Annotated in this window: 851 protein-coding genes, 11 tRNA genes, 1 other RNA gene, 36 pseudogenes, 8 riboswitches and 1 other annotated feature (2 of these 908 cut by a window edge); of the genes and pseudogenes, 733 read left to right on the top strand and 166 right to left on the bottom strand. The window is 42.4% G+C overall.

Annotated features, from left to right (window positions below; translation table 11 throughout):
* Both AC04Q4_RS07035 and AC04Q4_RS07030 read left to right on the top strand, forming a co-directional pair.
* Positions 1-431, top strand: partial view of an oxidoreductase gene (locus AC04Q4_RS07035; protein WP_173738533.1) — the 3' portion only. 1,516 nt of this gene lie to the left of the window's left edge; 431 of the gene's 1,947 nt are visible here — the last part of the coding sequence; its start codon lies off the left edge, out of view; the stop codon is at positions 429-431.
* A 46-nt stretch (positions 432-477) separates the two neighbouring features.
* Positions 478-1,878 carry a glycoside hydrolase family 1 protein gene (locus tag AC04Q4_RS07030; protein ID WP_118071937.1) on the top strand — a complete coding sequence of 467 codons (1,401 nt, stop codon included), beginning with the start codon at positions 478-480 and terminating at the stop codon, positions 1,876-1,878.
* 60 nt (positions 1,879-1,938) lie between these two features.
* On the opposite strand, the gene AC04Q4_RS07025 is transcribed toward AC04Q4_RS07030, so the two are convergent.
* Positions 1,939-2,787, bottom strand: coding sequence for a helix-turn-helix domain-containing protein (locus AC04Q4_RS07025; RefSeq protein WP_476388769.1), 849 nt, complete (start codon positions 2,785-2,787; stop codon positions 1,939-1,941).
* A 148-nt stretch (positions 2,788-2,935) separates the two neighbouring features.
* Between AC04Q4_RS07025 and AC04Q4_RS07020 the strand changes: the two genes are divergently transcribed.
* The 4 genes from AC04Q4_RS07020 to AC04Q4_RS07005 all read left to right on the top strand — a co-directional run bounded on the left by AC04Q4_RS07020 (position 2,936) and on the right by AC04Q4_RS07005 (position 8,731).
* Positions 2,936-4,306: an MFS transporter gene (locus tag AC04Q4_RS07020; RefSeq protein ID WP_118064654.1), complete on the top strand. Its 1,371-nt coding sequence runs from the start codon at positions 2,936-2,938 to the stop codon at positions 4,304-4,306.
* Positions 4,307-4,324: 18 nt separating this feature from the next.
* Entirely contained in the window at positions 4,325-5,503 is a 1,179-nt protein-coding gene (locus AC04Q4_RS07015; RefSeq protein ID WP_173756204.1) for a glycoside hydrolase family 5 protein, read from the top strand.
* A gap of 1 nt (position 5,504) precedes the next feature.
* Positions 5,505-7,151 (top strand): glycoside hydrolase family 43 protein, encoded by a 1,647-nt coding sequence (locus AC04Q4_RS07010; protein ID WP_173738530.1) that lies wholly within the window; start codon positions 5,505-5,507, stop codon positions 7,149-7,151.
* 173 nt (positions 7,152-7,324) lie between these two features.
* Positions 7,325-8,731 carry an MATE family efflux transporter gene (locus tag AC04Q4_RS07005; RefSeq protein WP_173738529.1) on the top strand — a complete coding sequence of 469 codons (1,407 nt, stop codon included), beginning with the start codon at positions 7,325-7,327 and terminating at the stop codon, positions 8,729-8,731.
* On the opposite strand, the gene AC04Q4_RS07000 is transcribed toward AC04Q4_RS07005, so the two are convergent.
* The 3 genes from AC04Q4_RS07000 to AC04Q4_RS06990 form a co-directional block, all read right to left on the bottom strand.
* Positions 8,713-9,831: a pseudouridine synthase gene (locus tag AC04Q4_RS07000; protein ID WP_476388768.1), complete on the bottom strand. Its 1,119-nt coding sequence runs from the start codon at positions 9,829-9,831 to the stop codon at positions 8,713-8,715. The genes AC04Q4_RS07005 and AC04Q4_RS07000 overlap by 19 nt on opposite strands.
* A gap of 11 nt (positions 9,832-9,842) precedes the next feature.
* Positions 9,843-10,463 (bottom strand): response regulator, encoded by a 621-nt coding sequence (locus AC04Q4_RS06995; RefSeq protein WP_476388767.1) that lies wholly within the window; start codon positions 10,461-10,463, stop codon positions 9,843-9,845.
* Between the two features lie 63 nt (positions 10,464-10,526).
* Positions 10,527-11,708: a histidine kinase gene (locus AC04Q4_RS06990; protein WP_476388766.1), complete on the bottom strand. Its 1,182-nt coding sequence runs from the start codon at positions 11,706-11,708 to the stop codon at positions 10,527-10,529.
* A gap of 264 nt (positions 11,709-11,972) precedes the next feature.
* Between AC04Q4_RS06990 and AC04Q4_RS06985 the strand changes: the two genes are divergently transcribed.
* The 5 genes from AC04Q4_RS06985 (at position 11,973) to AC04Q4_RS06965 (ending at position 16,898) form a co-directional block, all read left to right on the top strand.
* Positions 11,973-12,902: an ABC transporter ATP-binding protein gene (locus AC04Q4_RS06985; protein ID WP_195456473.1), complete on the top strand. Its 930-nt coding sequence runs from the start codon at positions 11,973-11,975 to the stop codon at positions 12,900-12,902.
* A 12-nt stretch (positions 12,903-12,914) separates the two neighbouring features.
* Entirely contained in the window at positions 12,915-14,039 is a 1,125-nt protein-coding gene (locus tag AC04Q4_RS06980; RefSeq protein ID WP_476388765.1) for an ABC transporter permease, read from the top strand.
* Complete coding sequence (locus AC04Q4_RS06975) at positions 14,026-15,171, top strand: ABC transporter permease (protein WP_173738524.1); 1,146 nt, start codon at positions 14,026-14,028, stop codon at positions 15,169-15,171. The genes AC04Q4_RS06980 and AC04Q4_RS06975 overlap by 14 nt, the downstream gene beginning before the upstream one ends.
* 72 nt (positions 15,172-15,243) lie before the next feature.
* Positions 15,244-16,215, top strand: coding sequence for an NAD(P)-dependent oxidoreductase (locus tag AC04Q4_RS06970; RefSeq protein ID WP_476388764.1), 972 nt, complete (start codon positions 15,244-15,246; stop codon positions 16,213-16,215).
* A 101-nt stretch (positions 16,216-16,316) separates the two neighbouring features.
* Positions 16,317-16,898: an NUDIX domain-containing protein gene (locus tag AC04Q4_RS06965; protein WP_476388763.1), complete on the top strand. Its 582-nt coding sequence runs from the start codon at positions 16,317-16,319 to the stop codon at positions 16,896-16,898.
* Positions 16,899-17,015: 117 nt separating this feature from the next.
* Here AC04Q4_RS06965 and AC04Q4_RS06960 read toward each other — a convergent pair whose 3' ends face one another.
* Positions 17,016-18,200: an SAM-dependent methyltransferase gene (locus tag AC04Q4_RS06960; protein WP_173738521.1), complete on the bottom strand. Its 1,185-nt coding sequence runs from the start codon at positions 18,198-18,200 to the stop codon at positions 17,016-17,018.
* A gap of 354 nt (positions 18,201-18,554) precedes the next feature.
* On the opposite strand from AC04Q4_RS06960, the gene AC04Q4_RS06955 reads away from it, so the two are divergent.
* The 4 genes from AC04Q4_RS06955 to AC04Q4_RS06940 are packed head-to-tail and all read left to right on the top strand — an operon-like array spanning position 18,555 to position 22,551.
* Complete coding sequence (locus tag AC04Q4_RS06955; RefSeq protein WP_476388762.1) at positions 18,555-20,966, top strand: ATP-binding protein; 2,412 nt, start codon at positions 18,555-18,557, stop codon at positions 20,964-20,966.
* A gap of 14 nt (positions 20,967-20,980) precedes the next feature.
* Positions 20,981-21,271 (top strand): PF20097 family protein, encoded by a 291-nt coding sequence (locus AC04Q4_RS06950; protein ID WP_173756184.1) that lies wholly within the window; start codon positions 20,981-20,983, stop codon positions 21,269-21,271.
* 32 nt (positions 21,272-21,303) lie between these two features.
* On the top strand, positions 21,304-22,095 hold the full coding sequence (udp, locus tag AC04Q4_RS06945; RefSeq protein WP_195456456.1) for a uridine phosphorylase: 792 nt from the start codon (positions 21,304-21,306) through the stop codon (positions 22,093-22,095).
* Positions 22,096-22,131: 36 nt separating this feature from the next.
* Positions 22,132-22,551, top strand: a complete 420-nt coding sequence (locus tag AC04Q4_RS06940; RefSeq protein WP_195456455.1) for a cytidine deaminase — start codon at positions 22,132-22,134, stop codon at positions 22,549-22,551.
* A gap of 216 nt (positions 22,552-22,767) precedes the next feature.
* Here the strand turns inward: AC04Q4_RS06940 and AC04Q4_RS06935 are convergent.
* Positions 22,768-22,838: transfer RNA gene (locus AC04Q4_RS06935), tRNA-Trp, on the bottom strand.
* Positions 22,839-22,969: 131 nt separating this feature from the next.
* Positions 22,970-23,057 (bottom strand) — tRNA-Ser (locus AC04Q4_RS06930).
* Between the two features lie 184 nt (positions 23,058-23,241).
* Here AC04Q4_RS06930 and epsC point away from each other — a divergent pair.
* The 5 genes from epsC to AC04Q4_RS06905 all read left to right on the top strand — a co-directional run bounded on the left by epsC (position 23,242) and on the right by AC04Q4_RS06905 (position 24,616).
* Entirely contained in the window at positions 23,242-24,162 is a 921-nt protein-coding gene (gene epsC / locus AC04Q4_RS06925; protein ID WP_173738517.1) for a serine O-acetyltransferase EpsC, read from the top strand.
* A gap of 125 nt (positions 24,163-24,287) precedes the next feature.
* Positions 24,288-24,358 (top strand) — tRNA-Gly (locus AC04Q4_RS06920).
* 3 nt (positions 24,359-24,361) lie between these two features.
* A tRNA-Gly gene (locus AC04Q4_RS06915) sits at positions 24,362-24,434 on the top strand.
* Between the two features lie 35 nt (positions 24,435-24,469).
* A tRNA-Gly gene (locus AC04Q4_RS06910) sits at positions 24,470-24,540 on the top strand.
* A gap of 3 nt (positions 24,541-24,543) precedes the next feature.
* Positions 24,544-24,616 (top strand) — tRNA-Gly (locus AC04Q4_RS06905).
* 156 nt (positions 24,617-24,772) lie between these two features.
* Here the strand turns inward: AC04Q4_RS06905 and AC04Q4_RS06900 are convergent.
* The gene (locus AC04Q4_RS06900; protein WP_476388761.1) at positions 24,773-24,988 is read right to left on the bottom strand and encodes a DUF378 domain-containing protein; all 216 of its coding nucleotides are present in this window, start codon (positions 24,986-24,988) and stop codon (positions 24,773-24,775) included.
* A gap of 182 nt (positions 24,989-25,170) precedes the next feature.
* Complete coding sequence (locus AC04Q4_RS06895) at positions 25,171-26,334, bottom strand: DUF5067 domain-containing protein (RefSeq protein WP_243873888.1); 1,164 nt, start codon at positions 26,332-26,334, stop codon at positions 25,171-25,173.
* Between the two features lie 158 nt (positions 26,335-26,492).
* On the opposite strand from AC04Q4_RS06895, the gene AC04Q4_RS06890 reads away from it, so the two are divergent.
* The 3 genes from AC04Q4_RS06890 (at position 26,493) to AC04Q4_RS06880 (ending at position 29,611) form a co-directional block, all read left to right on the top strand.
* The gene (locus AC04Q4_RS06890) at positions 26,493-27,431 is read left to right on the top strand and encodes an alpha/beta fold hydrolase (RefSeq protein ID WP_173738515.1); all 939 of its coding nucleotides are present in this window, start codon (positions 26,493-26,495) and stop codon (positions 27,429-27,431) included.
* 97 nt (positions 27,432-27,528) lie between these two features.
* Complete coding sequence (gene malQ / locus AC04Q4_RS06885) at positions 27,529-29,079, top strand: 4-alpha-glucanotransferase (protein WP_476388760.1); 1,551 nt, start codon at positions 27,529-27,531, stop codon at positions 29,077-29,079.
* 88 nt (positions 29,080-29,167) lie between these two features.
* Positions 29,168-29,611, top strand: coding sequence for a hypothetical protein (locus AC04Q4_RS06880; RefSeq protein ID WP_195456453.1), 444 nt, complete (start codon positions 29,168-29,170; stop codon positions 29,609-29,611).
* A 161-nt stretch (positions 29,612-29,772) separates the two neighbouring features.
* Here the strand turns inward: AC04Q4_RS06880 and AC04Q4_RS06875 are convergent, their stop codons facing one another.
* Positions 29,773-30,324 carry a VanZ family protein gene (locus AC04Q4_RS06875; protein ID WP_347708338.1) on the bottom strand — a complete coding sequence of 184 codons (552 nt, stop codon included), beginning with the start codon at positions 30,322-30,324 and terminating at the stop codon, positions 29,773-29,775.
* 181 nt (positions 30,325-30,505) lie between these two features.
* Here AC04Q4_RS06875 and thyA point away from each other — a divergent pair, with 181 nt between their 5' ends.
* Both thyA and AC04Q4_RS06865 read left to right on the top strand, forming a co-directional pair.
* Positions 30,506-31,354 (top strand): thymidylate synthase, encoded by an 849-nt coding sequence (gene thyA / locus AC04Q4_RS06870; protein ID WP_119239555.1) that lies wholly within the window; start codon positions 30,506-30,508, stop codon positions 31,352-31,354.
* A gap of 35 nt (positions 31,355-31,389) precedes the next feature.
* A complete protein-coding gene (locus tag AC04Q4_RS06865; protein WP_173738512.1) occupies positions 31,390-31,884 on the top strand; it encodes a dihydrofolate reductase in 495 nt (164 codons plus the stop codon).
* Positions 31,885-32,113: 229 nt separating this feature from the next.
* Here the strand turns inward: AC04Q4_RS06865 and AC04Q4_RS06860 are convergent, their stop codons facing one another.
* Positions 32,114-33,145, bottom strand: a complete 1,032-nt coding sequence (locus AC04Q4_RS06860) for a branched-chain amino acid aminotransferase (protein WP_296052024.1) — start codon at positions 33,143-33,145, stop codon at positions 32,114-32,116.
* 156 nt (positions 33,146-33,301) lie between these two features.
* Here AC04Q4_RS06860 and AC04Q4_RS06855 point away from each other — a divergent pair, with 156 nt between their 5' ends.
* The 6 genes from AC04Q4_RS06855 (at position 33,302) to AC04Q4_RS06830 (ending at position 44,213) form a co-directional block, all read left to right on the top strand.
* Positions 33,302-34,537 (top strand): 5-bromo-4-chloroindolyl phosphate hydrolysis family protein, encoded by a 1,236-nt coding sequence (locus tag AC04Q4_RS06855; RefSeq protein WP_173738510.1) that lies wholly within the window; start codon positions 33,302-33,304, stop codon positions 34,535-34,537.
* 112 nt (positions 34,538-34,649) lie between these two features.
* On the top strand, positions 34,650-35,798 hold the full coding sequence (locus AC04Q4_RS06850) for a toxic anion resistance protein (protein ID WP_195456452.1): 1,149 nt from the start codon (positions 34,650-34,652) through the stop codon (positions 35,796-35,798).
* An 85-nt stretch (positions 35,799-35,883) separates the two neighbouring features.
* Entirely contained in the window at positions 35,884-36,948 is a 1,065-nt protein-coding gene (ispG, locus tag AC04Q4_RS06845) for a flavodoxin-dependent (E)-4-hydroxy-3-methylbut-2-enyl-diphosphate synthase (protein ID WP_173738508.1), read from the top strand.
* Positions 36,948-41,438: a PolC-type DNA polymerase III gene (locus AC04Q4_RS06840; RefSeq protein ID WP_476388759.1), complete on the top strand. Its 4,491-nt coding sequence runs from the start codon at positions 36,948-36,950 to the stop codon at positions 41,436-41,438. Before ispG ends, AC04Q4_RS06840 begins: the two co-directional genes overlap by 1 nt.
* Before the next feature lie 60 nt (positions 41,439-41,498).
* Complete coding sequence (locus AC04Q4_RS06835; protein ID WP_173738506.1) at positions 41,499-43,457, top strand: fructose-1,6-bisphosphatase; 1,959 nt, start codon at positions 41,499-41,501, stop codon at positions 43,455-43,457.
* A 60-nt stretch (positions 43,458-43,517) separates the two neighbouring features.
* Positions 43,518-44,213, top strand: a complete 696-nt coding sequence (locus AC04Q4_RS06830; RefSeq protein WP_173738505.1) for a hypothetical protein — start codon at positions 43,518-43,520, stop codon at positions 44,211-44,213.
* Positions 44,214-44,307: 94 nt separating this feature from the next.
* Here the strand turns inward: AC04Q4_RS06830 and AC04Q4_RS06825 are convergent, their stop codons facing one another.
* Positions 44,308-44,523: a helix-turn-helix domain-containing protein gene (locus AC04Q4_RS06825; protein ID WP_119239547.1), complete on the bottom strand. Its 216-nt coding sequence runs from the start codon at positions 44,521-44,523 to the stop codon at positions 44,308-44,310.
* A gap of 195 nt (positions 44,524-44,718) precedes the next feature.
* Here AC04Q4_RS06825 and AC04Q4_RS06820 point away from each other — a divergent pair, with 195 nt between their 5' ends.
* From AC04Q4_RS06820 to AC04Q4_RS06770, 11 genes are all read left to right on the top strand, one after another.
* A complete protein-coding gene (locus AC04Q4_RS06820; protein WP_173738504.1) occupies positions 44,719-46,248 on the top strand; it encodes a YifB family Mg chelatase-like AAA ATPase in 1,530 nt (509 codons plus the stop codon).
* A gap of 26 nt (positions 46,249-46,274) precedes the next feature.
* Positions 46,275-47,162, top strand: coding sequence for a DNA-processing protein DprA (dprA, locus tag AC04Q4_RS06815; protein ID WP_173738503.1), 888 nt, complete (start codon positions 46,275-46,277; stop codon positions 47,160-47,162).
* An 89-nt stretch (positions 47,163-47,251) separates the two neighbouring features.
* Positions 47,252-49,324: a type I DNA topoisomerase gene (topA, locus tag AC04Q4_RS06810; RefSeq protein ID WP_173738502.1), complete on the top strand. Its 2,073-nt coding sequence runs from the start codon at positions 47,252-47,254 to the stop codon at positions 49,322-49,324.
* Positions 49,325-49,471: 147 nt separating this feature from the next.
* Positions 49,472-50,257 (top strand): GTP-sensing pleiotropic transcriptional regulator CodY, encoded by a 786-nt coding sequence (gene codY / locus AC04Q4_RS06805; RefSeq protein ID WP_021975897.1) that lies wholly within the window; start codon positions 49,472-49,474, stop codon positions 50,255-50,257.
* 298 nt (positions 50,258-50,555) lie between these two features.
* The gene (gene groES / locus AC04Q4_RS06800) at positions 50,556-50,840 is read left to right on the top strand and encodes a co-chaperone GroES (RefSeq protein ID WP_119239544.1); all 285 of its coding nucleotides are present in this window, start codon (positions 50,556-50,558) and stop codon (positions 50,838-50,840) included.
* A 47-nt stretch (positions 50,841-50,887) separates the two neighbouring features.
* Positions 50,888-52,507, top strand: a complete 1,620-nt coding sequence (groL, locus tag AC04Q4_RS06795; RefSeq protein WP_119239543.1) for a chaperonin GroEL — start codon at positions 50,888-50,890, stop codon at positions 52,505-52,507.
* A gap of 115 nt (positions 52,508-52,622) precedes the next feature.
* Positions 52,623-53,126, top strand: coding sequence for a DUF6106 family protein (locus tag AC04Q4_RS06790; protein ID WP_173738501.1), 504 nt, complete (start codon positions 52,623-52,625; stop codon positions 53,124-53,126).
* A 67-nt stretch (positions 53,127-53,193) separates the two neighbouring features.
* Positions 53,194-54,648 carry an IMP dehydrogenase gene (guaB, locus tag AC04Q4_RS06785; RefSeq protein WP_119239541.1) on the top strand — a complete coding sequence of 485 codons (1,455 nt, stop codon included), beginning with the start codon at positions 53,194-53,196 and terminating at the stop codon, positions 54,646-54,648.
* Positions 54,641-55,501, top strand: coding sequence for a peptidoglycan recognition protein family protein (locus tag AC04Q4_RS06780; RefSeq protein WP_243873887.1), 861 nt, complete (start codon positions 54,641-54,643; stop codon positions 55,499-55,501). Before guaB ends, AC04Q4_RS06780 begins: the two co-directional genes overlap by 8 nt.
* A gap of 66 nt (positions 55,502-55,567) precedes the next feature.
* A riboswitch (ZMP/ZTP riboswitch) is annotated at positions 55,568-55,650 on the top strand.
* Between the two features lie 87 nt (positions 55,651-55,737).
* Positions 55,738-56,451 carry an IMP cyclohydrolase gene (locus AC04Q4_RS06775; RefSeq protein WP_119239540.1) on the top strand — a complete coding sequence of 238 codons (714 nt, stop codon included), beginning with the start codon at positions 55,738-55,740 and terminating at the stop codon, positions 56,449-56,451.
* A gap of 61 nt (positions 56,452-56,512) precedes the next feature.
* Positions 56,513-57,697 (top strand): phosphoribosylaminoimidazolecarboxamide formyltransferase, encoded by a 1,185-nt coding sequence (locus AC04Q4_RS06770; RefSeq protein ID WP_195456448.1) that lies wholly within the window; start codon positions 56,513-56,515, stop codon positions 57,695-57,697.
* Between the two features lie 288 nt (positions 57,698-57,985).
* On the opposite strand, the gene AC04Q4_RS06765 is transcribed toward AC04Q4_RS06770, so the two are convergent.
* A tRNA-Gly gene (locus AC04Q4_RS06765) sits at positions 57,986-58,058 on the bottom strand.
* Positions 58,059-58,229: 171 nt separating this feature from the next.
* A complete protein-coding gene (locus AC04Q4_RS06760) occupies positions 58,230-58,919 on the bottom strand; it encodes a lysozyme family protein (protein WP_178774048.1) in 690 nt (229 codons plus the stop codon).
* Between the two features lie 111 nt (positions 58,920-59,030).
* Between AC04Q4_RS06760 and AC04Q4_RS06755 the strand changes: the two genes are divergently transcribed.
* Positions 59,031-60,161: a 3D domain-containing protein gene (locus tag AC04Q4_RS06755; protein WP_476388758.1), complete on the top strand. Its 1,131-nt coding sequence runs from the start codon at positions 59,031-59,033 to the stop codon at positions 60,159-60,161.
* Positions 60,162-60,290: 129 nt separating this feature from the next.
* Here the strand turns inward: AC04Q4_RS06755 and AC04Q4_RS06750 are convergent.
* Both AC04Q4_RS06750 and AC04Q4_RS06745 read right to left on the bottom strand, forming a co-directional pair.
* A tRNA-Phe gene (locus AC04Q4_RS06750) sits at positions 60,291-60,363 on the bottom strand.
* A gap of 182 nt (positions 60,364-60,545) precedes the next feature.
* Entirely contained in the window at positions 60,546-61,730 is a 1,185-nt protein-coding gene (locus tag AC04Q4_RS06745; RefSeq protein ID WP_476388757.1) for an iron-containing alcohol dehydrogenase, read from the bottom strand.
* Positions 61,731-62,013: 283 nt separating this feature from the next.
* Between AC04Q4_RS06745 and AC04Q4_RS06740 the strand changes: the two genes are divergently transcribed.
* The gene (locus AC04Q4_RS06740) at positions 62,014-62,931 is read left to right on the top strand and encodes an NAD(P)/FAD-dependent oxidoreductase (RefSeq protein WP_334297640.1); all 918 of its coding nucleotides are present in this window, start codon (positions 62,014-62,016) and stop codon (positions 62,929-62,931) included.
* Between the two features lie 97 nt (positions 62,932-63,028).
* A complete protein-coding gene (gene trxA, locus AC04Q4_RS06735) occupies positions 63,029-63,328 on the top strand; it encodes a thioredoxin (protein ID WP_173756127.1) in 300 nt (99 codons plus the stop codon).
* 4 nt (positions 63,329-63,332) lie between these two features.
* Here the strand turns inward: trxA and AC04Q4_RS06730 are convergent, their stop codons facing one another.
* Positions 63,333-64,013, bottom strand: coding sequence for a helix-turn-helix domain-containing protein (locus AC04Q4_RS06730; RefSeq protein WP_476388756.1), 681 nt, complete (start codon positions 64,011-64,013; stop codon positions 63,333-63,335).
* Positions 64,014-64,279: 266 nt separating this feature from the next.
* Between AC04Q4_RS06730 and AC04Q4_RS06725 the strand changes: the two genes are divergently transcribed.
* The 3 genes from AC04Q4_RS06725 to trmL all read left to right on the top strand — a co-directional run bounded on the left by AC04Q4_RS06725 (position 64,280) and on the right by trmL (position 67,181).
* A complete protein-coding gene (locus AC04Q4_RS06725) occupies positions 64,280-65,965 on the top strand; it encodes a DUF4080 domain-containing protein (protein WP_476388755.1) in 1,686 nt (561 codons plus the stop codon).
* Between the two features lie 106 nt (positions 65,966-66,071).
* Positions 66,072-66,680 (top strand): AIR synthase-related protein, encoded by a 609-nt coding sequence (locus AC04Q4_RS06720; protein WP_476388754.1) that lies wholly within the window; start codon positions 66,072-66,074, stop codon positions 66,678-66,680.
* Positions 66,681-67,181, top strand: coding sequence for a tRNA (uridine(34)/cytosine(34)/5-carboxymethylaminomethyluridine(34)-2'-O)-methyltransferase TrmL (trmL, locus tag AC04Q4_RS06715; RefSeq protein WP_226844339.1), 501 nt, complete (start codon positions 66,681-66,683; stop codon positions 67,179-67,181).
* A gap of 128 nt (positions 67,182-67,309) precedes the next feature.
* On the opposite strand, the gene AC04Q4_RS06710 is transcribed toward trmL, so the two are convergent.
* Genes AC04Q4_RS06710 through AC04Q4_RS06700 form a run of 3 tightly spaced genes read right to left on the bottom strand, consistent with a single transcriptional unit; the run spans position 67,310 to position 71,815 of the window.
* Positions 67,310-68,719, bottom strand: coding sequence for an ATP-binding protein (locus AC04Q4_RS06710; protein WP_476388753.1), 1,410 nt, complete (start codon positions 68,717-68,719; stop codon positions 67,310-67,312).
* Positions 68,719-69,417: a response regulator transcription factor gene (locus AC04Q4_RS06705; RefSeq protein ID WP_119239529.1), complete on the bottom strand. Its 699-nt coding sequence runs from the start codon at positions 69,415-69,417 to the stop codon at positions 68,719-68,721. Before AC04Q4_RS06705 ends, AC04Q4_RS06710 begins: the two co-directional genes overlap by 1 nt.
* 16 nt (positions 69,418-69,433) lie before the next feature.
* Positions 69,434-71,815: an endonuclease MutS2 gene (locus tag AC04Q4_RS06700; RefSeq protein ID WP_476388752.1), complete on the bottom strand. Its 2,382-nt coding sequence runs from the start codon at positions 71,813-71,815 to the stop codon at positions 69,434-69,436.
* Between the two features lie 306 nt (positions 71,816-72,121).
* Between AC04Q4_RS06700 and AC04Q4_RS06695 the strand changes: the two genes are divergently transcribed.
* The 3 genes from AC04Q4_RS06695 to AC04Q4_RS06685 all read left to right on the top strand — a co-directional run bounded on the left by AC04Q4_RS06695 (position 72,122) and on the right by AC04Q4_RS06685 (position 76,110).
* Positions 72,122-73,069 carry a 3'-5' exoribonuclease YhaM family protein gene (locus tag AC04Q4_RS06695; RefSeq protein ID WP_173738491.1) on the top strand — a complete coding sequence of 316 codons (948 nt, stop codon included), beginning with the start codon at positions 72,122-72,124 and terminating at the stop codon, positions 73,067-73,069.
* Positions 73,070-73,072: 3 nt separating this feature from the next.
* On the top strand, positions 73,073-74,440 hold the full coding sequence (gene rlmD / locus AC04Q4_RS06690; RefSeq protein ID WP_476388751.1) for a 23S rRNA (uracil(1939)-C(5))-methyltransferase RlmD: 1,368 nt from the start codon (positions 73,073-73,075) through the stop codon (positions 74,438-74,440).
* Between the two features lie 278 nt (positions 74,441-74,718).
* Positions 74,719-76,110, top strand: coding sequence for a hypothetical protein (locus tag AC04Q4_RS06685; protein ID WP_195456439.1), 1,392 nt, complete (start codon positions 74,719-74,721; stop codon positions 76,108-76,110).
* Positions 76,111-76,365: 255 nt separating this feature from the next.
* Here the strand turns inward: AC04Q4_RS06685 and AC04Q4_RS06680 are convergent, their stop codons facing one another.
* Positions 76,366-77,460, bottom strand: coding sequence for a recombinase family protein (locus tag AC04Q4_RS06680; RefSeq protein ID WP_476388750.1), 1,095 nt, complete (start codon positions 77,458-77,460; stop codon positions 76,366-76,368).
* Positions 77,461-77,503: 43 nt separating this feature from the next.
* Complete coding sequence (locus AC04Q4_RS06675) at positions 77,504-77,926, bottom strand: recombinase family protein (RefSeq protein WP_243251540.1); 423 nt, start codon at positions 77,924-77,926, stop codon at positions 77,504-77,506.
* A gap of 157 nt (positions 77,927-78,083) precedes the next feature.
* Here AC04Q4_RS06675 and AC04Q4_RS06670 point away from each other — a divergent pair.
* Both AC04Q4_RS06670 and AC04Q4_RS06665 read left to right on the top strand, forming a co-directional pair.
* Positions 78,084-78,242: pseudogene (locus AC04Q4_RS06670) on the top strand (transposase); the annotation flags it as partial.
* A gap of 147 nt (positions 78,243-78,389) precedes the next feature.
* Positions 78,390-79,151 (top strand): annotated as a pseudogene (locus AC04Q4_RS06665) (IS3 family transposase); the annotation flags it as partial.
* 141 nt (positions 79,152-79,292) lie between these two features.
* Here AC04Q4_RS06665 and AC04Q4_RS06660 read toward each other — a convergent pair.
* The 8 genes and pseudogenes from AC04Q4_RS06660 to AC04Q4_RS06625 form a co-directional block, all read right to left on the bottom strand.
* Positions 79,293-79,847: pseudogene (locus AC04Q4_RS06660) on the bottom strand (hypothetical protein); the annotation flags it as partial.
* Between the two features lie 54 nt (positions 79,848-79,901).
* The gene (locus AC04Q4_RS06655) at positions 79,902-80,087 is read right to left on the bottom strand and encodes a hypothetical protein (protein WP_195456438.1); all 186 of its coding nucleotides are present in this window, start codon (positions 80,085-80,087) and stop codon (positions 79,902-79,904) included.
* Between the two features lie 65 nt (positions 80,088-80,152).
* Positions 80,153-80,329: a hypothetical protein gene (locus AC04Q4_RS06650; protein WP_476388749.1), complete on the bottom strand. Its 177-nt coding sequence runs from the start codon at positions 80,327-80,329 to the stop codon at positions 80,153-80,155.
* 27 nt (positions 80,330-80,356) lie between these two features.
* Positions 80,357-80,929, bottom strand: a complete 573-nt coding sequence (locus AC04Q4_RS06645; RefSeq protein WP_195456470.1) for a DUF2815 family protein — start codon at positions 80,927-80,929, stop codon at positions 80,357-80,359.
* Positions 80,922-82,048, bottom strand: a pseudogene (locus tag AC04Q4_RS06640) (DUF2800 domain-containing protein). Before AC04Q4_RS06640 ends, AC04Q4_RS06645 begins: the two are co-directional and overlap by 8 nt.
* 1 nt (position 82,049) lies before the next feature.
* The gene (locus AC04Q4_RS06635) at positions 82,050-82,370 is read right to left on the bottom strand and encodes a DNA ligase (RefSeq protein ID WP_195456437.1); all 321 of its coding nucleotides are present in this window, start codon (positions 82,368-82,370) and stop codon (positions 82,050-82,052) included.
* Entirely contained in the window at positions 82,306-82,515 is a 210-nt protein-coding gene (locus tag AC04Q4_RS06630) for a hypothetical protein (protein WP_195456436.1), read from the bottom strand. Before AC04Q4_RS06630 ends, AC04Q4_RS06635 begins: the two co-directional genes overlap by 65 nt.
* Before the next feature lie 144 nt (positions 82,516-82,659).
* Positions 82,660-83,178, bottom strand: coding sequence for a helix-turn-helix transcriptional regulator (locus tag AC04Q4_RS06625; RefSeq protein WP_110103438.1), 519 nt, complete (start codon positions 83,176-83,178; stop codon positions 82,660-82,662).
* A gap of 311 nt (positions 83,179-83,489) precedes the next feature.
* Between AC04Q4_RS06625 and AC04Q4_RS06620 the strand changes: the two genes are divergently transcribed.
* From AC04Q4_RS06620 to AC04Q4_RS06530, 19 genes and pseudogenes are all read left to right on the top strand, one after another.
* Complete coding sequence (locus AC04Q4_RS06620; protein WP_195456434.1) at positions 83,490-84,392, top strand: hypothetical protein; 903 nt, start codon at positions 83,490-83,492, stop codon at positions 84,390-84,392.
* Positions 84,382-85,029, top strand: coding sequence for a hypothetical protein (locus AC04Q4_RS06615; RefSeq protein WP_476388748.1), 648 nt, complete (start codon positions 84,382-84,384; stop codon positions 85,027-85,029). Before AC04Q4_RS06620 ends, AC04Q4_RS06615 begins: the two co-directional genes overlap by 11 nt.
* A 41-nt stretch (positions 85,030-85,070) precedes the next feature.
* Entirely contained in the window at positions 85,071-85,271 is a 201-nt protein-coding gene (locus AC04Q4_RS06610) for a helix-turn-helix domain-containing protein (protein ID WP_008976224.1), read from the top strand.
* 21 nt (positions 85,272-85,292) lie between these two features.
* Positions 85,293-87,569, top strand: a complete 2,277-nt coding sequence (locus tag AC04Q4_RS06605) for an AAA family ATPase (protein ID WP_195456433.1) — start codon at positions 85,293-85,295, stop codon at positions 87,567-87,569.
* An 83-nt stretch (positions 87,570-87,652) separates the two neighbouring features.
* Entirely contained in the window at positions 87,653-89,755 is a 2,103-nt protein-coding gene (locus tag AC04Q4_RS06600; protein WP_195456432.1) for an HsdM family class I SAM-dependent methyltransferase, read from the top strand.
* Between the two features lie 12 nt (positions 89,756-89,767).
* Entirely contained in the window at positions 89,768-91,054 is a 1,287-nt protein-coding gene (locus AC04Q4_RS06595; RefSeq protein ID WP_110103433.1) for a restriction endonuclease subunit S, read from the top strand.
* Positions 91,054-91,812, top strand: a complete 759-nt coding sequence (locus AC04Q4_RS06590; protein WP_476388747.1) for a TIR domain-containing protein — start codon at positions 91,054-91,056, stop codon at positions 91,810-91,812. Before AC04Q4_RS06595 ends, AC04Q4_RS06590 begins: the two co-directional genes overlap by 1 nt.
* A 13-nt stretch (positions 91,813-91,825) precedes the next feature.
* Positions 91,826-94,897, top strand: coding sequence for a DEAD/DEAH box helicase family protein (locus AC04Q4_RS06585; RefSeq protein ID WP_476388746.1), 3,072 nt, complete (start codon positions 91,826-91,828; stop codon positions 94,895-94,897).
* A 15-nt stretch (positions 94,898-94,912) separates the two neighbouring features.
* Complete coding sequence (locus AC04Q4_RS06580; protein WP_195456430.1) at positions 94,913-97,309, top strand: AAA family ATPase; 2,397 nt, start codon at positions 94,913-94,915, stop codon at positions 97,307-97,309.
* Entirely contained in the window at positions 97,306-98,376 is a 1,071-nt protein-coding gene (gene mcrC / locus AC04Q4_RS06575; protein ID WP_118752506.1) for a 5-methylcytosine-specific restriction endonuclease system specificity protein McrC, read from the top strand. Before AC04Q4_RS06580 ends, mcrC begins: the two co-directional genes overlap by 4 nt.
* Positions 98,377-98,441: 65 nt before the next feature.
* On the top strand, positions 98,442-99,479 hold the full coding sequence (locus AC04Q4_RS06570) for a RhuM family protein (protein ID WP_476388745.1): 1,038 nt from the start codon (positions 98,442-98,444) through the stop codon (positions 99,477-99,479).
* Between the two features lie 336 nt (positions 99,480-99,815).
* Positions 99,816-100,172, top strand: a pseudogene (locus AC04Q4_RS06565) (23S rRNA (uracil(1939)-C(5))-methyltransferase RlmD); the annotation flags it as partial.
* Positions 100,173-100,203: 31 nt separating this feature from the next.
* Positions 100,204-100,575: a TnpV protein gene (locus AC04Q4_RS06560; RefSeq protein WP_173738477.1), complete on the top strand. Its 372-nt coding sequence runs from the start codon at positions 100,204-100,206 to the stop codon at positions 100,573-100,575.
* A gap of 814 nt (positions 100,576-101,389) precedes the next feature.
* A complete protein-coding gene (ltrA, locus tag AC04Q4_RS06555; RefSeq protein WP_173739191.1) occupies positions 101,390-102,655 on the top strand; it encodes a group II intron reverse transcriptase/maturase in 1,266 nt (421 codons plus the stop codon).
* Between the two features lie 145 nt (positions 102,656-102,800).
* Positions 102,801-103,475, top strand: a complete 675-nt coding sequence (locus tag AC04Q4_RS06550) for a response regulator transcription factor (protein ID WP_014080778.1) — start codon at positions 102,801-102,803, stop codon at positions 103,473-103,475.
* Positions 103,463-104,641, top strand: a complete 1,179-nt coding sequence (locus AC04Q4_RS06545; RefSeq protein ID WP_173739115.1) for a sensor histidine kinase — start codon at positions 103,463-103,465, stop codon at positions 104,639-104,641. Before AC04Q4_RS06550 ends, AC04Q4_RS06545 begins: the two co-directional genes overlap by 13 nt.
* Before the next feature lie 116 nt (positions 104,642-104,757).
* Entirely contained in the window at positions 104,758-105,828 is a 1,071-nt protein-coding gene (locus AC04Q4_RS06540) for an ABC transporter permease subunit (protein ID WP_476388744.1), read from the top strand.
* Positions 105,825-106,481 (top strand): transporter, encoded by a 657-nt coding sequence (locus AC04Q4_RS06535; protein ID WP_243873909.1) that lies wholly within the window; start codon positions 105,825-105,827, stop codon positions 106,479-106,481. Before AC04Q4_RS06540 ends, AC04Q4_RS06535 begins: the two co-directional genes overlap by 4 nt.
* Before the next feature lie 3 nt (positions 106,482-106,484).
* The gene (locus AC04Q4_RS06530; RefSeq protein WP_173739117.1) at positions 106,485-107,357 is read left to right on the top strand and encodes an ATP-binding cassette domain-containing protein; all 873 of its coding nucleotides are present in this window, start codon (positions 106,485-106,487) and stop codon (positions 107,355-107,357) included.
* A 37-nt stretch (positions 107,358-107,394) separates the two neighbouring features.
* On the opposite strand, the gene AC04Q4_RS06525 is transcribed toward AC04Q4_RS06530, so the two are convergent.
* Together AC04Q4_RS06525 and AC04Q4_RS06520 are read right to left on the bottom strand one after the other, a co-directional pair.
* Positions 107,395-109,641 (bottom strand): tetratricopeptide repeat protein, encoded by a 2,247-nt coding sequence (locus tag AC04Q4_RS06525; protein ID WP_173739118.1) that lies wholly within the window; start codon positions 109,639-109,641, stop codon positions 107,395-107,397.
* 401 nt (positions 109,642-110,042) lie between these two features.
* A pseudogene (locus AC04Q4_RS06520) lies at positions 110,043-110,147 on the bottom strand (type III toxin-antitoxin system CptIN family toxin); the annotation flags it as partial.
* A gap of 603 nt (positions 110,148-110,750) precedes the next feature.
* Between AC04Q4_RS06520 and AC04Q4_RS06515 the strand changes: the two are divergent.
* The 17 genes and pseudogenes from AC04Q4_RS06515 (at position 110,751) to AC04Q4_RS06435 (ending at position 129,544) form a co-directional block, all read left to right on the top strand.
* Positions 110,751-111,686: an AraC family transcriptional regulator gene (locus AC04Q4_RS06515; protein ID WP_330594934.1), complete on the top strand. Its 936-nt coding sequence runs from the start codon at positions 110,751-110,753 to the stop codon at positions 111,684-111,686.
* 86 nt (positions 111,687-111,772) lie between these two features.
* Positions 111,773-112,285, top strand: coding sequence for a hypothetical protein (locus AC04Q4_RS06510; RefSeq protein ID WP_173739119.1), 513 nt, complete (start codon positions 111,773-111,775; stop codon positions 112,283-112,285).
* Positions 112,286-112,605: 320 nt separating this feature from the next.
* Positions 112,606-113,895: an ABC transporter substrate-binding protein gene (locus AC04Q4_RS06505; protein ID WP_173739120.1), complete on the top strand. Its 1,290-nt coding sequence runs from the start codon at positions 112,606-112,608 to the stop codon at positions 113,893-113,895.
* A gap of 90 nt (positions 113,896-113,985) precedes the next feature.
* A complete protein-coding gene (locus tag AC04Q4_RS06500) occupies positions 113,986-114,885 on the top strand; it encodes a carbohydrate ABC transporter permease (RefSeq protein ID WP_173739121.1) in 900 nt (299 codons plus the stop codon).
* Entirely contained in the window at positions 114,878-115,708 is an 831-nt protein-coding gene (locus AC04Q4_RS06495) for a carbohydrate ABC transporter permease (protein WP_173723223.1), read from the top strand. Before AC04Q4_RS06500 ends, AC04Q4_RS06495 begins: the two co-directional genes overlap by 8 nt.
* Positions 115,709-115,860: 152 nt before the next feature.
* Positions 115,861-117,628, top strand: a pseudogene (locus AC04Q4_RS06490) (beta-galactosidase); the annotation flags it as partial.
* 3 nt (positions 117,629-117,631) lie between these two features.
* Positions 117,632-117,886 (top strand): Beta-galactosidase C-terminal domain, encoded by a 255-nt coding sequence (locus AC04Q4_RS06485; RefSeq protein ID WP_476389086.1) that lies wholly within the window; start codon positions 117,632-117,634, stop codon positions 117,884-117,886.
* A gap of 76 nt (positions 117,887-117,962) precedes the next feature.
* Complete coding sequence (locus tag AC04Q4_RS06480; protein WP_173739123.1) at positions 117,963-119,078, top strand: phosphotransferase enzyme family protein; 1,116 nt, start codon at positions 117,963-117,965, stop codon at positions 119,076-119,078.
* Between the two features lie 39 nt (positions 119,079-119,117).
* A complete protein-coding gene (gene gnpA / locus AC04Q4_RS06475) occupies positions 119,118-121,280 on the top strand; it encodes a 1,3-beta-galactosyl-N-acetylhexosamine phosphorylase (protein ID WP_119240610.1) in 2,163 nt (720 codons plus the stop codon).
* Positions 121,281-121,357: 77 nt separating this feature from the next.
* Positions 121,358-121,433: riboswitch (cyclic di-GMP riboswitch) on the top strand.
* 146 nt (positions 121,434-121,579) lie between these two features.
* Positions 121,580-123,211, top strand: coding sequence for a PAS domain-containing protein (locus AC04Q4_RS06470; protein ID WP_173739124.1), 1,632 nt, complete (start codon positions 121,580-121,582; stop codon positions 123,209-123,211).
* Positions 123,212-123,397: 186 nt separating this feature from the next.
* Positions 123,398-124,747, top strand: coding sequence for an urease accessory protein UreH domain-containing protein (locus AC04Q4_RS06465; RefSeq protein ID WP_173739125.1), 1,350 nt, complete (start codon positions 123,398-123,400; stop codon positions 124,745-124,747).
* A gap of 17 nt (positions 124,748-124,764) precedes the next feature.
* The gene (locus AC04Q4_RS06460) at positions 124,765-125,298 is read left to right on the top strand and encodes a DUF2318 domain-containing protein (RefSeq protein ID WP_243873882.1); all 534 of its coding nucleotides are present in this window, start codon (positions 124,765-124,767) and stop codon (positions 125,296-125,298) included.
* 146 nt (positions 125,299-125,444) lie between these two features.
* A complete protein-coding gene (locus tag AC04Q4_RS06455; protein WP_119240602.1) occupies positions 125,445-126,281 on the top strand; it encodes a YitT family protein in 837 nt (278 codons plus the stop codon).
* A gap of 81 nt (positions 126,282-126,362) precedes the next feature.
* Positions 126,363-126,872, top strand: a complete 510-nt coding sequence (locus AC04Q4_RS06450; protein ID WP_173755404.1) for a GNAT family N-acetyltransferase — start codon at positions 126,363-126,365, stop codon at positions 126,870-126,872.
* 176 nt (positions 126,873-127,048) lie between these two features.
* A complete protein-coding gene (locus AC04Q4_RS06445) occupies positions 127,049-127,516 on the top strand; it encodes a hypothetical protein (protein WP_173738397.1) in 468 nt (155 codons plus the stop codon).
* Between the two features lie 182 nt (positions 127,517-127,698).
* Positions 127,699-128,511 (top strand): purine-nucleoside phosphorylase, encoded by an 813-nt coding sequence (locus AC04Q4_RS06440; RefSeq protein ID WP_173738398.1) that lies wholly within the window; start codon positions 127,699-127,701, stop codon positions 128,509-128,511.
* A gap of 43 nt (positions 128,512-128,554) precedes the next feature.
* Positions 128,555-129,544, top strand: a complete 990-nt coding sequence (locus AC04Q4_RS06435; RefSeq protein WP_173738399.1) for a nucleotidyltransferase family protein — start codon at positions 128,555-128,557, stop codon at positions 129,542-129,544.
* A 147-nt stretch (positions 129,545-129,691) separates the two neighbouring features.
* Here the strand turns inward: AC04Q4_RS06435 and AC04Q4_RS06430 are convergent, their stop codons facing one another.
* The gene (locus AC04Q4_RS06430; RefSeq protein ID WP_173738400.1) at positions 129,692-130,183 is read right to left on the bottom strand and encodes a DUF2798 domain-containing protein; all 492 of its coding nucleotides are present in this window, start codon (positions 130,181-130,183) and stop codon (positions 129,692-129,694) included.
* Positions 130,184-130,645: 462 nt separating this feature from the next.
* Between AC04Q4_RS06430 and eno the strand changes: the two genes are divergently transcribed.
* The 19 genes and pseudogenes from eno (at position 130,646) to rlmD (AC04Q4_RS06335) (ending at position 154,107) form a co-directional block, all read left to right on the top strand.
* Complete coding sequence (gene eno, locus AC04Q4_RS06425) at positions 130,646-131,941, top strand: phosphopyruvate hydratase (protein ID WP_173738401.1); 1,296 nt, start codon at positions 130,646-130,648, stop codon at positions 131,939-131,941.
* Between the two features lie 151 nt (positions 131,942-132,092).
* Complete coding sequence (locus AC04Q4_RS06420) at positions 132,093-132,869, top strand: ABC transporter permease (protein ID WP_119240596.1); 777 nt, start codon at positions 132,093-132,095, stop codon at positions 132,867-132,869.
* A 23-nt stretch (positions 132,870-132,892) separates the two neighbouring features.
* On the top strand, positions 132,893-133,630 hold the full coding sequence (locus AC04Q4_RS06415) for an ABC transporter ATP-binding protein (RefSeq protein WP_119240595.1): 738 nt from the start codon (positions 132,893-132,895) through the stop codon (positions 133,628-133,630).
* Between the two features lie 120 nt (positions 133,631-133,750).
* Positions 133,751-134,494 carry a nickel pincer cofactor biosynthesis protein LarB gene (larB, locus tag AC04Q4_RS06410; RefSeq protein ID WP_119240594.1) on the top strand — a complete coding sequence of 248 codons (744 nt, stop codon included), beginning with the start codon at positions 133,751-133,753 and terminating at the stop codon, positions 134,492-134,494.
* A complete protein-coding gene (larC, locus tag AC04Q4_RS06405) occupies positions 134,495-135,871 on the top strand; it encodes a nickel pincer cofactor biosynthesis protein LarC (RefSeq protein ID WP_173738402.1) in 1,377 nt (458 codons plus the stop codon).
* 109 nt (positions 135,872-135,980) lie between these two features.
* Positions 135,981-137,009, top strand: coding sequence for a LacI family DNA-binding transcriptional regulator (locus AC04Q4_RS06400; RefSeq protein ID WP_173738403.1), 1,029 nt, complete (start codon positions 135,981-135,983; stop codon positions 137,007-137,009).
* Positions 137,010-137,445: 436 nt separating this feature from the next.
* Complete coding sequence (iolC, locus tag AC04Q4_RS06395) at positions 137,446-138,480, top strand: 5-dehydro-2-deoxygluconokinase (RefSeq protein ID WP_173738404.1); 1,035 nt, start codon at positions 137,446-137,448, stop codon at positions 138,478-138,480.
* Between the two features lie 18 nt (positions 138,481-138,498).
* Positions 138,499-140,430 carry a 3D-(3,5/4)-trihydroxycyclohexane-1,2-dione acylhydrolase (decyclizing) gene (gene iolD, locus AC04Q4_RS06390; RefSeq protein ID WP_173738405.1) on the top strand — a complete coding sequence of 644 codons (1,932 nt, stop codon included), beginning with the start codon at positions 138,499-138,501 and terminating at the stop codon, positions 140,428-140,430.
* Positions 140,431-140,446: 16 nt separating this feature from the next.
* On the top strand, positions 140,447-141,232 hold the full coding sequence (locus tag AC04Q4_RS06385; protein ID WP_173738406.1) for a 5-deoxy-glucuronate isomerase: 786 nt from the start codon (positions 140,447-140,449) through the stop codon (positions 141,230-141,232).
* A 32-nt stretch (positions 141,233-141,264) separates the two neighbouring features.
* Positions 141,265-142,416, top strand: coding sequence for an iron-containing alcohol dehydrogenase (locus AC04Q4_RS06380; protein WP_476388743.1), 1,152 nt, complete (start codon positions 141,265-141,267; stop codon positions 142,414-142,416).
* Positions 142,417-142,539: 123 nt separating this feature from the next.
* Positions 142,540-143,484: a substrate-binding domain-containing protein gene (locus AC04Q4_RS06375; protein WP_476388742.1), complete on the top strand. Its 945-nt coding sequence runs from the start codon at positions 142,540-142,542 to the stop codon at positions 143,482-143,484.
* 246 nt (positions 143,485-143,730) lie between these two features.
* Complete coding sequence (locus AC04Q4_RS06370) at positions 143,731-145,098, top strand: MFS transporter (protein WP_119240087.1); 1,368 nt, start codon at positions 143,731-143,733, stop codon at positions 145,096-145,098.
* A 127-nt stretch (positions 145,099-145,225) separates the two neighbouring features.
* Positions 145,226-146,965 carry a histidine kinase gene (locus AC04Q4_RS06365; protein ID WP_476388741.1) on the top strand — a complete coding sequence of 580 codons (1,740 nt, stop codon included), beginning with the start codon at positions 145,226-145,228 and terminating at the stop codon, positions 146,963-146,965.
* A complete protein-coding gene (locus tag AC04Q4_RS06360; RefSeq protein ID WP_195456549.1) occupies positions 146,965-148,551 on the top strand; it encodes a response regulator in 1,587 nt (528 codons plus the stop codon). The genes AC04Q4_RS06365 and AC04Q4_RS06360 overlap by 1 nt, the downstream gene beginning before the upstream one ends.
* Before the next feature lie 77 nt (positions 148,552-148,628).
* Positions 148,629-149,671: pseudogene (locus AC04Q4_RS06355) on the top strand (LacI family DNA-binding transcriptional regulator).
* Positions 149,672-149,943: 272 nt separating this feature from the next.
* On the top strand, positions 149,944-150,957 hold the full coding sequence (iolG, locus tag AC04Q4_RS06350) for an inositol 2-dehydrogenase (RefSeq protein ID WP_015524414.1): 1,014 nt from the start codon (positions 149,944-149,946) through the stop codon (positions 150,955-150,957).
* Between the two features lie 26 nt (positions 150,958-150,983).
* Positions 150,984-151,883 (top strand): myo-inosose-2 dehydratase, encoded by a 900-nt coding sequence (gene iolE / locus AC04Q4_RS06345; protein ID WP_119240084.1) that lies wholly within the window; start codon positions 150,984-150,986, stop codon positions 151,881-151,883.
* 102 nt (positions 151,884-151,985) lie between these two features.
* Positions 151,986-152,831, top strand: coding sequence for a class II fructose-bisphosphate aldolase (locus AC04Q4_RS06340; RefSeq protein WP_476388740.1), 846 nt, complete (start codon positions 151,986-151,988; stop codon positions 152,829-152,831).
* A 106-nt stretch (positions 152,832-152,937) separates the two neighbouring features.
* Complete coding sequence (gene rlmD, locus AC04Q4_RS06335) at positions 152,938-154,107, top strand: 23S rRNA (uracil(1939)-C(5))-methyltransferase RlmD (RefSeq protein WP_178774257.1); 1,170 nt, start codon at positions 152,938-152,940, stop codon at positions 154,105-154,107.
* Positions 154,108-154,235: 128 nt separating this feature from the next.
* Here the strand turns inward: rlmD (AC04Q4_RS06335) and eutJ are convergent, their stop codons facing one another.
* From eutJ to AC04Q4_RS06320, 3 genes are all read right to left on the bottom strand, one after another.
* Positions 154,236-155,060, bottom strand: coding sequence for an ethanolamine utilization protein EutJ (gene eutJ / locus AC04Q4_RS06330; protein WP_178774258.1), 825 nt, complete (start codon positions 155,058-155,060; stop codon positions 154,236-154,238).
* Between the two features lie 14 nt (positions 155,061-155,074).
* Positions 155,075-157,207: an alpha-amylase family glycosyl hydrolase gene (locus AC04Q4_RS06325; RefSeq protein ID WP_476388739.1), complete on the bottom strand. Its 2,133-nt coding sequence runs from the start codon at positions 157,205-157,207 to the stop codon at positions 155,075-155,077.
* A 283-nt stretch (positions 157,208-157,490) separates the two neighbouring features.
* On the bottom strand, positions 157,491-158,666 hold the full coding sequence (locus AC04Q4_RS06320) for an IS110 family RNA-guided transposase (RefSeq protein WP_118198261.1): 1,176 nt from the start codon (positions 158,664-158,666) through the stop codon (positions 157,491-157,493).
* 287 nt (positions 158,667-158,953) lie between these two features.
* On the opposite strand from AC04Q4_RS06320, the gene AC04Q4_RS06315 reads away from it, so the two are divergent.
* The 3 genes from AC04Q4_RS06315 (at position 158,954) to AC04Q4_RS06305 (ending at position 161,690) form a co-directional block, all read left to right on the top strand.
* Positions 158,954-159,640 (top strand): helix-turn-helix domain-containing protein, encoded by a 687-nt coding sequence (locus AC04Q4_RS06315; protein WP_476388738.1) that lies wholly within the window; start codon positions 158,954-158,956, stop codon positions 159,638-159,640.
* A gap of 102 nt (positions 159,641-159,742) precedes the next feature.
* Entirely contained in the window at positions 159,743-160,486 is a 744-nt protein-coding gene (locus AC04Q4_RS06310) for an ATP-binding protein (RefSeq protein ID WP_173755426.1), read from the top strand.
* 19 nt (positions 160,487-160,505) lie between these two features.
* Complete coding sequence (locus AC04Q4_RS06305; RefSeq protein WP_173738420.1) at positions 160,506-161,690, top strand: PP-loop family protein; 1,185 nt, start codon at positions 160,506-160,508, stop codon at positions 161,688-161,690.
* On the opposite strand, the gene AC04Q4_RS06300 is transcribed toward AC04Q4_RS06305, so the two are convergent.
* Positions 161,678-162,043 (bottom strand): hypothetical protein, encoded by a 366-nt coding sequence (locus AC04Q4_RS06300; RefSeq protein ID WP_119240076.1) that lies wholly within the window; start codon positions 162,041-162,043, stop codon positions 161,678-161,680. The genes AC04Q4_RS06305 and AC04Q4_RS06300 overlap by 13 nt on opposite strands.
* Before the next feature lie 273 nt (positions 162,044-162,316).
* Here AC04Q4_RS06300 and pap point away from each other — a divergent pair, with 273 nt between their 5' ends.
* Positions 162,317-163,789: a polyphosphate:AMP phosphotransferase gene (pap, locus tag AC04Q4_RS06295; protein WP_173738421.1), complete on the top strand. Its 1,473-nt coding sequence runs from the start codon at positions 162,317-162,319 to the stop codon at positions 163,787-163,789.
* 169 nt (positions 163,790-163,958) lie between these two features.
* Here the strand turns inward: pap and sigG are convergent, their stop codons facing one another.
* Together sigG and AC04Q4_RS06285 are read right to left on the bottom strand one after the other, a co-directional pair.
* On the bottom strand, positions 163,959-164,738 hold the full coding sequence (gene sigG / locus AC04Q4_RS06290; RefSeq protein ID WP_173738422.1) for an RNA polymerase sporulation sigma factor SigG: 780 nt from the start codon (positions 164,736-164,738) through the stop codon (positions 163,959-163,961).
* Between the two features lie 114 nt (positions 164,739-164,852).
* Positions 164,853-165,107, bottom strand: a complete 255-nt coding sequence (locus AC04Q4_RS06285) for a YlmC/YmxH family sporulation protein (RefSeq protein ID WP_173738423.1) — start codon at positions 165,105-165,107, stop codon at positions 164,853-164,855.
* 139 nt (positions 165,108-165,246) lie between these two features.
* Here AC04Q4_RS06285 and nrdR point away from each other — a divergent pair, with 139 nt between their 5' ends.
* Complete coding sequence (gene nrdR / locus AC04Q4_RS06280; protein ID WP_021976805.1) at positions 165,247-165,696, top strand: transcriptional regulator NrdR; 450 nt, start codon at positions 165,247-165,249, stop codon at positions 165,694-165,696.
* 195 nt (positions 165,697-165,891) lie between these two features.
* Here nrdR and gdhA read toward each other — a convergent pair whose 3' ends face one another.
* Positions 165,892-167,226 (bottom strand): NADP-specific glutamate dehydrogenase, encoded by a 1,335-nt coding sequence (gene gdhA / locus AC04Q4_RS06275; protein ID WP_118063057.1) that lies wholly within the window; start codon positions 167,224-167,226, stop codon positions 165,892-165,894.
* A 222-nt stretch (positions 167,227-167,448) separates the two neighbouring features.
* Here gdhA and AC04Q4_RS06270 point away from each other — a divergent pair, with 222 nt between their 5' ends.
* From AC04Q4_RS06270 to efp, 5 genes are all read left to right on the top strand, one after another.
* Entirely contained in the window at positions 167,449-168,666 is a 1,218-nt protein-coding gene (locus tag AC04Q4_RS06270) for an aminotransferase class I/II-fold pyridoxal phosphate-dependent enzyme (protein WP_173738424.1), read from the top strand.
* A 218-nt stretch (positions 168,667-168,884) separates the two neighbouring features.
* Positions 168,885-170,246, top strand: a complete 1,362-nt coding sequence (locus AC04Q4_RS06265; protein WP_173738425.1) for a citrate/2-methylcitrate synthase — start codon at positions 168,885-168,887, stop codon at positions 170,244-170,246.
* A 49-nt stretch (positions 170,247-170,295) separates the two neighbouring features.
* Entirely contained in the window at positions 170,296-170,802 is a 507-nt protein-coding gene (locus AC04Q4_RS06260) for a YqeG family HAD IIIA-type phosphatase (protein WP_173738426.1), read from the top strand.
* Entirely contained in the window at positions 170,799-171,308 is a 510-nt protein-coding gene (locus AC04Q4_RS06255; protein WP_173738427.1) for a shikimate kinase, read from the top strand. Before AC04Q4_RS06260 ends, AC04Q4_RS06255 begins: the two co-directional genes overlap by 4 nt.
* 86 nt (positions 171,309-171,394) lie before the next feature.
* A complete protein-coding gene (gene efp / locus AC04Q4_RS06250; RefSeq protein ID WP_015524430.1) occupies positions 171,395-171,952 on the top strand; it encodes an elongation factor P in 558 nt (185 codons plus the stop codon).
* A gap of 50 nt (positions 171,953-172,002) precedes the next feature.
* Here the strand turns inward: efp and AC04Q4_RS06245 are convergent, their stop codons facing one another.
* The gene (locus tag AC04Q4_RS06245; RefSeq protein ID WP_476388737.1) at positions 172,003-173,517 is read right to left on the bottom strand and encodes a response regulator; all 1,515 of its coding nucleotides are present in this window, start codon (positions 173,515-173,517) and stop codon (positions 172,003-172,005) included.
* 159 nt (positions 173,518-173,676) lie between these two features.
* Between AC04Q4_RS06245 and AC04Q4_RS06240 the strand changes: the two genes are divergently transcribed.
* Entirely contained in the window at positions 173,677-175,992 is a 2,316-nt protein-coding gene (locus AC04Q4_RS06240; protein WP_476388736.1) for a glycosyl hydrolase family 95 catalytic domain-containing protein, read from the top strand.
* A gap of 31 nt (positions 175,993-176,023) precedes the next feature.
* Here AC04Q4_RS06240 and AC04Q4_RS06235 read toward each other — a convergent pair whose 3' ends face one another.
* Positions 176,024-177,862, bottom strand: coding sequence for a cache domain-containing sensor histidine kinase (locus AC04Q4_RS06235; protein ID WP_119240068.1), 1,839 nt, complete (start codon positions 177,860-177,862; stop codon positions 176,024-176,026).
* 207 nt (positions 177,863-178,069) lie between these two features.
* On the opposite strand from AC04Q4_RS06235, the gene AC04Q4_RS06230 reads away from it, so the two are divergent.
* From AC04Q4_RS06230 to AC04Q4_RS06145, 18 genes are all read left to right on the top strand, one after another.
* A complete protein-coding gene (locus AC04Q4_RS06230) occupies positions 178,070-179,338 on the top strand; it encodes an ABC transporter substrate-binding protein (RefSeq protein ID WP_173738430.1) in 1,269 nt (422 codons plus the stop codon).
* 76 nt (positions 179,339-179,414) lie between these two features.
* Positions 179,415-180,284: a carbohydrate ABC transporter permease gene (locus AC04Q4_RS06225; protein ID WP_148446671.1), complete on the top strand. Its 870-nt coding sequence runs from the start codon at positions 179,415-179,417 to the stop codon at positions 180,282-180,284.
* A 1-nt stretch (position 180,285) separates the two neighbouring features.
* A complete protein-coding gene (locus tag AC04Q4_RS06220) occupies positions 180,286-181,107 on the top strand; it encodes a carbohydrate ABC transporter permease (RefSeq protein ID WP_173738431.1) in 822 nt (273 codons plus the stop codon).
* 29 nt (positions 181,108-181,136) lie between these two features.
* Complete coding sequence (locus AC04Q4_RS06215; RefSeq protein WP_173738432.1) at positions 181,137-182,465, top strand: alpha-L-fucosidase; 1,329 nt, start codon at positions 181,137-181,139, stop codon at positions 182,463-182,465.
* Between the two features lie 223 nt (positions 182,466-182,688).
* Positions 182,689-183,034: a transfer-messenger RNA gene (ssrA, locus tag AC04Q4_RS06210) on the top strand.
* Positions 183,035-183,133: 99 nt separating this feature from the next.
* A complete protein-coding gene (locus AC04Q4_RS06205) occupies positions 183,134-184,294 on the top strand; it encodes an FtsW/RodA/SpoVE family cell cycle protein (RefSeq protein ID WP_476388735.1) in 1,161 nt (386 codons plus the stop codon).
* Positions 184,295-184,435: 141 nt separating this feature from the next.
* Positions 184,436-184,669: an acyl carrier protein gene (acpP, locus tag AC04Q4_RS06200; protein ID WP_119240064.1), complete on the top strand. Its 234-nt coding sequence runs from the start codon at positions 184,436-184,438 to the stop codon at positions 184,667-184,669.
* Positions 184,670-184,844: 175 nt separating this feature from the next.
* Positions 184,845-186,296, top strand: a complete 1,452-nt coding sequence (gltX, locus tag AC04Q4_RS06195) for a glutamate--tRNA ligase (protein WP_173755431.1) — start codon at positions 184,845-184,847, stop codon at positions 186,294-186,296.
* A gap of 7 nt (positions 186,297-186,303) precedes the next feature.
* Positions 186,304-188,130, top strand: a complete 1,827-nt coding sequence (locus tag AC04Q4_RS06190; protein ID WP_173738435.1) for an ATP-dependent helicase — start codon at positions 186,304-186,306, stop codon at positions 188,128-188,130.
* The gene (locus AC04Q4_RS06185; RefSeq protein WP_173738436.1) at positions 188,127-188,675 is read left to right on the top strand and encodes a 4'-phosphopantetheinyl transferase family protein; all 549 of its coding nucleotides are present in this window, start codon (positions 188,127-188,129) and stop codon (positions 188,673-188,675) included. The genes AC04Q4_RS06190 and AC04Q4_RS06185 overlap by 4 nt, the downstream gene beginning before the upstream one ends.
* A 20-nt stretch (positions 188,676-188,695) precedes the next feature.
* Complete coding sequence (locus tag AC04Q4_RS06180) at positions 188,696-189,847, top strand: YncE family protein (RefSeq protein ID WP_173755432.1); 1,152 nt, start codon at positions 188,696-188,698, stop codon at positions 189,845-189,847.
* A gap of 84 nt (positions 189,848-189,931) precedes the next feature.
* Positions 189,932-190,864, top strand: a complete 933-nt coding sequence (gene spoIIIAA / locus AC04Q4_RS06175; RefSeq protein WP_173738438.1) for a stage III sporulation protein AA — start codon at positions 189,932-189,934, stop codon at positions 190,862-190,864.
* Positions 190,849-191,367: a stage III sporulation protein AB gene (locus tag AC04Q4_RS06170; protein ID WP_173738439.1), complete on the top strand. Its 519-nt coding sequence runs from the start codon at positions 190,849-190,851 to the stop codon at positions 191,365-191,367. The genes spoIIIAA and AC04Q4_RS06170 overlap by 16 nt, the downstream gene beginning before the upstream one ends.
* Positions 191,368-191,379: 12 nt before the next feature.
* Positions 191,380-191,574: a stage III sporulation protein AC gene (spoIIIAC, locus tag AC04Q4_RS06165; RefSeq protein WP_173738440.1), complete on the top strand. Its 195-nt coding sequence runs from the start codon at positions 191,380-191,382 to the stop codon at positions 191,572-191,574.
* 15 nt (positions 191,575-191,589) lie between these two features.
* Positions 191,590-191,976, top strand: coding sequence for a SpoIIIAC/SpoIIIAD family protein (locus AC04Q4_RS06160; protein WP_173738441.1), 387 nt, complete (start codon positions 191,590-191,592; stop codon positions 191,974-191,976).
* On the top strand, positions 191,973-193,169 hold the full coding sequence (locus tag AC04Q4_RS06155; protein WP_243251574.1) for a stage III sporulation protein AE: 1,197 nt from the start codon (positions 191,973-191,975) through the stop codon (positions 193,167-193,169). The genes AC04Q4_RS06160 and AC04Q4_RS06155 overlap by 4 nt, the downstream gene beginning before the upstream one ends.
* A gap of 2 nt (positions 193,170-193,171) precedes the next feature.
* Positions 193,172-193,759 (top strand): stage III sporulation protein AF, encoded by a 588-nt coding sequence (locus AC04Q4_RS06150; protein ID WP_476388734.1) that lies wholly within the window; start codon positions 193,172-193,174, stop codon positions 193,757-193,759.
* Positions 193,701-194,030, top strand: coding sequence for a hypothetical protein (locus AC04Q4_RS06145; RefSeq protein ID WP_476388733.1), 330 nt, complete (start codon positions 193,701-193,703; stop codon positions 194,028-194,030). The genes AC04Q4_RS06150 and AC04Q4_RS06145 overlap by 59 nt, the downstream gene beginning before the upstream one ends.
* A gap of 110 nt (positions 194,031-194,140) precedes the next feature.
* Here AC04Q4_RS06145 and AC04Q4_RS06140 read toward each other — a convergent pair whose 3' ends face one another.
* From AC04Q4_RS06140 to AC04Q4_RS06130, 3 genes are read right to left on the bottom strand one after another with little or no spacing between them, the layout of a single operon-like run.
* On the bottom strand, positions 194,141-195,313 hold the full coding sequence (locus AC04Q4_RS06140; RefSeq protein ID WP_476388732.1) for a tyrosine-type recombinase/integrase: 1,173 nt from the start codon (positions 195,311-195,313) through the stop codon (positions 194,141-194,143).
* Between the two features lie 53 nt (positions 195,314-195,366).
* Positions 195,367-195,936 (bottom strand): OB-fold protein, encoded by a 570-nt coding sequence (locus AC04Q4_RS06135; protein WP_476388731.1) that lies wholly within the window; start codon positions 195,934-195,936, stop codon positions 195,367-195,369.
* Between the two features lie 3 nt (positions 195,937-195,939).
* A complete protein-coding gene (locus AC04Q4_RS06130) occupies positions 195,940-196,644 on the bottom strand; it encodes a LytR/AlgR family response regulator transcription factor (RefSeq protein WP_476388730.1) in 705 nt (234 codons plus the stop codon).
* A gap of 123 nt (positions 196,645-196,767) precedes the next feature.
* Between AC04Q4_RS06130 and AC04Q4_RS06125 the strand changes: the two genes are divergently transcribed.
* Positions 196,768-197,097 (top strand): hypothetical protein, encoded by a 330-nt coding sequence (locus AC04Q4_RS06125; RefSeq protein WP_476388729.1) that lies wholly within the window; start codon positions 196,768-196,770, stop codon positions 197,095-197,097.
* A gap of 211 nt (positions 197,098-197,308) precedes the next feature.
* On the opposite strand, the gene AC04Q4_RS06120 is transcribed toward AC04Q4_RS06125, so the two are convergent.
* Positions 197,309-197,680 (bottom strand): helix-turn-helix domain-containing protein, encoded by a 372-nt coding sequence (locus AC04Q4_RS06120; RefSeq protein ID WP_476388728.1) that lies wholly within the window; start codon positions 197,678-197,680, stop codon positions 197,309-197,311.
* A 530-nt stretch (positions 197,681-198,210) separates the two neighbouring features.
* On the opposite strand from AC04Q4_RS06120, the gene AC04Q4_RS06115 reads away from it, so the two are divergent.
* The 37 genes from AC04Q4_RS06115 (at position 198,211) to AC04Q4_RS05935 (ending at position 218,315) form a co-directional block, all read left to right on the top strand.
* Complete coding sequence (locus AC04Q4_RS06115; protein ID WP_476388727.1) at positions 198,211-198,390, top strand: helix-turn-helix domain-containing protein; 180 nt, start codon at positions 198,211-198,213, stop codon at positions 198,388-198,390.
* Between the two features lie 5 nt (positions 198,391-198,395).
* Positions 198,396-198,572: a hypothetical protein gene (locus tag AC04Q4_RS06110; RefSeq protein WP_476388726.1), complete on the top strand. Its 177-nt coding sequence runs from the start codon at positions 198,396-198,398 to the stop codon at positions 198,570-198,572.
* 38 nt (positions 198,573-198,610) lie between these two features.
* Positions 198,611-198,841 (top strand): hypothetical protein, encoded by a 231-nt coding sequence (locus tag AC04Q4_RS06105; RefSeq protein ID WP_476388725.1) that lies wholly within the window; start codon positions 198,611-198,613, stop codon positions 198,839-198,841.
* A 274-nt stretch (positions 198,842-199,115) separates the two neighbouring features.
* Positions 199,116-199,559 carry a hypothetical protein gene (locus AC04Q4_RS06100; RefSeq protein WP_476388724.1) on the top strand — a complete coding sequence of 148 codons (444 nt, stop codon included), beginning with the start codon at positions 199,116-199,118 and terminating at the stop codon, positions 199,557-199,559.
* A gap of 326 nt (positions 199,560-199,885) precedes the next feature.
* Positions 199,886-200,215, top strand: a complete 330-nt coding sequence (locus AC04Q4_RS06095) for a hypothetical protein (protein ID WP_476388723.1) — start codon at positions 199,886-199,888, stop codon at positions 200,213-200,215.
* A 128-nt stretch (positions 200,216-200,343) separates the two neighbouring features.
* On the top strand, positions 200,344-200,523 hold the full coding sequence (locus AC04Q4_RS06090; protein WP_476388722.1) for a hypothetical protein: 180 nt from the start codon (positions 200,344-200,346) through the stop codon (positions 200,521-200,523).
* Positions 200,516-200,698: a hypothetical protein gene (locus AC04Q4_RS06085; RefSeq protein WP_476388721.1), complete on the top strand. Its 183-nt coding sequence runs from the start codon at positions 200,516-200,518 to the stop codon at positions 200,696-200,698. Before AC04Q4_RS06090 ends, AC04Q4_RS06085 begins: the two co-directional genes overlap by 8 nt.
* On the top strand, positions 200,691-201,074 hold the full coding sequence (locus AC04Q4_RS06080; RefSeq protein ID WP_476388720.1) for a hypothetical protein: 384 nt from the start codon (positions 200,691-200,693) through the stop codon (positions 201,072-201,074). Before AC04Q4_RS06085 ends, AC04Q4_RS06080 begins: the two co-directional genes overlap by 8 nt.
* A 135-nt stretch (positions 201,075-201,209) precedes the next feature.
* Positions 201,210-201,827, top strand: coding sequence for a Sak single strand annealing protein (locus AC04Q4_RS06075; protein WP_476388719.1), 618 nt, complete (start codon positions 201,210-201,212; stop codon positions 201,825-201,827).
* Positions 201,827-202,411 (top strand): hypothetical protein, encoded by a 585-nt coding sequence (locus AC04Q4_RS06070; RefSeq protein ID WP_476388718.1) that lies wholly within the window; start codon positions 201,827-201,829, stop codon positions 202,409-202,411. The genes AC04Q4_RS06075 and AC04Q4_RS06070 overlap by 1 nt, the downstream gene beginning before the upstream one ends.
* Positions 202,395-202,748, top strand: coding sequence for a PDDEXK family nuclease (locus AC04Q4_RS06065; RefSeq protein ID WP_476388717.1), 354 nt, complete (start codon positions 202,395-202,397; stop codon positions 202,746-202,748). Before AC04Q4_RS06070 ends, AC04Q4_RS06065 begins: the two co-directional genes overlap by 17 nt.
* Positions 202,714-203,475 (top strand): hypothetical protein, encoded by a 762-nt coding sequence (locus AC04Q4_RS06060; protein WP_476388716.1) that lies wholly within the window; start codon positions 202,714-202,716, stop codon positions 203,473-203,475. The genes AC04Q4_RS06065 and AC04Q4_RS06060 overlap by 35 nt, the downstream gene beginning before the upstream one ends.
* Positions 203,438-204,202 (top strand): ATP-binding protein, encoded by a 765-nt coding sequence (locus tag AC04Q4_RS06055; RefSeq protein WP_476388715.1) that lies wholly within the window; start codon positions 203,438-203,440, stop codon positions 204,200-204,202. The genes AC04Q4_RS06060 and AC04Q4_RS06055 overlap by 38 nt, the downstream gene beginning before the upstream one ends.
* A 216-nt stretch (positions 204,203-204,418) precedes the next feature.
* Entirely contained in the window at positions 204,419-204,805 is a 387-nt protein-coding gene (locus AC04Q4_RS06050; protein WP_476388714.1) for a hypothetical protein, read from the top strand.
* Positions 204,786-205,052: a LexA family protein gene (locus AC04Q4_RS06045; RefSeq protein ID WP_476388713.1), complete on the top strand. Its 267-nt coding sequence runs from the start codon at positions 204,786-204,788 to the stop codon at positions 205,050-205,052. Before AC04Q4_RS06050 ends, AC04Q4_RS06045 begins: the two co-directional genes overlap by 20 nt.
* Positions 205,039-205,290, top strand: a complete 252-nt coding sequence (locus AC04Q4_RS06040) for a hypothetical protein (protein ID WP_476388712.1) — start codon at positions 205,039-205,041, stop codon at positions 205,288-205,290. The genes AC04Q4_RS06045 and AC04Q4_RS06040 overlap by 14 nt, the downstream gene beginning before the upstream one ends.
* Positions 205,280-205,666 (top strand): hypothetical protein, encoded by a 387-nt coding sequence (locus AC04Q4_RS06035; protein ID WP_476388711.1) that lies wholly within the window; start codon positions 205,280-205,282, stop codon positions 205,664-205,666. Before AC04Q4_RS06040 ends, AC04Q4_RS06035 begins: the two co-directional genes overlap by 11 nt.
* Position 205,667: 1 nt before the next feature.
* The gene (locus AC04Q4_RS06030) at positions 205,668-206,954 is read left to right on the top strand and encodes a DNA (cytosine-5-)-methyltransferase (RefSeq protein WP_476388710.1); all 1,287 of its coding nucleotides are present in this window, start codon (positions 205,668-205,670) and stop codon (positions 206,952-206,954) included.
* The gene (locus AC04Q4_RS06025) at positions 206,947-207,192 is read left to right on the top strand and encodes a hypothetical protein (RefSeq protein WP_476388709.1); all 246 of its coding nucleotides are present in this window, start codon (positions 206,947-206,949) and stop codon (positions 207,190-207,192) included. The genes AC04Q4_RS06030 and AC04Q4_RS06025 overlap by 8 nt, the downstream gene beginning before the upstream one ends.
* Before the next feature lie 368 nt (positions 207,193-207,560).
* On the top strand, positions 207,561-207,887 hold the full coding sequence (locus tag AC04Q4_RS06020) for a DUF551 domain-containing protein (protein WP_476388708.1): 327 nt from the start codon (positions 207,561-207,563) through the stop codon (positions 207,885-207,887).
* A gap of 2 nt (positions 207,888-207,889) precedes the next feature.
* On the top strand, positions 207,890-208,063 hold the full coding sequence (locus tag AC04Q4_RS06015) for a hypothetical protein (protein ID WP_476388707.1): 174 nt from the start codon (positions 207,890-207,892) through the stop codon (positions 208,061-208,063).
* A gap of 111 nt (positions 208,064-208,174) precedes the next feature.
* Entirely contained in the window at positions 208,175-208,489 is a 315-nt protein-coding gene (locus AC04Q4_RS06010) for a hypothetical protein (RefSeq protein ID WP_476388706.1), read from the top strand.
* Positions 208,489-208,713 carry a hypothetical protein gene (locus AC04Q4_RS06005; protein WP_476388705.1) on the top strand — a complete coding sequence of 75 codons (225 nt, stop codon included), beginning with the start codon at positions 208,489-208,491 and terminating at the stop codon, positions 208,711-208,713. The genes AC04Q4_RS06010 and AC04Q4_RS06005 overlap by 1 nt, the downstream gene beginning before the upstream one ends.
* Positions 208,714-208,974: a hypothetical protein gene (locus tag AC04Q4_RS06000; RefSeq protein WP_476388704.1), complete on the top strand. Its 261-nt coding sequence runs from the start codon at positions 208,714-208,716 to the stop codon at positions 208,972-208,974.
* The gene (locus AC04Q4_RS05995) at positions 208,971-209,255 is read left to right on the top strand and encodes a DUF1653 domain-containing protein (protein WP_476388703.1); all 285 of its coding nucleotides are present in this window, start codon (positions 208,971-208,973) and stop codon (positions 209,253-209,255) included. The genes AC04Q4_RS06000 and AC04Q4_RS05995 overlap by 4 nt, the downstream gene beginning before the upstream one ends.
* Complete coding sequence (locus tag AC04Q4_RS05990) at positions 209,252-209,662, top strand: YopX family protein (RefSeq protein ID WP_476388702.1); 411 nt, start codon at positions 209,252-209,254, stop codon at positions 209,660-209,662. Before AC04Q4_RS05995 ends, AC04Q4_RS05990 begins: the two co-directional genes overlap by 4 nt.
* Complete coding sequence (locus AC04Q4_RS05985; RefSeq protein ID WP_476388701.1) at positions 209,659-209,814, top strand: hypothetical protein; 156 nt, start codon at positions 209,659-209,661, stop codon at positions 209,812-209,814. The genes AC04Q4_RS05990 and AC04Q4_RS05985 overlap by 4 nt, the downstream gene beginning before the upstream one ends.
* Positions 209,815-210,215: 401 nt before the next feature.
* Positions 210,216-210,407 carry a hypothetical protein gene (locus AC04Q4_RS05980; protein ID WP_117591502.1) on the top strand — a complete coding sequence of 64 codons (192 nt, stop codon included), beginning with the start codon at positions 210,216-210,218 and terminating at the stop codon, positions 210,405-210,407.
* A gap of 215 nt (positions 210,408-210,622) precedes the next feature.
* Complete coding sequence (locus AC04Q4_RS05975) at positions 210,623-210,880, top strand: hypothetical protein (RefSeq protein ID WP_476388700.1); 258 nt, start codon at positions 210,623-210,625, stop codon at positions 210,878-210,880.
* Between the two features lie 20 nt (positions 210,881-210,900).
* Entirely contained in the window at positions 210,901-212,523 is a 1,623-nt protein-coding gene (locus AC04Q4_RS05970) for a PBSX family phage terminase large subunit (protein WP_476388699.1), read from the top strand.
* A complete protein-coding gene (locus AC04Q4_RS05965; RefSeq protein WP_476388698.1) occupies positions 212,516-212,683 on the top strand; it encodes a hypothetical protein in 168 nt (55 codons plus the stop codon). The genes AC04Q4_RS05970 and AC04Q4_RS05965 overlap by 8 nt, the downstream gene beginning before the upstream one ends.
* Positions 212,684-212,688: 5 nt before the next feature.
* A complete protein-coding gene (locus tag AC04Q4_RS05960) occupies positions 212,689-214,134 on the top strand; it encodes a phage portal protein (RefSeq protein ID WP_476388697.1) in 1,446 nt (481 codons plus the stop codon).
* Positions 214,135-214,385: 251 nt separating this feature from the next.
* Positions 214,386-215,840 (top strand): hypothetical protein, encoded by a 1,455-nt coding sequence (locus AC04Q4_RS05955; RefSeq protein ID WP_476388696.1) that lies wholly within the window; start codon positions 214,386-214,388, stop codon positions 215,838-215,840.
* Between the two features lie 2 nt (positions 215,841-215,842).
* A complete protein-coding gene (locus AC04Q4_RS05950) occupies positions 215,843-216,007 on the top strand; it encodes a hypothetical protein (protein ID WP_476388695.1) in 165 nt (54 codons plus the stop codon).
* A 387-nt stretch (positions 216,008-216,394) separates the two neighbouring features.
* Complete coding sequence (locus AC04Q4_RS05945; protein WP_476388694.1) at positions 216,395-217,624, top strand: phage minor capsid protein; 1,230 nt, start codon at positions 216,395-216,397, stop codon at positions 217,622-217,624.
* Positions 217,624-218,013: a hypothetical protein gene (locus AC04Q4_RS05940; protein ID WP_476388693.1), complete on the top strand. Its 390-nt coding sequence runs from the start codon at positions 217,624-217,626 to the stop codon at positions 218,011-218,013. The genes AC04Q4_RS05945 and AC04Q4_RS05940 overlap by 1 nt, the downstream gene beginning before the upstream one ends.
* A complete protein-coding gene (locus tag AC04Q4_RS05935; protein ID WP_120062206.1) occupies positions 218,010-218,315 on the top strand; it encodes a CTP synthase in 306 nt (101 codons plus the stop codon). The genes AC04Q4_RS05940 and AC04Q4_RS05935 overlap by 4 nt, the downstream gene beginning before the upstream one ends.
* 258 nt (positions 218,316-218,573) lie before the next feature.
* On the opposite strand, the gene AC04Q4_RS05930 is transcribed toward AC04Q4_RS05935, so the two are convergent.
* Genes AC04Q4_RS05930 through AC04Q4_RS05915 form a run of 4 tightly spaced genes read right to left on the bottom strand, consistent with a single transcriptional unit; the run spans position 218,574 to position 219,882 of the window.
* Positions 218,574-218,741: a helix-turn-helix domain-containing protein gene (locus tag AC04Q4_RS05930; protein WP_476388692.1), complete on the bottom strand. Its 168-nt coding sequence runs from the start codon at positions 218,739-218,741 to the stop codon at positions 218,574-218,576.
* 3 nt (positions 218,742-218,744) lie between these two features.
* Positions 218,745-219,038 carry a hypothetical protein gene (locus tag AC04Q4_RS05925; protein WP_476388691.1) on the bottom strand — a complete coding sequence of 98 codons (294 nt, stop codon included), beginning with the start codon at positions 219,036-219,038 and terminating at the stop codon, positions 218,745-218,747.
* Positions 219,026-219,565, bottom strand: a complete 540-nt coding sequence (locus AC04Q4_RS05920; protein WP_476388690.1) for a hypothetical protein — start codon at positions 219,563-219,565, stop codon at positions 219,026-219,028. The genes AC04Q4_RS05925 and AC04Q4_RS05920 overlap by 13 nt, the downstream gene beginning before the upstream one ends.
* A 20-nt stretch (positions 219,566-219,585) precedes the next feature.
* The gene (locus AC04Q4_RS05915) at positions 219,586-219,882 is read right to left on the bottom strand and encodes a hypothetical protein (protein WP_476388689.1); all 297 of its coding nucleotides are present in this window, start codon (positions 219,880-219,882) and stop codon (positions 219,586-219,588) included.
* Positions 219,883-220,031: 149 nt separating this feature from the next.
* Between AC04Q4_RS05915 and AC04Q4_RS05910 the strand changes: the two genes are divergently transcribed.
* The 39 genes from AC04Q4_RS05910 (at position 220,032) to feoB (ending at position 258,356) form a co-directional block, all read left to right on the top strand.
* A complete protein-coding gene (locus tag AC04Q4_RS05910; protein WP_476388688.1) occupies positions 220,032-220,502 on the top strand; it encodes a hypothetical protein in 471 nt (156 codons plus the stop codon).
* The gene (locus AC04Q4_RS05905) at positions 220,495-220,716 is read left to right on the top strand and encodes a hypothetical protein (RefSeq protein ID WP_118037082.1); all 222 of its coding nucleotides are present in this window, start codon (positions 220,495-220,497) and stop codon (positions 220,714-220,716) included. Before AC04Q4_RS05910 ends, AC04Q4_RS05905 begins: the two co-directional genes overlap by 8 nt.
* Positions 220,717-220,767: 51 nt before the next feature.
* Positions 220,768-221,547: a hypothetical protein gene (locus AC04Q4_RS05900; RefSeq protein ID WP_476388687.1), complete on the top strand. Its 780-nt coding sequence runs from the start codon at positions 220,768-220,770 to the stop codon at positions 221,545-221,547.
* Positions 221,548-221,657: 110 nt separating this feature from the next.
* Positions 221,658-222,080 carry a hypothetical protein gene (locus AC04Q4_RS05895; RefSeq protein ID WP_476388686.1) on the top strand — a complete coding sequence of 141 codons (423 nt, stop codon included), beginning with the start codon at positions 221,658-221,660 and terminating at the stop codon, positions 222,078-222,080.
* A gap of 11 nt (positions 222,081-222,091) precedes the next feature.
* Complete coding sequence (locus tag AC04Q4_RS05890; protein ID WP_118034918.1) at positions 222,092-222,646, top strand: hypothetical protein; 555 nt, start codon at positions 222,092-222,094, stop codon at positions 222,644-222,646.
* 581 nt (positions 222,647-223,227) lie between these two features.
* A tRNA-Met gene (locus AC04Q4_RS05885) sits at positions 223,228-223,299 on the top strand.
* Positions 223,300-223,427: 128 nt separating this feature from the next.
* Positions 223,428-223,511, top strand: a tRNA-Gln gene (locus AC04Q4_RS05880).
* Between the two features lie 77 nt (positions 223,512-223,588).
* Positions 223,589-224,221 (top strand): phage scaffolding protein, encoded by a 633-nt coding sequence (locus AC04Q4_RS05875; protein ID WP_476388685.1) that lies wholly within the window; start codon positions 223,589-223,591, stop codon positions 224,219-224,221.
* Positions 224,222-224,301: 80 nt separating this feature from the next.
* Positions 224,302-225,468: a hypothetical protein gene (locus AC04Q4_RS05870; protein WP_476388684.1), complete on the top strand. Its 1,167-nt coding sequence runs from the start codon at positions 224,302-224,304 to the stop codon at positions 225,466-225,468.
* Between the two features lie 23 nt (positions 225,469-225,491).
* On the top strand, positions 225,492-225,989 hold the full coding sequence (locus AC04Q4_RS05865) for a head-tail connector protein (protein ID WP_476388683.1): 498 nt from the start codon (positions 225,492-225,494) through the stop codon (positions 225,987-225,989).
* Positions 225,976-226,302, top strand: coding sequence for a hypothetical protein (locus AC04Q4_RS05860; protein ID WP_476388682.1), 327 nt, complete (start codon positions 225,976-225,978; stop codon positions 226,300-226,302). The genes AC04Q4_RS05865 and AC04Q4_RS05860 overlap by 14 nt, the downstream gene beginning before the upstream one ends.
* Positions 226,303-226,312: 10 nt before the next feature.
* Entirely contained in the window at positions 226,313-226,582 is a 270-nt protein-coding gene (locus tag AC04Q4_RS05855; protein ID WP_476388681.1) for a phage holin family protein, read from the top strand.
* Positions 226,583-226,598: 16 nt separating this feature from the next.
* The gene (locus AC04Q4_RS05850) at positions 226,599-227,060 is read left to right on the top strand and encodes a hypothetical protein (protein ID WP_476388680.1); all 462 of its coding nucleotides are present in this window, start codon (positions 226,599-226,601) and stop codon (positions 227,058-227,060) included.
* Position 227,061: 1 nt separating this feature from the next.
* Positions 227,062-227,553: a hypothetical protein gene (locus AC04Q4_RS05845; protein WP_476388679.1), complete on the top strand. Its 492-nt coding sequence runs from the start codon at positions 227,062-227,064 to the stop codon at positions 227,551-227,553.
* Positions 227,543-228,043 carry a hypothetical protein gene (locus tag AC04Q4_RS05840; protein ID WP_118669928.1) on the top strand — a complete coding sequence of 167 codons (501 nt, stop codon included), beginning with the start codon at positions 227,543-227,545 and terminating at the stop codon, positions 228,041-228,043. Before AC04Q4_RS05845 ends, AC04Q4_RS05840 begins: the two co-directional genes overlap by 11 nt.
* An 81-nt stretch (positions 228,044-228,124) precedes the next feature.
* Positions 228,125-228,625 carry a hypothetical protein gene (locus AC04Q4_RS05835; RefSeq protein ID WP_476388678.1) on the top strand — a complete coding sequence of 167 codons (501 nt, stop codon included), beginning with the start codon at positions 228,125-228,127 and terminating at the stop codon, positions 228,623-228,625.
* A 26-nt stretch (positions 228,626-228,651) separates the two neighbouring features.
* Positions 228,652-229,077: a hypothetical protein gene (locus AC04Q4_RS05830; protein WP_476388677.1), complete on the top strand. Its 426-nt coding sequence runs from the start codon at positions 228,652-228,654 to the stop codon at positions 229,075-229,077.
* A complete protein-coding gene (locus AC04Q4_RS05825) occupies positions 229,074-229,646 on the top strand; it encodes a Gp15 family bacteriophage protein (protein WP_476388676.1) in 573 nt (190 codons plus the stop codon). Before AC04Q4_RS05830 ends, AC04Q4_RS05825 begins: the two co-directional genes overlap by 4 nt.
* A gap of 15 nt (positions 229,647-229,661) precedes the next feature.
* Complete coding sequence (locus AC04Q4_RS05820) at positions 229,662-232,382, top strand: phage tail family protein (protein ID WP_476388675.1); 2,721 nt, start codon at positions 229,662-229,664, stop codon at positions 232,380-232,382.
* Between the two features lie 11 nt (positions 232,383-232,393).
* Positions 232,394-232,792 carry a hypothetical protein gene (locus AC04Q4_RS05815; protein WP_476388674.1) on the top strand — a complete coding sequence of 133 codons (399 nt, stop codon included), beginning with the start codon at positions 232,394-232,396 and terminating at the stop codon, positions 232,790-232,792.
* The gene (locus tag AC04Q4_RS05810) at positions 232,785-237,971 is read left to right on the top strand and encodes a tail fiber domain-containing protein (RefSeq protein WP_476388673.1); all 5,187 of its coding nucleotides are present in this window, start codon (positions 232,785-232,787) and stop codon (positions 237,969-237,971) included. The genes AC04Q4_RS05815 and AC04Q4_RS05810 overlap by 8 nt, the downstream gene beginning before the upstream one ends.
* Complete coding sequence (locus AC04Q4_RS05805) at positions 237,958-238,443, top strand: hypothetical protein (protein WP_476388672.1); 486 nt, start codon at positions 237,958-237,960, stop codon at positions 238,441-238,443. Before AC04Q4_RS05810 ends, AC04Q4_RS05805 begins: the two co-directional genes overlap by 14 nt.
* 94 nt (positions 238,444-238,537) lie before the next feature.
* Positions 238,538-239,923, top strand: a complete 1,386-nt coding sequence (locus AC04Q4_RS05800) for a GH25 family lysozyme (RefSeq protein ID WP_476388671.1) — start codon at positions 238,538-238,540, stop codon at positions 239,921-239,923.
* Positions 239,924-240,218: 295 nt separating this feature from the next.
* A complete protein-coding gene (locus AC04Q4_RS05795) occupies positions 240,219-240,989 on the top strand; it encodes a SpoIIIAH-like family protein (RefSeq protein ID WP_173755434.1) in 771 nt (256 codons plus the stop codon).
* 88 nt (positions 240,990-241,077) lie between these two features.
* Positions 241,078-242,667, top strand: coding sequence for a peptide chain release factor 3 (locus AC04Q4_RS05790; RefSeq protein ID WP_476388670.1), 1,590 nt, complete (start codon positions 241,078-241,080; stop codon positions 242,665-242,667).
* Positions 242,668-242,746: 79 nt separating this feature from the next.
* A complete protein-coding gene (locus AC04Q4_RS05785; RefSeq protein ID WP_173738446.1) occupies positions 242,747-243,133 on the top strand; it encodes an Asp23/Gls24 family envelope stress response protein in 387 nt (128 codons plus the stop codon).
* A gap of 32 nt (positions 243,134-243,165) precedes the next feature.
* On the top strand, positions 243,166-243,642 hold the full coding sequence (gene nusB / locus AC04Q4_RS05780) for a transcription antitermination factor NusB (protein ID WP_173738447.1): 477 nt from the start codon (positions 243,166-243,168) through the stop codon (positions 243,640-243,642).
* Positions 243,639-244,844, top strand: a complete 1,206-nt coding sequence (gene xseA / locus AC04Q4_RS05775; RefSeq protein ID WP_476388669.1) for an exodeoxyribonuclease VII large subunit — start codon at positions 243,639-243,641, stop codon at positions 244,842-244,844. Before nusB ends, xseA begins: the two co-directional genes overlap by 4 nt.
* A complete protein-coding gene (gene xseB / locus AC04Q4_RS05770) occupies positions 244,844-245,068 on the top strand; it encodes an exodeoxyribonuclease VII small subunit (RefSeq protein ID WP_119240048.1) in 225 nt (74 codons plus the stop codon). Before xseA ends, xseB begins: the two co-directional genes overlap by 1 nt.
* Entirely contained in the window at positions 245,058-245,945 is an 888-nt protein-coding gene (locus AC04Q4_RS05765; RefSeq protein ID WP_476388668.1) for a farnesyl diphosphate synthase, read from the top strand. Before xseB ends, AC04Q4_RS05765 begins: the two co-directional genes overlap by 11 nt.
* Positions 245,946-245,967: 22 nt before the next feature.
* Positions 245,968-247,854, top strand: coding sequence for a 1-deoxy-D-xylulose-5-phosphate synthase (gene dxs / locus AC04Q4_RS05760; RefSeq protein WP_476388667.1), 1,887 nt, complete (start codon positions 245,968-245,970; stop codon positions 247,852-247,854).
* An 84-nt stretch (positions 247,855-247,938) separates the two neighbouring features.
* Positions 247,939-248,748 carry a TlyA family RNA methyltransferase gene (locus AC04Q4_RS05755; RefSeq protein ID WP_173738451.1) on the top strand — a complete coding sequence of 270 codons (810 nt, stop codon included), beginning with the start codon at positions 247,939-247,941 and terminating at the stop codon, positions 248,746-248,748.
* A 24-nt stretch (positions 248,749-248,772) separates the two neighbouring features.
* Positions 248,773-249,633, top strand: coding sequence for an NAD(+)/NADH kinase (locus AC04Q4_RS05750; protein ID WP_173738452.1), 861 nt, complete (start codon positions 248,773-248,775; stop codon positions 249,631-249,633).
* A 16-nt stretch (positions 249,634-249,649) separates the two neighbouring features.
* Positions 249,650-250,111, top strand: a complete 462-nt coding sequence (gene argR / locus AC04Q4_RS05745) for an arginine repressor (protein ID WP_173738453.1) — start codon at positions 249,650-249,652, stop codon at positions 250,109-250,111.
* A gap of 34 nt (positions 250,112-250,145) precedes the next feature.
* Positions 250,146-251,831, top strand: a complete 1,686-nt coding sequence (gene recN, locus AC04Q4_RS05740; protein ID WP_476388666.1) for a DNA repair protein RecN — start codon at positions 250,146-250,148, stop codon at positions 251,829-251,831.
* A 96-nt stretch (positions 251,832-251,927) separates the two neighbouring features.
* Positions 251,928-253,136, top strand: a complete 1,209-nt coding sequence (spoIVB, locus tag AC04Q4_RS05735; RefSeq protein ID WP_173738455.1) for a SpoIVB peptidase — start codon at positions 251,928-251,930, stop codon at positions 253,134-253,136.
* A gap of 266 nt (positions 253,137-253,402) precedes the next feature.
* Entirely contained in the window at positions 253,403-254,209 is an 807-nt protein-coding gene (gene spo0A, locus AC04Q4_RS05730) for a sporulation transcription factor Spo0A (RefSeq protein WP_173738456.1), read from the top strand.
* Positions 254,210-254,265: 56 nt separating this feature from the next.
* Positions 254,266-255,711 carry a glycogen synthase GlgA gene (gene glgA, locus AC04Q4_RS05725; protein ID WP_173738457.1) on the top strand — a complete coding sequence of 482 codons (1,446 nt, stop codon included), beginning with the start codon at positions 254,266-254,268 and terminating at the stop codon, positions 255,709-255,711.
* 266 nt (positions 255,712-255,977) lie between these two features.
* Positions 255,978-258,356 (top strand): ferrous iron transport protein B, encoded by a 2,379-nt coding sequence (gene feoB / locus AC04Q4_RS05720; protein WP_476388665.1) that lies wholly within the window; start codon positions 255,978-255,980, stop codon positions 258,354-258,356.
* A 4-nt stretch (positions 258,357-258,360) separates the two neighbouring features.
* Here feoB and AC04Q4_RS05715 read toward each other — a convergent pair whose 3' ends face one another.
* On the bottom strand, positions 258,361-259,236 hold the full coding sequence (locus AC04Q4_RS05715) for a LysR family transcriptional regulator (protein ID WP_173738459.1): 876 nt from the start codon (positions 259,234-259,236) through the stop codon (positions 258,361-258,363).
* 165 nt (positions 259,237-259,401) lie between these two features.
* Here AC04Q4_RS05715 and AC04Q4_RS05710 point away from each other — a divergent pair, with 165 nt between their 5' ends.
* The 3 genes from AC04Q4_RS05710 to lpdD are packed head-to-tail and all read left to right on the top strand — an operon-like array spanning position 259,402 to position 261,796.
* On the top strand, positions 259,402-260,868 hold the full coding sequence (locus AC04Q4_RS05710; protein ID WP_476388664.1) for a UbiD family decarboxylase domain-containing protein: 1,467 nt from the start codon (positions 259,402-259,404) through the stop codon (positions 260,866-260,868).
* Positions 260,865-261,434: a UbiX family flavin prenyltransferase gene (locus tag AC04Q4_RS05705; protein ID WP_476388663.1), complete on the top strand. Its 570-nt coding sequence runs from the start codon at positions 260,865-260,867 to the stop codon at positions 261,432-261,434. The genes AC04Q4_RS05710 and AC04Q4_RS05705 overlap by 4 nt, the downstream gene beginning before the upstream one ends.
* Positions 261,419-261,796, top strand: a complete 378-nt coding sequence (gene lpdD / locus AC04Q4_RS05700) for a prenylated flavin chaperone LpdD (protein ID WP_173738462.1) — start codon at positions 261,419-261,421, stop codon at positions 261,794-261,796. The genes AC04Q4_RS05705 and lpdD overlap by 16 nt, the downstream gene beginning before the upstream one ends.
* 10 nt (positions 261,797-261,806) lie before the next feature.
* Here the strand turns inward: lpdD and AC04Q4_RS05695 are convergent.
* Positions 261,807-262,283 (bottom strand): annotated as a pseudogene (locus AC04Q4_RS05695) (MATE family efflux transporter); the annotation flags it as partial.
* 392 nt (positions 262,284-262,675) lie between these two features.
* Here AC04Q4_RS05695 and AC04Q4_RS05690 point away from each other — a divergent pair.
* From AC04Q4_RS05690 to AC04Q4_RS05680, 3 genes are all read left to right on the top strand, one after another.
* Complete coding sequence (locus tag AC04Q4_RS05690; RefSeq protein WP_476388662.1) at positions 262,676-264,166, top strand: AAA family ATPase; 1,491 nt, start codon at positions 262,676-262,678, stop codon at positions 264,164-264,166.
* Between the two features lie 118 nt (positions 264,167-264,284).
* On the top strand, positions 264,285-265,316 hold the full coding sequence (locus tag AC04Q4_RS05685) for a LacI family DNA-binding transcriptional regulator (protein WP_173738464.1): 1,032 nt from the start codon (positions 264,285-264,287) through the stop codon (positions 265,314-265,316).
* A gap of 31 nt (positions 265,317-265,347) precedes the next feature.
* Positions 265,348-265,851 (top strand): gamma carbonic anhydrase family protein, encoded by a 504-nt coding sequence (locus tag AC04Q4_RS05680; RefSeq protein ID WP_173738465.1) that lies wholly within the window; start codon positions 265,348-265,350, stop codon positions 265,849-265,851.
* A gap of 44 nt (positions 265,852-265,895) precedes the next feature.
* Here the strand turns inward: AC04Q4_RS05680 and AC04Q4_RS05675 are convergent, their stop codons facing one another.
* Together AC04Q4_RS05675 and AC04Q4_RS05670 are read right to left on the bottom strand one after the other, a co-directional pair.
* A complete protein-coding gene (locus AC04Q4_RS05675) occupies positions 265,896-267,275 on the bottom strand; it encodes an alanine/glycine:cation symporter family protein (protein ID WP_408609592.1) in 1,380 nt (459 codons plus the stop codon).
* A gap of 245 nt (positions 267,276-267,520) precedes the next feature.
* Entirely contained in the window at positions 267,521-268,906 is a 1,386-nt protein-coding gene (locus AC04Q4_RS05670) for an MATE family efflux transporter (RefSeq protein WP_476388661.1), read from the bottom strand.
* Positions 268,907-269,207: 301 nt separating this feature from the next.
* A riboswitch (cyclic di-GMP riboswitch) is annotated at positions 269,208-269,283 on the top strand.
* Positions 269,284-269,400: 117 nt separating this feature from the next.
* Between AC04Q4_RS05670 and AC04Q4_RS05665 the strand changes: the two genes are divergently transcribed.
* The 7 genes from AC04Q4_RS05665 to AC04Q4_RS05635 all read left to right on the top strand — a co-directional run bounded on the left by AC04Q4_RS05665 (position 269,401) and on the right by AC04Q4_RS05635 (position 281,512).
* Positions 269,401-270,216: a transporter substrate-binding domain-containing protein gene (locus tag AC04Q4_RS05665; RefSeq protein WP_476388660.1), complete on the top strand. Its 816-nt coding sequence runs from the start codon at positions 269,401-269,403 to the stop codon at positions 270,214-270,216.
* Positions 270,200-272,365 (top strand): ATP-binding protein, encoded by a 2,166-nt coding sequence (locus AC04Q4_RS05660; protein ID WP_476389085.1) that lies wholly within the window; start codon positions 270,200-270,202, stop codon positions 272,363-272,365. Before AC04Q4_RS05665 ends, AC04Q4_RS05660 begins: the two co-directional genes overlap by 17 nt.
* Before the next feature lie 27 nt (positions 272,366-272,392).
* Complete coding sequence (locus AC04Q4_RS05655; protein ID WP_476388659.1) at positions 272,393-274,243, top strand: extracellular solute-binding protein; 1,851 nt, start codon at positions 272,393-272,395, stop codon at positions 274,241-274,243.
* Between the two features lie 5 nt (positions 274,244-274,248).
* Positions 274,249-277,200 (top strand): response regulator, encoded by a 2,952-nt coding sequence (locus AC04Q4_RS05650; protein WP_476388658.1) that lies wholly within the window; start codon positions 274,249-274,251, stop codon positions 277,198-277,200.
* Positions 277,201-277,305: 105 nt separating this feature from the next.
* Positions 277,306-277,533, top strand: coding sequence for a hypothetical protein (locus AC04Q4_RS05645; RefSeq protein ID WP_173738471.1), 228 nt, complete (start codon positions 277,306-277,308; stop codon positions 277,531-277,533).
* Positions 277,520-280,414, top strand: coding sequence for a transporter substrate-binding domain-containing protein (locus tag AC04Q4_RS05640; RefSeq protein ID WP_173738472.1), 2,895 nt, complete (start codon positions 277,520-277,522; stop codon positions 280,412-280,414). The genes AC04Q4_RS05645 and AC04Q4_RS05640 overlap by 14 nt, the downstream gene beginning before the upstream one ends.
* A 315-nt stretch (positions 280,415-280,729) precedes the next feature.
* Positions 280,730-281,512 (top strand): ZIP family metal transporter, encoded by a 783-nt coding sequence (locus tag AC04Q4_RS05635; RefSeq protein WP_476388657.1) that lies wholly within the window; start codon positions 280,730-280,732, stop codon positions 281,510-281,512.
* A 411-nt stretch (positions 281,513-281,923) separates the two neighbouring features.
* Here AC04Q4_RS05635 and AC04Q4_RS05630 read toward each other — a convergent pair.
* Positions 281,924-283,573: pseudogene (locus AC04Q4_RS05630) on the bottom strand (IS1634 family transposase); the annotation flags it as partial.
* Positions 283,574-283,617: 44 nt separating this feature from the next.
* Between AC04Q4_RS05630 and AC04Q4_RS05625 the strand changes: the two are divergent.
* From AC04Q4_RS05625 to AC04Q4_RS05555, 15 genes and pseudogenes are all read left to right on the top strand, one after another.
* Positions 283,618-283,794, top strand: a complete 177-nt coding sequence (locus tag AC04Q4_RS05625) for a hypothetical protein (RefSeq protein WP_005426617.1) — start codon at positions 283,618-283,620, stop codon at positions 283,792-283,794.
* 23 nt (positions 283,795-283,817) lie between these two features.
* Entirely contained in the window at positions 283,818-284,384 is a 567-nt protein-coding gene (locus AC04Q4_RS05620) for an AAA family ATPase (protein ID WP_476388656.1), read from the top strand.
* Positions 284,381-284,950: a CHC2 zinc finger domain-containing protein gene (locus tag AC04Q4_RS05615; RefSeq protein ID WP_476388655.1), complete on the top strand. Its 570-nt coding sequence runs from the start codon at positions 284,381-284,383 to the stop codon at positions 284,948-284,950. Before AC04Q4_RS05620 ends, AC04Q4_RS05615 begins: the two co-directional genes overlap by 4 nt.
* Complete coding sequence (locus tag AC04Q4_RS05610) at positions 284,859-286,292, top strand: VapE domain-containing protein (protein WP_476388654.1); 1,434 nt, start codon at positions 284,859-284,861, stop codon at positions 286,290-286,292. The genes AC04Q4_RS05615 and AC04Q4_RS05610 overlap by 92 nt, the downstream gene beginning before the upstream one ends.
* Before the next feature lie 338 nt (positions 286,293-286,630).
* On the top strand, positions 286,631-286,747 hold the full coding sequence (locus AC04Q4_RS05605; protein WP_476389084.1) for a transposon-encoded TnpW family protein: 117 nt from the start codon (positions 286,631-286,633) through the stop codon (positions 286,745-286,747).
* A gap of 103 nt (positions 286,748-286,850) precedes the next feature.
* Positions 286,851-287,174 (top strand): LPS biosynthesis protein, encoded by a 324-nt coding sequence (locus AC04Q4_RS05600; protein ID WP_119235664.1) that lies wholly within the window; start codon positions 286,851-286,853, stop codon positions 287,172-287,174.
* A 34-nt stretch (positions 287,175-287,208) separates the two neighbouring features.
* On the top strand, positions 287,209-287,652 hold the full coding sequence (locus tag AC04Q4_RS05595; protein ID WP_476388653.1) for a GNAT family N-acetyltransferase: 444 nt from the start codon (positions 287,209-287,211) through the stop codon (positions 287,650-287,652).
* Positions 287,653-287,703: 51 nt separating this feature from the next.
* Positions 287,704-288,108: an LptM family lipoprotein gene (locus AC04Q4_RS05590; RefSeq protein WP_119235663.1), complete on the top strand. Its 405-nt coding sequence runs from the start codon at positions 287,704-287,706 to the stop codon at positions 288,106-288,108.
* A gap of 51 nt (positions 288,109-288,159) precedes the next feature.
* The gene (locus AC04Q4_RS05585) at positions 288,160-288,555 is read left to right on the top strand and encodes a DUF6483 family protein (RefSeq protein WP_005337294.1); all 396 of its coding nucleotides are present in this window, start codon (positions 288,160-288,162) and stop codon (positions 288,553-288,555) included.
* Positions 288,556-288,609: 54 nt separating this feature from the next.
* Positions 288,610-288,972: a DUF3784 domain-containing protein gene (locus tag AC04Q4_RS05580; RefSeq protein ID WP_243873897.1), complete on the top strand. Its 363-nt coding sequence runs from the start codon at positions 288,610-288,612 to the stop codon at positions 288,970-288,972.
* Positions 288,912-291,350: pseudogene (locus AC04Q4_RS05575) on the top strand (LPD16 domain-containing protein). Before AC04Q4_RS05580 ends, AC04Q4_RS05575 begins: the two are co-directional and overlap by 61 nt.
* Positions 291,347-291,592 carry a transposon-transfer assisting family protein gene (locus tag AC04Q4_RS05570; protein ID WP_476388652.1) on the top strand — a complete coding sequence of 82 codons (246 nt, stop codon included), beginning with the start codon at positions 291,347-291,349 and terminating at the stop codon, positions 291,590-291,592. The pseudogene AC04Q4_RS05575 and the gene AC04Q4_RS05570 overlap by 4 nt, the downstream one beginning before the upstream one ends.
* A 727-nt stretch (positions 291,593-292,319) precedes the next feature.
* Entirely contained in the window at positions 292,320-294,422 is a 2,103-nt protein-coding gene (locus AC04Q4_RS05565; RefSeq protein ID WP_476388651.1) for a penicillin-binding transpeptidase domain-containing protein, read from the top strand.
* Positions 294,423-294,462: 40 nt separating this feature from the next.
* Positions 294,463-295,620, top strand: a complete 1,158-nt coding sequence (locus tag AC04Q4_RS05560) for a DUF6070 family protein (RefSeq protein WP_476388650.1) — start codon at positions 294,463-294,465, stop codon at positions 295,618-295,620.
* Positions 295,607-296,854 (top strand): DUF6070 family protein, encoded by a 1,248-nt coding sequence (locus AC04Q4_RS05555; RefSeq protein WP_476388649.1) that lies wholly within the window; start codon positions 295,607-295,609, stop codon positions 296,852-296,854. Before AC04Q4_RS05560 ends, AC04Q4_RS05555 begins: the two co-directional genes overlap by 14 nt.
* 27 nt (positions 296,855-296,881) lie before the next feature.
* Here AC04Q4_RS05555 and AC04Q4_RS05550 read toward each other — a convergent pair whose 3' ends face one another.
* A complete protein-coding gene (locus AC04Q4_RS05550; RefSeq protein WP_021650354.1) occupies positions 296,882-298,678 on the bottom strand; it encodes a BlaR1 family beta-lactam sensor/signal transducer in 1,797 nt (598 codons plus the stop codon).
* 10 nt (positions 298,679-298,688) lie between these two features.
* Entirely contained in the window at positions 298,689-299,063 is a 375-nt protein-coding gene (locus AC04Q4_RS05545) for a BlaI/MecI/CopY family transcriptional regulator (RefSeq protein ID WP_092073165.1), read from the bottom strand.
* A gap of 118 nt (positions 299,064-299,181) precedes the next feature.
* On the opposite strand from AC04Q4_RS05545, the gene AC04Q4_RS05540 reads away from it, so the two are divergent.
* On the top strand, positions 299,182-299,595 hold the full coding sequence (locus tag AC04Q4_RS05540; protein WP_005426519.1) for a winged helix-turn-helix domain-containing protein: 414 nt from the start codon (positions 299,182-299,184) through the stop codon (positions 299,593-299,595).
* 23 nt (positions 299,596-299,618) lie between these two features.
* Here AC04Q4_RS05540 and AC04Q4_RS05535 read toward each other — a convergent pair whose 3' ends face one another.
* Positions 299,619-300,998 (bottom strand): relaxase/mobilization nuclease domain-containing protein, encoded by a 1,380-nt coding sequence (locus tag AC04Q4_RS05535; RefSeq protein WP_476388648.1) that lies wholly within the window; start codon positions 300,996-300,998, stop codon positions 299,619-299,621.
* The gene (locus tag AC04Q4_RS05530) at positions 300,947-301,288 is read right to left on the bottom strand and encodes a plasmid mobilization protein (protein ID WP_005426517.1); all 342 of its coding nucleotides are present in this window, start codon (positions 301,286-301,288) and stop codon (positions 300,947-300,949) included. Before AC04Q4_RS05530 ends, AC04Q4_RS05535 begins: the two co-directional genes overlap by 52 nt.
* 399 nt (positions 301,289-301,687) lie before the next feature.
* On the opposite strand from AC04Q4_RS05530, the gene AC04Q4_RS05525 reads away from it, so the two are divergent.
* Positions 301,688-302,047, top strand: coding sequence for an MmcQ/YjbR family DNA-binding protein (locus tag AC04Q4_RS05525; RefSeq protein ID WP_019162150.1), 360 nt, complete (start codon positions 301,688-301,690; stop codon positions 302,045-302,047).
* Positions 302,048-302,094: 47 nt separating this feature from the next.
* On the opposite strand, the gene AC04Q4_RS05520 is transcribed toward AC04Q4_RS05525, so the two are convergent.
* The 3 genes from AC04Q4_RS05520 to AC04Q4_RS05510 form a co-directional block, all read right to left on the bottom strand.
* Complete coding sequence (locus AC04Q4_RS05520) at positions 302,095-302,433, bottom strand: type II toxin-antitoxin system RelE/ParE family toxin (protein WP_019162149.1); 339 nt, start codon at positions 302,431-302,433, stop codon at positions 302,095-302,097.
* A complete protein-coding gene (locus AC04Q4_RS05515; RefSeq protein ID WP_005426514.1) occupies positions 302,420-302,593 on the bottom strand; it encodes a hypothetical protein in 174 nt (57 codons plus the stop codon). Before AC04Q4_RS05515 ends, AC04Q4_RS05520 begins: the two co-directional genes overlap by 14 nt.
* Positions 302,594-302,687: 94 nt before the next feature.
* A complete protein-coding gene (locus tag AC04Q4_RS05510; protein WP_015541275.1) occupies positions 302,688-302,951 on the bottom strand; it encodes a helix-turn-helix domain-containing protein in 264 nt (87 codons plus the stop codon).
* Between the two features lie 171 nt (positions 302,952-303,122).
* On the opposite strand from AC04Q4_RS05510, the gene AC04Q4_RS05505 reads away from it, so the two are divergent.
* On the top strand, positions 303,123-303,458 hold the full coding sequence (locus AC04Q4_RS05505) for a hypothetical protein (RefSeq protein WP_476388647.1): 336 nt from the start codon (positions 303,123-303,125) through the stop codon (positions 303,456-303,458).
* Between the two features lie 63 nt (positions 303,459-303,521).
* Here the strand turns inward: AC04Q4_RS05505 and AC04Q4_RS05500 are convergent, their stop codons facing one another.
* A complete protein-coding gene (locus AC04Q4_RS05500) occupies positions 303,522-303,881 on the bottom strand; it encodes a helix-turn-helix domain-containing protein (RefSeq protein ID WP_476388646.1) in 360 nt (119 codons plus the stop codon).
* Positions 303,882-304,543: 662 nt separating this feature from the next.
* On the opposite strand from AC04Q4_RS05500, the pseudogene AC04Q4_RS05495 reads away from it, so the two are divergent.
* The 4 genes and pseudogenes from AC04Q4_RS05495 to AC04Q4_RS05480 all read left to right on the top strand — a co-directional run.
* A pseudogene (locus AC04Q4_RS05495) lies at positions 304,544-304,846 on the top strand (sigma-70 family RNA polymerase sigma factor); the annotation flags it as partial.
* A 12-nt stretch (positions 304,847-304,858) separates the two neighbouring features.
* Positions 304,859-305,263: a tyrosine-type recombinase/integrase gene (locus tag AC04Q4_RS05490; protein ID WP_330604211.1), complete on the top strand. Its 405-nt coding sequence runs from the start codon at positions 304,859-304,861 to the stop codon at positions 305,261-305,263.
* 215 nt (positions 305,264-305,478) lie between these two features.
* A complete protein-coding gene (locus tag AC04Q4_RS05485; protein WP_476388645.1) occupies positions 305,479-305,949 on the top strand; it encodes an arsenate reductase/protein-tyrosine-phosphatase family protein in 471 nt (156 codons plus the stop codon).
* A 292-nt stretch (positions 305,950-306,241) separates the two neighbouring features.
* Entirely contained in the window at positions 306,242-307,174 is a 933-nt protein-coding gene (locus AC04Q4_RS05480; protein ID WP_476388644.1) for a DUF5688 family protein, read from the top strand.
* Positions 307,175-307,338: 164 nt separating this feature from the next.
* Here the strand turns inward: AC04Q4_RS05480 and AC04Q4_RS05475 are convergent, their stop codons facing one another.
* From AC04Q4_RS05475 to AC04Q4_RS05465, 3 genes are all read right to left on the bottom strand, one after another.
* Positions 307,339-308,133, bottom strand: coding sequence for an ATP-binding cassette domain-containing protein (locus AC04Q4_RS05475; protein ID WP_476388643.1), 795 nt, complete (start codon positions 308,131-308,133; stop codon positions 307,339-307,341).
* A 2-nt stretch (positions 308,134-308,135) separates the two neighbouring features.
* Positions 308,136-309,050, bottom strand: coding sequence for an ABC transporter permease (locus AC04Q4_RS05470; protein ID WP_119240385.1), 915 nt, complete (start codon positions 309,048-309,050; stop codon positions 308,136-308,138).
* An 88-nt stretch (positions 309,051-309,138) separates the two neighbouring features.
* Positions 309,139-310,116 (bottom strand): ABC transporter substrate binding protein, encoded by a 978-nt coding sequence (locus tag AC04Q4_RS05465; RefSeq protein WP_476388642.1) that lies wholly within the window; start codon positions 310,114-310,116, stop codon positions 309,139-309,141.
* A 237-nt stretch (positions 310,117-310,353) separates the two neighbouring features.
* Here AC04Q4_RS05465 and AC04Q4_RS05460 point away from each other — a divergent pair, with 237 nt between their 5' ends.
* From AC04Q4_RS05460 to AC04Q4_RS05385, 16 genes are all read left to right on the top strand, one after another.
* Complete coding sequence (locus tag AC04Q4_RS05460) at positions 310,354-311,118, top strand: N-acetylmuramoyl-L-alanine amidase (protein ID WP_173737166.1); 765 nt, start codon at positions 310,354-310,356, stop codon at positions 311,116-311,118.
* Positions 311,119-311,324: 206 nt separating this feature from the next.
* A complete protein-coding gene (locus AC04Q4_RS05455) occupies positions 311,325-311,918 on the top strand; it encodes a YdcF family protein (protein ID WP_173737167.1) in 594 nt (197 codons plus the stop codon).
* Positions 311,919-312,126: 208 nt separating this feature from the next.
* A complete protein-coding gene (locus AC04Q4_RS05450; protein WP_476388641.1) occupies positions 312,127-313,899 on the top strand; it encodes a hypothetical protein in 1,773 nt (590 codons plus the stop codon).
* Positions 313,900-313,958: 59 nt separating this feature from the next.
* A complete protein-coding gene (locus AC04Q4_RS05445) occupies positions 313,959-314,309 on the top strand; it encodes a TIGR04086 family membrane protein (RefSeq protein ID WP_173737169.1) in 351 nt (116 codons plus the stop codon).
* An 81-nt stretch (positions 314,310-314,390) separates the two neighbouring features.
* The gene (gene scfA, locus AC04Q4_RS05440) at positions 314,391-314,531 is read left to right on the top strand and encodes a six-cysteine ranthipeptide SCIFF (protein WP_015524633.1); all 141 of its coding nucleotides are present in this window, start codon (positions 314,391-314,393) and stop codon (positions 314,529-314,531) included.
* A 142-nt stretch (positions 314,532-314,673) separates the two neighbouring features.
* Positions 314,674-316,038: a thioether cross-link-forming SCIFF peptide maturase gene (gene scfB / locus AC04Q4_RS05435; RefSeq protein ID WP_173737170.1), complete on the top strand. Its 1,365-nt coding sequence runs from the start codon at positions 314,674-314,676 to the stop codon at positions 316,036-316,038.
* A gap of 15 nt (positions 316,039-316,053) precedes the next feature.
* Positions 316,054-318,471, top strand: a complete 2,418-nt coding sequence (gene secD / locus AC04Q4_RS05430) for a protein translocase subunit SecD (protein WP_173737171.1) — start codon at positions 316,054-316,056, stop codon at positions 318,469-318,471.
* 245 nt (positions 318,472-318,716) lie between these two features.
* Positions 318,717-320,435, top strand: a complete 1,719-nt coding sequence (recJ, locus tag AC04Q4_RS05425) for a single-stranded-DNA-specific exonuclease RecJ (RefSeq protein WP_476388640.1) — start codon at positions 318,717-318,719, stop codon at positions 320,433-320,435.
* Positions 320,436-320,678: 243 nt separating this feature from the next.
* Positions 320,679-321,203 (top strand): adenine phosphoribosyltransferase, encoded by a 525-nt coding sequence (locus AC04Q4_RS05420; RefSeq protein ID WP_173737173.1) that lies wholly within the window; start codon positions 320,679-320,681, stop codon positions 321,201-321,203.
* A 114-nt stretch (positions 321,204-321,317) separates the two neighbouring features.
* Positions 321,318-323,648 carry a RelA/SpoT family protein gene (locus AC04Q4_RS05415; protein ID WP_173737174.1) on the top strand — a complete coding sequence of 777 codons (2,331 nt, stop codon included), beginning with the start codon at positions 321,318-321,320 and terminating at the stop codon, positions 323,646-323,648.
* Positions 323,649-323,670: 22 nt separating this feature from the next.
* Positions 323,671-324,297 carry an MBL fold metallo-hydrolase gene (locus AC04Q4_RS05410; protein ID WP_476388639.1) on the top strand — a complete coding sequence of 209 codons (627 nt, stop codon included), beginning with the start codon at positions 323,671-323,673 and terminating at the stop codon, positions 324,295-324,297.
* Positions 324,269-325,789, top strand: coding sequence for a coproporphyrinogen dehydrogenase HemZ (gene hemZ / locus AC04Q4_RS05405; RefSeq protein ID WP_173737176.1), 1,521 nt, complete (start codon positions 324,269-324,271; stop codon positions 325,787-325,789). Before AC04Q4_RS05410 ends, hemZ begins: the two co-directional genes overlap by 29 nt.
* A gap of 21 nt (positions 325,790-325,810) precedes the next feature.
* Positions 325,811-326,446 carry an HD-GYP domain-containing protein gene (locus AC04Q4_RS05400; RefSeq protein WP_243251688.1) on the top strand — a complete coding sequence of 212 codons (636 nt, stop codon included), beginning with the start codon at positions 325,811-325,813 and terminating at the stop codon, positions 326,444-326,446.
* The gene (gene hisS / locus AC04Q4_RS05395; protein WP_173737177.1) at positions 326,379-327,632 is read left to right on the top strand and encodes a histidine--tRNA ligase; all 1,254 of its coding nucleotides are present in this window, start codon (positions 326,379-326,381) and stop codon (positions 327,630-327,632) included. Before AC04Q4_RS05400 ends, hisS begins: the two co-directional genes overlap by 68 nt.
* Before the next feature lie 76 nt (positions 327,633-327,708).
* Positions 327,709-329,514: an aspartate--tRNA ligase gene (gene aspS / locus AC04Q4_RS05390; RefSeq protein ID WP_476388638.1), complete on the top strand. Its 1,806-nt coding sequence runs from the start codon at positions 327,709-327,711 to the stop codon at positions 329,512-329,514.
* Positions 329,515-329,520: 6 nt separating this feature from the next.
* Entirely contained in the window at positions 329,521-330,276 is a 756-nt protein-coding gene (locus AC04Q4_RS05385) for a TSUP family transporter (protein WP_476388637.1), read from the top strand.
* 168 nt (positions 330,277-330,444) lie between these two features.
* Here the strand turns inward: AC04Q4_RS05385 and AC04Q4_RS05380 are convergent, their stop codons facing one another.
* Positions 330,445-331,704 (bottom strand): hypothetical protein, encoded by a 1,260-nt coding sequence (locus AC04Q4_RS05380; RefSeq protein ID WP_476388636.1) that lies wholly within the window; start codon positions 331,702-331,704, stop codon positions 330,445-330,447.
* Between the two features lie 200 nt (positions 331,705-331,904).
* On the opposite strand from AC04Q4_RS05380, the gene AC04Q4_RS05375 reads away from it, so the two are divergent.
* The 18 genes from AC04Q4_RS05375 to AC04Q4_RS05290 all read left to right on the top strand — a co-directional run bounded on the left by AC04Q4_RS05375 (position 331,905) and on the right by AC04Q4_RS05290 (position 353,328).
* On the top strand, positions 331,905-333,332 hold the full coding sequence (locus AC04Q4_RS05375) for an efflux RND transporter periplasmic adaptor subunit (protein ID WP_476388635.1): 1,428 nt from the start codon (positions 331,905-331,907) through the stop codon (positions 333,330-333,332).
* The gene (locus AC04Q4_RS05370) at positions 333,329-334,000 is read left to right on the top strand and encodes an ATP-binding cassette domain-containing protein (protein ID WP_476388634.1); all 672 of its coding nucleotides are present in this window, start codon (positions 333,329-333,331) and stop codon (positions 333,998-334,000) included. The genes AC04Q4_RS05375 and AC04Q4_RS05370 overlap by 4 nt, the downstream gene beginning before the upstream one ends.
* Before the next feature lie 4 nt (positions 334,001-334,004).
* A complete protein-coding gene (locus tag AC04Q4_RS05365; RefSeq protein ID WP_476388633.1) occupies positions 334,005-336,137 on the top strand; it encodes an efflux RND transporter periplasmic adaptor subunit in 2,133 nt (710 codons plus the stop codon).
* 17 nt (positions 336,138-336,154) lie between these two features.
* Positions 336,155-337,417, top strand: a complete 1,263-nt coding sequence (locus AC04Q4_RS05360) for an ABC transporter permease (RefSeq protein ID WP_173737182.1) — start codon at positions 336,155-336,157, stop codon at positions 337,415-337,417.
* A 243-nt stretch (positions 337,418-337,660) separates the two neighbouring features.
* Positions 337,661-339,277, top strand: coding sequence for a phosphoenolpyruvate--protein phosphotransferase (gene ptsP / locus AC04Q4_RS05355; RefSeq protein WP_114002607.1), 1,617 nt, complete (start codon positions 337,661-337,663; stop codon positions 339,275-339,277).
* 276 nt (positions 339,278-339,553) lie between these two features.
* A complete protein-coding gene (locus AC04Q4_RS05350; RefSeq protein ID WP_119240369.1) occupies positions 339,554-340,423 on the top strand; it encodes a DegV family protein in 870 nt (289 codons plus the stop codon).
* 21 nt (positions 340,424-340,444) lie between these two features.
* A complete protein-coding gene (gene argS, locus AC04Q4_RS05345) occupies positions 340,445-342,211 on the top strand; it encodes an arginine--tRNA ligase (protein WP_119240368.1) in 1,767 nt (588 codons plus the stop codon).
* Between the two features lie 234 nt (positions 342,212-342,445).
* Complete coding sequence (locus AC04Q4_RS05340) at positions 342,446-343,699, top strand: protein kinase domain-containing protein (RefSeq protein WP_476388632.1); 1,254 nt, start codon at positions 342,446-342,448, stop codon at positions 343,697-343,699.
* Positions 343,674-344,750 carry a hypothetical protein gene (locus AC04Q4_RS05335; RefSeq protein WP_476388631.1) on the top strand — a complete coding sequence of 359 codons (1,077 nt, stop codon included), beginning with the start codon at positions 343,674-343,676 and terminating at the stop codon, positions 344,748-344,750. Before AC04Q4_RS05340 ends, AC04Q4_RS05335 begins: the two co-directional genes overlap by 26 nt.
* A gap of 42 nt (positions 344,751-344,792) precedes the next feature.
* Positions 344,793-345,440, top strand: a complete 648-nt coding sequence (locus tag AC04Q4_RS05330; protein WP_119240364.1) for an HAD family hydrolase — start codon at positions 344,793-344,795, stop codon at positions 345,438-345,440.
* A 29-nt stretch (positions 345,441-345,469) separates the two neighbouring features.
* Positions 345,470-346,270 (top strand): CPBP family glutamic-type intramembrane protease, encoded by an 801-nt coding sequence (locus AC04Q4_RS05325; protein ID WP_476388630.1) that lies wholly within the window; start codon positions 345,470-345,472, stop codon positions 346,268-346,270.
* A gap of 306 nt (positions 346,271-346,576) precedes the next feature.
* Entirely contained in the window at positions 346,577-346,951 is a 375-nt protein-coding gene (locus AC04Q4_RS05320; protein ID WP_476388629.1) for a GntR family transcriptional regulator, read from the top strand.
* Positions 346,944-347,843 (top strand): ATP-binding cassette domain-containing protein, encoded by a 900-nt coding sequence (locus AC04Q4_RS05315; protein WP_476388628.1) that lies wholly within the window; start codon positions 346,944-346,946, stop codon positions 347,841-347,843. The genes AC04Q4_RS05320 and AC04Q4_RS05315 overlap by 8 nt, the downstream gene beginning before the upstream one ends.
* The gene (locus AC04Q4_RS05310; RefSeq protein ID WP_476388627.1) at positions 347,821-350,004 is read left to right on the top strand and encodes a DUF6449 domain-containing protein; all 2,184 of its coding nucleotides are present in this window, start codon (positions 347,821-347,823) and stop codon (positions 350,002-350,004) included. The genes AC04Q4_RS05315 and AC04Q4_RS05310 overlap by 23 nt, the downstream gene beginning before the upstream one ends.
* Positions 350,004-350,771, top strand: a complete 768-nt coding sequence (locus AC04Q4_RS05305; RefSeq protein WP_476388626.1) for a pseudouridine synthase — start codon at positions 350,004-350,006, stop codon at positions 350,769-350,771. Before AC04Q4_RS05310 ends, AC04Q4_RS05305 begins: the two co-directional genes overlap by 1 nt.
* A 179-nt stretch (positions 350,772-350,950) precedes the next feature.
* Positions 350,951-351,694, top strand: a complete 744-nt coding sequence (gene rpsB / locus AC04Q4_RS05300) for a 30S ribosomal protein S2 (protein ID WP_476388625.1) — start codon at positions 350,951-350,953, stop codon at positions 351,692-351,694.
* A gap of 36 nt (positions 351,695-351,730) precedes the next feature.
* Positions 351,731-352,669, top strand: coding sequence for a translation elongation factor Ts (tsf, locus tag AC04Q4_RS05295; protein WP_476388624.1), 939 nt, complete (start codon positions 351,731-351,733; stop codon positions 352,667-352,669).
* A 320-nt stretch (positions 352,670-352,989) separates the two neighbouring features.
* Positions 352,990-353,328, top strand: coding sequence for a type IIL restriction-modification enzyme MmeI (locus tag AC04Q4_RS05290; protein ID WP_476389083.1), 339 nt, complete (start codon positions 352,990-352,992; stop codon positions 353,326-353,328).
* Positions 353,329-353,351: 23 nt separating this feature from the next.
* On the opposite strand, the gene AC04Q4_RS05285 is transcribed toward AC04Q4_RS05290, so the two are convergent.
* Positions 353,352-353,801, bottom strand: a complete 450-nt coding sequence (locus tag AC04Q4_RS05285) for an Rrf2 family transcriptional regulator (RefSeq protein ID WP_476388623.1) — start codon at positions 353,799-353,801, stop codon at positions 353,352-353,354.
* Positions 353,802-354,109: 308 nt separating this feature from the next.
* Here AC04Q4_RS05285 and AC04Q4_RS05280 point away from each other — a divergent pair, with 308 nt between their 5' ends.
* Complete coding sequence (locus AC04Q4_RS05280) at positions 354,110-354,736, top strand: DUF3786 domain-containing protein (RefSeq protein ID WP_476388622.1); 627 nt, start codon at positions 354,110-354,112, stop codon at positions 354,734-354,736.
* On the opposite strand, the gene AC04Q4_RS05275 is transcribed toward AC04Q4_RS05280, so the two are convergent.
* On the bottom strand, positions 354,658-355,305 hold the full coding sequence (locus tag AC04Q4_RS05275; protein WP_195456740.1) for a TetR/AcrR family transcriptional regulator: 648 nt from the start codon (positions 355,303-355,305) through the stop codon (positions 354,658-354,660). The two genes, AC04Q4_RS05280 and AC04Q4_RS05275, sit on opposite strands and share 79 nt — an antisense overlap.
* Before the next feature lie 168 nt (positions 355,306-355,473).
* Between AC04Q4_RS05275 and AC04Q4_RS05270 the strand changes: the two genes are divergently transcribed.
* The 20 genes and pseudogenes from AC04Q4_RS05270 to AC04Q4_RS05175 form a co-directional block, all read left to right on the top strand.
* Positions 355,474-356,244 (top strand): ATP-binding protein, encoded by a 771-nt coding sequence (locus tag AC04Q4_RS05270; RefSeq protein ID WP_119241029.1) that lies wholly within the window; start codon positions 355,474-355,476, stop codon positions 356,242-356,244.
* Between the two features lie 85 nt (positions 356,245-356,329).
* Positions 356,330-357,262: an AAA family ATPase gene (locus tag AC04Q4_RS05265; RefSeq protein ID WP_173737193.1), complete on the top strand. Its 933-nt coding sequence runs from the start codon at positions 356,330-356,332 to the stop codon at positions 357,260-357,262.
* Between the two features lie 6 nt (positions 357,263-357,268).
* A complete protein-coding gene (locus tag AC04Q4_RS05260; RefSeq protein ID WP_476388621.1) occupies positions 357,269-359,086 on the top strand; it encodes a cobaltochelatase CobT-related protein in 1,818 nt (605 codons plus the stop codon).
* Positions 359,087-359,102: 16 nt separating this feature from the next.
* On the top strand, positions 359,103-359,288 hold the full coding sequence (locus AC04Q4_RS05255) for a hypothetical protein (protein WP_173737195.1): 186 nt from the start codon (positions 359,103-359,105) through the stop codon (positions 359,286-359,288).
* Between the two features lie 31 nt (positions 359,289-359,319).
* Entirely contained in the window at positions 359,320-360,090 is a 771-nt protein-coding gene (locus AC04Q4_RS05250; protein WP_173737196.1) for an ATP-binding protein, read from the top strand.
* 91 nt (positions 360,091-360,181) lie between these two features.
* Complete coding sequence (locus tag AC04Q4_RS05245; protein ID WP_119243861.1) at positions 360,182-360,931, top strand: ATP-binding protein; 750 nt, start codon at positions 360,182-360,184, stop codon at positions 360,929-360,931.
* A 202-nt stretch (positions 360,932-361,133) separates the two neighbouring features.
* Positions 361,134-361,838, top strand: a complete 705-nt coding sequence (locus tag AC04Q4_RS05240; protein ID WP_019162588.1) for a LytR/AlgR family response regulator transcription factor — start codon at positions 361,134-361,136, stop codon at positions 361,836-361,838.
* Between the two features lie 23 nt (positions 361,839-361,861).
* Positions 361,862-363,169 (top strand): GHKL domain-containing protein, encoded by a 1,308-nt coding sequence (locus AC04Q4_RS05235; RefSeq protein ID WP_476388620.1) that lies wholly within the window; start codon positions 361,862-361,864, stop codon positions 363,167-363,169.
* A 139-nt stretch (positions 363,170-363,308) separates the two neighbouring features.
* A complete protein-coding gene (locus AC04Q4_RS05230) occupies positions 363,309-366,170 on the top strand; it encodes a glycoside hydrolase family 3 C-terminal domain-containing protein (RefSeq protein ID WP_476388619.1) in 2,862 nt (953 codons plus the stop codon).
* Between the two features lie 26 nt (positions 366,171-366,196).
* The gene (locus AC04Q4_RS05225; protein ID WP_476388618.1) at positions 366,197-368,635 is read left to right on the top strand and encodes a glycoside hydrolase family 3 C-terminal domain-containing protein; all 2,439 of its coding nucleotides are present in this window, start codon (positions 366,197-366,199) and stop codon (positions 368,633-368,635) included.
* Entirely contained in the window at positions 368,632-369,222 is a 591-nt protein-coding gene (locus AC04Q4_RS05220) for a hypothetical protein (RefSeq protein WP_476388617.1), read from the top strand. The genes AC04Q4_RS05225 and AC04Q4_RS05220 overlap by 4 nt, the downstream gene beginning before the upstream one ends.
* A 65-nt stretch (positions 369,223-369,287) precedes the next feature.
* On the top strand, positions 369,288-369,722 hold the full coding sequence (locus tag AC04Q4_RS05215) for a hypothetical protein (RefSeq protein ID WP_476388616.1): 435 nt from the start codon (positions 369,288-369,290) through the stop codon (positions 369,720-369,722).
* Positions 369,723-369,886: 164 nt separating this feature from the next.
* Positions 369,887-370,768, top strand: coding sequence for an SIR2 family NAD-dependent protein deacylase (locus AC04Q4_RS05210; RefSeq protein ID WP_173737200.1), 882 nt, complete (start codon positions 369,887-369,889; stop codon positions 370,766-370,768).
* The gene (locus tag AC04Q4_RS05205) at positions 370,755-371,600 is read left to right on the top strand and encodes an SIR2 family NAD-dependent protein deacylase (protein ID WP_476388615.1); all 846 of its coding nucleotides are present in this window, start codon (positions 370,755-370,757) and stop codon (positions 371,598-371,600) included. The genes AC04Q4_RS05210 and AC04Q4_RS05205 overlap by 14 nt, the downstream gene beginning before the upstream one ends.
* A complete protein-coding gene (locus tag AC04Q4_RS05200; RefSeq protein ID WP_349055762.1) occupies positions 371,597-371,923 on the top strand; it encodes a TIGR04076 family protein in 327 nt (108 codons plus the stop codon). Before AC04Q4_RS05205 ends, AC04Q4_RS05200 begins: the two co-directional genes overlap by 4 nt.
* Before the next feature lie 4 nt (positions 371,924-371,927).
* Positions 371,928-372,776, top strand: coding sequence for a Sir2 family NAD-dependent protein deacetylase (locus tag AC04Q4_RS05195; protein ID WP_243251668.1), 849 nt, complete (start codon positions 371,928-371,930; stop codon positions 372,774-372,776).
* A gap of 703 nt (positions 372,777-373,479) precedes the next feature.
* Positions 373,480-373,638 (top strand): hypothetical protein, encoded by a 159-nt coding sequence (locus AC04Q4_RS05190; protein ID WP_244092493.1) that lies wholly within the window; start codon positions 373,480-373,482, stop codon positions 373,636-373,638.
* 202 nt (positions 373,639-373,840) lie between these two features.
* Positions 373,841-373,942 carry a DUF4357 domain-containing protein gene (locus AC04Q4_RS05185; RefSeq protein WP_244092496.1) on the top strand — a complete coding sequence of 34 codons (102 nt, stop codon included), beginning with the start codon at positions 373,841-373,843 and terminating at the stop codon, positions 373,940-373,942.
* A 154-nt stretch (positions 373,943-374,096) separates the two neighbouring features.
* The gene (locus AC04Q4_RS05180) at positions 374,097-374,576 is read left to right on the top strand and encodes a hypothetical protein (protein WP_173737204.1); all 480 of its coding nucleotides are present in this window, start codon (positions 374,097-374,099) and stop codon (positions 374,574-374,576) included.
* Positions 374,577-374,896: 320 nt separating this feature from the next.
* Positions 374,897-375,601: pseudogene (locus AC04Q4_RS05175) on the top strand (ADP-ribosylglycohydrolase family protein); the annotation flags it as partial.
* Positions 375,602-375,762: 161 nt separating this feature from the next.
* Here AC04Q4_RS05175 and AC04Q4_RS05170 read toward each other — a convergent pair.
* Entirely contained in the window at positions 375,763-376,038 is a 276-nt protein-coding gene (locus tag AC04Q4_RS05170) for a helix-turn-helix domain-containing protein (protein WP_243873797.1), read from the bottom strand.
* Between AC04Q4_RS05170 and AC04Q4_RS05165 the strand changes: the two genes are divergently transcribed.
* The 8 genes and pseudogenes from AC04Q4_RS05165 (at position 375,994) to AC04Q4_RS05130 (ending at position 384,648) form a co-directional block, all read left to right on the top strand.
* A complete protein-coding gene (locus AC04Q4_RS05165; protein WP_243251679.1) occupies positions 375,994-376,359 on the top strand; it encodes a hypothetical protein in 366 nt (121 codons plus the stop codon). The two genes, AC04Q4_RS05170 and AC04Q4_RS05165, sit on opposite strands and share 45 nt — an antisense overlap.
* Positions 376,360-376,969: 610 nt before the next feature.
* Complete coding sequence (locus tag AC04Q4_RS05160; protein WP_195456750.1) at positions 376,970-378,262, top strand: ABC transporter substrate-binding protein; 1,293 nt, start codon at positions 376,970-376,972, stop codon at positions 378,260-378,262.
* Positions 378,263-378,341: 79 nt separating this feature from the next.
* Positions 378,342-379,229, top strand: a complete 888-nt coding sequence (locus AC04Q4_RS05155) for a carbohydrate ABC transporter permease (RefSeq protein WP_119240730.1) — start codon at positions 378,342-378,344, stop codon at positions 379,227-379,229.
* A 12-nt stretch (positions 379,230-379,241) separates the two neighbouring features.
* Complete coding sequence (locus tag AC04Q4_RS05150; RefSeq protein ID WP_195456751.1) at positions 379,242-380,087, top strand: carbohydrate ABC transporter permease; 846 nt, start codon at positions 379,242-379,244, stop codon at positions 380,085-380,087.
* A 32-nt stretch (positions 380,088-380,119) separates the two neighbouring features.
* Positions 380,120-381,783: pseudogene (locus AC04Q4_RS05145) on the top strand (glycoside hydrolase family 3 C-terminal domain-containing protein); the annotation flags it as partial.
* A 15-nt stretch (positions 381,784-381,798) separates the two neighbouring features.
* Positions 381,799-382,218, top strand: coding sequence for a fibronectin type III-like domain-contianing protein (locus AC04Q4_RS05140; protein ID WP_476389082.1), 420 nt, complete (start codon positions 381,799-381,801; stop codon positions 382,216-382,218).
* Between the two features lie 4 nt (positions 382,219-382,222).
* Positions 382,223-382,993 carry a polysaccharide deacetylase family protein gene (locus AC04Q4_RS05135; protein ID WP_178774198.1) on the top strand — a complete coding sequence of 257 codons (771 nt, stop codon included), beginning with the start codon at positions 382,223-382,225 and terminating at the stop codon, positions 382,991-382,993.
* Positions 382,994-383,079: 86 nt separating this feature from the next.
* Positions 383,080-384,648, top strand: a complete 1,569-nt coding sequence (locus tag AC04Q4_RS05130) for a glycoside hydrolase family 43 protein (protein ID WP_178774197.1) — start codon at positions 383,080-383,082, stop codon at positions 384,646-384,648.
* A 370-nt stretch (positions 384,649-385,018) separates the two neighbouring features.
* Here the strand turns inward: AC04Q4_RS05130 and AC04Q4_RS05125 are convergent.
* Positions 385,019-385,264, bottom strand: a pseudogene (locus AC04Q4_RS05125) (IS1634 family transposase); the annotation flags it as partial.
* 288 nt (positions 385,265-385,552) lie between these two features.
* Here AC04Q4_RS05125 and AC04Q4_RS05120 point away from each other — a divergent pair.
* The 35 genes and pseudogenes from AC04Q4_RS05120 (at position 385,553) to AC04Q4_RS04950 (ending at position 421,556) form a co-directional block, all read left to right on the top strand.
* Positions 385,553-385,945, top strand: a complete 393-nt coding sequence (locus AC04Q4_RS05120) for a pyridoxamine 5'-phosphate oxidase family protein (protein WP_173737209.1) — start codon at positions 385,553-385,555, stop codon at positions 385,943-385,945.
* A gap of 11 nt (positions 385,946-385,956) precedes the next feature.
* Entirely contained in the window at positions 385,957-386,313 is a 357-nt protein-coding gene (locus AC04Q4_RS05115) for a PAS domain-containing protein (RefSeq protein ID WP_195456753.1), read from the top strand.
* Between the two features lie 4 nt (positions 386,314-386,317).
* Complete coding sequence (locus AC04Q4_RS05110) at positions 386,318-386,686, top strand: DUF4186 domain-containing protein (protein ID WP_119240723.1); 369 nt, start codon at positions 386,318-386,320, stop codon at positions 386,684-386,686.
* Between the two features lie 212 nt (positions 386,687-386,898).
* The gene (locus tag AC04Q4_RS05105; protein WP_173737211.1) at positions 386,899-387,330 is read left to right on the top strand and encodes a flavodoxin family protein; all 432 of its coding nucleotides are present in this window, start codon (positions 386,899-386,901) and stop codon (positions 387,328-387,330) included.
* A 103-nt stretch (positions 387,331-387,433) separates the two neighbouring features.
* Positions 387,434-387,548, top strand: a riboswitch (FMN riboswitch).
* Between the two features lie 218 nt (positions 387,549-387,766).
* Positions 387,767-388,894, top strand: coding sequence for a bifunctional diaminohydroxyphosphoribosylaminopyrimidine deaminase/5-amino-6-(5-phosphoribosylamino)uracil reductase RibD (ribD, locus tag AC04Q4_RS05100; RefSeq protein ID WP_476388614.1), 1,128 nt, complete (start codon positions 387,767-387,769; stop codon positions 388,892-388,894).
* Positions 388,876-389,529, top strand: coding sequence for a riboflavin synthase (gene ribE, locus AC04Q4_RS05095; RefSeq protein ID WP_476388613.1), 654 nt, complete (start codon positions 388,876-388,878; stop codon positions 389,527-389,529). The genes ribD and ribE overlap by 19 nt, the downstream gene beginning before the upstream one ends.
* 18 nt (positions 389,530-389,547) lie before the next feature.
* On the top strand, positions 389,548-390,765 hold the full coding sequence (locus tag AC04Q4_RS05090) for a bifunctional 3,4-dihydroxy-2-butanone-4-phosphate synthase/GTP cyclohydrolase II (protein WP_173737213.1): 1,218 nt from the start codon (positions 389,548-389,550) through the stop codon (positions 390,763-390,765).
* A 29-nt stretch (positions 390,766-390,794) separates the two neighbouring features.
* The gene (ribH, locus tag AC04Q4_RS05085; RefSeq protein WP_004844980.1) at positions 390,795-391,268 is read left to right on the top strand and encodes a 6,7-dimethyl-8-ribityllumazine synthase; all 474 of its coding nucleotides are present in this window, start codon (positions 390,795-390,797) and stop codon (positions 391,266-391,268) included.
* A gap of 15 nt (positions 391,269-391,283) precedes the next feature.
* A complete protein-coding gene (locus AC04Q4_RS05080) occupies positions 391,284-391,934 on the top strand; it encodes an HAD hydrolase-like protein (protein WP_476388612.1) in 651 nt (216 codons plus the stop codon).
* Between the two features lie 155 nt (positions 391,935-392,089).
* Positions 392,090-393,394, top strand: a complete 1,305-nt coding sequence (locus AC04Q4_RS05075; RefSeq protein WP_476388611.1) for a putative ABC transporter permease — start codon at positions 392,090-392,092, stop codon at positions 393,392-393,394.
* 298 nt (positions 393,395-393,692) lie between these two features.
* Positions 393,693-394,771 (top strand): annotated as a pseudogene (locus AC04Q4_RS05070) (tetratricopeptide repeat-containing glycosyltransferase family 2 protein).
* Between the two features lie 117 nt (positions 394,772-394,888).
* A complete protein-coding gene (locus tag AC04Q4_RS05065; RefSeq protein ID WP_173737217.1) occupies positions 394,889-395,467 on the top strand; it encodes a collagen-like domain-containing protein in 579 nt (192 codons plus the stop codon).
* Between the two features lie 127 nt (positions 395,468-395,594).
* Positions 395,595-396,974, top strand: a complete 1,380-nt coding sequence (locus AC04Q4_RS05060; protein WP_334297646.1) for an MATE family efflux transporter — start codon at positions 395,595-395,597, stop codon at positions 396,972-396,974.
* A 51-nt stretch (positions 396,975-397,025) separates the two neighbouring features.
* The gene (gene fliB / locus AC04Q4_RS05055) at positions 397,026-398,174 is read left to right on the top strand and encodes a flagellin lysine-N-methylase (protein ID WP_173737219.1); all 1,149 of its coding nucleotides are present in this window, start codon (positions 397,026-397,028) and stop codon (positions 398,172-398,174) included.
* Positions 398,175-398,326: 152 nt separating this feature from the next.
* Entirely contained in the window at positions 398,327-398,809 is a 483-nt protein-coding gene (locus AC04Q4_RS05050; RefSeq protein WP_021978214.1) for a LeuD/DmdB family oxidoreductase small subunit, read from the top strand.
* 3 nt (positions 398,810-398,812) lie between these two features.
* Positions 398,813-400,063, top strand: coding sequence for a 3-isopropylmalate dehydratase large subunit (locus tag AC04Q4_RS05045; RefSeq protein WP_173737220.1), 1,251 nt, complete (start codon positions 398,813-398,815; stop codon positions 400,061-400,063).
* 293 nt (positions 400,064-400,356) lie between these two features.
* A complete protein-coding gene (locus tag AC04Q4_RS05040) occupies positions 400,357-400,848 on the top strand; it encodes a LeuD/DmdB family oxidoreductase small subunit (RefSeq protein WP_119240947.1) in 492 nt (163 codons plus the stop codon).
* A gap of 21 nt (positions 400,849-400,869) precedes the next feature.
* Positions 400,870-402,114: a 3-isopropylmalate dehydratase large subunit gene (locus AC04Q4_RS05035; RefSeq protein ID WP_173737221.1), complete on the top strand. Its 1,245-nt coding sequence runs from the start codon at positions 400,870-400,872 to the stop codon at positions 402,112-402,114.
* 216 nt (positions 402,115-402,330) lie between these two features.
* On the top strand, positions 402,331-403,770 hold the full coding sequence (locus AC04Q4_RS05030; protein ID WP_173737222.1) for a L,D-transpeptidase family protein: 1,440 nt from the start codon (positions 402,331-402,333) through the stop codon (positions 403,768-403,770).
* Positions 403,771-404,206: 436 nt separating this feature from the next.
* Positions 404,207-405,001, top strand: a complete 795-nt coding sequence (locus AC04Q4_RS05025; protein ID WP_173737223.1) for a CoB--CoM heterodisulfide reductase iron-sulfur subunit B family protein — start codon at positions 404,207-404,209, stop codon at positions 404,999-405,001.
* Positions 404,998-405,387 carry a 4Fe-4S dicluster domain-containing protein gene (locus AC04Q4_RS05020; RefSeq protein WP_015524685.1) on the top strand — a complete coding sequence of 130 codons (390 nt, stop codon included), beginning with the start codon at positions 404,998-405,000 and terminating at the stop codon, positions 405,385-405,387. Before AC04Q4_RS05025 ends, AC04Q4_RS05020 begins: the two co-directional genes overlap by 4 nt.
* A 4-nt stretch (positions 405,388-405,391) precedes the next feature.
* Positions 405,392-407,380, top strand: coding sequence for a 4Fe-4S binding protein (locus AC04Q4_RS05015; RefSeq protein WP_173737224.1), 1,989 nt, complete (start codon positions 405,392-405,394; stop codon positions 407,378-407,380).
* Entirely contained in the window at positions 407,371-407,814 is a 444-nt protein-coding gene (locus tag AC04Q4_RS05010) for a hydrogenase iron-sulfur subunit (protein ID WP_015524686.1), read from the top strand. The genes AC04Q4_RS05015 and AC04Q4_RS05010 overlap by 10 nt, the downstream gene beginning before the upstream one ends.
* Positions 407,802-408,776: a 4Fe-4S dicluster domain-containing protein gene (locus AC04Q4_RS05005; protein WP_476388610.1), complete on the top strand. Its 975-nt coding sequence runs from the start codon at positions 407,802-407,804 to the stop codon at positions 408,774-408,776. The genes AC04Q4_RS05010 and AC04Q4_RS05005 overlap by 13 nt, the downstream gene beginning before the upstream one ends.
* A gap of 3 nt (positions 408,777-408,779) precedes the next feature.
* On the top strand, positions 408,780-409,817 hold the full coding sequence (locus AC04Q4_RS05000) for a 4Fe-4S dicluster domain-containing protein (RefSeq protein WP_476388609.1): 1,038 nt from the start codon (positions 408,780-408,782) through the stop codon (positions 409,815-409,817).
* A complete protein-coding gene (locus AC04Q4_RS04995) occupies positions 409,810-410,664 on the top strand; it encodes an FAD/NAD(P)-binding protein (RefSeq protein WP_015524689.1) in 855 nt (284 codons plus the stop codon). Before AC04Q4_RS05000 ends, AC04Q4_RS04995 begins: the two co-directional genes overlap by 8 nt.
* Positions 410,665-410,905: 241 nt before the next feature.
* A complete protein-coding gene (locus AC04Q4_RS04990) occupies positions 410,906-411,619 on the top strand; it encodes a 2Fe-2S iron-sulfur cluster-binding protein (RefSeq protein ID WP_330383239.1) in 714 nt (237 codons plus the stop codon).
* A gap of 13 nt (positions 411,620-411,632) precedes the next feature.
* Positions 411,633-413,244: pseudogene (locus AC04Q4_RS04985) on the top strand (FAD-dependent oxidoreductase).
* A gap of 55 nt (positions 413,245-413,299) precedes the next feature.
* Positions 413,300-414,142, top strand: a complete 843-nt coding sequence (locus AC04Q4_RS04980) for a fumarate hydratase (RefSeq protein ID WP_173737228.1) — start codon at positions 413,300-413,302, stop codon at positions 414,140-414,142.
* Position 414,143: 1 nt separating this feature from the next.
* The gene (locus tag AC04Q4_RS04975; RefSeq protein WP_173737229.1) at positions 414,144-414,707 is read left to right on the top strand and encodes a Fe-S-containing hydro-lyase; all 564 of its coding nucleotides are present in this window, start codon (positions 414,144-414,146) and stop codon (positions 414,705-414,707) included.
* A 713-nt stretch (positions 414,708-415,420) separates the two neighbouring features.
* Positions 415,421-416,815: a magnesium transporter gene (mgtE, locus tag AC04Q4_RS04970; protein WP_173737230.1), complete on the top strand. Its 1,395-nt coding sequence runs from the start codon at positions 415,421-415,423 to the stop codon at positions 416,813-416,815.
* Between the two features lie 230 nt (positions 416,816-417,045).
* Positions 417,046-418,443 (top strand): alanine/glycine:cation symporter family protein, encoded by a 1,398-nt coding sequence (locus AC04Q4_RS04965; protein WP_173737231.1) that lies wholly within the window; start codon positions 417,046-417,048, stop codon positions 418,441-418,443.
* Positions 418,444-418,617: 174 nt separating this feature from the next.
* Positions 418,618-419,220 carry a bifunctional phosphoserine phosphatase/homoserine phosphotransferase ThrH gene (gene thrH / locus AC04Q4_RS04960; RefSeq protein WP_173737232.1) on the top strand — a complete coding sequence of 201 codons (603 nt, stop codon included), beginning with the start codon at positions 418,618-418,620 and terminating at the stop codon, positions 419,218-419,220.
* A 356-nt stretch (positions 419,221-419,576) separates the two neighbouring features.
* A complete protein-coding gene (locus AC04Q4_RS04955) occupies positions 419,577-420,419 on the top strand; it encodes an alpha/beta hydrolase (protein ID WP_173737233.1) in 843 nt (280 codons plus the stop codon).
* A 36-nt stretch (positions 420,420-420,455) separates the two neighbouring features.
* On the top strand, positions 420,456-421,556 hold the full coding sequence (locus AC04Q4_RS04950) for a DUF362 domain-containing protein (RefSeq protein WP_173737234.1): 1,101 nt from the start codon (positions 420,456-420,458) through the stop codon (positions 421,554-421,556).
* Positions 421,557-421,714: 158 nt separating this feature from the next.
* Here AC04Q4_RS04950 and AC04Q4_RS04945 read toward each other — a convergent pair whose 3' ends face one another.
* The gene (locus AC04Q4_RS04945; protein WP_173737235.1) at positions 421,715-422,302 is read right to left on the bottom strand and encodes a cytidylate kinase-like family protein; all 588 of its coding nucleotides are present in this window, start codon (positions 422,300-422,302) and stop codon (positions 421,715-421,717) included.
* A gap of 523 nt (positions 422,303-422,825) precedes the next feature.
* Between AC04Q4_RS04945 and AC04Q4_RS04940 the strand changes: the two genes are divergently transcribed.
* The 10 genes from AC04Q4_RS04940 (at position 422,826) to AC04Q4_RS04895 (ending at position 434,008) form a co-directional block, all read left to right on the top strand.
* Complete coding sequence (locus AC04Q4_RS04940; RefSeq protein WP_173737300.1) at positions 422,826-424,844, top strand: M28 family peptidase; 2,019 nt, start codon at positions 422,826-422,828, stop codon at positions 424,842-424,844.
* Positions 424,817-425,452 carry a GNAT family N-acetyltransferase gene (locus AC04Q4_RS04935; protein WP_173737236.1) on the top strand — a complete coding sequence of 212 codons (636 nt, stop codon included), beginning with the start codon at positions 424,817-424,819 and terminating at the stop codon, positions 425,450-425,452. Before AC04Q4_RS04940 ends, AC04Q4_RS04935 begins: the two co-directional genes overlap by 28 nt.
* Positions 425,453-425,463: 11 nt before the next feature.
* Positions 425,464-427,131: a glycoside hydrolase family 13 protein gene (locus tag AC04Q4_RS04930; protein ID WP_173737237.1), complete on the top strand. Its 1,668-nt coding sequence runs from the start codon at positions 425,464-425,466 to the stop codon at positions 427,129-427,131.
* Positions 427,132-427,243: 112 nt separating this feature from the next.
* A complete protein-coding gene (locus tag AC04Q4_RS04925) occupies positions 427,244-428,056 on the top strand; it encodes an FAD binding domain-containing protein (protein ID WP_173737238.1) in 813 nt (270 codons plus the stop codon).
* Positions 428,053-428,523 carry a (2Fe-2S)-binding protein gene (locus AC04Q4_RS04920; protein WP_119238917.1) on the top strand — a complete coding sequence of 157 codons (471 nt, stop codon included), beginning with the start codon at positions 428,053-428,055 and terminating at the stop codon, positions 428,521-428,523. The genes AC04Q4_RS04925 and AC04Q4_RS04920 overlap by 4 nt, the downstream gene beginning before the upstream one ends.
* On the top strand, positions 428,520-430,814 hold the full coding sequence (locus AC04Q4_RS04915; RefSeq protein WP_173737239.1) for a xanthine dehydrogenase family protein molybdopterin-binding subunit: 2,295 nt from the start codon (positions 428,520-428,522) through the stop codon (positions 430,812-430,814). The genes AC04Q4_RS04920 and AC04Q4_RS04915 overlap by 4 nt, the downstream gene beginning before the upstream one ends.
* A gap of 1 nt (position 430,815) precedes the next feature.
* On the top strand, positions 430,816-431,874 hold the full coding sequence (locus AC04Q4_RS04910) for a DUF6077 domain-containing protein (protein ID WP_173737240.1): 1,059 nt from the start codon (positions 430,816-430,818) through the stop codon (positions 431,872-431,874).
* Between the two features lie 53 nt (positions 431,875-431,927).
* Positions 431,928-432,761 (top strand): hypothetical protein, encoded by an 834-nt coding sequence (locus AC04Q4_RS04905; protein WP_173737241.1) that lies wholly within the window; start codon positions 431,928-431,930, stop codon positions 432,759-432,761.
* A 198-nt stretch (positions 432,762-432,959) separates the two neighbouring features.
* A tRNA-Arg gene (locus AC04Q4_RS04900) sits at positions 432,960-433,031 on the top strand.
* Positions 433,032-433,087: 56 nt separating this feature from the next.
* Positions 433,088-434,008, top strand: coding sequence for an SH3 domain-containing protein (locus tag AC04Q4_RS04895; RefSeq protein WP_243873782.1), 921 nt, complete (start codon positions 433,088-433,090; stop codon positions 434,006-434,008).
* A gap of 53 nt (positions 434,009-434,061) precedes the next feature.
* On the opposite strand, the gene AC04Q4_RS04890 is transcribed toward AC04Q4_RS04895, so the two are convergent.
* Positions 434,062-434,577: an N-acetylmuramoyl-L-alanine amidase family protein gene (locus AC04Q4_RS04890; RefSeq protein ID WP_173737242.1), complete on the bottom strand. Its 516-nt coding sequence runs from the start codon at positions 434,575-434,577 to the stop codon at positions 434,062-434,064.
* Between the two features lie 111 nt (positions 434,578-434,688).
* Between AC04Q4_RS04890 and AC04Q4_RS04885 the strand changes: the two are divergent.
* From AC04Q4_RS04885 to ybaK, 8 genes and pseudogenes are all read left to right on the top strand, one after another.
* Positions 434,689-435,342 (top strand): annotated as a pseudogene (locus tag AC04Q4_RS04885) (pseudouridine synthase); the annotation flags it as partial.
* An 82-nt stretch (positions 435,343-435,424) separates the two neighbouring features.
* Positions 435,425-437,383 carry an NAD-dependent DNA ligase LigA gene (gene ligA, locus AC04Q4_RS04880; protein WP_173737243.1) on the top strand — a complete coding sequence of 653 codons (1,959 nt, stop codon included), beginning with the start codon at positions 435,425-435,427 and terminating at the stop codon, positions 437,381-437,383.
* Positions 437,384-437,475: 92 nt separating this feature from the next.
* Positions 437,476-438,408 carry a homoserine O-acetyltransferase MetA gene (gene metA, locus AC04Q4_RS04875; protein ID WP_173737244.1) on the top strand — a complete coding sequence of 311 codons (933 nt, stop codon included), beginning with the start codon at positions 437,476-437,478 and terminating at the stop codon, positions 438,406-438,408.
* 363 nt (positions 438,409-438,771) lie between these two features.
* Entirely contained in the window at positions 438,772-439,365 is a 594-nt protein-coding gene (locus tag AC04Q4_RS04870) for a zinc dependent phospholipase C family protein (protein ID WP_173737245.1), read from the top strand.
* 256 nt (positions 439,366-439,621) lie between these two features.
* Positions 439,622-441,544, top strand: a complete 1,923-nt coding sequence (locus AC04Q4_RS04865) for an NlpC/P60 family protein (protein WP_476388608.1) — start codon at positions 439,622-439,624, stop codon at positions 441,542-441,544.
* A 75-nt stretch (positions 441,545-441,619) separates the two neighbouring features.
* On the top strand, positions 441,620-442,828 hold the full coding sequence (locus AC04Q4_RS04860) for a transglutaminase domain-containing protein (protein WP_243873781.1): 1,209 nt from the start codon (positions 441,620-441,622) through the stop codon (positions 442,826-442,828).
* 13 nt (positions 442,829-442,841) lie between these two features.
* A complete protein-coding gene (locus tag AC04Q4_RS04855; protein ID WP_195456633.1) occupies positions 442,842-444,140 on the top strand; it encodes a DUF4203 domain-containing protein in 1,299 nt (432 codons plus the stop codon).
* A gap of 23 nt (positions 444,141-444,163) precedes the next feature.
* Positions 444,164-444,643, top strand: a complete 480-nt coding sequence (gene ybaK / locus AC04Q4_RS04850; protein WP_173757095.1) for a Cys-tRNA(Pro) deacylase — start codon at positions 444,164-444,166, stop codon at positions 444,641-444,643.
* Between the two features lie 103 nt (positions 444,644-444,746).
* On the opposite strand, the gene AC04Q4_RS04845 is transcribed toward ybaK, so the two are convergent.
* Positions 444,747-446,387, bottom strand: a complete 1,641-nt coding sequence (locus tag AC04Q4_RS04845) for an ABC-F family ATP-binding cassette domain-containing protein (protein ID WP_021650411.1) — start codon at positions 446,385-446,387, stop codon at positions 444,747-444,749.
* Between the two features lie 317 nt (positions 446,388-446,704).
* On the opposite strand from AC04Q4_RS04845, the gene AC04Q4_RS04840 reads away from it, so the two are divergent.
* From AC04Q4_RS04840 to AC04Q4_RS04775, 14 genes are all read left to right on the top strand, one after another.
* Entirely contained in the window at positions 446,705-447,118 is a 414-nt protein-coding gene (locus AC04Q4_RS04840; protein WP_173737249.1) for an RrF2 family transcriptional regulator, read from the top strand.
* A 277-nt stretch (positions 447,119-447,395) separates the two neighbouring features.
* Positions 447,396-450,941, top strand: coding sequence for a pyruvate:ferredoxin (flavodoxin) oxidoreductase (gene nifJ / locus AC04Q4_RS04835; RefSeq protein ID WP_173737250.1), 3,546 nt, complete (start codon positions 447,396-447,398; stop codon positions 450,939-450,941).
* Between the two features lie 114 nt (positions 450,942-451,055).
* On the top strand, positions 451,056-453,800 hold the full coding sequence (locus AC04Q4_RS04830; RefSeq protein WP_476388607.1) for a YfhO family protein: 2,745 nt from the start codon (positions 451,056-451,058) through the stop codon (positions 453,798-453,800).
* Positions 453,797-454,729 carry a glycosyltransferase family 2 protein gene (locus tag AC04Q4_RS04825; RefSeq protein ID WP_178773502.1) on the top strand — a complete coding sequence of 311 codons (933 nt, stop codon included), beginning with the start codon at positions 453,797-453,799 and terminating at the stop codon, positions 454,727-454,729. Before AC04Q4_RS04830 ends, AC04Q4_RS04825 begins: the two co-directional genes overlap by 4 nt.
* Positions 454,726-455,166 carry a GtrA family protein gene (locus AC04Q4_RS04820; RefSeq protein WP_173737253.1) on the top strand — a complete coding sequence of 147 codons (441 nt, stop codon included), beginning with the start codon at positions 454,726-454,728 and terminating at the stop codon, positions 455,164-455,166. The genes AC04Q4_RS04825 and AC04Q4_RS04820 overlap by 4 nt, the downstream gene beginning before the upstream one ends.
* Positions 455,153-456,205 (top strand): nicotinate-nucleotide--dimethylbenzimidazole phosphoribosyltransferase, encoded by a 1,053-nt coding sequence (gene cobT, locus AC04Q4_RS04815; RefSeq protein ID WP_173737303.1) that lies wholly within the window; start codon positions 455,153-455,155, stop codon positions 456,203-456,205. Before AC04Q4_RS04820 ends, cobT begins: the two co-directional genes overlap by 14 nt.
* Positions 456,206-456,736 carry a bifunctional adenosylcobinamide kinase/adenosylcobinamide-phosphate guanylyltransferase gene (locus AC04Q4_RS04810; RefSeq protein ID WP_476388606.1) on the top strand — a complete coding sequence of 177 codons (531 nt, stop codon included), beginning with the start codon at positions 456,206-456,208 and terminating at the stop codon, positions 456,734-456,736.
* Positions 456,733-457,509: an adenosylcobinamide-GDP ribazoletransferase gene (gene cobS, locus AC04Q4_RS04805; RefSeq protein WP_476388605.1), complete on the top strand. Its 777-nt coding sequence runs from the start codon at positions 456,733-456,735 to the stop codon at positions 457,507-457,509. The genes AC04Q4_RS04810 and cobS overlap by 4 nt, the downstream gene beginning before the upstream one ends.
* 26 nt (positions 457,510-457,535) lie before the next feature.
* The gene (locus AC04Q4_RS04800; protein ID WP_173737256.1) at positions 457,536-457,916 is read left to right on the top strand and encodes a bifunctional adenosylcobinamide kinase/adenosylcobinamide-phosphate guanylyltransferase; all 381 of its coding nucleotides are present in this window, start codon (positions 457,536-457,538) and stop codon (positions 457,914-457,916) included.
* Positions 457,909-458,508, top strand: a complete 600-nt coding sequence (locus tag AC04Q4_RS04795) for a histidine phosphatase family protein (RefSeq protein WP_476388604.1) — start codon at positions 457,909-457,911, stop codon at positions 458,506-458,508. Before AC04Q4_RS04800 ends, AC04Q4_RS04795 begins: the two co-directional genes overlap by 8 nt.
* A gap of 2 nt (positions 458,509-458,510) precedes the next feature.
* Positions 458,511-459,320, top strand: a complete 810-nt coding sequence (locus tag AC04Q4_RS04790; protein WP_476388603.1) for a DUF975 family protein — start codon at positions 458,511-458,513, stop codon at positions 459,318-459,320.
* A complete protein-coding gene (gene yqeB / locus AC04Q4_RS04785) occupies positions 459,307-460,125 on the top strand; it encodes a selenium-dependent molybdenum cofactor biosynthesis protein YqeB (protein WP_476388602.1) in 819 nt (272 codons plus the stop codon). Before AC04Q4_RS04790 ends, yqeB begins: the two co-directional genes overlap by 14 nt.
* Complete coding sequence (gene yqeC, locus AC04Q4_RS04780) at positions 460,122-460,784, top strand: selenium cofactor biosynthesis protein YqeC (RefSeq protein WP_173737259.1); 663 nt, start codon at positions 460,122-460,124, stop codon at positions 460,782-460,784. The genes yqeB and yqeC overlap by 4 nt, the downstream gene beginning before the upstream one ends.
* Positions 460,785-460,828: 44 nt before the next feature.
* On the top strand, positions 460,829-461,410 hold the full coding sequence (locus AC04Q4_RS04775; protein ID WP_173757084.1) for a nucleotidyltransferase family protein: 582 nt from the start codon (positions 460,829-460,831) through the stop codon (positions 461,408-461,410).
* Positions 461,411-461,495: 85 nt separating this feature from the next.
* Here the strand turns inward: AC04Q4_RS04775 and AC04Q4_RS04770 are convergent, their stop codons facing one another.
* From AC04Q4_RS04770 to AC04Q4_RS04760, 3 genes are all read right to left on the bottom strand, one after another.
* Positions 461,496-461,786, bottom strand: coding sequence for a BMC domain-containing protein (locus AC04Q4_RS04770; protein ID WP_119238897.1), 291 nt, complete (start codon positions 461,784-461,786; stop codon positions 461,496-461,498).
* 17 nt (positions 461,787-461,803) lie between these two features.
* Positions 461,804-462,103: a BMC domain-containing protein gene (locus AC04Q4_RS04765; protein WP_119238896.1), complete on the bottom strand. Its 300-nt coding sequence runs from the start codon at positions 462,101-462,103 to the stop codon at positions 461,804-461,806.
* A 146-nt stretch (positions 462,104-462,249) separates the two neighbouring features.
* Positions 462,250-464,217, bottom strand: coding sequence for a leucine-rich repeat protein (locus AC04Q4_RS04760; protein ID WP_476388601.1), 1,968 nt, complete (start codon positions 464,215-464,217; stop codon positions 462,250-462,252).
* 190 nt (positions 464,218-464,407) lie between these two features.
* Here AC04Q4_RS04760 and AC04Q4_RS04755 point away from each other — a divergent pair, with 190 nt between their 5' ends.
* The 4 genes and pseudogenes from AC04Q4_RS04755 to AC04Q4_RS04740 all read left to right on the top strand — a co-directional run bounded on the left by AC04Q4_RS04755 (position 464,408) and on the right by AC04Q4_RS04740 (position 470,190).
* On the top strand, positions 464,408-466,141 hold the full coding sequence (locus AC04Q4_RS04755) for a helix-turn-helix domain-containing protein (RefSeq protein ID WP_476388600.1): 1,734 nt from the start codon (positions 464,408-464,410) through the stop codon (positions 466,139-466,141).
* 86 nt (positions 466,142-466,227) lie between these two features.
* Positions 466,228-467,601: an MATE family efflux transporter gene (locus AC04Q4_RS04750; protein WP_334297442.1), complete on the top strand. Its 1,374-nt coding sequence runs from the start codon at positions 466,228-466,230 to the stop codon at positions 467,599-467,601.
* 73 nt (positions 467,602-467,674) lie between these two features.
* Positions 467,675-468,650, top strand: a pseudogene (bsh, locus tag AC04Q4_RS04745) (choloylglycine hydrolase).
* A gap of 295 nt (positions 468,651-468,945) precedes the next feature.
* Positions 468,946-470,190, top strand: coding sequence for a DUF1015 family protein (locus AC04Q4_RS04740; protein ID WP_476388599.1), 1,245 nt, complete (start codon positions 468,946-468,948; stop codon positions 470,188-470,190).
* On the opposite strand, the pseudogene AC04Q4_RS04735 reads toward AC04Q4_RS04740, so the two are convergent.
* Positions 470,171-470,281: pseudogene (locus AC04Q4_RS04735) on the bottom strand (DUF6783 domain-containing protein); the annotation flags it as partial. The gene AC04Q4_RS04740 and the pseudogene AC04Q4_RS04735 overlap by 20 nt on opposite strands.
* Between AC04Q4_RS04735 and AC04Q4_RS04730 the strand changes: the two are divergent.
* The 4 genes and pseudogenes from AC04Q4_RS04730 to yedF form a co-directional block, all read left to right on the top strand.
* A pseudogene (locus AC04Q4_RS04730) lies at positions 470,258-470,341 on the top strand (DUF6783 domain-containing protein); the annotation flags it as partial. The pseudogenes AC04Q4_RS04735 and AC04Q4_RS04730 overlap by 24 nt on opposite strands.
* Before the next feature lie 129 nt (positions 470,342-470,470).
* On the top strand, positions 470,471-471,127 hold the full coding sequence (locus AC04Q4_RS04725; RefSeq protein ID WP_476388598.1) for a GTP pyrophosphokinase: 657 nt from the start codon (positions 470,471-470,473) through the stop codon (positions 471,125-471,127).
* A complete protein-coding gene (locus tag AC04Q4_RS04720; RefSeq protein ID WP_173737267.1) occupies positions 471,118-471,306 on the top strand; it encodes a hypothetical protein in 189 nt (62 codons plus the stop codon). The genes AC04Q4_RS04725 and AC04Q4_RS04720 overlap by 10 nt, the downstream gene beginning before the upstream one ends.
* Positions 471,307-471,388: 82 nt before the next feature.
* Positions 471,389-472,000 carry a sulfurtransferase-like selenium metabolism protein YedF gene (gene yedF / locus AC04Q4_RS04715; protein ID WP_173737268.1) on the top strand — a complete coding sequence of 204 codons (612 nt, stop codon included), beginning with the start codon at positions 471,389-471,391 and terminating at the stop codon, positions 471,998-472,000.
* Positions 472,001-472,144: 144 nt separating this feature from the next.
* Here yedF and AC04Q4_RS04710 read toward each other — a convergent pair whose 3' ends face one another.
* Complete coding sequence (locus AC04Q4_RS04710; protein WP_173737269.1) at positions 472,145-473,365, bottom strand: dicarboxylate/amino acid:cation symporter; 1,221 nt, start codon at positions 473,363-473,365, stop codon at positions 472,145-472,147.
* Positions 473,366-473,475: 110 nt separating this feature from the next.
* On the opposite strand from AC04Q4_RS04710, the pseudogene AC04Q4_RS04705 reads away from it, so the two are divergent.
* The 43 genes and pseudogenes from AC04Q4_RS04705 (at position 473,476) to AC04Q4_RS04495 (ending at position 520,817) form a co-directional block, all read left to right on the top strand.
* A pseudogene (locus tag AC04Q4_RS04705) lies at positions 473,476-474,625 on the top strand (aminotransferase class V-fold PLP-dependent enzyme).
* Between the two features lie 48 nt (positions 474,626-474,673).
* On the top strand, positions 474,674-475,684 hold the full coding sequence (locus AC04Q4_RS04700; RefSeq protein ID WP_173737271.1) for an XdhC family protein: 1,011 nt from the start codon (positions 474,674-474,676) through the stop codon (positions 475,682-475,684).
* A gap of 147 nt (positions 475,685-475,831) precedes the next feature.
* Positions 475,832-478,468 carry a DUF5722 domain-containing protein gene (locus tag AC04Q4_RS04695; protein WP_476388597.1) on the top strand — a complete coding sequence of 879 codons (2,637 nt, stop codon included), beginning with the start codon at positions 475,832-475,834 and terminating at the stop codon, positions 478,466-478,468.
* 472 nt (positions 478,469-478,940) lie between these two features.
* Complete coding sequence (locus AC04Q4_RS04690; RefSeq protein ID WP_476388596.1) at positions 478,941-480,152, top strand: zinc ribbon domain-containing protein; 1,212 nt, start codon at positions 478,941-478,943, stop codon at positions 480,150-480,152.
* A 1,069-nt stretch (positions 480,153-481,221) separates the two neighbouring features.
* Positions 481,222-482,268: an NAD-dependent epimerase/dehydratase family protein gene (locus tag AC04Q4_RS04685; RefSeq protein WP_173737273.1), complete on the top strand. Its 1,047-nt coding sequence runs from the start codon at positions 481,222-481,224 to the stop codon at positions 482,266-482,268.
* A 15-nt stretch (positions 482,269-482,283) separates the two neighbouring features.
* Positions 482,284-483,534, top strand: coding sequence for a nucleotide sugar dehydrogenase (locus tag AC04Q4_RS04680; protein WP_274602623.1), 1,251 nt, complete (start codon positions 482,284-482,286; stop codon positions 483,532-483,534).
* 26 nt (positions 483,535-483,560) lie between these two features.
* Complete coding sequence (rfbA, locus tag AC04Q4_RS04675) at positions 483,561-484,457, top strand: glucose-1-phosphate thymidylyltransferase RfbA (RefSeq protein WP_173737274.1); 897 nt, start codon at positions 483,561-483,563, stop codon at positions 484,455-484,457.
* Between the two features lie 44 nt (positions 484,458-484,501).
* Entirely contained in the window at positions 484,502-485,521 is a 1,020-nt protein-coding gene (gene rfbB, locus AC04Q4_RS04670) for a dTDP-glucose 4,6-dehydratase (RefSeq protein WP_476388595.1), read from the top strand.
* Between the two features lie 20 nt (positions 485,522-485,541).
* A complete protein-coding gene (gene rfbD, locus AC04Q4_RS04665) occupies positions 485,542-486,456 on the top strand; it encodes a dTDP-4-dehydrorhamnose reductase (protein WP_173737276.1) in 915 nt (304 codons plus the stop codon).
* 5 nt (positions 486,457-486,461) lie between these two features.
* A complete protein-coding gene (gene rfbC, locus AC04Q4_RS04660) occupies positions 486,462-487,070 on the top strand; it encodes a dTDP-4-dehydrorhamnose 3,5-epimerase (protein WP_173737277.1) in 609 nt (202 codons plus the stop codon).
* Between the two features lie 10 nt (positions 487,071-487,080).
* Entirely contained in the window at positions 487,081-487,545 is a 465-nt protein-coding gene (gene pssD, locus AC04Q4_RS04655) for a PssD/Cps14F family polysaccharide biosynthesis glycosyltransferase (RefSeq protein ID WP_173737278.1), read from the top strand.
* Positions 487,545-488,039: a glycosyltransferase gene (locus AC04Q4_RS04650; RefSeq protein ID WP_173737279.1), complete on the top strand. Its 495-nt coding sequence runs from the start codon at positions 487,545-487,547 to the stop codon at positions 488,037-488,039. Before pssD ends, AC04Q4_RS04650 begins: the two co-directional genes overlap by 1 nt.
* 2 nt (positions 488,040-488,041) lie before the next feature.
* Entirely contained in the window at positions 488,042-488,914 is an 873-nt protein-coding gene (locus AC04Q4_RS04645; protein ID WP_476388594.1) for an ATP-grasp fold amidoligase family protein, read from the top strand.
* Between the two features lie 26 nt (positions 488,915-488,940).
* The gene (locus tag AC04Q4_RS04640) at positions 488,941-490,047 is read left to right on the top strand and encodes a glycosyltransferase family 1 protein (RefSeq protein ID WP_173737280.1); all 1,107 of its coding nucleotides are present in this window, start codon (positions 488,941-488,943) and stop codon (positions 490,045-490,047) included.
* Between the two features lie 2 nt (positions 490,048-490,049).
* Positions 490,050-490,721, top strand: a complete 672-nt coding sequence (locus AC04Q4_RS04635; RefSeq protein WP_173737281.1) for a DUF1919 domain-containing protein — start codon at positions 490,050-490,052, stop codon at positions 490,719-490,721.
* Between the two features lie 27 nt (positions 490,722-490,748).
* Positions 490,749-491,645 carry a glycosyltransferase gene (locus AC04Q4_RS04630; protein ID WP_173737282.1) on the top strand — a complete coding sequence of 299 codons (897 nt, stop codon included), beginning with the start codon at positions 490,749-490,751 and terminating at the stop codon, positions 491,643-491,645.
* Positions 491,646-491,654: 9 nt separating this feature from the next.
* Positions 491,655-492,599 (top strand): glycosyltransferase family 2 protein, encoded by a 945-nt coding sequence (locus AC04Q4_RS04625; RefSeq protein ID WP_173737283.1) that lies wholly within the window; start codon positions 491,655-491,657, stop codon positions 492,597-492,599.
* Between the two features lie 30 nt (positions 492,600-492,629).
* The gene (locus AC04Q4_RS04620; RefSeq protein WP_476388593.1) at positions 492,630-493,913 is read left to right on the top strand and encodes a glycosyltransferase family protein; all 1,284 of its coding nucleotides are present in this window, start codon (positions 492,630-492,632) and stop codon (positions 493,911-493,913) included.
* A 26-nt stretch (positions 493,914-493,939) separates the two neighbouring features.
* On the top strand, positions 493,940-495,205 hold the full coding sequence (locus AC04Q4_RS04615; RefSeq protein ID WP_173737285.1) for a PEX28-32 family peroxisomal membrane protein: 1,266 nt from the start codon (positions 493,940-493,942) through the stop codon (positions 495,203-495,205).
* Entirely contained in the window at positions 495,206-496,273 is a 1,068-nt protein-coding gene (locus tag AC04Q4_RS04610; protein ID WP_173737286.1) for a polysaccharide pyruvyl transferase family protein, read from the top strand.
* Positions 496,263-497,777: an oligosaccharide flippase family protein gene (locus tag AC04Q4_RS04605; RefSeq protein ID WP_476388592.1), complete on the top strand. Its 1,515-nt coding sequence runs from the start codon at positions 496,263-496,265 to the stop codon at positions 497,775-497,777. The genes AC04Q4_RS04610 and AC04Q4_RS04605 overlap by 11 nt, the downstream gene beginning before the upstream one ends.
* A gap of 4 nt (positions 497,778-497,781) precedes the next feature.
* The gene (locus tag AC04Q4_RS04600) at positions 497,782-498,798 is read left to right on the top strand and encodes an acyltransferase (RefSeq protein WP_173737288.1); all 1,017 of its coding nucleotides are present in this window, start codon (positions 497,782-497,784) and stop codon (positions 498,796-498,798) included.
* A gap of 27 nt (positions 498,799-498,825) precedes the next feature.
* Positions 498,826-499,872 carry a Coenzyme F420 hydrogenase/dehydrogenase, beta subunit C-terminal domain gene (locus AC04Q4_RS04595; RefSeq protein ID WP_476388591.1) on the top strand — a complete coding sequence of 349 codons (1,047 nt, stop codon included), beginning with the start codon at positions 498,826-498,828 and terminating at the stop codon, positions 499,870-499,872.
* Positions 499,873-499,893: 21 nt separating this feature from the next.
* Positions 499,894-500,091 (top strand): 4Fe-4S dicluster domain-containing protein, encoded by a 198-nt coding sequence (locus AC04Q4_RS04590; protein WP_173737289.1) that lies wholly within the window; start codon positions 499,894-499,896, stop codon positions 500,089-500,091.
* 15 nt (positions 500,092-500,106) lie between these two features.
* Positions 500,107-501,492 (top strand): phosphoglucosamine mutase, encoded by a 1,386-nt coding sequence (gene glmM, locus AC04Q4_RS04585; RefSeq protein WP_173737290.1) that lies wholly within the window; start codon positions 500,107-500,109, stop codon positions 501,490-501,492.
* 94 nt (positions 501,493-501,586) lie between these two features.
* Positions 501,587-503,455 (top strand): glutamine--fructose-6-phosphate transaminase (isomerizing), encoded by a 1,869-nt coding sequence (gene glmS, locus AC04Q4_RS04580; RefSeq protein ID WP_476388590.1) that lies wholly within the window; start codon positions 501,587-501,589, stop codon positions 503,453-503,455.
* Positions 503,456-504,047: 592 nt separating this feature from the next.
* Complete coding sequence (gene ltrA, locus AC04Q4_RS04575) at positions 504,048-505,337, top strand: group II intron reverse transcriptase/maturase (protein ID WP_476388589.1); 1,290 nt, start codon at positions 504,048-504,050, stop codon at positions 505,335-505,337.
* A 253-nt stretch (positions 505,338-505,590) separates the two neighbouring features.
* On the top strand, positions 505,591-506,025 hold the full coding sequence (locus AC04Q4_RS04570; protein WP_476388588.1) for a hypothetical protein: 435 nt from the start codon (positions 505,591-505,593) through the stop codon (positions 506,023-506,025).
* Positions 506,026-506,047: 22 nt separating this feature from the next.
* Positions 506,048-506,959, top strand: a complete 912-nt coding sequence (locus AC04Q4_RS04565) for an SIR2 family protein (RefSeq protein WP_476388587.1) — start codon at positions 506,048-506,050, stop codon at positions 506,957-506,959.
* Between the two features lie 20 nt (positions 506,960-506,979).
* Positions 506,980-507,312 carry a hypothetical protein gene (locus tag AC04Q4_RS04560; protein ID WP_476388586.1) on the top strand — a complete coding sequence of 111 codons (333 nt, stop codon included), beginning with the start codon at positions 506,980-506,982 and terminating at the stop codon, positions 507,310-507,312.
* 141 nt (positions 507,313-507,453) lie between these two features.
* A complete protein-coding gene (gene gloA2 / locus AC04Q4_RS04555; RefSeq protein WP_270378475.1) occupies positions 507,454-507,837 on the top strand; it encodes an SMU1112c/YaeR family gloxylase I-like metalloprotein in 384 nt (127 codons plus the stop codon).
* 1 nt (position 507,838) lies between these two features.
* Positions 507,839-508,204 (top strand): hypothetical protein, encoded by a 366-nt coding sequence (locus AC04Q4_RS04550; protein ID WP_476388585.1) that lies wholly within the window; start codon positions 507,839-507,841, stop codon positions 508,202-508,204.
* Positions 508,146-508,598 (top strand): annotated as a pseudogene (locus AC04Q4_RS04545) (BCCT family transporter); the annotation flags it as partial. The gene AC04Q4_RS04550 and the pseudogene AC04Q4_RS04545, both read left to right, overlap by 59 nt.
* 388 nt (positions 508,599-508,986) lie before the next feature.
* Entirely contained in the window at positions 508,987-511,707 is a 2,721-nt protein-coding gene (locus tag AC04Q4_RS04540; RefSeq protein ID WP_476388584.1) for a hypothetical protein, read from the top strand.
* A 2-nt stretch (positions 511,708-511,709) separates the two neighbouring features.
* Positions 511,710-514,259, top strand: a complete 2,550-nt coding sequence (locus AC04Q4_RS04535; RefSeq protein WP_476388583.1) for a hypothetical protein — start codon at positions 511,710-511,712, stop codon at positions 514,257-514,259.
* A 368-nt stretch (positions 514,260-514,627) separates the two neighbouring features.
* Positions 514,628-514,921 carry a transposase gene (locus tag AC04Q4_RS04530; protein WP_156555006.1) on the top strand — a complete coding sequence of 98 codons (294 nt, stop codon included), beginning with the start codon at positions 514,628-514,630 and terminating at the stop codon, positions 514,919-514,921.
* Positions 514,922-514,978: 57 nt separating this feature from the next.
* Positions 514,979-515,719, top strand: a complete 741-nt coding sequence (locus AC04Q4_RS04525) for an IS3 family transposase (protein WP_476388582.1) — start codon at positions 514,979-514,981, stop codon at positions 515,717-515,719.
* A 3-nt stretch (positions 515,720-515,722) separates the two neighbouring features.
* Positions 515,723-515,842, top strand: a complete 120-nt coding sequence (locus AC04Q4_RS04520) for a hypothetical protein (RefSeq protein ID WP_476389081.1) — start codon at positions 515,723-515,725, stop codon at positions 515,840-515,842.
* A 121-nt stretch (positions 515,843-515,963) separates the two neighbouring features.
* Positions 515,964-516,530 (top strand): IS630 family transposase, encoded by a 567-nt coding sequence (locus tag AC04Q4_RS04515; protein ID WP_476388581.1) that lies wholly within the window; start codon positions 515,964-515,966, stop codon positions 516,528-516,530.
* Complete coding sequence (locus tag AC04Q4_RS04510; protein ID WP_476388580.1) at positions 516,505-517,287, top strand: DUF234 domain-containing protein; 783 nt, start codon at positions 516,505-516,507, stop codon at positions 517,285-517,287. Before AC04Q4_RS04515 ends, AC04Q4_RS04510 begins: the two co-directional genes overlap by 26 nt.
* A gap of 131 nt (positions 517,288-517,418) precedes the next feature.
* Positions 517,419-518,738 (top strand): P-loop NTPase fold protein, encoded by a 1,320-nt coding sequence (locus AC04Q4_RS04505; RefSeq protein WP_476388579.1) that lies wholly within the window; start codon positions 517,419-517,421, stop codon positions 518,736-518,738.
* Positions 518,728-520,227 (top strand): hypothetical protein, encoded by a 1,500-nt coding sequence (locus AC04Q4_RS04500; protein ID WP_476388578.1) that lies wholly within the window; start codon positions 518,728-518,730, stop codon positions 520,225-520,227. Before AC04Q4_RS04505 ends, AC04Q4_RS04500 begins: the two co-directional genes overlap by 11 nt.
* A gap of 86 nt (positions 520,228-520,313) precedes the next feature.
* Positions 520,314-520,817, top strand: coding sequence for an SH3 domain-containing protein (locus AC04Q4_RS04495; protein WP_173737737.1), 504 nt, complete (start codon positions 520,314-520,316; stop codon positions 520,815-520,817).
* Positions 520,818-520,952: 135 nt separating this feature from the next.
* On the opposite strand, the gene AC04Q4_RS04490 is transcribed toward AC04Q4_RS04495, so the two are convergent.
* A complete protein-coding gene (locus AC04Q4_RS04490) occupies positions 520,953-521,432 on the bottom strand; it encodes an S-ribosylhomocysteine lyase (RefSeq protein WP_173737738.1) in 480 nt (159 codons plus the stop codon).
* 572 nt (positions 521,433-522,004) lie between these two features.
* Between AC04Q4_RS04490 and AC04Q4_RS04485 the strand changes: the two genes are divergently transcribed.
* From AC04Q4_RS04485 to AC04Q4_RS04470, 4 genes are all read left to right on the top strand, one after another.
* A complete protein-coding gene (locus AC04Q4_RS04485) occupies positions 522,005-522,583 on the top strand; it encodes a peptidylprolyl isomerase (protein WP_334297450.1) in 579 nt (192 codons plus the stop codon).
* A gap of 14 nt (positions 522,584-522,597) precedes the next feature.
* Entirely contained in the window at positions 522,598-523,791 is a 1,194-nt protein-coding gene (coaBC, locus tag AC04Q4_RS04480) for a bifunctional phosphopantothenoylcysteine decarboxylase/phosphopantothenate--cysteine ligase CoaBC (protein WP_476388577.1), read from the top strand.
* 191 nt (positions 523,792-523,982) lie between these two features.
* Positions 523,983-524,615 (top strand): ECF transporter S component, encoded by a 633-nt coding sequence (locus AC04Q4_RS04475; RefSeq protein ID WP_476388576.1) that lies wholly within the window; start codon positions 523,983-523,985, stop codon positions 524,613-524,615.
* Positions 524,616-524,646: 31 nt separating this feature from the next.
* Complete coding sequence (locus AC04Q4_RS04470) at positions 524,647-525,411, top strand: type III pantothenate kinase (RefSeq protein ID WP_195455255.1); 765 nt, start codon at positions 524,647-524,649, stop codon at positions 525,409-525,411.
* Between the two features lie 155 nt (positions 525,412-525,566).
* Here the strand turns inward: AC04Q4_RS04470 and AC04Q4_RS04465 are convergent, their stop codons facing one another.
* On the bottom strand, positions 525,567-526,463 hold the full coding sequence (locus AC04Q4_RS04465; RefSeq protein ID WP_476388575.1) for an RluA family pseudouridine synthase: 897 nt from the start codon (positions 526,461-526,463) through the stop codon (positions 525,567-525,569).
* A gap of 145 nt (positions 526,464-526,608) precedes the next feature.
* On the opposite strand from AC04Q4_RS04465, the gene AC04Q4_RS04460 reads away from it, so the two are divergent.
* From AC04Q4_RS04460 to AC04Q4_RS04395, 14 genes are all read left to right on the top strand, one after another.
* Positions 526,609-527,100 (top strand): RNA polymerase sigma factor, encoded by a 492-nt coding sequence (locus AC04Q4_RS04460; protein ID WP_173755820.1) that lies wholly within the window; start codon positions 526,609-526,611, stop codon positions 527,098-527,100.
* Between the two features lie 5 nt (positions 527,101-527,105).
* Positions 527,106-528,359: an anti sigma factor C-terminal domain-containing protein gene (locus AC04Q4_RS04455; protein ID WP_476388574.1), complete on the top strand. Its 1,254-nt coding sequence runs from the start codon at positions 527,106-527,108 to the stop codon at positions 528,357-528,359.
* 208 nt (positions 528,360-528,567) lie between these two features.
* On the top strand, positions 528,568-529,908 hold the full coding sequence (locus AC04Q4_RS04450; RefSeq protein ID WP_476388573.1) for an MATE family efflux transporter: 1,341 nt from the start codon (positions 528,568-528,570) through the stop codon (positions 529,906-529,908).
* A gap of 437 nt (positions 529,909-530,345) precedes the next feature.
* Positions 530,346-531,572 carry a cobalt-precorrin-5B (C(1))-methyltransferase CbiD gene (gene cbiD / locus AC04Q4_RS04445; RefSeq protein WP_476388572.1) on the top strand — a complete coding sequence of 409 codons (1,227 nt, stop codon included), beginning with the start codon at positions 530,346-530,348 and terminating at the stop codon, positions 531,570-531,572.
* A gap of 96 nt (positions 531,573-531,668) precedes the next feature.
* Positions 531,669-532,370 carry a precorrin-2 C(20)-methyltransferase gene (gene cobI, locus AC04Q4_RS04440; protein ID WP_476388571.1) on the top strand — a complete coding sequence of 234 codons (702 nt, stop codon included), beginning with the start codon at positions 531,669-531,671 and terminating at the stop codon, positions 532,368-532,370.
* A 3-nt stretch (positions 532,371-532,373) separates the two neighbouring features.
* Positions 532,374-533,132 (top strand): precorrin-4 C(11)-methyltransferase, encoded by a 759-nt coding sequence (gene cobM / locus AC04Q4_RS04435; RefSeq protein WP_173755816.1) that lies wholly within the window; start codon positions 532,374-532,376, stop codon positions 533,130-533,132.
* A 3-nt stretch (positions 533,133-533,135) separates the two neighbouring features.
* The gene (locus AC04Q4_RS04430; protein WP_476388570.1) at positions 533,136-534,227 is read left to right on the top strand and encodes a cobalamin biosynthesis protein; all 1,092 of its coding nucleotides are present in this window, start codon (positions 533,136-533,138) and stop codon (positions 534,225-534,227) included.
* Entirely contained in the window at positions 534,220-534,951 is a 732-nt protein-coding gene (gene cobJ / locus AC04Q4_RS04425) for a precorrin-3B C(17)-methyltransferase (RefSeq protein WP_173737751.1), read from the top strand. The genes AC04Q4_RS04430 and cobJ overlap by 8 nt, the downstream gene beginning before the upstream one ends.
* Positions 534,944-536,917, top strand: coding sequence for a precorrin-6A reductase (gene cobK / locus AC04Q4_RS04420; protein ID WP_476388569.1), 1,974 nt, complete (start codon positions 534,944-534,946; stop codon positions 536,915-536,917). The genes cobJ and cobK overlap by 8 nt, the downstream gene beginning before the upstream one ends.
* Complete coding sequence (locus AC04Q4_RS04415; protein WP_195455261.1) at positions 536,918-538,315, top strand: cobyrinic acid a,c-diamide synthase CobB; 1,398 nt, start codon at positions 536,918-536,920, stop codon at positions 538,313-538,315.
* Complete coding sequence (cbiB, locus tag AC04Q4_RS04410) at positions 538,302-539,276, top strand: adenosylcobinamide-phosphate synthase CbiB (protein WP_476388568.1); 975 nt, start codon at positions 538,302-538,304, stop codon at positions 539,274-539,276. Before AC04Q4_RS04415 ends, cbiB begins: the two co-directional genes overlap by 14 nt.
* Positions 539,277-539,336: 60 nt before the next feature.
* Entirely contained in the window at positions 539,337-540,389 is a 1,053-nt protein-coding gene (cobD, locus tag AC04Q4_RS04405) for a threonine-phosphate decarboxylase CobD (protein WP_476388567.1), read from the top strand.
* On the top strand, positions 540,374-541,900 hold the full coding sequence (locus AC04Q4_RS04400; protein WP_476388566.1) for a cobyric acid synthase: 1,527 nt from the start codon (positions 540,374-540,376) through the stop codon (positions 541,898-541,900). Before cobD ends, AC04Q4_RS04400 begins: the two co-directional genes overlap by 16 nt.
* Complete coding sequence (locus AC04Q4_RS04395; RefSeq protein WP_173737756.1) at positions 541,897-542,538, top strand: precorrin-8X methylmutase; 642 nt, start codon at positions 541,897-541,899, stop codon at positions 542,536-542,538. Before AC04Q4_RS04400 ends, AC04Q4_RS04395 begins: the two co-directional genes overlap by 4 nt.
* A gap of 11 nt (positions 542,539-542,549) precedes the next feature.
* On the opposite strand, the gene pdxR is transcribed toward AC04Q4_RS04395, so the two are convergent.
* Positions 542,550-543,869, bottom strand: coding sequence for a MocR-like pyridoxine biosynthesis transcription factor PdxR (gene pdxR / locus AC04Q4_RS04390; RefSeq protein WP_476388565.1), 1,320 nt, complete (start codon positions 543,867-543,869; stop codon positions 542,550-542,552).
* A 92-nt stretch (positions 543,870-543,961) separates the two neighbouring features.
* On the opposite strand from pdxR, the gene AC04Q4_RS04385 reads away from it, so the two are divergent.
* Positions 543,962-544,828: a pyridoxamine kinase gene (locus tag AC04Q4_RS04385; protein ID WP_476388564.1), complete on the top strand. Its 867-nt coding sequence runs from the start codon at positions 543,962-543,964 to the stop codon at positions 544,826-544,828.
* A gap of 60 nt (positions 544,829-544,888) precedes the next feature.
* Entirely contained in the window at positions 544,889-545,680 is a 792-nt protein-coding gene (locus AC04Q4_RS04380; protein WP_476388563.1) for an inositol monophosphatase family protein, read from the top strand.
* A 3-nt stretch (positions 545,681-545,683) separates the two neighbouring features.
* Here AC04Q4_RS04380 and abc-f read toward each other — a convergent pair whose 3' ends face one another.
* On the bottom strand, positions 545,684-547,600 hold the full coding sequence (gene abc-f / locus AC04Q4_RS04375; protein ID WP_476388562.1) for a ribosomal protection-like ABC-F family protein: 1,917 nt from the start codon (positions 547,598-547,600) through the stop codon (positions 545,684-545,686).
* A 214-nt stretch (positions 547,601-547,814) separates the two neighbouring features.
* On the opposite strand from abc-f, the gene AC04Q4_RS04370 reads away from it, so the two are divergent.
* The 33 genes and pseudogenes from AC04Q4_RS04370 to AC04Q4_RS04210 all read left to right on the top strand — a co-directional run bounded on the left by AC04Q4_RS04370 (position 547,815) and on the right by AC04Q4_RS04210 (position 589,374).
* Positions 547,815-548,459, top strand: a complete 645-nt coding sequence (locus AC04Q4_RS04370) for a redox-sensing transcriptional repressor Rex (RefSeq protein WP_173737761.1) — start codon at positions 547,815-547,817, stop codon at positions 548,457-548,459.
* A 64-nt stretch (positions 548,460-548,523) separates the two neighbouring features.
* Positions 548,524-550,041 carry an NAD(P)H-hydrate dehydratase gene (locus tag AC04Q4_RS04365; RefSeq protein WP_173737762.1) on the top strand — a complete coding sequence of 506 codons (1,518 nt, stop codon included), beginning with the start codon at positions 548,524-548,526 and terminating at the stop codon, positions 550,039-550,041.
* Entirely contained in the window at positions 550,038-551,207 is a 1,170-nt protein-coding gene (gene alr / locus AC04Q4_RS04360; protein ID WP_173737763.1) for an alanine racemase, read from the top strand. The genes AC04Q4_RS04365 and alr overlap by 4 nt, the downstream gene beginning before the upstream one ends.
* A 142-nt stretch (positions 551,208-551,349) precedes the next feature.
* Positions 551,350-551,697 carry a type II toxin-antitoxin system PemK/MazF family toxin gene (locus AC04Q4_RS04355; protein WP_092069144.1) on the top strand — a complete coding sequence of 116 codons (348 nt, stop codon included), beginning with the start codon at positions 551,350-551,352 and terminating at the stop codon, positions 551,695-551,697.
* Between the two features lie 134 nt (positions 551,698-551,831).
* Entirely contained in the window at positions 551,832-552,575 is a 744-nt protein-coding gene (locus AC04Q4_RS04350; RefSeq protein ID WP_173737764.1) for a YebC/PmpR family DNA-binding transcriptional regulator, read from the top strand.
* 167 nt (positions 552,576-552,742) lie between these two features.
* Positions 552,743-561,100, top strand: coding sequence for a leucine-rich repeat protein (locus AC04Q4_RS04345; RefSeq protein ID WP_476388561.1), 8,358 nt, complete (start codon positions 552,743-552,745; stop codon positions 561,098-561,100).
* A gap of 100 nt (positions 561,101-561,200) precedes the next feature.
* The gene (locus AC04Q4_RS04340) at positions 561,201-561,932 is read left to right on the top strand and encodes an ATP-dependent Clp protease proteolytic subunit (RefSeq protein WP_476388560.1); all 732 of its coding nucleotides are present in this window, start codon (positions 561,201-561,203) and stop codon (positions 561,930-561,932) included.
* Between the two features lie 150 nt (positions 561,933-562,082).
* Positions 562,083-562,970, top strand: coding sequence for a sulfide/dihydroorotate dehydrogenase-like FAD/NAD-binding protein (locus AC04Q4_RS04335; RefSeq protein WP_173737767.1), 888 nt, complete (start codon positions 562,083-562,085; stop codon positions 562,968-562,970).
* Positions 562,970-564,364, top strand: coding sequence for an NADPH-dependent glutamate synthase (gene gltA / locus AC04Q4_RS04330; RefSeq protein ID WP_119238859.1), 1,395 nt, complete (start codon positions 562,970-562,972; stop codon positions 564,362-564,364). The genes AC04Q4_RS04335 and gltA overlap by 1 nt, the downstream gene beginning before the upstream one ends.
* 196 nt (positions 564,365-564,560) lie before the next feature.
* Positions 564,561-565,436: an undecaprenyl-diphosphate phosphatase gene (locus tag AC04Q4_RS04325; RefSeq protein ID WP_173755803.1), complete on the top strand. Its 876-nt coding sequence runs from the start codon at positions 564,561-564,563 to the stop codon at positions 565,434-565,436.
* Between the two features lie 53 nt (positions 565,437-565,489).
* On the top strand, positions 565,490-568,249 hold the full coding sequence (locus AC04Q4_RS04320; RefSeq protein ID WP_476388559.1) for a DNA translocase FtsK 4TM domain-containing protein: 2,760 nt from the start codon (positions 565,490-565,492) through the stop codon (positions 568,247-568,249).
* The gene (gene rlmH, locus AC04Q4_RS04315; protein WP_173737771.1) at positions 568,249-568,728 is read left to right on the top strand and encodes a 23S rRNA (pseudouridine(1915)-N(3))-methyltransferase RlmH; all 480 of its coding nucleotides are present in this window, start codon (positions 568,249-568,251) and stop codon (positions 568,726-568,728) included. Before AC04Q4_RS04320 ends, rlmH begins: the two co-directional genes overlap by 1 nt.
* Before the next feature lie 249 nt (positions 568,729-568,977).
* Positions 568,978-569,265 carry a co-chaperone GroES gene (groES, locus tag AC04Q4_RS04310; protein WP_476388558.1) on the top strand — a complete coding sequence of 96 codons (288 nt, stop codon included), beginning with the start codon at positions 568,978-568,980 and terminating at the stop codon, positions 569,263-569,265.
* Positions 569,265-569,975 (top strand): annotated as a pseudogene (locus tag AC04Q4_RS04305) (MATE family efflux transporter). Before groES (AC04Q4_RS04310) ends, AC04Q4_RS04305 begins: the two are co-directional and overlap by 1 nt.
* A 49-nt stretch (positions 569,976-570,024) precedes the next feature.
* Complete coding sequence (locus AC04Q4_RS04300; protein WP_476388557.1) at positions 570,025-571,599, top strand: ABC transporter substrate-binding protein; 1,575 nt, start codon at positions 570,025-570,027, stop codon at positions 571,597-571,599.
* A gap of 134 nt (positions 571,600-571,733) precedes the next feature.
* Positions 571,734-572,684 carry an ABC transporter permease gene (locus tag AC04Q4_RS04295; RefSeq protein WP_179976576.1) on the top strand — a complete coding sequence of 317 codons (951 nt, stop codon included), beginning with the start codon at positions 571,734-571,736 and terminating at the stop codon, positions 572,682-572,684.
* A 77-nt stretch (positions 572,685-572,761) separates the two neighbouring features.
* The gene (locus AC04Q4_RS04290; RefSeq protein ID WP_476388556.1) at positions 572,762-573,532 is read left to right on the top strand and encodes an ABC transporter permease subunit; all 771 of its coding nucleotides are present in this window, start codon (positions 572,762-572,764) and stop codon (positions 573,530-573,532) included.
* A 14-nt stretch (positions 573,533-573,546) separates the two neighbouring features.
* Positions 573,547-574,506: an ABC transporter ATP-binding protein gene (locus tag AC04Q4_RS04285; RefSeq protein WP_173755800.1), complete on the top strand. Its 960-nt coding sequence runs from the start codon at positions 573,547-573,549 to the stop codon at positions 574,504-574,506.
* Positions 574,503-575,489: an ABC transporter ATP-binding protein gene (locus tag AC04Q4_RS04280; RefSeq protein WP_173737774.1), complete on the top strand. Its 987-nt coding sequence runs from the start codon at positions 574,503-574,505 to the stop codon at positions 575,487-575,489. The genes AC04Q4_RS04285 and AC04Q4_RS04280 overlap by 4 nt, the downstream gene beginning before the upstream one ends.
* Before the next feature lie 44 nt (positions 575,490-575,533).
* Positions 575,534-576,754: an L-cysteine desulfidase family protein gene (locus tag AC04Q4_RS04275; RefSeq protein ID WP_173755830.1), complete on the top strand. Its 1,221-nt coding sequence runs from the start codon at positions 575,534-575,536 to the stop codon at positions 576,752-576,754.
* 180 nt (positions 576,755-576,934) lie between these two features.
* Positions 576,935-577,726, top strand: a complete 792-nt coding sequence (locus AC04Q4_RS04270; protein WP_173755799.1) for an NYN domain-containing protein — start codon at positions 576,935-576,937, stop codon at positions 577,724-577,726.
* On the top strand, positions 577,726-578,691 hold the full coding sequence (locus AC04Q4_RS04265; RefSeq protein WP_173755798.1) for a tRNA dihydrouridine synthase: 966 nt from the start codon (positions 577,726-577,728) through the stop codon (positions 578,689-578,691). Before AC04Q4_RS04270 ends, AC04Q4_RS04265 begins: the two co-directional genes overlap by 1 nt.
* A gap of 2 nt (positions 578,692-578,693) precedes the next feature.
* The gene (locus AC04Q4_RS04260) at positions 578,694-579,236 is read left to right on the top strand and encodes a DUF2284 domain-containing protein (protein ID WP_173755797.1); all 543 of its coding nucleotides are present in this window, start codon (positions 578,694-578,696) and stop codon (positions 579,234-579,236) included.
* 81 nt (positions 579,237-579,317) lie between these two features.
* The gene (locus AC04Q4_RS04255; RefSeq protein WP_173737778.1) at positions 579,318-579,584 is read left to right on the top strand and encodes a YabP/YqfC family sporulation protein; all 267 of its coding nucleotides are present in this window, start codon (positions 579,318-579,320) and stop codon (positions 579,582-579,584) included.
* Positions 579,581-580,786, top strand: coding sequence for a sporulation protein YqfD (locus AC04Q4_RS04250; protein WP_476388555.1), 1,206 nt, complete (start codon positions 579,581-579,583; stop codon positions 580,784-580,786). The genes AC04Q4_RS04255 and AC04Q4_RS04250 overlap by 4 nt, the downstream gene beginning before the upstream one ends.
* A complete protein-coding gene (locus AC04Q4_RS04245; RefSeq protein ID WP_173737780.1) occupies positions 580,779-581,804 on the top strand; it encodes a PhoH family protein in 1,026 nt (341 codons plus the stop codon). The genes AC04Q4_RS04250 and AC04Q4_RS04245 overlap by 8 nt, the downstream gene beginning before the upstream one ends.
* Positions 581,801-582,295, top strand: a complete 495-nt coding sequence (gene ybeY, locus AC04Q4_RS04240) for an rRNA maturation RNase YbeY (RefSeq protein ID WP_173737781.1) — start codon at positions 581,801-581,803, stop codon at positions 582,293-582,295. The genes AC04Q4_RS04245 and ybeY overlap by 4 nt, the downstream gene beginning before the upstream one ends.
* Positions 582,296-582,368: 73 nt before the next feature.
* Positions 582,369-583,421 (top strand): DUF3048 domain-containing protein, encoded by a 1,053-nt coding sequence (locus AC04Q4_RS04235; protein ID WP_243873842.1) that lies wholly within the window; start codon positions 582,369-582,371, stop codon positions 583,419-583,421.
* 87 nt (positions 583,422-583,508) lie between these two features.
* Positions 583,509-584,372 (top strand): glutamate 5-kinase, encoded by an 864-nt coding sequence (proB, locus tag AC04Q4_RS04230; RefSeq protein ID WP_173737782.1) that lies wholly within the window; start codon positions 583,509-583,511, stop codon positions 584,370-584,372.
* A 43-nt stretch (positions 584,373-584,415) separates the two neighbouring features.
* Positions 584,416-584,637 carry a DUF896 domain-containing protein gene (locus AC04Q4_RS04225; protein WP_119238923.1) on the top strand — a complete coding sequence of 74 codons (222 nt, stop codon included), beginning with the start codon at positions 584,416-584,418 and terminating at the stop codon, positions 584,635-584,637.
* Positions 584,615-585,175, top strand: a complete 561-nt coding sequence (locus AC04Q4_RS04220) for a 5-formyltetrahydrofolate cyclo-ligase (protein ID WP_476388554.1) — start codon at positions 584,615-584,617, stop codon at positions 585,173-585,175. The genes AC04Q4_RS04225 and AC04Q4_RS04220 overlap by 23 nt, the downstream gene beginning before the upstream one ends.
* Positions 585,176-585,217: 42 nt before the next feature.
* On the top strand, positions 585,218-586,468 hold the full coding sequence (locus AC04Q4_RS04215; protein WP_476388553.1) for a glutamate-5-semialdehyde dehydrogenase: 1,251 nt from the start codon (positions 585,218-585,220) through the stop codon (positions 586,466-586,468).
* Positions 586,469-586,596: 128 nt separating this feature from the next.
* Positions 586,597-589,374: a hypothetical protein gene (locus AC04Q4_RS04210; RefSeq protein ID WP_476388552.1), complete on the top strand. Its 2,778-nt coding sequence runs from the start codon at positions 586,597-586,599 to the stop codon at positions 589,372-589,374.
* Between the two features lie 99 nt (positions 589,375-589,473).
* Here AC04Q4_RS04210 and AC04Q4_RS04205 read toward each other — a convergent pair whose 3' ends face one another.
* Positions 589,474-590,205 carry an ABC transporter permease gene (locus AC04Q4_RS04205; RefSeq protein WP_173737785.1) on the bottom strand — a complete coding sequence of 244 codons (732 nt, stop codon included), beginning with the start codon at positions 590,203-590,205 and terminating at the stop codon, positions 589,474-589,476.
* Positions 590,206-590,256: 51 nt separating this feature from the next.
* Positions 590,257-591,099, bottom strand: coding sequence for an ABC transporter ATP-binding protein (locus AC04Q4_RS04200; protein ID WP_173755794.1), 843 nt, complete (start codon positions 591,097-591,099; stop codon positions 590,257-590,259).
* A gap of 159 nt (positions 591,100-591,258) precedes the next feature.
* On the opposite strand from AC04Q4_RS04200, the gene AC04Q4_RS04195 reads away from it, so the two are divergent.
* From AC04Q4_RS04195 to rpsA, 24 genes and pseudogenes are all read left to right on the top strand, one after another.
* Positions 591,259-591,786 carry a hypothetical protein gene (locus tag AC04Q4_RS04195; protein WP_330594802.1) on the top strand — a complete coding sequence of 176 codons (528 nt, stop codon included), beginning with the start codon at positions 591,259-591,261 and terminating at the stop codon, positions 591,784-591,786.
* Positions 591,787-591,896: 110 nt separating this feature from the next.
* Complete coding sequence (locus AC04Q4_RS04190) at positions 591,897-592,787, top strand: M14 family zinc carboxypeptidase (RefSeq protein ID WP_173737787.1); 891 nt, start codon at positions 591,897-591,899, stop codon at positions 592,785-592,787.
* Positions 592,788-593,264: 477 nt separating this feature from the next.
* Positions 593,265-593,735: a signal peptidase I gene (locus tag AC04Q4_RS04185; RefSeq protein WP_476388551.1), complete on the top strand. Its 471-nt coding sequence runs from the start codon at positions 593,265-593,267 to the stop codon at positions 593,733-593,735.
* 17 nt (positions 593,736-593,752) lie between these two features.
* Positions 593,753-594,400, top strand: a complete 648-nt coding sequence (locus AC04Q4_RS04180; protein ID WP_173737789.1) for a TasA family protein — start codon at positions 593,753-593,755, stop codon at positions 594,398-594,400.
* 32 nt (positions 594,401-594,432) lie between these two features.
* A complete protein-coding gene (locus AC04Q4_RS04175) occupies positions 594,433-595,035 on the top strand; it encodes a hypothetical protein (protein WP_173737790.1) in 603 nt (200 codons plus the stop codon).
* Positions 595,019-596,263, top strand: coding sequence for a hypothetical protein (locus AC04Q4_RS04170; protein ID WP_173737791.1), 1,245 nt, complete (start codon positions 595,019-595,021; stop codon positions 596,261-596,263). Before AC04Q4_RS04175 ends, AC04Q4_RS04170 begins: the two co-directional genes overlap by 17 nt.
* Positions 596,260-597,828 (top strand): thioester domain-containing protein, encoded by a 1,569-nt coding sequence (locus AC04Q4_RS04165; protein WP_476388550.1) that lies wholly within the window; start codon positions 596,260-596,262, stop codon positions 597,826-597,828. Before AC04Q4_RS04170 ends, AC04Q4_RS04165 begins: the two co-directional genes overlap by 4 nt.
* Entirely contained in the window at positions 597,734-599,557 is a 1,824-nt protein-coding gene (locus tag AC04Q4_RS04160; protein ID WP_476388549.1) for a SpaA isopeptide-forming pilin-related protein, read from the top strand. Before AC04Q4_RS04165 ends, AC04Q4_RS04160 begins: the two co-directional genes overlap by 95 nt.
* Positions 599,558-599,708: 151 nt before the next feature.
* On the top strand, positions 599,709-600,905 hold the full coding sequence (locus AC04Q4_RS04155; RefSeq protein WP_173737793.1) for a D-alanyl-D-alanine carboxypeptidase family protein: 1,197 nt from the start codon (positions 599,709-599,711) through the stop codon (positions 600,903-600,905).
* 121 nt (positions 600,906-601,026) lie between these two features.
* Positions 601,027-602,061, top strand: a complete 1,035-nt coding sequence (locus AC04Q4_RS04150; protein WP_173755789.1) for a molybdopterin-binding protein — start codon at positions 601,027-601,029, stop codon at positions 602,059-602,061.
* Between the two features lies 1 nt (position 602,062).
* Complete coding sequence (locus AC04Q4_RS04145) at positions 602,063-602,896, top strand: metallophosphoesterase (protein WP_173737795.1); 834 nt, start codon at positions 602,063-602,065, stop codon at positions 602,894-602,896.
* Positions 602,880-603,666: pseudogene (locus tag AC04Q4_RS04140) on the top strand (segregation and condensation protein A). The gene AC04Q4_RS04145 and the pseudogene AC04Q4_RS04140 overlap by 17 nt, the downstream one beginning before the upstream one ends.
* Before the next feature lie 109 nt (positions 603,667-603,775).
* Positions 603,776-604,345: an SMC-Scp complex subunit ScpB gene (gene scpB, locus AC04Q4_RS04135; protein WP_173737797.1), complete on the top strand. Its 570-nt coding sequence runs from the start codon at positions 603,776-603,778 to the stop codon at positions 604,343-604,345.
* Positions 604,346-604,434: 89 nt separating this feature from the next.
* Complete coding sequence (locus AC04Q4_RS04130; RefSeq protein ID WP_476388548.1) at positions 604,435-605,232, top strand: zinc dependent phospholipase C family protein; 798 nt, start codon at positions 604,435-604,437, stop codon at positions 605,230-605,232.
* A 108-nt stretch (positions 605,233-605,340) separates the two neighbouring features.
* On the top strand, positions 605,341-606,537 hold the full coding sequence (locus AC04Q4_RS04125; RefSeq protein WP_173737799.1) for a D-alanyl-D-alanine carboxypeptidase family protein: 1,197 nt from the start codon (positions 605,341-605,343) through the stop codon (positions 606,535-606,537).
* 141 nt (positions 606,538-606,678) lie between these two features.
* Positions 606,679-608,115: an acyl-CoA carboxylase subunit beta gene (locus tag AC04Q4_RS04120; protein WP_173737800.1), complete on the top strand. Its 1,437-nt coding sequence runs from the start codon at positions 606,679-606,681 to the stop codon at positions 608,113-608,115.
* A 13-nt stretch (positions 608,116-608,128) separates the two neighbouring features.
* The gene (locus AC04Q4_RS04115) at positions 608,129-608,890 is read left to right on the top strand and encodes an OadG family transporter subunit (RefSeq protein ID WP_476388547.1); all 762 of its coding nucleotides are present in this window, start codon (positions 608,129-608,131) and stop codon (positions 608,888-608,890) included.
* A 23-nt stretch (positions 608,891-608,913) separates the two neighbouring features.
* Positions 608,914-609,297: a biotin/lipoyl-containing protein gene (locus AC04Q4_RS04110; RefSeq protein WP_173737802.1), complete on the top strand. Its 384-nt coding sequence runs from the start codon at positions 608,914-608,916 to the stop codon at positions 609,295-609,297.
* A gap of 15 nt (positions 609,298-609,312) precedes the next feature.
* On the top strand, positions 609,313-610,461 hold the full coding sequence (locus tag AC04Q4_RS04105) for a sodium ion-translocating decarboxylase subunit beta (protein WP_118168967.1): 1,149 nt from the start codon (positions 609,313-609,315) through the stop codon (positions 610,459-610,461).
* Between the two features lie 36 nt (positions 610,462-610,497).
* Positions 610,498-611,910: an oxaloacetate decarboxylase subunit alpha gene (locus tag AC04Q4_RS04100; protein ID WP_195455292.1), complete on the top strand. Its 1,413-nt coding sequence runs from the start codon at positions 610,498-610,500 to the stop codon at positions 611,908-611,910.
* A gap of 99 nt (positions 611,911-612,009) precedes the next feature.
* Positions 612,010-613,239: an aminoacetone oxidase family FAD-binding enzyme gene (locus tag AC04Q4_RS04095; RefSeq protein ID WP_476388546.1), complete on the top strand. Its 1,230-nt coding sequence runs from the start codon at positions 612,010-612,012 to the stop codon at positions 613,237-613,239.
* Between the two features lie 27 nt (positions 613,240-613,266).
* A complete protein-coding gene (gene cmk, locus AC04Q4_RS04090; RefSeq protein ID WP_476388545.1) occupies positions 613,267-613,932 on the top strand; it encodes a (d)CMP kinase in 666 nt (221 codons plus the stop codon).
* Positions 613,929-614,795 carry a 4-hydroxy-3-methylbut-2-enyl diphosphate reductase gene (gene ispH, locus AC04Q4_RS04085; RefSeq protein WP_476388544.1) on the top strand — a complete coding sequence of 289 codons (867 nt, stop codon included), beginning with the start codon at positions 613,929-613,931 and terminating at the stop codon, positions 614,793-614,795. The genes cmk and ispH overlap by 4 nt, the downstream gene beginning before the upstream one ends.
* Positions 614,776-615,852, top strand: a complete 1,077-nt coding sequence (rpsA, locus tag AC04Q4_RS04080; protein ID WP_173737807.1) for a 30S ribosomal protein S1 — start codon at positions 614,776-614,778, stop codon at positions 615,850-615,852. Before ispH ends, rpsA begins: the two co-directional genes overlap by 20 nt.
* A gap of 211 nt (positions 615,853-616,063) precedes the next feature.
* Here rpsA and AC04Q4_RS04075 read toward each other — a convergent pair whose 3' ends face one another.
* Entirely contained in the window at positions 616,064-617,083 is a 1,020-nt protein-coding gene (locus tag AC04Q4_RS04075) for a ribonuclease H-like domain-containing protein (RefSeq protein WP_476388543.1), read from the bottom strand.
* 374 nt (positions 617,084-617,457) lie between these two features.
* Here AC04Q4_RS04075 and rsxC point away from each other — a divergent pair, with 374 nt between their 5' ends.
* From rsxC to AC04Q4_RS04035, 8 genes and pseudogenes are all read left to right on the top strand, one after another.
* The gene (gene rsxC, locus AC04Q4_RS04070; protein WP_173755781.1) at positions 617,458-618,783 is read left to right on the top strand and encodes an electron transport complex subunit RsxC; all 1,326 of its coding nucleotides are present in this window, start codon (positions 617,458-617,460) and stop codon (positions 618,781-618,783) included.
* Positions 618,784-618,797: 14 nt separating this feature from the next.
* A complete protein-coding gene (locus tag AC04Q4_RS04065; RefSeq protein ID WP_173737810.1) occupies positions 618,798-619,775 on the top strand; it encodes an RnfABCDGE type electron transport complex subunit D in 978 nt (325 codons plus the stop codon).
* Complete coding sequence (locus AC04Q4_RS04060; protein WP_173755780.1) at positions 619,775-620,353, top strand: RnfABCDGE type electron transport complex subunit G; 579 nt, start codon at positions 619,775-619,777, stop codon at positions 620,351-620,353. The genes AC04Q4_RS04065 and AC04Q4_RS04060 overlap by 1 nt, the downstream gene beginning before the upstream one ends.
* A gap of 14 nt (positions 620,354-620,367) precedes the next feature.
* Positions 620,368-621,072 (top strand): electron transport complex subunit RsxE, encoded by a 705-nt coding sequence (gene rsxE / locus AC04Q4_RS04055; protein ID WP_173755779.1) that lies wholly within the window; start codon positions 620,368-620,370, stop codon positions 621,070-621,072.
* A 14-nt stretch (positions 621,073-621,086) separates the two neighbouring features.
* Complete coding sequence (locus AC04Q4_RS04050) at positions 621,087-621,662, top strand: electron transport complex protein RnfA (RefSeq protein ID WP_119238810.1); 576 nt, start codon at positions 621,087-621,089, stop codon at positions 621,660-621,662.
* A gap of 13 nt (positions 621,663-621,675) precedes the next feature.
* Positions 621,676-622,467, top strand: coding sequence for an RnfABCDGE type electron transport complex subunit B (locus AC04Q4_RS04045; protein ID WP_173737813.1), 792 nt, complete (start codon positions 621,676-621,678; stop codon positions 622,465-622,467).
* A gap of 171 nt (positions 622,468-622,638) precedes the next feature.
* Positions 622,639-622,823 (top strand): annotated as a pseudogene (locus tag AC04Q4_RS04040) (family 1 glycosylhydrolase); the annotation flags it as partial.
* A 116-nt stretch (positions 622,824-622,939) separates the two neighbouring features.
* Positions 622,940-623,503 (top strand): hypothetical protein, encoded by a 564-nt coding sequence (locus AC04Q4_RS04035; RefSeq protein ID WP_173737814.1) that lies wholly within the window; start codon positions 622,940-622,942, stop codon positions 623,501-623,503.
* Here AC04Q4_RS04035 and AC04Q4_RS04030 read toward each other — a convergent pair.
* Both AC04Q4_RS04030 and AC04Q4_RS04025 read right to left on the bottom strand, forming a co-directional pair.
* Positions 623,492-624,430 (bottom strand): DUF4868 domain-containing protein, encoded by a 939-nt coding sequence (locus AC04Q4_RS04030; protein ID WP_173755775.1) that lies wholly within the window; start codon positions 624,428-624,430, stop codon positions 623,492-623,494. The genes AC04Q4_RS04035 and AC04Q4_RS04030 overlap by 12 nt on opposite strands.
* A gap of 34 nt (positions 624,431-624,464) precedes the next feature.
* A complete protein-coding gene (locus AC04Q4_RS04025) occupies positions 624,465-625,523 on the bottom strand; it encodes a helix-turn-helix domain-containing protein (protein ID WP_173737816.1) in 1,059 nt (352 codons plus the stop codon).
* Positions 625,524-625,805: 282 nt separating this feature from the next.
* On the opposite strand from AC04Q4_RS04025, the gene AC04Q4_RS04020 reads away from it, so the two are divergent.
* The 13 genes from AC04Q4_RS04020 to AC04Q4_RS03960 all read left to right on the top strand — a co-directional run bounded on the left by AC04Q4_RS04020 (position 625,806) and on the right by AC04Q4_RS03960 (position 639,143).
* A complete protein-coding gene (locus AC04Q4_RS04020; RefSeq protein ID WP_173755774.1) occupies positions 625,806-627,515 on the top strand; it encodes a prenyltransferase/squalene oxidase repeat-containing protein in 1,710 nt (569 codons plus the stop codon).
* Between the two features lie 350 nt (positions 627,516-627,865).
* Positions 627,866-628,930 carry a tryptophan--tRNA ligase gene (trpS, locus tag AC04Q4_RS04015; protein ID WP_173755773.1) on the top strand — a complete coding sequence of 355 codons (1,065 nt, stop codon included), beginning with the start codon at positions 627,866-627,868 and terminating at the stop codon, positions 628,928-628,930.
* A gap of 297 nt (positions 628,931-629,227) precedes the next feature.
* The gene (ruvA, locus tag AC04Q4_RS04010) at positions 629,228-629,839 is read left to right on the top strand and encodes a Holliday junction branch migration protein RuvA (protein ID WP_173737819.1); all 612 of its coding nucleotides are present in this window, start codon (positions 629,228-629,230) and stop codon (positions 629,837-629,839) included.
* A gap of 25 nt (positions 629,840-629,864) precedes the next feature.
* A complete protein-coding gene (gene ruvB / locus AC04Q4_RS04005; RefSeq protein WP_173737820.1) occupies positions 629,865-630,875 on the top strand; it encodes a Holliday junction branch migration DNA helicase RuvB in 1,011 nt (336 codons plus the stop codon).
* A gap of 128 nt (positions 630,876-631,003) precedes the next feature.
* Positions 631,004-631,411 (top strand): cell division protein ZapA, encoded by a 408-nt coding sequence (locus AC04Q4_RS04000; protein WP_119238804.1) that lies wholly within the window; start codon positions 631,004-631,006, stop codon positions 631,409-631,411.
* A gap of 69 nt (positions 631,412-631,480) precedes the next feature.
* Complete coding sequence (locus AC04Q4_RS03995; RefSeq protein ID WP_195455299.1) at positions 631,481-633,655, top strand: peptidase U32 family protein; 2,175 nt, start codon at positions 631,481-631,483, stop codon at positions 633,653-633,655.
* A 6-nt stretch (positions 633,656-633,661) separates the two neighbouring features.
* Positions 633,662-635,041, top strand: a complete 1,380-nt coding sequence (locus AC04Q4_RS03990; protein ID WP_195455300.1) for an FtsW/RodA/SpoVE family cell cycle protein — start codon at positions 633,662-633,664, stop codon at positions 635,039-635,041.
* Complete coding sequence (locus tag AC04Q4_RS03985; protein ID WP_173737823.1) at positions 634,944-636,437, top strand: peptidoglycan D,D-transpeptidase FtsI family protein; 1,494 nt, start codon at positions 634,944-634,946, stop codon at positions 636,435-636,437. Before AC04Q4_RS03990 ends, AC04Q4_RS03985 begins: the two co-directional genes overlap by 98 nt.
* 108 nt (positions 636,438-636,545) lie before the next feature.
* Positions 636,546-637,001: an NUDIX hydrolase gene (locus AC04Q4_RS03980; RefSeq protein WP_173737824.1), complete on the top strand. Its 456-nt coding sequence runs from the start codon at positions 636,546-636,548 to the stop codon at positions 636,999-637,001.
* Positions 637,002-637,068: 67 nt separating this feature from the next.
* The gene (locus AC04Q4_RS03975) at positions 637,069-637,380 is read left to right on the top strand and encodes a hypothetical protein (RefSeq protein ID WP_173737825.1); all 312 of its coding nucleotides are present in this window, start codon (positions 637,069-637,071) and stop codon (positions 637,378-637,380) included.
* A gap of 4 nt (positions 637,381-637,384) precedes the next feature.
* Complete coding sequence (locus AC04Q4_RS03970; RefSeq protein ID WP_476388542.1) at positions 637,385-638,581, top strand: DUF2953 domain-containing protein; 1,197 nt, start codon at positions 637,385-637,387, stop codon at positions 638,579-638,581.
* Positions 638,565-638,933, top strand: a complete 369-nt coding sequence (locus AC04Q4_RS03965; RefSeq protein ID WP_119239988.1) for a GerW family sporulation protein — start codon at positions 638,565-638,567, stop codon at positions 638,931-638,933. The genes AC04Q4_RS03970 and AC04Q4_RS03965 overlap by 17 nt, the downstream gene beginning before the upstream one ends.
* A gap of 72 nt (positions 638,934-639,005) precedes the next feature.
* The gene (locus AC04Q4_RS03960; protein WP_173755753.1) at positions 639,006-639,143 is read left to right on the top strand and encodes a hypothetical protein; all 138 of its coding nucleotides are present in this window, start codon (positions 639,006-639,008) and stop codon (positions 639,141-639,143) included.
* A 92-nt stretch (positions 639,144-639,235) separates the two neighbouring features.
* Here the strand turns inward: AC04Q4_RS03960 and rpmB are convergent, their stop codons facing one another.
* The gene (rpmB, locus tag AC04Q4_RS03955) at positions 639,236-639,424 is read right to left on the bottom strand and encodes a 50S ribosomal protein L28 (RefSeq protein WP_015524898.1); all 189 of its coding nucleotides are present in this window, start codon (positions 639,422-639,424) and stop codon (positions 639,236-639,238) included.
* A gap of 198 nt (positions 639,425-639,622) precedes the next feature.
* On the opposite strand from rpmB, the gene AC04Q4_RS03950 reads away from it, so the two are divergent.
* The 7 genes from AC04Q4_RS03950 (at position 639,623) to AC04Q4_RS03920 (ending at position 646,029) form a co-directional block, all read left to right on the top strand.
* The gene (locus tag AC04Q4_RS03950; protein WP_119239989.1) at positions 639,623-639,982 is read left to right on the top strand and encodes an Asp23/Gls24 family envelope stress response protein; all 360 of its coding nucleotides are present in this window, start codon (positions 639,623-639,625) and stop codon (positions 639,980-639,982) included.
* Positions 639,983-640,041: 59 nt separating this feature from the next.
* Positions 640,042-641,661 carry a DAK2 domain-containing protein gene (locus AC04Q4_RS03945; protein WP_179976579.1) on the top strand — a complete coding sequence of 540 codons (1,620 nt, stop codon included), beginning with the start codon at positions 640,042-640,044 and terminating at the stop codon, positions 641,659-641,661.
* 10 nt (positions 641,662-641,671) lie between these two features.
* Complete coding sequence (gene recG / locus AC04Q4_RS03940) at positions 641,672-643,732, top strand: ATP-dependent DNA helicase RecG (protein WP_476388541.1); 2,061 nt, start codon at positions 641,672-641,674, stop codon at positions 643,730-643,732.
* Between the two features lie 66 nt (positions 643,733-643,798).
* Complete coding sequence (locus AC04Q4_RS03935; RefSeq protein WP_476388540.1) at positions 643,799-644,185, top strand: hypothetical protein; 387 nt, start codon at positions 643,799-643,801, stop codon at positions 644,183-644,185.
* Positions 644,127-644,615 carry a hypothetical protein gene (locus AC04Q4_RS03930; protein ID WP_476388539.1) on the top strand — a complete coding sequence of 163 codons (489 nt, stop codon included), beginning with the start codon at positions 644,127-644,129 and terminating at the stop codon, positions 644,613-644,615. The genes AC04Q4_RS03935 and AC04Q4_RS03930 overlap by 59 nt, the downstream gene beginning before the upstream one ends.
* A gap of 95 nt (positions 644,616-644,710) precedes the next feature.
* Positions 644,711-645,244 (top strand): DUF6465 family protein, encoded by a 534-nt coding sequence (locus tag AC04Q4_RS03925; protein WP_173755766.1) that lies wholly within the window; start codon positions 644,711-644,713, stop codon positions 645,242-645,244.
* A gap of 161 nt (positions 645,245-645,405) precedes the next feature.
* Positions 645,406-646,029, top strand: a complete 624-nt coding sequence (locus tag AC04Q4_RS03920; RefSeq protein WP_476388538.1) for a GDSL-type esterase/lipase family protein — start codon at positions 645,406-645,408, stop codon at positions 646,027-646,029.
* 351 nt (positions 646,030-646,380) lie between these two features.
* Here AC04Q4_RS03920 and AC04Q4_RS03915 read toward each other — a convergent pair whose 3' ends face one another.
* A complete protein-coding gene (locus tag AC04Q4_RS03915) occupies positions 646,381-646,611 on the bottom strand; it encodes an alpha/beta-type small acid-soluble spore protein (protein ID WP_173755764.1) in 231 nt (76 codons plus the stop codon).
* 403 nt (positions 646,612-647,014) lie between these two features.
* Between AC04Q4_RS03915 and AC04Q4_RS03910 the strand changes: the two are divergent.
* The 5 genes and pseudogenes from AC04Q4_RS03910 to AC04Q4_RS03890 all read left to right on the top strand — a co-directional run.
* Positions 647,015-647,683 (top strand): annotated as a pseudogene (locus tag AC04Q4_RS03910) (DNA/RNA non-specific endonuclease); the annotation flags it as partial.
* Between the two features lie 183 nt (positions 647,684-647,866).
* Positions 647,867-648,262, top strand: a complete 396-nt coding sequence (locus AC04Q4_RS03905) for a methylglyoxal synthase (RefSeq protein WP_021976563.1) — start codon at positions 647,867-647,869, stop codon at positions 648,260-648,262.
* Positions 648,259-648,807, top strand: coding sequence for a 16S rRNA (guanine(966)-N(2))-methyltransferase RsmD (gene rsmD / locus AC04Q4_RS03900; protein ID WP_173755763.1), 549 nt, complete (start codon positions 648,259-648,261; stop codon positions 648,805-648,807). Before AC04Q4_RS03905 ends, rsmD begins: the two co-directional genes overlap by 4 nt.
* A gap of 15 nt (positions 648,808-648,822) precedes the next feature.
* Positions 648,823-649,317 carry a pantetheine-phosphate adenylyltransferase gene (gene coaD, locus AC04Q4_RS03895; RefSeq protein ID WP_476388537.1) on the top strand — a complete coding sequence of 165 codons (495 nt, stop codon included), beginning with the start codon at positions 648,823-648,825 and terminating at the stop codon, positions 649,315-649,317.
* 12 nt (positions 649,318-649,329) lie between these two features.
* The gene (locus tag AC04Q4_RS03890) at positions 649,330-649,968 is read left to right on the top strand and encodes an ATPase (protein ID WP_173737833.1); all 639 of its coding nucleotides are present in this window, start codon (positions 649,330-649,332) and stop codon (positions 649,966-649,968) included.
* Here AC04Q4_RS03890 and AC04Q4_RS03885 read toward each other — a convergent pair.
* Both AC04Q4_RS03885 and AC04Q4_RS03880 read right to left on the bottom strand, forming a co-directional pair.
* Positions 649,945-650,289 carry a hypothetical protein gene (locus tag AC04Q4_RS03885; protein ID WP_476388536.1) on the bottom strand — a complete coding sequence of 115 codons (345 nt, stop codon included), beginning with the start codon at positions 650,287-650,289 and terminating at the stop codon, positions 649,945-649,947. The genes AC04Q4_RS03890 and AC04Q4_RS03885 overlap by 24 nt on opposite strands.
* On the bottom strand, positions 650,286-650,879 hold the full coding sequence (locus AC04Q4_RS03880; protein ID WP_476388535.1) for a hypothetical protein: 594 nt from the start codon (positions 650,877-650,879) through the stop codon (positions 650,286-650,288). Before AC04Q4_RS03880 ends, AC04Q4_RS03885 begins: the two co-directional genes overlap by 4 nt.
* 83 nt (positions 650,880-650,962) lie before the next feature.
* Here AC04Q4_RS03880 and AC04Q4_RS03875 point away from each other — a divergent pair, with 83 nt between their 5' ends.
* The 13 genes from AC04Q4_RS03875 to AC04Q4_RS03815 all read left to right on the top strand — a co-directional run bounded on the left by AC04Q4_RS03875 (position 650,963) and on the right by AC04Q4_RS03815 (position 664,412).
* Positions 650,963-652,408, top strand: coding sequence for an aminoacyl-histidine dipeptidase (locus AC04Q4_RS03875; protein ID WP_173737835.1), 1,446 nt, complete (start codon positions 650,963-650,965; stop codon positions 652,406-652,408).
* A gap of 317 nt (positions 652,409-652,725) precedes the next feature.
* Entirely contained in the window at positions 652,726-653,538 is an 813-nt protein-coding gene (locus tag AC04Q4_RS03870; RefSeq protein WP_173737836.1) for a GTP pyrophosphokinase, read from the top strand.
* Between the two features lie 67 nt (positions 653,539-653,605).
* Positions 653,606-655,528, top strand: a complete 1,923-nt coding sequence (locus tag AC04Q4_RS03865) for a YgiQ family radical SAM protein (protein WP_476388534.1) — start codon at positions 653,606-653,608, stop codon at positions 655,526-655,528.
* A 12-nt stretch (positions 655,529-655,540) separates the two neighbouring features.
* Positions 655,541-656,161, top strand: a complete 621-nt coding sequence (locus tag AC04Q4_RS03860; RefSeq protein WP_173755760.1) for a hypothetical protein — start codon at positions 655,541-655,543, stop codon at positions 656,159-656,161.
* Between the two features lie 12 nt (positions 656,162-656,173).
* Positions 656,174-657,142 (top strand): RluA family pseudouridine synthase, encoded by a 969-nt coding sequence (locus tag AC04Q4_RS03855; RefSeq protein WP_173737839.1) that lies wholly within the window; start codon positions 656,174-656,176, stop codon positions 657,140-657,142.
* Positions 657,126-657,683, top strand: coding sequence for a signal peptidase I (gene lepB, locus AC04Q4_RS03850; RefSeq protein WP_173755759.1), 558 nt, complete (start codon positions 657,126-657,128; stop codon positions 657,681-657,683). The genes AC04Q4_RS03855 and lepB overlap by 17 nt, the downstream gene beginning before the upstream one ends.
* Before the next feature lie 15 nt (positions 657,684-657,698).
* Positions 657,699-658,232 carry a Holliday junction resolvase RecU gene (locus AC04Q4_RS03845; RefSeq protein WP_173737841.1) on the top strand — a complete coding sequence of 178 codons (534 nt, stop codon included), beginning with the start codon at positions 657,699-657,701 and terminating at the stop codon, positions 658,230-658,232.
* 108 nt (positions 658,233-658,340) lie between these two features.
* The gene (gene hisZ, locus AC04Q4_RS03840; protein WP_173755757.1) at positions 658,341-659,462 is read left to right on the top strand and encodes an ATP phosphoribosyltransferase regulatory subunit; all 1,122 of its coding nucleotides are present in this window, start codon (positions 658,341-658,343) and stop codon (positions 659,460-659,462) included.
* The gene (hisG, locus tag AC04Q4_RS03835) at positions 659,462-660,100 is read left to right on the top strand and encodes an ATP phosphoribosyltransferase (protein ID WP_173755756.1); all 639 of its coding nucleotides are present in this window, start codon (positions 659,462-659,464) and stop codon (positions 660,098-660,100) included. The genes hisZ and hisG overlap by 1 nt, the downstream gene beginning before the upstream one ends.
* 52 nt (positions 660,101-660,152) lie before the next feature.
* Positions 660,153-661,463 (top strand): histidinol dehydrogenase, encoded by a 1,311-nt coding sequence (gene hisD, locus AC04Q4_RS03830; RefSeq protein ID WP_173737844.1) that lies wholly within the window; start codon positions 660,153-660,155, stop codon positions 661,461-661,463.
* Positions 661,463-662,050: an imidazoleglycerol-phosphate dehydratase HisB gene (gene hisB / locus AC04Q4_RS03825; protein WP_476388533.1), complete on the top strand. Its 588-nt coding sequence runs from the start codon at positions 661,463-661,465 to the stop codon at positions 662,048-662,050. Before hisD ends, hisB begins: the two co-directional genes overlap by 1 nt.
* Positions 662,051-662,065: 15 nt before the next feature.
* Positions 662,066-663,346 (top strand): bifunctional phosphoribosyl-AMP cyclohydrolase/phosphoribosyl-ATP diphosphatase HisIE, encoded by a 1,281-nt coding sequence (gene hisIE, locus AC04Q4_RS03820; RefSeq protein WP_173737846.1) that lies wholly within the window; start codon positions 662,066-662,068, stop codon positions 663,344-663,346.
* A gap of 97 nt (positions 663,347-663,443) precedes the next feature.
* On the top strand, positions 663,444-664,412 hold the full coding sequence (locus tag AC04Q4_RS03815) for a M14 family metallopeptidase (RefSeq protein ID WP_173755754.1): 969 nt from the start codon (positions 663,444-663,446) through the stop codon (positions 664,410-664,412).
* 298 nt (positions 664,413-664,710) lie between these two features.
* On the opposite strand, the gene AC04Q4_RS03810 is transcribed toward AC04Q4_RS03815, so the two are convergent.
* Positions 664,711-665,811 carry a transposase gene (locus AC04Q4_RS03810; protein ID WP_243097413.1) on the bottom strand — a complete coding sequence of 367 codons (1,101 nt, stop codon included), beginning with the start codon at positions 665,809-665,811 and terminating at the stop codon, positions 664,711-664,713.
* Between the two features lie 448 nt (positions 665,812-666,259).
* Positions 666,260-666,442, top strand: a riboswitch (cobalamin riboswitch).
* A gap of 141 nt (positions 666,443-666,583) precedes the next feature.
* Between AC04Q4_RS03810 and AC04Q4_RS03805 the strand changes: the two genes are divergently transcribed.
* The 19 genes from AC04Q4_RS03805 to putP all read left to right on the top strand — a co-directional run bounded on the left by AC04Q4_RS03805 (position 666,584) and on the right by putP (position 688,921).
* Positions 666,584-667,792 carry a hypothetical protein gene (locus tag AC04Q4_RS03805; RefSeq protein ID WP_173739162.1) on the top strand — a complete coding sequence of 403 codons (1,209 nt, stop codon included), beginning with the start codon at positions 666,584-666,586 and terminating at the stop codon, positions 667,790-667,792.
* Between the two features lie 75 nt (positions 667,793-667,867).
* Positions 667,868-668,068: riboswitch (cobalamin riboswitch) on the top strand.
* A gap of 196 nt (positions 668,069-668,264) precedes the next feature.
* Complete coding sequence (locus tag AC04Q4_RS03800; RefSeq protein WP_173739163.1) at positions 668,265-669,827, top strand: ABC transporter substrate-binding protein; 1,563 nt, start codon at positions 668,265-668,267, stop codon at positions 669,825-669,827.
* A gap of 55 nt (positions 669,828-669,882) precedes the next feature.
* Positions 669,883-670,830 (top strand): nickel ABC transporter permease, encoded by a 948-nt coding sequence (gene nikB, locus AC04Q4_RS03795; protein ID WP_306452298.1) that lies wholly within the window; start codon positions 669,883-669,885, stop codon positions 670,828-670,830.
* A gap of 4 nt (positions 670,831-670,834) precedes the next feature.
* Entirely contained in the window at positions 670,835-671,662 is an 828-nt protein-coding gene (nikC, locus tag AC04Q4_RS03790) for a nickel transporter permease (protein WP_008707164.1), read from the top strand.
* 11 nt (positions 671,663-671,673) lie between these two features.
* On the top strand, positions 671,674-672,456 hold the full coding sequence (locus tag AC04Q4_RS03785; protein ID WP_055053312.1) for an ABC transporter ATP-binding protein: 783 nt from the start codon (positions 671,674-671,676) through the stop codon (positions 672,454-672,456).
* The gene (locus AC04Q4_RS03780; protein ID WP_055053313.1) at positions 672,449-673,420 is read left to right on the top strand and encodes an ABC transporter ATP-binding protein; all 972 of its coding nucleotides are present in this window, start codon (positions 672,449-672,451) and stop codon (positions 673,418-673,420) included. Before AC04Q4_RS03785 ends, AC04Q4_RS03780 begins: the two co-directional genes overlap by 8 nt.
* On the top strand, positions 673,420-674,775 hold the full coding sequence (locus AC04Q4_RS03775; RefSeq protein WP_055053314.1) for an MATE family efflux transporter: 1,356 nt from the start codon (positions 673,420-673,422) through the stop codon (positions 674,773-674,775). Before AC04Q4_RS03780 ends, AC04Q4_RS03775 begins: the two co-directional genes overlap by 1 nt.
* A gap of 258 nt (positions 674,776-675,033) precedes the next feature.
* The gene (locus AC04Q4_RS03770) at positions 675,034-675,252 is read left to right on the top strand and encodes a cation transporter (protein ID WP_055053315.1); all 219 of its coding nucleotides are present in this window, start codon (positions 675,034-675,036) and stop codon (positions 675,250-675,252) included.
* 152 nt (positions 675,253-675,404) lie between these two features.
* Entirely contained in the window at positions 675,405-677,270 is a 1,866-nt protein-coding gene (locus tag AC04Q4_RS03765; RefSeq protein ID WP_476388532.1) for a heavy metal translocating P-type ATPase, read from the top strand.
* 130 nt (positions 677,271-677,400) lie between these two features.
* Entirely contained in the window at positions 677,401-677,709 is a 309-nt protein-coding gene (locus tag AC04Q4_RS03760) for an ArsR/SmtB family transcription factor (RefSeq protein ID WP_081017038.1), read from the top strand.
* Between the two features lie 186 nt (positions 677,710-677,895).
* The gene (locus AC04Q4_RS03755; RefSeq protein WP_180214683.1) at positions 677,896-678,987 is read left to right on the top strand and encodes a M14 family metallopeptidase; all 1,092 of its coding nucleotides are present in this window, start codon (positions 677,896-677,898) and stop codon (positions 678,985-678,987) included.
* Positions 678,988-679,189: 202 nt separating this feature from the next.
* A complete protein-coding gene (locus AC04Q4_RS03750) occupies positions 679,190-680,290 on the top strand; it encodes a transposase (protein WP_243097413.1) in 1,101 nt (366 codons plus the stop codon).
* 62 nt (positions 680,291-680,352) lie between these two features.
* Positions 680,353-680,528: riboswitch (cobalamin riboswitch) on the top strand.
* A gap of 196 nt (positions 680,529-680,724) precedes the next feature.
* Complete coding sequence (gene nikB / locus AC04Q4_RS03745) at positions 680,725-681,663, top strand: nickel ABC transporter permease (protein ID WP_173738891.1); 939 nt, start codon at positions 680,725-680,727, stop codon at positions 681,661-681,663.
* A complete protein-coding gene (gene nikC / locus AC04Q4_RS03740) occupies positions 681,664-682,491 on the top strand; it encodes a nickel transporter permease (protein ID WP_173738892.1) in 828 nt (275 codons plus the stop codon).
* Between the two features lie 71 nt (positions 682,492-682,562).
* Entirely contained in the window at positions 682,563-684,131 is a 1,569-nt protein-coding gene (locus AC04Q4_RS03735; RefSeq protein WP_476388531.1) for an ABC transporter substrate-binding protein, read from the top strand.
* Positions 684,132-684,145: 14 nt separating this feature from the next.
* Positions 684,146-684,931, top strand: a complete 786-nt coding sequence (locus AC04Q4_RS03730) for an ABC transporter ATP-binding protein (protein ID WP_173738894.1) — start codon at positions 684,146-684,148, stop codon at positions 684,929-684,931.
* The gene (locus AC04Q4_RS03725) at positions 684,924-685,889 is read left to right on the top strand and encodes an oligopeptide/dipeptide ABC transporter ATP-binding protein (protein WP_476388530.1); all 966 of its coding nucleotides are present in this window, start codon (positions 684,924-684,926) and stop codon (positions 685,887-685,889) included. Before AC04Q4_RS03730 ends, AC04Q4_RS03725 begins: the two co-directional genes overlap by 8 nt.
* Before the next feature lie 18 nt (positions 685,890-685,907).
* Positions 685,908-687,155 carry a type 1 periplasmic-binding domain-containing protein gene (locus tag AC04Q4_RS03720; RefSeq protein WP_476388529.1) on the top strand — a complete coding sequence of 416 codons (1,248 nt, stop codon included), beginning with the start codon at positions 685,908-685,910 and terminating at the stop codon, positions 687,153-687,155.
* Between the two features lie 233 nt (positions 687,156-687,388).
* Positions 687,389-688,921, top strand: coding sequence for a sodium/proline symporter PutP (gene putP, locus AC04Q4_RS03715; protein ID WP_195455318.1), 1,533 nt, complete (start codon positions 687,389-687,391; stop codon positions 688,919-688,921).
* Positions 688,922-689,037: 116 nt separating this feature from the next.
* Here the strand turns inward: putP and folK are convergent, their stop codons facing one another.
* From folK to AC04Q4_RS03685, 6 genes are all read right to left on the bottom strand, one after another.
* Positions 689,038-689,859, bottom strand: a complete 822-nt coding sequence (gene folK / locus AC04Q4_RS03710) for a 2-amino-4-hydroxy-6-hydroxymethyldihydropteridine diphosphokinase (protein ID WP_195455319.1) — start codon at positions 689,857-689,859, stop codon at positions 689,038-689,040.
* 9 nt (positions 689,860-689,868) lie between these two features.
* Positions 689,869-690,675, bottom strand: coding sequence for a dihydropteroate synthase (gene folP / locus AC04Q4_RS03705; protein WP_173738899.1), 807 nt, complete (start codon positions 690,673-690,675; stop codon positions 689,869-689,871).
* An 11-nt stretch (positions 690,676-690,686) separates the two neighbouring features.
* Positions 690,687-691,163 carry an HD domain-containing protein gene (locus tag AC04Q4_RS03700; RefSeq protein ID WP_195455320.1) on the bottom strand — a complete coding sequence of 159 codons (477 nt, stop codon included), beginning with the start codon at positions 691,161-691,163 and terminating at the stop codon, positions 690,687-690,689.
* A complete protein-coding gene (gene folE / locus AC04Q4_RS03695; protein ID WP_119240016.1) occupies positions 691,163-691,720 on the bottom strand; it encodes a GTP cyclohydrolase I FolE in 558 nt (185 codons plus the stop codon). The genes AC04Q4_RS03700 and folE overlap by 1 nt, the downstream gene beginning before the upstream one ends.
* Positions 691,721-691,866: 146 nt before the next feature.
* Positions 691,867-691,963: riboswitch (THF riboswitch) on the bottom strand.
* 219 nt (positions 691,964-692,182) lie between these two features.
* Positions 692,183-692,458 carry a hypothetical protein gene (locus AC04Q4_RS03690; protein WP_119240017.1) on the bottom strand — a complete coding sequence of 92 codons (276 nt, stop codon included), beginning with the start codon at positions 692,456-692,458 and terminating at the stop codon, positions 692,183-692,185.
* Entirely contained in the window at positions 692,455-692,811 is a 357-nt protein-coding gene (locus AC04Q4_RS03685) for a hypothetical protein (protein ID WP_476388528.1), read from the bottom strand. Before AC04Q4_RS03685 ends, AC04Q4_RS03690 begins: the two co-directional genes overlap by 4 nt.
* A gap of 108 nt (positions 692,812-692,919) precedes the next feature.
* Between AC04Q4_RS03685 and AC04Q4_RS03680 the strand changes: the two genes are divergently transcribed.
* The 10 genes from AC04Q4_RS03680 (at position 692,920) to miaB (ending at position 705,303) form a co-directional block, all read left to right on the top strand.
* The gene (locus tag AC04Q4_RS03680; protein ID WP_264292029.1) at positions 692,920-693,054 is read left to right on the top strand and encodes a hypothetical protein; all 135 of its coding nucleotides are present in this window, start codon (positions 692,920-692,922) and stop codon (positions 693,052-693,054) included.
* A 12-nt stretch (positions 693,055-693,066) separates the two neighbouring features.
* Positions 693,067-693,360 carry a hypothetical protein gene (locus AC04Q4_RS03675; protein ID WP_187307680.1) on the top strand — a complete coding sequence of 98 codons (294 nt, stop codon included), beginning with the start codon at positions 693,067-693,069 and terminating at the stop codon, positions 693,358-693,360.
* A gap of 187 nt (positions 693,361-693,547) precedes the next feature.
* The gene (locus tag AC04Q4_RS03670; protein WP_173738903.1) at positions 693,548-694,903 is read left to right on the top strand and encodes a cell wall hydrolase; all 1,356 of its coding nucleotides are present in this window, start codon (positions 693,548-693,550) and stop codon (positions 694,901-694,903) included.
* 64 nt (positions 694,904-694,967) lie between these two features.
* Complete coding sequence (locus tag AC04Q4_RS03665; RefSeq protein WP_476388527.1) at positions 694,968-696,692, top strand: MutS-related protein; 1,725 nt, start codon at positions 694,968-694,970, stop codon at positions 696,690-696,692.
* A gap of 114 nt (positions 696,693-696,806) precedes the next feature.
* Positions 696,807-697,283, top strand: a complete 477-nt coding sequence (gene rnhA / locus AC04Q4_RS03660; RefSeq protein ID WP_476388526.1) for a ribonuclease HI — start codon at positions 696,807-696,809, stop codon at positions 697,281-697,283.
* A 121-nt stretch (positions 697,284-697,404) separates the two neighbouring features.
* Positions 697,405-697,714 (top strand) — a binding site (T-box leader).
* A gap of 103 nt (positions 697,715-697,817) precedes the next feature.
* On the top strand, positions 697,818-699,044 hold the full coding sequence (tyrS, locus tag AC04Q4_RS03655) for a tyrosine--tRNA ligase (protein WP_173756867.1): 1,227 nt from the start codon (positions 697,818-697,820) through the stop codon (positions 699,042-699,044).
* An 85-nt stretch (positions 699,045-699,129) separates the two neighbouring features.
* Positions 699,130-701,772, top strand: coding sequence for an alanine--tRNA ligase (gene alaS / locus AC04Q4_RS03650; RefSeq protein ID WP_476388525.1), 2,643 nt, complete (start codon positions 699,130-699,132; stop codon positions 701,770-701,772).
* 166 nt (positions 701,773-701,938) lie between these two features.
* Positions 701,939-702,115: a 30S ribosomal protein S21 gene (gene rpsU, locus AC04Q4_RS03645; protein WP_004222305.1), complete on the top strand. Its 177-nt coding sequence runs from the start codon at positions 701,939-701,941 to the stop codon at positions 702,113-702,115.
* A gap of 84 nt (positions 702,116-702,199) precedes the next feature.
* A complete protein-coding gene (gene cls / locus AC04Q4_RS03640) occupies positions 702,200-703,774 on the top strand; it encodes a cardiolipin synthase (protein ID WP_243251335.1) in 1,575 nt (524 codons plus the stop codon).
* A 131-nt stretch (positions 703,775-703,905) separates the two neighbouring features.
* Positions 703,906-705,303: a tRNA (N6-isopentenyl adenosine(37)-C2)-methylthiotransferase MiaB gene (gene miaB, locus AC04Q4_RS03635; protein ID WP_173738908.1), complete on the top strand. Its 1,398-nt coding sequence runs from the start codon at positions 703,906-703,908 to the stop codon at positions 705,301-705,303.
* Between the two features lie 82 nt (positions 705,304-705,385).
* Here miaB and AC04Q4_RS03630 read toward each other — a convergent pair whose 3' ends face one another.
* Both AC04Q4_RS03630 and AC04Q4_RS03625 read right to left on the bottom strand, forming a co-directional pair.
* On the bottom strand, positions 705,386-706,396 hold the full coding sequence (locus tag AC04Q4_RS03630) for a uroporphyrinogen decarboxylase family protein (protein WP_119240025.1): 1,011 nt from the start codon (positions 706,394-706,396) through the stop codon (positions 705,386-705,388).
* 65 nt (positions 706,397-706,461) lie between these two features.
* Entirely contained in the window at positions 706,462-707,856 is a 1,395-nt protein-coding gene (locus tag AC04Q4_RS03625; RefSeq protein WP_173738909.1) for an MFS transporter, read from the bottom strand.
* Positions 707,857-708,151: 295 nt separating this feature from the next.
* Here AC04Q4_RS03625 and AC04Q4_RS03620 point away from each other — a divergent pair, with 295 nt between their 5' ends.
* The 12 genes from AC04Q4_RS03620 to AC04Q4_RS03565 all read left to right on the top strand — a co-directional run bounded on the left by AC04Q4_RS03620 (position 708,152) and on the right by AC04Q4_RS03565 (position 720,603).
* On the top strand, positions 708,152-709,732 hold the full coding sequence (locus AC04Q4_RS03620) for a helix-turn-helix domain-containing protein (protein WP_476388524.1): 1,581 nt from the start codon (positions 708,152-708,154) through the stop codon (positions 709,730-709,732).
* A 94-nt stretch (positions 709,733-709,826) separates the two neighbouring features.
* A complete protein-coding gene (locus AC04Q4_RS03615; protein WP_119240028.1) occupies positions 709,827-710,138 on the top strand; it encodes a metal-sensing transcriptional repressor in 312 nt (103 codons plus the stop codon).
* A 33-nt stretch (positions 710,139-710,171) separates the two neighbouring features.
* Positions 710,172-712,739: a heavy metal translocating P-type ATPase gene (locus AC04Q4_RS03610; RefSeq protein ID WP_476388523.1), complete on the top strand. Its 2,568-nt coding sequence runs from the start codon at positions 710,172-710,174 to the stop codon at positions 712,737-712,739.
* A gap of 178 nt (positions 712,740-712,917) precedes the next feature.
* Complete coding sequence (locus tag AC04Q4_RS03605) at positions 712,918-713,385, top strand: TspO/MBR family protein (RefSeq protein WP_243251338.1); 468 nt, start codon at positions 712,918-712,920, stop codon at positions 713,383-713,385.
* Positions 713,386-713,561: 176 nt separating this feature from the next.
* The gene (locus tag AC04Q4_RS03600) at positions 713,562-714,974 is read left to right on the top strand and encodes an amidophosphoribosyltransferase (protein WP_173738913.1); all 1,413 of its coding nucleotides are present in this window, start codon (positions 713,562-713,564) and stop codon (positions 714,972-714,974) included.
* Positions 714,975-715,134: 160 nt separating this feature from the next.
* Entirely contained in the window at positions 715,135-715,791 is a 657-nt protein-coding gene (locus tag AC04Q4_RS03595) for an HAD-IA family hydrolase (protein WP_476388522.1), read from the top strand.
* A 28-nt stretch (positions 715,792-715,819) separates the two neighbouring features.
* A complete protein-coding gene (gene thiD / locus AC04Q4_RS03590) occupies positions 715,820-716,623 on the top strand; it encodes a bifunctional hydroxymethylpyrimidine kinase/phosphomethylpyrimidine kinase (RefSeq protein ID WP_476388521.1) in 804 nt (267 codons plus the stop codon).
* Between the two features lie 5 nt (positions 716,624-716,628).
* Positions 716,629-718,419, top strand: a complete 1,791-nt coding sequence (locus AC04Q4_RS03585) for an aminopeptidase P family N-terminal domain-containing protein (RefSeq protein ID WP_476388520.1) — start codon at positions 716,629-716,631, stop codon at positions 718,417-718,419.
* A 121-nt stretch (positions 718,420-718,540) separates the two neighbouring features.
* Entirely contained in the window at positions 718,541-718,813 is a 273-nt protein-coding gene (locus AC04Q4_RS03580) for a hypothetical protein (RefSeq protein ID WP_476388519.1), read from the top strand.
* Positions 718,779-719,558, top strand: a complete 780-nt coding sequence (add, locus tag AC04Q4_RS03575; RefSeq protein ID WP_476388518.1) for an adenosine deaminase — start codon at positions 718,779-718,781, stop codon at positions 719,556-719,558. Before AC04Q4_RS03580 ends, add begins: the two co-directional genes overlap by 35 nt.
* The gene (locus AC04Q4_RS03570; RefSeq protein WP_195455330.1) at positions 719,555-720,016 is read left to right on the top strand and encodes an 8-oxo-dGTP diphosphatase; all 462 of its coding nucleotides are present in this window, start codon (positions 719,555-719,557) and stop codon (positions 720,014-720,016) included. Before add ends, AC04Q4_RS03570 begins: the two co-directional genes overlap by 4 nt.
* 245 nt (positions 720,017-720,261) lie before the next feature.
* Entirely contained in the window at positions 720,262-720,603 is a 342-nt protein-coding gene (locus tag AC04Q4_RS03565; RefSeq protein WP_476388517.1) for a hypothetical protein, read from the top strand.
* 18 nt (positions 720,604-720,621) lie between these two features.
* On the opposite strand, the gene AC04Q4_RS03560 is transcribed toward AC04Q4_RS03565, so the two are convergent.
* Positions 720,622-721,416, bottom strand: coding sequence for a hypothetical protein (locus tag AC04Q4_RS03560; RefSeq protein WP_476388516.1), 795 nt, complete (start codon positions 721,414-721,416; stop codon positions 720,622-720,624).
* Positions 721,413-721,952 carry a sigma-70 family RNA polymerase sigma factor gene (locus AC04Q4_RS03555; protein ID WP_476388515.1) on the bottom strand — a complete coding sequence of 180 codons (540 nt, stop codon included), beginning with the start codon at positions 721,950-721,952 and terminating at the stop codon, positions 721,413-721,415. Before AC04Q4_RS03555 ends, AC04Q4_RS03560 begins: the two co-directional genes overlap by 4 nt.
* A 740-nt stretch (positions 721,953-722,692) precedes the next feature.
* On the opposite strand from AC04Q4_RS03555, the gene AC04Q4_RS03550 reads away from it, so the two are divergent.
* From AC04Q4_RS03550 to AC04Q4_RS03435, 24 genes are all read left to right on the top strand, one after another.
* Positions 722,693-723,232: a sigma-70 family RNA polymerase sigma factor gene (locus AC04Q4_RS03550; RefSeq protein WP_476388514.1), complete on the top strand. Its 540-nt coding sequence runs from the start codon at positions 722,693-722,695 to the stop codon at positions 723,230-723,232.
* Entirely contained in the window at positions 723,226-724,332 is a 1,107-nt protein-coding gene (locus AC04Q4_RS03545; protein ID WP_476388513.1) for a DUF4179 domain-containing protein, read from the top strand. The genes AC04Q4_RS03550 and AC04Q4_RS03545 overlap by 7 nt, the downstream gene beginning before the upstream one ends.
* Positions 724,333-724,842: 510 nt before the next feature.
* On the top strand, positions 724,843-726,702 hold the full coding sequence (gene asnB / locus AC04Q4_RS03540; protein ID WP_476388512.1) for an asparagine synthase (glutamine-hydrolyzing): 1,860 nt from the start codon (positions 724,843-724,845) through the stop codon (positions 726,700-726,702).
* Positions 726,703-727,130: 428 nt separating this feature from the next.
* Positions 727,131-728,852, top strand: coding sequence for an ATP-dependent nuclease (locus tag AC04Q4_RS03535; protein WP_118197852.1), 1,722 nt, complete (start codon positions 727,131-727,133; stop codon positions 728,850-728,852).
* Positions 728,852-730,609, top strand: a complete 1,758-nt coding sequence (locus AC04Q4_RS03530; RefSeq protein ID WP_476388511.1) for a UvrD-helicase domain-containing protein — start codon at positions 728,852-728,854, stop codon at positions 730,607-730,609. The genes AC04Q4_RS03535 and AC04Q4_RS03530 overlap by 1 nt, the downstream gene beginning before the upstream one ends.
* The gene (locus AC04Q4_RS03525) at positions 730,587-731,258 is read left to right on the top strand and encodes an FtsW/RodA/SpoVE family cell cycle protein (RefSeq protein ID WP_476388510.1); all 672 of its coding nucleotides are present in this window, start codon (positions 730,587-730,589) and stop codon (positions 731,256-731,258) included. Before AC04Q4_RS03530 ends, AC04Q4_RS03525 begins: the two co-directional genes overlap by 23 nt.
* A 134-nt stretch (positions 731,259-731,392) precedes the next feature.
* Positions 731,393-731,815: an IS200/IS605 family transposase gene (tnpA, locus tag AC04Q4_RS03520; protein ID WP_476388509.1), complete on the top strand. Its 423-nt coding sequence runs from the start codon at positions 731,393-731,395 to the stop codon at positions 731,813-731,815.
* On the top strand, positions 731,815-732,597 hold the full coding sequence (locus tag AC04Q4_RS03515) for an RNA-guided endonuclease TnpB family protein (protein WP_476388508.1): 783 nt from the start codon (positions 731,815-731,817) through the stop codon (positions 732,595-732,597). The genes tnpA (AC04Q4_RS03520) and AC04Q4_RS03515 overlap by 1 nt, the downstream gene beginning before the upstream one ends.
* A complete protein-coding gene (locus AC04Q4_RS03510) occupies positions 732,594-733,484 on the top strand; it encodes a glycosyl hydrolase family 95 catalytic domain-containing protein (RefSeq protein ID WP_476388507.1) in 891 nt (296 codons plus the stop codon). The genes AC04Q4_RS03515 and AC04Q4_RS03510 overlap by 4 nt, the downstream gene beginning before the upstream one ends.
* 747 nt (positions 733,485-734,231) lie before the next feature.
* Complete coding sequence (locus AC04Q4_RS03505) at positions 734,232-734,747, top strand: sigma-70 family RNA polymerase sigma factor (protein WP_476389080.1); 516 nt, start codon at positions 734,232-734,234, stop codon at positions 734,745-734,747.
* Positions 734,747-736,174: a DUF4179 domain-containing protein gene (locus tag AC04Q4_RS03500; RefSeq protein WP_476388506.1), complete on the top strand. Its 1,428-nt coding sequence runs from the start codon at positions 734,747-734,749 to the stop codon at positions 736,172-736,174. The genes AC04Q4_RS03505 and AC04Q4_RS03500 overlap by 1 nt, the downstream gene beginning before the upstream one ends.
* Before the next feature lie 212 nt (positions 736,175-736,386).
* Complete coding sequence (locus AC04Q4_RS03495; RefSeq protein ID WP_476388505.1) at positions 736,387-737,739, top strand: L,D-transpeptidase family protein; 1,353 nt, start codon at positions 736,387-736,389, stop codon at positions 737,737-737,739.
* A 127-nt stretch (positions 737,740-737,866) separates the two neighbouring features.
* On the top strand, positions 737,867-738,052 hold the full coding sequence (locus tag AC04Q4_RS03490; protein WP_005423080.1) for a hypothetical protein: 186 nt from the start codon (positions 737,867-737,869) through the stop codon (positions 738,050-738,052).
* A gap of 11 nt (positions 738,053-738,063) precedes the next feature.
* The gene (locus AC04Q4_RS03485) at positions 738,064-738,537 is read left to right on the top strand and encodes a response regulator (protein ID WP_476388504.1); all 474 of its coding nucleotides are present in this window, start codon (positions 738,064-738,066) and stop codon (positions 738,535-738,537) included.
* A gap of 256 nt (positions 738,538-738,793) precedes the next feature.
* Entirely contained in the window at positions 738,794-739,345 is a 552-nt protein-coding gene (locus AC04Q4_RS03480) for a hypothetical protein (RefSeq protein ID WP_476388503.1), read from the top strand.
* A gap of 77 nt (positions 739,346-739,422) precedes the next feature.
* Complete coding sequence (locus AC04Q4_RS03475) at positions 739,423-741,309, top strand: family 20 glycosylhydrolase (protein ID WP_476388502.1); 1,887 nt, start codon at positions 739,423-739,425, stop codon at positions 741,307-741,309.
* 298 nt (positions 741,310-741,607) lie between these two features.
* Positions 741,608-742,273 carry a response regulator transcription factor gene (locus tag AC04Q4_RS03470; protein WP_005423065.1) on the top strand — a complete coding sequence of 222 codons (666 nt, stop codon included), beginning with the start codon at positions 741,608-741,610 and terminating at the stop codon, positions 742,271-742,273.
* Positions 742,274-742,722: 449 nt separating this feature from the next.
* Positions 742,723-743,691, top strand: a complete 969-nt coding sequence (locus tag AC04Q4_RS03465) for an ATP-binding protein (protein ID WP_476388501.1) — start codon at positions 742,723-742,725, stop codon at positions 743,689-743,691.
* 99 nt (positions 743,692-743,790) lie between these two features.
* Positions 743,791-745,275, top strand: coding sequence for a DUF6034 family protein (locus tag AC04Q4_RS03460; protein ID WP_476388500.1), 1,485 nt, complete (start codon positions 743,791-743,793; stop codon positions 745,273-745,275).
* Between the two features lie 118 nt (positions 745,276-745,393).
* Positions 745,394-746,167: a hypothetical protein gene (locus tag AC04Q4_RS03455; RefSeq protein ID WP_244092535.1), complete on the top strand. Its 774-nt coding sequence runs from the start codon at positions 745,394-745,396 to the stop codon at positions 746,165-746,167.
* Between the two features lie 18 nt (positions 746,168-746,185).
* Positions 746,186-746,914: an ABC transporter permease gene (locus AC04Q4_RS03450; protein ID WP_476388499.1), complete on the top strand. Its 729-nt coding sequence runs from the start codon at positions 746,186-746,188 to the stop codon at positions 746,912-746,914.
* Positions 746,915-746,957: 43 nt separating this feature from the next.
* A complete protein-coding gene (locus AC04Q4_RS03445; protein ID WP_044925097.1) occupies positions 746,958-747,608 on the top strand; it encodes an ATP-binding cassette domain-containing protein in 651 nt (216 codons plus the stop codon).
* A 2-nt stretch (positions 747,609-747,610) separates the two neighbouring features.
* Positions 747,611-748,924, top strand: coding sequence for a COG1361 family protein (locus AC04Q4_RS03440; protein ID WP_476388498.1), 1,314 nt, complete (start codon positions 747,611-747,613; stop codon positions 748,922-748,924).
* Positions 748,921-749,628 (top strand): hypothetical protein, encoded by a 708-nt coding sequence (locus AC04Q4_RS03435; protein ID WP_476388497.1) that lies wholly within the window; start codon positions 748,921-748,923, stop codon positions 749,626-749,628. The genes AC04Q4_RS03440 and AC04Q4_RS03435 overlap by 4 nt, the downstream gene beginning before the upstream one ends.
* A gap of 215 nt (positions 749,629-749,843) precedes the next feature.
* On the opposite strand, the gene AC04Q4_RS03430 is transcribed toward AC04Q4_RS03435, so the two are convergent.
* The 3 genes from AC04Q4_RS03430 to AC04Q4_RS03420 all read right to left on the bottom strand — a co-directional run bounded on the left by AC04Q4_RS03430 (position 749,844) and on the right by AC04Q4_RS03420 (position 752,680).
* On the bottom strand, positions 749,844-750,473 hold the full coding sequence (locus tag AC04Q4_RS03430) for a hypothetical protein (protein ID WP_476388496.1): 630 nt from the start codon (positions 750,471-750,473) through the stop codon (positions 749,844-749,846).
* Between the two features lie 97 nt (positions 750,474-750,570).
* Positions 750,571-752,031, bottom strand: a complete 1,461-nt coding sequence (locus AC04Q4_RS03425; protein ID WP_476388495.1) for an ATP-binding protein — start codon at positions 752,029-752,031, stop codon at positions 750,571-750,573.
* Positions 752,015-752,680 (bottom strand): winged helix-turn-helix domain-containing protein, encoded by a 666-nt coding sequence (locus AC04Q4_RS03420; protein WP_476388494.1) that lies wholly within the window; start codon positions 752,678-752,680, stop codon positions 752,015-752,017. Before AC04Q4_RS03420 ends, AC04Q4_RS03425 begins: the two co-directional genes overlap by 17 nt.
* A 201-nt stretch (positions 752,681-752,881) precedes the next feature.
* Between AC04Q4_RS03420 and AC04Q4_RS03415 the strand changes: the two genes are divergently transcribed.
* The 6 genes from AC04Q4_RS03415 to AC04Q4_RS03390 all read left to right on the top strand — a co-directional run bounded on the left by AC04Q4_RS03415 (position 752,882) and on the right by AC04Q4_RS03390 (position 758,756).
* Complete coding sequence (locus AC04Q4_RS03415) at positions 752,882-753,097, top strand: hypothetical protein (protein ID WP_476388493.1); 216 nt, start codon at positions 752,882-752,884, stop codon at positions 753,095-753,097.
* Between the two features lie 521 nt (positions 753,098-753,618).
* On the top strand, positions 753,619-754,596 hold the full coding sequence (locus tag AC04Q4_RS03410; protein ID WP_476388492.1) for a M20/M25/M40 family metallo-hydrolase: 978 nt from the start codon (positions 753,619-753,621) through the stop codon (positions 754,594-754,596).
* A gap of 140 nt (positions 754,597-754,736) precedes the next feature.
* A complete protein-coding gene (locus AC04Q4_RS03405) occupies positions 754,737-755,111 on the top strand; it encodes a hypothetical protein (protein WP_015524968.1) in 375 nt (124 codons plus the stop codon).
* A 465-nt stretch (positions 755,112-755,576) separates the two neighbouring features.
* Complete coding sequence (locus AC04Q4_RS03400; RefSeq protein ID WP_476388491.1) at positions 755,577-756,479, top strand: hypothetical protein; 903 nt, start codon at positions 755,577-755,579, stop codon at positions 756,477-756,479.
* Between the two features lie 132 nt (positions 756,480-756,611).
* A complete protein-coding gene (locus AC04Q4_RS03395) occupies positions 756,612-757,001 on the top strand; it encodes a BlaI/MecI/CopY family transcriptional regulator (protein WP_059085781.1) in 390 nt (129 codons plus the stop codon).
* 6 nt (positions 757,002-757,007) lie between these two features.
* On the top strand, positions 757,008-758,756 hold the full coding sequence (locus AC04Q4_RS03390) for a M56 family metallopeptidase (RefSeq protein ID WP_476388490.1): 1,749 nt from the start codon (positions 757,008-757,010) through the stop codon (positions 758,754-758,756).
* A 54-nt stretch (positions 758,757-758,810) separates the two neighbouring features.
* Here AC04Q4_RS03390 and AC04Q4_RS03385 read toward each other — a convergent pair.
* The 4 genes and pseudogenes from AC04Q4_RS03385 to AC04Q4_RS03370 form a co-directional block, all read right to left on the bottom strand.
* Positions 758,811-759,253: pseudogene (locus tag AC04Q4_RS03385) on the bottom strand (ATP-binding protein); the annotation flags it as partial.
* A gap of 3 nt (positions 759,254-759,256) precedes the next feature.
* Entirely contained in the window at positions 759,257-760,555 is a 1,299-nt protein-coding gene (locus AC04Q4_RS03380) for a GHKL domain-containing protein (RefSeq protein WP_476388489.1), read from the bottom strand.
* Between the two features lie 6 nt (positions 760,556-760,561).
* Positions 760,562-761,270 (bottom strand): annotated as a pseudogene (locus AC04Q4_RS03375) (LytR/AlgR family response regulator transcription factor).
* Between the two features lie 90 nt (positions 761,271-761,360).
* Positions 761,361-761,687, bottom strand: a complete 327-nt coding sequence (locus AC04Q4_RS03370; protein ID WP_173738957.1) for a helix-turn-helix domain-containing protein — start codon at positions 761,685-761,687, stop codon at positions 761,361-761,363.
* 469 nt (positions 761,688-762,156) lie between these two features.
* On the opposite strand from AC04Q4_RS03370, the gene AC04Q4_RS03365 reads away from it, so the two are divergent.
* From AC04Q4_RS03365 to AC04Q4_RS03350, 4 genes are read left to right on the top strand one after another with little or no spacing between them, the layout of a single operon-like run.
* Positions 762,157-763,284, top strand: coding sequence for a hypothetical protein (locus tag AC04Q4_RS03365; RefSeq protein ID WP_173738956.1), 1,128 nt, complete (start codon positions 762,157-762,159; stop codon positions 763,282-763,284).
* Positions 763,281-764,075, top strand: coding sequence for a hypothetical protein (locus AC04Q4_RS03360; protein ID WP_118626499.1), 795 nt, complete (start codon positions 763,281-763,283; stop codon positions 764,073-764,075). The genes AC04Q4_RS03365 and AC04Q4_RS03360 overlap by 4 nt, the downstream gene beginning before the upstream one ends.
* The gene (locus AC04Q4_RS03355; protein ID WP_144093008.1) at positions 764,059-764,940 is read left to right on the top strand and encodes a hypothetical protein; all 882 of its coding nucleotides are present in this window, start codon (positions 764,059-764,061) and stop codon (positions 764,938-764,940) included. Before AC04Q4_RS03360 ends, AC04Q4_RS03355 begins: the two co-directional genes overlap by 17 nt.
* On the top strand, positions 764,922-765,587 hold the full coding sequence (locus tag AC04Q4_RS03350) for an ATP-binding cassette domain-containing protein (protein WP_117996835.1): 666 nt from the start codon (positions 764,922-764,924) through the stop codon (positions 765,585-765,587). The genes AC04Q4_RS03355 and AC04Q4_RS03350 overlap by 19 nt, the downstream gene beginning before the upstream one ends.
* A gap of 17 nt (positions 765,588-765,604) precedes the next feature.
* Here the strand turns inward: AC04Q4_RS03350 and AC04Q4_RS03345 are convergent, their stop codons facing one another.
* Both AC04Q4_RS03345 and AC04Q4_RS03340 read right to left on the bottom strand, forming a co-directional pair.
* On the bottom strand, positions 765,605-765,889 hold the full coding sequence (locus AC04Q4_RS03345) for a hypothetical protein (RefSeq protein ID WP_173738954.1): 285 nt from the start codon (positions 765,887-765,889) through the stop codon (positions 765,605-765,607).
* The gene (locus AC04Q4_RS03340; protein ID WP_334297461.1) at positions 765,886-766,008 is read right to left on the bottom strand and encodes an RNA polymerase sigma factor; all 123 of its coding nucleotides are present in this window, start codon (positions 766,006-766,008) and stop codon (positions 765,886-765,888) included. Before AC04Q4_RS03340 ends, AC04Q4_RS03345 begins: the two co-directional genes overlap by 4 nt.
* Positions 766,009-766,423: 415 nt before the next feature.
* Between AC04Q4_RS03340 and AC04Q4_RS03335 the strand changes: the two genes are divergently transcribed.
* The 31 genes and pseudogenes from AC04Q4_RS03335 (at position 766,424) to AC04Q4_RS03185 (ending at position 794,453) form a co-directional block, all read left to right on the top strand.
* Positions 766,424-767,530 (top strand): RNA-guided endonuclease TnpB family protein, encoded by a 1,107-nt coding sequence (locus AC04Q4_RS03335; protein ID WP_173738953.1) that lies wholly within the window; start codon positions 766,424-766,426, stop codon positions 767,528-767,530.
* 337 nt (positions 767,531-767,867) lie between these two features.
* Complete coding sequence (locus AC04Q4_RS03330; protein ID WP_476388488.1) at positions 767,868-768,356, top strand: sigma-70 family RNA polymerase sigma factor; 489 nt, start codon at positions 767,868-767,870, stop codon at positions 768,354-768,356.
* An 11-nt stretch (positions 768,357-768,367) separates the two neighbouring features.
* Positions 768,368-769,798 (top strand): hypothetical protein, encoded by a 1,431-nt coding sequence (locus tag AC04Q4_RS03325; protein ID WP_243251682.1) that lies wholly within the window; start codon positions 768,368-768,370, stop codon positions 769,796-769,798.
* A gap of 455 nt (positions 769,799-770,253) precedes the next feature.
* A complete protein-coding gene (locus AC04Q4_RS03320) occupies positions 770,254-770,946 on the top strand; it encodes a response regulator transcription factor (RefSeq protein ID WP_118624598.1) in 693 nt (230 codons plus the stop codon).
* Positions 770,943-771,974, top strand: coding sequence for a sensor histidine kinase (locus AC04Q4_RS03315; RefSeq protein WP_118624600.1), 1,032 nt, complete (start codon positions 770,943-770,945; stop codon positions 771,972-771,974). Before AC04Q4_RS03320 ends, AC04Q4_RS03315 begins: the two co-directional genes overlap by 4 nt.
* A gap of 175 nt (positions 771,975-772,149) precedes the next feature.
* Complete coding sequence (locus AC04Q4_RS03310) at positions 772,150-772,815, top strand: ABC transporter ATP-binding protein (RefSeq protein ID WP_118624602.1); 666 nt, start codon at positions 772,150-772,152, stop codon at positions 772,813-772,815.
* A gap of 14 nt (positions 772,816-772,829) precedes the next feature.
* A complete protein-coding gene (locus AC04Q4_RS03305; RefSeq protein WP_330049914.1) occupies positions 772,830-775,241 on the top strand; it encodes an ABC transporter permease in 2,412 nt (803 codons plus the stop codon).
* Positions 775,242-775,389: 148 nt separating this feature from the next.
* A pseudogene (locus AC04Q4_RS03300) lies at positions 775,390-775,594 on the top strand (transposon-encoded TnpW family protein).
* A gap of 95 nt (positions 775,595-775,689) precedes the next feature.
* A complete protein-coding gene (locus tag AC04Q4_RS03295; protein WP_173756321.1) occupies positions 775,690-776,385 on the top strand; it encodes a response regulator transcription factor in 696 nt (231 codons plus the stop codon).
* 16 nt (positions 776,386-776,401) lie between these two features.
* A complete protein-coding gene (locus AC04Q4_RS03290; RefSeq protein WP_173756319.1) occupies positions 776,402-776,911 on the top strand; it encodes a VanZ family protein in 510 nt (169 codons plus the stop codon).
* Positions 776,912-776,924: 13 nt separating this feature from the next.
* Complete coding sequence (locus AC04Q4_RS03285) at positions 776,925-777,989, top strand: sensor histidine kinase (protein WP_173756317.1); 1,065 nt, start codon at positions 776,925-776,927, stop codon at positions 777,987-777,989.
* A gap of 140 nt (positions 777,990-778,129) precedes the next feature.
* Positions 778,130-779,017 carry an ABC transporter ATP-binding protein gene (locus AC04Q4_RS03280; RefSeq protein WP_173738950.1) on the top strand — a complete coding sequence of 296 codons (888 nt, stop codon included), beginning with the start codon at positions 778,130-778,132 and terminating at the stop codon, positions 779,015-779,017.
* Between the two features lies 1 nt (position 779,018).
* Positions 779,019-780,260 (top strand): ABC transporter permease subunit, encoded by a 1,242-nt coding sequence (locus tag AC04Q4_RS03275; protein ID WP_476388487.1) that lies wholly within the window; start codon positions 779,019-779,021, stop codon positions 780,258-780,260.
* A gap of 381 nt (positions 780,261-780,641) precedes the next feature.
* On the top strand, positions 780,642-780,974 hold the full coding sequence (locus AC04Q4_RS03270; RefSeq protein WP_476388486.1) for a DUF3784 domain-containing protein: 333 nt from the start codon (positions 780,642-780,644) through the stop codon (positions 780,972-780,974).
* Between the two features lie 257 nt (positions 780,975-781,231).
* Positions 781,232-781,564 (top strand): DUF1648 domain-containing protein, encoded by a 333-nt coding sequence (locus AC04Q4_RS03265; protein ID WP_476388485.1) that lies wholly within the window; start codon positions 781,232-781,234, stop codon positions 781,562-781,564.
* Between the two features lie 232 nt (positions 781,565-781,796).
* Positions 781,797-782,177: a DUF4825 domain-containing protein gene (locus tag AC04Q4_RS03260; RefSeq protein WP_195456783.1), complete on the top strand. Its 381-nt coding sequence runs from the start codon at positions 781,797-781,799 to the stop codon at positions 782,175-782,177.
* An 80-nt stretch (positions 782,178-782,257) separates the two neighbouring features.
* Positions 782,258-782,452: a zinc ribbon domain-containing protein gene (locus tag AC04Q4_RS03255; RefSeq protein WP_476388484.1), complete on the top strand. Its 195-nt coding sequence runs from the start codon at positions 782,258-782,260 to the stop codon at positions 782,450-782,452.
* Positions 782,453-782,513: 61 nt separating this feature from the next.
* The gene (locus tag AC04Q4_RS03250; protein WP_476388483.1) at positions 782,514-782,993 is read left to right on the top strand and encodes a hypothetical protein; all 480 of its coding nucleotides are present in this window, start codon (positions 782,514-782,516) and stop codon (positions 782,991-782,993) included.
* Positions 782,994-783,369: 376 nt separating this feature from the next.
* Positions 783,370-783,510: pseudogene (locus AC04Q4_RS03245) on the top strand (AraC family transcriptional regulator); the annotation flags it as partial.
* Between the two features lie 39 nt (positions 783,511-783,549).
* Complete coding sequence (locus AC04Q4_RS03240) at positions 783,550-783,795, top strand: DUF2500 family protein (RefSeq protein WP_476388482.1); 246 nt, start codon at positions 783,550-783,552, stop codon at positions 783,793-783,795.
* Between the two features lie 99 nt (positions 783,796-783,894).
* Positions 783,895-785,385 (top strand): UDP-glucose--hexose-1-phosphate uridylyltransferase, encoded by a 1,491-nt coding sequence (gene galT / locus AC04Q4_RS03235; protein WP_476388481.1) that lies wholly within the window; start codon positions 783,895-783,897, stop codon positions 785,383-785,385.
* A gap of 176 nt (positions 785,386-785,561) precedes the next feature.
* A complete protein-coding gene (locus tag AC04Q4_RS03230; protein ID WP_476389079.1) occupies positions 785,562-785,894 on the top strand; it encodes an ATP-binding cassette domain-containing protein in 333 nt (110 codons plus the stop codon).
* 190 nt (positions 785,895-786,084) lie between these two features.
* Complete coding sequence (locus tag AC04Q4_RS03225; RefSeq protein ID WP_476388480.1) at positions 786,085-787,533, top strand: L,D-transpeptidase family protein; 1,449 nt, start codon at positions 786,085-786,087, stop codon at positions 787,531-787,533.
* A 97-nt stretch (positions 787,534-787,630) separates the two neighbouring features.
* Positions 787,631-787,810: a hypothetical protein gene (locus AC04Q4_RS03220; protein WP_476388479.1), complete on the top strand. Its 180-nt coding sequence runs from the start codon at positions 787,631-787,633 to the stop codon at positions 787,808-787,810.
* A 54-nt stretch (positions 787,811-787,864) separates the two neighbouring features.
* On the top strand, positions 787,865-788,146 hold the full coding sequence (locus AC04Q4_RS03215) for a hypothetical protein (RefSeq protein ID WP_476388478.1): 282 nt from the start codon (positions 787,865-787,867) through the stop codon (positions 788,144-788,146).
* A gap of 28 nt (positions 788,147-788,174) precedes the next feature.
* Positions 788,175-788,405 carry a PF20097 family protein gene (locus AC04Q4_RS03210; protein ID WP_476388477.1) on the top strand — a complete coding sequence of 77 codons (231 nt, stop codon included), beginning with the start codon at positions 788,175-788,177 and terminating at the stop codon, positions 788,403-788,405.
* Between the two features lie 51 nt (positions 788,406-788,456).
* Positions 788,457-788,786 (top strand): hypothetical protein, encoded by a 330-nt coding sequence (locus AC04Q4_RS03205; RefSeq protein ID WP_173738941.1) that lies wholly within the window; start codon positions 788,457-788,459, stop codon positions 788,784-788,786.
* Between the two features lie 335 nt (positions 788,787-789,121).
* A complete protein-coding gene (locus tag AC04Q4_RS03200; protein ID WP_476388476.1) occupies positions 789,122-789,781 on the top strand; it encodes a response regulator in 660 nt (219 codons plus the stop codon).
* 2 nt (positions 789,782-789,783) lie between these two features.
* Positions 789,784-791,043 carry a sensor histidine kinase gene (locus AC04Q4_RS03195; RefSeq protein ID WP_118392967.1) on the top strand — a complete coding sequence of 420 codons (1,260 nt, stop codon included), beginning with the start codon at positions 789,784-789,786 and terminating at the stop codon, positions 791,041-791,043.
* A gap of 110 nt (positions 791,044-791,153) precedes the next feature.
* Positions 791,154-792,536 carry a DUF6034 family protein gene (locus AC04Q4_RS03190; protein WP_476388475.1) on the top strand — a complete coding sequence of 461 codons (1,383 nt, stop codon included), beginning with the start codon at positions 791,154-791,156 and terminating at the stop codon, positions 792,534-792,536.
* Between the two features lie 123 nt (positions 792,537-792,659).
* A complete protein-coding gene (locus tag AC04Q4_RS03185; protein WP_476388474.1) occupies positions 792,660-794,453 on the top strand; it encodes a DUF4209 domain-containing protein in 1,794 nt (597 codons plus the stop codon).
* 242 nt (positions 794,454-794,695) lie between these two features.
* On the opposite strand, the gene AC04Q4_RS03180 is transcribed toward AC04Q4_RS03185, so the two are convergent.
* Complete coding sequence (locus tag AC04Q4_RS03180; RefSeq protein ID WP_118169675.1) at positions 794,696-795,238, bottom strand: SMI1/KNR4 family protein; 543 nt, start codon at positions 795,236-795,238, stop codon at positions 794,696-794,698.
* A gap of 732 nt (positions 795,239-795,970) precedes the next feature.
* Here AC04Q4_RS03180 and AC04Q4_RS03175 point away from each other — a divergent pair.
* The 12 genes from AC04Q4_RS03175 to AC04Q4_RS03120 all read left to right on the top strand — a co-directional run bounded on the left by AC04Q4_RS03175 (position 795,971) and on the right by AC04Q4_RS03120 (position 807,047).
* On the top strand, positions 795,971-797,110 hold the full coding sequence (locus tag AC04Q4_RS03175) for a hypothetical protein (RefSeq protein WP_476388473.1): 1,140 nt from the start codon (positions 795,971-795,973) through the stop codon (positions 797,108-797,110).
* A 248-nt stretch (positions 797,111-797,358) separates the two neighbouring features.
* A complete protein-coding gene (locus tag AC04Q4_RS03170) occupies positions 797,359-797,775 on the top strand; it encodes a YjdF family protein (RefSeq protein ID WP_015525019.1) in 417 nt (138 codons plus the stop codon).
* A gap of 124 nt (positions 797,776-797,899) precedes the next feature.
* Positions 797,900-798,232, top strand: a complete 333-nt coding sequence (locus AC04Q4_RS03165) for a DUF3784 domain-containing protein (RefSeq protein WP_270855674.1) — start codon at positions 797,900-797,902, stop codon at positions 798,230-798,232.
* 53 nt (positions 798,233-798,285) lie between these two features.
* The gene (locus tag AC04Q4_RS03160; protein WP_173756294.1) at positions 798,286-798,666 is read left to right on the top strand and encodes a mannose-1-phosphate guanylyltransferase; all 381 of its coding nucleotides are present in this window, start codon (positions 798,286-798,288) and stop codon (positions 798,664-798,666) included.
* A 205-nt stretch (positions 798,667-798,871) separates the two neighbouring features.
* Entirely contained in the window at positions 798,872-799,549 is a 678-nt protein-coding gene (locus AC04Q4_RS03155; protein WP_476388472.1) for a response regulator, read from the top strand.
* Positions 799,542-800,441 carry an ATP-binding protein gene (locus AC04Q4_RS03150; RefSeq protein WP_476388471.1) on the top strand — a complete coding sequence of 300 codons (900 nt, stop codon included), beginning with the start codon at positions 799,542-799,544 and terminating at the stop codon, positions 800,439-800,441. Before AC04Q4_RS03155 ends, AC04Q4_RS03150 begins: the two co-directional genes overlap by 8 nt.
* A 135-nt stretch (positions 800,442-800,576) precedes the next feature.
* Complete coding sequence (locus AC04Q4_RS03145) at positions 800,577-801,248, top strand: ABC transporter ATP-binding protein (protein WP_173756288.1); 672 nt, start codon at positions 800,577-800,579, stop codon at positions 801,246-801,248.
* A gap of 15 nt (positions 801,249-801,263) precedes the next feature.
* On the top strand, positions 801,264-803,909 hold the full coding sequence (locus AC04Q4_RS03140; protein WP_476388470.1) for an FtsX-like permease family protein: 2,646 nt from the start codon (positions 801,264-801,266) through the stop codon (positions 803,907-803,909).
* A gap of 173 nt (positions 803,910-804,082) precedes the next feature.
* A complete protein-coding gene (locus AC04Q4_RS03135) occupies positions 804,083-804,283 on the top strand; it encodes an Ig-like domain-containing protein (protein ID WP_243251680.1) in 201 nt (66 codons plus the stop codon).
* Positions 804,284-804,589: 306 nt separating this feature from the next.
* Positions 804,590-805,144, top strand: a complete 555-nt coding sequence (locus tag AC04Q4_RS03130) for an RNA polymerase sigma factor (RefSeq protein WP_173756285.1) — start codon at positions 804,590-804,592, stop codon at positions 805,142-805,144.
* Positions 805,117-806,220 carry a DUF4179 domain-containing protein gene (locus tag AC04Q4_RS03125; RefSeq protein ID WP_476388469.1) on the top strand — a complete coding sequence of 368 codons (1,104 nt, stop codon included), beginning with the start codon at positions 805,117-805,119 and terminating at the stop codon, positions 806,218-806,220. Before AC04Q4_RS03130 ends, AC04Q4_RS03125 begins: the two co-directional genes overlap by 28 nt.
* A 395-nt stretch (positions 806,221-806,615) precedes the next feature.
* A complete protein-coding gene (locus AC04Q4_RS03120; RefSeq protein ID WP_476388468.1) occupies positions 806,616-807,047 on the top strand; it encodes a hypothetical protein in 432 nt (143 codons plus the stop codon).
* Between the two features lie 23 nt (positions 807,048-807,070).
* Here AC04Q4_RS03120 and AC04Q4_RS03115 read toward each other — a convergent pair whose 3' ends face one another.
* Together AC04Q4_RS03115 and tnpA (AC04Q4_RS03110) are read right to left on the bottom strand one after the other, a co-directional pair.
* Positions 807,071-808,327, bottom strand: a complete 1,257-nt coding sequence (locus AC04Q4_RS03115) for an RNA-guided endonuclease TnpB family protein (RefSeq protein WP_476388467.1) — start codon at positions 808,325-808,327, stop codon at positions 807,071-807,073.
* A 54-nt stretch (positions 808,328-808,381) separates the two neighbouring features.
* Positions 808,382-808,792, bottom strand: a complete 411-nt coding sequence (tnpA, locus tag AC04Q4_RS03110) for an IS200/IS605 family transposase (RefSeq protein ID WP_476388466.1) — start codon at positions 808,790-808,792, stop codon at positions 808,382-808,384.
* Between the two features lie 308 nt (positions 808,793-809,100).
* On the opposite strand from tnpA (AC04Q4_RS03110), the gene AC04Q4_RS03105 reads away from it, so the two are divergent.
* The 4 genes from AC04Q4_RS03105 to AC04Q4_RS03090 all read left to right on the top strand — a co-directional run bounded on the left by AC04Q4_RS03105 (position 809,101) and on the right by AC04Q4_RS03090 (position 811,180).
* Positions 809,101-809,313 (top strand): hypothetical protein, encoded by a 213-nt coding sequence (locus AC04Q4_RS03105; protein ID WP_015525098.1) that lies wholly within the window; start codon positions 809,101-809,103, stop codon positions 809,311-809,313.
* Positions 809,314-809,530: 217 nt separating this feature from the next.
* Positions 809,531-810,292, top strand: coding sequence for an Rpn family recombination-promoting nuclease/putative transposase (locus AC04Q4_RS03100; RefSeq protein WP_243251703.1), 762 nt, complete (start codon positions 809,531-809,533; stop codon positions 810,290-810,292).
* 159 nt (positions 810,293-810,451) lie between these two features.
* Positions 810,452-810,898: a flavodoxin gene (locus AC04Q4_RS03095; protein ID WP_173757523.1), complete on the top strand. Its 447-nt coding sequence runs from the start codon at positions 810,452-810,454 to the stop codon at positions 810,896-810,898.
* Between the two features lie 30 nt (positions 810,899-810,928).
* Positions 810,929-811,180, top strand: a complete 252-nt coding sequence (locus AC04Q4_RS03090) for a hypothetical protein (RefSeq protein ID WP_476388465.1) — start codon at positions 810,929-810,931, stop codon at positions 811,178-811,180.
* 78 nt (positions 811,181-811,258) lie between these two features.
* Here AC04Q4_RS03090 and AC04Q4_RS03085 read toward each other — a convergent pair whose 3' ends face one another.
* Entirely contained in the window at positions 811,259-812,191 is a 933-nt protein-coding gene (locus AC04Q4_RS03085) for an adenosylcobinamide amidohydrolase (protein ID WP_476388464.1), read from the bottom strand.
* Positions 812,192-812,909: 718 nt separating this feature from the next.
* Between AC04Q4_RS03085 and AC04Q4_RS03080 the strand changes: the two genes are divergently transcribed.
* The 7 genes and pseudogenes from AC04Q4_RS03080 to AC04Q4_RS03050 form a co-directional block, all read left to right on the top strand.
* Entirely contained in the window at positions 812,910-813,485 is a 576-nt protein-coding gene (locus AC04Q4_RS03080; protein WP_173736946.1) for a hypothetical protein, read from the top strand.
* A gap of 105 nt (positions 813,486-813,590) precedes the next feature.
* Positions 813,591-814,112, top strand: coding sequence for a hypothetical protein (locus AC04Q4_RS03075; RefSeq protein WP_173736947.1), 522 nt, complete (start codon positions 813,591-813,593; stop codon positions 814,110-814,112).
* Positions 814,100-816,207: pseudogene (locus AC04Q4_RS03070) on the top strand (SpaA isopeptide-forming pilin-related protein); the annotation flags it as partial. The gene AC04Q4_RS03075 and the pseudogene AC04Q4_RS03070, both read left to right, overlap by 13 nt.
* 83 nt (positions 816,208-816,290) lie before the next feature.
* Positions 816,291-816,359: a hypothetical protein gene (locus AC04Q4_RS03065; protein ID WP_347708354.1), complete on the top strand. Its 69-nt coding sequence runs from the start codon at positions 816,291-816,293 to the stop codon at positions 816,357-816,359.
* Positions 816,360-816,423: 64 nt separating this feature from the next.
* Positions 816,424-816,894 (top strand): helix-turn-helix domain-containing protein, encoded by a 471-nt coding sequence (locus AC04Q4_RS03060; RefSeq protein ID WP_173736948.1) that lies wholly within the window; start codon positions 816,424-816,426, stop codon positions 816,892-816,894.
* 130 nt (positions 816,895-817,024) lie between these two features.
* The gene (locus AC04Q4_RS03055; protein ID WP_015524590.1) at positions 817,025-817,126 is read left to right on the top strand and encodes a putative holin-like toxin; all 102 of its coding nucleotides are present in this window, start codon (positions 817,025-817,027) and stop codon (positions 817,124-817,126) included.
* 199 nt (positions 817,127-817,325) lie between these two features.
* Positions 817,326-820,453 (top strand): annotated as a pseudogene (locus AC04Q4_RS03050) (DNA methylase); the annotation flags it as partial.
* A gap of 200 nt (positions 820,454-820,653) precedes the next feature.
* On the opposite strand, the gene AC04Q4_RS03045 reads toward AC04Q4_RS03050, so the two are convergent.
* Genes AC04Q4_RS03045 through AC04Q4_RS03030 form a run of 4 tightly spaced genes read right to left on the bottom strand, consistent with a single transcriptional unit; the run spans position 820,654 to position 823,929 of the window.
* On the bottom strand, positions 820,654-821,190 hold the full coding sequence (locus AC04Q4_RS03045) for a nucleoside-triphosphatase (RefSeq protein ID WP_015542408.1): 537 nt from the start codon (positions 821,188-821,190) through the stop codon (positions 820,654-820,656).
* Positions 821,187-822,071 carry a class I SAM-dependent methyltransferase gene (locus AC04Q4_RS03040; RefSeq protein ID WP_173736953.1) on the bottom strand — a complete coding sequence of 295 codons (885 nt, stop codon included), beginning with the start codon at positions 822,069-822,071 and terminating at the stop codon, positions 821,187-821,189. The genes AC04Q4_RS03045 and AC04Q4_RS03040 overlap by 4 nt, the downstream gene beginning before the upstream one ends.
* Before the next feature lie 12 nt (positions 822,072-822,083).
* Complete coding sequence (locus AC04Q4_RS03035; protein WP_118515227.1) at positions 822,084-822,881, bottom strand: ABC transporter ATP-binding protein; 798 nt, start codon at positions 822,879-822,881, stop codon at positions 822,084-822,086.
* Positions 822,882-822,885: 4 nt separating this feature from the next.
* Positions 822,886-823,929, bottom strand: coding sequence for a FecCD family ABC transporter permease (locus AC04Q4_RS03030; RefSeq protein WP_173736954.1), 1,044 nt, complete (start codon positions 823,927-823,929; stop codon positions 822,886-822,888).
* Between the two features lie 169 nt (positions 823,930-824,098).
* Here AC04Q4_RS03030 and AC04Q4_RS03025 point away from each other — a divergent pair, with 169 nt between their 5' ends.
* Positions 824,099-825,223 (top strand): ABC transporter substrate-binding protein, encoded by a 1,125-nt coding sequence (locus AC04Q4_RS03025; protein WP_173736955.1) that lies wholly within the window; start codon positions 824,099-824,101, stop codon positions 825,221-825,223.
* A 90-nt stretch (positions 825,224-825,313) separates the two neighbouring features.
* Here the strand turns inward: AC04Q4_RS03025 and AC04Q4_RS03020 are convergent, their stop codons facing one another.
* The 4 genes from AC04Q4_RS03020 to AC04Q4_RS03005 form a co-directional block, all read right to left on the bottom strand.
* On the bottom strand, positions 825,314-826,174 hold the full coding sequence (locus AC04Q4_RS03020; RefSeq protein WP_173757454.1) for a TylF/MycF/NovP-related O-methyltransferase: 861 nt from the start codon (positions 826,172-826,174) through the stop codon (positions 825,314-825,316).
* Positions 826,171-827,196, bottom strand: a complete 1,026-nt coding sequence (locus AC04Q4_RS03015) for an XdhC family protein (RefSeq protein WP_476388463.1) — start codon at positions 827,194-827,196, stop codon at positions 826,171-826,173. The genes AC04Q4_RS03020 and AC04Q4_RS03015 overlap by 4 nt, the downstream gene beginning before the upstream one ends.
* A gap of 65 nt (positions 827,197-827,261) precedes the next feature.
* Positions 827,262-828,335, bottom strand: a complete 1,074-nt coding sequence (locus AC04Q4_RS03010) for a histidine phosphatase family protein (RefSeq protein ID WP_118515219.1) — start codon at positions 828,333-828,335, stop codon at positions 827,262-827,264.
* Entirely contained in the window at positions 828,328-829,257 is a 930-nt protein-coding gene (locus AC04Q4_RS03005) for an NTP transferase domain-containing protein (protein ID WP_173736956.1), read from the bottom strand. The genes AC04Q4_RS03010 and AC04Q4_RS03005 overlap by 8 nt, the downstream gene beginning before the upstream one ends.
* A gap of 210 nt (positions 829,258-829,467) precedes the next feature.
* On the opposite strand from AC04Q4_RS03005, the gene AC04Q4_RS03000 reads away from it, so the two are divergent.
* From AC04Q4_RS03000 to AC04Q4_RS02965, 8 genes are all read left to right on the top strand, one after another.
* Entirely contained in the window at positions 829,468-829,728 is a 261-nt protein-coding gene (locus tag AC04Q4_RS03000; protein WP_117676729.1) for a hypothetical protein, read from the top strand.
* A 35-nt stretch (positions 829,729-829,763) separates the two neighbouring features.
* Positions 829,764-832,526, top strand: coding sequence for a molybdopterin-dependent aldehyde oxidoreductase (locus tag AC04Q4_RS02995; RefSeq protein ID WP_019160621.1), 2,763 nt, complete (start codon positions 829,764-829,766; stop codon positions 832,524-832,526).
* An 83-nt stretch (positions 832,527-832,609) separates the two neighbouring features.
* The gene (locus AC04Q4_RS02990) at positions 832,610-834,904 is read left to right on the top strand and encodes a pyridine nucleotide-disulfide oxidoreductase/dicluster-binding protein (protein ID WP_173736958.1); all 2,295 of its coding nucleotides are present in this window, start codon (positions 832,610-832,612) and stop codon (positions 834,902-834,904) included.
* Positions 834,904-835,125 carry a DVU_1557 family redox protein gene (locus AC04Q4_RS02985; protein WP_019160623.1) on the top strand — a complete coding sequence of 74 codons (222 nt, stop codon included), beginning with the start codon at positions 834,904-834,906 and terminating at the stop codon, positions 835,123-835,125. Before AC04Q4_RS02990 ends, AC04Q4_RS02985 begins: the two co-directional genes overlap by 1 nt.
* Positions 835,126-835,659 (top strand): class I SAM-dependent methyltransferase, encoded by a 534-nt coding sequence (locus AC04Q4_RS02980; protein ID WP_173736959.1) that lies wholly within the window; start codon positions 835,126-835,128, stop codon positions 835,657-835,659. It begins immediately after the preceding gene.
* 3 nt (positions 835,660-835,662) lie between these two features.
* A complete protein-coding gene (locus tag AC04Q4_RS02975) occupies positions 835,663-836,097 on the top strand; it encodes a DVU_1555 family C-GCAxxG-C-C protein (RefSeq protein WP_005427480.1) in 435 nt (144 codons plus the stop codon).
* Positions 836,094-837,419, top strand: coding sequence for a radical SAM (seleno)protein TrsS (gene trsS / locus AC04Q4_RS02970; protein WP_476388462.1), 1,326 nt, complete (start codon positions 836,094-836,096; stop codon positions 837,417-837,419). The genes AC04Q4_RS02975 and trsS overlap by 4 nt, the downstream gene beginning before the upstream one ends.
* Complete coding sequence (locus tag AC04Q4_RS02965) at positions 837,416-838,615, top strand: DVU_1553 family AMP-dependent CoA ligase (RefSeq protein ID WP_330604408.1); 1,200 nt, start codon at positions 837,416-837,418, stop codon at positions 838,613-838,615. The genes trsS and AC04Q4_RS02965 overlap by 4 nt, the downstream gene beginning before the upstream one ends.
* Positions 838,616-838,648: 33 nt before the next feature.
* On the opposite strand, the gene AC04Q4_RS02960 is transcribed toward AC04Q4_RS02965, so the two are convergent.
* Complete coding sequence (locus AC04Q4_RS02960) at positions 838,649-839,380, bottom strand: DUF5714 domain-containing protein (RefSeq protein ID WP_015542421.1); 732 nt, start codon at positions 839,378-839,380, stop codon at positions 838,649-838,651.
* Positions 839,381-839,713: 333 nt separating this feature from the next.
* Between AC04Q4_RS02960 and AC04Q4_RS02955 the strand changes: the two genes are divergently transcribed.
* From AC04Q4_RS02955 to AC04Q4_RS02945, 3 genes are all read left to right on the top strand, one after another.
* Positions 839,714-839,869 (top strand): cation-transporting P-type ATPase, encoded by a 156-nt coding sequence (locus AC04Q4_RS02955; protein WP_243251702.1) that lies wholly within the window; start codon positions 839,714-839,716, stop codon positions 839,867-839,869.
* A 99-nt stretch (positions 839,870-839,968) separates the two neighbouring features.
* On the top strand, positions 839,969-841,396 hold the full coding sequence (locus AC04Q4_RS02950; protein ID WP_173736961.1) for an IS110 family RNA-guided transposase: 1,428 nt from the start codon (positions 839,969-839,971) through the stop codon (positions 841,394-841,396).
* Between the two features lie 793 nt (positions 841,397-842,189).
* A complete protein-coding gene (locus AC04Q4_RS02945) occupies positions 842,190-842,702 on the top strand; it encodes an RNA-directed DNA polymerase (protein WP_195456833.1) in 513 nt (170 codons plus the stop codon).
* Between the two features lie 275 nt (positions 842,703-842,977).
* On the opposite strand, the gene AC04Q4_RS02940 is transcribed toward AC04Q4_RS02945, so the two are convergent.
* Positions 842,978-843,892, bottom strand: coding sequence for an IS3 family transposase (locus tag AC04Q4_RS02940; RefSeq protein WP_173736963.1), 915 nt, complete (start codon positions 843,890-843,892; stop codon positions 842,978-842,980).
* On the bottom strand, positions 843,889-844,173 hold the full coding sequence (locus AC04Q4_RS02935; RefSeq protein ID WP_476388461.1) for a helix-turn-helix domain-containing protein: 285 nt from the start codon (positions 844,171-844,173) through the stop codon (positions 843,889-843,891). The genes AC04Q4_RS02940 and AC04Q4_RS02935 overlap by 4 nt, the downstream gene beginning before the upstream one ends.
* A gap of 240 nt (positions 844,174-844,413) precedes the next feature.
* Between AC04Q4_RS02935 and AC04Q4_RS02930 the strand changes: the two genes are divergently transcribed.
* The 18 genes from AC04Q4_RS02930 (at position 844,414) to AC04Q4_RS02845 (ending at position 865,433) form a co-directional block, all read left to right on the top strand.
* A complete protein-coding gene (locus AC04Q4_RS02930; RefSeq protein WP_476388460.1) occupies positions 844,414-844,611 on the top strand; it encodes a helix-turn-helix domain-containing protein in 198 nt (65 codons plus the stop codon).
* Positions 844,612-844,681: 70 nt separating this feature from the next.
* Positions 844,682-845,704 carry a tyrosine-type recombinase/integrase gene (locus tag AC04Q4_RS02925; RefSeq protein ID WP_476388459.1) on the top strand — a complete coding sequence of 341 codons (1,023 nt, stop codon included), beginning with the start codon at positions 844,682-844,684 and terminating at the stop codon, positions 845,702-845,704.
* Positions 845,598-845,948, top strand: a complete 351-nt coding sequence (locus tag AC04Q4_RS02920; protein WP_476389078.1) for a tyrosine-type recombinase/integrase — start codon at positions 845,598-845,600, stop codon at positions 845,946-845,948. The genes AC04Q4_RS02925 and AC04Q4_RS02920 overlap by 107 nt, the downstream gene beginning before the upstream one ends.
* Before the next feature lie 168 nt (positions 845,949-846,116).
* Positions 846,117-848,735: a DNA mismatch repair protein MutS gene (mutS, locus tag AC04Q4_RS02915; protein ID WP_476389077.1), complete on the top strand. Its 2,619-nt coding sequence runs from the start codon at positions 846,117-846,119 to the stop codon at positions 848,733-848,735.
* A gap of 4 nt (positions 848,736-848,739) precedes the next feature.
* Positions 848,740-850,788: a DNA mismatch repair endonuclease MutL gene (mutL, locus tag AC04Q4_RS02910; RefSeq protein ID WP_476388458.1), complete on the top strand. Its 2,049-nt coding sequence runs from the start codon at positions 848,740-848,742 to the stop codon at positions 850,786-850,788.
* A 14-nt stretch (positions 850,789-850,802) separates the two neighbouring features.
* Positions 850,803-851,756, top strand: a complete 954-nt coding sequence (miaA, locus tag AC04Q4_RS02905; protein ID WP_476388457.1) for a tRNA (adenosine(37)-N6)-dimethylallyltransferase MiaA — start codon at positions 850,803-850,805, stop codon at positions 851,754-851,756.
* 24 nt (positions 851,757-851,780) lie between these two features.
* Complete coding sequence (locus tag AC04Q4_RS02900; RefSeq protein ID WP_476388456.1) at positions 851,781-853,055, top strand: methionine gamma-lyase family protein; 1,275 nt, start codon at positions 851,781-851,783, stop codon at positions 853,053-853,055.
* Positions 853,052-854,230, top strand: a complete 1,179-nt coding sequence (locus AC04Q4_RS02895) for an aminoacetone oxidase family FAD-binding enzyme (protein WP_476388455.1) — start codon at positions 853,052-853,054, stop codon at positions 854,228-854,230. The genes AC04Q4_RS02900 and AC04Q4_RS02895 overlap by 4 nt, the downstream gene beginning before the upstream one ends.
* On the top strand, positions 854,227-855,828 hold the full coding sequence (locus AC04Q4_RS02890; RefSeq protein WP_476388454.1) for an FAD-dependent protein: 1,602 nt from the start codon (positions 854,227-854,229) through the stop codon (positions 855,826-855,828). Before AC04Q4_RS02895 ends, AC04Q4_RS02890 begins: the two co-directional genes overlap by 4 nt.
* A gap of 106 nt (positions 855,829-855,934) precedes the next feature.
* A complete protein-coding gene (radC, locus tag AC04Q4_RS02885) occupies positions 855,935-856,642 on the top strand; it encodes a RadC family protein (protein WP_173736971.1) in 708 nt (235 codons plus the stop codon).
* A 16-nt stretch (positions 856,643-856,658) separates the two neighbouring features.
* On the top strand, positions 856,659-857,672 hold the full coding sequence (locus AC04Q4_RS02880) for a rod shape-determining protein (protein ID WP_173736972.1): 1,014 nt from the start codon (positions 856,659-856,661) through the stop codon (positions 857,670-857,672).
* Positions 857,673-857,684: 12 nt separating this feature from the next.
* Positions 857,685-858,581 (top strand): rod shape-determining protein MreC, encoded by an 897-nt coding sequence (gene mreC, locus AC04Q4_RS02875; protein ID WP_173736973.1) that lies wholly within the window; start codon positions 857,685-857,687, stop codon positions 858,579-858,581.
* A complete protein-coding gene (mreD, locus tag AC04Q4_RS02870; protein ID WP_476388453.1) occupies positions 858,571-859,098 on the top strand; it encodes a rod shape-determining protein MreD in 528 nt (175 codons plus the stop codon). Before mreC ends, mreD begins: the two co-directional genes overlap by 11 nt.
* On the top strand, positions 859,083-861,980 hold the full coding sequence (locus AC04Q4_RS02865) for a penicillin-binding transpeptidase domain-containing protein (RefSeq protein WP_476388452.1): 2,898 nt from the start codon (positions 859,083-859,085) through the stop codon (positions 861,978-861,980). The genes mreD and AC04Q4_RS02865 overlap by 16 nt, the downstream gene beginning before the upstream one ends.
* Before the next feature lie 58 nt (positions 861,981-862,038).
* A complete protein-coding gene (gene minD / locus AC04Q4_RS02860) occupies positions 862,039-862,827 on the top strand; it encodes a septum site-determining protein MinD (protein ID WP_173736976.1) in 789 nt (262 codons plus the stop codon).
* A 42-nt stretch (positions 862,828-862,869) separates the two neighbouring features.
* Positions 862,870-863,112 carry a cell division topological specificity factor MinE gene (gene minE / locus AC04Q4_RS02855; protein ID WP_476388451.1) on the top strand — a complete coding sequence of 81 codons (243 nt, stop codon included), beginning with the start codon at positions 862,870-862,872 and terminating at the stop codon, positions 863,110-863,112.
* A gap of 3 nt (positions 863,113-863,115) precedes the next feature.
* Positions 863,116-864,291: an FtsW/RodA/SpoVE family cell cycle protein gene (locus AC04Q4_RS02850; RefSeq protein WP_173754621.1), complete on the top strand. Its 1,176-nt coding sequence runs from the start codon at positions 863,116-863,118 to the stop codon at positions 864,289-864,291.
* Positions 864,288-865,433, top strand: a complete 1,146-nt coding sequence (locus AC04Q4_RS02845; RefSeq protein WP_173736979.1) for a D-alanyl-D-alanine carboxypeptidase family protein — start codon at positions 864,288-864,290, stop codon at positions 865,431-865,433. Before AC04Q4_RS02850 ends, AC04Q4_RS02845 begins: the two co-directional genes overlap by 4 nt.
* A gap of 138 nt (positions 865,434-865,571) precedes the next feature.
* Here the strand turns inward: AC04Q4_RS02845 and AC04Q4_RS02840 are convergent, their stop codons facing one another.
* On the bottom strand, positions 865,572-866,099 hold the full coding sequence (locus AC04Q4_RS02840; protein WP_173736980.1) for a hypothetical protein: 528 nt from the start codon (positions 866,097-866,099) through the stop codon (positions 865,572-865,574).
* A 189-nt stretch (positions 866,100-866,288) separates the two neighbouring features.
* Between AC04Q4_RS02840 and AC04Q4_RS02835 the strand changes: the two genes are divergently transcribed.
* Positions 866,289-866,837 carry an HD domain-containing protein gene (locus AC04Q4_RS02835; RefSeq protein WP_173736981.1) on the top strand — a complete coding sequence of 183 codons (549 nt, stop codon included), beginning with the start codon at positions 866,289-866,291 and terminating at the stop codon, positions 866,835-866,837.
* Positions 866,838-866,875: 38 nt separating this feature from the next.
* Positions 866,876-868,114 carry a DNA polymerase Y family protein gene (locus tag AC04Q4_RS02830; protein WP_173736982.1) on the top strand — a complete coding sequence of 413 codons (1,239 nt, stop codon included), beginning with the start codon at positions 866,876-866,878 and terminating at the stop codon, positions 868,112-868,114.
* A gap of 100 nt (positions 868,115-868,214) precedes the next feature.
* Here the strand turns inward: AC04Q4_RS02830 and AC04Q4_RS02825 are convergent, their stop codons facing one another.
* Positions 868,215-868,634 (bottom strand): twitching motility protein PilT, encoded by a 420-nt coding sequence (locus AC04Q4_RS02825; protein ID WP_119240113.1) that lies wholly within the window; start codon positions 868,632-868,634, stop codon positions 868,215-868,217.
* A 650-nt stretch (positions 868,635-869,284) separates the two neighbouring features.
* Here AC04Q4_RS02825 and AC04Q4_RS02820 point away from each other — a divergent pair.
* The 8 genes from AC04Q4_RS02820 to AC04Q4_RS02785 all read left to right on the top strand — a co-directional run bounded on the left by AC04Q4_RS02820 (position 869,285) and on the right by AC04Q4_RS02785 (position 878,551).
* A complete protein-coding gene (locus AC04Q4_RS02820) occupies positions 869,285-870,751 on the top strand; it encodes an aminotransferase class I/II-fold pyridoxal phosphate-dependent enzyme (protein ID WP_195456811.1) in 1,467 nt (488 codons plus the stop codon).
* A gap of 4 nt (positions 870,752-870,755) precedes the next feature.
* Positions 870,756-871,610 carry a polyamine aminopropyltransferase gene (gene speE / locus AC04Q4_RS02815; RefSeq protein WP_119240114.1) on the top strand — a complete coding sequence of 285 codons (855 nt, stop codon included), beginning with the start codon at positions 870,756-870,758 and terminating at the stop codon, positions 871,608-871,610.
* A gap of 3 nt (positions 871,611-871,613) precedes the next feature.
* Positions 871,614-872,471, top strand: coding sequence for an agmatinase (speB, locus tag AC04Q4_RS02810; RefSeq protein WP_173736984.1), 858 nt, complete (start codon positions 871,614-871,616; stop codon positions 872,469-872,471).
* 42 nt (positions 872,472-872,513) lie between these two features.
* A complete protein-coding gene (locus AC04Q4_RS02805; protein ID WP_476388450.1) occupies positions 872,514-873,773 on the top strand; it encodes a saccharopine dehydrogenase C-terminal domain-containing protein in 1,260 nt (419 codons plus the stop codon).
* Positions 873,773-874,990, top strand: coding sequence for a carboxynorspermidine decarboxylase (locus AC04Q4_RS02800; RefSeq protein ID WP_476388449.1), 1,218 nt, complete (start codon positions 873,773-873,775; stop codon positions 874,988-874,990). The genes AC04Q4_RS02805 and AC04Q4_RS02800 overlap by 1 nt, the downstream gene beginning before the upstream one ends.
* 128 nt (positions 874,991-875,118) lie before the next feature.
* Positions 875,119-876,351 (top strand): MYG1 family protein, encoded by a 1,233-nt coding sequence (locus AC04Q4_RS02795; protein WP_476388448.1) that lies wholly within the window; start codon positions 875,119-875,121, stop codon positions 876,349-876,351.
* A 53-nt stretch (positions 876,352-876,404) separates the two neighbouring features.
* A complete protein-coding gene (locus AC04Q4_RS02790) occupies positions 876,405-876,635 on the top strand; it encodes a hypothetical protein (RefSeq protein WP_173755213.1) in 231 nt (76 codons plus the stop codon).
* 164 nt (positions 876,636-876,799) lie between these two features.
* Positions 876,800-878,551 (top strand): alpha-amylase family glycosyl hydrolase, encoded by a 1,752-nt coding sequence (locus AC04Q4_RS02785; protein WP_476388447.1) that lies wholly within the window; start codon positions 876,800-876,802, stop codon positions 878,549-878,551.
* Between the two features lie 217 nt (positions 878,552-878,768).
* Here AC04Q4_RS02785 and AC04Q4_RS02780 read toward each other — a convergent pair whose 3' ends face one another.
* Positions 878,769-880,151, bottom strand: a complete 1,383-nt coding sequence (locus AC04Q4_RS02780; protein WP_243251692.1) for a citrate/2-methylcitrate synthase — start codon at positions 880,149-880,151, stop codon at positions 878,769-878,771.
* A 310-nt stretch (positions 880,152-880,461) separates the two neighbouring features.
* Here AC04Q4_RS02780 and AC04Q4_RS02775 point away from each other — a divergent pair.
* From AC04Q4_RS02775 to AC04Q4_RS02745, 7 genes and pseudogenes are all read left to right on the top strand, one after another.
* Positions 880,462-880,647: pseudogene (locus AC04Q4_RS02775) on the top strand (purine permease); the annotation flags it as partial.
* Between the two features lie 10 nt (positions 880,648-880,657).
* Positions 880,658-881,329: a response regulator transcription factor gene (locus tag AC04Q4_RS02770; protein ID WP_173736990.1), complete on the top strand. Its 672-nt coding sequence runs from the start codon at positions 880,658-880,660 to the stop codon at positions 881,327-881,329.
* Entirely contained in the window at positions 881,326-882,336 is a 1,011-nt protein-coding gene (locus tag AC04Q4_RS02765) for a HAMP domain-containing sensor histidine kinase (protein WP_173736991.1), read from the top strand. Before AC04Q4_RS02770 ends, AC04Q4_RS02765 begins: the two co-directional genes overlap by 4 nt.
* Positions 882,337-882,534: 198 nt before the next feature.
* Entirely contained in the window at positions 882,535-883,152 is a 618-nt protein-coding gene (locus tag AC04Q4_RS02760; protein ID WP_476388446.1) for a GNAT family N-acetyltransferase, read from the top strand.
* 47 nt (positions 883,153-883,199) lie between these two features.
* Positions 883,200-884,072 carry a DegV family protein gene (locus AC04Q4_RS02755; protein WP_119240124.1) on the top strand — a complete coding sequence of 291 codons (873 nt, stop codon included), beginning with the start codon at positions 883,200-883,202 and terminating at the stop codon, positions 884,070-884,072.
* Positions 884,073-884,355: 283 nt separating this feature from the next.
* On the top strand, positions 884,356-885,186 hold the full coding sequence (gene rhaD / locus AC04Q4_RS02750; RefSeq protein ID WP_021652054.1) for a rhamnulose-1-phosphate aldolase: 831 nt from the start codon (positions 884,356-884,358) through the stop codon (positions 885,184-885,186).
* Between the two features lie 155 nt (positions 885,187-885,341).
* Positions 885,342-885,599 (top strand): hypothetical protein, encoded by a 258-nt coding sequence (locus AC04Q4_RS02745; RefSeq protein WP_059085862.1) that lies wholly within the window; start codon positions 885,342-885,344, stop codon positions 885,597-885,599.
* A gap of 89 nt (positions 885,600-885,688) precedes the next feature.
* On the opposite strand, the gene AC04Q4_RS02740 is transcribed toward AC04Q4_RS02745, so the two are convergent.
* From AC04Q4_RS02740 to AC04Q4_RS02690, 11 genes are all read right to left on the bottom strand, one after another.
* The gene (locus AC04Q4_RS02740; RefSeq protein WP_173736993.1) at positions 885,689-886,750 is read right to left on the bottom strand and encodes a tyrosine-type recombinase/integrase; all 1,062 of its coding nucleotides are present in this window, start codon (positions 886,748-886,750) and stop codon (positions 885,689-885,691) included.
* A 171-nt stretch (positions 886,751-886,921) separates the two neighbouring features.
* Positions 886,922-887,371 (bottom strand): D-aminoacyl-tRNA deacylase, encoded by a 450-nt coding sequence (dtd, locus tag AC04Q4_RS02735; protein ID WP_119239704.1) that lies wholly within the window; start codon positions 887,369-887,371, stop codon positions 886,922-886,924.
* Positions 887,368-888,795 (bottom strand): AI-2E family transporter, encoded by a 1,428-nt coding sequence (locus AC04Q4_RS02730; protein ID WP_476388445.1) that lies wholly within the window; start codon positions 888,793-888,795, stop codon positions 887,368-887,370. Before AC04Q4_RS02730 ends, dtd begins: the two co-directional genes overlap by 4 nt.
* A gap of 118 nt (positions 888,796-888,913) precedes the next feature.
* The gene (locus tag AC04Q4_RS02725; RefSeq protein ID WP_173736995.1) at positions 888,914-889,555 is read right to left on the bottom strand and encodes a cytidylate kinase-like family protein; all 642 of its coding nucleotides are present in this window, start codon (positions 889,553-889,555) and stop codon (positions 888,914-888,916) included.
* Positions 889,556-889,657: 102 nt separating this feature from the next.
* On the bottom strand, positions 889,658-890,572 hold the full coding sequence (locus tag AC04Q4_RS02720) for an RluA family pseudouridine synthase (protein ID WP_476388444.1): 915 nt from the start codon (positions 890,570-890,572) through the stop codon (positions 889,658-889,660).
* 22 nt (positions 890,573-890,594) lie between these two features.
* Positions 890,595-891,131, bottom strand: coding sequence for a signal peptidase II (gene lspA, locus AC04Q4_RS02715; protein ID WP_173736997.1), 537 nt, complete (start codon positions 891,129-891,131; stop codon positions 890,595-890,597).
* The gene (gene aroB, locus AC04Q4_RS02710; protein WP_173755217.1) at positions 891,128-892,219 is read right to left on the bottom strand and encodes a 3-dehydroquinate synthase; all 1,092 of its coding nucleotides are present in this window, start codon (positions 892,217-892,219) and stop codon (positions 891,128-891,130) included. Before aroB ends, lspA begins: the two co-directional genes overlap by 4 nt.
* Positions 892,220-892,239: 20 nt before the next feature.
* Complete coding sequence (locus AC04Q4_RS02705) at positions 892,240-892,992, bottom strand: YlmH/Sll1252 family protein (protein WP_173755218.1); 753 nt, start codon at positions 892,990-892,992, stop codon at positions 892,240-892,242.
* Positions 892,993-892,996: 4 nt separating this feature from the next.
* A complete protein-coding gene (locus AC04Q4_RS02700; RefSeq protein WP_173755219.1) occupies positions 892,997-893,650 on the bottom strand; it encodes a cell division protein SepF in 654 nt (217 codons plus the stop codon).
* Between the two features lie 23 nt (positions 893,651-893,673).
* Positions 893,674-894,366, bottom strand: coding sequence for a YggS family pyridoxal phosphate-dependent enzyme (locus tag AC04Q4_RS02695; protein WP_476388443.1), 693 nt, complete (start codon positions 894,364-894,366; stop codon positions 893,674-893,676).
* A 15-nt stretch (positions 894,367-894,381) separates the two neighbouring features.
* Positions 894,382-895,824, bottom strand: a complete 1,443-nt coding sequence (locus AC04Q4_RS02690) for a biotin/lipoyl attachment domain-containing protein (RefSeq protein ID WP_476388442.1) — start codon at positions 895,822-895,824, stop codon at positions 894,382-894,384.
* A 229-nt stretch (positions 895,825-896,053) separates the two neighbouring features.
* Here AC04Q4_RS02690 and lexA point away from each other — a divergent pair, with 229 nt between their 5' ends.
* Positions 896,054-896,674, top strand: a complete 621-nt coding sequence (gene lexA, locus AC04Q4_RS02685; protein WP_173737002.1) for a transcriptional repressor LexA — start codon at positions 896,054-896,056, stop codon at positions 896,672-896,674.
* A 159-nt stretch (positions 896,675-896,833) separates the two neighbouring features.
* Here the strand turns inward: lexA and rsfS are convergent, their stop codons facing one another.
* The 14 genes from rsfS to AC04Q4_RS02615 form a co-directional block, all read right to left on the bottom strand.
* On the bottom strand, positions 896,834-897,199 hold the full coding sequence (rsfS, locus tag AC04Q4_RS02680; protein WP_476388441.1) for a ribosome silencing factor: 366 nt from the start codon (positions 897,197-897,199) through the stop codon (positions 896,834-896,836).
* 6 nt (positions 897,200-897,205) lie between these two features.
* Complete coding sequence (yqeK, locus tag AC04Q4_RS02675; RefSeq protein WP_195455214.1) at positions 897,206-897,820, bottom strand: bis(5'-nucleosyl)-tetraphosphatase (symmetrical) YqeK; 615 nt, start codon at positions 897,818-897,820, stop codon at positions 897,206-897,208.
* On the bottom strand, positions 897,807-898,448 hold the full coding sequence (gene nadD, locus AC04Q4_RS02670) for a nicotinate-nucleotide adenylyltransferase (RefSeq protein ID WP_173737005.1): 642 nt from the start codon (positions 898,446-898,448) through the stop codon (positions 897,807-897,809). Before nadD ends, yqeK begins: the two co-directional genes overlap by 14 nt.
* 16 nt (positions 898,449-898,464) lie before the next feature.
* Positions 898,465-898,755: a ribosome assembly RNA-binding protein YhbY gene (gene yhbY / locus AC04Q4_RS02665; protein WP_021978046.1), complete on the bottom strand. Its 291-nt coding sequence runs from the start codon at positions 898,753-898,755 to the stop codon at positions 898,465-898,467.
* Positions 898,756-898,769: 14 nt separating this feature from the next.
* Positions 898,770-900,062 (bottom strand): GTPase ObgE, encoded by a 1,293-nt coding sequence (obgE, locus tag AC04Q4_RS02660; RefSeq protein ID WP_173737006.1) that lies wholly within the window; start codon positions 900,060-900,062, stop codon positions 898,770-898,772.
* Between the two features lie 64 nt (positions 900,063-900,126).
* Entirely contained in the window at positions 900,127-900,414 is a 288-nt protein-coding gene (rpmA, locus tag AC04Q4_RS02655) for a 50S ribosomal protein L27 (protein ID WP_015525168.1), read from the bottom strand.
* Between the two features lie 5 nt (positions 900,415-900,419).
* Positions 900,420-900,740: a ribosomal-processing cysteine protease Prp gene (locus AC04Q4_RS02650; RefSeq protein WP_476388440.1), complete on the bottom strand. Its 321-nt coding sequence runs from the start codon at positions 900,738-900,740 to the stop codon at positions 900,420-900,422.
* Positions 900,741-900,752: 12 nt separating this feature from the next.
* Positions 900,753-901,058, bottom strand: a complete 306-nt coding sequence (gene rplU / locus AC04Q4_RS02645) for a 50S ribosomal protein L21 (protein WP_015525170.1) — start codon at positions 901,056-901,058, stop codon at positions 900,753-900,755.
* Positions 901,059-901,199: 141 nt separating this feature from the next.
* Entirely contained in the window at positions 901,200-902,423 is a 1,224-nt protein-coding gene (locus AC04Q4_RS02640; RefSeq protein WP_476388439.1) for a ribonuclease E/G, read from the bottom strand.
* The gene (locus tag AC04Q4_RS02635) at positions 902,407-903,123 is read right to left on the bottom strand and encodes a TIGR03936 family radical SAM-associated protein (RefSeq protein WP_476388438.1); all 717 of its coding nucleotides are present in this window, start codon (positions 903,121-903,123) and stop codon (positions 902,407-902,409) included. Before AC04Q4_RS02635 ends, AC04Q4_RS02640 begins: the two co-directional genes overlap by 17 nt.
* A complete protein-coding gene (locus AC04Q4_RS02630) occupies positions 903,098-904,969 on the bottom strand; it encodes a TIGR03960 family B12-binding radical SAM protein (RefSeq protein ID WP_476388437.1) in 1,872 nt (623 codons plus the stop codon). Before AC04Q4_RS02630 ends, AC04Q4_RS02635 begins: the two co-directional genes overlap by 26 nt.
* A 120-nt stretch (positions 904,970-905,089) precedes the next feature.
* Positions 905,090-906,544 (bottom strand): P-loop NTPase family protein, encoded by a 1,455-nt coding sequence (locus AC04Q4_RS02625; RefSeq protein WP_476388436.1) that lies wholly within the window; start codon positions 906,542-906,544, stop codon positions 905,090-905,092.
* A gap of 21 nt (positions 906,545-906,565) precedes the next feature.
* Positions 906,566-907,267: a DNA alkylation repair protein gene (locus tag AC04Q4_RS02620; RefSeq protein ID WP_476388435.1), complete on the bottom strand. Its 702-nt coding sequence runs from the start codon at positions 907,265-907,267 to the stop codon at positions 906,566-906,568.
* Positions 907,264-908,589 carry a Na+/H+ antiporter NhaC family protein gene (locus AC04Q4_RS02615; protein WP_119239765.1) on the bottom strand — a complete coding sequence of 442 codons (1,326 nt, stop codon included), beginning with the start codon at positions 908,587-908,589 and terminating at the stop codon, positions 907,264-907,266. The genes AC04Q4_RS02620 and AC04Q4_RS02615 overlap by 4 nt, the downstream gene beginning before the upstream one ends.
* A 305-nt stretch (positions 908,590-908,894) precedes the next feature.
* Between AC04Q4_RS02615 and AC04Q4_RS02610 the strand changes: the two are divergent.
* Both AC04Q4_RS02610 and AC04Q4_RS02605 read left to right on the top strand, forming a co-directional pair.
* Positions 908,895-910,477: pseudogene (locus AC04Q4_RS02610) on the top strand (glucose-6-phosphate isomerase).
* Between the two features lie 84 nt (positions 910,478-910,561).
* Entirely contained in the window at positions 910,562-911,392 is an 831-nt protein-coding gene (locus AC04Q4_RS02605; protein ID WP_195455207.1) for a Cof-type HAD-IIB family hydrolase, read from the top strand.
* Between the two features lie 64 nt (positions 911,393-911,456).
* Here the strand turns inward: AC04Q4_RS02605 and AC04Q4_RS02600 are convergent, their stop codons facing one another.
* The 8 genes and pseudogenes from AC04Q4_RS02600 to AC04Q4_RS02565 form a co-directional block, all read right to left on the bottom strand.
* Positions 911,457-912,905: a DUF6935 domain-containing protein gene (locus tag AC04Q4_RS02600; protein WP_476388434.1), complete on the bottom strand. Its 1,449-nt coding sequence runs from the start codon at positions 912,903-912,905 to the stop codon at positions 911,457-911,459.
* Between the two features lie 190 nt (positions 912,906-913,095).
* The gene (locus tag AC04Q4_RS02595; protein ID WP_476388433.1) at positions 913,096-914,361 is read right to left on the bottom strand and encodes a competence/damage-inducible protein A; all 1,266 of its coding nucleotides are present in this window, start codon (positions 914,359-914,361) and stop codon (positions 913,096-913,098) included.
* Between the two features lie 31 nt (positions 914,362-914,392).
* Positions 914,393-914,932, bottom strand: coding sequence for a CDP-diacylglycerol--glycerol-3-phosphate 3-phosphatidyltransferase (gene pgsA, locus AC04Q4_RS02590; RefSeq protein WP_173737017.1), 540 nt, complete (start codon positions 914,930-914,932; stop codon positions 914,393-914,395).
* Complete coding sequence (gene rimO, locus AC04Q4_RS02585) at positions 914,916-916,253, bottom strand: 30S ribosomal protein S12 methylthiotransferase RimO (protein WP_173737018.1); 1,338 nt, start codon at positions 916,251-916,253, stop codon at positions 914,916-914,918. The genes pgsA and rimO overlap by 17 nt, the downstream gene beginning before the upstream one ends.
* Before the next feature lie 100 nt (positions 916,254-916,353).
* Positions 916,354-916,608: pseudogene (gene rpoZ / locus AC04Q4_RS02580) on the bottom strand (DNA-directed RNA polymerase subunit omega); the annotation flags it as partial.
* A gap of 53 nt (positions 916,609-916,661) precedes the next feature.
* Positions 916,662-917,282 (bottom strand): guanylate kinase, encoded by a 621-nt coding sequence (gene gmk, locus AC04Q4_RS02575; protein ID WP_173737020.1) that lies wholly within the window; start codon positions 917,280-917,282, stop codon positions 916,662-916,664.
* Positions 917,275-917,547, bottom strand: coding sequence for a DUF370 domain-containing protein (locus AC04Q4_RS02570; RefSeq protein ID WP_173737021.1), 273 nt, complete (start codon positions 917,545-917,547; stop codon positions 917,275-917,277). Before AC04Q4_RS02570 ends, gmk begins: the two co-directional genes overlap by 8 nt.
* 39 nt (positions 917,548-917,586) lie before the next feature.
* Positions 917,587-918,465 (bottom strand): YicC/YloC family endoribonuclease, encoded by an 879-nt coding sequence (locus AC04Q4_RS02565; RefSeq protein ID WP_173737022.1) that lies wholly within the window; start codon positions 918,463-918,465, stop codon positions 917,587-917,589.
* A 149-nt stretch (positions 918,466-918,614) separates the two neighbouring features.
* Between AC04Q4_RS02565 and AC04Q4_RS02560 the strand changes: the two genes are divergently transcribed.
* Positions 918,615-920,366, top strand: coding sequence for an NFACT RNA binding domain-containing protein (locus tag AC04Q4_RS02560; protein WP_476388432.1), 1,752 nt, complete (start codon positions 918,615-918,617; stop codon positions 920,364-920,366).
* A gap of 203 nt (positions 920,367-920,569) precedes the next feature.
* On the opposite strand, the gene AC04Q4_RS02555 is transcribed toward AC04Q4_RS02560, so the two are convergent.
* The 3 genes from AC04Q4_RS02555 to AC04Q4_RS02545 form a co-directional block, all read right to left on the bottom strand.
* Entirely contained in the window at positions 920,570-921,808 is a 1,239-nt protein-coding gene (locus tag AC04Q4_RS02555; protein ID WP_476388431.1) for an AGE family epimerase/isomerase, read from the bottom strand.
* Positions 921,809-921,975: 167 nt separating this feature from the next.
* On the bottom strand, positions 921,976-922,179 hold the full coding sequence (locus AC04Q4_RS02550) for a hypothetical protein (protein ID WP_173737025.1): 204 nt from the start codon (positions 922,177-922,179) through the stop codon (positions 921,976-921,978).
* 150 nt (positions 922,180-922,329) lie between these two features.
* Positions 922,330-922,746, bottom strand: partial view of a chloride channel protein gene (locus tag AC04Q4_RS02545; RefSeq protein WP_173737026.1) — the final stretch only. 870 nt of this gene lie beyond the right edge of the window; only the last 417 of its 1,287 coding nucleotides appear in the window; its start codon lies off the right edge, out of view; its stop codon occupies positions 922,330-922,332.

The raw sequence follows: 922,746 nt of genomic DNA, 5'->3' as shown, positions 1-922,746 counted from the left end.
AGAAAGAAAAAGTAGGAGATGAGGTAGTTGTCTTTGGCGGCGGCCTTGCAGGATGTGAGTGTGCCATCCACCTTGGAATGGAAGGGAAGAAAGTCCGCATTGTGGAGATGAGAGATGTTCTCGCACCGGATGCCAATGTAAGACACAGACCACTTCTTCTGAAAGAAATCGACAAATACGCGGAAGTTTACACAGGATACAAGGGCCTTGAGGTAACCGAAGAAGGTGTATGGTGTGAGGATAAAGAGGGCAAAAAGGTTCTGGTTCCCGGAAGCACCATCATCTGTGCCCTGGGCCAGAGATCCAGAACCGACATTGTGGATGAGCTTCGTGACTGCGCGCCATATGTGGCGGTGATCGGTGATGCAAGCAGAGTTTCCACCATCACCAATGCAGTATACTGGGGCTATCACGCAGCGCTGGATATCTGATATCCGGCAGAGAGATATCCGATTTATATGAGAAAGGACAGAAAAAATGTTTCCCAAGAATTTTTTATGGGGCGGCGCAGTAGCTGCCAATCAGTGTGAAGGTGCATACAACGAGGACGGCAAAGGACTTTCCATCCAGGATGTCCTTCCTCACGGGATCAAAGGCCCGAGGACGGAAGCACCCACAGAAGACAATATGAAGCTGGTAGGAATTGATTTTTACCACCATTACAAAGAAGATATCAAGCTGTTTGCAGAGATGGGATTTAAGGTATTCCGTACTTCCATTGCCTGGAGCAGGATATTCCCGAAGGGGGATGAGGAAACTCCCAATGAGGCAGGCCTTAAGTTCTATGATGATCTGTTTGACGAGTGCAGAAAATACGGGATCGAGCCCCTGGTAACCTTATCTCATTATGAGACTCCGCTTTATCTTGCAGAGCATTATGACGGCTGGGTAAACCGTGATCTCATCGGATTTTATAAACGGTATGTGACTACAGTTTTCAACCGTTATAAAGATAAGGTAAAATACTGGCTCACATTTAATGAGATCAACTCCATCCTGGAATCTCCATTTATGAGCGGCGGGATCAATACGCCGAAAGAAAAACTTTCCCAGAGTGATCTTTACCAGGCAGTTCACCATGAGCTTGTAGCCAGCGCCTGGGCGACCAAGATCGGTCATGAGATCAATCCGGATTTCAAGATCGGCTGTATGATCTTAAGTATGCCGGTATATCCGCTGACACCTGATCCCTCGGATGTTCTTGCTGCCATGGAACAGGATCACAAGAACATGATGTTCGCAGATGTCCATGTCCGCGGCTGCTATCCGGGATATGCGAAACGTTATATGCGGGAAAACGGCATCAGCATTTCTGTGACGGATGAGGATATGGAAATCCTGAAAAACACCGTAGACTTTGTTTCCTTCAGTTATTATGTCAGTGTCTGTGCCACAGCAGATCCGGAAAAAAATGTCCGGGGAGAGGGAAATCTTCTGGGCGGTGTGCCAAACCCGTATCTGAAAGCCAGCGACTGGGGCTGGCAGATCGATCCGAAGGGACTTCGCTATATTCTGAACACACTCTGGAACCGCTACCAGAAACCACTGTTTATCGTGGAGAATGGTCTTGGTGCGTTTGATCAGCTGATTCAGGGTGCAGATGGCGAGATGACCGTAGAAGACGATTACCGCATCGCTTATCTCAGAGATCACATCCGCCAGATGGAAGAGGCTGTCATGGATGGCGTGGATCTGATGGGATACACCACCTGGGGATGCATCGACCTTGTCAGCGCATCCACGGCAGAGCTTCGCAAACGTTACGGATTCATCTACGTGGACCGCAACGATGACGGAAGCGGAACTATGAAGCGTTATAAGAAAAAGAGTTTCTACTGGTATAAGCATGTGATTGAGACCAATGGACAGGAACTATAGATAATAAAACTTCCGGGAGTATGTTGTCCAGCTCCCGGAAGTTTTGATATTTAAGAAAATTTATTTCTTCATATTCTCCCGTACCTTCGTAGGTGTGCACCCGAAGTGTTCCTGGAACATCCGGCGGAACAGCTTATAATTGGTGAAGCCGTGGCGTTCCAGGATCACATGCACGGGGTCTTTTGTGTTGATCAGATCTTTGTAAATGAAAGAAAGTCTGTATTCATTCTGATATTCCAGAAACGTAACCCCCATCTTTTTCTTAAAAAAACGACAGAAATATCCGGTCTGGAGATAAGCGACACCTGCGATCTCATCCAGGGAAATGGGCCTCTTATAATTTTCAGAAATATAATTCAGTACAAGGTTCAGCCGATCCAGATCTTTTTTCTGCTGACTTAGATCACTTTGAAAAACTTTTACACGGAAATTGTGGTACAGCTGGAACAGAAGTTCAAAGATCAGGCTGTTAAAACGCAGGATAAACCCATCCGGACGGATATCATCAATGATCTGCATTTGTTCCAGGGTGGTTTTCAGCATTTCTATTTTTGTCTTTTTAACAGGATCTTTGGTCTGATAGTCCCAGAAAAATACAAACTGCTGGACATTGGGAATATATTTTTCCATAAAATCCAGCGGAATCTGAAGAACGATAGCTTTATTTGGAACGGTACATTTTGTGGAATGGATGATGTTGGCATTGATCAGGATACAATCTCCGGGGTGGAGGGTATGACTGGAAGATTCCACGATAACATCCAGTTCGCCCTCCTGTATATAAATGATCTCAACAGCCCGGTGCCAGTGGAAAGGAATGTAGCTTCCATTATCTGTGGACGTATAAAATTTGACATTTGTGATACCTGAGTAATCTATGATCTCATAGGAAATTCCGTTTTTATCCATATAACCTCCTTAAAAAGAGAATATCGACCTATATATTAGAGCTTTTCTGACCTAATCTGTGCAGAATCATTATGATAGTATAATACCATAAAACAAAGCTCCATGGCCATGGAAAAGCGAAAGAAAAAACAGGGAGAGGTAAAAAAATATGAATCAAAAGAGTAAATTGACCTTTGGAAAAATATTTGAGCGTTTTTCTTATGGATGTGGTGATTTTGGCTGTAACATCATCTACACGGCGATGTCTGCATTCCTTCTGTTTTACTACACAGACTATGCGAATGTAAGCGCAATGGCAGTTGGAACCATTATGATGGTCTCCAGAATCTTTGACGGTGTCAGTGATATCATCATGGGTGTGATCGTAGACAGAACAAGATCAAAATATGGTAAAGCAAGGCCTTGGATCTTACGTATGTGTATTCCCTTTGCAGTGTCTGGAATTCTTCTGTTTTCTGTTCCTGCATCCTGGGCTTCCACGCCGAAACTTGTATATGTATTCATTACATACAACCTTGTTTCCACAGTGATCTACACAGCCATCAACGTGCCATATTCCGCACTGAATGCGCTGATGACACAGGATCCCTATGAGAGATCTGTTTTAAGTATTTTCCGTAATCTTCTGGCAACAGCCGGAACACTGACCATCAATACCTTCACACTTCCGCTTGTAGAATATTTCGGAAACAATGCAGCAGCATGGACAAAAACATTCGTAGTATTCGGTTTCGTAGCGATCGCCGCATTTTTATGTACCTTCTTTGGAACAAAAGAGCGTGTACGGGCAGCAGAAAATGAAGGTGAAGTACAGACAGAAGATGTACCGTTTGTAACAGGAATCAAAGCACTTTTTAAGAACAAATACTGGATCATGATGACAGGAATGCTTGCCCTTTTCTTCCTGATGTATTCTGTCAACGGAGGAGCAACGGTATACTATGCAAAAGATATCCTGGGCGATAAAAATCTGGTAAGTACCATCAACGGAATCTTTAACATCGTACAGATTTGCGGCATGTTCTTCATTGCCATGCTGGTAAAAAAATTCGGAAAAAGAAATGTATTTGCACTTGGTCTTGTTCTGGATATTGTGGGAATGCTGGTACTGAATTTTTCCGGCGGTTCCATGGCGATCATCGTGGTTTCCAGTGTGATCCGTGGAATCGGTAATGCCTGCGGCGGTGCTACCATGTGGGCTATGGTTTCCGATACCATTGATTATGGTGAGTGGAAAACAGGCTGCCGTACAGAGGGACTTGTAAACAGTGCCTGCAGCTTCGGATACAAGATCGGTAACGGAATCGGTTCCGCACTTCTTGGTCTGATCCTTGAGATCGGCGGATATGTTGGAACAGCAGCAGTACAGACAGAATCTGCACTGACGTCCATCAAAGTATGCTTCGTATGGATTCCGATCCTTGTTTATGCCTGCGGCCTTGTGATCATGAAATTCTATCATCTGGATAAAGAATTCGATGGAATCATCGCAGATCTGAAGGCACGTGCACAGAAATAGAAAAGGAGATCAGAGAGAGTGAACATCAAAGGCGTTAATCTTGGAAACTGGCTGGTGCTGGAAAAATGGATGAGTCCGGCATTATTTGAGGGAACCACCGCAGAGGATGAATATTATCTTCCCACACAGCTTTCCCCGGAGGCATATGAGGCAAGAATAAAGATCCATCGTTCAGAATACATTACAGAGCGTGATTTTGTAACCATAAAAAGCATGGGAATGGAGTCTGTCCGGATTCCGGTGCCATACTTTATCTTCGGCGACCGGAAACCATTTATCGGCTGCATCGAAGAACTGGATAAGGCCTTTAACTGGGCGGAAAAATACGGACTTACCATTCTCATTGATCTTCATACAGTACCCTTAAGCCAGAACGGTTTTGACAACGGAGGCATCAGCGGTGTGTGCAAATGGGCACAGAATCCTGATGAAGTAGAGTTTGCATTAAGCGTTCTGGAACGTCTTGCAAAGAGATATGGAAACAGAAAAGGCCTGTTTGGAATCCAGCCGTTAAATGAGCCCATCACAGAAAATATGTGGGAAACCATGGATATCCAGAACCGTTATGCTCCGGCAGATCAGGAGATGGCAAAAGGCTCCGCACCGATCACAATGAAATTCCTGAGACAGTTTTATCTGGATGCCTACGACCGTATCAGTGCCTATATGCCAAAAGATAAGTACGTTGTGATCCACGATGGCTTTGAACTGATGGAATGGAAAGATTTCATGCAGGAAGAGAAATATTCCAATGTGATCCTGGATACCCATCAGTATCTCATGGTTGCGGAGGCCAGAGGATGCAGCCAGACTATTGAAGGCTATCTGAAATATATCAGAGAAGAACTGGAACCACAGATCACAGAGATGGAAAAATATTTCCCGGTGATCTGCGGCGAGTGGTGTCTGTTTAACTCCCTTGCCTGCGGCTGTGACACAAAAGGCGGCCAGAGCGTGCTCAACGGAGTGGAAGGGAGCCGGCAGGAAAGCTTTTCACCGGAGAAGAAAAAAGAAATCTATGAAGCCCTTGCAAAGGCACAGCTGGAACTCTGGGAGAAAGGCAGCGGTTATTATTACTGGAGCTACAAGCTTCTGACTGATACGGTAAATACTCCCGGATGGATCGGATGGGACAGCTGGGATCTGGGAAGATGTTATGACTTTGGCTGGTTTCCGGCTGATAAAGGAGGATGTTAAAATGATCGTAAATCCAATACTTCCGGGTTTTAATCCGGACCCTTGTATCTGCAGAAAAGGCGACGATTACTATATGGCAGTTTCCACATTTGAGTGGTTTCCGGGAATCCCGGTCTACCATTCCAGAGACCTGAAAAACTGGGAGCTGTACACACACGTAATTACAGACGATGAAAAAGTAGATCTCAAAAAACTTCCAAGTGCAAAAGGAATCTGGGCACCCTGCCTGACCTACTGCGAGGAAGAGGATATGTTCTACGTTGTCTATGGAGTAATGAATTCCATGAACGCCAGATATTTTGACGTGGACAATTTCCTGATCTGTGCAAAAGATATCCGTGGACCGTGGAGCGAGCCGGTTTACCTTCATTCCTCCGGTTTTGATGCGTCACTTTTCCATGACACCAATGGCAAAAAATACGTGGTATCCCTGGAGTGGGAAACAAGAGAAGGCTATGAGAAGCCAGGTGCTATCTGTATGGTAGAATATTCTCCTGAGAAAAAAGAGATCATCGGTTATCCGAAGCGGGTCTGGAGAGGTGGCACAGACAGAGGCTGCATCGAGGCACCGCATCTCACAAAACGAGGCGAGTATTACTACATCATGTGTGCAGAGGGAGGCACCGGATATAACCACTGCGTTACGATGGGACGTTCCAAAAATGTCTGGGGCCCATATGAAAAAGACCCGAAGAATCCCATCGTTACCAGCGTTCCGGGAGAATCCTACGAGCGCCAGGATCCAGACCATCTGAAACCAAAGTACTATAATCCGGACACTGTACTTCAGAAATCCGGTCATGGAAGCTATGTGGAACTTCCCACAGGAGAAGTTTATCTGGTCCATCTCTGCTCCAGACCTTTTGTACCGGAACTTCGCTGTACACTTGGAAGAGAGACGGCCATTCAGAAAATGATGTGGACCGAAGATAACTGGCTCCGCATGGCAGATGGAAGCAATCTGGCGAAAATTGAAGTGCCAGAAACTTCCCTTCCGGAATACCCAGTGGAAAAAACTCCGGACTTTGATGATTTTGACGGAGATGAGCTTGGGAACTTCTATTACTCTCCAAGGATCATGCCCCAGCGTTTTGCAGATGTGAAAGCAAGAAAAGGCTATGTGCGCCTTCGTGGACAGGAATCCAGAACCTCTCTCAACAAAGTAAGTATCCTGGCCAGAAAGCTTACAAGCGTATACGCACGGATCACCACAAAGATGGAATTCACACCGGAAGTACACCAGCACAGTGCAGGTCTGATCCTGTATTACGACAACATGAATTACATCAATCTCCGGAAATATTACAGTGAAACCCTGGGACAGAGCGCCCTGTCCATCATCCATCTGGAAAATGGAGAAAAAACAGAGTTCCTGAATACCAGAATCCCGGTAGAAGATAAACCGGTTTATCTGAGACTTTATATAGAGGGAAGAAAATCCTGGTTCGAGTGGAGCTATGACGGAGAAACTTATGAAAAGATCGGACGTATCTTTGACACCACAAGATTTTCTGATGAATACTGCAAGTACGGAGAATTTACAGGAACAATGGTTGGGATCACCTGTGCAGACCGCGTTCTCCACAAAAAATGTGCAGACTTTGACTTCTTTGAATATATTGCAGATGAGAGTCACATGGTGGAGTAAAAAGATACGAAAAAAACGGCGATTTATCGTTATTAAGACTATTGAAAAAGGAAGAGCTTTGTAGTAATGTATTAGCTACAACGCTTACGAAAAGGAAGACTGTTTCGGGTGGCAGTCTTCTTTTTGTGAAAAATTTTGGATGAAGGAAAACGAAAAACAAGGGGGAAGGATTTATGGAGAAGGTGAAGGAGAAGACTCCTTTTTTCCGGAAGTTTGTAGGAGATAAAAGATTTTATCTGATGGTCCTGTCTATTGCGGTACCGATCATGGTTCAGAACGGGATCACGAATTTTGTCAGTCTTCTGGACAATATTATGATCGGTCGTATCGGTACAGAACAGATGTCCGGAGCGGCAATCGTCAATCAGCTGATCTTTGTATATAATCTATGTATTTTCGGCGGGGTGTCCGGAGCAGGAATTTTTACAGCACAGTATTTTGGACAGAAGGATCATGAGGGTGTCCGCCAGACACTTCGTTATAAACTGTGGATGGCAGTGATACTGACAGCGATCACTATTGTACTGTTTCTGACAGCAGGGGATTCACTGATCAGCATGTATTTAAAAGGCGATGGAACCGCACAGGAGATCAGGGATACTCTTATTTATGGAAAACAGTATTTATGGATCATGCTTCTGGGACTTCCGCCATTTATGATGGTACAGGTTTATGCAAGTACCTTACGTGAATGCGGTGAGACTGTACTTCCCATGAAGGCCGGAATCGTGGCAGTGCTGATCAATCTGATATTTAATTATCTTCTGATCTATGGCAAATTCGGATTCCCGGAAATGGGAGTAAGGGGTGCTGCTGTTGCCACAGTGCTTTCCAGATATGTGGAAGCCTGCATTGTCCTGAGCTGGACACATAAGCATACAGAAAAGAATATTTTTGCACAGGGGCTGTATTCAACATTAAAGGTTCCGGCGAATCTGACAAAGAAGATCCTTATTAAGGGAACCCCTCTGCTTCTGAATGAGACATTATGGGCAGCCGGAGTGGCCATGCTGACACAATGCTATTCAGTCCGTGGACTGAACGTGGTTGCGGGACTAAATATTTCCAATACCATCAACAATGTATTCAATATCGTATTTATCGCACTTGGAGATTCGGTAGCCATTGTTGTAGGACAGCTTCTGGGAGCAGGTAAGATGAAGGAAGCCAGAGATACGGACAACAAGATGATCGCATTCTCTGTGTTCTGCTGTACCTGCGTGGCAGCCGTGATGTTTGTGATGGCACCGTTATTTCCACAGCTTTACAATACCAATGCTGAGGCACGTACTCTGGCGAAATATTTTATTATGATCACAGCATTTTTCATGCCACAGAATGCATTCCTGCATGCAACGTATTTTACCTTGCGTTCCGGCGGAAAGACCATCGTTACATTTCTGTTTGACAGTGTGTTTATCTGGGTGGTAAGTGTGACGATCGCATTTACCTTAAGCCGGTTTACAGGTCTGCCTGTACTTGCAATCTATGCAATGGTCCAGGCTGCGGATATGATGAAATGTGTCATTGGATTTATCCTTGTAAAAAAAGGCGTATGGCTTCAGAATATCGTTTCATAGAATTTTTTGAAATCTTCCGGGAGGGGTGCTTCCAGGGAGATTTCTTTTTTTGCATTTTTGTTATGAAGCATGGAAGACGGGGTGTCGGAAGCAGCTTCGTCAATTGGAAATGGCAGTTGAAAGTTAAGCTTCCATGCGTGGAGTGCAGCCCGGGAAAAATGATTCGACATATCCGATAAACAGTACAGGGAATCGCCCAGAAGAGGATGCCCGAGAGATGCCATGTGCACACGGATCTGATGGGTGCGGCCGGTTTTCAGACGGAGCATTACAAGGGAGACCGGAGCTGCTGTATCGGAGCCGGTTGATTTCAGAACAGAATAAAAAGTTTCCGCATGTTTACTTCCGGGAAGCGTGCCATCCGTAGATATGATCATTTTCAGGCGGTTATCCGGGTCCGGCGCAAGGGGAACAGTGATCCTGTGAAAAGTTCCATCTGTATCCACAGGCATGGGACCGGAAACCGCAGCCAGATAGGTTTTCTCTGAAATCTCCTCTTCACGCTGGTTCTGCAATCTGGCGGCAGCAGTCTGGTTCTTGGCAAAGAGCAGGATACCGGAGGTTTCCTTATCCAATCGCCCGATAGAACGGACTTTGGTAGGCTCTCCTTTGGAACGGAAATAGGAAGCTACCTGGTTGGATAGACTGTCACTGTAGTGAGAACCAGAAGGGTGTGTGACTATTCCGGCTGGTTTGTTTACGGCAAGAATGTCCTGGTCTTCGTAGAGGATTTCCAGTTCAGAAAAAAAATGAGAAGGTGAAGCTGATAAACAGCAGGCATCAGAAGTAGAATAGGAACAAAAGGTTGAGTCTGTAGAATGATGGAAACAGGACTTGTGACGGTCTGAATTGACAGTGAAAGTCGCAGATTCCAGCTGTGCAGAATCCACATCATCTGTTTCCAGGCATACCATGATCTGATCTCCGGGATAAGCTGTTTCCGTTACCCGGCATTGCTGTCCGTTTTTTTTGATACCACCGGGGCGGAACTTTGCCTGGCTGATCTGCTTTTTTGTAAGACCGGCCTGAGTGTGAAGAAAGCGGGAGACAGGCATCGGAACAGCTGTTTCCGGGATATGGATAGTAAGATAGCGGTTCATTATAGTTCTCCTTATTTATGTTGATAATAAAACACAGCAACCTGTGTCCGATCCCTCAGCTGCAGTTTATCCAGAATGGAACTGAGATAATTCCGTACAGTTCCCTCACTGAGAAAAAGTTCTGCGGCAATCTCCTTATTGCTGTATCCGTTGGCGATCAGCCGGATGATATCCAGTTCCCGTTCATTGATATCCCGGGAAGTATAATCAAATCCACCGGAAGACTGCAGAAGCTCCGGGATCTTGGACATGATCTCCGTGCCGAATACAGTCTGTCCGGAATAGACTGCCTGCAAAGCCGGAAAAATGCTGGTATAATTCTGCTTCAGAAGATATCCCTTTGTGCCAAGGCGGAGGGCTTTTACAATATATTCATCATCGGAAAAAGTAGTCAGAAGAAGAATCTTTGCCTCCGGAAATTCACCTAGGATCTTTCTGGAAGCTTCCAGTCCATCCATTCCTTTCATACGGATATCCATCAGAAGAATATCCGGAAGATACTCTCTGTACAGAGCACAGGCTTCTTCACCATCAGAGCCGGTGGCAGTCACTTTGATATCCGGGTTTGTCTCAAGAATGGTTTTTAATGCACCTGCAACCAGGCAATCATCGTCTATGATTATAATTTTCATGTCAAAATCTCCTGTTTATGAGTTGAAAAAAATTAAATTACAGAGTAGAAAAAACAGACTGCTTCAATTAGAAACAGATTTCGGGATCGTTACAAAGATCCGAAATCCCTTCTCCTGCGTAATCTGGACCGTACCACCCAGTGACTTTACACGGTCCCGGATATTGGACAGTCCCATACCATCGGAAATATTATTCATCTTATCACTGTCTGATTCAGTTTGAATATCCGGAATTTCATTTCCCGATGTTCCATTATCCTCAATGCACAGCTGATAAAGTGCAGGATGCTCACGCAGAAGAATATTCACGGAATCTGCATTACTATGCCGCATCACATTGGAAAGGCCTTCTTTTGTAATACTGATCAGACTGTATTTCACCTCCCTTGGAACCTGCCTGGACATATCATAAGTAAGGGCTATCGGACAGAAGGTGAAATCCTTTACAAGTCCTTTTATGGCATCTTCCAGATCCACCGCATCATCGTGAAGATCATGGACACTGGAACGGATGCTGTTCATGGCATCATTCAGGGAAGCTTCCAGATTTTCCAGAAGAGGCGCAAGAGCTTCATCTTTATTTATGGTTTTGCAGGCAGCAGTCATAAGGATAGAACGGGAAAGCACATGTCCCACATTATCATGGATCTCTCTGGCAATTCTGTTTCGCTCTCGCAATGTAGCAGCATAGATCTCGTAATCCTGTTTTTCCAGAAGTGCCTTGTTTTTTTCAGAAAGAAGAAGCGTATGTTCCTCACTGTCATCCCGGATCTGATGAAAATCCTGGTAAAGAGCCTGATATTTTCCGGCATAGAGCCAGAGAAAAAATGAAAGGACGAAACCCAAAATCACAAGTATACAAAGAACTGCCGGAAAGTCGTTGATCTGAAAAACCAGAAATCCCCAGAATGGAAGTTCAGCCGCTGCCAGCAGAAAAAGTCCGGAAGATAAAGTCTGATACAGAAGCAGCGGGAAAAACAGAAGAAGATCCGAAAACCACAGGGAACATAATCCAAAGATTACATAACTTCCTGCAAGAACAGGAATGATATTTGCGGAGCATTTCAACAAAGATAGAGAATTGTGTGAACCGGAGTCTGTTTTACATGCCCTGCACAGATAAGTAACGCAGCCGAGGATCACTGCAAAAAGGAAGGCGAACACAAGAGCCTGATCTGCAGGCACATAAAAAAATGTTAAAGTACTGTATAAAAGCAATAGGATGGAATCTGTGAAATAACGCATAAAAAATAAACCCTCCTTTCTCAGAATTATTTCTGAAATCAACGTGCCTTTATTATAATATACCGGTTCCTTCCCTGCAAAGAAAAATCTGAGCGCTTGCGAAAGACATGACATTTGTCATTCGCAGATAATGACATCCGACACTTGGAGCAGACAGAAGAAAAGGATATAATGACATCATAGAAGAAATATGAATTTCTGCAGTAAAACAGGAAAGATCTGTTTAACGGACAGGAAAAGGGAGGAAAACATATGTCAAAGAGTATGGTCCACATAGAAAATCTGGTAAAACGATATGGCGATCTTACCGCACTGAATCATCTGGAGCTGGATATCCGGGAGGGTGAGATATTCGGACTGCTTGGCCCCAACGGTTCAGGAAAGACAACGGCCATCAGCTGCCTTTTGTCACTTCTGAAATATGACAGAGGTGAAGTAAAGATTTTCGGTGAAGAGATGAAACCGGACAGCTATAAGATCAAGGAACAGATCGGAATCGTGCTTCAGAATGTAGCAGTTTTTGATGAGTTGACAGTGCAGGAAAATATCGATTATTTCTGTGGCCTTTACATAAGAGACAAGAAACGGAGAAAAGAGCTGGTGGAGGATGCCATTGAATTTACAGGTCTTGAAGATTTCCGCAAAATGTATCCGAAGAAGCTTTCCGGAGGTCTTTTGCGCAGATTGAACATTGCCTGCGGGATCGCTCACAAACCAAGGCTGATCATCATGGATGAGCCAACCGTAGCAGTAGACCCACAGAGCAGAAACAAGATCCTGGAAGGAATCCAGACACTGAACCAGCAGGGTTCCACAATTATCTACACATCCCATTACATGGAAGAAGTGGAGCAGATCTGTACCAGGATCGCCATTATGGATCACGGAAGAGTCATCGCTCAGGGAACAAAAGAAGAATTGAAACAGATGATCAAAACAGGCGAGACTGTTACTGTGGAAGCTATTGTTCTGGAGGAAAAAAATCTTCAGGATATCCGTACGCTGGAACATGTTTTTGATGTCCGGTACGAAAAACAGGTGCTGACTGTACGCTGTACAGATGCAAAGCATAACTTGATCCGGCTGCTTAATTATCTGCAGAGCCAGGATATTTCTTTTGGAAGAGTCTTTTCTGAGCTGCCTACACTGAATGATGTATTCCTGGAGATCACCGGAAAACAGCTGAGAGATTAGGAGGGATGAGAGATGTTGCATTTACTGAAATACAGTTTTCTTTCCAAAATCCGGAATTTTAACATTGTATTTTGGCCGTTGGTTTTTCCACTTGTGCTTGGAACCTTTTTCTATTTTGCATTCGGAAATATCAATGAGGCAGATTTTCAGACGGTTCCGGTGGCAGTGGTAAAAGAAGATATAGCGGATACGTTTTTCCTGACTTATCTGGAACAGGTGGGAGAAAGCAATCCGGATCTTTTAAAGCAGGAAGAGATGTCAGAAAAAGAAGCTCTGGAAGCACTGCAGGATAAAAAAGTAGAAGGAATTTATTATGTAGGAAAAGAACCTTCCCTTACAGTAGCAGGAACCGGAATAGAAGAGAGTATCCTCCAGACAGTTCTTGACAGCTGCGAAAATACCAGGACGACCATCACCAACATCATGAAAAAAAATCCGGAGATGGACATAGAAACCATAACAAACCTGTTAAGCGCTGACAGTCTGGTAAAGGAGGTGTCTCTTGGGGGCCGGACCATTGACGGAAATGTGCAGTTCTTTTACGCACTGATCGCCATGGCTTGTCTGTATGGATGCTTTATCGGCTTTGGCTCCGCTATCGGGATCCAGGCCAATATCACACCGCTGGCAGCCAGACGATGCGTGACGCCGACTCACAAACTGAAGCTGATTCTTACAGATCAGCTGACATCTTTTGCCCTGGGCTATGTGGATGTGATCATTCTGCTCCTGTATCTCCGATATGTTCTCAAACTGGATTTTCAGGGGCAGATGGGGAAAATGCTGGTGATATCTTTCTTCGGAAGTCTTATCGGCGTATCTATGGGAATGTTCGTTGGGAGTCTTGGAAAAATGCAGGAAGGTGCCAAGATCGGGATCATACTGGGAATTTCCATGGTAAGCAGTTTCCTCGCAGGATTGATGAACGGAAATATGAAGGATATCGTGGAAAAAAGTTTTCCGTTTGTGAACCGGATCAATCCTGCATCATTGATCTCAGATGCATTTTACTGTATCAATGTATATGATGATATGACCAGATATTATAGAAATCTGATCACACTGGCGGTAATGTGTGTGGTGCTGGTGCTGGCATCCTTTTTCATGGTCAGGAGGGAACGTTATGACAGTATTTAAAGGCTATATGAGAATCATGAAAAAAAATACAGGGCTGATCCTTCTGTATCTGGGGATTTTTTTCGGAGTGACAATGGCACTTCAGGCAGCGGCCGGTAAGGAAACTTATACCAGCTATGAAAGCGAAAAAATAAAGATCGGAGTGGTGGATAAAGATAACGGACCACTTGCAGAAGGACTGGTAAAATGGCTTGAAGGCACGCATCACGTGACAATGCTGGAGGATGACAGGGAGAAGCTTCAGGAGGAGCTTTTTTACAGAAATGTAGAGTACATCGTGGTGATCCCTGAGAATTTTTATGAGAGCTGTATGGTAAACGGAGAAAGTATTTCCGTGACAAAGGTGCCCGGATCTTATTCGGCATATTATGTGGATCAGCAGCTTGAGAGCTGTCTGAATACAATGCGGACATATCTGGAAGCCGGTTTTTCCCGGAAGGAAGCGGCAGCTGCGCTCCTGGATGAAAAAAGAGGAGAAGTCACAATGCTGGATACAGATGAAAACAGTGGTACGTCCGGATGGCTCTATTATTTCCGATATATTCCATATCTGTTTCTTGCATTACTCTGCTATGTAATGGGATATGTGCTGATGGCTTTCAAAAAAGACGATATACCAAAGAGAATGCAGGCATCAGCGGTTTCAGCAAGACGACAGAGTCTGGAAGGGCTTTTGGCCATGTTTGTGATGGGTGGGGGATTATGGGGAATCGGTATGGCAGGAGCTATCCTTATGTATGGAAAAAAATTTCTCAGTTCAGAAAATTTCGGATATTATGTACTGAACACTCTGGTGATGATGGCAGTGGCACTTTCACTTTCCTATCTGATCGGTCTTTTTGTAAAAAACAGCAACATGTTAAGCGGGATCGCAAATATCCTGTCTCTTGGAATGTGCTTCCTGTGTGGTGTGTTTGTTCCTATGAATGTTATGGACAGAAACGTCCTGAAGGTGTCTCAGTTTCTTCCGGTGTACTGGTATGAAACTGTAAATGAGACTCTTGGAAGTTACAGCCGCCTCTCAGGTGAGGCAGCTGCATCGGTTTGGAAAGGCATTGGACTGGAAGCTATGTTCGCGGTAGTTTTTGTCTGCATGATCCTGGCAGTGACCAGGTATCAGAGGCAGAAATAACAGAAAATAATAGCAGATGGCTATTAATTATGGTAGGATATAGCTGATAAAGATGATTTGCGGAGAAAAAACATGAAGAAAATACAAGTTTTAATAAAACCACAATGCGATGCAGAGATCCGAAATCAGTTTGTAACAAAATTCGGAGCTCAATGTGAATTTACATTTCAGGGCAAAGAAACTGAGGATGCGATCGTGGCAGCAGAAGTAATGATCGGAGAACCGGGAGAATCAGAACTTCAGAAAGCAGAAAATCTTCGTTGGCTCCAGCTGACCTGGGCCGGTGTGGATAAATATACAAAAATGAAAGCATTCCCGACAGGAGTTACATTAACCAATGCTTCCGGCGCTTTTGGAAAGATCATATCAGAATATGTGATCGGGAATATCATTACGCTGTACCGTGGACTTCCGAATTACTGGAAAAACAAACAGAAACACCTCTGGGTACAGAATAAATCATCAGAAACCATATATGGAAAAAATATCCTTATCCTGGGAACCGGGGATATTGGAAGAAACATTGCCCACAGAATGAAAGCATTTGAAACTCATGTGACTGGAATAAAAAGAACTGCAGTCCCGGGGCATTCGCAGCAGATGAAAGAGTTTGATGAGGTATATGATCTGACAGCTCTGGATCAGCAGCTTCAGAAAGCAGACATTGTGATCGGCTGTCTCCCGGGAACGCCGGAAACAAAAGGCCTTCTGAATTACGAACGGCTGCATTCCATGAAAAAAGCTGCAATTCTGGTTAATGTGGGAAGAGGAAGTCTCATTCAAACAGAAGCTCTGCTCAAAGAACTGGAGGAAGGCCACTTAAAAGGAGTGATCTTGGATGTATTTGAGACAGAACCATTGCCGGAGACATCACTTCTTTGGAATATGGAAAACGTCCTCATTACCCCACACATTGCAGGCCCGAGCTTCGGCGGAAACGCTGAAGTCCAGGATATGATCTGGAACATCTGCATGGAAAATCTGGAACGATATCTGAATGGAAAAGAATTAAAAAATATTGTCCGGTTAAAGGATGGGTATTAAATAAAAAAGATAGTTACAAGCATTGGATATGATGATAAAATACAATGTGTTTGTTAATAAAAATACATTGGAGGATATTTAAGAAAGAGGCAGAGTGCATAATGATAACACGCCAGAAACTGATCGATCAGATAGAAAAATACAAGCCATATAATGAGCAGGAAGAAAAAGATAAAATCCTGATCCTGGACTGGATCAGAAACAATGAGAATGCTTTTTCCAGAGAGAATGCAGTAGCCCATATGACGGCTTCTGCCTGGGTAGTAAACAAAGACCGGACTAAAGTCCTTATGGTATATCACAACATATACAATTCCTGGTCCTGGCTTGGAGGACATGCAGATGGAGAGACTGATTTATTGTCCGTTGCTGTCAGAGAAGTAAAAGAAGAAGCAGGGATTAGTAATGTTCATCCTGTGTCAGAAGAAATTTTTTCCATGGAATCCCTGACTGTAGACGGGCATGTGAAAAAAGGAAAATATGTATCCAGCCATCTGCACTTTAATATAACATATCTCCTTGAGGCAGATTCAGAAGAGACTGTTTCCATAAAAGCAGATGAAAACAGTGGCGTAGCCTGGTTTTCACCGGAAGAAGCATTAAAGAAATCAACAGAACCGTGGTTTGTGAAGAATGTTTATACCAAGCTTATCAGAAAATTATTGATCGGGGATTATGCATAGATGGGCAAGAAATTCCGGATATTGGAACAGAAACAAAAATATCGTACAGAAATACTTTTTCTGAATTTTATCAGAGAAGGTTCTGTACGATATTTTTTATGAAAATTGATGAAACAATTAATACCAGCGGGTCATTGGCAGATTGTTATTAATTCCTTTTGTCATAAGGATCTGATGAAGATCAATGATTCCGTTGTGGAAGGTTGCTGCACATGCAGAAAGGTAAAGATCCCACATACGCAGGAAGTTTTCATCAAACATGGTCTTTTCTTTTTCGATATTGTCGCGGAAATTCTTTTCCCAGTGAAGTAATGTCTTATTGTAATGCAGGCGGAGATTTTCAATATCCAGAGTGTGGAAATTATCTTCAGCCATATGAGTCAGGATCTCACGGAGGCTTGGAACAGTTCCACCTGGGAAAATATATTTTTTAACCCATGGATCGCCAGGATGTTCTTTCAGGGCACTGATAAAGTGAAGCAGGAATAATCCACCTGGTTTGAGGATTTTTTCTACGCAGTCAAGGAAGAGCTGATAATTGTCACGGCCAACATGCTCCAGCATACCAACGCTGACAACACGGTCAAACTGATAACCGGATTTCGGCAGGTCACGGTAATCCATCAGTTCTACTGTAAGATAATCTTCCAGGCCCTGATCCTTGATACGTTTCTGGAATTCAGCATATTGTTCATGGCTTAATGTGATGCCTGTGCCGTGAATCTTATATTTTCTGGCAGCTTCGATGAGCAGAAATCCCCATCCGCAACCGATATCCAGAAGGGACATGCCCTCTTCAAGATGTAATTTCTTAAGAATGTAATCTACTTTGTTTACCTGTGCCTGATACAGAGTATCATCTTCATGAATGAAATAGCCACAGGAATAACTCATGGTTTCGTCCAGCCATAATTTATAGAAATCATTTCCGATATCATAGTGACTGGTTACTTCTTTTTCCTGGTTCTTTTTGGATGTAGAGCTGAACATAATTTTTTTCAGGGCAGATTCGTTGGTGGAAAATTTACCCATCTGTCCAAGAAAATGATCAAGAGCTTCATAAAGATTTCCCTCGATATCCAGATCACCACGCATGTAAGCTTCTCCCAGTGCGAGAGAAGTACTTTTCATCAGATCTGCGATAGGAATTGCTTTTTTGAAATTAACTGTAAATGTAGGTTCACCCTCTCCGATCAGATATTCGGAATTCTTGAACTTTACCAGAAATGGATAATCTGTAAAGCGTTCAAGGAACTGCACCATTGCTTTCTCTTCAGTCTTTTCTTCTAATGTCTTAAACATGATAGTATACCTCCTTTAACACAGGATAATGATACACCCTGGAGATAGCTTTACGTCAAGGGGATAATTGAACAAAAATATGTATAAAGATAACCGGAAAATCAGAGAAACTGTCGGTAAACGGCGGTATGTTCTGTTTTTGCGAAAAGAATGGAATCGAGATTCGATTGCCAGGATATATTTCTGGCTGATGAAAAAAACTCATTATGAAAGAAGCTTCTGCCAAAATATTCTTTTCCTGCAATTCATGAGATGGTATAATACAGGAAAAGTCAGGATATCTTCTGACAAAAAAGATGGTATGCGGAGGGTGGCTATCAGCAGATTCTGACAGTAAAAGGGGGTGTTAATGCTATGCCTTCATATAAAGAACAGTTTAACCTGAGTATTTTTGACTACAGTCCTGTAGGATATTGCGTGCTGGAACTTGTGCTGGACGATAAGGGACAGCCAGTGGATTGGATCTACCGTTACTGTAATCAGGCTTTTGCAGATATAAAAGATCACAGCCTGGAGGAAATACTGGACCATTCATTTCAGAGTTTGTTTCCGGAGGCAGATAATAAATGGCTGCATGTCTGTTATGAAGCGGCATATGAGAACCGGTCCAGTGAGACAGACGTGCGAAAAGAAAAAAACTATCATGTGGTCATTGCACCAGTTGGAAAAACGGGTTTCTGTTCAGGTATGATCTATGAGTCTGAAAAAGCGGAGAATAAGAATACAGAAATAAATGATCCGATTCCAGATGAGAATTACATCGTAAAAAAATTATTTCCGGAATATGTTTCGCTGTATCGTATAGAACTCAATTCCGGAAAATACGAAATCTTAAGACTTGTCTCAAATACCAATGCAAAGAAGCTTGCTGATAAGACGTCGGGGATATTTAACAGTTTTGATGAATATTCCAAAGTATATGCAGATACCTTTATTTCGGAGAAAGACAAGGCAGAATTTCTTGACTGGCATTTATGCAGGAACATGAAAAAAAGACTTCGCTATACAGAGAAAATTACATATCATTATCAGAGCATTTCGGAAGATGGACACAACAGCTATTATGAAGCTTATGCTGCAAAAGGAAAAGTTGATGATGAAACATTTACTATTTTTTTAGGGTATCGTAATGTTGGCAGTATTCTTTATAAGGAAAAAGCAATCCAGCAAAAATTGGCAGAAGCACTGGAAAAAACAAGGCTGAATAATGAGATCATAGATGCCATTGCCAAGACCTATCATTATATTTCAAGGATTGATATTCAGGAAGACTGGTTTGAAGAAATATCAAACAGAGATGTGAAAAATCTGAAATATATAAAAGCAGGTATTTTATCGGTTAATAATGAAAAACTGTGCAGACAGTTTGTAGCTGAGGAATATCAGGATGCTTTTTTTAAATTTACAGATATGAGTACACTGGCAGAACGAATGAAAAACGAAGAGACCATTGCGATGGAATACCAGATGAAGGATGGAAACTGGCATAAACTTCGCTTTATTGAAAAGAAAAGAGATGAGAACGGACAGCTGACCCATGTACTTTGTGCGATCCGAAGTATCAGCGATGTGAAGAAAAAAGAGCAGAATCTTATATATCAGGTGGCAGAAGCAAGGAAGGATGCAGCTCTGAAATCTAGGTTTCTGTCCAATATGAGCCATGATATCCGAACACCAGTGAACGGGATCATGGGTATGCTCGATCTGGCAAACTGTTATCCTGAAGATGTGGAAGTCCAGCAGAAATGCAGAGATCAGATCATGAAATCCTCAAAATATCTTGTTTCGATCGTGAGCGATATTCTGGAGATGAACAAACTGGAAAGCGGTGATTTTTCAGAAAAGGAGCTGACATTTGACCTGGCAGAACTGTTAAATAAGGCTAATACGGATAAACAGGTCCAGGCAGAAGAAAAAGATGTTGATTATGTGGTAGACTGGAAAAAATCTGATTTAAGACATATATGCCTGAAGGGAAATCCTGTTTATCTGAAAAAGATCCTGGATGCAGTTAGCGATAATGCAGTGAAGTTTACTGAGCCAGGCGGCAGTGTACATGTTTGGTGTAAAGAAAAATCAGCAGATGATGAGAATGTAGTATATGAGTTTGAATGCTCGGACAATGGAATCGGCATGAGCCAGGAGTTTATTCCTCATGCCTGTGAAATGTTTTCACAGGAAAATATAACCAGCAGATCGAAATATGAAGGAACCGGTCTGGGTCTTGCAATATCAGAAAAAATGGCGGAGAGTCTGGGTGGAACAATCGAGATAAAAAGCAGGAAGGGTATCGGAACCACTGTGCGTGTCACACTTCCGTTTAAGATTGGAAATCCGGAAAAGCTTGCAAAAGCAGAAAGTCATGAGGAGATATCTTTAGAGGGAAAACGTGCTTTGGTCGCAGAAGACAATGAGCTGAACATGGAAATTGTAAAATTTATGCTGGAAAATAAAGGTGTTCATGTAGAGTGTGCTGCTGACGGTATGGAAGCGGTCAAAAAATTTGAGGAATCTGCACCAGGGTATTATGATGCAGTTTTTATGGATATTATGATACCAAATATGAATGGATGGGATGCAGCAAGAAAGATCCGTTCCATGAAACGGAGCGATGCGGGAACGATTCCAATCATAGCTATGAGTGCAAATGCTCTGGCTGAGGATATGATCAACAGCCGTATTTCCGGAATGAACCAGCATCTGACCAAACCGCTTGAAGAGAAAAAGCTTATGGCGGCATTTAAGGAATGCCAGAGAAAAATATAATGAAGGAGAAAAACATGGGAGTAAATTCAATTGACGCAGAGGATGATCAGGTTGTACACCGTTACGATGCGCAAATGCTGAACGAGAGCACAGATGAAGAAGAAATCAAGGTGAAATGTCCATACTGCGGAAGAAAAATGTGTGAGGGACAGATCCATTCTTTCAATTCGGGAATGGAATGGAGATCAAAAGGTGAATCCATGCGGTTAAATACAGAGAAAGGTCTGTCAAAAATGATATATGGTGATCGGATCAGTGCTTGCCGATGTGAGTATTGCAAGAAGATCATCATATCTTATGAATGAAAGAAAAACAGATGTGGAAATGGGGGAACAACATGAAAAATTATTCAGAAGATGCAGGCAGACAGTATCATATTCAGGTGGCGAAAGGTGAAGTCGGACGTTACGTTATCCTGCCGGGGGACCCGAAGCGTTGTAAAAAAATTGCTCAATATTTTGATGATCCGGTTTTTGTGGCAGATAACCGTGAGTATGTAACGTACACCGGAACACTGGATGGAGTAAAGGTAAGTGTGACTTCTACCGGAATCGGAGGGCCGTCGGCGTCTATTGCAATGGAAGAGCTTTATCAATGTGGTGCAGATACTTTTGTGAGGATCGGAACCTGCGGTGGGATGCAGCCGGAGGTAAAGAGCGGTGATATTGTTGTTGCAACGGGCGCGATTCGTATGGAAGGCACCAGCAAAGAGTATGCACCTATTGAATTTCCGGCAGTGGCAAATCTGGAAGTGATCAATGCACTTGTGGAAGGGGCAAAAAAAGAAGGATGTGAATTCCACACAGGTGTGGTACAGTCTAAGGATTCGTTTTATGGGCAGCATGAGCCGGAAACAAAACCGGTCAGCTATGAACTGATGAATAAATGGGAAGCATGGAAACGCCTCGGCTGCCTTGCTTCGGAGATGGAATCAGCTGCTCTTTTTGTGGTGGCAAATTATTTGAAAGTGAGAGTAGGTGCCTGTTTCCTGGTGCTTGCAAATCAGGAAAGAGAGAAGCTGGGCCTGGATAATCCTGTGGTACATGATACCGATAAAGCAATCCAGGTTGCAGTACAGGCGATCCGTGAACTGATCCGTGCAGATCAGGCACAGAAAAAAGAAGAATAACGTATATATGCCTGATTCAGGAAAGGTGGGAAAATCATGGAAAAGAAACAGATTGAAGAAATGATCGATCTGGCGATCAGACAGATGGACTATTCCTATGTGCCATATTCACATTTTCATGTAGGGGCGGCACTTCTTTCCCAAAACGGCACTTATTATACCGGGTGCAATATAGAAAATGCTGCCTATACTCCAACGAACTGTGCGGAAAGAACTGCTTTTTTCAAAGCAGTCAGTGAAGGCGTGAGAGACTTTCAGGCAATCTGTATCGTTGGCGGCAAGGATGGTGTTCCTACAGAATATGCAGCACCCTGTGGAGTATGCAGACAGGTTATGATGGAGTTCTGTGATCCGGAAACCTTTCAGATCATACTGGCAGTCAGCAGAGAAAAATATGATATCTTTGCGCTAAAGGAACTTTTGCCAATTGGATTTGGACCGGATAATCTGGAGTAACTGAAGTGATAAGTGCAGGTGGATACATGCAGAAATTTTCACGATATGAATGCAGTGCGGAGTAAAATATTGAAAAGTGATCACCCAGACGATGATATTACAGGCCGGGCGGTCACTTTTTCTTTATACAGTCTCAATATGGGTTTCCTTTAAACTTTATGGAAAAACAAAAAACGCTGAAAATCTTTGATTAAGACTTTTCAGCGCTCTTAATAGCAGGGGATGAGAGAATCGAACTCCCACCAAAGGTTTTGGAGACCCCTATCATACCATTTGACCAATCCCCTATATTCAATGGTGTTTTCATCACTGTTGCAATTATACATATAAAACATACAATTGTCAAGAGATGAGAGTGCTTTTTTATACAAAATATAAATACCAGCATATTTTTAACTGGTGAAAAAACGGCAGTAAACGGAGATGGAGGGATTTGAACCCTCGCACCGGTTGCCCGGCCTACCGCATTTCGAGTGCGGACCCTTCAGCCACTTGGGTACATCTCCGGATGCTTTCAAAGCTTTCCAGCAGCTTTCGTGAAAACCTTTATTATTATATAAGGTATCCGGAGAAAGGTCAATCTTTTTTAAAACTTTTCTTTTTTGTATTATTGACGAATCTTCCAGACTATAATATGATAATGAGATAAAGTGTACAGACAGAAGTGGATGTGCAGAAATGGAGGGAATTATGAGCGATAAGAAATCAGCGATTCTCAGAGCGGCGAAGGGTCTTACTGAGAATTATGCTTCTGAAGAACTTTTTATGCCGAAAAGCGGCAGACGTCTGCCGAACCGTTCGGTCATCATCGATATAGTAAGAGATCTGAAATCTATTGTATTTCCGGGATATTTCAGTACGGATACCAGTGCTACCGTATTTCCGGAGTATTATGTGGGACACAGACTGAATGATATTTATGACAGATTGAAGAACCAGATCGAGATCGCGCTTCTTTATCATGGAGAAGAGCCGGAAGAGGCAGAGGCGCATGCAGACAGAACTGCCTGTGGATTTTTTGAACAGCTTCCGGAAGTTCAGAGACTGCTTCTGACAGATGTGCAGGCAGGATTTGACGGAGACCCGGCAGCCAAGAGTAAGGAAGAAATCATTTTTTCCTATCCTGGATTGTTTGCAATCTATGTGTATCGTCTGGCGCATATCCTTTATAAAGAAAATATTCCGTTTATCCCACGAGTAATGTCTGAGTATGCACATGGACGCACAGGAATTGATATTAACCCAGGTGCAACCATTGGGGAGTATTTCTTTATTGATCATGGTACAGGTGTGGTTATTGGTGAGACAACAGAAATCGGAAACAATGTGAAGCTGTATCAGGGCGTAACTCTCGGAGCTCTTTCTACAAGAATGGGGCAGCAGCTTGCCAATGTGAAGCGTCATCCGACAATTTGTGATAATGTGACAGTTTATTCTAATTCCACAGTACTTGGCGGAGAAACTGTTGTGGGAGAGAGTACCATTATCGGTGGTAATACTTTTATTACAGAATCTATCCCTGCAAATACAAAGGTCAGTGCCAAGAGTCCGGAGCTTGTGATTAAGAAACCGAAGACTCAGGTTTCTGCTACAAATGTATGGGATTATTGATAACAAATCAAATAAATAAAAAAATTAAAAAAATTCAAAAAAACTGTTGACAAATAAAACAGCATGCTATATACTAATCATCGTTGCAGCGGTCAAGCGATCGGTAATCACCGAAGCGACGATGCGCGGGTGTAGTTCAATGGTAGAACACCAGCCTTCCAAGCTGGATACGTGGGTTCGATTCCCATCACCCGCTTATGCGATAGTGGCGTAGTTGGTAACGCGCGACCTTGCCAAGGTCGAGACCGCGGGTTCGAGCCCCGTCTATCGCTCTCATCGGAAGATGAAGCTTTATAATTTCATAACTGCGGGTGTAGTTCAATGGTAGAACACCAGCCTTCCAAGCTGGATACGTGGGTTCGATTCCCATCACCCGCTTGTGCGATAGTGGCGTAGTTGGTAACGCGCGACCTTGCCAAGGTCGAGACCGCGGGTTCGAGCCCCGTCTATCGCTCTTTGGAACTCTGAGGATGGTCAGAGTTCTTTTTTATTGCCGGGAAAATCTGCAGCAGATCAGGCAAATCCGTGCTGCGGCAGAGTGAAAGGGACAGAGTCCCCGGAAATTCTGCCGCAGACGGAGAGAACTGTCTGTCAGGAACAGGAATGAAAATTATTCACTTACCTGTTCCTGATCTATAAGTGTATAGAAGGTCAGAAGATAAAGACCGCATAAGCCTACCAGACCATAGATGATCCGGGAAAGCCAGCTCATGCTTCCGAACAGGAAAGCTACCAGATTGAAATTAAAAAATCCGATCAGGCCCCAGTTTACCGCACCGATCACGGCAATCGTCAGTGCAAAATACTGTAAAAATTTATTTGCCATAAGTCACCATCCTTTCGTTATACAGGAGATAGTTTTTCGCGGAAGCGGGAAAAATATGTATCATAGAGAAAAAAGAAAACGGAAATTTCTGGTATTCATGTTAAAACATGAGCTGGAAATTTCCGTTTTATTGTTTGAACGAATTGAGAAAGTCCTGCGGATGATTTTATCCGTTTGGCACGTTACTGCAATTTAAGCACCTGAGATGTTGTCTGGCCACCGCTTACATTGAGAGTTTCTTTTCCCTGAAGGGTGACATCGCTGGTGGTGTCTTTCAGAAGAAATACCTGGCAGACAGTGACTGTTTTGCCTGGGTCAATGGTGTTCATGTAGTTGTCTACTGCTGTGTCATTGGCTTCCGGATAAGTTCCTTCAAGAGACTCGCCGTTCTGGGATGCCTGCAAAGTAAAATCCACGAATGCACTGGACTGGGAATCACCGGAGTTTGTGTAATCATAGTAGATCATCAGACATGAATTTCCACCGTAGTCTTTGGATACTGCAAACTGTTTGAAACGGACAGAAAACTTGTCTGTTGTGATATCAATAGATGAACCAGCAGTCTGTGCAGAATCAGAAGTATCAGAAGGTTCTGTGGAATCAGCGGAAGCATCGGAGCTGCTGTCGGAACTGTCATCATTAAGCTGGGAAGAAATCTCATCTTTTACATTTTTGAAGTTCGCGCACATAACTTTGACAGTTGTATCATCCAGGGAAACGATCTTCCATTCATCACCAATCTTGATAAGCGGATAGGTGATGTCGATATCACTGTATTTCTCATCTGCTGTAGAAGCATTTTCAGTAAGGAGAGAAGCGAGCATTTCCTGGATATCATCCTGGGTCATGGTCTTTCCAGCGTAGGCTGCAACTGCAACTTTCCGGGTGTATTCCTGAATGGTAGCTGCGTAGATGTTGGTTCCGTCAATATATTTCATGTGAACGGTTACTTTTGCAGTTCCGTTCTGGATGTCAAATTTGTTTTTGGTGATCTTGTAGGTCATCTTCTTATTAATTGTGGTGAAGAAATCTGTGTATGCGGAATCCCGGATATCTGCATCATCCAGGGCGCTGAGATCATGGCTCTGGAGAAGATTCTCCATAGTTGTAAAGTCCATATTCTGCATACCTGTGAGAAATTTCTCTGTAGCTTCTACCGGTTTATGACGCTCGTTCAGGTACCAGGCGACTCCGCCGGCAACTGCCGCAATCAGAAGAATGACCAGGCAGATGATGAGAGGCTTTTTGCTCTTTTTCTTTCTGCGAGGGGAATTGTCTTCGAAATCGTTGTTGATCAATGACCTGGAAAGATCATCATCGTAAAAATCGTTATTATCTGTATTCATTATTCCTCCTTAATATCCGTCGTGGTTGTTATATTACGGTAACGATTATAACATAGGTTTACTGTTTGAGAAACCCCCTGTGTTATGATATACTTTGTGATATAAAAACAGGTCAGGAAATGCTGCGGGGAGCGGCAGGAAAGAAGAGGTGGAATATAATGGCAAGAACGATTCAGTATTCGTTTCCGTCAAAAGCGGACGGACTGGTAATTTCCTGTCTGGCATTGGTGCCGGAGCTTGGACGTGATGAGAAATACCGGGGAATCATTCAGATCGTTCATGGAATGAGTGAGTATAAGGAACGATATCTTCCGTTTATGGAATATATGGCGGAACATAAATATGTAAGTGTGATTCATGATCACAGAGGACATGGCAAAAGTGTGCGGGATAAAGAAGACCTGGGCTATATGTACGGCGGTGGCGCAGATGCCATGCTTCAGGATATCCACACTGTGAATAGCCTGATACGGGATCATTTTCCGGAGATTCCGCTGATTTTATTCGGACACAGTATGGGATCCCTGGCAGTCCGTGCTTATGCAGCCCATCATGATAATTGTATGGATATGCTGATTGTATGCGGATCTCCAAGCTACAATGCGCTACGTCCGGTTGGTGTTGCCCTGGCAAAAGCAGAGAAGGCTGTTTTTGGACCAAAACACAGTGCAGGTCTTATAGAGGCGATGTCTTTTGGAACGTATGCACTTCGGTTCCGGAAAGAAAAGAACCGTTTTTCCTGGATCTGTTCAGATCCGCAGGTAGTTCAGGATTACTCGGATTCTGAGTATTGCGGATTTACATTCAGTGATGATGCGTACCTAGCACTTTTTGACCTGATGAAAAGAGCTTACGATGTGAAACACTGGAATTGTACGAAACCGAAGATGCCGGTGCTGTTTATCAGCGGAGCAGATGATCCTTGCATGGGAAATGTGCGTCATTTTGCGAAAGCAGTCCGTGCTATGCGTCAAGCCGGATATCAGGATGTCCGGGGAAAATTATATCCGGGAATGCGCCATGAGATTTTGAATGAGGCAGATCGGAAACGAGTATATCGTGATATATTTATATATATCCACAAAAAAGAGCTTTGAAGGTTTTGAAACGGGATGCTATAATAACAAAAGAGTGCTCCTGCAGACATCTGTGCGAGGGCGCGACTACTGAGATGAATACAGGAGGATTCTTGTTATGAGAGCAAGCGGAATTTTGCTTCCGGTATCCAGCCTTCCGTCCAGATTTGGAATCGGCTGTTTTTCTGCGGAAGCTTATGAATTTGTAGACCAGCTGGTGAGAGCAGGACAGAGATACTGGCAGATCCTGCCTCTTGGACCTACCGGATATGGAGATTCACCATATCAGTCTTTTTCCACATTTGCGGGAAATCCGTATTTTATTGATCTGGAAGCTTTTGTAAAGGCAGGATATCTTGAGGAAAGCGAATGTGAGGCCTGTGACTGGGGCAGTAATGAGAGCTATGTGGATTATGAAAAGATATACAAGTCCAGATTTGTTCTTCTGAGAAAAGCGTTTGAGAAATCAAATTGTGAGGCAGATGCAGAATATCAGAAGTTTGTTAAAACGAATGCAGCATGGCTTGAGGATTACAGCCTGTATATGGCCATCAAGGACAGTCTCAGCGGCATCAGCTGGATTGAGTGGCCGGCAGAATTAAAGAACAGAGATCAGGCAGCACTTGATGAAGCTGGGAAAAAACTTTCCAGGGAAGTGGCATTTTATCGTTTCCAGCAGTTCTGGTTCTTTAAGCAGTGGACAGAGCTGAAGGCTTATGCCAACGATAAAGGTGTGGAGATCATCGGGGATGTGCCGATCTATGTTGCTTTTGACAGTGCAGATGCCTGGGCGCAGCCGGAGCTTTTTCAGTTTAATGAAGAAAATCTGCCGGTAGGTGTTGCGGGATGCCCACCGGATGCTTTTTCTGCTACAGGACAGCTCTGGGGAAATCCGCTTTATGACTGGGATTACCATAAAAAAACAGGTTATGCGTGGTGGACACTTCGCATGGCTAACTGCATGAAGCTTTATGACGTTGTACGTATTGACCATTTCCGAGGGTTTGATGAGTATTATTCCATTCCTTATGGAGATAAAACAGCAGAGTTTGGCCATTGGGAAAAAGGACCGGGAATTGAGCTTTTCCGGACTTTGGAGAAAAATCTCGGCAAGCTGAATGTGATCGCGGAGGATCTTGGACTTCTTACAGACAGTGTGATCGAACTGGTGGAGGAATCCGGATTTCCAGGTATGAAGGTTCTTCAGTTTGCTTTTGATGAGAATGAGGATAGCCCGTATCTGACGCACAGATATGAGAGAAACTGCATCGTTTACACCGGAACGCATGATAATGAGACAACAAGAGGATGGTTCCGGAATTTAAGCCAGCATGACAGGAATTTTGCGAAAGCGTATGTCGGCTGCGAGGGCAGGCATGAGACTGCAGCTGTGTGGAGCATGATCCGTGCAGCAATGGCGAGTGTGGCGGATAGATGCGTGGTTCCGGTGCAGGATTATCTTTGCCTGGGAAATGAAGCAAGGATCAATGAGCCGTCTACACTCGGAGATAACTGGAAGTGGAGAATGAAGAAAGGCCAGCTTACGGATAAAACGATTGAGAAGATATATAAGATGACGAAGCTTTATGGAAGAATTGTAAAGAAAGAACCGCTGAAAAACGAAGCAGTGGATAAAGCAGATGTGGAAGAAATGACAGATGATAAATAGGCAGCTGAATATAAATGTCTGATTTGTTATGAGCAAGTATGGTAGTGGAGTGGAGATGTCTGTTCCACAGAAAGGATAAAAGTATATCATGGAAGAAGCCAAAGACGAAAATAACGAGGTAAAGCAGAAGACTGAAGCTACACAGAATGAGAATCCTGTACAGGAAGAGTCTCCTGCAAGAAGAAGTCTTCTGTGGATCTTTGCAGGCGGTTATCTTGTGTATACAGGATATCGCCTGTGTGAAGGAATCATTAAAGGAACGGATGATGCAAGCAAAGGATTTCTGGCAGCAGGCGGCATTTTTATTGTGATCGGAGCTGTGCTTCTTGTTAAAGCTGTCCGCAATCTGGCTAAAGCAGGTGCAGAGAAAGCATCTGAGCAGGAAACAGCAGCAAGAAAAATGATCGAGGAAAATGCCAAAAAGAAAATGTCTATCTCAGAGAGAGCGCATCTGGCCGAGAATCTGGATGATGCGGAGGAGAGTGAGGCAGAAGAGACAAGTGGGAAAGTTGATAACAGTTCTGCGGAGTAATATAAGGAATGGGAAAGGTAAAACGATTTCGTCCGTGAGTATGTAGCGGAATAGAATGCGTGCAGGATCTGCACAAATACGATATAGCAACAATATAGAAAGCCGGAACATCTGGCAGAGAATTATTGAAATGTTCTCTGCCTGGATCTTCCGGCTTTTGTTTATTTGCGTTTTCTTGATTTTCGCCGTTTCTTTCGGGATTTTTTACCACCAGGGGTGTGAAGGGTGGACCAGCAGAATGCCTGTACCAGCAAAATCCCGATCAGTGCACCGCAGCTGTCAATACCCACATCCCTTACAGACGGTCCGCGGGCATTTACAAAGGACTGATGATATTCATCCAGACCTGCAAATCCCACGCATACTATTCCTACCAGGAGCATCAGCCAGATTCTCCGGACTCCGTAAACGTAGAGCGGGAAGGAAATGGAGATGGCAAGAAGACAGTATTCTGTCATATGAGCTGCCTTACGGACATAAAACTCGATGCCGGAAGCCTCCTGAGAGAGCTGATCAGGGCTTTTGCCAGTGGCAAGTATTTCGTTTTTCGTTTCTACGATCTGGTAGCTGATTTTATAGCTTAAAGCTCCGGAAACTTCTCCGGTCTGTGCGGAAAAGGAATAGATCACGCACATCATCAGGATCGCAGGTGCAAAAGAAAATGGTTTTAATAATGTAATCAGTACTTTCATGGCTCTTAATATAGCACTCATGCCGGAAAATGTCCAGAGGAAAGAAGAAAACCGATTATTTCACAAATTGCCGGTTCTTGCACAGCCATGTAGACATTAATGGAAGAATTGTGTTAGAATAGAAACCAAATTCCAGGGGTATTTTAAACGTGGAAAAACTAAATATCCGAAAGATAAAAGCAAAATAAGGGAGGAAGGATCAATGAGTCTTGCAGATAATATATTTATTAACATGTGTAAAGATGTAATAGAGAACGGAACCAGCACAGAAGGAGAGAAGGTGCGCCCTGTATGGGAAGATGGAACTCCGGCTTATACCATTAAGAGATTTGGTGTTGTGAACCGCTATGATCTGCGTAAAGAATTTCCGGCACTGACTTTAAGAAGAACAGCTTTAAAGAGTGCCATGGATGAGATCTTATGGATCTGGCAGCAGAAATCCAACAATATCCATGATCTTCACAGCCATATTTGGGACAGCTGGGCCGATGAGAACGGTTCCATCGGAAAAGCCTACGGTTATCAGCTGGGTGTGAAGCATCAGTATAAAGAGGGAATGATGGATCAGGTTGACCGTGTGCTTTTTGACCTTAAGAACAATCCGTACAGCAGAAGGATCATGACTAATATTTATGTACATCAGGATCTTCATGAGATGAATCTTTATCCTTGTGCATATTCCATGACTTTCAATGTTACCAAAGAACCGGATAAAGACAAACTGGTTCTGAATGCAGTGCTGAATCAGAGATCCCAGGATATCCTGGCTGCCAATAACTGGAATGTATGTCAGTATTCCCTGCTTCTTATGATGATTGCCCAGGCCTGTGATATGGAGGCCGGAGAGCTTGTCCACGTGATCGCTGACTGCCATATTTATGACAGACATATCCCGGTGATCAAGGAGCTGATCTCAAGGAAACCATATCCTGCACCAACAGTTAAGCTGAACCCGGATGTAAAAGATTTCTACAAGTTTACAACGGATGATCTGATCGTGGAGAACTATGAGACCTGGCCGCAAATCAAAAATATTCCCATCGCGGTATAAATAAAACAATATTGGACACAAGAAAGGAATCAGATATGAATATTATTGTTGCAGCAGATAAGAACTGGGGAATCGGAAGAAATAATCAGCTTCTGGTCAGCATCCCTGCAGATATGAAAATGTTCCGCGAGGAGACTACAGGCAAGGTGGTTGTTATGGGAAGAAAGACACTGGAATCTTTCCCAAACGGACTTCCGCTTAAGAACAGAACAAATATTGTTATCACAGGAAATAAAGATTATCAGGTAAAAGGTGCAGTGGTCGTGCACAGTATTGAGGAAGCTCTGAAAGAAGTGGAGAAATATCCGTCTGAGAATGTATACTGCATCGGCGGAGACAGCATTTATAAACAGATGCTTCCGTACTGTGATGTAGCTCATGTGACAAAGATTGATTTTGCATATGAGGCAGATGCACATTTCCCGAATCTGGACGAGGATCCTGAGTGGGAGATCACAGCAGAGAGTGATGAGCAGACATATTTTGATCTGGAGTATGCATTTGTGAAATACGAGAGAAAGAATAAATAATATTGAGTGAATCAATATCAAAGAGAAATGCACCGCGGAGTGGATATTATGAGATGACTTCCAAGCGTTAGAGTTTAGGTCAGACTTTTGGAGTCGGTATATTAATATCAGACTGTGGTGCATTTTGTGAATATAAAGATGAAATTCTGATACAGTAACTGAAAAAACAGGCTGCTTATCTGATATAAACAGCCTGTCTTAAAAGTACTATCTGATTAAAAAAGTACGATTACTCGATTACGTGGATCCATCCCTCCGGAGCTTCGATGCGTCCCATCTGGATGCCTGTCAGTGTGTCGTACAGTTTCTGGATAACCGGTCCCATCTTTTCCATTCCGCTTGGGAAGCAGATCTCTTTGCCATGGTCGTTGATCTTTCCGACTGGAGAGATAACAGCAGCAGTACCGCAAAGACCGCACTCTGCGAAATCTTTAACTTCATCGAAGTAGACCTCACGTTCCTCAGCTTCCAGACCAAGGTACTCTTTTGCAACGTAGATCAGGGAACGACGTGTGATGGAAGGAAGGATGCTGTCAGATTTCGGTGTTACAACCTTACCGTCTTTCGTTACAAAGATGAAGTTCGCTCCGCCTGTCTCCTCAACTTTAGTACGAGTCTTAGGATCAAGGTACATGTTCTCGTCAAAGCCCTGTTTGTGAGCATCTACGATTGCATGAAGGCTCATTGCGTAGTTAAGGCCAGCTTTGATGTTACCTGTTCCGCAAGGTGCAGCACGGTCAAAGTCGCTGACACGGATCGTGATCGGTTTTGCGCCGCCTTTGAAGTACGGGCCGACCGGTGTTGTAAGGATACGGAACTGATATTCATCAGCCGGTTTAACGCCGATTACAGCGTTGGAACCAAACATGTAAGGGCGAAGGTAAAGTGTTGCACCTGAGCCGTATGGAGGAACCCATGCAGCATTAGCCTTAACTACCTGGTTAACAGCGTCGATAAATCTCTCTTTCGGGAATACCGGCATTTCAAGTCTTGCAGCAGAAGCAGCAATACGCTCTGCGTTCAGGTCAGGACGGAATGTAACAATACGTCCGTCTTCTGTTGTGTAAGCTTTCAGTCCTTCGAATACGCTCTGTGAATACTGAAGTACACCAGCACACTCATTAAGTACGATGTTAGGATCTGTGCTTAAAGTACCCTCATCCCATTTTCCATCTTTAAAATTAGATACATATCTGTAGTCGGTTGGCATGTAGCTGAATCCGATGCTGGACCAGTCAATGTTCTTTTTTTCCATGACGATATTCCTCCGTTTGAGAATTTTTACTTTTTACCATTGTAAAACTTTTACGTACTAACTTCAATAGGCAAAATTGAATTTTTTATTCCTTTTTTGCATTCTCTTGTAATTTTTACAGGAGTTCGCTATAATAAAAATATCTATGGACTGGAGGAAAAAATGGACAATCATGAATTTGAGGATCTTGGAAAAAAGATTCAGGACATTGTAGATAATGCGGTAAATTCCAACAGCTATCATGAGCTGAGCCGTACCATTAATCAGACTGTGAACAAGGCAATCGATTCAGGAAGCGAAGCATTGAAAAATGCTATGAATTCCGTATTTGATCCGGCCAATGACCCGAACTACAGGAAGAACAGCTACACTTATCAGAATCCTTATTACGGACGGAATAAGAAGGCCAGGGAACAAGCTGCGAAGAAACAGACAGAGCTTCTTTACGGCAAGACAACAGGCGAGAATCTGAAGGGCATGATGATGGCGGTTTCCGGAGGTATTCTTTTAAGCGGAATGGGACTTGGTGCCATGGTGCTTCTGATCTGGATGGGACTTGGCCACAGTGGAGCACTTGCAGCAGGTGTGCTTGGAGTGATGTGCACAGGTGCAGCAGGAGGTGGAGTACTTCTTGGGGCCGGAACGAAACGGCTTGGAAGACTGGGACGTTTTCAGAAATATATTAAGGAACTGGGAGATCATACATATTGTAATTTCCGGAAGCTTGCCCTGGCAGTAGGAAAACCGGAAAAATATGTAAAAAAAGATATCAGCCGTATGATCGCCAAAGGATGGTTTCTGGAAGGCCATGTGGATGCCCAGGAGACCTGTCTGATCACCAGCAATGAGACATATCAGCAATACCAGGAAACACAGAAGCAGCTGGAAATCAGAAAACAGGAAGCAGATCCGAAGGTGCAGCTTGAAGAGAATATGAGTCCGGAAGCACAGGACGTTCTGAAGAAAGGGAATGAATTCCTGGTGAAGATCAGAGAGAGCAACGACGCGATCCCTGGAGAAGAGATCTCCGCGAAGATATCCAGAATGGAACTGATCGTTCAGAAGATATTTGAGCGTGCCGGAGAGCATCCGGAGGTGATCCCGGACCTCAGGAAACTGATGGATTATTATCTGCCGATGACTGTGAAGCTTCTGGATGCTTATGAGGACATGGACAGGCAGCCAATCCAGGGTGAGAATATTTCAGCCTCCAAGCGTGAGATCGAGGATACGATCGATACGTTGAATATTGCATTCGAGAAACTTCTTGATTCTATTTTCCGTGATACAGCCTGGGATGTATCAGCAGATATTTCTGTGTTACATACAGTTCTTGCACAGGAAGGCCTGACGGAAGATGATTTTGAAAAGATGAAACAGGAAGCTGCACAGAAATAAATGCCATTGATGGCAGGAAGCCGGGCGGAAACAAAAACAGAGTGATCAGGATGGCAGAAGTGCTATCCTGAGTTTGAACTGTTATGTATGGATAAATGATTTAGGAGAGCTTATGGGAGAAGAATTTAAAGATTTTGAAGCAGAAGCTCCGGTACTGACACTGGAACCGGATCTCACAGATGAGAAAGACGAAGTCACAGCGAAAGAACCTGAGAAAACAGAAGAGCCGGCAATCGAGGAACCGGTGCTTTCCCCACAGGAGCAGAAGATGGTGGATGATTTTGCTGCAAAGATCGATATTGAGAATACGAACCAGATCCTGCAGTTTGGAGCAGGAACCCAGAAGAAGATGGCAGATTTTTCGGATGCTGCACTTGAGAATGTACGGACACAGGATCTTGGGGAAGTGGGAGATCTTCTGGCAAATGTTGTAGGGGAACTGAAGGATTTTGATGCTGCCGAGGAGAAAGGTTTGTTTGGCTTTTTTAAGAAGCAGACAGCCAGGGTGGATACACTGAAGAACCGTTATACCAAGGCAGAAGGAAATGTGGCGAAGATCACGGAGACACTGGAACAGCATCAGATGCGTCTGATGAAGGATTCGGCAGTTCTGGATAAGATGTATGACCAGAACCTGGCATACTTTAAAGAGCTTTCTATGTATATCCTTGCGGGCAAAAAGAAACTTCAGGCAGTCCGCGACGGACAGCTTCGTGAGCTTCAGCAGAAAGCAGCCACAAGCGGTCTTCCGGAGGATGCACAGGCTGCCAGTGATCTGGAGAATAAATGCGGCAGATTTGAAAAAAAGCTTCATGATCTGGAACTTACCAGAACGATTTCCATGCAGACTGCACCGCAGATCCGTATGATCCAGAATAATGATACAACAATGATCGAGAAGATCCAGACAACCATCGTGAACACCATTCCGCTCTGGAAGAGCCAGATGGTTCTGGCACTTGGAATTGCCCATTCCACAGAAGCAGCTCAGGCACAGCGTCAGGTTACAGACCTTACCAATGAACTCTTAAAGAAGAATGCGGAAACTCTTCATCTTGCATCTGTGGAAACAGCCAGAGAAGCAGAGAGAGGAATCGTGGATATTGAGACTCTCAGGCAGACCAATCAGCAGCTGATCCAGACTCTGGATGATGTGATGAAAATTCAACAGGAAGGCAGGGTGAAACGCCAGGCTGCAGAGGCAGATATGAGACGGATGGAGAATGAACTGAAATCAAAACTGCTGGAGATCCGGCACTGAAAAAATATTGCTGATAATTATATGGAAAAGAAAGGCAGGGCGTTCAGAAACACCTGCCTTTCAAGATTAATAGAGGAGATTTTTTATGTACAGAGATCATACAAAAGTAATAAAAATCGGAAATCGTGTCATTGGAGGAGGCAACCCGGTTCTGATCCAGTCCATGACCAATACAAAAACTGAAGATGTGGAGGCAACCGTTGCGCAGATACTTTCCCTGGAAAAAGCAGGCTGTGATATTATCCGCTGTGCAGTTCCTACTATGGAAGCTGCGAAGGCTTTATCTCAGATCAAGAAACAGATCCATATTCCGCTTGTTGCAGATATTCATTTTGATTACAGACTTGCGATTGCAGCCATGGAAAACGGCGCAGACAAGATCCGTATCAATCCGGGAAACATCGGTTCAAAAGAACGGATCAAGGCAGTGGTGGATACTGCAAAAGAGCGAAATATTCCTATCCGTGTAGGAGTAAACAGTGGTTCTCTTGAGAAAGAACTGGTGGAGAAATATCACGGTGTTACAGCAGAAGGACTTGTGGAGAGTGCCCTTGACAAGGTACACATCATCGAAGAGATGGGATATGACAATCTTGTGATCAGCATCAAGTCTTCCGATGTCCTTATGTGTGCGAAAGCTCACGAACTGATCGCAAAACAGACACAGTATCCTCTTCATGTAGGAATCACAGAGGCAGGAACTCTGTATTCCGGGAATATTAAATCAGCCATTGGACTTGGGATTATCCTGTATCAGGGAATCGGTGATACTATCCGCGTTTCCCTGACAGGTGCGCCGTTGGAAGAAGTAAAATCTGCCAGACGTATCCTTAAGACACTGGGACTTCGTAAAGGCGGCGTGGAGGTTGTTTCCTGTCCGACCTGCGGAAGAACCAAGATCGATCTGATCGGCCTTGCAAATCAGGTGGAGACTATGGTGCAGGATATTCCTCTTGATATCAAAGTTGCAGTTATGGGCTGTGTGGTAAATGGCCCGGGAGAGGCGAAAGAAGCTGATCTCGGAATCGCAGGAGGTGATGGAGTCGGCCTGCTGATCAAACATGGAGAAGTGGTAAAGAAAGTGCCGGAGAGTGAACTTCTGAACACACTTCGGGAAGAGCTTCTTTCCTGGAATGAACAGGAGTCATAATGGAGAAGGATTTTTTTGATGTATTTCCTCATCTGAAAGTAAAGAAAGAACTGGAAGAACTTCTGGACATGGTGTTTGTGACAAAAGTTTCCATGAATCCGGGAAGGACACATCTGAGGGTTTATATTGAGAGCAGCAGATGGATCCATAAGAAGAATATTTTTGCCCTGGAGGATGAAATCGAGAGACAGTGTTTTCCGGGAATCCCAATGACTGTTACAGTTGTGGAAAAATTTCATCTTTCCGAGCAGTATACGCCAGAGAATTTCCTGGAGAGCTACCGTTCCAGTATGGAAGTGGAGCTTCGGAATTATAATATGCTGGAGTACAATCTGTTCCGAAGGGCAAAGATTACTTTTACAGGAAAAGATACCATGCATATGGAACTTCCTGATACTGTGATATCCCGCCAGAAAAGTGAGATCCTCGTGGAATATTTTCATAAGGTTTTCTGTGAGCGGTGCGGAATGGATCTCAAGGTAGAGCTGGATTTCATAGAAGCGAAAGAGAGCAAATACAGGAAAAATGCTGCCCTGCAGATCAGGCAGGAAGTGGAAAATGTCCTGAAGCATGTGAAGCTTTCAAATGGGGAAGAGAGCGCGCCGGAAGCAGAGGAAGTATCCAAAGAAAAGACAAAGAAGGCTTCCGGGGATAAAAAGAATGAAAAATCAAATGAGAAGAAATCTTTTGACAAGAAGCAGCAGAAAGGCCAGAAGGGCGACTTCCGCGGCGGTTTCGGATTCCGGAGAGACAGTAATCCGGATGTTGTTTACGGCAGAGATTTCGATGGAGAACCGATCTCTCTGGAGAGTATTACCGGTGAGATGGGTGAGGTGATCATCCGCTGTCAGGTTATGGATGTGGAGAAACGTGAGATCCGAAATGAAAAGACTATTCTCATTTTTCCTGTGACAGATTTTACAGACAGTATTGTGGTAAAGATGTTCCTGCGTAATGAACAGGTTCCGGAAGTGACAGAGAGCGTTAAGAAGGGAGCTTTCCTGAAACTGAAGGGCGTTACGACTATTGACCGATTTGACAGTGAGCTGACTATCGGAAATATTACAGGAATCAAAAAAATAGCAAATTTTACAACAGCAAGAACAGACACCAGTCCGCAGAAGAGAGTGGAGCTGCACTGCCATACCAAGATGAGTGATATGGATGGTGTCACAGATGCCAAAGCACTGGTAAAACGAGCCTATGAGTGGGGGCATAAGGCAATTGCCATCACAGACCATGGGGTTGTACAGTCTTTCCCGGAGGCGAACCATTGCTTTGATGCCTGGGGAGGATGTGTGCCGAAAGAGTCTGATTTCAAGGTACTCTATGGCATGGAAGCTTATCTGGTTGATGATCTGAAGGGTATGGTTACAAATTCCAAAGGACAGAGACTGGATGGGGATTTTGTTGTTTTTGATATTGAGACAACTGGTTTCTCGGCTCTGACCTGTAAGATCATTGAAATCGGTGCTGTAAAAGTAAAAAAAGGTGAGATCACAGACCGTTTTTCCACCTTTGTTAATCCGGGAGTGCCAATTCCGTTCCGTATTGAGCAGCTGACCAGCATCAATGATTCTATGGTGATCGATGCGCCTGCCATTGAAGAAGTACTGCCGAAATTTCTGGAGTTTTGTGAGGGCTGTGTGATGGTGGCCCATAATGCGGACTTTGATATGAGCTTTATCATAGAAAACTGTAAACGTCAGGGAATCCCGGATGATTTTACCTATGTGGATACTGTAGGTATGGCCAGATTCCTTCTTCCTGCGCTGAACCGTTTTAAGCTGGATACGGTAGCCAAGGCAGTTGGTGTTTCCCTGGATCATCACCACAGAGCTGTAGATGATGCTGCATGTACTGCAGAGATTTTTGTGCGGTTTGTGAAGATGCTTGCAGAAAGAGATATTTTTGATGTGGATGAGATGAACAGTCAGGGTGCTGTGTCACCTGATACCATCCGGAAGCTTCCGACTTACCATGCCATTGTTTTTGCAAAAAATGAGACAGGCAGGATCAATCTCTATAAACTGGTAAGCCAGTCCCATTTAAAGTACTATCACAGACGCCCAAGAGTCCCCAAAAGTGTACTGGAGAAATACAGAGAAGGACTTCTTGTGGGAAGTGCCTGCGAGGCCGGAGAGCTTTATCAGGCCCTGCTTCGTAATGCACCGGATCAGGAGATTGCAAGACTTGTGAATTTCTATGATTATCTGGAAATTCAGCCACTTGGGAACAATGCGTTTATGCTTGCGGATGAGAAGCACGATATGATCAATTCAGAGGAAGATTTAAAAGAGATCAACCAAAAGATCGTCAAGCTTGGAGAGCAGTTTAAGAAACCGGTGGTTGCAACCTGTGATGTGCATTTTATGGATCCGCAGGATGAGGTTTACAGACGTATCATTATGGCCGGAAACGGCTTTTCCGATGCAGATAACCAGGCACCTCTTTATCTCCGTACAACGGAGGAGATGCTGGAGGAATTTTCCTATCTTGGAAGTGAGAAGGCGGAAGAAGTGGTTATCACCAATACCAACAAGATCGCGGATATGATCGAAAAGATCTCGCCCATCCATCCGGATAAATTCCCGCCTGTCATTGAGAATTCCGAGCAGGACCTGAAGAATATCTGCTTTACAAAAGCACATGAAATGTACGGAGATCCTCTTCCAAAGATTGTAGAGGACCGTCTTGATAGGGAGCTGAACTCCATTATTTCCAATGGTTATGCGGTGATGTATATCATTGCCCAGAAACTTGTGTGGAAGTCCAATGAGGACGGATATCTGGTTGGTTCCCGAGGATCGGTTGGCTCGTCCCTGGCAGCTACCATGTCCGGTATTACAGAGGTTAATCCTCTGCCGCCGCATTATCTCTGCCCGAACCCGGACTGCAAATACAGTGATTTCGATTCTCCTGAGGTAAAAGAATATGCAGGCATGGCAGGCTGTGATATGCCGGATAAGGTCTGCCCGAAATGCGGCACTAAGATGAATAAAGAAGGTTTTGATATCCCGTTCGAGACGTTCCTTGGATTCAAAGGTGACAAGGAGCCGGATATTGACCTGAACTTCTCAGGAGAGTATCAGGCCAATGCCCACAGATACACAGAGGTTATTTTTGGAAAGGGCCAGACCTTCAAGGCAGGAACCATTGGTACCCTTGCGGAAAAAACTGCCTTCGGTTATGTGAAAAACTACTATGAGGAACGTGGTCAGCATAAGCGATACTGTGAAATTAACAGAATCGTACAGGGGTGTACTGGAGTCCGCCGTACCACAGGCCAGCACCCTGGAGGTATCATCGTACTTCCAATGGGTGAGGAGATAGAGAAGTTTACACCTGTGCAGCATCCTGCCAATGATGTGAACAGCGATATCATTACCACACATTTTGATTATCATTCCATTGACGGAAACCTTCTGAAACTGGATATACTGGGACATGATGATCCGACCATGATCCGTATGCTTGAAGACCTGACAGGTATTAGCGCAAGGACTGTTCCCCTGGATCAGCGAGATGTCATGTCTCTGTTTGCGGGAACCCAGGCACTGGGAATCAGCCCGGAGGATATTGGAGGCTGTAAGCTTGGCTGTCTTGGAATTCCGGAGTTTGGTACAGATTTCGCCATGCAGATGCTTATTGATACCAAGCCGAAATATTTTTCTGATCTGGTACGTATTGCAGGTCTTTCACATGGTACTGACGTTTGGCTGGGTAATGCACAGGTGCTGATTCAGAATGGTACAGCGACCATTTCCACAGCAATCTGTACCCGAGATGATATTATGATCTATCTGATTGGAAAAGGTGTGGAGAGTGGTCTGGCGTTTACTATTATGGAGAGCGTCCGTAAAGGTAAAGGTCTTCGAGATGAATGGATCCAGACTATGAAAGAACACGACGTTCCGGAATGGTATATCTGGTCCTGCAAGCTGATCAAGTACATGTTCCCGAAGGCACATGCAGCTGCCTATGTTATGATGGCTTACCGTATTGCCTGGTACAAAGTGTTCCAACCTCTTGCTTACTATGCGGCATTTTTCAGTATCCGTGCAACATCGTTTTCCTATGAACTGATGTGCATGGGAAAAGAACGTCTGGAATATTACATGGCAGAGATCCGCAAGAAGGGTGACGAGGCATCCAAGAAGGAGCAGGATACTCTGAAGGATATGAGAATCGTGCAGGAGATGTATGCCAGAGGTTTTGATTTCGTACCCATTGATCTTTACAAGGCAAAAGCGCACCGTTTCCAGATCATGGGAGATAAGCTGATGCCCGCGCTGGATACCATAGACGGTCTGGGCGATAAGGCGGCTGATGCTGTAGTGGATGCAGCTGCCAGGGGAAAATTTCTTTCCAAGGACGATTTCCGCGACCGTACAAAAGTCAGCAAAACAGTTATTGACCTGATGGATGATCTGAATCTGTTCGGTGATATTCCGCAGTCCAATCAGATGTCATTATTTGACTTTACTTAACATCTGACTGATATGATAGCTGGTCAAGGCACATTATAAAATATAATTCCAGGAGGCAATATGAAGAAAGAAGAATTAAGATATCTGCAGCGGCTTGCAGAGCTGTATCCTACTATTGCAAAGGCATCAACTGAAATCATCAATCTGCAGTCCATACTGAATCTTCCGAAAGGTACGGAACATTTCATGTCGGACATCCACGGAGAATATGATGCTTTTTCTCATGTTCTCCGCAACGGTTCCGGCGCAGTGCGCAAAAAGATCGACGATGTATTTGGTCATACATTAAGCAACAGCGATAAGCGGTCGCTGGCAACTCTGATCTATTATCCGAAAGAAAAAATGGAAGTTGTGAAAAAAAACGAGGAGGATATGGAAAACTGGTATAAGATCACCCTCTACCGTCTGATCGAAGTGTGCAAGACAACAGCATCCAAATACACCCGTTCCAAAGTGCGAAAAGCCCTTCCGGCAGATTATGCCTATGTGATTGAGGAGCTGATCACAGAAAAAGCAGAAGTTCTTGATAAAGAAGCTTATTATGATGCCATCGTCAACACCATTATTGAGATCGGCAGAGCAGAGAATTTTATCATTGCCCTGGCTGAACTGATCCAGCGTCTTGTTGTGGATCACCTTCATGTGCTTGGTGATATTTATGATCGAGGTCCTGGTCCGCATTTCATTATGGATCGTCTGATGAAATATCATTCCCTGGATATCCAGTGGGGAAATCATGATGTAGTCTGGATGGGCGCAGCCACAGGACAGAAAGCCTGCATTGCGACAGTAATACGAAACAGTATCCGTTACCGTAACATGGACATTCTGGAGGATGGATATGGGATCAATCTCATGCCTCTGGCTACTTTTGCAATGGAAGCATATAAAGATGATTCATGTAAAGCTTTTGAGATGAAAGGTGATGCCAATAATTACAGCATTCTGGAGGAAGAACTTGGGCGCAAAATGCACAAGGCGATTGCTGTGATCCAGTTTAAGCTGGAGGGTCAGCTGATCCGCAGGCACAAAGAATTCCATATGGAAGAACGCTGCCTGCTACACAGAATTGATCCGAAGAAGGGAACGATCACACTCCCTGACGGAAAAGAATATCCGCTTACAGATACATATTTCCCGACAATTGATTGGAAGAAGCCGTATGAGCTTACAGCAGAAGAAAAAGATGTAATGGAACGTCTGGACCTGGCATTCCGTAACTGTGAGAAGCTGCAGAATCATGTACGTCTTCTTCTTGATAAAGGCGGTCTTTATAAGACATATAATGGAAATCTTTTATTCCATGGAAGCATTCCTCTTAATGAGGATGGAAGCCTGAAAGAAGTGCAGATCTACGGCAAAACTTATAAGGGAAAAGAGCTGTACGATGTTCTGGAGACTTATGTGCGGAGAGCTTTTTTCTCAATGAATGAGGATGAACAGCGAAAAGGCAGAGATATCATGTGGTATATCTGGGCTGCACCGAATTCTCCATTATTCGGTAAAGATAAGATGACTACTTTTGAGAGGTATTTTATTGCGGACAAGGCTACACATAAAGAGAAAAAAAATGCGTATTACCATCTTCTGGAAAATGAAGAAGTGGTTGATAACCTTCTTCGCGAGTTTGGCCTGGAACCGGAAAAAGGACATATCATCAATGGCCATGTGCCAGTTCACCAGAGTGAGGGAGAGAGTCCTGTGAAATGTAATGGAAAAGTTCTTGTAATTGACGGTGGTTTTTCCAGACCTTATCAGAAGGTCACAGGAATTGCAGGCTACACGCTGGTTTATAACTCCTATGGACTGATTTTGTCTGCTCATGAGCCATTTACTTCCGCGGAAGAAGCAGTGGAGAAAGAGCAGGATATTGTGTCAAACAGAGTGGCTGTTCATTATAACAACAAACGTACTCTGGTGGGTGATACAGATACGGGTACAGCACTGAAGGAAAGGATTGGAGAACTGATCCAGCTTCTGGAGGTATACAGAAAAGGTATTATTAAAGAGAAAAAATAGGAAAAAGAGAGAAATACAGAGAAGTTTCTTAATATGCTATAGTAAACAGAGGTGATGCAGATGAGTAAAAACAAAAGAAAAAAACAGCGTCTGAAAACGGCTCTGATCCTGTTGATCATTTTGTTTATTCTGGCAGGACTTGGAGGGATGCTGCTGGTTTCCCACAGAAATAAAGTTGCAAAAGAACAGCGAAAACAGGCGGCGATTGCTGCACTGGAGAGTATTCCGGAGGTAACGGCAACGCCGATGGCTACAGCGACACCGATACCGACAGCGACGCCGACTCCTTCTGTGACTCCGATTCCCACCATTCTTCCGTCATTTGATCCGGAGAGTTATCGGGGAACCTGGTACAGTACAGACGGCCTGACAACGATCAATATTTATGAGATCAGTCTGGATTCGGTTTCTTTCACTTATAAAAGAGTTAATGGGAAGAACAGTTCTCTTTTTGCGGAGGCAGATGTAACTGCAGAGGTGGCGGGAAATGCTACACAGTTTTATCTGAAAGATTCCGAGGGAAACAAGGCCAAAGGAGAATTTGTTTTTGATAAAAGCGGAAAGCTTTATGTGAAGGTCAAGACTTATAAGAGAGCGGATGGTTCTAAGACTTATCCGAAAACAGAGTCTATTATGACAAGGGAAGAACCGATGGAAAGTACACCGGCAGCAGAGCAGGAATCTTCCTATGATGAGAGCAGCGATAATGTATATGGAATTCCCTACGGTGAGGAAGAAACATATTATGCGGAATAATAAATAACACGAAATAAAGAATCCCCGGATCTGCGGAAGTGCGGGAATCCTGATACAGGAATTCCCGGAACTGTTCCTAAGTCCGGGGATTTCTTTATTTGACCATTTTTTTTCGGTCTGTGCGACCAACGAGATAGTCAATGCTGGTGTCATAATAATTTGCCAGCCGGATAAGCATTTCAATTGGAATACTACGAGATCCCGTTTCATAATGGGAATAAGAACGCTGACTGATATGAAGAATCTCACTTAATTCTCTCTGTGACAGATCTGCGTCTGTACGTAAATCCTGGATACGCTGAAATTTCATTGTGCTCACCTCTTCTTTCTATAGAAAGTATAAAACAGAACGAATTGCACTCTTGCAAAAGAGAGCAAAATGGACTATACTAAATTTATTATCTTCTTTAATTCAGAAAATGTCTATCTGAATTTTTCCCTTTAACTATTAAAAAGACGAGGATTTTGTCGATCGGGAACGAAATTTATCGCAGAAAGGATTCGTTTGTTTGCAAGTGTTTTATCAGCGGCGATTTTTGGCATGGAGGTGCGGGAGATCCAGGTTGAGGCAGATGTCAGTGATGGTCTGCCTTCCTTTACTATGGTAGGATTTCCGTCAGCACAGGTGCGGGAAGCACAGGAACGTGTGCGCACTGCATTTAAGAACAACAGGCTCAGTCTGCCGCCTAAGAGAGTAACTGTTAATTTTGCCCCTGCAGATATGAAGAAAGAAGGGGCCGGGTTTGATCTTCCTGTAGCTGCAGCAGTTCTGGCAGCAGCAGAGATCCTGGAACCAAAGCTTCTGGAGCAGGTCATGGTAGTGGGGGAAATCAGTCTTAATGGGGAAATCCACGGTGTTTCAGGTATCCTGCCCAGGGTGATCCGTGCCAGAGAACTGGGGCTTCGCTTTTGCATTATTCCACAGGAGAATATTCAGGAGGGAAAACTGATCCGGGATATGCGGGTATTTGGGGTGAGAACGCTGAAAGATATGATACGCTGTCTGCAGGCTCCGGAGAAATATGAGAATGAAAGCAGGCGGGAACCGGAAACAGAAGAAAGAATGGAGGAAGGTGGAGCAGATTTTGCAGATGTGTGCGGACAGGAAGGGGCCAGACGGGCTGCCGAGATAGCAGTCAGCGGTTTTCATAATATATTGTTTATCGGACCGCCGGGTTCCGGAAAGACGATGCTGGCCAGAAGATTGCCAACCATTATGCCCCGGCTGACTTTTGAGGAGAGCCTGGAAATTACGAAAGTATACAGTGTGGCAGGACTGCTCACAGAGAAAGATCCTCTGATCCGAAAACGGCCGTTTCGAAGTCCGCATCATACCAGTTCTGCCCAGGCCCTGGCAGGAGGCGGACGGATTCCCGGTCCGGGCGAGATTACTCTTGCACACCGGGGAGTGCTTTTTCTGGATGAGATGCCTGAATTTTCCAGGAAGAGCCTGGAGATTTTGAGGCAGCCTCTGGAAGATAAGGAAATCCATTTGTCAAGAGCTGCGGGAACGTACACATTTCCGGCCAGCTTTATGCTGGCAGCAGCCATGAACCCCTGTCCCTGTGGCTTTTATCCGGATATGAACCGGTGCAGATGTAGTCATGGTGAGATAACCCATTATCTTGGAAAAATCAGCCAGCCTCTGCTGGAAAGGATTGACATCTGTACCGAAGTTCCGGCCATCCGTTTTACGGAGATGAAGAAGAAAAAGAGAGGGGAAAGTTCCATGTCCATACGCCGGAGAGTGGAAAGAACCCAGGAAATCCAACGTGAACGTTATAAGAACGAAGAGTTTTCCTTCAACGGGGAACTGGATGGGAGAAGTGTGGAGAAATATTGTGTTATGACAAGTGAGGCAGAAACACTTCTGGAGCAGGCATATACACAGTTTCAGTTCAGTACCAGGGCTTACCATAAGATCCTGAAAGTTGCACGGACAGCTGCAGATATGGAAAATTCTGAAAAGATCCGGCAGGACCATATCTGCGAAGCATTGACGTACCGTGTCTATGATAAAAAATACTGGTCATAAAATACAGGAAAAGGAGGTACCTTATAATGGAAGAAAAACCGAAAACAGCCATCAATTCTGTGGAAAAAAGCAGTACCATTTATCCGGAAAGGCTGCGTTCTCTAAGTGGCATGCCGGATATGTTATATTATATTGGAAGACTTCCTGATGATAACAGACCTACAGCAGCTATTGTAGGTGCCAGAATGTGCAGTCCCTACGGCAGGATCCAGGCATTTAATTATGGAAGGTTTTTAAGCGAGAACGGTGTGCAGGTAATCAGCGGCATGGCAGCAGGGATCGATGCAGAAGGACATAAAGGTGCATTGGAAGGCGGGACACCTACTTTTGCAGTGCTGGGAAACGGAGTGGATATCTGCTATCCTTCTTCCAGCCGCAGTATTTACAGGCGGATTCCGGAGAAGAATGGTGGAATCATCAGTGAATACCTTCCGGGGACACCGGGTAGGGCCTATCATTTTCCGGCAAGGAACCGGATCATCAGTGGACTGGCAGATGTAGTGGTTGTTGTGGAAGCAAAGGAAAAAAGCGGTTCTCTTATCACAGCTGCCTGTGCACTGGAACAGGGAAAGACTGTATATGCAGTTCCGGGTGCAGTAAATGATGCGCTGAGCCGAGGCTGCCACAAGCTGATCTACGATGGAGCAGGCATTGCATATTCCCCGGAAGTGCTTCTGGATGAATGGGGTCTGTCTGTGAAAAAAAAGACAATTTTAAAAGGAAAAACCAAGTTAGGACTTGCAACAGATTTGGATTTGGTGTATAGTTGTCTCGATTTACGACCCAAAAATCTGGATCAGATTATCACAGAAACCGGCTTTTCGCCGGGAAAAACAGCCGGGATTCTGGCACAGCTCACGCTGATGGGACTTGTCAGGGAAACCGGAACACAGCATTATATCAGACTTGAATAACAGCCGATCTGTTCTGCATTCTGCTTACAGCATTTTGAAAAATCACTGCAGCACAGGACAGGGGGCAGAATGAGATTAGGAGAGGTAAAATGGCCAAGAATCTGGTGATAGTAGAGTCACCTGCTAAAATGAAAACTGTAAAAAAATTTTTGGGGGCGAATTATACAGTCGAAGCATCAAACGGTCACGTGAGGGATTTTCCGAAAAGCCAGTTTGGTATTGACGTAGAGAATGATTTTGAACCCAAGTATATTACAATAAGAGGTAAGGGAGAACTTCTTGCGAAACTTCGTAAAGAAGCAAAGAAAGCAGATAAGATTTATCTTGCAACTGACCCCGACCGTGAGGGAGAAGCAATCTCCTGGCACCTGATGCAGGCACTGAAAACAGATCCTGCAAAGATGCATCGAATCACATTTAATGAAGTAACAAAAACAGCAGTCAAGGCTTCCATCAAGCAGGCCAGAGAGCTTGACATGAATCTTGTGGATGCACAGCAGGCCAGACGTATGCTGGACCGTATGGTAGGTTATACCATCAGTCCGCTTCTCTGGGCGAAGGTAAAGAGAGGATTAAGCGCAGGCCGTGTACAGTCTGTAGCGCTTCGAATTATCTGCGACAGGGAAGATGAGATCAATGCGTTTATTCCGGAGGAGTACTGGAGTCTGGAAGGCGAGTTCCAGGTTAAGGGCGAGAAGAAGCCTCTGACAGCCAGGTTCTACGGAACAGATAAAAAGCTTCTTATCAAAAACCGTCAGGAAATGGAAGAGATCCTGAAGAAACTGGAAAATTGCAGATACGAGATCACAGAGGTAAAAAAGGGCGAGCGTATCAAGAATGCCCCGCTTCCTTTTACAACCAGTACTTTGCAGCAGGAAGCAGCCAAGACACTGAATTTTTCCACACAGAAAACAATGCGTCTTGCACAGCAGTTGTATGAGGGTGTTGATGTTAAAGGCAGCGGTACGGTCGGTCTTATCTCTTACCTTCGTACAGATTCCACCCGTATTTCCGAGGAAGCAGATGCAGCAGCAAGAAATTATATTTCCGAACAGTATGGTAAGGATTATGTTTCCAAGATAGAGAAAGCAGTTAAGAATGGTCAGAAAATCCAGGATGCACACGAGGCAATCCGTCCTACTGATATTGCCAGAACTCCGGTTCTTGTGAAGGAATCCCTGACAAGAGATCAGTTCAGGTTGTATCAGCTTATCTGGAGACGTTTTGCGGCAAGCAGAATGGCACCGGCTCGCTATGATACAACATCCGTTAAGATCGGAGCAGATGAGTATACATTTACAGTTGCGGCATCCAAGGTCGCATTTGATGGTTTTATGTCTGTATACACAGAAGAGGGAGACGATAAGAAAGGCAATGTGTTGAGCCAGAGTCTTGAGAAAGGCATGGAGCTGAAGCTGAAAGAGCTGAAGCCAGAGCAGCATTTTACACAGCCGCCGGCACATTACACAGAAGCTTCCCTTGTAAAGACTATGGAGGAGCTGGGAATCGGACGCCCGAGCACCTATGCGCCGACGATCACAACGATCATCAGCAGAAGATATGTATCCAAGGAACAGAAGAATCTTTATGTAACAGAGCTTGGAGAGGTAGTTAACAACATTATGAAGCAGGCGTTCCCAAGTATTGTTGATGTAAACTTTACAGCTACCATGGAGGGACTTCTGGATTGTGTTGAGGCAGGAACTGTACAGTGGAAGACGGTTGTGCGAAACTTTTATCCGGATCTGAAACACGATGTGGATGAGGCAGAGAAAGAACTGGAAAAAGTTGATATCCAGGATGAAGTCACAGATGTGATCTGTGATAACTGCGGACGCAACATGGTGATCAAATACGGACCTCATGGAAGATTCCTTGCATGCCCTGGATTCCCGGACTGCCGTAATACGAAACCATATTATGAGAAAATCGGCGTTGCATGTCCGAAATGCGGTGGCGAAATTGTCATGAAAAAAACGAAAAAAGGCAGAAAATATTACGGATGTGAGAATAATCCGGAATGTGATTTCATGTCCTGGCAGAAACCTTCTGCAAAGAAATGTCCGAAATGTGGCAATTATATGCTCGAAAAGGGAAATAAGCTGGTTTGCAGCCAGGAAACCTGCGGATATGTAGAACAAAAGCCAAAAGATGAAGATTGATTGAATAGATGCTTTTCAACCAATTTTCAGAAAAGCCCGTTAAAAATGAAAAAAATATAAAAATGTCTTGTAAATTTCCAGAATAACGTGTAATATTAGACTAGAAAAACGATTTCTTTCAAGGTACGAAAGTGAAAGGAGGAAAAAATGAGCGTTCAGTTGCTAGATAAAACTAGAAAAATCAACAAGCTTCTGCATAACAGCAGTTCAAGCAAGGTAGTGTTTAACGACATTTGCCAGGTGCTCATGGAAACCTTAAGTTCCAACATCCTGGTACTCAGCAAGAAAGGTAAGGTTCTGGGAGTCAGTATTTGTCCTGGCGTGGATGAGATCACAGAGCTGATTGACGATAAGATCGGAGGACATATTGATCCGTTATTGAACGAGAGATTTCTCGGCGTTCTTTCCACAAAGGAGAATGTCAATCTCCAGACACTTGGTTTCGAGCATGTACCCGGAAATTATCAGGGAATCGTGAATCCGATAGATATTGCAGGTGAGAGACTGGGAACATTATTTATGTACCGTAATGATCACCCTTATGATATTGAAGATATCATCGTCAGTGAATATGGCACAACTGTTGTTGGCCTGGAGATGATGCGTGCGGTTCATGATGAGAATGCAGAAGAAGACAGAAAGCAGCAGATCGTGAAGTCTGCATTCAGTACACTGTCCTTCTCAGAACTTGAGGCTATCATCCATATTTTTGACGAGCTGGATGGAGATGAGGGAATCCTTGTTGCCAGCAAGATTGCTGACAGAGTGGGTATTACAAGATCCGTAATCGTTAATGCACTGCGTAAATTCGAGAGTGCAGGCGTGATCGAGTCCCGTTCTTCCGGCATGAAAGGAACTTACATTAAGGTTCTTAATGAAGTGATTTTCGATGAGCTGGAGGAGATTAAGGCACAGAGAAATAAGAAAGCATAAGCATACGCTTGGTTTGTGAGCTATATAATAAAGAACGTAACGAAAGAGACTGTCCGTTATCCGGATAGCCTCTTTTTTTACGGCGAATGTGCTGAAAAAATTAAAATAAATACTGAAATTAAGAAAAAATGAGAAAACAAGAGAATAAATGAGAAAATAAGAGTATATATTAGAATTATCATATCTTAAAAGAGTTGCGAAAAATATGAAAATTCACTAATATAGCCATAGTGATTAGCACTCGTAGAAAGTGAGTGCTAGCAAGCGAAATCGAAACTGATAAGGAGGAACATAGATCATGAAGTTAGTACCTTTAGGTGACAGAGTAGTATTAAAACAGGTTGAAGCAGAAGAAACAACAGCTTCCGGAATTGTACTTCCAGGACAGGCACAGGAGAAACCACAGCAGGCAGAAGTTATTGCAGTTGGCCCTGGTGGAATTGTAAACGGTAAAGAAGTTAAGATGGAAGTAGAAGTTGGAAATACAGTTATCTACTCCAAATATGCAGGAACAGAAGTTAAGATGGACGGAACTGATTATATCATTGTAAAACAGGAAGATATCCTGGCAGTTATTAAATAATATAAACATCTTATCGTATATCAATATAAACAGGAGGTCATTATATCATGGCAAAAGAGATTAAATATGGCGCAGAAGCCAGAGCAGCACTGGAAGCTGGCGTAAATAAACTTGCAGATACAGTAAGAGTAACACTTGGACCGAAAGGAAGAAATGTAGTACTTGATAAATCTTTCGGTGCTCCGCTTATCACTAACGATGGTGTTTCCATTGCAAAAGAGATCGAGCTTGAGGATGGATTTGAGAACATGGGTGCTCAGATCATCAAAGAAGTTGCATCCAAGACTAACGATGTAGCAGGTGATGGTACAACAACAGCTACTGTACTTGCTCAGGCAATGGTACATGAGGGAATGAAAAACCTGGCAGCAGGTGCCAACCCGATCATCCTCAGAAAAGGAATGAAGAAAGCAACAGATGTTGCAGTAGAAGCAATCAAAAATATGAGCCAGACGATCAACGGCAAAGAACAGATCGCTAATGTAGCGGCAATCTCTGCAAGTGACGAGCAGGTAGGACAGCTTGTTGCAGACGCTATGGAGAAAGTTTCCAAAGACGGTGTTATCACTGTTGAGGAGTCCAAGACCATGCATACAGAGCTTGATCTTGTAGAAGGAATGCAGTTTGACCGTGGATACATTTCCGCATACATGTCAACAGATATGGAGAAGATGGAGGCAACTCTTGATGATCCGTACATCCTGATCACAGATAAGAAAATCAGCAACATCCAGGAGATCCTTCCGCTTCTTGAGCAGGTTGTTCAGGCTGGTGCGAAACTCCTTATCATCGCTGAGGATGTTGAGGGCGAGGCTCTTACAACTCTGATCGTAAACAAACTGAGAGGAACATTCCAGGTAGTAGCTGTCAAAGCTCCTGGATATGGCGACAGAAGAAAAGAAATGCTTCAGGATATCGCAATCCTTACAGGTGGTCAGGTAATCTCCGATGAGCTTGGTCTTGACCTGAAGGAAGCTAAGATGGAGCAGCTTGGACGTGCTAAATCCGTTAAAGTTGCAAAAGAGAACACAGTTATCGTTGATGGTCTTGGAGACAAAGACGCTATCGCAAAACGTGTTGCGCAGATCCGTGCACAGATCGAGGAGACAAAATCCGAGTTCGATAAAGAGAAACTTCAGGAGAGACTTGCAAAACTGGCTGGCGGCGTAGCTGTTATCCGTGTTGGTGCTGCTACTGAGACAGAGATGAAAGAAGCAAAACTTCGTCTTGAGGATGCTCTTGCAGCAACAAAAGCAGCTGTCGAGGAAGGTATCATCGCAGGAGGTGGATCTGCTTACATCCATGCTTCTAAAGAAGTTGCAAAACTTGCAGCAACACTTGAGGGAGATGAGAAGACAGGTGCTTACGTAATCCTGAAAGCTCTTGAGGCTCCGCTGTTCCATATCGCTGCAAATGCAGGACTGGAAGGCGCTGTTATCATCAACAAAGTAAGAGAGTCTGAGGTTGGTACAGGTTTCGATGCCCTGAATGAAAAATATGTAAACATGGTTGAGAACGGAATCCTTGATCCGGCCAAAGTTACAAGAAGTGCTCTTCAGAACGCAACAAGCGTTGCATCTACACTCCTTACAACAGAGGCTGTAGTTTCCACGATCAAAGAAGATACTCCTGCTCCGGCAGCAAACCCGGGAATGGGAATGATGTAATAATCAGCTAAGCAGGTGAAAATATTCACAAAATAAGAGGGCCTGCGTCATGGACGCGGCTCTCTTTTTATGTTATAATTTAAAAAAATCAGTAAATTACGAAAGGAAGAAGCAAATGAGTGACTTATATTCAGAACTTCTGGTAAAGAAGAAACAGACAGGGAAGGATCTTGTTGTAAAGTATGGCCTCATAGCCCTGACTGTGATCATGGTCCTTGGGGGGCTTATTCTCAATGGTCTTCTTCTGGTTCCGGCTATCGCTCTTGGCGTTGCATGCTATTTTGTGATACCGAAAACAGATCTGGAATACGAGTATCTGTTTGTTAACGGTGAACTGGATATCGATATGATCATGTCAAAGTCCAAGAGAAAAAGAGTGAAATCTCTCCAGCTTGCGGAAGCAGATATTGTAGCTCCTCTTAATTCCCACAGAATGGACTATTACAATGGTAATCAGAAGATGAAAACAATGGATTTTTCTTCCGGCATTGAGGATCATAAACGCTATGCAATGATTACCAGAGATGGCGGTGAAACCTGTAAAGTGATCCTGGAACTGGATGATGCCCTTGCAAACACCATGAAAAATTCTGCACCAAGTAAAGTTTTTTTGGATTGACATGAAACTTGTTTTTTGTTACACTAGTTCACAAATTTAAAATATCTTACAAAAGGGAGGAAATGCAATGGGTACTATTATTGGTGATGGCATTACGTTTGATGACGTCCTGCTGGTTCCGGCTTATTCTAAAGTAATTCCGAATCAGGTAGATGTTTCAACGTATTTAACCAAGAAAGTAAAGCTGAATATCCCCATGATGAGTGCGGGTATGGACACAGTTACAGAGCACAGAATGGCTATCGCCATGGCTAGACAGGGTGGTATCGGTATCATTCATAAGAACATGTCCATCGAGGCACAGGCAGAAGAGGTTGATAAGGTTAAACGTTCTGAGAACGGTGTTATTACAGATCCATTTTATCTTTCAGCAGAACATACACTGAAAGATGCCAATGATCTGATGGCGAAATACCGTATTTCCGGTGTTCCGATCACAGAAGGCAGAAAGCTTGTAGGCATCATCACAAACCGTGATCTTAAGTTTGAGACAGACTTCAGCAGAAAGATCAAGGAGTGCATGACTTCTGAGGGACTGATCACAGCCAAGGAAGGAATCACACTTGAGGATGCCAAGAAGATTCTCGCGAAATCTCGTAAGGAGAAATTACCCATTGTAGATGATGACTTTAATTTAAAGGGACTCATTACCATCAAGGATATCGAGAAACAGATTAAATATCCTCTGGCAGCTAAGGATGCACAGGGACGTCTTCTCTGTGGCGCAGCAGTTGGTATCACAGCTAATGTACTTGCACGTGTGGATGCACTTGTTAAGGCTAACGTGGATGTTATCGTTATCGATTCCGCACATGGTCATTCCGAGAATATCTTAAAAGCAGTCCGCGAGATCAAGGCTGCATATCCGGAACTTCAGGTTATTGCAGGTAATGTTGCAACAGGTGCAGCTACCAAGGCTCTGATCGAGGCTGGTGTAGACGCAGTTAAGGTTGGTATCGGACCTGGATCTATCTGTACAACACGTGTTGTTGCAGGTATCGGTGTTCCACAGGTAACAGCAGTTATGGATTGCTATGAAGTTGCAGACCGTTACGGAATTCCGATCATCGCAGATGGCGGTATCAAGTATTCCGGAGATATTACCAAGGCTATTGCAGCTGGCGCCAATGTCTGCATGATGGGAAGTATGTTCGCAGGATGCGATGAGAGTCCGGGAACATTCGAACTCTATCAGGGAAGAAAATATAAAGTATATCGTGGAATGGGATCTATTGCCGCTATGGAGAACGGCAGCAAGGATCGTTATTTCCAGGAAAATGCCAAGAAGCTTGTTCCGGAAGGTGTTGAGGGACGAGTTGCATATAAGGGACATGTTGAGGATACTGTATTCCAGCTGATCGGCGGTTTAAGATCCGGTATGGGCTACTGCGGAGCAGAGAATATTGAGAAGCTTAAGACAACAGGCAGATTCATCAAGATTTCCGCTGCATCCCTTAAGGAGTCACATCCACATGATATCCACATCACAAAAGAGGCTCCAAACTACAGTGTAGATGAATAATAAAGGAAAAGCAGGCAAGACAGTTAAGAAGTCACCCAGGCCGTCCCATAATGGACGGCCTGTTTCCGTAAAGGGAACTTCTTCAGGAAAAAATATTTCTGGAATATCGGACAGAGCTGGCAGAAGAAAAAAATCTTCCCGAAAAAAGAAACCGCAGAATATTTTAAAACATATTGTGCTGGCAGTGGTAATTGTGATCGTTGTACTGGCTGTGTGTGCCCTTGGATATGGATTTTTTGAGATGAGGATAGAGCAGAGCGGACTTGAAATAGATCAACAGAGCTGGTCACAGCAAAGCAGTGAGGGCGGTGGGCAGGAACAATGGCAGGCAGAAGGTGCTCCGTATATTGATGTGGAACTTCTTACGCCAAATTCTTATTCCAGGCCTCAGATTCCTATTGAACAGGTGAATTATATAGCGATTCACTATACAGCGAATCCAGGTTCAACAGCTATATCCAACCGGAATTATTTTGAGAATCTTGCCACAACGCAGGATAATAAAGTCAGCAGTCATTTTGTGGTAGGACTGGATGGGGAAGTGGTGCAGTGTATTCCTACTTCAGAAATGTCCTATGCTACTAATGCCAGAAATGTGGATACCATATCCATTGAATGCTGCCATCCGGATGAGACGGGACAGTTTAATGATGCAACATATAGTTCGGCAGTGAAGCTGACGGCGTGGCTCTGTACCCGTTTTGGGCTGGATACGGATCAGGTGATTCGGCATTACGATGTTACAGGAAAAGACTGTCCCAAATATTATGTGGAAAACCCGGATGCATGGTTCCGGATGAAGTCTGACATTGCAGCACAGATCCAGACGGATTATGAATTGCAGGGAAAATAAAAAAATTGAAAACAATTTCAGAAAATTAGGACTTGAAAATTCAGAAGAAGTATTGTAGTATAACAACAGAAGCTGCATGACTGGCGGAGAGTAGGATTACCTACAGGGAGTGCAGTGTATTTAAGAAGCCGACCGCCTGGGCAGCCTGTTAATGGGGTGTCCAGGCGGTTTTTTGTTACCTGCTGATACCTGGAATGATCCCCGGGCCGTATATTAGATAAGGAGGACTGTGAAAAATGACTACATTTTCACTTGAAAAAGAACTGAAAGAAAATTCCTACCCAGGAAGAGGAATCGTGATCGGACGTTCCGCAGACGGAAAGCATGCTGTTACTGCATATTTTATCATGGGAAGAAGCGAGAACAGCAGAAATCGTATTTTTGTTGAGGATGGAGAGGGAATCCGCACACAGGCATTTGATCCGTCCAAGCTTACAGACCCGAGCCTTATCATCTACGCACCGGTACGTGTCCTTGGAAACAAGACGATCGTAACAAACGGCGACCAGACAGATACCATTTATGAGGGAATGGACAGACAGCTTACTTTTGAGCAGTCCCTCCGAACCAGAGAATTTGAGCCAGACGCACCGAACTATACACCTCGTATTTCCGGTGTTCTGCACGTAGAGAATGGCAGATTCAACTATGCAATGTCTATTTTAAAGAGCAATAACGGTAATCCGGATTCCTGTCTTCGTTATACATTCGCCTATGAGAATGCAGCTGCAGGACAGGGACGTTTTATCCATACTTATAAATGCGATGGAAATCCACTTCCGAGTTTTGAGGGAGAGCCGAAGCCTGTAGAAATCCCGAATGATATTGATGACTTTACAAACCTTCTCTGGGAGAGCCTGAATCAGGATAATAAAGTTTCTCTCTTTGTTCGTTTCATTGACATTGAAACCGGAAAATATGAGTCAAGGATCGTGAATAAGAATAAATAACAAGCTGAGTATACAGCTGCGATGAAATTATCAGTATCACACAGAACGGAGGATTTTTTTCATGAAAGAATTACAGTTAAAATATGGATGCAACCCGAATCAGAAACCATCTAAGATTTACATGGCAGACGGAAGTGAACTTCCTATCCAGGTACTTTCCGGAAGACCTGGATACATCAATTTCCTGGATGCTTTTAATGGCTGGCAGCTTGTGCGTGATCTTAAGAAAGCAACCGGACTTCCTGCAGCAACTTCTTTCAAGCATGTATCTCCTGCAGGTGCGTCCATCGGACTTCCACTGAATGAGACACTGGCCAAGATTTACTGGGTAGATGATATGGACTGGAAGAATTTTTCACCGCTTGCATGTGCTTATGCAAGAGCGAGAGGTGCAGACCGTATGTCATCCTTCGGTGATTTTATTTCCCTTTCTGATGTATGTGACAAGGATACAGCAATGCTGATCAAGAGAGAGGTTTCTGACGGAGTTATTGCACCGGGATATACAGAGGAAGCGCTTGAGATCCTGAAACAGAAGAAAAAGGGCAACTACAATGTGATCCAGATTGATGAGAATTATGTTCCGGAACCGCTGGAACACAAACAGGTATTTGGTGTTACTTTTGAGCAGGGCCGTCAGGAACTTGCTATTGATGATGAGCTGATCTCCAATATTGTTACGGAGAATAAAGAACTTACCGAGGAAGCTAAAAGAGACCTTAAAGTTTCCCTGATCGTTCTGAAATATACACAGTCCAATTCTGTATGCTTTGTAAAAGACGGACAGGCGATCGGTGTTGGTGCAGGACAGCAGTCCCGTGTTCACTGTACACGTCTTGCCGGTCAGAAAGCAGATAACTGGTACCTCCGCCAGTGCCCGAAGGTTCTGAATCTTCCATTTAAAGATACGATCACACGTGCAGAGAGAGACAATGCCATTGATGTTTATATCGGTGAGGAGTATATGGATGTTCTGGCTGACGGTGCATGGGATAAAACTTTCACAGAGAAGCCGGAAGTATTTACAAAGGAAGAGAAGAGAGCATGGCTGGATGGACTTACAGATGTAACTCTTGGATCTGATGCCTTCTTCCCGTTCAGTGATAACATTGAGCGTGCGCATAAGAGTGGAGTGAAATATATTGCAGAGCCAGGCGGATCTGTCCGTGATGATGCTGTTATTGATACCTGCAATAAGTATGGAATGGTTATGGCATTTACTGGAATCAGACTGTTCCATCACTAAGATATAGGGAAAGCTCATAGAAAGAAAAAAATGTAGCTGGTCATAGAGTGAACAGCAACAGATATTCGATTTCTGTAACAGAAAATACGTTAAAAATATCCCGGATTTGGAAAGTGTAAAGTTCTGAATCCGGGATTTTTTATAACTGAATTAAGTAACCTTCAAGTGGATAAAGAGAAGTTGGATAATTAAGGGGAATATTGTCTGAAGTAAGAGTATCGTAAAAGTAGTGAATGTTTGATTATATGGCATAAAAAAAGAACTCTGAATTCTCTCAGAGTTCTCAAGAGCGATAGACGGGGCTCGAACCCGCGGTCTCGACCTTGGCAAGGTCGCGCGTTACCAACTACGCCACTATCGCATATGTCTTGAAGATGAAGTGTTTTCCTCATCGACAAGACGTATGATATCATAGATTTTTGTATATGTCAAATATTTTTTTGGATTTTTTTGAAAAATTTATACAAAACTTGTTGTTGTCGTTTCGGCAGGACATCATGAAGCAGATGGTAAAGTTTTTTCATAAAATATTCTATGATTCATCAGCAATGGGATAATACCGCAGTACATGATCCGGATAGTACTGATCACCGTAATCCCATGGACCTGCGGGATCATGGAGGGGATCATCCTCATTACGTTTTCTTCCTCCGCTTGCCATCTGTGCAAAAGCCTGGGCACTTTCTGTAGTCCAGACCGTTTCCCCATTTTTCTCCAGGTAGGAGAAGTAGGAATCTGCACCGAAATTATAGGCCTGAAGTGCAAGGCGGATATGGGTAAGATCGGAAGGGCCTGTACAACCGGCTTTTTCAAGGGCATATTTCAGTTCCTGGATTCCGCAGGTAATAGAATAAGAAGAATTTGTGATTCCATTGGGCTCCTGTGGATACTGTGTATTATAAGCACCTTCTGAGGACTGCATGGGATCGGTTCCCTGTCCGGAGCTTTCCTGCATCATAACTGCAAGGATCAGATCTACGTAATCCGACATATCATATTGCGCCGCTATATCAGTAACTTCTTCGCGGTAAGATTCACAGGAAGCATTGATCTGATAAGTATTTTCTCTGGTTCCCGGGAAGTGTACAAACCATACAATGAGACTGAGTATGATCAAAAGGAAGATACAGAAGAGAAAAAATTTCTGTCTGCGCACCTGGCGTACACGGAGAAGGTGGCGTTGTTTTTTGGTTAATTTTGGTTTTGGTCTTTTTGTATTCATAAATATATTCTACCCGGTGTGAGCGGATTTGACCAGTTAAGAAATGTGATCTTTTTATTAAATCTTTCTGAAGACAGCTCTGTAAAATTGCAAAATAGGAGCCGATATGCTATGATAGTCGGGACAAACAGCAGAATGCCGGAAAAGGAGGCAGGATTTTATATGCGAAAAAGGCTTCTTGCAGTTATTTTGTGTGCTTACATGCTGTTCCCTGCATCAGTATCCGCAGAGATTTCAGGATATGAAGCAACACTGAATACATATACACAGGAGAAAAAAACAGCCCAGCAGTTTCAGGTTGATGACGGGGCGGGAAATACAGTAAATGCTTTGGCAAAAAGTGACACACTCTATGTTACAGCGAAAAACACAGCAATCAGATCCAATCCGGGGGAAAGCGGCACAGAGCTCCGTTCCGTGCTTCTTGGAACAAAACTGGAGCGGGTTGCAGTTTGTGACAATGGATGGAGCAAGGTTACTTTCCAGAAAGATGGAGAAGATAAGATCAGCGGTTATGTTCAGGACAGCGTACTCAGTGACACAGAAACTGTAAATAAATTTACAGACACAGTCACAGTAGCATCGGACAGTGACATTTTCGATTATCCTGGACGAAAAGACGGCGAAGTTGTAGGTGAAGTACTTGAGGATGATGAACTGAAAAGAACAGGTACGGTAGATGATATCTGGAGCCGTATTGTGTACACAGATGATAATGGTACAGAACAGACAGGCTATATTCCAACCAGCTGCCTGGAAGGGTATCAGGAGACTGAAGTGGCTAAGGCCGAGCAGGAGAAGAAAACCAAGGCAGGTTCTCTTACCAAGAGCTCCGGTGAGGGGATTTTTGCAGATGCAGTGGATGGGGTAACTTCCACAGGTGGTTCAGGTACAACGGCCAGCGGTGTGCAGATCGGAACACCGGTATCAGCTGCCTCCGATGCAACATTGAAGCCGCTGGGAACCTTCAGGATCACCCATTACTGTCCGTGCAGTATTTGCTGCGGACCGTGGTCTGACGGAATAACATCTACAGGTGTGACAGCTACGACCAACCGGACGATAGCTGTAGATCCAAGTCAGATCCCATATGGTTCTAAAGTAGTTATCAACGGACAGGTGTATGTTGCGGAGGATTGCGGTGGTGCGATCCGGACCAACTGTATTGATGTTTATGTTGCAACACATTCAGAAGCAGAGCAGAAAGGCGTATTTTATACAGAAGTTTATCTGCTTCAGTAAAAGAAAAAAGAGGGCCGAAAATAAAAACTCTGGCAGCAGAAGATACATACATATCCATCTGCTGCCAGAGTTTTTGTAATTGGAAAAGGATCTTGCACATGGAAATCCTTTTTACGGATAAAAAAATAATGCCCAGAGCCGGAATCGAACCAGCGACACGAGGATTTTCAGTCCTCTGCTCTACCAACTGAGCTATCTGGGCATTTCTCTTTCGAGTACTTTGTTACTTTAACACATTTATGTACAAATTGCAAGGAAAAAATAAAAATGCAGATGTTTTTATAAAAATCGGATTTTTCAAAAAACATCTGCAATAGTTAATTGAATAAGGGAAGCTCCCTGCAGGTTGCCAATATCTATCTGATCTGGAAAACAGGAGATCAGTTATCTGGCAGCCAGATAGATCTTTTCCATATCTTTCATATTTAACTGCCTGAATATGCCGATGGTACGGGTATCTTCAAAGCTGCATTTGAATGCCAGATCGTGGATTCCTTTTTCTGTAAGGTCAAGACCAAGTTCATGCAGGCTGGTCGGCATATTGATAGAACGGAAGAAATCTTCCATTGCCTCAATACCTGCAAGAGCAGTTTTACTGAAATCAAGACTGCACGGAATCTCGAATACATTCGTAGCAAACTGTGCAAAACGTTCCGGATTTGCATCATAAACATAACGAGCCCAGCTTCCCCACAGTGCAGCAAGTCCGGCACCGTGTGCTACATCGTAAGCTCCTCCAAGTTCATGCTCCAGCTGATGGCAGGCCCAATCACCGCCACCTGTTCCGCAACCGGTAAGTCCATTGTGGGAAAGGCTCCCGGCCCACATAATTTCAGCTCTTGCAGTGTAATTATCCGGCTCCTTCATCAGGATGCGGGCATTATAGATCACTGTCTGCATGAGAGATTCGCTGATACTGTCGGTGATCTCCATTGTCTCAATATTTACGAAATACCGTTCCATGGTGTGCATCAGAATATCCACACAGCCGCTTTCAGTCTGATACTGAGGAAGTGTATATGTAAGGCGCGGATTCAAAATGGCAAAACGCGGTCTGCACAGATCATTGCGTGCAGTGCTTCGCTTCAGCCAGCCTTCTTCATTCGTGATGACGCAGGAATTGCTCATCTCACTTCCGGAAGCTGCGATGGTAAGAATGACACCTACTGGCAGACAGGCTTTCGGTGTTTCTGTGCGGAGAAAAAAATTCCACACATCAGTATCCGGGTTAGCCAGTCCATAGCCGATAGCTTTACAGGAGTCAATAACGCTGCCACCGCCTACTGCAAGAAGAAAATCAACGTTTTCTTTTTGGCAAAGCTCAATGCCTTCTCTTACCTTGGAGAGACGTGGATTGGGAACGACACCGCCCAGGGTGACGTAAGAAATGCCTGATTCATCCAGAACTGATCTGATCTCATCGATCAGACCAGATTTTACAGCACTGTGTCCACCGTAGTGGATCAGTACTTTTTTACAGTGCTGGTCTTTTAAAAGTGTGCCGATCTGAAGATGAGTATCTTTTCCAAAGATAACTTTTGTGGGGGTAAAATATTCAAAACTTCTCATATAAGTAGATCTCCCTTTTTGGTTATTTATTTAAAATACAGTGAAATACAGTGAATTCATAATGTAATGATCCTGCATACGCAAAACTGTTATAATAATAGCATAGAAGAATGGTGGGTGCAAGATTTCAGGGCATTTTGAAGGTGGGGTATAAAACAAAATAGATATTTTTTTCAAAGATGTGATATAATGATCCATATGAGAAAAAGTGACTTGATCACAGAAACAGGCAGATGCAGAGCGTATATTATAAAGCAGATCATAACGAAGCAGAAGAAAGCAGGTGTCTGAATTGGAAAATATCATTATTGTAGGTGCAGGTCCGGCAGGAATCTCAGCAGCTCTCTATGCAGCAAGAGGCAACATGGACCCATTGATCATAAATACAGGAATCGGCTCTCTGGAAAAAGCAGAGAAGATCGAGAATTATTACGGACTGGAGAAACCACTTTCCGGAAAAGACCTTTTTGAGAGAGGTCTTGACCAGGCCAGAGCGCTTGGCGTTCGTATCCTGGATGCCCAGGTTGTTGGAATGGGTGGTTTTGATACTTTTGAAGTGAAGACAACAGAAGGAGATTTTGAAGCTCGTAGCGTGATCCTTGCAACAGGAAGCAAGAGAGCGTCCGCAAAGATCCCAGGTGTAAAAGAATTTGAGGGAAAAGGCGTCAGCTACTGCGCAGTATGCGATGCGTTCTTTTACCGCGATAAGGAAGTGGCAGTTCTGGGAAACAGTGATTTCGCTCTTCATGAAGCAGAAGAGCTTTCCCATACAGCATCTCATGTAACGATCTTTACAGATGGAAAGAAACCGGAATTTTCAAGGGAGAATTCCATTGATGTCAATACTATGAAGATCCAGGCAATCGAAGGAGATGAGCGTGTTTCCGGAATCCGCCTGAAAGGTGATGTGAGCCTGCAGGAAGCTGGAGAGGAAGTTTCGTCATTCGAACCAGCAGAAGGTGTTTTTGTGGCACTTGGGACTGCAGGAAGTTCAGAGATGGCCCGTCAGATCGGAGCAGAGCTTAACGAAAAGGGAAACATCCGTGTGAATGAGGAGATGGAGACAACAGTTCCGGGACTGTATGCAGCAGGAGACTGTACAGGAGGACTTCTTCAGGTAGCCAAGGCTGTACATGATGGTGCGCAGGCAGGGATTTCAGCCTGTCAGTATGTGCGGAAGCTTCTGAAGACAGAAGCGTGAGAAATAGTATAGTTCACAAAAAACTGCAAAGACTGATAAATAAAAAACAGCAGAAATCTGTAAAAGATTTCACACAGAGCATAAGGAGGATTATATCATGGCAAAAGTTTTTACAACAGACAATTTTGAAACAGAGGTATTAAATGCAGAGAAATCAGTACTGGTAGATTTCTGGGCAACATGGTGTGGACCATGCAGACGTCAGGCCCCGATCGTGGAAGAACTTGCAGAAGCAGGTTATGAGGTTGGCAAAGTAGATGTGGATAAAGAACCGGCTCTTGCACAGCAGTATAAGATTATGAGTATTCCTACACTGCTGGTATTTAAAGGTGGCAAAGAGACAGCACGTTATGTGGGACTGACACCAAAGGCAACACTTGAGGAAGCACTTCAGTAAAAAATCAATACGTATTCATCATTTTATAGAGACGGCTCTTATCCAGAATGCGGATCGATCCCCGCGAGATCTGGATGGAGCCGTCTTTGTTCATTTTTTTCAGGCTGCGGCTGACAGCCTCTCTTGCACTTCCAATAGACCGGGCAATTGCTTCCTGGGTGAGACTGAGTTCATCAGATCCGGTGTCAGCAGCTTCATCCAGAAGAAATGCGGCAATGCGCTGAGGAAGTGTAAGAAAAAAAGTTCGTTCAATTCCGGATATCACATCAGAAAAATGTTCGGTTGTCAGTTTGTAGATGAAATTTTCCAGATAGATATTATTTTTCATCAATCTGGAAAAAGGTACAGCTGGGAGGAGCAGTAGGTCACAGTCTGTCTCTGCATCGATCTGAACATCAAAAGTAATGGCAGAAAGCATGCAGGAAGCAGAAAGAGTACAGATATCATTGTCCCTTAAACGGTACAGAGTGGCCTCTTTTCCCTGAGCGGAAAGCAGATATACACGGAGAACTCCCTTCAGGAGAAAAAGCGTTCCCAGGCACTGGCGTTCCTCAGACTGCACGGCAGCACCGGCAGGATAATGAAGTTCCCGGATATTATCAAGAAGAAAATTCTGATCTTCAGCAGTCATATGTTCCCAGAAAGGAAAAGCCTGAAAATAATTCAGACAACTGTTTCTGTCCATTAAATAGCACTCTCCTTATGAAATGATATTTTCAGCTGCGTACCATGCTGAATTGAGGTGTTGGCAATTACTGTGATTTTACTCTGATTTGGTAGGAAACGCAATAGTAACGTGAGGCATAACTATTTACATATGGAAACAGGAACGGTATAATCTATCAGAGTGTAAAAATGAAAAAAAGCTTAACATGCCCATTTTAACCGAATGCAGATGATCTTGTCTGCTTGACAGATGCATGTTTCAGCAGAGACGAGGAGAACATAAATTTGAAGATATTACTTGCAGCATGCAATGCGAAATATATCCATTCCAATCTGGCGGTGTACAACTTAAAATCCTGTGCTGGTAAATACAGTCCGCAGGTTGTGATCAAGGAGTATACGATCAATCAGATCAGGGATGAGATCCTGAAAGATATCTATCTGGAACAGCCGGATGTCATTTGCTTTTCCTGCTATATCTGGAATGTGTCTTTTGTAAAAGAACTGGTTCCGGATCTGAAGAAGATCCTCCCGGATGCAGATTTCTGGGCAGGAGGTCCGGAGGTGTCTTATGACGCGGAGAAGTTTTTGAGAAGCAATCCTGCTTTTTCTGGTGTAATGGTCGGAGAAGGCGAAGAGACTTTTCAGGAACTGGCAGGCCATTATATAGAAGGAAAACCGGAAAATCTGAAAGAAATCAGAGGAGTGGCTTTCCGAAATGAGGACAAAGTCCCGGATATCGTACACACAGGATGGAGAGAACTGATGGATCTCAGCAAAGTTCCTTTTGCATATCAGGATCTTAAAGAGTTCAAAAACAGGATCATTTATTATGAAAGCAGCAGAGGCTGCCCCTTTTCCTGCAGTTACTGTCTTTCGTCTATTGATAAGAAACTTCGATTCCGTGATATTGAACTTGTAAAAAAAGAGCTGCAGTTTTTTATTGATAATAAGGTCCCGCAGGTGAAATTTGTAGATCGTACATTTAACTGCAAGCATGATCATGCAATGACGATCTGGCGTTATATCACAGAACATGATAATGGAGTCACCAATTTCCATTTTGAGATCTCAGCAGATCTTTTGCGGGAAGAGGAACTTGCACTGATGAAAACCATGCGTCCGGGACTGATCCAGCTGGAAATCGGGGTGCAGTCTACCAATCCGCAGACGATCAGGGCCATTCGCAGGACTATGGATTTTCAGAAGCTGAAAGGGATCGTAGATCAGATTCACAGTTTTGGCAATATTCATCAGCACCTGGATCTTATTGCAGGGCTTCCTTATGAGGGATATGAGAGTTTTCATAAATCTTTCTGCGATGTATATGCTCTGCATCCGGAACAGTTTCAGCTTGGCTTCCTGAAAGTACTTAAGGGTTCTCATATGATGGAGATGACGGAAGAGTACAAAATTCTTTATAAAGACAGGGAGCCATATGAGGTGCTTTCTACAGCGTGGCTTACTTACGGCGAGATTTTAAGACTGAAAATGGTGGAAAGTATGGTGGAAGTGTATTATAATAGTGGTCAGTTCAAAAATACTCTTGTATTTCTGGAAGGGTATTTCGAAGACCCGTTCCGGATGTATGAGGCACTTGGCAGATTTTATGAGAAGAGGGGATATTCCGAGATATCTCATTCCAGGATGAGACGTTATGAGATCCTTATGGAATTTGCCGGAGAACATGGAGAAATCCCACTGGAGAAGCTTTCGGATGTTATGCTTCTGGATCTTTATCTCAGGGAGAATCTGAAGAGCAGACCATCTTTTGCATCAGATCAGAAGCCATACGAGCGTACAATCTGGACTTACCGTAAAGAGAAGAAGATTCCGAAAACAGCACACATCGAAGTGTTCCGGGATGGAAAGATCACGCTTTTTGATTATACAGACAGAGATCCACTGACAAACAACGCGAGATTAACAGATATCACAGACGAGGTGAATAAAAATTATGGGAATGTTTGATCCAAAAAAAAGAAAAGTGATCACAGCGATCATCGCAGTTATTCTGGTACTTGCAATGGTAGTTCCGACTGTGCTTTCACTGATTATTTACTAAGGATGGTAGTTTATGAAACTTGGGAAAAAAGTCCTCGAGGCTTTGCAGGCGGAAATTGACGGGCAGCTTAATCCCGGCGATGAGCTGATCGTGGCAGGGCCTGTGGCAGCAGAAGGAACTGCATGGATAACAGAGAACAATTATGAGAGGCTGAGAGAAGTTTTTGCAGAACGGTTTCTGGAGGATGCCAGAAGACTTTCGGACGTTTACGGCACAGGAATGAAAGAAGAGAACAATAAAGTCTGGGAAATGGCAGCGAAAGCAGGAGCCAGTGCCAGATATCTCATGGGTGAGGGCGGTTTTCTGGCTGCTCTCTGGAAGATGGCAGAGGCTTCCGGTGTGGGACTTGAAGTGGACCTTCGCAGTGTGCCGATCCGGCAGGAGACAATAGAAATCTGTGAGATCTTTGATGTGAATCCTTATAAGCTTCTGTCAGGAGGAAGCGTGCTTCTGGGAATCCAGGGTGGAGATGCTTTTGTGCAGGAGCTTAGAAGAGAAGGAATCATGGCCGCTGTGATCGGACAGACGAATTCCGGAAATGACAGGCTTCTTTACAGTGGCGGAAATGCAAGATATCTGGAACGGCCGGGAAATAATGTTATGCAGAAAAGAGGAAAATAAATGGGAGTTTTAAACATTGTACTCCATGAGCCGGAGATCCCGGCGAATACAGGAAATATCGGAAGAACCTGTGTGGCAACAGGAACCAGGCTACACCTGATCGAGCCGCTTGGATTCCGGCTCAATGAGAAGGCTATCAAGCGTGCAGGTATGGATTACTGGGAGCATCTGGATGTGACAAGATATCTGGATTATGAGGATTTTCTTAAAAAGAATCCGGGAGCGAAGATTTATTACGCAACAACCAAAGCTCCCCAGACTTATACAGATGTGCAGTATGAGGATGACTGCTTTATTATGTTTGGAAAAGAAAGTGCAGGTATCCCGGAGGATATTCTGGTGAATAATCAGGAAACCTGCGTGAGAATTCCGATGATCGGGGATATCCGATCATTGAACTTAAGTAATTCTGTTGCTATTGTGCTTTACGAGGCATTGCGTCAGCATAATTTTGCACATATGAATCTGGAAGGTCATCTTCGGAATTATGAATGGAAGTAGATAAAGCGGACTTGTGAGAATCTTATAGAAATAATAGAGTGCAGGGAAACAAAAAACCTCTGTTTCGAATGAACTGTAAAAATGTAAAAAAGTATATTTTACAGTTATTTGAATCAGAGGTTTTCTGCTTATTTGGCCTTTTCAAGTGTAAAGATAAATTCAGTTCCAACACCTACTGTACTGATCACATTAATGTTCTGCTTATGTGCATTGATGATCTCTTTTACAATTGCAAGTCCAAGGCCGGTTCCTTTGCGGTCTTTTCCGCGGGAGGCATCGATTTTGTAAAAGCGGTCCCATATTTTGGAAAGACTCTCTTTGGGGATTCCGGTTCCGTGGTCTTTTACAGAGACAAAAACTTTTCCGTGGTTGACAGTGGTTTCCAGTGTGATAGATGAATTATCATTGCTGAATTTTACGGCGTTGTCCAGTAAATTGTACAGTACCTGCTGGATCTGCTCCATATCCGCACGGACAAAAAGTTCTTTTCCTGCAAGGAGAAGTTCCAGCCGGATATTCCGTTCTGAGCAGGTGCCTTCAAAAGATGCAGCAGTGGTGCGAATGGTTTCATTAATATCAAAGCGGCGCATGTGCATCATTCGCTTTTTCACATCCAGTTCATTTAAGGTAAGAAGACTTCTGGTAAGTTTCTCCAGGCGGGTGGATTCAAAAGCGATAACTTTAAGATACCGCTCCTGCATTTCCGGCGGGATAGTGCCGTCCAGCATGGCTTCCACGTAACCTTTGATGGAGGTCAGCGGAGAACGGAAATCGTGGGACACATTAGAGATAAACTGTCTCTGGTACTCGCCGTTTTTGTTCAGCTTGTCTGCCATGTAGTTGAGGGAGTGGGAGAGATATCCCATCTCATCTTCAGAATCTACAGGGATCGTATAGGAAAGATTTCCGTTGGCAAATTCCAGCGCACCTTTCAGGATTTCCTTTAAAGGTTTATGTACCCGGAAGAAATAGACCAGCAGGAAGCTGAAAAACAGTGCATAAATAACAATAAAGATTACGATCATGACCTCTACGATATTGCTGCGGCTTTCGTAGAGGTTTTTCATTGGATAATGGATTGCAAGATATCCGATGATCTGATCTGTATCTTTGACAGGGACAACAGTGCTTAAATGCGTTTCTTTAAATGCCCCATAAAAGGTACCGGAAGAATAATCGGTATCTTCGTAATCGGAAGGCCGGAAATTTTTAACAGTAATCTCACCGGAATCAGAAGTATTCTTACTGGTATTGATAAGAACAGTTCCATCTGTATCCATGATCCAGAAGTCTGCATTCTGAAAAGCAGCTGCAGAATTCAGAGCCAGGGAAATCTGATCATTGTCCGGATTTTTTACAGCCTGCCGGATCTCCTCCTGGGATGCGATATGGCTGGCTGTGCGGTAAAGAGAAGCACCGGTAGTTTTTTCCAGCTTTTTTTCTACAAGGTAAGATCCTCCGGAGGAAAGCAGCAGAAAGCAGATTCCTCCGATGGCAAAATAGAGTATCAGCAATTTGCGGTAAAGATGCTGTTTCATCAGGCCTTTACCTCGAATTTGTAGCCGATGCCCCAGACTGTGGAAAGTGACCAGTTTGGATTATCCTTGATCTTTTCGCGGAGACGTTTGATATGTACGTCTACGGTGCGGGTGTCGCCGATGTATTCATATCCCCAGATATGATCCAGAAGCTGCTCCCTTGTAAAAACCTGATTCGGAGAAGAAGCCAGGAAATAAAGAAGTTCCAGCTCTTTTGGAGGCATATCTATCTGGTGTCCCATATATGTTACTGAATAATTGGTGAGGTTGATCACCAGATCCGGGTAGGAAACACATTTTTCTTTCGGAGCAGAAGATGGAGATTTCACATGGAATCTGCGGAGCACTGCGCGGACACGTGCCACCAGTTCCTTGGAATCAAATGGTTTGATAATGTAGTCGTCAGCTCCAAGCTCAAGGCCGAGAACTTTGTCAAAAGTTTCGCCTTTTGCGGAGAGCATGATGATCGGTACATCGGAGGTATGGCGGATCTCACGACATACCTGATATCCGTCGATTCCCGGAAGCATCAGATCCAGAAGGATCAGATCCGGGTGAAAAATATGGAACTGCTTCAGGGCTTCCTCGCCGTCATTTACGATTTTAGTCTCAAAGCATTCTTTTGTAAGGTAGAGAGCTACCAGCTCTGCAATATTATTGTCATCGTCAACAATGAGGATTTTCTGTTTTGTAGCCATAGTTTCAGCTCCTTTTTTATTTCTTGAATTCTACGATGGTTACACCGGCATCGCCTTCTCCGAATTCACCGAGACGGAAGGAAGCTACGTGTTTCTGACGTTTCAGGTAATTGTGGACCCCTTTTCTGAGCGCGCCGGTACCTTTACCGTGTACAATGCGGACGGATTTCATATGTGCAATGTAAGCGTCATCCAGATATTTGTCCAGTTCTGCAACAGCTTCGTCAACGGTTTTTCCCAGGAGATTGATCTCAGTGGAAATGCTGGCTGCTTTTGACATGCGGATTTTTCCTGCGCCTGTACGCTGCATGGACGGGGTGGTGATCACAGGTTCATCCACAAGCTCCAGGTCAGAGATATGTACTTTGGAACGGATGATGCCCATCTGTACAAAGAGATATCCTTTGGAATCCGGATGGCTGGAAACTGTTCCCTTGAGATTCAGGCTTAAGACTTTTACAGTATCTCCAAGAGAAAGATCGGATGGCTTCAGCTGCTTCGTCGGTTTCTGTTTCTGCTGTTTGGAAGACATGCCTTTTTCTGCTTTTGACATACGCTTCTTCAAGTTCTGTCGTTCTTTTTCCACAGAGGCTGTATCCACGTGATCTTTCTGGAATTTATGAAAAAGCTTCATGGTCTGATCTGCGTATTCTTTGGTATCGCGGAGAATCGCGTGTGCCTGTTCGTTGGCTTCACGGAGGATGCGTTCTTTGCGTTCATCCAGTTTTTCTTCTTTTTCCTGGAGGGATTTCTTAAGTTCAGCTACCTGTTCTTTATAGCGGGCGATCTCTGCGCGCTCATTTTCAATGGTGACACGGCTCTGCTCCAGAGAAGTCAGAACATCCTCGAAGGATTCATCCTGCTCACTGATCTGCTCTTTTGCCTTATCAATGATAAAATCAGGAAGTCCCAGTTTAGAAGAAATGGCGAAAGCATTACTTTTTCCAGGGACACCGATGAGAAGGCGGTAGGTTGGACGTAAAGTTTCTACATCAAATTCGCAGCAGGCATTTTCTACGCCTGGAGTGGAAAGCGCGTAAATTTTCAGTTCGCTGTAATGGGTGGTGGCCATGGTGCGTATTCCCTGTTCATGAAGATGGGAAAGAATTGCAATGGCCAGTGCTGCACCTTCTGTCGGGTCTGTTCCTGCGCCAAGCTCATCAAAGAGGACAAGGGAGTCCTGATCTGCGGACTTGAGGAAGGAGACTACGTTTGTCATATGTGAGGAAAAGGTGCTTAATGACTGCTCGATGCTCTGTTCATCACCGATATCTGCGTAAACCTCGCGGAAAAGTGCAAGTTCGGAGCGGTCCAGTGCCGGGATATGAAGACCTGCCTGACCCATGAGAGTGAGAAGACCCACGGTTTTCAGGGAGACAGTTTTACCGCCGGTGTTCGGTCCTGTGACAACAAGGAGGTCAAATTCATCTCCAAGGCGAATGTCAATGGGAACGGCTTTCTTTTTGTCAATAAGCGGGTGGCGGGCCTGACGGAGACGGATGCGTCCTTCGGTATTAAAGATGGGTTCGCTGGCATTCATATCCATGGCAAGAGCAGCTCTGGCAAAAATAAAGTCCAGCTGGACCATGATGGAAAGGTCTGCATGGATTGCTTCCAGTTCTGCGGCTACCTTCTGGCTTAAGTCTGCAAGGATCACTTCGATTTCTTTCTGTTCTTTCAGCTCTAGTTCACGGATGTCATTGTTCAGTTTGACAACGGCCATGGGTTCAATGAAAAGAGTGGAACCTGTTGCTGACTGATCGTGTATCATACCTGGAACCTGGCCTTTGTACTCAGCTTTTACCGGGATACAGTAGCGACCATCTCGCATGGTGATAACAGAATCCTGAAGATAATTCCTTGCGCTTCCTGCAACCAGAGAGGAAAGCTGGGAATGGATGCGGTCGTTGGTGATCTTGATGCTGCGGCGGATCTGACGGAGAGTGCTGCTGGCATCGTCACTGATCTCATCCTCGGAAAGGATACAGCGTCGGATCTCCGTGCTAAGCGGTGTCAATGGTTCCAGGGCTGAGAACATGCCGTCAAGGGAATCGGTCATTCCGTCATCGCGGTCGCTTCTGGAATAAGCTTTTACACGGCCGGTATTTTCCAGAAGGCTGCACACAGAGAGAAGTTCCGGCGCATTTAAGGAACTGCCTACAGTAAGACGCTTCAGGGTGCCGCGGATATCTTTGACACTGCCAAAGGAAATGCTGCCTTTTTTGAAGAGGCGGGCAAGTGCATCGTGAGTCTGCAGCTGCATGGAACGGATCTCTTCGATATCCGTGGAAGGGGTAAGCTTCCTGCAGAGATCTTTTCCCATTGGGGAAGAGGCCTTGTCTGTGAGCAGATCTATGATTTTATAGTATTCAAGTGCTTTGTATGCTTTTTTGTTCATTGTTGCTATTGTTACTCCTTTTTGTTACTTCTGTTGATTCCGTGTTTTTCTGTGTGATACAGGGTATACAAAAAAACACTTCGTTTCCTATTTTACATGATTTCCGTAGCAAAGGAAAGTAAAATGTGTTATGATACTAAATAAAGCCAAAATGCGCCGGAAGCATGATATGACTTGCGGAGCGAACCGGAAGGAATTACCGGCTTATGGTTAAAAAGTGTGTTTTGGAGTAAGGCTATGAGCGTAAAGGATAGCTGCTCTGAATAGTGTAAAAAAATAAAGTGTGAATAGAAAGGCAAAGATTTTATGCGTTTTTTAAATGAGTTACATGAGGGAGACAGAGTAAACGGGATCTATCTCTGCAAACAGAAACAGCCGGCTACCACCAAGAACGGCAAGCCCTATGAGAATCTGATCCTTCAGGATAAAACAGGTGTGATCGACGGTAAGATCTGGGATCCGAATTCCCTGGGAATTGATGATTTTGATGCGCTGGATTATATTGAGATCATGGGAGATGTGACAAGCTTTGCAGGTGCCATGCAGCTGAATATCAAGAGAGCCCGCAAGGCAGGAGAGGGCGAATACGACCCGGCAGACTATCTTCCGGTCAGCGAGAACAGCGTGGACGATATGCAGAGCCAGCTTCATGCATTGATCGACAGTGTGAAGAATCCATATCTTTCCCAGCTTCTGAAGAAGCTTTTTGTAGAAGATAAGGAATTTATGAAAGTGTTTGAGGGACATTCAGCAGCGAAAACTGTACATCACGGATTTATCGGTGGACTGATGGAGCATACCCTTGGAGTGACACGTCTCTGCGACTACATGGCGAATGCGTATCCTCTGCTGAACAGAGATCTTCTGATCACAACAGCACTTCTTCACGATGTTGGCAAAACCAGGGAGCTTTCTGCTTTTCCGATGAATGATTATACAGATGAGGGACAGCTTCTGGGACATATTATGATTGGAGCACAGATGGTACACGACCTGGTAAAAGAAATTCCGGATTTTCCGGAGAAGATTGAGAATCAGGTGATCCATTGTATCCTTGCCCATCATGGTGAGCTGGAGTACGGATCTCCGAAAAAACCTGCACTTGCAGAGGCAGTTGCTTTGAATCTTGCAGATAATACAGATGCAAGAATGGAGACGCTGACAGAGATCTTCCATGCAGACAAAGGAAAAAAAGAATGGCTTGGCTACAACCGTTTTTTTGAGTCCAATTTAAGAAGAACAGGAGATATTTAATTAATGGAATTCCGTAAAAATGATATATTAACCCTGGATATAGAAGATTGCGGAGTTGACGGTGAAGGTATCGGGAAAGCCGATGGCTTCACCGTTTTTGTGAAAGATGCCGTGATCGGTGACAGGATCAAAGCTAAGATCATCAAGGCAAAAAAGAACTACGGCTATGGCCGTCTGATGGAGGTGATCACACCGTCCCCATACCGTGTGAAACCAGCCTGCTCCATAGCACGTCAATGTGGCGGCTGCCAGATCCAGGCACTGTCTTATGAAGAACAGCTGAAATTTAAGGAGAAAAAGGTTCGCGGTCATCTGGAGCGGATCGGAGGTTTTAAAGATCTTGAAATGGAACCGATCATGGGAATGGAAGAACCATACCATTACCGCAACAAAGCTCAGTTCCCCGTAGGAAAAAATAAAGACGGAAAGATCATTACCGGTTTTTACGCAGGAAGAACGCATTCTATTATTGAGAACCGGGATTGTATCTTGGGTGTAAAACAGAATAAAGATGTTTTGGACTGTGTAATTGGACATATGGAAAAGTATCATATTCAGCCTTATGATGAGACCACTGGCAAAGGCCTTGTGCGTCACATTATGATTCGCTATGGATTCCATACAGATCAGATCATGGTCTGCCTGATTCTCAATGGAGATAAGCTTCCTGCGGAAAAAGCTCTGGTGGAGTCTCTTTGTGAAATTCCGGGAATGACCAGTATTACTATTAATGTAAATAAGAAACGTAATAATGTGATTCTGGGAAACCAGCTTCGCCTTCTCTGGGGACAGTCCTATATAACGGACAGTATTGGAAATGTATCATATCAGATTTCTCCGCTGTCCTTTTTCCAGGTCAATCCTATCCAGACCGAAAAACTGTATGGAAAAGCTCTGGAATATGCAGGCCTTACCGGAAATGAAACTGTCTGGGATTTGTACTGCGGAATTGGAACCATCTCTCTGTTTCTGGCACAGAGAGCAAAATTTGTCCGCGGTGTGGAGATCGTTCCACAGGCCATTGACAACGCAAGAGAAAATGCGAAGATCAACGGAATTGAGAATGTGGAATTTTTTGTTGGAAAGGCAGAAGAAGTATTGCCGAGAGAATATGACAAGAACGGTATCTACGCAGATGTTATCGTGGTAGATCCGCCGCGAAAGGGCTGTGATGAAGCACTGTTGAATACGATACTTAAGATGAAACCGGAGAGAGTTGTATATGTAAGCTGCGACAGTGCGACATTGGCCAGGGATCTGAAGATACTTTGTGCAGAGGAGTATGAGTTGAAACGGGTATCTACTACTGATATGTTTCCGCAGAGCACACATGTGGAGACAGTCTGTTTGCTGTCAAGAAGAGATAAATAAAGGCTGAAAAGTGGCGTATTTCCGGGCTTTTTGTAAGGTTATAATCATCAGAGAAGACTTGCGGAAAGCTCGGTTTTCTTGTATGGAAACATATCTACTTTTAAGCCTGACCGGAGAAAAAGTGGATGGTCGAAAAAATGCGGTAGGGTTTAGGCTGTGGATTAGATGTCATAGGTTGTGGCACTGGAATTGTTGTCAGAGCCGACCGCAGTTTAAGCCACTCGATACTAAGAGGCAGACTTGGCAGTGGAATAGATGATATAGAAGGAGCGGTAGAGATGACACGCAGATGTATATATTGTGGTCAAGACCATGATTTATCAGAGTCGGATATTATCCCTGATGCGCTTACTAACGCGCGTGTATTAAATAGAAATGTTTGTCGAATAGAACATAACAATAAGTTCAGCGATATGTTTGAAAGCAGAGTTATCGATGCTTTAGGGTTTATCACAAATGAACTTGACATTAAATCGAGCAAAGGAAAAAAATATGCGGCATATGATGCTGTAGTAAACATTGAGGGAATAGATTATAATTTAAAACTTCACGGGGATAATGAAATATTTAATGGAAGAGTAATAAAATCATCAGATAACAAGCATATGATTAGCTCTTATGACAGAGCCGTTAAAATTGCAAAAGACGAGAGCAAAGTTCAATCATTAGATATTAACACAATAGAAATACAAAAGAAGGTCAGTATCAATAATGAGATTTTTTTTGATATATCGATGTATAGAATGCTTTCAAAAATTGCTTTTGAATGGTATTGTGCCAAAAATGATGTCTCTGGTTATTGTCCAGAGTTTAGTGACATAATTGACTTTATTACAACTGGTAATGGCACAAATCCTGTTAGTATTATTCAAGAAGAAGAAATTTATAAAATGGTAGACCAACTTGGAAATTTAGGAAGTCATATATTATTTGCTTTTGAAAAAGAAGACGGAGAAATAGATGTCATTATCTCACTTTTTGGATTGCTCATGTATAGAGTTGTAGTAGCGAAACAAAAACCAAGTATATGTGTGAATAACTATTTGTATACGGAGTTGAGAACAGATTCTTCAAGGAAGGAAATTGTTCATCGATCAACGGAGGAAGCGCAAGAAAGGTTTTATGGAATGTTTGCTCAGGACAAGTTTGTAAGTGCTGGTGTCTTTAATGGTGTAAGTATAATGATTCCCAAAATTATGGCGTCAATGAAAAATGTTGGGATTTATCCACTGTGGTTTAATATCACTCAATATCTTTCGAAGGTTAATACTGATACAATTAAACCAAATGATATAATTAATAGGATTTTTCTTAGACAATTGAAAAATATCACACAAGCTTCAACGCTGCAAAAAAAATCAATAAAAAGATTTGTAAATGAAAATTTTTATAGCGATCATGAAACTATTAGATTAAATCCTGATACGAGCAATAAGAAAGCAACCGTATTGTTTTATGTGGTTTATCTCATTGGAATCAGTGAGGAACCTGAATTAAATGACATGGTTCTTCAGAAGATTATTAAGGAAGGATTACCTAATTTATCTAACGAAGAATTTATAGTTGATGATGAAATGGAAAATAGTCTCAAGAGGATAATGATGGAAAATGAAAATTACTCCGCCATTCTAGAAAAGGGCGCCGAAAAAGTAATAAGTTGGAAAAATTAAAACAGACTCCCCATCGCCGGATTAGTTCCAGTGGTGAGGAGCCTTTGTACGTTTATAGACTTATATATCAACATCGATACTAACGCCAGATTTCAATTCGACAGTGATGTGGTCATCCCAGATGGTTATCTGTTTGATCCAGCAGCGTACTAGTGATTCGTCAAATTCGGTGAGGTGGGTGGTCTGCTGGCGGAGTTCTCTAAGCCTGAATATTTCATTGGCAATCTCGTCATAGGCTTCTTTGCTCTGGGCTTTCTAGATCAGTTCTTGTTGCAGGGTCATCAGTTTTTCGTCAATGTTTTCAACGGAGGTTGCCTGCGAAGCTCGGATGACTGAGGCAATGTTGAGCTGTAGCTGTGCTTGATAGCTACTTTTGTCTCCAAGCATCTGGTTGATTGCCTTGATGACAGCATCCTGAAGGACCAGCTCGTTAATGGTTCTGGCGTGGCATTTCAATCCGGTAGATTCCAGCCTGCTGATGCAGCGCCAGACGATAGATTTAACTCCACGATTGTTCCAGTGGAGCCTTCGAAACATTTCACCGCATTCACCGCAGATGACAATTTGCGAGAAGCAGTGATTGCAGCTATAGCTACGTTTCTTGCCGTTGGTACTGGTTTTGACCACTCGCCTGCGGACCAGTTCTTCTTGAACTTGTAAGTAGATGTCTTTCGGAATAATGGCTTCGTGGTTGCCTTCTACATAGTATTGCGGGACGAGACCGTTGTTCTTGACTCTGGTTTTGTTCAGAAAGTCTGTTGTGTAGGTTTTCTGGAGCAGGGCATCGCCGATGTATTTCTCGTTTCGGAGAATCTTGTTGATGGTGCTTGTGTGCCACTTTTTTCCTCCGGCACCGGTAAGAATACCGTCACGTTCCAGTCCGGCGGCAATCTTATCCATGCTGAGCCCTTCTAAATATTCTCGATAAATGCGCTTTACGATTTCTGCCTGCTCTGGATCGATGATGAGGTTGCCTTCCGTATCCTTCGTATAGCCAAGAAAACGATTGTGATTGATTTGTACCTTGCCTTGCTGGTAGCGGTATTGCAAGCCCAACTTAACATTCTGGCTTAAGGATTGCGATTCCTGCTGAGCCAGAGATGCCATGATAGTAATAAGAACTTCGCCCTTGGCATCCATCGTGTTGATGGACTCTTTTTCAAACAGAACAGGAATGTTCATGTCTTTAAGCTGTCTGATGTATTTTAGACAATCCAGTGTGTTTCTGGCAAATCGGCTGATGGATTTGGTAATAATCATATCAATGTTACCAGCCTTACAGTCATCAATCATGTGATTAAATTCTTCACGTTTTTTTTGTGTTAGTGCCGGAGATACCGTCATCGGCATAAATACCGGCAAGGATTTTTTTGAATATATTCTGTATAGTGTTCTACCTGAGCTTCGTAGCTGGTAGCCTGCTCATCGCTGTCGGTACTGACACGACAGTACGTTGCGACTCGGAGCTTTGGTTTTTCTTCTTCCTGCTTACGATTGGTATCTGTATTTTCTTCATCTGTGTTTGCTTATTATTTCGTCCGAGTTTTGTGGCTCGGCGTTTACGTTCTTCTTGTGCTTTCTGGTAGGTTTCCTTATCAATGATGGCAGGGTAGAAACTGTCGCCAAGATAATGGACAGTTCCCATCAATCGCTTCGCTGTTCCGTGATAGGTTGGTATCCTAGCTTCAGCAGCTGCCTTTGATAATGACATGCCACTCAGATAATTTTGATAAAGCTGTCGGAGTTTTGTGGCAGCAGGTTCGTCTATAATTGCGATGCCGTTTTCAATCCGATAGCCAAATGGTGTATGGCCCATCTAATCATCAATCCTTTCTGTGAATGTTTGATGCTAGAATATAAATAGTACAAGCCAAAATGAGAAATTCCAAATACACATAAGTATGGTACAATAGAGACATGCTGAAGGAGGATCTCATATGGCAAAGCAACATGACAAATAATTTAAACTTGATGCAGTCCAGTACTATCAGGATCACAAAGATCTCGGAGTACGTGGATGTGCAGAAAATCTTGGCATCGGATACAGCACATTAACAAAGTGGCTGAAAGACTTCCGGGAATCAGGTGATATTCCTGTTCGTGGTTCTGGTAATTACGCATTTGATGAGTAGAAAGAAATTGCCCGACTCAGACGTGAATTGAGTGATGCCCAAGATGCACTTGATGTATTAAAAAAGCAATCAACATTCTGGGAAAATGACGGAAGTCATTTATCTCGAAGTGTCTGAGAAGACGAAAGCTGCCAAAAGGTTGGACGCCGGGTTTCCGTCTCCGGAATGTTGAAATTTTTAGGTGTCTCTCGCTCAGGATATCTTGCATGGTTCCAACATGTACCTTCTGATACAGAAAAACGCCGTGAAGCTGTGAAAGCAAAAATCCAGGATATTTATGATGATTCCAAACAGAACTACGGTGCGCCAAAAATCACTGTAGAACTGCGAAAAACCGGTGAAGTCATTTCGGAAAGAACCGTTGGTACATATATGCGCCAAATGGGGATCCGTGCTCAGTGGAACAAGCCATGGACAATCACCACAAAAGATTCTGATTTCAGCACCGAATTACAAAATATCCTTGATGAACATTTTAATTCTGACCGTCCGAATGCCGTCTGGTGTTCGGATATCACCTACATCTGGACAATAGACGGATTCGTCTATCTGACCAGTATTATGGATTTATTTTCCAGAAAAATCATAGCCTGGACGCTTTCAGAAACACTGGAAGTATCCTGCGTGATTGATACTATAAACAAAGCCAAAGCTCGTCGAAATATCGATCAACCATTAATCATCCACTCAGATCGTGGGAGCCAGTATGTTGCAAAGGAATATAAAAAAGCAACCGAAAATATGCAACGCAGTTATTCGAAGAAAGCATTTCCATGGGATAATGCATGCATTGAATCCTTCCATTCTATTATTAAACGCGAATGGCTCAATCGATTTAAAATCCGCGATTATAAGCAGGCATACCAGCTGATTTTTGAATATCTGGAAGCTTTCTATAATACGAAATGAATTCATACCCATTGCAACTATATGTCGCCAAACGAATTCGAACGAGTGTATAAAAGAACGCACACTGAGGCGGAGCTTTTGGCAGGTTAAAATGGGGAGAAATTTCTCGTTTTAACTTGTACTAAATCTTGACATAGGACCAAGCCTCTGCTGGATGCACATTTCGGTCTCCACATCACGGACAGTATATTTCTTGAACACGGACCACTTGTCCGGAGCATGGAAGGGGCGATTTCTTGTACGCTGCCCATTGGTCTTCGTGGGAGCACAGGGCTGGCAAAAATATTTGATGAGATCTTTTCCTTCTGAGAGCTTTTGTTTTTCCAAACCGAGAACAGCACCGACACCCTCCAAGGAGAGTGGGAGTCCCATTGTGGCAGCCCAAATCATAGAGCAACGCCAGCTTTCTGGTTCCAGATATTCTCCTGTCGGGTACCCTAAGAAACGAGAAAGACAGATGCGTTCAAAAGCTGCATTGAACGCCCACTTAATGACAGATTCGTCTTCCAGGGCAAGAAGGACTTCTTTTGGAATCTGTTCTCCGCAGGCAAGGTCAATCACCTGAACGGGCTGGTTGTCTGCGCTATAGGCAAAGAGCAAGATTTCAAAATTGGGAGACTCCACATAGCGATAGACGCCTGTTTTCTGAAGAGGCACATCACTGTAGGTCTCAATATCGATACTGAGTGTTTTCATGAGATTGTCCTTTCTACAAAACAGGCAGCAGAGAAATCCCTGCCGCCTGCCGTGTTACTGTTTATCTTTATTGGATTTGTATTTATTGATGTCACGGCGGATGTGGCATACCGCATAGCGGATAAGATAGAGAATGATTTTCCCTACGTTATAAATGATGAAGCCATATACCGCTACAAAAAAGGTGTATGCGATGACGTTAGCAATAAATAGATTTAAGATTTCTGCAAATTCATTCATAGATTGTCTCCTTTTGTCGAAAGATGTGCTGGCGGCAGCAAAACCACCGCCAGCAGGTTGATAGATTACTTAAAGTCCTTCATACGTTTTTCATGGTATTCGAGATCACGCTTGTCCTTTTCCTGTTCACGCTTTTCGCGTTTATGGTCATTGATGATGCTCTGAATGATAGAGACCGCAGTAGCAAGCCCCACGCAAGCGAAGCAGCCGATACAGATGTTTACAAGAATAGTACTAATCATGATTGTCTCCATAGTTTGTCACCTCCATTAATCAAGAAAATCATCATCGTCATCAGTTGCGAAGTCGGATTCGGCAGATGCCTTACCACCAAGAGGCTCGCCATCACGAATTTTCTGCAGATTGTTAAGGCCGCAGGCGATGCCCTTATTACCAGAGCTGTTGAAAGCATAGAAGCTGATGCTGGCACGACCGTAGATTCCGGAGTAAACCTCAGAACGAGTGAGGATAGGATTGCGGTCTGCATCCACGATGCCCGGAGCAGAAGTGGCGTTGGCATTTACAAAGTAGCTACCAGCGTAAGCAGGGTCATCCGGTCTTTCAAGGTCTCCGTCACGAAGAGGAGTCTTAAGTACGGAAAGTGCCGGTACGGACTTGCCGTTGCCCTTGAGTTTGGATTCGCCTTCACGGTAGGCTGCTTCGATAGCCGCTTCAATCTTAGCGACAGTCTTGGTGTCAGATTTTGGGATGATCAGGCTGACACTGTACTTCGGAGTACCACCGTTGATGGATTTCGGTTCCCAGACGTTAGCGTAGCTCCAGCGTGTGTTAGGACCGGTGATAACCTTCATGGGATTTGTCATTTTTGCATTTTTACTCATTATCATATTCCTCCGTAAAATCATTTTTTGCTGTGTTCATTGCCGGGCGTTTATCACTTTCCGGCACAAGAGTAGGTTTGCCTTGTGGCTTTTCGATATAGGCTACAAGAAGATCTTCAAAGCGAGCTTTGCCGAGCAACTTTTGCATGGCTGTGATACCAAGCAGCTTCTTTTCGTAAGGGTCAAAACCGGCAGCTTTGACAGCCTTCGATACAGCGTCTTCGCTGGTATATCTGCGGTTGGAGCGACCCTCGACCAGCTTCCATCCAGTCCATTCTTTACCGCTGATTGCCTGTTGGAGTGCATACTCCTTGATGTCACCTGCCCAAGCGACCAGTTCGTCGACACGGGAGAGGATGACTTCAATTTCCGAATCCTCCAATAGTGGTGGCAACTTAAAATCGTGCTGTGCGAGTAGAAGATTGGCTTCAGCTCTGGCTCGGCATTCATGTTTTGCTTTGCAGAATCCGCACCATTCACCACACAGGAAGTTCCCATCACCGGCAAAGGCAAGGTCTGCGGTAGGCTTCAGAACTTCATCGGCCCATTGATGCAGGTCATCCTTGCTGACTTCGTAGGTAGAAATGTTCTGACGTCTGGGCTGGTAGATGGTCATGCTGACCGTATCGATGTCATAGATGTCATCGAAGAGTTCCAGTGCGCCAAGGGCGTAGCACTTCATCTGCGGATTGTTCTCAGCGGATACGAGGATTCCAAGACCATGTTTGTAGTCAATCACGTGCATAGTTCCATCGCTGATGAGAATAGCATCCGAGGTTCCGAAGCCCTGTTCTACCCAGCGTGAGAAGTCCACTTGCTGTTCAATCAGAACAACAGGGTCGGAGCAAGTCTGCTTGGCCTCATCCAAAAGCTCCATGATGAAGCTGGCATAGCCGGTAGCACAATCCTCCATCTCAGCGTTGTACCAGTCGAGATTCTCGGTAGGATCTGTAGCTTCCATACCGAGTGCTTTGCGGAGTTTGTATGGGCATCGGTACCTTCTGCAGCATAGTTGCTGCCTTTATCCTCATAGGTTTCGCAGAGCCTTGCTGATGGTGGGCAGTGGAGCCAGCGGTCAGAAGAGGATGCGGAGAGGATTGCATGTCCTTTAGGTGGCATATTAGAGCACCTCCGCTTCCCTGAGCAGGGCTTCATAATGTATCGGGTCTACGAGTGACAACTTACTTGCACCGTACTTTTTAAGAAGTTCTCGAATTTCAACTGTATGTCCGGGACGAGATTTATCAGCCAGAACAGCTCGAACCTCCTCAAAGGTCAGTGCAGGTTTTGTTTTCTTTTCAGGTCTAGCAGTAATATTTTCAGCTTGCTGCTTATCGTCAGATGAAAACTGCTGTATGAGCCAGTTTGCTGCATCATTAATAGCAGTGGCAGCATTTCTCAGCTCTTCGATGGTCATAGCCATATCGTTCATTTTTGACATTTACTTTCCCTCCTTCCTCGGATTGTCTGTGTGCGGCGATGATTCTGAGATTCTTCGCCATTCTTGTGGATACCTGACTGATTGCAGTGAGAGTAGCAATCACTTCTGCGTCAGTACCGCTTCTGTTGTGAAAAGTCCGATTCACAATGTTCACCTCACTTTCTGTAGGTCGCTTTGTTTCGCCTTACACTACTCAATGGAGGTGAGATGGCCGTTTGGCCGAAAAATATAAGAAACTTTTTTGAAAAGAAAAATCGTCCCCTGAAGAATCAGAGGACGACCATTCATATTAGATGTAGTCCTTAAGCTCGGAGCGGAGCTTCTGGAACAGCTTGTCCCTGCGATACACGAATGTATTACGAGAGAGGCCCATTTCCTTGCCGCAGTCACGTTCCGATTTTCCTTCCATAATAAGCTGGCAGATAAGACGGCCTTCCGGGTCCAGCTCGTTCAGCTTTGCGTAGAGGGCACGAAGAAGTTCTGCGTCCTCCATTAATTCAGCGATAGCTGCGGATTCATCCGGCATGTCATCAAGCCAGCTCTTTTCATTTCCTTCACCGTCGCTTACGGTGTTATCGAGAGAAAGCTGATCGCCAGCCTTGACATACGGACAGGTCATACAGTCCATGTCGCATAAATAGCGTTTGCTTGCAGGGCAGACACAACGGCCATGTTCCTGCTGGCGTTTACGGTAGGCGTTGATGTCACGGTAGTAGTTCGTGTAGAACTCCTTGTTTACGTCTACCCAGCTTTTGGATTCCTTGATGTAGATACGATACTGTTTGCTCTGATTGTCTTTGTTTGCCATAACATTTACCTCCTGTGATTGGCATAGATTTGTGACCAGTCACAGGTGGAAACAGAGATTTCAGGCATATTTCGCTGTAGAGTTTATTGTTCGTTCATACTCGCTACATTGAAAATAATGTCGAAAAGTGTTATGATGATTTAGTAGGGTTTGTTGGGGGTTGCTCTGGTTTATATTCATCAGATTCGACGGCCGACAAACATCAAAAAATCCCTGTGGCTTTTCACAGGGCTAGAAAATAGTAAGTTGAGTAGGCCTGCCATTCACAGTTGAGTAAGTTGAGTAGGTAAATTTGGTTAGAGGGACAATCAATGACAAAAAATGAAAATTTAAGACTGTGTGGCGGTACGTTTTTCACCTTACTTTTAGAGGCTAGAAAGCAACTGCTGGGTGCAAATGAACACTACGCAGGAAAAAAAGATGGATTAACTGAATATGAAACTTTGATTGGTTTAGCCAGAGTGATACGTTCTGATTTAGCGACACCAATGCCGACTGAAATTAAAACAATTCAGGGTAACGCTTCAGAATATAAGAAATGCAAGAATGCAGGCGGAGGCTACTTCCCGTTCGGTGATAAAACGGCATTGAGAGTTTTTGACGAAAGAGTGAAGAACGAGTATGTGGATACATTGAGAAAAATGTGCCGCTTTGTGGATGACTTCATTGATGCTGGAGGAGATATAAAAAAAGACGAGCTACTCGTGAAAGCACTCGTCGAATTAATATCGTTGGATAATTGCATTGATGATAGCCAATCTTTCTATATCAAAGAAGATGGAACAACAGCGCAGAAAAAAGAACTCATAAATATGAAAGAAATTCCTTTGCAGTCATTTCTATTAGGTGTATTTCATTATTCGGTATGTAGTGTTGATAATGTAGTTGGAGCTGAAACATTCGATTTCTGGTGTCCGTCTGCCGGTGGAGCAAAAAGGACTTACAAAGGAGATATTGGTGCCGATTGGCCAGTAGATATCAAACTCAGATACATTCAGCTTGAAGATTGTGACATAGCTGAGAATGATGCTAATGGCTCACCAGAAGATGTCATAGTTGAAGCGGACTGTGAAGATCCTCATCAGAACAAAGAAAAATCTAAACAGCAAATGGTTTTTAATTTCAACGTAACTGGAAATAACAATAGCTTCATTCAGCATGTCGATAGCATTACGAACAATTATTATGGAGGGCAGAAAAAAGATGGAGAATAAATTACAGCCATCACAACCGGGAGTTTTGCAAGCGCAAACACCGAATACGACATTTAATTTGCCCGGTAACAATAATACATTGGTAGCTCATACAGACGCTGTGAACAATACCTATAGCGTAATGATGGTGGGTGGGGCACCACCCATGCCGGGAAGCCCTAACGCAGTGCACACCATTACATTAAATACAGATTTCTATCACCTTCTGGTTGTTGGAGATGATGAATTAAATCCTCAGTACTGTCATTGCCTTGTTCGAAAGGACAGAGCAATAACGGAAAGTACCTCAAAAGAACTGAAAGCAGCTTATGCGGCTTTGTCAGAAGATGCAATATCGGTGCTGAAAACCTATCCGGCAATTATTGCGACTGAGAACCACACTTATGGGAAAACAGATGAAGACCACTATGCTGCGTATGGGTTGATTGTTGATGTAAAGATTCAGGACAATGGCATTAAAGTATATTATCAAATACTTAACTGGATACCACAGCAGAAAATAAATGAACTTCGGTTTGAACTCGGAATCGAAGGCTGCAGCGGAACGAATGAATTGAATCGTATGCACTGGGCAATAAAAAAGATAAATGCAGTAGAGGTATTAAGGGAAGCTGGGATACAAGTCTTTTCTTTATAAATACGCAACCACTCATCTGGAATCGAACATGGAGGAATAATATGAGTGCAGAATATGAAAACATGCAAGTTGAAAAATGGGTAAACCTTGAAGATGTAGCAGAACACCTAAGTTTGAGTCAGGATACAGTCCGTACTTGGATAAAAGAAGGAAAATTACCTGTATATAAAGCTGGAAAACGATATAAATTCAAAATCTCTGAAGTTGACGAATGGGTCAGAGAAGGAAAAATTAAAGAATAGAAGCAGGAGGTAGATTTGCATATGAACCCTAAAATGAAATCAGCAATAGAAAAAATAACGTTAAACGATGCCACATTTTCCAATGAGGTTATAGAACCGACGTATGTAAATTTCTTCTATGGGAAGAATGGTGCAGGCAAATCTACCATTGCACGAACGTTTAAGGCAAACGATGAGCGTTTACAGTGGCAAGCTGGGAAGGCATCAACTGACTATGATGTTCTTGTGTATGATACAGATTTTATAAATGCTAACTTGCGTAACTATGGAAATCTTGCTGGTGTATTCACCGTAAATGAAACTAATATTGCTATTCAAGAGCAGGTTGATACACTCAATGCAGAACGCAAGAAAATGGGTGAGGAATATAACGGACATAAGGCCGCTATAGACCAGAAAACAGCGGATAAGAATACCGCTTTATCGACATTTCAATCAGACTGCTGGAGCAAGAGTGCGGAAGCCAGAACACTATTCGATGAAGCTATTAAGGGTAAGAAAAAAGCTGCATTATTCGCTCAAGAAATTTTAGCAATTACGCCGGTTGCTCATGATGTTGAAGATTTAAAAACTCTATATGGGACCGTTTTTTCTGGCGATGCACAGCAGTACAACATGCTGTCTAAGGCAGGTAAAGTTACCTATGCATCCCTGCCGGGATATGAATTGATGGGAAAACCAATCTCCAGCAGCAGTGATACGGACTTTGCAAAATTTATTAAAGCCCTAAAAGCTACTGATTGGGTACGAAGTGGTCATACTCATTTTGCTGGCCAGACAGACGGAAAATGCCCATATTGCCAGCAAAAACTCCCGTCTAACTTTGATAAAGAAATAGCTGCATGCTTTGATGCACAGTATCAAGATGACATCTCTGCGATTAATGCTTTTCAAAGAACATATGAATCAGAGATGGATTCCGTTGTAGCAACGCTGGAGGGCAATGTATCTGCTGCTATGCCGGAATTAGACTTGTCAGAATATGAAGTAAAAGTTCAGCTTCTTGTGGATGCGATAACCATTAATAAACAGAGAATTGCAGCAAAGATTAAAGAGCCGACATCCATTGCTTCCTTAGAAGATACTGATAGTTTGCTCATTGAGATTGGCACTCTGATTGATGGCTTTAATAAGAAAATCAAAGAAAATAACGAGATAGTCAGAGACCTCAAAACAAAGAAGGTTCTATGCAAAAAGCAGGTGTGGGAGTATCTTGCAGAGCTTTTGAAAGCTGATGTAGCTGCGTACAACAAAGCACTGTCTGATTTGGACACTGAAATAAAAGCATTGAAAGATAAAATGGAACAGTTAAAAAAGGATGCTACTGCCAAGAAGAAAGAGGCCAATGAACTAAACAAACAGATTGTGAATACTGAGGCCACTATCGATAGCATCAATGTTCTGCTTGATAATTCTGGTTTTGAAGGTTTCCATCTTCGTGCAAAGGACGGAGTAGCAAATACATATGAGGTTATTCGGCCGGATGGAACTGTTGCAGAAAAACTGAGCGAAGGTGAAAGAAACTTTATTGCATTCTTGTATTACTATCACCTTGTGAAAGGAAGCCTTAATAGTGAAGCTGTAAAAGATAAAATTGTTGTTATTGATGACCCGGTATCCAGTATGGATAGTGGAGCATTGTTCATCGTCAGTGCTCTGGTCAGAGAGATGATTGAGGTTTGTTACAACAATACGGACTATCGAAGCCATAAAGTCGACGGCGACTATATTAAGCAGATTTTCATTCTGACTCACAATGTTTATTTCCATAAGGAAATTACGCATTACCAAGCAAAGAGATATCACAGCGTTTCGTTCTATATGATTCGTAAGATAGAAAACATTTCTTCAGTTAAACTTTGTGTGCGTCAGAGTCAGAGAGTACCTACCGAGCAAGAGAACTATAATCCAATTCAAAACTCGTATGCTGCTCTGTGGGATGAATATAAGGAACTGAAAACAGCAAATACGGTGAAGAATGTAATCCGACATATTCTTGAATACTACTTTATTCAGATATGTGGCTACGAAGGAAACGACCTTCACAAGATTGTTCTGGAACAGAATAAGCTGTTGTTTGTGGATGAAGTGGAAGGACAGAAGCCTAATTATGACCGATACAACCTTGCTTCAAGCATGCTCACATATATGAACGACGGCCCAGCTGTTATAAGTGATGGCTTCAACTATATTGATGATGGCAGTGATGTGGAACAGTGCAAAAAAGTGTTTGAGTTGATTTTCACTGCCATGCATCAGGAACAGAACTATAAGATGATGATGGGAATCGAGGACTAAGTCCCGATTTTTGGACACTTAAACATATAAAATTAACAATGACTAGGGTTAGGAAGCTCTTAGTCTGATTGGAGGAAAATATAATGGCACAAAAGCAGACTATCGATGCAATGTGGGACGATAGCCCTATCGATGTATCAACAGAGGTGAATTTTATCTGGTCTATTGCAAATAAGCTGCGTGGTACATACCAGAGTGATAAATATAAAGATGTAATCATTCCGATGGTTATTATCAGACGTTTTGAGTGTGCGCTGGAACCTACCAAAGATAAGGTGGTTGCACAGTTTAAAGCAAATCCAAATTACCCAGCAAAAGCTATGTATCGTATTTCGGGATTTCAGTTCTACAATACTAGTGAATTTACACTGGCAGAGCTGATTAACGATGCAGACCATTTAGCTGCAAACTTCAAAGCATATTTGCAAAGCTTTTCACCAAATGTTCAGGAGATTATTGTATCTGCTGAGAAAGGTTTGGACTTTTATAAGCAAATTGACAAGATGGATAAAAATGACCGTCTGTTAAGTGTCGTTAAAGCATTTTCAGATCTGGATTTAAATCCTCGCACAATTGATAACGTAAAGATGGGATATATTTTCGAGGATCTAATTCGTAGATTTTCTGAAAATGCCGAAGCTGGTGATCACTATACCGGACGTGACATCATCAAATTGATGGTAAATATTCTGCTTGCTGAAGGATGTGATGATATTTTTGATGATGGAAAGGTCATCACAGTTTTAGATCAAGCCTGTGGTACCGGTGGTATGCTTTCTACAAGCTATAATTTCATTAAGAGGTACAATCCCACTGCGGATGTGCGTCTTTTTGGTCAGGAAATCAACCCGGAATCTTATGCTATCTGTCTTGCAGAAATGCTCATCAAGGGCCAAAATGCTGAGAATATATGGTATCAGGATACAATGAAAAAAGATTGTTTTCCTGAAACAAAGATGCGCTTCGTCATTGAAAATCCTCCATTTGGTACACCTTGGGGAGGAAAGGATGCCGCTGAAGGTGTAGAAAAAGCAGTTAATGATGAATACGCAAAGGGACATGATGGCCGTTGGGGTGCTGGGCTCCCTGGTTCCGGCGATATGCAGATGCTGTTTTTGCAATCTGCTATTGACAAAATGGATGATAACTTTGGTCGTGCTGCTATTATTGAAAATGGTAGTCCATTATTTTCAGGTGGTACAGCTTCTGGCGAAAGCCAAATTCGTCGTTGGATGTTAGAAAACGATTTAATCGAAGCAATTATTGCATTGCCAACAGATCTGTTTTACAACACGGGCATAGCTACATATATCTGGGTGCTTTCAAAAAATAAACGTGCTGAGCGCAAGGGCAAGATTCAGTTGATAGATGCTTCGTCCTTCTTCCACAAACTGCGCAAGGCTCTGGGTGATAAGAAAAATGAAATATCTCCGGAAGACCGCAGCACCGTAACGAAGCTCTATGCAGAATTTGCAGAAAACGAGTACTGCAAGATTTACGACAACGAGGAGTTCATTTACCGTGAGTACACGGTTATGCAGCCTCTTCAGCGTAGCTATGCCATTACAGAGGAGCGTATCGAAGCTATGCTGTCTAAGGGTGCGCTTTCTTCTCTCTATGATCAGGCTAAGGTTAATGAATTGGAGAATGCTGAAGAACTAACTGGCAAAGAACAGAAAAAATTGGAATCATTCCAAAACAATCAGGCCTTATACGATGAGATTATTACTACATTGAAAGCTGTCACTTCAGAACAAGTATATAATTCACCGACTGAGTTTATGCCTGTACTGACTAAGGCACTTGCTTCGGCAACATCTGATAAAAAATTGCTCGACAAGATTGCTAATGGCCTCTCTATTATGGATAAGAATGCAGAAATTCAACGTGACCGCAAGGGAAGGATTATTTACGACAAAGAAACCAAGGACACCGAACTGGTGAAATGGGAGGAAAGCATCGAAGATTATATGGCACGTGAGGTTTTGCCTCATATCCCGGATGCCGCCGCTTTCTTTGAGGAAGATCTTGGAAAGAAAAAACCTGTCATCAAGACCGGTGCTGAAATCCCATTCACGCGGTATTTCTACAAATATCAGGCATCAACGCCAAGTGAAGAGCTGGAAACAAAGTTTATGGAACTGGAATTTTCGGTTTCAAAGCGTGTGGCAAAGCTGTTTGAGTAAGGTGGTGCTGATATGAGAGAAATGAAAGCGAGTGGAATCTCTTGGTTGGGAGAGCTTCCCTCCAATTGGGAACTAAGAAAAATAAAATACTGTTTGCAAGAACGAGTTGAGAAAAATAATCCTGTTAGGACAACAGAAATTCTTTCGTTGACTGCTAAACAAGGCGTCATTCCATACGATCAAAAAGAAGGTGGAGGAAACAAACCTAAAGAGGATGTGAGTGCATACAGACTGGCTTATCCTGGGGATATCGTAATGAATAGCATGAATATATTGTCTGGCTCTGTGGGGCTGTCGCAATATTTTGGTTGTGTTAGTCCTGTTTATTATATGCTTCGCCCTTGGAATGCAAAGGAAGATGTACGCTACTATAACTATATCTTTCAGACAACGATGTTTCAACGCAGTTTGTTTGGACTTGGAAATGGCATTCTTATTAAAGAATCTGGAAATGGAAAATTGAATACAATTCGAATGCGCATTCCGATGGATAAGTTTGGCGGCCTTTTTATACCGGTTGCTCCAACAGGTGAGCAGCACCGCATTGCCGATTTTCTCGATGCTAAATGCGCTGAAATTGATGTGCTGACCACCGACATTCAAACTCAGATCGACACGCTGGAGCAGTACAAGCGGTCTGTTATCACCGAAACTGTCACCAAAGGACTGAATCCCGATGCCGAGATGAAGGACAGCGGGATTCAATGGATTGGCAATATGCCTTCACATTGGGAGGTTATTCGTGGCAAGTACATTCTACGATATATGCAGAAGCCGGTGCGTGATGATGATGGTGTAATAACCTGTTTCCGCGATGGTGAGGTAACCCTGAGAAGCAATCGACGTGAAGATGGTTTTACGATGTCTGATAAAGAAATCGGTTATCAAGGCATTGATATCGGTGATCTGGTTGTACATGGTATGGACGGCTTTGCAGGCGCTATTGGCATTTCTGATTCAAGAGGCAAGGCGTCACCTGTGCTTAATGTTTTAGATACCAACCAAAACAAGCGATACATTATGTACTATCTTCGTAGCATGGCGTACAGTGATGTATTCCTTGCACTGGCAACCGGAATTCGAGTTCGTTCTTGTGATTTGCGTTGGAACAAGTTAGCGGATCTTTCATATCCTGTTCCACCGCTGGATGAACAAAAAGCGATTGTTGAACATGTCGATGCAGTGCTTGCAAAGGCGGATGATGTTATCTCTGATAAGAAAGAGCAGCTTGCAACACTTGACGAATATAAGAAATCACTCATCTTTGAGTATGTAACTGGGAAGAAGGAGGTTGTCTAATGGCTACTTTTGAAGAACAACTTAATAATCTGCTAGAAAGGACTCATTCTATTAAAAGCCCAATTAATGCAGCGGCAATCGGTACGGATATAAACGAATATAATCGTCCGAGTGAAGTATGGATCAATGATGTAGAGATTTTTTACAATAATTATCTTAAAGAACATCCATTAGGTAACCGCATGAAAACAATCCTGTTTCATAGAAATCTGGATGCTTACAAAAATCTCGTTGGATGTTTGGAGAGTATCAGCAAGGATCAAGATTTTATAAATAAAATGAACGGAATTTCAATGGTTAGTATGCCAAAGAATCAGGCAAAAAACTTGTCTGAATTTGATGTTTTTATTTCTCATGCTAATAAGGACAAAGAAAATTTGATTGAAGAATTATATCAGTCATTAAACAAACTTGGAATTGAGATTTTCTATGATAAAGAGTCTTTGGAGTGGGGAGATAATTGGAAGGATCGCATTCTGAACGGCACGAAAAAAGCAGAGTTTGCAATTATCGTTATTTCAGAAAATTTCTTTGATCGAGAATGGACTGAGCGTGAATTGAATGAGTTTTTAAACCGACAGAATAGAAACGGCCAAAAGCTGATTCTACCAATTTTACACAACATTACGGTTTCACAGTTACAAGAAAAGTATCCATCTATAGCAGATATACAAGCGATTGACTCATCCCAATATAGTTGCGACCAGATTGCTTTGCTTTTTGCACGTCAACTAATCAAACGGCTGAAAAGTGAGTAAGGAGGGATAATCAATGGATGATAAAACGATAATTGATATTACGAACTTGGATGCGGAAAAACATGCAGAAAATGCTGCAAAACGAGTTGCTTCATACAGCGAGAAGCTTCTTCATCACGCATCAATTCTTTCCGAAAAAGAATATCAGAAATTTCTTCTTGAAAGACTGGAAAAGGATAATGGTTACGTTATTCGTAAGGCAAGTGGCTTTGATCGTTATTTTGCAGTTGACCGTGAGATGTTCTTTAAGTTTCTAGAAGATACTCAGCACGAAACGATGGAATATCTGAGAAAAATATATAAGTCTGATTTGGAAGAGACGATTGTTAGTTTTATCAATGCTGAAACGACAAAAACTCGTGGCAGCCTTCTTGATGTGCTGAAGCATGGAATCGAAATTTCTAATCAGAAGCTGGAACTCATGTACACAAAACCGGCAACTACATTCAATCCAGATTTGACTAGAAAGTATGGACAGAATATTTTCTCTGCAATGGAGGAAGTGTGGGCCAGCGATAAAGAACGAATTGATGTTGTTATCTTTTTGAATGGACTAGCTATTATTGCATTTGAACTTAAGTGCAATGCAGCTGGGCAGTCTTATCAGGATGCAATTTATCAGTTCCGAACCGACCGTAGCCCCAAAACACGTCTTTTTATGTTCAAAGCAGGTACGTTGGTAAACTTTGCTATGGACTTAGAAGAAGTGTATATGACAACAAAACTCGCAGGTGACGCTACATTCTTCCTTCCTTTTAATATGGGAAACGGAGAAGGTGTAACTGCTGGTGCTGGAAATCCTGCGTTTGAAGATAAGTATAGCGTATCTTATATGTGGGAAGATATCCTTACAAAGGATACGATTTTGGACTTAATAAGTAAGTTTATTTTTGTCGAGACAAAAGAAAAAGTAGATGATAAGACCGGGAAAATCAAACGTTCTGAGAATTTGATATTCCCTCGTTATCACCAGCTGGATGTTATTCGAAAAGTGCTTGCCGATGTTAGAGAAAATCGCACTGCACAGAATTACTTGATTCAGCATAGCGCTGGATCTGGAAAAACAAATTCTATAGCATGGTTGGCACATCGTTTAACATCTCTTCATGACGAAGAAAACAAGATAATTTTTGACAACATCATTATTGTCACTGACCGAGTTGTTGTTGACCGTCAGCTTCAAAAAGCAATCATGGGAATGGAGCATAAGGCCGGATTGATTCGTGTTATGGACGATAAGTGCAATTCAGCTGACCTTGCGATTGCATTGAATGGTAATACAAAGATTATTGCAACCACAATTCAAAAGTTCCCGTATATTGTTGATAGTGTAAAGGACCTTAAGAATAAAAGTTTTGCAGTAATTATTGATGAGGCACATTCTTCTACTGCAGGTAAAGATATGGCTGCGGTAACAATGTCGCTTGGTTCTGGTGATCAAACTGAATCAGATGTTGAAGATATGATTTCAAGTGAAATCAAAAGAAACGGTAAGCAAGCAAATGTATCAATTTTTGCATTTACAGCTACACCTAAGCCGACAACAATTCAGTTGTTTGGTCGTTTGAATACGCATGGCCAGAGAGAAGCATTTCACGTTTATTCGATGAAGCAGGCTATAGAAGAGGGCTTTATTCTTGATGTTCTGCAGAACTATACAGAGTATTCAACTTTTTACCAGCTTAACAAGGAAATCGAAGACGATCCTCGTTGTAAAACGAATGCGGCAAAGAGGCAGATTGCACGCTTTATAGAATTGCATGATACTAATATTGCACAGCGTGTAGAAGTAATTGTTGAGCATTTCCGAACAACGGTAATGCAGGAACTGGGTGGCCAGGCTAAGGCAATGGTTATTACCGCGTCCAGACAAGGTGCTGTTAAATATAGACAGGCTTTTGAGGAGTACATTACCAAGAAAGGTTACGACGGAATTCATGCTCTGGTTGCATTTTCTGGAAAAGTAAAACTACCGGATGATGATAAAGAATATACAGAGGCATCTATCAATGGTTTTCCGGAGGATAGACTCACCAAAGAATTTGATACAGATAATTATCAAGTGCTTTTGGTTGCTAATAAATATCAGACAGGATTTGATCAGCCAAAACTGTGTGCAATGTATGTTCTGAAAAAACTAAGAGGTGTTAATGCTGTCCAGACACTTTCGAGACTGAATCGTATTTGTGCTCCATATGATAAAAAGACATTTGTGTTGGATTTCGTAAATACATACGAGGATATCAAAGCTGCATTTGCTCCATACTACACCACAACATTACTGGCAAATTCAGTAACGCCTAATGCAATTTACGACTTGGAAGCTACTATTGATGCCTATGCATTATTTGATCCGGCTGACATTGAAGCTGCAAATGATATATTGTATTCACAGAAAGTAACAGGGAAACAGAAGCAAAGATTGACATTCTTCCTGCAGAAAAGCAAGAAGCTACTGGAACATTATGAATATGAAACACAGCGTCAAGCTGTGGCAGATATGCGTGGATTTGTTCGTTATTATGAATTTTTGCTTCAAGTTTCTAGTTTTGAAGATACTGATTTGCACAAGAAGTATAACTTTATTTCATACCTGTTAGCTTATATCAATATTAAGCATCCAGGTGGTGGCTTTAATTTGGATGGAAAGATCAAAGCCTCTCAATTTGTTCAGAAAAAGGGTGAAGAACATGTTTCATCTGACCTGGTTGCAAAGCCGGTAATGAAACTGCCGACGGCGGAACACTTTGGTTTGAGTGAGGATAAAGAAAAGAGACTGTCTGAAATAATCGATGAGATTAACAGCAAGACTGGCAAGAACTATGATAACGATGTTGTTGTAAAGGCTATGCTGCAGATTAGAGATATCCTTATGAAATCAGATAAACTTAAAACAAGTGCTAAGAATAATACACAGCAAGACTTTGAGTTCTCTTATTTTGATGATATTGATGATGCACTTATTGAAGGATTGTCACAGAATCAAGATTTCTTTTCAATGTTGTTGTCAAATGATGAAATGAAACATCAGGTGATGGGAATTTTTTCTGATGAGATTTATAAAAGTCTTAGAGAATCAGTATAAAGGCGGTGAAAGACAGTGTTCGATAAATTTCGACTAAAAGAAGTGCTGGTAGAGTACAAAAAACGCTTTGTGCAACAACAGTGGCCTAATGAAAAATATAAATGGGAGGCTGTGCAATGCTTTCAGTTAAATTGGGATGTCAATTCAGATGATTTTGCACAGATGCTAACAAAGTCACTTGCTCAGACGGCTAATTTGTTGGCAGCGGTAAATAACTTCCCAGCAAGAATGATTACCAAGTTTGCAGAGATTGCGCCAGAAGAAGTACGCTCAATGTATATTGAACTGTATGATGAGAGCAAGGATTTATACGAGAGAGTAGCCAGCTTCAAAAATAAATCTAATACGTTATTAGAGAGGTATGGCAATGGAGCGGCTCAGCATTACCAGTATGAAAATGCGATAATGACATATTTATGGCTTCGATATCCGGATAAATATTACATCTACAAATTGAGTGAAGTAAAAGCTGTCTCGTCGGAGCTGGAAAGTGATTATCGATTCAAAAAGGGTGCTTATGCTGATAACATCAGGAATTTTGTGGCATTTTATGATGAGATTTGTGCTGAACTTCAGCAGGATGATGAACTTAAAAATCTGCTTAATTCTCAGCTGACATCTACATGTTACGCTGATCCTGAATTACGAACTCTTACAATAGATGTGGGCTTCTTTATTTCTCGCTATTGGAACAAGGAGGAACCAGGTCCTAAAGCGGATGAGTGGTGGCCGACTGATTATACTCCGGCATTAACGGTAGAGGATTGGTTAGAGCTTCTGACAGATAAAGACGTATTTAATGAGAGCAGTCTCGAAATCATGAAACGAATGAAGGATTATGGTGGAAAGGCTACTTGCACTCAGCTTGCTGTGAAATACGGAGAAACCAAGAACTTTTATAATAGTGGATCTGTTGCATTGGCAAGACGTATTGTTCAAAAAACTGGATGTCCAGTAATTGCAAGAGATGAAGAAAACTCTCGATTTTGGCCTGTATTATATGTTGGTAAGAATGCTGCAAAAGATGAAGAAGGATCTTATGTTTGGAAACTTCGTGATGAATTAGCAGAAGCTCTAGATCAAGTCGATTTATCAGAAGTCCTTTTGTATGCGCAAGATGAAGAAGGAGAAGAAGATCATAGATACTGGTTTTTGAATGCAAATCCCAAAATATGGAGTATGGCTAGCATGCCAGTTGGAGAAGTACAGGATTATACATTATATAATGATAATGGCAATAAACGGCGTATTTTTCAGAATTTCTTAGATGCAAAGGCTGGAGATATGATAATCGGCTATGAGTCCACACCGGTAAAGCAGGTAGTTGCAATTCTCAAAATTAGTGCGGAACAAGATGGAAAATCAATTTATTTTGAAAAAGTAGAAGGGCTGTCTTCTCCAATTGATTATGCAACTCTGAAAGCTTGTCCAGAACTTGAAAAAATGGAGTACTTTGGTAATCCGCAGGGTAGTCTGTTCAAACTGACAAAGGGTGAATATGATTTCATTTATGACATGATTCGTGATGAAAATCCAGCACCACCTGCAGCAGATAGTATTGAAAAATATGACAAAGAAAAGTTCTTAAATGATGTATATATGACTGAAGCAAAGTATGAGCGCTTAGTTGCAGTTTTGAAAAAGAAGAAAAATATTATTCTTCAAGGTGCTCCAGGTGTTGGAAAGACATTTGCGGCAAAGAGACTTGCATATTCGATTATGGGTGAGAAGGATGATGATCGCATAGAGTTTGTGCAATTCCATCAAAATTATTCCTATGAAGATTTCATGATGGGGTATAAGCCGGTTGAAGATGGATTTGAATTGAAGTATGGTATTTTCTATAGATTTTGTCAAAAGGCTGCAAACCATCCTGATAAAGATTATTTCTTTATCATTGATGAGATCAACCGTGGAAATATGAGTAAGATCTTTGGTGAGTTACTCATGTTAATTGAGGCAGATTATAGAGATACGAAAGCAACATTAGCCTACAATGGCCTAAGTTTCTCTGTCCCAAAGCGTCTACATATCATTGGCATGATGAATACTGCTGATAGAAGTCTGGCGATGATTGATTACGCACTTCGTCGTCGTTTTAGCTTCTTTGATATGGAACCGGGATTTGATTCAGAAGGTTTTATTAAATATCAGGAAGGATTCGCAAACGACACATTCAATACTCTGATTGACCGTATTAAGGAATTGAACCAAGAAATTGCTAAAGATAAATCACTTGGTAAAGGTTTCTGTATTGGGCATAGCTATTTCTGTAACACAGATGAGTGTACAGAAGAATGGATGCAAGATGTGGTTGATTTTGATGTGTTGCCTATGTTAGCAGAATACTGGTTTGATGATACAGACAAACTGCAACGTTGGGAGAATATTTTGCACGGTGTATTTCAATGACAAAGGATAAGAGCATTTTAATCAATAATATTTATCATATGCTTTCTTATGCTTTTCAGGCACTGAACCAAGAAACCTATGAAGATGTTGCAGTAGAGTCTTTTGACGAGATGTATAATCTGCTGGCAGCGATTCTGTCTAAGGGAATTGGATTGCAGTTAAAGCAAGGGCTATATAGAGAATACATAAGTCGTCAGGAAGAACTTTCAGTTATGCGCGGCAAAATAAATATGCCGGGTACAATTAAAAATAGGTTGGCACATAAAAGGGTACTTACTTGCGACTTTGATGAGTTGTCAGAAAACAATTTACTGAATCAAATACTGAAAACAACTGTTACGCTTCTTTTACGCAATGGAAAAGTGCAAGCAAAATACAAAGATGATCTAAAAAAGAAAATGTTGTATTTTTCAAATGTAGAGATAATAGAACCAACAGGAATTAAATGGTCGTCCATTCGTTTTCAGCGTAACAATCAAACATATAGAATGCTTGTAAGTATTTGCCAGTTGATTATTGAGGGGATGCTTATTACAACAGATTCAGGTGACTATAGGTTAGCCTCTTTCGTAGATGAGCAACGTATGTGTAGGTTGTATGAGAAATTTATTCTGGAATATTACAGCAGACATTATCCTGAATTATCTGTCAGTGCATCACAGATTCCGTGGTCACTGGATGATGGTATTGGAACCATGCTTCCGGTCATGCAAAGTGATATTCATCTGCAACGTGGCAATACTGTACTTATTATTGACGCAAAATACTATAGTCACACAACACAGTCCCAGTTTGATAAACATACGATTCATTCCAATAATTTGTATCAGATTTTTACATACGTAAAAAATCGGAGTTATCAATTTGGAGAGGAGAAAAATACAGTTTCTGGAATGCTTCTCTATGCAAAGACAGAAGAAGAAATACAACCGGACAATGTGTATCAAATGCATGGAAGTCAGATAAGTGTTAAAACTCTAGACTTGAACCAGCCTTTTGCGGAGATTGCTAATCAGATGGATAGAATTGTGGAGTCACATTTTTCTGGACTTGCAAAGAAATATTAAAGCTATCAATTTTGTTGTGATTTTCAATTGGTGAAATGAGAAGAAACCAGAAGGAGGTCTCTTATTTGAAAAAGAAAAAAGATGAAATAACCATCCGTTCCAGCGCTGCAGAATATTTGACTTATGTTGCTTCTGTCGGTGATCAGCAGGACAGCATTGAGATGCGCTATGAGGATGAGAATATATGGCTGACACAGAAGATGATGGCCACGTTGTACGATGTGGATGTTCGCACCATAAATTATCATGTAAAAAAAATCTTCAGTGATAGCGAATTACAAGAGGATTCAGTTATCCGAAAATTTCGGATAACTGCCGCTGACGGAAAAAGCTACAGCACAAATCACTATTCCTTGGAGATGATTATTGCAGTAGGCTTTAAAGTAAATTCAGAGCGTGCGGTTCAGTTCCGTAAATGGGTCAATCAAATTGCCAAGGACTACACCATCAAAGGCTGGGTTATGGATGACGAACGTCTAAAAAATGGTGGATCAGTGCTTACAACAGAATATTTTGATCGTTTGCTTGAGCAGATTCGTGAGATCCGTTTATCTGAGCGTAGATTCTATCAGAAGATAACGGACATCTATGCTACAGCTCTTGATTACGACCGCACATCCAAAACAACAAAGCAGTTTTTTTCCAAGGTGCAGAACAAGATGCATTATGCAGTTCACGGACATACGGCAGCAGAGTTGATTTATGAGCGAGCAGATGCTGATAAGCCACATATGGGGCTGACCACGTGGGCAGCAGCACCGGAAGGAAAGATTGTAAAAAGTGATGTGAGTGTTGCGAAGAATTATCTTTCAGAGCAGGAAATGCGTTCATTAGAGCGTATCGTTTCTGCTTATCTGGATCTGGCCGAGGATCGTGCAGAACGTCACATTCCGATGACAATGGAGGACTGGGCAAAGCGTCTGGATCTATTCCTGATGGCTGATGACAGAGAGGTCCTTCAGGATGCAGGAAAGATCACGGCAGAGATTGCCAAGGCTAGAGCCGAGACTGAATTTGAAAAGTATCGTGTTATTCAGGACAGATTGTTCATGTCTGACTTTGATAAATACATGTTGGAACTGGAAGAGAATGCGAAGAAGTAATAGGATCGGTCCTCTCTTTCAATGCTGGATTTTCAGGTATGATAAGGTCGAGTGCATGGAAACCTGGCTATCAGTTAGGACGAAAAATAGCTGTTGACCTGTTTTTGTAGGAAGAACGGACAAGGTTGAGGCGATGGAGGTTCCTTGCAAAATTTGACTTTTATGTTTGAATCACTATAATAGTAGAAACGAATAAAAAAGTTGAACTTTTTCCGTGAACAGGCGAGGTTTAGGCTGTGATATGGATAGCGGAATGTATCAAGAATTTTCTGCTACAGAATTTGTAGATATGTTTCCGCAAACAAACGGAGATATTTTGGTACATACCATATTAGTCTGGATAGGTTCCCGATGACCGACATCAATCCGGACCTATCGAGCCATGTGGAGACGGTTGTTCTTTTGTCCCAACAAAAACCAGATGACACGATAGAGATCGACTTAGACCTGGACGAGCTGGATGCCACCAGTGCCGAGTTGAAAGCAACCTATCAGGAAATCAAAGATTATGTGCTGAAAGAATTTGGCTTGAAGGTTTCAAGTTTATATATTTCTCAGGTAAAACGCAAATGTGGAATTGAAGTGGGAGAAAACTATAATCTTCCAAAATCAGAAAATGCAAGAGTTCCGAAATGCCCGAAAGAGAAAGAAGATGCTATCAAGGCTGCCCTGAAATATTATGCGATGATCTAAGGACATCGCTGATTTCAAGGAGGAATAACACATGAAAAGTACATTTGAAAAAATGGGTGGAACCTACACACTTGGCGCAGACGGAATTTACTATCCGAATCTTGTCAGTACAGATGAAGAACCGCATTATGGGAAATATGGAATGATGCGGAAAACATATCTGAAAGAGTATCGTCCGGCAATGTATTCACTGTATATGCTGGAAGACAGACTGACAGAACATCTGAATACTGTGGACGATGAAGCACAGGAGAGAATGGATATTCTTGTGCGTCAGATGATGGATAGGCAGGGCATTACGGAAGAATTGAAAGTTCGTGATCAGATGAAATGGGTCAGAGCGATAAATGGTATTCGTAATATGGCGGAAGAGATTGTGTTAAATGAATTGATTTACAGGTAAACAAAGAGCTGAACAGGTAGGAAGAAAAATCCTATTTGTTCAGCTTCTGCATTTGTAAGGGTTCAAAGAAGAATCAAATTACAATTCCATATCAGGTGACCTTTTCTAAGTTCCGGAAGGTTGTTTTTTCTGCCATGGTTATAAGTTACACAGATTTAATTATTCCATAGTATGGCTTAAAAAATATCCGAATATAACTTCACAGAAATAATTATAATGGGGAGATTATTTGATATATTTGTGCTAATATTCTGCAATTCTACTGCTAGTCGATTGATTTATGCGTACTCCCATTATAATATGTGTGCAGGAGGTGTGCGCCAGTTCGGTGCCAAATATATAACTGGTGGGAATCCAGTCTGGTAAGACCTAGCAAGTCGCCAGTACCGAGTCCTTGGAACGCCAAAGGCTAACAATGGTGTTTAAGCGTAGGGCAGGGAACAGGAAAGCCGTAATGCGTAAGCGTGAAGTGATTGAGCTTCGTTAGAAATATCAATTGTGTGGGGTGGTCTGCTACCTCCTTGGGTCACCAACAAGGATTAGTCGTTAAAGCGAGACTATGAAAACACACCGGAGTCCTAGAGCATGGCATACCTGATATCGTTATATTTGACATACCTGGGAGACCTGGATGGTTCTGTACATGAGACAGTAGGGAATATCGACCAATGCAATGGTGAGTATGAACGAAGACCATCGAGGAGTCGGATTCGTCCATAGTACTGATGAAAGCAGTAATGACGCTGGAGGGAAGGGACGGACAATAAGTTGCTTTTGCAATCAAAACATAGAGAGCACAGGAGGCATAAAATCTATGGAAAAAGAGAAAGCAGAAATAGCCAGTCTCGTAGAAAGATATGGCAGAGTTCAGTCGCTAATGAAATATGTCAACAGTGACACACTCAAAGAGTCCTACAGCAAACAACCCAAAGGGAAAGCAGTAGGAGTGGATGGAATAACCAAGGAGCAATACGGAGAGAACTTAGAAGAAAACATAGAGAGCCTGCTTGTCAGAATGAAGAAGTTTTCTTATAAGCCATATCCCGTGCGCAGAGCTTATATCCCAAAAGGTAGTGGCAAGATGCGAGGACTCGGCATTCCGTCATTTGAGGATAAAGTCGTTCAAGGTGTCTTTAAAGAGATACTGGAAGCGATTTACGAGCCTAAGTTCAAGGAGTTTTCATTTGGGTTTCGTCCAAACAGAAGTTGTCACGATGCCATTCAAAGAGTAAACAAACACATCATGGCAGACAAGGTCAATTACATTTTAGATGCAGACATCAAGGGATTCTTTGATAACCTAGACCATGAGTGGATGATAAAATTTCTTGAGCATGACATAGCAGATAAGAACTTTATCAGATATATCAAGAGATTTCTGATAGGGGGAGTTATGGAGGATGGTAAGCGACTGGATACAGAAGCTGGAACAGTACAGGGCGGTCTGATTTCGCCAGTGCTGGCAAATGTGTATCTGCACTATACCTTAGATACATGGTTTGATTATGTGAAAAAGCATGAGTTTAAGGGAGAAATGTACATGGTACGCTACGCAGATGATTTTGTATGTCTGTTCCAATACGAGAATGAAGCACAAAGGTTTTATCAGCTTCTGATAGAAAGACTGCGTAAATTCGGTCTTGAAATTGCAGAGGATAAAAGCAGAATTCTACCATTTGGCAGATACAAGGGAACAAAGGAATCCTTTGACTTTCTCGGCTTTACACACTACAATGCGACAAGTCACTGGGGCAAGTACTGTGTACTGCATAGAACAAGCAGGAAGAAGCTGAAAATGAAAAGAGAAGCAGTCAAGAAATGGTTATGGGAGCATATGCACGAAAGCATAGCCGATACCATAGAAGCGTTGAATGTGAAACTGACGGGGCATTACAGATACTATGGAATCTATGGGAACTACATAGGTTTGCAAAAGTATTACAAATATGTGAGACAGGAGTTATGGAAAAGCAAGAGACGCAGAGACCAAACGTATTGGCTGACGTGGAAGAAATATATGAATATCCTAAAGATACATCCAATGGAGTATCCAAGGATATATCTGAAAAGTGCTTATTAGGTAAATGTCTTATTGAAGAGCCGTATGCCTTAATAGGGCACGTGCGGTTCTGTGAGGGGCTTTTGAGACTTGAACCTCTCATCGCAAAACAATATATGGTGAAAGGATGTGAAAAAGTCGAGACAAAGTCTACTCGACGGTTTGGATGAAATACAAGATTTTAGTTGTCGATGATGATAAAGAATTGGTGAAAATGCTTTGTAGTTATTTTAATATGAAACAATATGAAACCATTACGGCTACAGATGGAATGGAAGCATTAAATAAAATAAAAATGAAACCGGATATTATTTTATTGGATATCAACATGCCACGTATGGATGGGATTGAAGTATGTCGTCTGATACGCAGTAAAGTGTTATGTCCGATTTTGTTTCTAACAGCAAGAGTTGATGAAGATGATAAAATTAATGGGTTGCTTTCGGGTGGGGATGATTATATTACGAAACCATTTAGTCTTCGGGAGTTGGAAGCAAGGATTGTCACAAACATAAAGAGAGAAGAAAGGCATCAACAAAAAACGGAATACCGTTTTATGGATGAAATGCTGATTGATTATTCTGAAAAAATAGTAGCTATAGCTGGACACAGGATGGAGTTCACAAAAATTGAATATCAGATTATTGAATTCTTATCCATGCATCCAGGGCAGGTGTTTGATAAAGAACGTATATATGCACAAGTCTGTGGATATGATGCGGAAGGGGACAGTAGAACGATAACGGAATTAGTACGGCGTATAAGGAAAAAAATAGCGGATTATTCAGAAAAAGAATACATAGAAACCGTATGGGGGATTGGATACCGATGGAAAAAATAAGAAACTTGTCACTGAAAAAAACAATTCTGCTTTATTTTGTGATCAGCTTAACGGCAGCATTTCTGTTATCTGGATTTACAGTTCATTTTGCAGGAAATATGCAGAATAAAATATGGGAAAAATATATTGATTATGCAGATTATACGGACGTGTTTCAGCAATATGGAAAGAAATACGAGATTGAGATATCAAGACCTAATCAATCGCAGATGAATCGTTTGGACTATCATCTTTCGGAAATGTGTGACTTTATGGAAACATATTCGGTACTGATTTTTTCGATTGTTGGGAGTGTTGCTGCGGTATTCTTTTTTTATAAAAATAAGTTAAAGACACCTCTACAGGAACTAAAAGATGCCTCACAAATGATTGCAGATAATGAACTGGATTTTCATGTGTCCTATGAAAATAAAGATGAGATGGGAACTTTGTGTAAAGAATTTGAAATGATGCGAAGTGCTTTAGCAGATAACAACGGAAAGATGTGGCGAATGATTGATGACGAGAAGGCTTTGCGGAATGCAATTGCACATGATATACGTTCTCCACTTTCCATATTGCGAGGGTATCAGGAAATGCTCTTAGAGTTTGTTTCTTCTGAGAGTATAAAAACAGAGGATGTTATTGATATCTTACAAACAGGCATGTATCAGATTGACCGTATAGAGCATTTCACGGAAAACATGAGAAAAATGTCCCATTTAGAACAGAGGGAACTGCAATGCTCAGAGATAGAATTATCGGAACTGGCAAAAAAGATTGAGGCAGAAGCTGCCATGCTGTCCAAGAAGGAAAGTAAATTATGTAAGGTAGAAAGAGTGCAGGAACAAAACATTGTGAAAGTGGATGAGGAACTTGTCATGGAAGTGACAGACAACTTACTGGAAAATGCGGTTCGATATGCACAAAAAAGTATTGCTTTGCAGATAAAGAAAAAGGATGGTTTTCTTATAATTTCTGTTGAAGATGATGGAATAGGATTCGTGGATACTGAGGAAAAAGTAACAGAGCCATTTTATCATAAGAATCCACAAGATGATTTAAAGCATTTTGGTCTTGGTATGTATATTTCTCGTATTTTCTGTGAAAAGCATGGAGGAAATTTGAAAATATATAATGCCAGACAAGGCGGTGCTCATGTAGAAGCTCTTTTCAAAGCTGAATAAAAATACTTTATAAGGCTGAAATCACAAATAAAGTGGTTTTAGTCTTTTTTGTTGTGAATTTATTGAGAATTGATTTGTATGATGTTGTTAAAGAAATAAAGAAAGGAAGAGATACAATGAAAACAATCATAAAAAGAAGTATACTTGATTATTTAAAGAACCCTGTTTTGTGGATTGGCTTGATTATTATAGTTGCCAGTATGTATCAATGTCTGTCATCGTATTTGCAAATTCATTATATCAAACAGAATGAACAGGTCACACAAAATGACGTAGCATTGGAAGATGCTGATGTCATGGATGGGTACATTCCCACATCTGATGATAAAGAAAGAAGAAGGGAGTGGGAAGATACAATCAAAGAGACGTTAATGGACACCTCCCAAAATGGTTTTGGATTTAGCAGGCAGGAAGCGGATCATGTAATGAAAGAAATTCAGAATATGGATGTAAAGACTGCTTCTGAGTTTTTGGAATCCCAATATGGCTATTATAATGCAATATATGCTTATGAGGACCTTGAAATTCATAAGGGGACAGCAGAAGAAATCAATCATTATATCGAGCGGAAATTATCCGAACATTCTTTTTCCTGGTACTTTGCCAAAAAATTTACGGATTTTGCAGGATTGCATATGGCCTTTTTTGCAACAGTCTTGCTATCATTTTTATTTATTCAGGATACACGAAAAAATACCTATGAATTATTACATACAAAGCCTGTTACAGCAATTCAATATATATGCGGGAAAGTAATCAGCGGATTCATTAGTATGTTGGGCGTATTAGTGATGTTGAATGTTATATTCTTTATGCTGTGTTTGAAAACATCTTTAGAATCAGGCTTTCCGGTAACACCAATTGATTTTTGCGTGAATTCTCTGATCTATATTGTGCCGAATCTTTTGATGATATGTTGTGTCTATACAATTACAGCATTAATATTTAAAAATCCGCTTCCGGCAGCACCAGTTTTGTTTTTACACATTATATATTCAAATATGCTGACCAAGAAGAATGATATTTATTATATGAGACCGTTCTCTATTATGGTGCGATTTCCTGGCAGGTTTTTTGAAACACATGCAGCCAAAATGTCAAATATAAATCAGATTATGCTTGTGATCTCATCTGTTATATTAGTATGTATTTCTGTCATAATCTGGAAAAGGAGGAGGGTTCATTGAAAACGGAATTAAAAAACTGCCTGTCATTATATAAGATTTTTTATTCATGTGCATTTATACTGATATTGTGTGTTATTCATCCGATTATATACTATGAAGAAATCGGTTCAGCAATTCAGTCTCCAATAGCATTTTTAACAATTATTTTTTGTAGTGACACATATTTGATGGAAGTAAAAAGTAAGCGTGCCGATGTATTTCATTTGTATGATCAAAAAAAGCAGTTAAAAGTAATATCGCAGAGAGTGGGCGTTCAAATATTATATTTATTAATACTTTCCTGTGTTGGATATGTTTTGTTTTTCTGGCAAAAACCGAGCAGTGTAAACGAAGGCATTTCGGGTATTCAGATATTTCTTTTATATTTCATTGCAATGTTTGGAACTATCTGGTTTTGGAGTATATGCTCTGTGATTTTGTGTACATTGCTTCGAAATATGTGGGCAGGTATTGGATGTTTATTTGGAATTGTCATTGGACTTATATCAAAAGCGGGAAGTTCATTTTTCGGAAATCTGGGATTGTTTTCTTTCAGCTTTTGTGAACCTACTCAATTAATGTCCGAGAGTTGGATTTATGGAACGCTTGTGTCTTTTATAGTGGGTCTGTTTTTATTTGCAGTATTACCAATGGCTTTAAAGAAAAGAGGATAGATTATGAGTATTAGAATAAATGATTTAACAGTTAGATTTAAAAATGGTGTAGTTGCAGTAAATAAGGCATCTCTTGAAATACCTAAGGGAATTTACGGACTTTTGGGTGAGAATGGTGCTGGAAAAACCACTTTGATGAGGGTTCTTACAACCGTTTTAAAACAAACGGAAGGAATGGTTTCCATTGATGGAATTCTGTATAACGAGGGAAATTATGAGAAAATACAGAAAAAGATTGGTTATCTTCCACAGGAAATCGACTTATATCCGAATCTTACGGTGAAAGAATGTCTTGTATATATGGGGGGACTGTCAGGAGTATCCAGAAACGACCTCGAACAAAGAATTACCTATTATCTGGAAAAGACTTCTCTTACAGAGCATCAGAATAAAAAAATGCGGCAATTATCTGGTGGTATGAAGAGACGTGTCGGACTCATACAGGCACTTCTTAATAATCCGGATTTTTTGATTATTGATGAACCAACAACTGGGTTAGATCCGGAAGAAAGAATCAGGATCCGCAATCTTCTGGTTGATTTTTCAAAGGATAGAACTGTGCTGTTTTCCACTCATGTAGTAGAAGATTTAGCAGCAACCTGTACACAGCTTGCCATTATGAAAAAGGGAAGTTTTTTATATTCTGGAAGCGTGAGTGGGTTGCTGGAAAATGCAAAGGGCTGTGTTTGGAATTGTACGGTACAAAATGCAGAAGAAGCCCGTTTGTTAGAAGCCAATTATTCTATATCATCTAAGCAGTATGTAGAAAATGGAATTCATATGAAAATATTAAGCAAAGGAAAGCCAAATGAGAATTGTGTCCTGGATAATGATATCACTTTGGAAGATGCATATATTTATTTGACGAATAGTTGAATATAACGGCGGGCAACTTGCCCGCCGTAAATTATGCTTATTTTGTTAAAAGACCGGATAGATTTTTTCCAATGCAAAATCCAATCTGTGGATATAACTCCTGAATTTCCTGATATTTTGCTTCAATCATTTCTGGTTCATCAGCCCAGATCTTTTCATATATTTTGAAAGCTCTTTTAAAATGTGTTTTGGCTTGCGGAAGATTGGCAGTCATCAGATAAATGGTTCCAAGGGTTTCCTGTACTTTGGCATAATCCAGACAGTGATCGGAATGGTATTCCTTGATGATGCCGGATAATTTTTGCAATTCGGAGATTCCTCTTTCGGGTTCCTGCTGTTCTGTCAGGAACATTGCATAATTGGCAATCTGAGGTATGCTGTCATTTATATGAAGCAGGTTAAATTGGTCAAGCAGTGAGATACTTTTTTCCATGTGTTCTCTTGCAAGATCGGGATGACCGTTTATGCGGTAAAGTCCACCGAGATTGGCATGAAGGTTGGAAACAAGACGAGCATTGTCAGCAGTGATATTTTCTATCTGGGCAAGTGCATCCTTTTCCAGTTTTATTGCTTTTTCAGGTTTGGTTTCAAGGGTTGCTTGAAAATCCAGTAATAACGCCCGGTCAGAGTTGGTGCCAATGCTTTTTGTCTTTAACAGCACCTTCAGTTCCTGAATGATTCCCTTCATACCTTTGTGATAGTTATAGTTATCCATGTATGGAAATGCATTTTCCAGAAAAAGCAGATACTTTGGCATATCATCTTTTTCAATCAATTCTATGATATTTCCGATTGTTTGAAATAGCTTTTTATAATAATCTACTTCCATTCCATGCATTAAACATATGTGCTGTAAAGAATCCAGCAACGTGTGACAACTACTTACAGATGGTTTTGTCTCTGAAAGGGTGATTTCCTGAATCATCAGATGCAGAGAGATAGTGCGACGTGTTGTTGTCTGAACGAAACCAGTCTCAATTAAATCGTTGATTTCATTTAGTGTGGACAGTTCCAGCCATTTGGCAAATATACGGGCAGAAATACCGGTGGAAGGAAGAAAGCACATATTACACATGATATCCTGCTGTTTAAGAGATAAAGTGTATAAAGAAAACAGCGTATGGATATGACTATAATAGGTGGCTTTGCTGCTTTGTCCATCTTTGATTATTTTAATTTTATCTTCGTTATGGAAAGATGCTTTTTCCACCTGAAGTCTTGTTAATAACTGGTCTGGAGTCGAGATTCCATTTTCCAGAAGTTTTGCTGCCAGTTCCACGGCAAAAGTATGAGAGTGAACAGTTTCGATGATCTTTTCAACTGTTGTCCGGTACGTGTCTGCCTCTGAATAAAATGCTGATGCCAGCTGGAAGAGAGCGTTCATGTCCTCTATTTCTTTTAATGGCAGAGTACAGTATTCATCCAGTTTGCTTCTGGTTGTAAACAAAATCTGGCAGCGATATTTTAATACTACTGACAGAAAGCTGTCCTGTGTGGCAGTGACATTAAAATTATCTATGATAAGCAGAGTATCAGATTTCAGGGAACGCAGGAAACGGTTATGTCTTTGAAACCGTTCCTGTTCAGTGCTTTCCGGAAGATCGTCAATAAAATCCATGTCAGTAATATCCTGATGAAGATTGCCGGTATATTCTACATAAAGGATATTGGTGTATTGCTTTATGTACCGCTTTGCGTAGGCTTTGGCAAGTTCACTTTTTCCGATTCCGGCGATTCCGCAAAGAAAAACATGACGGTTTTCCTCAAGCATGGTATATAATTCTTCCAGTTCTTTATCTCTTCCGATAAAATGACGGCATGGTTTCGGAACCTCACTGTCCATAATATAATCCAGCACAATGGGGGATAAAGCACCTCCGGCGAGCAGCTTCTGATTTTTGGTATTACGTTTGATGAATTGGCGTCCCATGCCAAAAGAAATCAGTTTTGCAAGGAACAGCAGTCTTGAACTGGCTGGTTTATATAAGGGAGTCAGATTTTTCTTTTTCGCATTTGAGATGCTGTCATCCTGAATGAATAAAGTGTAAATATCTTGTATAGCCATATTACAGTCAGACATCAGTGGAAGAAGATTCTGGTGGATGGTATGGGCTAATTTTTCCTGATTGGATGGCTTGGAATAGTAAGCGGATATTTTAGGACTGATCTTTGCTTGACCAGTCAGCCAACGACAAACCAGACCATTATCCATAGAAAAATCTTGATTTGCCGGATCATCCATAAAATCTTCAAATAATTCGTATAAAAAATCAGGCTGACTCATTTGATTACTTTCGCTGATATGATTTTTTAAGCAAGTGCTAATAGAAGAAAAATCGCATCGATTCAATAGAAATTCCCCTTTCGTAGTTAAGATTGAGTATATCTATCATAACACGAACATACATTCGATTCAAGAAAATACGGATATTTTTAAATTGATTGTGTCAATTTACAATCAATTTCTATTCAATGTGGTTTTCCGGCAAGTTCTGTAAAATAAGCTCAGATCAAAACAATAACGGGAGGAGCTTATGCAACAGAATATTGAATTTGAGCGGTGCATTGATTTTCTGGTACGGATGATTGATAAGTACGGCGAAGAAGTCCTCCGGGAGTTGGAGGAAGAACAATCGTTAGGCACTTTCCATATTTAGCCATTTGTTTATCGTGTATTGCTTTAAACTTTTCTACACGAGAACTGAGTGGAACCATCCATAACAGAGAAGTTTTACTATCACGCAGACAATAAAAAATAGGGCGGTATGCACCGCCTTCTTTGTTCTGCATTAAGTTGGAATCCTGTACTTTTTCAAAGTATTCATCTTTAATATGGTAAACGTATCCTTCTTGATATATCATATTCATCACCTATAAAATAAGCCCTGCCATGCGGCAGGGCCGAAATTTTCGAGCCGGACATTTATTAGACGCTTCCGGTGAGCGAACAATATTTTCGAGCCGATCACTTATAAGCCGCCAACGGTGGGCAAACAATATTTTCGATGACAGAAATCCCGTCTCTATCATTCTTATATGGTTGTGGCGAAAATATGTCAATAAAAATAGAAAATTTACGTAAATCAAAAAATATTGATGAAGTCTACCAATCAGTGTTTTTTCGTTGTATAATGCTTTTGTCGTACAGAGTCACTTTCCTTTGTAATGTTTTCAGCAAATTCATTATACATCAGAAAGCCCTGTGCGATATTTTTTTATGAAAAAGTTGTAAAGTGGTGTTATTTTACCTTATCGCAAAAAAATCGGCTTAAATCTTAGTATTATTAGCGCGAATTATTTTTACCTTTCAAAACTGTACGTTTGTTATGCAGGTTGCTTTTTTTTATAGTTAGCTGTAAGATAACAGGAAGACTTGAATACGGAGGAATATCTGTGGCAAAAAAACGAAAACCTAAAATGGAGCTCCGATACTATAAGATGCCGGAGGGGAGTCCGATACTGGCTCTTTTGGGACAGAAATGGATCCAGAATTATGGAAATGATGTGGATTACCTTCATTTTCACAATTATCTGGAGATAGGCTTTTGCTATGAAGGACAGGGATTTCTGATCCTGGGAGAGGATAAGGTCCGGTTTCATGGCAGGGAACTTACAGTGATTCCACAGAACTATCCCCACACGACCAACAGCGATCTGGGAACGATCAGCAGATGGGAATATCTTTTTATTGATGTGGAAGGGTTTATGGATAGGTTAATTGATAATTCAGCAAAAAAAGAAAAAATAGTTCAGCGGATCAATTCCAGAGCTCTTTTTCTGAACGAAACGGATAACAGCTCAATGGCAGGTAAGGTTCTCAAAATCCTGAATATCATGAGGGATGGGGAAGAATTTTATCTGGAAGAGGCCAAGGGGATTCTGGCATCACTCCTGGTAGAGATTGCCAGGGTCAACAGAATTTCAGGAGAAGAGAAATATAGTGAAGATAAAGGAAAGATTACAGATCTGATTTCGCGTTGCCAGGATTATATTTCGGATCATTACATGGAGGATATCCGTATTGATGAATTGGCGGAGCACTGCCATATCAGTGAGACGCACCTTCGACGTATCTTTACATCGTATATGAAAATGAGCCCGCTGGAATATATCAACACCATACGTATCCAGGCGGCCTGTGATTATCTTAAGAAAACAGACCAGCCTATTGCAGATGTGGCACACAAATGCGGTTTCACCACCAATTCCACATTCAACCGGAATTTCAGACAGATTACAGGGATGACACCTCTGGAGTGGAGAAAACGTCCGGAGAATTATGAACAGCAGCTTCTGAAATTTGATATCCACTCTGAGGAAGGGTGGTAGCAAATAAATACATGGATCTGATGTGAAAGAAAAGCATAATACATATAAAAATGCTGTATCGGCACATCAGACGGAAAGAGGTAGAAATGTACGACTACAGAATCGTGGAACAGGTCTCACGAAAAAAGAAACATATGTCAGGAGCACTCCGGAAAGTGATGGTGATTTTTGCTGCTCTTTTTGTGCTGATGGGAATTACTATTTCCCAGGCATTTATGCTTCCCGGATTCCTCCTTGCACTTCTCTATTTTGTGTACGATATTTTCAGTCAGAGGGATTATGAATATACCATGGAGAATGGTGAACTTACCATTGATGTGATCTATGGAAAAAAATACCGAAAAACAGCCCATGTGCTGAAACTGGAAGATATGGAAGTGACAGCTCCCCACTGGCATGAAAAAGTATCAAAATACAAAAAGAACACAGGAACAGAGAAACTGAAAAAATATGATTACACATCTTATGAAGACGATGTACCGTACTACACTATGATCATAAAAGAGGACGGACAGAAGATAAAATTGCTCCTTGATCTGACAGAAGAAATGCTCCACACAATAAAAACACAGTTTCCAGAAAAGGTTTATTTTGCATAATATGTGGAAATGTTTGTAAAATATGTACAAAAAACAATGAAAAAATTTATGAAATAGAGACAAAGGCCTTCTTTTTTGACGAAAAGCTTCTACAAAATGTCGAAAAAGAAGGTTTTTCTTTGCCGTAACAACGAAAGAATAATTGGAAAATGATAAAAATGTATAAAAAAGAACTTTAACATGAGAATTAATAGTGCAAAACTGATAAAATGGTTGAAATTGCACATTATATGAACGATTCTGCAAACTATAGAGGAAATACGGATGCTATAATCCATTCATAAGCAAACGGGAAATGCTTAATAAAGGAGGAAAAGTAAATGAAGAAAAAATTACTCGCAGTATTAATGACAGGTATCATGGCAATGTCTTTTGCTGCAACTACTACAGCAGTATATGCAAAAGGTGATGACGATAACACCCTGACTGTATGGGCATGGGATCAGAACTTCAACATCAAGGCTATGAATATTGCAGGTGAGCAGTATGCAAAGGATCACGAAGGATTCAAGGTTGATGTAGTTGAGACATCTTCTGATGACTGCCAGACCAAACTTACAACAGCAGCAAACGCCGGAGATTACAGCTCACTTCCGGACATCGTTCTGATGCAGGACAACAGCTATCAGAAATATCTGAAGAGTTATCCGGATGCTTTCACAGATCTGAAGGATATGGATATCAACTGGGATGATTTCGGAAAACTGAAACAGTCTTACTCCATGGTAGATGACACACATTACGGAGTTCCGTTTGATAACGGTGCAGCAATTGCCTGCTATCGTACAGATATCCTGGAAGAAGCAGGATATACCATTGATGATCTTACAGATATCACATGGAGCAAATTCATGGAGATCGGAAAAGACGTTCACGAAAAAACAGGTAAATATCTCCTTACAAGTGAAGCAACAGGTGGCGATACTCTGATGATGATGATCCAGTCCTGTGGAGCAAACTTCGTAAATGATGACGGAGAGGCTTATATCGTTGGCAACGATGCAGCAGAGAAATGCGTAGATCTTTATGTGGATCTTGTAAAGAACAATGTTGTTAAATTAGTAAATAACTGGGATGAGTACATCTCCACAATCACAGGCGGAGAGGCTGCCGGTATCGTTAACGGTAACTGGATCACAGCTACACTGATGGGAACAGAGGATCAGAAGGGTCTGTGGCAGATCACAACAATGCCGAAAGTTGACGGCGTTGATACAGCTACAAACTATGCAAACAATGGCGGATCTTCCTGGTACATTACATCCAACTGCAAGAATGTAGAGCTTGCTGAGGACTTCCTTGCAAGTACATTTGGTTCCAGCACAGACTTCTATGATGCAATCCTTCCGGAAACAGGAGCAATTTCCTGCTACCTGCCGGCTGGTGAGTCTGAAGTTTACAATGAGCCAAGCGAGTTCTTCAATAACCAGCCGATCTTCTCAACAATTGTAGAGTACTCTTCACACATTCCGGAATTTACAAAAACTCCGTACCACTATGAGGCAAGAGAGTGCATCAACACAGCTGTTGTTAATATTGTAAACGGCGCAGATAAAGAATCTGCACTTCAGGAAGCACAGGATACACTGGCATTCAAGATGACAGAGTAAAGCTGAAATATTAATGAAATACAGAGCAGGGGACTGCATGCAGTCCCTTGTCTTATGTAAAGGTTTAGATGTTTGAAAGGAGGAGTTCCTGTGAATTCCAAAAAAAGTGGCATGTCTCTGGTAGCGAAACAAAGAGCGGCCGGCTGGATCTTTCTGGCACCGGCAACCATTATGATCGCTGTCATGAGTTTTTATCCGATGATCCGTGCATTTATCATTTCTTTACAGACAGGTGCCGGAGCAAACATGAGGTTTGCGGATCCGATCTTCAGTAACTATAAACGTATTATGATGGATAAAGTATTCCAGCAGTCCATTGTCAATACATTTCTGTATCTTATTATCCAGGTGCCGATCATGCTGATCCTTGCGATCCTGCTCGCACAGCTTCTGAATAACAAAGATCTGAAATTCAAAGGATTTTTCCGTACATGTGTATTTCTTCCATGTGCGACATCTCTTGTATCTTATTCCCTGATCTTCCGTTCCATGTTTGCAACAGATGGTCTGATCAACAGTATCCTGATCAAACTTGGAATTTTAACAACCGGTTATAACTTCCTTGGAAACTCCACAAGTGCAAAGATTGTAATTATCATCGCGCTGATCTGGAGATGGACCGGATATAACATGGTATTTTATCTTGCAGGACTTCAGAATATCGAATATTCCGTATATGAGGCAGCAAAGATTGATGGAGCCAACGGCTGGAAGACTTTCTGGAAAATTACAGTACCGCTTCTGAAACCGACGATCATCATGACATTCATCATGTCTATTAACGGTACACTGCAGTTGTTCGATGAGTCTGTCAACCTGACAAAAGGCGGCCCGGCTAACTCAACCATCACAATGTCTCACTATGTTTACAATACATGCTTTATTAATGTGCCAAACTTCGGATATGCTGCAGCAATGTCGTTTATCATATTTATCATGGTAGCTATCCTGGCCTTTATCAATTTGAAAGTAGGTGATACACGTGACTGAGAAAAAGAATAAATCCGCGATCCAGAGAAGATTGATCCCTACATATATTTTCCTGATCATCGTATCATTTATCTCTGTATTTCCGTTATACTGGATGATCTCTGCAGCAACCAATACATCCACAGATGTATCCAGAGGCCGGATTCTTCCGGGTACATATTTTATGCAGAACTTTAAGAACCTGACAGCACAGCAGCCGCTGTGGAGAGCACTTGGAAACTCTCTGTTTTATGCGGTACTGACTACTGTTATCTGTCTTCTGATCTGCTCTATCGCAGGTTATGGATTTGAGGTATATCATGACAGATGGAAAGACAGACTGTTCTCCATCCTGCTTCTTGCAATGATGGTTCCTCAGGTTGCCACAATGGTTCCGTTATTTAAGATGTTCTCCAAAGCAGGCCTCTTAAATACAGCGGTAGGTTTTATCCTTCCGATCATTTCCACACCATTTATGATCATGATGTTCCGTCAGAATGCAAGAGCATTCCCGATCGATATCATTGAAGCAGCTCGTATTGACGGATTAAGTGAGGTAAGGATCTTTTTCCAGATGTTTATTCCGACTATGAAATCTACATATGCGGCAGCAGCAGTTATCACATTCATGAATGCGTGGAACTCGTATCTGTGGCCGAAGGTAATCATGACAGACAACAAGGCAATGACAATGCCGATGCTGATCGCCAACCTGATTACAGGCTATGTAACGGATTATGGTATGCTGATGTGCGGTGTATTATTCTGCTCCATCCCGACTATGATCGTGTTCTTCGTATTACAGAAACAGTTCGCAGAAGGTATCACAGGAGCTGTTAAATAAGAGTTACTGCGAAGTGAACAGTAACAAATAAGAGTCAAATTCAAAAGGATGCTGTCGAAATCTGTAGGTATATTGTATAATATGCTTCAAGTGGATCACGCAGCATCCTTTTTATAAAGTGTCATAATAAAAATATAAGGAGAAAGAAAAAAATGGCAAAGCAGATCAGATATGACCATTTTCTGCATGGCGGTGATTACAACCCGGAGCAGTGGCTTGACAGACCGGACATTCTGAAAAAAGACATTGAATATTTTAAGAAGGCACATATCAATACCGTTTCCATGGGAATGTTTTCCTGGGCTGTATTGGAACCGGAAGAAGGAAGATATAATTTTGACTGGCTGGAAGATGTGATCAATAATCTTTATAAAGAAGGCATTTACACGATTCTTTCAACACCATCCGGAGCAAGGCCTAAATGGATGGCAGATAAATATGAAGAAGTTCTCCGTGTGGATCCGGACAGGACAAGAAGATTTTTTGGCGGAAGGCATAACCACTGTTACACGTCTCCGGTATACAGGGAAAAGATTTACAATATAAATAAGAAACTTTCCGAACACCTCGGCAAACATCCGGCAGTAATTCTCTGGCATATTTCGAATGAATACGGCGGTGAATGCCACTGTCCTTTGTGCCAGGAAAAATTCAGGGAATGGCTGAAAGAGAAATACGGAACTATTGAGAATTTAAATTCCAGCTGGTGTACAACATTCTGGAGCCATACTTATAACAGTTTTGACCAGATCGAAAGCCCTTCACCAAAAGGGGAAAACGCCCTCCATGCGCTGACCCTTGACTGGAAGCGTTTTGTCACAGACCGGACAGTAGATTTTATGAGACATGAGATTTCTGCGATCCGTGCAGGTGGATCAGAGCTTCCTGCAACAGCGAACCTGATGTACGATTATAATGGACTGGATTATAAGAAATTTAAAGATGTCATGGATATCGTATCCTGGGATAATTATCCAAGCTGGCATAAAAAAGACGAATATACGACAGCTGTTGACGGAGCCATGCAGGCACGACCTTATGCGAAGCATCAGGAAAGCACCGTTCCTTTTGATGGAATCCTGTCCTTCTGCAACCAACTGGAAGCCCATCAACAAACTGAAGAAGCCGGGAATGCATCTGGCGGCGTCCCTCCAGGCAGTTGCCCATGGTTCAGACAGTGTGCTGTATTTTCAGCTTCGACAGAGCCAGGGAGCATCTGAGAAATTTCATGGTGCTGTGATCGATCATTACGGTGGCGACGATACCAGAGTTTTCCGCGAGGTTACAGAGGTTGGAGAGGCACTGGAACAGATCCGGGAGATTGTTGGAAGCGAAATAAAATGCCAGGTAGCAGTTCTCTATGACAGAGAAAATGACTGGGCACTGAAAGATGCCCAGGGACCGCGGAACGAGGATATGCACTATCAGGAATGTGTGCAGAAACAGTACCGTGCACTTCGAAGAAAGGGCTGCAATACGGATATTATTACGATGGAACATGATCTTTCAGATTATAAATTGTTGACAGTGCCAATGGCCTATATGTTCTATCATGGTTATGCAGAAAAACTTTGCACCTTTGCAGAAAATGGCGGTACACTTGTAATTTCCTACTGGTCAGGTCTTGTAGATGAGACGGATAAATGTTATCTTGAAGGTACACCTAACGGACTGATGGAAGCTGCCGGTATCCGTACAGAAGAGATCGATGCGCTTTATGACTGGGAAGAAAATCACGGAATCCCGGAAACCGGAAATCATCTTGGAATTACAAAGACTTATACCTGTAAAAATCTATGTGAGCTTGCGAAAGTTTCGGATGCAGAAGTGATGATGCGTTATAGCGAGGATTTTTATCAGGGATATCCGGTCCTGACACATAAAAAATATGGAAAAGGCCATGTTTATTATGTTGCAGCAGATATGGAAGCTGCTTTTTATGAAGATTTCTTCGGCCGCGCTGCAGATGAGGCAGGAGTGGATACACCACTTGAGTTTGTGCCGGGAGGTGTTTCCGTGACAACCAGGGAGACGGAAGATACAGAGTATCTTTTTATCCAGAATTTTGCCGGAAAAACGCAGACAGTATCTGTGCCGGAAGAATATGAAGTTATCTATGGAACAGACAGTGAGAATATGAGTCCGCTGCAGACCAGGATTCTCAAACGCAAAAAATAAAAATATCAGAAAGCATATTGGCCGGAGACTGATATGCTTTTTGGTAATGTAGGGGGGGGCAAAAAGAGAAGGTAATATGAAGGAAACATTAAAAGAACAGATAAAAAAGATTGCAGACGGTTTTGATTTTACAGGGGAGCTTGTTTCATGCAGACCCTGCGGAAGCGGGCATATCAATGGAACCTATCTTCTGAAATACAGAATTGGAAATATGGGTTCCATTAAGGTGATATTACAGAAGATCAACGGTGATATATTTAAAAATCCCGAAGAACTGATGGACAATATTGCAGGGGTGACAGAGCATCTGAGATGTAAGATCATTGAGAATGGAGGGGATCCGGAACGTGAAGTTCTGAATCTGATCCCTGCAAAAGATGGAAAAACATATCTGATTGATGAGAACGGAGCGTACTGGAGATCCTATATTTTCATTACAGATGCAGTAAGCTATGATCTTGTGGAGAAACCGGAAGATTTTTATGAAAGTGCGGTTGCATTTGGGAGATTCCAGGAAATGCTGGCAGACTATCCTGCTGAAACACTTCATGAGACGATCCGGGATTTCCACGATACAAAGAAACGTCTCCAGGCATTAAAAAATGCTGTGAAAGAAGATGTCTGCCACAGGGCATCCGGCGTGCAGAAAGAAATCAATTTCGCGTTAGAACATGAAGAGATAGCCGATGTGTTCGGAGATCTTTTGCGGAAAGGAGAACTTCCCTTAAGAGTCACCCACAATGACACGAAACTGAATAATGTTATGATCGATCTTGCAACGGGAAAAGGCATCTGCGTGGTGGATCTGGATACTGTGATGCCTGGGCTTGCCATGAATGATTTCGGTGATGCCATCCGTTTTGGAGCCAGCACAGCACTTGAGGATGAAAAAGACTTAAGCAAAGTTTCCTGTAATATGAAATTGTATGAAGCTTATGTGAAAGGATTTCTGGAAAGCTGCGGAGATAAGCTTACCAGGAAAGAAATCGAGCTTCTTCCAATGGGAGCCAAGGTGATGACTTATGAATGTGGTATCCGTTTTCTTACCGATTATCTGGAAGGAGACCATTATTACAAGATCGACCGGGAAGAGCATAATCTGGACAGATGCCGGACTCAGTTTAAGCTGGTAAAAGATATGGAACAGAAATGGGATATCATGCAGGAAATTGTGCACAGATATCAGAAATAGATGATTTTCCTGAAAAAATATAATGGAGGTAGAACAAAAATGAAAGAGACAAAAGGAAGGGTAACGATCCCTACAGACCTTGATGTGATCCCTGAAACTCTGGAAATGCTGGATGAATGGGGAGCAGATGCTATCCGCGACTGTGACGGAACGGAATTTCCGGCAGAGCTGAAAGAGACGGGAGCCAAGATCTATGCCACATACTACACAACCAGAAAAGATAATGCCTGGGCAAAGGCACATCCGGAAGAAATCCAGCAGATGTATATCATGACAGCTTTTCACACAGCAGTTTCCGATACGCTGGAAATCCATCTGATGGATCATCTGTATCCGGATATGCTGGCTGTAAATACCAGAGATGATATTAAACGCTGGTGGGAGGTTATCGATCGTACCACAGGGGAAAACGTGAGCACAGAAGACTGGACTTATGATGAAAAATCAGGAAATATTGTGATCAGACCAGCCAAAGAATTTCATGAGTATACTGTAAGTTTTCTGGCGTATATTATGTGGGACCCTGTACATATGTACAATGCAGTAGTCAATGACTGGAAGGATGTGGAGCCGCAGATCACCTTTGATGTGCGTCAGCCTGCAACACGTGCACATTCCCTGGAACGACTGAGAAGATTTCTGGATTCCCATGATTATGTGAAGGTGGTGCGTTTTACAACATTTTTCCATCAGTTTACCCTGATCTTCGATGAGCTTGCCAGAGAAAAATATGTAGACTGGTTCGGTTATTCCGCGTCAGTGAGTCCATATATTCTGGAGCAGTTTGAAAAAGAAGTGGGATACAGATTCCGTCCGGAATTCATTATTGATCAGGGATATATGAACAATACATACCGTATTCCGTCAAAGGAATTTAAAGATTTCCAGGCATTCCAGAGAAGAGAAGTTGCCAAGCTTGCAAAAGAAATGGTAGATATTGTCCATGAATATGGAAAGGAAGCCATGATGTTTATGGGAGATCACTGGATCGGCATGGAGCCTTTTATGGACGAGTTTGCTTCTATCGGACTGGATGCAGTTGTGGGAAGTGTTGGAAATGGCGCAACATTGCGGCTGTTCAGCGATATTAAAAATGTGAAATATACAGAAGGAAGATTTCTGCCATACTTTTTCCCGGATACTTTCCATGAAGGTGGCGATCCTGTAAAAGAAGCGAAAGTAAACTGGGTGACAGCAAGAAGAGCGATTCTCCGAAGCCCGATCCAGAGAATCGGTTACGGCGGTTATCTGAAGCTGGCTCTGGAGTTCCCGGATTTTGTACAGTATATTAAAGAAGTCTGCCAGGAATTCCGTGTGCTTTATGACAATATCCGGGGAACAACACCTTACTGCGTGAAACGTGTGGCAGTCCTGAACTGCTGGGGAAAAATGCGCTCCTGGGGTAACCATATGGTACATCATGCAATCTATTACAAGCAGAATTATTCGTATTTCGGAATTATCGAGGCCTTAAGCGGTGCACCATTTGATGTTTCTTTTATCAGTTTTGACGATATCCGTGAGAACAAAGATATTTTAAAAGATTTCGATGTGATCATCAATGTGGGAGACGCGGACACTGCACAGTCCGGCGGAGCGAACTGGGCTGATCCTGAGATCCTTACAGCTGTGAGAAAATTTGTTTATAATGGCGGCGGTTTCATTGGTGTAGGGGAACCGGCTGCTCATCAGTGGCAGGGAAAATTCTTCCAGCTGGATGATATTTTAGGTGTGGAGGAAGAACGAGGATTTAATCTCAACACAGATAAGTATAACTGGGAAGAGCATAAGAACCATTTTATCCTGGAAGATACAGACGGAACTGTAGATTTTGGCGAAGGAAAAAAGAATATTTTTGCACTGCCTGAGACAGAAATCCTGATCCAGAAAGACCAGGAGGTGCAGATGGCAGTAAAAACATTTGGAAAAGGACGCGGCGTTTATATCAGCGGACTTCCTTACAGCTTCTGCAACAGCCGTGTCCTTTACAGGGCGGTGCTCTGGTCTGCGGCGGCAGAGGAGGAACTTCACTGCTGGTTTTCTTCCAATTACAATGTGGAAGTGCACGCTTATGTAGAAAATGGTAAATACTGTGTGGTAAACAACACTTATGAGCCACAGGATACTGTTGTTTACACAGGCGATGGAAGCAGCTTTGACCTTCATCTGGAGGCCAATGAGATCCGTTGGTATCAGATTTAAAAAAGCAGCTCAGATAAATCAGGAAGAGCTGTTGACAGTGCCTGTAAGTAAGGGTATAATAGTACAGATCTAAGAAAAGAATATATGGGCAAAGCAGTTGAAAAGCTGTGACGCAAAGCTATAGGGCCTTTAAAATGGCAGCCAGTTGCAGGGATTAGAAACAGGGAACGGTATAGTTGCATGTCTATATCCTGACCCTGTTTTTTTTAGTGTGTAAAAATACGTGAGAGTATATGCCCGTGCGTCATGGATCAAACTCGGGAAAACTGCTGCAGTTGGGAATACGGAGTGAATGATTGATGAATACGGAGTTGTTTAAAGGAGAAAAATTATATTCGTCTGGTGATTTTAAGCTTTGCAGGGAGTCATATGCTGCCATAAGTATTGCCCTTGAAGATAATCAGGCGGTAGGCATTATAGCCGGTTATTATGACGAGGATCTTACCATAGCATATGTGAGTGAATTTTTTCTGCATAATCTGGGATACGGTTATGAAGAATTTATGGAAGTGGTTTCGGGATCACTGAAAAATGTATTCTGTGGTGAGAATGATGATTTTATTCGGAATGAGCGTTTGGTGAAGATTCATGGTTCAGAGGATGTAAAGATGCTGAATAAAGAAGGAGCACCTGTGAAAATACGTGCCTATAAAACAGATTCCTTTGACAATGAGGGAACACCGCTCTGGATTTTGTCTGCTCATATTGATGAGATGCAGGAAAACATGCAGCTGGTCAACCAGGTCATAAGCTCAGGCTTCTGGTCTGTGAAATGTGATCAGCATGGAAAACCCACAGATGTTTTTTTTAGTTATGAATTTCGAAAAATGCTGGGATACCACAATATACTGGATTTTCCCGACAGCCTGGAAACCTGGCAAGCAGGAGTCCATCCCGGTGATATTGAAATGGTTGACAGGGCTTTTTATGATGCTTTTCGGGATTGTACAGACGAGACAAAATATGATGTGGAATACCGGATGCGTCTGGCAGACGGCAGTTATCAGTGGTTCAGGGACAAGGGCGAAGTCAGCCGCTGTGCGGATGGAACCGCTTTTCATATGGTGGGAATTTTTGTAAATATTGATAAAGAGAAAAAAGCAGCGCAGTACACTAGGAGAGCAGATGCTTTTCACCGCGCATACACGAAAGCCAACCTCTGTGAATATTATGTGGATCTTAAAGAAAACAGTTTTGATTCCATGAAAATGGAGGGAGAGCTGGCAGGAATGTTCGAGAAAAACATCACATGGGATGAGATGATCGGTCGTTTCACGGATACTTATGTGGTTTGGGAAGACCGTGAAATGATGAAACAATTTTATGATCGGGCTTATATTGCCAGGAAGCTGGAAGAGGGAAGCGAAGAAATCAATCTGGAGTGCAGGATCCTGATGAACGGAAATATGCGCTGGATACGAAATGTGATCATCCGGGACTCTGCCGGGGATACGCCCCGTTATGCGTTGGGTTTTGTAAGTGATGTCACAGAAGTAAAAAGAAAAGAAGAAAATCTTAAGGAAATAACCAACCAGAACAGGATCATGAATCAGCTGATTAAAGGTACGGTGAAGCTTGTTGACTGTTATGTAGCATGTGATCTGGAACGGGATATTTATCATTTTTACAGTCAGAATATGAATGACTCTGCATGTAAACCGGAGGGAAAATATTGCGAATTTGTAGAGTATATGGCATCCAGATTTAAGACCGTTTCCGGTAATCTTACCCTGAAGCAGGCTTTTTCAGTGGAAAATATACGGAAAATGCTGAAAGGGCCGGATGATATTTACCGTTTTGAATATTGTACCAGGGATGAGAAACAGTTTAAATCTATTGCAATCTCTCCACTTACATGGAAAGAGGGAAAGGCAGAGGAAGTACTGCTCATGGCTCAGGATACTACAGAAGAGAAGCTTGTGGAGATCTAGTCCCGCAGTTACGTGGCCGAATCGTGAAGATTCTGTGAAATCAGCTGCCACCATTGACAGAAGAAAAAGACAATAATATAATTAAACCTATCGCAAAAGTAGGATATAAAAGCTGTTACAGTAGAAGATATGATCTATTGTAACAGTTTTTTGTCTGGAAAATTTTATGAGAAAGGACGTAAAACAGTGAAACATACGGTTGTTTATATTGACGGCATGACCTGCATCAACTGTCAGACCAGGATCTGGAAGGCGCTGAGATCCACACCTGGGATTACAGATATCACAGTCAGTTATGAACAGTCACAGGCAGAATTTTCCTATGATCCGAAGCAAATCACGTTGGAAGAGATCGGGAGACTGATCGAGGATCTGGGGTATCAGGTGATCCCAACTGAGAAATTGAGGAGAAAACGATTTCTGCAGGCTGTTGGAGAGTTTTTTGTGATCGCTCTTCTGTTACTGGTATTGCAGCACTGGGGAATTCTTAACCGCCTTGCACCGGATTCTCTTGCTGAGACAGGAATGGGATATGGAATGCTTTTTGTGATCGGACTGATCACTTCTGTACATTGTATTGCCATGTGCGGCGGGATCAATCTTTTCCAGACCTTGCGGAAAGGAGAGTCAGGCGCAGAGGGAATATCAAAGACAATGTTTTGGAATACTTTTGCATATAATGTGGGTCGTGTTGTTTCCTATACAGTGATCGGCGGCGTGCTGGGAGCTTTGGGCGGCCTGGCCGGGAGCGGGGATAGTCTGCAGACTTCTTCAGCGTTTCAGGGATATCTGAAACTTCTGGTTGGAATTATCATGGTCGTTATGGGGGTAAATATGCTGGGGATTTTCCCAGGGCTTCGGAAATTGAGGATTCGTATTCCGTTTCCTGGAGAAAAATCTTCGTGGAAAAAAAGGACACCTTTTTTCGTTGGGCTGTGTAATGGTTTTATGCCCTGTGGGCCGCTGCAGTCTATGGAGATTGTTGCTCTGGCGTCCGGAAGCTGTGCGACAGGAGCTTTTTCCATGTTCTATTTCAGTCTGGGAACGGTTCCTCTGATGTTGGGATTTGGTTCTCTTTTTTCTGCGCTGGGAAAAAAGTTTACCAGACAGATCCTGAAAACAGGAGCAATCCTGGTGGTTGTTATGGGCTTGTCTATGATGTCTCAGGGAAGTGCATTGTCGGGTTTGGGCAGCAGGTCCGGTGAAAAAACAGCGGCAAAAGCAGATCATATGCAGAATGATGACCAGACTTCAGCAGTAGAAAAAGATGGCGTGCAGTATGTTTCCAGCACGTTGAGATCCGGGCAGTACCCGGACATTACAGTGAAGGCGGGGGAACCGGTGAAGTGGGAGATCCAGGCACCAGAGGGCAGCATCAATGGATGCAATTATAAAATGATCCTCAGGGATTTCGGTGTGGAATATACTTTTGAAAACGGGAAAAATACTCTCGAGTTCACCCCGGAAAAAGCAGGGACTTATACCTATACCTGCTGGATGGGAATGATCACGGGAACGATTTATGTTACAGAGTAATAGAGGAGGCGTAAATAATGAAGATGAAAAAAATTATAGCAACAGGTATGGCGTTTCTTGCAGCGATGACAGTATTTGCAGGCTGCGGAAGTGCAGGAAAAGAAGAGACAAACATTGCAGAAGAAGCTTCCACAGCAGGTGAAAATGAAAATCAGGAAGTCAGCATCAGCTCCGGTGAGAGTTTGACCATATCGGTTTCTGAACTGACGGAAAATGCGGCTTTTTATCCTCTAAACGTAGATGGTACAGAGATGGAAGTGATCGCAGTGAAGACTTCTGATGGAACGATCCATACTGCGTTTAACACCTGTCAGGTCTGCTATGATTCCGGAAATGGTTATTACAAACAAGAAGGTGATAAACTGGTCTGCCAGAACTGCGGAACCTCTTTTACCATGGATCAGGTAGGGGAAAGCGCAGGCGGCTGCAATCCCTGGCCGATCCTGGAAAGTGACAGGACACTTGCTGATGATGAGATCCAGATATCCTATGATTTTCTGAAGGATTCTGCCGATATTTTTGCAAACTGGAAGGGCGTATACCAGAGTTAAGGTGGCATTGACAGGAAAAAGAAAACATAATATAATAAACCCATTCCAAAAGAGGGAAAACGAAGCTGTTACAATAGAAAAAGTCTATTATAACAGCTTTTTTGTTACTGTTGACAAACAATTTTGCTTACAAAGAGGAGGCCTTTATGAACAAAAAAATCAAGACAGTGTTTTCGTATCTGATGATCATCATAGGGGCGATATTGGCCAGCTTTTCGGTTGCCTGTATCCTGCTTCCCAATGATGCCATTGATTATGGAACTGCCGGAATCGCCATTATCATAAGCAAGCTGACCGGGTATAATCTGTCACTGTGTGTATTACTTGTTTTTCTTCCGTTTCTTGTTGCCGGGATCATTCTGATCGGCAAATACTTCTTTGCGAAAACATTCGTGGGTTTTGTTGTCTATACTATAGGCCTGTCGTACTTTGAAAAAATTCCCTTTGAACTTAATACGGAGCATTTTATTGCAGTGGCTTTCGGCGGTGCGATCCTTGGCGTGGGACTTTCCCTGATCCTTCGAAATGGCGGCTGTATTGACGGCTCTGAGATCTTTGCTAATATTATTGTAAAAAAAATCTACAATCATTCCGGCAAGGATTACAGTATTTCCTACATATTAATTGCATTCAATGCCTGTGTATACGGAGCTGTGTTCGTTCTTCTTGACCGGGATTCTGCACTGTTAAGTCTTCTTGTGTATATTGTGGCAACTTCCATTATCGATCATTTCACTGATCATTTCGAGGCATTGAAACAGGTAACGATCATCACAAAAGATCCGGATGCCATTATCCACGATATCAGGGAAGAACTGAACAAAACCTGTACCATTATCAATTCTTCAGGGGTGATCGCAGGGGAAAACAAAACGCTGATCTGTTATGTGAATTATTTTGAGCTGCAGAAAGTGAAAGAGATCATTTCCAGAAATAAAGGATCTTTCAGCACTGTTTCAACCATTGATGAGATTCTGAGATAAGAGTTTACAATAAAAGATAGGCTTTTCTCCGAAAAAATGTTATCCTGTATAAGGATGAGGAAAAAACAAAGGAGAAGGATTATGAATTTATCAGAGAAATATGAATTTCGTTCCATACGCAGGGAGGAAGCAGAGCAGGTGGCAGAACTCGAGCAGATCTGTTTTCCTCCGGCAGAGGCGATAAGCAGAGAGGATATTATAGACCGGGTGGAAAAAATCCCGGAGCTGTTTCTTGTGGCAGAAGACCGGGAAACAGGAAAACTGGCAGGATATCTTACGGGCCTTGCAACAGATGAGGAAGTTTTTCAGGATAAATTCTTCACAGATGCAGATCTGAGCACACCGAATGGTAAGAACAATATGCTCCTTGGACTGGGAGTTCTTCCGGAATACCGTGGACAGGGACTTGCCAGAGAACTAATGATGCGCTATCTCGCCAGGGAGCAGGCAAGGGGAAGAAAGAGAGCAATCCTTACCTGTGTGGATGGTAAAATTGGAATGTATGAGAGGATGGGATTTCAATATATGGGAACTTCTGCTTCTGTTCTCGGAAATGCGAAATGGAATGAGATGGGGTATATTTTTTCATAGAAACCGATAAATGTTATATTTCAGATAGTATGAGATGTGCTGTACTGTAAAATATCAAAAGGTGAAATATTTGAACATTTTCATCAAAAAAGTGCATAGCAATGCGGAGATAAAAATGCTATATTGAGTGCATCAAAAACGTGCGAGAAAATATAATATTTGGAGGTAGACTGAATATGAGAAGGGTAGAAGAGGTTATTTATGTTGTACCGGAAGAGAGAAAAGCATTCCTTGAGAAACAGCTGAATCCATCAGAGAAGACACGTAAATTTATGTGGCAGCATGGAATCCGCAATCAGTTTTTCTATGAGCTGGAGGAATTCATTCTGATGACATTTGAGTATGTCGGAGATGATTTTTACAAGGATATGGCAGTGCTCAGTGCAACTCTTGAGGATGAAGGCTATTTTATCAAAGAGAGAAGAAGAGATGTTGCCCCGGGGCAGTTGAAAACTACCAACTGGTGGGCACCTCTTAAGATTCTTGGCAGCAATTTTGTACAGACACCGTTCTCAAGTGAAGAGGATGTTGAGGCAGATGAGCTTGCATCAGAGGCTAAGAACGGATGCATTCATGATGAAGATGATATCCGAAGCAATATTGCTTTTGATGCTGATGACTGGAGTGAATCCATTCATTTTTAAACAGATGTAACCAACTAACGGAATCCCTGAAATAAACATGATAAATCCCAGGACAGGCTCTGCTTTTCTTAAATGGAAAACAGAGCCTGTTTCCCATATCCGGATTGTAAAAAAACAGGCAGCATGGTATCATAAGGGCAGAAGAAAAAGGAGAGGCTAAATTAAGAAAGGAAGCGGAAACTATGTATCAGAAATTAATGACATGTCTGGAAAGTGTAAGAAAGAAAACAGATTTCAAACCGGAAATCGCACTGGTTCTTGGATCTGGACTTGGTGATTTTGCAGAGCGGATCCAGATCGAACAGATCATTAAATATACAGATATTGAGGGATTTCCGGTATCTACAGTAGAAGGGCACAAAGGATGCTTTGTATTCGGCTATGTAGAGAAAACGCCGGTTGTGATCATGCAGGGTCGTGTTCATTATTATGAAGGATATCCAATGTCTGACGTAGTTCTTCCGATACGTCTGATGGGGCTGCTTGGGGCAAAAAAACTTCTTCTTACCAATGCGGCCGGAGGTGCAAATCCATCTTTTCATCCCGGCGATTTTATGCTGATCACAGATCATATCACAACAGGAGTTCCAAGTCCTCTCATCGGACCCAATATTGATGAACTGGGAACAAGATTTCCGGATATGAGTGAAGTATACAGCCGCCGTCTTCAGGACGTGATCCGCAAATGTGCGGCAGAATGCGGAATCAAACTCCAGGAAGGCGTTTACGTGCAGTTTACAGGCCCTAACTATGAGACTCCGGCAGAGATCAGGCTTGCTCAGAGGTGGGGCGGAGATGCTGTTGGAATGAGTACAGCATGCGAGGCTATGGCTGCACGCCATATGGGAATGGAAGTCTGTGGAATTTCCTGTATCACTAATATGGCAGCAGGAATTTCGAAAGAGGCACTGAATCATGAAGAAGTGCAGGAGACAGCAGACCGTGTGGCAATATATTTCCGGAAACTGGTTGAGAAAGTTGTTGTGAATATGTGATCCTGCAAAAGAAAATCAGAATAAAAGGAAAAGAGAAACACAAATGATAACATTAAATGATTACCTGTATTCCGGAGATACACTTCTTCGGATACTGAAAAGATATATCCGGAATCTGAGAGCAGAAGCAAAAGAAAAGCACAATGAGATTGATCTGGTGCACTGTAATTTTCTGATTCAGATTCAGGAACTTCTGGAGCATAATGATTTCCTTACAGCCCAGTCTCAAAAGATCCGGGAATTTTATAAATATATGGCCGGAGAGTATCCGTTTCTTGCATTTACATTCAAAGGCAGGATCAAATCACTGATCCGTGCAGAGGAGAAATTCAACGGATATGTTGTGGAATATATTTATGATTATTATAAAGATCACGGGAAATATCCGTCTGTATCCCAGATCAAAGAACGGTTAAGTTGCTTTCGGGATTTCATTGCATACAGGATTGTTATTGCAATGCCGAGATGTCACCTGAAAAATGGAGAGAATGCACAGGATGAGGAACTCCATTATCTTTATGAGATCGCGAACGTGCTTCCTGGATTTCTGGAGGAGAGAGGATTTACCGCGGAGCCTGCCAGAGGCGTTCAGGAAAGTACTTCTCCATTGCTCAGCGAGGATGCAAAACCTTATTACAGAGACTATGTCTGTCATAATAAAGAGGATGATTATCAGTCTTTACATATTACATTTTATGATAACAGTTCCAGAAGCTACATGGAGGTGCAGCTTCGCACAAAGGATATGGACGATGTGGCGGAGATCGGTTCTGCCAACCATTTAAGCTACGAGAAAAAACAGGAAAGTGAACGCAGAAGAAGAGATGCGATTCCGGAAGGGGAATGCATCTATTTTGATGAGGCCTATGAGAGGGGCATGAAGCTTCTTGGACTGGATCTTGCAAAGCTGGATGTGAATATGTTCGGTGCAGTGAACAACAGCCTGATCAATGATGGCTGCGGGCTTTTCCGCGGAAGGATGATCCTTCCCTATGAGCATCTTTCACGTTTTCAGAATGATATCATTGACTGAAGAAAAACTTTCACGCGGATCCTTTTGTCTGCGTTTCTTATTTTAGGGAGATCAGAGAAGAAAACTATTGATAAAAGAAATCAGCACATTGCTGCGGAACGAATCATTCCATAACATTGTGCTGATTTCTGTTTCTTTATATTGTAATTACATATTCAATGTAGCTTCTTTTGCATTTTCTTTCTCAGGAAAGATATGTCTGAAGATGAAGCGTACGATCGGGCCGGCGTAGATCAGCTGCCAGAAAAATGCTACCGGGAAGTTCATAAAAGTTGTCTGCAGCCAGACGGCGATAAACTGATTTCCTGCATGCTTAAAGAAAAGTGTTGCAAAAAAGCTCATCATCGGACACATGAAAGCAACAGAAGCAACGGAAATCGCAAGGATCATGCTGAACGGATGGCAGCTGCGGAAATCTACCATGCGGCTTGCGCAGGCAAAAGCAAGCTTGGATACAATAAAGAAATCAAGAACAAATGCAATCGGTCCCATAAATGTCAGTTCATGAAAAGCGGAAAGGAAAACCTGATTTGTCATTGCACCTGTGTTCAGTACAATGTTGTAGCAGATCATGGCATAAACCATGAAAAATACCATGATAATAGTAAAAATAACTTCCTGGAATTTGTTTTTTGGCATAAAAAATCCTCCTTTAAAATGATTAAATAATAATGTAAACCTTAGAGCATGTGTTGTTCGTTAATCATTCAGGAGAATGTGCGTTTCCAATATATGACAGGATTTTTGTCATAAACCATATTCGATTTTTAACCAAATTATATTTGGTTACAGGTAAGCAATAAAGTGGCCGGCATATACTGCCTGACATCGGCGATTATATTATCATAACAGGGAAAGAGTTGTCAATACGTAAAATTTACACGATTTCTTTAAATATTCTGATAATACTAAAGGACGTAAATGAGAAAAAACAGACAATAACTCCTCTTGACTGCGAGAGTTAGATTTGATAAACTTATAACTGGTTAGCAGGTTCTAACTATTGCGTGAATAATTGTGGCGGGCCGTATCCCTTGACAATAACGGCCGGGCAGTATTTGCGGACAGGGCGAAAAGGCCGGACAGGAGGATAAATATCAAATGGAATATTTAGAGATCGAGAAAGTCATTGGAAGAGAGATCATTGATTCAAGAGGAAATCCGACCGTAGAGGCGGAAGTATATCTGGCAGATGGAACTATCGGAAGAGGAGCAGCACCGAGCGGAGCGTCCACAGGAGAATTCGAGGCACTTGAGCTGAGAGATCAGGATAAGAGCCGTTTCGGAGGAAAAGGTGTTTCCAAAGCTGTTGAAAATATCAATACAGTTATCAACAATGCGTTGACAGGAATGGACGCATCTGATATTTATGCTGTAGACGCTGCCATGATCAAGGCAGATGGAACAAAAGATAAATCCAAACTTGGCGCAAATGCCATTCTTGCTGTATCTATCGCATGTGCACGTGCAGCAGCAATATCCCTTGACATTTCGCTTTACAGATTCCTTGGCGGCGTGAACGGAAACAGACTTCCTGTTCCGATGATGAATATCTTAAACGGCGGTGCACATGCTGCAAACACTGTAGATGTTCAGGAGTTCATGATCATGCCTGCAGGAGCACCAAGCTTCAAGGAAGGACTTCGCTGGTGTACAGAGGTTTTCCATGCACTTGCAGCACTTCTCAAAGAGAAAGGTCTTGCAACAAGCGTTGGTGATGAAGGTGGTTTTGCGCCAGATCTTGGAAGTGATGAGGAAGCCATCGAGTACATTCTTGAGGCAATAAAGAAAGCAGGATATGAGCCGGGAAAAGATTTCGTTCTTGCAATGGATGCTGCATCCAGTGAGTGGAAGGGAAGCCAGAAGGGCGAGTATGTTCTTCCGAAATGCGGAAAGAAATTTACCTCAGCCCAGCTTGTTGAGCACTGGAAGAACCTGATCGAGAAATACCCGATTTACTCCATCGAGGATGGTCTTGATGAGGAAGACTGGGAAGGATGGCAGATCATGACAAAAGAGCTCGGCGGAAAAGTGCAGCTTGTAGGTGATGACCTGTTCGTTACAAATACAGAGCGTCTTGAAAAAGGTATCAGCCTTGGCTGCGGAAACTCTATTCTGATCAAACTGAATCAGATCGGTTCTGTATCTGAGACATTGGAAGCAATCAAGATGGCACACAAGGCAGGCTACACAGCAATTTCTTCCCACCGTTCCGGCGAGACAGAAGATACAACTATCGCAGATCTTGCAGTAGCACTGAATACCTGCCAGATTAAGACAGGAGCACCGTCCAGAAGCGAGCGTGTTGCTAAATATAATCAGCTTCTCCGCATAGAGGAAGAGCTTGGTGAGGCAGCTGTATATCCGGGATTCCAGGCCTTCAATATTAAGCGATAATTCAGAAAGCTGCAAAGAATAACATATTTTTGAAAAAGGTGCGCTTTGGCGCATCTTTTTTTGGCAAAAATAAGGTTGCCAGATTTGTAAAAATGGTATATTATGTTTTACAGCCGCGTGAAAAAATATAAAATTGAATATTGGAGATGCTATGAAAGAATACGTAAATACTTTTCTGCATTACAGGTTTCTTTTGAAAGAACTTGTAAAAAAAGGAATCAAACTGAAGTACAGACGTTCCTATCTTGGTATCGTCTGGTCCCTTTTGGAGCCATTGCTTACCATGATGGTACTGACGATCGTGTTTGGTACTCTGTTTGGAAATAAGGATAAGACATTCCCTGTATATATCCTTACCGGACGTCTGATGTACAGCTATTTTTCAAGTTCCACAACACGGGCTCTGAAATCAGTCAGGGCAAATGCGGGAATGATCAAAAAAGTTTATGTGCCTAAGTATATTTACCCGTTGTCAAGTGTACTTTATAATTATGTGATCTTTTTGATTTCATTGATTGTGTTAGCTATCGTCAGTGTTGTATTAGGAATACAGCCTACTATTTACATGCTGCAGATACCAGTTGCACTGATATTGCTGCTGCTGCTTTCATATGGATTTGGAATGATACTTTCTACTATCGGTGTCTTTTTCAGAGACATGGAATATTTATGGTCAGTAGCGTTGATGATTATTATGTATACATGTGCGATTTTCTACTATCCGTCTAAACTCTTAAAAAGTGGATTTTCATGGATACTGAAATTCAATCCTCTGTATTGTACAATCAGCATTTTTCGTTCCGCTATGTTTGGCGAGATGATGAATATGCATTATTTTGCATATGCACTGGGATTTAGTGTAGTGTCGATTCTGATCGGAATGATCTGTTTCAAAAAGAAGCAGGATGAATTTATACTTTATATATAATTGCGGATCTACAGGAGAGAAAAATGGGAAAACCGGCAGTTGTAGTAGACAATGTGAGTATGAAATTTAATCTCAGCAAGGAAAAGGTTGATAACCTGAAAGATTATCTGATTAAATTCATAAAAAAAGAAATTAAATATAATGAATTCTGGGCTCTTCAGAATGTGAATTTTGAAGTCCAGAAGGGAGACCGTGTTGGAATCCTGGGACTGAACGGAGCTGGAAAAAGTACTCTGCTTAAAGTAATCGCAGGTGTATTCAAGCCTACTGAAGGCAAGGTTATCAGGAATGGAAGACTGGTACCGCTTCTTGAACTTGGGGCAGGATTTGATCCACAATATACAGGTCGTGAGAATATTTACCTTTATGGAGCAATGCTTGGATATTCCAAAAAGTTTATTGAAGAGAAATTTGATGAGATCGTTGAGTTTTCAGAGCTGAAGGAATTTATTGATGTACCGATCAAGAACTATTCTTCCGGTATGAAGGCGAGACTTGGATTTTCCATTGCAACGCTGATATCACCGGACATCCTGATTCTGGATGAGGTACTTTCCGTAGGAGATGCCAAATTCAGGAAAAAGAGTGAAAAAAAAGTTCTCAGTATGTTTGATAAAGGTGTGACTGTTTTATTTGTATCACATTCCCTGCAGCAGGTACAGCGCCTGTGCAATAAGGCGATGATCCTGGAAAAGGGAAAACTGATCGCATACGGTGATATTGATGAAGTTTCAGAAAAATATGAGAAAATGATTGAGTGATCGAAATTAAACAAAAGGGCAGGAATGCCCGACAGGCAGATAGCCAGACAATTTGCAGAAGTTTATGCAAAGGTCTGGCTATTGTGTTATGATATCGTGAAAGAACAGGGAGGAAAAATAATGACTTTACAGCAGATTCTTGAAGAAGTAAAAAACGGACAGCTCTCTGTGGAGCATGCAGAAAACCTTCTGAAAAAAGAAGGATACGAAGAAATGGATTATGCGAAACTGGATACCACAAGGAAAGAGCGTACCGGTTTTGCAGAAGTAGTTTACTGTGCGAGAAAAGCAGACGAACATCTTCTGAACATTTATCAGAAGCTTTATAAAGAGGATGGGGAGGTCTTTGGCACCAGGGCATCCCAGCATCAGTATGAGCTGGTGAAAAGTGTTCTTCCCCAGGTTGTCTATGATCCTGTTTCCGGGATACTGAAGATCGAGAAGGAAAGGAAACGTATCGGAAAAGTGGCAGTTTGTACAGCAGGAACTGCAGATATTTCTGTTGCCGAGGAAGCTGCCCAGACAGCAGAGTATTTCGGAACTCATGTGGAGCGGATCTATGATGTGGGAGTCAGTGGCATGCACAGGCTTTTTTCCAGGCTGGATACGATCCGGAATGCAAACTGTGTTGTTGCAATTGCCGGAATGGAAGGAGCACTGGCCAGTGTGATAGGTGGTCTTGTGAAACGCCCGGTGATCGCAGTTCCTACATCTGTAGGATATGGAGCCAGCTTCCACGGACTTTCGGCACTTTTGACCATGATTAATTCCTGTGCCAATGGAATTGCAGTAGTAAACATTGATAATGGATATGGTGCAGGATATCTTGCAACACAGATCAACAGACTTGCGGAGGGAAAATAGATGAAAAATAAATTATATCTGGAATGTACTTCCGGAATCAGCGGAGATATGGCAGTTGCCGCGCTTCTTGACCTGGGTGCAAGCAGGGAGAAACTTAAGAAAGCTTTAAAGAGTCTTCCTGTAAAAGGTTTCGATATTAAGATCAGCCGTGTGGTGAAATCCGGGATCGATGCCTGTGATTTTGATGTAGTGCTGGATAAAGAACATGAGAATCATGATCATGATATGGGATATCTGCATGGACACGAGCATGGAGAGCATAGCCGTGAACATGAAGAAGCACATGCCTGCAGGGCAAACCATCATCATGAGACAACAGGGTATGTCCATGAGCATGAAAACCATGATACTCATGCACATGCAGCAGAATCACATTCCCATCACGGACATCATCACCATGAGCACCGCGGACTTAACGAGATCATGGCTATTATTGATCATGCAGACATGACAGACCGTGCCAGATCTTATGCGAAAAAAATCTTTACCATCCTTGCCACAGCAGAAGCGAAAGCCCATAATGTACCGGCAGATCAGGTGCATTTCCATGAGGTAGGTGCAGTGGATTCCATTGTGGATATTCTTTTCGTGGCGGTGTGTATGGATGATCTGGACGTGGAGGAAGTGATCATTCCGAGACTTTGCGAGGGAAGCGGAACCATCCGCTGTCAGCACGGAATCCTTCCGGTGCCTGTTCCGGCAGTAAGCAATATTGTAAGTGCCCATCATCTGAAGCTGCATATCACGCCAGTTCAGGGCGAACTGGTGACACCTACCGGTGCAGCCATTGTGGCAGCATTTCTTACATCAGAGAAGCTTCCGGAAGATTTTACAGTGGAAAAGATCGGTATCGGAGCAGGCAAGCGCCAGTATGAATGCCCGGGCATCCTCCGTGCCATGCTGATCCGGGAAGCAGAGAAGAATACAGAGATACAGAAGTTTTCAGATACAGAATCCGATACGATTATCAAGCTGGAATCAAATATTGATGACTGCACAGGAGAAACTCTCGGCTATGTGATGGAGCTTCTTTATGAGGCAGGAGCCAGAGAAGCTAATTACATGCCTGTATTTATGAAGAAAAACCGTCCGGCATGGCTTCTCACAGTTATCTGTAAGGAAGATCAGGTTTCCGGGATGGAGAGGATCATTTTCAAAGAGACCACAACCATTGGGATACGCCGTCAGAAGATGGAGCGCACTGTCCTGAAAAGAGAAAAGAGAACAGTTGTAACACCACTGGGAGACGTAGAAGTAAAAGTATGCATCTTTGATGGCCAGGAATATATTTATCCGGAATATGAAAGCGTAAAAAAACTCTGTAAAAAAACAGGAGTTTCTTACAGGGAAGCTTATCATATGGCTGTTTGCGGATAGCGTTTTTTTCTATTGACACATTTTCAAAAAAACTATATAAATGTATATAGAACAATCATTGCAGATAAAAAGGCAGTGATGCAGTAAGGCGGAAGCAGGAGAATGATTTATGGCGGTAACGATACAGCAGATTGCAGAACGGGCAGGGGTTTCCAGAGGAACCGTAGACAGGGCATTGAACCACAGAGGACGGATCAATCCGGAGGTAGCAGAGAATATTTGCCGGCTGGCAGAAGAGATGGGCTATGTGCAGAAAGAACGGAAACGTTCCAGAACAGCGAAAGATCAGCAGGTAAAGATTGGAGTTGTCACTCAGCTGGCAAGATCTTCCTTTATGCAGGAAGTGAACAGAGGCATTGAGAAAGCCGCTCAGGAGCTTAAGGAGAAAGGAATCCAGCTGATCCTGAAAGAAGGGTTGTCTGTTGATGAGGAAGAACAGCTTCAGGCGATTGAAGAGCTGGAAAAAGAAGGGATTCGAGGCCTTGCAGTGATGCCTGTGGACAGTGAGGCTGTCCGCGAGAAGCTGAATTCTCTTATTGAAGAGAAAAATATTCCGGTAGTAACTTTCAACTCTGATATTGTTGGAACTAGAAGAGCATGTTTTGTGGGGATGGATAACCGCAAGAGTGGCCGTACAGCAGCAGGTCTTCTGGGAATGCTTACAAGAGGCAGCGGCAAGATTCTTATTATCACCGGATATTTCAGCAACCATGTTGATAACCAGCGTGTGGATGGTTTTGTAGAAGAAGTTAAGAAAGCTTTTCCGCATCTGGAGATTGCAGGTGTTCACGGAAGCTTCGATGAGGCATCTGAAGTGGAGCATATTATAGAGAATTCCATGATGAGCACATCAGGGATCAGCGGGATCCTGGTGGTATCCGGCGGCCAGGCAGGTGTTGGGAAAGCTTTTGAAAAGCTAAGACTGGATCGCAGGCCTTATGTTGTGATCTATGACCAGACACCGAAGAATGAACGCGCCTTAAAAAATGATTCTGTTGATTTCCTGATCGACCAGAATGGATATGTCCAGGGCTACGAACCGCCAAGGATCCTGGCGGATATCCTGACAAAAGGTCAGGAACCGGAGAGAGAATATCTTTTTACAGATATCAAGATCAAAACCAAATATAATCTGTGATTATAAGTTGCATTAAGTGAAAGATCACGTAGGAAAAATAGGAAAAAGTCTGCAGAATAAAAACTGCAGGCTTTTTTTGCGCTTTAAAAGAGCGGGGAATCATGGGGATTATAGCACTCACAGAAATTATTATAGTTAAACGGATATTCGCAATAGAAACAGGGGGCTTTAGGTATATGCCTGAAATGCGTGCTACTGGCGTGCTGTAATTTAAAACACGCAAAAGCACATATCAACAATATCTACTTTTACCAAAATAAAACCCATAAAATTGTACAGAATAACAGAAAACGAAGAAAATACAAAGAAGTACTTGCTCAATTTTAAAAAGAATGCTATATTAACATCATAAGGAAACACGCAAGAAAGCACGCATAACAAAATAAAGCACGCAAGTAAGTAAAAAACAATCATCAAACAAAACGGAGGTAAGATCATGAAGTATATCGAATTTGATGAATCCAGACCAATGGACCTGGTACTCCTTGGAAGAGTTGCCATTGATTTCAACCCTGCTTATAACGACCAGGTGAAAGAAGAGTTCAAGCCCCTGAAGAAGGTACATATGTTTGAGAAATTCGTAGGAGGCTCTCCTGCAAACATCGCTGTAGGTGTTACCAAACATGGCATGAAAGCAGGATTCATCGGAAAGGTTTCTGATGATCAGTTCGGTGAGTATGTTGTAGATTATTTTAATGAGAGAGGAATCGATACCTCACAGATCACCAAATGTACAAACGGAGAGAAACTGGGACTTACCTTTACAGAGATGCTTTCTCCGAAGGAAAGCAGCATCCTCATGTACCGTAACCGTATCGCAGACCTGCAGCTTCATGTAGACGACATCCACGAGGACTACATCAAAAATGCAAAAGCGATTCTCATCTCCGGAACTGCTCTTGCGGAGAGTCCGTCCAGAGAAGCAGCGATCAAAGCAGTTATGCTTGCAAAGAAAGTAAACACAAAGATCATCTTTGATATCGATTACAGAGAATACAACTGGAAGAACGCAGATGAGATTTCCATCTACTATTCCATCGTAGCAAAAGAAGCAGACATTATCATGGGCTCCAGAGAAGAGTTTGATCTTACAGAGAAGCTGATCAAAGAGGGCATGACTGACGAGGAGAGTGCAGCTTACTGGCAGGCAAAAAATGCAAAGATCGTTGTCATCAAACACGGTATGAAGGGTTCCACAGCATACACAGTTGACGGACAGAAGTTCAGCATTAAGCCTTTCCCGGTTGATGCAAGAAAAGGCTTCGGCGGCGGAGACGGATATGGCTCCGGATTCCTGTATGGACTGTACCAGGGCTGGGAGATCATTGACTGCCTGGAGTTCGGTTCCGCAGAGGCATCCATGATGGTTAAGAGTAACAACTGCTCCGATTCCCTTCCGGGACCGGATGAGGTTCACGCATTCATTAAAGATGAAAAAGAAAAATTCGGCGAAATGATCGCAAGAGTATAAAGAAAAGGAGTGGAAAAAATGGCAAAGACAGTAAGAATGACAACTGCACAGGCAATTGTAAAATTTCTGGATAATCAGTACGTTTCCATGGACGGAGTGGAGACAAAATTTGTAGAAGGCTTTTTCACGATCTTCGGACACGGCATTGCTGTAGGACTTGGAGAGGCACTGGATACCAATCCTGGCCAGTTAAAAGTTCTTCAGGGAAGAAACGAGCAGGGCATGTGCCACGTTGCAACCGCTTTTGCAAAACAGAGCAACCGTAAGAAAATTATCGCTTGTGCATCTTCCATCGGACCTGGAGCAGCAAACATGGTAACAGCATGTGCGACAGCGACAGTAAACAACATTCCGCTTCTTGTGTTCCCGGCAGATACTTTTGCATCCCGCCAGCCTGATCCGGTTCTTCAGCAGCTGGAGCAGAGCAGCAGCCTTGCCATCAGCACAAACGATGCATTCAAGCCAGTCTGCAAATACTGGGACAGAATCACAAGACCGGAGATGGTCATGACAGCTCTTATCAACGCAATGAGAGTTCTTACAGATCCGGCTGAAACAGGCGCATGCTGTATTGCACTTTGTCAGGATGTTGAGGGTGAATCCTTTGACTTCCCGGAGTACTTCTTCAAGAAGAGAGTACACAGGATCACAAGACCGGTTGCAGTAGACGAAGAGCTTGAGGATGTAGCTGAGATCATTGCAGGAGCTAAAAAACCTCTTATCGTTGTAGGCGGCGGTGTCCGTTACTCAGAGGCTGGAGAAACTGTTGAGAAATTCTGTGAGGAGTTTAAGATCCCGTTCGGCGAGACACAGGCTGGAAAGAGTGCCTGCCAGTCCGGCAATCCATACTGCCTTGGTGGTATCGGTGTAACAGGTACCTACGCTTCCAACATCATCGGTAAAGACGCAGATGTGGTAATCTCTATCGGTTCCAGAATGTCTGACTTTACAACAAGCTCCAAGCATCTGTTCCAGAACGAAGATGTTCAGTTTGTAAGCATCAACAACTGCAGATTCCACGCATACAAGATGGATGCAGTAAAAGCAGTGGGCGATGCAAAAGCTACTGTAGAGGCACTTGCAGAGAAACTTCGTGCAAGAGGATATAAATCCGCATATACAGACGAGATTGAGAAAGCAAAAGCTGCATGGGATAAAGAGATGGAGCGTCTGGGAAGCATCGAGTACACAGGAGATGATTTTGAGCCGTTAATTAAGGCAAGAGATCCTCGTACAATTCCGGAGTATGTAAAACTTACAAACGGAAAAATCACACAGACAGCAGCACTTGCAGCGATCAACAGAACAATTGATAAAAATGCAACCATTATAACAGCAGGCGGTTCTCTTCCAAGCTGTATGCAGCGTATGTGGAGAACAGACAAACGTGGCGGATATCATGCAGAGTACGGATATTCCTGCATGGGATATGAGGTTGCTGCTACCCTTGGTGTGAAATTCGCAGAGCCGGATAATGAAGTATATTGCGTAGTTGGTGACTCCAGCTTCCAGATGCTCCACAGCGAGATTATGACTATCATGCAGGAGAGGCAGAAGGTCAATATCATGGTATTTGATAACTGCGGATTCGGCTGTATCAACAACCTTGAGATGAACCATGGAATCGGAAGCCTTGCAACAGAGTTCCGTTACACAGATGGCAAGAAACCGACAGGAGACCTGATTCCTGTAGATTATGCAAAGATCGGCGAAGGCTATGGCCTGAAGACATACACCTGCCGCACCATCCAGGAGCTTGTTGACGCTCTGGAAGATGCTAAGAAACAGGAACTTGCATGCCTCTTTGATCTCAAAGTTATTCCTAAGACCATGACAGACGGATATGAGTCCTGGTGGGATGTAGGAATTGCAACAACATCTGAGAAGGAAAGTGTAAGAAAGGCCTGCGAGGGAGTTATGAAAGGCCGCGAAGAGGCAAGACTGTACTAATCTGGGAGGTAAGAAAATGAGTAAAGTATTTGGTTATCCGGAATATGACGAAAAAGGCGAAAAGATTCTTACAACATACGATAATGAGTACAAGGCCATGATGATGGACATCCGTGTTTACCGTATGAAAGCAGGAGAGACAAAAACATTTTTTAGAGAGGGTGAGGAGACAGCAGTTCTCCTTCTCTCCGGAAATATTACCTATAAATGGAACGGAAACGAAGCTGCAGCAACCAGAAAGGATGTATTCACAGAGGGACCATGGTGTGTTCACGGATGTACAGGAACTGAGATCACAGTTGTGGCAAATGCAGAGTCACAGATCCTTGTCCAGTGTACAAAGAATGAGAAAGATTTTGGTGCGAAACTCTACAAACCGGAAGATGCTCCGTGGGGATATTCCAGCGTAGGTAAATTCGGAAACGTGGCAAAGAGAAGAGTGAATACCATCTTTGATCATGACATTTCACCGGAATCCAATATGGTACTTGGTGAGGTTCTCAATGACAGAGGAAACTGGTCCGGATATCTGCCACACAGACATCCGCAGCCGGAGACATACTTCTTCAAATTTGACCATCCGGAAGGATTCGGAGCAAGCTTTGTGGGAGATCAGGTGTTCAAGAGCACTGACGAGAGCTTTTCCGCAATTCCAGGAGGAGAGCTTCATCCGCAGGCAGTTGCACCTGGATATCAGATGTACACATGCTGGATGATCCGTCACATTGATGGAAATCCATGGCTGCAGACAGACCGCTGTGAGGATGAGAGATATACCTGGCTTCATGATGCTGAGTTTTAAGAAATTGTACTGACTGAAGGGAGATTTTGACAATGGCAAGAGAATTTATTGTACCTGGAGAAATTATTTCCGGTTCCGGAGCACTGGATATGGCGGAGAGCGCACTGAAGCTCCTTGGTAAAAAAGCCCTGATCGTGACCGATAAAGTAATGATCGACCTGGGAAACTGTGCAAAAGTTGAGAAAGCTCTGACAAATCAGGGAATCGAATACAGCATTTATTCTGAGATTTCCGGTGAACCGACAGATACCATGATCGAAAAAGGACTGAAGCTTTATAAAGATGAGAACTGTGATTTCCTGGTAGCACTGGGAGGAGGAAGCCCGATCGACTCCATGAAAGCCATAGGCTCTCTGGTAGTAAATGGTGGAAATATCTCTGATTACATGGGAAAAGTGATCGATGTAAAAATGCCGCCTATGGCTGCGATTCCAACAACTGCAGGAACAGGATCTGAGGCAACTCAGTTTACTATCATCACAGACACAAAGAAAGATATCAAAATGCTTCTTAAAGGCAAAGTTCTCATGCCGGATCTTGCCATTATTGACCCGCAGTTTACCATGACAGCACCGCCTAAGATCACAGCAGCAACAGGTCTTGATGCGCTCTGCCACAGTGTAGAGGCTTATACATCCAGAAAAGCACAGACACTTTCTGATACTTTTGCAGTATCTGCAGTAAAGAGAATCTTCAAATACCTTCCGATTGCATACAAAGACGGAAAGAATGAGGAAGCCCGCGTGCAGATGTCTGTAGCAGCTCTTGAGGCTGGAATTGCATTTAACAATGCATCTGTTACCATCATCCATGGAATGAGCCGTCCGATCGGAGCACTGTTCCATGTAGCACACGGACTTTCTAATGCAATGCTTCTCAAAGAGTGTCTTACATTCGCACTTCCTGGAGCATATGACAGATTCGGAGCTCTTGGACGCGATATCGGAGTAGCTGACGTATCCGATTCCGATCAGGAGGCTGCTGAGAAATTCCTGAAAGCAGTAGAAGCACTTGTAAAAGAGCTGGATACCCCAACTCTGGAGCAGTTTGGAATCAACAAAGAAGAATTCTTCAATGTCATTGATAAAATGGCACATGATGCTATGGACAGCGGAAGTCCGCAGAACACCATGCGTGATGTAACAGAAGAAGAAGTAAAAGAAATCTACAGAAAACTCTGGTAAAATTTGCATGTAAACCCATATTGCCAGTTAAGAAAAGACTCCGGACCGGAGAAAAAGGCTCCGGAGTCTTTTTTCCGGTTGGAAGAACAGGGGCAGCCGCAGAAGAAAGGAGGCAGATTGCCTGTGAGAAAAAAATACATCTGTATGCTGGTGGCAGTTTCAGGCCTTTTAAGTCTTTCCGGCTGCGAGCCGTCAGCAAAAAAGACAGAAGAAGAGGTAACCATTGGTGTTGTTACAAAATCAAAGAGCAGTGAATACTGGCTGTCCGTCTGTGACGGAATGGAGGATGCGGCAGAAAAATACAATGTGGATGTGGTGATTCTTTCTCCTGATGCCGAAACAGAGGAGAATGTCCAGAAAAACATGATCAGGGATCTTCTGAAAACAGATATTCAGGCACTTGCAGTTTCTCCCATAAATTCTTATGACAGTGAGACATATGTGAAAGCAGCCAGAGAAAAAGGAATCTCTGTATATGCCTGTGATACCCCAATGGAAGATTCTGATGTGCCCTATATAGGGATTGACAATGAAAAACTGGGCTATGAGCTTGGGGAAAAGCTTGCCGAGGCACTGAACCACGAGGGAAACATCGGCGTGATCGCCGGAGACTTCCAGCAAGCCGGACACAGGAAGCGTGTCGCCGGATTCGAAAAATATATGGAAAAAGAGACTGGGATAAATATAGAGATGGTGAGAAACGGTTACAGCAATATGCGTGTATCCCAGAAGGATGTGGATGAGATCCTTACGAAATACCCGGATATTGACGGAATCATGACGACCAGTGCAGTGACAGCTCTGGGACTTTCAGAAGCTGTGGAAGGGAGAGGAATCTCAATTGTTTCCGTAGATGCCCAGGAGGATGCGCTGAAAGCTGTCCAGGATGGACAGATCGTAGCGCTTGGAGCGCAGTCCGGCTATCAAATCGGTTATGAAACGATCCATTATATTGTAAAAGATCTGCAGGGAGAAGGAACAGGAGAAGATGAGATTCTGGATTCGCAGGTACTTACTACGGAAAATATCGATGCATACATAAAAGAAGACAAATATTCTTCCTCTTAAAATGTACAGACATGAAGCTGAAAGGATTTTACCAAAAATAAAACACATAATATAAAAATAGAACACAGAAAAAACAGAAATAAAATAACTTTGGCATACATTTAACAGATAGGTAAAAATAATACCGAAAAAACTAAAATTTATCACACTTTGATAATCCCTGATTTTCGATAAAATATAATCATCAAAAGGAAATCGGAAACGAAAACAAAAATGAAAAGAAAATGAAAGGGCGGGATTATTAAGATGGAGAAGAAAAAACTTTCGGTATCAACGAGGCTGTGTTATGCTGGAGGAGATGTAGGATGCAATATCGTGTTCGGAATGATCGGAACACTGCTGACACTGTTTTACACAGATTATGTAGGGATCAGCGCAGCGACAGTCGGACTTGTCATGCTGCTGTCCAGATGTTTTGACGGATTTTCGGATCTGGTAATGGGAGTAATTGTAGAGAGGACCAACTCCAAATGGGGTAAATCAAGACCATGGCTTTTATGGATGAGCGTTCCGTTTGCGCTTTCAGCAGTACTGCTTTTCACAGTACCGCATACAACTGGAATGCTTCAGTTTCTGTATCTGTTTGTGACTTATAATTTCTGTACAACCATATGCTATACGGCAATAAATCTTCCATATGGAAGCCTTTCTACAATGATGATCCGCGAGTCATCTGAAAGAGATAAACTCAGCGTTATGCGAATGGGACTTTCCCCTCTGGGAAGGATCATCGCAGCAACCTGCACGCTTCCTCTTGTAAAACTTGTCGGAAACGATCAGGCTGCATGGATCAAGGTTATGAGCGTATGGGCAGTACTTGCGTTGGTTCTTCTTATTCTCTGCTTCTTCAGATGTGAGGAGAAAGTTCAGATCGAGGCAAGAAAGAAAGACGAGAAACTTCCGGTTCCTACAATGCTGAAAGCACTTTTCACAAACCAGTATTTCTGGTCAGTAATGCTTCTGTGGACAGTACAGAGTGTATCCTTTACGATTACAGGAACCATTCTTCCTTACTATTGTAAATATATCTTCAACAATGATACATGGATGTACAGTGCACTGTATCTTACAGAGACACTGGTTCTGGTAGCAGGAATCTTCGTCTGCTCACCGTTAATTAAGAAATTCGGAAAAAGAAACATCGCATTTGTCGGTGGATTTATCGCACTTGGAGGTCAGCTTCTGTTTTTTATGAATCCATACAGCTTCGGATTTATGGTTATGAGCTGTGTGACACGTGCTATCGGACTTGCACCGCTGAACGCAGTTGTATTCAGCATGGTTGGTGATGTAGTAGAGTTTGGACAGTGGAAACACCACATCCGTCAGGAGAGTCTGATTTTTGCAGGTGGTTCTATTGGAACAAAAGTTGGTGCAGGTCTTGCATCCGCAGTGATCACAGGTCTGTTAAGCAGTTCAGGATATGTAAGTTCTTCCACTGGAATTTCCGCACAGCCGGAGACAGCACTTGAGATGATTGTTTCCCTTTATAAATTCGGACCGATCCTCATTGCGGCAGTGATCATCGTAACACTTTTCGGATACAAGCTTGATAAGATGTATCCGTCGATCATGCAGGAGCTTACCGAGCGTGAGGCACATGGACAGTTATGATCGATTTGTAACACATATATTCAACCAGAAACAGGAAATCCGGCAGGGGTAAAACGCTCCTGCTGTTTCCTGCGTTTATAGATAACAGTGGAATACGAATGTCCGCTTTACAGAAGGGAGGAGTCATATGTTAAAAAGCATCCGGGGAAAGATCATGCTGGCAATCCTGGCAGTTACCATGTTTACAGCATGTTCCATCACAGTGGTATTTTATTTAAGGGCAGCAGGAATGATCGAAGAAAACTATTCCGGAATCCTCTACGGCCGGATGCAGCAGACAGTGAAAGATCTGGACGAATCCCTGAAAGAGATATACTATGTAGATACGAGAGCAGCTTGGGATGAAGCCCTCCGGGAAAATGTCAGGTCTTATATCAGCACGAAGAATGAGGACAATCTGGAGACTGTGGCAGAGCTTCTTCGGAATCATAGCCGGGAATATAAAGATATCAATTCTCTGTATTTCGTTTTCCCGGGGGAAAAAATGGCAGTGACATCAGAAGAATTTCCGGTGAACAAGCAGGAGCTTGCAAAAAAAGATATTCAGAAGCTGGAAGAAGAGCAGGCTGACAATTCCTTTCCTGTTGTTGTGGAATCACTGATCCATGAAGGAGACAGTTTTCTTTCTGTGATCCAGAAAGTAGAAGATGATAACGGAAATGTGCTTGGATATGTGGCAGCAGATATCAAGGAAAGAACCATTTATTATGAATATCTGGAATCCGTGAATGATGAAAAGATCACGACGATCCTGCTGGTAGACAGAAATAATGAGATCATCACCTCCGGGGATTACAGTGATCTTGGAAAAACATTTCCGAAGATTATAGACCATGATGTTCCAGATGAAAACGGATATTTCGAAGAGAATGGTGTGATCTCATTTTTCAGCAGAGGAGGATTTTCCAGTTGTGGACTGTATCTGGAAGTGCCGAAAAAAGAAGTGCTCAGTGGACTTTCTGAAATGAGACTTTTTCTGATTGGGATTTTTGGTGCATTTTTTGTGATGGCAGTGCTGCTGGCATTGTGGCTTTCCAGAGTTGTATGTGGGCCGCTGAAGTCCATGACCAGTACAGTGGAAAAAGTTGGTGAGGGAGATTTAAGTCTCCGTACAGAAGTGGTGACTTCAGATGAGATCGGAACTCTTGGAAAAGAGTTCAATCATATGTTAGACTATATTGAAGATCTGATAGCAAAAGTGATCGAGGAAGAACAGCAGAAAAAAGATGCGGAGTTGGAGGCTTTGCAGTATCAGATCACGCCGCATTTTATGTATAATACTCTGAACTCCATTAAATTTGCCGCATTTTTAAAAGGTGAGAAGGAACTGGCAGGACTGATCGGGGATTTTGTGGAACTTCTTCAGGCAAGCATCAATAAAAAGGGGAGCTTTCTTTCTGTGGCAGATGAGATCCACATTCTGAAAAATTATATCTATCTTCAGGATTTTCGCTATCAGGGAAGCTTCCAGGTGGAGTACAATATTTCCGAGGAAGCATACAGCTGTTATATTCCAAGGCTGATCCTCCAGCCGCTTGTGGAGAATGCGCTTCTCCATGGGATTGATATCAAGAGGCAGAAGGGAAAGATCTGGATCAGCGGAAATGTGGAGAGTGGAAAACTGACTCTTGTTGTGGCAGATAACGGACGGGGAATGACCCGGGAGCAGATTCGAAATCTTTTTAACAGCCATACAAAAAAAACAAACGGACTTTCCGCAGTGGGAGTCCCCAATGTAAAAGAGCGTCTGAAGCTTTATTATGGAGAGAAAGGCGGAATGAAATACGACAGCAGCAGTGAAGGTACAACAGTTACTGTTTTTCTGCCTGCGATCTACGATATACCGGAAGAAAGGAGGAGAAACTGATGTACAGAACACTTGTGGCAGACGATGATTTTCTTGTGAGAAGCTATCTTAAGACACTGGATTCCTGGGAAAAAGCAGGATATGAGATTGTGGACGATGCGGAGGATGGTGAAGAAGCTTACAACTTCCTTCGGAAAGAAAAGGTAGATGTGCTTGTGACAGATCTTTCCATGCCGGTAATGGATGGAATAGAGCTGATCAGAAGAATCAGGGAAGAAAACAGGGAGGTCTACATTATCGTGCTCAGCTGCCACGATGATTTTGAATATGTAAAAGAAGCCATGCGTCTTGGCGCAGATGAATATGTGCTTAAGAACAGTCTGGACGAGGACAGCCTCTACGAAACTCTGGAAAAATCTGCTCGTTTGATTGAGAAACGCAGAAGAAAAAGTCAGGAGCAGGCTCAGACAAGGAAACTGATCCGGTTTGGCAGCCATGCGCTGAAATACTATTTTTTCAACGGACTGATCTCTGGGACGCTGAAAGGACAGGCCCGTGAGGAGAAACGTGTGGAAGCCGGGATCACGGGAAAATTTTTTAACAGTGCTGTGATCTGCATGTTTATGGAAAAATGGGCAGAGAGGGAACGGCAGTGGACCTCTCTTGAGGTCGAACAGTATTCCCACAATTTCCGGCACAGGCTTCTGGAACGGACAGAAGAACTTCTGGGAACGGAGAATGAAGCGTCTGAGGTGATCTATCTTGGCGCAGGAATCTTCTGTTGCTTTCTGGATCTCTCAGAAGACTGCAGGACATCAGTGATGCAGCAGAGACTGACAGAAGCGGCTGCCTCCTGTTACCGTCACTGTCAGGAAGATCTCTGTGAATTTGGGATCAGCGTCAGCAGTGTGTGTATGGGAGAAGAAGGAATCCGCCAAGCTTACCAACAGGCCAGGGAGATGATGAAGATCCGTTTTTATGAGAAAAAAGATATTCTCTATTTTGAAGGCTGTAAAAAAGTTGACAGTGTTCTGCCGGAAAGTGCAGAGAAACTTGCCGGCAATATGCTTTCCATGAAGGCGGGTAATGAGCGGAAGAAAGCCGAAGAACTGTGGGAACAGGTTCTTACAGATTGCCGTAAGCGATATACAGACGGAAGGATTCTTGTGCAGTGGCTGAAAAAAATGAACCAGACAGCAGGAATCGAAAGAGACTCCATCTGGTATGATGAGATTGAAGATATTGAGGAACTGGCAGAAAAAGGAAACTCCTGTATTGCAGAACTTTTTGCAGAAGGTGCAGAGGAAGTTCCGGAGGGGATTTCTTATGCAGTGAAAAAAGCACTTGAGTTTATCCGGGAGCACTACGAAGAGCCGATCAGTCTTCAGAATGTGGCAGATGCGGCAGCGGTGAATCCTGCATATTTAAGTTATCTTTTCAAGCAGGAAATGGAGATCGGTTTTTCCAATTATGTACAGGAACTTCGCATTGACTGCGCGAAGAAACTTCTTTCCGGGACCAACTGCAAGGTGAAGGATGTAGCTTTGCGTTCCGGATTTGGAGACTATCATTATTTTTCCAAAACATTTAAGAAGATCACAGGAATGAGCCCGGCAGAGTACCGGAAAGGTTCAGAGGTATCCTAAGGCGTATCGGCGGGGCGAAAGCGTGAGACAAAAAGCAATACAAAAGTCCGCTTTACAGAAAGACGAGGAACAAGACCATGGGCGTAACCATTAGACAGATTGCAGAGGCTGCAGGTGTTTCCAGAGGAACAGTTGACAGAGCGCTGAATAACAGAGGAAGGATCAGACCGGAAGTGGCAGAACGGGTACGGCAGATCGCAGAGGAGATGGGGTATAAACCCAATCAGCTGGGACGTGCGCTGTCCATGAGCAGAAATAACATTAAGATCGGCGTGATCCTTCAGGGGGCAGAGACTCCTTTTATGAAAGAAGTTATGAAGGGCATTGAGGAGGCCGGAGCGGAAGTTGATAATCTGGGAGGCACGGTGCTGATCCATACCATTGAGCATCAAAGTGCAGAGGATGTTCTTCTTGCCATGGAAAAAATGCGGCAGGAAGAAGTCAGCGGCATTGCAATGGTTCCTCTTGAAGCCGAAGAGGTGAAGAAAGAAATCAACCGGTTTGTGGAAGAGTACCATATTCCTGTGGTGACTTTTACCTCTGATGTGGAGGATACGAAGCGACTGTGTTTTGTGGGGCAGAATGGTGTACAGTGCGGTCGTGCGGCTGCAGGTCTTATGGGAGAACTTACCGGGGAAAGGGCAGAGTTGCAATTATCTCCGGCTACAGCACCAATACTTCTCTCAGCAGTCGTGTGGCAGGCTTCCAGTCTGAGATAAAGAAGAAATATCCGGGGATCAAAATCATCGGGCCGGAATATTGTTTTGAGGAAAATGCCCTGGCAAAAGAGGTTGCAGAGAAAATATTTAAAGACGTTCCGGATCTTGAAGGAATATATCTCACATCTCATGGTGAAGAAGGTGTCTGTCAGGCCATTGCAGAGGCAGGAAAGACGGGACAGATAAAAATGATAGCCAATGATTTTATGGGACGGAACTATGAACTGATGAGAGAAGGTTTTATTCATTTCCTTATTGGACAGGATGCCAGGATCCAGGGATATGAACCTGTGATGATCCTGTTTCGGCTGCTTTTCAATGGAGAGAAACCGGATCGGGAGAAGCTGTTTACGGAAATATATATAAGAAATGAGTATACGATTCCGGAGAGGAGACGCTGAATATGGCGTCTCTTTTTTATATGTGCAGTTATTTCTGTGTGAAAGAAAAAATGGATATGTATTGGATATATTATGGCAAACTAAACCTAAAAATATTACATATTTTGGCTAAAAATAGTTCTCGTCATTTTTAATAGAAAAAAGATGGTAATATTGTTCAATATTAGGTCTTGCGATTTATGGTATGCGATGATATTATATTAAACATAAAGAGCGTGTTCGGACACGCAAAGAGAACACATTGGGAAAATAAATCAAAAGGAGATCAAAAAATGATTAAAGTTGGTATTATCGGAGCAGGAAGAATTGGAAGAGTTCACATCACCAGTATCACAACAAGAGTACCGGATGCAGTGATCAAGACAGTAGCAGATCCGTTTTTAAATGACGAGACAGCTGCATGGGCTAAGAGCATGGGCGTTGAGCACACAACGAAAGATTACAAGGAGATCATCAATGACCCGGAGATTTCCGCAGTGCTGATCTGTTCTTCTACAGATACACATTCTCCGATCTCTGTTGAAGCGATCAAAGCCGGAAAACATGTATTCTGCGAAAAACCGATCGATCATGATATTGCTAAGATCAAAGAAGTTATTGATGCACTTGAAGGTACAAACCTGAAATATCAGGTAGGTTTCAACAGAAGATTTGATCACAACTTTGAGTCTCTTCAGCAAGCTGTTGCAGCTGGTAAGGTTGGTAAACCGGAGATCATCAAGATCACATCCCGCGATCCTGAGCCGCCAAGCATTGACTATGTTAAAGTTTCCGGAGGAATGTTCCTGGATATGACAATCCATGATTTCGATATGGTTCGTTACCTTGCAGGCTGCGATGCAACAGAGGTTTATGTACAGAGCGCGAACCTTGTTGATCCAGCTATCGGCGAAGCAGGCGATGTTGATACAGCTGTTATCACACTTCAGATGGAGAACGGAGCGATCGCAGTAATTGATAACTGCAGAAGAGCTTCCTATGGATACGATCAGAGAGCAGAAGTATTCGGTTCTGACGGAATGGCTGCAATCTCCAACGACAGCCAGTCTTCTACAGTAATCAGCAATGCAGAGGGCGTTACCGGTGAGAAACCAATGTTCTTCTTCCTTGAGAGATACATGGATGCTTACGGTAAAGAAGTTGCAGCATTTATTGATGCTATCGTAAACGACAAAGAGACACCACTCAATGTATACGATGGACTGAAACCGGTATTAATGGGACTTGCTGCCAAGAAATCAAGCGAGGAGCACAGACCTGTTAAAATTTCCGAGATTATGGAATAATCGAGATAATAAAGGAGAATTGACTGATGTTTGATAAGAATAAAGTAAAACTTGGAATTGCACCAATTGCATGGACCAATGATGATATGCCTGATCTTGGCAAGGAGAATACTTTTGAGCAGTGCGTCAGTGAGATGGCACTTGCAGGATTTACAGGCTCCGAGGTTGGAAACAAATATCCGAAAGATCCGGAAGTCCTTAAGAAAGCTCTTGAGCTTCGCGGTGTTGAGATCTGTAACCAGTGGTTCTCAAGCTTCCTTATCACAAAACCATTTGAGGAGGTAGAGAAAGAGTTCCGTGCACAGCTTACATTTCTGAAAGCTATGGGAGCGAAGGTAATCGGTGCTTCCGAGCAGAGCCACAGCGTTCAGGGTCAGCTGGATACTCCGATCTTTGGTCATAAATATGTAATGAATGATGAAGAGTGGGATACATTCTGCACAGGCATGAACAAGCTTGGCAAGATTGCAAAGGAAGAGTATGGTATTGCACTGACCTTCCATCATCATATGGGAACTGTCGTACAGAGCCTTGAGGAAGTTGACCGTATGATGGAGAATACAGATCCTGAATATGTAAGCCTTCTTTTTGATACAGGCCATTTTACATACTGTGGAGAAGATCCTCTGGAAGTTGTAAAGAAATATGTACACAGAATCAAACATGTACATCTGAAAGATATCCGTCCGGAAGTTGTTGAGCAGGTTAAGAAAGAGAACATGAGTTTTCTTGCAGGTGTAAGAGCTGGTGCTTTCACAATTCCTGGAGATGGATGCATCAATTATGATCCGATTTTTAAGGTTCTTGAAGATGCAGGATACGAAGGATACATGGTCGTAGAGGCAGAGCAGGATCCGGCTAAGGCTAATCCGCTTGAATATGCGATCCGTGCAAGAAAATTCATCGCAGAAAAAACAGGACTGTAATTAATAAATAAAAATCAGACGGAAAAAGCGGTATCGGCCATAAGTGCGTGGACACCGCTTTTTCTGTAAACAGTGTACGATAAACAGGACAGGAGGATCATCATGGCACTTGTAAAAATGAAAGATCTGCTGAAGCGTGCCGAGGAGAAAAATATTGGATGTGGTGCTTTCAGCGTTGGTAATATGGAAATGGTGAAAGGTGCGATCCGTGCTGCTGAGGAGCTGGAAACACCGATCATCCTCCAGATCGCAGAGGTTCGTCTTAAGAATTCCCCTCTTCATCTGATGGGACCGATGATGGTACAGGCTGCAAAAGAGGCTAAGGTGGATGTGGCTGTCCACCTGGATCACGGTCTTACTTTTGAGACTGTTGATAAGGCTCTGGACCTTGGATTTACTTCTGTAATGCTGGATGCTTCCACGCTTCCTTTTGAGGAAAATATTGCAAAAGTGAAGACTGTTGTGGAGAAGGCGCAGAAGTATGGTGCAACTGTAGAGGCAGAGCTTGGCCTGGTAGGTGGAAGTGAAGATGGAAGCTGTGATCATGGAATTCGCTGCACAGATCCGGACGATGCAGTTGTTTATGCAAGAGAGACAGGAATTGATGCACTTGCAGTTGCCATTGGTAATGCTCACGGAAATTATCCGGTAGCACCGACACTTGCTTTTGATGTTCTTGAGAAAATCCATGAAAAAGTTGATATCCCGCTGGTACTTCATGGCGGAAGCGGTATCACAGACAAAGATTTTCAGAGAGCGATCTCCCTTGGAATCCGCAAGGTGAATATTGCAACAGCAAGTTTTAACAGCCTGACTGCTCATGTGGAGAAATATATGGCTTCCACAGACAAGCATAATTTCTTTGACCTTAATGAGGCAATGGTGCAGGGAACCTATGAGAATGTGAAGAGACATATTCTTGTATTTAACGAGCAGTATCAGAAATAAAGGATTTCCCCCGAAACCTTGTAAAAAAAGACAAGGTCTGTTAAGATGTTCTCAGTGAAAATACTGGGAACATCTTTTTTGTGCCCGCGAAAGAGGAGAGAGAATAATGGAACAGAAAGAACAGGTCTGTTCAGTTGCGAAAAAGTGCGGTGGCTGCCGTTATCAGGGCGTACCGTATGAAGAACAGCTTCGCAAAAAACAGAGATATACAGAAGGACTTCTGAAGAAATTCGGCAAAGTTGAGCCAATCATTGGCATGGAGAATCCTTATTATTATAGAAATAAAGTTCACGCAGCTTTCGGACGTGACAGAAAGGGTAATATTATTTCCGGAATTTATGAGGAGAGAAGCCACCACATTGTTTCTGTGGATGATTGTATGATTGAGGATAAAAAGAGCCAGGAGATCATCCGTACCATTAGGGGAATGCTGAAATCATTTAAGATCAAGACTTATGATGAGGATACAGGATACGGACTGCTTCGACATGTGCTTGTGAGAAGAGGCTTTTCCACAGGGGAGATCATGGTGGTGCTGGTAACAGTTTCCCCGATCTTTCCATCCAAGAATAATTTTGTGAAAGCTTTGAGAAAAGAACATCCGGAGATCACTACAGTTGTCTTGAATGTGAATGACAGGCAGACCAGCATGGTGCTTGGAGAAAGGAATATTGTACTTTATGGTCCCGGATTTATAAAAGACCGTCTTATGGGACTGACATTCCGTATTTCCCCGTCTTCATTCTATCAGGTGAATCCTGTGCAGACAGAAGTTCTTTATGGTAAAGCCATGGAGTTTGCCGGCATGACAGGGAAAGAGCGCGTGATCGATGCTTACTGTGGAACGGGAACTATCGGAATCATTGCATCCAGAAATGCAAGGGATGTGATCGGTGTGGAACTGAACCGGGATGCTATCCGTGATGCCAGAATGAATGCAAGAGAGAATAAGATCCGTAATGTTCGCTTTGTTCCGGGAGATGCAGGCTGGTTTATGGAAGGAATGGCAGCGGAAGGGGAGAAGGTTGACGTTGTTCTTATGGATCCGCCCCGTGCAGGCAGTGACCGCAAATTCCTGCACTCTTTATTAACCCTTTCACCGGATAAGATCGTTTACGTATCCTGTAACCCGGAGACCCTGGCAAGAGACCTTGCATATCTTACAAAAAGAGATTATCAGGTAAAGAAAATCCAGCCTGTAGATATGTTTCCTGTCACAGATTCTATAGAAACCGTTGTTTTGCTGGGCAACCGGAGAAACAGACCACAAAGATGAAATGAAATATTTCAAGGGCATTTCAGAACGATATAAAATATGTTGAACAGAAAATAAACAGGCATTTGCTAAGAAACGGGTTTGATAACCCGGTTCCGGAGCAGATACCTGTTTTTTATATGACTTTTTCAGACTTTCGGAAGCTCGCAGTGATATGCGATGCCAAGTGGTGTGACAAGAAGAGGATGTACAGGTCTGTATACAGGAAGCTTCAGTTTCTTCTCAAATACAGTTGTGAATTCCCTGAACATGCAGGAGCCGCCTACAACGTAGACTGCAGGAACCTGGTAGCCCTGCAGGAATTTTTCTGTGATGACCGCCATTTTTTCTACGGTGGCTTTGATCACCGGAAAGATCTCGGCTTCTTTTTCCGGTGTTGTTTTAAGAACTTCAGCTTCTTCGTAAGGAATCTTATAATGACCGGCTACAGTCATGGTCATATGGCTTCCGCCCGTAGCTTCGTCATCTGTGTAGATTACTTTTCCGTCTTTCAGGATGCTGATGCCGGTTGTTCCACCGCCCACGTCCACAACGGCGCCGTCTGTGATTTTTAACACAGCAGCCGCAGCAGTTGGTTCATCGATGATTTTTGTAACTTCCAGTCCTGCTCCTTCCAGAACATAGCCGATGCTCTTGATGCTTCCTTCGGAAACTCCGGGTGGGATGGCAGCAGCTCCGTAAAGGAGTTCTGTGCCAAGTTTTTCCTCAAGCTCCTGTTTGAGTTTCGTTACAAGCTGAACAGATTCGTAATAGTTTACGATCACGCCGTCCCGGATTGCATGGGAAGGTGCCGAAGCTCCGGCAACAGGACGGTTGTTGCGGTCAACAACTGCAAGGACAGTGTTGGCTGTACCAAGGTCAACGCCGACTTTAAGCCGTCCGCGGAATTTTTTGCATTCACCTGTCTGTACAAGCTCTGCGAAATTGGACAGAGTTCTGTTTTTTAATTCCATTTAAAAAATCTCCTTTAATAATTACGTCCTGTGAAGATGGCAACGGATCTTGGGCGCATGCAGAATTCATGTTCAATGCGCGGTGCCTGATCTTCATTGTAGAAATAACGGCCATTTCCGTCGCCAAAGGTATTGACGCAGAGATACCATGCACCGGGACGGGCCAGATCCGGGAGGGTGATGGTCACATCTTCCCAGTAAGCGTTGATGGCAATGTAGATCAGGTCATCAGCACCTTTTGTTTTGTCATAGCCTGCAAAACTTACGGCAAATGTATGGGCATCTCTAGGAATGGTCACATCTCTTGCATCGATATTGTGAGTGTGGATGTTCTCCATGCCGCAGACAGCGTTTGGAAGCTTGCGGGAGATAACCGGGTGATTTTTTCGGAACTGGATCATATATTTGAAAAATTCAAAAAGATCATGATTTTTCTCCAGAAGGTTCCAGTTGATCCAGGAAATTTCATTATCCTGGCAGTAAGTGTTGTTATTTCCACGTTTGGTATTTCCGAATTCATCACCTGCAAGGAACATCGGTGTTCCGCGGCTTGACATCAGTACGGCGCAGGCATTTCTGATCATGCGGAAACGAAGGGAAAGGACTTCTGGATTGGTGGAATCGCCTTCTTCTCCGCAGTTCCAGCTGCGGTTGTCGTTGGAACCATCTGTATTGTTCCATCCGTTTGCCTCGTTGTGTTTTTCATTGTAGGAATAGAGATCATACATGGTAAAACCGTCGTGGCAGGTAAGGAAATTGACACAGGAATTGTAGCCTGCGTAATTATCGTTATGGTCAGAATAGAATCCGCCGTAAAGGTCACCGGAACCGGAAATACTCCAGGCTGCATCCCAGGCATTCCAGAAATCACCTTTCAGGAAAGAGCGGAGGCAATCACGGTAACGTCCGTTCCACTCAGCCCATCTGCGGCTGGCAGGGAAAGAACCTACCTGATACAGTCCACCGGCGTCCCATGCCTCGGCGATCAGCTTGACATTTCGAAGTACCGGGTCATAGGCAAGAAGCTCCAGAAGTGGTGGATTGTTAAGTGGAGAACCATCTTCATGTCTTCCAAGGATGCTGGCAAGGTCGAAACGGAAACCATCCACACGGTAGTTAATGGTCCAGTAGCGTAAGCATTCCAGGATCATCTGACGGACAATGGGGTGATTGCAGTTTAATGTATTTCCGCAGCCGCTGAAATTGTAGTAATTTCCTTCCGGGGTAAGCATATAATAAACTTTATTGTCAAATCCTTTAAAGCAGAAAGTTCTTCCAAGCTCATTACCCTCAGCTGTGTGGTTAAAGACAACGTCCAGGATGACTTCGATCCCGTTCTCGTGGAGCTCGCGGATGAGTTCTTTCAGCTCGGTTCCTTCACAGTTATGCTCGGCCTTGGAAGCGTAGCTGGTGTTTGGAGAAAAGAAATTAACGGAATTGTATCCCCAGTATTCAAGGAGACGTTTGCCATTTACAGTACGGGCATTCATGTTCTCATCGAACTCGAAGATCGGCATGAGCTCCACAGCGTTGATTCCCAGCTCTTTCAGATAAGGAATCTTTTCCCGGAGGCCTGCGAAGGTTCCGGGGTGAGTAACACCGGAAGAGGAGTCCTGTGTAAATCCACGGACATGAAGCTCGTAGATGATAAGATCGCTGATCTTACGTGTGGATTGGGGCATGTCTTCCCAGTCAAAAGTTTCACGTACAACGCGGGCGTGGTAGCTTCCGATCTTTTGCTGACCCCATTCACGCTGGCCTGCAACAGCCTTGGCATAAGGATCGAGAAGAACTTTTGTCTTATCGAAAATATGACCTTTTTCCGGTTCATAAGGACCGTCAACATGATATCCATACTCCAGATCTTCAATGTCCAGCCCCATGACGATCATGGAGTAGACATCACCGATACGACAGGCGTTAGGAAACGGAAGAACTGCGAAAGGCTCCTCTTCACCGGAGTGGAAAAGAAGAAGTTCACAGGATGTACCATGACGGGTATGTGCAGTGAAGTTAACTCCATTGGAAAGAGGAGTAGCACCATTTAATTCAAAAAGACCGGGACGCACAGGAAATCCCGCGATAATATCTGTTGGCCGGGAAGTCAGTGTATTCTCAGAAAGCAGAGTCTGATTCTTTGTTTTCATTTCCGGTATCCTCCTTGGTAATATATATATGGCAGAAGATGACCTGCCGGATAATCATAAAAAATATTATAACTTATTTTCTGAAAAAAGTACAGGTTGCGTCAGGCAAAGTTGACAGATAATATAGAAATATGGTAAAAGCTTGTATTAGGGCGAGGTGACAAACTATAAACAGTCAAGAGAATTTTGTGATTTTTTTGAATTGTAAAAATGGGTAACTTTAATAAGCCATCTGAATACATCGTATTTCAGATGGGAGAAATTAGTATTAATCCACTAAAGATTAACGAAGTTTCTGTGCATTAAAGTCGATATCTTGCCTCTCCAATGCATAGATGACTCTAATAAGCTTTTTGGCTACATGAGTAATGGCTACTCGATGTGGTTTGCCTTCTCCGCGTTTCTTGGCATAGTAAGTTGCAAATGTCATGTCAAAGCGGATTAACGGTAGACAACAATTGATGAGTGTGTAGCGGAGCTGGGATGATCCACGCTTAACCATCTTACCTCCGTGAGATTCAGTGCCAGATTCGTTGATTCCCGGTTCTATTCCGGCAAATGCAAGCATTTGTCCTGGATTAGTGAAGTTAGATATATCGCCGTATTCAGAATAGATTACAGCTGCTGATAATGGTCCGATTCCAGGAACTGACATATAGTGAGGATGTACTTCTTCAATTAGTTTGTTGATTTCTTTTTCAATGGTATTAATCTCTTTTACAAGGGATTTGTATAAAGATAAAAGACTGTTCAGCTCTACATCAAAAATAGAGTTATTTACACCAACAGTATTGGCAGCAAGTTCTTTTAGTCGTAGGAATTGCTGTGGTGAAAACTTCCCCCGGGATAAGGAACGTAGCTTTTCATAAGAGGCTGAGTTCATACGAGCCATCTTTCCAGCAGAACCATAGTTTTCAAGCAGATAGAGAGCAGTTTTGGATAAGCGTTCATTAAAGAATGGTTTAAACTCAGGGAATGTATGATCTAACACATTTGTGATTTTAACAAGATAGAAAGAACGCTGTCGGATAAGTTTATCGCGTAAACGAGTTAATGACTTTAAAGAGTAAGCGTGGTAAAATCCTTTTGAATGGGGTTTGTATTCAACAGTCATTAACCAACGAGCTATTGATTCGCAGTCAACAGAGTCGGTTTTTGTACGCCTAAGTGTTTTTGATTTCTTGTATTCACTGATGAGAACAGGATTTACTTCCATGAAGGTTAGGAGAGAATTTTCAAGGAAGAGTTCAAGATTGAGAGCATAATGGGCAGTTGATTCAAACCCTATTCTTATGTCTGCAGGATTTGCGAGAGAATGAATGATTGTAAGCAGTTCATTAAAGCCGGCTTTATTGTTTTTGATTGTGACTTTAGAAACTACTTTTTGATCAGCTGCAGAAATGATGCAGCAATCATGTTTGTACTTGGAAATATCAATTCCAATAAAGTACATTGACATAGGTTTATACCTCCTGATAAATATTTTGAGCACTGCTGTCTTCCACAGAGAATTCGGCTGTGTAATCACGTAAATAAAAACGTCGATGCGTTAACAAACTGATTAACAGTAATAGACGAAAAGCTGTGGTCTGAGTCACCTCATACCAGTCAAAGCTGTAAAGATATAGATACAGATCCACAGTGCCTTTTCAAAATATATCAGAGATGGAAATAAATACCCAGTGTTAACTGGGAGAAAGGAAAAATCCAATTACCATCTAAGATAATTGGATTATACGTGAAAATATGAATGACAAAGAGAAAAAAGAACTCCTGGGTGTTTTAAAAAGAAGCCGGCTGTGCAGGAATCTTGAAGAAGGTGAGATGGAAAGACTGCTGGTAAAAGAAGGAACAGTGAGATCTTTTTCCAGGGGAGAACGGGTTTTTCAGGAAACAGACCGACCCGAAGCAGTATATGTTCTGCTTGACGGCAGCGTGATCATTGCAAAGGAGACTTTTTCCGGAAAGAGGATTCTTCTGACACAGCTGGAAATGCCAGGGGTTCTGTTCGGGGAAGTTTATGTCTTTATGGAAAAATCCTCTTATAATATGTATGTGGAAGCAGCAGAGAAGACACGAGTACTGATACTGGATAATCAGATTTTTACAGAAAAAGGGGATGTTTTGAGCAGAAAACTCCGTGAAAATCTTCTTGAGGTTTTTGCAGAGAAGGCTTACAATATGAACCAGAAGCTTCGGATTCTGGGAAGCGGTACTTTGCGGGAGAGGATTGTCCGTTTTCTTGTGGAGTGCCAGGATAGTGAAGGCGTGATCCATATGAGCCTGTCCAGAGAAGAGATGGCAGATTATCTGAATATCACCAGACCATCTCTTTCAAGGGAACTGGGAAAGATGCAGGAAGAAGGAATCCTGGAATTATCCAGGCGGCAGATCCTTGTGAAAGATCAGGAAAAACTTGAATTTTATCTCTGAGCGTAACGTATGTTACCGAATATTTTCGCTGGTTTTTATATGATATGGCTGTAAAACAGATAACAGTTATATCACATATGGAAATCAGGGAGAGATGATATTATGATAAGAAAGATCGTGCACATTAATGAAGAGAAATGTAACGGCTGCGGAGCCTGTGCAGCTGCCTGCCATGAAGGAGCCATTGCCATGACAGATGGCAAGGCAAAACTGATCCGGGATGATTACTGCGACGGGTTGGGAGACTGCCTTCCGGTCTGCCCTGCAGATGCGATCCGTATCATAGAGCGTGAAGCAGCAGATTATGATATGGAAGCGGTAGAACAGAGAATGAAGCTTAAAAAAGAGAAAACTTCCGGAGGCCTGGCTGCACATGTATGCCCTGGAAGTATGGCAAGAAGCCTGAAACCGAAACAGGAACAGCCGGCTTTATCGGAGAAACAGAGAACAGACACAGTCCCTGATATGGGACAGCAGAGCTGCCTTGGCCAGTGGCCAGTGCAGATTAAATTAGTTCCTGTAAATGCACCATATTTTGAAAATGCACAGCTTCTGATCGCGGCAGACTGCACAGCATATGCTTACGCAGGATTTCATGAGAGATTCATAAAAGATCATGTAACACTGATCGGATGCCCTAAACTTGATGAGGGAGATTATGCAGACAAGCTTACGGAAATCATACGGAATAATTCCATCCGCAGTATCTGCATCGTTCGTATGGAAGTTCCCTGTTGCGGAGGCATTGAGAAAGCAGTGATCCGCGCCATGCAGAGAAGCGGAAAGATGATCCCGTGGCAGGTAGTTATCATCGCACGTGACGGCACGATCAGAGAGGAGCTGTAAGGAAAGGAATAAAAACAGCATGAGTGAAGAAACACTGGAGATTTCTTACGACCAGGTAGAAAAAGAGAGGGAGAAATATCTTCTGGTTGATACCCGCGATAAAGTAACTATTGAATACGGAATGATCCCGGGAGCTATTTCTGTCCCGGAACCGGATCTTAAAGAGAGGGCAGAAGAGCTGAAGGGAGAAAAAATTCCTGTTCTTTACTGCACGAGAGGACTTTTCAGCCAGGAGGGAGCGCAGATGCTTCGGGAAAAAGGTATTCCTGCACTCAGTTTAAAGGGCGGTTATACAGGATGGCTTTTTGAGCAGATGCAGAAAGATATGTCCAATAAAGAGGATAGTGATCTGAGTGAAGAAGAAGCACTGGAACAGCGCAGAAAGGATATTGAGCTGAGTATCCGTAAGAAATTCCACAAGCAGTTGTTTTCCAGATTTGCCAGAGGAATCAATGATTATGAGCTGGTGAAGCCGGGAGACAAGATTGCTGTTTGTATCTCAGGCGGCAAGGATTCCATGCTTATGGCAAAACTCTTCCAGGAATTAAAACGTCACAACAAGTTTCCGTTTGAACTGGTATTCCTTGTGATGGATCCTGGTTATAATGAAGCGAACCGTGCCATAATCGAGCATAATGCAAAGCTCCTGGGAATCCCGATCACGGTTTTTGAGACAGAGATCTTTGATGCTGTCTACAATATTGAGAAATCTCCTTGTTATCTCTGTGCCCGCATGAGAAGAGGATATCTTTACAGCAAGGCGAAAGAACTAGGATGCAACAAGATAGCACTTGGGCATCACTACGATGATGTGATCGAGACCATTCTTATGGGAATGCTTTACGGAGCGCAGGTTCAGACGATGATGCCGAAACTTCACAGTACCAATTTCGAAGGAATGCAGCTGATCCGTCCCATGTATCTGATCAGGGAAGCTGATATCAAGCACTGGAGAGATTATAATGATCTTCATTTTATCCAGTGTGCATGTAAGTTTACAGATACATGTACAACATGCCGTACAGACGGTACCAGCGTTTCCAAGCGCATGGAGATCAAGAATCTGATCGCAGAGTTAAAGAAAGTTAATCCACATGTTGAGAGTAATATTTTCCGGAGTGTGGAGAATGTTAATCTTCATACTGTGATCGCTTATAAAAAAGATGGTGTGAAACATTCCTTCCTGGAAGGTTATGATGACTGACGTGCATGCGTCTTTTCGCGCTGTTTTGTAAGATCATAATATTCACCGGAAATGATCCCCCGGCAGGAGAGTGCCTCGAAAGTATTCTGCTGTTCGGGGGTCATTTTCATTCCAATCGTAGAGTTTACATCTGTTAGGACGCAGCCTGTTTTTTCCACCAGCCAGAAGAGGGCGGAATCATCTTCCGGAATCATCTTCCAGAGTTCATTTTCTGTATATGGCAAAAGGGACATAAGGGTTTTTAAGTGTCCGTCCTGGATCAGGCGGTAATCTCCGTCAGGCATGATGATGCCGTCCCCGTAAAGTTCTTTTTTCTGTTCCATTTTATTCAGAAGTTCTTCTGTGAGTTTCATGATGTTCTCCTTGCTTTTTTGCTGTTTGGCACGGCTTTGTTCTACTGTTTTCAATGAAGTTAAAAAAATAACAATAGGCGCATTTATTGTATGTATCAGTGGGAAAAATGTCAATAGTCTGAGCTGTGTTTTCAGATTTTTTTGAGAAGATTTATTATAGTGTAAAATGTTGAATTTGCAAAATTACGTTAAATCAAGGAGGAATTCATCGTAAAACAGAAATGAATGTGATATAATATAAATATTCAAATAATTTCAGGAAGGACGATGTAGATGTTAAAAAACTGGAACCCGGAGCAGATTCCGGAAAAAGAAGATGTCAAGGCACGGCTCAGTACTGCAAGAGCGAGATTATATGAACTGCAGATGGCTCTTAAGGAGCATAAGATCCCGGTGATCGTTCTGTTTGAGGGATGGGGAGCTTCCGGAAAAGGAAGTACCATAAGCAAGGTCATCAAGAATATTGATCCGCGTTTTTTCAAAGTTGCTACCATGTCGGCTCCAACAGAGGAAGATTTAAGGAGACCGTTTCTTTACCGGTATTTCAAGGAAATTCCGGAAAATGGAAAATTCACATTTCTGGATTCCGGATGGATGGACCAGACCTGCCGCGACCGTATGGACAAGAAACTGAAAGGTGACAGTTATGTGAAGCGGATCGACAGTATTCGCAGATTTGAGCGTCAGCTGACTGATAACGGATATGTTCTCCTGAAATTTTTTATGCAGATCGACCGTAAAGAACAGGAGAAACGAATGGAATATCTCCTGGGGAGCAAGGATACACGTTGGAGAGTGAATGAATATGATCTCTGGCAAAATGATCATTATAAAAAATGCAGAAAAATTTTTGATCAGTATATGAGAGATACCAATACTTCCTCTGCGCCATGGTATATCATAGATGCCAGTGACCGGAAATGGGCAGAGCTGCAGGTACTGGAGACGATGATCGGCAATATTGAGATCGCTATGGAAAACAGCAAACATTCGGTTCCGATCCTGCAGAATGTTTTTCCACTGGTGGAGATGCCAAAGCTCAATGAGATCCCGCTTGAAGGAAAAGAAGTGGAAGAGGAGCAGTACAAGGCAGAGCTTAAGGAACTGCAGGCGAAGCTTGGAAGTCTTCACAACCGTCTGTACAGAAAGAGAGTTCCTGTGATCATTACCTATGAAGGATGGGATGCAGCAGGCAAGGGAGGCAATATCAAGCGGATCACAGAGGCGCTTGATCCTCGCGGTTTTGAGGTGCATCCGATCGCAAGCCCGGAGCCGCATGAGAAGGCCCGTCATTATCTGTGGCGTTTCTGGACAAGGCTTCCGAAAAATGGCCATATCGCTATTTTTGACAGAACCTGGTACGGCAGGGTGATGGTTGAGAGACTGGAAGGGTTTTGCAGTGAGAATGACTGGCGGCGTGCATATAATGAAATCAATGAATTCGAGAAAGAACTTTCAGACTGGGGAGCAGTGATCGTGAAATTCTGGGTGCAGATTGATAAGGATACCCAGCTTGCCAGATTTAATGACAGGCAGAATAATCCGGAGAAACGCTGGAAGATCACAGATGAGGACTGGAGAAACCGCGAGAAGTGGGATCAGTATGAGGTTGCAGTGGATGAGATGCTGCAGAAAACAAGTACAACATATGCACCATGGCATATCCTTGAGTCCGTAGATAAAAAGTATGCAAGACTGAAGGCTCTTCGTATTGTGATAGAGGAGATTGAGAAGGCGTTGAAATAGTGTGTTGGATCGATGAATAAGGATTTGAACGGATGGCCTTTAGCGATATTTTGCGGCTGATAGAACCCCGAAATGACAGCTGATTTGAGACGAAACAGAATGCGGCAAGATGTATGGGAGAATATACATCTTGTCGCATTTTACTGCTTTGGGAAACTGGTAGTGAAATCTAATTCCTTAGATAATTCCGCATACAACGCAGCGCATTTTTTTCCAGGCGGCTGACCTGGGCCTGGGAGATGCCGATCTCTTCAGCGACTTCCATCTGGGTTTTTCCCTCGTAGAAGCGAAGGTCAATGATGTGCCGTTCCCGTTCACCAAGACGAGAAATGGCATCCCTGAGGGAAATATCCTCGATCCAGTGTTCCTCCCGGTTCTTTTTGTCACTGATCTGGTCCATCACATACAGGGTGTCCCCGCCTTCGGAATACACAGGCTCAAAAAGGCTCACAGGGCTCTGAATCGCATCCATGGCGTAGACGATCATCTCTTTGTCAATGCCAATCTCCTGGGCAATCTCTGCAATCGTAGGCTCTTTTAAGTGCTGGCGCATATAATTTTCCCTGGTATAAATGGTTTTATAGGCGATATCCCGCAGAGAGCGGCTGACCCGTATGCTGTTGTTGTCCCTGAGATACCGGCGGATCTCCCCGATGATCATAGGAACAGCGTACGTTGAGAACTTTACCTGAAGGGTAGTGTCGAAATTGTCAATAGCTTTGATAAGGCCGATGCAGCCGATCTGAAAAAGGTCATCCGGATTTTCACTGCTGTTCTGAAAACGGCGGATCACGCTTAAAACAAGCCGCAGATTACCTTTGATGTACAATTCTCTGGCTTCGTTATCACCAGCTTTGATTCTTTTGAAGAGCTCCTCTTTTTCTTCCTGCTTAAGGACCGGAAGGGTTGAGGTATTTACTCCGCAGATTTCAACTTTATTTAGTGCCATCTTAGAATCCTCCTTGTCTTGTCAGTACATTAAGATGATTCTCAGAGGGCAGGGGAAATATACTTTTTTTACAAAAATATAAAAAATAAACAGCCTTGACAAAAGAAGAATCTTTTATTCTCCGGAGAGCCTTTTTTCATTCCGAAAGTCTACAAGGATGATATCTTCTCCAATCTGACGGATGCAATCCCAGGGGATGATACACTCGCTTTCCCTGGAAAAACACCAGCAGAATTTCCCAGGCTCCGGCATGATCAGAGCTTTCAGCCGGGCAGTTTCGCAGCAGAACTCCACATCAATGGGACAGCCAAGGCTCCGACAGGTGTGGATATTGATTACTTCTTTCTGTTTCAGTTCGCAGATACGCATAAAATTCATCACCTGGTATGATTTTATGGAAAATAGGTAAAATTTATGCAAGTCCAATTATTGACACATTATATAAATTTATTTTATAATAAAAACAAGTTTAGTAATGAAAATATGGATCCTGAAAGGGGAGAGTTCTGTGAGATGTCCGTTCTGTAACCAGGATAATACAAGAGTTGTAGATTCCAGACCTGTGGAAGATACCAATTCTATCCGCCGCCGTCGTCTCTGTGATGCCTGTGGGAAAAGATTTACTACATATGAGAAAGTGGAGACGATTCCACTGACTGTGATCAAGAAGGATCAGAACCGTGAGAGCTATAAGCGTTCCAAGATCCAGGACGGGGTTTTGCGTGCCTGCTATAAGAGGCCGATCCCCATTGAGAGAGTGGAGGAGATGATTGACTCCATAGAGGGAGATATTTTTCGTTCCGAGGATCGTGAGATCAGCAGCACCAAGATCGGAGAGATCGTTATGGAACATCTGAAGGATCTGGATGCAGTTGCCTATGTGCGTTTTGCATCTGTGTACAGGGAATTTAAGGATGTCAGCACATTTATGGATGAGCTGAAGAAGCTGATTAACTGATCGATTAATAAATCAGGGAAGTCCCCCATGGCTGTAATAAGCGATAAGCAGTGGAGAGACTTAAGGATATCAGAAAAAAGAGAACCGGCTGTCTGCGGATGGTCGGATTTTTTTATAAAAACAGGACCGCAGAGAAAAAATTCCTCTGCGATCCTGCTATAAGATCTTACGTTAAAGATTCAGGAAACTTGAAGATTAAACAATACCCTGAGCTTTCATAGCGTCGACAACTTTCTCGAATCCGGCGATGTTAGCGCCTACAACATAGTTGTCTTCCATGCCGTAACGTTTAGCGGCGTCATCAGCTTTATGGAAAATGTCGATCATGATGTTGTGAAGCTTCTCATCAACTTCTTCTCTTGTCCAGGAAAGTCTCATGGAGTTCTGGCTCATCTCCAGTGCAGATGTGGCAACACCGCCAGCGTTTGCGGCTTTACCAGGCATGAAGAGAACGCCGTTCTCCTGAAGGTATGTTGTTGCATCAAGAGTAGTAGGCATGTTAGCACCCTCAACTACATATTTGCAGCCGTTTGCAACAAGTGTTTTAGCTCCGTCAAGGCCAAGCTCATTCTGTGTAGCACATGGAAGATAGATATCACACTTGATGTTCCAGATGCCAAGTCCCTCTGTGTAGGTAGCACCCTCAACACGGTCAGCGTACTCTTTGATACGTCCACGTTTAACTTCTTTGATGTCTTTTACAACGTCAAGGTTGATTCCGTTCGGATCATAGATGTATCCGTTGGAGTCGTTCATTGCAACAACCTTGGCACCAAGCTGTGTGGCTTTCTCAACAGCGTAGATAGCTACATTACCGGAACCTGTTACAACAATTGTTTTTCCTTCTACAGAATCATTGTGAGCCTTAGCAATCTCATTGAGCATGTATACAACACCATAGCCGGTAGCCTCTGTACGAATCAGGGAACCGCCGAAGGAGAGACCTTTACCTGTGAGTACACCCTCATAGAGTCCGCGGATTCTCTTGTACTGTCCGAAGAGATATCCGATCTCACGTCCGCCAACACCGATATCACCAGCCGGTACATCTGTGTCTGCACCGATATATTTGCAAAGTTCTGTCATAAAGCTCTGGCAGAATGCCATAACCTCTCTGTCAGATTTACCCTTAGGATCGAAGTTGGAGCCACCTTTTCCGCCGCCGATCGGAAGACCTGTAAGAGAGTTTTTGAAGGTCTGCTCAAAACCAAGGAATTTCAGGATACCCTGATTTACAGAAGGATGGAATCTTAAGCCGCCCTTGTATGGTCCGATCGCACTGTTGAACTGGACACGGTATCCTTTGTTAACCTGTACAGTTCCGTTGTCATCGATCCACGGTACTTTGAAAGAGATGATTCTCTCTGGCTCTACAAGACGCTCAAGAATGGAAAGCTTACGATACTCTTCCTCATTTTTGTCAATTACGACTTTAAGGGAGTCAAGAACTTCCTTAACTGCCTGATGGAATTCTGGCTCGCCAGGATTCTGTGCTACAACTCTTTCATAAACTTCTTCTGTGTAAGACATAGTTGTTTCCTCCTCATCACGTATTGAATTGTGTTTGAAATATAAATTCGAGTGCTATTATACATTAACATGCTAAAAAAGGGAAGTGCTAAAATAAAATTTTTTAAATTTTTATTTCTTGCGTTGAGGGAGCAAATGTGAGAAGATATAGAAATAAATATTTTTTGACTATGAACACAAAAAGTTAAAATAATAGTGAAAATAGGTAAAGGAGTGGTTTTTATGAGAACATTCGGGAAATCATCAAAGCTTGACAACGTACTGTATGACGTGCGAGGACCGGTTGTAGATGAGGCGGCCAGAATGGAAGAGGACGGAATGGAGATCCTGAAGCTTAATATAGGTAATCCGTATCCTTTTGGATTTTCTGCACCGCAGGAAGTCATTCTTGATATGCTGAGCAATGTACGTACGTCCCAGGGATATTCTGATTCCAAGGGTATTTTTTCCGCAAGGAAGGCGATCATGCAGTATGCACAGCTTCGCGGGATCCCGGGAGTTACCATTAATGATATTTATACAGGAAATGGTGTCAGTGAGCTGATCAACCTTTGTATGCAGGCACTGCTTGATAACGGGGATGAGATCCTGATCCCGGCGCCCGATTATCCGTTGTGGACAGCTACTGCAACACTGGCAGGCGGAAATGTAGTTCATTATATCTGTGATGAACAGTCTGACTGGTATCCGGATATTGAGGATATCAAGAGCAAGATCACACCAAGGACCAAGGCGATCGTTATCATTAACCCGAATAATCCTACAGGTGCAGTATATCCGAAGGAGATCCTGGAGCAGATCGCAGATATTGCAAGAGAACATGAACTGATCATCTTTTCTGATGAGATCTATGACCGTCTTGTTATGGATGGATATAAACATACATCTATTGCATCTCTTGCACCGGATGTATTCTGTGTTACTTTTTCCGGACTGTCCAAGTCCCATATGATTGCGGGATTCCGTATCGGCTGGATGATCCTAAGTGGTGCAAAGAATAAGGCAAAAGGTTATATTGAGGGAATCAACATGCTTTCTTCCATGCGTCTGTGTTCCAATGTTCCGGCACAGTCTATCGTACAGACTGCACTGGGTGGATATCAGAGCGTCAATGAATATATCCAGCCGGGCGGACGTGTGTATGAGCAGAGAGATTTTATTTACAAGGCTCTTAATGATATTCCGGGAATTTCAGCAGTGAAGCCACGTGCGGCATTCTATATCTTCCCGAAGATCGATACAGAAAAATTCAATATCTTCAATGATGAACAGTTTGCACTGGATTTCCTGCATGATAAACAGGTTCTTATCGTTCCGGGAAAAGGCTTCAACTGGCATCAGCCGGATCATTTCCGTATTGTATATCTGCCGGATATTCGCCAGCTGGACAAGGCCATGAAGAAGATGAAAGAGTTCTTTGCTACATATAAGCAGAGGTGATCATCAATAGAATTTTCATCATAGACCAATAGCGAAAAAAATGTTATAATCATTTATGAAATATCCCGGCCGGTTATGCCGGGATATGTGGAATAAGACCAGAAATGCTGCCATTCATGCCCATGGAGTGAACAGCAGCATAAGAATTGCTTGAGAGGGGAATGAGGAGGGACCGCTATCGAACAGCAATAAACAGAAAGCGAAAGGGGAATTTATTAATGAGCAGATTTAACATGAAAGTGACACCTGAGATTGAGAAACTGACCCAGATCTGTCTGGAGAATGATAAACTGGATTTATCCCTTTATGGTAAATATGATGTCAAACGAGGCTTGCGTGACCTTAATGGAAAGGGTGTTCTTGCAGGACTGACCCAGATCTCCAATGTACAGGCAACGAAGATCGTAGATGGAAAGGAAGTTCCCTGTGCTGGCAAGCTTTCCTACAGAGGATATGATATCAAGGATCTGACCAAGGGATTTATCAATGACAGACGGTTCGGCTTCGAAGAAGTGACTTATCTGCTTCTTTTCGGCAAGCTGCCAAACCAGGAAGAACTGAATGAGTTTTCCGGTATTCTGGCCAATCAGAGGACATTGCCGAGAAATTTTGTGAGAGATGTCATTATGAAGGCACCGTCCAGGGATATTATGAATGCTTTGTCCAGAAGTGTCCTTACACTTTATTCTTATGATAAGGATCCGGACAATATCCAGCTTGATAATGTGCTTCGTCAGTGCATTAATCTTATCAGTGTTTTCCCGCTGTTATCTGTTTATGCTTATCAGGCCTACAACCATTATGAGAAGGGCAAAAGCCTTTATATCCATCAGCCTAAGAGAGAGCTTTCCACAGCAGAGAATATCTTGCGCCTTTTAAGACCGGATAAGAAGTATACGGCTCTGGAAGCGGAGATCCTTGATATTGCCCTGATCCTTCATATGGAGCATGGCGGTGGTAACAACTCTACCTTTACCACTCACGTAGTTTCTTCCTCCGGAACAGATACGTATTCAGCCATTGCAGCAGCACTTGGTTCCTTAAAAGGACCGAAGCATGGCGGTGCCAATATCAAGGTTGTGAAGATGTTTAACGATATGCGCAAGCATGTTCATGATTACAGTGATGAAGACGAGATTCGCGATTATCTTCAGAAACTTCTTCACAAAGAAGCTTTTGACAAGAGAGGCCTTATCTATGGTATGGGCCATGCGATCTATTCTGTTTCCGATCCCCGTGCAGAGGTATTTAAAGGCTATGTGGAGCAGCTTGCCAGAGAAAAAGGCAGGATGAAGGATTATCAGCTGTATGAAGCAGTGGAGCGCCTTGCACCGCAGGTTATCGCAGAGGAACGCAAGATCTACAAGGGTGTCAGCGCAAACGTGGATTTTTACAGCGGATTTGTTTACAGCATGCTGGATCTGCCGCTGGAGCTGTATACACCGATGTTTGCCATTGCACGTATCGTAGGATGGAGTGCACACCGTATGGAAGAGCTTATCAATGTGGATAAGATCATCCGTCCTGCATACAAGAATGTTCTTCCGGAAGCGACATACGTTCCTCTTGCAGAGCGATAAAAAAACTGGCATTATTACGAAATGACGAGAGAAAACTGAGGTGTAATAGATGTTCAGAAGCTTTTTTCCAGATGAATATCTGGATTCTGCATATGTGATCAATTATGAGAAACTTTATAAAGAGGGATACAGAGGGCTTCTTTTTGATATAGACAATACAATTGTTCCACATGGCGCACCGGCAGATGAACGTACAAAGAAACTGTTTGAGAGGCTTCGTAAGATAGGATTTCAGTATTGTTTTGTATCCAATAATCAGAAACCGAGAGTGGAGCCTTTTGCCCGTGCTGTGGAGGGGAATTTTATAGAAAATGCCCATAAACCGGCTGTGAAGAACTACAGAAAGGCCTGCCGGGTGATCGGAACAGATCCTGACAGGACTATCTTTGTAGGGGATCAGCTGTTTACGGACATTTATGGAGCGAAGAGGGCCGGGATCCGGACGATCCTTGTGAAGCCCATTCATCCAAAAGAAGAGATCCAGATCGTGCTCAAGCGCTATCTGGAGAAAATAGTATTACATTTTTACCAGAAAGAGGAGGGAAAGAATTCATGAACCATATTGTAATTATCGGCTTTATGGGTTCAGGAAAGACACGAGTTGGAAAGAGACTGGCGAAGGACCTGGGACTTCCGTTTATTGACGTGGACAGACTGATCGTGAAAAAAATGAACATGTCAGTAAAGGAGGTATTTGAACGTTTCGGAGAACCGTTTTACCGTGCACTTGAGACAATGGCAGTAAAAGAACTTTCTACAGACAGTGAGAGAAAGGTAATCTCCGTCAGTGCAGGACTGCCACTGCAGGAGCAGAACCAAAAGTATCTTGCAGAAATGGGAACGATCATCTATTTGAAAGGATCTGCTGCAACTCTGATCAAGAGACTGGAAGGAAGCAATAATCCGACACTGGAAGGGGCTGAGAATAAAGAGGATAAGATCAAGAAGCTCCTCAAGCAGAGAGATCCTGTTTATGAGAAGTTTGCAGACATTAAAGTTGTCACAGGAGTGAAGCCGTTTGACGAATTAATTGCCGAAATTGAAGAAAAATTAAAGGCATAAATAAAAAAACAGTTGAAAAATGACAAAAGGTATTATAGAATAATTCATAGCGAAAAAGAAGCGCACATATTAAGGAGGAAATATTTATGATTTCAGCAGGTGATTTCAAAAATGGTATCACACTTGAAATTGATGGAAACGTATGTCAGATCGTTGAATTCCAGCATGTAAAACCAGGAAAAGGCGCAGCCTTTGTAAGAACAAAATACAAAAATATCATCACAGGATCTGTAGTAGAGAAATCTTTCCGTCCTACAGAGAAATTTCCAGCAGCACGTATTGAGCGTGTAGATATGCAGTATCTGTATCAGGATGGTGGTTTATACTACTTCATGAACACAGAGACATATGACCAGGTAGGTCTTACAGAGGAGCAGGTTGGCGATTCTCTGAAATTCGTTAAGGATAACGAGATGGTTAAGGTTTGCTCTCATAACGGCGAGGTATTTGCTATCGAGCCGCCACTCTTTGTAGAGCTTGAGGTTATTGAGACAGAGCCGGGATTCGCCGGAAATACAGCACAGGGTGCTACCAAACCTGCAACTGTTGAGACAGGTGCACAGGTTCAGGTTCCGCTGTTCGTAAACCAGGGCGACAAACTGAAGATCGATACAAGAACAGGAGAGTATCTCTCCCGTGTATAATGCGATACATTAAAAAAACCCGCGTAAGCGGGTTTTTTTATATCTGACTATCAGTCTTTTAACTGCTTCAGAAACTGGCTGGGAGATATTCCTTCGTGGGATTTAAACACCCGGCTGAAATAGAAAGCATCGGAGAAGCCTACCATCTCAGCCACATCTTTGGTAAGGATATCCGGATTGTTCTGCATTAATGTTTTAGCCATTTTCAGGCGAAGTTCACTGATATATTTGCTGGGAGAAATCCCGAATTCTGATTTAAAAAGTGTGGAGATATATTTCTCATTATAGCCAAAAATATCCTGAAAAGATTTCGTGGTGATCTGCTGGGTGAAATTCTTATCCAGGTAATTGCGCACCTGACGGGCCAGAGACGGTAGTTCTTCTCCAGGTATGGTTTTGTGAAAACCGCAGATCTTGGAAGTTTCATACTGCAGTTCCCGTTCCAGTTCCTCGTAGGAATGACAGGTGGAAACGATTTCAGCGACATCCGGATAAATGATGTCTTTGTGGCATTTCTGGATTACAGTGGAGATATAGTATCTCAGGTTTGCAGTTATCTGAAACTGGGAAAGATTCGGCTGGTTCTGTATGGTAATCAGGGAATGAATCATATGGTACAGGCTTTCCTGATCAGAATGAGAAGAGATTCCTGCGCAGAGCTGCTGAACATCCTGGGAAACACGGATCTTCTGATCTGATAATGTGGTACATGTCTGAAAAGAACTGGCTCCAAATCTGTTTTTGAACAGTGCAAAAAGATAGGTATCTTTTATAAGGTCGGAAACAGAACCGGAATCTGGAGACTGCAGAGACAGAATCGTGTTAATCCAGGAGTCCGGCTGCTGATCAGATATATCCAGTATACTGTGGATTCTCCTGGCAAGTCCTTCCGTATCCGGCTGACTGGAGGAAGGATAGATAACTGCATATACCTGCTCATTGAAATGTTTTCCATGGAGAAGAAAAAGCGAAACCTGATATTCTTTTTCCAACTGAGTCAGATATCCGGGAGAGACCGGCGCGAAAACGGAATCCGGGATAGTCTCGCTGTATATGTTAGAACGTAATGGACCCTGAAAAACGAAGATAAAGGAGCAGGAAACTTCGTTCATAAAAACAGGGGCAGGATCGGTCAGATTATCGCTATGCAGTGCACATTGCAGGTATTCTTTCTGGAGCAGGCACGTCTGGGCATTCTGCTGTGCCATACAGGAACAGAGGATATCGTCCAGAGTTTTAAGGTCAATCGGTTTGAGAAGATAATCGGAAACACCAAGGTGGATCGCTTTTCTGGCATATTCGAAATCCGCATATCCGGTAAGAATAACAAAGCGGGTATGAAACTGGGATTTCTGAACTTTTTCGATCATATCGAGACCGTTCATCACAGGCATGGTGATATCAGTAAATACCAGCTCCGGTTTCTGCTCCAGGATTTTCTGCAGGCCGTCCCTGCCGTTTTTGCAGATGCCAAGAACCTGGAAATCAGGGTAGTTTTTGGTGATGAGAAGCGAGAGACCTCTGGCAATGGCTGGTTCATCTTCAATGATAAGTACGTGTATCATGATTTCTCCTTTGTATGTGAAAGAAATTTTTTGCATATGTTTTAATTATAGCATGAATAGACGTGGAAACAAGAAAAAAGTCCATACGAAAGTCGCTTTTTTTCCATGTTGTGTATACAGAAGGTATGATATGATAGGAAAAAAACAGGGAGGAAGAATATGAACTGTTTATGGTATACAGAAGCAGCAAAAAGCTGGATCGAAGCATTGCCTCTTGGTAATGGCAGGCTGGGGGCTATGATATCCGGAGAGCCTTTTTGCGGACAGATCCAGATGAATGAGGAGAGTATTGTCTATGGAGGACCGCTTGACCGCATCAATCCGGACGCGGCGAAGTATTTCCCGGAGATCCGGAAACTGGTTCTGGCAGGAAAGATTCGGGAAGCCCAGAAACTGGAGCTTTTTGCATTGTCTGGAACACCTCAGAGCGAACGGCCATATCAGACCATGTGTGATGTGAATTACAGCATAGATCACGAAGCGGGTGAGATCCAAAATTACAGAAGAGAACTGGATCTGGAAAAAGGTGTTGTAAGTACTTCATTTGTACATAATGGAGCACAGTACAGAATGCGTTGTCTGATCTCTGAAAAAGAAGATTTGATGGCAGCGGAGTTTTTTACAGACAGAGAAGAAGGTCTTACAATGTCTGTTCTGATAACAAGGGGACGATTTTACAACTGTGCAGGAAAAGCCGGCGAGGATAGTATTTATATTGATGGAGATCTGGGAAAGGGCGGAAGTGAATTCGGCATTCAGGCTCGCGCGGTGTCAGAAGGCGGAAGCGTGCAGGTGATCGGAGAACATCTGGTGATCCAAAATGCTTCCAGGGTGATTTTTTATGTAAACGGAGTGACTACTTTCCCTTACCGAAAAAAGAAGGTCGAGGATCCATACAGCTACCTCAAAGAACAGCTGGCTTCTTACACAGCAGAGGATTTTGACCGGATACTGGCAGAACATGTGGAGCAACACAGCAAGGTGTTTAACCGTTCTGTTCTGAAACTGAAAGAGGATGAAGGTCTATCCGAACTTCCAACAGATCAGCGTCTGAAACGACTCCGGGAAGGTAAAAAAGACAAAGGGCTGGCAGCTCTTTATTATGGATACGGAAGATATCTTCTTATGGCGAGCAGCCGCCCGGGAGGACTTCCTGCCAATCTTCAGGGAATCTGGTGTGAGAAGCTGGAGCCTACCTGGGATTCCAAATATACCATCAATATCAACACAGAAATGAATTACTGGCCTGCAGAAATCTGTAATCTTTCCATGTGTCATGAGCCGCTTTTTGATCTTCTGGAACGTATGGTGAAAAATGGCAGAAGAACAGCCATGGAAATGTATGGATGCAGAGGTTTTGTGGCACATCATAACACAGATATCTGGGCAGATACTGCACCTCAGGATCTGGCACTGGCAGCGTCATACTGGGTAATGGGCGGCGCATGGCTGGCAGCACATATCTGGAAACATTACCGTTATACGATGGATCAGGCTTTTCTTGATCGTATGATGCCGGTTCTGGAGGAATGTGTACTGTTTTTCAGAGATTTTATGATCGAGGATCATGGAGAGATGATCGTCTGTCCGTCTGTTTCTCCGGAGAATACCTATTATCAGGCAGATGGAACAACGGGAAGTGCCTGCGCAGGCTGTACCATGGATACCGGAATCCTGAGAGATATTTTTCATGCCTATCTGGAAGGAAACAAGATCCTTGGGAAAAAAGCATCTCAGGAAGACTGGGTGCGTGAAACTCTTGATAAGCTCCCTTTGTATAAGATTGGAAAATACGGTCAGCTGTTGGAATGGAGAGAAGATTATGAGGAGTGGGAACTTGGGCACAGACATTTTTCTCATTTATATCCCCTGTTTCCGGCAAACCAGATTAATGAATATGAGAATCCGGAGCTGGTAAAAGCATGTGAGAAATCTCTGGAGAGACGAATGGAATTTGGTGGCGGTCACACAGGCTGGAGCTGTGCATGGCTGATCAATCTGTATGCAAGACTTCGGAATGGAGATAAAGCAGAGGAATATATCGATTATCTTCTCAACCAACTGACAGCACCGAATATGTTTGATCTGCATCCGCCGCTTGAGCGGATTTCAGGTATTCCGTGGGTATTCCAGATCGATGGAAATTTCGGCGGTACGTGCGGAATCGCCCAGATGCTGCTGCAGAGCCATCTGGATGAGATATTCCTGCTTCCGGCTCTTCCGAAAAACTGGCAGGAGGGAAGCATCACAGGTATTTGTGCAGAAGGCGGTTTTGAGGTGGATATGACCTGGGAAAAAGGCAGATTTTCTCATGGGTGGCTTCTTTCGAAACATGGGGAAAAAGCAGTTCTCAGATGCAGAGAGGAACTGGAGATCTCAAAAGATGGAATAAAAGTTTCTGTGATCAGAGATGAAAAAGAAAGATACGTATTTGATACAGAGAAAGATGCGATCTATCAGATCAGGAGTAAATAAAGTTTAAGGAAAAAAGCCGGAGGCTTCCCTGTCAGGAAGTGCTCCGGCTGAATAATTTTTCAGGCTTTAACGGGCCGCCGATGGTGACGGTCGTAAGGTTGTCAGAATCATTTCTGGAAACATGGAAATATTCTTCGCCGCGGTAATAAATATGAAAACGGAGAATGGTATTTTCCAGACCATAGCCCTGATGGCGAAAGGTGTTTTCGTAATCCATATCCTGGTTTCCGGTAAAGGTGAAGCCTGAGAGTTTCTGGTGAAGAGCTGCAAACTTTTCTTCAGGAAACGGCGCTCCGTTGTTGGAGATTGACAGATACCACCGGGTGTCGTCACAGTGGGAACGTATGGAAATCTTCCAGGGAGGAGAAATCTCCACGCCTGCCTGGTGGAAGCCATGCTGAAAACAGTTTTCAATAAGAGGCTGAAGAATCAGCTTTGGCACAGTAATGGAATTCAGGGAATCATCAAGCTGCCATTCGTATTCCAGATCGTCTTCGTAGCGTATTTTCATAATATAGAGGTAATGCCTTGCATTGTCGATCTCCTGGGACAAAATAACGGACTGTCCTGTGTAGGAGAGGGAGTAGCGAAGAAGCTGGGAAAGTTCTGTGCACATGTTGGAAACATCCATATTTCCGGAGGCCAGCCCTGTCATTCCGATGACAGAAAGAGTATTGTACAGAAAATGCGGGTTCAGCTGTGCTTCCATGGCGTCATAGTGGGCAATCAGCGTCCGTTTCCGTTGTTCTGTAAGACGCTGGTTCTGGTCGTAAATCTCAGAAAGATATCCCTGGATCGCATTGGTGAGAAAGATGATCTCATTATCGCTGCTTCCGGGTATAGCAGAAATATTTTCCCCGGGCTCAAGAACTGTCAGCTTATCTGTCAGCTGTCGAAGTGGCTGTGTGAGGTTTCGCGTCAGTACCATAAGAAAGGTGGACATAATTATGAACATGATTACAAAAAGCAATGTGCTGATTATGAGAAGCCGTTTTATGGAGGCTGCAAATATGGAAGAATTCTCACTGAGGATCACCGTCCATCCGGTCTTATCGGAAAGGTGATAGCTGGAAACAGAAAGATTTCCATAGGAAAAGCTGCCACTGTCAGGAGAAATCTCGGAAGCGGAACGCCAGCTGGCCAGAAAAGCCCGGCGGTTCAGTGTGGATGCACTTGTGTAAACCAGATTATCAGCATCATCCAGAATGGTAATATCATAATCTTCCGGAGTATCAAAACCGGAGAGAAGTTGTCTGGTCAGGGTATCCATATCAAAATCAGCAATAAGAAGCCCGTACTGATGATAAATATCCCGCATGGAACGTACAACAGAAATTACAGTTCGGTTGTTTTTCCAGTAATCCTTGTGAGGAGGAACATATAAAACATAATTAATGCTGTCCATAACGCCGGTAAGATTGGGATTGTTCTCCAGAACAGCTTTTTTTGTATAACTGGTACCGTTTGGGGAAGAAATTCCCAGATGGTCGTAATATTTGCTGACATAATTAAGGGATACATCCAGGTCTGAAGATATCAAAGTAGTACGGAACCGGTCCTGAAAAGCAGATCTGGCTGCGATATGGGTGGGCAGGTAGTTGTTTTCGCTCTCTGGGATATTTCTGGCAGTATCAAGGAGTGCGGTGTTTAGCTGCAGCTCTTTCAGCGTATTATCTGCATCATTGAGAAGGGTGTCCAGATTGTTCTGTATCATGGATGTACTGCCGCTTAATGTACTGCGCATGTTCTCCCGCAGGGAATTTGCCGAATAATAATAGAAAAACAGCGAAAAACCGACAAGCAGAAGGGAATTTAGCAGGATGCAGGAAATGAACAGCTTTTTTTGAAAAGAAAATTCATGGAATTTCATGATCGTTCCTCCGGAAAATTTCTTGTATCTATTTTATATGAACAGCGAAAAAGAAACAAGAAAAATTGTACAAATAGATGGAAAAATATAAAAAAGGAAAAAAGTGCATGTTGGATTAAACAAAAGTCCATGGATTTTCCAGAGCTGGTTTTATATAATATGACCATATTAAGAACGAAAAAACATACAAAGGGAGGAATTTTTACAATGAAGAAAAAAATGTTTGCAGCACTTATGGCAGCGTGCATGACAGTATCAGTATTCGGAAGCGTGGTAACAGCCAGCGCAGCAGATGGAGTAACACTGACACTCTACGGAAATGCAGATGACCTTGCAAAACCGTACATGCAGAAGATCATTTCTCTGTGGGAGGAGTCTTCCGGAAACAAGATTGACCAGCAGGGCCTTGATACAGATAATGCAGAGACCATTGCACTGACAAAATTTACAACAGGTGATATCCCGGATCTTTACATTCATTTCGGAAACAGCAACCTGAAAAACTTTAATCCGGAAGAGAATTTTGTAGACTGGTCCGATGCTGACTGGGTGTCCGATATTCAGGACTCAGTTCTTCCGCAGGCAACCTACAATGATAAAGTGATCGGACTTCCGTTCTGGGAAGCATCCAACTCCGGCTGTTTCTATAACACAAAGATCTTCGAAGAACTGGGAATTGAGCAGCCTACAACACAGGAAGAATTCAATGCAGCCTGCGATACACTTCTGGAGAACGGAGTACAGCCGATCTACCTTGCAGCAGCTGATGCATGGCCAATCCTTTATCAGTTCGCACTGGATCCTGTACTTGAGGAGCATCCGGAATATATCGAGAAACTGAATGCAGGAGAAATGTCCTACGCAGATATCCCGGAATTCACAGATATGTGTACCTGGTTTAAAGAAGCAGCAGATAAAGGATACTTTGGAAAGAACTTTGCATCTGATACATGGGATTACACAAGTGAGGTTCTTGGAACAGGTGAAGCTGCAATGCTCTTCTGCTGGGATACCTGGTTTGATACAGATTATGACAGTGAATCTTATGATTATGTAGGTGATGATTTCGGAATCATGCCGGTATTTATGGGAACCTGCGACGAGGGAACTTATGAAGGTGGAAATGTAAACCTGATGCTTGTAAACAAAAATGGTGATAATGTAGAGGCTGCCAGCGATTTCGTAAACTTTATGGCAGATCCGGAGAATTACAACCAGGCATTTGATGGTGTTTCCACAGCAGCAGTATTTAAACAGGAGACAACAAATGTAAATTCCGCTCAGTATGATGGAAACAAAGATAGCGTAGATAAACTGATCCGTGCATCTTCCGCACAGCCGAAGATTGTTGGTTTCAACCAGCAGGAAGGTGGCAAGGCTCTGCTTCAGCTTATGAACGGAGACATCAGCGTAGAAGAATGTGTAAAACTGATCGATGATGACAGAGTTGCAACACTTGAGTCTTTTGCCCAGTAAATAAACATCCGTTTTAAAGATGGTTTCAGGTTTGAGGGTAAAACTTCAAACCTGAAATTGTTTAAGGAGGAAATTCATGAATCGAAAAAAAATATATCCGTTGTATCTGGCACTGATCCCTGCTGTGGTATTTTTTATCTTCTTTATTGTACCGTCCACTGTGGGTTATTATTATGCATTTACCAACTGGAGTGCAGCCAGAACAACCAATCTGAAATTTGTAGGATTTGAAAATATCATGTCAGTTCTTACGAGTACGAAAGTGCCGGTAGCCTTTGTAAATACCCTGATCTACGCAGGCGTAAAAACCATTACCGTAACACTTCTGGGCTTTGTATTTGCCTATATCCTGAACCGTGAGATCAAAACACGGACTGCTCTGAGAACGGTTTATTTTATCCCGTCTATCTTTTCCTGCCTTGTTGTAGGCCTTATCTTCAGTGCTGTATTCCAGACACGTCACGGTACGATCAATAATATCCTGAACCTTATGGGAATTGCAAATATACAGTGGCTGGGAAAACGAGGCACAGCAGTTTTTGCTATCTGCGTAGCTGAGGTATGGAGAAATGTGGGATATGCGATCATCATCACACTTGCAGGTCTGCAGTCAGTTTCTTCTGATTATCTGGAGGCAGGTAAACTTGACGGTGCATCTGAATGGCAGCTTTTCCGCCATATCACACTTCCGCTGATCATGCCTACTGTAAACGTTAATATTCTGTTCAGCCTGATTTATGGATTGAAAATGTTCGATCTGATTTACGTTATGACAGGCGGCGGCCCCGGAAATGCGACTGAGAGTTTCGGAACGCTGATGATGAATGAAATGTCTGCAGGACGTTATTCGCAATCTGTAGCTGTCAACCTTGTATTCACAGTGCTTCTGGTCATTGTTTCAGTTGTATATCAGAAGTTTTCATCAAGATGGGAGACGGTGTTATAATATGAATAAGAAAAAAACTAGGATCAATTTGATACTGGAGATCATTCTCTGGCTTGTGAGCATCGTGACGATCTATCCGATGCTGATGGTACTTCTCACTTCCTTTAAAAACAAAGGCGAAGCTGCTTATATGAATGTCAGCCTGCCAAGTGAGTGGCATCCGGAAAACTATATAACAGTTCTGGAAAAAGATTTTATACGTTCTCTCGGGAACAGTGTGTTTATCACCTTTATATCAGTGGCACTGATCGTTTCTCTTTCTGCATTCTTAAGCTTTATCATTGTGCGAAGAGATACAAAAGGATGCAGGATCGGGTATAAGATCATCACTCTTGGAATCATTGCACCTTTTGCTGCGCTTCCAACGATCCAGCTGATGCAGAAAATGGGGATTTATGGATCAAGGATAGGTCTCTGTCTTGTATATTCTTCTCTGTACATGCCGTTTACAACAATGATGTTCAGTGGATTTATTAAAGGAATCCCGAAAGAACTGGATGAGGCAGCAGTTATGGACGGTGCAGTAGGCGGAAGACTGTTCTGCACAGTGATCATGCCGCTTTTGAAGCCGGTTCTTGCAACAACAGGCGTTCTGAATTTTATGTGGGTATGGAATGAGCTTCAGATTCCGATGTATCTTCTGAACTCTTCGTCCAAGTGGACGCTGCCGCTTTCTGTATACAATTTCTACGGACAGTTCAGCAGAAGCTGGAACCTTGTATGTGCAGACGTTGTGCTGGTTTCTTTGCCGGTAATCCTGGTATACATTTTTGCACAGAAATGGGTGATCGCAGGTATGACAGCCGGTGCTGTAAAGGGCTGATCCTGATAATATCAAGGAGGATATGAAGAATGTCAAAAAAATATACAGGAACATGGAATTCTGTAAATGAGCATGAAGTACCGAAATGGTATGACGGCTGTAAATTCGGAATCTTTATCCACTGGGGAATCTATTCAGTTCCTGCTTTCGCACCAAGAACATGGGAGCTTGGCGCAGTGGAGACCAATGAAGAATGGTTCTGCAACAATCCTTATGCGGAGTGGTATTATAATTCCATAAATGTTGGAAAAGGACCTTCTTATGAACATCACATTGAGAAATATGGCAAGGATTTTTCCTATGAAGATTTCCTGCCAATGTGGAAGGCTGAGAACTGGCAGCCACAGAAGTGGGCGGAACTTTTCCGCAAAGCAGGGGCAAAATATGTTGTGCTGACAACGAAGCATCATGATGGTTTCTGCCTGTATCCCAGTGAATATACAGATTTCAACTGCGAAGAACTTGGTCCGAAGAGAGATATCACAGGAGAGCTGACAGATGCTGTGCGCAGTGAAGGACTGAAAATGGGACTTTATTATTCCGGACTGATCGACTGGCAGTTTGCCAATGATCCGATTTTCAAGGAAGAGGACAATTTCGGAAATGCCTGCCCGACTTTTGAGTATGCAGACTATTCTTACAACCAGATGAAAGAGCTGGTAGACAAATATCACCCGTCCGTATTCTGGAATGATATTGGATGGCCAAAGCAGAGTGAGCATATGATGCCGTATTTCCTGGCACATTATTACAATGTGGTGGAGGAAGGTGTAGTCAATGACCGGTTTAATGGACTGTATCATGACTTCAGCACAAAAGAATACAAACAGGGCGAAGCTAATCGCAAGGAAAAGTGGGAAATGTGCCGAGGTATGGGACTTTCTTTCGGATACAATGAAAATGAAGGAGACGATCAGCTGATCAGTGTTCCGGATCTGATTCATCTTTTGGTTGCAACAGTATCTGATAACGGAAACCTGCTTCTCAATATCGGTCCGAAACCAGACGGAACTATTCCGGCTGAGCAGGAAAAACGTCTTCTTGCGCTTGGAAAATGGCTGGAGATTAACGGAGAAGGTATTTATGATACCAGTTGTTCCGCACATCTTCCGGAAACAGCAGGAGATGGTGTACAGCTGTTCTTTACAGCAAAAGAAAAAGATCTTTATGTATTTATAGAGGGACTTTCCAAGGAAGAGAATACAGTGCTGATTCCGGGCGTAAAAGGAAGTGCAGAGACACTGGACTCAACGCTTAATGTACAGTGCGAAGAGACAAAAGAGGGAATGAAGGTCCGTATTAACGGATATGACAAAGAGAAGCATATCATCTGTCTGAAAGTAAAAGACGGCGAATGAATATGATGCAGAGCATATAAGGCTGACAGTTTCAGACTTGGGTTCCAGGCTGTGAGGGTAAGAAAAACCGTGCACAGCCCGGAACCTTTTTTGCAAATATCCTTGACACGAAAAAACATTCTGGTATAATTAAATCCAGTCAAAAAACAACTGGCTTAGAGTTCGTCTGTCCACCAGAGATGACTTGAAGAGAATGAAGTCATCAGAAGTCTTTTTTATACAAGGGCTTGTACTGGTTTCGACGGGGGCTTTGAAGTTAGGGAAGCCATCCGCAGACTCCTGGACTGCGTACCAACCGGGAACTAAATATAAACGCAGACGAAAAGTTAGCGTTAGCAGCCTAAGCTGCTCGTCAGTCCCGTTGCACTCACACATCGGGAATCTGGCGTCGACCATGTGAGAAACCTTGCCGGGTAAGCTTTGCCCCGGTAGATGTATCATGAAGCTACTGAAGCGGTAAGCCTGTCGGTGGGCGTGCAGCCGAGGGAATGTTAAAACAGCGACTGTGATGGGAGATGCCTTAAGGGATAGGCTTTCGGACAGGGGTTCGATTCCCCTCAGGTCCATTTATGGAACGTCCCGGAAAGACAGCATTTATGCGGCTTTCCGGGAATTTTTTTTACCTTGTCAGATAATTCTTCGCAAGTTAAGAAAGCGTTGGTGATAGAATGGGAAAATCGCTGAACAGCAAAAAAAAATATAAAAAAAAATCAGATTATTATGATTACAGCCTGGTTGCTGTCATTGTACTTCTAGTATGCTTCGGTCTGGTCATGCTTTACAGCACCAGTTCCTATATGGCGGAAGTAAATTACGGCAGCGACATGTTTTATTTTAAAAAGCAGGCACTGATCAGTGCAGCCTGTCTGATCGTGGCACTGGTTGTTTCAAAAATATTGGATTATCATATCCTGGTGCCGTTTACAACATCTTTGTATGTACTTTCCCTGATCCTCATGGGGCTGGTACGTACACCCCTTGGACATTCATCCCATGGTGCTACCAGATGGCTGTATATTGGACCGATCAACTTTCAGCCGGCTGAGATAGCCAAGATCGCAGTCATCATTATGATGGCATATATGATCTGTAAGATGGGACGTAAGGTTAAGACTTTGAAGAGCTGTATGATCCTAGGACTTCCGGGTGCTGGTCTTGCGTTTGCTGCGTATATACTGACGGATAATCTGAGTACAGCTTTGATCATTCTTGGTATTACAGTGGGAATGGTTTTTGTTGCACATCCGGATATGCGGCCGTTTATTATTATTGGTGTGATAGGTCTGGTACTGATCGTGATCGGTGTACTTTTTCTGGTTGTGACGACCAAGAGCAGCGACAGTTTCCGTATTATGAGAGTTCTTGTGTGGCTCCAGCCTGAGAAATATTCCGATGAGGGAGGATATCAGACTCTGCAGGCACTTTATGCCATTGGTTCCGGAGGATTTTTTGGCCGGGGGCTGGGAAACAGTATCCAGAAACTTGGCAGTGTTCCTGAGGCACAGAACGATATGATCTTTTCCATCATCTGCGAAGAGCTTGGGATCTTCGGAGGGATTTTTGTGCTGATTCTGTTCGGATATCTTCTGTACAGACTGTTCTTTATTGCACAGAATGCACCGGATCTGTTCGGATCACTGCTTGTTACGGGAATTTTTATACATATTGCACTGCAGGTAATATTAAATATTGCAGTTGTGCTGAATCTGATGCCTAATACGGGCGTCACCTTGCCGTTTATCAGCTATGGCGGAACGTCCATTGTGTTCCTGATGTCGGAGATGGCACTGGCCCTCAGTGTGGCCCGTCAGATAAAATTTCAAGACTAAAATAGTTTTAAAATCAAAATATTTTCGCCAGATGGACATTTTTTGGGAAAATCCTCTTGACAACTGTATTTACAGACTATATACTTTGCTCAAAAAGAGGAAACAGATTCGATCTGTAATGATTAAAGGAGAAAATAAGACATGTTAGAAAAAATGAGCGAAATGCTTGCAGAGCAGTTAAATTGTGAAGCATCTACAATTACACCGGAGACTTCTTTCAAGGATGATCTTGGAGCAGATTCCCTTGACCTGTTTGAGCTGGTTATGGCTCTTGAGGATGAGTACAACGTAGAGATCCCGGCGGAGGAACTTACAGATCTGAATACAGTTGGAGATGTAATCGAGTACCTCAAGAACAAAGGTGTAGAAGCATAAGATCTGCTGAAGGTAAATGCAGGAATAAGGATCCTCTGGAACAATGGTGTTTCAGGGGATTTTTCTGTCTGCCGGGGAAACCAGGGGTATTCCGTCGGAAAAGCTATGGACATTTTGAAGGATTTAGGTATATAATATCACCTATAATGAGAAACAAAAAACGAGGAGAAAAGAAATGACAAAGATCAGAACAAGATTTGCACCGAGCCCTACAGGCAGAATGCACGTGGGTAACTTAAGAACAGCTCTTTATGCTTATTTGATCACAAAACATGAAGGCGGAGATTTTATCCTCCGTATTGAAGATACAGACCAGGAACGTTATGTTGAGGGAGCTGTAGATATTATCTACCGTACTCTTGAGAAGACAGGTCTTCTCCATGATGAGGGACCGGACAAGGACGGTGGATTTGGACCGTATGTACAGAGCGAGCGTCAGGCAACAGGAATGTATCTGAAATATGCCAAACAGCTGATCGAGCAGGGTGATGCATATTACTGCTTCTGCGGCAAGGAAGAACTGGAGAGCATGAAACGTACAGTTGCCGGCAAGGAGATTTCCATCTATGATAAGAGATGCCTTCACCTTTCCAGGGAAGAGGTTCAGCGTCGTCTGGATGCAGGCGAGCCGCATGTTATCCGCTTCAATATGCCAACAGAAGGAACGACTACATTCCATGATGTAATTTACGGAGATATCACCGTTAACAATGAGGAGATGGAGGATCTGATCCTTATTAAATCTGACGGATATCCGACATACAACTTTGCCAACGTTATCGATGACCACCTTATGGGAATTACACACGTAGTAAGAGGTAATGAGTATCTTTCATCTTCTCCGAAATACAACCGTATTTACGAAGCATTCGGATGGGAGATTCCGACATACGTTCACTGTCCGCTGATCACAGATGAGACACATCAGAAGCTTTCCAAGAGATGCGGTCATTCTTCCTATGAGGATCTGATCGATCAGGGATTTGTTACAGAAGCAGTGATTAACTATGTTGCACTTCTTGGATGGAGTCCTGCTGATAACCGTGAGATTTTTTCACTTCCGGAGCTTGTGGAGGCATTTGATTACCATCATATCAATAAATCACCGGCAGTATTTGATATTGCCAAGCTGAAATGGATGAACGGCGAGTATATCAAGAAAATGGATCCGGAAGCATTTTACGAGAGAGCGCTTCCGTATCTGAAGGAAGTTCTTAAGAAAAATTTTGATCTTAAGAAGATCGCAGGAATGGTCCAGACAAGAATCGAAGTATTTCCGGATATCCCGGAGCTTGTAGATTTCTTTGAGGCAGTTCCGGAGTACGACAGCGCAATGTACCGTCATAAAAAAATGAAAACAACAGAGGAGACATCTCTTGCAGTCCTCAAAGAGGTACTTCCTGTACTTGAGGCTCAGGAGGATTATACCAATGATCCGCTGTTCGCTTCTTTAAGTGCATTTGTAAAAGAGCATGGATATAAGAACGGTTATGTGATGTGGCCGCTTCGTACAGCAGTATCCGGCAAGCAGATGACACCGGCCGGCGCTACGGAGATCATGGAGATCATCGGCAAGGAAGAAACTCTGAAACGTATTCATGCAGCAATCGCTAAACTCGAGAACTGATCCGGTCATGAAACGAAATCCATCTCAAATAAGGGCAATCGCCCACCTGTCAGGACCTATGATGGTTCTGGCAGGCCCCGGTTCGGGGAAAACTTCCGTCATTGTAGAGAGAACAGCACATATGATCCAGGATGGGAAGATACCAGCTTCCTCTATTCTTGTTGTGACTTTTTCCAGGGCAGCGGCAGTAGAAATGAAAGAACGTTTTCTGAAATTCACAGGTGTCAGTCGGACTGCGGTCACATTTGGGACATTCCATGGAGTATTTTACGGGATTCTGAAACAAGCATATGGCCTGGATGGGGGAAATATCCTGTCTGAAGAGGAGAAATATGCAATCCTTCGGGAAATTGTGGTAAATTGTGCTTCTGAACAGTCCCAGGAAGGTGATTTTGTAGAGGATGTGGCCAAAGAGATCAGTGTTGTAAAAGGCGGCAGAATTGCTCTGGAGCATTACTATTCCTCCTGCTGTCCGGATGAAGTGTTCCGTCAGATTTTTAAAGGATACCGTAAGGTTCTTAATGAGCGCAGAAAACTTGATTTTGATGATATGCTTTTAAGCTGCTACGAACTTCTCAGAAAAAGAAAAGATATCCTGGAAGCCTGGCAGAGGAAATTTCGTTATATTCTTGTGGATGAGTTTCAGGACATCAACTATCTTCAGTACGATATTGTGAAGATGCTTGCAGCACCGGAGAACAATCTGTTTGTAGTGGGGGATGATGACCAGTCCATCTACCATTTTCGCGGTGCCCGGCCGGAGCTTATGCTGAATTTTCCGGAAGATTTCAGGAATGCGGAAACTGTACTTTTGAATATCAATTACCGGTGCAGCGGAAATATTCTGAATACAGCTATAAAGGTGATCGATAACAACGAGAACCGCTATGCAAAAAAACTTTCCACTCCCAATGAGGTGGGAGATCCTGTAAGAGTGCTGGAATTTCCAAATCCCAGAGAAGAGTATATGGCAGTAGCCGGTACACTGAAAAAACGCATGGAAGACGGGGAGAATATTGAGGATACCGCTTTTCTTTTCCGTACTAATCAGGAAGCAGAGGGACTTGTGGCAGCTTTGATGGAATACGGAGTTCCTTTTACCATGAAAGAGAAACTGCCCAATCTGTTCCGACATTGGATCTGCAGGAATATGATCGCATATCTGAAAATGGCTCAGGGTGACAGGAGCAGAAGTACTTTTCTGGAGGTTATGAACCGTCCTAACCGATATATAGCCAGAGATGCCCTTACAGAAAAAACAGTGGATTTTCGTGCTCTTGAAGAGTTTTATAAGGATAAAGACTGGATGTGCGACCGTATTACAACCATGGAGACACATCTTCGTATCTTAAAAACCATGGCTCCTTATGCTGCTGTTAATTTCATCCGAAATGGAATGGGATATGAAGAGTACTTGCAGGAATACGCAAGGTATCGTAAAATAAAACCAGAAGAGCTCTGGGAAACCCTGAACCGGATCCATGAAAGTGCAAGGGGAATGAAATCCCTGGAAGAATGGTTGGCTTATATGGATGAATACACCAGAAAGATTGAAGAACAGGCGAAGAAACAGGATGTGAAGAGGGAAGGTGCAGTGATTTCTACCCTCCATGCAGTAAAAGGCCTTGAATATGACAGGGTCTATATACTGAATGTCAATGAGGGCAGCATGCCCTACCGGAAAGCTGTTCTGGAGGCTCATCTTGAGGAAGAACGGAGGCTTTTCTACGTTGGAATGACACGGGCAAAAAAGCAGCTTTGTCTGTGTTATGTGAGGCAGCAGTATGAGAAGGAACGGGAGCCGTCCCGGTTCCTTGAGGAGGCCGGATTATGAATGGAATCATATATTATACAAAAATAAAAGATGAGTATTACAACAAGAACATGGAGCATATGATCGGAGAGAAGCTTCTGGAGATCGGACTTGAGAAAGAGTTTGGAAGGAAGCTTAAATACGAGCCACGTTCAAAAGGAGAGCACGGGAAGCCTTTTTTTACCCTGCTTCCAAGAGTGCATTATAATATCTCCCACTCCGGAAGATATGTGATGTGTCTGTTTGCGGGAGAAGAAGTAGGAATTGACGTGCAGATCCACAGGAAAGTGAATTATGAGAGAGTTCTTGAACGGATGGTGCCGGCAGATATGGTACGGGAGATCCTGGAAGCTGATGATATGGAGAAAGCTTTTTTTGCCCAGTGGGTATTAAGAGAAGCTTATATCAAATGGACCGGTGAGGGACTTTCCAGGGATTTAAGGACAATTCCAATGGACAAGGGTAATTATATGATGCTGGAGATGGAGCCCGGATACAGCGGAGCAATCTGGTCCAGAGATAATCTGGAATTGCGTTTTGAATATGAAGACATCATACTGAAATAGCGAACAGAGAAACAAAAGAAATGAACAATGAGATGAAACGCAGCTTCAGGATCTTCATATTGAAGATTCTGGCAGTTGTTTTTGTGCTGACTATGTGTTATTTTTTATATGCGTTTGTCTACAGAGCCAGGACAGAACTGCCTACAAAGGCAGTGGTAACGAACAGAGCTTCCGCAGTGTATACATTACGGGGACAGATGCAGATGCTTTCCCAGAAGGAAGCATTTTCCTATTTTGCATTTGACGGGCGCGAGAAAGAGAAAGAATACGGAACTTATGTGATTCCGGGATTGAAGAATACCCGGACGCTGCTTACAGAGAAAGGTGCCACACAGGCTATGTGTACATCCATGACACCTCAGGGACTGGCTGTTACGGAAGATTATGTGATGGTCAGTGCGTATTGCAGCACGCAGAAGCACAATTCGGTGATCTACGTGATCGACAAGGAAACACATAACTTCATTAAAGAAGTGATACTGCCTGGACAGCCTCATGTAGGTGGCCTTGCCTATGATCCGGATCATAAGCTCCTTTGGTATTCTTCCAATATTAACGGAATCGCACAGGCAGTCAGCGTAAAGATGGATACAATAGAAGCCTACGATTATGATGAGAGCCATCTGCCTGTGGATAGCCAGCAGACAGTCAGCCTTTACGGAATCGTAAGAGACTCCTTTATGACCTTCTATGAGGGGTGTCTGTATGTAGGCTGTTTTGAAAAATATAACGAAAGTGTAATTGCACGATACGGAATTGACGCAGAAGGAAATCTGATCGATACCATGGATAAAGAACTGGGCATGAATTTTGAGATGGCAGTGCCGCTTGATTATTCCACTATATCGGAACAGGTTCAGGGAATTGCCTTTTATAATGACAAGCTTCTGATATCCCATTCTTTTGGTATCCTGCCATCCAGACTGGTAGTGTATGAGCAGTCAGATAAACGTTTGTATGTAAATGAAAATTCAGCCAGGACTTACCGTTTTCCGGAACGGCTGGAGCAGATCGTAGTGGAAGGTGATAACCTTTATGTGATGTTTGAGTCCTGCGCTTATGCATACCGTGTGTCTTCCGTGAATATTGTAGATAGAGTACTGAAACTGAGCCTTCCCAAAATGGAAGCGTATGAAGAAGAAAGTGACAGCCTGTTTTCTCTGTCGGAATAAGGGAAAAACAAAAAAGCATTACCTGAGACAAGGGGTACTAAATCAGGGTCGTCTGCAATATATTTAAGTGTAAGAGGTGAAAAAATGGAAGCAAACCAGATTCAGAACCTGTTTGCCAGTAATGTTCGTCAGCTTCTGGTGGATGCAGACCTTGATTATGATAAATTATATGAGATACGTCTTCGGGTGGGAAGGCCATTGTTTCTGACTTATGACGGCGGGGAGTGTTTTCTCAGACAGAAAGATACAGAACCATATCTGGTGACAAGGGAAGATCTGAAGGAGACGCTGGAATATGTCAGCGGATATTCTCTGTATGCCTATGAAGATGAAATCCGGCAGGGTTTTTTAAGCGTTCAGGGAGGACATCGCGTAGGAGTTACCGGTAAAGTGATCCTGGATGGAAACAGGATCAGAGGAATGAAGTATATTTCCTGCATTAATGTGCGTCTGGCTCATGAGATCCGGGGTTGCGCAGAGAAAGTAATGCCTTATATCCAGACAAAAGAACAGATCATGCACACATTGATCGTTTCACCGCCAAGATGCGGAAAGACTACCCTTCTTCGGGATATCATCCGGCAGATGAGTAATGGCTGGGGAAATATTTCCGGGGTTACAGTAGGCGTAGTGGACGAGCGCAGTGAGCTTGCAGGCTGCTACCAGGGAATTCCCCAGAATGATCTGGGAATGCGCACTGATATCCTGGATGGATGTCCGAAAGCAGAAGGCATGCAGATGCTGATCCGTTCTATGTCGCCGGTAGTGGTGGCTGTAGATGAGCTTGGAAAAGAAGAGGATTTCAAAGCTGTGGAGTCTGTGATCCACTGCGGCTGCCGACTGATCGCCACAGCCCATGGAGATTCCATGGAAGAGACTTTAAGCCAGCCGTTTTTCCGGAAACTGTGGGACGCGCGGGTATTTCAGAGATATATTTTTCTGGGGAAACGTGACCGTGCGGGAGTTGTGGAAGGAATTTATGATGGGGACGGAAATTGCCTATGTTCAGAATTGTAGGGTGTCTTCTGATCATAGCTGCAGGAACGGGCCTGGGATTTTCAGAAAGCCTGCGACTTTCAGAGCGGATATGCACATTGGAGATGCTTCTTCAAATGGTGATCTGCCTGAAAGGGGAGATCAGCAGTGGGAATGCCTCCTTGCCGGATGCTTTTTGCGGCACAGCCGGAAGAATGAATGGAAAATACAGAGAATTTCTCATAAATGCCGCAAACAGGATGAAAGCGGGAAACGGAGAAAAACTCTCACAGATATGCAGGGAATGCGCAGAAGCATCCCTGAAAAAAAGCTGCCTTACCCATGGGGAAAAGGACGCTTTTTTTTCTATCGGAAAATATCTGGGATATCTGGACCGGGAGATGCAGCTGCGTCAGCTTTCCCTGTATGAGAAAAATCTGGAAGTGGAGATCGGAAATCTGAAAAAGGAGGCTTCCGGAAAAAAGAAATTGTACCGGGGATTAGGGGTTTTTGGCGGATTGCTTCTGGCGGTATTGCTTGTGTGAGGGAGGGGTCGTTTGGAGGTCAGTATCATATTTAAGATCGGAGCAGTGGGAATCCTGGTCTCTGTTCTTTCCCAGATCCTGAAGCACAGCGGAAGGGAGGAACAGGCGTTTCTGGTAAGCCTTTCGGGGCTTTTGATCGTGCTGTTCTGGATCGTGCCGTATATTTATCAGCTTTTTGAGAATATTCAGAGGCTTTTTGTTCTGTAGGGGAAAGGGAAGACCATGGATATTTTAAGAATCTCTGTTCTGGGAGTAGGAGGCGTGCTTCTCGGAATTTTTCTGAAAGACAGAGCACCGGAATATGTGAGTCTGATCACCATGGGAATCGGTCTTGTGATCCTGGGGCTTGCAGTGGGAAAGATTGGTTATCTTTTTGATTCGCTGGAGCGGTTAAGGGAGAACTTGCCGGTAGACGGAAGCTATATTACTACTCTTCTGAAAATGATCGGAATCACATATATTGGACAATTTTCATCTGGAATATGCAAGGATGCCGGATATGCTTCTACAGGGGCACAGATAGAGCTGTTCTGCAGATTATCTGTGATGGTTCTTTGTATGCCAGTTCTCCTGGCTTTGTTGGATACCATACAGGGCTTTCTTGCATGAGGACAAGAAAGAGTATGATCTGTGTCTGGGTGATCCTGTTTCTTTGGGGGATCAGTGCATGTGGAGAGTCTGCGCAGGCAGTTCGTGCAGAGACAATACAGGCAGCCGATATATCAGAAGCTGTTTCATCAGGTGATGCCAGTGCAGCAGAAATCCAGATCACTGATCAGCTGGAACTTACCAGGCTGCAGGATATGGTGGATGCTATGCTGGGTGAGAACAGTTTTTCTGTTACAGATGCTTTTCACAGGCTGCTGTCAGGAGAGGACGTGCTTTCAGAGGAGAGTGTGCGGGAATTTCTGCACAGTCTCTTTTTTTCCGGACTGGAACAGGAAAAAGGTCTTCTTGTGAAAATTCTCCTCCTTTTGCTGTTCGCAGCAGTTTTCTCCGGATTTGCGGGGGTATTTGACAATGGGCAGATCGGTGAGATCAGTTTTTATGTGGTGTATCTTCTTACATTCACCCTTCTGATGAACCGTTTTTCCAGTCAGAGCGAATCTCTGATGCAGGTGCTTGGATGGATCACAGAGTTTATGAAAGAACTTTCGCCAGTGTACTTTATGGCTGTGGCAGCAGCTTCCGGCGCATCTACCGCAGCCGTTTTTTATCAGGGAGTATTGCTTCTGGTGTGGCTGATCCAGTGGCTTTTGGAGAGTGTGCTGCTTCCTGGGGTCAGTCTCTACATTCTTCTGAAATTTGTGAATCATCTTTCAAGGGAAGAGATGCTGGGAAAAATGGCAGAGCTTATTGAGACGTTGATCTCCTGGGGGCTTCGTACGCTGCTGGGAATGGTGGCAGGCCTGCAGATTGTGAGGGGACTGGTAACACCGGTGATGGATTCCCTCAAAAGAAGTGCCATCGGAAAAACAGCAGGAGCCCTCCCTGGTGTCGGAAATGCAGTTAATGCGGTGACAGAGCTGGTTATGACAACAGCAGTGCTGGTAAGGAACAGTCTTGGGGTGGCTCTGCTTCTTGTGATCGTGGCTGTGGGAGCCGGACCTGTGATCCACTACGGACTTCTTTCTGTTATCTATCGTTTCCTTGCGGCAGTGTCGCAGCCGATATCTGACAAAAGGCTGGTAGAGGCATTCAGTACTATGGGAGAGGGCTGTGCACTTCTGATGAGGATACTGTTTACTGCGGAAGTGCTTTGTATGCTGACGTTTCTGATCCTTATGGCAGGAGGGGGATGAAAATGAGGACAGAGATTTATCAGTGGATGAAAAATCTGGCTTTTTTTCACGTGTTGACAACGACAGTTCTTCATATTCTGCCGGATAAAAGGTATGAGCAATATATCCGGCTGTTTATGGGACTTCTTCTGGCACTTATGATCTGTACGCCTGTTTTTGCACTTGTGGGAAAAAGCAGTGAGCTTCTGAACGGGTTTCAGAAGTATTACGGGGAAGAGGAACAGGCAAGGATGGAAAATGAGGCAGAAGGGATCCGGAAAACATTTCTCAGAGAAGCATATAAAAAAGAACTGGAAAAACAGATCCGCAGGCTCCTTTCCGATGCAGGGATTTTTTCGGAAAAAATATCAGGTGTGGAAGCAGAGATCACAGCAGAAAAAAAGCTCCTGGTAAAAATAAATCTTAAGGCAGCAATTACAGAATCCCAGAAGGAGGCGGTAAAAAATGGACTCGAAAGAATCTGCGGACTGGAAGAAACCCAGTATCAGATCCTGGATTCTGGAAATGGGGTGGAAGGAGTGGGGAATCCTGTTGCTTCTGGGAATTCTTCTTCTGGTGGCAGGACTTCCGGTATCCCGGAAAACAAATAAAACCATCCAGACACAAAGTACAGAAAAAACCAGACTGGAAAGCCGCCTGGAGGAGCTTCTTTCCGGTGTGGAAGGAGTGGGAAAAGTGGAAGTGATCATCATGACCGGTGATGAAGGAAATGACAACAGTTTTTCCATGAATGGTCAGATATCTGTAACCGGAGTACTGGTTTCGGCAGAAGGAGCAGGCAGTGCTGTGGTTGTTCAGGATATTCAGCAGGCAATTATGGCATTATTTCAAATTGAAGCTAATAAAATTAGATTATTGTGAATGCTTTTTCGGAATCCCTTGTAAAATGCGGAAAAGCCAGTAAAATCAAGGCTTTGCAGACTTTTGTTAGAGTGATTAAGACAGTTTAAAAGTGATAAAAATAGGAACGGTTAGTCACAGTTAGTCACAAACGGAACTTTTATTTTCTCTATTTCTTCCCGGAGTTCTTCCAGTGTCCTGTGACCGTACACAGCGTTCGTGACATCGTTCCCGAACGAATGACCCAACATCCTCTTCCGGTCGTTCTCCCGGACGCCGTATTTTTCACATAGCGCAGAAAAGGTATGTCGGCAATCGTGCGGCGTGTGCTTCGGGCTGCCGGTTATATTCAAGCGTTCCAGCGTAGGATAGAAGAGCTTGTCTCTATGATGCTTTTGTGTATACATCAGAAGCTTTCCTTGCGACTCCATTTTTGACCGAACAAAGCTATACACGGCTGGATGAATAGGCACAATCCTGTCTTTTCCGGCTTTTGTTTTAATACCGCCCTGATAATATCTTTCTTCGAGATTGATTGAAAGCTTTGATACTTCACCAATCCTCCATCCGGAGTAACACATGATCAGAATGAGCTGCACTTCTGGATCATCAGCGTTATTCCAAAGGATGCTTAATTCCTCATCCGAAAAAGGTGTGCCGTGTTCCGTGTCGTGAGGTGCATTGTTGCGAACATAGAGAGCTTTGTTTTCCGTGACAATCTCGGCATACATGGCGTACTTGTACATCTGTTTAAACAGCGTCAGTATCATCATTACGCTTTCTCTTTTGAGCGGACAGGTATCTAATACCTCTTGCATGTCAGGAGCTTTTAAATCCTCAAATACGCGGTTGTGGAGTACTGTGCAGTTTGAGTATCCGTTCCGGTATGCGTTCTTCGAGCTGTACGATAGCTTTGTCCCCTCGGGAAACTTCCATTTCATAAATTGCTCATACACCTCTGAGAACGTCAATTTGTGCGTTTCCGGGTGCTTTTCCTCTGCACCTTTAAATGTATTGTAGTCTGACAGAATACGGCTTATAAGGGCGTCTGTGTCCGTTGTAGGGGCAATCTCAAGCTCTTTTTCCATACCTGGCTTGTACGTCCCAGCTTTGTAAGCTGTCAGGACAGCAAACCCTTTCAGATAGTCGTCAACATAGCAGATTGCAGGCGGACGGATCGCTTTTCCTGTTGCGCCAATCGTTGCCGGTGGGTGCACTGCATAGCAGTTTCTTCGACCCTTGCCGAGATAGCGGATAGAGCCAAAGCTATTCGGCAACTTCGGGTATTTCTTTCTTTTTGCCATATTTTCCTCCTTGTATAAAAACAGCCCCTGCCGTTAAGCAGGAGCCGTGTTATCTACTCTATCTCGTCAATATCAAGAGAATATCCCAGCACTTCTCCGACATCTGTACATTTTCCTTTTAAAGTAATGGTGTCACCCTTTGACATGGATGCTATTTGAGCTTTCTGGTCGTCGTTCTTGATGTAACACTGAACTCCAATAATCTCAAAATCTCCATCGGCCATGAGATCAATATATTTTCCAGCCGCATCAATGTTACTGAGCTTTCCGGTAATCTCAAGGTATTTACCTTTGTATTTATCAGATGCACCCATGGCGTTGCTATCAAGATCGGACATCATATCATTGACGGAAACAGTAGTGTACTCGATTGGTGTAACTTCTTCTTTTTGCTTAGTAGCAGTTTCTTTCTTTTCTGTAGAAGTAGTGGCTGCTGTGTTTTTATCTGATCCCGAATCACTTTTGTCTGTGACAGCACCGATAACCACTCCTATGATAAGTATTAATACAACCCATTTTAATATTCCGCTTTTTTGTTTCTTTCTGCAATGTGGACATATTTTTGCATCTTTTGGAATATCCATCTTGCAATGTTTGCACTTCTTGGTTTTTTCTTCGCTCATGCTTTATCTCCCTCCAATGGCGTAGTTTTCATATTTTTCTCTTATTTTTGCAAGTTCTCTTTGCCTGATCGGGACGATCGCGCCAGATACCATCGTAAAAAAATGGCTTACTTCGCTTACCTCGTCCATATTAACTATATAGCTCTGGTGGCAGCGCAAAAATCTTCCGTCAAGACTCTTTTCGATATCATTGAGCTTTCCTCGTTCCTTGTGTGATATTCCGCACGTGCAATGGATCATTATGTATTTGTTCTGGCTTTCGATGTATTCAATATGCCGGAATTCAGCTCTGTGAAAGTAGTCCTTGTTCTTGATAGTAAGCGTTTTTTCACGGATATTTTCAAGAGTCTGCTCAACAACTGAATACATTCTTCCATGCTCGGAGCCTTTAATGATGTAATGCACCGGTAGCACATCAAGTGCATCAAATACATATTCTTTGCGTTCTGTCCAAAAAGTGATATTTCCATAGTATCCGATTTTTCTTAATCTTTTGGCAATCTCTATGCCATTTTCTCCGTTAATGGAGACATCAAGAATTATTATGTCATACCATTCACCATCTGAAACATCATCGATCAAAGGCTTTCCGCTGGTGTAGGTGGTTAATGTATATCCGCCATCACCATGCTCTTTTAGATATCGGTCAATGCTACTTTTGAAAATCTCAATTCGTAAATTATCATCGTCACAAATCGCAATTTTCATTCAAATCATTCCCTTATGGGCGTTGTTTTCGCCATTTGCAAAAAAAAAGTGTTTAAATATGTTATTTTTATTATAGCATCGTTAAATTTAGTTGTAAATAGACATTTTTAGGTGATTTGTAAAATGAAAATAATCAAAAATATACTAATTATAATAGGAGCTGTGCTTTTGCTTAATTACATTGTTTGTTTACCAATGTGCGTAGACGATTATATCCGCGAAGAGTCAGAAGTGTATTCTGTCCAAAATGCGTACAGATCTTCTACCCTGCATAAGAATAGTGCCCATGAAGCAAAGCAGACCATGCCGCCGTTTTTATTCGCCCTGCCACTAAACAGAAAAGACTATATCTTTGATGTTACGAATATTTTCTATGCAATCATAAACATATCGGTGTATATCTGGCAGTTTCCAAGGGCGAACATTAGTGGCATAATAGCAAAAGTGAACTAATGTTCGGTTATATTTCCCACAAACCGGACATATACTGTAATGTAGGTGGTAGTTGCGACAGGGAGGGTTATTATGGATTATAAGAAAGAGATTATTGAAATGATAGAAAAAGCAGACCATGACCAATTGTATACAATATTTAGATTTATAATATCATTTCTGGGACTGAAATAAAGAAAAGGGGCAGGAGTTACATCCTGTCCCTATCTTTTTATTCCTCTTCCTTGTCCGCTAAAGCGTTTGCAAGTTTCTGAAGTGTTTCCCATTCTGATTCATTTAGATTAGCAAGTATTTCTACCAATCGCACCTTGAAGCTGTCTGCTTCGCCATTCAAGACAGAACCAACGAAATCCGCAATCTCAGATTTTCTCTTATTCTGGATGAACATATCACCTGTTCCCTTAGTCAGCCATTCGTAGTTGACTTTGAATTCCCTACAGATATCCTTGACAGTTCGATCTGATGGAACTCTTTCTCCTTTTTCTATCATCCAAACAAAGTTCTTAGATACCCCGATTTTCTCGGCAAACTCATCCTGAGTCATCTTCGCAGTCTTTCTTATTTGTTGAATCCTAGTATTCACTCTTTTCACCTCCTATTCTTAACTGCAAGTATATAGTAGCACAAAAATCTAACTCTGTCAAATTTTTTTGTGAGATTTACGCTTGACAAATCTATCTGTGTGAGATATTATAATAACACAAGGTAACACAAAACCTTGAGCGTTTACCACGATCTGATAGAACCGACACTTTTATTAGATAAAAAGAAACTGCTCAGAGCGCTATTCTGAACAGTCCTTTTCCAAATTTGTTTACCCTATGTACTTTGCAGGCCGAAGCCACATCCGATAGCGCCAAATGCTTCTTGAAGCACCTTGTCACTTTCGCAGTCTTGGTTCTGCAACATGCCTAATCGCTGACAAAACAATCAGAGCCGTCTTTGACCTGTTTTGACTGTCGAGGTATCAGTACGGACGGATTAAGAGCAAAGGGAACAGGCAAATTCAAAAGTTGGGTCATGATAACCACTCCTTTCCTTTGCCAATAGGCATTAACTAGGATAACACAAATAAGTGGTAAACGCAACTAAAAATAAGTAGGAGGTGATTTTTTGGAACGTCTTTACACTTGCGAAGAAATCGCTCAGAGATATAGTGTGAAAGTTCCTACCGTGTGGAGATGGATACGGAATAAACAGCTTCCGGCAATCAATCTGAAGGGCTCTGGTTACAGAGTGCTAGAAAGCGACTTAGTTGCTTTTGAAGAATCAAAACGTGTAAGAAAGGAGTGAATACATTGTCTGAGAAAGAAAAAAAGATTCTCGAATCAATAACCAAGGCAGTTCCCAATATGTCAGAGTTTGACAAGGGATATTTTCTTGGGGTCGGAGAAACAATCGCAAAATACAAGAATCCTGATAAAGCAGATAGGTTCCTTGAACCGAAGATTCCAGAAAGTAAACAGACAGATTAAAACCATCTACAAAGTTCTTAACTTGGAGGTGAAAACGGTTGAGTAAAACAGATATTCAGTATCTATTTGATTATGTAAGGGATTTACAGAGACAGGTAAATCAGTTGAAAGTGGCAGCCCTTACCGGGAAAACAAATGGATTAGAGCTTCCGAATCCTATCCATCTGGAACCCGGTGAGAGAATACCGCTTGGACATCTTGCAGACGATCTACTTGATACAGAATTTCAAAATTGTGGAAACGATACTTGTGATAAGAGCAATGAATGAGATTGCGGTAGTCACTTTAAAACGGTAAGTATCTTCTCTATATATTTTCATTTCAATTTCACCGTCTTGAGTGATCACGTAGCCTTCATATCCACGCACAGGTTGCTTGTGCAAGAATCCTTTAGATGCTAAGTATCTATACATTTCGTGATTCTCGGTATCTTGTGCAGTGGTTCCGTTATTTTTAAGAACGGACTTCATTAACCGATATTGTTTCCCGGTTATCATTTAATCACCTTCTTTCAGAAAGAAGTATATCACGAAAATTTGACAGATGAAAACAATAAAAGAAAAGTCAGAAATGACCGTCCACCGGAACCGCCCCACCGGTGCTGACGATGGCAGGGCAGATGGAGGTGAGAACATGAAATATAGTCCGCTCGGAAGTGGAAAAGTGATATCTCAAACTTTCAATGGTAGTTGTTTGGAAACCACTTTTGAAAGAGAGAACGAATTGAAGTCCGAATATGAAATTTATGTAAACTGGATGAATCCGGATCAGTTAGCAGAAGTTTCATTTCAGTTGCCCTTCCACGATTGGCAGACACTTGAAAAGTCTGAGGTTTGGAGAAATCTGGATGAATTTCTTTCGGAAGTTCAAATCGAATATATTCCGAAGTACCGCCAAGTCCAACCAATTGTAGCGGAAAAGGTTGTGTATAGAAGTCTGTTAGGTTCTTTAGTTGCATTCTTTCGTGATAAATTGATTCGCCAATAGCACGCCCTTTTAAACATGAATAATGGGTTCCGCTATACACGTAAGAAATATTTACGATTGATATGGCAATTCTGGAATGATTGATGATTTCAAAATGAACAATCAACTCATTATTATCTTTCAACTTGAAACTAATAGGAATAAACTCCATTTTTTTTCGAGATTGGAATAAGTTCCATACAGTTCCAGCAGACCCTATTAACCCAAGCATAAAGGAAACATTTTCAAACGTAATGATTTCTTTAGCCGATTTTAAAATTGAAATAATTTGATTTATTTTAATCACCTCCCTCTACTGGGAGTATATCACAAGAAAGGAGTATAAAATGAGCGAAGTTGATACTTACATCAAAGAAAATGCAGAAGTTCATCAGTTCGCCGCAGAGGTTGCGAGAATCATATCAGGCATTCCACAGATGCCGGAGTTTTCATCAGAGAGTATGAGCGTATCTGATGCAAGCAAGCTGATCGGACTTCCTGCAACATCAATTCGAGCAGGAATTGTATACGGATGGCTGCCGATCGGGACTGCTATCCAGAATAACAAGCCAGCAAAAAGCCTTTCCGGTGGCAGGATCACATACATCATAAGCCCTAGGAAAGTCTATGAAGTGACCGGACACGTCTGGAAAGGCAAGGCTGCTCTTAATAAGTAGGTGCCCCGGAGGGAGCTGAAACCTCCACCCCGGAGCTTGCATCTACTAAGCACTATTTAGTAGATACAGGTTAATTATAAGCCTCTATCTGCTAATTGTAAAGACAAATAAGGAGAAATTAGCACGATATGAGTGAAATTAAAAACGAAAATCAGCCAACATGGGCTGACATCGAAGTAGCACTTGCTACTGAGATTGTCGAGGAAAGCAAGAAAAAGTCAAAAAGATGGTTTACTGCATGGATTGTGACAGCAGCTGCACTGGTAGCGAGCAACCTTGCGTTGATCATAGGAGGCATTAGTGAATAATCTGAAAAACATCATCTGTGCCGCACTGATTGGAAGTTTTTCCACATTCCTCCCATTCTGGCAATGGGGCGGATCGGGCAGACAGCTTTTTGCGGCGGTGATGAATACAACAATCGTATATGGAATTCTCTGGGATATTGATACGCCAGAGAGAAAGGAGAATGGGAATGTTTGAGAAAGAAATCGATGAGATTTATAAACTCTGTAAAAGAGTCGTGAATGAAGTTCCGACAGCAAATGCCTCGTTCAATTATTCAATTTATGGCATGAGCGTATGTGGACTTAGAAGAAAGGAAGATGTTAGTCTTCCCGAAGACAAATTTAAATGGGATTTGTATCAGAATGTATCTTTTAATCCGTTTTACGAAAAAGAAAGTCGTGAAAGTCTCAAAATAATCAAGGCTTTCTTACTGGAACTTCTGATAAATGGGAGGTGTCCGTTAAATGATGCTAAATCAGACAGAGCTGAAACTCTTGCCAACAATGGAGCTGATAACGACAGCGAACGAGCTTTTGGAGGAGCTGAACAGGCGGAAAGCGTACATTCTTGACTGGGAGAACCCGGACATGTATCTGAATCATCTTGAGTATCATTGCGCTGGTGGAATCTTTTCAAATGGTGAACAGAATCCGGTGAGAGGGGATGGATCCGACAATGTGTATTGCTTTTTCAAGGCGGTGTGAATATGTTGAAGAATTTTGACGAGATGAGAAAAGTCGATGTGCTTCCGTATTGCGAGAAGCGAGAAGGTATGTTGTATCTGAACTGGGCAAAATGTATTGACCTTCTGCATGAGAATGGTGCTGAAAAGGTTTATTTTGTTCCAATTCCGAATGAACGGACGGGAGGTAGCCTTTATTATTCGGACGTTGTTTTTACGGACAAGAACGGCGTAACAAACAGAACTTACGAAACCAGGATCAAAGTGGTGATCGATGATATGGAATATATCATGCAATCCCCAGTGATGAATGGAAGTAATCCAGTAAAGGACAATTCCATGAGTCAGCAGAGAGTATGGAACAGTATGTGCCGTTCCTTCGTAAAGTGCGTGGCCATACATACAGGGCTGGGTTTCAATCTCTGGCTAAAGGAGGAACACAGGCCATTTAGCAACGAAATCCCGGGCGAGGATCCACTTGCTACGCCTGCGCAACTTAAGACTATAAAAAGTCTTGGTCAGAGACATAAGATCAATCTGGATTACTGGATCCGGTCTAATGGAAAAACATGGGAGAATCTTACAGAAACCGATGCAGGCAATATGCTGAACGCTTTGAAGGAGAAATATGGTGATGATTAATGGAATTTAAAGGAAAGATTTCTTCAACATTCCGTGATATCGTAACCGGGAAATGGAATCTTACATTTTCTACGGATCAAAATGTTGCAGAGGCAGCTCAAATCTTCTTCGGTAAAGATATAGACGTGAAACTGAAGCAGCACAAAGAAAAGCGTTCCCTGGATGCAAATGCCTATTACTGGTGCATTTTGACTAAGCTGGCAAGAATTCATGGCTGGAGTAATGCAGAAGCTCACAACCGGATGTTACGGGACTACGGACAGTATGAACAAGTGGAGGGACAGCTGATTGCCGTTCCCCTTCCGGACACGGATCAGACAGAAAGAGAAGTCCTGAGCAAGATGGAGTACCACCTGGCATTGTCCCCGAAAGTTACAGTCATGAAAGGTGAAACCAAGCGTGTGTATCTCCTTCTGAGAGGTTCTAGTACCTACAACACAGAAGAGATGGCCAGACTGATCAGCGGGCTGATTGAAGAATGCAGATATTCCGGAATCCCAGATAGTGAGATCATGACACCATTTGAGAAGCGGAAATTATATGAGCAATACGGAATAGGAGAAAAACATGAACAGCAGAAGTAAGGGAGCCACCGGAGAACGGGAAGTCGCAAGCATCCTCCGGGGCTATGGATATAAAAAAGCCAGGAGAGGCCAGCAGTACAGCGGAGCAAACGGTGATGCGGATGTAGTTGGCCTTCCTGGAATACATATCGAAGTCAAGAGAAGAGAACGTCTTAACATATACGACGCGATAGACCAGGCCAAGAGAGACAGAAAGCCGGACGAACTTCCAGCTGTGTTCCACCGCAAGAATCATTGTGAATGGCTTGTAACTATGACATTAGAGGACTGGATGCAGTTATACAGGGAATGGGAGGCTGGTTATGGATTATGTGAAGATCAGCAGGAAAATCCTTGAATGGGAATGGTACACCGACATCAACACCAAGGTGTTGTTCCTGCATATCCTTTTAAAAGCGAACTGGAAGCCTGGAAGGTTCCAGGGGACAGACGTTCCGAGAGGATCGTTTGTCACATCTCAGCAGAATCTTGCTCTGGAAACTGGCCTCACACTTAAGAATGTGAGAACGGCACTAAAACATCTGGAAAATACAGGCGAGGTGGCAGTCAACCGGCACCCGAAATTCAGCGTAATTACAATAAAAAACTACGATAAGTACCAGTCAGGTGGCAGTCAAGTGGCAGTCAACGGGCAGTCAGGCGGCAGTCAAGTGGCAACAATAGAAGAAGGGAAGAAGGAAAGAAGGGAAGAATATAATAAATCTCCTAAGGGAGATTATGAGAGTAGAACTCCGGAAAGCAGCATCTATACCACGATTCGTGATTTATACAATTCCGTTTGTGGGTCGTATCCCCGCCTGGTAAAGATGTCTGATGCAAGGAAAAAGGCGATAAATGCCAGATTGAAGACAGGATATACTCTTGACGACTTTCGAAAACTTTTTGAAAAAGCAGAAGCTTCTGACTTCATGAAAGGAGCCAACAAACGTAACTGGTCAGCTACTTTCGACTGGATGATTTGCGATTCTAACATGGCGAAAGTACTTGACGGGAACTACGATCTAAGAGATCAGGGAGGGGTGAAGGATGAATCAGAACCAACAAATTCAGTCCGACTCTGGTGAGTGTCCAGTGTGCCACGGGACAGGCTGGGAGCTGTACACAGCAACTGTTGTTGATTACGGTCTTCCGGAGGAAATTACATTTGCGCAAAGATGCTCAAAGTGCAGAGGACAGTTCCGGGGCGAAGATAGAACAGGCACTCCGAAGGAATATCATGATGCAGATCTGACAAAGTTTAACTTTAACATTTATTCACACGACATGGGGAAGATGCAGGAACTGTGTCACAACTTCCTGGCCCATTTCCAGAAATGGGAGATGGCAGGAAAAGGGTTGTATCTGTGGAGCCGGACACCTGGAAGTGGAAAGACTTTCCTGGCCTGCTGTCTAGCTAAGTCCGTGATGATGAAATATAACCTGTCGATGCGGTTCATCACAGCTCCGGATTACATAGACACTGTAGGAAACAGCTATAAGCGGGAACGCGGAGAGGAAGATCCAAGTCAGGTCTACCGTGAGTGCGGAATCTTGATTCTTGACGATATCGGAGCACAGGCAGACAAGGACTGGCACAGGCAGGAGATCTTCCGGCTAGTCAATAAGCGCATGGAGGACGGAAACATCACGATCTACACTTCGAACATGAGCACGGATTCGTTGAATGTGGACGCAAGAACCAGAGACCGAATCATTAAGACAAGCATAGAGCTTCAGATGCCGGAAGAAAGCATCCGGAAGAAAGAAGCTGCCAGAGAGCAGAAAACGTTCCTGGCAAGCGTGATGGGATAAGGAGGGAAATATGTTACAGGAAACAAATTTGGAAATGGCCCTGAAAAATGTGTTAGCTGGAAAGCGGGTGCTGGCAGCAATGAAATACAATGAAAAGAAGAAACTGTATGAAACAATCAGAGGATAAAATCCTCACATAAAAATGGGTGTTATCGAAAATCCGAATATATCACAAATACACAAGGGGAGGCCCTGACCTCCCCGGAAAGGGGCGAAATGTTATTTCCGAAACAGAAAAGTAAGAAAAAGAGAATGCACCATCCGGCCAGCATTCTACACAGCAAAGACAGTAGGACCTGTTATCTTTGCGTGATGCTACATGACAACTGGAATGAACACAGGATCCTGGACGAACATCACGTATTTGGAGGACCGAACCGGAAGAACTCTGAAGAATATGGCCTGAAAGTATATTTGTGCCACAATCACCATATCTACGGACCTGAAGCAGTACATAACAACGCAGAGATCCGCCACGAATTGCAGCGAATAGCGCAAAGAGAATTTGAAAAACGATATGGACATGCAAAGTTCATGGAGACATTTGGACGAAACTATATCGATCAGGAGGAGATGAAAGAGGATGTACAAACAGAAATATAAAGAAAGCCAGCAGGTTCACAAAGACATATATCTGTACATCTGCCGGTATATCAAGGAACATCGGTACGCACCGTCTTACAAAGAGATTGCTGATGGTGTCGGTGTGTCAAACGCCACAGTGCTTCGCCACATGGACATGCTGCGAACAGATGGATTAATCGAAACAGACCACCCGAAGACACCGAGAGCGTTCCGGTTGACAGGATATGAGTTCGTGACAAGGAGGAAGAAGCATGAAACTGTATGAGCTGTTCAAAGGCACTGAGTACGTTGGAGAGTTTACGCTTGACGAGATCATAAGCATCACAGTAGCGCATCGAAGCGCACTGCTCAACAGCGTGGCACACGGCGTCCTCGTAAATGACTTGTGGGACGTCTCTCCGGCTTATGATCGGACTTTAAACCGGAATGATGATGGCTCATTGCTTAAGCAATTTGAAGCCGTTGCAGGGCAAATTAGGAGGTGTGTGAAGCGTGAGCAGTAAACTTAAAGCAAAGCCACGAAAGCAGAGATTCCCTCTAGCTCAGTCCAATCAGGCAGCTCAGGCATTCGGACGGGCAATGATTAACTGCCATAGCCAGATCAAAAGCATGGAGAGAGAAGCTTATGAGAATGGATTCAATGATGGAGAAGATTGGGCTGATACGATTAATGTTGTTACGACCATGATGGCTCTGAGACGTTTATATGGCTTTTCTACGAAGCGTTTGCTCACAGTCGTACAAACTGCCAATGAATACGTTAAAATGGCAAATGAGGGCAAAATGAGCGTTCTGAGCATGATACAAGACATTGAAGAGAACACAGATGTAAGATTCGATGAGATGAATAAGAATCTGGTTAAGAAGATGGGAGTTTAGAATGAAATTTATAGATTTTTTCGCAGGAATCGGAGGATTTCGTAGGGGAATGGAATTGGCGGGGCATGAATGCGTTGGTTTTTGCGAATTCGATAAATTTGCTACTGCGAGTTACATCTCAATGCACTTACTGACAGAAGAGCAGCGAAAGGTATTGGAAGATATTCCTATCAAGAAAAGACAGAAAGAAATATTAAAGGAGGAATACAGAAATGGAGAATGGTACGCAAATGACATTCGAAGAGTGTATGCCGGAGACATTCCAAAAGCAGATTGCTGGTGCTTCGGATTCCCTTGTCAGGACATATCCGTTGCAGGAAAGCAAGCCGGATTTCAAGGAAACCGTTCAAGCCTGTTTTTCAGAGTTATGTACCTTGTCGGACAGCTCGAAGAAGAAAATAAACCCACTTACCTTTTCATTGAGAACGTTAAAAATCTGCTTAGTGTTAATGGAGGATGGGATTTCGCCAGACTGCTCATTGAAATGGATAGGGCAGGGTATGATGCAGAATGGCAGGTGCTCAACTCCAAAGATTTCGGAGTGCCACAAAACCGGGAAAGATGTTTCATTATCGGACATCTTAGAGGGAGAAGTACCTCAAAAGTATTTCCTGTCGAAGGAACAGACGGAAAAAATAGTGTTTCGTTAAATCTTTTTGGTTGTCTTAATGGCAGAAATTCACAGCGAGATAGAGTTTATAGTGACGATGGATTAGCGCCAACAATCAGTACGAAGCCGGGAGGAAACACAGAGCCTAAAATAGTAATTCCAGTATTAACACCAGACAGGGGAGAGAAACGTCAGAACGGAAGAAGGTTCAAAGAAGACGGAGAACCAATGTTCACATTAACATCTCAGGATAGACATGGAGGTGCCATCAGTTTAAATCCTTTGGGTGGACTTTATACAGGAGTATCCAAAGAATTTTACCGTGGAATATACGAAGGTTGCTTTCGTTGTTTAAAGGCAAACACACATGATAGCGGTGTTGCACTCAAACTGAATGTTTTAAACATAAATTCTAACAAAGGAATATTTGTAAGGGTTTCTGATGAATTGATTGTATATGCAGTCTGGTATGAAAAATATCAGTGCTATATAGCAATCAGGAAATTGACACCAAGGGAATGCTTCAGGTTGCAAGGTTGGTCGGATGACTATTTTGAAAAGGCAGAATTTGTAAATTCTGACAGCCAGCTATACAAACAAGCAGGAAACGGAGTAACTGTATCAGTGATTAAAGCAATTGCAGAGAAATTGAAATTAGGAGATGAACCAAATGGCTAAATGTACAGCATTTGAAATAAACAGTCTTGAAATGAGTGAGTTTAGGCAACTCATTAAAAAACATACACCACAAAAGCCGAAATTTATGCGTAACAGAAGCGACACTTGCTCAGTATGGGAATGCTGCGAATGTGGGAACGTATTTATAACTACCCACAGACCAGGAATTCTTGCTGGAACAGACATTGATTACTGTTCAAAATGTGGGCAGAGATTTGATTGGAGTGTGGATGAATAATGGAAAATACAGGACAATATCTACATTCAGAGAAATCATGGAGGACTGCACAATAGCGTGTCAGTTGCTTATATGAGGAAAGTGAGGATAGAAAATGGTTTATAAACACTGTAGATGTGGATGCGGTGGAATTATAGGGCAATACAGTAAAGTGAAAGGATTCACCTGTGAAAGATGCAATAAAGAGTATCAATTATCAGAGCTAAAATTCGATTGGATTGCATCGAATGAAAAGACCGGATGGTTGTTTCCGATGTTGAAAAAGGAGGGTAAATAATGAGCGAGATCAAATTCAGTGACGGAATGGTGGAACGCTGGAGAGAAACAGAGGAAGAAGCTGCAGAACAGTGGAATAGGAGGGCGGAAGCATGAGCGATGGAATTACACTTGCACAGAACGAAGATGGCACATTTAGTGCATACGATGATACTTATGACGTTGTAATACATTGTGAAACGGAAGAAGAACAGAAGAAAGTTATTGAGCGTTTAAAAGCTACTAACTGGATTCCGGTCAGTGAGAGATTGCCAGAAGCAAGCGGTACGTATCAAGTGACTTGCATGGACGGAAGAATATATCATTCAACCTACGCAAAATTTCAAAGCAAATTGAAACGATGGGACTTAACTGGTGCTAGGTCGTATTGGAAGGTCATAGCCTGGTTGCCACTTCCAGAACCATATAAGGAGGATTAAACATGATTGAATATACCGATAAAGACGTCAAAGAAATTGGAGATGCCCTGAACACGTTAATTCAAAAATGTGCAGAAGCAGGGGGTTACGAGCTTGAATGCACTATATCTTACGATGGCGATCTGAAGCTTGATTGTTATTTTGCTTTCACGGTGCACGAGGAGGACGAGCCATGATTACATTCTTATTAGGGTTCACCCTTGGAACCATATTCGGAGTGGTTGGTCTTGTATGTGTGGCGATCATGTACGATAAACACCACCCAGACGATTAGAAAGGAGAACGGTATGCTGACAAGGAATAAAAAGCTGAAAGACTACGGTATTCCGGCAGAGGACATAGAAAAACTGAATATGATGCTGAAAGACTTCCCGGCAGAGTATGGATACCTGCTTTCCGGTGCTGCCTTGTCAGCTTGTCCGAAAAACACGGTGATAGCGGATATGGTTATTGAGAATATACTACACCGGAAAAGTTACAGGAAAATCAGTAAAGAAAGATATATCCCGATGAATCCGAAAGACTTTTACGGATACAGACGCAAGACTGCCGCTGTACTGTATGAGAGGATGCGGTTGTTGGGAGTGTGGGAGGATGAATAATGAAGCTAATTGATTTAATAGCAGCAATTGGTGGCGATCCTGAAAGTGAAGATAAAATCCAGATATGTCACCCAGGAAGAAGATGGGGTGATTACGATACATTCAATGCCGGTTCAAAGCTGCTGAAACCATTTTATGATTTAGAAGTAAGCTGCCTTTCGGCAATAGAAACGGATGTGATCAGAGTTGATTTGGCTTTTGATGAGAAAGAGGGTTGTGATTAAATGAGCAGACTGATAGATGCAGACGAATTAATTAAATACATCAAAATTTGGGAAATTGGCACAAGTATTAGTTCTGACCAGAAAGAGTTTATTGATTGCGTCAATGAACAGCTGACAGTATTTGATGTTGATAAGGTTATTGGCGAATTGAAAAGAGATAAATTCATCGAATCCGAATGTATCTTATCTGATGTACATCAAGGATACAATGCTGGACTGAGCAGGGCAATAGAGATTGTGAAAGGTGGCGGAGTTGAATGAGCAACGTATCAATTGAAACATTGGAAAAGTTAAAAGACAGTATGGTCGGAAGAAGATATAAACACTTCAAAGGAAGAACCTATATCGTCACCGATATCGCAGTACATACAGAATCTGATGAAATTATGGTGATCTACAAGTGCTTTACAGACCCACTTGTAACATGGTGCAGACCATTGGCTATGTTTACGAGTGATGTGGACAGAGAGAAATATCCAAATGTCAAACAGAAAAGAAGATTTGAACCACTTTCTAAGGCACAGGAGGACAACACTATATGAGAGAAATTCTTTTCAAGGCAAAGCGGATTGATAACGGTGAATGGGTTGAGGGGTGTTTAGCAATAGATCATTCACGGTCAAACTTATTTGAATATCGAATGCAACCAGTTGAATCAGGCGTTTTATACGCACCACCTATTAATCCAGAAACCCTCTGCCAGTTCACAGGACTGACTGACAAGAACGGGAAGAAAATTTGGGAGAATGACATTCTGATGGCACACTTGGACGAATCCTACCCAGAAGATGCGACATATGAAACCGTTGAATGGGGTGCTGCAGGATGGGTAACACACGAAGCTGGTAGCACGGATAGAGAATATCTTGATAAATTCGATCTGGAACATTATGAAGTAGTTGGCAATATTTTCGACAATCCAGAATTATTACAGGGAGAAATCAGATGAGTAAAGGTAAGGACATTTCTACTATGTTCACGAGGGAAGAAAACAAAAAGAATGGAATAGTTGGATATTATCAGGCTGACAGAAGAAAAATTGATGTCATCAGTCCTGCACAGTATGGAGCATTCTTGCAGAAAAGAGGTAAGAGAAAATGAGTAAATCAGTAAGTGATTGACACACCAGAATCCTGCTGCTCATGCTATTTGCGAGGATTCACGCTTAATTTACAGTATTGTAGAGGAAAGCTGAAAGATATTAAGGACACTAGCACTAAGCCTGACTGGTGTCCATTAAAGCCACTGCCGGAGAAAATGAAAGTAACTGGGCTTTATAACGGCGAGTATTTCAAAACAGGAGGCAAACCGCCGAGCTATAAAATCGGCTGGAATAAATGTATTGATGCGATCGCAGGAGAGGCGAAATAATCATGTGGTTTTTGTGTCAAGATCCGTGTAAAACATTAGATCAGGCACGGAAAAGAGCATTACGGATTATTTTTTCGGAAAACAGTATATGTGGGTCTCTGGTGGAAATAGATTGATGAGAGGTGAGATAAATGGCAAGAAATAGGTATCCAGGAACTTGTTATTGTTGCGGTAAAAAAGTTCCAACAGGTTATGGACATTTCGAAAGATATAAAGGTGGCTGGAGAATCAAGTGCGTAAAATGCGCAAGTGGTAGAGTTGTCAGAGATTCTGATAAAGAGGTAAAGCGAGCAATAAGATTAAGGGAGGAAAAATATGATTGATTTAACAGGAAAAAACGTATTTGTAAGAACGCGGGAAGAATATTTGAGTGTTCTGAAAATGGCAAAGCAATGAATAAAATTAGAGAGTCGGTATTTACCGGCTCTTTTTAGCGCAAAATTCCTCAAACATGTACCACAACTTTTCTACTGACTTGTGATAGAATATACTCAGAAGTGTTACTATGGGGTTTTATAGCCAGAAATGAGGTGATAATATGGCGAACTTAAAAGCAGTTACAAGAAAACTTCAAAAAGCTATATTATCCACCGGAGTAGTCATAAAAATCGGAACATCGCAATTCTATAGTCATGAGCAGGAACGGTTGATAACAGTAACGATCATATCAACACCTACACTTCACCTCACAAAAAGGGGCAAATGGAAGGATTGTGATTATGAAATATTACGAACTGCATCCCAGTATGATGTGGTCATGTGCCTTAAAGAAATATGGGAGGCGGTCAGAAAATGAGGATAGACAGAGGTGATTAGATGGACTTAACGCCTAAGCAGAAAGCGTTCGCAGATGAATATATAAAAAATGGCGGGAATGCATCTGATGCCGCGAGAAAAGCTGGATATGCCGAGAAAAACGCAGAAGTAATAGGAGCACAGAACTTAAGAAAACTTAATATTTCAGCATATATAGCTGAAAAACAGTCTCTCATTGAAAAGCAAAAAGGCACTGACATTATGTCACTGGCAGAGATTCAACAACGCCGCTCCATGATCGCAAGAGGTGAACTGACTGATTCATTCGGATTTGCTCCGGACTTCTCAGACCAGCTAAAGTCCATGAATGATCTGGAGAAAACATTAAAGATTAAGCAAGAGCAGGAAGAAAAGAAAGCAGCAGAGGAAGCTGCTAGAAATGCAAAGCCGTATCACATGGATCTGTATAATATTCCTGATTGTTTTCACTGGGCTATTAGAGATATTCGAGATAAGGAACATCTGGAGTATGTGTTTAAGGGCGGACGTGGATCCACGAAATCAACCACTGTTGGAATGACTATAATAGAGTTGATGAAGAACAATCATGACATTCATGCTGTGGTTTGCCGTAAGGTCGGGAATACAATTAAAGATTCTGTGTATAACAAGATCAAATGGGCTATTGGAAAACAGGAATTCACAGAAGAATTTGATTCTAAGTTATCACCTATGGAGATTACATTAAAAGCAACCGGACAAAAGATATACTTCCGTGGTGCTGATGACCCTGACAAGATTAAATCCATTAACCCTGAGTTCGGATATATTGGTATTCTCTGGTTTGAGGAGTTGGATCAATTCGCGGGACCTGAGGAAATTCGTAAGATTGAACAGTCCGCCATCCGTGGTGGAAACCTTGCATGGATATTTAAAAGCTTCAATCCACCAAAAACAATGAATAACTGGGCTAATAAGTATGTTCTCGAACCAAAAGAGAACAGAATAGTTCATTCATCAACTTACTTGGACGTGCCAAAAGAATGGCTAGGACAGCCATTTATTGACGAAGCAGAGCATCTGAAAGAAGTCAATCCAAACGCTTATGAACATGAGTACATGGGAATTGCGAATGGAAACGGTGGAAACGTATTTGAATATCTGGAGATTAGAGACATTACAGATGAAGAAATCAGTCGCATGGATCGTATTTTCGCTGGCGTAGATTATGGATGGTACCCGGACGCCTTCTGCTATCTCAGGACCTATTACGATTCTGCTAGGGAGAAGATATATCTGATTGACGAGTTGTATGTAAATAAATGGAGCAACTCCAAGACCGCTGATTGGATCAAGAAAAAAGGTTATGACGATTATACAATGATATGTGATTCTGCGGAGCCTAAGTCCGTGAACGACTTCCGGGATGCCGGGCTTCCTGCCAGAGGAGCAATCAAAGGACCGGGCAGTATCGAGTATGGTTTTAAATTCTTGCAAACAAAGACCCTTGTCATTGACCCGAAGCGGACACCGAACGCATACAAAGAAATTACAGAATATGAGTATGATCGAGACAAAGAGGGAAATGTAATAAGCGGTTATCCTGACGGAAACGATCACGCAATCTCGGCACTTAGGTATGCTTATGAGCCGTTATTTAACAGGAGGGGGTACAGTGCATAAAATGTTAGATAGGTACTTTTCAGATAAAATAAATAAATTCTTAAACATCGGTTTAAAAATATATGGATCATCTGACATTAACGAAATCTTAAAAGTTGTAGAATATGAAGACATTATTGTGCGAGATACTTCTGTAAGATGGATGGATTTTAAAAGGTAGATTAAATGGGACTTATAACAACACTAAAAAGGTGGTTTAACATGATATTCAAAAAACAAGCCGAAGAGGACTTTAATATCCAGGCGGCAGAGTTTCCAGAAATGGAATCACTGATTAACCGGTGCGCGAACATTTACAGGGGAGTACCGGAATGGTTAGATGACAAGAATAATATCAAGACAATCAATTTCGCGAAATCTGTCTGCTCAGAGACAGCTCGGCTCGCAACACTGGCGATCGGTATTCAGATCGATGGCTCCGCAAGGGCAGCATGGTTACAGGAACAGATTGACAAGGTATACTTCCAGATTCGGCACTGGGTAGAATACGGCTGTGCTTACGGAACCGTGTTCATTAAGCCGAACGGAGAGAGCCTTGACTTATTTACTCCGGCAGATGTGATGATTGTGGATTATGATAATCAGGAAATCAAAGGGATTATATTCAAGGACTCTTATACTGTTGGACGAAAATACTATACACGGCTTGAATATCATAGATTTGTTGAGACAACAGTGAACGGCGTAACGGCCTACCCGTACTACGTTTCTAACAGAGCCTATGTATCAAAATCCCCTCAGTCAATCGGCGATAAAATCGACCTTAAACAGACCAAATGGGCTGACCTCATGGCAGATACGCCGCCGATTCTCAAGGCAAATGGCGAGAAGTTGGACGGACCTCTATACGGAGTGTTGCGGACACCGCAGGCGAACAATGTAGATATCAGTACACCACTTGGACTTCCAATATTTGCCGAAGCCATCGAAGAATTGAAAGATCTCGACATTGCATACAGCAGGAACGCTGGAGAGATTTTTGATTCGCAGAAGATTGTTCTGGCTGATGATAGGCTGCTGATGCCAAGCGGTACACCTGTAGCAGCCATGTCACCGCAGGGTATGGAGAACAGACGTAATGAGATGAACTTACCGCACTTTGTCAAGAATGTATTCGGGCAGGACGAGAAAGAGTTCTATCAGGAAATCAATCCAATTCTCAACACAGATACTCGTATAAGCGGCATAAATGCCATTTTAAGCCAGTTAGGGTACAAGATTGGATTCTCCAACGGGTACTTTGTTTTTAACGAATCTAGCGGCATTCAGACGGCTACAGGAGTAGAAGCGGAACAGCAGAGGACAGTGCAGTTCGTCAAGGATGTAAGGGATAAGTTGGAGTCTTGCTTGGATGAAGTTATTTACGCATTGAACGTTTATGCTGATCTGTACGGGCTTGCACCTGTTGGGGCTTATGAAGTCAATTATGATTTCGGAGACATTCTGTATGTGCGCGAAAACGATCGTGCAAGATGGTGGCAGTATGTGACAACTGGAAAAGTTCCGGCATGGATGTACTTCGTGAAGTTTGAAGGAATGACCGAAAGCGATGCGAAAGCAATGGTCAAAGAAGCTCAACCAGACGAGCCAACATTATTCGGAGAGGAGTAAAAAGATGGCAGATAAACCAGTAACGCGAGAAGAAAAGTAACTCGCATATCTGACAGGCGATTATACAGGCGAAATCCCGAAGCCGATCACACGAAAAGAGAAGTATCTGTATAAACTCTGTATAGACGGAATCGGAACCAGCAAAGAAGCTATAGCAGAAGCGGTACAAACATACCTGTCCGACAAGGGTGTTGGACTTAACATGGATGCTGATGGCTATGTGAGTTTGAAAGCAACGGAGGGAAACAATAATGGCTGATGTATTTAAAGGAATAATCACAGCAGACGGGAAGAAGAGACAGTTGCCTTACGGCGCAGTGTTGAAAACGCCTATTTCTGATGAAACATTGTCTATACAGGGCGGCTTTGCAGATGCTAAAGTAGTAGGGGACAAATTTAAGGAAGCAAAGGCAGAAACTGATTCGTTAAAGGAAGATTTATCCAACAAAATTACAAAGTTCTACACATCAAATCAGGGTGAAACGAACATCACTGATTCCGACAATGGCAAGATTCAAGATATGATGCTGTATGGCAAATCATCACAGGATGGAACACCAACGCCAGAGAATCCAGTTGAGATCAAGAGCGTGATGAATCCGACAGTGAAGGTTTGTGGGAAGAATTTCTATCCCGGTAGTGATTTGATTGGATTGACAAAAGCATATGTTACGGATTTTATGCCTGTTATTTTACACAAGGGGAAAATTTGTATTTCTTTTGATGCGTTTTCAGATACAAGTGATGGCAAATACCTTGTTAGTGTGCAATACTTTGACGCAAATAAAGAAAACATTGGTGGTAATGGCGATGCAAATATAGTAGGAAATAACATTTCCCATGCGAAGGTTGAATTCAATGGAGCGAACGCTGGAAAAAATCATGAAACAATCAATTTACAAAATGTTTTATATGTAAAAATTATGTTTTATATTTATAAGGCTACAGCTACCGAAATTACATACAAAAACATAATGATAAGTGCCACTGATTCCGATTTTGAACCATACAAACCTATTCAGACCGTCACTCTCCCTTACTCCCTCAACGCAATCCCTGTAAATTCAGGCGGTAACGTCACAATCAACGGACAGCAGTATGTTGCGGATTATGTGGATGAGGAACGGGGAAAGTTGGTGAGAATGTGCAAGGAGGTTGAATATAACGGTGATGAAAGTTGGGAATTGCAATCGGTAAATGCAAATAATATTGCTAATTTTAGACTAAGTGGTGTAATGGCGTTAGAAAGCAAAGGACTAAGCAATAAATTATTGTTGCAAAATACTTTAATTGCGAATACAGATAGTGAGGGATTCTTTATAAATAATATATTTCAGTTATATATCAGAATTAGCAAAAACAGAAACATCTCTACAGTAGCCGAATTTAAGAATTTTTTATCAAAAAATCCTATTCGTATATTATTAGCATCCGCCACACCAGAAGAAATAGACCTCACACCAGAAGAAATCGCCGCATTCAAAGCACTTGCCACATACTACCCAGTAACCAACATCAGCGTCAATTCAGAACAGCTTGACGGATATACTGTATTCAATTATCCAATTTCAATGGAAAACGGTTGGAACTATGTTAAACAGCAACTCAACGACAATCGTGATTATATCTATGATATGGATACACAATCAGCAGAAGCCTACGTTAACAGCGAATACGCAGTAGCACTTACAGAATTGGAGGTATGATTATGTTATATAGAGCATTATTAAAACTTAAAAAAAGAAACGGTCTGACAGACGATTTAAAGAATAAGATTGATATTTTCTTTGCAACGGGCAGGATTGCAGAGGAACAGTACAATGAGCTGATGGATGTTAATAAGGAAGAAGAACCGAAAGCGGAAACTACTTAACTAAAGAAGGCTTTAGTGAATTAAGTAAAAAAAAGTGGGGAGGATTAAAACCCCTCTCCACTTTGCAATAACATTATTAACAGCCAGAATCTTCTTGCTTAGATACAGCAAATGTCCTCACTGTATTTGCACCAGGAACATTGCCATCATTAATGCACTTAGCCATGCGAAGCATAGATATAATTTGTGATGAAGACGGATGTTCTTTGCCGCAGTTTGGACAAATTACCTTTTCCGTGTTAATTTGTTCATTTACGTAGTAGTTGCAATTACAAGTGCAATAGACTTTTAATTTTAGAAACATTTTTGCGACACCTCCTTAATAGGTTGATTGTAGCATATTTTCCAAACATGTACCACGACTTTTGACGAAAGAGGTGATATATTATGCTTAGTCCAGAATATTTACGGCAAATTACAGAGGGCAGTGAACAGATTGCAGAAGAACTGCATCAGTATATCATCTCTGAGATCGTGTCGAGGATGATGGCAAGAATCGGTAGAGGTGAGGACTATATTCTAACCAATGCTGATGCGTGGAGAATCAGAACGCTACAGGAATCCGGTGAACTGCTAGAGAACATTCTGGCAGAACTATCCAAATACACCAAACGCGAACAGCAGGAACTCCTTGAAGCGTTTGAAGATGCCGGAATCACTGCGATGAACTACGACGATAAGATATACAAGGCGGCAGGATTAAGCCCTGTACCGCTCGAACAGTCTCCAGCAATGATAAGGCTCATGGAGCGGAATATGAATCACTGTTTAGGAGATTGGAAGAACTTCACACGGACAACCGCAAGTGCCGCTCAGAGGCTCTATATCGAACAATGTGACCTTGCGTATAACCATGTAATGTCTGGGGCAGTTGGATATACGCAAGCCATCAAAGAGGCAGTTAATAATGTTGTGAGTGATGGTGTTACTGTCACATATCCATCCGGTAGAAAAGACACGATTGAAACAGCAGTAGCACGTTCTGTCAGAACTGGCGTGGCTCAGGCTACGGGAGATATATCCCTAAAACGCATGGAAGAAATGGACTGGGATTTAGTTCTGGTCAGTGCTCACATGGGAGCCAGAACAGGTGACGGCGGTGAGAACCCGGGAAATCACGCATGGTGGCAAGGAAAGATATACTCTCGTTCTGGCAAGAGTAAGAAATTTCCGCCGTTCTCATTGACCGGATATGGAACAGCAAGCGGACTGTCAGGAGTTAACTGTCGGCATAGCTTTGGGGCAAGTGACGGGGAATTTAATCCCTATGCAGAACTATCGGCACAGGATAAAGCCAACAAAGGCAAACAGTACGAAAAAGAGCAAAAACAACGTACTTACGAACGCAGGATCCGAAGAACTAAAAGAGAAGTCATAGGAATGCAAGCGGCGGTTGATAACTGCAAGGACGAACAGGCAAAATTCGCATTACAGCAAGACCTTGACCGGAAGTCTTATCTTTTGCAGAAACAAAATGCTGCATACAAAGATTACTGCAAGCAGAATGATTTAAGAGAGCTGCAAGACCGACTTATGATAGCTAAATGGAGCCGCCAGAACGCCGCAAAAGCCAGAGGAGCGGCAAAACGATATAAGACAGCAAAGGGGATTGACTGATGGACAGATGGGAATATTACAATCCGAATCCTGTTAAGGATAAGAGAACAGGAGATTGCGTTGTCCGAGCAATATGTAAGGCAACTGGCTTCGACTGGGAAACGGTTTTTACCGGATTAATGATACAGGCATGTACTCTGTCAGATATGCCATCAGCTAATTACGTTTGGGGAGCGTACCTTTACAAACATGGGTACAGACGCAAACTGATTGAGCAATCAGAACGGTATATCTATACAGTCAACGACTTTTGCGCAGACCATCCGACAGGCACGTACATTCTCTGCATAGATGGTCATGTGGTGACGGTACAAGAGGGCAAATATTTCGATACATGGGATAGTGGTAATGAGATCCCGGTATATTACTGGGAAAAGGAGAATAAATGAGCATATCAGAATTTGTACAGATTTTCCTCTCTATCTGCGGAGGGGTGTCCATTGTCGGAGGGGCAGCAGCTGTAATCTTTAAGTGGATTACACCGGCATTCCGACTTAATAAGCGAGTTGAGACACTGGAAGAACATGATAGACGAGATTATGAAAGTCTTCGGAGAATTGCGGAACGCGATTCATTGATTCTGGAAGTACTATCAACCATGCTGGATAGTCAGATCAGTGGGAATAATGTGGAAGAATTAAAAAAAACAAAACAGAAGCTTACAAATTATCTTGCGCAGAATCAACGTTAGCATTAATAAGGGGTATGCTCATGAAATTATATGTGTTCACAAAGAAAGATATAGACAGATTCTTGATAGAGTGTAATTTCACACCGGACGAAGAAAGACTGTTCCGGCTGAGATGCAAGGAATATACGCTCGAATACTGTGCTGAACAGATGAACGTGAGCATATCAACAGCAAAGCGGTTAAGCCGGAGGGTGAACAATAAAATAATTAAAGTATGCTAAAAAGTAAGGAGAGGATTTTCTACCCTCTCCCATTTTTTTAACAAAAATCTTCTTTTACAATCCTTTCAAGTAGTTTTATCACATATTCTGGAGGATTACGTTTACCACCCTCCCAGTTTTCAATTGTCCTTTTGGGAATTTTGTACTTATCAGAAAAAGCTTGTTGGCTTAATCCGGAAATAAAACGGATTTCTTTGATGTTCATACTTTATTCCTCCACTTCTTTTAAAAAATATCTGTGGCCTTTTCCACCATGGTCAAGCGCATAAAAACAAGGCTTTTCATTACCTTGAAGAACTTCATTTATTTCATAGCCTTCACCCCATGGAGAGGTCACCATGGTTTTCCCCATTCGATTCTCGTAGAGTTCCCAGCCTTCCGGGACTTCTACTTCCATTTCATCCCAGCAAGTAGCTGTGGTCCCTGGTATTCCGTATGTGTAAACGTTTCTTTTTTCTGCTGATAAGCAACCATAATTACAATATATTTTTAATATTTGCATTTACTGAATTCCTCCATTAATTTATTCCAAAATTCCGGATCTATATCATCGTGCGACATCAATGCAAACGTATTGGAATTATATCCAAGCAATCTGCAATTACGCATAATATCATGCGTTGTAACTTTATCTGCAGCCAGAAGCGCAAGTAAAGGATTTTCTTCTTCTTTTTGCTTTTCTTCTCTTGCATATTCCTCTGCTCTTACAAGCACCTGATGAGCTTTTGATTCTGCTTTCCGTGGTTCATGCCCATTAATTTGATCTCTAATATCTTCAAAAAGCCCATACCAATCACCGTCTTCCGGAACATCTTCCGTGATACAGCAATGATCATCAATTAATACGGCATATTTTTTTGCCCCGTCAATGTTATATTTGATGACATTATTTCGTAATTCACCGCCAGGACTTACAGGAAGGTAAGTATATTCAATTCCTTTTTTCTGCAATGCTTTTTCGAATTGTCCATCAAGTTCGACAAATTGATGAATTACTTTTGCGCCATAATGCGTTAACTCTGTAGCCATTTTTCTTTCCTCCTTATTTTTTATGCTGCGACATACTCTCCACTAAGGTTATCTACATATCCAAGTTTGATTTCTTTCTTGCAGTTCCAAGCGTTTGTATAAATCCTTGTTTCGATATATGTACGGTTCTTTCCGTATTTAATCCAATCGTTTGCGAATACTTTGTAATTCCATCCAGAATTTTTTCCAATTTCTTCAGCTTCCATCATGGCTTTTTCAATGTGCCATGCAGCTTTCAATGCAACGCTCATTGTCACGTTAGCTGTTCTCTTAATATTCCATGCGTTTCTCATGACGTTTCTTTTATCGTACTTCATAATGCTTACCTCCTGAATGTTTTCATTTCCTCTTTCTGATATTATAATACCACTCAACGGGTGACATGTCAATACTTTTTTGATACTTTTTTGAACTTCTTAGTTTAATACTTCTGTGCAAAAATATAATCAGAAAGGCGGTGTATAAGATGGCATTATATAACAATCCTTATCAATATAGTTTTGGTGTCCCTGGGCAGATGAACCAGTTCCAGCAACAGCCTGTCCAGATTCCAGCTCAACCAGTACAGCAACCACAGCAGAATAATAGCGGTATCCTGTGGGTATCCGGTGAAGTCGGCGCAAAATCCTATCTGGTAGCACCCGGGACAAGTGTTTTACTAATGGATTCAGAATCAGAAAAATTCTTTATAAAATCCACAGACGTTTCCGGTATGCCACAGCCATTGCGAACGTTTGAGTATCACGAGGTAGGCTCTCAGATGCCGCCTAAACAGCCCGTTCAGAACATGGACAGTAAATACGTCACCAGACAGGAATACGACGATTTAAAGGGCAAATACGAAGCTATCATAAACCGATTAAATTCATTTCCTGAGCCTGTTAGGACTAATGCCGTACAGGAGTCAGCAATCAAGGGAGGAAACGCAGATGAGTAATCCATTATTTAATGCGCTTGGTGGTGGGATGCCGCAGGGAAATGGGCCAATGCAAATGATACAGCAGTTTATGCAGTTTAAACAGAATTTTAAGGGAGATCCGAAAGCAGAAGTCGAGAAAATGTTGCAGTCTGGAAAGATTTCTCAACAGCAGCTCAATCAAGTTCAACAGATGGCAGGACAATTCCAGCATATGTTGAAAGGAATGAAATAGTACATTACAATCTGGCCAGATTGATGTAAATACAATAAAGGAGATTATATTATGGATGGAAATTATAGTTTAGCAGATATTGCCGCTGCTACTGGAAACGGTAGAAATAATGACGGCATGTTTGGTGGAGATGGTAGCTGGTGGATTATTGTTTTATTCATTTTTGCTTTCTTCGGATGGGGAAACAACGGCTGGGGCAATAATGGAAACGGCGGCGGATATGCAGCCACAGCAGCTACTCAGGCAGATATTCAGAGAGGATTCGACAATTCCGCTGTAATTAGCAAACTTGACGGAATCAATAGCGGCCTGTGTGATGGCTTCTACGCCATGAATAACGGTATGCTTACCGGATTTAACGGAATCAACACCAACATCATGCAGACTGGCTTCGGAATCCAGCAGGCTATTAACGCTGACACTGTAGCAAATATGCAGAATACCAATGCACTCCAGGCACAGCTTGCAAACTGCTGCTGTGAAACCAGAGAAGCAATCCAGGGCATAAACTACAACATGGCACAGAATACCTGTGCATTGCAGAACACCATGAACAGTAACACAAGAGACATTATCGACAGCCAGAACGCCGGAACAAGGGCAATCCTTGATTACCTGTGCAACGAGAAGATTTCCAACTTACAGGCTGAAAATAACGACCTCAGACGTGCCGCTTCTCAGGATCGCCAGAGTGCATTACTCACAACTGCAATGGCTTCACAGACACAGCAGCTTATTAATGCGATCAATCCAGCACCGATCCCGGCATATCAGGTTCCAAACCCGAACACATATTACGGATGCGGATGCAACACTGGATGCAATTGCTGATAACTTCATATCGAGAGTATCTTTCGATTGATTTCGGATGTCGGCTTATGCCGTATTACACAGAGGGCAGGCTGGGACCTGTCCTTTTGTGATATGAAAGGAGTATTTTTATGGCGGAATTTACAAATGTAGCTGCTCAGACGGTAGCAGCAAAAGGGAATGTAGTATTTTCAAACGTGGCAGTTAAAGGTTCTAACTGCATTCAGCACAGAGAAGGAAGCGGGATCATCACTCTGAGAGGGCTTACTAACCAGTGCAAGGCTAGATTTTTCGTGGACTTCTCTGGTAACATTGCGATTCCAACAGGCGGTACAGTTGGAGCTATCTCTTTGGCAGTTGCAATCTCTGGAGAACCAGTATTATCTTCTCAGATGATTTCCACACCGGCAGCAGTAGACCAGTACAACAATGTGTCTTCCGGAATTTACGTGGATGTGCCTCGCGGATGTTGCGTTAATATTGCAGTAGAGAATACCAGTGATCAGGCTATTTCTGTTGCGAACGCAAACATTGTTGTGACCAGAGAAGCGTAGGAGGTGCAGTTATGAGAGATATCAAGGATTTATGTGCAAGAATTGAAGACGAACTGTCCAAAATTGCTGACAGTGGACTGACCACTGGAAATCTGGAAATGACATACAAACTGATTGATATGTACAAAGATATCAAGAATACGCAGTATTGGGATAAGAAAGTAGAGTACTACAACACTGTCCTTGATGAAATGCGTGGTGGATACAATGACGATTACAGCGAACGCGGAAGAAAGCGCGACAGCATGGGGAGATACAGTTCAAATGACGGCAGAATGATGCCGGATTACGATCGGGGCAGTTCTTATGCCAGACGTGGGGAACATTACGTCAGAGGGCATTACAGCCGTTCTGACGGACGAGACGCTTACGATGACTACATGACACAGAAACAGAGCTATCGTTCTGGCAAATCTGAGGACTGTAAGAGGAAGATGCTTGCCGCATTGGAAGAACACCTTGACGAGCTTACTACAGAAATGAGCGATATGTCCAAGGATGCAGAGTGCAGGGAAGAACGTGATCTTGTCAAGAGATACGTGGAAAAACTTCGGGATATGCTCTAATTGGCTAAAACATGTACCACAACTTTTTGGATACTTTGTGGTAAAATATATTCATAGGGAAGATTCGTAAGTGGTTACAGCCACTTGACATAGACTTTTTTTTCATTGATTCCTCCTTTCACGGGTGCGTGTCCTTAACAGAAAATGCAGTGACCGGATTGTCACATAAGAAGCATGAGGTTGAAAAGCGGATGCAATTTCCGACACGTACCATTGCTGTCTATGCGATCATGTAGACAGTACGCACCTCCTTGTAAAAGGTAAATGGGCAGACGGATGCCCGAAACAACTCGTGGCAGGCATGACACGTTAAACACCTTGCTAACCCGGTACAATCCGGGTTATTCGGAAAGTGCAAGTAACTGGGAACGGCCTGGTCGTAGACTAGGTCTTGGTGGTTCGAATCCATCCTTTCCGCTTGTCTGGAGCCTGAAAGTTTGGCGTGGGAATAGCGCAGGGCGGCGCATGGGAATGTAATTCCGAGTTCCGGACATGTTTGCTGCCTATCGGATTGTAAAGTGGCCTCCCTTAAAGTAGGCAATAAGTGAACGTGCTGAAATGGTTCTTCCAGATATGTACATCGCAGGATAGAGAAGTGGAATCTCACAAGGCTCATATCCTCGAGACCGGCGGTTCGAATCCGTCTCCTGCAATTAATCTGCTTAAAGTTACGCTATCTGTACACAGGTGGTCTATGGCTAGGGTAGATTGCAACATCATGATGCTGATTAGGTTATGTCTTATCCTGCAGACCGATGTTCGGTCCGAAAAGGCACTTCAATGTGGCTTCGCCAAGTGGTAAGGCACCGGGCTTTGACCCCGGGAGAGGAACACTCATTCATTGGTTCGAATCCAATAGCCACAGTTACCCTGCCAGTGGTCTAACTGGCTTAATCCAATACCTGCGGCGGCAGGTCAATAAACACGACCAGGAGGATGTATATGCAGAAACTTATTGACACATTAAAATCATTTGGAATTGAAATCCCGGAGGACAAGCAGGCAGATGTGAAGAAAGCACTCTCTGAGCATTATAAAAATGCTAAAGAAGTAGCAAAAACCCTGTCGAAAGTTGAGGGAGAACGTGATGGTTGGAAAGTACGTGCGGAGACGGCAGAAGAAACTTTAAAAGGTTTTGATGGTATCGACGCGGCTAACATTCAGACAGAGCTTGCTGGATGGAAGAAGAAGGCTGAGGACGCAGAGAAGGAATTCAACGCAAAGATCTATGAACGCGATTTTTCAGACGCACTCAAAACAGCACTTGATGATGTTAAATTTTCAAGCGAAGCAGCAAAGAAGTCTGTTATGGCAGACATTAAAGAAGCCGGATTGAAGCTGAAAGACGGTAAAATCCTTGGATTAAATGACCTGATCGAGCAGATGAAGCAGTCTGACGCATCCGCTTTTGTAGATGAATCTCAGCGGCAGGCTCAGCAGAATCAGGCAAGATTTACCACTCATGCTGGACAGCAGCGGACACCGGGAAACATGACAAAGAAAGATATTGAAGCAATCAAAGACCCGTCCGAGAGACAGGCTGCAATTGCCCAGAACATCCAGTTATTCCAGTGATTTTTTTTACACCGACTATACGACAGAGTATAGCCGCTAACCCAATACCTTAACAATTATGGGTAGAAAGGATTTTTTATATGGCAGCAAAAACTAATCTTATTATGAGTAATGATATTCAGGTCACAGCACGTGAGATTGACTTTGTAACCAGATTCGAAAGAAACTGGGAACACTTACGTGAAATCCTTGGTATCATGCGTCCAATCAAAAAGACACCCGGAGCGGTTCTTAAATCAAAATATGCAGAGGGTACATTACAGAACGGAAATGTTGGTGAGGGCGAGGAAATCCCTTACAGCAAATTCGTTGTAAAAGAAAAACCCTATGCAGAAATGACTATCGAGAAATACGCAAAGGCTGTATCTATCGAAGCAATCAAAGATCACGGTTACGAGAACGCTGTTCAGATGACCGATGATGAATTTCTCTTCCAACTTCAGACCAATGTTACTGAAAGATTTTACAACTATCTGAAAACAGGTACTCTCTCATTCACGGAAACCACTTTCCAGATGGCTCTGGCAATGGCTAAGGGTCGCGTAGAAAACAAATTTAAGCAGATGCACAGAAATGTGACTGGCGTTGTTGGATTTGTAAATATTCTGGACGTGTATGAGTATATCGGAGCAGCTGAGATTTCTATTCAGAACCAGTTTGGCTTCCAGTATGTGAAAGACTTCCTGGGATTTAATACGATTTTCTTACTGTCTGACAGTGAAATTCCGAGAGGAACAGTAATCGCTACACCTGTTGAAAATATCGTTCTGTACTATGTTGACCCGAACGAATCTGATTTCGCAAGAGCGGGTCTTGTATATACTGTATCCGGTGAAACAAATCTGATTGGATTCCATACACAGGGCAATTACCACACAGCAGTGTCTGAATCATTCGCAATCATGGGACTTACCCTCTTTGCAGAATATATTGACGCTGTTGCTGTCGGAACTATCAACACAACTCAGACACTTGGAACTCTCACTGTAAACTCCGCAGCAGGAAGTAAGAGCGGAGATACAAAAGTGACTGTTACTCCGGCAAAAGTAAGCGCAGGAAATGTGTACAAGTACAAAGTTGCATCATCTGAGACTTCCGTAGACTACGGACAGAATGTGAAGAACTGGAGCGCGTGGGATGGAGAATCTGACATTACCGCAACAACAGGACAGGTAATCACAGTGGTTGAGTGCGACAGTACCTATAAGGCGTTGAGTGCCGGACATGCGACTGTAACAGCAAAATGATGATCGACTAGGAGGTAACTGGCATGGCTTATGCAGATTATGAATTTTACACAACTTCATATTTCGGTTCAGTTGTGCCAGAAGCCGACTTCCCACGACTGGCAGAAAGAGCTAGTGATTTCGTGGACACAATGACGTTTGATAGGTTGGTGGGCTGGCTGCCGGAAAATGAACGCTCACAGAAGCGTATCAAAAAGGCGGTTTGCTCATTGACTGAATTAATGTATCAGATTGAGCTTGCTGAGAAGAATGCTACCAATGCCGCTGTGAGTGGTACATCAACCACAATCGGGTCCGGTGGTAGCACGACAGGCATTGTAACCTCTGTATCATCTGGCAATGAATCCATCTCTTACGCAACACCTCAGCAGATTGGAGCAAGTGCGAAGGAATGGAGTGCAGTATACAGTGTTGCTGGAGATACACAGAAAACAAATGATTTACTCATCAAAACAGCTTTACCGCTGTTGATGGGAGTAAGGACGGATGAAGGGATGCCGATTTTATATGCAGGAATGTAATATTAATGTTCTCGGAACGGTTTACAAAATCATTCCGAAAGAACTTAAAAATGCAGATATTGATGGCTACACAGACAATACATCAAAAGAAATTGTTATCAGAACAGACAATGCAAATAACGTTGGCAATTTTGATTCCTTGCAGAAAAAGCAGTTGAGACATGAAATTATTCATGCGTTCTTGTCGGAAAGCGGATTGCAGTGCAACTGGCAACATACGGAGCAGTTCGGACATGACGAAACTACGGTTGACTGGTTTGCTATTCAGTCACCGAAAATTTTTAAAGTATTCAATGAACTTAAATTAATGTGAGGTGACAATAATGGACATTGCAACATTAGGCTCATGCGTAGCAATCGTTATGATTTGCTACATCGTAGGAATGGGCTGTAAAGCATCAGAAAGAATCTCTGATGAATGGATTCCGGTAACCATGGCGATTACTGGTGGGATTCTCGGAGCGGTCGGGATGGGAATTATCCCGGATTTTCCGGCAACGGATTATATCACGGCAGTTGCAGTCGGTATGTTTAATGGATTGTCAGCAACTGGCGTAAATCAGGTTATTAAACAGACAGTGCAGAAAGAATAATTAAGGAGAGGGTATCATGTACGACAAAACATTGACGATTTTCAATTATTATGAGAGTCCAACAACAAGAGATGCGTACTGGTATCCTCATGTTTTATCCGGCGTTGACCTCATTACGGACAAAGGGGCAATCCTTAAGAAGTACGGGCCAGACATAACTGACAACGCGCAGTTGCACGTTCGATACACTGTCCAGAACGGCGATATAACCATTACTGACAGGAATGGTAAGATTCTCCCATATATACCGCCTAAAGAGTGGAAAAGGCAGATTAACAACGCTCTGGAAGACACTATCACATTCTCAGATGAATCGTTCTTCTGGGAGGGTGAGTGGACTGGTGGAATAGTAACCGATGGCGATTATCGGAATGGATTCTACCAGTACATGAACGAGAATAAGGACAACGTGTTCAAGATTACCAGTGTAGGTGGTCCATATACACTGATTCCTCACTTCGAGATTCTTGGTAAGTAATATGAGTAAAATTCATCATTTTAAAGGATTCTCTGTAGTTGACGGAGATATGAAAATAAAACTGAATATGGATAGATTTTCTAGGCAGTACCAAGAAGCCCAGTATCTCCTTGATGGAATGGTTATGGACAGTATGATAGAGTTTATGCCAATGATTTCCGGAGATTTTATTGACCGAACAAGAGCCAAAAGTACATCGATGCAAGGGACTGGATTTGTATGTGCGGCAGCTGCTCCTTATGGACGTTTTCTTTATTTCGGAAAAACTATGGTTGACCCCGCAACAGGCAGTACATGGGCGAGACACGATGCGGAAAAGGTTCTTGTAAGCCAGTATTCCGGCAAGACGAATGCAAAGGAGAATCTTCAATATACAAAATCACCGCATACTCAGGTACAAGCTGAATGGTTCGATGCTGCTAAGCGACAATACGGCAACACATGGATTCGCAAAGTAAAAGCACAGGCAGGAGGTGGCAGACATGGCAGATAAACCTATCGGAAAAGATGCAACTGGATATGAGATTCTGACAGATGCCATGAAAGCACTTCTGAACCAGTATCCGGGACTGTACGAAAATGAAACAATCAAATTTGAGGAACTCGGCAAAGAATCGGGAATTGCGTTCTCAGCAGATAACGGGGCATTGATCTATTCAGAAAAAGAAGATGTTTGTGGAACGATGCACCAAGTATGCCAGTACCCATTTTACGTGGTGTACCGCACAGCATCCGACAAGGAAAGGCAGAAGTTATCTGTTCAGAAGTTCCTGGATAATCTAGGTAAATGGATATGTCGAGAACCAGTTATTATAAACGGCTCTGAGACACGTTTAAATGCGTTTCCTGAGCTTTCACAGGGGCGAGTGATAAAACGCATCACCCGTGACAACTCCTATGGTTTAGAGCCACAGGAGAGTGGTGTACAGGACTGGTTATTGCCATTATCGGTGCGCTACGAAAACACTTATGAAGTAATATAACAAGCAACAACCGGCTATCAATTAGAGACAGTCGCTAACCTACACAGCCTTTTAAAAGTTATGGGCAGAAAGGACATTTCTATGGCAGTTACAGGCAAGATTGACCGTAAATATATGGCTCATTATATCGATGCAGGTTCCCTCTGTGGAGGACTGACACCGAAATATGAGCGTCTTGGAAAAGATCTGGAAGAGTACAACGTCGAACTCAATCCAGATACTGAAACATCTAAAAACATTCTTGGAGAATCCACATTTAAGCATAACGGCTACGAAGTCTCTTCTGATGCTGATCCGTTCTATGCAGACACTACTTCTGATCTGTTTACAGCATTACAGAAAATTGTAGACAACCGTTACCAGGACGACAACCTCAAAACAAAAGCAGTTGAGGTTCATCTCTGGACAGCAGCTACGGCAGGCAAGTATGAAGCGTATCAGCAGGACTGCTACGTTGTGCCGACCTCCTACGGCGGTGATACATCCGGCTATCAGATTCCATTTACCGTTAATTATACTGGCGAACGTGTAAAAGGAAAGTTTGATGTTTCCACCGGAACATTTACAGCTGACAGCGAATAAGTACATATACAAGGAGGGTGTGCCAAATGGCAAAAATAATTAACACCAAAATCGATGATGGAATTTTCATTTTCACATTCACGAATAACGAAGACGAAGTCTTTTCTTCTTTTAAACTGAATCCGACCGATATCAATGTAGCGGCACGTGCGGAGGAGCTGACAGAATACTTTGAGCAGCTTAAAGATTCTATTCAGAAGGTCGATTCCGGTAAAAAAATGGCAGAGCTGAACAAACAGATTGAGGACAAAATCAACTACCTGCTCGGATATGAGGCATCAAAAGACCTGTTCAAAGAGCCGATCACGGCAACCACTGTATTCGGCAATGGTCAGGTATTCGCTTATATTGTTCTGGATAAGATCGCAGAAGCAATTGCGCCGGAAATCGAAAAGAGAAAAAAGAAAATGCAGGCAGCAGTCAATAAGTATACGGAGAAGTATACAAAATGACCGCCTATGAGCTTCCCACCTCACTCAACATCAGTGGGGTGGATTTTTCTATTAGAACGGATTTCCGAGCAATCATTGATATTCTCATAGCTATGAATGACCCAGAACTGGATGAACAGGCGAAAGCAGTTGTTATGCTGCAGATCCTGTTCGAGGACTGGCAGGGTATACCGGCTGAGAGTCTGGATGAAGCTTGTCAGAAAGCATCAGAATTCATCGACTGTGGACAGTCGGACGATAATCCGAACCATCCCAAACCCCGTTTGATGGACTGGGAACAGGACGGAGATATGATTGTACCGGCTGTAAATAAAGTCGCCGGAAAAGAAATCAGAGCCGTACCGTATATGCACTGGTGGACGTTTTTCGGGTACTTTATGGAATCTGGTGAATGTCTGTTCAACACAGTTGTTGGAATCCGGTCAAAAAAGGCAAAAGGCGAACGTCTGGATAAATGGGAAAAGAAATTCTATCAGGAAAACAAAAACACAATTGACATAAAAACACGTCTCAGCGATGAGGAGCAAGCTTATAAAGATAAGCTGAATGAGATGTTGAACCTCAAATAGTTAGGAGGTGGACACATGGCTGCTGATGGCTCAGTCATTATTGATACCAGAATGGACACATCAGGTGTGCAGAACGGAGTATCGGCTATAAAACAGTCATTTAACGGCCTTGGAAGTGCTGTAAAAAAAATCGGTCTGCTGATTGGCGGGGCGTTTGCTGTCGGTAAATTAGTACAGTTTGGGAAAGAGTGCGTGGAACTCGGTTCCGACCTCGCAGAAGTTCAGAACGTGGTTGATGTTACATTTACCACCATGTCGGATAAGGTCAATGAATTTGCAAAGAACGCCATGACCTCAGCCGGATTGTCTGAAACAATGGCTAAACGGTATGTTGGTACATTCGGGGCAATGTCAAAGTCGTTCGGATTCTCAGAAGCACAGGCTTACGACATGTCAACGGCTCTAACACAGCTGACTGGTGATGTAGCATCATTCTATAACATCAGTCAGGACTTGGCTTATATCAAGCTGAAATCAGTGTTTACAGGCGAAACGGAAACACTCAAAGATCTCGGCGTGGTAATGACCCAGTCGGCACTAGACCAGTACGCACTGGCGAACGGATATGGTAAAACAACATCCGCCATGACCGAACAGGAGAAGGTTGCTCTCCGCTTGGCTTTTGTACAGAAACAGTTATCAGCTGCATCCGGAGACTTCATCCGTACTTCTGACAGCTGGGCGAACCAGGTGCGAGTGATGCAGTTGCAGCTGCAATCTCTCAAGGCAACAGTCGGACAAGGTTTGATTAATATTTTCACGCCTGTTCTGAAAGTGATCAATATTCTTCTTGGCAAACTGGCAACTTTGGCGAATGCTTTCAAAAGCTTCACGGAGCTTATCACTGGAAAGAAATCATCAGGTCAGACAAGCGGAAGTGGAGCAGGTCTTACAGGCGATGCAAGTGGCGTGCAGGATACAGCAGACGCTTACGGACAGGCGGCAGACAACGCCAGTAAGCTTGCAGATTCCACAGAAGATGTAGCTGATGCAACAAAAGACGCGGCTAAGGCTGCGAACGGGTATTTGAGTCCACTTGATGAGATTAGTCGGTATTCAACTCAGAATACATCGTCAACAGCAGGCAAAGTCCCGTCCTCAGGAACAGGGTCAGGAGGAAACTCTGGTGGTCTAGCTGGAGCTGTTGGAAATGTTGACTATGGAAAAGTAGCAGAGGGCGAAACTGCGCTGGATAAAATCAGCAAGTCAGCCGAAAAGCTTGCGAAGCTCTTAAAAAAACTCTGGAAACCATTTCAGGACGCTTGGAAAAAAGAGGGTAAAAACACCATTAATGCGGCAAACATTGCTTTGTCGGGAATTGCAAAGCTCGCTAAGAGTGTAGGCAAAAGCCTTGTAGAGGTCTGGACAAATGGCACAGGCACAACGATGCTTACGACCATGCTGAGGATTGCTCAAAACGTGCTTAAAACTATCGGGAACATTGCATCCGGTTTTGCCGATGCGTGGAACAAGAATAATGTCGGGACACAGATTATACAGAACATTGCAGATGCTCTCGTGGTAGTTATGCAGTTTGTTGAGAAAATCGCAGAGGATACGGCAACATGGGCGGCAAATCTGGACTTCTATCCGCTGTTGGAATCTATCAGTAATCTGACAGCGACTTTTGCTCCAATTCTGGAATCCATTGGAAATGTACTTGAATGGATTTACAAAAATATTGTCCTTCCGATGTTGACATGGATTATTGAGGTAGGGCTTCCGACAGTGATTAATCTGGTGTCTGGCTTAGTGGGATTCTTTGCAGACCATCAATCAATCATTGAAGCGTTCGGTGCAGCTCTGATCGGGGCATTCGCAGCGGCAAAGATTGCAGGATTGGCGTCGAGAGTTATTAAGAGCGTGTCTGGGATAGCTATGGCTGCAAAAGGACTTATCACGCTAATGACTGGTACTGGTGGCATCATGGGCGGAATTAAAGCTATTGCAACAGCTATCGGACCAGGTGGAGTCTTTGTCCTTGCAGTCGGCGCATGTATTGCAATCGGCGTTTTGCTATACAAGAACTGGGACAAAATCAAAGAAATGGCTGGAAAGGTATGGGATTGGATTTCTAATAAAACAAGACGTTTTGTTGAGGATATTGGAAAGAAACTCAGAGGCCTAGCTACCAAAATGACGACCATCTGGGGAAACATAAAGGCCAGTGCGCATCAGAAATGGAATGCTATATGGTCTACCGTTAGTGGCTTTGTTGAAAGAATTAAGAACGCTATTGTTGATAAATTCACATCCGCTAAAAACACTGTAGTCAATGTATTTAATGGAATGAGAGATGCTATTAGGTCTGTTCTGAACAATATTATAAGTGTTGTAAATGGTGCTATCAGCAAAGTAAACGGAGTTGTTAGTGCGATTGAATCAGCATTCTCTTTCGGCCCATGGAAAGTACCGACCCCATTCGGTTCAAAGACTATCGGGTTTAAAGCTACTTTTCCAAGAGTACCGACAGTCCCATATTTAGCAAAGGGAGCAGTCATCCCACCTCGAAGCGAATTCCTTGCAGTTCTGGGCGATCAGAAACAGGGCAATAACATCGAGACACCGGAAGCCTTGCTCAGAAAGATTGTTCGCGAAGAATCTGGCGGGCAGCAGAGTGGTGGAAATTATTGTTTTACTGCTCAGATTAACCGAAGAACAGTATTTGATGAAATTATCGAAGAAGCAAAGTTAAGACGTGATACAAGCGGTAGAAACCCGTTTGAACTGGCATAGGAGGTGGAAGCGTGGCAACTATTCCAAAAAGCATAACAGAACGATACAAGATGAATGGGGCTTCCATCTATCAGCCAGATAAAGATATGGGATATAACCTCGAAACAACTTATTCAGAAGGTAGTAACCGCACGCAGTTCGGAAAAGCGTTGTTAACTCCATTGTTTACGGTCGAACAGTATAGCTATGAAGCATCAAACGTTCCGGTTATAGAGGCAAATAAAATTCTCAAGGTTATCGCAAAAGGAAAAACTTTCAGTTTGTATCATTGGTCGCTTTACCACATGGCATGGAGAACTGATCCGTTTTATGTTGGAAAAGCAAGCCTAACTATTGGAGAAATTTCGCCAGACTTAAAATTTGTATCAAAAATATCTTTTAATATGCAGGGGGTGAATCCACTTGATTAATGTATCTGATGCGTTCAAACAAAAACTACAGGACGGAGAAAGAGTCTGGCAGGAAGTGGAAATCACCTTTCCTGACGGAACTGTAAAAACAGTCAAAAATGAAATCATGGGTGAAAACTGCACCTTTTCCGATTGTGCAGAAAGTAGCAGCTTTCCGATTGGCTGCGTTGTTTGTAAATCCATGACATTGGAGTTGGACAACACTTCCGACCAGTGGAAAAACTATAATTTCTACATGGCAAAAGTTCATGCGTATCTTAAAATGCAGACCTCCGTAGCAAGTCCGGCTGCAACAGATGAATTGCTGGATGAAAACGATGCCCCAATTCTTGACCAGAGTGGCGGTGCGATTCTGGCAACAAAACCAGCGACAGAAGATAGAATTGAAACCATTGATAAAGGTATTTATACAATTACGACACCAGAACAATATGGCGAAATCCTTAGTTTTACTGCTTTGGACGATATGTATAAAACGAACGCAACTTATATATCTCATCTGGTTCTGCCACAGTCAATAGAGACTCTTTTTAGAGATGCGTGTGAGACTCTTGGTATTCCGTCAGAAGTCTCCATGGCACATGGAAATCTGATCGTGTCAGAGATTCCGGAAAACATGACGTTTCGTCAGTTGTTCGGATGGGCAGCAATGCTTGAGACTGCGAACGCTCGCCTGGACAGCAGAGGATACTTGCGATTTATCAGATGGGATTTTTCCAATACACAAGAAGATTATAACGCAGTAGTGGACGCTGATGGAAATGTAGTATTTAAAGGCGGCGCGAATATTGACTCAGAAAGTTTTATCAGTCCGACAGGGAACTGGATAATTGATAGTGATGGATTCTTGACACTGATCGAATCAGCAGCTGACACATCCGAAAGGCTCAAAGACTTTTTTACAAGTCCAACCGTTTCTAGTGATGATATTGTGATTACTGGAATCAAGCTAAAAAATAGAGAAAATGAAGCCATGTACGGAAGCACAGGATATGTTCTTGAATTGGAGAACAATCTTGTTGCGGATTCGGACTTGGACACGGTAGCTGCTCAAATCGGTGATTCCATAATTGGAGCTAAATTCCGCAGCATGTCTGGCGAACTTGCATATAACCCACTCATTGAGTTTGGAGATATGGTATATACTTATGACCGCAAATGGAACAGATATATAACTCCGCTGACGGACGTTTCTTGTTCCGTTAATGGAAAAACCGCTGTGAAAACTCAAGCCGACGATCCAATCAGAGGAATGAGCAAGTTTGTTTCTGATGGAACGAAAGCTATTGTTGAAGCAAGACGACTTGTCAAAAAAGAACGTTCAACCAGAGAGAAAGCAGTAAAGAGACTGGAGGAAACCTTAAAAACTTCTTCTGGTTTGTACGAAACTTCGGTACCTCAAGAAGACGGAAGTATTATAACTTACCTGCACGATAAACCTACACTCGCAGAATCTAAGAATGTCATTAAATTTACAGCAGAAGCTATTGGTGTATCCAATGATGGTGGAAAGACGTATCCTTACGGTTTTGCAATGACCGGCGAATTAATAACCAGACTGCTCTATGCAGAGGGCATTAATGCTGACTATATCAATGCAGGAACGCTCATCGTAAGAGACAAAAGTGGAAATGCGATATTTGAAGCGGATATGGACACCGGATCAGTTACCCTTGACGGGAGTGTTCAAATTGGTGGAGGAAAATCTCTTAATCAAACATTTGCAAACTATCTCCAAGAGAGCAAGGATTATTCAGACGGAAAACTGTCTGACTACGCCGAAACGGTAACTGGCTCACTGGGAGAGCTGCAAGACCAGATAGACGGACAGATTGAAACGTTCTACTACGATTATGAACCTACACTCCAAAACAAACCGGCATCAGACTGGACAAGTGCAGCAGAAAGAAAGAAGCACATCGGTGATTTGTTCTTTAATAAAACGACCGGTTACGCATATCGTTTCATGCAGGATGGAGCAACGTGGGGCTGGACATTGGTTCAAGATACCGATATCACGAAAGCAATGAAAGCCGCTGAGGACGCACAGGATACCGCAGATCATAAGCGCAGAGTGTTTGTGACAAAGCCACAGCCGCCTTACGATATCGGCGACTTATGGTCGCAGGGAGGAGATGAAGGTGGGGATATCCTTACCTGTATAGTTTCAAGAGCAAAGGGAGCATCTTATGTTCAGTCGGATTGGAAGAAACTGAATAAATATACGGATGACACAAAAGCAGAAGAGGCCCTTGAAGCTGCGTCCCTAGCTAGAAACATGACCATGCAGCTCGATAACGACTATCAGGGCATCCCGGTTGATAGTGACGGCAACTATACGGAGTTTCCAGAGTGCACCACAACAGCGACCGTTATGTACGGTACGCAGGATATCACGAATAACTGTACGTACACGATTACGAAATCTCAGAACATACAGGGAAACTGGAACAAGGAGAGAAAGACATACACTGTCACCGGGCTGACCGCAGACAGCGGATGGGTGAACATCAAGGCGGCATATCTGAATAACCTTGTCGTATCAAAACAGTTCTCGATTGCAAAACAGTACGCCGGACCACAGGGAATCCCGGGTGTCGGACAGGATGGAAAGACAACGTATCTGCATATCCGGTACGCACCGGTACAGAACCCGACAGCAGCACAGATGAGCAAGACACCAAACAAGTATATCGGAACTTATACGGACTTTTCCGGCGTTGACAGTACCGACCCGAGCAAGTACACGTGGGCGCAGTTTAAAGGAGATCGAGGCGTACAGGGTCCGAAAGGCGATACCGGCGAACGAGGATTGCAGGGACTTCAAGGAGAGAAAGGTGAACAGGGAATCCCTGGAGCCAAAGGTGCAGACGGAAAGACTTCTCATTTTCATATCAAGTACAGCACAGTTGCAAAGCCAACCACATCTAGTCAGATGACTGAAACCCCGTCAACTTATATCGGTACTTATGTGGATTTTGAAGAAACTGATAGTACCGATCCATCGAAATACACATGGGCGAGGTTCAAAGGAATCCAAGGCGAAAAAGGTGAGCGGGGTATTCCAGGTGTTGGTACCGACGGAAAAACAAGCTATTTGCATATAGCCTACGCAAATTCACCCGATGGAAAGACAGGTTTCTCCGTATCAGATTCCACTAATAAAAAATATATTGGACAATATACAGATTTTCTGCCAGACGACAGTACGGATTATACAAAATACTCATGGACTCTTATCAAGGGAGCGGATGGAAAATCTTCTTATACTTGGATGAAATACGCTACAAGACCAGACGGCCTCGACATGTCAGACAACCCAGATTATGTAAAACTTCTGGATTCCACCGGTAGTCCAATTTTGGACAGTGCCGGAGAACAAATCTATACGGTGACACAGGCGACCTATATTGGCATTGCAACGAATAAGGACACGGCTACAGAAAGCACTAATCCGGCGGACTATACGTGGAGCCGGTTCCGTGGCGTTGATGGATATGACGGCAAAGACGGAGCGAACGGCATCCCGGGAAAAGACGGTAAAGACGGAAAGACACAGTACACGCACCTTGCTTATGCCAACAGTGCGGATGGAACGAAAGACTTTTCGGTATCTGACGGAAACCGTGAATATATCGGCATGTACGTGGATTTCGTGGAAGCTGACAGCACTGACCCGACGAAGTACACTTGGTCGCTGATTAAGGGAGCGGATGGTGCACAGGGTGTACCGGGAACGCCGGGGGCGAACGGAAAGACGCCGTACTTCCATATCGCATATGCAAATAGCGCTGATGGTAGAACAGGTTTCTCCGTGGATGATAGCGTCAATAAACTGTATATCGGGCAGTATACCGATTACACGCCGGACGATAGCACAGACCCAACAAAATACAGTTGGACAAAGATTAAGGGCGAACAGGGAAATGCCGGAAGGACTTACTTCTTCCAGAGCAATGCAGATGTGTTGCTGATGGGAGCAGACAAGAAGATAACACCGGCACCGCTCATTGTGGATTCGTTCTACAGGGATGGAAACGGCGAAGTTGCACAGTCGCAAAAGGGATGGTGGAAACTGGAAAAATCCACCGACAACGGCGCTACATGGTCGGCGCTCACGGTATCGCAGACTGCGGCACTTGACCGGTTGAGTATTAACGTCAATAACCTGTCGCTCAAGGCTCACAACATGCTCAAGGTTTCACTGTATTTCGACCAGGCAAAGACGAAGCTTGCAGACTATCAGACATATTCCGTTGCGGTCGATGTGGCGTCACTGACACAGGAAGATATTGTTAATATCCTGTCTGATGATGGTAAATTCAAGGGTTTATATTATATAAAAAACGATGATGGAACCCAGTCGCTATACATTTCATTTAATGCCGCGAAAGGTGGAACACTTGTACTTGGCGGTAAAAACAACGGAGATGGTACACAGATTCTGTACGATGCTAACGGAAAACGTGTTAGTAAGTCGGATAATGACGGAACGCTGTACTACAAAACATATACAGACGAGAATAACTATACAGGATTCCTGTTTAATAAAAACGGAATATCTTTTGTCGAATGGGTAAAAGGCGTAGAAACCATAGCTCCCGGAATCATCAATTTTACAGCGGATAGAACGTATATCAATAACAATGTATATGTGTATGGCTGGGAGGGAAAAGCGCGTAGAAAGCCAGTTACATCAGCAGGTGATGCAGGTTCAAGAATTGATTACATAGGAACAGGTACAGGAACAACCGGTGGAAAAGAATACAGAAGAATGGCTGTTCGGGGACAATGGGGAAGCACTACTGAAAACTATTATGCCACCGATTACGTTTACACGAACACGGGCGTTTCCGACATTCGCTTAAAGGAAAATATCGCAGGTAGCGAAATAAACGCTCTTGAAGCTGTAAACAGAATGAAAGTCCGTCAATTCGACTGGAAAAAGGGCGGTCATCAGAACATCGGTTTCGTGGCGGACGAACTGGAAGAAATCGACCCGAACTTGGCACTGGGCGGCGGGTATGATGAAAACGGTGAGATGGACATTAAGCAGATTAACAGTCCGTACTTGCTGAACTACGCCATTAAAGCCATACAGGAACTTAGCGCAAAGGTTGATGAGCAAGAGGAACGTATCAAGGAATTAGAAAGGAGATTACAAAATGGCAAAGTTTAATGAGTACCCACAGAAAGCGACACCGGAAGATGCAGATACACTGATGATTTATGATGCGGTGGCGAAGGCAAACAAGCTTTCACCGTTCAGTGGAATCTGGAAATGGATCGTTGGAAAACTGACCAATGCGGTCATCAGCAACTTGCAGACGAGTAATCAGACGGTACTGGGGGCGATTAATGAATTAAATAGTAACCGGCTCAGGAGCTCAGAAAACATAATTTCTGGTTCTGATCTTGCTGAAGATGTACTTATGAAATGTGGCTATGGAGAAATTAGGTTATTCACAATACAAAGCTCAGTAAGTATCAATCAAGGTTCTCCGGATGGCAAAGGCGGATTTCTACTTGTATATCAAAGCAAATCCGGCAGCAAATGCGGAATTGTTGTGCTTTTTTCTTACGCTGCAACTATATGGATGAAAACCAAATCTACTACTTGGAGCGAGTGGAAAAAAATACAATTGTCTTAAAACAAAATAGTAACCGGCAGGCCGGGTTGAGCGAGTTAGTTCCCATTTAGTTCATTAAGAAACTTTGAAAATTTCATAAAAAGGAGTTGATAATTTGGAGATTAAAGGTATTGACGTATCATCTAATCAGGGAAAGCCCGACTGGGCGAAAGCTGCTAAATCCGGCGTTAAATTTGCAATCTTAAGAGTACATCAGAGGACTGGTGTTGACAGCTCGTTCGAATACAACTACAAAGGATGCAAGAGCAACGGAATTCTTGTCGGCGGATACAAGTATTCATACGCCCTGACACCGGCACAGGCTATTGACGAAGCGGAGGATGTAATTGCCGCGCTGAACGGACGTGGACTGGACTTCCCAGTGTTCTATGATCTCGAGTGGTCTAATCAGCGAAAGCTCGGCAAACAAGCTATTGAGAACATTGCAGTGGCATTTCTGACAAGGATGAAGAAAGCCGGTTATAAGGTCGGTATCTACTGCAATCTGGATTGGTACAATAATGCCCTGTCAGATGCGCTGAAAAAGTACGATTGTTGGATTGCTCGTTATCCGTCAAACGACAACGGTTCTGTACAGGAAAGATTACGCCCACCGGTCGGTGTAGGTTGGCAGTATTCCAGTAAAGGAAAAGTATCCGGTATCAGCGGAAATGTTGATATGGATGTGTTCTATAAGGATTATAAAGAGGAGGTTTCTACAATGGACAAAGCTATCGAAAAAGTGATTCTCGTTGCAAAAAATGAAATCGGGTATCTTGAAAAGAAAAGCAACAGCCAGCTCGACAGCAAGACTGCAAATGCAGGCTCAAACAATCACACAAAATACTGGAGAGATATTAAGCCATCTTATCAGGGACAGCCCTGGTGCGCTTGCTTCGTAAGCTGGTGCTTTATGAAAGCATTCGGACTTGAAACGGCTAGGAAACTGCTGAAACACTGGCCTTATGTGTATTGTCCGACCATGAGCGGATTGTTTACGCTTAATGCTAATCCAAAAGTTGGCGATATCGTGATATTTAAGCACAATGGTACATTTACTCATACCGGATTAGTCACGGCGGTTGTTGGCGATCGTTTTTATACCATTGAGGGTAATACTTCCGGTGCATCTGGTATTATCGCAAACGGCGGTGGTGTTTGTGCAAAAAGCTATCTTAACAGTCAGATGCCGGGAACGAAATTCTGCACACCGGATTGGAAGCTCGTAAAAGGAACGCCAACTAACACATCAACTACAGGAGGGAAATATATGTTCACAACAGAAACAGTAGTAGCAGGCAGCACAGGACTTTCCGTCCTTCTTTTACAGGAGATTCTTGTAGCACGAAAATTCAAAGGAAAAGACGGTAAAGAGCTTGAACTTGATCGTTCTGCCGGAACAAACACCATTTACGCACTGAACACTTACAAGAAATCCAGAAATATGAAACAGGATGGAATCTGTGATGCAGCAGTCTGGAAAGATTTGATTGCACTTTGACGAAAAATATGATATGATTCTACCAGATCAATCTTTGCCACACTTTTATTTATGATCGTGCATGTAGAGCACCGTGTGGCATAGCGCATGAGTGCAAGTTGATTAAAAAGAAAGAGCTAGGAATCGACCCTTAGCTCTTTTTTTTGTACTAAATTACAGTGATTTAATTAGATATAGATTTACACGGTTAGTCACAAATAAGTCACAAGTGAAACTCGAAATACCGCATAAACAAAGGATTCTTGGAAAGTTTCATTAAAATTAGAGTGATGAAGATGAAATGAGGAGAGTAGAAGTGAAAAAGATCATGAAGAAAAACCAGGTAATCATCACCTCTCTGGCCATTCTCATTGCAGTGGCCGGATATCTGAATTTCGCAGACGTAAATCTGGGATTTAAGGATAAGGAGGCAAGCACGGACAGCAGCAGTATCCTGGACGACGTAAACTATGATCTGACAGATGAAACAGCCCTTCTGGATGAGAACGGGGCAGATGGCACATCCCAGTCGGAGGTGATGGATACTGCATCTCCAGGTGAGGCCGTACTTACGGGTGCATCGGATTTTGCAGCACAGGCGAAAGTGAGCAGGGAACAGGTACGCTCACAGAACAAAACGGACCTGCAGTCCATCATCAGCAACAAAGATATCAGTGATGAGGAAAAACAGAATGCGATCAATACCATGGTGTCCATGACAGAACTTACAGAAAAGGAAGCTGCAGCAGAACTTCTTCTGGAAGCAAAAGGTTTCGAGAATGTGATCGTGAACCTTACAGGAGAAACCGCAGATGTGGTAGTGCCCGATGCTGATCTTGAGGATGCCAGTCGTGCCCAGATCGAGGACATTGTGAAGAGGAAAACAGGTGTGGCAGCAGAGAGTATTGTGATCACACCATTAAGTCAGAGCAAAAATACAGAAGATACTGCAGCTACGACGGCATCTGATGCTTCAGATACATCAGCTGCGTCAGCAGAAAGCGATACCACACCAGCAGAAGACACTGAGACATCAGCTGACGTGCAGGATGGTTCCACCATTGATACAGAGGGAATTTACGATTGAATTGCCTTGACAGCAAAGCCTTGTCTATACTAGAATAGGAAAGGTTATATAAAAATAAGAGTTATAAGAGAATATACAGGAGGCTCACGTGTCGAAGTATACGAAAGAAATAGAAAAAAGAAGAACTTTTGCCATCATCTCCCATCCGGATGCCGGTAAGACAACATTAACAGAAAAATTCCTGCTGTATGGAGGGGCCATCAACCTGGCCGGAAGCGTTAAGGGTAAGGCTACGGCCCGCCATGCAGTGTCTGACTGGATGGAGATCGAGAAGGAGAGAGGTATTTCCGTTACCTCATCTGTACTTCAGTTTCACTATGACGGATATTGCATCAACATTCTGGACACACCGGGACATCAGGATTTCTCCGAGGATACCTACCGAACCCTGATGGCAGCAGATTCTGCAGTTATGGTTATCGACGGATCAAAAGGTGTCGAGGCACAGACCCGAAAGCTTTTCAAGGTCTGTGTAATGAGACATATCCCGATATTTACTTTTATTAACAAAATGGACAGAGATGCCAACGATACTTTTGATCTTCTGGATGAGATCGAGAAAGAGCTTGGCATTGCGACATGTCCGATCAACTGGCCTATCGGTTCCGGTAAGAAGTTCCGAGGTGTTTTTGACCGTAATACAAGAAAGATCCTCACTTTCTCAGATACACAGAAAGGTACCAAAGAAGGAGTGATCGAGGAGATCGATATTGATGATCCTCATGCAGATGAGGTTATGGATCCTGAGCAGAAAGAACAGCTGATGGAGGAGATCGAACTTCTGGATGGTGCAAGTGCCGAGTTTTCACAGGAAGAAGTCAGCAAAGGACAGCTGACACCTGTATTCTTCGGTTCAGCTCTTACAAACTTTGGTGTGGAGACATTCCTGGAGCATTTCCTTAAGATGACCACATCACCGCTTCCGAGAACAGCAGACTGCGGACCAATCGATCCGATGAGTGATGATTTTTCAGCATTTGTATTTAAGATCCAGGCAAACATGAACAAAGCTCACAGAGACCGTATTGCATTTATGCGTATCTGTTCCGGAAAATTCGATGCCACCAGGGAAGTTTATCATGTGCAGGGCGACAAGAAGATGCGTCTTCTCCAGCCACAGCAGATGATGGCAGAATCTCGCCACGTTGTAGATGAGGCTTATGCAGGAGATATTATCGGTGTGTTTGATCCGGGTATCTTTTCCATCGGAGATACCATCTGCGCACCTGGAAAAAAATTTGCGTTTGAAGGAATCCCGACTTTTGCACCAGAGCATTTTGCCCGCGTGCGTCAGATCGATACCATGAAAAGAAAGCAATTTGTTAAAGGTATCAACCAGATTGCGCAGGAAGGTGCGATCCAGATTTTCCAGGAGTTCAATACAGGTATGGAAGAAATCATAGTGGGTGTTGTCGGCGTACTGCAGTTCGATGTTCTGAAATACCGTCTGGAGAATGAATATAATGTAGATATCCGTCTGGAGCCTCTTCCGTATGAGCACATCCGCTGGATTGCAAACAAGGAAGCGATTAAGGTGGACAAGATTGTGGGAACTTCTGACATGAAGAGAGTTACAGATCTGAAGGGAAATCCGCTGCTTCTCTTTATCAACGCATGGAGTGTTGGTATGGTAGAAGACCGAAATCCGGATCTGGTACTGACAGAATTCAGTAAATAAGCCCTTTTATTTCATAGTTTTTTTTGGTATAATAATAGAAAATTACGAACAAAAAATTATATCCGTAGGAGGGTTTCCCATGGCAGAAAAAAGAACAACATATAAGATACAGGATCTGGGCGGAATCGGTGAAGTTCATATTGCAGATGAAGTGGTTGCGATCGTTGCAGGACTTGCAGCAACAGACGTGGATGGCGTTGCTTCCATGGCAGGAAACATTACCAACGAGCTGGTAAGCAAGCTTGGTAAGAAGAACCTGTCCAAGGGAGTAAGGGTAACAATTCTGGAAGGAGTTGTCACTGTAGATCTTTCACTGAACATCGAATATGGAAGAAACATTCTTGAGACAAGCAAGAAGGTTCAGGAGAAGGTTAAGACCGCTATTGAGAATATGACAGGACTTGAGGTTGCAGATGTGAACATTCATATTGCCAGCGTGGATATGGAGAACGAAAAAGGAAAGTAAACCTTTCCTTTTTTCCGTCTTAGGAGGAAATTATGAGAAGAAGAGAACAGAGAGAACATGTATTTAAACTTATGTTTATGACAGAGTTTAATTCGGAGGAAGAGATGACAGAACAGCTCTCTCTTTATTTTGAAGGTCTTGGTGAGCTTTCAGAGCAGGACCAGGAGTATATGAAGAAGAAATACGCTCATGTGAAAGAGCATTTGGAAGAGATCGATGCTCTTTTGAATGGTGCAAGCCGCGGCTGGAAGACCAAACGTATGAGCCGGGTGGATCTTGCGGCACTTCGTCTTGCAGTGTATGAGATGGAGTATGATGCTGATGTGCCTACGGGAGTAGCTATCAATGAGGCTGTAGAACTTGCCAAAAGATTTGGCGGTGATGCTTCCGGCTCCTTTGTAAACGGAGTTCTTGGTAAGATCGCATCTGAGAAAGAAGAGAAGAAACCTGAAGAGAAGTCTGCTGACGCAGAAGAGAAGGCAGCAGAAGTATCTGAGCAGAACGCATGAAAAATGTCTATTCTGTCGGCCAGATAAATCATTACGTCGGGAATATGTTTACCCAGGATTATTTTCTCCGGAAGGTTTATGTGAAAGGAGAAGTATCCAACTGCAAATATCACACGAGCGGGCATATCTATTTTTCCCTGAAAGATGAGACAGGAACATTGAGCTGCGTGATGTTTGCAGGGCACCGCCGCGGTCTGGCTTTCCGCATGAAGGATGGCGACAAGGTGGTTGTTGGAGGAACTGTGGATGTTTATGAGAGAGATGGCCGCTATCAGCTCTATGCGAAAGAGATCACACTGGAGGGAGCAGGTGCCCTTTATGAGAAATATTTGACTCTGAAACAGGAGCTTGAGGATATGGGGATGTTTGCGCAGGAGTATAAGCAGCCAATCCCTCATTTTATCAGGACTCTCGGTGTGGTGACAGCACCTACAGGTGCGGCAGTGCAGGATATCCGCAACATTGCAGGACGGAGGAATCCCTATCTGCAGATCATTCTTTACCCGGCACTTGTCCAGGGAGAAGGAGCAGCTGAGAGCATTGTAAAAGGAATCCGGATGCTGGATGATGCAGGGGTAGATGTGATCATTGTTGGCCGTGGAGGCGGTTCCATTGAGGATCTCTGGGCTTTCAATGAGGAGATTGTGGCCCGTGCTATTTTTGAGTGTAGGACACCGGTGATCTCAGCAGTGGGACATGAGACAGATTTTACCATTGCGGATTTTGTGGCAGACTTAAGAGCCCCCACACCTTCGGCAGCAGCAGAGCTTGCAGTGGATGATTTCCGCAGTGTGATGGAGAGCTTGCGTATATACAGAGAGCGGCTGCAGCGTGGAATGAACAGCAAGGTTGAACTTTTTGCCGCAAGGCTTACTGCATATGAAACGAAGCTTAAATATCTGAGCCCGGAGTCCATGCTCCGCGAGAAACGGCAGTATGCAGCAGATCTTGAGGAACGTCTGCGCTCATCTATGGAATGCAGGCTTACAGAGAAACGTCATGAGCTTGCAGTATGGATTCAGCGTTTTGAGGGGCTTTCTCCACTTAAAAAGCTGAATGGAGGCTATGCTTTTGTGTCCGCGTCGAACGGACATGCTGTGACGAAGATCAGCCAGGTAAAAAAGGGTGACCGTCTTTCCATTGCGGTGACAGACGGAACCATAGAAGCAGTTGCGGACAGTATCAGAAGGGAAGAACGATAATGGCAGAGACAGAAGAAAAGAAAGAAGCGAAATCCATAGAAGAGACCTTTGGCGAGCTTGATATTCTGGCGCAGAAGCTGGAGGATCGGGATACACCTCTGGAAGAATCTTTCCGTCTCTACAGACAGGGAATGGAGCTTCTTAAGGATTTAAGCGGAAGACTTGATACCGTAGAAAAAAAGATGCTTCAGATGAATGAGGATGGGACATTTCGTGAATTTTAAAGATGAACTGAAAAAAAGAACGGAAGAAGCAGAAAGCACTCTCCGAAAATATCTTCCGGAGGAAGGCGGTTTTGCGAAGACTATGGCAGAGGCCATGAATTACAGTATGACAGCAGGCGGAAAGAGACTCCGGCCGATCCTGATCAGGGAAATGTATCGGCTTTTCGGGGGAGAGGGGAAACTCTGCGAACCTTTCATGGCTGCCATGGAGATGATACATACACATTCTCTGGTCCATGATGATCTTCCGGCACTGGATAATGATGATTACAGGCGGGGCAGACTGACGACTCATAAGGTATATGGGGAAGCCATGGGTGTATTAAGCGGCGTGGCACTTCTGAACAGAGCCTATGAAGTTATGCTTATGGCCTTTGATCTTACAGAAGACAAAGAACGTGTGATATCTGCCATGAAGATCATGGCAGATAAGACCGGTATAAACGGAATGCTTGGCGGACAGAGTGTGGATGTGGAGAATGACGGCAAGCCTCTGAAACGTGAAATGCTGAATTATATATATAAAAACAAGACTTCCGCACTGATCGAAGCTTCCATGGTGACAGGTGCAGTACTTGCAGGTGCATCAGAGGAAGAGATCAGGATCGTGGAGCAGGCTGCAGAGGACATCGGACTGGCTTTCCAGATTCAGGATGACATCCTGGATGTGACCAGCACCCAGGAGGAACTGGGGAAACCGATCCACAGCGATGAGAAGAATAATAAGGTAACATACGTGAGTCTTATGGGAATTCAGGCAGCAGCCGGCAAGGTAAAAGAACTTTCTGACCATGCGGTAGAACTGCTGAACAGTCTTGACAGGGAGAATGAATTTCTTGATCTTCTTGTTGAGAGTCTGGTAAGCCGCAGGAAATAGAAAGAACGAAGGAAGGATACGAATGATTCTGGAAAAAATAAAAAAGCCAAATGATATTCATAAAGTTTCATTGGAAGATTTTCCCCGTCTTGCCGAGGAAATCAGGAGCTTTTTGATCCAGACAGTAAGTGAGACAGGCGGGCATCTGGCGTCCAATCTGGGTGTGGTAGAACTGACGCTTGCTTTGCACAATGTGCTTGATTTTCCCCAGGATAAGCTGATCTGGGATGTAGGACACCAGGCCTACACACACAAGATCCTTACAGGCAGGAAAGACGGCTTCAAGAAGCTGCGTAAAGAAGGTGGATTAAGCGGTTTCCCAAAGAGAAATGAGAGTGACTGTGATTCCTTTGATACAGGACACAGCTCCAATTCTATTTCCGCAGGACTGGGATATGTCCGTGCAAGAGATCTTCTGGGAGAAAAATACACGGTTGTTTCTGTGATCGGAGATGGTGCGCTCACAGGCGGAATGGCTTATGAAGCCCTGAATAATGCCGCAGAGCTGAAGACGAATTTTATTATCATCATCAATGACAATAATATGTCTATTTCCAAGAATGTAGGTGGAATGGCCACATATTTAAGTGCTCTGCGCACAGCTGAGACTTACACAGGGATGAAGATCGGAGTCACCAAGACACTGAAGAAAATCCCGCATGTGGGAACGGCAGTGGTAGATACTGTCCGCAGGACTAAGAGCAGCATCAAGCAGCTGATCATTCCCGGAATGCTTTTTGAGAATATGGGACTGACTTATCTGGGACCTGTAGATGGACATAATATGCGTCAGATGATGAAGCTTTTTAATGAAGCCAAGAGAGTGGAGGGACCTGTTATTGTCCATGTGCTTACAGAGAAGGGACGAGGTTATGAGCCGGCATCCTCTCATCCGGAGCGTTTTCATGGTACCGGGCCTTTTGAGATCCGAAGCGGTAAGCCTCTTGTTGAGAAAAAAGCACTTACGTATACAGACTGCTTTTCCAGAGCGATATGTTCCGTGGCGGAAAAGAATCCCAAAGTAGTGGCTGTTACAGCAGCCATGCCGGATGGAACCGGCCTGAACCAGTTCAGTCAGAAATTCCCGGAGCGTTTTTTTGATGTGGGTATTGCGGAAGAACATGCAGTGACTTTTGCAGCAGGAATGGCTCTTGGAGGAATTATTCCGGTATTTGCGGTGTATTCCTCTTTTTTGCAGAGAGGGATCGACCAGATCCTTCATGATGTGTGCATGCAGAATCTGCACGTGATTTTTGCCATTGACAGAGCAGGATTTGTGGGAGCAGATGGTGAGACTCATCATGGATGTTTCGATCTTTCCTATCTGTCCATGATTCCGAATATGACAGTTATGGCACCGAAGAACGGAAAAGAGCTTGAAGAGATGCTGAAGTTTGCAGTGGAAGAGCTTGACGGTCCCTGTGCGATCCGTTACCCGAAGGGAACGGCCTGTACAGATATGGAAGAATGTGATAAGCCGTTACAGAAAGGTATAAGTGAAGTAATCTGCCAGGGCAGCGAGATCGCAGTTCTTGGAGTGGGCAGTATGGTTTCTGTCTGTCAGAAAGTCTGTGAAGAGCTTAGAGACCACAAAACAGCAAGAGCTACATTTGTCAGTGTACGTTTTGTAAAGCCCGTGGACACCTGTCTTCTTGATCAGCTTTCAAAGAACCACAGTCTTTTGGTTACTGTGGAAGAGAATGTAAAAAGTGGTGGTTTTGGAGAGCATGTATCTGCTTATATGGAGGCCTGTCATCCGGAAGTAAGAGTACTGCCTCTGGCAATCGGGGATCACTTTATCGAACATGGAACTGTAGACAGTCAGCGTGTAAAAACCGGTCTGAATGTACAGGGAATCGTAGATGCAGTGGAGCAGAGCTGGGCAGACCTTGTGCATAACAAAAAATAAAAGATACAGCCTTTTCGGGAGAATTACAACCTGCAAGGCATTATACAGCCCGGCACTCAAGGAGCCGGGCTGTTGGAGGATAACATGAAAAAAAGACTTGACATCATGATGGTGGAACAGGGACTTGCACCGTCACGTGAAAAAGCAAAAGCATATATCATGTCCGGTGAAGTATATGTTAACGGACAGAAGGAAGACAAGGCAGGCTCCATGTTTGCGGAGACTGCGAAACTGGAAGTAAGAGGTAAGACGCTGCCATATGTGAGCAGAGGAGGCCTGAAGCTTGAAAAAGCCATGAAGAATTTCGGCGTGACACTGAAAGATAAAGTATGTATGGATGTAGGGGCATCCACAGGCGGTTTTACAGACTGCATGCTTCAAAACGGAGCGGTTAAAGTTTATTCTATTGATGTAGGATACGGCCAGCTGGACTGGAAACTGCGCAATGACCAAAGAGTTGTCTGCATGGAAAAAACTAATATCCGTTATGTAGTACCGGAAGATCTGGAGGAACCGGCCGCATTTTCATCCATTGACGTTTCCTTTATTTCCCTGACAAAAGTTCTTCTCCCTGTAAGAAATCTTCTCACAGAGGACGGAGAGATTGTATGCCTTATCAAACCACAGTTTGAGGCTGGCAGAGAAAAAGTTGGAAAGAAAGGAGTTGTCCGTGATCCGAAAGTTCATGAGGAAGTGATTGAGAAAGTCAGGGATTATGCCATGAGTATTTTCATGGAGCCATGCCATCTTTCTTTCTCACCGATCAAAGGCCCGGAGGGAAACATCGAATATCTGCTCCATCTGAAGAAACATCCGGAAGGAACAGATGTACCTATGAGTCTGGAAGCTTCTGTACAGGATGTGGTAAAGGAAGCTCACGGCCAGCTGGACTGATGCTTGGAAAGGACTTAAAGCAATATGGACAGATTTTATATAATTCCAAACAGTGCGAAAGATCCGGAACTGGCTTTTTCAGGTATGATCATTAAATATCTGGAACAGAGAGGGGCCAGATGTCATGTTCAGCCGATCACAGAGAAGATGGAGGGACCTTATCATTATACAGATCCTGACGGGATCCCGGAGGATACTCAGTGTATTATTGTGCTGGGTGGTGATGGAACTCTTCTTCAGGCTGCCAGGGATGTAGTGCATAAAGATATTCCTCTTCTCGGAATTAATCTTGGGACACTGGGGTTTCTCGCAGAGGTTGATAAAAATTCCGTATATCCGGCACTGGACCGTCTGCTTTCTGATGATTATGAGCTGGAAGAGAGGATGATGCTGGAAGGCAAGATCTATCATGGAGCTGACCTTATCGGAAAAGATGTTGCGCTGAATGACATTGTAATCGGAAGAGAGGGACATCTTCGAGTCATCCGCTTTAAGAACTATGTCAACGATGCCTATATGAATTCCTATAATGCAGACGGAATCATTATCTCCACGCCAACAGGATCTACAGGCTACAGTCTGTCGGCAGGCGGACCGGTGGTATCTCCAAGTGCCAGTATGATGATCATGACCCCGATTGCGCCTCATACTATGAACACCAGAAGTATTATTCTTTCCGGAGAAGAGGCGGTTACTGTGGAAATCGGTGAGGGAAGACATAATACCATTGAGAATGCAGTGGCCTCATTTGACGGAGATACCCAGATTTCCATGGTGACAGGAGATCGGATCGTAATCCGTAAGGCCATAGCCAGAACGAAGATCCTTAAACTGAACCATCTGAGTTTTGTGGAGGTTCTGAGACAGAAAATGAGCAACAGCTGATGCAGGAGGTTCAATTTTGAAAGTAGCAAGACATGAGAAAATAATCGAATTGATCCGTCAGTACGAGATCGATACACAGGAAGAACTTGCGGCAAGGCTGAATGAAGCCGGCTTCAAGGTAACACAGGCTACCGTTTCCAGAGATATCCGTGCACTGAAAATGACCAAGGTTGCAGGCCGCAATGGAAAATCCAGATATGCCATCCTGGAAGAGCATACACCGGATTTGTTAAGCGACAAATATGCCCGTGTTCTGAAAGAGGCTGTGGTCTCGATGAATATCGGACAGAATATCATAGTAGTAAAAACAATATCCGGAATGGCAATGGCTGCTGCAGCTGCGCTGGATTCCATGAAGTGGCCGGAGATTTTAGGTTGCATTGCAGGAGATGACACCATTATATGCGTGGTAAAGACCTCTGAGCAGGCACCTGGTGTTGTACAGAAACTCAGCGGCATTTTATCCGGAAATAAATAAAATCGACAGTATAAGCAAAACAGAAAGGAAACGAATGTTAGTACATCTGCATGTAAAAAATCTTGCACTGATAGAGGAAACAGAGGTGGAATTTGGTCCGGGACTTAATATCCTAACCGGTGAGACCGGAGCCGGAAAGTCCATCCTGTTAGGATCCATACAGCTCATCTTGGGTGGAAAAACTTCCAGAAGCATGATCAGGGAGAATGCTTCCTATGCCCTGGTAGAGCTGTTATTTCAGGTTGAAAATACAAAAGCCAGGGAGTCCCTTGCTGCACTCGACATCTATCCGGAGGACGGGCAGGTGCTGATGTCACGTAAGATCATGGACGGCAGAAGTATCAACAAGATCAACGGAGAGACAAGCACAGTCAGCCAGATGAAAGCAGCAGCAGCCTGCCTTCTGGATATTCACGGACAGCATGAGCACCAGTCTCTTCTTTACGGAGACAGACAGCTTGCCATCCTGGATGTGTACGGAAAGGAGCGTATCCTTCCTGCCAGGGAAAAAGTGCGCAGAGCATATCGTGATTACAGGGAATGCCTGAACCAGCTGAACGCGTTGGATATGGATGAGGAACAGCGCAACAGGGAAAAGGCATTTCTGGAATTTGAGATCAATGAGATTCAGGAGGCAGCTCTTATTTCCGGCGAGGATGAGAAGCTGGAAGATAAATACCGGAAGTTAAGCAATGCCAGAAAGATCATGGAGTCAGTCCGGAATGTTCACAGCCTGACCGGCTATGACCGGGGTGCGGCAGACATGACAGGGACTGCGCTGAAAGAGTTTTCCAGAATATCTGATTATGATAAAGAGCTGGCACCTCTTATGGAAACACTGACAGAGATCGATTCTCTTTTAAGTGATTTCAGCAGAGATCTTTCTTCTTATATCGACAGCCTGACATTTGATGAGGAGACTTTCTTTGAGACTGAGAAACGGCTGGATCTGATCAATGGGTTGAAGGCAAAATACGGACAGACGATTGAGGAGATATTATCCTATCAGGAAGAACAGCAGGAAAAACTGGAAAAGCTTCAAAAATTTGAAGAAAATTTCCAGGAGCTGAAGGAAAAATTTGCCAGTTCAGAAGAAGTTCTTGAAAAAGCTTCGTATGAACTTTCGGTGATCAGGAAAGAATACAGTAAACAGCTGGATGAAAAGATCATCGAGGGATTAAAAGAACTGAATTTTGCTGATGTTGATTTTTCCATCCGTTTTGACCGCAGAAAAAATTATACAGATAATGGTTATGATACTGTGGAATATGAAATCTCCACGAATCCGGGCGAAAGCAGAAAGCCGCTAGGACAGATCGTATCCGGCGGTGAGCTTTCAAGGATCATGCTTGCGATCAAGGCAATTCTTGCAGATAAGGATCAGATCGATACACTGATCTTTGATGAGATCGACACAGGAATCAGCGGCCGCACAGCGCAGAAGGTTTCTGAGAAGATGGCAGTGATCGGTCAGCACAGACAGGTCTTGTGCATCACTCATCTGCCACAGATTGCAGCAATGGCAGATACGCATTTTGAAATTGAGAAACATGTGGAAGGAACAGAAACAATCACCCAGATCCATCCGCTTGAGGGAGAAGAATCTGTGCGGGAACTTGCAAGGCTTTTAGGTGGTGCGGAGATCACTCCGGCTGTTCTGGGAAATGCAAGAGAAATGAAGGAATTGGCACAGCACCAAAAAAATACAAGACTGAAATAATTCATACGTTACATACTAAGAGAGGACAGCCGAAATGGCAAAGTCCTCTCTTTTTTACTTTCTATCATGAAAAAAATACAAAGGATGTGGCGTAAGATGAACAGAAAAGCAAAGTACAGATGTTTCCTGCTTTTGTTTCTGCTTCTGGATCTGGCACTGATGGGATGGCTGGGATACCGTCTTCTGGACCGCAAGATCCCGGACCAGATCCTGGTGGACCATGAAAGCAGCCAGGAAGTGACAAAGCTTCTGGAACGGCCGCTAGTTACTTTTGATGATGCCATCACAGTTTCCGGGAAAGACTGTTACACCCTGCATTGCCGGTTTCTGGGAATGATTCCGTTTAAAGATGTTAAGGTAAAAAACACTCCTGCAAAAGATGTATATGTAAGCGGAAATGCAGTAGGGATCTACATGCAGACAGAAGGCGTTCTGATCATTGATACAGGTGAAATCCGTTCAGAAGGCGGAAAAACACAGGATCCGGCCAGGGATATCGTAAAGCCCGGAGACTACATTGTCGCTTTTAATCAGGAAGTAGTAAGATGCAAACAGGATCTTTTGGATGACCTGAAAGATCTGAATGAAACTTCTGTGACACTTAAGGTACGCCGGGACGAAAAAACAATCCCGCTGTCTGTAACTCCGGTAAAAGATGAATCGGGAACGTATAAGCTGGGTATCTGGGTGCGGGATGACACCCAGGGGATCGGGACGCTGACCTATGTAGATGAGAATGGCAGATATGGGGCTCTGGGACACGGAATCAGCGATGTGGATACAGGAGAACTTCTGGATATTTCAGACGGAAACCTCTATACTGCCCAGATTCTTGGAATCCGGAAAGGAGAAAAAGGAAATCCGGGAGAACTTTCCGGTCTCATCCGGTACGAAAACAGAAATATCCTGGGTTCAATTACAGAAAACTGTGAAAATGGAATTTTTGGAACAATGCAGCCGGATCAGCTGGAATCTCTCACATTGAAGAAAATTCCCATAGGATACAAACAGGATCTGAAAACAGGACCTGCATCGATTCTCTGCTGTACAGATGGAGAGGTAAAAGAGTATACAGCAGAAATTTCAAAAATCGACATGAATCACGAAGACTCCAACAAAAGTTTTGTGATTCAGGTGACAGACAAGGAACTGCTGGAAAAAACAGGTGGCATTGTCCAGGGAATGTCAGGAAGTCCTGTGATTCAGAATGGAAAGCTTTTTGGTGCAGTAACTCACGTTTTTGTGCAGGATTCTACAGGAGGATACGGTATTTTCATTGAGAATATGATGGAAAACGGGAAATAGAAACAGTACCTTTTGACACGAAAACATGGGAAAATGGTATGCGTAAAGTGAATTTTGTCATAGAAACAAAAGTAATTGTCGAAAAATATCGTACGAAAGTGGGGAAAAATACCCACTTTCATCTTGATTTCGTCATAGGATTTCTACTATAATAATTTTGTTACCAGTGAAGGAGTAAAAACGCAGACAGCGAATAAGTGAATGGCTGCCGGGTGACAAAGGGGTATGTCTGAAAACCCAAGGAGATAGAAGTTAGGAGGATCCTCATGGACAAATTAAATGTTGCAATTGCTGATGATAACACTAAGATGACAGACATGCTGGGTCAGATGATCGAAGAAGATAAAGACCTTGAACTGGTCGGAAAAGCACATAATGGAGAAGAAATTTGTAGTATTATAAAGGACAAGGAACCAGACGTGGTGGTTCTCGATATCATCATGCCGAAGATGGATGGGCTTTCCGTTATGGAGAAATTCTCCCACGATGCAAATGTTAAGAAGGTTCCGGTATTTATTGTACTATCTGCAGTTGGACAGGAGAGGATTACAGAGGATGCGTTCAGTCTTGGAGCAGACTACTATGTGTTGAAGCCTTTTGACAATACCACACTTTTAAACCGGATCAAACATATCCGAAAGCTAGGAGACAGAAGAGTGAGGGAAATCAGCAGATCGAATCACGCAGAGAACAGGAAACCTCAGCCGGAGAGGAATCTGGAGACTGATGTGACGAATATCATTCACGAGATCGGAGTTCCGGCACATATTAAGGGATATCAGTATTTAAGGGATGCTATTATCCTGTCTGTCAATGATATGGAGATGCTTAATTCCATCACGAAAGTACTGTATCCGACCATTGCGAAACGGCACCAGACAACACCGAGCAGAGTGGAACGGGCGATCCGTCATGCCATTGAGGTAGCATGGAGCCGTGGAAAGATGGATACCATTGATGAATTATTTGGATATACTGTGAGTACCGGGAAGGGTAAACCTACCAATTCAGAATTCATAGCATTGATTGCAGATAAAATCAGACTTGAATATAAAAATCAGTCTTTTAATTAAATGAATTTTGGAGTATAATTAAACAAAAACGGGTGTACCCAGGGAGGGGAATACTGATGAAAAAAATTCTGTTTGCTACATCAGAAGCAGTACCTTTTATCAAAACAGGAGGACTTGCTGATGTTGCCGGCTCACTGCCTAAATGCTTTGACAAAAAATATTTTGATATCCGCGTGATCTTGCCGAAATATGCCTGCATGAAACAGGAATGGAAAGATAAAATGGAGTATGTTACTCATTTTTATATGGATCTTGGATTTAAGAACTGCTATGTAGGAATCATGCAGATGGAGTATGACGGGATCCAGTTCTATTTCATCGATAATGAATACTATTTCAGCGGACCGAAACCATATGACAGTGCACCATGGGATCTTGAGAAATTCGCGTTCTTTTCCAAGGCTGTCTTATCAGTGCTTCCGGTAATCGGATTCAGACCAGATATCATCCACTGCCACGACTGGCAGACCGGTCTTGTTCCGGTTTACCTTCATGATTCTTTCCAGGAGAACGAGTTCTTCCGCGGAATTAAGACTATCATGACAATACATAACCTGAAATTCCAGGGTGTATGGGATGTTAAGACTGTCAAGGATATCACAGGACTTTCTGATTACTACTTTGCACCGGATAAACTGGAGGCATACAAGGATGCCAATTTCCTGAAAGGTGGTATGGTATTTGCAGATGCCATCACTACGGTAAGTAATACCTACGCAGAGGAGATCAAGACACCGTTCTACGGTGAGAAGCTGGATGGCCTTCTGAATGCCAGAGCCAACAGCCTCCGTGGTATTGTAAACGGTATTGATTATAATGAATTCAATCCGGAGACAGATCCGAATATTACAAGAAACTACAACGCAAGAAACTTCCGAAAAGAGAAAGTTAAAAATAAGCTCCAGCTGCAGAAAGATCTTGGGCTTGAGCAGGATCCGAAGGCTATGATGATCGGTATTGTTTCCCGTCTGACAGACCAGAAGGGATTTGATCTGATTGCTTACATTATGGACGAGCTCTGTCAGGATGCAGTGCAGATCGTTGCTCTTGGTACTGGTGAGGAACGTTATGAGAACATGTTCCGTCACTTTGACTGGAAATATCATGGAAAAGTTTCCGCACAGATTTATTATGATGAGGCAATGTCTCATAGAATCTATGCAGCTTCTGATGCGTTCCTGATGCCTTCACTGTTTGAGCCATGCGGCTTAAGCCAGTTGATGAGCCTTCGTTACGGAACACTTCCGATCGTTCGTGAGACAGGCGGACTGAAAGACACGGTTGTACCGTACAATGAATTTGAAGGAACAGGAACAGGATTCTCATTTGTGAATTATAATGCACATGAGATGCTCGCTACTATCCGTTATGCGGAGAGCGTATATTATGATAAGAAACGTGAGTGGAATAAATTGGTTGACCGTGCAATGGCAGCGGACTTCTCCTGGAATAATTCTGCAAGACAGTATGAGGAGATGTATAACTGGTTGATCGGAGAATGATTCTTCTTTCCGGGCACGCTAAAAGCAATAAGCTGGTGCAGACGATAGTTTTGTCTATTGTCTGCACCTTTTTTGTAAAAAATGTTTGGTAATGAGAAAAAATACGGTGTTAATGATAAATAACTTTGTAAAATATGTTATTTTCACTAAACTTTATAATTTATTCAGTTATTGTCAAATAACTTAAATTGTGATACATTTATACCAGTGGATGATACATATACAGGTATTGGACATTTAGATTGTACTTATGATGAGGTGACGAAATGACACTGGATAAATTAAAGACTGGAGAGTGTGGCAGGATCATCAGTGTTTGTGGTGAGGGGGAACTGAGACATCATCTTCTGGATATGGGGCTTACGCCTGGAACTGAGGTATTGCTTCGGAAAACGGCTCCTATGGGTGACCCGGTTCAATTGGTTTTGCGTGGGTATGAGCTGACGCTGCGGCTTGCTGAGGCTGCGAAGATTGAAATTGTAAAGATTGAGAAGGAACAGGTGATACCTCGTGATGATAAGAGACATATGTCTATTGCACATCCGGGAGTGGGTGAGCTTGGTAAGGCTAAGGATTACAGGAAGAACAGGATCGGAAATGTGATTGCCAAGGGTGAACCGCTCACTTTTGCACTTGCCGGTAATCAGAACTGCGGTAAGACTACACTTTTTAATCAGCTGACAGGATCGAATCAGCATGTGGGGAATTTTCCGGGAGTGACGGTAGATAAGAAGGAAGGAACGATCCGAAGGCATCCGGAGGCTACGGTAACGGATCTTCCGGGTATTTATTCCCTTTCGCCTTATTCCAATGAGGAAATTGTGACGAGAGATTTTTTGTTGAATGAGAAACCTACGGGGATTATCAATATTGTAGATGCTTCCAATATTGAGAGAAATCTCTATCTGACCATGCAGCTGATGGAGCTGGGAATTCCTATGGTCCTGGCACTGAATATGATGGATGAGGTGCGGGCCAACGGCGGTTCTGTGAGAATCAATGAACTGGAAGAAATTCTGGGAATTCCGGTAGTTCCTATTTCAGCAGTAAAGAATGAGGGAATTGATGAACTGATCGACCATGCGGTGCATGTAGCCAGATACAGAGAAGCACCTGGCAGGATTGATTTCTGTGCAGATAATCAGTCGCCCCAGGATCCGGTGGGATCTGTCCACCGATGCATTCATGCAGCCGTTCATTTAATAGAACCTTATGCGAAAAAAGCAGGACTTCCGGTGCGTTTTGCAGCAACCAAAATTGTGGAAAAAGACCCTCTTATCGAAGAACGTCTGGCTTTGCCGGATGGGGAGAAGAGAGTTCTCAATGAACTGATAGCTGTAATGGAAAAAGATGGTGGTCTTGACAGAGAAGCAGCACTTGCAAACATGAGGTTCAGTTTTATTGAACAACTTTGTGATAAAACAGTAGTAAAACCTGCTGAAAGCATAGAACATAAACGCAGCGTTGCGATTGATCGCATACTTACCGGTAAATACACAGCTATTCCCTGTTTTGTGGGAATCATGGCATTTGTGTTTGTGATGACGTTTAATTATCTTGGTGCGTGGTTGTCCGACTGGATGACCATGGGAGTAGACTGGGTGATCGGACTGATCGGAAGTGGTCTTCAGGCAGCAGGAGTCAGTACAGTGCTCCAGTCACTGGTAGTAGATGGAATTTTAAGCGGTATTGGAAGCGTGATCGGATTTTTGCCGACAATTGTTACATTGTTTTTCTTTTTGTCCATTCTGGAAGACACAGGATATATGGCGAGGGTTGCATTTGTAATGGATAAGATTCTTCGCAAAATCGGACTCTCAGGAAGAAGCTTTGTACCGATGCTTATCGGATTCGGATGTTCTGTGCCGGCAATTATGGCAACAAGAACACTGTCCAGTGAAAGAGACCGTAAGATGACTATTTTGTTGACACCTTTTATGAGCTGTAGCGCGAAGCTTCCTATTTACAGTCTTCTTACCAGTGCATTCTTTCCGAAACAGTGGCGTGGTATTGTAATGATCAGCCTGTATTTTGCAGGAATTCTCTGTGGAATCCTTTATGCACTGATTCTGAAAAAGACCCGGTTTAAGGGTGAACCGGTACCTTTCGTTATGGAGCTTCCGAATTATCGTCTTCCTTCATCCAAAAGTGTTGGACAGCTGATATGGGAAAAGGCGAAAGGATTTATTCAGAAAGCTTTTACAATTATTTTTGCGGCAACCCTGATCGTGTGGTTCCTAGAGAATTTTGATGCAAGCTTACATCTAGTATCCAGTGCAGATCAGAGTCTTCTGGCAAAAGTAGGAAGCATTGTGGCTCCGCTTTTTGCTCCGCTTGGATTTGGTGACTGGAGAGTATCCACAGCACTGATCACAGGATTTATGGCAAAAGAGAGCGTTGTTTCTACTCTGACAGTGCTTCTTGGGGGGAAAACAGCTCTTTTGACAACCTTATTTACACCGTTCACAGCTTATGTATTTCTGATCTTTACACTTCTCTATACTCCATGTGTTGCAGCTATTGCAACCGTACGGAGAGAGATGGGAACTGTACGGGCAGCCCTTGGGATCGCACTTTTACAGTGTGCAACTGCCTGGGTCGTGGCCTTTGTAGTGCATGGTATCGGAATGCTGCTGGGATTCTGATATATTATTTATGACTCTCTACAAATCGCAGAAAACACTCTGCCGATGATGTGAGAGTCATATTTTTTTTGCAGGCAATTCCAATTGATAGTTTATCCAGTCCATTAATTGGGACAGCAACAAGAGAAGGCTGCCGAAAAAGATGGAAGCTGCTTTCTGCAAGCAGGCTGATCCCTTCCCCGATTTCCACTGCACTGACAATGGATTCTGCACGTGCAGTACGCAGGATCTGCGGATGGATGCCTGCATTGTGAAAACTGTGCATACATAGTCTGTAAATAGAGGTGTGCGGCGGCATCAGGATAAAGGAATCTCGTTTCAGCTCTGTAAGGTTAAGAGATTTTTTTGCAGAAAGAGGATGTCCGGCTGGAAGGACAGCAACCAGTCGGTCTTCTGCAAGAAGATGAAAAGTATAAAGATCAGGGTCTACCATGTTTTTCCGAATAAAAACCAGCTGGAAATGATCATTTTCAAGTCCTGTCATCAGTTCCTGGTCTTCTACCTCTTTCAGGGAAAAAGGAATCTCCGGGTGCTCAGAGCAGAAACTGTGGATCTGAGAAGTCAGATGATACTGGGAAAGAAACGGAAGTGTCCCGATATGGAGTGCCTGAGTTTCATTATCCTTAAAATAGGATACTGCTTTCAGGGAACGATGATACTGTCTGGATATTTTCAGTGCCTCTTTATAAAAAAAATCTCCAGCAGGAGTTAGGACGGCAGAACGCTTGCTTCTGTCCCATAAAACGAGATCCAGTTCTTTTTCCAGTTTCATGATCTGCTTGGAAAGCGCAGACTGGGAAATATGCATTGCTTCCGCAGCTTCAAAGAAAGTCCGGGACTGAGCTGCGCAGATAAAGTAATCAATTTGTTCGAAAGTCATAGGTAATACCTGCCTTTTGAGAAATAAACAATTGTTGATGGTCGAGAAGATAACATGAACCAATCATTCCATATTGGAAACAATTATAGCATAGAAAGAATTGATTTACCATGTGGAAAAGAGATAAAATGTTTGCAGGAATGAAGAATATACAGGAGGTTTATTATGGCAGTGAAGGTAAGAGATTTAAGGAGTGCACTTGCACTTTTGGAAGAAATGCCGGATCAGCTGATCGAGACTGACGTGGAAGTTGATCCAATGGCAGAGCTTGCAGGTGTATATCGTTATGTAGGAGCAGGTGGAACTGTAAAACGTCCTACAAAAGAAGGTCCGGCCATGATCTTCAATAATGTGAAAGGACACCCGGATGCAAAAGTAGCAATCGGACTTCTGGCAAGCCGAAAACGAGTGGCCGCTTTATTGGATACTGAGTCTGAAAATCTTGGAAAGATGCTCTGCAAAAGTGTGGAGAATCCTGTCCCACCCGTAGATTTTACAGGAGATGCACCATGCCAGCAGGTGGTACATAAAGCAACAGATCCGGAGTTTGACCTTTACAAACTGGTACCTGCGCCGACCAATACACCAGATGATGCAGGTCCGTACATTACACTTGGCATGTGTTATGCCACACATCCGGATACAGGCGTTCATGATGTGACGATCCATCGCCTTTGTATTCAGGGAAAAGATGAGCTTTCCATCTTTTTTACACCGGGAGCCAGACATATCGGAGCTATGGCAGAGCGCGCAGAGGAGTTAGGACAGAAACTTCCGATTTCCATCAGCATAGGAGTAGATCCGGCGATTGAGATCGGTTCCTGTTTTGAGCCGCCTACAACACCGCTTGGATATGATGAGCTCTCCGTAGCAGGGGCACTTCGCGGAGAACCTGTAGAACTTTGTAAATGCGTTACAGTTAATGAGAGAGCAATCGCAAATGCAGAATATGTTATTGAGGGAGAAGTGATCCCGGGTGTGCGTGTAAAAGAAGACCAGAACAGCAATACCGGTTATGCAATGCCGGAATTTCCGGGATACACAGGTCCTGCAAGTGACCAGTGCTGGCTGATCAAGGTTACAGCGGTAACACATCGTGAACATCCGATCATGCAAACCTGCATCGGACCAAGCGAGGAGCATGTATCTATGGCCGGAATTCCTACAGAAGCCAGCATTTACGGTATGGTGGAAAAAGCAATGCCGGGAAGACTTCAGAATGTATACTGCAGCAGTGCAGGCGGTGGAAAATATATGGCAGTCCTTCAGTTTAAGAAGCTTTCTCCAAGTGACGAGGGAAGACAGCGTCAGGCTGCACTTCTTGCATTTTCTGCATTCAGTGAGCTGAAGAATGTATTTCTTGTTGATGAAGATGTGGACTGTTTTGACATGAATGATGTGCTCTGGGCTATGAATACAAGATTCCAGGGTGATGTGGATGTGATAACCATTCCAGGTGTAAGATGCCATCCGCTTGATCCATCTAATGATCCGGCATTTTCCCCGGGTATCAGGGATCATGGAATTGCATGCAAGACTATTTTTGACTGTACTGTGCCATATGATCTGAAAGCTTGTTTCCACAGAGCACGTTTTATGGAGTTGGATCCTGAGAAATGGACAAAAAAATGAAAAAAAGAATTGTAGTTGGTGCGACAGGTGCAAGTGGCCTGCCGCTCCTTGTAAAATGCCTGGAGATCATCAGGGAGAATCCGGATTATGAATCATATCTGATTATGAGTTCCAGTGCAGAATTAACACTCTGTCAGGAGACAACTCTTACGCCGGAGGATGTAAAGAAACTGGCAGATTACACTATGTCACCAGAAGAGATCGGAGCAAAACCTGCCAGCGGGTCTTTTAAGACAGAAGGAATGCTGATCGTTCCCTGCAGCATGAAAACCATAGCGGGAATACAGAGCGGCTATGCGGATAATCTTATTCTTCGTGCAGCGGATGTGACGATCAAAGAGCAGAGAACGTTAGTGCTGGCTGCCAGGGAGACACCGCTTAGTGGTATTCACCTTCGAAATCTCTATGAGCTTTCCATGCTGACTGGTGTGAGGATCATTCCGCCGATGATGACCTTTTATCATAAGCCTGCGACGATTGATGATATGGTGTATCATGTTGCAGCGAAGCTTTTGGAGCCTTTTGGAATCGAAGCAAAGGAGTACCGAAGATGGAATGGATTGTAAGAGAGTGTGTGGATGCCGCGGGATGCCCGCTGGAGATTAGTGCTGCTTTCGTAGGCGCAGATGTTCTTGTTTGTCTTCAGGGGGGAGATCAGCCGCATATTGGATGTGTTGTTCAGACAGAACCCAGGGAGTCTCTCACTGGAAATGGCAGTGTGAGTGCGACTTCTTCAGTCTTGAATTATCCGGGGCATAAGGACGAGGTTATTTGCAGGTATGTGGCAGAGAAGGTTTCCGGGGAATTGAACAGGAGAGTTGTCTGTACGGGAGGATTTCATAAAGATAGGATTACGGCTGAGGAAATCAGGGAGGTGCAGATAGTGTTGGAGACTGTGACAGAAAAGATAGTTGGGCAGTTGCGATAGGGCTGCCGGCCTATTTTTTCTCAAATATATTTTCTCTGGTTATATTCTTAGCCCATTTTCCACTGAGATATCTTTTAATAACCCAGGGACACTTCACAAACTCATCGGTACAGAGGAGAAAATAAACCCAGAGTACCGGCAGCTTCAGTACGAATGCAGCAAAGAATCCAAGGGGTACTGCATATACCCACATATCAATGGTATCGCAGATCAGTCCGAATTTCGTATCACCGCCAGCACGGAATACACCTGCGATCACAGTCAGCTTTAAAGTTTTGGAAGCATATCGCCTGGATCTTTCCAGATCTCCCTGTCCCATTACATTGCCAAGAAGAATGCCTCCTGCACTTGCGATTCCGAAACAGAAAACAGTGCCGATATTACGGACAACCACAACCAGGGAATTGGCGGCAACTGCATCTGTTCCAAGATGTCCAAGGATCACGGAATACATGGAAAAACCAACACTCCATGCGATATCGTTGCCAGGGATACTGCGGAGATAGATGACTGGCCTACGAAGTTCAGCAGTATGAACATTGCGAAATTCGCAGAAACTGTAACTGTGTCAGCTTTTGTAAAGAATAAAAAAGCGAACATAGTTGCACGATAACATAGTTTGCAGGCAGTGTCAATCGGCAAACTATGAAATTGTTTAAACAACTTACGGGAAAATGACGAAGTAAAATACGCGAAGTAAATAATACCGTTTTATGCAAAAAAAATGTATAAAAAATCATATCACCGGTTGTTGAGATTTCCAATCCGTGATACACTGAATGCAAATCGTGAGCCAATCATGTTCATGAACATACAGCAAAGCGGAACAGAGATATCCGCCTTGCGAACGATATTTTCAGAGAAAGAGGAGTAAAGCACATGCCAGTTTTTGATTTCAGTGCAGCACCGGTAGATAATAATGAGAAAAAAAGCCAGTGCACATATACAACATTCCATTCCAATGAAACAACAGCAACACCGGAGAAACCGGTGCTGATCCTGGATAACAGCAAGAGAGAGTGGAAACATCATTCCTGCGGATATTTTTCAAATCCGGCGAAACAGACAGCTTTTGAGTTTAAAGAAGATGACGGTGTTTTTCCGGCAGATATCCGAAAGATTGATTCCCGTTTCACAAGCCTGATCAAATGGCTCGGGGAAAACCACATCAACATCCGCCTTTCCGGAAAGAATACAGATGAAGGATATGCAGTCTACAAGATCCGGGAGATTGCGTTTGGCGGAGGAACCAAGCTTTCTGCTGAGGATGGATTTCTTCAGTTTATGATCGACCGTCTTTTTGCAAGTAGCGCACCTGCAGAAGGAAAGGAGGATGATGAGGAGGATGAGGACGGCGATGATATGAAGCTGACCAGCATCCAGAGTATCACGGATTTTATGACCTGTGCGGGAAAGACCATGCCTGACAACATCCGTCTCTGGGCAAGACGTAATCTTGCAGTTGCCCGTTCTCACGAGGTTTCCCAGGAGGAGAGACGTCATGCACAGCGTGCACTTTCTATTATGATGAACATTCAGTGGAAGCATAATTATTTTGAATCCATTGATCCCGAGGAAGCACGTCGTATACTGGATGAGGAACTTTATGGAATGGAGCGTGTAAAACAGAGGATCATTGAGACGATCATCCAGATCAACCGTACCCATACACTTCCTGCATACGGACTTCTTCTTGTGGGACCGGCAGGAACCGGTAAATCTCAGATTGCTTATGCAGTTGCAAGAATCCTCAAGATGCCGTGGACAACACTGGATATGAGTTCCATCAACGATCCGGAGCAGCTGACAGGAAGTTCCCGTGTCTATGCCAATGCGAAACCTGGAATCATTATGGAAGCTTTCTCCATGGCAGGAGAGTCCAACCTTGTATTTATCATTAACGAGCTTGACAAGGCTGCATCAGGAAAAGGTAACGGAAATCCGGCAGATGTGCTCCTGACTCTTCTGGATAATCTTGGGTTTACAGACAATTATATGGAATGCATGGTTCCGACTGTTGGCGTTTATCCGATCGCGACAGCTAATGACAAAGCTCAGATCAGTGCACCTCTGATGTCCCGTTTTGCAGTGATCGACATTCCGGATTACACACCGGAAGAAAAGAAGATCATATTTTCAAGATTTGCACTTCCGAAAGTGCTGAAACGCATGAGCCTGAAACAGGAAGAGTGTATTGTAACAGAGGAAGCACTGGATGCAGTAATCGAAAAATTTGCAGATACCACAGGAATCCGTGACCTTGAGCAGGCAGCAGAGCACATTGCGGCAAATGCACTGTATCAGATCGAAGTGGATCATGTAAAAGCTGTTACCTTTACATCTGAGATGGTAAGAGATCTTCTTGATTAAAAATATCAGGATAATATCGCAATCAGGGATTGCCTCCGGCGAAGGAAAAGAGTATAATGGAATAAATACATGTGCGCGTGAACGCAAAATGCAAAAATAAACGCTTGGAGGATAAGATATGGCAGTTACATTACAGCAGATTGCAGAAGCTGCGGGGGTTTCAAGAGGTACTGTGGACAGAGCATTGAACAACCGCGGCCGCATCCGTCCTGAAGTAGAAGAGAAGATCAAGAGGATCGCCCAGGAAATGGGATATCAGCCCAGTCGTGCAGGCCGTGCCCTTGCTATGGCGAAACGAAAGATCCGGATCGGTGTGATCCTTCAGTATATGAAAACACCTTTTATGCAGCAGGTTTTAAAAGGAGTTATGACAGCTAAAGAAGAGGTAGAGAGCTTTGGCGGAACAGTAAAGATCTATGAGATCGAAGGTGTGGAACCTGAGAAAGTAATGGCGGCTATGGAAGAGCTGAGAGAAGAAGGGTTTAATGGAATTGCCATGACTCCGTCTGAAGATCAGCTTCTGAAAGCCAGGATCAATCAGTACAGTGAAGAATATGGGATTCCTGTGGTAACATTTAATGCGGATCTGGAAGACACAAAGAGGCTTTGTTTTGTGGGCCAGGATACATTTCAGTCCGGCCGTGCGGCGGCAGGCCTGATGAATGAGATGACAGGTGGAAAAGGACAGGTGGTCATTATTTCAGGACAGGTGGCCAACCCTGGACTTATCAGCAGGCAGAAAGGTTTTACTACGGAGATCAAGGATAGTTTTCCAGGGCTTGAGGTCGTTGATATACGATATTCTTATGATGATGAGTGGGTTGCATCCAAGATCGTGGAAGAACTTCTGGAGATTTATCCGGAACTTACCGGTATTTATATCACGGGTCATGGTGTAAAGGGTGTTTGCCAGACTTTGAAGAAACTGGAAAAAAACAGCTCCATACATGTGATCGCCAATGATTTTCTGGAAGAAAATAAAAAATGGCTTCAGGATGGCACAATCAATTTCCTGATCGGGCAGGATGCAGCAGTTCAGGGTCATTCACCTGTAATGATCCTGTTTCAGCTTCTGTTTGACAGTAAAAAGCCGGAGAAGGAATTTCAGTATACAGATATTGTGATCCGAACGAAATACAATATGAGCTGAACCGAAGCTGATAATAAATGAGGGAACTTAGATGAATTATAAAAATGTAAAAATTGCAGAGGGTGCCAGGATTGCCAGGCAGTCTGTGATCGTAGGTGATGTAACGATTGGGCGTGACAGCTGCGTGCTGTACTATGCAGTGATCCGGGGTGATGATGCTCCGGTTGTGATTGGTGAGGAGACTAACATTCAGGAAAACTGTACTATCCATGTCAGCCACAACATGCCGACACATATTGGAAATAATGTCACAATAGGACATAACGCGGTAGTTCACGGCTGCACCATCGGAGACCGCACCCTGATCGGGATGGGTGCGGTGCTTCTTGATGGCGCGAAGATTGGCAGTGACTGCATCATAGGTGCAGGAAGTCTTGTTACCAAAAATACCGTGATTCCCGACGGTTCTCTTGTAATGGGAAATCCGGCAAAAATCAAACGTAATCTTACCTGGGAAGAGAAACTTGGGATTATGGAAAACAGCAAGGAATATCTTACTGTGTCTGAGGAAATGAAGAACCAGGAAATATTGTAAAACATTTATGATATTACCCGGATCGGATAAATTCCTTTTAATTTTTATTTATCAATTACTTCAATTGGTGTATCATCCCGGGCATCCAGATCATTGATATATTTCTTTGTTTCCTTTACGATTACATTGGACAGAAGCAGTACCGCGATCAGGTTTGGAATGGCCATCAGTGCATTCAGGATATCAGCGATTGTCCATACCAGATTCAGGGAGATCACCGGTGCAATGGCAGCTACCACAATGTACAGCACACGATAAGGGATGAGCCCTTTTTTTCCGGAAAAATACTCTACACATCGTTCACCGTAGTACGCCCAGCCAAGAACTGTTGAATAGGCAAAAGAAATAATTCCGACAACCAGGATCACAGGGCCAAGTACCGGGATCTGTTGAAAAGCAAGAGTTGTGAGAACACCGCCATCTGTGATATTGCCCATATCAATAGAAGGATTTTTCATAATGCTGGTGACAAGAACAAGGCCTGTCATGAGGCAGACAACAACGGTATCCCAGAAAGTTCCGGTGCTGGAAACAAGAGCCTGACGGACAGGATTTCTTGTCTGGGCAGCAGCGGCAGCAATAGGAGCAGAACCCATACCGGATTCATTGGAAAAAAGTCCTCTTGCGATTCCATACTGCATGGCCATCATAATGCCTCGTCCAACAAGACCACCTGCAGCAGCACCCGGGGTAAATGCCAGTTTACAGATGGTTTTTACTGCAGGAATAATAAAGTCAGAATTGATTCCCAGGATGATGATGCATCCGATCACATAGAAAAAAGCCATAAACGGAACAAGACGTTCACAGACAGTTGCAATGGATTTGATTCCGCCGAAAATAACAAGGGCAGTGAGAATGGCAACTGCAATTCCAATCGCTGCAGGCGGGATGTGAAGATTTTCATTGCATACTGTTGCAATGGCATTAACCTGTGTGGCACATCCGATACCAAAAGAAGCGAAACCTCCGAAGAATGCAAAGAGAAGGCCCAGCCAGCGCATATTCAGGCCACGTTCCAGTGCATACATGGCACCGCCCTGCATACGTCCGTCTTTTGTTTTGACACGGTATTTTACTGCAATAAGGGATTCACTGTATTTGGTAGCGATTCCGAAAACACCGGTAAGCCAACACCACAGCACCGCACCAGGGCCGCCAAGTGCAATGGCCGTTCCGACACCAATGATATTTCCCGTTCCGATAGTGGAAGCCAGAGCAGTTGTCAGAGCACCAAACTGGCTGACTTCGCCTTCGGAATTTGTGTCCTTGGTAACTGACAGGCGGATGGCAGTGCCGATCTTTCGCTGGATCACTCCGGTACGGATTGTCATAAAAATATGCGTTCCCAGAAGCAAAATGATCATCCACCAGCCCCACACCAGACTGTCTATCTGGTTTATTACATTTCCGATTGCATTCATCATAGAAATCTCCTCCCTTTCTCAAAGCGAAATTCCTGCAGAAATAACATAAGGGCGTACAGACACAGGAAAACATGTGCTGTACGCCCTTGTACGTTACGCTCTTTTGTTGTGGTTATTACGATGATTATACAGGAATCCGAAACGGGATGCAACTGAAAAAACAGAAATTACGCCGAAAATTTGTGGCAAGTGTTTGGTGATTTTCTCAAAGTTATCACGGCAAAGAGAGATGCAGGATATTTTTATGCTTCCGGGATTTTCTGAATGATCGTTCTGTTTATAACGACCAGGAATATAACTGATACGATCAGTGAGCAAATCTCAGCGATCGGGAATGACCACCATACTGCATGGAGTCCGCCGATAGAAGACAGAATATATGCTGCAGGTACCAGTACGACCAGCTGACGCATAATGGATACGATCATGCTGAAAATAGCTTTTCCAAGAGCCTGGAAAACAGTTCCTGCAATAATGCAGAACCATGCGATCAGATAATGGATTCCAATAATACGCAGGGCAGGAATTCCGATAGCAAGCATATCTTCAGATGCACTGAACAGTCCCAGGAGAGTCTTTGGTATAAACTCAAAGGCAAGGAAGCCGATGAAGGTAAAACAGAATGCGATAAACATGCTGACTTTGACAGTCTGGATCATACGTTTTCTATGACGTGCGCCGTAGTTATAGGCGATGATCGGTGTGATACCGTTATTGAGGCCAAATACAGGCATAAAGAAAAAGCTCTGCAGTTTAAAGTAAACGCCAAATACAGCGGTTGCTGTTACTGTAAAGTTTACCAGGATCAGGTTCATGGAATAGGTCATGACAGAGCTGATGGACTGCATGATAATGGATGGAATACCTACTGCATAAATATGACCGATAATCTGCGGCTCCGGGCGGAAGCCATGGAAACTGAGACGGACCTCATGATTAAATTTATGGTTGCAAAGCCCGGCAACGATACAGGCGATACACTGACCAATCACAGTAGCAACAGCAGCACCTGTTACGCCCATTTTCGGAGCACCAAGAAGACCAAAGATCAGGATCGGGTCAAGGATGATGTTGGTGATGGCACCGCATAACTGGGAGGTCATGCTGAAAATGGTTTTTCCGGTGGATGTAAGCAGTCGTTCAAAGAAGAACTGACCAAAAAGGCCAAAGGAAAAGATCATAACTGTGCTTAAGTATTCGATTCCGAATTTCATGATCTCAGGATCGGAACTGTGTAGCTGGCTGGCATAAAAAGGTTTTACTACAGTAAGTCCAAGAACCAGGAATACCAGATAGCTTAATGCGTAAAGAAAAGCTGCATTGCTGGCTGTGCGGTTGGCTTTGTCAAAATTCTTTTCCCCAAGTGATTTGGAAAGCAGCGCGTTCATACCAACTCCGGTTCCGGCACCTACCGCAATAAGAAGTGTCTGCAGCGGGAAAGCCATGGAAACTGCAGTCAGTGCATTCTCGGACAGCATGGCTACAAAGACGCTGTCCACAATGTTGTATAAAGCCTGCACCAGCATGGAGATCATCATAGGCAGGGACATGTTCAGCACAAGCTTCCCTACGGGCATTGTGCCCATCTTGTTTTCTGCTATGGGAGCAGATGTACTTTTTTGATTCATACTTCCTCCGGTTTAGTGTTTGATAAATATTGGCTAAATAGTGCAGCGGACAAAGAATATCCGCTGCACTGTCTAATTGGATATATTAGCATGAAAATGGACAGCTTTCAATAGTGAAATAAGGTGTCCTGTGAAACAGGCATTTTTTCTTTCTGGAAATCAACTGCTGCAGAACGGTTCTGTGATGAAAAATAAGAGGCATTTTTAAGCATTAAAATGGTAATGTTTTTCTTGTGTACAGTGGAACATGAGAGTATAATAACATTACATTAATGCTTTGGAATAAGTGTAAAAGCTATAATAGGAAAATCAGCAAAGCAGACGAAAGTCTGTGACGCAAAGCTACAGGGCCTGTAAAATGGTCGCCAGTTGCATGAAATGGTGTGCGCTGTCTGTGGGACAGCGTTTTTTTTGACGATGTCATTTCATAAACATAACCATAATGATTTTAGCAGGAATTTAAGTTTGAAAAAATAGCAGGAGATAGAAGGAAAATGAAAGGAAAAAGAGTGATCGCAGGCATTCTGCTTGCGGGAATTTTAGCGGTCATCCTGACAGGGTGTAAAAATACAGACAGCAGTAAAAAAGAAACCGAAAAGCCGGTCATAACGCTTGGAAGCGACAGTTATCCGCCATACAATTACCTGAATGAGGATGGTGTACCGACAGGTATAGATGTAGAACTGGCTACAGAAGCCTTCAAAAGAATGGGCTATCAGGTGAATGTTGTCCAGATTGACTGGGAAGAGAAAAAAGAACTGGTGGAGAGCAGAGAGATTGATTGTATCATGGGCTGCTTTTCCATGGAAGGACGCCTTGATGATTACCGTTGGGCAGGTCCATACATAGCAAGCCGTCAGGTGGTAGCAGTAAACGAGAACAGCGATATTTATAAGCTGAGCGACCTGGAGGGAAAGAATCTTGCAGTCCAGTCTACAACCAAACCGGAAGGCATCTTTCTGAACCGTACGGATGAAAGAATCCCAAAGCTTGGAAATCTGATCAGTCTTGGTCACAGGGAACTGATCTATACTTTTCTGGGGAAAGGGTATGTGGATGCAGTTGCCGCACATGAGGAATCAATTGTCCAGTATATGAAAGATTATGATGCAAGCTTCCGTATCCTGGGAGAACCTCTGATGATCACCGGGATAGGAGTTGCTTTTGCAAAAAATGATGACAGAGGAATCTGTGAGCAGTTGGAACAGACTCTGGAAGAAATGCGTCAGGATGGTACATCCCTGAAAATTATTGGAAAATATCTGGATGATCCGGAGAAATATCTGGAGGTGGATGATCTTGGATATTAAGAGAAAGACAAAAGAAAAACGAATCCAGCTGGTTGGCGGTCTGATTGGAATTTGTGTGGCTGTAGTTTCTCTGTTTTATTTTTTTTATGCGGAAAAAGCGGAAGCAGAGAAAAGGATGGTAGAGATTGTAAACTATGTCAAAGTGCAGTGCTCAACCTATACCCATTATATTGAGTCTTCGGAATCAAAAAGTCTCCTCCGTGCCATTGAAAGTGCCAGACAGATGAGTACAAATATTAATATGGAAACAGAAAACGGAGGTCAGTTAAGCCGAAATTTTCTGAAAGAAAATATTCAGACTCTCTGGGTGGATGGTATCCTTGTGCTGAATACAGAAGGAAAGACGGAATGTGAATACAGCATGGATGAATCTCTGAGCGATGAGATTACAGAGTATCTGCAAAAAGACATTATCATGGATTTTGCAGGATATGAAGAAAGAACTTATTCAGAACGGTTTACCAGGGGAGACGGGTCTCGTATTGACATTGCAGCCTGTGCCAGAAAAGATGCACCGGGTATCGTTGCAGTTTATTATTATACACCACCGGAATTTATCAGAAATTATACACTGACGATACAGGGTCTTTTAAATGGCTATAGTGTCCAGAAAGATGGAACGATTATTGTTGCCGACAATGGGATAGTTGTTGCCAGCAATGATGATAGCCTGTTGGGACAGAATACAGCCGACAACGAAGTTGTTCAGGCAATGAAAAAGCATACAGATAGTCAGCACATTTATCATTTGAAGAATGAAGGAACCGGATGTTATGGAATTATGCTGAAGCAGCGTGATTACTATATTTATGCGTATCTTCAGGATACGGAAGTATTCCATAATCTTCCATTAAGTGTGACAGGTGTCATTTTTCTTTATTTCCTGATATTCAGTATATTCCTGTTCTGGGGATACAAAACTAATCAGGCACATCAGAAACAGGAGCTGGAAAAAGAGGAAAAATATAAAGATGAGCTTCTGATAGCAGCAAAAAAGGCAGAGGCAGCCAATCGGGCGAAGACAGAATTTCTTCAAAGGATGAGTCATGATATCCGTACACCGATCAATGGAATCTGCGGCATGGTCGATATTGCTGACCATTATGCCGACGATGTGGAGAAACAGTCAGAATACAGGGAAAAAGTCAAATCGGCTTCTCATCTGTTGTTGGAAATGCTAAACGATGTTTTGGATATGAGTAAACTGGAGTCTGGAGAAGTGACGCTGGAAGAAATTTCCTTAAATCTGAGCTGTATTTTTGAGGAAGTACTTGTTGTGATCAAGCAGATGGCAGCAGAACGGAATATCCGTATCATTTGGGAAGAAAAAGAAATCATACACTGGAATCTTATTGGAAGTCCGAGTCATATGAAACGTATTCTGATGAACATCCTGTCAAATGCAGTGAAATATAACAAAGAAAATGGAGATATCTATATCAGTTGCAGGGAAATTGTGTCGGATCAGCCAGAAATGACGACGATAGAATTTACCTGCCGGGATACTGGAATCGGGATGACAGAAGCATTCCAGAAACAGATTTTTGAACCATTTGCACAGGAACACACAGGAAGCCGCACAAGATTTGCAGGAACAGGTTTGGGAATGCCGATCACAAAGAAGCTGATCGAGAAAATGGGTGGAACCATTACCTTTGAAAGTGAAGAAGGTGCAGGAACTACATTTGTGATCCGGGTTCCGTTCCGGATTGATACAGACAAGGGCTGCAGATCTGAAATCGAAGAAAAACCGGGAGTTTCTATCAGTGGACTGCGTATTCTTCTGGCAGAAGATAATGAGATGAACATGGAAATCGCAGAATTTGTGCTTCAGAATGAAGGTGCTGTCGTGACCAAAGCATGGAATGGACAGGAAGCTGTTGAAATATTTGAAAAAAGCAGACCTGATGAATTTGATGTGATTCTTATGGATATTATGATGCCGGTTATGAATGGTTATGAAGCAACAAAGAGAATCCGCTCTCTGGACAGAGAGGATGCAAAGGTGATTCCGATCATTGCAATGACAGCAAATGCGTTCACGGAGGACAGAATGAGAGCAAAAGAAGCAGGGATGAATGAACATATTGCCAAGCCCGTTGATGTGGAATTACTGGTAAAGGTAATTTATGAATGGGTGAATCGGTGAAAGACAATTTAAGAAAGGGAAGACGTAATGAAAAAGAAAAAATGGAACAGAGTTTTGTCTGTACTTTTGGCGATGATGACAGCTATATCACTTTTGTCAGGCTGTGGTGGTAAAAGTGTGGAAAAAGAAGATGCAGAAACGATTACAGTGTATCTGTGGAGCACAAGCCTGTATGAGAAATATGCACCATATATCCAGGAACAGCTCCCGGATATCAACATTGAATTTGTAGTAGGCAATAATGACCTGGATTTTTATAAGTTTCTTAAGGAAAACGGTGGATTGCCGGACATTATAACCTGCTGTCGCTTTTCCCTACATGATGCCAATCCCCTGAAAGACAGTCTTATGGATCTTTCCACAACTAATGCGGCAGGCGCTGTCTATGATACATACCTCAACAATTTTATGAATGAGGATGGCAGCGTAAACTGGCTTCCTGTGTGTGCGGATGCACATGGATTTGTGGTTAATAAAGATCTTTTTGAAAAATATGATATTCCTCTTCCGACAGACTACGAAAGCTTTGTCTCTGCCTGCCAGGCATTTGAGAAAGTGGGTATCCGCGGGTTTACGGCAGATTATTATTATGATTATACCTGTATGGAAACACTGCAGGGGCTGTCAGCATCAGAGCTGTCTTCTGTGGACGGACGTAAGTGGCGCACCACCTACAGTGATCCGGATAATACAAAGAGAGAAGGTCTGGACAGTACAGTCTGGCCGGAGGCTTTTGAACGTATGGAACAGTTTATCCAGGATACAGGTCTGAGTCAGGACGATCTGGATATGAATTATGATGATATAGTTGAGATGTACCAAAGTGGTAAGCTTGCCATGTACTTCGGCAGCTCTGCCGGTGTAAAAATGTTTCAGGATCAGGGTATTGACACAACATTTCTTCCATTCTTTCAGGAAAACGGTGAAAAGTGGCTGATGACTACACCATATTTCCAGGTAGCCTTAAACCGTGATCTGACACAGGATGAGACACGTCGAAAGAAAGCAATGAAGGTACTGAATACAATGCTTTCAGGAGATGCACAGAACCGGATTATTAGTGATGGACAGGATCTGTTAAGCTACAGTCAGGATGTGGATATTCATCTTACGGAATATCTGAAAGATGTGAAATCTGTGATTGAAGAAAACCATATGTATATCCGCATTGCGTCAAATGATTTTTTCTCTGTTTCCAAGGATGTGGTTTCTAAGATGATCTCGGGAGAATACGATGCAGGGCAGGCCTATCAGTCATTTAATTCTCAGCTGCTTGAGGAGAAATCCTCTTCTGAGAGTATTGTACTGGATTCACAGAAGTCTTATTCCAACCGTTTTCATAGCAGTGGAGGAAATGCAGCATATTCTGTTATGGCAAACACTCTGCGTGGCATTTATGGGACGGATGTGCTGATCGCAACCGGAAACAGCTTTACGGGAAACGTGCTGAAAGCTGGTTATACGGAAAAAATGGCGGGAAGCATGATCATGCCAAACAGTCTTTCAGCTTACAGCAGCAAGATGAGCGGAGCCGAACTGAAAGAGACTGTGAAAAATTTTGTAGAAGGCTACCAGGGAGGCTTCATGCCGTTTAACCGTGGCTCTCTGCCTGTGGTCAGTGGCATTTCTGTGGAAGTCAAAGAAACAGAGGATGGTTATACATTGAGTAAAGTTACGAAGAACGGAAAAAAAGTTCAGGACAATGATACTTTTACAGTAATCTGTCTTGCGATACCAAAACACATGGAAGCTTATCCCGCAGATGATAATATTGTATTTGACGGAGAGGATACTTTTGTGAAAGATACCTGGACAGGATATATTTCAGATGGTGATGCCATTCTTGCAGAGCCTGAAGACTACATGACTCTGAGGTGAGAAGAATGGATATTAAGAATCATGATACAGACAGAAGGAAGCCTGTTATGAGAAAAGGATTCAGGATATCTGTCTTTATAGCTGTTTCTCTTGGAATTATTCTGATGGTTTTTCGATATTTCGGATTTGTGTCGAAAACTGTTTATGAGGAAAGTGTTTCTCATCTGACGGAGGTTTTTCATCAGTCTGATAATATGCTGAGGGAACTGGCAAATAAGAATCTGACCTATCTTCATATGTGGGGTGAGAATCTGCAGAATACATTCGGTGAAAACGAAATTCGTAATTACATCGAGAAAGCGCAGGAAGATGCCGGATTTTTGGATTTCTATTTTCTGTCAGCTGACGGGAACTATAAGATGGTAACAGGGGAAACAGGTTTCCTTGGATTACAGGAAAATATTGAAGAGGAGATTCGACAGGGAAATGATGTGATAACGAATGCAGCAGTTCCCGGAAAATCCCAGCTGCTTATTTTTGCCACTCCCAGGGCTCATGGAAGCTATCAGGGATTTGAATATGATGCGATCGCTATTGCCTATGAAAACGATGATATCGTAGATGTACTGGATATTTCTGCCTTCAATGGAAATGCAAAGAGCTATGTTGTTCATCCGGATGGCCGTGTTGTGGTCGATCATTCCTTTGAGTCATGGGGGAATACATATAATTTTCTGGGAGTTCTGAGAGAGCATTCCAATATGTCTGAAAAAGAGATCCTTGAACTTTCGGAAAAGTTTAAAGCGGGCCATACCGATGCGATGATGGTAAATCTGGATGGAAGAAATTATTATCTGGTCTATGAAAAATCGGATATTCAGGACTGGATGTTTCTGGGACTTGTAAAGGCAGATATCGTCAATGCCAGTATGAACAGCCTGCAGCGTAGTACGATAGTCCTTGTGGGGGCAGTCGTACTCTGTATTGCCGCCTTCCTTATCAGTCTTGTTATTCAAAAAAGCAGGACAAACCTTAAGAAAAAGGATACGGAGATCCTGTACAGAGATGAGCTGTTTCAAAAGCTTTCAATGAATGTGGATGACGTTTTCCTGATGCTGGATGCAAAAACATATCAGGCAGATTATGTCAGCCCAAATGCGGAAAAACTGTTGGGTGTTACGGTAGAACAGATATGCAAAGATGTTTGGACCCTGGGAAAACTAAATCCCGGGGAAGCTGATGATCTGGAGAAGAATCATCTGGAGGGAATCCAGGTTCATGAACAGAGGGAATGGGATTTCGAATATGTTCATCAGAAAACCGGGGAAAAACGCTGGTTTCATAATGTTGCAATGGGCAGCGAGGTAAACGGAAAAAAGAAATATATCCTGGTTCTGTCAGATCGTACCTCTGACAGAAAAATGAACCAGGCGCTTTCTGAGGCAGTCCGTGCTGCGGAGACTGCAAACAAGGCAAAGAGCACCTTCCTTTCCAATATGTCTCACGATATCCGGACACCAATGAATGCGATCATTGGTTTTACCACACTGGCTGTAAGCAATATTGATGATAAAGAAAGGGTAAGGAATTATCTGGGTAAGATCCTTTCCTCCAGTAATCATCTGCTCTCACTGATCAATGATATCCTGGATATGAGCCGTATTGAGAGCGGAAAGATCCATCTGGAAGAAACGGAAGTCAGTCTGTCAGAGGTTCTTCATGATCTGAAAACCATTATCAGCGGACAGATCCATGCGAAACAGCTGGAGCTTTACATGGATGTCATGGATGTTACCAATGAGGATGTTTATTGTGACAAGACACGACTGAATCAGGTGCTGCTGAATCTTTTGTCCAATGCGATCAAGTTTACTCCTGCAGGCGGAACTGTTTCTGTCCGGCTGAGAGAGTATCCGGGTACACAGAGAGGCTGTGAACTGTACGAAATCAGGGTAAAGGATAATGGAATCGGCATGAGTCAGAAATTTGTACAGAAGATCTTTTCTCCTTTCGAGAGAGAGCGGACTTCCACTGTAAGCAGGACTCAGGGTACAGGACTTGGCATGGCTATTACCAAGAACATCGTGGATATGATGGGCGGAACCATCGAGGTTCAGACAGAACAGGGAAAAGGTACGGAATTTATTATCCGTCTGTCATTACGGATTCAGCCTGAACATCATCGCACAGAGAAGATCGCAGAGCTGGAAGGTCTTAAGGCACTGGTTGTAGATGACGATTTCAATACCTGTGACAGTGTAACAAAGATGCTTGTAAAGGTTGGGATGCGTTCGGAATGGACACTTTCCGGCAGGGAGGCTGTTCTCCGTGCACGCCAGTCTGTGGAAATGGCAGATGCATTCCATGCTTATATCATCGACTGGCGTCTGCCGGATATGAATGGTATTGAGGTCACCCGCCAGATTCGTAGTCTTGGAGATGATACACCGATCATTATCCTGACTGCATATGACTGGTCAGATATCGAAGCGGAAGCCAGGGCAGCAGGGGTAACTGCATTCTGCTCGAAACCTATGTTTATGTCAGATATCAGAGAGACCTTGATGGCTGCGATCGGTCAGAAACAGGACAGACAGGAGGATTCGATTTTTCCGAAAGCAGGTTCAGACTTCAGAGGCAGATCCATACTGCTTGTGGAAGATAATGAACTGAACAGTGAAATTGCAGTGGAGATCCTTAATGAATATGGCTTCCTGGTTGATACCGCAGAAAATGGAGCAGAGGCAGTGGAGAAGATTAAAAATTCAATACCAGGTAATTATGATCTGGTGCTGATGGATGTGCAGATGCCTGTAATGAACGGATATGAAGCTACTCAGCAGATCCGTGCGTTGGATGATCCGGCACTGGCGGGAATTACCATCCTTGCCATGACGGCAAATGCCTTTGATGAAGACAGAAAGAAAGCACTGAAATGCGGTATGGATGGCTTCTTATCCAAGCCAATTGTTATAGAGGAATTGATTTCTGCTTTACAAGATAATCTGTATGAATAAAACCTAACATCCGGATGATCAGCAAATTGTAGAGGAATCCGTGAGAAGCTTTAATATAGAGTATCCCCATGCAAATATTGCAAGATTAATCTTAGCAGGAATATAGTGCCAGGGAACATGTATCAGCTTAAACGTCATATTGCAATGACAGAGGCTCTCAGTGGTATGTATGATAAAATGTACTATATTGAGCTGAGGGAAAATTTTATAAAAAGTATCTCGTCAACAGATCCAGTCCAGGAAGTATCCTATCAATCCATTATGCGTCAGATTACAGGGTATCTGATGCCAGTTATGATGAGTTTTGGAGAAAAGAACAATGTACAAAAGTAGAAAAAAATCAGTCATATTATGTGCAGTTATATTTGTGATCCTGGTAATTTGGATGATGTTGTCAGTACATTGCCGGGCTGCTGAGACGAATAATGATGAAAAGCTGTCACAGACGGCAGTACAAAATGAATCAACACAACAGAAGATTATCCGTGTCGGTTCATTTGAGGATACCTTCAATTATGTCGATAAAAACGGTATCAGACGAGGATTTGGCTATGAACTTATGCAGGCTCTGGCAGGCTATACCGGATGGAAATTTGAGTATGTGAAATGTGACTGGTCCAACTGTTTTGATAAGCTTGAAAACGGTGAGATTGATGTCATGGGAGATATCTCTTACACTGATGAACGTGCAGAAAAGATGCTTTTTTCAGAGGAACCAATGGGAGAGGAAAAATATATTCTTTATGCTGATTTGTCAGATATGGATATTGTGTCCTCTGATTTCAGGTCTCTGGATGGGAAACGTGCAGGTGTGCTATTAGGTACAGAGCCGGAAATTATGCTGACAGAGTGGGAGAATAAGAATGGTATACATACAGAGCATGTAAATGTGTACAATAATGATGATGTCGAAAAGAAATTAGCGAATCATGAGATAGACTGTTTTGTATCCTTGGAGGAATCTATCTGGTCTGAACAGGGAATATCATCTGTTACCAGTATTGGTAAATCAGGCATATATTTTGTAATAAACAAAGAGCGCAGCGATATCAAGACGGAGTTGGACCGGGCTATGCGTCAGTTGGAACAAGACAGTCCTTTTTTTCAGGCAGACCTGTATAAGAAGTATTTTACCCTTGACTATAATCAGATTCTTACAGGTGAAGAAAAATCCTGGCTGAAAGAACATGGTGACATCAGGATAGGATTTTTAAACAATGATCCGGCAATCTTTTGCATGGATGAAGAGACTGGAAAACTCACCGGTACGCTGGCAGAATATATCTCCTATGCCAAAGACTGTCTGGGAAATCAGATACTGGAATATAATATACGGACGTATGATAAATATGACGAAATGCTTCAGGCACTGCAGGATCGTGAGATTGACATGATTTTTTATGCCGGCAGAAATCCCGATTTTGTAGAAGAAAAAGGATGTGCACTTACAAATACAGCCTGGACCTACAGTCTGATGGCAGTAACTGATGAGAAAAATTTTGACGAAAATGATGTGTATACAGTAGCTGTGCCCAAGGAAAAAGATGCCTTAAAACAGCATATTGCTTTCAGTTATCCCCAATGGAAGCTTGTAGATTATGATTCGCTTGATGATGCGGCAGATATGGTCATTAATGAAAAAGCAGATTGTTTCCTCATGGGAGCAAGTCAGGCGATGATATATGATAACGATCAGAATTTCAAGAGTGTTCCGCTTACAAAAACAATGGAGGCATGTTTTGCAGTAAGAGGTGGAGAAGCAGCTCTTTTGTCGATACTGAATAAAACTTTGAAGACCATGCCGTCTGATATGCTTACAAGTGCACTTGCTATCTATGACAGTACAGCAGATAAGGTGACATTTTTTGATTTTGTAAAAGACAATATGCTTGTTTTTTTTGTCACAGCCGGGTTTTTTGCACTCAGCATAATTGGCATTATCCTTATATTTTTAAGAAGGGCAAGAAAAGCTGAAGCTGTTGCAAAGCTTGCGGCAAATGACACACAAAAGCTCAATGATAAGCTGGAGATTGCTCTGAAAAAAGCAGAGAATGCCAGTCTTGCCAAGACCAATTTCCTGAATAACATGTCTCATGATATTCGCACACCAATGAATGTTATACTGGGATATAATCAGTTGATGAAGGAAGATCTGACAGATTCGAAGCTGCTTGATTACCAGAAAAAAATAGAGCAGTCAGGAAAGCTTTTGTTATCCATTATCAACAATGTTCTTGATATGGCTCGCATTGAGAGCGGAAAGATGGAAATTGATGAGAATATTGAAAGAATGGGTGATATACTGGAAGAAATTTGTGGAGTGTTCGAATCTGTCGCAAAAGAAAAAAACATACAAATTAAGAGTGAAATATGCGTAACACATAAGAATGTAGTGTGTGATGGAACAAAAGTCAGAGAAATTGTGATCAATCTTGTAAGCAATGCACTCAAATATACTCCGGATGGTGGAATTGTGACGATTAAAGTACATGAGCTTCCGGGAGATAAAGAGGGGTATGTAAAGATAAAAACAGAAGTGGCTGACACGGGGATTGGTATGAGCAAAGATTATATCCCAACCATATTTGATTCATTTAGTCGTGAACGTAGCACGACAATTGGAAAAATCGGCGGGACAGGACTTGGTATGTCTATCGTGAAGCGAATGGTCGATATGATGGGTGGAACGATTGAAGTGAACAGTGAACTTGGAAAGGGAAGTTGCTTTACTGTGATTCTTCAACACAGACTTGCTGATGATAGATATTATGAGAAAAAATCAAGTCCAAAACAAGCTGTATCAAAAGCAGTGTTAAAGGGAAAACGAATTTTATTTGCAGAGGATAATGATCTGAATGCAGAGATTACAACAACTATTTTAGAGAATGAAGGGCTGCTGGCTGACCGGGTGGCAGATGGTGTACAATGTGTGGACAAGATTGATCGGATGCCTGCCGGGACATATGATCTGATTCTTATGGATATTCAGATGCCGAATATGGATGGATATCAGGCAACAAAACTGATCCGTCAGTTTGCTGATAAAGAAAAGGCTGATATTCCAATTATTGCAATGACAGCAAATGCATTTGAAGAGGATAAGAGAAATGCACTTGCAGCAGGAATGAATGGTCATATGGCAAAGCCAATTCACGTTGATAAGCTGTTACTTACCTTGGCGGAAAGTATAAGGGAACAAGAAAAGGAAAGATAAAAATGCAGTTGAGTTTGTTCCTTTTTGAGTAAAATATTAAAACATTGTGAAAGAATTCTATTGTTATATGATTTCGTAAGTGATATACTTAAACACAAGAAGAAACCGTGTGAAATTACAGAGTGCTTTTTGCACGGTTTTTTTACATACGGAAGTTAGTTGCTACTAACAAAAGAGCCGGTATGAAGGATTATAGCATAATAGATTTTAGGAAATATAATCAACAAGATATAGAACTGTAACTATACTGCCAAAAAAGATTACCATTGTCATATATATGAAGTATATATTCGTTTACAAAGAAAGGAAAAAGTAATGCAAATGAATATTTTTGAAGGTATACTGATTCCGTTTGTTGGAACAACGCTAGGGGCAGCATGTGTGTTTTTTATGAGAAAAACACTTTGTAAATCAGTGCAACGTGCACTTGCAGGGTTTGCAGCAGGCATAATGGTTGCTGCTTCAATCTGGAGTCTTCTGATTCCGGCTATCAAACAATCTGAGGATATGGGAACATTATCATTTGTTCCGGCAGCTGTTGGGTTCTGGATTGGTATATTGTTTTTACTTGCACTCGATCATTTGATTCCTCATCTTCATGTTGGAAGTGATCAGGCAGAAGGACCAAAAAGCAAGCTTGGCCGTACTACAATGATGGTGCTGGCAGTAACACTGCATAACATCCCTGAAGGTATGGCAGTCGGTGTAATGTATGCAGGATTTCTTGCTGAAAATGCACAGATTACAGCAACAAGTGCTCTCGCTTTATCAATTGGAATTGCCATTCAGAATTTTCCTGAAGGAGCAATTATATCCATGCCGCTTAGGGCAGAGGGAGAAAGTAAGGGAAAGGCATTTCTCGGAGGTGTACTTTCAGGAGTGGTTGAACCGATTGGAGCAGTACTGACGATTATTGCTGCACAGTTGGTAATCCCGGCATTACCTTATTTACTGAGTTTTGCAGCAGGAGCCATGTTATATGTCGTGGTTGAAGAATTAATTCCAGAAATGTCGCAGGGACAGCACTCGAATATTGGTACGCTTTTCTTTGCACTTGGATTTAGCTTGATGATGATCCTGGATGTAGCACTGGGGTGACAGGAGCAAACTGATTTTTATGAGAACTCGCATATACCATATCAGAAAGTACAGGATCTGCATTTGTGGCAACTATGCCATCTTGTCATGGTGGCGCCGATTGCAGATGCATATTATAAATCAGACTGTCCGGGAAAAAACAAGGATTTTGCAGATATCAGAAGCCAGCCAGAAGGCTGGAAAATCGGCTAAGGAGGAAGGACAAAATTATTTGGTATGGTTATGCAGAAAGGAAAACAAATCAGAAGAGTGCCAGGTCGATTTGATTAATGCTGTAAAACAGCCAGATGCAGATCTGAGCAGTTATGATCCCATCTTTGAAAGTTGTAAGGTAACAAAGCGGCTACAAACCCAGTAAATATGGGCATTGTAGCCGTTTTTCTCTTTGCAGTGATATGTACTATATTTTTCTTATTTTAATTTTATCTGTTTTGTATCCTTGATGAGAGTTCGCATATCTGCTTTAGTAATAAATTCGTAATCCGTTCTAAAACCAAATGTTTTATGTAATGCATCAGTTAATTCGGTTCTTGTATAAGAGGGAATATATCCACTCGCTTTACTTAGAAGTGTCACTTGCATAGAACGTAAAGTTTCCAGTATCTGCTCCGTTGTATAAATATTTCCGAGTTTCTTTTCCAGTAAACGGTAGAGTAGAAGGCTGATATAGCAAGTCATGAAATGAGCCTTTATCCTGTCTTCTCTTCTGACATATACCGGTCTTGCTTCGAATTCTGTTTTCATGATCCGAAAGTTTTCTTCGATTTCCCAGTGTTGTTTGTTGATCTTTATGATCTCTGAAACATCTCCTTCCAGGTTTGTGATAACTGCATAAAACCCATCATACATTTCTTACTTCTGAATCTGTTCTTCATCAAGATCATAAACTTGTTTTTTAGAAACCTCTCCATTAGCAGTAACGGAAGTCTTTTTTACAAACTGCATAGGATCATTTTGGTTTTCCCCTTTTCTTTTGCGTCCAGGTGTTGTGATTATCTGTTCAGCCCGTTTAATCTGTCGGGCACGGATTTTTCTTTGGTAGGCTTTGTACTTAGGGGAATAAGTAACAATTAAATCACCTGTAACAATCGGCATTTCCTTGTAGTAGATTGTGTTATAAACTTCTTCATCCGATTCGTCCAGTGTACGGATATCTATAAATTCATCGGATCCAATTTTGCGGAACTGAGTTGTGTTCAGAGCAATCTCACGATCTTCCTTTTTCATTTTTTTCAAAGAATGTGTGATGATATAAGCTCGGTTTCCTAAAGAATTGAATCTCCGATTACCTGTGCTTCCAAGTCCCGAATCAGAACAGTATATAAACTCGCTACAGTTAAAATCCTGAAGGATTTTAGACTCTAAAGGTTTTAAAGTTGTTTGTTTGTTCTGGTTACCTGAAAAGATATCAAAGGCAAGAGGGAGACCGTCTGCATTCATAAATAATCCCATAGTTACTATTGGATTAGGGCGATTTTCTTTATTTTTACCATAACGCCGAAGACTATCTTCTTCTTCAAGTTCAAAGTAATAATTCGTACAGTCATAATAAAGAACACGATTATTTCTTGGATGGAGGAAGTTTGAATTTTTATAAAGTTCACTCTGTATGAAATCAGATTCTCCTGCAATCACCGAAAGAGAACGATAAATATCCTGGAGACTGTATTTAGGTGGCTCCAACAAAGACTGGCAGTATTCATAGCTGGCCAGTTTACTGGCAGGGGAAAGAATTCTAGCATAGACGAGATCTGTGAGTATCGCATTCAGATCATATTTAAATTTATGCCTGCTTTTGATTGTCCTGCAGACTTTATCTAAGCGGAGCTGAGTGCACAGTTGCTGAAGGAACAGATAACCTACATTGAAAGAACGACGTTCATTCATAGGGATAGTTGCAGCTTTGGAAAATTCCACAGATACTTTTCCGGTATGCTGCTTATAAAGTTCAGTTTCTTTAGCCGCCTGTTCTTTTGCCCATGTCATAAGTTTGGATTCATTGCCATCAAACTGTTTCAGAAGAGCATTGTACTTCCCAAGTTTTTTATAAATACATGAAGAGTGTACAATCAAAAGTTACATGCCATACTTGGAGGAATAGATTAATGCTGAAAGTGAGACTGATGGGAACAAAAAATGATATTGCATGGTTTCAGAAAATCCTGCAGCGTCATCCTAAAATTGAAGTTATGGAATTATCGGAACTTTATTCCAATAAAGGGACGAGCAAATATTATAGAGCTTATGCTGAAATTGAAAAAAGTAATGTAAATAAAAAATAATAGAAAAACAGGAGAATTATATCATGTGCAAAATAATCGCAATCGCAAATCAAAAAGGTGGAGTAGCAAAGACTACAACCACTATTAATCTTGGAGTAGGACTGTCTAAGGTTGGAAAACGTGTAATGCTGATAGATGCTGATCCACAGGGACATTTGACAATGGGACTTGGTTTTCCAAAGAACTTAAGGGTAACATTGAAAACAATGATGGAAAATATCATTATGGGATTAGAATTTGATCCCAGGGAAGCAATTTTACACCATGAGGAAGGAATAGATGTAATTCCATCTAATAAACTTCTTTCGGGAATGGACATGTCATTATTTACGGTAGAGGACAGAGAAAAAGTCTTAAAAGAATATCTGGAATTTTTGGAAAATGATTATGACTATATCCTGATTGATTGTATGCCCTCGTTGGGAATGATGACAATTAATGCGTTAAGTGCGGCTGATAGCGTTTTGATTCCGGTGCAGCCTCAATACTATGCGGCAGATGGCCTCATGGAATTACTGAAAGTTGTGAAAGGCATTCATCAGAGATTTAATCCTGATTTACAGATTGAAAGCCTAACAGGAGTGGGATGATCTGTTGCATTTTCCATAATGATAAATCACCCAGTATGAAAGTTGACCGGAGATATTACTGCTTTGGATGTGGCTGCACCGGGGATGCGATAGATTTTACGGCACAGTTATTTGGATTTGGATTAAAAGAAGCAGCACAGAAGCTGGCAGATGATTTTGGAATTATTTATGCCGACCGGATTGATGGTTTTAAGAAAAAGCCAATATCTGTGAAGAAGCCGGAACCAACACCGGAAGAAAAATGGCAGTCAGAGTATCAGCGGTGTCTGAGAGCATATCTGGATTACCGGAGTCTGCTGGTGGACTGGAAAGTGCAGTATGCACCGAAGAACCGAGAGGAAGGATGGGACAAAAGGTTTATGACCGCATTAAGGGAACTGACCACAGTGGAGTATTATCTGGATATTCTGCTGTTTGGAGATCAGGCAGAGAAAGAAGCACTGGTCAATGAAAAAAGGAAGGAGGTAGAGAGAATTGAGCGATACAAAGATAAAGGAGATTGTGACAAAGGAGCAGAAAGATGCCATACAAGAAATGTTAAAAACCGTAGACCAGGAAGAGATTAAAAAAGTCCGGGATATGCTTGAGCTGACACAGAAAGGAACGGTCAAAGCAACCGTGGATAATTATATACTTGTACTGAGATATGATCCGTATATCCGGGAGAGCCTGAAATACAACAAGCTGACTGGGCGGATTGATATTGTAAAGATCCTCTGGTGGAACGATGAGATCTGCAAGCTGGATGATGATGCCAGAACGTATTATTACTATTTTTTTGAACGCTATTACAGTCTTCGCAGTGAAAACTGCATGGATAAAGCAATGAGGATGGAAGCAAAAAGCCGGGCTTACCACCCAATCTGCGAATATCTGGAAGAATTGGAATGGGACGGTCAGGAACGGATTCGATATGTCCTGCAACGGTATATGGGAGCAGATGCTTCGGACTTTGTGTATGAGGTAATGAAGCATTTCCTTATGGAAGCGTTGAGCAGGATTTACCGTCCCGGATGCAAAGCGGATGAAATGCTCTGTCTGGTCGGTCAGCAGGGAGCCGGAAAATCTACTTTTTTCCGCTTCCTTGCCTTAAAGGATGACTGGTTTTCCGATGACTTACGCAATCTTGGCGACAATAAAGTCTATGAATATCTGCGGGGACACTGGATCATAGAAATGCCAGAGATGATTGCTACGATCAGTGCAAAGAACAATGAAGAAATCAAATCATTCCTGACCAGACAGAAAGATTCTTACCGTGATCCATATGCAGTCTATGGGGAAGACCGGAAGCGTCAGTGTGCTTTTGCCGGATCAACAAACACAAGGCAGTTCATTCCCTTTGACCGTACAGGGTCAAGACGTTTCCTGCCGATTGCCATAGACAGCAGTAAGGCAGAGAAACATATCCTTGATGATGAGGAAGAAGCAAGAGCATATTTTGACCAGTTGTGGGCAGAAGCGATGGTGCTCTACTGGACAACGGAGAATAAAAACAGTCTGTTAAAATTTTCAAAAGAGATGGAGAAAGAGATTGAGGAATATAGGAAACAGTTCACGCAGGAAGATACCATGGCAGGAACGATTCAGGGATGGCTGGATGCCTACAAAGGAACCCATGCATGCTCGGTGCAAATCTGGAAAGAAGCATTTGACCATTTTGACCGGGAACCAAAGAAATTTGAAACCAATGAGATCTGCTCGATCATGGATACCCAGATCACAGGTTGGAAGAGAGCCGGGATTCACAGATTTGAAAAGCAAGGTTATGGCAGACAGCGGAGCTGGATTCGGGAAGGAACAGAGGATGAGAGTGTCAACGAACCGGATAAAGATGGATTTACGAAGCTGACAAAGGCAGAACAACTCGAACTTCCATTTGACCTGCCCGACAGAGAGAAAGGCTGATTTTGGCACCTGAAGGCTGTCGATTTACCCGGAAATGTATTGCTTGTTGACATTCTTGTTGACAGCCGAAACCCTTATATTTACTGGTGATTTTGCTGTTTTTACCAATTGTCAACAAAGATATTCAAAAAACTCTTGGGATGTATTTGGAGGATAGGAAAAAACATCCCATAAGAAGTTTGAAAACCCATGTTGACATTTACGTTGACAGTTTATAGATAAACTTCCGGCAGGGACAATACGAACCTCTCTCTGTCGGGCATATAACAGAAAGGAATTTGATGATTATGGAAAAAATGATGAATACAGCGACATAGGGACACACTTTTACAAAGAAGATCGGACAGACGGTATATGTTGTCCGCTATCACTTTAATGAAGATGAGAAAGAAACCATGCAGGAGAAGATTAATCGGATGCTGATGACAGAAGTGAGCAGAGTGGAAGTGCAATGAAAATAGATAGATGTAATTGTAGGAGAAGTGTGATATTATGTGATTAACAAATCGGAATTTATCAGAAAATGAGGAATAGTTGAAATGGAGGCGCTATAATAACATGAAGATTGAAGGGAACCAGAAAGAACTGGATGCAATGGTAGAATTTCATAAGGGAAACCGTGTCGAGGGACTGAGACTGCAAGAAGAATTTGCAGCGGAATTTCGTAAGGAGTATAAAGACAAAGATCACTGTCCTTGCCTGAAAGTCTGTCGTTATCACGGAAACTGTAAGGAATGTGTAGCAATCCACAGAGCGCATCAGGAACATGTTCCTAATTGTATGCGACCATTGATTAATAAAAAATTGAAATTGATGTCAGAATTAACAGAGCATACCTTGGCAAATGAAATAGAAGCTCCACATGAGATTTTAAGAAAATAGGCAAGTCAAATTCAAGTTTGACGGAGTAATAAATATGAAAATCCGAGAAGTGAATGAGAATAAAAAGCAATTTATAGCATTATTGTTATTAGCTGATGAGCAGGAAAATATGATTGATCACTATCTTGAAAAAGGTACTATGTATGTACTTGAAGATGGTAATGTAAAAGCTGAATGTGTCGTTACTGATGAAGATAATGGAATACTTGAAATTAAAAATATTGCAGTTGATCCTCAGAATCAAGGACAGGGCTATGGGAAAGCATTGATTGACTTCCTTTCAAGTAAATATGCAGATGAATATTCTATTTTGCAGGTTGGAACAGGTGACAGCCCGTTGACCGTACCGTTTTATGAAAAATGCGGATTTGTCCGATCTCACAATATTCCGAATTTCTTTACGGACAATTATGACCACTCAATTTATGAGTGTGGTGTACAGTTAATAGATATGGTATATTTGCAAAGATGTTTATAACTTCCAGTTTTTGAAACTGAGAAATCGGAATTGATGGGGGTAGTGTGAATTATGAAAAAGATTGTATGTGCAATGCTATGTATTCTGCTTGTATTTAGTTTGAGTGCTTGTGGTGGAAGTGTTAATGAAGTAAACACGCATAATGTAGAATCTGAAATATATTCTGAAGAGGATATTGCAGCTGCTATTGACACCATAAAAAAAGAGTTTAAGAGCAACTGGAATGGATGTACTCTTACAGAAATTTATTATGCAGGGGATGACAGCTCTAAAGACCATCAAGATTGGGCAGATAGGAACAATGCAGATGAAGTCATTGTTTTGCTATCTTCATTCGATATTGATTCATCTGGAGGAGATGGTTCTCTGAATCCAAATAGTACATACAATGATTGGAAGTGGATTTTAGTTAGAACAAATGGCGGACAATGGCAACATGTTGACCATGGATATTAAAATAAATTCCAGTTTTTGAAACAGAGAAATCGGTAGTTATGGAGGTGAAAAATGTATTTCACAGACGAAAAAGACTATATTATGCGAATGATAAAAGAAATGGTAAGAGTATTATTTTCTTTAATGTTTGGGAAAAAGTATGTTTCTGTTGAACTTGAAAAAGAAAATAAATATGAAGTATCAGGGAAAAATTTGAAAGATTTTCTTGATATGATTGATTCTGGGAAAATTAACGAAGCAGAGAATATACTTTTAGATAGCATTGATTATACAGACAGAAATGAGGTAATGGCAGCAGCTCTTTTCTACCAATACCTTAGTGAGAAGGATAGTGAGTTTTTGAAAAATAATAATTATACAAAAGAAGAAGTGATGTCTGGTTTTAAGCAATTACTTATGCAGTCAGGATATACTGATTTGCTATGTTTGGTCAAAGCTGAAGAGTAATGTAGAAAATTCAAAGAGATAAGAGTGATTGGCTGAAAGGAGAAATTGTATTATATGTTCTATATTGTTTTTGACTTTATGATGGCAGTGATTATGTTTTTGTTTGGAATGTGGTTTTATAAATCAGAAGGAAAAGCTGCTAAATTCTTGTCGGGTTATAATATGAAATCAGCGGATGAACGAAAGAAATACGATGAGAATGCTATGTGTAAGGCATATGGAAAAAGAATGATGTTTATGTCAGTTCCTTTTATTATTGGAATAATCATAGATATCCAATATCAAGGAATAGGCTGTTGGATCGCATGGGGGATATGGCTTATTATGTTTGTTTTGTTGCTTATTGATAGACATATCTGGATTCCAGAAAGTTCAACATTGATTGTAAGAAAGCTATTGAAGAAGCAATCGTATTAAATTTTGATGGACTGCATTTAAAGGAAGATGCCGCAAGACAAGTGCTGGAACAGTTTGGGAAAGAGCGTATGACGTTTGTTATAGCGAATACGCTCCGGGAACTTTCCTATGATGGCAGATTTTCCAGACAGAACAAAGACTGGGCAGAACATATCGAAATTCCGGAAAATATCAATCAGGGAAAGAATCTGAATCAGGATTATGTGATAGAAAGCCATCCAGCGGTGTTGGACGGATTTATTGACATGGCAAGAGCAGAGATTCGGATGCAGAAGATTGAACAGGCATTAGATGAAGCGGAAGTCACCATTACAGCAGATACTAGAGGATTTGAAGCAGACGGACATGATGGAACCTGGCATACAGTAGATGAAAAAGAGTATGCAGGAGAGAAGTTCTTCTTCATGGAGCATGATGAGTATGGTTCAGATGTGGCAGGGATTATCGTATCGGAACATGGTCAGCTTGTAGCCGAAGATCTCCGGAATGGGTATGATGCAGGAGCATTGGAAGCTATTTCAGAATATCTGCAGGAGAAAGGGATTTCTGTGGAAGGACTTATGCCGGAAATAGAGCCGGATGAACTTGCATATAAGATTGACGATAAGTATTTTGCAATCCAGAGAACAGAGGAAGGATATGATTATACCTTTTATGCTTTGGATTACGATGAGATTGACGGTGGTGTTTATGACAATCCTGATATTTCTATGCGACAGGCAATAGAAGATATTCTGGAGGACGAAGATGTGTCCCTGGAAAATGCGGTTTACGTTGATTATGAAGATTTAATGGCAGAAGTGGAAGAAGCGAATGAACGACAGATGCAGCTTACACAGTTATTAAAGAACTGTCCTCCAAGTATTTTTGAGGACTATGACCGGGAAAAGGCAGTAGATACCTGTGAGGGAATTGCAATGCAGTTTACCAAGAGCAAAGGGTATCTGACCGTACAGGAAACGGAAGAAGGCTATTTTTACATTTTCTATGATTCTGATCTGCATGAAATCAATGCGGGCGATTACGATAATCCAGATATATCTGTTCAGAAGGCTACTTATGAAATCTTGAAAAGTGAAAGAATGGATGATATGGAGTGCGTCAAAGTGGATTACAAGGAATTTGAAGCAATGACCATCCAACATTCCAAAGACTTACTACAGGCAGGTGAACTTCGTGCGACTTCTGAGATTGGAAGAGATGAGGTTGCATTAAATGGTCTTAGCAGGGCAGAAGTGGAACGGGGTGTCTTGTATCACGCACAGGGTATTCTGGAAGATATGGGATTAGAAAATGAAGTAGAGCTGCTTGCAGCAAGGGTGCATGGTTCTAGAAGCAGAGAGGAACTTTACAGAGGTGATTCTGACCTTGATGTGGTGCTTTCTTATCGTGGCAATATCCGGGAGGACAGTTTCTTCAATGAATTAAATGCTCATGGCATCGCAATGGCAGGTATTAAGGTGGACATCAATCCTATTGCCGAAGAAAGAATCACTCTGGCAGAATATATGAAGGAAGCAGATGCTTACCTTGATCAGCAGGAGATCAAAAAGCTGGCGGTGGATTTAGATAATTTCAGCTATGAATATGACACTTACGATTATAAAGATACCGTTGAGAACAGGGAAGAACAGGTGGAGAAAATCACAGAGGACATTTTGAATCAGAAAACAGGGTGTTTAAAGGACTGGCTGGTTGAAGTATCGGAAGAATCTGATATAGACAGTGATGTGATAACTGCCCGGTCATTACTTTCCCGCCTGGAAAATGCAGAAACCTTTTCTATCTTTACCAGACAATCAGAACAGGAACAGCCGGAAGCTACGATTACTTTTTATGTGGCAGAGTGTATGGAGTTTCCGGTCATGGGAGAATACCATAATAATCTTACTCTGGAAGAAGCGATTAAGATTTATGAAAGTATTCCGGCAGATCGACTGCATGGAGGCAAAGGGATTGGTTTTGACCTGTAGGACGGGGATAAGGATTATTCTGGAGAGTACGAACTGATGTGTTGGGACAGAGTAGACAGGGAACTGATAGATATGATTCCTCATTATAAGGAAAGTCCATTGGTACAGAAAGCAATTAACGATATGGAAAAGTATCTGAATGAGAAACATGGAAAAGTGCAGGAAGCAGAACAGACTGTGGAAGTGAAACAGGAAGTTTCAGAAGCACCAGTCAAGAAAGAATCCGTATCAGTGGAAGAGAACCAGACACAAAAGAAAGAGCCGGCAAAGGGCGAAAGAGGGGAATTGAAAAAATCTGTGCTGCAGTCGTTGAAAGAGTTTCAGGCAAGGGCAAAAGCACAGGAACAGAAAAATAAAGAAGTAGAAAAATCCAAAGCACATAAGAAGGGGGATGTAGAATTATGATGGATCTGGCAATGAACTTTGATACAGATGAATGTTTAGTAACGGCAATGTTTGATAAAGGAAACAGAAATGACACAATGGAAGCTATTGACCATATCATTCCATTTCTGAAAGGGGATGCGGATATGATCGGGCTTGTCTGCAATACCATAAGAAAGCTGTTCTGCATGAGTGATGAAGGCTATGAGACTTTTCTTATGGACTTGGAAGATTATAAATCGGAACTGGAAGAGGGGGAATGAATTCAAGCCAGAGTGCAGTATAGCAGGTGAAAGATGAGAAGCGAAGGAAAAAGTGTCAGCATTGAGAAGTGTTAACAGGTATATATTGGAAGAATTCAGCCAGGGAAACTCTGGCTGATATAAAAACACATCTGCAGAAACAGTGACTGAAGAAATTTTGAGTAGTGGAATTGGGAAGAAGTATTTAGATACTATAATAAAGAGATTAGCTGGCTTGTATATTGACAGAGAGGACATAGTAAACAGATTTGCGTTATTATCAGGGATTGTAGGGAGATTCCGAAGAGCTTTTGTTCAGATGATGAAACAATAGGATTGGTACAGGAAATATATGGAACAAAAGTTAATAAAAGGATTTGTTGCGTTTTCCGCTATAATAATCTGCCAGCAAAGAATGTGTTGCCTGAATATGTTTGTGATTATAAGAAACGAGCAGGGTTATTTCAAAGATCTGCAGATTTAGAGTAGTTCTTTTTTTCTGAGAGAAAAATTAAAAATCGTTTTTGGTTCTTCTGGAGAGTGATTATAGCGTTTGGAAAACATCCGGAGAAACCATTACCTCAGGGTGTCGGTAAAGTTCTTTATCAAAGAGGGCTTTGAGATGCCCTTTCTTTTTTTTCCAAATCTTTCCTCTTGTTTACATATATAAACCTAAGAAAAAACTTGACGTTTAAATATTACAAGTGTAATATTTAAGAAAATACGAAAAAAGGAGAAATAAAACTATATGAGAAAAACGAAAAGAAAAAAACACACGAAGACTATCACAAAAATAGTTTTATTTAGCGGTATATTGATTGGTGGTGGAATCGGTATTGTAACAATAATGAATTGTAATGTTCCTGAAAAAAGACTAATGGAATATATGAAATATATTGAAAAAGGGGAATATGAGCAAATGTATGCCATGCTGGATCAGAAAAAAAGCAGCATGAACAGTAAGGAAGAATTTATAGAACGAAATTCTAAAATATATGAAGGCATTGAGATGTCTGATCTGTCCATAACCGATATTACAGTAAAAAGACAAGAAAACGGAAATGCGGCAGTTTCCTATACAACAAATATGCAGACTGCTGCAGGAAATGTAGAATTTACCAACGATGCGGTATTTTCACATGATTGGACAGGATATCATTTAATCTGGCAGGATCAGTTGATTTTTCCAGAGTTATCTGCAACGGATAAAGTTCAGGTAACGTCAGAAGAGGCAAAGAGAGGAGATATTTTAGACAGAAATGGTCGTCAGTTGGCTGGAGAGGGAACTGCATCTTCGGTAGGAATTATTCCGGGCAGGATGGAGAACAGAGAAGATACAATAAAAAAACTGGCAGAGTATCTTGGAATTGGAGCAGACGAAATTGAGGATAAGTTAAAAGCCGGTTGGGTAAAAGCAGATTCTTTTGTACCAGTAGCAACAATTCCTAAAATACAAGAGGTCGATCTTTTGACAGTGAATCCGGATAAAACTGTTCTGGAAGAAAAAGAAAAGCAGGACACATTATTGAAGATTCCAGGTATTATGTTATCTGATGTAAAAGTACGAACTTATTATCTAAAAGAAGCTGCCTCTCATCTGGTAGGGTATGTACAGGCGGTTACAGCCGAAGATTTGCAGGAACATAAAGGGGAAGGGTATCGTACAAACAGTGTGATTGGAAAGACTGGACTGGAAACGCTTTATGAAAAAGAACTAAAAGGAACAGATGGGTGTGAAATCTGTATTGTAGATGCAAATGGAAATAAAAAAAGTGTTATTGCATATGAGCCTAGAAAAGATGGAGAAGATATCCATACTACGATTGATGGTGATCTTCAAAGTACTCTTTATGAACAATTTAAAGAAGACAGAGGATGTTCTGTAGCTTTGAATCCTTATACAGGGGAAGTATTGGCGTTGGTAAGTACGCCATCTTATGATAATAATGATTTTGTACGTGGAATGGACAACAGCCAGTGGAGTGCATTAAATGAAAATGAAGACAGGCCTTTATACAACCGCTTTCGCCAGACATGGTGTCCTGGCTCAACTTTTAAACCTGTAATTGCTGCAATTGGATTAAAAGTGGGGGCATTTACTGCAAATGACGATTTTGGAAATGAGGGTCTGGCGTGGCAGAAAGATTCCTCGTGGGGAGATTATACAGTGACTACACTTCATGATTATGAACCTGTGATCTTGAAAAATGCGCTTATTTATTCAGATAATATTTATTTTGCAAAAGCAGCATTAAAAATTGGTGCAGATCAACTGATGCAGTCTCTAAATCAAATAGGATTTAATCAGGAACTTCCATTTGATATTAAAATGTCAGAGTCCCAATATTCTAATATGGACAAGATAGAAACAGAAATCCAGCTTGCTGACAGTGGGTATGGACAGGGACAGATTCTGGTAAATCCTTTGCATCTTGCAAGCATTTATACGGCTTTTCTAAATGATGGAAATATGATAAAGCCATATCTTCACGCGGATGGTGGAAGCACTTCCAGTGAAATCTGGATAAAAGATGCTTTTTCACCACAAATTGTTTCGGAGGTTATGGAGGGGTTAGAGGGTGTAGTGAATAACCCGGAAGGAACTGGTTATGGAGCATGCCGGGAAGACATTAGATTAGCAGGAAAAACCGGAACAGCGGAACTGAAAGCTACAAAAGAAGATACATCTGGAACAGAAATTGGCTGGTTTACAGTTTTTACTACAGATAGAGATACAAAGAATCCTATTTTGCTCATCAGTATGGTAGAGAATGTGAAAGATATTGGAGGAAGCGGTTATGTGGTGGAAAAGGATAAGGCGATACTGGATGAATATCTTGGTAATGAATAATTTTTACCTTTAAATATTACAAATGTAAGAGGAAAATGATATGAAAAAAATTTGGAAAATATTTGTGGGAGTTATTTTTCTTGCTGTCTGTAGTGGATGTGGCATAAAGAAAGAGCAGAAAAAGACAATTGAAGATACGAAAGAAAAAATTTACAGAGAGTGTGAAATGCTGGCAGAAGACTATCAGAGCATATATGAGAATGCTGCGAAAGAAAATGCACTATATGAGTTGAGTACAATACAAAAAAGTATGGATTATTTTGGAAAATATGGATATGCAGTAATTGATTCCTACAATCAGCTGGATATGGTTCAAAGTATTAAAGTAGATGATTTTTTGAAAAAAGCAGAAAAAGAGAAAAATGGAAAAACTACTATATTTCAAGTTATAGCAGGGGATCATTTTATTCGGTATGATCTGAAAACCAAACAGGGGAAAATAGACGTTGAAGTAAGCTCTTTTAAATGGAAAGAGGATACTTGGCAGGAAACATATTATCATGAGTTTAGAGCTAATTCATGGAAATATACAGAAAACGGGCATTTCTTTATAGAAGAATATCATCCGGCAGGATATGATGGACCGTCTGGATATCGGGACTTTCGGGTAGCACCGTTAAATAAAAAATGTCGGGAGTTGAATCGAAAATATATACTTCCTTTTGGATATACACTTAATAAATTGTTTACTTCTAATTGGAGTGAAAAAAATTATGATGGAATAAATTTTTATGATGTTTTTGATCGTTTACTTTCAATGGAAGAAAAAACTGATGAATTTAAGGAAGGAAAGACTTATGAAATCCCAAAAGAATCATTTGAAACGATATTTCAAAAATATTTTAATATAAGCGCAGAGATACTGCAGACAGGAACGGTATTTCACACAGAAATACAGACATATCGGTATCGAACCAGAGGAATCGTATATGATTTTGCTCCCACACCATATATTCCATATCCGGAAGTTGTTTCCTACATAGAAAATCAAGATGGAACAATAACACTGGAAGTAAATGCGGTATGGCCACAAAAAGAATTAGATCAGGCGTTTTGTCATAGCGTAACCATTCGGCTGTTAGATAAAGATAGATTTCAATATGTATCCAATTATGTATCAAGGTCAGAAATAGAGGTTACCTGGTATACAGAAAGATTATCAGACGAAAAGTGGGAGGAATGTTATGGAGATAATTGATATGATTACAAAAAGAAAACTGAAAAAGATGATGAGCGTTTTATTTATTTCGGGATGCTTTTTCATAGGAAATACAAAATGTAAAGGGGCTGATTTAGAATATATTTCACAGGAAACTGCGAATTATGCTGTACAAGAAAGAGGATATGATTTGCCAGTAGATGAAGTCGTGAAAGAAGAAGCTATTGAAGATTGTAAGAATGTTATGAATCAGATGAAAGTCATTTATCAAAAGGCGGATAAAGGGACTTCATTGAATATAGTAGTTTCTGAGACAGTAATGGAAGAAATGCAGGAAGTATTAAAGGAAAAAAATGTCCCCGTTATTACATCAGCACCGTATTCAAATATGGCTAATTATTCTAAAATGGAAGAATTTCTTTTCAGGGCAGAACAGGATCTGACAGGAGATATCGTCTTATATAGGATTAACAGGGATGGTGGGATAGAAAGACTCAAATTCAATTATGATGGGACAGATATGTATTTGCTGGCTGTGAAAGCTGTTTGGGGTATGAACGACAATCCATCTATTGTATATGTTTCGTATACAAGGATAGAAGAATGGAAATATACAGAAAAAGGCTGGTTTGGTTATACGCTATGCGTTCCAAAGTATCCGGAAGTATCAGAAGCGGTTGATGGCAGTTCTATGATAAGAATTAAACCTTTAAGTGATGCATGCAGGGAAGTTTCAAAGAGGTGTGTGTATTTGCTTGGATATCAGGGGAATAATCTTTTATGTTCTGATTGGGATAGATCTGATATGGAAGGGTTAGATTATAATGGTTTATATGAATATTTATATCGAATGAAATACGGGGAGAGATATGAGTTTTCAGGTAACTCAAGTGGAATTCCGGCAGAAGAGTTTGAAAATCTGATAATGGAGTTTTTGCCGATAACAGCAGATCAAATTAAAAAATGGGCAGTATTTGATTCTGAACATCAAACTTATGACTGGGAACGATTAGGCTGTTTAAATTATAGCCCTACTTATTTTGGAACATCTTTACCGGAGGTCGTTGAAATAAGAGATAGCGGAGAGGGAAACAGTGTGTTGGTTGTTGATGCTGTATGTGATACATTTATATGTAATGATGCCGTTATTACAAGTGAGCTGACTGTTAAGTTCAACGATGATAAGAGTTTTAAATATATGGGGAATAAAATTCTGAATAATGGTACGAAAGAAGTTCCCAAATATCAATATAGAATAAAAAGAAAGAACTGATAACAACTATCAGCCCTTTCATATTTGTTAATTCCATATATGTAATTTTTTTAAGATATCAGAAGTGATTTCAAATGCTTTTTTGCCAGTTGCATTAGAATCACTTTGGATATTGGTTGCAAAATAATAGCTGTTATCGGAAGTTTCTACATATCCGATAAACCAGCCGTTGATATCCTGTCCGTTGACACGACCGGTTCCAGTTTTTCCGTAGAAATTACCATTAGGTGTACTGGCAATTTTTATAGCATTTTTAACAGAAAATACATTTTGGGAATTTAGATGGAATTCATTTGTGTTAAATTTTTTCAATAATGTTACTTGCTCTAAAGGCGAGATTTTTAATGAAAAATCGGACCAGTATAAATCCAGATTTGAACTGGTTGTCTGGTTTCCATATTCTATTTTATTCAAAAATTCCTGGACTCTGTTAATTCCGAGCTGCGAATCAATTGCCTGGAAATACCAGTTAACGGAATTTTGCATAGCAGAGTTTAAATCTTGATCAGCTTCCCAGGATGGAAAAGGAAAGGCATCACCATTCCATGTCATGGAAGAGTGTTCTGGTGTGATGATTCCGGATTCCAACCCTAATAATGCATCGTATATTTTGTAGGTAGACTCTGGCGGAATACGTTTGGTGGCTTCTTCAAGATCGTATATTTTCCAGGAATCCAAATTATTGTCATACAAAACAAATGATCCATCATATGTTCCAAATGTTTCGGATATATCTAACAGGGAGATATTTTTGTCTGTATCACTAAAATGATATACGCTTTGAGTAGAGGCATCAATGGATAAAATGGGTGTACATCCAATAAAAACAGCACTAATGACCAGATAAATTATCAATGCTCTCATTTTTTGATAAAGAGTTTCTTTCCTAAAAACGGCGATGTTGAGAATACGTCGTTTCATCTGCCTGAAATTTCCGGACATTCCAACTGCCAGTGGAGAGGAAAAAGAGGATATTTTTTCTGCAAAATTAATCAGTGTAGTTCCATAAGCTTGGTATTCATCAGCAGAAATCATCTGCAATACAGCAGAATCACAGGCTATTTCACGGTCACAGAGAATTTCTTTTAAAGTGTACCAAACAAAAGGGTTAAACCAGTAGAGTATATTACTTATGACCATGAGGAAGCCAATAAATGTATCTTTGTGACGGTAATGCTGTAATTCGTGTAGCAGCATAAAACGCATATCATCAGGATTCAGTTCGGAAATTAAATGGATGGGAATGTAAATTCTGGGATGTATTATTCCGATTAAAACTGGTGATTTTAAAAATGCAGTACTGTAGACTGATACTGGGTGAGAGATTTTAAGTTCCTTTAAACAATTGTAATAAATAGTTTTTACCTGCTGATTTTGAAGCGGGAGAGCAGATCTTTTTATGGAACGTACATAGTTTAATGAATGAAGGGTGAGGACTGACATAATCATAACACCCGTTATCCATATTAGAAAGAGTATGGTATTCAAGCCTCCAGAAAATTGACTACTGATGGAAACTGAAAAATCATTCACCTGGTTTAACAAAATATTTTGTGTATTACTGGTAAGTTCGGATAGCGTGTCGGTACCAGAGTTAAGTCCTGAGTCAGTTTGAAAAAAATGTAACCATGAAAAAAGTTGTGAGCCATGAATCTGTACAGGAAAAAATGGCACGGCAAGTAGTAAAAATAAAAGAAAACAGAGATGGTACTGTGTAGCCGCAGATAAATATTTTTTCAGAAGTTTTTTTGTTCCGATTATTACAAGTGTAAAAATACATATGAAGATATTACTGATTAAAAAGTGGATAATCCAGTTGCTCATTCAAAACCTCCTATTTCTGATGTTTTGATAATAAATGGCGTAAGTTATCAATTTCTGTTGAAGAGAGCTTATCGTCTTCAAGGTAAGAAGCCAGCATAGAAGAAAGATTTCCATTATAATATCGCTTTAAAAAAGAATTGCTTTCCTGGCGTATATATTCATCTTCTTGGACTAATGGAGTATAGACAAATACCCGGCTTTGTTTTTCGTAGGAAAGAGCTTTTTTGGAAACAAGTCTCTTGATAAGAGTTTGAATTGTTTTTGGACTCCAGCTGGTAGTTAGAGTAAGTTTTTCTGTAATTTCATTTGTATTGATGGGAGCATATTTCCATACAATTTTCATAACTTCAAATTCGGCTTCTGAAATTTGGGGTAGTGACATAATAAAATCCTCCTGCTAAATCCTACATATGTAATAAATATATTATATTACTTGTAGAAGAAAAAAGTCAAATGGCAGATGATATATAGAATATAAAATTAATAATGTAGAGGCAATAAAGGTGAAAAAGATAGAAATTATTGAGAGAATCACAGATGCTAATGGAAGCATAAGTGAAAACATATTGACTAGCTGGGAACATAAAAACCAATTCATACCGGAAATTATAAGGTTTGGAGAATTAAAAATATATCTACAGGAACGAATTGTTAAAAAGAATGATAGTGATGTTCATCTTTCAAAATATGAATATGATATTTTACTTCTTTTAGCGAAAAGTCCAGGTAGAATATTTGGAAAAGAAATGGTTTATGATCTGGTATGGAATGAACCTTATTCCGGTGATTATAATGTGGTTATGCGACATATCTGCAATATCAGAGAAAAAATAGAAGATGATCCTGGACAACCATTATATATACAAACAGTACGAGGTGTAGGATATCGGTTTAACGGGAATTTAGGCAGCGAGTGAAATCGCTGCCTATTATTATGGTTTTACAAAGAAGGAAGTTTATTATGGGAAGATTTTTCTATTTCAGGATCATCCGGTTTTAGATACTTGGACAAGTTTTGATGTATCAATTCCAACTCTTTCATTTCTTTCCGAAAGGAAACATATTGAGTATTTATTGACTTCTTTCTGGAAATAAGCTCTGAAATTTGAGCCTGTAACTTATTGGTATTGAGCTGTTTCAGGTCTATACCATTTTCCTGTAAAATATGCTCGGCACCAGCGAAAAGGATAATTTGAGATTCATATTTACGGAAATAACGATCTGGATCTTTGGAACTTTTATAATGGTCGTCATAAATTTTATTTTTTTGATATTGTTCGGCATATTTTAGCATTTCTCGAAGATGGTGTATCTGAGACTCGAGAGAAACAACAGAGGTATTTACCTCTTTTTGCTGCATATGTAACAAGGCTATGCGGTCTTCAAGTTCTGAAAAATTATGTAGATTATGTGTGAGCATCTTGTTATATTCAGCAGAGACAATTTTTAAATTTTCTTTATTTGCCCATTTCTGAAGTCCAATGTTTTCTGCTATATTGGGAGTGTTGGTGTCTATTAACTTATTACGAACAGAAGGAACGGTAGTTCTGCGAAGCTTATTATTAATGCGTTCTTTGATACGTTCCTTAGTAAAATTTTTTCCTAAAGATTTAGCACTTCCACGCACTGGACGGGACATATCGGGAGAACGAAAGGTAATGTATTTTCTGCTGTTTTCGCCAAATTCTGCGTTTTTTATTTCATATCCTTTAGCTTCCATAAATGTAAGAAATTCTGAATAAGTGGAAACGATTCGGATTGTCTGGTTGATATCTTTTCGCAGCTGCGTTTTTTTACTGGATTCAGATTTATTTGCAGCCCATTCATTGTATTTCATTCCTTTTTTACCATCTGGCATAATTGTGGACAGGTTATGTTCCTGGCATAAAGTGTCGCTGAGATTTCGTATTTTCCAGTAATTCTTTTTACAGTCATGATAATGAGAAAAAGTGATATTATCTGCAGAACAGAAAATTAAATGGTTATGTACATGACCTTTATCAATATGTGTTGTCAGGACATAGGAGTATTTTCCATCCAGTAAGCGATCCGCAAGTTCTTTGCCTATTTGATGGGCTTCCTCATAGGAAACTTCATCAGGGGAAAATGCCTGAATCAGATGAAATGCCTTATTTGTATTGTGCGGATCTCTGCAATCATGTGTATGATCCAAAGTGTATTTAAAATCAAGAGCGGCTGTTTCGGGAGAGCAGGCAAAGGAAGAAATATATAGATTCTGGTCTGTTTTATCTGGATTACAGATGTATTCTATTGCTTTATCAACGGTTGTTTTGATACCATGGATTTTTGTAACTGCCATATTTTTTCCATTAACTCCTTTATATCGTCCAGGTCCTTTGGGTAAACTGTATTGGTACTGTTTATACGATGGGTGATCTGATTCAAATTGCTGCTGATATTGCCCAGCAGGGTATTCATTTTTCGGATATGAGAGTAGTCTACTTCATATACAAATCCATATAAGATCATTTTCCGTAGAAAGGCAGATTTGCTTTTCATCCTGGAAAGACGATATTTTTCTTCTAAAATGTATTGTTCGTCATCATTCAAATAAAATTGTACGGGATGAATTCTGGTACGTTTGCTCATTGAAATCCTCCAATTCGTTTTTTCTATAAAAAAGAGTACAAAAAAACTGTCTAACCAGTTCGGCTATGACAGTTATGGTACTTGGTTTTTTGTTGGTTTGGACAGATGTATCTGTAAGTTATTTTAACAGGACTGGGTGAAAGCGTCAAATTAAGAAATTATAAAATATGAGAGGGCCAGGGATACTCCCTGATAAATTTTGGTAGAATGAACCGGAAAGGGAATTTGACAAAATGAGCCAGTTGTCATGACACTGGCAGTGCTTGCTTCTTTTGGGGTGTAGCCTGCAAAGCAGGCTATGCAAAAGCTATAAAACATAAATGGAGCTGTGAGAAGTGGTTGAGAATATAATCCTGATAGCGTATAATCAGAGCAAGAAATCGTAAGTGAGGGATAAATTTGAAACGTGAGGAAATTTTTCAATATGTGAAAGAGCAATATGGAACTGAACCGGAATATTTATGGAAAAAAGATCCTGATTCTGCGGTGCTTCGACATAAAAATGGAAAATGGTATGCTATAATTATGGTAGTGGAAAAGAAAATACTGGGATTAGAAGAAGATGGAAACATTGACATCCTGGATGTAAAATGTGATCCTGATCTGGTTGGGATGATTATTCAAACGTATGGATTTTTACCGGGGTATCATATGAATAAGCAACACTGGATTACGATTCTTTTGGATGATTCTGTCAGTGAAGCTAAGACGCTGGATTTTCTGGATATGAGTTATGATTTAATTGACAGTGGGAAGTAATAAAAAAGGAAGCCTTTCAGAAAAATCTCTGATTGGCTCCCAGGTATTCATTCTGGATATGTATAAGTTGATCTTTGCAACAGGATATTTTCCCAATCTCGTTCATGGCGCAACACTCGGAGAATATGAATCTCTTTTGTTTCTTCCATTATAATATAAAAAATAATAGATGGCGGAAAAGATCTTTTATGTATGGAATATCCTCTGTACAGAATTTGAGTTCGGGGAAAGGCAGTACTGAACTGGCCTAAATTCTGCATTTGTTCTTTCAGATCAGATTGAAAACGGTCAGCACGTTGCTGGCCGAATTCTTCTTCAATATAATCTGCAATGTCTGTGACATCGTAAATTGCTTCCCAGGTTAAAATAATTTTATATTCTTGCATTTCTTCGTGCATCCCTTAATTCTGTGATTTTGCGAAAAGCATCTTCCAGTGGCAATTCACGACCAGCTTCCATATCATCAATTCCCCGGTCTAACATGCGGAGAAGATGATTGTTTTCCTGGTTTTTATCGGTTGTAGGGACTTTTTTTGTTAATTCCATGAAATCACTCCAATCATACGGTTTATAAATAGTGTATGTTGTTCAGAAGTATCTATCCATAGTTTAGCATAGAATGGGCAGCAATACAATTGAATTATTTTGCAGGAGCGTCCGTCAGACCAAGAAGATATTCGCAGGAAACATTAAATACTTCGGCCAGTGCGACAACTTCGTAGTCGGGAACGAAACGTGTGCCTTGTTCAATTCGCAGGATTGCCAGATCATTAAAATCATATCCTGCAAGTTGTAATTTGGCAGCGAGTGTTTTCTGAGTAAGATTATGAGCCTTTCGTAATTCTTTTACCCGTTGTCCTATTCTGTTTTTACTGTTCGTTTTTTTATCCCAATAAATAATCATTCTGATCCTCAAAAGTTTCTAAAGATGAAGTATTATTATTGATTTTAAGGAAAAATATTGTTACTATACTTCTAAAGATGAAGTTTTTGGAAAGTTTATTTGATTTTTGAAATAAGAAAATGATAATGCTGCCTGTAATGAGAAATAATTCTAATGAGAGGTGGAAAGAAGATGAATGAATTTTATGAAGCAGTATCGAATTTATTTGAGGAATTGCGCTGTGACTCCGGAGAAAGAGAATATACAGTACAGCCGGAAGAATGGAAAGAAGCAGAGAAGAATTTGAAACAAATACAAAAGAAGCTGCCACTACATCTGGAAAAAATCCCAGAGCGTGAGCAGAATTTCTGGAATAAATATCTGGATCAGTTAGAACATTTCCATTATGAAGAGGAGCAGCGGGCTTATTACCAGGGAATGATGGATGTAGTTGAGTTTCTTATTAATATAGGGGCAATAAAGAAATCCATGAATGTTAAGAGAATGATAGAAAAATATGCACGTTAAGAGTGGCGGTATGGGAAACCATACCGCTTCTTCAGAATAATTCAGATAGAATTCAAATGAATTTCAGGGATCTTGTTTATCGTGGTCTGTAGGAATTTTGTATGTGCGCAGGTATGCTTCTACGATGGCAAGGATAGCGGTAATTTGCTCATCGTTGCATTTTGACAGGTACATGAGCAGGCGCTGATAATCAAGATTATCTGTATGATTGTTTGGATAAAACAATGGTTCAGGAGGAACATTTAAAGCGCGTACCAGTTTTCTGATTTTATGAAAACTGGGAACTCGGCCCCCATTTTCAATTTTCTTTAAATATCGGCTGGACATTTCTGCTTTTTCAGCTAATTTTTCATAAGTCAATTTTTGCTCGTGTCGGGCGTTCTTAAAAAACAATCCCAGTTCTTTATCTGTTTGTTTTGGCATATGATACACCTCCATGTTTAGTGTATAGTTCCCTTTCCTGAAAGAAAATGAACTAATATTTCACTAAAAAAGAGGGTGATATTTCACTTTTTGACAGAATCAAGTAAGTCCCCTGCTTCAATTGCGAAAAGCAATAAGCAGTGGGTGGGGACTTGCTTGTATCAGGAGGAGTGCAAACTCCTTCTGATAAACTGCGGAGCAGTTATTCGGTTATGAGCAAGTAGCGAAGCGGATTGCGAATATCCGCTTGATAAGACATATAAAATTCTGAATTTCCGTAAAACAGATCCGGAGGTATTGGAAAGATTAAGAATTTTATTGTCTGGTATCATATCCGTTATTACGTGACGGATGAAATAGATAAATAGTTCAAAAAAGCAAATAAATTTCTTTACCTCAAAAAGTGAATTATATGCCACAAGAAATGATGGCAAAATATTATTTTTTGATATAAATAGCGTCCGATGGGCTAAAAACTACCCATTAGGACGTTTTTTATATACCTCAAAATACAGGAAAAACAATTTTCTCGTATTTATTAAGAAATTTTTTAAAAATTTCTTCCCACACCCCGACAAATGCACTCATCCGTTTGGGATATGTGTGAAGGGGAAGCAAGAACTTTGCTTATTGCCTACCAGCGGGGAAGGAGGTGAACTCTTATGGAGCAATCCTCTTTTCAAGATGAGCAGACAGTCAGACATCAGTTTGATTCTCTGTGCAAGCTGGCATTGAAAAGTGAAGTTATTAATTATGAAAAGCATATGGCATATCGCCAGAAGTATGAAGTGATGTTGTCAGAATTATCAGAAAAGGAGTTGAGCAGACTTTTTATAATGGATGAGCATGAAATGGAAACACATCGTTTTCAGGTTCTGGGTTACGACATAGAAGTCAAAGATGCATTGATTGCTGAAGCACTGCAGACACTTACTGAAAAGAAAAGGAATGTTGTGTTATTATCATAGTTTATGGATATGAGTGATGCAGACATTGCCAGAGAAATGAATCTTGTTTATGAATGTTTTGAACAGATTGTGAAAAACCGTAAAAAAGTAAGGGTTGAGCCGATTATAGATGGATATAGTCGATTCTTATTCCTGGATAAAAAAGATATGCCTGAGGTAGCACTCCATTGGGAAAAACATTTTCAGTGGGCGTTAGGAAAGTATAATCGTACTCATGAGGAACAAATGCCAAAGATCACGCCTCATGTATGTAGGCATACATATTGTTCTAATATGGCGAAAGCTGGAATGAATCCGAAAGCACTCCAATATTTAATGGGACATTCTGATATAGGGGTTACGTTAAATGTATATACGCATCTGGGATTAATTGATGCAAAAGAAGAGATGAATAGGATTGCAAAACTGGCATAGTATGATAAAATAATAGAAAAAAGAATTAAAAATAATCTGATTATAAGGTTCTTAGAAAGCCTGTTTTCCAGGCTGATTATTACTAAGAAGTTACTAAATTTGGATAAGAAAATATACGAATTTATGCTGTGATATACAGGAAAATGACAGGATTGAAGATTATCGGAAAATACCTGTAAACAGCGTAAATACAGCATTTCAAGGAGTTTTAAGTAATGATAGGAGTGTTATTTGTCTGCCACGGCAATATTTGCAGATCAACTCTTGCCGAGAGTGTTTTTACCCACAAAGTAAAATGCCTGGGCCTGGCAGATCAGTTTGTTATCGACAGTTTTGCAACAAGCAGAGAAGAAATCGGCAATCCACCGCACAGAGGAACAGTAAACAAGTTAAAAGAAGCAGGAATCCCATTAGTGCCGCACAGGGCCAAGCAGATAACATGGACAGATTACATTAATTTTGATTATATCATTGGCATGGATTCTGCAAATATCCGTAATCTTAACAGAATGTTGAAAAATGATCCGGAAGGTAAGATATATAAGTTTCTTACATTTGCAGGTTCTGGAAGGGATATTGCGGATCCCTGGTATACAGGAAATTTTGATGCGACTTATGAAGATGTTATGGAAGGTTGTGAGGGATTTCTGAGATATTTGGAAGAACAGGGGAAAATTCGGCACTGAGATTCCCATATCAGACATAGAGCAAAAATAACAAAATAAATGTGACAGTAAAGAGCAGCTTTCGGCTGCTTTTTCTGTCGATGAAAACTTCTTTACAAATGTGAAAATATCTTTTATACTGTTCCATACAGCAGACAACTCAGCAGAAAGCATCTGTTTTCTGCACGAAAAAATCTCTTACAGATCTATTAATTCAATTCAATCTAAGACTGTACATTAATTTATACGATGTATAGTCATCTATCTTATCATGGACATTCGTCCGCATGTTTCGCAGAAAGGAAAGCAGAATATGGAAAATGGATATGAAACTTTTATTACGGATCTGAGAAAACTTCTTCTTGCAGCTATGGAGCTTGAGGAAGGGAAGATATATTTCGCCAGGAAAGGAGAGATGTATGGCTGCACAGGAGACAGGCTTTTTGTGGAGTGCGGATCTGTTGACAAAACACGTCAGGTCTGCGGGCTGCATACAGAAGAACTTTATGAAAGATACTGTCAGGAACACAAGCTTGAGAATATCATCCACGATTGTATCCGGGAAATCAAAAATGCCAGGGAGACCTGTGTAGTCTGTGATGTTGAAAATATGGATAATTATGAGAAAATAAAAGGAAGACTCTTTATCAGGCTTCTTAATGCAGATAAAAACAGAGATGTGCTGAAAGATACGATTTATCATCAGGTAGGGGATATTGCACTTGTTCTTTATTATCTCGCAGGGGAAAAAGAAGGCTATATTTTAAGTACAAAAGTTAAAGACAAATTTTTGAAAAAGTGGGGAAAAGACAGAGAGGTTGTTTTTGAGTCAGCTCTTGTGAATACTTATTTTATCAGTCCGCCAAGAATCTATCACTGGGAAAAAATGCTCTTTGATAAGGAATATGCGGGAGACAATTTCATGGATATTCTGAGTCAATATAAACCGAACAGGGGCATTTCCGGAAATTGTCTCAGCACGGAAAAACGTACCAATGGAGCTACAGCGATTTTTCTTCCTGGAGTGGCCAGACGGCTGGCAGAGCTTCTGGAATCTGATTTATATCTGGTGTTTACCAGTATTCATGAAGTGATGGTACACAGTACTGAAGTTGTCTATCCAGAGGATTTGCAAGGAGTTCTTCTGGATACAATAAAAAAGGCAACACCAAAAGAAGATTATCTTACTTCATCTATTTATCGTTACAGCAGAATGAACGGGGAATTTACAGTAGAAATAAAGTAAGAAAATCAGAAAAAGTTCGAAAAAAGAAAGAACCGGATTAAATCTCATAGTACAAATAATGAAATTTCTTCTGGTTCTTTCTATATAATATGTATTTGATCAGATCAAGTAAGTTCCCTGTTAAAAGCAATATACAGAGTGTGCAGACTGATTATGAAACTCTTCTAGCTGAGCAGCGCAGAATCATTGGAAAATTCCTCACCGCTTGCTTCCTCGAATTTATCAAGAAGATCTTTTACAGTAAGTTTCTTTTTCTCTTCGCCCTGGATGTCCAGAATGATCTTTCCTTCCCACATCATGATCAGGCGATTGCCGTGGGTAATGGCATCACGCATATTGTGGGTGATCATCATGGTTGTAAGGTGATCACGGTTTACGATCATATCTGTGATCTCAAGAACTTTGGCAGCTGTTTTCGGGTCAAGGGCAGCTGTGTGCTCATCCAGAAGAAGAAGCTGAGGTTTCTTCAAAGTGGCCATAAGAAGCGTCAGAGCCTGACGCTGTCCGCCGGAAAGGAGACCTACCTTTGAAGTAAGACGATCCTCAAGACCAAGACCAAGGATTTTCAGAAGTTCATGGTATTCTTCACGTTCCTGGCGAGTGATGCCCGGACGGAGAAGACGGGATTTGCCGCGGCGTTTTGCAAGAGCAAGATTCTCTTCAATACCCATGGTGGCAGCAGTTCCTGTCATAGGATCCTGGAACACACGGCCAAGATAAGCTGCTCTTTTGTATTCGGAAAGTCTGGTAACATCTGTTCCACCGATAATGATCTTTCCGGAATCTACTGGCCAGGCACCGGCAACGGCATTCAGCATTGTAGATTTACCGGCACCATTTCCACCGATGACTGTAACAAAATCGCCTTCGTTCAGGTGGAGATTCACGCCATTTAAGGCAACCTTTTCATTGATGGTGCCTGGATTAAATGTTTTGTGGATATCTTTTAATTCCAGCATGATTATTTACCTCCCTGTTTGGCTTTTGTGAAATATCTGCCTTTCCAATATGGGAAAGCAAGGAACAGTGCAACAACAAGAGCAGAAAGCATTTTCAGAAGGTCTGTATCAATACCCATCCAAATAACAACCTGAAGAACCAGATAGTAGAGAATAGAACCGAATACAACGCTTAGAAGTTTCAGCGCAAAGTTGCGGAAAATACGGCTGAAAATAGCTTCTCCAATGATGACTGCGGCAAGGCCGATGACGATGGAACCTCGTCCCATATTGATATCTGCGAATCCCTGGTACTGTGTAAGGAGAGCACCGGAAAGAGCAACAAGTCCGTTGGAAAGCATCAGACCGAGAACTTTATTGAAGTCTGTGTTGATACCTTGTGCGCGTGACATGCTCGGATTACATCCGGTCGCACGTAAAGAGCAGCCAAGCTCTGTTCCAAAGAACCAGTAGAGAACAGCAATCAGAAGCAAGATCATTATAGCTACAATAAAAAGTGTGTTTTGTGTCAGTGTAACACCTTTAACACGACGAAGGGAAACAAGCAGGTTATACTTGTCAACATTGATTGCCTGGTTTGCTTTTCCCATAATCTTAAGATTTACAGAATAAAGGGAAAGCTGTGTCAGGATTCCGGCAAGGATGGCCGGGATTCCCATGAAAGTGTGAAAAATACCGGTGGCAAGTCCGGCCAGAAGACCGGCTCCTGTTGCTGCCAGCATAGACATCCATACATTGTGTCCGCTGAGCATCATCATGATACATACAGCACCACCTGTACATAAGGTTCCGTCTACGGTAAGATCCGCAATGTCAAGGATACGGAACGTAATGTACACGCCGATTGCCATGATTCCCCAGATAAGCCCCTGCGCGGCAGCTCCTGGGAGTGCAGTGATTAAACCCATGATCTGCATATTAAATATCCTCCTCTTTTTTATGCACGAACAGCGAGAAGGGGAAATCCCTTCTCGCTGTATCCGTGCATAACAGGTTTTTTACTGATTATTCAGCTGTTTCTTCTGTTTTAATTGCTTCGTACCCGTCTGGAATCTTGATTCCAAGCTCATCACAGATGTCTTTATTGTATTCTTTTGTGAATTTCGGTGCATACTCAATTGGCATTTTGGAGATGTCTTCGCCATCCTGAAGAATACTTACTGCCATCTCACCTGTTTTGTATCCAAGGTCGTAGTAGTTGATGGAAAGTGTTGCTACACCGCATGACTGGCAGATACCTTCCTCGCCTGCGATTACAGGAACTTTTGCCGGAAGACAGATGTTGTTGATGATCTCTGTGTTGGAAGCAACTGTATTATCTGTTGGTACATAAATTACGTCACTGTCATTGGCAGCTGTGGTAACAACAGAAGAAAGATCATTGGAATCGGAGAATGCGTAATACTCGCATGTGTATCCAAGCTTCTCAAGAGCGTCCTTGACAGTGTCTACCTGATACTGGGAGTTTGGCTCTGCGGAGCAGTAAAGAAGTCCCACATTCTTGGCATCAGGGAAAAGTTCATGAAGCATATCAGCCTGCTCATCAAGTGGAGCGAGGTCAGATGTACCGGAAATGTTTCCGCCTACAGTTCCATCGAAATCATCGATTCCAAGAGCAACACCGTACTCGGTAACAGCTGTTCCAAGGATCGGGATATCGGATGTTCCTGCTGCAGCAGCCTGAAGAGATGCAGTTGCATTAGCAAGAATCAGGTCAGCTCCCTCAGAAACAAAGCTGTTGATGATAGTGGAACAGGTATTGGAATCACCCTGTGCATTCTGCTCGTCGAATTTTACGGAATCGCCCATCTTTTCAGTAATGGCATCTTCGAAACCTTTTGTTGCTGCATCCAGTGCATCATGCTGAACCAGCTGGCAGATGCCGACCGTATAAGTTTTTTCTTCTTTCGCGCTTACGGTGGCTGCACAGGTTCCTGTTACAAGAGCAGCTGCAAGTACAGCTGTTAAAATACGCTTTTTCATATTGTTTTCCTCCTCATGATATGGCTGCGCTCTTTTTTTACTGGCGTAACTCTGATTGAGTTAGTATAACGCTTTAACGCTTAAAAGTCAAGAAGAATTAACGCGAAAGTACATTAAGTGAGAAAATATAAATGATTGGCAGGTAATGAATCTATAGTGTCAAAAGTTTTTTGAGATGCACACGAAAGAAAACAGCACATATCCTATTATGAGTGGATATTTAGAGAGGATAAAGAAATGGCATATAAGATCGTACTGGATGCCGGACATGGCGGAGAAGATCCAGGTGCAATATATAAAGACTGTAAAGAAAAAGATGATAATCTGAGCCTTGCTCTTGCAGTGGGCAAAATCCTGGAAGATAATGGAATAGATGTAGTTTACACACGAAATACAGATATTTATCAGACTCCTTTTGAAAAAGCACGGTTTGCCAATGAAGCTGGAGCAGATTATTTTATTTCTTTTCACAGAAACAGCAGTCAGAAACCCGGACAATACAATGGAGTAGAAGTGCTGGTTTATGATAAGAAGGGTATTAAGTATCAGATGGCAGAAAACATTGTAGGAGCACTTGGCGAGCTGGGATTTAAGGAACTTGGAGTGAAAGAACGCCCTGGCCTTGTAGTACTGCGCAGGACCAAAATGCCGGCACTCCTTATAGAAACCGGATTTATTAATTCGGATAAAGATAATCAGCTTTTTGAAGAAAAATTCCAGGAGATTGCAAAGAGTATTGCAGATGCGATACTGGGGACACTAGATGAGGAGACATTGGAATCTCCATTGTATTATCGTGTTCAGACAGGAGCTTTCCGAAACAGAGAGAATGCAGACAGGATGCTGTACTTGCTGGTAGATCAGGGATTTCCTGCTTTTATTTTGAAGGAAAATGATCTCTATAAGGTTCAGGTTGGGGCGTATCTTCAGCTGGGAAATGCAGTGAATATGGAACAGAGACTTAGAGATGCAGGGTATAGTACTGTGATTGTAACCAGATAAAAGATCTATTTTAAATGAAGTATCGCAAAAGCTGCTTGAATCCAGGAACAGCAGTCTGTAAATCTTAGAACAAAATAAAGTGCTTTTGGCTGTGCAGGAAGTTAAAAGAATGTTATATTATTAATAAATTTAACCAGATCAGGTAAGCGCTTTGTAGGAATACGAAGTGAAATAAGCAGTAGGCAGAAAGAAAGGACACAGGAAAAATGTACGATGAATTTTTAAAGCAGATAGAAGAGTTCATTTTTATAGAAGATAAACCGGAAAAAGCAGATGTGATCTTTGTCCCGGGGAATGGATATCCTCAGATGGCAGAAAAGGCGGCAGAACTTTACAGGCAGGGACTGGCACCAAAGATATTGCCCAGCGGCAGGTACAGTGTTACAGTTGGAAAGTTTGGCGGAGTTCTGGATAAAAAAGAAGATTACAGAGAGGATTATGAGTCAGAGTGGGATTTCCTTAGAGATGTTCTTATGAAAAATGGAGTACCGGAGGATACGATCCTAAGAGAAGATCAGGCGACCTTTACCTATGAAAATGCAATTTATTCCAGACAGGTCACAGACAGAGAACACCTGGATATCAAAAAGGCGATTCTCTGCTGTAAATCCTGTCATGCAAGGCGTGCACTGATGTACTATAAGCTGCTTTATCCGGATACAGAATTTTATGTAATTCCATGTTGCGTGGATTCGATCAATAAATACAACTGGAGTAAGACAAATGAAGGAATTGATGAGGTAATGGGGGAAATAACACGAATAATTAAACAATTTTCTATAATGCTTAAAAAAAAATAATTTGGGGGTGTCGTAAAAAAAAGAATTGTGTTATAATGCTTTTGACGAAAAAACGAAATATCTGTTACGAAAGATTAACAAGATATTAATTTTTAAAGAAAAATTGGTTCGGGCGCGTGGCAAATGCGTTCGATATTTTATATAAAAGTATTTTCAGATAAATAGCGAACATAAATTGAAGATTTTGAATATAGAGGTGCATATTATTATGAAAAAGAACACAAAGAATACTTTCAGCAAAGGCTTTTCTATACTGGCAGCAGCAGCTCTGTCCATGACGCTTATCAGCGGACAGGCTTTACCAACTTATGCAGGAAGCAGTTCAGGTATTGAGTCTGGTGCTGTGATTCCGGATAATATTACTATTGATAACCCTACAGCTCTGTCTAATGTGACTCTTCCATCTAATTCATATGGAAGTCTTTCCTGGGTGGACGGTTCTTATGTGCCGGAGAAACGCGTGCAGTCATGTGCGGTTGTATTTAAGCCATCGTCAGGTGCGGATCTTTCCGGCCTTCCAGGATGGGACAGCAGTTCAGGAACTCTTACCGGATATGTGACAGTTGTTGTTAATAGTTTTGATAGCTCTTCAGATGAGAATGAAAGTGCGGAGACTTCCGGTGAAGATTCAGAAGATAGTTCCAATGAAGAAACAGCAGAGAATGGAAATGTCAACGAGAGTGATTCTTATGAGAATAACAGTGATACTGAGGATGATAATAACAAAGACAATGCGGATGTAACAGAAATACCGGATGCTCAGGAGCCTTCCTCTGATAAGACAGATACAGATAATGATAATACTGATGAGAAGAAGGATAATGCCGAAGACAGCACAACGGATAACATTGCAGATAAAGACAGTACAGATAAAGACAGTACAGATGGGGATACTATAGATAACGTAGATCCAGATGTTACCGAAACGCCAGAAGCAACTGTAACACCTTCTGAACATGAAAATAGGGCTGACCAGGATAAAAATCCAAACGGCAGCGAAGATAAAAACGGGAATAATGATGCAGATGCTGCCCAAACCCCGGAAACAACTGTAACTCCGGCAGAGGATGACAGCAGGACAGATAGTTCCGCAGATACAGACAAAAAGGACAGCAAAGAAGATGAAACACCAGATGTAACAGAAATACCGGAAGAAGATAAGGACAATATTTTTGATCGCAAAGATGAGGAAGAAGATAAACGTCCTCAGAATGCAGGAACTGATCTGACGGAAACAGAGAAGGAGCAGACAGCAATCCAGAACCATACATGTGACGGAATCACAGTATCCGGCATCGACCTTCCATGGTATGTACAGTTCCGTGTTTCCGGCGGCGAGGATTATGAATTTGCCAATGCGGAAGATGCAACGATCTTCAAATCTTATGAATTTGAACTCTGGGATACACAGAAAAACACAGAATACAAGATTCCGGACGGTGAGTATATCAGTGTAACCGTTCCGGTAAAAGCTGGCTATACATATTCAATCGAACATCTTCTTGATAACGGAGCAATGGAGACGATTATCCCGAGTGTAGATGGAGGAACCATGACTTTCAGTACTCATTCCTTCAGCCCGTTTGGTATTGCAGGAAGCAAGTCTCTGGTAGGCCCGGATGCAGGAACTGACAGCAGCAGTGATATTACGAAGACTACACCTGCTGCGGCTTCTTCAACAGATACGACAAGTTCTTCTGATACATCAGATATAACAGACTCTGATGGAACAGAAAATACAGACAGTGCAGCCGATCTGGACACATCCGCTGATCTTTCATCAGGAACCGCCGATCTTGAAGAAACTTCTTCACAGAACAGTACTTCCGGTGCTGAGCCAGAGGATGAATCTTCACAGGCTACTTCCAAAAAGCAGGTAAATACCGGTGATAATACTCAGATCCTTCCGTTTGTGATCCTGTTTGTTGCAGCAGCAGTTGTGGCTGGCGTGGCAGTATTTTTCAAGAAAAGAAAGAAATAAAAGAAACAGAGAATAACGAAAAAAGCCTTCCCATATAATGACCATGGGAGGGCTTTTTTATGAGGTTAAAAGCGGTATTGCGGTCACTGCTTCTGGCTTATGGTCTGACAGGACTTCTTCTTTTACTTCTGGCTTTTGTCTTATTTCGGTTTGAGCCAGGTGAGGGAACTGCGGCGGCTGGAATCACTTTTATTTATGTGGCATCCTGTCTGACGGGAGGGTTTGCAGCAGGCAAGATCATGAGGAAAGACCGATATCTCTGGGGAATCATTACGGGACTTTCCTACTATGTATTACTGCTTATTGTTTCTTTCATGGCACAAGGGAAATGGGATATGACTTTTGCCCATGCAGTGACTACTTTCTTTATGTGTCTGGGGGGTGGAGCACTTGGGGGAATGCTGTCATAAAAGCTTGCAAAAAAATGCTTTGAAAATCAGTAATTTTATGCTATACTAGGCGAAGATAGAATACATAAAGGAGGATATATCATGGAACATATCAAGACATTAAATACAAAGAACCTTCAGAACACGGTTAAGAAGGGTGGATGTGGCGAATGTCAGACATCCTGCCAGTCTGCTTGCAAGACTTCCTGTACAGTAGGAAACCAGAGCTGCGAGCATAAATAAGAAGCAGCCGTTGAATGAGTGGAAAGCAGCGGGGATCCGCTGCTTCACTTGTTTTATCTGAAAGTAACAGGTATCCAGCAAAACGCGCCGGAGGGCGCGTTTTGTCGGGTTATAAAAAGATTTTTAGAAAGGATTGCGGGAAATGAGTCTGATTCACCGTTATCAGAGTAATGGATATAATATCGTGCTGGACATCAACAGCGGCTGTATCCATCTTGTAGATGAAGTAACCTATGAGGTGCTGCCATATCTTGAGGAAGGCATGGAGACGGAGGTCATTGCACAGAAGCTTGGCGACCGTTTTAAGAAAGAGGATGTGGAAACATCTGTAACTGAATGTAAGAAGCTTCAGGAACAGGGAATGCTTTTTACAAAAGATATTTATGAGAATATTATTGATGAATTTACCAGGAACCGCCAGACAGTTGTAAAGGCACTCTGCCTTCATATCGCACACGACTGTAATTTGGCATGTCGCTACTGTTTTGCAGAGGAGGGAGAGTATCACGGAAGACGTGCGCTGATGTCTTTTGAAGTAGGAAAGAAAGCACTGGATTTCCTGATCGCAAACTCCGGTTCCAGAAAGAATCTGGAAGTAGATTTCTTCGGCGGCGAGCCGCTTATGAACTGGCAGGTTGTGAAAGATCTTGTAAAATACGGAAGAGAGCAGGAGAAGCTCCATAATAAAAAATTCCGTTTTACACTGACAACCAACGGTGTTCTTTTAAATGATGAGGTAATGGAATTCTGCAATAAGGAGATGGGAAATGTAGTATTAAGTGTGGACGGAAGAAAAGAAGTTCACGATTACATGCGTCCATTCCGTAAAGGTGCAGGCAGCTATGACCTGATTATGCCCAAATTTAAGAAATTTGCAGAATCCAGAAATCAGGACAAGTATTATGTAAGAGGAACTTTTACTCATCATAATCTTGATTTTTCCGAGGATGTACTGCATCTGGCTGACCTTGGATTCAAACAGATCTCTGTTGAGCCTGTTGTAGCAGCAGATACAGAAGAGTATGCTATCCGCGAGGAGGACATCCCTCAGATTCTGGAACAGTACGACATTCTTGCGAAAGAGATGATCAAGAGAGAGAAAGAGGGAAAGGGATTTAACTTCTTCCATTTTATGATCGACCTTACCGGTGGTCCATGCGTATACAAACGTCTTTCCGGATGCGGCTCAGGAACGGAGTATTTGGCTGTTACACCGTGGGGGGATTTTTATCCATGTCACCAGTTTGTCGGTGAGGAACAGTACCTTATGGGTAATGTAGACGAAGGAATCACAAAACCTGAGATCGTAAAAGATTTCGGCAGATGCAACGTCTATACGAAACCGGACTGCAAGGACTGCTTTGCCAGATTCTACTGCAGCGGTGGCTGTGCAGCAAACGGCTACCATTTCGGCGGAGATATCCAGGGGAATTATAAGATCGGATGCGAACTCCAGAGGAAGCGTGTGGAGTGCGCTATCATGATAAAAGCCGCTTTGGCGGAATAAGAGAGGAAAAAGAAAATGAAGAAAAGTAGAGGAATTGCAGTGCTGCTTCTGACGGCGATCGTCACAGTATTCTTCTGCTATGTGGCTGCAGTGGGCATTGGCCCTACAGGTACAGGTTCGGCTAAGAACATCAATACCGGACTTGATCTTGCCGGCGGTGTCAGCATCACATACCAGGCTAAGGACAGCAATCCGAGCAAGGAAGACATGTCCGATACTGTCTACAAGATGCAGCAGCGTGTCTCTCAGTACAGTACTGAGGCACAGGCGTATCAGGAAGGTTCCAACCGTATCACTATTGAGATTCCGGGAGTATCAGACGCGAATGCGATCCTGGAAGAGCTTGGAAAACCAGGTTCCCTGTATTTCATTGATCAGACAGATGCAGACGGAAATCAGAACTTTACAACAGGAAACAGCGAGAGCGGATATGTCCTTGCAAGAAGCATTGAGGACATCCAGAAAGCAGGTTCTGTTGTGCTGGAAGGTACAGATGTTGCAGATGCTGAGGGAGGAGCTTATCAGGATTCATCCACAAGCACCCAGAAATATGCAGTCAGCCTGACTCTTACAAAAGATGGGAAAACCAAATTCGCAGAAGCTACCAAGGCTAATGTTGGAAAGCAGATCGCGATCGTATATGATAACCAGATTTTGAGTGCTCCGAATGTCAATGAGGAGATTTCCGGAGGAAAAGCTCAGATTACCGGAATGTCCAGCACAGAAGAAGCTCAGAATCTTGCATCTTACATACGAATCGGTTCTTTAAGCCTTGAGCTTACTGAGCTTCGTTCCAGTGTAGTAGCTGCGCAGCTTGGTGAGGAGGCTATTGCAACAAGCGTAAAAGCAGGAGCTATCGGTCTTGTGATCGTTATGCTGATCATGATCATTGCATATCGTATCCCTGGTCTTGTAGCATCTGTTGCTCTGATCCTTTATACTACATTAATGCTGATCACACTGAATGCCTTTGATATCACCCTTACGCTTCCGGGCATTGCAGGTATCATACTGGGCATTGGTATGGCAGTGGATGCCAACGTTATCATCTATGCCAGAATCAGGGAAGAGATTGCAGCAGGACTTTCCGTTCATGCAGCGATTAAGAGTGGATTCAGTAAAGCGTTCTCCGCTATTTTTGACGGAAACATCACAACACTGATTGCAGCCTGCGTTCTGATGTGGCTGGGTTCCGGCTCTGTTAAGGGATTTGCCTACACACTGGCTATGGGTATTGTGATCTCCATGTTCACAGCACTGGTCGTATCTAGATTTGTAATCAATGCAGTCTTTGCAGTAGGTGTCCGTGATCCGAAATTTTACGGCGTTGCCAAAGAGCGTAAGGTTGTGGATTTTATTGGAAAGAGAAAGATCTTCTTTACTATTTCCGTTATTCTGATCCTCTGCGGACCTGTGGGAATGCTGATCCACAGCAATGTGATCGGTGATAAAGCCATGAACTACAGTCTGGAGTTCTCAGGTGGTACATCCACAAATGTGACCTTTAACAAAGAGATGGACATCAAGGAGATTGATTCTGAGGTAACACCGGTTGTTGAGTCAGTTACAGGAGATAAGAATGTACAGCCGACAAAAGTTCAGGGAACCAATCAGGTAGTGATCAAAACACGTTCTCTGGATCTCAGTGAGCGTGAAGCACTGAACAAGGCTCTGGAGGAGAATTTTGATGTAGATACAAGTCTTATCACGTCTGAGAATATTTCCGCCACAGTCAGCAATGAGATGAGAAGAGATGCCATTGTAGCTGTTATCGTAGCTGCGATCTTTATGCTTCTTTACATCTGGTTCCGTTTTAAAGATATCCGTTTTGCAAGCAGTGCGGTACTTGCACTTCTTCATGACGTTCTGGTTGTACTTGCGTTCTATGTTATTTCCAGAACATCAGTTGGTAATACATTTATTGCTTGTATGCTGACCATTGTCGGTTATTCCATCAATGCGACGATCGTTATCTTTGACCGTATCCGTGAGAACATGAAGGGCAGAAAGAAAGTTGAAGATGAGAAACTGAAAGAGATTGTAAACACAAGTGTTACAGAAACTCTGACACGAAGCATTTACACATCCCTGACAACTTTCGTTATGGTTGCGATCCTTTACGTTATGGGAGTTTCTTCCATTAAAGAGTTTGCCGCACCTCTGATGGTAGGTATCATCGGCGGAGCATATTCTTCTGTATGCATTACAGGTGCACTGTGGTATACAATGAAGACTTTCGGAAAGAACCGCGTTGTCGTACCGGCAGCTGCAGCAGCATCCGCTCAGACTTCCACTGGGAAAAAGGCAAAACAGCCGTCCGGACAGCCTGCAGCTCCGCAACAGCCAAAGAAGAAAAATCGTAAAAGAGTTGCAGACCGCCTTGCAGCGCAGGAAGCAGCAAAACAGCAGAATGAGGAAGAAAAATCTGAATAAGAGCTGTTAAAAGATAAAAAAACGTTTCGTATGGGGAAGAAGTATTTTTCCCTGCGGGACGTTTTTTTTATTACAGGTAATCATTCCATAATGTTCCAATAACGTAAAAAAGTCCTGAGGACAGGATCTGTTCGATTCGTTCTTACGTTTTTATACTTGCAGGTATACTGGCTTATGAGTTACAATATCGTTATTGTGTCGCTTGACAAGATGAAAGCGGCAAAGCAGTTCAAGGAGGAAACAACATGGAACGATGGGTTGTTGCTGCAAAACGTGCAGATTTTACAGCAATTGGAAAAGAATTCGGGATCGATCCTGTGATCGCTAGGCTGATTCGGAACCGCGATGTACAGGACAAAGAAGAAATCCGCAGATATCTTCATGGAACAGTGGAGGAGCTGGCTTCTCCACATCTTATGAAAGATGTGGATGAAGCTGTAGAGATTCTGCGAAATAAGATAAAAGAAAAAAAACAGATCCGGATTATCGGAGATTATGATATTGACGGTGTAATATCTACATTTATCCTGCTTAAAGGACTGAAACGGGTAGGTGCATATGCAGATACATATATTCCTGACCGAGTATCAGATGGATACGGGATTCACGAGCATCTGATCGAGAAGGCACTTGCAGATGGAATTGATGTGATCGTTACCTGTGACAATGGAATTGCAGCATATAATGAAATTGCGATGGCAAAAGAAAAAGGAATGACAGTGATCGTAACAGACCATCATGAGATTCCATATAAAGAAACGGAAAACGGCCGTGAGCTAATTTTTCCTCCTGCAGATATTATTGTAAATCCAAAGCAGCCGGACTGCAGATACCCGGAAAAAAGACTCTGCGGTGCTGTAGTTGCACTGAAGCTTGTGACAGCTCTCTATGAAGCCTGCGGGATCCCGGAGAGAGAACTGGAAGATTTTATAGAACTGGGAGCTATTGCAACAGTTGGAGATGTAATGGATCTTCAGGGAGAAAACCGTATTCTTGTAAAAGAAGGACTGAAAAGGCTTTCCCACACATCTAATAAAGGTTTACGGGAATTGATTCGTGCAAATGGTCTGGAAGACGGAGAGATCACAGCTTATCACGTGGGATTTGTGCTGGGACCATGCATCAATGCCAGCGGAAGACTGGATACGGCAGCCCGTTCTCTGAAGCTTCTCTGTGCAGAGACAGAGGAAGAAGCTGCGAAACTTGCAGGTGATCTGACTGCGCTGAACCAGAGCCGTAAAGCTCTTACAGAAGAGGGAAAAGAAGAAGCGATTCGCATTGTAGAAGAGACGGAAATCGGACAGGACCGTGTACTTGTGATCTTTTTGCCAGACTGTCATGAAAGTCTGGCGGGGATCATTGCCGGACGTATCCGGGAAAAGTACAATAAACCGGTCTTTATTTTGACAAAAGGAGAGACCATGGTAAAGGGCAGCGGTCGTTCCATAGAAAGCTACTCCATGTTTGATGAGCTGGTAAAATGCGATGATCTTATGGAACAGTATGGAGGTCATCCTATGGCAGCAGGACTTTCCATAAAAGAAGAAAATGTGGAAGAGTTCCGAAAACGTTTAAATGAAAACTGTACATTGACAGAAAAAGATCTGAGGCCAAAGATCCTTATAGATGTGCCCATGCCGGTTTCCTATATTAATAGGGAACTTGTAGAAGAGATATCTCTTCTGGAACCTTTTGGAAAAGGCAATACCAGGCCACTTTTTGCTCAGAAAGGACTTAGGGTTTTAAGCAGCCGTATTCTTGGTAAAAATAGAAATGTGGCGAAGTTGCAGCTGTCTGATCATACGGGCTGTGTGATGGAAGCTGTATATTTTGGTGAAGCCGACGAATTTATAAATGCGGTAAAGGGAAGCAACAGTATTTCAGTTACTTATTATCCGGAGATCAATCGGTATCAGGGAAGAGAAAACCTGCAGATCGTGATACGCAATTATCTTGCAGAATAAATATTTTAACCAAATAACGGAGGAGTAGTTATTTGATGCAGAGCTGCATAGCAAAGCGGATTGCGAATAGCTACTTGACAAACAAGAGGTAAAAATTACAGAGAAAAGCTGCGTACTGGTCAATATGCAGCCAATAATCTGTCGTATTCATGCGAGTTCTGTCGGGTTGCACATTGATTCCCTACAGAAAAAGTGCTATACTATCTATCATCTGATTGACAAATTACGCCATTGGAGGTTATTATGAAAAAAATAGAAGAATATGTAAGAAGTATCCCGGACTTTCCAGAGCCAGGGATTATTTTCCGTGATGTTACCAGTGTTATCCAGGATGCAGATGGATTACAGCTTGCTATTGATTCCATGCAGGATTGTCTGAAAGATGTTGATTTTGATGTGATCACTGGACTCGAGTCCAGAGGCTTTATTTTTGGCATGCCGATCGCATACAATCTTCATAAACCATTTGTTCTGGTCCGCAAGGCGGGAAAACTTCCATGTGAGACAGTTTCCAGAACTTACGATCTGGAATACGGAAGTGCAACGATCGAGATGCACAAGGATTCCATCAAGCCAGGACAGAAAGTAGTTATCATTGATGATCTTATTGCAACCGGTGGAAGCGTAGAAGCAGCCATTAAGCTTGTAGAGGAGCTTGGTGGTGTTGTGGTAAAGGTTGTTTTTCTCATGGAGCTTGCAGGACTTAAGGGACGTGAACGTCTGAAAGGTTATGATGTAGCATCTGTGATCCGTTATGACGGAAAATAATATTTTTCTGTCAGCTGGAAAGGGATGTGGGCTGTTGTGTGATCGCAGCAGTGTGGCGTTGCTGGACATGAAGTGAGCAGTAACAGGAAATTGTGCACAGGCAGGTGGGATTTAATGGCGGAGATGAAGAATACAGAAAAACAGAACATTGGAATACAGAAGGAAGAAGAAAAAGAAAAACTGGAATCTGTCAAAAAGGCAGATGCGGCGGTAAAATCCATGCATGACTTTACAAGTCCGGAGGTTCTCTATGAAGAACTGATAAAGAGTGTAAGGAAGTATCATCCGTCTGCAGATATTTCCATGATCGAAAAGGCTTATAAAGTGGCCAGTGAGGCGCATAAGGATCAGAAGCGTAAATCCGGTGAGCCTTATATCATTCATCCTCTCTGTGTGGCAATCATCTTGGCAGATCTTGAGCTGGATAAGGAGACCATTGTGGCAGGTCTTCTTCATGATGCAGTGGAAGATACCTGGATGACTTATGAAGAAGTGGAGAAGGAATTCGGTTCCGAAGTTGCTCTTCTTGTAGATGGTGTTACCAAGCTGGGACAGCTGTCCTATTCCAAGGATAAGGTAGAGGTTCAGGCTGAGAACTTGAGAAAGATGTTCCTGGCCATGGCCAAGGATATCAGAGTTATCCTTATCAAGCTTGCAGACCGTCTTCATAATATGCGTACCTTGCAGTATATGCGTCCGGAGAAACAGCAGGAGAAGGCAAGGGAGACCATGGATATCTATGCCCCGATCGCCATGCGACTTGGTATTTCCAAGATCAAGGTGGAACTGGATGATCTTTCCCTTAAATATTTGAAACCGGATGTCTATTATGACCTTGTAGAAAAAGTTGCTCTCCGTAAGAGTGCCCGAGAAGAATTTGTCAACGCTATTGTGAAACAGGTAAAGAAGCACATGGAGGATGCCAACATCAAGGCCCAGGTTGACGGCCGTGTGAAGCATTTCTTCAGCATCTATAAGAAAATGGTCAACCAGGACAAGACCATTGACCAGATTTATGACCTTTTTGCAGTGCGTATTATAGTGGACACCGTGAAGGACTGTTACGCTGCACTTGGTGTCATTCATGAGATGTATAAGCCGATCCCCGGCAGATTTAAAGATTATATCGCAATGCCGAAAGCTAACATGTATCAGTCTCTGCATACAACTCTGATCGGCCCTAACGGACAGCCTTTTGAGATCCAGATCCGTACTTTTGAGATGCATAAAACAGCGGAATATGGTATTGCAGCCCACTGGAAATATAAAGAAACATCTGATGGCAAGAAACCGGGTAAGAGTGAGGAAGAGAAGCTGAACTGGCTACGCCAGATTCTGGAGTGGCAGCGGGACATGTCTGATAACAGGGAGTTCATGAGCCTTCTGAAGAATGATCTGGATCTTTTTGCAGACAGTGTTTACTGTTTTACTCCGCAGGGTGATGTAAAAACTCTTCCAAATGGTTCCACACCTATCGATTTCGCATACAGCGTGCACAGTGCAGTAGGAAACAAGATGGTAGGTGCCAGAGTTAATGGTAAACTTGTTCCTATCGAATATAAGATCAAAAACGGTGACCGTATTGAAATTATCACATCCCAGAATTCACAGGGGCCGAGCCGTGACTGGCTGAAGATCGTAAAGAGCACACAGGCCAAAAACAAGATCAACCAGTGGTTTAAGAAAGAACTGAAAGAAGATAATATCCTGAAGGGCAAGGATATGCTGAACCAGTATGCCAAGACGAAAGGATTTAAACCAGGTCTTTATACGAAACCACAGTATATGGAATCTGTAATGCATAAATATGGTTTCCGTGACTGGGATTCTGTTCTGGCAGCTATCGGACACGGTGGCCTGAAAGAAGGACAGGTGTTCAATAAACTTGTGGAAGCCTATGAGAGAGAGCATAAGAAGAATCTTACAGACGAGCAGGTTCTGGAAGCGGCTTCTGAATCACAGGAGAAGCTTCACATTGCCAAGAACAAGAGCGGTATTGTGGTAAAAGGCATCCACGATGTGGCAGTACGCTTTTCCAAATGCTGCAGCCCGATTCCAGGCGATGAGATCGTAGGCTTTGTCACAAGAGGAAGAGGAATCACCATTCACCGTACAGACTGTGTGAATGTGCTTAATATGCCGGAGATCGACCGTAAGCGTCTCATTGAGGCTGAGTGGCAGATGCCGGATAGATCAGATTCTGAAAAGTATGAGGCAGAGATTAATGTTTATGCCAATAACCGTACAGGACTTCTGGTTGATATTTCCAAGATCTTTACAGAGAGGAAGATCGATCTTCGTTCCATCAACAGCCGTACCAACAGACAGGAACGTGCAACGATCTCTATGTCATTTAATGTATGTAGCAAACAGGAACTGAATTCCCTGATCGAAAAGATCCGTCAGGTTGAGAGCGTTATCGATGTGGAGAGAGCAACGGGCTGACCCGACAAACGGAGGAAATTTTATGAGTAAGCTTGAAATGCAGCAGTGTGTGCTGGGCCAGGTATTTACCAACTGTTATTTTCTGAAGAATAAAGAAACAGGGGAGATACTTATTGTTGATCCTGGTGATTATGCAGAAAAAATTTTCCGGAAGGTAGACATTATGCAGGGGAAACCTGTGGGGATTCTTCTGACACATGGCCACTTTGACCATATCATGGCAGTGGAGGAAGTAAAGGCGAAGTATCAGGTTCCTGTTTATGCCTGCAGACAGGAAGAGGCTATGCTTGGGGATCCGTCCCTGAATATGACGGTTTACCGGAAAGCATGTTCCATCAGGGCAGATGTGCTGCTGGATGACGGAGAGGTTTTTGAGGCAGCTGGATTTTCTGTTAAAATGTTCCACACACCGGGACATACCAAGGGAAGCTGCTGTTATTATATAGAAGATGAAGGCGTTCTTTTCAGCGGAGATACTTTGTTTTGCGGTTCTGTAGGCAGAACGGATTTCCCTGGCGGAAGTTCTGCTGAGATCGTAAGAAGCCTTCACAAACTTGTGGATACACTGCCGGAAGAAACTGAAGTTTTCCCAGGGCACGAAGCATCTACAACGATCGGTTATGAAAAGAGGTATAATCCATTTGTATAAAATTGGCATTTTGTTTCAGAACAGAGATTTTGAACATGATGTGTATGAGCTGATCAAAGCGTTTTATCCCGGAAATGAGATCATTTCTCTCTATGAGGAGGATGGAGCGGATTATGATATCCGCTTCCGGGTTTCACGTGACGAGGAAGGCTATACCATCAGTTACGATAACGGAATTGATAAACAGGCAGCTCATGGGGCTGTGATAGAAGGGCAATCCAGTGGAGAAGCTTCGGATGCCCTTATTTCTTGCGATGATACCCGCAGAAAAAATAAAGACGCTATTAAATATGCTCTGTATCAGATGCTTTCCAGGGTTACAGGAAAGACACTTCCATGGGGAAATCTTACAGGTATCCGTCCGGTAAAGATGGCTATGGGTATGCTGGAATCAGGGATGAAGAATACGGAGATTGCCAGATATATGAGAGAACAGTATCTGGTAAGCCCGGAGAAAACAGCACTTGCAGTTACCATTGCGAACCGTGAGAGGGACATTCTGAAGAATATTGATTATGAAAATGGCTACAGTCTTTATGTGGGAATTCCTTTTTGTCCAAGTATATGTCTGTACTGTTCTTTCAGCTCCTATCCGCTGGAGAGATGGCGTAAATATGTAGAGGACTATCTGGATGCCCTGATCAAAGAAATCCAGGCAGTTTCCCAGATGATGAAAAACAGAAAATTAGACACTGTCTATATTGGCGGCGGAACCCCGACTACGCTGGAACCTGATCAGCTTAGAAGACTTCTTTCGGCCATCACAGAATATTTTCCGTGTGAAGAGCTGGAGGAGTTTACTGTTGAGGCAGGAAGGCCGGACAGTATCACTTTAGAGAAGCTCCAGGCAATCAGGGAATTTCCGGTTACAAGGATTTCCGTAAATCCTCAGACTATGAATCAGGAAACGCTGGATATTATTGGCAGACGCCATACAGTAGAGCAGACAAAAAATGCTTTTTATATGGCAAGAGAAGCTGGCTTTGACAATATCAATATGGATCTGATCGTAGGACTTCCGGGAGAAGATATCACAAAAGTCCAGCATACACTGGATGAGGTAAAAGCCCTCAGGCCGGACAGTCTGACTGTACATTCCCTTGCAGTGAAGCGTGCGGCAAGGTTGAATATTTTCCGTGACAGATACCAGGAAATGACCTTTGAAAACAACCAGGAGATCATGAACCTGACCATGAAAACTGCCTATGAGATGGGAATGGGTCCATATTATCTGTACAGACAGAAGAATATGAAGGGAAATTTTGAAAACGTCGGTTATTCTGAGGTTGACAAAGCGGGGATTTACAATATACTGATTATGGAGGAAAAGCAGCCGATCATCGCACTGGGGGCAGGTGGTTCCTCTAAGCTTGTGTTTGATCACGGACAGCGGATCGAGCGTGTGGAGAATGTAAAAGATGTTACCAATTACATTTCGCGTATAGATGAGATGATCGAGAGAAAACGCCAGGGCATTGCGAAATGGCTGTAGATCGAAAGGAGAGACGGATCCTTGAAAAGCGTACAGAAGATAAATAATAATACGCAGGATCGGATCCTGGAAATGGATCTTTCCGCAGAACTGAAACACGGGGCTGTTGTCAGTAATCTGGCATACGATGTGGCGAAAGAGCTTGGACGCCCAGAGGAAGAGTGTTACCAGCTGGCGATAGCCGGAATGCTGCATGACATCGGAAAACTGAAGCTGGAAGGCTATATTAACGGGCAGGAGCAGAATCCAATGGTGATAGAGGAGCTGAAATATGTCCGCATGCATTCTACATTGAGCTATGAGATTCTGAAAGATCAGGGATATTCAGATTATGTGCTTGAGAGTATTCTTTATCATCATGAGAATTTTGACGGCAGCGGTTATCCAAGCAACAGGTCAGGAATAAGCATTCCCCTGGGAGCCAGAATCTTGCGGGTATGTGACGTATATGCAGCACTAAGTTCTGACAGACCATACAGGAAAGCTCTTGAGAACGATGAGGTCTTAAGGCTTATGATCGATGAGATTAAAAACTTTGATATGCAGGTATTTCTTGCATTTCAGAGGGTGATTCATAAAGGAGGAAAATATGGCATTAAAAAAGAAACCGGTTACAGGAATGAAGGACATTTTACCGAAGGAAATGGCAATCCGTAACTATGTAATGAACATGATCAGAGAGACTTACGGAACATTTGGATTTTCCGCAATTGAAACTCCTTGTGTAGAACATATTGAGAATCTTTGCAGCAAGCAGGGTGGAGAAAATGAGAAGCTGATCTTCAAAATCATGAAGAGAGGCGAGAAACTGAAACTGGATACAGCAACATGTGAGAACGATCTGACTGATTCTGGTCTCCGTTATGATCTGACTGTACCGCTTTCCAGATATTATTCCAACAATGCCAATGAGCTTCCTGCTCCGTTCAAGGCACTTCAGATGGGAAATGTATGGAGAGCAGACCGCCCGCAGAGAGGTCGTTTCCGTCAGTTTATGCAGTGCGATATCGATATCCTGGGTGAGCCGACTTACTTGGCTGAGATCGAGCTTGTACTTGCAACTACAACACTTCTTGGAAAATTGGATTTCCACAATTTTACCATTCGTATCAATGACAGAAGGATTCTGAAAGCAATGGCTCAGTACAGTGGATTCCCGGCAGAGAGCTTTGACACTGTATTCATCATCCTTGACAAGATGGACAAGATCGGCATCGAGGGTGTAGCAGAGGAGCTTGAGAAGGAGGGCTTTGCAAAAGAGAGCATTGATACTTATCTTGGACTTTTCCGTGAGATCACCAATGATATTGAGGGCGTTCGCTACATTAAAGAGAAACTTTCCGATGTTCTGGATTCAGGTATCGCAGAGGATCTTGAGACTATCATCAATACAGTAGAATCTGTAAAAACAGCAGACTTCAGGATGTCCTTTGATCCGACACTGGTACGTGGAATGTCCTATTACACAGGTCCGATCTTTGAAATCTCTATGGATGAGTTCGGCGGAAGCGTTGGCGGCGGCGGACGTTATGATGAGATGATCGGTAAATTTACAGGAAATAATACCTGTGCCTGCGGTTTCTCTATTGGATTTGAGAGAATCGTTATGCTGCTTCTTGAGAGAGGCTATGAAATCCCGACCAAGAACGGTAAAAAAGCATACCTGATCGAGAAAAACATGCCGGCAGATAAGCTTCTGAATATTCTGAAACAGGCAACAGAGGAGAGAAGTGCCGGTACACAGATCAATATCTCTATTATGAAAAAGAACAAAAAGTTCCAGAAGGATCAGCTGGCAGCAGACGGTTATACAGAGTATGTAGAATTTTTCAACAGAGACTGAAGCTACCCCGCCTGAAAACGGAGATGGCTGAGTAAATTAAAATGACTATGAAAAATAGGCAGAGGAGGATAAAGAGATGGCTGAAAGCATGCAGGGACTGCACAGAACCTGCCGATGTGCAGAAGTGACCACAGAGATGGTCGGAAAAGAAGTAACATTAATGGGATGGGTGGCAAAAGCCAGAAATAAAGGAGGCCTTGTATTTGTAGACCTTCGTGACCGTTCCGGAATCATGCAGCTGATTTTTGAGAATGGCAGCATTGACGAGGAAGGTTTTACAAAAGCTGGTAAACTCCGTAGTGAGTTTGTTATTGCTGTAACAGGTACAGTAGAGAAACGTGGAGGAGCAGTAAACGAGAATCTTGCAACAGGTGAGATCGAGCTTCGTGTAAAAGCTCTCCGTGTACTTGCTGAGGCAGATGTGCCGCCATTTCCGATTGAGGAGAACAGCAAGACAAAGGATGAGATCCGTCTTAAATATCGTTATCTTGACTTAAGAAGACCGGACCTTCAGAGAAATATCATGATGAAGAGCAAGGTTGCCCAGCTTACAAGACAGTTCTTTACAAAAGAAGGATTCCTTGAGATTGAGACACCAATGCTTGGAAAGAGTACTCCTGAGGGAGCCAGAGACTATCTGGTACCATCCCGTGTTCATCCGGGAAGCTTCTATGGTCTTCCTCAGTCTCCGCAGCTGTACAAGCAGCTTCTGATGTGCTCAGGATTTGACCGTTACATCCAGATCGCAAGATGTTTCCGCGATGAGGATCTTCGTGCTGACCGTCAGCCGGAGTTCACACAGATCGATATGGAGCTTTCCTTCGTTGATGTAGACGATGTTATCGATGTTAACGAGAGATATCTTGCATTCCTGTTCAAAGAGGTCCTGGATATTGATGTAAAACTCCCGATCCAGAGAATTACCTGGCAGGAAGCCATGGATCGTTTTGGTTCCGACAAGCCGGATATGCGTTTCGGCATGGAGCTTCATGATGTCAGCGATATCGTAAAAGACTGCGGTTTCGGCGTATTCACAGGGGCTCTTGAGAATGGAGGAAGCGTTCGTGGTATCAACGCAGAGGGCCAGGGAGGCATGCCAAGAAAGAAGATCGATAAGCTTGTTGAGTTCGTAAAAGGCTATGGTGCAAAAGGTCTTGCATACATTGCCATTGCAGAAGACGGAACAAGAAAATCTTCCTTTGCTAAATTCATGAAGGACGAAGAGATGGATGCTCTTGTAAATGCGATGGACGGTAAGCCGGGTGACCTGCTTCTTTTCGCAGCAGACAAAACAAAACTTGTATATGATGTGCTTGGAGCACTCCGTCTTGAGCTTGCAAAACAGATGGATCTTCTTGACAAGAACGAGTACCGTTTTGTATGGGTAACAGAGTTTCCGCTTCTTGAGTGGAGCGAGGAGGAGAATCGTTTCACAGCTATGCACCATCCATTCACCATGCTTATGGAGGAGGATCTTCCGCTTCTTGACACAGATCCCGGAAAAGTTCGTGCAAAAGCTTATGATATCGTTCTTAACGGAAATGAGATTGGCGGCGGCAGTGTCCGTATTCATCAGGATGATATTCAGGAGAGAATGTTTGAGGCACTTGGTTTCACAAAAGAAGCTGCACATGAGCAGTTCGGATTCCTTCTGGATGCCTTCAAATATGGAGTTCCGCCTCACGCAGGACTGGCATACGGTCTTGACAGACTTGTTATGCTTATGGCAAAGGCTGATACCATCCGTGATGTTATCGCATTCCCGAAGGTTAAGGATGCTTCCTGCCTGATGACTCAGTCACCAAGCCAGGTAAGCGAGGCACAGCTTCATGAGCTGGGACTTGATCTTGAGCCGGAGAAGGAAGAAAAAGGGGAAGAATAATTTATCATGCAGCCGACAATCTATACATTTCTGATCGTTTGTCCACTTGTATTTCTTGCCGGATTTGTAGATGCTGTAGCAGGCGGAGGAGGACTTATCTCCCTGCCTGCTTATCTTTTGGCCGGAGTTCCCATACATAACGCAGTTGCTACCAATAAGCTGTCATCTGCAACAGGAACACTGGTCTCTACGATCCGCTTGTGCAAAAATAATTTCGTGGACTGGATCCTGGTGATCCCCTGTATCCCTATGGCATTACTGGGATCTACCATAGGAGCACATCTGGCACTTATCGCCAGTGATAAACTTTTAAGATATATGCTGATCCCGGTTCTTCCAATTGTAGCTTTTTATGTACTTCGAAAGAAGAATATGGATGAGCAGGGCGGTGAGATCGCAAGAAAGAAGCAGATTTTTATCTGTGCCATCTGCTCCCTTGCTGTGGGGTGTTACGATGGATTTTATGGACCTGGAACAGGTGCATTTCTGCTGCTCCTGTATACAGGTGCAGCGAAAATGAGTGTGGCAAAAGCTTCCGGTACAATGAAGCTTACCAATCTTTCTTCCAATGTAGCAGCTCTTGTGGTATTTCTTTTAAGCGGAAAGATCGTGATCACTCTTGGGATCGCTGCTTCTGTATTTTCCATTGCAGGACATTATACAGGAGCCGGTATGGTCATGAAGAACGGAAGCCGGATCATCCGGCCGATCATTCTTGTAGTGCTTGCACTGCTTTTTATCAAGATTATCTCTGGGGTATAAAAAGAATAGTGAGTATTATAAAAAATCAGAAAACTCCCGTATGGACGGTGCCTTTTCAAAAAGAAGAAAGGCGCGGAATCCTACAGGAGTTTTTTTATGATAGTCAAGCGGATATTTGTGATTGAAGCAAGGGATTTACTTGATTCGGTTAAATATTATCGAATCATTTTATTCAATTTCGTCAGAATTATCAGAAGTGTTATCCTGATTATCATCTTCAGAAGAGGTATCTTCGGTATTTTCCTCTGAATTATCTGTATCAGAAGCCTCCTCAGAATCGGCATCTCCAGCTGCATCCTCCGGAACCGGTGAAGCAGTCAGTGTTCCAAAGATTGCATTTCCAAGCTCTGTGCCGGCATCTTCCAGTTTCCAGGAAGCCCCGTCATTCGTCAGATGGAAAGTAGCAGTAGCTGTTATGGTAGCTTCATTGTTTTTGATACTGTCAAGAAGAAGCTCATGGGACTTATTGTACCGTTTCTGTGATCCATCGATCACTGCATCAGCAGAATCCAGATAGATATTCAGCTCTTTTTCATACTGAGAGAGAATGGAATCACTGTCAAAAGTGGTAAGCTCTGCATTAACTCTGGCACTGTATCCGGAAACAGAAGTATTTGATATTTTGTAGTCAAAGCAGGAATGAAACTGCTCCATAAGGGCAGAAGCAATGGCATTTTTTGCAGAATCCGAAGTGTTCAGGATCGAATCCAGTCCAAGATAATTGGACATCTGCTGTACATCCATTTCCTGGAGAGTTTTCAGATAGACATCAAGAGTTTTATCAGGCGAGACAAGATCCGGATCGGACAGATAAGCGATAAGACCGCCGACCAGGTCATTTTCAAGAGAATAACTGTGCGTGATCTCCCAGTCCGGTTCTGTGGAAGAACCATGGTTGATCAGCTGAATGGAAACATTGCGATCCACAGTATCGTAGGTCTGTTCCTCTAGGAGGCTGTGGAGAAGCAGATATCGTTGTTCCATGGAATTCTCATTGCTGTCAGTGATTTTTTCGCCGGAAGCAGCTTGTAGTATTTCATTCTGAAGGCTTGCGGAAACAAAATCTTTTGCAAGTGTTTCAGCATTCAGAGTGGTAAGCTGTATATGGGCAAAGGCAGTTTTCTGGTTCTGGTCAACAGAAAGATCCAGAATTTTGTAATCGAAATTCCGGAAAAAAAGAGTAAAAACTTCCTTAATATCATCAGAAAGTTCTGTGTTATCATCAGAATCCGGAAACAGTTCCTGATACGATATGTATTTCATGGTTGTAGCGGGATCCAGATTTTTAAGAAGATCCAGATCCTTTTCGATGGCTTTCTCAGCGGATGTTTTTGCTGAATGGGAGCAGCCGCATACGGAAACTGCCAGAAAAACAAAAAAGAAAGCCAGCAGGTATTTCACTGTCTTCATATCGTTCGTTCCTTTCAAAAAAATTTACATCCTATTTTATCAGATATCGCATAAAAAGTCAAAAATCCATTAAAAATATACGATTTTTATGAAAAAAAAGTGAAAAAATTGTGAAATCTGCATCGTTTTTTGCAAAGACTTTTCTTTTTGGCCTTAATCTGATATGATGTTTTAAGCAACTTGTAGTTTCAGCATTGTGCTGAGAAAAGAGGACAGATATGAAAAAACGCATTTTAACAGCCCTTGGGATTCTCATACTGGCAGCTGGCATTGGAGCCGGAGGCTGGTATTATTATACTCATCATACGGGATCTGCAAGTGGCAGTGATACCGTATATGTAACAAAAATAAGCAAGCTTTCAGAAGCAGATTCCGGTGTTGAGAACCGATATGCCGGTGTAGTAGAACCACAGGAGACTGTACAGGTAAAGATCGAGAGCGGCCGAAAGGTAAAAGAAGTACAGGTAAAAACAGGTGAGGAAGTGAAGAAAGGACAGCTTCTTTTTCAGTATGATCTTGGCAGCATCCAGCAAAGTCTTCAGGAGGCACAGCTGGCACTGGATCGTCTGAAGAATGAGTCTTTGAGTATTTCTGACCAGATCAAGACCCTGGAAGCCGAGAAAAAGAAAGCCACAGCAGATAACCAGCTTTCCTATACAATAGAGATCGAAACACAGAAAATGAATCTCAAAAAGAATGAGTACGATCAGAAGAGTAAACAGGCCGAGATCGAGAAGCTTTCCCAGGCAACTCAGAACACAGAGGTCCGCAGTGAGATCGATGGCGTGATCCAGAAGATTGATACATCCAAGATGGGAGGAGACGATTCAGATGGAGTGAATGACACCCTTACAGAGGGAGATGCTTCTTCTGATTCCGGTTCCGGGGACAGTTCCGGCAATGCTTTTATCACGATCCTGAGTACAGGTGCTTATCGTGTAAAGGGAACAGTAAATGAGATAAACAGAGATTCCATTATTGAAGGAACACCTGTGATCATCCGTTCCAGGGTAGATTCTTCCAAAACATGGAAAGGAACCATGGGAGCAGTTGATATGGATAATTCAAGCACAAATAACAGTACCGATGCAGCGATGTCTGGCTATTCCAGTTCCGGTGATGACCAGACTTCATCCAGTACATATCCTTTTTATGTGAATCTGGATTCTTCTGACGGACTAATGCTTGGACAGCATGTTTATATCGAAGCAGATGAAGGCCAGGATGAGGAAAAGATAGGAATCTGGCTGAATGATTATTTTATTGTTGATGCAGATACAGACAGTCCGTATGTGTGGGTTGCAGGAGATAATAATAAACTGGAGAAGAGGAGTGTTGTACTGGGACAGTACGATGAGAATCTTGCAGAATATGAAATTGCAGATGGTCTTACAGAGAAAGATAAAATCGCATTTCCGACAGAAACTCTGAAAGAAGGAATGTCTGTGATAGAGGGTACTACGGATCAGACTACTGCAGCTATGTATGATACCGGAGATGATGCAGATCACGGAGATATGGAAAGTGATGGAGCAGAGCCGGAGATGATCGAAGAAGGAATGTCCGACAGCGATATGGAAGATATGACCGGCGATATTTCTTCGGAAGATGATCTTGTTCCGATGGAAGGAGCACCGACAGAATGATTTTAGACTTAAAAGGAATATATAAAGATTACCAGCAAGGAAAAATGACAGTTCCTGTACTGAAGGATGTGAATTTTTCCATGGAAGAAGGGGAATATGTGGCGATCATGGGACCGTCCGGTTCCGGAAAGACCACACTGATGAATATTATCGGATGTCTGGATAAGCCGACCAGAGGTACTTTCCTTCTGAATGGGGAAGATATTGCCAAATGTTCTGAGAATGAGATGTCAGATCTCCGCCTTAAGACGATCGGTTTTGTATTTCAGAGTTTTCATCTTCTTCCAAGGCAGAGTGCACTTACCAATGTGGAACTGCCTCTGAATTACGCGAAAGTTCCCAAAAAAGAACGCAGGGAACGTGCATTGAAGGCACTGGAACGAGTTGGACTTGCAGAACGAGTGAATTTCAAGCCGAACCAGTTATCAGGAGGACAGATGCAGAGGGTTGCCATTGCAAGAGCTATTGTGAACAATCCGAAGCTGCTGCTGGCCGATGAGCCTACCGGTGCACTGGATACGAAGTCCGGAGCACAGGTTATGGAACTTTTTCAGAAACTGAATGATGAGGGAGTTTCTGTATTAATGATCACCCATGACCCTGAGATCGCAGCACATGCCAAGAGAGTTGTTACCATCCGTGACGGTGAGCTGCAGGAAAAGAGGTGATAACATGAAAATTGTGAAGAGAGTCATTGTAGGTGTGCTGATCGTGGCACTTGCTTCGGGAGGAATCTACACAGGCTTGAGACATGTAAAAGAATCCAAGGTAACAGAAGTACCGGTAACAAGTGTCAGCAATCTTCAGACAGACTGGTATTCTGAAACAACTTTGGACGGAACCATTACTACCAATGTTACCCAGAATATAAACATGGATAAGGATATGATCATTGATAAGATCTATGTTTCACAGGGGGACGATGTAAAAAAAGGTGATAACCTGATCTCCTTTGATATGACACTTGTGGAGATGGAACTGAATATTGCGAAACTGAAACTGCAGAAACAGGAGCAGGATCTTGCCAGAGCACAGAAACGGCTCGTAAGTCTTCAGAACGGAGGCCCTATCGAGGATAACACAGACAGTACAGATGATACGGGACCGGATTCTGTAAGTGGAAACACAGGCGGCGATAGTGAAATGAGTACTTCAAATCAAGGTTCTGATGGAAGCGCAGATGATTCTATGCAGTCCATAACCGGATCAGTCCCATCGGCGGCAGACGGAAATTATCTGGCTTCTGCAGCACAGCCTTTGCTTCTCAGTGTATTTACAGAACCATCTGATACAGCTGTGCAGGCAGCGGAAACATCACAGGCAAAAGCAGCTTCAGAATTTACAGAAGATTCGTCCGGGGAAGATTCATCTCAGGATGCAGAAGACGTTTCACAGGACATATCCTCCGGAGCTTCAGAAAGTGAAAGCAGTCAGAATTCAGGCAATGTTACAGATGCTTCTGATGATGCCACTGCCGGACCTTCTTTCCAGGATCCTTCAGCCGGCGATTTTACAGATGGAGGCGCAGACTGGAATTCCGGAACGGATGATACGCCGACAGTATCGCCTACACCGACACCTACCTTAGAACCAAATGAGCTTCCGAATCCGGATTTCACAGAACCTGAGATTCCTGGAATTACAGATGGAGAACCGCAGTTTTACCAGAAACTAGATTATAAATCAGAGCCTTTTACAGGAACAGGTACAGAAGAGGATCCGTATGTTTTTCTGGTGAGCAGTGCCAAAGGTAAAGTTACAGTTATGGGATCTTTCTTTAACTGTATGGCCGGATACAGCGAAGATGGAACAAAAGTAGTTAAGGAAGGCGGAAGCTGGTTCCAGCTGGAATTCCATAAGAATGATACCATTACGGATTTTAATGACAGGAAGTTATCCTGTACAGGGTATTATCTTATTGATGGAAGTCTTCTGGAAAAACCGGTTTATATGTATGCAGAGACAGAATTTACACTGGATGATGCATCAAAGTATGATAACAATTCCGGTGATGATGATATTCCGGATGATGGAGGAGACGGAGATGACAGTACAGATGGTACTGCCATGTCAAGAGAGGATGCCATCAAGATCCAGAAGAATAAGATATCAAGTCTGAAGCTTGATATTGAAGAAAATAATCTGAATATCACCAAACTTGAAAATAAGGTAAAGAACAAACTTGTGACAAGCAAGCTGGATGGAACAGTTGCATATATTGGCGATGAAGCTACCGGTTCTTACAATGGAGATGCTTTTCTTAAAGTAAAGAGTAAGGATGGATTCTATGTGACCGGCACAGTCAGCGAGCTGATGAGGGATCAGATGCAGGAGGGTGCACTTCTTCAGTGCACCAGTTATAATTCCGGAAGCTTTGAGGCCAGGGTTTTGAATGTATCGGATTATCCGGTGGATTCCTCCAACAATTTTTATTATGGAGGAGATTCCAATCCTAATGTATCTTACTATACATTTAATGCGGAGATCACAGATCAGTCCCTGCAGTTTACAGATCAGGATTATGTGACTATAACTCTGCAGTCTAATAAACTTGCAAAAGGAAGCCTTGTTGTGATGAAAGCTTTTATCCGGACAGAACATGGAAACAGCTATGTTTATAAAGATAATAACGGAACTTTAAAGAAACAGCAGGTTACGGTTGGAAGTATTGTAAACAGTGGCTACTATGCAGTTGTAACATCTGGTCTGAAATCGGATGATCTTCTGGCATTTCCTTACGGGGATACTGTACAGGAAGGTGTCCGGACAAAAGAAGTATCTCTGGATGATATGTACAACGAATAACAGGAAGGAGAAATTTCATGTTTGAAAATATACGCCTGGCTTTTCAGGGAATATGGTCACATAAGATGAGATCCTTTCTGACCATGCTTGGTATTATTATTGGTATTGCATCAATTATTGCAATTGTGTCTACGATTAAAGGAACCAGTGAACAGATTAAAGAAGATCTGATAGGTTCCGGAAATAATACGGTACAGGTTCTTCTTTATGATGGAGACAGCACCTATGATATGGATTACGGGTCCTACGGAAACAGCTCTACGCCCCCGGTAATTTCCAATTCCCAGAAAGCAGCTATCGGAGATCTGGATCATGTGATCAGCTCTACATTTTATTACAGCAGCCAGTCTGCAAGCGTTTATTATATGAACACAAGCTTTCAGGGAGGAACGGTATACGGAATTGACCGGAATTATCTTAAAACCATGAGTTATATGGTTCAGTCCGGAAGGGGGTTTGTGCAGAAGGATTATGACAGCTACCGCAAAGTTGCTCTTGTAGATTCCAATGCCGCACAGAATATTTTCGGAAGTGAGAATCCTGTAGGAAAAACCATCGAGGTTGGTTCAGAGCCATATGTTATTGTAGGAGTGATTACCCAGAGTGAGGACAGCATGCCTAAGATCAACACACTTTCCGAGTATGAGGAATATTCCCAGACGATCATGGGAAGCGTGATGATTCCGGATGCTACCTGGCCGATCGCATTTAAGTTTGATCAGCCTCAGAATGTGATCGTCCGTGCAGACAGCACAGATAATATGAGTGCTGTGGGCAAAGCAGCAGAGGATGTGCTGAATACAGGAATCCAGAATGAACAGAATAAGACGAATTTCAAATACAAGGCAGAGGATATCATGGAGAAGGTCAAGAACCTGCAGAAGCTCAGTGAGAGTACCAATCAGCAGCTGATCTGGATCGCAAGTATCTCTCTTCTTGTAGGTGGTATCGGTGTTATGAATATCATGCTGGTATCTGTCACAGAACGTACCAGTGAGATCGGTCTGAAAAAGGCTATCGGAGCAAGAAAGAATATTATCCTGGGGCAATTTCTGACTGAGGCTTCAGTACTGACCAGTATTGGAGGAATTATAGGAGTTGTTCTGGGAATCATACTATCCAGGGTGGTGGCTCAGGTCTCAGGGGCACCAACGGCTATCAGTGTACCGGCTATTATCGGTTCTGTGGTATTTTCCATGCTGATCGGACTGATCTTCGGACTTCTCCCATCTGTAAAGGCAGCTAATCTTAATCCGATTGATGCCCTTCGCAGTGAGTAATAAAAATCAAATCAATGTTGCGGATGCCAAAACTGAGATGCAGACAGAGCAGAGTATTTATGGTTTTCGCGGTACCACGGCAGCTATTTTGTCACTTTTGCTGTATATCTGGTATAAAAAGATAGCATAAATAGAAGTTTTACAGGTTTTTTCAGGATTGCAAAAAATCATGGCAGAATCTTCAGGTTATATGCTATAATATATATCAAGTGGGCAAATATTATAACAGAAGGAGATAATTTCATGAAGGTTTTGGAAGGTAAATCTGTATTTTCCGGTATTGCGATCGGTAAGATCTCAATCCTCCAGAAAGTTGACGCCAGTGTTAAACGTGTTCACGTGGAGGATCCGGAAGAAGAGGTAAAGCGTGTGGAGGCCGCCAGAGAGCAGGCTGTGGCACAGCTTCAGAAGCTTTATGACAAGGCTCTTCAGGAAGTTGGAGAGTCCGGAGCGGCAATCTTTGAGGTTCATCAGATGATGCTGGATGATGATGACTATCTGGATTCCATCCACAACATTATCCGTACAGAGTCTGTAAATGCAGAATATGCGGTTGCAACAACTGGTGATAACTTCTCATCAATGTTCGCACAGATGGACGACGATTATATGAAAGCAAGAGCAGCTGATGTAAAGGATATCTCAGACCGTCTGGTACGTGTGCTTTCCGGCCATGGAGATGGAGAGCTTGAAGCATCCGAGCCGGTGATCGTAGTTGCAGAGGATCTTGCACCAAGTGAGACTGTACAGATGGATAAGAGCAAGGTTCTTGCTTTTGTCACAAGAAAAGGTTCTTCTAACTCACATACTGCGATTCTTGCGAGAACCATGAATATTCCGGCGCTGATCAATATTGAATACGATGAGTCCATGGACGGTAAGATGGCAGTCGTAGACGGAAAGAGCGGAAATCTGATCGTTGGGCCGGATGCAGAGACCCTTAAAAAATATGAGGATATGCGTGCCGATGAACTTGCACAGCGTGCAATGCTCAAAGAGCTGAAAGGTAAAGAAACTGTTACCAAGAGCGGTCGTAAGCTCCACCTTTATGCCAACATCGGAAGTACAGGTGATGTTGCGAATGTACTTGCCAATGATGCGGAAGGCATCGGACTTTTCCGAAGTGAGTTCGTATACCTGGAAAAAGAAGACTATCCTACAGAGGAAGAGCAGTTCCAGGTTTACAAGACTGTAGCTCAGAATATGGCCGGCAAAAAAGTTATCATTCGTACTCTGGATATCGGAGCGGACAAGCAGATCGATTATTTCAATATGGCGCATGAGGAGAACCCTGCAATGGGATATCGTGCGATCCGTATCTGTCTGGACCGTCCGGAAGTATTTAAGACACAGCTGAGAGCACTTTTCCGCGCAAGCATGTTCGGAAATATTTCTATCATGTATCCGATGATCATCTCTGTAACAGAGGTGAAGCAGATCAAGGCCATTGTAGCAGAAGTAAAAGCAGAGCTTAAGGAACAGGGGATCCCGTTCCGTGATGACGTGGAGCAGGGTATCATGATCGAGACTCCGGCAGCTGTTATGATCAGTGATCTTCTTGCAAAAGAGGTTGATTTCTTTAGTATCGGAACCAATGATCTGACCCAGTATACACTGGCTATTGACCGTCAGAATGCAAAGCTGGATAATATCTATGATTCCCATCATGAGGCAGTTCTCCGTATGATCCAGATGGTTGTGGACAATGCACACAAAGAAGGTATCTGGGCCGGAATCTGCGGTGAGCTTGGTGCAGATACTACACTTACTGAGAGATTTGTAGAGATGGGACTGGATGAGTTGTCCGTATCTCCGACATTTGTTCTTCCGGTTCGAAAGATCGTAAGAGAAATGAAATAAAACACAGATCATAAATAGATAAGGATATTTTTGATAAATAGTGTGACAGCTGCTGTGCATAAATATTTGTATGGCAGCTGTTTTTTTAGTTACTGTTCACGAAGTGAACAGTAATCTGTTTGCGGAATCTTCATGGAAAATTTCCAATTGTGGTATAGAAAAAAATATGATACACTAACATCATGGCTTTCTACAGCAGTTCAAAGAATTAGTCCATCAGGGGCTGATGCATTAATTCTTTGAACTGTGAGATAACAGACCAGGAGGAGAGAAAGAATGGGCAAAATTGCCATTGTAACAGACAGCAACAGCGGTATCACACAGGCACAGGCAGAAGAACTTGGCGTTTATGTGATACCGATGCCGTTTTATATTAATGAAAAAATGTATCTTGAAGGTGTAACTCTCACTCAGGAAGAGTTTTATGAGAAGCTTAAGAAGGATGAACCGATCTCTACATCTCAGCCAAGTCCGGCTGATCTCTGTGATTTGTGGGACAAGCTTCTGAGAGATTATGAGGAAATCGTTCATATCCCGATGTCAAGCGGATTGAGCGCATCCTGTTCTACTGCAATGGGACTTGCTATTGATTATAATGGTCGTGTTCAGGTAGTGGACAATCAGCGGATTTCCGTAACACAGAGACAGTCTGTAATGGATGCTAAGATGCTTGCCGAGGCAGGAAAAAGTGCCGCAGAGATCAAGAAGATCCTTACGGATCAGAAATTTGATTCCAGTATTTACATCACACTGGATACACTGAAATATCTGAAGAAGGGCGGAAGAATCACACCGGCGGCAGCAGCTATCGGAACAGTTCTCAACCTGAAACCGGTGCTTCAGATCCAGGGAGAGAAGCTGGATGCTTATGCAAAAGTCCGTGGCAAGAAGCAGGCGAAACGTGCCATGCTGAAGGCTATGAAGAAAGATTGGGAGACTCGTTTCCAGGAATATGCTGCAAAAGGTGAGATGTGTCTGGAAGCTGCTTATACCGGAAATCTGGAAGAGGCAGAAGAATTCAAGAGAGAGCTTCAGGAAGTATTCCCGGGACAGGAGATACATATGGATCCCCTTTCCTTAAGTGTTGCCTGCCATATCGGATACGGCGCACTTGCAGTTGCATGTTCAAGAAAAGTTACATTATAAAGATATGAGGAGTTTTGAAACATGAAGAAGATTATGGAACAGATGGCGGAAGAACTTTCCGCAGCATTTGAAAAAGCAGGTTACGATCCGTCCTACGGAAAAGTTACTGTTTCCAACAGACCTGACTTATGTGAATATCAGTGTAACGGAGCTATGGCCGGAGCCAAGGCATACCACAAAGCCCCGTTCATGATCGCAGATGATGTTGTTGCACAGCTTGCAGACAGCCAGATCTTTTCCAGGGCAGAAGTTGTTAAGCCTGGATTTATCAACCTGGATGTTAAACCTGAATTTGTTGCTGAATATATGAATAAGATGGCAGAGGATGAGAAGCTTTCTGTTGAGACTGCCAAGAATCCGAAGACGATCATTATCGATTATGGCGGACCAAACGTTGCCAAGCCGCTTCATGTAGGACATCTCCGTTCTGCGATCATCGGTGAGAGCATCAAGCGTATCGGACGTTTTGTAGGACATAAGGTGATCGGTGATGTACACCTTGGAGACTGGGGTCTTCAGATGGGACTGATCATCACCGAGCTGAAACACCGGAAACCGGAGCTGGTATATTTTGATGACAGCTTTACCGGTGAATATCCGGCAGAAGCACCGTTTACCATCAGCGAGCTGGAAGAGATCTATCCATGTGCCAGTGGGAAGTCCAAAGAGGATGAGGCTTACCGCAATGAGGCACTTGAGGCAACCCATCTTCTTCAGCAGGGCAAACCAGGATACATGGCTCTCTGGAACCACATCATGAATGTATCTGTAACAGATCTTAAGAGAAACTACGCGAACCTGAACGTAGACTTTGACCTCTGGAAAAAAGAATCCGATGCACAGCCGTACATCCCGGATATGGTAGAGGATATGAAGAAGCGAGGATTTGCCTATGAGGATCAGGGCGCTCTTGTTGTAGATGTAAAAGAAGAGAGTGATACCAAGGAGATCCCTCCATGTATGCTTCTGAAATCAGACGGAGCTTCTCTCTATACAACTACAGACCTTGCTACTATCGTAGAGCGTATGAAACTCTTTCAGCCGGATGAGATCCTTTATGTTGTTGACAAGCGTCAGGAGCTGCATTTTATCCAGGTATTCCGCTGCGCAAGAAAAACCGGTCTTGTAAATCCGGAGACCAAGCTTTCCTTCCTTGGTTTCGGTACCATGAATGGAAAAGACGGTAAACCGTTTAAGACAAGAGAAGGCGGTGTTATGCGGCTGGAGAACCTGATCGCAGACATTGATGAGGAAATGTACCGCAAGATCGTGGAGAATCGCAGTGTAAAAGATAAAGATGCAAAGGATACTGCCAAGATCGTAGGACTTTCTGCGATCAAATACGGAGATCTTTCCAACCAGGCGACCAAGGATTACATCTTTGATGTTGACCGCTTTACATCCTTTGAGGGAAATACAGGTCCGTATATCCTTTATACTATCGTTCGTATTAAGTCGATCCTGAACCGTTATGTACAGGAGGGAGGAGATTTAAGTACAGGTAAGATCCTTCCGGCAGTCAATGCCAGTGAGAAGAACCTGATGCTTCAGCTTTCCGGCTTTGCAGCAATGGTTGAGAACGCTTTTGAAGAAAAAGCACCACATAAGATCTGTGCATATATCTATGAGGTATCCAATGCATTTAACAGCTTTTACCATGAGACCAAGATCTTAAGCGAAGAGGATCAGGCACAGAAGGAATCCTTTCTTCAGCTGCTCCAGCTTACAAGAAGAGTACTTGAAACAAGCATCGATCTTCTTGGATTCTCTGCACCGGATCGTATGTAATTTGTAAGGCAGGTATTTTGGTAAAATAGAATATTGAAGTGAGATTATTCAGTCCGCAGATATGCCATGGAAAGAGAAAACTCCCTGCATGGCTTCTGCGGACTGTTTTTAGAAAAAAACACTTTTCAAAAAGAACATCATGTGCTATAATACAATACATCTGATTTATCGATCTCCGGGGGTCCCCGGAATTTATCCCATTTATTATTTTTATTAATTTTAACCAAGAGGAAGGTGATCTGTCTGATTGGAACAGTTTTAAAAGACCGTTATTGCGTGATGGAACGGATTGGTCAGGGCGGAGGTGGAAGTCTTTATCTTGCCAGAGATATGGAACTTGGTGTTTTCCGCGCAGTAAAAGAAACTTCCATTATCAGAAAGCAGGAGGCAAAACTGATGCGGTTCCTGGAGCATCCTGCCATACCGAAGATGGTAGATTATGTGGAAGAGGAAGAGTTTTGTTATCTGATCATGGAATATATCCGTGGCCAGTCGCTTGGAGAGATTCTTAAAAACAAAGGGGATTTTTCCATAGAGGAAACTCTTCGGCTGGGAAATGAGATTGCGAAAGTACTGGAATATCTTCACAGCAGAAAGCCGGCTGTTTGTTATGGAGACCTGAAGCCGGATAATCTTATGCTGTCTGAGAACGGACATCTCTATCTGGTGGATCTGGGAAGTGCCATGCTGAATTACGAAAGAAAAGGAAGGATCTGTGAAGGAACAAAAGGATATGCTGCACCGGAACAGTATCAGGGCAGGGTCAGTCCGGCAAGCGATATCTTTGCTTTGGGAAAAACGCTCCAGATTCTCAGCGGCAGAAGAGGTCTGATGTTCTTTCTATACCCGGAATTTTTCGGGTTTCTGTTTCGCTGTACGAGAAAACAGGAGAAATACAGGTATCAGAATATGGCTTCTGTCAGAAAAATTCTTGAAAAACTGGGGAAAAGATATCGTACCGTTACCTGGCGAAAACGTTTTCTGGAAAGCTTTGGCGTGATGTTTTTTGTGACTGTACTGGTTTTGCTGGCAGGGATCATGAAACCTGCAGAGTTTTCGACAGCAGTGGCCGAGGTGACAGATCTGTATTATCAGGCCGAGAGATACCAGACAGATTCCGGTTTTTCTGCATCCGGACAGAAGTTTCTACAGGCAGCAGAGAAGAAACTTCAGAAGCTGAGCAGGATCGAACAGGGAAAAGAGGAACAGAGATATATTGCTTTATTACTGGCCTGGAATGCAGAGCTTTTGGATGAGCCGGAACGAGCTGCTCTGTATTATGAAAACCTGCTTCTTTACGATGAAGGATTCAGGGATGGATACGGAGAATATGGAATGTTTCTGATCCGAAGAGAACAGAAGGGAGCCAGCGAGAAATTATGGAAGGATTATCAGGAAAAGGAGAAAAAGAATCTGTTGGAAGAAGGGAAAGGAAGAAATCTTCTGTTGTGGGAGGAGATCAATGAGAAGACGAAAAAAATATCTTAAATATGGTATGAACATTATGAGAAATGTGGGAGGGATTATTCTGTACATGGCAGTTTTGGGAGGACAGACAGGGGGCTTTCAACTGGTTTATGGCTCTTCTGAAAATGCTGGATACAGTGAGTTCCAAAGTTTTGATACCGGTGGATTTGACATGGACATTGGAGAAGGAACAGGGCAGTTTCCGGATAACTGGGACAGTGCAGATAGTGGAAGTGGAAGTCAGATAGATGATGGCAGGAGTTACGGAGATTATGGAGATTACAGCGAGAGTGGAAATACAGGAGGAGATGTTGAAATTTCCGGGCTGGGCTCAGCAGCAGGAAATGGCGAGGCAGATTGGTCGGGGAATAACGATACCTGGCAGGACAGTACGCAGTGGGGGAATACACAGACAGAGTCAGGAAATTATTATGGAACTGATAATGGTGAAAATGCAGGTTCCGGGAATAGCGAAAACTCGGGGAGCACCGGGAGTATAAGTTGGAATGAAAGCAATTATGGAACGGAAGACAGTTTTCAGATAAGCGGTTCGACAAACAGCGGAGATAACAGAAATACAGGAAATCACAGATCAGAGGCAACATTAACACCGAAAATTTCTGCCAGTCCAACACCCGTTCCAACCCGAAAACCAGAGAAAACCCAAAATCCAACATATCCCCCAAAAGTATCAAAAAGTCCCAGGATTTCACCAGCTTCCCAGAAACAGCAGAAATTGGCTCTTTTCTATTACCGGACAGACAAAACAGCTGATGCAGCATCAGATAAAGAAAAAAATAAAAAAACAACAGAAGAGAAAATACCGGAATTTATAGCAGAAATAAAAGATTTCCACATTCAGCTAACCATAAAAGAGAACAACTGTAAGATTCCTGTACAGATCTTTTCTTTCCGTATCAACGGAAAAGAATCCGTCTGGCACTGGCAGGAACAAAAATTAACAGCCAGGATTCCCAAAGGCATATCCAATATAAAAACGGTGGAACTCCTGCTATCTGTACGTTCGGGAAGACTGTATCATGAAATCATGGACTTAAAAGACGAACAGTGATACAATAGGCATACTTACTGATTTTTGCACAGGAGGAATTATATGTATAAAGCAATTTTTTTTGACCTGGATGGAACCCTTACAGAGTCCGGAGAGGGCATTACAAAATCTGTACAGTATGCACTGGAGAAACTCGGAGTTTCCGCACCTGAACTGGAATCTTTGAAGGTTTTTGTAGGACCGCCGCTTCTGGAACAGTTTATGAAATATGCAGGATTTGATAAGGAAACTGCAGAGAAAGCAGTAGAGTATTACAGAGAACGGTATTCAGATAAAGGAATGTTTGAAAATACAGTTTATCCGGGCGTAGAGGAGGCTCTTAAGGAACTGAAGATGAGAGGATACCGTCTTGCAGTTGCGTCTGCGAAGCCGACCTATTATGTAACACAGATCATGGATCATTTTAATCTTACCAGATATTTTGAGGTGATCGCAGGAACAGATCTGCATGGACCGAAGGTTACGAAATCCCAGGTTATTGAGGAGGCCCTGGAGAGAATGAATCTTTCTGATCACAGAGACCAGGTGATCATGGTAGGTGACAGAGAGCATGATGTTCTGGGAGCCAGAAAATGCGGGATTGAATGCGTAGCAGTATCCTATGGTTATGGAAGCAGGGAAGAACTTGAGAAGGCCCAGCCGATCCAGATCGTAGCTTCTGCTGAAGAACTTCTGAATTTTTTCGACTGACCCCTCTGCACAGGCAGAATATTTTTCGAATGGTGTGGAGGGAACTCTATCCGGTAGGAATCCACTATCTGATTGGTCAGATTTTGGGAAGTGCAGTGCTTTTCTGGCTTATGGGACGAAGTGGGAATGTAAAGGATTCTTATTATAGTTATACCCTTGTGATCACAGGACTTACGGGAGTGCTGGTAATGTTTCCGGCCGTGTATTTTTACAGAAAAGACCGTGTGGGAAGGCTGATCGGAGGACTGACATCAATAGAAGAGCAGAAGCTGACAATCCCGGAAATACTGCTTCTTCTGGCAGCAGGAGCAGGTTTTGCCCAGTATGCCAATGTTCTGGTGGCGATTCTGCAGAACTGGATCCAGTCCACCACATATGGAGATACCATGTCCAAGATCACTTCAGGAAAAAGTCTTTTTATGATGATCTTCTGGATGGGGATCATTGCTCCGATAGCAGAGGAGATGATCTTCCGCTGGTTGGTTTATCTGAGACTTCGGGATCACTTTTCTGTTCTGGTTTCCGCTGTGATTTCGGCAGCATTTTTCGGGATCTATCACGGAAACATCCCGCAGGCTGTTTATGCGTTTATTCTGGGAGCCCTCTTTGCCTGGTTCCTGGAAATGGGCGGTAATAAATGGGTCAGCGTTTTCCTGCATATAGGTGCGAATACATGGATTCTTATATTTGGAGAATATGCTGAGATACTGGTAAAGAAATTCGGGGCAGGAATGCTGCTGATGAGTTATGGTATTCTGGTAGTGGCGATGATCGGTGCATATCAGTGTTTTGCACGCAAAGGCGAGAAGCGTGGCTACCGGGCTGTGTGATCCGTGAAAAGATAACTGAAAATTAACATAAAAAAAAGAATCTGCATCAGAAGGATAAGTGCTTGGAAATTCAGGTACATTTATCTGGCGGCAGATTCTTTTTTTATGAATCAGATGATTTCAATGTTTTAATTACGAAAAATAATAAACAGCGGGTAGGGAAAATGGAACTGTTATGGTAGTTTATATATTTTTTATATTTATTTAAGACCAGGCATATTGTAGTTTAAACTCATACATGCTAATATAAGTGTATTAAAAAGATTAATACACTTAATACACATATTACAGAGAAAGGAGTGTCATATGCTATTCTTGGATTATCAGGACAGGCGGCCGATCTATGAACAGATTTTGGAAAAATTCCGGCTGCTGATCCTGTCGGGGGCAATGGAACCAGATTCCAGAATGCCGTCAGTCCGTCAGTTGGCCATGGAATTGTCAATCAATCCCAATACCATTCAGCGTGCCTATATGGAACTGGAGCAGCAGGGACTGATCTATCCGGTAAAAGGAAGAGGCAGTTTTGTTACAGGCAGCAGCGAGATACGGCGGATCGGAATGGAAGAAATTTTGCGTGAGCTGAGAGAAACGACAGAGAAGTGCAGAACTTTCGGCATAAAAGAAGAGGAAATTATATATGTGATCAGAGAATGCTACAAGGAGGGAGACAATGATTGAGATCAAAAACTGCAGCAAGGCATTCGGGAAAGTGCAGGCAGTAAATCAGGTAAGCATGGATATCGGAGAACATGAAGTGTTCGGACTTATCGGTTCCAATGGAGCAGGAAAGAGCACCCTATTACGTATCATGGCAGGAATCATCTGTCAGGACAGCGGAGAGGTACTGCTCGATGAACAGCCGGTTTTTGAAAATGAGAAGATAAAGGAGCAGTTTTTTTACATACCGGATGATGCCTACATTCCGGCTAACTATACAGCTTCTGATATGACAGAGTATTACAGATGTTTTTACCCGGGATTTCGTCAGGAACAGTTTGAGAAACTGATAAAACAGTTTCATCTGGATAAAAAAAGAAAGATCAGTACTTTTTCCAAAGGAATGAAAAAACAGCTTCTTGTAATACTGGGAATCTGTGCAGGAACGAAATATCTGTACTGCGATGAAACCTTTGACGGACTGGATCCGGTAATGCGCCAGGCAGTAAAGAGCCTTTTTGCATCGGAGATCATGAACCGGGAATTTACACCTGTGATCGCCTCTCATAATCTCCGTGAGCTGGAAGATATCTGTGATCATATCGGCCTTCTTCATAAGGGCGGAATTCTTCTCTCCAGAGATCTGGAAGATATGAAATTTCATATTCATAAGATACAGTGTGTACTTACAGACAAGTCAAAAGAAGAAATGCTGATAAAAGAACTGGACGTTCTTAAGACAGAACATCAGGGTTCTCTTTTACTTCTTACGGTAAGAGGTACAAGAACAGAGATCATGGAGCGCGTTCAGGCGAAAAATCCTCTTTTCTGTGAGATACTTCCACTGACTCTGGAGGAAATTTTTATCAGTGAAACGGAGGTGGCAGGCTATGAAGTCAAAAATTTATTCTAGTGAATATATTAAAAACTCTTCAAAAGGACAGAGGTGGATCCCGGCATTTGCCATGATCGCATTTCTCCTTGCATTTCCGGTAGCGGAACTTATTCTGATGGGAAAATGGAATGAGCGTAGCTACACTCAGAGTCAGCTTGCCTATCTGTATTCAAGCTTGTGGAGCAGTGATTTTCTTACAATGGGAGCGATTGTTGCTGCAGTAACAGCATTTTTGGCTGCAGTAAGCGGATTCTGGTATCTGTATTCTCCAAGAAAAGTGGATTTTTATCACAGCCTTCCGGTAAGGAGAAGTGCACTGTTTTTGCACAGAGTATTACTGGCTGTTCTTTATTATCTGATTCCATATATAATCATGGAATTCGCTGCAGTATGCATCGGAGCAGCCAGAGGATATTACAGCCTCTCCATCATGAAAAAGGCACTGATCCTGTTGGTGCTCCATCTCCTGATGTATCTTCTGGTGTATTTTTCCACAGTGCTGGTGATCGCCTGCACCGGAACCATGCTGATGGGAGCACTTGCATGGGCAGGGCTGTTTACATACAGTATCGTTCTTACAGTGATGCTGCAGATAAGCGGACATTTATTTTTTGATACCTGGTACGAAGGTAGTTACGGGATTCTGGCAGCAGTGCGGGATCTGGGTTCTCCCCTTATGGTGATCGTAAGCTTTATGGATAAATACAGCAGCGGGAACTATGGAAAACAGTTAATGATACTGATTCTTGTGCTGCTTGTGATGGCAGTATTATCATGGATGGCGTTTTGCAGGCGGAGATCAGAAAATACCGGAAAAGCACTGGCATATACCTGGATGGAACCGGTCTTAAGTGCCATGATCACAATACCTTCCGGTCTGGGTATCGGTCTGATCTTTTATATGATCCCGGAAGATTCATCCAAAACAGCATGGTGGATCTTCGGAATGATACTGGGAACGATCCTGGTTCATGGAATTCTGGAAGTGATCTACGAAATGGATTTTCACAGATTTTTCCTCAGAAAAGTGCAGCTTATGATCTTTGGAGGATTCGTGGCAATCTGTGCACTGACCATGAAAATGGATCTTCTGGGATATGACAGTTATTTTCCGGCTTATGACAATCTTCAGGGAGTTGTGGTAAATGTATGCAATCTCTCATATACAGAGCAGCTTTGCAATGTGGAAAAAAAAGAAGACGGAATCTATAAGATCCGGTATACTGCCACCTCAGACAATAGTTCTGGTCTGCTGGATCAGCCGGTGATGAAAAGTAAAGCATTATATAACAGTCTGAAGGATATCAAACTTCAGAATGAAAAAGAAAAAAGATCCGGAAGGCGTATGTATGTACGCTACATAAATAAACAGGGGTTCAGTGTCTGCAGAAGCTATAGTGTATCTTCTGCACAGGCGCAGAATCTTATGGAAGCCCTGTATGATGAGCAGACATGGAAAGAAGACAGATATTCATTTTTCCAGCTGGACAAACAGTATCTGAAAGAGGTCACCGGTACTTTCTGTGACGGAGATATTCAAACATTATTTGAGAAAAATGCAGAGAAGCGTCAGGCGCTGGCAGAGGCGCTGAGAAAGGACATTTTGGAAAACGGCGGTCAGACAGTAAAAGACCAGCCATGTGCAATGCTGATGTTCGATTATACGGGAATTCCGTCAGAAGGCTACATGGATGAAGGGGGAATGAATGTACCGGCTGTGCAGGAAGGAGAGAATGTGTCTACCTCCGTTCTGGTGTATCCGTCATATAAGAGAACACTTGCAATTTTGGAAGAAACAGGATATCCTCTTTCCATGGATGAGCTGCCTGTTGAGTATATTGATGTTTATTACTTCAGCTCCGAAGCTGCCGGCGAAGATGATGAAGCTTTTTCCGACATTGAGTCCACTTCGGATCTTGAAGAAACAGAAAACGGTTATAAAGTCCGTTACGATAAAAAAGAACAGCTGGAAGCCCTGAAAAAATGTATCCGTCCATCACAGCTGGTAAATGGATGGACTATCTGGAATGCAGATGCCACAATGGAAGTGGTTCTGGAAGGACAGGAGAGTACTGGCGAGGATTCCGGACTTTATATGACATTTGCCGGTGAGATCCCGGATTTTATCAGAGCAGATGCAAAGGCAGCCCATGTAACAGAATGGGAGGTAAATGATTAATGGAAAAACCAGTCCGGCTGGATAAATTTCTGGCAGATGCCGGCGCAGGTACAAGAAGCGAGGTAAAAAAATACATACAGAAGGGGCAGGTGCAGGTTAACGGGAAACCTGTGAAGAAACCGGAGCTGAAAGTAACAGGAGAAGATCAGGTGGTTATGAACGGGCAGGAGATCCATGCTGCACCGGAATATGTATACTATCTTTTTAACAAACCGGCAGGCTGTGTCAGCGCAACGGAGGACTCCAGAGATAAAACGGTTCTTGACTATATTGAAGAGAAGGACAGAAGAAAGGGACTTTTTCCTGTGGGACGTCTGGATAAAGATACAGAAGGTTTTCTTCTGATCACAGACGACGGTCCTCTGGCACATGAGCTTCTTTCCCCGAAAAAGCACGTAGATAAGACCTACTATGCAAAAGTATCCGGGAAAGTGACAGAAGAAGACGCTGCAAGGCTCGCAGAAGGCGTGGATATCGGGGAAAAGGATCTCACACGTCCGGCAAGGCTGGAGATCCTTTCTACCTGGGAGTCTGGTACGGAATCTGCAGAAGCTGGTAAGAACTGGGAATCTGAGATCCGACTTACCATTCACGAGGGAAAATTCCATCAGGTAAAACGGATGATGGAGGCATTAGGAAAAAAAGTGACTTATCTGAAAAGACTATCTATGGGACCGCTGGCGCTTCCTTCAGATCTTCCGACAGGAAAATACCGTCCGCTCACCGAAAAAGAACTGGAGCTTCTGAAATCTGCCGGAAACAGCTGAAAAACAGAAAAAAATTGGAAAAATCCCCTTTACATAAGGGGATTTCCTATGCTATAATTCAGAAGTTGCAAAAATAAGCACGCACGGCGATTCTGTAAGGATGGTGCCCTACGGTGTGAGGATGGGTCCAGAGAGAAGGCGACCTGTGCGGAAGAATTTAACCAAAAAGGAGAAAAGACATGAGCGTTATTTCAATGAAGCAGCTTTTAGAGGCAGGTGTTCATTTCGGACATCAGACAAGAAGATGGAACCCTAAAATGGCTCCGTACATCTACACAGAGAGAAATGGTATCTATATCATCGATCTTCAGCAGTCTGTAGGAATGGTTGACGATGCTTACAATGCAGTAGCAGATATCGTTGCCAACGGTGGACACATCCTTTTCGTAGGAACTAAGAAACAGGCTCAGGATGCTATCCGTACAGAGGCAGAGCGTTGTGGCGAGTTCTATGTAAATGAGAGATGGCTTGGTGGTATGCTTACAAACTTCAAGACAATCCAGAGCCGTATCGCAAGACTGAAAGAGATCGAGACAATGGAAGCAGACGGAACATTTGACGTACTTCCTAAGAAAGAGGTTATCGAGCTTCGCAAAGAGCTTGTTAAGCTTCAGAAGAACCTTGGCGGTATCAAAGAGATGAAGAGAATCCCGGATGCTATCTTTATCGTAGATCCTAAGAAAGAGAGAATCTGCGTACAGGAGGCTCATACACTTGGTATCCCGCTTATCGGTATCTGCGATACTAACTGTGATCCGGAAGAGCTTGACTATGTGATCCCGGGAAATGACGATGCTATCCGTGCAGTAAAACTCATCGTTTCCAAGATGGCTGACGCTGTTATCGAGGCTAAGCAGGGAACTGCTGAGACAGATGGCGAGATCGAGGCTGAGTCTGAGGAGTTTGCAGCTACAGAGGAATAATTCGTATAAACAGAATATTTCAGGAGGAAACGAACAATGGCTATTACAGCAGCACAGGTAAAAGAGTTAAGAGAGATGACCGGCGCCGGAATGATGGATTGTAAGAAAGCTCTTACAGCTACAGACGGTGATATGGATAAAGCAGTTGAGTTCCTGCGTGAGAAGGGCCTTGCTACAGCACAGAAGAAAGCAAGCCGTATCGCAGCAGAGGGTCTTTGCAAAACTCTGGTAACAGAGGATGGAAAGAAAGCAGTCGTTGTTGAGGTTAATGCTGAGACAGACTTCGTTGCAAAGAATGAGAAGTTCCAGAGCTATGTTGCAGATGTTGCAGCACAGGCACTTAACACAACAGCAGCTGATATCGATGCTTTCCTTGCTGAGGCATGGGCACTTGATACAACTAAGACTGTAAAAGAGGCTCTTGCAGCTCAGATCGCAGTAATCGGCGAGAACATGAACATCCGTAGATTTGCTCAGGTTGAGGAGCAGAACGGATTCATCGCTTCCTACACTCATATGGGTGGAAAGATCGGCGTTCTTGTAGACGTTGAGACAGATGTTGTTAACGATGCTGTTAAAGAGATGGCTAAGAACGTAGCTATGCAGATCGCAGCTCTGAAACCGCAGTACACAAGCGACAAGGAAGTAAGTGCTGACTACATTGAGCATGAGAAAGAGATCCTTATGGCTCAGATCCAGAACGATCCGAAGGAGTCCCAGAAACCGGCTAAGGTTATCGAGGGAATGATCACAGGACGTATCAAGAAAGAGCTCAAAGAGATCTGCCTTCTTGACCAGACATACGTAAAAGCAGAGGACGGAAAACAGTCCGTTGCCAAATACGTAGAGCAGGTAGCAAAAGAGAACGGCGCTAAGATCCAGATCAAAGGCTTCGTTCGCTACGAGACAGGCGATGGTCTTGAGAAGAAAGAAGAGAACTTCGCTGAGGAAGTTGCAAAACAGATGGGTAAATAATCCATTAACTTAAGTTTTCATTATATTATTTTAATAAGTCTGAATTTAAGTATTTAAAGGCTCTGAAAGCCTTATAAACACTACGTTTCACAGTGATTATAAGGTCTTCGGGGCTTTTTTCTATATTTTTCTAAAAAAGTCCTAAATACCGCCAAGCATCGCTGGAAATCACCAAGAATTTCCTCAAATTGAGTATTGAGTAAGGAAAAACTGAGTAAAAGCAAAGACTTGCAATCTTCAGCGAAGTTACTCAAATTATCAGCGGTTTCATCAGATTACCATAATTTCAAAAATCAAATTATTAACTTAAAAACTAATCTATATACCATGATTATCTGGAAGGGTTTGATACAAGGCACATGAGAAAAGCTGTGATTGAGCTGTTCCAGGTGCCTGATACAAAACCAGAAGACAGAGATCCATATATGGAAGAATTTCTGGCACAGTTCCCATATGTAAATGGTGGGTTGTTTGCAAATGAAGATATTGAAATTCCACAGTTTACGGATGAAATCAGAAATCTTTTACTGGAAAAAGCATCAGCAGATAACGGTTCAGAGAACAAAGAGACCAGCTTCCTTTTGGCGTTAATACAGGATCAATTAAAAATTATTTTCCACTATAACATAAAAAAAATGGTGGCATTTCGTATCTGCTGAAGGTACATAAGAATATTCTCCTGTCATATAATGTTCTGTAAATCAATCTGCATGGATGTTCGCTGATAATAGGTATTTATGATGTCCTGTAAAGTAATCGTACTCATTTTTTCTTCGGCAGCCTTTTGAATTTCATTATAGAATTCCTGTAAAGACAACTGAATATTAATGCCAACGCCACAATCAGGGTTGGTATGAGTATCTAAATGAAGCAGCGGTTTCTCGCCTTCAACTGCTTTATAAATATCCAGCAATGTAATCTGGTCGGCTGGTTTTGAAAGAGAAGGACGGGCATGTCCGGCTACACTGGTCATAAGTCCGGCTTTTTTTAGTTTTAACATAAGCTGGCGCACAAATCCGGGATTTGTATGTACACTTTCTGCAATTGAGGCACTGGAGAGAGATTTTTCCTGGTTGATAGAAATCAGAATCATCACATGAACAGTATCACTTAATTTCGTTGAATATTTCATGATAAGAAACTCCTTGTAGTATGATATAATGATTTTGCTTTCACATTTTTGAGACAAAATATTTCTGGTTTGTTAAAAACATCTCAAGTTCTCAACAGTTCTTTTCAATGTGTTGAGAACTTGTACATATTCTTTATTTTGATGATTGTAAATAATATAATTACAACTATAATGAAATTTAAAGGAAAAGTCAATACAGGAATAAAACTTACGGAGGATTGTCTAATATGTTGATCGCAGGCAAGTTAAAAGGAAATATAGACATTGATTATTACATGATGCGATAAAATATTTACAAAGGAGAACTTATGGAATACAAAAATCAAACAGAAAATCGTGCATTTCAGGAAATGTTGCAGGCAGCAGTAAAACGGCTGCAAAATCGTTCCGGAGAGGAGATTGCTGCAAAAAGCGGGACTGTTTTTCGTAGCAGCCGAAATGTACTTGAGATAATGAGTTTTTATGAAACGATTGAAATTCAACTTCCTGAATTCTATATTAACTCAGACATAGATGAATGGCATTATCTGACATTGTTGCATTATCTGGATATGGCCGATGGCACAGAGGGCTCACAGAAGCTCATTACTTTTGGTAACCTGAAAGATGGATTGATACGGGGAACCAAGTTTGACCGGACAGCAGAGCAGAAACTGGAAAAACTCTTACAGGGCAAAGATCCTGAAAAAATTAAAAAAGCATGTAAAAGCCTGGGTGCAGAATTCACAGAGACAAAGGCGGATCTGTGTGCTGTTTTTCCAGTTCTGCCAAGATATCCGGTAACTTTAAAGATATGGTTTGCGGATGAAGAATTTCCTGCATCTGGAAAACTATTTCTTCAAGATCATGCCGATCATTATCTGAGTGTAGAAGATGCAGTAACAGTCGGAGAAATCTTGCTGCAAAAATTATCGGAAGCATTTTCTTCCCTCTGATCATGGATCAGAAAACTTTCCAGTCCGGCTTTGATAAATTTGTCAATGGTTGTCTGAATCTGTTGCCAGTCATTACAGTGATTGCGGAGCATCAGTCTGTTGATGGAAAGGCAGCCATTCATTTGAAAATAAAAAACCGATTCTGCCTGCTCAAAGGTCAGGAGGCTGTGTGACATAAGCCAGGTCACATAGCCTTCTTTTGTATTTTCTGCTAATTTTTCCAGAAGAATGGGGGCAATTGCATCATCCAGAAACAGTGCCCTGTATTGTGATTCCATCTGTATTTTCTGACAGAACGGATAGGAACAGCTTTTTTGATTTAGACAGAATAAATGATCTACAGTTGTTAACATATCCTGAGTCATATCATTAAAAATATCTGATAATACATCATGGACATCGTAGTAATGAAGATAAAAAGTGCCACGGTTGATTTCAGCATTTTTGCAGATCTCTGTAACTGTAATTTTCGTAAAACTTTTCTGCTCTAACAATTCTAAGAACGTATCTTTTATGGTTTGCCTGGTATAGCGGGTACGGCGATCTTGTTTTCTCGTTTTTTCTGACATTATATACTCCTGTATTATTTGGTATCATATGATTTCTCAACAATTTTTCTGATGTGTTGAGTAGCCATACAAATCTCACAGATTGATTATTGTAATTCATATAGTAACAACTATAATGAGATTTAAAGAAAAAGTCAACATATTGTTCAGAATTTTAGGAGGAAAAACATGGGACATGTAATTGCAGTATCAGGAAAAGGCGGCGTAGGAAAAACAACTCTTTGTGGATTATTGATCCAGTATTTGTGTGAAAGTGGGAAATGTCCGGTTCTGGCCGTGGATGCAGATGCGAATGCCAATTTAAATGAAGTACTTGGTGTGGAGCCGGAGATCACACTTGGGGAGCTGAGAGAAGAAATTGAGCGGGCAGGCGTAGACCCACGATATCAGATTCCCTCCGGTATGACAAAACAGGCATATCTGGAAATGCGTCTTTCTGATGCGATTGCAGAAGAAGACGATTATGATCTGATGGTAATGGGACGAACCCAGGGACAGGGCTGCTATTGCTTTGTAAATGGTCTTGTGCAGACCCAGGTTCAGAAACTGCAAAGCCATTATCCATATATTGTGGTTGATAACGAAGCAGGTATGGAACATATCAGCAGAGGAATCCTGCCAATGATGGAAGTTGCGATTCTTGTAAGTGACTGTTCCAGAAGAGGTGTTCAGGCAGCCGGACGTATTGCAAAGCTGATGAAGGAGTTAAACTTTAAACCACAGAAAACTGGATTAATCGTGAATCGTGTTCCAGATGGAAAACTGGATGCCGGAACTCTGGAAGAAATCCGAAATCAGGGACTGGAACTGTTAGGGGTTGTACCACATGATGACCAGGTATATCAGTATGACTGTGCTGGAAAGCCGATCATACGGCTTCCGAAAGATTCTCCTGTAAGAAGTGCACTGGGAGAAATTGTAAAGAAGTTAGGATTGTGAGTTGGAGGATTGAAAGTTTGAAGATTGAGTAAACAGAAATATTATCTGATTTGGTATAACCAATTGCAAAGAAAGGAATATCTTCATGAGAAATCATTGGACAGAAATAGAAAAATATTTAGAAGATCAGAAGATAGCGCAGGAACTGATTGGAGAACTGAGAGATTTTCACATGCGTTATGAGGTAGAGGATCAGGTAAAGGAACGGGTAGAAAAACCGGATATCCTATTTTATGGGAAAAAGATTCTGGAAATGTCAATAGCAGCGCTTCTTCAGGGAGATAACCTGTTACTTTCCGGTGCGAAAGCTACAGGAAAAAATGTACTATGTGAGACACTGGCATGGATATTTGGAAGACCGGAATACGACATTTCTTTTCATGTAAATACAGACAGTGCCGATCTGATTGGAACGGATACCTTTATAAATAATGAGGTTCGCCTTCGGAAAGGCCCCATCTACCAATGCGCGGAATTTGGAGGATTTGGAATCCTGGACGAAATCAATATGGCAAAAAATGATGCGGTTTCTGTACTGCATGCCACACTGGATCATCGGCGCAGAATCGATATTCCAGGATATAACAGGATTTTACTTCATCCGGCAACACGATTTATCGGTACGATGAATTATGGTTACGCAGGTACCAGAGAGCTAAATGAAGCATTGGTTTCAAGGTTTATGGTAATTGATATGCCTGAAATGGATGAGGATAGTGTCCTTTTTGTATTAAGACAACATTTTCCAGATGGGAAAAAAAGTGCGCTGAAAGCTTTTGCAGGACTGTTTCTGGATTTGCAGATCAAAGCTTATCATGGAGAAATCTCAACAAAATCTCTTGACCTGAGAGGATTGGTTTCTGCTGTAAAAGCAACAAAAAGCGGACTTTCTCCAATTGATGCAATCCAGATGGGAATCATAAATAAAAGTTTTGATGTATTTGAAAAAGAGATCATAGAAGATGTGGTTTCTACCAGAATCCCATCTTCCTGGACCGGAAAAGACATATGGGGGTAAACTTGTATGGAGGATGTCAGATGGCCGGCGGAACAACTGGAAGAACATCGTCTGGAGATCAGCAATCGTATCAGAAATCTTTTTTGGACAGTCAGTGGTGATTATGATATGGAATTTGAACCGGACACAGAAAAATATGTTTACTCAAAACAAACGGTTCTGTATGAGGCAGTGAAGCAGGGTGCCTTTGCACGATATTTTGATCAGAAGAAACTTGGCATGTATTTGATGAAAAAATTACATTTTTCTGCTAGCGAAGATATGCTTTTGCCTCTTGCTGGATTATGCATGGATGCTGCAGTGAATCGTTTTATCATTCGAGAACGTTTGGGAACAAAGGAAATCAGAGAACAGGCGTTCAGAGAATTGGAAAAGGCCGAGGAAGAGCAGGTATCAGACAAAGCTGGAACAGACCTGATTCATAGGATTAGGCTTCTGTATATAAGGCATGTTCTGGAGAACACAGACGATGAGGGAGTGGATCCACAGGCAGAGATTTCATTGTACAAGATTCTTTCTCTGAAGGATGCGGAAAATACGGAAGATGTCATAAACGTGATAGATGAGATTTATAATCATGTTCTGGATCCCTCTTTTGAAAAAAAGAATGGAAATCTGGAGAAGATTCTGAATTTACCGGATATGGCATTGGCCAATGACGCGTGGCAGGAATGCATGACGGATGAACAGATGGAAGACATCATTCAAAAATATCTTTCTAATCTCAAAAAAAAGATGATGAGTCTGGATATCAGAAACAAAAAGAAAAAAAGATTTTATTTCTCTCCGGAAAATGAAGAAGTTCCGGAAAGCTCGGAGAATATAAATCCACAGGCAGTGCGACGGATACGGGAATATGTGGAACTGAATTACGGGAAATCGTATCTGAGTGAATCGGAGCAGGCCAGAATCAACCGGAAATTTTGTACAGGAATCCACAAAAACTGTATCCTGTATCTTACAGATGGAATTTTACAGAACCCTGTCATAAAAAATAATCAATACCGTTTTTCTCAGCTGCAGTTTGAAAAAAATAAAGCCTATTATGGAAATAATCACTGGATCATCAAAAGAAATATTTCTGTGTTGGCAGAGTCACTGAAACGGGCATTTATAATCCGAAAGGATGATTCTGTCAGCAGATCTGATGCAGGGCAGCTTGTTCCTGAAAGGTTATGGAAAATTGGAAGAACAGACGATGACAAGTTATTTAATAGAAAAAAGAGATCAGAAGATTCTGAGTTTGTAATAGATGTCCTGATTGATTCCAGTGGTTCCCAAGCTGGCAGACAGGCTCAGGTAGCGGCGCAGGGATATATTATCAGTGAAGCATTAAGCCAGGCAGGAATTCCTCATCGGGTGACAGGATACTGTGCTTTCTGGGGATATACAGTACTTCAGAGATTTCGGGATTATGAAGATCCAAGGGAAACAAATGAAAGAATCTTTCAATTTCGGGCGTATGCCAATAACAGAGATGGGCTTGCACTGAAAACAGTCTCTTCCTCTCTCATGGGGCGACCGGAAAAAAATAAGATTTTAATCGTATTAAGTGATGGAAAACCCTGTGATATGAGCATACAACGACCAGGAACCCGCCAGCCCAAGATCTATGACGGAGAAGGAGCTGTGAAAGATACTGCATATGAGGTGCGTCGGGCCAGAAATCAGGGAATTTTCGTAATTGGTATTTTTGTAGGGAATGAAGAAGAGCTCTCCGTGGAAAAGAGAATCTATGGAAAAGATTTTGCCTATATTCGTAATATCAGCAATTTTTCCCGTATGGTAGGAACTTTTTTGCGAAGACAAATTGATATGGAATGAAAATGGAGGAATCACTATGGGTAAAATTGAATTTGCCAATTGCCAGGATGTAAGAAATCAGAAAAAGATACAGGAATTAGATTGTCCACGCTGTCATGAACCGGGAGGCATTGAAGTCTTTGTGAAAGACGGGATACTTGCAGAGGATGGAGTATGTGATAACTGCGGATATATTCTTCCAGAAGGAACAGAACTGGAGTAAGTGGAGTAAGAAGCATTTAAGGAGATAAGAGATGAAAATTGCTGTAACTGGAAAAGGCGGAGTAGGAAAAACTACGATATCTGCAGTATTAGCACGGCTGTATGCAGAAGAAGGGAAAAAAGTATTTGCAGTAGATGTGGATCCAGATGCAAATCTTGGACTTGCACTGGGTTTTTCAGAAGAAGAACTGGAGAGTATTACGCCTATCAGTAAAATGAGAAGGTTAATTGAGGAGAGAACAGGTGCAGATAAAAGTAATACTTTTTATAAAGTCAATCCAAAAGTGGATGATATTCCTGAAACTTACGGAAAAGAAAATAATGGTGTTCGACTTCTGGTTTTGGGAACTGTGGAAACTGCGGGAGGCGGATGTGTATGCCCTGAAAATGTAATGTTGAAACGAATTATTAATAATTTGGTTTTACATAGAGATGATATAGTAATCCTGGACATGGAAGCAGGACTTGAGCATTTAGGACGGGGAACAACGGAAGGAATGGATCAATTTATCGTCGTGATAGAGCCGGGGGCCAGAAGTGTTCAGACTTATAAAAATGTAAAACGTTTGGCAGAAGAATTGGGTGTAAAGGAAGTAAAGGTCATAGCAAATAAAATCAGAAATGATGAAGATGAAAAGTTTGTAAGGTCTAGAATCCCGAAGCAAGATTTTTTGGGATGTGTTCATTATAATGCAGAAGTTATAGAAGCAGACAGAGAAGGAAGATCCCCTTATGGATGCAGCAAGACAGCTACGGATGAAATTCGAGAAATTAAGGAGATATTTGATGTAATGGCAAAATAGACATTATATTAATTTAATTATTTTTCGAAAACAGTTTGAAGCATGGCCATATGTAATGCTTATTATTAAAAAAAAAGGAGTAAATATAGAGATGAAAATAGCAGTTTGCGGAAAAGGTGGATGTGGAAAAAGTACAGTAACCAGCCTTTTGGCTAAGGCTTTAGCCAGACGAGGAAAAGAAATTTTGGTAATTGATTCCGATGAATCTAATTATGGTCTACACCGACAGCTAGGTATGAAGCTTCCCAGAGATTTTACAGACTATTTCGGTGGTAAGCAAAATGTTTTAAATGATATGATGTTATCAAAATTTACTCATCAGTTTTTTGAGGAAACCTGGACTATAGATGATATACCGGAAGATTATTATAGTCTGAAGGACGGTGTAAAACTGATGAGCAGTGGAAAAATTCATCAGGCAAATGAAGGGTGTTCTTGTGCTATGGGAACTGTTATGACTCAATTTATCCAAAATCTCAGGCTTACAGAAGACCAATTTGCACTAATGGATATGGAGGCTGGTATTGAACACTTTGGACGTGGAATTGATAACGGTGTAGATCTGATATTGATAATCATAGATCCATCTTATGAATCCCTGCAGCTTTCCAAAAAAATCGGGGAATTATCGGAAAGTATTCGAAAACCATTTTATTACGTTCTCAATAAAGTAACAAAAGAGAATAAGGAAATGATGTATGAAGCTGTATGGAATTCAAGTCGAGTCGCTGTATCTCTTGGCGCGGATCCTAGTATTATGGGAGAGGGACTGATGGGGAAAGAACTATCAGAAAAACCAGATGCTATTGAAAACTTAACAGAATTTCTACTTTCTATTTAAAGAATGAGGAGATTTACTGTGGATATATGATAAAAGAAAACCAGATTATACAGCTATAATTTGTAATATTACATCCACTTGACGCAAGAAATAAGCAGTGATATACTGAAGCAAAAGTTATTTATAAAATAACAATAAAACCTGGGACTATATTGTGTGATTGAACAGTTACAAAAAATGCAATTCTTGTGGAGGGTATAGGATGATACAGATTGCAATTGTGGAAGATGAAGAAATTTACGTAAAACAATTAACAGAGTATATCCGGAAATATCAAACGGAAAGGGGAAGATCAATAAAGGTTACGGTATTTGGTGATGGCGAAGATATCACTGAGAATTACAGTGGCGGTTTTGACATTATTCTGATGGATATTCAGATGCGGTTCATGGACGGTATGACAGCAGCAGAAAAAATCCGTCAGATGGATCAGAAAGTAATTATTATGTTTATTACAAATATGATTCAATATGCAGTACGTGGATATGAAGTTGATGCAATGGATTATGTAGTAAAACCAGTTGAGTACTTTTCTTTTTCGCAGAAACTGGATAAAGCAGTTGGACGTATGCGCTCTGAGGTTAAAGAATTTCTTACGATTCCGATTGGGGAAGGAGTTGTAAAGATAGATATAGCAGATATCTATTTTATTGAGGGGCAGAGACATAATGTAATTTATCATACTTCGAGAGGAGATTACTGTTCAAGAATTACGATGAAAGAACTCGAAGAAAAACTTGCGGTACATAATTTTTTTCGATGTGCAAAGGGATATCTGGTAAATATGAATCATGTAGAGGGATTTGTTGGTTCTGATTGTGTGATCCATAATGTACATATACCTGTCAGCAGAACCAGAAAAAAAGAATTCATGAATCTGCTTCTGCAAAACCTCAATATGGAATGATTTCATGTGAAATGGAGGATACTATGTTATATCAGGATATTCCAAGAATTTATACGGCAATAGCAGAGTGGGGATCATGTCTGGTTTATCTTTATATCCTAAAAAAAGAAAACATGAAATCTGTACATTTTCTTACAGGCAGTCTTTTCATGTTGGCAATGCAGAGTATTTTTCTGACTTTGACAGGCAGCGTAACTGAAATTTTGTGGATTCCCTGTATGATGATCGCTGCAGGTATGATGTATGGATTTCTTATGGTCGGAGGAAATATGAAGCCTCTGGGAGCGGCTTATTGCTGTGCCCGTGCATTTGTTCTTGCTGAGTTTGCAGCTTCGCTGCAGTGGCAGATGGTATCTATTGTACAGGCATGGGGGAATCAGAGCCTCTGGGTTGAAATTCTGATCACGATGGTTGTTTTTGGAAGCTGCTTTACGATTGATATTTATTTAGAAAAAGATCTTCTGAAGCAGAATTATCTTGAACAGATGACAGTAAAGGAAGTAACAGCGGCGGCAATCATGGCTGTTGCAATCTTTGCTTTTAGTAATCTGAGCTTTTTAAATGAAAATGTACCATTTGCGAGCAGAGAACGTGCAGATATTTTTTCTATCAGAACACTGATCGATTTTGGGGGAATTGCAATCCTGCATGCTTATCAGAGCAGGATCAGTGAGTATGTTGCCGAGAAAGAACTTTCAGTAATGAACGTGATGCTGAAAAGCCAGTATGATCAATACCGAAATTATCAGGACAGCCTGGATCTCATACAAATGAAATACCATGATCTGAAACACCAGATAACGGGACTTCGTGCGGAATCAGATGAAGAAAAACGAAAAAAATGGATTGATTCCATGGAAAATGAAATCGCTGCTTTTGAAAATATAAGCAGAACGGGGAATCAGGTACTTGATACGATTTTGGCAGCTAAGATTTTCCATTGTCGAAAAAATCATATACAGATTACCTGTGTGGCAGATGGAAAATTATTGGATCATATGCATGTAACAGATATATGTTCTATATTTGGAAATGCTTTGGATAATGCGATTGAACATGTAATTTTAATTCCAGATCAGGAAAAAAGACTGATCCATCTGACAGTATCCGCTCAAAAAGGATTTGTGTTCATCAAGATAGAGAATTATTGTGAAGCAGAAATTTCCAAAAATGAAGAGGATCTGATTACAACAACAAAAAAGGATAGTAAAAACCATGGTTTTGGATTGAAGAGTATTCGTAAAGCTGTAGAAAAATATGATGGTTCTGTAGTATTTGGAGTACAGCAGAACTGGTTTGAATTAAAGATTCTTTTACCCAGAGTATTGTAATGCTCTGGGTATTTTGTATTTTGTGCCATATTTGCTGCATCTTGTGCCAAAAACGGCACGAAATAATAACCATGTTATAGTAATGCCAACAGGAAATGATACCTGAAAAAGACAAGAGAGTCAAAGGAGGAAAAAGAGAATGATCAGTGTTGAAATGGAAGATGTTCTGGCGGTATTACAATTATGCAAACCGTATATTATCGGTATTATTGCTGCACTTGTAATTGGAATCGTAATTATGATAGCGTGCCGCAGGATGTCCAGGGACAAAAGATTTCTGATAAGAGGGGAAGCTGCAATCGCAATGGTTCTTGCAGTTGTTGTCTGCGTGAATATGATTTGTTTTGGACCAATGGCTACGTTGATTGGACTGGCAACGGGAAATGGAACTTTAAGCGATGAAACAAATGAAGAAGCTGCGGAAGCAGCAGAAGAAATTATGGAAGACGGAATTGTTCTTCTGAAGAATGAAAGGCTGCTTCCTTTAAATGAAACAAAAAAACTGAATATTTTTGGCTGGGAATCTATTAATCCGGCTTACGGAGGAGCTGGTTCCGGTGGAATTAATGATCTGTATGATATTGTCAGTCTGAATCAGGGACTTGAAAATGCCGGATTTTCTATTAACCAGGAACTGGTTGATTTTTATAACAATTATGGTGCAGATAATCCGGAAATGTCTATCCAGAAACAGAGCTGGACATTACCGGAGCCACCTGTAGATACTTACAGTGATGAGCTTATTAAAAGTGCGAAAGAGTATTCTGATGTAGCAGTTGTGGTTCTTTCCAGAAAAGCAGGTGAAGGTCATAATGATATTCCTATGGATGTAAGAAAAGCAGCATATGATAATAATTCAGATGAATATGATGATTTTCCTGAGGGAGAGCATTATTTACAGCTTTCACAAACTGAGAGAGATATGGTGGATATGGTTTGCTCAAACTTTGATAATGTGATTGTGATTTATAATGGAGCAAATCAGTTTGAACTTGGTTTCGCAGATGAATATCCTCAGATTAAATCTGTTGTATGGTGTCCCGGAACGGGAAATGTGGGATTTAATGCACTTGGTAAAGTATTTTCAGGTGAAGTCAATCCTTCCGGAAAAACACCGGATACATTTATTTATGACATGACGACTGCTCCGTGGTGGAATAATGCAGAAAAAACGGAGTATACAAATCTGGCAGATATGGCCGTTGAAGGAATGAACGCAGGAACTGCGCAGGTGTATGCTCCGGCATTTACCAATTATGTGGAAGGCATTTATGTAGGATACAAGTACTATGAAACAGCTGCACAGGAAGGTGCGATTGATTACGATAAGACTGTACAGTATCCATTTGGATATGGTCTGAGTTACACGGAATTTGAACAGAAAATGGGTGAACTGAAAGAAAAAGACGGACAGATTTCTGTAGATGTAGAAGTAACCAATACCGGAGATGTTGCCGGAAAAGATGTAGTAGAAGTGTATTATAAACCGCCATATACAAATGGCGGAATTGAGAAATCTTCTGCAAATCTGATCGAGTTTGCAAAAACAGATCTGCTTCAGCCGGGAGAATCTCAGACTGTTACAGTTACATTCAGTATAGAAGATATGGCCTCTTATGATGAGAATAATGCAAAAGCATATGTTCTTGAAAAAGGCGATTATGTGATTTCTATCAACAGCGATTCACATACTGTGCTGGATCAGAAAACTTATACTGCAGATAAAGATGTAGTATATAAGGGAGAAAATAAAAGAGCATCAGATGATACTGCAGCAACAAATGTATTTGAAGATGCAAAAGGCGATGTGACATATTTATCACGAGCAGATCATTTTGCAAATTATGAAGAGGCTATAGCAGCACCGGCATCTGCAGAGCTGGGTGAGCCATATGTTTCTGAATATCATCTGAACAGCAACTTTGATAAGACTACATACCTCAATGATGAGGATGTAATGCCGACAACGGGAGTAGATAATGGACTTACATTAGCTGATATGCGAGATGCTGATTATGACGATCCTCGTTGGGAAAAACTTCTGGATCAGCTTACTGTTGATGAAATGGCAAATATGATTGCAATGGCTGGTTATCAGACAGCAGCCATGGATTCTGTGGGAAAAGTGGCTACACTTGATTTCGATGGACCAGCAGCAATTAATAACAACTTTACAGGAATTGGTTCTATTGGATTTCCAATTGAAGTTGTGGTTGCTTCCACATGGAATAAGGAACTTGCACAGGCCTGGGGTGAATGCATGGGCAAGATCAGTCAGGAAATGGGTGCAGAGGGCTGGTATGCACCAGGTATGAATACTCATAGAACCGCATTTGGAGCAAGAAACTATGAATACTTTTCAGAAGATGGAGTTCTTGCAGGAAATATGGGAGCAAAAGCAGTAGAAGGAGCAAGAAAATATGGAGTTTATTCTTATATCAAACATTTTGCTCTGTATGAGGGAAATGCAAAGATGGTAAGTGTCTGGTCAAATGAGCAGGCAATCCGGGAAATCTATCTGAAACCATTTGAAATTTCTGTAAAACAGGGTGGCGCAAATGCGGTTATGGTTTCCTGGAGTTTCCTTGGAGATAAATGGACTGGAGAAATCAGTAACCTTATGAATACAGTTCTCAGAGATGAATGGGGATTCAGGGGAATGGCTCTTACAGACTTCTTCCGAAACAATGGTCATGGATTTATGAATGCAGATGCAGCTTTGGCGAATGGAGTAGATGCAATGTTGTCCACATTCAACGGAGAAGAGAACAATGTAGCCAATCCGGAGCATCCAACATCTGTACTTCAGATGAGGAATGCCTGCAAAAATGTCATGTATACAGTTGTAAGCAGCTGGGCTTATGATGGAGAACACGAAGAAACAGGTATGGAAAACTGGAAAAAAGCAGGAATTGGTATCGACATTGTAATAGCACTTTTCATGGCAGGAATGGAAGTACTGGTAATCAGAGGATATAAAAAAAGAAAGAATGCTGAATAAGGATGAAAGTGGGATGGAAAACAGTTATGAAACAGCAAAAATTGGTTGAAAAGATGACAATAGAAGAAAAGGCAGCGATACTCAGTGGAAAAACTGTCTGGCAGACCAGAGAAATTGACAGGCTTTCCATCCCGTCCATCTTTCTTTCAGATGGACCGCATGGAATCAGAAAACAGGCAGGAGCAGGAGACCATCTGGGACTGAATGCATCCTTGAATGCAACTTGTTTTCCCACAGCAGCGACGATAGCAAACAGCTGGAATCAGGATCTGGGGGAAGAGATTGGACAGGCTCTTGGAGAGGAAGCAGCAAGTATGGATGTAAATATCCTGCTTGGTCCGGGATTAAATATTAAAAGAAGCCCATTATGCGGAAGAAATTTTGAATATTTTTCAGAAGATCCATATCTTTCCGGGAAGATGGCAGCGTCATATATTCGTGGAATACAGAGTAAAGGCGTTTATGCCTGCCCGAAGCATCTGGCGGTTAACAGTCAGGAACTTCGGAGAATGGCAATGGACGCAGTTGTTGACGAACGGACATTAAGAGAAATTTATCTGACCGGTTTTGAGATAGCTGTTAAAGAAGGACACGCAAAAGCAATCATGAGCAGTTACAACCAGATTAATGGGATTTATGCTAATGAGGACAAACATCTTTTGACAGATATCCTGCGCAAAGAATGGGGATTTGATGGAATTGTAGTAACAGACTGGGGTGGAAGCAATGACCATGTGAAAGGTGTTGCTGCCGGCTCAAATCTGGAGATGCCGTCCTGTGGGTACGATTCTGCAAGAGAAGTGATTGCTGCTGTCCGAAATGGAAAGCTGAAGGAAGCGGATTTGGATGAAAGAGTTGGAGAACTGGTGGATGCAGTGATGGAACTGACATCAGAGAAGAAGCTTTCAGATAAAAACTTTGACAGAAACGCACATCATCAACTGGCAAGGAAAGCAGCAGCAGAAAGCATGATTCTTCTGAAAAATGAAAAACAGATTCTTCCGCTGGATACCAAAAAATCCATCGCTGTTATTGGAGATTTTGCTTTTTCACCCAGATATCAGGGGGCAGGATCTTCTATGGTCAATCCAACAAAAGTAGAAGATATGTCATCTATTTTGCAACAATATGATCTGAATATTCTGGGGATGACAAGAGGCTATCAGAGAAATGGAGATGTAGATGAGAATGATAGAAAGTTTGCATTAGATTTGTCTATGAACGCGGATATTGTGATTTTCTGCTTTGGTCTTGATGAGATTAGTGAATCAGAAGGACTGGACAGAACCCATATGCGTATTCCACAGGATCAGATAGATCTTCTGCAGGATATCAGTAAAGTGAATGAAAATATTATTGGAATACTGAGTGCAGGATCTGCGATAGAAATGCCATGGCACACCTGCTGCAAAGCGATTTTGCATGGCTATCTGAATGGACAGGCAGGCGCTTCTGCAACATTGGATATTCTGACCGGAAAAGTGAATCCATCAGGAAGACTGGCAGAAACATATCCCATATCTTATGAACAGACACCGGCATTCCGATATTATCCAAGTAATGAGAAAACATCGGAATATCGCGAGAGTGTTTATGTAGGATATCGCTACTATGATACTTCAAAAGTCTGGGTGCAATATCCATTTGGCTTTGGGCTTTCCTATACGGAATTTACATATTCTGATCTTATTATAGAAGAGGATGGAATCAAAGTTTCGGTTACCAATACAGGTGACAGAGATGGAGCTGAGGTTGTTCAGATGTATGTAGGACTTCCTAATGCAATCGTGTTCCGACCGGAAAAAGAACTGAAAGGTTTTGCAAAAGTTTATCTAAAGGTAGGAGAAAGCAGACAGCTCAGGATTCCGTTTGATGATAAGACATTCCGTTATTGGAATATAAAAACGGGACAGTGGGAAATAGAAACAGGAATTTATCAGATTATGGTAGGAGCCAGTGTTGCAGATATTCGTTTAACAGGTATGACCGAGAGAACAGGAAATAGTAAAGGGTATCCGTATAATCCGGCAAAAATGCCTTACTATTATACAGGAATCGTGCAGAAAATATCAGATGAGGAATTTCGTGAACTTCTTGGCCATGAGATACCGAACAGAAGATGGAGTGGAAATCTGGAAATCAATGATGCAATTTGTCAGATGTATTATGCAAAAAGCCGACTTGCAAGACTAATATATAGATGTCTCACAAAAATGAAAAAGAAGAGTGAGGCACAGGGAAAGCCGGATCTGAATATTCTTTTTATTTATAATATGCCGTTTCGGGGGATTGCCAAGATGACCGGTGGGGCAGTTAGTATGGAAATGGTATATGGAATTGTCGATGCTGTGAATGGCCACTTTATGCTTGGGGTAAAAAAAATAATTGGCGGATATTTCAGAAACAGAAGAAATAATAAGAAATATGAAAAATTATTAAAAGGAGCCGGAGGAAAGTGCAGATGAATCATATAAAAAATATATGGAAATGTTTTGAAGAGAAACATTCTGCTATTGCAAAATGGCTTTATCAGATATTCTATTTTGTTATATTCAGTATGGGCGTGACAGTATTCCAGTATCTTGTATTTACATTTTTACCAGGGATTTTGGGAATTGGACTGGCTGGTATAGAGTTTATGTGGCCAAAGTTTTCCATGAATCTGTTTGGAGTAAAATTTACATGGAGTTTGCTGGGGTATAATGTATTGCGTGATGCAACGGGAAATATACTGATCGGTGGTGGACTTGGCTATTTTATCAGTTATGAATTGGGGTCATTTCTTGCACAGTGTATCAATTTTCCACTTCAGAGAAATATTACTTTTAAAAGCCATGGAAATCCTGTATATCAGGCAATTTGGTATTTTGTTGCATGGGTGGTAATTTCACTGATTTGTAATGGATTTAATAATCTGTGGATGCCAGTTGCATCTGCATATGTGGCCCCGGCAGTCTATAACATGCTTGTGACAATTATTACAGGTGGAGTTTCCATGGTGATTTTTTTCTTTGTGTTTAAAATTATTTTCCCGGAGGGGAAGGCTGAATAGAAGAAAATAGCAAGTATGCCTGAAAAATTGTTCCAATTGGTGCAGTTGGTGGCAGCAAGGAAGTTATGGAAGTGCTTGAAAATAAAGTAGCTTTATCAGGAACACATCATGGTCATCTAATGGCAGCCATGGCAGGTATTGCCACATTAAAGCAATTAGATGAAGCTGCATTTGAAAAGTTAAATGGACAGGCAAGCAGAATTAAAAATGAAATTAATTCATGGGCAATTGAAAATGAAATACCATTTAGTTATTATGGAGAGCATTCTATTCTTGGATATGCATTTACAGATAATGTAGATAGAAAAATCAACACAATCAGAGATTACTGGGGTAATACTAACGGTAATGCAATGCAGATTTACGCATTAGAGATGGCTGTCAGAGGGTATTATCCAGTTGTGAGAGGACAGATTGCACTTACACTTCCCATGACAGATGAGAATATTACTGGATTTATTGAAACATCTAAGGAATTAATCACAGAGATTTATAAGTAATTTGTTATTATTTGGAGCCAGCTATTACTGTTTTAGCTGGCTCTGATTACGATGTAATTAATAATATAACAGCTACTTGACGCGCAGATGAAGTGATGATATACTACTACAAAGAAGTTAGTTATAAAATAACAACAAGAGAAAAAGTGAGGAGAACTTCCATTATGAAAAATGAACAGTATAAAGAGGCAGTAAATTCTCTGGTTCGACACATTCGAGATGCGGATGCTATTGTTGTTGGGGCTGCTTCCGGGATGTCTGCAGCGGCGGGATTTCGTCATTATTATGAGCATGATAAGGATTTTATAGATAATCTTGGTGAGTTTGAAAAAAAGTATGGATATCGTAATTCATTTGATGGATTTTATTATCGGTATCGAACCAGTGAAGAACGTTGGGCATTTATCGCAAGAAATCTTTGTATGATCCTGGATGCGGAAACGGGTCAGCCTTATTATGATTTGTATGATATTTTAAAGGATGAGAATTATTATATTTTAACGACCAACCAGGATACACAGTTTACCCGTGTATTTCCAGAAGAAAAAATCAGTGCAATTCAAGGTGACTGGAGATACTTTCAGTGCAGCCGCAGATGTCATGATGAGCTTTACAGCTCGGTGGACACACTGCAAAAGTTAAATAAAAGTATTGATGAAAACCTGCGTGTTCCAAAGAATATGATTCCACGTTGTCCAAAATGTGGTGCAGAAATGGAACCATGGGTTCGGTCATGGACATTTCTGGAAGGTAAAAAATATCGTGAAGAATACAATAAATTAAATGCATTTTTAAAGACAAACAAAAATAAAAAGATACTGTTTTTGGAACTTGGTGTAGGTCGTATGACTCCTATGTTTATTCAGGAACCATTCTGGCAGATGACATATGCATGGCCGGATGCTTATTATATTACGATTAACCCCAGAGATGCACTTGTACCGGAAGAATTGAAGCAGAAAGGTTTTGCCATTCACGAAGATATTGCAAAAGTATTAGCTGATGCCAGAAAGAATTTTAATGAGGGGCGGAATGAATCAAGATAAAATAAAAAATGTAGCAGAACTGATCCGGCAGGCAGATGCAGTTCTTGTAGGGGCTGGATCTGGAATGTCCAGTGCAGCGGGATATAATCATTATCATTGCAATGAAATGTTCAAAAAGTATTTTAAAGATTTTGAACAGACTTATGGAATCAGAAATCTATTTCAGGGATTTTATTATGTTTACTCAAAGTCAGAGCAGCAATGGGGATTTTATTCCAGATATATTACATTCATGGAAACGTCTCCTGCCGGACAGCCGTATCGTGATCTTTATGAATGCCTGAAAGGAAAAGAATATTTTATTCTGACGACAAACTGTGACATTCAGATTCCGAAAGTTTTCCCAGAGAATAGAATATGTCAGTTCCAGGGAGACTTTCGATACTTCCAGTGCAGTCAGCCTTGTCATGATCAAATATATGAAAACTATGCTATGATCCAGGATATGCTGGATTCAATGAATGATAACCAGGAAATACCATCAGAAAAGATTCCACGTTGTCCGAAGTGTGGATGGAAGATGGTTCCGTGGGTACAGGATAATACTTTTTTGCAGGGAGAATACTGGAAAACAGCATATCAACAATATAAAAATTTTGTTGATACCTACAAAAATAAAAAATTGTTATTGCTGGAATTAGGTGTTGGAGATATGACACCGAGTGTGATCAAATTACCTTTTTGGGATATGGCATATAATTTTTCGGATACTTTTCTGGTAACAGTAAATCTGGATGCAGGTAGTTCACCTGAGCATTTAAATGGAAAATGCTTAACTATAAATGAAGATTTATTGTATTTTTTGCAAAAATTACGGGGACAGATTCAATGAAGCGAGATGTAAGAATAACGATTTTAAAATCAGAAATGGATCAAAAGCTTGCAGAGCAATATGCAGTTTCAGGGTTTGAAGCTTGTCCATTTCATAAAACAGGGCAGGTTTTTGTCAGTGACGGTGAACATAAACCGGAAGGATTGTGTGAGTATGCCTGGAAACCAATAAAAGAGATGGTAAAAATGCTATCAGAAGGAGAACTTCTCCAGCCGAGAGGTACATGGATGGTAGATGATGACAAAGGTGTTTTTTCCTGTGTAGATGGATTAAGACCGGTTATTATGCTGATTGAGGCGATTCATGCAGATGAGGATGAATGAAATAATGGAAGAAAAATATAAACAAATTGCTGAAAAAATAAAAGACGCAGATGGAATTCTGATTGGTGCAAGTAATGGATTATCCATAGCGGAAGGATATAATATTTTTGCAAACGATGAGAGATTTCAGAGCTATTTTTCTGACTTTCAGAAAAAATATGGTTTTAGAAGTTTGATTCAGGGAAGTTTCAGCAGATTTGAATCAGAAAATGAAATGTGGAGCTATTATAGCCGTATGGCATATTATTATATGTATCATACACAGTCAAGCACGCTCATGCAGATACTATATACACTTGTAAAAGATAAACCATATTTTGTGGTGACTTCTAATACAGATGATCATTTTGCAATGGCAGGGTTTGAACGTCAGCATATTTGGGAATTAGAGGGCAACATGAAAGATATGCAGTGTGCGAACGGTTGTCACAAGCAGATTTACTCCAATCGAGAAGTAGTATTAACTATGAGGGAACATGAGCATGGAATGGAAATTCCGTCAGAATATTTGCCGAAATGTCCAAAATGTGGTGGTGTTATGAAGATTCATGTGCCAGTAAATCAGAACTTTATCAAGGGTTCAGAGACACAGATGAGTTATCAGAATTATCAGAAATTTATGGCGCGTTTTCAAGGGAAAAAACTGCTGATTTTGGAATTTGGAATCGGTGCCAGAAATCAGATGATAAAAGCACCGTTTATGAAAATTGCAGCAAAAGAACCAAATGTTTTTTATATAACTTTTAACAAAGGTGAGATTTATATTCCAACACAGATTGCAGATAAGGCAATAGGGGTAGATGGTGATTTGTCGCAGATATTACCTCAAATAGAGAGAGCTTATAGGGAGTGATAATGTTGGAAAAATTTTATTTTTCTGATATTGTTCGGCATATTTTAGCATTTCTTGAAGATGACGTATCTGAGATTCGAGAGAAACAACAGTGGAATTTACCTCTTTTTGCTGCATATGTAACAAGACTATGCGGTCTTCAAGTTCTGAAAAAAATTATGTAGATTATGTGTGAGCATCTTGTTATATTCAGCAGAGACAATTTTCCTGGCGCAGATATATCAACATAAGGCAAAACTTCTTTGATTTTTTTACGATATGCTTTTGTTCCGCTTCCGGAGGAACTGGTATAAGTGCTCGATGTAGTTTAGTATCGTTGATTAATAGATCCAATATCTATATAACAGAAATCATCCGCAGGTTTCATTTGCTCTTTATTGTAAACAATTCTTCCTAACCTTACCCATTCCCAACTCTCTGGAATGTCAAATGGTACTTCATCCGCAATACATACTGGTTCGTTCTTTCAAATCTTCTCATAAGGCAAATTATGGATACTTAATTAAGCAATATATGCTATACTGAGAATAGTTGTAATTCATTATAAGTATCAGATAACTGCCATGCCAGTGAAGAGGATAGTAGGTTGCAAGATTATCTTACGAGATTAGTAAAACAAATTGATGAATATGATGGCGAAAATTGGATTGAAAAGTATGCTGAGTAGGTGTTAAACCAAGGATAGAACAGGGGAGGAATAGCAATGGCGTATGGAAAGTCTATAGAGCTGTTTTTGGTCAATGGAACAGCCGATAGCTTGACTATAGCGGAGTTGTCAAATTGGAATAGAAAAGCAATTAAGATACCAAGAATTGAATTATCTTCGTGCTATAGAGAGGATATTACTCAAGCAGGAGTATAGTTCCTCTTTTGCAAAGAAGATGATGGAACAGATTCAGTATATATCGGAGAAGCAGAAAATGTAAAAGAACACTTGGAGTCATATTGCTCCAGAGGATGATGAGACAATCTCAGCGGGTATTAAAGAAAAGAGGAATAAAGCCAATATTGTAGAGGGCATTCTACAGGAGGATGTTTTGTTTTCAAGTCCATCTGGAGCAGCAATGTTTGTGGTAGGTAAGAGCGCTAACGGGTTGACAAGCTGGGAAAATGCAGACGGTATTACACTTAAAGATATTGAAAGCGATGAAACAAAATGCAACTAATGTTATTGCGAATCGGATGAGAATTAGGAGATAAGGCGAACTGTCCGGTCAGATTGTTGGGGATATTGATTCTTATATAGATGCAAATTACGTCAGAGAAATCCATAGAAAAGAGTATCCGATAAGGAGCAGAAGAAGTACTCGTATAAAAGAATTGGCAGAAGAAGATTTCAATGAAGAAATGCTTCAAAGAGAAGAAGACAACTATCCATTTGAGGAAATGACAGATACTGGCATGACAGAATTGCTCATGTCGTTAGAAAATATATCATTGGAAGACCAGCTTGCGAATATTGGAGTTTCGTTTCATGACAAATTATTTGAGCTGATTGATGAAGCACATCTCGATAATAAGGATGTGTGGAAACGGGCAAATCTTGATAGGAAACATTTTTCAAAGATTCAGTGTGACCAGAACTATCATCCAAAGAAAAAGACGGTAATGGCACTCTGTATTGCACTGCACCTTGATTTGGAACAGTCAAAAGACTTACTTGCCAGAGCGGACTGGGCGTTCAGCCCAAGCAGTAAGGTAGATCTGATTGTACAGAAGGCAATAATAGATAAGCAGTATGATATGATGCAGTTGAATGTAACTTTGTTTAAGTATACGAATGAAATTCTTGGAGTATAGGAGCAAGATGTATATGGAAGTATGATGCATACAGCTTTTTGTGATAAAAGGCATAGTCAGGAAGTCTTTGATAACATGAAAAAAGATCTACAGGAATTTATTGATAAGGACACAACTGCTGAGGAAGAAGACATTTTCTATGAAGAGTTTACAAGTAAATATTGATTGTCATATGTTACGTCGGTACTTATAGTATCGGCGTATGTTTTGTCCTAAAAAGTGTCGCCCGGACAGCGACCATATAAAGATGCCGCTCAACTATACTCATATTGTAACAAAGAAAAAGAGCTGCCGGAGCAATCCGGAGATTGGAGGCATATATGTACGGAGCAATTTTAGGAGATATTATAGGAAGTCCATTTGAATTTGATAGAGGAGATAAAACAAAGGAATTTGATCTGTTTACTAAAGGCTGTGACTTTACAGATGATTCTGTTATGACAATAGCAGTTGGAGAAGCTCTTCTTGCAGTTGGACCGGAAGCTACAGTAAAGGAAATTGAAGAAGCAGTAGTAACTAATATGCAGGATTGGGGAAAAAGATATCCATATGCAGGTTATGGTGGAAGATTCAGGTATTGGCTTAGAGAAAGAAATCCTAAGCCATACGGAAGTTATGGGAATGGATCCGCCATGAGAGTGTCAGCGGTGGGATGGCTTTATGATTCGCTGGAAAGAACGAGAGAGGTGGCAAGAGCGACAGCAAATGTGACACATAATCATCCGGAAGGCATTAAGGGTGCAGAGGCAACAGCCAGTGCAATATACATGGCTAGGAATGAATCTTCAAAAGAAGAAATTAAAGAATACATCGAGAGGGAGTTTCATTACAATCTTGATAGAACACTTGATGAGATCAGACCGGGATATCATATGGACGAGACTTGTCAGAGAACAGTACCGGAGGTAATTATTGCATTTCTGGAATCCAAAGATTTTGAGGATGCCATACGGAATGCAGTATCACTTGGTGGAGATACTGACACACTTGGTGCTATTACAGGCAGTATTGCAGAAGCATTTTATGGAATTTCTGATGTATTGATTGCAGAGTGTAGAAGTCGGATTGATGAAGGCTTGATGACGGATATTCTTGATAAGTTTGATCATATACTTGGCAGAGATAAAAATGCTGATTCGGATGAGAAGAATGGGACACAGGCAAATACAGACACCTGCTTCCGGGATTACTTTTTCCCGGAAGCAGGTGTTTTTTGGAAGTGTGAATCATACATATTTCGGAATTCTGTGGGAGTGCACAGGTTTAATTGTTTGAACATCCGTAAAAAGGCGGACAGGCTGGAAAAGCCTGATTGTACTGCCACTTCGGTAACAGCAAGCTCCGGATCCAGCAAAAGAGATTTTGCGTATTCAATTCTTTTCTGGTTCAGAAATTTGTAGAAGGAGGAATTAGTATATTGTTTAAAAAGGCGGGCAAAGTGATATTTGCTGAACCCTGCCAGACTGGCAACCTCCTCCAGAGTAAGGTTTTCAGAAAAGTGGTTGCTGATATAGTCGGTGATAAACAGAAATTTTTCCATATATTCTTTCTGATGGTGAATATCACGGTCTCCGTCCTGCTGATGAAAAGCTTTGTGATTTCTGCCAATATCCACAAAGATTTCCAGGAATTTTGCAATGATGGAAATTTCAGAATAGGTGGTAAAATTCATATATTCATCCTTGATTTCCAACATAAGACGGTGGATGTGTTCATAGGCCTGTGGATATTCTTCCTTGGTGACCAGAATGGCAGGACTGAGGAGTGGTGTGATCAGATCTAGCTCTTTTAGCTTGATGTGGTTCAGGCTGGGCTGAAAAATAATCCTTTCTCCTGTAGCCGGAGCAAAGAGCTCGTGAAGTATACAGGGACATATAACAAGAATTTCTCCTTCTTTGATAAAATAATCGTTATGACCGCAGACAACCCGGTAGTCATTAATAACAGGCATGATCACTTCGAATGAGGGATGCCAGTGAGGCGGATAGTTTTCGGCTTCCTTATTGTAATAAAGACAGATCTGGGTATCTGCTTTGTAATCAACGGTTTCATGAATTCCCTGTAAATTATGGATCATATGGACTCCTTTCACACCTAATTATTGCTTTTGATAGCAAATGTTGCTTTTTAATGTTTGTGTATATAATGTATCAAAAACATGTATAAATGGCAATATATAACATTGGAAAAATTGAAATAATAAAAATATATGTCAAAATACACAAAAAAGAATATAAAAATCTATTAAAATTGACATATCAAAGAAAATAGTAGCAGATAAATAGCAAGAATTGATAGCAACATGACAAGAATTATGGAGCCAATCACAGGACATTCTGATATAGTAGAACCATCAAGAAACGAGGTAATGAATCAAAAGGAGGATTAAAAAAATGAACAAGAAGAGATTACTTTCAGTATTACTTTCAGCAGCTATGGTAGCGGGAACCATGGCAGTAACAGTGCCTGTATATGCAGATGACACAGAGGAAATCACATGGATGTTCTGGGATGACCTGGAAGCTACAGAGGATCTGGTTTCCAAAGGATACAAAGATGTTATTGATCGCTTCAATACAGAATATGAAGGGAAATACCATGTAACACCGATCACAACAAATCTGGAAGAATATGACGGAAAATTAAATGCCCTGATCGCAGCAGGACAGACACCGGATGTATACATTTGTAACCCGGGACCCAACATGGATGTATATGTAAATGCAGGAGCAGCAGCAGACCTGACAGATATTCTTGAGAATCAGGAAAAAGACTGGTACGCAACATTTACAGATGGAATCTTTGACAGACTGACTTATGATGGAAAGATTATGGCAGTTCCTACAAACTTCGCAGCTGCCTGTGTATACTATAACACAGAGCTTTTTGAGAAGGCCGGAGTAGAAGTTCCGACTACCTATGATGAACTGATCGATGTATGTAAGAAACTGCAGGATGCTGGTATTACACCAATCTCCTGTTCCGCAGGAACTGCATGGTGCCTGTCAATGATCGCAGGTTATCTTTGTGACCGTTCAGGTGTAGATCTTCAGGCAATCGCAGATCATAAAGCAAACTGGACAGACGATAACTGTATTGCTGCAGGTGAGAAATTAAAAGAGTTATCTCAGTATTTCCAGGAAACAGCAGCTGGCGACTCCAATGATCAGGCTACAGCAAACTTCTACAATGGAGATGCAGCAATGCTGGTACAGGGATCATGGGCTATGGCTCAGATCAATGGCAATAATCCTGATTTCCAGAGCAAATGCGGTGTATTCCAGTTCCCTGGAATCGACGGAGCGAATGATCCGAACCGTATGATCGTTAAAACAGACAACTTAATGATGAGCTCTACAACAGAGCATCAGGATGCAGCAATTGCACTGATGAAGATGTTTACAGATGAAGAAGCACAGAAATATACAGCAGAAATAGGAGGAAAATTCCCGGTCATCAAAGATCTTGACATTGACTATGACAAAGCTCCTGCACAGCTGAAATATGTTCAGGATATTATGGACAAAGCAACTGGTACTTTTGGATTCTACAATGAATCTCTGGCATCTGTAGAAGCAGGTGACTGCTTCGACAATGCAATGGTTGATATATTCCTTGGAAACCAGACTCCGGAAGAAGCCTTCCAGACAGTACAGGATTTCTATGAAGAAAACGTCTGGAAATAATTGTGGATAGATAGTACAGAATTTACATGGCTGCTGCGGAAGAAAAAAGTTCCGTAGCAGTTTTTAAATGGAGGCAATTATGGATAAAATTTTACGTAATAAGAAGGCTATTTTCATATTTATCGCACCGGCACTGATCATGTTTGTCCTGGTACTGGTTATCCCTATGGTGCAGATGGTTTATTATTCTTTATGCGATTATGCGGCATTGACACCGCCCAAATTTACCGGACTTGCAAACTATAAAAATCTATTTTTTAAAGATTCTACATTTAAAATTGCGTTAAAGAACTCTATTTTCTTTATGATCTTTTCTGCTATTACTCAGCAGGTGATCGGCCTTGGTCTTGCAGTTATGCTTACCAATATTAAGAAAGGCAGAAACCTTTTCAAAAATATTTATTATCTTCCATCCGTTCTTTCCTCAGCAGCCTTAGGTCTTTTATGGGCATTTATGTTTAACCCAAAGATCGGTATCAATAATCTGCTGGCACAGTTCGGAATCAAAGGCCCTCTTTGGCTGATGGATTCCAAAGGTTTTATTGTACTTCCCATGTGGGTGATTGCGTTTGTTGCCTTATGGCAGTATGTTGGACAGAATATGATGCTTTATATGGCTCAGATCACAGGAATTTCCAGAGACATATATGAAGCTTCTTATATAGACGGCGCATCAAAGACACAGTCATTCCGTTACATTACACTTCCGTTGATTAAACCAATGATGGTAACTTCACTTTCATTGAACTGTATCGGTTCTCTTAAATTCTTTGACCTTGTGTATAACATGACTCAGGGTGGACCAAACCACAGAACCGAGGTGCTTGCGACAGAACTTTATGCGGAAGGTTTTAACTATTTTAAATATGGTTATGCCAGTGCGATTTCTGTAGTCTTACTGGTTATGTGTCTGATCGTAACATTATTGGTTAAAAAAGTAATTAAAGTTGAAACTTACGAGGGCTAGGAGGTAACAGAGATGCAGACAAAAAAATCAAGAAAACCGGTAAAGCCTGTTACAGTAATTCTTTATATATTTCTTATTGCACTTGCTGTGATTTATGTGGCTCCGCTGTTATGGATGTTATGTGTTTCATTAAAAGATAATGCAGGCGTAATGGCAGCTCCATTTGCCCTGCCGGAAGTATTTCACTGGGAAAATTACCAGCAGGCATGGACAATGGGTAAGCTTGGAATTGCACTTGTAAACTCAGTACTGGTCTGTGGAATCACACTTGTAGTCAGTCTGTTTTTTGGAGCAATGGCAGCATTTGCCATTGCAAGAATGCGTTGGAAATTATCAGAAGCAGCACACACATTTTTCCTGATCGGAATGATGGTTCCGGTACATTGTATCCTGATTCCGCTGTTCGTACGTTTTGCAGGGATGGGATTGACTAACTCAAGAGTAGGTCTGATGATCCCGTATATTACGTTTTCCCTTCCGATGACTATTTTCCTTCTGACAGGATTTTTCAAATCTATGCCTGGAGAATTATTTGAGGCAGCAGCCATTGACGGATGTGGAATTTATGGATGCTTTTTCAGAATCGCACTTCCCCTTTGCAGAACAGGATTCTTTGTTTCAGGTCTTATGACATTCGTAGGTAACTGGAATGAGCTGCTGCTGGCTATGGTATTTGTCTCAGATCCGGCAAAGAAAACACTGCCTGTAACACTTACATATTTCGTAGGACCATATGCCACAAACTATGTACAGATGTTCGCAGCAATCATTATCGCAATCGCACCTACCGTTATTGTATACTGCCTGTTCAGTAATCAGATTGTAGAAGGTCTGACTACAGGTGCTGTAAAAGGATGATGTATGAAAGGAATGTGTAAAAGGAGGCTTGTATGAACAGAGACGAGGCAAGAAAGAAAGCACAGGAACTGGTATCCAAAATGACACTGGAAGAAAAAGCCAGTCAGTTAAGATATGATGCGCCGGCTATAAAGAGACTTGGTGTCCCTGCTTATAATTGGTGGAATGAAGGACTTCACGGGGTAGCCAGGGCAGGACAGGCAACTGTATTTCCGCAGGCAATTGGCATGGCTGCCACATTTGACAGAGATTGCGTAGCTGAAATGGCAGATATTGTAGCAACAGAAGGACGTGCAAAATACAATGCATATTCCAGTGAAGAAGACAGAGATATTTATAAAGGACTGACATTCTGGTCCCCCAATGTAAATATTTTCCGTGATCCGAGATGGGGCAGAGGCCATGAAACTTACGGGGAAGATCCGTATCTGACCAAAGAGCTTGGAGTAGCTTTTGTAAAAGCTCTTCAGGGTAATGGAGAAACTATGAAAGCTGCGGCATGTGCAAAGCATTTTGCAGTGCATTCCGGACCGGAAGCGATCAGACATGAGTTTGATGCAAAGGCATCTGCAAAAGATATGGAAGAAACGTATCTGCCTGCATTTGAAAGCCTAGTAGAGGAGGCTGATGTAGAGGCAGTTATGGGAGCATATAACCGCACAAATGGAGAACCCTGCTGTGGAAGCCCTGCTCTGCAGAAAAAACTGAGAGATGACTGGAAGTTCCAAGGACATTTTGTATCAGACTGCTGGGCGATCAGAGATTTCCATGAACATCATATGGTGACTAATACAGCTTATGAGTCAGCAGCACTTGCCATTAATAATGGCTGCGATCTGAACTGTGGAAATACATATCTTCATATTATGAAAGCATATGAAAAGGGGCTTGTCACAGAGGAAAGGATTACAGAATCAGCAGTAAGACTTTTTACTACCAGATATCTTCTTGGGCTATTTGATGGCAGTGAATATGATAATATTTCCTATAGGGAAGTAGAATCAGCAGAACATCTGGCAGCAGCAGAGAAAGCAGCAGCGAAGAGTTTTGTACTTTTGAAGAATAATGGAATTCTTCCATTAAAAAAAGAGGATATCAAAACAATCGGAATTGTGGGACCTAATGCTGACAGCAGAAAGGCTTTGATTGGAAATTATCATGGAACTGCATCCAGATATATTACAATCCAGGAGGGAATCCAGGATTATGTAGGTGAGGATGTGAGAATTCTTAGTTCTGTAGGAAGCGAGTTGTTTAGAGACAGAACAGAACCTCTGGCATTCAGCAGAGATCGTCTTGCGGAAGCTAAGATCGTTGCAGAAAACAGTGATGTGGTGATTCTTTGTGTAGGTCTGGATGAGACACTGGAGGGTGAAGAAGGAGATACCGGAAACAGCTATGCATCCGGAGATAAAGAGAGCCTGAAGCTTCCTCAGTCCCAGATTGATTTAATGGAAGCAATGGCTGGTTCCGGAAAACCGGTGGTTCTTTGTCTGATGGCAGGAAGTGATATTGATATGAGCTATGCAGCAGAGAAATTTGATGCAGTTATGGTTCTGTGGTATCCGGGAAGTCAGGGCGGAAAAGCGGCAGCAAAATTCTGTTTGGGGAAAACTCCCCATCCGGCAAACTTCCGGTTACCTTTTACGAGAGCCTTGAAGAACTTCCGGAATTTACAGATTATTCCATGAAAGGCAGAACCTATCGTTATATGGAAGGAAAAGCACAGTTCCCCTTTGGATATGGACTTACCTACAGCAATGTAAAAGTAGAAAATGCAGAGGTAAGACAGTGCGGACGGAAGATAACAGTAGAGGCAGAAGTATATAATAAGGGTAATGCAGATACTGAGGAAGTTGTCCAGGTTTATGTAAAAAATCTTGACAGTAAAAATGCAATTCCAAATCCTGCACTGGGAGGATTCCAGAGAATTTTTATAAAAGCAGAAGAACGCAGAAAAGTTATGGTTCCTGTCTGGGAAAAGGCATTTACAGTGGTAGATGAAAATGGAGAACGCGTAGAGGATGGCAGGAAATATGAGATTTTTGCAGGCTGTAGCCAGCCAGATGAAAGAAGTATAGAGCTTACCGGAACAGAGCCTGTAAAGATAATCTGGGAGAAAGAAGACTGAGCTTATGAAATTTGACTTGTTTTATCCGCAGTGGAAAGACCGGGCAGTTACATTCAGCTATGATGATGGCCAGATTTTTGATAGAAGACTGGTTGATATTTTTAATAAATATAATCTGAAAGCAACATTTCATCTGAACTCAGGGACTTTGGATACAGAAGGATTTATAAAAACACAAGAACTGAAAAGCTTATATCAGGGACATGAAATTGCCTGTCATGGTGTTGCACATGAGTATCCCACACATCTTTCGCAGGAAAGACTGGTTCAGGAATTTTATCAGGACAGATGCAGTCTGGAGAGAGAAACGGGAAGGATTATCAGAGGATGTTCTTATGCATTTGGAGAATATGACGAAAGGGTCATCAATACCCTGAAGAATCTTGGGTTTGCATACAGCAGGACTGTGGAGTCTACAGAAAATTTCCGCATTCCGGAGGATTTTATGAGGTGGACTCCGTCCTGTCATCACAATGATGCATTCAGGGGAATTGCAGAAAAGTTTTTGCACAAACCAGATTATCAGAAGCTTCCTCTTCTCTATGTATGGGGACACAGCTTTGAGTTTGAACGGGAACAGACATGGGAGCAAATGGAAAGCTTCTGCAGAAAGATTTCAAACCATGAAAATGTGTGGTATACCACTAATATGGATTATGTGAATTATATGAATGCAGCCAGAAATCTGATATTCAATGCAGAATGTACCTATGTAGAAAATTTATCAAAAATAAAAATATATTGTAAAATAAATGGAGAGTGCCAGATCTTATAATCTGGCATTCACTGATATAGGGTTTGCTGAAAAGCATATAAGAGAGTCTACAGATTTCATATTTGATTTACGGGAGGAAATGATCAATGATAACTTGTAAAAATCCGATTTTAAGTGGCTTTTATCCGGATCCGTCCATATGCAGGGTGGGAGAGTGGTTTTATCTGGTTACATCTACTTTTGCATATTTTCCGGGAATTCCTGTATTTCGCAGCAGAAATCTGGCACAATGGGAGCAGATCGGAAATATATTGACACGGGAGAGCCAGCTGCCCTTACAGGGCTGTGAACATAATGAGGGGATTTATGCTCCTACACTTCGGTGGCATAAGGGAACTTTTTATCTGATTACTACCAATATATCTGGCGGCGGAAATTTTATAGTAACTGCAAAAAATCCCCAGGGTCCATGGTCAGAATCTCATTTTTTGGAAAATGCCAGGGGAATCGACCCTAGCTTATTCTTTGATGAGGATGGAACCTGTTATTATATCGGGCAGAGAGAAAATTCCCGTGGCGGCAGGTACAATGGTGATTGCGAAATATGGATACAGAAGCTGGATTTGCAGACTTTCAGGCTAGAAGGGGAGGCGCATCCTGTTTTATATGGATTCCAGAGAAATGCAATCTGGCCGGAGGGTCCTCATCTTTATAAAAGAAATGGTTATTACTATATTTTTCATGCAGAAGGTGGAACAGAGGAGCATCACAGTGAAATGGTGGCCAGGAGTAAAAATATTTTTGGCCCCTATGAATATGCAGGGACAAATCCGATCCTGACACACAGACACTTGGGAAAAAATGCGGAGATTACCTGTGTAGGACATTGCGATCTGACTGAGGATGAACAGGGAAACTGGTTTATGGTTGTTCTGGGCTGCAGACCTGTGGACGGAAAGACATTTCTGGGAAGAGAGACTTTTCTGGCAAAGGTAGAGTGGGAGGATGACTGGCCGGTGGTAAACCCGGGAGTAGGAATGCTGGAAAAGGAAATCTGTCTGCCTGGTGAGAAGGATAACTCTATGCCCGGAGAACTGAATGAAGTCAGAAATTACAGTTTCAAAAATATGACAGATAAAAAGCTTCCACCGGATTTTATGATGCTCAGAAATCCCCAGCCGAATGCTTATACAATAGATGAACAGGAAGAATGTTTAAAACTTCCTGCAAAAGCTGTGGCAATTGGGGATAATGGGAGTCCTTCGTATGTTGCGGTGAGACAAAAGCACCATAGATTTCAGGCAGAGACGGAGTTTTTGTTAAAAGCAGGAGAAAAAGGTGACAGAGCCGGAATTGCCTATCTTCAGAATTCTCAGAATTATCTTCTGGCAGAATATGGAGAAGTGGGGGCAGACGGCTATATCTATGTCACAGTATGTATCAATGGAACAGAGAAGATACTTGCAGAAAAGAAAACAGAGAAAAGAGGTATGCAGACCCTGAGATTGAGCGTAGACCAAAGCCTGGCACAGGTATGGCTGATTCGGCCTGAGGCGGAAGAAAAATCACAATGTATAATCAGGGAGGTGGATATCAGCCATATGTGTACAGAAGCGTCAGGCGGTTTTACCGGCTGTACAGTGGGAATGTATGTACACTCTGAACAGAAACAGAGTACAGGCTGTGCGCAGTTTTGCAGATTTACGGTAAAGTAACAATCATTCTGATGATTCCGGCAATTGGTTGTTCTGCCTTTGCGTTTGTGTTAAGATCCCATCTTTGACAGTTGTAAGGTGACAAAACGGCTACAAACCCAGTAAATATGGGTGTTGTGGCCGTTTTTCTTTTTGCAGCGATATGTACTATATTATCCTTGCTTTGATTTTATCTGTTTTGTATTCTTGATGAGGGTCCGCATATCTGCTTTAGTAATGAATTCATGATCCGTTCTAAAATCAAATATTTTATGTAAGGCATCGGTTAGTTCGGTTCTTGTATAAGAGGGGATATATCCGCTCGCTGTGTTCAGCAGAGTCATTTGCATAGAGCGTAATGTTTCCAATATCTGGTCTGCTGTATAAAAGTTGCCGCTTTGGAGAACTCTACAGACACTTTTCCGGTATGCTGCTTATAAAGTTCTGTTTCTTTTGCCGCCTGTTCCTTTGCCCACACCATCAACTTGTATTCATTCCCATCAAACTGTTCAAGAAGGGCATTGTACTTCCCAAGTTTTTTATAAATACATGAAGAGGATTTTCCGTTTTCTTTGCGGAAAGAACGATAAATATATACATCTTTATTATTTTTACTGCCTGTGATTGCGATATACATGATAAATAAATCCTTTTTTCTTTTATTACACCACACTATTATAAACAAGTACATATAAAAACGTAAAATTTGACATAAAAAATGCAGGTTTTATAAGGCCTGCAGGGTGATTTTTAATTATTCAACTGTCAAACTCCCGAGTTTGAAGCTGATAATAAAAGATTACAGTTACTGTAGTCTGGACAATAGCTTATGTCTGAGAAAATCTATGGTATTGTGTTTGGTGAAAAGTGGAAATAGTGGTATAATTCTATTATTGACAGATTTTAATAACAGGAGGCTTATACCATGGAACGAGTAGTAAATTTTTTAAAAGAAGCAGAGACATATTATTTGGCAACAATGGAAGGAGACCAGCCAAGGGTAAGACCTTTTGGAACAGCACATATTTTTGAAGGAAAACTGTATATTCAGACCGGAAAGGTGAAAGATGTTTCAAAACAGATTCATGCAAATCCAAAGGTGGAAATCTGTGCATTTAAGAATGGAGAGTGGCTTCGTGTAGCAGGAGAACTTGTAGAAGATGATAGAAGAGAAGCAAGACAGTCTATGCTTGATGCTTATCCATCTTTACAGAATATGTACTCAGCAGATGATGGAAATACAGAGGTATTTTATTTTAAGAATGCGACAGCTACATTTTCATCATTTACACATGAACCGGAAGAAGTGAAGTTCTAAGGGCAACAAAAATGGCGAAAAGTATTGTTGATCAGGACAGGGCATCCGTTGTTATATGCAATCTTAAGCATGAGATTATTTACATGAATCCGGCAGTTGTTATCAGCAATGCGAAGGGAGATGGCGATAAACTTATTGGAAGAAGTTTGTTAGAGTGTCATAATCCGGAATCAAGAGATAAAATACAGCAGGTAGTGGACTGGTTTGCAGTTGATGAAAGTCATAATATCGTTTATACTTTTCACAATGAAAAACAGAATAAAGATGTTTATATGGTGGCACTCAGAGATGATGGGAAGTTGATAGGATATTATGAGAAACATGAATATCGAAATGCAGAAACTATGAAACAATACGATTTATGGTGATGATATGACGAAGGATGAATGGTACAAGCAGTTATTTGAGCGACTGGATAATTCCAAGTTCCGAAGCAGTTTCCATCTGAAACAGAAAGATATTGACTACATAAATGAAAAAGGACTGGATACAATCAGACAACATGCAAAGGACTTTATCGCAAAGAGAGAAGCTCCGGCATATATAGCAAATGATGGCAAGCAGACACCAATGCGTGGTCATCCGGTATTTATTGCACAACATGCAACGGCAACATGTTGCAGAGAGTGTATCCGTAAGTGGCATAAAATGCAACCGGGAAAGGAACTAAGTCAAGTGCAGCAGGAATATCTAGTAGATGTAATTATGACATGGATTCAAAAAGAAATGGAGAGACACTAGTGCAGATATTTGTAGATGCAGATGCGTGTCCGGTAGTGGGCATTATCGAAACAATAGCAGAGAAATATCTATGAAGATTACATCCGGTTATAGCGTAGAATTACGAAAACAGAATATTCCGATCCGACAGATACTGGATATCTACAGGTCTGCGGTCAGTTATCTGACAGAGGTCTATGAACAGGTGTGGGAAGAACTGGAAAGGAAAACAAATGAGAAAAGCAATCGTATATGCATCTGTACATCATGGAAATACAGAGAAATTAGTAAAAAGCATAGCAGAAGAGTGCCAGGTCGATTTGATTGATGCTGTAAACCAGCCAGATGCAGATCTGAGCAGTTATGATATGATTGGGTTTGCATCAGGAATCTATTTTTCGAAATTTCATCAGTCAATGTTGGGTTTTGCAGAGAAAAACTTACCGAACGACAAAAAGATATTTCTGATTTGTACTTATGGTGGTAGTGCGAATTATAAATCCATAGAGCAGATTTTGGACAAGAAGCATTCTAAAGTGATAGGAAAATTCGGATGCAAGGGCTATGACACATTTGGTCCATTTAAACTGGTAGGTGGTATTGCAAAAGGGCACCCTGATGAAGAAGATATAAAAAATGCAGTTGAGTTTGTAGAAGGATTGTAGTGAGTTTTGATTATTCAACTGTCAAACTCCCGAGAAAATGTGAAATGCGTAAAATAAAAATTCTGCTTTACAAATAATAGATAAAGTATTAAAATGAACAAAAAGATATCTTCAGGGCAGGGTGAGATTCCCTACCGGCGGTAAAGCCCGCGAGCCGAAAGGTATGATCCGGTGAGATTCCGGGGCCGACAGTACAGTCTGGATGGAAGAAGATGATAGTACAGTTGATTTTTGTATGAATGAATGTAGTATCAGAGCTCTGAGATGGTGATCCATTTCAGAGCTTTTTATGTAGGAAATAATCAGACATTCATTTATCGATCATATGTAACAGATTAATTCCACCCTGCAGATATTTCTGCAGGCTTTTTTTGTATCTGGTACATCGTTTTCGAAATACCAGGCAAACAACAGGAATAAGAAAGAAGGAATAGAAATGACGGATCAGGAATATATGCTTCGGGCGATTCAGCTGGCCAAAAAAGGAGAAGGCTGGACGAATCCCAATCCGATGGTAGGGGCAGTGATCGTAAAAGACGGAAAGATCATTGGGGAAGGCTATCATAAAAAGTATGGAGAACTTCACGCGGAACGTAATGCAATTGCTTCTCTTACAGAATCAGCAGAAGGTGCGGTGATTTATGTTACGCTGGAGCCTTGCTGTCATCATGGTAAAACACCTCCATGTACGGAAGCGATCATTGAACAGAAGATCAGAAAAGTGGTGATCGGTTCCAGAGATCCGAATCCGAAAGTGGCAGGAAAAGGTGTACAGATGTTAAGGGAAGCCGGTGTAACAGTAGTTGAAGATTTTATGAGAGAAGAATGTGATCAGCTGAACCCGGTGTTTTTCCATTATATTACTACGAAGACTCCGTATGTAGTGATGAAGTATGCCATGACACTGGATGGGAAGATCGCAACGAAGACAGGGGCATCAAAATGGATCACCGGAGAAGCTGCACGAAAAGAAGTACAGCATATGCGGCATCAGTACATGGGGATCATGGCAGGCATTGGAACTGTGCTTGCAGATGATCCGATGTTAAACGTCCGGGTAGAAGGCTGGAAAAGTCCTGTCAGGATTGTGTGCGACAGTAAGCTCAGGATCCGGCCGGACAGTCAGATCGTAAAAAGTGCGGAAAAGTACCGGACGATCGTGGCTTATGCAGATCAGAAAAATACAGAAGAAAAAATAAAAATATTACATACCATGGGAGTTGAGACCATTTACTGTCCCGATGAAAAGAATCAGATAGACCTTAAGAAGCTGATGACAGATCTTGGAAACAGAGGTATTGACAGCATCCTCCTGGAGGGAGGCGGTACGTTAAATGACAGTGCACTGCGAGCCGGAATTGTAAAGGAGGTACAGGCTTTTGTGGCACCAAAGCTGTTTGGCGGTGTGGCTGGGAAGACACCGGTAGAAGGTATTGGAGTTGAACTGCCGTCTGAAGCAGTGGAACTGAGATATACAGATATCTGTCAGATCGGTGAGGACATCCGGATAAGATGTCAGGTGTGTGAGAAAAAACAGGAGGAATTATGTTTACAGGAATCGTAGAAGAGAAAGGAAAAGTCCGTTATATACAGCTGACAGGGGAATCAGGGATCCTGGCAGTGAAAGCCAGGAAGGTACTGGAAGGCACAAGAATCGGTGACAGCATTGCCGTGAATGGCGTGTGTCTGACAGTTACGTCGATCCAGCCGGACGGATTTACCGCCGATGTGATGGCAGAGACGATCAGAAGAAGCAGTCTTGGCAGCTGCAAAACCGGAAGCCAGGTAAACCTGGAACGTGCAATGGCTGCAGATGGCAGGTTCGGGGGACACATAGTAAGTGGCCATATTGATGGGACTGGTGTGATACGTTCCATGCTCCGGGAAGAAAATGCCATCTGGGTATCGATTGAGACATCACCACAGATTTTGCATCTGATCGTGGAAAAAGGATCAATCTGCATTGATGGGATCAGCCTGACAGTTGCAAGGATTGATGAAGCTGGTTTTCAGGTTTCGGTCATTCCACATACAGGAGAAGAAACAACTCTTTTGGAAAAAATGCCGGGGGATCTGGTTAATCTGGAAAATGATGTGATCGGAAAATACGTAGAAAAACTGCTTGGCATCAAAAAAAACGAAGAAGAGAAAAAAGAATCCGGAATTACGATGGAGTTTCTTGAAGAATTCGGATTTTAGAACAGGAGGATATACAGTATGTCACAAAACTATCAGTACAACACAATTGAAGAGGCACTTAGGGATCTTAAGAAAGGTAAAATAGTTCTGGTCACAGATGATCCGGACAGAGAAAATGAGGGAGATCTGATATGTGCGGCAGAGTTTGCGACCAGGGAAAATATTAATTTCATGGCGACCTATGCAAAGGGTCTTATCTGTACACCGATGAGTGCGGAACTTGCAGCGAGATTGAATTTTCCACCGATGGTTGCTGAAAATACGGACAATCACAGTACAGCATTTACCGTGGCAGTGGATCACGCAGATACAACGACCGGTATCTCAGCAGCAGAGCGCTCCTATACCATTATGAAGTGTGTGGATGATGAGTCGAAACCGGAGGATTTCAGAAGACCAGGACATGTATTTCCACTTATTTCCAGAAAAGGCGGGGTTCTGGTACGGAATGGCCATACAGAGGCAACGACAGATCTTATGAGACTTGCCGGGCTGAAAGAATGTGGTGTGTGCTGTGAAGTTATGAAAGAAGATGGCACGATGATGCGTACATCACAGCTATGGGAAATGGCAAAAGAGCATAACCTTACATTTATTACCATCCGTGATCTGCAGGATTATATAAGAATACATGAAAAGCATGTAAAGGAGGAAGCAGCTGCAAACCTCCCAACACAGTATGGTGATTTTAAAATGTATGGATATATCAATGACATTACAGGAGAGCACCATCTGGCACTGGTAAAAGGTGATATAGGAGATGGTGAGGATGTGCTTTGCCGGGTACATTCGGAGTGCCTGACAGGAGATGCATTCGGATCACTCAGATGTGACTGCGGCCTGCAGCTGCAGACAGCAATGCGCCAGGTAGAGGCGGAAGGCAGAGGAATCATTCTGTATATGAGACAGGAAGGCAGAGGAATCGGACTGATCAATAAGATCAAAGCATATGCGCTTCAGGAACAGGGATACGATACTGTGGAGGCTAATGTGAAGTTAGGATTTGCACCGGATCTCAGAGAGTACTGGGTCGGGGCACAGATACTGTCAGACCTTGGTGTGAAATCATTAAGATTACTGACAAATAACCCGGATAAAGTTTATGGACTTGGTGAATTCGGGCTGAAGATCAATGAGAGAGTACCTCTGGAGATTCCGGTACAAAAGTATGACCGGAAGTATATGAAGACGAAGCAGGAAAAGATGGGTCATATTTTTAAAGAAATAAATTTATAAAAAACAGCAAATATCAGGAGGAAGAAAAAATGAGACAGATCAATTTAGTAGAAGGAAAAGTAGTAGCACCGGAGGGAATGAAGGTTGGTATCGTGGCAGCGAGATTCAATGAGATCATTGTGAATAAATTATTGGGAGGGGCAGTCGACGGACTGGTAAGACATGGAGTAGAAGAAGAGAATATTACTGCAGCATGGGTACCGGGAGCATTTGAGATTCCGATTACAGCACAGAAAATGGCGCAGTCAGGAAAATATGATGCAATTATCTGCGTGGGAGCTGTCATCCGTGGAGATACTTCACATTATGATCTGGTATGCAATGAATCTGCTAAGGGAATCGCACAGGTTGAACTTGCAACAGGAATCCCGGTCTTATTCGGAGTGATCACAACTGAAAATATCGAGCAGGCTATTGCGCGTGCAGGAAGCAAAGCGGGAAATAAAGGTTATGACTGCGCGTTATCTGCAATCGAGATGGTCAATCTGATGAAGCAGCTCTAAAAGACAGGAAAATAAATGATGACAAAAACGATCATATTCGATTATGATGGAACGATCCATAATACCCTTGGAATCTATGAACCGGCATTTCGTGAAACCTATCAGTGGCTGACAAAACAGAAGGCTGTAGAAGAACGGGAGATAGGCTCGGCGGAAATTGCCGGATGGCTGGGACTTAACAGTAAGGAAATGTGGAATACATTTTTGCCGGAGCTGGATCAGAGCTATAAAGAGCAGGCAAGCCGGATGGTAGGAGACCTGATGGTAAGACAGATCAGGAAACATAAGGCAGTGTGGTATCCGGGAGCAGAGGAGATGCTAACAGCTTTGAAGAACCGGAGATATCATCTTATAATCTTAAGTAACTGTAAAGCTTCATATCGTGAGGCACACTGGAAGGAATTTAGGATGGAACGATGGTTTGACCGTTTTTATGACTGTGAATCATACGGATTCCGTCCAAAGACAGAAATTGTGCAGGAAATCATCCGGGAATATGCAGGCCCCTATCTGGTGGTCGGAGACAGAAGGCAGGATCTGGAATGTGCCAGAGCCTGCAAAAGCCCTTTTATAGGATGCCTGTATGGATATGGTGAGAAAGGGGAACTGAATGGGGCAGATCATCTTGCAGAACATATAGAGGATATACTGCAGCTGGTGATATGATTTTTGTAATATAAAAATCTGAAGGAAAAAAGTTAAAATTAAGTACTTCTGTAAAATAAAAGAAAACGCCAGGGTATTGTTGAGAAAGTATATTGCTTTATGATATACTCTGATAAAAATGTTACAACAGAGAATGACAACAGGAGAAAGTACAAATGAGAGTTTTTTCAGGGTATGAATTGCTGTGGCTGTTTTTTTTATATTCATTCTTGGGATGGATTCTGGAGACAGTAACAGCCACACTGCGGCAGCGAAAGTTTTCAAACAGAGGTCTGGTAAACGGTCCATTCTGTGTGATGTATGGTATTACAGCAGTGCTGATCTCGGTGGGCTTACAGGAGTTGACAGGATTTTGGCTGTTTTTGTTTTCGATGGTTTATGCGACGGTGATCGAATGGATCGGCGGGCATCTGATCGAGAAGGCTTTTAAGGAGAGATGGTGGGATTATTCTGATGTAAAATGGAACCTGGATGGATATATCTGTTTTCCGGCATCTTTTTTATGGGGTATTCTCGGATTTGTGAGCGTGACATGGGGGAATGCCCTGACATGGAAACTGCTTTCTTTTCTGCCGACACTTTTGATGCATATTCTGCTGCTGGTGTTGATGGCAGTAATGGCGATAGATATCACAGCGTCATTTTTGCTTCTGATAAAAAAAGGTCCCAATCTGGAACAGTGGGCAGCAGCCAATGAACAGCTGGATAAAGTCAGCGATCATTTGAGCTTCCTGATCACGCAGTGGATCGAAAAAAGAATTCGGAAAGCTTATCCGAAAGTAAAGAAGGTTCGGAAAGCAGAGAAATCTGCAGAGGAAGGTGCTTTTGCAGAGGGGTGCGGCTTTTATAAACTCATGCTTCTGTTTATCATCGGAGCTTTTCTGGGAGATATTGTAGAGACCATTTTCTGCCGTGTCACCATGGGATACTGGATGAGCCGGAGCAGTCTTGTCTGGGGGCCGTTCAGCATTGTGTGGGGACTGGCACTGGCTTTTGTAACATTGCTTCTTTATAAATATAAAGACCACAGTGACAGTTTTCTTTTTATGATGGGAACACTGCTTGGCGGTGGTTATGAGTATCTTTGCAGTGTGTTTACAGAGATTTTTTTTGGAAAAGTATTTTGGGACTACAGTGAGCTTCCGTTTAATTTGGGCGGCAGGATCAATCTTCTGTACTGCTTTTTCTGGGGAATTGCGGCTGTGATCTGGTTTAAAAAAGTGTATCCTGTTTTATCTGCATGGATCGAGAAGATTCCTGTTCTTCCTGGAAAGATCATTACATGGATGCTGACAGTTTTCATGTTTGTTAATATTATTGTTTCTTCCATGGCTCTTGTGCGTTACGATCAGAGGGCTAAAGGAATTGTAATGGAGAATACAGTCCTGGAATGGGTAGATACACATTTTGATGATGACAGGATGAAGCAGATTTATCCGAAGGCTAAGGCAACGGATTGATTTAACCGAATCAAGTAAGTCCCCTGCTTCAATTGCGAGGAGCAATAAGCAGTGGGTGGGACTTACTTGTATCAGGAGGGGTATAAGCCCCTCCTGATAAACTGCGGAGCAGTTATTCGGTTATGAGCAAGTAGCGAAAGCGGATTGCGAATATCCGATTGACTGAAAAAACATCAGACAAAACAGGTAAGAGAGCCGACATAAGGCTCTCTTAATTTATGTGGGAAAAATGACAGAGGGCATACAACGAAAGAGAGGTACATAGATTTTATAAAGTTATGAAGGTCGATTATTAAATATGAGTTCTCTCAGTCTTTGTATGATCGTAAAAAATGAAGAAGCTGTGCTGGAGAGGATCCTGAAACCCATTTCTGAAATCATGGATGAGATTCTGATTGCGGATACAGGTTCTTCGGACAGAACGAAAGAAATTGCAGAACAGTATACGTCGCAGATATTTGATTTTGTCTGGTGTGATGATTTTTCTGCTGCAAGGAATTTTCTCGTGGAAAAAGTATGCACGGATTACTGGATGTGGCTGGATGCGGATGATGTCATGAATGAGGAAAATCTGGAAAAATGAAGAAGCTGAAGGCAGCTCTGGATGGAGAGACTGATGTAGTGATGATGGAATATGCGGTTGGCTTTGATACTGATGGGAAGACAACGTTTTCCTATTACCGGGAAAGGATTCTGAAGACTTCCGGGGGATTTCGGTGGAGTGGAAGAGTACATGAGGCGGTAATGCCAAGGGGAAATATTTTTTATTCAGATATCGAAGTTCAGCACCGGAAATGTGTGCAGGGAGATCCGGACAGGAATTTGCAGATCTATGAAAAAATGCTGGCAGAAGGAGAAAAACTGGAACCAAGACATCAGCTTTATTACGGGAGAGAACTGTATTATCATCAGCGGTATTCGGAGGCAGAGGCTGTGCTGGTGGAGTTGCTGAAAAATCCGTCTGGATGGTTGGAAAATAAGATAGATGCCTGTTATGTACTTGGACAGTGCTGCCGGAAAATGGGAGAACAAAAAAACGTACTGGAAGCTTTTCTTTATAGTCTGACTATGGATGTGGCGAGGGCAGAAATCTGCTGTGAGGTCGGTGGGATTTTTCTGGAAAGAGAGCTGCACAGACAGGCTGCCTACTGGTACGGGCAGGCGCTTACTGTGCCGACAGATAAGAAAAAAGGTGGTTTTTTTATGGCTGAGTGCCATGGATTTGTGCCGTATATGCAGCTTTGCGTTTGTTATGATAGGATGGGATGCCCGGAGCAGGCATTCTTTTTTCATAAGAAGGCGAGAGAACAGAAACCGGAAGATCCTGGAGTATTGTATAACCAGAAATATTTTCGGGAAAAATATGGTCTGGTATAAAAAGAAAGATATCTTTATTGTCCTGGCAGGGTGCAGGCTTGTGGGAGTCGTATGCACAGGTAAATGCTGCTGTCATATACTGTAGGGAAAGTTATTTTCTTATGAGGTGATCGCAGAATGCTGTTCATGCATCGAAAACGTAAGGAAATGGAAATGCAGCAGGACAGTCATGAGGATTTGTCCTGTATGTCCTGTTATGGAAATCATAGTTCCTGTGGATGTGACAGATGTGGAACAAGAGGTTGTCCGGGTCCTGTGGGACCTACAGGACCAACCGGTCCCAGAGGCTGTCCGGGAGTTCCGGGGCCTATGGGTCCTCAGGGACCGCAGGGGGAGCCGGGAATACAGGGATATACGGGAGCAACCGGTCCGGCAGGAGTTACCGGCCCAACAGGAGCAACGGGAGCTACTGGTCCGGCAGGAGTTACCGGCCCAACGGGGGCAATGGGAGCCACTGGTCCAGCGGGAGCAACTGGGGCAACCGGTCCGGCAGGAGTTACCGGTCCAACGGGAGCAACGGGAGCCACCGGTCCAACAGGAGCTACCGGCCCTGCAGGAGAAGCTGGAGCAACAGGTCCGGCCGGAACAGTAACCCCGGCAGCTGCTGTGGGAAATGCAACAACAGTAGATGATATTGTGGAGGATTTTAATGAACTTCTTGCAAACCTTCGGGATGCAGGACTTCTGGAACGATAGTAAAATGATAAATACACGTTACTGTGCGGCTGCGTATTTTATGCAGCGGCTGCATATTCTTCATAGAAATAATTTCATTGTAGCTTTTCAGCGAAAGGTGCTATAATGTTTTCATCTAAGTATGATTATGGGAGATGAAATCGTGAAAAAAAACAAGTATGAGATCGATATGTGCAATGGATCGATCATGGACAAGCTGATCTCGTTTTCATTGCCACTGATGCTGTCCGGTATTTTACAGCTGATGTTCAATGCAGTGGATATCGTGGTAGTCGGACGTTTTAGTGGAAGTGAGGCACTGGCGGCAGTAGGTTCCACCACAGCGCTGATCAATGTGTTTACCAATCTTTTTATCGGGATTTCTCTTGGCGCCAATGTGCTGGCAGCCAGATTTTATGCTGCCGGTAAAGATGAAGAAATGTCAGAAACAGTACATACATCGATTCTGCTGGCTCTGATCAGCGGGATCATCATGGCATTTCTGGGAGTGGTTTTTGCCAGAATCTGCCTGGAGCTGATGGATACGCCGGAGGATGTGATCGATCTTTCCACTCTTTATATGCGTATTTATTTTCTGGGAATGCCGTTTTTTATGCTGTATAACTATGGTGCTGCAATTTTGCGTGCAGTGGGAGATACCAAGCGACCACTGGTCTTTCTGATCATTTCAGGCTGTGCCAATGCGCTTCTGAATCTGTTTTTTGTGATCGTTTGTCATTTAAGTGTGGCAGGTGTTGGAATCGGAACTGTGATTTCTCAGCTGATCTCCTGTATCCTTGTCCTCCGATGTCTGTGTCAGACAGAGGGAAGCTATCAGCTGCGTTTTTCGAAGCTGTCCATAAAGCCGGAATATCTGAAACAGATATTCCAGGTAGGACTTCCGGCAGGAATCCAGAGCACAGTGATTAATTTTTCCAATGTGCTGCTTCAGTCCTCTGTAAACTCTTTCGGTTCCATTGCAATGGCAGGATATACTGCAGCAAACAACATTTTCGGATTCCTGTATGTGTCTGTAAACTCAGTTACTCAGGCCTGCATGAGCTTTACCAGCCAGAATTATGGTGTCCGAAAACCGAAACGGATGGACCGGGTACTTGTTGACTGTATGATACTGTCTTTTGTCATATCCTTTGCCATGGGCTGTGGTGCATACTTTTTCGGTCCGCAGCTTCTGAAAATCTATACAGAAGACGCTAAGGTTATTCAATGCGGAATGGAGATCCTTGCCTATACCACAGTTACTTATTTTCTCTGCGGGCAGATGGACCTGTTTCCGGGGGCACTGCGTGGAATGGGACGTTCCGGTGTACCCATGATCCTGTCGATCATCGGAACAGTCGGTCTCCGAATCGTATGGATATTCGGAATTTTCCCGGCACACAGATCATTGAAGGTACTTTTTATTTCTTACCCGGCATCCTGGATTTTTACGATCATTATGCAGGTGAGCTGTTTCTGGTTTGTAAGACGGAAGGTACACAGCCAGCTTTTGGGAGAGACTGTATAACAAAACTGTTTCTGAACAGAGATCATAGAACAGCAAGAATACGGAGGAAATATGGATTTATTAAAGCCAGATTACTATGATGACTTTTCCTGTATTGCAGATAAATGTACCATCAGCTGCTGCAGGGAATGGAAGATTAATGTAGATGATGTGACCTACAGAAAATGGAAAGCTGTCCAGCCGCCGGAAGATGTGCCGGGTCACAGAAGCAGCCTGCAGGCTTACACAATAAAAAAAGAAGGAAGCAGGATCATGAAAATGACAGAAGATCATGACTGTCCTTTTCTTGCGGAGAGCCGTCTTTGCAGACTGGTAAGTGCATATGGAGACCAGGTACTTTCTGAAACCTGTCAGATCTTTCCAAGGGAGATCCATACTTTTAAGGGGCACGAAGAAGCAACTATGATGCCGTGCTGTCCGGCTGTTCTGGATATCTGGAATAAAAAGAAAAATATTGTATTTCCGGAAATTCCAACAGAAAAACTAAAATCGCTTTTTCTGATCAGGAGAAAGTTAACAGAGCTTCTGATGGATACAAAGAAATCACCGGAGGAAGCACTTCTGGAGAGCTTTTACATTCTGAAAGAGCTTCATCGGAATGCAGCTTGCCAGGATGCTGTATTTATTAAAATCATAGAAGATTATTTTTCCCGGAAAACAGTCTGTCAGCTTGGGAGTGCTATTCGTGAGGTGGAGCTTCCCTCACTGGATACCATGGATGAATGTAACGAGATTCTTCAGGATCTGGCTGTAAATTACCGGAAAGAAGAGCTTTATCAGAAATATCTGGATCCTGTGATCGAGCTGGCGGAGGAATTATCCGAAGAATATGACGGAGACGAGATGGAGGAAGCCTGGGAAAAATTCCGCAGGGAATTTGCAGGATATCAGGATTTGATCCGATGCTTTCTGGCAAATGAGATCTATTCAGATCTTCTTACACCGGAGGGAACTCTGGAGGATGCCATTATTCATATGCAGTGGATCGGTATGGAATATGCGGCTATTCGTCAGGCGGTTTTTCTGAGCTGGCAGAAAAATAACTGTAAAGAACTGGATTATGAAACTGTCCGGGACTATATTGTGGTGATCACAAGAATGACAGGTTATGAGGAGGCCGATATCCGGGAATATCTGGAGAACAGTTTTGAGGAACTGCTCTGGGACTGGGGATATTTTGCACTTATTACGGGAAAATAGAAAAAATCATAATTATATAACCTGAAGTTATAATAAGTATTAAAAATATACATTTTAATTATATGATATTTTGTGTTAGAATAAAAAACGAAATGGGGCACAGATGAATAGTGACCCAAAAAATGGATAACGATCAGAAAGGAACTTGTTTTATGGATAAGGGAACTATTTTTAAATTTCATAATGACCTTGACACAGATCAGATCATTGCATCCCAGTATCTGCTTCTGCCGAATCTGGATGAGATGAAGAGCCATACTTTTGAATCACTGGATCCGGATTTTTCCAAGAAGGTAAAACCGGGAGATTTCGTAGTCGGAGGAGAGAACTTTGGATGCGGATCTTCCAGAGAGCAGGCACCAGGTGTACTTAAAGCACTTGGAGTAAAAGCTGTTATTGCGAAATCTTTTGCACGTATTTTTTTCCGTAATGCGATCAATATCGGACTTCCAGCTATTGTCTGTAAGGATCTTCCGGATGATGTGAAGACAGGAGATACTATGGAGCTTCATATGTCCGAGGGAACAGCAGTTGCCAACGGAAAAACTTATTCCTGCACAAAACTGCCGGAATACATGCAGAATATACTGAATCAGGGCGGCCTTATCGCTTCTTTGAACAGAGAGGAGGAATAAGAGATGGGAATGACGATCGCAGAAAAAATCATTGCAGCGGCAGCAGGTGTGGACAGTGTAAAACCTGGAGATATCTATACGGTACAGCTGGATCATCTGATGAGTAATGACGGAACCACACATCTGACTGTTGATATGTACAATAATAAATTAAAAAATCCGCACATTGCAGATACCAGGAAGCTTGTGTTTATCGTAGACCACAATGTACCGTCTGACAGCCCGAAAACAGCAGCATCCCAGAAAAAAATGAGAGATTTTGCAAGAGAAAACAATATTGATTTCTGGGAAGGTAAGGGTGTATGCCACCAGATCATGATTGAGAATTATGTCCGTCCGGGACAGCTGATCTTCGGTGCTGACAGCCATACATGTTCTTATGGTGCACTTGGTGCATTCGGTACCGGTGTGGGATGTACAGATTTTCTTTACGGAATGGTAACAGGAACTTCCTGGGTTATGGTTCCGGAAACTGTAAAATTTAATCTGACAGGGAAACTGCCGGAAGGTGTTTACGCAAGAGATCTGATCCTTACCATTATCGGCGAGATCGGAGCAAACGGATGTAATTATCAGGCTATGGAGTTTACAGGTGAGGGTGCAAGGACATTAAGCATCAGTGACCGTATGGCCCTTTGCAATATGGCTGTTGAGGCCGGTGCGAAGACTGGTATTTTTGAAGCAGATGACAAGGCTCTGGAATATCTGAAAGAGCATGGCCGTGAGCCAAAAGCTGTATACCACAGTGATCCGGATGCAGTTTATGCAAGAGAGTACACCTTTGATCTTTCCAAAGTTCGTCCTGTTGTAGCGAAACCGGATTTTGTTGATAACGTAGTTTCGGCGGAAGAGACATGCGGAATTAAGATCAACGAAGCATTCCTTGGTTCCTGCAACAATGGACGTATTGAAGATCTCCGTGTAGGGGCAGAGGTGATCAAGGGCAAAAAAGTTGCAGAGGGCGTTCGTTTTCTGGTTGTTCCTGCAAGCCAGACGATTTATCGCCAGGCATTAAAAGAAGGCCTGATTGACATCTTTATGGAAGCAGGAGCTATTGTTATGAATCCGAACTGCAGTGTATGCTGGGGAAGCTGCCAGGGGGTTATCGGTGAAAATGAAGTTCTGATCAGCACAGGAACACGTAACTTCAAGGGACGTGCCGGACATCCAAGTTCCAAGGTCTACCTGGGATCTGCTGCAACCGTTACAGCATCTGCCATTGCAGGCGAGATCGCAACTGCTGACAGAGTATAAGAGTTTCAGAAAAGATTTAACCGAATCAAGTAAGTCCCCTGCTTCAATTGCGAGGAGCAATAAGCAGTGGGTGGGACTTACTTGTATCAGGAGGGGTACAAGCCCCTCCTGATAAACTGCGGAGCAGTTATTCGGTTATGAGCAAGTAGCGAAAGCGGATTGCGAATATCCGATTGACACAATATATTCAGAAATTATCAGAGGATGATCCGTTTCGGCGTGGGTTCTTATAACAGGGCAGACAGAAAACTTTTGCATGAGGATACGGAACGGAATAAACAGGAGATATACATATGAAAGCATTTACAGGAAAAGTGTGGGTACTTGGAGATGATATCGACACCGATATCATTATCCCGACTGAGTACCTTGCACTGAAAACCATTGACGATATGAAGCAGTATGGATTTAGTCCTCTTCGCCCGGAGTTGGCAGGACAGATCCAGAAAGGTGACATTATTGTGGCAGGAAAGAACTTCGGCTGCGGTTCATCCAGAGAGCAGGCACCGGAGATCATCAAAGCACTGGGAATCCAGTGTGTCATTGCGAAATCTTTTGCCCGTATTTTTTTCCGCAACTCCATCAACAACGGCCTTCTCCTTATTGAGCAGCCGGATCTTCACGACGATGTGAAAGAGGGAGACGAAGTTACAGTTGTGATGAACGAGCATGTAGACCACAATGGAAAACAGTACCCGATAGCTTCTCTTCCGGAGAATCTGATGGATATTATTCAGGCTGGCGGACTTGTAAAAGCCATGCGAAAACTGAACGGTCTGGATTAACAAACGGAGAGGAGAGAAGAAATGGGCGAGACGATCATTGAAAAAATTATCAGACATAATACAGGCAAGGCAGTAAAGCCTGGCGATATCGTGACTGTCAATGTTGACAGAGTAATGATCCATGATATCTTTATTCCGTTTGTAGCGGAGAAATTTGAGGAGATGGGATTTCAGAAACTGTGGGATCCGGACAAAGTTGTTCTAATCTACGACCATCTTGTACCTGCAAGCCAGCAGGATGACACCAGACATTTCCATATTGGAGATGCTTTTGCAGCGAAATATGGAATGAAAAATGTACATAGAAGTGACGGTATCTGCCATCAGCTGATGACAGAGGCAGGATATGTAAAACCTGGCAACGTCGTATTCGGCACAGATAGCCATACCACAACTTATGGATGTGTCGGCGCATTTTCTTCCGGTATCGGATATACAGAGATGGCCAGCATCCTGGGAACAGGAACCATGTGGATCAAAGTTCCGGAGACAATTAAGATCGTGATCAACGGAGAACTTCCGGAGAATGTCATGTCCAAGGATATTATTCTCCGCATCATCGGTGATCTGCGTGCAGATGGTGCGACATACCGTGCACTGGAATTTTCCGGAAGCACTATTGAGAACATGTCTGTTGCAAGCCGTATGACGATGTCAAATATGGCAATTGAAGCCGGCGCAAAATGTGCTCTTTTCACACCAGATGAAAAGACAGCTGCTTACTGTGATGTTGAGCTTGACGACTATCAGAAAAATCTTATCGGTGATGAAGATGCTGTTTATATGAAAACTATGACTTACAAGGCTGAGGATTTTGTGCCGGTTATGGCTTGCCCGTCACAGGTGGACAAGATTCGTGATGTCAGCGAGCTTCAGGGCGAGACCATTGATCAGGTATTTATCGGTTCCTGTACAAACGGACGGCTTGAGGATCTGATGGCAGCAGCTGAAGTTCTTAAGGGAAAAAAAGTATCAGATTTTGTGAAACTGATCGTAACTCCTGCAAGCCGCAAAATCTACCGTCAGGCCATTGAACTTGGTATTCTGGATACTCTTGCTGAGGCAGGCGCGATCATCACACATCCAGGCTGCGGGCTTTGCTGCGGAAGAACCGGCGGAATCCTGACAGATGGTGAAAAGGTTGTGGCAACTAACAACCGTAACTTCCTGGGGCGTATGGGTACTTCCAAGGTTCAGATTTATCTGGCATCTCCGAAAACAGCAGCAGCCTGCGCAGTTGCAGGTAAAATCGTGCTGCCTGAATAAGGAATGCAGGATCAGACCTAAAAACAGATAGTTAGTTCTGTTTGATAATGGAAATATAGAAGAAGGTATGAAAGAGACAGATTTCGTAAGGTGGAGTCTGTCTCTTTTTGTCCGGAAGGACAAATGCTCTTTACAGAAGACAGGAATAGCATATATTATAATAACAATCAGTATGGAAACATAACATATAATACATAAGACTCGAGGGATAAGAGTATGGATAAAAAATCTATCATGAGCAGAAAGACACTTAAGATCGTACTTGGAATCTGTATTGTGGCAGTGATCGCAGCTGTGGCCGGGCTTTTGGGCTATACTTATATGGCAGATCACAATACACTGGGCAGGAAAATTTCCGTGAACGGGCTGGATGTTTCCAGATTAAATGCTCAGGAGGCAGAAGACAAGATTGTTGCTTCCTTTGAGAACAGAGAGGTAACTTTTCAGGAAGATGACCAGGAAGTTTACAGAACCACACTGAAAGATCTGGGATATAGCCTGAACAAAGAAGATCTTCTTTCAAAGCTGACAGATATTCAGAAACAGAGGGAAGAGAACAGGAAGATTTTTACAAAAGAAGAGAATGTGGATCTGGAATATCAGATCGAGGAAAATGAAGAACAGGAAAAACAGGCACTGGATCTTTCGAATTTCGGAGATAAAAAGCGAAAGGCTTCCACAGATGCAGAAATCCGGTATGATCAGGACAAAAAAGAATTTATCCTTGTAAAGCAGAAACAGGGAACTGAGATTGATGAAGATAAACTCCAGACAATGGTGGAAACCACACTGAATGCGGCTTTCGACACAGCAATTCTGGGAGATGCAGTTACAGTACCTGTGAATAAACATGTGTATATAAGCCCGTCTGCGATAGCTACAGATGACATGGAAGTAAAGGTTACAAACCTGAACGACCAGCTGAGCAAGTATCGAAGTACTACAGTTACATATACATTTGGAAGTGAGACAGTTTTGCTGGATTCCGATACCATCAGTTCCTGGGTTAAAGCTGAGGGAGAGACACTCAGTGTTGATGAGGATGCTGTTAAGACATATATCAGTGATCTTGCAAACAAGTATAATACGATTTATGTGCCGCGTACTTTTCACACATCAACAGGAACAGATGTGACCATTGAAGGCAACGAATACGGATATCGTATTGATCAGGATGCAGAAGTGACACAGCTTCTTGAAGACTTAAAAAGCGGAACAGCAGTAACACGTGATCCGATCTACAGCAGTTCCGGCTATCAGAGAAACGGTACTGATGATCTGGCAGGCAGTTACATAGAAGTCAGCCTGGATGCGCAGCATCTGTGGCTGTATAAAGATGGGAATCTTGTGACAGAAACGGATATTGTCAGCGGTAAGCCTGTGAAGGGCAGGGAGACATACAGAGGTGCATGGCCGATCGCTTACAAGGCAAGTCCGTACAATTTGACAAGTGCTGAGTATGGATATAATGTAAAAGTTAATTACTGGATGCCTTTTGTTTACGGACAGGGACTTCACGATGCTTCCTGGCAGTCTTCCTTTGGCGGAAACCGGTATAAGACAAACGGAAGTCATGGATGTATTAACCTGCCAAAAGATCAGGCGAAACTGATCTATGAAACGATCGATGCTGGGTATCCGATCATTATTTACTAATTGTATAAGATTGATAGATGTCTGGTGTAAAGTCAATGATCTGCAGAATATGGAATGTAGAGTGAGATGATTTTATGGAAAAAGCTTCGGAGAAATCCGGAGCTTTTTATGCTGAAGGAAATTATACAGTATCATCAGAAATGAGAAGATTTTTCAAAAGTGTGTTAAAAAAAACACAAAAAAATACGGAAAATCTATTGTGAAAATAAGAATATCATGTTATGATGTACAAGAAATCGAGCTAATACACTTCTTATTTGCGGAGGAAGGGTGTTTTACCTCTTTTATTTGAGCGCTTTTAAGAAATATTCTCAAGTAAGTGTTAGTGGGATTTCCTTTTTTTACGTTTGCATTGTTAAAAAATAAACAATACAAAACAAGAATTAGATCCATTTTAACCGTCAGATTTTTAGATTAAGAAAGGATAATGAAAGGTATGAAGTACAGTTATTATCCGGGTTGCACCCTGAGAACAAAGGCCAGGGATCTGGATGAGTATGCCAGAGCCAGTGCCACAGCCCTTGGGTTTGAGCTTGAGGAGATCGAAAACTGGCAGTGCTGCGGTGGTGTTTATCCACTTGGCACAGATGAGATCGCCACAAAGCTTTCCTCTGTCCGTGCGCTGAACCAGGCAAAAGAAAAGGGCCAGGATCTGGTAACGATCTGTTCTGCCTGTCATCATGTGATCAAGCGTGTCAATGATGATATGAAAAATGTGGAAGATATCCGGACCAGAGCCAACAATTACATGCAGCTGGAAGCTCCCTATGAAGGAGAGACAACCGTTCTCCATTATCTGGAGGTTCTCCGGGACAGAGTCGGTTTTGATAAACTGAAAGAAAAAGTAGTAAATCCTTTTACCGGAAAGAAGATCGGAGCCTATTACGGATGTCTGCTTCTGAGACCTGGAAAGATCATGGCATTTGATGATCCGGAAAATCCAAGGATCATGGAGGATTTTATCCGTGCCCTTGGCGCTGAGCCTGTGATCTATCCTTACAGAAATGAATGTTGTGGAGGATATATATCCCTGAAAGAAAAAGAAATGTCACAGAATATGTGTGAAAAGATCGAAGAAAGTGCAGCCGGATTTGGCGCAGATATGCTGATCACTGCCTGTCCACTGTGCAAATATAATCTGAATAAAAATGCCGGAAACAGACTGCCGGTTTACTATTTTACAGAGCTTCTGGCAGAAGCCCTTGGCGTCAAAGAGGAGGTGGCAAAATGAGAGATAACCATTCTGCTGCGGAAAAAATAAAGGAGATCAGCGGGACTAATCCTCTGAAATGTATGAAGTGTGGCAAATGTTCTGCTACCTGCCCATCCTTTGACGAGATGGATATCAAGCCTCATCAGTTTGTGTCCTACGTGATCAATGAAAATATCGAAGCACTTGTAAATTCAGCATCTCTGTGGAAATGTCTTTCCTGTTTTGCCTGTGTGGAGCGCTGTCCGAGAGACGTAAAACCCGGAAAGATCATTGACGGGGCAAGACAGCTGGTTGTCCGGGAAAAAGGCGGCGACTATCTTTCACCAAATGAAATTCCGGAGCTTCTTGATCCGGAGCTTCCTCAGCAGCTGCTTGTAAGTGCATTCAGAAGATACAGGAGGTGAGAAAGTGCAGAGAATCGGTGTATTTGTCTGTCATTGCGGAAGTAATATTGCCGCTACGGTAGACGTGAAAAAGGTTGTGGAGATCATTGCAAAAGAGCCTGGAGTTGTCCATGCAGAAGATTATCAGTATATGTGTTCCGAGGCAGGACAGTCCAGGATCCAGGAAGCCATCCGTGAAAAAAATCTCACAGGAGTGGTTGTCTGTTCCTGTTCTCCACGTATGCATGAGGCAACTTTCCGTAAAGCAGCGGAAAAGGCCGGCCTGAATCCATATATGGTGGAGATCGCAAACATCCGTGAGCACTGTTCCTGGATCCACAAGGATATGCAGGAGGCTACGGAGAAGGCAGTGATCCTTGCAAGAGCAGCAGTAGCAAAGGTAAATTTAAACGCTCCTCTTCAGCCGGGAGAAAGCCGGGTTACAAAGAGAGCCCTGATCATCGGAGGCGGTATCGCCGGAATCCAGACAGCTCTTGATATTGCCGATGCAGGCTATGAAGTTGATATTGTGGAAAAAACACCAAGTATCGGCGGAAGAATGTCACAGCTTGACAAAACCTTCCCTACTCTGGACTGCTCCGCATGTATCCTTACTCCCAAAATGGTAGAGGCTGCAGCTCATGAAAAGATCAATATCTATACATACAGTGAAGTAGAAAAGGTTTCTGGTTTCGTAGGAGATTTCAACGTTGATATCCGCAAAAAAGCGCGAAGTGTCAACATGGACAAATGTACAGGCTGTGGAGTCTGCCAGGAAAAATGTCCTTCCAAAAAGATTCCCAATGAGTTCAACAGAGGGCTGAACAACCGGTCAGCTATCTATACTCCGTTTGCACAGGCCATTCCAAATGTTCCCGTGATCGACAGAGAGCATTGCCTGAAATTTAAAACAGGTAAATGTGGTGTCTGCTCCAAAGTATGTCAGGCAGGAGCCATTGATTACGATCAGCAGGATGAGATCGTAACACAGAAATACGGAGCGATCGTTGTGGCAACCGGATTTGATACCATCAAGCTTGACAAATATGATGAATACGCATACAGCCAGAACAAGGATGTGATCACATCTCTGGAGCTGGAGCGTATCATGAATGCTGCAGGACCTACAAAAGGACATCTTGAGCGCCTCTCCGATGGAAAAGCACCGAAGGAGATCGTATTTATCCAGTGTGTTGGAAGCCGTTGCTCCGATGACCGTGGAAAGCCATACTGTTCCAAGATCTGCTGTATGTACACAGCTAAGCATGCCATGCTGATCCGTGATAAATATCCGGATACCAATGTGACGGTATTTTATATTGATGTCCGTACACCTGGTAAAAACTTCGATGAGTTTTACAGAAGAGCAGTTGAGCAGTATAACGTAAACTACATCAAAGGTCAGGTAGGAAAAGTAATCCCGCAGCCGGATGGAACACTTCTTGTTCAGGGCTCGGATCTTCTTGATAATAAACAGATTTTCAAGAAAGCAGATATGGTAGTTCTTGCAACAGCCATTGAACCGAATCCGGATGTACGTAAGATCGCTACCATGCTTACTGCAAGTATTGACACCAACAATTTCCTTACAGAAGCCCATGCAAAGCTTCGTCCTGTAGAATCACCGACAGCAGGAATTTTCCTTTCCGGTGTATGCCAGGGGCCAAAGGATATCCCGGAGACAGTTGCCCAGGCAGGAGCTGCGGCTGTTAAGGCCATAGGACTTCTTGCAAAGGACAAGCTGACAACCAATCCATGTACGGCAAAATCCGACGAGCTTCTCTGTAACGGATGCTCTACCTGTGCAAATGTATGTCCTTACGGAGCGATTTCCTATGAGGAGAAACAGGTCAACGATCACGGTATCCGTGAGACAAGAAGAGTTGCGGTTGTCAATACAGCACTTTGCCAGGGCTGCGGTGCCTGTACAGTAGCCTGCCCGTCAGGAGCCATGGACCTTCAGGGCTTCTCCAACAGACAGATTATCGCGGAGGTGGATGCAATATGTCGATAGAAACAAAGGAAGAATTCAGACCAAAGATCGTGGCATTCTGCTGTAACTGGTGCAGCTACGCCGGAGCAGACCTTGCAGGAAGCAGCCGTTTAAGCTATCCGGCGGATGTAAAGATCATCCGTGTTCCATGTTCCTGCCGTGTCAATCCCATGTTCATCCTCCGTGCCTTTGAAAAAGGAGCCGACGGTGTGATCATGTGCGGATGCCATCCGGGAGACTGCCATTACAGTACCGGAAATTATTATGCAAGAAGACGTATGACACTTCTGTTTTCAATGCTGGATTACATTGGTGTGGAAAACGGAAGAACACGTGTGGAATGGGTATCTGCCGCAGAGGGCGTGAAATTTTCACAGACTATGAATGAGTTTGTTGAGAAGATTCATTCACTTGGTAAAAACGTGAGATTGGAGGATATAAGATGCAGGAGCTGATAAAACGTGCAAAGGAACTGCTTGCAGATGGCACGGTAGCCCGGGTTCTAGGGTGGAAAGCCGGAGATCTTGCCTTTAATCCGGAACCGGCCTATTTTGAGACACCGGAATCTCTGGAGGATTTTGTCTATGATGGATTCTGCGGTGCCAATTTAAGCAAATATATGATCGAAGCTTCCAGGCTGGAAGGAAAAACCATGGTTTGTCTGAAGCCCTGCGATACATACAGCTTTAACCAGCTTTTGAAAGAGCATCGTGTGGACAGAGAAAAAGCCTATATCGTAGGTGTTGGCTGCAAAGGAAAGCTGGATATTGAAAAGATCCGCAAAATGGGGATCAAGGGTATCCGGGGAATTTCCGGAGCAGAGCTTGCCGGAGATGCCGAGACATTGACTGTGGATACTGTATACGGAGAAAAAACCTGTGCATACAAAGATGCAATGCTGGAACGCTGCCATGTATGTAAAGGAAAAGAGCATAAAATTTACGATGAGCTGATCGGTGAGTCAAAGGACACAAAGGATGCTGACCGTTTCGCAGAAGTTGAGCGGATCGAGGCGATGAGTCCGGAAGAAAAATTCGCATTCTGGCAGAGCGAGCTGAGTAAATGTATCCGCTGTAATGCCTGCCGTAATGTATGCCCGGCCTGCAGCTGCCGCAAATGCGTTTTTGACAGCAACAAGTTCGACAGCGCCCAGAAGGCGAATGTGGATTCCTTTGAGGAAAAAATGTTCCATGTGATCCGTGCCTTCCATGTAGCTGGAAGATGTACGGACTGTGGCGAGTGCAGCAGAGTCTGCCCGCAGGGAATTCCCCTTCATCTGTTTAACCGTAAGTTTATCAAGGATATTGATGATTTTTACGGTGAGTACCAGGCAGGCGAGGATGCGGAGTCAAAGGGTCCGCTTACCAGCTTTACCTTTGATGATGTAGAGCCAGGAATCGTGGCAGAAAGGGGATAATGTATGTATAAGATCGCAGTAGAAAATCTGCCGGCATTATTCCAGAAAATTGCCGCAGACCAGGAATTATATTTACCGGTAAAGGTAAGTGAGCAGGTAAATTTCAAGGTATGGAGCGAGGATGCAGAAGTTTCTCTTGAAACACTGAAAACCGTGAAATCACCGAAGGATGCTTTCTTTCCGCAGAGTGAAAATCTCTATACCTGTAAAAAAGACGGAAAAAATATCAGCATTGAGCCTCAGGCACTGAAAGAACAGAATTTTGTCGTGTTCGGAATGAGGGCCTGTGATGTACAAGGCGTGAAGGTTCTTGACAATGTGTTCCTTGGAGATCCGGTGGATACTTTTTACCAGGCAAGAAGAGAACACGGAACTATCATAGCTCTTGCCTGTCATGAACCGGAGGAAAGTTGCTTCTGTAAAGTATTTGGCATTGATGCCGCAGATCCGGAAGCAGATGTTGCAGCCTGGATCATCGAGGGAGAACTTTTCTGGAAGCCTCTCACAGAAAAGGGAAATGCCCTGACAGAAACTGTGAAGGAGCTTTTGGCAGATTCTGATGAGACAAGGGTAGAAGAGGAAAAGAAGGCGATCCGTGATATTATCGAGCTTCTTCCATATACACATCTTTCACTGGAAGGATGGGCGCAGGAAGAATACATGGATCGTTTCAACTCTCCTGTATGGGAGACGCTGTACAAGCCTTGCCTTGCCTGTGGAACTTGTACCTTCGTATGTCCGACCTGTCAGTGCTATGATATCAAGGATTACGACACAGGACACGGTGTTCACCGTTACCGCTGCTGGGATTCCTGCATGTACTCTGATTTTACCATGATGGCTCACGGAAACAACCGTACCAGCCAGATGCAGAGATTCCGTCAGAGATTTATGCATAAGCTTGTTTATTATCCGTTAAATAATGACGGCATGTTCTCCTGTGTTGGCTGTGGCCGCTGCGTGGAGAAATGTCCGGAATCTTTAAATATCGTAAAAGTCATCAAGGCCTTTGAAAAACAGGGAGGTGAAAAGAATGAGTGAATGTACCTGTCATAAAAATTATACACTGGATACGCTGATCCCCAAGGTTGGCGTGATCACAGATATCCGTCAGGAGACACCGGATGTAAAAACCTTCCGCGTGGAAGCTCCGGAGGGTGGAAAGCTTTTCGAGCATATGCCAGGACAGTGTGCCATGGTCTGTGCACCAGGCGTCAGTGAAGGTATGTTTTCCATTACTTCTTCTCCGACTGTAAAGGATTATCAGGAATTCAGTATCAAAAAATGCGGATCCCTTACCGACTATCTCCATAGCCTTCAGGTTGGAGATGAGATCGCGGTTAGGGGTCCATACGGAAATCATTTTCCGGTGGAAGATAAGTTAAAGGGAAAAAATCTCCTGTTTATCGCAGGTGGAATCGGTCTGGCACCTCTTCGCTCCGTGATTAATTATGTGCTGGATAACCGTGAGGATTACGGAACAGTCGATATTCTCTATGGTTCCCGTTCAGCAGATGATCTGGTGCAGCTTAAGGAAATCCAGGAAGTGTGGATGAAAACAGAAGGTGTAAATGTATATCTTACCATTGACCGCGAGCAGGAAGGCTGGGACGGTCATGTGGGATTTGTTCCGAATTATCTGAAGGAGATTGGTTTTGATACCAATAAGACCGCTCTGGTCTGCGGCCCGCCGATCATGATTAAATTCGTTCTGGCAGGACTGGAAGAGCTGGGCTTCTCCAGAGATCAGGTATATACCACACTGGAGCTTCGTATGAAATGCGGTGTCGGAAAATGCGGCCGCTGCAACATCGGAGACAAATACGTCTGCAAAGACGGCCCGGTATTTAGGTGTGATGAGGTTGATGAATTACCTAATGAGTATTGATAAGCAATGAGCAGTGCACAGACGTTGATAAAAACAGATGCGTCATGCTTGCATGTAAGCAGCTGTTTTTATCGGCGGCTGTATAGGGCGAATGCCCTCAAGCGAGATGAAGCGAAGCGGAATCGAGCCTGGCACTGCGGGGTACAGTACACAGCCATGGGAACCATCTCGCTAAGCTGCCCATTTTAGGAGCGGTTTCAGCAGAGCGTTGCGACGGGCACGTGTGAGATGGCTGTTCCACATGGCGTACGATTTGGATAAAAGAAAGGACACCAACATGGAAAATAATATGGTAAACGTATATTTTTTCGGTAAGAAATACAGCGTTCCCGGTGATCTGACCATTATGACAGCTATGGAATATGCCGGTTATACATTAAAAAGAGGATGCGGCTGCAGACACGGATTCTGCGGTGCCTGCGCGACCATCTACAGGATCAAGGGACAGAATGAGCTGAAAACCTGTCTCGCCTGTCAGACACAGGTGCAGGAGGGAATGTATGTGGCAAGCATCCCGTTCTTCCCTACAGACAAGAGACTTTATAATATAGAAGATCTTAAGCCGAACCAGCAGGTAATGATGGAGCTTTATCCTGAGATCTACAGCTGTATCGGATGCAACGCCTGCACAAAGGCCTGTACACAGGACTTAAATGTCATGCAGTATATTGCATATGCTCAGAGAGGCGAGCTTGAAAAATGTGCAGAGGAATCCTTTGACTGTGTAAGCTGCGGCTGCTGCTCCGTAAGATGTCCGGCAGGAATTTCCCATCCGATGGTAGGTCTTCTGGCAAGACGTCTCACCGGTAAATATATCGCACCAAAAAGTGAGCACCTGGAGAAACGTGTGGAAGAGATCCACGAGGGCAAATTTGATGATATGATCGAGAAGATCATGCAGAAGCCGATCACAGAGATGCAGGAACTTTACAACAGCAGAGAAATCGAGAAGTAGGAGGGCGTAAAACATGTATGCACCATATCCAGAAAATATGATGGAATCCATCAAAAAGGTAGAGGCTACAAGAGCGGAGCGTATGGCAACAGAGCCAAGACGTCTGAGTGCAGATGAGAAAGATGCTCTTCTCAAAAAATTCCATCCGGATTATAACCCGGATGCATTTGCAGAGATCAAGGTAGGACCGAACAAGGGACAGAAAGCACCACTGGAGCTGACAAAAATGCTCCATTCAGAAAGCCGTCTGCTCAACGAAAAAATCGATCTTACAAAAATCGATTATGATGTAGATGTACTGATCATCGGCGGTGGCGGAGCAGGCTCTTCCTGTGCCATCGAGGCTCACAACGCAGGTGCCAACGTAATGATCGTTACAAAGCTCCGTATCGGTGATGCCAACACCATGATGGCAGAAGGTGGGATCCAGGCAGCAGATAAAGAAAATGATTCCCCGGTACAGCATTATCTGGACTGCTTTGGAGGCGGACATTTTGCCGCAAAACCGGAGCTTGTAAAAAGACTGGTAATGGAAGCGCCGGATGCGATCAAATGGCTCAACGACCTTGGTGTTGAGTTTGATAAAGCAGAAGACGGAACCATGGTCACTACACATGGCGGCGGTACCTCCAGAAAGAGAATGCATGTCTGCAAAGGATTATTCCGGATCAGAGATCATGCGTACTATCCGTGATGAGGTCTTAAATCTTAAGATCCCGGTAGTGGAATTTACCTCCGCTGTAGAACTTCTGAAGGATGAAAAAGGTCAGACTGCCGGTGCAGTCCTTCTCAACATGGAAACCGGAGACTATTCCGTTGCAAGAGCAAAAACAGTTGTAATTGCAACCGGTGGTGCAGGAAGAATGCATTATCAGGGATTCCCGACCTCCAATCACTACGGAGCAACTGCTGACGGACTCGTACTTGGATACAGAGCAGGTGCTTCCCTTCTTTACCAGGATTCTATCCAGTATCATCCAACAGGTGCGATCTATCCGTCACAGATCCTTGGTGCACTGGTAACAGAGAAGGTTCGTTCCGTTGGTGCACAGCTTGTTAATGCAAACGGAGAAGCTTATATTCATCCGCTGGAAACCCGTGACGTAAATGCTTCCGGCGTTATCCGCGAGTGTGAGGAAGGCCGTGGCGTTGAAGTTCCGGGTGGACGAAAGGGTGTATGGCTGGATACTCCGATGATCGAGATCCTGGGAGGTGAGGGAACTATCGAAAAGAGGATCCCTGCCATGTTCCGTATGTACATGAACTACGGCATTGATATGAGAAAAGTTCCGATCGTGATCTATCCGACCCTTCATTATCAGAACGGTGGTCTTGAGATTAACGGGGACGGCTTTACAAAAGAAATCCCGAACCTTCTGGTTGCAGGAGAGGCAGCAGGCGGAATCCACGGAAGAAACCGACTGATGGGCAACTCTCTTCTTGATGTAATTGTATTCGGAAGAAATGCAGGTAAAAAAGCAGCTGCCAAATGCAAAGAGGTAGAGCTTGGCACCATGAACCTGGATCATATCAAAAAATATGAAGAGGAACTGAAAAATGCAGGAATCGACACAGGAGAAGTATCTCCTATGCTTCTGCCGAAATATGCCCGCCACGAACGTTAAGTTAAAAATATGTTATGATAATAAAAACATATGAGATAAGCGAAAGGAGTCTATTATGAGAGAAATCGAAGTAAACAGACTTACAGAGGTTATCGAAAAACTCTGTATCGAAGCCAATGAACATCTCCCGGAAGATGTGAAGGACGCTATCAAAACCTGCCGTGCTTGCGAGGACGGCGAGATCGCAAAAGGTGTCCTTGATAACATTATCGAGAATTTTGATATTGCGGACAGTGAGAATGTTCCGATCTGTCAGGATACCGGAATGGCATGTGTATTCCTTGAAATTGGTCAGGATGTCCACTTTACAGGCGGAGATTTAAATGATGCTATTAATGAAGGTGTACGCCGCGGATACGACAAGGGTTACCTCAGAAAATCCGTTGTCAAGGATCCGGTACGCCGTGGAAACACAGGTGACAATACACCGGCTATGATCTATACAGAGATCGTTCCTGGAGATCAGGTGAAAATAACTGTGGGACCAAAAGGCTTCGGAAGTGAAAACATGAGCCAGATTCGTATGTTCAAGCCATCTGCTGGCCTTCAGGGAATCAAGGATTTCATTCTTGAGGCTGTAGAAACCGCAGGTCCGAATCCATGTCCGCCTATGGTAGTTGGTGTTGGTATCGGAGGAACTTTTGACAAATGTGCACTTCTTGCAAAGAAAGCGCTGATGCGTCCTCTGAATACAGAGAACCCGGATCCTTACTATGCAGATCTTGAAAAAGAGATGCTGGAGAAGATCAACAAGCTTGGTATCGGACCTCAGGGCTTTGGCGGAAAGACCACAGCCATCGGACTTAACATCGAGACTATGCCTACTCATATTGCAGGTATGCCATGTGCAGTTAATATCAACTGCCATGTAACACGTCATAAAACGGAGGTGCTTTAATATGGAACGAAGAAAGATCACACTGCCTCTGACAAGAGAGCTGGCAAGAACTCTCCATGCAGGCGACCAGGTTTTACTGACAGGAACCATCTATACATCCCGTGACGCAGGTCATAAGAGAATGTGCGAGGCTCTTGCAAAAGGAGAAAAGATTCCTTTTGACCCTACAGACGCTACGATCTATTATGTAGGCCCGACTCCTGCAAAACCAGGTGAAGTCATCGGCTCCGCAGGCCCTACGACCAGCGGCCGTATGGATGCCTACGCACCGACCATGATGTCCGTAGGCGCCAGAGGAATGATTGGAAAAGGCGCCCGCCTTCCGGAAGTCGTAGAAGCCATGAAGAAATATGACGGCGTATATTTCGGAGCCATCGGCGGTGCAGGAGCACTTCTTGCAAAATGCATCAAAAAAGCAGAGCTTATCGCTTACGAAGACCTGGGCGCAGAAGCACTCCGCAAGCTTTATGTGGAAGACATGCCGCTTGTAGTCATCATTGACAGCGAGGGAAATAACCTCTACGAAGAGGGACGTGCAGAGTACCTGAAAGACCACGCAGAATAATCTTTTGCTCTACAATATGATATTGTGATATATTTCAAAAAGGAATAAAAGGATAAAAGTCCGACAGTAAATGCTGAAGATACGTGCAGAAGTATTTATTGTTGGACTTTTTAATTTGATCCTTTTTGAAAAAACATCATTGATACGATCAACGGAAATGCAGCAGCATAAACTCCACCTCTGTAAAGTGGAAAATCTTACTCAGATTTACGATAAATTTAACCATAAATCCAGTTGACAAAACCCGGCCGGGAACGTTATAATGGCCGGGTTGATAAGAGATTTTAAGAAAAAAAGGCAGGTGAACAGAATGGACAGTTGTGATTCTCATGGGCGAAGTTATAGCTCTCAGAGTGAAAGATGGAAAGAACAGAGAGGGATGAGACTGTTCCATTCTGTTTTAAGTGTGCAGAATATCTGTGAGAATACTATGTCTGTATATCAGAAGGATATATTTGGCAGGATGTAACGGTGTTACCAGAATCTGTACGATATTAATCCATTATAATTGCGGCAGGATTATAATATATATCTTTTTCATTCTTCTCATTCTGAGAATCTTACAAGTAAAGCGGACACGTGCGATTTAATTCCGTTTTACACGCAAATCCCAAGGAAACACAATCGAAAATCAAACAGCACATAGACATGCTTTTACATGTCTGTTTTTGGTGTGCGTGTTTTGTGCGAAACTATGTGAGGAGGATGAGAAAATGACAAAAAGAAATCAGGACTTTTCAAAAGATATTCTGAGTCTGATCCGAAGCAGTGTTTCTCCGGCAGTTTTAAGTGAGAGACTGCAGGATTTCCACGAAAACGATCTGGCGGAAGTATTAAGAGAATTAAGCACTGCGGAGCGCAGCAGACTGTACCGTATCCTGGAAAGCAGCATGCTGGCAGATGTTTTTGAATATCTGGAGGAAGAAGAAACCGTAAAATATCTGGAAGAGATGGATGTGAAAAAAGCGGCAGCCATTCTTTCCAAAATGGAAACCGATGCCCTGGCAGATGTTTTAAAGCAGATCGATAAAGAAAAACGCAAGCTTCTGATCCAGCTTCTGGATGAACAGGTGCGGAAGGATATCGAAATGATCCGTTCCTTTGATGAGGATGAGATCGGAAGCAGAATGACAACGAACTGCATTGTGATCCGTGAAAACCTGACCGTAAAGCAGGCCATGAGTGAGCTGATTTCCCAGGCGGCAGATAATGATAATATTTCTACGATTTTTGCAGTGACGGACAGAGGAGAGTTTTATGGAGCCCTGGATCTGAAGGATCTGATCACAGCAAGACAGGAGCACCCTATGGAAGAGCTGATCGTAACTTCCTACCCCTATGTATATGGTACCGAGCAGATCGACGACTGTATGGAACGGCTGAAGGATTATTCTGAAGATTCCATTCCTGTACTGGATGATGATAACCGTTTTCTGGGAGTGATCACATCCGCAGGAATCATCGATCTGGTAGATGATGAGATGGGAGAGGATTATGCGAAGCTGGCTGGTCTGACTGCAGAGGAAGATCTGAAAGAACCGCTTTTTGAAAGCATGAAAAAAAGAATGCCATGGCTGATCGTTCTTCTGGGCCTTGGTATGGTGGTATCTTCTGTTGTGGGAATGTTTGAAAAAGTAGTTACCTGTCTGCCGATCATCATGTGCTTTCAGTCTCTGATCCTGGATATGGCAGGAAATGTTGGAACCCAGTCCTTGGCTGTAACCATCCGTGTACTGATGGATGAGACACTGACAGGCAGACAGAAAGCAGAGCTTGTGCTGAAGGAAATGCGGATCGGTCTTTGCAACGGTGGTTTACTCGGTATTCTGTCTTTTGTACTGATCGGATTGTATATCTTCTTATTTAAAGGAAAAACACTCGTTTTTGCCTATGCAGTATCCGGATGTATCGGATTATCCCTGCTGGTGGCTATGCTGGTATCCAGTGCAGTAGGAACCTGTATTCCGCTGTTTTTCAAAAAGATCGGTGTAGACCCTGCGGTAGCATCCGGTCCGCTGATCACAACAGTAAACGATCTTGTAGCAGTTGTAACATACTATGGAATGAGTTGGATTTTCCTGATCGAAATGTTCCATCTTGCAGGATGAAGCAGAATTGTGAAGTGTCTGCAGGAAATATAAAAAGAAAATTCCGGGTCGAAAGATTCGGAATTTTTCTTTACATAAAGTGAAAAAACAACTATAATAGAACACATGCTTTGCCTGTTTAAACTGTTGCAGAAATGCCTGTTTAACGGGTAAAATAATAAGACGGAATAAAACGTCAAAAAACAAATTAACAATCACAATGGGGTGATTGGGGAAAGGAAAAATAAAACATGATAGTAACACTGATCGAAAAGATGTATTCTTTTCTGTGGGGAGACCTGGTTAAGATCCCTCTTCCTGGAGGAAGCAGTCTGGGGATATCTCTGATTATCATACTGCTGGTTCCGGCCGGAATTTATTTTACCATCCGGACAAGATTTCTGCCTGTCCGGATGTTCCCGGATATGGTACATGCACTTGTGGAGAAAAAAAGTGACAAGAACAATCTTTCCGCATTTCAGACACTGATCGTATCAACGGCAACCCGTGTGGGAATGGGCAACCTGGTGGGTGTAGTGGCAGCTATTTCAGCGGGCGGCGCAGGAGCCATATTCTGGATGTGGGTTCTGGCATTGATCGGATCATCCACAGCATTTATTGAGGCAACCCTTGCACAGATCTATAAGGAAAAAGATCCTCTTTACGGTGGCTACAGAGGCGGTCCTGCCTACTATATCCACCATTACTGGGAAGAAAAACAGGGCAGAAAACGAAAAAAAGTACTGCTTTCCGTATTGTTTGCAATTTCAGGCCTGATCTGCTGGTGCGGAATCAGCCAGGTGATCAGTAATTCCGTCACTGCATCCTTTGAGAATGCCTTTAATATTTCACCATTGTATACAACTATCGTATTGGTAGCAGTGGCAGCAGTGATCGTTCTTCGGAAGAATGCAACAGTTAAAGTGCTGGATTTTCTTGTCCCGGTAATGGCTGTTTGTTATTTTGTAATCACTTTGTTTATCATTGCAACGAACCTTGGAAGCATGCCGGGAGTATTTAAAAGGATTTTTGAGGAAGCATTCGGAATCCGCCAGGTGGCAGCCGGAGGCTTTGGAGCAGTACTGATGAACGGAGTAAAAAGAGGTCTGTTTTCCAATGAGGCAGGAAGTGGATCTGCGCCATGCGCAGCAGCGGCAGCAGAGTGTGATCAGCCGGTAAAAGCGGGATTTGTCCAGGCACTTGGAGTTTTTGTGGATACCATCGTAATCTGCAGCTGCACAGCCATGATCATGCTTCTGGCACCGGAAGATCTGGTAAGCGGACTTTCCGGAATGGAACTTCTCCAGACAGCCATGCGCTATCATCTTGGCGAATTTGGTGTGATTTTTATTGCAGCTACGCTCTTTATGTTCAGTTTTTCCACCTTTCTGGGAATCCTGTTCTATGCCAGAAGCAATGTGGCCTATCTGTTTGGTGACAACTGGGCATCCCAGACCGGATATAAGATCATTGCCCTTGTGATGTTATTTATCGGGGGAATCGCAGCCTATACGTTTGTATGGGATCTTGGAGATGTGGGAATCGGCCTTATGACCATCTTTAATATCTTCATGTTATACCCTCTTGGGGGAAAAGCCATCAGGGAACTGAAGAACTACGAAGAAGAGAAAAAAATTAAAAAAGTCTGAGATTTTCTGGTGGACTATGACAGTAAAAAAGGTCGCAGTTCGCCGGAAAACTGTTTACAGACCATGAAAATATATGGTAATATATCAAAGTAATGCAATAAAAGAATAAAGTGCCACTGGGGTGTACGGAAATTTACAAATGCAGGCGGCGCGTTTTTACGAGGAGGATAAAAAATGTATATTACATGTCTGGATGTAGAAGGTGTACTGGTACCGGAGATTTGGATTGCTTTTGCTGAGGCAAGCGGAATTCCGGAGCTGAAGAAAACGACCCGTGATGAGCCGGATTATGATAAACTGATGAACTGGAGACTTAGTGTTCTCAAAGAGCACGGACTTGGATTGAAAGAGATCCAGGAGACTATTGCAAAGATCGATCCTCTTCCGGGAGCAAAGAAATTTCTGGATGAGCTGAGAACTTTTTCCCAGGTGATCCTCATCAGTGATACATTTACACAGTTTGCCACTCCTCTGATGGAGAAACTGGGCTGGCCAACACTTTTCTGCAACACCCTTGAAGTAGCAGAGGATGGTGAGATCACAGGATTCAGGATGAGATGTGAGCAGTCCAAACTTACTACTGTGAAAGCACTGCAGTCCATGGGATTTGAGACTATCGCAAGCGGAGATTCCTATAATGATCTGGGAATGATCAAAGCAAGCAAGGCAGGATTCCTTTTCCGAAGTACAGAACAGATCAAGGCAGATAATCCGGATATCCCGGCATACGAAGAGTATGATGAATTGCTTGCTGCGATTAAAAAAGCCATGAAATAACAACTTCAGAATATTAAAACAGTACCAAAACGGGCAGATGATCAACAAACAATATAAATATGTTGGTTTTCTGTCTGTTTTTTTTGCTTTTTATTATAGAGAAGAGTATAATTAGACAAAATGAGTTTGCTTTGAGAAAGCTGAATAGATTATCTGATGCAGGGAAAAACTTCCTACCGTGTTAACGATACACGTAATAATGGAGGCACGGACACAACTGGTCAGGGACAGCAGGTGGAGCGGAGTAAAAGGTGAATTAACAGACCCGAAAGCTCTCTGGAGGGAAGTGGAAAATGCTTTCCGGGAAAACTGAAGCTCCGATATTTATATGAGATCTGACAGAAAGGATGGAAAAAATGATAAATGAAAGAATCATCATTGAGGAGAAAACAAAAGATTACGATGAGGCATGGATCGAGACTTACTTTTGGCAGGAATCTGTGGAATTGTATCCAGGGCAGAAACGTCCGGCTATAGTAATCTGTCCGGGAGGGGCTTATGCAATGACTTCTGACAGGGAGGCGGAGGCCGTTGCCCTTCGTTTTATGAGCATGGGCTATCATGCAGTGGTGCTCCGTTATAGTGTGGCACCTGCCAGATATCCAGCTGCTCTTCGTCAGCTTGCAAAAACCGTGGCCCTTCTTAGGGAAAACAGTGAAAAATGGCATATTGAGACAGATAAGATCATTGTGTCAGGATTTTCAGCAGGCGGACACCTGGCAGCATCTCTTGGGGTGTTCTGGAATACTCCTGAGTTAAAAGAAATCACAGGTTTTGATAATGAAATGATCCGTCCTGATGGAATGATTCTCAATTATCCTGTAATTACTTCCGGAGAGTTCGGCCATCAGGAAAGCTTTCATAATCTTCTTGGAGAAAAATATGAAGAGCTGAAAGATAAAATGTCTTTAGAATATCAGGTTACAGAGGATACACCGAAGACTTTTATCTGGCATACGTTTGAAGATGAGACAGTGCTTCTTGACAATACTTTACGGTTTGTACAGGCACTTTATAAGAGAGGGATTCCTGTGGAGTATCATATTTTTCCGCAAGGACCTCATGGTCTCGGACTTGCAAGTGAGCTGACAGCCAATGAAAACGGACGCGGTATTGTGAGAGCCTGTGAGCCGTGGAGCGAGCTGGCAGGAAAATGGCTGAACCGCGAATTTCCGTGGTGGGGTGGAGCGACTGTATAATTATCCGGATTATGAGAAGAAAGGAATTCTGACATTATGGAAAAAAATCAGATTTTAATTACATCTGGAACAGATTATAAACGAATGACAAAGGAACTTCTGGAGAGAACGGATCTTAAGTCCCATATAAAGGACAGAGATAAAAAAATTGGAATCAAGCCGAATCTGGTTTCGCCGTCTGAGGCTTCCTGGGGTGCAACGACACATCCGGAGGTGGTTGCAGGTATTATTGAATATCTGAAAGAGCATGGTTTCCGGAATCTTGTGATGATGGAGGGTTCCTGGGTCGGTGATAAGACAAGGGAAGCTTTTGAAGTGTGTGGATATGACCGGCTTGAAGAGGAGTATCAGGTTCCGTTCTGGGATATGCAGAAGGATAAGGGTATTCCTTTGGACTGCGGCGGTATGGAACTGAATATCTGCGAACGGGTGAAGGAGATAGATTTTCTGATCAATGTACCGGTGCTGAAAGGGCATTGCCAGACTAAGATTACCTGTGCTTTAAAGAATATGAAGGGGTTGATCCCAAATAAAGAGAAAAGGCGATTTCATTCTCTTGGTCTTCATAATCCTATCGCTCACCTGAATATGGGAATCCGGCAGGATTTTATTGTTGTGGATAATATCTGCGGGGATCTGGATTTTGAGGATGGCGGCAATCCGGTTGTGATGAACCGTGTTCTTGCTGCCTGTGATCCTGTTCTTGTGGATGCCTATGTGTGCCAGATGATGCATTATCAGGTGGAGGATGTCCCTTATGTAAAGCTGGCTGGTGAACTGGGGGCTGGCTGTTCGGATATCAGCAAAGCAGAGATCCTTTTTTGCCAGGAAGAAGCAGAAAAGATTCTGCCCAAATCCCGCAAGGTTGTAGAACTGGCCGATGCCGTAGAAGAAGTAGAATCTTGTAGTGCCTGCTACGGCTATCTGATTCCTGCACTGGAAATGCTGAAAGAAGAAGGACTTTTTGAAAAACTACATGAGAAAATATGTATAGGCCAGGGATATCGTGGACAGAGCGGTGAACTTGGTGTTGGGCACTGTACCTGCAAGTTTAAACATCATGTAGAGGGGTGCCCGCCACTTGAAGGAGATATATATGAGTTTTTGAAAGCGTATATTCTGGGGAAGCAGGAATAGAAACCATCGTTCTGTTAATAAAATTAACACAGGCAAAACGCAGAACAGCGGCGTGGCCAGAAAGGAGGGGGTGGGGAGGGAAAACGGCCTTCGCAACTATGAGTGCCTTCCCTCCCCACGGTTTCCCTGGCTTTTCAAAGCCAGTTTTTTTCAAAAAATCAAAGACAATCTTTTACGATTTCTACAATCTGCTCCATAGAAAACCGGCTGCTGTCCAGACACAGATCATACTGTGTCATATCCAGCCACTTGGAATCAGTAAAATATTCATAATAGGCTCGTCTTTCTTTATCCATCTTTTTTACAAGTTTCCGAGCACTGGCTTCTTCGCGTCCGGTGCGGCGTATCACATTCTGAACTCTATCCTCAAAAGGAGCATGAATAAAAATCTTTAGTGACTTATCCTTCAGAATATTCGTAGCACACCGTCCCACAATAACACAATCTTCCTTCTGAGGAAGCGAAAGTATGATCTTTCTCTGCAGATCATAAAGTACATCATTCATAGGAACAAAAGAAAAATTGTCTGTAAACTGGAGTTCACTGTCAACCGGGAAAACCCACTGGCTGGCTTTCTTCTCATCTACTTTTGCGAGAGTGTCAAAAGGAATATTATTTTTTTTCGCAGCCAGGTCGATCAGTTCCTTATCATAAAAACCAATCTCCAGGTTTTCTGCCAGAGTCTTGCCGACCAGGCGTCCGTTGCTTCCAAACATACGGTTAATAGTAATAATACGTTTAGCCATAGTAAAACCCCCTTTTATTTTAAATCAGAAGTGAAAAAATGTATCCTGATTTCTGTTTTCTTATACTTCTTTTATAACATATTTAAGATAAAAATACCAGAAAATAATGAAAATTATTTCGAATAATAGTAAAAATATATAAATACACACTGATACTTACAGAAAATATTTGGATTAAAGTCCTCTGAGAGAAGATTTTTCCGAAGGAGAAGATAATGGTACAGGTGATAAAGCTCAGGTGGATCGATCACCTGGAATCCGGGAGATGGCATTTTTAACGAAAAAACAGTATACCAGACAAGTGTAGCTCTTACATCAGGTCGTACAAATTGCATTGCTTTTTTGTATACAAGGAACAGGTGACATCGGCTTCCATGGAATTTTGTCTGGAAATCCCCAGAATGATAATGTATAATTTATAATAAATGAAACAAGCAGAGAAAGGGTGACAGAAAACTTGAACATCGTGGAGAAATGTGTTTCGTGCCTGGACATCAGAGAGTCCTATGATCTGGCCAAGCGCATGGAACAGGAGAAGACTAACCCCGCCTTAGGATATCGTACAGCAGGTTCCCTGGCAGAGAGAAACACCGGAGATATGCTTTGTGAAGAAATGAAGAAAGCAGGTCTTGCCCAGGTAGAGAAAGACCGCATCACAGTAGATGCCTGGGAATTTAAAAAGGCAGTTATGCACTATCAGGATAAGGACGGACAGCTCAGGAAGATCCAGCTTGGCGCGTACCAGACGGATTTTAAGACAGATGGTTTTGAGAAATTTGAGCTGGTTTATCTTGGGAAGGGAACAGCAGCAGAATATCAGGATATTGATGTGAAAGGAAAACTGGTTCTTGTTGAGATCAACCAGAGAGAAGAATGGTGGATCAATTATCCCGTATATCAGGCATATCTGAAAGGAGCAGCAGCACTGATCGCTGTTCAGAGCAGGGGATATGCCCAGGTAGATGACACGGCACTGAATGCCCAGGATATTGCCGGCCCGTCCTTTGCACCTGCTTTTTCCATGTCAAGAGCAGATTTTCTTGAGATCAGGGAGCTGATGCAGGAGAAAATGGAAGGTGAAAGAAAACTTCCGGAGATTACGGTGGAATTCGATGCGGATACCCAGGTGATAAAAGATCAGCATACCTATAATATTATAGGAAGAATCCCAGGTACCTGCTCCGATTCCATGATCCTGTTAAGTGCACATTATGATTCTTATTTTGAGGGATTCCAGGATGACAATGCAGCAGTCGCCATGATAATCGGGATTGCCCGGGCACTGATCCGCGGCGGATATGAGCCTTACCATACCATTGTTGTATGTGCTCTTGCAGCAGAAGAATGGGGAATCTCCGATACAAAGTATGACTGGTCAACAGGGGCTTACAGACAGGTGTTTGAAGCAAGACCGGACTGGCCGGGGCATGTGATAGCTGATTTTAACTTCGAGCTTCCGGCCCATGCACACAGCACCAGAGATGCTGTGCGATGTACATACGAATATGCGGATTTTATGCGGAAATTTGTAGATGCAATTCAGATGCCGGAGGGAATCTATCCGGATGGAATGACAACACTTTATCCTATCGAGACGTGGTCGGATGATTTTACCATGTCGATTTCGGGAATCCCGTCTTTTGTCAATGATTTCAGCGGCGGCCCTTTTATGGAGAATTACTATCATTCTCAGTACGATAATCAGGATGTATATGAAGAAGAGGTTTACAAATTTCACCATGAGTTTTATCTGCGTCTGATCATGGCAGTGGACAGCCTTGCACTGCCGCCACTTGATTTTGGCCGTGCGCTTGCAGGAAGTATTGAGAGTCTTGATATGGATCTCTGCATGCAAACAGGAGCCAACGGAGCCCTGCTTCTGGAAAAAACAGAGAAAGCCAAGAAAGCAGCGGCTGTACTTGCCGAACAGGTCCGCCGATTCAACAGCCTTCCGACGGAAAGTTACGACTGGAAAAAAGCAGATATTGTTACAGAGAAGCTTCTTGCAGTGTTCAAAAAATCCCAGGACTATCTGGTGCGCCTGGACTGGGATGATAATGTGATATTTCCGCAGCAGGCAGCACAGAACAATCTCCATGCTCTGAATGAAGCAATGGGATTTCTGGAAAAAGGTGAGATCGCGCCTGCACTGGAATCTTTTTACAGTATTGATAATAACTGCTATGCGTTCCAGTTTGAGAGAGATGTTTTTTACCATTTTACAGAATATATCATGAAACAGTCCCCGGACCGTCTGATGTGGGGAAAGGGACGAATCATTCATCATGAAAATCTTTATGATCTGGTGAAAAGCCTGAAAGAGAAGAAATCCGGGGACAGCCTGGAGAGAGAACGCCGGAGCCTTAAAGAGGCCTGGGAACGGCAGAAGAATTATTATATAGAGGACATCGAATATCTGATCCGTGCCGTTGAGAAGCTTACGGATATGATCCGCGAAGTGTCACGGATGTTCGAAGAAGATTCAAGCGAAATGCTGCATACCTGGAGGGAAAAATGGAAAGCCAGAAATTATACCGAGTGAAAGAAGGAGACCTGGATAAACTGATCCGGATTTTGACTGTATGTTTTGCGGAAGATCCGCTGTACCAGGCACTGATCCCGGACAAAGATACAAGGGAACGGCTGATGCCGGAACTGTTTACCTGTGATCTTACAGAATTTTTTGAGACCTGTGAGATTTATGCGGACAGCAGTGAATTGAACAGTATCCTGGTAGTATCTGACGGAACGGAGCACGAAGCTGCATTACATAATCTGATGGTGGATTTCTTTGCACTTCTGAAAACAGATGGTTATCTGATCAAGGAAGATCCAAGCCTTGCAACCTTAAGGAAATTTATTCAGGGAAAAGATTATCTTAATTCCAGCTGGACTTCCCAGCTTCATACAGCAGAGAGACTTCATGTGATCTACTTGGCTGTAACTCCCAAGATGCAGCATCATGGGCTGGCAGAGAAGCTGATGGACGACGTGATCGATTATGCAGACAGGCATAAACTGATGATCTCCCTGGAGACACATAATCCGGCAAATGTAGCCATGTACGAAAAGTTTGGATTTAAATTATATGGTATCGTGCAGAAGAAAGGCTTTGACCTGAAGCAGTACTGCATGATCAAACAGGCATAAGGAGGAAGAGCATGAAAAAATGGTGGCATGACAAAGTGGTATATCAGATATACCCTAAGAGTTTTTATGATTCCAATGGTGACGGGATCGGAGATATTCCGGGAATAATCAGTAAACTGGATTATCTGAAAGAGCTGGGTGCAGATATTCTGTGGCTGTCTCCTGTTTATAAATCCCCTCTTGCTGACCAGGGGTATGATATTGCAGATTATTATGCCATTGATCCGCGGTTTGGAACCATGAAAGATATGGATTGTCTGATTGCAGAGGCAAAAAAACGTGATATGTATATCCTGATGGATCTTGTTGTGAACCATTGTTCCGATGAACACGAATGGTTTCAGAAAGCTGTTCAGGATCCGGAAGGAAAATACGGAAATTTCTTTTATATAGAAGACAAAAAAGACGACAGGACGCCATGCAACTGGAGAAGCTATTTCGGAGGTTCTGTGTGGGAAGAACTTCCCGGACATTCCGATAAACAGTATCTTCATCTTTTTCATAAAAAGCAGCCGGATCTCAACTGGGAGAATCCGGAGGTACGGGAAGAAGTATTTAAGAATATCCGATGGTGGATGGAGAAAGGTCTTGGCGGCTTCCGCATTGATGCCATCATCAATATCAAGAAGAAGCTTCCGTTTCAGGATTATCCGGCAGATCGAAGTGATGGAATGTGCAGCGTGGAGAGAATGCTGGAAGATGCAGATGGCATCGGAGAATTCCTGAGTGAGATGGCAGAGAAATGTTTTCATCCGTATGATGCGTTTACAGTAGGCGAAGTCTTCAATGAGAAAGAGGATGAGATCTGTGATTTTATCGGAGAAAAAGGATATTTTTCCTCCATGTTTGATTTTGAGGAGACCTGTTATGGAAAAAGCGAGGATGGCTGGTACGCTTCCAAATATGTGCTGACGCCAGAGGATTACAAGAAATGTATTTTCCATACTCAGCAGAAGATCGGAGAGACAGGGCTGATTTCCAATATTATTGAGAATCACGATGAGCCAAGAGGCGTCTGTCACTACATTCTTCCGGAAGACAGGTGTCCGGATTCCAAGAAACTTCTGGCTGGTGTGTACTTTTTCCTGAGAGGAATTCCTTTTATCTATCAGGGGCAGGAGATTGGGATGGAGAACATGGATTTCACTTCTATGGAGCAAATTGACGATATCAGTACCATTGACGAATATAAGGTTGCCCTGAATGCGGGCTGCACAGAGAAAGAAGCACTTCAGGCAGCATCTGCTTTTTCCAGAGATAATGCAAGAACTCCGGTGCAGTGGAATAAGGAGAAAAATGCCGGCTTTACAACAGGAACACCCTGGCTTGAAGTAAATCCCGATTACAAAGAGATTAATGTAGAGTCCCAGTTAACGGATAGTAACTCCCTGCTTTCTTTTTACAAAAAAATGACAGCACTTCGAAAAACACAGGAGTACAAAGATACATTCGTATACGGAAGCTTTAAACCGTATAAAGAAGATCAGGAAAATCTGATCGCCTACACAAGAACAGAGGAGAAAAATATTCTGGTAATGGGAAACCTTCAGAGCCAGTCCCGGAATGTGGAGCTTCCGGGAGAAGTGAAGAATGTACTTCTGAACAATCAGGAAGAGGTGCAGATCAAAAATGGAACCATCAGTTTGAATCCGTATCAGTTTGTGATCCTGGAATATTAACAGTAGATATTTCTGTCAGGGTCTGTTAAAATTAATGTTTAGCTGTGATCGTAATTGACAGCTGTGTATATCGATATGTATTGAAAGATAATAATTTCAGAAGGGAAAAAATATGCTCAAGATAAAGAATTATGTAAAGGCAGAAAGTCTTGCCCAGGCATATGAGCTGAACCAGAAAAAAAATGCCATTGTGCTGGGTGGTATGGTCTGGCTGAAAATGGGTAACCGGAATATTGTTACGGCGATCGATCTTTCCGGTCTGGGGTTGGATAGTATTACAGAAACAGACGAAGAGTTTGTGATCGGCTGCATGACATCGCTTCATGCCATTGAGACTCACAAGGCTCTTAATGAATATACAGGAGGAGCCGTGAGAGAGAGCGTACGCCATATTGTTGGCGTGCAGTTCCGTAACTGTGCTACAGTAGGCGGAAGTATTTTTGGCAGATTTGGGTTTTCCGATGTGTTGACGATGTTTCTGGCTATGGATACCTGGGTGGAGCTTTACGACAGAGGGCGGATCCCGCTTACAGAGTTTGTACTTATGGAGAAGGATAACGATATCCTGGTCAATGTTATTGTGAAGAAAACCCCTCTGAACACAGTGTACTTAAGCCAGAGAAACAATTCCACAGATTTTCCGGTGCTGACATGTGCCGTTTCTCTTATTGACGGAGAGGCAAGAACTGTGATTGGTGCCAGACCTGGCAAGGCCATAGTAGTGGAAGATAAAGAAGGAATACTTAAAGGTTTTTCAGAGAAAGATCCTCGGGAGAAAAAAGAGGCAGCAGCATCTTTTGCCGCATATGCAGCAGAACAAGTTGTTACAGATAAGAATATGCGTGCCTCAAAAGAATACAGAACGCTCCTTGTAAAAATTCTTACGAGAAGAGCCTGGGAGGAGATTGGGGGTAGAGAGTCATGAACATTACTTTCTGGCTGAACGGAAAAAAGAAACAGGCGGAAGTGGAACCGTCAGAGCTGCTTCTGGATTTCCTCCGCAAGAACAGCTGCTACAGTGTGAAACGTGGCTGTGAAACTGCAAACTGCGGTCTCTGTACAGTTCTTATGGACGGCCGCCCGGTACTTTCCTGTTCCATGCTGGCTGCCCGTGCAGACGGCAAAAAGATCGTAACACTGGAAGGTATGCAGGATGAGGCGAAAGAATTCGGAGCTTTCATGGCTAATGAGGGTTCTGAACAGTGCGGATTTTGCAATCCGGGTTTTATCATGAATGTGTTTGCCATGCTCCAGGAGCTTGAAGATCCCACAGAAGATGAGATCCGGGAATACCTTTCCGGAAACCTGTGCCGCTGTTCCGGTTTTGTGGGACAGACAAGAAGTATCCTGAAATTTCTCGACTATAAAAAAAGACAGGAGGAAGGAAAATGAAATATGTAAACATGCCGGTACCGAAAACGGATGCCATGTCTCTGGTAACAGGCAAGCCGGTTTATACCGATGATCTTGCACCTTCAGACTGTCTGATCGTAAAGCTTCTCAGAAGCCCGCATGCCAATGCCTGGGTAGAGGAGATCAAAACCGATGCAGCGAAAAAAATCGAAGGTATTGAATGCGTTCTTACTTATGAGGATGTTTCACATAAACGTTTCACTCTGGCAGGTCAGACTGCACCGGAGATCAGTCCGTGGGATCGATATATCATTGATAAACATGTACGCTTTGTGGGCGATACTGTTGCCATTGTAGCAGGTGAGACAGAAGAAGCAGTTGACAAGGCTCTGAAAAGGATCAAGGTGAAATACCGTGTGGAAGATGCAGTTCTTGATATCCACACAGCCAAAGATAATCCGATCCTGGTCCATCCAGAGGAGGACTGGTACATGCCGATCCCGGCAGGGGGAGATAACAGGCGAAATCTGTGTTCTTCTAATGTGGAAGAAGTGGGAGATGTAGATGCCATGCTGGAAAAATGTGCCTACACAGTAGATCAGGTGTATCATACTAAGGCGAACCAGCAGACTATGATGGAGACTTTCCGTACTTACTGCTATATGGATCATTTTCAGAGACTGACAGTGGTTTCCTCCACACAGATTCCGTTTCATGTCAGACGAATCGTAGGTAATGCCCTGAATATCCCGTCATCGAAGGTGCGTGTGATCAAACCTCGTATTGGCGGAGGTTTCGGCGCAAAGCAGACTTCAGTCAGTGAGGTGTATCCGGCACTTGTAACCTGGGTCACAGGCAAGCCGTCCAAGATCGTTTTTTCCAGAAAGGAATCTATGATCGCTTCCTCCCCGCGTCATGAGATGGAAGTTCATATCCGCATGGGGGCTGACGAAAACGGTATCGTAAAGGCTATTGATCTTTATACTCTTTCCAATACAGGAGCTTACGGCGAACATGGACCGACAACGGTGGGACTTTCCGGCCATAAATCCATTGCTCTTTACAGGCATACGGAAGCGTATCGTTTTGCCTATGATGTTGTGTATACAAACATGCAGGCAGCAGGAGCGTATCGAGGCTATGGCGCAACCCAGGGCATTTTTGCAGTGGAATCTGCTGCAGATGAGCTTGCTCACAAGATGGGAATGGACCCTGTAAAATTCCGTGAACTGAATATGCCGATGGAGGGGGAAGCACTTCCCGGATATCCGGATGTCCCAATCAACGGAAGCTGTACCATGGATAAATGTCTGGCCCGTGCAAAAGAGATGATCGGATGGGATGAGAAATATCCGTTTCGCGACATGGGCAACGGCAAAGTCCGCGGAGTTGGTATAGCTATGGCTATGCAGGGATCTTCTATTGCAGGTCTTGATGTCGGCGGTGCTGATATCAAGCTTAATGAGGATGGTTCTTATACACTGGCTCTTGGGTGCTCAGATATGGGAACAGGATGTGATACCATCCTTGCACAGATGGCAGCAGACTGTCTGGATACAGATATGAAGAATATAGTTGTATTCAGTGTGGATACAGATATATCACCGTATGATTCCGGTTCCTACGCTTCCTCCACGACCTATGCAACAGGAAATGCAGTTATGCAGGCCTGTGCGGAGCTCAGAAAAAGGATACATTCTTTTGGTGCACAGATGCTTGAGGTATCTGTGGAGGAGTCTGATTTTGACGGAACAGCTGTCCGCACAGAAGATGGAAAAGAAGTAACCCTGCGTCAGATCGCACTGAAGGCAACTGCCGGTATCTGCAGCGAGCTTCAGGTTGTGAAAGAATATTCATCCCCGATCTCACCGCCTCCGTTTATGGTCGGGGCAGCAGAAGTGGAGATCGATAAGGAAACCGGACAGATCGATGTGATTGATTATGTTGGTGTGATTGACTGTGGAACACCGATCAATCCGAATCTTGCAAGAGTTCAGGCTGAGGGAGGAATCGGTCAGGGTATTGGAATGGTTCTTTATGAGGATGTGCAGTACACAGAGAAGGGTAAGATCCGAAATAATTCCTTTATGCAATACAAGATTCCGAATCGTATGGATATTCCAAGCGTACGCATTGAATTCGAGAGCAGCTATGAGAAGACAGGTCCTTTTGGTGCGAAATCGATCGGTGAGCTTGTAATCGACACACCATGCCCGGCTATTGCAAATGCTGTATACAATGCAACAGGAGTACGGGTGCGAGAGCTTCCGATCACACCGGAGAAAGTTGCCATGGGAATCCTGGCTAAGGAAGCTGGAGAGAAGGTGTGAGATGCGGGAACTGATGCTGGTTCCGATAGATATTATTCTGGAGCTTCTTGTGTTTTTCTGCACGGGAAGTCTTCTGATGCGGGTGCTTCGGATGCAAGCAGAAACGACCATGGCAGTTTTTATGGGATATCTTCTGTATTTTGTTGTGTTTGAAGCGGTAGCTGTACCAATGACCTTGAAATGGGTTAGCCTGACGCATTTTGCCTGGTTCTGGGCAGCAGTTATGGCAGCAGCAGTTTTTGCCGGGGGTATTTTTCTTCACAGACAATGGTTTCGTCAGATCGGAAAGATAGGTGAGGTGTTCTGCAATCATTCCTGGCTGTTGTTACTGACAGCAGGAGTGATCCTGCTCCAGTGTATGATGGTGGCTATGTATCAGGATAATACTGCAGATGCAGCTCATTATATCGGCTCTGTGAGCACTTCTGTATATACAGACACACTGGCGAGATATAATCCGCTTACAGGGGCGTTGCAGAAGAAGTTTAATATCCGTTATGATCTGTCTGCCTATCCTATGCACAATGCTGTATGGTGCCGGCTTCTTGGAATACATCCTATTGTGCAGGCCAAGATCGCAATGGCGGTGATCAACGTCCTGATGATCAATTTCCTTGTTTATCAGATCGGAAAGAAGCTTTTTGACCAGAATGTGAAGAAAGCAGATCTTTTTGTGATTTTTGTGTGTCTGCTTCAGCTGTTTTCCTATTCACTGTATACATCCGGAACCTTTCAGCTTACACGCTGTTATGAGGGAAAAGCTCTTCTTGCAAATGTGGCCATACCGGCTGCTTTTCTGGCCAGCCTCGGACTCTGGCTGGATAAAAATACAAAAAACGCCTGGGTGCTTTTGTTTCTGGCTTCTGTGAGTGCACTGACTTTTTCCGGATCTTCTATTATATATCCAGCTGTTGTCAGCACAGCAGTTTTGCCGGTAATGCTTCTTAAGAGAAAACTTTCCTGGGCAATTCCCTATGCTCTTTGCATGGTGCCGGGATTTTTATATGCAGCTGTTTTTTTTACATCGAAGCTTGGATGGCTGGTATTTCCGGCTTCGTGAATACTGTGCCGGTACATCGAAAAACAAACATATAGACAAAGAGAGGGTGGAAAATGGCAGGAGTAACAATCAGGGAACTTGGCCTGACTTTTGTGAGAGTATGCATGGAGAATTACTGGAGCGGATGTATACTGCCCGTGTTTTTTCTGTTGGGTATCCTGTGGGATATTTTTTATCATAAGAGAAAAGAAGCCGTGGTATTTTTGTATTATGTGATCTTTTTGGCTCTTACTGTATACAATCCGTTTCTTGTGAGATATATCGTACCAAAAGTGGATTTTGAGAATGAATATTACCGGTTCATCTGGATCCTTCCGGTGATCCCGGGAGTGGCTTATTACGCAGTTCGTCTGGTAAGTCTTATAGAATTCAAAACAGGAAAAGTTCTTCTTGCAGTGCTGCTGGGCGGCGTGATCATAATTACAGGAACACCGATACCTGGCATTGCACAGAATTTTGCAATGGCGGAAAATATCTATAAAGTGCCAAATGAGCTGCGTTCCATTTGCGATGTGATCCATGAAGACAGCAAAAAAGAAGAACCGCGAGTTGTTTTTGGTGATGATATGAATATGGTTGCAAGACAGTACGACCCGTCACTACGCCTGGTTCTGGAACGGAATTACAGACTGTACCGTGCAGGAAGCACAGTAGTTGGAAATTACGAAAAAAAGAAAGATTATCAGATTCAGAAAGTGATTATGGATGTGGTAAGCTATCAGATGACGGATACAGATATGGCGAAGTTTAAAGCATCTCTGGATAAGACCAAAACGGATTATCTGGTAGTCCAGCTGGAACAGAACTGCCATGACTATCTTCGTCAGGCCGGCTGCGTACCTGTCGCACAGACTGAGAAATATGTTGTATACAGATACGGGGAGTGATATGAGTCACTTCCCGTAAAATGGTACTGTTCACTCCGTTCGGGATATTACCAGTGAACAGTAACCGTAAAATGTCTGATGAATATACACTGTTTAAAAAAATCTTTACAATTTCAGTGTTATGTGTTAGAATTTAAAACAGTGTAAGCCGACTTTGACAATTTCATACCTGATTTTAGAAGTTATGTTTTTCATTATGCACCTGTAGCTCAGTGGATAGAGCAGTGGTTTCCGGTACCATGTGCGGGGGTTCGATTCCCTTCAGGTGTGTTACCCGGAGCAGTGGAACTGTTCCGGCGTGTTGTTATGATAAGGAGGACAAGAACTTGGATGATTTCAGAGAATGGTTATCAGATAACCTTCGCTATTTTATGTTAGGCGGAGCAATTCTGTTAATCGTGCTTGTTCTGATCTTTGGCGTTCGCGCCTGTGTTGGAGGTAAGAAGGGGAATTCCAATGAAGATCAGACAACAGCCAAAAGTAACCAGGAAAATGATCCTTCTTCTCCGGCAAATGATGGGGAGACAGACGAGAAGAAAGACGCCAGTTCCGCAGACAGTACAAAAGCGGAAACAACCATGGAAAAAGCCAGCACGGAAGTAACCGAGCTGATTCAAAGCTATTATAAGGCTTTTGGGGAAAAAGACATTGCAACACTTAAGACGATAGAGGACGGATTTACACCGGCCGATGAGTCACAGATTAATTCAAGGGATTATATTGACGGGTATGAAGTACAGGATGTTTACGCGAAGAAAGGATTAACGGACGATTCATATGTCGTCTATGTGGTCTTTAACTATATCTGTACGGGAATTGAGACTCCGGTTCCGGCACTGAGTCAGTTTTATGTAGAAACAGACGGTGACGGTAATCTGAAGATCAAGGGAGGTGCTGACGAAGATACAGATATCAGCACTTATGTAAAAAAACTGGAATCTGAGAGCGATGTGAAGGCACTGATCGCACAGGTCAAGGCGAATTATGACGCAGCACAGGAGAATGATTCCGCTCTGGCAGAGTTCCTTCAGGGACTTGGAGATGATGCAAGCGCATCGGCAGAGACTGGAACTATGCTTACGGTTACAGAAGACTGTAATGTTCGTGCATCAGCAGATTCAGAGGGTGAGGTTATCGGTGGTTTTTCTGCAGGAACGGAAGTTGAGAAGAAGGGGCAGGAAGGCGACTGGATACAGGTTGACTATGATGGACAGACTGGATACATATATAGTGGTTTATTAGAATAATAAGGGTGAAAAATGCAGGTTCCATTGTTTGTGGAGCCTGCATTTTTTTACCATCATTTTTTCAGAGAACCATCGGAAGCCAGCTTATATTTCTGGCCATCTACAGTGACGGTACCTGTCTGCATGATTCCGTCTTCGTCCAGATAATATTTTTTGCCTTTCAGTTTCAGCCACCCTCTCTGCATAATTCCTTTCTTATCGAAATAGTAACGTTTTCCATCGGTGTCAGTGAGCCAGCCGGTGTAAGTGGTTCCATCTACCATAAAAAGCCAGTTGGAACCGTCTGCTGTCCAGACACCATTTTCGGCTTCCGGAGAAACTTTCTGTTCTTCGGGAACAGAAGTTGCTGTTGGTGCTGCTGTTACAGATGCTGAAATATCTGTATGATCGGTCTGATCCGGAATATCTGTGATTTCCGGGATGATCTGAGTGTCTTTTACGGCAATGGATACTGGATTGTTTCCGGAAGGACCTGCTGATGACTGAGTAAAAAGAAGACCGCAGATCAGGCATAAGAAGACAGAAATAAAAATCAAAAACCGATTGATATGTGAATTACGGCCTGCCATATTTTTTCCTCCTGACATTTGGTTTATTCCTGTTAATCATACAATACCTGCCTGTAAAATACAAGGAAAATAAGCGTTGCGAACACCAGGGAAAAAATATATAATAAAATAATGGACGAAAAAATCAGAATCAATAAATTTTTAAGCGATGCAGGTGTCTGCTCAAGAAGAGAAGCGGACAGACTGGCAGAAGATGAGCGGATCACGGTTAATGGAGAGACTGCTTCCCCGGGAATGAAAGTATCACAGGAAGACAATATCTGTATTGACGGAAAGCCCATAACGATACAGGAAAAAAAGATCCTTATTCTTTTTAACAAGCCAAGAGGGATCGTCTGCAGTACCAGACAGCAGAGGGATGAAATGACAGTAACGGAATATCTGGATTACCCTGTGCGGATATATCCTATCGGCCGTCTTGACAAGGAATCTCAGGGACTGCTTCTTCTTACGAATGAGGGAAGCTTGGTGAACCGCATCATGAAAGCAGGGAATTATCATGAGAAAGAGTATCTGGTAACAGTGAACAGGCCTGTGACACCGGAATTTATCAGAGAGATGAGCCACGGTGTTCCGATCCTTGATACTGTGACGCGTCCCTGCACAGTGACTAAAACTGGGAAAAACAGTTTCGGGATCATCCTCACTCAGGGCCTGAATCGCCAGATCAGGAGAATGTGTGAATATTTTGGCTATCGTGTTGTCACACTGAAAAGAGTAAGGATCATGAATTTGAACATAGATGGTATTGAAGAAGGAGAATACCGGGAAATTACGCCGACAGAGCGTAAGAAGCTGGAGGAGATGCTTTCCTCCGGAAGATCACAACAAGAAACGGGAGGAAGGCATGAACGAAGTAGCTATCAAAAAAATGAAAGAACTGGGGGCAAAACTCCGGGAAGCGTCAAAGGCGTATTATCAGGAAGACAGGGAGATCATGCCAAATGTGGAGTACGACGCGCTGTACGACCAGCTGGCGACTCTGGAAGAAGAAACAGGGGTGATTCTGGCAGACAGTCCTACCGTTAATGTAGGATATGAGGCGGTAGATCAGCTTCCAAAGGAGGAACATGAACGCCCGATGCTCTCCCTTGACAAGACAAAGGAGAGAGAAACTTTACGGGAGTTTATCGGGGAGCATCCGACACTTCTTTCCTGGAAACTGGATGGTCTTACCATTGTCCTTACTTATGAGAATGGAGAACTTGTCAAAGCTGTTACAAGAGGCAATGGAATTGTTGGGGAGGTTATTACCAATAATGCCAGAGTGTTTAAAAATATTCCTCTGAAGATTTCTTTTAAAGGAAGACTTGTTCTAAGAGGAGAGGCTATTATCACTTATTCTGATTTTGAGCGGATCAATGAGATGATCGGTGATGCGGACGCGAAATATAAAAATCCGCGAAACCTCTGCAGTGGATCGGTCCGTCAGCTGAATAATGAGATTACAGCGAAGCGAAATGTTCGTTTTTATGCTTTTTCTCTGGTCAGCGCAGATGACGTGGATTTTCTGAATTCAAGGGAAGAACAGTTTAAATGGCTTTCCAGTCAGGGATTTGAGGTGGTCGAGTACCGGAAAGTAACAGGTGATACCCTGGATGAAGCGATGGACTATTTTGCGGAAGCAGTTACAAAGAATGATTTTCCATCAGATGGCCTTGTGGCATTATATGATAATATTGCCTATGGGGAATCCTTGGGAACCACTGCGAAATTTCCACGTAATGCCATGGCATTTAAATGGGCGGACGAGATGCGTGATACGAAGCTTCTGGAGATTGAGTGGAGCCCGTCAAGAACAGGGCTTATCAATCCTGTGGCCATCTTCGATCCTGTGGAGCTTGAAGGTACCACAGTCAGCAGAGCCAGTGTCCACAACATCAGTATCATGAGAGAGCTGAAACTGGGAATCGGAGATACGATCCGTGTTTACAAAGCCAACATGATCATTCCTCAGATCGCGGAGAATCTTACAGGAAGCGGCAATGCACCGATTCCCCACAGCTGTCCTGCATGTGGAAGGAATACTATGATCCGAAAAGACAATGAAGTCGAGAGCCTTTTTTGCGTAAATCCGGACTGTCCGGCTAAGAAGATCAAATCTTTTGCACTTTTTACAAGCAGGGATGCCATGAATATTGACGGACTTTCTGAGGCTACTCTGGAGAAATTTATTGCAAGAGGTTTCATCCATGATTTTGGCGATATTTTTGAGATCAGCAGGTATAAAGAAGAGATCGTAGAGATGGAAGGTTTTGGACAGAAATCCTATGACAATCTGATCGATAGCCTGGAGCGGGCGAAGGATACCACGCTTCCAAGAGTGATCTACAGTCTGGGGATCGCCAATATTGGCCTTGCTAATGCCAAGGTGATCTGCCGCCATTTTGATAATGATCTTGAGAAGATCCGTCATGCTGAACTTGAGGAGGTCAGTGACATTGATACGATCGGACCTGTGATCGCGGGAAACCTTGTGGAGTATTTCAAGGATGAGGATAACAACCGGCGTCTGGATCATCTGATGAGTTTTCTCCATATTCAGGAAGAAGGACCAAAAGAAGAGCAGATTTTTGCAGGGATGAATTTTGTGATCACAGGTAGTCTGGTTCATTTTGGAAATCGCAGTGAGGCCAAAGAGCTGATAGAGTCTCTGGGTGGAAAGGTTACGGGTTCTGTAACAAAAAAGACGAATTATCTTATTAATAATGATGTGCAGTCCAATTCATCCAAAAACAAGAAAGCCAGAGAGCTTGAAATCCCGATCCTGTCTGAGGGAGATTTTCTGAAGCTGGCAGGAAGGTAAGCGGAAGCTGTAAGACTAATCATTCTGCATGAAAAATATCAAAAGCGGATTCTGCGAGAGTTCGCTTTGCATGGATAAAAGGAGGGCTTACAATGCCAATTAAAACACAGGGGGATCTGCCTGTAAAGGAGATCCTTGAAAGAGAAAATATATTCGTAATGGACGAGAAACGTGCCATGCATCAGGATATCCGTCCTATTCAGATCCTGATTCTGAATCTGATGCCGCTGAAAGAGGAAACAGAACTGCAGCTTTTACGTTCTCTTTCCAACACACCGCTGCAGGTGGATGTGACTTTTATGGCAGTGGAGAGCCATGAGGCGAAGAATACTTCCCTCAGCCATCTGAATAAATTTTATGAGACTTTTTCAGATGTGAAAAAGCGTAAATTCGATGGAATGATCATTACCGGGGCACCGGTGGAGCAGATGCCTTTTGAGGAGGTGGATTACTGGGAAGAGCTGACAGAGATTATGGACTGGACGGAGAAGCATGTAACTTCTACAATTTTTCTGTGCTGGGCGGCGCAGGCCAGCCTCTACCATTTCTACAGCCTGGATAAGAAACCTCTGGACAAAAAAATGTTTGGTCTTTTCTGGCATAAAGTCCTGAATCGCAAAATCCCTCTTGTAAGAGGATTTGACGATGTATTTCTTGCTCCTCATTCCAGGCATACAGAGGTTCCGATCGCAGATATCCATGCCTGCAAAGATCTTACTGTTTTGGCAGAAAGCGAAGAAGCAGGTCTGTTTCTTGCTATGGCAGAAGGCGGCCGTAAGATCTTTGTCATGGGCCATCCGGAATATGACCGTGTAACTTTGGACGGTGAATATAAACGAGATCTGTCCAAGGGACTGCCTATTGAAATTCCAAAGAATTACTATAAAGACGATGATCCGAATAACAAACCACTGCTCACTTGGAGAGCACATGCGAACAATCTGTACACAAACTGGCTGAATTATTACGTATACCAGAGCACCCCATATGATCTGTACGGGACACCGGATTTCAGGGAACTGTAAGGTATCTTTACTGCAGCCGGGGATAGAATGCCGAAGTTACTGTTCACTGGTAATATCCCGCGAGGTGTTTTTTGTGAGCGAAGGTCACAGAAAACCCGAGACATACCGCGCGAATTTATGCAATCAGCATAAATTCTGTGCATCGCGAAGCGTGTTACTGAGAACGGAGTGAACAGTAACATGCCGAAAAAGCTTCCACAAATTTTACTTAAACTTTAATTGCACATTAAATAGAATAGTGATATAGTAAAGTTGGTTCCGACAAACGAAGAGCTTTAAGATTTCAGCAGATGACCGGGCGGAACCGCTTTTGCTGATGTATTCGGTCATAACCTGGAACAGAAAGAAGGAAGAGGGAAAACATTGCGTAAAAAATCACATGTACTGTTAGGCAGATACCTGGCTGATCAGATGTCCGAGGTCTACAGTCTTCAGCAGCACAGAAAAGCATTTTGCCTTGGTAATATCATGCCGGATCTGAGACCGTCATTTCTTACTACCAGACATGAGTTTTTTGGAACGTTCAATCAGCTTCAGAGCAAGATGAGAGAACTGGTAGAGAAAAATCCGGAAGAAGAAAATGCCAGAGTATACTGGCGGAGATTCGGTGAAGTCATGCATTATATGGCAGATTATTTTACTTTTCCTCATAACAGAACATATAAAGGAAGTCTTGCGGAACATAATTCCTACGAAGCTGAACTGAAAAACCGTCTGAAAGAGTGCATCTTAAGCGGCAGAGCAGACAGCCAGCTGGAAGAAGCGAAGCATTTCGACAGTTTTGAGGAACTTGTGGAGTATATCCGTGAACGACATGCATATTATCTGGAAAGCCCCAGATGTATCGCCGATGACATCCGCTTTATTCTGAGAGTATGTTATCAGGTGATACAGGGAATCTTTCAGTTATGCGTCAGAAGACAATTCCATATGGAAAACCGACTGGTAACAGTATAAGGCAGATACTGCAGTGTGTACACACTGCAGTTTTTGTGTTTTTGTATTCGGAAAATGCTTTTTGCGAAAATGTGAATAAAAAGTGAAAAATAAATAAACTGGAAAGGTTATGCAGTCAGAACGGTTGATTTCATAAAATTCCTATGATAAAATAAATGGAGTTGAACTTTAAGTTATCAAAAATGGTTTAAGGCAGACCTTTATTATAGGGGAAGTAAAGGGATGTTCAAGGAAAGAAGGGAGCATCTTAATAAATATGAAGAACAAGTACCTGAATAAGTTTTTATGCATCACGACGATATCAGCTATGGTACTGGCATCTCCGGCGGGAATTATGGCTGCTGAGGAGACCGAAGTAGTTTTCAGTGATGAGAGCAGTGAGGAAGTGACGTCTGAGCCAGTTGAAGAGACACCGGCACCAGAACCAACGGAAGCACCGGCACCAATTGAGACACCGGTACCGGAGCCGACTGCGACACCAGAGCCGCAGCCAACAGAGACACCAGCACCGACAGAAACACCGGAACCAACGGCAACACCAGAGCCAACGGCAACACCAGAGCCAACGGCGACACCGGCACCAACGGCGACACCGGCACCGACATCTACTCCGGTTCCGGATAATTCAGAAGCAGTTCAGAATGTTATTGATAAGATCAGTGCTTTGCCGAATGATATCACTGCGAAGGCAAAATCACAGATTGAAGAAGCACGTGCAGCGTATGAGGCACTGTCGGATTCAGAGAAAGCCAGAGTTACCAATTATTCAACGCTGGTAGCTGCTGAGAAGAAGCTGGCATCTGTTGTGAAGGATGGAAAAACTGACAATAATAAGAAGGACAATAAAGGTACAGATAACAATACCGGTGATATTACAGATGGTAAAGGAAATAATGCTACTGCAACACAGATAGGAATACCTGTATATGCAACCAATATGGTTTCCAATCTTCATGCAGGTAAGGATTTTTATCTGGACAGTCTGAAGAATAATTATAATCTCACATTTTCAGATGATTTTGCATCTGTGATGGAACAGATAGAGGGAGAGTATAAAGAGAAGAACAAGCTTACGGACAGTACTATTCTGGTACGAAACTGGCAGGATGTTCTGGCTGTTTATGTTTATGAACAGAGCCAGAAAGGAGAGACATCCTTTACTATGGATTCCTCCTGTAAAGAAGCTCTTACGAAGATTTTTGCTGAGATGAACCCTGTTGTCAGAGATAAACAGGATATTACCAAAGTATCTTACGGAAATCGTAAGATCAATTACTATATTAAGAAGAATAATATTTCCAAGAAGGACAGAACTGTTCTGAAGAAATACGTGGAAACGGACTGTAAACTTCTCTGTGCAGTTGTCACAGCATCCAAGGGATTTGTCCGTGAAAGTGTAGGAGACAGTGTTTCCGAGGATCGTGTAGATGTAATTACTGCTGCATATTCCCTGGTAGGTAAAGTCGGATATTTCTGGGGCGGTAAATCTACTGCTATCGGTAATGATCCAAGCTGGGGAGCTGTTGAGAAGGTTTCGGCAGAAGGCAGCAAGAGTTCAGGTACATTACGGGCGTATGGTCTGGATTGCAGCGGCTTTGTAACATGGGCCGTGATCAATGGCTATCAGGATCAGGGAATGCAGGCAGCGGTTGGTGATGGAACATCCGATCAGTGGGAGAAAGCGAATGTTGTCAGCGAGGCAGATGCACAGCCGGGAGATCTTGTATTTCAGAGAGGTCCGGAGTCGGGCAGCAACAATCATGTTGGCATTCTCTGCGGAAAGACGGATTCAGGAGACTGGATTGCGGTACATTGTTCTTCCAGTAAGAATGGTGTAACGGTAGGTGAGGCTTACAGTGCAAGCTTTCGTTACATCAGACAGCCATCTTTCTATGATGATACAGCAGTTGAAGAAGTAAACAACGAGGGAACAGCGACTGAGACAGATGAGAATGCAGAGAAGGTTCTCACAGATATTGTGAAGTCCAGCGCTCTGAAAGATGCACTGGCATCTGGAGGAGATATCTCTTCTGATAATCTTCTTGAGGATTTCAAGAATACATCTCTTCAGGAGGATGAGGATGAAGAAATTGTTGAGAATCTGATTCTGGAACAGGAAGATATTGATGATACAGTGGATACATATGATGACGTAGAAACACTGGAATTAGAAAATTAAGAGACAGCGACTGATGAGAGGGCAGTCTCCTGCGGGAGGCTGCCCTTTCTTACAACTGAAAGTAAAGGAATGTAGATGAAGAAAAGATTTTTTTGCCAGCTGGCGGCAGTGATAATGATATTGTCCCTGATATGTCAGCCCGTTTATGTTCGGGCTGGGACGCTGGAACAGATTTATTCTGCTGCTGAGAGTATTTTTTCCGGAGAGCCGAAAGAAATTCAGGCACTGCGACAGATGGATGTGGCTCAGACAGATGAAGGACATCAGGAATATTATTTCCGGCAGTTGACAGAGGAAGAGCAGCGCGTATACAGGGAGATTTTAACAGGGCTTCGAAGCAGAGATGAGCAGTTTTATCTGACACTTTCGGATGATGACAGCATTGACAGGACGTATCATGCGGTTCTGAAAGACCATCCGGAGATTTTTTGGGTGCACAATCGGGAAAAAATCTATAAAACCACATATTCCGGAAAAGATTACTGTATGTTTACTCCTGGCTACTCTTATTCTGAAAGTGAGACAGAAGAGATAAAGGCAGCGATGGAAACGAGCTTTCAGGAAGTCAGCAGCCTGATTCCGGATGAAACCAGTGATTATGAGAAAGTACGGATCGTCTATACTTATGTGATCGATAATACGCAGTACAAGACCGGAGCAGATGATCAGAGCATAGCAGGCGTCTTCTGGAAAAAATCAGCAGTCTGTGCAGGATATGCAGGTGCTGTTCAGTATCTTCTGGAACGGCTTGGGATTCCCTGCATTTATGTAGATGGCAGCACAGAGGAAAGTACAGAAGGACATGCCTGGGATATTGTAAAAATTGGCGAGTCGTATTATTATGTAGATGCCACTAATGGGGATCAGCCGGATTTTCTTAATGGCGATGCAGCTCAGCTGGAAGAACATAAAACTACAATCTATGATTATCTTTGTCCGTTTCCGGAAGAATATGAGAAGACATATAAAGCATCGAAAGAACTGACTGTTCCGAAATGTACGGCAAAAGATCTGAATTTTTATGTTCTGAACCAGGGATGTTTTGAAGAATATGACTGGCTGGCTATTTATGATTACTGTAAAATGCGGCTGGATAACGGAGCGGCAGTTGTGAGGTTCAAATTCAGCAATCAGGAGGCTTTTGATGCGGCACGCAAAGACTGGCTGGATGAAGGAGAAGTGCAGAATGTGGCGCAATATTATATGAAACTTAACGGCTACAGCCAGGTAGAATATCATTATGGCGTGCTGGATAATTTTTATACTATATATTTTATTTTCTGAGAGGAGTGAAGTTATGAATATGGATGTGTTATCAAGAGTATTTAACATCCTTCAGCGTGTAGGAGGGATGGAACAGATTGGACAATTTATGACTATTGTTTATGGCATAGTCTGTGTTTTTGGTATCCTGAACTGCCTTCTGGGATACCGTATCCTGCGGTTCTGGATGATGATCTTCGGATTTCTCATCGGCGCGGGAGCCGGTTTTGGAGTAACGTATCTTTCCGGCGTTGAAGATAAAATGGTGATCGCAGGTGCAATGGCGGGGCTTGGAATTGTCCTGGCTATCGTTTCATTTCTTGTATACAGAGCCGGAATTTTTGTACTGGGATTTGGCATCGGAATTTCTTTAAGCATTTATCTGGTGCATCCGACCAGTTCTTTTTCCTTCTTCCTGTGTATCCTTGTGGGAGTGGGACTTGGTATCCTGGCGATGCGCTATGCAAAAGGAGTTATCATTATCGGAACCAGTATCCTTGGCGGAGTGCTGGCAGGGGTTTCTATTGCGAAGATCGGTGGCCTTGAACAGTTTCCGTATGGCGTTGGTATGGCAGTTGGGATTGCCCTTCTTGGTATGCTGATCCAGTTTGCCATCAACAAGGATCACTATGATGATGACGATGAAGAAGATGAAGACGACGATGAACCGGAAGAAGAGATGCGCAGATCCGGAAAAAAGAAAAAATTTGCACAGGATCGAGAAAATGTTTCTGAATATAATGGGGCAAACAGACGCAGAAATTCTTCTGACAGATATTCTGATGCCAGAAATGATACCGGAGAAAGAAAAGGAAGCCGTTCCCGCAGCAGAAATGGCGATTCAGACCGAAGAAATTCTTCCGGTAACCGTTCAGAAAGCCGCCGCAATGGAAGAAATGCCGGAAACTCAGATAGAAACAGCTCGTCAGATAACCGCCGCAGAACATCAGCAGCAGGTTCTTCAGGAAGAAGCAGAAATGGAAGAAACAGTCCTTCTGAAGGCAGCAGAAGAAGTCAGAGCCGCAGCGATTCAGAGAACAGTTACAGTCAGAACAGAAGAAATACAAGATCTGCAGGCAGGTCATATTATGACGATGGGGATGACTATGATGCAAGCAGGGAACGTTTTGATCCTGATTATCGGGAAACACCGGATACATATGAAGATTTTGAAAAAAGCCAGCAGAGGAAACGACAGCTGGATATTGAAAATATGGCTGACTTTGAAGATGATGAGTTTGAACAGCTTCGAAATCACGAAGACTCGAAGAATAACCGGGATCTTCTGAGGAATCTTGAACCTGATGATTATGATGAATGGGAAGATAACTGAAAAAAGCATGAGGAGTGACAGAAATGGGAAAAGAAGCGAAGACGAATGCAATGAGAATGCTTGACAGAAAAAAGGTGAAATATGAGGCAATCGCATATGACTGCGGTGAATTTATTGATGGGATCCACTGCGCAGATATTACAGGTGCACCATATGACCAGTCATTCAAAACTCTGGTTATGGAAGGAAAAAGCGGCGGATATTATGTGTTTGTGGTTCCGATTGAGAAGGAAGTGGACCGTAAGGCAGCAGCGAAATCCGTGGGAGAGAAGACTGTGGATATGATTCATGTAAAAGATCTCACAAGGATTACCGGATATATCCGGGGAGGCTGCAGCCCTCTTGGAATGAAGAAGAACTATCCGGTTGTTTTTGATCAGTCAGCTGGGAATTTTGATGAGATCTATGTGAGCGGAGGAAGAGTAGGCCTGACTCTTAAAGTTCCGCTTAAAGATCTTCTGGATGTAACACAGGGAAAGCTTGCACCGATCACAATGGAATAAAATAAAGGCAGAGAAGCCTGAAAGCAGGAATCTTTCCTGGTAAAAAATCCCCTGCCTGGCTAAAAAAAGCAAGGCAGGGGATGATATCTCGGATAAAGAAATCTTAGTTATCCTGAGCGTCTTCCTCGTTAACCTGGAATACATGACGTTTCTTGGCCATCTCATCGCTGGCAAGATATTCATCATAGGTTGTGATCTTGTCAACAAGCTTACCGTTTGGAAGAATCTCCATAATACGGTTGGCTGTAGTCTGTACAAACTGATGATCGTGGGAAGTGAAGAGGATCACGCCCGGGAATTTGATCAGTCCGTTGTTCAACGCAGTGATAGATTCCATATCCAGATGGTTGGTTGGCTCATCCAGGATCAGGATGTTGGCACCGGAGATCATCATCTTGGAAAGAAGGCAGCGAACCTTCTCACCACCGGAAAGTACGCGGACACGTTTTACACCGTCTTCACCAGGGAAGAGCATACGTCCCAGGAAACCACGCACATAAGTGGCATCCTTGATTTCGGAGTACTGTGTCAGCCAGTCTGTGATTGTAAGATCATTATCGAATTCCTGAGTATTATCTTTCGGGAAATATGCCTGGGAAGTAGTGACACCCCATTTATAATTTCCCTCGTCCGGCTCCATCTCACCTGTAAGGATCTTGAAAAATGTAGTAATAGCCTGCTCATTGGCACCTACGAATGCGACTTTATCTTCCCGGCCAAGTGTAAAGGAGATATTGTCAAGGACTTTCACGCCATCAATAGTCTTGGAAAGGTTTTCAACCATAAGAACTTCGTTTCCAATCTCGCGGTTCGGACGGAAGTCAATGTACGGATATTTACGGCTGGACGGACGCATATCGTCAAGCTGGATCTTTTCCAAGGCACGCTTTCTGGATGTAGCCTGTTTGGATTTGGAAGCGTTGGCACTGAATCTTGAGATAAATTCCTGGAGCTCTTTGATCTTCTCCTCCTTCTTCTTATTGGCTTCTTTCATCTGTTTGATGAGAAGCTGGCTGGACTCGAACCAGAAGTCATAGTTTCCGGCATAGAGCTGGATCTTGCCATAGTCGATATCTGCTGTATGTGTGCAGACCTTATTTAAGAAGTAACGGTCATGGGATACAACGATAACGGTGTTGTCAAAATTGATCAGGAATTCTTCAAGCCACTCGATAGCAGGAAGATCCAGATGGTTGGTCGGCTCGTCGAGAAGCAGGATGTCAGGATTTCCGAAAAGTGCCTGAGCAAGAAGAACCTTGACCTTCATACTTCCTGTGAGGTCAGCCATCTGTGTGTAATGGAACTCCGTGTCAACACCAAGACCATTGAGAAGAGTAGCAGCATCAGACTCTGCTTCCCATCCGTTCATCTCTGCGAACTCACCCTCAAGTTCACTGGCACGGATACCATCTTCGTCAGTGAAATCTTCCTTGGCATAGATGGCTTCTTTTTCTTTCATGATCTGGTAAAGTCTCTCATTACCCATGATAACAGTGTCAAGTACAGGATAAGCATCATACTTGAAGTGATCCTGCTGCAGGAAGGAAAGCCTCTGTCCCGGTGTGATCACGATATCGCCCTTTGTCGGCTCCAGTTGTCCGGAAAGAATCTTAAGAAATGTAGACTTTCCTGCACCGTTGGCACCGATTAATCCATAACAGTTTCCTTCTGTAAACTTGATGTTTACATCTTCAAACAGCGCTTTCTTACCGACACGCAGTGTGATGTTGTTTGCTGAAATCATATCATACCTCTTTTTTCAAAAATAATAAATATCGCTTCAATTACAATCGTCCTTTATTGTACCGTAAACTGGAAAATTTGCAAGGTGTATTTTAGTTTTTTACATTAAATAAAGTAAAAACAGGAAAAATAAAATGAAATACAGGAAAATAATAACCTTTTATTATTGAAAAAAATGCGTTATACTGACCAGTATGATAATAGGAACGCACGGAATGTGTTTACCGGTATATAGCAGAATGGGATGAAGAGATCTGCTGTACTGAGAAAATTATCAAATTCTATTAGCAGCTTAGTTGAACAGAAGAGAGGTCAAAGATGTTTATCACCAGAGAAAGCGATTATGCGATGCGGGTTGTCCGCGCATTAATGGGAGAGACGCGTTTGAGCGTCAGTGATATCTGCGAGAGGGAAGCGATCACAGCACCTTTTGCCTATAAGATACTGAAAAAGCTTCAGAACGCAGGGATCGTTCAGGGATACCGGGGAGTTCACGGCGGATATGCCCTGAAGAAAGATCCGGCGGAGCTGACATTATATGATATATATTCAGCAATCGATTCAGATATGTCTATTATTGAATGCCTGAACGGGCGGTGTGAATGTGCCAGAAACGGACAGAACGGCGTTCCGTGTTACGCCCATGATGAACTGAAAGATATTCAGGATGAACTGTGGACTATGCTCCGCCGTAAATCCATAAAGGAGCTTTTTGAGAAGGACAGTCAGTGATTTCAGTTCACAGGATGAGAGAGTGAAATCAGCTGAAAACCGGGCAGACGTATGAAATATGAGGAGAGAGTATCTGGATGGAGAGATAATTCCGGATGTCTCTCTTTTTTTGAATATTTTGTGGAAAAGATAACAACGTTTGTACCTGATAATATACAAAAATTGCTGAAAGAAAATGGACATAATTGGGAATCTATGATATAATAACCAATGGAATTTTAGGCTTTTCAGAGCCTAAATAATATATTTTTAACAAACCTTTAAGGAGGAATAAACAATGGCAAGAAAGATGAAAACCATGGATGGTAACCATGCAGCCGCTCATGCATCATACGCTTTTTCTGATGTAGCTGCTATTTACCCGATTACCCCTTCATCTGTAATGGCTGAGGCAACAGACGAGTGGGCAACTCAGGGAAGAAAGAACATCTTTGGACAGGAAGTACAGGTTACAGAGATGCAGTCTGAGGCTGGTGCAGCAGGTGCCGTTCACGGTTCTCTGGCAGCAGGTGCCCTGACTACAACCTATACAGCTTCCCAGGGTCTTCTGCTTATGATCCCGAACCTTTACAAGATCGCTGGTGAGCAGCTTCCGGGAGTTATCAACGTATCTGCCCGTGCACTTGCTTCTCACGCACTTTGTATCTTCGGAGATCATTCCGACGTTATGGCCTGTCGTCAGACCGGATGCGCAATGCTTTGCGAATCTTCTGTACAGGAGGTTATGGATCTTACACCGGTTGCTCATCTTGCAGCAATCAAAGGTAAGGTTCCGTTCATCAACTTCTTCGATGGATTCCGTACATCCCACGAGATCCAGAAGATCGAGACATGGGACTATGAAGATCTGAAAGATATGGCAGATATGGACGCTATCGCAGAGTTCCGTAACCGTGCTCTGAACCCGAACCATCCATGTCAGAGAGGTTCCGCTCAGAACCCAGATATCTTCTTCCAGGCAAGAGAGGCATGTAACCCATATTATGACGCTCTTCCGGCAGTTGTTCAGGAATACATGGACAAAGTTAACGAGAAGATCGGAACAGACTATAAACTGTTCAACTACTACGGAGCTGAGGACGCTGAGCACATCATCGTAGCTATGGGTTCCGTAAACGACACAATCGAGGAGACAATCGATTATCTTATGGCAGCCGGCAAGAAGGTTGGTGTTGTTAAAGTTCGTCTTTACAGACCATTCTGCGCTCAGGCTCTTATCGATGCAATCCCGGATACAGTTAAGCAGATTTCTGTTCTTGACAGAACAAAAGAGCCGGGAGCACTTGGCGAGCCTCTGTATCTTGATGTTGTTGCAGCTCTTCGCGACAGCAAGTTCAGTGATGTTAAGATCTTTACAGGACGTTATGGACTTGGTTCCAAAGATACAACACCTGCACAGATCGTAGCAGTATATGAGAACACTGAGAAAGAGAAATTCACCATCGGTATCGTTGATGATGTTACAAACCTTTCTCTTGAGACAGGCGCACCACTTGTTACAACACCAGAGGGAACAACAAACTGCAAGTTCTGGGGACTTGGAGCTGATGGTACTGTAGGTGCTAACAAGAACTCCATCAAGATCATCGGTGATAACACAGACATGTACGCTCAGGCTTACTTCGATTATGACTCCAAGAAGTCCGGCGGTGTTACAATGTCTCACCTTCGTTTCGGTAAGAAACCGATCAAATCCACATACCTGATCCACAAGGCAAACTTCGTTGCATGTCATAATCCGTCCTATGTTAATAAATATAACATGGTACAGGAGCTTGTTGACGGAGGTACATTCCTTCTGAACTGTGCTTGGGATATGGAAGGACTTGAGAAACATCTTCCAGGACAGGTTAAAGCTTTCATCGCTAACCACAATATCAAATTCTACACCATCGATGGTGTTAAGATTGGTATTGAGACTGGCATGGGACCAACACGTATCAACACAATCCTTCAGTCCGCATTCTTCAAACTTACAGGAATCATTCCTGAGGAGCAGGCTATCGAGCTTATGAAAGCTGCTGCTAAAGCTACTTACGGACGTAAAGGTGATGACGTTGTTAAGAAGAACTGGGCAGCTATCGATGCTGGTGCTAAACAGATCGTAGAGGTTCAGGTTCCGGAGAGCTGGAAGAACGCTGAGGACGAGGGACTCTTCATGTCTCACGCATCCCACGGTGCTCAGGAAGCTCAGGACTTCGTAAACAACATCCAGTGCAAGATCAATGCTCAGGAAGGTAACAGCCTCCCAGTATCTGCATTCAAGGATTATGTAGATGGTACAACACCATCCGGAACAGCTGCATATGAGAAACGTGGTATCGCAGTTAACGTTCCAGTATGGGTTCCGGACAACTGTATCCAGTGTAACCGCTGTGCATATGTCTGCCCGCATGCTGCAATCCGTCCGGTTGCCATGACAGCAGATGAGACAGCTAACGCTCCAGAGGGAATCAAGACACTTCCGCTTACAGGAATGAAAGACTATACATTCACAATGACTGTATCAGCTCTTGACTGTACAGGATGCGGTTCCTGTGCTAATGTCTGCCCAGGAAAGAAAGGCAACAAAGCTCTTGAGATGGCTCCGCTTGAAGCTAACACAGAAGAGCAGAAATTCTTTGATTACGGTGTAACACTTCCTCAGAAGGAAGACGTTATCGCTAAATATAAAGAGACAACTGTAAAAGGCAGCCAGTTCAAACAGCCGCTCCTCGAGTTCTCAGGCGCTTGTGCAGGTTGTGGTGAGACACCATACGCTAAGCTGATCACACAGCTCTTTGGTGACAGAATGTACATTGCAAATGCTACAGGATGCTCCTCTATCTGGGGTAACTCTTCACCATCTACACCATACACAACAAACGCTAAGGGACAGGGTCCTGCATGGTCCAACTCTCTGTTCGAGGATAACGCGGAGTTTGGTTATGGTATGCTTCTTGCACAGCGTGCGATCCGTGGCGGTCTGAAAGAGAAGATCGAAGACCTTGTAGCTAACGGAACAAACGAGGATGTTAAGGCAGCCGGTCAGGAATGGCTGGATACTTACGCTGTAGGCGCAACAAACGGTGCAGCTACAGAGAAACTCGTTGCAGCTCTTGAGGCTTGCGGATGTGACAAGGCTAATGAGATCCTTGCACAGAAAGACTTCCTCTCCAAGAAATCCCAGTGGATCTTTGGTGGTGACGGATGGGCTTACGATATCGGATTCGGTGGTGTTGACCATGTTCTCGCAAGCGGACGTGACATCAACGTTATGGTATTCGATACAGAGGTTTACTCCAACACAGGCGGACAGTCTTCCAAGTCTACACCGACAGGTGCGATCGCTCAGTTCGCAGCAGGCGGAAAAGAGACTAAGAAGAAAGATATGGCATCTATCGCAATGAGCTATGGCTATGTATACGTAGCACAGATCTCCATGGGTGCTGACTTCAACCAGACTGTAAAAGCAATTGCAGAGGCAGAGGCATATCCGGGACCATCCCTGATCATCGCTTATGCTCCATGTATCAACCATGGTATCAAGAAAGGTATGAGCAAAGCTCAGACAGAGGAAGAGCTGGCAGTTAAGTGCGGATACTGGCACAACTTCAGATTCAATCCGGCTGCTGACAACAAGTTCAGCCTTGATTCCAAGACACCGGATATGGAGAACTATATGGACTTCCTGAACGGTGAGGTTCGTTACAATTCTCTGCAGCGTCAGAATCCTGAGAAAGCAGCAAGACTGTTCGCTAAGAACGAGTCTGAGGCTCAGGCTAGATATGAGTATCTGCAGAAACTTATCACTCTTTACGGAGCAGATAAGAAAGAAGACTAATTACTGATCAATAGTTACTGTTTACACAGTGTGCTTGCTGATTAAGCATTAGGTGAAAGGCCTGCGGTGTTTAGCGCACCGCGGGTCTTTTTTCATATACGGGAGAAGACATACATGAAAAAAAGAAAAGCAGATTTTTACATTCTGTATACCATTGTCTTTGCAGCGATCTCGCTGTTTATTTACTGCTGTTTTTACTTAAATGGAAAATCACTGATCTGGAGTCACGATGGCGTTCCGCAGCATATCAATGCACTAGCCTACTATGGCAAATATCTGCGAAATGTACTGAAGACCCTGGTGATCGATCATAAATTGTCCTTCCCTATGTGGGATATGCATATCGGATATGGTTCCGATATCCTTACTACACTTCACTATTATGTGATTGGTGATCCTCTGACTTTACTCTCTGTTTTTGTACCGGAAAAAAATACAGAAGTTTTATACGAGTGCCTGATCTTTCTCAGGATTTATCTTGCGGGGATCACGTTCAGTATTTACTGTTTTTATCGCAAAAATCCGAAACAGGCGACTTTTATTGGAAGTCTCGTATACATTTTTGCGGGATGGACTATCTATGCGTCCATGAAACATCCTTATTTTTCCAATCCGATGATCTATCTGCCGCTGGTACTCATGGGCATTGAGAAAGTTTACAAAAAAGAAAAACCGTACCTTTTTATATGGTCTGTGGCAATAGCGGCAATGTCAAATTTTTATTTCTTTTATATGATCAGTGTCTTTATGGTACTGTATGCAGCTTTCCGGTATTTTGGAATAATCCGGAAACGTTCTGTGAAAGATGTATTTCGATGGTTCCTGAAATTTACCGGTTTCTATCTGGTATCCCTGATGATCGCAGCGTTGATTTTTTTACCGGTGGTCATGACTTTGTTTGGAACCGAACGTTTTCAGGCGCAGAACTATGTGCCATTGCTGTATGATCATATTTACTATGAAAAATATCTCGGCTGTCTGATCGGCGAGAATATGATCCAGTGGGGTGTTGCTGGATATTCTGCAGTTGCCATGGCAGGCGTGTTTGTAATATTTTCCAAAAAGAAAAAATATACAGGTCTGAAACTGGGATTCCTGCTTCTGAATCTGTTTCTTCTGATCCCGTTTGCAGGACATGTGCTGAATGGATTTTCCTATGTGTCAAACAGATGGATCTGGGCTTATGGAATGTTGATCGCCTATATCCTGGTGCAGGCATATCCTGAACTTTTTACTTTGCAGATCAGGGAAAAAAGAAAGATCTTTATTATGCTGCTTGTGTACTGTGTGCTCGCATTATTTTCAGATGCTGCCCGGACAGAACGAAATATCATGGCTGTAATGATGCTGGTTCTGGCTGTGTTTACAGTAGTTTCCTATGGAAATATTTTTGTCCAGGGGAAATATCTCTGCGAAATGATCGTTACAGTACTGGTAGTCAGTATCCTTCTCAACGTGTTCTATCAGTATTCATATGAGAAAGATTATCTTTCTGAATTTGAGAACAGGAACCAGGCACTGGAAGCACTGGAATCAGGACCGGATAAAGAAATAAAGGATCTGGAGGATTCTTCCAGCAGCAGATATGATCAGTACAAAACAGGCTCATATGTGAATTCAGCCATGTATATGGGAACCAACAGCACATCCTATTATTTCAGTGTTGCCAATGGGAGCATCAGCCGCTTTTTTGATGAGATGTATCTGAATACTCCATGGGATTACCATTACAGTAGTCTTGATGGAAGGACCATTCTGGACCGTCTTGCATCTGTGAAGTACTTTGCCATCAAGAAAAACGGTTATGGATATATTCCCTATGGTTACGATACTGAAACTGTTTTTTCCGGAAAATACAGGATCTATGAGAATGAGAATGCTCTTCCTCTTGGTTATACTTATAATTCCTGGATCTCCAGGGAAAAATATGAAAAGCTTTCTGTGACACAGAAACAGCAGGCACTTCTGCAGGGGGCAGTCGTGGAAGAAAGCAGTCTCCCGGAAACAGAGCTTTTATTTGATGATAAGAAAGCCGATTTTACACTGGAGGCAGGGAAAGGCTGTAAGATCAAAGATGGAAAAATCATTGTTACAAAGAAAAATGCAACAGTTTCCATCGGATATCAGGGTGAACCTGCATCTGAGGTCTATCTTGTAGCAGAAAATCTGGATTTTGATGCTTATTCTCCAAGGGAGCAGGTTAGTGATAAAAAATGGAATTCCCTCACAGAATATGAAAAGAACACTATTCTCTATGAGGATGACAACTGGCGTTACTGGAAAGAGAGCAAAGAAGCAGCTGTAGAAGTTTCACTGGGTTCTGTTGATAAAACGATTCGGATCTTCACGGATAAATACAATGGCTACAGCGGCCGTCACAATTTCCTTCTTAATATGGGATATAAAAATTACAGTGCAGGAACAATGAAGCTTACTTTTTCCACACCTGGAGAGTATACTTTTGATAATCTGTATCTGGTGTGTCAGCCCATGGATTCTGTGGAACAGGAGACAGAGAAGCTTGGAAATGAAAGCCTTCAGAATGTGAAAGTCGGAACAAACAGGATAACAGGAGAGATAGAAGTATCCTCAGATAAATTTCTGGTATTTTCTATTCCGTACAGTGCCGGTTTTACGGCTTATGTAGATGGTAAGGAAACGAAACTGGTTCAGGCCAACAGCATGTACATGGGAGTTGAGCTGAAAAAAGGAAAACACAGCATCGTACTTACTTACTGCACGCCATATCTTGTTCCAGGAATCATACTGACTGTGGCAGGGCTGGCAGCTTTTCTTCTGATCGTGATATATAACAGATATCCCGGAAAGAAGAAAGAAAGGGGTAAACAGAAGAAATGAGCAGATTATCAGTAGTTCTGCCGGCATATAATGAAGAGTTGATGATTGTAAAAGCCTGCCGGACGCTGAAAAAGTTCCTGGATCAGGAGAGGATTCCGTATGAACTTGTCCTGGTGGATGATGGATCGACAGATGAAACCTGGAATCAGATAGAGGAGATATCCATGCAGGATCCTAATGTGACAGGAGTGCATTTTTCCAGGAATTTCGGAAAAGAAGCTGCAATTGTAGCAGGACTTGCACAGGCAGGTGGTGATGCAGTGGCCGTGATGGACTGCGACCTGCAGCATCCGCCGGAAAAACTGATAGAGATGTTCCGTCTCTGGGAACAGGGATATGAAGTGATCGAAGGTGTGAAGACCAGCAGGGGAAAAGAAAACATGCTTCATAGAAAAAGTGCCGGATTTTTTTACAGGATCATGTCCAGGACAACCGGATTCGATATGCAGAATGCATCGGATTTCAAGCTCCTTGACAGAAAAGCTGTACAGAGTGTTCTTTCTATGCCGGAGAGGAGCATGTTTTTCCGTGCCACTTCATCCTGGGTAGGATATAGAAGTACCTCTGTGTTCTTCGAAGTGAAAGAGAGGGAGGCAGGAGAATCCAAGTGGTCAACAAGAGCACTGATCAGCTATGCATTTCGGAACATTGTAGCATTTACCACACTTCCGCTGCAGTTTGTGACAGCCGGGGCAGTCGGGTGCTTTATCTGTTCGCTGATTCTTCTTGTGTATTCGCTGGTGAGATATTTTACCGGGCATGCAGTGGAAGGATATACCACACTTCTGATCGTTTTGCTGTTTATCGGAAGTGCAGTGATGATGAGCCTGGGTATTATCGGCTATTACATTGCACGGATCTATGAGGAGGTTAAGAGACGTCCGAGATATATTGTGTCAAAGATCATACACGGAGGAGAGAAAGATTGAAAAAACTGATTTTGAAAATTTACGGGAATGATGTGATCCGATATGTTTTCTGGGGTGGTTGTACAACCCTTGTAAATCTCGTAAGCTTTTATATTATGAGACTGGCAAAAATTCCGCTTATGACTGCAAATGTGATTTCCATTATCCTGGCGATTCTGTTTGCATATATTGTGAATTCCAGATTTGTATTTCACGATAACTGTGAAACTCTGAAAGACCATATCCGGCCTTTTGTGAAATTTATAAGTGCCCGCCTTGCAACCATGGTGATCGAGGTTGGTGGTGTGTGGCTTCTGGCTGTTGCCATGGGGCTTAACGACATGATCGCGAAATTCTGTACCCAGTTCATTGTGCTGGTGCTGAATTATATATTTAGTAAATTTTTAATTTTTACTACAGGTAAAAAACGGGAGGTAGCAAATGATGACATTAAATGAGGCAGTGAAGAAGATTCGTCCGCTGGATGAGAAAGCAATCGAAGGAGCTAAAAAGAGATGGGACAGTATTGCGAAGCCGTTACATTCTCTTGGAGAGCTTGAAAATATGCTGATACAGATCGCAGGCATCACAGGAACACCGGATGTCCGTGTAGAAAAAAAAGCAGTTGTTGCCATGTGTGCAGATAATGGTGTTGTGGAAGAGGGTGTAACACAGACAGGGCAGGAGGTAACTGCCATTGTTGCTGAGAATTTTCTGAATGGAGCTACTACATGCTGCGTAATGTGCCGCCAGTGCGGTGCAGAGCTTTTCCCTGTTGATGTGGGAATGGTCGTTGATACAAAAGTCCGCACAGATCTGAAAGTTGCCTATGGAACAAAGAATATGACAAAAGAGCCGGCTATGACAAGAGAGCAGGCGATCAAAGGCATAGAGGCAGGTATTGCCATGGCTCAGGAGCTGAAAGAAAAAGGTTATCAGGTTCTTGCTACCGGTGAGATGGGAATCGGAAACACGACAACCAGCAGTGCAGTGGCCTCTGTACTTCTCGGAAAGCCGGTTGAGGATATGACAGGACGCGGAGCAGGTCTTTCCGGTGAGGGACTTGTGAGAAAGATTAACGCTATCAAAAAAGCCATTGCCCTAAACAATCCGGATCGTTCTGATGCCATTGATGTTCTGGCCAAAGTCGGAGGATATGATATTGCAGGAATGGCTGGTGTATATATCGGTGGCGCTGCTCTTGGAATGCCGGTTGTCATGGATGGCTTTATTTCCTGTGTGGCTGCGCTGGTAGCTGTAAAGATCTGCCCGCAGATCAGCGATTATATCATCGCATCTCACGTGTCCAAAGAGCCGGCTGCACATATGATCCTGAAAGAGCTGGATAAAGAAGCGGTCATTCATGCAGGAATGTGCCTTGGTGAAGGAACCGGAGCAGTAACACTGTTTCCGCTGATCGATCTTTCCTGTGCTGTATATAATTCAATGAGCACTTTTGGGGATATCAATGTAGAACAGTATGAGGAGTTGAAATAAATGCTGGTTGTAGTAACAGGGGGCAGCGGAAGCGGTAAATCAGCTTTTGCTGAAGAAACAGTTTTATCTTTCGGGGAAGCCCGGCGGATTTATATTGCTACCATGCAGGCATTTGACGAAGAGAGCAACAGGCGTATCCGCAGGCACAGGCGGATGCGCGCCGGAAAAGGCTTCGAGACAGTGGAATGTTATACAGCCCTGGATGAGCTGGTTCTTCCCAAAGGCAGCGTGGTTCTTCTGGAATGTATGTCCAATCTGGTAGCAAACGAAATGTTCCGGGAAGACGGTTTCCATCCGGAGGTTTCGGAGAAAATCACAGGTGGTGTGAAACACCTTCTTTCTCAGGCAGAACATGTGGTAATTGTTACCAATGAGATTTTTTCAGATGGTATTCTTTATGAAGGAGAATCAGAAAAATATAAAGAGCAGCTTGGTCAGATCAACTGTAATCTGGCTGAGATGGCAGACGACGTTGTGGAAGTTGTTTATGGAATTCCTGTCTGGCACAAAGGAGGAGGTGTGAAAGCATGAAAAGTGTGTGGAACAGCTGCAAGGCTGCATTTGCCATGTTTTCCAAGATCCCTGCTCCGATGGTAGACTGGAATAAAGAGAACATGAAATATATGATGTGCTTCTTTCCTTTTGTGGGAGCTATGATCGGTGTGCTGACCTGGCTGACTGGCTGTGTACTTGGAAATTATGTAAAGCTGGATCCGTTTTTTCTCACAGTGATCCTTACGGTGATTCCGGTGGTGGTTACAGGTGGAATCCATGTTGACGGTCTTCTGGATACTTCTGACGCCTTAAGTTCCTGGCAGGAGCGTACAAGAAGGCTGGAGATTCTGAAAGATTCCCATGCAGGAGCATTCGCTGTGATCACAGCCTGTGTTTATTTTATCCTGTGGCTTGGGGTCTGGAGCCAGCTTCAGAATAATCCGAAGGGAATCTGCATTATGAGCATGGGATATATGATGTCCAGATGTCTTTCCGGAATCGGTGTGATCACGTTCCCGAAGGCAAAATCAGATGGAACAGTAGCGGAGTTTTCCAGAAATGCATCTGAGATTACAGCCCGCAATATTCTGATGGTAATGTTTGTGATACTGGTGGCACTGATGCTCTGGGTAAGCCCGGTTATGGGAGTACTCGCAGTGTTAAGTGCACTTCTTGTATTCTGGTGGTACCATCACATGGCAATGGAATATTTCGGCGGAACAACAGGGGATCTGTCGGGATTTTTTCTCTGCATCTGTGAGGTTGTAATGGCACTTGTGCTGGCTCTGGCCGGTGCAGTGATCCTGTAGTAAAAGATTCGAATGAGGTAAATAATATGGAAATGATAATCGGTGGTGCATACCAGGGAAAAGAAAACTATGCCAGAAGGAATTTTCCTGATATCACATGGAAAAAAGGTTCAGAGCTTACAGATGAAGAACTTTATCAGGCAGATGGTGTTCTGGGATTTCACGAATACATAAGAAAATCCCTGAAAGAAGGAAGAGATCTCACAGATCTGGCAAGGGAGCTTTTGGAAAAAAATCCAGATGTGATCCTGGTCAGTGAGGAGGTTGGCTACGGAATCGTTCCTGCAGATGCCTTTGAACGGCAGTACAGAGAAGCTGTGGGACGTATTTGCACTGCACTGGCAGCAGGGAGCAGCAAGGTGACAAGAGTTGTATGCGGAATCGGGACGGTGTTAAAAGATGCTTAAAATATATCTGATCCGTCATGGCCAGACTCCCGGAAATAAGCTGCAGCGTTACGTTGGGACAACTGATGAACATTTAACCCAGGAAGGCTGTGAATTTTTAAAGGAGTTAAGTTACCCAATACCGGAAACACTTTATGCAAGCCCGCTTCTCAGATGTGTGGAGACAGCCGGGATCCTTTTTCCGGAAAAAGAACTCCACATTATCGATGAACTTTCAGAATGTGATTTCGGGGAATTTGAGAATAAGAATTACAAGGAGCTTTCCGGAAATGAGAATTATCAGAAGTGGATCGACAGCAACGGAATGCTTCCTTTTCCCGGAGGAGAGAGCAGGGAAGATTTTAAGCACAGAAGCCTGATGGGATTTCAGAAGGCAGTTACAGGGTGTATCCGGGAGAATGTGCACAGAGCGGCACTGGTGATCCATGGCGGAACTATTATGAACATTATGGAAGAGTATGCAGACAGACAGCGGCCATTTTATGAATGGCATGTAAAAAACGGTGGTGGGTATCTGATAGAGCTGGATCCTGTGTCATGGCAAAAGGGTAAATATGAATTCCGGATCTGCGAAGCATATATGGAGGGATGAAAATGAACGGACAAAAAATCAGCTGGACACGTAGTGACCTGAAGTGGCGGGCAAAAGAAGCTTTCCGAAAGAATTACTGGGCAGCAGTTCTGGTAAGCTTTATCCTGGCGATCGTAGTTGCTTCCGGCGGAAAAGGAGCAGCACAGAGCGGTGCTGGAAATGCTGTACATTCTGAGTATAATTATTCTGTCAGTACTTTTGATACAGATGGCGTGAGTTCATATGTGGGACATATGTTCAGCGGAGCACGCTCCCCGTGGATGCTGATCTTTGCCATTGTGGGAGCCGGTGCAGTTGTGACAGTTGCACTGATCGGCATAATTCTGCATTTTCTGGTGGGAAATGTGCTGGAAGTAGGTGCATGCAGCTTTTATATTGATAACTTGTTCTCAGTACCAGGACCCGGAAAGATATTAAGTGCATTCCGTTCCGGAAATTATGGAAATGTGGTGAAAGTTATGTTCTGTCGTGATCTCTTTACGTTTTTATGGTCACTGCTTTTTGTGATTCCGGGAATTGTGAAATCTTATGAATATCAGATGGTTCCGTATCTTCTGGCAGAATATCCGGGAATGGACAGAAATGAAGCTTTTGCCAGAAGCCGTGAGATGATGTACGGACAGAAATGGAATACTTTTGTTCTGGATATTTCTTTTATTCCGTGGAATATTCTTTCTTCCATCACATTCGGACTTGTGGGACTGTTCTATGTATTTCCGTACCAGGATGCAACTTATGCAGAGCTTTATGATACTTTGGCAGCAGGAATGCCAGGAAATGGACAGCAGGTATATGAGAATGGAACTTACTAAGAATAAAATGATTCTGGTGCGGGGCGGCGGTGATCTGGCAACGGGAGTGATTCATAAACTTCATCAATGCGGATACCATGTTTTGATTCTGGAATGCGACCGCCCAAGCGCCATTCGCCGCCACGTGGCTTTCTGCGAGGCTGTATATGATGGAACTTCTGCAGTGGAAGGTGTTGTGTGCAAGCACATTACAGAAAACAATATTCTTGCACAGTGCGAAAGATGCTGGGAAGAGGGAGAAATTCCTCTTCTCACAGATACTGAAGGGAAACATATCCACGAGCTCGCACCGGCGGCAGTTGTGGATGCGATTCTTGCGAAAAAAAATCTGGGAACGGATCGCACGGTGGCTCCTCTTACAGTAGGACTAGGACCTGGATTTACTGCAGGGGAAGATGTGGATTATGTGATCGAGACCATGCGTGGACACAATCTGGGACGTATTATCCGGGAGGGCAGTGCACTTCCCAATACGGGAGTACCAGGCGTGATCGCAGGAATTGGAAAAGAACGGGTGATCCATTCTCCTGCAGCTGGTGTTATGAAAAATATCAGCCACATTGCAGATATTGTGAAGAAAGATCAGGTGATTGCCATGATTGGGGAAACTCCTGTGAAGGCAGCGATTTCCGGTGTGATCCGCGGACTGATCCGGGATGGATATCCTGTTTTTCAGGGAATGAAGATTGCAGATATTGACCCAAGGGCAGAGCAGAAAAAGAACTGTTTTACTATTTCTGATAAGGCAAGATGTATTGCCGGTGGTGTTCTGGAAGTGCTTCTTTCACAGGGAATCAGACCATGATCGCGGCATTTACAGGTGGTGGCGGAAAGACCACCCTGATCTATTATCTGGCAGAGAAATTCGCCGGAGAAGGAAAAAAGGTAATCGTCACTACTACAACACATATGGCCTGGGAACCGGGGCGTCCTTTTGCTGATGCAGGGGATGCTGCCGGAGTCAGGCAGCTTCTTGCTCAATATGGTTATGTAACAGCGGCTTATCATAAGGCCGGACAGCCGAAGATTTCCGGTCCTGACAGGGAAATCCTTGAAAAGCTGTCCGGCCTTTGTGATGCTCTTCTTGTGGAAGCTGACGGCTCGAAGCGGCTTCCCCTGAAAGTTCCTGCACAGTGGGAGCCAGTGATACCGGAAATCGCAGATATTGTAGTTGGTGTGATCGGCCTGGACTGTCTTGGAAAAAAAATCGCAGACACTGCCCACAGACCGGAAGATGTGGCCGGATTCCTCGGGGAAAATGTGGAGGATATTGTGACCTGGGAAAATGTGGCTAAGATCGCTGTAGCAAAGACAGGATTGCAAAAAGGTGTCGGTAAGAGGAGATTTCTGGTTTATCTGAATAAGGCAGATGTTCTGGAATCGCTGGATCCTGCGGAGAAGATTGTGGAAAGATGCAGGATAAAAGGAGTTGAAGCTGTTTGCGGGAGCCTGCGTAAGGATTGATCACTTTGTAAAGTAGTGGAAAAGATATGGTGAGGTGAAAGAAAATGAAACTGGGGCTGGTTATGCTTGCTGCCGGAAACAGCCGAAGATTTGGAAGTAATAAATTGTTGTATACAGTGGATGGAGTACCGATGTACAGGCATATTCTTTCAGAACTTGAGAAAGTACGAAAAGAACTGGAATTACAAGGTACACAGTGTTCTATCACTGTTGTCACCCAGTATGATGAGATTGCAGAAGATGTCAGAAAAAGAGGAATCTCCGTGTTCTATAATTTACATCCTGATGAAGGAATTTCTTCTTCGTTGAGAATTGGTCTGAGAGGCAGCTGGGATACAGATGCCTGTTTATTCACCGTATCAGATCAGCCCTGGCTTCGATGTGAGACGATTCTGGAATTGATAGAAAAATTCCGGAAAGAAAAAAAAGGAATTGCCTGCGTGCAGCACAATGGAAAAACAGGAAATCCCTGTATTTTTTCCGGAAAGTATTTTGATGAACTGATGGAGCTTGAAGGAGATGTCGGGGGAAAAAGAGTGATCAGGAAACACCGGGAGGATACAGCGGTGTTGGATGTGCCGGATGAAAGAGAGTTGCTGGATGTGGATAGTAGAGAGGTGCTCTGACTAACAACAGGGAATCTTCCCGGGTTTCAGGATGACGAAGCCCGGGAAGATTCCCTGTTTACGTTGGTTACAATTATCAAATATTCTACATAAAATGATTCCTGGCAGCCTCTTCCTCCGCCAGGCGAACAGTCTCCTCGGAAGGATTAGAAATTACTGCAGAAGCTACGATCTCACAAGGAGGATTTCCCTTGACACTCTCAACAGCAGCAGTTACGGCAGACACATCACCAGTCAGGAAAACAGTAGCATGGCCACCACATTTTGTCTGCCATGTAAGAAAAGAAACATCAGAGGTCTTCAGCATCTGATCGATCACAAGGATCGCATTGCTGCTTCCAACAACCTCAACTAAACCAAAAGCACCATAATTCATAATCAAACCCTCGCTTCCTACTTGTTGATCGTCATCTTCAGTGCGATCTCTGTATCCTCAGAAGGAGAAGCGATCACAGTATGAGAAACGACTTTGCCAAGAGGTTTAGCTGCTTCAAGCGCAACCTCCATTGCTGCATTGACATCAGAAACAGAACCGCGCATCTTCACACAGGCACCGCTCTTAAGACGGTTACGCTCAACGCTTTGAATCTTCACATTTGCTGCCTTGGAAGCAGCATCAAGAGCAACAAAACAGGCTACCAGGTTGTCCAGCTCAAAGACACCTACAGCCATGCCGCTGTAATTGTTATCCATAAACTATACCTCCATCCGGGGCTGATTCCCTGCGATGTGGTTTTTTGACCGGTTGCACGTGGAATCATTACCGTTCTTATGGGTTTATTATAAACGATTACAGCGAAAAACACAAGAAATAAATAAAAAGTAACATATCCTTTTTCTTATCTGGATATGATCTTTGCTGCAGAGGAAATCCCTGATTTTCTTAACATTTTTTTACAGGAGGCATATCTGGTTTTGGGTACATAGATTTTTGCATTCTTTTTTATTCCGGAAAATGCATTTTTTTCAATCTTTGTAAGAAGACTGGTCTGAATCGTTATTTTACCGAGATTTTTACATCTGCTGAAAGCCTGACTGCCGACAGTTTTGATATTTTTGCTGATAACAGCTTCTTTCAGGCGAGTATTTCCGCAGAAAGCCTTCGCGCTGATTGCGGTTACTTTGTAAGTATAACCGCTGATGGTGACACTAGATGGAATATTTGCCTTCTGTAAAGTTTTTGATGTGGATTTCAGGAGTGTAACTGTTCTGGTAGTCTTACTGGAGGCTGTAATTTTGTACTGATACTGTCCTGAAGTGCAGATTTTTCCTTTTTTCGGAAGTGCAGGTTTTATTTTTGGAACAGTTTTTCCCTGTTCTGCCATGTAGCCACAGGTGCTGCATATTTTGTCACCGGTGTAGCCTGTCTGCTTTACTGTAGCTTTTCTGGTATTCTTTGTGACAAGCTGGTGATTTTTTTTACTGATCACGGAACCACAGGCACATTTTTTCCAATGCTGTTTTTTGTCGTATTTCCAGCTGCTGTATTTATGTGGGGAACTGATACCGGCAGCACTGCATTCACAGGTTTTCCAGTGATTTTTTTTATCCCACTTCCAGTTTACATAACTGTGACTGTGAACAGGTTCCCATTTTGCATACAGGTGCATATCATAGCTGTAATAACTGAACGGAGCTCCCAGTGCTTTGTCACTGCTGTCAAATACACCATCGCCGTTCATATCATATGTCCTGTCTTCATTTATTCCATAATATGGACGTGTGTATTTATCATCCATATACCAGCCGTTAAAAACATATCCATTCTTTGTGATACGTAGACCGGATAAATCCGGTTCTATATACCTGCCGTCTTTATAGTCAACTTCATAGATCCAGGAATCCAGACCATTGATCATTCCGCCTGCGCCATGAAATGTAACAGTTTCTCCGGAAGTGTAAGTTGCTTTAAGAGAAGTATCACGATATGCACAGGTAGACGCATCCCATTCCATTGCCAGATGATCCTGTCCGCTTTTTTTCAGGTTTTCATCAGGATATAGACAGGAACCGTTTCCCCACAAAGTATTGCCTTCCCATCTGTAGAAATGCTGTCCTTCTTTTACGGGACATGCAATATGCAGTGTAAATGGTTCATTGGACAGCTGATATCTGTCAGGCAGTTGTTCGTTCTGCAGGTTTCCACCCTGAAGATCATAGTTTATAAGATATTCCGGTTCATAGGCATAAACAGTAATTCCTCTCTGACGGTATGTATGGCCACGGCTTGGAATAGAAGCTCCGGGGCTGGAGTAAACATTATAAGCTGCCAGAGGTCCTTCACTCCAAGAAATGATCTTCAGTGCCTTGCCTGTATTGTTGTTAAAAGCAACTGCACCGTTGACTGCTTTTACATCTGTCAGATCTGTTTCTTCTTTTTCGGAGTCCATAAAATATGCATCATTTCGAAAAGCCTTCATTTCCAGATTGTCGATGCTGATATCGCCACTTTTCAGTTTATCTGTATTATATGCGTCAATACTGAAGGCAGACTTGGATAAGATATAATTCACCCATGTACCATATAATAACTCAGAATAGCTGGAGCTTTCGCCTTTAAATTCCACACGGTCACCTGGCATCACATAACGGTCAGTGATTGAATAGCCATGTTCGGAATATTCGGAATCTTTCTGCAATAGCCATGTTTTCTGTTCACCGGTTCTGGTATTTTCATTTTTTTCTGCAGCAAATACAGATTTTAATCCTGCACAGCCAGCTGCTGTTTCACCTGCAGGCATTGCCGTTACACTTGTTGATGCTGCCAGAAAAACAGCCAGCAATTTCTGGATCTTTCTTTTTTTCATAGTCTCACTCCTTCTTTTTTTATTTTATTATACAGGATAAAAGTAACAGAAAGTCGTAATTTCCGAACTGTCAATGACAATTCGGAAATTATCTCCCTTTATCAGCTGGGTACTGTATGTTAAAATAAACCAGTATACATCTGGTAAAAATCAGCAGAGACTTATGACATTGGTTACAGGGGGGATTAGTGTGGATTTTAAAGATATATTGAATAGTTATATTGATCTGATCGGCTGCACAGCCAGAGAACTCAGTGAAGCATCAGGTGTTTCTACGGCTACGATCAGCCGATATCGGTCCGGGGAACGAATTCCTGCTCCTGACTCCGGCCATTTTGACAAACTGGTTTCAGGAATTATCCAGCTGGCTGCGTCACAGCCGGAACTTACTTTTACGGAAGAAACTGTCCGGGAGCTCTTTAGGGAATCTGTTTCTGATGTTTTTACTGATATGGATAAACTATGTCATAATTTCAACACTTTGCTTATGATATTTTCCGTTAGTATCTCTGAGCTATCCAGAACTTTGAATTATGATCCTTCTTATCTTTCCAGGATACGTTCCGGAAAACGTCAGCCTGCAGATCCAGGAGATTTCAGCAGAAAAATTTCAGGTTATTTTGTGCACCGGTTTTCAACAGATAATGATATACATCTTATTTCTGAACTTACCGGCGTAAATATATCTGCCCTTTCAACAGAAGCAGATAGAAATGCAATATTGATCCGCTGGCTTCTGAACGGAAATTCACAGATAACTGATCCGCTTACGGATTTTCTGAAAAGACTGAATGAATTTAATCTGAATGAATATATAAAAACAATCCGTTTTGATGAACTGAAAGTACCTTCCATACCGTTTCAGTTACCTGGTTCCAGAACTTATCATGGCCTTCAGGAGATAATGGACAGCGAACTGGATTTTCTGAAAGCTACAGTCCTTTCTAAATCTGAGGAATCTGTTATCATGTACAGTGACATGCCTATGGAAGAAATGGCGAAAGATCCGGAATTTCCCAGAAAATGGATGTTTGGAATGGCACTGATGCTGAAGAAAGGGCTGCATCTATATCAGATACATAATCTGAACAGAACTTTTCCGGAAATGATGCTCGGGCTGGAAGGCTGGATTCCGATGTATATGACAGGACAGATTTCTCCGTATTATTTAAAAGATAATCAGAACCGTTTTTTTTCCCATCTTCTGAAAGTGTCCGGTGCTGCTGCTCTTTCCGGTGAAGCAATCGTGGGGCATCACGAAAACGGAATATATTATCTTACCAAAAATAAAAAGGAACTGGCTATCTACCGAAAACAGGCAGAGGATCTTCTTTCAAGGGCAACTCCGCTTATGGAGATTTTTCTCAAGGATTCCAAACAGGCGTATGAGGCTTTCCTTCTTTCCGATTCAAAAACATCAGGAAAACGCCGTGCAATTCTTTCAGTCCTGCCATTATATACGATTTCCGATGAACTGCTTGAAAATATTCTTGAATATAATAATATTCCTGAGAATGAGCAGAATACCATCATCGACTATGTACGTAAACAGAAAAAAAGAATTTCTGATATTTTGTCCCATGATGAAATATCTGATGAAATATCCGCTTTTTCTGAAAGAGAATTTCGGAAATTTACACCGGCACTGTCATTATCCGGCCTGTTTTTCGAGAAGGATATATTTTATTCGTGGGATACTTATCAGGAGCATCTGATCCTGACAAAACAATTTGCAGAAAAAAACAGTAATTATAATGCCTCAATCCTCCAGATATCTGCTTACCGTAATATTCAGATTCTGCTCCACGAGGGCAAATGGGTTATTGTTTCAAAAAACAGGACACCGGTAATCCATTTTCTTATACGTCATCCTCAGATGCAGAGAGCCTTCGAAAATATGACTATTCCGATCATTGAGGAATAAACAGATTTACATTGATTTTCATCTATAGTATTATTTAATACAAAGAAAACTTTCTGCATGCTCAGCAGAAGGAAGGTGTAATGGAAATGAGAACACATCAGACAAATTTTTCCACAGGAAATGTCTATCGGAATATTATGGAGGTTGCTGTGCCTATGATCATCGCACAGATTCTGAACCTCCTTTACAATATCGTGGACCGGATCTACATCGGAAGGATCCCGGAGATCGGAGCTACCGCACTGACGGGTGTGGGATTATGTTTTCCCATTATTACATTGATCACTGCTTTTACCTATCTGTTTGGAAACGGCGGAGCACCGCTTTGTTCCATGGAACGTGGAAGGGGAAACGAAAAAGAAGCAGAGATGCTTATGGGAAACACATTTGTGATGCTGATCGGAACAGGAGTGATCCTGACAGTAACAGGACTTTTGTTTTATCGGCCGATTCTCTATGCATTTGGAGCCAGTGACGTGACTTTTCCCTATGCGTCCGGTTACATAAAGATCTATCTTCTGGGAACACTGTCTGTAATGGTCACACTGGGAATGAATCCCTTTATCAACAGCCAGGGATTTGGAAATATGGGAATGCTCACCATTCTTATCGGAGCAGTGCTGAACATTGTACTTGATCCGCTGTTTATATTTGTATTTCATATGGGAGTACGAGGTGCGGCAGCAGCAACCATTATTTCCCAGTTCTGTTCTGCAGTGTGGGTGTTACGCTTCCTTTGTGGAAAAAAAGCGGTTCTGACGTTAAAAAAGAGCGCAATGATCATCTCAGGGAAAAGAGTGAAAGATATCATAAGTCTTGGTATGTCAGGATTTTTTATGGCATTTACCAACAGCCTGGTTCAGATTGTATGCAATGCCACGCTTCAGACATGGGGTGGAGATATCTATGTGGGAGTTATGACAGTCCTTAATTCTGTAAGAGATATTTTTACCATGCCGGTACAGGGTCTGACTAATGGAGCTTCCCCTGTGATGAGTTTTAATTATGGTGAAAAAGCGTATGACAGGATTAAAAAAGCAATCAAATTTATTACCATTGTTTGCGTAGTTTATACATTTACGGGATGGGGAATCCTGAAACTGGCACCTGAATTTTTTATCCGTATTTTCAATAATGATCCGGAGCTTCTCCGAAAAGGAGTTCCGGCTCTCCATATTTACTTTTTCGGATTCTGTTTTATGGCATTGCAGTTTACAGGACAGAGCGTGTTTGTAGCACTTGGAAAAGCAAAAAGAGCTACATTTTTTTCTCTGCTTCGAAAGGCGTTTATTGTAGTTCCGCTGACTATTTTACTGCCATATGTAAACGGACTGGGAACTGACGGTGTGTTCTGGGCTGAACCGATATCCAATCTGGCAGGTGGCTGTGCCTGCTTTTTTACCATGCTGGCTACAGTGCTGCCGGAGCTGAATGGAAAAACAAAGCCGGAGAAAAAATGATCATGACACCTGATTTTCAGAAGTATTAAAATACAGGATATCATCTACAAATACAGAAAGGGAGACATCAGTTATGTGTACAGCAGCAACCTGATAAAACAAAAGATTTCTATTTTGGAAGAACATTGGATTATGAATTTTCCTATGGTGATGAGATTACCATTACACCTCGTAACTATGTATTTAACTTTCGACATATGGGAACCCTTTCCGGTCATTATGCCATTATCGGTATGGCACATGTGGCAGGGGATTACCCGCTTTATTATGATGGGATCAATGAAAAAGGTCTTGGAATGGCAGGTCTGAATTTCGTGGGAAATGCAGTATATAATGAAGTGGAAGAAGGAAAAGAAAACATAGCTCAGTTTGAATTTATCCCCTGGATCCTTGGGAAATGTGCAACAGTAAAAGAGACCAGAGCACTTCTTGCCAACATCAATCTGGTAAAAACTCCGTTCAGTGAAATGCTGCCCTGTGCACAGCTCCACTGGATCATTGCAGATAAAAATGAAGCCATCACAGTAGAAGCCATGGCAGACGGACTTCATATCTGGGACAATCCGGCAGGGGTTCTTACAAATAATCCGCCTTTTAACCAGCAGATGTTTATGCTGAACAATTACATGCATCTTTCAGCGAAGCAGCCGGAAAATCATTTTTCAGACCAGCTTGAACTGAAAGCATACAGCCGAGGAATGGGTGCTTTGGGATTGCCGGGAGATCTTTCTTCTGCATCCAGATTTGCCAGAGTGGCATTTGTTCGGGATCATTCTGTTTCCGGGGATACAGAAGCAGAGAGTGTCAGCCAGTTTTTCCACATTCTGGGATCTGTGGACCAGCAGAGAGGCTGCTGTGAGGTAGAGCCCGGGAAATATGAGATCACCCTTTATACTTCCTGCTGCAACGGAGATAAGGGAATCTATTATTATACGACATATGAGAACCACCAGATATCAGCAGTAGATATGAACCATGAAGATCTGGACGAAAATACACTTGTAAGATACCCGGTACTTCAAGGTGAGAAGATTCACATGCAAAACTAAGCTTGCGAAGCAAGCGATACTTCTTGCGCTGCGCACAAGAAGGCAGAAGTAGAAATTTGCATAAAGTGGATTTGCGAAGCAGACGATACTTTCTGTGTGCAGTGCAAAAAGTCAACAATGGAAATCAATACAGAAACCGATATGCGAAGTTTCCACATTGCAGTGGAAATATCTATGTGCTAAAATAGTCAGGATGGCTCTGGCGGACAGGAAACGCAGAGCAGTGACAGAACACGAAGGGATGAGAAGATTTCCAGGAGTGAAAATACAAGCAGAAAATGAGAGGAGAAACATCATGGCTTTATTTCAGGCATTTCGGGCAGTGAGACCTGCGCCGGAGAGGGCAGCACAGGTGGCGGCACTTCCCTACGATGTAGTGAGCAGGGAGGAGGCCAGAGAGATCGGAGAGAAAAATCCCGAATCTTTTCTCCACGTGGACAGAGCAGAGATGGATCTTGATCCGGCTGCAGACCTTTATGATCCGAAGGTTTATGAGAAGGCAAAAGAGAACCTGGACAGATTTCAGGATGAGGGAATTTTAATCCAGGATAAGAAGCCGAACTATTATTTATATGAGCTGATCCGTAAGGGGAAATCCCAGACAGGTATCGTGGGAGTCAGTTCCATTGATGATTATATAAGCGGCGTGATCAAGAAACATGAGCTTACAAGAGAGGAAAAAGAGCAGGACAGAATCCACCATGTGGATGTATGCGATGCAAACACAGGCCCTATTTTTCTTGCATGCAGATATCCGGAGGAGCTTCTTGTACTGATGGAAAACTGGAAAACAGAACATGCACCTGTATATGATTTTACATCTGAGGATGAGATCACACACAGGGTATGGGTGGTAGATGAGGAAGCAAAACTTCAGAAGATCCGGGAATTATTTGGAGAAATCCCATCCATTTATATCGCAGACGGTCACCACAGAGCAGCATCTGCCGTAAAAGTAGGCCTGAAAAGACGTGCAGAGCATCCGGATTACACGGGAAAAGAAGAATTCAACTTTTTCCTCTCTGTAGTATTTCCCTTTGACCAGTTGACGATCCTTCCGTATCACAGAATCGTGAAAGATCTGAAAGGAATGACACCGAAAGCTTTTATTGGAAGCATGAAGTTCAACTTTGAATTAATGGCCATGCCGGGCTTTCCGTGCAAACCTGTTGAGAAACATTGCTTTGGCCTGTATGTAGACGGAGAGTGGTTTCATCTTAAAGCATATCCGGATATTTATGCTGAAAAAGATAACGTAGGCCAGCTGGATGTATCCATTCTTCAGGATAAAGTTCTTGGACCGGTTCTTGGAATCCGGGATCCACGTACAGACGAACGCATCCGTTTTATGGGAGGCAACCATCGGCTGAAAGATCTGGCAGCAGCTGCAGATGAGACAGGTGGAGCTGCTTTTGCCATGTATCCTACTTCCATGGAGGAGCTGATGTCTATTGCTGATGAGGGAAAGCTGATGCCGCCGAAGAGCACCTGGTTTGAGCCGAAGCTGCGAAGCGGACTTTTTATTCATAAGCTTTCCTAGAGCGTGTTTGAAAAATCATTTCCGTAATCTGCACGCCCCACTTTGCGGTATATTTTATCCGAATTCAGTTGCCGTAGCCCGCTACGGCGCCCTCATCCGGACAAAATCTCCCACAAATTGTGACGCACATCTTGCAGAAAGCCTTTTTTAAACACGCTCTAATAGGATTTATAGAAATTTCATAAATCAGTCAGGAAAATCTTAGAAATTTACTACAGAATGCTCACATTTGTTTTGTAAAATAAAGACCATGGTGAGCAAATGAGAAAGAGGGGTTTTCATGACAAACGAACAATATTATGATTGCATCCAGCCATACCAGAACGCCTGTCAGATCATGCGGGCCAAGCTTGAAGTACTGAACGGAAGCCTGTATCAGAAATCTTCTGTATCTCCGATCCACAATATCCAGGAGAGGATCAAGGCTAAGAAGAGTATTGAGAAGAAACTGGAGAAGCTGGGACATTCGGACAGTGTACAGAACGCCAAGGACTATCTCCGGGATATCGCCGGGATTCGTGTGATCTGTTATTTCATAGATGATATTTATAACCTTGTAAATGCACTGAAAAGACAGAGCGAGCTGATTTTTATCCGGGAGAAGGATTACATAAAGAATCCCAAGCCCAACGGGTACCGGAGCTTTCATGTGATCATTGCTGTTCCGGTATATTATCTGGATACGATGGAATATTTTCCGGTGGAGATCCAGCTTCGTACCATGACCATGGATCTGTGGGCGAGTATGGAGCACAGAGTTTGTTATAAGAAGCTTCCGGAACACAGGGAAGAGCTGGCAGAGGCTTTTTGTCAGTATGCAGATATTCTTGGCAGGATCGAGAAGCAGTTTGAGGCCTATAACGAAACAAGAATGCTGGAGGAAATCACACCTTCTGAGGTAGCAGAGGCTCCGGCGGAGGAACGGAAATGGAAATAGAAGAGGAATTTATCTCCGGTTTTTGCCGTACCATGAATAACGGTGAGACCGTATGCTGCGAATATACAATTCAGGATGATGGGAACAGAGAGCTTACATTTATGGACTGTGCACATGAGCGGTGTGTAAACACAGGAGCGTGTGAGATATTCAGGCAGGCACATGCCCTGGAGAAATAATAAACATAAATCGCAGGACAGTTAAGCTGCGTAATAACAGAAGAACAGAATATACAAAATATTCAGGATAAAGGAGAAAGCCATGAAACATACAGTAGATGCAATGGGAAAACAGTGTCCGATTCCAGTAGTTATGACAAAGAAAGTACTGGATCATGCAGAACAGGATGATGAGATCCAGATCCTTGTAGATAATGAGACAGCAGTGAACAACTTAAGCAGACTTGCAGGAAGCACAGGATGCAGTTTTGTATCAAAGAAAACAGCGGATGGCTATGAAATCCGCATGGTAGTAAAATCTGACAAACAGGGAAGAAGTGAAGCAGAGCCGGAGATCGTCTGCGCACCGGCAGTACCGCAGGGAGATTATACTGTAAGTATTACCTCTGATAAGATGGGAGACGGAGATCCGGAGCTTGGCGGTATTCTGATCAAAGGCTTTGTCTATGCACTGACACAGCTTGAAACACCGCCGGCAGTGATGCTGTTCTACAATGGCGGAGCCAGGCTTACAGCGAAGGATTCTCCATGTATTGAAGACCTTCGTACACTGCAGGAGCAGGGAACAGAAATCCTTACCTGCGGAACCTGTGTGAACTTCTATGGTCTGGGAGAACCGGCAGTAGGAACTGTTACCAACATGTATACTATTGCTGAGAAGCTTACTAAGGCATCCAGGGTAATATGTCCGTAAATAAAGTGCATTCCCACAGGGAGTTCTGTAAATGTATAAAGAAAGCCTGTGAAGTCATCTGACCAAAGTAATAAATCCCCGCTCAGCTGTTATTATTGCCAAAAGCAATAAGCAGTAGGCGGGGACTTATATTATGCTCTGATTTTACAGATCAATATCAATATTCTGCTCTTTAATATGATGACGTTTGGCATAGCCTGTAAGCATCAGAGTCAGCGCACCGTCACCTGTAACATTGCATGCAGTTCCGAAGCTGTCCTGCAGAGCAAAGATAGTAAGCATCAGAGCTGTACCGGAACTGTCAAATTTCAGCACACCTGTGATAATACCAAGGGAAGCCATAACTGTTCCGCCCGGAACACCAGGAGCACCGATCGCAAAAACTCCAAGAAGCAGGCAGAAGATAACCATAGTTCCCATGGCAGGAACAGAACCGTACAGGATCTTTGAAACAGCCATACAGAAGAAAACTTCTGTCAGCACGGAACCGCAGAGATGGATATTTGCAAAAAGCGGAATTCCGAAATTTACCAGATCTTTTCTGAGCGGTTTTGCCCTGGAAGCACACTGGAGAGCTACAGGCAGAGTAGCTGCGGAGGACATGGTTCCAACAGCCGTAAGATAAGCCGGTGCATAATGCCTGAGAACTTCCAGAGGATTTTCACGGGAATAAACTCCTGCAAGAATGTACAGAAATGCCATCCAGATAAAATGCCCTGCCAGAACCAGAAAAATGATCTTTAGGAAAACAGGAAGCTGTCTGGTAATGGTTCCTTCGTAAGCCAGTCCACAGAATGTTGAGCCGATAAACAGAGGAAGCACAGGAATGATGATCCTTGATACCAGGGACAGGACGATCTTCTGAAATTCATCTAGGATACCGGTGATCAGTCTGGCCTTTGTCCAGGCGGCTGCAAGTCCGATCATTACAGAAAAAACAAGTGCACTCATAACAGACATGATCTGCGGAATCTCCAGCTCAAAGATCACTTCCGGCAGCTGCTTCAGGCCAGCTGTGTAGGAGTGGATAGAAAGATGGGGAATGAGCAAAAATCCTGATGCAGTGGAAAAAAGTGCTGCTCCGACGGAAGAACCATAAGCCAGGACAACAGCAACTCCAAGCATGACAGAAGCATTTTTCCCAAGCTTGGTGATGGACGGGGCGATAAAACCAAGGATGATCAGAGGTACGCAAAAGGTGATGATCTGTCCCAGGATATATTTGACAGTGACGACAATATTGAGAACTGCCATGGAAATTCCGTTTGTGCTGTACTGATTCAGGATCAGACCGGCGATAATACCAAGGAATACAGCAACCAGTAGTTTAAATGGCAGGCTTTTGAAAAAAGATGATTTTTTCATTGGAAAACCTCCTCTGATGGTATAAAATAACAGTAATTGTTCAATATTTTTGTGAATAATTACACAAAACATTATATGATTTTTTTACAAAAAGCACAAGGAGATTTGAGATGATTTATCTGGATAATGCATCCACAAGCTTTCATAAACCAGACTGTGTGTTTACAGCTGTAATGGAGGCCATGCACCAGGCAGGAAACAGCGGAAGAGGAAGCAGCGGAGAAGCGATGGAAGCATCGCACCTTATTTTTGATACAAGATGCAGGATAGCAGAAATGTTTGAGGCAGACGGGCCGGAATGTGTGGCTTTTACTAGTAATGCCACAGAAGCGTTGAACACAGCATTGTTCGGAGTTCTGCATCCAGGGGATGGTCCGGTCCATGCTATTGCAACAGAGATGGATCATAACAGTGTACTTCGCCCTCTTTATGCCCTGGAAAAAAAAGGTCTGGAGCTGACAGTTCTTCCGGCTGACAGAAAGGGCAGGATATCCCTTACAGATATGGAAGCTGCAATCCGGCCGGAGACAAAGGTGATCGTATGTACACATGCATCCAATCTTACAGGAAACAGAAATGATATTCATGCAATCGGTGAGATCGCGAAGAAACATGATATTCTATTTATTGCAGATGCTGCACAGACAGCAGGAGTTTTTCCGATTTCCATGAAAAAAGACCAGATTGATATCTTATGTTTTTCGGGACATAAAGGGTTGATGGGACCGCAGGGAACAGGAGTAATCTGTGTACGTCCTGGAGTGAAGGTAGAACCTCTGAAAGTCGGCGGAAGCGGGATACTTACCTTTCAGAAGGAACATCCGTCAGATATGCCGGAAGCACTGGAGGCAGGAACTTTGAACAGCCATGGTATTGCAGGACTTCGTGCAGACACTTGGATGGATACAGGAAACCGGAATTGACAGGATCAGACAGCGGGAACAGGATCTGATGATGAGATTCTATGAACAGGTAAAAACAATTTCAGGGGTGACTGTGTACGGGGATTTTTCCCAGAAGGACCGTTCGCCGGTCGTAACACTGAATATTATGGGTATGGGATCTTCCGAGCTTAGTATGATCCTTGGTGAAGATTACGGTATCAGTACAAGATCCGGCGGTCACTGTGCACCATTGATGCACCAGGCTCTTGGAACAGAGAAAACAGGAGCTGTGCGATTCAGCTTTTCCTGTTTTAATACAGAGGAAGAGGTAGACGAGGCGGCGAGAGCTGTGAAAGAGATCGCAGAGGAAGAATAGGCATCAGTGCTGTAAGAGCGGTATTGCTGAAAAGAGAGGATGGAAAAGATGTATCAGAAGATATATGATATTGTAGAAAAAAAAGGACGGGTAAAAACAGGAATATTTTTAAACGGAGAGAACGCAGGCCTTAAATATCTGGCAGAGGAAGATTATTTCGAAGGTTCCGGCACCGCAGAAAATGCATTGCTGCAAAAAGGAAAAGAAGTGTTGAAAAATGCGGTATTTCAGGCAGCAGGAACAGGAGTTGTGAAAGCCAAAGATCAGGAAATCTTTGTGGAAACCTACGAAAAAAATCCCCGTCTGATCATCCTTGGCGGTGGTCATGTATCCCAGCCTGTTGCAGAGATCGGACGGCTTCTCGGATTTCATGTAACTGTGATGGATGACAGAGAGGATTTTGTGACAAAAGAGCGTTTTCCCCAGGCAGATGAGCGGATCACAGGCGATTTTGAAACGCTTTCCGAAAAAATCCCACCATATGAAAATGCCTATTATGTAGTCGTAACAAGAGGACATCTGGGAGACTCCACCTGTGCAAGACAGATCCTGAAACGGCCTTTTGCCTATTTCGGAATGATCGGAAGCAGGACAAAGGTGAGGATCACCAGGGAAAAGCTTCTCAAGGAGGGTTTTACCGAAACAGAACTGGACCAGATCCATGCGCCTATCGGACTTCCCATCGGGGGGCAGATGCCGGCAGAGATCGCGGTCAGCATCATGGCAGAGATCGTTCAGGAGAAAAACAGATATTTCCGTACCTACTGTGATGAAGCTGTGGAGGCAGCTGTACGCTGCGGCGTTTCGGGAACCATGATTACAATTATTGAGAAAAAAGGATCTTCTCCAAGAGGAACCGGAAGTAAAATGTTCGTGTTTTCAGACGGAAGGAGTGCAGGCAGCATCGGCGGCGGAAAAGTGGAGTTTGAAGCTGCAAAGCATGCGGTAAATGTACGAAATGTGGAGACACGTACCTATGAGCTGGGCCAGGGAGTTGGAGATCTGGGAATGATCTGCGGCGGTACAGTAAGAGTACTTTTCGAACGGATCGCTTTATAGAGTACAGGCAGGATTGGCAGAAACCAGAGGCATTTTTTGTCGTGGTTTCTGTTTTTTTCCTGTGATATAATGAACTGGAAATAAAGGAAAAGTAGTTTCTGGAATCGACACTATTTCAGGACTGTAAAGGAAAGAAGGAGAAAAAGAATGAGAAAATGGAAAAAAGTGATGGCAGCAGCACTGGCCGTTTCTATGATGGCTCCGTCCTGCCTGCCGCAGACATTATGGGCAGCAGAATTTTCCAGTGAAAGTGCAGAGGAAGCTTCCGAGGGTTTTGCAGAGGAAATTGCAGACAATATGGAAGAAAATGAGAACACTGCGGACGATGCTGTGACAGAACCGGATGAGATCGTAAAGGACGAGACCGAGGACTCAGAACCCGCAGAAGATCAGGATTTTGGATCTGATGATGAGGAGCTGACGAATGACAGTGATGCTGCTGACAGCGCAGACGCAGAAGAAGTGACAGAAGAGAATAACGAACTTGATCTGTCTGATGTACCGGAGATGGTCATGGAGGGAGAAGCTGTACAGGATTATCTTATTCAGCTGTACAGCAGCGGAAAACTGGTGAAATCCTACACAGTTTCCAATTCAGCATCTGCAGCGGCGAAAGCTCCTGCAGCACTGAAAAAAAGCGGCTACACATTTAAAGAATGGAACACAAAAGCAGATGGAAAAGGAACTGCATACAAACCGGGAGCATCCATCAGCAAGCTTCTGCAGGAAAGCAGTACGGCAGTGCAGACCCAGAACGTGGAATCAGCGGACAGTACTGTGAACTTGGCAGATTCAGCAGATGAGGCAGAAGCCGAACTGGAATCTGTACAGGATGTTCAGGCACCGGAAGTGCAGAGTGAGGTCCAAGATATAGCCGAAGCTCAGGATACAGCACAGGAACTGCTGGCTGAAGAAGATTCAGCGCAGCCCGTTGAACTGGATCAGCAGAGCGATACAGGTCTGGAAGCTAATCCGGCAGCAGAAGCGTCAGCAGAGGATGACAAGATCACAGTCAGATTATATGCGATCTGGACAAAAAATGCTTCCTATAAAATTATTTATAAGCTGAATGGCGGAAAAAATCATGCCTCCAATCCGAAAACCTACACTATCGAAAGTCAGATAAAGCTGAAAAATCCAACCCGTTCAGGCTATCATTTTGTTGGATGGTACAAAGACAGTAAATATAAAACAAAGATCAGCACCATAAAAAAAGGTTCTAAAGGTTCCCTGACCTTATACGCAAGATGGACTCCACAGGTAAGCCCGTCTTCGAAGGCAGCAGCATTAACCTCGGTAAAAGGTCTCAGAGCAAAAACAATCGTAGCGACTGCAACAGTTCCTAAATATGTAAGAAGCTACGACAGCTATTACTATCTTGTATATGTAGATTCCAATACCGGAAAAGTAAAAAGAGCAGCAGCCAAAATAACAAAACCGCAGACTTCAAACCGTAAGATCACTCTGAAGGTAAATATTTCCAAAAATCCCGAATATGCACAAGGTAAATTCGCCATTGCAGTCAAAAAAACAAAAACAGCCTGGGCACTGATCAGCGGCAAGAGCTATGTCAGCAGTCCGGAAAAACTGGCCTCCAACCAGAAAGCATATTTTGTACCAAAGACAAAGAAAGGTATTCAGTCCACCAATATGCATGAGGTGACAGATACCAAGTCAAAAACAGTATTTATCAATATTTATGCTTCAGATATCATTGACGCAGGTTATCAGCCCTATACCTACAATGGAAAGAAATACTATTTTGGAGGACTGTATTCAATCCGTGAATTCATACATCAATGCAATGCAAAAGGCATACAGGTAACTGCTCAGATCAATCTGAACAAGAGCTATAATACGCAGAGTGTGATCACAGGAAACAGCCCGTATGGTAGAACAGCCTTTTATGGATGGAATACATCAAAGAGCAGTTCCAGACAGACCATGGAAGCGATGTTTGCTTATCTGGGAGCTATACTAGGTGATAATTACAGCTATGTAAGCAACTGGATCCTGGGCAATGAGATCAACACTGCAAGCGGCTATTATTATCTGGGAAATGTAAGCTTTTCCAAATATATATCCATGTACAGCGAAGCATTCCGCTGTCTGTACAATGCAGTGCGGAGCAGCCGCGCAAGTTCCAAGGTATTTATCTGCCTGGATAACTGCTGGAGACAGAAAAACGTCTTTGAAGTAGCCTATACATCCAAAGCTACGCTGGATACCTTTGCATCCACAGTATCCAAGCTGCAGAAAGGCGTCAACTGGAACCTGGCTTACCACGCATACAGCCAGCCGCTGACAGAATCACAGTTCTGGTCCAGCGTCAATGCACCGCTTCTTACAAACGATGCAAACACTGCAACATTTATCACCATGCACAATATCCAGGCACTGACGAACTATGTAAAGAGCAGATATGGTTCCAAAACCCGTGTTATTCTGTCTGAGCAGGGCTATTCATCTTCCTTCGGCGGACAGGCAAACCAGGCAGCATCCATGGCACTTGCCTATTATAAAGCAGCCTGCAACCCGATGATCGATGCTTTCATTATCCGAAGCTATCAGGATGAAGCTCACGAAGTAGCACAGGGTCTGGCACTTGGATTAAAAGACGCAAAAGGTAAGAAGAAAACAGTTTTCAATGTATTCCGAAACATGGACAGTACATCCTCTCTGAAATACACAGGAAATGTGCTGAACAGCAAAGTAGGAAACTGGAAAGCAAAAGTACCGGGATACAGCGCAAAACGCGTTGCAAGTATGTACCGTGTCCAGTAAATCAAGATAAAAAATAAGGAGTTCTGCACGACGGAAAGGTTGTGCGGAACTCCTTTTTTTATAGGATGATGTCGTTAATTATCTTCATAAGTCACAGGCTTAAAAAGACACTTTTTACAGCCTCAAGTAATGATACCATTGACTTTTTTCTTTGTCAAGGCGTGTAAACCTTGTTGAATGTACAAATAATGCCACTTTATGTACATGTTATGTCAAATATCGACTTGCAAAAATCTAAAAAAAGCTCATAAATCCTCAAAAATCTCATTAGTGGTCATGGATAATGGTCACTTGTCTTTTATGCAAATACTTTTAAATTCAATGTTTTTTCTTATTTTAAATTCCTTTTAGGTGTCAATAAGTGGTCAGGCCTCATGATATGTCAGATACAGAAACTGCATATTATGAGGCTTTTTTGCAATATTGTCGCTTATGAAGATATTAAGCGACAAAGACAGCAGAAAGTGGTGCCATGAAAACAGGATACAGTATCAGAACATGGCGGATGCGTCTCTTCTGTTCTGAAAAGCAGATGATCGAAGCAACAGAGGATTTATACCGGGAGGCAGTGAATTTCTACTATGAACTGCTCAAAGACCGGGAAGACCTCTGGGAAGAAAACCTGCTCGCTATCCAGGGACAGCTGGAAAAACTGACTGTGCCCGGAAAAGACGGAAGAGTACCCAAATACATCCCGCCAGGCGGAAAACTCCCCGTATATTTTCGGAGATCTGCCATGAACAAAGCTGCAATGGCAGTAAAAACAGCAGCAGGAGCAGAAAGTTTTCCGGAAAAGATTGATGCAAATATTACTTTTTTCAAAGGAATGTACAGAGACCTTACGGACACATCCGTAGTTTTAAAACTCTGGAATGGAAAGAAATGGATCTGGACAGAATGCAGTCTGACAGGACGACCGTTCCCGAAAGAAGTAGCAATCCTTTCTCCAACACTGGTTCATGAAGAAAAATGGCTGATGTTCCACGTGCCTGTGAAGCAGGAAAATTCCGATGCAAGAACAGCAAAGGAACGGATGAAAGAAGGCACCAGGCTATGCAGTGTACGGTTTACCAATACAGACAGTTTTGCAGTATGCACAGTCCTGGATGAACAGTCCATTCCCCTTGCAATGAAAAACTGCAGCGGAGGAAAGTCCTACCGCCATCACTGCCGGGAACTGCTGAAAAAAATAGAGACATCAAAAACCTATACAGACAAAGACAATGTCACTCAGCCAAACAGAAAATACTACATGCATCTCAAGCACCTGAACGAGCACTACGCTCACCAGGCCAGCAAAGAGATCATAGAATTCTGCAAAAAGAACCAGGCAGGAATCATCGTATTACCGGAATATGAAGAAAATTTTTCCAGGATATCCATGTACAGAAGCGGAAATTATTCCCCGCTTCACTTAAGTATCCGCATCCGGAATTACCTGAAATACAAAGCCTGGGCCGAAGGAATCTTGGTACTGGAGTTGCGCGCCGACGGAACCGAAAAATATTGTTCTATCTGTGGCTCCCCCGGAAAAAAACAGGGCAGCCTGTTTATCTGCCGGAACGGCCACCAGGTCAACCGCTTCCTGAACGCCGCCCGGAATCTGGGGACGAAATGCCAGGAAAGCTTCCGGAGAAATCAGAAAACATCCGGGAAAAATTCCGGCAATACAGCAATTGATTAACGGAATCCGTTACGGAGCTATCCGATTCAGAAGTTAACAACTAACGGAAATGTTACCAGGCTTGAAATTAATAAAGTCAGTAAGCGGCAGAAATGCCTCTTATATAAATACTGAGAAATCAGTAAGAGAGGGCGCGCCAGCGACGCACCCTTTCCGGTTGAATACCGCCAGGCGGCCCTACGCAGGCGTCGCCAAAGAACCATGCTGCATCGGAGATGGGGTGTGGGGTGTATTCGAAGTTATAAAAATAAAATGATATAGAGAATGAAATAACATATACCAATAAATGTCTACTCAACAAACCGCATTGACGTAGCATAGTCGAAAAGAACCTGTTTTGTACACTATATAGGGTACTGAAATTGGTTGTATTTCACAACTATATGAACTATAAATGCGAGATATTTATACAAAACGCTAAACTTTTGACCCCTGTGGCACAAAATTGGCACATCTTTTTCAGAAGAATCATAGAAATGGCGGAAAACAGGAGAAAACAACAAAAATCCATGAGTTTATCATTAACGTCTGAAACTGCTGTTGAGTACACTATATGACCCGCTAATGACACCTACATCATAACGGTTTGTTGAGTTATGAAAAATAGAGAAAAACAGATGATTTCTACTTCAAAAAACAGCTGTTGAGTAGAGCATGAATGGTGATGATAATTACATGTTTTGAGTGGTTGAAGTGAATGATTTGTTCATGGTGAACAATGAATGGCGAGAATTGGATTGAATGATATGTACAATTTTAATAAAACTCATGCACCGACAGGGTTCGATTCAACAATCCAACACTTAGAAAAAACGTCATTGCAGGGTATACGGGGCTCGACTGTATAAATCATCACTTCGGTTATAGAGGAATAGAGACGAGTGTACTCAACGGATGTTTTATGGAGTAGAAAACAAGGGAAATATGATTGCTGGGGTAGTTGGATACGACAGTATAAGAAAACACTTAGCCGCGTGGTTATCACACAGTGGAAATTAGAGAAAAACACTATCTGTGAAGAGCAGATATGTACATAGATTAGGAAGTTAACAAAAATGGAGGAATACATATGAGCACAGTTACTTTAGATAATAAAACGATTTTAGTCACAGGTGCAGCCGGTTTCATAGGCTCCAACCTTGTGAAACGAATTTATCAGGAGGCTCCTTCTGCTACGGTCATCGGCATCGACAACATGAATGCTTACTACGACGTGGCACTCAAAAAGTTCCGCCTGAACGAGCTGGCCAAGTATCCCACATTTACCTTTGTCAAAGGCAACATCGCCGACAAGGAGCTGATCACAGAGCTGTTCGAGAAGTACAAGCCGTCTGCGGTCGTCAACCTTGCAGCACAGGCTGGTGTGCGTTACTCCATCACCAACCCGGATGCCTATGTGGAATCTAACTTGGTCGGCTTTTTCAATATCCTCGAAGCCTGCCGTCATAACCCTGTAGAGCATCTGGTGTATGCTTCTTCTTCCTCCGTCTATGGTTCCAACAAGAAGGTTCCGTACAGCACGGATGATAAGGTTGACAATCCTGTTTCCCTTTATGCAGCTACCAAGAAATCCAATGAGCTGATGGCACATGCCTACTCCAAGCTCTACAACATTCCTTCCACTGGTCTGCGATTCTTTACGGTCTATGGTCCGGCAGGCCGTCCTGACATGGCTTACTTCGGATTCACCAACAAGCTGGTGAAGGGTGAAACTATCAAAATCTTCAACTATGGCAACTGCAAGCGTGATTTTACTTATGTGGATGACATCGTTGAGGGTGTTGTCCGTGTGATGAAGAAAGCACCGGACAAGAAGAACGGTGAGGACGGTCTGCCGATTCCGCCGTATGCAGTTTACAACATTGGCAATCAGAACCCGGAAAATCTTCTGGACTTCGTGCAGATTCTGAGTGAGGAGTTAGTAAGAGCGAAAGTTCTGCCGGAAGATTATGACTTCGAGGCACACAAGGAACTGGTTCCGATGCAGCCGGGTGATGTGCCTGTGACCTATGCAGATACTAGCGCACTGGAGCGTGACTTCGGATACAAGCCTAGTACTGATTTGAGAACTGGTCTGCGGAAGTTCGCTGAGTGGTATGCAGAGTTTTATAAATAATTAGAGGATAGAAAAATGAGAGAATTTAAAGATTTGAAAATTGCTGTGGCCGGTACCGGCTATGTTGGCCTTTCCATTGCTACGCTGCTGAGCCAGCACCATCATGTTACGGCTGTGGATATTATCCCGGAAAAGGTTGAGCTGATTAACAACCGGAAGTCTCCTATTCAGGATGACTATATCGAAAAATATCTGGCAGAAAAAGAACTGGATCTGACCGCAACTTTGGATGCAAAGGAAGCATACTCCGATGCGGATTTTGTAGTCATTGCTGCACCTACAAATTACGATAGTAAGAAGAATTTCTTTGACACAAGCGCAGTCGAAGCGGTCATCAAACTGGTGATTGAGAATAACCCGGAAGCCATTATGGTTATCAAGTCCACAATTCCTGTTGGCTATACTGCTTCTGTTCGTGAAAAGTTCCACTGCGATAATATCATCTTCAGCCCGGAATTCCTGCGTGAGAGTAAGGCTCTGTACGACAACCTGTATCCGAGCCGTATCATTGTCGGAACCGATATAGAGAATGCCCGACTGGTGAAAGCAGCACACACTTTTGCAGATCTCCTGCAGGAAGGTGCAATCAAGGAGAATATTGACACGCTGTTCATGGGATTTACCGAAGCAGAAGCTGTCAAACTTTTTGCGAATACCTATCTGGCACTGCGCGTGTCCTATTTCAACGAGCTGGATACTTATGCAGAGATGAAGGGGCTGAACACACAGCAGATCATCAACGGTGTCTGCCTCGATCCTCGTATCGGTACTCATTATAATAATCCTTCCTTTGGATATGGCGGATATTGCCTGCCGAAAGACACTAAGCAGCTGTTAGCAAACTATGCTGATGTGCCGGAGAACCTGATTGAAGCTATCGTGGAGAGCAATAGAACCCGTAAAGATTTCATTGCAGATCGTGTCCTGGAAATTGCTGGTGCGTATGAGGCAAATGATAGCTGGGATGAGAGCAAGGAAAAAGAGGTCGTGGTTGGTGTTTATCGCCTGACCATGAAGAGCAACAGCGATAATTTCCGCCAGAGTTCTATTCAGGGCGTTATGAAGCGCATCAAGGCAAAAGGGGCAACTGTCATCATTTACGAGCCGACTTTGAAGGATGGCGAGAAGTTCTTTGGTTCCGTTGTCGTAAATGATCTGGACGAGTTTAAGAAGCAGAGTCAGGCCATCATCGCAAACCGATATGACAAGTGCTTGGATGATGTGAAAGAAAAAGTTTATACGCGCGACATTTTCCAGAGAGATTAAGAGATAGCGAAGGGGAGAAAGTAGATATGAAGGGTATTATTTTGGCAGGAGGATCAGGCACTCGCCTGTATCCGCTCACAAAGGTTACGAGTAAGCAGCTCTTACCGATTTTTGATAAACCGATGATTTATTATCCGATGTCTGTTCTGATGAATGCTGGCATTCGTGATATTTTGATTATTTCCACACCGCAGGATACACCTCGCTTTGAGAATCTTCTCGGCGATGGTCACCAGTTTGGTGTGAACCTGACCTATGCTGTTCAGCCTTCCCCGGATGGACTGGCACAGGCATTTATTATTGGTGCTGATTTTATTGGCAACGACTCTGTGGCTATGGTGCTGGGTGACAACATTTTTGCCGGCCATGGACTGAAAAAGCGTTTGCAGGCAGCAGTTCAGAACGCTGAAAACGACAAGGGAGCAACTGTGTTTGGCTACTATGTCGATGATCCGGAGCGTTTTGGCATTGTGGAGTTTGACAAGAATGGAAAGGCTATTTCTATCGAGGAAAAGCCGGAATATCCGAAGAGCAATTACTGCGTCACAGGTTTGTATTTCTACGACAATCGTGTAGTCGAGTTTGCAAAGAATCTGAAGCCATCTGCGCGTGGTGAACTGGAAATCACGGATCTGAACCGCATTTATCTGGAAGATGGTTCTCTGAATGTGGAACTGCTGGGACAGGGCTTTACTTGGCTGGATACTGGTACACATGAGAGCTTGGTGGATGCGACCAATTTTGTCAAGACCGTGGAGCAGCATCAGCATCGTAAGATTGCTTGCCTGGAGGAGATTGCATACCTGAACGGCTGGATCAGTAAAGATGAGTTGATGGAAGTATACGAAGTCATGAAGAAGAATCAGTACGGTCAGTATCTGAAAGATGTTATGGACGGAAAGTATCAGGAACATCTGTACTAAGAGATAGAGGAAACATTAGAACACACAAGTAGAGGAGATCAATCATGAATATTATTGTAACTGGCGGTGCTGGATTTATTGGTAGTAACTTTATTTTTCATATGCTGAAGAAGTATCCGGATTACCGGATCATCTGCCTGGATAAGCTGACCTACGCGGGTAACCTGTCTACGCTGGCACCTGTTATGGATAATCCGAACTTCCGCTTCGTAAAGGCTGATATCTGTGATCGCGAAGCTGTGAATAAACTGTTTGAAGAAGAACATCCGGACATCGTGGTGAACTTTGCGGCAGAATCTCATGTTGACCGTTCTATCGAAGATCCTGGCATCTTCCTCCAGACTAACATCATCGGTACCAGTGTACTGATGGATGCTTGCCGTAAGTATGGCATCCAGCGTTACCATCAGGTTTCTACGGATGAGGTTTACGGTGACCTGCCGTTGGATCGTCCTGACCTGTTCTTCACCGAGGAGACCCCGATTCATACCAGCTCTCCGTACAGCAGCTCCAAGGCTGCAGCAGACCTGCTGGTTCTGGCTTACCACCGGACCTACGGTCTCCCTGTGACCATTTCCCGTTGCTCTAATAACTATGGTCCGTATCACTTCCCGGAGAAGCTGATTCCGCTGATGATCGCTAATGCTCTGGCTGACAAGCCGCTGCCTGTTTACGGCGAAGGTCTGAATGTCCGTGACTGGCTGTACGTGGAAGACCACTGCAAGGCCATTGATTTGATTATTCACAAGGGTCGTGTGGGCGAAGTTTACAATGTCGGCGGTCACAACGAGAAGCAGAACATCGAGATTGTGAAAATCATCTGTAAGGAACTGGGCAAGCCGGAGAGCCTGATCACTCACGTTGGCGATCGTAAGGGCCATGATATGCGTTATGCTATTGATCCGACCAAGATTCACAATGAGCTGGGCTGGTTGCCGGAGACCAAGTTTGAGGACGGCATTAAAAAGACCATCCAGTGGTATCTCGATAATCGTGAGTGGTGGGAGACCATCATCAGCGGTGAGTATCAGAACTACTACGAGAAAATGTACAGCAACCGCTAAAAGCCAGAGGAGGAAAGAACATGAAGTTTTTTGTAACAGGCGTTGGCGGTCAGTTGGGCCATGATGTGATGAATGAGCTGCTGAAGCGCGGTCATGAAGGTGTTGGTTCTGATATTCAGGAAAACTACAGTGGTGTTGCTGATGATTCTGCGGTGACGAAGGCTCCATATATAGCACTGGATATTACTGATAAGGACGCTGTTGAAAAAGTAATTACAGAAGTAAATCCGGATGCCGTGATCCATTGTGCAGCATGGACTGCTGTGGACATGGCAGAGGATGATGATAAAGTAGCGAAGGTTCGTGCTATCAATGCAGGCGGCACGCAGAATATTGCAAATGTATGCAAGAAACTGGATTGTAAGATGACCTATATCAGCACGGACTATGTGTTTGATGGTCAGGGCACAGAGCCCTGGCAGCCAGATTGCAAGGATTATAAGCCTTTGAATGTATACGGTCAGACAAAGCTGGAAGGTGAGTTGGCAGTCAGCCAGACACTGGAGAAGTATTTCATCGTCCGCATTGCTTGGGTGTTTGGGCTGAACGGCAAGAACTTTATTAAAACGATGCTGAATGTTGGTAAGACTCACGATATCGTGCGTGTGGTCAACGACCAGATCGGCACACCGACCTATACATATGATTTGGCTCGGCTGTTGGTCGATATGAACGAAACCGAAAAATACGGCTATTATCATGCAACCAACGAGGGCGGCTATATTAGCTGGTATGATTTCACGAAAGAAATCTATCGTCAGGCTGGATATAAGACAGAAGCGGTTCCCGTCACTACGGCAGAGTACGGTCTGAGTAAGGCAGCTCGTCCGTTCAACAGCCGTTTGGACAAAAGCAAGCTGCTGGAAGCTGGATTTACTCCGCTTCCGACTTGGCAGGATGCACTGAGCCGCTATCTGAAAGAAATTGAGGAGTAAAGAAAATGGGACAGATTAAAGTTGAGAAAAATGTAGGCGGTATTGAAGGGCTTTGCGTAATTGAGCCTGCGATTCACGGCGATGCGCGTGGCTATTTTATGGAAACCTATAACGAAATAGATATGAAGGAAGCAGGCATTGACGTTCACTTTGTTCAGGATAATCAGTCTATGTCCACAAAGGGCGTTCTGCGCGGTCTGCATTTCCAGAAACAGTATCCGCAGTGCAAGCTGGTTCGTGCGGTGCGTGGCACTGTGTTCGATGTTGCTGTTGACCTGAGAAGCAACTCGGAAACCTATGGCAAGTGGTATGGCGTGACGCTGTCTGCTAAAAACAAGAAGCAGTTCCTTATCCCGGAGGGCTTTGCACATGGATTCCTGGTGCTGAGCGATGAGGCAGAATTCTGCTATAAGGTCAACGACTTCTGGCATCCGAATGATGAAGGCGGAATGGCTTGGAATGACCCTGAGATCGGCATTGAGTGGCCGGAAGTACAGGGCGAATACAATGGCAGTGCAAGCGCAGAAGGTTACACACTGGAAGATGGTACAGTATTGAATTTGAGCGATAAGGATCAGAAATGGCTGGGGCTGAAAGATACTTTTAAATTTTGAGGAAAAATCAATGAAACATAATAGAAAACCAAGACTGTGCTTTGTATCATCTTCGGGCGGACATTGGGAACAACTTCAGAAATTGGAACCGCTTGCTAAAAAGTATGAAGGTTTTTTCGTTACAGAGAAAACTCAATTTGATGCGCCACTCGGTAAGTATTTTATGAAGCAAACAGATTTAAAGGATAAATTTATGGTTCCTAAGATGCTGTGGAATTCGATTTATACTCTTTACATCTGGGCAAAAGAAAGACCGGACTTTGTTATCACAACTGGAACAATGGTGGCGTATCCATTTTACCTTTTAGCCGTGTTGTTCCACAAAAAATTTGTGTTTATTGAAACATTCGGTCGAGCAAATATGCCAACTGTGGCGGGCAAAAAGATGGAAAAGCACGCGGATTTATTTATTGTTCAGTGGGAAACACAGAAAAAATTCTATAAAAAAGCAATTTATGGAGGTTGTTTATACTAATGATCTTTGTGACAGTCGGGTCAAGAAATTATCCTTTTGACCGTTTATTTAAAAAATTAGATGAGCTATATGAAAAGGGTGTGTTGACGGACGCGATGTTTGCACAGATTGGCACATCTACATACAAGCCAAAACATTATGAGTATAAAGACTTTATTTCACAAGAGGAATTCTTGGAAAAGGTAAAAGAGGCGGATATTGTGGTTTCACATGGTGCATCCGGCTCGATTATGAAAGCCTTAAATGCGGGCAAAAAAGTCATTGCTGTAACTCGTCTTGCGAAATACGGAGAACATATCAATGATCACCAGATTCAAAACAACGAGGCATTCAACCTTAATCGTTATGTTCTAATGGCAGATCTGGAACTTAATAATCTGGGGGAATGCTTTCAGAAAATTTATGAGGGAACAGATGAGTTGGTTCCATGGGTGAATAAAGACCCAATGGCAATTGTAAATATGATTGATAAATTTATTCAGGAGAATTGGTGATTATGAGTAGCAATAAATTGGCCAAGAAAATAAGATATGCATTACGATTTATGCCGGATGCAATGTATATCCAGTTGAATTATTTTGCGCATTTTAAGAAGTTTGCAAATCTTAAGAAACCTGGGACATATAACGAAAAATTGAACTGGCTGAAGATACACGACCGCAATCCATTATACACTACCCTTGTGGATAAATACGAAGTGAAAAAGTATGTAGACGAAATTCTGGGGGGGGGGTACACAATACCGACTCTTGGTGTGTGGGACAGGTTTGATGATATAGATTTTGATCGGCTTCCAAATCAGTTTGTATTGAAGTGTACACATGATTCAGAAGGACTTGTAATCGTAAAAGATAAAAGTACGCTCGACATTCAAAAGGCAAAAGAAAAAATTGAAGCAGCGCTTAAACAGAACTTTTATTATATTGGTCGAGAGTGGCCATATAAAAATGTTGAGCCGCGAATCATTGCAGAACCATATCTTGAAGACCATGTGGATGGTGAATTGCGTGATTATAAGTTTTTTTGCTTTAATGGTCAGCCGAAACTTATGTTTGTTGCATCTGATAGAATCAAAAATGCAACGAAATTTGATTATTATGATTTAGAGTTTAATCATTTGAATATTGTGCAAAAATATCCAAATGCCGAGGCTCCACTAAGAAAGCCTGTAACATTCGAGAAAATGATAGAGTTTTCCAAGGTGCTATCTAAAGATTTTCCGCATGTTAGAGTCGACTTTTATGAAGTTGATGGACACCTTTATTTTGGGGAACTTACTTTTTACCATTTTAGTGGGTTTATGCCGTTCAAACCTTCAAAATGGGATGAAATAATGGGCAGTTGGCTAACATTGCCGCAGAAAAAATAAATCATATACAACGAGGGGGAGCATAAGTGAAGAAAATTAAGATACTTACATTATCAACTTCCGGTCTAGGAAAAAAGGAAGGTATATCCACAGTTATCTTGGATAATTATGCTCTGTTTGATAAGAAAAAATTTCAGTTAGATATGATTGCTTCTGGAGATTATAGTTATCAATTAATCTCTGAGTTTCAAAATATTGGCGTAAATATTAAGTGCCTCCCTTCGAGAAAAATTAGTGTTGTCCAGTATATAACTGCATTAGTAAAACTTATGAAAGAAGAAAAGTATGATGCGGTTTATCTCCATGGAAGTAGTGCGATTTTAAGCATAGAACTTATCATAGCGAGAATGTGCGGATGTAAAATCCGTGTAGTACACTCGCATAATACCACATGCGACCATAAGATGGCAGATAAATTGTTGCGGCCAATATTTTATAGAAATTATACTGTTGCATTGGCATGTGGATACGAAGCAGGCCAATGGCTTTATGGAAATCGACCTTTTGACATTATAAAAAATGGAAGAAATACAAAAGTATATGCTTTTTGTTCTGAAAAAAGAGATTATATGAGAGAAAAATTGGGCCTTTCAGCCCAAACGCTAGTTCTTGGCCATGTGGGAAACTTTAATGCGCAGAAAAATCAGGTCTTTTTGTTGGACGTTTTGGATCGGCTATTAAAAGTAGAACGCAATTTAAAACTATACCTGATGGGCGATGGAACGACTCGTAAAAGTATTATGCAAATGGCTAATGATAGAGGATTGAGTCAGTACATAGTATTTACAGGATCGATTCAAAATGTTCCAGATATGTTACAGGCTATGGACTTAATGCTTCTTCCGTCTTTGCATGAAGGACTTCCATTGGTTGCTGTTGAATGGCAAATGATGGGATTGCCTTGTATCTTGTCAGATAAAATCACCAAAGAATGTGTGTTTACGGATACAGTGAGATTTTTGCCAATTGATAGTGCTGAGAACTGGAAAAATGCCATTTTGGAAAGTAGAACCATATCGAATAATCGAGTAGATGCTTCTGAAAAAGCAATTTCAGCAGCGAAAGAAATAGGGTATGATTTGCAAGAAAATGCTCAGAAGTTGCAGCAGTATTTTGAAAGAGGTGACAAATAGTAATGCCATCAATCGAAGGGGTAAGACTTAAATTTAGAAACAAAATATATATCCCACTTACCTGCAAAAAGAGAAGCACATACTTAAAAACAAAGGATTTCACAATAATATCCAATAACTGCTGGGGTGGGACTGTATATGAAGCATATGATTTGCCGAAAGGCTCACCGACAGTTGGTATGTTTTTTATCGCAAAAGATTACATTGAATTTTTGTCTGATTTAAAAGGCTATATTGGTGGTAAGCTTGTCTTTATTAAACCAGAAGAATCTCGGTGGAAAGAAATGACGGAAGTATCCGGTGATAAAAGATTTGGACATTATCCAGTTGGTGTGCTATCTAATGGAAAGAATACAATAGAAATTTTCTTTCTGCATTATCACAGTGAACAAGAAGCTAGAGATAAATGGGAACGCCGTATTAACAGAATTAATTGGAATAAGATACTTGTCAAATTTAATGATCAAAATGGCTGTACAGAAACTGAAGTAGAAAAGTTTATGTCGTTTCCATTCAAAAATAAATTATTTTTCACATGTAAACATTGGCCGAATGAAGATGGAAGATATACAATCATTCATCAGTTCCCAAAGAATAATGTGATAATGGCATCATATGAGCCTTTTGGAAAAAGTAAATATATAGATATAACCGAAATTCTGAACACACTGTAAAATGAATTTTGGTTTTACGGAGGTCTTATGAGAATTGCGGTTTTAATGTCAACATATAATGGACACCTTTTTTTGGATAAGCAGTTGGAAAGTCTAGCAAATCAGACAGTTGCTGACGAAATGACAGTTTACATCAGAGATGATGGTAGTACAGATAATACTTTTGATATCATTGAAAATTGGAAGAAGAAAATAAAGATAGTTTTATATAAAGAAAAAAATGCAGGTCCGGCAATGAGTTTCTGGATGTTATTGATGAATCCTGAAATTCAAGCCGACTATTATGCTTTTTGCGATCAGGATGACATTTGGGATGCTAATAAAATCGAAAAGGGAATTGAGCACCTTAAGGGTAATACGTATTTGTATGCTTGTAACTGCCGCATCATAGATGAGAACGGCACAGTTATTAAAGAATGTCGAACTAACAGAACACCTAATATGACTATTCGGAAATTGTTTGTCTCGGGTTGTACTCAAGGATGTTCTATGATTTTTTCTGATACATTGTGCCAACGTATTAGGACTGCAAACATAAGTTGCATTCCTATGCATGATTTGATTGTTATGTTGTATGCAAACTGCGAAGGCTCAATTTACTGGGATATGGAGCCTCATTTTGGATATCGAGTTCATTCTAATAATGTTGTGGCAAAGAACAATAAAACCGGCGTTCAAAAACTAAAAACTGTATTATGGAATTGGAAAAATAGCAGTAAGCACTCTATGTCAATTGTAGCGGAAGAGTTAATTGCCAGTGAAAAGCAGATTCAGAGAGACGACATGGATTATTTAATGTATATGAGTAACTACAAAAAAAGCATTATCGGTAAATGGAAAATTATGGAGATCGGTGAGATGAAAGGCATGGACAAGAATGCTGTGCGTTCATATAGAATCCGCGTACTTCTGAATTTACTATAAGGGGGAAAAATGGACAGTAAAGTTTGTGTGCTTATGGCGACATACAATGGTGAAAAGTATGTCTTAGAGATGTTGGAGTCAATAAAGAATCAAACCTATAGTGAGTTTGTTTGCTATATACACGACGATGGCTCAACGGATTCGACTTGCAAAATCATAGATGAATTCTGCAAAGTCAACGATAATTTCATAAGACTTAAATCAGGAACGTGTGGTGGTGCCAAAAGTAATTTTCTTTATATGTTGAAGAAAATTGGAGTCCAATTTAAGTATTGTATGTTTTGTGATCAGGATGATGTTTGGTTACCGAACAAGATTGAAAAATCGGTGGAAGCAATAAAAAAACTGGAAAGTGATAATCCAGCCGTGTCAGCGCTCGTATATTGTGATATGAAGGTCGTTGACGAAAATCTAAAAGAGATTGCTTCGTCTTTTATAAAGTATAATGCTCTATCAGTTGATGAAATCACAATAGATCGTGCTGTTATGAAAGGGTATGCAGCGGGATGTACAATGATTATCAATAACACGTTAGCGAAGGCATCAGTGGTTGAGGATACAAATAATATAATTATGCATGATTGGTGGGTAATGTTAATAGCAAGTGTTATCGGAAAAATCGAATATCTAGATGAGCCGTTAGCATTATACCGTCAGCATGGGACCAATACGCTTGGAGCAAAGCATATAACTCGTTCTTCAAGAATTCGAGAAATCTGTAGTAGAGTTATTTCGGGAAGACAGATGGAAATTACCCGAAGTGGATTATATCAACGAATAAGACAATTAGCATGTTGTAGTTGTATTGATGCGATTGGAACTGATTATCAGGAACTAATAGATGGTGCTGTTTCTTTTGAAAAAAAACGTAAGATTGATCGTTTTATATATGTCTTAAAATTTCGACTGTATCAAAATAAATGGAGTGCTTTATGGACGTGTATTTGTTCATAATGAAGAAAAAAGAAAAGGAAGAAAAGCTGAATGACAAAAGGTGTTAAACAAGGAATAGTTTTCTTTTCCAATTCGGATTATACGCGTGAAACAGGTGGAACAGAAAAATTTCTATCTGAAATTGTGGGAAGGCTGCTATTAAAAGGATATTTTGTAGTACAAGTTTATCCACTTAGAAGGTTGAATCGCATTGCAAAAAGAATCGTTAAAAGTAAGAATATAGAATTTGTTTCTATTAATCTAAACGAATGTTACTATGGAACATTCGAATTATGCAAACTTGAAAAAGTGCTCAATAGTATATCCTATAAATATTCCGTTGCTTTCCAAGGCGTTATAATCAATCAGATGAACTATTTTGAAAAACAAACACTTGGGACTCAATTAAATAGATTAAATCTTCCGATTCGATATATTGTACATGATTTTACATCGGTTTGTCCTTATGTTTTTTGGAGCAGCAAGTCTGGAACTGCCTGCGATAAGAAAATTGTAATTCCATGTGAGACAAATTGTGGAAATTGCAATTATCTTGATAAGGCAATTAAAAATTATAAAAGCTCTGCTGATTTTTTTTGCGATATAAGATCAAATTTGGATATGTTTATTTGTCCATCAATGAATACGCTAGAAAACTTAAAAAGAGTTTTTGACATTCATGTAAGGTGCACTGTTCGCTCTCACCTTATATATGGATGGAAGCATTGCGAGATTAAAAACAAAGCGAAAAAACTTCGGATTGCATATATGGGTCAGCCGGCCAATCACAAAGGTTTTGCAGAATGGAATAGACTAGTCAATGCAGCATCAAAGGAACAATATGAATTTTATTATCTGGGAAATTCTAATATATATCACAAGGATGATGATGTAAAGACAATTCGTGTTGATTATCGAGAAAAGACCTCGAAGACAATGCAGGAACAGCTTGCAGATTTAAACATCGATATTGTTTTTCAATGGTCAAAATGTCAAGAAACATATAGCTATACATATTTTGAGGCAACATCTGCAGGCTGTTTTGTAATAACTAATCCTAATAGCGGGAATATTGCAGCAATGACTTTATTCAATAAGAATGGGATTGTTTTTGAAGATATAGATAAATGTATTGAGTGGATCAAAAGTGGTCAATCCCGAAAAGATGTTGACGAGTATCAGCGAACAGGAAAAAAAATTATTGATATGCGGATGAATCAGGATATATCTGATTTTATTTTTGATGAAAGAAACTTATTAAAAGAAAACAAAAATAATGTATTTAAAAACCCTGTTCTATATATTGTGGGAAAATTCATATATTTTCAGCACTAAGCGATGAATAAGTAGAGGGGTAGAAGATGCGATTTAGATTAAAAATAGGAAAACAAGATTTATTAGAAAAAGTACTCTATTTGATGTTGATTGTCCAAGTTATGGGCATAAGATGGCTGAACCTTACAAGGAGATATTCGTATATTTTTTTGCTTTTACTTCTATTTCAATTTATTTCACGAATTAGGGGATATCGAAAGATTGCAAAGGGATTTTTTTGGTTTCTAATAACATTAGTGTATTTTTGGTATAGTGCCTATAATAACACTTCTGTTGGTATGCAGAATTTCAAATTGTTTTTTCCATCACTTTGTGTGTTTGTATTTGTCGGCTATTTGATTGGCAATCGAAAAGAAACATTGTCACGGTTCTTTTATAAATGTGCATGGCTCTTTAATGTATATTATTTTGTTAATATTCCAGCTCTTATGATAGAACTCGGAGGAAATCTAGCTTTGGCAGGAAAGCATCCAGACGGTGTTGTCAATCCTATGAAGGAAGACCTAATTTGTGGACTTCTTGGTTATAATGGAACGCCATTACTAGGACTGTATACCGCGTTTATGACGGTTTTAAATATTGATATATATGGGAAAATTAAAAACAAAAATTATCGGGTTGCATTTGGCGTATATAATATAATTGTGCTTGCTTTCATGCTTTGGATATCTACAAAAAATGACAACAAGACTTGCTTTCTACTAATCGCTTTGTTTGTTGCAATCTATAAACTGTATGATGTTTATAGGGGAGTGAGCCAGACAACTGTTGATAAAATAAAAGGAATTGCAAAATATATAATATTTGCAATTGCTAGTATTTGTGTTGTCTACAATGTTTTAATTAGAATTGAAGCTACCAATAAAATTCTAACGTCTATTATGACGAGAATTACAGAAGGACTTGACTTGGGAGCAAAAGCAACTGGAAGTGCAGAAAGAATAGGAGCTGTCGTCTACATATTAGGAGATCCAATCCATCACATGTTAGGCTATGGATTAGGTAATTATACATGGCGTCAAAATGGTGCTTTTGGATTTTACCATTTTGGACAAAATGACTTGAGCGTTTTCTTGATGCTTGGTGGTATAGTGTTTGTTGCATTGATATTGCTTATGATTTATTTTATTACAATGGATAATATAAAGTCAAATCTTCTTGCAACAGTTATGGTAGTTTTATTTTTAATACTAATGACATATACGCAACTAGTAACAGAATTTTCTAGTACATGTATTTTGGCATTCTTTTATACATTGTGTTGTTTGAAGTGTAAAGAAGGTGATTGTTGAATGAAAGTAGCAATTTTAACATTTACTTATGGAGATAATTATGGACAGCGATTACAAAATCTTGCAGTGCAAGAAATCTTGCATAGTTATTTTGAAGATGTTTATACTATAAAACAGACTCCATTAGAGTATCCAATAGGATTTAATATTAAGAAAAATGTGAAACAATTATTAAGTGGAAACTATTGCTGTTTATTAAAGCGTCATCAAAACTTTTTGCGGTTTGATGAAAAATACATACGCTACTATGATATACCTATTGCAGAAAAAACTGCGTCATCTTTTCCTGAAAAGGACTTTGATTATTATATTGCAGGGAGTGATCAAATATGGTCACCGTACTCTGAAGATGTAAATAGTACATTGTTCTTACAATTTGCGTCACCAGATAAGCGAATTGCACTCTCGCCTAGTATTGCTGCGGAAGAGGTGCCGACTAACAAGGTCGAATTGTACAAGAAATATTTAACGGGGTTTCGTTATTTATCATCGAGAGAGTATACAGGCTCTCAGTTGATTTCAATGCTGTCCGGGAAAAAAGTGGAGACGTTAATAGATCCAACGCTCATGTTTGATGCGGATTTTTGGGATAAATATGAAAAAAAACCTGACATTGAGTTGCAGGATGATTATGCATTGATTTATATGTTGGGAAGTAATCAGGAAAATGAAAAAATCAAATCATTTTGTAGTACGCATAAATTAAAAATGGTTAATTTAATGAAGGAAAAAAAATATCTAACGCTGGGACCTGATGCTTTTATATATTTAATCCATAATGCAAAAATCGTTTTTACCGATTCATATCACGGTATAATATTTTCTATTTTACATCGTAAGCCGTTCGTTGTTAGCAACCGCGGAGGCACTTCTCTTAATATGAATAGTAGGTTCCAAACACTGTACTGCAAGTTGGGGATTCGTTCAAGAAGTTTTAGCCAATTGGATACTTCGGCGCCTTTTGAAATTAATTTTGAAGGAATATTTGAAAAATTGCGTGATGAGAGAGCAATCTTTAGAGAATATTTAGAAAGATGTTTAGTTGAGGAAAAAGGATATGACAATTAATCAGCGTAAGGCGGGAGTGATTTTATCTTATGCCGGGGAAATAATTAAGATACTGGTAAATCTCGTATACACTCCAATTATGCTTCACCTTTTGGGACAAAGTGAATATGGACTGTACCAACTTGTATATTCAGTTGTTTCTTATTTGAGCTTATTAAGCCTAGGATTTGGTAGTTCCTATTTACGTTTCTATTCAAGATATAAAGCACAAAAGGACGAAGATGGAGTTGCAAAGCTGAACGGTATGTTCATGATCATTTTCTGTTCGATTTCTGTGATTTGCATTCTTTGTGGAATTGTGATGATTGGAAATATCCGTGGCATTTTTGGCACAGGACTTACAGATAGCGAATATGAAACAGCAAGAATATTAATGGGACTCCTTATTATTAATCTTGCAATGACATTCCCGAACAGTGTATTTAACTGTTCGATTACTGCTCATGAAAAATTTCTATTTCAAAAGTTGCTGATTCTTCTTCAGAATTTGTTCAGCCCATTTTTGACGCTACCGTTGCTTATTATGGGGTACGGCTCGATTGGTATGGTTTCCGTTACAACATTTCTGACCTTTGCAGTATTGCTATCCAATATGTTCTACTGCTTTAAGAAATTACATATATGCTTTGAGTTCCGCGGGCTTCAAATTGGATTGTTGAAAGAAATGTGGGTATTTACTTTCTTCATTTTTTTAAATCAGATTATCGATCAGATCAACTGGAGTGTTGATAAATCCTTGTTAGGAAGATTAGCAGGAACAACGGCGGTTGCTGTATACGGTGTTGGAGGACAAATCAACACATTGTATCTTCAGTTTTCGTCGTCTATTTCAAATGTTTTTGTTCCCAAGGTTAACCGCATAGTAGCTGAATCAAATGATGATGCACAACTGACAAGACTTTTTACTAAGGTTGGACGTATTCAGTTTATGGTTTTAGGGCTGATTCTATCGGGATTTGTATTTTTTGGCGTTCCGTTTGTGAAAATATGGGCTGGACCTGAATATGGGGCCTCATATATAGTTGCGCTTTTGTTAATTGTCCCAGTTACAGTTCCTCTGATACAAAACCTTGGAATTGAGATTCAAAGAGCCAAGAATATGCATAAGGCAAGGGCAGTTGTCTATTTGGCAATTGCGATTGCCAACGTATTTATCAGCATTCCACTGATTAAACTTATGGGACCAGCTGGTGCTGCGCTTGGGACAGCTATTTCTCTTATTGCGGGCAATGCCATCTTCATGAACTGGTATTATCATGCCCGAATTGGAATGAACATGATTTATTTTTGGAAAGAGATTGCAAAGTTTATCCCGGCATTGATTGCACCTTGTGTAGTCGGATTTTTCATTATGAAATTTGCCAATATTACGGGACTTGTTAAACTGGGAGTATTTGCAATTGTCTATACAGTTGTGTACGGACTCTCAATGTATTTCTTAGGAATGAATGAAGAAGAAAAGCAGCTTGTTATGGGTCCAATTAGAAAAATCTTAAGGAAATAAAGAGATGAAAGAAAAGAAAGAATATTGGCAAAGCATCCGGGGAATCTGTATATTGGCGGTTGTATTGATTCATTCCTTAGGTGGATTTAATTATTCTACTGGATATGGTGCAGAGTTCGTTGTTCTTCGCCAGATCATCAATTTTGCAGTTGCTACATTTGTTTTTATGGCCGGTTATTTTGTGAATGTCGATGCCTTGTCTGATAAAGAATTCAGTTATAAACACTGGATAATTTATCGGGGGGGGCGACTGTGTATCCCATTTATGATTTGGTCGCTACTGTATAGTGGACTTGAGCTATTAAAAATCGTACACAGTGGCAATGAGATTCATTGGTTTGGATTTGTTTACCGATTTATTGTTGGAAAGTCAGCAACTCCATTTTACTATATTGTCGTTTTGATGCAGCTTACGATGATGACGCCTTGGCTAGTCAAAACTGTAAAACAAAATGGAGTTATCAGTAGAATTCTATGGTTAGTAACGTCGCTTTACTTAATGTATTTGTACGCTTGGAATTATATAGTTGGTATCTCACCACGTCTATATGAAACATTATTCCCAGCATGGTTTGTCTTTTATTATTTAGGAATTCATGTGCGCTGTGGATGGAAATTGAAATGCAATGGATATGCGGCGGCAGGTGCGCTCGCATTAAGTTGCGTTGAAGCGGTTGGATTGAGAGCAGTAGGATTCGATATTGGATTCTATACGAGTCAGATAACAGTTGGTTCATTTCTTTATTCTGTTACCATAATTGGCTGGCTTCTAAAGAAAAATGAAAATAATCGTAGTGGCTGTCACTTGCTATCAAAGATAGGAGATTGCTCATATGGAATTTTCTATATTCACATGGCAGTGCTGATGATTGTTGGTAGAATTATAGAATGTGAAAACTGGTATGCTTATTGGGCATTGCGATTTGTACTGACATCATTCATTAGTTACATCGTAGTGCATCTTGCTCAGATGACATTGAAGAACCATAAAAAATTGTTGCGGTATATTGGATTTGTATAAAAGGTACTGGAAGAGGAGGATATACTAGTGAAGCCAGAAAAAGTATATGCTTGTTATAGTAAAGATAAAGATGTGAGATTGAGCAGTTCTTCTGGAGCGGTATTTTCTTCTCTGGCAGAGTATGTGCTTAATAAGAATGGCATTATTTATGGTGTCGCGATGTCTGAGGATTGCTATTCGGCAGAATTTATTGCAGTTACGGATCGAAGTGAACTAATAAAACTCCGTGGATCAAAATACCTGCAAGCAAAAGTTGGGGATACATTTAAGAAAGTTAAGGTAGAATTGCAAGCAGGAAAAATTGTGTTATTTACAGGAACAGGTTGCCAAGTAAACGGGCTAAGAAGATTTCTTGGAAAAGATTATGATAATTTGATTTGCATGGATGTGATTTGTCACGGAGCACCATCACCTACATTGTGGAGAGAATACGCACAATATCAAGAAAAAAAGTCTGGTGGAAAACTGAAAGGGATTAACTTTCGTTGCAAGGATGAAAGTTGGACTGATTTTGGCATGAAGGAAGTTTTGGAAAATATTCCAGAAGATTCTGTAAAAAAGTTTTATATATCTAAAGATAAAGACCCCTATATGCAGATGTTTTTAAGAGATTATTGTCTGCGCCCATCATGCTATGAGTGTGTGGCTAAAAGAGAGAAACTGTCTGATTTGACGGTTGCTGACTTCTGGGGGATTAATGATGTCGCTCCAGAGATGAATGATGGGTTAGGAACTTCTCTCGTATTGATTCGAACCCAAAAAGGAAAAGAAATATTTAACTACATCAGTTGCAAAATGAAATTAAAAGAGGTGACATATGAAGTTGGTGTAAAAGGAAATCCTGCTGAATACAAGTCATGTGCAAGGCCGTCACAAAGAGATACTTTTTTTGATGATATGCACACAATGAGTTTCGAAGAGCTGGAAGGAAAGTATGGTGCTCCGATAAAATATTCCTTGAAAACAAGAGCAAAAAGGAAAGTAAAGAAAATAATTAAAAATATGCTTCGAGTAATCGGGGGGGGGGCAGAGAGTAATACAGAATATGGATTACTCTTTGTGTTTCGTGTTTGATTGTACTAGGGAGGAACTGAATTGAAAGAAATACCAGTACTATATAAAAGAAAAGAAGAATGCTGTGGGTGTACAGCTTGTTATGCCATCTGTCCGAAAGAAGCTATTTCTATGGTAGAGGACGAAGAAGGCTTTGAATATCCGCAAATAGATGACAGTAAATGTGTTCGCTGTTATCAATGTTTAAAGGTTTGCCCTTTTAAGATTGAAGAAGCATAAGAGAGGTAATAAAGAATGGGTAAGTATTTTGGAACTGACGGCTTCCGTGGTGAAGCCGGAATTACATTAACTTCTGATCATGCCTATAAGGTGGGTCGTTTCTTAGGTTGGTACTATAACACATTGCGTGAGCGCAATTGTGACGGCAATCCTGCCCGTATTGTTATCGGCAAGGATACTCGCCGCAGCTCCTATATGTTTGAGTACAGCCTTGTCGCTGGTCTGACTGCTTCGGGAGCGGATGCCTATCTGCTCCATGTTACTACAACCCCGTCTGTGGCTTACATTGCTCGTGTGGATGACTTTGACTGTGGCATCATGATTTCTGCCAGCCACAACCCATATTACGATAATGGTATCAAGCTGATTGACGGTTACGGTGAGAAGATGCCGGAAGAAACGTTGTTGCTGATCGAGGCTTATATTGACGGTAAGCTCCATGTGTTTGATATGGATTGGCCGGAACTACCATTTGCAAGTCGTGATCATGTTGGCTGTACGGTAGATTATGTGGCAGGCCGTAATCGTTACATGGGTTATCTGATTTCTCTGGGTATCTATTCTTTCAGAGGTGTTAAAGTTGGTTTGGATTGTGCCAACGGTAGCTCTTGGAACATTGCAAAGTCTGTGTTCGATGCCCTTGGCGCAGACACCTATGTCATAAACAACAAGCCGAACGGTCTGAACATCAACAATAATGCCGGCTCTACGCATATTGAGGGTCTGCAGAAGTTTGTTGTGGAGAAGGGGCTGGACGTTGGGTTTGCCTACGATGGTGATGCCGATCGGTGCCTGTGTGTAGATGAGAAAGGAAACGTCATCACGGGTGACCATATCCTGTACATCTACGGCTGCTATATGAAAGAACGCGGAAAGTTGCTGAATAATACAGTTGTTACTACGGTCATGTCAAACTTTGGTCTGTATAAAGCATTTGATGAGCAGGGTATTGGGTATGTTAAAACTGCTGTGGGCGACAAGTATGTCTATGAGTACATGGCCAAAAACGGCTGCCGCATCGGCGGCGAGCAGAGTGGCCATATCATTTTCAGCAAGTACGCAAGCACTGGTGATGGTATCCTGACCAGTCTGAAGATGCTGGAAGTGATGCTGGCCAAGAAGAAGCCGATGAGCGAATTGGCGGCACCGTTGAAAATCTATCCACAGGTGTTGGAGAATGTCCGTGTGACCGATAAGAAAGCCGCGCAGAATGATCCTGCTGTGCAGGAAGTAGTAAATAAGGTTGCTGAGGCTCTGGGTGATACTGGTCGCATTCTGGTTCGTGAGTCCGGCACGGAGCCGGTCGTGCGTGTTATGGTGGAAGCACCTGACCACGATAGCTGCCAGAAATATGTTGACGAAGTGGTCAAGGTGATCTGCGAAAAGGGATATAAAGTATAAGGTCAATGACGACTCTGGCAACTACCCGGAGTCGTTTTTTATAAAAAGGAAAATATAATAGGCGAGAGAAATAAATAATGGGAGGGATAAACCTATGTGTGGAATTGTTGGTTTTACTGGAAACCGACAGGCAGCACCGATCCTGCTAGATGGACTGTCTAAACTGGAATATAGAGGATATGACTCAGCTGGACTGGCTGTCCGTGATGGAGAGAATTTGGCACAGGTTGTGAAAGCAAAAGGCCGTTTATCTAATCTGATGGAAAAAACAGATAACGGCAATGCGTTGAAGGGAACTTGTGGTATTGGACACACTCGCTGGGCAACACACGGGGAGCCGAGCCAGACAAATGCACATCCTCACGTTTCTGGTAACTGTACTCGCTCTGGCTCTGGGGAAGTTGAGTCTGAGGTCGTTGGTGTACATAACGGTATCATTGAGAATTACACGGAGCTGAAAGAAAAGCTCCTGAAGCATGGATATACATTCTACAGCCAGACAGATACAGAAGTCGTTATCAAATTGGTTGATTACTACTATAAAAAATACAACCTCGGTCCTATAGATGCTATTGCGAAAACAATGGTGCGTGTCCGTGGTTCCTATGCTCTTGAGCTGATGTTCCGTGACTACCCGGGTGAGATTTGGGTGGCACGTAAGGACAGTCCGATGATCATCGGCATTGCGGATGGTGAAACCTATGTGGCTTCGGATGTCCCGGCAATTCTGAAATATACTCGTAATGTATATTACATCGGCAATCTTGAGTTTGCAAAATTGACTCCGGGTGAGGCTCATTTTTATAATCTTGATGGTGATGAAATCGAAAAGCAGACCACCGAGATTAAGTGGGATGCAGAAGCGGCTGAAAAGGGCGGCTTTGAGCATTTCATGATGAAAGAGATTCACGAACAGCCAAAAGCTGTTCAAGATACCCTTAATTCCGTAATCAAGAATGGCACTATCGACCTGTCCAGCGTGGAGATAACTGAGGATGAAATCAAGAATTTCGAGCAGATCTATATTGTAGCTTGCGGTTCTGCATGGCATGTTGGCATGGCCGCTCAGTATGTGTTGGAAGATATGGCAGACATTCCGGTGCGTGTGGAACTTGCATCGGAGTTCCGTTATCGAAAGATACCGGTCAATCAGAAAGCTCTGGTGATTGTTGTCAGCCAGTCTGGTGAGACAGCGGATACACTGGCAGCATTGCGTATGGCGAAGGAAAAAGGCGTTACCACAATGGCAATTGTCAATGTGGTTGGTAGCAGCATTGCTCGTGAAGCAGATAAGGTGTTCTACACACTTGCTGGTCCTGAAATTTCTGTCGCAACGACTAAAGCATACAGCGCACAGCTTGCAGCTATGTACTGTCTGTCGGTTCAGTTCGCAAAGGTCAGAGACAAAATCACGGATGAGCAGTACAGCTACTATATTTCTGAATTGCAGACTATCCCAGAGAAGATGCAGAAGATTTTGGAAGACAAGGAACGCATCCAGTGGTTTGCAGCGAAGTATGCCAATGTGCATGATGTGTTCTTCGTAGGTCGTGGCATTGATTATGCTGTCTGCTTGGAAGGCAGCTTGAAACTGAAAGAAATCAGCTACATCCATTCCGAAGCATACGCTGCTGGCGAACTGAAGCACGGAACCATTAGCCTGATTGAGCAGGGAACATTGGTCATCGGTGTGCTGACCCAAAGCGAACTCTATGAAAAAACTATCAGCAATATGCTTGAGTGCAAGAGCCGTGGTGCTTATCTGATGGGGCTCACTACTTATGGCAAGTATGAAATCGAAGATCAGGTAAACTTCACGGTCTATGTTCCAAAGGTGGACGAGCACTTTGTTGGGAGTTTGGCAGTGATCCCGCTTCAGCTGCTGGGATACTATGTATCTGTTGCCAAGGGTCTGGATGTTGACAAGCCAAGAAACCTTGCAAAAAGCGTGACGGTGGAATAAAAATAGAATCTACAAGGCTGATTTATTTACATACTTGTGATATAATGGGAGCGGTAGCTCCCTACGCTGCTCGGTGTGTCCAGCAAAGCTGGATCACGCTTGCCGGTGCAAGTCCGGTCACGGTAATCGCCAGTGAGCCGTGTAGTTAAACTCGGTGCGTTGTAGTAATACAGGGTGCTAAGCGAGTGGATAAAGTAACCTTGACAAGAGGTGCGAACAATCATGCAGACCGTAACATAAAGTGAATTCTGCCGTATCGTTAGAAGGGTCTCGAAAGAGAACAAAGGGAAGTTGAGCCTTGCGAGCATGGGCGAAAACCATGGAACGTGTGTAGATACTGGAATACAGCACGGAAGAACCCCTCGGTATAAGGGAAACGGTATGTATGAAAAGTGTGGTTCGGAACTGGAGAGACCCTACCTGTCACCGAAAGGTAAAGATGATGTGTATAAGCTTGGCGAAGTCACAATCATGACAGGAGGGAGTCGGAGGGGAATATAGTACCGATGATGACTGTGTAAGATAACGTTGCCTATGGAAAGGTTCCCTGCTTCATTCATGTTTGTAGAGAGGGTAAGAGTGAGAGAATGTCATGCAGACTAACAACTCCAAAGAAAAAGTTCGACAACTTCAAAATAAACTATATCTAACAGCCAAGAAATGCAGTAGCAGAAGATTTCATGCACTCTATGACAAAGTCTATCGGGATGATGTTCTGTGTGAGGCATGGAAACGAGTAAAAGCCAACAAAGGTTCTAGCGGAGTTGATGGAATCACAATCGAAGATATGGAGAAAAAGGGAATAAGCCGATGTCTGACGGAAATCCAGTCAGAGTTAAAAAGCGGAATATATAAACCTTTACCAGTCCGAAGAGTGATGATACCAAAGCCAGACGGAAGCCAGAGACCACTGGGAATACCATGTGTCAAAGACCGCATTGTGCAGATGGCTACGAAAATAGCAATAGAACCCGTATTCGAAGCGGATTTTAAGGAATGTTCCTATGGATTCAGACCGAAGCGAAGTGCAAAACAAGCACTGGAAGTAGTCAGAAAAGCGTGCAATAATAAAGGGTACTATGTGGTGGATGCTGATATCGAAAAGTTCTTTGATAACGTTAATCAGGATAAACTGATGACACTAATGGAACAGAGAATCTCGGACAGAAGAATCCTAAAACTCATAAGACAATGGCTAAAATCAGGAGTCCTCTATGGAAATGTATTAGAGATAAGTAAACTCGGCACAAGCCAGGGGTCGGTAATTTCACCATTACTGGCAAATATTTATCTAAACACGTTAGACCGATTATGGGAGAAGTATGGATTTACCCATGGAATCCTCGTGAGATACGCAGATGATACAGTTATTATCTGCAAGAATAAGAAAAGTGCAAATCATGCATTGTCGTTGTTGCAGTATATCATGGGAAAACTGGATTTGAAATTACACCCTGTTAAGACAAAGATTGTACGTATGTGGGATGGAGAAGAAGAATTCGATTTTCTTGGAATACATCATAGACGTATGACAACCGAAACAAAACAGGGAAAATCGTTCCAAGAGACTTATCAGTACCCAAGCCAAAAGGCAATGAAAAAGATAAAAGCTGCAATAAAATCAAATGTGAATAGTAGAAATTTACTGATAGCCCAAGAGGAGGACTTGATAAAGAATCTGAATCCAAAGATAACAGGTTGGAAGAACTATTACACAACAAAGACAAGTGATAAATGGATGATGGCACTTGATCAGTACATTATATGTACATTCACGAGATGGTACAACAAGAAACATCAGAGACAAAATCGTATGTCAAGAATGGGTTTTGTAAAAAACAGCTTGTATAAAAATGGCTTGAAACGAATGGCTACGGCGTAACATAATGCTGTAGAAAGAAGAATGTCGGAAAGCCGTGTGAGGGAAAACCTCATGCACGGTTTGATGAGGGGAAAGAGGGCGAAGCCCTCTAACCTACTCTACTAAATAATATCACACACCTCTCCGTGGTGAGCAGCAGGCAACGATCTTATGATCGGCGAAGATGTGAGAAATGAAATTTGATTAAAAACTAATAACATTGTGTTCTAAAGCAATACTACTTTAAAAATTTGTACATTGAATAGAGGGACAAATGATGAAATTTAAATCTGTTGTAAAAACTAATAAAGATCTGAAAAAGAATGGATATAAAATGATTCGGAAACTCCATAAAATGGAAAAGAAAAAAGGGGCTGAAAAGGCATATGGAGCCTCGTTTGAAAACACATACATGTTTGTTTTGTATTGTAAAGGACTGACAGAACTTATCGAATTGGAGTATGGCGAAACTGATGAGTTTGTTTTTTCGTTTAAGAAAAAATGTATTAAATTTATGGAATACTTAACATTTATTTCTGCATCAAAAACTAAGATTAATAAATCTTATCTGGCTAGTTTTTTGAAGAACTATACAAAATTTTTTAATAAAATTATCGATAAAAAGTATCCATTTCTTGTTAATCAGAAAGTTCTTGAAAAATGGAACATTGGTTGTGTGATGGCATATATTGCAACATGGGGTGCCTGATTTTGATTGGAGGTGATTCTTTGTGCAATATACAATGGCAGATGCATTGCCAATAATTAAACAGACACTATCTGAGGGAAGATTGTCCATATTTGCAGGCTCAGGTATATCTGTGGAGTCAGGGTTGCCAGCTTGGGATGGATTTATTGATAAGTATATAGAAATATGCGAAGAATTGAATAAAAGCCTTGAGCCCTGTTATCAATTTACAGATATTATTGCTGATGCCAAAGCAAGCAAAGATAAAAATCTAATATCTACTATAACCGCCTTAAAAGGAAAGGTTAAAGAAGTAAAGACACATGGAGTCAATACGGATTTTTGTGATGATGAACTCAATGCTTTGTTTTATGGGGCAGATCCATGTGAATATCACAAAACGATTGTTGCAACGAATTATAAACACATCATAACAACAAATTATGATGCTTTACTAGAAAAAGCAGCAAAGCTAGAAGGATATACAAGTCTTTTAACAAGAGCTTATAGTTATACTGAGCAACAAAATCTTTCCATGGCCATTTATTCAGGAAAAACCGCAATTATTCATGCACATGGGAAAATCGCAGATATTAAATTGGATCAATTTGTTTTGACGGAAGAAGATTATCTTGCGATTATGAAACATAATCCGGGATTTAGACTTATAATCAATTCTATTTTTCTGACAAATTCTGTGATTTTTGCTGGATACGGTGGAAGCGATCCGCATTTTGAGGATATTATTAGTGACTTGAATATGACATTGAATTGGAATGCTGGGGGTGTAGATTTACCTAGGTGTTATATTATGCTGAGGAAAGATAAGGTTACCCCAATTAGGGAATTCCTGAGCGATAAACACAGGGTTGATATTATTACTTTTGATGAATATTCGCAAATGAAAGATTTTTTGAAAGAACTTGAACGGAGTTGTCCAAGAGTTAAACCTTAAACAGAAAAGAGGTTGTCACCATGCCCAGAACGAAAGGAAGCAAAAACCGTCCCAAAACCAATATCACCAATGACTACGCATCTCAGATCGCGGAGAAGCAGGAATCTATTGTTTCCTTGACTGCTGAGATCGCATCCATCCAGAAAGCAATTGAGGAGCAGAAGAACACACTGAAAGAGAAGAAGACTGCTCTGAAGAAAGCTGAAAAAGAAGTGGCATCCCTGGAAGCGAAGAAGGCAAAGGCAGATGCTAAGGCCGCTGAAGAAGCAAAGAAGGCTGAAGCCGAGAGTGTGGTTAAGAGATTATTAGCCAGCGGTGTGAGCGCAGAGGAGATTCTGGAAAAGCTGAAATAAACAAGGAACCCAAGAAAAAAAGAAATGCCGTGTGGACAAACTGAACTCCAGGAGTTCACACGGTATATTTTGAGGGTTACTGTATAGTTTGTAACGGGAATAAAAGAAGAACAAAATTAAAAGAAACGGAGCGTGACAAAAATGAACTTATCAAAAATACATCACATTGCAATTATCGTATCTGACTACGAAGCAGCTAAGGATTTCTATGTGAACAAGCTGGGCTTCTCTGTCGTCAGAGAAAACTACCGTTCAGAGCGTAAGGACTGGAAGCTGGATCTGCGTGTCAATGAACACACAGAGCTGGAGATTTTCGCTGAGGAAAACCCGCCGAAACGTGTGAACCGCCCGGAGGCCTGTGGGCTGCGTCATCTTGCATTTTGCGTTGATAACGTGGAACAGACGGTGAAGGAACTGGCGGATGTAGGAATTGAATGTGAGCCAGTTCGTGTGGATGATTATACTGGTAAGAAGATGACTTTCTTCCATGATCCGGACGGACTGCCACTGGAGCTGCATGAGTAAAATGAAGAAAACGAGAAAGCCCGGCGGTGGGCGGAAGAAACTGAAGCCAGAGTACGATGCCGGGAAAAATCTGAAAGAGCAGATGGATGATGCTGTGGCGCTTTATGATTCTGAGATGTCCTTGCAGGCTATTAGTGAAGAACTGGGATTAAATCCAATCAAAGTAAGGAAGCTCCTCATCACGGCTGGTGTGTATGAATCGGATGTGGCGGAAAAAGTAAAAAATACTTTTGAAGAATACCGAGAAACACAAGACTACAAAACCGCCATACTCTCAACCGCAAATACTCTTCAACTCTCCAAAGCCTCTGTCACCTCATGTATTTGGTGTCGGCTCTACGTTGACGAGTTTTATCGTACTTGGTAACTATTCTATGGGAATGCAGGTCACTGGAAAGGCTGAGTTTATTGCACAGTATCTGGCTGATGGTGACCTTTACGGAATGATTGTAAGCATTATAAAAACAATGCCGTTCGCACCGGTCATTATGGTGGTTGTGCTTTTGACGATGATTGCCTTCTATGCAACTTCCTTTGATTCTATTGCGCTGACGGCTTCTTGCTATAGCTATCACAAACTGGAAGATGGCGAACAGCCGAATAAGGGAATTCAGCTTATGTGGTGCGTTCTTCTGATTCTGCTGCCGATTGCGCTGCTGTTTGCTGAAAGTTCTATGAATAATCTTCAGTCTGTAAGTATTGTTGCCGCATTCCCAATTGGCGTGGTTATCGTGATGATTACTGTCCAAAGCCAGTATTGAGAGTATCAACAGAAACAGCATTTCAGCACTTGGGGCTGAAAAAGTTTCAAAATATGCTGAAAAATATTTATGAAGTCTACCAATCAGTGTTTTTTCGTTGTATAATGTTTTTGTCGTACAGGGTCACTTCCCTTTGTAATGTTTTGGGTCAAATTCATTATACATCAGAAAGTCCTGTACGATATTTTTTTATGAAAAAGTTGTAAAGTGGTGTCAAAATAATACAAGACCGGAAAAACATAAAAACTCAAACATTTAAGGTTCCCTGCAAGTCGTGACAGGGTAATTATTTATCTCTTACGAAGAATAGAACATCTATAAATTATAAATATAAGTGACAGAGAGTGTATGATAAAGTACAAAAAGATGAAGGAGAGAAATAAGATTTATGAAAGATGAAAAAGTATTAACTGTAATTAAAGGACAAGAATTTAAATTAAGTCTTAAAAAGAAGATTGAAGAACAAGATATATTCTATGATCAGTATTTGGAAGCAGCCACTATGTTGGATGATATTGTAGTAAATGATGAAGATGACAATCAGGCTACTTGGGCGAAAGTAGAAACAGAGAATAATATTATTGCTTTCTGTGGAGAACGTGGAGAAGGCAAAAGTAGTGCAATGTTTACATTCATTAATGCGTTATCCGATAGGAATGTGAAAAATAATTCTACTATATTTGCACAGTGTAAAAATGTTAAAAATACTGTTTTTTCAAAACCTGTTGTTATTGATCCATCAGCTTTTGATAATGTACATAACGTTTTAGATATTATTATCGCATCTCTATATCGGAAATTTTCTGATAAATATGATGAATGTCCGGAAAGGTTCGATAATTACAAAAGAGAAAGACTATTAAACGAATTTCAAAAAGTATACAAAGATATTTCATTGATTAATGATCCAGCAAAAATGTTGGAAGAGGAATATGATTATGAGGGAAGTATAGAAAAAATATCGAAGATGGGAGAAAGTCTGCGATTAAAACAGAATCTTAATAATTTAGTGAATTTGTATTTGGACTATATGATATCAGGAAAAGAGGATACAGGATATGCTTCAAAAAAATTGTTAGTGGCAATTGATGACTTGGATATGTGCAATGTCAATGCCTATAAAATGTCTGAACAGATACGGAAGTACTTGATTATTCCTGATATAATTATTGTAATGGCACTTAAAGTTGAACAATTACAGCTTTGTGTGGAAGAGGAGAATTTAAAAAATTATAGTAATGTTTTGAAAAATCAGGAAAAAATTGCAGGTGCAATGATTGATGTCGGAGACATGGCAGAGCGCTATATAGCAAAATTAATTCCAAAGTCAAGAAGAATCTATCTGCCAAATGTAAGATATATAGAAAATGCGAAAATTAGTTATCAAAAGAAAGATAATGAAATTATTTATGAAGATAAAATGATTAATTCATTGAATGCGTCTCTATTGGAGTTGATATATGAGAAAACTGGAATGAGATTTTTATTGAACGAAGAAAAATTAAATTGGTTACAGCCGGATAATCTGCGTGATACAGTAAATTTGATTATTCTTCTGGGGGATATGAAGGTTCCTGAAAATGACAGCGACTATAACGAAAATATTGAGAAATTTACGGAGTATTACGAGAAAGAATGGATTCCACGGAATTGTCGGTTGGTGAATTATAAAGAGGTGCAGAATTTAATAAGAACACCATATTTGCAGTTGAACTCAGAAGCCTGTTATTGGTTGAATAAAAATTATAATAAATCTGATAAGAAACATATTCTGTCTCCAGCAAATTTCCAAATGGAAAGACAAAATTGCTTTTTTTGGATATTTAATTGGTTTAACACGTACAAAAATAGTATGTTTGATAAAATAGATGATAAATTTGTTTATATGTTTGAGATTTTGTATACGATTAGATTAAATAAATTGCGGAGAAGTAAAGACCATGAGACACTGGGAGATTTTTTAGGCGGCTATATATGGGGCCCCGGATTTGATAATATGCTTCCGAATACAAGTGACGGAACATCCGGAGGAAGAAGTCGGTTTTTCTTTTCAACTATCAGTGCATACAATATTTTTTCTGAAAAGATAGGAAATGCTTTTAATGTAAATAATGATCTGCTAGATAATGGAAAGGATTACATATCAAAGATAACTGTAAATGACGAAGAAAGAGAATATAAAATTTTTAACTGGATGTTGTTGGGACTTTTTTCTAATGTTTGTATAGAGTTTCCTGGGAATGGTGAAAATCCACCAATATTTAGATATATATATGACACATCTATAATTTTTTCCAATTATAGATTGAATAATGCACTGCAAATTTGTTTGGAAAATTATATTGTTGGAATTTGCAGTCTGGAAAGTTTATATAAAAAGTTGAATGTAGAAATATTAGGAATCAGTAAAGAGGAATTTCAAAAAGTTATCAATAGGATTGAAAAAGACAATTTTAACAAAATTCAAGTGTTCAGAACAATTTTTTCCAATATAGATCTGATGATGCGATTCTATGAATACTGTTGGAAAAATAAGCAGTCAAAAGAAAGCGGTGTTAAAGATGAGCGTGAGAAGACAAGAGCTGTGGTCGATCGTTTTTTTAGAAATGTAGAGCGTTTTTACAGAGAATATGTTAACAGGGATTTTGAAGAAAAGTTTAATAATTTGATATTAAGAGATTCTTATGGAGAAAAGAAAGTAATTAATATTAGTGAACTATACGCGGAATTAGTACAAAGAGGAATAGAAGAATCGGTATCATATGAAGAAAAGCAAAAACAGGACAGAATGAAAGAAATGATGGATTCTTTAAATTTTATAGTTCTTCCCGGTGATCCGTTATTGAGCGTATCTACCTATTTGATAAATAAATCTCCAGATAACGTTATGAAGAATGTGAAAAATATGATTTATAATATGGAATGTTATTCATTAAGGAGTAAAGAAAAAGATGCTGATTTTACAACAATACGTGAGTCATTATATGATTATTACCAAAGAGTTGCAGAGTATGAGATAGAAAATCCTAAATCAGATATAACAAAAGAAATGAATGAGGAATATAAACATTTGGTGAAACTTTGCAGCAAGTATAATGAGGAAAAATAATTATGGATATAGAGCGGGGAAATATAGAAATTGTATTTCAGAAAATTCCATATATGTATGCGATAAAAAGCCAGAATGAACTGGTCGATTATTGTTCTTATAGTAAGATTGCCCAAGATATTTATATGCGATATTCGGCGGAGGTGTTTTCATGTGCAACAGATGATGAGCGCAGAAACAATTATCTGTTTATGTGTGATCAGATGAAAATACAAACTGACTGGTGGAAAAATGACTTAAACGAAAATATAGGGGTGTTTCAATTGGTGTTTTCGTTGGCAGATAAGATACTTCGGCTGGATGGAAATGAGATTAGATGCAAATTTGATCAATTGCTGCGTTGGCGTGAAATTTCGCTGTTGATGGGACAGGACTTTTTTACATGTGCGTATCTGGCATTTGATGATTGGAAAAAAGGATATAATACTCAGTATTTTGCCTGGCTTCCAATTATTAGAAGCGATGATAGCAGATTACATAATATTTTGGAACAGGGAGTGGCTGAAAATCATTTCCATCTTAATGGTTCTACAAAAATTTTTGAATTAAACTGGTTATGTTTGATGAATCATATTTCTGGAAGAAATGCAGAGTTCAGGAAAATAACCAGAACAATGCAGATGCAGCGAAATGATAGTTTTGATAAGAGAGGCGTAAAAGAGGATTTTTATACAGAATGTCTAAGGGCTGCTTTGTATAGGGTATATTTATTTCTTTTAATGAAAGAAAATAAATATATGTTTGAAATGGCTGAAGTATTGGTGGGAAAAGTAGAAAAAGGAATATCATTACGTGAAGTAACAAGTGATATTCAAAACCTGATTGCCATAGCAGGAAATCTTTACGGAGCTAAAATTGATGGCAAGGTTTTGGATTATGCCCTCGAAAACAAGATGATGAAGTATAATGATAATGTTTGCAGGTTATTGGCTGGTGAGCGTAAGTTTTTATATTGTTGTTACAGACATGTTCTGACAGGGCAATTTAACAGACGCCAAAAGAATATATTTTATGTGTATTTAATTATGCGTACTGATTTCAGGGGAGAACTAATTCAGAATAATAAAAAGATTGGATTTGCCAATTTTTCAGATTATCAGGATAGGAAAGAATATTTTATTGAAGGCCATAAGCCATATGAAGATGAATTAGTACGATTGGCGCTGAATGAATCTTTGACAAAGAAGAATATGCTTTCGCTGGAAGCAAGAATTTGTCCGAAAAATAGTTCTGCTAAGTTGATAAAAAGTCTAAAAAATTACGAACGCATTATAAAGTCAGAACCGATAAATAATGGATATGATAAGTTGATATATGTTTTGCATTTTCCTAAATTATTTGACGGACCATTTATGGATGGAGCGCCACGAAATAATAATGTACGAAAAATGGCTGCCCGGCAGGCGCGGAGTATAGTAGCGATGTTGGACAAAAATAGAGAAATTAATCAGCATATTAAGGGGATTGATGCATGTTCTAGTGAAATTGCGTGCCGCCCGGAAGTGTTTGGACAGGTATATCGTTACCTGACATCAAAAAGAGTGAATATTGAAAATGACTCTTATTTTCACAATTGTACGAATGTGCAAAATCTTCAAATGACATATCATGTAGGCGAAGATTTTTTTGACATTACAGATGGATTACGGGCCATAGATGAGGTTTTGCTGTTTTGCAATTTTCGAAGAGGTAATAGACTGGGGCATGCTTTGGCTCTTGGAATATCTCCTGAAAAATATTATGCAATGAAGGGATATAAAGTTGTTCTTTCAAAACAAATTCTTCTGGACGATATTGCCTGGATATACTGTAAGTCAGGGGAATTAGGCTATTCATTAGAAGAAAAGTTAAAAGCAAAATTGATCGAAGAGTATACATCATTGTACAAGGAAATTTATGAGAATAATATCAGAAATGGTTCTTGCCCATCTATACATGAATATTATCAAAGCTGGAAACTGAGGGGAGATAATCCTCAGAGCTATAGATTGGAAGAAAAAGAATTTAACGAAGCTTTGAAAAAAACAGAATTGGTTTATTTTGATCGATTTCGTTTTAATCCACGTGTGGATAACAAGCTTAGAAGAAATAAAAGGTATAGGGATTTATACTATTATTACCATTTCAATAAAAAGGTCAGGGAAAAGGGAAATGAAATAATCGAGTTTAAGGTAACAGATGAATATATTAAATTAGTTCGTGGCATACAGGATAAAATGATTATTGAACTTGCCCGTCAAGGAATTGGCATTGAAACAAATCCTTCTTCCAATTACTTAATTGGAACAATAAGAAAGTATGAAGAGCATCCGATTATAAGATTTAATTCCCGGAATCTGAAAGAGACAAATATTGGAGAAAATATTTGCGTTTCAATAAATACAGACGATCAGGGAGTGTTTGATACTTTGTTGGAAAATGAGTATGCATTGATGACATTGGCACTAAAGAAGGCAACAGATGAAGATATGAATACTTTATATGATATTGAGGATATTTATGAGTGGATTGATTATGTGAGAAAGATGGGGATAAATCAGGTGTTTTCATGAGAAAATTTTTATTGTCATAGGGTTCACGTTCCGTATAAATTAAAGCATTTGCAACTTACACCAAAACTGGTTTAAAATAGGAATCAGTACGGAAAAAATAAGATAACATCAGAAAAAAACAGATTAGATAGCGAAAAGTCAGTGCATCAGTTTCATGACGCATTGGTGTCTTTTGCAGAAAGGCAGGAAATGGATATGGAAGAGAGAGAAGCGCTGGAAGATTTGAAAGAGTTTATGAACGGATATTGATAGCGGGAGTGTTTATTTGATTGATGGGAGTGGTGTTAGAATATAAATAGTACAAAATAAACATGACCATTTTCAATAAATATTATATGATAGTCATAGATCAAGAGAGGAGAATGGTTATGGCAAGAGGTACAAGGTATTCACAAGAGTTTAAGGAAGATGCAGTAAGATATCGGTTGGAGCATCCAGAGATTGCGCTTCGTAAGTGTGCTGAAAATCTTGGAATTAGTGAATCAGCACTAAAGAATTGGATGAAATCAGCAAAGGAACATGAAGGAACTGTTCCTACTCGTGGTTCCGGCAATTACGCAAGTGATGAGGCAAAAGAAATCGCACGTTTGCAACGAGAATTACGCGATACAAAGGATGCACTTGAAGTATTAAAAAAAGCAATCGGTATTCTGGGAAAATGACAAAAACTCTTTACGCTTGCTACATCTAAATATGTAGAAGAAATCAACAGCCTGCCTGTGAAACGTCAAGTTTCTGTCAGCGGGATACTGAAAAAATTGGACGTTTCACGATCTGGTTATAATGCATGGAAGAAACGGGTTCCTTCGGACACGTCTATTCGTCGAACCGTTTTAAAAGAAAAAATCCAAAAGATTTATGATGATTCACATCAAAACTATGGTGCTCCTAAATTTGCGGCTGAATTGCGCAAATCTGGAGAAACTATTGCTGAAAAAACAGTGGGAAATTATATGCGTCAAATGGGAATAAAAGCGCAATGGATCAAACCGTATACTCAAACAACCATTGATTCTGATTTAAGCCAGGAACTGAAAAATATTTTGAATAAAAAATTTAATCCAGAACATCCAGATGCTGTATGGTGCTCAGATATCACTTATATTTGGACATATGAAGGGTTTGTATATCTTACCAGTATTATAGATCTATATTCCAGAAAAATCATTTCCTGGGTACTAAGTGAGACGCTGGAGGCATCTCATGTAGTAAAATGTATTGAAAAGGCAAAACAGTCCAGACATATTGAAAATCCGCTGATTTTTCATTGCGACAGAGGATGTCAATATGTATCAGAAGTATTCCACAAGGCAACGGAAGGAATGATTCACAGCTATTCCAAGAAAGCTTATCCTTGGGACAATGCCTGCATAGAATCGTTCCATGCCCTTTTAAAACGAGAGTGGATTAATCGTTTCAAAATTTTCAATTATACTCATGCTTATAAATTGATTTTTTAATATATCGAGACATTCTACAACACAGTCCGTATTCATAGTCATTGTGGATATTTATCTCCGAATGAATATGAAGAACAATATCTAAAAAAGCAGGAAACATCTGTAACAAGCTTAGCAAGTTAACAATTACATAAAGAGAGAAAATTGGTTGTATTTAATTTGTACTTTTTCTTGACATAGGACCAACAAGGTTATACTTATAAGAAAAAGTTTTTGCATGCAAAAGAACAGGAGCGTCCCCGATGTGCAGATAAAACGCAAAACATGGATAGAAAATATAGTTGGTGCAAAACCAGAACATCAAATATATCTGGATGAAAGCGGTATTAATACAAATCTCACAAGACACTATGCACATGCAGTACATGGGAAACGTGCCATTGACGCTACCCCAATAAATACACCTGCCGGAACAACCGTTTTGTCATCTATTCGTCTGAATGGCAGTCTGGTATATACTACATATCAAGGTGGAACAACTGCACAGAGATTTCGTGAATATATGAAAGAACAATTGATACCGAGCCTTGAAAAAGACGATGTTGTAATCATGGATAATATGCGTTCTCATCATGCCAAAATAGTGACAGAACTTTTGGATAAAGCCGGTATTTCCTATATGTATTTACCACCATATAATCCGGATTTAAACCCAATTGAAAAAATGTGGTCAAAAATGAAGTCCATTCTCAGAAAGAGAAAAATTCGTATTGCATCTGAACTACCTGAAGCTGTAAAAGCGGCCTTAAAAGCTGTAAGCACAAATGATTGTAGAGGGTGGTTTCGTGCATGCGGTATTTGCACTAATTAAGAGGATTGCTATAGATAATTTCTTTGATCGCTCCAGCTATCTGTATGAGGAGCCGGGAAATCTGCTGAAACAGGAACTTCGGGAACCGGCCATTTATAACGCAATCATCAAAACGATTGCAGAAGGTGCTTCCCGAATGAACGATATCAAGATGAAGGTTGGCGAGGAGAATTCGGTCGTATCGAAATATTTAAAAACACTGATTGACCTTGGCATTGCTAAGAAAGAAATACCGATTACAGAAAAAATGGATAAGAAAACCATCTATCTGCTGGCTGATAACTTCTTCCGGTTCTGGTATCGGTTTGTTCCAGTCAATATGAGTGCCATTGATTCGGGGAGAATTGCAAAGACCTACCCACATGCGGTAAAACAGTATTTTCCAGATTATATGGGGCTGATTTTTGAGAAGATGTGTCAGGATTATCTGCTCTATTGTTCGGATAGCCTTCCTATTGAGCTGAGTGAAATCGGCCAGTGGTGGGGGACAGACCCGAAGAAGAAAAAGCAGATACAGATTGACATCGTCGGAACACCTGTTAAGGGTAAGGACTATATCATCGGTTCGTGCAAGTACAGAAATGAAAAAATTGGCGTAGATGAACTCGATTTGATTCGGGATTACGCATTGGTTTTCGGAAAAGGTAATAACTACCATTACTATATCTTCTCAAAAGGCGGATTCACAGATGGACTTTTTCAGGCACAAGAGCGTGGTGAGGTTCAACTGATAACACTGGAAGACCTTTATAAGTAAAAATTCTATTCAATCCTGCTGGTGAAAGCTGGCAGGGTGCGTTTATATTCTGACATAGAATGAAAATTCTGACATATACATTATTGTTGCGATATAATACTGTCAATGTTAAAATGGAAAGAAGGAATTCTATGCTGAATATTTTATGGAGCAGGGAGAAGTATATGATAAAAAAGGCGAAAACAATAGAAGAGGTTTATGCAGCATTTGAACCTTATCCATTGAATGAGAAGAAGCAGATAAATGATTTTTTTGTAGATACATATGAGGCCAGAGGAACAAATGCTGTTAAGCTGATGTCACTTGCACTGGAATATAGTAATAATCCTTATATGAAAATTTTGTTTATGGGACATAGAGGATCAGGGAAATCTACAGAATTATCCTTATTAAAAGAGAAGATACAGCAGGAGTTTGATGTGATCAGTTTTTGCATTCAGGATGAAGTAGACACTGGTAACATGACATATATTGATTTTATTTTTGCCATTATGGCACAGATTATAAAATATGTTACCGGAAAGCCAGATCTTAACTTTGATGAAAAGGATATTGAGGAATTATATCAATATTGGTACGGTGAGGAGATTATTGAAAAATCTGAAGTTGATTCAGCAGAGATATCAGCAGGTTTTACAGCGAAATTATCATTTTTGAAAAAAATTGCTCTCGTTGGAGGCGGAATATTAAAGGCTGGCACCGAGTCAAAGAGAACCATGCGTCAGAAAATAGAACCCAAAGCAGGGCAGTTAATTGCATTGATGAATGAAATGATTTCCAGAATCAATAATCGGTTAAAGAATAAGGGACTTGTAATTATTGTAGAAGACCTGGACAAGCTTTCTCTTGATACAGCGGAAAGTCTGTTTATAAAATACAGAAAAATCTGGCTTAATCTGCAGGTGCGTATGATTCTTACGTTTCCTATATTTATGGCATATAATTCTCAGTATAATATGATCAATGAGGATATAGATCTGTCCTGTATGCTTAGTCTGATCAAAGTGAGAATGCCTGATAAATCTGTTTATGAAAAGGGAATTGAAACGCTTACAGAGATTGTTGAAAAACGTGCGGAATTACTTTTATTTGATACAGATGCGTTACGATTTATGATTGAAAAATCTGGTGGAGCAATCAGAGACTTATTTGAGATGATTCGAAATGCTTCTTTTGATGCTTTGCTTGCCGGAAAACAGAAGATAACCATGAAAGAAGCGAAGCATGTTTATTCTCAGCTGAAGAGCAGATATGAACGTCTGATAAGGGATGATAAAGAAGTCGAGAAGCTTGTACAGATTTACGGAGATCCACAGCTTTTGACAACGGACGATACGATGATGCAGTTATTGTTAAAAGGTCTGGCATTGGAATATAATGGTGAAAGATGGTGCGGAGTACATCCAACTGTAGAAGATTTTCTGAAGGAGAAGGGAAAACTTGGAGTATGATCTTGCTGTAAAGAAATTAGCACTTTTTATAAAATATTCGGAAAGAGGCTTTGTGCTTTTAACAGTAAACGAATGGGAAATTTTAAAATTTCTGCATGATGTCATTTCTGAATGGCTTCATCCGGCTTTTTATAATATGGAAAAGACAGAATATCGTTCTGTTTTGGGTGATTTATCAGCTGCAAGTCCAAGAGAAAACAATTCAGTTGTATTTGAAAATTTTAATCTTCCTATGGAAAGATTGAATGATCTGCTGGAAAGATTTAATCTTGGAAGAGATGTTTTTTTGAACAAAACAAGGTATTGCATTTTTATTGTTCCACTATATGTGGAGTTATATATACAGGAGTATTTTCCTAATCTGTATAGCTATTTTGAGTTTAAAGAACAATATCTGTTGAAATATAAAAATTACTGTGAGTTTATATTGCCAGAAGACGGTTACTTGAAAACAAAAAGTATGCAAAGAGCACTGAAAGAAACTCTGATCCATCAAAATAATGATATTGTCCAGAAACTGGAAGGATGTTTGCATATTCATATTAGTGAGGATGAATTTAAACATCTGGAAAAAGAAGTATATGAATATGTAGAAGAGATAAAGAACAGTTCAAAAAATCTCACAAATGAAGTGCGGGATGCAAATGAAATGTTTTGCTGCCGTCTCATGGTTTCGCTTGCCAGAGTTGCAACTTTGCAGACGAATTATGATAAAGCTATTGAAATATACAGGGAGATTTCGGTGTACAAACAGATTAAAAATTCTCCTAAAATAGCTTTTGAAATCTTGAATGGTATAGCAGATACTTTCCTATATAGTGAAAATTATAAGAATGCTTATAATTCATATAGCAGAAGCCTGGATTTTATTGTTAAGGAATTTAACGATAATGAGAAGAATGAGAGTGATTTTTTAAATATAAAAGTCCGCATTTACAGTAAACTGGCATTGTGTGAATTTAAACAGGGTAATGTCGAAAACGTTATAAAATATTTGGAAATAACAAAATTTCATTTGGAACGAATGGACGAAGATGAAAAAAAAGAGTTATTTCCAGTATATTATAACTATCTGTTAATGTCTCTGGACATTAATCCTGATCGCACGCAGGAAGCGGAGCATCTGCTAAAAATGTTGGAAGCATTTGGAAATAATGATATGCAAAGAGCAATGTTCCTTACAATTAAAGCATGGTATCTGGGAATTATTAACGGCAATTTGCGAGAGGCAGCAAGAGCGGCAGACGAAGCATTGAGAATTAAAAGACATTCATATATAGAAAATGATTTCAGGATTGCGGAATCGCATTATATAAATGCCATGATACGTCTGTTTCAGGGAAACTATCAGCAGGCAGAGTATTGTTGTATGAAAAGTATAAATATATTAAAAAATTTTAAGCTTCACACTTACCAAAAAGAAAAGAGCAGAGATCTTCTGGAAAAAATAACCTCATTAGATTCCGATGACTTGCATAATAAGCCATAATCATGTATATTAAAGAACAGGGTTATTTTGTACGAAATGCCGGATACTGGATATTTTTGTCGGCGTATAAGGAGGAACCATTCATAATGAAGAAAAAATGTATTTTGGCTTTAATATTAGGTGCGGCTTTTATGGCGCAGGGGTGTGGATTTACTGAAGGAACGGATGCGGTAGTGACTGTTGTAGATGCAACGCCGACTCCGGAGCCGACTAAGGCACCTAAGGCAACGGCAACACCGGAACCTACAGCAGAGGCAGCGGCGGATTCAGCAGCAGCCGATTCTGCCGCTGCTACAGAGCAGACACCAAGCGGAATTACTGTGGAAGTGAAGGATGAGACTTATTATGCAGTGGAGGGTGTGAATTTGCGTACCGATGCCAGTGCAGATGCGGATTTTGTAGCGGGAGTGCTTTCCGGTGAGTCTCTGAAATGTACTGGTGTGTGTGCCAACGGCTGGATCCGTGTGGATTACAACGGACAGACCTGTTATGCTTCCGGCGATTATGTGAGCACTACACCTCCGGTAGGTGCAGCAACTGCTGATACAGGTGCAGCAGATACTGGTACAACTGAGGAAGCAGCTCAGTAGAATGTGCTCATAGAGAAGTCACAGCGCGGAATGTAAATATGAAAAAGAACCCTGTTCTTTGTATCTGGAAGAAAATTCATCCGGTATAAAGCAAAGAACAGGGCTTTTTTTGTAAAATTTATCAGGGTTCCTGAATTATTCAGGATATACCAGACGATCCGGTTTGATGTCATAGAGAACCTCGTTCAGATATTTCCTGGCCAGGTATTTAGCCATACCTAGATTCATGTCCAGGTAGTTTCCGCAGTCTTTCGCAGATGCACCGGGAATCTCACCCTCGAAATCACGAATAAATTCAAACATCTCGATCATAAGCGGAACGATATCTTTGGATTCGTAATCACCATTCAGGAGAAGATAATTACCTGTACGGCATCCCATTGGTCCCCAGTAGATCACTTTCGGGCCGAATTCACTGTGATTGCGGAGAAAAGTTGCTGCCAGATGTTCCATAGCGTGAAGCTCTGCTGTGTTCATAACCGGCTCCTCATTTGGGGAGGTCATACGGATATCAAAAGTTGTGATAACCTGATCGCCGACCGGATCTTTACGTGAAACGTATACGCCGGGCTGAAGTTTGATGTGGTCTATGGTAAAACTTGTGATTTTTTCCATTTCTTTATTCCTCTCTTTCGAAAAAAATAACGGGAGCCATATCAGGCTGTTTCCCGTTTAACTCCAATGCTTATTTTAGCAGAGAAGTGAGGGAGTTACAAGATAAAACGCAAAGTCTTTCGCAAAGTTGACTTTATGAAAAGATAATGTTAAACTGAGGAAAGCTTACAGGGGGAGAGTGAAAAACTCATCTGAAAAAGCATAGAACATATGGCTTTTTCAGGATCTGATAAGGAGGATATATAATGAAACGTAAGGTTTTATCCGTATTATTTGCAACAGTTCTGACAGCAGGAGTTCTAGCCGGATGCGGAAGTGCAGACAGCTCATCTGACAAGACGACTTCTGATGCGAAGGAAGAGACGCTGGATGAGGATTCATCAGAAGGTCTGAAGGCTGTTGATGACGAAACAGCAGCCAAGGCACTTTCTGATGAGGAAGCTGAGAAAGCAGGATTTTCTGATTCAGCAGAGGACAGCTCAGAAGACAGCACAGCGGAAGAAAGCAAAGATGCCAGTGACAGTACTGAGTCCGATAAAGAGGACACTGAGGCTGAGGAGGAAACAGATACTGTGGAATCTGAGGATTTTTCTGATGGTTCTGAGGATGCAGCCATGGCAGGAACAACAGTGATCGACACCAGCAAACAGCTTACAGGAACTCATCATGCAGAGATCACAGTGAAGGATTACGGTGAGATTGATGTGGAACTTGATGCAGACACAGCGCCGATTACAGTAACTAATTTTGTAAAGCTGGTTCAGGATAATTTCTATGACGGACTGACTTTCCATCGTATTATTGACGGATTTATGATCCAGGGCGGAGATCCCAATGGTGACGGAACAGGAGGAGCCAACGAGGATATCAAGGGAGAGTTTACCAATAATGGTGTAAAGAATGATATTTCCCATGTTCGTGGAACTATTTCCATGGCCCGTGGCTCAGATCCAGACAGTGCAAGTTCACAGTTTTTTATCGTGCAGTCTGATTCAACATATCTGGATGGAGATTATGCAGCATTTGGGCATGTAACTTCAGGAATGGATGTTGTGGATAGGATCAGCAAGGATGCAAAACCGACAGACAGCAACGGAAGTATAGCAGATGATCAGCAGCCGGTGATCGAAAGTATCCGCATGGTTGACTGACAGGAGGACGAAGGATGCTGAAAGGGAAAACAGTACTTCTTGGGATCACAGGAAGTATCGCTGCATACAAGATCGCATATCTGGCCAGTGCGCTTCACAAGCTTCACGCGGATGTTCATGTGCTGATGACAGAGAATGCCACGAATTTTATCAATCCGATCACTTTTGAAACACTTACCGGCAATAAATGCCTGGTAGATACTTTTGACCGGAATTTTCAGTTTCAGGTGGAGCATGTTTCCATTGCAAAGAAAGCAGATGTTGTGATGATCGCACCTGCAAGTGCCAATGTAATTGGAAAGATTGCCAATGGTCTTGCCGATGATATGCTTACAACAACTGTTATGGCATGCAGATGTCAGAAGCTTTTTGCGCCGGCTATGAATACTGCCATGTACGAGAATTCTATTGTGCAGGACAATATCAGGAAACTTAAGCATTATGGATATGAAGTGATCACACCGGCAAGCGGATATCTGGCCTGCGGAGATACAGGTGCAGGCAAGATGCCGGAGCCGGAGACACTTCTGGAATATATTCTGAGGGAAGTAGCCTTTGAGAAAGATCTTTCAGGGAAAAAGGTCCTCGTTACAGCTGGCCCGACGCAGGAGGCTATTGATCCTGTCCGGTGCCTGACAAACCATTCCTCCGGAAAAATGGGCTATGCGATCGCAAAGATGGCGATGCTTCGCGGTGCGGAGGTCACGCTGGTAAGCGGACCTACTGCAATTGAGCCACCGCTTTTTGTGAAAGTACTTCCTGTGACATCAGCAAGGGATATGTTTGAAGCAGTGACAGGGGTAAGCGACCAGCAGGACATTATCATCAAGGCAGCAGCAGTGGCTGATTACCGTCCGAAGCAGGTCAGTGAAGATAAAGTTAAGAAAAATGATGATCAGGCATCCATTGAACTTGAGAGAACGGACGATATTTTGAAATATCTTGGCCAGCATAAAAAAGATGGCCAGTTCCTCTGCGGATTTTCCATGGAAACGAAAAATATGATCGGTAATTCCAGAGCCAAACTTGAGAAAAAGAACCTGGATATGGTAGCAGCCAACAACCTGAAGGTTGAAGGTGCAGGCTTCCAGGGCGATACTAATGTTCTGACTCTGATTACACAGGATGAGGAAGTGTCACTCCCGCTTATGAGCAAGGAGGATGCAGCCCTTAAAATCCTGGATAAAATTATCTCACTTACAAAATAAGCGGGATCGTAACACGGAAATGGCCGGACCATTCAGAAATAATATCCGGCCTGTATTTAAGTAAAGCGGATAAATAAAAATACATATCCGTTTTCCATCACCGTATTGTATCCGTATAGAAAATATCCGGTTAGTTTGTTGTATAACTGGAGTTTTTTTCGAAATGGAACGGTAACAAGGAGGAGGAAAAAATGAAAAGTAACAGATTTACAACAGCACAGCTCACTTTACTTGGCCTGATGGCGGCAATTCTTCTGCTGATGGCTTATACACCGCTTGGGTATCTGAATATCGGACCACTTGCGATTTCTTTTAATGTGATCCCGGTATCGATCAGTGCAGTGGTTCTGGGGCCTGTCGGCGGAGCAGTAGCAGGTGCCATCTTCGGCCTCACGAGTTTTCTGCAGTGCATTGGCGTAGGCGGATCCAGTGCCATGGGAGTTGTGTTATTCGGTATCAATCCGTTTTTTGCCTTTATCCAGCGTTTTGTACCGCGACTTCTGGATGGTATCTGCCTTGGATTTATTTTCAAAGGCATGCGTAAAGTCAGCAATACCTATGTAGCCTGTGCAGTGACAGGATTCTTTTCTGCATTTCTGAACACTCTGTTCTTTATGGCTGCACTTGTAGGACTGTTCGGAAATACCGATTATGTTAAAAATCTGATGGGTGGTCATAACATTATCATCGGCTGTTGTCTGATGGTAGGAATCAATGCTGTATGTGAAATGGTCTCTTCTACAGTGATCACAGGCGCAGTGGGAGCAGCACTTTCCAAAGCACACCTGATTCCGGCAGCACAGCTTGGCCGTGAAAAAGCATGATTATTTTTGAAAAAGACGGGAAAAGAAAATTATGATTTTAGCAATTGATATTGGAAACACAAATATTGTTGTCGGATGTATTGATGATAAGAAGACATATTTCATTGAGAGGCTTTCCACTGTGCGTACCAAGACAGAGCTGGAATATGCTGTGGATCTGAAAACGGTATTAGACATTTACCATATTAAGAAAACGGATATTGAGGGATGTATTATCTCATCTGTTGTTCCACAGATCACCAATATTGCAAAACTGGCAGCGGAAAAAATTCTGAAAAAAGAAGTCATGGTTCTTGGACCTGGAGTTAAAACCGGCTTAAATATCATGATGGATAATCCGGGACAGCTGGGTGCTGACCTTGTGGCCAATGCTGTGGCAGGATTAAATGAGTATCCGGTTCCGTTTATTGTGATCGATATGGGAACTGCTACAACGGTTTCTGTTGTGAACAGTAAGAAGCAGTATATTGGCGGCATGATCATGCCGGGAATTGGAATATCTCTGGATGCTTTGACCGCGAGAGCCTCACAGCTCAGCGGCATCAGTATTGATGCACCTAAGCATGTGCTTGGAAAGAATACGATCGAGTGCATGAAGAGCGGCGTGCTTTACAGCAATGCGGCAGCGATCGATGGAATTATCGACCGTGTGGAAGAAGAGATTGGTGAGAAAACAACGGTTATCGCTACAGGCGGCCTTGCAAAAAAGATCGTTTCTCATTGTAAGAAAGACGTTATTCTGGATGAGGATCTTCTTCTGAAGGGACTTCTTGTAATCTATGAGAAAAATAAATAAAGAAATCTGAGAAATCAGCTGTCTCGGATTCGGAAGATGTTTTCGAAGAGACAGGATATAGCTGTGGGCTGTTATCCTGTTTAGTGAAAACTTCTGGATCAGGACAGCTGTTTTTATGTCATAATGGATTGCCTGTAACTTGTGACAGCTTTTTTTCAGTAGTGAAAATGAAATGCATTCAGGAAATCTTCCGGTACAGGTGCCAGAAAACGCATAGGTTTCCCAGTTATGGGATGGGTAAATTCCAGCTGAAAGGAGTGAAGAGCCTGCCGGCTGATCCTGTCAAAATCCGGATGGTAGAGAAAATCTCCGGGAAGAGGGCATCCGATATATTTCATATGGACACGGATCTGATGCGTTCGTCCGGTATCCAGATGAAGTTCCACAAGGGAATATCCATTATTGACATCCAACCGTTCATAATGGGTGACAGCGGTTTCTCCATGCTCAAAATTTACTTCTCTGGTAATTACGGAATCATCCATTCTGGCGATCGGTGCGGAAATAGTACCTTTTTTAGGAGGAATCCCGTCTGTGAGCGCAAGATAAGTGCGCCGGATCTGGCGCTGTTTCATCTGTGCTGAGAGCAGGGCACCGCTGAGAGGATTTTTTGCCAGTACAAGAACTCCTGTGGTGTCGCGGTCCAGGCGGTTGATGCAGCGGTAAACAAAAGTTTTCCCCTGCTGTTTATAATACCAGGCAACTCCGTTTGCCAGAGTGTTCTCATAATTTCCGGCAGAAGGGTGAACAGGCATATCTGCCGGTTTGTTAAGAACCAGGATATCCTCATCTTCGTACAGGATATCCAGATGGATTTTTACCGGAATAATAGATTCTTCCGGCCCGACTTCTTCCGGGACAAGGATCTTAAGAACATCCTGCTCTTTTAAAATCGTTCGTCCAAAAGCCGGAAGTCCGTTAAGGAGAATGGCATGTTCTGCCCGCTTCATAGTTGTTAATATATGTTTGGAAAATCCTTTTTTTCTAAGAAATGCAAGGATCGTGAGACCTGAATCCTGGGCTTTGACGGTATAGTGAATGATTCTTTGCATATAAAAAAGTTCCTTTTCTGAGATTGATGAAAGTTTTTGCAGTTTACAGTATATCATCAGAAAAATATTTTTTCTACTGCATGCAGATGTAACATTTTTCCGATATAGCTGTTATATAAGTGAAGACAGGAGAAAGGGGAGAAATATGGAACAGAAACTGCTGACATTAGTTTATGAAAAATACCATAGAGAATTATATCTGTACATATATTCTCTTAGCAGAAATCATCATATAGCCGAAGATCTTACTCAGGAAACCTTTTTAAAAGCATTGTTGTCACTTCCGGAAGAACATGGAAATATCAGGGCCTGGCTTTATATGGTAGCCAGAAATCTTTTTTTTAATTACAGGGAAAAAGCCTCCAGGAATGTTTCTCTTGAAGAAGAAATGAAAAGGTCAGATGAGGAAAAAGATCTCCTTGCCAATATGATTGAAAATGAACGGAAACTGCAGCTTTATCAGGCTCTGAAAAAATTGGATATGAAAAAAAGAGAGATCCTTTTGCTGCAGTATTTTGGAGATCTTTCACAGAAAGAGATAGCGGCAGTTCTTCATATAACACCGGAAAATGTCCGCGTGCTGGCATACAGAGCAAAAAAGGAACTGAAAAAATATATGGAGCAGCAAGGAGGGTGAACATTATGACATACCGGGAACTTTTGAAATTATATAAAGAAGGTCAGCTGGATGAAGAAACGAAAAAAAAGATAGCAGCAGATATTGAACGTCAGGATGCGATCAGTGAGTATCTTTACGAAGAAGGAGAGATTCCAGGCCTGGAAGATCTGGAACCGGAGAAAACGGATGTTTTTTCGGGAACAGATAAAGAACAGAAAATAGAAAACGAACGTTTTATAAAAGAAATACGAAAAGCAGTGCGCAGAGCTCTTCTGAAAACAGGAATAGCGGTTGGCTGTGTTATCCTTGCTGTTATCCTGGGAGCGGTTTTCATATTTCCGAAAGTGGTTTCAGCATTATTTTATGATCCAAATGAAGTTGTCGGGGAGAATTCGGAAAATACAGATATTAAAACTACCAGAATGAGCCTGGATCTTTCTGTATATTCAGAATTGTTTCTTGCGGGAAACAGGAGAGATCAGGTGAATGCTGTTGACAGGGGGTACGGTGTGTATGATATTACAATTCCGCAAACAGTAAGCAGAAATGGGAAGTTTACGTCTGTCAGCGGTAAACTTGTCCGGGGAAAACTTACGTTATATGATAATAATGTGCTTAAGGTTCCTGGCTGGCGTTTTTATCTTCCGGGAGATGAAGAAGCCTGGGAGGCGTGGGAAGTTAATTCTGACGGAACTGAGACGAAGATAGATGGGAAAGAACGGAAAAAAGATAGCATCCGGGCATCTAAAGAGGAGATCGAACAGTACAGTGATACGGACTGGTATACAGCATATGTATCGCTTGATAAACTTACAGATTATAAAGAATTCATCCAATGGGCAGCAGCCTTTTCGAAGAAGGAAAATATGGATCTGGGAGATCTCTGGTGTGCAGTATATACGGACACATATACGAATGTAAACACAGGTTTTGTTCCGGAGCCATCGGGTTCCAGCATGAACTGGGACAGAGAGAAGTACCCGTATCTTTCGCTTCTGGATGATCATGATCCTTATGAAATGATTGATGAAACGGATGAAAAGGTCATGGAGACACATTATATAAGTCTTTTGTCTTATCTTGCAGATCATAGTGACATTATAAAAATGATGGATGTAACAGAAGATTTTGCTGATGGATGTCAGAATATGATCACTTATGTAAAAAAGAACGGATTAAAAATACAAGGTTTTGCTGCAAGTGTACAAAAAGAAACACTTTTGGAATTGTATGAAGAGGATCTGGTAGATTATATTGATACACAGCCGCAGAGTTGAATGTGTGTCAGCTGCTTTTGCACCGCAGGGATGAGAGATCTCTGCGGTGTTTTGTACGGCTTTATGCAGAAAATCGCCACAATTCAAGAAAAACACATAAAATATATTGGAAAAAATGAAAGAAAAGGGTATAATGTCTAAGAAAGCGTGACTAATAAATTACAGATAGATTTTTGTAAAATTTAAGAATAATCCAGGAGATGAAAACATGGAGCAGCAGCATATGTTTACAAACCGGATGATCCGTAATCTGCTGGTTCCGGTAGTGCTGGAACAGATTTTGAATTCGATAATGGGAACCGCAGATACCATGATGGTAAGCAATGTGGGATCTGCGGCTCTTTCTGCGGTTTCCCTTGTGGATTCCATCAATATACTTCTGATCCAGGCTTTTTCTGCGCTGGCAGCAGGAGGAGCTATTGTATGTGCACAGTATATCGGACAGAAGAATTATGAAAAAGCGAACATGTCAGCAAGACAGGTATTGTTTATCATTACAGCAATTTCAGTAGCTGTGTCTGCAGTTTGTCTGATTTTCCAGAAACCTCTTCTGAGACTGATATTCGGTGCAGTAGAAGCAGACGTCATGCATGCTTCTGAGACGTATTTCTTTTATACGGCATTGTCATTTCCGTTTATAGCTTCCTATGATGCAGCAGCATCTGTTTTCCGTGCTCAGGAGAATACAAAAGGACCGATGATCATATCTATGATCTCCAATATAATGAACATTGGCGGAAATGCGATACTGATCTGGGTATTTCATCTCGGAGTTGCAGGTGCGGCAATCTCAACACTGGTTTCCCGAATCTTTTGTGCTGTGGCAGTTTTGTATCAGCTCCGAAAAGACAGGCAGCCGATTGTTGTGCGGGATTATCTGAAGATCCGTCCGGACTGGTCTATGATCGGAAGAATCCTTGGACTTGGAATTCCGTCAGGAATCGAGAATAGTATGTTCCAGCTTGGAAAACTTGCGATCCAGTCAACAGTTTCCACACTGGGAACAGCGGCGATTGCTGCACAGGCTATGACAAATATCCTTGAGAACCTCAATGGAATTGCAGCGATCGGTGTAGGCGTAGGACTCATGACCATTGTTGGTCAGTGTCTCGGCGCCGGGCGAAAAGATGAAGCTGTCTATTACATAAAAAAACTCTGCGTGATCGCGGAGATCGTTATTATTGTAAGCTGTCTCACTGTATACGCACTGGCAAGACCGGTAACAATCCTCGGTGGCATGGAAAAATCCAGTGCTGCCATGTGCATCCACATGATCACGTGGATCACCATTGTAAAACCACTGGTATGGACCATGGCCTTTGTGCCGGGATATGGACTCCGGGCAGCAGGAGATGTGAAATTCTCCATGATCACATCATGCTGTACCATGTGGGCGTGCAGGTTCTGTCTCTGCATATTCCTCATAAGAGTCTTAGGCTTCGGCCCAATGGGAGTATGGATCGGAATGTTCGCCGACTGGACAGTACGAGGAATTCTATTCACGTGGAGATTCCACAGCCGGCGGTGGCTGAAGCACAAGGTAATTTGAGAAATTACCGTTAGCTTCCAGAAAAGTCAGCTGGTTGTTTTAACTGTTCACTGAGAATGGTTCTATTGGAAAATCAAGGGGAATGTTTATTCATTCGGAGAGGAATAGTAATAACAGGACAGCCTGCTATGCAGGCGCTTCCGTCCCTTATCATCAACCTGACACCAACTAGACAACATCGGCACAACGCTACACTCCCAATACCGCTGAATACATCATCCCTTCAAAATATCACATAGCCAACACCGTAGCTCAGCTGCGTGCCCAGAGGGGAGGAGCGCGAGGAGGGGAAACGGGCTTCGCAACTTTGAGTGCCTCCCCTCCTCGCAAACTTCCACAGCTTAAAAAGCAGAATTATATTATAAAAAGTAAAACACCCAATCAAAAAAATTTTCCTACAAAAAACTCATTAAAGAAAAAGGAGGTGCCAATGCAATATGACTGGTCTGGAAGATAAATACATTATAAAAAACAACAAACGCCTCCGCTATGGCTACACCACCGGTTCCTGCGCGGCAGGGGCAACCCGCGGCGCAGCCAGAATGCTACTCTCAGGAGAAGCTCTTTCAGAAGTAGAACTCCAAACCCCTAAGGGAATCACCCTGAATTTGCAGCTCCACGACATCACCAAAGGTGAAAAATATGTCTCCTGCGCAGTCCAGAAAGACGCAGGAGACGATCCCGACACCACCAACGGCATTCTGGTCTATGCAAAAGTCGAAAAGATTTCCGCTGAAGTAGCGAAGAACATTATAGATAATCAAAATACAGATTCAAAAAAAGTAATCATTCATTTCAGCATCATCCTTGACGGCGGCGTCGGTGTAGGCCGGGTCACAAAACCTGGTTTATCCCAGAAGGTGGGCGAAGCTGCCATCAACCCGGTTCCGAAGGCAATGATCCTTCGTGAGGCAGAAGAAGCAGCACAGGAATACGATTACGAAGGGTACCTGAAGATCACAATTTCCGTACCGGAGGGAGAAGAAATCTCAAAGAAAACCTTCAACCCTCGCCTGGGAATTATGGGAGGTATTTCCATTCTTGGAACAAGCGGTATTGTGGAGCCAATGAGCGAGCGAGCCCTGATCGCCAGCATCCAGGTGGAAATGAAACAGCATTTCTGCCAGGGAGAAAATTACATTCTGGTGACACCGGGAAATTATGGGGCTGATTATCTCAGGGAACATATGACGATTCCTTTTGAGAATAATATCAAATGCAGCAATTATGTAGGAGAAACCATAGATATGGCAATAGATATGGGTGTAAAAGGAATCCTTTTTGTAGCCCATATCGGTAAATTTGTAAAAGTTGCAGCAGGGATCATGAATACGCATTCTCACTGTGCAGATGGCAGAATGGAAGTTCTCTGTGCAAGTGCCATACGGGCAGGTGGTACATTGGAATGTGCCCGGGAGATTCTGGAGGCAGGAACAACAGACGAAGCCCTGGCTGTTATTGACAGGTATGGGATTCTGGAGGAAACGATGGCTATTGTGATGGAGAAGATACAGTTTTATCTGGATCATCGTTCTTATGAGCAGATCCTGCTTGGTGCAGTGGTATTCTCCAATGTATATGGACTGCTGGGGCAGACCCGGGATGCCAGGAAGCTGATGGGAGCGATTCAGGAGCAGGCAGATTCAAAGACTGACAAATTGTGAAAAATCGAATCAAGGAAGTTCCCTGCGGAGTTGCGAAAAGCAATAAGCAAGGTAGGAACTTGACTATAAAAAACAAACAACAGGAGGAAATAAAAAATGGCAGGTAAATTATACGGAATAGGTGTGGGACCGGGAGATCCGGAACTTCTTACTTTAAAAGCACTTCGTCTTGTAAAAGAGGCAGATGTCGTTGCTCTTCCGGGAAAAGTTCCGGAAGACACCGTAGCATTTAAGATCGTAGAAGGTGCATATCCGGAGCTTAGGAAAAAAGAACTTCTTGCGGTTCCGTTCCCTATGTCAAAAGATCCGGTAGTGCTAAAGAGCTATCATGATGAAGGAGCGGAAAAAGTTAAGGCAGTACTTGACCAGGGAAAAAATGTAGCATTTCTTACCCTTGGTGATCCGACTGTATATTCCACTTATCTTTACGTGCATCACAGACTTGTGGCACAGGGATATGAAACAGAAATCGTCTGTGGAATCACATCCTTCTGTGCAGTTTCCGCACGTCTGAACACAGGTCTTGTGGAGAAGGCAGAGCCTCTTCACGTAATCCCTGCATCTTACCAGATAGAGGATGCGCTGAAGCTTCCGGGAACCAAGGTACTTATGAAAGCCGGAAAGAAAATGAAAGATGTGAAAGCTGAGCTTCTTGCACAGGGCGCAGAAGCTATGATGATCGAGAACTGTGGCATGCCGGATGAGAAGATCTACAGAACTGCGGAAGAAATCCCGGAAGACGCAGGATATTATTCACTGATCATTATCAAAGAAAATAAAGAAAGGACTGAAGAATAGATTATGGTACATTTTGTAGGAGCAGGTCCGGGAGCACCGGATCTTATCACAGTAAGAGGAAAACAGTATTTAGAGGAAGCAGATGTGATCATTTATGCAGGATCTCTTGTTAATCCCAAGCTTCTGGAGTATTCCAAAGATGTCTGCACTATTCATAACAGTGCAAAAATGACTCTGGAGGAAGTGATCTCTGTTATGGAGAGAGCTGAGGCAGAAGGGAAGATGACTGTACGTCTCCATACAGGTGATCCATGTATCTACGGTGCGATCCGTGAGCAGATGGATATTCTGGATGAGAAAGGAATCCCTTATGATTCCTGCCCTGGAGTCAGTGCATTCTGCGGAGCAGCATCTGCACTGAACCTGGAGTACACACTTCCGGATATTTCCCAGAGCGTGATCATTACCAGAATGGAAGGAAGAACACCTGTACCTGCCAAAGAAAGCATTCAGTCGTTTGCAGCTCACAATGCAACAATGGTTATCTTCCTGAGCACAGGTATGCTGGAAGAGCTGAGCCGCAGACTTGTTGAGGGTGGATACCGTGAGGATACACCGGCAGCTATCGTTTACAAGGCAACCTGGCCGGATGAGAAGAAATTTATCTGTACAGTAGGAACTCTTGCGCAGACAGCAAAAGAGAACAACATCACAAAAACAGCACTGATGCTGGTTGGTGATGCAGTAAATGCAGCGCATTATGACAGATCCAAGCTTTATGATCCGGGATTTACAACAGAATTCCGTGAAGCTACGAAATAAGACATGAATATTGCGATTATTTGCTTCAGCATGACAGGACTGGAGACAGGGGAAAAACTTAAAAAAGCATTAACAGAAGAAGGAGAGCAGGTTACACTGGCAAAAAAGAGCCGCTATCTTTCGGACTCTATCGCTGTTTCCACCTCCCAGTGGGCAGGAGAACAGTTTCGGTCAGGGAAAGACGGCGTGATTTTTATCGGTGCCTGTGGGATCGCTGTTCGCAGCATTGCACCATACATTGTTGGGAAAAAAACAGACCCTGCAGTTCTTGTGATCGATGAGTGCGGGAATTTTGTGATCTCCCTTCTTTCCGGTCATCTGGGCGGAGCCAATGAGCTGGCACTTCGCTGTGCCGGATATCTTGAGGCAACGCCGGTCGTCACCACGGCGACAGATCTTCACAGCCGCTTTGCAGTAGATGTTTTTGCAAAAAAGAACGGCTGTGCCATCTTTCATATGAAAGCAGCTAAAGAAGCATCCGCAGCACTTCTCGCTGGAGAAAAGATCGGCTTTTACAGTGAATTTCCGTGGGAGGGAGAACTGCCGGAAGGACTGGTACTCTGTAACAGAGCTGGCAAGCCCCTGTGCAGGGAGTGTCTTGCTGTATCTTCTGGAGCAGACATTGCACCGCCGGAAACCGGCATCGCAGTAACCATCCACAGAAACTGTCTGCCGTTTCCAAACACAGTCCACGTAGTTCCGCCATCCGCAGTCTTAGGTATGGGCTGCCGCAGAGGAAAGGAAGCTGCTCCTATCCGGGAAGCAGCGGAAGAATGTCTGAAAGAAGCAGATATATACAAAGAAGCTCTTTGTGCTATTGCAAGCATTGACCTGAAAAAAGAAGAACCAGGTATTCTGGCCTTATCAGAAGCCTGGAGTCTTCCATTTCAGACCTTTGCAGAGGAAGAGCTGAAAGCAGTAAAAGGAGAATTTACTCCGTCAAAATTTGTCGAAAAAATAACAGGTGTGGATAATGTCTGTGAGCGCAGCGCAGTGCTGGCAAGCGGACAGGGTTCACTGATCAGAAAAAAAACAGGCCGGGACGGTGTAACCACCGCTCTTGCAGCCGGAAATCGGAGGATACATTTTGAGTAAAATTTATGTTGTGGGAATTGGCCCGGGTGCATATGACCAGATGACTGGAAGAGCGATCCGTGCATTAAATGAAAGTGATGTGATCATCGGCTACACAGTATATGTTGACCTTGTAAAGGAGTATTTTGCAGGAAAAGAATTCATGACAACACCGATGAAAAAAGAGGTAGACCGCTGTGTACTTGCTTTTGAGGAAGCAAAAAAAGGCAGGACAGTTTCCATGATCTGCAGCGGAGATGCAGGGGTCTACGGTATGGCCGGTCTGATGTATGAGGTTGGAGAAAACTATCCGGATGTAGAGCTTACTATTATCCCGGGAGTTACCGCAGCAACAGGCGGGGCAGCAGTTCTTGGCGCACCGCTGATCCACGATTTCTGTCTCATCAGCCTGAGTGACCTTCTTACTCCGTGGGAAAAGATTGAGGCAAGACTTCTTGCTGCTGCACAGGCTGATTTTGTAGTGTGTCTCTACAATCCGTCCAGCAGAAAGCGTAAGGATTATCTTCAGAAAGCATGTGACCTGATGATGAAATATAAATCACCTGATACAGTCTGCGGAACTGTTGCACAGATCGCAAGAGATGGCGAGACTGCACAGGTCATGACCTTAAAAGAACTTCGCGACACAGAAGTAGATATGTTTACCACTGTCTTTGTGGGAAATTCCCAGACAAAGAATATCGGTGGCAGGATGGTAACACCAAGGGGATATAAGAATGTATAAAGCCATTGTTTTTGCCGGCACAACAGAAGGCTACGCGATCTGCAATTTTCTTGCAGAGAACGGAGTTTCTGTTTATGCCTGTGCAGCTACGGAGTATGGCGGCTCCCTCCTTAAGGAAAATGAGTTCCTTCATGTCAGTGCCGGAAGGCTGAAAACAGAAGATATGGAGGAGCTTTTCCATAAGGCGGCGCCGGAGGTCGTTCTGGATGCCACTCATCCGTATGCAGCAGAAGTAACAAAAAATATCCGGAAAGCCTGTGAAAATGCAGGGGTAAGATATCAGAGGGTTCTTCGTCCGGAGGGAGACAAAAGCAGTGAAGCTGTTTATGTGGAGAGCCCGGAAGAAGCAGCAGAATTCCTGTCCGGAACAGAGGGGAATATTTTTCTCACAACAGGCAGCAAGGAATTGGCGAAGTTTACCGTGATCCCAGATTACAAAGAGCGTATTTTTGCACGGGTGCTGTCTGTTCCGTCTGTGATCCAGTCCTGTGCGGAGCTTGGTATTGAGGGAAAACATCTCATAGGCATGCAGGGACCTTTTTCAGCAGAGATCAATGAGGCTATGCTGCGCCAGTTTCAGTGCAGTTACCTGGTGACAAAGGATACTGGCCTTGCGGGAGGTTTTCCGGAAAAGATCGAAGCCTGTCAGAGATGTGGGGCCACACCTGTGATCATTGGCCGTCCTTTAAAAGAGGAAGGTCTTTCCCTGCCTGAGGCAAGAGGCTTTCTGGCGAAATTTTTCAATCTGAAGCTGTCTCAGAAGATTTCCCTTGTGGGAATTGGGATGGGTGCAGAGAAAACACTGACTCTGGAGGGAAAGAAAGCTTTTGATGAGGCAGAGCTTCTTATTGGGGCAAAACGTATGACAGAAGCCGTACAGAAGCCAGGTCAGAGTGTTCTCCATGAATACCGCAGTGAGAGAATTGTGGAATATATCAAAGCACATCCTGAGTATCGTACGGTTGCCATTGCTCTTTCCGGAGATGTGGGATTTTACAGCGGTGCTAAGAAACTGGTTGATCTTCTGGAAGGCAATGTGGAAGTGATCTGCGGAATTTCATCTGTTGTATATTTTATGGCAAAGATCGGCTTTTCCTGGGATGACGCGAAGATCGTCAGTGCCCATGGCAGAAAATGCAATCTTGTATCACTGATCCGTCATAATCCGAAAGTGTTTTCCATTCTCGGAACAGAGGACGGAGTAGCATCCCTTGCAAAGAAGCTGGTGTACTACGGAATGGGAGATGTTATCCTTTATGTAGGAGAAAATCTTTCCTATGAAAATGAGAAGATCTTCCACGATAAAGCAGAGAATCTTACAGAATACCGTGGAGATGCCTTAAGTGTGGTAACTGCGTACAACGAGGAGGCGACTCCCTTAAATGCTGTACACGGGATCCGCGATGAGGAATTTTTACGGGGCAAAGCACCTATGACAAAAGAAGAAGTGCGTACAGTTTCCCTTTCCAAGCTGTGTCTTGCAGAAGATTCCGTATGTTACGATGTAGGAGCTGGTACAGGGTCTGTTTCCATTGAGATGGCTCTTCGTGCATGGAATGGTGAGGTCTATGCAATCGAGAAGAAAGAGGATGCCCTGGGGCTTTTAAAAGAAAACAGGCAGAAATTTGCAGTGGATAATCTTAAGATCATACCCGGAATAGCACCTGAGGCTATGATAGAACTGCCTGTTCCGACTCATGCGTTTATCGGCGGCTCATCAGGAAATATGAATGAGATCGTAAAACTTCTTCTGGAAAAAAATCCGGAGGTTCGTATTGTGATCAACTGTATCACACTGGAAACTGTGACAGAAGCCATGAATGCTATCCGTGATTTTAATCTGACAGATGTGGATATTGTGCAGCTTGGTGCAGCCAGATCCAAAACTGTTGGAAGATATCATATGATGATGGGTGAGAACCCGATTTATATTATTTCCTGCAGCGGAAGAGGGGAGGAAGTTTAAGTGAAGATCCCAAGAGTGCTTCTTGCAGCAGGAGCCAGCGGAAGCGGAAAAACTTTGATCACCTGCGGCCTCCTTCAGGCACTGGTTAACCGCAATTTAAAAACAGCTTCTTTCAAATGCGGGCCGGATTATATTGATCCTATGTTCCACAGCCGTGTTATTGGAACGAAATCACGAAATCTGGACACTTTTTTTACAGGAGAAGACAGAACAAGATATCTTCTGGCAAAAAACGCTGCAGGTTATGATATAGCGGTGATGGAAGGGGTTATGGGTTATTACGATGGCGTTGCGGGAACCACTACGAAGGCCAGTGCCTATGATCTGGCTTCCACCACAGATACACCGGTGATCCTGATCGTCAACAGCCGCGGGATGAGCGTGTCTCTGGCTGCCTATGTAAAAGGGTTCCTGGAATATAAGAAGGACAGCCATATCAGAGGAGTAATTTTCAACCAGATGTCTCCCATGCTGTATCCCAGGATGAAGGCACTTCTGGAAGAAGAATTATCTATAAAGGTTCTGGGATATGTTCCGAAAGTGGAGGACTGCGTGATCGAGAGCCGCCACTTAGGGCTGGTGCTTCCCGAAGAGATACCGGAGCTTAAAATCCGTCTTCAGAAGCTTTCCGAAGTGCTGGAAAAAACTCTGGATATTGACGGAATCCTTGCTCTTGCACAAGAAGCACCGGAGCTTGAGACATCCGCAGATCTTAAAAGCGAGAATCCGGCATTCGGCTATCATACTGATGAAAAAGTGCGCATCGGTGTGGCTGATGATGAAGCGTTCTGCTTCTTTTATGCAGATAATTTTAGCCTTCTGGAACAGATGGGTGCAGAACTTGTACATTTTTCCCCTGTTCACGAGAGCAAGCTTCCGGAAGAACTGGATGGACTTCTGCTCTGTGGCGGCTATCCGGAATTAAACGGAGAGGCACTGGAGAACAACCAGGCCATGTGCAGTGCAGTCAGGGAGGCTATTGCCGGGGGAATGCCCTGTCTTGCAGAATGTGGAGGCTTTATGTATCTTCATCAGGAGATGGAGACTATGGATGGAAAATTCCGTAAACTCTGCGGAGTGATTCCGGGAAAAGCGTTCCGGACGCCGAAACTGAACCGATTCGGTTATATCACCCTTACAGAAAAAGAGGATACCGGACTTGGAGAGATTCCTGCCCATGAATTCCATTATTTCGATTCCACCAACTGCGGAGAAGATTTCCATGCGGCAAAACCGGCATCAAAGCGAGGCTGGGACTGTATTCATAAAGAAGGCCGCCTGATGGCAGGATTCCCTCATCTTTATTATTATGGAAATCCGGAGGTTCCGGCGCGCTTCCTCAGCAATGCACAGGATTATAAGAAGGAACGGAGGCAGAGAAAAAATGCTGAAATATAGTCTGCCGGCACTTGCCATCGGTTTTGTGCTGGATCTTCTCATCGGAGACCCGAGATGGCTTTACCATCCTATCTGTGTGATCGGAAATCTGATTGCAGTACTAGAAAAAGCGATCCGCAGAGTTTTTCCAAAAAGCAATGGAGGCGAGCTGGCAGGAGGTTTCGTGATTGTAGTTCTGATCTGCCTGTTCAGCGGCGGTGTACCGCTTCTTGTTCTTCATTATCTTTACCGTTTTCTGCCTGTGGCAGGTTTTGTGCTGGAGACATTCTGGTGCTATCAGCTTCTGGCAACACGTTCTCTGAAGGATGAGAGCATGAAGGTTTATGACCGCCTGAAAAACGGAACTCTGGATGAAGCACGTTATGCAGTTTCCATGATCGTTGGCCGTGACACTAGGGAGCTGACAGAGACCGGTGTTACGAAAGCGGCAGTAGAAACTGTTGCAGAGAATGCTTCCGACGGTGTGATCGCCCCGATGTTCTATATGGCTATTGGCGGCGTGCCGCTGATGTTCCTTTATAAAGGCATTAACACCATGGATTCCATGCTTGGATACAAGAATGATAAATATCTGTATTTTGGACGCGTGGCGGCGAAGCTTGATGATGTGGCCAACTATATTCCAGCCAGGATTTCAGGATGGCTGATGGTAGCAGGAACTGTTTTTGCAGGAATGGATACAAAAAATGCGGCAAAGATCTATCGTAGGGATCGCCGCAACCACGCAAGTCCCAATTCAGCACAGACAGAGGCTGCCATGGCTGGTGCCCTGGATGTACAGCTTGCGGGAAATGCGTATTATTTTGGAAAATTATATGAAAAACCAACGATTGGTGACCCGATCCGTCCGGTAGAGCCGGAAGATATCAAAAGAGCCAATCGTCTGATGTATGCGGCATCAACACTGGGAGTTGTCGTATTTCTTCTGATCAGCGGAGCAGTCCGGATGCTGTTTTTCTGATCAGAAGGAATTATGGCGTTCCGGGAAATCAACGAAGTGAAACATACAGGAGAGTAACCAATGACAAAACACATACATGGAGGAGACGTTTACAAATACAGGAACTGCATTGATTTTTCTGCGAATCTGAATCCTCTGGGAACACCGGAAAGTGTGAAAAAGGCTATTTGTGACAGCCTGGATCATATTGCCGAGTATCCGCAGGTGGGTAGTGAGCTTCTCAGAGAAAAGATCGCAGAGTATGAAGGTGTTAAGACAGAAGAAGTGATCTGCGGAAACGGTGCGGCAGAAGTGATTTTTACCTTGTGCCGTGCAGTAAATCCGAAGAAAGCACTGATCCCGGCACCTACATTTGCGGAGTACGGACAGGCACTAGCCAGTACAGGATGTGAGCTGGAATATTACATGCTGACTGAGAATGAGGGATTCGTGCTGGGAGAAGCTTATCTGGATATTCTGCATAAGGGTCTGGATATGGCATTTCTCTGCAATCCCAATAATCCTACAGGCATGCTGATCCCGCACTGTCTTTTAAAAAAGATACTGGAGAAGAGCAGAAAGCTGGGAATCCTTCTTGTTGTAGATGAGTGTTTCCTTGATTTTGTAAAAGAACCGCAGGAATATTCCCTGAAACGGTCGCTTTCCGGATTTAATAATCTTTTTATCCTGAAAGCATTCACAAAAAGGTACGCCATGGCTGGAGTACGTCTGGGTTACGGCCTTTGTTCCAATCGTGTTCTTCTGGATAAGATGGAACGGAATGTTCAGCCCTGGAATGTTTCCACAATGGCTCAGGCAGCCGGTATTCAGGCACTTTCAGAAACTGAATATGTGGAAAAAGGACGCCAGCTTGTTTTCAGGGAGTCACAGTGGCTGAAAGAAGAGATGACCCGCATCGGGTATAAGGTATTTCCGTCAGAAGCCAATTATATTTTCTTTAAGGGACCGGAGGAGCTTTTTGATTTCTGTCTGCGAAAGAGAATCGTGATCCGCGACTGCAGCAATTATCCGGGGCTTACAAAAGGTTATTACAGGATCGCTGTAAAGACGCATGAAGAAAATGTAAAACTGATTGAAGTACTTGAGGGAGGTATATTATGGCAAAAGCAATAATGGTACAGGGAACCATGTCCAATGCTGGAAAGAGTCTGCTGGCTGCAGGGCTTTGTAGAATCTTCAGGCAGGACGGATATAAGGTGGCTCCCTTTAAGTCACAGAATATGGCACTGAATTCCTTTATTACGGAAGATGGCCTGGAGATGGGACGGGCACAGGTTATGCAGGCCGAGGCAGCAGGGATCAAACCATCTGTTCTTATGAATCCCATCCTTCTGAAACCTACCAATGATGTAGGCTCTCAGGTGATCGTAAACGGCGAAGTTCTTGGAACTATGAGTGCCAGAGATTATTTCAAATACAAAAAGAAACTTGTTCCGGATGTAATGAAAGCCTACAATGCTCTTGCAGCTGAAAACGATATCATCGTTATCGAAGGCGCAGGAAGTCCGGCTGAGATCAATCTCAAAGATGAGGACATTGTAAATATGGGAATGGCGAAGATGGCCAAGGCACCGGTACTTCTTGTAGGAGATATTGACAGAGGCGGGGTTTTTGCACAGCTGATCGGTACGGTGGAGCTTCTGGAAGAAGATGAAAAAGCCATGGTCAAGGGTCTCATCATAAACAAATTCCGCGGAGATAAGACCATCCTTGATCCTGGCGTTGAGATGCTGGAAGAGAGAAGTGGCATTCCTGTTGTGGGTGTTGCTCCGTATCTTGATATCCAGGTAGAAGATGAAGATAGCCTGACAGAGCGTTTTGATCGGAAACAGGAAGCTGGTGTGATCGATATTGCGGTGATCCGTACGCCAAGGATTTCCAACTTTACGGATTTCAATCCGTTTGAGAGTATCCCCGGAGTTTCCCTCCGCTATGTAAAACATCCGAGAGATCTTCATTCTCCGGACATGATCATCCTGCCGGGAACAAAGAACACAATGGGCGATCTGATCTGGATGAGGGAAAGCGGTATGGAGGCAGCTGTTCTCAAAGAGGCTTCCAGAGGAAAGCTGATTTTCGGTGTCTGCGGCGGCTATCAGATGCTGGGAGAAACTTTGAGCGATCCTCATGGCGTGGAGAATGGCGGTTCCATGAAAGGTATGGGACTTCTTCCTATGGATACTGTATTTGCAGAGAAGAAAACAAGAACAAGGGTACAGGGACATTTCGGAGAACTTTCCGGTGTGTTTGCACATCTTTCAGGCGCAGAAGTGGAAGGCTATGAGATTCATATGGGTGAGAGTATCCTGAAAGCGGAAGCTGGTACAGCTACCAGGATCACAGACAGTGTCAGCGGCGAGAAGAAAGAAGAAGGTGCTTTTGCAGGAAATGTCTGCGGAACCTATATCCACGGAGTTTTTGACAAGGAGGAATCAGCTGAAGCCATTATCCGTGTGATCGGTGAGAAAAAAGGCATTGATGTGGAAAATATGACAGGTGTTGACTTTGCGGCATTTAAGGAACAGCAGTATGATATTCTGGCAGCAGAGCTTCGAAAACATATGGATATGAAAAAAATCTATGAAATCCTGGAGAACGGGATCGCGGAGGACGAAGAGAAATGAAAGTAGAGCTTGAAAATGTAAAACCTATGGAGATCGAAAAAAGAAGCTTTGAGATCATCACAGAGGAGCTTGGGGACACACCTCTGATCCCTGGGACAGAACTGATCGTAAAACGCTGCATTCATACAAGTGCAGATTTTGATTATGCAAAAAATCTCTGCTTTTCCGAAGATGCTGTGGAACGAGCACTGGAAGCCATCCGTAATGGGGCGTGCATTGTAACAGACACGCAGATGGCAAAAGCAGGAATCAATAAACGTGCACTTGCAAGATACGGCGGTGAGGTGTTCTGCTTCATGTCTGATGAAGATGTTGCTGCAATGGCGAAAAAGAACGGAACAACAAGAGCTACAGCCAGCATGGATAAAGCAGCATCCATGAATGAAAAGCTGATCTTTGCCATTGGAAATGCACCAACCGCGCTGGTTCGTCTTTATGAGCTGATCGAAGAGGGGAAGATTTCCCCTGAGCTGATCATCGGCGTGCCGGTGGGATTTGTAAATGTTGTACAGTCCAAGGAGCTGATCATGCATGCAGATGTGCCTTACATTGTTGCAAAAGGACGTAAAGGCGGAAGTAACATTGCAGCGTGCATTGTGAACGCACTACTTTATATGATCGATAACAGAAGAGATTGATAACCATAATCTTAAAGATTGTCTGCCACGCTTTTCAGAAGCTGGCAGGCAGGCAGAAAATCATTCACAGGAATGGAAGAACAGGAGAGAACAAGGGTGATATCATTCTCTGTTTCGTTTAAGATTTCCAGGCGCAGCCCCTGTAAGCGGGCTGCCTTTTTTAATTGTTCGCCGGTGGATGAACAGGGGATGGTAAGAGCCAGGCTGGTGCCTGCTGCCCCTGTTATGATCTGGCAGTTTTTTCCAAAAGTATTCTTCACGGCAGCAGTGAGAGCTTTCAGCTTCTGTGCATAAAGGCGGCGAAGTTTCCTTGTCTGGGAAAGCATGTGGCCGTCCCGGATGAATTGACAGAGAGCAATCTGTTCTGCCTTGGAAGCTGTCTGATTATACCGGGCTGCTTTTTTTTCGTATAATTCCCGGAGAGATGGGGGCAGTACCATAAAGCTGACACGAATGGAAGGAAGCAGCAGTCTGGAAAAAGATCCGATATAGATTACATTCTCTCCGCCTGCAAGTCCGAACAGGGATGGAGTTGGCTTCTGGAGATAAACGAATTCGTTTTCGAAATCATCTTCAATGATAAGGTGTCCGTTGGCCTCTGCGTGGCGGATCAGTTCCAGACGTCGTTTCACAGGCATGATCTCACCCCATTTGGTCATATGTGCAGGGGATACGTAGATCACATCGCAGGTTTTGTCACGGTAATGGACGTCGAATCCGTAATCCTCAAAAACTGTGCTGCCCTGGATAAAGGAGGGGGTAGGGAACGAAACGGTCTTACGTTCACGGAGCAGAGGACAGAGGATCTGGAGGAGACTTTGGAGACCGGCACCAACCACAATATCGTCTGGAGAGCAGATCACGTTCCTACGTTCCCGGATGTAGTCGGAGAGAACTTCACGAAAATCCTTTTCTCCCTGAGGCTCTCCGTAGGAAAGCATACGTTCATCCTGGCGGAGTGCACTTTTGATATAGCGCTGCCAGAGGTCGAATCGGAAACTCTCCCTGTCAACGCCGGAGGAGGCGAAATCGTAGATACAGGGAATGATGTTCCGGGGATGTTTTTCCAGTGCATGCGGATGCTGTTTTCTGGCAATATCGGTGACATAGTAACCGCTCTGGGCTCTTGCGATAATGTAGCCGTCTGCGGCAAGCTGGAGATAGGCATTCTCAATGGTGGTGCGGCTTAGCTTAAGTTCCTGGGCACATTTGCGAAGAGATGGCATCTTGCTGCCCGGGAGAAGACGGTTCTCCATGATCAGTTTTCTGTAGTAGTGATACACTTCCAGATAAAGATGTTCTTTTTTATGTTTTGTGGATATATTTAACATAGGTATGATAATTTCCTTCCAAAAATGATTGCGTAAACCTGATGATATATTCTATAATAATACAGAAAAAAACTCAAGACTGGAGAAGTAAGATGAAGAAAATAGCAGTGATCAATGATCTTTCCGGGCTGGGGAAATGTTCACTTACAGCAGCGATCCCTGTTATCTCGGTGATGGGAGTGCAGGCATGCCCTTTTCCTACCGCTGTTTTAAGTAATCAGACAGGCTACGAAGCTTATTTCTGTGAGGATTTTACAGATCATATGGAACCATATATGGAACAGTGGAAGGAACGTGGATTTGTTCCTGACGGTATTTATACAGGGTTTCTTTCCGATGAGAAACAGGCAGATAAGATTCTGAAATTTATGGATATGTTTGCAGCAGAAGATACGCTGATCCTTACAGATCCTGTAATGGGAGATGACGGAGAGGTATATCCGATCTATACGGAAGCATTGCGAAGACGTTTTTGTGAACTTGTGAAACGTTCCTGTGTGATCACGCCTAATCTGACGGAAGCACTGGTCCTTCTTTATGGAAAAGAGAAAATGAAAACAGTCTGGAAAGAATTTCAGACCATCACCGGACAGGAACGGCTGGAGCGGATCGAAGAAACCGGGCGAAAACTTGCAGAAGAATTTTCACTTTCTGCAGTTGTGATCACAGGTGTGGATCAGCAGGAAGAGGGAGAAACTGTAAAGATGGGAAATCTTGTTCTGGAGAACGGGAAATGTTCCTGGGTTTTCGCGGAGAAAGCCGGAGGCAGCTATTCAGGTACTGGAGATATTTTTGCATCGATACTCAGTGCAGGCCTGGTAAAGGGATACTCTATGGAGGCCTGTGCGGATATGGCAGTGGACTTTATTTCGGCATCTATCAGGGATGCAGTGAAAGAGGGTACTGACCGTAATGACGGAGTATGTTTTGAACTGCATCTTGGCAGGCTGGTCCGATAGAGAATATTGCAGCTGATTTTTTGATCATGGAACAGAGTATTGTTTATGGGAGGAAATATAATGATTTCAGCAGAAGAACAGAAACAGGTGCTCTTTCTTGTAAGACAGACGAAGAATCTGATCTTAAAAGAGATGAAAAATGAGGAAGTTATGGTGAAAGGTGCGGCCAACTATGTGACGAATGTGGATCTGGCTGTACAGAATTTCCTGAAGGAAGAACTGGGAAAAGCTTTTCCGGATATTGCCCTGATCGCAGAGGAGAAGGAGAATACGGGACTTTCCGAAGAGGGAACTTACTGGATCCTGGATCCTATTGACGGAACGGCCAATCTGATCCTGGATTTCCGTATGAGTGCTGTTGCACTTGGACTTTACGAAAAAGGAGAGATCGTTTTCGGAGCTGTGTTTAATCCGTTTACAGATGAGCTGTTTCATGCAGCGAAAGGTGAGGGAGCATATCTTAACGGTAATGCTATTCATGCTTCTTCCACAGAGCATTTCGGGGATGCTGTGATTTCCTACGGTTCCACGCCATATACGAAATCCGAAGCAAAGAATCTGTTTCCGATTTTCTATAATATCTTTATGAAATGCGGGGATTTCCGCCGGACAGGTTCCGCAGAGCTTGATATGTGCTATGTGGCATGCGGAAGAGAGCATGGTTATCTTGAGCGTGACCTGAAACCCTGGGATTATTCTGCAGGAACCATTATTGTCAGAGAAGCAGGAGGCGTGGTCAGGACCTGGAAAGGCGAAGAACCGGTTTATCTGACGAATGGTGATATCCTTGCCTGTGCACCACAGTTTGAGGAGATCCTTCTTAAGGAACTTGCAGGAGAGAAAAAGAGCTGACCATTAGGCCAGCTCTTCCCATTTCTCATAAAGCTCTTCCAGTTCTTCTGCGATGGCTGCTTTTTCGCGGCTGAGCTTCGTACATTCTGCCACGTTGGTACATATATCCGGGAGAACCATGGTATCATCAATTTCTTTATCTCTTGTTTCCAGCTCTTCAATGCGGGCTTCTACTTTTTTCAGTTCAGCTTCCCGTTTTCGTTTCCTTGACTGTTTCTCCTTCATCTGCTGCCAGGAAAGCTTGTTCTCGGAGACTGCTTTTTCTTCCTGCGGAGCTTCCGGGGTATTGATGTCAGGAGCGTAGGCACTGGTCAGCTCTTCTTTTTTCTCAAGATAATAGTCGTAATCACCGATATAATTTACAACAGCCTGATTGGTCAGTTCCATGATCCTGGTTGCTGTCTGATTGATAAAGTAACGGTCGTGGGATACATACAGCACAGTACCGGTATAGCTTACAAGTGCTTCTTCCAGAATCTCCTTGGAGGCAATATCCAGGTGGTTGGTAGGCTCATCCAGGATCAGGAAGTTGGCTTCTGAGAGCATCAGCTTGGCAAGGGAGACACGACCGCGCTCACCACCGGAAAGAGCGGAGATTTCTTTAAATACGTCATCCCCTGTAAAAAGGAAGGCTGCCAGCATGTTGCGGATCTCAGTCTCTGTAAGCGTCGGGTAAGTATCAGAGATCTCCTGGAAGATCGTCTTATCCATATGCAGAACATGATGTTCCTGATCGTAATATCCGATCTGCACCTTGGAACCAAGGGAAAATTTACCGGCATCTGCTTCCAGAAGACCATTTATGATCTTCAGCATGGTAGTTTTGCCTGTTCCGTTGTTTCCGATCAGTGCCACACGTTCTCCTCGTTTGATGTCAAAGGAAATATCGGAAAACAGCGTCTGTCCGGGAAATGCTTTGGAAAGATCCTCTACATGAAGAACATCATTTCCGCTTAAAACACGTGGTTCTAGGGAGATGCGCATCCGATCCTGGATTTCCAGCGGTTTTTCAATGCGCTGTACACGATCCAGCATCTTCTCGCGGCTCTCTGCACGTTTGATGGATTTTTCGCGGTTAAAAGATTTCAGCTTGGCAATAACTGCTTCCTGATGTCTGATATCTCTCTGCTGGTTCAGATATGCCTTATACAGGGCATCGCGAAGCTGTGCTTTCTTAAGCGCATAGGCAGAGTAGTTGCCACTGAAAACTCGGGTCTCACCAGCTTCGATCTCTACGACCTTGGTGACAACTTTATCAAGAAAGTAACGGTCATGAGATACAATAAATACAGCTCCCGGATAGTTAAGAAGATAAGTCTCCAGCCAGGAAATGCTCTCCATATCCAGATGGTTGGTAGGCTCATCCAGAAGCAGGATGTCCGGTTTGGAGAGAAGCATCTTTCCAAGTGCCACACGTGTTTTCTGGCCTCCGGAAAGCTTCTCAATCTGCTTGTCGTAATCTTCCTCTGTGAAACCAAGACCTTTCAGGACACCGGTGAGCTCACTCTTGTAAGCATAGCCGTTTTCCAACTCAAACTGATGAGTAAGGCGGGTGTAAGTTTCCATCAGGTGATTCAGGTCATCGCCTGTAACATTATTCATTTCCTGCTCCAGATTGCGGATGCGACGTTCCATATCAACGATGTGCTGCTTGGTGGTAAGAAGCTCCTCATAAATGGTGTGGTGGCCGTGAATATCCTGATACTGAGCGAGATAGCCGATATTTTTGTCCTTGGATAGAACTACAGTTCCGGAATCTGCGGAAATCTCCTGCATGATGATCCGAAGAAGCGTAGTCTTGCCTGCACCGTTACATCCAATGAGAGCCGCTTTTTCCCGTTCCTCGATATGGAAAGATGCGTTATTTAAGATAACATTTTCGCCAAAAGCCTTGCATATATTTTGACATGATAAAATCATAAAAACTGTCCTCCTGTACAAAAGATCCTGCCTCTGCCTTTAAAAGACAGGGAAAATCCTCCACCTATTATAACGGAAACTGCCGGGATTTCAAAGAAAAAATCAATTTTTTAAAAAAATATGAAGAAATTTGTACATAACTCACAAGTTTGATTGACAGGAAAATGTCAATTCGGTATAATTAACCTAGTGTAGGACAAGGAGGGAAACTATCGTGGAGACAAAACAAATCTCGAAAGCGGTGATTAAGCGTCTGCCACGCTATTACCGCTACTTAGGAGAGCTGATGGAAGACAATGTAGAACGAATTTCTTCCAATGAGTTAAGCAAGAAGATGCATACCACAGCTTCCCAGATCCGTCAGGATCTTAATAATTTCGGCGGTTTTGGTCAGCAGGGTTATGGCTATAATGTACATTATCTTTATACGGAGATTGGTAAGATCCTGGGGTTGGATACCGTTCACCCGATGATCATCCTGGGTGCTGGTAATCTGGGACAGGCACTTGCCAACTATGTAGATTTTGAAAAACGTGGATTTAAGCTGGTAGGGATCTTTGACGTAAATCCGGTGCTTGAGGGCATTGCGGTTCGCGGACTTGAGATCCAGATGCTCAGTGAGCTTCCGTTTTTCCTTAGAGAAAACAACGTAGAGATTGCCATTCTCACCCTTCCTAAGAATAAAGCTAAGGAAATGGCAGATATTCTGGTAGAGAACGGGATCAAGGCAATCTGGAATTTTGCACATCTTGATCTTGAGACACCGGATGATGTTATTGTTGAGAACGTACATCTTTCCGAGAGCCTGATGACACTGTCGTACAATCTGAGCAAATACAGGCAGGAGCATGTGGAATAACAGAAGTGGAGTATGAGGCTGCCGGAAACGGCAGCTTTCTCTATGTGAGAGGGGAGGGGCCAGAATGAAGAAACTTGTTACCTGCGGGGAAATGAAGAACCTGGACAGTGCCACGATCCATAAGATCGGTGTGGCATCGGAAGTTCTGATGGAGCGGGCAGCATTAAAAGTAGTAGAGGAAACAGAGAAATACCTGGAAAAGAATGAAAAGATCCTGGTAGTCTGCGGAAACGGAAATAATGGCGGTGACGGGATCGCCATTGCCAGACTGTTTTATCTAAAGGGAATCCGGGCAGAATTTTATATGGTCGGAAACAAGGAAAAAATGACCAGGGAGACGACACTGCAGTACAAGATTGCAACAGGTTATCATGTGCCGGAAGTGAATAACCCGGACTGGAGCGAATATACTACTATAGTAGATGCCGTGTTCGGTGTGGGCCTTGCGCGTCCGATCGAGGGACATTATGCGAAGATCATCCATGAGATGAACAGTGCGCGGGCAAAGAAGATCGCTGTTGACATCCCGTCAGGAGTGAACGGAGATACTGGCCTGGAAATGGGAATTGCCTTCAGTGCCGATCTTACTGTTACATTTGCCTATGTAAAAAGAGGACTTTGTTTTTACCCGGGAAGACTGTATGCAGGAAAGATCGTCATAGCGGATATCGGGATCTATGAGCAGGAAGCTGTAAAGGCATCTGCACGCTGTCTGGAGAGAAAAGATCTTAAGCTGTTTCCGGAGCGTGATCCCGGCGGGAACAAGGGAACTTTTGGGAAAATCCTTTTTATTGCCGGAAGTGAGGGGATGTGCGGGGCTGCTTATTTAAGCGCCAGTGCAGCACTCCGGGCCGGAGCGGGAATGGTGAAGATCCAGACAGTGGAAGAGAACCGGATACCGCTGCAGATCCTTTTGCCGGAGGCCATGGTATGCACCCGGTTTGACGAGGAATCCAATGAACAGCTTCTTTCCTGGTGTGATGTGATCGTAATCGGACCGGGGCTTGGAACCTCGGGGGCCAGCCGTGAGAGAGAACAGTGGTTTCTTACGGCTGCTGCCCGGGAGAAAAAGCCGCTTGTCCTGGATGCAGATGGACTGAACCTATTGGCCATGCATCCGCAGTGGAGGGAATTCCTGGGAGAAAATGTGATCCTGACACCTCACATTGGAGAAATGAGCCGTCTTTGTGGCAAAAGCATCCGGGAGATCCAGGAAAACATTGCCGGAACAGCTGCAGGTTATGCAGGAGAAGCTGGCTGCGTATGTGTCCAGAAAGATGCATGCACAGTAGTTACAGATGGCAGCGGAGATATTTATCTGAATATTTCAGGCAATTCCGGTATGGCAACTGCTGGAAGCGGAGATGTGCTTTCTGGTATTCTGGCAGGTGTGTTATGTATGTATCTGAAAACGGAGGAACAGCCTCCAATGGTTTTAAAGGCCGCGTTAGGTGTTTATCTTCACGGACTTTGCGGCGATCTTGCAGCCGCTGAAAAGGGAAAGCGCAGTATGCTGGCAGGGGATATCATTGAAGCTCTGCCACAGGCTTTAGCGATAGGTGAAGAGGAGTCAAAATTATGAAAAAATACGAGAGAGTCAAGGCTCTGGTATCTCTGGATGCCATTGCCCATAACTTTGAAGAAATGCACAGGAATGTAAAAGAAGGAACCAGGATTATTGCGGTGATCAAAGCGGATGGCTACGGACATGGAGCAAGAGCTATCGCAAAACTGATCCATGATTATGATTATATCTGGGGATTTGCCACAGCTACAGCAGAGGAAGCACTGGAGCTTCGGCATGCCGGAATTACCAAACCGATCCTGATTCTGGGCATTGTTTTTGAGGAATATTATGAGGAGCTTGCTGCCAATGATATCCGGATCACCATTTCCGATTTGAATACTGCAGTGGAGTATGCCAGGGCAGGAGCGCGCATTGGAAAAGATGTACATATTCATTTGGCTCTGGATACCGGAATGACCAGGATCGGCTACGCGGATATTCCGGAGAATGCCGTCAGGATCGAAGAAATTGCAAAGATTCCGAATCTTGTGATCGAGGGAATGTTTACCCATTTTGCAAGAGCAGATGAGTTTGACCGTTCTCCTGCACTTGTGCAGCTTGACCGCTATTTGCGTTTTGCAGATCTTCTGGAAAAAAGAGGCGTGCATATTCCGGTTCGCCACTGCTCCAACAGCGCCGGCATCATCCGTGTTCCGGAAGCCAACCTTAATGTTGTCCGTGCAGGAATCACCATCTATGGCATTTATCCTTCAGAGGAGGTTGAGCGTGACATTGTGAAGCTGATCCCTGCCATGGAGCTTAAGAGCCACGTATCCTATGTAAAGAATGTGGAGCGCGGAACTGCGGTAAGTTATGGAGGAACCTTTGTTACGGAACGTTTTACCAGAATGGCCACGATTCCGGTAGGTTACGCAGACGGCTATCCAAGACAGCTATCCAATAAGGGCTGGGTTCTGATACATGGAAAAAAAGCTCCGATCCTTGGCCGTGTATGTATGGATCAGTTTATGGTCGATGTCACAGATATTCCGGAGGTAAAGGCAGGCGATGAGGTGACGCTGATGGGAAGAGACGGAGATGAATTTATCAGTGTGGAGACACTGGGAGATATTTCCGGAAGATTTTCCTATGAGTTTGTCTGTGAGATCAGCAAGCGTGTTCCGAGAGTCTATATAAAAGATGGTAAGGAATGCGGCGAAGAAGAAAGCTTCTTTCAGTGATAAAAGAGATCTGTTTTACTGAGAGGTAAAGCGGGGAAAAATTACCACGCATGTATACACAATGAATTTGTGGAAATACTTATCTGTAAAAAGGACTACGGCTTACAAAGAAAAGCCGGACCAGAATCGGAGTGTGAATTGTGTGGTTATAAAAAGAGGGGATATTTTTTACGCAGATTTAAGGCCTGTGGTGGGAAGTGAGCAGGGTGGTATCCGTCCGGTGCTGATCATTCAGAACGATGTGGGCAACCGGCATAGCCCCACAGTGATCTGCGCAGCCATTACATCTAAAATGAACAAGGCAAAGCTGCCGACACATATTGAGATTGATGCATCTGCTTACGGAATTGAGAAGGATTCCGTGATCCTGTTGGAACAGCTGCGCACCATCGACAAGCGGAGGCTGAAAGATAAGGTGTGCCATCTGGACGGAGCTATGCTGGATAAAGTAAATCATGCACTTGAGATCAGCCTGGAGCTTACGTTTTAGCCTGCCCTGGTATTCTGATTCTTGACGAAATCTTCCATAAGTGTTATATTTAATCGAGTTGCAATACGTGATCGGTACTTGTAATAAGACATTGTTCAAAGAGAGAACAGTAAAAACGAGGAGAGGAAGATAACATGTCAGGACATTCAAAATTTGCCAATATCAAACATAAGAAAGAGAAAAATGATGCCAAGAAGGGTAAGATCTTCACAGTCATCGGACGTGAGATCGTTATGGCAGTAAAGGCCGGCGGCCCGGATCCTGCAAATAACAGCAAGCTTCGTGATGTCATTGCCAAAGCGAAAGCAAACAACATGCCGAACGATACCATTGACCGTGGAATCAAGAAGGCGGCAGGTGCTGATTCCGCAGACAGCTATGAGAAAGCTGTATATGAGGGCTACGGCCCGAACGGTGTTGCCATCATCGTAGAGACTCTTACAGATAACAAGAACCGTACAGCAGGTAACGTGCGTAACGCATTTACCAAAGGTAACGGAAGCATCGGAACACAGGGATGTGTATCTTTTATGTTCGATCAGAAAGGCCAGATCATCATCGACAAGGAAGAGCTTGAGGATGAGTGCGGTGAGATGGATGCGGACGAGCTTATGATGACAGCACTCGATGCAGGCGCAGAGGACTTCAGCGAGGAAGAGGACAGCTTCGAGATCATCACAGCACCGGATGACTTCAGTGCAGTACGTGAAGCTCTTGAGAAAGCCGGAATTCCGCTTGTAGAAGCACAGATCGCCATGATCCCACAGACATATGTAGAGCTTACCGACGACCAGGCTATCAAGGATCTCCACAGAACACTGGATCTTCTTGATGAGGATGATGATGTCACTGATGTATGGACAAACTGGGACGAGTGATAAATAAATTGAAAAATTAAGGCTTTAACAGAAAAAACCTCATTTTTATGTACAGGATATTTTAGTATCCTGAAAAACATACAAAATGAGGTTTTTTGTTTTTGGACTTCTGAATAGCAGAGTAATATGGTAAAATAAGTATGATATTAAAAAACGGGAGGAAAAAGATGAAAAGGAGATTTTTGCAGAGATTTCTGGCAGTTTCTCTGTCTGTAGCCGTAGTGGGAACAAGTCTTCCTGCATCAGCGGCAGACTTCACAGATGCAGCAGCCGGAAATACAGTGACAGAAGATTCTTTTGAGGATCAGCATACTGATTCTTCATCTGAAACAGAGGAAGACAGCGGACAGGATTCCGCTCAGATCGTACTTACTCCGGAAGCGGAGGAAGAGGAAACGCCAGAACAGGAAGAATCTGGTACAGGAGAGAATGATCAGGAGGAAAATATTTCATCGGAAGACAATTCGGATGAGGTGGAAGATCTTACAGACCCATCCGATTCAGAACTTACAATGGAAGAAGAACCAGAGATAAGTCCTGCGGAAGTATCGGAGGAAATTACAGAAGAATCTTTTGATGAAGGAAATGCTGATGGTGCGCAGGCATCAGAAAAAGATTTTACTTATGATATCCAGTATAATAAAGCTTCGATCAGTGGATATACAGGTACAGCCAAAGAAGTAGAGATTCCGGCTACATTAGGTGGTAAACCTGTAGGATGGGTTTCTGAAAATGCTTTTAAAAATAATACCACACTTGAGAAAGTCACGTTTTCAGCGGAGAAGCTGCAAATCAGTTCCAGGGCTTTTTCCGGTTGTACAGCTTTAAAAGAAGTGGTAATCAAAAAATCTGTCAACTATGTAGACGGAGAGGCTTTCTCAGGATGTACCGCTTTTACTACCATTACAGTAGGAAAAGATACTGCATTTCCAGTCAATTCTTACTGGGGTGAGTATGTAAAGACGGTTCAGGTAGAAGCTGGCAATACTACACAGGAAGTAAAAGACGGAGTCCTTTTCAAAAAAGCAACAAAAGATAACGGAAAGAGTCTTGTATATTATCCACCTGCGAAAGATGCACAGGAATATACAGTTCCCACAGACGTACAAGGGCTGGAGAGACATTCTTTTCTGAATGTAAAAAATCTGAAAAAACTAACTATTAACAGCAAGATCACAGGTGGATGGTTTTATGCAATCCAGAATGCTCCGGCATTGGAGGAATTAGTCCTTGGAAAAGATTTTTCCAAGAAATCAGATCTGTCAGGGCTTTTTGATGGGAACGATGCGTTAAAAGTGCTGAATATCCAGGCTGTTGATCCGGGATTTGAAACATTCGGTTTCTATGTGCCGGAGATCAGGATCGGAAAAGATGCAGGTAATCTTGAGAATACAGAGATTTACAATATTGGTACAGAGAAATATACACTGGAAGATGGAAATAAATCATATCAGATCTTAAACGGAGCATTATGTAATAAGAGTGGGCTTCTTATTGAATATCCAGTACACAGCTCTGCAACAGAGTTTCAGGTGCCAGATCAGGTAACTGACATCGGAAAAAAAGCCTTTGCCGATGCAAAGTACATTACAAAGGTTACAATGGGAGAGCAGGTGATTTCCATAGGCGACTCCGCTTTTTCGGGCTGTAAAAACCTCGTCTATGCAGACATAAGTCCGAAGCTTCGAACTATTGGAAGCAGAGCTTTTGACGAGTGCAGCAGCCTTGAGGAGATCAGTACAGGAAACCAGGTAGAGTTTATAGGGAATGGTGCTTTTAACGGATGTAGCTCTCTGAAAAACATAACGATCCGCAGCAATGCTGAGAATACAGAAATCGGAATGAGCATACTGGATGGATGCAGCTCCCTGAAAGAGGTTATGCTTGATGTGGCAGGAACTTTTAACCCGGAGATCCTGGGAAGACGGGAGATCATAGACACTGTAAATCTGGGATCAAGGATAAAAGTGGATACTTCAGATCTGACTGATTATATCAGTACTGTTGGCAGTTATCATGTAGACGAACAGAATACAGTAATTAAATCTGTTGATGATATGATCCTTACAAAAGACGGTGGGAAAGTACTGCTTTATGCAGGAGCGAGTGACAGGGAAGAACTGGAGATACCAGATGGCGTGACAGAGATTTCCAGAGGTGCTTTCTGGAATGCAGCTAGTCTCCGTAAGATCACTCTGCCGTCAAGTCTTGAAACTGTGGCAGAATACGCATTCGCAGAATGTTCCAGACTGAAAAATATTGAATTCCCGGAAGGAACCAAGACTATTGGGGCAAATGCTTTTGATAATGAGGTTTCTCTGGTCTATGCGGATATTCCGAAATCTGTCACATCAATTGGAAAAAGGGCATTCAGGAATTGTAAGATCCGAGGATACAAGAGAACAGCAGCAGAAACTTATGCAAAAGAAAATAAGCTGGTCTTTATTGACAAGGAGACTATGGATGAAGATGACAGCCCGGTACCGGGAGATTTTGAATCCAGCGAATGGGATGGTGTGAAGACAGAGGAGGTTAAACCAAAGGGCAGCGTCTATACCATTCAGAATGCAGCACAGCTTGCATGGGTATCCAAGGCAGTTTCAGAAGGAACCTCTTTTGCAGGTGCCAGGGTCAAGCTGGTGGCGGATATTGATCTGGCAGGCTATAACTGGATCCCAATCGGAAATATTGAGAATTCTTTCAGTGGAAGTTTTGATGGACAGAATCATACGATCTATAATCTGAAAACAGATACGACCCTGAACCGGGAATATGGTTTTGGATTGTTTGGATATGTATGGTATGAAAAACCGGAGGAGAATGTCTATATCCGGAACATCAACATTAAAGATGCAGAGCTTTCCTATGGAAATGAACAGGGAATCGTAGCCGGTGTTATCAACTGCTATGCCGGTGTAAATTTTACTTTAAGTAACTGTAATACGACAGGAGTCTTAAGCGGTGGAACCCTGGGAGGTATTGTAGGCCTACTGAAATGTGGAAGACTTGGAAACGATGTTACTGTAAAAAAATGTACATCAAAGGCAGATATCACTACAAATGGAGCCGGCGGCGGTATTATCGGTTCACTTGAGGTTACCGGCAGGGACTGGGTAGATGGAGATGGTGATGTTACAGTAGAAGAATGTAAGTTCTCCGGTGTCACCAGTTCAACGGGAAGATACGGAAAAGTTTCCGGCATTATCAGTTACATCGGTCACAGCAACAATTCAAAAGGCACAGTCCGGGTGAAACGCTGCGTCAACGAAGCCGGGATCAATGGATCTCCATATGTTTCACTTGGTGGAATCGTCAGCCAGATTGATGGCGGACAGAATAATGCCAAAGAGATCATTGAACAGTGCGTCAATAAGAGATATGTTTATGGAGGCTATAATACCGGTGGAATCTGCGGTGCAATTCCGGGAAGCACTACGATTTTCCAGTGCTATAATACCGGTACAATAGGGTATGCGGCTCTTGGCGGTTCCATGGGCGGTATAACCGGAAACAGCAGCGGAATCATTCAGGACTGCTACAATGACGGACAGATTCTCCATACATCTGCAATTGATTACAATGGTGGTATTGCAGGACATAATCATAATGTTATAAAAAACTGCTACAGCATCGGTACATTGCCGGAATCCGGAAATTCCAGTGTGGATGTATCGTTTCCGGGTGCAATTGCCTGCTTTAATAACAAAGAGATCCGTCACTGTTACTATAATCTGGAAGAAATTCCGCAGCAGTGGCTTCTGGCTAAGGCAAACTGCAAGGATGAGCCACGTACAGTGTATACTTCTCCTGATAATAAACGTATCGCGAGCGGTGGTCTTACAACTGTCCAGATGAAAACAGCGGGAAGCTATACTGACTGGGATTTCCAGAATGTATGGGATATGGATTCCGAATATGCGTATGGTTATCCGGTACTTACAGCAATCAAGGATCTGATCGACAAGCATCCGGACAATGAAGTGCATCATAATAAACATAAGAAACAGGAAATTCGGATCACAGTTACAGGAAGGAAAAAGAAGGGTGATAAAAAAGAGCCTCTTCTGAATGGTGCGAAGGTAAGCATCGGCAGAGAAACTGTTACTACAAATGAAGCCGGTGTGGCAACCATCAAAATGGAAGAGAACGGCACGGATATCCTTGCTGTATCAAAAGACGGCTATACTACATACACAAATACAGAATTTAAATTTCCGAAGAACAGGGAATGCAGAGTAACTCTGATCCCGGCAGGGGAAGTTAATGAGTACAGTCTGGGCTCTGTAATTATGAAGTACAATACCAATGAGTATGAGCTTCTGTCTGAGACGAAGACAATTTCAAGGACAGCCAAAGACACGCAGTTTACGATTCAGGCGAAGCCGGCACTTGCAAATAACAAGATCGACAGATATGAACTGGTTCAGGGAAAGAAGGTTATTGCGAGCAGTACAGATGGTCTTTTTAAAGTGAAAAACGGAGATTTTGCGGAAACAGAAACAACAGATAAAAATGGGAAAGTTACATATAATGATGTGGTGATCCAGACTTGCAGTGACACAAAAATAGAATCAACCACAAAGATCAATCTGAAAGTTGAAGAGGATGTAGATAAGACCCTGAGTTATACTTTTGGCAAGGGCCTGAAGTTTACAATTGGAGAGGATGTTCCTATTTTCGGGGGTTCCAGCTTTTCAATGTCAGGCTTTGATCTGCCGGTGTATTTTGTGACAGAAGCTGCTGAAAATAATGAAAGTATGAAGATCAAGGTTGGCATCAATCTTCTGAAAGCTGATCTTAAGGATCCGGAAAAATCAAAAGCATTAAGTGCTTTTGCCAGTTCCACAGCGGAATCCCTGTCAGATCCACTTGGAAAACGCAAGGATTTTCTGAAAGAATTTTCAGAAAATGTAAATAAGAAAAAAGTAGTCGGAATGGGATCAACAAGCCTTGATCTTAAAGTCTATGGTTATGCCGAAGCAACAGTGCCATATAATAATCAGTTAAGTGGTACATTATGTGTGGAACTCAGTGGAGGCTACAGTGGTGAAGGGCAGGTAGTCGGAACTCCGATCGTATATGCTATTGACTTTACAGGCACGATCACAGGAACTGGCAACATTGTTCTTAATTTTGACAGCAGTGCGAAAAACAGTGCAAGAATCGGAATGAAAGGAGAACTTGAGCTTAGCCTTTATGGAGGTGTGGGAGCCGCTTATCTGATATCCGGTGGATTTTACGGAAGCGGAGGACTTGGCGTATCCGGATCGATCTATCCATTTGAAACTTCCGGACTTGAGAATTTTTATCTTAAAGGAAGCATTGGCGTTCAGGGACGGCTTCTGGGTGCGCAGGTGAAATTCCCAATTTTAAAAGGAACGTATGATATTTATAAACGGGATACATCAACCATACGGAGTGCGAGATCGTCCGGAGAAGTAACAGACGTTCAGGAACTTTTAAGTGATTATGACAGTTACGAAGCTATCAGCCGTGACAGCTACGATGAACAGGAATTCTGGGATGGAAATGCAGTATCCACGCAGGCTTCTTCGGGCGAGCGGACATTGGTATCCAACGGTTATCCGGAGATGGCACCTGCGATGTTTACCTGCGGCAGTGATACAGTTATGGTGTTTTTAAATGATGCCAAAGGCAGGGATACTGCTGATAAATCGGCACTTTATTACTCTGTTTATAATGCGGCTAAAAATACCTGGAGCACTCCGACACTGGTAGCCGATAATAAGACAGCAGATTTTAATCCACAGGTGGCAACTGACGGTACTCATGCCTGGGTAGTATGGAACGATGCTTCTTCCAGCCTGAAGGGTGTGGATGGAATTACTGCGATCTCTGCAAAAACAGAAGTTGCAGCAGCTGCATATGACAGTACAACACATAGTTTTAAGGCACAGGAGACACTGACATCCAATAATACTTATGAGATCCAGCCGCAGATAACAGTAGTAAACAGCAATCCGGCGATCACCTGGACAGTAAACAGCAAGGGTGATCTGTGGAGAGCAGAAGGTACTAACAGTATTTATGTTGCGCAGAAATCAGGTTCATCCTGGTCAACAAAGAATCTTGTTTCAGTAAAAGAGAGTATCCAGGGCGATGCGGTAGGTACGATCGGAAGTACTTTATATTATGCTTACAGTACAGGTACGCTGAATCAGGGTTCTGCAAGAAAAGGATATATCGTTGATGTTCAGAGCGGATCCAGGACTTCTCTGGAGGGAGAGCAGATTGAAAATCTTCGTTTTGGAAATATAGGCGGAGAGAATGCACTTCTCTGGACAGATACAGCAGGTACTCTTTATACAAGGGATAAATCCAGCCAGAATGCAGTAAATGCTTTTGAAAACGGCGGAATCACAGGTAATGTGCGTCAGGTTATCAAAGGTGAAAACGGTGATGCAGCAATCCTCTTTACAAAGAACGGAGAAAACTGCGCCAATGCATATGTGATCTACTATGACGGACAGAATAAGAAATGGTCCGGAATCACACAGCTTACAGATGCAGCAGATTATGTGGAACAGATTCAAGGTGCATTTGTAAACGGAAAGCTGGTACTTACTTATAATAAGCGAAAAATCGATATTTCAAAAGAAAATGACAATGGAACCAATAATCTGGTAAGCAAGTGTGTAGATCACGGAAAGACCGAGCTGAAAGCAGAAAGTGTCAGCTTTGATACATCGAAAGTAAAAGCAGGAGAATCACTGGATCTTACTGTTTCAGTAAAAAATCAGGGAGATAAGACCTGCACAGGAGAAACTGTCAAGATCCTTAAGGGCAATACAGTGGTTCTGGAAACATCTGCAGATAAGACAATCCTTTCCGGGGAGACTGCAGAGATCCCGGTGAAATTTACACTTCCTGCTGACCTGAAACGTACAGAATACAGGGTTCAGGTGACAGAGAAAGGTTCCACAGCGAATGTTTCAGACAGTCTGAAGACTTCTGTTGTGATCGGTTCTGCGAACTTCCGTGTACAGACAAAGACTTATAAAAATGAAGATATGTATACTATGGCAGCAACTGTATTTAACAATGGTTACGCTTCAGGTCCGGTGACAGCGATTTTCTATGATCCGCTGAATCCGGAGAAAGTCTACGCACAGCAGACAATGGCAAACCTTGCACCGGATGAAGTATGGAATGTATCACTGGATGTTCTTCCGGAGATGGCTGATGGAAATCAGATCAAGAAAATCGCAGTCCGCGTGAAGAGTAGCAGTGAGCCGGAAGAGAGCTATTACGACAATACCTCAGAAGAAGCGTTCTACTGGGAGAGTGATGAACTTCCGAAACCGACCCCAACTCCAAGTCCGAAGCCGACTGCAAAACCAACAGCAGCACCGAAGCCGACTGCGAAACCGACCGCAGCACCGAAACCAACAGCAACTCCGGTTCCGGATGGTGAAAAGACGGTTGTCACGAAGGATACCTTCAAAAACTGGCCTACAACATCAGCAGATATTGAAGGAAGTGTCGGAAAGATAGAAGATGATATCTTAAGCGGAACAACCATATATTCTCTTTATTTCTACGGAGATGCACCGGAAATGGCACCAAATATGTTCCGCGGAAGTGCAGTGACCGCTTATTATCCGGCTAATAATCCTACGTGGACAGAGGATAAACTGCAGAGCTACGGAGGCAGCTGGACAACATGGAATCCATGGGATCCGGAAACAAGAACAGTATATGGTGCAAACCTTAAGAAATATGGCGAACTGAAGCTTCGATACACGACCATGCCATATACCGGAGCTGCACAGAAAATGAAAATTTATGTGCGGGACAAGGCATATTTGGGTGATTTCGGAGACCAGTTCCTGACAGAAAACCAGGATTACAAGGTCACCTGGAAGAACAACATAAATGTAGGAACTGCAACAGTAACAGTAACCGGAATAGCACCATACTACAGAGGAACTCTGACAGCCACATTTAAGATCGTCCAGGGAAGCAACCGGATCACAGCATCCAATGTCAAAAAAATCCAGAGCACAAAGAAACAGACATTTTCACTTGGTGCAAAAGCACTGGATAAGGCAAAGCTGACTTATAAATCCAATAATAGAAGTGTTACAGTTGACAAGAACGGAAAAGTAACCATTGCGGCGAAATTTGCAGGTGCGGCGACGATTACCATCACAGCATCTGCAACCAAAAACTGCAAAACAGCAAAGAAGAACATTACAGTAACAGTAAATCCATCTGGCACATCGCTGACAAAATGTACCAACATTAAAAAAAGAAAAGCAGATATTCAGTGGAAAAAGAACAGCTATGTGACAGGCTATGAAATCCAGTACTGTACAAGTAAAACTTTCAAGAGCGGAGTGAAAAAGAAAGTTATCACAAAATCTTCCACAACAAAATATACAGCTGCAGGACTGGCTTCCAAGAAGACATATTATGTAAGGATCCGAACTTACAAGACAGTAAGCGGAAAGAAATATTACTCTTCCTGGAGCAGGCTGAAAGCAGTGAAGATTACAAAATAAGATGTTAGTGTAATATATATGTTTTGGATAAAAACAGAATAAACTGAAGATTTTCGCACATAATACCTCCAGGATTTTGATTCTGGAGGTATTTTTATATATGAAAGAAAACGAAAAAGAAGAGAAAAAACAAAAAGAGCTGGATCGTGAGGACAGCCAGAACGGGCAGATCCGGGAGATGGGGCAGGTGGTGCTTAACGGAAATTCAAGGAAGCATAAAGTAGAGCTTCTTACTGTGATCGGGGAGATCGAAGGTCATGAATCTGCACCTTCTCACAGCAAGACGACCAAGTATGAACATGTGCTGCCCAAACTGGCATTAATTGAGGATGATGAGGAGATTGAAGGTCTTCTGATCCTTTTGAATACTGTAGGCGGTGATGTGGAGGCGGGACTTGCCATTGCGGAGATGATTGCATCATTAAGTATTCCCACGGTTTCCCTTGTTCTTGGAGGCGGACATTCCATAGGAGTTCCAATGGCTGTTTCCGCAGATTATTCATTTATTGTGCCAAGTGCGACCATGGTGATCCATCCGGTGCGCCAGAGCGGTATGTTTATCGGGGTGGTACAGACTTACCGCAATATGGAAAAGATCCAGGACAGGATCACAGCTTTTGTATCAGGACATTCCCATATGAAAAGGCAGCGGATGGAAGAACTGATGCTGGATACTTCCCAGCTGGTAAAAGATGTAGGCACAATGCTGGAAGGAGAGGAGGCTGTCAGAGAAGGCCTGATCGATGAAGTAGGAGGGATTCGGGACGCTCTTGACAAGCTGTATGCTTTGATCGAAGAAAAAAATCCCGGAAATAACAGCTTATGTTTGTAACTTCTGGTAAAGTTAGGTTAAACATAACTAATATGATTACACTGCATTGCGGTAAAGAAAATTGACAGAAATTGTAAATCTCCCCTTGCCATATGATAAATTTTAGCGTATTATTAATGAAGGTTTATAATTTGCGCGAGGAGGAAGACCATGTATAAGGTTTTAAAAGCTGAAACACTGGCAGCTAAGATTCATCTTATGGTTGTGCATGCACCACGTGTGGCAAGCCACTGTCTGCCAGGACAATTTATCATTGTGAAACTTGATGAAAAGGGAGAGAGAATCCCGCTTACTATCTGTGACTATGACCGCGAAGCCGGTACAGTTACGATTGTATTCCAGGAGATCGGTGCATCTACTGTTAAGATGTCCGCTCTGAAAGAAGGAGATTCTTTCCGCGATTTCGTAGGACCGCTGGGATGTCCGTCTGAGTTTGTACACGAGGATATTGAAGAACTTAAGAAGAAGAAAATGGTATTTGTTGCTGGTGGTGTAGGTACTGCACCTGTTTATCCGCAGGTTAAATGGCTTCATGAGCACGGTATCACAGCAGATGTTATCCTTGGTTCCAAGACAAAGGATATGGTTATCCTTGAGAAAGAGCTTTCATCTGTTTCCAATCTTTATGTTACGACAGATGACGGATCCTATGGCCGTTCCGGTATGGTAACAAAAACTCTTGAGGATCTCGTTACAAACGAAGGCAAACATTATGATGTCTGTGTAGCAATCGGACCGATGATCATGATGAAATTTGTCTGTCTCCTTACCAAGAAACTTGGAATCCATACAATTGTCAGCATGAACCCGATCATGGTTGACGGAACCGGTATGTGCGGCGCATGTCGTCTGCAGGTCGGTGATGAGATTAAGTTTGCCTGTGTAGACGGACCGGAGTTTGACGGACATCTCGTTGATTTCGATCAGGCTATGAAGAGAAGCCAGATGTACAAGACCCAGGAGGGACGTGCATTACTGAAACTTCAGGAAGGCGATACCCACCACGGTGGATGCGGACAGTGCGGAGGTGACAAGTAATGGCAGATGCAAAAATGTTAAAAAAAGTTCCTGTAAGAGAGCAGGATCCTAAGGTACGTGCGACAAACTTCGAGGAAGTATGTCTTGGATATAATCAGGAAGAAGCAATGGAAGAGGCACAGAGATGTCTCGGCTGTAAGAAACCGAAATGTGTAGAGGGATGTCCGGTATCTATCAATATTCCGGGATTTATCGAGCACATCAAAGAAGGCAACATGGAAGAGGCATACAAAGTGATCGGATTATCTTCCGCACTTCCGGCTATCTGCGGCCGTGTGTGCCCGCAGGAGTCCCAGTGTGAGGGACAGTGTATCCGCGGTAAGAAAGGTGAAGCTGTTTCTATCGGTAAACTTGAGAGATTTGTTGCTGACTATGCTCTTGAGCATGATATTAAACCTGCCGGAGCAGAAGTTAAGAACGGACACAAGGTTGCAGTTATCGGTTCCGGTCCTTCCGGGCTTACATGTGCAGGCGATCTTGCAAAGGCTGGTTACGATGTAACTGTATTCGAGGCTCTTCATGAGCTTGGCGGTGTTCTTGTTTACGGTATTCCGGAGTTCCGTCTTCCGAAACAGAAAGTTGTTAAGAAAGAAATCGAGAAAGTTAAAGAGTTAGGCGTTAAATTCGAGACAAATGTAGTCATTGGTAAATCCACTACCATCGATCAGCTGATCGAGGATGAGGGATTTGAGGCTGTATTCATCGGCTCCGGTGCAGGACTTCCGATGTTCATGGGTATCCCGGGTGAGAATGCAAGTGGTGTATTTTCTGCAAACGAGTACCTGACAAGAAGCAACCTCATGAAAGCATTCGATGATTCTTACGATACACCGATCGCAGCAGGCAAGAAAGTTGCAGTTGTGGGTGGTGGTAATGTTGCTATGGATGCTGCAAGAACAGCTCTGAGACTTGGTGCGGAAGTACATATCGTGTACAGAAGAAGTGAAGCTGAGCTTCCTGCCAGAGCAGAGGAAGTTCATCACGCTAAGGAAGAGGGCATCATCTTTGACCTTCTTACTAATCCGAAGGAGATCCTTGTGGATGAGAACGGACATGTAAACGGTATGAAAGTTGTTAAGATGGAGCTTGGTGAGCCGGATGCTTCTGGAAGAAGACGTCCGGTAGAGATTCCTGGTTCCGAGTATGAGATGGATGTGGATACAGTTATCATGTCTCTCGGTACTTCACCGAACCCGCTTATTTCTTCCACAACCAAAGGTCTCGATATCAACAAGAGAAGATGTATCGTTGCTGAGGAGGAGACTGGTAAGACATCTAAGGATGGTGTATACGCAGGTGGAGATGCCGTTACAGGTGCAGCTACCGTAATCCTTGCAATGGGTGCTGGTAAAGCAGGCGCAAGAGGTATCGATGAATATCTGAAAAATAAATAAACAGAAGCTCTGTTTATAAAGAGTCTTCCGGCTGCAGTGGCCATATATGGCACAAGCCGGGAGGCTTTTTTTACTCTGTTTGCTGAATTACACCGGAAAGAACATCTGTTTGATTTTTCTACCAAGAGTGGATTGTAAGTTGGCTGCAATTATGCTATAATGTGTTGGAAAAATTTTTAGAAAAGGAAATATAATTATGTCAGTAATACATGCTATTATATTGGGAATCCTGCAGGGCATCACAGAATTTCTTCCGGTGAGCAGTTTCGGACATCTCTGTGCAGCACAGCATCTGATGGGCGGAACCAGAGGTTCAGGTGTACTTTTTGAAGTAATGCTTCATATAGGAACAATGGCAGCCCTTATCTTATTTTTATGGAAAGATATCAGGAAGATCGGAATTGAGCTGATTGGAATGATCATGGACCTGATCGGTAATGCGAATATTTTTCTTTATAACAGAAGAACAGGAAAGAATCTTACTTATGCCAGGATCGTAACAGGTACTTACCGTAAACTTACTGCACTTCTTATTGTTTCTACACTTCCTACAATGCTGATCGGATATCAGTGTAAACGTCTTATTGTGCGTACAGCAGCATCTCATATGTTTTCTGGTATTGGATTGCTGCTTACCGGAGTAATTCTTCTTGTAGTAGATTACAGCAATATAAATGGAAATAAAGGAACAAGAGAAGCTGATTACGGGGATGCCATGTGGATGGGAATCTGCCAGGGAATTTCTGTATTTCCGGGGATATCGAGACTGGGACTTACTATGAGCGCAGGTCTTTTCTGCGGAATGAGCAGGAAATTTGCTGTAAAATATTCTCTGCTCATGAGCATTCCGGCAGTGATCGGAGCATTTTTTGTTGAGATGGGAGAATTCACCTCAGTAAGCATGACTGTAGGGAGAGGATTTACATACATTCTCGGAATGCTTGTGGCTGGAATTGTTGGGTACCTGGTGATCCGCTTTATGGTGAATCTTGTGAATCAGCTTAAACTGCGATATTTTGCATTTTATTGTTTCGCAGCCGGGATTATTGTACTGGCAGCGAATTATATTTAACCGAATGCGGATGATTTTATCCGCCTGAATTATTAACTGGGAGGAATCTGATAATGGCAGCATCAAAAACAACAAAAAAAAGAAAGAAAAAGACTGCACAGAAGCAGCAGCCTGCCGAAAACAGATTTCAGACCGAAATTCTTATTCTGGTAGTACTTGCAGCATGTATCATCCTGATGATCAGCGCTTTTGGAATGGGCGGTATTGTGGGCAATGCCATCAGCAGCATATCTTTTGGAATTATGGGAATGTGTGCATATCTGTTTCCCGTTGTGCTGTTTGGCGGAGTAGCATTTTTGCTGGTCAACAGTTCGAATCGTCTTGCGTATAAGAAATTTTTTGCGGGGATCGTTTTTTTTGTATTTCTCTGCGGTCTGCTGCAGCTTCTGACAGAAGGTTATACACCCAGCACAACATTTGCAGATTATTATTCTTTAAGCTCTGAGTATCATACAGGAGGAGGCGTGTTCGGAGGTGCAATCTGTATTTCCACTGCTTCTGCGTTTGGTGTGGCAGGAGGTGCGGTGATCATTGTGCTGGTACTTCTGGTTTCCCTGATCATTATCACCCAGAAATCATTTTTCGGATTTATGAACAAAATCCTGGATCTGATTTCAGGTGCAGTGGAAGAGGGCAGGGAGGCTTATCTGGAAGGACAGCCTGACCGTGAAAAGAAAAAAGAGCTCCGCAGAAAGCTCCGCGCAGAGAAGAGAGCAGAGAAGATACGTCTTCTTGAAGAGGAACTGGCAGAGGAAGAACTGGCTATGGCAGGATCAGTTCCTGAGACCGCCGGAAAGAAGAAATTCGGGAAGAAATCTGCCAGAGCAGAAAAAGAAAGACAGGCGGCAGTGAAAGCGAACCGTAAGGGAGAGTTTAATCTTCCTTCTTTTCTTGATGAAGAAAAAGCAGAACTTCCGGCGGAGACTGATCTGACGGATAAGGAGAAGCAGGAAGCAGAGGAGAAACAGCCTTCTCATGAAGTTCCGTTGGAATTTCAAATCCATCGATCAACACCTGCACCACAGGCTTTTGAGGAGCCGGAGGAACCCGATTTTGAGCGTGATATCCAGGAAGATATTCCAGAGGATGATTACGATGGATATGAGGATGCAGATATCCCGGAAATGAATCAGATCCTTCCGTCAGAGCCGGTATCTGCACCTGAAAAAAGGCAGAGCCGGGAGGACAGAGCTGTATCTGCCGGTACGAAAGCAGCAGATCAGGAAAAAGCAATACTGACAGAGGAGGTATCCCAACAGCCATCCAGAAACCCGAAATCTTCAAAGGCCGAGATTGAGCATGGGATCAGGAATATCCAGCATGAAATCAGCCAGAAAGAACTTCCTGAGAAGAAACCATATCAGTATCCGCCTCTTAAAATTCTGAAACGTGGGGATGGCAGATCCCAGGGCGATTCGGATGCTCATTTAAGAAAAACTGCCCAGAAGCTTCAGGATACTCTGCATAATTTTGGCGTTAATGTAACTGTAACCAATGTAAGCTGCGGACCGACTGTTACCAGGTATGAACTTCAGCCTGAGATGGGAGTGAAAGTCAGCAAGATCGTAGGCCTTTCTGATGATATTAAACTGAACCTTGCTACTCCGGATATCCGTATTGAGGCACCGATTCCCGGCAAGGCAGCTGTAGGAATTGAGGTTCCGAATAAGGAGAACAGTCCTGTTATGCTCCGGGATATTCTCCAGTCTGATGAATTTAAGAATGCCAAATCCAAGCTTTCTTTTGCAGCAGGTAAAGATATTGCAGGGAAACCGGTCGTGGCAGATATTGCCAAGATGCCCCATCTTCTGATCGCCGGTGCTACTGGTTCAGGTAAATCTGTGTGTATCAATACTCTTATCATCAGCATTCTTTATAAGGCAACACCGGATGAAGTTCGTCTGATCATGATTGATCCGAAGGTAGTAGAGCTGAGTGTATACAATGGTATTCCGCATCTGTTTATTCCTGTTGTCACAGATCCGAAGAAGGCTGCAGGTGCTCTGAACTGGGCTGTTTCTGAGATGACAAGCCGTTACAATGCTTTTGCAGAGTACGGAGTGCGTAATCTTGGAGAATATAATAAAAAAGTTGCAAATATGCGTGTTCCGGAGGGAGAGAAGGCTCCGGAAAAGATGCCGCAGATCGTGATCATCGTAGACGAGCTTGCGGACCTTATGATGGTAGCACCTGGTGAGGTGGAGGATGCTATCTGCCGTCTTGCACAGCTGGCCCGTGCTGCAGGCATTCATCTGATCATTGCAACGCAAAGACCGTCTGTAAATGTCATTACAGGTCTGATCAAAGCGAATATGCCGTCCAGAATTGCATTCTCCGTGTCTTCAGGAGTGGATTCCAGAACGATTCTGGATATGAATGGTGCGGAAAAACTTCTCGGCAAAGGAGACATGCTGTTTTATCCGCAGGGATATCAGAAACCTGCCAGACTGCAGGGGGCGTTTGTGTCTGATGAAGAAGTCAGTGCTGTTGTAGAATATGTTTCTAATAAGAATCAGGGAGCAGTCTATGACACTTCCATTGAGAAGCAGGTGAATACTGCCAGCGCAGCAGGAGGAGCCGGTGGAGGTGACAGAGACGTATACTTTACAGATGCGGGTAAGTTCATTATTGAGAAAGAGAAGGCTTCCATCGGCATGCTACAGCGTATGTTTAAGATCGGATTTAACCGTGCTGCAAGGATCATGGATCAGCTGTGTGATGCTGGCGTTGTAGGCCCAGAGGAAGGAACCAAGCCTCGTAAAGTACTGATGTCAGCAGAAGAGTTTGAGAATTATCTGGAGGAGAACGGCTGATGAAGATAAGCATTCTTACTGTAGGGAAAATCAAAGAAAAATATTTAAGAGATGCGATTGCAGAGTATTCCAAGCGGCTCAGCCGTTACTGCAAGCTGGAGATCATAGAGACAGCCGATGAGAAAACACCGGACAATGCCAGTGAGACAGTGGAGGATTCCATCAGGAACAAAGAGGGTGAACGTCTTTTGAAATATATTAAGGATGATGCGTTTGTGATTACCCTGGAGATTGCAGGAGAACAGCTCACTTCTGAGAAATTTGCAGAAAAGATCAACAATCTGGGAATCAGGGGAAACAGCCATATCCAGTTTGTGATCGGAGGTTCCATAGGACTTGGAAAGGAAGTGCTTAAAAGATCCGACTATGCTCTCAGCTTTTCCAAAATGACATTCCCGCACCAGCTGATGAGGGTGATCCTTCTGGAACAGATCTACAGAAGCTATCGCATTATTAACGGTGAACCATATCATAAATAAAATATCTGCTTTAAAGGAAGAGACCGTTTATGCCAGAACAGAGACATACCGCGTGAATTTATGCGATCAGCATAAATTCTGTGCATCGCGAAGCGTGTTACTGAGAACGGAGTGAACAGTAATTTGGCAGTGCCCAGCAGTATTTCAGGCGAAACAATAACTTGACAATTCCCTGATTTGTAGTATGATAAGAAAAGAGTAGCACTCGAGATAAAAGAGTGCTAATAATACAGAAAGAAGGAAATCATTATGGCATTAAAACCAGTTCAGGACAGAGTCATCGTGAAGTATTTTGAGACAGAGGATAAGACAGCATCCGGCATCGTACTTCCGGATAGCTCCAGGGAGAAGACACAGCAGGCAGAGGTTATCGCAGTAGGCGGCGGTAAGGTCATAGACGGTAAGGAAGTACCGGTACAGGTGAAACCGGGCGATCGTGTTATCTATGGTAAATACACAGGAACTGAGATTAAATATGAAGGTGAGAAATATCTGGTGATCAATGCCGATGATATTATTGCCATTGTAGAGGAATAATGAAGAATTTTTACCGCAATTTTCTGAAACTGTGTTCCATGCTGGTGCTGCAGAATGTTGTGACTTTAAGCGTTAATCTTGCAGATAATATCATGCTTGGTGCATTCAGTGAAACTGCATTATCCGGTGTAACGACCGTGAATCAGGTACAGTCCGTCTTTCAGCAGCTGCTTATGGCACTGGGAGACGGACTTGTCATATTTGGCAGCCAGTACTGGGGAAAGAAGGAAACGCAGCCGGTAAGAAAGATCAGTGCCTGAGCCATGCGCACAGGCCTTTTTATTGCCCTGATCCTGTTTATACTGGCAAGTTTTTTTCCGAGACAGCTGCTTGGGTTTTTTACAACAGATCAGACGATCATTGAGGCAGGAATGTCCTACCTGACGATCATCCGGTTTACATATTTTTTCTTTGCCATTACTCAGATACTGCTGGCAACACTTCGGTGTGTGGAGATCGCAGGGATTGCATTTGCCCTGTCTGTAATGACGTTGGTGATCAACTGTACCATTAACTGGATCCATCTTCGGGATTTTCGTTACAGAAGTCCTGGAGATTTTTATATAAAAAATTTCTTGACGCATCCTGTTTCTACAGGTAGAATAATACATAAGATTTTATCGAAATGCAGTGAGAAAATCCACATATATTTCCGGATAAACTTGACAATGAATAGAAGATATAGTACTATTTTACCTATATCATACTAACCCGGTGGGAAAATGGAGATATTCACTGGATCAGAGGAGGAACTAAGAGATGAGAAAAAAAGTACTGGCAGCACTTCTTGCAGCTGCAGTAGCAGGAACTACAGTTTTTGCAGGAACAGCGGTTTTTGCAGCAGAAAATACAGAAGAAGCCAAGGCAGAGGGCGGTAATATCACTATTGCAGAGACAGCAGACCCACAGAACATCAATCCACTTTATGTTGTGGATCAGACAAGCTTTGATATGATGCAGGCACTGTACAGCCCGTTTTTTGAGATCGTGAACGGAGAGATGTATTACGGAAACGGACTTTGCGAAAGTGTAACAGCCAACGATGATGCCAGCGAATTTACCCTGAAGCTGAAAGACGGACTTAAATGGCATGATGGTGAGCCGCTTACAGCAGATGATGTTGTATTTACCATGCAGGTTCTGGTAGATGAGAAGCAGAACGTACCATATGCTTCTTATGGATATGTGAATGACAAGGCTGTAGAGGCGGAGAAGGTAGATGACCTTACAGTGAAACTTTCCCTGGGTTCTTCTTCAGCAGGTTTTCTCGGTGGACTAAGCCAGGTTTACTGCATTCCGAAACACATTTATGAGGGTGTTGAGAACATCGGTGAGAGCGATCTGAACAATAATCCGGTAGGAAACGGACCGTTTAAATTCGAAGAATATAAATCCGGCGAGTACTTTAAAGTAACGAAATTTGATGACTATTTCCAGGATGTAAACCTGGATTCCATCACATTTAAGATCGTTAAGGATTCTAGCTCTGCCAACGCAGCACTTGCAAGCGGCGATCTGGATGCACGTCTGATCAGTGCAGATGATTATGATACAGTCAGCGCATATGATAACGTAAACATCAATACATATAATTCCGGAAGAGTTAACGCGATGTTTATGAACGAGCTGAACGAGGATCTTCAGGATGTAAAAGTACGCCAGGCTATCGCATACGCCTTGAACAAAGAAGAATTCTGCCAGTTTGCATTCCTTTCCGAGGATTACGCAGAGCCAGCAGATTCCCTGTTTACACCGGATACTCTCTACTATGCGAAACCGGACAACACTTATGATAATGATCCTGCTAAGGCACAGGAGCTCCTTTCTGAAGCAGGCAAGACAAGCCTTTCCCTGAACCTGATGTATATTTCCACAGATAAGACTATGGAGAGCGAGGCACTTTACATACAGTCTGCACTGGCTAACGTAGGAATCACAGTAAATCTTCTTCCGACGGATGAGTCCACCTTCAAGAACAAAACAAAGGATCCGGAATGTGCAGACTATGATCTGGTACTCAGCTTCTATACTTTAGGAGAGGAGCCGAGCCTTTATGCAGATATGTGCTCTTCTGACAGCCGTTCCAACTACTCCAGGATCAAGGATACAGATCTTGATGCACTGTGGGAGAAGGGCAACAGTACAGCAGATGAGACAGAGCGAGGTGAGATATACAAGGAGATCCAGAACACCATCAACGACAATATGTATATCTACCCGATCGCATACTCCAACGGATTCTATGCTGTAAACAAAGAGTTCGGCGGTTTTGATGAGTGCCTGTTAAAAACTATTTACTATGATTACTCCAAAATCTATACACTGGCTGAATAATAAAAAATATATAAATAAACAGCTGTTGTCTGCAAAGAACAGATAACAGCAATAAACACGGAAAAGGAAGAGGCTGACGCGGTTTTCTGCGCCAGCCGATTTCCTGTTTTCGAGGAAATTAAAGGAGGTACATTTTGAAGAAGATCGTAAACCGTCTGATACAGTGTATTCTTACTCTGTTTATCGTTTCCGTCCTCTGTTTTGCCCTGACAAAAGCAGCTCCGGGAGACCCGGTCCTTACTTATGTAGAGCCGAACATGAGTGAAGAGTACATTCAGAATTTAAGAGAAAGCTTAGGTCTTACAAAGCCCTTATATGAGCAGTATTTTCTGTGGCTTGGAAGGATTTTACACGGAAATTTCGGAAACTCCCTGATGAATAACCGTCCTGTTCTTACACAGATGCTGGAACGTCTTCCTGCAACTGTGATCCTGATGGGAACCAGTATGCTTCTGGGATTTCTCATTGCCATTGTCCTTGGTCTGTATTCCGGAAAAAACAAGAACGGCATCCTGGATAAGATCACCAGTCTTTTCTGTTATGTGGGAATTTCTATTCCGACTTTCTGGTTTGGAATCATGCTGATCTATCTTTTCAGCGTTCATCTCCATATCCTGCCAAGTATCGGTATGCATTCCGATGGGAACCGCTCTTTCGGGGATCTGGTCCTTCATATGGTAATGCCATGTGCAGTCCTGACTTTTGCGAATGCATCGCAGTACATCCGGTACTTAAGAAGCAGTACCATCACAGAGATGTCCTCAGACTATGTTATGGTGCAGAAGGCTTACGGAATGAAAGAATCCGGAATCCTTTTCCGCCACGTTCTGAAAAACGCCATGCTGCCTATGATCACAGTCCTGGGAATGAGCCTGCAGTCACTGGTATCCGGTGCCATTATCACAGAGCAGGTTTTTGCATGGCCGGGAATCGGTCAGCTGGCAGTTACAGCAGTTATGCAGTATGATTATCCACTGATCATGGGAATCACCATGTTTACTGCACTTCTTGTGGTACTGGGAAATCTGCTGGCAGACATTCTGTATGCAGTTTTTGATCCAAGGATCCGCAAGGCCGGATGTTAGGAGGTGAAGGAACATGAGAGAAAATATCTGGAAAAACATCAAACTTGGTTTTAAGACAAATAAACTTGCAGTGGTAGGTGCAGACAGCTATTATCCTGCTGGCACTGATTTCCATTTTTGCTTTTCTGTATCCGGTGGATCCCAATGCCATCAGTGCAACAGAGAGACTGAATGCTCCTTCCATGGCGCATCTTTTCGGTACGGATGATATGGGACGTGATTATCTGGCCCGCTGTATTTACGGAGGAAGAGCATCCCTTCTGGTGGGATTTCTTTCCATGGTGCTTTCCACAGCCCTTGGTGTGGTCATTGGTTCTGTCAGCGGCTTTGTGGGTGGAACCGTGGATGCAGTACTGATGCGTCTTGTTGATGCTCTGATGAGTCTGCCTACATTCCTGATCATGATCGTTATGAATGCATTCCTGAAACCCGGACTTCAGAATATTGTCCTGATCATTGGTTTTCTGACCTGGATGAACATTGCCAGGATCGTCCGCGGTGAGACGATTTCCCTTAATGAGAGGGAATATGTAGTTTACGCAAAAATCTCCGGACAGAAAAAAATTGCTACGATCATCCATCACATCCTTCCGAACATCATGCCGACGATCATTGTAGCTGCGACCATGAACATTGCAAATGCTATTTTGATGGAGTCCGCATTAAGCTTTTTCGGCCTGGGAATCCAGCCGCCGACAGCTTCCTGGGGAAGCATGCTCAGCAATGCTCAGCGTTACATCCAGCAGGCACCGTACCTTGCAATTTTCCCTGGAATCCTGATCCTGATCACAGTTATCAGCTTTAATTATCTGGGTGAGGTTCTGCGAAAAGTATTCGAGCCTAAGTAAGGAGGACATCATAAATGGAAAAATTACTGGAAGTAAAAAATCTGAAAGTGTCTTTCTTTACAGATCTTGGAGAGGCACAGGCAGTAAAAGATGCAGGTTTTGCCATTGAAGAAGGCGATTTCTTCGGCATTGTAGGAGAGTCAGGAAGCGGAAAAAGTGTGACAACAAAATCCATTCTCCGTCTGGGTCCATCCAACTGTAAGATCAAGGGTGGAGAGATCCTGTTTAAAGGCGATGATATCCTGAAAAAAAACGAGGCCGAGCTTCGTAAGATCCGGGGCGGCGAGATCGCCATGATCTTTCAGGATTCCCTTTCCGCGCTGAATCCTGTTTATACAGTTGGAAGCAAGATGGTGGAGCTGATCCGCCGTCATACAGATATGAACAAAAAAGAGGCAAAAGCCCGTGTGCTGGAGCTTCTCACAGCTGTCGGCATCACAGACCCGGAGAAAGCAATGCGCAGCTATCCCCACGAACTTTCCGGCGGTATGCGCCAGCGTGTGATGATCGCCATGGCCATGAGCAGCAATCCGAAGGTTCTGATCGCAGATGAGCCGACAACGGCTCTGGATGTTACTATTCAGGCACAGATCCTGCATCTCCTTCTGGAACTGCAGAAAAAGAACAATATGAGTATCATCCTGATCACTCACGATCTGGGCGTTGTGGCACAGACCTGCAAGCGTGTAGCAGTTATGTGCGGCGGCTATGTGGTGGAAGAAGGAACCGTGGAAGAGATTTTTCTCCGTCCGGGACATCCGTATACACAGGCACTGATCGCCAGCATGCCACGTGTAGGCGGAACGTTTGAGCAGTTTCTTGAAAGAGATATTTCTGACGGAAGCGGAAATCTCTGTCCATTCCTCAACCGCTGCAAATATGCAGATAAGACCTGTGAGGCCTGTCTTCCGAAATATTATGAAGCTGCAGAGGGGCATCGTATCCTCTGTCACAGGAGGGAGGAGAACAAATGAGCAAGCCATTAATTGAAGTAAAAGATCTGAAAGTGTATTTTAAACAGAAATCTCCGAAACTTCTGTCATTCAAGCCGGGCATCCTGAAAGCAGTAGATGAAGTAAGCTTTTCTATTGAAAAAGGAAAGACATTTGGCCTGGTAGGGGAGTCCGGAAGCGGCAAATCCACCATTGGAAAAGCAATCTTAAGATATCATAAGCCAACAGGCGGTGAAATCCTTTACGAGGGCACAGAGATCGGAAACATGGGAGAAAAAGAGCTTCTTCCATATCGTAAAAAAATGCAGTCTGTTTTCCAGGACCCGTATTCATCCCTGGACCCAAGCCATACAGTGCAGGATATTATCTGTGAGCCTATGGAGATCCACAAGATGTATACTCCAAAAGAACGAAAAGACCGTGCAAAAGAACTGATCCGTGTTGTAGGACTGAAAGAACAGGATCTTCTGAAATATCCTCATGAGTTTTCCGGCGGACAGAGACAAAGAATCTCCATTGCAAGAGCACTTTCCGTGCAGCCGGAGTTTGTAGTCTGTGATGAGCCGATTTCTGCACTGGATGTTTCCCTGCAGGCGCAGATCGTTCAGATGCTTCAGGATCTTCAGGAGAAATACGGCCTTACTTATCTGTTTATCAGCCATCAGCTTCAGGTTGTACAGAAGATCTGCGATGAGATCGGAGTGCTTTATCTGGGAAATCTTATGGAGATTGCAGATGCAGACAAACTGTATTCCAATCCGTTGCATCCTTATACAAAAATGCTGATCTCATCCATCCCGGTGCCAGATCCAAGAGTAAAAACGCTGGATCAGATCGTTACAGATACTGGTGTTCAGTCAAGAACTATCAGCGGATGCAGGTTCCATAACCGCTGCCCGTGGTGCGAGGAACGGTGCAAAATGGAGACACCACATCTTCAGCAGGTGGAACCAGGGCATATGGTGGCATGTCATAAATATGAGAAAGGAAAAGAAAAAAGTTGAACAAACATATATACGATAACTATCTTTCCATCCTCAGAGAGGAAATGATCCCGGCCATGGGCTGTACAGAGCCGATCGCCCTGGCTTACGGAGCTGCGAGAGCCAGAGAAGTTCTGGGAAAAGAGCCAGAGCGCATCGTGGCAAAATGCAGCGGAAATATTATCAAGAATGTCCGCTGTGTGATCATCCCCAATTCCGGGGGCTTAAAGGGAATTCCTGCAGGCGTTGTTCTTGGTGCAGTTGCCGGAGATGCTTCTCTTGATATGGAGGTACTTTCCAAAGTGACAGATGAAGGACGGAAACGCTGCAAAGAGCTTCTGGATAAGGATATCTGTAAAGTAGAACTTCTTGACACGCCGGTTGTTCTTCACATTATCATTGAGATGGAAGCAGGAGAAGACAGCGTCAGCCTGGAGATCAAATATGACCATATCAATGTAACAAAGATCATTAAGAACAAAGAGGTCCTTCTTGATGCGGATCAGGCTCAGGAAGAAAAAGAAGAGGCAGACCGCACACTGCTGGATCTGGAGAATATCCGGGAATTCGCAGATACAGTGGATCTTTCGGATGTCAGAGAACTTCTGGATACCCAGATTCGAAGCAACATGGCTATTGCCCATGAAGGAATGACCGGAAAATACGGTCTTGGCATCGGCCGTGTGATCCGTGAAAATTACTCCCATGATATGCTTACCAGAATGAGAAGCCTTACAGCAGCAGCTTCTGAGGCAAGAATGGGAGGCTGTGACATGCCGGTTGTGATCAACTCCGGAAGCGGAAACCAGGGCATTTCCTGTTCTGTGCCGCTGATCGTTTATGCAAGAGAGATGGAACTGCCGGATTACAGTCTTTACCGGGCACTGGTATTTTCCAATCTTCTGACTGTTTACCAGAAACATTATATTGGTAAGCTTTCTGCATTCTGCGGTGCAGTGTCTGCCTCCTGTGCAGCAGGTGCAGCTATCACCTACATGGTAGGAGGAAGCATTTCCCAGATCAAAAAGACCATTGAGAACACATTGGCCAATATTCCGGGAATCATCTGCGATGGCGCAAAGATTTCCTGTGCTGCAAAGATCGCAGCCAGCCTGGATGCAGCTTTTCTGGCACATCATCTGGCTATGAACGGTCAGTCCTATGCGCCATATACAGGAATCCTTCAGGAAGAAACTGCAGAGACTATCAGCTGTGTGGGTCAGATCGGTAAGGATGGAATGAAAGAGACAGACAGAGAGATACTGAAGATCATGCTGGAGCATTAAAAAAATATAATAGAATGAAATCCTTCCGCTTGTATTTATGTACTGAATGACGGAAGGATTTTTATGTTTTACGTGACTGCAGATGGTTTGACTTAAAACGGTATTTCGGCTATACTGAACAGGAACGATGCCGGAGCGGAGCTGGCATACGGCATATATCATATAGAAAAGGTTGGATTTATGGACAACGAATTAAGAATTGCAATACTGATCGATGCAGATAATATATCAGATAAATACATCAAGATCATCGTGGATGAGGTAGCCAACATCGGAATCGCAACATACAAGAGAATTTACGGGGACTGGACAAGTGCCCGTCTTTCCTCATGGAAAAAAGTCCTCCTGGAGGATTCTATTATCCCTATCCAGCAGTACAGCTACACAACAGGCAAGAACGCTACGGATTCGGCAATGATCATTGACGCTATGGATATCCTATATTCCGGAAATGTGGATGGATATTGTATTGTCTCATCAGACAGCGATTTCACCCGCCTGGCAGCAAGACTTCGGGAATCCGGGATGCTGGTACTGGGAATGGGCGAGGAGAAAACACCGAAACCATTTATCTCTGCCTGCAACCAGTTTAAATATCTGGATCTTCTTTACCGCAACCAGCAGGAAGAGGAGAAGAAAGAAGCCCAGGCAACAGCAGCAGAGGCGAAAAAAGCCGGAAATAATGGCAGCAAGCAGAACAGTTCCGGATCTAAAAAGAATAAAGATCTCAAACGTGTGCGTAAGGCTATCAATGCCATTATCGAGAAGTTTTCAGATGAGGAAGGCTGGCTTTCCTCCGGTCAGCTGGGGGATCAGCTGGGAAAACGTCTGCCTGATTTTGATGTGCGTAATTATGGTTACTCCAAGCTTACTCCATTTATCAAATCACTGGGAAATTATGAGGTTGGCAGGATCCCTACAGGCAGCGGTGGAAGAAAGCAGATCTATTTTCGCATCAAGGAGGAGCAGTGATGAAAAACTATATGGCACCAATGGAGGGTGTTACCAACTGGGTTTACCGCAATGCGTATCATGATTGTTTTTATCCCATGGATAAATATTTTACCCCGTTTATCACTGCCAAGCCAAACAAGAGACTAAGCAGTAAAGAAATAAAAGAAATATCCCCGGATACGAATGGAAATCTGCCTGTGATCCCACAGATCCTTACCAACAATGCAGAAGATTTTATCAAAACAGCCCATATTTTTCGGGATGAATACGGCCATAAAGAAGTGAATCTGAACCTGGGATGCCCTTCCGGTACTGTGACAGCCAAGGGAAAAGGTGCGGGTTTCCTGGGAGAGCCGGATAAACTGGACAGATTCCTGGATGAGATCTTTAAAGGAACAGATATGGAGATTTCCATCAAGACAAGAGTGGGGACTGACTATGAGGAGGACTGGGAACGTCTTCTTGACATCTATGCAAAATATCCTGTAAAAGAACTGATCATCCATCCACGTCTTCTGAAGGATCATTACAAGGGCACACCAAGATATGAACTGTTTCAGAATGCACAGGAGAAATTAACGGTTCCCCTGGGATATAACGGGGATATTTTTTCTGTGGAAGCATATCAGGAAATCAGGGTAAAGTTTCCAGATGCAGACAGCTTTATGTACGGACGTGGTGTGATCGCCAGGCCGTATCTTCTGGATGAGATTATGAGAACAGGCGGAAATAAGGAGAATTTCAACCGCCAGGAAACTTACAAGCAGAAAATGCGCCAGTTCCATGACCGCATCTACCACGATTATCAGGAATATCTTTCAGGAGAACGAAATGTACTGTTTCGCATGAAAGAACTGTGGAGCTACATGGCTCCAGGATTTACAAATTACGCAAAATATCTGAAAAAGATCAAAAAGTCTCAGCATTTCGGAGATTATGAGGCAGCTGTGATGAGCCTTTTTGGAGAACAGGAGATCATCTGAATATGGATATCAAAGAGAAATTTGAAGAATTTATAGCCCAGTATCCGATTTTTGAGTACAGGCTTTTAAATGCAGCGGATGTTTCTGTACATGAACGTGTGCGGACAATCTGCAGGGAGGAATGTGAGCGCTACGGAAGTACCTGGGCCTGTCCACCGGCAGTGGGAGAGCTGCCGGAATGTGAGAAAAAGATCCACAGCTATTCCAAGGCGATCTTCTTTTCAAGTGTTGCGGAAGTATCAGATATTATGAACATGGAAGAGATGCTTTCAACAAGAAAAGCCCATGAAGAGCTTACAGAGAAGGTTGGAGATTTTTTTAAAGAAGAAGGATATGAAACCTTCATCCTTTCCACAGAATCCTGCGATTACTGTGAACGATGCGCTTATCTGGATGGCAAACCCTGCCGTTTTCCGGAACACATGCACCCTTGTCTGGAAAGCTATGGTGTTGTGGCAAATGAAATCGTAGAGAGAGAGCAGATGGAGTATAATCTTGGTGGAAATACCATTCTCTGGTTTTCCATGGTGTTGCTCCGGAAATAACAGTCTTAAGGCATTCGCCCGAAAAATACATACTGTCAGATCCTCCGGCATAGATTAGTGATAAAGGCCGGGGGATTTTTTATGGGAAAAATAATGAAAATGCTGGAACTTCCCGGTGAGACTGTCTTTCGGGAGACCCAGGTGATCCTCACAGGAAAACGCCAGGCATTGATCGAAAATTATCGGAGTATCTTAAGCTGTACCAGAGAACAGATCGTGGTCCTTACAGCATCCGGCCGGATGGTTATCTCTGGAAAAAGGCTGGAGATCGTCAATTACACGAAACTTGAAATGTGTATCCGCGGGCGGATCGAGAGTATGATTCTGGAGGAGGGGCGGAAAAAATGATCCCAGGTTTTGTGCGGGTGTCCGTCATAGGCGAACAGTGCGAGCGTTTTCTGAATCTCTGCAGAGGCAGGGATATGGAACTTCGAAAGATTATAAGAACCGGGGAAAAAGAATTTCAGGCTACCCTGAAAGTGAAAGATTTCCGAAAGATCAGTCCCCTTCGGCGAAAAACCGGCGTACATATCCATATCCTCCGGAAAAAAGGCCCTGTTTTCTGGCTTCTGGCTGCCAGCCGGCATAAAATGCTTCTGTCCGGGCTTTTACTGGCGGTCTGCGTATTTATTTTTCTTTCCGGAAGACTGTGGAATATACATATTGAGGGGAATGTTATGAATCCTACACAGCAGCTTCTGCAGTTTCTGGAAGAAGAAGGGATCACATATGGAATGAGCAAAAGAAAGATTCGATGTACCAGCCTTGCAGAAGCTATGCGGAGAAAATTTCCGGAGATCACCTGGGTATCCGCGAAGCTTTCGGGAACTCAGCTGATCTTTGAGATCAGGGAAGGTACACTCCCTCCTAAGGAGCAGAAAGAGGAAGACTCCTGCAGCCTTTTTTCGGAGGTGGAAGGCACTGTGGAAAAAATTGTCACTCGCAGGGGGACGCCTCTTGTAAAAGAAGGGGATTCTGTGGAAAGAGGACAGGAACTTGTTTCCGGGATCTTAAATATCACGGATGACAGCCAGGAAGTAATGCGGTACGAATACGTTCATGCAGATGCAGATATTTACATCCGGCATAAAGTTTCGTATTACGACACGTTTCCGCTGGACGTTGAGAAAAAAGTTTCCACTGGAAAAGCAAAGAAATTTTTTTTCCTGCAGATAGGAAACCTGTGGCTGGATCTGTCTCCCGGTGAAAAGAAAAAAGAAGACCGGCTGATCCAGGAATATCCGGCCAGGATCACGGAGAATTTCAGGCTTCCGCTGCTGGCGGGAACTATTATGGTTCAGGAGTATACACTGAAAAAGGAAACTCTTACAGAGCAGGCGGCAAAAAAACAGGCGATTCAGAAGCTTTATATTTATGAAGAAAAATTAATACAAAAGGGGGTTCAAATATCTGAAAATAATGTTAAAATAGAAATAAATCATCAGGACTGTGTCAGCAGAGGGACTCTTTGCGTTATCGAGAAGACCGGAAGAGAAGCCTCCACGGAAAAAAAGACACAGCCAAAAGAAAGGACACCAGAGGATGGCTAGCAGCATTATCGAATTATATGTGGATGTGCCGGCAGACCGCCAGGCGAATATTTTCGGACAGTTTGACGAGCATCTGAAGCTGATTGAACGAACCCTGAACGTAACGATGATTTTCCGCGATGGTTCTCTGAAGATCCTGGGAAGCCAGGAGGGAGCTTTGCAGGCGAAGGCAATCGTAGAGGAACTGAACACTCTTGCGGGAAGGGGCAACACCATCACACAGCAGAATGTGAATTATGCACTCTCCCTTGCCATGGAGAAGATAGGCTCCGTGATGGAGGAGATTGATAAAGATTTTATATGCAACACGATACAGGGAAGGCCCATTAAGCCCAAAACCATGGGACAGAAGGATTACGTGGAGCAGATCCGCAGGAAGATGATCGTTTTCGGTGTAGGACCTGCAGGAACAGGTAAGACATATCTTGCCATGGCTATGGCAGTCACTGCTTTCCGTAATGAGGAGGTTTCCAGGATCATCCTTACAAGACCTGCCATCGAGGCTGGAGAGAAGCTGGGATTTCTTCCGGGAGATCTTCAGAGTAAGGTAGACCCTTATCTCCGCCCTCTTTATGATGCACTTTATCAGATCATGGGAGCAGACAGTTTTGCCAGGAATATGGAGAAAGGTCTAATTGAGGTGGCTCCTCTTGCTTACATGCGAGGACGTACTTTGGATAATGCTTTTATCATTCTGGATGAGGCGCAGAACACCACACCCGCACAGATGAAGATGTTCCTGACCCGAATCGGTTTTGGATCCAAGGTGATCGTCACAGGTGATGCTTCCCAGAAGGATCTTCCAAAGGATGCACAGTCCGGTCTGGATGTGGCAATGAAAGTATTGAAGAAGATCGATGATATCGGTTTCTGCCAGCTGACCAGCAAGGATGTTGTGCGTCACCCGCTTGTGCAGCAGATCGTACAGGCTTATGATGATTATGAGAAGAAACAGAAACCTGTGAAATCCCGTAAAGATGACAGGTACGCGATAAAGAACAAGGAGTACAGAAGATGACCATAAATATCGAATATGAGACAGATCAGGAACTTGGCATCGATTATGCAGCACTGGCATCCCAGGTTGCAGACAAGGTTCTTGAGATGGAGAAATGTCCATATGACGGACAGGTGAATCTTGTCCTTACAGATAACGAGGAGATCAAGAGAGTGAACACAGAATTCAGGAATATCCAGGCACCTACAGATGTCCTGTCATTTCCCATGATCCCTTTTGAGACTCCGGCAGATTATTCTGTTGTGGAAGAGGACGAGTCTTATTTTGACTTGGACAGCGATGAGCTTCTTCTTGGAGATATCATGATCTCTGTTCCGAAGGTTTTTGCGCAGGCAGAGGAATACGGACACAGTGTGACAAGGGAGTTCTGCTTCCTGGTAGCGCACAGTATGCTTCATCTCCTTGGATATGATCATATGACAGAAGACGAAGCAAAAGTTATGGAGGCCAAACAGGCCTCAGCTCTTAAGGAGCTTGGAATCAATCGATAACCCCCAGATGGATAGCAGGAAACATACGCAGTGTTTCTTTTAAGATCCTAAATCAGATTGAAGGAGGTAATATATGAGAATGAGAAAGACAGGTGTTCTGACAGGTATCATGGTGGCATGTGTGTGCATGACCCAGACAGCCCCTGTATTTGGGGCACAGCAGGATCTGGTAGGTTTTGTCCCGAATAAGGAGAACCAGACGGAAACCCAGGTAAAGAGCTATCTTACAGGTGAGAATGTTCCAGAGAGTATCGGCCGCCGGAGACCTGTTGCAGTAATGATGGGCAATAACAGCTCCGGAGCACCGCAGAGCGGAATTGGTCATGCAGGTGTTGTTTATGAAGCACCTGTGGAAGGAAATATTACCCGTCTTATGGGAATTCTCGAGGATTATGATGATCTGGAAAGAATCGGCTCTGTTCGAAGCTGCCGTGATTATTATCTCTTCTATGCCAATGAATTCAATGCGATCTATGCACATTACGGACAGGCAGCCTATGCCCTTCCTTATCTGGATCAGCATGTAATCGATAATCTGAACGGGATCAAGATGGGGAATCTGGCTTTCTTCCGCACAACGGACAGGAAACCGCCGCATAATGCCTATACTGATGCGGCGCATCTTCAGGCAGGCATTGAGGCGATGAAATACAGTCAGGAATATACGGAAGATTATACAGGCCATTATCTTTTTGCAGAGGATGGTGCAGAGACAGTTCCTGCAGATGGCATCACTGCAAATCTTGTAAAGCTTGACAATTTTACAGATAATCATCCATGGTATGAGTATGATGAGGCATCCGGTGAATATAAGCGCTTCCAGTTTGGAAAGGAACATGTGGACCAACTGGATGATAAACAGCTTACCTGCGATAACATCATTTTGCAGTATTCGTCCTGCCCGGCTTACGATGCTAACGGATATCTGAATATTGATGCGATTTCCGGCGGCGAAGGCAGGTTTATCACAAAAGGAAAGGCAATTGATATCCGCTGGGAGAAAGATTCTCCGTGGGGGATCACCCATTACTATGACAAAAATGAACAGGAGATTTGTCTGAATCAGGGTACGACATGGGTAGAGATCGTGCAGAATGACCGGATTGATTCCATCACATATCAGTAAATTTATATTATAAAAAGAACGATCCGGGCAATGGAACAATTGTCCGGATCATGCAATAAATAACAGATATCAGGAGAAACAAAGAACATGAATGCAAATTACAGAGAACGACTGAAAGATAAGAAACGCATCGTAATCAAGATCGGATCTTCTTCCTTGATTCATGCTGAGACAGGAAGATTGGATTTCCGCAAGCTGGAGATCCTTGCAAGAGAGATCAGCGATCTTCACAACCAGGGTAAGGACGTAGTCCTGGTATCTTCCGGAGCCATTGCTGTAGGGGCAGCAGCTCTTGGGATGAAGGGAAAACCGGCAGAACTTGAGAAGAAACAGGCATGTGCGGCAGTAGGACAGGCCAGACTGATGACCATTTACCAGAAACTTTTTGGAGAATATAATCAGATGGTGGCGCAGATCCTTATGACCAAGAACACCATGGTCAATAACACAAACCGCAGAAATGCCCAGAATACGTTTAATGAGCTTCTTGCAGTAGGCGTTATTCCTATCGTAAATGAGAACGACTCCGTATCTTCCTATGAGTTTCAGAATCTTGTAAAATTCGGAGATAATGATACTCTTTCTTCAGTAGTTGCCGCTCTGATCGGTGCAGATCTTCTGATTCTGATGTCTGATATTGACGGACTTTTCACAGATGATCCCAATTCCAATCCTGATGCAGAATTTATTGACATTGTAGAGAACATGGATGATAATATGCGTAAACTTGGCAAGTCCTCAACAGGAAGCAACGTAGGAACCGGTGGAATGGCAACCAAGCTTACAGCTGCTATCATTGCCACAGCAGCGGGGGCTGATATGGTCATTGCAAACGGAAACGATTTTCACAACATTCACAGGATCGTGGATGGCAAGAGCTGCGGAACTTTGTTTGTAGGAAGCAAGAAGGAAGAATTTTTCCTGATTGATTATATTGAGAAATTACTGTAAGAATAATTTTCAGATAGAAAAAAGAGGAGACTGTTTTATTATGATGGACAATATCAAGATCGATAGAATCAATGCACTGGCACATAAGCAGAAGAGTGTAGGCCTTACAGAAGAGGAGAAAGTTGAGCAGGCCAAACTTCGAAGGGAATATCTGGATGCGGTAAAAGGCAGCCTGCGTGCACATCTGAACAATATCGATATTAAAGAAAAAGATGGAAGCATTACCAATCTGGGAGAAAAATATGGAAGAAAAAAAGGAAATTAGAAAAAAAATCTTCAAGGCAAGAAAAGAGCATAGTGATGAATGGATTCAGAAAAAAAGCCGCGTGATCACAGAGACGCTGACAGATCTTCCTGAATATAAAGAGGCAGAGCGGATCATGGCATATGCAGATTACAACCATGAAGTCATCACCCGCTATATCATTGAGCAGGCATGGAAAGACGGCAAGGAAGTGGCAGTTCCCAAGGTATTCGGGAAAGACATGGTGTTTTATAAACTGACTGATTTTTCCCAGCTGGAATCCGGTTACTTTGGGATACCGGAGCCAAAGGAAGACGGCGAGACGGTTTCCTGGGAAGCTGCAATGATGGTCATGCCGGGAGTTGCTTTTGATGTGAACTGCAACCGTGTTGGTTATGGCGGAGGTTTTTATGACCGTTTCCTTGAGAAACATCCAAAAATCAGCCGGGTGGCAGTGGGATTTTCTTTCCAGATTCTTCCGGAAGTTCCCACAGAGCCTACAGATATCCGACCGCAGGTGATCGTGACAGAAGAGAAGATATACCGCGACACACAGTAAAAACTGCTGTAATAAGAGTAAGAAAGGCAGGAATATTTGGAAATGAATGAAATGCTTGAAAAACTGGGACAAAACGCAAAAGATGCAGAAGTTGTCCTTCGAAATCTTTCCACAAATGACAAGAACAGAACACTTGAGATTGTAGCACAGGCGCTTGTAGACCACACAGAAGAGATCCTGAAAGCCAACGCTCTGGATGTTGAGAATGGAAAAAATAACCAGATGCCGGAAGGCCTGATCGATAGACTGATGTTGAATGCCGGCAGGATCGAGGGAATGGCAGATGGCCTTCGCCAGCTTGTAGGCCTGGAAGATCCTATCGGTGAAGTGACAGGCATGAAGAAACGTCCGAACGGACTTCTGATCGGACAGAAAAGGGTTCCTCTTGGTGTGATCGGAATTATCTATGAGGCACGTCCAAATGTAACTTCTGATGCTTTCGGGCTTTGTTTTAAAACCGGAAATGTTGTGATTCTGAAAGGCGGAAGTGATGCTATTCATTCCAATACAGCCATTGTGAAGTTTATCCGTGAAGCACTTGTTTCTGCCGGGATCACTGAGAATGCAATCCAGCTGATCGAAGACACTTCCAGAGAGACAGCTGCGGAATTTATGAAAATGAACCAGTATGTAGATGTTCTGATCCCGCGTGGCGGAAGGGGTCTCATCAAGGCTGTTGTGAACCAGAGTACCATTCCTGTCATTGAGACTGGAACAGGTAACTGCCATATCTATGTAGATGAGACAGCTGATCTTCAGATGGCAGCAGATATTGTGATCAATGCCAAAACTCAGAGAGTTGGCGTATGCAATGCCTGTGAATCTCTTCTTGTAAACCGTAAGGTGAAGGATGCTTTCCTTCCGGTACTGGCAGAGCGACTGAAAGAGAAGCATGTGGAAGTGCGTGCAGATAAAGATGCGGGTGAGCTGATGCCAGGAGCAGTTGCTGCAACAGAGGAAGACTGGGGAACTGAGTACCTGGATTACATACTTTCTGTAAAAGTGGTAGATTCTGTAGATGATGCCATTGCCCATATCAATAAATACAATACCAAGCATTCGGAGGCGATTATCACCAACGATTATGCACATTCTCAGAAATTTCTGGATGAGGTGGACGCAGCAGCAGTTTATGTAAACGCATCTACCAGATTTACAGACGGAAACGAATTCGGCTTTGGTGCGGAGATTGGAATCAGCACCCAGAAACTTCATGCAAGAGGGCCGATGGGACTTCTTGCCCTGACAACAACCAAATATATTATTTACGGAAGCGGACAGGTTCGTCCGTAAGAGATTAGGCCGGCAATGGAGAGGTGGAGCGGATTTTTGTGTCCGCTTTACTTTTTTTCAGCGCTGTGCTATACTTTTTTTAATTATTGATTTAGACAGACTAACTCATAACAGGAGGACATATAAAAATGAAAAAAAAGCAACTTTTTGCAGTCCTGCTTGCCGGTTCCATGACAGTTGGAATGGCACCTTCCGCAGCTTTTGCTGCGGAAGATACAGGAGCTGGGTCAGTAGCCGCAGAGGCACAGGTCACAGACGATAATACAGATGCTGAAGATACTGCAGATAATACGGACGACACTGCCGCAGCGGAAGCAGAGGCACAGGCTGCAGCAGAAGCGCAGGCAGAGGCAGAAGCACAGGCCGCGGCGGAAGCAGAGGCACAGAAACAGGCAGAAGCTCAGGCTGCTGCAGAAGCGCAGGCGGAGGCAGAAGCAGAGGCCCAGAAACAGGCAGAAGCACAGGCCGCAGCAGAAGCCGCTGCGAAAGAAGCAGCAGAAAAAGGAACGATCGTTACTAAAGAGGCAGAACTTCGTGCAGCGATTGAAGCTGCGACGGCTGTTGACACTTCTACAACTGCAGTTACAGAGGCAGAGCCGGTCAAAATCGTGATCAAAGGAATAATCGAGCTTACAGGTGCCGTAACGATCCCGGCGAATAAGAGTATTGCTATCTTAGGAGCAGACACTCAGGCTTCTATTAAACGTGCAGACAGCTTCAAGGGCAATCTTTTTGAAGTAAGTGCCGGCAGTGCACTTTATATGGCTAAGAAGGATGCCACTGAGACAGATGCAACAGTAGGAACACTGACTGTAGACGGATCTGTTAAGGATGGTTCAGCAGCAGAGGGTTCTCTGGTCCATGTTGCAGCAGGAGCGAATTTTTCCCTGACAACAGGCGTAACTCTTGCCAATAACAATACAACTGCAAAAGGAGCTGCTATCTTCAATGAAGGCGGAAGCGTTCTGATCACAGGTGGTACGATCACCGGTAATAAATGTGACAACGGAGCTGTATACAGTACAGGTACAATTTCTGTGAAGAAAGGTGAAGGAGCAACAGATTCAGAGCCGAGCATCACAGGTAATACCAAAGCAGACGGTACAACTCCAGCCAATATCATTCTTTCAGGCGAAGGAAAGATCGAAGTGAAGGGAGAGATCACAGATCAGGCAAAGATCGGATTTTCTGTGGAGAGTCCGGCAGCAGATCTTGCAGTGATCACCAAGGCTGATGATCTGACAGATACAGATGTATTTGCCGCAGCCCTTAAGAATCTTGCATCCCAGTATGAGGGGGATACAACGAAATTTACAGTAGATGCAGCTACAGGTAAGCTGGCAGCAGCAGAGGTAACGAAACCTGTAGTATCTATTGAGAGCTCAGAATGGAAGAGTGGAACAACTGCAACAGCAGTGATCACATCTGATAAGGATGGACAGCTGTATTATAAATGGGTTGCAGAAGGAGCAGAAGCACCAACATTTGATACATCCAAGGATGGTGAAGCTGTTAAGGCCGGTGAGAAACATTCGATCAAGCTTGAGAATCTTACAGGAAAAAAAGTTATCCTCTATGTACAGGTTAAAGACAGTGAGGGTAATCTCAGCGAAGTGAAGAATACTCCTGTTATCTTGTCAGAAACTCCTAAACAGGCTCCGAAGATCACAAAAGCAGCCTTCTCCAAATGGAACAGTATTTCAGAGGCAGTAGTTACGATCACTTCTGACAAGGCTGGCCATTACTATTATAAATCAGTAAAACATGGAACAAAAGTTACATCCATTGATACAAGCGGAAAAGGTACAGCGATCAGTGCAAATAATGCGACATCTATTAAGCTCAGCAAGCTTGATACCAAGACCAGCTATGATGTGTATGTATGTGTTAAGGACAGTGATGGTCTTGTCAGTGATTTGAAGAAGATTGAACTGAATCAGAGCAAACGTCCGACTCCTAAACCGACACAGGCTGTCAGCATCGATGTTAAGTGGACGGGATTTCAGTGGACTGCACACGATTCTGCATCTGTAACACTTCGTACAAATGTTACAGGTACATGCTACTACACATGGGTAGAGCGTGGATCTGACGGAACATCCGATACTCCGAAGAAAGATGCGATTACTAATAAACAGGCAGTAAGTAAAGATAAGAATTTTACTATTTATCTGAGTGATCTGAACACAGATAATGGTATTGATCTGTATTTCTATATTAAATCAAGCAAAGGTGCGGAAAGCGGCATCAAGAAAGTAAGATTTGATCAGAGCAAACGTCCGGCTAAAGGTGATGATAACCATAAACCAGTAACTCCGAAGGTAAATGAGAGTATATTAAAAGGTCTGAACAGTGCTATGGAATTCTATCCGAATACATTCTACGATTTCCAGGTAATCGGAGCCGGAACAACTAATACCAATCCAGGAGAGGGCGATGTAAAATGGGAGCCACTCTACTGGAGTACATCTGCAAATCCGAAAGATGATCAGAAGCACAGTACCTGGAAGATTGGATCCACAAAAGGAATTAGTAAACAGGGTACATACAATCTGTACGTATTCTTCCAGAAATGGGTTTATACAAATGGTCAGTGGTCAGTGACAGATACTGTCGAGTCAGCAGTATATCAGTTCAGCTCTGTAGCGATCACGATCACACCGTCTGGTACAGGTACTCCGGGATCATCCAACGGAAATGCAGATGGCCAGACAGGTTCTGATCCGGATGCAACTGTAGCAGGAGCAGCATCTGCAACATCCTCCAACGGCGGCGATGGAACTACATCCAAGAATGCTGTTTCCACAGCGGATAATTCACCGATCGGAACTATGTCTGCCCTTGCAGTTGCCTCTATCCTTGCAGGAGGATATGTAATCGTGAGAAGAAGAAAAAAAGACATCTGATCACAGAACAAGTAAGATAACATAAAAAAACACCGGTTATTCCTGATTGAAAAGGAGTAACCGGTGTTTTTTAAGTTATGAAAAAAAAGTACTGAGATTTTAAAGATTCTTTTTCTTATAAATAAACCAGGATGCAGCCACACTGAATGCAACCAGATAAGCGGTCAGTATTAAAATACTGATATAATTTACAGCTCCGCTGGAAGCAATGGTGCGGATCAGGTGACTGGTCTGTGAAAGCGGAAGTGCAGCTACAAAATTTCCAAGAAATCCTGGAATTTTTTCTGTTGAGAAGAAAGTGTTGCACAGAAATGCCATTGGCATAATAATATAATTGGAAAAACGCGGAACATCCGCATGGTTTTTGGCAAGGAAAGAAACCACAACACCAATGGCTGAAAAAACAGCACCATTAAGAAACATTACCAGAAACGACCAACCGTTAAAAACAAGTCCTGTTTCAATCGGCATGGTCAGGAGAAGGATGATTCCTCCTGCATAAAGTCCCCGGAGACTTCCTCCAATGATCTGGCCTGCAATAAACTGCCACAGAGGAGTGGGGGAGATCATAACCTGGTCAAAAGCCTTTTCATAAAGACGCTGCACATTTAAGTTCTGTGCAATGGCGTTAAAACTTCCGTTCATGGTTGTCAGTGAAACCACGCCAGGGATCAGAAAGTTCAGATAAGGTTCTCCGTGGGAAGAAGTCTGGATTCCCATTCCGAAAACAATCAGATACATCAGTGGCGCGATCATGGCTGCCAGCGTGATCTTATAGAAATCCCGTCGAAATTCCACCCATTTTTCCCATAAAATAGTAAGTATTCCCATGATAATTCATCGTCCATTCTTATTAAATTGTATATTTATGCAGTAATCAGATCAACGCTGCATAAGATGTCTTCCGGCCCGTTCCACAAAAACATCCTCAAGCGTTGTCTCACGCAATGTGCACTGTCCGTCCAGAGAGGACAAAAAAGCAATCGCTTCCGGCCGGCTGTGGAAGTAGTGACTCTTTGCACCTTCCGGCGTCTCCTGGTCTACAGTATATTTACCAAGTCTTTCAATCAGGCCTGCAGGAGTGTTGATTTCCTCCAGTTTTCCGTGATCCATAAGTGCCACCCGGTTACAGAGAGACTGTGCCTCTTCCATGTAATGGGTTGTCAGAAGGATGGTAAGGTTCTTGCCGTTAAGCTGGCGGAGAAGATTCCACATCTGTCGTCTGGAAAGAGCATCCATACCTGCTGTAGGCTCATCCAGAAGCAGGATCTCCGGGCTGGTAAGAAGGGCACGGCATACCATTAGTTTACGTTTCATACCGCCGGAAAGCTTGCGCACTGTTCTCTTCCGGAACGGAAGAAGTCCGCAGAAATCAAGAAGCTCTTCAGTTTTTGCCTTGATCTCTTTGCGGGGCATAAAGTAAAGACGTCCCTGGTATTCCATGATCTCATCCATGTTCATATCCTGACGCATGGAATATTCCTGTGTAATCACGCTGATCTTGCGTTTCAGATCCGGTCGGTTGCGTCCAAGTGTCTGTCCGTCAATAAGGATCTGACCTTCTGTAGGCAGGAGCAGAGTGGAAAGCAGACTGATCGTGGTGGTTTTTCCGGCACCATTAGGACCGAGAAGACCAAAAAATTCGCCGGTTTCAATGCGAAGATCCAGAGAATCCACAGCAGTAAAATCGTCGAATTTTTTTGTGAGATTTTTAGTTTCGATCATCTCTGTTCATTTCCTTTCTTTTGTATGCAAATTTCTTTTTATTATACTGGATAGCGACCGATAATTCAACAGAGAATCCACTTCTTTACAGAAAACAGGTGGTGTGCTATAGTGATATCATATGTGCAAAACAAATATGAAGAGATGGAGAGCAGTACAATGAAACAAATGATGCGAACGATGGTTATATTTCTTCTGGCTATGATGCTGTTATGCCCGGTTCAGGTTCTGGCAGCAGGTGAAGGCCTGGAGACAGATATGGAGGATGGCGAATATTCCATTCAGGTGGATCTGGAAGGCGGCAGCGGCAAGGCCAGCGTCACGTCACCCGCACTCATGATCGTAAAAGATGGCAGGATGTACGCACAGCTGCAGTGGAGTAGTTCCAACTACGATTATATGATCGTAAATGAAGAAAAGATCCTCAATGAGAGTGAAGAAGGCAGGAATTCGGTTTTTACAGTGCCGGTCACAGTAATGGATGACAAGATGGAAGTGATTGCGGATACGCTGGCAATGGGCGCGCCTCATGAAATCAATTATACGCTGACTTTTTATGAGGATTCCATTGGCTCAAAGGGACAGCTTCCGCAGGAAGCAGCTAAGAGAGTGGTAGCAGTGGCTTTGGCGATTATTGTTGGCGGTGGAATTTTAAATTATTTTGTGAACAAAAGGAATCGGTGTTAACAGCCGGTTCTTTTTTTCTGCTTTCAGGCATACATAAATAATAGCAGCAGATGCAGTAGGTGCAGTAAAATATCTGCAGTGAATTAAGGGACAAGAACGGAGGCAGAAAAATGGAAACAGCACAGGATAAAGCTTATGAGGCTTTGTACTATTCACTTTGGGAACTGGCACAAAGATACAGTGAGTTTACTCAGTTTCGGGTAATCGGAAAAAGCCATGACGAAAGATTGATCCCCATGCTCGAGATCGGTCATGGAGAATCCTGCATTTTCTGTGTGGGAGGATTTTCGGGTACGGATGGAAAAATGTCGGACATGCTTGCACTGGCAGCTGCAGAATACTGCAAAACATATGAATGTAAATGGTCACTGCAGGAACTTTACGAGGTACATAAGCTTCTTGACAAGACAAGACTTTGCATTATTCCATCAGCAAATCCGGATGGTTACGAAATTTTTCGCAGGGGATACAATGCAGTGCGTAATCCTATCTTTCGCCAGATGCTGAAAATGCAGGATGTTCCCTGTGATGAGTTTGTGTGTAATGCAAGAGGGATGGATCCTGCTTTGAATTTTCCTACCAGCTGCTGTACCAGAAAAAAGATCCATCAGCAGCCTGCAAGTGAGAATGAGACAAAGGCACTGATCCGCATTTTTCAGGAATATGGAGGAAGAGGTCTGCTTGTATTTTGCAGCTATGGGAAAAAAGTAATCTACTACCGACAGGATCAGGGATTTGCCAACAATCAGAGATGCTACCGCCTGGCAAGGCATCTTAAAAAATGCTCAGACGGAAGGCTGGAGCGGCTCTCGGCAGGATGTGAAACTCATATGCGGAACCGGAGTACAGGAAGGCCGGAGCAGTATTATGGAGAAGTGATACGTCAGCCGGCCTTTCGGATCGAACTTCCGCTGGGCGAAAATACGAAGGAGGCAGAGAAAAAGGTCCTCCGGGAGTTAATGCTTCTTCCTCTGGAATATATCTATTCGCTGATACAGTAAAAGAATGGCCTGTGCAGATGCTATTTTGGGTTATTAAGCATCTGTGACAGGTTATTTTGACATTGTATCTGAATTATGAAAATTAACGGCATAAACAGATTTTTGCAGTGATAGATGAGTCGAATCTTGTCGGACGAATTTCGTTGACTTATTTAACTGCTGGATTTATAATAACATCATCTGAAACAGATCTTTATATTTATTCTATTTCGTCTTTGACAGACGGACGTTTTCAGGAACGATTCCGTTCCATTTGAATCCTGGAATTTTTATATTTTAACAGAAAACAGATATTGACATATTTATGCAATGAAATAACAGGTTTCTGCTAAGAAACAGGGGATTTTCGCTTGAGTTGATATCTATGGAGGGCAGTTTATGTACCGTTGCGTGTGGAGCAGGTCTCCGCCAGAAATTCTTTTTTGTTTGCTCATGCAGTACTCCTAATAGAATGGATTTATAGAATTAAGAAAAGAAATGAAATTGTTTTTTCGATATGCTTTTAACACAGTTCTGGCTTTGACTTTTGTGACTGCGATGGTACTCCTCCTTCCGGGGCTTTTTGGCATCCGGCCATATGTAGTCTACTCCGGATCCATGGAACCAGGGATCCGGACCGGAGCTGTGGTATTTACAAAGGAGGGAAGTTTTTCTCCGAAAAAAGGAGACATTATCACATTTCGTATTGACGATACAGTTGTCACACACAGAGTTACGGAGAACCGAAACGGTATCTGTACAACAAAAGGCGACGCCAATAAAACAGCAGATCCAGTATCTGTAAAGGAGTCGCAGATCATCGGGCGGGTAGTCTTCAGCCTGCCTTATCTGGGCTATGTGATTCATTTTTTACGTACCCGGATTCCATTTACCGTCGTTGTCATTGCGGCGTGTCTGGCCGTGATCGCAGATCTGGCTTATACCCCAAATAAAAAAATAATAGAATAGCAGGGAGGAATTAAATTATGATGAAAAACAGAAAAATGGTAAAAGGAATTGCGCTTGCGGCTATGGTCGCAGCTCTGGCGGCAGGAGGAACTGCAGCCTACCTTACAGATTTTGAATCCGCTACCAACAGTTTTACAGTAGGAAAAGTAGATATTGAACTGGATGAGCCGAACTGGAAACCAGATGAAAATACCAAGCTGGTACCAACACAGGTGATCAAGAAAGACCCGTTTGTGAAAAATCTTGGCGTCAATGATGCGTTTGTTTATCTGGAAGTATCGGTTCCTGTGCGAAATGTGATTACCGCAGCTTTAGATGGAACCAGAAATGCCCTGGCAAAAACAGAAGTTTTCAGCTACACGAAGAATAAAGAATGGACACAGATGGAGCGGAAAGAGATTGGACAGAATATGGTCTATACTTATGTTTATAACAGCATTCTGAAGCCGGGAGAAAAGACGGCCACATTATTTAATACAGTAACTTTTGCCAATATCATTGAAGGACAGCTGGATACGCAGCAGCTTGATATGCCGGTAAGAGCTTATGCGATTCAGTCCACCAATACAGGAGATGACAAGACAACTGTTCTGGAGCAGGCAACAGCAGCATACCAGAAGTATGTAAATCAGAATAAAGGGCTGTCCAGCGGTGTCACAAAATGACATTTTAGGCTTTCAGGAAGCGGGGAATGTAAATGAAAGAAAAATTATTAAAAGTACCTATATTCTTTCTTTTTGTTACAGGAGTTCTCTGCGCTTTGAGAACAGCCGCGTATTTTTCAGATTACGATGACAAGATGAATACAGCGGCAGTGGGATCTGTGATCACGGAGATTGATGAAGATTTCCCGGATCCCACTCCCACCCCTATGGGTGATAACCCTTCGTACAAAAAGGAAATCTGGACGGGGAATTTCTCCGGAAATGAGAAAGGTTTCAATGCAGATTGTTATGTACGTATGTCTCTTTCCTATTCAGATGATGATATTGGAAGAGGTGTAGAACTTCTGGGAGTTGATAAGGTAAACTGGGTCTATAATCCGGGAGACGGGTATTATTATTACAGGAACATAGTGGCAGAGGGAGAAACTACAACGCCATTATGTACAGGATTTCGTATCAATTCTGAAAAAATAGATGACACATATAAGGACAGTCTTTTTGATTTTGAAATCAATGTTTATGAGGAAGCTGTTCATGCGGAAGGATTTTCTGATTTTGAAAGTGCATGGAGCTATTTTAAAAACCCGGTATCTGTACAGACAGAGAGGAGGGGAACTGTTGAAAAAAGCTCTTAAAGTTTTGCTGGCAGGAATCCTGGCGGCAGGAAGTCTTGCCGTGTGTGCGGCTGCTTACGGAAGTTTTTCGGATTCTGTAACTGTAACCAATCATATTTCCACAGGAGACATTAACATAGCTCTGAAAGAACTGGAGAAAAAAGACGGCCGTGAAATGGCTTATCAGGATAGAAAGATCATTTTACCTGGAGATGAAATTTCCAAGATTCCAAGAATCACCAACAAGTCAGAGCCATGCTGGGTAAGGGTTAAGATTACTTATACAGATGAACTGGAAGGTCTGAAAGGTCTTGATGATGCCAGTCTTCAGGGAATGTCTTCACGATGGATGAAAAGAGGCGAATATTTTTATTATAATAAATGTCTGAAGCAGGGAGAAAGTGTCGACATTTTTACAGGTGTGAGTATTCCGAAAGAATGGACAGATGTCTATGAGAAGAAAGGGCTTGGAATCACCATTGTGGCAGATGCGATACAGGCGGCGAATTTTGCTCCTGATTTCAGTGCTATGACTCCCTGGGGAAATCAGAAGATCCAGAGATGTGTCCATGATACCAACGGACTTGTTGTAAAGAAAAAGAGTCCGGTGAAGCTGAAAGTGGAATTTGAAGGGAAAGCACATAAACTGATTGCAGCTCCGGATGATTTTTTCTCGGGCTTTTCAGCTGCTATGCCTGGAGATATTTTCAGAGATTCCGTGGAAATCCGAAACACTACAAAGAACAGTGCAGAGATCTTTTTCCGTACATCACCGGAATGTAAATCAGTGAAGGATCAGGAATTTCTGAAGAAATTGAAACTGGAGATTTCCATGGATGGAAAGAAACTGTATACAGGAGATATTCTTGCAGCATCTTTGAATAAAGCTGTTTCACTGGGAAAATTTGACAGTGGAAAAAGTGGACAGATGAATTTTCAGATTACAGTTCCGGCAGAGCTTGATAATACTTATGCACTGCGGGAGGGAGATGTGAAATGGATCTTTTCTGTAGAAGATGATCAGCAGAAGCAGCTGACGGAAACTCCCGGACTTCGACGGCCTGGCGGAAGCGGAACACCAGGAAAAGAAACGGGCAGAATTTATAATAATGAAACTGCTAACTCTACAGGAAAAACAAAACCTGTAAAAACAGGAGACGATACAGAAATCTGGCTGTTTCTGTTTATGGGCGGAGCAGCACTTCTGGCAGGTGTTCTGGCAATCCGGAAAGGAGGGAAAAGAACATGAAAAGAAGAATTGCAGGAATATTGATGGCACTGACTGTTTTTGTTTCCTCCGTTGCTGTCTCGGCCGGCCCGGAAGGAGAACTGACTTATGCATATGGAACTGAGTCTGTATCAGAAAGTGATTTTCATAAGCAAACCGATGATTCGGAGGTGATTTCCCGGGAAGAAATAAAGCTGGATGAAGCGTCTTCAGATATGTCAGAAGAAATTCCAGATATTTCTCAGGATAAAGAGGAATCTTCAGATGAAGAAAATGAAAATCAGGAGGAGCCTATATCTGAAAGCAGCGATTCTGATAGCTCTTCAGAAGAAAATCTATTACAGGAAAGTGATCAGCTGCTGGAAGAAGCGGAAGTATCAGAAGAACCGGGATTCACTGTTTTTTCAGAAGAGAATGCAGATCTTCTGAAAGGTGAAAGTGAGGAAGATAAGGAGCTGATACAGGAAATCGAAGATGGGCAGGTACTTGCATTTTCACCGGCGATTTCGGATGAAGCAGAGCAGAATGATATTGCAGAAGGTTTTTCCGCATCTGAGAATGATATTGCAGTGACAGCATTAAAGCCTGGAGAATATTATGTGGAAAGTGGAGCCAGAGCCTATTGTGATGAGGTCTGGACAGAGGCCAATGACTTTGTGGCAGGAAATCATACACGTATGGCAAGTACTTTCCGTCTCGTGCATTATATTGATGATGCAGGTACAGAGAGGACCTCTCCATTGTATTGTCTGAAAGCAACCAAGACAGGTGTTGACAATGTGAATCTCAAGGAAGAAGCGGTTAAAGTGCTGAAAAATGCTACAATCCAGAAACTGCTGTATTTTGGTCATGGCGGCCCGGGAGATCTGGGAACGAGCTACGATCCTTCCTGCAGTCATATTAACTGGTCCAGATGGCAGAACCGATATATGTTTACACATATTGCTTTGTCCAAAGTTTATTCCGGTGACAAAGGGTATGCAACAGAAGCAGAGGTGGAACATGTAGGAATCAACAAACTGATCACCAAAGTCAAGGCAATGACTATTCCGGCAAGAAATAAAGCTTCTGTATCTGTGTATGGAGACAACGGATGGACAGCAGCAGGAGGACAGACAGTTCCCATGTCTGTGTTCAGATTCAGAGATTCCAGTCATTCTTATGTACCGGACAGTATGAAAGATGGTTTCCAGCTCAGTGCACTTATGAAAGTTACAGATGCGGCAAAAACCGGAAATGGAATTATAGTAACCAGGGCATCCACAGAAAAATGGCAGCTGGCATATTGGGACAGCGGGGCAGAATATAATGCTGATAAAACAAATCCGACAATGATGAAAGGGACAAGGCTGAAATTAAAAGAGGGAGCTTACTTTCTTTTTATTTTTCCGCTGAATACTACTGCATCAAAAAAATTCCAGTATAAGATGATGCTTGCAGCCGGTTTCCTATCTTCTGGTAGATGGAAAAACTCAGACTGGAAAAGACGGAATGCAGGATTTTGGTGCATATGTATATCAGGGAACAAGAGGTCTTGTGACATTCACATTAAAGCCAGCAGCTTATGGAAGCATAAAGCTCACTAAAACAGAGGTTAATACAGCAGCTAAAATCGAAGGCGCGCAGTATTCGCTTTATGCAGCTGAAATTATAAAATCCGGTTATCGGACTAAATATCAAAAAGATCAGAAAATAACATCGGCCACTACTGACAGCAACGGTGTGATCACATTCACGAAGCTGGCTCCTGGAAAATATTATATAAAAGAAACGAAAGCTCCGGCAGGATATCTTCTTAGTGCTGCTGTAAAAAATGTTACTGTCACTGGAGGAAAAACAGCAACAGCAAGTGTGAAAGATGAAATGGATATTCATGGAACCGTTTCCATTACAAAGAAAGACGGTGACACAAAAGATCTGCTTGCAGGAGCACAGTTTACGCTTTATGAGTGGAGCAAAACAGGAAAAAGCTACAAAAAAACCGGAAAGCTCCTGAAATATGACAGCCAGAAACGAATCTATACTTCAGATGTATTTTATTACAGTGAAGATAATCAGGGTAAATTCAGAGTAAAAGAAACAAAAGCTCCGGCAGGTTATACAGGAACCTGGCAGAAAGATATCAGACTTACAGAGCCTGGTACAAATAAAAAGTTCTCTTTTGAAGTTTTGAATTACCAGACGAATAAACGAAAAATAGAGATCGTAAAGACAGATGCAGACAGCGGTGACATTCTGGAAAATGCAGAATTTACGCTTTATGAATACAGTGCTGCACTGAAAGGCTATAAAACGGAAGGCGTGCTGCTGAAGTATGACAGAGAAAATCAGCTTTATACCAGTGAAGAGCTTCTGAAAACTGCAGATAACAAAGGCAGGTTCCGTGTTGTGGAAACAAAAAATCCGCCGGGATATGAGGGAACATGGGAAAAAGAGGCAGATATCACAGACGAAGATGCAAGTCTCTTCTACGAAGTTACCAATACGTCCATCTCAAATTATACAGGAACGATCCGGCTTCGAAAGTCAGATATCTATACAGGAGAATTACTGGAAGGCGCAGAGTTCACAGTTTATCAGTGGAATGCTGCAAATAATTCTTATGAGGATGATCTGGAAGAAAAAAGTATTCTGAAATACAACAGTGATACAAAAGAATACTGTTCTGATGATCTGCCTGTTACAGAAGAAAACCAGGGCAAATTCCGCATTGTTGAAACTGAGAATCCGGAAAATTATACAGGAATTTATGAAAAAGAGATCGTATTTGAAAAGAAAGAAAATACTTTTTCTGATGAGATCGTGCTGAATGCAGAGAATACACCGGACACGCTCCCTCTTGGGACGATCACTATTATAAAAAAGATCCGGGAAGAGGACATTACCTGGGCACACGGTAATCCTTCATTTTTCTTTGTTGCAGAAGGAAAAGATCTTACAGGTGCATCGCACAAATATGAAGATTATGTAACATTTGTTCCGGACAGCTATGAAATGGATGATAACGGGTATGCAACGCTGGCTGTTACATTGGCTCATGTTCCTCTTGGACAGTATGAGATCTGGGAGAAACCGGTACTTCGATATTATCTGAAAGATGCTTATGCCAATACAGAAAATGTTAGTATTACAAAAGGCATTTCCCCATCCTATGGAGCAGATCCCAAACAAGTTGCAAAAGGTACAGCAGTGCTTACAGCTGAAAACGGAGATGCTTCCATCACATTTGTAAATGAAAAATCAAGATATGATGGATATTCTCATAACGATTGTATAAAAAATACAATTCCGCTGCTGTTTCCTGAAAAAGAGTAGTAAAAGGGCAAAAGGGCAGAATGCAGAAGGGCTTCTGCCTTTATGTCATAGCTACATATAGGAATAACAGAGCAGGATTCTGTTTTTTGGTAATATTTCCACTAATAAGCTTTTACAATAGAACAGAGAGATTTTCAGTGGGAGTGAGTTTATGAACAGAAAAATCCGGAATGCTTTTGCCGCATGGATCGTGATCATAAGTTTTATCCTGACACCAGCAAAAGTATGGGGGGAAGCAGTACAGTCCGCAGAAAACAGCAGTGAAAAGAGCCTTATTGAGGCACCAGCCGCAGTTCTTATGGAAAAAGAAACCGGTACTGTGATCTATTCCAGAGACCCGGATACCAGAAGAAGCCCGGCCAGTATTACAAAGATCATGACATTGATCCTTATTTTTGATGCTTTAGAAAACGGAAAACTTCATCTGGATGATACCATTACCACAAGTGCTTATGCTAAATCCATGGGTGGTTCCCAGGTATTTCTGGAAGAAGGAGAGACACAGAAAGCAGAGACTATGATCAAGTGCATTGTGATCGCTTCCGGAAATGATGCCAGTGTGGCAATGGCAGAGCATTTGGCTGGAACAGAACAGGCTTTTGTGGAACAGATGAACAAACGGGCATCAGAACTTGGAATGAAAAATACCCATTTTACAGATTGCTGCGGTCTGACAGAATCCCGGGAGCATTATACCACTGCCTATGATATTGCGCTTATGAGCCGTGAGTTAATCAGCAAATATCCAGAGATTCTTACATATTCCGCTATATGGATGGAAGATATCACTCATATCACAAGAAAAGGTTCTTCGAAGTTTACACTGACAAATACCAATAAACTGCTTCGAAGTTATGAAGGATGTATGGGGTTGAAAACAGGGAGTACCAGCATTGCCAAATACTGTTTAAGTGCAGTTGCTGAAAGAAACGGGATTACACTGATCGCATCTGTGATGGCGGCACCGGATCCTAAAACAAGATTCCGTGATGCAGCTTCTCTTCTCAACTACGGATTTTCAAAATGTATATTATACCTGGATGAAGCACTGGAAGAACTTCCATCTGTAAAAGTCCGTAAAGGGCTTAAAGAAGAAGTTTCGCTTACATATGCGGGGAAGTTTCGTTATCTGAGTACAGATGGTACAAAGCCGGACAATATTAAAAAGAAAAGGATTCTTTCCCAAAAAACTACAGCACCTGTAAAAAAAGGAGAAAAAGCAGGGATACAGGAATATTATCAGAATGGAAAGAGGATAGGAACTCTGGATATCCTTTATGCAGAGACAGTAGAAAAGGCCAGATACAGAGACTGGGCCGGACGGGTGGCGAAAGCATTTCTTTTGTAAAAGTTTTTTTCGGTGAAACATACTTTTGACAAAAAGCACTGGCTGGATGTATAATACAACGGAATAGACGCAGGAACAGAAGTGCTTCTGTGTCAATAACGGAAACGAGAAGGGATTTTTAATGAAAGAAATCAGAACAGAGGATGCAGCAGGTCATATTCTGTGTCATGATATCACACAGATCATAAAGGATGAAAAAAAAGGCGTTCTTTTCAAAAAAGGGCATGTGGTTAAGGAAGAAGATATCCCGCTTCTGCTCTCAGTAGGAAAAGAGCACCTTTTTGTATGGGAGAAAAAAGAGGGGATCCTTCATGAGAATGAGGCAGCAGAGATTCTATATAAGATATGTGCGGGAGATTCTGACAAGGTACATGGAACAGACATCAAAGAAGGAAAAATAGAAGTTATATCAAAGCTTGACGGGGTTCTGAAGATTCGTAAAGACGCACTTGTAGCTATCAACTCTCTTGGGGAGATGATGATTGCATCCAGGCATGGAAATTTTCCGGTGAAAAAAGGTGATAAGCTGGCAGGAACCAGGATCATTCCCCTTGTTATTGAGAAGGAGAAAATGGATGCAGCAGAAAAAGCAGCGGGAGAGCAGCCTGTTTTTGATATTCTTCCGTATCACCGGAAAAAAGTGGGAATTGTCACAACAGGAAGTGAGATCAAAAAAGGGCTGATCAAGGATACGTTTACACCGGTGCTGCGAGAGAAACTTGCAGAATATCCGACGGAAATTATCGGTCAGGTAATGCCTGGAGATGATAAAGAACAGATCACAGCAGAGATTTTATCTTTTGCAGAGGCAGGTGCAGATCTTATTGTCTGTACTGGAGGAATGAGTGTGGATCCTGATGACCGTACACCAGGCGGCATCCGTGATACAGGGGCTTTTATTGTAACATACGGAGCACCTGTCCTTCCGGGAGCGATGCTTCTGATCGCATATCTTTCCTGTAAAGGCAGAAGGATTCCGGTACTGGGTCTTCCGGGCTGCGTGATGTATGCGAAGAGAACAGTATTTGATCTGATCCTTCCCCGTGTGATGGCAGATGATGAAATAAAAGCTGAGGAGATTGCCAGTCTGGGTGAGGGTGGCCTGTGTCTGAACTGTCCGGTATGTACTTTCCCCAACTGCGGATTTGGAAAATAATATGAATACATTCAGAATCAAAAAATATAAGATTCATACAAATAAGATCCAGAATCCTGACGGAGTACGATTTGTTTTGCTGGCAGATCAGCATGGGGTTTCCTATGGCAGGGATAATTGCCGGCTTTTGGATACGATCCGTGATCTGCAGCCGGAGGCAGTCCTTGCAGCTGGCGATATGGCGGTTCGAACCGAACCGGATACGCTTGTAACAGCCTGTAAGCTTCTTACATCTCTTGCAGAAGAATTTCCGGTATATTATGCACTTGGAAATCATGAATATAAGATGTCTCTTGACGGAGAATTTCAGGAATATTATCGGAAATATGAGAAGGCTGTAAGAAAGGCAGGCGTCCATATTCTTCGCAATACTCATGAAGAGGTGATTATTTGCGGCGATCATTTCTGCTTTTTCGGACTGGAGCTGCCAATTGAGTATTATCATAAACCCAGATCTCCGAAACTTTATACAGAAACCATAAAAGAACTTATCGGATCCCCGGGAACAAATGGCATGCAGATCCTGCTGGCCCACAATCCCAAGTATGGAAAAACTTATTTTAAATGGGGGGCAGATATGATCGTGTCAGGCCATTACCATGGAGGAGTTGTGCGCCTGAGTGAACATCATGGTCTTTCTTCTCCACAGTATCTCGTATTGCCGCCTTTCTGCTGCGGCGATTTTCACAGGGGAGATCAGCATATGTTCGTCAGTGCAGGAATGGGAGAACACACGCTTCCATTGCGGATACACAATCCAAGGGAGCTTCTTGTGATCGATGTAAAACCCTCCGGAAAAAGAAATGAGGAAACAATAAATGGCCATATCCGTTAAGCTGAATGTATTTGAGGGACCGCTGGATCTGCTTCTTCACCTGATTGATAAAAACAAGATTGATATATATGACATTCCAATCGTGGAGATCACAGATCAGTATATGGAGTATCTTCACTCCATGGAAAAAGAAGATCTTGGTGTTATGAGCGAGTTCCTGGTCATGGCAGCTGACACTTCTTGATATTAAGTGTAAGATGCTTCTTCCCAAGGAGATTAATGAAGAAGGTGAGGAGGAAGACCCAAGAGCAGAGCTTGTACAGAAGCTTCTGGAATATAAGATGTACAAATATATGTCGTATGAACTGCGAGACAGGCTGGGTGAGGCAGCAGGTGTCTACTACCGTAAGCAGGATATACCTGCTGAGGTAAAACAGTATGAACCGCCTTCGGATCCCCGGGAACTTTTAAGGGGCCTGACACTTGAGAGGATGAATGCAATATATCGAGCTCTGATCCGTCGCCAGGAAAACAAGATCGACCCGATCCGAAGCAAATTCGGCCGGATTGAAAAAGAGGAGATCAGCCTGTCAGACAAACTTCTGGAAATGAAAGAGTATGCCAGAGGCCACAGGAAATTCAGCTTTCGGCAGCTTATGGAAAATCAGCATTCTAAAATACAGCTGATCGTTACATTTCTGGCAATTCTTGAACTTATGAAGATGGGACACATTCATGCGGAACAGGCAGAACCATTAGATGATATTCATGTAAGGGTGGTGACTGATCCGGATACATGGAAGAATCTGACAGAATTTGCCGATGAATAGATGTATAAATTGTCAGTTGATTATATTTACCAAATCATGTTTATAAATATAATGGAAGTACAGCGGAATAATGATATCCGTTTTATCAATAGAGGAATGAGGAAAATAATTGGAACTGAAACAGACTAAAGGAGAAATCGAAGCAATCCTTTTTGCCATGGGTGAGGCGGTTGAATTAAGTCGTATTGCAAAAGCGATTCAGCAGGATAATACTACAACCAGGAAAATTATCCGGGATATGATGCTGGATTACCAGAGAGAAGAACGAGGCATCCATATCATAGAGCTCGAGAATTCATTTCAGCTCTGCACAAAAAGAGAATACTACGATTCTCTCATAAGGATCGCAGCTCAGCCGAAGAAACCAACTTTGACGGATGTTATGCTGGAGACGCTTTCTATTATTGCCTACAAACAGCCGGTGACAAAAGCAGAGATTGAGAAAATCCGGGGAGTAAAATGCGACCATGCCATCAACAAATTGATGGATTATGATCTGATCAGAGAACTGGGGCGACTCGATGCACCAGGCCGTCCGATTCTTCTGGGAACAACAGAAGAATTTCTGAGATGTTTCGGAGTGCAGGGACTGGAAGAGCTTCCGGAGATGGATCCTGTACAGCTGGAAGATTTCAAAGCAGAGGCAGAAGAAGAGATACAGCTGAAGCTGGATGTATGATCCTGGCCTAGGATTGTGCAGCCAGGTAATGAGTGAATGTCTGCATAAGGCAGGCAAATTGGATGGAAACAAAAGAGGAGGAATACAAAATGCCCACAACATATGCACATGATCTTTTTGGAAAACGGGTTTACAGAAGACTTCCTGATAAATTGCAGCATCTGATCCGCAGCAACGGAAATCTGTACCGTATCGGGCAGCATGGTCCGGATATCCTGTTTTACTATTTCATATCAAAAAATCCGGTCACTCAGTATGGAGTGCGGATGCATGGCCGGAAAGCAAGAGATTTTTTTGAAAAAGGAATGGAATATGTCCGCAGAGAAAAAGATCCGGAGTTAATGGCATATATGCTGGGATTTGGCTGCCACTATATTCTGGATTCAACCTGTCATCCTTACGTAAATCAGGTAGCGAAAGAAGGAAAGGTTTCCCATACTCTTCTTGAGAAAGAACTGGATCGTATGCTGATGTATGAAACCGGAAAAAATCCTCTCCGGTTTTATCCTTCTCATGGCATTAAAGCGAAATATATGGCGGCAAGAACGATCCATAAGGTGCTGCCGGAGATCAGGACTTCTAATATCTATCTTTCTCTTAAAATGATGAAAATCTTTACCAGCCTTCTTGTATGTGATGATGGAGGATTGAGAAAACGCTTATCTGAGCATGCCCTTTCCCCGGCAGGGAAGAGAAGAACGGCTTTTATCACAGAATTTTTCATGAGTCAGGAGCCGGAAGTGGATTGCCATGAAGAACTTCTGAAACTCGACCGCCTTATTGATGAAGCTTTGGGCAAGGCACCGGACATGCTGGAAGAACTTGTAGCACTGGCAGTTAGACCAGGCCATCTTTCTGACAGATGGAATCTTACCTTTAACGGATAAACAAAAGACTGGTTATTCAGGGATATCCTTTCGCATAAAATTAAAAATATAATGGTTACTGCAAACGGGCATTCGAATGTTTGCTTTATCAGTGTGTGGAGGGATATCATGAAAATCAGGCGAGCAGCCGCTGTCGCTTTTATGGCAGCGGTTCTTATTATTCAGCAGATTTTTCCGGCGCAGGCAGCAGAAGTGCAGGAACTTTATGCACTGTCAGCAGTACTTATGGATGGAGAAACCGGTCGTGTTCTTTATGGAAAAGAAGCCTATAGAGCAAGACCTAATGCAAGTACCACAAAGGTTATGACCTGCATTCTTGCACTGGAGCTGGGAAATGGAGATGATTATGTACAGGTTTCCAAGGAAGCAGCATCGCAGCCTCAGACACATCTGGGAATGAAAGAGGGACAGCAGTTTTATCTGGAGGATCTTCTTTATTCGCTGATGTTAAAAAGTCATAATGATACAGCAGTAGCTATTGCGGAACATATAGGCGGTTCTGTGAAAAAATTTGCAGCACTGATGAATCAGAAAGCAAAAGAGCTTGGATGTACGGATACACATTTTGTAACTCCAAACGGGCTCGACGGTGAGGATGAAGGAGGAAGGCATCATACGACGGCCAGGGATCTGGCGCTTATTATGGCCTATGCAGTAAAGAACAGTACGTTTGTTCATATCACCCAGACCAGGGATTATACATTTTCAGATATTGCCGGAAAGAAATATTATACAGTTCATAATACAAACGCATTTCTGGATATGGAGACAGGTGTGATAACCGGGAAAACAGGATTTACAGGTAATGCAGGATATTGTTATGTATGTGCGGCACGTCAGGATGAAAAGCTTTTTATTGTTGCACTTCTGGGCTGCGGCTGGCCGGGAAACAAAAATTACAAATGGTCGGATGCCAGAAAACTTCTGTCCTATGGGCGGAACAATTACAGATATGCAGTTCTTCCGGAGTTACCCAGACTTCCGGAGATTCCTGTATCAGATGCTGTTCCTGATAACCGTGAGAGAGGCACCGGTACAGGAACATTGCTGAAGCTTCATGCAGCTGTTTCTGAAAAAGCTCTGGTAAAAAGGTATCTTTTGAAGAAAACAGAGACGATTACCTGGGAAACAGAACTTCCCGGCAAACTGGAAGCACCGGTCAGGAAAAATCAGAGGATCGGTTCCCTTCATGCGAAGCTCGATGGTAAAGAAATTTTCACCTGTCCTGTGACAGCAGAAGACAAAATCGGCAGAATCACCTATAAATGGTACGTAGATAAAGTTTTTCAGGATTATTTTCATTAATTTTACAGCCCCTGGCATATGTCAGGGGTTAATTTTTTAACGTTCATGACGAAAAGTATTGAATTTTCTGCAAAAAAAAGGTACAATTATACTCGGCTGAATTTTTGGTTATATTAATAAAAAAATGGAGGGCATAGTATAATGAGTAATGCGACACAAAGCGTAGCGGCTGCAAGGATTAATTCCCTGCTTGACGCCAACAGTTTTGTTGAGATCGGACAGGCTGTCACAGCCAGAGCTACAGATTTCAACATGACTGAAAAAAAAGCACCTTCAGACGGTGTGATCACCGGATATGGTGTGATTGACGGCAGTCTGGTGTATGTATACAGCCAGGATGCATCTGTACTGAACGGAACAGTTGGTGAGATGCATGCCAAAAAGATCGCCAAAATTTATGATCTCGCTCTGAAAGTTGGAGCACCAGTTATCGGTCTTGTAGACTGTGCGGGACTTCGTCTTCAGGAGGCTACCGATGCACTTGAGGCATTTGGTGAGATCTATCTGAAACAGACACTGGCATCCGGTGTTATTCCACAGATCACTGCTGTTTTCGGAACATGCGGCGGTGGAATGGCAGTTGTACCGGCTCTTACAGACTTTACATTTGTAGAGGAGAAGAAGGGCAGACTGTTTGTAAACACTCCGAATGCACTGGAGGGAAACAGAGTGGAAAAATGCGATTCAGCTTCCGCACAGTTCCAGAGTGAGGAGACAGGACTTGTTGACGGCATCGGAACAGAAGAGGAGATCCTTGGACAGATCCGTACACTGGTCAGCATGCTTCCGGAGAATAATGAAGACAATGACAGCTTCAAGGAATGCACAGATGACCTGAACAGAGTATGTGATGATATCGCAGGCTGCACAGGCGACACAGCTATTGCACTTTCAAAAATCGCTGATGACGGTGAGTTTTTTGAGACAAAGGCAGCTTACGGACAGGATGTTGTAACAGGTTTCCTTCGTCTGAACGGAGCTACTGTTGGTGCTGTTGCAAACAGAAGCGAGTCCTACGATGCTGATGGCAATAAGACAGAGATTTCTGACGGAACTCTTTCTGCCAGAGGTGCAAGAAAAGCTGCAGATTTCATTAAATTCTGTGATGCTTTTGAAATTCCGGTACTTACACTTACCAATGTAACAGGATTTAAAGCAACTCTCTGCAACGAGAAGATGATGGCTAAATCCGTAGGTGAGATGGTACATGCCTTTGCATCTGCAACTGTACCGAAGGTAAATGTTGTAGTTGGTAAAGCTTACGGAACTGCATACGTTGCCATGAACAGCAAATCTGTCGGAGCAGACATGGTTTACGCATGGGATACAGCAGAAATCGGTATGATGGATGCTTCCCTTGCAGCTAAGATCATGTATGAGGGAGCTGATGCTTCTACACTGAACGAGAAGACTGCAGAGTATAAAGAACTCCAGAACGGTATCGCATCCGCAGCAGCAAGAGGATATGTGGATACTGTGATCAAAGCAGAAGATACAAGAAAATATGTAATCGGTGCTTTTGAGATGCTGTTCACAAAAAGGGAAGACCGTCCATCCAAAAAGCATGGAACAGTCTAAGTGAGGTGAGCGTATGAGACAGTTTTATAAAAAGATCTCTTCTGTCTGCATGGCATTTCTTTGCGTGGCTGTACTTCTGATCGGATGCACAGCTACTGCATGGGCTGCTGATGAGGTTGATGATTCTGTAAAGAGTCAGCTTGTTACAACAACCAAAGGTCTGACGGAAGCGATCATCGCAATGTCCGAGGATGATATCCAGGGATATCTGGAATCAGAGGATGCTTTCACACAGAGTGCGGCAAGCGCATGGGACGGCTCCAGAGAAGAGCTCGGTGAGAAAAAAGGTGATATCGATGAGAAGGATATCACAGTAGAGTATTCCGATGACCAGTATACCGTTGTTGTTCCGGTATCCTTCGAGAAAAACAAAGCGAATTTCACTTATGTATTTGATAAATCAGGAACCCCGACTTCTGTTACTGTTGATGTAAATTATACACTGGCTCAGAACATGGAGAAGGCAGCCATGAACACAGTGATGGGTCTTGGAACCGTATTTGTGATTCTGGTATTCCTGATCTTCGTGATCTCTCTTTTCAAATATATTCCCGGACTTGTGGAAGGAAAGAAAAAAGAGAGTGCACCGGCTCCGGCAGCCGCAGCACCGGCTCCGGTTGCAGCACCAGTTGCTGAGCCTGCTGTTGAGGATGTAACAGATGATGGTGAGCTTATTGCCGTGATCGCTGCAGCAATCGCTGCTTCTGAAGGCAAGACAAGCACAGACGGATTTGTAGTACGTTCCATCCGTAAGATCAACCGCAGAAAAAGATAATCATTATTTAGGAGGATTTTAAAATGAAGAGTTATACAATTACTGTTAACGGAACAGCATATGAAGTTACTGTAGAAGAGAACGGAAACGCAGCAGCTCCAGTTGCAGCAACAGCTCCGAAGGCAGCTGCACCTGCACCAAAGGCAGCTCCTGCAGCAGCACCGAAAGCAGCAGCTCCTGCAGCAGGCGCAGGTTCTGTTAAGGTTTCTGCAGCTGTTCCTGGAAAAGTTGTAAAAATCGTTGCATCTGTTGGACAGAGCGTAAAAGCCGGTGACAGTGTAGTGATCGTTGAATCCATGAAAATGGAGATCCCGGTTGTTGCTCCTTCGGACGGAACAATCGCCAGCATCGATGTTGCAGAGGGTGCTGCCGTTGAAAATGGAGATACTCTTGCAACAATGAACTAAACAGGAGGTAGACAAATGTCTTATGTAACAAATACCCTGTCAAACCTGATCCATCAGACAGCATTTTTCAACCTTACCTGGGGAAACTACCTGATGATCGCAGTGGCATGTGTGTTCTTATATCTTGCCATTAAACATGGTTTTGAGCCGCTGCTGTTGGTTCCGATCGCTTTTGGTATGCTTCTGGTAAATATTTATCCGGACATTATGCTGAGCATTGAGGATTCATCCAATGGCGTTGGCGGACTTCTTCATTATTTTTACTTAATGGATGAGTGGAGTATTCTTCCTTCACTGATCTTCCTGGGTGTCGGTGCGATGACAGACTTCGGTCCGCTGATCGCAAACCCGATCAGCTTCCTGATGGGAGCAGCTGCACAGCTTGGTATTTACCTTGCATACTTCCTTGCAATTTTCCTTGGATTTAATGGAAAAGCAGCAGCAGCGATCTCTATCATTGGTGGTGCTGACGGCCCGACTTCCATTTTCCTTGCAGGTAAGCTTGGACAGTCTTCTCTTATGGGACCGATCGCAGTGGCAGCATATTCCTATATGTCCCTGGTACCGATCATCCAGCCTCCGATTATGAAGGCTTTCACAACAGAGGAAGAGCGTAAGATCAAAATGGCGCAGCTCCGTCCTGTTACAAAACTTGAGAAGATCCTTTTCCCGATCGTTATCACAATCGTTGTTTGCCTGATCCTTCCGACAACAGCTCCCCTTGTTGGTATGCTGATGCTCGGAAACCTGTTCCGTGAGTCCGGAGTTGTTAAACAGCTTTCTGAAACAGCTTCCAACGCTCTTATGTACATCGTAGTAATCCTTCTCGGAACATCTGTAGGTGCTTCCACAAGTGCTGAGGCGTTCCTGAACGTAGATACACTGAAGATCGTAGTTCTTGGTCTTGTTGCCTTTGCCTGCGGTACTTTTGGTGGTGTTATGCTTGGTAAGCTTCTCTGCAAGGTTACTCACGGAAAGATCAATCCTCTGATCGGATCAGCCGGTGTTTCTGCCGTTCCTATGGCAGCCCGTGTATCCCAGAAGGTTGGTGCTGAGGCAGATCCTACAAACTTCCTGCTGATGCATGCGATGGGACCGAACGTTGCTGGTGTTATCGGTACAGCGGTTGCTGCCGGTACATTCATGGCGATCTTTGGTGTCTAACCCATTGTCTTATAAAAATTTGTAAGGAGAATAATTATGGCAGAAATAGAGAAAAAACCTGTGAAAGTTGTGGAAACGATCCTGCGTGACGCTCATCAGTCCCTGATCGCTACACGTATGAGCACAGAGCAGATGCTTCCGATCATTGAGAAGCTTGACAAAGTCGGCTACTATGCAGTAGAGTGCTGGGGCGGTGCTACTTTCGATGCTTCCTTACGTTTCCTGAAAGAGGATCCGTGGGAAAGACTTCGCAAACTTCGTGACGGTTTCAAAAACACAAAGCTTCAGATGCTGTTCCGTGGACAGAACATCCTTGGATATCGTCCATATGCAGATGATGTAGTAGAGTATTTTGTACAGAAATCCGCAGCTAACGGTATCGATATCATCCGTATCTTTGACTGTATGAATGACCTTCGTAACCTTCAGACAGCTGTAAAAGCAGCAAACAAGGAGAAAGCACATGCACAGGTTGCAATGGCTTACACACTTGGTGATGCTTACACACTTGATTACTGGACAGATCTTGCAAAACGTATCGAGGATATGGGTGCAGATTCCATCTGTATCAAAGATATGGCAGGACTTCTTGTTCCGTATAAGGCTACAGAGCTTGTTCAGGCTCTCAAAGAGACTGTTAAGATCCCGATCGATCTTCATTCTCATTATACATCCGGTGTTGCTTCCATGACATATATGAAAGCAGTAGAGGCTGGTGTTGACATCATCGACACAGCAATGTCTCCGTTCGCTCTTGGAACATCCCAGCCGGCAACAGAGGTTATGGTTGAGACATTCAAGGGAACAGCATATGATACAGGATTTGACCAGCAGCTTCTCGCTGAGATCGCTGACTACTTCCGTCCGATGCGTGACGAGGCTCTTGATACAGGTCTTCTCAATCCGAAGAACCTTGGCGTAAACATCAAGACTCTTCTGTACCAGGTACCAGGTGGAATGCTTTCCAACCTGACATCACAGCTGAAAGAGCAGCATGCAGAGGATAAATTCTACGAAGTACTTGAGGAGGTTCCGCGTGTTCGTAAAGACCTCGGAGAGCCGCCGCTTGTTACTCCGTCCTCTCAGATCGTTGGTACACAGGCTGTATTTAACGTAATCATGGGCGAGCGTTACAAAGTTGTGACAAAAGAGACAAGAGACGTATTAAGTGGTAAATACGGCGCAACAGCCAGACCATTTAACCCGGAAGTACAGAAGAAGTGCATCGGTGATGTAGAGCCGATCACATGCCGTCCTGCAGACCTTCTGGAAGACGAGCTTGATAAGCTTGAGAGCGAGATGGCACAGTACAAGGAGCAGGATGAGGATGTTCTGACATACGCACTGTTCCCACAGGTAGCCATGGACTTCTTTAAATATCGTCAGGCTCAGAAAACGAAGGTTGATGAGACTGTAGCTGATACAAAGAACGGCGCATACCCGGTATAAAGCACAGAGAGAATGTTTTACATTCAGATACAACAGAAGGAGCTTGCTGTATGCAGGCTCCTTTGTGCATAAAAAACGAAAAAGGCAGGATAACAGGTAATGTCCAAGGTTGCGATCGTAGGCGGTGGTGCCGCCGGAATGCTCTGCGGCGTTTATGCTGCGCGCAGAGGACACCAGGTTCATATCCTGGAAAAAAATGAAAAACTTGGTAAAAAACTTTTCATCACAGGTAAGGGACGATGCAATGTCACAAATGATTCAGACACAGAAGAACTGTTTCCGGCAGTGATGTCGAATCGCAAGTTCCTTTACAGTGCTTTTTACACATATGGAAGCAGGGATGTGATGAATTTCTTTGAGGAAGCAGGCGTACCATTAAAAACCGAGCGTGGAAACCGTGTATTTCCGGTATCTGATCATTCATCTGATATTATCCGCGCACTGGAACGGGAACTGAAAAAAGCCGGAGCACAGGTACATCTTCATACAGAGGTGAAGGAAGTTTGCACAGAGGAAGAGAAGGTTACAGGCGTATTACTTGCCGATGGAACTTTTTTTACTGCTGATGCAGTGGTGGTTGCCACAGGCGGGCTTTCTTATCCTTCTACAGGTTCTACAGGAGATGGATACCGTTTTGCAGCTGAAACCGGCCATAAAGTAGTTGCCCAGTCGCCGTCACTGGTACCTCTGGTAGCGAAAGAAGATTATGTATCCAAACTCCAGGGCCTTTCCCTTCGAAATGTCGAGCTGACCGTGAAATCCGGAAAAAAAGTCCTCTATAAAGATTTTGGCGAGATGATGTTTACACATTTCGGAGTTACAGGTCCCCTGATACTTTCTGCAAGTGCTCAGATCGGCAAAAAACTGGAAAAAGAATCTTTGCAGGCTTATCTCGACCTGAAGCCCGCACTTGATGCAGAACAGCTTGATGCCCGGATCCTGCGTGAGTTCGATGCAAATCCCAATAAACAGTTCAAAAATGTGATCGGTGTTCTTTTTCCGTCTTCTCTGACTCCGATCATGATCGAGATCGGTGGAATTCCGGGAGACAAGCCAGTACATGAAATCTCCAGGGAAGAACGCCAGGCCTTTGGCCGTCTGATCAAGGCTTTCCCTTTTACGATCACAGGAATGGGAGAGTTCAAGGAAGCTATCATCACAAGAGGCGGTGTGTCAGTAAAAGAGATACAGCCATCTACAATGGAATCCAAAAAAGTAAAAAATCTGTATTTTACAGGTGAAGTGCTGGATCTGGATGCTGTGACAGGTGGCTATAATCTTCAGATCGCGTGGTCTACCGCGTATGTTGCAGCGCAGGCGATCGAATAACAGAAAAAGAGGAAGGGGCATTTAATTATGGGTATTAATATTGCAATTGACGGGCCCGCAGGTGCAGGAAAAAGCACAATCGCAAAAAAGGTGGCAAAGGAGCTGTCCTTTATCTATGTAGATACAGGAGCCATGTACCGTGCCATGGCACTTTATCTTCTGGAAAAAGGCATCAGCGGTGATGAAAAGATCGCCGAAGCCTGTCACGGTGCGGATATCTCCATCCGCTATGAGAACGGCGAGCAGCAGGTGATCCTTAACGGAAAAAATGTAACTTCATTTCTCCGTAAGGAAGAGGTTGGAAACATGGCATCTGTAAGTTCTGCAAATCCGGAAGTGCGCGCGCATCTTCTGAAACTACAGCGAAATCTTGCAGCTGAGAACAATGTGGTCATGGATGGAAGAGATATCGGAACTACCATTCTTCCGAATGCAGAAGTAAAGATCTTTCTGACTGCAAGTGCCAGAACCCGTGCCAACAGACGATATCTGGAGCTTACAGAGAAGGGAGAAGCCTGCGATCTGGAGGCAATCCTGAAAGATATTATTGACAGGGACGAGAGAGATATGAACCGAGCCGTTTCACCGCTGAAGCAGGCAGAAGATGCAGTTCTTGTTGATTCTTCTGAGATGGGAATTGACGAAGTTGTTGATAAAATTCTTTCTGTATACAGAGAAAAGGTGAATAGATGAAGATAAAAGTTGCGGAAACTGCCGGATTCTGTTTCGGCGTACAAAGAGCAGTGGATCGGGTTTATGATCTGATCGGCTCCGATGCTGCACCTATTTATACATTGGGACCTATCATCCATAATGAGGAAGTTGTCTCAGACCTGGAAAAAAGAGGCGTGGCTGTGATCAGTGAGGAGGATCTTGCCAGCTTAAAGGGCGGTACAGTTGTGATCCGTTCTCATGGTGTAGGCCGCAAGGTCTATAACAAGATCAAGAAATACGGTCTGGGATACGTAGATGTTACCTGTCCTTTTGTGCTGAAGATCCACAAGATCGTTGAGAGAGAAAGTGCCAGAGGTGCACATATTGTGATTATCGGAGATCCGGATCATCCGGAGGTACAGGGAATCTGCGGATGGTGTCAGGGACCGTACACAGTAATCAAAAGTGCCGAAGATGCTGAAGAATTCAGCATTTCGCCGGATAAAGAAGTGTGTGTAGTTTCACAGACGACATTTAATTACAACAAATTTCAAGAATTAGTTGAAATTCTCCGCAAAAAGAGTTATGATAATAATGTTTTAAATATTTTAAATATTTTAAACACTATTTGTAATGCTACCGAAGAACGGCAGAAAGAAGCTAAAGCGATAGCCGGAGAGGTAGACACTATGCTGGTTGTAGGCGGCCGACATAGTTCCAATACTCAAAAGCTGTTTGAAATATGTAAAAAGGAATGTGGAAATACTTACTATATACAAACACCTGTAGACTTGGATTCTGAAATGTTCCAATGCAGTAGTTGTGTAGGTATTACAGCAGGGGCTTCCACCCCAAAGAAAATTATTGAGGAGGTTCAAGAACATGTCAGAATTAAGTTTTGAACAGATGCTGGAAGATTCCGTAAAAACAATCAGAAATGGAGAGATCGTACAGGGTACCGTCATCGATGTAAAAGATGATGAGATCATCCTGAATATCGGCTATAAAGCAGACGGTATCATCACAAAGAACGAGTACACAAACGATTCAAGCGTTGTGCTTACAGACGTTGTTAAACCTGGCGATACCATGGAAGCAAAGGTTCTCAAAGTAAACGACGGAGAGGGCCAGGTTACACTGACTTACAAACGTCTTGCAGCAGAGAAGGGAAACAAACGTCTTGAGGAGGCATTTGAGAACCAGGAGGTTCTGAAAGCTCCTGTAACACAGGTACTTGATGGTGGTCTTTGTGTTAACGTAGAGGAAACAAGAGTATTCATTCCTGCAAGCCTTGTATCCGACACATATGAGAAAGACCTTTCCAAATACGCAGATCAGGAGATCGAGTTTGTTATCACAGAGTTCAACCCAAGAAGACGCCGTATCATCGGTAACCGTAAACAGCTTCTTCTTGCTGAGAAAGCCGAGAAACAGAAAGAGCTTCTTGCTAAGATCAAAGCTGGTGACAAGGTTGAGGGTGTTGTTAAGAATGTTACAGATTTCGGTGCATTCATCGATCTCGGTGGAGCAGACGGACTTCTTCACATCTCTGAGATGTCCTGGGGCAGAGTAGAGAATCCGAAGAAGGTATTCAATGTTGGTGATAAAGTTACAGTTCTTATCAAAGAGATCAACGGAGATAAGATTGCACTTTCCCTTAAATTCCCGGAGGAGAACCCATGGCTTACAGCTGCTGAGGACTTCGCAGTAGGAAATGTAGTAAAAGGTAAAGTTGCACGTATGACAGATTTTGGTGCATTTGTTGAGCTTGCACCTGGAGTAGATGCACTTCTTCATGTATCTCAGATTTCCAGAGAGCACGTTGCTAAACCATCTGATGTACTTTCCATCGGACAGGAAATCGAGGCTAAAGTTGTTGATTTTAATGGCGAGGACAGAAAGATCAGCCTTAGCATGAAAGCACTTGAGGATTATTCTGCAGAGCAGACAGAGGAGTAATTTCTATCCGGAAGTTTGAACAGATATTGATATTCTGAGAATTATAAGAGACTGTTTCCATTTTGGCGGCAGTCTCTTTTTTAGTGTTTAATAATTCCTGTAACAGTAAAATGAACAAGCCCCGGGCATATGCTTTTACAGGCATATTCTGCAGTTCAGAAGCAAAATGTTCAGGGCTTTTTGGTTTATGCTGATCCTAGATATAATGAATTCATTTTAAAGTGGAGAGATAATAAGGCAGGCAATGTTTAAGATAAGTTTTCTGTTTGAGCGGATTCCGGACAAAGTCATCTGTTACAGAGAACCAGGTATAGCAGGTATCTTTTTTGGCAGGTTTACGAAGTTTCTTATCCATGCAGACACTTAATGTCTTTGGGATGGCTGTATCTTCTGAAGGAATATAATCATAATCCTTGTAATTGGAATAATACTGTTTTAAACGGCCGTTTTGGTGCTTTATGAGGAAACGAACGCGGTTTTTCTGACCGGTTATGTAGAATTTTTCACTATAATTGGAGAATTCCACAGGTAGACTGCGGGAAAGTACAAGGGTAAAAATTATTTGTTCGTCTAGAAATTCACAATTCAGAGGCTCATAACCTTCTTCAAAAAGACAGAGATAGGAAAGCATTGAGAGGATTTTTCCAAGTCCAAGAAGATCCTCCTGATTGTGGCCAAGTACAATATCAGCGGCATCTTTTTTTTTGCCTGAAGCAAATTGTTTATAGTGACGGATACATGCCCCGCCATCGCAGTATTCACGCTGGTCGATTCCAAGGAAAGCTTCCACAGAAGGCTGATTCATTTTGGAAAGCTTCAGTAGCCCTTTTACGGGTTTCAGCTGTCGGTAAAGGTCCAGAGAAAGCAGGTTTTCAAAGGGAGAAGGCAATCCGTGAATCTGACAGCGGGCTTCCAGGTAAGGCTGGTCAAAACTGTCGCCGTTATACTGGATCGTGCAGGAAAAATTCTGTAAAAATTCCGAAAATATTTTCAAAAGCTCGGGTTCTTCTTTCTCATCTTCGATCATCCACTGGTACATCTGCCAGTTTTTTTCTTCATAAGCCACAGCACCGACAAGATACAGAAAAGTGGAATTTCGTGATAGTCCTGTTGTTTCAATGTCATAGAAAACCGGTACAAAATGCTCTGAAAATGCATGCTTTTTAGTCAATTTTTTAACAGTCTCAAAGTCCGGAAACCCTTGTAAAATCGGCATTTTTTTAACAATCATGTTAATTTCCTCCTTTATGGATTGTATCTAATTATACACAAAAAAACGTTTTTTCCATAGTGCAATTTTAGGTGAAATGAGTTATAGTATATTCGTGGAGTTGATGAAAATAACAGGAAATGGTACTGGATTTATGTGGGAATTGACAGTTATAAAAACTGATTAATATTACTTTATAATTTGATTTTTATCTGCAGTTTTCCTGGAACCGTGATCACTTCTATATGAAAGTATATCATAGTATGACGGATAGAATCAATCTATCATACATATATCAGAAACACGGAAATCAACTTTAAAAAAGAGTATGATGTGCACAGCACGGAAACGCAGCGTGCATGTACATGCAAACAATAAAGGAGGAGATGAGATCTATGGCATTTTTAACCTTCAGAGGTGGTATTCATCCTTATGACGGCAAAGATTTGTCAAAAAACTGTCCTGTTGAGAAGTATCTGCCGAAAGGAGATCTGGCAATTCTTGTATCTCAGCATATCGGAGCTCCGGCCAAGCCGATCGTGAAAAAAGGCGATCATGTGCTCGTAGGACAGAAAATCGCAGAAGCAGGTGGATTCGTTTCTGCACCGATACATTCATCTGTATCAGGAACTGTGAAAGGAATCGAGAAACGCCTGACAGCAGTAGGAGCCATGGGTGATGCGATCATCATTGAAAATGATGGACAATATGAATCGGTGGAATATACACCTGCCAATCTTTCCAACCTTTCCAAAGAAGACATTTTAAAAAGAATTCAGGAAGGCGGAGTTGTAGGACAGGGTGGTGCAGGCTTCCCGACACATGTGAAGCTTTCACCGAAGGAACCGGACAAGATCGACCACATTCTGGTAAATGGTGCGGAGTGCGAGCCTTATATTACCAGTGACTACCGCAGAATGATGGAAGAACCGGAGAATGTTGTAAAAGGACTGGAAGTAATCCTGAAAGTATTCCCGAAAGCATTGGGATGCATCTGTATCGAGGATAACAAGCCTGACTGTATTGCCAGAATGAAGGAAGCTATCAAAGGCAAAGAACGTATGGAAGTAAAAGAACTCAAGACCAAATATCCGCAGGGTGGTGAGCGTACTCTGATCTATGCGGTTACAGGCAGAGAGATCAATTCCACCATGCTTCCGGCAGATGTAGGATGTGTTGTTGATAACGTAGAAACCGTTACCTCTGTTTATAAAGCAGTAATCCTTGGTCAACCGGTCATCAGCCGTAATTTAACAGTTACAGGAGACGGCATCCGCACACCGAAAAACTTTTCCGTTCTTACAGGAACAGATCTGTCAGAACTTGTAGACGCTGCAGGTGGCCTGAAAGAAAAGATCGCGAAAGCAATTTCCGGTGGACCGATGATGGGATTTGCACTGTATGATCTTCACATCCCATGTACAAAGACAACCTCTTCCCTGCTTTTTCTGGAGCATGATGCAGTATCCGAGGCGAAGCAGATTCAGACTGCATGTATCAACTGCGGACGTTGCGTAAGCGTCTGTCCAGGCCATGTGGTTCCCGCCCGTCTTGCAACTCTTGCAGAGAACGGTGATATGGCAGGCTTCGAGAAGATGGATGGTATGGAGTGCTGTGAATGCGGCTGCTGCAGTTACATCTGTCCTGCCAAACGACCTCTGACTCAGAGTATTAAATCTATGAGAAAAATGGTTCTTGCCGAGCGCAAGAAAAAGAAATAGGGGGAGGAAAAACAATGGAACAAATGTATAACGTATCATCTAATCCCCATATCAGGGATAAAATGACTACCAGTCGTATCATGCAGCTGGTTGTGATCGCACTTCTGCCTGCGACATTATTTGGTATCTGGAATTTTGGTGTGCATGCACTTCTTGTAATTCTTGCAACGATTGCATCCAGTGTATTTTTTGAGTGGCTTTATGACCGTCTGATGCACAAGAAGAACACGACCAAAGATTTCAGTGCAGTTGTAACAGGTCTTCTGCTTGCTTTAAACATGCCGCCCCAGATTCCAATCTGGATGCCGATCCTTGGCAGTGCCTTTGCGATTATTGTTGTAAAACAGCTGTTCGGCGGACTTGGCCAGAACTTTATGAACCCGGCTCTTGCAGGAAGATGTTTCCTTATGATCTCTTTTGCCGGAAAGATGACTAACTTTGCAGTTTCCAAGAGCTCTCATGCAGTTGTGGATACTGTTACACAGGCAACACCTCTGGCGGCTCTGAAGAGCCAGGGATTTGTTGCGGGAACTTCCATTCCGGTAAAAAATCTCTTCCTTGGTAATATCCAGGGAACCATCGGTGAAACCTCCGCACTGGCAATCCTGATCGGTGCCGTGATCCTTCTTGCATTTAAGATCATTGATCTGAAAGTGCCACTTACATATATCGGAAGCTTCGCCGTATTTGTGATCCTTTATATGCTGGGAACAGGCAAAGGATTTGACGTGAACTATCTTTTCAGCCATATCTTCGGCGGCGGTCTGATGCTTGGCGCATGGTTCATGGCAACCGATTATGTAACCACACCGATCACACCGAAGGGACAGCTGGTATATGGATGCTGCCTTGGTATTGTAACAGCAGTGTTCCGTCTCTTTGGCGGTTCTGCAGAGGGTGTTTCCTATGCGATCATTTTCTGCAACCTTCTGGTTCCGCTTATTGAGAAAGTAACAAAACCGGTTGCTTTTGGAAAAGGAGGCAGGAAATAATGAGTAAGATTATCAGAAATACATTGATCCTTACGATCATTACAGTAGTTGCCGGACTTGGACTTGGACTGGTTTATGAAGTTACAAAAGAACCGATCGCAAGAACTGAAGAGCAGGCAAAAAAAGAAGCATGGCAGACAGTATTCAGTGATGTAAGCCTGGAAGATTTTAAAGCCATTGACGTAGATCAGGAGGCTGCCGATAAAGTAGTTGCCGATTTTGGAGTAAAAGCTACAGTGGACGAAGTCTGTGAAGCAGCAGATGAAGGATACGTAGTAACGGTAACAGATAAAGAAGGCTACGGCGGTGACATCCAGATCACAGTAGGTGTGACAAAGGACGGAACCGTAAGCGGTGTTTCCATTCTTTCTATCAGTGAGACCGCAGGACTTGGAATGCGTGCGACAGAAGCCCAGTTCCAGGAGCAGTACGTAGGTAAAAATACCGATAAATTCTATGTATCCAAAGATGGCGGCGAAGGTGAGCCTATTGATGCCATCAGTGGTGCGACCATTACATCCAGAGCTTTTACCGGTGCAGTCAATACAGCTATCGGCTATTGCAAAAACGCATTTTAGGAGGGTAGTTGAATATGAATAAATGTGGTGAAAGATTAAAAAACGGTATTATAACCGAGAATCCGATTTTCGTTCTGATGCTGGGAATGTGTCCGACACTTGCGGTAACAACTTCAGCTATCAATGGTATTGGTATGGGACTTTCCACAACCGTGGTACTTGTTATGTCAAACATGCTGATCTCCATGCTGCGTAAAGTGATTCCGGATTCTGTGAGAATGCCGGCATTCATCGTAGTTGTAGCATCTTTTGTAACAATCGTGCAGTTCCTTATGGAAGGTTTTACTCCTTCCCTTTATGATTCACTTGGAATCTATATTCCGCTGATCGTAGTTAACTGTATCATTCTAGGACGTGCAGAGAGCTATGCTTCCAAGAATCCGGTCCTTCCTTCAATTTTTGACGGACTTGGAATGGGACTTGGATTTACAGTCGGTCTGGTTGCCATTGGTCTTGTAAGAGAGATCCTTGGTTCCGGAAAAGCTTTCGGAGCACAGATCATCCCGGTTGCTGATGCAGCTACTGGTGCTGCCGGTTATACCCCGATCACTATCTTTATCCTTGCACCTGGAGCATTCCTGGTTCTTGCAGGACTTGCAGCAATCCAGAACAAAGTAAAGATCAACATGGCAAAGAAGGGCAAGGATGTTTCCAAGATCCAGTCCGGCTGCGGTTCCAACTGTGCAACCTGCGGCGGCTGTCCTTCTGAGAAAGAATAAAGGGGGAGTAGAAGATGGCAAGCTTAATGTTAATTGCTATTGGTTCTGCACTTTGCAGTAACGTTGTATTAAGCCAGTTCCTTGGAATCTGTTCTTTCCTGGGAGTTTCCAAGAAGACTGAAACTGCAGTCGGCATGGGAGGCGCGGTTGTATTTGTTATCACGATCGCATCCTTTGTTGCTTCGCTGTTATATAAATTTATCCTGGTACCAACACATTTTGAGTACCTGAAAACAATCGTATTTATCCTCGTTATCGCAGCACTGGTACAGATCGTAGAGATGTTCCTCAAGAAATTTGTTCCATCTCTTTACAAGGCGCTTGGTGTATATCTTCCGCTGATCACAACAAACTGTGCAGTTCTTGGTGTGGCACTGAACAACGTAAAATATGAGTACAGCATTCTTGAGAGCGTTGTCAACGGATTTGCAACAGGCGTGGGTTATCTGATCGCTATCGTACTGCTTGCGGGAATCCGTGAAAAAATGGAATACAACGATATTCCGGAATCCTTCCAGGGGATGCCGATCGTTCTGCTTACAGCAGCATTGATGGCTATTGCATTCTTTGGATTCTCCGGAATCGTATAGGAGGAAGAAAAGCATGAGTATAACAGGAATTATTATGGCTGCAGTCATTGTCGGCGGTACTGGATTATTCATTGGTATCTTCCTTGGACTGGCAGATAAGAAATTAACTGTAAAGGTAGATGAAAAAGAAGAAGCCATTCTTGGCGTTCTTCCAGGTAATAACTGTGGTGGCTGCGGATATCCGGGATGTTCCGGACTTGCGGCAGCCATTGCCAAAGGAGAGGCTCCGGTTGATCAGTGTCCGGTCGGCGGCGCTCCGGTAGCTGCCAAGATTGGCGCGATCATGGGACAGGAAGTAAAAGAAACCGCACGTCAGGTTGCTTTTGTAAAATGTGCCGGAACCTGCGACAAGACAACTGAAAAGTATGAGTACACAGGCGTGGAAGACTGTGAGATGATGGCATTCATTCCTGGCAGTGGAGCAAAAAATTGTACTTTCGGATGTATGGGATTCGGAAGCTGTGTAAAGGCATGTCCGTTTGATGCCATCCATGTAGTAAATGGTGTTGCAGTAGTAGATCAGGAAGCATGTAAGGCCTGCGGCAAATGCGTCGCAAAATGCCCGCGTCATCTCATCGAGCTGGTGCCATATGACAAACAGATCCGTGTGGCCTGCAGCTCCCATGCAAAAGGAAAAGCTGTTACAACAGCCTGCGAGCTTGGCTGTATCGGATGTAAGAAATGTGAGAAGAACTGTCCGTCAGAGGCGATTACAGTTACTGATTTCTGTGCACACATTGATTATGATAAGTGTACAGGCTGTGGTAAATGTAAAGAAGTCTGCCCGAGACATGTAATTCTGTAAAGAACGAAGTAACAAAGGAGAACTGTCATCACAGAAATTTTTCTGTAAAATGGCAGTTCTTTTTTCTATGAAGTAAATCTTGGAGCTGTCCATCCTGCTTGACAAATAAATTATTGTTCAGTATAGTGAACGCATGACCAATAGTAACAATTATCGGAGGTATTATAAAATATGGGGTTTTCAGAAGATTTTGTATGGGGAGCAGCGACCAGCTCCTATCAGATCGAAGGAATGGGGCGAGATTCCGGAAAAGGCATGAATTATTTAAAGAAGATGTAGCGCATATGAAAGAACTGGGGTTGAAAGGATATCGTTTTTCCATTGACTGGTCCCGGGTGCTGCCGGATGGTTTTGGAATCATTTATGTTGATTTCGAGACACAGGAGAGGATCTGGAAGGATTCTGCGTACTGGTCCAGAGAACTTATCAGCAGAAACGGGAATGATCTGTGAAAATTTTAAAAGGATAGTGTATGAATAAAATATTTAAAACAGCAATGTTTTTTACCGCATTTATTCCGTTATGGTTTACAGTTGTATTTATAGATGGAATGAGTATTGCGGATAAGACGAACACTACTATAGGTGCAGAGATAGCTGGAATAAGTGGAATTGTTGCTGGACTTATTATATCTGGAATAGTTATAGTTGGCTCGATGAAAGGAATAAGAAAAGAAAGTTTTAAGAAATATAAAATATTATCCGTACAACAGGAAAAGGGGATTACGTCAGAATTTTTACTATCATATATTCTTCCGCTATTTGCATTTGATTTTACAAAGTGGGTCAGCTTGGCGGAATTTTTGATCTATTTTCTGATTCTCATGTTTTTATGTGTCAGGAATAACAATGTATATGCAAATCTGTTTTTTGAAGTAAAAAAATATAAATTCTATACATGCGAAGTTCAGTGGGTGGCAGAAGGTGAAACTGATCCTCTGCAGATAATAGTTATCAGTAAGAAACCATTATCCGCATATAAGGAAAATGTAATTGAAATAGCACCGCTCGATAAACCGTTCTTCTTAGGAAAATGAAATTGGAACAGAGGATGGCACTTCGCAGACCCCTTTATCAAACATGTTAAGTTTGGTTTTACCGCAGATTGCAAGTGTGAAATTACGTGCGTTTTGCGGTTTGCTTAAATCGAATTTATGTGTGGCGGGATTAACAGGAATACGAAGTTCTTTTTTTAAGAGATCTTTATATTCCTGTTTTTGTAATTTCGCAACAATTTGCGCATCGTAAGTGATGAATTTTTTGGAGTTTTGCCCGGAGACAGCAAAAGTTTTATAGGATTCCATATCATCTATAAGATCAGCTGTTTCCAATTCGGCAAGGTGTTCCCGGCAGACGATTTTATGGGAATATTCAATGTTGAATATACTTTCAAAATTGTTATTTACAGAATAAAGCGTATGATCGGTTATTAAAATATCACAGCACCTGCCAAACTGAATCATTGGTTCCTGTGCTTCGACAACAGTATTATGACGGCTGACAAAGATTGGCGTACGCTTTTTGAAAGAAAGAACAGGATTCTTCTGAGTGAGAAAATAGAGATTCTTATCATTTCCATTTTCATCCTGATAGTTTCCGACAAAAATAAAAGCATTGGCAGAGATATCTTTTAGCTTGCATGTGTCATCACTGGTATTGATGTGATTAAGCAGAGAAGCCCAGGTTTTATGTATAAGTGAACTGTTAAGACTTAGCTTTTCAATTGTGCCTTTAGGATTCTGAGCCGTATATTCAAGAACACGCTCTTGATTTTTTACTTTATTAAAAAAATTAGAAGACATAGAATTTACTATGTTATTAAGTAATTCTTTAGGTTCAAAATGGAAAGCGTAGCATACGTATTCATTAGGATTTTTTTTATGATCGTATTCAATTAGATAGGCTTCCCAATGTGCAATGCGCTGGGCTGTGAGGATTGCCTTTTCAATTTTCTGAAGCGACATAAAGTACCTCCTGGTATTGGTGTGTAATCATAAATTAATCTTTTGTACGTGATGAAATATATTCAAAAAGGAATTCGTCACATTTTGAAGATATTTTATTATATTTATCTGATGTTGAAGCCTCACGCAATAAGCTGATACCATTGATCTTGGTACCCACAGGGATGTTGATTCCAAGCAGTGTGGATTCCTCAATTTCGTAATATTCTTCCTGTTCAGCGAGATTTTGAAAAGAAGAGAAAAACTTCTTCAAACTGACATCCGAATCAGAAGCATATTTTTTCAGCAATGCCTGAAACTCCTTTTTGGAAATCAGTACTCTGGAACTGTTAAGCTTTAACTGACCTTTTAAAAAGTGCAGATCTTCACTGTCCTCGTCCAGATTAAATTCATATTTACTGATAACCATCCGGTGAAGAGTTGGCCGCCTGTTGCCGCCGCTGGAAGTTGTCAGTACGGCACCGATCCTGCACAGAATATCCTGGGAGAATAAAAACATATGGTGAAATGAAAGAAAACATAATTCACCAATCTCAGCATTAGTCAGAGTGCAGTAACAGGAACCCATAGAGATTGAGATAACCATATCTCCTGTATATACTTTCCTGATAGGAGTGCCGGATACATCGATTTTTCCTGTATAGATTTCCAGGTTGACCCTGCAGCGGTTCTCATCAGATGCAGAAAGTGTGAGTTCGCCGTGGATCAATTTAGCCTCAGAGGAGATGGTCGAGTAGAAATATAGATAATACTTATTCCCGATATACCCTTTAAAAGCCGGTCGGTTAATCGAACATACCAGATTATCATTCTCTGGAATATAATGAGAAGAAAAACAGGTATTTGTAATGACTGTGCCGGGGCGAAAAGAGACAAGGTCAGCAGCATCTATATTTAGTGCACGTGCGATTTTCGCAATGTGTTCCAGGGTGAAGCTGGCTTTTCCAGACAGAAGTTTGGATAAGGTGGACTGGTTGATACCTGAATTCTCTGCCAGGATTTTTTGTGTAATTCCATGTTCTTGCATGATATGCCGTATGTTCTTCATGACTTTTTTTTCATATTTTATATAAAAGCCTTCATTTGATTCCATAAAAATCTCCAATCTACGGTAATAAAAAAGATAAAATTGTGATATAAAAATTATAACATTTCTTATGAGCTGCGTAAATGAAATAATTATATATCTAAATAAAATTTCTAAAATAGAATACAGATGACAATATAAGAACAAATAATTTCTATATACATAATTAAGTGCACATATTGAATAGAGGTAACGAGTGTGGTACAATAATATCCCGAGAAAAAAGCGAGGAAGAAAAAGTAACCCGGTCAGTAAGTGCATTTATGGAGCGTTGTGTGGAAACACACAATGAAAAAACAAATGAGTGTAGCAGTTGAGAGTGAATATGAAAGAGACGAACAGTATTTTGAAAACCGGAATACTGAGAATATAGAACTTGAAAAGGTTGCAGCGTGGATTAAAGGAGATCAGTTTGATTACGGTGAATGGGGCAGGATTGAATTAAGACCTGGGAGTATCCGGACAGAGGAAGATTCCAGAGCAAAGCCAAATGTATTCTCCAGTACAATCGCAGTTCAGACATTGCATGTATTAGGGGGTGATGCACCAGAAGAAGAAAAAAAGATGTGCGAATGGATGACTAAACTGAGGGATAAAAAAGGATACTTTCTCGGTGCTGGAGGTAAAAAAGAACCATATGGACAGCCAGAGACAGATCGAGTTAAGAATATCCGCCATACAGCAAGAGGACTGGATTATCTGCTCCGGACAGGACGGTTTATTGATCGCAAAGATGCAAAAGTACTGCGAAAGATATTGAAAGCCCAGAACTCAAAAGATGGTGGCTTTCCTCAGTTTTTTGAAGAAGACTCGGAGATATGGTCGACTTCTTATTTTGTGAACCTGATGATAACATTAAAAGGACCAAGGGGAGTAGCATTGTTAAGAAAAACGCCGGAGGAAAGTGAGGCCGAGATAATAAATGAGATAGAAGGAAAGATAAGAGACGCGATTCAATTCCTTCGAAAAAATAAAAATAAGAATAAAATATGGGGAAGATGCAAGGAACGTTATGAGGCAACAACCACGGGAGTTATGATTCAAATAGGTCCATATCTTGTGGAGGAATGGCCTGAAGAATACAGGGAGATCATGTATCAGCTGGGCAAAATCCCGGTCAAACGCAGATATACCAGGTTGTATCTCGCACTTATAGGAATGCATTTGTTTAGGAAGGAAGAACAGCAGAGGATTTTTTGCGCTCTTCGGGAGGATGAGAGAAGATTTGAAGAGGTTGAAAAAGTGGACTTTGTTGAGGTTCTGGCATATGGCTGGATCCAGAAGTTCGGAAATAATATAGGAATGCTTGACTATTATAACAGCCTGAATCATGGACATGAACTGGTACTGCCAGAAGAATTAACCGGAAAAGACGAGAGAAAGATTCAGACAGAATATATGAAATGGTGTCTGCAGCAGTACAGGGAATTCCAGGAATATAAGAAAAATATTGAAATTGAGACGGCAGTAAATGAGACTGCGATCATAGACAAAACCAAATTATGGATATTCTGCCAGAGATTATTTCAGAAATACAAATTTTATATTGAAGAAAAAGGCGGCTGGAAAGACTTCTGGGATGGAGATAAGCACGTACTGGAAAAGGAAACACAAAACAAGTTCTGGAGTTATGCAGATGCGTTTCTTGACGGACATGAGATTATCACAAACAGGGAAAAGTATACCGGATGCGGAATGGTTGATTTTGAATTCAGCAATGGATACCAAAAAAGCATATTGGTAGAATTCAAGCTTCTTTCCAACAGAGGCCTGCAAAGTGACGGCGGTCTCAGCCAGATCCAGCAGTATATGGTCAGTACGAAGACGGATACGGCATTCCTGGTCGTGTTCGGGTTTGATGAAAAAGATGCAGAGATGGTAGGAAAAATAGAAGCTGCAATAAAACAATTTCAAATGCGCGAGACAGACAAATTTATAGAATTGGTATACATAGATGCTTCAAAGAAGCTCAGTGCCAGTAAATTGTACACAGTTTAGAAGCGAATTGAACAAAAAAACAAACTTGACACATAATCCCATTTTCGACAGTTAAATAAAAATAAAGTGGCAGAATCCTTTGATTTTACTCAATATCATGATGCTGGGGTCAAAAGGTGACCTCATAGTACCTTGCTACAAGTTTTATTTTTGTAGCAAGGATCTAAGAAATATGTCATTCATAGAGATATTAAAAAACTATGTTTTGACCCCGGCATCATGACATTGCCTCTGAACAGTAACATAAAATACGGAAAATTACAGTTTCCAGCTAAAAATATTTGACCAGTGAATTTCCAGGGGCTATAATAAAGTATAAAATATTCAGTACACTTCAAGGAGAACAATTCATGAGCAAGATTATTTTAACTGGCGACCGCCCGACGGGACGCCTTCATGTAGGTCATTATGTTGGATCACTGGCAGAGCGTGTGAAACTGCAGAATTCCGGCTTATATGACGAAATTTATATTATGATCGCAGATGCGCAGGCACTTACAGATAATGCGGAACATCCGGAGAAAGTACGTCAGAACATCCTTCAGGTTTCACTGGACTATCTGGCTTGCGGACTTGACCCGGCGAAATCCAACATTTTCATTCAGTCTATGGTGCCGGAGCTTACTGAGCTTACTTTCTATTATATGAATCTGGTAACAGTGGCACGTGTACAGCGTAACCCTACTGTTAAATCTGAGATCAAGATGCGTAATTTCGAAGCCAGCATTCCGGTTGGATTCTTCTGCTATCCGATCAGCCAGGCAGCAGATATCACAGCTTTCCGTGCAACACATGTGCCGGTAGGTGAGGATCAGCTTCCGATGCTTGAGCAGTGCAAGGAGATCGTTCATAAGTTTAATACCGTTTATGGTGAGACTTTAACAGATCCGGAGATCGTTCTTTCTTCCAATAAGGCATGTTTACGTCTTCCTGGTATCGATGGAAAGGCTAAGATGAGTAAGTCTCTTGGAAACTGCATCTATCTTTCTGATGAGGAAGATGTTGTTAAGAAGAAGATCATGTCCATGTTTACAGACCCGAACCATCTTCGTGTTCAGGACCCGGGCCGTGTAGAAGGTAACCCGGTATTTATCTATCTGGATGCATTCAGCCGTCCGGAGCATTTCTCAGAGTTCCTTCCTGAGTACCAGAATCTGGACGAGCTTAAAGCGCACTACCAGAGAGGCGGCCTTGGCGACGTGAAGGTCAAGAAATTCCTGAATAACGTAATGCAGGCAGAGCTGGGACCGATCCGCGAGAGAAGAAAGATGTGGGAACAGCGTACTGCTGATGTATTTGACATACTGAAAGCAGGTACAGAAGTTGCAAGAGAGAAGGCAGCAGCAACTCTTCACGATGTACGTTCTTCCATGAGGATCAACTATTTCGAGGATCAGGATTTCCTGAATCAGTAATAGAATAGTTACTGTTCACTGGTAATATCCCGCGAGGTGTTTTTTGTGAGCGAAGGTCACAGAAAACCCGAGACATACCGCGCGAATTTATGCAATCAGCATAAATTCTGTGCATCGCGAAGCGTGTTACTGAGAACGGAGTGAACAGTAACATAGAATAATGATCAGCCCGGGACATATGTATTCCGGGTTGATTTTTTTTTCAAATTGTGTTAGTATTTCATCCATATGGGAAACAGATGTTCAGCTATTGTTGTGTACAGGTAACACACTGTTCCCGGGAAGGAGCAGTTGATTTTGATTTCTTTTGTAAAAGGTAAGGTAGCGGATATCAGTGAGAACAACCTGGTGGTGGAAAACGGCGGCATTGGTTATGAGATCTATATGACAGGACAGGATCTTAGGAAAGCACGTGTTGGTGAAGAGAAGAAGATAAATACGTTTCTGTATGTAAGAGAAGATATTCTTCAGTTATACGGATTTTTTTCAAAGGATGATCTTGGGATGTTCAGGCTTCTTCTGGGAGTGAATGGTGTAGGACCTAAGGGAGCACTTGGCATTCTTTCCGGGATCAGTGCAGATGAGCTGCGTTTTGCAGTGCTTTCCGATGATGTGAAGACAATCTCGAAAGCACCTGGAATCGGTAAGAAAACAGCTCAGAAGATGATTCTGGAGCTGAAAGATAAACTGAAGCTGGAAGATGCCTTTGAGATGAAGCTTGCTCATCAGCAGGAGGATGCAATGGAGGGGGCAGCAGATCTTCGGGACAGCCGTCAGGAAGCTGTGGAAGCACTGGTTGCCCTTGGATATAGTTCGGCAGATTCGCTTCGTGCAGTACGTAAGGTTCCGGACGATGTTCCCGCAGACGATGTGGAGGCGATTCTCCGCGCTGCATTGAAGAATTTTTGATATTTAGTAGAACGGAGCATAACAGATGGAGAACAGGATCATTACAACAGACGTTACAGAAGAGGATTTTTCCCTGGAGGGGAATTTAAGGCCTCAGAGTCTGGATGAGTATATTGGTCAGCAGAAAACCAAGGATACCCTGAAAATCTATATTGAAGCTGCAAAACAGAGACACGATTCTCTGGATCACGTGCTTTTTTACGGCCCTCCGGGTCTTGGAAAGACGACACTTTCTGCCATCATCGCCAATGAGATGGGTACACATATGAAAGTTACATCCGGCCCAGCTATTGAGAAGCCGGGAGAGATGGCTGCGATTCTGAATAATCTTCAGGAAGGAGATGTGCTGTTTGTGGATGAGATCCACAGGCTGAATCGCCAGGTAGAAGAGGTTCTTTATCCGGCAATGGAAGATTTTGCTATTGATATTATGATCGGAAAAGGCGCATCTGCACGTTCCATCCGACTGGATCTTCCGAAATTTACCCTTGTAGGAGCAACTACCAGGGCAGGACTTCTCTCTGCACCGCTCCGTGACCGTTTTGGTGTCACCCAGCGCCTGGAATTTTATGATAAGAAAGAACTGACGACGATTATCCTGCGTTCTGCACAGGTTCTGGGCGTGGATATTGAGCCGAAAGGTGCTGCGGAAATCGCCAAACGTTCCAGAGGAACACCGCGACTGGCTAACCGTCTCCTGAAACGTGTGAGAGATTTTGCCCAGGTGAAATATGATGGTGTGATCACCTATGATGTAGCCTGTTTTGCACTGGATCTTCTCGAGGTGGATCAGTATGGACTGGATAAGACGGATCGACGTATTTTACAAACTTTAATCCTGAATTTTCAGGGCGGTCCGGTAGGTCTTGAGACGCTTGCAGCCTCTATTGGAGAGGATTCCGGAACCCTGGAAGATGTGTATGAACCATACCTTCTGCAGAATGGTTTCCTGAACAGAACTCCCCGTGGAAGGATGGCTTCTGTGCTGGCATACACCCATCTTGGATATCCTCGTCCCGATTTATCGACAAAATAATAGAAAAACTTCTATACATTTTAGCTGTAATCAGTTATAATATAGACAGTTGTGAGCCAGCAGAGCTGACAACAGAGAGGAATGTTGCTGAGAGAACAGGCAGCAGATGAATTCAGGAGGCTTTACGAATGGCGGTAAAGAATACAGCACAGGTTGTTATCGACGGAAAGATCATTACTCTGGGCGGATATGAGTCTGAGGAGTATTTCCAGAAGGTTGCGGCCTATATGAATAATAAGATTGGTGAACTGAGTCAGATGCCGGGATATTCCAGACAGGCCATGGAAACCAAGCATACACTTCTCAGTTTGAATATTACAGATGATTACTTCAAGGCGAAGAAGCAGGCAGAGATCTTTGAGCAGGATCTGCAGCAGAAGGATCAGGAGATGTATGACCTGAAACATGAGCTGATCTCATTGAAGATGCAGATTGAAGAGGCGAAGAAAGCAGAGCAGGAAGCTCAGGACCAGAAGAATCTTCTGGACGGTAAGGTTAAGGAACTGGAGAAAGAGCTTGATGAATTGCTCAAATAAGAATGGGGGGATTGCTTCGGTAATCCTCTTTTGTTTTACAGATTAACAGACAGGAGATGAGGGAATACTTTGAAAAAGATAGTAACAGAGCTGCTTTCGCCAGCTGGCTCCTATGAGAGTTTTGAGGCGGCGATAGGTGCGGGCGCAGATGCTGTATATGTAGGCGGTCCGGCTTTTGGAGCGAGGGCATATGCCAGGAATTTTACCCAGGAGGAGCTGATTGCTGCTATTGAGACAGCACATCTCCATAATCGTAAATTATATCTTACAGTGAACACACTTTTAAAAAACAGAGAGATGGAAGGACAGCTTTTTGAGTATCTGGCCCCTTATTATGAGGCAGGGCTCGATGCTGTGATCGTACAGGATCTGGGTGTGTTTTCTTTTATCCGCAGGAATTTCCCGGATCTTGATATCCATGCCAGCACACAGATGACTGTGACTGGTCCGGAGGGAATGAAATTTCTGGAAGAAAAAGGAGCTACCCGTGTAGTTCCTGCAAGAGAGCTTTCGCTGGAAGAAATTTCTGCCATGCATCAGGCCAGTCCTCTGGAAATTGAGACTTTTATCCACGGGGCATTGTGTTACAGCTATTCCGGTCAGTGTCTTATGAGCAGTATTTTTGGCGGAAGAAGTGGAAACAGAGGTCGCTGCGCTCAGCCTTGCAGACTTCCATACAGCGCAACTTGTGATCACCATAAATATAAAGGGGACAAAGATTTCTGTGCTTTAAGTCTTAAGGATATCTGTACGCTGGATATTCTTCCGGATATACTGGAGGCTGGTGTAATGTCTCTGAAGATTGAGGGGCGTATGAAGCAGCCTGGTTATACCGCAGGAGTTACCTCTGTATACAGAAAATATCTGGATCTTTATCTCAGCGGAAAAGAATACCGCGTGCAGGATACAGACAGGAAATATCTTCTGGAACTTTTCAGCAGAGGCGGTTCCTGCAGGGGATATTACGATATGTATCGTGGTCCTGAGATGATGGCTTTTGCCAATGAGAAGAAATCCGGCAATATCCAGCCGGAGATCAGAAAAATAAAAGAAAAAATTCATGGGAATTTAATACTTTCTCCAGAAAGTCCTGTTATACTGGAAATAACCTGTGGAGATAAAACAGTGACTGCCATGGGCGGTGAAGTGCAGTTTGCCAAGAACCAGCCTATGGAAGAGCAGAGGATCCGTCAGCAGCTGGAAAAACTGGGAAATACAGAATTTCAGTGGGAAAGCCTTAACATTGAGATCAATGGAAGGATTTTCGTTCCTGTAAAGGTTCTCAATGAAGTGCGCAGAGCTGCGCTGGAACAGCTGCGTGAAGAAATGATCGGAACCAGACGGAGAGAACCTGCTGAAAAGCAACCTTTCTCTGAAAAAAATCTTTCGGTTTGTACAGAGAAGAATTCCTGTAATGAGAAGCTTCCACTGTATGTCTCCTGTGAAAGGACAGATGTTGCAGAGATACTTCTGGAAGAAGAGGGGATTACAGGCTTTTATCTTTCTTTTGATACCATGAAGAAGTGTTTTTCGCCGGAACTTGCGGGGCGAAAGGAGCTTTATCTTTCTACGCCGCATATCCATCGCGGAGAGATTCCTGAGGTATGGATCCGAAATGCGAAGGAGTGGCTTGATCAGGGAATGAGAGGTTTTCTGGTACGCAGCCTGGAATCTTATGCAGCACTGAAAGAACTGGGATATAAAGAGAAATGTGTGCTGGATGCTTCCATGTATACCTGGAATGATGAAGCCGAGGCGTTCTGGAGAGAAGAGGGCGTTCTTAAGAATACCATTCCTCTGGAACTGAATGAGGGAGAACTTAAGCACAGGGATAATCGTTCTTCCGAACTTCTTCTGTATGGATATATTCCGCTGATGATCTCAGCCCAGTGTGTACGTAAGAATCTGTTCGGATGCACAGGAAAAGGCGAGACCATCTATCTGAAAGACCGGTATAACAGCGAATTTTCAGTGAAATGCTGCTGTGCCCCGTGGGAAAGTGCCTGTCCTGAAGCTGCGAAATACTGTTATAATATTATATATAACAGTATTCCCTATGGACTTCCCGGGGAAAAGGAGCGCGTAGAGAAACTAAAATTACAGTCACTGCGACTTGCTTTTACCATCGAGAAACCATCAGAGGCAAGAGCAGTACTGGAGGAATTCAAGGGTATTTACCATGGAAATGCAAAACCTTCCGGACGCAGGTATACAAAAGGCCATTTTAAAAGAGGAGCCGAGTAAAAGTGTATGATTAATGTTATTACAGAATTATCCAAGTATGTGATCCTCACGCTGATGATCGTCTACACCTTTCACTGTTTTTATATGGTGTGGCGTCAGGACGAGGAGGAAAAAAAGGAGTTGCTCCATCAGCAGCTGACCATGATCTTTTTTATAGATTTCACAGCTTTTCTCGTGATCTATCTTAAGAGCATGGATTTCAAGGTCATCCTGTTTTATATTGAGATGATGATCTTTTTTGCGGTAGTTCAGATCCTGTACAGGATTTTTTATGAAGACGCATCGCTGTTACTTCTGAACAATATGTGCATGCTGCTGAGCGTGGGCTTTATCATGCTCTGCCGTCTGTCGCTTCCTTCTGCAAACAAGCAGCTTCTGATCGTTGCAGCAGGAAGTGCCATATCACTGGTGATCCCGGTGATGATCCGGAAGATGAAATTTCTCAAGGATCTTACTTGGGTTTATGCAGGAGTTGGTGTTGTTCTTCTTGCAGCAGTTCTTGTTCTTGCAAGTACAAGTTATGGAGCCAAGCTTTCCCTTATGGGCATTCAGCCTTCCGAGGTAATCAAGATCACATTCGTATTTTTTATGGCATCCCTGCTCTGCGGAAAAGTGAATTTCCGCAAAGTAGTGCTGGCGACCATTGTAGCAGTGCTTCATGTGGGTATCCTGGTTCTTTCCAGAGATCTTGGAAGTGCAGTGATCTTTTTTGTCACCTATCTTGTACTGATCTATGTATCTACCAGAAATCCGGGATATATGTTTCTGGGGCTTGGCGGCGGATGTGTGGGTGCAGTGATCGCCTATCATCTTTTTGGCCATGTACGCCAGAGAGTCAGTGCATGGAGAGATCCTATGGCTGTTTATCAGAATGAGGGCTATCAGATCGTGCAGTCACTGTTTGCCATCGGAACCGGCGGCTGGTTTGGAATGGGACTCTGCCAGGGTTCACCTGAGAAGATCCCTGTTGTAAAAAATGACTTTATATTCAGCGCGATCTGTGAGGAAATGGGAGGTATTTTTGCCATCTGCCTGATTCTGGTGTGTACCAGCTTTTTCCTTATGATCGTTACCATTGCATTGAAGATCCGCAACCCGTTTTATAAGCTGATCGCTCTGGGACTTGGAACAGAATATGCGTTCCAGGTATTCCTGACTATCGGCGGAGTGACCAAGTTTATTCCGATGACAGGTGTTACCCTGCCGCTGGTAAGCTACGGCGGAAGTTCTGTCATGTGCACCATCCTGATGCTGGCTATTATTCAGGGACTGTATATTCTGAGGGAAGATGAGGACGAGGAAATTGAGACGCAGCGAAAAGAAACGATTGAAAGAAGAGGAAAGAGAGCGACGCCTGAGAGAACGGGATATCGCCAGAATCCGTAGAAAAAAGAACAGACCGTTTACCTTTGTATCGGTGTTCTTTATATTGATTTTTGTCAGCCTGATCGGCTATCTTATTTATTTTGATGCAGTAAAAAGCGATGATTTTATCAATAGCCCATATAATACCAGACAGGATACTTTTTCGGATCGCGTTGTCCGTGGAAATATCCAGTCTTCAGATGGGGAAATCCTGGCTCAGACCGATGTGTCAGAGGACGGTACAGAGCAGAGAAATTATCCGTATGCCAATATTTTTGCCCATGCAGTAGGCTATGATACCAATGGCAAGAGCGGGCTGGAATCAGAAGCGAATTTCCAGCTTCTGACGTCTCATTCATTCTTCCTGGAGCAGATGAAAAATGAGTTTTCCGGGAAAAAGAATCAGGGAGATACTGTGATCTCCAGCCTTAATGCAGATCTGCAGACAACAGCCTATAATTCTCTGGGGGACAGAAGAGGAGCTGTTGTTGTGATGGAGCCGTCAACAGGAAGAATCCTTGCAATGGTGAGTAAGCCTGACTTTGATCCGAATACGATTGCTGAGAACTGGGATACGTTGGTTAATGATGAGAGTAACAGCAGCCTTCTGAACCGTGCAACTAATGGTGCATATCCGCCCGGATCTACGTTCAAGATCGTTACAGCTCTTGATTATTTCAGGCAGAAAGGCTCATTGGAGGGATATTCCTATCTCTGCCAGGGAAGCATTACTGTGGATGACCATACGATCCGGTGCTACAATGGGACTGTTCATGGACAGGAGGATTTCTATTCGGCATTTGCTCATTCCTGTAACTGTGCATTTGCGGATATGGGGCTTGGTCTGGGAGGAAGTTCCCTTCGAAGTACAGCGGAAGATCTGCTTTTTAATAAAGCCCTTCCATTGAATTCCTATAAAACAAGTAAATTTACACTGGAAAATAATTCGCCGAATCCACTGGTCATGCAGACTTCTATTGGACAGGGAAATACTCTTGTTTCTCCAATGCATATGGCTATGATCACCAGCGCTATTGCAAATAACGGTGTTCTGATGAAACCGACTATGATCGATAAGATCGTGAATAATTCCGGAGATACTATAAAGGAAACGGAAAAATCTGAATATAAACGTCTGATGACGAACAACGAGGCAAATATTCTTGGAAAACTGATGAAGAATGTGGTAGAGAACGGTACTGCATCTGCACTGAATGGACGCGGCTACACAGTAGCCGGAAAAACAGGTTCTGCAGAGTTTGATGAAAACGGTTCCAGCCATTCCTGGTTTGTGGGATATTCCAATGTAGATGATCCGGATATTGCTATCGCAGTAATTGTAGAAAACGGTGGAACAGGAAGCGAGGCAGCAGTTCCAATTGCAGCAGATGTATTTGATGCATATTATTTCGATTAAATTTAAGAAATTGAAATAGTATCTGTTTCTTGCCCCTTGCCTATCGGACAAAAAAGAGGTATACTGTAACCAGTGCAAAAGACACACGCATTACAGGAGGATTGCAATATGATAGAAGCAACAAGCTGTGGCGGTGTGGTAATTCATCGGGGTAAGATCCTGGCATTGTATAAATCCTACAGGAACCGTTATGAAGGATGGGTGCTTCCCAAAGGAACCGTAGAAAAGGGAGAGACTTATGAGCAGACTGCTTTGCGTGAAGTAAAGGAAGAAGCAGGCGTGAGAGCTTCCATTGTGAAGTATATTGGTAAGAGTCAGTATAATTTCACTGTTCCGGAGGACGTGGTAATGAAAGAGGTACACTGGTATCTCATGATAGCTGATAATTATCATAGCAAGCCCCAGCGTGAGGAATACTTTGTAGATTCCGGATATTATAAGTTTCATGAGATTTATCATCTTCTCCGTTTTTCCAACGAGAAGCATATTGTGGAACAGGCCTATCAGGAATATCTGGAGATGCGAAGTGAAGGCATCTGGGCGAAACAGCAGAAGTATTTTTAGCAACAGGGCAGGGCTGTGTATTTACGCAGCCCTGTTTGACATTAACTGACAGGGAGGTGACTGCAGGATGCTGAAATGGATACGAAATTATTACGTCGGGGAAGACGTTAAGAATCCTGGACGGGCAAGAGCCAGGATTATTGTGGGAAAATTTGTTCCAGGTGTTTATGTGGTCACATTGTCAGATAATCCTGGAAATGTTCTGGAGATCCTTTCCACTGCAGAGTTGATGCAGCGGACTGTCAGGATGATCTGCCCTCCTGTTGTGGGGATCGCCAATGGCAGAGAAGGAGCGATCCGAATGGTGCAGGAGATCGTTGAAGAGGTCTTCAGGGAAACAGGTGATTTGAAAATAAGAGAATATCTGGAGAACAGGTGAACAGATGCTGCATATATTATGGCTGATAATTAAATGGATACTGATCCTTCTGGGGATCCTTGCAGGACTGATCTTGCTGATCCTTCTGCTGCTTCTGTTCTGTCCTGTGCGCTATAAAGGAAAAGCTGCGAAAGAACGGAGTGCAGGAATTAAAGAGGTGGAAGCTTCGGGGGAGGTCAGCTGGCTGTTTCACGGAATTGCCGTGAGAGCTTTTTTCCGAAACGGAAGTCCTGGGATGGAATTTTATATTTTGGGAATTCCGCTCTCGAAATTCAGAGGAGTCTTCCAAAGAAAAAAGAAAAAATCTTCTGCTCATACAGCTGAAAAAAAGGAGAAAAAGAGGGTTCCGTCCGAATTACGGAAACATGAAAACAGCAGGGAAGAACAGAAACAGGAAGTAAAGATTATTGAAGAACCGGATAATGTTCCGGTTGAGATTATATCTGCGGATTTTGAAGGTACTGATATAGAGGGTGATTCGAGGAAGGAAGCAACTGAGGGAGTCTGTGAGTTTCAGAATAAAGATAATGAAAACGCAGATAAAACTTCTGAAACAACAGAAAATGAGCAAATTCCGACACAGAAGTCACAGAAATTTGAGAAAATCAGAGAGATAGCGAAAGATGAAGAAAAGGAATTTTCTTCAGAAGAACAGAACTCTCAAAACAAGATCATAAGCTTAATTTCTGAAATAGCGGGAAAAATAAAAAAAGCAGTTCTTGGCATTCTGGCTGCGGTACAAAGCTTTTTGGGAATTCCATCTAAAATATTCCAAAAAATCCAGAATTTCAGATTAACAATCAAAAAATTCTGTGGTAACATTAACTGGTATAAGGAATTTATCGATCATCCCCGTACCAGAGAAGCACTTTCTCTTGTATGGAAAGATGCAAAGAAACTGATACGGCATATCTTTCCTACCAGGATCAAAGGCAGGATCATATTTGGATGTGAAGATCCTTCCGTTACGGGAACCGTGCTGGCAGTTCTTGGCATGACAATTCCTTTTCATAAGAATGCAATAGCAGTGACTCCTCTCTTTGACAGTGAGAATGTTCTGGAGGGAGAGGTCATGCTTAGTGGCCGGATTTACGGAGCGATGCTTCTTAAGACGGCAGCAGAGCTTTATTTCAATAAAAATATTAAATACGTCATCCGCCGATGGAGACATAAGGAGGTAAATCATGGAGAAAGAGAATAATTTCAAGGATACCGTGAATTCATTATTTAAGGGAATGGATGGATTTGTATCTGCCAAGACAGTTGTAGGCGATGCCATTCATGTAGGCGATACCATCATTCTTCCTCTTGTTGATGTATCTTTCGGTGTGGGAGCCGGAGCTTTTGAAGGAGACAAGAAGAACAACGGAGGAGGCGGTCTTGCCGGTAAGATGACACCGTGTGCAGTACTTGTCATCCAGAATGGAACGACTAAGCTTGTAAATGTAAAGAATCAGGATGGACTTACCAAGGTCCTGGATATGGTTCCTGATTTTGTGAATCGATTTGTACCGGGAGCAGGCGGAGATTCTGAGGATGAGACGGAAGAATAGAAGCAGCTGACGGTACTCAGATTGATTTTAAGGCATATACTGTAATAAGTAAATGATAGCAGGCTGACTGAAATGGGAAAGCTAACCGGATTTATGCTGTTTTTTATCGGTGTAGGAATGGTGTTAGGAATACTTATTACTGAGAATTTTATTGTAATCTCCATAGCAGTAGTGTGTCTGCTATGCGGATACCATATGTTTTGCAGATGAACGGGAAGTGTGCGGTATGCAGGCTTCCCGTTTTTTGCAAATAAAAATACAAAAAAACAGCCCCCGCACAATACGGGGGCATACGCTACTACTTACGCTCTTTCAACTTTTCCGGATCTTAAACAAGAAGTACATACATACATTTTCTTTGCTCCGCCGGCAGTTGTTTTTACTCTGACGGATTTAACGTTAGATTTCCACATTTTGTTGGATCTTCTATGGGAATGACTCACATTGTTTCCGAAATGAGCTCCTTTATCGCAGATTGCACATTTAGCCATGAATAGCACCTCCTTTTATCAACAGTCACCATTTTAACAGATGAATTGCTCTTTTGCAAGCAAAAAAAGGAAATTTGTAAAAAATTCTGTAAAGAGGTTTTTTACAGAATAAATTAAGCGTTGTGTTCCAGGCAAAAAAAGGGTATAATGAATCTATATAATTATACTAATTTTAAATGAAACAATGGAGGTACCCATATGAATGGACGTATAAATTCCGGATTGGGCCAGATTGTAATTGATACGGATGTCATTGCAACTTATGCCGGCAGTGTGGCAGTAGAGTGCTTTGGCATTATCGGAATGGCAGCTATCAGCATGAAAGACGGACTGGTTAAACTTTTACGTATTGACAGTCTGAAACATGGAATCAGTGTGAAGATTACAGATGATAACAAGATCCAGCTGAATTTTCATGTTATTGTGGCATATGGCGTGAATATCAGCACCATTGCAGATAATCTTGTCAACAATGTGAAATATAAAGTCGAAGCCTTTACAGGAATGGAGATCGAGAAGATCAACATCATGGTTGAGGGCGTACGTGCAATAGATTAGGTTTAGAGGAGGAACTTGTGGTGAATAACAAAACCATAGATGCTAAAATACTTTCCAGGATGTTTCTGGCCGGAGCCAAGAACCTGGAAGCGAAGAAAGAATGGATCAACGAATTGAATGTGTTTCCCGTACCTGACGGGGATACGGGAACGAACATGACGCTTACCATCATGTCTGCCGCTTCCGAGGTAGGAGCTCTTGAGAATCCGGATATGGAGACTCTGGCGAAAGCAATTTCTTCCGGTTCTCTTCGTGGTGCCAGAGGTAACTCAGGTGTTATCCTGTCACAGCTGCTTCGAGGCTTTACAAGAGGAGTACGTAAGCTGACAGATCTGGATGCCCCAGCCATTGCCGCAGCTATGGAACGAGGTGTTGAGACTGCATACAAGGCAGTTATGAAGCCGAAGGAAGGAACCATCCTGACTGTAGCCAGAGCTGCAGCAGATAAAGCTATCGAGCTTGCCGATGGGGCAGAGGATCTGAATTCATTCTTTGACGGAATCTTCCAGCATGCCGAAGAGACACTTGCAAGAACGCCGGAGATGCTTCCGGTACTGAAAGAGGCAGGTGTTGTAGATTCAGGCGGTCAGGGACTTCTGGAAGTATTCCGCGGAGCTATTGACGGATATCACGGAAAGGAAGTAGATTACTCCCAGTTTGAGGCATCAGCTGCTCCCAAAATTACTAAGATTTCTCCGCAGGCAGAGGCAGATATCAAGTTTGGTTACTGTACAGAGTTTATCATTCTTCTCGAGAAAACACTTCCGCAGGAAGAAATTACCCGTTTCCGTGAATTTCTTGATTCCATTGGTGATTCCATCGTACTGGTAGCAGATGACGAGATCGTTAAAGTACACGTACACACCAATCATCCTGGACAGGCATTCGAGCGGGCACTCACATACGGACAGCTTTCCCGAATGAAGATCGACAACATGCGTGAAGAGCACCAGGAGAAGCTGATCAAAGATGCGGAGAAGCTTGCCAGAGAGCAGGCTGAGAAGGAGAAAGAGCCGCCGAAGGATTACGGATTTATTTCCGTATCTGTAGGAGAGGGTCTTTCCGGAATTTTCCGTGAGCTTGGTGTAGATTATCTGATCGAGGGCGGCCAGACCATGAATCCAAGTACAGAGGACATGCTTAATGCTATTGATAAAGTAAATGCAAAAACAATTTATATTTTCCCGAATAATAAGAATATTATCCTTGCAGCTAACCAGGCGAGAGACCTTACAGAGGATAAAGAGATCATTGTAGTGCCGACCAAAACTATTCCTCAGGGAATTTCCGCTATGATCAGTTTTGTTCCGGAGAAAGGCGGCGAGGAGAATCTTGCTTCCATGACAGATGCGATCTCCAGAGTAAAGACAGGCCAGGTTACTTATGCGGTTCGTGATACACGTATTGACGACAAGGAGATCCATGAGGGAGATATCATGGGAATCGGTGATGCAGGTATCCTTGCAGTAGGAAAAGAACGTCTCCAGGTAGCTGAGGAGATGGTAGCAGAGATGATTGATGAGGAATCTGAGATCATCAGTGTATATTATGGTGAGGATGTATCTGAAGAAGATGCAGAAGCTCTTTCCGATGCGCTTACTGAGAAGTATCCGGAGTGCGAGGTTGAGCTGAACCAGGGTGGACAGCCGATTTACTACTATCTGATTTCCGTAGAATAAGAGTAAAAAAATGAATGATAAGACACCTTTACGTGAATTAAAAGGTGTGGGTGAAAAAACAGAGAAGCTTTTCCAGAAGATCGGGATCACGACTGCGGATGAGCTTCTCCGTTATTATCCGCGCACTTATGATGTATATGAGGAACCTGTGGAGATCGCATCTGCCGAGGAGGAGAAAACAGTCTCTATCCGCGTCACTGTAGCCACCAGTATTTATATTAACCAGGTAAGAAATCTTCAGATCCTGACAACAACTGTGGCAGATGCTAGCGGCAGATTACCGGTTGCCTGGTTCAATGCACCTTATTTAAAAGGGACGATTAAAAAAGGCAGTGTATTCATCCTTCGTGGAAAGATCACCAGAAAAAAAGGCCGTCCCCAGATGGAACATCCGGAGATTTTTACCCCTGCAGCATATGCGGAGATCATTCACAGCATGCAGCCTGTATACGGCTTGACCAAAGGCCTTTCCAACAAAGCAATCACCAAGCTGGTACATCAGGTTCTGGATACAAGACCTCTTCATGGAGAATATCTGCCGGAGGAACTACGGGAACGATATCAGCTTGCAGATGCTAATTATGCGATTCGGACTATTCATTTTCCTAAAAATATGCAGGAGCTTCTTACAGCCAGGAAGCGCCTGGTATTTGATGAATTTCTTCTGTTTGTACTGGCAGTGCAGCTGCTGAAAGAAAAAACAGAAGAAGCTTCCAATACTTTTCCAATGAAACCGGTGTGGACAACAGAAGAGATCATAGAAGGACTTCCCTATGATCTGACCGGAGCCCAGAAGAATGTATGGCATGAGATCGAGATGGATCTGAGCGGCCATAAACTGATGTCCAGGCTTGTGCAGGGAGATGTTGGAAGTGGTAAGACCGTGATTGCATTTTTATCCATGGTACTTTCGGCAGAGAACGGATTTCAGAGTGCGCTGATGGTGCCTACGGAGGTTCTGGCCAATCAGCATTATGAAGGCTTTCTGAAACTGATGGAAGAACAGAATATCTCTTCCTGCCATCCGGTGCTTCTGACAGGTTCTACCACAGCCAGGCAGAAACGTGAAATCTATCAGAAAATCGCATCCGGAGAGGTGAATGTGATCATAGGAACCCATGCTCTGATTCAGGAAAAAGTGGAATATAAGAATCTTGGCCTTGTGATCACAGATGAGCAGCACAGGTTCGGTGTTCGCCAGAGGGAAGCACTGACAACAAGAGGAAATCCACCGCACGTTCTTGTTATGAGCGCAACGCCTATTCCCAGGACACTGGCGATCATTTTGTACGGAGATCTGGATATTTCCATTATTGATGAGCTCCCTGCAAAAAGGCTTCCTATTAAGAACTGCGTGGTAGGAACGGCCTATCGCCCCAAGGCTTATTCTTTTATCGAAAAACAGGTGCAGATGGGAAGACAGGCTTATGTGATCTGCCCAATGGTGGAAGAAAGCGAAGGACTGGATGCAGAGAATGTCACAGATTATGCCAGAAAGCTTCAGGAAGTTCTGCCTGACGAGATCAGAGTAGAGATCCTTCACGGCAAAATGAAGCCAAAAGAAAAGAACAGGATCATGGAGGCCTTTGCTTCCGGAGAAATCCAGGTGCTGGTATCTACAACAGTTGTGGAGGTTGGAGTCAATGTCCCCAATGCAACAGTTATGATGGTGGAGAATGCAGAACGTTTCGGTCTGGCTCAGCTTCACCAGCTCCGCGGCCGTGTAGGGCGTGGGGAATACCAGTCTTACTGCATTTTTATCCAGGGAAATAATGAGGAAGATACTTCCAAACGTTTGAAGATCCTCAATGAATCCAATGACGGATTTTATATAGCTGGAGAAGACCTGAAGCTCCGTGGGCCGGGAGATCTTTTTGGCATCCGTCAGAGCGGACTGATGGAATTTAAGATCGGAGATATCTACAATGATGCGGGGATCCTGAAAAATGCTAGTGAGGCAGCCGGTGAGATTCTGACACTGGATTTTGACCTTCGCCTGCCCCAGCATGAGGCTTTAAAAGAGCGTCTCATGGGCTATATGAGTGAAGATCTGGAAAATCTGGGAATCTGATTGAATGGAGCAAAGCGAAGAATCAGCACTTCGTTTTAGTATAAAAAGAAAAAGGGAGAAAACAGGATGAGGAGAAAAATGATCAAAAAACTTCTGTGTGTCGTTTTATCAGGGTCTATGATCTTTGGCAATGCAGGGATAACCATGGCTTCAGAGACAGAACCGGAAACAGTCCAGGAAAATGTAAATGAGGAGACTGACAGTCCAGAGGAAAGTTTTTCTGAGGAAGATATTTTTGAAGATGGAATCTCAGCAGACGATGAAGCAGCAGAATTACCTGATAGCACAGAACAGGAATTAGAAGAAGAGCCGGAAGAGGCAGATAATATAGAAATTTCGGAGGACACTGAAAATCTTTTGGAAGAACCGGAAACAGAAGAAATGGCAGAGAGCGATGACTTTTCTGATGGAGAAGAAGAATGTTGTAAACAGTTATTCAGATCTGACAGATAATCTGGACAGCAGCGGAGCTCCTGAAAGATTTCAGGATACGATCAGTGATGTTCCGTGCAAACATCACGGAACTCAGAGCGGAATTGATCCGATACCAGGTAATGGCGAATATGATTGCAATAAGTTTGACGGGGCTATCCAGTGTGATGGTTTTGCAAGAAAAGTATTCTATGATATCTGGGAAGGGCAGAGAGTATCAGGTCTTCAGAAAATATATGATAATAATGTTCAGGTAGGCGACTATGTGCGTATCAATAATGATGGACATTCTGCTATTGTTACAGAAGTTTACAGTGATTCATTTAAAGTGATAGAGTGTAATCTGGATGGGGACGGACGTCATCATAATTGTCTGCTTCGTCATAACTGGACATATAGTAAAAGCAGTGTAACTTATCGTGTACATGCTGTAAATTACAGCCTTAATTAAAGGACTTTCGAAACTTTTCTTTACAAAACTTCCAAATCGTAGTATTGTATTGCATGAGAAAAGATTAACAAATCCCTTGTAAGGAGGCTATAAACATGGCTAGAACAAAGAAAGCTGCAACTAAGACAACTGTAAAAACGGCTTCAGTAAGCGAGACTCCTGCAAAATCTGTAGTAACCGCATCCGAAGAGAAAGCCGTTAAGGCTGAGACACCGAAGACAGACGATGCAAAAGCTTCTGTAGAGACAAAAGCAGCTGAGAAACCAGCAGAGAAGAAGGCAGCAGATGTAAAGGCAGAAGAGCCGGTTAAGAAAACAGCTGCTAAAAAGACAACAACAAGAAAAACAGCTGCTAAGACAACAACCAAGACAGCTGCTAAGACAACCGCAGCCAAAACAACAAGAAAGACAACAGCTAAGAAAACTGAGCCAGTTACAGAAGTATATGTTCAGTACTGGGGCAAGGAAATACATACTTCCGAGGTTGCAGATAGAATTAAAAAGATTTGGACAGAGGATATGGGCAAGAAAGCTTCTGATCTGAAGGATCTTAAGATCTATATCAAACCGGAAGACAATGGAGCTCATTACGTGATCAACGGAGATGTTACAGGTTTTGTCGGACTGTAAACAGAGCTTTTACCAAACAGTAGATTAAAGAGTATATTAAACAGCCTGCTATAGAGTTGAACTATAGCAGGCTATTTCTTTTGTGTATTTGACCAATGAAAAAGAGCGTGATATGATTCATTTAACCAATAAACATACTAAACAGATAGGGAATTAATAGAATGAAACAGATATTATGCTTTGGAGATTCCAATACATGGGGCTATGACGGAGAGAGCAGGAAGAGACTTCCTTGGGGAGTCCGCTGGACAAGCCTTCTCCAGGAAAAACTGAATAAAGAAGAATATCGTGTGATCGAGGAGGGACTGTGCGGAAGAACAACAGTTTTCGAAGATCCGCTCCGTGACGGAAGAAAAGGAACTGCACTTCTTCCTACGCTTCTGGAAACACATGCTCAGGTGGATGTGATTACTCTGATGCTGGGAACCAATGACTGCAAAACTGTTTTCGGAGCATCAGCAGATGTAATCGGAAAGGGAATCACAAGACTGCTGGATCAGATCCCGGAATACGCACCAAAAGCGAAAGTCCTTCTCATGTCTCCCATCTATCTGGGGGAAAAAGTATGGCAGGAAGGATATGATCAGGAGTTTTCCAGAGAGTCTGTAATCGTTTCCAGGAATCTGCAGTCTGTTTACGAAAAAATCGCAGCTGAACGTCATATCAGTTTCCTTCCGGCAGCATCTTATGTACATTGCTGTGACGCAGATCAGGAACATCTGAATGCAGCAGGACATAAGAAATTTGCAGAGGTTGTATATCGAAAAGTACAGGAATTGCTGTAAATATCCAAAAGGGTCAGGTCTGCAAGATTCCAGAGCTGCAGCAGGAGGTGTCATAACAGGAGGCCAATATGCTACGTTATCTCCTCACGGATGGTGTAAACTTCGTATGGGAAATACATGGCGTATAGTCGATTGCAGTATATAGCGTGCTTACGGAACCAAGCTTTATCTTGTGACGAGAAAAACATATCCATATCGTCTGCGTTGTGATAAAACATATCCATTGAAAGTCAGTTCCGGAAAAGTAAAAAAGATGTTGTCCGACAGTTTTTTACATCTGTCAGACAGCATCTTTTTTTGCATAAGTTCCGATCAACTCAGCATGGCAATGGATTTACCTGTGATACCTATTTAGTACTGCTGGCCGCTCTGGGAGCTGCCGGACATCTGACGCTCCTGCGCCTCGATCATTTTTTTGACCATATATCCACCTACGGATCCGTTCTGTTTGGAAGTCAGGTTTCCATTGTATCCGTCTGTAAGCGGAACACCCAGCTCGTTTGCTACCTCATATTTGAAACGGTCAAGTGCGCCCTTTGCTTCCGGTACAACTGCTTTGTTAGAAGAAGTGTTACTTGGCATAATTCATTTCCTCCTTGGTTGTTGTTTGTTTTGATGTTACATTGCTAGTATATGAAATCCGTAAAATAATACACTGGCAGTTAAAGGAAATAAAAAATATAAAAAACCGAATGTATGGTTGCTTTTTTACCGGGACAGAAGTTATAATAATTTCTGCACGGCATATAATATCTGTCAGACAAAAAATAAGGGGGTTCCTGTGAAAAAGAAGCGTTATCCTACATATAAACGAAAATATAAACGAAAAAAGCAGCTAATGAAAAAAGTTTTTACAGCTATTATCCTGTGCATTGTACTTGCAGTATGTAATGGCTGGATGCCGCCGCGGAGCCTGAAAGAAGTAAAAGATCAGAGCCAGATCTTTGGCCAGACGTTTCTTGCATATATAGGAGAAAACGCTGAAATCCTCTGGGAAGATGCTTCGGAATCCGTTTCTGATGCAGTAACAGGATTGCTGGAACAAGCCCAGTCAGTGAAGGAAAAACAGTCAGGATCTGTCTCCCTGGATCAGCTGCCGGAATACAGCGGCAGTCCATATGCAGAAATTGATGGAAATGTTCCTTCTTTTTCTGAAGAAAAGAAAAACGGACCTGCGTATGAGTTCTACAGTGAACTGGATTCCCTAGGACGCTGCGGCTATGCAGAATCCAAGATCACAACGGAACTGATGCCTGCAGAAGAGCGGGGTGCTATCGGAATGGTGAAGCCTGCAGGATGGCACACTGTAAAATATGATAATGTAGATGGCAGGTATCTGTACAACCGCTGTCATCTCATCGGATATCAGCTCACAGGTGAGAATGCAAATAAAAAAAATCTTATCACAGGAACCAGATATCTTAATGTTACCGGCATGCTGCCTTTTGAAAATGAGGTGGCAGATTATGTACATAGCACCGGAAATCCATGTATGTACCGTGTAACACCTGTTTTTCAGGGAGATGACCTGGTAGCCAGAGGTGTGGAGATGGAAGCTGAATCTGTAAAAGACCAGACGATATCTTTTCATGTCTTTGTATACAACGTACAGCCCGGAATTGGCATTGATTACAATACCGGAAACAGCTGGGAAGAATAGGATGTTACTGTCGCTTCGTGACCAGTAACAATAAAATATTAATTTTTCATGAATTTGTATGAATTAAATTGCACTTTTTTGGGCGATATGCTAAAATCAGATACAGAGTTATAGGATTTTACCTATATACGCGGAGAGAAAAGGATATAAACCGAGGGCAGAATGGAGAGGTGAATTATGAATTTAGGCATTATTGCACATAACAGTAAGAAAGTTCTGATTGAAGACTTCTGTATTGCATATAAGAATATCCTTGCCAAGCACGAAGTATATGCAACCGGAACTACAGGAAGAAGGATCGAGGAGGCCACCAGCCTTCACGTTCATAAGTTTCTTGCCGGAAGTATCGGCGGAGACAAGCAGTTTATGGAGATGGTAGAGAGACAGGATCTGGATATGGTCATCCTGTTTTACAATCCGGTCATGATGGATCCGGCAGAACCGGACATTATGAGCATCGTCAAGCGCTGCGACCAGTATAATATTCCGGTTGCCACAAATATTGCAACTGCGGAGCTGCTGATCCTTGGACTGGCCCGCGGTGATCTGGATTGGAGATTAAATCTGAAATGAGAGTAATAGCAGGAAAAGCACGTAGATTAAACCTAAAGACAATTCCCGGAAATGATACAAGACCTACAACAGACCGTATTAAGGAAACTCTGTTTAACATTCTCCAGCCTGAAATACCGGGCTGCAGGTTCTTGGATCTGTTTTCCGGAAGCGGAGCGATTGGTATCGAAGCACTGAGCCGTGGAGCGGACTACGCAGTGTTTGTAGAGAAGAATCCCAAGGCATGTGCCTGCATCCGCGAAAATCTTTCATTTACAAAACTTGCAGAAGGTGGTAAACTGCTGAACATGGATGTACTGCAGGCCCTGCGCTCACTGGAGGGCGGAGAACCTTTTGACTGTATTTTTATGGATGCACCTTACGAACAGCATCTGGAACAGCCTGTTTTGGAATATCTGGCAGACAGTACATTGGCAGATAAGAACACGCTTATTGTTATAGAAGAGGAGCTTCACACCGATTTCTCCTATGTAGAGGAACTTGGCTATCATCTGATCCGCTCCAAGGAATATAAGACAAATAAGCATGTTTTCCTAAAAAAATGAAAGAGAGACAGACATATGATAACAGCAGTATACCCGGGAAGCTTTGACCCGGCAACTTATGGACATCTTGACGTTATCAGACGGGCAAGCGTTTCTTTTGACCGGGTTATCGTAGGAGTTTTAAATAATTCTGCAAAAACTCCGTTGTTTTCTGTGGAAGAACGTGTTAAGATACTAACAAAGGCTACAAAAGATATCCCGAATGTGGAGGTGAAAGCATTCGAAGGTCTGTCAGTGAACTTTGCTAGGGCGAACAATGCCCAGGTGATCGTTCGCGGACTTCGTGCTGTCACGGATTTTGAATACGAGCTTCAGATGGCGCAGACTAACCGTGTTCTTGCGCCGGATGTAGATACTGTTTTTCTCACAACGAGTCTGGAATATGCATACTTAAGTTCCACGATCATGAAGGAAGTTGCAAATTTCGGAGGAGACCTGAGCAAATTTGCTCCCCGTGAGATTACAGAAGCAGTTGAAGAAAAATTGAAAAAAAGAGAAACTGAGAAATAAGGAGAGTGTATTATGAGCAGCAGAATTGAACAGATTATTCAGGAGATTGAAGAGTATGTAGACAGCTGTAAGTTCCAGCCTCTTTCTACTACCAAGATTGTAGTGAACAAGGAGGAAATCGAGGAGCTGTTACGTGAGCTTCGTCTGAAAACTCCGGATGAGATCAAGCGTTATCAGAAGATCATCAGCAATAAGGATGCGATCCTTGAGGATGCGCAGTCCAAGGCTGATAGCCTGATCGCAGATGCACAGACTAAGGCTCAGGAGCTGGTAACACAGCACGAGATCATGCAGAAGGCATATGCACAGGCTAATGAGACGATCAATGCTGCCAACAAACAGGCACAGGAGATCCTGGATTCTGCAACACAGGATGCAAACAGCATTCGTCTCAGCGCGATCACATATACAGATGATATGATGGCTAACATCGGTTCTGTTCTGAACCAGACACTGGAAGATGCAGGCGGTAAGTACAAGGCATTTATCGATGCTCTGCAGAGCTGTCTTGATGTTGTCAACCACAATCGTCAGGAGCTTGCACCGCAGACAGCACAGGCAGCTGCAATTTCCAATACTATTCAGGAAGATGACAGCAATTCCATCACAAAAGAAGATGAAGATCTGTTAGATGACATCGGAGAGAACTAAGAGCAGAAAGAGTACTGCAGCGTTCAGGCACTTGGCAGTGATATAGGGAATCATGGATAACTTGTTTTTCACTACGCTTTTTGTCTGGAACATGATGCAGAACCCGCCGAAAGCAGTCAGTATCATGGAAGAATAATATTTTGTTTTCCATGGGAGATCAGAGGTGGCGATTCTATGCAGTCCTGTTGTCAGCTCAATTGGAGCTGTGAGCAGAGTTTTTGCCAGAGGGCTGAATGGCCAGCAGTCACTGATGCAGGCAAAGATCAGTGAAAACATCAGAATATAACCCCCGAGAAGTGTAATGGTTTCGAATCCGTTCATAATCGAGACATCCAGGATGACTCCTGCAGAGTCCTGTCTGGATGTCTCTTTTTTTGACCGGTAGGTTTGACACTGCTAACTGTAAGTCCGCGGTATACAATGAATCTAAAAAACAGCATGCAGGCAATGTCTGCACTTAGAAGCAGAATAAGAATTTGAACAGAACTTATCCGGTTTTCAAGGCAGTTTCCTGCCATATATGACAGGATAAATGCAGGGCTTGCGTTGCAGGAAAAAGAGAGCAGATATTCCCCCTCCCTGCGGGAAATCTGGTGATTTATGTAGAGGTCGTGGGAAAGCTTGGCTCCCATGGGATAACCGCAGAAAAGTCCGAGTATCAGGACATAAGTTCCTGCCGGGGAGAGTCCCAGGAGTTTTCTTGCCAGAGGTGCAGCCGGATTTAGTAATTTTCGGAGATTTCCTGTTTTCAGTAAAATTCCGGTAAGGATTAGAAAAGGCAGAAGAGTCGGAAGCATCACATTCAGCCATAATGTCAGTCCTTCTCTTGCTGCCAGGAGAGATTCAGCTGGATGAAGCAGCAAAAAAAGCAGAAGACAGAGGCAGAAAAACAATAATATTTTTTGTTTCATGAAATCCTGACCTTGCTTTTTTTACAGTATATGATTATTATAAGATATAAATGAATTTATGAAGTAAAAGGAGGCAGATATTTATGCCAGTATTAGAAAATTGCGAACCAAAGAGAGTTTTTCATTATTTTGAGGAAATCTGTAAAATCCCTCATGGTTCCGGAAATACGAAACAGATCAGTGATTTCCTTGTGAAATTTGCTGAAGATCACGGATTTAAATATGTGCAGGATGAACTGAACAACGTAGTGATTTATAAACCAGGTACACCAGGATATGAGAATTCTCCTACAGTTATCATCCAGGGACACATGGATATGGTATGTGAGAAACGGCCGGATGTAGATCATGATTTTATGAAAGATGGTCTGAATATTTCTGTAAAAGACGGCTATGTAACAGCCAACGGAACTACACTTGGCGGTGATGACGGTATTGCAGTTGCTTATGGACTTGCCCTTCTTGAAAGTACAGATATTCCGCATCCTCCACTTGAAGTGCTTATCACTGTTGATGAAGAAATCGGACTTCTTGGTGCAGTGGGACTTGACTGCAGTGTTCTGAAGGGAAGAAGATTCATCAATCTTGATTCAGAGGCAGAAGGAAGCCTTTGGATCAGCTGTGCCGGCGGACTCTCCGGTGTCAGCCATATTCCGGTTCAGCGTGTGGAAGGTGAAGGAGATAAAGTACAGGTGAAAGTCTGCGGACTGATGGGCGGACATTCCGGAGCAGAAATCGATAAGAACAGAGCCAACGCCAATAAACTGATGGGACGTTTTCTCTATGGCCTTAAGAAGGAAGCAGATTACGCGATTATTTCCCTTGAAGGTGGCAAGAAAGACAATGCCATTACAAGAGAATGTACGGCTGAATTTCTGACAGACGCAGCAGAAAAAGTAAAAGCTTACGCAAAAGAACTTCAGGTACAGATTCGTGAGGAGTATGCAGGCTCAGATGAGAATATTACTATTGAAGTAACAGAGGAAGGGGAAGCCTGCGCACAGGTTCTTCATCCGACAAGCCAGGAGAAAATCGTATTTTATCTCCAGAACGTACCGTTCGGAATTCAGAAGATGAGCGGAACAATTTCCGGACTTGTTGAGACTTCCAGCAATATCGGAATCCTCCGTCTTGATGAGGACGAACTTTTTGCAAGCTCCAGCGTAAGAAGTTCTGTAGACGCAGCATGCGGTGCACTGTCTGACAAGATCGAGTATCTTACAGAATTCCTTGGCGGTGAGTATGAAGTACAGGGCGCATATCCTGCATGGGAATACCGCAAGGAGTCTCCGTTAAGAGATAAGATGGTAGAGATTTTTGAGGAGATGTACGGACATAAGCCAGCGGTGGTCGCAATCCACGCAGGCCTTGAGTGTGGACTCTTCTACAAGAAGATGGAAGGTCTTGACTGCGTATCTCTTGGGCCGGATATGAAAGATATCCATACATCTGAGGAAGTTTTAAGCATTGCTTCTACAGAAAGGGTATGGAAATATCTCCTGAAAGTTCTTGAGAATCTGAAAGACTGATAAGAACCGAAAACGAATGAATACAGGATACCCCGGGGTGGGCAGCAGCTTTTCCCTGGGGTGTTTTTATGCACCCCTGAGTGCATATTTGCGGAAGGTATGAACCTTTTCGAGAAAAACATTCATAAAAAGGAACTCCATGCATATATATAGATTTGTGGATGCATCACACAAAAAGAGAAGTATTATATAATTTTTTGATAAAAAATTTATAAAGAATCCCTATTTTTTCGAAACATATGTTATAATAAAAAAGTATGCCGCTGTCATTAGGGACCAGACTTTAAGGATGACAGCAGATTTAAGGAGCGAGCAACATGGAAATACAGTTATGGCGAAGTATTCTGTGCCCTTATGAGCTGGCTGTCAAGGAACTGACAGTCAAATTTGAACATATGATAGAAGAGTATCGTGAGAACGATCGTTATTCCCCCATTGAACAGGTCAGTGGAAGGGTAAAGAGTGTCTCCAGTATCCTGGAGAAGATGCAGCGCAAGCATATCCCCATCGAGCAGATGGAGACTGAGGTGGAGGATCTTGCAGGAGTTAGGATCATCTGTCAGTTTGAGGAAGATATTGATACAGTAGCTGCCATTATCCGAAAAAGAACAGATATGGAAGTAAAAAGTGAGAAAAACTATCTCACCCATATCAAGCAGAGCGGATACCGCAGCTATCATATGATCCTCTACTACACAGTAGAAACTATTGACGGGCCGAAGAGACTGCAGGTAGAGATTCAGATCCGTACTATGGCGATGAATTTCTGGGCAACCATTGAGCATTCTCTTCAGTATAAATATAAAGGCGATATGCCGCCTCATGTGGCAGAACGTCTCAGCAAGGCATCTGATGCCATTATCTCACTGGATCATGAGATGTCCTCTGTGCGAAATGAGATCATGGATGCGCAGAACTCTTCACAGATGCAGTCCAATCTGGTGAAGGATATTCTGAATAATATTGAGAATCTTTACCGGGTATCCAGTGAACGTGAAGTCAGCAAGATCCAGGATGAATTTCTCAGGGTCTTTAAGACCAAGGATCTGCGGCAGCTGGAGAGATTTCACAGACAGCTGGACATCATTGCCGAAGGCTACAGAGCACAGGCTGTTCATCACAGCATGTAGATGCCCCGGCATTAGTGGCTGAAAGATTCGTAAATCTGAAAATATAGATACATATGAGGAATGATAAATGCAGGATTTTTTACCGGTTACAAGGGAAGATATGAAGTCAAGAGGCTGGGAGGCGGTTGATTTTGTCTATGTCACAGGCGATGCATACGTAGATCATCCGTCTTTTGGATCAGCAATCATCGGACGTCTTCTGGAGAGCAGAGGCTACCGTGTAGGCATGATCCCTCAGCCTGACTGGCGCAGGAAAGAGAGTATCCAGGTGTTCGGGGAACCGCGCCTGGGTTTTCTTGTTACGGCGGGAAACATGGATTCCATGGTGAATCATTACACAGTTTCCAAAAAACGCAGAAGTACAGATGCCTATTCCCCAGGGGGAAAAATGGGCCTGAGACCGGACCGTGCTTCTGTTGTATACAGCAATCTGATCCGGCAGACATATAAACATACGCCTATCATTCTTGGCGGTATTGAAGCAAGCCTCCGGAGAATGGCACACTACGATTACTGGGAGAATAAGGTTAAGCACAGTATTCTTATTGATTCCGGTGCAGATCTTATTTCTTATGGTATGGGTGAGCACTCGATCCTGGAGATCGCAGAGGCACTGCAGAGCGGGATCCCTGTGGATGAGATAACCTATGTGGCAGGAACCGTTTTTAAGAGCCATGATATCGGCAGGGTGTACGAGCCTTTGACCCTTCCGGATTTTGAACAGGTACAGACAGATAAGAAGGCTTATGCAGACAGTTTTGCCATCCAGTATCGGAACACAGATCCGTTTACAGCGAAACCTTTGGCAGAATCCTATGGAAACCGTGGATATGTAATACAGAATCCGCCTGCACAGCCACTGACACAAACAGAAATGGATGATGTCTACGATCTTCCTTATACAGGACAGTACCATCCTATGTATCAGAAAGATGGCGGAATTCCGGCACTGAAGGAAATCAAGTTCAGCCTGACCAGTAACCGGGGATGCTTCGGAAGCTGCAATTTCTGCGCGCTGACATTTCACCAGGGACGTATTCTACAGACAAGGAGCCATGAATCCATTCTGAAAGAAGCTGTCAGGATGACAGAGGATCCTGATTTTAAGGGGTATATCCATGATGTAGGAGGCCCGACAGCAGATTTCCGTCATCCGTCCTGCAAAAAGCAGCTGACAAAAGGTGTCTGCCAGAACCGGCAGTGCCTGTTTCCGTCTCCATGCAAGAACCTTACGGTGGATCACAAGGATTATCTCACACTTCTCAGGAAAGTCCGGAATATTCCGAAAGTCAAGAAAGTTTTTGTACGTTCTGGTATCCGCTTTGATTATCTGATGGCAGATCCGGACAAAACATTCTTAAATGAACTTGTGAAATATCATGTAAGCGGACAGCTTCGTGTGGCACCGGAGCACGTTTCTGATGAAGTCCTGAAATATATGGGAAAACCTCAGCATGCAGTTTATGAAGGTTTCCTGAAAGAATATGAAAAAGCCAATGCACGTACCGGGAAGCAGCAATACGCAGTTCCTTATTTCATGTCCTCTCATCCGGGATGTACTATGAAGGAAGCCGTGAAGCTTGCAGAATATGTCCGGGATCTTGGATTTACGCCGGAACAGGTGCAGGATTTTTACCCGACTCCGTCAACACTTTCCACCTGCATGTACTATACGGGAATCCATCCTCTTACAGGAGAAAAGGTATATGTGCCTAAGAATCCTCATGAAAAAGCGATTCAGAGAGCCCTGATGCAGTACAAGAACCCGGAGAACAGGGAGCTGATCCTGGAGGGGCTTAAAATGACAGGCAGGATGGATCTGGTAGGATTTGGCCCGAAATGCCTGATCCGCCCAAGAGAGCTCCATGGAAAAAATACTTCAGGCAAAAGGAAGTCTGACATAAAACAGGGAACACGAAATTCCACAGGCAGAAATTCCGGCAGAAAAAATCCATGTTCTTCATCGAAACAGATAAAAAAACACAGGTAAGGAGTTCCGTAAATGAAAAATACAAAAAAAACAAAAACAAGAAAAGGTGATTTCGGATACTTCAACAGTGAAAAAAAACGACGGCTTCTGATCACGGCAGGTCTTTTTTCTCTGCCCCTTCTGATCTTCTTTGTGGCCTGGGCTGTTAATGGCACAAGGATGACAGTGTGGACAGTGCTTACAGTGGTAGGCTGCCTTCCTGGCTGCAAATCTATGGTGAGTCTGATCATGATCCTGATGCGCCACCCTATGGATGAGAAGCTTTTTAAAGAGATCCGGAGTCATGCAGGAGATCTTGTCATGTCTTACGAGATGTACATGACTTTTTATGAAAAAAGCGGCTATCTTGATGCAGTTGCTGTATGCGGAAATACAGTGGTAGGATATACCAGCGATCCCAAAGCAGATATCGCATATCTGGCAGAGCAGTCCCAGAAGATTGTGCGCAAGAACGGATACAAAGTAGATGTAAAGATCCTCAAAGATCTGAAACCATATCTGGAACGTCTGGATTCCATGAACGAGCATAAAGAATCTCTGCGGAGCGGAATCAAATTCACACCAGACGACCGTTATCCGGATCTTTCCAGGGAAGAGCTGATCAAGCATACGATCCTGGCAATCTGCCTGTAGGAGTATTATATAATGAAAGAATTTATCATCAATGACAACGAGGCAGGGCAGCGTTTTGACAAATATCTGGCGAAACTTTTAAGAGAGGCACCTAAGAGCTTCTTCTATAAAATGATGCGAAAGAAAAACATCATACTCAACGGAAAAAAAGCAACCGGCAATGAGAAGCTGCTTTCCGGAGATCATGTGAAGCTGTTTTTAAGTGATGAGACTTTTGAGAAATTCAGCGGAAGTGTTCCTGCGCCGAGAGCGAAGCATTCCCTGGATATTGTGTATGAGGACGAACATATTCTGCTGATCAATAAGCCTTCGGGAATGCTCTCCCAGCCGGCAGATGACGGAACGCCTTCCCTGGTGGAATATCTGACAAGCTATCTTCTTGAAAATGGAAGCCTTACAGAAGAAGAACTTCGAACATTCCGGCCATCTGTATGCAATCGTCTTGACAGGAATACCACAGGCCTGATTGCAGCCGGAAAGAGCCTTCCAGGATTGCAGGAGCTTTCCGGAATGTTTAAATCCAGAAATCTCCATAAGTATTATCTGTGCCTGGTGGAGGGAGTACTGTCAGAAAAAAAGCATATCAAAGGCTACCTGGCAAAAGATAAAAAAAATAACAAAGTAACCATCTACAGATCAGAGAAAGAAGGTACACTGCCTGTTGAGACGAGATATTTTCCTCTGGGAAACAACGGGAAAAGGACACTTCTTAAGGTAGAGCTGATCACAGGACGTGCACACCAGATCCGTGCACATCTGGCATCAGAAGGCCATCCTGTAGTGGGAGATCCGAAATACGGAAGAACAGGAGCGAAAATAAAAAGCCAGCTTCTTCATTCCTTCCGTCTGGAGTTTCCTTCAATGGAAGGCACACTTTCTTATCTTTCGGGAAAAGCGTTCACAGCACCGGTACCGGAGATCTTTCTTGGAACATTAAAAGAGGAACAGTTGGAGGAGAGTTATTATGAAAATCTGGAATGAAATATGGGACTATGTGAAGATGATCATCATTGTGGTGGTTGTAGTCCTTGTTATCAATAATGTAGTACTGATCAATGCAAAGATCCCGTCAGAATCCATGGAAAACACCATCATGACAGGAGACCGTATTTTCGGTTATCGTCTTGCTTATGGCTTGAATCTTGATCTTTTCGGAAAAGAGATCTCTAAAAAATGGAAAGATCCGGAGCGTTTTGACATTGTGATCTTCAAATATCCGGATGATGAGTCACAGCTTTTTATCAAACGTCTTATCGGACTTCCGGGAGATAAAGTTGAGATCAGAAACGGCAAAGTATACATTAATGATTCAGAGACCCCTCTCGAAGATGATTATGTTCCGGAAACTCCGCTTGGCAGTTTCGGACCTTATGAAGTACCTGAAAACTGTTACTTTATGATGGGAGATAACCGAAATAACTCCAAGGATTCCAGATACTGGACAAACACTTATGTACGTTTTGACCAGATCGTCGGAAAAGCTGAGATCCGTTATTTCCCGTCCATCAAACTTCTGAATTAAAAGGCAGGATAAAAAATGGCAACATGGAACAGCAGAGGTCTCAGAGGTTCCACGCTGGAGGAACTGATCAACCGAACCAATGACCAGTACAGAGAGAAAGGACTTGCCTTGATCCAGAAGATTCCCACACCTATCACACCGGTGAAAATGGACAAGAATAGCCGACACATCACATTGGCGTATTTTGAACAGAAAAGTACAGTAGACTATATCGGAGCAGTGCAGGGAATCCCTGTCTGCTTCGATGCAAAAGAATGCTGTGTAAAGACCTTTCCCCTTGCGAATATTCATCCTCACCAGGTAACTTTTATGGAAGAGTTTGAAAAACAGAAGGGGATTGCTTTTTTTCTGATTTATTTCAGCGCAGACAATGTTTTTTACTATCTGACGCTTCGCAAACTTCAGGAATTCTGGAATCGGATGGAAGCAGGGGGAAGAAAAAGTTTCCGGAGGGATGAGCTGGATGAGGAGTTTTATCTTACTGGAAAAAATGGATTTCTGGTACCATATCTGGACGGGATCCAGAAAGATCTGCAATTACGGGATTGACTTTTGGAAAACTTTCCTATATAATCTATTTTAGTTTTTCTACGGTAGCATGGTAGCGAACTAAAGTAAAGCCGCAGAATTTCAAATTGTTTTACGGAGGAGATCATTATGCAGCGTATTTTTCATACACCTGAAGGTGTGCGAGACATTTACGGAGAGGAATGCAGCCGCAAGAAACGGCTCCAGAAGGAGCTCCATCAGGTGTTTTCAAGATATGGATATGAAGATATAGAGACACCGGGATTTGAATATTTCGAAGTATTCAGCAATGAAGTAGGAACGATTCCATCCAAAGATCTTTATAAATTTTTTGACAGAGAGGGTAATACACTTGTTTTAAGACCGGATTTTACACCGTCTGTATCAAGAGCATGTGCAACATATTTTGATCCGGAGAACGGACCGGTAAGTCTGTGCTATACAGGAAATACTTTTATCAATAATTCCAGTTACAGAGGTCAGATGAAAGAGAACACTCAGATGGGTGTAGAACATATTGGTGATGATTCCGCAGCAGCAGATGCGGAGATTCTTGCCATGACTGTGGAATGTCTGAAGGCAGCAGGACTTACAGAGTTTCAGGTCAGTGTAGGACAGGTGGATTATTACAAATCCATTCTTGCAGAGGCAGATCTGGAACCGGAGATTGAAGAACATCTTCGTGAACTGATCTCCCAGAAGAATTATTTCGGTGTGGAAGAGCTTCTGAAGGGACAGAGCTTAGATGAAAATCTTTCTAAAACCTTTGCAGAGCTGCCGCAAATGTTCGGATCTGCGGAAGTCCTGGAGAAAGCGAAGTCCCTTACCACTAATACGGAAGCTCTGGCAGCTGTCAGCCGACTGGAGGAGATCTATGAGATCCTGAAAGTTTACGGATGTGAGAAGTATATTGCGTTTGACTTTGGAATGCTGAGTAAATTCCGCTATTATACAGGAATTATTTTCCAGGCCTATACATATGGAACCGGTGAGCCATTAGTTAAAGGCGGACGTTATAATGAACTGATGAAACATTTCGGAAAACCTGCTTCCTCCATTGGTTTTGCCATTGTTGTGGATAATTTGATGCTTGCTCTTTCCAGACAGAAGCTGGATGTTCCAGCTGGAGAGGAAACAGTTGTGATTACGTACAAGCAGGAAGAATTAAACGAAGCTATCAAAGAAGCTATGAAACTTCGTAAAGAAGGAAAAAATGTGGCATTACGCCCGTCAAAGGAGGAGCAGGACTGATGAGATATCTTACATTTGCCCTCACAAAAGGGCGTCTGGCTAATAAAACTTTGGACATGTTTGAAAAGATCGGAATCACATGTGAGGAGATGCGTGACAAGGACTCCCGAAAACTGATCTTTGTCAATGAGGAACTGAAACTGAAATTTTTCCTTGCAAAAGGACCGGATGTGCCGACTTATGTGGAGTACGGTGCAGCTGATATCGGTATCGTAGGAAAAGATACGATTCTGGAAGAAGGACGTAAGCTTTACGAGGTCATGGATCTGGGATTCGGAGCCTGCCGTATGTGTGTGTGCGGACCGGAAAGTGCCCGTGAGGTACTGAACAACAATCAGCTGATCCGTGTAGCTACCAAGTATCCAAATATTGCAAAAGATTATTTCTATAACAAGAAACATCAGACTGTGGAGATCATCAAACTGAACGGTTCCATTGAGCTTGCACCGATTGTCGGTCTTTCCGAGGTGATCGTGGATATCGTAGAAACAGGAAGCACTCTCCGGGAGAACGGACTGAAAGTACTGGAGGAGGTTTGCCCGCTGTCTGCACGTATGGTAGTCAACCAGGTAAGCATGAAGATGGAAGATGAACGTATCCGCAAACTGATCACAGAATTAAGAAGCGTGATAAAGTAAATTCTCCGGACTATAAGGAGAACTAAATACAGAAAGAAGGCAGAGATTTAATATGCGTAAGGTAAAACTGACCAAGGAATCTACTAAAGATATTCTGGAGAATCTTTTAAAAAGAAGCCCGAACAATTACGGCAAATATGAAGATGCAGTAACTACTATCCTCGCAAAAGTAAGGGCAGAGGGAGATGCAGCACTTTTCGAATATACAAAAGAATTCGATAAGGTTGACGTAACAAAAGAGACAATCCGTGTCACACAAGAAGAAATTGACGAGGCATATAAACTGGTAGATCCGTCACTTATTGATGTAATCCGCAAGGCTCTTGTAAATATCCGCAGCTTTCATGAAAAACAGCTTCAGAACAGCTGGTTCACAAGCACAACAGACGGAACCATGCTCGGTCAGAAAGTAACTGCCCTGAACCGTGTTGGCGTTTATGTTCCAGGTGGAAAAGCAGTTTATCCGTCATCTGTACTTATGAATATCGTTCCTGCAAAAGTGGCCGGCGTAGACCGTATCGTGATGACAACACCTCCTGGAAAAGACGGCAAGGTAAATCCAAGTACACTGGTAGCTGCCAATGAGGCAGGGGCAGATGAGATCTATAAAGTCGGCGGCGCGCAGGCCATCGGTGCTCTTGCATACGGAACAGAGAGCATCCCGAAAGTAGATAAAATCGTAGGACCTGGAAATATTTTTGTGGCTCTTGCTAAAAAGGCTGTTTATGGCTATGTAAGCATTGATTCCATTGCGGGTCCAAGCGAGATCCTTGTTCTTGCAGATGAAACAGCGAATCCGCACTATATTGCAGCAGATCTTCTTTCCCAGGCAGAGCATGATGAGATGGCATCTGCGATCCTGATCACAACAAGCGAGGAATTCGCAGACCAGGTCGATAAAGAAGTCATAGGTTTCGTGGAGAAACTTTCCAGAAAAGCGATCATTGAGAAATCTCTTGAGAATTTTGGCTACATCCTGATCGCTGAGGATATGGATGAAGCTATTGAGGCTGCCAATGAGATCGCTTCTGAGCATATGGAGATCGTTACCAGAAATCCATTCGAAGATATGATGAAAGTCCGCAACGCAGGTGCGATCTTTATCGGTCAGTACAGCTCTGAGCCTCTTGGAGATTATTTTGCAGGACCGAACCATGTGCTTCCGACCAACGGAACTGCCAAATTCTTCTCAGCACTTTCTGTTGACGATTTTATCAAGAAATCAAGTATTGTATATTATTCCAGAGAAGCACTGAAAAAGATTCACAAAGATATCGTACAGTTTGCCACATCCGAACAGCTGACAGCTCATGCCAATTCCATTGCTGTCCGTTTTGAAGATGAGGATAAGGAGAACGAATAATGGCAAGAGAAGCATCCATTGAGAGAAATACAAAAGAAACTCAGATCCAGATGAAACTGAATATTGACGGAACCGGGCGTTCTGATATCAATACAGGCATCGGATTTTTTGACCATATGCTTGATGGATTTACACGCCATGGGCTTTATGATCTTGAGCTTAAGGTTCATGGAGATCTGGATGTAGATGATCACCATACAATAGAAGATACAGGAATCGTTCTTGGAAATGCCATCCGTGAGGCAGTTGGCGATAAAAAAGGCATCAGGCGTTATGGCAGCTGTATCCTTCCTATGGATGAGGTTCTGGTACTTTGTGCAGTGGATCTTTCCGGAAGGCCGTATCTTGGCTGGGACGCAGAGTTTCCAACAGAGAAGCTCGGTGATATGGCAACGGAGATGGTGAAAGAGTTTTTCTATGCAGTTTCCTATTCTGCAGCAATGAACCTTCATATTAAGGTTCTCTCAGGCGGAAACAGCCATCATGTTGCAGAAGCCATGTTCAAGAGCTTTTCAAAAGCTCTTGATGCTGCCACACAGTATGATTCCCGAATCACAGATGTACTTTCCACAAAGGGAAGTCTCTGATATAAAGGAGAGGTTATGAATAAACAGTTGATTCCCTGTCTTTATCTTCATTCTGAGAGGGCAGTGACAGGATTTGGGCAGAGAAATCTTTTCGGAGATGGAAATGTAGAGACACTTGCGAAGTTTTATGGCGACAACGGTGCCGATGAACTGCTGGTGTTTGACTTTTCTTCTGCTGATGCAGAACACGACCGTGCCATCGGAAAAATCCGGGATATCTGCCGCAGCGCGGAGATCCCGGTGATCGCAGCCGGAAATATCAAGCGTGCGGAGGATGTAAAGAAGCTGATCTATGCAGGATGTGCAAGAGTTGTGCTGAATTTTTCCAAGGAGAGCAATATCAGGCTTCTGGAAGAGGTATCCAGACGTTTCGGAAAAGAGCGCATGGTTATAAGTATTTCTGATCTCAGAGAGTTTACAGAGAATCAGGATCTGATTGAGAAATATGCAGACCGTGTTCTTGCACTGGATACTGTGCAGGATGAGATTGCAGAGATATCATCAGTATCTATCATCCTTCACACAGATGAGAGTAAAAAAGAGAAAGTCATGGAGCTTCTGAAAGATGATGCAGTTTCTGCGCTTTGTGGTGCTTATGTAAACAGCATGGAGAACGATCTGCACACACTGAAAGAAGACTGTGAAAAAGCAGGAATTCCGGTTAATACTTATAAGAGCAATATTGTATGGTCTGATTTTAAACTGAACAGTGACGGAATGGTTCCTGTTATTGTGCAGGACTACCGTACAGACGAAGTGCTGATGCTGGCCTACATGAATGAGCTGGCTTTTGATACCACACTGAAGCTGGGAAAGATGACTTACTGGAGTCGCAGCAGAAATGAGCTCTGGACAAAAGGTCTCACTTCCGGTCATGTCCAGTATGTAAAGTCTCTTACGATTGACTGCGACAATGACACCATCCTTGCAAAAGTAGATCAGGTAGGAGCAGCCTGCCATACCGGAAACCGTACCTGCTTCTTTAAGCCGCTGATGAAAAAAGAGTGTGATGATACCAATCCGCTTCATGTATTCCAGAATGTCTACGACGTGATCACAGACCGCAAAGAACATCCGAAAGAAGGTTCTTACACCAATTATCTTTTTGATAAAGGAATCGACAAGATTCTTAAAAAAGTCGGTGAAGAGTGCACGGAGATTGTGATCGCAGCCAAGAATCCGGATAAAGAAGAGATCAAATACGAGATTTCTGATTTCCTCTATCATATGATGGTACTTATGGTAGAAAAAGGTGTCAGCTGGGAGGATATCACCAGAGAGCTGTCAAAAAGATAAAATTTCCCGAGATCCATCTATACAGTGCCGGTTAGGCATGATATACTTGTCAGATAAAGTGCGGAACTATAATGATAAGAGGAAAGGGAAACAACCAATGATCAAAATTGATGACTGGGTGATTGAAAAAGGAGAGAAAGCACAGGGAAAGATTGAAATCATCGGATGTGGTATGGCAATGCCGGCTACCGTGATCTGCGGAGAAGAAGATGGTCCTACCATACTGATCACAGCAGGAATCCACAGTGCGGAATATGTAGGAATCCAGGCGGCCATGGAACTGGCGAAGGAATTTCAGCCTGAGAAACTGAAAGGGAATGTGATCATCATTCCCCTTGTGAATGTCAGTGGATTTGAACATCGTACCATGAGCATGGTTTATGAAGACGGAAAGAATTTAAATCGTGTTTTCCCGGGCAATCCGGAAGGAACAGCTGCAGAACGCATTGCCTGCACCATTGTCAGGAAACTCTTTTCCATCACAGACTACTACATTGATCTGCACAGCGGAGACGGATATGAGCAGCTTCATCCGTATGTTTACTATGTAGGCGTTGTAGACGAAGATACTGTGGAGAAATCTTTACATATGGCAAGACATATCGGCGTGAAATATGTAGTTCGTTCCACAACAGCTACAGGTGGTGCTTATAATTATGCGGCTTCTCTTGGAATTCCAAGTATCCTTATAGAAAGAGGCGGTCACAGTTACTGGACATGGGAGGAAGTGGAACAGGACAAACGGGATGTCCGCCATCTTATCCTTCATCTTCAGGGGAAGAAATGCCAGGGACTGAAACATTACCGCCAGATGCTTCTGGAAAATGTTGTCTATGAATATGCACCTTACACCGGATGCTGGTATCCGTCAAAGAAGCCGGGAGAATACTTCTTCAAAGGGGAAGACCTGGGAGAACTTCGGGATTATTACGGAAATCTTCTCTATACATCTGTTGCAACAGAGAATGGCGTGGTTCTCTACCAGACAGCAAGTCTGAATATTATTGAAGATGGTCCGATGATCGCATATGCGGCGATCACTGAGACTTTATTTGAAAGTGAATAAGAAAAGTTATTAAAAGAGTCCAGGAAACTCCTGTATGTTACGGACATACCTCAGTCAGGAATGTTACGTAATATGCAGGGGTTTTTTACTTTATAGTAATATTATCTCAGTAATATATACATATCGGGGTATAAGTATATTATCCGAAATACCATATGGGGTATAGGTACAATTCGGAAAAAAGCAAATTGTGTCAAAAATATAAAAAATATTGTATTTTTCTATAGACAGGAAATATTTTCTGTCATATAATTAATTTCGTAACTATAAATGAGCAAATTTGAAAAAATGCACAAAATTATCCTGCTAATTTCATAAATGCTTCAAAATCATCACTTGCTTTTGCACATAGGAATAGATACTGATACTTTTCCTGATGAACGGCACTACAGATTCGATGATATCCATCTTGAAAAGACCGATATCCGCCAGTTCCTGTGACACAAATATAATGTGTCAGTGACATCAACAGCCAGTACCTCTGTATTCCCTTTGAGGAGCGTATCTGGTATGTATCCAGGGCCAGATGGTTTTTGCATTGCCTGAAAAATATCTCAATCGGCCATCGACAAACATAACAGGAAAGGATCTCCTGTGTAGATAAGGATACATTTGTGCTAATGAAAGCACGTAGTGCTTTAGGATTACCAAATGCTTTTTCAGGATAGCTTAAAAGAACAACTGCATTTTCTATGCCGCTGAGGTTTCCCTCATACCGGTACACATAATAGTTGCGTTTTTTGACTGTGACGAGGTCAAATCCTTTATGTGTTGTGGATCGTTCAGCAGCCAGTTCACTGAGTTTCTTTTTCATTCCTGATGGATACAGCAGACGGTTTGTTTTCAAAGCACCAATGGTATGGAACCCTTTCTGTACAAAAGTATTGATTATTTTTTCAGAAACATACCAGCAGTCACAAAGGAAATAAGACATTACTGGTGGAACAGGCAGTTCCTTTGCAATATTTTGTACAATATCAATCTTGGAAATTGATTTATTGTACATTACAAAAGCATAGTTCAGGACAATGCCGTTACAGGAAAGCATAACAGCTACTGCCTGATGTCCGTAGTCCTGTTTCCCCTTTAAATGGGATTGGTGAAAGTACGCATCTTCAATCGGATGCAGAGCCTGTGACGAAGGCTTTGTCTTTGAAGCTATCGTATCGTCTACAATGCAGAAAACAGGCTTTCCGGTGCGTGCTGCTTCTGAATAAATAATCTCTATAACAGAACGTTTTAACGTATCTGAAAGTAGAGAATCATCCCATTTCCCTGAATTAAGGAAATGTGCAATCGTAGTTCTGTGACAGGAACTGTTTTTAGCAAAATCCGTGGTTTTTCCATGATATCCTGAAATGAAAATGCTGATCAGGATACTTATAAGGTGGTTTATCACCCGGTTCGAATAAAATTTGCATAAATTTAATTTCTTAAGCTGGTTGTATATGAATGCGGAATGATGTATAGTATTTGCGAGAGACACCTTCTTTCGTAAATGTTGCAAATGTTTGTTTAGGCACTTTCATTATACAACACACGGAATCGAGGTGTCTTTCTTTTATGCAAAATCACGAACTTGCTCATTTATAGTAGTAAAAATATTTTAGCATAAACAAAGAAATGCCACAAGAGAAGGTAGTGCTGCAAAGAGACCCTTATTATGGAATAGATACTGGAATCTGAATATTCAAGACCATAGTAAAAGTGAATAAAAAAACATATAAATATTAGATGTAAATTATTGACGTTAACCAAATGGAATTATATAATAAAAATATAATGAAGTTGGGGAAAAGCCTTAGCGCAGAGTAAAAATAGTTTTTGACTTTTAGCCCCTGATATCATATTATAAAAATAATGCATGTTTCCAGTAATATGGAATTAAAAAGGAAACCGGTGCAAATCCGGTACGGTCCCGCCACTGTAAAAGGGAGCTTTTTATCATATACGTCACTGCTGAAGAGGCGGGAAGACGATAAAATGCGATGAACTTAAGTCAGGAGACCTGCTTGCATTGGAAAAAAGGTTATTTCTTACGGTGTATAAGAAAGGCTTTATTTTTATACCTAAAATACATTTTAAGAAAAGAATCTTTTTTATTTCAGGAAAGGATGTGAGAAAAGAAAACTTGAACTTTTATACAAATACGATAGAAAGGTAAAAAAGGAATGAAAAAGATAATAAGTTTTATATTGACAATGATTATGCTGCTCACCTGCACCAGTATTTCAGTTATGGCAGCCGATACTCAGAGTGATACAACAAATCAGGACGGAAAAATGACAATAGGAGTGTCCGTATATAATCTGAATGATGCAGAAGTAAGAGCATTTAGAAATTATTTTGAAAATTATGTCGGCATGGCTTTTGAAGTCGAGTTTTTATATTCTTCCAGTATAAGTACTGCAGAAGAAGAAATCAGCTTTATCAATGAGCTTCATGAAAGAAATGTAAAGGGAATCATTTCTTTCCTTTCTTCAGATCTTGAAGAAGTTCTTCCGGTATGTGAAGAATATGGTATGTATTATGTACGTGGATCAGGAACGATCAGTGATGAAATGTATGAGAAAGTAAAGGATAATCCTTATTTTCTGGGAACGATAGGAACATCTGTTGAAACAGAAATGGATGCGGCTGCCAATATGGCGGAGTATTTTGCTTCAGAGGATCAGAATAATCAGAATCATTACATAATAGCATGTGGAGGAGCTGCTATCGGTAATGAGATGCATCGTCTGAGAACGATTGGTATTCTGAATAAGCTTCAGGAAGCATATGGCCTGTCATATGAGAAGCCTGTAGAAGAACTGGTGAATACGCAGGATACTGAAGAAATTGAAACAGGTAGCGACATTAAGATTACTCTGGTTCCGGGGTATCCCAAAGATTATCTTGATGAAAAGCTGGCTGATCCGCTGAATACAGGAGAGTATAATGTTATTCTGAGTGTAGTGAGCGCAAGTGATTTTATCAAGGTAATTGATGCTTATGAAGAAGAGAACAGTACAGATGTATTGTTGGGTTCAATTGACTGTTTTACAGAAGATACATACGAAATGTTTAACAAAAAGGGATATAACGGCAAGGAAAGAATCGACTATCTTGTAGGAAAATATGGTGCTATCGTTGCACCATCATTTGTTGCCATGAAAAATGCTCTGGAAGGCTTTGCAGAAGATTACCGTGAAGATGGAAGTGCTTTCCGGCTGCAGCAGTCATTCTGGACAGCGGATTCAGTAGATGAGTTTAATAAGCAGTATGCGTTATCTATTGGAATGTATGATAATACATATAGTGTAGAGGACATGATGGAAGTTCTGAAATCCTATACACTGGAAACAAATTTTGAACAATTCCGGAAATTTACGGAAAAATAGATAGAAAATAAAAGTCTAAAATAATTGACGTATACATGATAGTATGTTATGATAAATAAGTATTCATACGGTCATTTAATGATTCTAGAGATAAGTTCAGACCAGCAGAAGCGTTCTGCTGGTCTGATTAAAAGGGGAAACCGGTGTAAATCCGGTACGATCCCGTCACTGTGATAGTTGGTTTTCAGCTGAATGCCACTGGAAGATATTTTTCTGGGAAGGTGCTGAAAATGGGTAAGCTTAAGTCAGGAGACCTGCTTATTTCTGGTAAAAGAGATTCTTGCGGACGACGAGAAATCCTGATTAAGAGTTACAACTTCATGTGTTGCATATATATGTTTGATTCTTTAATGGTAAGATTTCGTGACGGATGTGGGAGCATCTGTCTTTTTTTTCGTTCAAAATCACAGGAATGGACAGTATGAGAAGGAAGAAAAACAACGAAGAAACAAAAAAAGAAAGGAAGTAAAGGATGAAAAAAACAAAAAGAGAATTACTTGTGTTAGCAGCGGCAACAACAGTTGCATTATTAATGGGAGTTACTGTACAGGCGAAGGGTGATGAGAAGGTTTTAAACTTCGGATGTCAGATGTACACAGATGGATGTGTAAACAGTGCAAATGATGAAAACAGTGGATGGAATGCTATGAGATATGGTATTGCTGAAGCATTATTTAAATTCGATGACAATATGGAAGTTATCCCGTGGCTTGCTGAGAGTTATGAAGTAAATGACGAGCATACAGAATGGACGATCAAGCTGAAAGACGGAATTAAATTCTCTGACGGATGTGATTTAACTCCGACAAAGGTAAAAGAGTATTTTGATCACATGAAAGAGGTAGGACCTTCCGGATCTGCCAAACCGGAGAAATATCTGGAATTTGAAGCAGAAGTTACTGTAGATGATGATGCAAATACTATTAACATCAAAACAAGCAAACCATATGCAAACCTTGTAGGACAGCTCTGCCACCCAACTATGGGAATCACAGATGTAGAACATATTGAAAACTACGATAATGGAATTATTGGAACAGGTCCATACAAGATTGAAGAATTCAATGGTGTAGGTGTTGGTTATACATTAGCTGCAAATGAGTATTATCGTGAAGATGTTCCATACGATAAGATCAATCTGCTGTTCATGGGAGATAACTCCGCAAAAACAATGGCTCTCCAGAGTGGTCAGGTAGACTTGGTTGAGAATATCACAAATGTAGCAGATATTCAGGACTTCCAGGATAACGATGACTATACTGTTGATATCGCATCAGGTGTACGTTGTGGATTTGCATGGATGAACTTTGACGGTGTTCTTGGAAACAAAACACTTCGTCAGGCAATCCTGATGGCAATTGATAATGATACAATCTGTAATTCCAGAACAATCGGTGGACTTTATACACCAGGATTCTCCGTACTGCCTTCTACTCTGAACTATGACTATGACAAACTGGAAAATCCATATACCTATGATCCGGAAAAAGCAAAACAGATTCTGGATGATGCAGGAATCGTTGATACAGACGGAGATGGAATCCGTGAACTGGATGGTCAGAATATCAACCTCAGATATATTTCTTATGAAAACCGTCTTCTGAATGACTTTGCAGATGCTCACGCACAGTATCTTGCAGAAATCGGCATCGGTGTTGTTCCTGAATACGGAAGCTCAGATGATCAGTGGAGTAAACTTGCAGCACTGGATTATGACTTTAATAACAATAACTGGATCACTGTTGGTACCGGAGATCCTCTGGCATATATGGCTAACTGGGCAACTGATACCAGCTACTGCGCATACTCCAACCCGGACTATGATAAGTTATATGAAGAATTAAAAGGTGAAATGGATCCGGAAAAGAGAAAAGATCTGATCTTCCAGATGCAGCAGATCCTGGTAGATGATGCAGCGGTTCTGATTGATGGATACTACAACTCATCTATGATCTACAGTAAGAAAGTTGGTTCTGCACATATCCATACAGCAGATTACTACTGGCTGTCAACAGAAATTACTCCTGCAGAATAAGAAAAGTCTGCGAATTGTGAAGTTACTGAATAGTTACAAACAGAAATAAAAAGAGGTGTCTTTTTTGAGTAAAAAGCAAATAATCAAGCGTTTATTACAGATTGTGATCGTATTGATCGGTATCAGCTTTATTACATTTGCACTGACCTTTATGTCACCAGGTGACCCTGTACGAAACATGTACACGGCAACCGGTGTAATGCCTACTGAAGAAATGGTTCAGGAGACACGCGAGGAACTTGGTCTGAATGATCCGTTTCTGGTGCAGTATACCAGATGGCTTAAGAACTGTCTGAAAGGTGACTTTGGCAAATCATACAGCTTAAATAAACCAGTTACAGAACTTCTTGCAGCCAGATTATGGCCGACTTTGAAACTTACATTAATGGCCATGATCCTTATGCTGGTTATTTCTGTACCTTTAGGTATGTTGTCTGCCATATATAAAGATAAATGGATCGATTATCTCGTCCGGGGAATTACATTCCTCGGATGTGCGATGCCTAACTTCTGGGTTGGACTTCTGTTAATGCTGGCATTCTGTGTTTATATCAATGCATTTCCGGTTATCAGTTCTGCGGGAGACTTTAAGAGTCTGTTTCTTCCGGCTTTGACACTTGCGATTGCAATGTCTTCCAAATATACCAGACAGGTAAGAACAGCGGTGCTGGATGAACTGAGTCAGGATTATGTGATCGGTGCACAGGCAAGAGGAGTAAAGAAATCAAAGATTATCTGGGGCAATGTATTTCCAAATTCATTGCTTCCGCTGATCACAATGTTTGGTCTTTCCATAGGATCACTTCTTGGAGGAACCAGTGTTGTAGAAGTAATCTTCTCTTATCCGGGTCTTGGAAACCTTGCAGTTTCAGCAATCACATCCAGTGATTACAATCTGATCCAGGGATATGTATTATGGCTTGCCCTGATTTATATGGTCATTAACCTGATCGTTGATGCATCTTATGTTTATATTGATCCACGTATGCGTTTAAAGGAGTAGAATCATGAAAAAGAAAAACAGATTTTTAGCAAATAAAACTTTTGTCGTGTTTTCTATTCTTGCAGTCTGTATTATTCTGACAGCAGTATTTGCACCGGTGGTAACCAGAGGGGTTGACCCGTTAAAAGGTTCTCTGGTAGATGCACTGCTTCCGCCATGCAAGGAACATATTTTTGGAACCGACAAAATGGGCAGGGATATTTTTTCAAGAGTTATTTATGGAGCACGTGCATCTCTGTCAGCAACCTTTGGTGTTGTTGCCCTGATCTTTCTGGTGGGAACTGTTACCGGAGTCCTTGCAGGATATTTCGGAGGTGTCATTGATGCTGTTATTATGCGAATTGCAGATATGATGCTTGCTTTCCCAGGACTGGTACTTGCTCTTGCTGTTGCAGGTATTATGGGCGCAAGTATCAAAAATGCGATCATCGCTATTGTAGTAGTAAGCTGGACCAAATATGCGCGTCTGGCACGAAGCCTGGTTATGAAGATCCGTGACAGGGATTATGTATCAGCAGCGATCGTTACCGGTTCCAAAACACCGTATATGCTGTTTCGATATATGCTTCCAAATGCACTTCCTACACTGATCATTACTGCTGCGACAGATATAGGTTCCATGATGCTGGAACTGGCAGCAATGTCCTTCCTGGGATTTGGCGCGAAGCCGCCGGCACCGGAATGGGGTTATATGCTGAATGAAGGAAGAGCGTGTATGCAGTCCGCTCCGTGGCTGATGATCTTCCCGGGTCTTGCTATTTTTGTAGTAGTTGTTGTATTTAATATGCTTGGGGATTCCATCCGTGATATCCTCGATCCAAGAAATGAGTAGGAGGAATAAACATGCTGAAATTAGATAATGTGACAATCTCCTACAAAAATGTTCCAACTGTTCAGAATTTTAATCTGGATATGAAAGAGGGACAGATCGTTTCTCTGGTAGGAGAATCCGGAAGTGGAAAAACCACTGTTATCCGTGCTGTTCTGGGACTTCTTGCAGGTGGCGGTAAGGTCACAGAAGGAAGTATTACATTTGAAGGAGAAGACCTCTTATCCTATACACCGGAACAGTGGAGAAAACTTCGTGGTTCTGATATTTCCATGATTTTTCAGGACAGTGGTGCAATGATGAATCCGACACGTAAAGTCGGAAAAGTATTCACAGAATATATTCTTACTCATGAGAAAATTTCCAAAAAAGAGGCATGGAGTAAGGGAATCGCAATGCTGGAGCGAATGAGACTTCCGTCTCCGGATAATATTATGGAATCTTATCCTTTCCAGTTATCCGGTGGTATGAGACAGCGAGTTGGTATTGCGATGGGAATGACTTATCAGCCGAAGCTTCTTCTTGCAGATGAACCGACTTCTGCACTGGATGTAACAACGCAGGCACAGATCGTGCGTCAGATGATGAAGCTCAGAGATGATTATCATACAGGCATTATTGTAGTAACCCATAATCTGGGTGTAGCTGCCTACATGTCAGATTATATTGTTGTAATGAAGAACGGAAAAATGGAAGACCAGGGAACAAGAGAGTATATTCTGAAAGAATCAAAGAATGAATATACCAGAAAACTTCTGGAGGCAGTTCCATCCCGGGGAGGTGAACGATATGTCTGAAAAAAGAGAAGTAATACTGGAAGCGAAACATGTAACCAGAAGATTTGCGGCATCACATGGACGTACTCTGCTGGCGAACAATGATATTAATCTGAAAATGTATAAAGGTGAAACACTGGGTCTGGTAGGAGAATCCGGATGTGGTAAGAGTACATTTATGAGATTTCTGGTTTCTCTTGATACACCTTCAGAGGGTGAGATTCTGTACCGCGGTACAGATATCACGAAATTAAAGGGAGAAGAACTGAGAAATAACCGTCAGAACATTCAGATGGTATTTCAGGACCCGACCTTATCTTTTAATCCGAAAATGAACATTCGTGATATTGTGTGTGAGCCTTTGATGAATTTCAAAAAGATTAAGAAATCGGAGAAGGATGCTGTCTGCAGAAAACTTCTTGAAATGGTAGAATTACCAGGAGATTTTGCAGATCGTTATCCTCACAATATGAGTGGTGGACAGCGTCAGCGTGTTGCGATCGCGAGAGCACTGGCACTGGAACCGGAGATCGTTGTTCTGGATGAAGCAACTTCAGCTCTCGATGTTTCTGTTCAGAAAACCGTAATTGAACTGATTACAAAGCTTCAGAGAGAAAAGAATATTACATTTGGTTTTATCTGTCATGATATTGCACTGGTTCAGCTGGTGGCACATCAGGTGGCTGTTATGTATCTTGGAAACCTCGTAGAGGTTCTTCCTGGAAAAGACCTCGATATGAAAGCGATGCATCCATATACAAGAGCACTGATGGGTGCAGTATTTGATATTAATATGGACTTTTCCAAACCAATTGAGAGTATTGAAAGTGAAGCTCCGAGCCCGTTGGATCTTCCACAGGGATGCCCGTTCCAGGGAAGATGTGAACATTGCATGGATATCTGTAAAAAGGAGAATCCACATCTTATAGAAGTAGAAGACGGTCACAGTGTTGCCTGCCATTTGTTCAAAAAAGGTGGCAGATAATGAAAAAAGATAGTCTGATTTCTGGAAATATAGGAAAAGCATTATTACTTTTTGTACTTCCACTGATTGCGGGAAGTTTGATTCAGCAGTTGTACACAACGGTTGATGCGGTTATTGTTGGTCAGTTTACCGGAAAAATCGGACTTGCAGCAATTGACTCTGTGCATACACTTTTTAAGTTTCCGCTTAACTTTATGAACGGACTTGCAACAGGTGCAACGATTATGATCTCCAGATATTTTGGAGCAAAAGATAAAGAAGGACTGCATTGTGCAGTGCGGACAGCTCTTTTACTCGCCGGTATTCTGGGAATTGTCTGTGCTGTAGCCGGTGTAATTTTTTCTCCATGGCTGCTTGATATCATGTCTGTTCCGGAAGAAGTCCGTGCAGGATCACTGATCTACTGCCGAATTTATTTTGGCGGAATATGGGCAATGATCCTTTATAACATGATGGCAGGAGTCTTGCGTGCGTTTGGAGATTCTAAAAAGCCATTATATGTACTGGTCGTATGCAGTGTGGTCAATATTGTTGCAGATCTCATACTGGTAGGACTTCTGCATACTGGTGTTGGAGGAGCGGCAGCAGCTACTGTACTTTCTCAGATTGTAAGTGTTGTACTTACCGCATATTTTCTTGTGAAATCTGATTTCCTGGAAGAAAAGATAGGAATCAGAACTATGAGAATCTGCAAAGAGCATATGGGAATGATGATAAACAAAGGTTTCCCGTTAGCTCTTCAGTCCATGCTGTTTCCAATTGCCAATTCTATTGTTCAGGCAAGTATTAACACAATGGGAACTGACAGTATTGCAGCATGGGGAATCTGTGATAAACTGGATTTACTGATCTGGCTGATAGCGGATTCCATGGGACCTGTACTGACTACATATACCGCGCAAAATCTGGGCGCCGGTAAGGCGAAAAGAGTAAAGAAGGGAGCCCTGATCGGTACGGGCTTATCTGTGATCGCGGTAGGAATTATCAGTATTGTCCTTTATTTCGGTTCCGGACTGATCGGACCGTTGTTTATCGATCAGAAAGACGTTCCGACATTGATACCGCTGGTTATAAGATATATGCAGATGATGGCACCGTTCTTTGTATTCTATGCTGTTGCAGCAGCTCTTTCAGGAGCATGCAGCGGCCTTGGAGAAACATTGGTGTCAATGGTTACTACATTACTTACAATCTGCCTGTTTCGAGTAGTCTGCATTCTGGTTGTTTTACCATCATTTGAAACAATGGAATGTATTGTATGGATTTATATTGGATCATGGATAGTGTCAGGTGTCACTTTTACTATTTTATATCTGGCAAAGGTCGAAAAATTCTACCATAAGAAAAGTAAATAAAAAGATTATAATCATTTCGCAAATGATAGATGAGACAGAGGGTGCAGCAGGAAGAAGAATCAGACGGTATCCTCTGTTTTTATATCATAGGAAATGATTCCGTAATGTTCCTATGATATAAGAATTTGATATTTGCAATTTTTTTAACAATAAGTTATTGACAGAGAATAAAAAGCTGTTATAATAAAATTAACAAATGAACAAGTGCTCATATGATGATGTGAAAATCTATTCATGAGCCGGAAAGGAAAAAATACAATGAAAAAGACTTACAAAATCGACGTAGACTGCGCAAACTGTGCAAACAAAATGGAGGAAGCTGCTAAGAATACAGCTGGTGTTAAGGATGCAACAGTAAACTTCATGATGCTGAAAATGATCGTTGAATTTGAAGAAGGACAGGATCCGAAAGCAGTTATGAAAGACGTTCTGGCAAACTGCAAGAAGGTAGAAGACGACTGCGAAATCTATCTTTAATTCAGGAGCGATTCCTGTTGATGATATATTTACGGGAATTGTCGTAAATTAGCAGAGAGGGACTGCAGCACAGAGATATGTCAGACGGTTATGGTTATCCACTGATATATGTTCTGGCGGCGGTCCTGTTTTATAAGAAGTGAGGTATTAAGATGAATAAGAAGCAAAAGAAGATGCTGATCAGAATCATCGTAGCGGCGGTATTGATCGTGCTTTTTTCTAAATTACCGATAGATGGATATGTCAGATTTGGACTGTTTATGATTCCATATCTGGTAATTGGCTATGATATTCTTCAGAAGGCATTTAAAGGTATCAGAAATAAACAGGTATTCGATGAGAATTTCCTGATGGCAGTAGCTACTGTGGGAGCAATTCTGCTCGGAGATTATTCTGAAGGTGTTGCGGTTATGCTGTTCTACCAGATTGGAGAACTTTTCCAGAGTTATGCAGTAGGAAAGAGCAGACGTAACATCAGTGAACTGATGGATATCCGTCCGGATTATGCCAATATTGAAGTAGATGGAAAACTTGAACAGGTAGACCCGGATGAAGTTGAAATTGGTACTGTAATTGTTGTACAGCCAGGAGAAAAAGTTCCGATTGATGGTGTGATCATTGATGGTGTTTCTACTTTAAATACCAGCGCTCTGACCGGAGAAAGCCTTCCAAGAGATGCAAAAGCCGGGGATGAAGTAATCAGCGGATGTATCAATATGACAGGTGTTCTGAAAATCCGTACGATCAGAGAATTCGGAGAATCTACCGTATCCAAGATTCTGGAACTTGTGGAGAATTCCAGTTCCAGAAAATCAAAATCAGAGAATTTTATTTCAAAGTTTGCCAAATATTATACTCCGGTTGTATGCTACGGAGCACTTGCACTTGCTTTTATTCCCCCGATCGTACTTTTGATCATGGGAAAACCGACTATGTGGGGTGATTGGATTTACCGAGCACTTACTTTCCTGGTAATCAGCTGTCCATGCGCACTGGTGATCAGTATTCCTTTAAGCTTCTTTGCAGGAATCGGTGGAGCAAGTAATCAGGGCGTTCTGGTTAAAGGTTCCAACTATCTGGAAACACTTGCACAGACCAGCTATGTGGTATTTGATAAAACCGGTACAATGACACAGGGTGTTTTTGAAGTAAGCGGAGTTCATCATAATGAGATTTCAGATGAAAAACTGCTGGAATATGCAGCTCTTGCAGAATGTTCTTCTTCCCACCCGATCAGTAAGAGTCTTCAGAAAGCATATGGAAAACCAATTGACAGAAACAGAGTCACTGATATTGAGGAAATCAGTGGTAACGGTGTGACTGCAAAAGTGGATGGTATATCTGTAGCAGCAGGAAATGCAAAATTAATGAAACGCCTTGGAATTTCCTATCAGGAATGTCATCATGTTGGTACAGTAATTCATATGGCTGTAGATGGAAGATATGAAGGTCATATTCTTATTTCTGATATTCTGAAACCTTATGCAAAAGAAGCAATTGCTGAATTGAAGAAAGCTGGTATCAAGAAAACAGTTATGCTTACCGGAGATTCTAAACGTGTTGCAGATCAGGTAGCAAAAGAACTGGGAATTGAGGAAGTTTACAGTGAACTTCTTCCGGCTGATAAAGTAAGTAAAGTAGAAGAATTACTTCATCAGAAATCCGAAAAAGAGAAGCTTGCATTTGTGGGTGACGGTATCAATGATGCGCCGGTACTGTCCAGAGCAGATATTGGTATTGCTATGGGTGCACTGGGTTCTGATGCAGCGATTGAAGCAGCAGATATCGTACTGATGGATGATGATCCGCTGAAAATTTCCAAAGCGATTAAGATTGCAAGAAAGTGTATTCATATTGTATATGAGAATATTTATTTTGCAATTGGCATTAAGATTTTGTGTCTGATACTTGGTGCGCTGGGAATTGCCAATATGTGGATGGCTATTTTTGCAGATGTAGGTGTTATGATCATTGCGGTATTAAACGCAATCCGTACTTTATTTGTAAAAAACCTGTAACTGTGAAGGTACTGAACAGTTACAAAAATTTATAGAATAACAGACAGTTGCAGACAGGAAGGAAAATGGTGAAAGCGTGGAAAAACATAAAGACGAGGCTTGTGACTATTATGAAATTCATGAAGATTCAATGGAAATTATAAATAAAACAATGCCAGAAGAGACGGAACTTGAGGATTTGGCAGATTTGTTTAAGATTTTCGGAGATTCTACAAGAATCCGTATTCTGTTTGTGCTTTTCGAAACAGAGGTATGTGTATGCGACCTTGCGAAAGCACTGAATATGACACAGTCTGCAATTTCCCATCAGCTTAGAATCCTGAAGCAAAACAAACTGGTGAAGAACCGACGAGAGGGAAAGTCCATTTTTTATTCTCTGGCAGATGATCATGTGCGGACGATTATCAATCAGGGAAGAGAGCATATAGAAGAAAATTAATCCGATGTGAACGTATGGTAAAAGTAAAAAGCAGGGAGTTGATATTTCAAGTATTGGCTCCCTGTTTGAAAATATAAAAGTTTTATAGAACTAACTATTGAAAGTGGAATTTACAGAATGAAATAAGAGCCTGCCAGTGGATGATAAGATCTGGCAGAGATGGAATGAGTGGAAGGAGAAGATTTGATGCGAACATTACGAGTAGCAGACCTGGAAGCAAAACCGGGTGAGAAAGTATCAGGATTTGTGCACATCATCGGGGCAGAATTCGGAATTCCGGTAACACTGATCTGTGGAGAAAAAGAGGGGGAGACTGTTCTGATCTCCGGTGGGGTACATAATGCAGAATATGTAGGAATTCAGGCAGCTATGCAGCTTGCAGATGAGCTGGATCCGAAGAAGATCGCAGGAAATATCATAGTGATCCGTCTGATGAACCGAACTGGATTCGAACACCGTACCATGAGTCTTACTTATGAGGATGGAAAAAACCTGAACAGAGTTTTCCCTGGAAATCCGAATGGTACACTTAGTGACAGGATCGCTTATACTGTTGTGACAGAATTTTTCCCGAAGGCAGATTACTATGTGGATCTGCACTGCGGTGATGGATTTGAGGGACTGGTATCTTATGTATACTGTACAGGTGCAGCAACTCCGGAAGTAGCTGCAAAAAGCCGGGAGATGGCGGAAATCGCACATGTGGACTATCTGGTAACTTCCATGTGTGGAACAGGCGGAGCTTATAACTATGCCGGAAGCATGGGAATCCCGAGTATCCTGCTGGAACGTGGACACAGTTCCCGCTGGTGCGAAGATCTGGTAGCGGAGGATGTTCATGATGTGAAGAATATCCTCAGACATCTGAGAATCCTTCGCGGGAAGTCCCATATTCATGGCAAACCACCGATAGAAGTAAGTCCTGTGATCTATGAAGATGCCCCGGTATCAGGCTGCTGGTATCCGGCGAAACAGCCCGGTGAGACCTTTAAAGAAGGCGAAGTACTGGGAAGAATCTGCGATTATTTTGGACGTAAACTGTTTGTATACAGAGCCAAAATGGGTGGTATTATTCTTTATCAGACCATCAGTCTGTGCATTATGAAGGATACGCCGATGGTTTCTTATGGTACCTGGGATGAGGATACACAGGGTAAGATTGAAGTAGGATGTGAAGTGTGCGGAAATGAGAAACATAAGCATGGACACCATCATCATAAATCAGAGGAAAAACATCATAAACGGCATGAACATCATAAGCATCATGAGGATAAATAAATACTTAACTATAAATGAGCAAGTTCGTGATTTTGCATAAAAGAAAGACACCTCGATTCCGTGTGTTGTATAATGAAAGTGCCTAAACAAACATTTGCAACATTTACGAAAGAAGGTGTCTCTCGCAAATACTATACATCATTCCGCATTCATATACAACCAGCTTAAGAAATTAAATTTATGCAAATTTTATTCGAACCGGGTGATAAACCACCTTATAAGTATCCTGATCAGCATTTTCATTTCAGGATATCATGGAAAAACCACGGATTTTGCTAAAAACAGTTCCTGTCACAGAACTACGATTGCACATTTCCTTAATTCAGGGAAATGGGATGATTCTCTACTTTCAGATACGTTAAAACGTTCTGTTATAGAGATTATTTATTCAGAAGCAGCACGCACCGGAAAGCCTGTTTTCTGCATTGTAGACGATACGATAGCTTCAAAGACAAAGCCTTCGTCACAGGCTCTGCATCCGATTGAAGATGCGTACTTTCACCAATCCCATTTAAAGGGGAAACAGGACTACGGACATCAGGCAGTAGCTGTTATGCTTTCCTGTAACGGCATTGTCCTGAACTATGCTTTTGTAATGTACAATAAATCAATTTCCAAGATTGATATTGTACAAAATATTGCAAAGGAACTGCCTGTTCCACCAGTAATGTCTTATTTCCTTTGTGACTGCTGGTATGTTTCTGAAAAAATAATCAATACTTTTGTACAGAAAGGGTTCCATACCATTGGTGCTTTGAAAACAAACCGTCTGCTGTATCCATCAGGAATGAAAAAGAAACTCAGTGAACTGGCTGCTGAACGATCCACAACACATAAAGGATTTGACCTCGTCACAGTCAAAAAACGCAACTATTATGTGTACCGGTATGAGGGAAACCTCAGCGGCATAGAAAATGCAGTTGTTCTTTTAAGCTATCCTGAAAAAGCATTTGGTAATCCTAAAGCACTACGTGCTTTCATTAGCACAAATGTATCCTTATCTACACAGGAGATCCTTTCCTGTTATGTTTGTCGATGGCCGATTGAGATATTTTTCAGGCAATGCAAAAACCATCTGGCCCTGGATACATACCAGATACGCTCCTCAAAGGGAATACAGAGGTACTGGCTGTTGATGTCACTGACACATTATATTTGTGTCACAGGAACTGGCGGATATCGGTCTTTTCAAGATGGATATCATCGAATCTGTAGTGCCGTTCATCAGGAAAAGTATCAGTATCTATTCCTATGTGCAAAAGCAAGTGATGATTTTGAAGCATTTATGAAATTAGCAGGATAATTTTGTGCATTTTTTCAAATTTGCTCATTTATAGTTTCGTAATTTAATAGTTTTTGCTGATTTTTATATCAGTCATTGCAAGTTCCAGCATGGATTAATAGGGAAACCGGTGGAATTCCGGTACGATCCCGTCACTGTAATGGGGAATCCTCAGATATAATGCCACTGGGAGAGACCGGGAAGGCGTCTGAGGGTGAGGAGCCTAAGTCAGGAGACCTGCTTGCAATTGTCCAGGAATGATTCTTACGGAAGATAGGAAACATGCTTTTTTGTGCCCGGTATTTCGTCGCGGGCATTTTTTTGTGCATTTTTCTAAAAATCTTATGTATTTCTGCCTAATAGAATCCCTGTTGTTATATAATCTGACTATTTTACGATAAGTCAGTTAAAAATGACTGAATTAAAATCGCATCAAAGGAGGAAAGGAGTAAAACGTGACAAAGAAACAAGTTGGAAAAAGATTTCTCCAGATTATAATTGTATTATTTGGAATCAGCTTTTTCACATTTGGACTGACCTACCTGTCACCCGGTGATCCTGCGGAGATCATGCTGACAGAGTGTGGTAATCTTCCTACACCGGAGCTTCTGGAACAGACAAGACATGAGCTTGGTCTTGACCAGCCATTTCTTGTACAGTACGGTTCCTGGCTGAAGGGTGTTGTTACAGGAGATATGGGACAGTCCTATTCTTTCAAAATGCCGGTAACAGACAAACTGGTATCCTGTTTCTGGCCTACACTTAAAATGTCGCTACTGGCACTTCTGATGATGGTCATTATTTCCATACCTTTGGGAATCCTGGCAGCTGTATATCAGAACCGATTTCCGGATTATTTTGTGAGGGGCATTACTTTCGTGGGAGTATCTGTTCCAAGCTTCTGGCTGGGACTTATACTTCTCAGTATCTTTGGAGTTCAGCTTCGCTGGATCAATGTGGCAGGAGGAAGTACTGATTTTAAAGCCATGGTTCTTCCGGCTCTGACCCTTGCACTTGCCATGTCAGCGAAATATACCAGACAGGTAAGAAGTGCAGTACTGGAGGAGCTTCATCAGGATTATGTAACCGGTGCAAGAATGCGAGGAATTAAAGAAAGTGCGATCCTCTGGAAGCATGTTCTTCCTAATGTAATGCTTCCGCTGGTGACACTGCTGGGTCTTTCTCTGGGAAGCCTCCTTGGAGGTACCGCAGTTGTAGAGATCATTTACAACTGGCCGGGAATGGGAAATATGGCAGTAAAGGCAATTTCCTGTCGTGACTATCCTCTTGTACAGGGCTATGTACTCTGGATCGCTATCCTTTATATGTGCATCAACCTGCTTGTGGATCTGTCCTATACTTATCTTGATCCAAGACTTAAGGAGGATAGATAATTGAAAAAGGTATTACGAACATTCAAAGAAAATAAACAATTCACTCTTTTCTTTATTCTGGGTCTTTTGGTGATCGGTGTCGCGATCTTTGCACCGCAGCTTTCACCATATGATCCACTGGATGCAGTTATGACCGAATCACTGCAGGAGCCAAGCTCTGCTCATCCGTTTGGAACGGATAAGCTTGGACGAGATCTTCTTTCTCGTGTTATCTTCGGAACAAGAACTTCTCTGATCATGACATTATGTCTGGTTGCTGTGATCTTTGTGATCGGTACATTTTTAGGAGTTATCGCCGGATATTTTGGCGGTATCGTTGATGCGGTTATCATGCGTATTGCAGATATGATGATCTCCTTCCCGGGTCTTGTACTGGCTATTGCAATTGCCGGTATGCTGGGACCAAACCTTGTTAATGCCGTTATCTCCATCGCGGCTGTGAGCTGGACGAAATATGCCCGTCTTGCAAGAAGTATGGTTTTAAAAGTCAAGAAGAGTCTTTATATAGAGGCAGCAGTGGTAAACGGAACAAAAACATGGAAAATTCTTCTTGTGCATGTTCTTCCAAACATGGTAACACAGATGGTGGTAACTGCGGCAGCAGATATCGGAACCATGATGCTTGAGCTGGCGTCTCTTTCTTTCCTGGGATTTGGTGCGACTGCGCCGACACCGGAATGGGGACTTATGCTTAACGAAGGAAGGACCTACATGGCAAAAGCGCCATGGCTTATGATCTATCCTGGTATTGCTATTGTGATCTGCGTTGTTGTTTTCAATATGCTTGGAGACAGCATCCGTGATGTACTTGATCCGCGTCAGGATTAAAAAATATTAAAACAGTTTCTGTAACAAACCAACACCAATTAATAAGTATTATTTATCTTTAGGAGGATGAAATGAGAAATAACGTAGTAAAAAAAGTGCTGGCTGCTACACTTGCGTGTATGATGACTTTTTCCATGACAACTGTTGCTCAGGCCAAAGGCGACAAAAACAGTGACAAAGAGATCACCATCGGAGTAACAAGCTTTGCAGATGCACTTGAGCCGACAGAGCAGTATTTCAGCTGGGTAGTATCCCGTTACGCGATCGGTGAGTGCCTTACAAAATTCGATGAGAACGGTGAGATCGTTCCATGTCTTGCAGAAGAGTGGGATAACAGCGAAGATGGTAAAACATGGACATTTAAGATCCGTGAAGGCGTAAAATTTTCCAACGGAGATGACATGACACCGGAGATGGTAAAAGCTTCCATCGAGCGTACTGTTGAAAAAAGTGACCGTGTTCCGGAGTTTTTTGATCTTGACAGCATTGAGGTTGACGGACAGAACCTGATCTTCCATCTGAACAGAGCTAACGCAAACATGGCAGGATGCCTTGCAGACCCACTTTTCCTTATTGTAGATACTAACGTAGATGATTCCACATTCGCAATGGAAGGACCGATCTGTACAGGACCTTACGCAGTAGAGTCCTTCAGCCCGACAGACTCCTGTGTCGTAGTAAAGAATGAGAACTACTGGGATGGAGAAGTTCCTCTTGATAAAGTTACACTGAAATGTGTTGATGACCAGACAACACGTTCCATGGCTCTTCAGACAGGTGAGATCGATATCGCTTATAACCTGAAAACTGAGAACCTGGTTGAGTTTGAGGGAAATGATAACTATGATATCCAGGAGCTTCAGTCTCTTCGTTCCACCTATGCATTCATGAACCAGAACGAGGATCATGCACTCAGCGATAAGGCTCTTCGCCAGGCGCTTCTTCGTGGTCTTGACAAGGAAACATACTGCAATACTCTTCTTGAGGGTGGAGCAACAGCTGGTAAAGCACCGGTTCCTCCGACACTTGACTTTGGATTCGATGATCTGAAGGATGAGAATGCTTATGATCCGGATGGCGCAAAAAAGATTCTTGATGAAGCCGGATATAAAGATGTTGATGGTGATGGATTTGTAGAGACTCCTGACGGAGATCCGCTTGTTCTTGATTTTGTTATCTACACAAGCCGTGCCGAGCTTGGTGTATACGCACAGGCAGCACAGGCCAGCCTGAAAGAGATCGGTATCAATGTAAATCTGAATACTGTAAGTTATGAGACACTTCTTGACATGAGAGATTCCGGTCAGTATGATCTTCTGATCTGGAACGTGCTGGTGGCAAACACAGGAGATCCTGAGAACTACTTAAGAGAGAACTGGTACAGCTCCTCTGCAAACAATACAGCAGGATATAATAACCCGGATGTTGATAAGCTTCTTGATGAGCTTGCTCAGACATTTGATGAGGACAAGAGAAAAGATCTCATCATTGATATTCAGCAGGATATTATGGATGATGCTGCAACTGTATTCTTTGGTTACGAGACAACCTATCTTTTCTCCAACAAGAAGGTAACAGGAGTTAAGATGTATCCGATGGATTACTACTGGCTGACAAAGGATATCACTCTTGCCGAGTAAAGGAGCGTTTACTTATGCTTGAAATCAAGGATCTTTCCGTTCAGTACGGAAAGCAGGCATCTACTATAGAGCATTTCAACCTTTCCATGAAGAAAGGTGAGATCATCAGTGTGGTAGGAGAGAGTGGAAGTGGAAAAACGACAGTTATCCGTGCAGTTCTCGGCGCACTTGCCGGGGGCGGCCGGGTAAGTGCCGGTGATATCCAATTCAACGGAAAATCCCTGCTTTCCAATACAAAGGATGAATGGAGAAAATTAAGAGGCACCCGAATTTCCATGATCTTTCAGGACTGTGGCGGAACCCTGAACCCGATCCGTAAGATCGGAAGTCAGTACGTGGAGTATATTTGCACACATACTGATGTATCCAAAGCAGAGGCATGGAAAAAAGGATGCTCCATGCTTCAGAAAATGCGTCTTCCTGACGCGGAAAATATTATGAAAAGCTATCCTCATCAGCTTTCCGGCGGTATGCGCCAGCGAGTTGGTATTGCTATGGCAATGACTTTTAACCCGGAACTTCTTTTGGCAGATGAGCCTACCAGTGCACTGGATGTTACTACACAGGCGCAGATCGTGCGTCAGATGATGGAGCTCCGTGATGATTTCGGTACAGGTATCATTATTGTTACCCACAATATCGGTGTTGCAGCTTATATGGCAGATCAGCTGGTTGTGATGCAGAACGGAAAAGTTGTGGATCAGGGAACCCGTGATGAAGTCATGAATAACCCGACAAGTGATTATACAAAGAAACTGCTGGCTGCAGTGCCGGAAATGGAGGGACAGCGTTATGTTTAATGAATCAGATATCGTACTCAGTGCGAAACATATCGTAAAACAGTTCCCGGCTTCCGGCGGCAGAACTTTAACAGCCTGCAATGATGTCAATTTAAATGTTTATAAAGGAAAGACTCTGGGAATTGTAGGAGAGAGCGGCTGCGGTAAATCAACCTTTGTCCGTATGGTCATTTCTCTTGACAAACCGACGAACGGAGAAATCCTCTACCATGGAAAAAATCTCTCCAATCTCTCCAAAAAAGAAACATGGCTGAACCGTCAGAATATGCAGATGGTCTTCCAGGATCCGCTGGCGTCCTTTGACCCGAAAATGAAGATCGTGGATATTCTCACAGAGCCACTGATCAATTACGGAAAACTGAAAAGAAGCGAAAAAGAATCCAAAGCCAGAGAACTTCTGGAGATGGTAGAGCTTCCCGGAGATTTCGTGGATCGATATCCTCATAACATGAGTGGTGGTCAGAGACAGCGTATCAGCATTGCGCGTGCACTTTCTCTTGAACCTGAGATCCTGGTATGTGATGAAGCTACCTCAGCACTTGATGTTTCCGTGCAGGAATCAGTCATCCGCCTTCTCGTACGTCTTCAGAAAGAGAAGAATATCAGCATGCTGTTTATCTGTCATGATCTGGCACTGATCCGTTCTTTTGCCCATCAGATCGCGGTTATGTATCTTGGTAATATTGTAGAGGTAATTCCAGGAGAAGATGTTGCAGAAAAATCTCTTCATCCTTACACACAGGCACTTCTGAGAGCACAGTTTTCCATTCATATGGATCAGGACAAAAAAATCGAGAGCATTGAGAGTGAGGCGCCAAGCCCTCTGGATGTTCCTCATGGCTGCCCATTTCAGAACCGTTGCGAACATTGTATGGAAAAATGTAAAACAACACGGCCTGTACTTACAGAAGTGGAAGCAGGACATGAAGTTGCCTGCCATTATGTAACTGAGAAATAAAGAAAGGCAAAAAACAGTATGATATTTAAAAACTTTAAAATATTGGGCTTTCTGCTGTTGCTGCTTGCTGTTTTTGCAGTTGGCGGAAAAAAAGTTTCTGCTGCTGGCGAAGATGAAGATATCCAATATACAATAGGTGTTGTAGTATATAATCAGGACAGCCCAGAAATGAACATGTTCATGAACTATTACAGAGAATACATCCAACAGGGATTTCCGGTTAAGTTTTATTTTTCAGGAAATATCAGTTCTGCAGAGGATGAGTGCGATTTCATCCGCTCAATGAAGCAGCAGGGTGTGAGCGGGATCATTTCTTTTTATGGACAGGATATCCAGAAGATCGTAGAAACCTGCGATGAGGAAGAAATGTATTATGTTCTTGGTTCCGGAAACATCAGTGATGAAGATTATGACAAGATAAAAAGCAGCCAGTATTTTCTTGGAAGCGTAGGACCGGATGCAAAGGCAGACTATGAAGCCGGCTATAATATGTCTGATTATTTTGCAGATTCAGATACAAGCAATTATATTGTACTGACAGGTGGTTCTTCCGCTGGAAATTATATGCATCTTCAGAGGACCATCGGTGTTCTGGAAGGTCTTGCTGAGAAAGAAGGCCTGACCTATTCCGAAGATGTAGAGAAACTTGCAGTATCTGAGGAAACAACTGTTGTAGATACAGGAAAGGATGATATCAGCATTACCATCTGTCCTGGCTATATGGCAGTCCCGAAGGGAATCAATAATCTGAAACATGCTTTTGTAGACGCAAATTATGATGCAGTTCTTTGTACCTTCAATGTAGATGAGATCATGAAGATCATTACAGCAAAAGAAGAGGAGCAGGGATCCAATATCAAGATCGGAGCAGTTGACTGCTTCTCCCAGGAAAACTATGATGAGATCAACACAGAGGATTCCTTTGGAAATCCTAAAATTGATTACATTGCAGGTAAATATGCATCCATGGGTGGTCCTGCCTTTGCAATTCTGTACAATGCAATGGCCGGTTATCCGGAAGCAAATACCGATGATGCAGATTCTAATACAGTGCGTCTGTATCAGGGGTTCTGGAGTGCTTCGGATAAAGATTCTTTCAATGAGCTTTACGGATATACACAGGACATTTACGAAAATGCATACAGCTGTGCAGATCTGATGAAAGTAATCAAGGCTTACAATACAGATACCACACCTGATGATCTGAAAGCTCTGACAGAGGCGTATACAGTGGAAGATGTACAGAAGCGTATCGAAGAAAACTAAACACATATATTGAAAAAGAGCTGTACCGTTACATGGGGTTCAGCCCTTTTTCTTGTTATTAATACAATTTTATACAAAAAATATGTGAAAAAATCCAAAAATACTCTTTACTTTCTTAAGTTAATATAATAAAATCTATAAATATGTAAATATCCGGTATGGAAAAAGGAGATAAAACTCTCAAATGGTGAGTTAATACGCCTTTCCATAACGGAAAGGAAGGGAGAGAAACAATGACAACAGCACATATTTGTATAATGGCGGCCATTATCGTCTACCTGGGTGCAATGCTCTTTGTAGGTTATCTGTGTTCCAGGAACAATAATGACAGCTCTGATTTTTATCTTGGAGGAAGAAAACTTGGCCCGCTTGTAACAGCCATGAGTGCAGAGGCTTCTGACATGAGCAGCTGGCTTCTGATGGGTCTGCCAGGACTTGCTTATCTTACCGGTATTGCAGATGCTGGCTGGACAGCCATTGGTCTTGCAATCGGAACTTACGTAAACTGGAGGATTGTAGCAAAAAAAATTCGCCGCTACACACATGTAGCAGGAAATTCCATCACATTACCATCCTTTTTCAGTAACCGCTACAGAGATGAAAAAAAGATCCTGCAGTCTATCGGAGCGATTTTTATCGTTATCTTTTTTATCCCGTACACGGCCTCAGGATTCGCAGCCTGTGGTAAGCTTTTTGCAAGTCTCTTCGGTGTAAAATATCTGCCGGCCATGATCATCAGTGCACTGGTCATCGTTGGATATACCACACTGGGAGGATTCCTGGCAGCTTCTACCACAGATTTTATCCAGAGTATCATCATGTCCATCGCACTTGTGATCGTATTTGTATTTGGGATCAGTACAGCAGGGGGTATTGATGCAGTTGCAGACCATGCAAGATCCCTGCCTGGATATCTGACTATGTTTACTACATATGATCCGACAACCGGAACAGAACAGGCATATCCACTGCTTAATATTATTTCCATGCTTGCATGGGGACTTGGATATTTCGGAATGCCGCATATTCTTCTTCGTTTCATGGCGATTGAAGATGAAGAGAAGCTTACACTTTCCAGAAGAGTGGCAACTACATGGGTAGTGATCTCACTGGCAGTAGCAGTACTGATCGGTGTGGTGGGACTTGGAATGACAGCAGCAGGAGAGTTTGACCTTCTGGAAGGCTCAGCATCTGAGACAATTATCGTTCGGATTGCAGATCTTCTCAGTAAACATGGCGTAATTGCAGCAATTCTTGCAGGACTTATCCTTGCAGGAATCCTTGCGTCCACCATGTCAACTGCAGATTCTCAGCTCCTAGCGGCATCCTCAGCAGTTTCTTCCGATCTTCTCGGAAGCATCCTGAAGGATAAAGAAACCAAAAAAGAAAGCATGGTAGCCGATAAGATCACTCTTCTTCTGATTGCAGTAGTTGCCATGTTTATTGCCCGCGATCCGAACAGTTCTGTGTTCACCATCGTATCCTTTGCCTGGGCAGGCTTCGGAGCTGTATTTGGACCCGTGGTACTTCTGGCACTATTCTGGAGACGTTCTAACTGGCAGGGAGCCCTGGCAGGAATGATCTGCGGTGGCTCCATGGTATTCATCTGGAAGTACGGAATCAGCAAACTGGGGGGCGCCTGGGGAATCTATGAACTTCTTCCGGCTTTTATAGTAGCCATTGCTGCAAACATCATAGTAAGTCTGCTTACCAAAGCCCCATCCAAAGAGATCACTGATGAATTTGACAAGGTAAACCAGAAATAAAAGCCTCTGCCTTTTTACCAAATTTAATACATTCAAAACAGCAACACCAAACAATAAAAGCCCGATACAGATGTCCTGATTTGCATCTGTATCGGGCTTTATGTTCATTTAATTTATCAATTTTTCTCATCAAGCTTTTTTAAAAGCTGACTCATAGTCTGGTTCAGCACCGGATGCCGAAAATACGGTGCGATCTCCACCATAGGCTTCAGTACAAAATCACGGTTTTCCATATCAATATGCGGAACATGCAATTCTTCTGTATCAATGATCTCGTTATCATATAACAAAATATCAAGATCCAGTGTCCGCGGCCCCCAGTGAACGATCCTCTTTCGGTCAGCAGCCTGTTCGAGGATATGCAGTCTGTCAAGAAGATCTTCCGGAGAAAGAAGTGTACGGACTCTCAAAACACCGTTGAGGAATTCATCCTGTTCCACACCACCATAAGGTTCCGTTACAAGATACCCGGAAACTTTCTCAACAACAATTTCCTTCATATCACGAAGCCCCTGGATCGCATTATCCAGATACTTTTTCTTGTCACCCATATTAGAACCAAATGCAATAAAAGCAGTATGCCATCCACGGGTGATCTCCACAGCAACTGTTTTCAGCGGAAGGCTTACAGGAGCCCACGGTTTCTCTATGCGAAGAGTGATCTTTTTAAGAAGCGGAAGAGAGAGCAGTAACATCTCAGCCAGATTTTCCACAGCAGCTTCCAGCAGTTTATAAGTGTTCTTCTGAAGAAAATCCGTGATCATATGACTGACTTCTCCATAATTAATAGAAGCAGAGAGATCGTCGGTAAGCCCTGCCGGGCGTGTTTCTGTATACATAATTGCAGAAACTACAAATTTCTGTCCAAGAGCAGTTTCTTCCGGAAATACACCATGGTTTGCAAAAATCTCAAGATCTCTGATTTCGATTTTATCCATCAGTTCCTCCTAGCGCCCAAGAATAGCTTCAGTCATTTGGATCACACGTTTATTTTCTTTGATATCATGAACACGGACAAAAGCACAACCTTTCATGATGCCGATTACTGTTGTCGCAAGAGTTCCCTCAACACGCTGGTCAACCGGAAGATCAAGGGTAAGTCCGATCATGGATTTTCTGGAAGTACCGAGAAGAACAGGATATCCAAGCTTCTGGAAGAGCTCAAGGTTATCCATAGTCATAAGATTCATCTCATAGTTTTTTCCGAATCCAACGCCAGGATCGAGAATGATCTTATCATCTGCAATGCCGGCACGTTTGGCGATATTGACGCATTCCTGTGTCTCAGCAAGCATGTCTACAATGAAATTATTGTATTCTGTATTAGCTTTATTATGCATCAGACAGCATGGAGCATTGTATTTTGCAATAACAGGAGCCATCTCAGGATCATATTTCAGTCCCCAGATATCGTTGATCAGATCAGCGCCGTTTTTCAGGGATTCCTCAGCAACACTGCCTTTGTATGTATCTACAGAGATAGGAATGTCAAAACGTTTTTTTACAGCTTCAATAACAGGCAGAATGCGCTCGATTTCTTCCTGTGCACCAACCGGCGTGTGACCAGGACGGGTAGATTCACCGCCGATATCCAGGATATCAGCGCCGTCAGCAATCATGCTTTCGGTATGTCTCAGGGCATTGTCCATGTCGTTCCATTTTCCACCGTCTGAGAAAGAGTCCGGTGTGACATTCAAAATACCCATAATATATGTTTTATTTTTTACATCAAATTCACGATTTCCGATTTTCATGGAAAAACCTCCTAATATTGGATCGTCATATTTTTTTTCTGCGGAGACCAGTAGCATTCCGGTTCTGCTTTGCAGGAGAAACAGTTTCTGGATTTCTTGTCTGCAGTGTAGATCAGTTTTCCAAGTATGGACTGGTCACTCTGGGCACGGTGTCCGCGGATGGCAGAAACGATAGCCATGATCTCGTCCCTGTAAAATCCAAGTTCGTTAAGGATCTGTTCTGCGATCAGAGCTCCGGCCTCATCATGCGGCGTACCATCTTCGTACTGTCTGGCACGTCCGATATCATGCAGAAGAGCAGTGCAGTAAATCATTTCCTTTGAGACAGGATAAGCTTGTTCAAGAGCCTCTATGTAAGCAAGTCTGGCAACATCCAGAAAATGTTCCGGTGTATGTCTGCAGAACTTTCGGTGCTTCTCCAGGATCTGAAGTTTCCCGAGCTCTTTCTGATAGAGAGGATGGTTCCAGATCTGGTTCACCCTGTCCATCAGTCTTTTACCATTGCAAGGAACTGTTTCTGAAGTTCCATATTTTCTTTAAATTCGCCTCTTGTAACAGTTGTGACGGTTTTGCTTCCCGGTTTTTTGATTCCACGCATAGTCATGCAGGTGTGTTCTGCTTCCAGCATAACCATAATTCCTTTTGGATCAAGAACTCTCTCCAATGCATCTGCAATCTGAACAGTAAGACGCTCCTGGATCTGAGGCCTTCTTGCGTAAACATCTACTGTACGGGCCAGTTTGCTTAAACCGGTAACTTTGCCGTTTGGAATATAGGCAATATGGGCTTTTCCATAAAATGGCATCAGATGATGCTCGCACATGGAATAAAAAGTGATATCTTTTTCCAAAACCATCTCATTATTTTCTACATGGAACTGCTTCTGAAGATATTCGTCTGCCTCGTTGTCAAGTCCGCCGTAAATTTCTTCACACATACGGGCAATACGCTCAGGTGTTCCCTGAAGACCCTCTCTGTCAACATCTTCGCCGATTCCTTCAAGAAGAAGCTTGATCGCCTCTTCAACTTTCGCTTTGTCTACCATAAATAACAACCTCCATTTTGTTAAAAAAATCACAGCTTTCGGAGACTGTCTTTTTTATTTTTGGGCATAAAAAAAGATATCTCCAATTGTAATAGAACGTATGTCGAAAAAAGCCCTACACAATATGAGATACTCTCTTATATTGCTGCAACGGGTGCGAACTTCATACCGTAAGACGTACTTTTCGTTCTGGCGACAACTCCCCATTCGCCAAACACTTGACGCATAAAGTCCTATTTTGCATATCATTCATTTCAGGGACAAGTATACCATATACTAATACAATAAGAAAGGGAAAATGATAAAAAAATATCACAAAAATGGTGGATATGTTCTATGAATTATGTAGTATTATCTATAGATTTGGCCGATTTTTACAGACTGTACCAGGTACAAAAGAAAGAAAAAGTAAAAGGCAGATAATTCCCGGAACAGTTAAAGTTCTGTTCCGGGTCAGAAGAACTAATGTTGTATCATTTTCATCAGATTTACGATTCGGTCGAGCCTGGCTGCATCTGCCGGATTCTTTCCCATTTTGATCACTTCTATGATCGTGGAAATTTCATGGGAGCTGAAATTCAATCCGGCATTTTTTCCCCTGGAAGCAGCTTCCATAATAAAAGGTAGCAGTTCTGAAGGATTTTTCCCCAATCCCTGATCCGCCAGATTCTGAAGCATGGAGAGTTTTTGTGGATCCATCTGGGAAAGGCGGGGGTCTTTTTTCCAGTCGTCACTCATGGATTATCACCTCCTGGTGGATTTTCATTCATGATCTTCATCATCTGTATGGTTGCCATAAGATTGGTGATCTGATCAATCTGTCTGCGGTTTTGGCTTCCGCAGTACTTTCGTATATCCTGCAGCATTTCCATAGGATCGTTTACGGAGACACTGGCTGCCTGCATATCCGGATAATAACTGCGATTCTGAAACAAAGTCATAGTATTAATAAGCTCCTGGGTTTTGGCATACATGGACAGAAACCGCTGACCTGATGGCGGAAGATAGGGGATCATAGCTTTCAGCATCTGATTTCGGTCACTTTCCACCATTTCGTCCAGGGCAGTTCTGGCAATGAAATCCTGTTCCATAAAAAAGTCCTTTTTCCTGAAATCTATGATTTCTGAAACAGAAATATGACAGAAACACGAAAACTGCCATAATATATATAGAAGAAATTTTTAATAAGGGAAACAGATATGGGAACTGAAAAAAAGCAGAAGCTTGTGATCGATGGAAATGCTTTTTATGAGATAGATCTGAAATGTCTGGAAGATAAGAAAAAGGAGCAGGAAGAGGCCAAAAAACAAGACCAGAAAGGGCAGAGGAAATAACCTCTGCCCCTTTTGGGAGAAAAGAAATCAGCAGCATCCACATCCGTTATTTCCGCAACACAGCAGAAGAAGGATAATGATCCAGCAGCTATCATTACAGCTGTTGTTATTGCATCCGCAGCTATTATTATTTCCGCAGCAGCAAAGCAGGCAGATGATCCAGAGAATGCAGGAGCAGCTGTTTCCACTGCCAAACAGGGAAGTTCCCCATCCATTGTTGCATCCACAGCCATTGTTGCATCCACAGTTATTGCCACATCCGGAATCACAGCCGCATCCACAGTCATTACAGTTTGTAGCCGCTAAGTCACTCATTGATAAGTCCTCCGAAAAATTTGATTACACTTCATCATATGAGGGGAGTCTGTCCCAGGTTACAAAAAAGTTGACAGTGTTTATTCATTACGATATAATAAACCTAATGTAACAATTTTGTAATTTTTAGAAACAGATCCGATATACTCTCGTCGGTTCAGAAAGAATGGGGAAAATTATGAAGAGTTTCAGAAAAAAGAACTGGTTCAAAGGCCTGATGATGGCCGCGCTGCTTCTGATGGGATGTACTTTCCTTTCGCATTCGGCTACAGAAGTACAGGCAGCAACTGCCGGATTTAAAACCATTAACGGAAAGACCTACTACATAAAAAGTAATGGAAGCAAACAGAAAGGCTGGCTTACTCTCGGAAAATATAAATATTATTTCAATAAAAAAACAGGTGTCCAGGTCAAGGGATGGCTCAATGTGAACGGTAAAAAAACATATTATTTTACCAGTAAAAAAGGCGTAATGGTAACAGGATGGCTGACTGATTCAAAAAAACATAAACGCTACTTTGATCCGGCTACTGGTAAGCTGACCAGAGGCTGGATGAAGGACAGTAAAGGTTATAGATATTATTTTACGAGCGGTGAAGGTGTTATGGTTACTGGCTGGATGAAAGACAGCAAAGGTCATCGGCGCTATTTTTATAAAGGTTCCGGAATAATGGCAACGAAATGGCTGAAGAATACCAGCAAGAATATTAATTATTATTTTGAACCAGATACTGGCTATATGGCTACAGGTTGGAAGACTATCAGTAAAAAGAAGTATTATTTTGAGAAAAACACAGGTTATATGGTTACCGGTTTAAAGACCATCAGCGGAAAAAAATATTATTTCAAATCAGATGGTTCCATGGCCGTCAGCACAACGGTAACAGTTAGCGGAGTTACTTATACGATTTCTTCAACCGGAGTGGCCTCAGTTAAGATAAATGACAATAATAGTGGAAGTTCTTCCCATCCGGATAAGAATCTGAGCAATGGAAATGTAAAGGTTTACGATACTAAAAATTCCAGATATTATACCATGGTCAAAGAGTATAAGAGTCATCCGGGAATTGCCAATGGCAAGACAACAGATGAGGAACTTCTTGCTGCACTCTGTGAGTCCGAGGCGGGGGATCAGGGAAAGATCGGAATGGAAGCGGTAGCACTCTGCGTTCTGAACCGTACGATCAAGACAGATAAAGAATTTCCATCAACGATACGTGGTGTGATCTACGAAAATATTGGAAGCAGCACAACAGCTCAGTATTCCGTAGTCCGTGACGGTGCTCTTTTGAAACGACTGAATGGCAATTTCGAGAATCGTACTCTTGCATATCAGGCTGCCAGAGAGGCTATGACTATTTTTAATAATTATGTTAAAAACGGGAAAGCCAGAACATTAAAAGGATTTAAACAGAAAGATTTCAAATATATGTATTTTATGATGAACAGTGCTTTCAAAAAACAGCCGTTGAATTTTAGTAAAGTTAAATATGAAGTCTACAAAGATCATACGTTTTTTGTAGACTGGGTATAAGAAACAGTTCCCTGTCTGGTCTCAGGCAGGGGATTTTTTCATACTTCATAACAGGAGGGCATATATGAATCCTTATTTCCAGGTGATCATATGGGCAGCAGGCATTGTTCTGCTGTTTGTCGTTTTAATAGCATGGAATAACCATAAATGGAAAAAAATACAGCGGAACCGTATTCGCAGGATATTTGGCAAGGTTCCTGAACGGGAATATTCTCCGGATGATCTGGAACGGATTTCTCACTATTTCCGCAGAAAAGAAAGTGCCGATTTTTGTATTGATGATATTACATGGAACGATCTGGATATGGACCGTGTTTTCATGCAGATGAATCAGACAGTTTCTTCGCCTGGTGAAGATGTTCTTTATGATATGCTCCGAAGACCTGCTTTTGATAAAAAAATACTGGAAGAACGGGAAAAAGAGATAAGATTTTTCGATACTCATGAGCAGGAACGCACAGAACTCCAGCTGATGTTAGCTTCTGTCGGAAAAACTAGGATCGGTTCCCTGTCAGATACAGTTCTGGCATTAAAAGATGCTCCGGTTATTGATCTTAAAATCCATATTGTCATGCTTGCAGCACTTCTTTCAAGTCTTTTTATTTTGCTTCCGATGTATCCGATGGTAGGTTTTCTTGTATTTATCTGTCTGATGATCGCAAATATTGCCATTTATTATGCAAGTATCGGTCAGAAGGTCATGGAAGCCTATCTGGACTGTTTTAATCATCTTCTGAAAATGCTGGGAGCAGCAGACGAGATGCAGACTGTGGACTGGCCGGAAGTCAAAAAACAGATGGATGCTATCAGAGAAGGGAAAAAAGAATTCAGCCGTTTTCGGAAAAAAGCTGTTATGCTTACCAGTAAAAATGCAGACTCCGGAGATCCGTTTCAGATTTTTATGAGTTATGTGCGGATGGTTTTTCATGTTGATATTTTAATGTATAATTCCGTGCTGAAAGAAGTTCAGGATAAAACAGGACAGATCATGAACCTGATCGACAATATCGGAGAGCTGGACGCACTGATCTCCATTGCTTCTTTCCGTCGGATACTGCCTGAGTGGTGTAACCCGGAGTTTATACTCTGGAAAGAAGAGGATCATCAACCAGTACGCCTGGAAACAGAAGCTCTCTATCATCCGCTGATCTCTCATCCGGTGGCCAACAGCATTACAGCAGAGGGAGGAACGCTGATCACTGGTTCCAATGCCTCCGGCAAGTCCACTTTTCTTAAAAATGTGGCTATCAACGGCATTCTGGCACAGACGATCCACACCTGTACAGCATCATCCTGCCATATGCCATTTCTCAAGGTCATGACTTCCATGGCACTAAGAGATGATATCAGCAGTGGTGAGAGTTATTTTATCGTAGAGATTCGCTCCCTGAAACGGATTCTGGATGAAAGCCGTAAAAAAGAGCCTCTTCTCTGTGTGATTGATGAAGTGTTAAGAGGAACGAATACAATTGAACGTATTGCAGCTTCTTCTCAGATTCTTAATGTACTTCGCGGAAACTGGATGCTGCCTTTTGCGGCGACCCATGATATTGAGCTTTCCTATATTCTGGATGGTATTTATAGAAATTATCATTTCAAAGAAGAAGTCAAAGACAGGGAGATAGTGTTTAATTATCTGCTTCAGCGGGGAAGAGCCACAACAAGGAATGCAATTCGTCTTCTGGATATGCTGGGATACGATCCTGAACTTGTGAAGGATGCCGGAAACGCAGCAGTAGAATTTGAGCACACAGGTGTCTGGAAAAAAATTCTTGCACAGAAGAGATAGGACAGGTATAATCGGATAGAAATCAATACTGTAAATTAATAAAAATAGAATATATATTAAAGTGGAATGAAAATGTCTGCTTTATATTCAATTTAGATTCAAGGAGTAGATTATATGCAGGTGAAAATCTATACAGACGGTGCAGCCCGCGGAAATCCTGACGGACCAGGCGGCTATGGAGCAGTTCTTCAGTATATTGACACCAAAGGACAGCTTCACGAAAGAGAATTATCAAAAGGGTATCGGAAAACTACGAATAATCGAATGGAACTGATGGCAGCCATTGTGGCACTGGAAGCTCTTACACGTCCCTGCCAGGTGGATCTCTATTCTGATTCCAAATATCTGGTAGATGCTTTTAATCAGCACTGGATCGATTCCTGGCTCAGGAAGAACTGGAAACGCGGAAAGAATGAAGATGTAAAGAATGTAGATCTCTGGGAACGCCTTTTAAAGGCCAAAGAACAGCATCAGGTAAACTTCCACTGGGTTAAAGGACATGCAGATAATCCGTTAAATGAACGGTGCGATCAACTTGCAACATCGGCAGCAGACGGCAATGAACTTTACGTAGATGAAGGCCTGAAATAATAATTTTAAATGGCCGTTTTCTGTAAAATAAGCAACTATATTCTGCTGCTTTAAGTTGTCAAAGCAATATTAAAATTTCTTGACAAACAAAAAAGCAGTTTGTATACTTCATATAGTATAGTAAAAGGCGAGGAAGGGAAGAAGTAACCCAGGGAAAACCCCACAGAGAGCAGCCGGCAGGTGAGAGGCGCAGGGTGGAACTTTCGTGAATACATCCCGGAGCTGCGCACCGAATCAGGATTTAATACTGTAAAATATAAATTTTATAGATAGGCTGCGACGGATAGCACCCGTTATTGTGCTGAAGTGGTTTTATATCTTATTATATATTATATATTGATATAAAGGGTATAAATTCACTTTATGAGGCAGGAAATGCGAGTTTTCTGTAAATTTAGGTGGTAACGCGGGACCCGGTTCTCGTCCTAAACGGACAGGAACCGGGCATTTTTATTTTTTACGCTAATACTGTAAATTATAAACTTTATGTAACAAAAAAGCGTAAACATAAAAGCTATACAGGAGGAAAGAACAATGACAGTTTGGGATGAACTGAAAGCACGTGGCCTGATCGCGCAGGTTACAGACGAAGATGAGATTAAAGAGATGGTAAATAACGGGAAAGCCACATTCTATATCGGCTTTGACCCGACAGCAGACAGCCTTCATGTAGGTCACTTCATGGCTCTTTGCCTGATGAAGAGACTGCAGATGGCAGGCAACCGTCCGATCGCCCTTCTTGGCGGTGGAACAGGAATGATCGGTGATCCGTCCGGAAGAACCGATATGCGTCAGATGCTGACAAAAGAGACCATCCAGCACAATATTGACTGCTTTAAACAGCAGATGAGCCGTTTCATCGATTTCTCCGATGGAAAAGCTCTTATGGTAAACAATGCTGACTGGCTTATGAATCTTAATTATGTAGAGCTTCTCCGCGAGGTAGGTGCTCACTTTTCCGTAAACCGTATGCTGACAGCAGAGTGTTACAAACAGCGTATGGAGCGAGGCTTAAGCTTCTTGGAATTCAACTACATGATCATGCAGAGCTACGATTTTTACATGCTGTACCAGAAATACGGCTGCAATATGCAGTTCGGCGGTGATGACCAGTGGAGCAATATGCTTGGCGGAACAGAGCTGATCCGCCGTAAGCTTGGCAAAGATGCTTATGCTATGACTATCACACTGCTTCTCAACTCTGAGGGCAAGAAGATGGGCAAGACACAGTCCGGAGCTGTATGGCTTGATCCGAACAAGACATCTCCGTTTGATTTCTACCAGTACTGGAGAAATGTAGACGATGCAGATGTTATCAAATGTATGCGTCTTCTTACATTCCTTCCACTTGAAGAAATCGATGAGATGGCCAAATGGGAAGGAAGCGAGCTGAACAAAGCAAAAGAGATTCTTGCATACCAGCTGACAGAGCTTGTACACGGTGAGGAAGAGGCCAAGAAAGCACAGGAAGGTGCACGCGCACTGTTTTCAGGTGCGGATACTTCTCATATGCCGACAACCGAGCTTGCAGAGGAGGATTTTGATGAGGAAGGAAAAATCGACCTGATCACACTTCTTGTAAAAGCAGAGCTGGTACCAAGCCGTTCCGAGGGTCGTCGTGCGATTCAGCAGGGTGGTGTCTCCATCGACGGTGAGAAGATTACAGATATCTATCACACTGTTGAAAAAGATGCTTTTGCAGGAGAAGGAATCGTTCTCAAGCGAGGTAAAAAGAAATTCAAAAAAATCTGTGTAAAATAATTTCCCGTATATGCAGCATTTCCGAATGCAGATTTCAAGATCAGGGAATGTTGCAAAAAGGGGCTGACACAAGGAGGATAACAACATGAAAAAGTACGGAGTGAACGAACTTCGTAAGATGTTCCTTGATTTTATGGAAAGCAAGGGACATCTTGTAATGAAAAGCTTTTCCCTGGTTCCGCAGGGAGATAAGAGTCTTCTGCTGATCAATGCAGGTATGGCTCCGCTGAAACCATATTTCACAGGTGCTGAGAAACCGCCAAGAACAAGAGTGACAACCTGCCAGAAATGTATCCGCACAGGAGATATCGAAAACGTAGGTAAAACTGCACGCCATGGTACATTCTTTGAAATGCTCGGTAACTTCTCTTTTGGTGATTACTTCAAAAAAGAAGCAATTCACTGGTCCTGGGAGTTTCTTACAGAGGTTGTAGGACTTGATGCAAACCGTCTCTATCCATCCATTTATCTGGATGATAATGAAGCCTTCGATATCTGGAACAAAGAGGTCGGAATTCCGGCCGAACGTATTTTCCGTTTCGGAAAAGAAGACAACTTCTGGGAGCATGGTGCAGGTCCGTGTGGTCCATGTTCTGAGATTTACTATGACCGTGGGGAAAAATATGGCTGCGGTAAACCAGGATGTACAGTAGGTTGTGACTGCGACCGCTACATGGAAGTATGGAACAACGTTTTCACACAGTTTGAGAATGATGGAAATGGAAACTATACAACACTGAAGCAGAAGAACATTGATACAGGTATGGGACTTGAGCGACTTGCTGTAGTTGTTCAGGATGTAGATTCTATTTTTGATGTAGATACGATCTGTGCACTTCGTAATCTTGTTTGCGAGATCGCACATAAAGAATATGATAAAAACTATGCAGACGATGTTTCTATCCGTCTGATCACAGACCATATCCGTTCTGCAACATTTATGATCTCCGATGGAATCATGCCAACCAACGAAGGCCGCGGCTATGTTCTCCGTCGTCTGATCCGCCGTGCAGCACGTCACGGACGTCTTCTCGGCATTGAAGGAACATTCCTTGCAAAATTAAGTGCGCAGGTGATCGAGAGCTCCAAAGCCGGTTATCCGGAACTTGAGGAGAAGAAGGAGTTTATCTTCCGTGTTCTCACAAACGAGGAGAATCAGTTCAACAAGACCATCGACCAGGGACTTCGCATCCTTTCTGATATGGAAGAGGATATGAAGAAAGCTGGCGAGAAAACTCTTTCCGGTGAAAACGCATTCAAGCTTTATGATACTTACGGATTCCCTCTTGACCTTACAAAAGAGATCCTTGAGGAAAAAGGTTACGGTATTGATGAGGAAGGCTTCCAGAAAGCAATGGAAGAGCAGAGAGTCAAAGCACGTACTGCCCGTGAAGTAACTAACTATATGGGCGCAGATGCAACTGTATATGATGATATTGATGTCAATGTAACTACAGAGTTCGTTGGTTATGATCATCTTACTTTTGATTCCAAAGTAACTGTCCTTACCACAGAGACAGAGATTGCAGATTCTCTCACAGAAGGACAGAAAGGTACTGTATTTGTAGAACAGACTCCTTTCTATGCAACTATGGGTGGACAGGAAGGCGATACCGGTGTGATCGAGACTGCAAACGGTAAATTTGTTGTTGAGGACACCATCAAACTGCGCGGCGGCAAGTTTGGCCATGTAGGACATATGGAGTCCGGCATGATCTCCGCAGGCGAGACAGTATCCCTGAAAGTAAATGAAGATGCAAGAAAAGATACAGAGAAAAACCACAGTGCAACACATCTTCTTCAGAAAGCGCTGAAAACTGTTCTGGGTTCCCATGTAGAGCAGAAGGGTTCTCTTGTAACACCGGACAGACTTCGGTTTGATTTTGCTCATTTCCAGGCTATGACAGCTGAGGAAATCCAGGCAGCAGAGGAGCTTGTAAACAAAGAGATCCAGGCAGGTCTTGATGTCCATACAGATGTCATGGATGTGGAAGAGGCCAAGAAATCCGGAGCAATGGCTCTTTTCGGTGAGAAATATGACCAGAAGGTACGTGTAGTATCCATGGGTGACTTCTCCAAAGAGCTCTGTGGCGGTACACATGTAAAGAACACAAGCTCCATCATGCTCTTTAAAATCGTTTCCGAGTCCGGTATTGCAGCAGGTGTCCGTCGTATTGAGGCACTGACAGGCAAAGCTGTTATCGACTACTACAGAAAACAGGAAGAGCTTCTTCATGAGGCAGCAAAAGCATTAAAGGCTAATACATCTGAGGTAGTAGAGAAAATCGGCCATCTTCAGTCTGAGGTAAAAGCACTTCAGAGCGAGAACGAGTCCCTCAAGAGCAAAGCAGCTCAGAGTGCACTTGGTGATGTTATGGATAAAGTCATTGAAGTAAACGGCGTGAAACTCCTTGCCGCCAAAGTTGATGGCGTTGATATGAACGGCCTGAGAGATCTTGGTGACAAGCTGAAAGAACAGCTCGGCGAAGGTGTTGTCCTTCTTGCTGCAGTAAACGGCGGTAAGGTAAATCTCCTTGCAATGGCAACAGATGCAGCTCAGAAAGCGGGAGCTCATGCAGGAAATCTCATCAAGGCAGTAGCAGCTATCGTTGGCGGTGGCGGCGGTGGACGTCCGAACATGGCACAGGCCGGCGGAAAGAATCCGGAGAAAGCTCAGGAAGCTATGGATGCAGCAGCAGGAATCCTGGAGAAACAGCTTACAAAATAAGTATAATATTCGAGATTTACATTTTTGACAAATTTTTCATAAAAAATGCGAAAAGCTGTTGACGAAACCTTGTGTTATGATATATAATAACACTCGTGCAAGAAAAATACCCAGACAGTTGTATTTTAGCACAATCTACAACTGGAGGGAGGTTAGGTGTGAGTCTATGTCAAACGTTATCGTAAAAGAGAACGAGACTTTAGATAGCGCTCTTCGCAGATTCAAAAGAAGCTGTGCTAAGGCGGGAATCCAGCAGGAAATCCGTAAGAGAGAGCATTACGAGAAGCCAAGCGTTCGCCGTAAGAAAAAATCTGAAGCCGCAAGAAAACGTAAATATAATTAATTGTGCGCAAAAAATCCCTGGCTATATGGTCAGGGATTTTTAATTAAAAAAGAGCAGCAGACAGTTTGACAAAAGGGAAAAAATATGAACTTAATCATTAAACTAATAATCAAACCATTGCAGTCACTTCTGAAATTACTGTTTAATCGAATTTTTTATGTAGCACTTGCTCTGATCGTACAGCTGGCATGGCTGCTGATCGCATTGTTCCGTCTCATGGAGTATTCCAGATGGGTAACGATCGGAATGCAGGCAGCCGGTTTTCTGGTTGTCCTTTGGATCGTAAACAAGAAGATTAACCCTTCCTATAAACTTGCGTGGACAATGCTGATCCTTGTTTTTCCGGTTTTTGGTGTTTCCTTGTATCTTCTGTTCGGTAAATCGCGAATTGGAACAGTCATGGAACAACATTATCAGAAACTGATCAACGAGACAGCAGAATATCTGGAAGGCTCAGAGAGCACCAGAAACCACCTGATGGAAGACGACCAGTCCATGGCTATCCAGTCAGAATATATATGGAAGTATTCCAGATATCCTGTTTACGAGAACACTTCTGCAGAATATTTTCAGGTAGGAGACGATATGTTCCCGGTTCTTGTCCATGAGCTTGAACAGGCGAAACATTTCATATTCATTGAATATTTTATCATCAATGACGGTGTTATGTGGCATACAATCCTGAACATCCTTGAGAAAAAAGCGAAAGAAGGCGTGGATGTCCGGCTGATCTATGACGGATTTGGCTGTCTTACTACATTGCCTTATAAATATGATGAAGAAATGCGCAAACATGGAATTAAATGTGAAGTATTCAATCGTTTCCGCCCGATCCTTAACATTATCCAGAATAACCGTGACCACCGCAAGATCTGCGTGATCGATGGCTGGACAGGTTTTACAGGTGGAATTAACCTTGCAGATGAATACATCAATCAGCGCAAGCGTTTCGGGCACTGGAAAGATACAGCCGTTATGCTTAAAGGTGACGGTGTCTGGAATATGACAGCCATGTTTCTTTATATGTGGGGAATCGTTAGCAGAACAGATACTTCTTCTGATTTTGGCAACTATGTACCTCACAGATGGCATCCGGAACAATTCGAAGGAAGCGGCTATGTACAACCATTTTGCGATTCACCACTTGATGATGAGGTCGTAGGTGAGAATGTTTATCTGAATATCATCAACCGTGCCAAAAACTATGTCTATATCTGTACACCGTATCTGATCATCGACAACGAGATGATGACAGCCCTTTGCCTTGCGGCAAAAAGCGGCGTGGATGTTCGGATCATGACACCTGGCATTCCGGATAAGAAGATGGTATTTCTTCTGACCCAGTCTTATTATAAACAGCTCCTGGAATCCGGTGTAAAAATCTACGAATACCAGCCGGGATTCCTTCATGCAAAATCTTTTGTCTGCGATGACAAAGTAGGAGTTGTGGGAACCATCAACCTTGATTATAGAAGTCTTTATCTGCATTTTGAGGATGGTGTATGGCTGTATAAGAATGATGTGGTACTGGATATCCGTAATGATTTTCTGGAGACACTTGAGTATTGCAGCAGCATTGATCTGGAATTCTGTCTGAAACGGAATATCACAGTACGTGCCATGCAGAATATACTGAGGGTTTTTGCTCCGCTGCTGTAAAAACTCTTTGACAGACAAGTATAAATTCTGTATGATATATCAGACGGGGGTTTCTTTAAGCTCCCGTCTGATATTGTCTAACGAAGAATACCGCATAAGAATACATAAATAATTTTATTGGAGGAATCAATTTGAGCCAGAATAAAGAAACAGAGCTTCAGCTTCAGTACATTGAGAAATGTAAGGAACTTCTTGCTGAAAACAGCACACGCCGCCCTACTTTCCATATCCAGAATGAAGGATGCCAGATGAACTCCATCCAGACAGAGTCCATTGCAGCTATCATGGAGAAGATGGGCTATGAGATGGTAGATACGGAAGATGCCGATGCCGTAGTATTTAACACCTGTACAGTCCGTGAGAATGCCAACCAGAAAATCTATGGACATCTGGGACATTTAAAGAGCATTAAGCGCAGTCATCCGGATATGAAGATCGTACTTTTTGGCTGCATGATGCAGGAACATCATGTAGTGGAGAAGATCAGCAAGGAATATAAATATGTAAATCTTGTATTCGGAACCCACAACATCCATAAATTCCCTGAACTTTTTTACAGGGCACTGCAGACAGATGAGCAGATCATTGATATCTGGAAGGAATCCGATGAAATCGTAGAGGGTATGCCGACATCCCGCAAATACCCGTTCAAAACAGGTGTCAGCGTAATGTTTGGGTGCAATAACTTCTGTAGCTACTGTATCGTGCCGTATGTTCGCGGCCGAGAGAAAAGCCGTGAGCCACAGGCTATTATCCGTGAGATCGAGGAACTGGTTGCAGATGGAGTAACTGAGATCATGCTTCTTGGCCAGAATGTAAACTCTTACGGAAAAACTCTGGAAACACCTGTGACATTTTCCCAGCTCCTCAAAGAAGTGGAGAAGATTGAAGGACTGAGGCGCATCCGTTTCATGACCTCACATCCGAAAGATCTTTCCGATGAGCTGATCCAGACCATGGCTGAGAGCAAAAAGATCTGTCATCACCTTCACCTTCCGCTGCAGTCCGGAAGCAGCAGAGTTTTAAAAGAGATGAACCGCCGTTATGATAAAGAGAAATATCTTTTACTGGTAGATAAGATCCGTAAAGCGATTCCGGATATCTCTCTGACAACTGATATCATGGTTGGATTTCCGGGAGAAACAGAAGAGGACTTTCTGGAGACTCTGGACGTAGTAAGAAAAGCCAACTACGATACAGCCTTTACATTTATTTATTCCAAGCGAAGCGGAACTCCGGCAGCAGGAATGGAGAATCAGGTACCGGAGGACGTTGTTAAGGATCGCTTTAGCCGCCTTCTTGCTCTGGTGCAGGAAAAAGGCAGGGAGAATTCTTCACGTTTCCAGGGAACTGTTCAGGAGATCCTGGTAGAAGATGAAAACCGTGAGAAAGGTACACTCACAGGCCGTACCCAGCATAATCTCCTTGTCCACTTTCCGGGAGAGAAGGAGCTGATCGGCAAATATGTCAAGGTAAGTCTTGACACCTGCAAAGGATTTTATTATTTTGGCCATATGGTAGAAGAATAAGAACAGAAAATAAAAAAAGAGGAGACTGACCATATACGGATCAGCCTCCTTTTTTTATTTGCCTTGTTTATTTGACGTCTGGTTAAACACCATAAACTTCTTTGTTGTATTTATCGATCTCGTCATCAATGATCGGGTCCACATGCTTATACAGGCATCCTGGACCGCCATAAGTGATACACGGAATGAAATGACCACCAGGGCCATAGCTCTGGCAGGCTCTTCTTACCTCCTTGCGGATTTCCTCTTCTGTGGAATCAGCGCGGTCAACGATGGCAGCATCAATACCGCCCATCAGAGTCATTCTGCCGTTCAGCTGTTTCTGAAGCTTCGGAATATCATTTTCCGGCAAAGCTCCCTGCCATATATCAATGCCAAGATCTACCATATCTTCAATGATCGGCTCCAGGAAAGAATCAGCGTGATGCATGACGATCACACCATGATCCTTCATGTATTTATAGGTTTTTGCATACTGTGGCTTGATAAATTCACGCCAGGTTTCCGGGCTGATAAAGAGAGAATGCTTGGAGCCCCAGTCATCATGGGACAGCATTACATCCGGTTTGATATAATCAACGATCAGCTTCATATACTGGAAACGGTATTCGCCGATGGCATTACAGAGATCCATCATATCTTCCGGTTCCAGAAGATAATTCATCAGCATATCCTCGAAGCCCATAAGAAAATGAAGTCTTTCGAATACACCGGTAGGCATGAAGGCCATAACAAGGTCACCGTTTGCGCGGATTTCATCAGCTTTTTTGATAAAAGGCTCCCAGAGAGCAGGATCGGAGCAGTTTGCCTGAAGATCCGGCATCACAAGCTGTTCCTTCCATTCGGTGATGTCGCTGATCACCTTGTTTTTATCAGTAACATGTGGCATGGCAGCAACCTGATTTGCAGGCCACAGGATTTCAGTACCAAAACGGTCGATCAGAGGATCCATACCCGGATGACGGTTGCCACGGATATAGGATGCTGCTGGGTTAGGCGGATAAAAAACAGCACCTTCATATTGTTTTACAAGACGATCCGGTTTTCCGTCCGGTTTGATCGTTTCCAGAAAATTCTCTTTTGCTGATAACATAAACAATTCCTCCTTTATAAAAATGTCTTAAAATTTATGTCTTATGTTTAACATCCTGTTAAATATCAGTTTTTTCTTGCGTCAATCTCTGACTGATAAAAAGCAACCTTATCCTTGGTGATCCGGAATCCTACAAGAAGAAGGATCATTCCCACAAGGCAGAAGATAGCAGGAACCAGTGCGAAAGCAATGGTCATTCCCTGGCGTGCTGCACCCTCCAGGACAACACCGGATTTCCAGCCTACTGCGACCAGGCAGGCACTTAAGATGGTTCCTCGAAGGAAAACAGCAACCTTAAGTGGAAGATTCTGAAGTCCCATGATCCATCCGGAAGCATCCTTACCGCTTTTCCATGTGGCATAGACAACCGTATCTGCATACAGAGCAGGAGAAGCTGCAAAAGCCATTCCATAAAATACCTGTGCCAGAGTCATAAGACCGATAACTGTATAGGCATTTCCATAGAAAAGATAGATCATAAACAATGCTGCCGCCATACCGCCGTAAGCCACGATCATGGTTGTACGGGAAGAAAGTGCTTTTGCGATAAAACGCATGGTAAATGCTCCGATGATCGCACCGAGAGAGATACAGAAGGTATAAGTCACCATTAATCCCGGATTTCCCATGGCATCGCGGAAATAGTAGATTGCAGATGCGGCAGTTACGAATTTTACACACCATTTAGCCAGGTCAGCCAGCATCAGGACCATAAGAGGTGGATTCTGGAAAAGAGAAGCAAACATTTCCGGAATGGAAACCTTGGTCTTGTCATTTGCTTTTCCTGTAGCTTCTGTTTCGATCTCTTCATATCCTTCGGTCATTTTGAAATGTGCAAAATAGGTGACTACCATAAGTACGCCCAGACAGAACGCGGCAGCTGCAAATTTGTTTTTCTCGCCTACGTAGCCTGCCAGCAGTGTTGCAAAAGGAAGTCCCAGATAGGAGAACAGAAGTCCGCCCACATTATTCCAGGTTGCACGGGAAGAAGCAAGAATTGCTCTTTCCTCAGGAGTTTTTCCTACAACGCTGATCAGTGTTGCGTTTGCAACATAACTGAAATTCCATACAACGTGTGAAGAAATGGATGCGATAATGATCACGATTGCGGATAAGATCTCGTTATCACTGATGCGGATGAACATGAATGCGTACAGGAACGGGACCATCCACGGAACCAGGATCAGCCAGGAACGGTAGCGTCCCCATTTTTTTGCTTTCGTGCCGTTGATAATTCCTCCGTACAGCCAGGAAAGACAGGCATCTACAATAGTAAAAACAGAATTGATCACACCTGCGATTCCGGCACTGAACTGAGCCAGGTCAGTAAGGAATGTCATAAAGTAAAAAGTTTCGATATTACTCATCAGGACAAAGCCTGCGTCTCCGACTCCGAAAAAGTACTTCAGTGCGTTGCTGAGACCTTTTTTGCGTTCGGTTTCTTTTTTTTCATTTCCCATAAAAATCCCCCTGTTATCCAAAAAACAGTTTCCGGTTTCATAATAAAGCACATAAAGCACGTCGCGAGTACTTGCGGATCACTTTCCCGTGATCCTGGATTTCTTCTGATGGGACAAGTATACAGCAGAATAAATGGTCCGTAAATCCGCACAGGGTTTCATTTTTTATGAATATATTCAGACGTTTTGTACAATCAGAGATGTAAACTTATACAAAAAACAATACTGTATTTCATAAATATTTATGTTATAATTGTACAAATGATCGAAATGACAGGAAGTAAAAGGAGAAAAAATGCACAATAACAGTAATGATTATGACAATATATCCGAAAGGTTTCTTTTGAATGGCCAGATTCTGATTGACGAATTTGCGGATTCTTTTGCAGAGACTGCCCTGTTTGGAAGAGAAGATCCTTACCGGCTGACAGGTGTCCGTTTGTTTCAGAAAGAAATCACTTTATCCGAAAATTATATTTATCTTGCGACTGCCTCACAGGTTACAGAAGAATTCTGTCATTATGAAAACAGAACGTTTCTTATTGCAGGACAGACAGACTATCACAATTTTCATGAAAGCTGTGTTGTACTTATGGTAGGTCGGCAGGAACAGTTTGCCGGGATCATGAATTCTGCACAGCAGGTCTTTGAGAAATACAGAGAATGGGACAGAAAGCTACAGCTTTCCCTGAATAGTGAAGCGCCTCTGGACAATATGCTGGAAGCAAGTGTTCCCATATTTAAGAATCCTCTTTTTGCTCATGATACGAATTTCTATATTCTGGCCTGTCCGTACAGAACAGGTCCCATGTCTGTATGGGAGAGAGACTCCAGAACCGGAAGGATGATGGTTCCGTTAAATCTGATCCACGAATTTAAAGTAGACCTGGAATACTTAAGAACTCTTTCCACAAAAGGGCCGGATATTTACAATGAGGATCTCAGGGGGTATCGCATCCTGTATAGGAATCTCTGGGTAAATGGAAGCTATGAGGGGCGGCTGTGCGTAAATGAGATTCAGACCGCGTTTCATCCTGGGAATTTTGCGGCATTACAGTATCTTGGTAATTTTATTGAGCTTTGCATTCAGCACCACAATCTGTTTCATCTGAATCTGGGAACAGATACCCGACGCTTTTTTACGGATTTTCTGGATGGAAAGATCTCAGATTCGGCCAAGGTTCAGGACTTTCTGTATTTTCTTAACTGGAACAGAACGGACCGTTATCTCTGCCTGCGGCTGGAGGCAGAACAGCTGGATGAAAAAATGCATTCCTCGGTTGCAACACTGGGACATATTGAATCCCAGATTCCGGAAGGCAGGGCCTTTATCTATCAGCAGGGAATCGTGGTGATCGTCAATCTTTCTTTTGAGAATTCCAGTGTTGCTCAGGTGATCAGCGGACTGGCGATTATTTTAAGAGAAGGACTATTTAAAATGGGGGCGAGTGCAGAACTTGCAGATTTTTTTCAGCTTCCCCAGGGGTATTTTCAGGCAAAAACAGCGCTTCATCTTGGCGAAAAATACGACAGCATGATCTGGTGTCACCGCTTTGACGAATATTTTCTGGAATACATTCTGGAAGAAGCGGGTGAAAATCTTTCGCCGAAGCTTTTGTGTTCCCATGCTCTGCATGTGCTGAAGGATTATGACAGCAAAAATAATACGGAGCTGTATAAAACCCTGAAGATCTATCTCAAGCTGGAACGAAATGCACTTCAGACAGCAAAAGCTCTTTTCATACACAGAAGTTCTCTTTTCTACAGGATAGAGAGGATCACCCAATTGACAAAGATCAATCTTGACGATCCCAAAGAACGGCTGATCCTTCAGCTGTCCTATTGTCTGATGGAAGGTACAAAAACTTTTTCCTGACAGGTATTGACAAATACCCCATTAGGGTATATATTGTTCTATGTAAAGTGAATACCCCATTAGGGTATTTTGAAAGAGAAAGGAGTGACAGCCTGTGACTGAAAAAGAAGCCTGTCCCTGCTGCAGTGAGAAACACACTGCACGTTCCGAGGAGGAGAAGAAGAAGCTGATCAACCGTCTGAAACGTATTGAAGGACAGATCAGGGGCATCATAGGAATGATGGAGAATGATGCTTACTGCAACGATATCCTGATCCAGTCCGCAGCGGTCAATGCCGCAGTCAATGCTTTTAATAAAGAGCTGCTTGCCACCCATATCCGTACCTGCGTTGCCAGAGATATCAGGGAAGGTAAGGACGAGACGATCGATGAGCTTGTAGCAACCCTCCAGAAGCTGATGAAATAGGGATAATATATTTTAGGAGGATATTAAGAGAGAATGGAACAATATAACGTAACTGGTATGAGCTGTGCAGCCTGCTCTGCCCGGGTAGAAAAAGCCGTATCCAAAGTTCCCGGTGTTACCAGCTGTTCGGTGAGCCTTCTTACCAACTCCATGGGAGTGGAGGGAAGCGCATCTGCACAGGACATCATAAAGGCAGTGGAAGCGGCAGGCTACGGAGCTTCCCTGAAAGGTGCCGCCAGCGAAAAAATTTCCATGTCAGCGGCCGAGGAAGCACTGGAGGATCATGAGACTCCTGTTTTGAAAAGGCGTCTCATTGCATCCGTCGGATTCCTGCTTGTTCTGATGTACTTTTCTATGGGACATATGATGTGGGGATGGCCGCTGCCGAAATGGTTTGATGACAATCATGTAGCCATGGGACTGGTACAGCTGCTTCTTGCAGGAATTATCATGGTGATCAACCAGAAATTCTTTATCAGCGGTTTTAAGAGTCTCTGGCATCGTTCCCCGAACATGGATACCCTGGTAGCACTTGGCTCCATGGCATCCTTTGTATGGAGTGTTTATGCACTGTTTGCCATGACGAGAGCACAGGTAGATGGAGATTCTGCAGCAGTCATGAATTACATGATGGATTTCTATTTTGAATCCGCAGCCATGATCCTGACACTGATCACTGTAGGAAAAATGCTGGAAGCCCGCTCAAAGGGTAAGACCACCGATGCCCTGAAAAGCCTGATGAAGCTGGCACCGAAAACAGCAGTTGTAGTACGAAACGGGCAGGAACTTAACGTCCCTATTGAACAGGTACAGAAATGTGAGATCTTTGTTGTACGTCCGGGTGAGAACATTCCTGTGGATGGTGTGATCCTGGAAGGTACTACCGCAGTCAATGAATCTGCACTGACCGGTGAGAGTATTCCGGTAGATAAAGAAACCGGAGATATGGTTTCCGCAGCAACAGTCAACCAGTCTGGATTCATTAAATGTGAAGCTACCCGTGTGGGAGAGGATACCACACTTTCCCAGATCATAAAAATGGTCAGTGATGCAGCCGCTACAAAAGCTCCCATTGCCAAGATCGCAGACCGTGTTTCCGGAGTGTTCGTTCCGGCCGTAATTACCATTGCCGTGATCACGACGATCATTTGGCTTCTGGTCGGACAGAGCTTTGGTTATGCGCTGGCAAGAGGCATTTCTGTTCTGGTTATCAGCTGCCCGTGTGCACTTGGACTTGCAACGCCGGTTGCCATTATGGTAGGAAACGGTATGGGCGCCAAAAACGGAATCCTCTTTAAAACAGCGGTTTCCCTTGAAGAAGCGGGAAAAGTCCAGATCGTTGCGCTGGATAAAACAGGAACGATCACAAGCGGTCAGCCGGAAGTGACAGATATTCTGCCTGCACAGAGCATTACAGAGAAAGAACTTCTCACACTTGCCTGTGCCCTGGAGAAAAAAAGCGAGCATCCCCTTGCAAAAGCTGTTCTGAAAAAAGCCGAGGAAGAGAAGCTGGTTCCGGAAGAGGTTACCGGATTCCAGGCACTTCCGGGTAACGGTCTTTCAGCAGTGCTTGGAAATGACACGCTGACAGGCGGAAGTATGAAATTTATCAGCAGCCAGACCCGTGTTCCGTCAGATCTTCAGGCAAAAGCCGAAGCACTTGCGGAACAGGGAAAAACGCCGCTTCTTTTTACCAGAAACGGAAAGCTTCTGGGAATCATCGCAGTGGCAGATGTGATCAAGGAGGACAGCCCACGTGCGGTAAAAGAGCTTCAGAATATGGGAATCCGTGTGGTGATGCTGACCGGTGATAATGAGCGGACAGCAAGAGCTATCGGGGCGCAGGCTGGCGTTGACGATGTGATCGCAGGAGTTCTTCCTGACGGAAAGGAGAGTGTGATCCGTTCTCTGAAAGAACAGGGAAAGGTTGCCATGGTAGGCGATGGCATTAACGATGCACCTGCACTTACAAGAGCAGATATCGGAATTGCCATCGGAGCGGGAACCGATATTGCCATTGATGCGGCAGATGTTGTTCTGATGAAGAGCCGTTTAAGTGATGTTCCGGCTGCAGTTCGTCTGAGCCGTGCCACACTCAGAAATATCCACGAGAATCTTTTCTGGGCATTTTTCTACAATGTGATCGGTATTCCCCTGGCAGCAGGTGTATGGATCCCGATCTTCGGCTGGACACTGAATCCGATGTTCGGTGCTGCGGCAATGAGCCTGTCAAGCTTCTGCGTGGTAACCAATGCACTTCGACTGAATCTGTTCAAGGTTCACAGCACAGCCCGTGATAAGGCACTGAAAAATCCGGTAACTTTAAACATCAGTCATGATGAAAATAAAGAAGATAAAAAACAGGAAAAGGAGACAAAAACTATGGTAAAAGTAACAGTTAATGTAGAAGGAATGATGTGCGGTCACTGTGAGGCACATGTAAACAAAGCAATCCAGGCAGCTTTTGGCGCTGAGGATGTGGTATCTTCCCACGAGAGCGGAACAACCGTATTCACTGCACCGGAGAAGGTTGATGAGGCCAGGGTTGAAGAAGTGATCAAAGAAGCCGGCTACGAGTTCAAAGGCATCACACAGGAATAAGTGAATCCCAATCCCTTTAATAAATTTTTTGTAAAAAAGCAGCTCTGTGTAAAAAGCAGGGCTGTTTCTTTATGTATAAAAATCCGGTTCCGGAAATATACTAAATCAGAAAATAACAGGCTGTTAAATAACCCTTTTACATGAAACCCATTGGATGAGAGGAAAGGAAGGATGTTTTTTGAAGAAAGAAACCAAAAAGCTGATAACCTGTATAGCAGTGCCGTTAGCTACAGGTGCAGTTTCGGGATTTTTTACAAGAAATGGAATGAAGGTATTTGCCAGGCTTGACAAACCACCTTTATCTCCGCCGGGATGGTTGTTCCCTGTTGTGTGGACGATCTTGTTTATCATGATGGGAACTGCATCCTGGCTGGTCGCGTCCAGACCGGAAAGCAAAGCCAGAAACCAGGCACTTACTTTATATGGGATTCAGCTTGCGGTAAACTTTTTATGGCCGTTTTTCTTTTTTGGTGCCGGCTGGTATACATTTGCCCTGTTGTGGCTGCTTCTTCTGTGGGGACTGGTATATTGGTGTATTCGTGTATTTGCAGGATTTTCCAAAAAAGCTGTCTATCTGATGATTCCGTATATTATATGGCTGACGTTTGCCGGATATCTGAATCTTTTTATTGCACTGTGGAATTAGAAAAAGCAGAAATCTTTTATAAATATGGCTAATATCCTTATGATTTATTTTGAAAAAGACGAAATATCCTCTGAATTAATTGTTATTTTTCTGTGCCGTATGCTATACTGAAAAACGATTATGGATGTACGAAAAATAAAGAATCGTTAAACTATGGAAGCAGAGAGGAGCACATTATGAGCGGATTTTTTGGAGTAGCATCAAAAGAAGACTGCGTACTGGAACTTTTTTACGGAGTAGATTATCACTCCCATCTGGGAACACGTCGCGGCGGAATGGCAGTTTACGGTGAAAATGGATTTGACCGTGCCATCCACAACATTGAGAACACACCTTTCCGTACAAAATTTGACGGGGATGTAGGTTCCATGAAAGGTAACATGGGAATTGGATGTATTTCCGATTATGAGCCACAGCCACTTCTGTTCAGTTCCAGAATCGGAAGTTTTGCCCTTACCTTTGTGGGAAAGGTCAACAATTATGACGAACTTCTGCAACGGTTGTATGATACCACCAAGGTACATTTTCAGGAAATGACAAACGGAACAGTCAATGTGACAGAGCTGATCGCAGCCCTTATCTGTGAAAAAGACAATTTCGTGGAGGGTATCCAGTATGTACAGGAGCTGATCGATGGTTCCATGACACTACTTCTTATGACAAAAGACGGAATCTATGCAGCCCGTGACAAGATGGGCCGTACTCCGGTAGAGATCGGTCATAAAGAAGGCTCCTACTGTCTGTCTTTTGAAAGCCATGCCTATATCAACCTGGGATATGAAGACTATAAGGAACTTGGACCTGGAGAAATTGTATTTGTCACGGCAGATGGTGTAAAAACTCTGGTAGAGCCTGGAAAGAAAATGAAGATCTGTTCCTTCCTCTGGGTTTACTATGGATATCCGACAGCTTCTTATGAAGGCGTCAATGTAGAAGAAATGCGCTACCGCTGTGGAAGCATGCTTGCAAAAAGAGATGGCGATTCTGTTCATCCGGATATTGTAGCCGGTGTTCCGGATTCCGGTATCGCTCATGCTATCGGTTATGCTAATGAATCCGGAATTCCTTACGCAAGACCGTTTATCAAATATACACCGACCTGGCCAAGATCCTTCATGCCCACCAATCAGAACCAGCGTAATCTGATCGCCAAGATGAAGCTGATCCCTGTACGTGCCCTGATCAAGGATAAGAAACTTCTTCTCATTGATGATTCTATTGTACGTGGAACCCAGCTCCGTGAAACAACCGAGTTTCTGTATCGAAGCGGTGCAAAAGAAGTTCATGTTCGTCCTGCCTGCCCACCGATCATGTACGGGTGTAAATATTTAAACTTCTCCCGTTCCAAATCCGAGATGGAACTGATTGCCCGTCAGGTCATCGAGAAAAGAGAGGGTCCCAACTGTCCGCAGGAAATTCTGGATGAATATGCAGATCCACGTACAGAAAAATACGAGCAGATGGTACAGGATATCTGCAAGATGCAGAACTTTACCACTCTTCGCTATCACAGGCTGGATGATCTTCTGGAATCTATCGGGATTGATCCGTGTAATGTATGTACATACTGCTTTAACGGCAAAGAATAAATCTGGGGATGTAATAGCTTTACGAAGCGGTCGCTAACTCACCGTTGCATTTCATGCCTTGACAGACTATAATAGCATTATAAAAAAATAAGATGCGGATATGTCTCAGAGACATATCCGTGTTTTTGTTAGAGTATACAAAACAGGGAGTATAAAAGAAATGACTTACCCGATAAATGCTATTATTTTTGACATAGACGGAGTGATTCTGGATTCTCTTTTTATCTGGAAGGAGCTTGGAAGAAGATTTATTGTAAAACATGGATATACACCTGTTCCGGATATGGATGAGATCCTTTTTTCTATGAGTATGGAACAGGGATCTGCCTGGCTGAAAGATACATTTTCTCTTGAAAATTCAGAAGAAGAGATTATACAGGAACTGGAAACCAGAATACAGACCTTTTATTTCGAAGAAGTGAAAGCCAAACCAGGTGCAGAAGCACTTTTGCAGAGAATAAATAAGCTGGGAATTCCGGTAGTGGCAGCTACATCCAGTCCCAGAGAGCATGTAAGAAAAGCACTGGAGCGAAATCATCTGCTTCCTTATCTGAAAGAGATCTATACGACAAGCGAGATCGGAGAGAGCAAATATTCTCCGAAAATTTATCTCACAGCGGCAAAGTCTCTGAATTCCAGTCCCAATGGAACGCTTGTTGTGGAAGATTCCCTGTATGCTTTGATTACGGCCCGAGATGCAGGTTTTCAGACAGCAGGAATTTTCGATCCTTTCGGAGAACCGGATCAGGAACAGCTGAAAAAAAAGGCAGATATTTACTGCAGGTCTTTAAATGAACTTTTAAATTATATGGAATAGATTTTACGGAAAACGGAGGATAATACATATGAAAACAGCATTAACCATAGCAGGCAGCGATTCCAGCGGAGGAGCAGGTATCCAGGCTGATATCAAAACCATGATGGCAAACGGTGTCTATGCAATGAGTGCTATCACAGCACTGACAGCACAGAATACAACCGGTGTTGCAGCGATCCAGAATGCAACAGCTGAATTTCTCGGTCAGGAACTGGATTCTGTTTTTAACGATATTTTTCCGGACGCAGTAAAGATCGGAATGGTTTCGGAAAGTGACCTGATCCAGGTGATCGCCGGGAAACTTCGCCGATATAAGGCAAAAAACATCGTAGTTGACCCGGTTATGGTGGCAACCAGCGGTGCAAGACTGATCAGTGAGGCAGCAGTCGATGTTCTGAAAAATGAACTCTTTCCTCTGGCCGATCTTCTGACTCCGAACATTCCGGAGACGGAGGTACTGACCGGAATACAGATCACAACTGCAGAAGCTATGATCGAAGCAGCCCGCCAGGTATCTGAAAAATATCACTGTGCTGTCCTTTGCAAAGGCGGACATCAGCTTAATGATGCCAATGATCTGCTCTATGTGAACGGAGCTTACCGGTGGTTTGAAGGAAAGCGTATTAACAATCCGAATACTCATGGAACAGGATGTACTCTCTCTTCTGCCATTGCTTCCAACCTTGCAAAAGGATTCTCCATGGAGGAATCCGTAAACCGCGCCAAAGATTATATTTCAGGAGCACTTGCAGCTATGCTTGACCTTGGAAAAGGCAGCGGACCTATGGATCATGGCTTTGCAATAAAAAATAACTTCACAGAGGAGGCATAAAACTTATGACAGTTACAGAACGGATCGTAGCTCTTCGAAAGCTGATGAAAAAAAAGGGAATTGATGCATATCTTGTTCCAACCGATGATTTCCACGGTTCAGAATATGTAGGCGATTATTTTAAATGTAGGAAATATATCACAGGTTTTACCGGTTCAGCTGGAACTGTAGTGATCATGCAGGATATGGCAGGTCTCTGGACAGATGGAAGATACTTTATTCAGGCAGCGCAGCAATTAGAGGGAACACCCGTCACACTTTTTAAGATGGGAGAACCAGATGTTCCAACCATCCATAGATTTCTGGAAGAAAATCTGAAAGAAGGGATGTGCCTTGGTTTTGACGGCCGTACAGTCAGCGGAGAAGAGGCAGATCAGCTGAAAAAGAATCTGGAGAAAAAGCAGGTACGTTTTTCTGTAAACGAGGATCTGATCGGTGAAATCTGGCAGGATCGTCCGTCTCTTTCCTGTGAACAGGTGATGGAGCTTGATGTGAAATGGGCTGGAAAATCCAGAGAAGACAAGCTTCAGGAGATACGTACCAAATTAAAAGAAAAAAACGCAGATCTTTTTGTACTCACATCTCTGGATGATATCGCATGGCTTTTAAATATCCGCGGAAACGATATTCACTGCTGCCCGGTAGTCCTTTCCTATCTTGTGATGGATGAGAAAGAGATCCGCCTTTTTGCCAATGAAAAAGCTTTTCCGGAATCTGTAAAAAAGGCACTTTCTGCTGATGGCGTTACCATTTATCCGTACAATGATATTTATGATTATGTGCAGACAATATCCGGGGAGAAAAAGATCTATCTTTCCAGAAGTAATGTAAACAGCCGCCTGATCAGCAATATTCAGGAAAAAGTGACGATTCTGGACGGAGAAAATCTGACCCTTCTTCCGAAAGCTGTCAAGAATGAAACAGAAATCCAAAATGAGAAGATTGCCCATATCAAAGATGGCGTTGCAATGGTGAAATTTATCCACTGGCTGAAAAAGAACATTGGAAAACAGGAGATCACGGAGCTCTCAGCAGCTGATAAGCTTTATGATTTCCGCTCCGAACAGGAAAAGTTCCTTGGGAACAGTTTTGATCCGATCATTGCCTATGGTGCTCATGGGGCAATCGTCCATTACGGTGCAACAGAAGAAACGAATATCCCTCTGGAACCAAAAGGACTGGTGTTGATGGATACAGGCGGACATTATCTGGAGGGAACCACAGATATCACCCGCACCGTCGTACTTGGCCCGGTCACAGAAAAGGAGAAGAAATATTTCACAGCTGTGCTTCGGGGACATTTAAACCTGGCAGCTGCAAAATTCCGTTACGGATGTACGGGACTGAATCTGGATTCCATAGCAAGAGGTCCGCTCTGGGCAATGGGAGAGGACTATAACCACGGAACCGGTCATGGAGTAGGCTATCTTCTCAATGTACACGAAGGCCCACAGAGCTTTCGCTGGAAAAATCCTGCAGACTGTCCGGCCCCTGTGCTGGAAGAAGGCATGATCACTTCCGATGAACCAGGTTACTACGCAGAAAATGAGTTCGGAATCCGCCACGAAAACCTGATCGTATGCAAAAAAGCGGAAAAGACAGCATACGGCCAGTTTATGAAATTCGAATCTCTGACCATGGTACCTTTTGATCTGGAAGGAATCGACCCGGCACAGATGGAAGCAGGAGAGAGAGTTTTGCTCAATCAGTATCACGCACTTGTATATGAGATAATTTCTCCATATCTGGATGAAGATGAAAAAAGCTGGTTAAAAGAGGTGACTCAGGCTATATAATATCTGGAATTAAGTCCTGAAACATAGAAAATAACGCAGGCTTCCGTAAACTGTGGAATTTCATACGTTCTTTTTTATGCTAAAACAGAAAAAAATCAGAACAGGGAGGTACTTATTTCCTATGAAAAAAGAAAATAGAATAAATCACTATATCGACCTTCATGCGCATCTGGACGGCTGCATTAGCGTAGAAATTGCAAAAAAACTTGCAGCTTTGCAGCAGATCACACTTCCGGCAAAAACTGACAAAGAATTGACAGCTCTCCTTTCTGTACCGGATTCCTGCCAAGATCTTAATGATTTTCTGAAATGTTTTGAGCTGCCGCTTTCTCTGCTCCAGACAGAAAAAGCACTGGAAGATGCCGTTTATCTTGTTCTCTCTGAAAATGCATAAAGACGGCGTGATTTATGCAGAACTTCGATTTGCACCACAGCTTCACACTCAGAAGGGAATGACCCAGGAAAATGCTGTTCAATCTGCGATGCGTGGATTGATAAAATCGCCGATTCCAGGTAATCTGATCTTATGTTGCATGCGCGGAGAATCCAATCAGCAGGACAATCTGAAAACACTGGAACTGGCCCGGAAATATCTTGTGGAAGATGGGGGCGTTGTCGCTGTTGACCTTGCAGGTGCGGAAGCACTTTTCCCGACAGAAGATTATGAGGATCTTTTTGCGAAAGCAAAAGAAGATGAAATCCCGTTTACTATTCATGCAGGTGAGGCCGGTGATGCGGATGATGTAAGGATAGCGGTTCGCATGGGAGCGACAAGGATTGGACACGGTGTGCGTATCGCAGGAAATGAAGAAGTGATCCAGCTTGTAAAAGATGCCGGAATTTTTCTGGAAATGTGTCCAACAAGCAATCGCCAGACAAAAGCAGTTGCAGATATGTCTTCTTATCCGTTGAAAACCTTCCTGGAAAGAGGCCTTAAAGTAACATTAAATACAGATGATCCAGCTATTGAACGGACATCCCTGTCCAGGGAATTTAAATACATGGAATCCCTGACAGGCATTACAAAAGAGCAGCAGAAGCAGCTCATCCTTAATTCAGTCGAAGCTGCTTTCACCTCAGCAGACAGAAAAAATGAATTACGTAAACAGCTTTTTTCTGAAACATATGAAAAAAGATGAAAACTACTACATTATGTTATATAGAAAACAACGATAAATACCTGATGCTTCACAGAATAAAAAAGCAAAATGACATGAATCAAGGAAAATGGATCGGTGTTGGCGGACATGTGGAAGATCAGGAAACACCGGAAGAATGTCTTGTGCGTGAAGTGAAGGAAGAAACAGGTTTTACACTTACATCATATAAGTTCCGTGGTCTGGTAACGTTTATAAACAATGAATGTGAATCAGAACTTATGTGTGTTTTTACAGCAGATGGATATACTGGCGAGTTGATCGAATGTAATGAAGGTGAACTTTGCTGGATCGATAAAAACACAGTACCCGAACTTCCTGCATGGGAGGGAGATAAAGTATTCCTTGATCTGCTGCTTTCAGGGGAAGAACGGTTTTTCTCAATAAAATTACAATATGAAGGCGATAAACTTGTTGGGAAAAGCATTTATTTGTATTGAGAAATAATTACTGAAAATCTATTCACAGCTGAAAAAAATTCAAACAAAAAAGTTTTTTATGCCTGTGCCATCATATACCATATATAAATGCCGGATTCAAGTGAAATATTGCGTGAATCCGGTATTCTTTTTTCTTTCCGTTTGTTGTTTATACAAGTTGATTTCCATAAAAAATGACAGTATATTGTCTTAAAGTGTATAATTAAATCGGGGAAATTTATATAATGTAGTTAACGGGGGGGCCTATGAACAAAACAGTGTCAGACCGAGGTACAAAAGGGAATTTTGCACGTCTGTTTTCCAGATCTGTACATCAGTCATTTTTTATCGCAGTATCTTTGTTTTTCTGTATGGGAATGTTGGCTTTTTTCACTGGCAGCGTATCTGCTAAAGAACAGGAAACTGTAAAAGTGGGCTATTATTTTTCTCATAATTTCCAGGAAGGAACGGATGATAATTCCCCAAAGAGCGGTTACAGTTATGAATATCTTCAGAAGCTTGCCTCTTACACAGGCTGGAAATACGAATATGTCTACGGAGAATGGTCGGATCTGTTTGAACAGCTGAAAAATGGTGAACCGGACTGAATCCACCATCTTTTTTCTTTATCTTCTGTTATTAATAACCTCTCTCGCCATATCTGCAAGTTCTCCGGCAGATAATTTTCCATCTATTTGCAGCAAATCATACTGGATGCCATCCTTATTCCAGTTAACGCTTTGAACCTGACTGACTTCAATCTGAGAAGCACTGTCATCGTAACTGAATACAACTTTTCCACTGGACTGGTCTTTTTTATCTTGTTCTGTCAATTCGTAATCATCTGATACCACTTTATTTATATAATGTACATAATACAAATTTGTTCCATTTACAGTGGCAATAATATCACCTGACGGAGTAAGTTTTGAGTTAAATTTCTGCTGTTCAAACAATACAACATCTCCATTCTTCTGATAATCAAAGGACACAGATTTAAAATTCTCAATTACATTTGCATTGCCATCCTTAAAACTGTTTTTTATAATATTGCCCTCTTTGAAGCAGTACCCGTTCTCAAAGGTATCAATCAATACCGGTCTATACCCAATATCCTTTGTAATCTGTTCTGACGTTGGAAGAGATGTATAATCAGCACGTGATGCAGATGAACCTGTCCACATTGAAATCTTTCCTGTTGCTGCCATAGCAGTAACTCCAATTGTAAGTGTTGCAGCTATCAACAAAGGTAATATTTTCTTTTTTGATCTCATAGTCGTTTGCTTCCTTTCTGCATCTGCGAAGTCAAGTTTTGCATAAACTCTCTGTCTGACATTCTCTGTATCAATATCAAGAGCATTGCAGGAAATATCTGCCTGTTTTTGTATTCCCAATTCTTTAAGCAAATTTTTTCTTCTCATAATTTTTCCTCCGCATCCGATAACATTTTTCTGAGTTTTCTTTTTCCTCTTGAAAGTCTGGTCTTAACTGTAGAAATATTAAGTCCCATTGCTTTTGAAATATCCTTGATTTTTTCATCAAATTTATACCGCCTTACAAAAATCTCGCTGTCAGGTTCGCCAAGGCTCATAACTGTTTCCCATACATAATTATTGTGAAAATTCTCTTCCATGAAATTTTTGCCATCTGACAGTTCAATATCTTCAAGAGATGTATGATCCATCTTTCTGTTTATCCGTTTCAGAGCAAAATTCCGGGCAACAACAGCAAGATATGACCGTAATGTACCTTTCTGTAAATCTATCCTCCCGGTATTCTTCCAAAGTACAACAAACACATCTGCCACAATTTCTTCAATATCCTCTTTCGTCAGTGAATTGCCGGCCATATGATACAAAACAGTACTCAAATACGGCGTATAAATTCGGATTGCTTCATCTATTGAATTTTTTTCTCTGTTCCTGAGACGCTGCAAAAGTTCTTCTTCATCTGTCATATCAATCCTACTTTCTTTTTAATATTTTCAAAAATTAAAAGCTTTTAACCTTTACATTCTTATATATCCTGTCAAAGCGCAAAAAGTTTCAATTTTAGAAAATTATGATATTGATACACCACTTTACAACTTTTTTATAAAAAAATATCGTACAGGATTTCCTGATGTATAATGAATTTGGCATAAAACATTACAAAGGAAAGTGACCCTGTACGGCAAAAACATTATACAGCGAAAAAACACTGATAGGCAGACTTCAGCAATATTTTTTGATCTATTTTGAAACTTTTTCTGTTCCGACAGCAGATACCTTATTTCTGCTGATATTATCTATACTGAGCCGCACACAACGGTTCCAACTATCTGAATGGACACTGCTTTGTGAGAGTCATGCTCTGCGTACCTGTCTGGAATGGGGATAAAGTATCTCATCTTTCATTGCACATATACAGAGAAACCGGGGCAGAAAACAGTAAAAGCATATCGGATTGATCTAAGCAGTGTTTGGTTTTGGTCGCCTGTGAAGAGCAAGACAAAGAGAAGCTTGAGGAATATATTACGGAATTACATAAAAAGCACAAACAGGACAGAGATTAAAAAAAGTGGATCTTTCGTTGGCAATGGAAGAGGCAACGGAAAAAAATACTTTGATGAGAACCGATTTCCTTTCCGATGCATCTAATTAGTGTAAAAGTAAACATGAGTAGTAATCCAGCTGGACAAAAGGAGAAGACAAAGTTATGACAAAAGATGTATTTATTAAGGAGGTTCGGGATGCAGAAGCCATGCTGTATCATATATCAAAGTCCATTCTGAAGAATGACTCTGATTGTGGGGATGCTGTGCAGGAAACAATTCTTAAGGCATATGAAAAACTTCCCACTTTAAAGAAAGAAAAATATTTCCGAACATGGATCACAAGGATATTGATCAATGAATGCAAAGGGATTCTTCGGAAAAGAAAAAATGTTATTCCATATGAAGAATATATGGACAATATGAAAATGACTGAGGAGGACAGATACAGTCATTTGTATATGGCGATTATGGAACTTCCGGAGGATCTGAGGGTTTTGGTAACATTGTATTATTTAGAAGGATTTTCATTGAAAGAGATCAGTGAGTCTCTGGATATTCCGGAAGGAACGATCAAAAGCAGACTTTCACGTGCAAGAGAGTCTTTGAAGGTGCAGTTATCCGAAGAAGAGAAAAGACCGGCAACTGGGAAAAACAGCAAGCAATTAAAGAGAATAACAGGAAAGGGGAAAATGTCATGTTAGAGAAGAAATGGAATAATATCGCACCGGAAGTACCACAGGATTTTCATAATAAATTTGAAGATACACTAAAACAGATTGAACAGGCGGATTCAGTTGATAAAAAATACAAAAGAAAAAAAATCAGTGGACGATTACTGATTGCAGCAGCAGTAATCTGTACTGGTATGGCTGTTACTGTGGCTGCAAAAGAGTTCTTTAAATGGAATGATTACCTGGTGAAAAGACTGGAGCCATCGGAGGAACAGCAGGAGACACTGCAGGAATCAACTTATATTCAGAATATAGACCAGTCTGTAACACAAAATGGTGTGACGGTTACCCTGACAGATTCTATTCAGGACCAGGGATTTCTGTATGCTTTTTTTGAAGTGAAAACAGATGACAGTATTTCTATGACTGATCATACTTCTTTTGAGGAGATGACACATTTTAAGATCGATGGAAAGGAAGTATATGCAGTGGACGATAACAGATTTGGAAGTTTCAATACTGGGGTAGGACAGGATGTGTTACTGAAAACAGATCAAAATTCTGCACATCTTAAATATTTTAACGCCTGTATATCCTATGACGGTGATTATGATCTGAGTAATAAAACAGTAGAAATCACATTAAAGAATCTTACGGAGGAAGGAGATTATGATACGACTGTTATTACAGATGGAACATGGGATTTTAAATGGACCCTGGGTGCAGTAAAGCCTCCGACAACTCTAGAAGTGAACCGGAAATGTGATTTTGGAGGTTATGAAATTACAGTGAAAAAAATGGAAGTAACGCCCCTTTTATGGTCATTATATCTTGATTATGATGAAGCTATGAAGGTGTATGAAGATGAAAAAAACAAATTTGAGTACGCAGGTACGGACTATGGCATGGATCTTTATGCCAGAACTAGTATTGACCAGGTGCGTTATAAAGATGGAACGGTTTTAACACTTGATAGGACCATGGGAGGCATCGCTGGCGGTGGAGAAAAACAGGATAAGGAAAACGGTGTCCTGATCATCAGAAACAGCTTCCCGCAACTGGTTGATGTAGATAACCTGCAGGCGGTACATTTTGGGAACATTGACCAGTGGCTTGAAGTGCGGGGATAAAAGTTTTTTCGGTGATACAGAAAAATCCTCCCATAATTAGATACAAAAAGAACCGATACAAGGTCTTTGCAAGACTGATATCGGTTCTTTTTGGCTAAGTCTGCCAAGCCCATTACCTTTAGGTAATGGGTAGTTGACTAAATATAGGTAACCATACAGTCGGAAAAATGGCTCTGTAACAAAAGACCGTTTTTCCGGCTTTTCATTTTATCAGCGGTGAGGCATTCACACCGTTTGAAAATCTGTAAGAACTGAGTCATTGGGGTATGTCATGACGGGTAATCAAATATATGACATAGATTCTGCAATTGTAGAAAATAAGATTGACTTTTTGATTCTACAGATGTAGAATTAGAGATGATTTCTACAAAAGTAGAAAAAGAAGGGAGAACACAAGCTGAGGCACAGACTCACAGACCACTATGATTACGATGTGGCCATGTGGGATTTACCTGTGGTAAAAAAGTTGTTGCAGCGTATAAACTACATCAAATAGATACGGAGGATAAAATGTGCGGAATCTGTGGATTTACAGGTTACAGACAGGATCAGAAGACAGTAATTGAAAGGATGATGAAAGCCATTGAGCATAGGGGTCCGGATAGTGAGGGCTCTTTTTGCAGGGAGAAGATCACGATGGGCTTTCGAAGACTTAGTATTATTGATTTAGAAGATGGGCAGCAGCCTATGGAAAGTGCGGACGGAAACCTTCATATTGTTTTTAATGGAGAAATCTATAATTATAAGGAACTGCGGGCAGAACTTGAGGCTTTCGGCATTTCTTTCTGTACCCATTCTGACACGGAGGTTCTGATAAATACTATTCAGCAGTATGGGGAGAAGGCACTGGATAAGCTCAGGGGAATGTTTGGATTTGCTGTATGGAATGAACAGGAGCAGAGTTTGATGCTTGCAAGGGATTATTTTGGAATTAAGCCTGTGTACTATGCCGAAATAGATGGACACTTTGTATTTGCTTCTGAAATTAAGAGTATCCTTGCATTTCCAGGCTATGAAAGGAAAGTAAATCAGAAGGCACTGGAGCAGTATTTGTCATTTCAATATTCCCCTCTGGAAGAAACTTTTTTCAGGGGGATTTATAAGCTTATGCCAGGTCATATGCTTTTATATAAAAACGGAAACTATGAGATAAAGACTTATTTCAAAACAAAGCTTGCACCAGGCCAATGGGACCGTAAGACGAATATGGAGCAGCTGCGGAATCAGCTTGCAGAGAATTTAAAGGATTCAGTGGAGCACCATATGTTAAGTGATGTGGAAGTCGGCGCGTTTTTATCCGGGGGAGTGGATTCCGGTTATCTGGCTTCTTCCTCTGGTGCAGATCAGGCATTTACAGTGGGATTCGATGAGGGAGACCGATATAGTGAAGTAAACAAAGCTGCCAAAGTGGCAGAAAAAGCAGGTTTGAAACACCATGTGAAAATCATATCCAAGCAGGAATTCTGGGATGCCCTTCCAGATGTTATGTATCATATGGATGAGCCCCTTGCTGATGCTTCTGCCGTTGCACTCTATTTTCTCTCAAAAGAGGCGGCAGGTCATGTCAAGGTTGTTCTTTCCGGAGAAGGAGCAGACGAGCTTTTCGGTGGATATAATATTTACAGAGAACCGGAATCATTGAAAAAAATTGCCTGGATTCCATTTGGTGTCAGACGTGTGATTGGAAAACTGGCTGCAAAGCTGCCGGATGTGAAGGGACGAGATTTCCTTATCCGTGCAGGAATGAAAGTGGAAGAACGTTTCATCGGAAATGCATATATTTACCGTGAAAAAGAGAAAGCGCAGATTTTGAAAAATAAAGTAACAGGACCTTCCACACAGGAATATTTAAGACCATTTTTTGAAGAACTTGAGTCAGAAAACAGAGGATCACTTCGAGACATGGAAAAAATGCAGTCTGTAGATCTGAGATACTGGCTTCCTGGCGATATTTTGCAGAAAGCAGATAAAATGAGCATGGCACATTCATTGGAAGTCAGGGTACCATTTCTGGATAAAGAAGTTTTTGACTTTGCAGCAAAGCTTCCGAAGGAAGCCAAGATTGCAGCGGGTACAACCAAATATATTTTCCGTAAAGCTGTTTCAGAATTTCTTCCACAGGAAACCGATGAACGTAGGAAACTTGGTTTTCCAATTCCAATCCGTGTGTGGCTGCGGCAGGATGACTGGTATCAGATGGTAAAGGAGTTATTTACCTCGAAAGAAGCAGAAGAGTTTTTTCATACAGATAAGCTTCTTTTACTTCTGAAAGAGCACAAAGAGAAAAAGGCAGATAACAGCCGTAAAATCTGGACAGTTTTGACATTCCTTATCTGGTATGATAAATTCTTTGTTTCATATTCGAAGTAAGAATGTTGCTGTCACGCAGAACATATGCAAAAATCCTACCAGAATATTCCAATATCATAGTGCATATGTGTTATGCAGGCATCCAAACTCTGGAATGTCTGCAACTATGAACGTCGTCATTATAAAGAACTGGGGCGGGAAAAGTATCCTGACTGGTATTATCAGAAAAAAGAGCATAAAGGAGATCTGTGGTACAGACAACTTCCGTCACAGACAGCGCAAGAGACCTGCAAACAGCTGGACAAAGCATGGATATCTTTCCTTATATTAAAAATATAAGGTTTTTGTGAATACTTTTTATTCCTTTATGTTTTCTATGTCCATCAAATAGGATATAATATATGATTATAAATCTATAATGGGAATCAGAAAACTGAAGATTAAAGGAAGGAAAAGATGTTTAAATTTTAAAACATCAAAATAATGTCATGTATATAAGTGAAATAGTAGAAATTAATAATTATCGGAATTTGACCGGAAAGACAATAACGTTTAATGATACTTTAAATTTTCTTATTGGCGAAAATAATATTGGTAAAACCAATATATTAGAATTGATAAACATCTGCTTGGCAATCGGGAAATTTGCAGAAACCGATTTTATGGATATCACATTACCAATTAAAATTAAATTCAAAGTTAAATATTCAAATGAAGAAATCGGATATTTTGAAGATAATTTTGATGTAGATGACAGTAATTCAATTACTTTAGTTGCAGTGCAAGATTCTGTCGATGAAAGGATAAATTATTATCACGATACGCCAAATCAAACCAAAATTGGTATGGCAACCATACGGACTATGAATATATTGTACTATTATGCACAAAGGATGCCATCAAAGGAAGTAGACTTTAGAAAAACAAGCGGTTCAGGAAAAGTATTGAATTATCTTATTCAACATAGCTTGGAACAATCTGAAATACAAGAAAAAGATATTCTTAAGAAAACAAAGCTTAAGAACATTGTTAAAAATGTGAACATACAAATAAAAAAAATAAATACGATTACAGGGGATAGTGTAAGTGCTTATGTTGAAACAGAAGTAGATAAACTTGTATGTAGATTGTTAGGCTTGGGAGATGAGAATGGACGAGAATTAAGCTCACTGGGCGAAGGGGTTCAATATGCATTTAATATTTTGTTACAAATTATTGAAATAATTTATAACGTTAAGGCGACAAGGAAACCTGAAGATTTTGAAGAACGATTAATAAACAGAGATGGAAAAAAACTCTTTCCTTTATTCTTAGTATTAGATGAGCCAGAAGTTCATCAGCATCCATATAGGCAGCGAAGTTTGATTAGAAAAATTAAGGCATTGATTGAAAATAATAATCAAGAATTTTTAAATTTATTAAAGGATTTGTTTGATATAGATGGATTAACAGGACAGATTTTTATAGCTACACATTCACCGAATATTTTATTGGACAACTACAGACAATTTATAAGATTATATAAAAGTACAGGAACTGATTCGCAATTAAAAATTGTTTCAGGTATGAATGTTGTGATTGATGATAAATTATATAAGCATATGCTTCATAATTTTATATATTTAAAAGAGGCTATGTTTAGCAAATGTATTATTTTTGTAGAAGGAGACACTGAAAATGGGGCAATTCCGGTATTTGCTGAACGTATGGGCCTCGATATGGATGAGAGAGGAATCGGAGTTATCAAGCTAGATGGAGCAGACAGTGTTAAAAGATGTATGGCACTTTACAAATCTTTTGGAATAAAATCTATCGCGCTAATAGACAAGGATAAGAAAGAAAGTTATAGTTCTGAACCAGATATCTATTTTACAAAAGCGAATGATTATGAAGAAGATGTATATGACAATTTTAAATTGACTGATTATTTAAAAAGCTGTAAAGAATTATCAGGAGTAGAACCATATATTCCGATTTTGAGAAGGGAGGGATTAAATTTTAATCCTGGACAATTTGTAGAAAATCCAGCAAATATTGAAATAGATGATACCTTACAAATGAAAATTATGGTGGAGAATAAAGATAGAGAACTTCAAAAATTAAAGCAATCTAAAAATGCGGCTAAAGGTGCAGTTTTAGCGGGATATGTTACAGTTATTCCGCCTGCTTTTGAGAAAATTATCAATAAATTAATAAAAGAGGTAAAATAATGCAGGCAGAAAATGTTATTAAAGAAAAACATGCAGGAGATATCGAGCAATTAAAGTTCATCTTCTCGGATGAAAATAGAATAATTGTTACAGCACCAGCTGGATGTGGAAAAACAACAGCAATGGTGAGTAAAATTGCTAGAGAATTAAGTAATGGACATATTTTGTCGAATAAGAAAATTTTAGCAATGACATTTAGTGTAAATGCGGCAATGAAAATAAAAGATTCATTAAAAGCACTTTTACCAGAATTGGTGGAAAACATCCAAAAATATTTAGCTAAAGTGGATGTTGCCAATTATCACAATTTTGCGATGAGAATTCTCTTTAAACATGGATATTGCCTTAATGGTGAATTCATTCATTTATCGGACTTCAAAATTGTAGACGAAGATAGTCCTCTTTTGAATACATTTATTACAAGTGCTGATAGTGATAAATTGAAAAAAGTAAATGATGCGGTTAAAGCCTCAAATAAAGAGAATCTGATTGTTGCATTGGATGATTACTGGGATATTTTGAACAGAAAGCTAATAACAAATCATGTAATTACATATAATGGAATTGTAATATCTGCAATTAAATTACTGCGTGAAACGCAAATATCTTCTTTTTATAAACAATATTATCAGATGATTATTATAGATGAGTTTCAGGATACAAATCTGTTAGGGTATTTGTTGATAAAAAAATTAATTGGCAATAATATGATTATTTTTTTAGGTGATGATGTTCAAAAAATATATGGTTTTTTAGGTGCTGTAAATGGTATTTTCAATTTAATCATTGAAACCTATCCAGCTATAGAGATTAAATTTTGTAATAATTATCGTTTTAGAGAAAACAATCGAATGAAAGCCTTAGATTTATTTATAAGGGATTGTGTAGAAAATTTTCAGCCATCGCATTTAAAAGCCTTAGTTCTTGTGAAAAATTTACAGAGCGATCATGAAGAAGATGATTTTATTGTAAAGGGAATAGAAAAGATTGTTTCAACTAAAGAAGATAAGGTTGCGGTTCTGGTACGAGCAGGATGGCAAGGCAATTCAGTTGCTCAAATTTTAGATCAAAAAGGCATTCTGTATTTTAATGCGTTATTTAAAGAAACTGATCCCGAATATATTTCTTTTTATAATATAGCATTAGAAGAATTTCATAATAATGTTTTAGGCAAAGCTGTTCAGCGAAATCTAAAGAATTGTTTATTGGCTGTTGATGCCAGAAGAAATGAAATATATCAACAAGAATCAAAAAAATATATATTTGAATCAATGTATAAATTATTAGAAATTTTATTTGTAGAATCGAAAAAAGTGAGTGGAACTTCAAGAGATAAATATGACTATATTGATTTCATTTTAGGAAACAAAGGATTAAAACATATGATGGAATTTGTAGACGAACAAGTTGTTTTAACTACTATACATGCGGCGAAAGGCCTAGAATGGGAATATGTAATTATTCCTAGATTAAATGGTTTCGCTTTTCCAAGTTCTCATATGTGCAGATCTTGTAAGGAAGCAAATAGTTGCAATGAAGGATTTGATTATTGCAAATTTACATATGCTCAATCATTAAAAAAAGCATTTAAAGAAGAACTGAGTATTTTATATGTTGGAATTACAAGAGCAAAAAAGAATGTGTTTTTTACAGTAAACACGGGAGCTAATAAATGGAATCATAGTAAAACTACGAGTTGTTTGCTTAATCTTGAAGGCCTTATCTTAGAAGATTATGAATGGGAAAATACAATATGATGCTGGAAATACAAATCTGAAATTTACTGTCAGAAAGAAAAGAACTATCTGTGGAATCTGGGCTGTGTTTTTGACCGCGCCCATAGCAGCTTTCCTGGGTATGTACCTGAGAAACAGGCTGGCGGAATATCAAATTGCGCGCATACAGGCGATGTTTTCCAGCGGTAGCGAAACAGATTATCTCACAAAAATGTTGCATTCACTTTGGAGACAAAATAAGCTGATCGGGAAAAGCAAATCAGATGTAACGGGAATCCTGCCAGCATTTAACGCGGATTACATTCTGACCTATCTGTCATCTGTATATGGAATAATTGCAGCTATACTTTTGTGCTGTGTTCTTGCGGTTTTGATTTTTGCAGTCTTTAACACTGCGTTGCGACAGAAAAATCAGCTGGGTATGATGATGGGATGCGGGTGCGGAATTGTATTTCTCATCAGTTTTTTGATAAATGTCCTTGAGAATCTTGGCGTATTTCCGCAATCAATAACATTTCTTCCGTTTTTTTCAGCCGGAGGAAGCTGTATCATAGTTTCTTATGGACTCATGGGAATCGTGCTGAGTACTTACAGGTATAAGAATATTTATCCGCGACATCCTGAAGCAGGCTTTATGTCCATTAATTCTAAGGTAAAAAAAGTATCGTAATATTATCCAATGCGTCGTAAAACCCCCTGCTTCAGCTATGGGGATATAAGACGCGTCCATCGAATTTATGCAAGTAATTGAAGATGGACAAAATAGTAATTGTATTAATTAATGAACCATAGCATAATACAAATATGAACACAACATATAAATCAAACAACAATGTCGTCTATTCCTGTAAATACCATGTAGTATGGTGTCCAAAGCATAGACGAAAAGTATTAATTAATGGTGTGGACGTCCGGCTGAAGGAGCTGCTCACAGAGTATGCTGCAAATCTTTCTGTAGACATTCTGGAAATGGAGAGCATGCCAGACCATGTTCATATGCTTTTGGAAGTAGATCCTCAGTTTGGCATCCACAAAGCTGTAAAGTCATTTAAAGGCTATACGTCCAGAATTTTAAGACAGGAATTTCCCTATCTTAAAATGAAAATGCTGACTCTCTGGACAAACAGCTATTTTGTATCGACGGTGGGCGGTGCTCCGCTGGAAACAGTAAAACAGTATATTGAAAACCAGGAAACATCGCAGAGACAAAAGGATAAGATGGGATAATGCAAAAAGGAATTAAATTTAGAATCTACCCGAACAGAGAACAGAAAAACTTCATCCATCAGACCCTGGGATGTTGCCGGTTCATCTACAACCGGGGACTTGCCATACGTAAGGAAGGCTATGAAAATGGGGAAAAGATCGGATATTCCCAGACTTCCGCCATGCTGACTGAACTGAAAAAGCAAGAGGAGTTTGCCTTTTTGAAAGCAGCAGATTCCATTGCATTACAGCAGTCTTTGCGGGATCTCGACCGGGGATTTGTGAATTTCTTTCAGAAACGGGCTTCCTATCCAACCTTCAAAAGTAAACATAACCGGTTCCAGTCATACAGAACGGTAAATCAAAAAGATAATATCCGTATTGTGGGAAGATATATCAAACTTCCGAAACTTGGATTTGTTAAAATACGGCAGTCGATGGAAGTGGAAAAGATTAATCACGTGATCATTGAGCACACACCGGCTGGAAAATATTTTGCGGTTTTAAATGTTGATTTTGAACCGGAACCATGCTCAAATGCTGGCGGAACGATAGGGATTGATGTCGGAATCAAAGCGTTCTACTCCGACAGTAATGGAAATACGGTATCAAATCCCAGATATCTGGAACGCTCAATGCGAAAACTCATAAGAGAACAGCGCAGGCTTTCCCGAAAACAAAAAGATTCCCATAACCGCGAGAAGCAGCGGATCAGGGTGGCAAGAGTGTATGAGAAAGTAACCAATCAGCGGAATGATTTCCTGCAGAAACAGTCAACGATGCTGGTGCGTGAAAACCAATGATCGAGGGAGCCGTAAAGTTCTATCTTGGGTTCCTGTTCCCATATGGGGAATACTATGTTACCGGGCCTTCCACTTCCCCGGAAAACCGTTTCTGTGGAGAAGATGGAAAATCCCACAGTGTGGGAATGGCATCCACCATGGATATCAGCATCCTGAAAGAACTGTTTGGGTACTACCTGAAAATATGTAACATCCTAGGCATAGAGGGAGAGACAGCGGATGTAAAACGGGTACTTTCAAAACTGTCGCCATTTAAGACGGGAAGCTTTGGACAGATCCGGGAATGGTTCCTGGATTATCCGGAAACAGAGATCCATCACCGCCATGTTTCCCATCTGTATGGTCTTTATCCCGGAAACCTGATCACAGAAAAAACCCCGGAGCTTCTGGAAGCCTGCCGGGTGGCTCTGGAAAGGCGCGGGGACGAAGGAACCGGATGGTGTATGGCATGGAAAGTATGCCTCTGGGCCAGACTCCGGGACGGGGAACATGCACTGGGGCTTTTGAAAAACCAGCTCCGTTATACCAGGGAGGAAAATATTTCCTGTGTGGGAGGCGGCATTTATCCCAATATGCTGTGTGCACACCCACCGTTCCAGATCGATGGGAACTTTGGCTTTGCAGCTGCGGTTGCAGAGATGCTTATCCAGAGCAGGAAAGGGCATATCCTGTTACTTCCGGCACTTCCGGATGAATGGAAAGACGGAAATGTCCGAGGAATGAAGGTACAGGGTGACATCACAGTTGATTTCGAATGGAGAGATGGCAGGATACACAGGGTTCGCCTCTGCTCTTCCCGGGAGCAGAAAGTAACGCTGGAATGTAATGGAATTTCAAAAACAATATTTTTAAGACCTGATGTGACAGAGGATATGATTTTTGGTTGATCTGTCCCGAGGGCCTGGAAATCATAGACAGTGGTAAGTAATGGGGTACAATAAAATATAGCCAATCGATTTTGCCAGAAACTATTGATATTTCTTAGGGTATCGCATATAATATAGTTAAACCAAAAGGTTTCGTGTAGCGGCACGTAAAAGCTGTACTGTGCCCGGGCAGGGTAATTACTGGGACTATTTGATACTCGGAAGGGTATTACGCCCACACCAGGGAGATACGGTGAGTCCGCGCCGGGGACTTAATGATACCGGCGACATTTTAGACGTTCGGAAGGATGTCGCGGCTGACAGCCAGCATAAAACCGCTTTTTAAGATTATGGGCACTGGATAACAAAAAGTTGTCCGGTGCTGTTTTTATATTATAGTGATGATTGGGAAAAGATAGATGGGAAAACAACAGGATAGAGAGAAAATCGTACAGGAGATTAAAATAGCTGCCGATCTGTATAGGAAGCATTTAGTGTGGCGATTCAATTAATCTATCCTGAGGGTATGAGAATTATTGACAGCCGTATCATGTAAAACGCACATGGTACGGCTGTTTTTATACCCTAATAGGACCTGATGATCATAAAATTTGAACGATTTCGGGGGTGTTTTTATCTGAGATAATTTTTTTAAAAATATTTGCAACCTTTTTAGGGATTCGCACGTCTAATAAGTAGGAGCACATAAATGAAGCTTCTATAGTATACTCCGGATGACTGGTCTGAGATAGGAGAATTGGAACTATGATGAATGAGGTTTTGGTACGAAAAGCGAAGAAAGGCGACAAGGATGCTTTTTGCAGGCTCATGGATGAAAATGTACAGAGTATGTACAAGATTGCAGCAGCATATCTGAAAAATGATGAAGATGTTGCAGATGCAATACAAGATACGATCCTTTCCTGCTATGAAAATCTAAGAAGTCTAAGAAAGAACAGATACTTTAAAACATGGCTGATACGCATCCTGATCAATAAATGTAAAGATGTCATACAAAAGAATAAACTGGTTACTTTTATGGATCAAATTCCAGAAACACCTTTTCATGAAGAATATGAGACAATAGAATGCTTACAGGCATTAGAACCATTGGATAGTAAATATCGTTTGGTTGTTATTCTGTACTACATGGAGGAATTTAATATCCGGGAAATCAGTAATATCCTGGATTTGCCAGAAAATACAGTGAAATCCCGCCTTCATCGTGGAAGAAAAAAAATCGCAGAGATATATGGATATAAAATTAAGGAGGAACGTGTCTAATGATGACTCTAAATAATAATGAGAAAGATTTCCAGAAAAAAATGCAAAAGGATACTGAAATTCCGGCGATTGTACATGAACATATCAATCAGGCATATCATTTGATTGAGAATAATACGGTTACTCAGAAAAAAGCACCAAGGGATCCATTCCACTGGATGAAAATCGGAGGCAGGGTAGCAGGAGGTATGGCAGCGGTACTGGCGGTTGGAGTTATATTCTGTGCAACCAATCCAGTAATGGCAAAGAATATCCCGGTTGTAGGAGGGCTTTTTGAAATCTTGCAGGATAATGTAAGTTTCTTTGGTGATTTTTCGGATTATGCAACAACCTTGGAATCCGTTGATGGAACAACGGCAGATGGCAGTGAAGCAGATGGGGACAAGACAGGTAATGCCACTAGTGAGAATGCTTACATTAAAACAGCAGATGGGCTGACAATTACATGTTCTGAGGTATATGCCAACAGCCAGGCGGTCTATATAACTATGCAGTTTAAGAGTGATAAGCCATTTCCAGAAACGGAAACCAGGGCGGAAAGTGGAACACCGGTCATTGATCTGGATATGACTGGTGGTGTGGACTTTAATCCAGAGGCTAGTCCGGTGATCGACGGTCAGGTGGAAGGACAGTTTCTGGATGACAACACCTATGCATGCATTTTCCGTTATGATCTTGCTGAGGCGGCAAAAGACTATACGGAATATAATGAGAAATACGATGAAATGACACAGCAGGTAATGGATGAGATGGGAATAACTCAGGCGGACTTAGATGATCAGACGGATGAAGGTTATGCGCTACTGGAAGAGTTTATCAATAAATTGTCTGAACGTGGTGGAGAATATCAGAAGTACATTAAAGAAATTGATATTCCAGATACCTTTAACTTGCATCTGGATATCACGAAGGTAAGAGGGCTGGAAGCAGACTATGAGTGGTCAGAAGCAGATGATGAAAAATATGGAAGGGATGCCGGTTACTACAAATATAAAGGTGACTGGAGTTTCGATATCCCGGTTACGGTAGATGATACCCGGACAGAAGTAATGGAACTGAATGATACAAACGATGCAGGTATCGGACTCAAATCCGTAATTCGTTCTCCGTATGAACTGACGGTAAATGAACTTTATAAGGAAGGATCCAACAGTGACTGCTTCATGGTAGCTCTTGATGCCAACGGAAACACACTTCCATATAATGAGTCTACTGGAAACTGTAATAACTTCGCAATTCAGGACAGGGATATTTCGACAGTAGATATTTATTTCCTGGATTATATCCAGTATATGGATGAACTGAAGGGGCAGCAGAATTTTGATAATCCTACGAAAGAAGACGGACAGAAATGGAAAAAACTTCTGGAGGAAAATGCAAAGTACCATAAGACATTACATTTTGACAGTGACAATGCAAAAAACTAATTGATTCAAAGAAAGATAAATAAGACATGAGACCAAAAGAAGTGATAGGGCAATCAATGAGAACCACAAAATCGGCAAGACCAGGTTCAGTTGTTTATGTGCCGATGGATAAATCGGAATTCAGATCCATTATATTTTCAGAAAAGAAGAAAAATAAAATTAAGAAAATTGTAATATTGATCATATTGATGATTTTTGTTATAGGCTGTTGTATGTATGCAGGTATATCTTATTATTACTCATATCACTTCTTTTATGGGACGACCATCAATGGGATTGACAGTTCAAATAAGACAGCTTATGAGGTTGAGCAGGAGATTGCTGGGAAAAAGGAGAACTATACTATTCAGGTAAGGGCAAGAATGCAGGACCCGCAGGCCATTACAGGAAAAGACATTGATTATAAATACGTATCTAGCGGTGCGGTTCTCCAGCTGCTGAAAACTCAGAAATCATGGGAATGGATCGGCAGTCTTTTTGAAACAAAAAACTATATGGTTCAAGAAGAGACTTTTTTCAGCCGGGAGAAACTGGAAGAACAGGTAAATTCATTAAATTGTGCGAAAAAAGAGAATCAGATAGCACCGGAAAATGCGTATGTAAGTTTTGTTAACTCAGAATTCACTATTGTGCCAGAAACGGAAGGCAACGAATTAAATACCAAAGAAGCTTATCAGATGATATGCAGGGCAATCGATAACGATGCGGCAGAGGTAGATCTGGAAAGTGATCCAAAGGCTTATAAGAAAGCAGATGTGACGAAAGAAAGTTCAGAACTTCAGAATATGGTAAATACATATAAGAACCTGACAAAAGCAAATATCACATATACATTTGGAGACGAAACGGTAACACTCGATGGGAATACCATCAAAAACTGGCTACAGTTTGACGAGAAAAGGCAGTTGCTCCAGAATGATGAAGCCTTCCGGCAGCATGTAGTGGATTATGTGGCACAGCTTGCAGCAGATCATGATACAGTTGGCACTGAAAGACAATTTCAGACCACGAGCGGAAGGACTGTGTATGTATATGGTTCTGCCTATGGGTGGAAGATTGATCAGGACAAGGAAGTAGCACAGCTCATGCAGGAAATTCAGTCAGGAACCCAGACAACCAGGGAACCGGTGTATTCTATGAGGGCAAATGCACACGGAATCAATGATCTCGGAGATACATATATAGAGGTAGATCTTACAGAGCAGTATATGTGGTATTATCAGAATGAAAATATTATTTTTCAATCAGAAATCGTATCCGGACTGCCAAGCGACCCGGACAGAAAAACACCCCCTGGAATATTCACACTGAATTCAAAGAGCAGTCCGTCCGTGCTGCGAGGTGGAATGACAGCAAATGGAACCTACTCTTATGAACAGCCGGTAACGTACTGGATGCCATTCAATGGAGGAATTGGCTTTCATGATGCAGACTGGCAGCCGTACTTTGGTGGTGACAGATATCTTACAGGTGGTTCTCATGGATGCATCAATCTTCCACCAGAAAATGCCGGACAGCTTTATAGTCTTATTCAGTATGATGTCCCGATAATCTGTTTTTACTAATTCTATATTCAAGATGTACAGGACAGGAGCTAAGTTGTAATGCAGCTGGCTCCTGTTTTTCATTGTCAACAGTATCAGATTGGCGCATGATCACCATTTCGGTAATCCAGAACAAAGCAGACTTGATGTGGAAGTGGAAGAGCGATTGGTAAAAGCTAGCAATCTCTTCCTTTCACAAAGAGTGAAGAAGAGAAGGCACATTAATGGGATTGACGTATCAATACTGGAACCATATAATGGGTACAAAGAAAAATTTATTTATGGAAACAAACACATTGACAGAGCATGCAAAAGTGCTGTGATTAAAGTTTAAAAAGAATCCTTATGAACATCATAAGTAATGCTGTCAAGTATAATAAAGAAAAAGAGATACTGCTCAGCTATTATGAAACACAGGTAGATGATGTATCAATTGAAGGCATGAGAATCCTTTTGGCCGAAGACAATGAATTGAACATGGAAATTGCAGAATTCCTTCTGACAAATGCAGGAGCAGAAATTATAAGGGCTTCAAACGGTAAGGAGGCTGTTGAAGCATTTGCAAAATCAGGTGTTGGTGCGATCAATGTAATTCTGATGGATATTATGATGCCAGTTATGGATGGCCTGGAAGCTACCAGAGAAATACGTACAATGAACAGAAGTGATGCATCTGCTGTTGTGATTATAGCTATGACCGCCAATGCTTTTACAGAAGATAAGACTAAAGCACTAAAGTCTGGAATGGACGATTATCTTACCAAACCACTGGAGTCAGAAAAACTGATTCGTGCCTTAAGTAGATATAAACACAATTAACAGTAACGTTCTTATTAGCTTGATTCAGCCATAGAAACAGGGTGTGGTACGAAATATTATGCGTAAATTTATAAAATGGAACAGTAATTCAGACAAAGAGGGGCATATCAATTGGACAATGATATGCCTCTCTGCCGATGTTTGTTAACTGATGCATTTTGTTTATATATTCCCTTATTTTGTACATGGAATCTTTTATATGGAAGGTGTATAGTGAATGAAAACTATATGATAAAAATTATGGAGGCATAAGATTATGGCTGACTTGATAAATTTTGTTACGCTGTTGAATGGAAAATTTGATAATAAGGATCAATTTGAAAAAATAAGTAAGACAAATCCACAGTATCCATATGCAAAGCATATCAATACAATATGTAATTCCAGAATTGCAAATCTCCCAAATGGTTTCGAAGGCGTATTTATGATTGAAGAGAGCTATTATTCTGTACAGGGAACTACCCGATCTTCTTCACATTTGTTTCTTTTCATGGAAGAAAGCAATTCAATAAAACTTATTTCTTATGAGATACCGGAAGGATATGATAAAAAGAATTTTACTTACAAAATGTTCAAAGGTGCCGACTATGATCAGCTAAAGTGTTCTGCAAAATTTACTCCTACATTTTTCAGAAAATCAAGTGATACATGGGAAGGCGGAAGTGTAAGTATGTTTTCTCCCGTATTGAAATTTTCTCTGCATGAAAAGTTCACTGAAAATCAATTGGAAGTATCAGAGTCCATGGAAGTAAATGGGAAAAGAACTTTTGGTTATGATGAGCCGATTATTTACAAACGAATAAAATAGAACATTGACAGGGGATGCTCTGCTAAAAAGATTAATTTATTAAGAAGAGCAGAATTCCTAAAGAAAGAGGAATACGTATGAACATTGTTTTTTCATCTGATAAGAAAGAATATAATACTATTAAAAAAGGTACTGAAATACTGCTCGCTGAAAAGGACGGTTTCAACCAAAACATAGAATTGTTTGTTAAATTTCAGGACAGACCAGAAATATTGATCAATAAAAGAAAAAACCAGATTCATATCATCTGTCAGGAAATATCTCATTATTACCGCGCACTTAATTATGCCATACATCATATGAAAGAGGATGAATTTCAATATCAGGAGCATGTCTGTTTTGAAAGAAACGGTCTTATGCTGGATTGTTCCAGAAATGCTGTATTTACAGTTGAAAAGGTGAAATTCCTGATCAAGACACTGGCAAAACTTGGAATGAATGTACTCATGCTTTATACAGAAGATACCTATGAAGTAGAGGGGCAGCCTTATTTTGGGGCTTATCGAGGAAAATACACCAAGGACGAAATAAAAGAGCTGGATGCTTACGCTTCCATGTTTGGGGTAGAGCTTGTTCCGTGTATTCAGACCCTGGCTCACCTGCACAATGCGCTGAAGTGGGCGGGAATGGATAAGATTCGTGATTCTGCGGACATTCTCCAGCCTGAAAAAGAGGAAACTTATCAGTTTATTGAAAAGCTGCTCAGCTCAGTAAAAGAGAATTTTTCTACCAACAGGGTACATCTTGGAATGGATGAGGCTGTCATGCTGGGACTTGGAAATTATCTAAAAGAAAATGGATATAAAAAAGGGTCACTGATAATCAGGGAACATTGTAACAGGGTCGTAGATATTTGCAGAAAATTAGAATTAAAGCCTATGATATGGAGTGACATGTACATTACAGCAAATTCTACAGGCGGATACTATGATCTGCCCGAAAATACGGACTGCTCCAAATGGGAAAAACCGAAAAAAGATTTAGGATTAGTATATTGGGACTATTATCATGATGATACCAGAACCTATGAAAAAATACTGGATATCCATGCGCAGCTTTCGGATAACGTTATTTTTGCAGGAGGTTCTTGGATTTGGAACGGAATTTCCCCCAATTATTCTAAGACCTATGCGTGTACCAAAGCAGCTCTTTCTACTTGTAAAAAATACAATATAAAAGAGGTTCTCTGTACAGCATGGATGGATAATGGTGCAGAAACCCCGATGGATGCTTTGCTTCCGGGACTTGTACTTTTTGCACACCTTGATTTTCACAGAGACTATGACGAAACAATCCTTAAGCAGGAGTTCAGGAACTGCACAGGCGGAGAATTTGATGATTTTATGGCACTTGACAATTTTGATTCCTTATTCTTAAATACGAAAGAGAATGAAGAGGCTCAAAATCCTTCAAAATATCTGTTATACCAGGATCCAATGTTAGGCATTTTTGATTATCATGTGAAAGAATCAGGTGTCAATACAAAATCTTACTACCAAAACATACAGAAATGTATGAAGGAATGTGCAAAAAAAACAGGAAAATATCAGCTTTTATTTTCATTTTATGAAAAACTGGCGGCGGTATTAGCTGATAAAGCCGATTTGGGCATGTGCATAAAATCAGCATATGACAGATCGGACAGAGCAGCGTTGAAAGATATCAGTCAGAATGTTATTCCTGGAATCATCTGCAATCTGACAGATATGAAATCATCAAGAGAAAAAATCTGGATGAACGATGCAAAGCCATTTGGTTATGAGATTCTGGATATAAAAATTGGTGGCGTAATTACAAGACTTAAAAGTACAGGATACCGGATTGATAATTATCTGAATGGAAATGTGCTTCGTCTGGAAGAGCTGGAAGAGGAAAGACTTCCCTATTTTACCAAAGGAATGGACAAGCGGGAGAATTTATGGAATCGCATCATCAGTGGATGTGATTTGAATGACACGATCTGATAAAGGTAAATGAAGGGAATCAGGCTACGTATGAAAATTCTAGTGATTTTAATAATTTTTGTATTTGCATTGTCTCTCTTTCGAATGATTCTGGAATGGAGTAAAAATAATAATAAATGTTCTCATCAGCGTTATAAACGATCAGAAAATAACGATTTATACAGGAAATCAAAACTATTTTGCAGAATGGTTTTGGTTTCCTTTTTTGCTGTTACAAATCAGTTACAACTGCAATACAGAATTTAATGTATAATTAACCTGTGAAAAGATATTTATAAAAACATGTGAGGTAATAATTATGAAGGCAAGAATTCTTGTGATAGAAGACGAAATGTCAATCAATGACCTGCTATGTATGAATCTGGAGATTGCAGGGTATGAAACAGTAGGATATCTGGATGGAAATGAGGCATATGAAGCAATTATTCAAGATCATGCGTTTCAGTGTGCACTTGTAGATATCATGCTTCCCGGAAGAGACGGCTATAGCCTGTTACCGAAACTGAAGCAGTATGAAATCCCCGTAATATTTCTTACCGCAAAGGGAGATATCGCGAGCAAGATAAAGGGATTAAAAGACGGTGCAGAAGATTATATTGTAAAACCATTTGAAATGCTGGAAGTGATGGTCCGTCTTGAAAAAGTACTGGAACGTAATGGCACTGTACAAGAACAGATTCAAATTGGTGATGTCATCATTGATACTGCTAGTCGTACTGTTACAAAAATGGGCATGGAAATCTATTTAAAGCCAATGGAATATAACTGTCTCATGGTGTTCGCCAAAAACCCGAACAAAGCACTGACCAGGAATCAGATTCTGCAGGAACTGTGGAATGAAGAGTTCTGCGGAGAAACAAGAACTGTGGATGCCCATGTGGGTCGTATCAGGAAAAAGCTTGGCTGGCAGGATAAGATTAAAACAATTCCTAGAATCGGTTACAGACTTGAGGTGGATTTATGAAACTCTTAATAAAGATCTTTTCTCAAACTACATGTATCATTTTGTTGGTATCGTCAGGGATCTTTCTCTATACCACTTATTGTTGGAAAAATCAGAGTATACAGAATATCAACAGTTATGAAAGCAGTATATTCAGAACAAATATCTTACAGTTTGAAAATAAAACAAGCCTTTCTGACAATCAGAAACAGAATGCCGACAACGAAATGCGCCCCCAAATAGTTACTTATGCTTTTCGGCAGGTTTTTCATGACAGCGCTGTTTTATATCTTGATGGAAAAATGATCTATAATGGAACTGTTTATGAATTCGATGTAAAAAAGTTAAGAGAATTATGTGAAAGTAAGGCAAACATGGTGGATCATGGCAGCAACAGTGATGGTCATGGCCCTATGATCAGTCAGATAAATGGAAGGACACTTTTGTTATTTTACTATGGCAATGTAAATATGGGATATCAGATTGTTACTTATAAAGATATAACAGATGTAATAGAAAAAAGTCATCTGCTGTTTTTTCAGACGGGTGGATTTACTTTATCTTTGATCGTGGTGATGGGAATTATCCTTTATTTGAGCCTTCGAAAAATCACAGCACCGCTTACAAGCCTAAGAGAAGCTACGCTTCTTGTTTCTGAAGGTATTTATGATTTTAAAGTACCGTCAGAGGGAAATACAGAACTTGCGCAGATAGGTGCAACCTTTAATTTTATGACAGGTAAAATAAAAGAACAAATTGAAAGTCTTTCTAACATAAACCGGACACAAAAACAGCTTATTGGAAGTCTGGCTCATGAGCTGAAAACCCCAATGACTGCAATCATAGGCTATGCAGATACATTGCTTACTGTGCGCCTAACCCCGGAAAGGCAGGAGAAAGCTCTGATTTATATTGAAAATGAATGTCGCAGGCTTTCAAGACTTTCTATGAAAATGCTGGAATTAACCGGACTCTACGAAGCTTCGGAAGACTCATTCAATCCAGCTGAAATACAGGTGGATAATTTCCTGAAAGAAGTAAAAGAACTCATTGATTGCAGGCTTCAAGAAAAAAACATCTCTCTTGATGTATTTTGTGAACCAAAAGAATTGGTAAAGAAGTTTGATCAGGACTTAATGATAAGTGTAGTGACAAATCTAATTGATAATGCAGTCAAAGCTTCCAGGAAAGAATCTAAAATTGTGCTTGAGGCAACCCCAGACCATCTGATGGTTCAGGATTTTGGAAAGGGAATACCAAAAGAGGATCTGGAAATGGTGACGGAACCATTTTATATGGTAGACAAATCTCGTTCCAGGGCAAAAGGAAGTGTAGGGCTCGGTCTTTCTTTATGTCAGAAAATTATAGAACTGCACGATTTCCAACTGAAGATTGAAAGCAATCCGGGAAAAGGAACTACCGTCTCTGTTTTCTGGTAATCACACTAACGTTTACATATCAGTTACAAATCGCGAAAGATTTGGTGTAATGCTCGATGATATACTTATAACAACCTTAGAAAGGAGATATTACCAGAAATGAGAAAAAACATAAAAAAGTTTGCAGGAATAGTGCTTTGTATTGGAATGTTTACAGGATGCGCACAGACCCCGGATTCTTCTTTGGTAAAGCCGAAGGGGAGCAAGGCTGTAGATGCTTATACGGAAGCGGATGATGTTAGCGGTTCTAAAGGAGAAGCATCTGAAAGCAAGAACGATGACGGTTCAGAGTCAAAGACAACCATCAGGAATCTCATTGATGCTCCTCAAAATTATAAAAGCCATGTGGAAGATAACAGTGCCAAGCTCGTGGTAAATACAGATGCAAGCGTAGAAATTCCGGAAGTGGAAAAGATATCTGCTATTTCTGTCACTGCGGCAGAAGTTACCCAGGAGCTTCTCGACCGTATTACAAACGCATTCTTCTCAGAGGCAAAACTTTATACCCTGGATAGTTATTATGTGAAGACAAAGGATGAAATTAAAAAAACTCTGGATGAACTAAAAGAAGACGTTGCTAACGGAAACCTGGATCCGTATAACTATGGAACAGACGATGATGGGAATTATGTCTATGATATCTATGAAGATATTGAGACATGGGAACAGGAATACGAAACTGCTCCGGAAAAGAAAACCCTGACAGAGGCAAAACCTGTTGCCGGAAATTATTTCAGTTGTATTGCACAAATGCCAGACGATTCACAATACTACTATATGATATCTTCCGATGGCTCCGATACCTTGTCAGTCAAGATCAAGAAAGCAGCAAACAAGGGCGGGGAAAAAATACCGGAGGATGCAATGTGGTGTGATTACGGATATTCTGAAGAGGAAGAAAAACCCACAGAAGAATCTATCGGGCTGTCCCTGGATGAAGCAAAAAAACTTGTAAAGGAAAAAGTTGAAAAAATGGGCATCACAGATTTACAGTTTTCTAACTGGAATTACGCGGTGTGCAAAAGTTTTGAAGGCGATAATAGTTCAGGTAATTTTGGAAATGGATATAGAATTGATTATGCACGTACCATAAATGGTGTGCCGGTAACTCAGACAATTGCAGACGGTGGGGCATTGGAAGATATGGACAGCACGATGGAAACATGGTCTTATGAAAGTCTCTGTTTCTATGTTGATAAAGATGGCATAGAAAGCATGACTTATTCAAATCCCTACACAATTGGTAACATAAAGACAGAGAATTTAAATCTTCTTTCATTCAGTGAGATTATGAAAATTTATGAAAAAATGATGGTGGTAACAAACGCTGATAATATGCAATATGAAAATTCCAGGGTCTATAATATTGATCGGATTGTTCTTGGTTATGCCAGAATATATGAGCCGTCTACTGACGCACACACAGGTATTATGATCCCCGTCTGGGATTTTTTCGGCAGCATGACTTCAGAAAGTGAATATAACGGAGAAACAGAATCAAATACCAGTAAAGATCCGAATGAAAGCTTCCTTACCATTAATGCCGTGGATGGCAGTATTATAAACCGGAATCTGGGTTACTGACATGAGACAGGTATTTGGAATTGTAAGGTACAATTTCTTCGGATTTTTACGCAATCCAAAAGTTATTTTTATATTTCTGTTAGAATTTGTACTTAGTTTCCTGCTTACAGGCAGAATCATGGTTGTAATGGAGACCTACGATACACCGGTACAGGCCATTGAACCATTTATCTGGACATTTGGGGATGGGATAGCAGTACTGTCCAGTTCGCTGCTCTTGCTTCTTATGTTTTCTGACCTGCCGAAGATGACACCTATTACTCCATACCAGCTGACCCGGACAACCAAGAGGAAATGGCTTTTAGGTCAATTCATTTATGTTATTCTTGTAACTGTTTTATATACGGTTTTGATGCTGCTGTTTACGGCCGTGCTGTGTATGAAAAAGAGTTATCCAGGTAACCTGTGGAGCGAAACTGCGGCCATGCTTGGTTATTCAGAATTAGGAAAAAACCTGCAGGTCCCTTCTACAGTAAGGGTCATGGAAAGTATCTCACCCTATGGCTGTATGCTGCAGGTTTTCTTCCTTCTGTTTTGTTATTCGCTGACCTTAAGCTTTGTAATCCTTGTAGGAAATCTCTATAAAGGGAAGACTAAGGGGATGATTTTTGGCCTTCTTTACAGTGTCTTTGGTTTTTTATTGGACCCGAAAGTACTGGCTGCAATTTTACATAAAGAAAAATACGAAATGTATCAGGTAAATGTATTAATCTGCTGGATCAGTCCTCTGAACCAGGCAGTATACGGAAAACATAACTTGGGTTATGATCCATTGCTCCCGAAAATCTCGCATTCCTATATGTTTTTTCTGGGTATTTTAGTTCTTCTTGCAGTTCTTGCAATTAACCGGATGAAAAAATATACCTTTGAATTTCTTGGAGAAAAGACATGATCGGAAGGGGGAAAACCTATGTGGGGTGAAACAAAACGTATGTTTTTTAATAAGAATTTTCTGGCAGCATGGCTGATAGCCTGCATCTCCATCGCCATTGGACAGACTTATCCCAGCTTAAAAAAAGCACTGACATGTGGTACTTTTATCAGTATACTGGAATGTTCCTTAAAAAGTCAGGCAGTATCTTTTGCCATTCCGGTAGCAGCCGTATTGCCATGGAGTGATTCCATTCTGCAAGAATATAAAAGTGGATTTTTAAAGGAGATACTTCCCAGAACGACTCGCAGACAGTATATCGAAGGTAAAGTTTTTTCCATTATGGTATCTGGTTTTATGGTCTGGACATTAGCTATACTAACGGTACTTTTTATCAATTTTATTGTGTTTTATCCGCTGGAGATACAGGGTGTTATTCAGAAAGAAGCACTTCTGGACTTGCTCATGAAGGCATTCCGGACAGGACTTATCGGAAGTATCATAAGTACTTTCGGTGGAAGCTGCGGGATTTTATGGGATTCTGCTTACATGGTATATGGAATCCCTTTTGTAAGCTTCTATTTCGGAATTATTCTTCATGACCGCTATTTTAAAAATCAGATATGGTTTTATCCAGTAGAATGGATACTGGCTGATAAAAATTGGGGACCGAACAAAATAGGAGTTTGGCTATTTCTACTGTTGTTTTTATTAGTAATGCTGGGAATTCTGGGAGGTGTTTTATATGGAAGATTGGAAGAAATCTGAAGGGACATTTAATCTGGCCTGTGATCCGCAAAGAGCAAGTGGAATGATGCAGAACACCTGCGTAAAAATAGAACACGTGACCAAACGTTTCGGTGAAGACATCGTGTTACAGGAAGTAAATCTTTCCCTGAAAACAGGGAACGTCTATGGGATTGTTGGAAATAACGGTTCCGGAAAGACCGTTCTTATGAAATGCATCTGTGGGTTTCTCCCTGTAACTACGGGCACTATTTTTGTATTTGGAAAAAAAATAGGCCATGATGTGGATTTTCCTGAAAGTCTTGGAGTTATTATCGAGACTCCCGGTTTTCTTACACAATATACGGGCTTTAAAAATCTGGAGATCCTGGCAGACATGAATGGCCGGATTTCGAAGGCCGATATCCGCATAGTCTTAAAAAGGGTAGGATTGGATCCGGACATGAAGAAACCCGTCGGAAAATATTCCCTTGGAATGCGTCAACGCCTTGGTATTGCACAGGCCATTATGGAAGATCCTCTTTTTTTGATCTTGGATGAGCCGTTTAATGGACTGGATAAACATGGCGTGGAAGAAATAAGAGAACTGCTGCTGGATTTAAAAGCAGCAGGAAAAACCATTTTGCTGGCAAGCCATAATGAAGAGGACATCAGAATCTTATGTGACCACGTATATGAAATGGATGGAGGAATCTTAAGAGAAAGGACTGCCTGATAATGAGAAATTTATTTGTAAAAACGGCATTAGTATTGTGTACGACAATAATATTTCTTCCGGCTACCGTTTTTGCCACAGAGCCTCAAAACACGGAGATTACATCTGCTGAAGAAGGATTTACGGACTCAGATCCGTCCGTATCTTATGAGAATGACAACTCGTTAACCCTTGATGAAAAAGAGGATGATTCTACGAGTACCGAACCTCCGAGTACCGAACCTCCGGCAGAGGATGAAAAGACTCCTGATAAAGCTGATAGCGATAAAGAAAATCCGGATCCGGATATTTTTACATCAGGAGATGACTTTGGTGATGGTTCTAAATCGAATCCTTTTCATGTTGTAATAGACAGTGATAATCCGGAGGACGGTGACGCCCCGCAGATAACAGATCCGGTTATAGACAACGGAGGGTACTCGGGCGGTGAGGGAGGAGGTAATTCAACATCAGACTCATCAAGTGAAAAAATATTACATAAACCGCAGGTATTATTAGAAGACAGCAATCTTTCGGGTCAACGACTGGAGGCTGGTTCTACAACAGAAATGTCGCTGACATTTCGAAATAAAAGCCGCAGTCAAAATATATTTGGTTTAAAAATTTCCCTTTCTACAGAGAACAAAGGAATTGAATTTGAGAAAAACTCTTTTTATGTACAAGTCCTGGCTCCTGGTGAAGCAATTACTTTGGAACAGATGATTAGTATAACAGAAAACTGTGATCCTGGCCAGGCTGTCATTACTTTTTCTCTGGATTATGAAGATTCGAAAGCAACGGCAACTACCGGTACAGAATTACTGTCTTTTCAGATCATCCAACCGGTTCGTGTTAAGCTGGAAGCTTCAGATATTCCATCTGTTTTATACACTATGGATACAGTAGAGATCCCGGTAAAAGCAATGAATCTAGGAAGAGACAAAATATACAATGCAAGTGTCAGCTTAAAGGCTGATGAATTAAGCTCAAACGATACTGCATTCTTAGGGACCATAGAGGCCGGAGATTTATCCCAAGGAAGTCTTCGCATATATGTAAAAGGAAAAACAGGAAAATGTGCAGGCCAATTAATTCTTACGTATGAGGATGCAGATGGCAAATCATATGAGGAAGAAATAAAATTTGATTCTGAAATCAAAGAAACCCAGATAAAGTTTTTAAAGGTTGAAGATGACCAGGAGAAAACCAATAACTGGTGGTATTCCATAGTTGCAGTTGTTGCAGTACTGCTTATTTCCATAATCCTGATTCTGTTCAGAAAGCTTCATAAGAAAAATATCCTTCTTGAAGAAGCGAGAAAGGCGGTTTCTCATTGAAAAGAAAAAAAATAGACAGCTTTACCTTATTTGTCATACTTCTGCTGGCATTGATACTTACATTATTAGGAATGCTGCTGGCAGGCATGAGAGAAGAAAAACGGCAATTTACTGTGTTGCTCCCACTTGGAGATCTGGCTTATGATGAAGATTTTTTGCAGAAAGCGAAGAAGATAAAAGGTATAAAAGAAATCTGGCCAGTCATAGAAGTCCCGGTTGTCATCAAAATTGAAGATTATACGGAAACAACGACTTTTTCAGGAATTAATATGAATGCGTTTGGAAAAAATCCAACTCAGAATGAACTGGGGAAGATGCCGTTGTTATTGCTGGGAAATGGTTCCCTACGGGATATGAAAGACTATAATAATCATGCCATTTCAAAAAAACAACAGGAAAAATTTTTAGAGATGGGTGAAAACCTAAATATTTTTTATTCCCTGGGTGAAAAAGAGAAGGAAACTTCCAAAGCCACGGATGATCTTACCACTTCATCCGGCAATTCCGCAAGAGAACCGCAGACCTCATATATGCCCTGTAAAGCCGCTGTAGTAATAGAAGGCAACGAAATCTACATACCCATTTCCCAGGCACAGGATCTCTGCAGAGAAATAGGAGAGCCTTCTGAAATCAGTAAAGTATATCTAAAAATAAATGGAAAAAATAACCTGGAGAACGCAAAGAAAATACTTTCAGGAATTTAACATAATATATAGCAATTCGGCGATCGCCTTCGAAATGGCCTGGCGTCGGGTGTCCGGTTCTTCAAATTTTTCTGTTGCCCGGGCAGTTCTTGCTTTTTGCCCGTTTGGTACAGTGGCTCTGAAAATCAATGCCGCTGCTTTAAATGGGCGTATCAATTTGTCTGCTGTACGACGGCTTTTTTCTTTTGCCGTCGTGCGGCAGAATGGTTTGGTTATTATTGGTGAACGGCGTCCGCTTCTTCTTGTGTGAGCTGACCATTTTTAACTGCATCAGAAATGGCTTTGTCTAATTCCTCAACTGTGGAATAATCTCCAATGTGTACTGTTTTTCCATTATCTTTTGTTACATCAACAACTACATCTTCAGTAGGTGGAATCATGGAGTAGGTATCGCCGTCACCGTTGTCTTTGGAATACAATACTCCTTTTTTGATACTTTCCAGAGTTCCTTTATAGCTGTCCATCATAGCAGCTACGCTTTCCTGTGTAAATTCATGGAATACGCCTTCCCCATCATACCAACCATCTCCGGTTCCAATCAAAGATTCCATTTCTTTTTTCTGTTCGTTCATCCACGCCTCATATTCATCAGCTGTCCACCACTGCACATCCGGTGCTGCATTGTTCTTCTCATAATCTGCCTCATCGACCCAATTTTTACCGTCAACGCTGATTTGTCCACCGTCTGTATCTTGATAGAGAATATCTGTGCTGGATGTGTTTCCCGTTTCGGATGTTGAAACCTTTGGTGTGTCCGAAGCCAATGCGCTTGCATAAGTAACCCCTGCAATGCTTAAACAGATTGCTCCGCACAAGCCTATTGCCAAAATTTTTTTGTTCTTCATAGATAAGACCTCGCTTTATAAGAATTATAGCTGCCCTCTTGAGGACAGCTATAATATAACAAAGCAACTTGGATATAATTTGCAAGGATTATGGATTTTAGATGGAGTTGTCTATCGGCTGCCTGCAAGGCAATTCAAACCAAAACAGTACACCATTATTTGTATTTGAAATGCCGTACTTTGCTTGGTGCATTTCCATGATTTTGCCAACAATATAAAGCCCTAATCCGCTTCCGCCGAAATTACGGTTACGAGATGTATCTGCTCGGTAGAAAGCTTCAAACAAATGTGGAATAGAATCGTCAGGCACACGGACACCTGTGTTTTCAATTTCACCACGAATTGTACCATGCGTTTCGGACAAAGATATACGAATCAGTTCACCACTTGGAGAATAGTGAGTTGCGTTTACCAATATATTTTGAATCGTCCGTTCCATCTGTGCTTGTTCCACTTCACAATAAAGACGGGTAGGAATATTTGCTTCAAGGCACTGTTCCTTTTCTTCCAATAAATCTGTTACAGTGGCAATCTGTACCCGAAATATTTCCGCAAAATTAATGGTTTTATATTCGGATTTTTGAGTTCCCTCTGCTTTAGAAACATACAGCAGCTCTTTTACCAACTTTTCCATCCTATCAACAACGGCCAGGGAACGCTCCATGTACTCTATATGGTTTTCATAACCGCAGACTCCGTTCAGCATTCCCGCCAAATGTCCTTTCAAGATGGTTAGTGGTGTTTTCAGTTCATGGGATGCTGCCGAGAAAAAGTCTACCCGCTGTCTTTCTAACTCCTGTTCCTTTTCAATATCTGTTTTGAGCTGTTGGTTGGCAGTTTGAAGATCGTTCAATGCAGTGGATAGCGAAGCAGATAATGAATTTAGATTTTGCGCCAAACACCCTAATTCATCTTCTCGTCCTGTACCACATTGACCGGAAAAATCCAATTCTGCCATTTGCTTTGAAATCTTGCTCAGTTGCACAATAGGTCTAGTGATATACCGTGTATAGAGCCATGCACAAAGGAGCGAAAGCAGAAAGACCATTAGGATAACATACGGAAGAATAGACAGCAATACCTTTGTTGCCTGCTGTACAACGAACAAATCTGTTTGAACTGCCAACGCATAAGCAGTGCCGTTTTTTAACGTGAACGGGTAAAAATTTGTCGTGGTTTCCCCAGACGGTTGCATATCTATGAACGATTCATCTTCATCGAATGTAACTGTGCAATCTGCCGAAGTAGTAGAGGTTTCCATTGATGCCTCGGCGGGATATATCATACGACCGTTACTATCCTCAATCCAAAAAGCGGCATTTGTTTCCTTTGAAAAATTAGATATATCATTTTCACAATCAGATATATTGTCAAAAGCTGTCATTTGCTCAACAAGGTGCATAGCGGCTTTCTCTGTGGACGCATTTATCAAATTGGAGTATGTCGCAGGTAACAGCTTTGAAATGAAAAAATATGTTCCGCCGCAAGCCGCACCCAGTAGAAAAAATGTAATTATAAAAATCTTAACGGATAAACGTTGCTTAATGTACTTTGTCAATTCTGTATCCCACTCCTCTGATTGTTTTTATATAGTCAGCATTTAATTTTTTGCGAATGTTCTTTATGTGACTGTCAACGATCCGATCTTCGACATCCAAATCGTCCGCCCACAATCGGTCAAGCAGCATTTGCCGAGTAAAGACCTTTCCCTGATTTTCAAGCATAAGCCTAAGAAGCGCAAACTCTTTACTGGTTAAAACAACCTCGTTTCCGCCTTGATATACATGGAATCCGTCAACGTCCATACTCAGCTCTTTATAAGTAAGCAGGGATTGATTTTGATTTTCCACAGTCCTACGGCGAAGAATAGCCGCAATCTTGCACAGCAGGATTTTGGGCGAAAAGGGCTTTGGAACGTAATCGTCAATCTGCTGTTCAAAACCCCGCAACTGGTTTTCTTCATCCGAAAGCGCAGTAAGCATAATAATAGGGACTTGTGACCGCTTACGAATGACCTCACATACACCATAACCGTCGATTTTAGGGAGCATGATGTCTAACAGCACAAGGTCGATGGTATCCCCAAACATTGCAATGCCCGCCACACCGTCAGAAGCAACAGCGACTTCATATCCCGCATCAATCAGATGGTTCTTTAATATATCCTGAATGTCAATATCGTCCTCAACAATTAAAATCTTCTGCATTGTTCCACCTCCAATTTTTCAAATATAGCAGAGAAATATGTATCTATTATGGAGTCTCAAATTTTATCCGCGTTTATTTTAACGCCATTCTTTCAATCTATCAATGTTGTCATCGGGTATGTAGAATAAAATACTACTAAAACATAAAACTGCGTATCGTCCTCATAATCAAACCTGAATACCTTTTACCAAATCGTCACCTTGCTGGACATTTCCGTAGACAAGTTCTTTTATCCTGACAGGCAGAACAGCGAAAGTTACTGCTGCCAGCACATTGATGTCCTTTTAAACTCTAATGAAAAAGAATTTGTCGTGATAGAAGCCACAGCCGAGGGCATTAAGAAAGCCAGAGAAACGGAGGTTCCAGGAAAATCTACATACCCATTTTCCAGGCACAGGATCTCTGCAGAGAAATAGGAGAGCCTTCTGAAATCAGTAAAGTATATCTAAAAATAAATGGAAAAAATAACCTGGAGAACGCAAAGAAAATACTTTCAGGAATTTAACATAATATATAGCAAGAAGTCTCCTTCCTTTACAGATGTGCAATGAATTGTAAAAGTACTGTACGAACGCTGTAAAAGCAAAAAAGAACACTTGGTTGGTGATGCAGTTCATGGTATAATAGTATCAGTTGATAACATAAATGATAAAAAAGCTAATTTTGTTAAAAAAGGATCACAATGTACATTTGAATATCAGATTTACTGCTTTTTGATCATGTGGTTGTAATGTTCCGTGCATAGCCCAGAATGGAACTAAGTAAATTTATCAATGTCTGTTCCTTTTTCAAAATCTGAGATTTAAATGGCAGAAGTATATCACATGATAATGCTTATGGTATGGAAAAAAGCTTTCGTTGTAGCCTATGGTTCTGCATGGAAAGTTATTGGATAAAAGATACTGATTAATACTTGGTAAAATGAGGAAGCTCACAAATGAAAAAAATTACAATTGCCTTAATTATGGTTATATCATTAATAGCACCAATTCAGACAATGGCGGAGAGTGTTACCCAGACCGGTACAATAATAGAGCCTTTGGAACAGAATATTGAACAGATCATCGATGAAATCACTTCTGAACCGCGTCCAATAAATTCTGATGCAATACAGAATGTAAAAGAATATATTAGTGAATATTTTGGCAATCTGGGATATGACAAAATAGAATACCAGAAATTCGAATATAACGATGAAAACAATGAGAATGCAATAAGGCATTCCTCGCAGGCGGATGTGTTTCTGGCATCAACAGCCGAGAATGCAATTGTTGACGGCATTGGTGAAAATATCATTGTGACAAAAAACTCATCTATTGATACTACAAAAAATCTGATCATAAGTGCCCATTATGACAGTGCAGAAGATTCGGTGGGCGCCAATGATAACGGTTCCGGAGTGGCAGCAGTGCTTGAACTGGCAAGGATTTTAAAAGATACAGAGATACCGTATAATATAAAATTCATCCTGTTCTCGGGCGAAGAGAAATATATGCTGGGTTCAAGATGGTATGTTGGTAAGCTGACGGAGGACGAGCGGAAACAGATTATCGGAGTAATAAATATTGATACTATTGCAGAAAAAAGTGATCTGGGTTATATGGCTATGATCGAAGGAAACAAAAGACCAGACAATGCGGAATATGATGATGAGGGATTGAAAAAACTGGCAGAATTAAATAAAAACAGTATGTCAGAACTATTTACACCCAGTGACAGATTTTTCCTGACAATGGCAACCAACAGTGACCATTATCCGTTTGCATTAGTGAATATCCCGGCAGTATCTATTGTCCAGGACTGGCAAGATGGTTTGAACGTGAATGATAGTTCTGATGTAAAAGAAAATATGGATATACAGAGAATTGTGGAAGTGATTGATCAGGTTATGGAAGTACTTCCAACGATCAATTAAATTTATATCAAAAATCTCCCACTAATGGTAGTGCCAGATAAAAAACATTGTAGAAGTCAGTAATATTAATATTTTTCATGGTGCTAGCACGGTGTGAAGTCGAAATAATCAAATACTGACAGAGACTAGGAGGTGGAATAATGAAAAAATGGATCGTGATGCTGGCGGTACTTGTTATGTTCTGTCTGGCAGGATGCGGGGAAAAGCCGATGACAGCAGTGTATTTTCATACAGATGATAACAGCTGGTATTTTGCGGATCTGGACACGGACACGATTTTCTCCGGAACGATACCGGATAAGCTTACGGATGAGAATGGAAAGAAGCTGACAGAGGAAGATATGACAGACGGAGATGTTTACCTAATCTATGGAGATGGTATCATGCTGGAAAGCTTCCCGGGACAGTATCCGGGAATCACAAAGATGGTACGGAAAGAACAGGGCAATCAGGAAAAGGCCGATCATTACCGGAAGGAGCTGCTTTCCATGATGCGTCCGGTGACTGGAGAGTGATAAAATAAAGCTTTTTTAGAAAAATATTAAAAGAAAATATATATCCATTTCTTCTATATTTTGATAAACTATATATTAAGACCACTGAGAAGAATAAATTTTAATTTTCAGGTCTTTCTGGATGGACAGGAACAATAATGGTCTATCCGGGAGGGCCTTTTTTTATTGCAGGAATGGCGTAAAATGGTACTTTTGATGGAAATATGATTGCAGAAAAATGAAAAAAGAAATGTTAGTTCTGACTATCATGTCCAGTATGCCTCAAATCATTTGGAGAAGGCGAAGGACGTGTTTATGAAAGTGATGAAGATCCTCTGGATTTATATAGCCCAGTGGAAGGAAAAATAGAAATTAAACTGAGATGATAAAAAAATATTAAAAAAAGAATTGACAATTGTATTCTACAGTTGTAGAATACAATTAACTTCTACAGATGTAGAAAATAAAATTCTAGGAGAATCCACGATGAAGACAAAATTTATGACATTTATGACGGTAGCAACACTTGGGATTTTTTCAGCTGCAACGGTTATGGCAGCAGGAAATAACGATTTCTATACACAGCCGCCGGCTGGATCTGAATGGGAAAAAGCAGATACGGAAGGTACCTATGCAAGCTATACGAACGGAAATGATTATGTAAATATCTATAAATATTCACTGGAGGATGTCAAAACAGGGATTGCCAAATGCAATGACACATACGATGCCTGCTATCAGACAATTTATTCAGAGGGAAACAGCCTGTATATGGCAGTGGGATATGCAAAAGATGCAGATGACATCAGTGACGTCAGAAAATTTGTAGAATATATTTCGTATCCTGGAAATCCTTCACTTACCAGACAGGAGAATGAAAACCAGACCGATGATTCTTCTGATGATTCTGATAAGGCAACTACAGATACTGCCAGTCAGAAGTCAGGAGGAGATTCAGATTCCTCCGATACAGAAGAAAATGCTTCTGCAAAATCCTCGGACAGCAATGATGATTCCGATATCCTTTCTACCTCACCAATGACATTAGTTGACAGTGATGGAAATACCATTGAGATTAATTACATTCTTCACAAAGATTATTCTTGTGAATATCGTGGAGATGATGGAATGAACTATACCGATAATGGGGATGAGACTTATACCGACGAAAATGGAAATACCTACTCAGCTCTGAATGATGATACTCATCATCTGGGACATACGTTGGAACAGCATGACCTTCAGGATGCAAACGGTAATACTGTGACGGTTACGGAAACTACAAATGGTGATTATTATTTCCAGGACGAAAATGGTACAGGATTTACGGACAACGGAGACGGGACATGGAGTGATGAAAATGGCAGCAGTTATACAGAAATAGACTGATAGTGGTCAGTAGCTGCAGGAATGGCAAGGGCATTTGCAAATTGTGCAAAAGCCCTTGCCATTTCCGTGAACCGTGGTAAAATAGAGTTATTCCTACATTTGTAGAAAATATGTAACAGGAGGTATGAAAAAGTGAAAAAAACTTACCAGAGACTTCCGGAATCAGAGCTGGATATTATGCTCGTTCTTTGGAATAATACTCCGCCGATGACCAGACCGGAGATTGAGAAAGTGATCACTATGAAGAAAAAACTTGCATCAACAACAATTTTGTCATTGCTGACCAGATTGGAGAACAAAAATTTCGTGGAAGTGACGAAACAGGGAAAAATGAATCTGTATACACCCCTGGTTTCGCAGTCAGATTATCAGGCACATGAAAGCCAGAGTGTTCTTGAGAAACTTTATGGGAATTCACTAAAAAAGTTTGTAACTTCACTTTATCATGGAAAGAAGATCAGCTCAGAAGAAGTCCAGGATCTCAGTGAATTTCTTAAGAACCTGGAGGACAGGGAGGAATAGCGAATTATGGAGGTTTTCATTCTACACATTCTGAAACTGAATGTTATTGCAGCAGTAGTAATTTTACTGGTAAAAGTGCTTGCGACTCTGTTTAAAGGACGTGTATCAGCGAGATGGAAGTACCTTATCTGGCTGTTGATTACGATAAGCCTTTGTGTTCCGGTGCGCCTTCCGGCGAATCTGGCACTGGTGGATTTCAAAGTACTTAGAAGCAGTCAACAGAATACGCAAAGCCCGAAGATAACGGATTACGCAGTCAGACCAGAGGAAAGTCAGAAGATAACAGAAAACGTATCATCTGCGAGCAAAGACATGAAAAATCTGACAGAAATCCCGGAACAAAAGAGAACTGTCAGGTACGAATCAGATAAATGGCTGGGAATTGTGGCTGTGATTTTTGCTGCTGTCTGGCTGAGCGTAGCGGTACTTAAACTGACAGGAGAATTGCTGGCATATTATTTTTCTATAAGGAATCTGGAACGGATGAGTCTACAGGTAAGTGATACGGTGAGTATTCAGATGTACCGTGCAGCGTGTCAAAAGAAGCACGTACGCAGAATACCGGAACTCAGGCAAAACGCAGGTCTTACCACACCGCTTCTTGCAGGACTTTTACATACAAAATTGTATCTACCAGCAACCGGGTATTCAGCAGAAGAAAGAAAACTTATCTTTTACCATGAACTTACACATTATTGCCATCGGGATCTCTGGTATAAGATGCTCCTTCGAATCTGTGCATCGATATACTGGTTCAATCCCTTTCTTCTTATCATGCTGAAAGAAGCGGATAAGGATATTGAAAATCTGTGTGATACAGCGGTTGTTCGCAGAGTTAATAAAAAGGAACATAAATTATATCGACAGCTGCTTCTCAGGACAGTGGCCATGGAAAATCAGATTCCATATGTGACAGCAAGTCTTAATGACAGCGAAATGGTGTTTAAAGATCGGATTCTGTATATGGTGAACATTCGGAAACTCCGCAAAGGAATTCTTCCGGGAATTCTTGTGACGCTGCTGCTTGCAGGCGGTAATCTGGTATTTAATGTCTCTGCCGGGACAGATACAGTTTCAGTAGAGACGGAGAAGTCTGGTATTGAAAAAAATGCAGATCCAGAGAAAAATAATGTACCGGATTATGCACCGTTTTCTGAAATGGTAACTATGCAGAAAGCTGCTGAAACACAGGACGAAGGAGGAGTGACAGAGAATACAGATACAGAGGATTCTGTAGACGAAGAGGAAAAAGCGGATGCGGAAACAAATGATGAACCTGCCATGGAAAACAGCGGACAGGTAAGTGAAACGACCGATGATGGAATTACCTCTGACAACAACGGGTCTGTTTCATCTTATGAAAATCTGCCAGCAGGCGTACCATATACCAGTGGATTCACTACTACTTCCGGTGTAGCATCAATTGTAGCACCGGGTGGAGGAGATGAAGAATCCAGAGTTCTTTACGATAACGGAGATGGGACCTATTCTGATGCTTATGGGAGCCGATACAGTTATCAGGGAGATGGAAACTGGGCAGATGCCAATGGAAATTCATATCGTACCTGGAATGACGAAGGTTATCATTTCGGAAACCAACTGGAACAGCATGAACTTCAGGGCAGTAACGGTACTGTTAATGTAATAGAAACAACAAACGGAGATTATTATTATTGTGACGCAGATGGGGTCGGATACACAGACAATGGTGACGGCACCTGGACGGATGAGAATGGGAACATCTATACAGAATAAACAAAGAAGCAGGACAATGGGGATGCTACCCAATGCCCTGCTCCTTTGTTTATTCAAGATGACCCTGAAATCTGTTGCTGTTGAGGAAAATTCAGGCTCATATGCCGCTGTATATCCAGGCAGCTTTTCGGTTTCACTGACGACTTTGCGTAGGCCACTTCCACGGCGTTCCATGTATTTTATGCGGTGGAACAGGTCAGCAATCACAGGGTTTTGTCGCATGGAACGGATACTGTAAATATCGTATTCCTTATCGTACAGCGCATCATCAAAGATAGAGCTTTTTTCCAAGCCATTCCACTGGGTACAGAACATACGGGAGTTATAAACCGTGTGCTGATCGGTCATGAGCTTTCCGCATTGGTCAAGAACCCATTTTTGTTAGCCAGACCGAAGAAGATATAATCGGATGGCTCAAAGCGGAGGCCAGTCCGTTCCAGATAGGCTGCTTCAAGAAGTATAAAGCTGTAATCCTTTTTTACCGCGTCTGTTGTTAGGATTTACTGTTTTAAGGTTATGATTGTATGGAAGGTACCTGAATCGTTATCATAATACATTTGCAAATTTCCGTGGTACTGTTTTACAACTTTTTTAATGCTTTTGATTCCGAAACCATGTCTGCCATTGTCTGATTTATGGGACACAGGAACTCCTTCCTGATTATACACAGGGGTATTTTGACAGGAATTGATGAGTATGATTATGACAAAGGGTGAATTTTCTTTTTTTTGTACTGTAAGCTCTATAAAAGAATCCGGGATATTTTCTGCAGATTCCATTGCATTCTCCAATAAGTTACAGAATAGAGATGTCAAATCGTGCTGATATATATATTGTACAGTACCGCTTCTGATGTCGGTATGGAAATGAATATGTTTGTCATTGCATTGGCGCTGATAGCGGCAAAGAATGGCATTCAGCATTTCATTGTCGCAGATATTTGTGGTTTCTCTTAAGTCAGAAGATTCCATAAGTTGTTGTATATAGGCATTTATTTTATCAGAATCATGTTTTTCGTTCAGTAATTTGATCGATTGAAGATGTTTCTTTATATCATGGATTAAAATGCTTTGGTTTTCGTTTTGTGCAAGCATCATTTCATAGTATTCAACAGAATCGGATTCTTTCTGGAGCAACAACTGCAAATCGGCATACTCCTGTGATTTTTTTTGGTTAAATTGGTTGATTCCAAATACAAGCAGGTTGACCATCAGCAGAAAAACTGCACAAATAGTCACTAGAAAATCAATAGGTGGAGCAAATGCGGATGTTTCACCAATAGAAAGAAGAGTAAATATAATAAAAATGGAGGAAACTGGAATTAACATCAAAAGAATTTCGGAGTGACCGTATTGTTCTTGATTTAATTTTTTTCCTTTGAACAGATGAATTAATAAATAGATGACTGCAAAAAAGAAAATCTTGCTAAAAACCGTATAAAAAACAAGTCCGGCATCTGTTTCTAAGAGAAAATGCGGAAAAAATCTTGATATAATCCCCAAAACTGCAATTTCAGATATACCCATAATTGCTGTAACTATAGCCGAATGGAAGAGTGCTAATAACAACTTGAGTTTAAACAACACATAAAGAAAAACAGTGTTAAACACAAAAAAGCTGACGACATTTAGTCCTGTTTGTTTGAGCAGGGAAAGAAGAAACAATATTGTATAAAGCGCACTCAATAATGCCAGCCTTATTTTACTGCCATAAGAGGAGGTAAAAAGGTTGGATGTGTATTGCCATAGTATAACTGCTTCTGTAAAAAAACTAAAAAGAAGTAAAACGATATGTTCCATTTATTTTTACCTCATACTTTCCAGATATAGTAGATAAGCATTTTTAAAGGAACTGTATTTTCTACGTGTCAGATAAGCTGTGATCTGTTGATTCGATAAATGTATGGCGGAATGATCAAAGTCCACAATATGTTCGAAATTAACAATAAAACTCCTATGTGTCTGGAAAAAACTGTTTTTGGGGAGTTGTTCCAGCCAATAAGCCATATTATGAATAGAATCAAAATCTTGCCGGGTAGTATGTACAATTACTTTTCGTCCCTGTGCTTCTATTGCAATAATCTGTGAAGCAGGAAATGAATATACTCCCTGCTTAGTTTCAACAGGAATTTTGGTAGTAATGGAATTGTAATATGCTAAGGCGTCTTTCATATTTCGGAAAAAACGCTGTCTTGTCCAAAGGTTTGGAAAGATAGCGGAATACATGAAAACGCATTGCTTCATCCAAATATTCGGAATATGAGGTCACCACAAAAATAATGACATTTTTGTTTGCTTTTTTTAATTCATTTCCTACATAAATTCCATTCATACCGGGCATTTCAATATCCAGAAAAACAATATCTTTTTCACCTTTATCAGATAATAAAGCTTCACCGCTGGTAAATGAAACTATTTCGGGAGATTTTAAATGATTTGATTCAAAGTAGGATTCAATATATTTTTGTAATTGTTCAATGAATAGAGTATCGTCATCACAAATTAAAATACGCATTTTTGTACCTGCCCTTATTAAAGATGTATATGTACATCTTATCATATGAAATTTCCAAATGCAAAAAATGCGTATGAAAAGACAAATTTATTACCATTTTGCTTCAGAACATGTCTTGTTGTTTCGTTTTACAAGCAGTTCAATAAAGTCTCCGGCAAGTTCTATGTCAGATTGGTTACATAATCGCAATTTATCAATAATATCCTGTGGAATATTATAAGCGTGCATACTGCCGAGCAGGAGGTAGTCAGGTGTAACGTTGAGTAGATTACAAATTTGGATGAAGACATCCAGATTTGGTTTTTGTCTTCCATTTTCGATTGATGACATATGATTATTGGATATATTTAATCTTTCAGCAAGCTCTGTCTGTTTTATTCGCAGTTCTTTTCTGCGGATTTTGATTCGGTTTCCCATATCTTCATATTGAAATTCTATTTATTCCACCTTCTTTCATTAAAATTTTACCAATAGAACCTAATAAAAAGAAGAAAGTAATAAAGAACTATTTGCATCACATTTAGTGAAATTGCTTTACACATAAAAAATTCTGTATCACATTCTGTCTATATAAACTGTTTTTCGGTTGGAATATTACTGACAGCAGGATTACAAGTACCTTGCATCGTTAAGAAAATATGTAAATTAACCAAAAAAGCACGATAAATGTTGTTTGGTGCAGAAAGGGTTGAAAACTTGAAAAAAATGAAGATAATGAGAATTGTCATTGATTTCATAACTGAGAAGTAAATTTTACGAACGTAAACATGGGAAAGGAGATCAGTATTATATATAGTAATGGCGTGTACACTGGCAATTTGTGCCATTTAAGCGCTTACAATAAGATATTTTAATTTATTTGAGATAGAAGAAAGAGTATGAGATTATGAAAGAATATAGATATTTAATTGCTTCTATAATTTGTCTAGGTACGGTAAGTATGGTGGGATGCTCTAAAAATGTAAATAGTATAGAAGAAAAATCAGAAATGACCATGGATGACGAAACAAATATAGAAGAAAACAGTATAACGGAGCAAGGTGACATTCAAGAAACAATTACAGAAAATTTGACTGTAAATACAAAAATAGAGATCCCCGGAAAAAGTTTTGCAACATATAATACAGAATATAAAAATTTTGATAATGAAAAAATTGTTGAGTTTTTATGGCCGGAAAGTAGTGAAGAAGAAATTCAGATTAATGAATATGATGGAGGTGCCTCAGAAATAACTTTTCAGGATGAAACAGTAGCATTAGGAGCAGGTGTTATGAAATATGATAAAAATGATGAAATAAAATATTTATCAAGTCTTGCATCCTATGCGGAAGAAAATGCTCTTCTTGAAAAAAAGAATTTATCATTTATGAAAGAGGAAGAGGCTATAAGCAATATAGAAGCATTCTTGTCGAGTTTGGAACTGGGTACAAGTTTAGGTGAAAGAGAAACTTTCGCATTGTCAAAAGAAGATATGCTTAGCATACAGAATGCTATGAAAAGTGATGAAGACTATAAAAGCTTTTATGAGTCTGGCAAATTTCAAGAGCAGATATTTGATGCAGATGACGAAATGTATTATATAAAATATTCATTTAGTTTGGATGGGGTACCAGTTTTTGGAGAAGGCGATCCTACAGTTCAAATGTCAGGAGGAGTGGAGCAACCGTTACTTGCGGATCCTATGGGTGCTACATTTTTATTTTCAAATTTGGGAATCTGTGAGATAAGATTAACTGGAATGGTAAATCAATTGAATATAGAAGCTGAAAATCAAGAAATAATACGATTTGATGGAATAAAAAAAGCATTAGTAAAAAAATTTGGAGATGTTATTTTATCTGATACGTATAACCTATCCAATATGTGGTTGGAATATTTTCCTAAAAGAAAAGAGGATTCTTTTGATAAAGTGGAATTGATTCCAGTGTGGTGTTGTAAGTTTGATATAAATGGTGATATCAATGTTGATTATGCACTTCGGTTTAATGCAATTACGGGAGAAGAAATATCATGAAAAAAGTATTTGCTGTTGAAATGAAACGTGCAATAAATATAGGATGGATCATAAGTATTTTAGGCGTTTGTTTTTCTATATGTTTTGATTCCTGGAATGATCTGATGAGAGCTTTAACATCGCATACGGGAAGCATACACTATTTTTTTTGGAATTCATCATGGGGAGGAGTTTGTCGCACTTACTTTTTGCCAATATTTGCCGCTATTCCTTTTGCCACAAGTTTTTGTAAGGAATATAAAAATCATTCTCTTTCATTTATTGTTTCAAGAGAAGGAAAAAAAAGATATTGTACAGTGAAATATGTAATTAATGCATTATGTGGTGGTGTTACAGTGGCGATTGGTACTGGAGTTCTATTGCTAGCACTTTCTTTTGTTTTGCCTATGGCAGATTCTACCTTTCAAGATGCAGTTGTTTCGGATAGATTCCACGCATGGATTGCATTATATCATCCGTTCGAATATGGAATGTTAGAGGTATGGTCGGGATTCTTGAGAGGTATATTATGGTCCAGCATTGCATTATGTGTCTCGGCTTATATATCGGATCCTTTTGTAGTGCTTGTATCACCTTACTTTGTTAGTTTTTTTATTGTTCAGGCATATCGTATGGGTAATGTTGTTGATAGGTATCGTTTGGATAAACTGTTGACAGGGAATGTAATTATTCAATCAAGCGTACATACTGTTTTAATATGTTCAATAGTTGTATTATTAATAGTGATTTTATTTGGAATTCTATTCCGAAGAACAGTTTTAAGGAGGTTGGAAGATGGTGTATTTTATTAAAGCACTTCGCATTTCAATCTATAATTTAAAAAAAACCATATCATCAATACGGGTACTAACAGTTTTACTTATTGTAGCAGGATTTATATTACAAAATTTAGAGGCTGTTTTGAATTTTAGTAATCTTGTTGGGGTAAGAATAACTCCATATGCATTTCCTCATTTAACTAATGATTATATTTGTCAACTTGTAATAATGGCAGGGGTAATTTTCATTTTTTCTAATGCGCCTTATGAAGATGATGGATATTTTTATATGCTATCACGTTCAGGAAAATTGTCGTGGGCATTAGGACAAATATTTTATAGTATTAGTATTTCGTTAATTTATATTTTATTTTTGTTGTTGGTTTCTGTGCTCCCACTGGTTGGGAATATGGACATAGGATGTGAGTGGGGGAAAATATGGGGAACACTGGCAAAAACAGATGCAGGTATACAGGTAGGGCTTTTGTTTAATGTTTCAGAATATATGGTTAGTCATTATAGTGCATTATTTGCTTTGATGATAAGCGTTATATTAGAGTGGTGCTGTGCAAGCTGGTTGGGATTGTTGATCTATTTATTGAATAAATTGACAAGTAAGGCAATAGGGACTTGTACGGGTGCTTTGTGTGTATTATTTGATATTTGTATTTCAAATGACTGGATGGCTTGGGCAAATCGTTTTTCTCCGATTACACTAGCGCAAATAAATACATATTCGGGTATTAATTTAAAATATCATATTACATTGAAATATGGTATCTTATTTTTTATTATAGGAATCTTGGTTTTGAGCATTTTATGTGTTTTAGTAAATTATAAAGAAAATACCGAAATTGGGTTGCAAAAGTTGGAGGTAAAATGGAGAAAGAAGCAATGATATCAATAGAAAATCTTAATAAACAGTTTAAGAATCAGTTAGTACTAAACAATATTAATGTGAAATTTTCAAATGGGCATATCTATGGAATTATTGGAAGAAATGGTTCTGGAAAAACAGTTTTACTAAAATGTATTTGTGGATTTTTAAAACCAACAACAGGTGTAATTTCTGTGAATCATAAAATTGTAGGAAAAGATATTGATTTCCCAGAAAACTTAGGTTTTATTATTGAGACACCTGGATTTTTGTTGAATTATTCTGGATATAAAAATCTTAAATATTTGGCTTCAATACGAGAAAAAATAGACAGTAACGAAATTAAAGAGTCTATGTCATTGGTTGGTTTGGATTCCGCAGACAAAAAACATGTGGGTAAATATTCGATGGGAATGAGACAACGATTAGGTATAGCACAGGCAATTATGGAAAAACCTGATATTCTGGTTTTGGATGAGCCAATGAATGCATTAGATAAAAATGGAGTTGAGGAAATGAGACGATTATTCTTGAAAATGAAATCAGAAGGAAAATTAATTCTGTTGACGAGTCATAATCGTGAGGACATTGAAATATTATGTGATGAAGTTTATGAAATGGAAGAAGGTATACTTAACAAATTAAAAGAGAATACAGTAAATGAGTAATATAATAATCTATGTGGTCAGGCTTGGCTATCAAAAAGTAATAGATATTTCTGTTGACTCATAGTATTGAAAAATGAAGGTATCTTGGATGAATTTAACCGTATCGTATTTGAAAGTATCGTGGAAACTGCAAGCGCACACGCAGCTGCCACTGCGGCAACTTTCGGAGCTGTCCATCGTTTTCTTCTTCGCAGATTCGCCACTTTATTATCTGCCAGCTGCTTTGCCACCTCATTTTGAATCATATTATGGATAAAATCCGGTGTTTCGGGAATATCGTTTTTCATATCTTCTAATCTCATATTGACACCTCCTGTAATTCCTGCCTTAATTTTCCTCTTGCCCTTGCAAGTCTATTTTGAACGGCATCTTCCGATATTTCAAGGATCTGGGCGATTTCTCTTACACTGAAATCTTCTATATAGTATAGAATAACAGATAAACGCAGTTCCTCTTTTGGAATTTATGGCTGTATACAATTCACTGTGATTCTTTGTTTTTTTCGATTCCTGTCTGTCAACCAGATTTTCCAATGGGATAAATTTACTGGATTTACGCACAAGGCTGTAACATTCGTTGATTAAGATACGGATTAACCAGGTCCGGGCATAGTTATCGTTTTTTAACAAAATGTAACAAGAATTCTCCTACCTCTTCAGGTAGTGAGATGAATTGTAGATCTGAGCATAAATGCTCATAAATACCCATAACTACTCAAAAAGATTTTGCAAAAAAGAAAACACTTGTTCTGGTGATTGGTTTGTATTATAATAGAAGAAGAACATATTGTTCAAAAAAACGATAATTGAATTCATTTACTTATACGTAGGAATAAGGTGAGGAAAATAAATCGGGCAGTAAAAATACGAATCTATCCCAATGCAGAACAACGTGTGCAAATAGAAAAAACAATCGGCTGCAGCCGGTTTATCTATAACTGTATGCTTGCGGATAAAATAGAACATTATAAAAAAGAAAAGAAGATGTTAAGGAACACACCAGCCAGTTACAAGAAAGAATATCCCTGGCTGAAAGAGGTGGATTCATTGGCGTTAGCAAATGTCCAGATGCATCTGGAAAGTGCATTCCATAAGTTTTTTCGTGAACCATCTGCAGGATTTCCGCGTTTCAAATCAAAGAAGTCATCAAGAAAATCTTATACAACAAACGTAGTGAATGGAAATATCTTTCTGAAAGGAAAATATTTGAAACTGCCTAAGATGTCGGCTGTCAGAATGAAGCTTCACCGTCCGATATCAGAAAAATGGAAATTGAAATCTGTGACAGTCAGCAGGGAGCCATCCGGAAATTATTTTGCCAGTCTTTTATTTTGCTGTGAAAACCAAACAGCAGAAAAAAGACCGGCAGAAAAATTTATCGGGATTGATTTTGCCATGCATGGGATGTGTGTGTTTTCTACCGGGGAAAGCGCCAAATACCCAATGTTCTATCGGAACACAGAGAAAAAGCTTGCACAGGAACAGCGGAAACTGTCCAGATGTCAGAAAGGCAGTCAGAATTATAAAAAACAGAAGAAACGAGTTGCACTGTGCCATGAAAAGGCCCGAAATCAGAGAAAAGACTTTCAGCATAAACTCAGTACCAGTCTTGCTGAGAGCTACGATGCAGTATGCGTGGAGGATCTGGATCTGAAGGGGATGGCAGGAGGACTTCATCTTGGAAAAGGCATATATGATAATGGATATGGCCGTTTTCTGTCTATGCTGGAATATAAACTGGAGGAAAGAGGAAAATATCTGATCAAAGTAGACCGTTATTTTGCATCCAGTAAGATTTGCAGTGCATGTGGAAAGAAAAAAGCAGAATTGTCTTTATCTGAAAGGATTTATTACTGTGAATGCGGAAACAGAATGGACCGTGATGTAAATGCAGCAGTTAACATCATGAATGAGGGAAAAAGAATCTTTGGAGAATGTGCATGACAGCACAATAAAAAAGTCCGTAACCGGACTTATAAAAATCGCGGGGCACGCGAGGATAGCTTGTAGATACTTGGTTCAGTAGAGCCATTGAGCAAGAAGCCTCCACTTCAAAATCAGAGATTTAAGTGGTGGGAGCATGTCACTGTACCGACGTTGGAAAAAGCCTTCACAATTGTATATGGGTAAGAAGTAAGACAGGTGTATAATGTCAACAGAGGGGAAAGATTTATTTCCTCTATTATAAAAAAATAAAGTTTATTTGGGGATATTTTGAAAAGCTGTACGTCTAATCTATGTAAATGAAAATTGCCGGCCGGCTAAAGAAGGTGGTGTTAAAGTGACCAAAGAAGAATTAGGGGCGTTGATTCTCAATTCAGAGAGACAATTGTATTCTACTGCCAAAACAATTTTAATTAACGATCAAGATTGTGCGGATGCTATTCAGGAAACGATTGTTAAGGCATTTTCAAAGATTGGAACTTTGAGGAATGACAAATATGCCAAGACTTGGTTGATTCGTATATTGATCAATGAGTGTTATACTCTTTTGAGAAAGTCGAGTAAACTTGTTTCTTTGGAAGGGATGAGTGAAATGACAGAAATTGAGACAGATCAGAAAACTGACTACAGTGACTTGTACAGAGCCATAAATTCTTTGAAAGAAGAATTACGAATGCCAGTTATTCTGTACTATATTGAGGATTTCAACATAAAAGAGATTGCGCAGATTCTTGAGATAACCGAGGGAGCAGTTCAAAAAAGACTTGCCAGAGCACGGGGAAAGCTTAAGCGTAATTTACAGGAAAGTGAGGAGTTGACAGTATGAGGTTAGAGGATATGAAAAAAAATATTCCTGAAACTCCGGAGTTCATCCACACGATGATCCAAAGCGAAGTGAAAAAACAGCTTCAGGACACGAAGGTGGTTAATATTCAGACAAGGAGAGTGAAAAAATGGACAGGTGCCAGAGTGGCTGCAGCAATAGCCGTATGTGTATTGGTTACATCGACCATAGTCTATGCAGGTACCAAATTATATCATATGTTTTTAGAAAAACAAGGAGCCTACAGTATTGTAACGGGAATTAAGGCGGATGGCAGCACAGGGAAAATTAATCTTCCTGAAAAAATTCATGATATAGATATCTCCGCAGGATATATTCCAGAAGGTATGGAATGGATTGATGAATTCCATCTGGAATATCCTGAGCATGATCGAACCGGAGGATTCAGCTTTGCATCTGTGCTTTTAGACGAGGATGATTTGAGCAAAGTAATGCAAGATAAGAATGTTGTTGACTGTGAGGAACGAACTTTTGGCAATTATGAAGGTGTATATCTTAAATATAATGACCTGGCAGAGGATGGATCTTTTAATCAAAGGATTTACCTTCTTCGTCCAGATGTATATCGTGTAATTACTGTTTATATCGGTGATGATGTTTCAAAAGAGGATGCCATTAAAGTGGTAGAAAACCTTGTGATCACTGAAAATGATACAATGATTGAAACCGCTGGTTTGTATACGTGGAGCGAAATGGTATCCCCTGAAGAATCATCGGGAGAAGCAGTGATGACTTCCATTGCAGATAATAAATTGCTAATGCATCAGATTGGTGAAGTGTTTGATATATCAGCATCTGGTGAAGACAGAGATGGCAACTATATTGAAAATGATAAAATTTCAGTTTGTGTTGATGCTGTTCAGGTGGAGGACAACCTGCAGCTGCTTGGTCAGAATAATGTGCCGGAAGAATGGACTGATGCAGTTGGAACTGATGGAAATTTAGTAAATAATACGCTGTCTTATATTAAGTCCGGTAATGGCATTGATTCAGTGGATGAGATTGTAAAAACAGAAAGTGTGAAACAAAAGCTCGTCTATGCGACAGTTACTTATACCAATAAGTCAGATGAAGAAATTAACCATATGCTTTATATTGGTACATTGCTGTTGATGGACCATGAAGATGGAGCATATCAAATTTACGATCCGACAGAACAGTCCGGAGATGACTACAATCGTGTTATATGGGATGGTGTTGCACGTACAGCTGAAATGACATACAACAGTATATCAGAGGATTATGGAAATGGAGGAAACTATATTTCTTCATTAAAACCTGGTGAGAGTATACAGGTGAATATGGCATGGATCGTAAATGAGAATGACTTGAATAATATGTATCTGAATCTTAACGGTGATGGAGCTGCATATGAGTTTTCAGATTCAATGTTAAAAACAGGATTGGTGGACATATATCAGTAATGAAAATCTTATTATAGAGAAGAGGCTGTCCGTAGTGGGCAGCTTCTTTTAGGATATATTCAATCACCCAGCTATATTTTGCAATTCCTCTTTTCCACAGAAAATGTCTTGCGTATTCATATAATTAGCTTAAATAATTCGCATTTTCTTTCTTGTAATCATTCAGCTGGCCATATATAATAAATGCCAAATTGATTTGCTGGAGGAAACTATAATGCTCGAATATATCTCTTCTCCAGAAGCGGCGAAAAAGTGGGGGTATCTCTGAGTGGCAAGTACAGAAGTTGTGCGAAGAAAACCGCATATCTGGCGCAGCAAGACTCAGCCGTATGTGGCTGATACCAAAGGATGCAGAAAAGCACGTTGATGGGCAACTGAAAATTAGCAAATCTACGGATATGTAACATTTCACGGACATTTGCCTGTTATACTGTAGATGCAAAGGAAGTGAGGATATGAAGCAAATTTTGATTGTTGAGGATGACAGCTTTTTGAATAAGATGCTGTCCTATAATCTGACAGCAGACGGTTACGGCGTGACTTCTGCCCTGAATTTCAGAACCGCTGCTGAAGCTATTCGTCAGCGGGAATTTGATTTGATACTGCTGGATGTCAATCTCCCCGATGGCAGCGGCTTTGAACTGTGCAAACTCGTAAAGCCTAACTGCCCGGATGCAATTGTGATTTTTTTGACTGCCAACGATCAAGAGAGCGACCAAATACGAGGATATGAAGTTGGTGCAGTAGATTATATTACAAAACCTTTTTTGGTAGGAACCTTGCAGAGGAAAATCAAAGCGATGTTTTCGTTGTTGGAACATCATAAGTCTGCAAAGGAAGTTTACGACGATGGGCGGCTATTCTTGGATTTCTCAGAGCATTCCGCTTCACTAAACGGCATCTCACTAACCCTGTCAGCAATGGAATTTAAGATGCTGAATCTGTTTCGCAGAAACCCAAAACAGGTATTGACGCGCAGACAGTTATTAGAAAAACTATGGGATATTGACGAGCGTTTTGTAGACGAACACACGCTGACAACTTCTGTGAGCAGAATCCGCAGCAAGATAGAATCCGATGGCGGTGCGCCCTACATCAAGACAATCTATGGTTTGGGGTATCAATGGACAGGAGGCGAAGCAAAGTGAAGCTGCAAGGTCTTTCAGTAAAGCGGTTATTTTTTTATGTGATAATAGGACTTATCCTCTCCATGACCGTGGCCGCTGCCATTTTATATTTTATAACAGAGCAAGCTGCGGTGTTAGTTGTCGGTGCTGTGCTGATTTTGTGCGCCCTTGCGTGGCTTCTTGCTTTGACACAAATATTGGGAAAGAAACTCGCTCTCTTTACCTCCGATCTGTGCGGGACCTTAGATCATATGATTGCCGGAAATAAAGGCATCTCTCTTTCCGAGGACAGTGAGACACAGCTTGCCAGAATTGGTCACAGGCTGGCAAGACTATATCAGATCATGCAGGAGGATCGTCGTCGGGTGGAAGAAGATCGGCAGGAATTGCAGTCACTTGTATCGGATATTTCCCATCAGGTGAAAACCCCCGTAAGCAATCTGAAAATAGCAACAGATACACTGTTGGAAAAGCCTATGGCTGAGGCAGAGCGCACGGACTTTATTCGTGGAATCCGTACACAGACAGATAAGCTGGATTTTCTTTTTCAGGCACTTGTGAAAACCTCCCGGTTGGAAACAGGCGTAATCCAGTTGGAGAAGAAAGTAAGCAACCTATATGACACAGTGGCGCAGGCCATGAGTGGAATCGTATATGCCGCAGAGAAAAAAGAGATTTCTGTGTCCGTAAACTGTCCGGAAGAATTGATGCTTTCCCATGACAACAAGTGGACGGTCGAAGCACTCTTTAATCTTTTGGATAACGCGGTGAAATACACATCGGTTGGCGGAAAAATCTCCGTATCAGTCGTACAATGGGAAATGTATGTGGAGATTAAAGTGGCTGATAATGGTAAAGGAATTTCTGAAAGCAATCAGGCAGCTATTTTTCGGCGCTTTTACCGCGAGGAAGAGGTACATATCAAGCCCGGCGTCGGCATAGGATTGTACCTTACCCGCGAGATCATAACGAGACAGGGTGGTTATATTAAGGTGGTTTCTGTGCCGGGAAATGGATCTGAGTTTTCCATCATGCTTCCCGCAAAATAGTATGTATGTGGTGGGTAGTCGCTTTTGGCTGCCTGCCATTTTTTGAAATGTCCGAGTGCTGTAACATTCCATCCTGATTTGCAGTGATACAAATTGACCGTTGTAACATTTCACGGACATTTAGGTTTTACAATATCCCCATTAAAAGGCGGGTAGCCTTGAAAGGAGTTTCTATATGAGCGTTTTACAGACAATTGACCTGAAAAAGTATTACGGCACAGAGCCAAACATTACCCGTGCTCTTGATGGCGTGAATTTTTCTGTAGGCGATGGCGAATTTGTTGCGGTGGTTGGAACCTCCGGCAGCGGCAAGTCCACGTTGCTTCACATGATGGGTGGACTGGATACGCCCACCAGTGGAACCGTGATCGTCCGCGGTGAGGAACTGGCAAAGAAGAATGACGAACAGCTCACTATTTTCCGTCGCCGCAACATCGGCTTTATCTTCCAGAACTATAACCTTGTTCCTATTCTGAATGTGTATGAGAACATCGTCCTGCCGGTGGAACTGGACGGGGACACGGTGGATCAGAAGTTTTTGGACGAGATCGTTCACCTGCTGGGACTGGAAGATAAGCTGAAAAATATGCCAAACAATCTTTCCGGCGGACAGCAGCAGCGTGTGGCGATTGCCCGCGCTCTGATTACCAAACCGGCTATCGTGCTGGCCGACGAGCCGACCGGCAACCTTGACAGTAAAACCAGCGCCGAGGTGCTGGGGCTTATCAAGCGCACCAGTGCGGAGTTCCGGCAAACTGTTGTGATGATTACCCACAACAACGACATTGCCCGCCTTGCAGATCGGATTGTCCGCATTGAGGACGGAAAGATTGTGGAGTAAGGAGGTGACAGGCTATGACATGGCCTTTTGAAAATGATACCAGTGCCATTACAAAGAAGCTGGCCAAACGGAGCAGGAAAGCAGATAAGCGAAGCAAAGCCTTTTTGCTCCTTACGATTGCGCTTTCTGTCTGCATGATTTTTTCAATCATTTTAATATCCGCAGGTGAGCAGGAAGAATTTAAGAATACACAGCGCACTAAAGCGCAGATCGCAATTCTGGGAATAACCGACGACCAGCTATCCAGTTTGCGTCAAAGTAAAGACGTTCAATGGATTGGCGAGTATGCTGCAATCGGACTATCCTATTCAGGCAATAAGACAATTACGGTCGCTTATGGGAGCGAAGATTATTTTACGCATCAGGAGGAAATGTCTTTACAAGGCAGCCTCCCACAAAAGGCAAATGAAATCATGCTCCCGCAAAATTATATTGACTTTTTGGGAGAATCATATCGTCCCGGCGACACCATTACTTTTGATGTGACCGGTACGGGGGATAAAGCAGAATATACACTTTCAGGCATTTTGAACGAGGATCGCAAGAGCGATGGGTATTTTGTCTATCTGAGCAAAGATCTCGCCATGAGCCTGATGGATCACCTTCAAGTAACAGCATATACCCGTCTGAATACAGATGCAATCCGGTCTGATGCCATCCTTGACTTTACGGATAAAATCATTGAAAACACTGGCATTGTAGAAGATCAGATATATCTTACGGAGTATTCTGCCGTTATGACGGGGGTTATTCAGTCCGGTATCCAACTCCCTATCCCTATGCTGGCTGCATTGACTACTGTGCTGGCTGCAACGATTATATATGGTGTCTTTTACACAAAGATTGCGAAAAATATGCAGATGTTTGGCCAACTGCGGACAATTGGAATGACAAAAAAGCAAATAAAACGAATGGCAAGAAAAGAAGGACTCCTGTATGCTTTTACTGGTATTCCTCTTGGACTAATTGCTGGCTTGCTGATTGGGTTCGCTGCGTATCCGAAGGGATTTCAAATCAAAACGGCGACGGTCTATGCGGTACTGATTGCTATAGTGGGCATTGTAATGGTGAATATTGCAATTTTCAAGCCAGTTCGAGTCGCAATGAACACTTCTCCCGTTGAGGGTGCAAAATACCTTGCCTATTCCGGGAAAGCAAAGGTCAGTTCAAAGCTGCATCGCAAGCTGTCACCTAACAATCTTGCAAAAATCAATATTCAACGGAATCGGCAAAAAGCTATTTTGACGTTAGTAATGCTGGGTGTGAGCGGTGCGCTTTTGCTGGGTGCATCTACAGTTGCAGGTTCTATCGATCCAGAAAAACAGGCAGCTTTCAAATACTATCCTGCTGGCAGTATTCTTTTGCAGGTGAAGAATCACGTTGGAAGTTCGTTTGATAAAGAATCTGAGCCGTACGGAAGTTCAAAACTGCAACTGGAAGAAAACCCGCTTGAAAGTCAAACACTGCGGCACAACTTAGAAAATACTGCCGGAATAGAAAGCGTAACTGCATTTAACAGCGTCCAGATGTCTATTACCTTTCCCGGCGGAAGTGATTCCCTTACCAGTATTATGAACGATTTCCCGACCTTAAATCGTGAACAACTGGCTGAAAAGCAAGCAGTTCTATCATCTGGAACAGCAGATTACGATGTTATGACTGAAAAATATGGAATACTGGCATCCGAAAAGATTGCGAATGTTGGCGACACTTTGCAATTGGAAGGGCGTTCTCCGGATGGCAGCACATTTAATGTTGACGCAGTTGTTGTAGGCACCTACAACCAAACCGATTTGATGGAACGTAGTCCGGTTGTTCCAGGCAGTCCGTATTTTATGATGACGTACGATATGGCAAAGAATCTGACAGGTATAACGGAACAGACTGGTATCTTGGCACTTAAAGTCACGCCCGGTCATTTTGACGAAGTCCTGAACGTTGTTCAGGAAATTGCAGAGCAAAATGGAAAAATATCGGTCAATACGATTGAGCAGACGATTAAAAACATTCAGTATCGATACAGTTCATCGATAAAGGCACTATACATGGCAACAGCGATCCTGTTTACATTTGGCGGTATCAGCCTTATGAATATGTTGATGGTTGATTTTCAGAATAGAAAACGGGAATTTGGTCTGCTGGAAGCTGTCGGAGCAACACAAAAGCAGCTAAAAGCTATGTTGAGCCAAGAAATTGGTATCTACCTCAGTGGATCACTGACAGTGTCACTTGCATTGGGTACGATTATCAGTATCATAGCTTGCCAGCGTTTGGAGGCAGTAAATCATTGTATCTCACTAAAACTACCGTGGCTGTTCATCATAGCACTTATTGCTGCAATGGTAGTTATCTATATGATTTTCACGGCATACGCAAAAGCTGAATTAAGGAAAACCGGGATTTTATCTGCCATTCACGAAGAATAAACACAAATGATAATAAATCAGCGGAACACTCGATAAATGCTGTTCTGCTGATTTTTCATTTTTGCCAGAAAGAACTTCAGGGAGGAAAACGCGGCGGCAACGAGAACGGCGGCAAAAGAGATCGTGTCACCTAAAGAAAGCTATGTAGATGAACATTGAAAATACACCCCACACAACGACCGTTCAGACGGAGCAGAACGCCCCGGCGCTGGTACGGAAGATTGGAAAGACAACCTACAAAGGTGCGCGTACATTTCAGCACCACCAGCACTGAAACCATGAGCGACAAAATCAAACGGATGCTGAAAAACGAGGTGCGGCAGATGCGAGCTTTTTGTAAATTTGAAAGTTAGGAAAATCTTAATAATTTCGCATGCAATCCATTGTGAATTTAGATGCTGTATTTGTTATACTTAATCGAGTACAAGCAAAAAGGAGAGTTGAAAATATGTCTGAAAAGATACTAATTATAGATGACGAGCAAGATATAGCGGATCTGTTGGAGGTCTACTTGAAAAACGAAAATTACATCGTTCATAAATTTTACTGCGCAACAGATGCCATGTCGTGTATTGAAAGCGGCGATATTGATCTTGCCATTCTGGATATTATGCTCCCGGATATGAATGGCTTTTCACTTTGCCAGCTTATCCGAAAGAAATACACTTATCCAATCATAATGCTAACGGCTAAAATTGAGGAAACGGATAAAATAACGGGGCTGACATTGGGAGCGGACGATTATGTGACAAAACCTTTTCGCCCACTTGAAGTAGTTGCCAGAGTGAAAGCACAGTTAAGACGTTACAAGAAATATTCGCCCGGTATCATCACAGAGAAAGTTCCATCGGAACTTTCCTATAACAAATTGTGCTTGAATGTACAGACCCATGAATGTTTGCTAGACGGTGAGCCGATTTCTCTGACACCGACAGAATTTTCTATTCTCCACGTCCTTTTGTCAAGTGCTGGAAATGTTGTAAGCATTGAGGAACTGTTTCATGCGGTTTGGAAAGATGAATACTACTCTAAAAACAGCAGCACAATTACTGTGCATATCCGGCATCTGCGCGAGAAACTGAACGATACTTCCGATACTCCGCAGTATATTAAAACAATTTGGGGTGTCGGCTACAAAATTTAAGCGAAAGGAGAACGCTATGAAGAGAAAATCAAATTGTTTGGCAACTATTTTATTCTTAATTTATCTGGCACTTCTGGTTTGGATCATACTGTTCAAACTACAGTTTTCAATCAGTAATCTGGATAAAGTAAGGAGTATAAACCTTATTCCTTTTCACTATGACAAAGAAGTTGGCACAGCATTTCACTTAACAGAGGTACTCGAAAATTTCTTGATTTTTGTTCCTATGGGCATTTATCTTCAAATGCTTCTGCCAAGAACAAAATTATATGTGAAGTTCATGCTGATTGCTGGAACAAGTTTTTTATTGGAAACTATGCAGTATATCTTAGCAGTCGGACGTTCTGATATTACTGATGTACTTACAAATACGGCAGGTGGTCTTTTGGGGCTTGCTGTATATTCGATGGCAGCCCGGTTAATCGGAAATAGAATAAAAGCAAACAGACTGTTTTCCATTCTGGCAGGCATAGTAAGTGTTGTCGTGATTGGTCTGCTTGGCTTTCTTCTGTTTGCTAATCGGTAGGAGGTGTATTCTCATGTCGAATAAAGAAATGACAACAGAAAAGCGCCTTAAAGTGCGCTTATACCTATCATTGCTGGTTTATACCGTTGTTGGATATGGTTTGACCCTTATCTTGGACTACATCTTTTCAAAATTCGACAACGGTATTTTTGCATGGATCTACTGGCGGCTTGATCTGCTTTTTATTTTGTATCTGATGCTCGGCTTTATATGTATCTTCAATTACTATTGGAAAAAGCCGTGGGGCTATCTGGATGAAGTAATTGACGCAACCCAAACGGTCTATGAGCAGAACAATCATACAGTATCGTTGTCTGAGCCACTGAAAGAACTGGAGGAACAGCTCAATCAGATTAAAATGTCTGTTCTGTTGAGCAAGCAGGCTGCAAAGCAGGCAGAAGAAAAGAAAAATGAAATTATTATGTATCTGGCACATGATATACGCACCCCTCTCACAACAGTAATCGGCTATTTGAGCCTACTCCATGAAGCCCCTGACATGCCTGAACAGCAAAAGGAAAAGTATGTAAAAGTTGCGTTGAATAAGGCAGAGCGCCTTGAAAAGCTCATCAATGAACTTTTTGAAATTACCAAGTACAATGCACATACGGTCATTATCAAAAAAGAAAATGTAGATTTACATTGTCTGATTGCGCAGGTAATAGATGAAATATATCCGACACTCTCCGCAAATGGCAATACAGCGATATTTACTGCGGAGGATAACTTATCCGTGAACGCTGACCCTGAAAAACTGGCGAGAGTTTTCAGTAACCTTTTGCGGAACGCCGCGTCATACAGCTACCCGCAGACAGAGATCACTATATCCGCTAAACGGTTAGAACATGATATTCAGATCACTTTTGAAAATCGTGGGGAAACAATCCCGGAGGAACAGCTTAACAGTATATTTGAAAAATTCAATCGCTTGGATGATGCCCGGCTTTCTAATACAGGTGGTGCGGGACTTGGTCTTTCTATTGCGGAAGAAATTATACATTTACATGGTGGAAAGATTACTGCATCCAGTCAAAACGAAACTATAGACTTTGTGATTACATTACCCCTTTCCGCTTAGGAAAATAAGACTGTGATCTTAGGAATACCTTAGGAATTTAAGCGTATAATTTTTGAGATTGAAAAGCCTTTGTTCGGTACAATGATTATCGAACAAAGGCTTTTTATTGTTCAGCCGAAGCAAAAGAAAGGAGTGTAAGCATGGAACTGAAAATAGAGCATTTAAGCAAGCAGTTCAAAGACAAAACAGCAGTAAATGATGTCAATCTGACATTGACTCCCGGCATTTGGGGACTTTTGGGAGCGAATGGTGCAGGGAAAACCACGCTCATGCGCATGATTGCTGATATTATGACACCAACCAACGGAGCGGTTTACTATGACGGAAAAGACATTCGAGAGTTAGGTGAAGTCTACCGAAGCAAGTTTGGCTTTCTGCCGCAGGATTTTGGGTATCACCGGGATTTTACGGTCAAAGATTATTTGGAGTATATGGCTGCGCTGAAAGGTATTCCTACAAGGGCAACTACCAAAAAGATCAATCATTTGTTGGACTTTCTTTCCCTCTCCGATGTGAAAAAGAAAAAAATCTCCAATCTGTCAGGCGGCATGAAGCGTCGTGTTGGTATTGCGCAGGCTATGTTGAACGACCCGGAGATACTTGTCATGGACGAACCGACAGCAGGACTTGACCCCGGAGAGCGCGTGCGTCTGCGGAATTTCATTTCCGAGTTTTCGCATGATCGAATCGTGTTAATTTCCACCCATATCGTATCTGACATAGAATATATTTCTACGCGCAACGCAATTATGAAAGCCGGAGAAATTGTTGATGTCGGAACTACCGCAGAACTGGTCAAGCGGATTGAGGGCAAGGTTTGGAATTGCATAATTCCGACCTCAAAGCTGCCGGAATGCGAAATGCGACTGCGCATTATCAATCAGCGAGGCGAAGATCACAATCAGGTTTCTATTCGTTATCTGTCCGAACATTCGGAAATTGATGGGTCTGTTACAACGGAGCCGCGATTGGAAGATCTGTATCTGTGGTTGTTACCGCAGACAGACTTGGAAAAGGAGGACAGATAATATGCGACTCTTTAGACTTGAACTAAAACGTATTTTGAAGTCACGGCGCACCCTGATTTTACTTGCAATCGCACTTTTGCTTTCCGTAGCCATGGCATACCTGCCTATTTCATTTGAGGGTATTAACCGTCCAAACGAAGATGGCACGGTTACAGAATTAGATGGCTTGGCAGCTATCAAGTACAAACAAGATTTATATAAAACATCCGCTGGTAAAGTGACCCCGGATAGGATCAAATCGGCTTTGGAAACTTATCAAAGCTGCGTTCGAGAATATGGGCCGGTCGAGGAAGATGGCTTTCCTCTGGCTGTATATATTGAAAAAATCGTCCCGTTCCGTCACTTGCTGATGGGTCTGTCCGAAGCGTTTGCTGATCCATTAACAGGCATTGGTGCTGATTTAATGGATATTGACCCGAATGACATTGACGGAGCCTATTATGAAAAGTGCGCAGAACATTTACAGGATGTCATGCGGAATGAGCAAAGAGAAAACGAAACCGCACAACAGAAAGCTCTTGAAAAATATTCAGAACTTGATACGCCATTTTATCTTCATTCTGGAATTTCTAAAGATGCATTTGATTATATTGAGTTTTATATTTTGTTCCTTGCTATTTTGTGTGTGGCAATCGCAGCTCCTACTTTTGCCGGAGAATATCAAACGGGCGGTGACAGCATCCTGCGAACCACCAAATACGGGCATAAACAATTAGCAATTACCAAAATTCTGGCGGCATTTACACTTTTCGTTGTTACTTTCCTTGTCGGGATCACGGTACACATTCTGATTTTAGATGCAGCGTTCGGGACGGATTGCTTAAAAACATCGTTTCAGATGCGATACTCTATCATTAATCTGCCAAACATCAATCTGGGGCAGTTGCAGATAATTCTCGCAGCAGCGGGCTTACTTTCTGTATTAGCAACGGTTAGCTGTACGCTGTTCCTGTCTGCAAAATGTAAAGACACATTGACAGTTTTGCTGATCTCTATTGTAGTTCTTCTCATGCCGCTTTTTGCATATGTGGCGATGGGAGCAACATGGCTCTCTACCATACTTCCATCTGCCGGAATTGGTATGCAGAACAATTTCCTTTCTCAGCTTGCAGATTTCAATTATCTGCATATCGGTGGAACGAGTTTCTGGACACCGCATGTTATTTTGATTTCGGCAGGAATTGAATTATTTGTGTTTACATTCTTGGCGATTCATTCCTATTGTAGACATCAGGTAGCATAAAAGAAGTTCAAAATAGAATGAATTGATTATCTGCCGCACGACGGCAAAAGAAAAAGCAGACAATTTGGAACGACGGCTTTGATTTTCAGAGCCAGCGTTTCTTTGTGGCAACACAAACCTATGATGAATTTTCCGGAAATATTGTAGCTAATAGCATTGTTTATGCGTTGAAAATATCTGAAAAATTGATGAAAGTAGAAATATAATATTAAAATAAAAAATAATATAAAAAATTGTTTTACTATAGAGAAATATATAGTATAATACAACCATAAGAAGTGATAAAAAAATAACAAGTTGACCTAGCCAAACATAATAAGTTTTACTGTTGTGTTTGGCTTTTTTTATTTGATAGCCAGAGCGGGAAGTGAGGTGTCTGCAATGATAATCTGTGTTATCTTTGATTTGGGAATGGCAGTGATTATGTTTTTATTCGGAATCTGCTTTGTAAAATCAAATGGAAAGGCCGTTGCATTTTTGTCTGGCTATAATATGAAATCTAAGGAAGAACGAAAACAGTATGATGAAAAAGAAATGTGCAGAGTATATGGAAACAAGATGATGTGGATGGCACTGCCATTTGTAGCCGGGGCAGCCATAGATTTATTATACAGTGGAATCGGGTGTCTGGCAGCGTGTGTAATATGGACCGTTCAATTTGTTTTATTGATGAAAGAACGCATGAAACGAGAAAAAATAGAAAAGAACATTTAGGCAAGGGATATGAAAAAAGAATATAGAATATTTATTTCTATTTTGGCTTTGATATTCAGCATAGGGGCGACTTGCATAGGCTTTGGACTGATTGGGAGCTCTTCTCTGAAATTTGGAATGAAATATGTGTGTGCTTTCGTTTTTCTGATGCAAACAGTAGCTACATGCAGGGTTGTTATAGAATTGCTCAAAAAGTAAGCTTATTAGATGGATTTGAGTAAGTACCAGTATCTGACATATGGGAGGAAGGCACTGTTATGGATGGTATAAGCAGCAGGAAATTAACATGGGGAATTTGCATCGCTGGCATTGCGATTGTAATAATAAGCTTCTTTTTCTTACCGGAGATTATTCCCGTTCACTTTGCTGGGAATGGAGTCGCAGATGACTTTGGCAATAAGATAGAAATTTTTTTAATGCCGATACTCCTTCTGACTGTTACAATCTTGAGTGGTATAAAAAGTATAAAGTATGTTCTGATGCATTCGAAGACTTGGCTAACAGTTGGTCAATATAACCTAATGATTGATTGTGTTTTAGGAATTATATTGATCGCAGAAATTTTTATGATTTATGCTTCGTTTGTTTAAATGACTACTTGAGTATAACGAAAACAAGGACTAAAAAGGGAACGCTCAAAATGTCGTAAAAAACAGTAGAACCTGTGTAAAAAGATGAAAGAGGAGCATTGTTACTGTAAATATCAGTCTTTGTGGTCAGAATACTTTAAAGGCTGATCTATAAATAAAGAATCAGATATATGGCAGTTTCTGTTTCATTGGGCAGGCTGTTTCATATCAAAGTGTGAAGAGGAGCTGGTTCATGATGAAAAAAGTAATTCCAATTATTTTATTTACGGTATCAGCAATATTGTTTTCTGCATGTGGCAGAAAAGAAGAACTGTACGAGATTCCTGACCTGTCACAGTACAAGACAGATTATATAGGAGATTCTTCGAATGTTATAAATATTGTAAGTGGGCAAGAGTATCCGGAAGGATATTCTTATGATAGCATACAGATACAGTCTGAAACGAAGCCTTATGGATTAACAGTATTTCTAAAAGTTGAGCCGTCTGCAGTTAAGATTGAAGATGAATTGCAAATTAATGCGGATATGGCATTTGATTTGATTGGTAATTTGGAAACGCTTGATTATAAAATAGCGGATAGTAAGGAAATCATTGCATCGTATGAACGGTAGATCATTCAGTGGTTAATATTTTGTCTGCTATTATATAGTAAGAAAAATAGGAAAGCGAAACATATATTTGGAGGACAGCAATGAGAAAATGCGAAAAGTGTGGAACAGTCATGAGAGTGGATTTAAGACTTAAAGTTAATGGCGGTGGCTATGGGATTGTTGTAGATGTAGATGAAAAACAAAAAACGACAACTATAGATGATGTTAAAGTTGCAGTCTGTCCAGAGTGTGGACATACAGAAATGTATTTAGAGGATTTAACTAAATTGAAGTAAAATTAGATATGATTGAAATAGGATAAAAAATTTTGATGGAATGCTTGTGGAGAAAATAAATATGAAAAAACTTAACTATACAGAAGATTTATTGAGAGTTATCTTCTCTTGGATAGGAATATTCTTTCTTGTTTCCGGTGTCTTAAGTTTTCTTGGGATATTAAAACCAGCAGTAAACTCAGGCATTCAGAATCCAGACATGTTGGGAACAGTGTTTTCTATAGCGGGAGTGCTTTTGTGTATAATAAGTGTTGCTCTTGGAATTTATACTGCAAAGCTTGATAAATTACATTTACAATTAATCGAAAATGGTACAAAAGTGAAGGGTTTGGTAGAAAAAGTATATTTGCAAAAATACACAAGATATAGAAGACAAATTCCATACAGGATTTTATATAGTTTTACATATCATGATAAAGTGTATTATCATAAAAGCCGTTTGGTATGGGAAAAGCCGGATCTTAAGAAAGGTGACTTGATTACCGTATATGTAAATGATCTTGGTAAATCAACAGTTTATAATTGCGATGAAGCGTTCTGATATCTAGCGTCTGCTAATAAGTGGTTTATAAATCAAAAAACGTGGTAAGGGTATTTTCATAATTCTGTTCAATTTTGTCTATGTTTTCGATAATCCTGTTCATGTACAAATGCAACTAAATTAGAGTATAATAAGGGAAACCATTGAAACTGGGTTTCCGTATTGGACATTCCTGTGATGGCAGGAGTGTCCTTTACATATAGCGGTAAATTCTGAAGTAGTTGGCATAGAAGTTCATAAGGTAGTTGATGTATGCTTTAAATCTTTTCATTTCGTTTTCCTCCTTTCTTTATCTTACAAGCACATTATAATATCAGAAGACGTATATTACTTGCCAAATGGGAAGAAAAAGTAGACAAAACTTGCAGGAGATTAATTGGAATGTACTGGTAAGAGTATCACAGACGTTTGCCTGGATGCAGGAGTTGAGAGCCAAAGGACATTTAACCGGGTATCTCGTAAAAGATATAAAGTAACGTCAAGGGATACCGGAATCTTTATCGTGAACAATATATAAGTCAGACCCAGGATGAAATATCTGGAATGGAGAAATAGGATGGCATTTATAATCTGTATAGCAGCACTCATAATCATGATGTTTGTATTTACCAAAATGTTGTTAAGTTTCAGCAATAACAGTAGTGCGGCAGTTGAATCTGTTGATGCGACTGTAGTTGAAAAGAAGCAAGGAATCTATCCCCATATGCAGTCTGAAGCACATGTACCTTGGTTTCGCGTTGTATTTGAGATGACAGATGGAAGTTTGATGGAATTTCAAATGCAACAGGGGAGATTTTCGTGAATTGGAAAAAGGCGATCGAGGTATGCTGACTTATCAGGGAAATCGGTATATATGTTACCAAAAATATAAATTTAAAAGTGAAGCACAGGAGGAAGAAAAATGTTAAGTGAAAGCATTGCAAAACTGGTACAGTATGGGATTACAACAGGTCTGACACCAGAATGTGAAAGAAATTACACAACAAATCTTCTGCTGGACGTTTTTCATGAGGATGACTATGAGAAACCGGACAGCATTGAGGAACCTGTTAATCTTGAAGCAACATTGGGCGAATTGCTGGACGAAGCTGTAAAAAGAGGACTGATCGAAGACAGTATTGTATACCGGGATCTATTTGATACCAGATTAATGAACTGTCTGATGCCGCGTCCGGGCCAGGTGCAAAAAGAATTCTGGGATAAATATAAAGAAAGCCCAAAGGAAGCAACCGATTATTTTTATAAACTGAGTCAGGACAGCAATTATATCCGCAGATATCGCGTAGAGAAGGATCAAAAGTGGAAGGTAGACAGTCCATACGGTGAGATTGATATTACCATCAATTTGTCCAAACCGGAAAAAGATCCAAAAGCAATTGCCGCGGCAAGGAATGTAAAATCCGGAAGCTATCCGAAATGTCTTCTTTGCCCGGAAAATGAAGGATATGCGGGACGTGTTAATCATCCGGCAAGGCAGAACCACAGGATTATTCCGATCACAATCAATGATACTCCTTGGGGATTCCAGTATTCTCCGTATGTGTATTACAATGAGCATTGTATTGTATTTAACTGCCAGCATACTCCAATGAAAATCGAGAGAAATGCATTCATTAAACTGTTTGATTTTGTAAAACTGTTTCCGCATTATTTCCTTGGATCTAATGCAGATCTGCCGATCGTAGGCGGCTCGATCTTAAGCCATGATCATTTCCAGGGTGGACATTATACATTTGCAATGGCAAAAGCACCAATTGAGCAGCACGTGGTACTTCCGGGATTTGAAGATGTAGAGGCTGGAATTGTAAAATGGCCGTTATCTGTACTTCGTATTCATCATAAAGACTCTAACCGTTTGGTAGATCTGGCAACACATGTGCTGGAAGTATGGAGAGGTTATACGGATGAAGCAGCATTTATTTATGCTGAAACCAATGGAGAGCCTCATAATACAATTACACCAATTGCACGTAAAGTAGGGGATATCTACGAATTGGATCTGACATTAAGAAACAACATTACAACAGAAGAACATCCGCTGGGTGTGTATCATCCGCATGCAGAATATCATCATATTAAGAAAGAAAATATCGGTCTGATCGAAGTTATGGGACTTGCAGTTCTTCCGGCCAGATTAAAAGGTGAGATGGAACTTTTGGAAGAGTATATTCTTGAAGGCAAAGATATTTCTTCAAATGAGCAGATTGAGAAACATGCAGAGTGGGTTAAGAAGTTCCTTCCGAAATATCCGGAAATCACAAAAGAAAACATCCATGGCATTCTTCAGAAAGAGATTGGAATCGTATTTACCCACGTTCTGGAAGATGCAGGAGTATACAAATGTACGACCGAGGGAAGAGAAGCATTCATGCGTTTTCTTGAAACATTATAAAAATTGAAATAAAAGGATTCTTTGGAAAATGGGAGGTAAGTGAAACCTCCCATTTTTTTAGGGCAACTACTCTTAAGAAGCATGGATCGGGCAGTTGCATTATACGAAAGTATGGAATTGCGGGGATTCCATGGGGAATTTTATTATGCAGAGAAAGAATATAATAAACTTGCCATATCAGTAAAGGAGAACAGGTGGGTCTGATCGGAGCCAATGGTGCAGGGAAGTCTACGCTAATGAAGGCAATGCTGGGACTGATCCCTGCAAAGGGAAAGATCATTGCAACCCATGATCTGGATCTGGTACTGGAAACCTGTGACCGGGTATTGGTTTTAAACCAAGGGAAATTGGTAGCGGATGGATCTGTGCAGGACATTTTATGGAACCGGAAACTCTTGGAAAAATACAACTTAGAGTTGCCGTTTTGCTTGGCAGGAGTTCCTGAACGTTTCTCAAAAAAAGTGCTTGAAGTGTCCGAAAGTACTCCAAAAGTGCTAAATGTGAGATAAATGATGATGCGGTGTTCCTATCCGTAAAAGAGCAGAGGGAAAATATTTTGTAGAAATCAGCTTACTGTTTGTAAAAGAAAATGTTTTTTCCAGCAGCCCTGGTTATTTTTTATTAAATCGGAGATATTAAAATCAGACGATTTAAAAAATTTGTCTGAATGCTGTTTATCGTTAAAAACAGGGGGCATGGATGGGAAAAAGAAAAGAGATAACCGGTAAGGATAATGGAAAGCAAAAAATGTGGATAATGATCCCTGTCATCATAGTGTTCTTTGCTATGGCTGGCTATGCAGGAATGTCTTATTACTATTCAGACAGATTTTTTCGGGGAACAACGATCAATGGAATTAACTGTTCTGGAAAAACATCGGAAGAGGCAGAACAGGCGGTTGCTAAAAAAGCAGAGGACTATCTGCTGGAAGTAAAGGCAAGAAATCTGAAATCACAGAGTATCAATGGAAAATTGATCGGATATCGTTATGTTTCGGATGGCAGTATTTCCCAATATCTAGATGAACAAAAACCATATAAATGGGTTCGGGGATTTTGGAAAAAGCAAAATTATACAGCCAAGGAAAATATGACCTATGATAAAGTGAAGTTAAAAGAACAGCTGGAAAAACTGGAATGTGTAAAAAAAGAGAATCAGACAGCACCAGAAGATGCTTATGTAGCTTATAAAGATTCGAAGTTTGAAATCGTACCGGAAACAGAAGGGAATACCCTGGATTTCAATGGAGCTTATCAGGCACTGTCAGAAGCGGTTGCTAGCAAAAAAAGAACGATTGACCTGAATAGCTGTCCGGCTGTTTATGTAAAAGCGGCAGTAATGAAAGATGATCCAGATCTTAAAAATTCATTGGAAAAATGCCAAAATCTGATTCGGACCAAAATCGTATATATATTTGGAGAAGAAACGGTAACATTGGAGGGAGACGAGATCAGAAACTGGCTTATTTTTGATGAAAGAGGAAAGCTGCAAAAAAATGAGAATGAACTGAGACAGTGTGTGGCAGAATATGTGGCACAGCTGGCTGCCACACATGATACCGTAAATACAGAGAGGAAATTTTGTACAACAAACGGACGTACTGTTCAGGTGTATAGTTCCGTTTATGGATGGAAGATCGATCAGGAAAAGGAAATAGAAACCATTATGCAGGAAATGATTGCAGGAGTACAGATAAACCGGGAACCGGTATACGCTATGCGGGCAAATGCACGGGGAATGAATGATATAGGCAGCACGTATATTGAAGTGGACCTGTCTGCACAGCATTTATATTACTATCAGGATGGTTCTATCATTTTGGAATCGGATATTGTGTCAGGAGATATGCAGTATGCAGAACGGCAGACACCACCGGGAATTTTTCAACTGTATTACAAGAAAAGTCCATCTGTGCTGAAAGGAAAGATGTTGGAAAATGGGAAATATGAATATGAAAGACCAGTAACTTACTGGATGCCTTTTAATGGGGGGATCGGATTTCATGATGCTTCATGGCAGCCATATTTTGGAGGAAATCGTTTCCGAGAAGGTGGTGGATCCCATGGATGCATTAATCTTCCGGCGGACAAAGCGGCAGAACTTTATAATAGGATAGACGAAAGTGTGCCGATTGTCTGTTTTTATTAAAAATGGGCAGGATATATAGTTTTATATAGAGGTTTGTTTATAAAATGGAAGATCTTAAATGGTCTTCTGTTTTTTTATAATTATCAGCAATAATTTCATGGAAGAAAAGTGTGTATGTTCCGTCCAGATATGGAAAGAAGTCTTTGACCATTTTGACCGGGAAGCGAAAAAATTCGAGATAAATGAGATCTATTCGATTGATAAAGATGCAAAGGAAACCTTGCAGGAGAAGAGCAAGAGGATGCTGGTTACAGAAGCAAGCCATCAGGAAATATGACAGGGAGTGATTTGATAGAGCAAATTGAAATGGAAATATGACGGAGAGTGTGATATGATTTGGATGGCAAAATATCACTTCAAGGAGGTAGACATAAAGATGTTAATTATATTGATAATTGTGTTAATTGGATATCTTGTTTTATTGATTACAAGATATAAGAAGAAAAATAACTTTAAAATTAATGGTACGATACAGATAATTCAGGGAATTATGTGGACTTTGATTGCCATCGACAGTTGGACAACCAGTCATGCAGTAGTTAGGATTGCATACATTATAATAGTTCTTTTATCATTCATAGCAGGATTTCAGGAATTTTATAAATGTAAGTGATAAACTGTACGGTGAAAGGATAATTGTAATGAAATGTTTGGATTGTGGAACTGAAATGGAACAAGGGACAGTAGAAGGCTATGCACAAGGTGGATCACATTCATATGAATTTACGGCTGATACGGAAAAAAAGAAAACAGGCATAAAAGGATTTTTTTCAAGAAAAATGGTTACTGTTCTGCCATATCCAGCAGAACAACGTGCATGGCATTGTCCGCATTGTAAAAAAGTATTGATGTGGATGGATGCTGAAGAGTAATTATAAAGTTTTACGACTTGTAGAATGAGAAAATGCTGTAAGGAGAAAGAGATGGAATGGTTTGGAATTGTAGCATTGTTGCTGATGCTTTGTTATTCAGCGTATCCGGGAAAAGTAAAGCGTTTGGAAACGAAAGTAAAACGATTGGAGAAAAAACAGAGAGGAGTGGCATATATGTCAAAGCTGATTAATGATCTCGTAGGAAAACAATGTATTATCAGATCAGAGTTCATTTTTAGTTTTGCTGGAAAAACTGAATTATCCTGCAAGATTATAGATGCAGATGATGAATGGATAAAAATTTGTTATACAGAGAAAAAAGATAAACAGGTAGTTAAGCTGATGCGGATTGAAAATATTGATTCAATAGAAGAACAGTAATTTCAATTTTGAAAATTCAAGGAAATATAGTTGACAGTTCAATACAATGAGTAAAGAACATGGATTATAATTTATAAAAAAATCAAAATGAAGAAACAGATCTATCATTCCATTCGCAATTCCATTATGTCTGCCAGCATTGTTTAAGCACAGCAGTAAATTCTACTATGGTAAAACTTATTGTGAAATTGACGGACAGATTTTTTTAAACAATTGAGCTGGTCACATTATCGTGCCCTGATACGTATAAATGATGAGAAGGCAAGAACAAATGCAATGTAGACTTGGGATATAAGAAACTATACTATAGAAAAGCGTTAGAGGTGGCAACGGGAATGAACAATAAAATTTTGGTGATAGAAGATGACCGTGCAATTTCAGAATTGCTGTGCATGAATCTGGAAGCGGCAGGATATGAGACTGTGGCAGCTTATGATGGGGAAGAAGCCCAGCGGCTGCTCTTATGGCATGAGGATGCAGATATGGCAGTGGTGGATATCATGCTGCCGGGAAAAGACGGATTTGCACTTATGGAGGATTTTAAAAAGAAAGATATTCCGGTGCTCTACCTGACTGCAAAGGATGATGTGGCTTCCAAGGTGAAGGGATTAAAGCTGGGTGCGGAAGATTATATGGTAAAACCTTTTGATATGCTGGAACTTCTGGTACGTATTGAGAAGGTACTGGAGAGGACGGGACGGGCCAAGAAAGTCTTAACGGTCCGGAACATCCTGGTGGACATGCAAAGCCATCAGGTCTACAAAGACGGGCTTCCGGTAAGCCTAAAGCCAATGGAATATGACCTCTTTGTGCTGCTCCTGCAAAATAAGAATATTGCGCTTGGAAGGGAAGAACTGTTAAAACGGGTCTGGGGAGAAGACTACCTGGGAGAAAGCAGGACGGTGGATGTCCATATCGGACAACTCAGAAAAAAGCTGGAACTTTATGATGAGATCAGGACGATCCCGAAACTTGGATACCGTCTGGAGGAATAAGGATGAAGCTGTGGAAACGAACGGTACTTCTTATGCTGGTAACGCTATTATGTGCCCTGATCCCAGTGGGAACGCTAAGTCTTTATATCACAGGAAAACGAAGCCTCAATAATGCTGCAGAGACCTACGGAAGACAGCTGGAAAATGGCAAGATACTCCTGGAACAATTTTGGGATAACAGCAAATATGAGCAGATGTCCGAGACTGGAAAGAAGGCCTATATGGGATTTCAATTTCAACGATGCTGTGGGTCCGGCATGGCGCTGATCGATAAGAAAAGTAGTACCGCTATTGAAAACCTGACAGATTATAAAGTGGTTGGGATTGAAAATCTGGGTCTGAAGAATGAAAAAGATCCATATGCCTATAAGATACAGAAACTGGGGAAGAAATACCTTCTTCTTCAAAAAGTAGCCTTATCTAAACCAGAAGGATACGAAGTCCTCTCCGTCCGGGAAGTCACAGGACTCTTCACAGAGCTGAGGCAGACCGCTGTCTGGTTTGCCGGAATCTATCTGGCAGTGTTTCTGATGGCAGGACTTTTTATTTATATGATGATGAAAAGAACCGTGGAACAGATGGAGAAGCTACAGGAAGTGGCAGAGAAACAGGAGCTGCTCATGGGGGCACTTTCCCATGAAATGCGTACCCCGTTAACGTCCATTATCGGGTATTCGGATACCCTGCGCCATGTAAAGCTGAAAGACGAACAGAAAGACCGGGCACTGGAACATATCAACCGGGAGGGAAAACGCCTGGAGGCTCTTTCTGGGAAGATGCTACAGATGCTAGGGCTTTATCAGAATCATGCCATACAGATGGAAATGACCATGGCAGGTGACCTTTTAAACCATGTCATAGACATGGAAAAAGAACAGGCAGAAAAGAAAGCGGTGCATCTCAAGATGGAATGTGAAGCTTTTTCCATGAAAATGGATCCGGCCTTGATGGAAAGCCTTCTGATAAACCTGATCGACAATGCCCTAAAGGCTACGGATGCCGGTGGAAGCATTTGGGTAAAGGCTTATGAGAAAGCTGGAAAAAAGATCTTTGAGGTGTCGGATACCGGAATGGGGATCCCGGAGGAAGAACTGGGAAAGATCACAGATGCATTCTATATGGTGGACAAATCACGAAGCCGAAAAGAAGGCGGATCCGGACTTGGGCTGGCACTCTGTGTGAAGGTGGCTGAAATCCATGGCGGATGCTTGAAAATCGAAAGCAGACAGAGAGAGGGGACCACGGTAAGAGCCATCTTCTGATTTACAATTTGTTTACATCTTGATGAATACATCGGCGAAGCAATATGGTACTCTTTTCTCATAAGAAGAGGGTACCTTTTTTAATACCGAAAGGAAAGGATGGAAAAAGGATGAAGAAAATAAAAATGTTTATGGGAGCCGTTCTGTGTATGAATCTTTTGACATTATCCGGATGTGACCGTGTTGTCCAGTCTGCTGTTGTGGAAGAAAAGGATCAGACAGAACAGAAAAAAGAAGAGAAAAAGGAGACAGTTCAGAAAACCGTTGCCGAACAGGTACAGGCACCGGAAACATACCAGACAACGATCCAGGCAGATCTAAGATCAGCGGACCGGGAGGATAAAGAAACCCCGATGAATTTTACCCTGACAGCGGATGCACCGGTAAAAGTGCCGGATGTAGATGCAATCTGTTTAAAAAAGGTAAAAAGAATGGCGATTTCTGAAGAAGAACAGAATAAAATAAAAGACACATTCGGAAAAGGACAGTCCATGCAGGAAGAGAAGAATGAGAACGAACAGGCGGGGACATATACAGTAGATGGACTGACCTATCGGTATTCTTATACACAGAGTGAGCAGGTATCGGATGTGGAGGAACTTGGATTTCAGATAGCGAAGTTTAGCTTTGACGATTGTGGGGACATGACCCTGGCATCAAGTGAGAAAAAAGAAAGGGAAGAACGCTTTCAAAATTATATAAAGGCAGGAAGTGGGAAAGTGTCTGAAAAGGAAGCAAAGGAGAAGGTTTCAGGTCTTGTGTCCGGAGACTGGGAGCTATTTGAAAGTTCCTCAAAAGCACTTACTGAAGGAAGCACTACCCTGGAAAAAGATGAATTCATTTTTGAACGGATGATAGACGGGGTTCCGGTTAATTATGTGAGGGAAACCTCTCTGCCTGTTAATGAACAGGCTCTTGAATGGGAAAACGAAGATGGAACACTTCATGAAGGACAGTCTGAAGGATGGGAAAATGAAGTACTGACGATGGACTTTTGCAGTGGGACACTTCAGAGTTTTCTGCACCGAAATCCCATAGAAGCATCGAATGCTTCCGATGAGAGGCTGTTCTTACTTCCTTTTGATGAGGTCACGGATATCTTTGAAAAAACGATCACTTTGCAGGTCATGACAGAAGACAGGAATCGGCTGATCTCTGTCGATGGAGGAAGCCACTACCGTTATCCGTCCATTGATGCACAGAGTGCGGAGATAACCATAACAAAGGTACAGCTGGGTTATATGTGCATGCCAGACAGTGAAGGCAGCGATACCGAAGCAGTCCTGATCCCGGTGTGGGATTTTTATGGAACCTGGACATCCAAAGAGCCAGAGTATGAGTACGGAAATGGGGAGGATGGACCGGTCATAGGAGACGTGACGATGGATTATGCAGGTGTTCCACTCCTTACGATCGATGCACGGGATGGAAGCGTAATACAAAGGATTCAGGCTGGATGGGCGGCTTCTATGGGTCCCAAGGATATAAAATAGAGTGTGAATTTCAATTTCTAATCAATGATGACCGAAAGACCTGGAATTTCAGGTCTTTCTGCTTTACAGGAAAAAGAAAAATACGTTATACTTTTCCTATAGAAAAAGGTTGGAGGAATATGTATGGCAGAAAAAATGGCAGAGCGGATCGCAGAGATTTTAAAAGAACCTAATTTTCAAACGGCAGAGAAAGCACTGACAGATTTCTGCGGACCGATGGATGGGGAATTCAAGAATCTTCTGGTGGATATTATTGTGGAACGATGGATTGATACGCCTAAAGACGTACCGTTTTCCTATGCCCGCAGCATTTGGAATCAGAAAGATATAAATAGAGAAGAGTATCAGGCATTGCTGGAGGAAATCCGAAGCTATCCCATCGCACCGATCAACAAGGCAAAGATATCGGATTTTTTATGGGTTGTGGAAAATGATTTTTCAAATGCAAAAATAGCAGAAACGGCTTATTGCGAACACTTGAAGAACACCGGTGCATTTGCAGATCATATCATGGCTATAAACCGGATCTTGTTTATCTCTAAAAAAATCCGAAGCAAGGAAATCAATGAAGAGGTGCGAAAGAATCTGCTGATAAAAGTATTAGAAGAGTATGATAACAGCAGCCACGCAAAAATTGGATATTTGATAAAAACTGCCATGGAGGAAAAAGTGGATACAGGATATCTGATCCCTTATGTGGAAAATATCTTGAAAACTTACGATGATAATAGCTGTGATGCACCGCTCATTGGTAAGTTTTGTGATCTGTTGGAAGAACTCTATTGCAGAAAAAATAACTGGCAGAAGAAAAAGTGTATTACTGAACCTAAACTGATTGCGATACGAAGACGTAAGATTCAGGCTGTCCGGATGGAGGCTGAATATGCCGGGGCCTCTTCCAAAGGAAATTTAATGAGAAAGATTCACAATTTGAAAGAGGTTATTCAGTTGTTAAAAACCATACAAGGTACGGAAGAAGAAAGAAAGGCACTGTTGCAGGAAATAGCACAGATAGAAGAAGCTTCCCTTTCGGAGATGATGGTATGGAGTGATAAACAGGATGCCAGCGGCATTGTAAAAGAACTGTTCCGCCAACTGGAAGATCTTGATAAAGAAGAGGCATTATGTTATTTTGCTTCATTTCTTCCGATTCCGGTAAGAGAAAAGGTAAAGAATCAAGTATTAAATAGGACTGGGATCCTGAACACGATATTTCCAGCGGCAATCCTTGGAAAAGGAGGAAAATTAATTGCTAAAAGCGGGCCTGTGAAAAAGCCCGATGGAACAATCGATGAAGGTGCGCTTAAGGATAATATGGAGCGGACAGCAGCCATGGAGATGGATTATTTTGCACAGATCCTGGTGAGCAATACGTTTGAATATATTCGTTCCAGATTTTTGATCGAAGAGAGTGATATAAAAAAGCTTGTAGATGTAAGTTGTGCGATTCCGGAGGGGAGAAAAGAATCGTATACCAAGGGTCTCATGTTTGGCTTTTCTGGAGATTTCTTGACGGCGCTCAGTATCCTGATTCCACAGATAGAAAATGCAGTAAGATATCTGGCAGTGGAATGTGGAGAACCTGTTTATAACATGAATGAAGAAGGGATTGAAGAAGTAAAACCAATGCACGCTGTCTTAGAATTGGAAGGAGTAAAAGAAAGCCTGGATGAAGACCTTATATTTGCTTTAAATACGATTTTCTGTTCAAAATTTGGATTTAACATGCGCAACAATGTGGCACATGGAATGCTGGATGATCAGGCATTCCAGAGCTTTAAAGCTTTGTATATCTGGTGGTTTGCACTGAAATTTTGCTATCTATTCTGCGGAAAATTACAGGAGGAGAATAGAAGCAAAATAAATAAAAAGCTGAAACAGCTGATGGAGAAGAAAGATAATATGGATGAGAATTAATATAAAATGGTTGGACGGATGGTATGGTTTCCTTAAAAAGTGTTCGGAAGTATCTGGCAAGCATAGCGTTTGGATATCAAAACGCACTTTGGGGACGGCCTCAACCCCCGGAATGTGTAGCACTGAGAGTAAATCTATAAATATAATATGAATTATAAAAACACTCCAACTTATTAGTAGTCAGAGTGTTTTTCATAAACATATATTTTTAAATAAAAAATATAGAGAACGTATTTTGGTAGTTACGGATTTAAGAAAAACCAAAATTCATGTCCCTGGCATACAATATAGCGTTCCAGCCATTCATTAAAAGGAAGGTTAAAACGATCGGTGTCAGGAGCTGGATAACATAAATAATCTTCTCTACCTTCTAATACAGCTTGTAAATCCATGGTTATATCACCTATATCTTGCAGAAAAAGAATGGGAAGATGATAGGTGAATTCTGGATCAGATAAAATGGGTGTATTATTCCAAACCTCTTTTTGATTAAGAGCTTCTTTTAAAGAGTAGATGGTACAGCTGACTAGAGAACTCCCCTCTTCTCCACAAAAAAGCTCCATTCCATTTGAACAAGATAAAAAGGCTTTATACGAAGCGGGAAGTTTCATGTTGGGAAAATATTTTTCAAATAACTGAAATTCTTCAGAGGATACAGGTGGGTAAAATTTATGAGTTACTTTTATAGGCTCATCACCTAAATGCCATTGATAGACCCAACCATTATTATCCATTTCATATTTTAGATTTTTGAAAATTCTGTGTATTGCATTTACATCTTCCATTATATCTCCTCCTAATTTTTAAACAAGAAGTCATTGCCTAATGATGTGACATTCAAAGATAATCTCTCTTTATCATGTAATGAGGATATTTTTATATCAGATTAATCAATATTTTGATTTGACGCAAAATGCCAAAATTGACGATTATTATCAATGTAAGCAATAACGATCACATAAGTATTATTCTTAATTCATTTTTTACGCATAATTGTCCTTCTGAAAAATATTTGGATGTCAATTAGTACTTTGTTCAATAACGGAGAATAATTATAGCACATTTCACGGTTTTTTCAATGGTTTTTTGAGCATTTATACGACTATGAAAAAACATAATATTACTAGAAAACAGTTACAGTAAGAATTGAGTAATTAGGTAAAAAGATCGTATTCGGAAAATGGTAATGTTGTGCATATTTTCGATTTCTTTTCCTCGAATATAAATATAGTATCTCTATTTTGAGGTTTTCAGTATAAAATCATATAAATATATAATAAAATTTATTTATAAGCCCCCAAAAGGACAATAAGAATCCTCAGACAGAAATACTACGTAATTGTCGAAAAAATATATTCAAATTGAGTATCTATATTTTTCAGTAAGAAGAGTTCAATAGTAAGTTCAAATATCCTTGCAGATAGCAATATCATCAGAAAAAGTGTATAATTACAAGGAAAGCATTGATGATAAAATTTATCTATGCAGAAAAATGTTGATGGATTGAGGTGATAAGTGTGAGAATTGATAAGATTTGTAAAACGTGTGGATTTGATTCCAATGGTGTGTGCGGCATGTATACTACATGCAAGGAAGGCGAAGAGTGCGATGACTGGGAAGCTTCTTTGGAGTATTATACGGAGATTACGAAAAAAGCACCTTGGTATATTAAGGGACCTTATGATAGATGTAAAATAAGTTATGAAAAATTTCTGGATCTTTTACAACAGGATGAACAGGGAGTCGGTGTAGAAATAAATATTTATGATGCGATTGAAAAGGTCTATGAATTAAATTCAGTAGAATTAGCAGGGGTGTTAGATGTGTCTATGGGAGTGTTGGGATATGCCAGCACTCAAAGAACGATATCAAAGAGAAAAAGACAATTTTCAAGCAGGCTGCATATTCCGGAAAGCTTCTTTGATAAGTTTTTATCTACACAACTGGATGCATTAAAGAAATGTAGAGAAGAATTTCGTGATTGTTATGGGGACGAGCTGATAGAAAAATTTAAGCAAAATGGTTATGCTGCAATGGAAGCAAAGATAGAAAAACAAAATGCAGTCGATAAAATAAGAAATGAAAAGTACAGGGAAGAAAACCAGAACAGATATCAGTATAAGGAGAAGACAAAAATGTACCATGATCTATCTGATGATTACAAATCCAGGGACTATGTGATTGCGATAACCTTAAAAGAAGGCGATTATTATGGAAATATATTCTATGAATACAGCTCTGGAGGATATGGCTTGTCTGTGGACATAATGGAAGATATTTTGCAATTTATTGAAAATCTGGATTGTGAAGAAATCAATGAGTTAAACGAGGAAGGTCTCTTAAATAATAATATAGCCTTGCAAGCAGACATAAATGGCAAGGATATTCATTTTGAACTGAGAAATGATGCAGGGGAAAAGCTGGAAAAAACAATCCCGGAAGATGAACTGCAAAAATACATTGTTGGTTATGAAATGATCCGGTGCGATGGACGTGGAATGAAAAAGGAACGCAGAAAATGTGGTTCCTGCGAAAATTTTACACCGATAGAAGGCTGTGCAAAAGGAAACTGTTCTGTTAGAGGTGATATCATTCAGAGAAGCAGAATTATATGTTCCCATGATTATGTGTTGAAAGCAGATAAAGTATTATGTTAAAATCGTCTCGTACTATCAATGGAAAAGATGATTGTATAGATTTACTATAGGAATTAGAATATATAAATTGTAAGGATATATTGTGTGATATTTCACTTTATATGATAAAAACAAGATAAAAACGCAATGCATATTTTTAAGATATGCTAGAGCTGGTAGGTAGCCCAGCCGTCCTATGTAAATAGGGTAAGTAACCTGCCCCTCCGGGTTGTCCATTCTTTGTTCAATTCATTTTAGGAGGGATTTTTATGGACAAAACAAATGGAAAACTGACGGTATATTTTGAAGAACCATTTTGGGTAGGCGTATTCGAGCGTATTGAGGATGGTAAATTATCTGTAGCAAAGGTAATATTTGGTGCAGAACCAAAAGATTACGAAGTGCAGGAATATATTCAACAATACTATTTCAGTTTGAAATTCAGTCCGGCTGTTGAAACTGTTGTAAAGGATATAAAAAGAAATCCGAAACGGATGCATCGAGAAGTAAAAAAGCAGACAATAGGAACAGGTATTGGCACAAAATCGCAGCAAGCATTGAAATTACAGCAGGAACATAACAAACAGGAGCGTAAAGAGAGAAATCGCAAGAAAAAAGAGGCGAAAGAACAGCGAATGTTTGAATTGAAACAGCAAAAAAAAAGAGAAAAGCATAAGGGGCATTAAAAGCCTCTTGGGCTTTAGCCCAAATCGGAATTGACCGAGCGCATTGGGCGAGAGATACTTCTTGTTTGAATGGCAAGAAGATGGAATTGAGAGTTTAGAAAATTGAAATTCAAGGAGCATATAGATGAAATTAGCAGATTTAGCAACAGGTTCTGATTGGATAGTGTGGATTGTCTTTGTAATATTTGCTGCACTTTCTATAACTTTACTTTCTGGACACGGAAGCTGGTTTATTTCTGGATATAATACAGCTACAAAAGAAGAAAAGGAAAAATATGATGAAAAGAAGTTATGCAGAACAATGGGAATTGGAATGTCTATTATAGCAATTCTTGCATTAATTATGGGCTTGCTTGAAAATATTTTGCCTGCATTTTTTGTATATATTGCATTGGGGATTATTTTGATTGATGTCGTGGTAATTATCATTTTGGGAAACACGCTATGCAGAAAGTAATAACTTCCAGTTAGTTGATATGTTGCAAAATTTGGAATCAGGAGAGAATAAGAATGATTAACAATTTGATGTACATTGAATTAAAAACGGGATATTCTGATGATGGTCCGGCATGGATTGGATATGTCAAAACTTCAAAAAGTAAGAAAACAATCTATTTTAATGACCATGCCTTTCAGAAGAATATCGGTAACTATGCAAATTATATAGATATTGAAAATGGTGATAAATATTGGATTTCCGGACTGAAAAAGGAAGAGAGCAATCGTCATTGGGCAGGACATGGAAAGATTATGATTGATCGTAGAGCTGTTAATGAATACCTTTTCCTGATTGGTGAAAAGGTATTGCCATTAAATCTGTTTGAAGTAGTTGATATTGAAGATAGATTTCCGGTTAAAAGAGTAAAAGAATTATTGAATGAAAAGAAATAGCAATGCCAGCAGTCTTGCAATATTGAGAATATAAAAATGTGACATTCTTACATATGCGTGCTAATATGAATATAGAAAAAGAGTACTACTGATAGACGGTTAGTCCACATACTTATTGAAAATAACCGTTCACGCTGGGGCGGTTATTTTTGTGTCTTGTTATTAACTTTGCCGAATACCTTTGAGGAACGAGGGAGTGAGATATATGGAGCAATTATTGATTGTTGAAGATGATATTGGTTTGAATCAAGGTTTATGCAAAGCACTGAAAGTAGATGATCGGAAGATCATTTCCTGCCAAGACCTGAAAACGGCGAAGGAGCAGCTGCTTTGCGGCGGTGTATCCCTGATTCTGTTGGATATCAATCTGCCGGATGGCAGTGGGCTTGAATTGCTACGGGAGGTCAAGGAAAACACACCCGGGATTCCTGTTATTCTGCTGACTGCCAATGATACCGATCTGGACATCGTGGACGGACTGGAGAGGGGCGCTGATGATTACATTACCAAGCCCTTTTCTCTTTCGGTTTTGCGGGCAAGAGTGAATACCCAACTGCGAAAGCAAGCGTCAAGCCATAAAAATGCACCGATCCATATTGATCTATTTCACTTTGACTTTGAAGCAATGACCTTTTATGTGGGAGATTCAAAAGTGGAATTAAGTAAAACAGAGCAAAAATTACTGCGTCTTCTTGTTGAAAACCGCGGTCAGACCATGACGCGTGGAAACCTTATAGACAGGATCTGGACAGATGGCGCAGAATATGTGGATGAAAATGCTTTGTCTGTTACGATCAAGCGTCTGAGGGATAAGCTTGGGGCACAGAAATACATTAAAACCGTCTATGGAATCGGTTATAGCTGGGTGACAAAAGATGAATAAAAGCGGCATCGTGATCATACTGCTGTGTTTTCTGGCGGCGGTAGCTGTTGTATTATGGGAGCGGAGAAAGGTCAGAAAAACGATGGAAGAAATCGAAAGGATGCTGGACGTTGCCATGACCGGTTCTTTTTCTGAAATCACTTTTGATGAAAGCCAGCTGTCTGCTTTGGAAACAAAGTTTGCACACTATCTTTCTGCCGCAGAAGCATCTTCTCGAAATATGACACAGGAAAAAGACAAAATCAAATCCTTGATTGCGGACATTTCCCACCAGACGAAAACGCCGATTGCAAACCTGCTGTTATACAGCGAGCTTTTGATGGAGGAAACTCTGCCTGCATCGGCAAAGGAAAACGTGGAGGCACTGTACAAACAATCGGAAAAGCTACGATTTCTGATTGATTCTCTCGTAAAACTTTCCAGACTGGAAAATGGGATCATTTCACTTTCCCCTCAGCAAGCATCACTTCAGCCGCTGCTTGAAAGCGTAGTAGAACAATATGCCGCCAAGGCTTCTGGAAAAGGATTATCCATATATCTGTACGATACAGATATTTTCGCTACATTTGACTTCAAATGGACAGAGGAAGCACTGGCTAATATTGTAGACAATGCCATCAAATATACGGAGCATGGAACAATCACGATTTCTACCGTAAGTTACGAAATGTTTACAAGGATCGATATATCGGATACCGGTTCAGGTATCCCTGAAAACGAGCAGGCAAAGATATTTTCCCGTTTTTATCGTTCAAATGCTGTTCAGGAACAAGAAGGGGTTGGCATCGGCTTATACCTTGCCCGACAGATTATATCCGGTGAGAGCGGTTATATCAAGGTTGCTTCCGTTCCGGGAAAAGGAAGTACGTTTTCCATATTTCTGCCGAAATAACAACAATTCTATCAAAACTGTTAGATTTCATTTTCTACCGGAAAGAATGTGGAAAGAATCCTATGCGATAATCTGTATGTATCAAAGGATCGTTTCCTTTCATACATACAGATTTTTTCATGGAGGTACTCGTTTATGGAGGTTTTACAGGCAAAAGACCTGAAAAAGATTTATGGCTCCGGTAATAACGCCGTTCATGCGTTGGATGGAGTTGATTTAAGTGTGAAGAAGGGAGAGTTTGTTGCAATTGTCGGCACATCCGGATCCGGAAAATCCACGCTGTTGCATATGCTGGGCGGGCTGGATCGCCCTACAAGCGGCACGGTCATGGTGGACGGACAGGATATTTTCTTCTTGAAGGAGGAAGCTCTGACTATTTTCCGCCGCAGAAAAATCGGTTTTGTATTTCAGAGCTACAATCTTGTTCCGGTGCTGAATGTATATGAAAATATCATTCTACCCACTGAACTGGATGGCGGAAAGGTAAACAAGGCTTTTGTGCAGCAGATCGTGCAGACGCTTGGACTGAGCGACCGTCTGGATGCCCTGCCCAATCAGCTCTCAGGCGGTCAACAGCAGCGAGTAGCCATTGCCCGTGCGCTGGCGGCAGCACCCGCTATCATTCTGGCAGATGAACCCACCGGCAATCTGGATTCCAAAACCAGCCAGGATGTATTGAGCCTTTTGAAAGTCACCAGTCAAAAGTTCGCCCAGACAATCGTAATGATCACTCACAACGAAGAAATTGCGCAGATGGCAGACCGCATTATCCGTATCGAAGATGGTCGGATCGTCTCCCAGAACTAACGGGAGGTGGCTACGATGAATGTCAAAAACAGAAAATGTATTCGAAAGCTCAGCTTAAAATCCCTTTATGCGAACCGCCGCCGCAATCTGATCGCCATTTTTGCCATTGCGCTGACAACGATGCTATTTACGTCCATGTTCACCATTGTCTTGTCGTTGAACGCCAGTTATGAAACCTATCAGTTTCGGCAGGTAGGTGGCTATGCACACGGTACCTTTAAAGATGTTTCCCCCGAGCAGGCGGAACGTATCGCTGCTCATCCAAAGGTGAAGGCTGCGGGGGCACGGAAGGTGATCGGCATCACTGTGGATGGTGTCTTTTCCAAAACGCCTGCAGAGATCAGCTACATGGATGCCAACTGCACCAAATGGAGCTATGCCACCCCTACTACCGGGCGGATGCCCGAAAGCGGCAAAGAAGTAGCCATGGATACGGCAGCGTTGCAGCTGCTTGGCGTAACGCCGGAGTTGGGCGCCGAGGTCACGGTTTCCTATTCCATCACGGACAAGGATCAAACCGCCTTTACTGTAACAGATACCTTTACGCTGGTGGGCTATTGGGAATATGATGAACTAATGCCTGTTCACTACATCAACATCAGCCGTGATTACGCAGATGACATCGAAGCGCAGGCAGTGAAAACAGGGTTACAGCCTTTCCGCACCGATTTGAATGTCATGCTGGCCTCCAGCACAAATATTCAAGGGCAGATGGAGCAGGTGGATACCGATCTTGGCTACACATGGGACAGCTATACCGATCCCAACAGCGTCCGGATCGGCGTCAACTGGGGATATACCTCATCCCAGCTGGAGTCACAGCTCGATCCAGAGCTGATGATCGCCATAGCAGCTTTTTTGCTGCTGGTGATTTTCTCGGGGTATCTTATCATCTATAACATTTTTCAGATCTCTGTTGCAGGGGATATCCGGTTTTACGGACTTCTGAAAACCATTGGCACAACGCCCCGGCAGCTCAAACGTATCATTCGCCAGCAGGCACTTCTACTTTGTCTGATCGGCATTCCGGCAGGACTGTTGCTGGGCTACGGCATCGGCGCTGTTCTGGTACCTGTTGTCTTGCGCTCCACCCAGTTGGATGCAGGCATCACCACCATCAGCACTTCGCCTGTGATCTTCCTTGGTTCCATGCTGTTTGCCCTGTTGACGGTGCTTTTGTCCTGTTCCAAGCCCGGAAAAATGGCAGCCAAGGTCTCTCCGGTAGAGGCTACCAAATATACGGATGCGATACAGACTAAGAAAAAACAGCGCAGCACCCGGGGAGCCAAGCTCCATCAGATGGCCTTTGCCAATCTGGGACGAAACAAGAAAAAGACGGTGCTGGTGGTGGTGTCTCTGGCACTGTCGGTGACACTGTTCAATGCGCTGTGTGCCTTTGTGGGAGGCTTCAGCATGGAGAAGTATGTATCCTCCATGACCTGCGCCGATTTTATCGTCAGCACTCCCGACTATTTCCGTTTCAACCCGGCAGATGAATTCATCACGCCAGAACAGATCGAGGAGATCGCAGCAAACACAAAGGCCAGTCTTTCCGGCACGGGATATGCTGTGCGAAAAAGCGCATACCTGTGGATGACGGAGGATGCTCTGCGGCAAGACTATGCAAGGTACGAAAGTGCCGAGCAGTTGGACAGCCATATGAGCCGCATGGAGCACCGGGGCAATATGGTGATGGGAGATACCAGAATCGAGGCTCTGGATAACAGTCTGTTTGACAAGCTGCAAGTGTTCGACGGAGATATTTCTCCTATGCTGGAGCCGGACAATAACGCCATTGCCATTGCGGTTTCTTTGGATGATTACGGCAATCTGCCCAATCCTGAATACTACCCCAAGGTGGGAGACACGATCACGGCTACCTATGCGGATGATGTGAAATATATCGACAGCCGCACCGGGGAACTGTGCAACGAAGACACACCGGAGGAGTACCTTCAGGCAAAATTGTATGGGGCCAGAGATGTAGAGTACACGGTCTGCGCCTTGGTAGAACTTCCGAACTCCATGGGTTATCGTTATGGTGGTATTGGATATAACGCAGTTTTGCCTGTGGACACCGCACAGAGGGACAGCGGTGGTGCAGTCGTTCCAATGCTCTACCTGTTCGACACAGCGGACGAAGCTGACGAGGCCGAAGCAGAGCAATATCTGTCAAAGCTCACGGCCGGTGAGTTTTCGCCCTTGATGTATGAAAGCAAAGCCACGGCTCGCTCTGAGTTTGCTCAGTTCCGGCAGATGTTCCTTCTGATCGGTGGTATCCTCTGTGCTATCATTGGGCTGGTGGGACTCTTAAATTTCTTCAACGCCATGATGACCGGTATTCTTTCCCGCCGCCGTGAATTTGCTGTGCTTCAGGCTGTAGGAATGACGCCCCGACAGCTCAAAACCATGCTGATCTACGAGGGGTTGTTTTACGCACTGTCTTCCGTAGCGGCGGCCTTTGTGCTTTCACTGGCGGTGGGACCTCTTGCGGGGAAAATGCTGGGCAGTATGTTCTGGTTCTTTGAGTATCGGTTCACCGTTCTGCCTGTCCTGCTGACAATTCCGGTATTTCTTCTGCTTGGGTGGCTGATTCCTTGCATGATGTATGATAACGAAGCAAAATGCAGCATTGTAGATCAGTTAAGGGATGCTCAATAATTGTTAAGCCAAAATTAGCCCTCTGTCAATGAAAAGGCTGAGGGCTGGAATTCAAATAATAATCAAAGTGACCATTACACTGGCCAGCGGCAAGAAACAGGTCATTTCCATTACTGTGCAGAAAACAACGGTAAGAACAACAAAGATCACCGGACTGAAATCAAGCGTGACTGTTGCAAGGAATAAAAAAACTTACGCTGAAACCAGTCATCAGCCCGATCACTTCCCAGGAGAAAGTTACCTACAGTTCTTCAAATAAGAAAATCGCAACGGTAAGTTCCAGTGGCGTGATCACCGGAAAGAAAAAGGGAACAGCCTATATCACAGTGAAATCTGGAAAGATCCGTAAAAAAGTAAAAGTAGTTGTTAAATAAAAATGATTCAAGCAGGAGCTGCCTTTCATGAATACACATGGAATGGCAGCTCCTTTTTTCATTTTTTGCATGTAGCTTTATTTGCAGAAGTAGATTACGATATTAATAGTTGACCAAGAGAGAAGAATGTTTAGATAATATGTTATAGTGATAATGGAAGCATGGTAACAAAAAAAATTATAAAAATAGAAAAAAAGTGCAACCAAACAGAAAAAAATACGTTCTATATAATAGAAAACATTAATATGGCACACTGCAAATAACCTATCTGCATAAAAACACTAATATACAGGGGAGAAATGTGATATGGAAGATATACATATTATAAATTTATTTTTAGAAAGATCAGAAGATGCAATTCGCCAGGTAGAAGTAAAGTACGAAAAATTTTGCTTTAAGATTGCATGGAATATTTTATATAACACAGAAGATTCAGAAGAATGCGTAAATGATACGTGGCTGATAACGTGGAATAAGATTCCGCCCAAAACGCCAACAAAATTATCTGCATTTCTTGGAAAAATAACCAGAAATTTGGCATTGGACAATTTCAGAAAGAAAAATGCTTCAAAAAGAGCAGATACACATATGATGGATATTTGTGGTGAAGTGGAAAAACTGGAAAATACAATAAAGGATTATGTGGAAGAGGATATAAAGAAAAAGGAAATTTTGAATATTTTAGAAAAATTTTTAGGTGATTTAAAAGCAGGGGACAGGGATATTTTTGTCAGGCGATATTGGTATATGGATACTATTAAAGACATTGCAAAAAGACATGGATGCTCTGAGACTAAAATTAAATCCAGTCTTTTTCGAAGCAGAAACAAATTATGGGAAGAGGTGAAAGAAATCATATGAAAAAAGAAAACAATTTTTTGGATTTGATGGGAGAAATAGATGAAAAATTTGTTTATGAAGCTTCCTTGCCATGGGAAAAGCGAAATGTTAATTTGAAATTTAAATTAGCAAAGATTGCAGCAGCAGGAGTTGTAATAGCATTATTGATAGGAGGTTTGGGACATCCGCATGAGATAAAGGCGGCCTGGGAACAGATTACTTCGTGGATTCAAACTGCATTGGGGATTAATGAAAATGTAGAATCATATATAGATAGTGTTGGAAAAACGATTACTAAAAATGGAATTTCTATTACGTTAGATGAAATTGCTGCTGATAAGGAGAATTTATGGGTGGCAATATCTGATAATATAAATGATTCAAAAGAAAAAGAGACTATTCTACTAACAGAAGTGGAGATAAATGGAAAAGCGGCACAGTTAGATGGAACATATGCTCTGGAGAAAAAGGAGAACGGAGCAGATGGTCAGGTTTGTCATTATAGGTTGGAAGATACAACTATTAAAGATAATACAGCAGATATAAAAATGAAAGTATGGTTATTTGATCCAACAGAAATGGATACTGCAGATACAGAAGATACGGATGACTATATTTTTGAATTTTCATCAAATTGGGAAGAACTGGAAAAGAATACCATAAATGTAAATGTGAATAAAAAAATAAAGATATCTCCAAATCAAAATCTGACGATTTCAAAAATGAACTTAAACGATTTGGCAAGTACAATTTATGGAAATTTGGATAATAAAGAATATGAAGATTATTATTTACTAGGAACCGACGATAAAGGAAATCAGGGGCTTTATAGAATGACAAATTATGGAGACACAGAGACTGTGTTTGAAGAAAGCAGAAATAATACAAAATACAAAGGAATTTCGCCAGATGCTAAAACGGTGACATTAGAATTATATGTAAATAAAGAAGAAAAAAACAGAATAACATATAAAAAATATGAAACAAGAACAGAAGATACTTACGGAGAAGGCGAAGGACGTGTTTATGAAAGTGATGAAGATCCTCTGGATTTATATAGCCCAGTGGAAGGAAAAATAGAAATTAAAATCAGATGACAAAAGAATAATTTACTCGAAGAGAGGGAGGAGATACCGCAATTGGATATTTTTACTGTAGAGATAAAAAAATAACAATAAAATGTTTGGTGGTACATTTAAGATTCGTATAAATAAAAATGGTAAAATTACATTTCCGTAAGTAATAAGAGAAGTTGATTAAATCTTTGAAAATCGAAAATACAAAATATAGCAAAAGTGCGATTGACGCCAACAATATCTTGTGTTAATATGATTGTGAGATTTGTATTTGTATCTGTAAACACAGATAAGAAACGCTGGTTCCGGATCTGACCGGGAGTAAAACATTAAGGAGCCAAAAGCCTCCTGCCTTTGTAATAAATAAGGTCATTTAGAATGAAAATTTCTAAATGGCCTTTTTTTGTTGCAAAAATATGGCAGACAACAAGTACAGATCAGCAAATAAGGAAAGGAGGATCACAAAAAAACACAAGGAAAAAGGATCTTTTGTAGCTGCGGATGAAAGGAAGACGATTGAGTTTGTTGATGTGACTGTCAAAAGCGAACCACATGAAAATAAAGCAGAAGAACTGGTTTTGTTTTTGGAACGTTATTATCAAAGCGGACTTAGCAAACAGGAAATACGAAAAGCAGTAAATTTAACTGCCATGCGGGTAAAAGAAAAAGCAGAAAAAATTGGAGCAAGGCTTGTACTTAGCAGCAGTTATAAGAATGTTCTGGAAAATAAAAACTATGTTTTGACAAACTTTTATATGTACATTTCTGCATGTGAACTACTCGGCAACTTAGTTACCAGAGCATCTGAAATCTGGCGGGATACCGCCTTTTTCAGGGTGCGTCCATGACACCAATACTGCTTGCCTTTCGGCTATACAGCTACTTTTATTACTTCTGGATTTTTTAGTCCGGTTATGGACAGTTCCTTCTGTTTTCCGGATACGGAAAGATATTTCCGCAGGATATTAAACGCGCCTACTGCATCTGCATTGTAGCTTACTCTGTCAGTTATATACATACCCCGTTCTTTTCGGTTTGTTGCTTCTGCATATCTTTTTGATACTTCCGGTGATAACGGACTGCACTGGCTGGTATAGCTTTCCTCCTGTTTTATCAATTGGATTCCATACAGTTTCAGCTTATATCCTAGCATGATATAAAGCCAGTTATATGGCAGTCCGTGAAACTTCTGGTTGACTTTATGCCCCATATCCTTCTCTTTACGGATATTTCGGATATCTCCCACAACCACACAGCGGATATCTTCTTTTCTGCAGTATTCTGCAATCCATCTGGTCACTTTATGAAGATAATCCTTCACTGTATTCTGCTTTTTTCTGTAAAGTCTCTGGATATGTTTCGATGATCCTGGATATCTTATCCCTCTTTCCGATTGCTGCGCATACCAGACAGACTGCACTCTGGCGATCTCTTTATGAAAGTATCTTTCTAATGAAAGATATTTCCTTCCAAGGATAAAAGTCCGGCCATTTCCGGAATCATAACAGGTCATCAGATTATGAAGTCCAGGATCAATAGATAAATAATGTCCATTCTGGAAAAGCTGCTCTGGTACTTCGATCTCGTAGATAACGATAAGGTCACATTTTCCGTTTTCCGGCGGATAAATCCGCAATTGTTTTATATGATCCATGTCCCTGAAAATCTTATTTTCAAGATGTAGAAATCTTTCATGGATCCCATAGGTTCCTTCCATATAGCTTTTCAGATCCTTTGGCAGAGACAGCCGCAGCTGGTCTGAACCTTTCTCATGCCGGATCCCCATCTGCATGTATGTGACCGGGATATTGTCCTGTTTAAAACGGGGCGGATTTGGATCTTTGATCCCTCCGGTCTTTTTCAGAACATAGAAAGATCTCCATGCTTTGTCCAGCTGCTTGCAGGTTTCCTGTGCTGTCTGTGACGGAAGCTGTCTGTACCACAGATCTCCTTTATGCGCTTTTTTCTGATAATACCAGTCAGGATACTTTTCCAGTCCCAGCTCTTTATAATGATGACGTTCGTAGTTGCAGACATTCCAGAGTTTGGAAGCTACATAACACATATGCCCTATGATATTGGAATATTCCGGCCGAATCTTTACAGATGTTCTGTGTGACAGCAGCATTCCTCTTCCCCCTTTGGACAGCTATGCAGATAGAGATCTACACTCCACCTTGGTTTAATACGACTTGCTCTGATGCTCAATATAACGGCGGATATTTTCCTCCGATACAGATCCGATCGTTTCCACATAATAGGAATGGTTCCACAACTCTCCCTTCCATATCTGGTCTCTTATTTCCAGAAAACGTTCGAACAGTTTTCTGCCGGTGATTCCCTTCAGATACTTGACAATCGCTGTTATGGACAGTTTTGGTGGAGCTGATACAAAACAGTGGACATGAGCACCTTCACCACATTCAAATAAATGAACAGTAAAACCTTTATCCTCAGCGATCTGCTGCACCAGTTCCTTTAGGTATTCCTCAATTTCTGGGTTTAATATCTTCCGCCGGTATTTCACCGACCACACCATATGGTAATTAATATTACACACACAAGTCCTGTAATGTATTAGATTTTCTTTCATACATATAGTATAACATAACAAGTAGAAATGCGCAATAAAAAAAACGAACGTATTTTCGATTGATTATATGCCGGTTACGGAATTAATACCAAGGGATTGGGAGATTATTATATTATTTCAATATGCAGATATGCACAATCCTGCGCTTTCATCCCGGTAATTGAATTGCCGAGGATTCTCGCTTATTGTCCTAAAAATGGAAGCCAGTATCTGGACAGCCTTGGAGGGGCCGCTGGTGTCAGTGCTTCCGGAAGCTATACCTGCAATTTATTTTTGCTGGAAGCAGAAGAGAGGAGAGAAGAGAGCTTATGAATATACGAAGAGCAGGAAGAAAAGTAGTAAAAAACCTACATAAAGGGTATGGCATATATCGGATCGGTTTTGTAAATATTTATGGTGAGGAAGATGAAACAGAATTGGATGCTATGAATATCAATGATCTGGAAAGACTATGGCTGTCCCTTTGTCCGGAATTTGAGTGTAAGGGAAACAGTGTATGCTATGTGGAACGGGTAGGTTAAAAAACACCCGATACAACTCGGGGAAAAAGTGTCTTGTAAAGGTCATTCATTGATGCTAAGATAAAATAAACAAAAGCTTTTTCGAAAATTTCTTCATAACATAAAAAGAATAAAGTGGGAAGTGACAGCGAACGTGGCAGATGAAAAAATTGTGCCAGAGAACGGATTGGAAGTACGTTACGAAAGATATAAAGGTATTATTAAGAATTTTACACTCATGAGTGACATATTTATGAGAAATGTTTTCAAACAGAGAGAATGCCTGGAATATGTTCTGCAGGTCATTATGGAAAAACAGGATCTGCGAGTAATTGATCAGATCATCCAGAAGGATTATAAGAATCTGCAGGGACGATCCGCAATCATGGACTGTGTTGCCAGAGATTCCGAAGGCAAACAGTTTGATGTGGAGATCCAGCAGGATAATGAAGGTGCATCACCTAAGAGGGCACGTTACCATAGTGGTTTGATGGACATGAACACTTTAAATCCGGGTCAGGATTTTGATGAATTACCGGAAAGCTATGTGATCTTTATTACCAGGGATGACATCCTTGGGTATGACTTTCCTATTTACCATATTGACAGACATATCAAAGAAGCCGATGATAGCTTTCAGGACGAAGCACATATTATATATGTGAATTCCAGAAAACAGGAAGACACAGAACTTGGGAGACTTATGCATGATCTGCATTGTAAGAATGCGGATGAAATGCACAGTCCAGTTCTTGCAAAACGGGTACATGAATTAAAAGACACGCAGAAAGGAGTTGAGCTTATGTGCCATGAGATGGAGAAAATCTACAGCGAGGGAATGGAAAGTGGGGAGAAACGTGGTGAACTCAAAAAAGCAAAAGAAACAGCACTTTCACTTGCAGAAATGGGTCTGCCTGTTGAAAAAATTGCAAAAGCTGTAAATCATAATGTGAATGAAGTCCAAAAATGGATTGATGAAAATCTATGTGCAATAAAATAAGGAACGCATTTATAAATGGGCAGGTCTGTTGGGCTTGCCCTGATTTATATAATATCGTGCTTAAGAGTAAATATCCAGTTATAATAGAGCAGTTATTCTGTATCAGAGTTGTAGAGACATCAGCCATAAATATATTGTATTAGAAAAGGAGCCTGTCAAATGAAAACATTAGTTATCTATTTTTCGCAGAAAGGAAAGACAAAAGAAGCTGCTGGACGGATCGCACAGCTTTCCGGGGCAGATCTGGCAGAGATTAAGACTTATAAATCTTACCGGATGTCTTATAGAAAAACGGTATTTACCGCATTAAAAGAAATTTTATTAAATGAGCGGCCAGAACTGGATATGGAGATTCCTGATATTTCTGCATACGACAGGATACTGATAGGAAGCCCGATCTGGTGTGGAACAATTCCAAATGCAGTATTCAGTTTTCTGGACAAGGTAAATCTGAATGGAAAAAAAGCAGCAATTTTTACAACCAGCGGAGCTACAGAACCACAAAAAATTGCGGTGAAGATCAAAAAGAAATATTCTGCAAAATGGTGCAGACCATTTAATGCGAACCATGCAACAGATGAAAATATCACAGATTGGTTAAAATAGTATGATCTCACAAACAGGAATGCGGATGAAATGTACAGTCCGGTTGTTGTAAAACGAGTACATGAATTAAAAGACACGCAGAATGGAGTTGAACTTATGTGCCATGAAATGGAAAAAATTTATAGCGAAGGAATGGAAAGCGGCGAACTAAAAAAAGCAAAAGAGACAGCTCTTTCTATGGCAGAAGAGGGGATGGATGTTAAGAAAATTGCCCGTTTGGTTAAAGTAAGCGAAGACGACATCCATAAATGGATTGATGAAAACATGTGTGTAGCGAAGTAAATAAAAATAATATTATAGTGGGTAAGTCGGTTTTCGACTTACCCATTTATATTAAAAGTTAGAAATTTTTAGCACTATCTAAATAGCAATATACAATAAAAGCAGATACATAAGCTGTTCTTTTAATGAAAAATGCAGCAATCCGGGCTGCTCCCATGCTTTTGCCGGATATGCTTTTTCAAAAAAGTCTCCATCTTTCCAATAGAGTCCATAAATTAGAAGACGTTTCCCCTCCCGGATAGCTTCCGGCTCCATAATCAACTCCCAACGAACCTGATCCATAAGGTGAAGATAAAGTGATACACATAGAACCAGGTTACTGGTACGATTGTGTGTAAGAAACTTCTGCTCCAATAATGAGGGCATTTCAAAAGAAATCTTAAAATCATTAAAAATTTTTCTGTATTCTATATAAAACTCCCATAAAGTAGCAGGTGTGATCTTATATCTTGCAGTGCGTGCAGATAAAAGAAATTGCCTCGGGCCAGAGGCCGCTGTTTGGTTAAGAAGAGCTTGTTTTACGGCAGATTTCACGGATTTTCCAATCAGTTCACCAAGTTTGGAATGTCCAGAAGAATCCGTAAGAGTTCTGGTACCACAAAGATTAGAAGCGATTACAATTCCATCAGTCCCAGAACCTGTTGCGATTTCTTCGGAATAGCAGCTTCCCAGTAATAACTGAGAAACAGCAGCAGCTTTCGATTCTCCACAAAGCATCAGTGCTCTGGACATTGCTGTATCAGTCAAATTCTGATTAATGAACAGAAAAATATTGATTGTTCCAGGAAGAAGCATTTCATAATTTCCATCCTCTTCGTAGTAAGAAGCGGGATCGCCGGGATGCATGCCATTGGAGTCAATTCCACCGGTCACAACAGCAGTTACCGTAAGATCCCGGAAGCATACTTCTTCTATAGCACGTAATTCAGTCCAGGCTGCGGTACTTAAGGCAGTAGTGCAGGAGGGGGAAAGACCAAGGGCGTGGACATGTGCAGCTGAGATCTTTTTCATAAGTATCTCCTAGCATTTTACATTCATAAGAACCATTCATACAATTGATATTTACAGCATGAGAAAGGTGCCTTGTAAGGCCTCCGTTTAAAGGACTTGTGCTAAGAACTTTTGCTTTTTGTGAAAAAGTGAAGATGGTATTCCCCAATTTTTGCTCGCAGGTAAAAAATGTATTCATTACGTTTCCTTCTTGTATGTTTTTATTTATTTTATTAATATCTTTTGCTTACGTCAATTGAAAGTGCTATTTTCTATATACTTTCGGGGTATCAAAGGATATTGACTGGATGAAAGGGGAGGTTGATAGGACATTTAATGAAAATCAGATATAAAAAATGTATGTACAAAAGGTGAGAAATTGTCGTTATAAAACAATACTTTTATATAAGTACAAAATAGTCTAAAATCTCAAAAAAATAATTTTTTTAAATTTTTCAGCGCTAATGAGAAAAAGTATAATAATTCGCAAAAAAAGTTAGTTGCACTTAATAGCTATTAATGCAAGATTTTAAGGACCTATGTTATAATCATATTGCTGGAGCGCAGATCGCTCCAAAAAAAATCTCAGTGAGTTAGTCTTATAAAACCGACTAAGTCACTGAAAAAAGTAAAAATTAATTTGGTATTTACAGGATCAACCTGTGATACATAGATCTCAATATTTCAATGGCCATGAAATTGCAAATTATAAAAATGTACTTCAAGGAGGACAAGAATTATGAACAAGAAGAGCTTACTCAAGAAAATGAGCATCGTGGTAGCATCAGCAGCAATGGTGGTTACTGCACTTCCATTAACAGCAAGCGCTGCATCTTATAAGAGCGGAGATTACACAGCATCTGTAAATCTTTATGTTCCACGAGATCAGGCACCGCAGCATTTATATAATGCGTATCTGAATGATACAGCAATCCCGCCTAAAAATGCTGCAACAAATAACGTTACAGTACATATTTCCAGTGCTGGAGTGATTACTTTTAAGTTACCGATTAACAATACACAGTTAGGCATTAAAACATTAGGAACCGCAGATGGCGTGACTGCGAAACTTGAAGATGCTGGAGCTACTAACTGCACAAAGCATCCGGGAACAAGATATAATATTCTGGAAGCTTCAGTTGAGACTGAAAATGATGGAAACTCTTCTATCAGTCGTACATTTGAGACATCAGCCCTCCATGCGAAAATCACAAAAGAACTGATTGGCGGTCTTACAATCACACCATATGATAACAATTTTAATGCTAATCCGGTTTTACAGATTGATCTTCCAAGTGATTCAATCACAAAATAATTAATTAACAAAAATATAGGAGTTGCTGCATTAAGAAACATATGAAATAAGATGTTGTTAATTGAGGCAGTAACTCCTTTTTTTAGGATAGGATATGAGGTGAACATGAGAAAGAAATGGTTAGCATTATTGATGGTTGCTATGATGACAACAACTGCTATAGCACCATCTGTTTATGCAGAAGAATTAGAAGATTTTGAAATAGAAACAGATCAGGTAGATTCTGAAGAGAATGTAGATACAGAAGGCGAAATGGCTGAAGTACCCGATCTGGCAGATGAGGATATAGACATCGAGAAAGATGAATTTGAGGTAGAGGGGACGACCGCTTATTCGGATACAGATGTATTGGTATCTGAGGAAAATGATTTTACTTCTGATGAATTCTCTGATGGAACGGAGAATATAGAAGACGTACTTGCAGCTGGTGCAGAGGACAATTCAGCTCCTTATAGCAGTGTGGACAAACTTGAGAATGGCACTTATACAGTTACTGCCAATGTATATGTACCAGGTGAACTGAATAAAGTTTTGGTTGGCACTAATGCATTTCTTACAAATCCCAAATATCCTTTTGGATCTGGTGCTGACAAGGGAAAACCTACGACAGCGATAAGGTACTGGTAAAAGCAGACGAACTGCTTACAAAAGCGGTAACAGGTGAAGATGGAAAAGCTGTTTTTGAGCAGGATCTGCCATTTGGAATTTATTATATAAAAGAACTGGCAGCACCAGATGGTTTTGTATCTTCTGATGAGCTGATTGAGGTGACTGCGAAATATAAGGGACAGGAAGTAAAAACAGTAAAACTGGAAACCGTTTTTAAGAATGAGCCGACAACAACTGAATTTACAAAATCAGATATTACAACAGGTGTGGAACTTGACGGAGCAACACTGACGGTTTTGGATTCAGACGGAAAAGAAGTAGAAAAATGGACTTCTGTAAAAGGAAAAGCTCATGTAATAAAAAGACTCCATGTGGGAAAAACCTACACACTTCGGGAAGAGTTTGCACCATATGGTTATCTGCAGGCAGAGGAAGTGAAATTTACAGTTTCTGATACCGCAGAAATTCAAAAAGTAGAAATGAAGGATGCTGTTCCGGTTGGACGAATCATCATCAATAAAAAAGGCGAATTTGTCAAAGAAGTTACCTGGAAAGATATGCTGGCAGGTGGCATGGACGCAGCATTTGGCTATGTTACTGGTTCTCTGAAAGATGTTACTTTTGAAATTTATGCAGCGGAAGATATCAAGGTTGCAGATGGGGAAAGCAGTGATTATTATAAGAAGGACGAACTGGTAGCTACAATTACGACAGACGCTCTTGGATATGCAAGATCAGAAGATCTTCCTTTAGGCAAATACTATGTGAAGGAAAAAGAAACTGTAGATGGATATATTCTGGATGGGGAAATCAGAGAAGTTGATTTGACTTATCGTGATCAAAATACTCCGATTGTGACTTATGATGAGGACTGGCAGAATAACCGCCAGAAAGCAAAAGTAACTGTAGTTAAGAAAGAAAAAAATACGGACCGTGTTCTGGAAGGCGGAGTATTTGCACTTTATACAAAGAATGATATTTTAAATGCAGAGGGCGAAGTGATCCTGAAAGCAGATACCATGATTGAGCAGAAAGCTACAGATCAGGATGGAAGGATTGTATTTACGGCAGATCTTCCAATCAATGGCAGCTACTATGTAAAAGAAGTGCAGGCTCCTGCTGGATTTGTAACAACAGAAGAAATCAAGGAATTTGATTTTACTTATGCGGGAGAAGAGGTTCAGAAGTATCCTTTGAGTTCACTTATGAAGATGAGCCAACTACTTTTGAAATCACAAAATCAGATCTTACAACCGGGGAAGAATTACCAGGTGCAAAACTGAAAGTATCCGATCCAGAGGGAAACGTTGTGGATGAGTGGACTTCTGGAAGCACACCACACATCATTAAGGAACTGGAAGTTGGAAAGAAATATACATTAACGGAGACAATTCCTGCTGATGGTTATGCAACTGCAGAATCCATTACGTTTGTAGTAGAAAATACTGCAGATATACAGAAAGTAGAAATGCAGGATGATACAACAAAAATGTTGATCAGTAAGGTAGATATGACAGATGGATGCAGCGAGGTCAAAGATGCTAAGCTGTATATCCTTAATGAAAACCAGGAAGTTATGGAAAGCTGGACGTCGGGTGATCAGCCCCATTATGTGGAGAAACTTCCAATTGGTATTTATACATTATTGGAGGAAACAGCACCGAAGGGTTACATTGTGGCAAATAAAGTGACGTTTGAGATTAAGGACACCGGAGATATTCAGGGAGCTAAAATGGAAGATGAACAGGCAATGGGCAAGGTGATCTTAAATAAAACAGATAAAGATACCAAGAAGCCAATAAAAGGTGTAGAATTTGCCTTTTGTGACAGTAAAGGTAAAGTTCTGGAAACTCTGGTAACAGATAGTGCCGGCCATGCAGAATCAAAGAATTATCCGATTGCGACTTTTAAGAATGGGCAGTATAAAAAAGCAATTACATATATCCTGAAAGAAACAAAAACACTGGATGGCTATCAGTTGGATGAAACAGAGCATAAGATTCAGTTTGAGTATGTCGATAACCATACTCCTGTGATTGAATACACTCTGAATTTGACAAATGAGAAAGCTCCGGAAAAGGATACTCCGGAAACATCAGAAAATCAGGGAGGCAGCACTCCTGTTTCCATGGTTCTGATGCGACTTCCGTATCCAATTCACCAAAAACAGGAGATAACACAAATATTGCTATTTTTGTGCTGGCTCTTGCGGTATCAGCAGGATGCCTGGGAACTGTAGTGGCAGTCAGAAGAAAACGTAAATAATAATAGAATAAGGTTCTGGGGCTGTGTGGTTACTGCACAGCCTCATTTTGAAAAGGAGAAGAAATTGAAATTAGGAGCAAGAATAAGAAAAATCCGTATGTTTCGCAAGCTAACGCAAAAAGAACTGGGGCGCAGGTTAGGGTATGGAGAAAATAGTGCAGATGTGAGAATTGCTCAATATGAAAGAGGACAGCGTACACCGAAGCAGGAAACGCTTATCCGGATAGCAGAAATATTGGAAGTTGATGTCCGGAATTTTTTAAGTCCTGGAATTGCGACAATGGACGAATTAATGGAAACTTTATTCTGGATGGATGAAGAAAATAGAGGGCTTTTTCATCTGTTTCTGCTAAATGATTCAGAAAGTGAAACAGTTGGAATCACAATGAGGGATAAAAAAACAATGTCTTATCTGCAGGAATGGATGGGGAAAAAGCAGAAACTGGGCGATGGAAGAATTACAGAAGAGGAATATCTGGAATGGAAACTGCATTGGCCAGAGGATAAACAAAAAACAGAATATAAAACCGTATGAAGTAAAAAGGAATTGCTTTGCGGAGAGTTACCTGTTAGAATATTACTGGAGTAACCGTGTACAGGGTTGGTAAAAACCTCCTGGATTTTCAGATCCCGTTAAGGGATACAGAAGAAGGGAGGTGGAGCGAATGGATACATACGAAGTCTTGAGCTTATTGTTCTTAGGCGGTACGTTTCTGATTGCTTTGCTTGCCTATTTGGATAATAGGGACAACAAGCGAAAAAAATAGCCTACCCTGTCTGCCAACAGGATAGGCAGCTCTCTTTGAGAGCAAAATAAATTAAAACCTAATCCAGGAGCATCCACCTTGTGGGCGGTTACTCTTTTCAATTAGAATATAGCATTTTCTCTCCGAAAAGTAAAGTACATTTTATGCAGCCAATTCTAAAAAGAGAGGGCTGTTTTTTTATTGACAGGAGGGAAGTTAAATGTCTAAACTACAGGACATCCGAAACTTGGTACAGGAACATGCCGTATCAGTAAGCAGTTCGCCAGGGAATTGGATGGATTATATGAATACAGCATCAAGATTATATCGGTATTCTTTTTCTGATCAGCTTCTGATTCATGCACAGCGTCCAGACGCAACAGCCTGTGCATCGCTGGAACTATGGAATGAAAAGATGTTACGCTGGGTAAATCGTGGTGCAAGAGGAATTGCCCTGTTTGATGAAACCTGGCAGAATACCAAACTTCGTTATGTGTTTGATATTTCGGATACCCACATGGTAGCCGGAGGCAGAAGCCCGTATCTTTGGCAGATGCAGGAACAACAGAGAGAAGAGATCCTCACCCATCTGGCAGAGGTCTATGCTCTGGAAGAAAAGGATACAGCAACCCTGCAGGACGCATTAATGGCAGTAGCAAGGGAAATGGTCAGTGATAATCTGGAGGAGTACCTGGATGGGTTGGAATATGCGGTAGAGGACACTTATCTTGAGGATCTGGATGAGGTGACGATCCGCAGTGATTTCCGTCAGCTGACAACAGACAGTGTTTACTATATGCTTTCCAGGCGATGCGGGCTTGACCCGACGGAATTTCTGGAAGAAGAGGACTTCATGCATATCACAGATTATAACCGTCTGTCTGTTCTCACCTTCCTTGGAAATGCGGCAAGCCAGCTCAGTGAGAGTATTCTGATTGATATTGGAAAGACCGTACATAAAATTTCTCTGGAAGAAGCGAGAAAAGAGGTTGAAAATTCCAATGAAAGGAATTATAATAACTTTACCACGTTAATGTGTGAAACTAAAAACCGGGATGCAGAAGCGAAAAAAGAAGAAAATATTGAAAATGAAGGAGGAACCGATTATGGAACTGACATATCATCGCAAGGGAGATTACCTGTTTCCGAACCTGACCGTAGAGGAGGAAGAAGTGACGATCGGGAAATACGGGATGCTACGGAGGAGCTTTCTGAAGGAACACAAGAACAGCCTGTATCAGAGCCTGTTCCTGACAGGGAAGCTGAACAGCCATCTGGAACAGATCGAGAAAGCAGCACAGGAGAGAATGGACAGCCAGATGGAGAAATTACTGGAGAAGAATCCGGCACCGGACAAGGAAGCAGATCCGATAGCATGGACAGCACACATGAACGCATTGATGGTAACAGTGGAAGAGAGCATCTTGACGGAATTGGTATACAGTTAGTCGAAGATACAAGAGAAGATGGATTGAGTAAAGCAGAGGAAGAAATCGCCTCTGCTTTATCTTTGCCCGAATATCCAACTGCAAATGAACAAAGACGGCAGATCGAGGAAAGAGCAGCAGCCCTTTATGCCGGAGAAATCCCGATTCCAGAAAGCGTTGTCGACGAGATCTTACGGACAGGAGGAAACCGGGCGGGCAGTCAGCTTCGTATCATCTACAATTTTATGAGCGAACAGGCCCCGGAGGAATATACGGAGTTTGTGAAGCGTGAATACCGCAAAGGTGGAAAAGGCTTACAGATTGATGGAAATGAATATTCGGTCTGGTTTGATGAAACTGGGATGCAGATCGCAGTGGGGCATACGGTCACAGACCAGATTTTAGATAAGGCATTTTTATCATGGGAAGATGTCAGCGGACGTATCCATCAGCTTTTAGATCAGGGTGAATATGCACCGCAGTCTGTATTGGATGCGGCAAGAAGTAATGCAGTAAAAGAACACGCCCAGGCTCTTGCCTATATGAAAGGGGATATGGCAGAAGGAGTAGCGGAGATTGTTTTTGATGAGGATGATTTACCACATCTTCACAGTATCTATCCGGAGATCACGGATTATCTGGAAGAAAAGCTGGAAGATCCACAGTGGCTTTCGGAACTGAATGAAAGACTGGATGCACTGGCAGAAGCCTATGAAGAAAATCATTCCATTATGCGTTTCCATCATTATAATCCTATAAATATCTCAAAACAGTTTCAGAAGTTTGCGGATGAGGTCATCCCTTATCAGGCAAGAGACGGGTTTGCATGGAAAGAGCATCCGATGTTCATTACGCAGGATGAGATTGATGTTTTTCTTGCAGGAGGTGGAGCGTATTCGCAGGGCAGGCTTAGGACATATTCCTTTTATCTGCTGCATGAGGATGAAAGATCGAGGACAGGTTTTATCAAGGAACAGTATGGGATCGGTGGAAGCAGTCATGCACTGTCTGGTGCCGATGATTCACACGCAAATTATGATGGAAAAGGATTGTTTCTTGCAAGAGGTGCTTATGGGAATCCACATACGTCAGTTTTATTATCCTGGAATAAAGTTGCAAATAGAGTAGCTTATCTGATAAAGAATGACCAGTTCCTGCAGGCAGAAGATTATGCTCGTATGCCGGAATATGAACGGGAACAGATGGCGAACAAGGTACTCCGCTTTTAGGACCGTCTTCCGGAAGAGATAGACAGACCATTTACGGATGATTTCTTCTGGGAAAAACCAGGAAAAGAAATGGTGGCAGTTTTAGAGAATCCAGAGCAGACAGAAGAACTGTTACAGAAGATGGATGCAGCATTGGCAGTTCTGCCATTAGATTTTGAGGCATATGGGACAAACTACCAGCAGAAAACAGAACTTCTTTCAGAACTTCACCAGTATGCAGAAGGAACCTATACGATTTTCCCGACACCGGAAGCAGAACCGTCTTTTGCGGAACCATCCGGGCACCAGATGACCATGTTTGATTTTTTGGATACGAAGGCAGTGACAGAACCGACCGTAGTAGATATGTCAGATGTGGAGGAAATAGAAGAGGAATAGGTTACTGCCAAAGAAGATATTCCGGAAAGTCAGGAACAGGAAAAAGCCGTGATAGAACCACACAACTTCCGTATCCAGGATAATGACCTTGGTGCAGGCGGTCCGAAAGCAAAGTATAAGACAAATATGGAAGCCATTCATTTGTTACAGACTTTGGAGAAAGGTTACAGAATTTGGAGAAAGAAGAACGTCTGGCAACACCCGAAGAACAGGAAATCTTATCCCGTTATGTTGGTTGGGGTGGCATCCCGCAGGCATTTGAAGAGAATAACAGCAGCTGGGCAAATGAGTATCTGGAGTTAAAGAATACCTTAGTCTCAATGTTAGATTACTACACCGAAAGGTGTGTCACTTGCTAAGTTGATTGAACCGCCGTGTACCGAACGGTACGCACGGTGGTGTGAGAGGTCGAAATATCTCATTCACAAGATGAGATATTTCTCCTACTCGATTTACTTGACAAAGCTACTTGACCCTTTGGTTAGTTCCGAACGCATAGCCCCGGGAGTAATTATTAAGGAGATGAGATTTTATATTGAATGTGATTAAGTAAAGAGCAATCATTTCGATTGTCTTCAGAAATTATAATGATTTCTACCTTTGGGTGATTTACGATTTCAGGCCAGAAAGATTCTGCAGGTTCTTGCAATACCCCTAAAATGGGAGTCTGCCCATCCAAAAGGTTTAGGATTTTTCTCCGAAATAAAGCTGCGTCTGCTTCATGTGGACCAAGCTCATCCATAACAATTAAAGAGCAGTCAGAACACATGGAAAGAATATTGCATCCAAGGCGATCAAAGGTATCGGCAGTGTGTTCATCTGTTTTTCCGCATAAAAACAAAAGATTAGATTCGTTTGGGAGCTCCTTCTCTTTTAGATGGTACATATGAACTGAATACTGATCCTTCAGATAGTTTTTTGTGCGGACAGTCAGGAATCCATCAGAGGTTTTCTTATAATCATCTAATATCTTTTGGATCAATGTAGATTTTCCAATGTGTTTTTTACCAGTTAAAAATATATGTTGAGTCATAGTAAAGTCCCATTTCATTTTATAATAGTTCTATAGTCAGGTCGTATTGTTTTGTTTCGAACATCCCAGAGAATTCTTCCATAAGTGGAATCAGTTATTTCCTTGATCTGCCCATCTTTGTTTAAGTGAGATTGAATCCATTGCATGATTTTATTTGCGTTTTCCTGTGTATATTCTTCAGAAGGAAGCATGTGCTCCATGAGGGAATCAATATATTGTTCATCCGGAGTTACCCAGGTTTCACGATGGAGTTTTTCATAGCTTGTTTCAGGATTATATCCAAGCAGAAATAATATATTGAAAAGAGAGAAAAACCATCGCCCATTCCATTGGGGTGCTGTTTGTTTGCCAAATACTTCCTGTAAGATCTGTTCCCTGAGTGAATTTCGTCTGTCAAGATGCGTGATATTACAGCACCATGCCCTGCTCATTTCCATAGATTTTATCAGTCCGTCCATATTGTGGATTGCAGGTGTCATGGAACTGAATACCAAATCAAATGCATGCGTATACCCCGATTTATCAATATCTAATGTCTGAAAATTACATGTATAGAGTATAGCGTTATTTAAGCCTTCATTTTGGATATGTTCCATTCCGTGTTTAACCATTTTATCAGAAATATCCAGCCCCACTACTTTGTGTACATATTTGGCAAATGCAGCAGCAAACCGTCCGGGACCGCATCCAATATCTGCGACATCATAATTTTTTTCAAGAAGTCCTTTGAAATCCAGGTAGTTTATTGCGCTGATGACACGTTCATCACCTTTTTCTTTCTTTTTGCGTGCGTCCTCCCAAAAGTCTGCACGTTTATTCCATCTTTCTATAGCCCGCTCAGGTAATTCTGCAGGCTCAGATTCCTGCAGAGAAATAAAATAATCCAATATAGAGTCCATGTATCATTTCTCCTAAAATGCTTTTGGTGAGCTATTTACCGGTAAACAGATAGTTCGTTCACGGCCATAGCGGTCGTGTGTAGTTATCACATCCATTTCAATATCGTAAACAGATTGTAAGGTTTCAGATGTAATGATTTCTTTGGGAGAGCCGAATCCCATAACCTTTCCGGATTTCATGAGAAGAACTTTGTTTCCCACGGAAAAGGGATGCTCAGGACTATGTGTTGACATAATAATGCAATAGCCCTGATTGGCCAGCCCTGAAATTACTTCCATGAGAAGCTGATGATTGGCATAATCCAGATTGGCGGCTGGCTCGTCCATGATGAAGATTTTTGCAGACTGACAGATTGCACGGGCAATTAAAACCAATTGCCTTTGTCCTCCGCTTAAGGAAGTATATTTCCTGTTGGCAAGAGGCAGGGCATTTACTTTCTCCAAGGCAGCAAAAGCTGCTTCCTGATCAGGCTCTTTTGGGGTTTCAAATGCGGAGAAATGAGAAGCACGCCCCATAATTACCATATCAAGAACTGTATAGGCAAATACAGGGGAATGATATTGGGGAATATATGCAATCATATTTGCCAGTGTTTTGGTTGTAAAGTCACTAATATTTTTTCCGGCTATCTTTATTTTTCCATTAGAAACAGGAAGGGAACCTAATATCATGCGGAACAGAGTGGTCTTTCCGCAACCATTAGGGCCAAGCAGACAAAGCACATCACCATAGTCTGCGCTGCAGCTGATACCCTTTAAAATATCACCATTGCCGTAACCGCCAAAAACATTTTCAATTTCCAGAAGCATATAATTACGTGCGCTCCTTTCGTTTGATGATAAGATAGATAAAGAAGGGGGCGCCCATGATACTTGTGACAACGCCAAGTGGAAGTTCCATGGACAAAAGGGAACGGGAAATATCATCAACAAGTATCAGGTATCCACCGCCAAGGATCGCACTTGCAGGTATCAGCCTTCTGTAATCAACACCAACCAGTGCACGTGCCAGATGGGGGATCATCAGCCCGACCCATCCGATCAATCCTCCAAGACAGACTGCAGCGGCGCTGAGTAATGTGGAAGCGACTATAAAAATCAGACGATATTTACGCACATTGATTCCTAAACTTTTGGCTTCTTCTTCATCCAAAGTCAGCAGATTGATCTGCCATCGAAAAATAAAAATCAGACTTAATCCAATGATCATTGGAAGAACACTCCAGCAAAAGGATTTGGTTGTGGTTTTGGTTAAGCTGCCCATAAGCCAGAAAGTAATTTGCTGGAGAACATCATTGGGGTCTGCCACATATTTGATCATTGTGACACCGGCATTGCAGAGTGACATGATCATAGTTCCGGTCAGAACAAGACTGAGGGTCTGGGAATGTGCGGATTTTCGGCTGATAAGATAGGATGCGGCTACTGCGGCCACACCACCTGCAAAAGCAGAAAGCTGAATCATCCAGTTGGAAGCTCCGTTTAAAATTGCAAAAGCAGCTCCGAGACTTGCACCGGAAGAAACTCCAAGGATATCAGGAGATACCAGTGGATTGCGAAACATTCCCTGATAGGTTGCACCTGCTACCGAGAGGGAAGCACCAATAAATAAAGCAGACAGAATACGGGGCAGACGGATATTCCAGAATATGGTAACTGCCTGGGGTAAAATATCTCCTTTAAAACCAAATTTTGATAAAAATGCATTTAGTACCTGCACTGGTGTAAGCGGATAATATCCCACCCAGAATGAGAGTACTATAATGATAAACAAAAGTACCAGCATAACCGCCAACAGCAGAACATATCGTCTTTGTCGGGCAGCGGCGGCATTTTTTTCATTAGCTGTCAGATTCATAATCATTCATCCTTGTAACTTGACTAATCAAATTTACGGTGTTATACTCAGAAAAACCGAATTGTTTTCAAAAACTATTCACATATACATTATAATACTTAAAAATTGTATAGTCAATTTCAATAAGCGTCAATTATGAGTAATGCGGAGAAAAGAAAGGAGAGAGTTTATGAAAAAGCACAGACAACTTTTGGCTCTGCTTATATGTCTGGTGATGTCAGTCAGTCTTTTAACAGGATGTTCTGAAACGAAAGCTGCTACTGAAGAGCCGACGCAGAGTGCGGAGCAGGATGCCACGCAGGAAACTGCTGAAACCCGTGAGATCACAGACATGGCAGGAAGAAAAGTAACTGTCCCAGCAGCAGAAAATATTGAATCTGTTTTTTCAGCAGGTCCGGTAGCTGCAATTTTTCTGTATATGGTTGCACCGGATAAGCTTCTTGGGTGGAATTATGAACTGAATGATGTTGAGAAATCTATTATTCTGGACAAATATCAGGATCTTCCTAATTTTGGAATGGGTGATGCTGTCAATTATGAAGCAGTAATTGCTGCCAATCCTACAATTGCTATTAATAGTGGAAAGATTAATGATGCAATGGTTTCTGATTGCGATGCGTTATCAGAAAGCCTTGGAATTCCGGTTGTTGCAGTAGACAACGAGCTTAATAATTCTGCAGAAGCTTTTCGTTTTATGGGCGAACTTCTTGGTGTAGAAGATCATGCAGAAGAGCTTGCCCAGTATGCGGAGCAGGTATTTACTGATATTAATGCACTTTCAGATATTCCAGAAGAAAAGAAAGTCAGTGTATACTTCGGTAATGGAGAGGATTCACTGGAAACTGCACCCAGGGGATCCCAGCATGCACAGATTCTTGATGTCATCAATGCAGTCAATGTTGCAGATCTGGAATTGGGAGATGGATCTCGTGTTCAGATTTCAGCAGAACAGCTTCTTGCATGGGATCCGGATGTGATTGTTGTAAATGGTGAACCAAAGGCAGATAAAAGCGGAAGTTCTGCAGCAGAAGATATCCTGAGCAATCCTGATTATGCTTCATTAAAAGCAGTACAGGACCAAAAGGTTTATGGAACTCCGAATGCACCGTTTAGCTGGGTGGATCGTCCGGCAGGACCAAATCGTCTGATCGGTATGCGATGGTTCTCAGCATTGATTTATCCGGAATATATTAAATGTGATATCAATGAAGAAATACATAAATTTTTCGATCTTTTTTATCATGTTGATCTGTCCGATGAACAGTTGGAAAATGTTCTGAAAGGAACTTTATAAAGGTTAGGCATGGACGTGAAAAAGGGCTATACAATAAATAAACGAAAAAGAAACGCTGGTTCCGGTAAATACCGGTTCCGGCGTTTCTTTTTATAATTTTCGGATTATTGCGCTTCCATGCAGATCGCATACAGGATCTGCAAACAGATGGTTTTTCAGACAGAATTCCTCAACCGCTTTTCGGCATCCGGAAAACTGTGTACTGTACACATCGTGAACCAAGAGAACTCCTCCGGTGGCCAGGCGTTCATAGAACAGAGGAAGTGCAGCAGCAGTTGGAGCATAGAGATCCGCGTCCAGAGATACAAAACAAAAAGTTTCATCTCTAACATCGGAAAAGGTATCTGGAAACCATCCTTTGTGGATCACAGTACGTGTAGAATCTGGCATAACATGAAGAACAGAGTCAATATCAGTAGAAGAAAAATCACCTGTTTTGGCGCGGGACAGATTACCGGAGGCTTCTATTGTGATATCCTTTTCTGAAAAGCCCTCAAAAGTATCAAAAAGATGGATTTTTCGGTCTGGAAAGGCTGCACTGATCAGGGAAGAAAATTCACCTCGGAAAACACCCAGTTCTGCAACATTTCCCGGAATATCCAATTGATAGATCTGCTCAGATAAAAGACGCATAACAGCAACCCGTGCGTCAAACATGCGAAGGACGGAGGGATCACGAAAAGGTCCGTGATAACCCAGGTTTTCCATCTGTTTTATCATAGAATTACGCCGTTCTTCATCCAGAACTCCCAGGATGACCAGATCCGGGAGAAGTGCTACTGCAGCATCCGGAGAACAGACTGGAATATTCCCAATATAGGATCCGTGTTTATGGGGGTCATTATCAGCAAAGCACAGGAGCTGACAGGGACTGTTGAGAAGTCTTGCTGTCATTTGTCCAATTTGTCCGGCACCAAATATTACAGCTTTATATACTGATTTTGCCATCATTTTGATGTAGCCTTTCTGTCAGCACGAACCTGGATCATCTGTCCTGTGATGGAAATGCCGATTTCAGCCGGTGTTTCTGCTTTGATCTCCAGTCCTATAGGTGAGATGATACGGTTTAAATCTTGTTCATTAATGTTGTATTCTTCAATCAGACGGCGAAATACAGCAGCTTTTTTTGCGCGGCTTCCAATGACGCCTATATAGCATGCAGGTGTAGCGAGAAGCTGTGCCTGTACAATGGTATCATAGGAATGTCCGCGTGTCATGACGCAGCAATAATCAGCAGCTGTGATAGAAACATACTGCTTTAGATGGTTGAAATCACAAAGTATTGTTTCAACTGCTCCCGGGAAAAGAGCAGGATCTGTAAATTCCGGCCGGTCATCCAGGACAACACAGCGAAAATCAACGCTTGCAAGGATTGGGACAAGCTTTTGTGAGACATGTCCGCCGCCGAATACATAGACAGTTCCTGAGGTTCCCATCTGTTCAGAAAACAGATCATAATCTTCACTATGATATCGGTGTGGCTTTGCAGATAAAGAAGATAATACAGAAGAAGGAACATTGGCAGTTCCGATGAGACCGCATGCAGGACTGTAGAGGCTCACACCGGAGGTGGTGAGAAGATCGCAGATCAGCCAGAAATCTTTTCGCTCTTCATAGAATTTTTCCGCAGTTTCCGTGATTTCCATAATAATCGGATCGTTATGATCAAGATACTGGAAAAAGGCCGTAACATCACCACCACAGATCATACCAATATTTTCAACATCTTTATGATTCAGCCGGAATTCATGCTGGCAGGATTCCTTTTTTTCAAGAATATCCAATGCCATACATTCAGCACGATATTCTACAGCTCCACCTCCGATGGTTCCGGAAATCCTGCCGCTTTTTCCGACCAGCATGCGGGAACCGGCACCTCTTGGTGTAGACCCTGAGGATGCTGTAACGGAAACAAGTACAAGATCGTTTTCCTCTAGGAATTGTTGTTTTATTGTCTGAAATAATGTTCTCATATAATAAAATACCTCCTAACTAAATTAAGTGATTTTTCTGCTCCAGTTGTGTATGCCTTCCTGGACTAAAGCGTGATATGGCAGAGCGACTGTATCATGTCCTGCAGTTTGCGGGCTTGTTCTAACTGCTGCTCATGAGCTTTGCAAGCTTCTGGACTTTTGCATTTACTCATGCTGTCGGCAAATCTTTTTTCTATGGTTACACGTTGTGTTTCCTGAATCAGTTTATCAGCCAGAAATACAATAGCTGCTTCATCCAGCTTGGTTTCCAGCAGACCATGGTGCTGTGAAATAATCTGGCTGATCTCAGGATAACCTAACTGTAAGAAAAGTTCACCGCCTGTTTTGGTGTGATGCCTCTGAAGTCTGGCAATATCATGCAGAAGTGCACCGGAGCGAACAAGCTTCTGATCAAAGATATAACCATTGGATTCCAACATATTGCATAAACAACAGGCAAGTTCAGTAACAGCATCACTGTGAGCCTGTACATGACGGGGCAGAGAAACCGCATTGCGAAGCCTGAAGCATAGCCCGTCATTTAATTCAGGATGAGGCAGTATATAACTGGGATCAGAGAAAGAAATATTATTTCTTTCATTCACTTCCAGATGATAGTAAGAGCCACAGGGAAGACGAAACCGCTGCCTGCTGTACATACCGGAATGTAATGCATATATATAAGAAGAGATTACATCTGTATGAGCTACCACTGCAATATCACCTTCAGAAGCGCAAAGAATCTTATGAACTGCCTGCGAAAAGCGAAAACCAGATGCAGCAGGAGTTTCTGCTCCCGGGATCGGATGATCAGGGTTATTTTCACGGGCTTTATAAATGTCCGGCCATCTCTGGCGTATTTTATCAAAAGAAAGGCCATCCCATTCTCCCAGATTTCGTTCTGACAGATCAGAAACAATTATATGTGGAAGCTCAGGTGCCATATGGCCTGCTGTCTCAACAGCTCTTAACAAAGGACTGCAGTATATCCTTGATATTTTATCGGACAATTCTTCATTAAGAAGGACTGCCTGCAGGTGTCCAAGCATGGATAGAGAGAAATCTGTCTGTCCCACACAGTAAGAATGTTCATCCGGATACTGTGGTTTTCCATGCCGGACCAGATAAAGGCTACGCATTTAAAAATCCTCCGAAACATTCTTCAAATATTTTTTTTGAACAGGAACGTGTTTCTTCTGAAAAACGGGCATATCGTTTTAGAAATTCTTCGCCGTATGGTGTCAGTTCACTATGGCTTCCCCTTGTACCGCCCTGGCTTCTGATGATCAGAGGTTCATGAAACTGTGATTCCAGGGTATGGATCAGGTTCCAGCTGGTAGAATAGGAAATGTGCATGCGCTCACAGGCATCACGGACAGATCCTGTTTCATGGATCAGTGTAAGCAGCGAATAGAGCTTTTCATCAAAAAAAACTTTTTCCCGGGCTAGCTGAATATGGATTTCAGAACGGATCAGGCTCTGGTTGTGTATGCGGAGGAGTTCATCGTAATCCTCTGGTGTATCAGCATCATGAATAATACCGGGATCCTCTACATTAAGATAATACATGGGTTCCCCGCAATTATCCACAGCACCTTTAAGTCCTGATTTTCCGTCATCACTTAGAATGGAATCAATCAGTGTGGAACGAATCAGAATGGGATGACCGGGATTGCCATTACAGACCGGAGTTACAAGGGGACGCCCCAGAGAGAGCATTTGCGTGACTGTCTGGGCTGTGAACAGCGGAACATCAACAGGTGTAAAGAGTACCGTATCCACTTTCTCTTTCAGATACTCAAGTCCGATCCTGACAGAATCAAACATATGAGTGTTTGCATAGTTCTCATTTCGAAGAAAGACTACATTATTGGAAGCCAGGTGGCATTCCAGAACATCTGCATGATATCCGGTTACCACTACTACTTTGGAAATTCCGGCCTGCCGGAAATTATTGATCACGCGCTGTGCGATGGAAATGGAGCCAAGCTGAAGCATGGGTTTAAAGTCTCCCATTCGTGATGATTTCCCCGCAGCCACGATGAGGGCGCCTGTCTGCATTCAGATACCTCCTTCTTTCAATGATATTATACAAATTTGATATTATTATAACATATAAAAGAATAAAAATAGTTAAAATTTTAAATAAAACAAAATAAAATTGTCTGGAATATATAAAGTAGCCAACTATTAATTATTTGTAATTTGTATAATTGTGCAAAATCATGGTAGTATGGATATATAAAATAACGTGGACAGGAGAACTTTTTTATGGATAAGATTTTTGAGATTACCGCAAAAGAAGTTACTGTACAGGTAAAAGATGAGCGTACAGGGGTTGTATACAGCCGGACGCTTCCCATCGATTATTATGAGAATGCAAATGTTTTAAAGCTCAGCGGTGAGAATCTGGACGGAAGCAGTTCTTCCATTGTTTTCTATTCCGCCAGAGGAATAGAGAGACTGAAAGATCTGACAGGCAGAGGAGCTGACCATGATCCGTGCGGAACGCATAAGCCTGAAGATCAGTAAGATGGAAACGAATTTTTTAAAAGGAGGAATGGGACATGATTAAAAAGACATTGAAGATTAATGGTGTTGAGAGAATACTTATTCTTGATAAGGATGAGACACTGGCGCAGGTACTCCGTAATCACCTTCTTCTTACAGGATGTAAGATCGGCTGCGGTGAAGGTCACTGTGGAGCCTGTAATGTTATTATGAACGGAAAAGTTACAAGATCCTGTATCTATAAGATGAGCCGTGTTCCCGATCATGCAGAGATCACAACCATTGAAGGTGTGGGAACAATTTCTGATATGCACCCGATCCAAGTTGCGTGGATGGCATATGGATGTGCACAGTGCGGTTTCTGTTCACCGGGATTTATTATTTCCGCAAAAGTACTTCTGGATAATAATCCAAGTCCTACCCGTGAGGAGGTAAGAGACTGGTTTAATAAACAGCGTAATCTCTGCCGTTGTACAGGTTATAAGCCGCTGATTGATGCTACTATGGCAGCAGCAGCAGTTATGCGCGGTGAGATGACAAAGGAAGACCTTGTGTTCAAACAGACAGGGGATTCTATTGTTGGAACAAATTATATCCGTCCGTCAGCAGCACAGAAAGTAACAGGTACCTGGGACTTTGGTGCAGATGATGCGTTAAAGATGCCATCAGGAACACTTCGTCTTGCTCTTACACAGGCAAAGGTTTCTCATGCAAATATCCTCAGCATTGACACAACAGAAGCAGAGAGCATGCCTGGTGTTGTCCGTGTTATCACAGCAAAAGATATTAAGGCAGCAGGCGGAACCAATAAGATCAATGGTCTTGTAATGCTTCCAAAACACAACAAAACAGACGGATTCGAACGTCCTGTACTCTGCGATGAAAAAATCTTCCAGTTTGGTGATGCGATTGCCATTGTAGCTGCTGATACAGAAGAGCATGCACGGGCAGCAGCAGAAGCAGTTAAAGTTGAGATTGAAGAGCTTCCTGCATACATGAATGCAATGGATGCCATCGCACCGGATGCAGCGGAGATTCATCCCGGTACTCCGAACGCATTCTTTGAGACAAACTGTATCAAGGGTCCTGATTTTGACTGGGACAGCATTCCGGATTCACAGCAGGTTGAGATAGAATCTTACTGTTCACGTCAGCCTCATCTTCATCTTGAGCCGGACTGCGGTTATGGTTATATTGACGAAGACGGTATGATAACTGTTCATTCCAAATCCATTGGTATCCATCTGCATATGCCTATGATCGCTGATGGTATCGGTGTGCCAATGGAGAACTTACGAATTGTTCAGAACCATGCAGGAGGAACCTTTGGTTATAAGTTCTCTCCTACAAATGAGGCTTTGATCGGTGCTGCTGTTAAGATTCTTGAACGTCCAGTATCTCTGGTATTTAATCAGTTCCAGAATATTACATATACAGGAAAGAGATCTCCTGCATTTATGAATATCAAGCTTGCAGCAGATGAAAACGGTAAGCTTCTTGCACTCTGGGGCAATAACTATGTGGATCATGGTCCATACTCAGAATTCGGTGACCTGCTTACAATGAGACTTTCCCAGTTTACAGGTGCAGGTTATGGAATCAATTCTATCCGCAATAAATCTACAACAGTATTTACAAACCACGCATGGGGTTCCGCATTCCGTGCTTACGGTTCTCCGCAGTCTTACATGGGATCTGAGATCGCGATAGATGTTCTGGCAGCAAAGATGGGAATCGACCCGTTCGATATCCGTGAAATGAACTGTTACAAAGAATCCGAAGGTAGTACGATCCCTACAGGTTATCCGCCTGAAGTATACTGTGAAGAAGATCTGTTCAAGACAGCTCGCCCCCTGTATGAGGCTGCTAAGAAACGTGTGGCTGAAAAGAATGCAGCTTCTGATGGCAAGATCAAATATGGCATCGGTGTATCTCTCGGTGTATATGGCTGTGGCCTTGACGGTGTTGATACATCAAACGCATTTGCAGAGCTGAATCCGGATGGAACAGTTACAATGTATGCTGCATGGGAAGATCACGGACAGGGCGCTGATATGGGTGTTCTTGTATCATCTCATGAAACACTTCGTCAGGCAGGAATCAGACCGGAACAGATCAAACTTGTTATGAATGACACCAAGACATGTCCTAATGCAGGTCCTGCAGGTGGATCACGTTCACAGGTTATGTCAGGTAATGCATGTCGTCTGGCAGCAGAAAACCTTGTGGCAGCTATGAAGAAAGAAGACGGAACCTTCCGTACTTATGATGAGATGGTGGCTGAAGGTCTTGCAACAAAATATGAAGGTAACTGGGTGACAACCTTCTGTGCAGATCATCCGATCGATCAGGATACAGCACAGGGTGATCCGTTTGCAACCTACATGTACACGATCTTCCTTCCGGAAGTTGCTGTTAATACAGAAACAGGTAAAGTTAAAGTTGAAAAATTCACCTGTGTGGCTGACGTAGGTACGATCATGAACAGACTTCTTGTAGAAGGCAACTTCTACGGTGGTCTTGTACAGGGTATCGGTCTTGCTCTTACAGAAGATTTCGAGGATCTGAACCATGATACTTCTCTGAAGAACTGTGGTATTCCGTATCCAAATGATGCGCCGGATGATATTGAACTTCATTTCAATGAAACATATCGCCCAAGCGGTCCTTACGGTGCTGCCGGCTGTGGTGAGGCTCCGCTGGATGCTCCTCATCCTGCGATCCTGAATGCAATCTACAATGCTACAGGCGCACGTATCACACGTGTTCCTGCCCGTCCGGAAAAGGTTCTTGCAGCATTAAAGGAACTTGAGAAATAATTCTCAGTATAATTTTATCATATGATATAATAAGGGGAGACGGGAGACTGTCTCCCCTTTGGAAATGAAAGGAGTATCGGGTTATGACATATATACAGGAGAGAGGTTCCACTCATGTTTATCACGTAAATCGAATGTCAAAGGAAGAGATGGATCATATGATCAGCCTCTGTGTTCATGAACAGCCGGCGTACTGTGTTGCAGCCTGTCCTTTCAAAGCAGATACAAAAGAAATGCTGTTTTATGCTGCAAAAGGAAATTTTAAGAAAGCTCTGGGGATCTATGAGAAGATCACACCATTTCCCATGATCCTCTGTAGCGGCTGTACTGCACCCTGTGAGGAGAAATGCAGGCTTTGTGAGCTGGGTGATGGCATATCCATACGTGAAGTAGAGCGTGCCATTGTCCGATATGGGGAACCTGGAAAACGGAGCAGTGTATTTCGTATCAGAAAGAAAAAAAAGGCTGTGATTTTTGGCTCAGGATTATTCCCGCTGTTTCTTGCAGGGGAGCTGGAAAAGAAGATGTATCCTGCAACCATTTACTGTCAGGAGAAAGATTATGAAGCCTATATTGTAGCAGCAGCACCGGAGCTTTCGGAATCAGATTGTAGAAATGAAGCAAAACGTCTCAGTTCCATGGATCTTTCCTTTGAATTCGGATGCAGTCTTGACCTTCCGTTTATCAGAGAGAAAATGAAGGAGGCAGATGTGGTCTGTGCTTCAGAGGAGGTGGCCAAAAAGCTGGCTCCTGAAGAAACAGCAGACGCAGAGATCATGCTGAGAGAACAGGCGGGAATTGTCAGCGGTCTGGCCCAGTCTGTGATGGATGCGGCTTTTGCTGCAAAGAGAGCTGCCCTGACTGTAGATCTCCTTGTACAGAATCTTTCGCCCCACAGCAACAGAGGCAGTGAAGGAGCAGTTACTACCAGGCTCTATACAAATATGGAAGGGATGAAAGGTTCCAAAAAGATTCCCTGCAGCATAGATGGATATTCAAAAGAAGAAGCTATGGAGGAAGCAAAGCGATGCATTCAGTGCCACTGTGATGAGTGTATGAAAAGCTGTGTCTATTTAAGTGAATATAAAAAGCACCCTGGTCTTCTTGCACGTGAGATTTATAATAATACCCAGATCATTATGGGAGATCACCAGATGAATAAACCGATGAATTCCTGTTCGCTCTGCGGACAGTGCACTGTAACCTGTCCAAATGGGTTTGATATGAGCCAGGTCTGCAAATCTGCAAGAGAAAATATGGTATCTACAGACAAGATGCCTCTGGCACCTCATGAATTTGCACTGATGGATATGCTGTTCTCCAATTCGGAGGCTTTCTTATGCAGACCTCAGCCGGGATATGAAACTTGCAGATATGTATTTTTTCCGGGATGTCAGGCAGGAGCCATAGCGCCGGATGTTGTCACAGAGGCATATGAGGATCTTTGCAGGAGGACAGAGGGCGGTGTTGCTCTGATGCTGGGATGCTGTGGTGCTATCAGTGAATGGGCAGGACGCTATGAAATGACAGAAAAGGTAAATGAACAGCTGAAGCAGGAGCTTGCAAAGCTGGGAGATCCCATGATCATAGCAGGCTGTCCAAGCTGTATGAAACAGTTAAAAGAGAGTCTTGGTGTCAGAGTCACAGGAATCTGGGAGATCTTAAAGGAAATCGGACTTCCCGCACAGGCAAAAGGGCTGGAGATACCTGTTGCAATACATGATGCCTGCGGAGCCAGGGGTGATGCGCAGACACAGGACATAATAAGAGAGCTTCTTGCAGATATGGGGTGCACTGTTGTAAACACAGAATATTCCAGAGATCTGTCTCCCTGTTGCGGATACGGCGGACTGACTTCCTACGCTAATAAAGAGATGGCAGATAAAATGACAGAAAAGTGTCTGGAACGATCCGATGCCCCATATATAACGTACTGCATGGCATGCAGGGACCGATTTGTCAGGGAAGGCAGGGAATCCAGACATATCCTTGAACTTCTGTATGGCACAAATGCCGTCAATATGCCGGATATCAGTGAAAAACGCTACAACCGGCTTGTGCTAAAAGAGAAGCTTTTAAAAAATATATGGAATGAGGAACTGATGATGGAGAAAAAAGATTATACCGTTGCATATACAGAAGATGCTATCAGTATGATGGATGAACGTATGATACTGAAAAGTGATGTGGAGCGTGTATTATCAGATTACAGAGAAAACCAGGAAGCGATTTTTGATGAAGAGACAAAAGAACTGGTGACAAGGAGCAGACTTGGAAATGTGACATTCTGGGTGCGATTTGTGGAAACTGAAGAAGGGTATCTGGTACGCAGAGCATACAGTCACAGAATGAATATTATGAAAAGGGTGGGACAGTAATGGCAGCAGAGAGAACATATTATACCATTGATCCTGAGGGAAAGCTGACCTGCATGAAATGCAAGGTTCCTCTTGTAAAAGGAAAAGCAAAATTTATGTATCTGGAAAATGGGTTTCCTGTGGAAATGCCTGTCTGTCCAAAGTGTGGATTTGTGTATGTTCCGGAAGAACTCGCACTTGGAAAAGTTCTTGCGGTGGAGCGTGCACTGGAGGATAAATAGATGAACAGGCATCCGGGAGGGGAAGCGCAGACGCTTTATCTTCTGGAGAACATAAAATGGAAAAAAGAAATGAAAGCACTGGATCTTGGAGCTGGAGAAGGAGACACGATACGAATCCTGAAATCACTTGGGATGGATGCACATGGTGTGGATCTTTTCCCACGGGGCAGTGATGTGGAAACAGGAGATTTTCTGCATTTGCAGTATCCATCAGACAGTATAGATCTTTGCATCAGCCAGTGTGCATTTTTTGTCAGCAGAGATCAGAAAAATGCACTATCTGAATGTTGGCGTGTTCTGAAAAAGGGAGGTTTTCTATTATTGTCAGATCTGGATACTGGAAATCTTTCAGAAATGGCAGAACAGACAGGATTTACCATTCTCCGGCAGGAGGATCAGACGTTACTTTGGCGTGAATATTATCTGGAAGCAATCTGGAATGATTCGTTCTGTTGCGAAGAGTATAAGATTCTGCAGAAAGAATATAAAGGAAAGAAGCTGCGCTATACCATGGTGGTTGGCAGAAAGGAGTAACATATGGATCTTTATGAAAGAATCATAGAACTTAGCAGTATGGGGTATCATTGTTCTCAGATGATTATGATTTTGACACTGGAAACGATAGGGGAAGAGAATCCACAGCTTGTAAAGGCTTTGGGCGGTCTTGGCGGCGGCATCGGTTACTGTGGAGATACATGTGGCTGTCTGACAGGAGGAGCCTGTGCGATAGGTTTGTTCCTTGGCAATCTGGCTCCGCAGGAGAAAGAAGATATACAGATGAAACCGGCTGTGCAGGAATTATATCAGTGGTTCCATAAGAAGACCGAAGAAGAGTTTGGTGCTTTTTATTGTAAGGACATCACTTCCAATCTGGATTGGGGAATTGTCATGGAGCAATGTCCTGCGTTGATTGCAGATACTTATACAAAAGTGATAGAAATACTGACAGAACGGGGAATATTGGAACTATGATTACGCTGGGTAAAACAAAAAGTGTATGTCCGATATGTATGAAAGTACTTACGGCTAAAAAATGTATTGGTGAAGATGGCATTTATCTGGTGAAAGAATGTGATATCCACGGAAAGTTTCAGACACTGATCTGGGAAGGAACGGCAGCAGAGTATCTTTCCTGGGGGAGAGAAAACCTGTCTGCGGAGACTCCTGTAAATCCAAAAATCAAAGAGAAATCTTGCCCGGATAATTGTGGACTTTGTGAGGAGCACGAACGAAAAGGATGTTGTATGATACTGGAAGTGACAAAGCGCTGCAATATGCACTGCCCGGTCTGCTTTGCTTCGGCAGGGGAATGTCTGGAAAACGGTGATCTTTCAATTGACGAAATAGAAAAGCAATATGATTTTCTGATGGATCATGGGGGACCATTCAATATACAGCTCTCAGGAGGAGAACCAACCATGCGGGAGGATCTTCCGGAGATCATACATATGGGAAGCGAAAAGGGGTTCACATTTTTTCAATTGAATACCAATGGAATCCGTCTTGCGCAGGAAGCAGGATACGCCAGAAAACTAAAAAAAGCAGGACTGAATACGGTATTTCTTCAATTTGACGGTGTCACAGATGACGTGTATCAGACATTGCGCGGACGTTCTATGATGGAACTGAAAGAAAAGGCTGTGTTAAACTGTTCGGAAGCGGAACTGGGAATTGCCCTGGTACCTGTCATTGCTCCAGGAGTAAATGACATGCAGGTTGGAGATATCCTGAAGTTTGCGATGGATCATATGCCATTTGTAAGAGGAGTACATTTCCAGCCGATCAGCTATTTTGGCAGATGTTCTCAGCAACGTCCACAAGCTCCGATTACCATACCAAAGATGTTGAAGCTGATCGAGGAACAGACAGACGGGCTTATGAAAAGTGATGATTTTGCTGGTGGTGGAGCAGAGAATCCATACTGTTCTTTTCATGCAAGTTATCTGAAAAAAGGTGAGAGGGAACTGAAACTTCTGAAAAAGAAATCAGGCAGAGGATGTTGTTGTACTACCAGCGATGATTCCAGGCAGTATGTGGAAAATCAGTGGAGCTATAGCACAAAAAAATTTGATGATGGAGAAATGACACAGACAGATGCGCTGGATGAATTCCTGATCCGGGTTCATAATGAAACCTTTGCGGTATCAGGGATGATTTTTCAGGATGCATGGAATCTGGATCTTGAACGTCTGAAAAGATGTTATATCTGCGAGGTGGATTCTGATTATGGAATGGTGCCGTTTTGTGCATATAATCTGACGAATTCGAAAGGAATATATTTATACAGAAAGTGAAACGATCAAATATAGATGCAATGATCTGTAAGCAGGAAGGCATTACAGAGATTACAAGAGATGAAATACACAGAATGCAGCTGGAGAAATTAAATATTGTACTGAAGAAAGAAAAAGAACGAGAGGGTTTTTATCGAGATTTGCCGGAAAGACTGGAGAGCCTGACAGATCTGAGAAGCCTTCCTTTTACAACAGAAACAGATCTGGCACGAGATGGAGGCAGGATGCTGCTTTGCTCCCAGGGGGAAGTACAGAAAGTGATATCAGAACAGACAAGCGGAACTACCGGTGCCGGTAAACGTGTATTCTATACAGAGGGAGACTGTGAACACACCATAGAACTTTTTATGGCAGGTCTGGGTGAATTTATTTATCCGGGAAGTATAACGATGGTGGCTATGCCATTTTCAGGTCCTTTTGGATTGGGAGAACTGATCGCGGAGGCAATCAGACGTCTGGGAGCAAAACCTCTTTCAACCGGGACAGGAAGAACTTATGGCGAACTAAACAGGATTCTGGAAGAGGAGCAGCCGGATACGTATGTGGGAATGCCGACGGCATTGCTTTCCATGCTTAGAATGTGCGGAAAAGGCAGTATAAAAAGAGCACTGGTATCCGGAGATGCCTGTCCGCAAACTGTCATGAAAGCAATCGAAGAAATTCTGGAAACACGACTGTGGCCGCACTATGGTTCCAGAGAGATGGGGCTTGGAGGTGCCATTTGCTGCACGGCGCATGATGGCATGCATATGCGGGAAAACCATTGTATTACAGAGATTATAGATGAGAACGGAAATGTGCTGCCGGACGGTGAGTGGGGAGAACTGGTAATCACAACCATTGGAATGGAAGCACAGCCGTTGATTCGATATCGAACCGGTGACTGGACAAGGATCATTCCAGGAAGATGCCTCTGTGGAAGTGAAACAAAACGCCTGGACTTTGTAAAGCGGATGGATCCATTGGGAAGTATCAGAGAGATGGATGAATTGCTGTTTGAGATTCCGGAACTGATAGATTATTGTGTGAAAATTGTAGATGGAAAAAAGGAAATTACAGCGCTTTTTACATCGGACAATGGAGAAGAACGAATCAGGAGTGTTTTGGAAGAGAAGGATATTCGTTCATGGAACTGCAGAAAAGTAAAGTGGGAAGATCTGGCACTGTATCCTGGCAAACGAGTTACAAGGCAGTGATTTCGTGGTATCATGGAATCACTGCCTTGTCTGTTATTCAGAATAGTATGGACAATCTTCCTGGATGCATTCGCGATTATCTTTGCAGTATTTACACGTTATAGAAGACAACGGAATGTTTACAGAACAAAACTGACTGTAAAAATGAACAGCTTCTTCAATGGCAATTCTGCTGGTTCGTTTGCAGCAGCGAGGTCCACCAACATCTGCCAGTCTAGATAAAATAATGGAAACAAGTTTTTGAGGAAACGGCCATGCATCTTTGTGAAGTGGACTGGATCCAGTCATAACGGACATGAAAATACCGGCTCCGGCAGCAGCTCCGCAGACACCCCAGTAACCACAGGTACCGCCCGGAACCTGCTTTGCTCTTTTACAGATTTCAGATAATGCAGCATCGTAATCCATATGTTCTCCATTATTGCGAAACGCTGTCAGAAGAACGCATGGGACAATTGCATGATGCTCCGGTCCATGCATATGTACAGATGGAAGATCCATAATTTTTTCCAGAAGAAGCAAAGCATCTTTTTCTGTACTGTCCCGGAGTGTCGTGATTACCGGAGCATATGTGCCATAGCTATGACAGGCATCACAGATAAAGTGACCATTTTCACAGACCGCATTGGTTAATTGTTCTTTATGGCAGATGCTGCACGTCTGAATAGAGCTTTCAGCACGATACGTAATAGGAGCACCACAAATCAGACATCCGGAAAAATATTCTGCTTCACCACAACAACAGGAATTATTCGTATGATCCATTTGATTCACCTCCGAAGAATTTATTTTAATAGTGTTAACGATGTAATAAGTATAACATAGAATGAAAAAGTAATGATATAGCATCTTGACAATCATGTTACTTTGGGTATATGATTTGATCCAATAAAGGGGAGTAACCTGCGCTTAACAATTTGCGTTTGTGATGTCGTCAGTACGGTGGAAGCATCCGGTATCATAAGGAAATGGTGAGACTTTTATTGCATTTTTATTATGCAATGAAGGTCTCCTTTTTTTATATTTTTTTATCAAAGAGGTCTTTCATTGAATAAGAAATCCAGGTAGTAAATACTTAGAAACAAGGAGGCGAAAGTGATGAAGGAAATTTATCAGCAGACGGTAGAAGAGGTTCTTGAAAGGGTGAATGGGAAGAAATCTGGGCTTACGAGTGAACAGGTGAAAAGATCCAGAGAAAAATGTGGGTGGAATGAACTTACAGAAGGAAAGAAGAAAGCTTCCTGTATACTTTAAATAGGCCAAGAGATTGACATAAAAAATACCTCAAGTAAATTTGGATTATTACTGACTTGGCCGGTTGGTAAAATCCAGAGAATACAAGAGGTATCTAACATGAATCTTAAAGGCACAAAGAAGAAAAATCAAGTATCAAATGTAAATATTTTCGAGCAGCAGGAGCTTCTGAAGAAAATCGAGGTGGTCAGAGAAAATTTAACAGCTTCAACCTGGCGTGAGTTAGAAACCAAAGGAAAGTTCGATAAGAACGCAAAACTCAGTTTTATCTGTGATGACATGCTTATTTTAGGATGCGATGTAGGCAGTGAAACACACTATCTGAGGGCAATTGACACCAGAGGCAAAGAACTCAGTAAGTCCGCTTTTTCATTCAGCAATAATGCGGATGGATTTAGCAAAGCAAAGGAATGGGCAGTAAAGATAGCAGCCGAATACGATAAAAAACAGATTGTTCTTGGTCTTGAACCAACCGGCCATTACTGGTTCTGCCTTGCAACCTGGATGATCTCAAATGGACTCAGTGTAGTTCAGGTAAATCCGTATGCAGTAAAACAGACAAAGGAGCTTGAGGATAACAGCCAGCTGAAAGATGATACAAAAGATCCTAAGCTGATTGCAAATCTTGTAAAAGATGGAAACTTTGGAATGCCTTATCTTCCAGAGCAGCTTTATGCAGATCTGCGACGGTTATCCATGTTTCGTGACCAGCTGAATGAGGACAGGATCCGGTCGATCAACCGACTGCACCGGGAACTGAAAATATATTTTCCAGAGTACAAAGAAGCACTTGGAAAAACAGAAGGCACATTCAGCCTTGAACTGTTGAAACAGGCACCATTTCCGGATGATCTGGCAGCTTTGAAAGAAGACGGAATCAGACAGATCTGGCATAATGCGAAACTTAGAGGACGCGGGTATAGCAGAGCTGGAGAAATCTTAGAGTACGCCAAGGCGAGTGTTGGCCTCCGTGAAGGAAAAGAAACAGGGAAACTGGTTGTACAGTGGTTTGTTCAAAAAATCCTGGAACTGGATGCGGAGCTTGCATTGATAGAAGCGCAGATCAATCAGAAATGTCTGGAAATTCCCCATACGGATAAAGTTTTGGAGATATGTGGAATTGGGGAGAATACCCTATCCGGTATGATGGCAGAAATGGGAGATATTTCCAGAGTTGACGATGTAAAGGAGATCCAGAAATTAAGTGGACTTGGGCTTGTGGCAAGCAGTTCCGGCAAGCATAAGGGTGAAACCAAGATCAGTCACAGAGGACGTAAGCGCCTCAGATATTGGCTGTTTCAGGCGGCAAAATCAGCTGTAGCACATGCGGAAGAATTCAAGGAATTACATGTCTATTATACGACCAGGGAGAAGAATCCACTGAAAAAGATGCAGTCATTAATAGCAATCGCCTGCAAACTTCTCAGGATTATCTTTACGATTTTGAAGAAGGGAATCAAGTATGATCCCCGAAAGATGTTGAAAGATATCCAGCGGAAATCCAGGCGGGAAAGCCTGGTTGCATAAGGAGTATAAAGCGAAGCAGTATTCCAGAATCCTGCTGAGGTTCAGAAACTTCTGAAATTGAGTAGGGTTCTGGAAAGGAACCCGTTGACCCAGATCCATGGAACGTGGATCATAACGAAACGACTGGTTGAGAGATGCAGGGTAAGTGTCCGCGGGAAACCGCACCTTGCAGAATCATAAGGTCAGTAAGAATCAAACGACAAACAAGAGCTGTAGCTTGTGGTAGTTCACTCCATAGGGCACGACCCTGTTAGAAAGCTTGGCAAGCACTCGGTGTATGAACAGGTGGGACGAAGGGTACGCCCAGAAGGGCATACAGATTAATGAGTGGAAATCTCATCCAGTAAGGTGTAGCCGCACCACTGGTAGCGAGTTTTGGGGATACAGAGGTAACGATGTATCCTAAGTGTAAACAGTTAGGAAATAGGGCTGAAAGTGATTGAGCTCCGAAATCTACGTAACCCGTAGGTCGACGTTTTCTTTCGGACGGAAGACAATACGTATGTTTCTGTTTAGGTTAGGAAGCATATGCTACGGCGGAGTCTGAGAGCCAGCCATGTTTTACAATGTCTGTATGTTACCTGGGGAGAACCTATACTTTCCTGTGTTAACAGGTATGACGTACGAATGAGAAAAGGAAATCAAATGGAGTATAGGTAGTCGGATGGCCGAATAGTACTAATGAAAGTGGGTAATGCCACTGGAGGGAAGTCGAGAACGGATAACATATATCCAGCCACACGACATCATATCAAAAGGGAAACATTATCTACACTCAGAGGTAGGACAAATAATGACAACAAAACTTGAGAGAATCTCAGAATTATCAAAACAACATCCAGAAATGAAATTTAATTCTATTGGGCATTTGATTAACATTGAGATGCTTAAAGAATGCCACTACAAAATGGATGGCAGAAAAGCGGTCGGGATTGATGGCATTTCAAAAGAAGAATACAACTCAAATCTTGATAACAATCTAAAACAGTTAGTGGAGAAAACTTCCAATAAGAAATATCGGAAGAAATGTAAACAGATGAATATCACTATACGCGACATGAGATTTGAAAAGAAGAAATATATTCTTGCAAAAGTAAATCAGATTTTAATTGGGTATTACCATTATTATGGAATAAGTGATAACTATCAAATGATGGATAACTTCCGTAAGAGAGTTATTCAGATTCTTTATTTTTGGATGAATAGGCGTAGTCAGAGGAAAAGTTATACATGGGATGGATTCAATCAGTTTTTGAAGGAGCATCCTATAGTAAGACCACGTATTTATGTGAGCCTATATGGATAATCTGAGGCATAAGTGTCGTGAAGAGCCGTATGCCTGAATTGGGCACGTACGGATCTGTGGGGGATATACCTAGTAATAGGTGTTTCTACCCGACAAGTTGGGACAAGATCCCATTAGACACGGAAGGTTCACCCTCATAGCTAACAGAGGATTATAGCCTTTAAAGCCCCTTTACCAGGACGCTTTATAAAACTATACCCTTTTATGGTTGTTCAGTACAGGATGGTCCTATGTCAAGATTTAGTACAAGTTAAAATGAGAAAATTCTCCCCATTTTAACCTGCCAGAAGCTCAGCCTCAGTGTGTATTCTTTCATACACTCGTTCGAATTCGTTTGGCGACATATAGTTGCAATGGCTATGAATTCGTTTCGTATTGTAGAAAGCTTCCAGATATTCAAAAATCAACTGGTATGCCTGCTTATAATCGCGAATTTTAAAACGATTGAGCCATTCACGTTTGATAATAGAATGAAAGGATTCAATGCATGCATTATCCCACGGAAAAGCTTTCTTTGAGTAGCTACGCTGCATATTTTCGGTTGCTTTTTTATATTCCTTTGCAACATATTGGCTGCCACGATCCGAATGGATAATTAATGGTTGATTGATATTCCGGCGAGCTTTGGCTTTGTTTATAGTATCAATCACGCAGGATACTTCCAGTGTTTCTGAAAGCGTCCAGGCTATGATTTTTCTAGAAAATAAATCCATAACACTGGTCAGATAGACAAATCCATCTATTGTCCAGATGTAGGTGATATCCGAACACCAGACTGCATTCGGACGATTAGGATTAAATTGCTCATCAAGGATATTTTGTAATTCAGTGCTGAAATCGGAATCTTTTGTGGTGATTGTCCATGGTTTGCTCCACTGAGCACGGATCCCCATTTGGCGCATATATGTACCAACGGTTCTTTCCGAAATGACTTCACCAGTTTTTCGAATTTCTACAGTGATTTTCGGAGCACCGTAGTTCTGCTTGGAATCATCATAAATATCCTGTATTTTTGCTTTTACAGCTTCACGACGTTTTTCTGTATCAGAAGGTACATGGTGGAGCCATGCAAGATATCCTGAGCGAGAGACACCTAAAAACTTCAACATTCCGGAGACGGAAACCCGACGTCCAGCCTTTTTGGCAGCTTCCGTCTTCTCAGACACTTCGAGATAAATGGCTTCCGTCATTTTTCCAGAATGTTGATTGCTTTTTTTAACACGTCAAGTGCATCTTGAGCATCACGTAATTCACGCCTGAAACGGGCAATTTCCTTCTGCTCATCAGATGCATAATTACCAGAACCACGAACAGGAATATCACCTGATTCCCGGAAGTCTTTCAGCCACTTTGTTAATGTACTGTAGCCGATGCCAAGATTTTCTGCACATCCACGTACTCCGAGATTTTTGTGATCCTGATAGTACTGGACTGCATCAAGTTTAAATTGTTTGTCATGTTGCTTTGCCATATGAGATCCTCCTTCAGCATGTTTCTATTGTACCATGCTTATGTGTATTTGGAATTTCTCATTTTGGCTTGTACTATTTATATTCTAGCAACAGGATACGATGACTGTCGTACACTTTTAGCTCTGTTTTGAGAGGTAATATTTAAAGAAAAAGCCCACAAAATCAATACTTTAGGGCTTGACAATATAGGAAGGAGGAACGGTCAATATCATCTGCCTGCAGATATTGACCGGTTATATATGTTGCGAAAAAAAACACAGCCGGAAACAAACAACGATAAAATTCTTATATCCGTTAAAGAAGCCTGTGAGCTTACAGGACTTTCTGAGAAAACAATGAGATCATTGATGAATGAAAACTGTTTCATGGTACGGATTGGGCGCAGAACACTGATTGATAAGAAAAAATTTCAAAAATGGATAGATCGGCAGTCTTGAAAGCTTTTTTTTGTTGTGCTAAAATATATATCCAGTGTCATGCATTATCATCAGAAAGGATGGTGGTGTTATGGGCAAAAACTTAAAGGGTAAAGAATTAGGAAAAGGATTATATCAAAGAAAAGATGGACGATATGAGGCCAGAATTTTCGTTCGCGGTACAGGAAAAACGTTTTCAATTTATGGTACAAATTTACAACATCTAAAAAAAGAAAGAAATGCCTACCTTGCTAATGTTTCCCCCGGAATTGCAGGATATGATCCTAGAATTTCTGTTTCAAAGTGGTATGAAAAATGGATGCTTATTTATGTGGTGCATTCTGTTAAAGCAACCACTTTAAGTAACTATGTAAATGGTTTTGAGCGAGTAAGAGAATATATTGGTTACATGAGGTTAATAGAGGTCCGTCCAACACATATTCTTGACATGATAAAGGGACTCGAAGAAGAAGGATATGCACGTACAACGGTAATACAATCATTAAGTGTAGTCCGTCAGCTTTTCAAAAAGGCATATGGTGGAAAAATGATACCCATAGATCCAGTAGCCGATATTAAACTGCCTAAAGAAGAACCGGGTGAAATACCTGATGAGAAGATAATGCAGGAACAAGAAGATGAAAAATGTCTTAGTATATATGACACTCATCGTTTCCTTGAGAGCTGCAAGAATACCCGGTATTATGAACTCTTTTTTATTCTTCTTCATACAGGATTACGTATAGGGGAAGCACTTGCCCTAGAATGGTGTGATCTTGACTTTAAGCATGAAAAGCTTCGTGTATATAAAACCTTAAACAGAGTTACAAAATATTATGATTCGAAAGGAAATGAACTTCCTGAAAGGTATTCTACTATTCAGATTACAACACCAAAGAAAAGTGCCAGCAATAGAAAGGTTCCATTAACGGATGCAGTGATTGCTGCTTTTATGAGCTGGAAGGAAAAACAGGATCGTGATAAAGAAAAACTGGGGAAAAACAAATATACTTTTAAAAAAATATCCCGGTCTGATTTTTACAACATCTTCAGGAAGAAGTTATCTTCCATCATCAGCTCAAACAGAATGCAGGCGGATTGTTGGGATTGTTAATAAGCATGAAATTGCTCTGGCAGAAAAAGAGAACAGAGATCCGAATTTAATGGATGTTCATCCTCATATTTTCCGTCATACTTTTGTAACAAGATGCATTCAATCGGGAATGGATGCCGCTACAGTAAAGAAAATAGCTGGACACTCTGATGAAAAAATGACTAATTATTATACACACATTGAAGAAGAACATATAGATGACGAATACGAACTGTATATTCAAAAATACGGAACAGAAACCTGATTTTGCAAATGGAGATAAAATTTTAAAGAGAGGTTTAAATACTTGAGTATAGACAAAAACACTAACGAGGGAAAAAACTATCGTAATAATGTGGTCAAATCAACACCTGGGACTTCTAAAAGCCGCATAAACACTGGGTTTCCGGAGGATATTAGTGTATTATCACCGATGATGAAAGAATACGTAAAAACCAAGGAAGAATACAGCGACTGTATCCTTTTTTACCGCTTGGGCGATTTTTATGAGATGTTTTTTGAGGATGCGCTGACTGCATCGAAGGAACTGGAGATCACGCTTACTGGAAAAGACTGCGGACTGGAAGAGAGAGCGCCCATGTGTGGCGTTCCTTTTCATGCTGCGGAGACTTATATCAACCGGCTGATCGAGAAAGGCTACAAAGTTGCAATCTGTGAACAGGTGGAGGATCCCAAAAAAGCAAAAGGTCTGGTGAAACGTGAAGTTATCCGTATTGTCACACCGGGAACTACATTGGATGCCATGTCTCTGGACGAATCTAAAAACAATTATCTGATGTCTATCGTTTCTATTGGAGATCATTTCGGTTGCGCTATTGCGGATATTACAACTGGTGACTGTTTTCTCACAGAACTGGATAAACCTCAGAAACTCCTGGATGAGATCAATAAATTCACACCTGCAGAGATCATCTGCAATGATGCCTTTCTTTTAAGCGGTGTTGATGTGGAAGATCTGAAAGGACGTCTTGGGATCTGCGTATTTGCACTGGAGCCATGGTATTTTGACGATCAGCTCTGTCAGAAGACATTAAAAGAACATTTTCATGTAGGAAACCTGGAAGGTCTTGGAATTGCAGATTATGACAGCGGGATCATTGCATCAGGAGCGTTGTTTCTATATCTGAAGGAAACACAGAAAACAGCCCTTTCCCATATGGCCAGTATCCGTCCATATTCAGCGGAGAAATATATGCTCATTGACAGCTCCAGCCGCCGGAATCTGGAACTTGTGGAAACTATGCGGGAGAAACAGAAACGTGGTTCTCTCCTCTGGGTACTGGACAAGACTAAAACCGCTATGGGAGCAAGAACTCTTCGTTCTTATGTGGAACAGCCTCTGATCGATGCAGATGAAATCGAAAAGAGACTAAGTGCACTGGAAGAATTGAATGAAAAGCCAATGGAACGAGATGAGATTCGTGAATATTTAAATCCCATCTATGACCTGGAACGTCTCATCAGCCGTATTAGTTATAAATCCGCCAATCCAAGAGATCTGGTTTCTTTTGCCTCATCTCTGGAAATGCTTCCATATATCAAACAGATTCTCTCAGAATTCCAGTCTCCGCTGCTTCAGACGATCAACGAAGATATGGATCCGCTGACCGATATCACAGAACTGATCCGGACTTCCATTACCGATGATCCGCCTCTGGCACAGAAAGACGGGGGAATCATTCGTGAGGGCTACAACGAAGATGTAGACAGATTCCGCCGATCCCGCACAGAAGGAAAGAAATGGCTTTCTGAACTGGAAGCAAGAGAAAGGGAACGTACCGGTATTAAGAGCCTGAAGATCAAATATAACCGTGTATTTGGCTATTCACTGGAAATTACCAATACATTCAAAGATCTTGTACCAGAGGATTATATCCGTAAACAGACCCTTACCAATGCAGAACGCTATATCACTCAGGAACTGAAGGAACTGGAAGATCTGATTCTTGGGGCAGAAGACAAGCTTTATGCACTGGAATTTGAACTTTTTTCCAATATCCGCGATAAAGTAGGGGCAGAGGTTGTACGTATCCAGCGGACAGCAAAAGCAGTTGCAGCACTGGACGTTTTTGCATCCCTGGCACTTGTGGCACAGCGGAACAATTTTGTCCGCCCAAAGATCAATGAAACAGGACTTATTGATATCCGGAACGGACGCCACCCTGTTGTGGAACAGATGATTGAGAACGATATGTTCATTCCTAATGATACATATCTTGACAACCATAAGAAACGGATTTCTATTATCACAGGCCCGAACATGGCAGGTAAATCCACTTACATGCGCCAGACAGCTCTTATTGTACTGATGGCACAGATTGGAAGCTTTGTTCCTGCTGACAGTGCCAATATCGGAGTCGTTGACCGTATCTTTACACGTGTAGGTGCTTCTGATGATCTTGCCAGCGGCCAGAGTACTTTTATGGTGGAAATGACAGAAGTTGCCAATATTCTTCGAAATGCCACGTCCAAAAGTCTTCTGATCCTGGATGAGATCGGACGCGGAACCAGTACTTTTGACGGGCTTTCCATTGCATGGGCAGTGATTGAACACATCAGCAACACCAAGCTCTGCGGAGCAAAGACTTTATTTGCAACCCATTATCATGAACTTACAGAGCTGGAAGGAAAGCTTTCCGGCGTAAATAATTACTGTATTGCAGTTAAGGAAAAGGGTGATGACATCGTATTCCTTCGTAAAATCGTAAAAGGCGGTGCAGACAAAAGTTACGGTATCCAGGTAGCTAAACTTGCCGGTGTGCCGGATTCCGTTATCCAGCGGGCAAAGGAACTGGTAGAAGAGCTCAGTGATGCGGACATTACTGCAGCTGTAAAAGATCTGACTGCTCCTAAAAAAAAGCAGAAGATTTCTTATGATCAGGTAGATATGGCACAGATGTCCCTGTTCGATACAGTGCAGGATAATGATATCATTGAGGAGATCAAATGCCTGGAAATCGGTAATCTGACACCAATGGAAGCTCTGAACATTCTCTATAACCTGCAGAACAAAATAAAGAACCGGTGGTGATCATTTGAGAAAAATTGCAGTTTTAGACCAGAATACCATTGATAAGATCGCAGCAGGAGAGGTTGTGGAACGACCTTCCTCCGTTGTAAAAGAGCTTGTGGAAAATGCTATTGATGCAGGGGCAACAGCTATCACTGTTGAAATCACAGACGGTGGAAAAAAACTGATCCGCATCACTGACAATGGTTCCGGAATGGAAGCAGAGCAGGTTCCTCTTGCATTTCTCCGTCATGCCACAAGCAAAATTGAAAAAGTAGAGGATCTTGTCCATATCGCCTCTCTTGGTTTCCGAGGCGAGGCTCTTTCCAGTATTGCAGCTGTAGCCCAGGTGGAACTGATAACCAAAACTCCATCTGCTATCAGCGGCACCCGCTATGTGATCGAAGGCGGCCAGGAACAGTCTTTAGAAGAAATGGGTGCTCCGGAGGGAACTACCTTCCTGATCCGGAATCTGTTTTATAACACACCGGCAAGAAGTAAATTTCTGAAATCAGATACAACAGAAGCTGGTTATATCAACACCCTGATGGAACAGCTGGCACTTTCCCATCCGGAAATTTCATTTAAATATATCCAGAATCGCCAGGTCAAGCTTTCAAGTTCCGGAAACTACAGTGTTAAAGACGTAATCTACAGTGTTTACGGACGTGATATTGCCAGGGCTCTTCTTGAAGTTTCCTACGAAAATGACTTCATGAAGATTGAAGGCTTTGTGGGAAAACCGGAAATATCCAGAGGAAACCGTACTTTCGAGAATTATTATATTAATGGAAGATATGTAAAAAACAAGATTATTACCAAGGCTATTGAAGATGGATATAAAGGCTTTGTAATGCAGCATAAATTTCCGTTTGTTTCTCTCCGGATCGAGATGGATGGAAATGATCTTGATGTGAATGTACACCCAGCTAAAAGGGAAGTACGTTTTGCCAGAGAAACCGAAGTTTATACAGCAATCTATGAAACAGTCCGAAAGGCAGTTACCCACAGAGAACTGATCCCTCAGGTATCTGTTGGAAAAGAAACACCCGTATCCCGCGCTGAGCAGGTAAAACCAGGCAACGTACCGGAACCCTTTGAAGTAAAAAGACGGCAGGAAATGTATGGAAGCAAACCGGCTGCCGCTACCAGTACAACATTTTCGCAAAAAGCCTCAGAAGATTCCGTGGAGGAAAGCTCCTTTTATAATTCCAAACCTTTTACAAAAGAAGAGGAGGAAATGTTTTCCGGGACTTTAAAAGAAAAAAACATCTGCGAAAACACAGCGACACAGAATACGCCAAATACATCGGATAACACTAGTGTTTTCAATACGAAGACTTCCATATTCAAAGCATCCAATGAATCCGGCGGAGTCTCATTCCAGGAATCGTGTAATGATTCTGTTCCTGTATCTCCCCCGGCAGACCCCGTCCCCACTGAACAGCCCAAACAACTGGAACTTTTTGAGGAACGGCTTCTTGCACCGGAATCCAGAAGCCGCCACAAGCTGATCGGACAGCTGTTTGACACTTACTGGCTGGTACAGTTTGAGGAAAATTTTTACATTATCGATCAGCATGCGGCACATGAAAAAGTATATTATGAGCGGTTTGTGAAGTTATTTAAATCCCAGGAAATCCGGTCTCAGTATTTAAGCCCGCCGCTGATCGTTTCTCTCAGCCTGGAGGAAGAAAGTCTTCTGAAGGCAAACGAAAACTATTTCCGGGATTTCGGCTTCGAGATCGAGCCATTCGGCGGTCGGGAATACAGTATCAGCGCAGTGCCTTCCCTGCTTCTTGGAATGACCGAGGAAGAAGTATTTCTGGAAATGCTGGATCATCTCGGCGCAGACGGCGCAAAAGATGCTTTTGAGCTGTTTACTGCAAGACTTGCCACTATGGCCTGCAAAGCAGCTGTAAAAGGAAATCATGCCATGTCACCTCAGGAGGCGGATAAATTGATCGATGAGCTCCTGACCCTGGAAAATCCTTATAACTGCCCTCATGGAAGACCAACCATCATTTCCATGACAAAGACAGAAATCGAAAAGAAATTTAAACGTATCGTATAATACGGGAGGACATTATGAAGAAACCTCTTATTGTTCTTACCGGACCTACTGCTGTTGGAAAAACAAAGCTTTCTATTGCTCTGGCAAAAGCAGTAAACGGTGAGATCATATCTGCAGACTCCATGCAGGTATACCGCTATATGGATGTTGGTTCTGCCAAGATCACTCCGGATGAAATGGACGGTGTCCCTCACCATCTGGTAGATGTGCTGGATCCTACAGAAGATTTTAATATCGTGCTTTTTCAGCAGCTGGCAAAAAAATCAATGGAAGAGATCTACGCAAAAGGCAGGATTCCTATCCTGGTGGGCGGCACCGGATTTTATATTCAGGCACTCACCAGAGATATTGATTTTACCCAGTCAGAGCAGGATGACAGCTATCGCCAAGAACTGGAAACATTAGCAGCAGAAAAGGGCAACACTTTTCTCCACGATATGCTTGCATCTGTTGATCCGAAATCAGCAGAAGATATTCACGAAAATAATGTTAAACGCGTAATCCGCGCACTGGAATTCTATAAACAGAACGGTACCCGGATCTCCGAACATAATGAGGAGCAGAAAGAACATGTAAGCCCATATAATCTGGCTTATTTTGTTCTGAATGCCCCACGCCCTCTTCTCTATGAGAGAATTGATGCAAGAGTAGATGAAATGCTGAAAAACGGCCTGGTAGAAGAAGTAAAAACACTTCAGCGGATGGGATGCCACAGAGGAATGGTATCCATGCAGGGTCTGGGTTACAAAGAAATCCTTGCATGGCTGGAAGGAGAATATCCTTACGATGAAGCTGTCCGTATCCTGAAGCGTGACACCAGACATTTCGCCAAACGGCAGCTTACCTGGTTCCGCAGAGAAGGAGAAGTAACCTGGGTGGATAAAGATAAATTTGATTACAATGACAGTCAGATCCTTACCTACATGCTTTCTGTATGCAGAGAAAAGGGGATTCTTCTGTCTGAATAATAAAAAAAGAAGGAAAAGATTATTATGAAAGAAATGTATGCACAGCTCGGAATCTCTTCCGAGGTTTATGATTTCGGCAAGAAAATAGAAGACTCTTTAAAAGAACGTTTTGAAAAATTTGACCAGACTGCAGAGTATAACCAGATGAAAGTGATCCATGCAATGCAGAAAAACCGCGTAAGCGAAGCATGTTTCGGAGCTTCCTCCGGATATGGCTACAATGACCTTGGCCGAGAAACCCTAGAGCAGGTTTATGCAGATACTTTTCATACAGAAGCCTGCCTGGTTCGCCCACAGATTACCTGCGGAACCCATGCACTGGCTATTGCCCTGTTCGGAAATTTACGTCCGGGCGATGAGCTGCTTTCCCCAGTCGGAAAACCATATGATACCCTGGAAGAAGTTATCGGAATCCGTCAATCCAATGGCTCTCTTGCTGAATACGGTGTAAAATACCGTCAGGTAGATCTTCTTTCCGATGGTACTTTCGATTACGAAAACATTAAAAAAGCAATTAACGAAAAAACAAGACTGGTAACGATCCAGCGCTCCAAAGGCTACCAGACTCGTCCTTCCTTCTCTGTAAAACAGATCGGGGAGCTGATCTCTTTTGTAAAGAAAATCAAGCCTGATGTGATCTGCATGGTAGATAACTGCTATGGGGAATTCGTAGATACCATTGAGCCAAGTGACGTAGGAGCTGACATTATGGTTGGTTCCCTGATCAAGAATCCGGGCGGCGGACTTGCTCCTATTGGCGGCTACATTGCGGGAAGAAAAGACTGCGTGGAAAATGCTTCTTACCGTATGACATGTCCGGGACTTGGCATGGAAGTCGGTGCAACTCTTGGTGTAAACCGTTCTCTGTACCAGGGATTTTTCCTTGCACCGATGGTCACAAAAGGGGCTTTAAAAGGAGCTGTTTTTGCAGCTAATATCTATGAGAAGCTTGGTTTCCCGGTAGTGCCAAACAGTACAGAACCACGTCAGGATATCATTCAGGCTGTAACTCTTGGAAGTCCGGAGGGGCTTGTTGCATTTTGTCAGGGAATCCAGGCAGCTGCACCGGTAGACAGTTTCGTGACACCGGAACCATGGGATATGCCAGGTTATGACAGCCAGGTTATCATGGCAGCAGGTGCATTTATCCAGGGATCTTCCATTGAGCTTTCTGCTGATGGACCTATGAAAGATCCGTATGCTGTTTACTTCCAGGGCGGACTTACATGGGAACATGCAAAACTTGGAATTCTGAAATCTCTTCAATACATGGTTGACAAGGATCTTGTGAAATTATGAAACAGATTATCATAGTCGGTGCAGGTGCATCCGGCCTTGTGGCGGCAATAAAAGCTGCTGCAGGCGGAGCAGCTGTCACAGTACTGGAACAGAATGACCGTCCTGGCAGGAAAATCTGTGCTACAGGAAACGGACGCTGCAATATGACCAATCTAAACCAGGCAGAAGGTGTTTACAGAGGAACACATCCGGAATTTGCAAAAGATGCACTTGAACAGTTTTCAGTAAAAGACACGATTTCTTTCTTTCAGGAACTGGGAATCTGCATCACAGACCGCAATGGCTGGATCTATCCCCGGAGCAATCAGGCCCAAAGTGTCGTAGAAGTGCTTACTATGAAAGTCCGGAGCCTGAAAGTAAAACTGAAAACCAATCAGCTTGTTACAGGCGTGTCTTTTTCTGACGGACACTGGAATGTCCATACTGATGGCTGGATCTACACCTGTGATGCCGTGATCCTTGCCAATGGTTCCAAAGCTTCCTCTGTTGCCGGTTCCGGTGAAAGCGGTTATAAGATAGCCCGAAGTCTTGGTCATCATCTTATTGAACCGCTGCCTGCACTGACTGCCCTTAAATGTAAGGAGAATTATTTTTCCGGCTGGAGCGGTGTGCGTACAGAGGGAAAAGTAACTCTATATATCAACGGCACGCCAGAAACTTCCCAGCAGGGGGAATTACAGCTTACAGATTATGGCGTATCCGGAATTCCTGTATTTCAGATTTCCCGTTATGCTATCCGTGCTATTTACGAAAAGAAAAAAGTGGAACTGTCGATCAACTTTTTTCCTGAATTTACAAAACAGGAACTGCAGGAATATCTCGGCAGAAGAAAAAATGACTGTCCGTACAAAAATGAAAAAGAACTTCTCACAGGTCTTTTTCCTGAAAAATTGATCCGCGTTTTAGTTGCACAGAAGGATCTGATCTCTGCGATCACAGATTTCAGACTTTCTGTAAAAAGCGGCCTTTCTTTTGAACAGGCGCAGATCTGCTCCGGCGGTGTGGATACTTCTGAAATAGACAGTCATACCATGGAATCCAGGCTCCATAAAGGGCTTTATTTTGCAGGAGAACTCCTTGATATTGACGGAACCTGCGGAGGATACAATCTTCAGTGGGCCTGGTCAAGCGGTGCCACAGCCGGCATTCATGCAGCAAAGGAGGAGAATTCATGATCCGGATCACACAGATGAAACTGCCAATCACCCACACAGAAGAGCAGCTTCAGAAAAAGATCACCAAAACGCTTCGTCTTGGCAATACACCTTTTACTTACAAAATCCACAAACAATCTCTGGATGCACGTCATAAAGATGATAAAAAATTTGTTTACACCATCGATGTAAAAACAGATAACGAATCTCGCGTCCTCAAGAAGATTCGCGATAAAAATGTTATGTTAACTAAAGAGACCTGCTATCATTTTCCTGAGCCAGGCTCTGAAAAACTGCTTCATCCACCAGTAGTGATCGGAAGCGGTCCTGCTGGTCTGTTCTGTGCATGGTATCTTGCAAAGGCCGGTTACTGTCCGCTTGTACTGGAACGTGGTGAGGAAGCTGACAAACGCCAGCAAACAGTAGAGCAGTTCTGGAAAAACGGTGTTCTTGACCCGGATTCCAACGTACAGTTCGGAGAAGGCGGAGCAGGAACTTTTTCTGACGGAAAATTGAATACCCTTGTAAAAGATACTTTCGGGAGAGGAAAAGAAGTGCTGAGCCGTTTTGTAGAGGCAGGAGCACCTGCCGAGATCCTTTATCAGCAGAAGCCCCATCTTGGCACAGATCAGTTGGTGGGAATCGTTCAGTTTATGCGTCATCAGATCGAAGAGATGGGCGGTCAGTTCCGTTTTCGTTCTACTGTAACGGATTTTATTCTGAATAATGGACATCTGGAAGGTGTTACGGTCAATGACAAGGATAAGATTCCTGCAGAGGTCTGCGTTCTGGCACCTGGCCATAGTGCAAGAGATACGTTTTCCATGTTAAAGAAACGAGGAATTCACATGGAGCCGAAATCGTTTGCCGTAGGCGTGCGTATAGAACATCCACAGACCATGATCAACCAGGATCTTTACGGAGAATCGGAAAATGAACGCCTGGGAGCTGCCAGCTATAAAGTTACCCATACACTGGAAAATGGACGAGGTGTTTATTCTTTTTGTATGTGTCCGGGCGGTTATGTAGTAAATGCTTCCTCTGAGGAAGGGATGCTTGCAGTAAATGGCATGAGCTATCAGGCACGTAACAGCCATAATGCCAACAGTGCTATCATTGTTACTGTTAACCCTTCTGATTTTCCGAAAGAAGATGTGCTTGGAGGAATTGCCTTGCAGCGTAAACTGGAACTTACAGCCTGGGAAACAGGAAATGGTAAAGTTCCGGTACAGCTTTTCGGGGATTACTGCAGGAATCAGAAAAGTACGAAATTAGGTGAAGTAATTCCCTGTATCAAAGGAGAATATACCCTTGCCAATGTCCGAAGCATTTTCCCGAAAGAGATCGGGGATTCTATCGAAGCAGGTATTCATGCTTTTGGGAAAAAAATTGCCGGCTTTGACAGGTCGGATGCCCTTCTGGAAGGTGTTGAAAGCAGAACCTCATCTCCTGTGAGGATCGTCCGTGACCATAAAGAACTTACTTCTAATATAAGAGGAATTTATCCATGCGGTGAGGGAGCCGGCTATGCAGGAGGCATCACTTCTGCTGCTATGGACGGAATTAAAGTAGCAGAAGCAGTGGCTTCCATTTATTCTCTTCCTTTAAACAAAATGTGAAAAAAGTGGAAATTTCCGGGATAGAGTGTACATCCCCAGCTTTTTATGCTAAAATAATCACTGCAATTTTGCATTTCCTTCTTCCGGGAGCGAAAAGGGAAATTAAATGAAAGATACAATCATGGAAATGCCAGGTTATCAACGCCCGTATGAAAAATGTTTACGGGAAGGGGAGCAGGCTTTAAATGACAGAGAGCTTCTGGCCGTAATCCTGCGCTGTGGCGTTCAGGGTATAAGTTCCCTTGCACTGGCAGATGAAATCCTTAATTTGTCGGAACAGAACGGACATTCCGGACTTCTTGGACTGTTTCATGTCTCCTTACCTGAACTGATGAAAATTCGTGGCATCGGTAAGGTTAAAGCCATACAGCTGAAATGCATCGGGGAGCTTTCCAAACGTATGGCTGCAGCTGCAGCTAAACCGGAGCTGTCTTTTAACCGTCCTGTCACCATTGCCAGATATTATATGGAGCAGCTTCGTCATGAAGAGCAGGAGCTGCTTTACTGTATGATGCTGGACGGACATAACCATCTGACTGGAGAGCAGCTTTTAAGTCGCGGCACAGCCAATGCCACATTGATCACTCCGAGAGAGGTCTTTGTGGAAGCAGTGAAGTTCCGCGCTGTGAATCTGATTCTTGTCCACAACCACCCAGGCGGTGATCCGTCCCCCAGCAAAGCTGACCTGGATGTGACAAGACGTATTTATGAAACAGGAGAAATGATTGGAATCCATCTTCTGGATCACATTATCATAGGCGACCAGAAATACATCAGTTTCCGCGAAAAAGGAATTTTTGACGAGTACATTTAAGTGAAGGGGCAGATTTATGCTTTTTAGAAATCATTACGGAGTAGACCTGGGGAGCAGCTCTGTAAAAGTTTATTCAGCTTTTAGAAATAAAACCTACATAGAAAAAAACATGGTGGCCTATCGTGAACGTAAAATCCTTTCCATGGGTAACGATGCATACGAAATGTTTGAAAAAGCACCAGCTGATGTTACGGTGAATTCCCCTATGGCGTTTGGTATGATCGCCAATCTGGAACTTCAGGAGATCGTCTTGTACAGTATGATGCGAAAGATCGATCATACAACCGGTCTTGGTGCTGATATGTATTTTGCAGTTCCTCTTGATATGACGGCCATCGAAAAGAGAGCTTATTATCATCTGGTCAACGGACACTGGCTTCGCAAGAACCGCGTTTTCATGGTAGAATCCCCTATTGCAGACGCAATTGCCATGAATGTGAATCTCGAGAAGGAAGAGGGCAGTATGATCGTTAACATCGGTGCCCAGAGTACAGAGTTCTCCATTATCACCGAAGGAAAGATAATCATCAGCCGAAAAATCCCTATTGGTGGAAGACAAATGAACGAATCCATCTGCAGCGAAATCCGCAAGCAATATAATCTCCAGATTGGAACCCGCACGGCCAAGCGTCTTAAACTGGTGATGGGACGGCTGAACGATCAGAAGAAAGAAGCCCGCAAGGTGGTAGGAATTGACAGTGTTTCCGGTCTTCCAAGAGAAGAAGTGGTTTCTGCTTCAGTAGTTAATGAGGGAATTACCAACTGTGTAAACCAGATCGCATCGGAAATGAAGACTTTTCTGGAACGTACGCCGCCTCAGATTGCTTATCACATAGCAAAAGAAGGCATTTATCTGACAGGCGGCAGCACACGGCTTCCTTATCTTGATAATTATCTTGCAAGTTACACAGGCTTTGCCTTTAATCTTTCCGATCTGTACGAAACTTCTGCTGTGCGCGGCCTTGAGAAGATTATCCGCGACAGAGAACTGCGCAAATGGGCGCAGCCTGTAAAGCAGAAAAAACTGTAAAGGGGTATGTACATGAAAAACATCAGAAAAAAAGTGCGTTTTCATTTCAAATTAAAAAGCAAGCATCTCCTTGTGATCATGACACTTTTCTGCGGAAGCTGCATTGTAGCTACAGTTGCTTCAGGATCATCCTCCTCGGCACTGCAGGGTGCTGCCAGTTTCCTTGTAGTACCATTTCAAAAAGGTATCTCAGGTGTCAGCAACATGTTTGGGGATGTAAAGAATAGTCTCCGTGATAAACAGGATGTGCTTCAGGAAAATGAGAATCTTAAAAATCAGATCAACAGCCTCACTGAGCAGAATAACATCCTGATCCAGGATCAGACTGAACTTACCAGATTGAAGGAACTTTATGATCTGGATCAGGAATACTCCGACTATCCAAAAGTTGCAGCGCGTATCATTTCCAAAGATCCGGGGAACTGGTATGATACCTTTATGATCAACAAGGGCAGTAATGATGGTATCCACATTGATAATAACGTAATTGCAGGCAAAGGGCTTGTTGGTATTGTCACAGAGGTAGGACCTTCCTGGGCAACCGTACGTTCTATTATTGATGACAGCAGCAACGTAAGTGCAATGGCAGTCAGCACTTCTGACAACTGCGTTGTAACAGGAGATCTGGAGCTTATTGATGAGGGTAAACTGAGTTTCGAACAGCTGTATGATCAGGACAACAAGGTAACTGTAGGCGAACGTATTGTCACATCCAACATCAGTGAAAAATATGTAGAAGGACTGTTTATCGGTTATGTCAGTGAGATCCAGCAGGATCCCAACAACCTGACAAAAACAGGTACCATTGTAACACCGGTGGATTTTGGCCATCTCAAAGATGTATTTGTTATTACCGTCAATAAACAGGACGCAGTAGATAAATCGGAGGATGCGTCCGATGAAAAATAAAATCGTACTGTTTATTACCATAATAGTCTGTTTTTTACTTCAATGTACAGTAATAGATTACATTTCCATTGGTTCTATTACACCGAACCTGCCACTGATCCTTTGTGTTGCGATGGGACTGATGCGCGGTCGTAAAGCTGGTCTTTGGACAGGTTTTTTCTCCGGACTGTTTATTGATCTTTTTTACGGATCACTGTTTGGTTTTTATGCACTGATCTATATGTATGTAGGGTTTATCAGTGGTTATGCGTTCCACAGCTTTTACGATGATGATCTGAAGGTTCCGATCTTCCTTGTAGCAGGAACTGATCTTCTTTATAATCTGGCTGTATACGGCCTGCAGTTTCTTCTTCGGGGTCGCCTTGGATTCTGGACCTATATGTATAGGATCATCATTCCTGAAATTGTCTATACGGTTTTCCTCACGATCATCGTATACCGGGCATTTTACTGGATCAACTACCACTTAATGGATACTGTAAGGAAAGAAAGTGAGTCTATTTGGGAATTAAAATAAAAAAAATCATCAAAAAAATACGCTTAAAACGTACAACAGTTCTTGTGATCGTATTTGTTTTTCTTTCTTCTGTTCTTGTAAGGCAGCTTTTCAGCCTGCAGATCATACAGGGTCAGGACTACATCAATAAATTTCAGTCAAGAACAACTAAAACACGAGTGATCAAAAGTACCCGTGGTAATATTTATGACAGGAACGGCACAGTAGTTGCTTCCAATGTACTTGCCTATTCTGTTACTTTTGAAGACAGCGGTACATACGACACCTCCAGAGAAAAAAATCTGACACTGAACGGCATTGCCTACCAGGTGCTTCAGATCCTTTCCGGAAATGGTGACAGTCTCTCAGATAATTTTCATATTATTGTAAACGATCACGGTGATTATGCCTTTGATGTAGATGAGGGCTTTACACTGAACCGTTTCCGCGCAGATGTTTACGGAGAAGCGCAGATCGATAACTTAAGCGATGAGCAGAAAAATGCCACTGCTGCTGAAATGATGGATTACCTCACAGGAAACAAGGGTTTTTCCATTGTACTGTACGGTAAAGATGCTTACACCAGCGAAGAGCTTGCTGCGCATTCACTTCCTGATGAGCTTACCAAACAGGAAATTCTTGAAATCGCAATTATGCGTTATCAGCTGAATACCAACAGCTTCAAGAAATATATGCCTGTTACCATCGCAACTAATGTCAGTGAAAAATCTGTTGCAGCCATAAGAGAAAATCAGGCAGAACTTCAGGGAATTGATATTGTGGAAGATTCCACCCGAAAATATGTAGATGATGAGAGCATGGCTCCGATCCTTGGCTACACAGGCCAGGCTTCTTCCGAGGAACTGGAAACTCTTCGTAAAGAAAACCCTGACTATTCCAACGATGCTATCGTAGGAAAAGCCGGAATCGAGCAGTATATGGAACTGGATCTTCAGGGCAAAGACGGTGAAGAAACCGTAACCGTTGATAACCTTGGTAAAGTTCTGGATATCGACAGCTCCAAAACTGTAGATCCTGTAGCTGGCAACGACGTTTATCTGACCATTGATTCAGACTGGCAGAAGAGTATCTATCAGATCCTGGAGCAGCGTGTAGCCGGAATCGTTCTTTCCAAGCTGACACCAAATAAATCTTACGACTATGAAGCCGAGAAAGATGCTAGTAAGATTACCATTCCGATCTATGATGTATACAATGCTTTGATTGCCAACAGCGTGATCGATATCACAAAATTCGGCAATGATGATGCTTCTGATACAGAAAAAAATTTATATGCCAAGTTTCAACAAAAACAGCAGCAGGTTTTTGATACAATAAGTAACAGGCTCACAGGTGATAATCCGCCTGCTTATAAAGATGAAGATGCACAGATTCAGGAATACCTTACCTATATCTGTGATGATCTTCTCACAAACACATTGAATGTTCTGAAAAGTGATTCCATTGATACTTCCGATGAGACTTACAAAGCATGGAAAAACGACCAGAGCATTAGCCTGAAAGATTATCTTAACTATGCCGCCAGCCAGAACTGGATCGATATTTCCCAGATTTCCACATCCGGTGAATATCTGGATTCCACTGAAATATATCAGGCTCTGACTGATTACGTTATCAGCTATCTGAAGACAGATACAGGATTTTCCAAACTTCTGTACAAATATATGCTTCAGGAAGATACCATCAACGGACAGGAACTGTGTCTTGTCCTTTATGAACAGGGGGTTCTCTCTAAAGAGGACGAGCTTTATCAGAGTCTGGCTTCCGGTCAGATCGATTCCTATACATTTATGTACCGTAAGATTGCAAACCTTGAGATCACTCCTGCCCAGCTTGCGTTAGCTCCGTGTTCTGCATCAGCCGTTCTTACCGATGTAGAAACAGGAGATGTACTTGCATGTGTATCTTATCCGGGATATGATAATAACAGACTTACCAATAATATGGATACCGATTACTATGCAAAGCTTTCCACCGATCTCTCCAGTCCTTTTTTTAATAAGGCTACTCAGCAGAGAACAGCACCTGGATCTACACTGAAGATCCTTTCCACAGTTGCCGGTATGTCAGAGGGTGTGATCGATGATAATACTTACATTGAGTGTACAGGAAGTTTTGATCTTGTAACACCCCCGATCAACTGCTGGAACAAGCAGGGACATTCTTCTCTTGAGATCCGCGGAGCTATTGAGCAGTCCTGCAACGTATTCTTCAGCACCATCGGTTTTGAACTTGGTAAGGATTCTGAGGGGAATTTTTCCGAGGCACGAAGCCTTGGAATGCTCCAGAAATATGCGTCGCTGATGGGACTTGACCGAAAGACCGGAATCGAAATTTCCGAAGCTTCCCCTCAGGTTTCAGATAAAAATGCAGTTCCTTCTTATATTGGACAGGGTACCAACTTGTTTACCACCAGTCAGCTTGCAAGATACGCAACTACCATTGCAACATCCGGAAGCATCTACAAGCTTTCTCTTCTGAACCGTGTAACCGATTCCAAGGGAAATCTGGTAAAAGAATATCCTTCCGAAAAAGAAGGCCAGCTTGACATTGCAAGCAACATCTGGGATGATATCCATGATGGCATGTACCGTGTAGTGCAGACACATGACCAGTTTAATGGTCTTGGAGTTGAAGCAGCCGGAAAGACTGGTACAGCTGAGATTGATTACTACCATCCGAACAATGCGCTTTTTATCGGATATGCACCAGCCTCTGAACCGAAATATGCAATTTCTGTCCGTATTGCCAATGGATATGCATCCGGTAATGCCTGCCTTGCAGCAAATGATATTTTTAAATACATTTTCGGACTTGCAGATGAAAGCACCATTCTCACTGGCTATGCCGCAAGCGATACCAGTAATGTTTCGAATGACTAAACGAACCAGACGAAAAGACCAGAAGTATGGAACTTTTTATCAGGAGGAATCAGAAAACATGAGTGAGGTCATTGTCATCACATCCGGAAAAGGCGGTGTAGGAAAAACCACAACAGTTGCCAACATTGGAACAGGACTTGCAGCCATGGGCAAAAAAGTCGTAGTTGTGGACACTGATATCGGTCTTAGAAACCTGGATGTTGTCATGGGACTTGAAAATCGTATTGTTTACAATCTGGTAGATGTTATCAATGGAAGTTGCCGCCTGAAACAGGCTCTGATCCGCGACAGGCGGCACTCGGAACTGTATCTTCTTCCATCAGCCCAGACAAAGGACAAGACTGCCGTATCTCCGGAACAGATGATCAAACTTACTGATGATCTCAGGGAAGAGTTCGATTATGTTCTTCTGGATTGTCCGGCAGGGATTGAGCAGGGATTCCGTAATGCCGTGGCAGGTGCCGACCGGGCACTTGTAGTAACAACCCCTGAAGTATCAGCTATCCGTGATGCAGACCGTATCATCGGACTTCTGGAATCTGACGGAATCCGCGATATCAGGCTGATCATCAACCGGCTCCGTCCGGAGATGGTTGCCAGGGGCGATATGATGTCTGTAGATGATGTACTGGAAATTCTTGCCGTAGATCTGATCGGAGCGATTCTTGATGATGAGCAGATCGTCATTTCTACCAACCAGGGTGAACCTCTTTCCGGTAAAAAATCCCAGGCAGAAGAGGAGTACCGAAACATCTGCCGACGGCTGATGGGGGAGGATATTCCTTATGTTACCGTCCGTCGCAAAAACAATATATTTCAGCGATTTGGCAGTATTTTCAGGAAATAACCTGCTGCCAGCCGTTTTCTCATCATAAAGGGAGGAATCCAAATGCGTGCTTTTTTCTCCGAAAAAAACCGTTCTGCAGGATATGCCCGTGACAGAATGAAACTTCTTCTTGTTTCTGAACGCATAGACTGCTCTCCACAGATGATGAAGCTTTTGCGCAATGATCTTATTCATACGGTAAAAAAATACGTTGTTATTGATGAAAAAGGGGTGACGATACAGATTACTCAGGAACCAACTGTTCTGCATGCCGTCATACCTGTACTTAAGAAAAGGGATGCATAATTTATGATTAAACAGTATAAGCTGCGGTTTTATAATTTCCGCCTGGTAGTATTCCTGCTGGCGATCAGCTTTATCGGTATTCAGCTTGTTGGAACAGCTGCTGATTATCTCCGCACCCGTCAGCTTCTGGGTGTGATCATCGGCGTAGTTCTTATGCTGATCCTTTCGCTGATGGATTATTCCTGGCTTTTGAACTTTCAGTGGATCATGTATGGATTTAATATTGTAATGCTTCTTGCAGTCAGATTTTTCGGATCAAGTGCCAATGGTGCTGCAAGATGGGTGGATTTGGGATTTATCCGTTTCCAGCCTACTGAGCTGTCCAAGATTATCATTATCCTGTTTTTTGCAAAATTTTTTATGGATCATGAGGAAGATCTCAATACTTTAAGAACACTTGTAAAATCAGCTGTACTCCTTGTGATACCGTTAATGCTGATCTATGTGCAGCCAGATATGAAGAATACCATTACTGTAACGATCTTATTCTGTATTCTGATCTATATCGCAGGATTAAGTTATAAGATCATTGGTGGTGCAGCAATGATTGCGATTCCTCTTGCAATCATTTTTCTCTCCATCGTTGTTCAACCGGATCAGAAGCTGATACAGGATTACCAGAGAAACCGTATCATGTCCTTTCTCTATCCGGAAAATGAAGAATATGCGGATGACATTGAACAGCAGAACAACTCCAAGACAGCCATTGCTTCCGGTGAGCTTGTAGGCCGTGTGTTTGGCAATAATACGAGTGTCACTTCTGTTAATGACGGAAACTTTGTTTCTGAGAACCAGACAGACTTTATCTTCGCAGTAGCAGGAGAACAGTATGGCTTTTTCGGTTGTACATGTATTGTACTTCTTCTGTTCCTGATCACTTTTGAGTGTATCCGCATGAGTCTCAGGGCGAAGGATCTTGCCGGAAAGATCATATGCTGTGGTGTAGGAAGTATTGTCTCTATACAGAGTTTTATCAATATCTGTGTTGCTACCGGCCTTGCACCGAATACCGGAACACCGCTGCCTTTTGTAAGTTATGGACTTACTTCTCTGGTCAGTCTTTTTATAGGTATGGGACTTGTTCTCAACGTTGGACTCCAGAGCAGTACATATAATAAAGAATTACAAAAGAAAGAGCAGAAAAAGGATGCCTACTTTCGGAAAGAGGAATATTTATGACACGTAAAGAACCTGTAAAAAACAGTGCCAGACCGGCAAACCGTTCCGGCCGTACATCTTCCGGTACTCAAACTCCCCGTCAGCCTTCATCTTCCACAGCATCTGCCAAACGGAAAGCACAGGCGGCCAGGCTTCGCAGAATGCGCAGAAAAAGGATTCGCAACACTATTTTGCTGATACTTCTTCTTGTGGTATTATGCGGTGCAGGCGGGTTTGGCGTTTATAAATTAAAGGGAGGCGCATTCTCATCCACGACTAATTCCTTCAATGTATTTTCTGAATTTGATAATACTCTGATTTCAAAAGAAAACCAACGAGCAGAAGGATTTGCCCAGAATCTCTGTGTTGTCACCAAGGATGTTGATCTGGATTCGGTCAGTCTGGATGATAATCAGTCCGGAGTTCTTCTGAACCTTAATGACAAAAAAGTCCTTTATGCCAAAGGTGCCTACAACAAAGTGTATCCTGCCAGCATCACTAAGATTATGACTGCAATGTTAGCTCTGAAATATGGCAACATGGATGATACTGTAACGATTTCCCAGGAAAATGTTACTCTGGAATCCGGTTCTCAGGTGGCAGGTTTTCAGGCAGGGGATCAGGTCACAATGGATCAGCTTCTTCATTGCCTGCTAGTCTATTCTGCTAATGATGCAGCTTCTGCCATTGCAGAACATGTAGGAGGAACAACTGATAAATTCGTGGAAATGATGAATTCTTTTGCTGCAGAGCTTGGATGTACAGGTACTCATTTTACCAATCCTCATGGTCTGCAGGATGAGAATCATTACACAACACCTTACGATATTTATCTGATGCTGAAAGAAGCACTGAATTATCCGGAATTTACTGATATCACACAGATGTCATCTTACACAGTTACTTACAAACACACCGATGGTTCCGATGCAAGTGCCACCTTGCCGGCGACAGATCATTATCTTACCGGAGAGGCAACTGCACCGAAGGATGTCACTATCCTTGGCGGAAAAACAGGAACAACTGATAAAGCAGGAAATTGTCTGGCTCTGTTAAGTCAGAATGCTTACGGAAAACCATTTATTTCCATTGTTATGGGTGCCTCCTCCAAAGATGTCCTGTATCAGGAAATGACCTCATTGCTTCAGAATATTAATTCATAAGTAAACAAAACAGATAGCTGAACGGATAGTCATGATCCACTCAGCTATTTGTTAATTTATAAAAAAGGAGCAGCTTCTGTATCACAATATAATGTGAAGTGCAGAAATCTGCTCTTTTTTTGCATGCTTTATATATTTTTAATATATTTCTACTGTATCATCATTTCCGGTATCTCCGATATCATTTCCAAGATCTGAATCAGATGCATCACCTGTATCAGAACTATCATCGATCACATCACCAGTTCCGTTATCTGTATTATCAGACGAATCATCAGAAGGAGTCTCATCAGTTACTTCATCATCTCCATTGTCACCATTATCGGATGAATCTGTATTGTAATCGCTGTTATCAGCCGTATCACCTGAATTATCATTAGAGTAATTATTATCAGTATCGGAATCTCCATTATCTCCGCTGCCATCAGAGTACGAATTATCATAGCTGTCTTCTGTATAAATTGGAAAATAACCATCATTTCCGGTATCTGTAGAACCCTGTCCCTGAGAAGTTGAATCTGTAGCAGGCTGTGCTGCGTTATTATCCGGAATCGCTGTAAGATGAGAGGTTGTTCCATCTTTCGGAACAACAATATAAATTCCCAGCATGACAATACATAGTGCCATAGCCAGACCGGCAATCTTCATTTCTTCCATATGCTTCATAGCCATTATCTCCTGTCGTTTTTTTGTATTATAGCACAGAACAGAACAGATTTGTAAAAACAGAATCTATTTATTTTGCTTTTTCATAATAGACATGTTTCTTTTCAGTGTTTATAATAAAATACATAAATCACGCGAACCAATAATTATCATATAAAAGGTAACTTACAGAAAGGAGCATTTCCTATTATGAGCGATTGTATTACCACTTACACGGGCAGACATTTTGATCCTCTTCATCCAGAAGAAGCACTTATCTGTATAGAAGACATTGCACATGCCCTTTCCCTTATCTGTCGCGGCAACGGCCATGTAAAGAGCTTTTTCTCCGTAGGACAGCATTGTATCCTCTGTGCCAGAGAAGCCGCTGCCCGCAGCTATTCCAGCCGCCTGAGCCTGGCTGCACTTCTTCATGATGCCAGTGAATGTTACATGTCAGATGTCCCAAGACCTTTCAAAAAAAGTCTCATGGATTATCTGAAACAGGAAGAAAAACTTCTTAAAATTATTTACCGAAAGTATCTGGGTTCCGCTCTTTCCCAAGAAGAGGACATGAAACTGAAATCCATAGACAATGACCTTCTCTGGTATGATCTGAAATATCTTCTTGGTGAGACTCCGGCAGAACCGAAACCTGCGATCCATATCACAGTTGATTATACAGTACTTCCATTTAAAACAGTGGAAGAGGAGTATTTGAAGCTTTTCAGACAGCTTTCTTCCCGGATTGGACAGTAGCTACGACAGAAACTTATAAAAACAAAGGGTGAACAACTATGAAACGATTAATTTTTCATGTTGATGTAAACAGTGCTTTCCTTTCCTGGGAAGCTGTACGAAGAATAAAAGAAGGCCTTCCGGATCTCCGTGAAATTCCTTCCTGTATCGGTGGAGATCCACAGAAACGGACCGGCATTGTGGTAGCAAAATCTATCCCTGCAAAAAAATATGGCATTCAGACAGGTGAGCCAATGGCCATGGCTCTGCGCAAATGTCCCGGCCTTGTCACAGTTCCTTCTGATTTTGAGCTTTACGACAAATATTCCCGGGCTTTTAAGGCAATCTGCGCATCCTATGCACCTGTAATGGAATCTTTTTCCATTGATGAGGTATTTCTGGATATGACCGGAACTTCTTTTATATATCCAGATCCTGTTGCAACTGCCTGCGAAATCAAAGATAAGATCCATAACGAACTTGGTTTTACTGTAAATGTAGGAATATCCACAAACAAGCTTCTGGCAAAAATGGCTTCTGATTTTGAAAAACCTGATAAGGTCCATACGCTGTTCCCAGATGAAATTCCTGTAAAAATGTGGCCGCTTCCAGTACGGAATCTGCTTTTTCTCGGAAAATCCTCAGAGCAGAAACTCATAGATGCAGGAATTAAAACGATCGGAGACCTGGCTCATGAAAAAAAATCCAAAATCCAGCAGCTTCTGGGTGACAAGGCGGGCCAGCAGCTTTACCAGTATTCCAGAGGCCTGGACGATTCTCCGGTAAAATCCCAGCCTGATGAAGCAAAAGGTTTCAGTGTAGAAACAACATTTAATGATGATATTGTTTCTCTTGAAAAGATATTTCCTATCCTGCTGGAACAGTGTGATGTCCTGGCAACCCGCATGCGACGTAAAAAGAAAAAGTGCACCTGCATATCCGTAACCTTCAGAACCCTGGATTTCCGGAATAAATCTCATCAGATGAAACTTGCCAATGCCACAGATATCACAGATGAAATCTACACAGATGCCCGGAAACTTTTTCAGGAATCCTGGAAAGGCCAGCCTCTCCGCCTGATCGGAGTATCCCTGACAGGGCTTACCGACGATTCCTTTGAACAGCTGTCTTTCTTTGAAGACACCTGTGAAAAAGAACGCCGCCAGAAGCTTGATGCGGCTCTGGATTCTATCAGAATAAAATTCGGCAATGACAAAGTCACCCGTGCCAGTCTTATGAACAGCAATACACGCATTGGACGGAAAGCTAGGGCACAGATGGAAAATGAGAGGGAATGAAGCATTAAAAAGGGGAATCTATCCAAAATAGATTCCCCTGATTTTATGTTGTTTAATATCATTTATTCTTATATAAAAACAACATCAATATTCAATTTTATTATAATGCGCTGACAATCTTATCCTGATATGTAGCAGGAACTTCTTCCTTATCCAGTGACATACTGATAATAAAGGAAACCTTAAATTTCTCACCAATGGCACTTAACTGATCCAGTGTTTCTGTTGCATCCTTACCTTCAAGCTTTGCTGTTGTAAGGAAGCTATCCAGGTAAATCTGCTCCAGATCATGATCCTGTGAAAGGATACCACAGATAAATCCTACGAATTCGTCAGCATTCTTAACAGGAAAACCGGAAACGTCAATAAGACGAACCTTGTTATTCAGTTCATACATGTGTTTAGTGCTTTTGTCTAAGTAAACAATACTACCGTTTGCATCCTTTACAGCTCCGTTTACTTTGTCTAACAGTACTTTTGTTTTTCCTTTGCCTTTCTTTCCTACGATCAGTTCAACCATTCTGTTTTCCTCCTTAGACACATATAATAATTTTGAATAAAATTGCTATTAATATGTTTCATATTATAGTGCATTATGACCGAAAATACAAGAGGATTTTTAAAAATTCTGGCAATTTTTCATTGAAGACAATTATTATTAATTGCCTGTTCTCTTGTCATGACAAATTCCGGGGCAGTTGTTTCAGAAGAACAGCCGAAACTGAAAAACGGAAGTAATTGACATGATTTTTCGGATATGTTATGCTTATATAGAATTTGAAAGACAAAAAGAGTCTTTTCAAAGCAATTATTTTGGATCACTCCATTTGGAGTTAAGGCCATACGGACAGCCGGGTCCACTGCCGCTGATGGTAACTTTGGTTGCCTTATTGATTGAGTTAGAAGCTCAAATTTTATAAGTTGGTTCCTTTGATAACCGTCATGCGCCTGTTGCGCAGACTTGTGAAACGGTCAATAAGAGTAGTAAAAGTATGATTGCTATATAGACTCTGACATATATCATCCTGATTCTGGTTTCATGTAAATATGAGGTTTTTTATATTATATGTGCAATGAAATCTGAATCTGGAAGAATGATCTAAGCAGGTTTACGGTTTTGTATCGGCCTGTTTTTTTTGTGCAGATAAAGGAACTGGAAATGGAGAAGCAATGAACAGAAGTCGTTTTAAACTGGACCAGAATCATGCACCGATTCATGAAGCTCTGGAAAAATTCCTGCGTATGAGGGTGGTACCCTTCGATGTGCCAGGACATAAAAGAGGAAGAGGAAATCCTGAGCTTACTGAATTTCTGGGACAAAAATGTGTAGGTGTGGATGTAAACAGCATGAAGCCGCTCGATAATCTCTGCCATCCCGTATCTGTGATCCGTGAAGCAGAAGAGCTGGCAGCAGATGCCTTTGGAGCCGCTCATGCATTTCTTATGGTTGGAGGAACTACAAGCTCAGTACAGACTATGGTGCTAACTGCCTGTAAGAGGGGAGATGAGATCATTCTTCCCCGTAATGTCCATAGAAGTGTGCTGAATGCGCTGGTTCTGTGTGGAGCAATCCCGGTCTATGTGAATCCGGAAGTGGATCAGAGACTTGGGATTTCCCTTGGAATGCAACGTGAACAGGTGGCAAAGGCAATTAAGGAGCATCCGAATGCGGTGGCTGTGCTGGTCAACAATCCCACCTATTATGGAATCTGCAGTGATCTTCGCGCGATTGTGCGTATGGCTCATGAAGCGGGAATGCTGTGTCTGGCAGATGAAGCACATGGGACTCATTTTTATTTTGGCGGAGGTCTGCCGGTTTCGGCAATGGCAGCTGGTGCAGATATGGCGTCTGTATCTATGCATAAAAGCGGCGGAAGCCTGACCCAGTCCAGTCTTCTTCTTACAGGACCGGGTGTCCATGCAGGTTATGTTCGTCAGATCATCAATCTGACCCAGACCACCTCCGGCAGCTATCTTCTGATGTCAAGTCTCGACATTTCACGTCGGAATCTTGCACAGCGGGGACGCCAGATTTTCCATCAGGTAGCAGATATGGCAGAGTATGCAAGGGAAGAGATCAATGCTATTGGCGGCTATTACGCATTTGGAAAGGAACTGGTGAATGGAGATTCGGTTTTTGATTTTGACATTACGAAATTAAGTGTACATACCCTGGATATCGGACTTGCAGGAATCGAGGTTTACGACATACTGAGAGATGAATATGACATTCAGATCGAATTTGGTGATATCGGAAATATTCTGGCTTATCTGTCGATCGGCGACCGTGCCCAGGAAATAGAACGGCTGGTAAGTGCTCTTGCGGAGATCCGCAGGCGATTCCAGAAGGATAAATCAGGATTACTGGATCAGGAATATATCGATCCGCAGGTAGTGACAAGTCCCCAGGAAGCTTTTTATGCTGAAAAATGCAGCCTTCCTCTCAGAGAAACAGAAGGCAAGGTATGCAGCGAATTTGTAATGTGTTATCCTCCTGGAATCCCGATTTTGGCTCCGGGGGAACGAATCACACCGGAAATCCTGGATTATATTGAATATGCCAAGGCAAAAGGATGCAATATGACAGGGCCGGAAGATCCGGATATATTGCGTTTAAACGTACTGGCAGGGAGGTAAATAAATGGAAATGTGGTTTTCGGAATTTCATACACCGGATGTGAAGCATAGTATCCGGGTAAACCGTCAGCTTTACTCAAAGCAGAGCGACTATCAGAGAATTGATATTTTTGAGACACCGGAATTTGGCAGGGTGCTCACACTGGACGGCAATGTAATGCTCACAGAGCGTGACGAATTTATTTATGACGAGATGATCACTCATGTACCTATGGCTATTCATAAAGAAGCTAAGGATATTCTTGTGATCGGAGCAGGAGACGGCGGAGTTGTACGTGAACTGACCAGATATGACCGTGTCAGCCATATTGATCTGGTAGAGATGGATCCTATGGTAGTAGAGGCCTGTCGCGCATATCTTCCGGGAAATGCCTGCAGGCTGGATGACAGGAGAGTGCACCTTCATTATGAAAATGCGTTGAAATATATACGCAGCTGTGAAAACAAATATGACCTTATTATTGTGGATTCCTCTGACCCCTTTGGCCCGTCAGAGGGATTGTTCACCCGTGAATTTTACGGAAACTGCTATAATGCGCTGAAGGCGGATGGAATCATGGTTAATCAGCAGGGAAGTCCTTTTTATTCGGAGGATGCCCATGCCATGCAGCGCAGTCACAAAAGAATTGCCAGCACTTTCCAGATCAGTCGTGTTTACCAGGCACATATTCCTACCTTTGCTGCCGGATACTGGCTGTTTGGCTTTGCAAGTAAAAGATACCATCCTGTGGATGATCTGGATTCGGAGGCATGGAATGCACTGAATCTTCGCACCCGTTACTATACTACAAGGCTTCACAAAGGTGCTTTTTATCTTCCTGCTTTTCTGGAAGAAATGCTTCAGGAGGTGGAGGGCTGACTTATGATCTTACCAAATATTGAAAATTTTATCGGCTGTGACAGCAGCTTTGAGGAAGCGGAAATCGTTCTTTACGGAGCTCCCTTTGATTCAACCACAAGCTTTCGTCCGGGAGCCAGGTTCGGTCCTTCTGCCATTCGCCATGAAAGTTTTGGACTGGAAACCTACAGCCCTTATCAGGATCGTGACCTTATGGATATCCATGTATTTGACAGTGGAGATCTGGAGCTTTGCTTCGGCAGCAGTGAAAAGACGCTTGCTGATATACAGGATCGTGCAGAGGAAATCCTGAAGTCAGGAAAAATGCCTCTGCTTCTGGGGGGAGAGCATCTGGTGACACTGGCTGCTGTGAGAGCTGCCGCAGAGAGATATCCGGGACTTCATGTTATTCATTTTGATGCTCACGCAGATTTAAGAGACGATTATCTTGGTGCCCGTTTAAGCCATGCGTGTGTTATCCGCAGATGCTATGATATTCTTGGAAATGGACGGATACATCAGTTTTGTATTCGAAGCGGGGAAAGAGAAGAATTCCGGTTTGCAAAGGAGCATACAGATTTTCATCCCTTTACCTTTGAAGGTCTGGAAGAAACAGTAGAGGAACTGGCCAGGAAGCAGGTTCCGGTATATTTTACCATTGATCTGGACTGCTTGGATCCGTCTGTATTTCCGGGAACCGGTACACCGGAGGCAGGAGGCGTAAGCTTTCTTGAATTGCTCGCTGCCATCCGGAAGGTATCAGAATTAAATATTGTGGCAGCAGATGTCAATGAACTGGCGCCTATGTTGGATCCGAGCGGTGTTTCCACTGCTACAGCATGTAAGGTAGTCAGGGAACTGCTGCTGGCATTGGCAAAATAAAAACAGTTAACCAGTTAATTATAAAAAAGGAGACAAAAAAACATGAGCAGAGTACTTGTAATCGGCTGCGGTGGAGTAGCCAGTGTAGCAATTCAGAAATGTTGTCAGGCAGATACTGTATTTACAGAACTGTGTATAGCAAGCAGGACAAAAGAAAAATGTGATGCACTTGCCCTGAAGCTGGAGGGAAAAACAAAAACAGTTATTACCACCGCAAAGGTGGATGCAGATGATGTAAACCAGCTGATCCAGCTGATCAATAATTACAAACCGGATCTGGTAATGAATATTGCACTTCCGTACCAGGATCTGACCATTATGGATGCATGCCTGGCATGTGGCGTAAACTATATGGATACGGCAAACTATGAGCCAGAAGATACTGATGATCCCAAATGGCGTGCTATTTATGAAAAACGCTGCAAGGAAGCAGGATTTTCCGCATATTTTGATTATTCCTGGCAGTGGGCATACAGGAAGAAATTTGAAGAAGCAGGGCTTACTGCGCTTCTTGGCTGCGGCTTTGACCCGGGTGTTACCCAGGCATATTGTGCATATGCATTAAAGCATGAGTTTGACCAGATCGATACTATTGATATTCTGGACTGCAATGGAGGAGACCACGGATACGCATTTGCAACAAACTTTAATCCGGAAATCAATCTTCGTGAGGTAAGCGCACCCGGAAGCTACTGGGAGAATGGACATTGGGTGGAAATTCCTCCGATGGCTATCAAGAGGGAATATGATTTTGATCAGGTTGGTGATAAAGATATGTATCTTCTGCATCACGAGGAAATCGAGTCCCTTGCCCAGACAATTCCGGGAGTAAAGAGAATCCGTTTCTTTATGACCTTCGGACAGAGCTATCTGGATCACATGCGCTGCCTGGAGGATGTTGGAATGCTTTCCACTACTCCGATCAACTATAATGGACAGGAAATTGTTCCTATTCAGTTTTTGAAGGCTCTTCTCCCGGATCCGGCAAGCCTTGGCCCCCGTACCAAAGGAAAAACAAATATTGGCTGCATTTTCACCGGGGTAAAGGATGGAAAAGAGAAAACCTATTATATTTATAATGTTTGCGACCACCAGGAATGCTATAAGGAGGTCGGAAGTCAGGCGATCAGCTATACTACAGGCGTTCCGGCTATGTGTGGGGCACTGATGATGCTTACCGGAAAATGGATCCGCCCGGGAGTGTACACGGTAGAAGAATTTGATCCGGATCCGTTCCTGGAAGCACTTGACAAATATGGACTTCCACGCAGCGAAAATCATGATCCGAAGCTGGTGGATTGATGGAAAGAACAGATATAAGACCACCCTTTGCAGCGTCCGGTGGAGTTATTCCGCCGGAATTCCGGAAGATCAAAACACCTTGTTATGTTCTTGATGAAAAGGCAATTATAAAAAATGCAGAATTAATGGGAAATATTGCAAAAAGAACAGGCTGCAAAATGCTCCTGGCGCAAAAGGCTTTCAGCAATTATGACTGCTATCATCTTTTGGAACCTTATCTGACAGGAACGGAAGCAAGCGGACTGTACGAAGCCAGGCTTGGTGCCCAGGAGATGCCAGGAAAAGAGGTACATGTATTTTGTGCCGGATATCGTGAGGATGAATTTGATGAGCTGCTTTGCTTTGCAGATCATATAGTTTTTAATTCACCTTCCCAGCTCCTTCGCTTTGGAAAAAGAGCGAAGGAGGCCGGGAAAAGTGCAGGGCTTCGGATCAATCCGGAATGCTCTACCCAGGAGGGACATGCTATTTATGATCCCTGTGCCCCGGGAAGCCGCATGGGTACCACAAGAGCGCAGTGGGAAGCTGCTGTGAAAAAGCATCCGGAGCTGATCGGATTATTGGATGGTATTCATTTTCACACTCTTTGTGAACAGGACTCCTCTGATCTGGAAACTACTCTTGCAGCAGTGAAAATGAAATTCGGAGATCTGATTTCTCAGGTAAAATGGCTGAACCTGGGAGGAGGACATCATATTACAAGACCAGGCTATGATATTGCACGGCTTGAGAAGTGCATCAGGGCAGCAAAGGAAGAATGGAAGGTGGATGTTTACCTGGAACCGGGAGAGGCATGGGCCTTAAATGCCGGATTCTTTTTGACGACTGTTCTGGATGTGCTGCAAAATGGTGATACCCGGCTTGCAATTCTGGATGGAAGTGCTGCCTGTCATATGCCGGATGTTCTGGAAATGCCTTACCGTCCTCCACTTCTTGGAGCTGATGAACCAGGAAAAAATGTAGTCACAGTCCGCCTCGGAGGACCAACCTGCCTGTCAGGAGATATTATAGGAGATTACAGCTTTCCGGAGCCGTTGGCATACGGAGATATTCTCATGTTCGGTGATATGGCCATTTATACAACCTGCAAAAACAATACCTTTAATGGAATGCCTTTGCCTGATATATGGCTTAGACATGGTGATAAAACTATGGAGCGTCTGACAGATTTTGGGTATGAAGATTTTAAATACAGACTTGGACGCCGCAGGAAATAATTTGTTACTGTTCACTGGCAATATACCGCGAGGTGTTTTTTGTGAGCAGGGCATAGCTTTCTGGATTTTGTAACTTTTTCATTTCTGTGATATACTTGGAAAAGACTAAATATACAGGAGAATTTCATATGAATCAATTACTGGAAGAAATCAGACAAAAAGACTCATCTGCATTCACTCACAGTGGCAAATTCCATGCAGATGATGTTTTTTCTGCCGCACTGCTTTTATATCTGAATCCTGAGATCACAATCATCCGCGGAAATAAGGTTCCCGATGATTACAAAGGACTTGTTTTTGATATTGGAAGAGGTCAGTATGATCACCACCAGAAAGACAGCCGGGTACGTGAAAACGGAGTGCCTTATGCAGCATTTGGTCTTCTCTGGGAAGCACTTGGAACAGAAATCCTAGGAGAGGAACTGGCAGAGAAATTTGACGAATCGTTTGTCCAGCCGCTGGATAATAACGATAACACAGGGGAGAAAAACGAGCTCGCCACACTGATCGGGAATTTTAATCTTGGCTGGGATTCCAAAGGCAGCAATGACCAGGCGTTTTTCCAGGCGGTCAGTGTTGCAGGAATGATCCTGGAAAACAAATTCGAGCGGTATCGCGGTAATGAACGGGCTGATAAACGTGTGGAAGAGGTTCTTGAAGAACACCAGAGAGCCCTGAAAACCGGAGATACACCGGCCGAAAATACCAATATCCTTGTACTCCCGGAATTTATCCCCTGCCAGAAAAGACTTTCCGAGACCAGCATTGCGTTCGTAATTTTTCCATCCAACCGCGGCGGCTACTGCATCCAGCCTCAGAAAAAAGAATACTCCATGAACTATAAATGCAGCTTTCCTTCTCAGTGGCTGGGTCTTGAAGGTGAGGAGCTTATTGCTGCCACAGGTCTTGAAAGCGCGGTCTTCTGTCATAAAGGTGGGTTTCTTATGACCTGTGGCACATTGGAGGATTCTTTGCGCGCATGTAGAAGTAGTCTTGCAGCATTTCACGAGGAAGCGGTGATCGTAAGCCTTGGTGGAAGCGCAGAAACTGATTATCTGTTGCAGAATCTACCTGATCTTAGCCGTGCCAAAATTATTCATCTAACTGTCCCGGAACTACCGGAATTAACCATGGAGGGCAGCTATTGCGAAATAGTCATGGAGAAATCCCGGTGGAAAAGCCATATCAAAGATCAGATAAAACAGATCCTCAAATACAAGCCAGAAGCTGTTTTTGCAGGTGATGACATGTTTTCCCTGTACCCAATCGTACATGCGCTGCGAAAAAAGCATGTTCCGGTTCTTACAGCAATAGAAAAAGACGGTCGGAAACTACTGATTCGGATTCCCTCTGGTTCCTGACTGCATAATATAAATCATTTCAAACTATAAAATACAGAAAGAAGGTTTTATATATGCGTGAAGAAAAATTCAAAATGGAACGTCAGGGGCTGATTCAGGTAGGAGATAAGGTTAAAATTTCCGAATTTTTGTCAGCCACCAATTACAGCTACATCATCGAACCGGCTGTTGCCATGTCCGGCTGCTATAAGAATGCAGACCGTATCAAATCCTCAGAAGGAATCGTCAAAAGTATCGAACATACTCCCCGTGGCTTTATTGTAACAGCAGAATTTGATGAATAAATGTCTTAAAATCCGGCAGTCGACAATCTGCCGGATTTTTCATTGAAAAACTATCTAATTGTTTCTGGATTATTTGGTGAAAATCTGGTATTATAAAGAAGATATTTGTGCAATTTCTCTAATTATCAGGAAATTGTAAATTTTTAAAACAGAGGTGTAATATTATGAGCTGGTACAACGAAGCAATCTTCTATCATATTTATCCACTTGGACTCACAGGCGCCCCGAAGGAAAACGATTACGGAACCCCTGTACATCGACTGAACACGCTGCTGCCGTGGATCGACCACATCAGGGAAATCGGCTGTACTGCCTTATATATTGGTCCGCTTTTTGAGAGTGTAGGACATGGCTATGAGACAACAGACTACAAGAAACTGGACTCCCGTCTTGGAACCAATGAAGATCTTACAAACTTTGTGAAAGCATGTCATGACAAAGGCATCCGTGTAATCTTTGACGGTGTATTCAACCATACAGGCCGTGATTTCTTTGCATTCAGGAATATCCAGAAGAACCGTGAACATTCTCCGTATGTAAACTGGTATTGCAATGTCAATTTTGGTGGAAACACCGAGTACAACGATGGTTTCTCCTACGAAAACTGGGGCGGATACAACCTTCTTGTTAAGCTGAACCAGCGTAATCCGGAGGTACAGAATTATATCTGTGATGTGATCCGTTTCTGGGTTTCTGAATTTGATATTGACGGAATCCGTCTTGATGCTGCGGATGTCCTTGATTTTGATTTCATGCGCATTCTTCGTCACACTGCTGACGAAGTAAAAAAGGATTTCTGGCTGATGGGAGAGGTTATCCACGGAGATTACAGTCGCTGGGTAAACGGCCAGACCCTTCACAGCGTAACAAATTATGCCCTTCATAAAGCTCTTTACAGCGGACATAATGACCACAACTATTTTGAAATCGCCCACACAGTAAAATATCTTCAAAATATGGGTGATCTGGATCTCTACAATTTTGTGGACAACCATGATGTAGAGAGAATATATACAAAGCTTCAGAACAAAGCACATTTTGCCCCGGTACATGTGCTGCTTTATACATTACCCGGAGTCCCAAGTATTTACTACGGATCAGAATTCGGCATTGACGGAAAGAAAGAAAAATTCTCCGATGCCAGCTTAAGACCTGCTCTGAACCTTGATGATTACGCAGATTCCACTACAAAGAATCCATGTACAGCACTGATCGCAGCTCTTGGAAAAGTCCGTCAGGGAACTCCTGCATTAAGCTATGGTTCCTATGCAGAGCTGGCTCTTACAAACCGCCAGTTTGCTTTTGCAAGAGATCTGGATGGCATGCGTGTGATCGTCACAGTAAATAACGATGACAGCGATGCAGAAATGAATCTTCCAACAGGAAGCGCACCGGAATACGTAGGCGCACTCACCGGCCAGAAAGTTTCCGCCCAAGGTGGACGTATCCGTGTCCGTGTTGCAGCAAACAGCGGTGAGATCTGGCTTCCGGCCGGAGATATGCCGGAATACAAGCCAGTCCGGACAGAAATCCCGGAAATGGCTGCAACAAAAGAGGAAATCACTGCACCTGAGGCAGAAGAGAACCAGACTGCTGAAAATGGCACTGTAACAGAAGCTGTCCCGGAAAAAGAAGCTTCAATCGCTGAAAATACAGATAAGGCTTCTGACAATACAGCAAACTCAGCAGATGTTCCGTCAACTCCTGAAGCAGAGTCCTCCAATCCACAGGAAACTAAAGCGGTTACTGCACCGAATCCGCACAAAACGCCGGAGGAAATGACAGTGGGCGAACTTCAGGCTGCTATCCTTGCAAAAATGGCAGGAAACGGCCCTGTAGATGACCAGATGAAAAAGACCGTATACGACAACATCTGGCATGATTCTCTTGTAAACTGGCTGAAGAGCTTCCGATAGGAAAAGAATAATATATTAACATTCCATTAAAAAACAAGGCAATCCGATCTCATGCGGTGAGCCTTGTTTTTTTATGAAAGCAGCCATTTACCTTACATAATATATATTATGTAAATTTATGATTCTGTTTTTCTGTAATCTGAGAGAACAAAAAAAGCAGCAGAGCTTCCATCTTAAATAAGACAGAAATCCCTACTGCTTTTATCATTTGTTTTTATTATCTCTCATCAAACGGTACAAACTCAGTATGATGTCCCACATATTTGTAAGCAGGACGGATAATCTTATTGGCACTGATCAGTTCTTCCAGACGATGTGCACTCCAGCCAGGCATACGTGCGATAGCAAAGATCGGAGTGAAGAGCTCTTCAGGGATACCAAGCATAGTGTAAACAAAACCACTGTAGAAATCTACATTTGCACAAACATTCTTGAACAGTTTTCTGTGTTCCATGATCAGCTGGCCGGCAATACTCTCAACCTTATCATAGAGCTTGAATTCCTCTGTCATGCCTTTCTCCTCTGCAAGAGCCTGTGCAAAACGCTTCAGGATCACTTCTCGCGGATCGGAGAGTGTATAAACTGCATGTCCCATGCCATAGATCAGACCTGCATGATCAAATGCTTCTTTATTCAGTATTTTCTGCAAATATGCTGTAATCTCTTCTTCACTTTCCCAGTCTTTTACATTGGCTTTCAGATCTGTGAACATGTTCTGGACTTTCAGGTTGGCACCACCATGGCGCGGTCCCTTCAGTGAACCAATGGATGCAGAAGTGGAAGAGTAGCTGTCTGTTCCGGAAGAGGTTACTACATGTGTGGTAAAGGTAGAGTTATTACCACCACCGTGCTCTGCATGAAGCACAAGGGCGATATCAAGGACCTTAGCTTCAAGCTCTGTATACTTGCCGTCAGGACGAAGCATCAGAAGGATATTTTCAGCAAGGGAAAGTCCCTTCTGTGGATTGCGGATAAAAAGTGTTTCATCTTTACGGAAATGACGGTATGCGTGATAGGAGTAAACCGCAATCTCAGGGAGCTTGGCGATCAGTTCCAGAGACTGACGGAGTACATTCTCCACAGAAATATCTTCCGGGTTATCATCATATGTATAAAGAGCAAGTACGCAGCGCTCCATGGCATTCATAATATTGGCATTGGTTCCCTTCATGACAACGTCACGGACAAAACGTCCTCCCAGATCCTCCATGTCAGAGAGAAGCTCGAGGAATCTGGAAAGCTCTTCCTTGCTGGGAAGATTACCGAAAATCAGAAGATAGATCGTCTCCTCAAAACCAAAACGTCTGTCCTTCAGTCCGTTTACGATATCCTGCACATCGATTCCCCGGTAATACAGTGCACCGTCTGCCGGAATACGTCTGCCATTGACCAGCTTATAGCCGGTAACATCGGAAATCTCAGTAAGACCTGTGAGAACACCTTTACCTGCGGAATCACGAAGTCCTCTTTTTACATCGTATTCCACATAGAGATTGGGATCGATGTGATGATTCTCTACCAGTTCCTTTTCAAAGAATTTCATTCTGCCTTTCAGCTGTTCGGAGTCCTCCAGACTCATCATTTCATGCTTTTTTTCCATAATTTTTTTCCTCGTTTCCCCATTGTATATTAAAAAACACTGATACAGTTAAGATTGGTTACATCTTTGTAATCAGTGTTCGGGTATGGCATACATTTGTGTTTACCTGGTTAATAATTTTACAGTAAAAGTTCCGAAAATGCAAGAGGGTATTTCTTTTTTCGTGTATAAATATTCATAATATGACTTATTTCATCTATTATTAAATTTATTCATCAAAATCCGTCTGGTTTCCACAACGAATCTATGTTATGATTATTCCGTAATTTTTCTTATAATAGTAGTTTGTTTCACATCGGACTGCTGCCGCCTATCTCTTTCACTTGCTGTTGGAATCGGATTTACCACTGCAAGCGAGAGCGGCATCTGGGATATATTCCCGTCGATCATACAGTCTGTTTTTGCGGAAAATGTAGTTGCTGTTGTATTTATCATATCCATTGTTTTAAGCTGTATCCTGTCTGAAAACATGGACATTGAAAAAATCAAAGAATAGGGATGTAAAAATGTTTAAAATTCTCATTGCGGAAGATGACCGGGAACTCCGCCAGCTTTTCCAGCATGTCCTCTTAAAAAACGGTTATACAGTAAAAGGGGTTTCTGACGGGCAGGAAGCACTGGATGCCCTGGAAAAAGATTATTACGATCTGATCATCTCAGACATTATGATGCCCAACATGGATGGCTATGAACTGGTCCGATCACTCAGAGATGCCGGAGATTCCATTCCTGTACTTATGGTCACTGCCAAAGATGCTTTTGATGATATGCGTATGGGATTTCTGTCCGGCACCGATGATTATATGGTGAAACCGGTCAATATCAATGAACTGGTTTTACGGGTAGGTGCACTTCTCCGCAGAGCGCAGATGATCAATGAGCGGAAACAGCGAATCGGAGATACCATTCTGGAGTGCGATTCCCTGACGGTATCCACTGCCTCGGAAAGTATGGTACTTCCTCAGAAAGAATTCATGCTCTTATATAAGATGGTAGCCTTTCCGGGAAAAATCTTTACAAGACAACAACTTATGGATGATATCTGGGGATATGATTCCGCAAGTGATGCCCACACAGTAGATGTCCACATCGGAAGACTTCGGGAACGCTTCCGCGATAATCCGGATTTTAAGATCGTGACGATCCGTGGAGTTGGATATAAGGTGGTAAAGGCATGAAAAAGAAACCCTTCATAAATTTAAGCATTCGTTTACGTTTTATCTTTATGATCATGTCGGAGCTTATCTGTGTATCTCTGATATCCTGGCTTGTTATGGATGTGCTGCATATTTCAGACGTCCCGAACATCGTATGGATCATCCTGGCCAGCGTAATCGCAGGGGGCGTCCTTAACAACTTCCTCAGTATCAGGTATTTCGGTCCTGTACTAAAGCTGAAAAAAGCCATGCAACAGGTTGCGGAGGGGGATTTTTCCATCCGACTGGAAACTGAAAAGCAAATGAAGGAAATCCAGGATATTTATTCTAATTTCAACCTGATGGTCCAGGAGCTGGAAGCAACGGAGATTCTGCAGACAGACTTTGTTTCCAATGTTTCCCACGAATTTAAAACCCCCATCAGTGCAATTGAGGGTTATGCAACTCTGCTGCAGAATGGTGACATGCCTATATCAGAAGAGCAGGAGCAGTACATCAACAAAATCCTTTTTAATACCAGAAGGCTTTCCCACCTGGCAGGAAATATCCTGTTGCTGTCCAAAATCGAACATCAGGCGATCCAGACCCACCAGAACTGGTACCGTCTGGATGAGCAGATTCGACAGTCCATTGTTATAATGGAACCAAAATGGTCCGAAAAAGAGATTGAATTTGATGTGGACATGGTAGATGTGGAATATCTGGGAAACGAAAATCTCATTTGTCATGTTTGGGACAATCTGCTTTCCAACGCTATCAAATTCAGCCCCTGTGGTGGTACGATCTATATCCGGATGATGCCGGAAGGGAAAAAAATTCGTTTTTCCATAGAAAACGAAGGCCCCCAGATCAGTGAATACTCCATGAAACATATTTTTGATAAATTCTACCAGGGCGACAGTTCCCATAAGCAGGAGGGAAACGGTCTTGGACTTGCTCTTGTAAAACAGATCCTGAACCTGTGCAAGGGAACCGTTTCCGTGGAAAATATTCCAGGAAGCGGCTGTCGTTTTACTGTTATACTGTAAAACAATACTTTACATATATCCAGAAAACCTAAAAACAGCGGACACCTTATTTTTAATGAGGTTCTTCCGTTGTTTTTTATTTTATATAAACTTTTTTATAAACTTCAACAATTGTTGAGAAACAGTTGATGTTAAGTTGCAGATCATCTTTTAAAGTATAGGATAGTTATTTATGAAAAAATACAGGAGATATGGAATATGTTATTAAAAAAAGCACCTGCCTACCGGAAGGCAGAAAAGGAAGATTTTTCAATGATTCGGGAATTTGTCCGGAGAAATTATAAAGACCGCTGGGAGTTTGATGAGCCACATACCGAAAAACGTCTGACCAGACTTTTCTTTTACACCTATATGATTTACAGAGATAACGTTACCGTAGCAACCTACCGTGACCAGGTAGTAGGAGTATTGATAACCGGCAAAGGAAGATTTGGACATTTTTCCCCGGTTTTCCGTCTGAAAAAAGCCTATCATTTCATTCGCCTTAAGCTTACCAGAGAAGGGCGAAAAAATCTTGAACATTTTAACAAGCTTCAGGATATGAAAAAACAGTTGTCAGTTTCTGCAGAGAACGCTGCGTCCGAAAATATTCTCTTTCTTTATGTAAGCAGGGATTATCGAAGAAACGGAATAGGTACCGGACTTCTTAAACAGATCTCAAATGAAAGAGGCGGGAATTATTCTATATATATGGATCAGATGGATCACCGAGCTTTTATGGAGAGCCATGGTTTTGTAAAGAAAAACGAGAGTTCTCAGATGAGGGAACTAAATAAGAAACGATTCCGGGAATGTGTGTCTCTTTATCAAAAGTAACAGAATTGTGAATCACATCCATGAATTACACAGGAGAAAAATACAATATGAAAAAAATAGGAATCATGGCTGACAGCCACAGTGGCATTTTAAAACAGGAAGCAGAGGAACTGGATATTCATGTCCTTCCCATGCCTTTTTATCTGAATGGAGAACTTTTTCATGAAATCCTGGATTTTTCCAGAAAAGGATTTTATGAGAAGCTGCGTGAGGGAGCAGATGTTTCAACTTCACAGCCTTCCCCACAGGAAGTTATGGAAATGTGGGACGAAATGCTTTTATCTTATGATCAGATCCTCTACATTCCGTTGAGCAGTAGTTTAAGCGGTTCCTGCATGACTGCTGCCGCCTTGTCTCAGGAACCGCAGTATAAAAACAAGGTGTTTGTAGTAGATAACGGGCGTGTTTCCACACCCCTTCACCGTTCCATTCTGGATGCGATAGACCTTGTGGAAGATGGATATACAGCACAACAGATCAAGGATATTCTGGAAGCTTCCCGTGAAAAAACCGTGATCTATGTCGGCTTAAGCACACTGGAATATCTGAAAAAAGGAGGCCGTATCAATACCACCACAGCACTTGCCGCAAATCTTCTCAATATCAAACCGGTTATGAAATTTGGAACCGGTAAACTGGATGTTTTCCAGAAATGCAGAGGCATGAAAAAATCAAGAAAAGCTATGATTGATGCCATGCACAGAGAACTGGAAACAACTTTCAAAAAAGAATATGACGCCGGAAAAGTATATCTTATGGCTGCATCCAGCAGCACTGCGGAAGTTACCGCAGACTGGATCTCTCAGATCCGTGAAAGCTTTCCGGGAATGGATGTGATGTGTGACGATCTTTCCCTTGGACTTTCCTGCCATATTGGCCCGGACGGACTTGGAATCGGATGTTCCTGCATGCCTTTATAAAAAGAACTCAACACATTATAAGACAACATTAAACCACATTTAAATCACATGATATTATTATTGCTTCTTGTGTTATCTGTTCTTTTATATCTGTTACACATGTGGTTTGTTGAATATTTACATAGTTATTTATACTTTGCATGTGGATTTATCAATATTTTTCCAAAAAAAGTCTTTACAAACCACATCATCAGTCATATAATAAAGCCATAAACAACAAAAAACCATATTATTGCAATTGTAATTCAACAACAAACCACATAGAACACGGAGGGAATATATTATGAAAATTCTTGAGTCTAAATTCGTACAGGGCTTTATCAAAATGGCAGATGATGGATATAAGCAGGGATGGCATGAGAGAAATGGTGGAAACTTAAGCTATCGTCTGAAAGCAGAAGAAGTAGAGATGATCCGTCCACGACTGAACGCACCAGGAGAATGGACTCCCATCGGTGTTGAGGTCCCAGGACTTGCAGGAGAATTTTTCCTGGTAACAGGAAGCGGCAAATATTTCCGTAATATCATCGTTGACCCTGAAGTATGTCTTGCGATCATTGAGCTTGACGAGACAGGAACCAACTACCGCATCCGCTGGGGACTTGTAGAGGGTGGAAGACCGACCAGCGAACTCCCGACACATCTTATGAACCATGAAGTAAAGAAAAAGCTTACCAACGGCAAACATCGTGTTATTTACCATGCACATACGACCAATACCATTGCACTTACCTTCGTTCTTCCCCTTGATGACAAAGTATTTACCCGTGAACTCTGGGAATCCGCAACTGAGTGTCCGGTAGTATTTCCGGATGGTGTAGGTGTCATCGGATGGATGGTTCCAGGTGGAAGAGAAATCGCAATCAAAACCGCTGAACTGATGAAAAAATATGATGTGGTTATCTGGGCGCATCATGGTATGTTCTGCTCAGGCGAGGATTTCGACCTGACCTTCGGACTCCTTCATACCGTTGAAAAATCCGCAGAGATCCTGGTTAAGATCTTATCTATGGCTCCACAGAAGCTGCAGACTATCACACCGAATGACTTCCGCGCACTTGCAAAGGATTTCAAAGTAACTCTGCCGGAAGAATTCCTCTACGAGAAGAAATAAATTCTTCGGTTATAGTATTATATAACTGTATTCCTATCTGAAGCTTTATCGGAAACAACCAAATATTTGCTGATTTTTGCTGATAAATCTGTTATGATAAAAACATATCTGATTTATCAGCAAATTAATTTCAGTAGAAAGGATATGGATAAAGGATGGAAGAATTATATAAAGCAATTGAAGAGAAAATTAAGGCAAGCGGATATCCGCGAAAGATTTCCGGTGAGGAAGTTTACGATGACATCTGCGATCAGATCGATGGGAAAGAGAACGGAAGCTATGTGCTGCTTTCCAAGTTTGATGATGATGTGATCTTTGAATATCATATCACAATTATGGACAGTGAATTTAATCTGGGTGTTCTTACCATGCGTACTCCGGAGGGAGTATTTGAAACAGATTTTGATAAATAAATACCTGTTTTGATCGTAAATATAATTATAAAAACATAGAGGTAATTTACATAACATATTTTATGTAAATTACCTCTATGTTATTTTTCTCAGTCCTCGCGAAGTCGTACTGCCTTGGCTGCCTGGCGCCGTCTGGCATCATCAAGGGCAGCGTAATGCTTCTTAGTAGTATTTACATCTTTATGTCCCAAAACATCTGCTACAAGATAAATATCACCCGTTTCCTGATATAGTGCTGTACCGTAGGTACTACGAAGCTTATGCGGGGTGATCTTTTTGGTGGTTGTGATCTCCCTGGCATATTTTTTGACCAGATTCTCGATAGCCTGAACACCGATCCGGCGACGTTGGGTAGAATAGAAGAGAGCGTGCTCATGACCGGCCAGAGGCGTAATATTCTCCCTGACTTCCAGATATTTCTTCAATGCTTTTTCTACTTCAGGGCCAAAGTATACCACCATTTCATTTCCGCCTTTTCGGGTAACTTTGATTCCATTGTTTTTGAAATCTACATCTTCAACATCCAGCCCGACACATTCAGATACTCGGATCCCAGTACCAAGAAGGAGAGTAACAATAGCAAGATCTCTGTCCTTCGTTTTTTCATGATACATCCGTTTCTGCCCGGTCAGCGTATCTCCGCAGTGTTCAATATAATCCAGCAGCATGGCAACCTCATCAGTATCCAGACGAATAATATTCTTATCATGGATCTTGGGCACATCGATCAGAACAGACGGGTTAGTGGTGATCATTTCATGTTTATAATAGTAAGCATAAAAACTTCTTAAAGCAGAAATTTTTCGTTTGACACCACGTTCACCATTTGTTTCCGTTTTGGAAGAGTCCGCGGATTTATAAACTTTGAGAAATTCTTCATATTCCTCAAGATCAACAGCTTTGATCTGATCCAGAACATCAACTGTAAAATCCGACATATTTTTATCTTTAAACATCGGATTCTGATCTAACAGAAACTGAAAAAATATACGAATGTCATATGCATAGGAAATTCTGGTTTTGGTTGTCGTCGTTGCATCAATCGCCCGGAAATAATCTCTGCAGAACGGAGGAAGTGTTTTTAAAACTTCTCGGAGTTTTAAAGTATTGTCAATGTCATTTTGTTCGTGGTAAGTAATTTTGTTATCCATAAAAACTCCTTTATATGATGATTTAATACATAATTCGCAGGAAACACCTGAAATACCGGTTTAAAAGGTCAAAAGAAGTGGTTTCATCCCCATCTATATCTATACGACAAACCCGAGTTTTTCAAATAGATGGATAGTGAAAAAGCCACTTCTCACAGATTTCGCTGTTTTTCAGCCTTTAAGATGCTCATCAAAAATAACTGTAAATGGTCCGTCATTTTCTAATGAAACTTTCATGTCTGCTCCAAAAATTCCATGTTCTACGACCGATACCTGTTTTTTTGCTTCAGAAATAATATACTCATATAAACGATTTGCTTCATCCGGTGCTCCGGCTTCAATAAAACTTGGACGGTTTCCCTTTCGGCAGTTCGCGTACAATGTAAACTGTGAAACAAGAAGCAATTCACCATTTACATCAGCCAGGGATAAATTGGTTTTTCCGTTTTCATCCTCAAAAATGCGTAAACCAAGAAGTTTTTTCAGGTACCAGTCAGCATCTTCTTTGGTATCTTCACGGCCAACGCCTATGAGAACCAGAAATCCTTTCCCAATTTTTCCAACTGTTTCGCCGTCTACTTTAACCTCTGCGTGGTTCACACGCTGGATCACAAATTTCATATCTTCCTTTTCCTCCGTTTATCTTTCTGCTTTGACCGGAATCCTGCATATTTAGCCTGAATAAATTTGACCAGATATGCAAACATGCGTTTGATCTCGATCCATGTGCCTGACCAGAAGCTGTTATTCTCTCTGTTTACTGCAACTGCGTGCACCTTCGCTTTTGCTGATGATTCCCTTACTGGCATGGGAAGTGCTTTTCCGGAAACCGGATCAACACAGTCGATATCCCTGTAAAACTCTGCATTTGCAGACATCTCTTTTTCATCAAGACTACGTCCGATCAATTTCCATACTGCAGCATTCAAAACTGCAAAAATCGGTACACCAACGATCATGCCGGGAACTCCGAACAGTCCGCCTCCGATCATAATTGCAACGATTACCATAAAACTTGATAATCCTGTAGATTCTCCTAGAATTTTCGGTCCCAGGATATTTCCGTCAAACTGCTGAAGAACCAGTATAAAAATCACGAAGTATAAACTCTGCAGGGGATCTACCAGTAAAATAAGAAGTGTACATGGAACAGCTCCCAAATATGGTCCGAAAAACGGAATAATATTAGTTACACCTACGATCACACTGACCAGGATCGCATATGGTGTTCCGATAATGGATGTTCCCACATAACATAATACGCCAATGATGGCTGAATCCAGAATCTTGCCACTGATAAAACCGCCAAATGTCTTATGTGTAAATCGCATGGCATGAACAAGAAAAGTTGCCCATTTAGCAGGAAGAACTGCATACGTGGCCATTTTTGCTTTGGCAATAAATCCCTCCTTATCTGCAAGGATGTAAAGCGATACGATTGCTCCGATCAGGAAATTCTTCAGGAAAACAAGAAGATCCAGAAAGCTTGCAGATATGTTCTTCATCATAGACTGCATCTGGGGAAGCAAAGTGTTCGTCAGATATTCCTGAAGTCTGCTGGAATACTGGTTGATCTGATTGATCATATCCGGATTCAGCTTCCATCCTTTTTCAACAATGGAATTCAGCCAGTCTTCCACTACATTCACATAATGAGGAAAACTGTAGATGATATTCACAATGCTTCGGATCAGCTGAGGAAGGATCATCATGACAAGGGCATAAATCACCAGAAACATAAAAAATACAGATAAAAGAACGCATATCCACCGAATTACCTTTTTGCCTTTTTTCTGGATAGGCTTCTTACACATTCTGAATATCGGCAAAAATATCTTCCTCTCCAGAAAATTGACGATTGGTGTAAGAAGGTATGCAATCGCTGCTCCATAGATAATCGGAGCCATAATACCGAAAAATGTCTTGATTCCAGAAATCAGGGATTTCATATGAAAAATCCCGTAATAAAAAAGAATACTGGCTGCAATAACCAGAAATGCAGTCACGCCTAACTGCACATAGCGATGATTCCAACGAATTTTCATAATTAATATTCCTCCAATATGTGCATTATAACATAGCATCTCTGATTTGTGTCTAAAAAAAGCATTAAAAACCCAAAACACCCCGCCTTAAAATGGCAGGGTGTCACAGATTTAATGCTTATTTTTTCAGGCTGTCGTAAATATTAATAGCTTCGATGATCGCCTTCGCTGTTCCGTCAATACCAAGCTTGCTGCTATCCAGGCAGAGATTATAGCTGTCTGCAGAACCCCATTTCTTATTGGTATAGTAATTATAATAACTGGAACGGCTCTTATCCGTCTTATTGATCATATCTTTCGCTTCTTTGGCGTTCTTGCTGTATTTCTCAGAAATACGGTTGATACGCCAGTCCAGATTCGCATGGACAAATACGCTGAAGCAGTCTTTATTATCAGCCAGTGCATAATCCGCACATCTTCCGACCATAACACATGGCCCTTCCTCAGCCAGTTTCTTAATAGCTTCAAACTGCGCAAGGAAAATCTTATGATTCATAGGCATATCTGTAAATCCGGCAGATGAATACCCGAAAGAATAGGTATCCATTACAAGAGAATAGAGAAAACTATTCGTAGGCTTCTCATCATGGTGCTCGAACAGTTCCTTGCAGATTCCACTGTCATTGGCTGCGTGCTCCAGCAGCTCTTTGTCATAGCATTTAATTCCGAAATATTTGGCAACTTCCTGTCCGATCTGTCTTCCGGCGCTGCCATACTTACGACCAATTGTAATAATGGAACTTGTTGTATTGTTACTCATAACAGCCACATCCTTTCTGCTTCTGATCTGGCAAATCTGTGATAAATCTCCTGCCTGATCTTTGATATAGCTATTATACAATATATTTCACAATTTTTCCAGTTATTTTCGCAATTTTGACAGCAATTTAACAAAATACTCTGGAAGCGGTGCTGTGAATTCCATATATTCATCTGTTCTCGGATGTACAAATCCCAGGATCATTGCATGAAGTGCCTGTCCTTCCAGATGATAGGGATTCCTGGATGAACCGTAAACGGTATCTCCAAGAAGCGGATGTCCAATACTTGCCATATGCACACGGATCTGATGCGTACGCCCCGTTTCCAGACGACATTCCACATAAGTTGCCTGTCCAAAACGTTCCAGGACTTTATAATGTGTTACTGCATCTTTTCCGTTTTTATGGTTAATAGCCATTTTTTTACGGTCCGTGGGATGACGTCCGATAGGCCCTTCAATAGTTCCCTCGTCATCTTTCAGATTCCCCTGCACCACAGCACGGTAACGGCGGCGGATACTGTGGCATTTCAGCTGTTCTGCCAGATCTCTGTGCGCGGTATCATTCTTACATACAAGAAGTGCTCCTGTAGTATCCTTATCGATCCTGTGGACGATTCCGGGGCGCATTACTCCATTGATACCGGAAAGACTGTCCCCACAGTGCGCCATCACTGCATTAACAAGGGTTCCCTGATAATGGCCGGCAGCAGGGTGGACCACCATCCCTTTCGGTTTATTGACGATCAGCACATCCTCGTCCTCATAAAGAATATCCAACGGAATATCTTCCGGAACAATATCCGGCTCACTGGAATCCGGAACTTCCAGATGGATGCTGTCATCTTCCCTGACTTTATAGTTGGATTTAGCAGGCTTTCCCCCAACTGTAACCTGACCATCTTTTAATAGCTTCTGAATAAAAGACCTGGAAAAACCGCTGTCCTTTTCTGCAAGATAGCGGTCAATTCGTGTGCCGGATTCATTTTTTTCTACTGTATAATCATATCTTTCCATTTCTTATCTCCTGCAAAACATCTCACGGCTTCCTGTTCAGAAATGAAAAATCATCATCTCTGTATTTGGTGCACACAAACAGGATCAGCAGGATCCCGCTTACTACAACATACACATCTGCCAGATTAAAAACCGGAAAATCAATCAGTGAGAAATAAATAAAATCAATTACATATCCCCTGAAAAAACGGTCAATAAAATTCCCCAATGCTCCGGAAGCCAGAACAGCAGCAATGGTAAGCAACGGCAGATAAAAACGTTCTTTTGGAATTCGCATCCAGGCATATATAAGCACCAGAAGGAACAAAATGCTCACAACTGCAAAAAACAGCACACTTCCCTGAAACATTCCAAAAGCAATTCCCCGGTTCTCCGGATATAGATAATGAAGCTCCAGAACTCCCGGTATCAGAGATACAGACGGCTGATTCTTAAGATATACATAAGCCAGTTTTTTTGCAGCCTGGTCAGCAATAACAAGAAAGAGCACCAGAAAGAGATCAACAACCAGACATCTGACCGTTGAAATCTTCTGGTGAGTATTCGTTCTGTTGATCATAAAGTAATCTCCTGAATGCAGGAAAGCATCTCTGCATCTGTCACCGTCTTGTCAATAAAGCTCTTTCCAATTCCATCCATCAGGATAAATTTGATATGTCCCTGTTCCATTTTTTTGTCTTTTTTGGTTGCGGCAAGAACATCCTGCGGAATAAGTCCGTCCACATGGATTGGAAGATCATAATCTGCACATCCCCTGCAGATCTCCTGGTATTCCTGTTCGTTAAGAAGACCTCGTTTCATGGAAAGATACGCTGCAGCCACAAGACCTGCTCCTACACATTGTCCATGAAGAAGTGTAAAGTTCTTCAGTTTCTCTACAGCATGTCCCACCGTATGTCCAAGATTCAATAACGCACGTTCTCCCTGTTCCTTCGGATCACGCTCTACAACGCCGGCTTTGATCTCGCAGCATCTGCGAACCATTGCAGCAATCAGTTTCATATCCAGAGCTTTAATACTTTCCTGTTCACGGCATACAAAACGGAAAAACTCTCCGTCACAGATCAGACCTGTTTTCAGGATCTCACCCATTCCACAGGCAAACTGTTCAGCCGGCAGTGTGGTAAGAGTGCTTAAGTTCATATATACAAGTTTGGGCTGATGGAAAGCTCCAACCATATTCTTATACTGCTGGAAATCAACACCTGTTTTGCCACCTACACTGCTGTCTACCTGTGCCAGCAAAGTGGTAGGAATCTGAATAAAGTCAATTCCGCGAAGATAAGTAGCTGCCCCAAAACCAGTGAGGTCTCCCACAACACCGCCGCCTAATGCAACAAGAAGACTTTTCCGGTCCAGACCGTTCTGTATCAGTGTCTGATACAAAGATGAAACCGTATCCAGGTTCTTATTCTTCTCACCGGCTTCAAATGTAAAAACAGAAATATCAGAGCTTACCTTTCGTAAAACTTCTTCTACAGCACTTTCATATAAAGGTCCTACATTAGAATCTGTTACAATACAAATCTTCCTGTCCACAAGCCCTTCAGCTCTCATAGCCTGGGCCAGATTGGAAAAATTCTCTTCAAAACAGATGGGATAATGAAAATCTCCCTCACGTTTAACTAGTAATTTTGTTTCAGTCATTGAGTTTTCCTCCTTACTGTTCAGATGTAAAGGAGAATACGCACGCCAAGACGTCCTTTTTTCGTCTGACGGGTCACTCCATCAAAAATAAAGCGTCCTTTCTTACGGACGGATATGATATCTCCCTCTTTCGGCTCATAACCATTGGAAGTTATCAGCCTGCCATTTACAAAAACAAGCCCTTCTTCAATACAATGCACGATACTGCTCCTGGATGTCCCAAAAGCCAGTGCGATCAGGGAATCCAGCCGCACAGATGCACAGGTTCCGGTAACAGGGCTCAGCTTCGGCTCCGGAATATCTCCAGGATCTTTGATCTTCGATGCAACAACCGTTGTATGTCTTACCCTGCACAGATTCTCCAGAAAAAAATCTGTCATTCTGCGAAGGCAGAAAAAACTGGCTGCATGATCCTCGATCAGAATATCCCCTACAACACTTCTGTCTACTCCCAGATTCAGAATAGCACCCAGATAATCTCTGTGTGTCAGATCTTCCGAAAACTTCACCGCTTTCGGTTCCAGCCGGATGCAGTCAATGGGATATTCCCATGTAAAAGCAAGAGCATCAGGATGAAAGGCTACCATCTGACGCTCTGCATTCTCATACCCGCCAAAACCTTCCACTGCAACACCCAGTTTATGAAGATTCTGACCGTTTAAAATATTTCGTTCGTTTAAATTAAGAAAATCCGTAAATGTGGTGATATCACGCTGATAAGCCATATTCGCCAGTTCACGAATCCTCTTAATAAAAAGCTCTTCTTTGTCCATGGAATTAATAGCCAACTCTTACAGATGGTACAGATCCGCCGAGGATATTCTGAAGATCACCGGTAATATCTACATTATATGGTCCCAGTACAAAGATGTAACTGGATACCTGCTGAAGACTTCCTCCAAGAGAATAGCAGGCTCCGGAAGTGAAATCAATGATTCTCTGTGCAAGCTCTACATCGATTCCCTCAAGATTCAGAATGACGGTAGAATTGTCAACCAGTGTATCTGCAATCTCTCTGGCTTCTTCCATGGTAGTCGGTTTAATTACACAAACTTCCATGTTTACAGTCTGAGAAGACCTCTTGCTTGTACGCATTGGTGTGATTTTGGAGGAAGGTGCTGGTCTTGCGGCACGTTCCTGTTTAACAGGTGCCTTGGCAGCAGCTGTCTTCGCAGAAACCTTGGCAGGTGCCGGTTTAACAGATTCTTCCTCTGGTTCATCTTCATCCAGAAAATCCTCTTCTTCTGACTTCTTCTTGGAAAATTTCTCAAAGAATTTCTTCTTTGGTTTCTCTTCCATATCATCTTCATCATCGAGGAAGTCATCCTCATAATCATCTTCTTCCTCTAGGATACTATCATCTAATAACTCGTCATCGTCATAATCGTCGTTCAGCTTGATGGCATCTAAAAACTTGTCCAAAACGCCCATTTTAAATCTCCAATCTTATTAGTCTATATCGCATAGTTGCGCGCACCAAAAATCCCGGTACCTACACGCACCATTGTAGCGCCCTCCTGTACAGCGACCATATAATCCCCAGTCATTCCCATACTCAGAACACTCATAATAACATTATTAATGTTTTTGGCTGCAATGTCAACACTTAATTTCTTAAGTTCACGGAAAATTCTTCGATTTTCCTCAGCATTTTCAACATATGGTGCAATTGTCATAAGTCCATTGATCTGGATATGTGAAAATCCTGCAATTTCCTCAATAAACGGCAGAACTTCTTCCGGCTTCAGACCAAATTTACTCTCTTCCTGTGCTACATTAACCTCAATAAGAATCGGCACTATAACATCTTTTTTGGCTGCTTCTTTCTCAATGGTCTCAGCAAGACGAAAAGAATCTACAGAATGGATCATTGCCACCTTGTCAACAATATATTTAACCTTGTTTCGCTGCAGATGACCGATCATGTGCCATTTCACATCAGAAGGCATCTGATCATATTTGTCTACGATTTCCTGAACTTTGTTTTCTCCGAAAACACGAGCTCCGGCATCATAAGCTTCTTTCAGCATTTCCACCGGTTTGGTCTTACTGACAGCGATCAGCATAACCTCTCCGGGATCTCTGTTTATTTTTCTGCAGGATTCCTCAATATTCTTCTGAACCTGTGCTAAATTTTCTGCTACCATGACAAAAAGCCTCCTTTAGTAAAGTATATCCTGTTCGCTAACTTTGTCCGCATTTTTTACAATACGGTCATATCTGACAAGTCCGTTGTATGTTTCTTTTGAAACAACAGCGTATTCCTCATTTTCATCTAATATCTCAATCCGGCGGAATACAGCGTATCCCTGATTAATACAGTAAACCCCTTCCAGGACTTCGGTGTCTCCGATCACAAATTTCTCTCCGTCATCCGGGTCAACAATGGCATCGCCTTCTTTAAATTTGCTTTTATCAATATAATAAATATAGCTTGTTTTCTGTGTCTTCTCATCTGTGACTTCGTCTCGCCCATAAATTCCGGCTTTGACAAAGGTTGTTGTACTGTTACCTTTTTTGTTCCGGCCGGAAAGCATAAAGCCCGATTGCTGTGTTTCCTTATCTGTTGTAAGAAATTTGGAAGGAATCGCATAAAATTCCTTTGTGACCACAGAAGAAAGCGGTATCTTCAAACCTGTTACATTATTGGTAACAAGCTCAATTTCAAGAAAACGGTCAGATGCATAACGAATCAGTCCTTTATTAAAATCGATCTGTCCATACTTCGAACCATCAATCTCTTTAATGGAAAAATCTCCCATCTGAGTCAGATTATCTTTTAAAAATTTCACACGGATAGATGTACGATCTTTCAGATCAGCCGCCTGCTTCTCACTTAACGGGATCAGAAGGCTCCATCTCTCATCTGAAATAATCGTATAAATATCATCTCCTGCTTTTATTTGGTCTTCTGTTTTCAGATCTGTTTCCTGATAGGAATTCTGGTCAAAATCAGCAGAGGTGACATTATCTACGGTCTTGGCTTCATAGCCATCTTTGGAATAAAGTATAATGCCATCTGTTTCTGCACGGCGGATATTTGGATCACTGGAAACAGCAGTTGTGGTGGTAATTTCCTCACCATCTTCATTCGTAGTTGTCACTGTTGACACTGAAGATCCGTCTGAAGCATACTGAAGAATACTTCCATTTAACTGATACTTAAAACTATAGGTACTGTTAAATTTACTTGGATCAAATCCCTTGGAAAAGCTCTGCATATTGCTGCGGATATCAGACAGTTCTTCTTTACTTAAAGAAGAACTGTTATCTGAAGCCTTTGAAGTATTCAGACTGTAGACAGCACCATTGGCATTGATCTTAGTGCCTTCCCTGGCATAATAAGTAACATATCCGCTGGCATCTGCCTGCACTACATTCTCAGTCATGAGCGCCAGCCCGGTATAGGTCTCATTCATAGACAGCGGACCGGAAGGAACCTGATATGATTCCATATGAGAAGCCGTCAGATAAAGCATCACGCTGAAGATCATATAGATTAAAATTGCTCCAAACATCACAGTTCCGATGTTCAAGCCAAAAATTTTACGAAGTTTTGCCAGAATTCCAGGTGTTCTCCCGGAACGTACATTATTATCAGGCAAAGGAATGCCTCCTTTACATCTTTCATCTCTTAAAGTTCGTTTTATTTTAACATTTTCTTTCTTCGAATACAAGCTTTAAAACAAGCGAACATATCTTCTGAACGTACTTTCCGAATATCTGTTTGCTATTTTTTCAAAAGTATGATACACTATTATAAATATATTTTCGTGACGCTGTCATATTATACCCGGCAGCAGATAAATTTTTAACCCAGGGAGGTAAGTACACATGACATATGGCAGAATCAGTAAGAAACAGCAGGAAATCCTTGATTACATGAAGAATGAGATCCTAAACAGAGGCTTCCCACCATCTGTACGTGAGATCTGTGAAGCGGTGAACCTTAAATCCACTTCTTCTGTTCATTCCCATCTGGAAGCCCTTGAAAAGAACGGATATATCCGGCGAGACGCAACTAAACCGCGCGCTATTGAAATCATTGACGATAACTTTAATCTTGTACGCCGTGAAGTAGTCAATGTTCCTCTTATAGGAACTGTTGCAGCGGGACAGCCTGTTCTGGCTGTAGAGAATATTGAAGCATATTTTCCGATTCCTGCAGAATATATGCCTAACGAACAGAGTTTCATGCTTCGCGTGAAGGGTGACAGCATGATCAATGCCGGTATCTTTGACGGGGATCAGGTACTGGTAAGACAGCAGGCCACCGCTGAGAACGGCGATATGGTAGTTGCTCTTGTAGAGGACTCTGCTACTGTGAAAACTTTTTATAAAGAGAATGGCTATTATCGACTCCAGCCGGAGAATGACAACATGGAACCTATCATTGTTACAGGCAATCTTCAGATCCTTGGTAAAGTATTCGGGGTATTCCGTTTCTTTCAGTAAATCATGAATAAACAGCAGACATAATTATATTATTCACTTAATCTAAAAATGCGATATCTTCTAACAATGAAAAAAGAAGATATCGCATTTTTATTTTATCAGCCGGCTAATTCTAAAGTTGGCTTAATAGTTTACATAACATTTTTATTGTAAACTGTATTATTTTTTCTCAGCCAGAAACTCCTGTGCATCAAGAATCTTTCCATCTCTCCAGATTCTCTCCAGATCATAGAAAAGTCTGTTCTCCTCATCAAAGATATGAATGATCATATCGCCGTAATCCATAAGAACCCAGCTGGAGTTTCTTGTTCCCTCGATCTGTTTTGCCTCATATCCGGCACGGCCAAGCATTTCATCTGCGTTATCTACCATAGCCTGTACCTGGTTCTGGTTGGAAGCACTTGCAATCACAAAATAATCTGCGATCACAGAAACTTCATGAATATCAATGATCTTGATATCCTTTGCTTTTTTATCATCCAATGCCTTGCAGGCAATTCGGACCATATCTTTTTCGATACTCATAGAATTTTATTCCTCCTGTCTGTTGGCAGTATCCTGCATTTTCCTGTCATGAAGATCTTTGTAATAGACATAGGCATCTCTGGTTGTACTGTCGATCTCTTTCGGATTCTCTTCCAGATATTCCAAGGTGTCTTTAAGGATTTCATACATACACTCATCCAAATCCTCAAAAGCGATCTTACGTACTTTTGGAAGATTCGGTGCTTTATCACGCATTGGCTCAATATAATCCGAAATATATACGATCTTTTCCAGCAGACTCATCTCCGGACGACCTGTTGTGTGATATGTGATCGCTGTCAGAATCTCTTCGTCCTTAACATCGTATTTGCTGCTGGCCACATATGCACCCAGCTTTGCATGAAGAAGAAACGGATGATCCTTCTCAAAATCGGATACCGAAATATTATGCTGGCTGCACAGCTTCAGTTTCTTCTTATTAGGAATACACTTGGCACTGTCATGAAGAAGACCTGCAGCCTGTGCATCCTCCAGATCATAGCCATAAACCATTGCAAGAGATGCACATGTGTACATAACTCCCATTGTGTGCTCAAATCTGGCTTCGTCCAGATATTTGGAAAGCTTCTTTTTTATTTTTACAAAATCATATTTTCCCATCTGAATCATTTCCTTTATAAATACCGTTTTTTTCGATATAGGAAATCACAGGCTGGGGAACATAGTATCGCAGGCTCTGTCCGCTTCTGTGCCAGGAGCGGAGAAGTTCACTGGAAACATCAATGTTCATGGTATCCAGACGCACAAATATCCCATTATAGCGTTTGGACAGAAGCTCCATCTGCTGGTCAAGTTCTTTAACCGGTGTATGATCTCTTGTTGCAACTACCAGAACTGCCGCCTGGCAGATACGCCCCGGCTCCCGCCAGGTGTCAAAGCTGTACAGCGAATCTGCACCAATAATAAAATAATACTCTGTATCAGGATTCTGTCTTTTCAGCTGTTCCAGAGTCCGATAGGTGTAAGTATAACCTTCCTCATGCATCTCCATCAGAGATAACTCAAAATGTGGATTATTTTCAATAGCAAGACGGACCATCTCTGAACGCTGTGCATCTGTTGCCCGTCCTGTCCGGTTCAGTTTGTGGGGTGGATTTCCGCATGGCATAAACAGAACTTTATCAAGCCCCAGCTGTTCATATGCTTTTTCTCCAAGGATCAGGTGTCCCATATGGATGGGATCAAATGTGCCGCCCATGATTCCTATTTTTTTTACTGCCCTGTTCATTTGAAACCTCCCGAAATCACGGAAGAATGATCTTTTTCTTATCCTTTTTACCTTCTCTGTAGAGAACGATCTTTTTACCGATTACCTGCACTACCTGAGATCTTGTTCTCTCTGCAAGAACCTGTGCCATCTCGCGCGGATCTTCCAGGCAGTTCTGGAGAACGCTGATCTTGATCAGTTCACGTGCTGCAAGAGCTTCCTCAACAGCAGCTGTGTTCTCAGGAGTAAGACCTCCCTTGCCAAGCTGGAGGATCGGATCCATTGTCATGGCAAGACCTTTTAAATATGCTCTCTGTTTACTTGTCATCTAATTAATACCTCTTATTTATAATAATCGAAATCAAAGCCATACATACGTACTGTGTCACCTTCCTGGATACCAGCTTTTTCCAGTTCTTCCAGAATACCACCTTCTTTGAGGAATTTCTGGAAGAAAGCAAATCCTTTCTCAGAATCCAGATTTGTATAGCCAAGCATTTTTTCAATCTTAGGACCTTCTACAAGGAATATCTCCGGATCTTCTTCACTGCGCTCTACTGTAAACGGAAGATTCTCATTCACAAGAACATCCTCAGGGAAGAATTCCTGTTCAAATACCACCGGTTTCATAGGGCTCTTATCCAAAAGTTCTTTCACATGGAAAAGAAGCTCTCTGACACCCTGACCGGTAACTGCTGAAATCGGATATACGGAAATGCCCTGCGGCTCAAATTCTGCTTTCAGGCGATCGATAGGGCTTTCTTCCCCATCATCAAAAATACAGTCTATCTTGTTAGCTGCAATTACCTGTGGTCTGGCTGCAATCTCCGGATTGTATGCTTCCAGCTCTTTATTGATCTTGTGGATATCCTCCACCGGATCACGGCCTTCTACAGATGCTGCATCTACAATGTGGATGATAACTCGTGTACGCTCAATATGACGGAGGAATTCATGTCCAAGTCCCACACCTTCCGATGCCCCTTCGATCAATCCAGGGATATCTGCAATAACAAAACCACCGTTATCTGTATCTACAACACCAAGATTCGGGCTTAATGTTGTAAAATGATAATTGGCAATCTTTGGCTGCGCATTGGTCACACGGGAAAGAAATGTGGATTTACCTACATTAGGGAATCCCACAAGACCAACGTCTGCGATTACCTTAAGCTCAAGAAGTACTTCCAGCTCCTGTGCAGGCTGTCCTGGCTGTGCATATTTCGGAACCTGCATAGTTGCAGTTGCATAGTGCTGGTTTCCTTTACCGCCGCGGCCGCCCTTTAACACGATCTGTCTGCGGTTCTCACCGGACATATCTGCAATAACTTTGCCGGACTCAGCATCCATGATAACCGTTCCTTCCGGAACTTTCAGGACAACATCTTTGCCATCTGCACCGTGACAGCGTTTCTTGCCACCTTCCTGACCATCTTCTGCTTTATATTTTCTTCTGTGTCTGTAGTCTCCGAGAGTATTCTGACCCTCGTCGATTTCAAAAATCACATCACCGCCGCGGCCACCATCGCCGCCGTCCGGACCGCCATTTGGCACATATAGCTCACGGCGGAAGCTTACATGTCCGTCACCGCCTTTACCGGAGCGGATAATGATCCTTGCTCTATCTGCAAACATATTACACCTCTATTCCAAAAAAAGGCTCCAAACCGCATCGATTTGAAGCCTTTTACCTATTTCATTACTCTGCGTCTACAGGAACGATAGAAACCTGTTTCTTATCGCGACCTTTTCTTGTGAATCTTACGACTCCGTCTGTAAGTGCAAATAAAGTATAGTCTTTACCGCAGCCTACGTTTTCACCTGGGTGAATCTTGGTTCCGCGCTGTCTGTAAAGAATGTTTCCGGCTTTTACAAACTGTCCGTCTGCTCTTTTCGCACCTAATCTCTTAGACTCGGAATCACGACCGTTCTTTGTAGAACCAACTCCCTTTTTATGTGCGAATAACTGAAGGTTCATCTTCATCATTGTTGTTACACCTCCTTGACTTTTACTGTCAAATATCGATTGTTATAACTACCAGCAATTTCCGTCAGACCGAAAAGCAAAGAATCCATAAGGAGCATTCCCCGTTCAGAAAGAACGTTTCTGAAATGAATGGAAACAAATCCATCTTTTTCCTGCACATCAAATTCATCATCTGTGAATTTCTCAAGAGAATTCACCGTAGTGATGATCAGCGCAGACACAGCAGCACAGACAATATCCTGTCCGGCTTCTGCATAACCGGCATGTCCTTTCGAAATAAACTCTTCGTAAGATCCATTTTTCTTTCTGACTTTAATTGTAATCATGATGACACCAGATTAACCGTTAATCTTTTCGATCTTAACTTTGGTGTACTGCTGTCTGTGTCCGTTTTTCTTGTGATATCCAGTTTTACGTTTGTATTTGTAAACGATGACCTTACGATTCTTACCGTTTTCAACTACAGAAGCGGTAACACTGGCATCTTTTACATCTTCGCCAACTTTTAATCCGTCATTGCTGACTGCGATTACGTTGTCAAATGTTACGGTTTCACCAGCTTCTACACCGAGCTTTTCAACTTTAATTACGTCACCCTCGGCAACCTTGTACTGTTTACCACCTGTTGCAATAATTGCGTACATCTGTGGCACCTCCTAATTATTTACTCGCCAAATTCGGTGGCCTCTGTCCTGAGACCGAAGCTCTTTAACCTCTTTGTGCGGCATACTCGTTTATCATAACAGTGACATACTGTTATGTCAATAGTTTTTTTGACATTTTTATTATTTTTTTGCAAGCTCCCGAATGTCCTCGATCACCGGACGTCTTACTTTCTTTCTGGTCATTTCCAGGATATGCAATGGTGTGATATCAATGGCTCTGCTCTTTATAGGATCTTTTCTGAGAAGCTTCTGTAAGACATGAAACAGTTCATCTCTGTGATCCGGATTTTCCATGTTGATAAAATCGATCAGGATAATACCGGAGAGATTACGAAGCCGCAGCTGCCGGCTGATCTCCGCTGCCGCTTCCAGATTGATTTTGCGGAAGGTTTCTTCCATTTTCTTCTTTCCGGTATATTTTCCACTGTTTACATCAATGGACACAAATGCTTCCGTCTGCTGGATCACCAGAAATCCACCGCTGTTCAGCCATACCTTCTCTTTCTGGATCGCATCCAGTGCTGTTTCCACACGATACAGCTTATAAAGTGGAAGGAGTTTATCCTGATAAAAACGAAGCTTCTCTTTAAGCTCCGGACTGATCTCTTCCAGATATCCCCGGATCATTTCCCCGATTTCCGGCACGTCGGTAATGATCTCATCCAGGTCACGGCCATAAGCATCTCTTACAACCGTCACATAAAATGGTTCTGTCTCCAGTACAAGACTGAAGCAGGTACGGTTCCGTCCCTGGACCACGGCTTTATGGTAGCGGCTCTTCAGCCATTCCAGTTCCTTCAGGATTTCTTCTTTGGAAGCATCTGCTGCATTGGTCCGGACAATGATCCCGAATTCCTTATCCGGACGATCTGCTTCTTCTTTCAGCCATCCGCTGAGGCGATGTCTGTCTTCCTGGGATAGTTTGGAGGACAGACCAAATTTCTTATCTCCAGTTGTAAGAACAAGATATCTTCCCGTAAAATTCAGATTGGATGTCAGTGCAGGAAGTTTTCCCTTCATGGCATCCCTGCTTACCTGGACCAGAAGCTCATCTCCAGGCCGCAATGGGCCGTTTCCTTTTCTTCCTGCGGAAAAAACAGCTCTCTGTGCTTCCGCAAGAGGATAATAGCATCTCTTTCCCGGTTCGATCTGTACAAAAGCCGCCTGGATATTAGAAGCGATATTTTCGACCTGACCGGTATATATATTTCCAAGAATAGATTTTTCCTGATCTGATTCCAGACGGATTTCAACGATCCGATTCTCCTCTGAAAGAGCCGCTACTGTACAGGGCACACCATGGATCTCCATTCTTGTTATGATCAGTTTACTCAATTTCCTCACCTAATGATTCCAGAGTCACAAAACGTGGGCTTGCATTTTCTCCTTCATCTTCATACATTTCCAGACGTTTCACTGTGAAGGCAAATTCCGGAAGCTCTTCTCCTAGCCAATCAAAAAATGTGTTTGTTACCAGCTCAGGCTTCGTATAATTAGAGCTTGCAGATGCCAGCATATAGAAGAACCCGTTATCTCTTACTTCCATTTTATAGATATTCGGACGGAGATCGATTTCCTTTTCGCTGCGCTTAGTCTGCTTGGTCACTTTGATCTCCGGCTGTGCCAGAAATTCCTTCACACGGCTTTTCCAGTCAATAGAAGGCTCCTTACCCGGGCGGAACTCCACAAGATAATCTGCTGCTGCCACCAGAGCCATCGCCTTGCCTGCTTTCCCATCTTCTACTTTTCGAACGCTTACGATGTGCATTCCCTCAGCCATCTGTTCCTCCAGACGCGCTGCGATCGCACCGGTCGGCATATCTTCTGCCATTTCCAAGTCAAAATAATCTCCAAGACTTTCCATTCCCACACCAAGTGGAACTGCAAAAGACATGATCATATGTGGGCTGTATCCGCCGGAAAAAGCTACCGGAAGCTCTGCCCGACGAAGTGCTTTCTGGAAATAACGCATGGTATCCAGATGTCCCACAAACTTCATAGGACCCTCTTTGCTGAATTTAATTCTTACTTTCAAGGCAGACACCTCCTTTAAATTTCATAGCTCCACATGCGGAACATTTCTGACGGCAGTTTTCTGTCACAACACCATCTTTAGCACGCTGCCATTCACGCTCCAGGAATTTACGGCTGACACCCGTATCAATGAAATCCCACGGCAGGATCTCATCCAGGCTTCTCTCACGAAGTGTATAGAATGTCATATCCACGCCGCATTCAACCATAGCTTCCTTCCAGATATCATAATCAAAATTTTCTGTCCAAGCGTCATAAAGAGCACCTTTTTCATAAGCTTTTAAAATTACATCCGCGCAGCGTCTGTCACCACGTGCAAGGAAACCTTCCAGTGCTGTTACATCCGGCTCATGCCAGTTGTAACGGATACTTCTCTGATTCAGCTGGGCGCGGACTTCATTTTTAACCACCTTGGCTTTTTCCACAAAATCCTGCTCTGTATACATTGGTGCCCACTGAAATGGGGTAAACGGCTTCGGTACAAAGAAAGAAGTGCTGACGTTGATCTGTACCTTGCCTTTACGCTGTTCTTTCGGAACAACTTCATAATAAGTTTCCGCAATCTTCTGAGCCAGATGGGCAATTCCCTTCATATCGTCTTCTGTTTCTGTTGGAAGACCGAGCATAAAGTAGAGCTTCACCTGATTCCAGCCACCCTTGAATGCTTCGCCTGCACCATGAAGGATCACTTCTTCTGTCAGACCTTTGTTGATAACGTCACGAAGCCGCTGAGAACCGGCCTCCGGAGCAAAGGTCAGGCTGCTTTTCTTTACATCCTGCACTTTGCTCATAACATCCAGTGCAAACGCATCGATTCTGAGAGATGGTAAGGAAATATTAACAGCTTTTCCATGAAACTCTTCGATCAGGAAATTCACCAGTTCTTTCAGCTGGGAATAATCACTGGAGCTTAAGGAACTGAGGGAAATCTCCTCATGACCTGTATTTTTCAGCATAATACGCGCAGATTCTTTCAGAGTTTCCACATCACGTTCACGGGTCGGACGGTAGATCATACCTGCCTGACAGAAACGACAGCCTCGAATACATCCTCTCTGGATCTCAAGAGTTACACGGTCCTGTGTTGCCTTAATGTGAGGAACAACCGGTGCCTCCACAGCACGATATTCTTTCTCCATATCAATGATCAGCTGTTTCTGAACCTTCTCGGGGACATCATCTGCCATCGGTGCAAAGGACGCGATCGTACCATCTTCCTTATAGGTAACTTCATAGAGTGACGGAACATAAATCCCAGGAATCTTAGCTGCTGCCAGAAGAAAATCCTTCCTGCTGCCACCAGCCTTTTTATTGGCCTTATATGCATCAAAAAGTGCATCGTAAACAGTTTCACCTTCTCCGATATAAAACATATCAAAAAAAGGTGCCAGCGGCTCCGGATTGTACGCACAGGCCCCGCCACCGATCACAATAGGGAAATCCTCACCACGATCTGCGCTTTTCAGCGGGATACCACTGAGATCCAATACCTGGAGAATATTGGTATAGCACATCTCGTACCCGATCGTAATGCCAAGGAAATCAAAATCCCGGATAGGCTCCTGAGATTCCAGTGCAAACAACGGGATCTTCTTCTCCCTCATCACCTTATCAAGATCCGGCCATGGAGAAAAGAGACGCTCACACCATACGTCCTCTCGCTGGTTGAACATGTTATAGAGGATCATCATGCCCAGGTTTGACATGCCGATCTCGTAGACATCCGGGAAGCACATTGCAAAACGGATATCTACCGCATTTTTATCTTTCATTACGGAGTTGACTTCACCGCCGATATAGCGGGCAGCTTTGTCAACCTTCATTAAAATTTCATCGCTTAATGCTAGAGTTCTCATAATATTCCTTTCAGAAGTTGTTGTTTAACATAATGTTAAGCAGGGAAAATCCCCCACAATGTTCCCATTATATACGGAATGGTGGGGGATTTCAAGGGAGAGTCGGTCAGTTTACAGAATTCATCGTATATGCTTTTTCTTCATCTGCAGGATCTCCAGCAACACTTCATATACTGCCATATTCTCCCGCACCACCAGGGCAAGGCTCTCTTTTGCCTGATTCAGAAGATGAAAAAGACTTCGTACATTAGAATATCCTCCCGTAGAACACCTGGATCTTAGATATCCGTTTTCATCGTAATAATATTGTTCATCCAGCAATACGACGATTTTCTCCTCAGCTCTCACTGCCTGGACACCAGGCTGCCCGGAAGCCTCTTCTGTCCGCTCCTTAAATCCCTGTCTCACAAGATCATGCAGAAGCTTTTCCGCCTCACCATCATTGTTGGCATACATCACCACAATATGCGGATACCATCTGGAGCTTCTTTTTTCCGGCAGATGTACCATGCTCTGGATAAAAGAGGAAAGCTCCGCATTGGTGCGGATCCGGTTTGTCAGATGGAATTTCTGAATCCCCTGCAGATTTCCCAGCTCTTCCACAATGCTTCGATCCAGTTCTTCCGGTGATATCACATCTTCGGAATCACTGGAAAAGATCACTGGCCGGTGCTCACTCCACGTAAGCAGAACAGATAATTCTTCCGGAGAAAGAAGATGCGCTTCATCTACCAGAATACTGCTGTAACAGCCAAGATCTGTTGTCTCTCCCAGCTGATCATCTGTCAGAAAATCTATCCGCCGCAGACGTTCATGAAAAAGCTTCCATTCTTTTCCTCCTTCGCTGCAATGAACGATACAGACTCTCTGACGCACAGACAGCCTCATTGCAATATCATAGAGCAGCAGTGTTTTTCCTGTTCCGGGAAGACCACTGAACCAGAAATATCCATTCCTTTCTCCGCGGATCCTCTTCAGGATCTGCCGTTCAATGTCCCTCTGCTGTGAAGTAAGGAAATACTCTTTTTTGAGAAAGCGTTCCGGTTCTGTCAGTGGCGAGATCAGATACAGCTCTGCCTGAAACAGCGCCTCAATGTCTCCCTCATAATCAGAACTTTCTTTCCCAAGTGCAATACAAAGCTGTTCCCATTCCCCATCTACAATGTGATCATGGTTGGTCAGCCTTACCAGACGGTCTTCACTGCTGATATAGGTATACGACAGGATCGGTTTCCCAAAAACAGACAAATAATATCGGTTTTGGATCAACTGTCTTCGAATGGCCTCATCCGATACACTGCCACTTTTCAGTTCAATATTCACAATCTGATCAGCCTTAATCTGAAGAAGATCAAACTCCTTCCCAAGTTTCGGGATCTGGAACGAATAAAAAAGCCGGAGCTTATATACTTCCTCCATATGCAATTCCAGCTGCTCTACCAGTGCTTTCATACTTTCCAGTTCCCACTCTTTGATCCTGAGAAAAAAATCTCTGCCCGAAAGCTGGCGTTCCAGTTTCTGGATACATTCCATATTCTGATTTCTCGTAAGTGCATAAATCGATATTGCTTTCATATTTCAATCCTTACCAGCTGTTTATTTCTTTATCTGCAGTGTCCTGAGATAGTCCTTCTGTTCCTTCGTGATCCGATAACTCTCAATGGATTTACGGATCGTCTTGTTATGAGTCCAGATGTCCATTCTCTGTTCTTCCAAAAATGGCAGGATCTTCTCATACTGTTTTGCCAGTGCTGTTGCAAAATACCAGGCCCGCACCATATTTACATAGTATTCTTCCGAGCGGATGGATGCCACTTTCTCAGCATATTCCGGTTTAAATTCTTCATCCAGATAATGACGCATCAGCATACTGATCCCGAACCGGATGGTATAAGGCTTATCCGATCCCATCCAGCGATAAATCTCCCGGATAAATACATCACGGTGTTTTTTCATCATATGGAGCGCCAGCAGATCACAGGTCGCCCAGTTATCAATATACGGAAGAAAACGCTCCAGTTCTTTCAGACATTTATCATAATCTTTGATCTGCTCGATCAGCAGGCCATGGAGATTATTTTCCTCATAATACTGATGGGGAAGAGCTTTCAGAAACATTTCAGATTCTTCTGTTTTTCCAAACTCTTTTGCAAATTTCCGGATCATCGGTGTCCGGATACCGATAATTTTCTCTTTTTTCACAGTCGGAATCAGCCTTGCATGAAAATCCCGATATCCTGTATCCCGCATTTCGAACAGTCTTTTCTGAACATCTCTGGTCATTTCTTCCTGATTCATTTATCATCCCCGCCTTTTACGCCAAAGATCGCGATCAGAGAACTCACAAGCAGAAGCATAGGATAAAACAGTTTCGGCATGATCTGAAAAGCAGAAAGCTCAAATCCCAGTTCCTTTGCCGCTGAAATGGCAACCAGCATCTGGGCTCCGTATGGGATCACCCCCTGGAAAATACAGGAAAATGTATCCAGGATGGATGCTGTCTTTCTGGAAGTGATCTTATATTCCAGTGCCATTTCCTTTGCAATGGGGTTGGCCATAACAATAGCTACCGTATTATTGGCTGTTGCGATATCCATGGCTCCAACCAGAAGTCCCATACCAAGAAGTCCGCCTTTTTTCCCTTTAAAAACTCTCTGTATTCCGGAAAGCAGTGCTTCAAATCCACCATGCTCCCGGATCAGCGCACACATGGCAGCTACAAGGATAGCTACCATACATGTCTCGAACATCCCGGAAACACCGGAGCCAATATTAGTCAGAAGCTCCACTGGCGTAATATGTCCTCCAAGAAGCATAATAAACGCTCCGGAGACAATTCCGATCAGAAGTACCACAAATACATTGATGCCGATAATCCCACCGATCAGCACCAGAACATACGGAAGGATCTGCACAAGATGATAATCCTGTACCACTCTTCCCTGAATCTCTGTCTGAAAAGACAGAATAAGGATCAGGAGCAGTGTAACAATAGCTGCCGGAAATGCGATCCAGAAGTTTTCCCGGAATTTATCCTTCATCTGACAGCCCTGACCGTTGCAAGCAGCAATCGTAGTATCAGAAATAAAAGAAAGATTGTCTCCAAACATGGCTCCTCCCATCACCGATGCCACACAAAATGCCATATCAAAACCGGAAGCTTTGGAAACTGCTACCGCAATAGGGGTAAGAAGCGTGATAGTTCCAACAGAAGTTCCCATAGCCACAGATACGAAGCAGGCAACTACAAACAATACCGCAACGGAAAAACGTGCAGGTATCAGAGAAAGCATACAGTAAGCCACACTTTCTGCACTGCTGCGCCCCACAACACCCACAAAAGATCCGGCTGTCAGAAAAATCAGAAGCATGGTGATGATATTTTTATCTCCTACTCCTTTTGCCATAAGCTCCAGCTTTCTGTCAAAGCTGATCGTTCTGTTCTGAACACATGCCACCAGGATCGCAGCCAGAAAGGCAACAACAATCGGTACATTATAAAATCCCATGGGAATCTCCATAACATACTCAAACAAAATCCCAAGTCCCAGATACAGGGCCAGAAAAACCCCGATAGGCAGCAGTGCGATCACATTTCCTTTTTTCTTCATTTCATCCATAAAACAATTCCCTTCATCACTCATTGTATTCCCGGTATTTTTTCTCCGGGTGATCTGTGTCTATCATACCATATTTCCTTATCCCTGTCCTGCTGCCGTCATAAACTTCTTTATATTTTTGACACAATCCTGTTATCTTTGATATTTTTTACCTTATTTAACAAGATTTTCACTAATTAAATCACTCCATCCGTTGAAATTCAGAGTTTTTTTCAGTATAATTGGCTGTAGACAATTGTGAAAAAGATATCCAACATATTTATGGTGATATCTCGGATCACAGTCATTAAAGGAGGAATATGATTATGGCAACATGGAAAAATCTGGATACTCTTGCATCTTACAGCGAGCTTAAGGATCTGAAAGATCATGTAAACATTGCCGAGGCAATGTCCGGTGAGCAGGGTGCAGAACGTGTAAAGAAGTACAGCACACCGATGGCAGCAGGTCTGGCTTACAATTACGCAGCCAAAGAAGTTGATGAAACAGTTCTTGACGCACTTTCCAAATTGGCTGACGAGGCAGAGCTGGTTGAGAAATTTAAGGAATTATACAACGGTGCAGTGATCAACACAGGCGAGAAACGTATGGTTCTTCACCATCTTGCACGTACACAGCTTGGAGATCCAGTTGTTGTTGACGGTGTGGACAAGCGTGAGTTTTACCTTGCACAGCAGAAAAAGCTGCTGATTTTGCAGATAAAGTACATTCCGGTGAGATCACAAATGAAAACGGTGAGAAATTCACAACTGTTGTACAGATCGGTATCGGCGGAAGTGACCTTGGACCACGTGCATTATATATCGCACTTGAGAACTGGGCAAAAGCTAACAACACATTCAAGATGGAAGCAAAATTCATCAGCAATGTAGACCCTGATGATGCAGCTGCTGTTCTTGCATCTGCAGATCTTGCTCATTCCCTTTTCATCGTTGTATCCAAATCCGGTACAACACTTGAGACTCTGACAAACGAAGCATTTGTAAAAGATGCCCTCACAAAGGCAGGTCTTAACCCATCCAGACATATGCTTGCAGTAACAAGTGAGACATCTCCTCTTGCCAAGAGTGATGAATACCTTACAGCCATTTTCATGGATGACTATATTGGCGGACGTTACTCTTCTGTTTCCGGTGTAGGCGGAGCGATCCTTTCCCTTGCATTCGGACCGGATGTATTCGCAGCAATCCTTGACGGAGCTGCTGAGGAAGATAAGCTTGCAGCAAACAAGAATATTCTTGAAAACCCGGATATGCTGGATGCCCTGATCGGTGTTTACGAGAGAAACGTACAGGGATATCCTTCCACTGCTGTTTTACCGTACTCCCAGGCATTAAGCCGTTTCCCTGCACATCTTCAGCAGTGTGATATGGAGTCCAACGGTAAATCCGTAAACCGTTTTGGTGAGCCTGTTGATTATGTAACAGGACCAGTCATCTTCGGTGAGCCAGGAACAAACGGACAGCACTCTTTCTATCAGCTTCTCCACCAGGGAACCAACATCGTTCCGCTTCAGTTCATCGGCTTTAAGAAGAGCCAGCTCGGCGTTGATGTTGATATTGAAAACAGCACAAGCCAGCAGAAACTCTGCGCAAATGTTGCTGCTCAGATCGTAGCTTTTGCCTGCGGCAAGAAAGATGAGAACCTGAACAAAAACTTCAAGGGCGGCCGTCCTTCCAGTATCATCGTTGGTGAGGAGCTTACACCGAAAGCTCTTGGTGCCCTTCTTGCTCACTTCGAAAACAAGATCATGTTCCAGGGATTCGTATGGAACCTGAACAGCTTTGATCAGGAAGGCGTACAGCTTGGTAAAGTCCTTGCAAAACGTGTTCTTGCTCATGATACAGACGGAGCACTGAAGGTTTACAGTGATCTTCTTGACATCTGATAATCAGATAAGTACCGTCCCGGGATTTTTTTCGGGACGGTTTTTCTGTATATGTGGCCTTAACCATGAAAGGAATTCTTAAATATGCAGCAGATAAAAATGATCGGTCTTGATCTGGACGGAACTCTTCTGAATACAAAAAAAGAGCTCACAGAAAATACCAGACGTGTTCTAAGGGAAGCTATTGATGCAGGGATCCTTGTTCTGATGGCTACCGGCCGGCCGTATACCGGCATTCCCGAGGAACTGAGAAATTTTCCGGGGATTCACTACGCTCTCACTTCCAACGGAGCCAGAGTCCTTGATACAGACCATAATAAACTTCTTATCGAGCAGCTTCTTCCTATGGAAAGTGCAAAAAAAGCTCTTCGTATCTTCGAAAAATACGATACATTAAGTGAAATCTATTTTGACGGGCAGGGATATACAGACTCTGCCAAGCTTGACAATGTAGGAAAATATCATCATGATCCCAATATGTGGGATTATGTTAGATCCACCCGTATTGCAGTTCCTGACATCTGGGATGTGATTGCTAAAGAGCACCGCAATATGGATAAGGTGCAGGCACTTTTTGCCAGCCTGGATGAGCGTGCATCTGCCTGGAAGGAATTAAGCGAACTTAAAGAACTGGAGCTTGTCGGTTCTTTAAGCTATAATATTGAGATTAATGCAGCAGGTGTCAATAAAGGAACTGCCCTTGTTGCGTTGGGTAAAATGCTGGGAATCCCACGAGAATCTATTATGGCATGCGGAGACGGCGACAACGATGTCCATCTTCTCCGGGAGGTTGGCTTCGGCGTAGCCATGGCCAATGCACAGTCGCAGGTAAAAGATGTGGCGGATTATATTACCTCTTCTAATGATGAAGATGGTGTAGCACGTGCGATTGAGAAATTTGCACTGAATCGATAAAAATAATCTATTATGTATATAAAAAGGAACCGACAGTTTTACACTCTGTCGGTTCCTTCTTCTATCAATATTCATAGTTTCCTGCCGGCTGTTTGATCCTGGTAAGAAGATCATGCCAGGACTGATCCCAGATATACCATTTTCCGGTTTTGGAGTGCTTGTATGTACAGATCCATCTGGAGCTGTCACTGCCTGCAAAATCAGTAAATGATCTGTAGATCGCAGGAGTGGTCTGGGTCGGTTCAAAATACGGGATATCTTCACTGATGGAATTTCCCTTACCCGGAAGTGTATCCTGTCTTAACGTAATGGAAATCGGTTTAGACGGAGTATAATTGTTGGCCGGAGTTGCTCCATTCAGGTAAGAATTGCCAAGATATTTATATCCGTTATCCGCTTTCATACGATCCCTCAAAAAGTTTTTGTAATACTGGGTCATCTCTTTATTGTTGAGATAAGAAAGCATCTCCTCGCAGTCCGTTGGATTGGTCGGTGTCCAGGTACGATATGCAAGGATCAGAAGAGCCATGGTCTTATATCGTCCATCTGATGTTGTGATATCATACTGTTTCAGCTCTGCCGCATTGGTAGGGATCGTGGTAAATGTGTAAGTATAGGTATTTATCGTTACATCAATGACTTCTTTCTGTCCTTTATCATTGGTGATCTCTTTTTTCGCAGATTTAGTTCCTTTTGTAAGAACCGGCTCCTCCTGTTTCTTTACTGTCTGTGTTACGCAAACAGTGCAGCTGCCTCTCCAGGTGCTTTTATCCCTAACCTGGATCTTTGTTGTTCCCAAATTCACTGCTGTTACTTTACCTTTACTGTCCACGGTTGCAACAGACGGATCATCACTGGTCCATACAAGAATCTCTTTATAATTTTTTACCTGAAGCTGCTTTACATCACCTTTATTCATATTTAAGGTTGTGACATTTAAAGATGGTTTCGGCACCGGTGTAGGTGTCGGCTTCGGTTTCGGTTTCTGAGCTGCTTTTACTGTGACCTTACAGGTAAATTTCTTTGTATTTGCTTTCGCTGTGATCACTGCATTTCCTTTTTTCACTGCGGTGATCTTTCCTCTGGAATCCACACATGCGATCTTGGGATTAGAGGAAGAGTATTTTACTTTTACAGTTGTTCCTGTCAGCTTAATGGCATAGGATTTCTTTTCTGTCAATGTCAGCGATGTCTTGCTGAGCTTCGGTGTTTCTACCTTTACAACACATTTATATGTTTTTTTGCTTACCTTTGCAAGAATTGTTGCGGAACCCTTGTTTTTTGCAACTACCTGGCCTTTGCTGTTAACGGTTGCAACGCTCTTTTTGGAAGAGCTCCAGGTAACCTTCTGCTTGGTCCCGGTAACCTTAAGTGTTGTCTTCTCACCTTTTAAAAGAGTTACTTTTGTTTTGTTCAGTTTTGGTGCGGCACTGACAGATACGCTTCCAAATGTCATCGTAAAGATAAGGCTGAGTGACAGCAGAAAACAAAACAGCTTTCTTTTCTTTTTCATTTTGATTTCCCCCTTTCCGGTAAAACACACATTTATGATTTGTATCGCTTTAATCATATTTTAGGGGGAATTTCTGACAAAAGCACTAGCACTTATGATAGTATCATTATAAATATAAATGCCGCGTCTACATAGGCAGAAAACAAAGACTTCCACTAACATAAACACGGCACATATATTCATCCCTATTTTATTTTTTCGGAATCCCCATAATGATACAGTCACGTAACATAGCCAGCGCATGTGCAGTGGTCTGCTCACGGATCCGCATACGGTTTCCTGTGAAGTGGAACTCTTTTGCAATGGTCCTGCCTTCGTAGCAGCAACCCATAAATACAGTTCCAACCGGAGTTTCTTTTGTTCCGCCTCCTGGTCCTGCAAGCCCTGTTACAGAAATACTAATGTCTGCACCAGATTCCTTACATGCCCCTTTAGCCATCTCTCTGGCACATTTGGCAGATACTGCTCCCTTTTCCTTAAGAGTGGATTTCTTCACGCCAAGACACTTATGTTTCGCCTTGTTGCTGTATGTGACAAAGCCATATCCAAACACATCTGATGCACCGGATACATTAACAATACGCTGGGCGATCATTCCGCCGGTCAGAGATTCTGCCAGGGAAAGCTTAAGATCTTTTTCTTTCAGAAGATCGATCACTGCCTCTTCCAGTGTCTTACTCTCATCTGTTGCAAAAATATTCTCACCGAAGCGTTTTTTCAGTTCTTTTACAACAGGTTTGATCAGCTTTTTGCAGGCTTTTTCATTCTCTGCGCTCGCTGTTACACGAAGATGTACTTCACCGGTTTTGGCATAAGGTGCAATGGTTGGATTGGTCTGGCTTTCAATCAGATCCTGAATCTCCTCTGCTACCTGACTTTCCCCGATACCACTGATCTTCACCATCTGGGACACTATGATCTCCGGCTGATTCTTCTGAAGATACGGAACGATGTACTCCTCGAACATGGGCTTCATCTCATTCGGAGGGCCCGGAAGAAGAATCGCTGTCTTTCCCTTCTTCTCCAGGATCAGTCCTGGTGCAGTTCCATTATGATTGTCAAGAACAATTGCTCCTTTGGGAACCATAGCCTGTTTGTAATTATTCTTTGTGATACGTCTCTGAGGATTGTTTTTCTCATATTCCTTCAGATATTTATCGATCAGTTTTCTTGAATGGGAATCTTCTTCAAGCGGCATTCCCATCAGATCAGCAGTCACTTCCTTGGTGATATCATCCTCAGTCGGACCAAGGCCGCCTGTAAGGATCACAACATCAGAACGGTTCAGTGCGGTACAGATCACATCCCGCATACGTCCCTCATTATCACCTACTACATCCTGATAGTAAACATTTAACCCAAGCAACGCACATTTCTCAGAAAGATAGGCACTGTTGGTATTTACGATATTTCCCAGAAGAATCTCTGTTCCTACGGATATCAGTTCTGTAATCATAGAAAGAAACTCCTTTCGTATATTAACTTCCCTACTCCTGCATGGAAAGAACTTTTCGATTCTGCATGATATAAGTCAGCAGAGATATAACAGTCAGTGCAACAGACAGCCAGATAAACACTTCTGTCAGTATTGCAAAAACTCCTCCAAAATCCACGATCAGAAGTATGATCATGATCATCTGGGAAACAGTTTTGAATTTTCCCCAGTAATTTGCGGCAATAACAACTCCGTTCTCAGCTGCGATCAGACGGAATCCACTGATGATAAACTCACGTCCGATAATAATGATCACAACCCAGGCCGGAAGTCTGTCAAGCTCGATCATGCAGATCATGGCAGAGCATACAAGAAGCTTATCTGCCAGAGGATCCATAAATTTTCCAAAATTAGTAATCAGGTTATATTTTCTGGCAAGGTGGCCGTCGAACCAGTCGGTAACACTTGCTGCGACAAAAATCGCAAGACAGATCCAGCGGTTGGCTTCACCGCCCCATCCTGTCAGCATAAAAACTACAAGAAACGGTACGAGTATCATTCTTGCAACTGTCAGTTTATTCGGTGTATTCATCGCTAAGCACTCCTATCAAATCATACTCAAGCGCGCCCGTTACACGTACCTTTGCAAAATCACCTGTCATAAGCAGTTCTCCTGTCTGAACGAAAATGTAACCGTCAACCTTCGGTGCATCCCCGTAGGTACGTCCGATATAGGCACTTTCATCTGCAACTTTCCCTTCGATCATCACAAGAAGCTCCTGACCGATGCGGTCCTGCCCCCTGTCATAAGAGATCTCCTGCTGAAGTTCCATCAGCTCGTCTCTTCGTTCTTCCTTCACTTCCTCCGGAATCTGATCTGCCATCTCCGCTGCCGGAGTATCCTCTTCCGGTGAATAAGTAAAAACGCCAAGACGGTCAAATTCCATCTCATCTACGAACTCTTTCAGTTCTTCGTGGTCTTCTTCTGTCTCACCCGGAAATCCGGTGATCAGCGTTGTACGCAGTACGATATCCGGAATCTCTTTGCGAAGCTTTCCGACAATGTCGATCAGCTCCTGTTTGGATGTGCGACGACCCATTCTCTTAAGAATACGATCCGAAGCATGCTGAATCGGAATATCCAGATAATGACAGATCTTCTTCTCATCGCGGATGGTATCGATCAGCTCATCATAGATTTCCTCCGGATAACAGTAGAGAACACGGATCCAGCGGATACCTTTGATCTCACAGAGTTTCTGTAAAAGAATATGAAGAGATTTTTTTCCATAGAGGTCTTTACCGTAAACGGTGGTCTCCTGGGCTACCAGGATCAGCTCCTTCACACCCTGCTCTGCCATATCCTCTGCCTGGTCGATCAGACGCTCCATGGGAACACTTCGGAATTTTCCGCGAAGCTTCGGGATAATACAGTAAGTACAGTGCTTGTCACAGCCTTCTGCGATCTTCAGATATCCGAAATGACCGCCGGTTGTAAGAACACGTTTGCTTCCTGTATCCGGAAGATAATCGATATCACGGTATTCCTCAAAATGATTACCAGCTGCTGCCTCTTCCAGAGCCTTTACGATGTCGCCGTAGGATGTGGTTCCAAGAACAGCATCTACCTCCGGAACCTCTTCGATGATCTCTTTCTGGTATCGCTGTGCCATACAACCGGTAACGATCAGTGCATGGCAACTTCCTGTTTTTTTGTACTCTGCCATTTCAAGAATGGTTTCTACACTCTCTTCCTTGGCATCCTTGATAAAACAGCAGGTATTGATCACGATAGCATCTGCCTTTGTTTCATCGTCTGTGATCTCATGACCTCCGGCTGTAAGAAGTCCCAGCATTTCCTCGGAGTCCGCCAGGTTCTTGTCACAGCCAAGAGAGATGAATAATATTTTCATAAAATTACTCCGCTTCTGTCTGAACTGCTTCAGCAGTCTCAGCGCCCTCTGCGGTCTCGCCCTCTGCTGCCTCAAGAGCCTCTTTCTCTGCTTCCAGAGCTTCAATCTCTTCCTCTTCTTCCTGTCCCGGAAGGATCTTTACTTTACCTTTGTAAAGCTCGTCAATCGCAACGGAAAGAGGTTTCTTACCTACTGCGCCAGGTACAAGCGGCTCTGCTCCGGCAATCAGCTGGCGGGCACGTTTGCTTGCTGCAAGGACAAGAGAATAACGGCTGTTCAGCACGAGAGCCTCATCATCGTCCTCGTTGTTTGTGTTGATAGCCTCAATTAATTCTGAATAAGATGGATGTATCATATCTTTTCTCCCTTCTGTAACGGCAGGGCCGTATTTAACTTGTTAATTGATATTTATAAAAAAGCTTCTGCTTCTTTCTGAATCCTGGATACAAAATCATGGTTCCTGGATGCGCGCATACGTTCGCACCGGATAGTCTCATGAAGTGTATCAACGCATTCCTCCAGATCATCATTGATCAGAAGGTAATCATATTTATCCATTCCTTTGGATTCCTCAACAGCTCTTCTAAGACGTCCGTTGATCACATCCAGAGTCTCGGTTCCTCTTCCCACAAGACGGTTCTTCAGCTCTTCCATAGATGGCGGGCAGACAAATACAAGCAATGTATCCGGGAATTTCTCACGGATCTTCATAGCTCCCTGGATCTCAATTTCCAGGATCACATCCCTGCCGGATGCAAGCTGTTCTTCCACATATTTACGCGGAGTGCCGTAATAATTCTCTACATACTGTGCATACTCGATCAGGCCATCTTCCCGGATCATCTGCTCAAATTCTTCTTTTGTGCGGAAGAAGTAAGCTTCTCCATCCTTCTCGCCTGGTCTTGGATTTCTGGTAGTGACAGAAACAGATAATGCATAATTGTCATATTTCTCCATCAGCCGTTTCATGACGGTACCTTTTCCGGAACCGGAAAAACCCGAAACAACAACTAAAATCCCTTTACTCATTTCCTTCCTCCCTCTCTTCCTCTCCATACGCTTCCGAAAATCTCTTCGCAATGGTCTCCGGCTGCAGAGCGGAAAGAACAAGATGATCATCTGATGTAATGATCACTGCCTTGGTCTTTCTCCCCTGTGTAGCATCAATGAGGATACGTGTTCCCTTAACGCTCTGGATCATGCGCTTCACAGGTGCGGCATCCGGACTTACCACTGCCACGATCCTTCCTGAATTTACAACATTTCCAAAACCTACATTGATCAGCTTCGCCATTTCCGCTCTCCTTTTCTGCCGGTTCTTATTTCCAGATGGTTATTCAATATTCTGGATCTGCTCACGGATCTTCTCGATCTCGGTCTTGAGGTCGATTGCTGCATTAGATACTGTAAGATCATTGGATTTGGACAGGATGGTGTTCGCCTCACGGTTCATTTCCTGTGCCATGAAATCCATCTTACGTCCTACGCCTTCGTTCTCATCCAGGATCCTGCGCATGCCATGGATATGGCTTCGAAGACGTACCGTCTCCTCGTCATTGCAGATCTTATCTGAAAAAAGTATCACCTCTGCGGCAATCCTGGAATCATCGATCTGGTTATCATCAAGAAGTTCGTGCATCTTGGCTTCCAGCTTCTCCCTGTAGGCCTTCACTACTTCCGGAGAACGTTTTTCCACCACATCGACCTTTGCTTCCAGACCGTCCAGTTTCCCAAGAAGATCCTGTTTCAGATTGGTGCCCTCACGCTGGCGGGTTTCCACAAACTTCCGACAGGCCTCATGAAGCGGACCCTCCAGAAAATTCCAGAGTTCTTCCTCATCCGGAGCCTGCTCTTCCATTGTAAATACATCCGGATATCTGGAAAGTGTGGAAACACGAATATCATTCTCAATCCCCAGCTCCTCACTCATCTGGTTCAAATAGCCCAGATATTCCTTTGCCAGCTCTGCATTGTATTTCAGAGCCATTCCGCCCATTGTATAGTCTTCATAGGTGATGAACACATCAACCTTGCCGCGGCGGATATAGGTCTTCATCACATTTCGGATCTCTCCCTCAAAATAGCTGAGTCTTTTCGGCATCTTGATGTTCAGATCCAGATATCTGTGATTGACGGATTTCAGCTCAACAGAAACCTTACGTTCTTTGGATACTGCTTCCGCTCTGCCAAAGCCGGTCATACTTTTTATCATGTTATCCTCCAATACTGCCTCTTAAGTTTATCAGCTGCAGGTAAATGCAGCCAATGATTGCATACGGATTTATTATAGTTCATTCCAAAACCCTAGTCAAACTCTTTTTTTACTGTTATAATGATCGATGTTGAAATGGAGGTAAAATCATGGCATTTGACGGAATTACAGTTTCTGCTCTTGTGGCAGAGATCGACGATAATTTAAAAGGCGGACGCATCAACAAGATCGCCCAGCCGGAAAACGATGAACTTCTTATCACAGGAAAGGGTGCCAATGGACAGAAACGGCTTCTCTTAAGTGCAAGCGCATCCCTTCCTCTGATCTATTTTACAGATAAGAACCGTATCAGTCCTTTAACCGCACCGAACTTCTGCATGCTTCTCAGAAAGCACATCGGAAGTGCACGTATCCTGGATGTAAAGCAGCCGGGAATGGAACGTGTGGTGGAATTTGAGCTTGAGCATCTTAATGAGCTGGGTGATCCCTGCAGAAAGCGCCTGATCATGGAACTGATGGGCAAGCACAGCAACATCATTTTCTGTGACGAAAAGGGAATGATCCTGGACAGCATCAAGCATGTCTCTTCCCATATGAGCTCTGTCCGTGAGGTTCTTCCAGGAAGAGAATATTTCATTCCCAATACCCGGGATAAAGAGAACCCTCTCACTGTTTCCGAGGAGGAATTTACACAGCATATCTGCAAAAAACCTCAGAACATTTCCAAGGCTCTCTACACGTCTCTTACAGGTATGAGCCCGGTAATGGCTGAGGAGATCTGCTACCGTGCTTCCATTGACGGAAGTGATGCAGCACAGTCTCTGGATGAAGCTGCATGTACCCATCTTTATCATACATTCCTCAGGCTGATGGAACAGGTGCAGAGCAGAGAGTTTACACCGAACATTGTTTACCGCGGTGAGGAACCTGTTGAGTATGGAGTTTTTCCATATCAGCAGTTTGGCAGTGAATACCACAGTGAAACTTTTGACAGCGTTTCCACCATGCTGGAAACTTATTATGCAACCAAGAGTCTGCTGACACGCATCCACCAGAAATCTTCCGATCTTCGGCGTGTAGTACAGACTGCTCTGGAACGTAACCGTAAAAAATATAACATCCAGAAAAAACAGCTGAATGATACTGCCAAAAAAGATAAATTCAAGATTTACGGTGAACTGATCAACACCTACGGATACGGGCTTGAGGAAGGCTGCAGATCCTTTAAGGCACTGAACTATTATACCAACGAGGAGATCACTATTCCTCTTGATCCGACACTGACACCGGCGCAGAATTCCAAGAAATATTTTGATAAATACGGGAAGCTGAAGCGTACAGAGGAAGCCGTCACAGAACAGCTCGCAGATACGGAAAGTGAGATTTCTCATCTGGAATCTATCTCCAATGCTCTGGATATCGCCAGATCTGAAAGTGACCTTTCCCAGATCAAGGAAGAGCTGACTGAATACGGCTATATCAAACGTCACTATACAAACAAAAAAGGCCAGAAAGCCCAGCCGAAATCCAGGCCGCTTCACTATATATCCAGTGATGGTTTTGATATCTATGTCGGAAAAAACAATTTCCAGAATGATGAACTGACCTTTAAGTTCGCAACTGGAAATGACTGGTGGTTCCATGCAAAGAAGATGGCTGGTTCCCATGTGATCGTCCGCACCAAAGATGGTGAACTTCCGGACCGTACCTTCGAAGAAGCAGGCCGCCTGGCAGCCTGGTACTCCAAAGGACACTCTGCTCCCAAGGTAGAGATTGATTACATCCAGAAAAAACATGTCAAAAAACCTGCTGGTGCAAAACCTGGTTTTGTTGTTTATTATACCAACTATTCTCTGATGGCTTCTCCGGATATTTCAGATCTGAAGGAGGTTACGGAGTAATAACTATTCAATAAAAAACCTTCCTGTGTCTGATGCATCTCCAAGATAATGCAGATATATTTCTTTAATCTGTAATTATCTGTTATGAGAAAGCTCTTTGGATACAGGAAGGTTTTTATTTTGTAAACAGTTAATAAAACAGATATTCTTAATCTGCATTCCCTGCTTATTTATAACTGAATATCTGCCTTATAGTTATTCAGTTATATTTCCAGTTTTTTCTTCACTGCCGGAGCAATGGACATATCTGCCTTATGATACGGAATCAGAGTTGACTGCAACGCATGATACAGATCAGATTTTCCCGGCCATACAGTTCCTTTCAGATGATTTTTCTCATCCAGCTGGTGGAACCAGGAACCGTTTTCGTGATCCATGACCACTTCATCCAGGTACTTCATAAACTCAGCATAATCTATCGCATATTTCTCCTTACCGGTCACATGGTAAAGAACTGCGGAGGTATTGATCGCTTCCGCAAGAGTCCAGTGCATACGGTCATGTACCACCGGTTTGCCATTCCAGTCTGTCGTGTATACAATTCCCGGTGCACCATCTGCATTCCAGCCATCTTTTATTGCTGTTGTGTAAAGTTTCTCTGCTGCCTGGAGATATTTTTCCAGTTTTTCTTTCTCTTCCCCACAGTTTGCAAGCGCCCACTGTGTGATCAGTCTTGCCCACTCGATTCCATGTCCCGGTGTTGCGCCGTATGGCTTAAACGGATCATCCGGACGGTCACGGTTACAGTCAAGATCTGCCACCCATTCTTTCGTAAAATGCTCCGGGATCCTCCAGGAGTTATCTTCCGCCCACTGGATCACATGATCAATGATCCTGCCTGCACGAATGTGATATTTTTTATCTCCGGTGACATCTCCTGCTGCCAGAAAAGCTTCTACCGTATGCATATTGGCATTTAATCCACGGTAATCATCCAGCACAGTAAATTCCGTATTCCAGGTATCACAGGCCAGCCCTTCCTCTTCATTCCAGAAATGTCGGTCATAAACAGCCAATGCCTCTTCAAGGAGCTCTTTCGCCCCAGGTCTTCCGGCTGTCAGTGCGGAAGATGCAGCCAGGATCACAAAGGCATGTGCATAACACTGTTTATTGGGAACAATGCCACCCTCCTGTGTCACACCTGCATACCAGCCGCCTTTTTTTTCATCGTGAAGCTCTCCCTTAAGGCCCTTCAGTGCCGCATCCACAAGCTCTCCGCTTCCTTCATGGCCAAGCATCAGCCCCAGGCTGTATACATGTGCCATACGGCAGGTGATCCAGGTTTCCCGGTTTCTGTTCTTCCAAGGTGTTCCGTCATCCCCCAGATAATAGGAACCTCCATTCGGTGAAGGAAACCGATGTCCGAAATTCAAAAGCTCCTCACAGGATGCTTTCAGGAATTCCCGGTTTTCTTTTGTGTTGATCTCATATTTGCTGTTCATTTCAACCACCCCATCTGTTTTTCTTTAGGATATCATTCTTTTTGGGGGACTTCAATTCCTTTGGAGTATTTTGACATATTGATGAAAAAAGGAGAATGCCTTATATGCATTCTCCTCATATCAGATTTCTTAATTCCATTACCGTAACGGTCACAGACATCCCTGTATTAATCTACAAAACAGGTGATCACATAACGGTCATTTTCCATGATCACGTCAGAAACATTATCTTTGTCCCAGATCGCATCACTGATGATGTCTTTCAGCTTATCATCCATAATGATATTAAAATTCTCCTCGATCACCTGAAACGGAACTCCCTCATTCTCCTGTGCATACTCCATGATAAAATCAAGAATCTTCTCTTCCATACCTCAAAATCTGCCTTTCTGTAAATACTAACGTTTAATATATTACATCAGATTTCCGTGAATGTCCAGATTATTTTCCTGCCATATCCATGCGGTTTTCCATAAGATATTACACCTGTATACACACGTCCCTTCAAATTTCGCCCTATATCAGAACCTGGTATGCCGGTTCACATATTTTGCTTTATATTTGGAGTACACAATGGTCTGATCCTTATAAAGACCATAATATCCCGATGCTGCATAACTGATGGATACTGCGATCAGATAGAAAGATACCCCTTTAAATCCAAACATTTCAAAAGCGATCAGAATCGATGTGATCGGGCAGTTGGTTACACCACAGAAAACTGCTGCCATTCCGCAGGCTGCACAGATTGACGGAGAAATCCCCATAAGATTTCCCATCACACAGCCAAAGGTGGCTCCGATGCAGAAAGAAGGTACGATCTCTCCCCCACGAAATCCTGCGCGCATAGTCAGTGCAGTAAGCACCATTTTCCAGAAAAAAGCGAAAGTATCTGCCTGTCCGTCTTCCACCGCTCTCTCTATAAGCTCTGCACCTGC

The sequence above is a fragment of the Blautia sp. HA8986 genome (assembly GCF_056504635.1).
Note: the sequence above shows the minus strand (reverse complement) of the source record. Positions and strands in the feature narration are given on the sequence as shown.

What these genes read in the sequence shown, in the direction of transcription:
- AC04Q4_RS02725 (WP_173736995.1), bottom strand. Translation starts at nt 889,555, where the DNA reads ATGAGTAACAATACAACAAGTTCCATTATTACAATTGGTCGTAAGTAT.
- AC04Q4_RS02720 (WP_476388444.1), bottom strand. Translation starts at nt 890,572, where the DNA reads ATGGAAAGATATGATTATACAGTAGAAAAAAATGAATCCGGCACACGA.
- AC04Q4_RS04720 (WP_173737267.1), top strand. Translation starts at nt 471,118, where the DNA reads ATGGAAATAGAAGAGGAATTTATCTCCGGTTTTTGCCGTACCATGAAT.
- AC04Q4_RS05840 (WP_118669928.1), top strand. Translation starts at nt 227,543, where the DNA reads ATGGCAGATAAACCTATCGGAAAAGATGCAACTGGATATGAGATTCTG.
- AC04Q4_RS03805 (WP_173739162.1), top strand. Translation starts at nt 666,584, where the DNA reads ATGAAAAAGATAATAAGTTTTATATTGACAATGATTATGCTGCTCACC.
- AC04Q4_RS06020 (WP_476388708.1), top strand. Translation starts at nt 207,561, where the DNA reads ATGAGCGATGGAATTACACTTGCACAGAACGAAGATGGCACATTTAGT.
- rsxE (WP_173755779.1), top strand. Translation starts at nt 620,368, where the DNA reads ATGAATAAATGTGGTGAAAGATTAAAAAACGGTATTATAACCGAGAAT.
- AC04Q4_RS05945 (WP_476388694.1), top strand. Translation starts at nt 216,395, where the DNA reads ATGCTTAGTCCAGAATATTTACGGCAAATTACAGAGGGCAGTGAACAG.
- AC04Q4_RS04125 (WP_173737799.1), top strand. Translation starts at nt 605,341, where the DNA reads ATGAAAATCAGGCGAGCAGCCGCTGTCGCTTTTATGGCAGCGGTTCTT.
- AC04Q4_RS04685 (WP_173737273.1), top strand. Translation starts at nt 481,222, where the DNA reads ATGAGCACAGTTACTTTAGATAATAAAACGATTTTAGTCACAGGTGCA.
- AC04Q4_RS06095 (WP_476388723.1), top strand. Translation starts at nt 199,886, where the DNA reads ATGAGCGAAGTTGATACTTACATCAAAGAAAATGCAGAAGTTCATCAG.
- AC04Q4_RS03905 (WP_021976563.1), top strand. Translation starts at nt 647,867, where the DNA reads ATGAATTTAGGCATTATTGCACATAACAGTAAGAAAGTTCTGATTGAA.
- AC04Q4_RS05075 (WP_476388611.1), top strand. Translation starts at nt 392,090, where the DNA reads ATGAGAGTTTTTTCAGGGTATGAATTGCTGTGGCTGTTTTTTTTATAT.
- AC04Q4_RS02560 (WP_476388432.1), top strand. Translation starts at nt 918,615, where the DNA reads ATGGCATTTGACGGAATTACAGTTTCTGCTCTTGTGGCAGAGATCGAC.
- AC04Q4_RS02890 (WP_476388454.1), top strand. Translation starts at nt 854,227, where the DNA reads ATGATCCGGATCACACAGATGAAACTGCCAATCACCCACACAGAAGAG.
- AC04Q4_RS04270 (WP_173755799.1), top strand. Translation starts at nt 576,935, where the DNA reads ATGGACAACGAATTAAGAATTGCAATACTGATCGATGCAGATAATATA.
- AC04Q4_RS03980 (WP_173737824.1), top strand. Translation starts at nt 636,546, where the DNA reads ATGATAGAAGCAACAAGCTGTGGCGGTGTGGTAATTCATCGGGGTAAG.
- AC04Q4_RS03045 (WP_015542408.1), bottom strand. Translation starts at nt 821,190, where the DNA reads ATGAAATGGGACTTTACTATGACTCAACATATATTTTTAACTGGTAAA.
- AC04Q4_RS05445 (WP_173737169.1), top strand. Translation starts at nt 313,959, where the DNA reads ATGAGGTTAAAAGCGGTATTGCGGTCACTGCTTCTGGCTTATGGTCTG.
- AC04Q4_RS05035 (WP_173737221.1), top strand. Translation starts at nt 400,870, where the DNA reads ATGGGCGAGACGATCATTGAAAAAATTATCAGACATAATACAGGCAAG.
- AC04Q4_RS03030 (WP_173736954.1), bottom strand. Translation starts at nt 823,929, where the DNA reads ATGAATCTGACAGCTAATGAAAAAAATGCCGCCGCTGCCCGACAAAGA.
- ltrA (WP_173739191.1), top strand. Translation starts at nt 101,390, where the DNA reads ATGGAAAAAGAGAAAGCAGAAATAGCCAGTCTCGTAGAAAGATATGGC.
- AC04Q4_RS04765 (WP_119238896.1), bottom strand. Translation starts at nt 462,103, where the DNA reads ATGGATAACAATTACAGCGGCATGGCTGTAGGTGTCTTTGAGCTGGAC.
- AC04Q4_RS07010 (WP_173738530.1), top strand. Translation starts at nt 5,505, where the DNA reads ATGATCGTAAATCCAATACTTCCGGGTTTTAATCCGGACCCTTGTATC.
- AC04Q4_RS05855 (WP_476388681.1), top strand. Translation starts at nt 226,313, where the DNA reads ATGGACATTGCAACATTAGGCTCATGCGTAGCAATCGTTATGATTTGC.
- pgsA (WP_173737017.1), bottom strand. Translation starts at nt 914,932, where the DNA reads ATGAATACACCGAATAAACTGACAGTTGCAAGAATGATACTCGTACCG.
- AC04Q4_RS05750 (WP_173738452.1), top strand. Translation starts at nt 248,773, where the DNA reads ATGGACAGATTTTATATAATTCCAAACAGTGCGAAAGATCCGGAACTG.
- AC04Q4_RS05210 (WP_173737200.1), top strand. Translation starts at nt 369,887, where the DNA reads ATGAAAAATGAACAGTATAAAGAGGCAGTAAATTCTCTGGTTCGACAC.
- AC04Q4_RS02995 (WP_019160621.1), top strand. Translation starts at nt 829,764, where the DNA reads ATGATTAAAAAGACATTGAAGATTAATGGTGTTGAGAGAATACTTATT.
- AC04Q4_RS04095 (WP_476388546.1), top strand. Translation starts at nt 612,010, where the DNA reads ATGTCCAAGGTTGCGATCGTAGGCGGTGGTGCCGCCGGAATGCTCTGC.
- gltA (WP_119238859.1), top strand. Translation starts at nt 562,970, where the DNA reads ATGGCAGATGCAAAAATGTTAAAAAAAGTTCCTGTAAGAGAGCAGGAT.
- AC04Q4_RS03845 (WP_173737841.1), top strand. Translation starts at nt 657,699, where the DNA reads ATGGCAACATGGAACAGCAGAGGTCTCAGAGGTTCCACGCTGGAGGAA.
- rfbB (WP_476388595.1), top strand. Translation starts at nt 484,502, where the DNA reads ATGAATATTATTGTAACTGGCGGTGCTGGATTTATTGGTAGTAACTTT.
- hisG (WP_173755756.1), top strand. Translation starts at nt 659,462, where the DNA reads ATGAGATATCTTACATTTGCCCTCACAAAAGGGCGTCTGGCTAATAAA.
- AC04Q4_RS05930 (WP_476388692.1), bottom strand. Translation starts at nt 218,741, where the DNA reads ATGAACATCAAAGAAATCCGTTTTATTTCCGGATTAAGCCAACAAGCT.
- AC04Q4_RS04465 (WP_476388575.1), bottom strand. Translation starts at nt 526,463, where the DNA reads ATGCAAAGAATCATTCACTATACCGTCAAAGCCCAGGATTCAGGTCTC.
- AC04Q4_RS03085 (WP_476388464.1), bottom strand. Translation starts at nt 812,191, where the DNA reads ATGAAAAAGATCTCAGCTGCACATGTCCACGCCCTTGGTCTTTCCCCC.
- rpsU (WP_004222305.1), top strand. Translation starts at nt 701,939, where the DNA reads ATGTCAAACGTTATCGTAAAAGAGAACGAGACTTTAGATAGCGCTCTT.
- pap (WP_173738421.1), top strand. Translation starts at nt 162,317, where the DNA reads ATGTTAAAAAACTGGAACCCGGAGCAGATTCCGGAAAAAGAAGATGTC.
- AC04Q4_RS06680 (WP_476388750.1), bottom strand. Translation starts at nt 77,460, where the DNA reads ATGCCGATGACGGTATCTCCGGCACTAACACAAAAAAAACGTGAAGAA.
- AC04Q4_RS02830 (WP_173736982.1), top strand. Translation starts at nt 866,876, where the DNA reads ATGAAACGATTAATTTTTCATGTTGATGTAAACAGTGCTTTCCTTTCC.
- AC04Q4_RS05280 (WP_476388622.1), top strand. Translation starts at nt 354,110, where the DNA reads ATGGAATACAAAAATCAAACAGAAAATCGTGCATTTCAGGAAATGTTG.
- AC04Q4_RS02840 (WP_173736980.1), bottom strand. Translation starts at nt 866,099, where the DNA reads ATGAAGCATATGGAAGAAATGAAGATTGCCGGTCTGGCTATGGCACTA.
- AC04Q4_RS05005 (WP_476388610.1), top strand. Translation starts at nt 407,802, where the DNA reads ATGCAGGAGCTGATAAAACGTGCAAAGGAACTGCTTGCAGATGGCACG.
- AC04Q4_RS05065 (WP_173737217.1), top strand. Translation starts at nt 394,889, where the DNA reads ATGCTGTTCATGCATCGAAAACGTAAGGAAATGGAAATGCAGCAGGAC.
- larB (WP_119240594.1), top strand. Translation starts at nt 133,751, where the DNA reads ATGACTTTACAGCAGATTCTTGAAGAAGTAAAAAACGGACAGCTCTCT.
- AC04Q4_RS05505 (WP_476388647.1), top strand. Translation starts at nt 303,123, where the DNA reads ATGAATGAATTTTATGAAGCAGTATCGAATTTATTTGAGGAATTGCGC.
- AC04Q4_RS05890 (WP_118034918.1), top strand. Translation starts at nt 222,092, where the DNA reads ATGAGAGATATCAAGGATTTATGTGCAAGAATTGAAGACGAACTGTCC.
- AC04Q4_RS03495 (WP_476388505.1), top strand. Translation starts at nt 736,387, where the DNA reads ATGTATGCAGGTATATCTTATTATTACTCATATCACTTCTTTTATGGG.
- larC (WP_173738402.1), top strand. Translation starts at nt 134,495, where the DNA reads ATGAAAAATAAATTATATCTGGAATGTACTTCCGGAATCAGCGGAGAT.
- AC04Q4_RS06340 (WP_476388740.1), top strand. Translation starts at nt 151,986, where the DNA reads ATGGCACTTGTAAAAATGAAAGATCTGCTGAAGCGTGCCGAGGAGAAA.
- AC04Q4_RS02980 (WP_173736959.1), top strand. Translation starts at nt 835,126, where the DNA reads ATGAACAGGCATCCGGGAGGGGAAGCGCAGACGCTTTATCTTCTGGAG.
- AC04Q4_RS05905 (WP_118037082.1), top strand. Translation starts at nt 220,495, where the DNA reads ATGAGTAATCCATTATTTAATGCGCTTGGTGGTGGGATGCCGCAGGGA.
- AC04Q4_RS04770 (WP_119238897.1), bottom strand. Translation starts at nt 461,786, where the DNA reads ATGAATTATGGTGCTTTTGGTTTAGTTGAGGTTGTTGGAAGCAGCAAT.
- AC04Q4_RS06545 (WP_173739115.1), top strand. Translation starts at nt 103,463, where the DNA reads ATGGAAAAAATAAGAAACTTGTCACTGAAAAAAACAATTCTGCTTTAT.
- AC04Q4_RS06135 (WP_476388731.1), bottom strand. Translation starts at nt 195,936, where the DNA reads ATGAGCGAAGAAAAAACCAAGAAGTGCAAACATTGCAAGATGGATATT.
- AC04Q4_RS02790 (WP_173755213.1), top strand. Translation starts at nt 876,405, where the DNA reads ATGCGTGAAGAAAAATTCAAAATGGAACGTCAGGGGCTGATTCAGGTA.
- AC04Q4_RS03440 (WP_476388498.1), top strand. Translation starts at nt 747,611, where the DNA reads ATGAGAAATTTATTTGTAAAAACGGCATTAGTATTGTGTACGACAATA.
- AC04Q4_RS03670 (WP_173738903.1), top strand. Translation starts at nt 693,548, where the DNA reads ATGAAGAGTTTCAGAAAAAAGAACTGGTTCAAAGGCCTGATGATGGCC.
- AC04Q4_RS06100 (WP_476388724.1), top strand. Translation starts at nt 199,116, where the DNA reads ATGAAAACAATAAAAGAAAAGTCAGAAATGACCGTCCACCGGAACCGC.
- AC04Q4_RS03370 (WP_173738957.1), bottom strand. Translation starts at nt 761,687, where the DNA reads ATGGGAAACCGAATCAAAATCCGCAGAAAAGAACTGCGAATAAAACAG.
- AC04Q4_RS04840 (WP_173737249.1), top strand. Translation starts at nt 446,705, where the DNA reads ATGTTTATCACCAGAGAAAGCGATTATGCGATGCGGGTTGTCCGCGCA.
- AC04Q4_RS02620 (WP_476388435.1), bottom strand. Translation starts at nt 907,267, where the DNA reads ATGAATCAGGAAGAAATGACCAGAGATGTTCAGAAAAGACTGTTCGAA.
- AC04Q4_RS06270 (WP_173738424.1), top strand. Translation starts at nt 167,449, where the DNA reads ATGAGAACATTCGGGAAATCATCAAAGCTTGACAACGTACTGTATGAC.
- rlmH (WP_173737771.1), top strand. Translation starts at nt 568,249, where the DNA reads ATGAAGATAAGCATTCTTACTGTAGGGAAAATCAAAGAAAAATATTTA.
- AC04Q4_RS04570 (WP_476388588.1), top strand. Translation starts at nt 505,591, where the DNA reads ATGATGAAATTTAAATCTGTTGTAAAAACTAATAAAGATCTGAAAAAG.
- AC04Q4_RS03965 (WP_119239988.1), top strand. Translation starts at nt 638,565, where the DNA reads ATGGAGAAAGAGAATAATTTCAAGGATACCGTGAATTCATTATTTAAG.
- topA (WP_173738502.1), top strand. Translation starts at nt 47,252, where the DNA reads ATGGCCAAGAATCTGGTGATAGTAGAGTCACCTGCTAAAATGAAAACT.
- AC04Q4_RS04380 (WP_476388563.1), top strand. Translation starts at nt 544,889, where the DNA reads ATGATTTCAGCAGAAGAACAGAAACAGGTGCTCTTTCTTGTAAGACAG.
- AC04Q4_RS03885 (WP_476388536.1), bottom strand. Translation starts at nt 650,289, where the DNA reads ATGAACGGATTCGAAACCATTACACTTCTCGGGGGTTATATTCTGATG.
- AC04Q4_RS05285 (WP_476388623.1), bottom strand. Translation starts at nt 353,801, where the DNA reads ATGAAATATTCAACGAAATTAAGTGATACTGTTCATGTGATGATTCTG.
- AC04Q4_RS03690 (WP_119240017.1), bottom strand. Translation starts at nt 692,458, where the DNA reads ATGAGTGACGACTGGAAAAAAGACCCCCGCCTTTCCCAGATGGATCCA.
- AC04Q4_RS03890 (WP_173737833.1), top strand. Translation starts at nt 649,330, where the DNA reads ATGAGCAGCAGAATTGAACAGATTATTCAGGAGATTGAAGAGTATGTA.
- AC04Q4_RS02595 (WP_476388433.1), bottom strand. Translation starts at nt 914,361, where the DNA reads ATGATTACAGAACTGATATCCGTAGGAACAGAGATTCTTCTGGGAAAT.
- tyrS (WP_173756867.1), top strand. Translation starts at nt 697,818, where the DNA reads ATGACAGTTTGGGATGAACTGAAAGCACGTGGCCTGATCGCGCAGGTT.
- AC04Q4_RS04045 (WP_173737813.1), top strand. Translation starts at nt 621,676, where the DNA reads ATGAGTATAACAGGAATTATTATGGCTGCAGTCATTGTCGGCGGTACT.
- AC04Q4_RS03280 (WP_173738950.1), top strand. Translation starts at nt 778,130, where the DNA reads ATGGAACTGAAAATAGAGCATTTAAGCAAGCAGTTCAAAGACAAAACA.
- AC04Q4_RS06605 (WP_195456433.1), top strand. Translation starts at nt 85,293, where the DNA reads ATGAACCCTAAAATGAAATCAGCAATAGAAAAAATAACGTTAAACGAT.
- AC04Q4_RS03510 (WP_476388507.1), top strand. Translation starts at nt 732,594, where the DNA reads ATGATCGAGGGAGCCGTAAAGTTCTATCTTGGGTTCCTGTTCCCATAT.
- AC04Q4_RS03190 (WP_476388475.1), top strand. Translation starts at nt 791,154, where the DNA reads ATGAAGAAAATAAAAATGTTTATGGGAGCCGTTCTGTGTATGAATCTT.
- AC04Q4_RS04155 (WP_173737793.1), top strand. Translation starts at nt 599,709, where the DNA reads ATGAACAGAAAAATCCGGAATGCTTTTGCCGCATGGATCGTGATCATA.
- AC04Q4_RS06470 (WP_173739124.1), top strand. Translation starts at nt 121,580, where the DNA reads ATGAATACGGAGTTGTTTAAAGGAGAAAAATTATATTCGTCTGGTGAT.
- AC04Q4_RS07030 (WP_118071937.1), top strand. Translation starts at nt 478, where the DNA reads ATGTTTCCCAAGAATTTTTTATGGGGCGGCGCAGTAGCTGCCAATCAG.
- iolD (WP_173738405.1), top strand. Translation starts at nt 138,499, where the DNA reads ATGGCAAAGACAGTAAGAATGACAACTGCACAGGCAATTGTAAAATTT.
- AC04Q4_RS03020 (WP_173757454.1), bottom strand. Translation starts at nt 826,174, where the DNA reads ATGATGGCAAAATCAGTATATAAAGCTGTAATATTTGGTGCCGGACAA.
- AC04Q4_RS02700 (WP_173755219.1), bottom strand. Translation starts at nt 893,650, where the DNA reads ATGGGCGTTTTGGACAAGTTTTTAGATGCCATCAAGCTGAACGACGAT.
- AC04Q4_RS03580 (WP_476388519.1), top strand. Translation starts at nt 718,541, where the DNA reads ATGAAAAAAGAAAATAGAATAAATCACTATATCGACCTTCATGCGCAT.
- AC04Q4_RS03240 (WP_476388482.1), top strand. Translation starts at nt 783,550, where the DNA reads ATGGCATTTATAATCTGTATAGCAGCACTCATAATCATGATGTTTGTA.
- AC04Q4_RS04205 (WP_173737785.1), bottom strand. Translation starts at nt 590,205, where the DNA reads ATGGGAATACTTACTATTTTATGGGAAAAATGGGTGGAATTTCGACGG.
- AC04Q4_RS02880 (WP_173736972.1), top strand. Translation starts at nt 856,659, where the DNA reads ATGCTTTTTAGAAATCATTACGGAGTAGACCTGGGGAGCAGCTCTGTA.
- AC04Q4_RS06430 (WP_173738400.1), bottom strand. Translation starts at nt 130,183, where the DNA reads ATGCCAAAAAACAAATTCCAGGAAGTTATTTTTACTATTATCATGGTA.
- AC04Q4_RS02650 (WP_476388440.1), bottom strand. Translation starts at nt 900,740, where the DNA reads ATGATTACAATTAAAGTCAGAAAGAAAAATGGATCTTACGAAGAGTTT.
- lepB (WP_173755759.1), top strand. Translation starts at nt 657,126, where the DNA reads ATGAAAATCTGGAATGAAATATGGGACTATGTGAAGATGATCATCATT.
- nusB (WP_173738447.1), top strand. Translation starts at nt 243,166, where the DNA reads ATGAGAAGAAGAGAACAGAGAGAACATGTATTTAAACTTATGTTTATG.
- dtd (WP_119239704.1), bottom strand. Translation starts at nt 887,371, where the DNA reads ATGAAATTTGTGATCCAGCGTGTGAACCACGCAGAGGTTAAAGTAGAC.
- AC04Q4_RS04195 (WP_330594802.1), top strand. Translation starts at nt 591,259, where the DNA reads ATGAAACAAATGATGCGAACGATGGTTATATTTCTTCTGGCTATGATG.
- AC04Q4_RS06585 (WP_476388746.1), top strand. Translation starts at nt 91,826, where the DNA reads ATGGATGATAAAACGATAATTGATATTACGAACTTGGATGCGGAAAAA.
- minD (WP_173736976.1), top strand. Translation starts at nt 862,039, where the DNA reads ATGAGTGAGGTCATTGTCATCACATCCGGAAAAGGCGGTGTAGGAAAA.
- AC04Q4_RS03155 (WP_476388472.1), top strand. Translation starts at nt 798,872, where the DNA reads ATGGAGCAATTATTGATTGTTGAAGATGATATTGGTTTGAATCAAGGT.
- ribD (WP_476388614.1), top strand. Translation starts at nt 387,767, where the DNA reads ATGACGGATCAGGAATATATGCTTCGGGCGATTCAGCTGGCCAAAAAA.
- rimO (WP_173737018.1), bottom strand. Translation starts at nt 916,253, where the DNA reads ATGAAAATATTATTCATCTCTCTTGGCTGTGACAAGAACCTGGCGGAC.
- AC04Q4_RS06000 (WP_476388704.1), top strand. Translation starts at nt 208,714, where the DNA reads ATGAGCAGACTGATAGATGCAGACGAATTAATTAAATACATCAAAATT.
- AC04Q4_RS06790 (WP_173738501.1), top strand. Translation starts at nt 52,623, where the DNA reads ATGAGTGACTTATATTCAGAACTTCTGGTAAAGAAGAAACAGACAGGG.
- AC04Q4_RS05120 (WP_173737209.1), top strand. Translation starts at nt 385,553, where the DNA reads ATGGAACGAGTAGTAAATTTTTTAAAAGAAGCAGAGACATATTATTTG.
- AC04Q4_RS05310 (WP_476388627.1), top strand. Translation starts at nt 347,821, where the DNA reads ATGAAGTCAAAAATTTATTCTAGTGAATATATTAAAAACTCTTCAAAA.
- AC04Q4_RS05975 (WP_476388700.1), top strand. Translation starts at nt 210,623, where the DNA reads ATGGCGAACTTAAAAGCAGTTACAAGAAAACTTCAAAAAGCTATATTA.
- AC04Q4_RS05420 (WP_173737173.1), top strand. Translation starts at nt 320,679, where the DNA reads ATGAAAAAAATAGAAGAATATGTAAGAAGTATCCCGGACTTTCCAGAG.
- glmS (WP_476388590.1), top strand. Translation starts at nt 501,587, where the DNA reads ATGTGTGGAATTGTTGGTTTTACTGGAAACCGACAGGCAGCACCGATC.
- rpsB (WP_476388625.1), top strand. Translation starts at nt 350,951, where the DNA reads ATGAGCGTTATTTCAATGAAGCAGCTTTTAGAGGCAGGTGTTCATTTC.
- AC04Q4_RS03600 (WP_173738913.1), top strand. Translation starts at nt 713,562, where the DNA reads ATGAGCGGATTTTTTGGAGTAGCATCAAAAGAAGACTGCGTACTGGAA.
- AC04Q4_RS05940 (WP_476388693.1), top strand. Translation starts at nt 217,624, where the DNA reads ATGGACAGATGGGAATATTACAATCCGAATCCTGTTAAGGATAAGAGA.
- AC04Q4_RS03365 (WP_173738956.1), top strand. Translation starts at nt 762,157, where the DNA reads ATGAAAGAATATAGATATTTAATTGCTTCTATAATTTGTCTAGGTACG.
- AC04Q4_RS02785 (WP_476388447.1), top strand. Translation starts at nt 876,800, where the DNA reads ATGAGCTGGTACAACGAAGCAATCTTCTATCATATTTATCCACTTGGA.
- AC04Q4_RS06460 (WP_243873882.1), top strand. Translation starts at nt 124,765, where the DNA reads ATGAAGATGAAAAAAATTATAGCAACAGGTATGGCGTTTCTTGCAGCG.
- AC04Q4_RS05160 (WP_195456750.1), top strand. Translation starts at nt 376,970, where the DNA reads ATGAACAAGAAGAGATTACTTTCAGTATTACTTTCAGCAGCTATGGTA.
- AC04Q4_RS04930 (WP_173737237.1), top strand. Translation starts at nt 425,464, where the DNA reads ATGAAAAAATGGTGGCATGACAAAGTGGTATATCAGATATACCCTAAG.
- gnpA (WP_119240610.1), top strand. Translation starts at nt 119,118, where the DNA reads ATGAAAGAGACAAAAGGAAGGGTAACGATCCCTACAGACCTTGATGTG.
- folE (WP_119240016.1), bottom strand. Translation starts at nt 691,720, where the DNA reads ATGGTAGACAAAGCGAAAGTTGAAGAGGCGATCAAGCTTCTTCTTGAA.
- AC04Q4_RS04700 (WP_173737271.1), top strand. Translation starts at nt 474,674, where the DNA reads ATGTATCAGAAGATATATGATATTGTAGAAAAAAAAGGACGGGTAAAA.
- AC04Q4_RS03925 (WP_173755766.1), top strand. Translation starts at nt 644,711, where the DNA reads ATGGCTAGAACAAAGAAAGCTGCAACTAAGACAACTGTAAAAACGGCT.
- putP (WP_195455318.1), top strand. Translation starts at nt 687,389, where the DNA reads ATGACAACAGCACATATTTGTATAATGGCGGCCATTATCGTCTACCTG.
- AC04Q4_RS02570 (WP_173737021.1), bottom strand. Translation starts at nt 917,547, where the DNA reads ATGGCGAAGCTGATCAATGTAGGTTTTGGAAATGTTGTAAATTCAGGA.
- eno (WP_173738401.1), top strand. Translation starts at nt 130,646, where the DNA reads ATGGAATATTTAGAGATCGAGAAAGTCATTGGAAGAGAGATCATTGAT.
- rsmD (WP_173755763.1), top strand. Translation starts at nt 648,259, where the DNA reads ATGAGAGTAATAGCAGGAAAAGCACGTAGATTAAACCTAAAGACAATT.
- AC04Q4_RS03720 (WP_476388529.1), top strand. Translation starts at nt 685,908, where the DNA reads ATGATATTTAAAAACTTTAAAATATTGGGCTTTCTGCTGTTGCTGCTT.
- AC04Q4_RS04060 (WP_173755780.1), top strand. Translation starts at nt 619,775, where the DNA reads ATGAGTAAGATTATCAGAAATACATTGATCCTTACGATCATTACAGTA.
- AC04Q4_RS03265 (WP_476388485.1), top strand. Translation starts at nt 781,232, where the DNA reads ATGGATGGTATAAGCAGCAGGAAATTAACATGGGGAATTTGCATCGCT.
- AC04Q4_RS06980 (WP_476388765.1), top strand. Translation starts at nt 12,915, where the DNA reads ATGTTGCATTTACTGAAATACAGTTTTCTTTCCAAAATCCGGAATTTT.
- AC04Q4_RS03725 (WP_476388530.1), top strand. Translation starts at nt 684,924, where the DNA reads ATGTTTAATGAATCAGATATCGTACTCAGTGCGAAACATATCGTAAAA.
- AC04Q4_RS03765 (WP_476388532.1), top strand. Translation starts at nt 675,405, where the DNA reads ATGAATAAGAAGCAAAAGAAGATGCTGATCAGAATCATCGTAGCGGCG.
- AC04Q4_RS05520 (WP_019162149.1), bottom strand. Translation starts at nt 302,433, where the DNA reads ATGCAAGAATATAAAATTATTTTAACCTGGGAAGCAATTTACGATGTC.
- AC04Q4_RS02845 (WP_173736979.1), top strand. Translation starts at nt 864,288, where the DNA reads ATGACACGTAAAGAACCTGTAAAAAACAGTGCCAGACCGGCAAACCGT.
- AC04Q4_RS04350 (WP_173737764.1), top strand. Translation starts at nt 551,832, where the DNA reads ATGTCAGGACATTCAAAATTTGCCAATATCAAACATAAGAAAGAGAAA.
- AC04Q4_RS02760 (WP_476388446.1), top strand. Translation starts at nt 882,535, where the DNA reads ATGTTATTAAAAAAAGCACCTGCCTACCGGAAGGCAGAAAAGGAAGAT.
- cobI (WP_476388571.1), top strand. Translation starts at nt 531,669, where the DNA reads ATGGCAGGTAAATTATACGGAATAGGTGTGGGACCGGGAGATCCGGAA.
- ybeY (WP_173737781.1), top strand. Translation starts at nt 581,801, where the DNA reads ATGACCATAAATATCGAATATGAGACAGATCAGGAACTTGGCATCGAT.
- AC04Q4_RS02985 (WP_019160623.1), top strand. Translation starts at nt 834,904, where the DNA reads ATGGCAGCAGAGAGAACATATTATACCATTGATCCTGAGGGAAAGCTG.
- AC04Q4_RS05000 (WP_476388609.1), top strand. Translation starts at nt 408,780, where the DNA reads ATGTATAAGATCGCAGTAGAAAATCTGCCGGCATTATTCCAGAAAATT.
- AC04Q4_RS03040 (WP_173736953.1), bottom strand. Translation starts at nt 822,071, where the DNA reads ATGGACTCTATATTGGATTATTTTATTTCTCTGCAGGAATCTGAGCCT.
- rpmA (WP_015525168.1), bottom strand. Translation starts at nt 900,414, where the DNA reads ATGATGAAGATGAACCTTCAGTTATTCGCACATAAAAAGGGAGTTGGT.
- AC04Q4_RS05020 (WP_015524685.1), top strand. Translation starts at nt 404,998, where the DNA reads ATGAGAGATAACCATTCTGCTGCGGAAAAAATAAAGGAGATCAGCGGG.
- AC04Q4_RS04245 (WP_173737780.1), top strand. Translation starts at nt 580,779, where the DNA reads ATGGCTAGCAGCATTATCGAATTATATGTGGATGTGCCGGCAGACCGC.
- AC04Q4_RS06635 (WP_195456437.1), bottom strand. Translation starts at nt 82,370, where the DNA reads ATGTCAAAAATGAACGATATGGCTATGACCATCGAAGAGCTGAGAAAT.
- AC04Q4_RS02565 (WP_173737022.1), bottom strand. Translation starts at nt 918,465, where the DNA reads ATGATAAAAAGTATGACCGGCTTTGGCAGAGCGGAAGCAGTATCCAAA.
- AC04Q4_RS06030 (WP_476388710.1), top strand. Translation starts at nt 205,668, where the DNA reads ATGAAATTTATAGATTTTTTCGCAGGAATCGGAGGATTTCGTAGGGGA.
- AC04Q4_RS06755 (WP_476388758.1), top strand. Translation starts at nt 59,031, where the DNA reads ATGATAGTCGGGACAAACAGCAGAATGCCGGAAAAGGAGGCAGGATTT.
- AC04Q4_RS02935 (WP_476388461.1), bottom strand. Translation starts at nt 844,173, where the DNA reads ATGGCAAAGCAACATGACAAACAATTTAAACTTGATGCAGTCCAGTAC.
- AC04Q4_RS05040 (WP_119240947.1), top strand. Translation starts at nt 400,357, where the DNA reads ATGAAAGCATTTACAGGAAAAGTGTGGGTACTTGGAGATGATATCGAC.
- AC04Q4_RS05245 (WP_119243861.1), top strand. Translation starts at nt 360,182, where the DNA reads ATGAAAATAGCAGTTTGCGGAAAAGGTGGATGTGGAAAAAGTACAGTA.
- AC04Q4_RS03405 (WP_015524968.1), top strand. Translation starts at nt 754,737, where the DNA reads ATGAAAAAATGGATCGTGATGCTGGCGGTACTTGTTATGTTCTGTCTG.
- AC04Q4_RS05860 (WP_476388682.1), top strand. Translation starts at nt 225,976, where the DNA reads ATGCAGGAATGTAATATTAATGTTCTCGGAACGGTTTACAAAATCATT.
- AC04Q4_RS03630 (WP_119240025.1), bottom strand. Translation starts at nt 706,396, where the DNA reads ATGTTATCAGCAAAAGAGAATTTTCTGGAAACGATCAAACCGGACGGA.
- AC04Q4_RS05045 (WP_173737220.1), top strand. Translation starts at nt 398,813, where the DNA reads ATGGGAATGACGATCGCAGAAAAAATCATTGCAGCGGCAGCAGGTGTG.
- spo0A (WP_173738456.1), top strand. Translation starts at nt 253,403, where the DNA reads ATGGACAAATTAAATGTTGCAATTGCTGATGATAACACTAAGATGACA.
- aspS (WP_476388638.1), top strand. Translation starts at nt 327,709, where the DNA reads ATGGCTGAAAGCATGCAGGGACTGCACAGAACCTGCCGATGTGCAGAA.
- AC04Q4_RS04450 (WP_476388573.1), top strand. Translation starts at nt 528,568, where the DNA reads ATGGAGCAGCAGCATATGTTTACAAACCGGATGATCCGTAATCTGCTG.
- AC04Q4_RS05600 (WP_119235664.1), top strand. Translation starts at nt 286,851, where the DNA reads ATGAAGATTGAAGGGAACCAGAAAGAACTGGATGCAATGGTAGAATTT.
- gdhA (WP_118063057.1), bottom strand. Translation starts at nt 167,226, where the DNA reads ATGTCTTACACAGAAGAAGTTTATGAAAGAGTTGTAGCACAGAATCCT.
- AC04Q4_RS02600 (WP_476388434.1), bottom strand. Translation starts at nt 912,905, where the DNA reads ATGAAAAAGAAAAGAAAGCTGTTTTGTTTTCTGCTGTCACTCAGCCTT.
- AC04Q4_RS04020 (WP_173755774.1), top strand. Translation starts at nt 625,806, where the DNA reads ATGAAAAAACAAATGAGTGTAGCAGTTGAGAGTGAATATGAAAGAGAC.
- cobM (WP_173755816.1), top strand. Translation starts at nt 532,374, where the DNA reads ATGGTACATTTTGTAGGAGCAGGTCCGGGAGCACCGGATCTTATCACA.
- udp (WP_195456456.1), top strand. Translation starts at nt 21,304, where the DNA reads ATGAAAAATTATTCAGAAGATGCAGGCAGACAGTATCATATTCAGGTG.
- AC04Q4_RS04100 (WP_195455292.1), top strand. Translation starts at nt 610,498, where the DNA reads ATGGCAGAAATAGAGAAAAAACCTGTGAAAGTTGTGGAAACGATCCTG.
- AC04Q4_RS06310 (WP_173755426.1), top strand. Translation starts at nt 159,743, where the DNA reads ATGATAAGAAAGATCGTGCACATTAATGAAGAGAAATGTAACGGCTGC.
- AC04Q4_RS03455 (WP_244092535.1), top strand. Translation starts at nt 745,394, where the DNA reads ATGGTTGTAATGGAGACCTACGATACACCGGTACAGGCCATTGAACCA.
- AC04Q4_RS05155 (WP_119240730.1), top strand. Translation starts at nt 378,342, where the DNA reads ATGGATAAAATTTTACGTAATAAGAAGGCTATTTTCATATTTATCGCA.
- AC04Q4_RS03990 (WP_195455300.1), top strand. Translation starts at nt 633,662, where the DNA reads ATGATTAATGTTATTACAGAATTATCCAAGTATGTGATCCTCACGCTG.
- AC04Q4_RS06965 (WP_476388763.1), top strand. Translation starts at nt 16,317, where the DNA reads ATGATAACACGCCAGAAACTGATCGATCAGATAGAAAAATACAAGCCA.
- AC04Q4_RS05560 (WP_476388650.1), top strand. Translation starts at nt 294,463, where the DNA reads ATGAAAAAAATTTGGAAAATATTTGTGGGAGTTATTTTTCTTGCTGTC.
- AC04Q4_RS05325 (WP_476388630.1), top strand. Translation starts at nt 345,470, where the DNA reads ATGGTGTGGAGGGAACTCTATCCGGTAGGAATCCACTATCTGATTGGT.
- AC04Q4_RS05025 (WP_173737223.1), top strand. Translation starts at nt 404,207, where the DNA reads ATGAAGTACAGTTATTATCCGGGTTGCACCCTGAGAACAAAGGCCAGG.
- AC04Q4_RS02730 (WP_476388445.1), bottom strand. Translation starts at nt 888,795, where the DNA reads ATGAAAATTCGTTGGAATCATCGCTATGTGCAGTTAGGCGTGACTGCA.
- AC04Q4_RS03120 (WP_476388468.1), top strand. Translation starts at nt 806,616, where the DNA reads ATGGCAGACAACAAGTACAGATCAGCAAATAAGGAAAGGAGGATCACA.
- AC04Q4_RS05150 (WP_195456751.1), top strand. Translation starts at nt 379,242, where the DNA reads ATGCAGACAAAAAAATCAAGAAAACCGGTAAAGCCTGTTACAGTAATT.
- AC04Q4_RS06235 (WP_119240068.1), bottom strand. Translation starts at nt 177,862, where the DNA reads ATGAAATTCCATGAATTTTCTTTTCAAAAAAAGCTGTTCATTTCCTGC.
- cobD (WP_476388567.1), top strand. Translation starts at nt 539,337, where the DNA reads ATGACAAAACACATACATGGAGGAGACGTTTACAAATACAGGAACTGC.
- AC04Q4_RS03915 (WP_173755764.1), bottom strand. Translation starts at nt 646,611, where the DNA reads ATGCCAAGTAACACTTCTTCTAACAAAGCAGTTGTACCGGAAGCAAAG.
- AC04Q4_RS05240 (WP_019162588.1), top strand. Translation starts at nt 361,134, where the DNA reads ATGATACAGATTGCAATTGTGGAAGATGAAGAAATTTACGTAAAACAA.
- AC04Q4_RS03860 (WP_173755760.1), top strand. Translation starts at nt 655,541, where the DNA reads ATGAAAAATACAAAAAAAACAAAAACAAGAAAAGGTGATTTCGGATAC.
- AC04Q4_RS05205 (WP_476388615.1), top strand. Translation starts at nt 370,755, where the DNA reads ATGAATCAAGATAAAATAAAAAATGTAGCAGAACTGATCCGGCAGGCA.
- AC04Q4_RS06745 (WP_476388757.1), bottom strand. Translation starts at nt 61,730, where the DNA reads ATGAGAAGTTTTGAATATTTTACCCCCACAAAAGTTATCTTTGGAAAA.
- xseB (WP_119240048.1), top strand. Translation starts at nt 244,844, where the DNA reads ATGGCAGAGACAGAAGAAAAGAAAGAAGCGAAATCCATAGAAGAGACC.
- AC04Q4_RS05835 (WP_476388678.1), top strand. Translation starts at nt 228,125, where the DNA reads ATGGCAGTTACAGGCAAGATTGACCGTAAATATATGGCTCATTATATC.
- AC04Q4_RS03115 (WP_476388467.1), bottom strand. Translation starts at nt 808,327, where the DNA reads ATGCTGCTGTCACACAGAACATCTGTAAAGATTCGGCCGGAATATTCC.
- ruvB (WP_173737820.1), top strand. Translation starts at nt 629,865, where the DNA reads ATGGAGAACAGGATCATTACAACAGACGTTACAGAAGAGGATTTTTCC.
- alaS (WP_476388525.1), top strand. Translation starts at nt 699,130, where the DNA reads ATGAAAAAGTACGGAGTGAACGAACTTCGTAAGATGTTCCTTGATTTT.
- AC04Q4_RS04280 (WP_173737774.1), top strand. Translation starts at nt 574,503, where the DNA reads ATGAGCAAGCCATTAATTGAAGTAAAAGATCTGAAAGTGTATTTTAAA.
- AC04Q4_RS05475 (WP_476388643.1), bottom strand. Translation starts at nt 308,133, where the DNA reads ATGCTGGAATTAAAAGATATCCACAAAACATTTAATCCAGGCACCATC.
- AC04Q4_RS06700 (WP_476388752.1), bottom strand. Translation starts at nt 71,815, where the DNA reads ATGAACAAAAAAGCATACAAAGCACTTGAATACTATAAAATCATAGAT.
- AC04Q4_RS05925 (WP_476388691.1), bottom strand. Translation starts at nt 219,038, where the DNA reads ATGCAAATATTAAAAATATATTGTAATTATGGTTGCTTATCAGCAGAA.
- efp (WP_015524430.1), top strand. Translation starts at nt 171,395, where the DNA reads ATGATTTCAGCAGGTGATTTCAAAAATGGTATCACACTTGAAATTGAT.
- AC04Q4_RS02850 (WP_173754621.1), top strand. Translation starts at nt 863,116, where the DNA reads ATGATTAAACAGTATAAGCTGCGGTTTTATAATTTCCGCCTGGTAGTA.
- AC04Q4_RS05895 (WP_476388686.1), top strand. Translation starts at nt 221,658, where the DNA reads ATGGCGGAATTTACAAATGTAGCTGCTCAGACGGTAGCAGCAAAAGGG.
- AC04Q4_RS03105 (WP_015525098.1), top strand. Translation starts at nt 809,101, where the DNA reads ATGAATATACGAAGAGCAGGAAGAAAAGTAGTAAAAAACCTACATAAA.
- AC04Q4_RS04455 (WP_476388574.1), top strand. Translation starts at nt 527,106, where the DNA reads ATGACATACCGGGAACTTTTGAAATTATATAAAGAAGGTCAGCTGGAT.
- AC04Q4_RS06075 (WP_476388719.1), top strand. Translation starts at nt 201,210, where the DNA reads ATGTTGAAGAATTTTGACGAGATGAGAAAAGTCGATGTGCTTCCGTAT.
- AC04Q4_RS04385 (WP_476388564.1), top strand. Translation starts at nt 543,962, where the DNA reads ATGAAGAAAATAGCAGTGATCAATGATCTTTCCGGGCTGGGGAAATGT.
- AC04Q4_RS03950 (WP_119239989.1), top strand. Translation starts at nt 639,623, where the DNA reads ATGAATGGACGTATAAATTCCGGATTGGGCCAGATTGTAATTGATACG.
- hisIE (WP_173737846.1), top strand. Translation starts at nt 662,066, where the DNA reads ATGAATAAACAGTTGATTCCCTGTCTTTATCTTCATTCTGAGAGGGCA.
- AC04Q4_RS05010 (WP_015524686.1), top strand. Translation starts at nt 407,371, where the DNA reads ATGTCGATAGAAACAAAGGAAGAATTCAGACCAAAGATCGTGGCATTC.
- AC04Q4_RS03220 (WP_476388479.1), top strand. Translation starts at nt 787,631, where the DNA reads ATGGAAGAAAAGTGTGTATGTTCCGTCCAGATATGGAAAGAAGTCTTT.
- AC04Q4_RS05675 (WP_408609592.1), bottom strand. Translation starts at nt 267,275, where the DNA reads ATGAATGCAATCGGAAATGTAATAAACCAGATAGACAGTCTGGTGTGG.
- AC04Q4_RS06255 (WP_173738427.1), top strand. Translation starts at nt 170,799, where the DNA reads ATGAACCATATTGTAATTATCGGCTTTATGGGTTCAGGAAAGACACGA.
- AC04Q4_RS03610 (WP_476388523.1), top strand. Translation starts at nt 710,172, where the DNA reads ATGGAACAATATAACGTAACTGGTATGAGCTGTGCAGCCTGCTCTGCC.
- AC04Q4_RS05660 (WP_476389085.1), top strand. Translation starts at nt 270,200, where the DNA reads ATGATCTTGGATATTAAGAGAAAGACAAAAGAAAAACGAATCCAGCTG.
- AC04Q4_RS03985 (WP_173737823.1), top strand. Translation starts at nt 634,944, where the DNA reads ATGAGGACGAGGAAATTGAGACGCAGCGAAAAGAAACGATTGAAAGAA.
- AC04Q4_RS02940 (WP_173736963.1), bottom strand. Translation starts at nt 843,892, where the DNA reads ATGACGGAAGCCATTTATCTCGAAGTGTCTGAGAAGACGGAAGCTGCC.
- hisD (WP_173737844.1), top strand. Translation starts at nt 660,153, where the DNA reads ATGCGTAAGGTAAAACTGACCAAGGAATCTACTAAAGATATTCTGGAG.
- malQ (WP_476388760.1), top strand. Translation starts at nt 27,529, where the DNA reads ATGAGAGCAAGCGGAATTTTGCTTCCGGTATCCAGCCTTCCGTCCAGA.
- AC04Q4_RS04335 (WP_173737767.1), top strand. Translation starts at nt 562,083, where the DNA reads ATGTATAAGGTTTTAAAAGCTGAAACACTGGCAGCTAAGATTCATCTT.
- AC04Q4_RS04830 (WP_476388607.1), top strand. Translation starts at nt 451,056, where the DNA reads ATGAAAAAAAGAAAAGCAGATTTTTACATTCTGTATACCATTGTCTTT.
- folP (WP_173738899.1), bottom strand. Translation starts at nt 690,675, where the DNA reads ATGAAAATCGGAAATCGTGAATTTGATGTAAAAAATAAAACATATATT.
- AC04Q4_RS04145 (WP_173737795.1), top strand. Translation starts at nt 602,063, where the DNA reads ATGAATACATTCAGAATCAAAAAATATAAGATTCATACAAATAAGATC.
- AC04Q4_RS06090 (WP_476388722.1), top strand. Translation starts at nt 200,344, where the DNA reads ATGAGTGAAATTAAAAACGAAAATCAGCCAACATGGGCTGACATCGAA.
- AC04Q4_RS03325 (WP_243251682.1), top strand. Translation starts at nt 768,368, where the DNA reads ATGAAAAAAAATATTCCTGAAACTCCGGAGTTCATCCACACGATGATC.
- AC04Q4_RS03075 (WP_173736947.1), top strand. Translation starts at nt 813,591, where the DNA reads ATGAGAAAGAAATGGTTAGCATTATTGATGGTTGCTATGATGACAACA.
- AC04Q4_RS04535 (WP_476388583.1), top strand. Translation starts at nt 511,710, where the DNA reads ATGGATATAGAGCGGGGAAATATAGAAATTGTATTTCAGAAAATTCCA.
- ltrA (WP_476388589.1), top strand. Translation starts at nt 504,048, where the DNA reads ATGCAGACTAACAACTCCAAAGAAAAAGTTCGACAACTTCAAAATAAA.
- AC04Q4_RS03305 (WP_330049914.1), top strand. Translation starts at nt 772,830, where the DNA reads ATGACATGGCCTTTTGAAAATGATACCAGTGCCATTACAAAGAAGCTG.
- AC04Q4_RS04550 (WP_476388585.1), top strand. Translation starts at nt 507,839, where the DNA reads ATGAAGAAAACGAGAAAGCCCGGCGGTGGGCGGAAGAAACTGAAGCCA.
- AC04Q4_RS06890 (WP_173738515.1), top strand. Translation starts at nt 26,493, where the DNA reads ATGGCAAGAACGATTCAGTATTCGTTTCCGTCAAAAGCGGACGGACTG.
- AC04Q4_RS04250 (WP_476388555.1), top strand. Translation starts at nt 579,581, where the DNA reads ATGATCCCAGGTTTTGTGCGGGTGTCCGTCATAGGCGAACAGTGCGAG.
- AC04Q4_RS06730 (WP_476388756.1), bottom strand. Translation starts at nt 64,013, where the DNA reads ATGGACAGAAACAGTTGTCTGAATTATTTTCAGGCTTTTCCTTTCTGG.
- AC04Q4_RS05985 (WP_476388701.1), top strand. Translation starts at nt 209,659, where the DNA reads ATGAGTAAAGGTAAGGACATTTCTACTATGTTCACGAGGGAAGAAAAC.
- AC04Q4_RS05515 (WP_005426514.1), bottom strand. Translation starts at nt 302,593, where the DNA reads ATGGAATTAACAAAAAAAGTCCCTACAACCGATAAAAACCAGGAAAAC.
- AC04Q4_RS03870 (WP_173737836.1), top strand. Translation starts at nt 652,726, where the DNA reads ATGGAAATACAGTTATGGCGAAGTATTCTGTGCCCTTATGAGCTGGCT.
- AC04Q4_RS05900 (WP_476388687.1), top strand. Translation starts at nt 220,768, where the DNA reads ATGGATGGAAATTATAGTTTAGCAGATATTGCCGCTGCTACTGGAAAC.
- AC04Q4_RS03210 (WP_476388477.1), top strand. Translation starts at nt 788,175, where the DNA reads ATGAAATGTTTGGATTGTGGAACTGAAATGGAACAAGGGACAGTAGAA.
- AC04Q4_RS06975 (WP_173738524.1), top strand. Translation starts at nt 14,026, where the DNA reads ATGACAGTATTTAAAGGCTATATGAGAATCATGAAAAAAAATACAGGG.
- nikC (WP_008707164.1), top strand. Translation starts at nt 670,835, where the DNA reads ATGAAAAAGAAAAACAGATTTTTAGCAAATAAAACTTTTGTCGTGTTT.
- hemZ (WP_173737176.1), top strand. Translation starts at nt 324,269, where the DNA reads ATGAAAAGAGGTATAATCCATTTGTATAAAATTGGCATTTTGTTTCAG.
- AC04Q4_RS06155 (WP_243251574.1), top strand. Translation starts at nt 191,973, where the DNA reads ATGAGGACAAGAAAGAGTATGATCTGTGTCTGGGTGATCCTGTTTCTT.
- AC04Q4_RS05140 (WP_476389082.1), top strand. Translation starts at nt 381,799, where the DNA reads ATGGAAGGAAAAGCACAGTTCCCCTTTGGATATGGACTTACCTACAGC.
- AC04Q4_RS03530 (WP_476388511.1), top strand. Translation starts at nt 728,852, where the DNA reads ATGCAGGCAGAAAATGTTATTAAAGAAAAACATGCAGGAGATATCGAG.
- sigG (WP_173738422.1), bottom strand. Translation starts at nt 164,738, where the DNA reads ATGGCACTAAATAAAGTTGAAATCTGCGGAGTAAATACCTCAACCCTT.
- AC04Q4_RS06140 (WP_476388732.1), bottom strand. Translation starts at nt 195,313, where the DNA reads ATGGCAAAAAGAAAGAAATACCCGAAGTTGCCGAATAGCTTTGGCTCT.
- AC04Q4_RS04955 (WP_173737233.1), top strand. Translation starts at nt 419,577, where the DNA reads ATGATAAATGAAAGAATCATCATTGAGGAGAAAACAAAAGATTACGAT.
- AC04Q4_RS06940 (WP_195456455.1), top strand. Translation starts at nt 22,132, where the DNA reads ATGGAAAAGAAACAGATTGAAGAAATGATCGATCTGGCGATCAGACAG.
- AC04Q4_RS05335 (WP_476388631.1), top strand. Translation starts at nt 343,674, where the DNA reads ATGAGAAGACGAAAAAAATATCTTAAATATGGTATGAACATTATGAGA.
- AC04Q4_RS02955 (WP_243251702.1), top strand. Translation starts at nt 839,714, where the DNA reads ATGAAGGAAATTTATCAGCAGACGGTAGAAGAGGTTCTTGAAAGGGTG.
- AC04Q4_RS03360 (WP_118626499.1), top strand. Translation starts at nt 763,281, where the DNA reads ATGAAAAAAGTATTTGCTGTTGAAATGAAACGTGCAATAAATATAGGA.
- AC04Q4_RS06265 (WP_173738425.1), top strand. Translation starts at nt 168,885, where the DNA reads ATGAGCAGATTTAACATGAAAGTGACACCTGAGATTGAGAAACTGACC.
- cmk (WP_476388545.1), top strand. Translation starts at nt 613,267, where the DNA reads ATGGGTATTAATATTGCAATTGACGGGCCCGCAGGTGCAGGAAAAAGC.
- AC04Q4_RS05650 (WP_476388658.1), top strand. Translation starts at nt 274,249, where the DNA reads ATGGATATTAAGAATCATGATACAGACAGAAGGAAGCCTGTTATGAGA.
- AC04Q4_RS04950 (WP_173737234.1), top strand. Translation starts at nt 420,456, where the DNA reads ATGGAAAAAAATCAGATTTTAATTACATCTGGAACAGATTATAAACGA.
- AC04Q4_RS03595 (WP_476388522.1), top strand. Translation starts at nt 715,135, where the DNA reads ATGACTTACCCGATAAATGCTATTATTTTTGACATAGACGGAGTGATT.
- AC04Q4_RS03880 (WP_476388535.1), bottom strand. Translation starts at nt 650,879, where the DNA reads ATGAAACAAAAAATATTATTGTTTTTCTGCCTCTGTCTTCTGCTTTTT.
- AC04Q4_RS05685 (WP_173738464.1), top strand. Translation starts at nt 264,285, where the DNA reads ATGGCAGTTACATTACAGCAGATTGCAGAAGCTGCGGGGGTTTCAAGA.
- AC04Q4_RS03505 (WP_476389080.1), top strand. Translation starts at nt 734,232, where the DNA reads ATGAATGAGGTTTTGGTACGAAAAGCGAAGAAAGGCGACAAGGATGCT.
- AC04Q4_RS04625 (WP_173737283.1), top strand. Translation starts at nt 491,655, where the DNA reads ATGGACAGTAAAGTTTGTGTGCTTATGGCGACATACAATGGTGAAAAG.
- AC04Q4_RS03000 (WP_117676729.1), top strand. Translation starts at nt 829,468, where the DNA reads ATGGATAAGATTTTTGAGATTACCGCAAAAGAAGTTACTGTACAGGTA.
- AC04Q4_RS06480 (WP_173739123.1), top strand. Translation starts at nt 117,963, where the DNA reads ATGAAGGAAACATTAAAAGAACAGATAAAAAAGATTGCAGACGGTTTT.
- yqeK (WP_195455214.1), bottom strand. Translation starts at nt 897,820, where the DNA reads ATGGGAAAATATGATTTTGTAAAAATAAAAAAGAAGCTTTCCAAATAT.
- AC04Q4_RS06625 (WP_110103438.1), bottom strand. Translation starts at nt 83,178, where the DNA reads ATGGCAAACAAAGACAATCAGAGCAAACAGTATCGTATCTACATCAAG.
- AC04Q4_RS06590 (WP_476388747.1), top strand. Translation starts at nt 91,054, where the DNA reads ATGGCTACTTTTGAAGAACAACTTAATAATCTGCTAGAAAGGACTCAT.
- AC04Q4_RS04630 (WP_173737282.1), top strand. Translation starts at nt 490,749, where the DNA reads ATGAGAATTGCGGTTTTAATGTCAACATATAATGGACACCTTTTTTTG.
- AC04Q4_RS02930 (WP_476388460.1), top strand. Translation starts at nt 844,414, where the DNA reads ATGTTGCGAAAAAAAACACAGCCGGAAACAAACAACGATAAAATTCTT.
- AC04Q4_RS04430 (WP_476388570.1), top strand. Translation starts at nt 533,136, where the DNA reads ATGAATATTGCGATTATTTGCTTCAGCATGACAGGACTGGAGACAGGG.
- AC04Q4_RS05060 (WP_334297646.1), top strand. Translation starts at nt 395,595, where the DNA reads ATGGGAGATGAAATCGTGAAAAAAAACAAGTATGAGATCGATATGTGC.
- AC04Q4_RS06360 (WP_195456549.1), top strand. Translation starts at nt 146,965, where the DNA reads ATGTACAGAACACTTGTGGCAGACGATGATTTTCTTGTGAGAAGCTAT.
- AC04Q4_RS06060 (WP_476388716.1), top strand. Translation starts at nt 202,714, where the DNA reads ATGGATTATGTGAAGATCAGCAGGAAAATCCTTGAATGGGAATGGTAC.
- AC04Q4_RS06045 (WP_476388713.1), top strand. Translation starts at nt 204,786, where the DNA reads ATGTACAAACAGAAATATAAAGAAAGCCAGCAGGTTCACAAAGACATA.
- tnpA (WP_476388466.1), bottom strand. Translation starts at nt 808,792, where the DNA reads ATGAAAGAAAATCTAATACATTACAGGACTTGTGTGTGTAATATTAAT.
- AC04Q4_RS04265 (WP_173755798.1), top strand. Translation starts at nt 577,726, where the DNA reads ATGAAAAACTATATGGCACCAATGGAGGGTGTTACCAACTGGGTTTAC.
- AC04Q4_RS06065 (WP_476388717.1), top strand. Translation starts at nt 202,395, where the DNA reads ATGAACAGCAGAAGTAAGGGAGCCACCGGAGAACGGGAAGTCGCAAGC.
- xseA (WP_476388669.1), top strand. Translation starts at nt 243,639, where the DNA reads ATGAAAAATGTCTATTCTGTCGGCCAGATAAATCATTACGTCGGGAAT.
- AC04Q4_RS03290 (WP_173756319.1), top strand. Translation starts at nt 776,402, where the DNA reads ATGAAGAGAAAATCAAATTGTTTGGCAACTATTTTATTCTTAATTTAT.
- AC04Q4_RS06880 (WP_195456453.1), top strand. Translation starts at nt 29,168, where the DNA reads ATGGAAGAAGCCAAAGACGAAAATAACGAGGTAAAGCAGAAGACTGAA.
- AC04Q4_RS03095 (WP_173757523.1), top strand. Translation starts at nt 810,452, where the DNA reads ATGAAAACATTAGTTATCTATTTTTCGCAGAAAGGAAAGACAAAAGAA.
- glgA (WP_173738457.1), top strand. Translation starts at nt 254,266, where the DNA reads ATGAAAAAAATTCTGTTTGCTACATCAGAAGCAGTACCTTTTATCAAA.
- AC04Q4_RS05115 (WP_195456753.1), top strand. Translation starts at nt 385,957, where the DNA reads ATGGCGAAAAGTATTGTTGATCAGGACAGGGCATCCGTTGTTATATGC.
- AC04Q4_RS05455 (WP_173737167.1), top strand. Translation starts at nt 311,325, where the DNA reads ATGTACGATGAATTTTTAAAGCAGATAGAAGAGTTCATTTTTATAGAA.
- AC04Q4_RS04615 (WP_173737285.1), top strand. Translation starts at nt 493,940, where the DNA reads ATGCGATTTAGATTAAAAATAGGAAAACAAGATTTATTAGAAAAAGTA.
- AC04Q4_RS05080 (WP_476388612.1), top strand. Translation starts at nt 391,284, where the DNA reads ATGATGACAAAAACGATCATATTCGATTATGATGGAACGATCCATAAT.
- AC04Q4_RS05250 (WP_173737196.1), top strand. Translation starts at nt 359,320, where the DNA reads ATGAAAATTGCTGTAACTGGAAAAGGCGGAGTAGGAAAAACTACGATA.
- AC04Q4_RS05710 (WP_476388664.1), top strand. Translation starts at nt 259,402, where the DNA reads ATGGCAGTGAAGGTAAGAGATTTAAGGAGTGCACTTGCACTTTTGGAA.
- AC04Q4_RS03380 (WP_476388489.1), bottom strand. Translation starts at nt 760,555, where the DNA reads ATGGAACATATCGTTTTACTTCTTTTTAGTTTTTTTACAGAAGCAGTT.
- spoIVB (WP_173738455.1), top strand. Translation starts at nt 251,928, where the DNA reads ATGAACAGAAAAGCAAAGTACAGATGTTTCCTGCTTTTGTTTCTGCTT.
- AC04Q4_RS03665 (WP_476388527.1), top strand. Translation starts at nt 694,968, where the DNA reads ATGAATCCTTATTTCCAGGTGATCATATGGGCAGCAGGCATTGTTCTG.
- AC04Q4_RS06285 (WP_173738423.1), bottom strand. Translation starts at nt 165,107, where the DNA reads ATGCGTATCTGCGAACTGAAACAGAAAGAAGTAATCAATATCCACACC.
- mgtE (WP_173737230.1), top strand. Translation starts at nt 415,421, where the DNA reads ATGACAAAAAGAAATCAGGACTTTTCAAAAGATATTCTGAGTCTGATC.
- AC04Q4_RS02770 (WP_173736990.1), top strand. Translation starts at nt 880,658, where the DNA reads ATGTTTAAAATTCTCATTGCGGAAGATGACCGGGAACTCCGCCAGCTT.
- AC04Q4_RS05980 (WP_117591502.1), top strand. Translation starts at nt 210,216, where the DNA reads ATGGCAAGAAATAGGTATCCAGGAACTTGTTATTGTTGCGGTAAAAAA.
- AC04Q4_RS03260 (WP_195456783.1), top strand. Translation starts at nt 781,797, where the DNA reads ATGATGAAAAAAGTAATTCCAATTATTTTATTTACGGTATCAGCAATA.
- trxA (WP_173756127.1), top strand. Translation starts at nt 63,029, where the DNA reads ATGGCAAAAGTTTTTACAACAGACAATTTTGAAACAGAGGTATTAAAT.
- AC04Q4_RS03225 (WP_476388480.1), top strand. Translation starts at nt 786,085, where the DNA reads ATGGGAAAAAGAAAAGAGATAACCGGTAAGGATAATGGAAAGCAAAAA.
- AC04Q4_RS04530 (WP_156555006.1), top strand. Translation starts at nt 514,628, where the DNA reads ATGGCAAGAGGTACAAGGTATTCACAAGAGTTTAAGGAAGATGCAGTA.
- AC04Q4_RS03535 (WP_118197852.1), top strand. Translation starts at nt 727,131, where the DNA reads ATGTATATAAGTGAAATAGTAGAAATTAATAATTATCGGAATTTGACC.
- AC04Q4_RS07000 (WP_476388768.1), bottom strand. Translation starts at nt 9,831, where the DNA reads ATGAACCGCTATCTTACTATCCATATCCCGGAAACAGCTGTTCCGATG.
- pdxR (WP_476388565.1), bottom strand. Translation starts at nt 543,869, where the DNA reads ATGTTAAATATATCCACAAAACATAAAAAAGAACATCTTTATCTGGAA.
- AC04Q4_RS04825 (WP_178773502.1), top strand. Translation starts at nt 453,797, where the DNA reads ATGAGCAGATTATCAGTAGTTCTGCCGGCATATAATGAAGAGTTGATG.
- AC04Q4_RS06770 (WP_195456448.1), top strand. Translation starts at nt 56,513, where the DNA reads ATGAAAGAATTACAGTTAAAATATGGATGCAACCCGAATCAGAAACCA.
- AC04Q4_RS06415 (WP_119240595.1), top strand. Translation starts at nt 132,893, where the DNA reads ATGGGAAAACCGGCAGTTGTAGTAGACAATGTGAGTATGAAATTTAAT.
- AC04Q4_RS06950 (WP_173756184.1), top strand. Translation starts at nt 20,981, where the DNA reads ATGGGAGTAAATTCAATTGACGCAGAGGATGATCAGGTTGTACACCGT.
- AC04Q4_RS03480 (WP_476388503.1), top strand. Translation starts at nt 738,794, where the DNA reads ATGGCTGACTTGATAAATTTTGTTACGCTGTTGAATGGAAAATTTGAT.
- AC04Q4_RS04030 (WP_173755775.1), bottom strand. Translation starts at nt 624,430, where the DNA reads ATGTCGCTTCAGAAAATTGAAAAGGCAATCCTCACAGCCCAGCGCATT.
- AC04Q4_RS03970 (WP_476388542.1), top strand. Translation starts at nt 637,385, where the DNA reads ATGCTGCATATATTATGGCTGATAATTAAATGGATACTGATCCTTCTG.
- AC04Q4_RS04775 (WP_173757084.1), top strand. Translation starts at nt 460,829, where the DNA reads ATGAAACTGGGGCTGGTTATGCTTGCTGCCGGAAACAGCCGAAGATTT.
- AC04Q4_RS03485 (WP_476388504.1), top strand. Translation starts at nt 738,064, where the DNA reads ATGAACATCATAAGTAATGCTGTCAAGTATAATAAAGAAAAAGAGATA.
- AC04Q4_RS02625 (WP_476388436.1), bottom strand. Translation starts at nt 906,544, where the DNA reads ATGAAAGCAATATCGATTTATGCACTTACGAGAAATCAGAATATGGAA.
- AC04Q4_RS05915 (WP_476388689.1), bottom strand. Translation starts at nt 219,882, where the DNA reads ATGAAGTACGATAAAAGAAACGTCATGAGAAACGCATGGAATATTAAG.
- AC04Q4_RS03780 (WP_055053313.1), top strand. Translation starts at nt 672,449, where the DNA reads ATGTCTGAAAAAAGAGAAGTAATACTGGAAGCGAAACATGTAACCAGA.
- eutJ (WP_178774258.1), bottom strand. Translation starts at nt 155,060, where the DNA reads ATGGAATTAAAAAACAGAACTCTGTCCAATTTCGCAGAGCTTGTACAG.
- AC04Q4_RS03620 (WP_476388524.1), top strand. Translation starts at nt 708,152, where the DNA reads ATGCACAATAACAGTAATGATTATGACAATATATCCGAAAGGTTTCTT.
- AC04Q4_RS02975 (WP_005427480.1), top strand. Translation starts at nt 835,663, where the DNA reads ATGGATCTTTATGAAAGAATCATAGAACTTAGCAGTATGGGGTATCAT.
- AC04Q4_RS06995 (WP_476388767.1), bottom strand. Translation starts at nt 10,463, where the DNA reads ATGAAAATTATAATCATAGACGATGATTGCCTGGTTGCAGGTGCATTA.
- cobT (WP_173737303.1), top strand. Translation starts at nt 455,153, where the DNA reads ATGACATTAAATGAGGCAGTGAAGAAGATTCGTCCGCTGGATGAGAAA.
- AC04Q4_RS06830 (WP_173738505.1), top strand. Translation starts at nt 43,518, where the DNA reads ATGAGTAAAAACAAAAGAAAAAAACAGCGTCTGAAAACGGCTCTGATC.
- AC04Q4_RS05510 (WP_015541275.1), bottom strand. Translation starts at nt 302,951, where the DNA reads ATGATTATTTATTGGGATAAAAAAACGAACAGTAAAAACAGAATAGGA.
- AC04Q4_RS06005 (WP_476388705.1), top strand. Translation starts at nt 208,489, where the DNA reads ATGAAGCTAATTGATTTAATAGCAGCAATTGGTGGCGATCCTGAAAGT.
- AC04Q4_RS04285 (WP_173755800.1), top strand. Translation starts at nt 573,547, where the DNA reads ATGGAAAAATTACTGGAAGTAAAAAATCTGAAAGTGTCTTTCTTTACA.
- radC (WP_173736971.1), top strand. Translation starts at nt 855,935, where the DNA reads ATGAAAGATACAATCATGGAAATGCCAGGTTATCAACGCCCGTATGAA.
- AC04Q4_RS02695 (WP_476388443.1), bottom strand. Translation starts at nt 894,366, where the DNA reads ATGGTAGCAGAAAATTTAGCACAGGTTCAGAAGAATATTGAGGAATCC.
- AC04Q4_RS05550 (WP_021650354.1), bottom strand. Translation starts at nt 298,678, where the DNA reads ATGAGCAACTGGATTATCCACTTTTTAATCAGTAATATCTTCATATGT.
- AC04Q4_RS03585 (WP_476388520.1), top strand. Translation starts at nt 716,629, where the DNA reads ATGACAGTTACAGAACGGATCGTAGCTCTTCGAAAGCTGATGAAAAAA.
- AC04Q4_RS02705 (WP_173755218.1), bottom strand. Translation starts at nt 892,992, where the DNA reads ATGGACAAAGAAGAGCTTTTTATTAAGAGGATTCGTGAACTGGCGAAT.
- AC04Q4_RS03565 (WP_476388517.1), top strand. Translation starts at nt 720,262, where the DNA reads ATGAACAAAACAGTGTCAGACCGAGGTACAAAAGGGAATTTTGCACGT.
- AC04Q4_RS05460 (WP_173737166.1), top strand. Translation starts at nt 310,354, where the DNA reads ATGGCATATAAGATCGTACTGGATGCCGGACATGGCGGAGAAGATCCA.
- AC04Q4_RS02755 (WP_119240124.1), top strand. Translation starts at nt 883,200, where the DNA reads ATGAAAAAAATAGGAATCATGGCTGACAGCCACAGTGGCATTTTAAAA.
- AC04Q4_RS05255 (WP_173737195.1), top strand. Translation starts at nt 359,103, where the DNA reads ATGGGTAAAATTGAATTTGCCAATTGCCAGGATGTAAGAAATCAGAAA.
- glmM (WP_173737290.1), top strand. Translation starts at nt 500,107, where the DNA reads ATGGGTAAGTATTTTGGAACTGACGGCTTCCGTGGTGAAGCCGGAATT.
- epsC (WP_173738517.1), top strand. Translation starts at nt 23,242, where the DNA reads ATGAGCGATAAGAAATCAGCGATTCTCAGAGCGGCGAAGGGTCTTACT.
- AC04Q4_RS03015 (WP_476388463.1), bottom strand. Translation starts at nt 827,196, where the DNA reads ATGAGAACATTATTTCAGACAATAAAACAACAATTCCTAGAGGAAAAC.
- AC04Q4_RS04680 (WP_274602623.1), top strand. Translation starts at nt 482,284, where the DNA reads ATGAGAGAATTTAAAGATTTGAAAATTGCTGTGGCCGGTACCGGCTAT.
- AC04Q4_RS06985 (WP_195456473.1), top strand. Translation starts at nt 11,973, where the DNA reads ATGGTCCACATAGAAAATCTGGTAAAACGATATGGCGATCTTACCGCA.
- AC04Q4_RS04460 (WP_173755820.1), top strand. Translation starts at nt 526,609, where the DNA reads ATGGAACAGAAACTGCTGACATTAGTTTATGAAAAATACCATAGAGAA.
- AC04Q4_RS04690 (WP_476388596.1), top strand. Translation starts at nt 478,941, where the DNA reads ATGAAAACAGGATACAGTATCAGAACATGGCGGATGCGTCTCTTCTGT.
- AC04Q4_RS06705 (WP_119239529.1), bottom strand. Translation starts at nt 69,417, where the DNA reads ATGGCTACAAAACAGAAAATCCTCATTGTTGACGATGACAATAATATT.
- AC04Q4_RS04075 (WP_476388543.1), bottom strand. Translation starts at nt 617,083, where the DNA reads ATGATTGTTAAAAAAATGCCGATTTTACAAGGGTTTCCGGACTTTGAG.
- AC04Q4_RS05415 (WP_173737174.1), top strand. Translation starts at nt 321,318, where the DNA reads ATGGCGGAGATGAAGAATACAGAAAAACAGAACATTGGAATACAGAAG.
- cls (WP_243251335.1), top strand. Translation starts at nt 702,200, where the DNA reads ATGAACTTAATCATTAAACTAATAATCAAACCATTGCAGTCACTTCTG.
- AC04Q4_RS06260 (WP_173738426.1), top strand. Translation starts at nt 170,296, where the DNA reads ATGTTCAGAAGCTTTTTTCCAGATGAATATCTGGATTCTGCATATGTG.
- miaA (WP_476388457.1), top strand. Translation starts at nt 850,803, where the DNA reads ATGAAGAAACCTCTTATTGTTCTTACCGGACCTACTGCTGTTGGAAAA.
- cobK (WP_476388569.1), top strand. Translation starts at nt 534,944, where the DNA reads ATGTATAAAGCCATTGTTTTTGCCGGCACAACAGAAGGCTACGCGATC.
- AC04Q4_RS07020 (WP_118064654.1), top strand. Translation starts at nt 2,936, where the DNA reads ATGAATCAAAAGAGTAAATTGACCTTTGGAAAAATATTTGAGCGTTTT.
- AC04Q4_RS04965 (WP_173737231.1), top strand. Translation starts at nt 417,046, where the DNA reads ATGATAGTAACACTGATCGAAAAGATGTATTCTTTTCTGTGGGGAGAC.
- AC04Q4_RS05470 (WP_119240385.1), bottom strand. Translation starts at nt 309,050, where the DNA reads ATGCAGATCATGGGTTTAATCACTGCACTCCCAGGAGCTGCCGCGCAG.
- AC04Q4_RS02740 (WP_173736993.1), bottom strand. Translation starts at nt 886,750, where the DNA reads ATGGATAACAAAATTACTTACCACGAACAAAATGACATTGACAATACT.
- AC04Q4_RS04175 (WP_173737790.1), top strand. Translation starts at nt 594,433, where the DNA reads ATGAAAGAAAAATTATTAAAAGTACCTATATTCTTTCTTTTTGTTACA.
- AC04Q4_RS05990 (WP_476388702.1), top strand. Translation starts at nt 209,252, where the DNA reads ATGAGAGAAATTCTTTTCAAGGCAAAGCGGATTGATAACGGTGAATGG.
- AC04Q4_RS02605 (WP_195455207.1), top strand. Translation starts at nt 910,562, where the DNA reads ATGCAGCAGATAAAAATGATCGGTCTTGATCTGGACGGAACTCTTCTG.
- AC04Q4_RS04600 (WP_173737288.1), top strand. Translation starts at nt 497,782, where the DNA reads ATGAAAGAAAAGAAAGAATATTGGCAAAGCATCCGGGGAATCTGTATA.
- rfbA (WP_173737274.1), top strand. Translation starts at nt 483,561, where the DNA reads ATGAAGGGTATTATTTTGGCAGGAGGATCAGGCACTCGCCTGTATCCG.
- AC04Q4_RS04235 (WP_243873842.1), top strand. Translation starts at nt 582,369, where the DNA reads ATGAGAATGAGAAAGACAGGTGTTCTGACAGGTATCATGGTGGCATGT.
- AC04Q4_RS06040 (WP_476388712.1), top strand. Translation starts at nt 205,039, where the DNA reads ATGAAACTGTATGAGCTGTTCAAAGGCACTGAGTACGTTGGAGAGTTT.
- AC04Q4_RS04065 (WP_173737810.1), top strand. Translation starts at nt 618,798, where the DNA reads ATGGAACAAATGTATAACGTATCATCTAATCCCCATATCAGGGATAAA.
- AC04Q4_RS03855 (WP_173737839.1), top strand. Translation starts at nt 656,174, where the DNA reads ATGAAAGAATTTATCATCAATGACAACGAGGCAGGGCAGCGTTTTGAC.
- AC04Q4_RS04130 (WP_476388548.1), top strand. Translation starts at nt 604,435, where the DNA reads ATGCCCACAACATATGCACATGATCTTTTTGGAAAACGGGTTTACAGA.
- AC04Q4_RS06875 (WP_347708338.1), bottom strand. Translation starts at nt 30,324, where the DNA reads ATGAGTGCTATATTAAGAGCCATGAAAGTACTGATTACATTATTAAAA.
- hisS (WP_173737177.1), top strand. Translation starts at nt 326,379, where the DNA reads ATGGCATTAAAAAAGAAACCGGTTACAGGAATGAAGGACATTTTACCG.
- AC04Q4_RS06655 (WP_195456438.1), bottom strand. Translation starts at nt 80,087, where the DNA reads ATGAATGAATTTGCAGAAATCTTAAATCTATTTATTGCTAACGTCATC.
- AC04Q4_RS05050 (WP_021978214.1), top strand. Translation starts at nt 398,327, where the DNA reads ATGGATAAGGGAACTATTTTTAAATTTCATAATGACCTTGACACAGAT.
- AC04Q4_RS05920 (WP_476388690.1), bottom strand. Translation starts at nt 219,565, where the DNA reads ATGGCTACAGAGTTAACGCATTATGGCGCAAAAGTAATTCATCAATTT.
- AC04Q4_RS04795 (WP_476388604.1), top strand. Translation starts at nt 457,909, where the DNA reads ATGCTTAAAATATATCTGATCCGTCATGGCCAGACTCCCGGAAATAAG.
- AC04Q4_RS03345 (WP_173738954.1), bottom strand. Translation starts at nt 765,889, where the DNA reads ATGAGATTAGAAGATATGAAAAACGATATTCCCGAAACACCGGATTTT.
- AC04Q4_RS03685 (WP_476388528.1), bottom strand. Translation starts at nt 692,811, where the DNA reads ATGGAACAGGATTTCATTGCCAGAACTGCCCTGGACGAAATGGTGGAA.
- asnB (WP_476388512.1), top strand. Translation starts at nt 724,843, where the DNA reads ATGTGCGGAATCTGTGGATTTACAGGTTACAGACAGGATCAGAAGACA.
- AC04Q4_RS05270 (WP_119241029.1), top strand. Translation starts at nt 355,474, where the DNA reads ATGGGACATGTAATTGCAGTATCAGGAAAAGGCGGCGTAGGAAAAACA.
- cbiD (WP_476388572.1), top strand. Translation starts at nt 530,346, where the DNA reads ATGACTGGTCTGGAAGATAAATACATTATAAAAAACAACAAACGCCTC.
- minE (WP_476388451.1), top strand. Translation starts at nt 862,870, where the DNA reads ATGCGTGCTTTTTTCTCCGAAAAAAACCGTTCTGCAGGATATGCCCGT.
- AC04Q4_RS05375 (WP_476388635.1), top strand. Translation starts at nt 331,905, where the DNA reads ATGAAAAAACGCATTTTAACAGCCCTTGGGATTCTCATACTGGCAGCT.
- AC04Q4_RS02990 (WP_173736958.1), top strand. Translation starts at nt 832,610, where the DNA reads ATGACATATATACAGGAGAGAGGTTCCACTCATGTTTATCACGTAAAT.
- AC04Q4_RS04300 (WP_476388557.1), top strand. Translation starts at nt 570,025, where the DNA reads ATGAGAAAAAAAGTACTGGCAGCACTTCTTGCAGCTGCAGTAGCAGGA.
- AC04Q4_RS03285 (WP_173756317.1), top strand. Translation starts at nt 776,925, where the DNA reads ATGTCGAATAAAGAAATGACAACAGAAAAGCGCCTTAAAGTGCGCTTA.
- AC04Q4_RS04845 (WP_021650411.1), bottom strand. Translation starts at nt 446,387, where the DNA reads ATGATTTCAGCAAACAACATCACACTGCGTGTCGGTAAGAAAGCGCTG.
- groES (WP_476388558.1), top strand. Translation starts at nt 568,978, where the DNA reads ATGGCATTAAAACCAGTTCAGGACAGAGTCATCGTGAAGTATTTTGAG.
- AC04Q4_RS04395 (WP_173737756.1), top strand. Translation starts at nt 541,897, where the DNA reads ATGAAAGTAGAGCTTGAAAATGTAAAACCTATGGAGATCGAAAAAAGA.
- AC04Q4_RS03525 (WP_476388510.1), top strand. Translation starts at nt 730,587, where the DNA reads ATGAATGGGAAAATACAATATGATGCTGGAAATACAAATCTGAAATTT.
- AC04Q4_RS03920 (WP_476388538.1), top strand. Translation starts at nt 645,406, where the DNA reads ATGAAACAGATATTATGCTTTGGAGATTCCAATACATGGGGCTATGAC.
- AC04Q4_RS04890 (WP_173737242.1), bottom strand. Translation starts at nt 434,577, where the DNA reads ATGGCAGGCCGTAATTCACATATCAATCGGTTTTTGATTTTTATTTCT.
- AC04Q4_RS03800 (WP_173739163.1), top strand. Translation starts at nt 668,265, where the DNA reads ATGAAAAAAACAAAAAGAGAATTACTTGTGTTAGCAGCGGCAACAACA.
- AC04Q4_RS06645 (WP_195456470.1), bottom strand. Translation starts at nt 80,929, where the DNA reads ATGAGTAAAAATGCAAAAATGACAAATCCCATGAAGGTTATCACCGGT.
- AC04Q4_RS05535 (WP_476388648.1), bottom strand. Translation starts at nt 300,998, where the DNA reads ATGGCAGTTACAAAAATCCATGGTATCAAAACAACCGTTGATAAAGCA.
- AC04Q4_RS05370 (WP_476388634.1), top strand. Translation starts at nt 333,329, where the DNA reads ATGATTTTAGACTTAAAAGGAATATATAAAGATTACCAGCAAGGAAAA.
- AC04Q4_RS06445 (WP_173738397.1), top strand. Translation starts at nt 127,049, where the DNA reads ATGAGAAGGGTAGAAGAGGTTATTTATGTTGTACCGGAAGAGAGAAAA.
- AC04Q4_RS05615 (WP_476388655.1), top strand. Translation starts at nt 284,381, where the DNA reads ATGATCTGTTGCATTTTCCATAATGATAAATCACCCAGTATGAAAGTT.
- AC04Q4_RS06615 (WP_476388748.1), top strand. Translation starts at nt 84,382, where the DNA reads ATGGAGAATAAATTACAGCCATCACAACCGGGAGTTTTGCAAGCGCAA.
- AC04Q4_RS03215 (WP_476388478.1), top strand. Translation starts at nt 787,865, where the DNA reads ATGATTTGGATGGCAAAATATCACTTCAAGGAGGTAGACATAAAGATG.
- AC04Q4_RS03195 (WP_118392967.1), top strand. Translation starts at nt 789,784, where the DNA reads ATGAAGCTGTGGAAACGAACGGTACTTCTTATGCTGGTAACGCTATTA.
- AC04Q4_RS04365 (WP_173737762.1), top strand. Translation starts at nt 548,524, where the DNA reads ATGAAGAAACTTGTTACCTGCGGGGAAATGAAGAACCTGGACAGTGCC.
- AC04Q4_RS03815 (WP_173755754.1), top strand. Translation starts at nt 663,444, where the DNA reads ATGATCAAAATTGATGACTGGGTGATTGAAAAAGGAGAGAAAGCACAG.
- alr (WP_173737763.1), top strand. Translation starts at nt 550,038, where the DNA reads ATGAAAAAATACGAGAGAGTCAAGGCTCTGGTATCTCTGGATGCCATT.
- AC04Q4_RS03025 (WP_173736955.1), top strand. Translation starts at nt 824,099, where the DNA reads ATGAAAAAGCACAGACAACTTTTGGCTCTGCTTATATGTCTGGTGATG.
- AC04Q4_RS06990 (WP_476388766.1), bottom strand. Translation starts at nt 11,708, where the DNA reads ATGCGTTATTTCACAGATTCCATCCTATTGCTTTTATACAGTACTTTA.
- AC04Q4_RS04210 (WP_476388552.1), top strand. Translation starts at nt 586,597, where the DNA reads ATGAAAAAAAAGCAACTTTTTGCAGTCCTGCTTGCCGGTTCCATGACA.
- scfA (WP_015524633.1), top strand. Translation starts at nt 314,391, where the DNA reads ATGGAACATATCAAGACATTAAATACAAAGAACCTTCAGAACACGGTT.
- AC04Q4_RS04975 (WP_173737229.1), top strand. Translation starts at nt 414,144, where the DNA reads ATGGAACGAAGAAAGATCACACTGCCTCTGACAAGAGAGCTGGCAAGA.
- AC04Q4_RS03170 (WP_015525019.1), top strand. Translation starts at nt 797,359, where the DNA reads ATGGACAAAACAAATGGAAAACTGACGGTATATTTTGAAGAACCATTT.
- AC04Q4_RS03130 (WP_173756285.1), top strand. Translation starts at nt 804,590, where the DNA reads ATGGAAGATATACATATTATAAATTTATTTTTAGAAAGATCAGAAGAT.
- AC04Q4_RS03275 (WP_476388487.1), top strand. Translation starts at nt 779,019, where the DNA reads ATGCGACTCTTTAGACTTGAACTAAAACGTATTTTGAAGTCACGGCGC.
- AC04Q4_RS03400 (WP_476388491.1), top strand. Translation starts at nt 755,577, where the DNA reads ATGAAGACAAAATTTATGACATTTATGACGGTAGCAACACTTGGGATT.
- AC04Q4_RS05580 (WP_243873897.1), top strand. Translation starts at nt 288,610, where the DNA reads ATGTTCTATATTGTTTTTGACTTTATGATGGCAGTGATTATGTTTTTG.
- AC04Q4_RS05320 (WP_476388629.1), top strand. Translation starts at nt 346,577, where the DNA reads ATGCTATTCTTGGATTATCAGGACAGGCGGCCGATCTATGAACAGATT.
- AC04Q4_RS06125 (WP_476388729.1), top strand. Translation starts at nt 196,768, where the DNA reads ATGAAAATAATCAAAAATATACTAATTATAATAGGAGCTGTGCTTTTG.
- AC04Q4_RS06955 (WP_476388762.1), top strand. Translation starts at nt 18,555, where the DNA reads ATGCCTTCATATAAAGAACAGTTTAACCTGAGTATTTTTGACTACAGT.
- AC04Q4_RS04990 (WP_330383239.1), top strand. Translation starts at nt 410,906, where the DNA reads ATGGCGTACGATTTGGATAAAAGAAAGGACACCAACATGGAAAATAAT.
- abc-f (WP_476388562.1), bottom strand. Translation starts at nt 547,600, where the DNA reads ATGATTTTATCATGTCAAAATATATGCAAGGCTTTTGGCGAAAATGTT.
- AC04Q4_RS06225 (WP_148446671.1), top strand. Translation starts at nt 179,415, where the DNA reads ATGAATCGAAAAAAAATATATCCGTTGTATCTGGCACTGATCCCTGCT.
- AC04Q4_RS05845 (WP_476388679.1), top strand. Translation starts at nt 227,062, where the DNA reads ATGAGTAAAATTCATCATTTTAAAGGATTCTCTGTAGTTGACGGAGAT.
- AC04Q4_RS05620 (WP_476388656.1), top strand. Translation starts at nt 283,818, where the DNA reads ATGTGCAAAATAATCGCAATCGCAAATCAAAAAGGTGGAGTAGCAAAG.
- AC04Q4_RS06015 (WP_476388707.1), top strand. Translation starts at nt 207,890, where the DNA reads ATGATTGAATATACCGATAAAGACGTCAAAGAAATTGGAGATGCCCTG.
- AC04Q4_RS06215 (WP_173738432.1), top strand. Translation starts at nt 181,137, where the DNA reads ATGTCAAAAAAATATACAGGAACATGGAATTCTGTAAATGAGCATGAA.
- ybaK (WP_173757095.1), top strand. Translation starts at nt 444,164, where the DNA reads ATGGGAAAAGAAGCGAAGACGAATGCAATGAGAATGCTTGACAGAAAA.
- AC04Q4_RS03080 (WP_173736946.1), top strand. Translation starts at nt 812,910, where the DNA reads ATGAACAAGAAGAGCTTACTCAAGAAAATGAGCATCGTGGTAGCATCA.
- AC04Q4_RS02615 (WP_119239765.1), bottom strand. Translation starts at nt 908,589, where the DNA reads ATGGATGAAATGAAGAAAAAAGGAAATGTGATCGCACTGCTGCCTATC.
- AC04Q4_RS03500 (WP_476388506.1), top strand. Translation starts at nt 734,747, where the DNA reads ATGATGACTCTAAATAATAATGAGAAAGATTTCCAGAAAAAAATGCAA.
- AC04Q4_RS03760 (WP_081017038.1), top strand. Translation starts at nt 677,401, where the DNA reads ATGGAAATTATAAATAAAACAATGCCAGAAGAGACGGAACTTGAGGAT.
- AC04Q4_RS04620 (WP_476388593.1), top strand. Translation starts at nt 492,630, where the DNA reads ATGACAAAAGGTGTTAAACAAGGAATAGTTTTCTTTTCCAATTCGGAT.
- rpsA (WP_173737807.1), top strand. Translation starts at nt 614,776, where the DNA reads ATGTCAGAATTAAGTTTTGAACAGATGCTGGAAGATTCCGTAAAAACA.
- AC04Q4_RS03545 (WP_476388513.1), top strand. Translation starts at nt 723,226, where the DNA reads ATGTTAGAGAAGAAATGGAATAATATCGCACCGGAAGTACCACAGGAT.
- mcrC (WP_118752506.1), top strand. Translation starts at nt 97,306, where the DNA reads ATGACAAAGGATAAGAGCATTTTAATCAATAATATTTATCATATGCTT.
- add (WP_476388518.1), top strand. Translation starts at nt 718,779, where the DNA reads ATGCCGTTTATCTTGTTCTCTCTGAAAATGCATAAAGACGGCGTGATT.
- AC04Q4_RS02960 (WP_015542421.1), bottom strand. Translation starts at nt 839,380, where the DNA reads ATGGATCATACGAATAATTCCTGTTGTTGTGGTGAAGCAGAATATTTT.
- AC04Q4_RS06760 (WP_178774048.1), bottom strand. Translation starts at nt 58,919, where the DNA reads ATGAATACAAAAAGACCAAAACCAAAATTAACCAAAAAACAACGCCAC.
- AC04Q4_RS04185 (WP_476388551.1), top strand. Translation starts at nt 593,265, where the DNA reads ATGAAATTGTTTTTTCGATATGCTTTTAACACAGTTCTGGCTTTGACT.
- trpS (WP_173755773.1), top strand. Translation starts at nt 627,866, where the DNA reads ATGAGCAAGATTATTTTAACTGGCGACCGCCCGACGGGACGCCTTCAT.
- AC04Q4_RS06230 (WP_173738430.1), top strand. Translation starts at nt 178,070, where the DNA reads ATGAAGAAAAAAATGTTTGCAGCACTTATGGCAGCGTGCATGACAGTA.
- AC04Q4_RS05350 (WP_119240369.1), top strand. Translation starts at nt 339,554, where the DNA reads ATGGGCAAAATTGCCATTGTAACAGACAGCAACAGCGGTATCACACAG.
- thyA (WP_119239555.1), top strand. Translation starts at nt 30,506, where the DNA reads ATGAGTCTTGCAGATAATATATTTATTAACATGTGTAAAGATGTAATA.
- AC04Q4_RS05585 (WP_005337294.1), top strand. Translation starts at nt 288,160, where the DNA reads ATGTATTTCACAGACGAAAAAGACTATATTATGCGAATGATAAAAGAA.
- AC04Q4_RS03625 (WP_173738909.1), bottom strand. Translation starts at nt 707,856, where the DNA reads ATGGGAAATGAAAAAAAAGAAACCGAACGCAAAAAAGGTCTCAGCAAC.
- obgE (WP_173737006.1), bottom strand. Translation starts at nt 900,062, where the DNA reads ATGTTTGCAGATAGAGCAAGGATCATTATCCGCTCCGGTAAAGGCGGT.
- trsS (WP_476388462.1), top strand. Translation starts at nt 836,094, where the DNA reads ATGATTACGCTGGGTAAAACAAAAAGTGTATGTCCGATATGTATGAAA.
- trmL (WP_226844339.1), top strand. Translation starts at nt 66,681, where the DNA reads ATGGGAGTTTTAAACATTGTACTCCATGAGCCGGAGATCCCGGCGAAT.
- AC04Q4_RS05485 (WP_476388645.1), top strand. Translation starts at nt 305,479, where the DNA reads ATGATAGGAGTGTTATTTGTCTGCCACGGCAATATTTGCAGATCAACT.
- AC04Q4_RS06620 (WP_195456434.1), top strand. Translation starts at nt 83,490, where the DNA reads ATGACAAAAAATGAAAATTTAAGACTGTGTGGCGGTACGTTTTTCACC.
- AC04Q4_RS05235 (WP_476388620.1), top strand. Translation starts at nt 361,862, where the DNA reads ATGTTATATCAGGATATTCCAAGAATTTATACGGCAATAGCAGAGTGG.
- AC04Q4_RS03700 (WP_195455320.1), bottom strand. Translation starts at nt 691,163, where the DNA reads ATGGACAGGGTGAACCAGATCTGGAACCATCCTCTCTATCAGAAAGAG.
- AC04Q4_RS03005 (WP_173736956.1), bottom strand. Translation starts at nt 829,257, where the DNA reads ATGCAGACAGGCGCCCTCATCGTGGCTGCGGGGAAATCATCACGAATG.
- AC04Q4_RS06780 (WP_243873887.1), top strand. Translation starts at nt 54,641, where the DNA reads ATGAATAATAAAGGAAAAGCAGGCAAGACAGTTAAGAAGTCACCCAGG.
- AC04Q4_RS04800 (WP_173737256.1), top strand. Translation starts at nt 457,536, where the DNA reads ATGGAAATGATAATCGGTGGTGCATACCAGGGAAAAGAAAACTATGCC.
- AC04Q4_RS06325 (WP_476388739.1), bottom strand. Translation starts at nt 157,207, where the DNA reads ATGAAAACAAAGAATCAGACTCTGCTTTCTGAGAATACACTGACTTCC.
- mutS (WP_476389077.1), top strand. Translation starts at nt 846,117, where the DNA reads ATGATGAAAGAATACGTAAAAACCAAGGAAGAATACAGCGACTGTATC.
- AC04Q4_RS02820 (WP_195456811.1), top strand. Translation starts at nt 869,285, where the DNA reads ATGAACAGAAGTCGTTTTAAACTGGACCAGAATCATGCACCGATTCAT.
- AC04Q4_RS06970 (WP_476388764.1), top strand. Translation starts at nt 15,244, where the DNA reads ATGAAGAAAATACAAGTTTTAATAAAACCACAATGCGATGCAGAGATC.
- AC04Q4_RS04340 (WP_476388560.1), top strand. Translation starts at nt 561,201, where the DNA reads ATGAAAGAAAACGAAAAAGAAGAGAAAAAACAAAAAGAGCTGGATCGT.
- aroB (WP_173755217.1), bottom strand. Translation starts at nt 892,219, where the DNA reads ATGACTGAAACAAAATTACTAGTTAAACGTGAGGGAGATTTTCATTAT.
- AC04Q4_RS06190 (WP_173738435.1), top strand. Translation starts at nt 186,304, where the DNA reads ATGAAACGAAATCCATCTCAAATAAGGGCAATCGCCCACCTGTCAGGA.
- mreC (WP_173736973.1), top strand. Translation starts at nt 857,685, where the DNA reads ATGAAAAACATCAGAAAAAAAGTGCGTTTTCATTTCAAATTAAAAAGC.
- AC04Q4_RS04505 (WP_476388579.1), top strand. Translation starts at nt 517,419, where the DNA reads ATGCTGAATATTTTATGGAGCAGGGAGAAGTATATGATAAAAAAGGCG.
- AC04Q4_RS06170 (WP_173738439.1), top strand. Translation starts at nt 190,849, where the DNA reads ATGTTCAGAATTGTAGGGTGTCTTCTGATCATAGCTGCAGGAACGGGC.
- AC04Q4_RS05670 (WP_476388661.1), bottom strand. Translation starts at nt 268,906, where the DNA reads ATGAATCAAAAAAGTACATCTGCTCCCATAGCAGAAAACAAGATGGGC.
- AC04Q4_RS04215 (WP_476388553.1), top strand. Translation starts at nt 585,218, where the DNA reads ATGAATGAAATGCTTGAAAAACTGGGACAAAACGCAAAAGATGCAGAA.
- rsxC (WP_173755781.1), top strand. Translation starts at nt 617,458, where the DNA reads ATGGCATTTTTAACCTTCAGAGGTGGTATTCATCCTTATGACGGCAAA.
- AC04Q4_RS05410 (WP_476388639.1), top strand. Translation starts at nt 323,671, where the DNA reads ATGAGTAAGCTTGAAATGCAGCAGTGTGTGCTGGGCCAGGTATTTACC.
- AC04Q4_RS03295 (WP_173756321.1), top strand. Translation starts at nt 775,690, where the DNA reads ATGTCTGAAAAGATACTAATTATAGATGACGAGCAAGATATAGCGGAT.
- AC04Q4_RS03205 (WP_173738941.1), top strand. Translation starts at nt 788,457, where the DNA reads ATGGAATGGTTTGGAATTGTAGCATTGTTGCTGATGCTTTGTTATTCA.
- AC04Q4_RS05635 (WP_476388657.1), top strand. Translation starts at nt 280,730, where the DNA reads ATGCAAATGAATATTTTTGAAGGTATACTGATTCCGTTTGTTGGAACA.
- mreD (WP_476388453.1), top strand. Translation starts at nt 858,571, where the DNA reads ATGAAAAATAAAATCGTACTGTTTATTACCATAATAGTCTGTTTTTTA.
- iolE (WP_119240084.1), top strand. Translation starts at nt 150,984, where the DNA reads ATGTTTGATAAGAATAAAGTAAAACTTGGAATTGCACCAATTGCATGG.
- AC04Q4_RS07005 (WP_173738529.1), top strand. Translation starts at nt 7,325, where the DNA reads ATGGAGAAGGTGAAGGAGAAGACTCCTTTTTTCCGGAAGTTTGTAGGA.
- AC04Q4_RS03255 (WP_476388484.1), top strand. Translation starts at nt 782,258, where the DNA reads ATGAGAAAATGCGAAAAGTGTGGAACAGTCATGAGAGTGGATTTAAGA.
- AC04Q4_RS05825 (WP_476388676.1), top strand. Translation starts at nt 229,074, where the DNA reads ATGACCGCCTATGAGCTTCCCACCTCACTCAACATCAGTGGGGTGGAT.
- AC04Q4_RS03320 (WP_118624598.1), top strand. Translation starts at nt 770,254, where the DNA reads ATGAAGCAAATTTTGATTGTTGAGGATGACAGCTTTTTGAATAAGATG.
- AC04Q4_RS05595 (WP_476388653.1), top strand. Translation starts at nt 287,209, where the DNA reads ATGAAAATCCGAGAAGTGAATGAGAATAAAAAGCAATTTATAGCATTA.
- lexA (WP_173737002.1), top strand. Translation starts at nt 896,054, where the DNA reads ATGACATATGGCAGAATCAGTAAGAAACAGCAGGAAATCCTTGATTAC.
- AC04Q4_RS04225 (WP_119238923.1), top strand. Translation starts at nt 584,416, where the DNA reads ATGGACAATATCAAGATCGATAGAATCAATGCACTGGCACATAAGCAG.
- AC04Q4_RS04120 (WP_173737800.1), top strand. Translation starts at nt 606,679, where the DNA reads ATGAGTAATGCGACACAAAGCGTAGCGGCTGCAAGGATTAATTCCCTG.
- AC04Q4_RS05490 (WP_330604211.1), top strand. Translation starts at nt 304,859, where the DNA reads ATGAGTGATGCAGACATTGCCAGAGAAATGAATCTTGTTTATGAATGT.
- AC04Q4_RS05555 (WP_476388649.1), top strand. Translation starts at nt 295,607, where the DNA reads ATGGAGATAATTGATATGATTACAAAAAGAAAACTGAAAAAGATGATG.
- AC04Q4_RS06650 (WP_476388749.1), bottom strand. Translation starts at nt 80,329, where the DNA reads ATGATTAGTACTATTCTTGTAAACATCTGTATCGGCTGCTTCGCTTGC.
- AC04Q4_RS05480 (WP_476388644.1), top strand. Translation starts at nt 306,242, where the DNA reads ATGGAAAATGGATATGAAACTTTTATTACGGATCTGAGAAAACTTCTT.
- guaB (WP_119239541.1), top strand. Translation starts at nt 53,194, where the DNA reads ATGGGTACTATTATTGGTGATGGCATTACGTTTGATGACGTCCTGCTG.
- gmk (WP_173737020.1), bottom strand. Translation starts at nt 917,282, where the DNA reads ATGAGTAAAGGGATTTTAGTTGTTGTTTCGGGTTTTTCCGGTTCCGGA.
- AC04Q4_RS06540 (WP_476388744.1), top strand. Translation starts at nt 104,758, where the DNA reads ATGAAAACAATCATAAAAAGAAGTATACTTGATTATTTAAAGAACCCT.
- AC04Q4_RS03430 (WP_476388496.1), bottom strand. Translation starts at nt 750,473, where the DNA reads ATGAAGAACAAAAAAATTTTGGCAATAGGCTTGTGCGGAGCAATCTGT.
- AC04Q4_RS06865 (WP_173738512.1), top strand. Translation starts at nt 31,390, where the DNA reads ATGAATATTATTGTTGCAGCAGATAAGAACTGGGGAATCGGAAGAAAT.
- AC04Q4_RS04105 (WP_118168967.1), top strand. Translation starts at nt 609,313, where the DNA reads ATGTCTTATGTAACAAATACCCTGTCAAACCTGATCCATCAGACAGCA.
- AC04Q4_RS03730 (WP_173738894.1), top strand. Translation starts at nt 684,146, where the DNA reads ATGCTTGAAATCAAGGATCTTTCCGTTCAGTACGGAAAGCAGGCATCT.
- secD (WP_173737171.1), top strand. Translation starts at nt 316,054, where the DNA reads ATGAAGAAAAGTAGAGGAATTGCAGTGCTGCTTCTGACGGCGATCGTC.
- AC04Q4_RS04275 (WP_173755830.1), top strand. Translation starts at nt 575,534, where the DNA reads ATGATCCCGGCCATGGGCTGTACAGAGCCGATCGCCCTGGCTTACGGA.
- AC04Q4_RS03475 (WP_476388502.1), top strand. Translation starts at nt 739,423, where the DNA reads ATGAACATTGTTTTTTCATCTGATAAGAAAGAATATAATACTATTAAA.
- AC04Q4_RS06550 (WP_014080778.1), top strand. Translation starts at nt 102,801, where the DNA reads ATGAAATACAAGATTTTAGTTGTCGATGATGATAAAGAATTGGTGAAA.
- AC04Q4_RS04810 (WP_476388606.1), top strand. Translation starts at nt 456,206, where the DNA reads ATGCTGGTTGTAGTAACAGGGGGCAGCGGAAGCGGTAAATCAGCTTTT.
- ispH (WP_476388544.1), top strand. Translation starts at nt 613,929, where the DNA reads ATGAAGATAAAAGTTGCGGAAACTGCCGGATTCTGTTTCGGCGTACAA.
- AC04Q4_RS02805 (WP_476388450.1), top strand. Translation starts at nt 872,514, where the DNA reads ATGAGCAGAGTACTTGTAATCGGCTGCGGTGGAGTAGCCAGTGTAGCA.
- AC04Q4_RS05715 (WP_173738459.1), bottom strand. Translation starts at nt 259,236, where the DNA reads ATGACTTTCGAACAAATTGATTACTTTATCTGCGCAGCTCAGTCCCGG.
- AC04Q4_RS04865 (WP_476388608.1), top strand. Translation starts at nt 439,622, where the DNA reads ATGAAGAACAAGTACCTGAATAAGTTTTTATGCATCACGACGATATCA.
- AC04Q4_RS04345 (WP_476388561.1), top strand. Translation starts at nt 552,743, where the DNA reads ATGAAAAGGAGATTTTTGCAGAGATTTCTGGCAGTTTCTCTGTCTGTA.
- AC04Q4_RS05315 (WP_476388628.1), top strand. Translation starts at nt 346,944, where the DNA reads ATGATTGAGATCAAAAACTGCAGCAAGGCATTCGGGAAAGTGCAGGCA.
- AC04Q4_RS03875 (WP_173737835.1), top strand. Translation starts at nt 650,963, where the DNA reads ATGCCAGTATTAGAAAATTGCGAACCAAAGAGAGTTTTTCATTATTTT.
- AC04Q4_RS06245 (WP_476388737.1), bottom strand. Translation starts at nt 173,517, where the DNA reads ATGATACACGTACTTATCATTGAAGATGAACCAGCCATTGCCAGAGGT.
- AC04Q4_RS06835 (WP_173738506.1), top strand. Translation starts at nt 41,499, where the DNA reads ATGAAGAAAGAAGAATTAAGATATCTGCAGCGGCTTGCAGAGCTGTAT.
- AC04Q4_RS06305 (WP_173738420.1), top strand. Translation starts at nt 160,506, where the DNA reads ATGAGTGAAGAAACACTGGAGATTTCTTACGACCAGGTAGAAAAAGAG.
- AC04Q4_RS05690 (WP_476388662.1), top strand. Translation starts at nt 262,676, where the DNA reads ATGCCAGTTTTTGATTTCAGTGCAGCACCGGTAGATAATAATGAGAAA.
- AC04Q4_RS05640 (WP_173738472.1), top strand. Translation starts at nt 277,520, where the DNA reads ATGTACAAAAGTAGAAAAAAATCAGTCATATTATGTGCAGTTATATTT.
- AC04Q4_RS03560 (WP_476388516.1), bottom strand. Translation starts at nt 721,416, where the DNA reads ATGAGAAGAAAAAATTTGCTTAAAGAATTGGGAATACAAAAACAGGCA.
- AC04Q4_RS06385 (WP_173738406.1), top strand. Translation starts at nt 140,447, where the DNA reads ATGAGTAAAGTATTTGGTTATCCGGAATATGACGAAAAAGGCGAAAAG.
- AC04Q4_RS03515 (WP_476388508.1), top strand. Translation starts at nt 731,815, where the DNA reads ATGCAAAAAGGAATTAAATTTAGAATCTACCCGAACAGAGAACAGAAA.
- AC04Q4_RS05590 (WP_119235663.1), top strand. Translation starts at nt 287,704, where the DNA reads ATGAAAAAGATTGTATGTGCAATGCTATGTATTCTGCTTGTATTTAGT.
- AC04Q4_RS06695 (WP_173738491.1), top strand. Translation starts at nt 72,122, where the DNA reads ATGCGTTTTTTAAATGAGTTACATGAGGGAGACAGAGTAAACGGGATC.
- AC04Q4_RS04740 (WP_476388599.1), top strand. Translation starts at nt 468,946, where the DNA reads ATGGCTTTATTTCAGGCATTTCGGGCAGTGAGACCTGCGCCGGAGAGG.
- AC04Q4_RS05185 (WP_244092496.1), top strand. Translation starts at nt 373,841, where the DNA reads ATGTTTGTGGTAGGTAAGAGCGCTAACGGGTTGACAAGCTGGGAAAAT.
- AC04Q4_RS06600 (WP_195456432.1), top strand. Translation starts at nt 87,653, where the DNA reads ATGGCACAAAAGCAGACTATCGATGCAATGTGGGACGATAGCCCTATC.
- AC04Q4_RS05030 (WP_173737222.1), top strand. Translation starts at nt 402,331, where the DNA reads ATGGATAAAAAATCTATCATGAGCAGAAAGACACTTAAGATCGTACTT.
- speE (WP_119240114.1), top strand. Translation starts at nt 870,756, where the DNA reads ATGGAAATGTGGTTTTCGGAATTTCATACACCGGATGTGAAGCATAGT.
- AC04Q4_RS03975 (WP_173737825.1), top strand. Translation starts at nt 637,069, where the DNA reads ATGCTGAAATGGATACGAAATTATTACGTCGGGGAAGACGTTAAGAAT.
- AC04Q4_RS05130 (WP_178774197.1), top strand. Translation starts at nt 383,080, where the DNA reads ATGATAACTTGTAAAAATCCGATTTTAAGTGGCTTTTATCCGGATCCG.
- AC04Q4_RS05500 (WP_476388646.1), bottom strand. Translation starts at nt 303,881, where the DNA reads ATGCCAAAACAAACAGATAAAGAACTGGGATTGTTTTTTAAGAACGCC.
- AC04Q4_RS05530 (WP_005426517.1), bottom strand. Translation starts at nt 301,288, where the DNA reads ATGAGCAAACGTACCAGAATTCATCCCGTACAATTTTATTTGAATGAT.
- cbiB (WP_476388568.1), top strand. Translation starts at nt 538,302, where the DNA reads ATGCTGAAATATAGTCTGCCGGCACTTGCCATCGGTTTTGTGCTGGAT.
- AC04Q4_RS04980 (WP_173737228.1), top strand. Translation starts at nt 413,300, where the DNA reads ATGAGAGAAATCGAAGTAAACAGACTTACAGAGGTTATCGAAAAACTC.
- AC04Q4_RS06505 (WP_173739120.1), top strand. Translation starts at nt 112,606, where the DNA reads ATGAAGAAAAAATTACTCGCAGTATTAATGACAGGTATCATGGCAATG.
- AC04Q4_RS03310 (WP_118624602.1), top strand. Translation starts at nt 772,150, where the DNA reads ATGAGCGTTTTACAGACAATTGACCTGAAAAAGTATTACGGCACAGAG.
- tsf (WP_476388624.1), top strand. Translation starts at nt 351,731, where the DNA reads ATGGCTATTACAGCAGCACAGGTAAAAGAGTTAAGAGAGATGACCGGC.
- AC04Q4_RS03410 (WP_476388492.1), top strand. Translation starts at nt 753,619, where the DNA reads ATGAAAAAAATTACAATTGCCTTAATTATGGTTATATCATTAATAGCA.
- AC04Q4_RS03250 (WP_476388483.1), top strand. Translation starts at nt 782,514, where the DNA reads ATGAAAAAACTTAACTATACAGAAGATTTATTGAGAGTTATCTTCTCT.
- AC04Q4_RS03350 (WP_117996835.1), top strand. Translation starts at nt 764,922, where the DNA reads ATGGAGAAAGAAGCAATGATATCAATAGAAAATCTTAATAAACAGTTT.
- AC04Q4_RS04855 (WP_195456633.1), top strand. Translation starts at nt 442,842, where the DNA reads ATGAATATGGATGTGTTATCAAGAGTATTTAACATCCTTCAGCGTGTA.
- AC04Q4_RS03090 (WP_476388465.1), top strand. Translation starts at nt 810,929, where the DNA reads ATGTACAGTCCGGTTGTTGTAAAACGAGTACATGAATTAAAAGACACG.
- AC04Q4_RS04725 (WP_476388598.1), top strand. Translation starts at nt 470,471, where the DNA reads ATGACAAACGAACAATATTATGATTGCATCCAGCCATACCAGAACGCC.
- AC04Q4_RS04635 (WP_173737281.1), top strand. Translation starts at nt 490,050, where the DNA reads ATGCCATCAATCGAAGGGGTAAGACTTAAATTTAGAAACAAAATATAT.
- AC04Q4_RS04945 (WP_173737235.1), bottom strand. Translation starts at nt 422,302, where the DNA reads ATGGCTAAACGTATTATTACTATTAACCGTATGTTTGGAAGCAACGGA.
- dprA (WP_173738503.1), top strand. Translation starts at nt 46,275, where the DNA reads ATGGAAGAAAAACCGAAAACAGCCATCAATTCTGTGGAAAAAAGCAGT.
- groES (WP_119239544.1), top strand. Translation starts at nt 50,556, where the DNA reads ATGAAGTTAGTACCTTTAGGTGACAGAGTAGTATTAAAACAGGTTGAA.
- yedF (WP_173737268.1), top strand. Translation starts at nt 471,389, where the DNA reads ATGAAACATACAGTAGATGCAATGGGAAAACAGTGTCCGATTCCAGTA.
- AC04Q4_RS06185 (WP_173738436.1), top strand. Translation starts at nt 188,127, where the DNA reads ATGAATGGAATCATATATTATACAAAAATAAAAGATGAGTATTACAAC.
- AC04Q4_RS05830 (WP_476388677.1), top strand. Translation starts at nt 228,652, where the DNA reads ATGGCAAAAATAATTAACACCAAAATCGATGATGGAATTTTCATTTTC.
- AC04Q4_RS04905 (WP_173737241.1), top strand. Translation starts at nt 431,928, where the DNA reads ATGGCAGGAGTAACAATCAGGGAACTTGGCCTGACTTTTGTGAGAGTA.
- AC04Q4_RS06485 (WP_476389086.1), top strand. Translation starts at nt 117,632, where the DNA reads ATGGAAGCTGCTTTTTATGAAGATTTCTTCGGCCGCGCTGCAGATGAG.
- AC04Q4_RS03785 (WP_055053312.1), top strand. Translation starts at nt 671,674, where the DNA reads ATGCTGAAATTAGATAATGTGACAATCTCCTACAAAAATGTTCCAACT.
- AC04Q4_RS06455 (WP_119240602.1), top strand. Translation starts at nt 125,445, where the DNA reads ATGAACAAAAAAATCAAGACAGTGTTTTCGTATCTGATGATCATCATA.
- AC04Q4_RS06205 (WP_476388735.1), top strand. Translation starts at nt 183,134, where the DNA reads ATGGGAAAATCGCTGAACAGCAAAAAAAAATATAAAAAAAAATCAGAT.
- AC04Q4_RS04650 (WP_173737279.1), top strand. Translation starts at nt 487,545, where the DNA reads ATGATCTTTGTGACAGTCGGGTCAAGAAATTATCCTTTTGACCGTTTA.
- AC04Q4_RS05870 (WP_476388684.1), top strand. Translation starts at nt 224,302, where the DNA reads ATGGCAGCAAAAACTAATCTTATTATGAGTAATGATATTCAGGTCACA.
- AC04Q4_RS05110 (WP_119240723.1), top strand. Translation starts at nt 386,318, where the DNA reads ATGACGAAGGATGAATGGTACAAGCAGTTATTTGAGCGACTGGATAAT.
- lspA (WP_173736997.1), bottom strand. Translation starts at nt 891,131, where the DNA reads ATGATCAACAGAACGAATACTCACCAGAAGATTTCAACGGTCAGATGT.
- AC04Q4_RS02800 (WP_476388449.1), top strand. Translation starts at nt 873,773, where the DNA reads ATGGAAAGAACAGATATAAGACCACCCTTTGCAGCGTCCGGTGGAGTT.
- AC04Q4_RS04935 (WP_173737236.1), top strand. Translation starts at nt 424,817, where the DNA reads ATGGAAAGCCAGAAATTATACCGAGTGAAAGAAGGAGACCTGGATAAA.
- AC04Q4_RS06435 (WP_173738399.1), top strand. Translation starts at nt 128,555, where the DNA reads ATGATAACATTAAATGATTACCTGTATTCCGGAGATACACTTCTTCGG.
- AC04Q4_RS06010 (WP_476388706.1), top strand. Translation starts at nt 208,175, where the DNA reads ATGCTGACAAGGAATAAAAAGCTGAAAGACTACGGTATTCCGGCAGAG.
- AC04Q4_RS06180 (WP_173755432.1), top strand. Translation starts at nt 188,696, where the DNA reads ATGAACAATGAGATGAAACGCAGCTTCAGGATCTTCATATTGAAGATT.
- AC04Q4_RS05570 (WP_476388652.1), top strand. Translation starts at nt 291,347, where the DNA reads ATGATGGATCTGGCAATGAACTTTGATACAGATGAATGTTTAGTAACG.
- AC04Q4_RS04400 (WP_476388566.1), top strand. Translation starts at nt 540,374, where the DNA reads ATGGCAAAAGCAATAATGGTACAGGGAACCATGTCCAATGCTGGAAAG.
- AC04Q4_RS04910 (WP_173737240.1), top strand. Translation starts at nt 430,816, where the DNA reads ATGCGGGAACTGATGCTGGTTCCGATAGATATTATTCTGGAGCTTCTT.
- AC04Q4_RS03570 (WP_195455330.1), top strand. Translation starts at nt 719,555, where the DNA reads ATGAAAACTACTACATTATGTTATATAGAAAACAACGATAAATACCTG.
- AC04Q4_RS05755 (WP_173738451.1), top strand. Translation starts at nt 247,939, where the DNA reads ATGAAAAAAAGACTTGACATCATGATGGTGGAACAGGGACTTGCACCG.
- AC04Q4_RS02555 (WP_476388431.1), bottom strand. Translation starts at nt 921,808, where the DNA reads ATGAACAGCAAATATGAGATCAACACAAAAGAAAACCGGGAATTCCTG.
- AC04Q4_RS05105 (WP_173737211.1), top strand. Translation starts at nt 386,899, where the DNA reads ATGAGAAAAGCAATCGTATATGCATCTGTACATCATGGAAATACAGAG.
- AC04Q4_RS04255 (WP_173737778.1), top strand. Translation starts at nt 579,318, where the DNA reads ATGGGAAAAATAATGAAAATGCTGGAACTTCCCGGTGAGACTGTCTTT.
- AC04Q4_RS06130 (WP_476388730.1), bottom strand. Translation starts at nt 196,644, where the DNA reads ATGAAAATTGCGATTTGTGACGATGATAATTTACGAATTGAGATTTTC.
- AC04Q4_RS03470 (WP_005423065.1), top strand. Translation starts at nt 741,608, where the DNA reads ATGAAGGCAAGAATTCTTGTGATAGAAGACGAAATGTCAATCAATGAC.
- AC04Q4_RS04470 (WP_195455255.1), top strand. Translation starts at nt 524,647, where the DNA reads ATGATTTTAGCAATTGATATTGGAAACACAAATATTGTTGTCGGATGT.
- pssD (WP_173737278.1), top strand. Translation starts at nt 487,081, where the DNA reads ATGAAACATAATAGAAAACCAAGACTGTGCTTTGTATCATCTTCGGGC.
- AC04Q4_RS05260 (WP_476388621.1), top strand. Translation starts at nt 357,269, where the DNA reads ATGGAGGATGTCAGATGGCCGGCGGAACAACTGGAAGAACATCGTCTG.
- AC04Q4_RS03775 (WP_055053314.1), top strand. Translation starts at nt 673,420, where the DNA reads ATGAAAAAAGATAGTCTGATTTCTGGAAATATAGGAAAAGCATTATTA.
- rfbD (WP_173737276.1), top strand. Translation starts at nt 485,542, where the DNA reads ATGAAGTTTTTTGTAACAGGCGTTGGCGGTCAGTTGGGCCATGATGTG.
- tnpA (WP_476388509.1), top strand. Translation starts at nt 731,393, where the DNA reads ATGAACACAACATATAAATCAAACAACAATGTCGTCTATTCCTGTAAA.
- recJ (WP_476388640.1), top strand. Translation starts at nt 318,717, where the DNA reads ATGGAACGATGGGTTGTTGCTGCAAAACGTGCAGATTTTACAGCAATT.
- AC04Q4_RS02795 (WP_476388448.1), top strand. Translation starts at nt 875,119, where the DNA reads ATGAATCAATTACTGGAAGAAATCAGACAAAAAGACTCATCTGCATTC.
- AC04Q4_RS02630 (WP_476388437.1), bottom strand. Translation starts at nt 904,969, where the DNA reads ATGAGAACTCTAGCATTAAGCGATGAAATTTTAATGAAGGTTGACAAA.
- AC04Q4_RS05910 (WP_476388688.1), top strand. Translation starts at nt 220,032, where the DNA reads ATGGCATTATATAACAATCCTTATCAATATAGTTTTGGTGTCCCTGGG.
- recG (WP_476388541.1), top strand. Translation starts at nt 641,672, where the DNA reads ATGAATGATAAGACACCTTTACGTGAATTAAAAGGTGTGGGTGAAAAA.
- AC04Q4_RS03460 (WP_476388500.1), top strand. Translation starts at nt 743,791, where the DNA reads ATGAGAAAAAACATAAAAAAGTTTGCAGGAATAGTGCTTTGTATTGGA.
- AC04Q4_RS05195 (WP_243251668.1), top strand. Translation starts at nt 371,928, where the DNA reads ATGGAAGAAAAATATAAACAAATTGCTGAAAAAATAAAAGACGCAGAT.
- thrH (WP_173737232.1), top strand. Translation starts at nt 418,618, where the DNA reads ATGTATATTACATGTCTGGATGTAGAAGGTGTACTGGTACCGGAGATT.
- AC04Q4_RS04190 (WP_173737787.1), top strand. Translation starts at nt 591,897, where the DNA reads ATGGAAACAGCACAGGATAAAGCTTATGAGGCTTTGTACTATTCACTT.
- metA (WP_173737244.1), top strand. Translation starts at nt 437,476, where the DNA reads ATGCCAATTAAAACACAGGGGGATCTGCCTGTAAAGGAGATCCTTGAA.
- AC04Q4_RS04160 (WP_476388549.1), top strand. Translation starts at nt 597,734, where the DNA reads ATGCAGGATTTTGGTGCATATGTATATCAGGGAACAAGAGGTCTTGTG.
- AC04Q4_RS04490 (WP_173737738.1), bottom strand. Translation starts at nt 521,432, where the DNA reads ATGGAAAAAATCACAAGTTTTACCATAGACCACATCAAACTTCAGCCC.
- AC04Q4_RS05190 (WP_244092493.1), top strand. Translation starts at nt 373,480, where the DNA reads ATGGCGTATGGAAAGTCTATAGAGCTGTTTTTGGTCAATGGAACAGCC.
- AC04Q4_RS05820 (WP_476388675.1), top strand. Translation starts at nt 229,662, where the DNA reads ATGGCTGCTGATGGCTCAGTCATTATTGATACCAGAATGGACACATCA.
- AC04Q4_RS06510 (WP_173739119.1), top strand. Translation starts at nt 111,773, where the DNA reads ATGTACGACTACAGAATCGTGGAACAGGTCTCACGAAAAAAGAAACAT.
- speB (WP_173736984.1), top strand. Translation starts at nt 871,614, where the DNA reads ATGATCTTACCAAATATTGAAAATTTTATCGGCTGTGACAGCAGCTTT.
- AC04Q4_RS04790 (WP_476388603.1), top strand. Translation starts at nt 458,511, where the DNA reads ATGAACGGACAAAAAATCAGCTGGACACGTAGTGACCTGAAGTGGCGG.
- hisZ (WP_173755757.1), top strand. Translation starts at nt 658,341, where the DNA reads ATGCAGCGTATTTTTCATACACCTGAAGGTGTGCGAGACATTTACGGA.
- nifJ (WP_173737250.1), top strand. Translation starts at nt 447,396, where the DNA reads ATGGCAAGAAAGATGAAAACCATGGATGGTAACCATGCAGCCGCTCAT.
- AC04Q4_RS03755 (WP_180214683.1), top strand. Translation starts at nt 677,896, where the DNA reads ATGCGAACATTACGAGTAGCAGACCTGGAAGCAAAACCGGGTGAGAAA.
- AC04Q4_RS02900 (WP_476388456.1), top strand. Translation starts at nt 851,781, where the DNA reads ATGAAAGAAATGTATGCACAGCTCGGAATCTCTTCCGAGGTTTATGAT.
- AC04Q4_RS03935 (WP_476388540.1), top strand. Translation starts at nt 643,799, where the DNA reads ATGAGGAGAAAAATGATCAAAAAACTTCTGTGTGTCGTTTTATCAGGG.
- AC04Q4_RS05305 (WP_476388626.1), top strand. Translation starts at nt 350,004, where the DNA reads ATGGAAAAACCAGTCCGGCTGGATAAATTTCTGGCAGATGCCGGCGCA.
- yhbY (WP_021978046.1), bottom strand. Translation starts at nt 898,755, where the DNA reads ATGACAAGTAAACAGAGAGCATATTTAAAAGGTCTTGCCATGACAATG.
- AC04Q4_RS06050 (WP_476388714.1), top strand. Translation starts at nt 204,419, where the DNA reads ATGTTATTTCCGAAACAGAAAAGTAAGAAAAAGAGAATGCACCATCCG.
- AC04Q4_RS06380 (WP_476388743.1), top strand. Translation starts at nt 141,265, where the DNA reads ATGGCAAGAGAATTTATTGTACCTGGAGAAATTATTTCCGGTTCCGGA.
- AC04Q4_RS03145 (WP_173756288.1), top strand. Translation starts at nt 800,577, where the DNA reads ATGGAGGTTTTACAGGCAAAAGACCTGAAAAAGATTTATGGCTCCGGT.
- ispG (WP_173738508.1), top strand. Translation starts at nt 35,884, where the DNA reads ATGTACAGAGATCATACAAAAGTAATAAAAATCGGAAATCGTGTCATT.
- AC04Q4_RS06315 (WP_476388738.1), top strand. Translation starts at nt 158,954, where the DNA reads ATGAATGACAAAGAGAAAAAAGAACTCCTGGGTGTTTTAAAAAGAAGC.
- AC04Q4_RS04925 (WP_173737238.1), top strand. Translation starts at nt 427,244, where the DNA reads ATGCTCAAGATAAAGAATTATGTAAAGGCAGAAAGTCTTGCCCAGGCA.
- AC04Q4_RS03055 (WP_015524590.1), top strand. Translation starts at nt 817,025, where the DNA reads ATGGATACATACGAAGTCTTGAGCTTATTGTTCTTAGGCGGTACGTTT.
- coaD (WP_476388537.1), top strand. Translation starts at nt 648,823, where the DNA reads ATGATAACAGCAGTATACCCGGGAAGCTTTGACCCGGCAACTTATGGA.
- AC04Q4_RS03160 (WP_173756294.1), top strand. Translation starts at nt 798,286, where the DNA reads ATGATTAACAATTTGATGTACATTGAATTAAAAACGGGATATTCTGAT.
- ptsP (WP_114002607.1), top strand. Translation starts at nt 337,661, where the DNA reads ATGAAGGTTTTGGAAGGTAAATCTGTATTTTCCGGTATTGCGATCGGT.
- AC04Q4_RS04000 (WP_119238804.1), top strand. Translation starts at nt 631,004, where the DNA reads ATGGCGGTAAAGAATACAGCACAGGTTGTTATCGACGGAAAGATCATT.
- scfB (WP_173737170.1), top strand. Translation starts at nt 314,674, where the DNA reads ATGAGTCTGATTCACCGTTATCAGAGTAATGGATATAATATCGTGCTG.
- AC04Q4_RS05850 (WP_476388680.1), top strand. Translation starts at nt 226,599, where the DNA reads ATGTACGACAAAACATTGACGATTTTCAATTATTATGAGAGTCCAACA.
- AC04Q4_RS06400 (WP_173738403.1), top strand. Translation starts at nt 135,981, where the DNA reads ATGGCGGTAACGATACAGCAGATTGCAGAACGGGCAGGGGTTTCCAGA.
- AC04Q4_RS06370 (WP_119240087.1), top strand. Translation starts at nt 143,731, where the DNA reads ATGGAGAAGAAAAAACTTTCGGTATCAACGAGGCTGTGTTATGCTGGA.
- AC04Q4_RS05465 (WP_476388642.1), bottom strand. Translation starts at nt 310,116, where the DNA reads ATGAAAAAGCGTATTTTAACAGCTGTACTTGCAGCTGCTCTTGTAACA.
- AC04Q4_RS05330 (WP_119240364.1), top strand. Translation starts at nt 344,793, where the DNA reads ATGTATAAAGCAATTTTTTTTGACCTGGATGGAACCCTTACAGAGTCC.
- AC04Q4_RS05090 (WP_173737213.1), top strand. Translation starts at nt 389,548, where the DNA reads ATGTCACAAAACTATCAGTACAACACAATTGAAGAGGCACTTAGGGAT.
- rhaD (WP_021652054.1), top strand. Translation starts at nt 884,356, where the DNA reads ATGAAAATTCTTGAGTCTAAATTCGTACAGGGCTTTATCAAAATGGCA.
- rfbC (WP_173737277.1), top strand. Translation starts at nt 486,462, where the DNA reads ATGGGACAGATTAAAGTTGAGAAAAATGTAGGCGGTATTGAAGGGCTT.
- AC04Q4_RS04150 (WP_173755789.1), top strand. Translation starts at nt 601,027, where the DNA reads ATGAAAGAAATCAGAACAGAGGATGCAGCAGGTCATATTCTGTGTCAT.
- rnhA (WP_476388526.1), top strand. Translation starts at nt 696,807, where the DNA reads ATGCAGGTGAAAATCTATACAGACGGTGCAGCCCGCGGAAATCCTGAC.
- AC04Q4_RS03355 (WP_144093008.1), top strand. Translation starts at nt 764,059, where the DNA reads ATGGTGTATTTTATTAAAGCACTTCGCATTTCAATCTATAATTTAAAA.
- ligA (WP_173737243.1), top strand. Translation starts at nt 435,425, where the DNA reads ATGAACGAAGTAGCTATCAAAAAAATGAAAGAACTGGGGGCAAAACTC.
- dxs (WP_476388667.1), top strand. Translation starts at nt 245,968, where the DNA reads ATGATTCTGGAAAAAATAAAAAAGCCAAATGATATTCATAAAGTTTCA.
- coaBC (WP_476388577.1), top strand. Translation starts at nt 522,598, where the DNA reads ATGCTGAAAGGGAAAACAGTACTTCTTGGGATCACAGGAAGTATCGCT.
- AC04Q4_RS04050 (WP_119238810.1), top strand. Translation starts at nt 621,087, where the DNA reads ATGGCAAGCTTAATGTTAATTGCTATTGGTTCTGCACTTTGCAGTAAC.
- AC04Q4_RS03680 (WP_264292029.1), top strand. Translation starts at nt 692,920, where the DNA reads ATGGGAACTGAAAAAAAGCAGAAGCTTGTGATCGATGGAAATGCTTTT.
- AC04Q4_RS03180 (WP_118169675.1), bottom strand. Translation starts at nt 795,238, where the DNA reads ATGGAAGATGTAAATGCAATACACAGAATTTTCAAAAATCTAAAATAT.
- AC04Q4_RS06055 (WP_476388715.1), top strand. Translation starts at nt 203,438, where the DNA reads ATGAATCAGAACCAACAAATTCAGTCCGACTCTGGTGAGTGTCCAGTG.
- argS (WP_119240368.1), top strand. Translation starts at nt 340,445, where the DNA reads ATGAAGAAGATTATGGAACAGATGGCGGAAGAACTTTCCGCAGCATTT.
- rsfS (WP_476388441.1), bottom strand. Translation starts at nt 897,199, where the DNA reads ATGAGTATCGAAAAAGATATGGTCCGAATTGCCTGCAAGGCATTGGAT.
- AC04Q4_RS03770 (WP_055053315.1), top strand. Translation starts at nt 675,034, where the DNA reads ATGAAAAAGACTTACAAAATCGACGTAGACTGCGCAAACTGTGCAAAC.
- AC04Q4_RS04115 (WP_476388547.1), top strand. Translation starts at nt 608,129, where the DNA reads ATGAGACAGTTTTATAAAAAGATCTCTTCTGTCTGCATGGCATTTCTT.
- AC04Q4_RS06525 (WP_173739118.1), bottom strand. Translation starts at nt 109,641, where the DNA reads ATGAGTCAGCCTGATTTTTTATACGAATTATTTGAAGATTTTATGGAT.
- yqeC (WP_173737259.1), top strand. Translation starts at nt 460,122, where the DNA reads ATGATCGCGGCATTTACAGGTGGTGGCGGAAAGACCACCCTGATCTAT.
- AC04Q4_RS02950 (WP_173736961.1), top strand. Translation starts at nt 839,969, where the DNA reads ATGAATCTTAAAGGCACAAAGAAGAAAAATCAAGTATCAAATGTAAAT.
- AC04Q4_RS04645 (WP_476388594.1), top strand. Translation starts at nt 488,042, where the DNA reads ATGAGTAGCAATAAATTGGCCAAGAAAATAAGATATGCATTACGATTT.
- AC04Q4_RS06850 (WP_195456452.1), top strand. Translation starts at nt 34,650, where the DNA reads ATGGGAGAAGAATTTAAAGATTTTGAAGCAGAAGCTCCGGTACTGACA.
- AC04Q4_RS05865 (WP_476388683.1), top strand. Translation starts at nt 225,492, where the DNA reads ATGGCTTATGCAGATTATGAATTTTACACAACTTCATATTTCGGTTCA.
- AC04Q4_RS05785 (WP_173738446.1), top strand. Translation starts at nt 242,747, where the DNA reads ATGGCAGAAAAAAGAACAACATATAAGATACAGGATCTGGGCGGAATC.
- folK (WP_195455319.1), bottom strand. Translation starts at nt 689,859, where the DNA reads ATGGATAAAATCGAAATCAGAGATCTTGAGATTTTTGCAAACCATGGT.
- AC04Q4_RS03550 (WP_476388514.1), top strand. Translation starts at nt 722,693, where the DNA reads ATGACAAAAGATGTATTTATTAAGGAGGTTCGGGATGCAGAAGCCATG.
- AC04Q4_RS05365 (WP_476388633.1), top strand. Translation starts at nt 334,005, where the DNA reads ATGAAAATTGTGAAGAGAGTCATTGTAGGTGTGCTGATCGTGGCACTT.
- AC04Q4_RS06895 (WP_243873888.1), bottom strand. Translation starts at nt 26,334, where the DNA reads ATGAATACAGATAATAACGATTTTTACGATGATGATCTTTCCAGGTCA.
- AC04Q4_RS06900 (WP_476388761.1), bottom strand. Translation starts at nt 24,988, where the DNA reads ATGGCAAATAAATTTTTACAGTATTTTGCACTGACGATTGCCGTGATC.
- AC04Q4_RS06720 (WP_476388754.1), top strand. Translation starts at nt 66,072, where the DNA reads ATGAAACTTGGGAAAAAAGTCCTCGAGGCTTTGCAGGCGGAAATTGAC.
- AC04Q4_RS05935 (WP_120062206.1), top strand. Translation starts at nt 218,010, where the DNA reads ATGAGCATATCAGAATTTGTACAGATTTTCCTCTCTATCTGCGGAGGG.
- AC04Q4_RS03165 (WP_270855674.1), top strand. Translation starts at nt 797,900, where the DNA reads ATGAAATTAGCAGATTTAGCAACAGGTTCTGATTGGATAGTGTGGATT.
- AC04Q4_RS03100 (WP_243251703.1), top strand. Translation starts at nt 809,531, where the DNA reads ATGAGTGACATATTTATGAGAAATGTTTTCAAACAGAGAGAATGCCTG.
- AC04Q4_RS06300 (WP_119240076.1), bottom strand. Translation starts at nt 162,043, where the DNA reads ATGAAACTCACAGAAGAACTTCTGAATAAAATGGAACAGAAAAAAGAA.
- gloA2 (WP_270378475.1), top strand. Translation starts at nt 507,454, where the DNA reads ATGAACTTATCAAAAATACATCACATTGCAATTATCGTATCTGACTAC.
- AC04Q4_RS03010 (WP_118515219.1), bottom strand. Translation starts at nt 828,335, where the DNA reads ATGCGTAGCCTTTATCTGGTCCGGCATGGAAAACCACAGTATCCGGAT.
- rlmD (WP_178774257.1), top strand. Translation starts at nt 152,938, where the DNA reads ATGGAACAGAAAGAACAGGTCTGTTCAGTTGCGAAAAAGTGCGGTGGC.
- AC04Q4_RS05565 (WP_476388651.1), top strand. Translation starts at nt 292,320, where the DNA reads ATGAGAAAAACGAAAAGAAAAAAACACACGAAGACTATCACAAAAATA.
- galT (WP_476388481.1), top strand. Translation starts at nt 783,895, where the DNA reads ATGTTAAGTGAAAGCATTGCAAAACTGGTACAGTATGGGATTACAACA.
- AC04Q4_RS05275 (WP_195456740.1), bottom strand. Translation starts at nt 355,305, where the DNA reads ATGTCAGAAAAAACGAGAAAACAAGATCGCCGTACCCGCTATACCAGG.
- AC04Q4_RS05955 (WP_476388696.1), top strand. Translation starts at nt 214,386, where the DNA reads ATGGCTGATGTATTTAAAGGAATAATCACAGCAGACGGGAAGAAGAGA.
- AC04Q4_RS04475 (WP_476388576.1), top strand. Translation starts at nt 523,983, where the DNA reads ATGAAAAGTAACAGATTTACAACAGCACAGCTCACTTTACTTGGCCTG.
- codY (WP_021975897.1), top strand. Translation starts at nt 49,472, where the DNA reads ATGAGCGTTCAGTTGCTAGATAAAACTAGAAAAATCAACAAGCTTCTG.
- AC04Q4_RS05200 (WP_349055762.1), top strand. Translation starts at nt 371,597, where the DNA reads ATGAAGCGAGATGTAAGAATAACGATTTTAAAATCAGAAATGGATCAA.
- AC04Q4_RS05875 (WP_476388685.1), top strand. Translation starts at nt 223,589, where the DNA reads ATGCAGAAACTTATTGACACATTAAAATCATTTGGAATTGAAATCCCG.
- AC04Q4_RS06160 (WP_173738441.1), top strand. Translation starts at nt 191,590, where the DNA reads ATGGATATTTTAAGAATCTCTGTTCTGGGAGTAGGAGGCGTGCTTCTC.
- cobS (WP_476388605.1), top strand. Translation starts at nt 456,733, where the DNA reads ATGAAAAGTGTGTGGAACAGCTGCAAGGCTGCATTTGCCATGTTTTCC.
- AC04Q4_RS05220 (WP_476388617.1), top strand. Translation starts at nt 368,632, where the DNA reads ATGAATCATATAAAAAATATATGGAAATGTTTTGAAGAGAAACATTCT.
- AC04Q4_RS04915 (WP_173737239.1), top strand. Translation starts at nt 428,520, where the DNA reads ATGAAATATGTAAACATGCCGGTACCGAAAACGGATGCCATGTCTCTG.
- AC04Q4_RS06450 (WP_173755404.1), top strand. Translation starts at nt 126,363, where the DNA reads ATGAATTTATCAGAGAAATATGAATTTCGTTCCATACGCAGGGAGGAA.
- AC04Q4_RS06855 (WP_173738510.1), top strand. Translation starts at nt 33,302, where the DNA reads ATGGACAATCATGAATTTGAGGATCTTGGAAAAAAGATTCAGGACATT.
- AC04Q4_RS04920 (WP_119238917.1), top strand. Translation starts at nt 428,053, where the DNA reads ATGAACATTACTTTCTGGCTGAACGGAAAAAAGAAACAGGCGGAAGTG.
- AC04Q4_RS04605 (WP_476388592.1), top strand. Translation starts at nt 496,263, where the DNA reads ATGACAATTAATCAGCGTAAGGCGGGAGTGATTTTATCTTATGCCGGG.
- AC04Q4_RS04540 (WP_476388584.1), top strand. Translation starts at nt 508,987, where the DNA reads ATGAAAGATGAAAAAGTATTAACTGTAATTAAAGGACAAGAATTTAAA.
- AC04Q4_RS02745 (WP_059085862.1), top strand. Translation starts at nt 885,342, where the DNA reads ATGGAAGAATTATATAAAGCAATTGAAGAGAAAATTAAGGCAAGCGGA.
- AC04Q4_RS03945 (WP_179976579.1), top strand. Translation starts at nt 640,042, where the DNA reads ATGTTTCTGGCCGGAGCCAAGAACCTGGAAGCGAAGAAAGAATGGATC.
- AC04Q4_RS02945 (WP_195456833.1), top strand. Translation starts at nt 842,190, where the DNA reads ATGACAACAAAACTTGAGAGAATCTCAGAATTATCAAAACAACATCCA.
- AC04Q4_RS06365 (WP_476388741.1), top strand. Translation starts at nt 145,226, where the DNA reads ATGTTAAAAAGCATCCGGGGAAAGATCATGCTGGCAATCCTGGCAGTT.
- AC04Q4_RS05450 (WP_476388641.1), top strand. Translation starts at nt 312,127, where the DNA reads ATGAAAAAGAACACAAAGAATACTTTCAGCAAAGGCTTTTCTATACTG.
- AC04Q4_RS04110 (WP_173737802.1), top strand. Translation starts at nt 608,914, where the DNA reads ATGAAGAGTTATACAATTACTGTTAACGGAACAGCATATGAAGTTACT.
- AC04Q4_RS05265 (WP_173737193.1), top strand. Translation starts at nt 356,330, where the DNA reads ATGAGAAATCATTGGACAGAAATAGAAAAATATTTAGAAGATCAGAAG.
- AC04Q4_RS06530 (WP_173739117.1), top strand. Translation starts at nt 106,485, where the DNA reads ATGAGTATTAGAATAAATGATTTAACAGTTAGATTTAAAAATGGTGTA.
- rpmB (WP_015524898.1), bottom strand. Translation starts at nt 639,424, where the DNA reads ATGGCTAAATGTGCAATCTGCGATAAAGGAGCTCATTTCGGAAACAAT.
- AC04Q4_RS03865 (WP_476388534.1), top strand. Translation starts at nt 653,606, where the DNA reads ATGCAGGATTTTTTACCGGTTACAAGGGAAGATATGAAGTCAAGAGGC.
- AC04Q4_RS03420 (WP_476388494.1), bottom strand. Translation starts at nt 752,680, where the DNA reads ATGCAGAAGATTTTAATTGTTGAGGACGATATTGACATTCAGGATATA.
- AC04Q4_RS06320 (WP_118198261.1), bottom strand. Translation starts at nt 158,666, where the DNA reads ATGTCAATGTACTTTATTGGAATTGATATTTCCAAGTACAAACATGAT.
- AC04Q4_RS04695 (WP_476388597.1), top strand. Translation starts at nt 475,832, where the DNA reads ATGAGAAAATGGAAAAAAGTGATGGCAGCAGCACTGGCCGTTTCTATG.
- AC04Q4_RS02550 (WP_173737025.1), bottom strand. Translation starts at nt 922,179, where the DNA reads ATGGAAGAGAAGATTCTTGATTTTATCATGGAGTATGCACAGGAGAAT.
- AC04Q4_RS03735 (WP_476388531.1), top strand. Translation starts at nt 682,563, where the DNA reads ATGAGAAATAACGTAGTAAAAAAAGTGCTGGCTGCTACACTTGCGTGT.
- AC04Q4_RS04220 (WP_476388554.1), top strand. Translation starts at nt 584,615, where the DNA reads ATGGAAGAAAAAAAGGAAATTAGAAAAAAAATCTTCAAGGCAAGAAAA.
- AC04Q4_RS02925 (WP_476388459.1), top strand. Translation starts at nt 844,682, where the DNA reads ATGGGCAAAAACTTAAAGGGTAAAGAATTAGGAAAAGGATTATATCAA.
- AC04Q4_RS05225 (WP_476388618.1), top strand. Translation starts at nt 366,197, where the DNA reads ATGAAACAGCAAAAATTGGTTGAAAAGATGACAATAGAAGAAAAGGCA.
- AC04Q4_RS03270 (WP_476388486.1), top strand. Translation starts at nt 780,642, where the DNA reads ATGATAATCTGTGTTATCTTTGATTTGGGAATGGCAGTGATTATGTTT.
- AC04Q4_RS02780 (WP_243251692.1), bottom strand. Translation starts at nt 880,151, where the DNA reads ATGGAAAAAAAGCATGAAATGATGAGTCTGGAGGACTCCGAACAGCTG.
- AC04Q4_RS03450 (WP_476388499.1), top strand. Translation starts at nt 746,186, where the DNA reads ATGTGGGGTGAAACAAAACGTATGTTTTTTAATAAGAATTTTCTGGCA.
- nadD (WP_173737005.1), bottom strand. Translation starts at nt 898,448, where the DNA reads ATGAACAGGGCAGTAAAAAAAATAGGAATCATGGGCGGCACATTTGAT.
- AC04Q4_RS05665 (WP_476388660.1), top strand. Translation starts at nt 269,401, where the DNA reads ATGAAAGGAAAAAGAGTGATCGCAGGCATTCTGCTTGCGGGAATTTTA.
- AC04Q4_RS04320 (WP_476388559.1), top strand. Translation starts at nt 565,490, where the DNA reads ATGGCAGCATCAAAAACAACAAAAAAAAGAAAGAAAAAGACTGCACAG.
- AC04Q4_RS05230 (WP_476388619.1), top strand. Translation starts at nt 363,309, where the DNA reads ATGATCAGTGTTGAAATGGAAGATGTTCTGGCGGTATTACAATTATGC.
- AC04Q4_RS05625 (WP_005426617.1), top strand. Translation starts at nt 283,618, where the DNA reads ATGCTGAAAGTGAGACTGATGGGAACAAAAAATGATATTGCATGGTTT.
- AC04Q4_RS04260 (WP_173755797.1), top strand. Translation starts at nt 578,694, where the DNA reads ATGGATATCAAAGAGAAATTTGAAGAATTTATAGCCCAGTATCCGATT.
- AC04Q4_RS06710 (WP_476388753.1), bottom strand. Translation starts at nt 68,719, where the DNA reads ATGAAACAGCATCTTTACCGCAAATTGCTGATACTCTATTTTGCCATC.
- AC04Q4_RS04760 (WP_476388601.1), bottom strand. Translation starts at nt 464,217, where the DNA reads ATGAAAAAAAGAAAGATCCAGAAATTGCTGGCTGTTTTTCTGGCAGCA.
- rlmD (WP_476388751.1), top strand. Translation starts at nt 73,073, where the DNA reads ATGGAATTCCGTAAAAATGATATATTAACCCTGGATATAGAAGATTGC.
- gltX (WP_173755431.1), top strand. Translation starts at nt 184,845, where the DNA reads ATGACAAAGATCAGAACAAGATTTGCACCGAGCCCTACAGGCAGAATG.
- AC04Q4_RS03960 (WP_173755753.1), top strand. Translation starts at nt 639,006, where the DNA reads ATGGGAAAGCTAACCGGATTTATGCTGTTTTTTATCGGTGTAGGAATG.
- AC04Q4_RS06675 (WP_243251540.1), bottom strand. Translation starts at nt 77,926, where the DNA reads ATGGGCCATACACCATTTGGCTATCGGATTGAAAACGGCATCGCAATT.
- AC04Q4_RS04940 (WP_173737300.1), top strand. Translation starts at nt 422,826, where the DNA reads ATGGAACAGGAGAAGACTAACCCCGCCTTAGGATATCGTACAGCAGGT.
- AC04Q4_RS05950 (WP_476388695.1), top strand. Translation starts at nt 215,843, where the DNA reads ATGTTATATAGAGCATTATTAAAACTTAAAAAAAGAAACGGTCTGACA.
- AC04Q4_RS05360 (WP_173737182.1), top strand. Translation starts at nt 336,155, where the DNA reads ATGTTTGAAAATATACGCCTGGCTTTTCAGGGAATATGGTCACATAAG.
- AC04Q4_RS03140 (WP_476388470.1), top strand. Translation starts at nt 801,264, where the DNA reads ATGAATGTCAAAAACAGAAAATGTATTCGAAAGCTCAGCTTAAAATCC.
- AC04Q4_RS05805 (WP_476388672.1), top strand. Translation starts at nt 237,958, where the DNA reads ATGGCAAAGTTTAATGAGTACCCACAGAAAGCGACACCGGAAGATGCA.
- ribH (WP_004844980.1), top strand. Translation starts at nt 390,795, where the DNA reads ATGAGACAGATCAATTTAGTAGAAGGAAAAGTAGTAGCACCGGAGGGA.
- AC04Q4_RS06595 (WP_110103433.1), top strand. Translation starts at nt 89,768, where the DNA reads ATGAGAGAAATGAAAGCGAGTGGAATCTCTTGGTTGGGAGAGCTTCCC.
- AC04Q4_RS04200 (WP_173755794.1), bottom strand. Translation starts at nt 591,099, where the DNA reads ATGATCGAAACTAAAAATCTCACAAAAAAATTCGACGATTTTACTGCT.
- AC04Q4_RS06220 (WP_173738431.1), top strand. Translation starts at nt 180,286, where the DNA reads ATGAATAAGAAAAAAACTAGGATCAATTTGATACTGGAGATCATTCTC.
- AC04Q4_RS02835 (WP_173736981.1), top strand. Translation starts at nt 866,289, where the DNA reads ATGAGCGATTGTATTACCACTTACACGGGCAGACATTTTGATCCTCTT.
- AC04Q4_RS05655 (WP_476388659.1), top strand. Translation starts at nt 272,393, where the DNA reads ATGAAAAAGAAAAAATGGAACAGAGTTTTGTCTGTACTTTTGGCGATG.
- AC04Q4_RS04035 (WP_173737814.1), top strand. Translation starts at nt 622,940, where the DNA reads ATGAATAAAATATTTAAAACAGCAATGTTTTTTACCGCATTTATTCCG.
- yqeB (WP_476388602.1), top strand. Translation starts at nt 459,307, where the DNA reads ATGGAACTTACTAAGAATAAAATGATTCTGGTGCGGGGCGGCGGTGAT.
- AC04Q4_RS05705 (WP_476388663.1), top strand. Translation starts at nt 260,865, where the DNA reads ATGAAAAAAAGAATTGTAGTTGGTGCGACAGGTGCAAGTGGCCTGCCG.
- feoB (WP_476388665.1), top strand. Translation starts at nt 255,978, where the DNA reads ATGACACTGGATAAATTAAAGACTGGAGAGTGTGGCAGGATCATCAGT.
- AC04Q4_RS03930 (WP_476388539.1), top strand. Translation starts at nt 644,127, where the DNA reads ATGACTTTTCTGATGGAGAAGAAGAATGTTGTAAACAGTTATTCAGAT.
- AC04Q4_RS06610 (WP_008976224.1), top strand. Translation starts at nt 85,071, where the DNA reads ATGAGTGCAGAATATGAAAACATGCAAGTTGAAAAATGGGTAAACCTT.
- spoIIIAA (WP_173738438.1), top strand. Translation starts at nt 189,932, where the DNA reads ATGGAAGCAAACCAGATTCAGAACCTGTTTGCCAGTAATGTTCGTCAG.
- AC04Q4_RS04860 (WP_243873781.1), top strand. Translation starts at nt 441,620, where the DNA reads ATGAAGAAAAGATTTTTTTGCCAGCTGGCGGCAGTGATAATGATATTG.
- AC04Q4_RS04180 (WP_173737789.1), top strand. Translation starts at nt 593,753, where the DNA reads ATGATGAAAAACAGAAAAATGGTAAAAGGAATTGCGCTTGCGGCTATG.
- groL (WP_119239543.1), top strand. Translation starts at nt 50,888, where the DNA reads ATGGCAAAAGAGATTAAATATGGCGCAGAAGCCAGAGCAGCACTGGAA.
- AC04Q4_RS05995 (WP_476388703.1), top strand. Translation starts at nt 208,971, where the DNA reads ATGAGCAACGTATCAATTGAAACATTGGAAAAGTTAAAAGACAGTATG.
- AC04Q4_RS04560 (WP_476388586.1), top strand. Translation starts at nt 506,980, where the DNA reads ATGCCCAGAACGAAAGGAAGCAAAAACCGTCCCAAAACCAATATCACC.
- ribE (WP_476388613.1), top strand. Translation starts at nt 388,876, where the DNA reads ATGTTTACAGGAATCGTAGAAGAGAAAGGAAAAGTCCGTTATATACAG.
- lpdD (WP_173738462.1), top strand. Translation starts at nt 261,419, where the DNA reads ATGGAATGGATTGTAAGAGAGTGTGTGGATGCCGCGGGATGCCCGCTG.
- AC04Q4_RS03200 (WP_476388476.1), top strand. Translation starts at nt 789,122, where the DNA reads ATGAACAATAAAATTTTGGTGATAGAAGATGACCGTGCAATTTCAGAA.
- AC04Q4_RS04610 (WP_173737286.1), top strand. Translation starts at nt 495,206, where the DNA reads ATGAAAGTAGCAATTTTAACATTTACTTATGGAGATAATTATGGACAG.
- AC04Q4_RS04165 (WP_476388550.1), top strand. Translation starts at nt 596,260, where the DNA reads ATGAAAAGAAGAATTGCAGGAATATTGATGGCACTGACTGTTTTTGTT.
- AC04Q4_RS07025 (WP_476388769.1), bottom strand. Translation starts at nt 2,787, where the DNA reads ATGGATAAAAACGGAATTTCCTATGAGATCATAGATTACTCAGGTATC.
- AC04Q4_RS06080 (WP_476388720.1), top strand. Translation starts at nt 200,691, where the DNA reads ATGTTTGAGAAAGAAATCGATGAGATTTATAAACTCTGTAAAAGAGTC.
- AC04Q4_RS05135 (WP_178774198.1), top strand. Translation starts at nt 382,223, where the DNA reads ATGAAATTTGACTTGTTTTATCCGCAGTGGAAAGACCGGGCAGTTACA.
- AC04Q4_RS02895 (WP_476388455.1), top strand. Translation starts at nt 853,052, where the DNA reads ATGAAACAGATTATCATAGTCGGTGCAGGTGCATCCGGCCTTGTGGCG.
- AC04Q4_RS06560 (WP_173738477.1), top strand. Translation starts at nt 100,204, where the DNA reads ATGAAAAGTACATTTGAAAAAATGGGTGGAACCTACACACTTGGCGCA.
- AC04Q4_RS06825 (WP_119239547.1), bottom strand. Translation starts at nt 44,523, where the DNA reads ATGAAATTTCAGCGTATCCAGGATTTACGTACAGACGCAGATCTGTCA.
- AC04Q4_RS04710 (WP_173737269.1), bottom strand. Translation starts at nt 473,365, where the DNA reads ATGAAAAAATCATCTTTTTTCAAAAGCCTGCCATTTAAACTACTGGTT.
- AC04Q4_RS06240 (WP_476388736.1), top strand. Translation starts at nt 173,677, where the DNA reads ATGAACTGTTTATGGTATACAGAAGCAGCAAAAAGCTGGATCGAAGCA.
- AC04Q4_RS05215 (WP_476388616.1), top strand. Translation starts at nt 369,288, where the DNA reads ATGGAAGTGCTTGAAAATAAAGTAGCTTTATCAGGAACACATCATGGT.
- hisB (WP_476388533.1), top strand. Translation starts at nt 661,463, where the DNA reads ATGGCAAGAGAAGCATCCATTGAGAGAAATACAAAAGAAACTCAGATC.
- acpP (WP_119240064.1), top strand. Translation starts at nt 184,436, where the DNA reads ATGTTAGAAAAAATGAGCGAAATGCTTGCAGAGCAGTTAAATTGTGAA.
- rplU (WP_015525170.1), bottom strand. Translation starts at nt 901,058, where the DNA reads ATGTACGCAATTATTGCAACAGGTGGTAAACAGTACAAGGTTGCCGAG.
- recN (WP_476388666.1), top strand. Translation starts at nt 250,146, where the DNA reads ATGTTAGTACATCTGCATGTAAAAAATCTTGCACTGATAGAGGAAACA.
- AC04Q4_RS03555 (WP_476388515.1), bottom strand. Translation starts at nt 721,952, where the DNA reads ATGACAGATGAAGAAGAACTTTTGCAGCGTCTCAGGAACAGAGAAAAA.
- AC04Q4_RS05385 (WP_476388637.1), top strand. Translation starts at nt 329,521, where the DNA reads ATGCAGCCGACAATCTATACATTTCTGATCGTTTGTCCACTTGTATTT.
- thiD (WP_476388521.1), top strand. Translation starts at nt 715,820, where the DNA reads ATGAAAACAGCATTAACCATAGCAGGCAGCGATTCCAGCGGAGGAGCA.
- iolC (WP_173738404.1), top strand. Translation starts at nt 137,446, where the DNA reads ATGAAGTATATCGAATTTGATGAATCCAGACCAATGGACCTGGTACTC.
- AC04Q4_RS06070 (WP_476388718.1), top strand. Translation starts at nt 201,827, where the DNA reads ATGGAATTTAAAGGAAAGATTTCTTCAACATTCCGTGATATCGTAACC.
- AC04Q4_RS04325 (WP_173755803.1), top strand. Translation starts at nt 564,561, where the DNA reads ATGTCAGTAATACATGCTATTATATTGGGAATCCTGCAGGGCATCACA.
- AC04Q4_RS03125 (WP_476388469.1), top strand. Translation starts at nt 805,117, where the DNA reads ATGGGAAGAGGTGAAAGAAATCATATGAAAAAAGAAAACAATTTTTTG.
- AC04Q4_RS02765 (WP_173736991.1), top strand. Translation starts at nt 881,326, where the DNA reads ATGAAAAAGAAACCCTTCATAAATTTAAGCATTCGTTTACGTTTTATC.
- AC04Q4_RS04750 (WP_334297442.1), top strand. Translation starts at nt 466,228, where the DNA reads ATGAGAACACATCAGACAAATTTTTCCACAGGAAATGTCTATCGGAAT.
- AC04Q4_RS06150 (WP_476388734.1), top strand. Translation starts at nt 193,172, where the DNA reads ATGAGGACAGAGATTTATCAGTGGATGAAAAATCTGGCTTTTTTTCAC.
- fliB (WP_173737219.1), top strand. Translation starts at nt 397,026, where the DNA reads ATGGATTTATTAAAGCCAGATTACTATGATGACTTTTCCTGTATTGCA.
- AC04Q4_RS06775 (WP_119239540.1), top strand. Translation starts at nt 55,738, where the DNA reads ATGACTACATTTTCACTTGAAAAAGAACTGAAAGAAAATTCCTACCCA.
- AC04Q4_RS02825 (WP_119240113.1), bottom strand. Translation starts at nt 868,634, where the DNA reads ATGGTTGAACTGATCGTAGGAAAGAAAGGCAAAGGAAAAACAAAAGTA.
- AC04Q4_RS03150 (WP_476388471.1), top strand. Translation starts at nt 799,542, where the DNA reads ATGAATAAAAGCGGCATCGTGATCATACTGCTGTGTTTTCTGGCGGCG.
- AC04Q4_RS03445 (WP_044925097.1), top strand. Translation starts at nt 746,958, where the DNA reads ATGATGCAGAACACCTGCGTAAAAATAGAACACGTGACCAAACGTTTC.
- AC04Q4_RS05970 (WP_476388699.1), top strand. Translation starts at nt 210,901, where the DNA reads ATGGACTTAACGCCTAAGCAGAAAGCGTTCGCAGATGAATATATAAAA.
- AC04Q4_RS03185 (WP_476388474.1), top strand. Translation starts at nt 792,660, where the DNA reads ATGGCAGAAAAAATGGCAGAGCGGATCGCAGAGATTTTAAAAGAACCT.
- AC04Q4_RS06420 (WP_119240596.1), top strand. Translation starts at nt 132,093, where the DNA reads ATGAAAGAATACGTAAATACTTTTCTGCATTACAGGTTTCTTTTGAAA.
- AC04Q4_RS06440 (WP_173738398.1), top strand. Translation starts at nt 127,699, where the DNA reads ATGTATCAGAAATTAATGACATGTCTGGAAAGTGTAAGAAAGAAAACA.
- AC04Q4_RS04025 (WP_173737816.1), bottom strand. Translation starts at nt 625,523, where the DNA reads ATGGAATCAAATGAAGGCTTTTATATAAAATATGAAAAAAAAGTCATG.
- proB (WP_173737782.1), top strand. Translation starts at nt 583,509, where the DNA reads ATGAATGCAAATTACAGAGAACGACTGAAAGATAAGAAACGCATCGTA.
- AC04Q4_RS03035 (WP_118515227.1), bottom strand. Translation starts at nt 822,881, where the DNA reads ATGCTTCTGGAAATTGAAAATGTTTTTGGCGGTTACGGCAATGGTGAT.
- AC04Q4_RS06960 (WP_173738521.1), bottom strand. Translation starts at nt 18,200, where the DNA reads ATGTTTAAGACATTAGAAGAAAAGACTGAAGAGAAAGCAATGGTGCAG.
- AC04Q4_RS04495 (WP_173737737.1), top strand. Translation starts at nt 520,314, where the DNA reads ATGAAGAAAAAATGTATTTTGGCTTTAATATTAGGTGCGGCTTTTATG.
- AC04Q4_RS03390 (WP_476388490.1), top strand. Translation starts at nt 757,008, where the DNA reads ATGGAGGTTTTCATTCTACACATTCTGAAACTGAATGTTATTGCAGCA.
- AC04Q4_RS03465 (WP_476388501.1), top strand. Translation starts at nt 742,723, where the DNA reads ATGGGATATCAGATTGTTACTTATAAAGATATAACAGATGTAATAGAA.
- AC04Q4_RS05680 (WP_173738465.1), top strand. Translation starts at nt 265,348, where the DNA reads ATGAATTATAAAAATGTAAAAATTGCAGAGGGTGCCAGGATTGCCAGG.
- AC04Q4_RS06025 (WP_476388709.1), top strand. Translation starts at nt 206,947, where the DNA reads ATGGCTAAATGTACAGCATTTGAAATAAACAGTCTTGAAATGAGTGAG.
- iolG (WP_015524414.1), top strand. Translation starts at nt 149,944, where the DNA reads ATGATTAAAGTTGGTATTATCGGAGCAGGAAGAATTGGAAGAGTTCAC.
- AC04Q4_RS05960 (WP_476388697.1), top strand. Translation starts at nt 212,689, where the DNA reads ATGGGACTTATAACAACACTAAAAAGGTGGTTTAACATGATATTCAAA.
- AC04Q4_RS06840 (WP_476388759.1), top strand. Translation starts at nt 36,948, where the DNA reads ATGGAGAAGGATTTTTTTGATGTATTTCCTCATCTGAAAGTAAAGAAA.
- AC04Q4_RS04995 (WP_015524689.1), top strand. Translation starts at nt 409,810, where the DNA reads ATGAGTGAATGTACCTGTCATAAAAATTATACACTGGATACGCTGATC.
- AC04Q4_RS06685 (WP_195456439.1), top strand. Translation starts at nt 74,719, where the DNA reads ATGACACGCAGATGTATATATTGTGGTCAAGACCATGATTTATCAGAG.